At 67.8% G+C, this 922,746-nt stretch carries 783 protein-coding genes, 6 tRNA genes, 28 pseudogenes and 2 riboswitches (1 of these 819 running past the window's edge); of the genes and pseudogenes, 445 read left to right on the top strand and 372 right to left on the bottom strand.

From position 1 onward, the window contains the following. Together PL79_RS35545 and PL79_RS35540 are read left to right on the top strand one after the other, a co-directional pair. Positions 1-263: the final stretch of a type VI secretion system Vgr family protein gene (locus PL79_RS35545; RefSeq protein WP_044845937.1), read on the top strand. The gene continues 2,917 nt to the left of window position 1, outside the view; the window shows 263 of its 3,180 coding nt (coding positions 2,918-3,180); its start codon lies beyond the left edge, outside the window; the stop codon is at positions 261-263. 49 nt (positions 264-312) lie between these two features. Further along, positions 313-3,747 (top strand): annotated as a pseudogene (locus PL79_RS35540) (DUF6531 domain-containing protein); the annotation flags it as partial. A gap of 1,142 nt (positions 3,748-4,889) precedes the next feature. Here PL79_RS35540 and PL79_RS35530 read toward each other — a convergent pair. Continuing rightward, the gene (locus tag PL79_RS35530; protein ID WP_135801207.1) at positions 4,890-5,120 is read right to left on the bottom strand and encodes a hypothetical protein; all 231 of its coding nucleotides are present in this window, start codon (positions 5,118-5,120) and stop codon (positions 4,890-4,892) included. Between the two features lie 971 nt (positions 5,121-6,091). Here PL79_RS35530 and PL79_RS35525 point away from each other — a divergent pair. The 49 genes from PL79_RS35525 (at position 6,092) to dsbD (ending at position 44,125) form a co-directional block, all read left to right on the top strand. Next, positions 6,092-6,177 (top strand) — tRNA-Tyr (locus PL79_RS35525). A 43-nt stretch (positions 6,178-6,220) separates the two neighbouring features. After that, a tRNA-Gly gene (locus tag PL79_RS35520) sits at positions 6,221-6,294 on the top strand. Between the two features lie 25 nt (positions 6,295-6,319). Beyond that, positions 6,320-6,394: transfer RNA gene (locus PL79_RS35515), tRNA-Thr, on the top strand. A gap of 65 nt (positions 6,395-6,459) precedes the next feature. Then, complete coding sequence (gene tuf / locus PL79_RS35510; RefSeq protein ID WP_006482910.1) at positions 6,460-7,650, top strand: elongation factor Tu; 1,191 nt, start codon at positions 6,460-6,462, stop codon at positions 7,648-7,650. A gap of 59 nt (positions 7,651-7,709) precedes the next feature. Next, positions 7,710-7,785: transfer RNA gene (locus tag PL79_RS35505), tRNA-Trp, on the top strand. 42 nt (positions 7,786-7,827) lie between these two features. Further along, complete coding sequence (secE, locus tag PL79_RS35500; protein WP_006482892.1) at positions 7,828-8,208, top strand: preprotein translocase subunit SecE; 381 nt, start codon at positions 7,828-7,830, stop codon at positions 8,206-8,208. Between the two features lies 1 nt (position 8,209). After that, positions 8,210-8,767 (top strand): transcription termination/antitermination protein NusG, encoded by a 558-nt coding sequence (gene nusG, locus PL79_RS35495; protein WP_006400672.1) that lies wholly within the window; start codon positions 8,210-8,212, stop codon positions 8,765-8,767. Between the two features lie 140 nt (positions 8,768-8,907). Continuing rightward, positions 8,908-9,339, top strand: a complete 432-nt coding sequence (gene rplK, locus PL79_RS35490; protein ID WP_006400671.1) for a 50S ribosomal protein L11 — start codon at positions 8,908-8,910, stop codon at positions 9,337-9,339. Beyond that, positions 9,340-10,035, top strand: a complete 696-nt coding sequence (gene rplA / locus PL79_RS35485; protein WP_044849038.1) for a 50S ribosomal protein L1 — start codon at positions 9,340-9,342, stop codon at positions 10,033-10,035. It begins immediately after the preceding gene. A 308-nt stretch (positions 10,036-10,343) separates the two neighbouring features. Next, complete coding sequence (rplJ, locus tag PL79_RS35480) at positions 10,344-10,841, top strand: 50S ribosomal protein L10 (protein ID WP_021161756.1); 498 nt, start codon at positions 10,344-10,346, stop codon at positions 10,839-10,841. Between the two features lie 63 nt (positions 10,842-10,904). Then, the gene (rplL, locus tag PL79_RS35475; RefSeq protein ID WP_021161757.1) at positions 10,905-11,279 is read left to right on the top strand and encodes a 50S ribosomal protein L7/L12; all 375 of its coding nucleotides are present in this window, start codon (positions 10,905-10,907) and stop codon (positions 11,277-11,279) included. A gap of 376 nt (positions 11,280-11,655) precedes the next feature. After that, positions 11,656-15,762, top strand: coding sequence for a DNA-directed RNA polymerase subunit beta (rpoB, locus tag PL79_RS35470; RefSeq protein ID WP_044849037.1), 4,107 nt, complete (start codon positions 11,656-11,658; stop codon positions 15,760-15,762). Between the two features lie 21 nt (positions 15,763-15,783). Further along, positions 15,784-20,025, top strand: a complete 4,242-nt coding sequence (gene rpoC / locus PL79_RS35465) for a DNA-directed RNA polymerase subunit beta' (protein WP_044849036.1) — start codon at positions 15,784-15,786, stop codon at positions 20,023-20,025. A 241-nt stretch (positions 20,026-20,266) separates the two neighbouring features. Next, a complete protein-coding gene (recQ, locus tag PL79_RS35460) occupies positions 20,267-22,114 on the top strand; it encodes a DNA helicase RecQ (RefSeq protein ID WP_044849035.1) in 1,848 nt (615 codons plus the stop codon). A gap of 227 nt (positions 22,115-22,341) precedes the next feature. After that, positions 22,342-22,722: a 30S ribosomal protein S12 gene (rpsL, locus tag PL79_RS35450; RefSeq protein ID WP_006400662.1), complete on the top strand. Its 381-nt coding sequence runs from the start codon at positions 22,342-22,344 to the stop codon at positions 22,720-22,722. A gap of 172 nt (positions 22,723-22,894) precedes the next feature. Continuing rightward, positions 22,895-23,365, top strand: a complete 471-nt coding sequence (rpsG, locus tag PL79_RS35445; RefSeq protein ID WP_006477195.1) for a 30S ribosomal protein S7 — start codon at positions 22,895-22,897, stop codon at positions 23,363-23,365. Positions 23,366-23,488: 123 nt separating this feature from the next. Next, the gene (gene fusA, locus PL79_RS35440; RefSeq protein WP_044849034.1) at positions 23,489-25,591 is read left to right on the top strand and encodes an elongation factor G; all 2,103 of its coding nucleotides are present in this window, start codon (positions 23,489-23,491) and stop codon (positions 25,589-25,591) included. A gap of 41 nt (positions 25,592-25,632) precedes the next feature. Further along, entirely contained in the window at positions 25,633-26,823 is a 1,191-nt protein-coding gene (tuf, locus tag PL79_RS35435; protein ID WP_011350666.1) for an elongation factor Tu, read from the top strand. A gap of 285 nt (positions 26,824-27,108) precedes the next feature. Then, a complete protein-coding gene (rpsJ, locus tag PL79_RS35430) occupies positions 27,109-27,420 on the top strand; it encodes a 30S ribosomal protein S10 (protein ID WP_004199280.1) in 312 nt (103 codons plus the stop codon). A 178-nt stretch (positions 27,421-27,598) separates the two neighbouring features. After that, positions 27,599-28,249 (top strand): 50S ribosomal protein L3, encoded by a 651-nt coding sequence (rplC, locus tag PL79_RS35425; RefSeq protein WP_006752926.1) that lies wholly within the window; start codon positions 27,599-27,601, stop codon positions 28,247-28,249. Then, positions 28,249-28,869, top strand: a complete 621-nt coding sequence (gene rplD, locus PL79_RS35420; protein ID WP_006477192.1) for a 50S ribosomal protein L4 — start codon at positions 28,249-28,251, stop codon at positions 28,867-28,869. Before rplC ends, rplD begins: the two co-directional genes overlap by 1 nt. Further along, the gene (rplW, locus tag PL79_RS35415; RefSeq protein WP_004199275.1) at positions 28,866-29,180 is read left to right on the top strand and encodes a 50S ribosomal protein L23; all 315 of its coding nucleotides are present in this window, start codon (positions 28,866-28,868) and stop codon (positions 29,178-29,180) included. The genes rplD and rplW overlap by 4 nt, the downstream gene beginning before the upstream one ends. A 2-nt stretch (positions 29,181-29,182) precedes the next feature. Beyond that, the gene (rplB, locus tag PL79_RS35410) at positions 29,183-30,010 is read left to right on the top strand and encodes a 50S ribosomal protein L2 (protein ID WP_006482900.1); all 828 of its coding nucleotides are present in this window, start codon (positions 29,183-29,185) and stop codon (positions 30,008-30,010) included. A gap of 10 nt (positions 30,011-30,020) precedes the next feature. Then, positions 30,021-30,296 (top strand): 30S ribosomal protein S19, encoded by a 276-nt coding sequence (gene rpsS / locus PL79_RS35405; RefSeq protein ID WP_004199273.1) that lies wholly within the window; start codon positions 30,021-30,023, stop codon positions 30,294-30,296. A 12-nt stretch (positions 30,297-30,308) separates the two neighbouring features. Continuing rightward, entirely contained in the window at positions 30,309-30,638 is a 330-nt protein-coding gene (gene rplV / locus PL79_RS35400; protein ID WP_004199272.1) for a 50S ribosomal protein L22, read from the top strand. Positions 30,639-30,649: 11 nt separating this feature from the next. Beyond that, positions 30,650-31,450, top strand: coding sequence for a 30S ribosomal protein S3 (gene rpsC / locus PL79_RS35395; RefSeq protein WP_006482899.1), 801 nt, complete (start codon positions 30,650-30,652; stop codon positions 31,448-31,450). Between the two features lie 2 nt (positions 31,451-31,452). Continuing rightward, a complete protein-coding gene (gene rplP, locus PL79_RS35390) occupies positions 31,453-31,869 on the top strand; it encodes a 50S ribosomal protein L16 (protein WP_006482873.1) in 417 nt (138 codons plus the stop codon). 9 nt (positions 31,870-31,878) lie between these two features. Then, positions 31,879-32,073 (top strand): 50S ribosomal protein L29, encoded by a 195-nt coding sequence (rpmC, locus tag PL79_RS35385; protein WP_006400652.1) that lies wholly within the window; start codon positions 31,879-31,881, stop codon positions 32,071-32,073. Continuing rightward, complete coding sequence (rpsQ, locus tag PL79_RS35380; protein WP_006752928.1) at positions 32,070-32,342, top strand: 30S ribosomal protein S17; 273 nt, start codon at positions 32,070-32,072, stop codon at positions 32,340-32,342. The genes rpmC and rpsQ overlap by 4 nt, the downstream gene beginning before the upstream one ends. A 309-nt stretch (positions 32,343-32,651) precedes the next feature. Continuing rightward, a complete protein-coding gene (gene rplN, locus PL79_RS35375) occupies positions 32,652-33,020 on the top strand; it encodes a 50S ribosomal protein L14 (protein ID WP_006752929.1) in 369 nt (122 codons plus the stop codon). A gap of 9 nt (positions 33,021-33,029) precedes the next feature. Next, positions 33,030-33,338 carry a 50S ribosomal protein L24 gene (gene rplX / locus PL79_RS35370; protein ID WP_006477187.1) on the top strand — a complete coding sequence of 103 codons (309 nt, stop codon included), beginning with the start codon at positions 33,030-33,032 and terminating at the stop codon, positions 33,336-33,338. Between the two features lie 16 nt (positions 33,339-33,354). Next, positions 33,355-33,894: a 50S ribosomal protein L5 gene (gene rplE / locus PL79_RS35365; protein WP_006477186.1), complete on the top strand. Its 540-nt coding sequence runs from the start codon at positions 33,355-33,357 to the stop codon at positions 33,892-33,894. A gap of 7 nt (positions 33,895-33,901) precedes the next feature. Next, entirely contained in the window at positions 33,902-34,207 is a 306-nt protein-coding gene (rpsN, locus tag PL79_RS35360; protein WP_006482884.1) for a 30S ribosomal protein S14, read from the top strand. Between the two features lie 14 nt (positions 34,208-34,221). Then, the gene (gene rpsH / locus PL79_RS35355) at positions 34,222-34,617 is read left to right on the top strand and encodes a 30S ribosomal protein S8 (RefSeq protein ID WP_006477185.1); all 396 of its coding nucleotides are present in this window, start codon (positions 34,222-34,224) and stop codon (positions 34,615-34,617) included. Positions 34,618-34,635: 18 nt separating this feature from the next. After that, positions 34,636-35,166, top strand: a complete 531-nt coding sequence (gene rplF, locus PL79_RS35350; protein WP_006758786.1) for a 50S ribosomal protein L6 — start codon at positions 34,636-34,638, stop codon at positions 35,164-35,166. A 12-nt stretch (positions 35,167-35,178) separates the two neighbouring features. After that, entirely contained in the window at positions 35,179-35,544 is a 366-nt protein-coding gene (rplR, locus tag PL79_RS35345) for a 50S ribosomal protein L18 (protein WP_006477183.1), read from the top strand. Positions 35,545-35,558: 14 nt separating this feature from the next. Then, entirely contained in the window at positions 35,559-36,077 is a 519-nt protein-coding gene (gene rpsE, locus PL79_RS35340; RefSeq protein WP_006752931.1) for a 30S ribosomal protein S5, read from the top strand. A 15-nt stretch (positions 36,078-36,092) separates the two neighbouring features. Beyond that, positions 36,093-36,275 (top strand): 50S ribosomal protein L30, encoded by a 183-nt coding sequence (gene rpmD, locus PL79_RS35335; protein WP_006400644.1) that lies wholly within the window; start codon positions 36,093-36,095, stop codon positions 36,273-36,275. Positions 36,276-36,301: 26 nt separating this feature from the next. Next, complete coding sequence (gene rplO / locus PL79_RS35330; protein WP_006482880.1) at positions 36,302-36,736, top strand: 50S ribosomal protein L15; 435 nt, start codon at positions 36,302-36,304, stop codon at positions 36,734-36,736. A 42-nt stretch (positions 36,737-36,778) separates the two neighbouring features. After that, on the top strand, positions 36,779-38,128 hold the full coding sequence (secY, locus tag PL79_RS35325) for a preprotein translocase subunit SecY (protein WP_006400642.1): 1,350 nt from the start codon (positions 36,779-36,781) through the stop codon (positions 38,126-38,128). 9 nt (positions 38,129-38,137) lie between these two features. Further along, positions 38,138-38,356: a translation initiation factor IF-1 gene (gene infA / locus PL79_RS35320; RefSeq protein WP_004521905.1), complete on the top strand. Its 219-nt coding sequence runs from the start codon at positions 38,138-38,140 to the stop codon at positions 38,354-38,356. A 20-nt stretch (positions 38,357-38,376) separates the two neighbouring features. After that, positions 38,377-38,493: a 50S ribosomal protein L36 gene (gene rpmJ / locus PL79_RS35315; RefSeq protein WP_004199844.1), complete on the top strand. Its 117-nt coding sequence runs from the start codon at positions 38,377-38,379 to the stop codon at positions 38,491-38,493. A 38-nt stretch (positions 38,494-38,531) separates the two neighbouring features. Then, a complete protein-coding gene (gene rpsM, locus PL79_RS35310; RefSeq protein WP_039323572.1) occupies positions 38,532-38,897 on the top strand; it encodes a 30S ribosomal protein S13 in 366 nt (121 codons plus the stop codon). 28 nt (positions 38,898-38,925) lie between these two features. After that, a complete protein-coding gene (rpsK, locus tag PL79_RS35305) occupies positions 38,926-39,327 on the top strand; it encodes a 30S ribosomal protein S11 (RefSeq protein WP_004197937.1) in 402 nt (133 codons plus the stop codon). Between the two features lie 156 nt (positions 39,328-39,483). Continuing rightward, complete coding sequence (rpsD, locus tag PL79_RS35300) at positions 39,484-40,107, top strand: 30S ribosomal protein S4 (protein ID WP_006477177.1); 624 nt, start codon at positions 39,484-39,486, stop codon at positions 40,105-40,107. Between the two features lie 124 nt (positions 40,108-40,231). Then, on the top strand, positions 40,232-41,209 hold the full coding sequence (locus PL79_RS35295; protein WP_006477176.1) for a DNA-directed RNA polymerase subunit alpha: 978 nt from the start codon (positions 40,232-40,234) through the stop codon (positions 41,207-41,209). A 147-nt stretch (positions 41,210-41,356) separates the two neighbouring features. Then, on the top strand, positions 41,357-41,752 hold the full coding sequence (gene rplQ, locus PL79_RS35290) for a 50S ribosomal protein L17 (protein WP_006477175.1): 396 nt from the start codon (positions 41,357-41,359) through the stop codon (positions 41,750-41,752). 206 nt (positions 41,753-41,958) lie between these two features. After that, entirely contained in the window at positions 41,959-42,285 is a 327-nt protein-coding gene (cutA, locus tag PL79_RS35285; RefSeq protein WP_044848926.1) for a divalent-cation tolerance protein CutA, read from the top strand. Further along, positions 42,278-44,125, top strand: coding sequence for a protein-disulfide reductase DsbD (gene dsbD / locus PL79_RS35280; RefSeq protein ID WP_044848925.1), 1,848 nt, complete (start codon positions 42,278-42,280; stop codon positions 44,123-44,125). Before cutA ends, dsbD begins: the two co-directional genes overlap by 8 nt. A gap of 110 nt (positions 44,126-44,235) precedes the next feature. Here dsbD and hemB read toward each other — a convergent pair whose 3' ends face one another. Together hemB and yihA are read right to left on the bottom strand one after the other, a co-directional pair. Further along, complete coding sequence (gene hemB, locus PL79_RS35275) at positions 44,236-45,234, bottom strand: porphobilinogen synthase (RefSeq protein WP_044848924.1); 999 nt, start codon at positions 45,232-45,234, stop codon at positions 44,236-44,238. Between the two features lie 253 nt (positions 45,235-45,487). Then, entirely contained in the window at positions 45,488-46,147 is a 660-nt protein-coding gene (gene yihA, locus PL79_RS35270; protein WP_044848923.1) for a ribosome biogenesis GTP-binding protein YihA/YsxC, read from the bottom strand. A gap of 217 nt (positions 46,148-46,364) precedes the next feature. Between yihA and PL79_RS35265 the strand changes: the two genes are divergently transcribed. From PL79_RS35265 to PL79_RS35245, 4 genes are all read left to right on the top strand, one after another. Further along, positions 46,365-47,018, top strand: a complete 654-nt coding sequence (locus PL79_RS35265; protein WP_044848922.1) for a c-type cytochrome — start codon at positions 46,365-46,367, stop codon at positions 47,016-47,018. Positions 47,019-47,220: 202 nt separating this feature from the next. Continuing rightward, positions 47,221-49,431 (top strand): cytochrome c biogenesis protein ResB, encoded by a 2,211-nt coding sequence (locus PL79_RS35255; RefSeq protein WP_044848921.1) that lies wholly within the window; start codon positions 47,221-47,223, stop codon positions 49,429-49,431. Between the two features lie 4 nt (positions 49,432-49,435). After that, a complete protein-coding gene (gene ccsB, locus PL79_RS35250) occupies positions 49,436-50,626 on the top strand; it encodes a c-type cytochrome biogenesis protein CcsB (protein WP_135801206.1) in 1,191 nt (396 codons plus the stop codon). A 135-nt stretch (positions 50,627-50,761) separates the two neighbouring features. Beyond that, complete coding sequence (locus PL79_RS35245) at positions 50,762-51,271, top strand: hypothetical protein (RefSeq protein WP_044849149.1); 510 nt, start codon at positions 50,762-50,764, stop codon at positions 51,269-51,271. A 157-nt stretch (positions 51,272-51,428) separates the two neighbouring features. Here the strand turns inward: PL79_RS35245 and PL79_RS35240 are convergent, their stop codons facing one another. Further along, positions 51,429-52,067 (bottom strand): lytic transglycosylase domain-containing protein, encoded by a 639-nt coding sequence (locus tag PL79_RS35240; RefSeq protein WP_044849148.1) that lies wholly within the window; start codon positions 52,065-52,067, stop codon positions 51,429-51,431. Between the two features lie 533 nt (positions 52,068-52,600). On the opposite strand from PL79_RS35240, the gene PL79_RS35235 reads away from it, so the two are divergent. Then, positions 52,601-53,380 (top strand): response regulator, encoded by a 780-nt coding sequence (locus tag PL79_RS35235; RefSeq protein WP_044849151.1) that lies wholly within the window; start codon positions 52,601-52,603, stop codon positions 53,378-53,380. A 13-nt stretch (positions 53,381-53,393) separates the two neighbouring features. Here the strand turns inward: PL79_RS35235 and PL79_RS35230 are convergent, their stop codons facing one another. Continuing rightward, positions 53,394-54,512 (bottom strand): sensor histidine kinase, encoded by a 1,119-nt coding sequence (locus PL79_RS35230; RefSeq protein WP_044849147.1) that lies wholly within the window; start codon positions 54,510-54,512, stop codon positions 53,394-53,396. 649 nt (positions 54,513-55,161) lie between these two features. On the opposite strand from PL79_RS35230, the gene PL79_RS35225 reads away from it, so the two are divergent. The 13 genes from PL79_RS35225 (at position 55,162) to PL79_RS35165 (ending at position 66,623) form a co-directional block, all read left to right on the top strand. Then, the gene (locus PL79_RS35225) at positions 55,162-55,812 is read left to right on the top strand and encodes an SCO family protein (protein WP_442861579.1); all 651 of its coding nucleotides are present in this window, start codon (positions 55,162-55,164) and stop codon (positions 55,810-55,812) included. A gap of 29 nt (positions 55,813-55,841) precedes the next feature. Next, the gene (locus tag PL79_RS35220; protein WP_044849145.1) at positions 55,842-56,516 is read left to right on the top strand and encodes a response regulator; all 675 of its coding nucleotides are present in this window, start codon (positions 55,842-55,844) and stop codon (positions 56,514-56,516) included. Between the two features lie 216 nt (positions 56,517-56,732). Continuing rightward, positions 56,733-57,149: a type II secretion system major pseudopilin GspG gene (gene gspG, locus PL79_RS35215; RefSeq protein ID WP_044849150.1), complete on the top strand. Its 417-nt coding sequence runs from the start codon at positions 56,733-56,735 to the stop codon at positions 57,147-57,149. A 56-nt stretch (positions 57,150-57,205) separates the two neighbouring features. Then, positions 57,206-58,408, top strand: a complete 1,203-nt coding sequence (locus PL79_RS35210) for a type II secretion system F family protein (RefSeq protein ID WP_044849144.1) — start codon at positions 57,206-57,208, stop codon at positions 58,406-58,408. 18 nt (positions 58,409-58,426) lie between these two features. Beyond that, on the top strand, positions 58,427-60,145 hold the full coding sequence (locus PL79_RS35205) for a GspE/PulE family protein (protein ID WP_044849143.1): 1,719 nt from the start codon (positions 58,427-58,429) through the stop codon (positions 60,143-60,145). Then, positions 60,126-60,992 (top strand): hypothetical protein, encoded by an 867-nt coding sequence (locus PL79_RS35200; protein WP_044849142.1) that lies wholly within the window; start codon positions 60,126-60,128, stop codon positions 60,990-60,992. The genes PL79_RS35205 and PL79_RS35200 overlap by 20 nt, the downstream gene beginning before the upstream one ends. Continuing rightward, entirely contained in the window at positions 60,989-61,519 is a 531-nt protein-coding gene (locus tag PL79_RS35195) for a membrane protein (RefSeq protein WP_044849141.1), read from the top strand. The genes PL79_RS35200 and PL79_RS35195 overlap by 4 nt, the downstream gene beginning before the upstream one ends. Beyond that, positions 61,516-62,082: a hypothetical protein gene (locus PL79_RS35190; protein ID WP_044849140.1), complete on the top strand. Its 567-nt coding sequence runs from the start codon at positions 61,516-61,518 to the stop codon at positions 62,080-62,082. Before PL79_RS35195 ends, PL79_RS35190 begins: the two co-directional genes overlap by 4 nt. Further along, a complete protein-coding gene (locus PL79_RS35185; RefSeq protein ID WP_044849139.1) occupies positions 62,079-62,720 on the top strand; it encodes a hypothetical protein in 642 nt (213 codons plus the stop codon). Before PL79_RS35190 ends, PL79_RS35185 begins: the two co-directional genes overlap by 4 nt. After that, positions 62,721-64,904, top strand: a complete 2,184-nt coding sequence (locus tag PL79_RS35180) for a type IV pilus secretin PilQ (protein ID WP_328592093.1) — start codon at positions 62,721-62,723, stop codon at positions 64,902-64,904. Positions 64,905-65,052: 148 nt separating this feature from the next. After that, complete coding sequence (locus tag PL79_RS35175) at positions 65,053-65,586, top strand: type II secretion system protein (RefSeq protein ID WP_044848032.1); 534 nt, start codon at positions 65,053-65,055, stop codon at positions 65,584-65,586. 9 nt (positions 65,587-65,595) lie between these two features. Beyond that, positions 65,596-66,012 (top strand): type II secretion system protein, encoded by a 417-nt coding sequence (locus PL79_RS35170; protein WP_044848031.1) that lies wholly within the window; start codon positions 65,596-65,598, stop codon positions 66,010-66,012. Further along, on the top strand, positions 66,009-66,623 hold the full coding sequence (locus PL79_RS35165; RefSeq protein WP_082088716.1) for a type II secretion system protein: 615 nt from the start codon (positions 66,009-66,011) through the stop codon (positions 66,621-66,623). The genes PL79_RS35170 and PL79_RS35165 overlap by 4 nt, the downstream gene beginning before the upstream one ends. 215 nt (positions 66,624-66,838) lie before the next feature. On the opposite strand, the gene PL79_RS35160 is transcribed toward PL79_RS35165, so the two are convergent. The 3 genes from PL79_RS35160 to PL79_RS35150 form a co-directional block, all read right to left on the bottom strand. Beyond that, complete coding sequence (locus tag PL79_RS35160; RefSeq protein WP_044848030.1) at positions 66,839-68,797, bottom strand: PhoX family protein; 1,959 nt, start codon at positions 68,795-68,797, stop codon at positions 66,839-66,841. A gap of 191 nt (positions 68,798-68,988) precedes the next feature. Next, positions 68,989-70,182, bottom strand: a complete 1,194-nt coding sequence (locus tag PL79_RS35155; protein WP_044848029.1) for an ammonium transporter — start codon at positions 70,180-70,182, stop codon at positions 68,989-68,991. 253 nt (positions 70,183-70,435) lie between these two features. After that, positions 70,436-70,771 carry a hypothetical protein gene (locus PL79_RS35150; protein ID WP_044848028.1) on the bottom strand — a complete coding sequence of 112 codons (336 nt, stop codon included), beginning with the start codon at positions 70,769-70,771 and terminating at the stop codon, positions 70,436-70,438. 194 nt (positions 70,772-70,965) lie between these two features. Between PL79_RS35150 and PL79_RS35145 the strand changes: the two genes are divergently transcribed. The 4 genes from PL79_RS35145 to PL79_RS35130 all read left to right on the top strand — a co-directional run bounded on the left by PL79_RS35145 (position 70,966) and on the right by PL79_RS35130 (position 73,480). Continuing rightward, positions 70,966-71,394 (top strand): hypothetical protein, encoded by a 429-nt coding sequence (locus tag PL79_RS35145; RefSeq protein ID WP_044848027.1) that lies wholly within the window; start codon positions 70,966-70,968, stop codon positions 71,392-71,394. A gap of 90 nt (positions 71,395-71,484) precedes the next feature. Then, complete coding sequence (locus PL79_RS35140; RefSeq protein WP_044848026.1) at positions 71,485-71,940, top strand: Rrf2 family transcriptional regulator; 456 nt, start codon at positions 71,485-71,487, stop codon at positions 71,938-71,940. A gap of 139 nt (positions 71,941-72,079) precedes the next feature. Further along, positions 72,080-72,721 carry an NAD(P)-dependent oxidoreductase gene (locus PL79_RS35135; protein WP_044848025.1) on the top strand — a complete coding sequence of 214 codons (642 nt, stop codon included), beginning with the start codon at positions 72,080-72,082 and terminating at the stop codon, positions 72,719-72,721. Positions 72,722-73,009: 288 nt separating this feature from the next. Then, entirely contained in the window at positions 73,010-73,480 is a 471-nt protein-coding gene (locus PL79_RS35130) for an Lrp/AsnC family transcriptional regulator (RefSeq protein ID WP_044848024.1), read from the top strand. An 88-nt stretch (positions 73,481-73,568) separates the two neighbouring features. Here PL79_RS35130 and PL79_RS35125 read toward each other — a convergent pair whose 3' ends face one another. The 3 genes from PL79_RS35125 to PL79_RS35115 are packed head-to-tail and all read right to left on the bottom strand — an operon-like array spanning position 73,569 to position 77,053. After that, positions 73,569-74,342: an ABC transporter ATP-binding protein gene (locus PL79_RS35125; RefSeq protein WP_044848023.1), complete on the bottom strand. Its 774-nt coding sequence runs from the start codon at positions 74,340-74,342 to the stop codon at positions 73,569-73,571. 4 nt (positions 74,343-74,346) lie between these two features. Continuing rightward, positions 74,347-76,023 carry an ABC transporter permease gene (locus PL79_RS35120; protein ID WP_044848022.1) on the bottom strand — a complete coding sequence of 559 codons (1,677 nt, stop codon included), beginning with the start codon at positions 76,021-76,023 and terminating at the stop codon, positions 74,347-74,349. After that, complete coding sequence (locus PL79_RS35115; RefSeq protein ID WP_044848021.1) at positions 76,013-77,053, bottom strand: Fe(3+) ABC transporter substrate-binding protein; 1,041 nt, start codon at positions 77,051-77,053, stop codon at positions 76,013-76,015. The genes PL79_RS35120 and PL79_RS35115 overlap by 11 nt, the downstream gene beginning before the upstream one ends. Positions 77,054-77,296: 243 nt before the next feature. Here PL79_RS35115 and PL79_RS35110 point away from each other — a divergent pair, with 243 nt between their 5' ends. Next, positions 77,297-77,458 carry a hypothetical protein gene (locus tag PL79_RS35110; protein WP_124487525.1) on the top strand — a complete coding sequence of 54 codons (162 nt, stop codon included), beginning with the start codon at positions 77,297-77,299 and terminating at the stop codon, positions 77,456-77,458. Positions 77,459-77,718: 260 nt separating this feature from the next. Here PL79_RS35110 and PL79_RS35100 read toward each other — a convergent pair whose 3' ends face one another. Beyond that, positions 77,719-79,086: an amino acid permease gene (locus PL79_RS35100; protein ID WP_044848020.1), complete on the bottom strand. Its 1,368-nt coding sequence runs from the start codon at positions 79,084-79,086 to the stop codon at positions 77,719-77,721. A 304-nt stretch (positions 79,087-79,390) separates the two neighbouring features. Continuing rightward, on the bottom strand, positions 79,391-81,682 hold the full coding sequence (locus tag PL79_RS35095; RefSeq protein WP_044848019.1) for an FUSC family protein: 2,292 nt from the start codon (positions 81,680-81,682) through the stop codon (positions 79,391-79,393). Positions 81,683-81,863: 181 nt separating this feature from the next. Here PL79_RS35095 and recC point away from each other — a divergent pair, with 181 nt between their 5' ends. The 4 genes from recC to arfB are packed head-to-tail and all read left to right on the top strand — an operon-like array spanning position 81,864 to position 91,607. Then, positions 81,864-85,202, top strand: coding sequence for an exodeoxyribonuclease V subunit gamma (gene recC / locus PL79_RS35090; RefSeq protein ID WP_044848018.1), 3,339 nt, complete (start codon positions 81,864-81,866; stop codon positions 85,200-85,202). Continuing rightward, on the top strand, positions 85,199-88,903 hold the full coding sequence (recB, locus tag PL79_RS35085; protein ID WP_044848017.1) for an exodeoxyribonuclease V subunit beta: 3,705 nt from the start codon (positions 85,199-85,201) through the stop codon (positions 88,901-88,903). The genes recC and recB overlap by 4 nt, the downstream gene beginning before the upstream one ends. Continuing rightward, positions 88,900-91,206 (top strand): AAA family ATPase, encoded by a 2,307-nt coding sequence (locus PL79_RS35080; protein WP_044848016.1) that lies wholly within the window; start codon positions 88,900-88,902, stop codon positions 91,204-91,206. The genes recB and PL79_RS35080 overlap by 4 nt, the downstream gene beginning before the upstream one ends. Further along, positions 91,203-91,607 (top strand): alternative ribosome rescue aminoacyl-tRNA hydrolase ArfB, encoded by a 405-nt coding sequence (arfB, locus tag PL79_RS35075; RefSeq protein WP_044848015.1) that lies wholly within the window; start codon positions 91,203-91,205, stop codon positions 91,605-91,607. Before PL79_RS35080 ends, arfB begins: the two co-directional genes overlap by 4 nt. A 43-nt stretch (positions 91,608-91,650) precedes the next feature. Here the strand turns inward: arfB and PL79_RS35070 are convergent, their stop codons facing one another. From PL79_RS35070 to thiC, 5 genes are all read right to left on the bottom strand, one after another. Next, on the bottom strand, positions 91,651-92,931 hold the full coding sequence (locus PL79_RS35070) for an EAL domain-containing protein (protein WP_044848014.1): 1,281 nt from the start codon (positions 92,929-92,931) through the stop codon (positions 91,651-91,653). 464 nt (positions 92,932-93,395) lie between these two features. Further along, positions 93,396-94,322: a DMT family transporter gene (locus PL79_RS35060; protein ID WP_044848013.1), complete on the bottom strand. Its 927-nt coding sequence runs from the start codon at positions 94,320-94,322 to the stop codon at positions 93,396-93,398. A 186-nt stretch (positions 94,323-94,508) separates the two neighbouring features. Then, the gene (locus PL79_RS35055) at positions 94,509-94,769 is read right to left on the bottom strand and encodes a hypothetical protein (protein WP_044848012.1); all 261 of its coding nucleotides are present in this window, start codon (positions 94,767-94,769) and stop codon (positions 94,509-94,511) included. A gap of 209 nt (positions 94,770-94,978) precedes the next feature. Beyond that, positions 94,979-95,194 carry a glycine zipper 2TM domain-containing protein gene (locus PL79_RS35050; protein ID WP_044848011.1) on the bottom strand — a complete coding sequence of 72 codons (216 nt, stop codon included), beginning with the start codon at positions 95,192-95,194 and terminating at the stop codon, positions 94,979-94,981. A 253-nt stretch (positions 95,195-95,447) separates the two neighbouring features. Further along, the gene (gene thiC / locus PL79_RS35045; protein WP_044848010.1) at positions 95,448-97,379 is read right to left on the bottom strand and encodes a phosphomethylpyrimidine synthase ThiC; all 1,932 of its coding nucleotides are present in this window, start codon (positions 97,377-97,379) and stop codon (positions 95,448-95,450) included. Between the two features lie 124 nt (positions 97,380-97,503). After that, positions 97,504-97,620: riboswitch (TPP riboswitch) on the bottom strand. A 270-nt stretch (positions 97,621-97,890) separates the two neighbouring features. On the opposite strand from thiC, the gene PL79_RS35040 reads away from it, so the two are divergent. The 3 genes from PL79_RS35040 to PL79_RS35030 all read left to right on the top strand — a co-directional run bounded on the left by PL79_RS35040 (position 97,891) and on the right by PL79_RS35030 (position 99,717). Continuing rightward, positions 97,891-98,157, top strand: a complete 267-nt coding sequence (locus tag PL79_RS35040; RefSeq protein ID WP_044848009.1) for a pentapeptide MXKDX repeat protein — start codon at positions 97,891-97,893, stop codon at positions 98,155-98,157. A 109-nt stretch (positions 98,158-98,266) separates the two neighbouring features. Further along, the gene (locus tag PL79_RS35035) at positions 98,267-98,899 is read left to right on the top strand and encodes a cytochrome b/b6 domain-containing protein (RefSeq protein WP_044848008.1); all 633 of its coding nucleotides are present in this window, start codon (positions 98,267-98,269) and stop codon (positions 98,897-98,899) included. A gap of 29 nt (positions 98,900-98,928) precedes the next feature. Beyond that, positions 98,929-99,717, top strand: a complete 789-nt coding sequence (locus tag PL79_RS35030; RefSeq protein ID WP_044848033.1) for a molybdopterin-dependent oxidoreductase — start codon at positions 98,929-98,931, stop codon at positions 99,715-99,717. Positions 99,718-99,759: 42 nt separating this feature from the next. Here PL79_RS35030 and PL79_RS35025 read toward each other — a convergent pair whose 3' ends face one another. Then, positions 99,760-100,041 carry a helix-turn-helix domain-containing protein gene (locus tag PL79_RS35025; protein WP_044848007.1) on the bottom strand — a complete coding sequence of 94 codons (282 nt, stop codon included), beginning with the start codon at positions 100,039-100,041 and terminating at the stop codon, positions 99,760-99,762. Continuing rightward, complete coding sequence (locus PL79_RS35020; protein WP_044848006.1) at positions 100,038-100,391, bottom strand: type II toxin-antitoxin system RelE/ParE family toxin; 354 nt, start codon at positions 100,389-100,391, stop codon at positions 100,038-100,040. Before PL79_RS35020 ends, PL79_RS35025 begins: the two co-directional genes overlap by 4 nt. A gap of 502 nt (positions 100,392-100,893) precedes the next feature. On the opposite strand from PL79_RS35020, the gene PL79_RS35010 reads away from it, so the two are divergent. Next, positions 100,894-102,093, top strand: a complete 1,200-nt coding sequence (locus PL79_RS35010) for an EamA family transporter (RefSeq protein ID WP_044848005.1) — start codon at positions 100,894-100,896, stop codon at positions 102,091-102,093. Positions 102,094-102,114: 21 nt separating this feature from the next. Here PL79_RS35010 and PL79_RS35005 read toward each other — a convergent pair whose 3' ends face one another. From PL79_RS35005 to PL79_RS34970, 7 genes are all read right to left on the bottom strand, one after another. Further along, entirely contained in the window at positions 102,115-103,314 is a 1,200-nt protein-coding gene (locus tag PL79_RS35005; protein ID WP_044848004.1) for an MFS transporter, read from the bottom strand. 444 nt (positions 103,315-103,758) lie between these two features. Beyond that, a complete protein-coding gene (locus PL79_RS34995; protein ID WP_044844950.1) occupies positions 103,759-104,583 on the bottom strand; it encodes a phosphodiesterase in 825 nt (274 codons plus the stop codon). A gap of 38 nt (positions 104,584-104,621) precedes the next feature. Beyond that, positions 104,622-105,653: an ABC transporter ATP-binding protein gene (locus PL79_RS34990; RefSeq protein WP_044844949.1), complete on the bottom strand. Its 1,032-nt coding sequence runs from the start codon at positions 105,651-105,653 to the stop codon at positions 104,622-104,624. 24 nt (positions 105,654-105,677) lie between these two features. Further along, the gene (locus tag PL79_RS34985; protein ID WP_044844948.1) at positions 105,678-106,574 is read right to left on the bottom strand and encodes an ABC transporter permease; all 897 of its coding nucleotides are present in this window, start codon (positions 106,572-106,574) and stop codon (positions 105,678-105,680) included. Positions 106,575-106,584: 10 nt separating this feature from the next. Continuing rightward, complete coding sequence (locus PL79_RS34980) at positions 106,585-107,409, bottom strand: ABC transporter permease (protein WP_044844947.1); 825 nt, start codon at positions 107,407-107,409, stop codon at positions 106,585-106,587. 15 nt (positions 107,410-107,424) lie between these two features. Continuing rightward, positions 107,425-108,453 (bottom strand): ABC transporter substrate-binding protein, encoded by a 1,029-nt coding sequence (locus PL79_RS34975; protein WP_044844946.1) that lies wholly within the window; start codon positions 108,451-108,453, stop codon positions 107,425-107,427. Between the two features lie 65 nt (positions 108,454-108,518). Then, positions 108,519-109,544 carry a LacI family DNA-binding transcriptional regulator gene (locus tag PL79_RS34970; protein WP_044844945.1) on the bottom strand — a complete coding sequence of 342 codons (1,026 nt, stop codon included), beginning with the start codon at positions 109,542-109,544 and terminating at the stop codon, positions 108,519-108,521. A gap of 1,071 nt (positions 109,545-110,615) precedes the next feature. Here PL79_RS34970 and PL79_RS34960 point away from each other — a divergent pair. The 6 genes from PL79_RS34960 to lpdA all read left to right on the top strand — a co-directional run bounded on the left by PL79_RS34960 (position 110,616) and on the right by lpdA (position 118,073). Then, on the top strand, positions 110,616-111,764 hold the full coding sequence (locus PL79_RS34960; RefSeq protein ID WP_044844944.1) for a porin: 1,149 nt from the start codon (positions 110,616-110,618) through the stop codon (positions 111,762-111,764). A gap of 232 nt (positions 111,765-111,996) precedes the next feature. Continuing rightward, positions 111,997-112,623 carry a flavin reductase family protein gene (locus PL79_RS34955; RefSeq protein ID WP_044844943.1) on the top strand — a complete coding sequence of 209 codons (627 nt, stop codon included), beginning with the start codon at positions 111,997-111,999 and terminating at the stop codon, positions 112,621-112,623. 435 nt (positions 112,624-113,058) lie between these two features. Beyond that, entirely contained in the window at positions 113,059-114,291 is a 1,233-nt protein-coding gene (locus tag PL79_RS34950; RefSeq protein WP_044844942.1) for a 3-methyl-2-oxobutanoate dehydrogenase (2-methylpropanoyl-transferring) subunit alpha, read from the top strand. A 2-nt stretch (positions 114,292-114,293) separates the two neighbouring features. Continuing rightward, the gene (locus tag PL79_RS34945) at positions 114,294-115,337 is read left to right on the top strand and encodes an alpha-ketoacid dehydrogenase subunit beta (RefSeq protein ID WP_044844941.1); all 1,044 of its coding nucleotides are present in this window, start codon (positions 114,294-114,296) and stop codon (positions 115,335-115,337) included. 1 nt (position 115,338) lies between these two features. Beyond that, on the top strand, positions 115,339-116,676 hold the full coding sequence (locus tag PL79_RS34940; RefSeq protein ID WP_044844940.1) for a dihydrolipoamide acetyltransferase family protein: 1,338 nt from the start codon (positions 115,339-115,341) through the stop codon (positions 116,674-116,676). Between the two features lie 5 nt (positions 116,677-116,681). After that, the gene (lpdA, locus tag PL79_RS34935) at positions 116,682-118,073 is read left to right on the top strand and encodes a dihydrolipoyl dehydrogenase (RefSeq protein ID WP_044844939.1); all 1,392 of its coding nucleotides are present in this window, start codon (positions 116,682-116,684) and stop codon (positions 118,071-118,073) included. 186 nt (positions 118,074-118,259) lie between these two features. Here the strand turns inward: lpdA and PL79_RS34930 are convergent, their stop codons facing one another. Next, positions 118,260-119,234: an alpha/beta hydrolase gene (locus PL79_RS34930; RefSeq protein WP_044844938.1), complete on the bottom strand. Its 975-nt coding sequence runs from the start codon at positions 119,232-119,234 to the stop codon at positions 118,260-118,262. Positions 119,235-119,370: 136 nt separating this feature from the next. Here PL79_RS34930 and PL79_RS34925 point away from each other — a divergent pair, with 136 nt between their 5' ends. The 4 genes from PL79_RS34925 to PL79_RS34905 all read left to right on the top strand — a co-directional run bounded on the left by PL79_RS34925 (position 119,371) and on the right by PL79_RS34905 (position 124,287). Next, positions 119,371-120,387: an AraC family transcriptional regulator gene (locus PL79_RS34925; RefSeq protein WP_044844937.1), complete on the top strand. Its 1,017-nt coding sequence runs from the start codon at positions 119,371-119,373 to the stop codon at positions 120,385-120,387. A gap of 239 nt (positions 120,388-120,626) precedes the next feature. Beyond that, complete coding sequence (locus tag PL79_RS34920) at positions 120,627-121,304, top strand: SOS response-associated peptidase family protein (protein WP_044844936.1); 678 nt, start codon at positions 120,627-120,629, stop codon at positions 121,302-121,304. 316 nt (positions 121,305-121,620) lie between these two features. Further along, complete coding sequence (locus PL79_RS34910) at positions 121,621-123,051, top strand: purine-cytosine permease family protein (RefSeq protein ID WP_044844935.1); 1,431 nt, start codon at positions 121,621-121,623, stop codon at positions 123,049-123,051. A gap of 177 nt (positions 123,052-123,228) precedes the next feature. After that, on the top strand, positions 123,229-124,287 hold the full coding sequence (locus PL79_RS34905) for a porin (protein ID WP_044844934.1): 1,059 nt from the start codon (positions 123,229-123,231) through the stop codon (positions 124,285-124,287). A gap of 83 nt (positions 124,288-124,370) precedes the next feature. On the opposite strand, the gene PL79_RS34900 is transcribed toward PL79_RS34905, so the two are convergent. Further along, positions 124,371-125,327: a LysR family transcriptional regulator gene (locus PL79_RS34900; RefSeq protein WP_044844933.1), complete on the bottom strand. Its 957-nt coding sequence runs from the start codon at positions 125,325-125,327 to the stop codon at positions 124,371-124,373. 166 nt (positions 125,328-125,493) lie between these two features. Between PL79_RS34900 and PL79_RS34895 the strand changes: the two genes are divergently transcribed. The 3 genes from PL79_RS34895 to PL79_RS34885 are packed head-to-tail and all read left to right on the top strand — an operon-like array spanning position 125,494 to position 129,148. Next, positions 125,494-126,804 carry an MFS transporter gene (locus PL79_RS34895; RefSeq protein ID WP_044844932.1) on the top strand — a complete coding sequence of 437 codons (1,311 nt, stop codon included), beginning with the start codon at positions 125,494-125,496 and terminating at the stop codon, positions 126,802-126,804. Positions 126,805-126,834: 30 nt separating this feature from the next. Beyond that, on the top strand, positions 126,835-128,100 hold the full coding sequence (locus PL79_RS34890) for a Zn-dependent hydrolase (RefSeq protein ID WP_044844931.1): 1,266 nt from the start codon (positions 126,835-126,837) through the stop codon (positions 128,098-128,100). 25 nt (positions 128,101-128,125) lie between these two features. Further along, positions 128,126-129,148 carry a histone deacetylase family protein gene (locus PL79_RS34885; RefSeq protein ID WP_044844930.1) on the top strand — a complete coding sequence of 341 codons (1,023 nt, stop codon included), beginning with the start codon at positions 128,126-128,128 and terminating at the stop codon, positions 129,146-129,148. Between the two features lie 248 nt (positions 129,149-129,396). Here the strand turns inward: PL79_RS34885 and PL79_RS34880 are convergent, their stop codons facing one another. After that, on the bottom strand, positions 129,397-130,602 hold the full coding sequence (locus PL79_RS34880) for an MFS transporter (protein WP_044844957.1): 1,206 nt from the start codon (positions 130,600-130,602) through the stop codon (positions 129,397-129,399). A 519-nt stretch (positions 130,603-131,121) separates the two neighbouring features. Then, the gene (locus PL79_RS34875; RefSeq protein WP_044844929.1) at positions 131,122-132,033 is read right to left on the bottom strand and encodes a LysR family transcriptional regulator; all 912 of its coding nucleotides are present in this window, start codon (positions 132,031-132,033) and stop codon (positions 131,122-131,124) included. Positions 132,034-132,210: 177 nt separating this feature from the next. Between PL79_RS34875 and PL79_RS34870 the strand changes: the two genes are divergently transcribed. After that, entirely contained in the window at positions 132,211-133,131 is a 921-nt protein-coding gene (locus PL79_RS34870; protein ID WP_044844928.1) for a pyridoxal-phosphate dependent enzyme, read from the top strand. Between the two features lie 281 nt (positions 133,132-133,412). On the opposite strand, the gene PL79_RS34865 is transcribed toward PL79_RS34870, so the two are convergent. Both PL79_RS34865 and PL79_RS34860 read right to left on the bottom strand, forming a co-directional pair. Next, positions 133,413-134,609, bottom strand: a complete 1,197-nt coding sequence (locus tag PL79_RS34865; protein ID WP_044844927.1) for a DUF2242 domain-containing protein — start codon at positions 134,607-134,609, stop codon at positions 133,413-133,415. A gap of 138 nt (positions 134,610-134,747) precedes the next feature. Next, positions 134,748-135,641: a LysR family transcriptional regulator gene (locus PL79_RS34860; protein WP_044844926.1), complete on the bottom strand. Its 894-nt coding sequence runs from the start codon at positions 135,639-135,641 to the stop codon at positions 134,748-134,750. Between the two features lie 109 nt (positions 135,642-135,750). On the opposite strand from PL79_RS34860, the gene PL79_RS34855 reads away from it, so the two are divergent. Both PL79_RS34855 and PL79_RS34850 read left to right on the top strand, forming a co-directional pair. Beyond that, positions 135,751-136,506 (top strand): TerC family protein, encoded by a 756-nt coding sequence (locus PL79_RS34855; protein WP_044844925.1) that lies wholly within the window; start codon positions 135,751-135,753, stop codon positions 136,504-136,506. A 61-nt stretch (positions 136,507-136,567) separates the two neighbouring features. Continuing rightward, the gene (locus PL79_RS34850) at positions 136,568-136,870 is read left to right on the top strand and encodes a TFIIB-type zinc ribbon-containing protein (RefSeq protein WP_044844924.1); all 303 of its coding nucleotides are present in this window, start codon (positions 136,568-136,570) and stop codon (positions 136,868-136,870) included. Between the two features lie 114 nt (positions 136,871-136,984). Here PL79_RS34850 and PL79_RS34845 read toward each other — a convergent pair whose 3' ends face one another. Then, positions 136,985-137,401 carry an Hsp20/alpha crystallin family protein gene (locus PL79_RS34845; RefSeq protein ID WP_044844923.1) on the bottom strand — a complete coding sequence of 139 codons (417 nt, stop codon included), beginning with the start codon at positions 137,399-137,401 and terminating at the stop codon, positions 136,985-136,987. 16 nt (positions 137,402-137,417) lie between these two features. Next, positions 137,418-137,858, bottom strand: a complete 441-nt coding sequence (locus PL79_RS34840; RefSeq protein WP_044844922.1) for an Hsp20/alpha crystallin family protein — start codon at positions 137,856-137,858, stop codon at positions 137,418-137,420. Positions 137,859-138,103: 245 nt separating this feature from the next. Here PL79_RS34840 and PL79_RS34835 point away from each other — a divergent pair, with 245 nt between their 5' ends. Further along, positions 138,104-139,021 (top strand): 3-hydroxyacyl-CoA dehydrogenase NAD-binding domain-containing protein, encoded by a 918-nt coding sequence (locus PL79_RS34835; RefSeq protein ID WP_044844921.1) that lies wholly within the window; start codon positions 138,104-138,106, stop codon positions 139,019-139,021. A 39-nt stretch (positions 139,022-139,060) separates the two neighbouring features. Here the strand turns inward: PL79_RS34835 and PL79_RS34830 are convergent, their stop codons facing one another. Beyond that, positions 139,061-139,339 carry a DUF4148 domain-containing protein gene (locus tag PL79_RS34830; RefSeq protein ID WP_044844920.1) on the bottom strand — a complete coding sequence of 93 codons (279 nt, stop codon included), beginning with the start codon at positions 139,337-139,339 and terminating at the stop codon, positions 139,061-139,063. 171 nt (positions 139,340-139,510) lie between these two features. Then, positions 139,511-140,359: a LysR substrate-binding domain-containing protein gene (locus tag PL79_RS34825; RefSeq protein WP_039322076.1), complete on the bottom strand. Its 849-nt coding sequence runs from the start codon at positions 140,357-140,359 to the stop codon at positions 139,511-139,513. A 333-nt stretch (positions 140,360-140,692) separates the two neighbouring features. Between PL79_RS34825 and madL the strand changes: the two genes are divergently transcribed. The 11 genes and pseudogenes from madL to PL79_RS34770 all read left to right on the top strand — a co-directional run bounded on the left by madL (position 140,693) and on the right by PL79_RS34770 (position 149,662). Beyond that, complete coding sequence (gene madL / locus PL79_RS34820) at positions 140,693-141,088, top strand: malonate transporter subunit MadL (protein WP_044844919.1); 396 nt, start codon at positions 140,693-140,695, stop codon at positions 141,086-141,088. A gap of 11 nt (positions 141,089-141,099) precedes the next feature. Further along, positions 141,100-141,867, top strand: a complete 768-nt coding sequence (gene madM, locus PL79_RS34815) for a malonate transporter subunit MadM (RefSeq protein ID WP_044844918.1) — start codon at positions 141,100-141,102, stop codon at positions 141,865-141,867. A gap of 168 nt (positions 141,868-142,035) precedes the next feature. Then, positions 142,036-143,682, top strand: coding sequence for a malonate decarboxylase subunit alpha (mdcA, locus tag PL79_RS34810; RefSeq protein WP_044844917.1), 1,647 nt, complete (start codon positions 142,036-142,038; stop codon positions 143,680-143,682). Positions 143,683-143,692: 10 nt separating this feature from the next. After that, positions 143,693-144,007, top strand: a complete 315-nt coding sequence (mdcC, locus tag PL79_RS34805; protein ID WP_044844916.1) for a malonate decarboxylase acyl carrier protein — start codon at positions 143,693-143,695, stop codon at positions 144,005-144,007. Then, positions 144,004-144,939 (top strand): biotin-independent malonate decarboxylase subunit beta, encoded by a 936-nt coding sequence (locus PL79_RS34800; RefSeq protein ID WP_044844915.1) that lies wholly within the window; start codon positions 144,004-144,006, stop codon positions 144,937-144,939. Before mdcC ends, PL79_RS34800 begins: the two co-directional genes overlap by 4 nt. Next, positions 144,926-145,633 carry a biotin-independent malonate decarboxylase subunit gamma gene (mdcE, locus tag PL79_RS34795; protein ID WP_044844914.1) on the top strand — a complete coding sequence of 236 codons (708 nt, stop codon included), beginning with the start codon at positions 144,926-144,928 and terminating at the stop codon, positions 145,631-145,633. The genes PL79_RS34800 and mdcE overlap by 14 nt, the downstream gene beginning before the upstream one ends. After that, positions 145,620-146,288 (top strand): malonate decarboxylase holo-[acyl-carrier-protein] synthase, encoded by a 669-nt coding sequence (gene mdcG / locus PL79_RS34790; protein ID WP_044844956.1) that lies wholly within the window; start codon positions 145,620-145,622, stop codon positions 146,286-146,288. Before mdcE ends, mdcG begins: the two co-directional genes overlap by 14 nt. Further along, positions 146,285-147,195: pseudogene (mdcB, locus tag PL79_RS34785) on the top strand (triphosphoribosyl-dephospho-CoA synthase MdcB). Before mdcG ends, mdcB begins: the two are co-directional and overlap by 4 nt. Continuing rightward, positions 147,192-148,124: a malonate decarboxylase subunit epsilon gene (gene mdcH, locus PL79_RS34780; RefSeq protein WP_044844912.1), complete on the top strand. Its 933-nt coding sequence runs from the start codon at positions 147,192-147,194 to the stop codon at positions 148,122-148,124. The pseudogene mdcB and the gene mdcH overlap by 4 nt, the downstream one beginning before the upstream one ends. Positions 148,125-148,296: 172 nt before the next feature. Next, the gene (locus PL79_RS34775; protein ID WP_044844911.1) at positions 148,297-148,818 is read left to right on the top strand and encodes a phospholipase D-like domain-containing protein; all 522 of its coding nucleotides are present in this window, start codon (positions 148,297-148,299) and stop codon (positions 148,816-148,818) included. Positions 148,819-148,993: 175 nt separating this feature from the next. Beyond that, positions 148,994-149,662 (top strand): phosphoribosyltransferase, encoded by a 669-nt coding sequence (locus PL79_RS34770; RefSeq protein ID WP_044844955.1) that lies wholly within the window; start codon positions 148,994-148,996, stop codon positions 149,660-149,662. On the opposite strand, the gene phaZ is transcribed toward PL79_RS34770, so the two are convergent. After that, positions 149,649-150,872 (bottom strand): polyhydroxyalkanoate depolymerase, encoded by a 1,224-nt coding sequence (phaZ, locus tag PL79_RS34765; protein ID WP_044844910.1) that lies wholly within the window; start codon positions 150,870-150,872, stop codon positions 149,649-149,651. The genes PL79_RS34770 and phaZ overlap by 14 nt on opposite strands. 182 nt (positions 150,873-151,054) lie before the next feature. Here phaZ and PL79_RS34760 point away from each other — a divergent pair, with 182 nt between their 5' ends. Both PL79_RS34760 and PL79_RS34755 read left to right on the top strand, forming a co-directional pair. Beyond that, positions 151,055-151,684, top strand: coding sequence for a glutathione S-transferase family protein (locus tag PL79_RS34760; RefSeq protein WP_044844909.1), 630 nt, complete (start codon positions 151,055-151,057; stop codon positions 151,682-151,684). Positions 151,685-152,027: 343 nt separating this feature from the next. Next, positions 152,028-152,225 carry a hypothetical protein gene (locus tag PL79_RS34755; RefSeq protein ID WP_044844954.1) on the top strand — a complete coding sequence of 66 codons (198 nt, stop codon included), beginning with the start codon at positions 152,028-152,030 and terminating at the stop codon, positions 152,223-152,225. A 117-nt stretch (positions 152,226-152,342) separates the two neighbouring features. Here the strand turns inward: PL79_RS34755 and proP are convergent, their stop codons facing one another. Further along, the gene (gene proP, locus PL79_RS34750; protein ID WP_044844908.1) at positions 152,343-153,827 is read right to left on the bottom strand and encodes a glycine betaine/L-proline transporter ProP; all 1,485 of its coding nucleotides are present in this window, start codon (positions 153,825-153,827) and stop codon (positions 152,343-152,345) included. A gap of 541 nt (positions 153,828-154,368) precedes the next feature. Here proP and PL79_RS34740 point away from each other — a divergent pair. Next, positions 154,369-154,701, top strand: a complete 333-nt coding sequence (locus PL79_RS34740; RefSeq protein ID WP_044844907.1) for a YnfA family protein — start codon at positions 154,369-154,371, stop codon at positions 154,699-154,701. A gap of 40 nt (positions 154,702-154,741) precedes the next feature. Here PL79_RS34740 and dnaQ read toward each other — a convergent pair whose 3' ends face one another. The 3 genes from dnaQ to PL79_RS34725 are packed head-to-tail and all read right to left on the bottom strand — an operon-like array spanning position 154,742 to position 156,779. Continuing rightward, positions 154,742-155,476 carry a DNA polymerase III subunit epsilon gene (dnaQ, locus tag PL79_RS34735; RefSeq protein ID WP_044844906.1) on the bottom strand — a complete coding sequence of 245 codons (735 nt, stop codon included), beginning with the start codon at positions 155,474-155,476 and terminating at the stop codon, positions 154,742-154,744. Positions 155,477-155,526: 50 nt separating this feature from the next. Beyond that, the gene (gene rnhA, locus PL79_RS34730) at positions 155,527-155,970 is read right to left on the bottom strand and encodes a ribonuclease HI (RefSeq protein WP_044844905.1); all 444 of its coding nucleotides are present in this window, start codon (positions 155,968-155,970) and stop codon (positions 155,527-155,529) included. Further along, entirely contained in the window at positions 155,967-156,779 is an 813-nt protein-coding gene (locus PL79_RS34725; protein ID WP_044844904.1) for a class I SAM-dependent methyltransferase, read from the bottom strand. The genes rnhA and PL79_RS34725 overlap by 4 nt, the downstream gene beginning before the upstream one ends. 18 nt (positions 156,780-156,797) lie before the next feature. On the opposite strand from PL79_RS34725, the gene gloB reads away from it, so the two are divergent. From gloB to PL79_RS34680, 8 genes are all read left to right on the top strand, one after another. Continuing rightward, positions 156,798-157,604 carry a hydroxyacylglutathione hydrolase gene (gloB, locus tag PL79_RS34720; protein WP_044844903.1) on the top strand — a complete coding sequence of 269 codons (807 nt, stop codon included), beginning with the start codon at positions 156,798-156,800 and terminating at the stop codon, positions 157,602-157,604. A 151-nt stretch (positions 157,605-157,755) separates the two neighbouring features. Next, positions 157,756-159,324, top strand: coding sequence for a transglycosylase SLT domain-containing protein (locus tag PL79_RS34715; protein ID WP_044844902.1), 1,569 nt, complete (start codon positions 157,756-157,758; stop codon positions 159,322-159,324). 159 nt (positions 159,325-159,483) lie between these two features. Then, the gene (locus PL79_RS34710; RefSeq protein ID WP_044844901.1) at positions 159,484-160,716 is read left to right on the top strand and encodes an MFS transporter; all 1,233 of its coding nucleotides are present in this window, start codon (positions 159,484-159,486) and stop codon (positions 160,714-160,716) included. Positions 160,717-161,088: 372 nt separating this feature from the next. After that, positions 161,089-162,234: a glutamine-hydrolyzing carbamoyl-phosphate synthase small subunit gene (carA, locus tag PL79_RS34700; RefSeq protein WP_044844900.1), complete on the top strand. Its 1,146-nt coding sequence runs from the start codon at positions 161,089-161,091 to the stop codon at positions 162,232-162,234. Between the two features lie 37 nt (positions 162,235-162,271). Beyond that, positions 162,272-162,943: a leucine efflux protein LeuE gene (gene leuE, locus PL79_RS34695; RefSeq protein ID WP_044844899.1), complete on the top strand. Its 672-nt coding sequence runs from the start codon at positions 162,272-162,274 to the stop codon at positions 162,941-162,943. Positions 162,944-163,003: 60 nt separating this feature from the next. Then, complete coding sequence (carB, locus tag PL79_RS34690; protein WP_044844898.1) at positions 163,004-166,258, top strand: carbamoyl-phosphate synthase large subunit; 3,255 nt, start codon at positions 163,004-163,006, stop codon at positions 166,256-166,258. 118 nt (positions 166,259-166,376) lie between these two features. Continuing rightward, positions 166,377-166,853, top strand: a complete 477-nt coding sequence (greA, locus tag PL79_RS34685; RefSeq protein WP_021163362.1) for a transcription elongation factor GreA — start codon at positions 166,377-166,379, stop codon at positions 166,851-166,853. 14 nt (positions 166,854-166,867) lie between these two features. Continuing rightward, a complete protein-coding gene (locus PL79_RS34680) occupies positions 166,868-167,326 on the top strand; it encodes a DUF4149 domain-containing protein (RefSeq protein ID WP_044844897.1) in 459 nt (152 codons plus the stop codon). A gap of 58 nt (positions 167,327-167,384) precedes the next feature. Here PL79_RS34680 and PL79_RS34675 read toward each other — a convergent pair whose 3' ends face one another. After that, entirely contained in the window at positions 167,385-167,912 is a 528-nt protein-coding gene (locus PL79_RS34675; RefSeq protein ID WP_044844896.1) for a YhbY family RNA-binding protein, read from the bottom strand. Between the two features lie 193 nt (positions 167,913-168,105). On the opposite strand from PL79_RS34675, the gene PL79_RS34670 reads away from it, so the two are divergent. The 11 genes from PL79_RS34670 (at position 168,106) to phoR (ending at position 180,345) form a co-directional block, all read left to right on the top strand. Continuing rightward, positions 168,106-168,768 (top strand): RlmE family RNA methyltransferase, encoded by a 663-nt coding sequence (locus tag PL79_RS34670; protein ID WP_044844895.1) that lies wholly within the window; start codon positions 168,106-168,108, stop codon positions 168,766-168,768. Positions 168,769-168,934: 166 nt separating this feature from the next. Next, positions 168,935-170,830 (top strand): ATP-dependent zinc metalloprotease FtsH, encoded by a 1,896-nt coding sequence (gene ftsH, locus PL79_RS34665; protein WP_044844894.1) that lies wholly within the window; start codon positions 168,935-168,937, stop codon positions 170,828-170,830. A 76-nt stretch (positions 170,831-170,906) separates the two neighbouring features. Then, complete coding sequence (gene folP, locus PL79_RS34660) at positions 170,907-171,800, top strand: dihydropteroate synthase (protein ID WP_135801204.1); 894 nt, start codon at positions 170,907-170,909, stop codon at positions 171,798-171,800. A gap of 36 nt (positions 171,801-171,836) precedes the next feature. Continuing rightward, on the top strand, positions 171,837-173,192 hold the full coding sequence (gene glmM / locus PL79_RS34655) for a phosphoglucosamine mutase (RefSeq protein ID WP_044844892.1): 1,356 nt from the start codon (positions 171,837-171,839) through the stop codon (positions 173,190-173,192). 453 nt (positions 173,193-173,645) lie between these two features. Continuing rightward, positions 173,646-174,680 (top strand): phosphate ABC transporter substrate-binding protein PstS, encoded by a 1,035-nt coding sequence (gene pstS / locus PL79_RS34645; protein WP_044844891.1) that lies wholly within the window; start codon positions 173,646-173,648, stop codon positions 174,678-174,680. Positions 174,681-174,774: 94 nt separating this feature from the next. Then, positions 174,775-175,758: a phosphate ABC transporter permease PstC gene (gene pstC / locus PL79_RS34640; protein ID WP_044844890.1), complete on the top strand. Its 984-nt coding sequence runs from the start codon at positions 174,775-174,777 to the stop codon at positions 175,756-175,758. Then, entirely contained in the window at positions 175,755-176,648 is an 894-nt protein-coding gene (gene pstA, locus PL79_RS34635) for a phosphate ABC transporter permease PstA (protein WP_044844889.1), read from the top strand. Before pstC ends, pstA begins: the two co-directional genes overlap by 4 nt. Positions 176,649-176,663: 15 nt before the next feature. Then, complete coding sequence (pstB, locus tag PL79_RS34630) at positions 176,664-177,512, top strand: phosphate ABC transporter ATP-binding protein PstB (RefSeq protein WP_039319486.1); 849 nt, start codon at positions 176,664-176,666, stop codon at positions 177,510-177,512. A gap of 18 nt (positions 177,513-177,530) precedes the next feature. Then, a complete protein-coding gene (gene phoU, locus PL79_RS34625; RefSeq protein WP_044844888.1) occupies positions 177,531-178,235 on the top strand; it encodes a phosphate signaling complex protein PhoU in 705 nt (234 codons plus the stop codon). Between the two features lie 31 nt (positions 178,236-178,266). Next, positions 178,267-178,968: a phosphate regulon transcriptional regulator PhoB gene (gene phoB, locus PL79_RS34620; RefSeq protein WP_006750313.1), complete on the top strand. Its 702-nt coding sequence runs from the start codon at positions 178,267-178,269 to the stop codon at positions 178,966-178,968. Between the two features lie 57 nt (positions 178,969-179,025). Beyond that, the gene (gene phoR, locus PL79_RS34615) at positions 179,026-180,345 is read left to right on the top strand and encodes a phosphate regulon sensor histidine kinase PhoR (RefSeq protein ID WP_044844887.1); all 1,320 of its coding nucleotides are present in this window, start codon (positions 179,026-179,028) and stop codon (positions 180,343-180,345) included. A 115-nt stretch (positions 180,346-180,460) separates the two neighbouring features. Here the strand turns inward: phoR and ppk1 are convergent, their stop codons facing one another. Continuing rightward, entirely contained in the window at positions 180,461-182,524 is a 2,064-nt protein-coding gene (ppk1, locus tag PL79_RS34610; protein ID WP_044844886.1) for a polyphosphate kinase 1, read from the bottom strand. Positions 182,525-182,803: 279 nt separating this feature from the next. On the opposite strand from ppk1, the gene ppx reads away from it, so the two are divergent. Further along, complete coding sequence (gene ppx / locus PL79_RS34605) at positions 182,804-184,321, top strand: exopolyphosphatase (RefSeq protein ID WP_044844885.1); 1,518 nt, start codon at positions 182,804-182,806, stop codon at positions 184,319-184,321. A 52-nt stretch (positions 184,322-184,373) separates the two neighbouring features. Here the strand turns inward: ppx and PL79_RS34600 are convergent, their stop codons facing one another. Next, on the bottom strand, positions 184,374-184,823 hold the full coding sequence (locus PL79_RS34600; protein ID WP_044844884.1) for a hypothetical protein: 450 nt from the start codon (positions 184,821-184,823) through the stop codon (positions 184,374-184,376). 154 nt (positions 184,824-184,977) lie between these two features. After that, a tRNA-Pro gene (locus PL79_RS34595) sits at positions 184,978-185,054 on the bottom strand. A gap of 163 nt (positions 185,055-185,217) precedes the next feature. Between PL79_RS34595 and sixA the strand changes: the two genes are divergently transcribed. Both sixA and PL79_RS34585 read left to right on the top strand, forming a co-directional pair. Beyond that, positions 185,218-185,679, top strand: coding sequence for a phosphohistidine phosphatase SixA (sixA, locus tag PL79_RS34590; protein WP_044844883.1), 462 nt, complete (start codon positions 185,218-185,220; stop codon positions 185,677-185,679). Positions 185,680-185,838: 159 nt separating this feature from the next. Beyond that, positions 185,839-186,645: a GNAT family N-acetyltransferase gene (locus PL79_RS34585; protein ID WP_044844882.1), complete on the top strand. Its 807-nt coding sequence runs from the start codon at positions 185,839-185,841 to the stop codon at positions 186,643-186,645. A 208-nt stretch (positions 186,646-186,853) separates the two neighbouring features. Here the strand turns inward: PL79_RS34585 and PL79_RS36325 are convergent, their stop codons facing one another. Continuing rightward, positions 186,854-187,024 carry a hypothetical protein gene (locus PL79_RS36325; RefSeq protein WP_193759908.1) on the bottom strand — a complete coding sequence of 57 codons (171 nt, stop codon included), beginning with the start codon at positions 187,022-187,024 and terminating at the stop codon, positions 186,854-186,856. A gap of 135 nt (positions 187,025-187,159) precedes the next feature. Here PL79_RS36325 and PL79_RS34580 point away from each other — a divergent pair, with 135 nt between their 5' ends. Continuing rightward, positions 187,160-187,345: a hypothetical protein gene (locus tag PL79_RS34580; RefSeq protein ID WP_044844881.1), complete on the top strand. Its 186-nt coding sequence runs from the start codon at positions 187,160-187,162 to the stop codon at positions 187,343-187,345. A 25-nt stretch (positions 187,346-187,370) separates the two neighbouring features. Here the strand turns inward: PL79_RS34580 and PL79_RS34575 are convergent, their stop codons facing one another. The 5 genes from PL79_RS34575 to PL79_RS34555 form a co-directional block, all read right to left on the bottom strand. Next, complete coding sequence (locus PL79_RS34575; RefSeq protein WP_044844880.1) at positions 187,371-188,741, bottom strand: MATE family efflux transporter; 1,371 nt, start codon at positions 188,739-188,741, stop codon at positions 187,371-187,373. Between the two features lie 10 nt (positions 188,742-188,751). Next, positions 188,752-189,078 carry a DUF2288 domain-containing protein gene (locus tag PL79_RS34570; protein ID WP_012363583.1) on the bottom strand — a complete coding sequence of 109 codons (327 nt, stop codon included), beginning with the start codon at positions 189,076-189,078 and terminating at the stop codon, positions 188,752-188,754. Positions 189,079-189,161: 83 nt separating this feature from the next. Continuing rightward, positions 189,162-190,781 (bottom strand): acyl-CoA synthetase, encoded by a 1,620-nt coding sequence (locus tag PL79_RS34565; RefSeq protein WP_044844953.1) that lies wholly within the window; start codon positions 190,779-190,781, stop codon positions 189,162-189,164. Between the two features lie 394 nt (positions 190,782-191,175). Then, a complete protein-coding gene (locus PL79_RS34560; protein WP_044844879.1) occupies positions 191,176-191,868 on the bottom strand; it encodes a peptidoglycan DD-metalloendopeptidase family protein in 693 nt (230 codons plus the stop codon). 133 nt (positions 191,869-192,001) lie between these two features. Further along, on the bottom strand, positions 192,002-192,913 hold the full coding sequence (locus PL79_RS34555; protein WP_044844878.1) for an aldose epimerase family protein: 912 nt from the start codon (positions 192,911-192,913) through the stop codon (positions 192,002-192,004). Positions 192,914-193,399: 486 nt separating this feature from the next. Here PL79_RS34555 and PL79_RS34550 point away from each other — a divergent pair, with 486 nt between their 5' ends. Together PL79_RS34550 and PL79_RS34545 are read left to right on the top strand one after the other, a co-directional pair. Then, positions 193,400-194,230 carry an undecaprenyl-diphosphate phosphatase gene (locus PL79_RS34550; RefSeq protein WP_044844877.1) on the top strand — a complete coding sequence of 277 codons (831 nt, stop codon included), beginning with the start codon at positions 193,400-193,402 and terminating at the stop codon, positions 194,228-194,230. A gap of 191 nt (positions 194,231-194,421) precedes the next feature. Continuing rightward, positions 194,422-194,498: transfer RNA gene (locus PL79_RS34545), tRNA-Arg, on the top strand. A gap of 6 nt (positions 194,499-194,504) precedes the next feature. Here PL79_RS34545 and PL79_RS34540 read toward each other — a convergent pair. Continuing rightward, complete coding sequence (locus PL79_RS34540; RefSeq protein ID WP_044844876.1) at positions 194,505-194,942, bottom strand: hypothetical protein; 438 nt, start codon at positions 194,940-194,942, stop codon at positions 194,505-194,507. Between the two features lie 422 nt (positions 194,943-195,364). On the opposite strand from PL79_RS34540, the gene PL79_RS34535 reads away from it, so the two are divergent. The 6 genes and pseudogenes from PL79_RS34535 (at position 195,365) to PL79_RS36320 (ending at position 199,342) form a co-directional block, all read left to right on the top strand. Further along, positions 195,365-195,889: a hypothetical protein gene (locus PL79_RS34535; RefSeq protein WP_235879376.1), complete on the top strand. Its 525-nt coding sequence runs from the start codon at positions 195,365-195,367 to the stop codon at positions 195,887-195,889. Between the two features lie 775 nt (positions 195,890-196,664). Next, positions 196,665-196,877 (top strand): MbtH family protein, encoded by a 213-nt coding sequence (locus tag PL79_RS34525; protein WP_044844873.1) that lies wholly within the window; start codon positions 196,665-196,667, stop codon positions 196,875-196,877. Between the two features lie 68 nt (positions 196,878-196,945). Then, positions 196,946-198,103 (top strand): hypothetical protein, encoded by a 1,158-nt coding sequence (locus PL79_RS34520; RefSeq protein WP_044844872.1) that lies wholly within the window; start codon positions 196,946-196,948, stop codon positions 198,101-198,103. A 12-nt stretch (positions 198,104-198,115) separates the two neighbouring features. Further along, positions 198,116-198,778 (top strand): ABC transporter ATP-binding protein, encoded by a 663-nt coding sequence (locus PL79_RS34515; protein WP_193759907.1) that lies wholly within the window; start codon positions 198,116-198,118, stop codon positions 198,776-198,778. Between the two features lie 18 nt (positions 198,779-198,796). Beyond that, positions 198,797-198,982, top strand: a pseudogene (locus PL79_RS34510) (hypothetical protein); the annotation flags it as partial. Positions 198,983-199,177: 195 nt separating this feature from the next. After that, positions 199,178-199,342, top strand: a complete 165-nt coding sequence (locus PL79_RS36320; protein ID WP_185500370.1) for a hypothetical protein — start codon at positions 199,178-199,180, stop codon at positions 199,340-199,342. 282 nt (positions 199,343-199,624) lie between these two features. On the opposite strand, the gene PL79_RS34505 is transcribed toward PL79_RS36320, so the two are convergent. Beyond that, positions 199,625-200,038 (bottom strand): hypothetical protein, encoded by a 414-nt coding sequence (locus PL79_RS34505; RefSeq protein ID WP_135801202.1) that lies wholly within the window; start codon positions 200,036-200,038, stop codon positions 199,625-199,627. Positions 200,039-200,139: 101 nt separating this feature from the next. On the opposite strand from PL79_RS34505, the gene PL79_RS34500 reads away from it, so the two are divergent. From PL79_RS34500 to PL79_RS34395, 22 genes and pseudogenes are all read left to right on the top strand, one after another. After that, positions 200,140-200,334: a hypothetical protein gene (locus PL79_RS34500; protein WP_044844870.1), complete on the top strand. Its 195-nt coding sequence runs from the start codon at positions 200,140-200,142 to the stop codon at positions 200,332-200,334. Between the two features lie 152 nt (positions 200,335-200,486). Further along, entirely contained in the window at positions 200,487-201,764 is a 1,278-nt protein-coding gene (locus PL79_RS34495; RefSeq protein ID WP_044844869.1) for an HlyD family secretion protein, read from the top strand. Between the two features lie 11 nt (positions 201,765-201,775). After that, the gene (locus PL79_RS34490; protein WP_044844868.1) at positions 201,776-203,998 is read left to right on the top strand and encodes a peptidase domain-containing ABC transporter; all 2,223 of its coding nucleotides are present in this window, start codon (positions 201,776-201,778) and stop codon (positions 203,996-203,998) included. Positions 203,999-204,001: 3 nt separating this feature from the next. Continuing rightward, entirely contained in the window at positions 204,002-205,429 is a 1,428-nt protein-coding gene (locus tag PL79_RS34485) for a TolC family protein (RefSeq protein WP_044844867.1), read from the top strand. Continuing rightward, positions 205,411-207,015 carry an acyltransferase domain-containing protein gene (locus PL79_RS34480; protein WP_082088497.1) on the top strand — a complete coding sequence of 535 codons (1,605 nt, stop codon included), beginning with the start codon at positions 205,411-205,413 and terminating at the stop codon, positions 207,013-207,015. Before PL79_RS34485 ends, PL79_RS34480 begins: the two co-directional genes overlap by 19 nt. A 75-nt stretch (positions 207,016-207,090) precedes the next feature. After that, positions 207,091-213,135, top strand: coding sequence for an SDR family oxidoreductase (locus tag PL79_RS34475; RefSeq protein ID WP_044844866.1), 6,045 nt, complete (start codon positions 207,091-207,093; stop codon positions 213,133-213,135). Further along, complete coding sequence (locus PL79_RS34470) at positions 213,132-217,286, top strand: cytochrome P450 (protein WP_044844865.1); 4,155 nt, start codon at positions 213,132-213,134, stop codon at positions 217,284-217,286. The genes PL79_RS34475 and PL79_RS34470 overlap by 4 nt, the downstream gene beginning before the upstream one ends. Positions 217,287-217,306: 20 nt before the next feature. Then, complete coding sequence (locus PL79_RS34465; RefSeq protein WP_044844864.1) at positions 217,307-218,692, top strand: flavin-containing monooxygenase; 1,386 nt, start codon at positions 217,307-217,309, stop codon at positions 218,690-218,692. Then, complete coding sequence (locus tag PL79_RS34460; protein WP_044844863.1) at positions 218,689-219,405, top strand: ABC transporter ATP-binding protein; 717 nt, start codon at positions 218,689-218,691, stop codon at positions 219,403-219,405. Before PL79_RS34465 ends, PL79_RS34460 begins: the two co-directional genes overlap by 4 nt. Further along, positions 219,402-220,808: pseudogene (locus tag PL79_RS34455) on the top strand (ABC transporter permease). Before PL79_RS34460 ends, PL79_RS34455 begins: the two are co-directional and overlap by 4 nt. Positions 220,809-220,859: 51 nt before the next feature. Further along, a complete protein-coding gene (locus PL79_RS34450) occupies positions 220,860-221,639 on the top strand; it encodes an outer membrane lipoprotein-sorting protein (protein WP_044848397.1) in 780 nt (259 codons plus the stop codon). 20 nt (positions 221,640-221,659) lie between these two features. Further along, entirely contained in the window at positions 221,660-222,964 is a 1,305-nt protein-coding gene (locus PL79_RS34445; RefSeq protein WP_442861578.1) for a hypothetical protein, read from the top strand. Between the two features lie 16 nt (positions 222,965-222,980). After that, positions 222,981-223,397, top strand: a complete 417-nt coding sequence (locus tag PL79_RS34440) for a DUF4345 domain-containing protein (RefSeq protein WP_044848399.1) — start codon at positions 222,981-222,983, stop codon at positions 223,395-223,397. Then, positions 223,390-224,544 carry an esterase/lipase family protein gene (locus tag PL79_RS34435; RefSeq protein WP_082088731.1) on the top strand — a complete coding sequence of 385 codons (1,155 nt, stop codon included), beginning with the start codon at positions 223,390-223,392 and terminating at the stop codon, positions 224,542-224,544. Before PL79_RS34440 ends, PL79_RS34435 begins: the two co-directional genes overlap by 8 nt. Before the next feature lie 3 nt (positions 224,545-224,547). Further along, complete coding sequence (locus tag PL79_RS34430; protein WP_044848400.1) at positions 224,548-225,573, top strand: lipase secretion chaperone; 1,026 nt, start codon at positions 224,548-224,550, stop codon at positions 225,571-225,573. A gap of 423 nt (positions 225,574-225,996) precedes the next feature. Continuing rightward, the gene (locus PL79_RS34425) at positions 225,997-226,773 is read left to right on the top strand and encodes a Crp/Fnr family transcriptional regulator (RefSeq protein ID WP_044848401.1); all 777 of its coding nucleotides are present in this window, start codon (positions 225,997-225,999) and stop codon (positions 226,771-226,773) included. A gap of 140 nt (positions 226,774-226,913) precedes the next feature. After that, on the top strand, positions 226,914-229,313 hold the full coding sequence (locus PL79_RS34420) for a putative bifunctional diguanylate cyclase/phosphodiesterase (RefSeq protein ID WP_044848402.1): 2,400 nt from the start codon (positions 226,914-226,916) through the stop codon (positions 229,311-229,313). A 20-nt stretch (positions 229,314-229,333) separates the two neighbouring features. Beyond that, the gene (locus tag PL79_RS34415; RefSeq protein ID WP_044848403.1) at positions 229,334-230,071 is read left to right on the top strand and encodes a TenA family transcriptional regulator; all 738 of its coding nucleotides are present in this window, start codon (positions 229,334-229,336) and stop codon (positions 230,069-230,071) included. Positions 230,072-230,188: 117 nt separating this feature from the next. Then, on the top strand, positions 230,189-230,935 hold the full coding sequence (locus tag PL79_RS34410; RefSeq protein ID WP_044848404.1) for a winged helix-turn-helix domain-containing protein: 747 nt from the start codon (positions 230,189-230,191) through the stop codon (positions 230,933-230,935). A gap of 187 nt (positions 230,936-231,122) precedes the next feature. After that, positions 231,123-231,320: pseudogene (locus tag PL79_RS36835) on the top strand (acyl-CoA dehydrogenase C-terminal domain-containing protein); the annotation flags it as partial. A 140-nt stretch (positions 231,321-231,460) separates the two neighbouring features. Then, positions 231,461-232,441 carry an NADPH:quinone oxidoreductase family protein gene (locus PL79_RS34400; protein WP_044848406.1) on the top strand — a complete coding sequence of 327 codons (981 nt, stop codon included), beginning with the start codon at positions 231,461-231,463 and terminating at the stop codon, positions 232,439-232,441. A gap of 91 nt (positions 232,442-232,532) precedes the next feature. After that, positions 232,533-232,970 (top strand): nuclear transport factor 2 family protein, encoded by a 438-nt coding sequence (locus tag PL79_RS34395; protein ID WP_044848407.1) that lies wholly within the window; start codon positions 232,533-232,535, stop codon positions 232,968-232,970. Positions 232,971-233,053: 83 nt separating this feature from the next. Here the strand turns inward: PL79_RS34395 and PL79_RS34390 are convergent, their stop codons facing one another. The 6 genes and pseudogenes from PL79_RS34390 to PL79_RS34355 all read right to left on the bottom strand — a co-directional run bounded on the left by PL79_RS34390 (position 233,054) and on the right by PL79_RS34355 (position 237,174). Then, the gene (locus PL79_RS34390) at positions 233,054-233,254 is read right to left on the bottom strand and encodes a hypothetical protein (protein WP_044848408.1); all 201 of its coding nucleotides are present in this window, start codon (positions 233,252-233,254) and stop codon (positions 233,054-233,056) included. A gap of 458 nt (positions 233,255-233,712) precedes the next feature. Then, positions 233,713-234,015: a DUF3331 domain-containing protein gene (locus tag PL79_RS34380; RefSeq protein WP_044848409.1), complete on the bottom strand. Its 303-nt coding sequence runs from the start codon at positions 234,013-234,015 to the stop codon at positions 233,713-233,715. 350 nt (positions 234,016-234,365) lie between these two features. Continuing rightward, positions 234,366-234,641, bottom strand: a pseudogene (locus PL79_RS34375) (efflux transporter periplasmic adaptor subunit); the annotation flags it as partial. A gap of 12 nt (positions 234,642-234,653) precedes the next feature. Then, positions 234,654-234,797, bottom strand: a pseudogene (locus PL79_RS36970) (FUSC family protein); the annotation flags it as partial. Between the two features lie 126 nt (positions 234,798-234,923). Then, positions 234,924-235,877, bottom strand: coding sequence for a LysR family transcriptional regulator (locus PL79_RS34365; RefSeq protein WP_044848437.1), 954 nt, complete (start codon positions 235,875-235,877; stop codon positions 234,924-234,926). 658 nt (positions 235,878-236,535) lie between these two features. Further along, positions 236,536-237,174 (bottom strand): hydrolase, encoded by a 639-nt coding sequence (locus PL79_RS34355; protein WP_044843905.1) that lies wholly within the window; start codon positions 237,172-237,174, stop codon positions 236,536-236,538. Between the two features lie 300 nt (positions 237,175-237,474). Here PL79_RS34355 and PL79_RS34350 point away from each other — a divergent pair, with 300 nt between their 5' ends. After that, a complete protein-coding gene (locus PL79_RS34350) occupies positions 237,475-238,368 on the top strand; it encodes a LysR substrate-binding domain-containing protein (protein WP_044843906.1) in 894 nt (297 codons plus the stop codon). A 264-nt stretch (positions 238,369-238,632) separates the two neighbouring features. Next, entirely contained in the window at positions 238,633-240,882 is a 2,250-nt protein-coding gene (locus tag PL79_RS34345) for a putative bifunctional diguanylate cyclase/phosphodiesterase (protein ID WP_044843907.1), read from the top strand. 4 nt (positions 240,883-240,886) lie between these two features. On the opposite strand, the gene PL79_RS34340 is transcribed toward PL79_RS34345, so the two are convergent. The 3 genes from PL79_RS34340 to PL79_RS34330 all read right to left on the bottom strand — a co-directional run bounded on the left by PL79_RS34340 (position 240,887) and on the right by PL79_RS34330 (position 243,654). Continuing rightward, positions 240,887-241,978: a diguanylate cyclase domain-containing protein gene (locus PL79_RS34340; RefSeq protein WP_044843908.1), complete on the bottom strand. Its 1,092-nt coding sequence runs from the start codon at positions 241,976-241,978 to the stop codon at positions 240,887-240,889. Positions 241,979-242,033: 55 nt separating this feature from the next. Beyond that, positions 242,034-243,038, bottom strand: coding sequence for a chemotaxis response regulator protein-glutamate methylesterase (locus PL79_RS34335; protein WP_044843909.1), 1,005 nt, complete (start codon positions 243,036-243,038; stop codon positions 242,034-242,036). A 391-nt stretch (positions 243,039-243,429) separates the two neighbouring features. Beyond that, entirely contained in the window at positions 243,430-243,654 is a 225-nt protein-coding gene (locus tag PL79_RS34330; RefSeq protein WP_039357299.1) for a hypothetical protein, read from the bottom strand. A 388-nt stretch (positions 243,655-244,042) separates the two neighbouring features. Here PL79_RS34330 and PL79_RS34325 point away from each other — a divergent pair. From PL79_RS34325 to PL79_RS34310, 4 genes and pseudogenes are all read left to right on the top strand, one after another. After that, positions 244,043-244,153: pseudogene (locus tag PL79_RS34325) on the top strand (5-oxoproline transporter, DUF969 family subunit); the annotation flags it as partial. Then, a pseudogene (locus PL79_RS34320) lies at positions 244,144-244,353 on the top strand (5-oxoproline transporter, DUF979 family subunit); the annotation flags it as partial. The pseudogenes PL79_RS34325 and PL79_RS34320, both read left to right, overlap by 10 nt. A 10-nt stretch (positions 244,354-244,363) precedes the next feature. Next, complete coding sequence (locus PL79_RS34315) at positions 244,364-245,395, top strand: DUF2891 domain-containing protein (RefSeq protein ID WP_044843911.1); 1,032 nt, start codon at positions 244,364-244,366, stop codon at positions 245,393-245,395. Positions 245,396-245,549: 154 nt separating this feature from the next. Next, a complete protein-coding gene (locus PL79_RS34310) occupies positions 245,550-246,614 on the top strand; it encodes an asparaginase (RefSeq protein ID WP_044843912.1) in 1,065 nt (354 codons plus the stop codon). Positions 246,615-246,689: 75 nt separating this feature from the next. Here the strand turns inward: PL79_RS34310 and PL79_RS34305 are convergent, their stop codons facing one another. Further along, positions 246,690-247,664 (bottom strand): LysR family transcriptional regulator, encoded by a 975-nt coding sequence (locus tag PL79_RS34305; RefSeq protein WP_044843913.1) that lies wholly within the window; start codon positions 247,662-247,664, stop codon positions 246,690-246,692. Positions 247,665-247,820: 156 nt separating this feature from the next. Between PL79_RS34305 and aspA the strand changes: the two genes are divergently transcribed. Further along, a complete protein-coding gene (gene aspA, locus PL79_RS34300; RefSeq protein WP_044843914.1) occupies positions 247,821-249,227 on the top strand; it encodes an aspartate ammonia-lyase in 1,407 nt (468 codons plus the stop codon). Positions 249,228-249,329: 102 nt separating this feature from the next. Further along, the gene (locus tag PL79_RS34295; RefSeq protein ID WP_044843915.1) at positions 249,330-250,829 is read left to right on the top strand and encodes an amino acid permease; all 1,500 of its coding nucleotides are present in this window, start codon (positions 249,330-249,332) and stop codon (positions 250,827-250,829) included. Between the two features lie 33 nt (positions 250,830-250,862). On the opposite strand, the gene PL79_RS34290 is transcribed toward PL79_RS34295, so the two are convergent. Next, positions 250,863-251,552: an alpha/beta hydrolase gene (locus PL79_RS34290; protein WP_044843916.1), complete on the bottom strand. Its 690-nt coding sequence runs from the start codon at positions 251,550-251,552 to the stop codon at positions 250,863-250,865. A 262-nt stretch (positions 251,553-251,814) separates the two neighbouring features. Between PL79_RS34290 and PL79_RS34285 the strand changes: the two genes are divergently transcribed. Continuing rightward, on the top strand, positions 251,815-252,057 hold the full coding sequence (locus tag PL79_RS34285; RefSeq protein WP_044843917.1) for an antitoxin: 243 nt from the start codon (positions 251,815-251,817) through the stop codon (positions 252,055-252,057). 15 nt (positions 252,058-252,072) lie between these two features. Here PL79_RS34285 and PL79_RS34280 read toward each other — a convergent pair whose 3' ends face one another. Then, positions 252,073-253,560, bottom strand: a complete 1,488-nt coding sequence (locus PL79_RS34280) for an aldehyde dehydrogenase (RefSeq protein WP_044843918.1) — start codon at positions 253,558-253,560, stop codon at positions 252,073-252,075. A gap of 28 nt (positions 253,561-253,588) precedes the next feature. Further along, entirely contained in the window at positions 253,589-254,194 is a 606-nt protein-coding gene (locus PL79_RS34275; protein ID WP_044843919.1) for a thioesterase family protein, read from the bottom strand. Positions 254,195-254,455: 261 nt separating this feature from the next. Between PL79_RS34275 and PL79_RS34270 the strand changes: the two genes are divergently transcribed. After that, positions 254,456-255,586 carry a porin gene (locus tag PL79_RS34270; protein ID WP_044843920.1) on the top strand — a complete coding sequence of 377 codons (1,131 nt, stop codon included), beginning with the start codon at positions 254,456-254,458 and terminating at the stop codon, positions 255,584-255,586. A gap of 43 nt (positions 255,587-255,629) precedes the next feature. Beyond that, positions 255,630-257,021 (top strand): FAD-binding oxidoreductase, encoded by a 1,392-nt coding sequence (locus PL79_RS34265; protein WP_044843921.1) that lies wholly within the window; start codon positions 255,630-255,632, stop codon positions 257,019-257,021. 97 nt (positions 257,022-257,118) lie between these two features. Here the strand turns inward: PL79_RS34265 and PL79_RS34260 are convergent, their stop codons facing one another. The 3 genes from PL79_RS34260 to PL79_RS34250 are packed head-to-tail and all read right to left on the bottom strand — an operon-like array spanning position 257,119 to position 261,248. After that, on the bottom strand, positions 257,119-259,248 hold the full coding sequence (locus tag PL79_RS34260; RefSeq protein WP_044843922.1) for an acetate--CoA ligase family protein: 2,130 nt from the start codon (positions 259,246-259,248) through the stop codon (positions 257,119-257,121). Positions 259,249-259,298: 50 nt separating this feature from the next. Next, positions 259,299-260,456: an acyl-CoA dehydrogenase family protein gene (locus tag PL79_RS34255; protein WP_044843923.1), complete on the bottom strand. Its 1,158-nt coding sequence runs from the start codon at positions 260,454-260,456 to the stop codon at positions 259,299-259,301. A 3-nt stretch (positions 260,457-260,459) separates the two neighbouring features. Beyond that, the gene (locus PL79_RS34250) at positions 260,460-261,248 is read right to left on the bottom strand and encodes an enoyl-CoA hydratase/isomerase family protein (RefSeq protein ID WP_044843924.1); all 789 of its coding nucleotides are present in this window, start codon (positions 261,246-261,248) and stop codon (positions 260,460-260,462) included. 146 nt (positions 261,249-261,394) lie between these two features. On the opposite strand from PL79_RS34250, the gene PL79_RS34245 reads away from it, so the two are divergent. From PL79_RS34245 to PL79_RS34215, 7 genes are all read left to right on the top strand, one after another. After that, complete coding sequence (locus PL79_RS34245) at positions 261,395-262,558, top strand: ABC transporter ATP-binding protein (protein ID WP_044843925.1); 1,164 nt, start codon at positions 261,395-261,397, stop codon at positions 262,556-262,558. A gap of 146 nt (positions 262,559-262,704) precedes the next feature. Next, the gene (locus tag PL79_RS34240; protein WP_044843926.1) at positions 262,705-263,814 is read left to right on the top strand and encodes an ABC transporter substrate-binding protein; all 1,110 of its coding nucleotides are present in this window, start codon (positions 262,705-262,707) and stop codon (positions 263,812-263,814) included. 22 nt (positions 263,815-263,836) lie between these two features. After that, a complete protein-coding gene (locus PL79_RS34235) occupies positions 263,837-264,712 on the top strand; it encodes an ABC transporter permease (protein WP_044843927.1) in 876 nt (291 codons plus the stop codon). Positions 264,713-264,732: 20 nt separating this feature from the next. Further along, positions 264,733-265,527 carry an ABC transporter permease gene (locus PL79_RS34230; RefSeq protein ID WP_044843928.1) on the top strand — a complete coding sequence of 265 codons (795 nt, stop codon included), beginning with the start codon at positions 264,733-264,735 and terminating at the stop codon, positions 265,525-265,527. A 41-nt stretch (positions 265,528-265,568) separates the two neighbouring features. Beyond that, a complete protein-coding gene (locus tag PL79_RS34225; protein WP_044843929.1) occupies positions 265,569-266,297 on the top strand; it encodes an NAD(P)H-dependent oxidoreductase in 729 nt (242 codons plus the stop codon). Positions 266,298-266,358: 61 nt separating this feature from the next. Continuing rightward, the gene (locus tag PL79_RS34220; protein WP_044843930.1) at positions 266,359-266,997 is read left to right on the top strand and encodes a MarC family protein; all 639 of its coding nucleotides are present in this window, start codon (positions 266,359-266,361) and stop codon (positions 266,995-266,997) included. 55 nt (positions 266,998-267,052) lie between these two features. Further along, positions 267,053-268,660 (top strand): 5-guanidino-2-oxopentanoate decarboxylase, encoded by a 1,608-nt coding sequence (locus PL79_RS34215; protein WP_044843931.1) that lies wholly within the window; start codon positions 267,053-267,055, stop codon positions 268,658-268,660. A gap of 84 nt (positions 268,661-268,744) precedes the next feature. On the opposite strand, the gene PL79_RS34210 is transcribed toward PL79_RS34215, so the two are convergent. Beyond that, positions 268,745-269,401 carry a TetR family transcriptional regulator C-terminal domain-containing protein gene (locus tag PL79_RS34210; protein ID WP_235879373.1) on the bottom strand — a complete coding sequence of 219 codons (657 nt, stop codon included), beginning with the start codon at positions 269,399-269,401 and terminating at the stop codon, positions 268,745-268,747. Positions 269,402-269,628: 227 nt separating this feature from the next. Between PL79_RS34210 and PL79_RS34205 the strand changes: the two genes are divergently transcribed. From PL79_RS34205 to PL79_RS34150, 12 genes are all read left to right on the top strand, one after another. Continuing rightward, the gene (locus PL79_RS34205; RefSeq protein ID WP_044843932.1) at positions 269,629-270,435 is read left to right on the top strand and encodes an ABC transporter ATP-binding protein; all 807 of its coding nucleotides are present in this window, start codon (positions 269,629-269,631) and stop codon (positions 270,433-270,435) included. A 109-nt stretch (positions 270,436-270,544) separates the two neighbouring features. Then, on the top strand, positions 270,545-271,342 hold the full coding sequence (locus PL79_RS34200; protein WP_044843933.1) for a transporter substrate-binding domain-containing protein: 798 nt from the start codon (positions 270,545-270,547) through the stop codon (positions 271,340-271,342). Between the two features lie 48 nt (positions 271,343-271,390). After that, positions 271,391-272,107, top strand: a complete 717-nt coding sequence (locus PL79_RS34195) for an ABC transporter permease (protein WP_044843934.1) — start codon at positions 271,391-271,393, stop codon at positions 272,105-272,107. A 61-nt stretch (positions 272,108-272,168) separates the two neighbouring features. Next, a complete protein-coding gene (locus PL79_RS34190) occupies positions 272,169-272,864 on the top strand; it encodes an ABC transporter permease (protein WP_044843935.1) in 696 nt (231 codons plus the stop codon). A 52-nt stretch (positions 272,865-272,916) separates the two neighbouring features. Beyond that, positions 272,917-274,110, top strand: a complete 1,194-nt coding sequence (locus PL79_RS34185; protein ID WP_044843936.1) for a pyridoxal phosphate-dependent aminotransferase — start codon at positions 272,917-272,919, stop codon at positions 274,108-274,110. Between the two features lie 31 nt (positions 274,111-274,141). After that, on the top strand, positions 274,142-275,152 hold the full coding sequence (locus tag PL79_RS34180) for a succinylglutamate desuccinylase/aspartoacylase domain-containing protein (RefSeq protein ID WP_044843937.1): 1,011 nt from the start codon (positions 274,142-274,144) through the stop codon (positions 275,150-275,152). A gap of 398 nt (positions 275,153-275,550) precedes the next feature. Beyond that, positions 275,551-277,959 carry an ATP-binding protein gene (locus PL79_RS34175; protein WP_044843938.1) on the top strand — a complete coding sequence of 803 codons (2,409 nt, stop codon included), beginning with the start codon at positions 275,551-275,553 and terminating at the stop codon, positions 277,957-277,959. Positions 277,960-277,961: 2 nt separating this feature from the next. Next, positions 277,962-278,702, top strand: a complete 741-nt coding sequence (locus PL79_RS34170) for a methyl-accepting chemotaxis protein (RefSeq protein ID WP_082088454.1) — start codon at positions 277,962-277,964, stop codon at positions 278,700-278,702. Further along, positions 278,699-279,283 carry a hypothetical protein gene (locus tag PL79_RS34165; RefSeq protein WP_044843939.1) on the top strand — a complete coding sequence of 195 codons (585 nt, stop codon included), beginning with the start codon at positions 278,699-278,701 and terminating at the stop codon, positions 279,281-279,283. The genes PL79_RS34170 and PL79_RS34165 overlap by 4 nt, the downstream gene beginning before the upstream one ends. Before the next feature lie 22 nt (positions 279,284-279,305). Continuing rightward, complete coding sequence (locus PL79_RS34160) at positions 279,306-280,274, top strand: chemotaxis protein CheX (protein WP_044843940.1); 969 nt, start codon at positions 279,306-279,308, stop codon at positions 280,272-280,274. Between the two features lie 36 nt (positions 280,275-280,310). After that, a complete protein-coding gene (locus PL79_RS34155) occupies positions 280,311-280,676 on the top strand; it encodes a response regulator (protein WP_006765703.1) in 366 nt (121 codons plus the stop codon). A 383-nt stretch (positions 280,677-281,059) separates the two neighbouring features. Beyond that, the gene (locus PL79_RS34150; RefSeq protein WP_044843941.1) at positions 281,060-281,854 is read left to right on the top strand and encodes an enoyl-CoA hydratase; all 795 of its coding nucleotides are present in this window, start codon (positions 281,060-281,062) and stop codon (positions 281,852-281,854) included. Between the two features lie 202 nt (positions 281,855-282,056). Here PL79_RS34150 and alr read toward each other — a convergent pair whose 3' ends face one another. Continuing rightward, positions 282,057-283,178: an alanine racemase gene (gene alr, locus PL79_RS34145; RefSeq protein WP_044843942.1), complete on the bottom strand. Its 1,122-nt coding sequence runs from the start codon at positions 283,176-283,178 to the stop codon at positions 282,057-282,059. A 299-nt stretch (positions 283,179-283,477) separates the two neighbouring features. Between alr and PL79_RS34140 the strand changes: the two genes are divergently transcribed. Next, the gene (locus PL79_RS34140) at positions 283,478-283,849 is read left to right on the top strand and encodes an MAPEG family protein (RefSeq protein ID WP_044843943.1); all 372 of its coding nucleotides are present in this window, start codon (positions 283,478-283,480) and stop codon (positions 283,847-283,849) included. A gap of 48 nt (positions 283,850-283,897) precedes the next feature. Here the strand turns inward: PL79_RS34140 and PL79_RS34135 are convergent, their stop codons facing one another. Then, the gene (locus PL79_RS34135) at positions 283,898-284,851 is read right to left on the bottom strand and encodes a LysR family transcriptional regulator (protein ID WP_044843944.1); all 954 of its coding nucleotides are present in this window, start codon (positions 284,849-284,851) and stop codon (positions 283,898-283,900) included. Between the two features lie 120 nt (positions 284,852-284,971). Between PL79_RS34135 and PL79_RS34130 the strand changes: the two genes are divergently transcribed. The 9 genes from PL79_RS34130 (at position 284,972) to PL79_RS34090 (ending at position 296,180) form a co-directional block, all read left to right on the top strand. Beyond that, positions 284,972-288,514 (top strand): ABC transporter ATP-binding protein/permease, encoded by a 3,543-nt coding sequence (locus PL79_RS34130; RefSeq protein WP_044843945.1) that lies wholly within the window; start codon positions 284,972-284,974, stop codon positions 288,512-288,514. 355 nt (positions 288,515-288,869) lie between these two features. Next, the gene (gene glnH, locus PL79_RS34125) at positions 288,870-289,622 is read left to right on the top strand and encodes a glutamine ABC transporter substrate-binding protein GlnH (protein ID WP_044843946.1); all 753 of its coding nucleotides are present in this window, start codon (positions 288,870-288,872) and stop codon (positions 289,620-289,622) included. A gap of 66 nt (positions 289,623-289,688) precedes the next feature. Then, complete coding sequence (glnP, locus tag PL79_RS34120; RefSeq protein ID WP_044843947.1) at positions 289,689-290,345, top strand: glutamine ABC transporter permease GlnP; 657 nt, start codon at positions 289,689-289,691, stop codon at positions 290,343-290,345. Beyond that, positions 290,342-291,070 carry a glutamine ABC transporter ATP-binding protein GlnQ gene (glnQ, locus tag PL79_RS34115; protein WP_014899691.1) on the top strand — a complete coding sequence of 243 codons (729 nt, stop codon included), beginning with the start codon at positions 290,342-290,344 and terminating at the stop codon, positions 291,068-291,070. The genes glnP and glnQ overlap by 4 nt, the downstream gene beginning before the upstream one ends. A 20-nt stretch (positions 291,071-291,090) precedes the next feature. Next, positions 291,091-292,140 (top strand): C45 family autoproteolytic acyltransferase/hydolase, encoded by a 1,050-nt coding sequence (locus PL79_RS34110; protein ID WP_044843948.1) that lies wholly within the window; start codon positions 291,091-291,093, stop codon positions 292,138-292,140. A 14-nt stretch (positions 292,141-292,154) separates the two neighbouring features. Beyond that, positions 292,155-293,489: an aspartate aminotransferase family protein gene (locus tag PL79_RS34105; RefSeq protein ID WP_044844010.1), complete on the top strand. Its 1,335-nt coding sequence runs from the start codon at positions 292,155-292,157 to the stop codon at positions 293,487-293,489. 25 nt (positions 293,490-293,514) lie between these two features. Then, the gene (locus PL79_RS34100; RefSeq protein WP_044843949.1) at positions 293,515-294,069 is read left to right on the top strand and encodes a carboxymuconolactone decarboxylase family protein; all 555 of its coding nucleotides are present in this window, start codon (positions 293,515-293,517) and stop codon (positions 294,067-294,069) included. A gap of 209 nt (positions 294,070-294,278) precedes the next feature. Then, entirely contained in the window at positions 294,279-295,178 is a 900-nt protein-coding gene (gene lpxO, locus PL79_RS34095; RefSeq protein WP_044843950.1) for a lipid A hydroxylase LpxO, read from the top strand. A gap of 168 nt (positions 295,179-295,346) precedes the next feature. Then, positions 295,347-296,180 carry a hypothetical protein gene (locus PL79_RS34090; RefSeq protein WP_044843951.1) on the top strand — a complete coding sequence of 278 codons (834 nt, stop codon included), beginning with the start codon at positions 295,347-295,349 and terminating at the stop codon, positions 296,178-296,180. A gap of 114 nt (positions 296,181-296,294) precedes the next feature. Here PL79_RS34090 and ahpF read toward each other — a convergent pair whose 3' ends face one another. Together ahpF and ahpC are read right to left on the bottom strand one after the other, a co-directional pair. Then, positions 296,295-297,893, bottom strand: a complete 1,599-nt coding sequence (ahpF, locus tag PL79_RS34085; RefSeq protein ID WP_044843952.1) for an alkyl hydroperoxide reductase subunit F — start codon at positions 297,891-297,893, stop codon at positions 296,295-296,297. Positions 297,894-298,022: 129 nt separating this feature from the next. Beyond that, positions 298,023-298,586, bottom strand: coding sequence for an alkyl hydroperoxide reductase subunit C (ahpC, locus tag PL79_RS34080; RefSeq protein ID WP_006750178.1), 564 nt, complete (start codon positions 298,584-298,586; stop codon positions 298,023-298,025). Between the two features lie 320 nt (positions 298,587-298,906). On the opposite strand from ahpC, the gene PL79_RS34075 reads away from it, so the two are divergent. From PL79_RS34075 to PL79_RS34065, 3 genes are read left to right on the top strand one after another with little or no spacing between them, the layout of a single operon-like run. Further along, positions 298,907-299,872 carry an ABC transporter substrate-binding protein gene (locus PL79_RS34075; protein WP_044843953.1) on the top strand — a complete coding sequence of 322 codons (966 nt, stop codon included), beginning with the start codon at positions 298,907-298,909 and terminating at the stop codon, positions 299,870-299,872. Position 299,873: 1 nt separating this feature from the next. After that, a complete protein-coding gene (locus PL79_RS34070) occupies positions 299,874-301,178 on the top strand; it encodes a dicarboxylate/amino acid:cation symporter (protein WP_044843954.1) in 1,305 nt (434 codons plus the stop codon). Positions 301,179-301,188: 10 nt separating this feature from the next. After that, positions 301,189-301,890, top strand: coding sequence for an aspartate/glutamate racemase family protein (locus tag PL79_RS34065; protein ID WP_044843955.1), 702 nt, complete (start codon positions 301,189-301,191; stop codon positions 301,888-301,890). A 57-nt stretch (positions 301,891-301,947) separates the two neighbouring features. Here the strand turns inward: PL79_RS34065 and PL79_RS34060 are convergent, their stop codons facing one another. The 4 genes from PL79_RS34060 to PL79_RS34045 form a co-directional block, all read right to left on the bottom strand. After that, positions 301,948-302,313 (bottom strand): type II toxin-antitoxin system VapC family toxin, encoded by a 366-nt coding sequence (locus PL79_RS34060; RefSeq protein ID WP_044843956.1) that lies wholly within the window; start codon positions 302,311-302,313, stop codon positions 301,948-301,950. Further along, positions 302,307-302,489, bottom strand: a complete 183-nt coding sequence (locus tag PL79_RS34055) for a hypothetical protein (protein WP_044843957.1) — start codon at positions 302,487-302,489, stop codon at positions 302,307-302,309. The genes PL79_RS34060 and PL79_RS34055 overlap by 7 nt, the downstream gene beginning before the upstream one ends. Beyond that, the gene (locus tag PL79_RS34050; RefSeq protein WP_044843958.1) at positions 302,483-302,701 is read right to left on the bottom strand and encodes a ribbon-helix-helix protein, CopG family; all 219 of its coding nucleotides are present in this window, start codon (positions 302,699-302,701) and stop codon (positions 302,483-302,485) included. Before PL79_RS34050 ends, PL79_RS34055 begins: the two co-directional genes overlap by 7 nt. 111 nt (positions 302,702-302,812) lie before the next feature. Then, positions 302,813-303,706 carry a LysR substrate-binding domain-containing protein gene (locus tag PL79_RS34045; RefSeq protein ID WP_044843959.1) on the bottom strand — a complete coding sequence of 298 codons (894 nt, stop codon included), beginning with the start codon at positions 303,704-303,706 and terminating at the stop codon, positions 302,813-302,815. 177 nt (positions 303,707-303,883) lie between these two features. Here PL79_RS34045 and PL79_RS34040 point away from each other — a divergent pair, with 177 nt between their 5' ends. From PL79_RS34040 to PL79_RS34030, 3 genes are read left to right on the top strand one after another with little or no spacing between them, the layout of a single operon-like run. Further along, entirely contained in the window at positions 303,884-305,050 is a 1,167-nt protein-coding gene (locus PL79_RS34040) for a branched-chain amino acid ABC transporter substrate-binding protein (protein ID WP_044843960.1), read from the top strand. Positions 305,051-305,067: 17 nt separating this feature from the next. Continuing rightward, positions 305,068-305,607 carry an L-2-amino-thiazoline-4-carboxylic acid hydrolase gene (locus tag PL79_RS34035; RefSeq protein ID WP_044843961.1) on the top strand — a complete coding sequence of 180 codons (540 nt, stop codon included), beginning with the start codon at positions 305,068-305,070 and terminating at the stop codon, positions 305,605-305,607. Then, positions 305,600-306,856: a Zn-dependent hydrolase gene (locus PL79_RS34030; protein WP_044843962.1), complete on the top strand. Its 1,257-nt coding sequence runs from the start codon at positions 305,600-305,602 to the stop codon at positions 306,854-306,856. Before PL79_RS34035 ends, PL79_RS34030 begins: the two co-directional genes overlap by 8 nt. A gap of 21 nt (positions 306,857-306,877) precedes the next feature. Here the strand turns inward: PL79_RS34030 and PL79_RS34025 are convergent, their stop codons facing one another. The 10 genes and pseudogenes from PL79_RS34025 to PL79_RS33980 form a co-directional block, all read right to left on the bottom strand. Further along, positions 306,878-307,714: a c-type cytochrome gene (locus PL79_RS34025; RefSeq protein ID WP_044843963.1), complete on the bottom strand. Its 837-nt coding sequence runs from the start codon at positions 307,712-307,714 to the stop codon at positions 306,878-306,880. Positions 307,715-307,994: 280 nt separating this feature from the next. Then, positions 307,995-309,302 (bottom strand): hypothetical protein, encoded by a 1,308-nt coding sequence (locus PL79_RS34020; RefSeq protein ID WP_082088455.1) that lies wholly within the window; start codon positions 309,300-309,302, stop codon positions 307,995-307,997. Further along, positions 309,302-311,124: pseudogene (glmS, locus tag PL79_RS34015) on the bottom strand (glutamine--fructose-6-phosphate transaminase (isomerizing)). The gene PL79_RS34020 and the pseudogene glmS overlap by 1 nt, the downstream one beginning before the upstream one ends. Positions 311,125-311,248: 124 nt before the next feature. Then, complete coding sequence (locus PL79_RS34010; protein ID WP_044843966.1) at positions 311,249-311,737, bottom strand: hypothetical protein; 489 nt, start codon at positions 311,735-311,737, stop codon at positions 311,249-311,251. Then, complete coding sequence (gene pgaC / locus PL79_RS34005) at positions 311,715-312,986, bottom strand: poly-beta-1,6-N-acetyl-D-glucosamine synthase (RefSeq protein ID WP_044843967.1); 1,272 nt, start codon at positions 312,984-312,986, stop codon at positions 311,715-311,717. The genes PL79_RS34010 and pgaC overlap by 23 nt, the downstream gene beginning before the upstream one ends. Then, complete coding sequence (pgaB, locus tag PL79_RS34000; protein WP_044843968.1) at positions 312,983-315,076, bottom strand: poly-beta-1,6-N-acetyl-D-glucosamine N-deacetylase PgaB; 2,094 nt, start codon at positions 315,074-315,076, stop codon at positions 312,983-312,985. The genes pgaC and pgaB overlap by 4 nt, the downstream gene beginning before the upstream one ends. 15 nt (positions 315,077-315,091) lie before the next feature. Next, positions 315,092-318,100, bottom strand: coding sequence for a poly-beta-1,6 N-acetyl-D-glucosamine export porin PgaA (gene pgaA, locus PL79_RS33995; protein WP_044843969.1), 3,009 nt, complete (start codon positions 318,098-318,100; stop codon positions 315,092-315,094). 104 nt (positions 318,101-318,204) lie between these two features. Continuing rightward, entirely contained in the window at positions 318,205-318,963 is a 759-nt protein-coding gene (locus PL79_RS33990; RefSeq protein WP_044843970.1) for a hypothetical protein, read from the bottom strand. 72 nt (positions 318,964-319,035) lie between these two features. After that, positions 319,036-319,464, bottom strand: a complete 429-nt coding sequence (locus tag PL79_RS33985) for a hypothetical protein (RefSeq protein WP_044843971.1) — start codon at positions 319,462-319,464, stop codon at positions 319,036-319,038. Between the two features lie 687 nt (positions 319,465-320,151). Further along, a pseudogene (locus tag PL79_RS33980) lies at positions 320,152-321,146 on the bottom strand (LysR substrate-binding domain-containing protein). Between the two features lie 737 nt (positions 321,147-321,883). On the opposite strand from PL79_RS33980, the gene PL79_RS33975 reads away from it, so the two are divergent. The 7 genes from PL79_RS33975 (at position 321,884) to PL79_RS33945 (ending at position 333,168) form a co-directional block, all read left to right on the top strand. Next, positions 321,884-323,341, top strand: a complete 1,458-nt coding sequence (locus tag PL79_RS33975; protein ID WP_328592092.1) for a circularly permuted type 2 ATP-grasp protein — start codon at positions 321,884-321,886, stop codon at positions 323,339-323,341. Between the two features lie 64 nt (positions 323,342-323,405). Then, positions 323,406-324,347: an alpha-E domain-containing protein gene (locus PL79_RS33970; protein ID WP_044843974.1), complete on the top strand. Its 942-nt coding sequence runs from the start codon at positions 323,406-323,408 to the stop codon at positions 324,345-324,347. 8 nt (positions 324,348-324,355) lie between these two features. Next, the gene (locus tag PL79_RS33965) at positions 324,356-325,330 is read left to right on the top strand and encodes a transglutaminase family protein (RefSeq protein WP_044843975.1); all 975 of its coding nucleotides are present in this window, start codon (positions 324,356-324,358) and stop codon (positions 325,328-325,330) included. A gap of 93 nt (positions 325,331-325,423) precedes the next feature. Further along, complete coding sequence (locus PL79_RS33960) at positions 325,424-328,852, top strand: transglutaminase family protein (protein WP_044843976.1); 3,429 nt, start codon at positions 325,424-325,426, stop codon at positions 328,850-328,852. Positions 328,853-329,064: 212 nt separating this feature from the next. Further along, on the top strand, positions 329,065-331,671 hold the full coding sequence (locus tag PL79_RS33955) for a circularly permuted type 2 ATP-grasp protein (protein WP_044844011.1): 2,607 nt from the start codon (positions 329,065-329,067) through the stop codon (positions 331,669-331,671). Then, a complete protein-coding gene (locus PL79_RS33950) occupies positions 331,665-332,723 on the top strand; it encodes a transglutaminase family protein (RefSeq protein WP_044843977.1) in 1,059 nt (352 codons plus the stop codon). Before PL79_RS33955 ends, PL79_RS33950 begins: the two co-directional genes overlap by 7 nt. Positions 332,724-332,895: 172 nt before the next feature. Next, positions 332,896-333,168, top strand: a complete 273-nt coding sequence (locus tag PL79_RS33945; protein WP_044843978.1) for a hypothetical protein — start codon at positions 332,896-332,898, stop codon at positions 333,166-333,168. 81 nt (positions 333,169-333,249) lie between these two features. On the opposite strand, the gene pip is transcribed toward PL79_RS33945, so the two are convergent. Together pip and PL79_RS36315 are read right to left on the bottom strand one after the other, a co-directional pair. Further along, a complete protein-coding gene (gene pip, locus PL79_RS33940) occupies positions 333,250-334,182 on the bottom strand; it encodes a prolyl aminopeptidase (RefSeq protein ID WP_044843979.1) in 933 nt (310 codons plus the stop codon). A 151-nt stretch (positions 334,183-334,333) separates the two neighbouring features. Beyond that, positions 334,334-334,501 (bottom strand): hypothetical protein, encoded by a 168-nt coding sequence (locus PL79_RS36315; RefSeq protein ID WP_193759906.1) that lies wholly within the window; start codon positions 334,499-334,501, stop codon positions 334,334-334,336. A gap of 35 nt (positions 334,502-334,536) precedes the next feature. Here PL79_RS36315 and PL79_RS33935 point away from each other — a divergent pair, with 35 nt between their 5' ends. Next, complete coding sequence (locus PL79_RS33935; RefSeq protein ID WP_044843980.1) at positions 334,537-335,688, top strand: acyltransferase family protein; 1,152 nt, start codon at positions 334,537-334,539, stop codon at positions 335,686-335,688. A gap of 28 nt (positions 335,689-335,716) precedes the next feature. On the opposite strand, the pseudogene PL79_RS33930 reads toward PL79_RS33935, so the two are convergent. After that, positions 335,717-336,040 (bottom strand): annotated as a pseudogene (locus PL79_RS33930) (multidrug ABC transporter ATPase); the annotation flags it as partial. Positions 336,041-336,131: 91 nt separating this feature from the next. Between PL79_RS33930 and PL79_RS33925 the strand changes: the two are divergent. After that, complete coding sequence (locus tag PL79_RS33925) at positions 336,132-336,656, top strand: lipocalin-like domain-containing protein (RefSeq protein ID WP_082088452.1); 525 nt, start codon at positions 336,132-336,134, stop codon at positions 336,654-336,656. Between the two features lie 342 nt (positions 336,657-336,998). On the opposite strand, the gene PL79_RS33920 is transcribed toward PL79_RS33925, so the two are convergent. Genes PL79_RS33920 through PL79_RS33885 form a run of 8 tightly spaced genes read right to left on the bottom strand, consistent with a single transcriptional unit; the run spans position 336,999 to position 344,571 of the window. Further along, positions 336,999-338,063 (bottom strand): 2-aminoethylphosphonate aminotransferase, encoded by a 1,065-nt coding sequence (locus PL79_RS33920; protein ID WP_044843982.1) that lies wholly within the window; start codon positions 338,061-338,063, stop codon positions 336,999-337,001. After that, complete coding sequence (aepY, locus tag PL79_RS33915; RefSeq protein ID WP_044843983.1) at positions 338,063-339,244, bottom strand: phosphonopyruvate decarboxylase; 1,182 nt, start codon at positions 339,242-339,244, stop codon at positions 338,063-338,065. The genes PL79_RS33920 and aepY overlap by 1 nt, the downstream gene beginning before the upstream one ends. Next, a complete protein-coding gene (gene aepX / locus PL79_RS33910; RefSeq protein ID WP_044843984.1) occupies positions 339,241-340,926 on the bottom strand; it encodes a phosphoenolpyruvate mutase in 1,686 nt (561 codons plus the stop codon). The genes aepY and aepX overlap by 4 nt, the downstream gene beginning before the upstream one ends. Then, positions 340,923-341,690 carry a phosphocholine cytidylyltransferase family protein gene (locus PL79_RS33905; RefSeq protein WP_044843985.1) on the bottom strand — a complete coding sequence of 256 codons (768 nt, stop codon included), beginning with the start codon at positions 341,688-341,690 and terminating at the stop codon, positions 340,923-340,925. Before PL79_RS33905 ends, aepX begins: the two co-directional genes overlap by 4 nt. Positions 341,691-341,726: 36 nt before the next feature. Further along, positions 341,727-342,728: an HpnL family protein gene (locus PL79_RS33900; protein WP_044843986.1), complete on the bottom strand. Its 1,002-nt coding sequence runs from the start codon at positions 342,726-342,728 to the stop codon at positions 341,727-341,729. Then, positions 342,725-343,534, bottom strand: a complete 810-nt coding sequence (locus PL79_RS33895) for a HalD/BesD family halogenase (protein WP_044843987.1) — start codon at positions 343,532-343,534, stop codon at positions 342,725-342,727. The genes PL79_RS33900 and PL79_RS33895 overlap by 4 nt, the downstream gene beginning before the upstream one ends. Then, complete coding sequence (locus PL79_RS33890) at positions 343,531-344,211, bottom strand: CDP-alcohol phosphatidyltransferase family protein (RefSeq protein WP_044843988.1); 681 nt, start codon at positions 344,209-344,211, stop codon at positions 343,531-343,533. The genes PL79_RS33895 and PL79_RS33890 overlap by 4 nt, the downstream gene beginning before the upstream one ends. Before the next feature lie 36 nt (positions 344,212-344,247). Beyond that, positions 344,248-344,571, bottom strand: a complete 324-nt coding sequence (locus tag PL79_RS33885; RefSeq protein WP_135801200.1) for a hypothetical protein — start codon at positions 344,569-344,571, stop codon at positions 344,248-344,250. Positions 344,572-344,854: 283 nt separating this feature from the next. Here PL79_RS33885 and PL79_RS33880 point away from each other — a divergent pair, with 283 nt between their 5' ends. Then, complete coding sequence (locus PL79_RS33880) at positions 344,855-346,369, top strand: acetyl-CoA hydrolase/transferase family protein (protein ID WP_044843989.1); 1,515 nt, start codon at positions 344,855-344,857, stop codon at positions 346,367-346,369. A gap of 39 nt (positions 346,370-346,408) precedes the next feature. Here PL79_RS33880 and PL79_RS33875 read toward each other — a convergent pair whose 3' ends face one another. Continuing rightward, complete coding sequence (locus PL79_RS33875; RefSeq protein ID WP_044843990.1) at positions 346,409-347,941, bottom strand: DHA2 family efflux MFS transporter permease subunit; 1,533 nt, start codon at positions 347,939-347,941, stop codon at positions 346,409-346,411. Positions 347,942-348,075: 134 nt separating this feature from the next. On the opposite strand from PL79_RS33875, the gene PL79_RS33870 reads away from it, so the two are divergent. Beyond that, the gene (locus tag PL79_RS33870; protein WP_044843991.1) at positions 348,076-348,516 is read left to right on the top strand and encodes a MarR family winged helix-turn-helix transcriptional regulator; all 441 of its coding nucleotides are present in this window, start codon (positions 348,076-348,078) and stop codon (positions 348,514-348,516) included. A gap of 133 nt (positions 348,517-348,649) precedes the next feature. After that, positions 348,650-349,075, top strand: coding sequence for a helix-turn-helix domain-containing protein (locus PL79_RS33865; RefSeq protein ID WP_044843992.1), 426 nt, complete (start codon positions 348,650-348,652; stop codon positions 349,073-349,075). An 87-nt stretch (positions 349,076-349,162) separates the two neighbouring features. Here PL79_RS33865 and PL79_RS33860 read toward each other — a convergent pair whose 3' ends face one another. Together PL79_RS33860 and PL79_RS33855 are read right to left on the bottom strand one after the other, a co-directional pair. Further along, the gene (locus PL79_RS33860; RefSeq protein ID WP_044843993.1) at positions 349,163-350,041 is read right to left on the bottom strand and encodes a helix-hairpin-helix domain-containing protein; all 879 of its coding nucleotides are present in this window, start codon (positions 350,039-350,041) and stop codon (positions 349,163-349,165) included. A 185-nt stretch (positions 350,042-350,226) separates the two neighbouring features. Further along, positions 350,227-351,789, bottom strand: a complete 1,563-nt coding sequence (locus tag PL79_RS33855) for a sigma-70 family RNA polymerase sigma factor (protein WP_044843994.1) — start codon at positions 351,787-351,789, stop codon at positions 350,227-350,229. 308 nt (positions 351,790-352,097) lie between these two features. On the opposite strand from PL79_RS33855, the gene PL79_RS33850 reads away from it, so the two are divergent. Further along, a complete protein-coding gene (locus PL79_RS33850) occupies positions 352,098-352,532 on the top strand; it encodes a hypothetical protein (protein WP_044843995.1) in 435 nt (144 codons plus the stop codon). Between the two features lie 33 nt (positions 352,533-352,565). Then, positions 352,566-353,366: an SH3 domain-containing protein gene (locus tag PL79_RS33845; RefSeq protein WP_135801199.1), complete on the top strand. Its 801-nt coding sequence runs from the start codon at positions 352,566-352,568 to the stop codon at positions 353,364-353,366. 210 nt (positions 353,367-353,576) lie between these two features. Here the strand turns inward: PL79_RS33845 and ilvD are convergent, their stop codons facing one another. The 4 genes from ilvD to PL79_RS33825 all read right to left on the bottom strand — a co-directional run bounded on the left by ilvD (position 353,577) and on the right by PL79_RS33825 (position 360,066). Further along, positions 353,577-355,436: a dihydroxy-acid dehydratase gene (ilvD, locus tag PL79_RS33840; protein WP_044842880.1), complete on the bottom strand. Its 1,860-nt coding sequence runs from the start codon at positions 355,434-355,436 to the stop codon at positions 353,577-353,579. A 325-nt stretch (positions 355,437-355,761) separates the two neighbouring features. Further along, positions 355,762-356,784 carry an Ldh family oxidoreductase gene (locus PL79_RS33835; protein WP_044842881.1) on the bottom strand — a complete coding sequence of 341 codons (1,023 nt, stop codon included), beginning with the start codon at positions 356,782-356,784 and terminating at the stop codon, positions 355,762-355,764. Beyond that, the gene (locus PL79_RS33830; protein WP_044842882.1) at positions 356,777-358,369 is read right to left on the bottom strand and encodes an aldehyde dehydrogenase (NADP(+)); all 1,593 of its coding nucleotides are present in this window, start codon (positions 358,367-358,369) and stop codon (positions 356,777-356,779) included. Before PL79_RS33830 ends, PL79_RS33835 begins: the two co-directional genes overlap by 8 nt. Before the next feature lie 71 nt (positions 358,370-358,440). Continuing rightward, positions 358,441-360,066: an APC family permease gene (locus PL79_RS33825; RefSeq protein WP_044842883.1), complete on the bottom strand. Its 1,626-nt coding sequence runs from the start codon at positions 360,064-360,066 to the stop codon at positions 358,441-358,443. Between the two features lie 604 nt (positions 360,067-360,670). On the opposite strand from PL79_RS33825, the gene PL79_RS33820 reads away from it, so the two are divergent. From PL79_RS33820 to PL79_RS33805, 4 genes are all read left to right on the top strand, one after another. Further along, entirely contained in the window at positions 360,671-361,603 is a 933-nt protein-coding gene (locus PL79_RS33820) for a 4-hydroxyproline epimerase (RefSeq protein ID WP_044843139.1), read from the top strand. After that, complete coding sequence (locus tag PL79_RS33815) at positions 361,600-362,727, top strand: NAD(P)/FAD-dependent oxidoreductase (RefSeq protein ID WP_044842885.1); 1,128 nt, start codon at positions 361,600-361,602, stop codon at positions 362,725-362,727. The genes PL79_RS33820 and PL79_RS33815 overlap by 4 nt, the downstream gene beginning before the upstream one ends. A 109-nt stretch (positions 362,728-362,836) precedes the next feature. Further along, complete coding sequence (locus PL79_RS33810; RefSeq protein WP_011658575.1) at positions 362,837-363,070, top strand: 2Fe-2S iron-sulfur cluster-binding protein; 234 nt, start codon at positions 362,837-362,839, stop codon at positions 363,068-363,070. Continuing rightward, a complete protein-coding gene (locus tag PL79_RS33805; RefSeq protein ID WP_044842886.1) occupies positions 363,067-364,356 on the top strand; it encodes an NAD(P)/FAD-dependent oxidoreductase in 1,290 nt (429 codons plus the stop codon). The genes PL79_RS33810 and PL79_RS33805 overlap by 4 nt, the downstream gene beginning before the upstream one ends. Positions 364,357-364,401: 45 nt before the next feature. On the opposite strand, the gene PL79_RS33800 is transcribed toward PL79_RS33805, so the two are convergent. Next, on the bottom strand, positions 364,402-365,346 hold the full coding sequence (locus PL79_RS33800) for a LysR family transcriptional regulator (protein ID WP_044842887.1): 945 nt from the start codon (positions 365,344-365,346) through the stop codon (positions 364,402-364,404). A 164-nt stretch (positions 365,347-365,510) separates the two neighbouring features. On the opposite strand from PL79_RS33800, the gene gtdA reads away from it, so the two are divergent. The 8 genes from gtdA (at position 365,511) to PL79_RS33760 (ending at position 372,005) form a co-directional block, all read left to right on the top strand. Further along, positions 365,511-366,557, top strand: a complete 1,047-nt coding sequence (gtdA, locus tag PL79_RS33795; RefSeq protein ID WP_044842888.1) for a gentisate 1,2-dioxygenase — start codon at positions 365,511-365,513, stop codon at positions 366,555-366,557. A 79-nt stretch (positions 366,558-366,636) separates the two neighbouring features. Further along, a complete protein-coding gene (locus PL79_RS33790) occupies positions 366,637-367,335 on the top strand; it encodes a fumarylacetoacetate hydrolase family protein (protein ID WP_044842889.1) in 699 nt (232 codons plus the stop codon). Between the two features lie 32 nt (positions 367,336-367,367). Beyond that, entirely contained in the window at positions 367,368-368,009 is a 642-nt protein-coding gene (gene maiA, locus PL79_RS33785; RefSeq protein ID WP_044842890.1) for a maleylacetoacetate isomerase, read from the top strand. 19 nt (positions 368,010-368,028) lie between these two features. Beyond that, positions 368,029-369,237, top strand: coding sequence for a 3-hydroxybenzoate 6-monooxygenase (locus tag PL79_RS33780; protein WP_044842891.1), 1,209 nt, complete (start codon positions 368,029-368,031; stop codon positions 369,235-369,237). A gap of 76 nt (positions 369,238-369,313) precedes the next feature. Beyond that, positions 369,314-370,675, top strand: coding sequence for an MFS transporter (locus tag PL79_RS33775; protein WP_044842892.1), 1,362 nt, complete (start codon positions 369,314-369,316; stop codon positions 370,673-370,675). 131 nt (positions 370,676-370,806) lie between these two features. Further along, the gene (locus PL79_RS33770; protein WP_044842893.1) at positions 370,807-371,157 is read left to right on the top strand and encodes an ArsR/SmtB family transcription factor; all 351 of its coding nucleotides are present in this window, start codon (positions 370,807-370,809) and stop codon (positions 371,155-371,157) included. Then, positions 371,147-371,581, top strand: a complete 435-nt coding sequence (locus PL79_RS33765) for a YeeE/YedE family protein (protein WP_044842894.1) — start codon at positions 371,147-371,149, stop codon at positions 371,579-371,581. The genes PL79_RS33770 and PL79_RS33765 overlap by 11 nt, the downstream gene beginning before the upstream one ends. A 1-nt stretch (position 371,582) precedes the next feature. Beyond that, a complete protein-coding gene (locus PL79_RS33760; protein WP_044842895.1) occupies positions 371,583-372,005 on the top strand; it encodes a DUF6691 family protein in 423 nt (140 codons plus the stop codon). A gap of 296 nt (positions 372,006-372,301) precedes the next feature. Here PL79_RS33760 and PL79_RS33755 read toward each other — a convergent pair whose 3' ends face one another. Beyond that, the gene (locus PL79_RS33755; RefSeq protein ID WP_044842896.1) at positions 372,302-372,652 is read right to left on the bottom strand and encodes a hypothetical protein; all 351 of its coding nucleotides are present in this window, start codon (positions 372,650-372,652) and stop codon (positions 372,302-372,304) included. Positions 372,653-372,855: 203 nt separating this feature from the next. On the opposite strand from PL79_RS33755, the gene PL79_RS33750 reads away from it, so the two are divergent. Beyond that, entirely contained in the window at positions 372,856-374,340 is a 1,485-nt protein-coding gene (locus tag PL79_RS33750) for an aminotransferase-like domain-containing protein (RefSeq protein WP_193759905.1), read from the top strand. 144 nt (positions 374,341-374,484) lie between these two features. Here PL79_RS33750 and PL79_RS33745 read toward each other — a convergent pair whose 3' ends face one another. The 3 genes from PL79_RS33745 to PL79_RS33735 form a co-directional block, all read right to left on the bottom strand. After that, positions 374,485-374,760 (bottom strand): hypothetical protein, encoded by a 276-nt coding sequence (locus PL79_RS33745; RefSeq protein ID WP_044842898.1) that lies wholly within the window; start codon positions 374,758-374,760, stop codon positions 374,485-374,487. 97 nt (positions 374,761-374,857) lie between these two features. Further along, positions 374,858-376,267: a cytochrome-c peroxidase gene (locus PL79_RS33740; protein WP_442861577.1), complete on the bottom strand. Its 1,410-nt coding sequence runs from the start codon at positions 376,265-376,267 to the stop codon at positions 374,858-374,860. A 229-nt stretch (positions 376,268-376,496) separates the two neighbouring features. Then, positions 376,497-377,960, bottom strand: coding sequence for a metallophosphoesterase (locus PL79_RS33735; protein WP_044842901.1), 1,464 nt, complete (start codon positions 377,958-377,960; stop codon positions 376,497-376,499). 182 nt (positions 377,961-378,142) lie between these two features. Between PL79_RS33735 and PL79_RS33730 the strand changes: the two genes are divergently transcribed. Further along, positions 378,143-378,991, top strand: a complete 849-nt coding sequence (locus PL79_RS33730; RefSeq protein WP_044842902.1) for a class I SAM-dependent methyltransferase — start codon at positions 378,143-378,145, stop codon at positions 378,989-378,991. A gap of 93 nt (positions 378,992-379,084) precedes the next feature. Here the strand turns inward: PL79_RS33730 and PL79_RS33725 are convergent, their stop codons facing one another. From PL79_RS33725 to PL79_RS33705, 5 genes and pseudogenes are all read right to left on the bottom strand, one after another. Then, positions 379,085-379,396 carry a hypothetical protein gene (locus PL79_RS33725; RefSeq protein WP_044843140.1) on the bottom strand — a complete coding sequence of 104 codons (312 nt, stop codon included), beginning with the start codon at positions 379,394-379,396 and terminating at the stop codon, positions 379,085-379,087. Between the two features lie 41 nt (positions 379,397-379,437). Beyond that, a pseudogene (locus PL79_RS33720) lies at positions 379,438-379,662 on the bottom strand (BCCT family transporter); the annotation flags it as partial. Between the two features lie 327 nt (positions 379,663-379,989). After that, positions 379,990-381,177, bottom strand: coding sequence for a porin (locus PL79_RS33715; RefSeq protein WP_044842903.1), 1,188 nt, complete (start codon positions 381,175-381,177; stop codon positions 379,990-379,992). A 119-nt stretch (positions 381,178-381,296) separates the two neighbouring features. After that, a complete protein-coding gene (locus tag PL79_RS33710; protein WP_044842904.1) occupies positions 381,297-383,717 on the bottom strand; it encodes a glycoside hydrolase family 31 protein in 2,421 nt (806 codons plus the stop codon). A 27-nt stretch (positions 383,718-383,744) separates the two neighbouring features. Next, on the bottom strand, positions 383,745-385,016 hold the full coding sequence (locus PL79_RS33705; RefSeq protein ID WP_044843141.1) for an MFS transporter: 1,272 nt from the start codon (positions 385,014-385,016) through the stop codon (positions 383,745-383,747). A gap of 449 nt (positions 385,017-385,465) precedes the next feature. Here PL79_RS33705 and PL79_RS33700 point away from each other — a divergent pair, with 449 nt between their 5' ends. The 8 genes from PL79_RS33700 to PL79_RS33665 all read left to right on the top strand — a co-directional run bounded on the left by PL79_RS33700 (position 385,466) and on the right by PL79_RS33665 (position 394,887). Then, on the top strand, positions 385,466-386,416 hold the full coding sequence (locus tag PL79_RS33700; protein ID WP_044842905.1) for a MurR/RpiR family transcriptional regulator: 951 nt from the start codon (positions 385,466-385,468) through the stop codon (positions 386,414-386,416). Next, complete coding sequence (locus PL79_RS33695) at positions 386,413-387,399, top strand: isoaspartyl peptidase/L-asparaginase family protein (protein WP_044842906.1); 987 nt, start codon at positions 386,413-386,415, stop codon at positions 387,397-387,399. Before PL79_RS33700 ends, PL79_RS33695 begins: the two co-directional genes overlap by 4 nt. Before the next feature lie 27 nt (positions 387,400-387,426). Next, on the top strand, positions 387,427-389,385 hold the full coding sequence (locus PL79_RS33690) for a dipeptide ABC transporter ATP-binding protein (protein ID WP_044842907.1): 1,959 nt from the start codon (positions 387,427-387,429) through the stop codon (positions 389,383-389,385). A 129-nt stretch (positions 389,386-389,514) separates the two neighbouring features. Further along, positions 389,515-391,077 (top strand): glutathione ABC transporter substrate-binding protein GsiB, encoded by a 1,563-nt coding sequence (gene gsiB / locus PL79_RS33685; protein ID WP_044842908.1) that lies wholly within the window; start codon positions 389,515-389,517, stop codon positions 391,075-391,077. 67 nt (positions 391,078-391,144) lie between these two features. Next, the gene (gene gsiC, locus PL79_RS33680; RefSeq protein ID WP_044842909.1) at positions 391,145-392,065 is read left to right on the top strand and encodes a glutathione ABC transporter permease GsiC; all 921 of its coding nucleotides are present in this window, start codon (positions 391,145-391,147) and stop codon (positions 392,063-392,065) included. Between the two features lie 13 nt (positions 392,066-392,078). After that, positions 392,079-392,972, top strand: coding sequence for a glutathione ABC transporter permease GsiD (gene gsiD, locus PL79_RS33675; RefSeq protein ID WP_044842910.1), 894 nt, complete (start codon positions 392,079-392,081; stop codon positions 392,970-392,972). Further along, entirely contained in the window at positions 392,972-394,063 is a 1,092-nt protein-coding gene (locus PL79_RS33670; RefSeq protein WP_044842911.1) for a DmpA family aminopeptidase, read from the top strand. The genes gsiD and PL79_RS33670 overlap by 1 nt, the downstream gene beginning before the upstream one ends. After that, complete coding sequence (locus PL79_RS33665) at positions 394,060-394,887, top strand: M55 family metallopeptidase (protein WP_044842912.1); 828 nt, start codon at positions 394,060-394,062, stop codon at positions 394,885-394,887. Before PL79_RS33670 ends, PL79_RS33665 begins: the two co-directional genes overlap by 4 nt. Before the next feature lie 35 nt (positions 394,888-394,922). Here the strand turns inward: PL79_RS33665 and PL79_RS33660 are convergent, their stop codons facing one another. Then, the gene (locus PL79_RS33660; RefSeq protein ID WP_044842913.1) at positions 394,923-395,702 is read right to left on the bottom strand and encodes an alpha/beta fold hydrolase; all 780 of its coding nucleotides are present in this window, start codon (positions 395,700-395,702) and stop codon (positions 394,923-394,925) included. 142 nt (positions 395,703-395,844) lie between these two features. Here PL79_RS33660 and PL79_RS33655 point away from each other — a divergent pair, with 142 nt between their 5' ends. Continuing rightward, positions 395,845-396,624: an AraC family transcriptional regulator gene (locus PL79_RS33655; protein ID WP_044842914.1), complete on the top strand. Its 780-nt coding sequence runs from the start codon at positions 395,845-395,847 to the stop codon at positions 396,622-396,624. Positions 396,625-397,084: 460 nt separating this feature from the next. On the opposite strand, the gene pcaG is transcribed toward PL79_RS33655, so the two are convergent. After that, complete coding sequence (pcaG, locus tag PL79_RS33650) at positions 397,085-397,678, bottom strand: protocatechuate 3,4-dioxygenase subunit alpha (RefSeq protein ID WP_044842915.1); 594 nt, start codon at positions 397,676-397,678, stop codon at positions 397,085-397,087. A 3-nt stretch (positions 397,679-397,681) separates the two neighbouring features. Beyond that, a complete protein-coding gene (pcaH, locus tag PL79_RS33645; RefSeq protein WP_044842916.1) occupies positions 397,682-398,389 on the bottom strand; it encodes a protocatechuate 3,4-dioxygenase subunit beta in 708 nt (235 codons plus the stop codon). A 277-nt stretch (positions 398,390-398,666) separates the two neighbouring features. Here pcaH and pcaQ point away from each other — a divergent pair, with 277 nt between their 5' ends. From pcaQ to PL79_RS33630, 3 genes are all read left to right on the top strand, one after another. After that, the gene (pcaQ, locus tag PL79_RS33640; protein ID WP_044842917.1) at positions 398,667-399,680 is read left to right on the top strand and encodes a pca operon transcription factor PcaQ; all 1,014 of its coding nucleotides are present in this window, start codon (positions 398,667-398,669) and stop codon (positions 399,678-399,680) included. A 107-nt stretch (positions 399,681-399,787) separates the two neighbouring features. Next, on the top strand, positions 399,788-400,147 hold the full coding sequence (locus PL79_RS33635; protein ID WP_044842918.1) for a type II toxin-antitoxin system RelE/ParE family toxin: 360 nt from the start codon (positions 399,788-399,790) through the stop codon (positions 400,145-400,147). A 70-nt stretch (positions 400,148-400,217) separates the two neighbouring features. Beyond that, the gene (locus PL79_RS33630; protein ID WP_044842919.1) at positions 400,218-400,514 is read left to right on the top strand and encodes an XRE family transcriptional regulator; all 297 of its coding nucleotides are present in this window, start codon (positions 400,218-400,220) and stop codon (positions 400,512-400,514) included. 85 nt (positions 400,515-400,599) lie between these two features. Here the strand turns inward: PL79_RS33630 and PL79_RS33625 are convergent, their stop codons facing one another. From PL79_RS33625 to PL79_RS33615, 3 genes and pseudogenes are all read right to left on the bottom strand, one after another. Continuing rightward, on the bottom strand, positions 400,600-401,874 hold the full coding sequence (locus PL79_RS33625; RefSeq protein ID WP_044842920.1) for an APC family permease: 1,275 nt from the start codon (positions 401,872-401,874) through the stop codon (positions 400,600-400,602). A gap of 139 nt (positions 401,875-402,013) precedes the next feature. After that, positions 402,014-406,517: pseudogene (locus PL79_RS33620) on the bottom strand (DEAD/DEAH box helicase). Between the two features lie 290 nt (positions 406,518-406,807). Next, positions 406,808-407,332: a metal-dependent hydrolase gene (locus tag PL79_RS33615; protein ID WP_044842922.1), complete on the bottom strand. Its 525-nt coding sequence runs from the start codon at positions 407,330-407,332 to the stop codon at positions 406,808-406,810. 400 nt (positions 407,333-407,732) lie between these two features. Between PL79_RS33615 and ggt the strand changes: the two genes are divergently transcribed. Further along, positions 407,733-409,454, top strand: coding sequence for a gamma-glutamyltransferase (ggt, locus tag PL79_RS33610; RefSeq protein WP_044842923.1), 1,722 nt, complete (start codon positions 407,733-407,735; stop codon positions 409,452-409,454). Positions 409,455-409,578: 124 nt separating this feature from the next. Here ggt and PL79_RS33605 read toward each other — a convergent pair whose 3' ends face one another. Then, positions 409,579-410,502: an alpha/beta fold hydrolase gene (locus PL79_RS33605; RefSeq protein ID WP_044842924.1), complete on the bottom strand. Its 924-nt coding sequence runs from the start codon at positions 410,500-410,502 to the stop codon at positions 409,579-409,581. A 336-nt stretch (positions 410,503-410,838) separates the two neighbouring features. On the opposite strand from PL79_RS33605, the gene PL79_RS33600 reads away from it, so the two are divergent. Then, the gene (locus PL79_RS33600; RefSeq protein ID WP_044842925.1) at positions 410,839-411,288 is read left to right on the top strand and encodes a winged helix-turn-helix transcriptional regulator; all 450 of its coding nucleotides are present in this window, start codon (positions 410,839-410,841) and stop codon (positions 411,286-411,288) included. A 219-nt stretch (positions 411,289-411,507) separates the two neighbouring features. Then, complete coding sequence (gene ppk2, locus PL79_RS33595; RefSeq protein ID WP_044842926.1) at positions 411,508-412,458, top strand: polyphosphate kinase 2; 951 nt, start codon at positions 411,508-411,510, stop codon at positions 412,456-412,458. A gap of 55 nt (positions 412,459-412,513) precedes the next feature. On the opposite strand, the gene PL79_RS33590 is transcribed toward ppk2, so the two are convergent. After that, complete coding sequence (locus PL79_RS33590) at positions 412,514-412,915, bottom strand: H-NS histone family protein (protein WP_235879370.1); 402 nt, start codon at positions 412,913-412,915, stop codon at positions 412,514-412,516. 107 nt (positions 412,916-413,022) lie between these two features. Beyond that, positions 413,023-413,610 (bottom strand): IMPACT family protein, encoded by a 588-nt coding sequence (locus PL79_RS33585; RefSeq protein WP_044842928.1) that lies wholly within the window; start codon positions 413,608-413,610, stop codon positions 413,023-413,025. 732 nt (positions 413,611-414,342) lie between these two features. Here PL79_RS33585 and PL79_RS33580 point away from each other — a divergent pair. Both PL79_RS33580 and PL79_RS33575 read left to right on the top strand, forming a co-directional pair. Further along, a complete protein-coding gene (locus tag PL79_RS33580; RefSeq protein WP_044842929.1) occupies positions 414,343-415,440 on the top strand; it encodes a porin in 1,098 nt (365 codons plus the stop codon). A gap of 120 nt (positions 415,441-415,560) precedes the next feature. After that, complete coding sequence (locus PL79_RS33575; RefSeq protein WP_044842930.1) at positions 415,561-416,481, top strand: LysR family transcriptional regulator; 921 nt, start codon at positions 415,561-415,563, stop codon at positions 416,479-416,481. A 156-nt stretch (positions 416,482-416,637) separates the two neighbouring features. On the opposite strand, the gene PL79_RS33570 is transcribed toward PL79_RS33575, so the two are convergent. From PL79_RS33570 to PL79_RS33535, 8 genes are all read right to left on the bottom strand, one after another. Next, complete coding sequence (locus PL79_RS33570) at positions 416,638-416,931, bottom strand: putative quinol monooxygenase (protein WP_044842931.1); 294 nt, start codon at positions 416,929-416,931, stop codon at positions 416,638-416,640. A gap of 133 nt (positions 416,932-417,064) precedes the next feature. Then, a complete protein-coding gene (pqqE, locus tag PL79_RS33565; RefSeq protein WP_044842932.1) occupies positions 417,065-418,237 on the bottom strand; it encodes a pyrroloquinoline quinone biosynthesis protein PqqE in 1,173 nt (390 codons plus the stop codon). Beyond that, the gene (gene pqqD, locus PL79_RS33560; protein ID WP_044842933.1) at positions 418,209-418,484 is read right to left on the bottom strand and encodes a pyrroloquinoline quinone biosynthesis peptide chaperone PqqD; all 276 of its coding nucleotides are present in this window, start codon (positions 418,482-418,484) and stop codon (positions 418,209-418,211) included. The genes pqqE and pqqD overlap by 29 nt, the downstream gene beginning before the upstream one ends. Continuing rightward, positions 418,481-419,233: a pyrroloquinoline-quinone synthase PqqC gene (pqqC, locus tag PL79_RS33555; RefSeq protein ID WP_044843142.1), complete on the bottom strand. Its 753-nt coding sequence runs from the start codon at positions 419,231-419,233 to the stop codon at positions 418,481-418,483. The genes pqqD and pqqC overlap by 4 nt, the downstream gene beginning before the upstream one ends. A 103-nt stretch (positions 419,234-419,336) precedes the next feature. Then, the gene (gene pqqB / locus PL79_RS33550; RefSeq protein ID WP_044842934.1) at positions 419,337-420,248 is read right to left on the bottom strand and encodes a pyrroloquinoline quinone biosynthesis protein PqqB; all 912 of its coding nucleotides are present in this window, start codon (positions 420,246-420,248) and stop codon (positions 419,337-419,339) included. Between the two features lie 84 nt (positions 420,249-420,332). After that, positions 420,333-420,404 (bottom strand): pyrroloquinoline quinone precursor peptide PqqA, encoded by a 72-nt coding sequence (pqqA, locus tag PL79_RS33545; protein WP_124485082.1) that lies wholly within the window; start codon positions 420,402-420,404, stop codon positions 420,333-420,335. A 399-nt stretch (positions 420,405-420,803) separates the two neighbouring features. After that, complete coding sequence (locus PL79_RS33540) at positions 420,804-423,005, bottom strand: glycoside hydrolase family 3 C-terminal domain-containing protein (RefSeq protein ID WP_044843143.1); 2,202 nt, start codon at positions 423,003-423,005, stop codon at positions 420,804-420,806. Positions 423,006-423,509: 504 nt separating this feature from the next. Next, positions 423,510-424,769 carry an oligosaccharide flippase family protein gene (locus tag PL79_RS33535; RefSeq protein ID WP_044842935.1) on the bottom strand — a complete coding sequence of 420 codons (1,260 nt, stop codon included), beginning with the start codon at positions 424,767-424,769 and terminating at the stop codon, positions 423,510-423,512. Positions 424,770-425,349: 580 nt separating this feature from the next. Between PL79_RS33535 and PL79_RS33530 the strand changes: the two genes are divergently transcribed. Further along, positions 425,350-427,206 carry an alpha/beta hydrolase gene (locus tag PL79_RS33530; RefSeq protein WP_044842936.1) on the top strand — a complete coding sequence of 619 codons (1,857 nt, stop codon included), beginning with the start codon at positions 425,350-425,352 and terminating at the stop codon, positions 427,204-427,206. Between the two features lie 161 nt (positions 427,207-427,367). On the opposite strand, the gene PL79_RS33525 is transcribed toward PL79_RS33530, so the two are convergent. Beyond that, positions 427,368-427,928: a hypothetical protein gene (locus tag PL79_RS33525; RefSeq protein ID WP_235879369.1), complete on the bottom strand. Its 561-nt coding sequence runs from the start codon at positions 427,926-427,928 to the stop codon at positions 427,368-427,370. Here PL79_RS33525 and PL79_RS33520 point away from each other — a divergent pair. From PL79_RS33520 to PL79_RS33505, 4 genes and pseudogenes are all read left to right on the top strand, one after another. Continuing rightward, positions 427,915-429,141: a polysaccharide biosynthesis/export family protein gene (locus PL79_RS33520; protein ID WP_044842938.1), complete on the top strand. Its 1,227-nt coding sequence runs from the start codon at positions 427,915-427,917 to the stop codon at positions 429,139-429,141. The genes PL79_RS33525 and PL79_RS33520 overlap by 14 nt on opposite strands. 58 nt (positions 429,142-429,199) lie before the next feature. Further along, the gene (locus PL79_RS33515) at positions 429,200-431,473 is read left to right on the top strand and encodes a polysaccharide biosynthesis tyrosine autokinase (protein ID WP_044842939.1); all 2,274 of its coding nucleotides are present in this window, start codon (positions 429,200-429,202) and stop codon (positions 431,471-431,473) included. After that, positions 431,470-432,871 (top strand): annotated as a pseudogene (locus PL79_RS33510) (oligosaccharide repeat unit polymerase). The gene PL79_RS33515 and the pseudogene PL79_RS33510 overlap by 4 nt, the downstream one beginning before the upstream one ends. A gap of 88 nt (positions 432,872-432,959) precedes the next feature. Further along, positions 432,960-434,129 (top strand): acyltransferase family protein, encoded by a 1,170-nt coding sequence (locus tag PL79_RS33505; RefSeq protein ID WP_044842940.1) that lies wholly within the window; start codon positions 432,960-432,962, stop codon positions 434,127-434,129. A gap of 59 nt (positions 434,130-434,188) precedes the next feature. On the opposite strand, the gene PL79_RS33500 is transcribed toward PL79_RS33505, so the two are convergent. The 3 genes from PL79_RS33500 to PL79_RS33490 all read right to left on the bottom strand — a co-directional run bounded on the left by PL79_RS33500 (position 434,189) and on the right by PL79_RS33490 (position 437,933). Next, positions 434,189-435,268 carry a glycosyltransferase family 4 protein gene (locus PL79_RS33500; RefSeq protein WP_044842941.1) on the bottom strand — a complete coding sequence of 360 codons (1,080 nt, stop codon included), beginning with the start codon at positions 435,266-435,268 and terminating at the stop codon, positions 434,189-434,191. A 27-nt stretch (positions 435,269-435,295) separates the two neighbouring features. Further along, positions 435,296-436,444 (bottom strand): glycosyltransferase, encoded by a 1,149-nt coding sequence (locus tag PL79_RS33495; protein ID WP_044842942.1) that lies wholly within the window; start codon positions 436,442-436,444, stop codon positions 435,296-435,298. Between the two features lie 439 nt (positions 436,445-436,883). Further along, the gene (locus tag PL79_RS33490) at positions 436,884-437,933 is read right to left on the bottom strand and encodes a glycosyltransferase family 2 protein (protein WP_044842943.1); all 1,050 of its coding nucleotides are present in this window, start codon (positions 437,931-437,933) and stop codon (positions 436,884-436,886) included. Between the two features lie 370 nt (positions 437,934-438,303). Here PL79_RS33490 and PL79_RS33485 point away from each other — a divergent pair, with 370 nt between their 5' ends. Continuing rightward, positions 438,304-439,593, top strand: a complete 1,290-nt coding sequence (locus tag PL79_RS33485) for a right-handed parallel beta-helix repeat-containing protein (protein WP_044842944.1) — start codon at positions 438,304-438,306, stop codon at positions 439,591-439,593. Positions 439,594-439,707: 114 nt separating this feature from the next. Here PL79_RS33485 and PL79_RS33480 read toward each other — a convergent pair whose 3' ends face one another. Further along, complete coding sequence (locus tag PL79_RS33480) at positions 439,708-441,282, bottom strand: mannose-1-phosphate guanylyltransferase/mannose-6-phosphate isomerase (protein WP_044842945.1); 1,575 nt, start codon at positions 441,280-441,282, stop codon at positions 439,708-439,710. After that, a complete protein-coding gene (locus PL79_RS33475) occupies positions 441,279-441,863 on the bottom strand; it encodes a drug:proton antiporter (protein WP_044843144.1) in 585 nt (194 codons plus the stop codon). The genes PL79_RS33480 and PL79_RS33475 overlap by 4 nt, the downstream gene beginning before the upstream one ends. Positions 441,864-442,156: 293 nt before the next feature. Here PL79_RS33475 and PL79_RS36390 point away from each other — a divergent pair, with 293 nt between their 5' ends. Then, positions 442,157-442,687: a hypothetical protein gene (locus PL79_RS36390; RefSeq protein ID WP_207671188.1), complete on the top strand. Its 531-nt coding sequence runs from the start codon at positions 442,157-442,159 to the stop codon at positions 442,685-442,687. Positions 442,688-443,159: 472 nt separating this feature from the next. Continuing rightward, positions 443,160-444,551, top strand: a complete 1,392-nt coding sequence (locus PL79_RS33470) for a sigma-54 dependent transcriptional regulator (RefSeq protein WP_044842946.1) — start codon at positions 443,160-443,162, stop codon at positions 444,549-444,551. 67 nt (positions 444,552-444,618) lie between these two features. Here PL79_RS33470 and PL79_RS33465 read toward each other — a convergent pair whose 3' ends face one another. The 6 genes and pseudogenes from PL79_RS33465 to PL79_RS33440 all read right to left on the bottom strand — a co-directional run bounded on the left by PL79_RS33465 (position 444,619) and on the right by PL79_RS33440 (position 451,504). Beyond that, on the bottom strand, positions 444,619-447,093 hold the full coding sequence (locus tag PL79_RS33465; protein ID WP_044842947.1) for a glycoside hydrolase family 2 protein: 2,475 nt from the start codon (positions 447,091-447,093) through the stop codon (positions 444,619-444,621). Next, positions 447,090-448,144: pseudogene (locus PL79_RS33460) on the bottom strand (DUF1839 family protein). Before PL79_RS33460 ends, PL79_RS33465 begins: the two are co-directional and overlap by 4 nt. Beyond that, positions 448,141-449,112: an amino acid--[acyl-carrier-protein] ligase gene (locus PL79_RS33455; RefSeq protein WP_044842949.1), complete on the bottom strand. Its 972-nt coding sequence runs from the start codon at positions 449,110-449,112 to the stop codon at positions 448,141-448,143. Before PL79_RS33455 ends, PL79_RS33460 begins: the two are co-directional and overlap by 4 nt. Next, positions 449,109-450,305 (bottom strand): acyl-CoA dehydrogenase family protein, encoded by a 1,197-nt coding sequence (locus tag PL79_RS33450; protein WP_044842950.1) that lies wholly within the window; start codon positions 450,303-450,305, stop codon positions 449,109-449,111. The genes PL79_RS33455 and PL79_RS33450 overlap by 4 nt, the downstream gene beginning before the upstream one ends. Further along, positions 450,302-450,553 carry an acyl carrier protein gene (locus tag PL79_RS33445; RefSeq protein ID WP_044842951.1) on the bottom strand — a complete coding sequence of 84 codons (252 nt, stop codon included), beginning with the start codon at positions 450,551-450,553 and terminating at the stop codon, positions 450,302-450,304. Before PL79_RS33445 ends, PL79_RS33450 begins: the two co-directional genes overlap by 4 nt. Before the next feature lie 168 nt (positions 450,554-450,721). Next, the gene (locus PL79_RS33440; protein WP_193759904.1) at positions 450,722-451,504 is read right to left on the bottom strand and encodes a Crp/Fnr family transcriptional regulator; all 783 of its coding nucleotides are present in this window, start codon (positions 451,502-451,504) and stop codon (positions 450,722-450,724) included. 904 nt (positions 451,505-452,408) lie between these two features. On the opposite strand from PL79_RS33440, the gene PL79_RS33435 reads away from it, so the two are divergent. Continuing rightward, the gene (locus tag PL79_RS33435) at positions 452,409-453,191 is read left to right on the top strand and encodes a Crp/Fnr family transcriptional regulator (RefSeq protein ID WP_044842952.1); all 783 of its coding nucleotides are present in this window, start codon (positions 452,409-452,411) and stop codon (positions 453,189-453,191) included. Positions 453,192-453,223: 32 nt separating this feature from the next. Continuing rightward, positions 453,224-454,615, top strand: coding sequence for an undecaprenyl-phosphate glucose phosphotransferase (locus tag PL79_RS33430; RefSeq protein WP_193759903.1), 1,392 nt, complete (start codon positions 453,224-453,226; stop codon positions 454,613-454,615). Between the two features lie 73 nt (positions 454,616-454,688). Here the strand turns inward: PL79_RS33430 and PL79_RS36310 are convergent, their stop codons facing one another. After that, positions 454,689-454,862: a hypothetical protein gene (locus PL79_RS36310; RefSeq protein WP_185640812.1), complete on the bottom strand. Its 174-nt coding sequence runs from the start codon at positions 454,860-454,862 to the stop codon at positions 454,689-454,691. A gap of 342 nt (positions 454,863-455,204) precedes the next feature. Here PL79_RS36310 and PL79_RS33425 point away from each other — a divergent pair, with 342 nt between their 5' ends. Together PL79_RS33425 and polX are read left to right on the top strand one after the other, a co-directional pair. Continuing rightward, positions 455,205-455,597 (top strand): TraR/DksA family transcriptional regulator, encoded by a 393-nt coding sequence (locus tag PL79_RS33425; protein ID WP_044842954.1) that lies wholly within the window; start codon positions 455,205-455,207, stop codon positions 455,595-455,597. Positions 455,598-455,764: 167 nt separating this feature from the next. Continuing rightward, a complete protein-coding gene (gene polX, locus PL79_RS33420; protein ID WP_044842955.1) occupies positions 455,765-457,558 on the top strand; it encodes a DNA polymerase/3'-5' exonuclease PolX in 1,794 nt (597 codons plus the stop codon). A 33-nt stretch (positions 457,559-457,591) separates the two neighbouring features. Here the strand turns inward: polX and ald are convergent, their stop codons facing one another. Further along, positions 457,592-458,707 (bottom strand): alanine dehydrogenase, encoded by a 1,116-nt coding sequence (ald, locus tag PL79_RS33415; protein WP_044842956.1) that lies wholly within the window; start codon positions 458,705-458,707, stop codon positions 457,592-457,594. Positions 458,708-459,059: 352 nt separating this feature from the next. Here ald and PL79_RS33410 point away from each other — a divergent pair, with 352 nt between their 5' ends. The 5 genes from PL79_RS33410 to PL79_RS33385 all read left to right on the top strand — a co-directional run bounded on the left by PL79_RS33410 (position 459,060) and on the right by PL79_RS33385 (position 465,969). After that, positions 459,060-459,476: a DUF3995 domain-containing protein gene (locus tag PL79_RS33410; protein ID WP_044842957.1), complete on the top strand. Its 417-nt coding sequence runs from the start codon at positions 459,060-459,062 to the stop codon at positions 459,474-459,476. 632 nt (positions 459,477-460,108) lie between these two features. After that, the gene (locus PL79_RS33400; RefSeq protein WP_044842958.1) at positions 460,109-460,843 is read left to right on the top strand and encodes a gluconate 2-dehydrogenase subunit 3 family protein; all 735 of its coding nucleotides are present in this window, start codon (positions 460,109-460,111) and stop codon (positions 460,841-460,843) included. After that, the gene (locus PL79_RS33395; RefSeq protein WP_044842959.1) at positions 460,843-462,621 is read left to right on the top strand and encodes a GMC family oxidoreductase; all 1,779 of its coding nucleotides are present in this window, start codon (positions 460,843-460,845) and stop codon (positions 462,619-462,621) included. Before PL79_RS33400 ends, PL79_RS33395 begins: the two co-directional genes overlap by 1 nt. Continuing rightward, entirely contained in the window at positions 462,618-464,045 is a 1,428-nt protein-coding gene (locus PL79_RS33390; protein WP_044842960.1) for a cytochrome c, read from the top strand. The genes PL79_RS33395 and PL79_RS33390 overlap by 4 nt, the downstream gene beginning before the upstream one ends. 208 nt (positions 464,046-464,253) lie before the next feature. Then, a complete protein-coding gene (locus PL79_RS33385; RefSeq protein ID WP_044842961.1) occupies positions 464,254-465,969 on the top strand; it encodes a cation:proton antiporter domain-containing protein in 1,716 nt (571 codons plus the stop codon). A gap of 231 nt (positions 465,970-466,200) precedes the next feature. Here the strand turns inward: PL79_RS33385 and PL79_RS33380 are convergent, their stop codons facing one another. Further along, entirely contained in the window at positions 466,201-468,093 is a 1,893-nt protein-coding gene (locus PL79_RS33380) for a peptidoglycan D,D-transpeptidase FtsI family protein (RefSeq protein ID WP_044842962.1), read from the bottom strand. 398 nt (positions 468,094-468,491) lie between these two features. Further along, positions 468,492-468,839, bottom strand: a complete 348-nt coding sequence (locus PL79_RS33375) for a DUF3564 family protein (RefSeq protein WP_044842963.1) — start codon at positions 468,837-468,839, stop codon at positions 468,492-468,494. 642 nt (positions 468,840-469,481) lie between these two features. On the opposite strand from PL79_RS33375, the gene PL79_RS33370 reads away from it, so the two are divergent. Then, the gene (locus PL79_RS33370; protein WP_044842964.1) at positions 469,482-470,693 is read left to right on the top strand and encodes an SDR family oxidoreductase; all 1,212 of its coding nucleotides are present in this window, start codon (positions 469,482-469,484) and stop codon (positions 470,691-470,693) included. A gap of 82 nt (positions 470,694-470,775) precedes the next feature. On the opposite strand, the gene hpaR is transcribed toward PL79_RS33370, so the two are convergent. Then, positions 470,776-471,216 (bottom strand): homoprotocatechuate degradation operon regulator HpaR, encoded by a 441-nt coding sequence (hpaR, locus tag PL79_RS33365; RefSeq protein WP_044842965.1) that lies wholly within the window; start codon positions 471,214-471,216, stop codon positions 470,776-470,778. 153 nt (positions 471,217-471,369) lie between these two features. On the opposite strand from hpaR, the gene PL79_RS33360 reads away from it, so the two are divergent. Genes PL79_RS33360 through hpaI form a run of 7 tightly spaced genes read left to right on the top strand, consistent with a single transcriptional unit; the run spans position 471,370 to position 477,274 of the window. Beyond that, a complete protein-coding gene (locus tag PL79_RS33360) occupies positions 471,370-472,059 on the top strand; it encodes a fumarylacetoacetate hydrolase family protein (protein WP_044842966.1) in 690 nt (229 codons plus the stop codon). Beyond that, positions 472,056-472,820: a fumarylacetoacetate hydrolase family protein gene (locus tag PL79_RS33355; RefSeq protein ID WP_044842967.1), complete on the top strand. Its 765-nt coding sequence runs from the start codon at positions 472,056-472,058 to the stop codon at positions 472,818-472,820. The genes PL79_RS33360 and PL79_RS33355 overlap by 4 nt, the downstream gene beginning before the upstream one ends. Before the next feature lie 22 nt (positions 472,821-472,842). Continuing rightward, positions 472,843-474,306 (top strand): 5-carboxymethyl-2-hydroxymuconate semialdehyde dehydrogenase, encoded by a 1,464-nt coding sequence (hpaE, locus tag PL79_RS33350; protein WP_044842968.1) that lies wholly within the window; start codon positions 472,843-472,845, stop codon positions 474,304-474,306. 54 nt (positions 474,307-474,360) lie between these two features. Next, positions 474,361-475,209: a 3,4-dihydroxyphenylacetate 2,3-dioxygenase gene (hpaD, locus tag PL79_RS33345; protein WP_044842969.1), complete on the top strand. Its 849-nt coding sequence runs from the start codon at positions 474,361-474,363 to the stop codon at positions 475,207-475,209. Positions 475,210-475,238: 29 nt separating this feature from the next. Continuing rightward, positions 475,239-475,631 (top strand): 5-carboxymethyl-2-hydroxymuconate Delta-isomerase, encoded by a 393-nt coding sequence (locus PL79_RS33340; protein ID WP_044842970.1) that lies wholly within the window; start codon positions 475,239-475,241, stop codon positions 475,629-475,631. Between the two features lie 20 nt (positions 475,632-475,651). Next, the gene (hpaH, locus tag PL79_RS33335; protein ID WP_044842971.1) at positions 475,652-476,455 is read left to right on the top strand and encodes a 2-oxo-hept-4-ene-1,7-dioate hydratase; all 804 of its coding nucleotides are present in this window, start codon (positions 475,652-475,654) and stop codon (positions 476,453-476,455) included. A gap of 12 nt (positions 476,456-476,467) precedes the next feature. Next, positions 476,468-477,274: a 4-hydroxy-2-oxoheptanedioate aldolase gene (gene hpaI / locus PL79_RS33330; protein WP_044842972.1), complete on the top strand. Its 807-nt coding sequence runs from the start codon at positions 476,468-476,470 to the stop codon at positions 477,272-477,274. Between the two features lie 104 nt (positions 477,275-477,378). Here hpaI and PL79_RS33325 read toward each other — a convergent pair whose 3' ends face one another. After that, entirely contained in the window at positions 477,379-478,158 is a 780-nt protein-coding gene (locus PL79_RS33325; protein ID WP_044842973.1) for an AraC family transcriptional regulator, read from the bottom strand. A gap of 95 nt (positions 478,159-478,253) precedes the next feature. Here PL79_RS33325 and PL79_RS33320 point away from each other — a divergent pair, with 95 nt between their 5' ends. Beyond that, entirely contained in the window at positions 478,254-478,505 is a 252-nt protein-coding gene (locus tag PL79_RS33320) for a hypothetical protein (RefSeq protein WP_044842974.1), read from the top strand. A gap of 46 nt (positions 478,506-478,551) precedes the next feature. Further along, on the top strand, positions 478,552-479,514 hold the full coding sequence (locus tag PL79_RS33315) for a quinone oxidoreductase family protein (protein ID WP_044842975.1): 963 nt from the start codon (positions 478,552-478,554) through the stop codon (positions 479,512-479,514). Positions 479,515-479,689: 175 nt separating this feature from the next. Here the strand turns inward: PL79_RS33315 and PL79_RS33310 are convergent, their stop codons facing one another. From PL79_RS33310 to PL79_RS33295, 4 genes are all read right to left on the bottom strand, one after another. After that, on the bottom strand, positions 479,690-480,781 hold the full coding sequence (locus tag PL79_RS33310; RefSeq protein ID WP_044842976.1) for a porin: 1,092 nt from the start codon (positions 480,779-480,781) through the stop codon (positions 479,690-479,692). Positions 480,782-480,939: 158 nt separating this feature from the next. Next, on the bottom strand, positions 480,940-482,007 hold the full coding sequence (locus PL79_RS33305; protein WP_044842977.1) for an ABC transporter ATP-binding protein: 1,068 nt from the start codon (positions 482,005-482,007) through the stop codon (positions 480,940-480,942). Next, the gene (locus tag PL79_RS33300) at positions 482,000-483,772 is read right to left on the bottom strand and encodes an ABC transporter permease (protein WP_044842978.1); all 1,773 of its coding nucleotides are present in this window, start codon (positions 483,770-483,772) and stop codon (positions 482,000-482,002) included. Before PL79_RS33300 ends, PL79_RS33305 begins: the two co-directional genes overlap by 8 nt. 122 nt (positions 483,773-483,894) lie before the next feature. Continuing rightward, positions 483,895-484,995, bottom strand: a complete 1,101-nt coding sequence (locus tag PL79_RS33295; RefSeq protein WP_044842979.1) for an ABC transporter substrate-binding protein — start codon at positions 484,993-484,995, stop codon at positions 483,895-483,897. Between the two features lie 125 nt (positions 484,996-485,120). On the opposite strand from PL79_RS33295, the gene PL79_RS33290 reads away from it, so the two are divergent. Further along, positions 485,121-485,795: a response regulator gene (locus tag PL79_RS33290; protein ID WP_044842980.1), complete on the top strand. Its 675-nt coding sequence runs from the start codon at positions 485,121-485,123 to the stop codon at positions 485,793-485,795. 196 nt (positions 485,796-485,991) lie between these two features. Next, positions 485,992-487,392 (top strand): sensor histidine kinase, encoded by a 1,401-nt coding sequence (locus tag PL79_RS33285; RefSeq protein WP_044842981.1) that lies wholly within the window; start codon positions 485,992-485,994, stop codon positions 487,390-487,392. A gap of 173 nt (positions 487,393-487,565) precedes the next feature. Here PL79_RS33285 and PL79_RS33280 read toward each other — a convergent pair whose 3' ends face one another. The 8 genes and pseudogenes from PL79_RS33280 to PL79_RS33245 form a co-directional block, all read right to left on the bottom strand. Then, a complete protein-coding gene (locus PL79_RS33280; protein ID WP_044842982.1) occupies positions 487,566-488,432 on the bottom strand; it encodes an MOSC domain-containing protein in 867 nt (288 codons plus the stop codon). Positions 488,433-488,530: 98 nt separating this feature from the next. Next, positions 488,531-489,490 (bottom strand): ABC transporter substrate-binding protein, encoded by a 960-nt coding sequence (locus PL79_RS33275; protein WP_044842983.1) that lies wholly within the window; start codon positions 489,488-489,490, stop codon positions 488,531-488,533. A 37-nt stretch (positions 489,491-489,527) separates the two neighbouring features. After that, positions 489,528-490,712: a c-type cytochrome gene (locus PL79_RS33270; RefSeq protein ID WP_044842984.1), complete on the bottom strand. Its 1,185-nt coding sequence runs from the start codon at positions 490,710-490,712 to the stop codon at positions 489,528-489,530. 50 nt (positions 490,713-490,762) lie between these two features. Next, entirely contained in the window at positions 490,763-491,587 is an 825-nt protein-coding gene (locus PL79_RS33265; RefSeq protein ID WP_044842985.1) for an ABC transporter ATP-binding protein, read from the bottom strand. Further along, positions 491,581-492,684, bottom strand: a pseudogene (locus tag PL79_RS33260) (ABC transporter permease). The gene PL79_RS33265 and the pseudogene PL79_RS33260 overlap by 7 nt, the downstream one beginning before the upstream one ends. Positions 492,685-492,688: 4 nt before the next feature. Continuing rightward, on the bottom strand, positions 492,689-493,723 hold the full coding sequence (locus PL79_RS33255) for an ABC transporter substrate-binding protein (RefSeq protein ID WP_044842987.1): 1,035 nt from the start codon (positions 493,721-493,723) through the stop codon (positions 492,689-492,691). A 35-nt stretch (positions 493,724-493,758) separates the two neighbouring features. Next, complete coding sequence (locus tag PL79_RS33250; RefSeq protein ID WP_044843147.1) at positions 493,759-494,604, bottom strand: class II aldolase/adducin family protein; 846 nt, start codon at positions 494,602-494,604, stop codon at positions 493,759-493,761. 20 nt (positions 494,605-494,624) lie between these two features. Next, complete coding sequence (locus tag PL79_RS33245; RefSeq protein WP_044842988.1) at positions 494,625-495,710, bottom strand: LLM class flavin-dependent oxidoreductase; 1,086 nt, start codon at positions 495,708-495,710, stop codon at positions 494,625-494,627. Positions 495,711-496,161: 451 nt separating this feature from the next. Between PL79_RS33245 and PL79_RS33240 the strand changes: the two genes are divergently transcribed. After that, complete coding sequence (locus PL79_RS33240; protein WP_044842989.1) at positions 496,162-497,490, top strand: acyl-CoA dehydrogenase family protein; 1,329 nt, start codon at positions 496,162-496,164, stop codon at positions 497,488-497,490. A gap of 85 nt (positions 497,491-497,575) precedes the next feature. Here PL79_RS33240 and PL79_RS33235 read toward each other — a convergent pair whose 3' ends face one another. Continuing rightward, positions 497,576-498,499 (bottom strand): LysR family transcriptional regulator, encoded by a 924-nt coding sequence (locus tag PL79_RS33235; RefSeq protein WP_044842990.1) that lies wholly within the window; start codon positions 498,497-498,499, stop codon positions 497,576-497,578. Positions 498,500-498,573: 74 nt separating this feature from the next. Between PL79_RS33235 and PL79_RS33230 the strand changes: the two genes are divergently transcribed. Next, positions 498,574-499,140, top strand: a complete 567-nt coding sequence (locus PL79_RS33230; RefSeq protein ID WP_044842991.1) for a cysteine dioxygenase — start codon at positions 498,574-498,576, stop codon at positions 499,138-499,140. 121 nt (positions 499,141-499,261) lie between these two features. Further along, complete coding sequence (locus tag PL79_RS33225; RefSeq protein WP_044842992.1) at positions 499,262-500,887, top strand: rhodanese-related sulfurtransferase; 1,626 nt, start codon at positions 499,262-499,264, stop codon at positions 500,885-500,887. A 92-nt stretch (positions 500,888-500,979) separates the two neighbouring features. Here PL79_RS33225 and PL79_RS33220 read toward each other — a convergent pair whose 3' ends face one another. Further along, positions 500,980-502,125 (bottom strand): glycerophosphodiester phosphodiesterase, encoded by a 1,146-nt coding sequence (locus PL79_RS33220; RefSeq protein ID WP_044842993.1) that lies wholly within the window; start codon positions 502,123-502,125, stop codon positions 500,980-500,982. A gap of 418 nt (positions 502,126-502,543) precedes the next feature. Here PL79_RS33220 and PL79_RS33215 point away from each other — a divergent pair. Both PL79_RS33215 and PL79_RS33205 read left to right on the top strand, forming a co-directional pair. Continuing rightward, positions 502,544-503,607, top strand: a pseudogene (locus tag PL79_RS33215) (phytoene/squalene synthase family protein). A 513-nt stretch (positions 503,608-504,120) separates the two neighbouring features. After that, positions 504,121-505,341, top strand: a complete 1,221-nt coding sequence (locus tag PL79_RS33205) for a porin (RefSeq protein ID WP_044842995.1) — start codon at positions 504,121-504,123, stop codon at positions 505,339-505,341. 225 nt (positions 505,342-505,566) lie between these two features. Here PL79_RS33205 and PL79_RS33200 read toward each other — a convergent pair whose 3' ends face one another. From PL79_RS33200 to pdxR (PL79_RS33165), 8 genes are all read right to left on the bottom strand, one after another. Then, positions 505,567-507,057, bottom strand: coding sequence for an efflux transporter outer membrane subunit (locus PL79_RS33200; protein WP_044842996.1), 1,491 nt, complete (start codon positions 507,055-507,057; stop codon positions 505,567-505,569). 10 nt (positions 507,058-507,067) lie between these two features. Continuing rightward, complete coding sequence (locus PL79_RS33195; RefSeq protein WP_044842997.1) at positions 507,068-508,222, bottom strand: ABC transporter permease; 1,155 nt, start codon at positions 508,220-508,222, stop codon at positions 507,068-507,070. Further along, positions 508,219-509,190, bottom strand: coding sequence for an ABC transporter ATP-binding protein (locus tag PL79_RS33190; RefSeq protein WP_044842998.1), 972 nt, complete (start codon positions 509,188-509,190; stop codon positions 508,219-508,221). The genes PL79_RS33195 and PL79_RS33190 overlap by 4 nt, the downstream gene beginning before the upstream one ends. Continuing rightward, positions 509,187-510,152, bottom strand: a complete 966-nt coding sequence (locus PL79_RS33185; protein ID WP_044842999.1) for an HlyD family secretion protein — start codon at positions 510,150-510,152, stop codon at positions 509,187-509,189. The genes PL79_RS33190 and PL79_RS33185 overlap by 4 nt, the downstream gene beginning before the upstream one ends. Then, on the bottom strand, positions 510,149-510,847 hold the full coding sequence (locus tag PL79_RS33180) for a TetR/AcrR family transcriptional regulator (protein ID WP_044843000.1): 699 nt from the start codon (positions 510,845-510,847) through the stop codon (positions 510,149-510,151). The genes PL79_RS33185 and PL79_RS33180 overlap by 4 nt, the downstream gene beginning before the upstream one ends. Positions 510,848-511,211: 364 nt before the next feature. After that, the gene (locus PL79_RS33175; protein ID WP_044843001.1) at positions 511,212-511,637 is read right to left on the bottom strand and encodes a cupin domain-containing protein; all 426 of its coding nucleotides are present in this window, start codon (positions 511,635-511,637) and stop codon (positions 511,212-511,214) included. Positions 511,638-511,649: 12 nt separating this feature from the next. After that, positions 511,650-512,087 (bottom strand): carboxymuconolactone decarboxylase family protein, encoded by a 438-nt coding sequence (locus PL79_RS33170; protein WP_044843002.1) that lies wholly within the window; start codon positions 512,085-512,087, stop codon positions 511,650-511,652. 94 nt (positions 512,088-512,181) lie between these two features. Beyond that, on the bottom strand, positions 512,182-513,666 hold the full coding sequence (gene pdxR, locus PL79_RS33165; RefSeq protein ID WP_044843003.1) for a MocR-like pyridoxine biosynthesis transcription factor PdxR: 1,485 nt from the start codon (positions 513,664-513,666) through the stop codon (positions 512,182-512,184). A gap of 289 nt (positions 513,667-513,955) precedes the next feature. On the opposite strand from pdxR (PL79_RS33165), the pseudogene PL79_RS33160 reads away from it, so the two are divergent. Beyond that, positions 513,956-514,871: pseudogene (locus tag PL79_RS33160) on the top strand (LysR family transcriptional regulator). A 144-nt stretch (positions 514,872-515,015) separates the two neighbouring features. Continuing rightward, entirely contained in the window at positions 515,016-515,765 is a 750-nt protein-coding gene (locus PL79_RS33155; RefSeq protein WP_044843004.1) for an SDR family oxidoreductase, read from the top strand. Between the two features lie 70 nt (positions 515,766-515,835). On the opposite strand, the gene PL79_RS33150 is transcribed toward PL79_RS33155, so the two are convergent. Together PL79_RS33150 and PL79_RS33145 are read right to left on the bottom strand one after the other, a co-directional pair. Beyond that, entirely contained in the window at positions 515,836-517,491 is a 1,656-nt protein-coding gene (locus PL79_RS33150; RefSeq protein ID WP_044843005.1) for a glycoside hydrolase family 32 protein, read from the bottom strand. Positions 517,492-517,694: 203 nt separating this feature from the next. Further along, positions 517,695-519,257: a glycoside hydrolase family 68 protein gene (locus PL79_RS33145; RefSeq protein WP_044843006.1), complete on the bottom strand. Its 1,563-nt coding sequence runs from the start codon at positions 519,255-519,257 to the stop codon at positions 517,695-517,697. A gap of 167 nt (positions 519,258-519,424) precedes the next feature. Between PL79_RS33145 and PL79_RS33140 the strand changes: the two genes are divergently transcribed. From PL79_RS33140 to PL79_RS33120, 5 genes are all read left to right on the top strand, one after another. Next, on the top strand, positions 519,425-520,459 hold the full coding sequence (locus tag PL79_RS33140) for a substrate-binding domain-containing protein (protein ID WP_044843007.1): 1,035 nt from the start codon (positions 519,425-519,427) through the stop codon (positions 520,457-520,459). A gap of 365 nt (positions 520,460-520,824) precedes the next feature. Continuing rightward, entirely contained in the window at positions 520,825-521,511 is a 687-nt protein-coding gene (locus PL79_RS33135; RefSeq protein WP_044843008.1) for a type 1 glutamine amidotransferase domain-containing protein, read from the top strand. A 145-nt stretch (positions 521,512-521,656) separates the two neighbouring features. Next, positions 521,657-522,766, top strand: coding sequence for an NADH:flavin oxidoreductase/NADH oxidase (locus PL79_RS33130; RefSeq protein WP_044843009.1), 1,110 nt, complete (start codon positions 521,657-521,659; stop codon positions 522,764-522,766). A 159-nt stretch (positions 522,767-522,925) separates the two neighbouring features. Continuing rightward, a complete protein-coding gene (locus PL79_RS33125) occupies positions 522,926-523,996 on the top strand; it encodes an AI-2E family transporter (protein WP_044843010.1) in 1,071 nt (356 codons plus the stop codon). A gap of 223 nt (positions 523,997-524,219) precedes the next feature. Then, positions 524,220-524,594 carry a hypothetical protein gene (locus tag PL79_RS33120; protein WP_044843011.1) on the top strand — a complete coding sequence of 125 codons (375 nt, stop codon included), beginning with the start codon at positions 524,220-524,222 and terminating at the stop codon, positions 524,592-524,594. 39 nt (positions 524,595-524,633) lie between these two features. On the opposite strand, the gene PL79_RS33115 is transcribed toward PL79_RS33120, so the two are convergent. Beyond that, the gene (locus PL79_RS33115) at positions 524,634-525,428 is read right to left on the bottom strand and encodes an SDR family NAD(P)-dependent oxidoreductase (protein ID WP_044843012.1); all 795 of its coding nucleotides are present in this window, start codon (positions 525,426-525,428) and stop codon (positions 524,634-524,636) included. A 161-nt stretch (positions 525,429-525,589) separates the two neighbouring features. Between PL79_RS33115 and PL79_RS33110 the strand changes: the two genes are divergently transcribed. Continuing rightward, entirely contained in the window at positions 525,590-526,438 is an 849-nt protein-coding gene (locus PL79_RS33110; RefSeq protein WP_193759902.1) for an AraC family transcriptional regulator, read from the top strand. Positions 526,439-526,492: 54 nt separating this feature from the next. Here PL79_RS33110 and PL79_RS33105 read toward each other — a convergent pair whose 3' ends face one another. The 4 genes from PL79_RS33105 to nthA form a co-directional block, all read right to left on the bottom strand. Continuing rightward, a complete protein-coding gene (locus tag PL79_RS33105; protein WP_044843014.1) occupies positions 526,493-527,098 on the bottom strand; it encodes a LysE family translocator in 606 nt (201 codons plus the stop codon). A gap of 184 nt (positions 527,099-527,282) precedes the next feature. Beyond that, a complete protein-coding gene (locus tag PL79_RS33100) occupies positions 527,283-528,545 on the bottom strand; it encodes a GTP-binding protein (RefSeq protein ID WP_044843015.1) in 1,263 nt (420 codons plus the stop codon). Next, positions 528,542-529,195 (bottom strand): nitrile hydratase subunit beta, encoded by a 654-nt coding sequence (nthB, locus tag PL79_RS33095; protein WP_044843016.1) that lies wholly within the window; start codon positions 529,193-529,195, stop codon positions 528,542-528,544. Before nthB ends, PL79_RS33100 begins: the two co-directional genes overlap by 4 nt. Positions 529,196-529,242: 47 nt before the next feature. Next, the gene (gene nthA / locus PL79_RS33090) at positions 529,243-529,842 is read right to left on the bottom strand and encodes a nitrile hydratase subunit alpha (RefSeq protein WP_044843017.1); all 600 of its coding nucleotides are present in this window, start codon (positions 529,840-529,842) and stop codon (positions 529,243-529,245) included. A gap of 512 nt (positions 529,843-530,354) precedes the next feature. On the opposite strand from nthA, the gene PL79_RS33085 reads away from it, so the two are divergent. The 4 genes from PL79_RS33085 to PL79_RS33070 all read left to right on the top strand — a co-directional run bounded on the left by PL79_RS33085 (position 530,355) and on the right by PL79_RS33070 (position 535,173). Beyond that, positions 530,355-531,251: a transporter gene (locus PL79_RS33085; protein ID WP_044843018.1), complete on the top strand. Its 897-nt coding sequence runs from the start codon at positions 530,355-530,357 to the stop codon at positions 531,249-531,251. Positions 531,252-531,346: 95 nt separating this feature from the next. Then, on the top strand, positions 531,347-532,405 hold the full coding sequence (gene oxdA, locus PL79_RS33080) for an aliphatic aldoxime dehydratase (RefSeq protein ID WP_044843019.1): 1,059 nt from the start codon (positions 531,347-531,349) through the stop codon (positions 532,403-532,405). Between the two features lie 56 nt (positions 532,406-532,461). After that, positions 532,462-533,988 carry an amidase gene (locus PL79_RS33075; protein ID WP_044843020.1) on the top strand — a complete coding sequence of 509 codons (1,527 nt, stop codon included), beginning with the start codon at positions 532,462-532,464 and terminating at the stop codon, positions 533,986-533,988. 144 nt (positions 533,989-534,132) lie between these two features. Then, complete coding sequence (locus PL79_RS33070; protein WP_044843148.1) at positions 534,133-535,173, top strand: helix-turn-helix domain-containing protein; 1,041 nt, start codon at positions 534,133-534,135, stop codon at positions 535,171-535,173. Between the two features lie 73 nt (positions 535,174-535,246). Here PL79_RS33070 and PL79_RS33065 read toward each other — a convergent pair whose 3' ends face one another. From PL79_RS33065 to PL79_RS33040, 6 genes are all read right to left on the bottom strand, one after another. Then, on the bottom strand, positions 535,247-536,695 hold the full coding sequence (locus PL79_RS33065) for a heavy metal sensor histidine kinase (RefSeq protein WP_044843021.1): 1,449 nt from the start codon (positions 536,693-536,695) through the stop codon (positions 535,247-535,249). Beyond that, positions 536,692-537,387: a heavy metal response regulator transcription factor gene (locus PL79_RS33060; RefSeq protein ID WP_044843022.1), complete on the bottom strand. Its 696-nt coding sequence runs from the start codon at positions 537,385-537,387 to the stop codon at positions 536,692-536,694. Before PL79_RS33060 ends, PL79_RS33065 begins: the two co-directional genes overlap by 4 nt. Positions 537,388-537,408: 21 nt before the next feature. Then, positions 537,409-538,923: an efflux transporter outer membrane subunit gene (locus PL79_RS33055; protein ID WP_044843023.1), complete on the bottom strand. Its 1,515-nt coding sequence runs from the start codon at positions 538,921-538,923 to the stop codon at positions 537,409-537,411. Further along, complete coding sequence (locus PL79_RS33050; RefSeq protein ID WP_044843024.1) at positions 538,920-540,152, bottom strand: efflux RND transporter periplasmic adaptor subunit; 1,233 nt, start codon at positions 540,150-540,152, stop codon at positions 538,920-538,922. Before PL79_RS33050 ends, PL79_RS33055 begins: the two co-directional genes overlap by 4 nt. Positions 540,153-540,180: 28 nt before the next feature. Beyond that, on the bottom strand, positions 540,181-543,348 hold the full coding sequence (locus PL79_RS33045) for an efflux RND transporter permease subunit (RefSeq protein WP_044843025.1): 3,168 nt from the start codon (positions 543,346-543,348) through the stop codon (positions 540,181-540,183). Positions 543,349-543,588: 240 nt separating this feature from the next. Further along, on the bottom strand, positions 543,589-544,356 hold the full coding sequence (locus tag PL79_RS33040) for a Crp/Fnr family transcriptional regulator (protein ID WP_044843026.1): 768 nt from the start codon (positions 544,354-544,356) through the stop codon (positions 543,589-543,591). A 196-nt stretch (positions 544,357-544,552) separates the two neighbouring features. Between PL79_RS33040 and PL79_RS33035 the strand changes: the two genes are divergently transcribed. After that, entirely contained in the window at positions 544,553-546,205 is a 1,653-nt protein-coding gene (locus tag PL79_RS33035) for an acyl-CoA synthetase (protein WP_044843027.1), read from the top strand. Between the two features lie 78 nt (positions 546,206-546,283). Here PL79_RS33035 and PL79_RS33030 read toward each other — a convergent pair whose 3' ends face one another. Next, on the bottom strand, positions 546,284-546,715 hold the full coding sequence (locus PL79_RS33030) for a YqaA family protein (protein ID WP_044843149.1): 432 nt from the start codon (positions 546,713-546,715) through the stop codon (positions 546,284-546,286). Positions 546,716-546,806: 91 nt separating this feature from the next. Further along, positions 546,807-547,454 carry a LysE family translocator gene (locus PL79_RS33025; protein WP_044843028.1) on the bottom strand — a complete coding sequence of 216 codons (648 nt, stop codon included), beginning with the start codon at positions 547,452-547,454 and terminating at the stop codon, positions 546,807-546,809. Between the two features lie 283 nt (positions 547,455-547,737). On the opposite strand from PL79_RS33025, the gene PL79_RS33020 reads away from it, so the two are divergent. Continuing rightward, complete coding sequence (locus PL79_RS33020) at positions 547,738-548,220, top strand: Lrp/AsnC family transcriptional regulator (RefSeq protein WP_006755380.1); 483 nt, start codon at positions 547,738-547,740, stop codon at positions 548,218-548,220. Between the two features lie 846 nt (positions 548,221-549,066). Here PL79_RS33020 and PL79_RS33010 read toward each other — a convergent pair. Further along, entirely contained in the window at positions 549,067-550,719 is a 1,653-nt protein-coding gene (locus PL79_RS33010) for an IclR family transcriptional regulator (protein WP_044843029.1), read from the bottom strand. Between the two features lie 177 nt (positions 550,720-550,896). Here PL79_RS33010 and PL79_RS33005 point away from each other — a divergent pair, with 177 nt between their 5' ends. The 3 genes and pseudogenes from PL79_RS33005 (at position 550,897) to PL79_RS32995 (ending at position 554,847) form a co-directional block, all read left to right on the top strand. Beyond that, positions 550,897-551,856, top strand: coding sequence for an MBL fold metallo-hydrolase (locus PL79_RS33005; RefSeq protein ID WP_044843030.1), 960 nt, complete (start codon positions 550,897-550,899; stop codon positions 551,854-551,856). Positions 551,857-552,038: 182 nt separating this feature from the next. After that, positions 552,039-553,403: an MFS transporter gene (locus PL79_RS33000; protein WP_044843031.1), complete on the top strand. Its 1,365-nt coding sequence runs from the start codon at positions 552,039-552,041 to the stop codon at positions 553,401-553,403. An 88-nt stretch (positions 553,404-553,491) separates the two neighbouring features. Further along, positions 553,492-554,847 (top strand): annotated as a pseudogene (locus tag PL79_RS32995) (MFS transporter). Positions 554,848-554,929: 82 nt separating this feature from the next. On the opposite strand, the gene PL79_RS32990 reads toward PL79_RS32995, so the two are convergent. From PL79_RS32990 to PL79_RS32980, 3 genes are all read right to left on the bottom strand, one after another. Then, on the bottom strand, positions 554,930-556,720 hold the full coding sequence (locus tag PL79_RS32990; protein WP_082088416.1) for a sensor domain-containing diguanylate cyclase: 1,791 nt from the start codon (positions 556,718-556,720) through the stop codon (positions 554,930-554,932). A 409-nt stretch (positions 556,721-557,129) separates the two neighbouring features. Continuing rightward, complete coding sequence (locus tag PL79_RS32985) at positions 557,130-557,891, bottom strand: SDR family oxidoreductase (protein WP_044843033.1); 762 nt, start codon at positions 557,889-557,891, stop codon at positions 557,130-557,132. 11 nt (positions 557,892-557,902) lie between these two features. Beyond that, positions 557,903-558,703, bottom strand: coding sequence for an SDR family NAD(P)-dependent oxidoreductase (locus PL79_RS32980; protein ID WP_044843034.1), 801 nt, complete (start codon positions 558,701-558,703; stop codon positions 557,903-557,905). Positions 558,704-558,847: 144 nt separating this feature from the next. On the opposite strand from PL79_RS32980, the pseudogene PL79_RS32975 reads away from it, so the two are divergent. Both PL79_RS32975 and PL79_RS32970 read left to right on the top strand, forming a co-directional pair. After that, a pseudogene (locus PL79_RS32975) lies at positions 558,848-559,807 on the top strand (GlxA family transcriptional regulator). A 76-nt stretch (positions 559,808-559,883) separates the two neighbouring features. Continuing rightward, positions 559,884-561,032, top strand: coding sequence for an epoxide hydrolase family protein (locus tag PL79_RS32970; protein WP_044843035.1), 1,149 nt, complete (start codon positions 559,884-559,886; stop codon positions 561,030-561,032). Between the two features lie 113 nt (positions 561,033-561,145). On the opposite strand, the gene PL79_RS32965 is transcribed toward PL79_RS32970, so the two are convergent. After that, the gene (locus PL79_RS32965) at positions 561,146-561,637 is read right to left on the bottom strand and encodes a 2,4'-dihydroxyacetophenone dioxygenase family protein (protein ID WP_044843036.1); all 492 of its coding nucleotides are present in this window, start codon (positions 561,635-561,637) and stop codon (positions 561,146-561,148) included. A gap of 105 nt (positions 561,638-561,742) precedes the next feature. Continuing rightward, positions 561,743-562,708, bottom strand: a complete 966-nt coding sequence (locus tag PL79_RS32960) for a LysR family transcriptional regulator (protein WP_044843037.1) — start codon at positions 562,706-562,708, stop codon at positions 561,743-561,745. Positions 562,709-562,813: 105 nt separating this feature from the next. On the opposite strand from PL79_RS32960, the gene PL79_RS32955 reads away from it, so the two are divergent. Next, positions 562,814-564,172 carry an aspartate aminotransferase family protein gene (locus PL79_RS32955; protein WP_044843038.1) on the top strand — a complete coding sequence of 453 codons (1,359 nt, stop codon included), beginning with the start codon at positions 562,814-562,816 and terminating at the stop codon, positions 564,170-564,172. Positions 564,173-564,221: 49 nt separating this feature from the next. After that, positions 564,222-565,739 carry a CoA-acylating methylmalonate-semialdehyde dehydrogenase gene (locus PL79_RS32950; RefSeq protein ID WP_044843039.1) on the top strand — a complete coding sequence of 506 codons (1,518 nt, stop codon included), beginning with the start codon at positions 564,222-564,224 and terminating at the stop codon, positions 565,737-565,739. A gap of 161 nt (positions 565,740-565,900) precedes the next feature. On the opposite strand, the gene PL79_RS32945 is transcribed toward PL79_RS32950, so the two are convergent. The 3 genes from PL79_RS32945 to PL79_RS32935 all read right to left on the bottom strand — a co-directional run bounded on the left by PL79_RS32945 (position 565,901) and on the right by PL79_RS32935 (position 568,771). Then, positions 565,901-566,275: a COG4315 family predicted lipoprotein gene (locus tag PL79_RS32945; RefSeq protein ID WP_044843040.1), complete on the bottom strand. Its 375-nt coding sequence runs from the start codon at positions 566,273-566,275 to the stop codon at positions 565,901-565,903. 514 nt (positions 566,276-566,789) lie between these two features. Next, on the bottom strand, positions 566,790-567,722 hold the full coding sequence (locus PL79_RS32940; RefSeq protein WP_044843150.1) for an AEC family transporter: 933 nt from the start codon (positions 567,720-567,722) through the stop codon (positions 566,790-566,792). Between the two features lie 164 nt (positions 567,723-567,886). Next, a complete protein-coding gene (locus PL79_RS32935) occupies positions 567,887-568,771 on the bottom strand; it encodes a LysR substrate-binding domain-containing protein (RefSeq protein WP_044843041.1) in 885 nt (294 codons plus the stop codon). Positions 568,772-569,183: 412 nt separating this feature from the next. Between PL79_RS32935 and PL79_RS32930 the strand changes: the two genes are divergently transcribed. After that, complete coding sequence (locus PL79_RS32930; RefSeq protein WP_044843042.1) at positions 569,184-569,561, top strand: nuclear transport factor 2 family protein; 378 nt, start codon at positions 569,184-569,186, stop codon at positions 569,559-569,561. A gap of 21 nt (positions 569,562-569,582) precedes the next feature. On the opposite strand, the gene PL79_RS32925 is transcribed toward PL79_RS32930, so the two are convergent. After that, on the bottom strand, positions 569,583-570,521 hold the full coding sequence (locus PL79_RS32925) for a helix-turn-helix domain-containing protein (protein ID WP_044843043.1): 939 nt from the start codon (positions 570,519-570,521) through the stop codon (positions 569,583-569,585). Between the two features lie 219 nt (positions 570,522-570,740). On the opposite strand from PL79_RS32925, the gene PL79_RS32920 reads away from it, so the two are divergent. Then, on the top strand, positions 570,741-572,048 hold the full coding sequence (locus PL79_RS32920) for a cytochrome P450 (RefSeq protein ID WP_235879379.1): 1,308 nt from the start codon (positions 570,741-570,743) through the stop codon (positions 572,046-572,048). An 18-nt stretch (positions 572,049-572,066) separates the two neighbouring features. Here the strand turns inward: PL79_RS32920 and PL79_RS32915 are convergent, their stop codons facing one another. Further along, positions 572,067-572,867: a helix-turn-helix transcriptional regulator gene (locus tag PL79_RS32915; RefSeq protein WP_044843044.1), complete on the bottom strand. Its 801-nt coding sequence runs from the start codon at positions 572,865-572,867 to the stop codon at positions 572,067-572,069. Between the two features lie 132 nt (positions 572,868-572,999). Here PL79_RS32915 and PL79_RS32910 point away from each other — a divergent pair, with 132 nt between their 5' ends. After that, positions 573,000-574,406: an APC family permease gene (locus PL79_RS32910; protein ID WP_044843045.1), complete on the top strand. Its 1,407-nt coding sequence runs from the start codon at positions 573,000-573,002 to the stop codon at positions 574,404-574,406. A 44-nt stretch (positions 574,407-574,450) separates the two neighbouring features. Then, positions 574,451-575,560: a DmpA family aminopeptidase gene (locus PL79_RS32905; RefSeq protein ID WP_044843046.1), complete on the top strand. Its 1,110-nt coding sequence runs from the start codon at positions 574,451-574,453 to the stop codon at positions 575,558-575,560. A 147-nt stretch (positions 575,561-575,707) separates the two neighbouring features. On the opposite strand, the gene PL79_RS32900 is transcribed toward PL79_RS32905, so the two are convergent. Further along, positions 575,708-575,920: a hypothetical protein gene (locus PL79_RS32900; RefSeq protein WP_044843047.1), complete on the bottom strand. Its 213-nt coding sequence runs from the start codon at positions 575,918-575,920 to the stop codon at positions 575,708-575,710. Positions 575,921-576,078: 158 nt separating this feature from the next. Beyond that, entirely contained in the window at positions 576,079-578,262 is a 2,184-nt protein-coding gene (locus tag PL79_RS32895; RefSeq protein WP_044843048.1) for an FUSC family protein, read from the bottom strand. A 191-nt stretch (positions 578,263-578,453) separates the two neighbouring features. Between PL79_RS32895 and PL79_RS32890 the strand changes: the two genes are divergently transcribed. Continuing rightward, positions 578,454-579,401 carry a LysR family transcriptional regulator gene (locus PL79_RS32890; protein ID WP_044843049.1) on the top strand — a complete coding sequence of 316 codons (948 nt, stop codon included), beginning with the start codon at positions 578,454-578,456 and terminating at the stop codon, positions 579,399-579,401. 149 nt (positions 579,402-579,550) lie between these two features. Here PL79_RS32890 and PL79_RS32885 read toward each other — a convergent pair whose 3' ends face one another. Beyond that, positions 579,551-579,853 carry a DUF4148 domain-containing protein gene (locus PL79_RS32885; protein WP_044843050.1) on the bottom strand — a complete coding sequence of 101 codons (303 nt, stop codon included), beginning with the start codon at positions 579,851-579,853 and terminating at the stop codon, positions 579,551-579,553. 223 nt (positions 579,854-580,076) lie between these two features. Beyond that, positions 580,077-581,228, bottom strand: coding sequence for a porin (locus PL79_RS32880; protein ID WP_044843051.1), 1,152 nt, complete (start codon positions 581,226-581,228; stop codon positions 580,077-580,079). Between the two features lie 308 nt (positions 581,229-581,536). Between PL79_RS32880 and PL79_RS32875 the strand changes: the two genes are divergently transcribed. The 4 genes from PL79_RS32875 (at position 581,537) to PL79_RS32860 (ending at position 586,374) form a co-directional block, all read left to right on the top strand. Continuing rightward, positions 581,537-582,001 (top strand): VOC family protein, encoded by a 465-nt coding sequence (locus tag PL79_RS32875; protein WP_044843052.1) that lies wholly within the window; start codon positions 581,537-581,539, stop codon positions 581,999-582,001. Positions 582,002-582,076: 75 nt separating this feature from the next. Continuing rightward, complete coding sequence (codA, locus tag PL79_RS32870) at positions 582,077-583,318, top strand: cytosine deaminase (RefSeq protein ID WP_044843053.1); 1,242 nt, start codon at positions 582,077-582,079, stop codon at positions 583,316-583,318. 198 nt (positions 583,319-583,516) lie between these two features. Then, a complete protein-coding gene (locus PL79_RS32865; RefSeq protein ID WP_044843054.1) occupies positions 583,517-584,851 on the top strand; it encodes a chloride channel protein in 1,335 nt (444 codons plus the stop codon). Positions 584,852-585,051: 200 nt separating this feature from the next. Continuing rightward, positions 585,052-586,374 (top strand): TIGR00366 family protein, encoded by a 1,323-nt coding sequence (locus tag PL79_RS32860; RefSeq protein WP_044843055.1) that lies wholly within the window; start codon positions 585,052-585,054, stop codon positions 586,372-586,374. Positions 586,375-586,438: 64 nt separating this feature from the next. Here the strand turns inward: PL79_RS32860 and PL79_RS32855 are convergent, their stop codons facing one another. The 4 genes from PL79_RS32855 to PL79_RS32840 form a co-directional block, all read right to left on the bottom strand. Next, positions 586,439-587,767 (bottom strand): MFS transporter, encoded by a 1,329-nt coding sequence (locus PL79_RS32855; protein ID WP_044843056.1) that lies wholly within the window; start codon positions 587,765-587,767, stop codon positions 586,439-586,441. Between the two features lie 231 nt (positions 587,768-587,998). Continuing rightward, positions 587,999-588,931 (bottom strand): 3-keto-5-aminohexanoate cleavage protein, encoded by a 933-nt coding sequence (locus PL79_RS32850; protein WP_044843057.1) that lies wholly within the window; start codon positions 588,929-588,931, stop codon positions 587,999-588,001. A gap of 35 nt (positions 588,932-588,966) precedes the next feature. Continuing rightward, positions 588,967-589,773 carry an SDR family oxidoreductase gene (locus PL79_RS32845; protein ID WP_044843058.1) on the bottom strand — a complete coding sequence of 269 codons (807 nt, stop codon included), beginning with the start codon at positions 589,771-589,773 and terminating at the stop codon, positions 588,967-588,969. A 72-nt stretch (positions 589,774-589,845) separates the two neighbouring features. Beyond that, positions 589,846-590,556, bottom strand: a complete 711-nt coding sequence (locus PL79_RS32840; RefSeq protein WP_044843059.1) for a GntR family transcriptional regulator — start codon at positions 590,554-590,556, stop codon at positions 589,846-589,848. Between the two features lie 299 nt (positions 590,557-590,855). Between PL79_RS32840 and PL79_RS32835 the strand changes: the two genes are divergently transcribed. The 3 genes from PL79_RS32835 to PL79_RS32825 all read left to right on the top strand — a co-directional run bounded on the left by PL79_RS32835 (position 590,856) and on the right by PL79_RS32825 (position 592,621). Then, positions 590,856-591,356 carry a type VI secretion system amidase effector protein Tae4 gene (locus PL79_RS32835; RefSeq protein ID WP_082088418.1) on the top strand — a complete coding sequence of 167 codons (501 nt, stop codon included), beginning with the start codon at positions 590,856-590,858 and terminating at the stop codon, positions 591,354-591,356. After that, positions 591,353-591,796 carry a type VI secretion system amidase immunity protein Tai4 gene (locus tag PL79_RS32830; protein WP_044843060.1) on the top strand — a complete coding sequence of 148 codons (444 nt, stop codon included), beginning with the start codon at positions 591,353-591,355 and terminating at the stop codon, positions 591,794-591,796. The genes PL79_RS32835 and PL79_RS32830 overlap by 4 nt, the downstream gene beginning before the upstream one ends. Before the next feature lie 93 nt (positions 591,797-591,889). Further along, the gene (locus PL79_RS32825) at positions 591,890-592,621 is read left to right on the top strand and encodes a class I SAM-dependent methyltransferase (RefSeq protein WP_044843061.1); all 732 of its coding nucleotides are present in this window, start codon (positions 591,890-591,892) and stop codon (positions 592,619-592,621) included. A gap of 24 nt (positions 592,622-592,645) precedes the next feature. On the opposite strand, the gene PL79_RS32820 is transcribed toward PL79_RS32825, so the two are convergent. After that, on the bottom strand, positions 592,646-594,064 hold the full coding sequence (locus tag PL79_RS32820) for a cytochrome-c peroxidase (protein WP_044843062.1): 1,419 nt from the start codon (positions 594,062-594,064) through the stop codon (positions 592,646-592,648). Positions 594,065-594,175: 111 nt separating this feature from the next. Further along, entirely contained in the window at positions 594,176-595,849 is a 1,674-nt protein-coding gene (locus PL79_RS32815) for a phospholipase C (protein ID WP_044843063.1), read from the bottom strand. Positions 595,850-596,192: 343 nt separating this feature from the next. Here PL79_RS32815 and PL79_RS32805 point away from each other — a divergent pair, with 343 nt between their 5' ends. Beyond that, positions 596,193-597,104 carry an EamA family transporter gene (locus PL79_RS32805; RefSeq protein WP_044843064.1) on the top strand — a complete coding sequence of 304 codons (912 nt, stop codon included), beginning with the start codon at positions 596,193-596,195 and terminating at the stop codon, positions 597,102-597,104. A gap of 48 nt (positions 597,105-597,152) precedes the next feature. On the opposite strand, the gene PL79_RS32800 is transcribed toward PL79_RS32805, so the two are convergent. Further along, complete coding sequence (locus tag PL79_RS32800; protein WP_044843065.1) at positions 597,153-597,626, bottom strand: Lrp/AsnC family transcriptional regulator; 474 nt, start codon at positions 597,624-597,626, stop codon at positions 597,153-597,155. A 318-nt stretch (positions 597,627-597,944) separates the two neighbouring features. Here PL79_RS32800 and PL79_RS32795 point away from each other — a divergent pair, with 318 nt between their 5' ends. The 6 genes from PL79_RS32795 (at position 597,945) to PL79_RS32770 (ending at position 602,277) form a co-directional block, all read left to right on the top strand. After that, positions 597,945-599,330 (top strand): amino acid permease, encoded by a 1,386-nt coding sequence (locus PL79_RS32795; RefSeq protein ID WP_044843066.1) that lies wholly within the window; start codon positions 597,945-597,947, stop codon positions 599,328-599,330. Positions 599,331-599,373: 43 nt separating this feature from the next. Then, a complete protein-coding gene (locus PL79_RS32790) occupies positions 599,374-600,576 on the top strand; it encodes an amino acid aminotransferase (protein ID WP_044843067.1) in 1,203 nt (400 codons plus the stop codon). A gap of 131 nt (positions 600,577-600,707) precedes the next feature. Beyond that, positions 600,708-601,106, top strand: a complete 399-nt coding sequence (locus PL79_RS32785) for a DUF488 domain-containing protein (RefSeq protein WP_044843068.1) — start codon at positions 600,708-600,710, stop codon at positions 601,104-601,106. A gap of 103 nt (positions 601,107-601,209) precedes the next feature. Beyond that, positions 601,210-601,500 (top strand): DUF1488 domain-containing protein, encoded by a 291-nt coding sequence (locus PL79_RS32780; RefSeq protein WP_044843069.1) that lies wholly within the window; start codon positions 601,210-601,212, stop codon positions 601,498-601,500. A gap of 16 nt (positions 601,501-601,516) precedes the next feature. Continuing rightward, on the top strand, positions 601,517-601,756 hold the full coding sequence (locus tag PL79_RS32775) for a hypothetical protein (protein WP_044843070.1): 240 nt from the start codon (positions 601,517-601,519) through the stop codon (positions 601,754-601,756). A gap of 167 nt (positions 601,757-601,923) precedes the next feature. Further along, positions 601,924-602,277: a hypothetical protein gene (locus tag PL79_RS32770; RefSeq protein ID WP_044843071.1), complete on the top strand. Its 354-nt coding sequence runs from the start codon at positions 601,924-601,926 to the stop codon at positions 602,275-602,277. 20 nt (positions 602,278-602,297) lie between these two features. On the opposite strand, the gene PL79_RS32765 is transcribed toward PL79_RS32770, so the two are convergent. The 3 genes from PL79_RS32765 to lhpI form a co-directional block, all read right to left on the bottom strand. Next, complete coding sequence (locus tag PL79_RS32765; RefSeq protein ID WP_044843072.1) at positions 602,298-603,077, bottom strand: helix-turn-helix domain-containing protein; 780 nt, start codon at positions 603,075-603,077, stop codon at positions 602,298-602,300. A gap of 17 nt (positions 603,078-603,094) precedes the next feature. Continuing rightward, on the bottom strand, positions 603,095-603,502 hold the full coding sequence (locus tag PL79_RS32760) for a response regulator transcription factor (RefSeq protein ID WP_044843073.1): 408 nt from the start codon (positions 603,500-603,502) through the stop codon (positions 603,095-603,097). Positions 603,503-603,683: 181 nt separating this feature from the next. Beyond that, positions 603,684-604,619 (bottom strand): bifunctional Delta(1)-pyrroline-2-carboxylate/Delta(1)-piperideine-2-carboxylate reductase, encoded by a 936-nt coding sequence (gene lhpI, locus PL79_RS32755; protein WP_044843074.1) that lies wholly within the window; start codon positions 604,617-604,619, stop codon positions 603,684-603,686. A gap of 261 nt (positions 604,620-604,880) precedes the next feature. On the opposite strand from lhpI, the gene PL79_RS32750 reads away from it, so the two are divergent. The 7 genes and pseudogenes from PL79_RS32750 to PL79_RS32720 all read left to right on the top strand — a co-directional run bounded on the left by PL79_RS32750 (position 604,881) and on the right by PL79_RS32720 (position 612,927). Then, on the top strand, positions 604,881-605,618 hold the full coding sequence (locus tag PL79_RS32750; RefSeq protein ID WP_044843075.1) for a FadR/GntR family transcriptional regulator: 738 nt from the start codon (positions 604,881-604,883) through the stop codon (positions 605,616-605,618). Between the two features lie 121 nt (positions 605,619-605,739). Next, positions 605,740-606,861, top strand: coding sequence for a branched-chain amino acid ABC transporter substrate-binding protein (locus PL79_RS32745; RefSeq protein WP_044843076.1), 1,122 nt, complete (start codon positions 605,740-605,742; stop codon positions 606,859-606,861). A gap of 60 nt (positions 606,862-606,921) precedes the next feature. Continuing rightward, positions 606,922-607,929 (top strand): trans-3-hydroxy-L-proline dehydratase, encoded by a 1,008-nt coding sequence (gene lhpH, locus PL79_RS32740; protein WP_044843077.1) that lies wholly within the window; start codon positions 606,922-606,924, stop codon positions 607,927-607,929. A gap of 196 nt (positions 607,930-608,125) precedes the next feature. Continuing rightward, on the top strand, positions 608,126-610,666 hold the full coding sequence (locus tag PL79_RS32735; protein ID WP_193759901.1) for a penicillin-binding protein 1A: 2,541 nt from the start codon (positions 608,126-608,128) through the stop codon (positions 610,664-610,666). 78 nt (positions 610,667-610,744) lie between these two features. Continuing rightward, a pseudogene (locus PL79_RS32730) lies at positions 610,745-611,622 on the top strand (PilZ domain-containing protein). Positions 611,623-611,917: 295 nt separating this feature from the next. Then, positions 611,918-612,247 (top strand): DUF4148 domain-containing protein, encoded by a 330-nt coding sequence (locus PL79_RS32725; RefSeq protein WP_044843080.1) that lies wholly within the window; start codon positions 611,918-611,920, stop codon positions 612,245-612,247. A gap of 275 nt (positions 612,248-612,522) precedes the next feature. Then, positions 612,523-612,927 carry a lysozyme inhibitor LprI family protein gene (locus PL79_RS32720; protein ID WP_044843081.1) on the top strand — a complete coding sequence of 135 codons (405 nt, stop codon included), beginning with the start codon at positions 612,523-612,525 and terminating at the stop codon, positions 612,925-612,927. Between the two features lie 69 nt (positions 612,928-612,996). Here the strand turns inward: PL79_RS32720 and PL79_RS32715 are convergent, their stop codons facing one another. Together PL79_RS32715 and PL79_RS32710 are read right to left on the bottom strand one after the other, a co-directional pair. Then, positions 612,997-613,644 carry a response regulator gene (locus PL79_RS32715; RefSeq protein WP_044843082.1) on the bottom strand — a complete coding sequence of 216 codons (648 nt, stop codon included), beginning with the start codon at positions 613,642-613,644 and terminating at the stop codon, positions 612,997-612,999. Continuing rightward, the gene (locus PL79_RS32710; RefSeq protein ID WP_044843083.1) at positions 613,641-615,683 is read right to left on the bottom strand and encodes a PAS domain S-box protein; all 2,043 of its coding nucleotides are present in this window, start codon (positions 615,681-615,683) and stop codon (positions 613,641-613,643) included. The genes PL79_RS32715 and PL79_RS32710 overlap by 4 nt, the downstream gene beginning before the upstream one ends. 390 nt (positions 615,684-616,073) lie before the next feature. Here PL79_RS32710 and PL79_RS32705 point away from each other — a divergent pair, with 390 nt between their 5' ends. From PL79_RS32705 to PL79_RS32675, 6 genes are all read left to right on the top strand, one after another. After that, a complete protein-coding gene (locus PL79_RS32705) occupies positions 616,074-616,544 on the top strand; it encodes a universal stress protein (RefSeq protein ID WP_044843084.1) in 471 nt (156 codons plus the stop codon). Between the two features lie 350 nt (positions 616,545-616,894). After that, complete coding sequence (locus PL79_RS32700) at positions 616,895-617,401, top strand: cupin domain-containing protein (protein ID WP_044843085.1); 507 nt, start codon at positions 616,895-616,897, stop codon at positions 617,399-617,401. 188 nt (positions 617,402-617,589) lie between these two features. Continuing rightward, positions 617,590-618,615, top strand: a complete 1,026-nt coding sequence (locus PL79_RS32695) for a DedA family protein/thiosulfate sulfurtransferase GlpE (protein WP_044843086.1) — start codon at positions 617,590-617,592, stop codon at positions 618,613-618,615. A 141-nt stretch (positions 618,616-618,756) separates the two neighbouring features. Then, positions 618,757-619,959 carry an MFS transporter gene (locus PL79_RS32690; RefSeq protein WP_044843087.1) on the top strand — a complete coding sequence of 401 codons (1,203 nt, stop codon included), beginning with the start codon at positions 618,757-618,759 and terminating at the stop codon, positions 619,957-619,959. Positions 619,960-620,622: 663 nt separating this feature from the next. After that, complete coding sequence (locus tag PL79_RS32680) at positions 620,623-622,005, top strand: amino acid permease (RefSeq protein ID WP_044843088.1); 1,383 nt, start codon at positions 620,623-620,625, stop codon at positions 622,003-622,005. A 259-nt stretch (positions 622,006-622,264) separates the two neighbouring features. After that, positions 622,265-623,200, top strand: a complete 936-nt coding sequence (locus tag PL79_RS32675) for a universal stress protein (protein ID WP_044843089.1) — start codon at positions 622,265-622,267, stop codon at positions 623,198-623,200. 532 nt (positions 623,201-623,732) lie between these two features. On the opposite strand, the gene PL79_RS32670 is transcribed toward PL79_RS32675, so the two are convergent. Next, positions 623,733-624,143 (bottom strand): hypothetical protein, encoded by a 411-nt coding sequence (locus PL79_RS32670; RefSeq protein WP_044843090.1) that lies wholly within the window; start codon positions 624,141-624,143, stop codon positions 623,733-623,735. A 598-nt stretch (positions 624,144-624,741) separates the two neighbouring features. On the opposite strand from PL79_RS32670, the gene PL79_RS32665 reads away from it, so the two are divergent. Continuing rightward, the gene (locus PL79_RS32665; protein ID WP_044843091.1) at positions 624,742-624,996 is read left to right on the top strand and encodes a DUF3562 domain-containing protein; all 255 of its coding nucleotides are present in this window, start codon (positions 624,742-624,744) and stop codon (positions 624,994-624,996) included. Between the two features lie 244 nt (positions 624,997-625,240). After that, positions 625,241-627,040, top strand: coding sequence for a methyl-accepting chemotaxis protein (locus PL79_RS32660; protein WP_044843092.1), 1,800 nt, complete (start codon positions 625,241-625,243; stop codon positions 627,038-627,040). Between the two features lie 34 nt (positions 627,041-627,074). Here PL79_RS32660 and PL79_RS32655 read toward each other — a convergent pair whose 3' ends face one another. Beyond that, on the bottom strand, positions 627,075-628,112 hold the full coding sequence (locus tag PL79_RS32655; RefSeq protein WP_044843093.1) for a sigma-54 interaction domain-containing protein: 1,038 nt from the start codon (positions 628,110-628,112) through the stop codon (positions 627,075-627,077). 77 nt (positions 628,113-628,189) lie between these two features. Then, entirely contained in the window at positions 628,190-628,489 is a 300-nt protein-coding gene (locus PL79_RS32650) for a hypothetical protein (RefSeq protein ID WP_135801198.1), read from the bottom strand. Position 628,490: 1 nt separating this feature from the next. Here PL79_RS32650 and PL79_RS32645 point away from each other — a divergent pair, with 1 nt between their 5' ends. Together PL79_RS32645 and PL79_RS32640 are read left to right on the top strand one after the other, a co-directional pair. After that, positions 628,491-630,458, top strand: a complete 1,968-nt coding sequence (locus PL79_RS32645) for a hybrid sensor histidine kinase/response regulator (protein WP_044843095.1) — start codon at positions 628,491-628,493, stop codon at positions 630,456-630,458. A 190-nt stretch (positions 630,459-630,648) separates the two neighbouring features. Next, on the top strand, positions 630,649-631,293 hold the full coding sequence (locus PL79_RS32640; RefSeq protein WP_044843152.1) for a DUF4142 domain-containing protein: 645 nt from the start codon (positions 630,649-630,651) through the stop codon (positions 631,291-631,293). Positions 631,294-631,327: 34 nt separating this feature from the next. On the opposite strand, the gene PL79_RS32635 is transcribed toward PL79_RS32640, so the two are convergent. The 3 genes from PL79_RS32635 to PL79_RS32625 all read right to left on the bottom strand — a co-directional run bounded on the left by PL79_RS32635 (position 631,328) and on the right by PL79_RS32625 (position 632,917). Continuing rightward, the gene (locus PL79_RS32635) at positions 631,328-631,828 is read right to left on the bottom strand and encodes a PRC-barrel domain-containing protein (RefSeq protein WP_044843096.1); all 501 of its coding nucleotides are present in this window, start codon (positions 631,826-631,828) and stop codon (positions 631,328-631,330) included. A gap of 66 nt (positions 631,829-631,894) precedes the next feature. Then, positions 631,895-632,326 carry a CBS domain-containing protein gene (locus tag PL79_RS32630; RefSeq protein WP_044843097.1) on the bottom strand — a complete coding sequence of 144 codons (432 nt, stop codon included), beginning with the start codon at positions 632,324-632,326 and terminating at the stop codon, positions 631,895-631,897. A gap of 342 nt (positions 632,327-632,668) precedes the next feature. Beyond that, complete coding sequence (locus PL79_RS32625; RefSeq protein ID WP_044843098.1) at positions 632,669-632,917, bottom strand: hypothetical protein; 249 nt, start codon at positions 632,915-632,917, stop codon at positions 632,669-632,671. Between the two features lie 141 nt (positions 632,918-633,058). Here PL79_RS32625 and PL79_RS32620 point away from each other — a divergent pair, with 141 nt between their 5' ends. The 5 genes from PL79_RS32620 to PL79_RS32600 all read left to right on the top strand — a co-directional run bounded on the left by PL79_RS32620 (position 633,059) and on the right by PL79_RS32600 (position 639,147). After that, positions 633,059-633,358, top strand: a complete 300-nt coding sequence (locus tag PL79_RS32620) for a hypothetical protein (RefSeq protein WP_044843099.1) — start codon at positions 633,059-633,061, stop codon at positions 633,356-633,358. A gap of 291 nt (positions 633,359-633,649) precedes the next feature. Continuing rightward, the gene (locus PL79_RS32615) at positions 633,650-633,961 is read left to right on the top strand and encodes a hypothetical protein (protein ID WP_044843100.1); all 312 of its coding nucleotides are present in this window, start codon (positions 633,650-633,652) and stop codon (positions 633,959-633,961) included. A 207-nt stretch (positions 633,962-634,168) separates the two neighbouring features. Continuing rightward, on the top strand, positions 634,169-635,047 hold the full coding sequence (locus tag PL79_RS32610; RefSeq protein WP_044843101.1) for a MipA/OmpV family protein: 879 nt from the start codon (positions 634,169-634,171) through the stop codon (positions 635,045-635,047). A 108-nt stretch (positions 635,048-635,155) separates the two neighbouring features. Further along, the gene (locus PL79_RS32605; protein ID WP_044843102.1) at positions 635,156-636,850 is read left to right on the top strand and encodes a VRR-NUC domain-containing protein; all 1,695 of its coding nucleotides are present in this window, start codon (positions 635,156-635,158) and stop codon (positions 636,848-636,850) included. Next, the gene (locus PL79_RS32600) at positions 636,847-639,147 is read left to right on the top strand and encodes an ATP-dependent DNA helicase (RefSeq protein ID WP_044843103.1); all 2,301 of its coding nucleotides are present in this window, start codon (positions 636,847-636,849) and stop codon (positions 639,145-639,147) included. The genes PL79_RS32605 and PL79_RS32600 overlap by 4 nt, the downstream gene beginning before the upstream one ends. Positions 639,148-639,201: 54 nt before the next feature. Here PL79_RS32600 and PL79_RS32595 read toward each other — a convergent pair whose 3' ends face one another. After that, positions 639,202-639,972, bottom strand: a complete 771-nt coding sequence (locus PL79_RS32595) for an IclR family transcriptional regulator domain-containing protein (RefSeq protein WP_044843104.1) — start codon at positions 639,970-639,972, stop codon at positions 639,202-639,204. A 152-nt stretch (positions 639,973-640,124) separates the two neighbouring features. Here PL79_RS32595 and PL79_RS32590 point away from each other — a divergent pair, with 152 nt between their 5' ends. Beyond that, the gene (locus PL79_RS32590; protein WP_044843105.1) at positions 640,125-640,358 is read left to right on the top strand and encodes an AbrB/MazE/SpoVT family DNA-binding domain-containing protein; all 234 of its coding nucleotides are present in this window, start codon (positions 640,125-640,127) and stop codon (positions 640,356-640,358) included. Further along, positions 640,345-640,758 (top strand): PIN domain-containing protein, encoded by a 414-nt coding sequence (locus PL79_RS32585; protein ID WP_044843106.1) that lies wholly within the window; start codon positions 640,345-640,347, stop codon positions 640,756-640,758. The genes PL79_RS32590 and PL79_RS32585 overlap by 14 nt, the downstream gene beginning before the upstream one ends. A gap of 42 nt (positions 640,759-640,800) precedes the next feature. Here PL79_RS32585 and PL79_RS32580 read toward each other — a convergent pair whose 3' ends face one another. Then, the gene (locus tag PL79_RS32580) at positions 640,801-642,102 is read right to left on the bottom strand and encodes a UDP-N-acetylglucosamine 1-carboxyvinyltransferase (protein WP_044843107.1); all 1,302 of its coding nucleotides are present in this window, start codon (positions 642,100-642,102) and stop codon (positions 640,801-640,803) included. Positions 642,103-642,342: 240 nt separating this feature from the next. On the opposite strand from PL79_RS32580, the gene PL79_RS37085 reads away from it, so the two are divergent. After that, on the top strand, positions 642,343-643,083 hold the full coding sequence (locus tag PL79_RS37085; protein WP_321810838.1) for an HNH endonuclease: 741 nt from the start codon (positions 642,343-642,345) through the stop codon (positions 643,081-643,083). Positions 643,084-643,117: 34 nt separating this feature from the next. Here PL79_RS37085 and shiA read toward each other — a convergent pair whose 3' ends face one another. After that, positions 643,118-644,422 (bottom strand): shikimate transporter, encoded by a 1,305-nt coding sequence (shiA, locus tag PL79_RS32570; protein WP_044843108.1) that lies wholly within the window; start codon positions 644,420-644,422, stop codon positions 643,118-643,120. Between the two features lie 357 nt (positions 644,423-644,779). Here shiA and PL79_RS32560 point away from each other — a divergent pair, with 357 nt between their 5' ends. After that, on the top strand, positions 644,780-645,907 hold the full coding sequence (locus tag PL79_RS32560; RefSeq protein ID WP_044843109.1) for a 4-hydroxyphenylpyruvate dioxygenase family protein: 1,128 nt from the start codon (positions 644,780-644,782) through the stop codon (positions 645,905-645,907). A 70-nt stretch (positions 645,908-645,977) separates the two neighbouring features. Here the strand turns inward: PL79_RS32560 and PL79_RS32555 are convergent, their stop codons facing one another. From PL79_RS32555 to PL79_RS32535, 5 genes are all read right to left on the bottom strand, one after another. Then, positions 645,978-647,213 (bottom strand): NADH:flavin oxidoreductase, encoded by a 1,236-nt coding sequence (locus tag PL79_RS32555; protein ID WP_044843110.1) that lies wholly within the window; start codon positions 647,211-647,213, stop codon positions 645,978-645,980. Positions 647,214-647,333: 120 nt separating this feature from the next. After that, on the bottom strand, positions 647,334-648,668 hold the full coding sequence (locus PL79_RS32550; protein WP_044843111.1) for a type II toxin-antitoxin system HipA family toxin: 1,335 nt from the start codon (positions 648,666-648,668) through the stop codon (positions 647,334-647,336). Between the two features lie 2 nt (positions 648,669-648,670). Next, on the bottom strand, positions 648,671-649,093 hold the full coding sequence (locus tag PL79_RS32545; protein WP_044843112.1) for a helix-turn-helix domain-containing protein: 423 nt from the start codon (positions 649,091-649,093) through the stop codon (positions 648,671-648,673). 179 nt (positions 649,094-649,272) lie between these two features. Next, positions 649,273-650,397: a bifunctional 3,4-dihydroxy-2-butanone-4-phosphate synthase/GTP cyclohydrolase II gene (gene ribBA, locus PL79_RS32540; RefSeq protein WP_044843113.1), complete on the bottom strand. Its 1,125-nt coding sequence runs from the start codon at positions 650,395-650,397 to the stop codon at positions 649,273-649,275. Next, a complete protein-coding gene (locus tag PL79_RS32535) occupies positions 650,394-651,332 on the bottom strand; it encodes an alpha/beta hydrolase (protein WP_044843114.1) in 939 nt (312 codons plus the stop codon). Before PL79_RS32535 ends, ribBA begins: the two co-directional genes overlap by 4 nt. A 281-nt stretch (positions 651,333-651,613) precedes the next feature. Here PL79_RS32535 and PL79_RS32530 point away from each other — a divergent pair, with 281 nt between their 5' ends. The 9 genes from PL79_RS32530 to PL79_RS32490 all read left to right on the top strand — a co-directional run bounded on the left by PL79_RS32530 (position 651,614) and on the right by PL79_RS32490 (position 662,326). Further along, on the top strand, positions 651,614-652,804 hold the full coding sequence (locus tag PL79_RS32530) for a helix-turn-helix transcriptional regulator (RefSeq protein WP_044843154.1): 1,191 nt from the start codon (positions 651,614-651,616) through the stop codon (positions 652,802-652,804). A gap of 336 nt (positions 652,805-653,140) precedes the next feature. Continuing rightward, positions 653,141-654,151 (top strand): DNA-binding protein, encoded by a 1,011-nt coding sequence (locus tag PL79_RS32525; protein ID WP_044843115.1) that lies wholly within the window; start codon positions 653,141-653,143, stop codon positions 654,149-654,151. Between the two features lie 123 nt (positions 654,152-654,274). Continuing rightward, entirely contained in the window at positions 654,275-654,895 is a 621-nt protein-coding gene (locus tag PL79_RS32520; RefSeq protein WP_044843116.1) for a TetR/AcrR family transcriptional regulator, read from the top strand. Positions 654,896-655,100: 205 nt separating this feature from the next. Beyond that, entirely contained in the window at positions 655,101-656,144 is a 1,044-nt protein-coding gene (locus tag PL79_RS32515) for an NADP-dependent oxidoreductase (protein ID WP_044843117.1), read from the top strand. A gap of 94 nt (positions 656,145-656,238) precedes the next feature. Then, a complete protein-coding gene (locus PL79_RS32510) occupies positions 656,239-656,538 on the top strand; it encodes a putative quinol monooxygenase (RefSeq protein WP_044843118.1) in 300 nt (99 codons plus the stop codon). A gap of 143 nt (positions 656,539-656,681) precedes the next feature. Further along, the gene (locus PL79_RS32505; RefSeq protein WP_044843119.1) at positions 656,682-657,137 is read left to right on the top strand and encodes a (2Fe-2S)-binding protein; all 456 of its coding nucleotides are present in this window, start codon (positions 656,682-656,684) and stop codon (positions 657,135-657,137) included. A gap of 1 nt (position 657,138) precedes the next feature. Beyond that, positions 657,139-659,358, top strand: coding sequence for a xanthine dehydrogenase family protein molybdopterin-binding subunit (locus PL79_RS32500; protein ID WP_044843120.1), 2,220 nt, complete (start codon positions 657,139-657,141; stop codon positions 659,356-659,358). Positions 659,359-659,374: 16 nt separating this feature from the next. Further along, positions 659,375-660,703 carry a cytochrome c gene (locus PL79_RS32495; RefSeq protein ID WP_044843121.1) on the top strand — a complete coding sequence of 443 codons (1,329 nt, stop codon included), beginning with the start codon at positions 659,375-659,377 and terminating at the stop codon, positions 660,701-660,703. Positions 660,704-660,880: 177 nt separating this feature from the next. Beyond that, entirely contained in the window at positions 660,881-662,326 is a 1,446-nt protein-coding gene (locus PL79_RS32490; protein ID WP_044843122.1) for an NAD-dependent succinate-semialdehyde dehydrogenase, read from the top strand. A 139-nt stretch (positions 662,327-662,465) separates the two neighbouring features. Here the strand turns inward: PL79_RS32490 and PL79_RS32485 are convergent, their stop codons facing one another. The 7 genes from PL79_RS32485 to PL79_RS32455 form a co-directional block, all read right to left on the bottom strand. After that, positions 662,466-663,335: a 4Fe-4S dicluster domain-containing protein gene (locus PL79_RS32485; RefSeq protein ID WP_044843123.1), complete on the bottom strand. Its 870-nt coding sequence runs from the start codon at positions 663,333-663,335 to the stop codon at positions 662,466-662,468. 10 nt (positions 663,336-663,345) lie between these two features. Then, positions 663,346-666,324, bottom strand: coding sequence for a molybdopterin-dependent oxidoreductase (locus PL79_RS32480; RefSeq protein ID WP_044843124.1), 2,979 nt, complete (start codon positions 666,322-666,324; stop codon positions 663,346-663,348). Positions 666,325-666,378: 54 nt separating this feature from the next. After that, positions 666,379-667,116, bottom strand: coding sequence for an OmpW/AlkL family protein (locus PL79_RS32475; RefSeq protein WP_044843125.1), 738 nt, complete (start codon positions 667,114-667,116; stop codon positions 666,379-666,381). Positions 667,117-667,231: 115 nt separating this feature from the next. After that, positions 667,232-669,226 carry an acyl-CoA synthetase gene (locus PL79_RS32470; RefSeq protein WP_044843126.1) on the bottom strand — a complete coding sequence of 665 codons (1,995 nt, stop codon included), beginning with the start codon at positions 669,224-669,226 and terminating at the stop codon, positions 667,232-667,234. Beyond that, positions 669,223-670,179, bottom strand: coding sequence for a fumarylacetoacetate hydrolase family protein (locus tag PL79_RS32465; protein ID WP_044843127.1), 957 nt, complete (start codon positions 670,177-670,179; stop codon positions 669,223-669,225). Before PL79_RS32465 ends, PL79_RS32470 begins: the two co-directional genes overlap by 4 nt. 36 nt (positions 670,180-670,215) lie before the next feature. Then, on the bottom strand, positions 670,216-671,286 hold the full coding sequence (locus PL79_RS32460) for a VOC family protein (RefSeq protein WP_044843128.1): 1,071 nt from the start codon (positions 671,284-671,286) through the stop codon (positions 670,216-670,218). Between the two features lie 12 nt (positions 671,287-671,298). Next, on the bottom strand, positions 671,299-671,607 hold the full coding sequence (locus PL79_RS32455; RefSeq protein WP_044843129.1) for a hypothetical protein: 309 nt from the start codon (positions 671,605-671,607) through the stop codon (positions 671,299-671,301). Positions 671,608-671,756: 149 nt separating this feature from the next. Here PL79_RS32455 and PL79_RS32450 point away from each other — a divergent pair, with 149 nt between their 5' ends. Continuing rightward, entirely contained in the window at positions 671,757-672,506 is a 750-nt protein-coding gene (locus tag PL79_RS32450) for a TetR/AcrR family transcriptional regulator (RefSeq protein ID WP_044843130.1), read from the top strand. A gap of 146 nt (positions 672,507-672,652) precedes the next feature. On the opposite strand, the gene PL79_RS32445 is transcribed toward PL79_RS32450, so the two are convergent. The 7 genes from PL79_RS32445 to PL79_RS32415 form a co-directional block, all read right to left on the bottom strand. Continuing rightward, entirely contained in the window at positions 672,653-673,219 is a 567-nt protein-coding gene (locus PL79_RS32445) for a TetR/AcrR family transcriptional regulator (protein ID WP_235879367.1), read from the bottom strand. A gap of 9 nt (positions 673,220-673,228) precedes the next feature. Continuing rightward, on the bottom strand, positions 673,229-673,930 hold the full coding sequence (locus PL79_RS32440) for a PqiC family protein (RefSeq protein ID WP_044843132.1): 702 nt from the start codon (positions 673,928-673,930) through the stop codon (positions 673,229-673,231). After that, positions 673,927-675,522 (bottom strand): PqiB family protein, encoded by a 1,596-nt coding sequence (locus tag PL79_RS32435; RefSeq protein WP_044843133.1) that lies wholly within the window; start codon positions 675,520-675,522, stop codon positions 673,927-673,929. The genes PL79_RS32440 and PL79_RS32435 overlap by 4 nt, the downstream gene beginning before the upstream one ends. A gap of 39 nt (positions 675,523-675,561) precedes the next feature. After that, complete coding sequence (locus PL79_RS32430; RefSeq protein ID WP_044843134.1) at positions 675,562-676,896, bottom strand: paraquat-inducible protein A; 1,335 nt, start codon at positions 676,894-676,896, stop codon at positions 675,562-675,564. A 129-nt stretch (positions 676,897-677,025) separates the two neighbouring features. Continuing rightward, the gene (locus tag PL79_RS32425) at positions 677,026-678,492 is read right to left on the bottom strand and encodes an efflux transporter outer membrane subunit (RefSeq protein WP_044843155.1); all 1,467 of its coding nucleotides are present in this window, start codon (positions 678,490-678,492) and stop codon (positions 677,026-677,028) included. Further along, positions 678,492-681,662 (bottom strand): efflux RND transporter permease subunit, encoded by a 3,171-nt coding sequence (locus PL79_RS32420; protein WP_044843135.1) that lies wholly within the window; start codon positions 681,660-681,662, stop codon positions 678,492-678,494. The genes PL79_RS32425 and PL79_RS32420 overlap by 1 nt, the downstream gene beginning before the upstream one ends. Beyond that, complete coding sequence (locus PL79_RS32415) at positions 681,659-682,825, bottom strand: efflux RND transporter periplasmic adaptor subunit (protein WP_044843136.1); 1,167 nt, start codon at positions 682,823-682,825, stop codon at positions 681,659-681,661. Before PL79_RS32415 ends, PL79_RS32420 begins: the two co-directional genes overlap by 4 nt. A 477-nt stretch (positions 682,826-683,302) precedes the next feature. Here PL79_RS32415 and PL79_RS32410 point away from each other — a divergent pair, with 477 nt between their 5' ends. The 3 genes from PL79_RS32410 to PL79_RS32400 all read left to right on the top strand — a co-directional run bounded on the left by PL79_RS32410 (position 683,303) and on the right by PL79_RS32400 (position 686,064). Further along, positions 683,303-683,932, top strand: a complete 630-nt coding sequence (locus PL79_RS32410) for a TetR/AcrR family transcriptional regulator (RefSeq protein WP_082088419.1) — start codon at positions 683,303-683,305, stop codon at positions 683,930-683,932. A 342-nt stretch (positions 683,933-684,274) separates the two neighbouring features. After that, complete coding sequence (locus PL79_RS32405) at positions 684,275-685,765, top strand: ISNCY family transposase (RefSeq protein WP_044843138.1); 1,491 nt, start codon at positions 684,275-684,277, stop codon at positions 685,763-685,765. A gap of 77 nt (positions 685,766-685,842) precedes the next feature. Then, positions 685,843-686,064, top strand: coding sequence for a hypothetical protein (locus PL79_RS32400; protein WP_052664638.1), 222 nt, complete (start codon positions 685,843-685,845; stop codon positions 686,062-686,064). Positions 686,065-686,212: 148 nt separating this feature from the next. On the opposite strand, the gene PL79_RS32395 is transcribed toward PL79_RS32400, so the two are convergent. Then, entirely contained in the window at positions 686,213-687,553 is a 1,341-nt protein-coding gene (locus PL79_RS32395; RefSeq protein WP_044844550.1) for an APC family permease, read from the bottom strand. Between the two features lie 127 nt (positions 687,554-687,680). Beyond that, positions 687,681-688,526 (bottom strand): carbon-nitrogen hydrolase family protein, encoded by an 846-nt coding sequence (locus PL79_RS32390; protein WP_044844551.1) that lies wholly within the window; start codon positions 688,524-688,526, stop codon positions 687,681-687,683. Positions 688,527-688,704: 178 nt separating this feature from the next. Here PL79_RS32390 and PL79_RS32385 point away from each other — a divergent pair, with 178 nt between their 5' ends. Continuing rightward, positions 688,705-689,523, top strand: coding sequence for a response regulator transcription factor (locus PL79_RS32385; protein WP_044844552.1), 819 nt, complete (start codon positions 688,705-688,707; stop codon positions 689,521-689,523). Between the two features lie 271 nt (positions 689,524-689,794). Here the strand turns inward: PL79_RS32385 and PL79_RS32380 are convergent, their stop codons facing one another. The 4 genes from PL79_RS32380 to PL79_RS32365 all read right to left on the bottom strand — a co-directional run bounded on the left by PL79_RS32380 (position 689,795) and on the right by PL79_RS32365 (position 694,569). Continuing rightward, complete coding sequence (locus PL79_RS32380) at positions 689,795-691,282, bottom strand: MFS transporter (protein WP_063927836.1); 1,488 nt, start codon at positions 691,280-691,282, stop codon at positions 689,795-689,797. A gap of 82 nt (positions 691,283-691,364) precedes the next feature. After that, entirely contained in the window at positions 691,365-692,384 is a 1,020-nt protein-coding gene (locus PL79_RS32375; protein WP_044844553.1) for a cyclase family protein, read from the bottom strand. Between the two features lie 66 nt (positions 692,385-692,450). Next, positions 692,451-693,731 carry a CaiB/BaiF CoA transferase family protein gene (locus PL79_RS32370; RefSeq protein WP_044844554.1) on the bottom strand — a complete coding sequence of 427 codons (1,281 nt, stop codon included), beginning with the start codon at positions 693,729-693,731 and terminating at the stop codon, positions 692,451-692,453. 73 nt (positions 693,732-693,804) lie between these two features. Then, positions 693,805-694,569, bottom strand: a complete 765-nt coding sequence (locus PL79_RS32365; RefSeq protein WP_044844555.1) for an IclR family transcriptional regulator — start codon at positions 694,567-694,569, stop codon at positions 693,805-693,807. Between the two features lie 233 nt (positions 694,570-694,802). Here PL79_RS32365 and PL79_RS32360 point away from each other — a divergent pair, with 233 nt between their 5' ends. The 4 genes from PL79_RS32360 (at position 694,803) to PL79_RS36305 (ending at position 698,709) form a co-directional block, all read left to right on the top strand. After that, positions 694,803-695,705: an HpcH/HpaI aldolase/citrate lyase family protein gene (locus PL79_RS32360; protein ID WP_044844556.1), complete on the top strand. Its 903-nt coding sequence runs from the start codon at positions 694,803-694,805 to the stop codon at positions 695,703-695,705. Between the two features lie 183 nt (positions 695,706-695,888). Then, positions 695,889-696,971: a porin gene (locus PL79_RS32355; protein WP_044844557.1), complete on the top strand. Its 1,083-nt coding sequence runs from the start codon at positions 695,889-695,891 to the stop codon at positions 696,969-696,971. Positions 696,972-697,016: 45 nt separating this feature from the next. Next, on the top strand, positions 697,017-698,477 hold the full coding sequence (locus tag PL79_RS32350; protein WP_044844558.1) for an MmgE/PrpD family protein: 1,461 nt from the start codon (positions 697,017-697,019) through the stop codon (positions 698,475-698,477). Positions 698,478-698,514: 37 nt separating this feature from the next. Next, entirely contained in the window at positions 698,515-698,709 is a 195-nt protein-coding gene (locus PL79_RS36305; RefSeq protein ID WP_044844559.1) for a hypothetical protein, read from the top strand. 115 nt (positions 698,710-698,824) lie between these two features. Here the strand turns inward: PL79_RS36305 and PL79_RS32340 are convergent, their stop codons facing one another. From PL79_RS32340 to mdlC, 5 genes are all read right to left on the bottom strand, one after another. Continuing rightward, positions 698,825-699,997: an alpha-hydroxy-acid oxidizing protein gene (locus PL79_RS32340; RefSeq protein WP_044844560.1), complete on the bottom strand. Its 1,173-nt coding sequence runs from the start codon at positions 699,995-699,997 to the stop codon at positions 698,825-698,827. Between the two features lie 93 nt (positions 699,998-700,090). After that, positions 700,091-701,437, bottom strand: a complete 1,347-nt coding sequence (locus tag PL79_RS32335) for an MFS transporter (RefSeq protein WP_044844561.1) — start codon at positions 701,435-701,437, stop codon at positions 700,091-700,093. Continuing rightward, a complete protein-coding gene (locus tag PL79_RS36965) occupies positions 701,434-701,559 on the bottom strand; it encodes a hypothetical protein (protein WP_268906943.1) in 126 nt (41 codons plus the stop codon). Before PL79_RS36965 ends, PL79_RS32335 begins: the two co-directional genes overlap by 4 nt. Before the next feature lie 141 nt (positions 701,560-701,700). Further along, entirely contained in the window at positions 701,701-703,152 is a 1,452-nt protein-coding gene (locus tag PL79_RS32330; protein WP_044844562.1) for an aldehyde dehydrogenase, read from the bottom strand. Between the two features lie 55 nt (positions 703,153-703,207). Then, positions 703,208-704,797, bottom strand: coding sequence for a benzoylformate decarboxylase (gene mdlC, locus PL79_RS32325; RefSeq protein ID WP_044844563.1), 1,590 nt, complete (start codon positions 704,795-704,797; stop codon positions 703,208-703,210). 489 nt (positions 704,798-705,286) lie between these two features. Between mdlC and PL79_RS32320 the strand changes: the two genes are divergently transcribed. Next, complete coding sequence (locus PL79_RS32320) at positions 705,287-705,445, top strand: ankyrin repeat domain-containing protein (RefSeq protein WP_442861576.1); 159 nt, start codon at positions 705,287-705,289, stop codon at positions 705,443-705,445. 153 nt (positions 705,446-705,598) lie between these two features. On the opposite strand, the gene PL79_RS32315 is transcribed toward PL79_RS32320, so the two are convergent. The 3 genes from PL79_RS32315 to PL79_RS32305 form a co-directional block, all read right to left on the bottom strand. Continuing rightward, on the bottom strand, positions 705,599-707,515 hold the full coding sequence (locus PL79_RS32315; protein ID WP_044844564.1) for a serine hydrolase domain-containing protein: 1,917 nt from the start codon (positions 707,513-707,515) through the stop codon (positions 705,599-705,601). Between the two features lie 9 nt (positions 707,516-707,524). Next, positions 707,525-708,406 (bottom strand): sterol desaturase family protein, encoded by an 882-nt coding sequence (locus tag PL79_RS32310; protein WP_044844565.1) that lies wholly within the window; start codon positions 708,404-708,406, stop codon positions 707,525-707,527. Positions 708,407-708,876: 470 nt separating this feature from the next. Continuing rightward, complete coding sequence (locus PL79_RS32305; RefSeq protein WP_044844566.1) at positions 708,877-710,646, bottom strand: hybrid sensor histidine kinase/response regulator; 1,770 nt, start codon at positions 710,644-710,646, stop codon at positions 708,877-708,879. Between the two features lie 139 nt (positions 710,647-710,785). Here PL79_RS32305 and PL79_RS32300 point away from each other — a divergent pair, with 139 nt between their 5' ends. Continuing rightward, positions 710,786-711,445 (top strand): response regulator, encoded by a 660-nt coding sequence (locus PL79_RS32300; protein ID WP_044844567.1) that lies wholly within the window; start codon positions 710,786-710,788, stop codon positions 711,443-711,445. A 119-nt stretch (positions 711,446-711,564) separates the two neighbouring features. Here the strand turns inward: PL79_RS32300 and PL79_RS32295 are convergent, their stop codons facing one another. Beyond that, positions 711,565-723,933, bottom strand: a complete 12,369-nt coding sequence (locus PL79_RS32295; RefSeq protein WP_235879366.1) for an LWXIA domain-containing protein — start codon at positions 723,931-723,933, stop codon at positions 711,565-711,567. 569 nt (positions 723,934-724,502) lie between these two features. Between PL79_RS32295 and PL79_RS32290 the strand changes: the two genes are divergently transcribed. Then, entirely contained in the window at positions 724,503-725,762 is a 1,260-nt protein-coding gene (locus tag PL79_RS32290; protein WP_044844569.1) for a porin, read from the top strand. An 83-nt stretch (positions 725,763-725,845) separates the two neighbouring features. Here the strand turns inward: PL79_RS32290 and PL79_RS36960 are convergent, their stop codons facing one another. Genes PL79_RS36960 through PL79_RS32280 form a run of 3 tightly spaced genes read right to left on the bottom strand, consistent with a single transcriptional unit; the run spans position 725,846 to position 728,238 of the window. Then, on the bottom strand, positions 725,846-725,971 hold the full coding sequence (locus PL79_RS36960; RefSeq protein ID WP_268906942.1) for a hypothetical protein: 126 nt from the start codon (positions 725,969-725,971) through the stop codon (positions 725,846-725,848). Positions 725,972-725,992: 21 nt separating this feature from the next. Continuing rightward, on the bottom strand, positions 725,993-727,036 hold the full coding sequence (locus PL79_RS32285) for a zinc-dependent alcohol dehydrogenase family protein (RefSeq protein ID WP_044844635.1): 1,044 nt from the start codon (positions 727,034-727,036) through the stop codon (positions 725,993-725,995). A gap of 2 nt (positions 727,037-727,038) precedes the next feature. After that, on the bottom strand, positions 727,039-728,238 hold the full coding sequence (locus PL79_RS32280; protein ID WP_044844570.1) for a cytochrome P450: 1,200 nt from the start codon (positions 728,236-728,238) through the stop codon (positions 727,039-727,041). Between the two features lie 200 nt (positions 728,239-728,438). On the opposite strand from PL79_RS32280, the gene PL79_RS32275 reads away from it, so the two are divergent. From PL79_RS32275 to PL79_RS36300, 3 genes are all read left to right on the top strand, one after another. Continuing rightward, positions 728,439-729,488, top strand: coding sequence for an AraC family transcriptional regulator (locus PL79_RS32275; RefSeq protein ID WP_135801196.1), 1,050 nt, complete (start codon positions 728,439-728,441; stop codon positions 729,486-729,488). A gap of 335 nt (positions 729,489-729,823) precedes the next feature. After that, the gene (pal, locus tag PL79_RS32270; RefSeq protein ID WP_044844571.1) at positions 729,824-730,315 is read left to right on the top strand and encodes a peptidoglycan-associated lipoprotein Pal; all 492 of its coding nucleotides are present in this window, start codon (positions 729,824-729,826) and stop codon (positions 730,313-730,315) included. A gap of 295 nt (positions 730,316-730,610) precedes the next feature. Continuing rightward, positions 730,611-730,787 carry a hypothetical protein gene (locus PL79_RS36300; RefSeq protein ID WP_193759900.1) on the top strand — a complete coding sequence of 59 codons (177 nt, stop codon included), beginning with the start codon at positions 730,611-730,613 and terminating at the stop codon, positions 730,785-730,787. A gap of 95 nt (positions 730,788-730,882) precedes the next feature. Here PL79_RS36300 and PL79_RS32265 read toward each other — a convergent pair whose 3' ends face one another. The 3 genes from PL79_RS32265 to PL79_RS32255 are packed head-to-tail and all read right to left on the bottom strand — an operon-like array spanning position 730,883 to position 735,698. Beyond that, complete coding sequence (locus tag PL79_RS32265; protein WP_044844572.1) at positions 730,883-732,142, bottom strand: cytochrome c; 1,260 nt, start codon at positions 732,140-732,142, stop codon at positions 730,883-730,885. Beyond that, positions 732,139-732,825 (bottom strand): (2Fe-2S)-binding protein, encoded by a 687-nt coding sequence (locus PL79_RS32260; protein WP_044844573.1) that lies wholly within the window; start codon positions 732,823-732,825, stop codon positions 732,139-732,141. Before PL79_RS32260 ends, PL79_RS32265 begins: the two co-directional genes overlap by 4 nt. Further along, positions 732,822-735,698, bottom strand: a complete 2,877-nt coding sequence (locus PL79_RS32255) for a xanthine dehydrogenase family protein molybdopterin-binding subunit (protein ID WP_044844574.1) — start codon at positions 735,696-735,698, stop codon at positions 732,822-732,824. Before PL79_RS32255 ends, PL79_RS32260 begins: the two co-directional genes overlap by 4 nt. A 497-nt stretch (positions 735,699-736,195) precedes the next feature. On the opposite strand from PL79_RS32255, the gene PL79_RS32250 reads away from it, so the two are divergent. The 11 genes from PL79_RS32250 (at position 736,196) to PL79_RS32200 (ending at position 747,542) form a co-directional block, all read left to right on the top strand. Beyond that, positions 736,196-737,755, top strand: coding sequence for a sensor domain-containing diguanylate cyclase (locus PL79_RS32250; protein ID WP_044844575.1), 1,560 nt, complete (start codon positions 736,196-736,198; stop codon positions 737,753-737,755). 273 nt (positions 737,756-738,028) lie between these two features. Beyond that, the gene (locus tag PL79_RS32245) at positions 738,029-738,304 is read left to right on the top strand and encodes a hypothetical protein (RefSeq protein ID WP_044844576.1); all 276 of its coding nucleotides are present in this window, start codon (positions 738,029-738,031) and stop codon (positions 738,302-738,304) included. A 243-nt stretch (positions 738,305-738,547) separates the two neighbouring features. Further along, positions 738,548-739,582, top strand: a complete 1,035-nt coding sequence (locus tag PL79_RS32240) for a succinylglutamate desuccinylase/aspartoacylase domain-containing protein (protein ID WP_044844577.1) — start codon at positions 738,548-738,550, stop codon at positions 739,580-739,582. Positions 739,583-739,690: 108 nt separating this feature from the next. After that, positions 739,691-739,987, top strand: coding sequence for a type II toxin-antitoxin system MqsR family toxin (locus PL79_RS32235; protein ID WP_044844578.1), 297 nt, complete (start codon positions 739,691-739,693; stop codon positions 739,985-739,987). Between the two features lie 2 nt (positions 739,988-739,989). Beyond that, positions 739,990-740,391: a type II toxin-antitoxin system MqsA family antitoxin gene (locus PL79_RS32230; protein ID WP_044844637.1), complete on the top strand. Its 402-nt coding sequence runs from the start codon at positions 739,990-739,992 to the stop codon at positions 740,389-740,391. A 308-nt stretch (positions 740,392-740,699) separates the two neighbouring features. Then, entirely contained in the window at positions 740,700-741,260 is a 561-nt protein-coding gene (locus PL79_RS32225; protein WP_044844579.1) for a GNAT family N-acetyltransferase, read from the top strand. 62 nt (positions 741,261-741,322) lie between these two features. Next, positions 741,323-742,264, top strand: a complete 942-nt coding sequence (locus tag PL79_RS32220; protein ID WP_044844580.1) for an ABC transporter substrate-binding protein — start codon at positions 741,323-741,325, stop codon at positions 742,262-742,264. Between the two features lie 39 nt (positions 742,265-742,303). Next, on the top strand, positions 742,304-743,362 hold the full coding sequence (locus PL79_RS32215) for an LLM class flavin-dependent oxidoreductase (protein WP_044844581.1): 1,059 nt from the start codon (positions 742,304-742,306) through the stop codon (positions 743,360-743,362). A 7-nt stretch (positions 743,363-743,369) separates the two neighbouring features. Next, positions 743,370-744,728: an LLM class flavin-dependent oxidoreductase gene (locus PL79_RS32210; protein ID WP_044844582.1), complete on the top strand. Its 1,359-nt coding sequence runs from the start codon at positions 743,370-743,372 to the stop codon at positions 744,726-744,728. A gap of 59 nt (positions 744,729-744,787) precedes the next feature. After that, positions 744,788-746,575 (top strand): amino acid ABC transporter permease/ATP-binding protein, encoded by a 1,788-nt coding sequence (locus PL79_RS37080; protein ID WP_082088488.1) that lies wholly within the window; start codon positions 744,788-744,790, stop codon positions 746,573-746,575. Between the two features lie 34 nt (positions 746,576-746,609). Beyond that, positions 746,610-747,542 (top strand): ABC transporter substrate-binding protein, encoded by a 933-nt coding sequence (locus PL79_RS32200; protein WP_044844583.1) that lies wholly within the window; start codon positions 746,610-746,612, stop codon positions 747,540-747,542. A 143-nt stretch (positions 747,543-747,685) separates the two neighbouring features. Here PL79_RS32200 and PL79_RS32195 read toward each other — a convergent pair whose 3' ends face one another. Further along, positions 747,686-748,786, bottom strand: a complete 1,101-nt coding sequence (locus PL79_RS32195; protein ID WP_044844584.1) for an LLM class flavin-dependent oxidoreductase — start codon at positions 748,784-748,786, stop codon at positions 747,686-747,688. Between the two features lie 52 nt (positions 748,787-748,838). Continuing rightward, entirely contained in the window at positions 748,839-749,804 is a 966-nt protein-coding gene (locus PL79_RS32190) for an ABC transporter substrate-binding protein (protein ID WP_044844585.1), read from the bottom strand. A 293-nt stretch (positions 749,805-750,097) separates the two neighbouring features. On the opposite strand from PL79_RS32190, the gene PL79_RS32185 reads away from it, so the two are divergent. From PL79_RS32185 to PL79_RS32170, 3 genes are all read left to right on the top strand, one after another. Further along, complete coding sequence (locus tag PL79_RS32185; protein ID WP_044844586.1) at positions 750,098-751,015, top strand: alpha/beta hydrolase family protein; 918 nt, start codon at positions 750,098-750,100, stop codon at positions 751,013-751,015. Then, positions 751,012-751,443 (top strand): MarR family winged helix-turn-helix transcriptional regulator, encoded by a 432-nt coding sequence (locus tag PL79_RS32180; RefSeq protein WP_044844587.1) that lies wholly within the window; start codon positions 751,012-751,014, stop codon positions 751,441-751,443. Before PL79_RS32185 ends, PL79_RS32180 begins: the two co-directional genes overlap by 4 nt. A 472-nt stretch (positions 751,444-751,915) precedes the next feature. Then, positions 751,916-753,373 (top strand): sialidase family protein, encoded by a 1,458-nt coding sequence (locus PL79_RS32170; protein ID WP_044844588.1) that lies wholly within the window; start codon positions 751,916-751,918, stop codon positions 753,371-753,373. 64 nt (positions 753,374-753,437) lie between these two features. On the opposite strand, the gene adhP is transcribed toward PL79_RS32170, so the two are convergent. Further along, positions 753,438-754,466, bottom strand: coding sequence for an alcohol dehydrogenase AdhP (gene adhP, locus PL79_RS32165; RefSeq protein ID WP_044844589.1), 1,029 nt, complete (start codon positions 754,464-754,466; stop codon positions 753,438-753,440). Between the two features lie 414 nt (positions 754,467-754,880). Between adhP and PL79_RS32160 the strand changes: the two genes are divergently transcribed. Together PL79_RS32160 and otsA are read left to right on the top strand one after the other, a co-directional pair. Next, positions 754,881-756,959: a TonB-dependent receptor gene (locus tag PL79_RS32160; RefSeq protein ID WP_235879364.1), complete on the top strand. Its 2,079-nt coding sequence runs from the start codon at positions 754,881-754,883 to the stop codon at positions 756,957-756,959. Positions 756,960-757,430: 471 nt separating this feature from the next. Further along, positions 757,431-758,837, top strand: a complete 1,407-nt coding sequence (gene otsA / locus PL79_RS32155; protein WP_044844592.1) for an alpha,alpha-trehalose-phosphate synthase (UDP-forming) — start codon at positions 757,431-757,433, stop codon at positions 758,835-758,837. Between the two features lie 22 nt (positions 758,838-758,859). Here the strand turns inward: otsA and PL79_RS32150 are convergent, their stop codons facing one another. Beyond that, the gene (locus PL79_RS32150; protein ID WP_044844593.1) at positions 758,860-759,327 is read right to left on the bottom strand and encodes an OsmC family protein; all 468 of its coding nucleotides are present in this window, start codon (positions 759,325-759,327) and stop codon (positions 758,860-758,862) included. Positions 759,328-759,451: 124 nt separating this feature from the next. Continuing rightward, entirely contained in the window at positions 759,452-761,419 is a 1,968-nt protein-coding gene (gene ftsH / locus PL79_RS32145; RefSeq protein WP_044844640.1) for an ATP-dependent zinc metalloprotease FtsH, read from the bottom strand. 417 nt (positions 761,420-761,836) lie between these two features. Between ftsH (PL79_RS32145) and PL79_RS32140 the strand changes: the two genes are divergently transcribed. Beyond that, complete coding sequence (locus PL79_RS32140) at positions 761,837-763,501, top strand: acid phosphatase (protein ID WP_044844594.1); 1,665 nt, start codon at positions 761,837-761,839, stop codon at positions 763,499-763,501. A 122-nt stretch (positions 763,502-763,623) separates the two neighbouring features. Here the strand turns inward: PL79_RS32140 and PL79_RS32135 are convergent, their stop codons facing one another. Further along, positions 763,624-765,120 carry an FAD-dependent oxidoreductase gene (locus PL79_RS32135; RefSeq protein WP_044844595.1) on the bottom strand — a complete coding sequence of 499 codons (1,497 nt, stop codon included), beginning with the start codon at positions 765,118-765,120 and terminating at the stop codon, positions 763,624-763,626. Positions 765,121-765,422: 302 nt separating this feature from the next. After that, positions 765,423-765,632, bottom strand: a complete 210-nt coding sequence (locus tag PL79_RS32130) for a hypothetical protein (protein ID WP_044844596.1) — start codon at positions 765,630-765,632, stop codon at positions 765,423-765,425. Between the two features lie 460 nt (positions 765,633-766,092). Between PL79_RS32130 and PL79_RS32125 the strand changes: the two genes are divergently transcribed. From PL79_RS32125 to PL79_RS32105, 5 genes are all read left to right on the top strand, one after another. After that, positions 766,093-766,509, top strand: a complete 417-nt coding sequence (locus PL79_RS32125; protein WP_044844597.1) for a nuclear transport factor 2 family protein — start codon at positions 766,093-766,095, stop codon at positions 766,507-766,509. A gap of 3 nt (positions 766,510-766,512) precedes the next feature. Continuing rightward, positions 766,513-767,370 carry an SDR family NAD(P)-dependent oxidoreductase gene (locus PL79_RS32120; RefSeq protein ID WP_044844598.1) on the top strand — a complete coding sequence of 286 codons (858 nt, stop codon included), beginning with the start codon at positions 766,513-766,515 and terminating at the stop codon, positions 767,368-767,370. A gap of 40 nt (positions 767,371-767,410) precedes the next feature. Next, complete coding sequence (locus tag PL79_RS32115; protein ID WP_044844599.1) at positions 767,411-768,169, top strand: SDR family oxidoreductase; 759 nt, start codon at positions 767,411-767,413, stop codon at positions 768,167-768,169. Positions 768,170-768,209: 40 nt separating this feature from the next. Continuing rightward, positions 768,210-769,046 (top strand): SDR family NAD(P)-dependent oxidoreductase, encoded by an 837-nt coding sequence (locus PL79_RS32110; RefSeq protein WP_044844600.1) that lies wholly within the window; start codon positions 768,210-768,212, stop codon positions 769,044-769,046. A gap of 78 nt (positions 769,047-769,124) precedes the next feature. Further along, positions 769,125-770,030: an NAD-dependent epimerase/dehydratase family protein gene (locus tag PL79_RS32105; protein ID WP_044844601.1), complete on the top strand. Its 906-nt coding sequence runs from the start codon at positions 769,125-769,127 to the stop codon at positions 770,028-770,030. 131 nt (positions 770,031-770,161) lie between these two features. Here PL79_RS32105 and PL79_RS32100 read toward each other — a convergent pair whose 3' ends face one another. The 5 genes from PL79_RS32100 to PL79_RS32075 form a co-directional block, all read right to left on the bottom strand. Then, positions 770,162-772,027 (bottom strand): phosphoenolpyruvate carboxykinase (GTP), encoded by a 1,866-nt coding sequence (locus PL79_RS32100; RefSeq protein ID WP_044844602.1) that lies wholly within the window; start codon positions 772,025-772,027, stop codon positions 770,162-770,164. 524 nt (positions 772,028-772,551) lie between these two features. Further along, positions 772,552-773,328, bottom strand: a complete 777-nt coding sequence (locus tag PL79_RS32090) for an SDR family NAD(P)-dependent oxidoreductase (RefSeq protein ID WP_044844603.1) — start codon at positions 773,326-773,328, stop codon at positions 772,552-772,554. Between the two features lie 131 nt (positions 773,329-773,459). Then, on the bottom strand, positions 773,460-774,215 hold the full coding sequence (locus PL79_RS32085) for an SDR family NAD(P)-dependent oxidoreductase (protein WP_044844604.1): 756 nt from the start codon (positions 774,213-774,215) through the stop codon (positions 773,460-773,462). Positions 774,216-774,224: 9 nt separating this feature from the next. Then, the gene (locus PL79_RS32080; protein ID WP_044844605.1) at positions 774,225-775,091 is read right to left on the bottom strand and encodes an SDR family NAD(P)-dependent oxidoreductase; all 867 of its coding nucleotides are present in this window, start codon (positions 775,089-775,091) and stop codon (positions 774,225-774,227) included. A gap of 57 nt (positions 775,092-775,148) precedes the next feature. Then, positions 775,149-775,649: a nuclear transport factor 2 family protein gene (locus tag PL79_RS32075; protein ID WP_044844606.1), complete on the bottom strand. Its 501-nt coding sequence runs from the start codon at positions 775,647-775,649 to the stop codon at positions 775,149-775,151. A 219-nt stretch (positions 775,650-775,868) separates the two neighbouring features. Here PL79_RS32075 and PL79_RS32070 point away from each other — a divergent pair, with 219 nt between their 5' ends. Both PL79_RS32070 and PL79_RS32065 read left to right on the top strand, forming a co-directional pair. Next, a complete protein-coding gene (locus PL79_RS32070) occupies positions 775,869-776,390 on the top strand; it encodes a nuclear transport factor 2 family protein (RefSeq protein ID WP_044844607.1) in 522 nt (173 codons plus the stop codon). 51 nt (positions 776,391-776,441) lie between these two features. Continuing rightward, the gene (locus tag PL79_RS32065) at positions 776,442-777,158 is read left to right on the top strand and encodes an EthD domain-containing protein (RefSeq protein WP_044844608.1); all 717 of its coding nucleotides are present in this window, start codon (positions 776,442-776,444) and stop codon (positions 777,156-777,158) included. 64 nt (positions 777,159-777,222) lie between these two features. On the opposite strand, the gene PL79_RS32060 is transcribed toward PL79_RS32065, so the two are convergent. After that, entirely contained in the window at positions 777,223-778,809 is a 1,587-nt protein-coding gene (locus PL79_RS32060; protein WP_044844609.1) for an isocitrate lyase, read from the bottom strand. 412 nt (positions 778,810-779,221) lie between these two features. Between PL79_RS32060 and PL79_RS32055 the strand changes: the two genes are divergently transcribed. The 4 genes from PL79_RS32055 to PL79_RS32040 all read left to right on the top strand — a co-directional run bounded on the left by PL79_RS32055 (position 779,222) and on the right by PL79_RS32040 (position 781,799). Next, positions 779,222-779,743, top strand: a complete 522-nt coding sequence (locus tag PL79_RS32055; RefSeq protein WP_044844610.1) for a YbaK/prolyl-tRNA synthetase associated domain-containing protein — start codon at positions 779,222-779,224, stop codon at positions 779,741-779,743. Then, entirely contained in the window at positions 779,740-780,378 is a 639-nt protein-coding gene (locus PL79_RS32050; protein ID WP_044844611.1) for a helix-turn-helix transcriptional regulator, read from the top strand. Before PL79_RS32055 ends, PL79_RS32050 begins: the two co-directional genes overlap by 4 nt. 57 nt (positions 780,379-780,435) lie before the next feature. Then, the gene (locus PL79_RS32045; RefSeq protein ID WP_044844612.1) at positions 780,436-781,410 is read left to right on the top strand and encodes a threo-3-hydroxy-L-aspartate ammonia-lyase; all 975 of its coding nucleotides are present in this window, start codon (positions 780,436-780,438) and stop codon (positions 781,408-781,410) included. 131 nt (positions 781,411-781,541) lie between these two features. Continuing rightward, positions 781,542-781,799, top strand: a complete 258-nt coding sequence (locus PL79_RS32040) for a hypothetical protein (protein WP_044844613.1) — start codon at positions 781,542-781,544, stop codon at positions 781,797-781,799. Positions 781,800-781,854: 55 nt separating this feature from the next. On the opposite strand, the gene PL79_RS32035 is transcribed toward PL79_RS32040, so the two are convergent. Genes PL79_RS32035 through PL79_RS32015 form a run of 5 tightly spaced genes read right to left on the bottom strand, consistent with a single transcriptional unit; the run spans position 781,855 to position 785,615 of the window. Then, the gene (locus PL79_RS32035; protein ID WP_044844614.1) at positions 781,855-782,679 is read right to left on the bottom strand and encodes an SDR family NAD(P)-dependent oxidoreductase; all 825 of its coding nucleotides are present in this window, start codon (positions 782,677-782,679) and stop codon (positions 781,855-781,857) included. 1 nt (position 782,680) lies between these two features. Then, complete coding sequence (locus tag PL79_RS32030; RefSeq protein ID WP_044844615.1) at positions 782,681-783,556, bottom strand: SDR family NAD(P)-dependent oxidoreductase; 876 nt, start codon at positions 783,554-783,556, stop codon at positions 782,681-782,683. A 43-nt stretch (positions 783,557-783,599) separates the two neighbouring features. Further along, complete coding sequence (locus tag PL79_RS32025) at positions 783,600-784,592, bottom strand: NADP-dependent oxidoreductase (protein ID WP_044844641.1); 993 nt, start codon at positions 784,590-784,592, stop codon at positions 783,600-783,602. Between the two features lie 56 nt (positions 784,593-784,648). Further along, entirely contained in the window at positions 784,649-785,281 is a 633-nt protein-coding gene (locus tag PL79_RS32020; RefSeq protein ID WP_044844616.1) for a Dabb family protein, read from the bottom strand. Beyond that, positions 785,271-785,615: a hypothetical protein gene (locus PL79_RS32015; RefSeq protein ID WP_044844617.1), complete on the bottom strand. Its 345-nt coding sequence runs from the start codon at positions 785,613-785,615 to the stop codon at positions 785,271-785,273. The genes PL79_RS32020 and PL79_RS32015 overlap by 11 nt, the downstream gene beginning before the upstream one ends. Positions 785,616-785,784: 169 nt before the next feature. Between PL79_RS32015 and PL79_RS32010 the strand changes: the two genes are divergently transcribed. Together PL79_RS32010 and PL79_RS32005 are read left to right on the top strand one after the other, a co-directional pair. Beyond that, on the top strand, positions 785,785-786,828 hold the full coding sequence (locus tag PL79_RS32010) for a helix-turn-helix transcriptional regulator (RefSeq protein ID WP_044844618.1): 1,044 nt from the start codon (positions 785,785-785,787) through the stop codon (positions 786,826-786,828). A gap of 110 nt (positions 786,829-786,938) precedes the next feature. Beyond that, positions 786,939-787,131, top strand: a riboswitch (cobalamin riboswitch). A 329-nt stretch (positions 787,132-787,460) separates the two neighbouring features. Further along, the gene (locus PL79_RS32005; RefSeq protein WP_044844619.1) at positions 787,461-789,389 is read left to right on the top strand and encodes a TonB-dependent receptor domain-containing protein; all 1,929 of its coding nucleotides are present in this window, start codon (positions 787,461-787,463) and stop codon (positions 789,387-789,389) included. Positions 789,390-789,507: 118 nt separating this feature from the next. On the opposite strand, the gene PL79_RS32000 is transcribed toward PL79_RS32005, so the two are convergent. Next, positions 789,508-790,155, bottom strand: coding sequence for a LysE/ArgO family amino acid transporter (locus PL79_RS32000; protein ID WP_044844620.1), 648 nt, complete (start codon positions 790,153-790,155; stop codon positions 789,508-789,510). A 115-nt stretch (positions 790,156-790,270) separates the two neighbouring features. Here PL79_RS32000 and PL79_RS31995 point away from each other — a divergent pair, with 115 nt between their 5' ends. Then, entirely contained in the window at positions 790,271-790,732 is a 462-nt protein-coding gene (locus tag PL79_RS31995) for an Lrp/AsnC family transcriptional regulator (RefSeq protein WP_044844621.1), read from the top strand. Between the two features lie 63 nt (positions 790,733-790,795). Beyond that, positions 790,796-791,206: a VOC family protein gene (locus PL79_RS31990; protein WP_044844622.1), complete on the top strand. Its 411-nt coding sequence runs from the start codon at positions 790,796-790,798 to the stop codon at positions 791,204-791,206. 53 nt (positions 791,207-791,259) lie between these two features. Here PL79_RS31990 and PL79_RS31985 read toward each other — a convergent pair whose 3' ends face one another. The 3 genes from PL79_RS31985 to PL79_RS31975 are packed head-to-tail and all read right to left on the bottom strand — an operon-like array spanning position 791,260 to position 793,090. Continuing rightward, entirely contained in the window at positions 791,260-791,613 is a 354-nt protein-coding gene (locus tag PL79_RS31985; protein WP_044844623.1) for a copper-binding protein, read from the bottom strand. A gap of 44 nt (positions 791,614-791,657) precedes the next feature. Beyond that, positions 791,658-792,449 carry a DUF2182 domain-containing protein gene (locus PL79_RS31980; RefSeq protein ID WP_044844624.1) on the bottom strand — a complete coding sequence of 264 codons (792 nt, stop codon included), beginning with the start codon at positions 792,447-792,449 and terminating at the stop codon, positions 791,658-791,660. Continuing rightward, the gene (locus PL79_RS31975) at positions 792,446-793,090 is read right to left on the bottom strand and encodes a DUF1326 domain-containing protein (RefSeq protein WP_044844625.1); all 645 of its coding nucleotides are present in this window, start codon (positions 793,088-793,090) and stop codon (positions 792,446-792,448) included. The genes PL79_RS31980 and PL79_RS31975 overlap by 4 nt, the downstream gene beginning before the upstream one ends. A 344-nt stretch (positions 793,091-793,434) precedes the next feature. On the opposite strand from PL79_RS31975, the gene PL79_RS31970 reads away from it, so the two are divergent. Continuing rightward, on the top strand, positions 793,435-794,598 hold the full coding sequence (locus PL79_RS31970; RefSeq protein WP_044844626.1) for an MFS transporter: 1,164 nt from the start codon (positions 793,435-793,437) through the stop codon (positions 794,596-794,598). 23 nt (positions 794,599-794,621) lie between these two features. Here the strand turns inward: PL79_RS31970 and PL79_RS31965 are convergent, their stop codons facing one another. The 6 genes and pseudogenes from PL79_RS31965 to PL79_RS31940 all read right to left on the bottom strand — a co-directional run. After that, positions 794,622-794,870 (bottom strand): hypothetical protein, encoded by a 249-nt coding sequence (locus tag PL79_RS31965; RefSeq protein ID WP_044844627.1) that lies wholly within the window; start codon positions 794,868-794,870, stop codon positions 794,622-794,624. 252 nt (positions 794,871-795,122) lie between these two features. Further along, entirely contained in the window at positions 795,123-795,653 is a 531-nt protein-coding gene (locus PL79_RS31960) for an acyltransferase (protein ID WP_044844628.1), read from the bottom strand. Positions 795,654-795,656: 3 nt separating this feature from the next. Beyond that, positions 795,657-796,607, bottom strand: coding sequence for an electron transfer flavoprotein subunit alpha/FixB family protein (locus tag PL79_RS31955; protein ID WP_044844629.1), 951 nt, complete (start codon positions 796,605-796,607; stop codon positions 795,657-795,659). Positions 796,608-796,623: 16 nt separating this feature from the next. Then, positions 796,624-797,374: pseudogene (locus tag PL79_RS31950) on the bottom strand (electron transfer flavoprotein subunit beta/FixA family protein). Positions 797,375-797,412: 38 nt separating this feature from the next. Beyond that, entirely contained in the window at positions 797,413-798,201 is a 789-nt protein-coding gene (locus PL79_RS31945; RefSeq protein ID WP_044844631.1) for an SDR family NAD(P)-dependent oxidoreductase, read from the bottom strand. A gap of 62 nt (positions 798,202-798,263) precedes the next feature. Next, positions 798,264-799,013: pseudogene (locus PL79_RS31940) on the bottom strand (alpha/beta fold hydrolase); the annotation flags it as partial. Positions 799,014-799,174: 161 nt separating this feature from the next. Between PL79_RS31940 and PL79_RS31935 the strand changes: the two are divergent. From PL79_RS31935 to dmpG, 6 genes are all read left to right on the top strand, one after another. Next, a complete protein-coding gene (locus PL79_RS31935; RefSeq protein ID WP_044845647.1) occupies positions 799,175-799,954 on the top strand; it encodes an SDR family oxidoreductase in 780 nt (259 codons plus the stop codon). A 151-nt stretch (positions 799,955-800,105) separates the two neighbouring features. Continuing rightward, positions 800,106-801,671, top strand: a complete 1,566-nt coding sequence (locus PL79_RS31930) for a DUF1302 domain-containing protein (protein WP_044845648.1) — start codon at positions 800,106-800,108, stop codon at positions 801,669-801,671. A gap of 41 nt (positions 801,672-801,712) precedes the next feature. Next, entirely contained in the window at positions 801,713-803,095 is a 1,383-nt protein-coding gene (locus PL79_RS31925; protein ID WP_044845649.1) for a DUF1329 domain-containing protein, read from the top strand. 83 nt (positions 803,096-803,178) lie between these two features. Then, positions 803,179-803,961, top strand: a complete 783-nt coding sequence (dmpE, locus tag PL79_RS31920; RefSeq protein WP_044845650.1) for a 2-oxopent-4-enoate hydratase — start codon at positions 803,179-803,181, stop codon at positions 803,959-803,961. Positions 803,962-803,980: 19 nt separating this feature from the next. After that, entirely contained in the window at positions 803,981-804,880 is a 900-nt protein-coding gene (locus PL79_RS31915) for an acetaldehyde dehydrogenase (acetylating) (RefSeq protein ID WP_044845651.1), read from the top strand. A 16-nt stretch (positions 804,881-804,896) separates the two neighbouring features. Beyond that, positions 804,897-805,928: a 4-hydroxy-2-oxovalerate aldolase gene (gene dmpG, locus PL79_RS31910; RefSeq protein WP_044845652.1), complete on the top strand. Its 1,032-nt coding sequence runs from the start codon at positions 804,897-804,899 to the stop codon at positions 805,926-805,928. Between the two features lie 101 nt (positions 805,929-806,029). On the opposite strand, the gene PL79_RS31905 is transcribed toward dmpG, so the two are convergent. The 39 genes from PL79_RS31905 to PL79_RS31705 form a co-directional block, all read right to left on the bottom strand. Continuing rightward, positions 806,030-807,499: an efflux transporter outer membrane subunit gene (locus PL79_RS31905; RefSeq protein ID WP_082088560.1), complete on the bottom strand. Its 1,470-nt coding sequence runs from the start codon at positions 807,497-807,499 to the stop codon at positions 806,030-806,032. A gap of 6 nt (positions 807,500-807,505) precedes the next feature. Continuing rightward, complete coding sequence (locus tag PL79_RS31900) at positions 807,506-808,636, bottom strand: ABC transporter permease (protein WP_044845653.1); 1,131 nt, start codon at positions 808,634-808,636, stop codon at positions 807,506-807,508. A 1-nt stretch (position 808,637) separates the two neighbouring features. After that, positions 808,638-809,564, bottom strand: a complete 927-nt coding sequence (locus tag PL79_RS31895; RefSeq protein WP_044845654.1) for an ABC transporter ATP-binding protein — start codon at positions 809,562-809,564, stop codon at positions 808,638-808,640. After that, entirely contained in the window at positions 809,561-810,475 is a 915-nt protein-coding gene (locus PL79_RS31890; protein WP_044845655.1) for an HlyD family secretion protein, read from the bottom strand. The genes PL79_RS31895 and PL79_RS31890 overlap by 4 nt, the downstream gene beginning before the upstream one ends. 93 nt (positions 810,476-810,568) lie before the next feature. After that, on the bottom strand, positions 810,569-811,783 hold the full coding sequence (locus PL79_RS31885) for an alpha/beta hydrolase family protein (protein WP_044845656.1): 1,215 nt from the start codon (positions 811,781-811,783) through the stop codon (positions 810,569-810,571). Beyond that, on the bottom strand, positions 811,776-812,984 hold the full coding sequence (locus tag PL79_RS31880; protein ID WP_135801195.1) for a phosphoadenosine phosphosulfate reductase domain-containing protein: 1,209 nt from the start codon (positions 812,982-812,984) through the stop codon (positions 811,776-811,778). The genes PL79_RS31885 and PL79_RS31880 overlap by 8 nt, the downstream gene beginning before the upstream one ends. Next, on the bottom strand, positions 812,981-814,126 hold the full coding sequence (locus PL79_RS31875) for a hypothetical protein (protein WP_135801194.1): 1,146 nt from the start codon (positions 814,124-814,126) through the stop codon (positions 812,981-812,983). Before PL79_RS31875 ends, PL79_RS31880 begins: the two co-directional genes overlap by 4 nt. An 852-nt stretch (positions 814,127-814,978) precedes the next feature. Further along, on the bottom strand, positions 814,979-817,051 hold the full coding sequence (locus PL79_RS31870; protein ID WP_044845659.1) for a Na/Pi cotransporter family protein: 2,073 nt from the start codon (positions 817,049-817,051) through the stop codon (positions 814,979-814,981). Between the two features lie 692 nt (positions 817,052-817,743). Further along, positions 817,744-818,007, bottom strand: a complete 264-nt coding sequence (gene infA / locus PL79_RS31865) for a translation initiation factor IF-1 (protein WP_011355053.1) — start codon at positions 818,005-818,007, stop codon at positions 817,744-817,746. A gap of 461 nt (positions 818,008-818,468) precedes the next feature. After that, positions 818,469-818,672 (bottom strand): cold-shock protein, encoded by a 204-nt coding sequence (locus tag PL79_RS31855; protein ID WP_006751843.1) that lies wholly within the window; start codon positions 818,670-818,672, stop codon positions 818,469-818,471. 306 nt (positions 818,673-818,978) lie between these two features. Next, complete coding sequence (locus PL79_RS31850) at positions 818,979-820,058, bottom strand: Rieske 2Fe-2S domain-containing protein (RefSeq protein ID WP_044845660.1); 1,080 nt, start codon at positions 820,056-820,058, stop codon at positions 818,979-818,981. Between the two features lie 76 nt (positions 820,059-820,134). Continuing rightward, complete coding sequence (locus PL79_RS31845) at positions 820,135-822,612, bottom strand: efflux RND transporter permease subunit (RefSeq protein ID WP_044845661.1); 2,478 nt, start codon at positions 822,610-822,612, stop codon at positions 820,135-820,137. A 76-nt stretch (positions 822,613-822,688) separates the two neighbouring features. Further along, on the bottom strand, positions 822,689-823,648 hold the full coding sequence (locus PL79_RS31840; protein ID WP_044845662.1) for a WD40/YVTN/BNR-like repeat-containing protein: 960 nt from the start codon (positions 823,646-823,648) through the stop codon (positions 822,689-822,691). A 168-nt stretch (positions 823,649-823,816) separates the two neighbouring features. Beyond that, complete coding sequence (locus PL79_RS31835; RefSeq protein WP_044845663.1) at positions 823,817-825,022, bottom strand: acetyl-CoA C-acyltransferase; 1,206 nt, start codon at positions 825,020-825,022, stop codon at positions 823,817-823,819. A 22-nt stretch (positions 825,023-825,044) separates the two neighbouring features. Beyond that, a complete protein-coding gene (locus tag PL79_RS31830) occupies positions 825,045-825,530 on the bottom strand; it encodes a MaoC family dehydratase (RefSeq protein WP_044845711.1) in 486 nt (161 codons plus the stop codon). Further along, positions 825,530-826,330: an SDR family oxidoreductase gene (locus PL79_RS31825; RefSeq protein ID WP_044845664.1), complete on the bottom strand. Its 801-nt coding sequence runs from the start codon at positions 826,328-826,330 to the stop codon at positions 825,530-825,532. The genes PL79_RS31830 and PL79_RS31825 overlap by 1 nt, the downstream gene beginning before the upstream one ends. Continuing rightward, positions 826,327-827,526, bottom strand: a complete 1,200-nt coding sequence (locus PL79_RS31820) for an acyl-CoA dehydrogenase family protein (protein WP_044845665.1) — start codon at positions 827,524-827,526, stop codon at positions 826,327-826,329. The genes PL79_RS31825 and PL79_RS31820 overlap by 4 nt, the downstream gene beginning before the upstream one ends. Beyond that, the gene (locus tag PL79_RS31815; protein ID WP_044845666.1) at positions 827,523-828,767 is read right to left on the bottom strand and encodes an acyl-CoA dehydrogenase family protein; all 1,245 of its coding nucleotides are present in this window, start codon (positions 828,765-828,767) and stop codon (positions 827,523-827,525) included. The genes PL79_RS31820 and PL79_RS31815 overlap by 4 nt, the downstream gene beginning before the upstream one ends. Positions 828,768-828,769: 2 nt before the next feature. Further along, a complete protein-coding gene (locus PL79_RS31810; RefSeq protein WP_044845667.1) occupies positions 828,770-829,648 on the bottom strand; it encodes an SDR family oxidoreductase in 879 nt (292 codons plus the stop codon). 41 nt (positions 829,649-829,689) lie between these two features. Then, complete coding sequence (locus tag PL79_RS31805) at positions 829,690-830,841, bottom strand: acetyl-CoA C-acetyltransferase (protein ID WP_044845668.1); 1,152 nt, start codon at positions 830,839-830,841, stop codon at positions 829,690-829,692. Continuing rightward, positions 830,838-831,908 carry an acyl-CoA dehydrogenase family protein gene (locus tag PL79_RS31800; RefSeq protein WP_044845669.1) on the bottom strand — a complete coding sequence of 357 codons (1,071 nt, stop codon included), beginning with the start codon at positions 831,906-831,908 and terminating at the stop codon, positions 830,838-830,840. The genes PL79_RS31805 and PL79_RS31800 overlap by 4 nt, the downstream gene beginning before the upstream one ends. Positions 831,909-831,943: 35 nt before the next feature. Continuing rightward, positions 831,944-833,113 (bottom strand): acyl-CoA dehydrogenase family protein, encoded by a 1,170-nt coding sequence (locus PL79_RS31795; RefSeq protein ID WP_044845670.1) that lies wholly within the window; start codon positions 833,111-833,113, stop codon positions 831,944-831,946. Then, a complete protein-coding gene (locus tag PL79_RS31790; RefSeq protein WP_044845671.1) occupies positions 833,110-833,919 on the bottom strand; it encodes an enoyl-CoA hydratase family protein in 810 nt (269 codons plus the stop codon). Before PL79_RS31790 ends, PL79_RS31795 begins: the two co-directional genes overlap by 4 nt. A gap of 25 nt (positions 833,920-833,944) precedes the next feature. After that, on the bottom strand, positions 833,945-835,033 hold the full coding sequence (locus PL79_RS31785) for an NAD(P)H-dependent flavin oxidoreductase (protein ID WP_044845672.1): 1,089 nt from the start codon (positions 835,031-835,033) through the stop codon (positions 833,945-833,947). Further along, entirely contained in the window at positions 835,030-835,956 is a 927-nt protein-coding gene (locus PL79_RS31780; RefSeq protein WP_044845673.1) for an enoyl-CoA hydratase, read from the bottom strand. The genes PL79_RS31785 and PL79_RS31780 overlap by 4 nt, the downstream gene beginning before the upstream one ends. Before the next feature lie 8 nt (positions 835,957-835,964). Continuing rightward, positions 835,965-836,762 carry a CoA-transferase subunit beta gene (locus PL79_RS31775; protein ID WP_044845674.1) on the bottom strand — a complete coding sequence of 266 codons (798 nt, stop codon included), beginning with the start codon at positions 836,760-836,762 and terminating at the stop codon, positions 835,965-835,967. A 10-nt stretch (positions 836,763-836,772) separates the two neighbouring features. Beyond that, positions 836,773-837,666, bottom strand: a complete 894-nt coding sequence (locus PL79_RS31770) for a CoA transferase subunit A (RefSeq protein ID WP_044845675.1) — start codon at positions 837,664-837,666, stop codon at positions 836,773-836,775. A gap of 9 nt (positions 837,667-837,675) precedes the next feature. Further along, positions 837,676-838,572, bottom strand: coding sequence for a VOC family protein (locus PL79_RS31765; protein WP_044845676.1), 897 nt, complete (start codon positions 838,570-838,572; stop codon positions 837,676-837,678). A gap of 249 nt (positions 838,573-838,821) precedes the next feature. Continuing rightward, positions 838,822-839,238 (bottom strand): type II toxin-antitoxin system VapC family toxin, encoded by a 417-nt coding sequence (locus tag PL79_RS31760; protein WP_193759899.1) that lies wholly within the window; start codon positions 839,236-839,238, stop codon positions 838,822-838,824. Next, positions 839,225-839,461: a FitA-like ribbon-helix-helix domain-containing protein gene (locus PL79_RS31755; protein WP_014899176.1), complete on the bottom strand. Its 237-nt coding sequence runs from the start codon at positions 839,459-839,461 to the stop codon at positions 839,225-839,227. Before PL79_RS31755 ends, PL79_RS31760 begins: the two co-directional genes overlap by 14 nt. A 509-nt stretch (positions 839,462-839,970) precedes the next feature. Continuing rightward, positions 839,971-840,648 carry a hypothetical protein gene (locus PL79_RS31745; protein WP_082088562.1) on the bottom strand — a complete coding sequence of 226 codons (678 nt, stop codon included), beginning with the start codon at positions 840,646-840,648 and terminating at the stop codon, positions 839,971-839,973. Between the two features lie 785 nt (positions 840,649-841,433). Next, positions 841,434-842,207 carry an SDR family NAD(P)-dependent oxidoreductase gene (locus PL79_RS31740; RefSeq protein ID WP_044845678.1) on the bottom strand — a complete coding sequence of 258 codons (774 nt, stop codon included), beginning with the start codon at positions 842,205-842,207 and terminating at the stop codon, positions 841,434-841,436. A 37-nt stretch (positions 842,208-842,244) separates the two neighbouring features. Next, on the bottom strand, positions 842,245-843,831 hold the full coding sequence (locus tag PL79_RS31735; protein ID WP_044845679.1) for a FadD3 family acyl-CoA ligase: 1,587 nt from the start codon (positions 843,829-843,831) through the stop codon (positions 842,245-842,247). Between the two features lie 46 nt (positions 843,832-843,877). After that, the gene (locus PL79_RS31730) at positions 843,878-844,945 is read right to left on the bottom strand and encodes a ferredoxin--NADP reductase (RefSeq protein WP_044845713.1); all 1,068 of its coding nucleotides are present in this window, start codon (positions 844,943-844,945) and stop codon (positions 843,878-843,880) included. Positions 844,946-844,955: 10 nt separating this feature from the next. Then, entirely contained in the window at positions 844,956-845,177 is a 222-nt protein-coding gene (locus tag PL79_RS31725; RefSeq protein WP_124570887.1) for a hypothetical protein, read from the bottom strand. Between the two features lie 39 nt (positions 845,178-845,216). Then, positions 845,217-845,735: a flavin reductase family protein gene (locus tag PL79_RS31720; RefSeq protein WP_044845681.1), complete on the bottom strand. Its 519-nt coding sequence runs from the start codon at positions 845,733-845,735 to the stop codon at positions 845,217-845,219. Further along, positions 845,732-847,492 carry an FAD-dependent oxidoreductase gene (locus tag PL79_RS31715; protein WP_044845682.1) on the bottom strand — a complete coding sequence of 587 codons (1,761 nt, stop codon included), beginning with the start codon at positions 847,490-847,492 and terminating at the stop codon, positions 845,732-845,734. The genes PL79_RS31720 and PL79_RS31715 overlap by 4 nt, the downstream gene beginning before the upstream one ends. 10 nt (positions 847,493-847,502) lie before the next feature. Continuing rightward, the gene (locus PL79_RS31710; protein ID WP_044845683.1) at positions 847,503-848,696 is read right to left on the bottom strand and encodes an acyl-CoA dehydrogenase family protein; all 1,194 of its coding nucleotides are present in this window, start codon (positions 848,694-848,696) and stop codon (positions 847,503-847,505) included. 178 nt (positions 848,697-848,874) lie between these two features. After that, the gene (locus PL79_RS31705) at positions 848,875-850,014 is read right to left on the bottom strand and encodes an LLM class flavin-dependent oxidoreductase (protein WP_044845714.1); all 1,140 of its coding nucleotides are present in this window, start codon (positions 850,012-850,014) and stop codon (positions 848,875-848,877) included. 260 nt (positions 850,015-850,274) lie between these two features. On the opposite strand from PL79_RS31705, the gene PL79_RS31700 reads away from it, so the two are divergent. Next, positions 850,275-850,625 carry a VOC family protein gene (locus PL79_RS31700; protein ID WP_044845684.1) on the top strand — a complete coding sequence of 117 codons (351 nt, stop codon included), beginning with the start codon at positions 850,275-850,277 and terminating at the stop codon, positions 850,623-850,625. Between the two features lie 91 nt (positions 850,626-850,716). Here the strand turns inward: PL79_RS31700 and PL79_RS31695 are convergent, their stop codons facing one another. Continuing rightward, entirely contained in the window at positions 850,717-850,902 is a 186-nt protein-coding gene (locus PL79_RS31695) for a hypothetical protein (RefSeq protein ID WP_235879362.1), read from the bottom strand. A 99-nt stretch (positions 850,903-851,001) separates the two neighbouring features. Between PL79_RS31695 and PL79_RS31690 the strand changes: the two are divergent. Then, positions 851,002-852,384: pseudogene (locus PL79_RS31690) on the top strand (DHA2 family efflux MFS transporter permease subunit); the annotation flags it as partial. On the opposite strand, the gene PL79_RS31685 reads toward PL79_RS31690, so the two are convergent. Continuing rightward, the gene (locus PL79_RS31685) at positions 852,382-852,762 is read right to left on the bottom strand and encodes a DUF4377 domain-containing protein (RefSeq protein ID WP_082088563.1); all 381 of its coding nucleotides are present in this window, start codon (positions 852,760-852,762) and stop codon (positions 852,382-852,384) included. The pseudogene PL79_RS31690 and the gene PL79_RS31685 overlap by 3 nt on opposite strands. A 240-nt stretch (positions 852,763-853,002) precedes the next feature. Here PL79_RS31685 and PL79_RS31680 point away from each other — a divergent pair, with 240 nt between their 5' ends. Together PL79_RS31680 and PL79_RS31675 are read left to right on the top strand one after the other, a co-directional pair. Beyond that, positions 853,003-854,178, top strand: coding sequence for a helix-turn-helix transcriptional regulator (locus PL79_RS31680; RefSeq protein ID WP_044845685.1), 1,176 nt, complete (start codon positions 853,003-853,005; stop codon positions 854,176-854,178). 227 nt (positions 854,179-854,405) lie between these two features. Continuing rightward, positions 854,406-855,599: a tyrosine-type recombinase/integrase gene (locus tag PL79_RS31675; protein WP_044845686.1), complete on the top strand. Its 1,194-nt coding sequence runs from the start codon at positions 854,406-854,408 to the stop codon at positions 855,597-855,599. Between the two features lie 21 nt (positions 855,600-855,620). Here the strand turns inward: PL79_RS31675 and PL79_RS31670 are convergent, their stop codons facing one another. The 3 genes from PL79_RS31670 to PL79_RS31660 all read right to left on the bottom strand — a co-directional run bounded on the left by PL79_RS31670 (position 855,621) and on the right by PL79_RS31660 (position 858,486). Then, the gene (locus PL79_RS31670; protein ID WP_044845687.1) at positions 855,621-855,839 is read right to left on the bottom strand and encodes a YXWGXW repeat-containing protein; all 219 of its coding nucleotides are present in this window, start codon (positions 855,837-855,839) and stop codon (positions 855,621-855,623) included. 86 nt (positions 855,840-855,925) lie between these two features. Then, complete coding sequence (locus PL79_RS31665; protein ID WP_044845688.1) at positions 855,926-857,089, bottom strand: DUF1501 domain-containing protein; 1,164 nt, start codon at positions 857,087-857,089, stop codon at positions 855,926-855,928. 2 nt (positions 857,090-857,091) lie between these two features. Continuing rightward, on the bottom strand, positions 857,092-858,486 hold the full coding sequence (locus PL79_RS31660; protein WP_044845689.1) for a DUF1800 domain-containing protein: 1,395 nt from the start codon (positions 858,484-858,486) through the stop codon (positions 857,092-857,094). Positions 858,487-858,942: 456 nt separating this feature from the next. Between PL79_RS31660 and PL79_RS31655 the strand changes: the two genes are divergently transcribed. After that, entirely contained in the window at positions 858,943-859,677 is a 735-nt protein-coding gene (locus tag PL79_RS31655) for a hypothetical protein (protein WP_044845690.1), read from the top strand. A 75-nt stretch (positions 859,678-859,752) separates the two neighbouring features. Here PL79_RS31655 and PL79_RS31650 read toward each other — a convergent pair whose 3' ends face one another. The 5 genes from PL79_RS31650 to PL79_RS31630 form a co-directional block, all read right to left on the bottom strand. After that, positions 859,753-860,598, bottom strand: coding sequence for a GNAT family N-acetyltransferase (locus tag PL79_RS31650; RefSeq protein WP_044845691.1), 846 nt, complete (start codon positions 860,596-860,598; stop codon positions 859,753-859,755). Positions 860,599-860,673: 75 nt separating this feature from the next. Continuing rightward, on the bottom strand, positions 860,674-861,177 hold the full coding sequence (locus tag PL79_RS31645) for a periplasmic heavy metal sensor (protein WP_044845692.1): 504 nt from the start codon (positions 861,175-861,177) through the stop codon (positions 860,674-860,676). Beyond that, the gene (locus tag PL79_RS31640) at positions 861,174-861,593 is read right to left on the bottom strand and encodes a hypothetical protein (protein ID WP_044845693.1); all 420 of its coding nucleotides are present in this window, start codon (positions 861,591-861,593) and stop codon (positions 861,174-861,176) included. Before PL79_RS31640 ends, PL79_RS31645 begins: the two co-directional genes overlap by 4 nt. Then, the gene (locus PL79_RS31635) at positions 861,590-862,354 is read right to left on the bottom strand and encodes an RNA polymerase sigma factor (RefSeq protein WP_082088561.1); all 765 of its coding nucleotides are present in this window, start codon (positions 862,352-862,354) and stop codon (positions 861,590-861,592) included. The genes PL79_RS31640 and PL79_RS31635 overlap by 4 nt, the downstream gene beginning before the upstream one ends. A 217-nt stretch (positions 862,355-862,571) precedes the next feature. Further along, positions 862,572-862,871: a YXWGXW repeat-containing protein gene (locus PL79_RS31630; protein WP_044845695.1), complete on the bottom strand. Its 300-nt coding sequence runs from the start codon at positions 862,869-862,871 to the stop codon at positions 862,572-862,574. Positions 862,872-863,176: 305 nt separating this feature from the next. Between PL79_RS31630 and PL79_RS31625 the strand changes: the two genes are divergently transcribed. Next, entirely contained in the window at positions 863,177-864,862 is a 1,686-nt protein-coding gene (locus tag PL79_RS31625) for a purple acid phosphatase family protein (protein WP_044845717.1), read from the top strand. Positions 864,863-865,069: 207 nt separating this feature from the next. On the opposite strand, the gene PL79_RS31620 is transcribed toward PL79_RS31625, so the two are convergent. Continuing rightward, positions 865,070-865,702, bottom strand: a complete 633-nt coding sequence (locus PL79_RS31620) for a LysE family translocator (RefSeq protein ID WP_044845718.1) — start codon at positions 865,700-865,702, stop codon at positions 865,070-865,072. Positions 865,703-865,838: 136 nt separating this feature from the next. Continuing rightward, the gene (locus PL79_RS31615) at positions 865,839-866,735 is read right to left on the bottom strand and encodes a LysR family transcriptional regulator (protein WP_044845696.1); all 897 of its coding nucleotides are present in this window, start codon (positions 866,733-866,735) and stop codon (positions 865,839-865,841) included. 280 nt (positions 866,736-867,015) lie between these two features. On the opposite strand from PL79_RS31615, the gene PL79_RS31610 reads away from it, so the two are divergent. After that, positions 867,016-867,276, top strand: coding sequence for a hypothetical protein (locus PL79_RS31610; protein ID WP_006760082.1), 261 nt, complete (start codon positions 867,016-867,018; stop codon positions 867,274-867,276). A 273-nt stretch (positions 867,277-867,549) separates the two neighbouring features. Beyond that, the gene (locus PL79_RS31605; protein ID WP_044845697.1) at positions 867,550-867,849 is read left to right on the top strand and encodes a DUF4148 domain-containing protein; all 300 of its coding nucleotides are present in this window, start codon (positions 867,550-867,552) and stop codon (positions 867,847-867,849) included. Positions 867,850-867,950: 101 nt separating this feature from the next. Here PL79_RS31605 and PL79_RS31600 read toward each other — a convergent pair whose 3' ends face one another. Further along, a complete protein-coding gene (locus tag PL79_RS31600; RefSeq protein ID WP_044845698.1) occupies positions 867,951-869,726 on the bottom strand; it encodes a sensor domain-containing diguanylate cyclase in 1,776 nt (591 codons plus the stop codon). Next, entirely contained in the window at positions 869,723-870,844 is a 1,122-nt protein-coding gene (locus tag PL79_RS31595) for an extracellular solute-binding protein (RefSeq protein WP_044845699.1), read from the bottom strand. Before PL79_RS31595 ends, PL79_RS31600 begins: the two co-directional genes overlap by 4 nt. A 571-nt stretch (positions 870,845-871,415) precedes the next feature. Here PL79_RS31595 and PL79_RS31590 point away from each other — a divergent pair. From PL79_RS31590 to PL79_RS31575, 4 genes are all read left to right on the top strand, one after another. Continuing rightward, positions 871,416-872,849, top strand: coding sequence for an aminotransferase-like domain-containing protein (locus tag PL79_RS31590; RefSeq protein ID WP_044845719.1), 1,434 nt, complete (start codon positions 871,416-871,418; stop codon positions 872,847-872,849). 101 nt (positions 872,850-872,950) lie between these two features. Further along, on the top strand, positions 872,951-873,352 hold the full coding sequence (locus PL79_RS31585) for a hypothetical protein (protein ID WP_044845701.1): 402 nt from the start codon (positions 872,951-872,953) through the stop codon (positions 873,350-873,352). Positions 873,353-873,577: 225 nt separating this feature from the next. Continuing rightward, positions 873,578-875,362 (top strand): nitrite/sulfite reductase, encoded by a 1,785-nt coding sequence (locus tag PL79_RS31580; protein ID WP_044845702.1) that lies wholly within the window; start codon positions 873,578-873,580, stop codon positions 875,360-875,362. Further along, positions 875,359-875,823 (top strand): DUF934 domain-containing protein, encoded by a 465-nt coding sequence (locus PL79_RS31575; protein WP_044845703.1) that lies wholly within the window; start codon positions 875,359-875,361, stop codon positions 875,821-875,823. The genes PL79_RS31580 and PL79_RS31575 overlap by 4 nt, the downstream gene beginning before the upstream one ends. 73 nt (positions 875,824-875,896) lie before the next feature. On the opposite strand, the gene PL79_RS31570 is transcribed toward PL79_RS31575, so the two are convergent. The 3 genes from PL79_RS31570 to PL79_RS31560 form a co-directional block, all read right to left on the bottom strand. Next, on the bottom strand, positions 875,897-877,174 hold the full coding sequence (locus tag PL79_RS31570; protein ID WP_044845704.1) for a virulence factor family protein: 1,278 nt from the start codon (positions 877,172-877,174) through the stop codon (positions 875,897-875,899). Continuing rightward, positions 877,171-879,765: a bifunctional lysylphosphatidylglycerol flippase/synthetase MprF gene (gene mprF, locus PL79_RS31565; protein ID WP_044845705.1), complete on the bottom strand. Its 2,595-nt coding sequence runs from the start codon at positions 879,763-879,765 to the stop codon at positions 877,171-877,173. The genes PL79_RS31570 and mprF overlap by 4 nt, the downstream gene beginning before the upstream one ends. A gap of 374 nt (positions 879,766-880,139) precedes the next feature. After that, positions 880,140-881,078 (bottom strand): LysR family transcriptional regulator, encoded by a 939-nt coding sequence (locus tag PL79_RS31560; RefSeq protein WP_082088564.1) that lies wholly within the window; start codon positions 881,076-881,078, stop codon positions 880,140-880,142. A gap of 97 nt (positions 881,079-881,175) precedes the next feature. Here PL79_RS31560 and PL79_RS31555 point away from each other — a divergent pair, with 97 nt between their 5' ends. Beyond that, positions 881,176-881,616, top strand: coding sequence for a GlcG/HbpS family heme-binding protein (locus PL79_RS31555; RefSeq protein ID WP_044845707.1), 441 nt, complete (start codon positions 881,176-881,178; stop codon positions 881,614-881,616). Positions 881,617-881,620: 4 nt separating this feature from the next. After that, entirely contained in the window at positions 881,621-882,397 is a 777-nt protein-coding gene (locus tag PL79_RS31550; RefSeq protein WP_044845708.1) for an SDR family oxidoreductase, read from the top strand. 175 nt (positions 882,398-882,572) lie between these two features. On the opposite strand, the gene PL79_RS31545 is transcribed toward PL79_RS31550, so the two are convergent. From PL79_RS31545 to PL79_RS31530, 4 genes are read right to left on the bottom strand one after another with little or no spacing between them, the layout of a single operon-like run. Then, positions 882,573-886,760, bottom strand: a complete 4,188-nt coding sequence (locus PL79_RS31545) for a bifunctional nitrate reductase/sulfite reductase flavoprotein subunit alpha (protein WP_135801192.1) — start codon at positions 886,758-886,760, stop codon at positions 882,573-882,575. 16 nt (positions 886,761-886,776) lie between these two features. Next, complete coding sequence (gene nirD, locus PL79_RS31540) at positions 886,777-887,124, bottom strand: nitrite reductase small subunit NirD (protein ID WP_044843338.1); 348 nt, start codon at positions 887,122-887,124, stop codon at positions 886,777-886,779. A 38-nt stretch (positions 887,125-887,162) separates the two neighbouring features. Next, positions 887,163-889,736, bottom strand: coding sequence for a nitrite reductase large subunit NirB (gene nirB, locus PL79_RS31535; protein WP_044843337.1), 2,574 nt, complete (start codon positions 889,734-889,736; stop codon positions 887,163-887,165). Between the two features lie 21 nt (positions 889,737-889,757). Further along, complete coding sequence (locus tag PL79_RS31530) at positions 889,758-891,083, bottom strand: MFS transporter (RefSeq protein WP_044843336.1); 1,326 nt, start codon at positions 891,081-891,083, stop codon at positions 889,758-889,760. Between the two features lie 703 nt (positions 891,084-891,786). Here PL79_RS31530 and cobA point away from each other — a divergent pair. From cobA to PL79_RS31495, 6 genes are all read left to right on the top strand, one after another. Then, positions 891,787-892,548, top strand: coding sequence for a uroporphyrinogen-III C-methyltransferase (gene cobA, locus PL79_RS31520; RefSeq protein WP_044843335.1), 762 nt, complete (start codon positions 891,787-891,789; stop codon positions 892,546-892,548). 171 nt (positions 892,549-892,719) lie between these two features. Next, positions 892,720-893,316 (top strand): ANTAR domain-containing response regulator, encoded by a 597-nt coding sequence (locus tag PL79_RS31515; protein ID WP_044843334.1) that lies wholly within the window; start codon positions 892,720-892,722, stop codon positions 893,314-893,316. Positions 893,317-893,321: 5 nt separating this feature from the next. Further along, a complete protein-coding gene (locus PL79_RS31510) occupies positions 893,322-894,365 on the top strand; it encodes a CmpA/NrtA family ABC transporter substrate-binding protein (RefSeq protein WP_044843333.1) in 1,044 nt (347 codons plus the stop codon). Between the two features lie 144 nt (positions 894,366-894,509). Then, positions 894,510-895,109 (top strand): uracil-DNA glycosylase family protein, encoded by a 600-nt coding sequence (locus PL79_RS31505; RefSeq protein ID WP_044843332.1) that lies wholly within the window; start codon positions 894,510-894,512, stop codon positions 895,107-895,109. A gap of 203 nt (positions 895,110-895,312) precedes the next feature. Continuing rightward, entirely contained in the window at positions 895,313-896,254 is a 942-nt protein-coding gene (locus PL79_RS31500) for a helix-turn-helix transcriptional regulator (RefSeq protein ID WP_044843331.1), read from the top strand. A gap of 129 nt (positions 896,255-896,383) precedes the next feature. Then, positions 896,384-897,082, top strand: a complete 699-nt coding sequence (locus PL79_RS31495; RefSeq protein WP_044843330.1) for a fumarylacetoacetate hydrolase family protein — start codon at positions 896,384-896,386, stop codon at positions 897,080-897,082. Between the two features lie 188 nt (positions 897,083-897,270). On the opposite strand, the pseudogene PL79_RS36805 reads toward PL79_RS31495, so the two are convergent. Next, positions 897,271-897,579: pseudogene (locus PL79_RS36805) on the bottom strand (MFS transporter); the annotation flags it as partial. A gap of 324 nt (positions 897,580-897,903) precedes the next feature. On the opposite strand from PL79_RS36805, the gene PL79_RS31485 reads away from it, so the two are divergent. Further along, positions 897,904-898,137 (top strand): hypothetical protein, encoded by a 234-nt coding sequence (locus PL79_RS31485; protein ID WP_011549124.1) that lies wholly within the window; start codon positions 897,904-897,906, stop codon positions 898,135-898,137. A 188-nt stretch (positions 898,138-898,325) separates the two neighbouring features. On the opposite strand, the gene PL79_RS31480 is transcribed toward PL79_RS31485, so the two are convergent. From PL79_RS31480 to PL79_RS31450, 7 genes and pseudogenes are all read right to left on the bottom strand, one after another. Next, positions 898,326-898,778 (bottom strand): hypothetical protein, encoded by a 453-nt coding sequence (locus tag PL79_RS31480; protein ID WP_044843328.1) that lies wholly within the window; start codon positions 898,776-898,778, stop codon positions 898,326-898,328. Between the two features lie 230 nt (positions 898,779-899,008). Then, positions 899,009-900,458: pseudogene (locus PL79_RS31475) on the bottom strand (IS1182 family transposase). A gap of 238 nt (positions 900,459-900,696) precedes the next feature. Beyond that, complete coding sequence (locus PL79_RS31470) at positions 900,697-902,001, bottom strand: hypothetical protein (protein ID WP_135801191.1); 1,305 nt, start codon at positions 901,999-902,001, stop codon at positions 900,697-900,699. 138 nt (positions 902,002-902,139) lie between these two features. Further along, positions 902,140-902,259 (bottom strand): annotated as a pseudogene (locus PL79_RS36800) (integrase); the annotation flags it as partial. Positions 902,260-902,415: 156 nt separating this feature from the next. Then, positions 902,416-903,303, bottom strand: a complete 888-nt coding sequence (locus tag PL79_RS31460; protein ID WP_135801190.1) for a hypothetical protein — start codon at positions 903,301-903,303, stop codon at positions 902,416-902,418. Between the two features lie 101 nt (positions 903,304-903,404). Beyond that, positions 903,405-903,872 (bottom strand): hypothetical protein, encoded by a 468-nt coding sequence (locus PL79_RS31455; RefSeq protein WP_044843326.1) that lies wholly within the window; start codon positions 903,870-903,872, stop codon positions 903,405-903,407. A 302-nt stretch (positions 903,873-904,174) separates the two neighbouring features. Continuing rightward, positions 904,175-905,641 (bottom strand): FAD-binding oxidoreductase, encoded by a 1,467-nt coding sequence (locus tag PL79_RS31450; RefSeq protein ID WP_082088425.1) that lies wholly within the window; start codon positions 905,639-905,641, stop codon positions 904,175-904,177. Positions 905,642-906,197: 556 nt separating this feature from the next. On the opposite strand from PL79_RS31450, the gene PL79_RS31445 reads away from it, so the two are divergent. Further along, the gene (locus PL79_RS31445; protein ID WP_135801189.1) at positions 906,198-907,115 is read left to right on the top strand and encodes a hypothetical protein; all 918 of its coding nucleotides are present in this window, start codon (positions 906,198-906,200) and stop codon (positions 907,113-907,115) included. Between the two features lie 432 nt (positions 907,116-907,547). Here PL79_RS31445 and PL79_RS31440 read toward each other — a convergent pair whose 3' ends face one another. From PL79_RS31440 to PL79_RS31430, 3 genes are all read right to left on the bottom strand, one after another. Next, positions 907,548-907,895 carry a hypothetical protein gene (locus PL79_RS31440; protein WP_135801188.1) on the bottom strand — a complete coding sequence of 116 codons (348 nt, stop codon included), beginning with the start codon at positions 907,893-907,895 and terminating at the stop codon, positions 907,548-907,550. A 408-nt stretch (positions 907,896-908,303) separates the two neighbouring features. Further along, positions 908,304-908,906, bottom strand: coding sequence for a J domain-containing protein (locus PL79_RS31435; protein WP_044843325.1), 603 nt, complete (start codon positions 908,904-908,906; stop codon positions 908,304-908,306). A 180-nt stretch (positions 908,907-909,086) separates the two neighbouring features. After that, positions 909,087-910,172, bottom strand: a complete 1,086-nt coding sequence (locus tag PL79_RS31430) for a helix-turn-helix domain-containing protein (protein WP_235879361.1) — start codon at positions 910,170-910,172, stop codon at positions 909,087-909,089. 490 nt (positions 910,173-910,662) lie between these two features. Between PL79_RS31430 and PL79_RS31425 the strand changes: the two genes are divergently transcribed. After that, positions 910,663-911,631: a GlxA family transcriptional regulator gene (locus PL79_RS31425; RefSeq protein ID WP_082088423.1), complete on the top strand. Its 969-nt coding sequence runs from the start codon at positions 910,663-910,665 to the stop codon at positions 911,629-911,631. A 189-nt stretch (positions 911,632-911,820) separates the two neighbouring features. Here the strand turns inward: PL79_RS31425 and PL79_RS31420 are convergent, their stop codons facing one another. Together PL79_RS31420 and PL79_RS31415 are read right to left on the bottom strand one after the other, a co-directional pair. Continuing rightward, a complete protein-coding gene (locus tag PL79_RS31420) occupies positions 911,821-913,410 on the bottom strand; it encodes a trypsin-like peptidase domain-containing protein (protein ID WP_044843324.1) in 1,590 nt (529 codons plus the stop codon). Positions 913,411-913,654: 244 nt separating this feature from the next. Continuing rightward, a complete protein-coding gene (locus PL79_RS31415; RefSeq protein ID WP_044843323.1) occupies positions 913,655-914,530 on the bottom strand; it encodes a LysR family transcriptional regulator in 876 nt (291 codons plus the stop codon). Between the two features lie 141 nt (positions 914,531-914,671). Here PL79_RS31415 and PL79_RS31410 point away from each other — a divergent pair, with 141 nt between their 5' ends. Next, positions 914,672-915,925, top strand: coding sequence for an MFS transporter (locus PL79_RS31410; protein WP_044843322.1), 1,254 nt, complete (start codon positions 914,672-914,674; stop codon positions 915,923-915,925). Between the two features lie 38 nt (positions 915,926-915,963). Here the strand turns inward: PL79_RS31410 and PL79_RS31405 are convergent, their stop codons facing one another. The 5 genes from PL79_RS31405 to PL79_RS31385 form a co-directional block, all read right to left on the bottom strand. After that, complete coding sequence (locus PL79_RS31405; protein ID WP_044843321.1) at positions 915,964-916,770, bottom strand: alpha/beta fold hydrolase; 807 nt, start codon at positions 916,768-916,770, stop codon at positions 915,964-915,966. A gap of 90 nt (positions 916,771-916,860) precedes the next feature. Next, positions 916,861-918,078 (bottom strand): pyridoxal phosphate-dependent aminotransferase, encoded by a 1,218-nt coding sequence (locus PL79_RS31400; protein ID WP_044843320.1) that lies wholly within the window; start codon positions 918,076-918,078, stop codon positions 916,861-916,863. Continuing rightward, positions 918,075-918,719 (bottom strand): RraA family protein, encoded by a 645-nt coding sequence (locus PL79_RS31395; protein WP_044843319.1) that lies wholly within the window; start codon positions 918,717-918,719, stop codon positions 918,075-918,077. The genes PL79_RS31400 and PL79_RS31395 overlap by 4 nt, the downstream gene beginning before the upstream one ends. A gap of 3 nt (positions 918,720-918,722) precedes the next feature. Then, on the bottom strand, positions 918,723-919,403 hold the full coding sequence (locus PL79_RS31390; protein ID WP_044843318.1) for an RraA family protein: 681 nt from the start codon (positions 919,401-919,403) through the stop codon (positions 918,723-918,725). A 28-nt stretch (positions 919,404-919,431) separates the two neighbouring features. Continuing rightward, positions 919,432-920,091, bottom strand: coding sequence for an RraA family protein (locus PL79_RS31385; RefSeq protein ID WP_044843347.1), 660 nt, complete (start codon positions 920,089-920,091; stop codon positions 919,432-919,434). Positions 920,092-920,289: 198 nt separating this feature from the next. Here PL79_RS31385 and PL79_RS31380 point away from each other — a divergent pair, with 198 nt between their 5' ends. Beyond that, a complete protein-coding gene (locus PL79_RS31380; protein WP_044843317.1) occupies positions 920,290-921,186 on the top strand; it encodes a LysR substrate-binding domain-containing protein in 897 nt (298 codons plus the stop codon). A 51-nt stretch (positions 921,187-921,237) separates the two neighbouring features. Here PL79_RS31380 and pdxR (PL79_RS31375) read toward each other — a convergent pair whose 3' ends face one another. Then, positions 921,238-922,710, bottom strand: a complete 1,473-nt coding sequence (pdxR, locus tag PL79_RS31375; protein WP_135801187.1) for a MocR-like pyridoxine biosynthesis transcription factor PdxR — start codon at positions 922,708-922,710, stop codon at positions 921,238-921,240. Positions 922,711-922,746: the final 36 nt, after the last annotated feature.

The following is a 922,746-nucleotide window of genomic DNA, read 5'->3' as shown; positions in this document are numbered from 1 at the left end:
CAGGCGCTGTTTCCGCGCTACAGACGGCATCGAGCCTGGGCAGTGCCGCGAAGCAGGTGGCCGGGATGGTGCAGGCAGCTCGCCAAGGTGGGCTCGCGGCGCTGGCCGCGCCGGCTGCGAAGGCGGCATCCGGTGCGCTGCAGGGCGCGCTACCTGGTGTCGCCGGTGTCGCCGGAAAGGGTGCTACGACGGTGGCGTCAGCCGCCGGTGCGACCGGCATGAAGCTTCCGACGAGCGGGTTCGGCGGACCGCTGAAATCCTGAGAGGGCGGCTCGTCAGCGTCTTGAAAAAACGAATTGAACGAACAACGACATGGCACAACAACTTCCACCGGGCGCCGAGAAGGAACAGGCCGTTTCCTGGCTCAGCGATATTTCGCCGAAAGATGTAGCGGCGGGAGGCGACCGTTTCAACAAGTGGCTGCTCAAGATCAGCGGCAATCACATTTCGTTCGAGGGTCTCAAGACCTTCGCAAGCGCGGTGCCGATCATCGGCAACCTGATGGCGTTTTACGATGCGGTGTGCGACATCGTGATGATCGTCGAGAAGCGCCACGCCAATCTGCTCGATTACCTTGGGCTTGCGATCAACCTGATCGGCGTCATTCCGGTTCCGCCGCCGCTGGCATCGTTTCGACTGTCGGCACGGCCGCTGCTGGCGCTCGTGCGCAATCAATTGCTGGTGTCTCGCGGCAATCTCGGCGCGGCGCTCATTTCGGTGCTCGTCACGCATGTCAACGCCGCGGCCGCGACCGAAATCGAGAACTTCCTGAAGACCCTGCAGGACGTTCTTGTCGAACTGCTGAACGACTGCGCGCATAAGGCGCAGGAGTTGATGCTCGGTATTGCTACCGGGCTGGAACTCGCCCTCAAAGGGCAAATTTTCGACAGCAGCGCCAACGTGCGTCGTACTGCGCAGATCGCCCGGAAGATGGACAAGCGGTCCTGGTACAACCCGATGCTGGTGGTTGATGCGATCGAGTACGGTTACGAAGGTTCGATCGCGTTGGGGAAGGAAGCCGGGAACGCGACGGTCGGGACCGCTGCGAAGCTTGCTCCGGATTCGTGGCTGCAACCGTTCCGCGATATCGTCGCGTTCCTGAAGGACGAGGCGCCGAAAGTCGCGAAGGCGATCCGCGATCTGAACGGCAGCGAAGAAGGCAAGATGCTGTGGCTGATCGCGCAAGTGATCGAGGCCGTGGCAAGGGTGCGCGCACGCGGGAAGCTTCACGAAAAGACCGCCGACGTGCCGCCCGGCGGCAAGGGGCGCGCGCAGCACGATCGTCCTCAGGAGCCGGCGGGTGCGATCGGACAGCAGGCGCATGCGGAAGGTGCCGGCCAGAGTCCTTGTAAAAGTTGCGGAATTGGCGCGTCAACCGGGTCGATCGATTTTGCTTTCGGCGATGAGACTTTCACTCACACGGACTTTGAACTGCCCGGCGCACTGCCGCTCGTCTGGGCGCGCACGTACCGGTCGCGCCTTTCCGCATACGACAACGGGGAACTTGGCGCGCGGTGGCTCACGCCGTACACGACGCGCATCGATGTCGAAGGCGATACATGGTTCTTTCGCGATGCCAGCGGGCGCAGCATCGAATATCGAGCGCTTGCAGCCGGAGGTGTGCATGACGATCTCGCGGAAAACCTGACGCTGACGCGTCTGGACGAGACGTGGGCCGCGATCGCATACGGCCACGACGAGCTTCACGTGTATGAACGGCGCGGCAATGCGTTCCGGCTGGCGATGCAGAAGGACCGTGTGGGCAATACGATCACGCTCGATTACGACGCACTCGACCGCGTGGCACGCCTGATCGATGCGAGCGGCAACGTGCTGTCGTTCGAGCACGACAAGCAAGGCCGGATCGTGCTGATCGAGCAGGTGCTCGACGATGGAAAGCGCCGTACGCTTGCGAGTTACGCCTATGACGAAGCGGGCGACCTCGTGCGCGCAACCGACCGGTATGGCAACGCGTGGAGCTATCAGTACCACCGTCATCTCGTGACGCGCTATACCGATCGCACCGGCCGCGGGATGACGCTCGAATGGGACGGCGCGGACGCTGAAGACAACGCGAACGCGAAATGTGTGCGCGAGTACGCGGACGACGGCAGCCTCGATATCCGCCTTGCATGGCATCCGAACATTCGGCTGACCTACGTGACCGATGCGCTCGGTCAGATGTCACGCTATTACTTCAACATCAAGGGATACGTTTATCGAATCGCCTATCCGGACGGCAGCGAGGAATGGTTCCGGCGCGACGAGCATAACAATCTGACGCTGCACATTCTGCAGGACGGCAGCATCGAGCAGATGCGTTATGACGCACGTGGCAACCGGACATGGCACGAGCGCGCGGACGGCAGCATCGTCGAGATGGCATACGACGGCAAGGATCGGATGATCCGGCTCGTCGATCCGAACGGCCATGTGTGGCAGCGCAAGTACGACGATGCGGGCAATCTCGTCGAGGAAATCGATCCGCTCGAGCATGCGACGAAGTACGCCTACAACGACAAGGGGCTGCCTACGCAGATCACGGATGCGAAGGGCGGCTCGAAGGCGCTTGGATACAACGACGCCGGGCAATTGACGAGCTACACGGACTGCTCCGGAAAGAAGACGGAGTGGCGGTACGACGATATCGGCCGCGTGATCGAGACAAAGGACGCGTCCGGTGGCGTGGTTGCCTATGGTTATGGCCCGAACGGCCAATTGACGGAGACGCGTTCGCCGGCGGGTGTCGAGCACGTGCAATACGACGCTGAAGGTCGGTTGTTGCGGCATACGGATCAACTCAATCGATTGACCCGATACGGCTACGATGCAGCGGGTCGTATTGCGAGCCGCGCGGATGCGCTCGGGCAGACGATTGCGTATCGCTACGACCGTCTCGGCCGCTTGACCGCGCTGACCGATGCTAATTTTGCGACGTATCAGTTCCGCTACGATCCGGCGGGGCGGTTGATCGAGGAAATCGGTTTTGACGGCAAGTCGACGCGTTATCGATACGACCCGGACAGCGGCAGCCTTGTTTCGGTCGATGAAGCGGGTTGTGTGACGTCGATCGACGTCGACGCGAACGGCCGTCTGATGAAGCGCATCGCGGGCGAAAGCGAGGAACGGTTCGCCTACGACCCGAGCGGCAGGCTGATCGACGCGGTGAACCGCTACAGCCGCGTGCAGTTCTTCTTCGATCCGGTCGGCAATCTGGTGCGCGAACATCACGCGTACGATTTGTTCGGCGAGCGGCGTAGCTACGTCTGGCACCACGAATACGACGAACTCGGCAACCGACGACGTACCGTGCGGCCGGATGGGCATGCGGTTGACTGGCTGATGTATGGCTCGGGGCATGTGCACGGGATGCTGCTCGATGGCGAGGAGCGTGTGCAATTCGAGCGCGATGACCTGCATCGCGAGACGGTACGCGTGTTGTCCAGCAAGGTCGGACAGCGCACGCATTACGACCCGGCAGGACGCGTACTGCAGCAGACGATCCAGCGATCGACATCGCCCGCGCCGCTCGCCGAGCGGCGGTATCGCTATGACGCGGCCGGGCAATTGTCGCGGATCGAGGACAGTCGCAAGGGCGGGACGGACTATCGATACGATCCGGTCGGGCGGCTGATCGAGGCGATCAGTCCGGTCGCGAAGGAGCGATTTGCGTTCGATCCGGCGAGCAACATCATCGATCCGGTGCGATCCACCGAAACGCCGGCCTCCCGTTCGAGCCCGGTGCGGGAAAGTAGGTAATCGTCAGGCTCCCTAAGCCAAAAACCCCCGCCCGAAAGGCGGGGGTTTTTGCATTTGCAGCGCAGAAATGTGCAATCACCGCCGGGCGTTGGCGGCGGCGGCGCAAGCAAGCAAGCAAGCAAGCAAGCAAGCAAGCAAGCAAGCAAGCAAGCTGGCTGGCTGGCTGGCTGGCTGGCTGGCTAGTCGGGCGGGACTTTCATGTACGCCGCGCGCCGTGTCGCGAATGGACGAGTGGCTCGACCCCGCTGCTGCCGGTAACTCCGCGGCCAGGGCGGCCAGTCTTGCACCGCTCGCAGCGCGAGAGTCTGATCGGCGCCGAATTGTTTGAGCAGATGGCGGCTCATTGACGCATCCTGCTCCTCATCATCGTTGACTGCATCGAACCCGCGCAGCGAGATCTACCACGTCTATCATCTCGCTTGCCACTGGCTTCGAGCTCCGCGCGGTTTCCATCCTGTGATGAACCGACCAGGGGCGCGGCAGGGGTCACCCTTGCGCGCAGCCGAAGGCTCCGTCAATCGCCGGGGTGCCGCCGATGGCCGCGTCATGCTCGAAGTGATCGCGCCTCCGCTCGTTCTCCCATTATTTACCTCCTCGAGCACATTGCACGGCAAGTCTAGCCATCGCAAATCGGAGTCCATTATCTCGGGCTATTAATTGGTGTATATCGGTTATCTCTGCCCAACGTCGTCGATTCCGTTTCGAGGTTGCTGGTGTGTGATTGGCGCGTTTCAGGGCAAATCCACGGCTGCCTCGGCGACAGCGCGAGGCCGAGATCGCGCGCCCGTCGGCATATGCGCCATGAGGCCTTCCGTCGGCGCGAAGGCGTCGCGGAGGCGAATTTCTTCGACGAGCGAATAGACGGTGCCCCCGAAATAGTGGCGGCCTTCGCCCATCAATCCGAAATGCGTACCGTCCGCGTTGACGCCGGACGACCGCACCGTGCATGCAGTGCTTGGACTACCCCGTGCCAAGCGCTCGATCGGGCGAATCGGCGGATCGTGCTACTGCCATGGCTCCGGGTCGACATGAGCATCGCCGGGCAGTGAGTAGTCGATGTCGACGAACCCGCGTTGAATGTCGGCTTCCCTGCCGCCTGGTTCGTACGGGGCGACGTACAGGCGCCCCGGTCAAAGCCGATGCAGCTCCGCGCTTGACTGAACGAGGTTCCATTCGTATCCACACGTCGGATGGCGCGTGTACAGCGCAGCCTCGCCGCGATAGGCCGCCCAGACATTCATGGTGGTCGGCTTGCACGAAGGACGGTTCGACACAAGGCGCGCTGCACTGCTGAACGTTCGCAGCGACGGCGACACGCAAGCGATGTGGCAGCAGGCGTGCGGGCGCAGATCGTCGCGCATCAGCGGCACCAAGACATCTAGGCAGGCCGAGCTGTTGGACCTTCTCGCAAGGTGCCAGCGTCGCTATCAGCCGCGATAACGTAGGTTGACGCTCGTTCGGCAACCACGCGTACGCGATCGCTTCCGGAGTCGCGACTCGCGGGCGTCGCCGCGTGCTGGTGGCCAACAAGCAGCCGGCGTCGACGGCCGGTTTTAAAGTCTCATGCGTCGCGCGAGCCGCGGCGCCTTTCGCGCGCCTGGCGGTGTGGTGCCCGGAAAGCGTCGGCTCTCGGACTGCCGCGATTCCTTCCCGTGCTGCACCACGCGTTGTCGATGTTGCCCGCATGTGCCACGGAGGAAGCAAAGACCAGTGCGAAGGCAAGACGGACGACAGGGTATCGCGTGGAGGCAGGGAAACGGGAGAGCGGTCGGCATGATCGCGGGACACGGGATGGTACCGCGCGTGCCTTCCGTCAGTGGTGATGAGGGGAGGGGGCGAAGATGGCCCCTAGGTGCTTTCCGGGTTCGATTCCGGTGTCGCAACGGAGCAAGCGGGAACGGCGACGCTTTCCCTGGAATCCGGCTTCGGCACCCCGTTTGCCGGAAACCCTTGCGCGCAGAAGCCGGTTGTCCCGGGTTTGGCGGGGTGCTGATGTGTCGCCATTAATCAACCTACCCCCTGGGCTCGCGTCGGAAGCCTTGCAGATTCCTCCGGCATGGAAATTGCAAATTTTTTGCGTTTACCCGCTTGGCATTATGCGTGAGAGGTCGTATCATGGCGGTCTTTCGTTTTCAGCGAAGATGCAAATCGAAGCTGAAGACGGAGTCTGACGAAGATGTGGGCGCCGATCGGCGATCCTCTTGTGCTTGCCTCAGCCGGGTGAGCGCGGGTGTCGGGTGAGTCGCCAGGGTGCGCTGGAAGAGAATGAAAATAATCTTCCGGATGTACTTGACAAGAGTGCGATGCACCCCCATAATCGTCAGTTCTCTACGGAGGGGTGCCCGAGTGGCTAAAGGGGGCAGACTGTAAATCTGTTGGCTTACGCCTACGTTGGTTCGAATCCAACCTCCTCCACCAGAACATCAGCGCAGAGAGCGGTAGGGAATCGTTAGTGGCCCGTGCGGGTGTAGCTCAATGGTAGAGCAGAAGCCTTCCAAGCTTACGACGAGGGTTCGATTCCCTTCACCCGCTCCAGTCCGTGTAGTTGAAGCGTAATACCGCCCATGTGGCTCAGTGGTAGAGCACTCCCTTGGTAAGGGAGAGGTCGGCAGTTCGATCCTGCCCATGGGCACCAGCAGTAAAAAGTCAGTGTCTGTTTGCGCGCGGCGCAACATGTGAAATTCCTTTCGGGAGTTGAAAATGGCCAAGGAAAAGTTTGAGCGGACCAAGCCGCACGTCAACGTTGGTACGATTGGTCACGTTGACCACGGCAAGACGACGCTGACGGCAGCGATCACGACGGTGCTGACGAAGAAGTTCGGCGGCGAAGCGAAGGCTTACGACCAGATCGACGCGGCACCGGAAGAAAAGGCGCGCGGCATCACGATCAACACGGCACACGTCGAGTACGAAACGGCTAACCGCCACTACGCACACGTCGACTGCCCGGGCCACGCTGACTATGTGAAGAACATGATCACGGGCGCGGCACAGATGGACGGCGCGATCCTGGTTTGCTCGGCAGCAGACGGCCCGATGCCGCAGACGCGTGAGCACATCCTGCTGGCACGTCAGGTTGGCGTTCCGTACATCATCGTGTTCCTGAACAAGTGCGACATGGTGGACGACGCTGAACTGCTCGAGCTGGTCGAGATGGAAGTTCGCGAGCTCCTGTCGAAGTACGACTTCCCGGGCGACGACACGCCGATCGTGAAGGGTTCGGCCAAGCTGGCGCTGGAAGGCGACACGGGCGAGCTGGGCGAAGTGGCGATCATGAGCCTGGCAGATGCGCTGGACACGTACATCCCGACGCCGGAGCGTGCAGTTGACGGCGCGTTCCTGATGCCGGTGGAAGACGTGTTCTCGATCTCGGGCCGTGGTACGGTGGTGACGGGTCGTGTCGAACGCGGCATCGTGAAGGTCGGCGAAGAAATCGAAATCGTCGGTATCAAGCCGACGGTGAAGACGACCTGCACGGGCGTTGAAATGTTCCGCAAGCTGCTGGACCAAGGTCAGGCAGGCGACAACGTCGGTATCCTGCTGCGCGGCACGAAGCGTGAAGACGTGGAGCGTGGCCAGGTTCTGGCGAAGCCGGGTTCGATCACGCCGCACACGCACTTCACGGCTGAAGTGTACGTGCTGAGCAAGGACGAAGGCGGCCGTCACACGCCGTTCTTCAACAACTACCGTCCGCAGTTCTACTTCCGTACGACGGACGTGACGGGCTCGATCGAGCTGCCGAAGGACAAGGAAATGGTGATGCCGGGCGACAACGTGTCGATCACGGTGAAGCTGATCGCTCCGATCGCGATGGAAGAAGGTCTGCGCTTCGCAATCCGCGAAGGCGGCCGTACCGTCGGCGCCGGCGTCGTCGCCAAGATCATCGAGTAAGCCAGTTATTCGTTGATCGACAGTTTTGGGGCTGGCAACAGCCAGCCCCAGCATGGTTTAGGGGTATAGCTCAACTGGCAGAGCGTCGGTCTCCAAAACCGAAGGTTGGGGGTTCGATTCCCTCTGCCCCTGCCAAAAATCGCCACGTGTCCCACGTGGCATTTGTTTTAAGGTGTTATGGCGAATCCATCCGTCGAAACTGTAAATACCTCCGGCGATAAGCTGATGCTGGCCCTGGGCGTATTGCTGGTCTTGGCCGGATTCGTGGGCTTCTTCTGGCTGGCCAACCAGCAGTGGTATGTCCGCGGTGCCGCATTGGCGGTAGGTATCATCGCCGGCGTGGCCGTCGGCCTGATGTCCGCACCTGGCAAGAGCCTCATCGCGTTTGCCAAGGACTCGTACAAGGAAGTCCGCAAGGTCGTTTGGCCCACCCGCAAGGAAGCAACGCAAACCACACTCGTCGTGTTCGGTTTCGTGCTCGTGATGGCGATTTTCCTCTGGTTGAGTGACAAATCGATCGAATGGGTGATTTTCTCGGCGATTCTGGGTTGGAAATGATATGAGCGATACTCCGGCATCCCCGAGCGGAAAGCGTTGGTACGTCGTGCACGCCTACTCCGGTATGGAGAAGAGCGTGCAGCGTGCGCTTCAGGAGCGCATCGAACGTGCTGGCATGCAGGATAAATTCGGTCAGATCCTGGTTCCGACCGAAGAAGTGGTCGAAGTCAAAGGTGGCCACAAGGCAGTAACCGAGCGTCGTTTCTTCCCCGGCTACGTGCTGGTGGAAATGGAAATGACGGACGAAACGTGGCACCTCGTGAAGAACACGGCGAAGGTCACGGGTTTCGTCGGCGGTGCGCGTAACCGCCCGACTCCGATTTCCCCGAAGGAAGTCGAAAAGATCATGTCGCAGATGCAGGAAGGCGTCGAGAAGCCGCGCCCGAAGACCCTGTTCGAAGTTGGCGAGATGGTGCGTGTCAAGGAAGGCCCGTTCACGGACTTCAACGGCACGGTCGAAGAAGTCAACTACGAAAAATCGCGCGTGCGTGTGTCGGTCACGATCTTTGGCCGATCCACTCCGGTCGAACTCGAGTTCGGCCAGGTCGAAAAAGTTTGATCCCGATTCGGTGGGCAGCCTCGGCTGCCCACCTTCGCGCTTACGGTCCGCGTTATGGCCGTTGAGGAGCGTCAGTAGCCAGCGGCGAACGCGCGTTATCACTCACCGAACGCCGTCTGGCGTTCCAACGAGGTTTACAAATGGCAAAGAAGATTGTCGGCTTTATCAAGCTGCAGATTCCTGCAGGTAAAGCCAACCCGTCGCCGCCGGTCGGTCCGGCACTGGGCCAGCGCGGCCTGAACATCATGGAGTTCTGCAAGGCGTTCAACGCGCAGACTCAAGGCATGGAGCCGGGTCTGCCGGTGCCGGTGGTCATCACGGCATACGCTGACAAGAGCTTCACGTTCGTGATGAAGACGCCGCCGGCAACCGTCCTGATCAAGAAGGCGGCGAAGGTGGACAAGGGCTCGAGCAAGCCGCACACCGACAAGGTCGGTTCGATCACGCGCGCTCAAGCCGAAGAAATCGCGAAGACCAAGATGCCGGACCTTACGGCAGCTGATCTGGACGCAGCCGTTCGCACCATCGCTGGTAGCGCACGCTCGATGGGCATCACTGTGGAGGGCGTGTAAATGGCTAAGATCTCCAAGCGCCGTCAGGCATTTGCCGCCAAGGTCGACCGTCAGAAGCTGTACGCGATCGAAGACGCACTGGCACTCGTGAAGGAATGCGCGAGCGCGAAGTTCAACGAATCGATCGACGTCGCAGTCCAGCTCGGCATCGATGCGAAGAAATCGGACCAGGTCGTTCGTGGTTCGGTCGTTCTGCCGGCAGGTACGGGCAAGTCGGTTCGCGTTGCCGTGTTCGCGCAAGGCGAGAAGGCCGAGCAGGCTCGTGCAGCAGGCGCGGAAATCGTCGGTATGGAAGACCTGGCTGAGCAGATCAAGGCTGGCCAGATGGACTTCGACATCGTGATCGCTTCGCCGGACACGATGCGTATCGTCGGTACGCTCGGTCAGATCCTCGGCCCGCGCGGCCTGATGCCGAACCCGAAGGTCGGCACGGTCACGCCGGACGTCGCAACCGCCGTCAAGAACGCGAAGGCTGGTCAGGTGCAATTCCGTGTCGACAAGGCCGGTATCATCCACGCGACCATCGGCCGTGCATCGTTCGAATCGACCGCACTGCGTTCGAACCTGTCGGCGCTGATCGAAGCGCTGCAGAAGGCGAAGCCGGCAACGAGCAAGGGCGTCTACCTGCGCAAGATCGCACTGTCGAGCACGATGGGCGTCGGCGTGCGTGTCGACCAGGCTACGCTGGCAGCGTAAGAAAGTATTCGGGCCGCTTCGTTCGCGAAGCGGCCTACATGGGCTTTGGGCGGTTGTTCGTGCAGTTGGGCGGGCAACCGGTTATCAAAGACCGTTGGTGGGACGCAGCAGGCAGGCGATCCCTTAATTCAAGCCAACGCAGATGGCGAACCCGAAAAAGTTTTGCAGTGGTGAAGCCGCAGGTCGTGAAGCGATTCACGGCGTGAGGTGGAAATACTCCTAACGAGGTCGGACGCCGTTGTTGAACGAGGTACGTGAGGTTTCGGCCATGCCGGCCGCGCCGAACGTATCGTTTCTGGAGGCTAACCGTGCCGCTTAATAGAGAAGACAAGCAAGCCGTCGTCGCTGAGGTTTCCGCGCAAGTCGCGAAGGCCCAGACCGTTGTGCTGGCTGAGTATCGTGGAATTGCGGTTGGCGATCTGACCAAGCTGCGCGCGAAAGCGCGTGAGCAACAGGTTTACCTGCGCGTGTTGAAGAACACGCTGGCGCGTCGCGCTGTTGAAGGTACCCCGTTTGCTCCGCTGGCAGAGCAGATGACTGGTCCGCTGATCTACGGCATCTCGGAAGATGCAATTGCCGCTGCTAAGGTCGTCAACGACTTCAGCAAGAGCAATGACAAGTTGGTCATCAAGGCTGGTTCGTTCGATGGCAAGGTGATGGACAAGGCTGGCGTGCAAGCGCTGGCAAGCATCCCGAGCCGTGAAGAACTGCTCTCGAAGCTGCTGTTCGTTATGCAATCGCCTGTTTCGGGCTTCGCGCGTGCTCTGGCCGCGCTCGCCGAGAAGAAGCAAGCGGAAGCTGCGTAAGCGAACGTGCATCAGCGTTACTGATCGCTGGCTGTATCCGAATTCAATTTAGGAGTATTTCAAATGGCAATCGCAAAAGAAGACATCCTGGCAGCAGTCGAAGGGATGACCGTTCTGGAACTGAACGAACTGGTCAAGGCGTTCGAAGAGAAGTTTGGCGTGTCGGCAGCTGCAGTGGCAGTCGCTGGCCCGGCAGGCGGCGGCGCTGCTGCTGCTGCAGAAGAAAAGACCGAATTCACGGTCGTTCTGGCTGAAGCAGGCAGCAACAAGGTTGCAGTCATCAAGGCAGTTCGCGAACTGACGGGCCTGGGCCTGAAGGAAGCGAAGGACGTCGTTGACGGCGCACCGAAGGCTGTCAAGGAAGGCGTCGACAAGGCTGCTGCTGAAGAAGCCAAGAAGAAGCTGGAAGAAGCAGGCGCGAAGGTCGAAGTCAAGTAAGTTTCGACGCGCTGTGCGAAGGCTGGCGGTATTTTCACCGCCGGCCTTTTTGTGCTTTGTGGGGACGTTATTCTGGCACTCATTCGGGAGCCCGAATAATCGGCCCCAGAAGCCAAAGAAAACCGCCGAATCGTTGTCAATGCATCGATTGGCGTTTCTCTTTGTCTTCTGAAGCGACTGCAGAAGGCAAGTTTGGTCGGGTAGCGGGCAACACAGGCATCCGCTGCCGTCAGCCAGCGGTTGGTAGCGGCCAACCACCAAGCTTCTCGGCTCGTTCAAGCCATCGGGCGGCCATCGGGTCTCAGTCGGTGAACACTCGGGTTTGAAACGTCCAGGTATCCCGCCTCGACAGCACCCGCCGTGATTCGGAGATCGTATGCAATATTCCTTCACCGAGAAGAAGCGCATTCGCAAGAGTTTCGCGAAGCGCCCCATCGTTCACCAAGTTCCGTTCTTGCTGGCCACCCAGCTTGAATCATTCAGCACGTTTCTGCAAGCCGATGTGCCTGGCGCGCAACGCAAGCCTGAAGGTTTGCAGGCCGCCTTCACATCGGTATTTCCCATTGTTTCGCACAACGGCTTCGCGCGCCTCGAGTTCGTGAGCTATGCGTTGTCCGCGCCGGCATTCAACATCAAGGAATGCCAGCAGCGTGGCCTGACGTACTGCTCCGCGCTGCGCGCGAAGGTCCGCCTCGTCATCCTCGACAAGGAATCGCCGAACAAGCCGGTCGTCAAGGAAGTGAAGGAGCAGGAAGTGTACATGGGCGAAATTCCGCTCATGACGCCGACGGGCTCGTTCGTCATCAACGGCACCGAGCGTGTCATCGTCTCGCAGCTGCACCGTTCGCCGGGCGTGTTCTTCGAACACGACAAGGGCAAGACGCACAGCTCGGGCAAGCTGCTGTTCTCGGCACGGATCATTCCGTACCGCGGCTCGTGGCTCGACTTCGAATTCGATCCGAAGGACATCCTGTACTTCCGCGTCGACCGTCGCCGCAAGATGCCGGTCACGATCCTGCTGAAGGCCATCGGCCTGACGCCGGAACAGATCCTCGCGAACTTCTTCGTGTTCGACAACTTCACGCTGATGGGCGAAGGCGCGCAACTCGAGTTCGTGCCCGAGCGCCTGCGTGGTGAAGTCGCGCGCTTCGACATCACGGATCGTGATGGCAAGGTCATCGTCCAGAAGGACAAGCGGATCAACGCGAAGCACATTCGCGACCTCGAAGCCGCGAAGACCAAGTTCATCTCGGTGCCGGAAGACTATCTGCTCGGCCGCGTGCTGGCGAAGAACGTCGTCGACGGCGACACCGGCGAAGTGATCGCGAGCGCGAACGACGAAGTCACGGAAAGCGTGCTCGAGAAGCTGCGCGAAGCGGACATCAAGGACATCCAGACGCTCTACACGAACGATCTGGACCAGGGTCCGTACATCTCGTCGACGCTGCGTGTCGACGAAACGACCGACAAGACGGCCGCGCGCATCGCGATCTACCGCATGATGCGTCCGGGCGAGCCGCCGACCGAAGAAGCGGTCGAGGCGCTGTTCAACCGTCTGTTCTACAGCGAAGAAGCGTACGACCTGTCGAAGGTCGGCCGCATGAAGTTCAACCGCCGCGTCGGCCGCGACGAGATCGTCGGCCCGATGACGCTGCAGGACGACGACATCCTCGCGACGATCAAGATCCTCGTCGAGCTGCGCAACGGCAAGGGCGAAGTGGACGACATCGACCACCTCGGCAACCGTCGCGTGCGTTGCGTCGGCGAACTGGCGGAAAACCAGTTCCGCGCGGGTCTCGTGCGTGTCGAGCGCGCGGTCAAGGAACGCCTCGGCCAGGCCGAAAGCGAAAACCTGATGCCGCACGACCTGATCAACTCGAAGCCGATTTCGTCGGCGATCCGCGAGTTCTTCGGTTCGTCGCAGCTGTCGCAGTTCATGGACCAGACCAACCCGCTGTCGGAAATCACGCACAAGCGCCGTGTTTCCGCACTGGGCCCGGGCGGTCTGACGCGCGAACGCGCAGGCTTCGAAGTGCGTGACGTGCACCCGACCCACTATGGCCGCGTGTGCCCGATCGAAACGCCGGAAGGTCCGAACATCGGTCTGATCAACTCGCTCGCACTGTACGCGCACCTGAACGAGTACGGCTTCCTCGAGACGCCGTACCGCAAGGTCGTGGACAGCAAGGTGACCGACCAGATCGACTACCTGTCGGCGATCGAGGAAGGCCGCTACATGATCGCGCAGGCGAACGCCGCGATCGACGAAAACGGCACGCTGATCGACGAACTCGTGTCGTCGCGTGAAGCCGGCGAAACGATGATGGTCACGCCGGACCGTATCCAGTACATGGACGTCGCGCCGTCGCAGATCGTGTCGGTTGCAGCTTCGCTGATCCCGTTCCTCGAGCACGACGATGCGAACCGTGCGCTGATGGGTTCGAACATGCAGCGTCAGGCCGTGCCGTGTCTGCGTCCGGAAAAGCCGGTCGTCGGTACGGGCATCGAGCGCACCTGCGCGGTCGACTCGGGCACGACGGTCCAGGCGTTCCGCGGCGGCGTCGTCGACTACGTCGACGCAGGCCGTATCGTGATTCGCGTGAACGACGACGAAGCGGTCGCGGGTGAAGTCGGTGTCGACATCTACAACCTGATCAAGTACACGCGTTCGAACCAGAACACGAACATCAACCAGCGTCCGATCGTGAAGATGGGCGACAAGGTCTCGCGCGGCGACGTGCTGGCCGACGGCGCCTCGACGGACCTGGGCGAGCTCGCGCTCGGCCAGAACATGCTGATCGCGTTCATGCCGTGGAACGGCTACAACTTCGAAGACTCGATCCTGATCTCGGAGAAGGTCGTTGCGGACGATCGCTACACGTCGATCCACATCGAAGAGCTGAACGTCGTTGCACGCGACACGAAGCTCGGGCCGGAAGAAATCACGCGCGACATCTCGAACCTGGCGGAAGTCCAGCTCGGCCGTCTCGACGAATCGGGCATCGTGTACATCGGTGCTGAAGTCGAAGCAGGCGACGTGCTGGTCGGCAAGGTCACGCCGAAGGGCGAGACCCAGCTGACGCCGGAAGAGAAGCTGCTGCGCGCGATCTTCGGCGAGAAGGCTTCGGACGTGAAGGACACGTCGCTGCGCGTGCCGTCGGGCATGAGCGGCACCGTGATCGACGTCCAGGTGTTCACGCGTGAAGGCATCCAGCGCGACAAGCGCGCGCAACAGATCATCGACGACGAACTGAAGCGCTACCGTCTCGACTTGAACGACCAGCTGCGCATCGTGGAAGGCGACGCGTTCCAGCGTCTCGCACGCATGCTGGTGGGCAAGGTCGCGAACGGCGGTCCGAAGAAGCTCGCGAAGGGCACGAAGATCGACCAGGCTTACCTGGAAGACCTCGACCACTACCACTGGTTCGACATCCGCCTCGCGGACGACGAAGCAGCGGCATCGCTCGAAGCGATCAAGAACTCGATCGAAGAGAAGCGTCACCAGTTCGACCTCGCGTTCGAAGAGAAGCGCAAGAAGCTCACGCAAGGCGACGAACTGCCGCCGGGCGTGCTGAAGATGGTCAAGGTGTACCTCGCGGTCAAGCGTCGCCTGCAGCCTGGCGACAAGATGGCGGGCCGTCACGGTAACAAGGGTGTCGTGTCGAAGATCGTCCCGATCGAAGACATGCCGTACATGGCCGACGGCCGTCCGGCAGACGTCGTGCTGAACCCGCTGGGCGTTCCGTCGCGGATGAACGTGGGTCAGGTTCTGGAAGTGCACCTCGGCTGGGCCGCGAAGGGCCTCGGCTGGCGTATCGGCGAAATGCTGCAGCGTCAGGCGAAGATCGAGGAACTGCGCGTGTTCCTGACGAAGATCTACAACGAGTCGGGCCGCCAGGAAGACCTGGAAAGCTTCACCGACGACGAGATCCTCGAACTCGCGAAGAACCTGCGCGAAGGCGTGCCGTTTGCAACGCCGGTGTTCGACGGTGCGACCGAGGAAGAAATGGGCAAGATGCTCGACCTCGCGTTCCCGGACGACATCGCGGAACAGCTCGGCATGAACCCGTCGAAGAACCAGGTCCGCCTGTACGACGGCCGCACGGGTGAAATGTTCGAACGTCGCGTGACGCTCGGCTACATGCACTACCTGAAGCTGCACCACTTGGTCGACGACAAGATGCACGCACGTTCGACCGGCCCGTACTCGCTCGTCACGCAGCAGCCGCTGGGTGGTAAGGCGCAGTTCGGTGGCCAGCGTTTCGGTGAAATGGAAGTGTGGGCACTCGAAGCGTACGGCGCGTCCTACGTGCTGCAGGAAATGCTGACGGTGAAGTCGGACGACGTGACCGGCCGGACGAAGGTTTACGAGAACCTCGTCAAGGGCGATCACGTGATCGATGCAGGCATGCCGGAATCCTTCAACGTGCTCGTGAAGGAAATCCGCTCGCTCGGTATCGACATCGATCTCGACCGCAATTAATCGGACTACGGAGAGAAGGCAATGAAAGCTCTGCTCGATCTATTCAAGCAAGTCCAACAGGAAGAAGTTTTCGACGCGATCAAGATCGGTCTGGCCTCGCCGGACAAGATCCGCTCGTGGTCGTTCGGCGAAGTGAAGAAGCCGGAGACCATCAACTACCGTACGTTCAAGCCGGAACGCGATGGTCTGTTCTGCGCGAAGATCTTCGGGCCGATCAAGGACTACGAGTGCCTGTGCGGCAAGTACAAGCGCCTGAAGCACCGCGGCGTGATCTGCGAGAAGTGCGGCGTCGAAGTGACGCTGGCGAAGGTGCGTCGCGAACGGATGGGCCACATCGAGCTGGCCTCGCCGGTCGCGCACATCTGGTTCCTGAAGTCGCTGCCGTCGCGTCTGGGCATGGTGCTCGACATGACGCTGCGCGACATCGAACGCGTGCTGTACTTCGAAGCATACGTGGTGATCGAACCGGGCATGACGCCGCTGAAGGCGCGGCAGATCATGACCGAAGAGGATTACTACAACAAGGTCGAGGAATACGGCGACGAATTCCGTGCCGAGATGGGCGCGGAAGGCGTGCGTGAACTGCTGCGTGCGATCAACATCGACGAGCAGGTCGAGACGCTGCGCACCGAGCTGAAGAACACCGGCTCGGAAGCGAAGATCAAGAAGTACGCGAAGCGCCTGAAGGTCCTCGAGGCATTCCAGCGCTCGGGCATCAAGCCCGAGTGGATGATCCTCGAAGTGCTGCCGGTGCTGCCGCCGGAACTGCGTCCGCTCGTGCCGCTGGACGGCGGCCGTTTCGCGACGTCGGACCTGAACGACCTGTATCGCCGCGTGATCAACCGTAACAACCGGTTGAAGCGTCTGCTCGAGCTGAAGGCACCTGAAATCATCGTCCGCAACGAAAAGCGGATGCTGCAGGAAGCCGTCGACTCGCTGCTCGACAACGGTCGTCGCGGCAAGGCGATGACGGGCGCGAACAAGCGTCCGCTGAAGTCGCTCGCCGACATGATCAAGGGCAAGGGCGGTCGTTTCCGTCAGAACCTGCTGGGCAAGCGCGTCGACTACTCGGGCCGTTCGGTCATCGTGGTCGGCCCGACGCTGAAGCTGCACCAGTGCGGTCTGCCGAAGCTGATGGCGCTCGAGCTGTTCAAGCCGTTCATCTTCAACAAGCTGGAAGTGATGGGCGTCGCGACGACCATCAAGGCTGCGAAGAAGGAAGTCGAGAACCAGACGCCGGTGGTGTGGGACATCCTCGAAGAGGTGATCCGCGAGCACCCGGTGATGCTGAACCGTGCGCCGACGCTGCACCGTCTCGGTATCCAGGCGTTCGAGCCGGTGCTGATCGAAGGCAAGGCAATTCAGCTGCACCCGCTCGTCTGCGCGGCGTTCAACGCCGACTTCGACGGTGACCAGATGGCCGTTCACGTGCCGCTGTCGCTCGAAGCGCAGATGGAAGCGCGTACGCTGATGCTGGCGTCGAACAACGTGCTGTTCCCGGCCAACGGCGATCCGTCGATCGTGCCGTCGCAGGATATCGTGCTGGGTCTGTACTACGCGACCCGCGAAGCGATCAACGGCAAGGGCGAAGGCCTGTCGTTCACCGGCGTGTCGGAAGTGATCCGCGCGTACGAGAACAAGGAAGTCGAGCTGGCCTCGCGCGTCAACGTGCGGATCACCGAAATGGTCCGCAACGAGGACACGTCGGAAGGCGCGCCGGAATTCGTGCCGAAGATCTCGCTGTACGCGACGACCGTCGGTCGCGCGATCCTGTCGGAGATCCTGCCGCACGGCCTGCCGTTCTCGGTGCTGAACAAGCCGCTGAAGAAGAAGGAAATCTCGCGCCTGATCAACACCGCATTCCGCAAGTGCGGTCTGCGTGCGACGGTCGTGTTCGCCGACCAGCTGATGCAGTCGGGTTTCCGCCTCGCGACGCGTGCCGGCATTTCGATCTGCGTGGACGACATGCTCGTGCCGCCGCAGAAGGAAACGATCGTCGGCGACGCCGCGAAGAAGGTGAAGGAGTACGACCGCCAGTACATGTCGGGTCTCGTCACCGCGCAGGAACGCTACAACAACGTGGTCGACATCTGGTCGGCAACGTCGGAAGCGGTCGGCAAGGCGATGATGGAGCAGCTGTCGACGGAGCCGGTGACGGACCGCGACGGCAACGAGACGCGCCAGGAGTCGTTCAACTCGATCTACATGATGGCCGACTCGGGCGCCCGGGGTTCGGCGGTGCAGATTCGTCAGCTGGCCGGTATGCGAGGCCTGATGGCGAAGCCGGACGGCTCGATTATCGAGACGCCGATTACCGCGAACTTCCGCGAAGGCCTGAACGTGTTGCAGTACTTCATCTCGACCCACGGTGCACGTAAGGGTCTGGCTGATACGGCACTGAAGACCGCGAACTCGGGTTACCTGACGCGTCGTCTCGTCGACGTCACGCAGGATCTGGTGGTGGTCGAGGACGATTGCGGCACGTCGAACGGCGTCGCGATGAAGGCGCTGGTCGAAGGCGGTGAAGTCGTCGAAGCGCTGCGCGACCGTATCCTCGGCCGCGTCGCGGTCGCGGACGTCGTGAACCCGGAAACGCAGGAAACGCTGTACGAATCGGGCACGCTGCTCGATGAAACGGCGGTCGAGGAAATCGAACGCCTCGGCATCGACGAAGTGCGCGTGCGCACGCCGCTGACCTGCGAAACGCGCTACGGTCTGTGCGCGGCCTGCTACGGCCGTGACCTCGGCCGCGGCTCGCTCGTGAACGTCGGCGAAGCAGTCGGCGTGATCGCGGCACAGTCGATCGGTGAGCCGGGCACGCAGCTGACGATGCGTACGTTCCACATCGGTGGTGCGGCATCGCGTGCGGCAGTGGCGTCGTCGGTCGAAGCGAAGAGCAACGGTATCGTGCGCTTCACGGCGACGATGCGTTACGTCACCAACGCGAAGGGCGAGCAGATCGTCATTTCGCGTTCGGGCGAGGCGCTGATCACCGACGATTTCGGTCGCGAGCGCGAGCGTCACAAAGTGCCGTACGGCGCGACGCTGCTGCAACTCGACGGCGCGACGATCAAGGCCGGCACGCAGCTGGCGACGTGGGACCCGATGACGCGTCCGATCATCACCGAGTACGGTGGTACGGTGAAGTTCGAGAACGTCGAGGAAGGCGTGACCGTCGCGAAGCAGATCGACGACGTGACCGGCCTGTCGACGCTGGTCGTGATCGACGTGAAGCGTCGTGGTTCGCAAGCTTCGAAGAGCGTGCGTCCGCAGGTGAAACTGCTCGACGCGAACGGCGACGAAGTGAAGATCCCGGGCACGGAGCACGCAGTGCAGATCGGCTTCCAGGTCGGCGCACTGATCACCGTGAAGGACGGCCAGCAAGTGCAGGTGGGTGAAGTGCTTGCACGTATCCCGACCGAAGCGCAGAAGACGCGTGACATTACCGGCGGTCTGCCGCGGGTGGCGGAACTGTTCGAAGCGCGTTCGCCGAAGGACGCCGGCATTCTCGCGGAAGTCACCGGTACGACGTCGTTCGGCAAGGACACGAAGGGCAAGCAGCGTCTCGTCATCACGGACCTCGAAGGCAATCAGCACGAGTTCCTGATCGCGAAGGAAAAGCAGGTCCTGGTCCACGATGCTCAGGTCGTCAACAAGGGCGAAATGATCGTGGACGGCCCGGCCGATCCGCACGACATCCTGCGTCTGCAGGGTATCGAGGCGCTGTCGCGCTACATCGTCGACGAAGTGCAGGACGTGTATCGTCTGCAGGGCGTGAAGATCAACGACAAGCACATCGAGGTGATCGTTCGCCAGATGCTGCGTCGTGTGCAGATCACCGACAACGGCGATACGCGCTTCATCCCGGGCGAACAGGTCGAGCGTTCCGACATGCTGGACGAGAACGATCGCATGATCGCCGAGGGCAAGCGCCCGGCTTCGTACGACAACGTGCTCCTCGGTATCACGAAGGCGTCGCTGTCGACCGACTCGTTCATCTCCGCGGCATCGTTCCAGGAAACGACCCGCGTGCTGACCGAAGCGGCGATCATGGGCAAGCGCGACGATCTGCGCGGCCTGAAGGAAAACGTGATCGTCGGCCGTCTGATCCCGGCCGGTACGGGTCTCGCGTTCCACAAGGCACGCAAGGCGAAGGAGATGTCCGACCGCGAGCGTTTCGACCAGATCGCAGCGGAAGAGGCATTCGACTTCGGTACGCCGAGCGCACCGGCGGAAGAGCCGCAACACCCGGCAGCCGAATAAGCGCGGGCGGCGCGAGCCGCCTCACGCTGCCGTATTCGCTGTCATCGAAACCGCCCGGTCCGCCGGGCGGTTTTTTTTATCCGTCGTTCACGTGCATGACGGGCTTGCCGCACGGTCGCGCAGGCCCGTCATGCGCGCGCTCGAACCCTGTCCGATCGGCCAACGTTGCACGATTCGCCGCGCGCTGCGCGAGCGGGTTGTTAAAATTGCGGTCATCCTTCCGCCGTCCTCGTTCTCACTCATGTCCCGCGCCCTCGAAATCCTCGACGAAGTTTTTGGTTATTCCGCCTTTCGCGGCCAGCAGGGCGAGATCGTCGAACACGTCGCCGGCGGCGGCGATTGCCTCGTGCTGATGCCGACGGGCGGCGGCAAGTCGCTGTGCTACCAGATCCCGGCGCTGCTGCGCCGCGAGGCCGGGCAGGGCGCGGGCATCGTGGTGTCGCCGCTGATCGCGCTGATGCAGGACCAGGTCGCCGCGCTGAGCGAAGTCGGCGTGCGCGCGGCCTACCTGAACTCGACACTGTCGGGCGCCGAGGCCGCGGCGACCGAGCGCGCGTTGCGCGAGGGCGAGATCGACCTGCTGTACGTCGCGCCCGAGCGGCTGATGACGGGCCGCTTCCTCGACCTGCTCGAGCGCGCGAAGATCGGCCTGTTCGCGATCGACGAGGCGCACTGCGTGTCGCAGTGGGGGCATGACTTCCGTCCCGAATACATCCAGCTGTCGGTGCTGCACGAACGCTTCCCGTCGGTGCCGCGCATCGCGCTGACGGCCACCGCCGACGCGATCACGCGCGACGAGATCATCCATCGCCTCGCGCTCGACGACGCGCGCGTGTTCGTGTCGAGCTTCGATCGCCCGAACATCCGTTACCGGATCGTCGAGAAAGACAACGCGCGTTCGCAGCTGCTCGATTTCATCCGCGCGGAACACACGAACGCGGACGGCACGACCGACGCGGGCGTCGTCTACTGCCTGTCGCGCCGCAAGGTCGAGGAAACGGCCGAATGGCTGAAGGCTCAGGGTGTGCGCGCGCTGCCGTATCACGCGGGGATGGAGTTCGAGGTACGGCAGAAGCACCAGGAAATGTTCCAGCGCGAGGAAGGCATCGTGATGTGCGCGACGATCGCGTTCGGCATGGGCATCGACAAGCCGGATGTGCGCTTTGTCGCGCACCTCGATTTGCCGAAGAGCGTCGAGGGCTACTACCAGGAAACCGGCCGTGCGGGCCGCGACGGGATGCCGGCGAACGCGTGGATGGCGTATGGGCTCGGCGACGTCGTCCAGCAGCGCAAGATGATCGACGAGTCCGATGCGGACGACGCGCACAAGCGCGTGCAGACGTCGAAGCTCGACGCGTTGCTCGGGTTGTGCGAGACGATCTCGTGCCGGCGCGTGCGGCTCCTCAACTATTTCGGCGAGGCGAGCCAGCCGTGCGGCAACTGCGACACGTGCCTCGAACCGCCCGATTCATGGGACGCGACGCGCGAGGCGCAGATGGCGCTGTCATGCGTATTCCGCGCGCAGCGCGCGAGCGGCTTCAATTTCGGCTCGAGCCATCTGATCGAGATCCTGCGCGGCGGCCGCACGGAGAAAGTGTTGCAGCGCGGCCACGACCAGCTCAGCACGTTCGGGATCGGCGCATCGCTCTCCGAACCCGAGTGGCGCGCGATTTTCCGGCAACTCGTCGCGTACGGCTATCTCGCGGTCGACCATGGCGGCTTCGGCGCGCTGATGCTGACCGAGGCCGCGAAGCCGGTGCTGAAGAACGAGGAGAAGGTCACGCTGCGCCGCTACGTGAAGCCGCAGCGCACGCGCCAGTCGTCGAGCCGCAGCGGCACGCGCGTCGACCCGACGGCCGGCATGGGCACGCGCGAGCGCGCACGCTGGGACGCGCTGCGCGCGTGGCGCGCGGAAACCGCGAAGTCCGACGGCGTGCCGGCCTACGTGATCTTCCACGATGCGACGCTGGCCGAAATCGCGCGCAACGCGCCGGAGACGATCGACGACCTGCGCCATATCCCCGGCATGGGCGTGCGCAAGCTCGAACGCTTCGGCGACGAGATCATCGACGTCGTCGAATCGGCGTGACACAGGTGTTCCGACCCTTCCGGTAAACCGCCCGCGCGGCTGGCAAATCACGCAAGCCGTTGACTTAGTTGGCATTTCCGGAATATCATGCTGGGTTCCGGTATTCGGTGGGCCGTGTCGCGTTCGAAAGCTCGCACCCGATTCGCCGGTTCGGAAGTCAACTGTGCGTCGATTCTCGCTTTGCCCGAAATCGATGTGCAGATTTTGTTCAATTTCAGGAATAAACAATGCCAACCATCAACCAACTGGTTCGCAAAGGCCGTCAGTCGGAAACGACGAAGAGCAAGAGCCCGGCCCTGCAGGACTGCCCCCAGCGTCGCGGCGTGTGCACCCGTGTGTACACGACGACGCCGAAGAAGCCGAACTCGGCACTCCGTAAGGTCGCCAAGGTTCGTCTGACGAACGGCTTCGAAGTGATTTCGTACATCGGCGGTGAAGGCCACAACCTGCAGGAACACTCGGTTGTGCTGATCCGCGGCGGCCGTGTGAAGGACTTGCCGGGTGTGCGTTACCACATGGTTCGCGGCTCGCTGGATACCCAGGGCGTCAAGGACCGTAAGCAAGCGCGCTCGAAGTACGGCGCGAAGCGTGCAAAGGCTGCCAAGTAAGCAGTTTTTGATCAGGGATCGCCGCAGGGCGGTCAAGGCGGGAGTGCCGGATTGCCGGTGCTGTCGAGTAAGTGGTCACCCGGCCAAGCTGGTTAGTCGTGAAGATGTGATCGGGTTTGTTGGTGGCCGCGGAGCTGGAACCAGCTCCAACTGAACAAGTAAAGGAAGAATCATGCCGCGTCGTCGCGAAGTCCCCAAGCGGGAAGTGTTGCCGGATCCGAAGTTCGGCAACGTTGATGTTGCCAAGTTCATGAACATGCTGATGCTGTCCGGCAAGAAGTCGGTTGCAGAGCGCATCGTTTATGGCGCATTCGAACAAATCCAGACCAAGGGTGGCAAGGACCCGCTGGAAGTGTTCACGGTTGCGCTCAACAACGTGAAGCCGGTGGTCGAAGTGAAGAGCCGCCGCGTTGGTGGTGCCAACTATCAAGTTCCGGTCGAAGTGCGCCCGTCGCGTCGTATGGCATTGGCGATGCGCTGGCTGCGTGAGGCTGCGAAGAAGCGCAGCGAGAAGTCGATGGCTCTGCGCCTGGCAGGTGAACTCTCCGAAGCGGCCGAAGGCCGTGGCGGCGCGATGAAGAAGCGCGATGAAGTTCACCGCATGGCAGAAGCCAACCGCGCGTTCTCGCATTTCCGTTTCTAAGCGCCTGGCTGGGCTGTTTGCGGAAATAAATTCCGGGCGGGTGCGCTTTTCAGGCGCCTCGCCCGTTTGTGTTGAAGCATGATGCAGCTGGGCTGCATCATGTCATCCCAGTAGAGGATCAAAGTGGCTCGCAAGACTCCTATCGAGCGCTACCGCAATATCGGTATTAGCGCTCACATCGACGCCGGCAAAACGACGACGACCGAGCGCATTCTGTTTTACACCGGTGTGAACCACAAGATCGGTGAAGTCCACGACGGCGCAGCAACGATGGACTGGATGGAGCAGGAACAGGAGCGTGGCATCACGATCACGTCCGCTGCTACCACGGCCTTCTGGAAGGGCATGGGCGGCAACTATCCGGAACACCGCATCAACATCATCGACACCCCGGGCCACGTCGACTTCACGATCGAAGTGGAGCGTTCGATGCGCGTGCTCGACGGCGCGTGCATGGTGTACTGCGCAGTGGGCGGCGTGCAGCCGCAGTCGGAAACGGTGTGGCGCCAGGCTAACAAGTACAAGGTGCCCCGTCTCGCGTTCGTCAACAAGATGGACCGTACCGGCGCGAACTTCTTCAAGGTCTACGACCAGCTCCGTCTGCGCCTGAAGGCGAACCCGGTTCCGGTCGTGGTGCCGATCGGCTCGGAAGAAAACTTCAAGGGCGTGGTCGACCTGATCAAGATGAAGGCGATCATTTGGGACGAAGCGTCGCAAGGCACGAAGTTCGACTACGTCGACATCCCGGCCGAGCTCGCCGAGACCTGCAAGGAATGGCGCGAAAAGATGGTCGAAGTGGCTGCTGAAGCCAGCGAAGACCTGATGAACAAGTACCTGGAAGAAGGCGATCTGCCGGAAGCCGACATCGTCAAGGCGCTGCGCGACCGTACGATCGCGTGCGAAATCCAGCCGATGCTGTGCGGTACCGCGTTCAAGAACAAGGGCGTGCAGCGTATGCTCGACGCCGTGATCGACTTCCTGCCGTCGCCGGTCGACATCCCGCCGGTCAAGGGCGAGCTCGAAAACGGTGAAGAAGCAGAGCGCAAGGCGTCGGACGAAGAGAAGTTCTCGTCGCTCGCGTTCAAGATCATGACCGACCCGTTCGTCGGCCAGCTGATCTTCTTCCGTGTGTACTCGGGCGTCGTCAATTCGGGCGACACGCTGCTGAACTCGACCAAGGGCAAGAAGGAACGCCTCGGCCGGATTCTGCAGATGCACGCGAACCAGCGTGAAGAAATCAAGGAAGTCCGTGCAGGCGACATCGCTGCTGCAGTCGGCCTGAAGGAAGCGACCACGGGCGACACGCTGTGCGACCCGGCGAACCCGATCGTTCTCGAACGCATGGTGTTCCCGGAGCCGGTGATTTCGCAGGCTGTCGAGCCGAAGACCAAGGCTGACCAGGAAAAGATGGGCCTCGCGCTGAACCGTCTGGCGCAGGAAGATCCGTCGTTCCGCGTGCAGACCGACGAAGAGTCGGGCCAGACCATCATTTCGGGCATGGGCGAGCTCCACCTCGAAATTCTGGTCGACCGGATGAAGCGTGAATTCGGCGTGGAAGCGACCGTCGGCAAGCCGCAGGTTGCATACCGCGAAACGATCCGTTCGACGGCGAAGGACGTCGACGGCAAGTTCGTCAAGCAGTCGGGTGGTCGCGGCCAGTACGGTCACGCGGTCATTACGCTCGAGCCGAACGAACAAGGCAAGGGCTACGAGTTCTTCGACGAGATCAAGGGTGGTGTGATTCCGCGTGAATACATCCCGGCGGTCGACAAGGGTATCCAGGACACGCTGAAGTCGGGCGTGCTGGCTGGCTTCCCGGTCGTCGACGTGAAGGTTCACCTGACGTTCGGTTCGTACCACGACGTTGACTCGAACGAAAACGCGTTCCGCATGGCCGGTTCGATGGCGTTCAAGGAAGCGATGCGCAAGGCGAACCCGGTCGTCCTCGAGCCGATGATGGCTGTCGAAGTCGAGACGCCGGAAGACTACATGGGCAACGTGATGGGCGACCTGTCGGGCCGTCGCGGCATCGTCCAGGGCATGGAAGACATGGTTGGCGGCGGCAAGATCGTTCGCGCCGAAGTGCCGCTGTCGGAAATGTTCGGTTACTCGACGTCGCTGCGTTCGCTGACGCAAGGTCGTGCAACGTACACGATGGAGTTCAAGCACTACGCTGAAGCTCCGCGCAACGTTGCTGAAGCGATCATCAGCGCGAAGTCGAAGTAAATCTGCAGCTACCAACCGATATTTTTTGAAAGAAGAGAATCATGGCAAAAGGTAAATTTGAGCGGACCAAGCCGCACGTCAACGTTGGTACGATTGGTCACGTTGACCACGGCAAGACGACGCTGACGGCAGCGATCACGACGGTGCTGACGAAGAAGTTCGGCGGCGAAGCGAAGGCTTACGACCAGATCGACGCGGCACCGGAAGAAAAGGCGCGCGGCATCACGATCAACACGGCACACGTCGAGTACGAAACGGCTAACCGCCACTACGCACACGTCGACTGCCCGGGCCACGCTGACTATGTGAAGAACATGATCACGGGCGCGGCACAGATGGACGGCGCGATCCTGGTTTGCTCGGCAGCAGACGGCCCGATGCCGCAGACGCGTGAGCACATCCTGCTGGCACGTCAGGTTGGCGTTCCGTACATCATCGTGTTCCTGAACAAGTGCGACATGGTGGACGACGCTGAACTGCTCGAGCTGGTCGAGATGGAAGTTCGCGAGCTCCTGTCGAAGTACGACTTCCCGGGCGACGACACGCCGATCGTGAAGGGTTCGGCCAAGCTGGCGCTGGAAGGCGACACGGGCGAGCTGGGCGAAGTGGCGATCATGAGCCTGGCAGATGCGCTGGACACGTACATCCCGACGCCGGAGCGTGCAGTTGACGGCGCGTTCCTGATGCCGGTGGAAGACGTGTTCTCGATCTCGGGCCGTGGTACGGTGGTGACGGGTCGTGTCGAACGCGGCATCGTGAAGGTCGGCGAAGAAATCGAAATCGTCGGTATCAAGCCGACGGTGAAGACGACCTGCACGGGCGTTGAAATGTTCCGCAAGCTGCTGGACCAAGGTCAGGCAGGCGACAACGTCGGTATCCTGCTGCGCGGCACGAAGCGTGAAGACGTGGAGCGTGGCCAGGTTCTGGCGAAGCCGGGTTCGATCACGCCGCACACGCACTTCACGGCTGAAGTGTACGTGCTGAGCAAGGACGAAGGCGGCCGTCACACGCCGTTCTTCAACAACTACCGTCCGCAGTTCTACTTCCGTACGACGGACGTGACGGGCTCGATCGAGCTGCCGAAGGACAAGGAAATGGTGATGCCGGGCGACAACGTGTCGATCACGGTGAAGCTGATCGCTCCGATCGCGATGGAAGAAGGTCTGCGCTTCGCAATCCGCGAAGGCGGCCGTACCGTCGGCGCCGGCGTCGTCGCCAAGATCATCGAGTAATATCGACGATCCGCGGATCCCTCCGGGGTCCGCGATTCCACGGTAGGCAGTCGTACCGTCGAAACCGGGTGTCCAGTTCGATCTGGCACCCGGTTTTTCTTTGTGGCGTGCGCGTTGCCGTATTGACAGACGCACACCACCGCTTCGATTTTTCGTGTAGAATCGCGGGCTTAGCAGTGGAAGTACCGTTCGGGACCGGGCGCCTCGCTCCCCGCAGGCAACAGGTTTCGCGTTCTTTTAGTGTCCGGCGATGCAACATCGCCTCGCTCTTTTCAAGGAATCGTCATGCAGCAACAGAAAATCCGCATTCGCCTGAAGGCTTTCGACTATCGTCTGATCGATCAATCGGCTGCCGAGATCGTCGATACCGCGAAGCGGACTGGCGCAATCGTCCGTGGCCCGGTGCCGCTGCCGACGCGCATCCAGCGTTTTGACATCCTGCGTTCGCCGCACGTCAACAAGACGTCGCGCGATCAGCTCGAAATCCGTACCCACCAGCGCCTGATGGACATCGTCGATCCGACCGACAAGACGGTTGACGCGCTGATGAAGCTCGACCTGCCGGCTGGCGTCGACGTGGAAATCAAGCTGCAGTAAGGCTTTCGGCGCCTCCCGGCGTGCCGGGCGGTGCTAAGTCTTTGTATTGCTTGCGGAAATCGAGAAGTCGGGCTATACTGCTTGGCTTTTCGCGTATTCGCGTAAAAAAGTTGGGCCTTGCGTGCCCGGCATTTTGTAAATCAGCCCCGACCAATCGCAGTCGGGAATGGAGAAAATGATGAGCCTTGGACTCGTAGGTCGCAAGGTTGGCATGACCCGTATCTTCACGGCTGAAGGGGATTCGATTCCCGTCACCGTGCTGGACGTGTCGGACAACCGCGTGACGCAGATCAAGACTGTTGAAACCGACGGCTACACGGCCGTGCAGGTTGCATTCGGCTCCCGCCGCGCATCGCGCGTGACGAAGCCGCTGGCAGGTCATCTCGCCAAAGCCGGTGTCGAAGCCGGTGAAATCCTCAAGGAATTCCGCATTGACGCGGCCAAGGCAGCTGAGCTGTCGAATGGCGCCGTGGTCGGTGCTGATCTTTTCGAAGTAGGCCAGAAGGTCGACGTGCAAGGCGTGTCGATCGGTAAGGGCTACGCCGGTACGATCAAGCGTTACAACTTCTCCTCCGGCCGTGCTACCCACGGTAACTCGCGCTCGCACAACGTGCCGGGCTCGATCGGTATGGCGCAGGATCCGGGTCGCGTTTTCCCGGGTAAGCGCATGACGGGTCACCTCGGTGACGTTACGGTGACGGTGCAGAACCTCGAAATCGCTCGTATCGACGCAGAGCGCAAGCTGCTGCTCGTCAAGGGTGCGATTCCGGGCGCGAAGGGCGGCAAGGTTTTCGTGACGCCGGCCGTCAAGACCAAGGGGGCGAAATAATGGAACTCAAGCTCCTGAACGAAAATGGTCAGGAAGGTGCAGTGGTCAACGCGTCGGACGTCGTGTTCGGTCGTGACTACAACGAAGCGCTGATCCACCAGGTCGTCGTCGCGTACCAGGCGAATGCTCGCCAGGGTAACCGCGCACAGAAGGACCGCGAGCAAGTCAAGCACACCACCAAGAAGCCGTGGCGTCAGAAGGGTACGGGCCGCGCTCGTGCCGGTATGTCGTCGAGCCCGTTGTGGCGTGGCGGTGGTCGCATCTTCCCGAACTCGCCGGAAGAAAACTTCTCGCACAAGGTCAACAAGAAGATGCATCGCGCAGGTCTCTGCTCGATCTTCTCGCAGCTGGCCCGCGAAGGCCGTCTGTCGGTCGTCGAGGACATCATCCTCGAAGCGCCGAAGACCAAGCTGCTGGCTGACAAATTCAAGACCATGGGTCTCGACTCCGTTCTGATCATCACGGACACGGTCGACGAGAACCTGTACCTGGCTTCGCGCAACCTGCCGCACGTGGCGATTGTCGAGCCGCGCTACGCTGACCCGCTGTCGCTGATCTACTTCAAGAAAGTGCTGGTCACGAAGGCTGCGGTCGCCCAGATCGAGGAGTTGCTGTCATGAGCGAGATTCGCAAGAACGATCATCGTTTGATGCAGGTCCTGCTCGCACCGGTGATCTCGGAAAAGGCGACGCTGGTTGCCGACAAGAACGAGCAAGTCGTGTTCGAAGTCGCACCGGATGCCACGAAGCAGGAAGTGAAGGCGGCTGTCGAGCTGCTGTTCAAGGTTGAAGTTGATTCGGTCAACGTGCTGGTTCAGAAGGGCAAGCAAAAGCGCTTCGGCCGTTCGATGGGCCGCCGCAAGGACGTGAAGAAGGCGTACGTTTGCCTGAAGCCCGGCCAGGAAATCAACTTTGAAGCGGAGGCCAAGTAATCATGGCAATCGTGAAAGTTAAGCCGACATCGCCGGGTCGCCGCGCGATGGTCAAGGTGGTCAACAAGAACCTGCACCAGGGCAAGCCGTTCGCGGCACTGCTCGACTCGCAGAGCTCGACCGCCGGCCGTAACAACAACGGCCGTATCACCACGCGTCACAAGGGTGGTGGTCACAAGCAGCACTATCGTATCGTCGATTTCCGTCGCACGAAGGATGGCATTCCGGCAAAGGTCGAGCGTCTCGAGTACGACCCGAACCGTAGCGCGAACATCGCGCTGGTGCTCTACGCAGACGGCGAGCGTCGCTACATCATCGCCCCGAAGGGCCTGACCGTCGGCCAACAGCTGATGTCGGGTTCGGAAGCGCCGATCCGTGCAGGCAACACGCTGCCGATCCGCAACATTCCGGTCGGTACGACGATCCACTGCATCGAGATGCTGCCGGGCAAGGGCGCGCAAATGGCGCGTTCGGCTGGCACGTCGGCCATGCTGCTGGCACGTGAAGGCGTCTACGCGCAGGTTCGTCTGCGTTCGGGCGAAATCCGCCGCGTGCACATCGAGTGCCGTGCAACGATCGGTGAAGTCGGTAACGAAGAGCATAGCCTGCGCCAAATCGGCAAGGCTGGCGCGAACCGCTGGCGCGGTATCCGCCCGACGGTGCGTGGCGTTGCGATGAACCCGGTTGATCACCCGCACGGTGGTGGTGAGGGCAAGACGGCTGCAGGTCGCGACCCGGTGAGCCCGTGGGGTACGCCGGCTAAGGGTTACCGCACCCGCAGCAACAAGCGCACGACGACGATGATCGTCCAGCGCCGTCACAAGCGTTAAGGAGTAGGCAATGGCACGTTCTGTAAAAAAAGGTCCGTTCTGCGACGCCCATTTGCTGAAGAAAGTTGAGGCGGCTGCAGCTTCGCGCGACAAAAAGCCGATCAAGACCTGGTCGCGTCGCTCGACGATTCTGCCGGATTTCATCGGCCTGACGATCGCTGTTCACAACGGCCGTCAACACGTTCCGGTGTACATCTCGGAAAACATGGTCGGCCACAAGCTTGGCGAGTTCGCACTGACCCGTACGTTCAAGGGTCACGCGGCCGACAAGAAGGCCAAGAAATAAGGGGCAATCAAGATGGAAGTGAAAGCAATTCATCGCGGTGCCCGCATCTCGGCGCAAAAAACGCGCCTTGTGGCTGACCAGATCCGCGGTTTGCCGGTCGACAAGGCGCTGAACGTTCTGACGTTCTCGCCGAAGAAGGCGGCTGGCATCGTGAAGAAGGTTGTGCTGTCGGCAATCGCGAATGCGGAGCACAACGAAGGCGCTGATATCGACGAGCTCAAGATCAAGAGCATCTACGTCGACAAGGCGGCATCGCTCAAGCGTTTCACCGCGCGCGCCAAGGGCCGCGGTAACCGCATCGAGAAGCAATCCTGTCACATCACTGTGACGGTCGGGAATTAAGGAGCCATACGATGGGACAGAAAATTCATCCGACTGGCTTCCGCCTGGCTGTCAGCCGCAATTGGGCTTCGCGTTGGTACGCGAACAACAACAATTTCGCGGCGATGCTGCAGGAAGACATCGGTGTTCGTGAATACCTGAAGAAGAAGCTGAAGAACGCTTCGGTCGGTCGGGTGGTCATCGAGCGTCCGGCGAAGAACGCGCGCATCACGATTTACAGCTCGCGTCCGGGCGTCGTCATCGGCAAGAAGGGCGAGGATATCGAACAGCTGAAGACGGAACTGCAACGCCGCATGGGCGTGCCGGTTCACGTCAACATCGAAGAAATCCGCAAGCCGGAAACCGATGCGCAACTGATCGCTGACTCGATCACGCAACAGCTCGAGCGCCGGATCATGTTCCGTCGCGCGATGAAGCGTGCGATGCAGAACGCGATGCGTCTGGGTGCCCAAGGCATCAAGATCATGAGCGCAGGCCGTCTGAACGGTATCGAAATCGCTCGTACGGAGTGGTATCGCGAAGGTCGCGTGCCCCTTCACACGCTGCGTGCCGACATCGACTACGCGACCTCGGAAGCGAAGACGACCTACGGGATCATCGGCGTCAAGGTGTGGGTGTACAAGGGCGACACGCTCGGCCGCAATGACGCGCCGGTGGTCGAAGAAGTAGCCGAAGACAAGCGTCCGCGTCGCAATGCGCGTCCGGGCGACCGTCGTCCGCGCCGTGACGGCGAAGGCGGCGCTCCGGGTGCTCGTCGTGGCGCACCGCGCCGTGGCGCCGGCAAGCCCGAAGACGGCAAGACTGGAGAATAACGATGCTGCAACCGAAACGCAGAAAGTATCGTAAAGAGCAGAAGGGTCGTAACACCGGCAAGGCGACGCGCGGCAACGCAGTGTCGTTCGGTGAATTCGGTCTGAAGGCGATCGGTCGCGGTCGTTTGACCGCACGTCAGATTGAAGCGGCGCGTCGTGCAATGACGCGTCACATCAAGCGTGGCGGCCGCATCTGGATCCGGATCTTCCCGGACAAGCCGATTTCGCAAAAGCCGGCAGAAGTGCGTATGGGTAACGGTAAGGGTAACCCGGAGTACTACGTCGCCGAGATCCAGCCGGGCAAGATGCTCTATGAAATGGACGGCGTAACCGAAGAACTGGCACGCGAAGCGTTCCGTCTGGCTGCAGCCAAGCTGCCGCTGAAGACGGCATTCATCGTGCGCCAGCTCGGCGCCTAAGGAGAAAACATGAAGGCTTCCGAACTTCTCCAGAAAGACCAGGCCGCGCTCAACAAGGAGCTGGCGGACCTGCTGAAGGCGCAATTCGGCCTGCGCATGCAACTCGCGACCCAGCAGCTCACGAACACGAGCCAGCTGAAGAAGGTTCGTCGCGACATCGCACGTGTGCGGACCGTCATGACTCAGAAGGCGAACCAGAAATGAACGATAGCGTGAAAACCTCGCTGAAGCGGACGCTGGTCGGTCGGGTCGTCAGCAACAAGATGGACAAGACCGTCACCGTGCTGATCGAGCACCGCGTCAAGCACCCGATCTACGGCAAGTATGTCGTGCGCTCGAAGAAGTACCACGCGCATGATGAAGCGAACACCTGCAACGAAGGCGATCTCGTCGAAATCCAGGAAACTCGTCCTGTTTCGAAGACGAAGGCCTGGACGGTGTCGCGCCTCGTCGAAGCAGCTCGCGTCATCTAAGCGGGCAGAGCAGTAGGCAGTAACAAGCACTTCGCCACGAAGTGCTTGAAATCGCAAAGTTTTTGCTTGCGTGACCAGGGTTATTTGTTATAATCCTGGTCTTCCCTCTTTATGGGAGCCCCGTCGCGGGCGAAGTTGGTGGGGGAAGCGGACTGGCGCCAGCCTGTCCGAAAGATTCACCGAATTGCGATGGCGGGTTTCGTTTGCCGTCGCTGCTGTTCCAACCCAAGCAGCCGATTGGCTGACGGGACCAAGACTGACCGAATGCATCATGGTGGTGCAATCGGATTAAGTTGGGAAAGACAAACCATGATCCAGACCGAATCTCGGCTCGAAGTAGCCGACAACACGGGTGCACGTGAAGTCATGTGCATCAAGGTGCTCGGCGGCTCGAAGCGTCGTTATGCCGGCATTGGCGACATCATCAAGGTGACCGTCAAAGAAGCAACGCCGCGCGGGCGCGTGAAGAAAGGCGAAATCTACAACGCCGTGGTGGTCCGCACCGCCAAGGGTGTTCGCCGTCAAGACGGCTCGCTGATCAAGTTCGACGGCAACGCCGCTGTGCTTTTGAATAACAAGCTTGAGCCGATCGGCACCCGTATCTTCGGGCCGGTGACGCGTGAGCTGCGTAGCGAACGATTCATGAAGATCGTTTCGCTGGCGCCGGAAGTGCTGTAAGGAGTCGCGATGAACAAGATTCGCAAAGGTGACGAAGTCATCGTCGTCACTGGCAAAGACAAGGGCAAGCGCGGCGTCGTGCTGGCTGTCGGTGCAGAACATGTGACGGTTGAAGGTATCAACCTCGTCAAGAAGCATGTGAAGCCGAACCCGATGAAGGGTACGACGGGCGGCGTGGAAGCGAAGACGATGCCCCTGCATATTTCGAACGTCGCACTGGTCGACGCGAATGGCAAGGCGTCGCGTGTTGGCATCAAGGTCGAGGAAGGCAAGAAGGTTCGCTTCCTGAAGACGACCGGTGCCGTACTGAGCGCCTGACGCAGCGGAGTAAAAAATGGCTCGTTTTCAAGAGTTTTACAAAGAAAAGGTTGTGCCCGGCCTGATCGAGAAGTTCGGTTACAAGTCGGTCATGGAAGTGCCGCGCATCACCAAGATCACGCTGAACATGGGTCTTGGCGAAGCGATCGCTGACAAGAAGATCATCGAGAACGCCGTCGGCGACCTCACGAAGATCGCTGGTCAGAAGCCGGTCGTCACGAAGGCGCGCAAGGCAATCGCAGGCTTCAAGATCCGCCAGGGTTACCCGATCGGCGCGATGGTGACGCTGCGTGGCCAAGCGATGTACGAATTCCTCGACCGTTTCGTGACCGTTGCCCTGCCCCGCGTGCGTGACTTCCGCGGTGTGTCGGGTCGTGCCTTCGATGGCCGCGGCAACTACAACATCGGTGTGAAAGAGCAGATCATTTTCCCCGAAATCGACTACGACAAGATCGACGCACTGCGTGGGCTGAACATCAGCATCACGACGACTGCGAAGACCGACGACGAAGCAAAGGCTCTGCTCGCCAGCTTCAAGTTCCCGTTCAGAAACTGAGGTTACCGTGGCTAAACTGGCACTGATCGAACGTGAAAAGAAGCGCGCCCGCCTGGTCGCGAAGTTCGCAGCAAAGCGCGAAGCGCTGAAGGCGATCGTCGAAGACCAAAGCAAGTCGGAAGAAGAGCGCTACGAAGCACGCCTTGAGCTGCAGCAACTGCCCCGCAACGCAAACCCGACCCGCCAGCGTAACCGCTGCGCGATCACGGGCCGTCCGCGTGGCACGTTCCGTAAATTCGGCCTCGCGCGTAACAAGATTCGTGAAATCGCATTCCGTGGCGAGATTCCTGGCCTGACCAAGGCGAGCTGGTAATAGGAGAAACGTAAATGAGCATGAGTGATCCTATCGCCGATATGCTGACTCGCATCCGCAACGCGCAGATGGTCGAGAAGGTATCGGTCGCGATGCCCTCGTCGAAGGTCAAGGTTGCAATCGCGCAAGTCCTGAAGGACGAAGGTTATATCGACGATTTCGCCGTCAAGGCGGAAGGTGCGAAGTCCGAACTGAATATCGCGCTGAAGTACTACGCAGGTCGCCCGGTCATCGAACGCCTCGAGCGCGTGTCGAAGCCTGGTCTGCGCGTGTACCGCGGCCGTAACGACATTCCGCAGGTCATGAACGGCCTGGGTGTGGCAATCGTGTCGACGCCGAAGGGCGTGATGACCGACCGCAAGGCGCGCGCTACCGGCGTCGGCGGCGAAGTCATCTGCTACGTTGCTTAAAGCCGAGGAGAGAGAAACATGTCTCGAGTAGGTAAGAGCCCGATCGCGCTGCAAGGCGCGGAAGTCAAGCTGGCCGACGGTGCGATCACCGTCAAGGGCCCGCTGGGCACCATCACGCAAGCGATCAATCCGCTCGTGAACGTGGCGAACAACGACGGCACGCTGAATCTGTCGCCGGTCGACGAAAGCCGCGAAGCAAACGCACTGTCGGGCACGATGCGCGCGATCATCGCGAATGCCGTGCACGGCGTGACCAAGGGTTTCGAGCGCAAGCTGACGCTGGTTGGCGTCGGTTATCGTGCGCAAGCGCAAGGCGACAAGCTGAACCTGTCGCTGGGTTTCTCGCACCCGGTGGTGCACCAGATGCCGGAAGGCGTCAAGGCTGAAACCCCGACGCAAACCGAAATCGTGATCAAGGGGATCAACAAGCAACAAGTCGGTCAAGTGGCTGCGGAAGTCCGCGGTTACCGTCCGCCGGAGCCGTACAAGGGCAAGGGCGTGCGCTATTCCGACGAGGTTGTGATCCTCAAAGAAACGAAGAAGAAGTAAGGGTGCGCAATCATGGATAAGACTCAATCTCGCCTGCGCCGCGCTCGCCAGACGCGTATCAAGATCGCTGAGCTGCAGGTCGCGCGTCTCGCCGTGCATCGCACGAACACGCACATCTACGCTCAAGTGTTCTCGCCCTGCGGCACCAAGGTGCTCGCCAGCGCGTCGACGCTCGAAGCAGAAGTGCGCGCTGAACTGGCCGACAAGTCGGGCAAGGGCGGCAACGTTAATGCCGCGACGCTGATCGGCAAGCGTATTGCCGAGAAGGCAAAGGCTGCCGGCATCGAATCCGTCGCCTTCGACCGCTCGGGCTTCCGCTACCACGGCCGCGTCAAGGCGCTGGCTGAGGCAGCTCGCGAAGCTGGGCTCAAGTTCTAAGGAAGGAATTCGTCATGGCAAAGATGCAAGCGAAAGTTCAGGCTGACGAGCGCGACGACGGCCTTCGCGAAAAGATGATTTCGGTCAATCGCGTGACCAAGGTCGTGAAGGGTGGCCGTATTCTCGGCTTCGCCGCACTGACCGTGGTTGGCGACGGTGATGGCCGCATCGGTATGGGCAAGGGCAAGGCGAAGGAAGTGCCGGTCGCTGTCCAGAAGGCAATGGAACAAGCTCGCCGCAACATGTTCAAGGTGCCGCTCAAGAACGGCACGCTGCAGCACGAAGTGCACGGCAAGCATGGCGCATCCGCTGTCCTCCTCGCTCCGGCGAAGGCAGGTACGGGCGTGATCGCCGGCGGCCCGATGCGCGCAGTGTTCGACGTGATGGGCGTTCAGAACGTCGTGGCGAAGAGCCACGGTTCGACGAACCCGTACAACCTCGTTCGCGCCACGCTGGACGGTCTGCGCAAGCAGTCGACCCCGGCAGACATCGCGGCGAAGCGCGGCAAGTCCGTCGAAGATATTTTGGGCTAAGCCCGGGTGGTCACCATGTCTGAAAAAACTGTCAAGGTTCAGCTCGTCAAGAGCCTGATCGGGACCCGCGAATCGCACCGTGCGACCGTGCGTGGCCTGGGCCTGCGCCGACTCAACTCGGTTAGCGAGCTGCAGGATACGCCGGCGGTCCGCGGCATGATCAACAAGGTCTCGTACCTCGTTAAGGTCATCGCGTAAGCGGCCCTACGGATCAAGGAGTTGATATGGAATTGAATAACCTGAAGCCGGCCGCTGGTGCAAAGCACGCCAAGCGTCGTGTCGGCCGTGGCATCGGTTCGGGCCTCGGCAAGACGGCTGGCCGTGGTCACAAGGGTCAGAAATCGCGTTCGGGCGGCTTCCACAAAGTCGGTTTCGAAGGCGGTCAGATGCCGCTGCAACGTCGTCTGCCGAAGCGCGGCTTCACGTCGCTGACGAAGGAATTCGTCGGTGAAGTGCGCCTGGGCGACCTCGAGAAGCTGCCGGTCGATGAAATCGATCTGCTCGCACTGAAGCAAGCCGGCCTGGTCGGCGAGCTGACGAAGAGCGCAAAGATCATCGCGACGGGCGAACTGAAGCGCAAGATCGTCGTGAAGGGTCTCGGCGCCACCAAGGGTGCGCGCGCTGCGATCGAAGCGGCTGGCGGTTCGTTCGCCGAGTGACACGCGTAGCGCGTCGTTACTTGCATTCATCGGAGAAGGTACTTGGCTAACAGCCCGAGTCTTGCAAAACCCGGTCGAAGCACGGCGAAATTCGGCGATCTGCGTCGGCGAGCGATGTTCCTGCTCCTGGCGCTGATCGTCTATCGCATCGGCGCGCACATCCCCGTGCCGGGCATCGATCCGGATCAACTGGCGAAGCTGTTCCAGAGCCAGGCGGGCGGCATCCTGGGCATGTTCAACATGTTCTCGGGTGGCGCGCTTTCCCGCTTCACGATCTTTGCGCTGGGGATCATGCCGTACATCTCGGCGTCGATCATCATGCAGTTGCTGGCGATCGTCTCGCCGCAACTCGAGGCGCTGAAGAAGGAAGGGCAGGCAGGGCAACGGAAGATCACGCAGTACACGCGGTATTTCACCGTGGTGCTCGCGACCTTCCAGGCGTTCGGTATCGCGGCTGCGCTGGAAAACCAGCCGGGCCTCGTGATCGACCCCGGCATGCTGTTCCGGCTGACGACGGTCGTGACGCTGGTTACCGGCACGATGTTCCTGATGTGGCTGGGTGAGCAGATCACCGAGCGTGGTCTGGGCAACGGCATCTCGATCATCATCTTCGGCGGGATCGCAGCAGGGTTCCCGAATGCCGTCGGTGGGCTGTTCGAGCTGGTGCGTACGGGTTCGATGAGCATCATTTCGGCGATCATCATCGTCGTTCTGATCGCCGCGGTGACTTACCTGGTCGTGTTCATCGAACGCGGTCAGCGCAAGATCCTCGTGAACTACGCGAAGCGCCAGGTCGGCAACAAGATCTACGGTGGCCAGTCGTCGCACTTGCCGCTGAAGCTGAACATGTCGGGCGTGATCCCGCCGATCTTCGCATCGTCGATCATCCTGTTCCCGGCCACGATTCTCGGCTGGTTCAGCACGGGTCAGCCGTCGGGAAGCTGGATCTCCAACACGTTGCATAACGTCGCGGAGGCGCTGAAGCCGGGCCAGCCGGTCTATGTGCTGCTGTACACGCTGGCGATCGTGTTTTTCTGCTTCTTCTACACCGCACTGGTGTTCAACAGCAGGGAAACCGCGGACAACCTGAAGAAGAGCGGCGCGTTTGTTCCGGGCATTCGTCCGGGCGACCAGACCGCACGATATATCGACCGCATCCTCACGCGTCTGACGCTGGCCGGTGCGATCTACATCGTCTTCGTGTGTCTGCTGCCGGAATTCCTGGTGCTGCGCTGGAACGTGCCGTTTTATTTTGGTGGAACGTCGCTGCTGATCATTGTCGTCGTCACGATGGACTTCATGGCGCAGGTGCAGTCGTACGTTATGTCGCAACAGTATGAGTCGCTGCTCAAGAAGGCAAACTTCAAGGGCGGCAACATCCCAATGCGTTAATCAAGGACTATGGCCAAAGACGATGTAATCCAGATGCAAGGTGAGGTGATCGAAAACCTCCCGAATGCGACCTTCCGCGTGAAGCTGGAAAACGGCCATGTCGTGTTGGGGCATATCTCCGGGAAGATGCGGATGCACTACATCCGCATCCTGCCGGGCGACAAGGTGACGGTTGAATTGACGCCTTACGATCTGTCTCGTGCGCGGATCGTGTTCCGGGCGAAGTGATTTGAAAAAAGGGTATTATCATGAAAGTGATGGCATCGGTTAAGCGCATTTGCCGCAATTGCAAGATCATCAAGCGCAAAGGCGTCGTTCGCGTGATCTGCAGCTCGGATCCGCGCCACAAGCAGCGCCAAGGCTGACCGCGCGTTTGTTTGCGCTTTTTGTTTGAGGAAAAACAATGGCTCGTATCGCAGGGGTTAACATCCCGAATCACCAGCATACCGAGATCGGCCTGACGGCAATCTTCGGTATCGGCCGCACGCGCTCGCGCAGCATCTGCACGGCAGCTGGCGTGGAATTCTCGAAGAAGGTCAAGGACCTGACCGACGCAGACCTCGAAAAGCTGCGTGAAGAAGTGGGCAAGTTCATCGTCGAAGGCGATCTGCGCCGTGAAGTGACGATGAACATCAAGCGCCTGATGGACCTCGGTTGCTACCGTGGCGTTCGTCATCGCAAGGGCCTGCCGATGCGCGGTCAGCGTACGCGTACGAACGCACGTACCCGCAAGGGTCCGCGTCGTGCAGCGCAAGCGCTGAAGAAGTAAGCGGAACTGACAGTTACAGGAAAACGTAATGGCTAAGGCTTCGAACACCGCGGCGCAACGCGTTCGCAAGAAGGTTAAGAAGAACGTCGCTGAAGGCGTGGTTCACGTTCACGCGTCGTTCAACAACACGATCATCACGATCACCGATCGCCAGGGCAATGCACTGGCATGGGCGACGTCGGGCGGCCAGGGCTTCAAGGGCTCGCGCAAGTCGACGCCGTTCGCTGCTCAGGTTGCTGCTGAGTCGGCCGGTCGCGTGGCGATGGAATATGGCGTGAAGAATCTGGAAGTGCGGATCAAGGGCCCGGGCCCGGGTCGTGAGTCGGCAGTGCGTGCACTGCATGGCCTCGGCATCAAGATCACCGCGATTTCGGACGTCACCCCGATTCCGCACAACGGCTGCCGTCCGCCGAAGCGCCGTCGTATCTAAGAATGCTGCTGGCACGTTCGTGCTGGCGCATTTGCCTGTCGCCGCGTAGCGTCGACGGGCGTTGCTTTTTTGATTGACTAAGCCCACCGTTCGCCCCAAAGGGCGCGAACTAGCGCGGATTCCGGTCCGCGTGACTGATTGATAAAGGAATGCAAAGTGGCACGTTATATCGGCCCTAAGGCCAAGCTGTCCCGCCGTGAAGGCACCGACCTGTTCCTGAAGAGCGCGCGCCGCTCGCTCGCCGACAAGTGCAAGCTCGACAGCAAGCCGGGTCAGCACGGCCGTACCTCGGGCGCACGTACGTCCGACTATGGTACGCAGCTGCGCGAAAAGCAGAAGGTCAAGCGTATTTACGGCGTGCTGGAGCGTCAGTTCCGCCGCTACTTCGCTGAAGCCGACCGCCGCAAGGGCAACACGGGTGAAAACCTGCTGCAACTGCTCGAGTCGCGTCTCGACAACGTCGTGTATCGCATGGGTTTCGGCTCGACCCGCGCTGAAGCGCGTCAGCTGGTGAGCCACAAGTCGATCACGGTGAACGGCGTCGTCGCGAACGTGCCGTCGCAGCAAGTGAAGGCGGGTGACGTCGTCGCGATCCGCGAAAAGGCGAAGAAGCAGGCGCGTATCGTCGAAGCGCTGTCGCTGGCCGAGCAAGGCGGCATGCCGAGCTGGGTTGCAGTCGATGCGAAGAAGTTCGAAGGCACGTTCAAGCAAATGCCGGAACGCGCTGAAATCGCAGGCGACATCAACGAAAGCCTGATCGTCGAATTGTATTCGCGTTAATCCGATTGACGGCCGAGGTACCCCGATTGCGTTATGCAAGGAGGGGCCTCGGCTGTTTATTTTCTGGTTGTTACCGGTCAGCCTTATCGGTGTAACGAGCCGAGGGTATTGAAAAGGAAAGCCCATGCAAACCAGTTTGCTGAAACCCAAGATCATCGCCGTGGAATCGCTGGGCGAGAACCACGCGAGGGTGGTCATGGAACCGTTCGAACGCGGTTACGGCCACACCTTGGGCAATGCGCTTCGCCGCGTGCTGCTGTCGTCGATGGTTGGCTACGCGCCGACCGAAGTCACGATCGCTGGCGTGGTGCACGAGTATTCGACGCTTGACGGCGTGCAAGAGGACGTCGTCAACCTGCTGCTGAACCTGAAGGGTGTGGTGTTCAAGCTGCACAACCGTGACGAAGTGACGGTGACCCTGCGCAAGGAAGGCGAAGGCGTCGTCACGGCCGGCGATATCGAGCTGGCGCACGATTGCGAAGTCATCAACCCGAATCACGTGATCGCACACCTGTCGAAGGGCGGCAAGCTCGACGTTCAGATCAAGATCGAAAAGGGTCGCGGCTATGTGCCCGGCAACGTCCGTCGCTACGGCGAAGACACGGCCAAGATCATCGGCCGCATCGTCCTCGACGCATCGTTCTCGCCGGTTCGCCGCGTGAGCTACGCCGTTGAAAGCGCACGTGTCGAGCAGCGTACCGACCTCGACAAGCTCGTGATGAACATCGAGACGAGCGGCGTGATCACCCCGGAAGAGGCGATCCGTCAATCGGCCCGCATCCTGGTCGACCAGCTGTCCGTGTTCGCGGCGCTGGAAGGCACGGAAACGGCTGCCGAAGCACCGTCGCGCGCACCGCAGATCGATCCGATCCTGCTGCGTCCGGTGGACGATCTCGAGCTGACGGTTCGTTCGGCGAACTGCCTGAAGGCCGAGAACATCTACTACATCGGCGACCTGATCCAGCGCACGGAAAACGAGCTGCTGAAGACGCCGAACCTCGGTCGCAAGTCGCTCAACGAGATCAAGGAAGTGCTCGCTTCGCGCGGTCTCACGCTGGGCATGAAGCTCGAAAACTGGCCGCCGGCTGGTCTCGACAAGTAAGCCCGGTTGTAGCCCGGCTGTAGCAGTAGTTGGCAAAGATGCGGATTTTCCTTTAAAATCCGCATCTTGCTTTTTTCTCTACCGGCCCGTGCACCCCAGAGGTGCGATAGAAGAGCTGGATCAAAACTTTGAATCAAGGAAACTGAAATGCGCCATCGTCATGGTCTGCGGAAACTGAACCGCACGAGCAGCCACCGTCTGGCTATGCTCCGTAACATGTCCAACTCGCTGATCGAGCACGAAGTCATCAAGACGACGCTGCCGAAGGCGAAGGAACTCCGTAAAGTCGTCGAGCCGCTGATCACGCTCGGCAAGAAGCCGTCGCTGGCAAACCGTCGCCTGGCGTTCAACCGCCTGCGCGATCGTGACTCGGTGGCGAAGCTGTTCGACGTGCTCGGTCCGCGTTTCGCGAACCGTCCGGGCGGCTACCTGCGCGTGCTGAAGTTCGGCTTCCGCGTCGGTGACAACGCACCGATGGCACTGGTCGAGCTGCTCGATCGTCCGGAAGTCGACGAAACGGAAAACGTGCAAGAAGCCGAGTAAGCTTCCGGTACGCAGCAGGATCCGAAAGGGCCGAGCAATTGCTTGGCCCTTTTTGTTTTTGGCGGCGCCTCGGCTGCGATCGATTGTCGCAGGCCGGTGCCGGCAGCGTCGCGCGGGCTGCGCTACGATATGCAGTTATCGGCGCGCGCCCTCGATGGGCGATTCGTGGCGGCGGAAGCCGGTAAAGGCCAGTCAGGAGGGCGCGTATGGTGGTGGTATTGATGCTGACGACGGTGCCGGATGCGGCGACGGCCGCGGCGCTCGCCGACGGCGCGCTCGACGCGCGGCTTGCCGCGTGCGTGTCGGAGCTTGGTGCGATCAAGTCGCGCTATCACTGGCAGGGCAAGGTCGAGACGGCCGACGAGATCCAGTTGCTGTTCAAGACGAGCCCCGTCCGCTCGCTCGAACTGGAGCGATTTATTCTCGCGCATCATCCGTACGAGACGCCGGAAATCGTCTCGTGGCAGGCGACGGCTACGGCCGCGTACGGCCAGTGGGTGACCAGCGAAACTCAACGTCTATTTCATGTTTAACGGTATGGCGCTTTCCGTGCGCGTGCGCGTGCTGCGGTTTCTCGCAGTCCTGATGTCGTTCATGTTCGTGCTGGGCGGCCTGTCGGTCGCGCGCGCGGCCGACGATTTTCTCGATCCGTCGGTCGCGTTCAAGTTCAGCGCGAGCGAATCGCCGGGGCAGGTGGACGTCCGTTTCAAGGTTGCCAGCGGCTATTACCTGTACCGCGAGCGGTTCGCGTTCGCGGTGAAGGGCGGGCAGGCGACGCTCGGCGATCCGCAATTCCCGGCCGGCCACGTGAAGTTCGACCAGACGTTCCAGAAGGAAGTCGAGACCTATCGAGACGAGGTCGTGATTCATGTTCCGGTCAAGCAGGCGGCGGGGCCGTTCGAGCTCGCGGTGACGTCGCAAGGATGCGCCGACGAAGGAATCTGCTATCCGCCTGCGGAGCACGTCGTGAAGGTCGACGGCGCAGCGCTGGGCGCGGCCGCGCCGGTCGATCGCACGGCGGCTTCGGGCAGCTGGTTCGACAAGGTCACGAGCGCGGATTTCGCGCAGTCGCTGCTCGAGGGGCACGGTTTCTTCACCATCGTCGCGCTGTATTTCGTCGCCGGCGTCGTGCTGAGTCTCCTGCCCTGCTCGTATCCGATGATTCCGATCGTGTCCGCGATCATCATCGGCCAGGGCACGCGCGCGACGCACGCACGCGGTTTCGCGCTGTCGCTGACGTACGTGGTCGGCATGGCGCTCGTCTATACGGTGCTGGGCATCGCGGCGGCGCTGGTCGGCCAGAGCCTGGGCGCATGGCTGCAGAACCCGTGGGTGCTCGGTGCATTCGGCGTGCTGCTCACCGCATTCGCCGTATCGCTGATTTCCGGCAAGGACATCGCGCTGCCCGAGCGCTGGCAGAACGGCGCGGCGGAAGCCTCGAGCGCGCGCCGGGGCGGCCACTTCGTCGCGGTCGCCGCGATGGGGGCGTTGTCGGCGCTGGTCGTCGGCGCATGCATGACGGCGCCGCTGTTTGCGGTGCTCGCGTTCATCGCGCACACCGGCAATGCGCTGCTCGGCGGCGCCGCGTTGTTCGCAATGGGGCTGGGGCTCGGCGTACCGCTGCTCGTCGTCGGCATCGGTGCCGGTACGGTGCTGCCGCGCGCGGGCGCATGGATGGACGGCGTGAAGGTGTTCTTCGGCATCGTGCTGCTTGCCGCCGCGCTGTGGATCGTGTGGCCGGTGCTCGCGGGCGCGCTGAAGATGGTGCTCGCCGCATTGTGGCTGCTTGTCGCGGCCGCGGCGCTCGGCCTGTTCACGCCGCATGCCGGCGCCGCATCGATCTGGCGCCGTCTCGGCCGCGGCCTCGGTGCCGCGCTCGCGATCTGGGCTGCAACGCTGCTCGTCGGTCTTGCCGCGGGCTCCAACGACCCCGTGAAGCCGCTGGCCGTGCTCGCGGCGCGCACGGTTGCGTCGGGCGATGCGTCGGCAGCCGGTGCGGCGGCCGGAGCGCAGGGTCCCGCGTTCGCGTCGGTGCGCTCCAGTCGCGAGCTCGACGCGCTGCTGAAGACGTCGGGCCAGCCCGTGATGCTCGACTTCTACGCCGACTGGTGCGTGAGCTGCAAGGAGATGGAGCATCTGACGTTCACCGATTCGCGCGTGCAGGCGCGGCTCGCGCAGCTTCACCTGGTGCGTGCCGACGTCACCGCGAACAATCCGGACGACCAGGCGCTGCTCAAGCGCTTCAACCTGTTCGGGCCGCCGGGAATCATCTTCTTCGATCGCAACGGCAACGAAATCGGCCGTGTGGTCGGTTATCAGGCGGCCGAGACGTTCCTGCGCAGCCTCGATCGCGCGGCGGTACCGACGGTGTAACGCGCGCTGGTCGGCGCACGGGCGGCCAGCTGCGCCGGCCGGACGATGCAAAAAAACGGCGGGACACCGAAGTGTCCCGCCGTTTTTCCTTGTGCCGGCCGGCGCGCGGCTCAGCGCTGCGCTTTCAGCAGACGCGCGGCATCGAGCGCGAAGTACGTGAGCACGCCGTCGGCGCCTGCGCGCTTGAATGAGAGCAGCGATTCGAGCACGACTTTGTCGTGATCGAGCCAGCCGTTCATCGCGGCGGCCTTCAGCATCGCGTATTCGCCGCTCACCTGGTACACGTAGGTCGGGAAGCGGAACTCGTCCTTCACGCGGCGCACGATGTCGAGATACGGCATGCCGGGCTTGACCATCACCATGTCGGCGCCTTCGTCGATGTCGAGGCGCACTTCGCGCAGCGCTTCGTCGCTGTTCGCCGGATCCATCTGGTAGGTCATCTTGTTGCCCTTGCCCAGATTGGACGCCGAGCCGACCGCATCGCGGAACGGGCCGTAGAACGCCGACGCGAACTTGGCCGAATAGGCCATGATGCGCGTATGGATGTGACCGTCGCTTTCCAGCATTTCACGGACCGCGCCGATGCGGCCGTCCATCATGTCCGACGGCGCGACGATGTCGACGCCGGCTTCGGCCTGCGCACGCGCCTGGTCGACCAGGATCTCGATCGTGTCGTCGTTGATCACGTAGCCGTTCTCGTCGAGCACGCCGTCCTGGCCGTGGCTCGTGTACGGGTCGAGCGCGACGTCGGTCAGCACGCCGAGTTCGGGGAAGCGCTTCTTCAGCTCGCGCACCGCGCGCGGGATCAGGCCTTCCGGATTGGCCGCTTCGCGGCCGTCAGGCGTCTTCAGCGACGGCTCGATGGCCGGGAACAGCGACAGCACGGGCACGCCGAGTTCGACGCACTGCTCGGCGACATGCATCAGCAGATCGACCGACACGCGCTCGACGCCGGGCATCGACGGGACGCTCTGGCGTTCGTTGGTGCCGTCGACGACGAACACCGGATAGATCAGGTCGTCGGTGGTCAGGCGGTTTTCGCGCATCAGGCGCCGGGAGAAGTCGTCGCGGCGCATCCGGCGCGGACGGTGAAGCGGATGGAAGCTCATGGCGATTGGGCAGAAATCAGGGTAGTAAGAACCTTACGGAACCCTTAGGTCATTTTCGAGAGCGTTGGTATATGATAGCGATCGAGCGGCACGCGTCGCGTGCAGCTCCCCGCTTCTCCTCCCTGAGCGGGTGCCTGTCGTTATTCGATTAGGCTGTTTGACCCGCCGTTCAACGGCGGGTTTTTTTATGAGCCGGCCGAATCCGCAGGTGCCGTCAGGTGCGCACGGCCGGTCCCGGCCGCGCGTTGCCCGCTCATTGTGCTACAGGCTCGCTTTTTTCGTCGGCGACGGACGGCCGCACCCAGCTCTCGATCAGTTCATGGGCCTCGTCGAGCCCCGTGCGCTTCAGCGCCGAGAACAGCTGGACCGTCAGCTTGCCCTTCACGCCCTGGTCACGGTACGCGTCGAGTCCCTTCTGCGTGTTGCGCAGCGCGTTGATGCTTTCCTGCCGCGTCAATTTGTCGCACTTCGTCAGCAGCGTGTGGATCGGCTTGCCGGTCGGCGCGAACCACTCGATCATCCGGCGATCGAGGTCGGTCAACGGGCGGCGCGAATCCATCATCAGGATCAGGCCGCACAGCTGCGAACGCGTCGCGAGGTAGGACGACAGCAGCATTTCCCAGTGGGCCTTCGCGGCCCCCGGCACTTCCGCGTAGCCGTAGCCGGGCAGGTCGACGAGGTTCGCGACGGGCTCGGCGGCCGGGCCGACGGAGAAGTAGTTGATGTGCTGGGTGCGGCCGGGCGTCTTCGACGCGAAGGCGAGCCGCTTCTGGTTGCACAGCACGTTGATCGCCGTCGATTTGCCGGCATTCGAGCGGCCCGCGAACGCGATTTCCGGTTGTACCGTCGGCGGCAGGTCGCGCAGATGGTTGACGGTCGTGTAGAAGCGGGCTTGGTGGAGCAAAAAGGCCATGGGGAAACCGGTGGGACGGGGCGGCGCGAGCCGCTTGGTGGAGGCGGGGTAGCCCCGATAGGCGCGGGAGCTTTCAGCGCGATATTGTACAATACGGCGGTTTTGCCGAAGGGCTGCGGGCGCCTGCCTCGCGCTTTTATGCAGCTTCTGCGGTAGACTGGTCGACGTCGTTTTTTGCAGAACCTCAAATTCCCACAAGACGAAACAGGGTGTGCGAATGAATCGACTGTGCAAGTCTCTGATGGTGCTTCAGGTTGCAGCAGGGTTCGTAGGTTTCGTAGCGGAGGCAAATGCGGCGGATGCGGCAAAGCCGGATCTGGACCGCGGCAAGGCGATTGCCGGGCAAGTTTGCGCGTCGTGTCACGGCGCGGACGGCAATAGCGCGTCGGGCAGTTTCCCGAAGCTGGCCGGCCAGCATCCTGACTATCTGGTCAAGCAATTGAACGACTTCAAGGCCCAGCCGGGCGCGAAGGGGCCGGCGCGGACCAATCCGGTGATGGTCGGGTTCGCGAGCGCGTTGAGCGCGGACGACATGCGCAACGTCGCTGCGTATTACGGATCGCAGACGACGAAGCTCGGCACCGCACGCGACGCGGCGACCGTGCCGATCGGCCAGAAGATCTATCGCGGCGGCATCGCGGAAAAGGGTGTACCCGCCTGCGCGAGCTGCCACGGGCCGACGGGGCAGGGGATTCCGGTCCAGTATCCGCGTCTGTCGGGGCAATGGGCCGATTACACGGTTGCCCAGTTGACCGCGTTCCAGCAGGGTGTCGGTGCGCGCAACAACAACGAGGCGATGCATCAGATCGCAGCGCGTCTGTCGGACAACGAGATCAAGGCCGTCGCGGATTACATCGCGGGCCTGCGTTGACCGGACGGTCGCGAATGGAATGACCGGGCGCCCGAAGGGCGGCCGGCGTCAGAACAAGAAAAAGGGTGGGGCGCCGCGTGATTGCGGTTGCCTCGCCCTTTTTTGTCGGCATTCGCCGGGTCGTCCCCAGCGTGCTGACCGCCCCCTCGGGGGCAGCGAACATAGTGAGCGTAGGGGCTGTTTCCCCTTAGTCGGAGTTTGAATGAGCGTTACCACGTCGGGGTTGCAGTCGAAGTCGGGTCAAAGTGCGTCCAGGCGCGCGATCGAGCTGCTGAGCTCGATGCGCTTCGCGATCGCGCTGCTGGTAGTGCTGTCGATCGCTAGCATCGTCGGCACGGTCCTGACGCAGGACGACCCGTATCCGAACTACGTGAACCAGTTCGGGCCGTTCTGGGCGGACATTTTCCGCTCGCTGGGCCTGTACAACGTGTACAGCGCCTGGTGGTTCATGCTGATCCTGATCTTCCTCGTCGTGTCGATCTCGCTGTGCGTGATCCGCAATGCGCCGAAGATGCTTGCCGATGCGAAGAGCTGGAAGGACAAGGTCCGCGAAGGCAGCCTGCGCGCGTTCCACCACAAGGCCGAATACTCGGCGTCCGGCACGCGCGCGACCGTCGCGGCCACGCTCGCCACGTTCGTCACCAAGGCCGGCTACAAGCACGTCGTGCGTGAAACCGACGGCGCGACGCTGATTTCCGCGAAGCGCGGCGCGCTGACGAAGTGGGGCTACATCTCCGCGCACCTTGCGATCGTCGTGATCTGTATCGGCGGCCTGCTGGACAGCAACCTGCCGATCAAATTCCAGATGTGGATGTTCGGCAAGAGCCCGGTCAACACGAGCGCGACGATCAGCGAAATCTCGCCCGACCACCGGCTGTCCGTGTCGAACCCGACGTTCCGCGGCTACGCGTGGGTGCCGGAAGGCCAGTTCGTGTCGACCGCGATCCTGAACCAGCCGAGCGGCTCGCTGATCCAGGACCTGCCGTTCTCGATCCAGCTCAACAAGTTCATCGTCGACTACTACACGACCGGGATGCCGAAGCTGTTCGCGAGCGACATCGTCGTGATCGATCGCGAGACGGGCCAGAAGATCCCGGCGCGCGTCGAGGTCAACAAGCCGTTCACGTACAAGGGCGTGTCGATCTACCAGTCGAGCTTCCAGGACGGCGGCTCGCAGATGGAGATGACGGCCTACCCGATGACGGGCGGCAACGCGAAGACCTTCGCAGTGAAGGGCACGATCGGCAGCACGGCGCCGCTGCAGATGCCGGGCAGCGACGGCGACACGATCGAGTTCTCCGACTTTCGCGCGATCAACGTCGAGAACATGGCCGACGCGAACGGCAAGCCGGACGTGCGCGGCGTCGCGAAGACGGCGTCGCTGAAGGAAGCGTTCGACGAGCGGCTCGGTTCGGGCGCGAAGACGTCGAAGCCGGTGCAGCTCCACAACATCGGCCCGTCGGTGCAGTACAAGATTCGCGGCAAGGACGGCCAGGCGCGCGAATTCAACAACTACATGCTGCCGGTCGACATGGGCGGCACGCGCGTGTTCCTCGCCGGCGTGCGCGCGAGCCCGAACGATCCGTTCCGCTACATGCGGATTCCGGCCGACAGCCAGGATTCGATCGGCGAATGGATGCGCCTGCGCGCCGCGCTCGAGGATCCGGCCGTGCGTGCCGACGCCGCCGCGCGCTTCGCGCAGCGTTCGCTGCCGACGACCGAAGCGTCGCTGCGTGGCCGCCTGCAGGACAGCGCGTTCAAGGTGCTGACCCTTTTTGCGGCGAGCGACGACAGCATCGGCCGCGGCGCCGACGGCCAGCCGGTCGGCGGCTTCCAGGCGGTGGCGACCTTCATCGATCGTTCGGTGCCGAAGGCCGAGCAGGAGAAGGCGGCGAGCCTGCTGCTGCGCATGCTCGAGGGTTCGATGTGGGAGGTCTGGCAGATCGCGCGCGAGCGCGCCGGCGAGCCGGCTGCCCAACAGGGCGCCGACACGATCCGCTTCGTGCAGAACGCGATCAATGCGCTATCGGACAGCTTCTTGTATGGATCGCCGGTCTATTTGCAGCTTGACTCCTTCAAGCAGGTGCAAGCTTCGGTATTTCAGTTGACGCGCGCACCCGGCAAGAATCTGGTGTATCTTGGCAGCCTGCTGCTGGTCGCCGGCATCTTCTCGATGTTCTACGTGCGCGAGCGGCGCCTCTGGTTCTGGCTCAAGGATGCCGGTTCGGGCGTCGATGTGGTGATGGCGATGTCCACGGCCCGCAAGACCTTCGATTTCGAGAAAGAATTCGTGCAGACGCGCGACGCGGCCGGCGCCGCCTTGCGCGCCGCACCGCGCGACGCCGCGCCCGCCGGTGCGGCAGCGACTGCCCGTCCGCCTGCCGGCGGCGATTCCGAGAATTCCACCCGGTAACATCATGGATCTCACGCAAGTTTCCTCTTCCCGTTCGGGGCCGGTCCAGGCCCCGAATCCGGCGCCGTTGTTCGACGACCGTCCGTTCCTCGCGCGCCTGTCGGTCATCGACTGGCTGTTCGCACTGGCACTCGTGGTCGGCGCGGGCTATGCGTTCGTGCATTACAACGAACACATGAATTACTACGACAAGGCGGTGATGATCGGCACCGTGCCGGCGCTCGTCGTGCTCGGCTGGCGCTGGAAGCCCGCGCGGCTGATGATGGCGTCGATCGCCGTGCTGTCGCTGCTGTCGATCCAGATCTACCAGGGCGATCTCGCGCGCGCCGATGCGGCGTTCTTCCTCAAATACTTCCTGTCGAGCCAGTCCGCGATCCTGTGGATGAGCGCGCTGTTCGTGCTCGCGACGATCTTCTACTGGATCGGTCTGCTCGCGCGCTCGGAGTCGGGCGCCGCGATCGGCCAGAAGCTCACGTGGGTCGCCGTGCTGATGGGCTTCACCGGCCTGATGGTGCGCTGGTACGAGTCCTACCTGATCGGCGCCGACGTCGGGCATATCCCGGTGTCGAACCTATACGAAGTGTTCGTGCTGTTCAGCCTGATCACCGCGCTGCTCTACCTGTATTACGAAGGCCACTACGGCACGCGCGCGCTCGGCGCGTTCGTGCTGCTGGTCATCAGCGCGGCCGTCGGCTTCCTGATGTGGTACTCGGTCGCGCGCGACGCGCAGCAGATCCAGCCGCTCGTGCCGGCGCTGCAGAGCTGGTGGATGAAGATCCACGTGCCGGCGAACTTCATCGGCTACGGCAGCTTCGCGCTGTCGGCGATGGTGTCGGTCGCGTACCTGATGAAGGAGCGCGGCGTGCTCGCCGATCGCCTGCCGACGCTCGAGGTGCTCGACGACGTAATGTACAAGTCGATCGCGGTCGGCTTCGCGTTCTTCACGATCGCGACGATTCTCGGCGCGCTGTGGGCCGCCGAAGCATGGGGAGGCTACTGGAGCTGGGACCCGAAGGAAACCTGGGCGCTGATCGTGTGGCTCAACTACGCGGCCTGGCTGCACATGCGCCTGATGAAGGGCCTGCGCGGCGCGGTTGCCGCCTGGTGGGCGCTCACCGGCCTGCTCGTGACGACGTTCGCGTTCCTCGGCGTCAACATGTTCCTGTCGGGGCTGCACAGCTACGGGCAACTCTGACGCATGCGCGGCGTTGCCTACCATGTTCTACCCATGCACTTCGGCGAGCATTACCCCTACCCGCCGCCGGCGTGCCGGACCAGAATGTCCGAACGAGCATCGCCGCATTCCGGATGCGACGCAGGAGGAACTGCCATGAGACGCGTCTATTTTCTGTTGCCGACGGCGCAATGCGCGCGGTCGATCGTCGGCGAGCTGCTGTCGCTGCGAATCGAGTGGCGACATATCCATTGCCTCGCGAATCACGATGTCTGGCGCGACGACTTGCCGGAAGCCACGCTGGTGCAACGCAGCGACCTGCTGCCGTCGCTCGCGCGCGGCACCGCGGTCGGCTCTGCGACCGGCATGCTGATGGGGCTGATCCTGCTGCTGGTCCAGCCCGCGGGTTTGCCGATCGGCGGCGGCATCGTCGTGGCGATCACGCTGTTCGGCGCGGCCTTCGGCGCATGGGTGGCGACGATGATCGGCATCGACATGCCGAGCACGCGCCTGAAGCGTTTCGAGGAGGGCATCGAGCACGGCGAGCTGCTGATGATGATCGACGTGCCGACCGACCGCGTTCGCGAGATCGAAGACGCGATCAGGCTTCACCATACGGATGCGCATCTGCAGGGAGAGGATCCGACGGTCCCGGCATTTCCATGAGTGGCGGGGCGGCCCGAATGCCGGCCGCTACGGCGCTACACGTTGCCGGACGCCATCGCTTCATGGCGCCCGGCAGCGCGCCGTGCGCAGGCTGCCGGCAGCGTTGCCGCGCGCAGGCTGCCGCGGGTCGCGCGTGTTGCGCGTTTTTCCGCGTTTTTCAATTCGCGGCGAGCAGCCGCTTGTAGCGCGCGAGCACGCGCGGCACGTACTCGCGCGTCTGCGGCATCGCCGGGATGCGATACCCGGCCCGAATCACGGCATTCTCTCCGGCGTTGTACGCAGCGAGCGTGAGTTCGACGTTTTCCTTGAACAGGTCGAGCAGGAAGCGCAGATACCGTGCGCCGGTCAGCACGTTGGCGCGCGGATCGAACATGTCGCCGCCCGAGAAGCGCCGGGCCGTTTCCGGCATCAGTTGCATGAGCCCGAGCGCGCCTTTGTCCGATACCGCCTTCGGGTTGTATCCCGATTCGACGTCGATCACGGCGCGAAGGAGTTCGGGCGGAACGTTGAACGACCGGCTCGCTTCGGCGATCACGTCCTCGAACGACGACGCGACGACGTGTTTCGGCGCGACACGCTTCGTCGTGGATGCGGCCGGCCTGGCGGCCGGCCTCGCGGCCGCGACGATCACTTTCAGATTGACCGTAGTGGGCACGTTGGTCAGGACGATGACCCCGTTCTTTGCCACCATGCCGAATATCTGCGCGTGAGCGGCGCACGACCATGCCGAGCCGATTCCCGCGCATGCTGCGACGATGATGGTCTTTCGTAATCCGGACGAAGGTTGGCAGTGCATCTTTCAGGCCTCCTGCATCTGCATTTTCGTGGTCGGTTGATCGCATCGACAATGGGGCATCCTCCTACAATTCGATGCCGGCGGAGACGCTGCCGAGGTGGCGGTGCAAAACTGTTACACAAGGAATCGCCGGTAAGATTCGGTAATCCGGCGAAGTTGACGATCCTTACGCGCAACAGTTGTTTTCTGCTCGATGCAACCGTGGTTGCAGAAGAAATCATTTCTCGCGCGGCGAAAGCGATCGGATAGTCCCGCCATCCGTAGTCTTACTGATGCGACGCACCACCCCGAAACGATTCACGCCTGAAACATTCCCGTCGTCGCACGACGTTTCCGCAGATGCATGCCCGGCGCGGGCGCTCGCGCGCCGCGCGGTGGCGCGATCCTTGCTCGGACGAGGAGCGTGGCCAATCGCTCGCGAGGCGGGCCACCAGACCGGACCGAGGAAATCATCAGAAAGGGCGTCCGGCACCGTGCAACCGAGGCATCGATGTCCAACGGGGGTGCAAGCGCGGGAACACTTGGGGGAAGTCGTGAATACTAAATATCGCGTGATAATTGCAGAAGATCACGATCTGCTGAGAAACGGGCTCCGGTCGATGCTTTGCGCACAAGGCGATTACGAAGTCGTCGGCGAAGCGCGGGACGGCAAGGAGGCATGCCATCAGGCAATGACGCTCGCGCCGGACCTGATCCTGATGGATCTGTCGATGCGCGGGATGAACGGCATCGATGCGAGCGCGACGATCAAGCGTCGAACGCCGTCCGTCCGGATCGTCGCGCTCACGGTGCACCAGAGCGAAGAGTATGTGCGCGAGGCGCTGCGCGCGGGTGTCGACGGCTACGTGCTCAAGGACGTTTCGTTCGACGAATTGCTGCTCGCGATGCGCATGGTCATGCAGGGGAAGAAGCACCTGAGTGCCGACGTATACGGCTACATGGTCGACTCGTTCGTCAGCGGTCGCGAAATGCCCGCGCCGAAAAAGGCGTGGGACATCCTGACCGCACGCGAACGCAGCGTGCTGAAACTGATCGCGGAAGGGCGCACCAACCGGCAGGTCGGTCAGTACCTGAACCTGAGCCCGAAGACGATCGAGAAGTATCGGGCAAGCATGATGCACAAGCTCCATCTCGCGAATCTGACGGAGCTGGTGCTCGTCGCGATGAACATGGGTCTGTTGACGACACTCGCGGCGAAATGCGCGGAGCCGAACGTGGACGAGGTGTCGACGCACGCGGTCGCCGACGGCGTGCAGGCGGCAGGCGCCGTCGCGCGGCTGGACGACTATCCGGCGGGCGGCGTGAAGGGCTGAGCGTGGCTGCGCGTCAGAGCGGCCAGGTTGCCGAGACGCGCGTACCCGTCGCGGCGGACGACTGGATCGCAAACGTGCCGCCGTGCGCCTCGACGCGGTGCTGCATGCCGATCAGGCCGAGCCCCGCCGTGCGCGCGTCGTCCGTCGCAAGCGGGCGACGCTCGTAGCCGACGCCGTTGTCGTCGATCGTCAGCAGCAGGCCGCCCGCATCGTGTTGCAGGCTGAGCACGATCTCGGTGGCCTGTGCATGCTTGACGATGTTGTGGAGTGCCTCCTGCGCGACTCTGAACGCGTCGGCCTTCAGATGATCCGGTATGTCGTCGTCGTCGACGTCGCAATTGAACTCCACCGACAGCGGGTCCGCGTCGCGCTCGATGCGCCGGCACAGCGAAGCGAGCGCGGCCGGCAGTCCGAGCTTGTCGAGTATCGGCGGCCTCAGTTCGCCGCAGATCTGGCGGACTTCGCCGATCGTCTCGCGGATGCGCAGCACGGCGTCGTCGAGCAGCGTCGTCGCGTCGGCGATCTCGCCGCGGCGAATGCGCATGAGCGCGTCCTCGTTCATCAGCTTGATGAGCGTCAGCGCCTGGCCGAGCCCGTCGTGCAATTCCGCGGCAAGCCGATGCCGTTCCTTCTGCTGGCCCATCAGGAGATAAGTGTTGCAGGCATGCACGCCCGCATCGTTCGCCGCGGCGCCGCGCCGTTCGGGCTCGGGCGTCGACGGTTCCTCGAACAGCGTCAGCGACAGGTGCGCGTCGGGAAGTGCCTGCTGATGTACGACGAATCGCGCGGGATGGCCGCTTCGCCCGCTGAGCATCGCAGTAAACGAATGATGCTGAAGGGCGACGCTCGTGGACAGCTCGCTCGCCAGCTCGGCGTGGGCGTCGTCGGGCGCCAGGTCGGACAGATGCCGGCCGACGAGTTCGGCGGCCGTATAGCCGAACAGCGCCGCGGCACTGCGATTGACCGATACGAAGGTGCCGTCGTCGGCGAGAATGGCGAGCGCCGCTCCACGCGCATCGGTGACGACAGCGCTGCGGCGATCATCGGTACGCAGCGCACTGCGCAGCTTGCGCATCGCATCGATCAGATCGAGCAGCCTGATCCGTAGCCCTTCGGGCTGGCGTTCAGTCATGGTAGCTCCCGAAGCGCAGTTTTCAGGAAACCGTAAGGTTTCGATCATTCTAGGACGTGACCGACTCGGCCCGCAACATGGGGATTTCGCGCGTAGGTCCTGGGGAAATACCTTCCGTATGCAACGGGAAATCCCGCCAAGCGGGCATGTCCTACCGGCGTTTGGGGGGCGTCATCCCATGACGCTCGCGACCGGATTCATGACACTTCAGTGGCGGGGCACGGAATTGTCCGCTGCCTGGGCGCGTCTCAGGGAGGCTGGTATGAACAGGATCGGAAGATCGACGATGGGCGCACTCGTGGTCGCGGGCGTTGCGCTTGCCGCGACGCCCGCATGGTGTGCGCCCGACGGCAGCGCGATCGAGAACGCCGGCGGTGCGGCCGCGGAAAACGCCGCCGCGAACACGAGCGTCACGCAGAATGCCGCGCCGGATGCCGTCGAGAGTATGACGGGAATGACCATGCAGAACGGTGGCGAAGATCCCGCCGGAAACGCCGCCGACAGCGCGTCGACGCACGCCGCGGAGCACGCGATGGAGCCGGCCACCGAGCCCGCGATGCAGCCCTCCGCGGAGCACGCGATGGAGCCGGCTACCGAACCCGCGATGCAGCCCGCCGCGGAGCAGGCGACGGAGCCCGCTACCGAGCCCATGACGCAGCCCGCCGCGGCGCCCGCCGACGATAGCCCCGCGGCGCCCGCACCGGCCGCACCCGCCGCAAAACCGGCGGACAAGGCCGCCTCGCAGATGACCGACGGCGCGACCGAAGCCGCCGGCATGCACATGCATCATCACGCCGTGATGCCGGGCACCGTGCACACGATGGTCCAGTATGCCGAGCCGTCGGTCCAGCTCGTGCGCGACGACGGCCGGACCGTCTCGCTGGTCAAGGAACTGGACGACGGCCGGCCGGTGATCCTGACATTCATCTACACCAGTTGCACGACCATCTGCCCGATGATCAGCCAGACGCTCGAGCAGCTGCAGGGCGAACTCGGCGCCGATCGCGACAAGGTGCACATCATGTCGATCTCGATCGATCCGGAGGCGGACACGCCCGAGCGGCTCAGGACCTACGCGGCACGCTTCGAAGCCGGCCCCGAATGGCAGCACTACACCGGTACCGTCGACGCGAGCGTCGCCGCGCAACGCGCGTTCAACGTGTATCGCGGCGACAAGATGAACCACACGCCGGTGACGTTCGTGCGGGCCGCGCCGGGCCAGCCGTGGCTGCGTATCGACGGCTTCGCGACGCCGACCGAGCTGCTCGCGGCCTATCGCGATGTCGTCGCGTCCAACTAGGTATCGCGTCTCTGAAAGGAGCGTCGAAATTGGACAACAAGCACCGTGTGCTGATCGTCGAGGATCAGCATCTGTTGCGGGTCGGCCTGAGTCACCTGGTTTCCGAGCTGGCCGACTACTGCATCGTCGGCGCGGCGAGCGGCGGAGTCGAGGCCTGCCGGCTCGCCGAGAAGACGCGGCCCGACCTGATCCTGATGGATCTGTCCATGCCGGGCGGCAGCGGCTTCGAAGCGATCGCGACGATCAAGCGCGACGTGCCGCATGCGCGGATCGTCGTCCTCACGGTCCATCGCAGCGAAGACAACGTCAGGGAAGCGTTTGCCGCCGGCGCGGACGGTTACGTGGTCAAGGATTCGCCGTTCGCCGACCTGGTGCGCGAGATGCGCTTCGTGATGCAGGGCAAATGCGTGGTCAGCCTCGACGCCTATCGCGCCCGCGCCGGCCTGCACGGGCTGCACGACGCGAACGCGCACCGGGCGCGATTGTGGAATGCGCTGACGAGTCGCGAGCGCACGGTGTTGCGCCTCGTCGTCGAAGGGCACACGAGCCGGCAGGTCGGCGAGTGCCTGAAGGTCAGTCCGAAAACGGTGGACAAGCACCGCGCCAATCTCATGCGCAAGCTCGGCGTCGTGAACCTGACCGGCCTCGTTCACTTCGCGATCGACGTCGGTGTGCTCGCGCTGAACGACGACGACCGTGTGTAAACCCCCTCCATTGGGGCAGGGCCCAACAGGGGGGGATTTACCCATGGGGATGGACGGCACTCCCTACTTCTGACCCGTACCGGCGTGAACAAGAATGCAATCAACGGCATCGGCGGCGCCGGTGCCGCGGGTCGATACAGGGAGGCAGCCGTGAGCCACGAATCGTTCTCGTTCCCGGCCGGCGCGCCGGGCCGGCGGCAGCGTGACGAACGACGCGTGTGCCGCGCGTGTGCGAGTCGCGGCTTCACGCTGCTCGAGCTGCTGGTCGTGATGGTCATCATCGGGTTGCTGGCAGGGCTCGTGGCGCCACGGTATTTCGAACAGGTCGGCAAGTCCAACGTCAAGATCGCGCGTGCGCAGATCGTGTCGCTCGGTCAGGCGCTGGATCAATACCGGCTCGACGTCGGTACCTATCCGACGACCGAGGAAGGGCTGGATGCGCTCGTGAACAAGCCGCAAAGCGCATCGCGGTGGAGCGGCCCCTATCTGCAGAAGGCCGTCCCGGCGGATCCGTGGGACCGGCCCTATCAGTATCGTTCACCGGGCGAGCACGGCGACTACGACCTGTTCTCGCTCGGCAAGGACGGACGCGGCGGCGGTACCGGCGAGAACGTGACGATCTCGTCGTGGTAGGGGCGCGTGGCCGCGACCGCGGCGCGCGTCGTGAGCAGTTCGCAAGGAGACCCGACGTGAAATTCGTGCTGCATGTATTCGATACGAGCGGCTCGGTGCAGACGCTTCGCATCGACAGCGATTCGCCGGCGAACGCGGCCTCGCTCGCGCGTGCGCGGGGCCTTCGCGTCGTATCGGTCAGCACGGACGCCGGGCGGCAGCGGCGCGGCGCGAACCGGCTCGGCATGCCGCGTGCGCGGTTCGACGTCGACATGTTCGCGCGCGAACTGGCGGCGCTGCTCGATGCGGGTGTGGGCCTCGTCGACGCGTTGCGCACGCTCGGCGGCAACGCGCGGCGCGAGGCGTCCGCGCAGGTGTGCCGCGATCTGCTGCGGCAGCTCGAGGAAGGGCAGTCGCTGTCGGCGGCGCTCGAGCATGCGAGCCCGATCTTTCCGCCGGTGCTGGTGGCGTGCGTGAAGGCGAGCGAGCAGACCGGCGGCCTGGCCGACAGCCTGACGCGCTATTCGCACAACAGCGCGACGCTGCGCGAGTTGCGCGCGCGGGTCGTGTCGGCGGCGATCTACCCGACGGTGCTGCTGTTTGTCGGTGCGGCCGTCGTGCTGTTCCTGCTCGGCTTCGTGGTGCCGCGCTTCGCGACGCTGCTCGAACACAGCGGACGCGAGCTGCCGCTGATGTCGCGGCTGCTGATGGCGTGGGGCGGCATGGTGCACGCGCACGGCACCGAGCTGGCCGGCGGCCTCGCGGTGCTGGCCGTGGCCGCCGGTATCGCGCTGCGGCGGCCGGCTCTGCGCATCTGGCTCGCGGATCGGCTGCTGGCGCTGCCCGGCATCGGGCAACACTTCCGCGTGTTTCGCCAGTCGCAGTTCTATCGCACGACGGCGATGCTGGTCGACGGCGGCATTCCCGCCATTCGCGCGTTCGATCTCGCACGCGGCCTGGTCGGCCGCGCGGACCAGGCCGCGCTGGCGCGCGCGCTGCAGCAGGTCCGCAACGGCGCGAAGATGTCCGACGCGTTCCAGCAGGCCGGTCTCGCGAATGCAATCGGCTACCGGCTGCTGACGGTGGCCGAGAAGACCGGCGGCCTCGGGCCCGTCCTCGACCGGATCGCCGCGTTTCAGGAAGCGCAGGTGTCGCGCACGATCGACCTGATTTCGCGCCTGATCGAACCCATGATGATGATCGTGATCGGCGTGGTGATCGGCGGCATCGTCGTGTTGATGTACATGCCGATCTTCGAGATCGCGTCGAGCATTCAGTAGGCCGCCCCGGAGACGCGCGTGGACACCCTCACATCCTCCCCCGACAACCCGCCCGACGCGGACGCCGAACTGCGCGACCTGCTGCGCACGCTCGGCGAACGGCACGGTTCGGGCCTGCGCGCGCTCGAGGCATTGACGGCGCAGACGGCGCTGGGCGCGGACGAGATGCGCGAGCGGCTCGCGGCGCAATTCCGGATGAAGCCGATCGGCATGCGTGAACTGAATCGCCTGGTGCCGGATTTCGAGCTGGTGCCGTTCGTCGAGGCAACGGCGCGCCTTTGCGTGTGCCTGCGCGATCCCGATTGCGGCGCGCTGCTGTTCGCGATCGCCGATCCGCTCGATGCGCGCACGCGCGGCTGGATCGAGCACCGGATGCGTGCGCACCCCGCGCTGCCGTACGGATGGGCGCTCGCGAGCGCGGGCGACCTGGGCGCCTATCTCGCCGTGCGCGAGAAGGACATCCGCGCGATGGATTCGCTCGCGTTCGACGATCCGATCCAGAATGCGCCCGATCCGGCGTCGCTCGCCCTGACGCTGCAGGGCATCAGCAGCGACGACAGCCCGGTGGTGCGGCTGCTCAATTCGACGATCTACGACGCGCTCAAGATGCTGGCGAGCGACATCCACCTCGAATGCCGGGCGAACGGCTTGATGATCAAGTGCCGGGTCGATGGCGTGCTGACGGTGGTCGGGCGCGTCGAGGGCCGCGACGTCGCGGACCAGGTGCTGTCGCGCGTGAAGGTGATCTCCGAGCTCGATATCGCGGAGCGCCGCATTCCGCAGGACGGGCGCTTCAAGGCGATGTACGCCGGACGTGAGATCGATTTTCGCGTATCGATCATGCCGAACCAGTTCGGCGAGGACGCGGTGTTGCGGATTCTCGACCGCTACCAGCTGTCCCAGGCGTCGGGCGGCCTGACGCTCGAGGCGCTGGGGTTCCAGCCCGCCGACACGCGCTTCATGCGGTCGGTCGCGTCGATGCCGTACGGGATGCTGCTCGTCACGGGCCCCACCGGCAGCGGCAAGACCACGACGCTTTATGCAATCCTCACCGAAATCAACAACGGGCTCGAGAAGATCGTGACGATCGAGGATCCGGTCGAATACCAGCTCGGCGAGATCCTGCAGATACCGGTCAACGAGGCGAAGGGCCTGACGTTCGCGCGCGGCTTGCGGTCGATCCTGCGGCACGATCCGGACAAGATCATGGTCGGCGAAATCCGCGATCCCGAAACCGCGCAGATCGCCGTGCAGGCCGCGCTGACCGGCCACCAGGTGTTCACCACCGTGCATGCGAACAACGTGTTCGACGTGATCGGCCGTTTCACGAACATGGAGGTCGATCCGTACAGCTTCGTATCGGCGCTGAACGGCGTGATTGCGCAGCGGCTGCTGCGCCAGTGCTGTCCGGACTGCCTGGACGAGGACAAGGTCGACGCGGATGCGCTCGCCCGCTCGGGCATCGACCCCGACACGGCCGGCAGCTACCTGTTTCGCCGCGGTACCGGGTGCGCGATGTGCCGCGGCAGCGGCTATCGCGGCCGGCGCGCGATCGCGGAGGCGCTGCGCATGAACGACGAACTGCGGCAACTGCTGTCGGAGCGCGCGCCGCTCGGGCACATCAAGGCGGCGGCGCTGCGCTACGGCATGACGACGTTGCGCGCATCGGCGATCGACCTGGTGAGGCGCGGCGAAACGACGCTCGAGGAGATCAATCGTGTCACCATGGTCGAATGATCGGCTCGCGATCGGCGTCGGCACGCGCGAGATCGTCGTCGGCATCCGCCCGCGCGCACCGTGGCGGCCGGGCCGGAGCGGGTTCGCCGCCGATCCGCTCAGCGTCGTCATCCCCGACGAACGGTTCGGGAGCGAGACGGGGGTGCTCGACGCGCTGGGTGCCGCGCTGGCCGCGACGGCCGGCAGCGACGGCAACGCGAAGCGGCCGCCCAAGCGCGGCGCGCACGTCGTGCTCGACGATTTCTGGTGTTGCCATGCGATCCTGCGCGGCGACTTCCGCGCGCTGCACGCGCGCGAGCTCGAGGACATCGCGCTCGCGCATTTCTCCGACACCTACGGGGTCGCCGCCGAGTCGCTGGTCACGCGCTTCGACGTGCGGCGCGGCGGCCGTGTGCTCTTTGCCAGCGCGCTGCCGCGCACGCTGTACGACGGCATTCTCGGGACGGGCGCAGCCGGCGACGTCCGCATCCGCTGCCTGCGCGCGGGACTTCCGGAGACGCTCGATCGGGTTGCGGTGAAGCCGGACGGCGACGCGATGCTGCTCGTCGTCGGCGAGGCGTTGCTGCAGGCGGTCATGATCGAGCGCGGCGAGTGGACCGCGTACGACGCGCAGCGCCTCTTTCCGGGCGAGTCCGGCGATGCGGCGAGGCTTGCCGAACTCGCCGAGCAGCTGTTCGAGCGCTCGGCGACGCGCACGGGCCTGACGCGCGACGACTGCAAGGTCTATCTGTGCGGCGTCGACACGGATGCCGCGCCGTTCGAGGCGCGTTTTGCCGCGGCCGTGCTGCCGGGCCGCGCGGCGCTCGACGGTTCGCCTGCGCGCCGGTTGCTGGAGTACGCATCATGAGCCGCACGCTCGACATCGATTTTTGCCGGCGCCGCGCCCGTATCGGCGTGAGCGGCGCGATCCTGCTCGGCGTCGCCGCGCTGCTGTGGGGCGCGTGCGCCGTCCGGCTCTGGCACGCGTATGCGGAGAACGATCGCATCCGGGACGCGCTGGCGCTCGTTCAGCATCGCACGTTCGCGCAACAACACGTTGTGAAGCCGCCGCCGACCGCGGCCGCCCGGCTCGCGGAAAAGCAGAGCCAGGCCGTGCTGCGCGAACTGACCGTGCCGTGGCAGACGCTCTTCTCGATCGTCGAAGACTATCCGGGCCATGACGTCGCACTGATCGGCATCGACCAGAACCCGGCACAGGGCCAGATTCGCATCACGGCCGAAGCGAAGGACCCGGACGCGATGATCGCGTACCTGAAGTACTTGCAGACGAGCGACGTGCTGCGCGAGGCGACGCTCAACGGCCACCTCGTCGAGGAGAACGTGGCGGGAAAGCCGGTGCGTTTCCAGATCACGGCCGTCTGGAGGAAATCATGAAAGCCGATCGTTTCGCGGACCGCCTGCTCACGCTTCGGTTCGCGTGGCGGCGCGCATTCGGTCTGCCGGGGCTCGCCGGGATCCTGATGCTCGGTGCCGCGGGCATCACGTATGCGGCGCTCGCCGGCGTGGAGGCCGACACGCGCGCGATGCAGGTTCCGGCGGGCGTCGCGCGCGCCGCACGCGGCCAGCGTCCGGCCGACGTGCGCGGCACGGCGGCGGACGCGACGATGCTCGACACGTTGCCGGCGCTCTTTCCGCGCTTTTCGCAAAGCGCGGACGACATCGCGTCGATCTTCGAGCAGGCGCGCGACAGCCATCTGGCGCTCGGCTCCGCCGAGTACCAGATGACGACCGAGTCGGGGGCGCGCTTCACGCGCTACCAGGTGATGCTGCCCGTGAAGGATCAGTACGGCGCGATCCGGCATTTTCTCGCATCGGTGCTGAACCACGTGCCGAACGCGGCGCTGCAGGAAATCCACGTCGAGCGTCCGGCGGTGGGCAGCAGCATTCTCGACGCGCGGGTTCGTTTCGAACTCGTCTATCGGAGCGCCCAGCCATGATCTCCGCCGTGATCAAACCCGCTTCGCGCAATCGACTCGTGCTTGTGCTCGTGCTGGGCTGCCTCGTCGTCGCCGGTACCGGATATCGCGTGCTGGTGGCGGCGATGCAGCAGCCGGCACCGGCCGCGGCAAGCGGCATCGTCCATCGCGACGGTGCGCGCGTGGCGCCCGCGCCGGCACGCGCACGCGCAGGCCTTGCGGCGGCCTCGCATGCCGCCGCGCCTGCGCCCGCGTCGTTGCCCGCGGCGCATGACGTACCCGCGCCGCATGACGCGGCGGCGACCGCGCGGGAACAGCTCGCCGCATTGCGTGCGCCCGTGTCCGTCGAAGCTGCGCACGATCCCTTCACGGCGTCGTCATGGCTGCCGCCGCCGCCCGTCGTGCCGCCGCCGCCCGAAACGCGTCCGGCGCCGCCGACCGCGCCGCCGGTGCCGTTCGTCTATCTCGGCCAGCAGGATGCCAAGTCGGCGAAGCCGCAAGTGTTTCTCGGCAACGGAGACCAGTTGCTGATCGTTTCGCCGGGCGATGTGATCGACAGCCAGTATCGCGTCGAGTCGGTGTCCGAGGCGAACGTGGTGCTCACCTATCTGCCGCTGAACCAGATCCAGATGGTGCCCATTTCAGTGGAAGGAAAGTAAATGGAAACCGTACTGACACGGAATGTGCGCCGCAACGGGGACGGCGGCCCGTCGACACGCCTTGGCTCCGTCACCCCGGCCGGTGCGCGACCCGCACCGGCGCCCCGCTGCGCGACGCAACGCGCGCTGGCGATCGCCGTGGCGCTGCTCGCATGCGGCGGCTGCGCGCATGTGCCGAACCTTCAGGACGATCCGACCAATGCGCAGGTGAAGATCGACGCGTTGCACGAGCGCAACGACTCGGTCGCCCAGCTGCTCGACAACGCGGACGCGTTTCGTCAGCAGAACGAATTCGACGACGCGGCGCGCTCCGTCTACATGGCGAAGCAGCTCGATCCGACCAGCGAGCGCGCGCGCCGGATCGGCGCGATGATCGACCAGGACCGCAAGCATCTCGCGATCCTGCAGGAAGCGGACCGCATGATGAAGCGCGGTTCGTACACGCAGGCCGCCGAACGCGTGCATCGCGTGCTGGTCGAGGATCCGGCCAACGCGATGGCGATGCGGATGCAGGCGGAACTCGACGAAAAGCGCCGCCAGCAACACGCGGACCGCGACGACAAGCTCGCGGCGTCGTCGATCATGCGCACGCCGGTGTCGCTGCAGTTCCGCGACGCGAACGTGCGGATGGTGTTCGAGGCCTTGTCGCGGACGTCCGGGCTGAACGTCATTTTCGATCGCGACGTGCGCGCCGACCTGAAGACGACGATCTTCGTGCAGAACGCGTCGCTGCAGGACACGGTCGACATGATCCTGTTGCAGAACCAGCTCGACAAGAAGCAGATGAATGCGAACACGCTGTTCATCTACCCGGCGACGCCGGCCAAGGAGCTCGAATACCAGGAGCTCAAGGTGCGCACGTTCCAGCTGTCGAACGTCGATGCGAAGCAGATCCAGTCGCTGCTGAAGAGCCTGCTGAAGGTGAAGGAGGCCGTGATCGACGAGCGCGCGAACTCGGTGACGATCCGCGGCACGCCGGACACGATCAAGGTCGCCGAGGAAATGATCACCGCCCAGGACTTGCCGGAGCCGGAGGTGATGCTCGAGGTCGAGGTGCTGGAGGTATCGCACGACCGGATATCGCAACTCGGCATCAACTGGCCCAACTCGTTTACGGTGTCGACGCCGAGCTCGGCCGATACCTGGGGCGTGCTGCATCATCTGCCGATCAATGCGCTGAACGTGAGCGGCCTGTCGGCCACCGCGGACTTCAAGCTGACCGACACCGACGCGAACCTCCTCGCGAGCCCGCGCATCCGCGCGCGCAACAAGGAGAAGGCGCGCATCATGATCGGCGACAAGGTGCCGGTGATTTCGAGCTCGAGCACGCCGAGCACCAGCGGCCCGTCATTTACGCAGATGATCCAGTACCTCGACGTGGGCATCAAGCTCGAGGTCGAGCCGCAGGTTTATCGCGACGGCGACGTCGGCATCAAGCTGAATCTCGAAGTCAGCAACATCACCAACACGATCTCGAGCGGCAACTCGCAGGGGCTGAGTTCGCTCGCGTATCAGATCGGCACGCGCAGTGCGTCGACCAGCCTGCGGCTTCGGGACGGCGAAACGCAGATCATGGGCGGCCTGATCTCGGACGAGGACCGCCGCAACGCGAACAAGGTGCCGGGCCTTGGCCAGTTGCCGGTGCTCGGCCGCCTGTTCTCGGATCACGGCGGCGATCACAAGAAGACCGAGATCGTGCTGCAGATCACGCCGCATATCGTCCGCCCGCAGGTTGCGGCGGATGCGGACACGCAGGAAGTGTGGTCGGGCACCGACGTCAACGTGCATGCCGACCAGTTGCGACTCGACCCGGTGGCGCTGAATGCGGAGGCGCCCGCGGCGACGGACGCGAAGGCGCCGGCGGCGCCAGAGGCGAAGGCCCCCGCGGCGCCGGAGGCGAAGGTCGTTCCGGGCAGCGTGGCGGCGGGACGTCGGGCGGCGCGCCGTCGCCGCTGGAGGCCGCGGCGAACCGTGCGCAGCCATCGCCGCAGAGCGGCGCGTTCGGGCAGCTGCCGGCCGCACCGCGCACGACGCCGCGCCCGACCCGTACGGCGGCGGTTTTCGAGGTCTCAGCCGGGATTGCCCGCGCCGGCCCGGGCCGCCGCGGCGGAGCAGCCGGCTGCGGCGCGGCGCAGGCGCCGCGCGGCGGCAATGAAGTGGCGCCCGCGCCGGGCACCACCGTGACGCCGGTTGCGTCGCCGGCACCGGCCGAGCAGGCGCCGCGGCGGCCAATGCGCCGGCCGCCGCGCCGGCGTCGCCCGCTCCGACGCTGCAGATGCCGGCGGGCGATATCCCGAACGAAAACCCGCTTCGCCCGATCGGGAAGTGAGCCGTGAACGCCCGCCGCGCAGCGCCTCGCATTGGCCGCGTCGGCCGGCGCGGCTTCACGTTGATCGAGATGGTCATCACGCTCGCGCTCGTGTCGATCCTCGCGCTCGCGATCATGCCGTTCTCCGAACTGATCGTGCAGCGTCAGAAGGAGCAGGAGCTGAGTGCCGCGTTGCGCGAGATTCGCACGGCGCTCGATGCGTACAAGGATGCGAGCGATGCGGGGCAGATCGAAAAGGAGGCGGAAGCGTCCGGCTATCCGCCGTCGCTGGCCGTGCTCGTGACGGGCGTGAAGAACGTCCGCGACCCGAAGGGCGGCATGATGACGTTCCTGCGCCGCGTGCCGCGCGATCCGTTCTTCGCCGGCGATCCTGATACGCCGGCCGAGGACACCTGGGATGTGCGCGCGTACGGCACGCCGCCGGACCCGTCGGCCGACGCGGCTCCTGCCGGCATGGAGCCCGGCAAGGACGTGTTCGACGTGACCTCGAAATCCGCTCGCGTCGGCATCAACGGCATTCCGTACAAACAATGGTGACGGTTCATCATGAAACCCGCTCGCATGCGCAGGATCCGCGGCTTTACGCTGATCGAAATCGTGGTCGTGATGGCCATCATCGGGCTGCTTCTGACCTTGGCCGTGCCGCGCTACATGCACAGCATCGAGCGCGGGAAGGAACAGGTGCGGCGGCAGAACCTCGCGGTGATGCGCAATGCGATCGACCAGTATTACGGTGACAACGGGCAATACCCCGACACGCTCGACGAACTGGTCGCGAAGCACTACTTGCGCGCGGTTCCGGTCGATCCGGTGAACGGCGACGACAAATGGGCGACGATCGCATCGCCGGACGACACCAAGCCGGGCGTCTACGATGTGGGGCCCGCGAGCGGTGTGCAAGGCGCGCCGCCGGGCGTGGCGGGAACGGCGGGAACGGCGGGCGTGGCCGGGGCGGTGAAATGAGCCGGTCCGGCCGGGCCGCGCGCGCGCGTGCGATGCATGCGCGCCTGCGCGGCGGGCGGCAGCGCGGGCTCGTGCTGCTCGCGCTGCTGATCGCGCTGATGCTGATGTCGATCGCGCTGGCCGGCGCGCTGGATGTCTGGTCGCTGCAGCGGCGCCGCGAACAGGAGCGGCAACTGCTGTTCGTCGGCGATCAGTACCGCAGGGCCATCGTCGCGTACTACCGTGTCGGGCGCGTATATCCGCAAACGGTCGACGACCTGCTGGACGATACGCGCTTTGCCACGCCCATGCATCATCTGCGCCGCGCATATCCGGATCCGGTCAGCGGCAAGAACGACTGGTCGTTCCTGTGGCGGGCCGACCGGTTCTACGGCGTATCCAGCAGCTCGGATGGCGCGCCGATCAAGCGCGCGGGATTTCCGGATCGATACAGGGACTTCGAGGGCCTCGAAACCTATCGGCAATGGAAGTTTCTTTACCTCGCACCGGGTATGGCCGCATCGGCTGACGAAGCGTCGCCGGCGGCGCCGGCGCGGCCGGCCAGTGCGCCGAGCCTGTCCGGTTTTCCGGGCGGCTCGCTGCCCGGACAGGTGCCGACGGGCTTGCGTTGACGCGGATTCGGTACCACGCGATAGAGGCCGCACGCAAAAAAGCGCGACGCCCGCAACGGGCATCGCGCGTAAAACGGCGTGGAGCGCCGACGAATGAAACGTGATGAAGAAAGGGGCGCCCGGCTAGGGGCGCCTGGTTAGGGACGCCCGGTTAGGGACGTCCGACCAGGGACGCCCGGTTAGGTGCGCCCGGCCAGGGACGCCCGGTCAGAGGCTCAGGCCTTCGCGAGCTTGATGCTGGTCGGCTCGGCCGTCAGGTAGCCGACGCTCGCGCCGAAGCGGTCCTTGTAGTTCGCGCGCACCAGCGGGTCGAGCGTCGCCTTGACCTTGTCGTGCAGCGGCGTCTCCCAGTCGCCCACGTGCTGGAAGTTGCTCATCACGTAGGTCCAGCCATTGATCTCGTCGACCGCGTGCAGGCCCGTCGATTCGGCGCCGGCCGGGCACGACAGCACGCGCGCGAGCGATTTCGTGTCGACGTTGTACGCCCACAGGAAGTTGTTCACGTGCATGCCCGAGTCTTCGCCGATGAACAGCGTGCGCAGCTTTTCGGAGAACTTCAGGTTGTCGGGGTTCGCGATCTTGTCCGGGTTCGCGAGGTTGCCGAGCGCATCGGCCGCGGCGAGGTCCTCGCCGACGAGCGCGGCCGGCGCGCTCATGTCGACCGGCACCCACTCGCTGTCGATCGCGCTGCCCGACTTGTCGCGCTGGCCGGCCTTCAGGTTCAGCGCATAGACGGCGCCCGCGGCGATCTTCTTGTCCACCGCGACGTCGCGCGACACCGCATTGCCGCTGACCATCGACGTCTCGATCCGCGACATCGCCGTGTAGACGATCTTGTCCTTCGCGTTGACCGTCGTGCCTTCGAGCTTCGTGAACGCCATGCTGCCGCCGATCAGCGCCGCGTAGCGGTGCGTCTCGAGGAACGCGGCCGCCTTTTCCATCCCGGGCTTCACGCGCATCCAGTTGAACTTGCCGCCGAAGTGGATCTTCGTGTAGCTCGCGTCGTTCGGGTCGGTCGTCGTCAGGTCCATGATGTCCGACGCCTTCAGCGTGTTCGCGAGCGTCTCGATCTCGCTGCTCGTCGCGTGGCCGATTTTGATCCAGGTGAGCGTCGCGCTGCCCGCGCCGGCGGACGACGTCTGCGTCCACTTCGCGACGTACAGCGTGCCGGCCGACAGGTCGGCCGCCTTGTCGGCGACGAACATGAACAGGCCGCCGTTGGTGGCGTCGTCACCCATCATCACGGTGCGCTGGTCCGGCATCACCTGGATCAGCTCGTGCGAGATGCGGCCGAGGCAGTAGTGCTTCTTCACCGTGCCGGTGCCGTCCGGATTCACCGTGATCTCGGGCAGGTGGCCGTAGTGGTAGGGGTTCGCCTTCGTCTCGTCGCCGAACGTGTTCCGGCTGAATGCCTTGAACTGGGCGTCGGTCGCGGCCTTCGTCGCATCCGGCTCGTATTCCTCGCTCGACAGGTGCGTGCCCCACGGCGACAGGCTCGCGCCGCACGTGATCCACAGGCCGTGCGCCTTCGACGTGTCGACGTTGTGATACTTGACGACCTTCAGCGCGCCGCTGGACGGATCCTGGTCGAGCGTGATCACCGCGATCGGCGACGGCAGCTGGCCGTACTGTGACGCGCTTGCCTGGTCGCGCGTCGTGTATTCGAACTGCACGACCGCGAACACCGTGTTGCCCTTCACGCCGGCGACGCTGGCGTTCTTCAGCGTCAGCAGCGAGCTGCCGTCCGGGCAGTCCGAGTAGAACTGGCGCTCCTTGCCCGCCACCGAGCGGTCGATGATCGGCTGGTTGTTGATGTCGTAATAGCCGCCCGCGAGGGTCGTGCCGCCCTTGCCGTCCGGCACCATGTCGCCGGTCACGAAGAACGGTCGGTACGCGAGCTTGAAGTTGCGCGACGAGCCGTCCGAGAACGACACCGACAGCGTCGAGCCGACCGTCGTCGTGGCCATCGCGGCCGCGTTGTCGAGCGTGGGCGCGGCCATCGCCGAGAACGCCGCCGACGTGTACGCGGCGGCCGGCGTCGCCGCCACCGGATTGTCGTCGCCGCCGCAGCCGGTCAGCAGGGCCGGCAGCGCGAGGCCGGAGAGGGGCAGCATGGGCGCGCCGGCGAGGATCTTCAGGGCCTGACGACGGGAAGCATTGGGCAACGCGGGCATGTGGAGTCCAGTTTCAGATATTGGAAGAATGGCCTTCCGCGAAGCAGGCGATCAGCAAGCAAGGCGAAGGCAAGTTGAAAACTGGACCGAAGTGTAGGGACGCTAGATGAAAGTTTTTTGAATAGAAAACGTAATGATGTGTCGGGCGTCCGTCAGGCGGGCTGCCGGACGCCGGTCGCAAGCGTTTGCGCTCAGTCGCGCTCGGGCGTCGCCGAGATGCGGTGGATCGACAGGTCGGCACCGTCGAATTCGGCTTCGCGATCGAGGCGCAGCCCGACGGTCGCCTTCAGCGCGCCGTACACGAGCGTGCCGCCCGCGCTGGCGATCGCGATGCCGCCGAGCGTGCCGATCAACTGCGACACGAACGACACGCCGCCGAGGCCGCCGAACGCGGGTTGCCCGAACACGCCGGCCGCGAGGCCGCCGAGCGCGCCGCACATCCCGTGCAGCGGCCACACGCCGAGCACGTCGTCGATGCGCCACTTGTTCTGCACGCAGGTGAACATCGCGACGAACAGTGCGCCGGCCGCGGCACCCGTGACGAGCGCGCCGATCGGGTGCATCACGTCGGAGCCCGCGCAGACGGCGACGAGGCCCGCGAGCGGGCCGTTGTACGTGAAGCCCGGATCGTTGCGGCCGGCCATCCATGCGGCGAGCGTGCCGCCGACCATCGCCATCAGCGAGTTCACGGCGACGAGGCCGCTGATCTTGTCGAGCGTCTGCGCGCTCATCACGTTGAAGCCGAACCAGCCGACCGCGAGCACCCACGCGCCGAGCGCGAGGAACGGGATGTTCGACGGCGGATGCGCGGCGATCCGGCCGTCCTTCGCATAGCGGCCGTGGCGGGCGCCGAGCAGCAGCACGGCCGGCAGCGCGACCCAGCCGCCGAATGCGTGCACGACGACCGAGCCCGCGAAATCGTGGAACGGCGCGCCGAATGCATGCGTGAGCCAGGCTTGCACGCCGAAGCGTTCGTTCCATGCGATCCCTTCGAAGAACGGATAGATGAAGCCGACGATGATCAGCGTCGCGACGAGCTGCGGATTGAATTTCGCGCGCTCCGCGATGCCGCCGGACACGATCGCGGGGATCGCCGCCGCGAACGTCAGCAGGAAGAAGAAGCGCACGAGCGCATAGCCGTTGTGCTGCGACAGCGTGCCGATGTCGTCGAAGAACTCGACGCCGTACGCGATCGTATAGCCGATGAAGAAGTACGCGAGCGTCGACACCGAGAAGTCGACCAGGATCTTCACGAGCGCGTTGACCTGGTTCTTCTTGCGGACCGTGCCGAGCTCGAGAAATGCGAAGCCCGCGTGCATCGCGAGCACCATGACGGCGCCGATCAACAGGAACAGTGTATCGACGCCGGATTTCAGACCATCCATGCCGTGGCTTCCTTGCGCAAAAAACGGGCGAGGAATGCAAGTATCGGGCCAACTTGGTGAACGGCTGCGTGCAATTGGTGCAGGGGGCCGTTTGGTGCGGCATTCCGGTGATGCCTGCACGATGGCGGGGCAGGCCGCGTGCGCCGCGGCTGCCATAACGGATGCACGTGCGTGGTGCGATGCGTGCGCAACTGGTGCGTTCGATGCGCGCCGCGGTGCGGCGTGGTGCGCCGCGATGCACCGGTCTGGCGCGTCAGCGGCGCGCGAACAGCGCGCGCGGGCGCCGCAGCCGCCACGCGCTGGCGCACCAGTAGACGGCGACGCTCGAGAGCCCGAGCGCCGCGAACGACAGCGCGGCGAGGCCCGCGCGCGACGGGTCGTCGCCGTCGGCGCCGAGGATGCCTTGCTGGACGATCAGCGCGGCCGTCCAGAAGCCGATCACCGCCTGCGCGAGCAGCCGGGCGCACGCGACGCGGCGCCTGTGCCCGGCATCACGCAGGCGTGTCGCGGAGGGGGCGCGAAGACACAGGAACAGGGTGGCGGCGAGCACGGCGGCCAGCGTGATGAACCAGTCGATGAGGAAAGCCATGAAGGAAGCGGAAAGCGCGTAGAGCGGATTGGAGCCTGCCCAATTCAGTGTCGGCGCGCGTGCGATTGAATCAGACAATTCCGAAATTGAAAGGCATTCTTAATCGGGAGTCGGCGTTGGCCCCGTTGCGGAGGCGGTATCATCGACACCGGTCCAACCCTGCAGGCCGTGCGGCGCACGGCCGGAGATTGCTGATGAAGATGAAGACTTCGCGGGCGCGTCGCATGCCCGGGTCCGTGCTGGCGGCCGCGGCCGTCGGCGCGCTGTTGTTGCTCGCAGGCTGCGAGAAGTCCGGCACGCCGGCCACGCAACCCGATACGGCCGCGAGCGCGGCCGCCGACGCCGCGAACAACGCGGCCAAGGCGCTCGACCAGGTGGCGAGCACCGTCAACCAGCAGATCAATGCCGCGAAGGCCGGCATCGCGAGCGCGGCATCGGCGGTGCCGCCGCTGTCGGCGAGCGGCCTCGCGTCCGCCGCGCAGGCGCAGATCGATGCGGCCGCTTCCGCGGTCGTCGCGCACGCGGCATCGGAAGCCGGCGCGAAGATCGCGGAGGCCGGCAAGAAGCTCCAGCAGTGGAGCCAGCAGAACGCATCGGGTGCGAAGCCGGCCAGCGGCGAGTAGCGGCCCTTGCGCAATCCGAGAAATGTAATTATAGTGGTTACACATTGTCGCCGGCTGCCGTTCGGGCCGGCGTCGCCGAGTGAGTGAGGAATGAATACCAGCAGCCGGTTCGCGTTTGCCGTTCACGTGCTCGCCTTGCTGTCGATGCAGGAAGGCGCGCCGCTGTCGTCCGACATCATCGCGGGCAGCGTGAACACGAATCCGGCGCTGATTCGCCGTCTGTTGTCGATGCTGGCGGCCGCGGGGCTGACCACGTCGCAGCTCGGCGCGGGCGGCGGGGCGCTGCTGGCGCGCGAGCCGGGCGAGATCACGCTGCTCGACGTGTATCGCGCGGTCGACGATGCGCAGCTGTTCGCGCTGCACCGCGAGGCGCCGAATCCCGCGTGTCTCGTCGGGCGGCACATCCAGGGCGTGCTGATCGACTATATCGGCGACGCGCAGCGCGCGATGGAAGCATCGCTTGCCACGCGCACGCTCGCGGACGTCACGGCCGACGTGCTCGCATCGGAGCAGCGCGGCCGGCCGGCGGGGAGCGCGAGCGGCTGAGCGCAGGCAGCGGATGAGGCAGGGCAGGAGGCCGGATGGCGCGCATTGCGCGGCGCCCGGCGCGACGGAGTGCGGCTCCGTTTTTTTTCGGTCTTATATGTAATTGCTGTAGTTACTTATTTATTTCTGGAGAATCGACATGACGCAACGTTCCTTGAACATCGCACTGTTTGGCGCCACCGGGATGATCGGCTCGCGCATTGCTGCGGAAGCCGCGCGCCGCGGCCATCGCGTGACCGCGCTGTCGCGCCATCCGGGGGCGGCGGCCGACGGCATCACCGCGAAGGCGGCCGACCTGTTCGATGCGGCCAGCATCGCGGCCGCGCTGCCGGGCCACGACGTCGTCGCCAGCGCGTACAGCCCGAAACAGGACGATCCCGCGAAGGTCGTCGCCGCGGCGAAGGCGCTGGTGGAAAGCACGCGCCAGGCGGGGCTGAAGCGGCTCGTGGTGGTGGGTGGCGCCGGGTCGCTCGAGGTCGCGCCGGGCAAGCAGCTGGTCGACACCGAAGGTTTCCCGGACGCGTACAAGGCGGTCGCGCTCGCGCACCGCGATGCGCTCGACTATCTGAAGACGGTCGGCGATCTCGACTGGACGTTCTTCGCGCCGGCCGCGCTGATCGCACCGGGCGAGCGCACGGGCACGTTCCGCACGGGCGTCGGCAAGCTGATCGTGGACGCACAGGGCAACAGCAAGATCTCGGCAGAAGACTATGCGGTCGCGTTCGTCGATGCGCTCGAGCAAGACAGCTTCGTGCGCGAGATCGCGACCGTCGCGTATTGAGCGGCATCGTGGCGAGGCGGCACGCGAGTGCCGCATTCGCCGTGAGCGGCGCGCGGCACGCAGCGCAGCCGCAGTGACCACGGGCGATTCCATCTCGACGGGTGGAATCGCCCGTTTCGTTTGGGCGCCGATGATTCATGGAGCGATGCGCACGCGACCCGTGCGCGACGCGGATCCGTCCCAGCCTGATTGGTATTTATCCCGGTCGACGCCGCGCAGCGGTTTCCATATTGTTCCCCGTCATGCAGGATGCATAGAAAAAATTTCTATCTACGAGGGACTGGGTAAATGGATGCCATCGATCGCAAGCTGCTGGAGCTGTTGCAGGCAGATGCCACATTGCCGATCGCGGAACTCGCGCAGCGCGTGAACCTGTCGCAGACGCCCTGCTGGAAGCGCGTGCAGCGGCTCAAGGAAACCGGCGCGATCCGCGCGCAGGTCGCGCTGTGCGATCCGCGCAAGCTCGGGGTCGGCACGACCGTGTTCGTCGCGATCCGCACGAACCAGCACACCGAGGAGTGGGCGCAGCGTTTCACGCAGGTCGTGTGCGACATGCCGGAAGTCGTCGAGGTCTACCGGATGAGCGGCGAGACCGACTATCTGCTGCGGGTGGTGGTGGCCGGCATCGACGATTTCGATCGCGTGTACAAGCAACTGATCCGCGCGGTGCCGCTGTTCGACGTGAGCTCGTCGTTCGCGATGGAGCAGATCAAGTATTCGACCGCGCTGCCGGTGCGCGATCTGGCCGAGCCGGCGTAGCGCGCGGAACGGCAATGCATCGCGTCGGTACGGGAGGGTGGATTGCGTGTTCCTGCCGCCGAGGCTCGCCGTCGTCGTGATGGCCCGCTCAGCGGCCGCGCGACATGGCGCGTGCACGTTCGTCCGCCAGCGCGTCGCGGCGCACGAACTCCGCGACGAACGGGCTGGCCGGATGGTGATGCAGCGCGTACGGCGTGTCCCATTGCGCGAGCCGACCGTCCTTCATCACGCCGATCCGGTCGGCGATCGCGAACGCTTCAGCCTGGTTGTGCGTGACGAGGATCGCGGTGTGACCCGTGCGCTTGAGGATGTCGCGCAGCTCGAACGCGAGCCGCTCGCGCGTATCGACGTCGAGATTCGAGAACGGCTCGTCGAGCAGCAGCAGCTCAGGCGACGGCGCGAGCGCGCGGGCGAGGGCGACGCGCTGCTGCTGGCCGCCCGACAGTTCGTGCGGATACGCGCTGCCTGACGCGGCGAGGCCGACGAGTTCGAGCAGGTCCGCGACGCGGGCGCGCCGCTCGGCCTTCGGCATGCGCCGCAGGCCGAACGCGACGTTGTCGGCCGCGCTCAGGTGCGGGAACAGCGCATAGTCCTGGAACATCATGCCGATGCGCCGCCGCTCGGGCGGCACGTCGAGCGACGGTGCCGAGACGGGCGTGCCGTCCAGCACGATGCGCCCCATGCGCACGGGCTCGAAGCCCGCGATCGCGCGCAGCACGGTGGTCTTGCCGCAGCCCGATGCGCCGAGCAGGCAGCCGATGTCGCCGCGCGGCAGCGCGAGGCTCAGCCCGTCGACCACCGAGCGGCGGCCGTGCGGCGTATCGTAGGCGACGCAGAGGTCGTCGAGTTCGAGCAGGTTCACGGTGTCAGGCTCCGATCTTGTGACGGGTGCGTGCGAGCAGGATCACGGGCACGAGCCCGGCCAGCACGATCGCGAGCGCGGCGACCGCGCCTTCCTCGTAGGTGCCGCGCGCGGCTTCCGCATACAGCCAGGTCGCGAGCGTGTCGAAATTCAGCGGACGCAGCAGCAGCGTCGCCGGCAGCTCCTTCATCGCATCGACGAAGACGAGCAGCGCGCTCGTCGTGAGCGCGGGCCGCAGCAGCGGCAGGTGCACGCGGCGCAGCGTGCCGCCGGCCGTCTCGCCGAGCGAGCGCGCGGCCTGTTCGAGCGACGGCGGAATGCGCGCGAGGCCGGCTTCGATGCTGCCGGCCGAGATCGCGAGAAAGCGCACGGTGTACGCGATCACGAGCGCGGCCGCCGACCCCATCAGCAGCAGCCCGTCGCGGCCGAGCGCGGCACCCAGCAGCCGGTCGGCGGCCGCGAACGGGATCAGCAGGCCGATCGCGAGCACGGTGCCCGGCACCGCGTAGCCGAGGCTCGCGATTCGCGCGCACACGCGGGCCGGGCCCGCGCGCGCGCTGTCGCGCTGCGCGCGCGCCGCCCACGCGACGACCAGCCCGCATGCGAGCGTCGCGACCGTTGCGGCGGCGGCGATCGTCAGCGTATTCGCAAGCCCGGTCAGCAACTGCGCGGATACGCCGCCGACGAGATGCAGCCGCTTGCCGGTCTCGACCGCGAGGTACGCGGCCGGCGCGCCGAAGCCGAGCAGCACCGGCAGCCAGCCGAGCGCGGCGGCGCTCCACGCGGCCGCGCCCGTCAGCTTGCGCGGTGCGAGCGGACGCATGCGGCGGCCGTGCGCGTAGCGCTGGCGGCGGCGCCCGTGGCGTTCGAGCACGATCATGCCGACCACGATCGCGAGCATCGCGAGCGCGACCTGCGCGGCGCCCGCGAGATCGGAGCGCGTGATCCACGTGGTGTAGACCGAGACGGTCAGCGTCTGCACGCCGAGGAATTCCGACGCGCCGATGTCGTTCAGCGTTTCGAGCAGTGCGAGGCTCACGCCGACCGCGATCGCGGGCCGCGCGAGCGGGACGACGACGCGCCAGAACGTCGCGATGCGTCCGGCGCCGAGCGTGCGCGCGGCTTCGAGGAGGCTCGCGGACTGCGTGACGAACATCGCGCGCGTGCTCAGGTACACATACGGATACAGCACGAAGCCGAGCACGAAGATCGCGCCGGGCAGCGAGCGCAGGTCGGGCAGGCGGAACTGGCGCGGGCGGTCGAAGCCGAGCAGCCAGCGGATCGCGCCCTGCACGGGGCCGATCGGGTGGAGCAGGTCGAGATACGCGAACGCGACGATGTAGGTGGGCACCGCGAGCGGCAGCAGCAGCGCCCAGGTCAGCGTCCGGCGGCCCGGAAAATCGTACGCGGTGACGAGCCACGCGCAGCCGGTGCCGACGACCGTGACAATCGCGCCGACGCCCGCGAGCAGCAGCAGCGTATTGGCAAGCGCCTGCGGCAGCACGAATTCGGCGAGGTGCTGCCAGTGCGCGAGATCGGCGCCGAGCGCGGCGGCGACCAGCACCGCGAGCGGCGCGGCGACCACCGCGGCGATCGCGACGGCCGCGCCCAGCCAGAGGCTGCCCGCGCGCGAACCGAGCGGCCGGTGGCGCGCGCGCACGAACGCTGTATCAGTTGTCAAAGCCGACCTTGTCGACGAGCTGGCTGGCCGCCTTGCGGTGCTTCGCGATGTCGGCCAGCGGCAGCGGGTCGACCTTCAGCGTGCCGAAGCTCGCGATCACCGGGTCGAGCTTCACGTTCGCGCGCACCGGGTATTCGTAGTTCGCCTGCGCATACAGCGCCTGCGCTTCCGGCGACACGAGGTACTCGAGCAGCTTCACCGCGTTGGCCTTGTGCGGCGCGTGCTTCGCGACCGTCGCGCCGCTGATGTTGACGTGCGTGCCGCCGCTCTTCGCGTTCGCGAACGTCGGCCGCACGACCTTGATCGCGTTGCCCCACTTGCGCGCGTCGCTGCCGGCTTCCGCGTTCTTCATGTGACCGACGTAGTACGCGTTCGCGAGGCCGACGTCGCAGATGCCGCCGAGAATGTCGCGCGCGACGTCGCGGTCGCCGCCCGTCGCCTTGCGCGCGAGGTTCGCCTTCACGCCGCGCAGCCACTTTTCGGTCGCGGCTTCGCCGTCGTGCGCGATCATCGCCGCGACGAGTGCCGTGTTGTACGGATGCTGCCCCGAGCGGATGCAGACCTTGCCCTTCCATTTCGGATCGGCGAGATCCTCGTAGCGGAACGCGTCGACCTTCAGGTCCTTCTCCACGTACAGCACGCGATCGCGCAGCGACAGCGCGTACCAGTCGCCCTGCGCGCCGCGCAGGTTCGCGGGGATCGCGTCGTCGAGCACCTTCGAGCGCACCGGCTGCGCGAGCCCGCCGTCGACGAGATCGAGCAGGTTGCCGATGTCGACCGTCATCAGCACGTCCGCCGGCGACTGCGCGCCTTCCGCCTTCACGCGCTCGAGCAGGCCGTCCTTCACGAACACCGTATTGACCTTGACGCCGCTCTGTTTCGTGAACGCGTCGATCAGCGGCTGGATCAGCTTCGGTTCGCGGGTGGTGTACAGGCTCACTTCCTCGGCCGCGTGGGCCAGCGACGCGAACGCGGCGGCAAGGGCGAGGGCGCCGGCGAGCGGCAGCAGGCGGGTGCGCGGATTCGACATGGAGACTCCGATGAGGCAGGCGGACGAGGAAGCGTTCCGGGGCGTGCCTGCCGCCCGAGCGACCCGAAACATTACAAAGCGAAAGATTTCGGATTCTAGATCGAAATGGGAATGATTATCAAATGAAAGGTGATGGAAAGTGATGCGGAAGGAACGGGGAGGGACACGGAGACGGGGCGTCGCGGCACGGGCGCAAGCGCGTAGAATGCCCGCTTCAACGAATTCGACGGAGCCGCACCGACCATGAACGATCAGCGCAAGAAGAACCCTGTCCGCAACGTGAGCATCCTGATCGTCGTGGTCGTGCTGTTCGTGATCGGGACGATCCTGTACAACGCGATCTCGCAGAAGCGTGCGTACGACGAGGCCCATCCGGCCGAGGCCGCGAGCGCCGCGTCGCACTGACGCCGACGCCGACGCCGACGCCGACGCCGACGCCGACGCCAACGCCAACGCCAACGCCAACGCCAACGCCAACGCCAACGCCAACGCCAACGCCAACGCGGATGCGCATGATCGCTTCGTGGCCCGGTCGGGCAGCCGGCGATGCGCGGAAACGGCGGGAAGGGTAGAAGCCGCGGCGGGCGATGCGCGAGGCGTCGCGCCGTGCCGGGGGAGACGCGGGCGCCGAAGCCGGCGCGCCGCATGCAAGGATCAGGTGTGCGTCATCGTGACGCAGGCGCAAACTTCGGGCGGATCCGAGCGTAGAACACGGCCGCGAGCAGCGCGAGCCATGCCGCACCGACGTAGAGCGCGACACGCGTATCCTCGAACCAGCCGAGCATCACGATCACGAAGCCCATGAACGCGATCGTCAGCGCGGGCGCGACGGGCCACAGCGGCACTTTGAACTTCAGCGCCGCGACTTCCGCGCTCGACAGGCGACGGCGCATCGCGACCTGCGACAGCAGGATCATCAGCCACACCCACACGGTCGCGAACGTCGCGATCGCCGCGACCACCAGGAACACGTCCTTCGGCATCAGGTAGTTGAGCAGCACGCCGACCAGCAGCGCGCCGGCCATCACGAGCACCGTGACCCACGGCACGCCGTGTCGCGACGTCGTCATCAGCACGCGCGGCGCCTGGCCCTGCCGCGCCATCCCGAACATCATCCGGCCCGCGCCGAAGATGTCGCTGTTGATCGCCGAGATCGCCGCGCTGATCACCACGAGGTTGAGGATCGTCGCGGCCGACTTCACGCCGAGCGCCGAGAAGATCTGCACGAACGGGCTGCCGTCGCTGCCGACGCCGGTCCACGGGCTGATCGACATCAGCACGACCATCGTCAGCACGTAGAACAGCAGGATGCGCGCGGGCACCGCGTTGATCGCGCGCGGAATCACGCGCTCCGGGTCCTTCGCCTCGCCGGCGCTCATCCCGATCACCTCGATGCCGCCGTACGCGAAGATCACGACTGACAGCGACGCGATCAACCCGCCGATCCCGTTCGGGAAGAAGCCGCCATGGTTCCACAGGTTCGCGAACGTCGGCACGTCGGCCGAATGGCCGAAATGCATGCCGCTCAGCAGGATCGCGCCGCCGCCGCCGATCATCGCGACGATCGCGCCGACCTTGATGATCGACAGCCAGAATTCGAGCTCGCCGAACACCTTCACGTGGCACAGGTTCAGCCCGCAGATGACCGCGACGACGCCGAGCACCCAGATCCATTGCGGGACATCCGGAAACCAGAAGCCCATGTAGATGCCGAACGCGGTGATGTCGGCGATCGCGACGATCACCATTTCGAGCGTGTAGGTCCAGCCGGTGACGAAGCCCGCGAACGGCCCGAGGTTTTCCGTCGCGTAGTGGCCGAACGAGCCGGCGACGGGCTCGCGCACGGCCATCTCGCCGAGCGCGCGCATCACCATGTAGACGGCCGCGCCGCCCAGGATATAGGCCAGGATCACCGCCGGGCCCGCGAGCTGGATCGCGGACGCCGAGCCGTAGAACAGGCCGGTGCCGATCGCCGAGCCCAGCGCGAGAAAGCGGATGTGCCGCGCGCTCAGGTGGCGCTGCAAGTTTTTCATCGAGTCTCCGATATCGTTTTATGCGACGGACCGGGCAAGCGGGGCCGGTCCCGATGGCTCAAGTTGTCTATACAACTTAAATGTGAACGAATGATAACAAGCCGGGCCATGTGACCGGAATCGGGTATTCCCTGACTGGCGCAACCAGCGGAATCGGGCGTGGGGCCATCGCGCGGCGGGCGCGCGGGCCCTGTGGGGCGTGCGGGGCGGGCGGGGCATGCGTCGGAAGGGGATTGCGGGAGCGGGGCGCGCCGCCGGCCGGCCTGCATGCGCGGGCGGCCGGTGGCGGGACAACTTCATGCCGTCATGCGGGCAGGCGAATGACGCTTGCGTCCTTGCGGATCAGCAGCGACGACGCGAGCATCTGCTTGCACTGGTGCGCGAGCACCTTCAGGTCGTGCGTGAGCTCGGCGCCCACCGCGTCGGATTTTTCCGCGGACACGACCATCGCGTCGAGCTCGCGCGTGATCTGCTTCGTCGCGTCGAGCTGGTCGGCCGGCGGCGGCTCGCCGGCTTCCGCCTTCTCGAGATTCTCGAGCACGGCGGACAGGCCGCGGCGCAGCGCATCGTCGTGGACGAGGTGCGCGTCGGCCGCGCATGCGCTTCGGATCAGCGGTGCGGCGGCGGTGATCTGCGCGCCGAGCACGTGCGTCTGCACGAGCAGGTCGTTCAGTTCGGGCACGAAGCGCTGGTGCGCCTTCGGCTCGATCATCATCCGCTGGAACGCCTGGCCGAGGTTCGCGAACGCGATGTGCACGTCCTTGCGCGCGAGGCGGTAGCGGTAGTCGTCGTCGAGGGCGGCGGCCGGTGTCTCGATCGCCGCGGCGACGACCGGCACGACGGCCGCGCCGTCGGCGGCCGGCACCGGCGGCGGCGATGCACCGCGCCCGGCGCGCCAGACGGCCTCGAAATACTTGCGGGTCGACGTCAGCATGTCGGTGACGAGCTTGCCCATCAGCCGGTATTCCCAGTACGGGAACAGGCGGCTCGCGGCGATCGCGATCATGCAGCCGACCACCGTGTCGATCGCGCGCTCGCCGATGATCCGCATGCTGCCCGGCGCGAGCAGGTGGAACATCAGCAGTACATAAGACGACGTGAATACGACGCTCGCCGCGTAGTTGAACAGAAGCAGGCTGTAGCTCATCACCATCGACCCGAACATGATCGCGATCAGCAGGTGCGGCTCCTTGACCGTGTAGATCAGCGCGATGCTCGCCGCGCAGCCGATCAGCGTGCCGACGATACGCTGGGCGTTGCGCTGCTTGGTGAGCGAGTAGCCGGGCTTCAGGATGATGATGGTCGTCATCACGATCCAGTACGCGTTCGTGAGCGGCAGCAGCCGGCCGAGCCAGAAGCCGACCGCGACCGCGATCGTCACGCGCAGCGCGTGGCGGAAGCTCGGCGAGCGCATGTTCAGGTTCGAGAAGATCAGCAGCGGCGACATCCGGCGCCGCTGCAGGAAGCGCGTGAGCGCCTTGTCGATCTTCAGTTCGGTCTGCTGCGGGTCGGCATGGCCCGACAGGTTGCGGCGCATCCGGTCGATCAGGCGCGTCGCGCTCCAGATGCGCCGGAACGTCGCGAGCACGGCCGCGTAGGCTTCCGCGTTGGTGGCCGGGAAGCTCTTCTTGCGCATCAGCTCGATCTCGTACTCGATCGCGCGCAGTTCGGCCTTCACGCTGATGCGCGAATGCGGCGCGCGGTTCTCGAGCACCGCGAGACCGATCTCCTCGAGATCGGCGGCCGCCTTGCAGATCAGGTCGCGATAGAAAATGATCAGGTCGGAGCCGCCGAACGTGTTGCGTATGAGCGGGTAGTCGGTGTGTGCGCCAACGAACAGTTCGTGCAGGTCGACGCTGTTGATGAACAGGTTGTACATCGTCGCGCGGCCGGGATCGAGCTTGCCGCGGCGCAGCTTCGGCAGGTTGCGCAACACGATGTCGCGCGCGGTTTCCTGCGTTTCGACCGCGGTGATCTGCTTCGCGACGAGATTGCGGTAGCACTCGTCGAGATCGGCGTCGAGATCGTAGAACCGCGCGCGCGCGAGCAGGTAGTCGGCGCACGCGAACAGGCTTTCGGCGAGCGCCTGCTGCTCGATCCGGCGCGCCTGCCATTGCGACACGAGCGTCGCCCAGTACGTGTACCAGAGGCCGCCCGCGAGAATCCAGCCGGCATTGATGAACGCCTGCAGCGGCGTGAACTTCTCCTCGAGCGTCATCACCATCATGAACAGCGTCGCGAAGCTGATCTGCGGCCAGCGGTTGCCGTAGACGACGATCAGCGACAGCACGAACGTGAGCGGCACGATCGTCAGCCACAGCGCAAAGATGTTCGGCGTGGCGAGGCCGGTCGCGAGCGCGGCCAGGAAGCCGATCACGCTGCACGCGAGCATTTCGTTGTGCTTGTACTTCAGCGGGCCCGGCATGTCGACGACGCACGCGCCGAGCGCGCCGGTCGAGATCGTGAAGCCGAGCTCCCGGTTGTGAAACACGATCAGGCACAGCACGGCCGGCAGCGATACGCCGACCGCGATCCGCAGGCCGCCGAAAAAGTACTGGCTGTAGAAAAACTTTCTGATTTCGACCGAATAGCGCATCGATGGGCTGAATGACAGACGAAGACGCCCGGGGCGGCGTATTGACTGGCGACGAGTCTATCGTATTTCGCGGTCCGCAAAACCTGGCCGTTCGGACGACGTTCATCGCGACGGCCCTTTTGCTATCCTTGGTGCTCCCGTTCGCCCGGCCCGTCCGGCGCGAGGCTCCGACACCCGCTTCATGCTCCATCTCTTCTATTCGAACCGTCACGAGACGCTGGCCGACGCGCTGCTCGACGACCTGGCCGCGTTCCCGGCCCGCAACGGCCCGTGGGCGCCGCAGCAGGTCATCGTGCCGAGCGCGGCGCTGCGCCGCCGTCTGGAACTCGACATCGCCGCGCGCCACGGCGTGTGCGCGAACGTCGAGTTCACGTATCTCGCGCAATGGCTGTGGGCGCAGATCGGCCGCGTGCTGACGGTGCCGGCGCGCTCGCCGTTCGCACCCGATCGCCTCGTGTGGCGCTGCTACCGGCTGTTCGCGCAGGGCGCGGGCGGCGCGCCGTGGCTCGCGTCGCCGCGGCTGGCCGCGTATCTGTCCGCGTCCGACGATGCAATGCGCTATGAGCTCGCGCAGCGCGTCGCGGCCGTGCTCGATCATTACCTGACTTACCGGCCCGAATGGCTGGCCGCGTGGCAGGCCGGCGAATCGGTGCTCGCGGGCGACGCCGCGCCGCGCGGGATCAGCGACGCCGCACGCGACGACGAGCGCTGGCAGGCCGCCCTGTGGCGCGCGCTGCTCGCGGAGCTGAGCGACAGCGGCACGCCGCCCGCGCATCGCTTCCTCGTGGAGGCGCGCAACCTCGATCCCGAAACCGTCCCGCGTGCCGACTGGCCGGAATCGGTCAGCGTGTTCGCGCTGCCGACGATGCCGCCGCTGCACGTCGCGCTGCTGCGCGAGCTGTCGCGCTGGATCGACGTGCGCGTCTATGCGCTCAACCCGTGCCGCGAATTCTGGTTCGACATCGTCACCGCCGCGCATGCCGAGGCGCTCGACGCGGCCGGCCGGCTCGACTACCAGGAAGTCGGCCATCCGCTGCTCGCCGAGTGGGGCCGGCAGACGCAGGCGCAGCTGCACATGTTGCACGAACTGACTGAAAGCGCCGCGTCGGGCGATGCGTCGCGTTTCGTCGGGAATCCCGCGCCGACCTGGCTTGCGCGCGTACAGAACGCGATCCTCGACCTGCAGCCGGAGGCCGCGCTCGGCGAAGCGCCGGTCGAGCGCGGGATCGAGGTGCACGTGTGCCACAGCCTCGCGCGCCAGCTCGAGGTGCTGCACGACCGCCTGCTCGCGTGGTTCGATGCGGACGCGACGCTGCAGCCGTCCGACGTGCTGGTGGCGGTCGCCGATCTAGCCGCGGCCGGGCCGCTGATCGATGCCGTGTTCGGCACGGCGGGCGCCGGCGGCGCGCGCGTGCCTTACCGGATCACCGGCCTGCCGCCGTCGCAGGCGAACCCGGTCGCGCGCGTGCTGCTCGAATGGCTCGCGTTGCCGGAACGGCAGGTCGGCGCGCCGGAGCTGGTCGAATGGCTGCGCGTCGACGCGGTGGCGGCCCGTTACGGCATCGACGCGGCCGCGCTCGAGACGGTGCAGACCTGGCTCGCGGCCGCCGGCGCGCGGCGCGGGCTGTCGCCGACGGCGAGCGACGATGCGGCGGTGCCTGCGCCGCGCCATACGTTTTCCGATGCGCTCGCGCGGCTGTTCCTCGGCTATGCGATGCCCGAAGGCGCGGCACCGGTCGGCGCGTGGCTGCCGATCGAGGCGGCCACCGGCAGCGAGGCCGAACTGCTCGGCCGGCTCGCGCGCTTCACGGACGATCTCGACGGCTTCTCGCGACGGCTTGCCGACGCACACACGCCGCGCGCATGGAGCGAACTGTTCGCCGACACGCTCGCACGGTTCTTCGACTCAGGCGCCGCGTATGCCGATGCGCTCTCGGGCGTGCGCGACGCGCTCGACGCGATGCTCGCCGCGATGACGGAAGGCGCGCCCGACGAGGCGTTGCCCGCGGCCGTCGTGCGCGCGGGGCTGGCCGCCGCGCTCGACGATCCGGCGCGCGGCGGGGTGCCGTGGGGCGGCGTCACGTTCTCGTCGCTGACGAGCTTGCGCGGGCTGCCGTACCGCGTCGTGTGCCTGCTCGGGATGGACGACGGCGTGCTGCCGAGCCTCGCCCGCGCGGACGAGTTCGACCTGATGGCCGTGTTGCCGAAGCTCGGCGACCGGCAGCGCCGCGACGACGAGCGCAACCTGTTCCTCGACCTGCTGCTCGCCGCGCGCGACCGGCTGCTGATTGCGTATACGGGGCGCAGCATTCGCGACAACGCGCCGTTGCCGCCCGCGGCGCTCGTCGACGAACTGCTCGACCATCTCGCGCTCGTCACGGCCGGCGAGGACGCCGCGCCGGACGCGGTCGATGCCGCGCGGCGCGCGTTCATCGTCGAACATCCGCTGCAACCGTTCGCGGCCGAGTATTTCCGGCCCGGCAGCGAACTGGCTTCGTACGACGCCGAGCGCGCGACACTCGCGTCGCTGCTGGCAGCCGAAGCCGCGCGCGACGCGACGCGCGAGCAGCCGTTTTTCGCGCAGCCGCTGCCGGCCGAGCCGGTCGAGCCCGTCGCGTTCAGCGAATTCGAACGGTTCTGGCGGCATCCGGCCCGCGCGCTGCTGCGTGCGCGGCTCGGCATCGTGCTGTCCGACGCGCAGGCCGAACTGCTCGATACCGAACCGTTCGCGCTCGACTTCGCGGGCAGCGACGCGCTCGCCGAGCGCGTGCTGCCGCTTTTGATCGAATCGGACGAAGGCGGCGTGCACGATCATGCGCTGCGCATCGCGGACGCCAGCCCGGAACTGCCGGGCGGCGCGACGGGCGCGGTGTGGCGCGACCAGGCGCTCGGCTCGATGACGCAGCTTGCGTCGAACGTGCGGCGCGCGCTGGCCGACGGCATGGAACGGCGGCCGTTCGCGCTCGCGATCGCGCCCGCATGGCCCGACACCGACCACGCGCTGTTCGGCGCCGACGACGCGATGCTGTCGCGCGATGCGGTGAGTGCACCGCTCGAGCTGCACGGCACGCTGAACCGGCTGACGCCGGCCGGCCAGATCATCTATCGCTATGCACGGCCGAGCGCGCGCGACTACCTGTCCGCGTGGCTCGCGCATCTCGTCTATTGCGCGGTGGAGCCCGAGGGTCCGCGCCGCACGCTGTGGTTCGGCAGCGGCGGCGCCTTCGAGCTGACGCCGGTCGCGGCGCCGCTCGAGCACCTCGCGCCGCTGGCCGCGCTGTTTCGCGCGGGGCGGCGCATGCCGCTGCGCTTCTTCCCGCGCAGCGCATGGGCGTGCGTGTCCGACGGCGAGGCGAAGGCCGCGAGCGTATGGATCAACGAGCGCGTGGTGAGCGAAGCCGACGATCCGGCCATCGCGATCGCATGGCGCGGCGCGCATCCGTCGCTCGACGAGCCGTTCGGCACGCTCGCGCGGCTCGTGTTCGAGCCGATGCTGGAACACCTGAAGGAGGTCGCATGAGCGCCGCATCCCAGCCGCAGGCGGCGCTCGAACTCGACGTGTTCGCGTGCCCGCTCGACGGCGTCAACCAGATCGAGGCGTCGGCCGGTACCGGCAAGACCTGGAACATTTGCGCGCTTTACGTGCGCCTGTTGCTGGAGAAGGATCTCGGCGCGGACGAAATCCTCGTCGTGACCTTCACGAAGGCGGCGACGGCCGAATTGCACGAGCGGATCCGCGGCCGGCTGGCGCAGCTCGCCCATGCGCTCGATACCGGTGACGACGGCGGCGATCCGTTCGTCGCGCGCCTGCTCGAGACGACGCTCGGCACAGCCGGCGCGCTCGACCCCGAGACTGCCGCGAAGCGGATCCGGCGTGCGTTGCGCGCATTCGACCAGGCGGCGATCCACACGATCCACGCGTTCTGCCAGCGTGCGCTGCAGGAAGCGCCGTTCGCGGCCGCGATGCCGTTCGCGTTCGACATGCAGGCCGACGATGCGGCGCTGCGCTTCGAGCTTGCGGCCGACTTCTGGCGCACGCGTGTCGAACCGATGGCCGCACGCTGGCCGGGCTTCGCGACGTGGCTCGTCGATTCGGGCGCGGGGCCTGCCGCGCTCGACGCGCAGCTGGCACGCCGGCTGAAGAAGCCGCTCGCCGCACTGCGCTGGGACGGCGTCGTCGAACCGGACGAATCGGCCGAGGCCGCTGCCGCCGAGTGCTTTGCGGAGGCCGCACGGATGTGGGCCGCCGAGCGCGACGCGATCGATGCGTTGCTGCGCACCGCGCAGCCCGCGCTCAACCAGCGTTCGCACAAGCCCGACGCGCTCGCCGATGCGCTCGCAGCATGGTCCGCGCATTTCGCGCAGGGCAATGCCGCGGCCGCGCTGCCGAAGGCGGCGCTCAAGCTCACGCGCACCGCGCTCGTGAAAGCGACGAAAAAGGGCGGCGCAACGCCCGAGCATGCGTTCTTCGATGTCGCCGATGCGCTCGAAGCGGCGGTGGCCGCGGCCGAGGCCGCGCAGCGCGCGCGCTGGCTCGCGCTGATCGCCGACTGGCTCGACACCGCGCCGGGCGCGCTGGCCGAACGCAAGCGCACGCGCCGCGTCGTGTCGTTCGACGACCTGCTCGCGAACCTGTATCACGCGCTGCATGCGCATCCGTGGCTCGCCGAGACGCTGCGCGCGCGCTATCCGGCCGCGCTGATCGACGAATTCCAGGATACCGACCCGCTGCAGTTCGCGATCTTCGACCGGATCTTCGCGCCGGGCGGCCCGCTCTTTCTCGTCGGCGATCCGAAGCAGGCCATCTACAGTTTCCGTGCGGCGGATCTGCACACGTATCTCGCCGCGCGAGCCAGCGCGAGCGCGTGCTACACGCTCGCGGTCAACCAGCGCTCGACGCCGGCGATCGTCGATGCGTGCAACCGCTTCTTCATGTCGAACCCGCGCGCGTTCGTGCTCGACGGGCTCGACTATTACGCGGTGCGAGCCGGCACGCGCGTGCGCGCACCGTTCGTCGACGGCACCGATCCAGTCCCGGCCGGCGATTTCCGGATCTGGGCGCTGCCGGGCGGCGACGGCACGCTGCTCAAGCGCGACGCGCAGGCACAGGCCGCGCAGGCGTGCGCGGCCGAGATTGCCCGGCTGATGCGCGGCGCGCGCGAAGGGCATGTGCGGCTCGGGCGTACGCCGCTGTCGCCGGGCGACATCGCGGTGCTGGTGCAGACGCACCGGCAGGGCAGCCTCGTGAAGCGCGTGCTCGCGACGTGGGGCATCGGCAGCGTCGAGCTCGCGCAGGCGTCGGTGTTTTCGACCGGCGACGCGGAGCAGCTCGAGCGCGTGCTGGCGGCGATCGATGCGCCGGGCGACCTGCGGCGCCTGCGCGCGGCGCTGGCAGCCGACTGGTTCGGCCTCGATGCGGGTGCGCTGTGGCGAATGGAGCAGGGCGACGGCGACGCGTCGCGCGAAGCGGACGACAGTGCGGACGCGATGAGCTGGGTCGAGCGCTTCTCGCGTTATCGGCTGCTGTGGCGCGAACGCGGCTTCGCGGTGATGTGGCGCACGTTCACGCGCGAGTTGCGGATCGCCGAGCGGCTGATGGCCGGCGCGGACGGCGAACGCCGCGTGACCGACATCAACCATCTGGCCGAGCTGACGCAGGCGCGCGCGTCCGCGCAGCCGGGCATCGCGCCGACGCTGCGCTGGCTCGCCGCGCAACGGCTCGACGGCGGCGGCGAGGAAGCCCAGTTGCGTCTCGAATCCGATCGCAACCTCGTGCAGATCGTGACCGTGCACAAGTCGAAGGGCCTCGAATACGCGGTCGTGTTCTGTCCGTTCCTGAACGACGGCGGGCTGCGCGAGCCGCCCGCGTCGGCGCTGCCCGACGCCCGCGAGTATCACGACGACGCGGGCGACGCCGTGCTGCATTACGGGTGCGACGACGAGGCCGCCGAGCATGCCGCGCGCCAGGCGCTGCGCGAACAGGCGGCCGAACGCGCGCGGCTCGTCTACGTGGCGCTCACGCGCGCGGTCTATCGGTGCTATCTCGTCGCCGGGCCTTATCTGTCGTCGCGCTCGACCCGCGAGGCGCGGCGCAGCGTGCTGAACTGGCTCGTGGCCGGCGCCGGCCAGTCGTTCGACGCGTGGCTCGACGAGCCGCCCGACGAAGCGGCGCTCGACGCGGCGTGGCAAGCACTCGCGAGCGGGCCCGTGAGCGTTGCACCGTTGCCGGTGCCGGCGCGCCGTGAGCGGCTCGCGGCCGGGCACGATGCATCGCAGACACTCGCGGCACGTCATGCGACGCGCGTGTTGCGCGATGCGTGGCGGATGGCGAGCTTCAGTTCGCTGACCGCGTCGATGGCACGCGAGGAAGCAGGCGTCTCGCTCGTGCCGGACGACGAGCTGCGGCCCGATCACGATGCCCTTGCCGCCGTGGCGCCGGACGGCGCGTTCGTCGTGGCCGACACGGCGGCGGTCGAGCCGCCGGACGACGACATCCTCGTGTTTCCGCGCGGTGCGGCAGCGGGTGAATGCCTGCACCGCCTGTTCGAACTCAGCCGGTTCACCGAGCCCGATTCGTGGCACCGGGCGGCGCTCGGCGCGCTGCACGACCGGCCGGTCGAGGCCGAGCCCGAACTCGCGACGCGCCTGCCGGCGATGATGGCGCGGCTCGTCGGCGATGTCGTGCGCACGGAGCTCGTGCCGGGCATGCGGCTTGCGGATCTCGATCCCGCCAGGCGGCTCGACGAAATGGGTTTCCTGTTTCCGGCGCCGTCGCTCGAGCTGGGCGCGCTGCGCCGGCTGCTGGTCGCGCACGGCTATCCGGACGTTGCGCTGGACGCGGGCATGCTCGCCGGTTTCATCAAGGGTTTCATCGACATGATCGTCGAACACGACGGCCGCTTCTGGATCGTCGACTGGAAGTCGAACCACCTCGGCAATACGCCGGATGCCTATGGTCCGCGCGCGCTCGACGTCGCGATGGCCGATCACGCGTATCACCTGCAGGCACTGCTCTATACGGTCGCGCTGCATCGCTATCTGCGCGGGCGGCTGCCCGACTATGACTACGACACGCACATGGCGGGCTACCTGTACCTGTTCGTGCGCGGCGTGCGGCCCGGCTGGCGCAGCGGCGGCGAACCGGCCGGCGTGCATGCGCGGCGGCCCGCGCGCGAACTCGTCGACGCGCTCGACCGGATGATGGAAGGGGGCCGCGCATGAACGTCACCGACGATACGCTCGAATTCACCGGTGGCCTCGTCGCGCGCCTGCCTGAGCCCGCGGATTTCGGCATCGCGCTCGCGGAAGGGTTCGCGCGGCGCATTGGCGACCTGTCGCGCCGCGCGGGTGCGCCGGCCGCGGCCGCGCGCTGGGCGGCGCGCGCCGCGTTCGCGACGAGCCGGGCGACCGCGGGCGGTCACGTGTGCGTGTCGCTCGGCGCGCTCGCGCAACGCTACGAGGAACCGGTCGACGACGTGCGCGCGGCGCTTGCCGCGAGCGGCGTGGTGGCGTTCGGCACGCTCGCGCGCGGCGACGAGCGGCCGCTGATCGTCGACCGGCTCGACCATCTGTATCTGTCGCGCTATTTCGACTACGAACGTCGGCTCGCCGATGCGCTCGTCGCGCAGGCCGGCGTCGCCGCGCCGGGCGACGCGCTGTCGCCGGACCGGTTGCGCGACAGTCTCGCGCGTTACTTCGGGCCCGCGACGGGCGACGTGGACTGGCAGCGCGTCGCGGCGATCGCTGCGCTGACGGGACGCGTGACGATTGTCAGCGGCGGCCCCGGCACCGGCAAGACGACGACCGTCGTCGGCGTGCTGGCGTGCCTGCTCGACGCGCATCCGGGCTTGCGCATCGCGCTGGCGGCACCGACCGGCAAGGCCGCGCAGCGGATGCAGGAAGCGCTGCACGCGCGGGCGGGCGACCTGCCGCCGGAACTTGCCGCGCGCCTGCCGGACACGTCGTACACGCTGCACCGCCTGCTGGGCGGCGGCGGCGCGGCGGGCTTCCGCCATCATCGCGACAATCCGTTGCCGTACGACCTGATCGTGGTCGACGAGGCGTCGATGATCGACGTCGCGCTCGCCGCGCATCTGCTCGATGCGCTCGCGCCCGGCGCTCGGCTCGTGTTGCTCGGCGACAAGGACCAGCTTGCCGCGGTCGAGGCCGGCGCCGTGTTCGCCGAACTCAGCGCCCGGCCGACGTTTACCGCCACGGCGCGCACGCGCATCGCGGACGCGCTCGGGATCGACGAAGCGGCTTTCGTCGCGGCGTTGCCGGTGCCGGACGGCGAGGCGGCGGGGGCGGCCGGGGCGGTTGCCGCGCCAATTCCAGCGCCAGCATCCGTTCCGTTACCGGCTGCTCCCGCGCGCAAGGCGTCGGCGCGGCGGAACGTGGATACGCGCCAGGCGTCGCTGTTCGACGACGAGCCGCAGGCTGAAGCGGTTTCGCCGGCCGATGCCGCGCCACCCGCGGCTTCGTTGCCGCCTGCGGCGCTTGCACCGACCGACACCGATCGCACCTCGGCGGCCACCGATCCTGCATGGATCGAGGCCGGCGAACTCGCGTGGCTCGACGCGGTCGAGCTCACGCCGTTCGATCCGGCCGCTGCGGGCGATTCGGCATGGGCGTCGACCGTTGCAACGCGCGCCGCCGAAGGCGTTGCCGCCGCGTCCCCCGCACCCGCACCGCTCGCGGACTGCGTCGTGTGGCTCGAACGCAATTACCGCTTCGGTCTCGATTCGGCGATCGGCCGCCTGTCGCTCGCGATCCGTCGCGGCGACGTGCAGGGCGCGCTCGACGCGTTGCCGACGGACGAGGCTGCGGCCGCGTCGTTTCATGACGATGCGGGCGACACGCTTGCGGCGTCGACCGTCGAGCGGCTCGCGCGCCGGTTCGGCGCCTACCTCGATGCGTTGCGCGCCGCGTTGTCCGCGCCGGTGCCCGACCCGTTGCCGTTGTTCGATGCGCTCAACCGCTTCCGGATCCTGTGCGCGACGCGCACGGGCTCGCGCGGCGCCGAGCACGTCAATGCGCTGGTGGCCACGCATGTGCGGCATGCCGCGCGCGTGCCGCTCGCGGTCGGCGCACACTGGTTCACCGGGCGGCCGATCATGGTGACGCGCAACGACTATGCGCTCGGGCTGTTCAACGGTGACATCGGCATCGCGCTGCCGGACGCGCACGGCGTGCTGCGCGTGTGGTTCCGCCGCGCGGACGGCTCCGCGCGCGCCGTGTCGCCTGCAGCGCTGCCGCCGCACGAAACGGCGTTCGCGCTGACCGTCCACAAATCGCAAGGCTCCGAATTCGACGAGGCCGCGCTCGTGCTGCCGGCGTCGTTCAGCCGCGTGCTCACGCGCGAACTCGTCTATACGGCCGTCACGCGCGCGCGTGCGCGCGTGCAGGTGATCGGCCCGCGGCGTGTGCTGGCGCAGGCGGTCGCGACGCGCACGCAACGCGATTCGGGCCTCGCGGCCCGCGTCGACGAGGCGCTCGCGCGGCGCCGCAAGGAGACGTCGCGATGATGATCCGCTACACGCTCGATCCGGCCGAAGTCGAATGGACCGCCGTGCGCGCGCAGGGCGCGGGCGGCCAGAACGTCAACAAGGTATCGAGCGCGATTCACCTGCGCTTCGACATCCGCGCGTCGTCGCTGCCGCCCGTCATCAAGGAGCGGCTGCTCGCGCTGTCCGACCAGCGCATCACGCGCGACGGCATCGTCGTGATCAAGTCGCAGGAATACCGCACGCAGGAGAAAAACCGCGAGGCAGCGCTCGCGCGGCTCGATGCGTTGATCGGCAGCGTCGCGTTCACGCCGCGCGCGCGCGTGGCGACACGGCCGACGCGCGCATCGAAGGAGCGGCGGCTCGAACACAAGTCGCGCCGCAGCGTGGTGAAATCCGGAAGAGGGAAGGTGATCGACTGACGGAAGATCGACCCGGCCGGCATGGCGGGCGCCGCCGCGCCCGTCAGCGCATCACGGTGCCCGCGCTGTCGAGCACGAAGTCGACGCAGAACACGACGAGGCGGCTTTGCGCACGAATGGCGACGGCCGCCGTGTAGCAGTCGCGGCCTTCGGTCAGCGAGAAGTGCGGGCCCATCAGCGCGACGCGCCCCGGCGCCGCGATCGCGCGCTGGAAGTACGGGCGCCGCGACCAGTTGCTGTGCGTCTCCGGGAACAGCGGTGCGAGCCGCGTGCCGCTCGCCTGGCCATCCTCGGGGCGCGCGCCGATCGACGGCAGGAACTGTTCGCCGATCTCGTCCGTGACGAACACGCGGCGCGCGGCCGGCACCGCGAATACGCGCTGCGCGGCGTCCTGCAGGTTGCCGCTCGCGGAAAAGGCAGCCGCGCCAGTGAGCACGAGCCGCTCGATCGCATCGAAGCCCGGTTGCTCGGCGATCGCCGGTGTATGCCGGCGCGCGATGAAGCGTTGCCACGCGGCGTCGAGCATCGCGGGCGCCGCGGCGCTCGCGTGCGCGATCGACGCATCGGGCTGGCCGAACTGGAAGCCCTGGACGAAATCGATATCGGCTTCCATCAGCGTCTGCAGCGCGTCGTCGCTTTCGACACCCTCCGCGAGCACCATCGCGCCGGCCTGGTGGAGCATCGATACCAGGTGATGCATGATGCGGCGATCGTCGGCCGACGCGTTCGCGCGCTCGACGAGCGAGCGATCGAGCTTGACGATATCGGGTCGCGCGCGCCACACGCGGTCGAAATTCGAGAATCCGGTGCCGAAATCGTCGATCGCGATCAGGAAGTCGCGATGCTGGATCATGTCGATCGTGCGGGCGAGCGCGGCTTCGTCGCGCGACGGCTGCTCGACGACTTCCAGCACGATGCGGTTCGGCGGCAGCGCGAAATGACGGCACAGCGCCTCGACGAATTCGCGCTGCACGAGGCCCGAATCGAGCACGCGTGGCGTCACGTTCAGGAACAGCCAGCCGTCGCCGATGCCCTGCGCGACGAAGTTGGCCGTATGCAGGCAGCGGGCGAGCCGGTCGAGCAGCAGCGCGTCGGCAGCGGCACGCGTCTTGTCGAACAGCGCGACCGGCGAAGCCAGCGTACCGTTCTCGTCCACGACGCGCAGCAGCGCTTCATAGCCGACCACGCGCTTGTGCGTGATCGACAGCACGGGTTGGAACACGCTGCGCAGCGTCGTGTCGCGATACGTGGCGATCCAGCCGCTGGGCGTCGGTGTCAGGCGTTCGAGCAGGGAATCGAGAGAGATGTCGCGGGCGGCCTTCATGTCAACGACGCCCTGGGGCGATCGGGGGACGGTATCGTGCGCGCCACGCAGAAGCCGTCGCACGCGCAGGTGGACGCGAAAGAACGTGGTGCATCGTGACCGCCTTCTGCGGATGAGTGTTACGAGTGTAACGGGAATGGCGCGGCGCGCGTATCAGGGTAACTCCAGACGCAAACGCTACACCGTCGCGTGGACCGGGCTGTCCGCCCGCAAGCGCGACACGCAAGGGCCGCCGGTCGTGCACGCGGCGACAGCGCCGCGTGTGCCGCGTGCATTGCGTGCGAAGAAGACCGGCGGATCGGGAAAACGGAAAAACGGGCAAGCCATGCGGCTGCATCGGCATCAGGTGAAAACGACCTGCGCCGTCGCGCACCGGTCCATGCGCGGCGCTCGACGAACGGTGGCCGCCGCCTCGCGGGAAACCGGCAACCGGCAACCGGCAGGCGCGGGGCCCTGCGCGTCGCTCAGGCCGCTTCGCCGCCGCGCGGGCCCAATCCGGGAATCCGCTTGATCACGCCGGTCGCAAGCGCGGTGCCGACGAGCACGATCGCGCAGCCTTCGATCATCACGACCGACACATGTTCGCCGAGGAACAGCGCGCCCCACAGCAGGCCGAACACCGGGATCACGAACGTCACCGTAATCGCGCGCGCCGGGCCGACATGCGCGATCAGATAGAAGAAGATGAAATACGCGATGCCCGTGCAGGCGATGCCGAGCGCGAGCACGGCGCCCCACGCATGCGCGCCGACGGCAGCCGCGGGCCAGGTCGCGATCGCGAACGGCAGCAGCAGCACGGTCGAGCCGATCATGCTGCCGGTCGCGTTGACGAGCGGGTCGACGCCGCTGAGCGTGCGCTTCGTGTAGTTGGCCGCGATGCCGTACAGCAGCGTCGCGCCGAGCGCGGCGGCGGCGGCCAGCGCGGTCGCGCTGGCGCCGGTGCTGCCGCTTGCGTTGGCGACCTGGTCCCACACGAGCGTGAGCACGCCGGCAAAGCCGATCACGAGGCCGAGCGCGCGCGGCAGCGACAGCTTGTCCTTCAGCCAGAGGTAGGCGACGAGCGCGCCCCACAGCGGCGTCGTCGCGTTGATCACCGACGTCACGCCGGCCGACAGCGTCAGTTCGGCGAATGCGAACAGGCAGAACGGGATGCCCGAGTTCAGCGCGCCGACGACGAACAACGGCCATGCGCGACGGCGCAGCTGCGCGCCGAGCTCGGCGGGCTTGAAGCGCGTCAGCGCGAAGCCGGTGAGAAACAGCGCGCCGATACCCACGCGCAGCGCCATCAGCGGCGCGACACCGAAGTCGGCGACGCCGACCCGGATGAACAGGAACGACGCGCCCCACAGGGCGGCGAGGACGGTCAGCAGAAAGGCGTTCTTGGGTGACATCGAGCGTGGCGGGCGAGGGGACGGGATGCAAAGGATCTTACACCGCGTTACCGCGCCGTCGTTTCACGATCGGATGAAACGGCAAGAAACGGCAAGAAACGGCAAGAAACGGGAATGTCGCCGGTCGCCGCTCGCCGGCCCGGGGCGACCGGCCGCGCGAGACCGGCTGCGCATGGAGCGGCGCGCTCAGTGATGGTGGTGCCAGCCGCCGCGTCCGCCGAAGCCGAAATTGAGCGACAGCGCGGGTCCCCAATAACCGCCCCATGCCGGCGCATACGCAGGCGCCGGGTAGTAGTAGGCGGGGCCCGGATCGACGTACACGGGCGCCGGCTGTACCGGTGCGGCCGCGTAATAGCCGCCGGGATAATAGCCGTACGGGTAGTAGCAGCCGGCGAGCGTCGTGCACGCGAGCGCCGCGGCGGCGAGTGCGACGAGGGTCCTGTTCATGATGTCTCTCCGGCGGAGCCGGCAATCGGCAGATGCTTAAGCTTAGGCCGCGCGGCGATGACAAGATGCGCAAAACGGTAACGGATCATTTCCGGGCCGCTGCGTCGTGTTGCGGCGCCGCATACGAAAAACGGCGCTTCCGCCGCGCGGAAACGCCGTCAGGCCGGAGCTTGCCGCGCGTCGCGCGGCAGCCGGGTAAGCCGGCCGGCTTATTTGCCGACCTGGTTGCCGATGATGCCGCCGGCGGCTGCGCCGCCCAGCGTCGACAATGCGTTGCCGCCGATCGCCGCGCCCGCGACGCCGCCGACACCCGCACCGATTGCCGTATCGCGCTGGCGCCGCGTCATCGAATCGCAGGCCGACAGGCTGGCCACCGTCGTGACGAGCAGCGCGCATACCCCAAAACGCCGAATCGAAGCATTCATGATGGTTGTCCTCGCGATAGTGAACGGAAGGTCGCACGAGCGCATCGCGGCCGCGCATGAAACCAATCTACCTGCCGTCCCACCGGGCTGCTGTAAGGACTTGTTAAGGCTCGGGCGGTTTCGTAATCAATTGTTTCCCTTGCGCCGGCAGGCACGACGCATGCGCGCGCACGCAAAAAAGCCCGCTCGAAAGCGGGCCTGGTGCAGTGCGCCACGATGCGGTCCGTGCGGACCGCCGCGTTCGCTGGCCGGCTTACTGACGGTGATAGATCTCGGCGCCGGTCTTCACGAACTCGACCGCCTTGACTTCCATCCCCTTCTTCAGCGCTTCGCTTTCCGACACGCCCTGTTGCGCCGCGAACTCGCGCACGTCCTGCGTGATCTTCATCGAGCAGAAGTGCGGGCCGCACATCGAGCAGAAGTGCGCGACCTTCGCGGAATCCTTCGGCAGCGTCTCGTCGTGGAATTCGCGCGCCTTGTCCGGGTCGAGGCCGATGTTGAACTGGTCTTCCCAGCGGAACTCGAAGCGCGCCTTCGACAGCGCGTTGTCGCGGACCTGCGCGCCGGGGTGACCCTTGGCGAGGTCGGCCGCGTGCGCGGCGAGCTTGTACGTGATGATCCCTTCCTTCACGTCGTCCTTGTTCGGCAGCCCGAGGTGTTCCTTCGGCGTCACGTAGCACAGCATCGCGGTGCCGAACCAGCCGATCATCGCGGCGCCGATGCCCGACGTGATGTGGTCGTAGCCCGGCGCGATGTCGGTGGTCAGCGGCCCGAGCGTGTAGAACGGCGCTTCCTTGCACCAGTCGAGCTGGAGATCCATGTTCTCCTTGATCAGCTGCATCGGCACGTGGCCGGGGCCTTCGATCATCACCTGCACGTCGTGCTTCCACGCGATCTGCGTGAGCTCGCCGAGCGTCTTCAGCTCGCCGAGCTGCGCTTCGTCGTTCGCGTCGTAGATCGAGCCGGGGCGCAGGCCGTCGCCGAGCGAGAAGCTCACGTCGTACGCCTTCATGATCTCGCAGATCTCTTCGAAGTGTTCGTACAGGAAGCTTTCCTTGTGATGCGCGAGGCACCATTTCGCCATGATCGAGCCGCCGCGCGACACGATGCCCGTCATCCGGTTCGCGGTGAGCGGCACGTACTGCAGGCGCACGCCCGCGTGGATCGTGAAGTAGTCGACACCTTGCTCGGCCTGCTCGATCAGCGTATCGCGGAAGATTTCCCAGGTCAGGTCCTCGGCCTTGCCGTTGACCTTCTCGAGCGCCTGGTAGATCGGCACCGTGCCGATCGGCACCGGGCTGTTGCGGATGATCCACTCGCGCGTTTCATGGATGTGCTTGCCGGTCGACAGGTCCATCACCGTGTCGCCGCCCCAGCGGATCGCCCACGTCATCTTGTCGACTTCCTCGCCGATCGACGACGTGACGGCCGAGTTGCCGATGTTCGCGTTGATCTTCACGAGGAAGTTGCGGCCGATGATCATCGGCTCGGATTCCGGGTGGTTGATGTTCGCGGGGATGATCGCGCGGCCGCGCGCGACTTCGTCGCGCACGAACTCGGGGGTGATCTCGGCCAGCGCGTTCGCGCCGAAGGCCGCGGCGCCGAACGCCTGGCCCGGGTGCTGGCGGCCCATCATCGCGGCGAGCTTCGCGCCGTTCGGGCCGCTCGACTTCAGGCTCTCGATGTATTCGGCGCGGCGCTGGTTCTCGCGGATCGCGATGTATTCCATTTCCGGCGTGATGATGCCTTGCCGCGCGTAGTGCATCTGCGTGACGTTCTTGCCGGCCTGCGCGCGGCGCGGGTTGCGGTGCAGGCCCGGGAAACGCAGGTCGGCGGTAGCCGGGTCGGCCGCGCGCTCGAGGCCGTACTGGCTCGACAGGCCGTCGAGCACTTCGGTGTCGCCGCGTGCCTCGATCCAGCGCTGGCGCAGCGCGGGCAGGCCCGCGCGGATGTCGATCTTCGCGTCCGGATCGGTGTAGGGGCCCGACGTGTCGTACACGTAGATCGGCGGATTCTTTTCGCCGCCGAAGCCGGTCGGCGTGTCGGCCTGCGTGATTTCACGCATCGGCACGCGGATGTCGGGCTGCGAGCCGGTTACATACACCTTTCGCGAATTGGGCAGCGGCGCGACGGCAGCAGCGTCGACGTGGGCGTCGGCAGACAGAAACTTCGGATTGGCGTTCATGCAATCTCCTGTGTGAGCGCCGGGCAGGCGCTTCGGCGCTTGCCCGGAGCCCTTGACGAATGTGGGGCTCGAGCTAAGCAGGAGACGAGGCTTGGTGAGGCGGCGGATTTCGTCAGAAGGATGGCGGTGAAATCCGTACGCTTCCCTGCGCTGGCATTATCCAGATCAGGTTCAAAGGGTATTTCTCACCCGCAATGCCGGTTGTTTGACCGAACGCATTGCAGGACCCCCGCGTTAGCAGCGCACACGATACACTGGCTTGGCGGCGGTTTCAACCGGGACGGGATCGGCCATCCCGGTGCGGCCGCAGCATGGCGGGCGGTGTGATGGCCCGTCGAAATGACAGCGCGCGTCGCCGCCGCGCGGCCCCACGGCTCGGCCGGCCGCGGCGAAGCGGTGCAACATGGCGCGCCTTCGCGCGACCTCACAAAAAAAATTTCGCAGCGGCTGTCATTTCCCGCGATGTCGTCCGTCTATTCGGCTCCTTAAACCCATGTTTTGGAGAGATGTCATGAAAAACGTACTGATCGCCACCTGTGTCGCTGCTTTCGCCACGCTTGCAACGGGCGCGTATGCGCAGAACGACGCGATGTCGCAAAACGGCTCGTCGATGTCGAAGGACGCGATGGGGCACGACGCGATGGCGAAGGACGGCGCAATGAAGAAGGACGCCATGAAGAAGCATGCGATGAAGAAGGACGCGATGAAGAAAGACGCGATGTCGCACGACGAGATGGGCAAGGCGAAGTCGGACGACAAGATGGCGCCGTCGAACTGACGGAGCCGGGCAGGGCGTGCGGCCGGCGCATGTGCTCGACGACGGCCGCCCGCGTCTCGTTTTGTCTCGACTCGACTCGTCTCGTCGACGCGTTCCGGGAGTTTTCATCATGCAAACCGTTCCCGCCACCGGGCGCGCGGCCGTCACGCCGCCCGCCCGCAAGATTCATCCCCTGTGGGTGCGCGTGAGCCACTGGCTCAACGCGCTCGCGGCGATCCTGATGGCGCTGTCCGGCTGGCGCATCTACGATGCGTCGCCGATCTATCCGCCGTTCGTGTTTCCGCACGGCATCACGCTCGGCGGCTGGCTCGGCGGCGCGCTGCAATGGCATTTCGCGGCGATGTGGCTGCTGGTCGGCAACGGGCTGTTCTACCTGGCGATGTCGATCGCGACCGGGCGCCTCGCGCGCAAGATGCTGCCCGTCACGCCGGCGTCCGTGTGGCGCGACGTGCGCGCCGCGCTGCGCGGCCGGCTCGCGCACGACGATCTGAGCGTCTACAACGCGGTGCAGCGTGCCGCGTACCTGGTCGCGATCGTCGATCTGATCGTGCTGGTGCTGTCCGGGCTGACGATCTGGAAGTCGGTGCAGTTTCCGCTGCTGCGCGAACTGTTCGGCGGTTACGACAACGCGCGCGTCGTGCATTTCTGGGCGATGTCGCTGCTCGTCGCGTTCTTCTTCGTGCACGTCGCGATGGCGCTGCTGGTGCCGCGCTCGCTGCTCGCGATGCTGCGCGGGCGCTGACCGGTCAACTCCGGGTGAAGGAAATCATCATGTCGGATTCCGAATACAAGCGCGCCGATTCGCGCTGGACGCTCGACCGCAAGTCGCTCGAACTCGACGTGCGCCGCGAGCTGGAGATGCCGTCGCGGCGGCTGTTCAACCGCCGCATCCTGACGCTCGGCGGCCTGACGATGCTGACCGGCTGCACGCTGAAGGACGACGCGTCGGTCAACACGTTCCTCGAGAAGGTGTCGCGCATGAACGACCGCGTGCAGGCGTGGCTCTTCAGCGGCGAGCGGCTCGCGCCGACCTACACCGAGGCCGACATCACGCGGCCGTTCCCGTTCAACGCGTATTACGGCATCGACGAGGTGCCGCACGTCGACGCATCGACGTACCGGCTCGTGCTGTCGGGCCGCGTGACGGGCAAGCGCGTGTGGACGCTCGACGAGCTGTATGCGCTGCCGCACGCGGAGCAGATCACGCGGCACATCTGCGTGGAAGGGTGGAGCGCGATCGGCCGCTGGGGCGGCACGCCGTTCGGCGCGTTCCTGGCGCGTGCCGGCGCCGATACGCACGCGAAATACGTCGGCTTCAAATGCGCGGACGACTACTACGAAAGCATCGACATGCCGACCGCGCTGCATCCGCAGACGCTGCTCGCATTCGACTACGACGGCCATCGCCTGCCGCCGGAATTCGGTTTCCCGATGAAGCTGCGGATGCCGACCAAGCTCGGCTACAAGAATCCGAAGCACATCATGGAAATCTTCGTGACCGATACCTTCCCGGGCGGCTACTGGGTCGATCAGGGGTACAACTGGTTCGGCGGATCGTGAAGCGGCGGCGCGCGAACGCGTGCTGCCGTGCGTCGCGGCGTGTCACACGGATTCGCGCACCTGCAGGTCGACGCGCAGGCCGACCGCCGCCGCCATGTTCACGAGCGCGTCGAGCCCGAACAGGTTGATCTTGCCGCGCAGCAGATCGGACACGCGCGGCTGCGTGACGCCCAGCCGTTGCGCGGCCTGCGCCTGGCTGAGCTCGAGCTGCGCGATGCGCTGCTTGAGCGCGATCATCAGCTCGGAGCGCAGCTTCATGTTCTCGGCTTCGGCCGGCCGGCCTTCGATTGCGTCCCAGACGCTCGCATGACGTTCGTTGCTCATCGTTTCCTCTCCATCATCAGCGCCCGGTAGCGTCGGGCCGCCAGGTCGATATCGGTCTTGCAGGTGCGTGCCGACTGCTTGCGGAAGCAATGCAGCACGTAGATCGCGTCGGCGAAGGTCGCGACGTAGACGATCCGGAACGCACCGCTCGCGTCGCGCAGGCGAATTTCCCGCACGCCCGGGCCGACGGTTCGCATCGGCTTCCAGTCGTCGGGCGCGAGGCCGCGCTGCACCTGGTCGATCTGGTGGCCGGCTTCGCGGCGCGCGAGAAGCGGAAAGCCGCGCAGGTCGTCGAGTGCGGTGCCGACGAACACGACGGGCTTCGGCGGAAGAATGGTGGAATTATACAAAATTTTGTATGGGCGGTGTGCGGGTCGAAAGGGCGAATGTCGGCGGCCGGACGCGCCTGCCGACCGTCGCCGATCATCACCATAAGCGCGAAGCGACCGCTGAAGCGCATGACTGGCCATCAGGCCGATGGAGCGATCGCTGCTGCAGGACGGGATGCCGGGCGGCCCGCGCGACGCCCGCGCCGCGCGTATCGAGCCCCCCATCCGGTTGGTCCGGATGCCGAAAAATGTCGCGCCGAAACGTCAGTCGATAAGCTTTCAGACTGGTCTGATGATGCTTTCGAATCCTTGATGCCATAATGCCGAGCGTGCGCAGCCGAAGCGGCTCGCGCCCGCTTTTCGACCCTCTGCCGCCGCTTGCCGGTTCTTATTCGTCGCCGTTCGCACTGCCATGTCGTTCCGCACGTCCGTCTCCGCCTTCCCGGTCCACTCAGGGCCGTTTGCCGGTCTCTCCGGCGTCTTTCAGCGGAGCACGCGACACGTCGTGCGGGCGGGCTGAACGATGACCCCGCTCGACCGCCTCCTCGATTTCCTCGCCCGCCTGCCGATCCGGATCCGCCTGCCGCAAAGCCGCGGCGGCCGCGTCGCGCTCGCCCTCGTCTTCATCTATTTCGTCTGGGGTTCGACCTACAGCGGCCTGCATTTCGCGCTGCAGTCGTTCCCGCCGCTGCTGCTGTCGGGGCTGCGCAACCTGCTCGGCGGGATCGGCCTGTTCATCTTCGCGCTGCGGCGCAAGCCCGAATGGCCGACGCTGCTCGAAATCCGCAACTCGGCGATCGTCGGCACGATGCTGGTCGCGCTGTCGTCGGGCACGATCGCGCTCGGGATGCGCACGGTCAGCAGCGGCTCGGCCGCGGTGATGGTCGCGACGGTGCCGCTGTTCGCGACCGTGATCGCGGCGGTCGCCGGGCGCGCGGTGACGAAGGGCGAGTGGGCGGCCGTCGCGCTCGGGATGGTCGGCATCGTCGTGCTGAATTCGGGCGGCGCGGCCGCCGCGAACTCGGCGCTCGGCACGATCTGCGTGCTGGCCGGCGCGCTGTTCTGGGCGGGCGGCGCGCATCTCGCGACGCGGCTCAAGCTGCCGTCCGACCTGTTCCTGTCGACGTCGCTGCAGATCGGCCTGGGCGGGTTGATGTCCACGATCGGGGCGTGGCTGATGGGCGAGCGCATCGAGCAGGTCGCGGTCGCGCCGGTGTTCGCGTTCGTGTACCTGATGGTGTTCTGCACGATGGCAGCGTACGTCGCGTACGGCTACCTGATTCGCCACACGAGCCCGATCATCGCGAGCAGCTGCATGTATGTGAACCCGATCGTCGCGGTCGCGCTCGGCGCGCTGATGCTCGGCGAGCCCGTGACGACGGCAACCGTGGTCGCCACCGTCGCGATCCTCGGCAGCGTCGGGCTGTCGTTCCTGTTCGATCCCGCGCGCCGGCCCGCGGCGCGCGCGGCGGCCGATGCTGCGCCGGGCGTGGTGACCGTGGCGACCGCGGCAACCGTCGCCGCCGAATCGACGGCGGATGCGGCGTCAGTACCGGCTCAGGCGGCGATGCCGGAGCCGGCACCGATCCTCGCGCCTTCCGCGGTACCGCTTGCGGTGCCCGCACCGGCCGCCGTCGTGGACCCGGCCGCGGTCATGGATCCCGCGCAGGCATTCACGCCGCCGCCAGCCGTCAATCCGGCCGCGTCGCGGGCCGACGCATGACGCCGGTGCGCGACGCGGCGTTCAGTCGCGACGTGCGCCGCGATGGTGGGACCAGCCGGCGAGTGCGGTAAACAGCAGGCCGGCCGCGCACATGCCGATCCAGCCAAAGGCGTGCCACGCGGCGACGCCGGCCGACGAGCCGAGCGCGCCGCCGATGAAGTAGCACACCATGTACACGGTATTCACGCGGCTGCGCGCCTCGGGCTTCAGCGCGTAGATGCGCGACTGGTTCGAGATCTGCGCGGCCTGCACGCCGACATCCAGCACGATCACGCCGATCACGAGCCCGACGAGGCTCGTCCCCGACAGCGCAAAAATCACGAACGACGCCGCGAGCAGCGCGATTGCGAGCGAGATGATCGCGCGCGGGCCGCGCGTGTCCGCGAAACGGCCCGCGTACGGTGCAGCCAGCGCACCGGCCGCGCCGACGATCCCGAACAGCCCTGCGGCCTGCGGGCCGAGGTGGAACGGCGCACCGGCGAGCAGCAGCGTGAGCACCGGCCAGAACGCGCTGAACGCGGCGAACAGCGCGGCGCCCGTCAGCGACGCCTCGCGCAGCCCGCGCAGTTCGACCGCCAGGTGCCACATCGAGCCGAGCAGCTTGCCGTACGGCAGCGTCGACGTCGGCGAGCTGCGCGGCAGCCGCAGCACGATCACCGCGGCCAGCGCGACGAGCGCCGCGACCGACGCGCCGAACACCGCCCGCCAGCCGAAATATTCGGCGACGAAGCCGGCCGCCGTGCGCGCCAGCAGGATGCCGAGCAGCAGGCCGCTCATCACGGTGCCGACCGCATGCCCGCGCTCGGCCGGCGGCGCGATCTCGGCCGCGAACGGCACGGCCTGCTGCGCGATCGTCGCGAGCACGCCGATCGCGAGGCTCGCCACGGCCAGCACTGCCAGCGACGGCGCGGCCGCGGCGACGATCAGCGCGATCGACAGGCCCGCGATCTGCATCAGGATCAGCCCGCGGCGATCGAAGCGGTCGCCGAGCGGCGCGAGCAGGAACATCCCGGCTGCATAGCCGAGCTGCGTCGCGGTCGGCACCGCGCCGATCCATGACGCGCCGTCCGGGAAGGCCGAGCGGAAGCTGTCGAGCAGCGGCTGGTTGTAGTAGATGTTCGCGACCGACACGCCCGCGATCGTCGCGAGCAGCAACAGCAGGCTGCGCGAGTAGTGGGGCGAGGCGGCGTCGGTCGGACGGTCGGTGGAGGCGGCGGACATGGCGGCAACGGAACGGAGTTGGGCGGCGTGGCGCGCGGCGCGGCGTCGTTGGCGCAGGCGGCCGGGCGCCGATCGAGCGTGCCGATCATACCGGAGCACCGGGAATCGTGCCGGCGGTGCTGCGGCTCAGCGGCCCAGCAGCCCAGCAGCCCAGCAGCCGAGAAGCCCGGAAGCGCAGAAGCGCAGAAGCGCAGAAGCGCAGAAGCGCAGAAGCGCAGAAGCGCAGAAGCGCAGAAGCGCAGAAGCGCAGAAGCGCAGAAGCGCAGAAGCGCAGAGGCGCAGAGGCGCAGAGGCGCAGAGGCGCAGAGGCGCAGAGGCGCAGTCGGCTGCGCGGCTGGCGCGATCGCAGCATGGCCGGCCCGCTCAACCGCAATCAACCGCAATCATTCGACGCGGCCCTCACCGGCCGCAGCCGCTCGTCATGCATCCGCGATTGCGTACGGTTCAATCGACCAGTTCCCCGCTCGGCTCATAGAACGGATACGGCCCGTCGCCTTCGTCCACGTACACGTGATGGGACGTCATCCCCATGTCCGGCGTATGGACGTGCACCGCGAACGCGGGCGGCTCGAGCCGGAACGCGGACGGCGCGTCCGCTCGCAAATCGAACGCGACCTGGTGCGCGGGCGCCGGCACGGCCGACGCGAGCGTGCCGCCGAAGCGCGTGAACATCGTCCGGTGCACGTGGCCGCACAGCACGCGCTCGACGTTCGGATAGCGGCGCAGCAGCGCGTCGAGTTTCGCGGCAGCGGTGGGCGCGAGGCGCAGCGCGTCCATATGTCCGATCCCGGACACGAACGGCGGGTGATGCAGCGCGACGATCACCGGCCGGTCGCGCGCAGCGTCGAGTTGCGCGGTGAGCCACGCGAGCCGCGCATCGCACAGGTCGCCGTGGCTCGTGCCGGGCACCTGCGAATCGAGTGCGAGCACGCGCACGGCGCCGACGTCGAGCGCGTACTGCACGAACTCGCCGTCCTGCAATTCGGGACGATCGGCGAACGCGCGGCGCAACCCCGCACGATCGTCGTGATTGCCGACCATCAGGTAATACGGAATCTCGAGCGGCGCGAGCAGGTCGCGCAGGTGGCGGTATTCGTCGTCGTGGCCGAAGTCGGTCAGGTCGCCGGTGACGAGCACCGCGTCGGGGCGCGGCACCAGCGCGTTCAGCTTCGCGATGCAGCGCGCGAGCGCGGCGGCCGTGTCGACGCGCCGGTACGCGAGCTGGCCCGGGCGCTTGATGTGGAGATCGCTGATTTGAGCAAGCAGCATCGTCGTTCCTCGGAATGTGTGGTTATCGTGGGGCGGTGTTACGCGGCGAGTGCGATCAGGCCTTCCGGCGCGATCGTGAGGCCGACCGCCGTGCCGCGCGCGAGCTCGATGCGGCCCGGCACGTCGATCACGAGCGCGTCGGGTGCCGCATGCTCGATCGTGAGCCGCGTGCGTTCGCCGAGGAACGCGCACGCGCCGATCGCGCCGCGCAGCGGCGCATGCGCGGGATCGGCGAGCTGCGCATCCTCCGGACGGAAGAACCACTCGTCGGCGGCGTGCGGCGTGACGATCGAGCCCCCCGTCGTCACGAGCGCGCCGTCCTGCCATTGTCCTGCAAGCCGGTTCAGCGTGCCGATGAACTGCGCGACCGTACGGTTCGCCGGGCGGTAGTAGATGTCGCGCGGCGTGCCGATCTGCTCGATGCGGCCCGCGCCCATCACGACGATCCGGTCGCCGAGCTCCATCGCCTCGGCCTGGTCGTGCGTGACGTAGACGGTCGTCACGCCGAGCTCGCGCAACAGCGCATTCATCTCGCGGCGCAGCACGTCGCGCAGCTTCGCGTCGAGCGCGGTCAGCGGCTCGTCGAGCAGCAGCACGCGAGGGCGCACCGCGAGCGCACGCGCCAGCGCGACCCGCTGGCGCTGGCCGCCCGACAGCTGATCGACGGGTTTGTCCGCATGCGCGTCGAGCCGCATCATCGCGAGCAGCTCGTCGACGCGTTCGCGCAGCGCGCGCGGCTCGGTCTTGCGGATCTTCAGTCCGTAGCCGACGTTGCCGCGCACCGTGAGGTTCGGGAACAGCGCGTAGTTCTGGAACACCATGCCGACCTGGCGGCGCTCGATCGGCAGCGCGGTCACGTCGTCGCCGCCGAACCGGATCGTGCCGCCGGCATCCGGCGTGTCGAGGCCCGCGATCAGGCGCAGCGTCGTCGTCTTGCCGCAGCCCGACGGGCCGAGCAGCACGAGCGTCTCGCCCGCGCCGATCGACAGGTCGAGCGGTTCGAGCACGCGCGTGCCGCGGAACGTCTTCGCGCAGCGGGTCAGGGTGATGGGGGTGGAATCGAGTTTCATGGGAAGGGTAAGGTCAGCGCAGGGTCAGCGCGGGCGACGCTTCAGCGCGCGCGTGCCGGACGGATCGACGCCGAGCCACTGCATCGCGACGAGCAGCGGCAGCGTCATCAGCAGGAACACGATCGTGTACGCGCTGCCGACTTCGAGGCGCAGCGACGCATAGGTATCGGCGAGCCCGACGGGCAGCGTCTTCGTGTCGGGCGTATGCAGCATCCAGGTCAGGTTGAATTCGCCGATCGACAGCGTGAGCACCGCGAGCGCGCCCGCGACGATGCCGGGGCGCAGGTTCGGCAGCACGATCGTGACGAAGCGCGTGACGAACGACGCGCCGAGGCTCGCCGCGCCTTCCTCGAGCGTGCGCAGGTCGGCGCCGGCGGCGACCGCCGCGACCGCGCGCACCATGAACGGCAGCGTGAACACGACGTGGCCGACGACGATGAACCACAGGCTCATCCGGAACGAGGTGAAGCCGCCGTACACGACCAGCAGCGCGAGCGCCGACGCGAGGCCCGGCAGCGCGACCGGCAGCACGAGCGCTTCCTCGATCACGCGGGCGACGCGGCTCTTGCTGCGCGCGAGCGCATAGCCGGCCGGCACGCCGACGGCGAGCACGATCGCGAGCGTCGCGAACGCGACGCCGAGCGACAGCGCGACCGAGCCCTGGTACTGCTGCCACACCTGTTCGAGCCAGCGCAGCGTGAGGCCGCTCGACAGCCCGCGGAAATAGTTGACGGTGAGGCCCGCGAGTACCGACATCACGACGGGCACGATCAGGAACGCGCACAGCAGCAGCGTGACGCCCCATTGCAGCGCGGCGATCGCGCGCGCGCCCGACACGCGCGGCGCGCGTCGGGCGGCGCCGTTCGCGTGCGACGGAGCGGGCGCCGGCGACGGCGCGGACGAACCGGAAAGCGATTGCATGAAGGAATCCTCAGGCCGCGGCGGCGGCGGTGTGGCCGGTGAACCGGCGCGCGAGCGCGAGCACGGCCCACGTGACGATGCCGAGCACGATCGACAGGCCGGCAGCCGTCGCGATGTTCGCGTTCAGCGTGAACTCGGTGTAGATCGTCATCGGCAGCACGTTCAGGTCGGTGGCGAGCGTGAAGGCGGTGCCGAACGCGCCCATCGCGGTCGCGAAGCAGATCGCGCCGGCCGCGACCAGGCCCGGCGCGAGCGCCGGCAGCACGATGTCGACGAAGATGCGCCACGGCGACGCGCCGAGCGAGCGCGCGGCTTCCTCGAGCGACGCGTCGAGCTTCGACGCGGCCGCGATCACGGTGACGATCACGCGCGGGATCGAGAAGTACAGGTAGCCGACGAACAGCCCGGCAACCGAATACGCGAACACCCACTTGTCGCCGGTCAGCTTCGCGGACAGCATGCCGATCAGCCCTTGCCGGCCGGCGAGCATGATCACCATGAAGCCGACCACGACGCCCGGGAACGCGAGCGGAAAGGTGAGCAGCGCGAGCAGCACGCGCTTGCCGGCGAATTCGCGGCGCGCGAGCAGCAGGCCCGAGATCGTCGACAGCGCCAGCGTCGCGAGCGTGACGCCGGCCGACAACGCGATCGTTTCGCCGAGGCTCGTCATGTAACGCGCGTTGCCGAGCAGCGCCGCGTATTGCGTGAAGAACGCGCCGTCGGCGGACACCCGCACGAGCGCCGCCATCGGCAGCAGCCAGAACGCGGCGAACACCGCGAGCGCCGGCGCGACGAGGGCGACGCGCCAGCGCAGCGGGAAAGTCAGGTCGAGCATGGCGTGGTCCGGCGCTTACTGCATCACTTGCAGGTATTGCTGGCCGAACGCCTGCTGGCCGGCCGCCATCTTGCCGAAGTCGACCGATTTCGCCCGGGCGTATTCGCTCGCCGGCAGGAACTTCGAGGCGACGTCGGCGCCGAGCGTCTGCGCGCGCACCGGACGCAGGTACGCATTGGCCCACAGCTTCTGGCCTTCGTCGGACAGCACGAAGTCGAGCACCTTCCTGCCGTTCGCGTCGTGCGGCGCACCCTTCACGAGGCTCATCACGTACGGCACCGCGATCGTGCCTTCCTTCGGAATCACGAACTCGACGTTCGCGTGATCCTTGTACTTCGCGCGATACGCGTCGAAGTCGTAGTCGAGCAGGATCGGAATCTCGCCGGACAGCACGCGCGCATACGCGGTCTGCTTCGGCACGATCGGCGCGTTCGCCTTCAGCTTGCGGAACCAGTCGAGCCCCGGCTTGAAGTCGTCGAGGCTACCGCCGAGCGCCTGGTTGACGGCCACGGCGCCTGCATAGCCGACGAACGCGCTCGACGGATCGAGGTAGCCGACCATCCCCTTGTATTCGGGCTTCAGCAGGTCGGCCCACGAGCGCGGGACCGGCTTGCCGTCGAGCGCGTCCTTGTTCACGAAGAAGCCGAGCGTGCCCGAGTGGATCGCGAACCAGTAGCCCTGCGGGTCCTTCAGGTTCGCGGGGATGTCGTTCCAGTGCGCGGGCTTGTACGGCGCGATCACGCCCTTGTCCTTCGCCTGGAACGCCGACGACACGCCGAGATAGACGACGTCGGCGACCGGGCTCTTCTGCTCGGCGATCAGCTGCGCGATCGCCTGGCCCGAGTTCTTGTTGTCGAACGGCACGCGGATGCCGGTCTTCTGCTTGATCGCCGCGATCTGCGCGGCCCAGTCGGCCCATTCGGGCGGGCAGTTGTAGCAGATCGCGGATTCGTCGGCATGGGCCGCGGGTGCGAACGCGACGAGCGCGGCGCAGGCGACGGGGGCTGCGAGCACGCGCAGCAGCGAGGTCAGGCGAAAGGACACGATGGATCTCCGGGCGGGGTCGGGGTAGCTTGCGCGCGCCGTGCACGATGGCGCGGCGCGCGCGTTCAGGCTTGGTGCAACTGCAGGTCGGCGGCCGGCGGCGCGACCGTCGCGCCGTCGCGTACCGTATGCGGCAGGATCAGCGACGTGCGCTCGATCGTCGCGCCGCCGATGCACTCGACGAGGCGCTGCCATGCATGACGGCCGATGTCCTGGTTCGGCGTCGCGACGCTCGCGAGCGGCGGCGCGAGCAGCTCGCCGATCGCGATGCCGTCGAAGCCGAGCACCGACAGGTCGTCGGGAATCGAGAAGCCCGCGCGGCGCAGGCCGCGCATCACGACCATCGCGAGCAGGTCGTTGCTGCAGAAGAGGGCGGTCGGGCGCGTGGCTCGCGCGGTGAGGTGCGCGAGCACCGCGTCGGGCAGCTCGGCCGCGTTGAAGTCGACCTCGACCGGCGGCAGCGTCGCGACGCCGGCCTCCTCGAGCGCCTGCGCGTAGCCGAGATGGCGCTGGCGAGCGCGATCCGACGCGGCGAGCGAACCGGCCAGCATCAGCACGCGGCGATGACCGCGTGCCGTCAGCATGCGCACGCCGTCGTAGGCGGCGCTGCGGTTGTCGACCGACACCGACGGGCGGCGTTGCGTGTCGTTGTGCATCAGCACGTAGTGCGGGCCGTCGCGGTCGAGCATGTCGAGCAGCGGATGCGTGTCCGCATCGGCGACGGTCAGGATCAGCCCCTCGACGCGCTGCTCGCGCAGCGTCTCGATCGCGTGGCGCTCGCGCGCCGCGTCGTATTCGGTCGTCATCAGGATCAGCTTGAAGCCGGCCGCGGTCGCGAGTTCGTCGATGCCCTGCAGGCAGTCGGCGAATACCGGGTTCGACAGCGTCGGCAGGACGACGCCGACGAGCCGCGTGCGCTCGCCGCGCAACTGCCGGCCGAGCGGGCTCGGGCGGAACTGCAGCGTGTCGATGGCGGTGCGGATGGTCGCCAGCGTGGCGGGGCTGACGGTATGCGGCGCGTTGATCGCACGCGAGACGGTGGCGATCGAGAAGCCGGCGAGCGCGGCGACGTCCTTGATGGTCGGGGGCATGAAGTTACGCGATGTAAACGTTTTCGACGGGAGAATTATCGAAAGCGTTTGTGACTTCGCGATGACTGACGAGACGTCTGTTTCGTAAAAACTGCGATACAAACATCAGACGGTTGGCGCCCGGCGAGCGGGGCGGATTCGATTGTATCGGCGGATGCTGCGGCGCGGGAGGAAATCGGCGACGGTGTCGCGCCGACGTCGATTGCGGTGCTCGGGTTCGGGTGTGGACAGGGCAGGCCGACATGCTGCATCGCGATGCAATGCACGCGAATCAGCTAATGCATGTGCAAGCAATGGTAGAATCGCGTCCGCCCTTTTGCCGGGGTGATGAAATTGGTAAACATAGCGGACTTAAACGATTGAGTGCCCGGCCGGAAACGACCGGTGCAGAACCCTTCAAATTCGGTGAAACCCCTGACGCGCGCCGTGCGTCGAGGCAACGCCGAGCCAAGCCTCGCGGTACGACTGCGGCGAGGAAGGTGTAGAGACTAGACGGGGGGCGCCTAAGGCGCACGAGCGGCAACACCGCCCGCGCGCGACGGCGAAGGCATAGTCCAGCGCACGAACGGCTTCGTTTCGACGACGCCGGCTTTGAAAGAAGCAGTGTGACGAAAATCCGCCGCCTTAACTGGCTTGCCGGTTCGAGTCCGGTCCCCGGCACCAAGATCGCTTCCGTGCGATTCCATGAAGTTCCGAAAACCCGCGAGAAACCAGCCGCTCGCGGGTTTTTTGTTTTTCAGGTCCTGCTTCGATGGCGGCGGCCTGTTCCTGTAGCTCCCCCGCGCTGGCCAAACGCAAACGTACCGGCGATTGAAATATCGATTCCCCGCGATTTGCTTCAGGCGTCCGCTCGTCGCCCGAATGAGGCGCGCTTCAACACCCGGCTATCCGCTTTCCGCGCCGAAAAACAGCCGGCGTTCTGGAGAGCACCTTTCCGCTGCAGGCCGCTAACAGCAGAAAAACGGCTCATTACACTGCGCCCGTCGCATCGCCGGGAAACATCGACGCGACGCACCTTCGCAGCACGCAACCGTTGCGACCAGCAAACAAAAGACCTGGGGGTAAATCGTCATGAACATGCGTTTGGGGATCATCGCACCCGCCGCCTTGCTTGCTGCCGCGGCGCATGCACAAAGCAGCGTGACGCTGTACGGCAAGATCGAGGACGGTATCAACTACACGAGCAACGCACGCGGCCACGGCACCGTGCAATTGCAAAGCGGCTACGACTACGGCAGCCGCTGGGGCATCAAGGGCACCGAAGACCTCGGCGCAGGCTACCAGGCGATTTTCACGCTCGAGAGCGGCTTCGACGTCAACAACGGAAAAATGAGCCAGGGCGGCCGGGAATTCGGCCGTCAGGCGTTCGTCGGCATCGCGTCGGACCGATACGGCACCCTGACGTTCGGTCGTCAGTACGATCCGAGCGTCGACATCTTCTCGCCGCTCACCGCAAACGGCAACTGGACCGGCTACCTGTTCTCGCATCCGTACGACAACGACAACACCGACTACTCGTTCCGCGTGAACAATGCGGTCAAGTACGTGTCGCCCGCGTGGCACGGTGTTACCGCGGAGGCGATGTATGGCTTCAGCAATCAGGCGGGCGGCTTCGCGAACAACCGTCTCTATGGCGCCGCGCTGCAATACCAGCAGGGCGGGCTGACGGTCGGCGCGTCGTATCTGAAGATCAACAACGCACGCAATGCCGATTCGACCGGCGCGATCACCGGCGACAACACGTTCGATGCGTCGTCGCAGCAGAACATCGGCATCGGCGTGAATTACGCGTTCTCGAATGCGCTCGTGGGATTCACGTATTCGCACGTCGACGTCTACGATCCGACTTCGAACGCGTATTTCACCGGTACGACGCAGCCGGCGGGCGGTGCGTGGCAGTCGTGGAAATTCGACAACTTCGAGGTGAACGGCCTCTATCACTTCACGACCGCGTTCTACGTCGGCGCGGCATACACGTACACCCAGGCCCGCGTGGCGTCGACGGTCGGCTCGTTCAATCCGAAGTGGCATCAACTGAGCGCGAAGCTGAACTACGACTTGTCGAAACGCACGTCGGTATTCGTCGAAGGTGTCTATCAGCATGCGCTGAACGCGCACACTGGAACCGACTTCGACTACGCGTACGTTCCGGGCGCCGCCGATATCTCGTCAGGCCCGAATCAATACGTCGCGCGTGTCGCGCTGCTGCATCATTTCTGACGCCCGTGCCGTTCGCGGAGACTGCATGGTTGCGCGAGCGATCCCGGGGCCCATCGAACGGATCGTCGCGGCGGGACCCGATAGCGGGGCGCCTCACTGCGGCGAAGCCGACACCGAAACCGGCGCCATGTGATACTGGCACGCGCGTCGCGCCGGACACGTTTGCCGCCATCGGCATACGCGCCCCGCCGACGGACTTCAACGCAGTTTCCCTCCCGCAAGACCACCCGCCATGACCGATTCGAACTACCACTATTACGAACCGTCGCAAGGCCACGGGCTGCCGCACGATCCGTTGAACGCGATCGTGGGCCCGCGCCCGATCGGCTGGATTTCCTCCCGCGGCAACGACGGCACGCTCAACCTCGCGCCGTACAGCTTCTTCAACGCATTCAACTATCGTCCGCCGATCATCGGCTTTTCGAGTACCGCCGCGAAGGACAGCCTGCGCAACGTGCAGGAAACCGGTGAGTTCGTCTGGAACCTCGCGACGCGCGACCTTGCCGACCGGATGAACCAGACCTGTGCCGCCGTGCCGTACGGCGTGAACGAATTCGAACTCGGCGGCCTGACCGCGATTGCGTCGCGCCTCGTCGGCGTGCCGCGCGTGGCGGAAAGCGGCGTCAACTTCGAATGCAAGGTGACCGACGTGATCCGGCTGCGCGACCACCGCGGCGTCGAGACGCCGGCCACGCTGGTGCTGGGCGAGGTCGTCGCCGTGCATATCCGTCACGACCTGCTGAAGGACGGCCTCTTCGACACGTTCGGCGCCGGCATCATTCTGCGCGCGGGCGGCCCGTCCGCATACGTGCACGTGACGCCCGACAGCCGCTTCGACATCGCGCGCCCCGACGCGTGATGCATCGCATCATCGACGCATCGCGCCTTCGCGCCTTCGCGCGCCGGAACGATCCAGCGCGTGAGCGCTGAAGCACGCGGACGCGCACCGACGAAGCAAAAGACCCCGTCGAAATCCAGGATTTCGCGGGGTCTTTCGCTTCGTACCCTCCGACACGCGTGACAGACGCGCATCGATTCCGCGCTCGCCGACGCGTTGACGCAACGCAGCACACGCAACCGTCCTTCAAACCCACCGGCAACGCCGCTCGCCCATCGTCGCCGCCATGGCAAATCTGCTCACCCCGAACGAGCGGGTTGGGCATCGACGTCCGGCACGGCAAGGCATACATTCCCAAGGTTGGCGTGCTTATCCGCGCGCCAGCCTGCGCGTGAGCCGGCAACCGGCCGCGCGCCTTTATCAGCGTGAGACACAATCGAGCGTGGAGACGACACGATGAGCCTGTCAGAGCCATTGCGTCTGCATGTGCCGGAGCCCACCGGGCGCCCGGGCTGCAAGACGGATTTTTCCTATCTGCATCTATCGCCGGCCGGCGCGGTTCGCCGCCCGCCGATCGACGTAGCGCCGGCGGACACCGCCCATCTCGCCCGCAGCCTGGTGCGCGTGCTCGACGATCACGGCGAAGCCCTCGGCCCGTGGGCGCCGGATCTCGACGATGCGCGCCTGATCGCCGGGATGCGCGCGATGCTGAAGACCCGCATCTTCGACGCGCGCATGATGATCGCGCAGCGTCAGAAGAAAATCTCGTTCTACATGTTGAGCCTCGGCGAAGAGGCGATCGGCGCCGCGCATGCGATGGCGCTGCGTCACGGCGACATGTGCTTCCCGACCTACCGCCAGCAAAGCATCCTGATCGCGCGCGACGTGCCGCTCGAACGGATGATCTGCCAGCTGATGTCGAACGAAGGCGACCCGCTGAAGGGGCGCCAGCTTCCGGTGATGTACTCGGACCGCGAAGCCGGCTTCTTCTCGATCTCCGGCAATCTCGCGACGCAGTTCATCCAGGCGGTCGGCTGGGCGATGGCGTCGGCGATCAAGGGCGACACGAAGATCGCGTCCGCCTGGATCGGCGATGGCGCGACCGCGGAAGCCGACTTCCACACTGCACTGACGTTCGCGCACGTGTATCGCGCGCCGGTCGTGCTGAACGTCGTCAACAACCAGTGGGCGATCTCGACGTTCCAGGCGATCGCGGGCGGCGAGGGGACGACCTTCGCCGGGCGCGGCGTCGGCTGCGGCATCGCTTCGCTGCGCGTCGACGGCAACGACTTCCTCGCGATCTACGCGGCGTCGACCTGGGCCGCCGAACGCGCGCGCCGCAATCTCGGCCCGACCTTGATCGAGTGGGTGACCTATCGCGCCGGCGCGCATTCGACGTCGGACGATCCGACGAAATACCGGCCGGCCGACGACTGGGCCCATTTCCCGCTCGGCGATCCGATCGCCCGCTTCAAGCAGCACCTGATCGCGAAGGGCATCTGGTCGGACAGCGCGCACGACGCGCTCACGGCCGAACTGGAAGCCGAGGTGATCGCCGCGCAGAAGGAAGCGGAGAAGTTCGGGACGCTGGCCGACGATCGGATTCCGTCGCCGGCCTCGATGTTCGACGACGTGTACAAGGAGCTGCCCGCGCATCTGCGCCGTCAGCGCCAGGAACTGGGAGCGTGATCATGGCGCAACATGAAACAACGACGGCGTCGGCCCAGCCGATGACGATGATCCAGGCGCTGCGCTCCGCGATGGACGTGATGCTCGGCCGCGACGACGACGTGGTCGTGTTCGGGCAGGACGTCGGCTACTTCGGCGGCGTGTTCCGCTGCACCGAGGGGCTGCAGGCCAAGTACGGCAAGTCGCGCGTGTTCGACGCGCCGATCTCGGAAGGCGGGATCGTGGGTGCTGCGGTCGGGATGGGCGCGTATGGCTTGCGGCCGGTCTGCGAGATCCAGTTCGCGGACTACTTCTACCCGGCGTCCGACCAGATCGTGTCGGAAGGCGCGCGGCTGCGCTATCGCTCGGCGGGCCAGTTCACCGCGCCGATGACGATCCGGATGCCGTGCGGCGGCGGCATCTACGGCGGCCAGACGCACAGCCAGAGCCCGGAGGCGATGTTCACGCAGGTCTGCGGACTGCGCACGGTGATGCCGTCGAATCCGTACGACGCGAAAGGACTGCTGATCGCGTCGATCGAGAACGACGACCCGGTGATCTTCCTCGAGCCGAAACGCCTGTACAACGGGCCGTTCGACGGCCATCACGAGCGTCCGGTCACATCGTGGCTCAAGCATCCGGGCAGCGAGGTGCCGGACGGCTATTACACGGTGCCGCTCGACACGGCCGCCGTCGTGCGGCCCGGCAACGACGTGACGGTGCTGACGTACGGCACGACCGTCCACGTGTCGCTGGCGGCTGCCGAGGAGACCGGCATCGATGCGGAAGTGATCGACCTGCGCACGCTGTGGCCGGTCGATCTCGACACGATCGTCGCGTCGGTGCGCAAGACCGGCCGCTGCGTGGTGGTGCACGAGGCGACGCGCACCTGCGGCTACGGCGCGGAGCTGGTGTCGCTCGTCCAGGAACACTGCTTCTACCATCTGGAGGCACCGGTCGAGCGGACGACGGGCTGGGACACGCCGTATCCGCACGCGCAGGAATGGGCGTATTTCCCCGGGCCGGCCCGGGTCGGCGAAGCGTTGCGCCGCGTGATGGAGGCCTGAGATGGGGATTCATGTCATCAAGATGCCGGATATCGGCGAAGGGATCGCCGAGGTCGAGCTGGTGGCCTGGCACGTTCAACCGGGGCAGACGATCGCCGAAGACCAGCCGCTCGCCGATGTGATGACCGACAAGGCGGCGGTGGAGATTCCGTCGCCGGTGGCGGGCAAGGTGCTGGAGCTCGGCGGCCGGATCGGCGAGATGATGGCGGTCGGCAGCGAGCTGATTCGTCTCGAAGTCGAAGGCGACGGCAACCTGAAATCGGGCGCGAAAGCACACGATGCAGGCCCGGATGCGACGCGGCGAGCGGCGGCGGTCGACGTGCCTGCCGAGTCATCTTCCATCGCTGAGGGATCCGAAACACATGCGTCGTCGAAGGCGGTGACGCACGCCGCGTCCCGCGCGCCGGCCGAGCCGCGCCGCGCGGAACATGCGGCGGCGCCGCGCGCGGCGCTCGCGCCGGGCGAACGGCCGCTCGCGTCGCCGGCGGTGCGCCAGCGCGCGTGGGACATGGGCATCGAGCTGCGCTACGTGCGCGGCACCGGCGAGGCCGGGCGGATCCTGCACGCGGACCTCGACGCGTATGCGCGCACGGGCGGGGGCGCTGCGCGCGGATCGCAAGCGCGAGGCTACGCCGAGCGCAACGACGCAACCGAGGTGCCGGTGATCGGCCTGCGGCGCGCGATCGCGCGCAAGATGCAGGAAGCGAAGCGCCGCATTCCGCACTTCAGCTACGTCGAGGAGATCGACGTCACCGAGCTCGAAGCGCTGCGCGCCGAGCTGAACCGGCGCCACGGCGACACGCGCGGCCGGCTCACGCCGCTGCCGCTGCTGATCCGCGCGATGGTGATCGCGCTGCGCGACTTCCCGCAGATCAACGCGCGCTACGACGACGAAGCCGGTGTCGTCACGCAATACGGCGCGGTGCACATGGGCGTCGCGACGCAGACGGACGGCGGCCTCACGGTGCCGGTGCTGCGTCATGCGGAGGCGCGCGACGTATGGTCGATCTCGGCGGAAATCGCGCGGCTCGCCGACGCGGTGCGCGCGAACCGCGCGCAGCGCGACGAGCTGACCGGCTCGACGATCACGATCTCGAGCCTCGGCGCGCTCGGCGGCATCGTGTCGACGCCGGTCATCAACCATCCCGAGGTCGGCATCGTCGGCGTGAACCGGATCGTCGAGCGGCCGATGATCCGCGACGGCGCGATCGTCGCGCGCAAGATGATGAACCTGTCGTCGTCGTTCGACCATCGCGTCGTCGACGGCGCGGACGCGGCCGAATTCATCCAGGCCGTGCGCGAGGTGCTCGAGCGCCCGGCGCTGCTGTTCGTGGAGTGAGCCCGATGAAGAACGAACACACCACGCTGCTCGTGATCGGCGGCGGGCCGGGCGGTTACGTCGCCGCGATTCGCGCGGGGCAGCTCGGCATTCCGACGGTGCTCGTCGAGCGCGACCGGCTCGGCGGCACGTGCCTGAACATCGGCTGCATTCCGTCGAAGGCGCTGATCCACGTCGCCGACGCGTTCGAGCAGGCGCGCGGGCAGGCCGGCGAGGGGATGCTCGGGATTCGCGTGCGCGCGCCGGAGATCGACATCGCGAAAAGCGTCGCATGGAAGGACGGCATCGTCGAGCGGCTCACGCGCGGCGTCGGCGCGCTGCTGAAGAAGCACGGCGTGCGCGTGCTGCACGGCGACGCGCGCGTCGTCGACGGCAAGACGGTCGACGTCGTCGCCGGCGACCACACGACGCGGATCGCCTGCGAGCACCTGTTGCTCGCGACGGGTTCGGAGCCGGTCGAACTGCCGTCGATGCCGTTCGGCGCGCACGTCGTCTCGTCGACCGAGGCGCTGTCGCCCGCGTCGTTGCCGAAGCGGCTGGTCGTCGTCGGTGCCGGCTACATCGGGCTCGAACTCGGATTCGTCTATCGCAAGCTCGGCGTCGACGTCAGCATCGTCGAGGCGGCCGAGCGCGTGCTGCCTGCATACGACGCGGAACTCGCGAAGCCGGTCGCAGATTCGCTCGCGCGGCTCGGCGTCGGGCTATGGACGGGCCACAAGGTGCTGGGCCTCGCGAGCGACGGCGCGGTGCGCGTGCAGGCGCCCGACGGCGCGGAGAAAACCCTGCCGGCCGATCGCGTGCTGGTCGCGGTCGGTCGCCGGCCGCGCGTCGACGGCTTCGGGCTCGAATCGATGCCGCTCGATCGCAACGGTCGCGCGCTGCGCATCGATGACGAATGCCGGACGTCGATGCGCAACGTATGGGCGATCGGCGACGTCGCCGGCGAGCCGATGCTCGCGCATCGCGCGATGGCGCAAGGCGAGATGGTGGCCGAGCTGATCGCGGGACGGCGCCGCAAGTTCACGCCGGCCTCGATCCCGGCCGTGTGCTTCACCGATCCCGAGGTCGTCACGTCCGGCTGGTCGCCCGACGACGCGAAGGCGGCCGGTGTCGACTGCATCAGCGCGTCGTTCCCGTTCGCGGCGAACGGCCGCGCGATGACGCTGCAGGCGACCGACGGTTTCGTGCGCGTCGTCGCGCGGCGCGACACGCACCTGATCGTCGGCTGGCAGGCGGTGGGGCGCGGCGTGTCGGAACTGGCCGCCGCGTTTTCGCAGTCGCTCGAGATGGGCGCGCGGCTCGAGGACATCGGCGGCACGATCCACGCGCATCCGACACTCGGCGAAGCGATGCAGGAGGCGGCGTTGCGCGCGCTGGGACATGCGCTGCACGTGTGAGCATGTGCCGACCCGTGCGGCTGATCGAAGCCCCGCCACGGCGGGGCTTTTTTGCGTGCGCGGGTCGCAGGCGTCGGCGTCGGGTCTCTCGCGCCGGATTCGATGTTGCTTGTCGCGCCGGCAATATCCGGGTCGCCGACGATCGATCAACGTCGAGGCTGCGCATGCGGGCCTTGCCGCGGAAGGTCACGAAGGCACCCGCGTGTGCGCGGGCTGCGCCGTCACGTCGCGATAGAACGCATCGATCGCGTCCACCATCTGCGCAAGTCCCGGCTGTTCGAGCGGATAGTGGCCGGCGTTGTCGAGCATCACGACCTTGACGGGCACGTTGCGGATCCGCGCGAGGAATGGCTCGCTCAGGTGCTTCGGCGTCCAGCGGTCCGCGGCCGGCTGCGTGAGCAGGATCGGGCAGACGCGGAAGTTCTCCGGTTCGATCGCCGGCCGATACGACATGTACGAATCGAGAAAGGCCATCGTCATCGCGTTGCCGGCCGACGTGCGATCGGACAGCCACACCTTCAGCGCGTCGTCGCGGTTGACGAGCGCGTGCATCTTGCTCGCGAGCGACATCGGGATGCGCATCGCGCGCAGCGGCGTCTTCGCGGTGAAGTGCGTCATCGGGCCGCCGACCCGGCTCATGAACAGGTTGCGTGCGGTTTCGTCGCGCACCTGCCGAAGGCGCTGATCGAGGAACGTCATGCCGACGATGCCGTCGACCCTGCCGTTGAGCGCGGCCACATGATAGGTCAGCATGCCGCCCGCGCTCAGCCCGTAGAGCACGATGGGGCGATCGTCCTTCGCGCGCTCCGCGTCGATCAGGTCGCTGCCGGCGCGCACCCAGTCGTCGTAGCGCACGAGCGCGCCGCGCGCCACTTCGGTCATCCCGTATTCGGGCATGTCCACCGCGATCGTCTCGTAGCCGCGTCGCGCGAGCTGCTCGCCGACGATCATCGACATCTGCCGCCCGTTGGTACCGACGCCATGGAACAGGATCACCTTCACTTTCGCCAGAGGATCGCGATACGTGTCGAGGTGGAGGCGATGACCGTTCCAGCGCCACCATGCCTCATTCGGCTCGCGGTCGGCGGTCCACTGGAAGTCGGACGGCAGGAATGCCTGCATGGCACGCCAGACGGGTTGGTCGGCATAGGTCTTGGACATGGCGGCGGACTCCGGTCGATTGCACGAAAGGGCGGGTTGCGATGGAGCCCATCTTGATCCGGCGGCCGGTCGCCGGCCATGCTGGCGTGGGCCAACCGCTTTAGAATCTAGGCCAACACACGTCACGAGGCGTCCGATGAACGTCTGGAACTTTGCCCGCAGCCCGGCTTCCGTCCTGCTGATGATCGCGTTCGGGCGAGCGCGTGCGATCGCGCCGGCGGCCTTGCTGAAGGGCTCGCAACTCACGCTGAAGCAGCTCGCCGATCCGGACTTCACGGTGCTGACCGCGCAGGAACTGACGGTCGCGTCGAACCTGCTCGCGCTGACAGGCGACGAGCCGGGCGTCGGCCTGACGGTCGGCCTGTCGTATCAGCTGTCGGCCTACGGGCTGCTCGGGTACGGGCTGCTGAGCAGCGCGACCGGCATGGACGCCGTTGCGCTCGCCGGCCGCTATCTGGCGCTGACCTATACGTTCGTCGGGATGACGTACCGTCGCGCCGGTCGACACGACGCGATCGTATTCGACGCGTCGCCGGAACTGTCGACGCCGCTGCAGCGCTTCTTCGTCGAGCGTGCGATGGGCGCGACCTGTCGCGTGCTGCGCGACGTGACCGGCGACGCGTTCGAACTCGCGACGTTCGACGTCGCGTATGACGCGCAGCCGGGCGGCCGGCAGGTACTCGGCACGCGGGTCCGGTACGGGCGGCCCGGCAATGCGATCACGTTCGGGCATGCGCAGCTCGAACGGCCGTTGCCGCAGGCCAACGCCGCGACCGCCGCGATGTGCGAGCGCATGTGCGCGGAGCTGGTCTCGCGCCGGCGCACGCGCGTCGACTTCGTGTCGTTCCTGAACGAATACCTCGCTACGCGGCCGTTCGACCGGCCGCCGCAGCTGAAGGACATCGCGACGCTGCTGAACACGAGCGAGCGCACGCTCAAGCGCCGGCTGCGGGAAGAGGGCGCGTGCTTCCGCGACATCTCGAATGCGGTGCGCAGGACGCGTGCGCAGACGCTGATCGCCGAAGGGCGGCTGTCGATCAAGGAAATCGCGGAGGAACTGGGGTTCAGCGACATGTCGTCGTTCTCGCAGGCGTACAAGCGCTGGACCGGTGTCGCGCCGAGCGTGTCGCGGCTGGCCGGAACGGGCGCGTAGCGGGCGGGATGCGGGTTGCGGTTGACCCTCCCGCGCGAACCGTTCATCGTGGCGGTTCCACGCCGATTCACTGGCCTCGCACGGATTGTCGTCGGATCGGAGCAGCTCGCCTGAGCCGCGGCGGGCGGTGACCGCCGAAAGCGCTCTCGCAAGACTGTTTCGTCATACCAGGCGACCGCGCAACCGTGGCGTGCGCGCTGACCTACGATGAAGACATCGCGTCCATCGTCTGCCCAACCATGTGTACCCACTACCGCGCCCCCGATGAAGACCCGGGCATCAGCGAGCTGAGGATCGGCATCGGCGACCTGTTTCGCCGCGACCCGTGGGAACCCGACGTGTATCCGGACTATGCGGCGCCCATCGCACGTGCCGACGGCGACGGTCTCGCGGTCGTCAGCGCGGTGTTCGGTTTCTGGCCGAAGTTCATGCAGCCCGAGCGTCTCGACGAGCGCGGCCGCAAGCGAAAGAAGCTCGATACGGTGAACGCGCGCGCGGAGACGGTCGGTGAGTCGCGACTCTACGGCAACGCCTGGCGCAATGGCCAGCGCTGCCTGATTCCGGCGCGCTGGATCTTCGAGCCGTGCTACGAGACGGGCCGCAACGTGTGGCACCGGATCGGCGTCGACGGCTGGCAACCGTGCTGCGTCGCCGGCCTCTGGCGGCGCTACGAAGCGGCCGACGGCCACGAGCGGATCGGCATGACGATGCTCACGGTCAATGCGGACGATCATCCGGTGTTCGCGCGCATGCATCGGCCCGGCGACGAGAAGCGGGGCGTCGTGATCCTGCGTCGCGACGACTACGACGAATGGCTGCATGCACGCGACGTCGAGGCCGTGCGGCGCATGCTGACACTCCTTCCTGCGGCCGACATGGTCGCCGCACCCGATCCCGTGTCGCCCGCCGGCGCCTGAGCTTTCGTTTTCCATGCATTTGTCATACGCACAACCGACTGCTCCGCGGGTCGGACGTATCCCGTTTTCTCAGACGATTTCCAAAATTCCCGGATTCCGGGTAATCACCGATATCAGCCAAGTTGTATATACAAGATCATCCGCTGGCAATGTCGGCACACGTCGTGCCCATTGCGCGCCAGCGTGCTGACCGTGCGTGCGTGGCGCATGCCGGCGATCCACGGCGCCCCGCACCCGACGAGCCGAAAGGGCGGCTCGGCACGTTTTCCGTCTCGTCCCAACCATTTGTGATCCTCAGTATCTTGGAGATTTACCCGTGTCAACGAATCCCAGTGGAAAAGCCGGCGGTCTGATCGAGGTACGCTCGATCGATTTCATTCCCGACGCCGAACGCCACGGCGGACTGCTGAGCCAGTTCACGCTGTGGCTGTCCGCGAACATGCAGATCACGGCCATCGTCACGGGCGCGCTGGCGGTCGTGCTCGGCGGCGACGTGTTCTGGTCGCTGGTCGCGCTGCTGCTCGGCCAGTTCATCGGCGGCGCGGTGATGGCGCTGCACGGCGCGCAGGGGCCGCAGCTCGGGTTGCCGCAGATGATCTCGAGCCGCGTGCAGTTCGGCGTCTACGGCGCGATGATCCCGATCGTGCTCGTGTGCCTGATGTACATCGGCTTTTCCGCGAGCGGCTCGGTGCTCGCCGGGCAGGCCGTCGCACAATTGCTGCACGTCGACGACGCGGCCGGCATCCTGCTGTTCGCGGCCGTGATCGTCGTGCTGACGGTGTTCGGCTATCGCGCGATCCACTTCGTCGGCCGGATCGCGAGCGTGATCGGCATCGTCGCGTTCGTCTACATGTTCACGCAGCTGTTCGCGAACCACGACGTCGGCGCGCTGCTCGCGAACAGGCACTTCTCGCTCGCGAGCTTCCTGCTGTCGATGTCGCTGTCCGCGTCGTGGCAGATCGCGTTCGGCCCGTACGTCGCCGACTACTCGCGCTACCTGCCGCGCTCGACGTCGTCGGTCGCCACGTTCCTCGCGGTCGGCCTCGGCTCGGTGATCGGCGCGCAGGCGGCGATGGTGTTCGGCGTGTTCGCGGCGGCGCTGGCCGGCAGCCAGTTCGCGCACCACGAGGTGTCGTATATCGTCGGCCTCGGCTCGACGGGCGCCGTGGCCGCGCTGCTGTACTTCAGCATCGCGTTCGGCAAGGTGACGGTGACCGCGCTCAACGCGTACGGCAGCTTCATGTCGATGGCGACGATCGTCAGCGGTTTCCGCGGCAAGGGCGCGGTGTCGTCGAAGAGCCGTCTCGTGTACATCTTCGGGATGATCTGCGTGTCGACGCTGATCGCGCTCGCCGGCCGCCATTCGTTCCTGAAGGAATTCACCGCGTTCATCCTGTTCCTGCTCGCGTTCTTCACGCCGTGGAGCGCGATCAACCTGGTCGACTACTACTGCTTCACGCGCTCGCGCTACGACGTGCCGGCGCTGTCCGATCCGGATGGCCGCTATGGCCGCTGGAACGTGATGGCGATCACGATCTACGTGGTCGGCATCCTGGTGCAGCTGCCGTTCATGTCGACGCACATCTACACGGGCCCGCTCGTCGACGCGCTCGGCGGCACCGACATCTCGTGGATTCTCGGCCTCATCGTGCCGGCCGTGCTGTACTACGTCGGCGCGCGTGCGTCGCGGCGCAGCATCCCCGAGCGCCTGATCCTGCCGCTCGAACGCGGCGAGGTTCATCACTGACGCATCGCGTCGTCCGCCGGGCCGGCTAGCAGCCGGCCTGAGCGGCCCGCCGCCGCGAGCCCGGCTCGACCGGCAGCCGCGTCGTACCTCACCTTCGTTATCCGCGATGCCGGCATGGCAGACCACCGTGCCCGGCGTCGTTCCATTCTCTTTTCATTGAATAGTAGGACTAAGCAGATGAACGCACGAGACATTCGTTCCCGGGCGCGATCGGCGCATGCCGGTCTTCGCATGGCCGTTACGGCCGCATGCCTGGGTGGGTCGGGCGCCGCGCTCGCGCAGGACGGCGTCACGCTGTACGGCGTGATCGACGAATTCGCGCAGTACGTGAATACCGGCAACGGCTACACGGCGGCGATCGGCTCGGGCGGCCAGTGGGGCAGCCGCTTCGGGCTGAAGGGCGGCGAGGACATCGGCGGCGGCCAGAAGATCGAGTTCGCGCTCGAGAACGGCTTCAACCCGAACGACGGTTCGCTGGCAAGCTCGGGCAGCATGTTCAACCGGCAGGCGTGGGTCGGCATCGCGGGGCAGTGGGGCAAGGTGCGTGCGGGCCGCCAGAATTCGCCGCTGTTCAACGACCAGGGCGGGCAGGACGCGTTCGGCGGCGTCACGCAGGCGTCCGGCATGGACAACCTGACCGTGTTCGCGTTCCGCACCAGCAATACGCTGTCGTACCAGAGCCCCGAGATCGCCGGTTTCCAGGCCGGGCTGTATTTCGGATTCGGCGACGCGGGCGGCGTGCGCTCGGCTGGCTCGAGCCAGCAGTTCGACGTGACCTACGAGCACGGGCCGTTCGCGGCATTCGTCGCGGGCCAGTGGCTGAAGAACAAGACCGCGACCACGACCGATCGCACGATCATGGCCGGCGCGTCGTACGCAATCGGCAAGGCGACGGTGTACGGCGGCTTCTCCGCGGTGAAGTGGGCAGACCTCGGGATCGATTCGCGCGTGTACGGGCTGTCGGTCAAGTACCAGCTCAATCCGGCGAACTACGTCGCGCTCGGCTATGCGTACCTGCACGACCAGAGGTCGCAGGGCGACAACGCGGACCAGTTCGGGCTGATGTACGAATACGACCTGTCGAAGCGCACGAGCTTCTATGGCGCGCTGTCGTACCTGCGCAACCGCAACCAGGCTGGCTACACGCTCGCCGGCGCGGCGAACCCGGGCCTGCCGCTCGCGTATCCGGGCGCGAATGCGCGCGGCGTGCAGCTCGGCATCGTGCATCGCTTCTGACGGTGCATCGGGCGCCGGGCCGCGCGGGCTGGCGCCTGTTTCCCGTCACGGGTGCGCGCAATCGCGTGCCTGCATGCGCGCGCCTACATCCCCAGCCGTTCCGCGAGCGAATGACGCTGCATGCAGCGCTCCATTGCGTCGAGGAACGCCTGCTCCGCAGCGTTCATCTTGCGGTCGCGATGCCACAGCAGGAACACGTCGACGTCGACGAGGCCCTCGTCAGGCGGCAGTCGCCACAGGCGTTGCTGCGCGATGTCGTCGCGCACGATGTGCTCCGGCAGGCAACCGATGCCGTAACCGGCGAAGATCAGCCGCCGCACTTCCTCGAGGCTCGGCGACGACGCGACGATGCGTCCGGTGAAGCCCTTCTGGTCGCGGAACACGGTGAGCGGCGACAGGCTGTCGCCGATCTGGTCGCTCGTAAACGACACGAAGTTTTCCGCGAGCAGGTCGTCCATCCGCAATTGGGTCTGCCCGAACAGCCGGTGATGGCGGCCGCAGTAGATCGCGTAGCGCTGCCGCAGGAAGCAGCGCATCTCCAGCTTGTCGTGCGGCGTGCGGCATAGGCCGAGCCCGGCGGTGGCCGTCTTCTGCAGCAGCGACGACAGGATGTCCGACGAGCGCATCACCTCGATCTGCAGGTCGATGCGCGGATACGCGCGATGGAAGTCGGCGAGGAATTCGTCGTAGACGGGCGACTCGATGCGGCTCACCGTCAGCAGCCGGATCGAGCCGGTCAGGTCGGCCGTGCTGTCGTCGAGCTCCGTTTCGAGCCGCGACACGCCGCCGTAGATGTCGCTCGCGATCCGGTACACGGCTTCGCCCGCCGGCGTCGGCGCGAAGTGCGCGCCGCGCCGCTCGATCAGCTTGCGCTCGAGGGCCTCCTCGAGCCGCCGCAGCGCCTGGCTCACGGCCGGCTGCGTCACGTGCAGGCGCGCGGCCGCGCGGCTCACGCTGCGCTCCTGCATGATCACCAGGTAGGTGCGCAGCAGGTTCCAGTCGAGGCGGTCGTTGAGGAAGGGGGCGAGGTCGGCGCGCATCGGGTCAGTCATTAGCTGAATTTATACGCGAAATAATAACTTGAAATTTGACTAATGATGTGCGGTCGCCGATAAAGGAGGGGCGCCGCACCGTGCGGCGCGAGGCCGCGACAGATGGCCGGCCATCACGATATCGCGCGTGCCGCGGCGCGCGCCAGGAGCCCGCATGACCCAGTCCCTTCCTTCCGCCCGCCAGCCGGCGCGTGCCGCGACGGCCGCGTTCATCGGCACGATGATCGAGTGGTACGACTTCTACATCTACGCGACCGCCGCCGCGCTCGTGTTCGGGGAACTCTATTTCCCGTCGCATGACCGCTTCGTCAGCACGATGGCGTCGTTCGCGACGTTCGCGGTCGGCTTCTTCGCGCGCCCGCTCGGCGGCATCGTGTTCGGCCACCTCGGCGATCGCATCGGCCGCAAGAAGGCGCTGATGACGACGCTGATGATGATGGGCGTCGCGACCGTTTGCGTCGGGCTGCTGCCCGACTATTCGAAGGTCGGCATGCTCGCGCCGGTGCTGCTGGTCGCGCTGCGCGTCGTGCAGGGGATCGCGGTCGGCGGCGAGTGGGGCGGTGCGGTGCTGATGGCGGGCGAACACGCGCCGCAGGGTCGCCGCACCTTCTTCGCGTCGTTTGCGCAACTCGGCAGCCCGGCCGGGCTGATCCTGTCGCTGGTCGCGTTCCGCGCGGTCACGTCGATGGACAAGGCCGACTTCCTCGCCTGGGGCTGGCGCCTGCCGTTCCTCGCGAGCTCGGTGCTGCTCGTGGTCGGCATCCTGATCCGGCTCGGCGTGAACGAGTCGCCGGAGTTCGCGCGCGTGAAGGAGACGAACCGTACCGTGAAGCTGCCGGTCGCCGAAGTGTTCCGCTCCGCATCGGGGCTCGTGCTGCTCTGCATCGGCGCGAACACGATCGGGATCGCGGGCGTCTATTTCACCAACACGTTCATGATCGCGTACACGACGCAGTACGTCGGCGTGTCGCGCTCGCTGATCCTCGACAGCCTGTTCGCGGTCGCGATCATCCAGTTCATCGCGCAGCCGATCGCCGCGTGGATCGCCGAGCGCATCGGCGGCGCGCGTTTCCTGAAGATCGCCGCGCTGCTCGCGATGCTGTCGCCGTACCCGATGTTCATGCTCGTGCAGGGCGGCACGTCCGCGTCGCTCGTCGCGGGCATCGCGCTCGCGGTCGTCTGCATGGCCGGTTTCTATTCGGTGATCGCCGGCTTCGTGAGCGGCGTGTTTCCCGCGCACGTGCGCTATTCGGCGATCTCGCTCGCTTATCAGATCTGCGGCGCGATCGCGGGCGGCCTGACGCCGCTCGTCGGCACCTGGCTCGCGCATCGCTTCGCGGGGCAGTGGTGGCCGCTCGCGGTGTTCTACACGGGTCTCGCCGGCGTCTCGCTGCTTTGCATCGTCGCGCTCGACGCGCGCCGCGCGGCCCGGCCGGCCGCCGCCGAAGCGCTCGGCTCGCGCTGAAACTCAACGAACGAATTCATCGGAGTGCAAATGAAAGACCTGCTGGAAATCGACGGTGCCCGCCTGTGGCGGAGCCTGGCCGACATGGCGCGCATCGGCGCGACGCCGCGCGGCGGCGTGCGGCGCCTTGCGCTGACCGACGACGATCGGCGCGGGCGCGACCTGTTCGCGCAGTGGTGCCGCGACGCGGGAATGACGGTGAGCGTCGATGCGGTCGGCAACCTGTTCGCGCGGCGCGCCGGCACCGATGCGCAGGCCGCGCCGGTGCTGATCGGCAGTCATCTCGACACGCAGCCCGAAGGCGGGCGCTTCGACGGCGTGTACGGCGTGCTCGCCGCGCTGGAGCTCGTGCGCACGCTGAACGATGCGGGCATCGCGACCGACAAGCCGCTCGAGATCGTGTCGTGGACCAACGAGGAGGGCGCGCGTTTCGCACCGGCGATGCTCGGCTCGGCGGTGTTCACGGGCGCGCTGCCGCTCGACGACGCGCTCGCGAAGCAGGATGCCGACGGTGTCACGCTCGGCGCCGCGCTGGACGCATGCGGCTACCGCGGCACGCGCGCGCCGGGCGGCGCGCTCGACGCGTATTTCGAAGCGCATATCGAACAGGGCCCGGTGCTCGAGGCGAACGGCACGACGATCGGCGTCGTCACGGGCGGGCAGGCGATCCGCTGGCTCGACGTGAGCGTGACGGGCGTGGCCGCGCATGCGGGCACGACGCCGATGCCGTATCGCAAGGACGCGTATTTCGCGAGCGCGCAGATCGCGCTCGAACTGGAACGGATCGTCGCGGGCTACGCGCCGCGCGGGCTCGCGACGATCGGGCAGGTCGGCATCCGCAACGCGTCGCGCAACACGATCGCAGGCGACGTGACGTTCACGGTCGACCTGCGCCATCATGACGATGCGCAGGTCGACGCGATGGAGCGAGACCTGCGCGACGCCTGCGCGCGCGTGGCCGCCGCGCGCGGCGTTCAGGTGTCGATCGACACCTGCTGGCGCAGCCCGGCGACGCCGTTCGACTGCGCCTGCGTCGAACTGGTCGCGCAGGCGGCGGACGCATTCGGCTACACGAACGAGCGGATCGTCAGCGGCGCCGGCCACGATGCGATCCTGCTCGCGCGCCGCGTGCCGACCGCGATGGTGTTCATCCCGTGCGTCGGCGGACTGTCGCACAACGAGGCCGAAGACGCGTTGCCCGACGACGTGACGCGCGGCACGAACGTGCTGCTCAACGCGGTGCTCGCGCGCGCGGGCGTTGCGACGCGCGTGGCCGCGGCCGCGCACGACGCATGACACGGCGAATCGACGAGGACCCACGATGAAAACCTATTTCCACCCCGAACAGTTGCTGCACCATCCGCGCACCTACCTGTCGCGCGGCAGGATGCGCGAGCCGCAGGAGGTGCCCGAGCGCGCGGCGCGGCTGGTCGCGGCGGTGCATGCGCTCGACTTCGACGTGCGCGAGCCGGCCGACCGCGGCACCGCGCCGATCGCGGCCGTGCACGACATGAACTACCTGCGTTTTCTCGAGGAAGCGCATCGCGACTGGAAGCGGATGCCCGACGACTGGGGCGACGAAGTGATGTCGAACGTGTTCGTGCGCGACCCGAACCCGCTGCGCGGCGTGCTCGCGAAGGCCGCGCGCTATCTCGCCGACGGCAGCTGCCCGGTCGGCGCGAACACGTGGCGCGCCGCGTACTGGTCCGCGCAGAGCGCGCTCGCGGCCGCGTCGGACGTGAACGACGGCGCGCGCGATGCATACGCACTGTGCCGGCCGCCCGGCCATCACGCGCGCCGCGATGCGGCCGGCGGCTTCTGCTACCTGAACAATGCGGCGATCGCCGCGCAGGCGCTGCTCGGCCGCCATCGCCGGGTCGCGATCCTCGACACCGACATGCATCACGGGCAGGGTGTGCAGGAGATCTTCTACGGCCGCGACGACGTGCTGTACGTATCGATCCACGGCGACCCGACCAATTTCTATCCGGTCGTCGCCGGTTACGAGGACGAGACGGGCGCGGGCGCCGGCGACGGCTACAACCTGAACCTGCCGATGCCGCACGGCGCGCCCGAGTCGGCGTTCTTCGAGCGGCTCGACGACGCGCTGCGCGCGCTCGCGCGGTTCCAGCCCGACGCGCTCGTGCTCGCGCTCGGCTTCGACATCTACAAGGACGACCCGCAATCGCAGGTGGCCGTCACGACCGACGGGTTCGGCCGGCTCGGCGGCGCGATCGGTGCGCTCGGCTTGCCGACGGTGATCGTGCAGGAAGGCGGCTATCACCTCGAGAGCCTCGACGTGAATGCGCGCGCGTTCTTCGGCGGGTTCGCCGGCGCGCGCTGAGCGCTGAGACGTCGATACGTCGATACGTCGATACGTCGATACGTCGATACGTCGATACGTCGGTACGTCGGTACGTCGGTACGTCGATGCGTCGATGCGTCGATGCGTCGAAACGTCGAAACGTCGAAACGTCGAAACGGCGGCGCGCGATGCGCAGGCCGTCAACGAAAATGCCCGCACCGGAATCTCGGCGCGGGCATTTCTCAATCGCGGTGCCGCGTATCGGCGCCACGCGGATCACCGGGCGCTCACGAATTCGCAGCGACCGGCGCGCGGCGGCGCTGGATCATCTGCAGCGCGACGAGCGCGAGCCCCGCCGCCGCGATCAGCCCGCCGACGAGCGGCACCGCCGCGTAGCCGAAGCCGGCCGAGATCGCTGCGCCGCCCGCTGCCGCGCCGACTGCGTTGCCGAGGTTGAACGCGCCGATGTTGACGGCCGACGCGAGGCCCGGGGCTTCGTGTGCGGCACGCATCACGCGCATCTGCAGCGGCGGGACCACCGCGAACGTCGCGACACCCCAGACCAGCAGCGTGACCGCGGCGCCGGCATGGGTGCGCGCGAGCAGCGGGAACGCGGCCATCGTCACGATCAGCAGCACCAGGAAGCCGATCAGCGTGCCGTCGAGCGAGCGGTCGGCGAGGCGGCCGCCGGCGATGTTGCCGATCGAGAAGCCGACGCCGATCAGCACGAGCATCGCGGTGACGAAGCCGGGCGTCGCGCCGGTCAGGTGTTCGAGCGTCGGGGCGACATACGTGTACAGCGTGAACATCGCGCCGGCGCCGAGCACCGTGGTCCCGAGCGCGCCGAGCACGACCGGGCGCGTCAGCACCGACAGTTCGGCACGCAGGTTCGGCATCCTGCCGGCTGCGCCCTTCGGCAGCGCGGCGAACAGGCCGGCGATCGCGATCAGGCCGAGCACCGCGGTCGCCGCGAACGACATGCGCCAGCCGATCATCTGGCCGAGCCAGGTCGCGGCCGGCACGCCGCCGACGTTCGCGATCGTGAGGCCCATGAACATCGTCGCGACCGCGCTGGCCTGCCTTTCGCGCGGCACGAGGCTGGCCGCGACCACCGAGCCGAGCCCGAAGAACGCGCCGTGGTTCAGGCTCGTGACGAGTCGCGCGAGCAGCAGCGTCGTGTAGTCGGGCGCGACGGCCGACAGCAGGTTGCCGATCGTGAAGATCGACATCAGCGCGATCAGCGCCGAGCGGCGCGACCAGCGCGCGAGCAGCAGCGTCATCAGTGGCGCGCCGACCATCACGCCGATCGCATACGCGCTGATCAGCATGCCGGCCTGCGGAATCGACACGTGGACGCCGTCGGCGATTACGGGCAAGAGGCCCATCGGCGAGAACTCGGTCGTGCCGATGCCGAACGCGCCGGCGGCGAGCGCCAGCAGCGGCAGCGCGGCGCTGCCGCCCGGGCGGGAAGGGGAAGAAGTCGTGGTGTTCACGCGATGCGCTCCGGTAAGCATGGGGCAACGGCACCGGGCCGTTGTGGACAGGGTGAAGTGTGCCTGCGTTACTTTTGCGGAAAAAGCCGTGCTCGGGCGAAATTATCTTGATTTCATGTCAACAATGCGCGATTGGGGCGGCACGCGCATATGGCCCGCCGGGCGGCGCGGCTTGCCGCCCAAAAAAATCCCCGGTCACAGGGGGACCGTGACCGGGGCGGAAAGGCATCCTCTCTTTGGCACGAGGGTGGATGCGGGCGCAGTATATTTCGGTGCATAACGTTTCGAAGTGACGTTAAACGGCCCTTTTTGGCGTCAATTTGAAAATTCCGGCGTGATGGCGTCGATCGTCACCGATTCGAAAGATTGGTCGTGCGCTCGGACGGACGTTCCGGGTGCGCGAAGACGCTAATACCGGCCGTCGTCCGAAGCGACTGCGCGCAGACGGCCGAATCCGCTGCCGCGCGACGAGGCGAAATCCGCCGGCGTCGCGCGGGTCGCGCATGCCGGGCCGGTCGGTCAGTCCGCCTGCCCGGCCGCATCGCGCACCGCCTCGAGAAACCGCGCGACGACGGGCGAAGCCGGCGCCGCCGCACCGTCGAACACGAACTCGATGTCGAAGCGGCTCGCGAGTTCGTCGAGTGCGACGAGCCGGACCGTGCGCGGGCACGTCGGCGACGCGCTTTCCGGCACGAATGCGCAGCCCATGCCGGCCGCGACGAGACCGATCAGCGTCGGGATGTCGCTGCCGACCTGCGCGATGCGCGGCGTGAAACCGGCCTGGTCGCACTGGGCCATCAGGAAGCGGTGGTGCGCGGCGGAGCGCTGCGCGTCGAACCAGACGAACGGCTCGTGTGCGACGTCGGCGAGCGTGCGCGGCGCGTGGAAGCGGCCGCCGGGCGGCGCGGGCATCGCGAGCACGAAGCGGTCGCTCAGCAGCCGCACGCCCGACAGATGCGGCGCCTCGTCGCGGCGCCACGCCATGATGCCGCCGTCGAGCTGGCCGCGCATCAGCGCCGCCGCCTGTTCGGCCGACAGCATCGGCGCGATCGACAGCTTCACGTCCGGACACGCGTCGCGAAACGCCTTCAGCACGTTCGCGACGACCGGCAGCGGCAGACAGTTCGGCAGCGCGCCGAGGCGCAGTTCGCCGAGCTGGCCGGCCGCGCTGCGCAATGCGCGTTCGCGGCTGTCCTGCAATGTCGCGAGCAGGCCGGTGGCATCCTGCAGGAAACTCGCGCCGGCCGCCGTGAGCGTGACGCCCGTCGCGCGGCGGATCAGCAGCGGCGTGCCGATCGCATCCTCGAGCTCGCGGATCTGCCGCGACAGCGCGGGCTGGACGATGCCGGCCGCGCGGGCGCCGGCCATCACGCTGCCGGCTTGCGCGACGGCCACGAAGTAACGCAGGTGACGCAGTTCGATCTGGCGCATGCGGTGTCGGCTCCGGTGTTCGGTCTCGATTCGGTGGATATGCCTGTCAAGCATAGCAAGTGCCATCCGATGGTATTGGAAAGCATGGCGGGCGTGCCGTACGATGGTCGTCGTTGCCGGGCCGGTTCACTGGCCCGTGCGTTCTCCTTGCCCCGATTCCCGACCGTGTCCCGCACCATGCCGCTTCATATCCAGACCCCCTATATCCGCTCGCAAATCGCGTCGCGCCGTCTCGGCAAGAACATCCGGCTGAAGCTCGACGCGCTGCAGCCGTCCGGCTCGTTCAAATTGCGCGGCATCGGCGCGGCGTGCGAAGCACGGCATGCGGCCGGCGCGCGCCGGTTCGTGTCGTCGTCGGGTGGCAATGCGGGCATCGCGGTCGCGTATTGCGGCCGCGAACTCGGTGTGCCGGTGCTCGTCGTCGTGCCGGAAACCGCGTCGGCCCGCGCGCGCGAGCTGATCCGCGTCGAGGGGGCGGAGGTGGTCGTGCACGGTGCGAGCTGGGCCGAGGCGAATGCGTTCGCGCTGTCGACCGTCGGTACGCAGGACGCGTTCGTGCATCCGTTCGACGACCCGGTGCTGTGGCAAGGGCACGCGACGATGATCGACGAGATGGCGTCGGTCGGCCCGAAGCCCGACGTGGTCGTGCTCGCGGTCGGCGGCGGCGGGCTGCTGTGCGGCGTGCTCGAGGGGCTCGCGCGCAACGGCTGGCACGACGTGCCGGTCGTCGCGGTCGGGACGGAAGGCGCCGACAGCTACGCGCGTTCGGTCGCGCACGGACACCCGGTCGAATTGCCGGCGATCACGAGCATTGCGACGTCGCTCGGCGCGAAGCGGCCGTGCGACGCGGCGGTCGCATGGGCGAAGCGGCACGCGATCCATCCGGTCGTCGTGTCGGACGCGCAGGCGGTGGCTGCGTCGCTGCGGTTCCTGGACGAGCACCGGATCGTCGTCGAGCCGGCGTGCGGTGCTGCGCTGGCCGCGCTCGAAGAACCGGTGCCGGTGCTGGCTTCGGCGTCGGAGATCGCGGTGATCGTGTGCGGCGGCGTGACGGCGACGGCCGAGCAGATGCGGACGCTGAACGCGACGCTGCGGTAACGCGCACGGGCATGTGACTCAGCGCAGCCGGAGCGTGATGCGGACGAAGACGTCGCGGTGAAGTGACGGCGAAGTGACGGCGGGGCGGGACCGATCGCGGGCATGCGCGGAATCGGGGGCGTGTCGTCTGTCGCGACGGGCTGTTTCCGCTCGCGGGTTACGTCACGCCGGGCGCGCGCAGCCAGTGGCCGGGGGCAAGATCTTCTCGCCGGAGGGTGACGGGGCGGGGATCGGCCGGCGCACCGCGCACACGGTGCACGGCGCGGCGAGGGCGCGCGCGGTCAGTTCGCGGACGGCGCGCTGGCGCCGGTCGGCGCGGACGACGCGACGGGGTCGGCAGCAGCGGGTGCGGACGTCTTGCCTGCCGGCGTCGGAGCAGCGTTCGAGGGCGTCGGCGCGGACGCCGCCGGCGCAGGCACGGACGATGCCGCCGTGGTAGCGGCAGACGTCGACGTGGCCGGCGTCGAGGCGGACGTAGGCGCCGAAGCGGAAGTGGGCGTCGAAGCTGAAGCGGGTGCGGAGGCCGACGCGGGCGTCGAAGCCGAGGTGGGCGCCGAGGTCTTGGCAGGTACCGCAGCCGAAGCAGGCGCCGAAGCCGAAGCTTGTGCCGAACCCGAACCCGAACCCGAACCCGAACCCGAACCCGGCGCGGCACCCGCCGCAGCTCCCGAACCCACCCCGGCTCCCAACCCCGACCCGACGGCCCGCATCGTCCCCGGCGCGACCACGGCCGATGCCGCAGCAGGCACGGCCGGCACGACCGACGTGCCCGACGTCGGCGCGACGCTCGGCACGGACAGCGGCACCGGCGCCGCCGGCGGCGTCGGCACGACCGGCGTCGTCATCTTCATCGGCTCGCCCTGCGGCGTCGGCGCAGGCTCGGGCAGCGGCGTCACGGGCTCCTTCTCGGCCGCCTTCACGGTCGCGCGATCGCGGCGGGCCGGATCGATCTTCAGGAAATGCTCGACGAGATTGAAGAAGCGCTCGTAGAACACGCCGGCGGGAATCGTCTCGCTCGCGGTCTTCACGAGCGCGTCGTCGCTCGACCCGATCGGCAGCGACAGCGAACCGAACACGCTGAGCCCGACGCTCGCCGACGTATTCGACTTCTTCAGCGTGTAGCGGTCCTGCACCGCGTTCACGTACGCGATGCTCGACGAGCCGTCGGCAGTCGCGTCCGCGCACACGACGTGAAACTCGATCACGACGTGCATGTCGTTGCTCGGCTGGAAATTCTTGCTGCCGTCGACCGCATCGTTGCGCGACGACGACACGACATAACCCTGGCTCAGCAGCGCGCGCCGCGCGGCCTCGCAGGACGCGTCGGATTTCGAGTGGAACGTGTGCGCATACGGGCTGCTCGTCGCGTCGAACTGCTCCTGCTGGTAGATCGGCTTGGGTGGCGACGAGCACGCCGCCAGCACGGTCGCGGCCGCGAGCGCGCACGAAACGGAAAACAGGCGAAATCGGTTGTGCATGGCGTCTTTCAATAGGCTCGGCGAGATGCCGCGCGGGGCTGCGGGCGCAACGCACGCGGCGGCGGGGTCGGTGCGATGCGCGTGGCAATCTCGTATGGCCGGGGCGTCATTATAGTTTCGTTTGATGTCGCGCTCGCTTCAGCCGGCCGGCGCCGGCCGCGCGGCGGCGAGCAAGCGCGACGCCAGCGGGTGGTGTTCGCCGCGCCGCGAGCGGATCGCATGGATCTCCTCGGTCACGTCGCCCGCGCGGCCGAGCCGGCGCAGCCCGCGCAGCAGCGATGCGTCGTTCGCGCCGAGTTCGCTGAGCGGAAACACGCCGAGGCCGCGCGCCGCGAACACGGCCATCAGCGCGCTGTCCTCGAATTCGCCAGCGATGCGGGGCACGATCCGTTCCCGCTCCAGCCACAGGTCGAGGCGCGCGCGCAGCGCCGAGTGGGCGGTCGGCAGCAGCACCGGCAGCTCGGCGAGGCACGCCGGAAAGCGCTGTCGCGCGGCCGGCGTGACGAGCGCCGCGGGCCCGTACCAGTCGACCGGCGACGCGACGAGCCGCTCGCTCGTCACGCGCAGGTTCGACCCCGACGGCGCGCCCTGGCCGGCCAGCACGAGGTCGAGGTGATGCAGCGCCAGTTCCGCGAGCAGCGCGTCGTGCTCGCCCTCGTGGCACAGCAGCCGCAGCGTGGGCGTGTCGAGCACCGGCGCGAGGAGCGCATGCGCGGCGAGCTTCGAGATGCCGTCCGCGAGGCCGACCGCGAGCCGCACGGTCGGCTGGCTGGCCGCCGCGCGCACTTCGTCGGGAATCAGCCGGCCCATCTCGAAGATGACCTCCGCACGCGCATACGCGGCCTGGCCGGCGTCGGTCATCGCGACACCGCGCCCAGCCGGGCGCAGCAACTGGTGGCCGAGCGACTTTTCCAGCTCGCGGACCTGCGCGCTGATCGTCTGCACGGCCATGTCGAGCCGCTCGGCGGCGCGTGCGAAGCCGCCTTCCTTCACGACGACCCAGAAATAGTACAGATGGCGGAAATTCAGCATCGGATTCGTTATTTCGTAAAAACCGAACCAAAGATCAGATTTTCTCTGATTTTTGCGAAGTCGTGCGCTACCTATCATCGGGCTTTCCACCTTCGAATCGGCCCTTTTCATGGACTCCCTGCTGACGCTTGCCGCCGACCCCGCCGTCTGGGCCGCGCTCCTGACGCTCGTCGTGATGGAAGTCGTGCTCGGCATCGACAACCTGATCTTCATCTCGATCCTCAGCAACAAGCTGCCGGAAGCGCAGCGCGCCCGCACGCAGCGCCTCGGCATCGCGCTCGCGCTCGTGATGCGCCTCGCGCTGCTCGGCAGCGTCGCGTGGATCGCGAGCCTGACCGAACCCGTGTTCACGCTGTTCGATCACGCGTTCTCTTGGCGCGACATGATCCTGCTGTCGGGCGGCCTGTTCCTCGTATGGAAGGCGACCACCGAGATCCATCACCACGTGTCGCATGACGGCGACGGCGCGGGCGCGTCCGGCGGCGCGGCCGGCCTGACGATGTGGGCCGCGATCGGCCAGATCGTGATGCTCGACATCGTGTTCTCGATCGACAGCATCGTGACCGCGATCGGCATGACCGAGCACGTGCCGATCATGTTCGTCGCGGTGATCGTCGCGGTGTCCGTGATGCTGTTCGCCGCCCAGCCGCTCGCACGGTTCATCGACCGCAACCCGACCATCGTGATGCTCGCGCTGTCGTTCCTCGTCGTGATCGGCATGACGCTGATCGCGGAAGGCTTCGGGTCGCACGTGCCGAAGGGCTATATCTACGCGGCCATGGCGTTCTCGGCGTTCGTCGAGGGCATGAACATGCTGGCGCGGCGCGCGAAGGCGAAGCGCGTGGCGCGCGGCGAAGGTCGCTGAGCCAGGCGGGCGGGCCGTGGCCCGCCCTCGATTCGGAATGTCCGACGAAAGGAGAAACGCGATGAAATGTCCGGTCTGCAAGACGCCCGACCTGCTGATGGCCGAGCGGCAATCGATCGAGATCGACTACTGTCCGACGTGCCGCGGCGTGTGGCTCGATCGCGGCGAACTCGACAAGCTGATCGCGCGCGAAACCGGCGATGGGCCGGCGCGCCGCGACGAGGTGCCGGTGCGGCACGATGCGCAGGCGCCGCGCGGGCGTGACGACGGCTGGGGGCGCGACGGCCGCGCGCACGACGACCGTTACCGGCACGACGGCCGGCGTCGCAAGAAGTCGGTGTTCGACCTGTTCGATTTCGATTGAACGCGACAGCGAGCGTGTCCTGCTCGGCACATCGAAAAAAAGCCCCGCCGCGCGTCATGCCCGGCGGGGCTTCGTCATTCGTCATGCGCGTCGCGTGACGAACACGCGCCGACGTTACGCGTTGCCGGCCGTCACGTCGATGCGGCGCGGGCGCGTTTCCTCGCGGCGCGGAATCGTCAGCGTGAGCACGCCGTCGCGCAGGCTCGCATCGATCCGCGACGTGTCCAGATCGGGGCTCAGCACGAACGTGCGCACGTAGCGCGGCGCGCGGACTTCGGCGTGACGCACGCGCAGGTCGGCCGGCGTGTCGATGCGCGTGTCGGCTTCGATCGTCAGCGTGTTGTCGTGCACCTTCACGTCGAGGTTTTCGCGCGGCACGCCGGGCAGGTCGGCACGCAGCGTGACGCGCTGCCTGTCTTCGACGATATCGACGGCCGGCGTGATCGCGGGCCGGCGCGCGGCTTCGGCGGCGGCTGCCTGCGCGGCACCGGTCTGGCGTTCGGTCAGGGTCTGGCTCTGGCTCGTATTCATATCGTTCTCCTGAAGGTTACTGAACGGTGATCGCGCGCGGCTTCGAGGCCTCGCGCCGGCCGACGCGAATCAGCAGGCAGCCGTTCTCATAACGGGCGCTGACGTTGTCGGCGTCCGCGTTCTGCGGCAGCTCGACCACGCGGCGGAACGCGCCGTGAAAGCGCTCCTGCGCGTAGGTGCGCACGTCGTCGCCGGCGTCGTGCGGTGCGGGTTTGCGCTCGCCGCTGATCGTCAGCAGGTCCTTGTCGATCGAGACGTCGAAGTCGGCCGCGGCCATGCCGGGGGCGAACGCGACGATCTCGATCGCGTCGTCGGTCGCGCCGACGTTCAGCGCGGGGAACGCGCTCGGCCGCACCGCGCGGATGCCGGTCGGGGGCTCGCCGAACAGGCTCGCCATCTGCCGCTGCACACGGGCGAATTCGTCGAACAGGTCGTGACCGAAATGAATACCGCTCATGAGGATCCTCCGGAACATGAGACGCGAAAGACACGATGGCGCGACGCCGATGGCGAGTGCGACGCACGGTTTTCCGCTGAGTCGAAACGGGGGCAGTGCGCGTGACGGGCACTGCCTGGCAACGGGTAATTAGAGGCCGCCGCGGCGGTTTTCAAGAGGGCAAGTGCAATCGGCATCAACGCGTCGTGACGGGGATCGATGCGACAATCGTCGCGCTATCCACAGACCACGGAGACGGAACGGACATGGAGATTCAACGCATCGCGATCGTCGGGGCCGGCGTGATCGGCGCGAGCTGGGCGGCTTTCTATCTGTCGAAGGGCTTCGACGTCGTCGCGACCGATCCCGCACCGCAGGCCGACGCGCGGCTGCGCGACGCGCTCGCGGCCTTCCTCGGCGAGCGGGCCGCCGAACTTTCCGCGCGGCTGTCGTTCGATGCCGATCTCGTGCGCGCGCTCGACGGCGTCGATTTCGTGCAGGAAAACGGCCCCGAGCGGCTCGACCTGAAGCGCGCGCTGTACCGGCAGATGGACGACGTGCTGCCCGCGCGCGTGCCGATCGCGTCGAGCTCGTCGGGCCTGAAGATGTCCGAGATCCAGACCGGGTGCGACAGGCATCCGGAACGCTGCCTGATCGCGCATCCGTTCAACCCGCCGCACCTGATTCCGCTCGTCGAGCTGGTCGGCGGCAGCGCGACCGACCCGAGCGTGATCGCGCGCGTGAAGGCGTTCTACGACGCACTCGGCAAGCAGACGATCGTGCTCAACAAGGAGATGACCGGCCACGTCGCGAACCGGCTCGCGGCCGCGCTGTTTCGCGAGGTGTATCACCTCGTCGGCGAGGGCGTGGTGAGCGTCGCCGATGCGGACAAGGCGGTCGCGTGGGGGCCGGGCCTGCGCTGGGGCTTGATGGGGCAGTGCCTGACCTATCACCTCGGCGGCGGCGCGGGCGGGATCGCGCACTTCCTCGAACACCTGTCGGGGCCGATCACGACGTGGTGGGACGATCTCGGCACGCCGTCGTTCGACCCGGCCGTCGATCGCAAGCTGAACGACGAACTGCGCGCGATCCAGGGCGAGCGTTCGATGCAGGAACTGGCGGCCGAGCGCGACCGGCTGCTCGTCGAGCTGGTCGACGCGCGGCGCCGCAGCTTCCTGCCCTGAGCGCTTGGCCGCGGAGCGTTCCGGTCGCGCGGTGAAAGGCTATTGCTGCGCGGCCGTTTGCGGTGCCCGCGGCGTCTGCGCGAGCCATGCGGGCTGCGCGGCCTGCACCAGTTCGCGATTGCGCGCGCGCGTCGCGGCATCCGGCGGATAGTTACCGTCGTTGGTCGGCAGTTCGCCGTCGAGGTAGGCCTGCTTCAGCTGGGCGACGACTTCCGCGCGCGTGAGGCCCTGCGCGGGGGCGGCGGCATCGGTTTGTGCAAAGGCGGGGGACAGCAGCGCGGCTGCGGCGGCCGCGACGGCGATTCGCACGACGTTCATGGTGTGCTCCGATCAAGGGGACGGGACAGCGGACGCGCGGCACACTGCCGTGCGTTCCGATGCGGCCCATTGTCGCGAGCGGGGACTGCGCGGACGCTGACGCGTTCCGGGCAAGATGGTCAGTTGCGCGCGAACACCGCGGCGGCGTTGGCGTGAAGGCGGCAGCCAGCGTTACAGCTCGGCCGCCGCCGCGATCAGCGTCGCTTCGAGCGCGAGCGTCGAGCGCGACGCGGCCGCCGGCCGGTCGATCACGTATTCGAGTTCGCCGAGTTCGGGGAGCCCCGCGTCGAGCCGCGCGAGCCCGGCCGGAATCACGTAGCCGGCGAACGCGCTGACGCCGAGCCCCGCGCTCGCGGCCGCGCGCAGCACCGCGATGCTGCTGCTCACGACGGCGATCCGGTAAGGGCGGCCGACCGCCTCGAGCGACTCGAGCACGCGGCGGCGCGATACGCTCGGCTCCGGATGCATCGCGAGCGGCAGCACGGCCTCGTGGCCGGTGATCCGCGAATCGGGGCCGGTGCACCAGTACAGCGGCTCGCTGCGGATCACGCGGCCGCGCCGGCTGCCCGCGACGCGTTTCGCGAACACCAGGTCGTGACGGCCTTCGTCGAGCGCATCGAACAGGTCGCCCGACAGCCCGGTCGAGATCGCGAGCTCGACTTCCGGATTGCGCTGCACGAAGCTCGCGAGCGCGGCCGTCAGGTGCGCGGACGCGAAATCCTCCGACATCGCGAGCCGCACCTTGCCCGACAGCGGCGGGCCGCACACCGACGTGACGGCCTCGTCCATCAGCTCGAGGATGCGCACCGCGTAGCGGAACAGCGCGTCGCCGTGCTGCGACAGGTGCACGTTGCGCGTGTCGCGCTCGAACAGCGGCCGGTCGAGCAGTTCCTCGAGGCGGCGGATGTGCTGGCTGACGGTCGACTGCGACAGGCTCACGCGTTCGGACGCGGCGGTGAAACTGCCGGACTGGGCGACGGCGACGAAGCTGCGCAGCAGCTCGGGCGGTAATGGACGCATTGCTAAATCCACTGAATCGGTTTCGACAACTTCATAAATGGCCGGATGGTGCGGCGCTAGTATCGGATCACGCGCTGGTGCGGCCCATGCAAACGGGGCGCACCGGACGCGTAGCCCGTGTCGCGCCGCCGGCTCCATCGGTCAGTCTAAGCCATCCGGCGTCCGGCCCGAAACCGCATCATCCCATCGACCGCCTGAGAACGCGCTCGCACGACGAGCCGCCGGGCCGCGGCGCCCCGCCGCAGGAGACACCCAGTCCGCGCCCGGAACCGGCATGCGGGCCCGACTCCCGCACGCGTCAGGCACCCGTCACGAAGAGACTGGAGACGACTCATGATCATCTACGGAACCGCGCTGCTGGCGTTCTGCCATCTGGCCGGACTGTTCCTCGGCGACCTGCTGGGCGCCGCGATCGGCGTGAAGACCAACGTCGGCGGCGTCGGCATCGCGATGCTGCTGCTGATCTGCCTGCGCCTGTGGCTGCACCGGCGCGGCTGGCTGCCGAAGGAGACCGAGGCCGGCGTCGGTTTCTGGGGCGCGATGTACATCCCGGTCGTCGTCGCGATGGCCGCGAACCAGAACGTCGTCGCCGCGCTGAAGGGCGGGCCGGTCGCGCTGCTCGCCGCCATCGGCGCGGTCGCGATCTGCGCATGCTGCATCGCGGTACTCGTGCGCACCGGGCGCGACGACACGGCCTTCGCGGGCGTGCCGCAATTCGAAGAACAGTAACGGAGGCCGCGATGCTGCAGATGCTCGAAAAAACCGTCGCCCACAACGGGCTCGTCGCGTCGTTCGCGCTGGTCGGCCTGATCATGTGGCTGTCGTCGCTCGCGTCGCGCAAGCTCACCTTCGGCCGCGTGCACGGCTCCGCGATCGCGATCGTGATCGGCCTCGTGCTTGCGTACGTCGGCGGCGCGTTCACCGGCGGCGAGAAGGGGCTGGCCGACGTCAAGCTGTTCGCCGGCGTCGGCCTGATGGGCGGCGCGATGCTGCGCGATTTCGCGATCGTCGCGACCGCGTTCGAAGTGCAGCCGACCGAGGCGCGCAAGGCCGGCCTCGTCGGCGTCGTGTCGCTGCTGCTCGGCACCGTGCTGCCGTTCATCGTCGGCGCGTGCATCGCGCGCGCGTTCGGTTATACCGATGCGGTCAGCATGACGACCATCGGCGCGGGCGCCGTCACCTACATCGTCGGGCCCGTGACGGGCGCCGCGATCGGCGCGAGCTCCGACGTGATCGCGCTCAGCATCGCGACAGGCCTCGTGAAGGCGATCATCGTGATGATCGGCACGCCGGTCGCGGCGAACTTCATGGGCCTGAAGACGCCGCGCTCCGCGATGATCTTCGGCGGCCTCGCCGGCACCGTGAGCGGCGTGAGCGCGGGCCTTGCGGCGACGGATCGCCGGCTCGTGCCGTACGGCGCGCTGGTCGCGACGTTCCATACCGGCGTCGGCTGCCTGCTCGGGCCGTCGGTGCTGTTCTTCACGACACGCGCGCTGGTTGGCGCATAGCCGCCACGCGTGCGATCCGGGCGATCGGTGCGCAAGCGCCGGCGCGTGCGGGCCGCGGCGGGGCCGCATCCATCGCGGCGTCCTCTGAGTCGCATTCGTCAACATCATCAATCGGCGGCGGCGCCAGGCTTAGAATGCCGCTGAACCATCGAAGCGGGAGAACTGTTCATGACGGGATGGAATCACGCGCGGCAGGCGCGCGATGCACGGCTCGCGGCCGGTGCGGCTTACGCGCACGGCAAGCGGGTCGATGCGCGCGACACCGTCGCGTTGCTCGAAGCGGTGCTGCGGCCCGGCGACCGCGTTTGCCTCGAAGGCGACAACCAGAAGCAGGCCGACCTGCTCGCCACCGCGCTCGCCGACGTCGACAGCGCGAAGATCCACGACCTGCACATGGTGCAGTCGGGCGTCGTGCTGCCCGAGCATCTCGACGTGTTCGAGCGGGGCATCGCGAAGCGTCTCGACTTCGCGTATTCGGGCCCGCAGTCGCAGCGCATCGCGAAGCTGCTGTTCGGCGGCAAGATCGCGCTCGGCGCGGTGCACACCTATCTTGAACTGTTCGCCCGCTACTTCATCGATCTCACGCCGCAGGTCGCGCTGATCGCCGCGGTCAGCGCCGATGCCGACGGCAACCTGTACACCGGCCCGAACACGGAAGACACACCGACCGTCGTCGAGGCCACCGCGTTCAAGGACGGCATCGTGATCGCGCAGGTCGACCGCATCGTCGACAAGGTGCCGCGCGTCGACATTCCGGGCGACCGCGTGCATTTCGTCGTCGAGGCCGGCCGGCCGTTCTACGTCGAGCCGCTGTTCACGCGCGACCCGGCCGCGATCACCGAGACCCAGATCCTGACCGCGATGCTCGCGATCAAGGGCATCTACGAACCGTACGGGATCAAGCGCCTGAACCACGGGATCGGCTTCAACACGGCCGCGATCGAGCTGCTGCTGCCGACCTACGGCGCGAAGCTCGGGCTGAAGGGCAAGGTCTGCACGCACTGGGCACTCAATCCGCACCCGACGCTGATTCCCGCGATCGAATCGGGCTGGGTCGAGCAGGTTCACTGCTTCGGCTCGGAAGTCGGGATGGACGACTACATCCGCGCGCGCTCCGACGTGTGGTTCACGGGCCCCGACGGGTCGCTGCGCTCGAACCGCGCGTTCTGCCAGACCGCCGGCCTCTACGCGTGCGACATGTTCATCGGCTCGACGCTGCAGATCGACCTGTCCGGCCATTCGTCGACGGTCACGGCCGAGCGGATAGCCGGCTTCGGCGGCGCGCCGAACATGGGCAGCGACGCACGCGGCCGGCGTCACCCGAGCGAGCCGTGGCTGAAGGCCGGTGCGGAGGCCGACCCCGACACGCCTGCGGCGCTCAGGCGCGGCCGCAAGCTGGTCGTGCAGATCGGCGAGACGTTCGGCGACAAGAACGTGCCGATGTTCGTCGAGAAGCTCGACGCGTTGAAGCTCGCGGACAAGCTGCAGCTCGACCTCGCGCCGATCATGGTCTACGGCGACGACGTCACGCACATCGTCACCGAGGAAGGGATCGCGAACCTGCTGATGTGCCGCGACAAGGACGAACGCGAGCATGCGATCCGCGGCGTGGCCGGCTATACGGAAGTCGGCCGCGGCCGCGATCGCAGGCTGGTCGAGCGGCTGCGCGAGCGCGGCGTGATCCGCCGCCCGGAGGATCTCGGCATCGATCCGCTCGACGCCGACCGCCGCTGGCTTGCCGCGCGCTCGATCAAGGATCTCGTGCACTGGTCGGGCGGCCTGTATGCGCCGCCGGCCCGGTTCCGCAACTGGTGAGGAAGAGGGCATGGAACAGTTGAACTATCGCTTCACCGCGCGCGAACGCGCGCAGGGCGAACTGGCCACGGCGCTCGTCGGCGTGGTCGCGTCCGGCAATCTCGAGGTGCTCGTCGAGCGCGTGCTGCCGGGCAACGAATGCGAGATCGACATCCGCACCGCGGCGGTCGGTTTCGGCGCGGTGTGGCAGGCCGTCGTGTCGGACTTCGTCGAACGGCGCGCACCGGGCGGCCTGAAGCTGTCGATCAACGACGGCGGCGCGCGGCCCGACATGGTGTCGCTGCGGCTCGCGCAGGCCGTGCGAGCGATCGAGGGAGGCGCATGATGACCGACGCGATCCACGACGCACCCGCATTCGTCGCGAACCGCGCGAGCTGGTACGAAGCGTCGGCGCGCCAGCGCGTCGACGGGCTGCTCGACGCGGGCAGCTTCACCGAATTTCTCGGACCGGGCGATCGTGTGACGAGCCCGCACTTGCCGCTGTTCGACCTGCCGCAGCAGTTCGACGACGGCATGGTGGTCGGCCGCGGCCGGCTCGACGGCACGCCGGTGTTGGTCGCCGCGCAGGAGGGCCGCTTCATGGGCGGCGCGTTCGGCGAAGTGCACGGCGCGAAGCTCACGGGGCTGCTGCGTGCGGCGCGCGACCTCGGCACGCCGGTGCTGATCCTGTTCGATACGGGCGGCGTGCGGCTGCAGGAAGCGAATGCGGGCGAACTGGCGATCGCCGAGATCATGCGTGCGCTCGTCGACGCGCGTGCGGCCGGCGTGCCGGTGATCGGGCTGATCGGCGGGCGCGCGGGCTGCTACGGCGGCGGCGGTCTGCTCGCCGCCTGCTGTTCGGCGCTCGCGGTGTCGGAGCAGGGGCGCATCAGCGTGTCGGGGCCCGAGGTGATCGAGACCAATCGCGGCGTCGAGGAATTCGATGCGAAGGACCGCGCGCTGATCTGGCGCACGATGGGCGGCAAGCACCGCCGTCTGATCGGCGGCGCGGACCGCTACGTGGCCGATACGCCCGACGCGTTTCGCGCGGCCGCGCTCGACCTGATCGGCCGTGCGCCGAACTTCGACGCGGCGATGCTGCGCGCGGAGCAGGCGCGTCTCGAAGCGCGCGTCGAACGGTTCGGCGCATGCAAGGACGCGCTCGACGTGTGGCGCGCGCTCGGGGCGAGCGAGCCGGAAGCGATTCCCGGCATGCCCGACGATGAATTCGCGAAGCTCGCCGATCAACTGCAGGAGCCGCAGCATGACGCTCGATGAAGTTCTGACCTCGCTGTTCCCGAACGGCCACGCGATCACGCGGACCGGCGGCTTGCTGGCGGGCCACGCTGATCTGACCGGCACGCGCGTCGACGTGATCGGCGTCGCCGACCGGCTGCCGTTCGGCATTGACGAAGCCGTGACGCTCGCGTCGCACGTGCTCGACACGATCGGGCGCGGCGGCGACACGCCGATTCTCGTGCTCGTCGACAGCGACAGCCAGCGGATGAGCAAGCGCGACGAACTGCTCGGCCTGAACGAAGGCTTGTCGCATCTCGCGAAATGCCTGATGCACGCGGAGCTCGCCGGGCACCGGACGATCGGCCTGCTGTACGGCCATACGGCCGCGGGCGCGTTCATCGCGACCGCGCTCGCGACGCGCACGCTGCTCGCGTTGCCGGGCGCGGAGCCGGAAGTGATGGACCTCCCGTCGATGTCGCGCGTGACGAAGCTGCCGATCGACGTGCTGAAGGAGATGGCTCGCTCGACGCCGGTGTTCGCGCCGGGGCTCGACAATCTCGTGAAGATGGGTGCCGTCGACGCCGTGCTCGACCCGGCCCGCGCGCTCGACGCGCAGGTCGCCGAATGGCTCGGCAAGCCGGCCGATCGCAACGACGTGCGTGCGGCGCGCGGCCGGCCGGTCGCGGCCGACGTCGCGCGGCGTGTCGAGGCACTCGCGCGTGCCGCACGCTGACACGCCGCTGCGCCGCCACACGCTCGTCACGCTGACGGCGGCCGGGTGGGGCGCGGCCTGCGCGCGCGATCCCGCGCTGGCGGCCGATCCGCTCGTGCAGGCGTGGGCCGCGCACGGCTGGCCGCTGATCGTGCGCCGCGCGTCGCCAGACGAGGCCGATGCGGGGCGCATCCCGCTCGGCTTGCCGCTGCCGCCTTCGGCGGGCAAGCGGCGCATTGCAATGAACGTCGCCGCCGACGCGCTCGCGTCGGTCGGTCCGCTGCCCACGCTCGCCGATGTGCTCGCTGTCGCGCCCGACGCATGGCACGCGACGCTGCGCGACCTGGCTGCGCTCGGCGCCCGCTGCGGCGTGCAGGGCCGCGTATTCGGCAGCCTCGCATGGCAGGCGCTGACGGGAGAGCGCTACCTGAGCGCGTCGTCCGATCTCGACCTCGTGTTTCCGCTGCCGGACGCCGCATCGCTCGCCGCGCTGCTCGACGGCCTGGCGACACTCGACGCACGCGCGCCGATGCGCATCGACGGCGAACTGCTGCGCGACGACGGCGCCGGCGTGAACTGGCGCGAGCTGCATGCGCGGCTGCCTGAAGTCGCGGTCAAGACGGCGATCGCCGTCGAATTGATGCCTGCCGACGCATTCACCGGAGGCACGCGATGAGTGCGTGGGCCGCCTGCCGCGCGCCGGCGCCGTCCGATGCCGAGCGCATCGCCGAACTCGCCGAGCACAGCCTCGTGCTGGAAATCGACACCTATCCGAAGCCGGGCCTCGTCAGTCACGTCGACACCGGCAGTCACGCGGACATGGATGCCACGATGTTCGTGCGCAGCGCGGCCGTGCTGCGGCCGTACTTCGCGGAGCTCGCCGATGCCGGTGCGCGTGACGCCGACATGGCCGTGCTGCGCAAGATCGGGCTGCGCGCGGAACACGCGATGCTTGCCGCGACCGGCGGCGTCAACACGCATCGCGGCGCGATCTTCGGGCTCGGGCTGCTGTGCGCGGCCGCCGGCCGCCGCACGGTGCCGGGCACCGCGGCACGCACGCTGACGCTCGGCGCGTTCGTCGCGCGGCGCTGGGGCACCGAGATCCTCGGCGGCCCGCGGCTGCCCGACAGTCACGGCGAGCGCGCGAGCCGCCGCTACGGCGTCGGCGGCGCGCGTCGCGAGGCGGCCGACGGGTTCACGACGTGTACGGCGTCGGGCTGCCGGCCCTGCGCCGCGCGCAGCGCTGCGTGCCGGACGATCCGGAGGCCGCGCGCGTCGACGCCTGCTTCGCGCTGATCGCCGCGCTCGACGATACGAACCTGCTGCACCGCGGCGGGCAGGCCGGCCTCGATTTCGCGCGTGCCACGGCACGCGCATTCGTTGCCCGCGGCGGCATCCGCGCCCGCGACTGGCGACTGCACGCGGCCGCTGCGCACCGCGCGTTCGTCGCGCGCCGGCTGAGCCCGGGCGGCGCGGCCGACCTGCTGGCGATGAGCGTGTTCGTCGATGCGCTCGAGACGGATGAAACGGACGAGACGGGCGAAACGGGCGAAACGGGCGAGACGAACGAGGCGGGACGATGACGCTGGCGATCCTCTGTTCGGGGCAAGGTGCGCAGCGTGCGGACATGTTCGAGCTGACCAGCGCGGCGCCGCAAGCCGATGCGCTGTTCGCGCACGCCGGCCGGCTCCTCGGCGACGATCCGCGCGACTGGGTGCGACACGCTGAACCGGATGCGCTGCGTGAGAACCGCGCTGCGCAGATCCTCTGCACGGTGCAGGCGCTTGCGGCGACGATGTTGCTCGAGGCGATGTGGCCGCGGCGTCGTTGCGTCGCGGGGTACAGCGTCGGCGAAGTCGCATCGTGGAGCGTCGCGGGGATGATCGATCCGCACGACGCGCTGGCGCTGGCCGAGGCGCGCGCGCGCGCCATGGATGCCGCGAGCGGCGGCGATGAACGGATGGCATTCGTGCGCGGGCTCACGCGTGCGCGGCTCGCGCAACTCTGCGACGGCCGCGATGCGGCGATCGCAATCGCCAATCCGGGCGATGCGTTCGTGCTGGCCGGGCGGCAGGCCGACGTCGCCGCGGTGGCCGACGCCGCCGCACGCGACGGTGCGCTGCGTGTCGCGCCCGTGTGCGTGCGGATCGCGTCGCACACGCACCGGCTCGCGGCGGCGGTGCCCGCGTTTCGCGCATCGCTGGCCGCCGTGAACGTGCGCCGGCCGCTGCCCGGCACGCGACTGTTTTCGGGGATCGACGGCGCGTCGGTGCTCGATGTCGACGCCGGGCTCGACAAGCTCGCGCGCCAGATCGCGGAGCCGGTCGAGTGGGCGGCCTGCCTGGCCGCGTGCGTCGAGGCCGGCGCGACCGCGTTTCTCGAACTCGGCCCGGGCCGCGCACTGGCCGAGATGGCGGGCAGCGCGTATCCGGCGCTGCCGGCACGCAGCGTCGCGGATTTCCGTTCCGTCGACGGTATCGCGAGCTGGCTCGCGCGCGTCGCGGCCGGCTGACCGGCGGCGGGCGAGCGGCCGGATCACGCGCCGGAACCGCTTCGAATCTGCGTCGAATCCAGTTCGAAATCCGGTTCGAAATCTGCCTGCCGACCGGTCGTTACGCGCCAGGTGTTGCGCCGGCGCAGCAGCGCTGCAGCAGGCGCTTGTCATGCGAATTGGCGTCGCTACAATGGCGCCCGCCATGAGACCAGCCGCCTTCCTCGTCGCCGCGCTTTGCTGTGCGGCGACCGTCCACGCCAGCCCGATTCCGTCCGACGCCGCCGCGGTCGGCAGGTACTTTTCGTATGACAATGCGGCGGCCGACGCGACCGTCGACCTGATCGGTCAGGCGCAGCGTCGCGTGCTGCTGGCCGGCTACGCGTACGTGCCGCCAGCGGTCGCGGCGGCGCTGCGCGCGGCGCGTTCGCGCGGGATCGACGTGCGGGTCGTGCTGGTGCGCTCGCCGCGTGCGGGCAAGTACAGCGGCGCCGGCTATCTGAAATCGGCCGGCATCGACGTCGCGATCGATTCGCGGCACGGCGACCCCGCACCGCGCTTCGTGATCGTCGACGACAGCGTCGCGCTGACGACGCTGTCCGACGACGCGGCCGCGCACGCGGAAACGGTCAACGTGTTCCAGCGCGCGCCGGAACTCGCGCAGTCGTACGCGCAGTCGTTCTGGCGGCTGTATCGGCAGGCCGGCGGGCTCTGAGCGCTTGACGGCGGCCCGCCCCGGGCGAACACCACCCATCCTTTTCCGTGCAGCGATCCGCCTGCCGCGCACGCCGGTATGACCCCGCTTGCATCGGCGTGTCCGATGAACCATGCTCGTTGAACAGGTGCCGGCGCGCAGGTCGCGCATCCGGCCCAACGGCAGGGAGCCGATCTTGACCGAGTGTTTTGCCGATCGCGCCGACGCGGGTCGCCAGCTTGCGCTCGCGCTGCACGACTATGCGGGGCGCCGCGACGTCGTCGTGCTCGCGCTGCCGCGCGGCGGCGTACCGGTTGCATTCCCGATCGCGCAGGCGCTGCGCGCGCCGCTCGACGTGCTGGTCGTGCGCAAGCTCGGCATGCCCTCCGATCCCGAATTCGCGATCGGCGCGATCGCGACCGGCGGGGCGATCCACCTGCAGCACGCGGCGATCCGCGCGATGGGCGTGTCCGATTCCCAACTGGCCGACGTGATCCTGCGCGAGACCGCCGAACTGCAGCGCCGCGACACGCTGTATCGCGGCGCGCGGCCGCCGCTGCCGGTCGACGGGCGCATCGCGATCGTCGTCGACGACGGCATCGCGACCGGCGCGTCGATGCGCGTCGCACTGCAGGCGCTGCGCAAGCGCCATCCCGCGCGCATCGTGGCCGCCGCACCCGTCGCGCCGGCTGGCGCCCAGCATGCGTTCGACGATCTGGCCGATGCGTTCGTGACGGTGTCGCAGCCGCTGCGCTTCTTCGGGATCAGCCAGTTCTACGCGCGTTTCGACCAGACCGGCGACGACGAGGTGCGCGCGCTCCTCGATGCGGCCCGCGGGCCGGACGACGACCTCACGTCCGCCTGACCCGGCGCCGGCGCGATCCCGGGCGAACGGCTTCGGCCTGCGCGAACACGCGCTGCAGCGCCGGATGGACGTTGCCGTGCCAGCGCGCACCCGTGAACAGCCCGTAGTGATCGCAATCGTCGATATCGAGACGCTGGCGCTCGCCGGCCTTGAGGCCGCGGCACATGTCGAGTGCCGCATGCGTCTGGCCGGCGCCGGTGACGGCGTCTCGACCGCCTTCGACCGTCAGCAGCGCGACGCCGCGCAGCGCGGCCGGCTCCACGCGCTGGCCGCCGACTTGCCACGTGCCGTTCGCGAGGCACATCCGCTGGAACACGATATCGACGGTATCCAGGAAGTATTCGGCCGGCATGTCGAGCAGCGCCGTGTATTCGCGCAGCGCGCGCCGCGCGTCCGCCAGCGCCGTCAGGTCGAAGTGCGACGCGGCGCGCGCGTAGTCCTCGATCAGCGTCAGGAAGCGTTGCGGATACAGCAGCGCGATCTCGCCTTGCTGAAGATAGGTCGGGAACACGTGCCGGCCACGGCCGGGGAAGCGGGGCGGCACGATGTCGATCAGGTGGCGGCGGCACCACGTGAGCGAACGGGACGCGGCCGTGGTGCCGAGCGTGGTCGGGTTGATGCGTGCGTCGAGCGGCCCGCCGATCAGCGTGACGCTCGCGGGCGGTGCGTGGCCGCGCGCGGCGCGCAGCGCGAGTGCGCCGAGTGCGGGAACGGTGGCCTGGCATACGGCGACGACGTGCAGCGGCCGGTCGTCGCGGGCGAGCGCGTCGACGAAGCCGTCGAGCGTCGCCACGTACTCGTCGAGCCCGAAGCGGCCCGCCGCGAGCGGGACGTCGCGCGCATTGACCCAGTCGGTCACGCAGACGTCGCCGTCCGCGAGCAGCGCCTCGACGGTCTCCCGCATCATCACGGCCGCGTGCCCCGCGAGCGGCGCACACAGCAGCACCGCGCGCCGCGCATCGTCGCGTGCGAAGCGCCGCAACTGGCAGAACGGCGTGCGCGCGACGATCCGCTCGTCGACGGCCGGCCGCCGGATCTCGAAGCGCGGCGGCCCGGCGGCCGGCCCGAGGAGCGGCTCGAACAGGTCGTCGTAGCACGACGACGCGGCGTGCGGCAGCGTCGCGGCGGGCCATACGTCGAACGCGTGGCGCGTCGCTTCGCGCCAGGCGCGCATCCATTCCCGCTGCTGCTCGACGACGTCGTACCACATGGCGAACCTCGAGGCGGAAGGGGGGTGAATCTGCATTATGGTCACTCCGGGCGCGCAGCGGGTGTCGGAAACGTGACCGGACGACGCGGATTTCGCCGCGCGTTTCGGCGGCATCGCGCTAGGCACCGGCGCACGGCGCTGCTACAGTCGTCGGTCCCATTCCCTCAAGCGGAGCGTTTGCGATGAAGCTGATCGGCATGCTGGATTCCCCGTTCGTGCGGCGTGTCGCCATATCGGCGAAGCTGCTCGACCTGCCGTTCGAACACGAGTCGGTCTCGGTGTTTCGTCAGTTCGACCGGTTCCGGTCGTTCAGCCCGGTCGTGAAGGCGCCGACGCTCGTGACCGACGACGGTGCGACGCTGCTCGATTCGTCGCTGATCGTCGACTACCTCGACCATCGCGTCGCGCCGGAGCGGCGCCTGTTGCCCGACGCCGCCGACGCGCGGCTGCGCACGCTGGTGCCGGTCGGCCTCGCGCTGGCGGCGGCCGAGAAGACGGTGCAGGTGGTGTACGAGCACGCTTTGCGGCCGACCGACAAACAGCACGCGCCGTGGCTCGAGCGCGTGCTGAGCCAGCTCGAAGCCGCGTACGGCGAACTCGAGCCGCTCGTCGCGGCCGCGAACGGCTGGTTCGGCGGCGCACGGCTGCTGCAGTCCGACGTGACCGTCGCCGTTGCGTGGCGCTTCACGCAGTTCATGGCCGCCGATTATCCGGCGCTCGCGCGGATCGATCCGGCCCGGTATCCGGCGCTGGCCGCGCATTCGGCGCGTGCGGAAGCGCTGCCGGCGTTTGTCGAGACTCCGCTCGCCTGAACCCGGCGTCGATCCGGGCGGCACCGAAACGACGGCGGGCGAGGGCGGCGCGTCTGGCCCCGCCGCGTTGGAACCGGGCCGGCATTCGGCGCGTATCGACTCAACCGCAGTCCGCGGCGCGTCCGACCGCGCGTTATTGTTCGGCGCGGCGTGCTGAAAACCACGTCGCGCCGCTGCGTTTTATGCGCCCGCGCGCTCGTGCGCTGCCCGCCCGGCCCCGTCCGGCAAGGACGAGCCGATTGTTCTCCGCCGCTGACAAGTGACTTCGCATTCGCGCTGTTTATCCGGATGCGGGCCGTCCCTAGAATCCACTCCATCGAATATGCATTGCCTGATGGAGCCGATGATGAGAGCGCTGATCGAATCGAGTCTGTACCACCCCTCCGTCGTGTTGCCGCTTGCCGCGCTGACGCAACTGATGGTCGAGCGCGACTTCAATCTCGGCCAGGTCGGCCTGATCGTCGCCGCGCGCGGCGCGCAGGCAGCCGTGTCGCGTTCGCGTGCGCTGATCTTCTGCCGCCACTGCGAAGCGCACGCATGAACCCGCGTCACGTCTACGGATGAAAAAACGCCCGGCCGGCGCAAGCCGGTCGGGCGGATCGGGTTCGATCGAGCCCCGGCTTCGGCCGGGGCTTTTTCATGGGCGAGCGGGCGACGCTCAGGCGCGTGCGGTCGACACGACGCCGTAGATTTCCGTGTCCTCTTCCTCGCGCAGCTGGCGCGCCAGCTGGTGTGCCTCGCGGCGCGACGCGACGGCCGGCGGCGAGCCCTTGAGCGGCTGGCGTGCGGTTTCGGCGAGTGCGACGACCGACACGATGCCGATCACGGCCGCGCCCATCATGTAGTACGCGGGCATCATCAGGTTGTGGGTCACGTCGACGAGCCACGCGGTGACGAGCGGCGTCGTGCCGCCGAACAGCGACACCGACACGTTGAAGCCGATCGCGAGCGCGCCGTAGCGGATCTCGGTCGGGAACAGCGCCGGCAGCGCCGACGGCATCACACCGGTGAAGCACGACAGCAGCACGCCGAGGATCAGGAGGCCGCCGAACACCGACGCGGTGGTGCCCGCATGAATCAGCATCATCGACGGGATCGACAGCGCGAGCAGGCCGACGCAGCCGGCCAGCATCACGGGCTTGCGGCCGACCTTGTCCGACAGGCGGCCGGCGGCGAGCGTCAGCGGCATCATCAGCACCATCACGATCAGCACCAGCACGAGGCTGTGCGACTCGTCGAAGTGCAGCGTCGACGACATGAAGCTCGGCAGGTACGACAGCACCATGTAGTCGGTCACGTTGAAGATCAGCACGAGGCCGACGCAGAGCAGCAGCGCGCGCCAGTTGCGCATCAGCGTCTCGCGGAAGCGCGCCTTCGGCACGGCCTTGTCCTGCGCTTCCCGCTCCTCGGCCTGGCGCTTGAACGCCGGCGTTTCCTCGAGCTTCATCCGGATGTACAGGCCGATCAGGCCGAGCGGGCCCGCGATCAGGAACGGCACGCGCCAGCCCCACGACAGCAGCGCTTCCTGCGACAGCGACGCGGTGAGCAGCGCGACCACGCCGGCGCCCATCACATAGCCGATCAGCGTGCCGAACTCGAGGAAGCTGCCCATGAAACCGCGGCGCTTGTCGGTCGAGAACTCGGCGATGAAGGTGGCGGCGCCGCCGTATTCGCCGCCGGTCGAGAAGCCCTGCACGAGGCGGGCGACGAGCAGCAGCACGGGCGCCATGATGCCGATCGACGCGTAGCTGGGGATCAGGCCGATCGCGAAGGTGCCGACGGCCATCATGATCATGGTGGCGGCGAGCACGCGCTGGCGGCCGATGCGATCGCCGAGCGGGCCGAACACCATGCCGCCGAGCGGGCGCACGAGGAACGCGGCCGCGAACGTGCCGAAGGTCGCGAGCAACTGCGCGGACGGGCTGCTGGACGGGAAGAACACCTTGCCGAGCGTGACGGCGATATAGCTGTAGACGCCGAAGTCGAACCATTCCATCGCATTGCCGATGGCCATCGCGCTGACGGCGCGCTTGAGCAGGCTCTGGTCGACGACGGTAATGTCGTCCGCGGCGAGCGGAGCCTCGCCGGACGACGTGGAGGAAGAAGCAGCGGTCGGGCTGACGTGTGTTGCGGTCAAGGTCATGTACTCCTTTGACTGCGCCGGAACGGGCGGGCCGTCCGACACGGTTTGCCGGCGAGCGCGATGTCGTGTGCTGCGCGTCGGGGCAGGCCATTTAAGCGCTTACTGCACATGAGGCGGTAAAGGGCCGTAAGGGACTGCTTCGACGCGGGCCCGATGGGCCGTCGCGACGGTGCGCTCATGAAGAATGGGCCGCGTGATGCGAGCGGCAGATGCCGGCGCGGACGGAGTCCGGCGTTCCGGCAAGCGCCCCGGAGGGGCAACGAAACGAGAAAAGCGGGCCTGTCGGGCGGGCTTTCCTGTGGATGCAATTTCGGTCGAAGCACCGGCCCGCAATGCGCGGACGGACTTCTTGCGAAATCGAATAGACAGAGATTGAATGTTGAAACAGGCGACATGATAGCACGATGGCAGACGATCGTGCAAATTGCCGGGAATCCCCCGTCCGGCGGCGGTTCCGGCGGGGTCGGCTCCGGTATGATCGGCGGCGCGCGGCGGGGTCGCGCGGCCCGCCGGATGGGGGCCGAATCTGCGGGGGAACCGGATGACCGAACTGATCAGGATTGCGGCGTTGTTCGCCGTCACTGCACTGGCCGAGATCGTCGGCTGCTACCTGCCGTGGCTCGTGCTGAAGGGCGGGCGGCCCGTCTGGCTGCTGGTGCCGGCCGCGCTGTCGCTCGCGTTGTTCGCGTGGCTGCTGACGCTGCACCCGAGCGCGGCAGGGCGCACGTATGCGGCGTACGGCGGCGTGTATATCGCGGTGGCGCTGATCTGGCTGCGGGCGGTCGACGGCATCGCGCTGACCCGCTGGGATGTGGCGGGCGCGATGCTCGCGCTCGGCGGGATGGCCGTCATCGCACTGCAGCCGCGCGCTTGAGCACGGCTGCAGGCACGGCTTCGGCTCGTGAGACGCCGCGTCAGGCGGCTTCGGCGGCGTCCGCGTCGGCGGACTTGCGCCATACGCAGGCGCCCTTGACCGACTTGTCGAGTTCGTCGAGCTGGGTCTGATGCGCGGCCAGTTCGTCGTCGCTCGCCGCGAGCACCGGCAGGTCGAGCGACGCGAGCGCCACGCGCTGGCCGTTCGCCGCGCCGCCGTCGGCGCCTGCGTCGTCGAGCATGTCGATCACGAGGCTGTCCTGGCCGCGCGTCATTGCGAGATAGACCTCGGCGAGCAGCTCCGAGTCGAGCAGTGCGCCGTGCAGCGTACGGTGCGCGTTGCTGATGCCGAACCGGTCGCACAGTGCGTCGAGCGAATTGCGCTTGCCGGGGAACATCTGCTTGGCCTGCACCAGCGTGTCGATCACGCCGCCGCAATGCTCGGTGAACGGCGGCAGGTCGAGCCGCGCGAATTCGGCGTCGAGGAACCCGAGGTCGAACGGCGCGTTATGGATGATCAGCTCGGCGTCCTTCACGAAGTCGCGGATCTGGTCGACGACTTCCGCGAACTTCGGCTTGTCGCTCAAGAATTCGGTCGTGAGGCCGTGCACGGCCAGCGCGCCCGGATCGCTGTCGCGCTCGGGGTTCACGTAGATGTGCAGGTTGTTGCCGGTGAGCCGCCGGTTCAGCAGCTCGACGCAGCCGATTTCGATCAGGCGGTCGCCCGTGCGGGGGTTCAGGCCGGTGGTTTCGGTATCGAGAATGATCTGGCGCATGTCGGATAAATCGGGAAAGACGGTAGGGCGGCCTGCGTTCAGGCTGCGATTCAGGCCGCGAGCGATGCGACGCCGCGGTTCGCGAGCGCGTCCGCGCGTTCGTTTTCGGGATGGCCCGCATGGCCCTTCACCCAGCGCCACTCGACCTCGTGCTGCGCGACGAGCGCGTCGAGCCGCTTCCACAGGTCGGCGTTCTTCACCGGGGTTTTCGCCGCGGTGACCCAGCCCTTCTTCTTCCAGCCGTGGATCCACTCGCTGATGCCTTTCTGCACGTACTGCGAGTCGGTATGGACGATCACGCGGCACGGCCGCTTCAGCGCCTCGAGCGCGGCGATCACGCCCATCAGCTCCATGCGGTTGTTGGTCGTGTTCGGCTCGCCGCCGAACAGCTCCTTTTCGCGGTCGCCGTAGCGCAGCAGTGCGCCCCAGCCGCCGGGGCCGGGGTTGCCCTTGCAGGCGCCGTCGGTATAGATGTCGATGGTGTCGGTGGTCATGAGTGTTCTTGATGGGTGGTCGGGGTGGCCGCCGGCGTCAGGCCCGGCGCGAGCACGGGCTTCTTCATCTTGATCGGGCCGACGAGACGCATGCCGCGCACGCGCTTGACGGCGGTGACCATGTAGACGGCGCCGAAGATCGGCCACCAGCGGTCGCCGGCGGCTTCCATGAAGCCGTAGCGGGCAAGCCATTTGTCGGTGACGAGCGGCGGCCGGTAGCAGCCGAAGCGGCCGCGCTCGAGATCGAAGCCGAGCAGCTTGATCCAGTCCTTGAGCCGGATGAACGCGATCTGGTCGCGTGCGGCCGGCACGAACGGGCGGTTGGCCATGCGCCCGAACGACTGCCGCATGCCCCACAGGCTCAGCGAATTGAAGCCGGTGATCACGAGCTGGCCTTCCGGCATCAGCACGCGTTCGGCCTCGCGCAGCAGGCGGTGCGGGTCGGACGTGAATTCGAGCGTATGCGGCATCACGATCAGGTCGACGCTCTGCGACTCGAACGGCAGGTCGAGCAGGTCGCACCAGGTCGTGCTGCGATCGGCCGGCGCATGCTCGGGCGCATGCGCCTCGCGCGCCCACGGATACTGGTAGGGCGCGCTCGCGCCGCTCGCCGGGTCGAGCACGAGGCCGCGATACGGCATGCGGTTCTCGCGCAGCGCGTCGAGCTGCGGCAGGCCGAGCTGCAGCGCGTGAAACCCGAAGACGTCGGACACGATCCGGTCGAGCTGCGCCTGCTCCCAGTCCAGCACGTAGCGGCCGGGTGGCGAGTCGGTCCAGGCGGGCCAGTCTATAATTTGACGATCGGACATAACGATGATTGCGTGCCCATGAACGAGCTGGAATATGTGCCGGTGCCGGCATTCGAAGACAACTATATCTGGCTCGTCTCGGACGGCCGCGATGCGATCGCCGTCGATCCGGGTGAAGCCGCGCCGGTACGCCGTGTTCTTGCCGAACGCGGCTGGCGCTTGACCGCTATTTTACTCACGCACCATCACGCCGACCACGTCGGCGGTGTCGCGGCGCTGCGCGATGGCCAACCGGACGATGTGCCGCTGGTCGTTTATGGCCCGGCGGAAGAATCGATCGACGTGGTCACGCGCCCGCTCGCGGGCGGCGATCGCGTGACGCTCGGCGCACCGGCGCTTGCGTTCGACGTGCTCGACGTGCCGGGTCACACGCGCGGCCACATCGCGTATTTCCAGGCGGCCGGGCAGGGCGCGGCCACGCCTCACGTGTTCTGCGGAGATACACTGTTCTCATGCGGTTGCGGCCGGCTGTTCGAAGGCACGCCCGCGCAGATGCTCGCGTCGCTCGACGCGCTCGCGGCGCTGCCCGGCGACACGCGCGTGCATTGCGCACACGAATACACGCTGTCGAACATCCGCTTCGCGCTCGCGTGCGAACCGGGCAACGCGGCGCTCGCCGCCTGGCGCGACGATGCGCAGGCGCTGCGCGCGCGCGGCGTGCCGACGCTGCCCACGACGATCGCGCACGAACGTGCCGTCAACCCGTTCATGCGGGCGGACAGCGCGGCCATCCATGCGACGCTCGAGGCCGAGCTGCACGAAACGGTGCCGGATCGTCTGGCGGCATTCACGCTGATGCGCGAGTGGAAAAACCGGTTCAGATGACGATTTCGGGAGGACTCCAAACCTCAGGTGGTGTCTGTAAAAATTGCTGCAAATGTAGGATTTCGCTGAGTTTTCGGTGTTTTTATTGACGTGAAGCACGCACTTCCGTAGTATCGCCAGCAATTTCCAGCCGTCGGAAGCCGAGATTTTCATGCGACTTATATTGAGTGCGATGGTGGTCCTGCTGCTCGCCGCTTGCGCGAGCCAGGCCCCTGTCGCCAACAACGCCGCCGATTCGCAGGCGACGTCCAACTACCTCCGTAAATCAGCCACCGCCAAAGAAACTGTCGACGTCGACAAGCAATCCGTCGGCGACCTGACCAGTGCCGACCCCGATCTCTGGGGCCGCATTCGCCGCGGCTTCCAGATGCCCGACCTGCAGAGCGACCTCGTCGACATGCAGACGACCTGGTACACGCAGCGTCCCGATTACGTGCAGCGCATGACCGAGCGCTCGCAGAAGTACCTCTATCACATCGTCGAGGAGCTCGAGGCGCGCCACATGCCGACCGAGCTCGCGCTGCTGCCGTTCATCGAATCCGCGTTCAACCCGCAGGCGCTGTCGGTCGCGAAGGCGGCCGGCATGTGGCAGTTCATGCCGGGCACGGGCCGCACGTACAACCTGAAGCGCAACATGTGGCAGGACGAGCGTCGCGACGTGCTCGCGTCGACGAGCGCCGCGCTCGACTACCTGTCGCGCCTGCATGACATGTTCGGCGACTGGTACCTCGCACTGGCCGCGTACAACTGGGGCGAAGGCAACGTGCAGCGTGCGATCGCGCGCAACCAGGCGGCCGGCCTGCCGACCGATTACCAGAGCCTGCGGATGCCGAACGAGACGCGCAACTACGTGCCGAAGCTGCAGGCGGTGAAGAACATCATCGCGAATCCGCAGCAGTTCGGCCTGACGCTGCCGGAGATCCCCAACCACCCGTATTTCGTGACGGTCACGACGGCGCGCGACATCGACGTGGCGGTGGCCGCGAAGCTCGCGAACCTGTCGCTCGACGAGTTCCGCTCGCTGAACCCGTCGTTCGCGAAGCCGGTGATCCTCGGCGCGACCGAGCCGCAGATCCTGCTGCCGTTCGACAACGCGGCGGCGTTCGAGAAGAACCTGAAGGCCTACAACGGCCAGTTGTCGACGTGGACCACCTATACGGTCAGCGAGCGCGCGCGCCCGGCCGCGATCGCCGAGAAGATCGGCGTGGACGCCGACACGCTGATGTCGGTCAACAAGATTCCGGCCGGCATGCGCCTGAAGCCGGGCTCGACGATCGTCGTGCCGCGCGGCGATGACGACGACGAGGACATCAGCGCGGACGTCGCGGAAAACGGTGTGCTCGCGATGGAGCCCGACGTGCCCGACACGCGCAAGATGCTGATCCGCGTGCGCCGCAAGCAGTCGATGGCGGCGATCGCCGGCCGCTACGGCGTGTCGGTCGCGCAGCTGAAGGCATGGAACCGCACGCATCGCGATCTCGCGATGCCGGGCCAGGCGCTCGTGCTGCACGTGCCGGTCGGCCGCGCGGTGCCGGCCGAGCCGGGGCCGGAGCGGATCGCGACGTCGACCGCCGGCGCGCATATCGAGCGCGCGAGCCTGTCGGTCGGCGGCAAGTCGCGCGGCGCGAAGCACGGTGCCGCGAAGCCGGCGGCCCGCGTGGCCAAGGCCGCGCCCGCGAAGGCTGCACCGAAGGCCGCTGCGCACAAGGGCAAGAAGTAACGCGGCCGCGATCGCGGCGCGGCGGCCCGACCGGGGCGCGCGATTGCGTTATCATCCGACGAAACGCGTAGCAACGCCGTCACCGAGGTGACGGCGTTTTCGTTTGTGCGCGGTAGCGCGGCCGTTGCTGCGCGCTGCGCGCAGTCACAAGGAGAAGCGATGTCGTCGGTGCAGGTGAGGGTGCTCGCGCTGTTTGCGATCGGATATTTCGTGTCGTACGTGTTCCGCGGCGTCAATCTCGGCTTCGCGCCGTTCGTCACGCACGAGCTCGGGCTGTCGGCCGCCGATCTCGGGCTGCTCACCAGTCTCTATTTCCTCGGCTTCGCCGGCGCGCAGATTCCGGCCGGCGTGCTGCTCGACCATTTCGGCCCGCGCCGCGTGGCGGCCGGGATGCTGCTGTTCGCGGCAGCCGGCGCCGCCGTGTTCGGCATCGCGCACGACCTCGGCACGATGATGGTCGGCCGGCTCCTGATCGGCGTCGGCGTGTCGGTGTGTCTCGGCGCGGCGTTCAAGGCGCTCGCGCAGCATTTTCCGGTCGGCCGGCTGCCGCTCGTCAACGGTCTCGTGATGGCCGTCGGCGGCCTCGGCGGCGTCGCGGTCGGCTCGCCGCTGACCTGGCTGCTCGGCGTGACGAGCTGGCGCGTGATCTGCGGCGGCCTCGCGGTGCTGACGATCGTCGTCGCGGCCGCGATCGGCCTCGGTGCGCCGGAAGCCGAGCGGCCGCGTCAGCAGGGCGGGATCGTCAGCCAGTTCAAGGGCACGTGGCACATCCTGGGCAGCCGTGCGTTCTGGAAGATTTCGTCGTTCTCGATCGTCACGCAGGGCGTGTTCTATGCGATGCAGTCGCTGTGGGTCGGCCCGTACCTGCGCGACGTCGCGGGGTTCGATGCGCAGCACGCCGCGCGGCTCGTGTCGGTGCTCGGCTTCGCGATGATGGCGGGCTGCGTCGGCTTCGGCGCGGCGGCGCGCGTGCTCGAGCGCCGCGGGGTGTCCGTCCAGGCATTTTGCGGCATCGGCATGGTGCTGTTCGTCGCCACGCAGGGCGCGATCGTCGCGCGCGTGCCGCTGCCGCCGGCCGTGCTGTGGGCGGCCTACGGGATGTTCGGCGGCGTCGGGATCCTGACCTACGCGGTGCTGGCCGGTCACTTTCCGGCGCATCTGATCGGCCGCGCGAATACGACGCTGACGCTCGTGATCTTCGTGCTGATCTTTGCGTTCCAGATCGGCATCGGCGCGGTGCTGTCGCACTGGCCGGCCGTCGACGGCCATTACCCGGCCGCCGCGCACGTCACCGCGTGGAGCGTGCTGCTCGCGCTGCAGCTCGCGAGCGCGGTCTGGTGCGTGTGGCCCGCGCGCAGCGCTGGCAAGCACGTTGATCCGGCGGTACGCTGACGGGTAGGGCGGCTGCGGAAACGGGGCCGCAGCAACGAGTGTCGTGCGCGACCGCGCGCCGTCACGCGCGCCGCATGCACGCCGCATGCACGATCGGACGGCCATATCGATTGAAGATAAGGCCATTTTCGGGCTATAATTTGAAAGTTTGTGCTGATCAACCTCGCACCCTAGCGCCTACCTCACTCATCCCGTTCATCCGCCGCACGCCGCCTGTCGGGCGATGCCGCGAAGCCTCGTGCGCCACGCGCCGGGTTCGCGTCTCGACAACGCAGGTCGCGTCCAGCTAGCGATTCCGCGCGCCTACGCAGCGCGGCGCTCGCGCGGCAGGGTAAACAGGTCGGCAGCAGGGTGTTCCCCAAGGAGCCTCCCGTGTTGCCGTCTTTTTCTCCCGCCTTGCTTGCACTCGCCGACGGCACGGTCTTTCGTGGTTATTCGATCGGGGCCGAAGGCCACACGATCGGTGAAGTCGTGTTCAACACCGCGATTACCGGCTATCAGGAAATCCTGACCGATCCGAGCTACGCGCGTCAGATCGTCACGCTCACCTACCCGCATATCGGCAACGTCGGCGTCAACGCCGAAGACGTCGAAGCCACGAAAGTCCATGCCGCCGGCCTGATCATCCGTGATCTGCCGACGCTCGCATCGAACTTCCGCATGGACCGCACGCTCGGCGATTACCTGCGCGACGAAGGCGTCGTCGCGATCGCCGGCATCGATACCCGCAAGCTGACCCGGATCCTGCGCGACAAGGGCGCGCAGAGCGGCTGCATCCTGGCCGGCTCGGACGACGAGGCGAAGGCGATCGAGCTCGCGCGCTCGTTCGCGGGCCTCGCGGGCATGGATCTCGCGAAGGTCGTGTCGACCACCAAGCCGTTCGAGTGGAAGCAGACCGAATGGCGCCTCGGCAGCGGCTACGGCATGCAGGAAGCGCCGAAGTACCGCGTCGTCGCGTATGACTTCGGCGTCAAGTACAACATCCTGCGCATGCTCGCGGAGCGCGGCTGCCACGTGACGGTGCTGCCGGCACAAGCGAGCGCGGAAGATGCGCTCGCGCTGAATCCGGACGGCATCTTCCTGTCGAACGGCCCCGGCGATCCGGAACCGTGCGACTACGCGATCGCGGCCACGAAGCAGTTCATCGAGCGCGGCGTGCCGACCTTCGGCATCTGCCTCGGCCACCAGATCATGGGCCTCGCGGTCGGCGCGAAGACGCTCAAGATGAAGACGGGCCACCACGGCGCGAACCATCCGGTGAAGGATCTCGGCGACGGTCGCGTGGTGATCACGTCGCAGAACCACGGCTTCGCGGTCGACGCGGATTCGCTGCCGGCCAACGCGCGCGTGACGCACGTGTCGCTGTTCGACGGCACGCTGCAGGGCTTCGAGCTGACCGACAAGCCGGCATTCTGCTTCCAGGGCCACCCGGAAGCGTCGCCCGGCCCGCACGACATCGGCTATCTGTTCGACCGTTTCACCGCACTGATGGACGCGGCGAAGCAGCGCAACGCCTGACGCAACTGAAGCAACCGAAGAACGGGAGATTCGCATCATGTTCGGCCACGCACTCGGCATCACGGATATCTGGACCTACGTGTTCGGCGTGATCTTCATCATCCTGCTGCCGGGGCCGAACTCGATGTACGTGCTGTCGCTCGCGGCGCAGCGCGGCGTGAAGGCCGGCTATCGCGCGGCCTGCGGCGTGTTCGTCGGCGATACGGTGCTGATGGTGCTGTCCGCCGCGGGCGTCGCGTCGCTGCTGAAGGCGAACCCGCTGCTGTTCTCCGTCGTGAAGTACGGCGGCGCCGCGTATCTGCTCTACATCGGCTCCGGCATGCTGCGCAGCGCGTGGCAGAAGCTGCGCGCGCGCAGCGATGCGCCGGCTGACGCGCCGCAGGCGGTCGACGGCGAACAGTCTTTCGACAAGCCGTTCCGCAAGGCGCTGATCGTGAGCCTCCTGAATCCGAAGGCGATCCTGTTCTTCATCTCGTTCTTCATCCAGTTCGTCGACCCGGCATTCCCGCATCCCGCGCTGTCGTTCGTCGTGCTCGGGGCGATCGCGCAATGCGCGAGCTTCCTGTACCTGAGCACGCTGATCTTCGCGGGCGCACGGCTCGCCGAGCATTTCCGCCGCCGCCGCAGGCTCGCGGCGGGCGCGGCGAGCAGCGTGGGCGGCCTGTTCATCGGTTTCTCGGTGAAGCTCGCGCTCGCCACCATGAGCTGAGCGCGGCCTGCCGACCGACGACAACGCCACGACAAAGATTACTTACTGAATTCACAAGCCATGCCAAAACGCACAGACATCAAAAGCATCCTCATCATCGGCGCCGGCCCGATCATCATCGGCCAGGCTTGCGAGTTCGACTATTCGGGCGCGCAGGCTTGCAAGGCGCTGCGTGAAGAGGGCTACAAGGTCGTCCTCGTGAACAGCAACCCGGCGACGATCATGACCGACCCGAACACGGCCGACGTCACGTACATCGAGCCGATCACGTGGGAAGTGGTCGCACGCATCATCGAGAAGGAGCGCCCGGACGCGATCCTGCCGACGATGGGCGGCCAGACCGCGCTGAACTGCGCGCTCGACCTGCACCACCACGGCGTGCTCGAGAAGTTCGGCGTCGAGCTGATCGGCGCGTCGCCGGAAGCGATCGACAAGGCGGAAGACCGCCAGAAATTCAAGGAAGCGATGACCAAGATCGGTCTCGGTTCCGCGAAGTCGGGCATCGCGCACTCGATGGAAGAAGCGACCCAGGTGCACGCCGAGATCATGGCCGGCACCGGCGGCAGCGGCTACCCGGTCGTGATCCGTCCGTCGTTCACGCTCGGCGGCTCGGGCGGCGGCATCGCGTACAACCGCGAAGAGTTCGAAGAGATCTGCAAGCGCGGCCTCGACCTGTCGCCGACGCGCGAACTGCTGATCGAGGAATCGCTGCTCGGCTGGAAGGAATACGAGATGGAAGTCGTGCGCGACCGCGCCGACAACTGCATCATCGTGTGCTCGATCGAGAACCTCGACCCGATGGGCGTGCACACCGGCGACTCGATCACGGTCGCGCCGGCGCAGACGCTCACCGACAAGGAATACCAGATCCTGCGTAACGCATCGCTCGCGGTGCTGCGCGAGATCGGCGTCGACACGGGCGGCTCGAACGTGCAGTTCTCGATCAACCCGAAGGACGGCCGCATGGTCGTCATCGAGATGAACCCGCGCGTGTCGCGTTCGTCGGCGCTCGCGTCGAAGGCAACCGGCTTCCCGATCGCGAAGGTCGCGGCGAAGCTGGCGGTCGGCTACACGCTCGACGAGCTGAAGAACGAAATCACCGGCGGCCAGACGCCGGCGTCGTTCGAGCCGACGATCGACTACGTCGTCACGAAGATCCCGCGTTTCGCGTTCGAGAAGTTCCGCGAAGCCGATTCGCGCCTGACCACGCAGATGAAGTCGGTCGGTGAAGTGATGGCGATCGGCCGCACGTTCCAGGAATCGTTCCAGAAGGCGCTGCGCGGCCTCGAAGTCGGCGTCGACGGTCTCGACGAGAAGTCGACCGACCGCGACGAGATCGCGATCGAGATCCACGAGCCGGGCCCGGACCGCATCTGGTACGTCGGCGATGCGTTCCGCATCGGCATGACGGCCGAGGAAATCTTCGCGGAAACCGCGATCGACCCGTGGTTCCTCGAGCAGATCGAGCAGATCATCCTGAAGGAAAAGGCGCTCGCGGGCCGCACGCTCGCGTCGCTGACGTTCGACGAGTTGCGCTTCCTGAAGCAGAGCGGCTTCTCCGACCGCCGCCTCGCGAAGCTGCTCGGCGCGACGCCGGAAGACGTCCGTCGCCGCCGCATCGAACTGAACGTTCGCCCGGTCTACAAGCGCGTCGACACCTGCGCGGCCGAGTTCGCGACCAAGACGGCGTACATGTACTCGACCTACGAGGAAGAGTGCGAGGCGCAGCCGACCACCAACAAGAAGATCATGGTGCTGGGCGGCGGCCCGAACCGGATCGGCCAGGGCATCGAGTTCGACTACTGCTGCGTGCATGCGGCCCTCGCGATGCGCGAGGACGGTTACGAAACGATCATGGTCAACTGCAACCCGGAAACGGTGTCGACCGACTACGACACGTCCGACCGCCTGTACTTCGAGCCGCTGACGCTGGAAGACGTGCTCGAGATCGTCGACAAGGAAAAGCCGGTCGGCGTGATCGTCCAGTATGGCGGCCAGACGCCGCTGAAGCTCGCGCTCGACCTCGAGGCGCACGGCGTGCCGATCGTCGGCACGTCGCCGGACATGATCGACGCGGCCGAAGACCGCGAACGCTTCCAGAAGCTGCTGCAGGACCTCGGCCTGCGCCAGCCGCCGAACCGCACCGCGCGCGCCGAAGACGAAGCGCTCGCGCTGGCGGCCGAAATCGGCTACCCGCTCGTCGTGCGTCCGTCGTACGTGCTGGGCGGCCGCGCGATGGAAATCGTCCACGAGCCGCGCGACCTCGAGCGCTACATGCGCGAGGCCGTGAAGGTGTCGAACGATTCGCCGGTGCTGCTCGACCGCTTCCTGAACGACGCGATCGAATGCGACGTCGACTGCATCTGCGACGGCGAGTCGGTGTTCATCGGCGGCGTGATGGAGCACATCGAGCAGGCGGGCGTCCACTCGGGCGACTCGGCATGCTCGCTGCCGCCGTACTCGCTGTCGAAGGAAACCGTGGCCGAGCTGAAGCGCCAGACGGGCGCGATGGCGAAGGCGCTGAACGTGGTCGGCCTGATGAACGTGCAGTTCGCGATCCAGCAGGTGCCGCAGGCGGACGGTTCGAAGCAGGACATCATCTACGTGCTCGAAGTGAACCCGCGCGCGTCGCGCACGGTGCCGTACGTGTCGAAGGCGACCAGCCTGCCGCTCGCGAAGATCGCGGCGCGCGCGATGGTCGGCCAGAAGCTCGCGCAGCAGGGCGTGACGAAGGAAGTCGAGCCGCCGTACTTCAGCGTGAAGGAAGCGGTGTTCCCGTTCGTCAAGTTCCCGACCGTCGATCCGGTCCTCGGGCCTGAAATGCGTTCGACCGGCGAAGTGATGGGCGTCGGCCAGACCTTCGGCGAAGCGCTGTTCAAGTCGCAGCTTGCGGCCGGTTCGCGCTTGCCGGAGTCGGGCACGGTGCTGCTCACCGTGATGGATGCGGATAAACCGAAGGCGGTCGAAGTCGCGCGCATGCTGCACGACCTCGGCTACCCGATCGTCGCGACCAAGGGCACGGCTGCCGCGATCGAAGCGGCCGGCGTGCCGGTGAAGGTCGTGAACAAGGTGAAGGACGGCCGTCCGCACATCGTCGACATGATCAAGAACGGCGAGATCGCACTCGTGTTCACGACGGTCGACGAGACGCGCCAGGCGATCGCCGATTCGCGTTCGATCCGCATGAGCGCGCAGGCGCACAAGGTCACGTACTACACGACGATGTCCGGCGCGCGCGCGGCCGTCGAAGGCCTGCGCTACCTGAAGGATCTGGAAGTCTATGATTTACAAGGTCTTCACGCTCGCCTAAACTAAGCAGTCAGTTACCTGTCGAAGCAACACGTGCCGCGATTAAGCGGTGTTTCCGGTTCACCGGAAATACGTTTAATCGCGGTGATTTTTTTTATAGCCGTTTTTAGCGATTGAGCCGTTTATGAGCACCATTCCGTTGACAAAGCGTGGCGCAGAGCAACTGCGCGATGAATTGCAGCGTCTCAAGTCCGTCGAGCGGCCGGCCGTGATCAACGCGATCGCGGAGGCCCGCGCACAGGGCGATCTGTCCGAAAACGCCGAATACGACGCTGCGAAAGAAAAACAGGGCTTCATCGAGGGTCGCATCGCGGAAATCGAATCGAAGCTGTCGGCCGCGCAGGTCATCGATCCCACCGTGCTCGACGCCGAAGGCCGCGTGGTCTTCGCATCGACGGTCGAACTCGAGGATCTCGAGTCCGGCGACACCGTCAAGTACCAGATCGTCGGCGACGACGAAGCCGATATCGATCACGGCCTGATCTCGGTCAGCTCGCCGATCGCCCGCGCGCTGATCGGCAAGTCCGAAGGCGACGTCGCGGCCGTGCAGGCGCCGAGCGGCGTGCGCGAGTACGAAATCATCTCGGTCAGCTATATCTGAAGCGGGGAGACGTGATGCCGCATCGCGTGTTCCGCCTGCTGTCGGCCGTGTGGGTCGGCAGCCTGCTGACGATCGGGTATGCGGTCGCGCCCGTGCTGTTCAGGACGCTGGAGCGGATGACGGCCGGCTCGGTCGCCGCCCAGCTGTTCCGCATCGAGGCGATCCTCGGTGTCGTATGCGGCGTGCTGCTGCTCGCGCTGTCGAACCAGCAGGTGCGACGCGGCAGCGGCGATTATCGTCGCGTGCGCTGGATCGTCGCGGCGATGGTCGCGTGCGTGCTGGTCGGGTATTTTGCGTTGCAGCCGTTCATGAACGCGCTGCGGGTGGCCGCGATGGAGGCGGGCACCGATATCGCGAACTCGCCGTATGCGAGCCGCTTCGGGATGCTGCACGGCGTCTCGAGCCTGTTCTATCTCGTCGAGAGCGTGCTGGGGCTGATGCTGATCTGGCGTCTGCCGGCGCAAGACGCCTGAATGGCCTGAGCGCCGCGCGGGCAACGCGGCACGGGGTGCCCCGTGCCGCGCGGCGGGATTACTTGCCCTGGTGCGGCCGCTTCGTGCTGGCCTGACGCTTTTTCGCGCGCTTCACCGTGCCGCCTGCCGTCACGCGCTCGTTGCCGCGCACCGTGACCTTCACCGGCCGCGGACGGCGCACCGGGCTCGCGTTCGGCGACACCTTGACGACCTTGACGGTGCGCGGTGCACGGCCTTTCTTGTCGTCGACGGCTTCGGCCGCGCTCGGCAGCGCGCCGGCACGACGGCCGCGGGCCGGGGCCGCCACGGCAGCCTCGGGCTTCCAGATCACCAGCAGCTTGCCGATGTGCTGGATCGGCGCCGCGTTCAGGCGGTCGCAGATCTCGTCGTAAATGGCGACGCGCTCGTCGCGCTCGTCACCGAACACACGGATCTTGATCAACTGGTGCGCGGCGAGGTGCACCTTGATTTCCTTCAGCACGGCGTCGGTGAGCCCTTCGGCGCCGATCAGCACGACGGGCTTGAGCGCATGGGCCTGGGAGCGCAGCGCGGAGCGCTCGGCGGGGGAAAGCGAAAGGGCGGGCATGGAAATGTCGAAATCTAAATAGGGGCGCGCTGCGTCAGAAGCGAATCGCGGGAAGTTACCGCATCAGCCGCGCGCCGAAACCACGTAAAATCGCGGCTTGGGCCCGGAAGGGGCCGCAGCCGCGCGAAGAAGACGCGTATTATCCGCCAAAAGCACGGCTTCACGAAGCAAATAGCAGCAATCTCTCTCTCGAATGGCAAAAAACCGCTTTAACCAGCACTGGCTGCACGACCACATCAACGACCCGTACGTCAAAATGGCGCAGCGGGAGGGCTATCGCGCGCGCGCCGCGTACAAGCTGAAGGAAATCGACGAGCAGGACAAGCTGATCCGTCCGGGCCAGGTGATCGTCGACCTCGGCGCGACGCCGGGCAGCTGGAGCCAGTATGCCCGCAACAAGCTCGCGCAGGGCAAGAAGCGCGACGCGGAGCGCGAAGGCGGCATCGACGGCACGATCGTGGCGCTCGACATCCTGCCGATGGAGCCGATCGCGGACGTCCACTTCCTGCAGGGCGATTTCCGCGAGGACGAGGTCCTTCACCGGCTCGAAGAAGTGCTCGAAGGTCGCGCGGTGGACCTTGTTATTTCCGACATGGCCCCCAACCTCTCCGGCGTGGCCTCGGCGGACGCGGCGCGCATCGAGCATCTGTGCGATCTGGCGCTCGAATTCGCGCAGAATCATCTGAAGCCGGACGGTGCGCTGCTCGTGAAGTGCTTTCACGGCAGCGGCTACAGCCAGATCGTCGAAAAGTTCAAACAGCAGTTTAAGACTGTCGCGCCGCGCAAGCCGAAGGCGTCCCGCGACAAATCGTCCGAAACGTTCATTTTGGGTCGGCATCTGAAGCATCCGCGGTGACGCGGAGCGGGGTGCCGCAAACGGGCTCCGGCCCTTGCCAGACAAGCGAAGCGCTATCGCGGCGGTTGTCAATCCTTATGGCAGGGGTGGTCGGACTGGATTAGAATGACCGAGGAGCGCCGCAAGGAAAATGTAGGCGCTCGTCTACGAGTGAAGGAGTGGTGCTTTGAACAACAATATGTTTTCGAAGGCAGCAGTGTGGCTGGTGATCGCACTGGTGCTGTTTACGGTGTTCAAGCAGTTCGACAAGCCCCGCGTCCAGGAAGGTGTGTCCTATTCGCAGTTCATGGACGACGCCAAGAACGGCAAGGTCAAGAACGTCATCGTTCAGGGGCGCAACCTCACCGTCACTCCGGCTGATGGCCAGAAATACCAGATCGTGTCGCCCGGCGACATCTGGATGGTCGGCGATCTGATGAAGTACGGCGTGCAGGTCAGCGGCAAGGCCGACGACGAGCCGAACGCGCTGATGTCCGCGCTGTACTACCTCGGGCCGACGATCCTGATCATCGTGTTCTGGTTCTACATGATGAGGCAGATGCAGGGAGGCGGCAAAGGCGGCGCATTCTCGTTCGGGAAATCGCGTGCGCGGCTGATCGACGAGAACAACAACGCGGTGAACTTCTCCGACGTCGCGGGCTGCGACGAAGCGAAGGAAGAAGTGTCCGAGCTCGTCGACTTCCTGCGCGACCCGCAGAAATTCCAGAAGCTGGGCGGTCGCATTCCGCGCGGCGTGCTGCTCGTCGGCCCTCCGGGTACCGGCAAGACGCTGCTCGCCCGCGCGATCGCCGGTGAAGCGAAGGTGCCGTTCTTCAGCATCTCGGGTTCCGACTTCGTCGAAATGTTCGTCGGCGTCGGCGCGGCCCGTGTGCGCGACATGTTCGAGCAGGCGAAGAAGCACGCACCGTGCATCGTGTTCATCGACGAAATCGACGCGGTCGGCCGTCATCGCGGCGCCGGCATGGGCGGCGGCAACGACGAGCGCGAGCAGACGCTGAACCAGATGCTGGTCGAGATGGACGGCTTCGAAGCGAACTCGGGCGTGATCGTGATCGCCGCGACCAACCGTTCCGACGTGCTCGACAAGGCGCTGCTGCGTCCGGGCCGTTTCGACCGCCAGGTCTATGTCGGCCTGCCGGACATCCGCGGCCGCGAGCAGATCATGCGCGTGCACCTGCGCAAGGTGCCGATCGCGAACGACGTCGACGCAGCGGTGATCGCGCGCGGCACGCCGGGCTTCTCGGGCGCCGATCTCGCGAACCTCGTGAACGAAGCGGCGCTGTTCGCCGCCCGCCGCGGCAAGCGCATCGTCGAGATGCAGGATTTCGAGGACGCGAAGGACAAGATCTTCATGGGTCCGGAGCGCAAGTCGGCGGTGATTCGCGAGGAAGCGAAGCGCGCTACGGCTTACCACGAGTCGGGCCACGCGGTGATCGCGAAGCTGCTGCCGAAGGCCGACCCGGTGCACAAGGTCACGATCATCCCGCGCGGTCGCGCGCTGGGCGTCACGTGGCAGCTGCCGGAGCATGACAACGAGACGTATTCGAAGGATTACCTGCTCGACCGCCTGGCGATCCTGTTCGGCGGCCGCGTGGCCGAGGAGCTGTTCCTGAACCTGATCAGCACCGGCGCGTCGGACGACTTCAACAAGGCGACGCAGACGGCACGCGCGATGGTGGCCCGTTTCGGCATGACCGACGCGCTCGGGCCGATGGTCTACGTCGACGACGAGAGCGACAACGGCCCGTTCGGCCGAGGCTTCACGCGCACGATCTCGGAAGCGACGCAGCAGAAGGTCGACGGCGAAATCCGCCGCGTGCTCGACGAACAGTACGGCCTTGCACGCCGCCTGCTCGAAGAGAACCGCGACAAGGTGGAGGCAATGACGGCCGCGCTGATGGAGTGGGAAACGATCGACGCCGATCAGATCAACGACATCATGGAAGGGCGTCCGCCGCGCTCGCCGAAGAGTTCGCCGGCTGTCGGCGGCGATTCGTCGGGCGGCGGCACCACCGCCGAAGTGAAGCCCGGCAACGCGCCGGCGCCTGCTTCGCCGGCCTGACCTTCGCCGTAGCACCGTTCACGGGCTGGTGTGGCTTCACACCGGCCCGTTTTGCATTCATCAACGCCTCCCGCCCGTGCCCGATTCCGCTGTTTCAGCATCCATTCCCGCGCCGCTGCAGTGCGGCCGTTTCTCCCTGACGTTCGAGCGCCCGCTCGTGATGGGCATTCTGAACGCCACCCCCGATTCGTTCTCCGACGGCGGCCGCTTCCTCGCGCGCGACGATGCGCTGCGCCAGGCCGAGCGGATGATCGCCGAAGGCGTCGACCTGATCGACATCGGTGGCGAGTCGACCCGTCCCGGCGCGCCGCCCGTGCCGCTCGACGAGGAACTCGCGCGCGTGATCCCGCTGGTCGAAGCGTTGCGGCCGCTGAACGTGCCGCTGTCGATCGACACCTACAAGCCGGCCGTGATGCGCGCGGCGCTCGCTGCCGGCGCGGACCTGATCAACGACATCTGGGGTTTCCGTCAGCCGGGCGCGATCGATGCGGTGCGCGAGGGTAACAGCGGGCTGTGCGCGATGCACATGCTCGGCGAGCCGCAGACGATGCAGGTCGGCGAGCCCGATTACGGCGACGTCGTGAGCGACGTGCGCGATTTTCTCGCCGCGCGCGCGCAGGCGCTGCGCGACGCGGGCGTCGCGCCGGAACGGATCTGCGTCGATCCGGGCTTCGGGTTCGGCAAGGCGGTGGTCGACGACAACTACGCGCTGCTGGCCGCGCTGCCGGACACGGCGCCGGCGCGGCCCGACGGGCGCGCGTATCCGATTCTCGCGGGCATGTCGCGCAAGTCGATGCTCGGCGCGGTGATCGGCGGCAAGCCGCCGATGGAACGCGTCGCGGCGAGCGTGGCGGCCGCGTTGTGCGCGCTCGAGCGTGGAGCTGCGATCGTGCGCGTGCACGACGTCGCGGCGACGGTCGATGCGTTGAAGGTCTGGAACGCCGTGCGCGAAGCCGCGCGGCAACGATAAGTCAGAAATCAGAAAGACGAAGGAGGAAGGTTCGCCATGGGACGTCGATATTTCGGCACGGACGGCATTCGCGGCACGGTGGGCGAGGCGCCCATCACGCCTGATTTCGTGTTGCGTCTCGGCTATGCAGCCGGCAAGGTACTGGCCGGTGCGGCCGACGTCGCGGCCGGTGCGCGGCCGACGGTACTGATCGGCAAGGACACGCGCGTGTCGGGCTACATGCTCGAGGCCGCGCTCGAGGCCGGCTTCTCGGCGGCAGGCGTCGACGTGATGCTGGCCGGCCCGATGCCGACGCCGGGCGTCGCGTATCTCACGCGCGCGCTGCGCCTGTCAGCCGGCGTCGTGATCAGCGCATCGCACAACCCGTACCAGGACAACGGGATCAAGTTCTTCTCCGCCGACGGCAACAAGCTGCCCGACGAAACGGAAGCCGAGATCGAGGCATGGCTCGACAAGCCGCTCGAATGCGCATCGTCGGACCGGCTCGGCAAGGCGCGCCGCCTCGACGATGCGGCCGGCCGCTACATCGAGTTCTGCAAGAGCACGTTTCCGGCCGCCTACGATCTGCGCGGGCTGAAGCTCGTGATCGACTGCGCGCACGGCGCCGCGTACCAGATCGCACCGCACGTGTTCCACGAGCTCGGCGCGGACGTGATCCCGGTCGGCGTCGCGCCGAACGGCTTCAACATCAACGACGGGGTCGGCGCGACGGCGCCCGACGCGCTGATGCGCGCGGTGCGGGCGAACCATGCGGACCTCGGCATCGCGCTCGACGGCGATGCGGACCGCCTGCAGGTCGTCGATTCGACCGGCCGGCTGTACAACGGCGACGAGCTGCTCTACGTGCTCGTGAAGGACCGCATCGCGACCGTTGGCAAGGTCGACGGCGCGGTCGGCACACTGATGACGAACCTCGCAGTCGAAGTTGCGCTGCAGCGTGAGGGCGTCGAGTTCGTGCGCGCGGCGGTCGGCGACCGCTACGTGCTCGAACAGTTGCGCGAGCGCGGCTGGCAGCTCGGCGCGGAAGGCTCGGGCCACATTCTGTCGCTCGACCGCCATTCGACCGGCGACGGCATCGTGTCGGCGCTGCTCGTGCTGGCCGCGCTCAAGCGCAGCGGCCGCACGCTCGCGCAGATGCTCGACGGCGTCACGCTGTTCCCGCAGAAGCTGATCAACGTGCGGATGAAACCGGGTGCCGACTGGAAGGGCAACGCATCGATTCGCGCGGCGATCGACGCGGCCGAAGGCGCGCTGGCCGGTCACGGCCGCGTGCTGATCCGCGCGTCGGGGACCGAGCCCGTGCTGCGCGTGATGGTCGAGGCCCGGCATGCGGCCGACGCGACGCGTCACGCGGAAGCAATCGCCGACGCGGTGCGCGCGGCGACGGCCTGAACCGGCTCGGCGACGGCGCGCGACGGTCCGGCCGTCTGCGCGCCGCCGCCCCGGTGATTCGACATGCGGCGTCTGCGGGCGCCGCAATTCGTCAGACGCAAAGGTTTGCGCTATTAGATAGAAGGCGCTTTCGACGCGGATTTCGTCTGATCAAAGAAACCATCCGACCTGAATCGCGACAGCCGCGGCAACGGGGCTTTCCGGCCCGCGTGCGCTGCGATACGATTCGCTCGCATGCCGCATCGGCGGTGCCGATCTGCCTCTTCCCGGCCGGCAATTCTTGCCGCCAACCCCGCCACGCCGCGCTTGTGCGGCTGCCCGAACCGGGCCCGCTACACCCTTTCAACCAGTCATGTTACTGTCACGCCAGTTTCATCGATTGTCACATTATCGTCATGAGGAGCCCCTAACCTTCGCGGTGCCGTAGTCATCCGCTCACACACTGGAGGTCTCATGAAATTGATGCAAACCGCGATTGCCGGCCTGGCTGGCGCGCTTTTCGCAGTCGCCGCGCAAGCTGCCGACATCACGGGCGCAGGCAGCACGTTCGCGATGCCGATCTATACGAAATGGGCTGCGGACTACCAGCAGTCCGGCGGCGCGAAGGTGAACTACCAGGGTATCGGCTCGTCGGGCGGCCTGAAGCAGATCGTCGCGAAGACGGTCGATTTTGCCGGTTCGGACGCGCCGCTGAAGGATGAAGAGCTCGCGAAGGAAGGCCTGTTCCAGTTCCCGACGGTGGTCGGCGGCGTGGTGCCGGTGATCAACGTGCCGGGCGTGAAGGCTGGCGAACTGACGCTGTCGGGCCCGGTGCTCGGCGACATCTATCTCGGCAAGATCAAGAAGTGGAACGACCCGGCGATCGCCGCGCTGAACCCGAAGGTCAAGCTGCCGGATACGGACATCGCGGTCGTTCGCCGCGCTGACGGCTCGGGCACGAGCTTCATCTGGACGAACTACCTGTCGAAGGTCAACGACGAATGGAAGTCGAAGATCGGCGAAGGCACGACGGTCAACTGGCCGACGGGTACGGGCGGCAAGGGCAACGACGGCGTCGCGGCGTTCGTGCAGCGCCTGCCGGGCGCGATCGGCTACGTCGAGTGGGCGTACGCGAAGAAGAACAACATGATCTACACGGCCCTGAAGAACTCGACGGGCACGGTGGTCGAGCCGAAGACCGAAACGTTCAAGGCTGCTGCTGCAGGCGCGAACTGGTCGAAGTCGTTCTACCAGATCCTGACGAACCAGCCGGGCAAGGAAGCATGGCCGGTCGTCGGCGCGACGTTCGTGCTGCTGCACGCGAAGCAGGACAAGCCGGAGCAGGGCGCCGAAACGCTGAAGTTCTTCAGCTGGGCGTTCAAGAACGGCGAGAAGGCCGCCGACAACCTCGACTACATCTCGCTGCCGGCATCGGTCGAGACGGAAATCCGCAAGCAGTGGAAGACGAAGGTGACGGACGCATCGGGCAAGCCGGTCGCCGCAGAGTAAGCCATCCAGCGGTTCGCTGCCCGGTCGTGCCGGCCGGGCAGTGTGTGCGGTAAGGCCGGGCGTTACGGCGCCCGGCGATCCAGAACAGGCGCCCATGTCTGATATTTCGTACACGTCCTCCCGGTCCGATGCCGCGCAGCAACGCGCGCCGAGCCGTCTCGGAGACGTTCTGTTCGGCGGCCTCGCACGGCTCGCCGCGATCGTGACCCTGCTGCTGCTGGGCGGGATCATCGTTTCCCTCATCATTGCGTCGCTGCCGACCATCCAGAAGTTCGGCCTCGGCTTCCTGTGGCAATCCGAGTGGGATCCGAACTCGGATGTCTACGGCGCAGTCGTGCCGATCTACGGCACGATCGTGACGTCGTTGATTGCACTCGTCATCGCGGTGCCGGTCAGCTTCGGCATCGCGCTGTTTCTCACCGAACTGTCGCCCGTGTGGCTGCGCCGCCCGCTCGGCATCGCGATCGAGCTGCTCGCCGCGATTCCGTCGATCGTGTACGGCATGTGGGGCCTGCTCGTGTTCGCGCCGATCTTCGCCGAATACTTCCAGAAGCCGATCGGCCATCTCTTCAAGGACGTGTGGGTGCTCGGTCCGCTGACGGCCGGCGCGCCGATCGGCATCGGCATTCTCGCGGCCGGCGTGATCCTCGCGATCATGATCATCCCGTACATCGCATCGGTGATGCGCGACGTGTTCGAAGTCACGCCCGTGCTGCTGAAGGAATCGGCGTACGGGATCGGCTGCACGACGTGGGAAGTGATGTGGAAGGTCGTGCTGCCCTATACGAAGACCGGCGTGATCGGCGGCGTGATGCTCGGCCTCGGCCGCGCGCTCGGCGAAACGATGGCCGTGACCTTCGTGATCGGCAACACGAACCTGCTCGACAGCGTGTCGCTGTTCGCACCGGGCAACAGCATCACGTCGGCGCTCGCGAACGAATTCGCGGAAGCGCAACCGGGCCTGCATACGTCCGCCCTGATGGAACTGGGCCTGATCCTGTTCGTGATCACGTTCATCGTGCTGTCCATCTCCAAACTGCTGCTGCTTCGTCTCGAGAAGGGAGAGGGCAAGAAATGAGCGAGCCCATCATGAATTTCCCGGGGCCGAACGGCGCCGCGCTCGACGCGATGCGCAACCGCCTGCAGCGCAAGCGCAAGGTGACCAACGCGATCGCGCTGACCGCGTCGCTCGCCGCGATGGCATTCGGCCTGCTGTGGCTCGTGTGGATTCTCTACACGACGGTGCATCTCGGTGTCGGCGGCCTGTCGCTGCAGCTGTTCACCGAATCGACGCCGGCACCGAACACCGAAGGCGGCGGCCTGGCGAACGCGATCGTCGGCAGCCTGCTGCTGTGCGGTTTCGGCACGCTGGTCGGCACGCCGATCGGCATTCTCGCGGGCGTCTATCTCGCCGAATACGGCCAGAAGAACCTGCTGGCGAGCACGATCCGCTTCATCAACGACATCCTGCTGTCGGCGCCGTCGATCGTGATCGGCCTGTTCGTGTACGCGATCGTCGTCGCGAAGTCGGGGCGCTTCTCGGGCTGGGCCGGCGTGATCGCGCTCGCGCTGCTGCAGATTCCGATCGTGATCCGCACGACCGAGAACATGCTGAAGCTCGTGCCGAACGCGCTGCGTGAGGCAGCCGTCGCGCTCGGCACGCCGAAGTGGCGCATGGTGCTGAAGATCACGCTGCGCGCGTCGGTCGGCGGGATCGTGACGGGCGTGCTGCTCGCGGTCGCGCGGATCGCCGGCGAAACGGCGCCGCTGCTGTTCACGGCCCTGTCGAACCAGTTCTTCTCGGTCGACATGAGCCAGCCGATGGCCAACCTGCCCGTCACGATCTACAAGTTCGCGATGAGCCCGTTCGCCGAATGGCAGTCGCTCGCATGGGCGGGCGTGTTCCTGATCACGCTCGGGGTGCTCGGACTCAACATCCTGGCGCGCTCGATCTTCTCGAAAAAGTAACGGCGGAGCAATCCGATGAATATGGCAGAAAGCCACCTGAATCCCGTCGAGCGCACCGCTGCGCCCGCCGGCACGCACGATGCGGCGCATGGCCGTCCACTGGCGCCGCTGAACGCGAAGATCGAGGTCAACAACCTCAACTTCTTCTACAACAAGTTCCACGCGCTGAAGAACATCAACCTGCGCATTCCCGAAGGGAAGGTGACGGCGTTCATCGGCCCGTCGGGCTGCGGCAAGTCGACGCTCTTGCGCACGTTCAACAAGATGTTCGCGCTCTATCCGGAGCAGCGCGCCGAAGGCGAAATCCTGATGGACGGCGAGAACCTGCTGACCACCAAGCGCGACATCTCGCTGCTGCGTGCGCGGATCGGCATGGTGTTCCAGAAGCCGACCCCGTTCCCGATGTCGATCTACGACAACATCGCGTTCGGCGTGAAGATGTTCGAAAAGCTCACGCGCTCGGAGATGGACGACCGCGTCGAGTGGGCGCTGACGAAGGCCGCGCTGTGGAACGAAGTGAAGGACAAGCTGAACCAGAGCGGCTACGGTCTGTCGGGCGGCCAGCAGCAGCGTCTGTGCATCGCGCGCGGCATCGCGATCCGTCCGGAAGTGCTGCTGCTCGACGAGCCGTGCTCGGCGCTCGACCCGATCTCGACGGGCCGCATCGAGGAACTGATCGCGGAGCTGAAGAGCGACTACACGGTCGTGATCGTCACGCACAACATGCAGCAGGCCGCGCGCTGCTCGGACTTCACGGCCTACATGTACCTGGGCGAGCTGATCGAATTCGGCGAAACCGAAAAGATCTTCATCAAGCCGGTGCGCAAGGAAACGGAAGACTACATCACCGGCCGTTTCGGCTGATGACGGAGAATCACAACCATGTCGGATAAACATCTGTCGAGCCAGTTCGACGCGGACCTGAATGCCGTGTCGTCGAAAGTGCTGGAAATGGGCGGGCTCGTCGAGTCGCAGATCGTCGGTGCGATGCATGCGCTGAACGAATTCGACCGCGATGCGGCCGAGAAGGTGATCGCGGCCGAGGAAACGCTGAACGCGATGGAAGTCGACATCGACCAGGAGTGCGGCAACATCATCGCGCGGAGGCAGCCGGCCGCGCGCGACCTGCGTCTTCTGATGTCGATTTCGAAAACGATTACGAACCTCGAGCGCGCCGGCGACGAGGCCGAGAAGATCGCGAAGCGCGTGCGCCGCCTGATCGAAGAACCGGCCGCGCGTGCGGTGAACATTGCCGAGATCAAGGTGTCGGGCGAGATGGCCGTGACGATCCTGCGCCGCGCGCTCGACGCGTTCGCGCGCCTCGACACGGTGGCGGCCGCGCAGATCGTCAAGGACGACAAGGAAATCGACCTCGAATTCCGCGCGTTCGTGCGCAAGCTCGTGTCGTACATGCAGGAAGATCCGCGCACGATCTCGGTCGGCCTCGAGTATCTGTTCATCGCGAAGGCGATCGAACGGATCGGCGACCACGCGAAGAACATCGCCGAATTCATCATCTACATCGTGAAGGGCACCGACGTGCGGCACCAGCCGCGCGACACGCTCGATCGCGAAGCCAACAGTTAATCGACTCCGTATAGGAAGAACAGAGGTGCCGATGCCCAGCAACATTCTCGTCGTCGAAGATGAGCCAGCGATTTCCGAACTGATCTCGGTGAATCTCCAGCATGCCGGTCACTGCCCGATCCGCGCGTACAACGCGGAGCAGGCGCAGAACCTGATCAGCGACGTGCTGCCCGATCTCGTGCTGCTCGACTGGATGCTGCCGGGCAAGTCCGGCATCGCGTTCGCGCGCGACCTGCGCAACAACGAACGGACCAAGCACATCCCGATCATCATGCTGACCGCGCGCGGCGACGAGCAGGACAAGGTGCTCGGCCTCGAGATCGGCGCGGACGACTACGTGACGAAGCCGTTCTCGCCGAAGGAACTGATGGCGCGCATCAAGGCCGTGCTGCGCCGCCGCGCGCCGCAGCTGACCGAGGACGTCGTATCGATCAACGGGCTGCGCCTCGATCCGGCCACGCATCGGGTCGCCGCGCACGGCGACGGCAGCGAGATCAAGCTCGATCTCGGCCCGACCGAATTCCGCCTGCTGCATTTCTTCATGACGCATCCGGAGCGCGTGCACAGCCGCACGCAACTGCTCGACCAGGTCTGGGGCGATCATGTGTTCGTCGAGGAACGCACCGTCGACGTCCATATCAAACGATTGCGCGCGGCCTTGAAACCGGCCGGCTGCGATGCGATGATCGAGACCGTGCGCGGCAGCGGCTACCGGCTCGCCAAGCACGCGTAACGTATCCGGGCATGCCGTGTGCCGCGGCATGCCGTTCATTCTTTCGGACGCTGAATCATGAACATCATCTGGGCGCGCTTTCTGGTGTCGCTCGTGCTGCTCGTGCTGATCAGCGTATTGGTCGGCGTATTCGCCGGCCCGACCGCGGCCCTCGGGTTCGCGGTCGTGATGCTGGTCGCGCAGGGCTTCTTCAGCACCTTCCATACGCAACGCCTGTGGCGTCTGCTCGATGCGCCCGTCTACGGCGAGGTGCCGAGCGCACCGGGCATCTGGGGTGAAATCTACTACCGGCTGCACAAGCTCGCGAAGCAGTGGCATGCGCAGGTGCGCCAGGTCGAGCAGCAGCATTCGCGCTTCATCCAGGCGATCCAGGCGTCGCCGAACGGCGTCGCGATGCTCGACGACCATGACCAGATCGAGTGGTGCAACGCGATCGCCGAGGTGCACTTCGGCCTCGATGCGAAGCGCGACCTGCGCCAGCACATCACGAACCTGGTGCGTCATCCGGAGTTCGTCCGTTACCTGAACGCGCAGCATTACGACGAGACGCTCGTGATGCGCGGGATGGGCGACTCGCGGCAGAACGTGCTGGAAGTGCAGGTGTTCCCGTACGGCGAGAACCGCAAGCTGCTGCTCACGCAGGACATCACGGAGCTCGAGCGGACCGACGCGATGCGGCGCGACTTCGTCGCGAACGTGTCGCACGAACTGAAGACGCCGCTCACCGTGCTGTCGGGCTTCCTCGAGACGATGCGCGAACTGCCGCTGAACGAGGAAGATCGCGCGCGCTATCTCGAGATGATGGAGCAGCAGGCGTCGCGGATGCGGCACATCGTCACCGACCTGCTGGTGCTCGCGAAGCTCGAGGGCGAAAGCAAGCCGCCGATGGATCACGCGATCGACATGCGTGCCGTGTTCGACCATCTGAAGGAAGATGCGCAGACGCTGTCGAACGGGCATCACGAGATCGCGTTCGCGATCGACGAGACGCTCGGCGTCACGGGCGCGCAGACCGAAGTGTTCAGTGCGTTCGCGAACCTCGTGACCAACGCGATCCGCTATACGCCGGACGGCGGCAAGATTTTCGTGTCGTGGCGGCGCGAGGGCGCGCAGGGCGTGTTCTCCGTCACCGACAGCGGCTTCGGCATTCCGGCCGCCGACCTGCCGCGGCTGACCGAACGCTTCTACCGCGTGGACCGCAGCCGCTCGCGCGATACGGGCGGCACGGGGCTCGGCCTCGCGATCGTCAAGCACGTGCTGCAGCGGCACGACTCGCACTTGTACGTGCAGAGCGAGGAAGGGCGCGGCAGCACGTTTACCGCGCGCTTCCCGGGCTCGCGGATCATCGCGATCCGGCCGGCCGCGTTCGAGGCGTGAGCGCGTCACGCGAAGCGGCGCCTCACGTCGGCACCCCGGCGGAATGAAAAAAGCACAGCCCTCGGGCTGTGCTTTTTCGTTGGGTGCGCGGCACGCGAAACCGTGCGCCGGGTGCCTACGAACAGAACTTCGCGAGCAGCCCGAGCTGTGCGTTGCGGATCGTCTTGCCTGCGCGCCGCCGGCGGTAGTGGCCGTCGCTGAGCATCTGCCAGGCCGACTGGTTGTCGCCGAGACAGACCGACAGCCCTTCGGCGATCACGCGGCGCTTCAGCTTGCGCTCGCGGATCGGGAACGCGACTTCGACGCGGCGGAACAGGTTGCGGTCCATCCAGTCGGCGCTCGACAGATACACGTCCTCGGCGCCGCCCGCGTGGAAATAGTAGATGCGGTGGTGTTCGAGGAAGCGCCCGACGATCGAGCGCACCGTGATGTTGTCCGACAGCCCCGGCACGCCCGGCTTCAGCGCGCACACGCCGCGCACGATCAGGTCGACCTTCACGCCGGCCTGCGATGCTTCGTACAGCGCGGCGATCACCGACGGCTCCAGCAGCGCGTTCATCTTCGCGACCACGCGCGCGCGCTTGCCGGCGCGTGCATTGTCGATCTCCGCGCGGATCGATTCGATGATGCGCGGATGCAGCGTGAACGGCGACTGCCACAGCTCGTGCAGCGTGAGCTCGCCGCCGATCCCGGTCAGCTGCTGGAACACGTGATGGACGTCTTCGCAGATCTTCTGGTCGGCCGTCATCAGCCCGAAGTCGGTGTAGAGGCGGGCGGTGCGCGGATGATAGTTGCCGGTGCCGAGGTGCACGTAGCGGCGCAGCGACGCCTTGCCGTTCTGCACGACGCGCCGCACGATCAGCATCATCTTCGCGTGGCACTTGTGGCCGACCACGCCGTACACGACGTGCGCGCCGACGGCTTCGAGCTGCGACGCCCAGTTGATGTTGGTTTCCTCGTCGAAGCGCGCGAGCAGCTCGACGACGACGGTCACTTCCTTGCCGTTGCGCGCGGCTTCCATCAGCGCGTCCATCAGCGGCGAATCGGTGCCGGTGCGATAGATCGTCTGCTTGATCGCGACGACGCTCGGGTCCTTCGCGGCCTGCTGCAGCAGTTCGAGCACCGGCTGGAAGCTCTCGTACGGGTGATGCAGCAGGATGTCGCCGTCGTCGATCGCGTCGAACATCGTCGGCGCGTTCGCGATCGCGGGCGGGATCGATGCGGTGAACGGCGCGAACTTCAGGTCGGGTCGATCGACGAGATCGGGGATCTGCATCAGCCGCACGAGGTTCACGGAGCCGGACACGCGGTAGCAGTCCTTCTCGCCGAGCAGGCTTTCCTCGAGCAGGCGTCGCACGATATGCGCGGGCGTATCGGCCGACACTTCGAGCCGTACCGCATTGCCGAGGTGGCGCGCGGGCAGTTCGCCCTGCAGCGCGACGCGCAGGTTGGTGATTTCGTCCTCGTCGACGAACAGCTCGCTGTTGCGCGTGATGCGGAACTGGTTGCAGCTCTTCACGACCAGTTGCGGGAACAGTTCGCCGACGAAGCGCTGCATGAACGAGCTGAGCAGCACGAAGCCGTGCTCGAAGCCCGACAGCGCCTGCGGCATGCGCACGACGCGCGGCAGCGCGCGCGGCGCCTGCACGATGCCCATCACCGCCTGGCGGCCGAACGCGTCGCGGCCTTCGAGCTCGACGACGAAGTTCAGGCTCTTGTTCAGCACGCGCGGGAACGGATGCGCGGGATCGAGGCCGATCGGCGTCAGCACCGGCAGCAGTTCGTCGAGGAAGTAGCGGCGCGCCCATTCGAGCTGCTCGTCGTTCCACGAGTCGCTCGCGTGGAAGTAGATGCCTTCCTGTTCGAGCGCGGGGAGCACGGTTTCGTGCAGCATCGTGTACTGGCGGTGCACGAGCCGTTGCGCGCGCTCGACGACGAGATCGTAGGCGTGCTGCAGCGACATGCCGTCGGGCGTCAGGGCGCCCGGGTTGTCGCGGATCTGTTCCTGGAGGCCGGCCATCCGGACTTCGAAGAACTCGTCGAGGTTGCTGCTGGTGATGCAGATGAAGCGCAGTCGCTCGAGCAACGGAATGTGCGGGTCGGCTGCCTGGGCCAGCACGCGCTCGTTGAAGCCGAGGATGCCGAGTTCACGATTGAGAAGCGGATAGCGGACGGACATCGGCAGAGTAGGGGGTGATTCGGGCGATGATTCGAAAGGACGCTCGGAAACTCTCACGGTACGATGACGTGCTGATGACAATAATGTATTTATATCGGGAAATTCTACGCTTGAACCGATTCGTCTCATAAATGTTTCGGCCATATACTTTCTACCCGAGTACATGCCCGTGAAGCGTGGCAATGGCAAGCGTTCCACGCTTAAAATATCGCCTTTGATTGATCGTCCAGCGAGGCCGGAGCGGCTGCCGCGGGCGAACGCGCACGGAGCCCCCTTCTGATGGTTACATCCCCCCACTTGCTGGCTGCCGTGGATCTCGGCTCGAACAGCTTCCGGCTGATCGTCGGGCGCGTCGAGGAAACGCCGGCGGGCAGCCAGATCTATCCCGTCGATGCGCTGCGCGAGCCGGTTCGACTGGCTGCGGGGCTGTCGAGCGACAAGATGCTCGATCGCGCGTCGCAGGAACGTGGCTGGGAGGCGCTCAAGCGGTTCGGCGAGCGCCTGCGCGATTTCCATCCCGATCATGTGCGCGCGGTGGCGACCAACACGCTGCGCGTCGCGAAGAACGCGGGCGAATTCCTCGGCGAAGCCGAAGCGGCGCTCGGTTTTCCGATCGAAGTGATCGCGGGCCGCGAAGAGGCGCGCCTGATCTATGCGGGTGCCGCGCATTCGGTGCCGGCGAGCGCGGGCAAGCGGCTCGTCGTCGACATCGGCGGCGGCTCGACCGAATTCATCATCGGCTCGCACTACACGCCGCTCGTGATGGAGAGTCTCTACATCGGCTGCGTGAGCCATAGCCGGGCGTTCTTCCCGGCCGGCAACGTCGACGAATACACGATGCGGCAGGCCGAACTCGCGGCCAAGCGCGAGATCCAGATCATTTCCAGCGAGTACAAGAAGGCCGGATGGGACCAGGCGATCGGTTCGTCGGGCACCGCGCGTGCGCTCGCGGAGCTCGTCGAGGCGAACGGTTTCAACGACGCCGGCATCACGCACGGCATTTCGCGCGGCGGGCTCGAACGCCTGAAGCGCGCGCTGATCAAGGCCGAGAACGTGAACCGGCTGAAGCTGATCGCGCTGAAGCCCGATCGCGTGCCGGTGCTTGCCGGCGGCCTCGCGATCATGCTCGCGGTATTCGAGGAACTGGGTGTCGACTACGTCGACACCACCGACGGCGCGCTGCGTCTCGGCGTGCTGTACGACCTGCTCGGCCGGGCCCAGCACGAGGACATGCGTGCGGTGACCGTCGAGGGTTTCACGCGCCGCTACGGCGTCGATCGCGCGCAGGCCGAGCGGATCGCCGCACTGGCGGTGCGGTTCTACGACGAGCTCGAGGCGTCCGACGACGAAGAAGCGCGCGAGGAAGGCCGGATGTTCCTCGGCTGGGCCGCCGCGCTGCACGAGATCGGCCTGTCGATCTCGCACAGCTCGTATCACAAGCATTCCGCGTATATCGCCAGCAACGCCGACATGCCGGGCTTCTCGCGCACCGACCAGGCGCGCCTCGCCGCGCTCGTGCTCGGGCATGCGGGCAAGCTCGGCAAGCTGTCGCAGGCGCGCGACGTCGAATGGCCGCTGCTGTTTTGCCTGCGGCTCGCCGCGCTACTGTGCCGGCGCCGGACCGATGCCGGGCTGCCGGACATTTCCGTGTCGCAGATGAAGAAGGGCGGGTATGAAGTGCGCCTGCCGAGCGCATGGGTCGAGCAGAACCCGTTGACCGACTACAGCCTCAGCCAGGAAGCGGCCGAGTGGGAGAAGGTCGGGATTCCGTATCGCGTGGTTTATACGGGCGCGTAACGAGACGCCATCGAGGGCGCGGCGCGCTCGCGCCGCTTGCCTCGCGGTGTGCTCAGTCGGAGCACACGATCGCGGTCAGGAACGGGAACGCCTGCTTGACGGTTGCGTCGCTGCCGGCATTGCGAACGGCCTGTTCGACCGCACTCTTCGTGCCGCGTACCACGACGCCGTACGCCCATTTGCCGATCGGCGTGCCGTCGCCCGGCTGGAAGATCGGATCGTTCGCCTGGTAGCCGAGCACGACGTAGACGCCGAAGCCGTAGGCGGTCAGCGGATGGTTCGTGCGAAACGCGTTCACCGAATTCGCTTCGACGTGCATCGGCTCCGACTGGATGTCGCCGGCCGCGAGCAGCGGCGCGACGAACTTGTGGCCGTTCGAATGGCAGTCGAGCGCGTCGTCGAGCGACTTGGCCGACGCGGCGCCGGACGCGCCGAGGGTGCCGAATGCGCCGATTGCGAGCAGCGCGCCGAGCAGGGCGGTCTTGAAAACTTGGTTTTTCATGCGCGGTTGCGGGTTGGGTCGCGGACATTATCGCGTGTTCCCGCAAGATTCGTGCGCGGGCTCTGCATGGGGCGGCAGCGGTTGAGAAGGCGCACGGCGGAGCAAACGAAAAAGGGCTGCAAGCGCGATGGCTTGCAACCCTTATCGTGTATCGTGGTCGGAGCGATAGGATTCGAACCTACGACCCTCTGATCCCAAATCAGATGCGCTACCAGGCTGCGCTACGCTCCGACGAGCCAAAAATTGTATCGTCTAATGGGTGACCGGGTCAATCACGTTTTGCATACGGCGCACATCATCACGAACCGCTCGCGATTGGCGACAATTCGAAGTGTGATCGTCCGGCCCGCGGGTGGTCGGCCGAACCATTCGTCGAAGCATGGAGGGAGACATCATGATGAACCTGATCCTGTGGCGCCACGCCGAAGCCGAAGACTACGCGGCAAACGACCTCGCACGCCAGTTGACGGCCCGCGGGCGCAAGGAAGCGCAGGCCATGGCCAAATGGCTGCGCAGCCGCCTCGAGTCGAACAGCGTGATCCTCGCGAGCCCGGCGGCGCGCACCGTGCAGACGGTCGAGGCACTGACCGACCAGTACCGGACCGTCGATGCGCTCGCGCCGGGCGGTAGCGTCGACGACGTACTGGCCGCCGCCGGCTGGCCGGACGGCATCGCGCCGACGGTCGTGATCGTCGGACACCAGCCGACGCTCGGCAGCGTCGCGGCGCAATTGATGGCCGGCAACGACGACAGCTGGAGCATCAAGAAGGGCGGCATCGTGTGGCTCGCGAGCCGCACGCGCGACGGCAACCATCAGGCCGTGCTGCGCGCGGTATTGACGCCGGAGCTGGCCTGAAGGGGTTTGCGGGCTTTGATCATACGGTTTCGCAAGCTTTCTGCTAAAGTCAATTCGGCGACACGTCATTGAAAGGACACGGTCGTGCCACAGAACGGTAACGACCGGTTACTACATTGGCTGGCATGTCGTCCTATTCCTTACGATCAGGAAAGCCTAATGCGAGAACTGCCGACGCCTACGCTCCCTTTTGCCTCGCTTCCCCTCGACACGACGCGGCGTCACCTGCCGCGCGCTGCTGAAACCGTCACATCCGAGTACCGTCTGCGTGCCGCCTGGGCGCGCACGGAAGACGAACTGCGCGAGGCCCAACGCCTGCGCTACACCGTGTTCGCCGAAGAGATGGGCGCGCAGGTCAGCGGTCCGTCCGGTCTCGACGTCGATCCGTTCGATGCCTACTGCGACCATCTGCTGGTGCGCGATCTCGACACGCTGAAGGTGGTCGGTACGTACCGCGTGCTGCCGCCGCACGAGGCCGCTCGGGTCGGCCGCCTGTATGCCGAGGGCGAATTCGACCTGTCGCGCCTCACGCACCTGCGCGGCAAGATGGTCGAGGTCGGCCGCTCGTGCGTGCACAGCGACTACCGCAGCGGCGCCGTCATCATGGCGCTGTGGGGTGGTCTCGGCGCATACATGATGCAAAACGGCTACGAGACGATGCTCGGCTGCGCGAGCGTGTCGATGGCCGACGGCGGCCATTACGCGGCGAACCTGTATCAGTCGCTGCCGGCGAACGCGCTGACGGCGCCGGAATACCGTGCGTTCCCGCATACGGCGCTGCCGGTCGACGAACTGCAGACGGGCACCGTCGTCGCGCCGCCGCCGCTGATCAAGGGCTATCTGCGTCTCGGCGCGAAGATTTGCGGCGCGCCGGCGTGGGATCCCGATTTCAACTGCGCGGACTTCCTGACGCTGTTCCGGCTGTCGGACATCAACGCCCGCTACGCCCGGCACTTCCTGGGCTGAGCCATCCCGATCGCGGCGCGCTGCTCCGGGCGCGCGCAAGCGAACGCCGTCGCGCGGCAAGTTGTCGCGCGACGGCGTTCGACCGTTCCGGGGATGTTGTCTTACCCGACCCTGTTAATTCGAGCGATATGCGCCGACCCCCGTGCGGGTGGGCGCACGTTCGCAGCGGGCCCCGCGCGCGGCGGCCCGGACGACACGGCGGGCTTGCCTAGTGCTTGCGCCGCCAGTCGAGCAGATGGTGTTCGGCCATCCAGTGATGGACCATCCCTTCGCCGCCATGGTTGCGCTTGTATTCGCGCGACTCGAAATAGGACAGGGCGACGAGCACCATCAGGCCGATGAACAGGCCGATCAGGCCGGCAATCTCTTCAGACGACATGGCTGCCTCCTTTCAACGGCACAGCGCCATGGATTCATATTAGGACACGCGCGGGACGATCCCTAACCCGGAATTCCGCTAGACTCGGCGCGGTCCTGGCGCGCGATGGGCGCGCCGTCTTACGGAGCCTTCCCGATGACCCGTTTCATGCTGGCCGTGCTGGCCGCGTCCATTCTTGCCGGCTGTGCCAGCGATCCCCGCCAGGCCCGTCGTGGCCACCCGCCGCAAGATCCGGCCGATTACCACGGTGTGCCGACCGACATGACGCCGCCGTCGATGCTCGGCGAGCCGGCGTCGTCGGCACCCGCAGCCGTGCAGTGACGATAGCGGCAGGCCGTCGCGGTCGTCAGGTGCCGGCCGCGGCCGCGTCGGCGCCGATCCGCCGCGTCAGCGCCGGCAGGTAGCGCGCGAGCGTCGCGCCGCGCGCGACCATGAACAGCAGCAGCGCGAACCACAGCCCGTGATTGCCGAACGGGCCGACGGCCGCCAGCGTCGCGGCGATGAAGATCGCGAACGACGCGACCATCGCACGCATCAGCGATTGCGTCTGCGTTGCGCCGATGAACACGCCGTCGAGCAGGAATCCCCACACGGACACGATCGGCGAGACCGCCGCCCAGGGCAGGTAGCGCAGCGCGACCGCGCGGATCTCGGCCTGGTCGGTCAGCCGCGCGACGATCCAGCCGCCCGCGACCCAGTAGACGAGCGCGAACAGCAGCGCGCCGAGCGCGGACCACAGCAGCGTGACGCGCACGGCCTGCCGGAAGGCGGCGCGGTCGCGCGCGCCGGCGGCGGCGCCGACGAGCGCCTCGGCCGCATGCGCGAAACCGTCGAGCCCGTAGGCCATGAAGGTCTGGAAATTCAGCAGCAGTGCGTTGGCCGCGAGCGTCGCGTCGCCCTGCCGGGCGCCGAGATGCGCGAACCAGCCGAACGCGCCGAGCAGGCACAGCGTGCGCAGGAAGATGTCGCGATTGAGCGCGATCAGCCGCTTGAGCGCCGCAAGGTCCGCGAGCGCCCGCGCGGCCAGCGGCGCGAGGCCGCGCGGCCGCAGCCGCCACAGCATCCAGGCGCCGAGCGCGAAGCCGCATGCGTCGGCGGTCGCGGTCGCCGCACCGATTCCGGCGATGCCCCAGCCGAAGCCGTACACGTAGAGCAGCACGGCCCCGATATTCACCGCATTGATGAAGACCTGCGCGACGAGCGCGAGCCGTACGCGTTGCACGCCGAGCAGGTAGCCGAGCACGACGTAGTTCGCGAGCGCGAACGGCGCGCTCCAGATCCGTGCGTGGCCATAGGCCAGCGCCGTCGCGCGCACGGCCTCGCTGCCGCCCAGCGCGGTCAGCGCGAACGACAGCAGCGGCACCTGCAGCGCGAGCACGGCAGTGCCGAGCGCGAACGCTACGATCAGCGCGCGCAGCACGTTCAGCCGGATGCCGGCGGCGTCGCCGGCGCCGTGCGCCTGCGCGACGAGGCCGGTCGTGCCCATGCGCAGGAAGCCGAAGCCCCAGAACACGAAATTGAAGAACAGCCCGCCGAGCGCGACGCCGCCGAGATACTGGGCGCCGTCGAGGTGGCCGGCGACGGCCGTGTCGACCGCGCCGAGGATCGGCTGGGTCAGGTTCGCGAGGACGATCGGGAAGGCGAGCGCAAGGACGCGCCGGTGCGAGACGGCGGCCGACCCGGTGCCGGCCCCGTGCGGTAATGCGGATTCGGACATGGCGAACGCGTCAGGCGCGTTCCTGCACGCAGACCCACGGCGACACGACGACCGCCCACAGCTCCGGATTGCGCGCCGCGAAGTCGGCGGCGGTTTCCGCCGGCATGCGTGCGACGAGGCCGGACGACAGCCAGCGCGTGACCTGTTGCGCGTCGTCGCCGGCGATCGCTTCCGCGACGCTCACGAGATCGAGATCGCGTGCGACCGACAGCAGCTTGCCCTGTGCGAAGAAGCGTTCGAGATCGCACCAGTCGATCTTGGCGGTTTCGCCCAGGAGTTTGGCGTAAAGCGGGCTGTGCGACGCGCCCGCGGCGGATTCGTGTTGGTGGGAGGACATCGGTTGTGTGCTGGAAAGACTGCGTGGCGCCACTATAAACCATCCGGGCGCGCGGCCGGCCGCCCGGTACGGCCACGACCGTTTCAGGCGTCGCGCAACGCGCGCCGCACGATCTTGCCGGTCGGCGTCATCGGCAGGCCGTCGACGAACGCGATCGCGCGCGGGTACTCGTGCGCGGCCAGGCGCGTGCGCACGTGCGCCTGCAGCGCCTGCACGAGCGCGTCGTCGCCGACGTGGCCGGGGTTCAGCACGACGAACGCCTTGACGATCTCGGTGCGCGTCGGATCGGGCACGCCGACGACGGCCGCCATCCGTACCGCCGGATGCGTGAGCAGGCAGTCCTCGATCGGCCCCGGGCCGATCCGGTAGCCGGCGCTGGTGATCACGTCGTCGTCGCGGCCGACGAAGCGCACGAAGCCGTCGGCGTCGATCGTGCCGGTGTCGCCGGTGAGCAGGTAGTCGCCCGCGAACTTGTCGCGCGTGGCGGCGGGATTGCGCCAGTATTCGATAAACATCACCGGGTCGGGGCGGCGCACCGCGATGCGCCCCTCGACGCCGGGCGGCAGCGGCGTGCCGTGCTCGTCGACGATCGCGACCACGTGGCCGGGCACGGCCTTGCCGATCGCACCGGGCTGCGCATCGAACAGCGCCGCGCACGACGACAGCACCATGTTGCATTCGGTCTGTCCGTAGAACTCGTTGATCGTCACGCCGAGCGCGTCGCGCCCCCAGGCCGTCAGCCCGGTGCCGAGGGATTCTCCACCGCTCGCGACCGATTTCAGCGACAGCGCGTGGCGCTCGCGCGGCGCCGGCACCGCGCGCATCAGCTTCAGCGCGGTGGGCGGCAGGAACGCGTGGGTCACGCCGTGCCGCGCCATCAGCGCGAACGCGGCTTCGCCGTCGAACTTCTCGAAGCGGCGCGCGAGCACGGGCACGCCGTGATGCCATGACGGCAGCAGCACGTCGAGCAGCCCGCCGATCCAGGCCCAGTCGGCGGGCGTCCAGAACAGGCGTGCGTCGCGCGGGAAGCATTGCTGCGACATCTCGACGCCCGGCAGATGGCCCAGCAGCACGCGATGCGCATGGAGCGCGCCTTTCGGCTTGCCGGTCGTCCCGGACGTGTAGATGATCACCGCCGGATCGTCGGCCGCGGTGTCCGCCGGCACGAAGTCCGGCGATTCGGCGGCGAGCGAGGCGTCGAAGCGCAGCACGCCGGGTGCGTCGGGTGCATCGTCGCCGATGCAGTAGCACGTGCGCAGCATCGGCAGTTGCGCGCGCAGCGGCGCGATCTTCGCGTAACCGGCTGCGTCGGTGACGAGCGCGGCGGCTTCGCTGTTCGCGAGCCGGTATTCGAGTGCGTCGGCGCCGAACAGCGTGAACAGCGGCACCGCGATCGCGCCGAGCTTGTACGCGGCGAGATGCGCGATCGCTGTTTCCGGACCCTGTGCGAGGAAGATCGCGATCCGGTCGCCGCGTTGCAAACCTGCCCGCGCGAGGCTGTTCGCGAAACGGTTAGAAGCATTCTTCAGGTCGTCGAACGTGACGCGCGACACGTCGCCTTGCGCCGCTTCGTGGATCAGCGCGAGCCGTCCGCTGCCGTCGGCCCACTTGTCGCAGACGTCCACGCCGATGTTGTAACGGGCCGGAACGTCCCACCGGAAGCGGGCGAGCAGGTCGTCGTAGCGGTCGGCGGCGGGCAGCATGCGAGTCTCCTTGGCGTCGATCGTCGGCATCGGTCGATAGATTACATCGGCATTTCACGCGACCGAAACCACAATGGCGTCTGATAGATAGGGAATGTGCGGACTCGTGCAACCGGTGCGGCTCAGTGCACGATTCCGTCATGACGCATAAGATCACGACAAAACAGTGATATGACCATGGATTTGCTTCTGATAGCTGCGGGGTTCAGCCTCTTCGGAATCGGGGCGCTGGTGGCGTTCGCCAGCCGCGTCGATCCGCTGTCCGGCCGGTTCACCGGCCGTCTGCGCAAGCGCTGACCCAACCTTCCCGATCTCCCTCGCGACGACATGCGATGCGTGCCGGCATCGCGTGTCGTCCGTCGCCTGCCGTCGCCTTCCGTCGACGCTGGCGCGCTCAGCGCGCCGGCAGGTAGCGTGCCGGATCGATCGAGCGGCCACCGTAGCGCAGCTCGAAGTGCAGCGCGGTGCGGTCGCTGTCGCTGTTGCCCATCTCCGCGATCGTCTGCCCTTGCGTGACCGGCTGGCCTTCCTTCACGAGCAGCGCACGGTTGTGCGCGTAGGCCGTCAGGTAATCGGCGTTGTGCTTGAGGATGATCAGGTTGCCGTAGCCGCGCAATCCGTTGCCCGCATAGACGACGGTGCCCGGCGCGGCGGCCAGCACCGGCGTGCCCGCAGCGTTCGCGATATCGATGCCCTTGGATTTCGAGCCGTCGAAGCTGCGCACCACGTTGCCGGCGGCCGGCCAGATCAGCGCGATGCTGCTGGCCGGCTTGACCGCCGATTCGACCGGCGCGGAAGGCGCGGGGCGGCTGCGGCCCGCGCTGCCGGTGCCGGTGGTCGACGCGGTCGTCGTGCCGGGCGGCGGCGCGACCCGCAGCACCTGGCCGACCTCGATCGCGTCGGGGTTCGTGATCTGGTTCCAGCGCACGATGTTGGCCGTCGACGTGCGATTCTCGCGCGCGATCTTGTAGAGCGTGTCGCCGCGCTCGACGCGGTAGTAACCCGGGCCGACGGGAGCGGAGCCGCACGCGACGAGCAGCGCGGCGCAGGCGGCCGCGACGAGCCGCTTCGTTGTTGTTCCGATCATTGAACCTCGCAAAACCCTGCCGCGCGCGACGCGGCAGGCGATACAAAACGTCCGATTTTAACGGGTTCGACCCGCGCACCGCAGTTTCGGGCCGCGGGCGCGGCCGGCGCGCACCGGTTCGGCGCGGCCGATGTCAGCCGGCGAGCGGCAGCACGCGAATCCGCAGTGTGGCCGTTTCCGTCGCGCCCGGCGCGAGCATGCGCAGCCCGAGGCCGTTGTGGATAGCGTCCGGCAGGCCGAGCCAAGGCTCGACGCAGTAGAAGTCCGATTCCGGTTTTTCCGTCCAGGTCGTGACCGCGTACCACGGGATCGAGCCCGGTACGTCGAGCGCGATCTCGATCGTGCGGCGGCGGCCCGGCATCACGATGCGTACCGGCGTGGACGGCGCGCCGTCGAGACAGTGGAAGCGGTCGAGGATGTCCGGATCGCCGAGGCTGTACGACGCTGCGCCGGGCTCGAGCGGGCTGATCGAGCCGTCGGCGCGCTGCATGCAGCGGCGCGTCGGCGGCAGCTCGAGCGTGGTTTCTGCACGTTCGCCGTGCGGCAGCGCGAAATAGAAATGATGGCCCGCGTAGTAGGGCAGCGGCGTGTCGCCGCGGTTGGTCGTGGTGAGCGCGACGTCGAGCGTGTGCGCATCGGCGAGCCGGTAGGTCGTCTCGAACCGGAAATCGAACGGATAGCTGTCGCGCAGCGCGTCGTTCGCGTCGAGCGTCATCGACAGCGCGGCGCCGTCGGCCGACGGGCGTGCCGCGAACGGCAGGTCGCGCGCGAAGCCGTGCATCGGCAGGTCGCGGACCACGCCGGCGGCATCGCGCCAGCGGCCCAGTTCGCCGTCGACGCGATGGCGGCCGAGGAACGGAAACAGCAGCGGATTGCCGCCGCGCACGCGCGCGAGGTTGCTCCAGTCGGCCGCGTCCGGCCAGAAGATGACCGGCTCGCCGTCGACGTGCCACGACAGCAGGCGGCCGCCGAATTGCGGGGCGACCCGAACGAGCGACGGGCCGGCGTGGAGTTCATGAATGTCGTGCTGCTGGAAGATCGGCATGGCGAATCGGTATGAACGGGTGGGCGGGGTGCGCGATGGCGCGCTCCATTATCGGGTTGCGAGGCGGTCGGGGAAAACCCTTCTCGGGGAAATTGCGAGTTTTTCAACCTGCCGACGGTCTGGATAATGCCTCTAAACCGGTGATGTTGCCGGGTCATGACACTTCGTGGAGGGGGCCATGGATCTGGCAATGGCAATGGGAATCGCACTGTTCGGCATGTTCACCGGCAGCACGGTATTGTTTTTCTATCAGCTCGGCCGCTGACGGCAATTTCTGCCGGAATCGCAAGGCCCGCCATGCAAATGGCGGGCTTTTTGCTTTCTGCGCGCTTACAAATTGCAAGCGTTTGTGTGCATTGCCGCAATAACCAGTCAAATGCCTTGGCGCAGTAATCTGGGCTGGGCATAATCGGGGCGCGTTTTTTCGGACGCGCGATGCGTCGTCCGCTCCTCTTCCCGACTGATCACCACCAAAAGGACCGACGCGTGAGTCTCTGGTTTCTGGTATTCCTGAGCGTCCTGCAGGGCGTTACCGAACTCTTCCCCGTCAGCAGTCTCGGCCACACGCTGCTCGTGCCCGCGCTGTTCGGCATGCACATCGACAAGCATGCGCCGCAGTTGCTGCCGTTCCTCGTCGCGCTGCACCTCGGCACCGCGCTCGCGCTGCTGTGGTATTTCCGCGCGCGCTGGATCGCGCTGATCAGCGGCTTCTTCGCGCAGCTCGGCGGCCGCAAGAACGACGACGGGCACCTGATGTGGGCGCTGATCATCGGTACGATCCCGACCGGGATCGTCGGCCTGCTGCTCGAGAAGCGCATCGAGCGCGTGTTCCACGACCTGCGGATCGTCGCGATCGCGCTGATCGTCAACGGCGTGCTGCTGTGGATCGGCGACCGGATCCAGCGCAGCCGTGCGCATCAACCGCCCGAGAAGATGACGTTCAAGCAGGCGTTCTTCGTGGGCCTGGCGCAGATCGGCGCGCTGATCCCGGGTTTCTCGCGCAGCGGGCTGACGATGATCGCCGGCAACGTGGCCGGGCTGACGGCGGAGAAGGCCGCGGAGTTTTCGTTCCTGCTCGGCACGCCGATCATTTTTGCCGCGGGCGTGCTCGAACTGCCGAAGCTGTTCCATGCGCGCGACCAGCTCGCGGATGCGCTGCTCGGCGGCGTGCTGACGGCGATCGCGGCTTATCTGAGCGTGCGGTTCCTGATGCGCTATTTCGAAGGGCGCGGGCGCCTGGCTTCGTTCGGCGTGTATTGCGTGATTGCCGGGGTGTTCTGTCTCGGCTGGTTCATGCTGCATCCGCAGCCGGTTTGAGGGTTGCGGTGCCGCCGGTCGCGCGTCGCGCGTGATGTGACGCGATGATCGGGTATAATTTCGGGCTCGGCTTCATGCCGGGCCCGTTTCGTTTCGGAGTTTCGAGTTTTGCGGTGTGGTGGTGGCGCTCGAAGCCTTTCGCGTGGAATGCGGTCCGGGTTTTGTCTTGTCGCCGTGTCTTTTCCCCTCGACCGCCCTTAGCTCAGTTGGATAGAGCAACGGCCTTCTAAGCCGTAGGTCACACGTTCGAATCGTGTAGGGCGGGCCAATGGAATCAGTGCGTTAGCTGATATTTATTTTCAAATTTCTCATCCTCTGTCGGCGCGCTCGTGTGGGCAGCATGTAGGTGTTTGTAGTCAACCACGATCGCAACCAATCCATGTGAGACCGGCGGCTCACTCTGACAAGCATTTTTGACGGCGTCGTAAGCTGAAATGCCGAGCCGGTCGCACGACAAGATCGAGGCGTGGATGCTTGGTAGGCTGACCTCTGAATGGTTGGGATTCTGGCTGTAGTACGCGTGTGCGACTTCCCGGAATCTGCCGCCGTGCGATTGGAGCACCTCATTGCGACGCACCGACACTTCGACCGAATCCGCGCCGAACGTCGCGACCTTCCCGGCTATCGCAATCGAGGTTGCGGACCATTGCACCGCCGCTCCGCCATTCACGCCGACCTGTACCTTGGCGAACTTGAGGTTGTTCTGAAACATATCGCATCAACGATGCACCTTCGATGGTGAACGAAAGCGCGACGACTGTCGGCGCATTCGTATTGGACACTGGTGTTCCCGTGGTCCGCTGGTCGGATTTCCCGCACTCAGTCAATAGTCCAATGGCTACACACGCCAATGTCATTGTCCTCATGCTTCCCCGAGATGTCGTTATTGTGTTGATTTGAAATTGTGAGGCGCGCTGCAGGGGGCCGATGTTCGGCGACACCTATAGATTGAAGCTACTGCTGCCGTTAACCTATTCGAGCTATCTCCTTTAGCGGGATGGCTTACAAAATGAATGAGTTACGGGGAATGCTATGCGATGGATCAAATCACTAACCGCTCTTGCAGTGGTTAGTCTGTGTTCGGGTTGCGCTTATAACGTGCAAGTGTCGTCCCAATCAGGGGCTGCTGAAGTAATGAGCACCAAGGTCAAGCAGGACAAGGCGTATGTGGTGTTCAGTGACAACCTAGCGACTGCCGGGAAGGAGGTGAAGCCGGGGTTCCAGTGCGGCGCTCACCGATACCCCATGTATATCGGAGAGACCCTCGAAAATTCCTTGTCGAAGACGGTTGAAGCGGCCTTTCCTCACGCGGTCAGGAACGGCGGTGCAATTCCCACATTGGGTGACGGACTGGTTTTCAAGTTCGACCTCGCTGAGTTCGATCCGCGCGTCCGTTTTACCCCCGGCTTCTTCGTCCCGACAGCAGATGCGAACGTAGACATAGCAATTCGCGCCCGCGTATCTGATAAGGCGGGTAAGGAACTGATTGCGACGACGTTTCGCGGACAGGGACATTCGAGTCAAGATGGGTCTTGCGGCGTAGGTGCAGACGCGTTGGCGGACGCCGGACAGAAGGCAATCGCGAATGCGATGGAGAATTTCGTGGACAAGGTCATCAATACCGGAATCCTCGATTCGTCAACGACGGCGAGCAAATAGCCATTCGACTTGCGATCCCTCTTGATTGATAGATCGCGGTTGCGCCAATTGAGGCTTCGGGCGGTGACGGGAAACGTTCCCCGTCCCGCCCCTTGCTCGGAGTCTGTCAGTCTAGCCTCAGAGCGAAGTCGTCGGCTCGCAGGTGCATATACCGCCGCAGCATGGCAAGCGTCTTGTGCCCGGTGATACTGGCAACTTCCATGATGTTCAGTCCGTGTTCAAAAAACGGCTTGTCGCTTCGTACCGGGCGCGTGCCCGCTGCGTGGGCCGACGGAAAGCCCGCCCGAACGCGTTAGCGGTTAGCCGCTTGACGAGGCGGTTTCTCACCGGTGCCGAAGTACAAGTCCGCCGAGGATGATGTCATTCCACCAAAGTTGCATGGAAAGAGCCGCTACTTGGTCCTTGGCGTTAGTGACCATCGCTGCAACTTTGTCGAGCATTGCGGCATCCGTCGGCGGCGTTGACTCATCGAGTTCTTACTTTCGCCTGAAGGCGAGAATAACGGGCAGCATGGTGGTGCTGCATGTCCGTAGGCATGCAATTTTTCAAGATAAAGAAAATGCGGGCCATTATCGAGCGCCATATGACATCGCGTGGCAAATGTGCGCGCGCATTATGGAAATGCCTGAACCTGAGGTTAGGGTTGTCCGATCTCGAAAAGAGCGGAGAAAGCGAGCCCGATGCACACCCGGGCCGTACAGTTGCCATTCAGGCGTGAAATAATCTTTGTTCAAAAACGAGAACAGTTTTCCGAGAGAACAAAGAGAAACGCAGCATGAAGGAAATCGAAAGCCAGCGCCATGAGGCCGTGACGAATCAGGAGGGGCAGTATTCGATCTGGCCGACTTCTACGGAGATTCCGTCCGGCTGGAAAAAGGCCGAATTCGGCGGCACCCGGGAACCATGTCTCGACCACATTCGAAGCGCCTGGACCGACATGCGTCCGCTGAGCGTGCGTCAGGCGATGGCAGGCGAGGGAGCCGCGTGAACGCCGCGAGGCAGGCCGGCTTGCCGGCCGCGAACGTGCGGGCATCGAGGACGCTGATAGGTTGGCGCATGAAGGCCTATTCGCGTGTGGTCGCACAGGCTGTCGCGCGTCATGCGAAGACGCTGGCGATCATCGTCGGCATCTTCGTGTTCGGGCTGCCGTTGAATGCGCAACTCGACCTGCTCGGCATGCCGATGAAAGTGTTGCTGGCCGAACACGCAACCGGACTCGGCGTGGCATCGGTGCTGGCGACCTTGTCGATGCTGGCTGCCGCGTCTGTGGCCGTGCAGGGCGATACGGTGTTCGGTGGCGCCGCGCGCCGCTGGAGCGCGAGTTTGCCAGGCGGGATCCGCGCGCATCGTGCGGCCGATCTCATCGTGACGGGCGCTGCTCTGTGGCCGTTCTGGATCATGCTCGCTGCCGCGATTGCGCGACACGTGCTGGGCGCGCGCGACACGGTGACCGGCGCAACCTTTGCGCTGGTCGTCGCGACGCTTGCGCTCGCCTGGACGGGCGCGCCGCTCGCGCTGCTTGCGCGGTCGCGCGCGGCGTTGACGGCGGTGTTCGCGGCCAACGCATTGTTATGGATCGTCCTTCGCTTCGGCGTCGCAGGGACCGCCTGCGCGGCACTTGCCCTGGCGTGCGGCGTTGTCGCACTGTGGCGCGCGCGGCTTGACGCGTTCGTCGAGCGCGAACAGCACGGAGCGACGTTGCTCCGCGGTGGGAATCCGTTCGAACTCGTTCGTGCGGTGATGGTGAACGTCTACGGTCATTCACTGCGGCTGGGCGGCTTGATGCTGGCCGTGCTGGCGATGATCTGCGGATGGATCGTCTCGATGCCCGACTATCTGTCGCGACATTGGGGCATCGTGAACGTGGTGCTGCCGTTCGCGCTGTACCAGATCGCGATCCTGCATGGGTGGATGCGCGACGAATCAGGCCGGCTGACCAGTTGGCTGGGCAGCTTGCCTCGCGCGATTGCCCGCTTCAATCGGGCGGCGGCGATGAGCATCGTGGGGCTGTCGAGTGCCTATGTGCTGGCGATTTGCGTTCCGTTCGCAATTGCAACCGACGAAGGCCGTCGCTACGCCATCGTCTTTGCATGCTACGCCGGCCTCGCCGTTGCATTGGCGGCGTGTCGCTGGTGGGGCGCGCGGGCGTCTCGCATCGTCGATACGTTTCTGACGGCGGGCTGTGCGATCGCTTGCTACGGCATGTTGAAATAGATGGAAAACGACATGAGCATCCTGAGAGTAGCGGGGCTGGGCAAGCGATACGCCGGACGGACGATCTTCAGCGACGTACAATTGGAACTGCAGGCAGGCGTCTATGCACTGAGGGGCAAGAACGGCAGCGGCAAATCGACGTTGCTGAAATTGCTGGCAGGCGTGGTCCGGCCCGACGAGGGCGTCGTCGAAGTGGGCGGTCACGCGATCGACCGTGCAGCGGACAAGGCCAAGGCCTGTACTGGCTACATGCCGGACAGTGAGGAGTTCTACGATTTCGTGACACCATCGTCGGTATGGCGGCTGATTGCCGATGCGCGGGGGACGAATCTCGAGCAGGGTCTGGTGACGGCCGACCGCCTTGGGTTGACGCGATACGCCGACGAACCGCTTGGCGCGCTGTCGCAGGGAACGCGCCGCAAGGTATTTCTGGTCGGTGCGTTCATGGGCCCTCCGGCCTTGATACTGCTCGACGAACCGAGCAATGCACTCGATGCCGCCGCACATGCGCAGCTGTGCCGGATGATTGCGGCCGCGGCGCCGACGTCGGTCGTGCTGATGTCGACCCACGACGCGGAACTGGTCGCCGCGACCCGCGCGTGCATCCTCGAACTGACGGCACACGGTATCGTCCTGTCGAGACCGTCGAACGTTGCAATGCATGTCGAGCAGTGATGACGGGACCGGCGCGACGCGCATGATGCGCTGCGCTTCCTGGCGCCGTGGGCCGCACGCCAGGATGGCTGCTCGGACGACGACTTTCGCGGCTACATCGGCAGGATCGAATCGGCGGCCCCGTGCTGGTTCGGCGAGACGCCGCTGTCGTCGCAGCGCAAGTACCTGCTGAAGCAGACCGCGAGCACGGCGTTCGCGAAGATCTGCCGTTTCTCCTGTCGCGTCACGGGATACACGTGCGCTCCCGGTGCGTTGCACATTCTGCAGAAAATGCGAATGTCCCCCGGATGCCAAAGTGTTTTCGCGGAATAGCCCTTCCGCGGCACAGCGTCGGCCACGGATACTGACAGCCATACACGTTCCGCATTCGCGGACGCCACACCGATTCCTGCATGATCGATGCCGCGGACACCGGACGACTATGCGACGCCGCTCGGCGGCGTCGGCGAGCCGGGGCTGCCGCCGGTCGCACCGGCGCTGACCAACGCGATCTTCGCGGCGACGGGCACGCGCATCCGCAGCCTGCCCGTCGCGGACCAGCTCGCGAAGCCGAAAGCGGCGTGATGCGGTGCTGCGCGCCGGGCCGTCTGCAAGGCCCGGTGCGTACATCCGCTCGCGCGCTCGCCGTTGCGTGCGACCTGTTCATGCACTCTGTTTGCATATCAATTCGACGGATTCCATCGGGCAGATCGGCCGCCACGACAATCGCTTTCCGGCATCAACTGCGGGAATTCAATCTCCATATTTGCGCCCCGAATTCCACCTGAAAATAGAATCAATAGCCCGCTGATATCGGGTTTGCCCGATGGTGCGGTATCGTACAAAGAGGGGCCGGAAAGTGTCGGATCATTGGCCCGTGAATTCATTTTTTGTAAGAAATTCATTGAGCAAAAACTGACGCGGCTCAATCATTTCTTGATGGTTGATTGGGCGGCTGGTAATCGGTGCGTATCTGATTTTTTGCTGATTATCGGGCAAGTATTCATTCGCGTTTTCATTCTTTTGTTCCGCGACGCGCATGGTGCCGTGAGGTCCACGCACGGGGTGTCTGCTCGTCTGCAGATTGAAGTCGTCGAACCGGATGCCGGGCGGCTCGAGGATTAATTGCATATCGACAAACAGCCGGTTTGTCGAATGCTGACCGATCGTGAGGGCGTTGCGAAAGAATTCATCGCGATATTCGATTCGATGGGACGTCGCACGCCATCTGGCTGGAATGATCGATGAAATATAAAAGGGCGATGGAGTCGTTTCGTTCATAAATTTAACATATTTAACGTATTGATCTGCGTCGCGATTCGCGGCGTGGTTCGATGCCCCGCTAGATGGGTTATCTAGCATTCTCAATCTGGAGAAACGCAATGCAAGAACTGAATCAGCAGGAAATCGCACAAGTTTCCGGCGGCTACTACGGCGGCGGCTCGATTTTCGACACGCTGGGCAACGTGGTCGAGCTGTACGGCCAGACGCTCTACAACGTCGGCGAAGCGCTGACGACGGCTGTCGTGGGCACGGGCAACGCACTGCTCGGCCTGCTGGGCGGTCAGCACGCGTAAGCCGGACGCGATCTCCGTGCGATGGCGCGCGCTGCGCCGCCATCGCGTGAATCGCGGACCGCCGCGGCACCGAAGCGGGGTGCCGCGGCGATCTTCCCGGGCAACCGGAACGCATCCCGTCGAACCCAACTGACTGTCTGTCATCCCGTATCTTGACGAACCCGACTTCTCTCTTCCGGCACGAAGCACAACAGGCGCAGCGCGCCGGCGCGCTGGGCGAGATCGTGCTGGTGCGCCCCGTGTCGCTGACGCTGCTGGCGGCCGCCGCGGTCGCGATGGCCGCGTGCGTGCTGCTGTTCTTCACGTTCGGCACCTACACGCGTCGCACGACGGTCAGCGGCGTCGTGATGCCGGATGCGGGGCTGGTGAAGGTCTATGCGCTGCAGCCGGGGATCGTTGTCGAGCGCGACGTGAAGGAAGGGCAGCACGTCGCACGCGGGCAGACGCTCTATACGGTGTCCACCGACCTGCAGAGCGCGGCGCAAGGCGCGACGCAGGCCGCGCTGATCGCGCAGGCGCGGCAACGCAAGGCGTCGCTGCTCACGGAAATGGACAAGACGCGCAGCCTGCAGCAGGACGAACGCGCAACGGTGCGCGCGAAGATCGCGAGCCTGGGCGGCGAGCTTGCGCAGATCGACGATCAGCTCGCGGCGCAGCGGTTGCGCACGTCGATCGCGGCTGACGGCGCGAAACGCTATCGCGGCCTGCTGGCCCAGGACTACATCTCGAAGGATCAGGCGCAGCAGCGCGAAGCCGACCTGCTCGACCAGCAGTCGAAGCTGAACGGGCTGCTGCGCGAGCGTGCGTCGACGGCGCAGTCGCTGACGGAAGCGAACAACCAGCTGGCCGGCCTCGACCTCAAGCAGCAGAACCAGCTCGCGCAGATCGACCGCAACGTGATCGACGTCGACCAGAACCTGATCGAAAGCGAGGCGAAGCGCCGGATCGTCGTCACCGCGCCGGAAGCGGGCGTCGTGACGGCGGCGATCGCCGACGTCGGCCAGTCGGTCGATACATCCCGGCCGCTCGCGAGCGTGGTGCCGGGCGGCGCGCGCTGGCAGGCGCACCTGTTCGTGCCGAGCACGGCGATCGGTTTCGTGCGGGTCGGCGAGCCGGTGCTGGTCCGCTACCAGGCATTTCCGTACCAGAAATTCGGCCAGTATCGCGCCGAGGTCGTGTCGATCGCGCGCACGGCGCTGTCGGCGGCCGAACTCGCGAACGACGGCGGCCCGGCGGCGACGCCGGGCGAGGGGCGCGATGCGACCTTCTATCGCGTGGTCGTCGCGCTCGATGCGCAGCACGTCACCGCGTATGGCGCGCAGCAACCGTTGCAGGCGGGCATGACGCTGCAGGCAGACATCCTGCAGGAGCGCAGGCGCCTGTACGAATGGGTGCTGGAGCCGCTTTACAGCCTCACCGGCAAACTCTGACGAGGTCGCGCATGGCACTACTCGATCGACTCTCGTTCGGCCTCGGCCGCCAGCTGCCGATGATCCTGCAGACGGAGGCCGCGGAATGCGGGCTCGCGTGTCTCGCGATGGTGGCCGGCTATCACGGCCATCACGTGGATCTCGCGACGCTGCGCGGGCAATTCCCCGTTTCGCTGAAGGGCGCGGGGCTCGGGCGCGTGATCGAGGTCGCGCAGCGCCTCGCGCTCGGCACGCGCGCGGTGAAGCTCGACCTGGCGCAGCTCGGCCAGCTTCGCCTGCCGTGCCTGCTGCACTGGAATTTCAACCACTTCGTGGTGCTGAAGGAAGTGAGCGGCAAGACCGCGACGATTCATGACCCGTCGCACGGCATCCGCAAGGTGCCGCTCGCGGAAGTGTCGCGCGCCTTCACCGGCGTCGCGCTCGAACTGTGGCCGGCCGCCGGGTTCGCGCCGCGCGCGGCGCGGCCGGCGGTGAAGCTGCGCGAGCTGCTCGGCCCGGTGTCGGGGCTTTCGCGCTCGCTCGCGCAGATCCTCGCGCTCGCGATCGCGCTCGAAGTCTTCATGCTGGTGCAGCCGTTCTTCCTGCAGTGGGTGATCGACGAGGTGATCGTCAGCGCCGATCGCGACCTGCTGACGGTGCTGGCGCTCGGTTTCGGCCTGTTGCTGCTGATGCAGCAGGCGACCGGCACGATTCGCGCGTGGGCGCTGATGTACGTCGGCGTCACGCTGAACATCCAGTGGCGCGCGAACGTGTTCACGCACCTGCTGAGCCTGCCGGTGCGCTACTACGAGCGGCGCCACCTCGGCGACGTCGTGTCGCGCTTCGGTTCGATCGACACGATCCAGCAGACGCTGACCACGTCGTTTCTCGGCGCGGTGATCGACGGGCTGATGACGATCGTGACGCTCGCGATGATGTTCGTGTACAGCCGCGTGCTCGGCCTGGTCGCGCTGGCGACGATGGCGCTGTACGCGCTCGTCCGGTGGCTGTGGTACGGCCCGCTGCGGCGTGCGACCGAGGACCAGATCGTGCACGCGGCCAAGCAGCAGAGCCATCTCCTCGAAACGGTGCGCGGCGTGAAGACGATCAAGCTGTTCAACCGCCAGACGGAGCGCCGCGCGAGCTGGATCACGCTGCTGGTCGAGCAGGTCAATGCGAGCCTGCACGTGCAGAAGCTGCAGATCTTCTACCAGCAGCTCAACGGCCTGCTGTTCGGCATCGAGAACGTGCTGATCATCTGGCTCGGCGCGCGCATGGTGATGGACGGCCAGTTCACCGTCGGCGTGCTGATGGCGTTCAACGCGTACAAGAACCAGTTCGACAGCCGGGTCGGCAGCCTGATCGACAAGTACTTCGAAGTCAGGATGCTGCAGCTCCAGGGCGAGCGGCTGGCCGACATCGTGTTCGCGGCAAGCGAGCCGGACGCGAGCCTGCGCAACGTGCCGGGAGAGGCCGACGCGCTCGACGCGAGCATCGAGATCGACGCGCTGTCGTTCCGCTACGCGGAAGGCGAGCCGCTCGTGCTGGACGGCGTGAGCGCGACGATCGCGGCGGGCGAGTCGGTCGCGATCGTCGGGCCGTCGGGTTGCGGCAAGACGACGCTGATCGGCGTGCTGCTCGGCATCCACGAACCGACGGGCGGCACGGTGCGGATCGGCGGGCTCGACGTCGGCCGGCTCGGCATCGAGCGGCTGCGCGCGCTGGTCGGCACGGTGCTGCAGGACGACGTGCTGTTCGCGGGCTCGATCGCGGACAACATCAGTTTCTTCGATCCGGACGCGGACCCGCGCTGGGTCGCCGAATGCGCGCGCGTCGCGGCCGTGCACGACGACATCGCCGCGATGCCGATGGGCTACAACACGCTGGTCGGCGACATGGGCACGGTGCTGTCCGGCGGGCAGAAGCAGCGCGTGCTGCTCGCGCGTGCGCTGTACAAGCGGCCGGGCATTCTGGTGCTCGACGAAGCGACGAGCCATCTCGACATCCAGCGCGAGATGCAGGTCAACGCGGCCGTCACGCAGCTCGCGATGACGCGGCTGATCGTCGCGCACCGGCCGGAGACGATCGCGTCCGCGCAGCGCGTCATCATGCTGCAGGGCGGCAAGGTCGTGCTCGACCAGTCGACCGCCGCGATGCGCGCGGCGATGGCGGCAAGGACGTCCGCCGCTGCACCCGTCGCGCCGCAGCCGGCGACACACGACGCCGGCGCGGCGGAACCGGTCGCGGGGCGCTGAGCGATGAAGCGTCCCCTCGCTACCGTGCTGGCTGTCGTCGCGCTCGCGGTGTCCGCGCCGCCGGCACGCGCGCAGCTGCTCGACGTGTACGGCACGCGCAATGACGTCGCGGCCACGCCGGCCGGGGCGATGGCGTCGGCCACCGCGTGCGGCGCACAGCCTGTCGACGCGCGGCCGCTCGCTCTGGAGGACGCGATCCTGCTGGCGATCTGCTCGCATCCGCAACTGAGCCGGACATGGTCGGATGCGCGCGCGGCCGCGGCCGAGGTCGGCGTGTCGAAGGCCGCGTACTGGCCGACGCTCAATGCGACGGCGGGTATCGAGCGAGACAACCTGACGACGAACTACAGCGGCGGCTACTCGCAGGACCAGCGCAGCACCAGCCGCTACGGCATGCTCAACCTGAGCTGGGTGCTGTTCGATTTCGGCAAGCGCGGCGCGACGCTCGACCGTGCGCGCGCGCTGCTGCGCGCGGCCAACGCGGCGCACGACGATGCGCTGCAGAGCGTGTTCTACGATGCGGCGCAGGCGTTCTACGCGCTGCGCGACGCGCAGGCGGCGCTCGCCGCCGCGCAGGCGGTCGAGCACGCGGCGCAGGAGAGCCTCGCCGAGGCGAGCGCGCGGCACGACGGCGGCGCCGGCACGCTCGGCGACGCATTGCAGGCGCAGACCACCTACCGCAAGGCGCTGCTCGATCGCGTGAGCGCGGAGGGCGACCTGCAGAGCGCGATCGGCACGCTCGCGACGACGCTGGGCGCCGACGCCGATACGCCGCTGCGCATCGCCGACGCGGAACCGTCGCCCGATCGCGACGACTTCACGCGCGGTGTCGCCGACCTGATCGCCGAAGCGAAGCGCCATCACCCGAAGCTGATCGCCGCGCGCGAAAAGCTCGAAGCGGCGCGCGACGAGGTGCGTGCGGTGCGCGCGCAGTCGTTGCCGACGATTTCGCTGACGGGCAGCGTCGCGCGCAACAACCCGTCCTACCAGCAGCAGGCGTCGTTTCTCCAGTTGCAGAGCAGTCACAGCAACTCGATCGGCATCCAGGTTTCGATTCCGCTGTTCGAAGGGTTCGCGTCGGGCTACCGGGTCGCGCAAGCGAAGGCGCAAGCGGATGCACAGGAAGCCGACGTGCGCAATACCGAACTGAAGGTGTCGCTCGACGTGTGGAAGAGCTACCAGAGCCTGCAGACCGATACGACGAACCTGGACAACTCGCGGCATCTGCTCGATACCGCGCTGCATTCGCTCGACATCGCACGTGGGCGCTACAAGGCCGGCGTCGGCACGTTCACGGAATTGCTGAACGCGCAGTCGGCGCTCGCGGATGCGCGTCGGCAGCGCGTGCTCGCGGTGTCGAAGTGGCGGATCGCGAGACTGAAACTGGCGGAGAGCCTTGGGAGGTTGGGATTATGGAACGACGCGGGCTGAACGGCGCCGGGCCGGACGCGAGCGGCGCGCAAGCGCGCGGCTGCGCGTTCCTGTTCCCGGGACAGGGCGCATTTTATGCGGGCGTGCTGCGGCAGCTGGGTCGCGAACACTCGAGCGTGCGGCTGACGCTCGACCTGCTCGACGCGGTCGCGAGCGAGCGCCTCGGCCACCCGCTGACGGGCGCGCTGTGGCGTGACGATGCCGGGCTCGACGTCTGGCTGCACGAAGCGCCCGATCTGCTGCAGCTCGGGATTTACGGCGCGTCGGTCGGGATGTTCGGCGTGCTGCGCGAGCGCGGCGTGACGCCCGACGTGCTGATCGGACACAGCTTCGGCGAGATCGCGGCGCTGGTGTGCGGCGGCATGTATTCGATCGAGCAGGGCGCGCGGATCGTCTGCGACCGGATAGCGTCGTTGCAGGCGGCGGCGCCGGCCGACGGGATGATGGCCGCGATCGCCGCGGGTGCCGACGCGACGCGCGAGCTGATCGGCGCGAGCGCCGTCACGCACGCGGTGCGCAACGTGTGCGTCGCGGTCGAGAACCATCCGTCGCAGACCGTCGTGTCCGGCCCGCGCGACGCGCTGGAGCGCTTCGTCGCGGCATGCGCGGCACGCGGCGTGACAGCACAGACGCTCAGATCTCCGTATGGATTTCATCACCCCGATCTGGCTGGCGCGCGCGAACAGTTCGCCGCGCGGCTCGCCGCGTATCGGCACGGCCCGCTCGCAATTCCGGTGTATTCGCCGATCCTCGGCCGCCGCTACAGCGGCGCCGACGATCCGGGCGCGCGGCTCGCGTCGCATTTCGTGCTGCCGGTGCGGTTCGCCGATGCGATTCGCGCCGCGTGCGCGGACGGCATCGGGCGCTACGTCGAATGCGGCGCGCTCAACGCGCTGGCGCGCATCGTCGTGCGCATCGCGGGGCCCGGCACGGCCAGGACGTTCGGCGGCCCGTCGAATGCGACCGAGGAATCGAGCGTCGTCACGACCATCACCCGTTATTTCCAGGAGGACAGCATCATGAAGGACGATATTCGCATCGGCAACGCCGGCTCCGGGTTCGACGCGTTCTGGCATGCGCGCGGACCGCACATCGTCGACTGGCTCAAGGGCGAGCTGCGTCACGCGTTCGATGCGGCGAGCACGGCGCCGGCCGGCGCCGCGCCGGTCGCGGCACCGACGCTCGCCGCATTGGCACCTCAGGCCGAGCCGCTCGTCGCGTCCGCGCCGCGCCTGTCGGCGGTGGCCGTGGCCGCGCCGACCCTGACGGCGGTGCCGGCGCCGTCGGCGCCTCACAAGCCGCTCGCGGCGGCGAAGCCCGCCCACGTGCCGCGCGAGCGGCTGTTCACGGAGCTCGTCGATATCTACGCGCAAGCGATGGAGTATCCGGCCGAGGTGTTCTCCGAAACGATCGAGCTCGAAGCCGAACTCGGCATCGATTCGGTCAAGCAGACCGAGATCATCCAGCGCATCACCGCGCGCTACGCGCTGCCGCCGCTGGCGGCCAATTTCCGCAGCGGCGATTTCAAGGCGATGGGGCAGATCGTCGATTTCGTCTACGAGAACCAGGGGAAGGCGGCCGCCTGACGGCCGTGGGCTGAAACGTTGGTCGGCAGGGGGGGGCCTGCCCGTAATGACAAGTTCTCGATAGGCAGGCGATCCATGTCGAATACCAGCATGCGCGGCAAGCTCGTCCTCGTGACGGGCGGCGCGAAAAACGTGGGCAAGGCGATCTGCAGGCGTTTCGCCGAGCAGGGCGCGCACGTGATCCTGAATTTCTTCCACTCGCTCGACGCGTCGAAGCAGACGGCCGACGAACTGCGCGCGCTCGGCGCGACGGTCGACGTGATCCGTGCGTCGGTCGCGCAGCAGGCGCAGGTCGACCGGATGTTCGACGAGATCGAACGGCGCTACGGCCGGCTCGACGTGCTCGTCAACAATGCGGCGTCCGGTGCGTTGCTCGGCGTCGACGAGATCGGCGCCGAGCATTTCGATCGCGCGCTCGATACCAACCTGAAGGGCGCGTTCTGGTGCGCGCGTCGTGCCGCGTCGCTGATGGCGCGCTCGGGCGGCGGCGCGATCGTCAACGTGTCGTCGGTGGGCGCGACGCTCGTGCCGGCGAACTACCTGGTCGTCGGCACCGCGAAGGCAGCGCTCGAATCGCTGACGCGCTATCTCGCGGTCGAGTACGCGGGCCGCGACATTCGCGTGAACGGCGCGTCGTCGACGCTGATCGACGGCGACGTCGCCGCGCAGTTTCCGGACCCGGAGAACACGAAGCGCTCGAGCATCGCCGCGACGCCGCTGAAGCGGCTCGCACGCGCGGAGGACCTCGCCGATCTCGTGGTGTTTCTCGCATCGGATGCGGCGCGCTGGATCACCGGGCAGGTGGTCGTCGCGGACGGCGGGCTGTCGCTGTGCAGCGAAGGGTTGTCGCCACGCGCGGAATGGGCGGGCGCGGCGCGTGCCGAGGGCGCGGGCGAGGCGGCGCCGGCCGCGGTGCCGCCCGTCTCCGTGAACGCGCAGCGGGCCGATGGTCCCGCCGCGCCGCCGGACGACGCGCCGGACAGCGACGACATCGCCGTGGTCGGCATGGGTCTCGCGTTGCCCGGCGCGAGCGACCCCGATGCGTTCTGGCGCGCACTGCTCGACGGCCCCGAACTGTTCGGCAACGTGCCGCCGGATCGCTGGGATTACCGCTCGTTCTATTCGCCCGACACGTCGGCCGAGGACAAGAGCTATCAGTCGCGCTCGGTCTTCATCGAGCAGCTCGAGCCGTGCCCGACGGTGCGCGCCGAACTCGACGCGGGTACCGCGCCGCACGAGCTGACGACGCTGTGGCTGCGTCACGCGCTGTGCCAGTCGCTCGACGGCGTGACGCTGCGTGACGCCGATCGCGTGGCGTTCCTCGTCGGCTACACGGCGGACGGCAGCCAGCATCTCGAGGAGGGGATGGTGCTGGCCGCCGCGCGCGAACGCCTGAACGCGGTGCTGATCGAGGCGGGCGCGGACGCGGCCGAGCGCGAGCGGCGCGTGGCCGCGATCGATGCGGTGCTGAGCGCGCGTTATGCGCGCGGCGCCGGCGATCTCGCGTCGTTCTTCCCGCACCGGGTCGGCCTGAACGCGATGCAGGGCGTGCTGCCGGACGACGCGCAATGCATGATGGTCGACACCGCGTGTTCGTCGTCGCTGTATTCGATCGATCTCGGGATCAAGGCGCTGCTGCTCGGCAAGCAGGACGTGGTCGCGTGCGGCGGCGCCTTCGCGCTCGCGCCGCGCGGCTCGGTCCTGTTCTCGAAGCTGCACGGGCTGTCGCGCAGCGGCGAGGTGCGGCCGCTCGATCGCGACTGCGACGGCGTGCTGTTCGCGGACGGCGCGGGCGTCGTGATCCTGAAGCGCGTCGCGCGGGCGCGCGCGGACGGCGACCGCATCCTCGGCGTGCTGAAATCGTTCGGCTCGTCGTCCGACGGCAAGGGCAAGGCGATCTACGCGCCGAATTCGGCCGGCCAGCGCATCGCGATCGACCGCGCGTACGCGCGCACCGCGACGGTGCCGGCCGACGTCGACTGGGTGGTTGCGCATGCAACCGGTACGCCGGCCGGCGATCTCGCGGAATTCCAGAGCCTGCGCGACGCGATCCGGCGCGACCGCCCGGTGCAGGTGACGTCGAACAAGTCGCTGGTCGGGCATACGGGGTGGGCGGCCGGCGTCGTGTCGGTGATCCAGGTGCTGCTCGGGTTGCGGCATCAGGTGATCCCGCCGCAGCACCGCTTCAGCGAGCCGCCGCCTGAGTTCGACATCGCCGGCACGAACCTGCGGATTCCGGTGGCGCCGGTATCGTGGCCGGTCCGGCGTGAATCGGCACGCGTCGCGGCGGTGTCCGGGTTCGGCTTCGGCGGCACGAACGGTCACCTGATCGTGTCGGAATACCGCGCGGATCTGCCTGCCGGCGAGGCGAGCGGGCGGTTCGCGCGCGAACCGCTCGCGATCGTCGGCTGGTCCGCGAAGTTTCCGGGCCTCGACGGCGACGCCCAGGTCGCCGCGTGGCTGCGCGGCGAAGGCCGTGCGCCCGACGCGAGCTTCGGAACCGGCTACCCGCTGCCGAGCTTCGCGCGCGTGAAGATGCCTCCGGCGGTGCTGCGCGCGCTCGATCGCTGCCAGCTGATGGCGCTCGACGCCGCGCACGACCTGCGCGAACGCCTCGGCACATTCTGGCACGCGCATGCGGACACGATCGGACTCGTGATGGGGCACATGGGACCCACGCGCAATGCGGCGCTCTATGCGAGCCGCTGCTATCTCGACGACATCGCGGCCGCGGTGCTCGACGCGACGCGGCCGGACCAACGCGCGGCGACCGAACGCGTGCTGGACGGCTTGCGCGAGGCGACGAAGCAACTCGTCGCGCCGACGACCGAGAATTCGTTTCCGGGAATGATGCCGAACGTGATCCCGGCGCGCGTCGCGAACTATCACGACCTGCACGGAATGAACATGACGGTCGATGCGGGCCACGCGTCGACGCTCGCGGCATTCGAGGCGGCCGAGCGTTTCCTGTGCAGCGGCGAACTCGACATGGCGATCGTCGGCGGCATCAACGGCAACTCGGCGGAAGAGGTGCGGCCCGCGTTCGGGCTGCCGCTCGCGGAGGGCATCGTGCTGTTCGCCGTCACGACGGTGCGGCGTGCGCAGGCCGAAGGGCTGCCGGTGCTCGCGGTAGTGGGCGGCGGCGACGCGCGGGCTGCTGTCGAACCGGCTGCGCCGTGCGATGCGACGGGCCGCGCGGTCACGTATGCGGGGGCCGACTCGGCGATCGACGTGCTGCGCGCAATCGTCGCGCGCGATGCCGGCACGACGCTCACGCGCGACGGCGGCGGCGACCGCGCGCGCTACGCGCTGCACGTTGCATGCGAGCCGGCCGGCCCGCACGGGACCACGCCGCACGAGCCGCATCGCTACGCGCTGCGTGTGCCGCCCGCCGATGCGACGGCGCATGCCGCCGCGACCGCGGAACCGGCCGCATCGACAACCTCGGCGACCGCACCCGTTGAACGCGGCACCCTGATACCCGGCCCGCTGCGCCGGACCGGCGTCGCGGCCGACGGCGAGCCGCTCGGCGTCGCGCGTTACCGGATCGAATGGCGCGACGCGCCGTGGCGGCCCGCGGGCCGGTCGACGCCGTTCATCGCGCCGCGCTGCGTGATCGTGACCGACATGCCGGACGCGCTGGCCGCACAGGCCGCACACGCCGATGCGGGCCCCGGCTGCGTGGTGCTGTCGACGCGGCCGTTCGCCACGCACCGGCCGGGCTGGCACTGGATCGAGCGGATCGATGCGGCGGCGCTCGATTTCCTGCCCGACGACATCGGCCACGTGCGCGTGCTCACGTCGCTCGACGCCGGCACGCTCGCACCGGGCGCAGCAGCGCCGGCCGCGTCCGCGCGGCTCGCGCTGCACGACCTGGCGTTTCTCGCGATCAAGCGCTGCCATGCGGCACTCGAGCGCGACGGCAGCTTGATCGTATTGCTGCTCGACGCGCTCGCGGGCGACGTGCCGCATCCGGATGCCGGCCTGTTCACGGGCCTCGTGAAGGCGCTGGCGATCGAGATGCCGGAAGCGCGCCCGGTTGCCGTGCTGACCGATGCGCGCGCGCTGCCGGACGCGCTGCGCGACGCGGAGCGGGAAAGCGGCGCCCGTCACTGGCTGCCGGTCGTCGCGCTGGGCGCCGGACGGCGCCGCACGCCGCGCGTGATCGCGGACGCGGGCGAACTGCGCGCGGACGAGCGGCTGTCGCTCGGCCAGGATTCGGTCGTGGTCGCGGTCGGTGGTGCGCGCGGGATCACCGGCGAGCTGATGAAGACGCTCGCCGCGCAGGTGCGCCCGACGCTGTACCTGATCGGCAGCAGCGCGCTGGACGCGATCGACGCGGAACTGCTCGCTATGGATGACGAAACGTTCGCGAAGAGCCGTCCGGACTACATCCGCCAGCAGAAGGCGCTGCATCCGCAACGGTCGTTGCCCGAGATCATCCGCGCCTTCGAGCGACGTGCCGACGCGCGCACGGCCTGCATGAACATCGAGGCGATGCGCGCGTTCTGCGGCGCGCACCGCGTGACCTACCTGCGCGCCGACGTGCTCGACCCCGACAGCGTGAAGGCGGCCATCGACACGATTCTCGCGCGCGAGCCGCGCGTCGACCTGCTGGTCAACGCGGCCGGACTGAACCGTTCGGCCTCGGTGCGCGTGAAGTCGCTGGACGATTTCGTCGCGGTGCGCGACATCAAGGTACGCGGCTACTGGAACCTGCGCCGCGCGTTCGGCGCGCGGCAGCCGCGCCTGTGGTGCAACTTCGGCTCGTTCATCGGGCTGACCGGGCAGGCGGGCGAAACCGACTACGCGTCGGGCAACGACTTCCTGAACACGCAGGCGTCGTATCACCGCGCGGCGCTCGGTCACGACGAATTCACGATCGGCTGGACGCTGTGGCGCTCGGTCGGGCTCGGCGCGAACCCAGTCACGCGTGCGTTTCTCGAGAAGAGCGGACTGTTCACGAGCATGCGCACCGCGGAGGGGCAGCATCACTTCATGCGCGAACTCGGCCTCGGCGAGCGCGCGGCGATGTCCGTGCATCTCGGCGACGCCGAGCGGCGCGCGATCGAAACGCACCTGCCCGGTTACTTCGACCTCGACGAAGGCGCGCCGGCCGCCGTCGCCGCGTCGCGCGATCCCGATTTCTATCTCGGCGCGGAACGCGCGCGAACCGACGACAGCGTGACGTTCGAGCGCGTGTTCGACCTCGAACGCGACGCGTACCTGCAGCATCACGTCGTCAACGGCTTTCCGACGCTGCCGGGAACCTTCGTGCCCGAAGTGGCCGCCGAGGCCGCGCTGCGGCTCGTGCCGGGGCTCAAGGTCGTCGGCTTCGCGGACGCGGCATTCCTGCACTTCCTGCGTGTGTACGACGCGAAGCGGCCGAGCGTGAAGCGCATCCGCGCGTGGATCGCGTCGCGCGACGGCGACGCGGTGCACGTGCGCGTGCGGATTTCCGGCGACGTGCTGGCGCCGGACGGGCAGGTGCTCGTGCGCGACAAGCCGCACTTCGAGATCACCGTGCGCCTGGCCGACGCCTACGCGCCGGCGCCGGTTTGGCACGAACCGGCCATGGCGACGTTCACGCCCGTCGCCGATCCGTATCACTTCGATGCGGCGCCGGTGCGGCTGACCGGCATGTTCGTGTCGACGACCGACACCGGCATGAGCGACGCGGGCAAGCAGGCGCGCTTCCGGCTGAACGTGCCGGACGGCGACCCGGTGTTCTCGCGCTTCGTGGTGCCGAGCATCCTGCTCGACGGGCTCGCGCGCGTGGCCGCGCTCGATCACGTCGCCGGCGACTACATTCCGCTCGCGGCGCCGATGTCGATCGGCCGCATCGATATCTACGAAGCCGGCAACGACTGCGAGCTGGCGAGCCGCCACGCGTCGATCGCGCTGCGCGTGAGCCCGCGCGCGTTCGCGCTGGAAGGGCCGGCGAGCAGCGGCAACCGGTTCGTCGCGGTGCGCCCGGACGGCAGGATCCTGATGCAGATGCGCGACGTGACGGGCATCGTGATCGGCTACGTGCATCGCGTGACCGGCGCGTTCGCCGCGCGCGGCGAGATCGACGCGCAACTGGCCGGGCGCGCGTCTTCCGAACAGGTGTCCGCATGAGCATGAAGCGACTCGCGCCCGGCCCGCGCGGCAGCGTCGTGATGGGCAACCTCGCGGCGTACAAGCGCAATCCCGTCACGATGCTGCTGAAGCTGCAGCAGCAGTACGGCGACATCGCGCGCAACCGTCTCGGCCCGTTCCTCACGCACGCGCTCGCGCATCCCGACGGCGTGCAGCACGTGCTGCAGGACAACCATCGCAACTACGTTCGTGGCCGCTTCTACGACAACTTCAAGATGTTCTTCGGCGACGGCCTGCTGACGACCGACGGCGAGTTCTGGCGGCGTCACCGCCGCGTGGTGCAGCCGCTGTTTCACCGCAGGCAGGTCGAGTCGCACACGGCCGCGGTCGGCGCTGCGGCGCTTGCGCTCGTCGAGGCGTGGCTGAAGCGGCCGGCGCATGCGCCGTTCGACGCCGTCGAGGAAATGATGCGCGTGAGCCTGCGCATGCTCGGGCTGATGCTGTTCAACGCGGACATCTCGCGGCATGCGGACGACGTCGGGCCGGCCGTGCGCTTCGGCATCGCGGCGATGATGCCGCAGGGCAACCTGAACGATTTCGTGCCGCGCTGGATGCCGACGCCGTTCAATCGCCGGATCGCGCACGCGCGCCGCGGGATCGACACGATCGTGGACGCGATCGTCACCGAGCATCGCGCGGGGCGCTCCGACACGAGCGACGTGATCTCGCTGCTGCTCGCCGCGCGCGACCCGGACACAGGCGCGCCGCTGACCGAGCGCGAGGTGCACGACGAGGTGATGACGGTGTTTCTCGCCGGCCACGAAACCACCGGCAGCGGGATGGCGTGGGGGCTCTATGCGCTCGCGCAGCATCCGCAGGTGTTGCGCCGCTTGCGCGAGGAGCTCGATGCGGTGCTCGGCGGCCGCGCGCCCGATGCGGCCGATCTCGAACGCCTGCCGTACCTCGCGCAGACCGTTGACGAGATCCTGCGCCTGTACCCGCCGATCTGGGGCTTCACGCGCGATCTGGTCGACGACGACGAGATCGGCGGCTATCACGTGCCGGCTGGCTCGTCGGTGTTCATGTCGCCGTACGTCACGCATCGTCATCCGGCGCTGTGGGCGAACCCCGACGCGTTCGATCCGGAGAACTTCGGATCGCATGCGCCGGAGCGCCACAGGTACGCGTACTTTCCGTTCGGCGGCGGGATGCGCAAATGCATCGGCTACCAGACTGCGTTGCTGCAGATGCGCGTGCTGATCGCGGTGGTGGCGCAGCACGTCGACCTGAGCGCGGTGCCCGGTCATTCGCTCGACACCGGCGCGACGATCTCGCTGCGTCCGCGCGACGGGATCCGGTTGATCGCGAAGCCGCGCTTGCGCGAGCGGGTGTCCGCGGGGCAGGCCGGGGGGGATGCAAGCGCGCCGGCTGTCAGGACATCGGTGTGTCCGCTTACGGGCACGCAAGCGCTGGGGGCTACGTCGTTGCCGTCGCCGTCGCCATCACCATCGCAGTCGCCAACGCCAACGCCAACGCCAACGCCAACGCCGACACCGACACCGACACCGACACCGACACCGGCACCCGGCGCCGAGCAACCGGCGAGCGTGGCATCACCCACGCCCGTTCATTCCGCCGGCCCTACGCTGGCGCCGGACGTGCTGGCCTTTCTGCAGCGCGACGCGATCGCGGACGACGCGCCGCAGCGCACCGACGCCACGCCGACGCACCGCTTCACCTGGCGGCCGGTCGAGATCGAGCCGTTGCCCGACCTGCCGGCGGCCGAGCTGAGCGGCAAGCGGATCGCGATCGTCAACGGCCGCGGTCGCACGGTCGAGCGCGTGGTGGCGACGCTCACGCGCGCCTGTGCGAAACCGGGCGTGTTCGCGCCGGCCGACGGCGTCGATCCGGCAACCGCCGCGAGCGCGTTCGTCGCGCAGTCGGGGCCGTTCGACGGGATCGTCGATCTCGGCATCGAAGCGCGGTTCTCGCTCGACGCGCGCGATCAATGGGAAGCGCCGCTGCGCCGCACGGTCGCGCTGCTGCAGGCGTGCTACGGCGACTGGTGGCAGGAAGAATCGACGTCGCGGCTGTTCTATCTGGCGCTCACCTGGCAGGACGGCCTGATGGGCCATGGCGACGGCCCGCTCGTGCAGCCGCTCGGCGGACTGTGGGCCGGCCTCGCGAAGACGCTGCCGCAGGAACTGCCGAACTGCAACGTGCGCGTGCTCGACATCGCGCCCGACGAAACGGGGCGCGTCGACCAGCTGATCGCGCGCGAACTGTACCGCTGGGGACGCTTCGAGATCGGCCACCGCGGCGGACGCCGCCATACGCTCGTCGCGACCCGCGACGACCTGCCGGCCGACGCGGCGCCCGACTGTGCGCCCGACGACGTCGTGCTGTTCTCGGGCGGCGCGCGCGGCATCGGTTTCCTGGCCGCGTGCGCGCTCGCAAAACGCCATCGCTGCACGGTGATCGTCACCGGGCGCGATGCGTTGCCCGCCGGCGACGAGCCGTGGCTCGCGCTCGACGACGCGGGCTTCAAGCGCTACGGGCTCGAGCAACTGCGCCAGGCGACGCCCGAGCGATCTCCGAAGGCGATCCGGGATGCGCTGCGGCAGCTCGAACGCCGCCGCGACCTGAAGGCGTCGCTCGACGCGGCGGCCGCGCTCGGCCTGCCGGTGCACTACCGCGTATGCGACGTGACCGACGCGGAGGCCGTGCGCACGCTGTGCGACGCATTCGGCGACCGGCTGCGCGCCGTGATCCACAACGCGGGCATCGATCAGCCGGTGCGCTTGCCGCGCAAGAGCGCCGACGAGTTCATCGGTACCGCGCGCGTGAAGGTGCTCGGCTTTCTCAATCTCTACGCGGCGGTGCGCAACCGGCCGCGCGTCGACTGTTTCGTCAACGTCGGCTCGCTGACCGGCCGCTGGGGCGGAATGACAGGCGAGACCGACTATGCGGCCGCGAACGAGGCGCTGGCGCGGCTCGGCTGGTGGGCGCGGCGCGACGCCGGCGAGCGCGTCGTGAAGACGATCGCGTGGCCGACGTGGGACGGTGTCGGGATGATCACGAACCTCGCCGTCACGCGGCGCTACGTAACGCCGATGCGAATCGACGAAGGCGTGCGCCACTGGCTCGCGGAACTCGCGGCGCCGGCGAATCCGGCGAATCCGGCGAATCCAGCGAATCCAGCGAATCCAGCGAATCCAGCGTCATCCGGCAGCGGCGAGCCGATGTACATGGGCGCGGTCGGCCGCGCACTGACGCCGATCCAGCTGCGCGGGTTCGACGCGGTGGAAGGCTTGCCGAACCTCGGCGAACTCGCGACGCGCCGGCATCACGCGGGCGCGCCGCGACGCTTCCGGCCGTTCGCTTGCTTCTCGACGCGCTATCGCACGGCCGGCGCACCGTACACGCATGCCTTTCGCGTCGACGGCCGCGCGGCCGTGCCGGCGTCGCTGTTGCTCGAGCACGCGCGCGTCGTGGCCGACTGGGTCGCGCCGCCCGGCGGCGAGCGGGCCTGCCTGCAGGAAGCCGTCGACATCACGATCGCGCTCGACGCGCTCGCCGACGCGCTCGACGGCCACGGCGATCTCGCGCTCGACACCGACGTGAGCGGCCGCACGGTGGACGACGGCTGGCACGTGACGGTGCGCTGCGCGTCGCTTGCCGGCCGCGTGCTGCTCGATGCGACGTTCGTGTACCGCAGTCATCCACCCGGCGGCACGACCGTCGCGCTGCCGCGCGAGACGGAGGACGGCCCGGCCCGGCGGTCCGCACGCGCGAGCTGGCGCGACGACCTGTTGCCCGAGGCCCGATGGAGCGGCGGCATCGCGCAGGCGAAGGCCGCCGACCCCGCCGCGCTATGGGGTGTACAGGGTGTGCAGGGTGATGCAGGGCGCGTGCCGTGTCCGCAGCTGTGGCTGCCGGTCAATCACCTGGAAAACGTGCTGCGCGTGCTGCTCGGCGCGTGGCCCGCCGACGGCGAGCCGCCGCGCGCATGGCGCATCGGCCGCATCGTGTTCGGCGCCGCGCAGGCGGGCGACGCCGACATGCTGCTGCGCTATCCGGACGATCGCTTCGCGATCGCGGATCGCGCGGGCGCATCGATCGCCGACCTGTACGACGCGCGGCTCGCCGGCGCGACCGACACGCAAGCCGTGACGGCGTCGGCTACTTGAACGGGAAGAGGAGGTTCACCATGACGGAGCGCAACGACGGCGCGCGGTACTGCATCATCGGCGCGGGCGCGGCGGGCATCACCGCCGCGAAGAACCTGCTCGCGGCCGGCATCGGCTTCGACGTGATCGAGCGCGAGGACGACGTCGGCGGCAACTGGTACTACGGCCGCCCGAGCGGCGCGGTGTATCGCTCGATCCACATGATCAGCTCGAAGCGGTTTTCCGAGTACACCGACTTTCCGATTCCCGACGACTATCCGACCTATGCACGCGGCGACCAGGCACTCGCGTATCTGCGCGCGTACGCGCGGCGCTTCGGCGTGTACGACCGGATCGAGTTCGGCCGCTCGGTGCTCGAGATCGCACCGGTGCAGGGCGGCACGCAGTGGCGCGTGGAACTGGATCGCGGCGAGGTGCGGACCTATCGCGGCGTGATCGTCTGCAACGGCCACCTGTCGCATCCGCAACTGCCCGACTATCCGGGGCGGTTCGACGGGCTGCAGCTGCATTCGTCGCAGTACCGCACGCCGGAGATCTTCGACGGCAAGCGCGTGCTCGTGGTCGGCGCCGGCAATTCCGGCTGCGACATCGCGGTCGAGGCGTCGCATCGTGCGCGCGCGGTCTTCCACAGCACGCGCCGCGGTTACTACTACTGGCCGAAATTCCTGTTCGGGATGCCGGCGGACGAGTGGGCGGAATGGCCGCTGCGGCTGCGCATGCCGCTGTGGGCGCGGCGCTATTTCGGCGAACGGCTGCTGCGCCTGACGACGGCCGGGCAACCCGAACACTACGGGCTGCGCAAGCCGGACCACAAGCTGTTCGAATCGCATTTCATCATCAATTCGACGCTGTTCTATCACCTCGGACACGGCGACCTCGACGCGCGGCCGGACGTGCGCGAACTGAAGGGCGATCGCGTCGTGTTCGTCGACGGCAGCGAGGAGGCGATCGACGTGATCGTGTACGCGACGGGCTACCAGCCGAGCTTCCCGTTCATCGACCAGGCGCACCTGCAATGGCGCAAGCGGCAGCCGTCGCTGTACCTGAACCTGTTCGACGCGCAGCATCGCGACCTGTTCTTCATCGGGCTGTTCCAGACTTCGACCGGCAACTGGCCGTTGATGGACTACCAGGCGCAGCTGCTCGCCCGCTACCTGCATGCGCGCGACGCGGCGCCGCGCAAGGCCGCGCGCATCGACCGGCTGATTCGGCGCGGCCGCTCGGACTGGAGCGGCGGCATCGCGTTCCATCGCACGCCGCGGCACGTGATCGAGGTCGAGCATTTCGCGTATCGGCTGCAGCTGCGACGGCTGATACGCGGGTTGCCGGCCTTGCCCGGCGGTGCGAGCGCGGTGGCATCGAAGGCGGCGCCGGCGCACGCGGTGCGCGCGGGAGGTGCGTCGTGAGCCTCGTGCATGTCGAACACCTGTCGAAGACCTACCTGCTCGACAGCGTGCGCGTGACCGGGCTCGCCGACGTGTCGGCGACGCTCGACGCGGGCCGCTTCACCGTGCTGAGCGGCCCGTCGGGCAGCGGCAAGACGACGCTGCTGAACCTGATCGGCTGCATCGACCGCCCCGACAGCGGGCGCGTGACGATCGCCGGTCACGACACGGCGTCGCTGTCGGACGATGCGCTGTCGGATTTCCGCGCGCGTCATGTCGGCCACGTGTTCCAGACCTTCAACCTGCTGCCGGTCCTGTCCGCGTACGAGAACGTCGAGTATCCGCTGCTGATGGCGGGCTGGGCACCGGCGCGGCGCGCGGCGCGGGTGCGCGACCTGCTCGACGCGGTCGGCCTGGCCGACAAGGCGCGGCACCGGCCGAGCCAGCTGTCGGGCGGCCAGCGCCAGCGCGTCGCGATCGCGCGTGCGCTCGCGGCCGAGCCCGCGATGGTCCTCGCGGACGAACCCACCGCGAACCTCGACAGCGCGACCGGGCACGCGATCATCGCGTTGATGCGCGCGATCCAGCGCGAGCGCGACGTGTCGTTCATCGTGTCGTCGCACGATCCGCAGGTGGTGAAGGTGGCCGACGCCGTGATCCGGATTCTCGACGGCCGCATCGTCGGCCACGAACGGGCCGGCGACGACACGGCGACGCAGGAGGTGTGCCGATGACCCATACGCTGATGCTCGCGCTGCGCAACCTGCAGCGCAACCGCCGGCGCTCGCTCACCACGCTGCTCGCGATGATCGTCGGCGTCAGCGCAATCCTGTTGTTCGGCGGCTTCAGCCGCGACATCACGCTCGGCCTGCAGACCGACTTCGTGCAGCGCAGCGGCCACCTGCAGATCCAGCGGCAGGGCTATTTCCTGTACGGCACGGGCGACCCGGCCGCGTACGGGATTCGCGGCTACCCGGCGCTGATCGAACGGTTGCGGCACGACCCGCAGCTCGCGCCGCTGCTGCAGGTCGTCACGCCGACGCTGCAGTTCGGCGGGATCGCCGGCAACTTCGCGGCCGGCGTGTCGCGCACCGTGATGGGCTTCGGTGCGATTCCGGACGACCAGTACCGGATGCAGCAATGGAACGCCTACGGGTTCCCGCTGCAGCTGCGCACATTCGCGTTGCGCGGCAGCACCCCCGGCGACGCGCGATCGTCGGCCTCGGCGTCGCGCGGCGTGCTGCACGTGTGCGGCCCGCTGGCGTGCCGGATTGCGCGATGCGCCGCCGGCCCGGCCGAGCCGCCGCGCCGACGGCCGGCCGCGACCGCGCGCCCGACGTGCTCGCGCTCGCACAGGCCGAGGCCGGCACGCGGCCGGCCGCCGACGCGCGCCCATGTCGAAGTGCTGACCGCGAGCGCGGGCGGCGCGCCGAACGTCGCCGCCTTCTCGGTCGTGAAGGCGGACCAGCAGGGCGTGAAGGAACTCGACGACGTGTATCTCGCGGTGCACCTGCCGCAGGCGCAGCGGCTCGTCTACGGCGGCGCCGCGCCGCGCGCGACCGCGATCGAGATCCAGCTCGCGCGCACGGCCGAGCTGCCGGCGGCGCGCGCGCGCATCGAACAGCTGCTGCACGGCGGCTTCGACGGGCAGGCGCTCGACGTCGTCGATTTCGCGACGCTGAACCCGTTCTACGACCAGACCAACCGGATGTTCTCGGTGATCTTCGGTTTCGTGTTCGTGCTGATCAGCGCGATCGTGCTGTTCGTGATCAGCAACACGATGAGCACCGCGATCATCGAGCGCACCGTCGAGATCGGCACGCTGCGCGCGATGGGCATGCGGCGCGGCGGCATCCAGGCGCTGTTCGTCTGCGAGGGCGCGCTGCTCGGCGTGGCCGGCGCGTCGCTCGGCGTGCTGGTCGCGCTCGCCATTGCCGCGATCGTCAATCGCAGCGGGCTGGCCTGGACGCCGCCCGCGCGGATCGACGCCGTCGCGCTGACGGTGCGCGTGTGGGGCGAGTGGCGAACCATCGCCGTCACGTTCGCCGGGCTAGCGTGCGTGGCCGGGCTGTCCGCGTGGCTGCCGTCGCGGCATGCGGCGCGGCTGTCGATCGTCGATGCGCTGCGGCACGTGTGAGGTCGCCCGATTGCCGCGTTTTTCGTTCACTTCACTTTCGGGAGAGCGCCCGTGCGTCGCCTGTTCGTTTCATGCTGTCTGAGTCTTTCGTTCCTGGCCGGCGTCGCGCGTGCGCAGCCGGCGCCCGATCCGCAGAAGGTGCTCGCGGCGAGCGACGCGATCCGCACACCGGAGAAATCGTTCGTGCTGACCGCGACGCTCGTCGAGTACCGGTCCGGCAAGCAGGTCGACGGCAATACGCTGTCGATCTATTCGAAGCCCGACGCGCCCGGCGGTGCGTTCCGCACGCTGGTGCGCTTCGTCGCGCCGGCGCGCGACACGGGCAAGCTGATGCTGAAGAACGGCAACGACCTGTGGTTCTACGATCCGGCGAACCAGGCCAGCGTGCGGATCTCGCCGGACCAGCGGCTGCTCGGCCAGGCCGCGAACGGCGACGTCGTGACGGTCAATCTCGCGCACGACTATACGGCCGCGCTGAAGGGCGTCGAGGACATCGTCGACGGCGATCGGCAGACCCGTCGCGCGTACCGGCTCGCGCTTGCCGGCCACGGCGACGGGCTCACGTATCGCCGCATCGAGATCTGGATCGACGCGGCGAACAACCGGCCGCTGAAGGCACGCTTCTATTCGGAAAGCGACCGGCTGCTGAAGACCGCGTTCTATCGCCGCTACACGATGCAACTGGGCGTCGAGCGGCCGACCGAGACCGTCATCGTCGACGGGCTCGACAGCAACTGGGTCACGGTCATGCGTTTCTCGGACTACGCGTGGCGCGACATTCCCGATGCATGGCTGCAGCGCGACTACCTGTCCCGCTTCCAGGCGCAATGACGGCGCGGCGCCGAGGCCGGATCGCCGCGCTCGCGTTCGTGCTGCTGCCTGCGCTCGTGCGTGCAGCGGATGCGGGTGGGGCGGGTGGAGCGGGTGCGGCGGATGGCACGGCCGGCGTCGACGCGGCCGACGCCGCGGCGCTCGCGCTGGCCGACCAGCCGGCCGCGACGCCCGCCGACACCGCGAAGCCGTGGAAGCTGAACGTGCAGGACGCGCTGCGCGCGAGCCGCTATCGCGACGGCGGCGAGGCCGGCCGCAACCAGCTGTCGATCGAGTTCGAATACGGCCAGTGGCTGACGCCGTCGTTCGCCGCGCATTTCTCGATGCGCTTCGACCGCTTCGATCCGCTCGGCACGTCGCGCACGTCGTCGCGCGACGTGACGCTCGTGAAGGAAGCGTATGCGAGCTGGCGCGCGTCGCCCGCGTTCGTCGTCGACGCGGGGCGCGTGAACGAGCGGCTCGGCGCGGCGATCGGCTACAACCCGACCGACTTCTTCCGGGCCGGGGCGGTGAGTCTCGACGTGCCGCCCGATCCGGACAGCCGGCACACGAACCGGCTCGGCACGGTCGGGCTGCGCGCACAACAGGTGTGGGACTCGGGCTCGCTCGCGGCGCTGCTGTCGCCGCGGCTCGAGCGCCGCAGCCTGCCGGGCGATCCGGCCGCGTCGTCCGACCTGCAGCGCACCAACGGCGTCGACCGCTGGATGCTCGTCGCGAGCCAGCGGCTCACTGCGGCGATCCAGCCGCAATGGATCGTCTACGGCGAAAGCGGGCAGGCGCCGCAGTTCGGCCAGAATCTGAGCGTGCTGCTCGGCAACTCGGTGGTCGCGTACGTCGAGTGGACGGGCGGCTACCGGCGTTCGCTGATCGCGCGTGCCACCGGCGCGGCCGACGATCGTGCGTTTCGCACCAGTTCATCGGTGGGCGCGACGTGGACGCTGCCGGTCGACCTGTCGCTGACCGCCGAATTCCAGAGCAACGGCGGCGGCGCAAACGCGGCGCAATGGCGGTCGTTGCAGCGCGCGAACCCGCTCGCTTGGAGCCGTGCGGTGCAGACCTCGATTGCCGCGCAGGAACTGCAAACCCGTCACGGCGTGTTCGTGATGGCGGCGTGGCGCAATGTCGGCGTGCGTCGCCTCGACCTGTCGGGCTTCGTGCAGGCCGATCTCGGCGGCGGCCGGCAATACTGGCTCGAGTTGCGGCGGCGTTTCGACCGCTTCGACGTCGCGCTGCAATGGCTGCATCAGGGCGGGCCGTCGTGGAGCCGCTTCGGCGCGATGCCGGAGTCGACGAGCGTTCAGGTGCTGGGCATTTTTTATCGATGACGCAAGGAGAATTCGAATGAGCAAACGCGCGCTTCAGGCGGCGACCGCCGTGCTTGCGCTGGTTCCGACGATCACCGGAGTGCTCGGCATGATGGGCATCCATGATCCGCTGTACGCGTCGCTCGGCATCGCGCTGCCGGCCGACGCGACGCTGGACGGCAACCTGCGTTTCCATGCGGGCGTCTGGCTCGGGCTCGGGCTCGCGGCGTTTTCGGTGATCCCGCGCATCGAGCATCAGGGGCGGCTGTTCGCGACGCTGTGGATGATGATCTTTCTCGGCGGTATCGGGCGGCTGATTTCGCTCGCGGCGCTCGGGCTGCCGTGGCCGCCGTTCGTCGGCTTCACGGCGCTCGAAGTCGTCGGCGCGCCGCTGTTCATCGGATGGCAGCGGCGCGTGGCCGCGCATGCCGCATGGGAGCACGCGAATGCATGACTTCGACATCGACCAGCGCATCGCGCCGCGTCGTCGCGCCGATGCGGCCGTGCGGGGCATCGCGGCAGCGTTCCTGGACGTCGTGGCGGCGCGACGCGTATCGCTCGGGTACGCGCGGTTCATCGCCCGTATCGCGCTGCTCGCGTGGGTCCTGCTGGGTCCGGCGCAGGCCGGCGCGCAGACGGCCGTCGACGACTACGCGGCGACCCGCTATCCGATCGTCCTCGTGCACGGGTTGACCGGGACAGACGACTATTTCGGCATCCTGCCTTACTGGTACGGCATCCAGGCCGATCTTCAGCGGCATGGCGCGACCGTCTACGTCGCCGACCTGTCCGGCTTCCAGGGCGACCTCGGCCCGAACGGGCGCGGCGAACAGTTGCTGGCCTACGTCAAGCAGGTGCTCGCGGTCACGGGCGCGGCCAGGGTGAACCTGATCGGTCATAGCCAGGGCGGGCTGACGTCGCGCTACGTGGCGTCGGTCGCGCCCGCGCTCGTCGCGTCGGTCACGACGATCGCGACGCCGCACCGCGGCTCGCAGTTCGCCGATTTCGTGCTGGGCGCGCTGAAGCTCGACCCGACCGGCCTGTCGACGCCGATATTCGGTGCGCTGCTGAACCTGTTCGGGATCCTCACCAGCGACACGCACAACACGAACCAGGATGCGATCGCCGCGCTCAACGCGCTGAGCACGCCCCGTGCCGCGCAGTTCAACCAGCTGTTCCCGAGCCCGGGGCTCGGCGCCGGCGCGTGCGGCACCGGCGCACCGGTCGAGACGATCGGCGGCAACGTGCATCTGCTGTACTCGTGGAGCGGGGCCGCGTATCAGCCGGTATCGCTGCTCGGCATCGTGACCGGCGCGGTCGACACCAGCGTGATTCCGGTCATCGATCCGGCGAACGTGCTGGATCCTTCGACGCTCGTGTTCCTGACGGCCGGCAACGTCATGGCGCTGGCCGGCGCCGGCCCGAACGACGGTTTCACGTCGACCTGCAGTGCGCGGTTCGGCACGGTGATCTCGACGCGCTATCGCTGGAATCACTTCGACGCGATCAACCAGCTGCTCGGCGTTCGCGGCGCCTATGCGGAAGACCCGGTCGCCGCGCTGCGCGTGCAGGCAAACCGGCTGAAGCAACAGGGCGTCTGAGCGATGAAGGTCCGGACCATGCTGTCCCGCGCGGTGTTGTACGGCGCGACCGGGGCGATCGCCGCGGCCGCCGTTTGGCACGCGTTCGGTCGTCAGGCTGCGTCGGCGGCTGCCGTGGCCGCCACGGATACCGCGCCGCCCGGCCACGCCGCGCCGAGCGGTGCGGCGGTGCCGCGGCCGGTGCTTGCCGTGTCCGATTTCGCGCTGCCGGCCTCGCTCGCGGGCGCGCGTGCGCCGCGCCTGCCGGTCGGGCCCGGCGGGCGCCTCGCGCACGTGCATGCGGTGCGGGAATTCTTCGATTACTTTTTGCTTGCGCAGCATGACCTGACGCCCGCGGCGCTCGATGCGCTGGTCGCGCACGAAATCGCATCGCAGCCGATCGGCGAGCCGGCCCGCCGCGATGCGCTCGATCTGTGGCCGCGCTATCGCGCGTGCATTGCCGCGTTCGACACGCTGCCGGGCGCGCTGCCGGCAGGCGCCGGTCTCGATCCGGACGGCATCGCAGGCGAACTCGAGCGGCGTGCGGCGCTCGCGCGCCGCTGGCTCGGCGACTGGAGCGCGCCGTTCTTCGACGCGGAATTGCGGCGGCAGCGCGGCGATCTCGACCGGATCAGGATCGCGCGCGATCCGACGCTCGATGACGCGCAGAAGCGCGCACGCCTCGCCGCACTCGATCAGGCGTTGCCGCCGGACGAGCGCGACGCACGCGAGCGCGCGGCGCGCCAACGCGATGCGCTTGCAACGCTCGCGCGGCTCGACGGCCAGCGCGCGACGCCCGATGCGCTGCGTGCGCAGCTCGGCGCCGAGGTCGCCGCGCGCGTCGAGCGGATGCAGCAGGGCGACGATGCGTGGCGGGCACGCTATCGCGATTACGCGGCCGAACGCGACCGGCTCGACGCGCAGCCGCTTGCGCCCGACGCGCGCGACGCGCAGCTCGCGCAATTGCGGCAACGCGACTTCCCGGATCCGGCGGACGCGTTGCGGGCCGCATCGCTCGACGCGGGCCGGGCCACGGCATCGGCGCACTAGCACCCGTCTCGGACGTGCACGCCGTCACGGCGCTCACACCTGACGAGGGAGAAGTGTGGGATAACCCACATTTTCCGCATTCTTTTCGATTCGGGAATGATTTTAATTTCCAGTGTAAATCGCATTACCGCGCATTGACATTCATGCGCCGTTTTCAATGATTCATTGCGCAATCCGTTTTATATGGGTGGGATTTAAATCGCTAATTTTTTATTGACAATGCAAGTATCTTCGGATGGCGAGCCGAACTGTCAAATTACTTCATGTAACAAAAGCGGAGTGTCGCGTACGGTTGGGCTGCGTGATACCTTTTTGCTCAATGTCACCGCGCTGAAAAGGCGGAGAAACCGTTAAACCGGTGCGGTGAAAACAGCAGGAAAGTCCGGTGGCCGAGGGGCAGGGATACAACGTACGAGGTGCGCCGTGATACATCAGGCCAACAACGTCATCGAGTTGCCGCATGCACTTGGTGCCAATCATTTCCTGTCAGCGCTCGACGGAATTAACCGTTCCGAATTGGCGCCTCATCTGATGCTTTCGAATCTCGAGACCGGCCAGGTGCTGTGCGATGCCGGCGAGAATCTGGAGGCCGTCTATTTTCCGGTGACGGCGGGCATTTCCCTGCAATACACGGCGGGCGGCAAGACGACACTCGGCGTGACGGAAATCGGCCGCGAAGGCATCGTGTGCGACGACGTCGTCGGCAGCGCGATGCAGCGCCGCGTCGTCGTCTACCGCGGCGGGTTCGCGTACCGGCTGTATGCGCGCCGCTTCGCGGACGCGTGCGACGTGTCGGCGGCGATCCGGCGGCAGGTCTTCGTGCGGATGCAGCTGGCGTTGTCCCAGGCGTCGCAGGTCATGTTCTGCAGCCGTCATCACGTGATGCGGCAGCAACTGGGCCGCTGGCTGCTGATCGCCTACGAGCGCGCACGCAGCATCGAAATCCCGGTCACGCACGGCATGCTGGGGCAGATGCTGGGCGTGCGCCGCGAGACCGTCACCGATGCCACGCGGCAGCTTCACGAGCTCGGCCTGATCCATCAGCATCGCGGTGCCATCGTGCTCACGGATCTCGCCGGTCTCGAACGGCAGGGCTGCGATTGCCATCGGGTCGTGCGCGACGAAACACGCCGCATTCTCGCGACCGATGCCGGTACGGATGCCGGCGCCGAGTTGTCGCGCCGCGTCCGGACGACATAGTCGCCGGCACCGCGTCGTGGCGCGATGGCATGCACGGCGGCGCGGCGCGCAAAGGGAACGGGGAGGTGCCTGGCGCAGGCGGTGCGGCGACGCGTCGGGCAGGCGGCATCGACAAGAATCAGAAAAACAGTCATTCAGGTATGGAAAACATTTCGAAGCTCCAGAGTCAGCGCAGCTCGTTCCACGTGTGGCCATGGAGTCCGGCGCTCGGCATCCTGCCGATCGTCGTCGTGGTCGTTGCGCTGGCCGGGTTCGTCGCCGTCAGCCTGATCGTGATCATGTCGTTGCGCGTGTACGTCGGCGGCGAAAGCAGCTGGTCGAAGGCGCAGAAGGACGAGATCCTGCTGCTGAGCCGCTACGGGCAGACCGGCGACGAAAAGCTGTTCGACGAATACCTGGCGGTCGACCGGACGCTCACCTTCCTCGGCGCCGCGCGCCGCGCGATGACCAGTACGCCGCCGGACCACGGCGTGGCGCGCCAGGCGCTGATCGAGGCGGGCATCAATCCGGTCGATGCGGCGGCGGTGGTGTGGTTCTACCCGATCCTGAGCAGCTTCGCACGCCTGAACGCCGCGTTGCAATACTGGGAGGACGCGGACCGGCAACTGGTCGACCTGCGCAGGATCGCGAACGCGCTGCACGCGTCGGTGCATGCGGACGACGTCCGGCGCACGAGCAGCCTGAACCACGCGATCTGGGATCTCAACGCGCACATCGAACCGCTTCCGAAGCGCTTTTCCGACGAACTGAGCGCCGAATTCCGCTCGGCCGTCATCCAGCTGTTCCTGTCGTACATCGTGGCCTCGCTGCTGATCATCCTGCTGTCGGTGCGGTGGGCGAGCCGCGCGCAACGCCAGCAGGTGTCGATGCAGACCGAGCTGGACCGGAGCCAGGCATTCGCGGCAGCCGCGCTGCGCTCGGTCGCCGATGCGATCGTCACGATCGGCCTCACGCGCGGTATCGAGACCGTCAATCCGGCGGCCGAGCAGCTGCTCGGCACGTCGTCGCGGCAGTGTGTCGGCAAGCCGATCAACGACGTGCTGGACCTGATCGACACGTCGACGGGCATGTCGATCAAGCTGCTCGCGTCGCTCGGCAACCGCAGCGACCCCACGTTCACCCGCGATCTCGACCTGATCCGCGTGTGCGGCTCGGCGGTGTCGGTGCGCGCGTCGCTGTCGAAGATGGACAACGCCGCGGGCCGCTGCGTCGGCTACGTGCTGATCCTGCGCGACATGACGCGCGAACACCAGTTGATCGAGAAGCTGACCTGGCAGGCGTCCCACGATGCGCTGACCGGCCTCATCAATCGCACGGCGTTCGAGCGGCGCCTGGGCGACGCGCTGGTGCAGCGCGGCGGCGGGATGCTGCTGGTGCTCGACCTCGACGGCTTCAAGGAAGTCAACGACGTGTGCGGCCACGCGGCCGGCGACGCGCTGCTGCGCGACGCGACCGCGGTATTCGCGCGCTGTCTCGGCCACGACGACGTGTTCGGCCGGCTGGGCGGCGACGAATTCGGCATCCTGCTGCCGGCCGGCCGCGACGGCGCGCCGGACGGCGGCAAGGCGGAACGCCTGCGCGCGAGTCTCGAGGACTTCACGTTCCTGTGGGAAGGCGAGCCGTTCAAGCTCAGCGTGAGCATCGGCGTGCTGGATCTCGCGTGCCGGCCCGAGAGCGTCGAGAAGGCGATGCAGATGGCCGACGTCGCGTGCTACGTCGCGAAGGATCGCGGCCGCAACCGCGTGCATGTCGCCGATTCGCGCGACATGCATTCGAGCCGCCAGGCATATCACACGCAGTGGAGCCGGCGCGTGAAGACGGCGCTCGAGACGAATTCCTTCCAGTTGTATGCGCAACCGATCGTGCCGATCCAGCCCGCGCTCGGCGCGCGGGAGCGCGCGGAGATCCTGCTGCGCATCCCGGACGCCGACGGCAAGCTGATCTCGCCGGTGTTCCTGCCGGCCGCCGAGCGCTACGGCCACATGACGATGATCGACCGCTGGGTCGTGCGCACCGTGATCCGGCGCCTCGCGCGACTCGAACAGCGCCGCTACGTCGAATACAACGTGAACCTGTCGGCGATGTCGATCACCGACGAGCGCTTCGTGGAGTTCGTGATCGCCGAACTGTCGGCGTCGGGGCTCGACCCGTCGCTGCTGTGTTTCGAGATCACGGAGACGAGCGCCGTGCGCAACCTGGAGGTCGCGTCGCGCTTCATGTGCGAGCTGCGCGACCTCGGCTGCCGCTTCGCGCTCGACGACTTCGGCGCCGGCATGTCGTCGTTTTCGTATCTGCGCCAGTTGCCGATCGACTACCTGAAGATCGACGGCGGCCTCGTGTCGACCATGACGTCCGACAGCATCAAGCGCGGCATCGCGTCCGCGATCAACGACATCGCGCACGTGATGCAGTACCGCACCGTCGCCGAGCACGTCGAGGATACGGCGACGGCCGAGATGCTTCGCGCGCTGGGCGTCGACTATTGCCAGGGCTATTACTTCAGCCGCCCCGCGCCCTGGCAGGAAGGGGGATTCCATTGAACCAAGCGAGGAACGAACGCATGAGTGCTCCATTTGAACTGACCGGCGACCTGATGGACCTGGCGAGCTATCCGGCCTGGCTGCGCGACGTGGTCGGCGCGACCGACGAACTGAAGGCGCGCGTCCGTGCGCATCCGGTGTTCGCGGCGATGAGCGGCGGGACGCTGCGCGCGTCGCAACTGCGCGCATTCTTCGTGACCGGCTGGGCGGTGGTCAGCCAGTTTCCGGAATACATGGCGATGAACCTGGTGAAGACCGCCGCCTACCGGTCGCGCGGCGACGAGAAGGCGCGGCGCTATCTGATCCGCAATATCCGCGTCGAGCAGAACCACGTCGATCACTGGGCCAACTGGGCGGCGGAATCGGGCGTGACGATCGACATGCTGCTGCGCGGCGACGCGCCGCTGGCCGGATTCTCGCTGAGCCACTGGTGCTGGAAGAGCGGCAGTACCGACGCGCTCGCGCCGAGCATCGCCGCGACCAACTATGCGATCGAGGGCGTGACGGGCGAGTGGAGCGCGCTGCTGTGCGCATCGCCGTACGAACGGCAGTTCGATCCGGCCGTGCGGCATCGCGCGATGCGCTGGCTCAAGCTGCACGCCGACTACGACGACCGGCATCCGTGGGAGGCGCTCGACATCGTCGCGACGCTGCTCGGCCAGTCGCCCGCGGCGCGCGACGTGCGGGACGTCGAGACGTCGATCCGCAAGAGCCTGAGCTATTTCCTGACGAGTCTCGATTGCTGCATGCATGTGTAGTCACCGGCGTCGTGCGCGCGCGGGTTCGTGCGGGCCGCACCCGGCCGTTCCGGCTGGACGGCGGGCCGGCGTGACGTCGCGATGCGCCGTGCGGGCCGTCGTGCTGGACGATTTTCCATGGCCACCCAAGTTCTCGTCGTAGAGCCCGATCCGCGCATGCGCGACAGGATCCGCGCGCTCCTGCGCGGCTGCCAGATCGATACGTCGGCGCTCGACGATGTGTCGATGCTGCTCGCGCACGTGAGCGCGGCACCGCCCACCCTGATCGTGTTGCGGGTCGAACGGCCGGCCACGACGTTCTACATGGCGCTCGGCGCACTGCGGCGCGCCGGTTACGACATGCCGGTGATCGTGATCAGCCGCGACGCGCAGGTGGTCGACAAGGTCGTCGCGCTCGAGATCGGCGCGGACGACTATGTCGTGGAGCCGTTCGAGCCGATGGAGCTGGTCGCACGCGTGCGCAGCGCGATGCGCCGCTACGCGCCGAACCGGCCGGAGTCGCCGCGCGGGCCGCGGAATGCCGAAACCTATGCGTTCGGCGACATCGAGGTGAATTTCGTCACGCGGCGCGCGACCCGCGCGGGAGACGACCTCGGGCTGCGCGCGAGCGAATTCGCGCTGCTCGAACTGTTCATCTCGCAGCCGCTGCGCGTCCTGTCGCGCGCGGAGATCCTCGCGCTGCTGGGGCTGACCGTGGCCGGACGCTCCGAGCGCGGGCTCGACGTGCTGATCTTCCGGCTGCGCAACCTGATCGAGCAGGCGGTCGGTGACTATCGCTACATCCGCACGGTGCGCGGCAAGGGCTACATCTTCGTGCCGCTCGGCACGCTGGCGGACGACGCGGACCCGCCGCCGCACGCGTGAGCGGGGCGCGGGCACGTCGGGCATCGCGGCCGGCGTGTCGCGCGCCGGCATCGACCCACCTTCACCTGCGCATGCCGCCATCGCCCCGGTTCGCCATCGGGGCGACCCGCCATTGTCGGTTTAGAACGACCGTGCTAAATTTCCCGCCAGCATTTGGCAGTCACCGACCCGATCATCCGGCTGCGGGGCGTTCGGCCGTCGGGTCGTCGTGTGGCCGTGGCTCGACGTGACGCTCGCCGCGCACGGGCGCGATGGCGATTTCCACGCCGGCAAGCGTGCCGCCGCGCGGTACTTCTTTCGCCGGGAGCTGCCGAAGGTGGGCGCGCAGCTCGACCTGCTGGCGAGCGCCGATACGACGACGCTCGAGATGCGCGACGCGTGGTTCAGAGCGCCGCGCAGCACGAATGATGGTGACGCGGCGCGGGCCGATGCGCGTGCGCTGCGCGCCGATCGCGCGGGCGCGTCCCGCTGCCGTATCGATGCCGTATCGCTGCGCGACGACGTCGCGCGAGGAGAGAGGAGAGCATGAAAGCCCTGTTGTGTACCGCATTCGGCCCGATCGACCGCTTGCGCATCGAGGACGTCGCGGTTCCCGAACCGGCCGCCGGCCAGGTGCGGATTCGCGTGAAGGCGGCGTCGCTCAACTTCCCCGATGCGCTGATCGTCCAGGGGCTCTATCAGGTGAAGCCGGCGCTGCCGTTCTCGCCCGGCGCGGAATTCGCCGGCGTGATCGACGCGGTCGGCGACGGCGTGAGCGCCTGGCGGCCCGGCGACGAGGTGGTTGCGTTCACCGGTCATGGCGGTTTCGCGGAGCATTGCGTGGCCGACGTGCAGCAGATCGCGGCGCTGCCGCCGGGGATGACGTTCGAGCAGGGCGCGGCGCTCGTGCTGGCCTACGGCACGTCGCTGCATGCGCTGCAGCAGCGCGCGCGCCTGCAGCAGGGCGAGACGCTGCTGGTGCTGGGCGCGGCCGGCGGCGTCGGGCTGGCCGCGATCGAGATCGCGAAGGCGCTGGGCGCACGCGTGATCGCGGCCGCGTCGAGCGCGGACAAGCTCGCGCTGTGCCGCGCGGCCGGCGCCGACGACACGCTCGACTATGCAACCGAGGACCTGCGGCGTCGTGTCGACGAACTGACCGGCGGACGCGGCGCGGACGTCGTCTACGATCCGGTCGGCGGCGCGTACAGCGAGGCGGCGCTGCGCGCGACCGCGTGGCGCGGCCGGTTCCTCGTGGTCGGCTTCGCGGCCGGCGAGATTCCGAAGATCGCGCTGAACCTCGCGCTGCTCAAGGAGCGCGACATCCTGGGCGTGTTCTGGGGCGACGCGGTACGGCGCGACCCCGCGCAGCATGCGGCGAACATGCGCCAGCTCGCGCAATGGTTCGCGGCCGGCAAGGTGCGGCCCGCGATCACCGAGCGCGTGCCGCTCTCGGGCGCGGCCGACGCGATCGCGCGCATGGCGAGCCGGCAGGTGAAGGGCAAGGTCGTGATCCTGCCGGACGCGTGACAACGCTGGCGCGGCATCATGCGGCGGCGTCCCGAGCGGGCGCCGCCTTCGAGCGGGTTTCTTTCGTGTGACGTTACCGGAGTCGTTGAGCATGCAACCCCTGTCGAAACTGCAACCCGCCGTCGCGGCATCGCTCGCGACGTGGCACGCGATGCTCGCGCGCAAGGATTTCAGCGAACTCGACACGATCGTCCATCCGGACGCCGTGTTCCGCTCGCCGATGGCGTTCAAGCCGTACGGACCGGCGCCCGCGCTGCTGCTGGCGCTGCGCACGGTGCTCACGATCCTCGAGAACTTCGAATACCACCGCGCGTTCGCCGACGACGACGGCACGAGCGTCGTGCTGGAATTCAGTGCGACGGTCGGCGACAAGCGGCTGAAGGGGATCGACATGATCCGCTTCGACGTCGACGGGCGGATCGTCGAATTCGAGGTGATGATCCGGCCGTTCAATGCGCTGCAGGCGCTCGGCGCGGCAATGGGCGCGCGGCTCGGGCAGCAGTTGCCAGGATTCAAGATCGGCGGGTGAGCGGCGGGCCGCCGGCCGGCGCGGAAAATGTCGCCGGCGCAACGCGACGGTCGCGCTCGCGTGCGGCGCCGGCCGGGCGCGCGTCAGTGAGTCTTGATCCTGACGCTGTAGCCCGCATCCTCGAACGCGACGACGAATTCCTCGGGGAACAGCCACGACTCGACCTTCACGTGCGACGTCGCGCGATCGATCTCGACCTTGGCGTCGGGATCGACGCGCCAGATTTCATGTTCGACCGCGCGGGCGGTATCCTCGTCGAGCGAGTGGTCCAGTACGAATTCCATGATCAATTTCCTGTTTTGACGGCCGCGTTCACACGTGCGAGAGCGGCCGGTTGGCGAACGAAGCCGATGACGTCGACGGGATCGGACAACATGGGTCGACGATACGCGCGATCGCGTCGAACGATAAGCCGGTATGCGCGTGACGCACTGTCGCTCGTTGATCAACGAATCCGGTGAAGCGTGTGCGAACGGGCTTCCGGAGTGCGAAAGATGCGTTGCAGCCAAGATCGACTTGGCTCGCGGCGATGCGCGGCTCGCTTCGCGCCAGTGAATTGCCGATGCAGCAAGTACCGTTCCGCGCGATCAATGTTGCACGACACGGCGCCGCATCACACCACGTACCACGCACAACGCAACGCGCAACGCACAACGCAACGCGCTCCGCACAACGCACAACGCACAACGCACAACGCACAACGCACAACGCACAACGCACAACGCGCAACGCGCTCCGCGCATCACGCATCGAGCGACGCCACCGCATCTGCCGCGATCATCGCGAGGTGATTCGCGGGCCGCGGCCGGCCGGTCGGACGAAACACGGCCTCGCCCTGCACGATGGCGCGGCCCGAATACGCGCACCGTCCGTCGCGCCGGGCGACCGCGCGGCGCCATTTCTGTTCGCCGTAGTGCAGGCGGCCGCTTTCGACCCAGCGGACCAGCAGCGATTCGTGCGACCACTCCAGCAGCGTGACGTGAATCTGGCTGCGACCGGGTGACGAGATGCGCGGCGCGATGCCGACGGAAGAGACGGTCAGCATGATCGATTGCTTTCGGCGCGACCGCCGCGGCGCCGATCCGCATCGCGCGGCAACGAACGGCACTGCATCGGCCGCCCGGTGCGGCGCCGGAGTTCGTGAGTTACGCTGAATGCCATTGCCAGTCTCCTGCCGGCCGGCGAGGCCGGCGCGGGGTCGATCGAGGCCGCGCGCGCTCGACGCGGCCGGTTCGGGATGCGTCGACGGAGCGGGTGCGCAGTACATACCGCTCGCATCGCCGACGAACGCCCAGTGTAAAAGCGCATGCCGGGCCACCGGAAGGCGCGCGAACAAGAACACGGTGTTGCCCGATATCGAACACGGGCGTCTGTGCCTACGGCCGCACCACGGCATCAAGGGCGCGTATCCGGCGCCGTGCCGCGCGCCATCGCGTGCGGCATCGGGCGCAGCGTGACCGTGCAGGTCGTGCCCGCCGCGAGGAAGCCGTCGCGCGGCATACCGTCCAGCCGGATCCGGACCGGCACGCGCTGCGCGAGCCGCACCCACGTGAAGATCGGGTTGACGTCGGCGAGCAGCGTCGCGCCGGCCGGATTGTCGCGATCGCTGATGCCGCGCGCGACGCTTTCGACGTGTCCGGTGAGCGACGGCCCGCCGGACAGCAGCCGGATCGCCGGCATCATCAGGATCACGACCGTCACCATCGCCATGCGCGGCGCTGCCAGCTCCAGCCGCATCGACACGCCCACTGCCAGCACGACGGCAACGACGGTCTTCGCGACATGGAACAGGCGCGCGCCGTCGGTTCGGCCGTATTCGCGGCTCATGCCGAGCAGCATGCGAGCGAACGCCGCTGCGTTGACAGGCCTGGCTAGCGCGGGCTTGGTCCGCGGCATGGCGTGACGGCAGGACGGATCCGGCGGGACGGCGGCGACACGGTGGCGCGCATCGCGTCAGACGGAATCCGTCGACAGCATTTCGGCATGCAGCTCCTTGTCCGTGCCGGCGGACGACGGCGGATCGAGCAGCGCGATGCGCACGTGTTCGATGAACAGCTTCAGCTTGTTGCTCGCGTACGGATTGCGCGGATAGACCGCGTAGATCACTTCGTCCTGCGGTGCTTCATCGGCGAGCACGCGCACCAGCCGGCCGTCGCGCAGGCAGTCGTCCGCGATGTAGCGCGGCAGCATCGCGATGCCGATGCCTTGCACCGCGGCGTCGCACAGCGTTTCGCCGTTGTTGGACAGGAACACGCTGCCCGGGCTGATCGCGCGCGGCTTGCCGAGGCTGCCGGGCGTCGTGAACGTCCAGGTGGCCGACGGCGCCGTATGGCTGTAGTTCAGGCAGCGGTGCTCGAGCAGCGCGTCGATCGAGTCCGGTTCGCCGTGAGCGGCGAGGTAGTCGGGACTGCAGACGACGACGCGCTCGCATGCGGCGACGCGGCGTGCGATCAGCGCGCTGTCGGGCAGTCGCGCGGAGCGGATCGCGACGTCGAAGCGCTCGACTTCGAGGTTCATCGTGCGATCGTCGGTGTCGAGCGTGACGCGCAGCTGCGGATGCGCGGCGGCGAAGGCCGCGACCGCCGGCCCGAGCAGGCGGCGAGTGAGACTCACCGGCGACGTGATGCGCAGCTCGCCGCACAGTCCGTGCGAGCGTTCCGCGATTTCCTCGGCGACGTCGACGAGCCGGCGCATCGATTCCGACGCGGCACGATAGAAGATCATGCCGTCTTCGGTCGGCGTTACGTTGCGGGTCGAGCGCATCAGCAGCTGCACGCCGAGCGTGCGCTCGAGGTCGCTGATGCGCTTGCTGACGACGGACTTCGACAGGCCGAGCCGGCGTGCGGATTCGGTGATGCTTTGCCGCTCGACGGCGAACAGGAAGGCCTGGATATCGTCTATGTTCAGGGATTTCATGATGCTGTCCGAGGGGCGTCGGGCATGAGTAAAGGGCGGCGGTTTGCTGCGCTGCCACGCATGCCGAGGCGATCGACGGGCGACGCGACGGCGGCGGCCGGCGGCGCGAATCGTGTGACGAAAGCGCGGCGCGCGGCGGCATGCGCCGAAACGGCTGCGACGCGTGGGAAACGCAACGCGCCGCCGGCATGTCGCGGCCGCGCGAACGACTTCGCGCGGCTGCGCTGCAACGCGGCGCGAACGGGCAGTGCGGGGGCGCGGCGGGTTACGCGAGCTTGATGCGAGTCCGATGCCGTTGGCAATCCGTATGAGTCCAAGCGTAGTGGAACGTGTCGCGTGTCGATAGCCGGGCCGGATGGTCCTCAGTGTTCCGTGCATGGAACGATCGATCGCGCCGCCGCCAGGGGCGGCGCGATCTGCGAATCGCTGCCGGTGCTTGCCGGCGCGGCGGCGGGCGTCAGGCGATCTGATCGAGGCGATAGACCTCCACCGTGTCTACGGCATCCCGGTCGCGGGCCTGGAACGCCGCGATGTGCGTGCGTATTCGTAACGGATCGGAGGGAATGCGTCGATGCAGGGTGGTGTCGCGGTTGCGACCGCCGGTATCCGGACGGTCGCAACCGCGCGAAACGGCATGCGCCGTCGCGGCTCAGCTCTTGTCGTACGAGAACTGGATGCCCGCGGTGCCGCCGGTTTCGATGAACAGGTTGATGAACGCGGGGACGGTTGCGCTGCGCGCCCAGTCGCGCTGCAGTTCGCAGAACAGCTGCGCGACGCTGATCATCTGGCCGCCGGCCTGCTCGATGCGGCGCAGCGCGGCTTCGTGCGCGGCGACCGACGTGCCGCCGACCGCATCGACGACCACATAGACTTCGTAGCCGGCCTTCAGCGCGTCGAGCGCGGGGAAGGTCAGGCACGCTTCGGTCCACAGCGCGGTCATGATCAGTTTCTTGCGGCCGGTGGCCTCGACGGCCTTGCGGAACTCGACGTCTTCCCACGAGTTGATGCTGGTGCGGTCGTAGGTCGGATAGCCTTCGAGCGCGGCGCGCAGTTGCGGGATCGGCGGCTTGTTCAGGCCGGTCTTCACGTTGACGGTCGAGTGGACGATCGGCAGGTCGTACGCGACCGCGGCCTTCGATGCGCCGACGATGTTGTTGATCAGCAGCTGGCGATCCATCGATGCAATCGAGTTCACCTGGACCGGCTGGTAGTCGATGACGATGAACGCTGCGTTCCGCGGGGTGAGCAGGTGGTCGTTCGCGGGATCGCGAATCGGTTCGCTTGCCATGGTTGCCTCCAGAAACAGGACAGGAAGTGAGAGAAATCCCGAGGATCCAGGGTGGGCGGCCGCGGCGTCGGGATCGTCGTCGCGGCGGGGCGCCCGCGCTGTCGCACACGTCCGATACGGTGCGCGCGGCGGGCGAATGCTCCAAGCTTAGTCAATCGATTCGGCGCGCGAGGCGCCCGTCAGGGAAAATCTCCGGTCGCGTTCGCGCAATCGATCCCCATCGAAGAACGATGCTATGCGCGCAACAACCGGGTTTCCAGTCCCGTAGAATGCCGTCAGTGTTCTATGGGTGGAACAATCATGGATGACCTGAACGACCTCTACTATTTCGTGAAGGTGGTCGAGCACGGCGGCTTCACGCAGGCGGGGCGGGCGCTGGATGTCCCGAAGTCGACGCTGAGCCGGCGCATCGCCGCGCTGGAAGCGCACTACGACGTGCGGCTGCTGCAGCGGACGACGCGTCATTTCACGGTCACGGAAACCGGCCGCGAATTCTACGAACGCTGCCTCGCGGTGCTGGTCGAGGCCGACGCGGCGCGCGAGGTGATCGAGCGCCGGCACGCGGAGCCGCGCGGGATCGTCCGCGTGAGCTGCCCGACCGCGCTGCTCGAATATCGCGTGAGCGAGCTCGTCGCGCGCTTCATGGCGATTCATCCGGCGGTACACGTGCATCTCGAAGCGACGAACCGCCGGGTCGACCTGCTGAGCGAAGGCTTCGACCTGGCGCTGCGCGTGCGTTTCCCGCCACTGGAGGACAGCGACCTCGTGATGCGGATTCTCGGCGACAGCCCGCAGCGGCTGGTGGCCGCGCCGCAGTGGCTGGCCGGACGCACGGTGCCGGCCGACCCGGCCGAGCTGGCCGGCGAGCCGAGCCTCGACTGGGGGCCGCCGCGGCAGCACGTGTGGCAGCTGGTCGGGCCGAACGGCGAGCAGGCGCAGCTGCGCCATCATCCGCGCTACATCTCCGACGACATGCACGCGTTGCGCGACGCGGCGATTCATGGCGTCGGCATCGTCCAGTTGCCGTGCATGGTCATCGAGGACGACCTGCGCGACGGCACGCTGATCGACGTGCTGCCGGGGTGGGCGCCGAAGGGCGGCGTGATTCACGCGGTGTTCCCGTCCCGGCGCGGGCTCCTGCCGCGCGTGCGGCTGCTGATCGACTTCCTCGCCGAACACATCCGCAAGGACTGACGGCGGCCGGCGGGGGCGGTGCGCTATAAGTAATCGTCTGACAAATCGCGGCGGCGTCCCGCCGGCCGCGACCACGCGTATACCCTCGATGCGCGCGGGTACGCCAGCGGGCGCGGATTGGTGTTAAATATATTTTGGCGCGCCGTGACCGGCGTGCAATGGGGGCGCACCGGGGGGGCGAGTCGACTCGGGGCGATATACGGCACGAAGAATCGCTACGAATCGGGCGCATCAGACCCGGTCGAACTGACGGCAGGATTCATCTTGAATACCGAACCGCAAAGTTCTCGCTACAGTCTCGGCCTCGCAGCGGAAGTGCTCGCATCCGAGCAAAGCGTGCTGAGGCTGATCACACGCAATACACCACTGCCGGAACTGCTCGTCGAGGTCTGCCGGCGCGCCGAGGCGCTGCTCGGCGACGGCGCGTCGTGCACGATCCTGCTGCTCGACGCGGACGGCGTGCACGTGCACGTCGGTGCCGCACCGTCGCTGCCCGTGCAGTACAGCGCGGCGATCGACGGCGCATCGATCGGGCCCGCCGCGGGCTCGTGCGGCACGGCGATGTTCGAGCGCCGGATGATCGCCGTCGAAGACATCGAAACCGATCCGCTGTGGGCTGCCTACCGTTCGTTCGCGTTGCCGCACGGCCTGCGCGCGTGCTGGTCGGTGCCGTTCCTGGACGATACGGGCACCGTGCTCGGCGCATTCGCCGTCTATCACCGTACGCCGCGGCGGCCCACCGACACCGAAACCGACCTGCTGCGCGATATCGGCAACAGCGTCGGCCTCGCGGTGCACCAGGACTGGATCGCGCGGCAGCTCGCGCGCAGCGAGGAACATCACCGCCTGGTCGTCAACAGCCTGAACGAAGGGATTCTCGTCGTGTCGCGCGACGGCATCGTGATCGCGAGCAATCCGAGCGCGAACCGGATGATGCGTGCGAAGGGCGACCTCGTCGGCCGCCGGCTGTCGACGGTGATCCTGTACAAGCTGCGCGAGGACGGCACACCGCTCGCCCCCGACGACTGGCCGAGCCGGCTCGCGTTCACCACGGCCATGCCGCAGCTCGACTACTCGGTCGGCTTCGGGCTCGCCGACGGCGACGTCATCTGGGTGCGCGGCAACGCGGTGCCGATCGTGAAACCGGGCGAGACGCAGCCCGAATCGGTGCTCGTGTCGTTTCACGACATCGGCCCCGTGCGCGAAGCGCAGCAGCAACTGCGCTACCTGGCGACGCGCGACGCGCTGACGGGCCTCTACAACCGGCGCTGGCTCTCCGAACGGATGCGCGAGCTGTTCGGCGCGCGCGAGGCGGCGGCCGGGCCTGCGCATGTCGCGATCCTGTTCCTCGATCTCGTCGGCTTCAAGAAGGTCAACGACACGGCCGGCCACGAGGCCGGCGACGCGCTCTTGCGCAGTGTCGCGGCGCGCCTCGCGGCCTGCGCGGGCGGGCGCCACGCGCTCACGCGCGTCGGCGGCGACGAGTTCGTGATCCTCGTCGACCACTGCGACGATCCCGACGAGCTGGCCGTGCTCGCGCGCGAGGTGATCGACACGATCGCGCAGCCGTTCGAGATCGCGAACAACGAATACTGGCTCGGCGTGTCGATCGGCATCAGCGTCGCGCCGCGCGACGGCGACGATTCGGTCACGCTGATGCGCAACGCCGACTCCGCGATGTACGACGCGAAGCAGCGCGGCCGCAACCACTTCACGTTCTTCACCGCGCAGCTGAACCAGCGCCTCCAACGCCGCTTCGCGATCGAGCAGTCGCTGCGGCGCGCGTTCTCGTCGGACATGCTGCGGCTCGCGTACCAGCCGGTCGTCGACGCGCGCAGCGGCCGCACGGTCGGCGCCGAAGCGTTGCTGCGCTGGACGAGCCCCGAACTCGGGCCGATGTCGCCGGCGGAATTCATTCCGGTCGCGGAAGATACCGGGCTGATCGTCGCGATCGGCCAGTGGGTGCTCGAAACGGCCTGCCGGCAGGCCGCCGAATGGCGCCGCACGATCGCGCCCGACCTGACGCTCGCGGTCAACCTGTCGCCGCGGCAGTTCCACGAGGGGCTCGTCGAGTCGGTCTACCACTGCCTCGCGCAGACGCAGCTCGATCCGGGGGCGCTCGAACTGGAGATTACCGAAGGACTACTGATGAACGACACGGACACCGTGCTGCCGATGCTCGAAGCGCTCACGGACATGAACGTGCGGATCTCGGTCGACGATTTCGGCACCGGCTACTCGTCGCTCGCCTACCTGAAGCGTTTCCCGCTGCACAACCTGAAGGTCGACCGTTCGTTCGTATCGGGCGTGCCCGATCATCGCGACTCGGTCGCGATCACGCAGGCCGTCGTCGCGATGGCGCATTCCCTCGGGATGAAGGTCACCGCGGAAGGCGTCGAGACCCAGGCGCAGTCGTGGTTCCTGCAGCAGATCGGCTGCGACATGCAGCAGGGCTACCTGTTCGGCCGGCCGCTCGATCCGACCGATTACGCGCGCCGGCTCGTCACCGTGTAGGCGTTCAGGCGAAACCGCCGCCGGCCGGCGGAACCGGGGGCGCCGGCGGCGCGTCGATCTCGACGCGATTCTTGCCGTCGTGCTTCGCGCGATACAGCGCGCGATCGGCCGCCTCGATCAGAGCGGTGGTCGGCAGGCCGGGGGCCGGCACGATGCTCGCGCCGCCGATGCTGATCGTCACGTAGCGGCCCGTCGACGCGTGCACATGCTCGAGCCGCAGCGACTCGACCGCGAGGCGGATCTTCTCGCCGAGCAGCCGCGCGGCGCCCGGCGACGTGGCCGGCATCACGACCGCGAACTCCTCGCCGCCGAAACGCGCGGCGAGATCGCCGGACTGCCCGAGACAGCGTTCGATGGTCGTCGCGACCTGCTTGAGCACGCTGTCGCCCGACACGTGGCCGTACGTGTCGTTGTACAGCTTGAAGTTGTCGACGTCGATCATCAGCAGCGACAGCTCGCTGCGCTCGCGCGTGCCGCGCCGCCATTCGGCGGCCAGGTATTCGTCGAGATAGCGGCGGTTCGACAGCCCGGTCAGGCCGTCCGAATGCGTGAGGCGCCGCAGTTCGAGATTGGCCTCGAGCAGTTGCTGCTGCGATTGCCGCAGCGCGCGGTAGGCCTCGTCGCGCTGCAGCAGGTTCATGTACGAGCGCGAGTGATAGCGGATCCGCGCGGCCAGCTCGATGCGGTCGGGCAGTTTCACGAGATAGTCGTTCGCGCCGGCCGCGAACGCGGCGCTCTTGATCACCGGCTCTTCCTGCGTCGACAGCACGATGATCGGCACGTCACGCGTCGCCGGATTCGCGCGGTATGCCTTCACGAGGCTCAGCCCGTCGATGCCGGGCATCACGAGATCCTGCAGGATCACGGTCGGCCGCGTCTCGATCGCGGTCGCCAGCGCGTCGTCCGAGCGCGGGCAGTAGTGGAAGTCGATGCCGTCCTCGTCGACGAGTGCGCGCCGGATGGCTTCCGCGACGATCGTCTGGTCGTCGACGAGCAGGACCATCGCGGGGGTGTCGGCGTGCGGCGTGGGCGGCACGTGCAAGGCGTCGAACGCCGCCTGCAGGCTGCCGGGCGGGCGGGTGAGGTCGCTGGTCATGATTGATGCAGGGTCGCGCCATGGCTGCGACGGGTGTGACAGGGTTTCATTGGGTTCAGATTCGCGCGAGTGCCGCCAGCTCGCCCGCGATGCGCTCGAGCGGCAGGATCGCGCGGGCCGCGCCGAGCGTCGCGGCCGCCTTCGGCATGCCGTAGACGGCGCTGGTCGCCTCGTCCTGCGCGATCGTGTGATAGCCCTTCATCCGCAGGGCCTTCAGGCCGATCGCGCCGTCGCGTCCCATGCCGGTCAGCAGCACGCCGATCACGCGGCCCGGCCAGTGCTCGGTCAGGCTGTTGAAGAACACGTCGACCGACGGCCGGTACGGCGTGGCGGCCGGTTCGCGCGTGTATTCGAGCGTGCCGGTGCGCGTGATGCGCAGGTGATCGTCGGTCGCCGCGAGCAGCGCGACGCCCGGCTGCGGGCGGTCGCCTTCGTGCGCGACGCGCACGGTCAGCGGCGTCTGGCCGTCGAGCCATTGCGCCATGCCTTCGGCGAACGCGCGATCGACGTGCTGGACGATCACGATCGGCGCGCTGAAGTCGGCCGGCAGGCTGCCGAGGATCGACGCGAGCGCGCCGGGGCCGCCGGCGGACGCGCCGATCGCGATCAGCGGGCCGCCGCCCGTGCGCGAGGCCGTGCCGGCCGCGCGGACACCGCCGGGCGCGTCGAGCAGGCGGCCGATCTGGTCGATCTTGGCGAGCAGCAGCCGCGCGGTGTCGCCGGCCGCGTCTTCGCCGAGGCGAGGCGTATCGACCGCGTCGAGCGCGCCGGCACCCATCGCTTCGAACACGCGCCATGCGTTCGCGCCGATGCAGCTCGTCACGATCAGGATCGCGCACGGGCGGGCGGAACGCATGATCCGCCGCGTCGCCTCGATCCCGTCGCACTTCGGCATGACCAGGTCCATCAGCACGACGTCGGGCGGTTGCGCGGCGCACAGTTCGACGGCTTGCGCGCCGTCGGTCGCGACCCACAGCACGCGATGCTCGGGCCGGCGCGCGAGCGCGCGGCGCATCGCCTCGACGGCAAGCGGGAGGTCGTTGACGATGCCGATATTCACAAGCGGGATGCTCCGGTCGGTTCGTAGTGTTGGGTATGGGCCGGGTTCATGAAAGGCAGTGCCGGTTCGGCGCCGCCGAACGGCATCGGCGGGCGCGCGGCACGGAATTCTTTTCGATTGGCGACGTCCGCATGCTGTCATGCGACGCGAGCGGCGGCAATCGAAAAAATTGCGCATTGCGTCGTTTCAGCCCCTTTTCCCTATTCCGGGGCGACATTTTTTGCCGCCCGCGAAGGCGGACGGCCATCTGCGGGACGATGCGGCAGTGCGGAAACCCGTTGCCGGCGCGTTCGTTTCGGCGGGAAACGGGCGGGCGCATGCGCGGGCATCGGCGAGCCGGCCGCGCAGGCCGCGCAGGCCGGCGCACCGCGCCCGGGGCGCGTTCAGTCGATCAATGGCTGCGCGCGTACCCCTGGATCAGCGCGCGCATCATCCCTTCGACGGTTGCGTCGAGCAGGTCGGCCTCCTGCTCCGATTCCTCGACGAGCGCGGCATAGGCGGTCGCGAGCGTCACGCGGTCGACTTCGTGGCGTTGTTCCATCAGCGTCACCATCCCGTCCTTCGCCAGATGAGCGGAGAACGCGCGGCTGCCGATGGTCTGGAATACGTCAATCATGGCGGCTCTCCCGAACGTTGCCGATGCCTTCCAGTTTAGTCGGCGCACCGGCGCTCCGCCATGCGCGGCGGCCGCGCGGGCCGCCCGCGGTTCGCGCGGCGCAAGCGTCCATGCCGCGCGCGCCGCCGTTGCCGCCCGCTGCCGACCGCTGCCGACCGCTCGGGCCGCACACGGTCGAAACACCGCTGACACACCTCTGGCACACGGCTGACATACGGCAGGCACAAGGCCGGCGCACGGTAGTACCGGTTTCAACGTTTAGCCGAAGCCTTAAATTGTCGACTTTTTATCGATAAAATCTGGTGTTGGATTTTGCGGCCTGAACCCGGTCGAAACCGGGCGGGCGGCACGTCGTCACGGCGCCGCGCATCCAACACAAGGAGGAGCAATGCTGGTGCTGATTGGCGTGCCGATCGTCGTGATCGGTTTCGCGCTGCGCTTCAACGCGCTGCTGGTGGCGACGATCGCGGGCCTCGCGACGGGGCTGGCGGGCGGGATGCGATCCTCGGCGCGATCGGGATGCCGAGCGGCTTCTGCGATACGCTGATGACGCCGATGGCCGCGAACTTCAACATCGTGCCGGCCGCGCTGCTCGAACTGAAGGACAAGAACGGCGTGATCAAGGCGCAGTGGCCGACCGCCGTGTTGCTGCTGGCCGTCAACACGCTGCTGATGTACGCGTTCGTATTCCGCTTCTGACGAGATGCCCATGACCGACCGACTGACCCCCGAACTCGCCTCGAAATTCGCGTCGCTCGCGCTCGCGCACCTGACCCGCGAATATCCGAACAGGCTCACTCATTCGCTCGAAGGCCCGCACGACGTGCAGGGGCCGCGCGCATTGCACCCGATCTTCTACGGCAGCTACGACTGGCATTCGTGCGTGCACGGCTACTGGCTCGTGCTGCGCGTGCTCGAACGCTATCCGGCGCTGGCGGAAGCCGAGCGGATCATCGCCGTCGTCGACGCGCATTTCACCGACGCGAACGTCGCCGGCGAACGCGCGTATCTCGCGCTGCCGCACAACAGCGGCTTCGAGCGGCCGTACGGATGGGCGTGGCTGCTGGCGCTGTCCGCGCAGCTGGAGCGGCTCGCGCTGAAGGGCGTGGTGCCGCAGGCCGCCCGCTGGGCGAAGACGATCGCGCCGCTCGCCGACCTGTTCGTCGCGCGCTTCGAGACCTTCCTGCCGAAGGCGACCTATCCGCTGCGGGTCGGCACGCACTTCAACACCGCGTTCGCACTGGCGCTCGCACTCGACTTCGCGCGCGCGACGCAGCGCGACGGGCTCGCGGCGCTGATCGTCGATACCGCGAAACGCTGGCACCTGAACGATGTCGCGTGCCAGGCGTGGGAGCCGTCGGGCGACGAGTTCCTGTCGCCCGCGCTGATGGAGGCGGAGCTGATGCGGCGCGTGCTGCCGGCGGCCGAATTCGACGGCTGGTTCGCGCGTTTCCTGCCGGATCTCGCGCGCGGCGAGCCGGCGACGCTGTTCGTGCCGGCGACGGTCAGCGACCGCAGCGACGGCAAGATCGCGCATCTGGACGGCTTGAACCTGAGCCGCGCGTGGTGCCAGCGCGCGCTGGCCGGCGCGCTGCCGGCAGACGATGCACGGCACGCGAGGCTGCTCGATGCGGCCGACCGGCATCTCGCGAGCGCGCTCGCGCACGTGGCCGGCGATTACATGGGCGAGCACTGGCTCGCGACGTTCGCGCTGCTGGCGATCGAAGGCTCCGTGTACTGAATCTGTCAGGTTTTCGTGGGGGCCGACGGCTTTGCATCCGGCGCAATACCACTTTCCACCGGCCGACCGGCTCGACCCGGCGGCAGACTCGATACACTGCCGTACCGGTTGCACGGGCCCCGGCATTCAGGCCCCGACGAAGGAGACAAGACAGATGGACACCCAACGCGCAGCGGTCGTGACGTACCGCGGCAAGGCGATCGAGAATAAACACGTCGCCGACGTGGCGGTGGTGGATGCCGGCGGCAAGCTGCTGTTCCGGCTCGGCGATCCGTACCGGATGACGCTCGCGCGCTCGGCGGCGAAGCCGGCCCAGGCGCTGTCCGTGATCGAGACGGGCGCGCCCGAGCGGTTCGGTTTCGACGACGCGGACATCGCGTTGATGTGCGCGTCGCACAGCAGCGAGGAGCGGCACATCGCGCGCACGCGGGCGATGCTGGAGAAGGTCGACGCGCAGGAGTCGGATCTGCGGTGCGGCGGGCATGCGCCGCTGTCGGACGCGGTGTACCGGTCGTGGATCAAGCGCGACTACACGCCGACCGGCGTCTGCAGCAACTGTTCGGGCAAGCATGTCGGGATGCTGGCCGGCGCGCGGGCGATCGGCGCCGCGATCGCCGACTATCATCTGCCGGAGCATCCGATGCAGGTGCGCGTGAAACAGGTGGTCGCCAACGCGTGCGGCCTGCGCGACGACGAGGTCGACTGGGCGATCGACGGCTGCAACCTGCCGACGCCGGCGTTCCCGCTCGATCGCCTCGCGCGTCTTTACGCGTCGCTGGCCGACGGCGCGGATACGGTGGCAGCCGGCGGCGCCGCGGCGGCCGGTCGCGTGCGCGCGCTGGCGCACATTCATCATGCGATGACGGCCCATCCGGAGCTGGTCGCCGGAGAAGGGCGCTATTGCACGGTGCTGATGGATGCGTTCGAAGGGCAGGTCGTCGGCAAGCTCGGTGCGGATGCGTGCTACGGGATCGGCGTACGCGCATCGGCGCGCACGCGGGCGCTCGGCGCCGACGGCGCGCTCGGCCTCTCGGTGAAGATCGAGGACGGCAACATCGACGTGCTGTACATGATGGTCAGCGAACTGCTCGAGCGTCTGCAGATCGGCACGGACGCGCAGCGCGCGCGGCTCGCCGCGTTCCACCGGCCGCGGATGCTGAACACGCAGGGTGTCGAGATCGGGCACGCGACGTTCCCGTTCGAATTGCAGCCGGCCTGACGGGCGTCGGCGCACCGGTGCCGCGGGCCGCGGTGCGCAGCGGCGCCGCGTTGCCGGCCGGCGCGACGGCAACCGCTACGCGCCCGCGTCGCGAATCTTCGCCAGCTCGACTTCCGACAGCTCGCCGATGTGCGCGAGGTGCTCCATGAGGAAGTCCTTCAGCACGCGCAGCTTCGCCGAGCTGCGCCGGTTCGACAGATACGCGATGTAGATGTAGTCGCCCGTCAGCTTGTTCTGCAGCCGGTAGCGCGGCAGCACGGCTTCGAGCCGGCCGCTCGCGAGCAGGTCGCGCACCAGCCAGATCTCGAATTCGGCGATGCCGAGCCCCGCGCAGGTCGCATCCAGCAGCAGTTCCGAGTGATCGGTGACGAGGTTGCCGGCCGGCAGCACGCTGTGCCGCGCGTCGCCGCGCACGAGCTCCCAGCGCGGATCGCCTTCCGGGTGCACGTAGCGCAGGCAGTTGTGATGCCGGAGATCGTCCGGCGTCGCGGGGCGTCCGCAGCGGTCGAGATAGCCGGGCGTCGCGCACAGGATGCTGTCGTTGCGCGACAACCGGTGGACGACCAGGTTGTCCAGGTAGTTCTCGCCCTCGTGAATGTCGAGGTCGAAGCCGCCGGCGACGAGGTCGTTGTGGTTGTCGGTGAGCCGCACGTCGAGCTGGATCGTCGGGTAGCGCGCGAGAAACGGCGCGATCAGCGGCGCGAGGTGGCGGCGGCCGAACCCGACCGGCGCGGTGAGCTTCAGCGGGCCGCTCGGCTGCGAATTGAGCTCGGCGACGACGCGCAGCGTGTCGTCGAGATCGGCGATCAGCGTGACCGCGCGTTCCAGGTAGATGTGGCCGGCCTCGGTCAGCGTCACGCTGTGCGTCGAGCGATGCAGCAGCGCGACGCCGAGCGCGTCCTCGATCGCCGTGATCTTGCGCGCGACGGTGGACGTCGACACGTGCATCTCCTTCGCGACCGCGGAAAAACTCCCCATTTCGACGACCCGCACGAACGCGCGCATCGCGCCGAGGTGATCGATGCCGGTGTCTCTTGCCATTGTTTTCATTCGTCTCTCGCTGTTGCGTCCCACGCAAAACCGCTTTCGATAATACAGAGGCGAGCTTCTTTATGCAAAGGCATAGAATGCGATCCCGTCGCACGGGGAAGCGGTGAACGCAGCCGCCTGGCCGCGGCGGCACGAGACATTTCAGGAGGGGCACCCATGACGGAAAACGGCTTCCGCGTCGAAGCGGATCTCTTAGGGAAACGAAGCATTCCGGAGTCTGCGTACTACGGCGTCCATACGCTGCGCGCGAAGGAGAACTTCGACATTTCGGGGCGCACGATCGCGTCGCTACCGTACCTCGTCATGGCGCTCGCGGCGGTGAAGGAAGCCGCGGCCGACGCGAACTGCGAGCTCGGGCTGCTGCCGCACGCGTATCGCGACGCGATCGCCGCCGCCTGTGTCGAGATCCGCGAAGGCCGCCTGCACGACCAGTTCGTGGTCGACATCATTCAGGGCGGGGCCGGCACGTCGACCAACATGAACGCCAACGAGGTGATCTGCAACCGCGCGCTCGAGATCATGGGGCATGCGCGCGGGCAGTACGAATACCTGCATCCCAACGAGCACGTCAACCTCGCCCAGAGCACGAACGACGTCTACCCGACCGCGATCCGGATCGCGACCTGCTTCGCGGTCGAGCATCTGCTCGACGCGATGGCGCGCCTGCGCGATGCGTTCGCGGAGAAGGCCGACGCGTTCTCGGATCTGTTGAAGCTCGGCCGCACGCAGTTGCAGGACGCCGTGCCGATGACGCTCGGCCAGGAGTTCTCGACCTACGCGGTGATGGTGACGGAAGACATCGCGCGCCTGCAGGAAGCCGGCTTGCTGATGCGCGAGATCAATCTCGGCGCGACCGCGATCGGCACCGGCATCACCGCCCATCCGCAGTACGCGGAGAAGGCGCTGGCCGCGCTGCGCCGCATCACCGGCCTGGACCTGAGCACCGCGCCGAACCTGATCGAGGCGACGCAGGACTGCGGCGCGTTCGTGCAGGTCTCCGGCGTGCTGAAGCGGATCGCGGTCAAGCTGTCGAAGATCTGCAACGACCTGCGGCTGCTGTCGAGCGGCCCGCGTGCCGGCTTCGGCGAAATCAACCTGCCGCCGGTGCAGGCCGGCTCGTCGATCATGCCGGGCAAGGTGAACCCGGTGATTCCGGAAGTCGTGAACCAGGTCGCGTTCGAAGTGTTCGGCAACGACCTGACGGTGACCTTCGCCGCCGAGGCCGGCCAGCTTCAGCTCAACGCGTTCGAGCCGGTGATCGCGAGCGCGCTGTTCCGCAGCTTCGGCCACCTGACGGCCGCCTGCACGACGCTCGCGGACCGCTGCGTGAGCGGAATCACCGCGAACCCCGAGCGCTTGCGCGAAACGATGGAGCGGTCGGTCGCGCTCGCGACCGCGCTGAACCCGTACATCGGCTACAAGCGCGCGACCGCCGTGGCCGCCGAGGCGCACGCGAGCGGCAAGTCGATCCGCGAAGTCGTGCTCGATCGCCAGCTGATGACCGCCGCGCAACTGGACGAGGCGCTGCAGCCTGAAGCGCTGATCCGTCCGCGCGCGTACTGATTCCGGCCGCGCGGCGCCGGCGCATGCCGCCGGCGGCCCGCGCGCGGCCGTTCCCGCAGCGCCCGTCGACGGGCGCGACACATCAAGAAACGGAGACACACCATGAAGCACGCCAGCGAGCGCGCGGCCGACCCGGCCGGCGGCGCGGACCCCCGTCACGCCGATCGCGATGCGATGTTCGCGTCGCACGAAGCCGGCTATGCGCAGCACCTGAAGCCCCGCCACGTACAGATGATCGCGATGGGCGGTGCGATCGGCACCGGCCTCTTTCTCGGCGCGGGCGGCCGCCTGCAGAGCGCGGGGCCCGCGCTGGCCGTCGTGTATCTCGTGTGCGGCGCATTCGCCTTCCTGATCATGCGCGCGCTCGGCGAGCTCGTGATGCACCGGCCGACCAGCGGCTCGTTCGTGTCGTACGCACGGGAGTTCATGGGCGAGCGCGCGTCGTTCGTCGCGGGCTGGATGTACTACCTGAACTGGGCGACCACCGGCATCGTCGACATCACCGCGGTGGCGATCTACATGAAGTACTGGGCCGTGTTCACCGACGTGCCGCAGTGGGTGTTCGCGCTCGGCGCGCTGGGGATCGTGTCGGTGATGAACATGATCGGCGTGAAGGTGTTCGGCGAGATGGAGTTCTGGTTCTCGATCGTCAAGGTGGGGACGCTCGCGCTGTTCCTCGCGGTCGGCGCCGTGTTTCTCGCGAGCGGCCATCCGGTTGCCGGGCAGATGCCGGGGCTGCACCTGATCGCGGATCACGGCGGGATCTTCCCGCACGGGATCCTGCCGGCGGTGCTGATCGTGCAGGGCGTCGTGTTCGCGTATGCGAGCATCGAGCTCGTCGGCGTCGCGGCCGGCGAGACCGCCGATGCGCGCAAGGTGCTGCCGAAGGCGATCAACAGCGTGATGTGGCGCATCGCGCTGTTCTACGTCGGCTCCGTCGTGCTGCTGACGATGCTGCTGCCGTGGACCGCGTACAGCGCGCACGAAAGCCCGTTCGTCACGTTCTTCAGCAAGCTCGGCGTGCCGTACGTCGGCACGGTGATGAATGTCGTGGTGCTGACCGCCGCGCTGTCGAGCCTGAACTCCGGCCTCTATTCGACCGGGCGCGTGCTGCGTTCGCTCGCGATGGGCGGCTCGGCGCCGCGCTTCGTGTCGCGGATGAACGCGCGCGGCGTGCCGTACGGCGGGATCCTGGTCACGGTCGCGGTCAATGCGATCGGCGTGCCGCTGAATTACATCGTGCCGGCGCAGGCGTTCGAGATCGTGCTGAACATGGCGTCGCTCGGGATCATCACGACCTGGGGCTTCATCGTGATGTGCCAGATCCTGTTCCGCCGCGCGGTCAATCGCGGCGAGCTGAGCCCCGTGTCGTTCCGGATGCCCGGCGCGCCGTTCACGTCGTGGCTCACGCTCGGGTTCCTGGTCAGCGTGCTGGTGCTGATGGCGTTCGATTACCCGGGCGGCACGTGGACCGTCGCGATGATTCCGGTGGTCGTGCTCGCGCTGGTGGTCGGCTGGAAGCTGGCCAAGCGCGGTGCCGCGCGAGAGGCTGCTGCCGAGGCTGGCGTGCCGATCGTTGCCGATCCGGCGAGCAACGTCTGACGACAGGCCCGGGCGGGCGACCGCCCGGTGCGCTCAGTTCAACCCGGCGCGTGCGCCGACCCAGCGGCTGAAGTCGCCGGCCATCTGCGCGGTCAGCTCGTGGCCGGCGTCATAGAGCTGCGTGTCGTGCGCGACGCCGAGCGCCGTCAGTTTCGCGTCGGCCGTGTTCGCCCACGCGACCGGCAGCTTGTCGTCGAAGCGGCCGTGCATCACCAGCGCGTGCAGCGGGCTCAATGCATCGCGGGACGCGATCAGCGGATCGATCTCCGGCAGGATGCGCCCGCACAGCACCGCGAACGCGGCGACGTCGGCCGGCGAGGTGAGACCGACGCTCGCGCTCATGATGCCGCCCTGGCTGAAGCCGGCGATCACGGTCGGCACGGCGGCGGGTTCGTTCCCGATGTCCCGCGCGCGCAACGCGCGCAGCAGCGCGATCAACTGCACACGGCTCGCGTCCGCGCGGGCCGCATCGATTTCCGGGCCGTTCGGGCCGAAGCGCACCGGAAACCACGCGTGCTGGCCGGGGCCGAACGTCAGCGGCCCGCGCACGAACGCGATTTCGACGCGCGGATCGATCGTGCCGGCCAGGTTCAGCAGGTTGGTTTCGTTGCCGCCGACGCCGTGCAACAGCAACAGGCGGCCCGCGGGGCGGCCGGCGGCCGGGCGCAGCCGGTAGTGGAGGCCCGATTCGGGGTCGGTGGTCAGCGGCAGGACATCGGTCATTGCGTGGGTCCGGTGGGGAAATGATCCGATAGTCTAGAACGTGCGACCGGGGAGATGAATCGCCGGATGGTGATTGATTGCTTCCTGTTGGGAATGAATGTGGAGCCAGAATGTCCGATATTGGGTACGGCTACGTGTGTCCCGTCGCGAGCAAATTTCCCGAGAGGCGACCGTTCATCACCAATATGTCGACCGCACGACTCGCCGCCGCGACCCACAGTCGGCAAAATATCCGCGTTTTGTCGATGCGTGGAGTGCCGAGATGGAGACCGCCAGGATTTTCGAGCATGATGGATCGCAGGCTGTTTGCTTGCCGAAGGATTTCCGCGTCGATACCACGGAGGTCCGGATTCGGCGGCACGGCGCGTCTGTCATCCTCGAGCCCGTGCCGCAAGGCTGGGCGTGGTTGACGCCACTGATCGGCCCGGTTGATGCCGATTTCGAGGAAGCTGCGACAACCGAGCCCGCCGCCCATGAATGCTCCGGGCCGGACGTGTTCGAATGAAGTTTCTGCTGGATATCACCGCAACCGGATCACCGTCGACTTCAACTCCGTGTACTTCTCCAGCGCGTGCAATGAGTTGTCGCGCCCGTTGCCCGATTCCTTGAAGCCGCCGAACGGGAAGTTCATGTCGTCGGTTTCCTCGTAGCCGTTCACCCACACCGTGCCGGCCCGCAGCCGCCGCGCGGTTTCGTGCGCGGTCGTCAGGTTCGCGGTCCACACCGACGCCGCGAGCCCATAACGCGTGTCGTTCGCGAGCGCGACGGCCGTATCGAGATCGTCGAACGCCGTCACCGCCAGCACCGGCCCGAAAATCTCCTCGCGCACGATCCGCGCATCGGCCCGCGGACAGTCGAACACGGTCGGCTCGACGTACTGGCCGCCGCTCGCGGCGCGCGCGCGCCGGCCGCCCGCGAGCAGCGTCGCCTCGTCGCGGCCGGCGTCGACGTAGCCGAGCACGCGCTCGACCTGCGCGGCGTCGATCAGGCTGCCCATCCGCGTGTCGGGCGACAGCGGATCGCCGGGCGCATACTCGGGCGCGATCGCGAGCACGCGCGCGACCAGTTCGTCGCGGATCGCGCGATGGACGAGCAGGCGCGAACCCGCCGTGCACATCTGCCCGGTGTTGTAGAACACCGCATGCGCGACGGTGCGCGCCGCGCGTTCGAGATCGGGGCAATCGGGCAGCACGATCTGCGGCGACTTGCCGCCGAGTTCGAGCCATACGCGCTTCAGGTTCGAATCGGCCGCGCAGCGCGCGACTTTATGGCCGACCGCGGTCGAGCCGGTAAACGCGATGCAGTCGACGTCCGGATGCCGCGCGAGCGCTTCGCCTGCATCGCCGAACCCCGGCAGCACGTTCAGCACGCCGGCCGGCAGCCCGGCCTGCACGGCCAGCGCGGCGAGCCGCAGCGCGCTCAGCGGCGACTTCTCGGACGGCTTGAGCACGACGCTGTTGCCCGCCGCGAGCGCGGGCGCGCATTTCCACATCGCGATCATCGCGGGGAAATTCCACGGCACGACGGCCGCGACCACGCCGATCGGCTCGCGCGTGACGAGTCCGACGAGATGCGCGTCGGCCGGCGCGACTTCGCCGCCGGTCTTGTCGATCGCCTCGGCGAACCACTCGGCGCAATACGCGGTGGACGGGATGTCGATCGTGGTCGTATCGCCGATCGGCTTGCCGGTGTCGAGCGTTTCGAGCAGCGCGAGATCGTTCGCGTGCTCGCGGATCAGCGCGGCCCAGCGCAGCAGCACGCGCTTGCGTTCGCGCGGCGATGCGTCGCGCCAGATGCCGCTTTCGAACGCGCGCCGCGCGGCGGCGACCGCGAGGTCGGCGTCGGCCGCGCGGCAATGCGCGACCTGCGCGAGCACGCGGCCGTCGATCGGGCTCGTGCATGTGAAGGTGGCGCCGTCGTGCGCGTCGCGGAACGTGCCGTCCACGAACGCGCGGGAAGCGATGTCGAGCTGGCCGGCGCGGCTGCGCCAGGCGTCGTGCGTCTGCATGGGAAAACTCCGTCGTGGTTCGGCTTGGTCAGCGGGAAGTGGAAGCAGCGGAAGCAGCGGAAACGGCAGGCACCGCGCGGCGGATCGCGATCGCACGGCCCGCGTGTGGCTCGCGCGGCGCGCGCGCATGCTCGGCGTGAATCGCGTCGAGATGCCGGCGGATCGCGTCCGGAAACGGCGCCGAGCGTTTCGCGCGCATGTCCACGTGCGTGAGCAGCTGTTCGCCGGTCGCGAGTTGCGCGCCGGTCGTCGCGTGATGCATCGAATGGAACACGTGCAGCCGGCGATCGTCCAGGTCGAGTAGCCGCACCGTGAGCCGCAGCGGCTCGCCGAGCATCGCTTCGCGCAGGTGGCGGATGTGCGTTTCCGCGGAATAGATCGAGCAGCCGGCTTCGCGATAGTCGTCGTCGATGCCGAAGTAGCGGAAGAACGCATCGCTGCTGTCGCCGAACACGAGCAGGTAGCACGACTCGCTCATGTGGCCGTTGTAGTCGACCCACTCGGGCTGCACGATGCAGCGATGCAGTTCGAGCGGCGTCGCGATCGGCGCGGCCGGGTCGTACGGGCGCGACTTCTGTCCTTCGTAGGCCGAGCGCAGGCGCGGCTCGGCGGCGGGGCTGAGGGTGGTCGTCATCCAGTGCACTCCGAGGTTCGGAACGGGCCCGCATGTCGTCCGCGGGGCTGCCGGTCGATGTTATGACGGGTTGAACGTTTTTTCAATAATGAAATCGCCGATGGGTGTAAACACCGGTGCATCCGCTCTCGTCAATCGATTGAACATTCATTCAGCAAAACCTATACTCGCCAGCGCCGCGGTGCCGAAGCGAAGCAGGCGGGCGGCGTTCACGCACAACGAAAATCGAGCCGCCGTGCGCGGCAACCGGAGACACCGAAAATGAAGAAGCGCTTCCTGCTGGCCGGCATGATGTCGGTGATGGTCCACGGCTACGCCCATGCCCAGAGCAGCGTGTCGCTGTACGGGATCATCGACGGCGGCATCACTTACGTGAACAACACGGGCGGCGCGCATGCGTACCTGTTCGACGACGGCGTGTCGTACGGCAACCGCTTCGGCCTGATGGGCACCGAGGATCTCGGCGGCGGCAACAAGGCGGTGTTCAAGCTCGAGAGCGGCTTCCGGCTCGGCACCGGCAGGCTGAACCAGGGTGGCGCGATGTTCGGGCGGCAGGCGTACGTCGGGCTCGGCAACGACTGGGGCACGCTGACGTTCGGTAATCAGTACGACTTCGCATTCGACTTCACGGCCGCGTACAACGTCAGCGCGTTCGGCAGCGGCTACGGCGTGCATCTCGGCGATTTCGACCGCCAGAGCGGGGGCCGGCTGCAGAACGCGGTGAAATTCGTCAGCAACAGCTTCCACGGGCTCGTGGTCGGCGGCATGTATTCGTTCAGCAACGACGCGGGCAGCTTCCATGACGGGAGCGCATGGAGCGTGGGCGCGAGCTACACGCACGGCGATTTCTCGGCGGGCGGCAACTACACGCGGCTCAACGCGCCGCGCAGGCTCGCCGCGCTCGATCCGTATGCGCAGATGGGCGTGCGGACGATGCTCGGGCAGACGGTCGCGACGGTCGACCCGGCGACGGGCGCCGTCACCGACCTGCACGATTCGACGCCGTTCTCGATCGATTCGCAATCGATCTTCGGTGTCGGCGCGTCGTACACGTTCGGCAAGCTGACGCTGAACGCGGACTTCAGCAACACGACGTTCAAGGGCTACGGACAATCGTCGACGATGCGCGTGTACGAAGCGGGCGGCCTGTACCAGGCGACCGTGCCGCTGTCGCTCGTCGCCGGCTATCAGTACACGACGTTCGAAGGTCATCACTGGCACGAAGTCGCGCTCGGCGCGCATTACGCGCTGTCGAAGCGCACCGACGTGTATGCGGCGGTCGACTGGATGCGTGCATCGAACGGCGTCGACGCGGTGATCGGCTACAGCTTCACGCCGTCGACGAGCCGCACGCAGGCCGCCGCGCGCATCGGCATGCGGCACAATTTCTGATCCTCACTCGTTCCCGGGCCGGGTTCGGCCGGCCCCGTCGATCATGTCCGATCCTTCCTTGAACGGCGACGTCGTCGCCGCATTGCGCGACGCACTCGGCGCCGATTGCATCGGCGTGGGCGACGCGATCGGCGCGCGTCATTTCACGAACTACGGCGAAGCGGCCGGCCCGCGGCCGCGCGCGTTGGTGCGGCCGCGCAGCGTCGACGACGTGAGCCGCGCGCTCGCGATCTGCACCGCGTATCGTCAGACGGTCGTGCCGCAGGGCGGAATGACGGGGCTCGCGGCAGGCGCCGGGCCCGGTGCGCAGGACGTCGTGCTGTCGCTCGAACGCATGAAGGGGATCGTCGAGATCGATGCGGACGCGGCCACCGTCACCGCGTGGGCCGGCACGACGCTGCAGGAGCTGCAGCAGGCAGCGGACGACGCGGGATTCGCACTCGGCATCGATCTCGGCGCGCGCGGCTCGTGCCAGATCGGCGGCAACGTCGCGACCAATGCGGGCGGCAATCGCGTGATCCGCTACGGTACGACGCGCGAGCAGGTACTCGGCCTCGAGGTCGTGCTGGCCGACGGCACCGTGCTGAGTTCGCTGAACAAGATGCTGAAGAACAACGCGGGTTACGACCTGCGGCAGATTTTCGTCGGCAGTGAAGGCACGCTCGGCGTCATCACGCGCGTCGTGCTGCGGCTCCATCCGCGGCTCGCCGCGCCGTCCACCGCGTTGTGCGCGGTGCGCGATACGGCGGCGGCGCTCGCGCTGCTGCGCGACGCGCGTGCCGCATGCGCGGACTTGCTGAGCTTCGAGGCGATGTGGCCGGCGTTCTACGGCTACGTGTGCGCGCATACGCCCGGCATGCGCGCGCCGCTGCCGGCGGACGGCGGCGTCAAGGTGCTGATCGAATGCGCGAGCGGCGATGCCGTGCAGACGGCCGAACGGTTCGAAGCGGTGCTGGCCGACTGGCTCGAACGCGGGCTGATCGACGATGCGGCGCTCGCGCAGACCGCGGCCGATGCGCAGGCATTCTGGACGGTGCGCGAAGGGCTCGCGATCGACGATCTCCCTGGTCTCGTCAATTTCGACGTCGGCATTCCGCCGCGCGCGACGGAGAAGTTCATCGACGCGTGCGAGCGCGCGCGGAACGCGCGCTGGCCCGGGGCGCACGTGTTCTTCTTCGGCCACCTCGGCGACAGCAACCTGCATGTGTGCGTTTCCGCGCCGTATGCGACGGGCGAGGGCGCGCACGACGTCGACGCGGTGTTGTATCCGCTCGTGCGCGATGCGGGCGGCTCGGTGTCGGCCGAGCACGGGATTGGCCGCTACAAGCGCGACTGGCTCGGTTGTTCGCGCAGCGACGCCGAGATCGCCGCGATGCGACATCTCAAGCATGCATTCGATCCGTTCGGACTTCTGAATCCTGGCAAAGTGATCTGAACGGCGGATCGTTCTTCGTTTTCGACGGACGGCTTGGCAATCAGGCAGCGACCCGCTCGCGCATCGCGCGAGCGGGCCGCCGCTTTTCAGGCCGGCATCACGCGTCGAGCCTCACCAGCGCATCGACGGCCACCGCGCCGCGTTCCATCACCAGCAGCGGATTGACGTCGAGTTCGACGAGCGTGTCGGCATGCGCCTGTGCGAAGCGTGCGATCGCCATCACATTCGCGACGACCGCATCGAGATCGGCCTTCGGCCGCCCGCGATAGCCGGTCAGCAGCGGGCCGAGCTTCAACCCGAGCAGTGCGTCGCGCACGTCGCTTTCGCGCACCGGCAGCAGCAGCGTCGCGGTGTCGCGGATCAGTTCGACCAGCACGCCGCCGGTGCCGAGCACCAGCGCGAGACCGAAATTCGGCTCGCGCTTCACGCCGACGATCAGCTCGAGCAGCGGCGCGTCGGCCATCTTCTCGACGAGAATGCGTTCGACGTGCACATCCGGCGCATAACGCGCGACCTGTTCGGTCATTCGCACGACGGCCGCGGCGACGGCTTCGGGCGAGCCGAGCTTCAGCGCGACCGCGCCGGCCTCGGTCTTGTGCGGCAGGCGATCGCTGACCACTTTCACGCAGACCGGAAAGCCGAGCCGCTGCGCGGCGGCCGGCGCATCGGCGGGCGCGACGCATTCGGCCGGCGGCACGTCGAGCCCGTGCGCGGCCAGCATCCGCTTGCTCGCCCATTCGTCGTGCAGCGTCGCGGTGCCGTGGCCGCCGTCGCCCGCGCGCAGTACCGGCAGCGCGTTCAGCGCGTCGGCGTCGAGCACGCGGCGGCGCGTGTCGCCGTAGGTCATCGCCGCGCCGATCGCAGCGATCCCGTCGGCCAGCCCCTGCAGCGGCGCGATGCCGGCGGCGGCCATGCGGGCCGCACGATCGGGCGGCGTCAGGTCCGGAAACACCGAAATCACCGCGCCGACCACGCCGTGCTGGCGTGCGGACGCCGCGAACGCGTCCGCGGCGATATCGCACAGCGGCCGCTCGCCGGTCGCTTCCTGCGGATAGTCGAGGATCATCGCGGCGGCGCCCGGGCGATCGGCGAGCAGCGCGTCGCAGCACGCGCGCATCTTGTCGGGGGCGCCCCACGGCGTGGTCGTGAAGTCGAGCGGGTTCGCGATCGTCGCGTACGCGGGCAGCACGTTGCCGAGCGCGTCGCGGCCGGCATCGCCGACCGGCGGAAAAACGATGCCGCGCGCTTCGCCGAGATCGGCGACGAGCCCCGCATCGCCGCCGGACGTCGCCAGCGCGGCGAGCGTGCGGCGCTCGGGCACGCCTGCGATCGCGAGCAGCTTCAACGTCTCGACGAGGCCGACCGGGTCCTTCACGCGAATCACGCCGAGCCGCCGGAACAGCGCGTCGTACAGCGCGTCCGAGCCCGCGAGCGAACTCGTGTGGCTCATCGCGAGCTGCGCGCCGAGCGTCGACGTGCCGCTCTTCAGCGCGACGATCGGCACGCCACGCGCGAGCGCGCGGGCCGCGGCCTCGCTGAACGCGCGCACGTCCTTCAGCCCTTCGAGATGCACGCCGATCGCGCGGATGCGCGGATCGTCGACGAACGCATCGACGAGGCGCGCGATATCGACCGACGCCTGGTTGCCGACGCTCGCGAGATACGCGAACGGCACCGAGCGCGCGCTCATCGACAGGTTGTACGCGAGGTTGCCGCTCTGCGTGATCACCGCGACGCCCGATTCGACGCGCGGCGCGCAATGCGCGACCGGCCACAGCGCGCTGCCGTTCAGCCCGTTGATCAGGCCGTAGCAATTCGGGCCGAGCACGGCCATGTCGCCGGCCGCGTCGACCAGCGCCAGCTGCAGCGCGGCGCCGTCGGCGCCCGTTTCGGAGAAACCCGACGCATAGACGATCGCGCCGCCGGCGCCGCGTGCGGCGAGCGCGCGCACGACGTCGATCGCCTGGCGCGCGGGCACCGCGACGAACACGGCGTCCGGCGCGGCGGGCAGGTCGGCGACGCTCGCATGGCAGCGCACGCCGTCGATCTCCGCATGATTCGGATTGACGAGCCGGATATCGCCGGCATAGCCGTAATCGCGACAGCGCTGCACGGCGCCCGCGATGCCGCGTCCGCCGACGAACGCGATGCTGGCCGGGTCGAGCAGCCGGCGCAGATTGGCCGCGGCGGCCGCGCGGCGATCCCTGACTGCGGGAGAGGAAGTCATGAAAGGTCCTTTCGGAAGTCGCACCGGACGCGCCGGCGCGACGATTCGCGTCAGCTGTAGCGTCGGAGGATTTCCTTGGACAGGATATGGCGCTGGATCTCGGACGTGCCTTCCCAGATGCGCTCGATGCGCGCATCGCGCCAGAAGCGCTCGATCGGCAGTTCGTCCATCAGCCCCATGCCGCCGTAGATCTGCACCGCGTGATCGGTCACGCGGCCGAGCGTTTCGGTCGCGAGCAGCTTCGCGAGTGCGGCGTCGCCGTCGGTCATCGTGCCCTGGTCGAGTTTCTGCGCGGTGTACAGCGTGACGAGTTCCGCCGCGCGGATCTCGGTCTGCATGTCCGCGAGCTTGAACGACGTGCCCTGGAAGTCGCCGATGCGCTTGCCGAACTGATGACGCGTCGCGGCCCATTCGGCGGCCATCTCGAATGCGCGCTGCGCGCGGCCGATGTTGTTCGCGGCGACCATCACGCGGCCGGCGGTCAGCCAGTCGTTCGCGAGCTCGAAGCCGCGATGCTCTTCGCCGAGGATCTGCGCGGCGCTCACGCGGCAGTCGGAGAGGAAGATCTCCGACTGGTGATAGCCGCGCAGGCTCGTGCAGTGCGGGCCGCGCCGCACGGTCATGCCCGGCGTGTCCTTGTCGATCAGGAAGCAGGTCACGCGCTTGCGCTTCTGGCCGCGCACTTCCTCCTCGCCGGTGACGGCGAACAGGATCACGAAGTCGGCCGTGTCCGCATGACTGATGAAGTGCTTGCTGCCGTTGATCACGTAGTCGTCACCGTCGCGCACCGCGCGCGTGCGGATGCCCATCGCGTCGGAGCCGGCGCCCGGCTCGGTCAGCGCGAAGCAGTCGACGCGCTCGCCGCGCACGGCCGGCTTCAGGTAGCGCTCGACCTGGTCGCCCTTGCACGCCATCAGGATCTTGCTCGGCCGCGCGACGAACACGTGCAGCGCCCAGCTCGTGCGGCCGAGCTCGCGTTCGACGAGCGCCTGCGTCACGTAGTCGAGCCCCGGGCCGCCGGCGCTCTCTGGCATGTTGAACGCATAGAAGCCGAGCTCGAGCGACTTGCGGCGGATGGAGTCGGCGAGTTCGGGCGGCACGTCGTCCGCGCGATCGACCGCGAATTCATGAGGCTGCAGTTCCTTCTCGACGAACTGACGCAGCGACGTCACCAGCATTTCCTGCTCTTGGGTCAGCGAAAAATCCATCGATCATCTCCCGACAAAATGAGGTGCGCGACCTTCGACCGACGCGCGAAGCGCTTCCTGGCCGTCCTCGCTGTGACCGCACGCGACGCCGGCCGCCAGCTCGCCGCGCAGTTGCTCGGCGAGGGTGTGCGTGAGCGATTGCGCGAGCAGCGCCTTGGTGTGGCCGAACGCGACGCTCGGCCCTTGCGCCAGACGCGCGGCGAACGCGGCGACGTGCGTCGCGAAATCGTCGGCGTCGACGACTTCGGACACGAGCCCCGCGGCGAGCGCATCCTGCGCGTTCCAGCGTTCGTTCAGAAAGATGAAGCGGCGTGCGACGTCGGGGCGCGCGATGCGCGGCAGGAACCAGCTTCCGCCCATGTCGGGGCTGTAGCCCATGCCCGTATACCCGCAGCGCAGCGTCGCAGCGGTGCTCGCGATGCGGAAGTCGCACGCGAAGCCGATGTCGGTGCCGGCGCCGACCGTCGAGCCGTTCAGCGCGGCGATCGTCGGACGCGGAAATGCCGCGAGCGTCTGCACGAAACGGTGCGCACGCTCGGTCCAGCCGTAGGTGTCGAGTTCGCCGTTGCGCTCGGCCTCGGCCCATTCGTCGACGTCCGCGCCCGCACAGAACGCGCTGCCGGTGCCGGTCAGTACGACGCAGCGCACGGCCGGATCGTTCGCGAGCGCGTCGAGCGTCTCGCGAAGAAAGTCGAGATGCGGCCGCGCGAGCGAATTGCGTTTCGCCGGGCGGTTCAGGCGAAGGGTCACGACGCCGTCGTGCCGTTCGATTCGAATGTCCTCGATGCTCATGCTGATCACTGTCTCCTGGTTGTTGTGTGTCGGGGTGGTGTCAGAGCCGGCAAGGGTCGCCGCTACTTGCGGACCGCATTTCGGCATAGTATAAGTTCTGTTAAATGAACGTTCAACCCAATTGTGAGTCGACCAGGAGACACACGATGAGCGCGGTGATGGAGACGTCGGCAGGCGTGGAGGACGGCAGGACCGGGGCGCATGCGGCACGCGCGGCGGCGCAGCATGCGGCGAGCGGCGCGGGCCTGCAGATCGATCGCGTGTCGAAGCGCTACGGCAGCGTGCATGCGCTGCGCGAAACGACGATCGACATTCCGCGCGGCGAATTCCTGACGATCCTCGGGCCGTCGGGTTCGGGCAAGACGACGCTGCTGACGATCGTCGCGGGCTTCGAGCATCCGAGCAGCGGCGACCTGCGCGTCGGCGGCCGCAGCATCGTCGCGCTGCCGCCCGAGAAGCGCAACTTCGGGATGGTGTTCCAGGGCTATGCGCTGTTTCCGCACATGACGGTCGAGCAGAACGTCGCGTATCCGCTGATGGTGCGCAAGCAGAAAGGGCCCGACGCGGTGAAGCGCGTGAAGGCCGCGCTCGATCTCGTGCGGCTCGGCCATCTCGCCGATCGCCTGCCGCGCCAGTTGTCGGGTGGCCAGCAGCAGCGCGTCGCGATCGCGCGCGCGCTGGTGTTCGATCCCGATCTCGTGCTGCTCGACGAGCCGCTCGGCGCGCTCGACCGCAAGCTGCGCGGCGAGGTGCAGGTCGAGCTGAAGGCGCTGCACGAGCGGCTCGGCGCGACGTTCCTGTTCGTCACGCACGACCAGGAGGAAGCGCTGTCGATGTCGGACCGGGTCGCGATCATGCGCGACGGCCGGCTCGAACAGATCGGCACGCCGGACGGGCTCTACGAGCAGCCGGCCAACCGCTTCGTCGCGGACTTTCTCGGCAAGAGCAATTTCATCGAAGGTGTCGCGCTCGGCGGCGATGCTTCGACGACGCATTACCGCGTCGGCGATGCGCGCTTCGTCGCGCCCGCGTGCGGTGCGCGGCCCGACGAGCCGCTGCTGTTCGCGCTGCGCCCTGAGAAGGTCGCGGTGTCGGCGACGTCGTGCGGCGGCGCCCACAACGAAGTTGCGGGCCGCATTCGCCACTGGAGCTATTTCGGTTCGTCGTACCGCTTCGAGATCGAGACGCCGGCGCTCGGCTGCGTGACGGCGGACGTGCCCGCATGGCGCGGGCTCGCGTCGCCGCGCGGCGGCATGGACGTGTTCGTGCAGTGGGAGCGCGACGCGACATGCCGGATCGCGGCCGACTGACGCGGCGCACGTTGCATCCCGCACGACGCGGCACAAGCTGCCGTCGCCGCCGACTCACCGACTGACGGATTCACTGATTCACCGATTCACCGATGCCCGAAAACGACGAGACGCGTGCGGGCGCTGACCAGCCTGGAGGAGACACCATGACGAACCGCCATCTGCAGGACCTGCTCGACCAAGCACGCGAACTTCAACCGGCGACGTCGCAGCGCCGCCGCGATTTTCTGCGATTGTGCGCGGCGGCCGGCATCGCGCCGACGCTGCTGTCGCTCGGCGCGAAGGACGCACTCGCGTCGAACCCGAAGGAAATCGTGCTCAGCGCGTGGGGCGGCGAAGCGCGTTCGGCGTTCCGCTCCGCGTACATGGACCCGTTCACGAAGGCGAGCGGCATCCGGATGGGCTACGACTCGTCGCCGGAGGACGGCAAGATCAAGGCGATGGTCGAGAACCGGAACGTGATCTGGGACGTGATGGATCTCGACGGCTTCGCGGCGATCAAGCTCGGCAAGCAGGGCTTCCTGCGGCCGATCGACTATTCGGTCGTCGGCCGCAACACGCTGCCGGGGCTCGCATCGGACTTCGGCGTGCCGTCGTACCTGCTGAGCTACGTGCTCGTCTACGACGCGCGCAAGTTCGGCGCGAATCCGCCGAAGAACTGGGCCGATTTCTGGAACGTCGGCAAGTTTCCGGGCAAGCGCGGGCTGTGGAAATGGATGGGCGGCGCGCTCGAAGCCGCGCTGATGGCCGACGGCGTCGACAAGGACAAGGTCTATCCGATCGACGTGCCGCGCGCGCTGAAAAAGCTGAAGGAACTGCGCTCGAACGTGCTGCTGTGGGATTCGGGCGCGGACAGCCTGCAGTTGCTGCGCAACGGCGAAGTCAGCATGGCGTGCATCTGGCATACGCGCGCGAACGTGATCCAGCGCGAGAGCAATGGCCGGTTCCGCTATACGTGGGAGCAGGGGCTCGCGTCGTGCGACGTGTGGGGCGTGCCGAAGAACAATCCGTCGGGCGATGCCGTCTGGCAGTTCATCAAGTTCGTGCAGGGCGTCGAGCCGCAGGTGCGCCTGCTGTCGCTGCTCGGCAACGGGCCGGTGACGCCGGCCGCGACCGCCGCGGTGCCGCAGGCGCTACGCGCCGACAACCCGGGCACGCCGGAGAACTGGGCAAAGCAGTGCAAGGTGAATCCCGAGTGGTGGGCGCAGCACTACGAAGCGACGCTCGCGCAGTACACCGACCTGATGTCGTCCTGAGCCGCCTCGCGAGCGTGACGCCATGAATACCCTGTCTACTCCCGTCGCGGGCGCGGTGCCGCTCGGCCGTACGAAGGCCGATCGTTACTGGCTGCTCGTCGTGCCGCTGCTCGCGGTGCTGATCGTGCTGTACGTGTATCCGCTCGTGCGCGTGCTGTGGCTCGGCTTCACGGTGCCGGAGCCGGGCCTGCACAACTATGCGCGGCTGCTCGGCAATCATGGCGTGCATCGCGTGCTGTGGACCACGCTGCGCGTGTGCGCGGTCACGACCGTGTGTTCGGTCGCGCTCGGCTATGCGATTGCGTATGCGATGGCGCACGTCGGCCCGCGGCAACGGATGGCGCTGATGTTCGGGCTGCTCGTGCCGTTCTGGGCGTCGGTGCTGGTGCGCGCGTTCTCGTGGCTGTTCCTGCTCGGCGAGCAGGGGCTCGTCAACACGCTGCTGCTGCGCATCGGGCTGATCGACGCGCCGCTGCCGCTGATGCGAAACGAGGTCGGCGTCGTGATCGGGATGATCCATTTCATGATTCCGTACGCGGTGCTGCCGCTGTACGCGAACATGAAGGGCATCGATCCGCAGCTCGCGCGCGCCTCGCAAGGGCTCGGCGCGGGCGCGTTCGTCACGTTCCGCAAGGTGTATTTCCCGCAGACGCGACCGGGCATCGTCGGCGCGGCGATCCTCGTGTTCATCTTCTCGCTCGGCTTCTACGTGACGCCGGTGATACTCGGCGGCGGCCGCACCGTGATGATCGCCGAATACATCAGCACGCAGATCCTGCAGCTCGTGAACTGGGGCAGCGGGGCGGCGCTCGCGTCGCTGCTGCTGGCGTCGATCCTGGCCGCGCTCGCGCTGCTCGCGCGCTTCGTCGACCTGCGCGAGCTGTTCGGCGCGCGCTGACCCGAACGGAGGAGGTTCCGATGAACACCCGAATGACCGCAGGACGCGCGCTCGTGGTCGGCATCGCGTGGGCCGCGATCCTGTTCCTGATGCTGCCGCTGCTCGTGTCGGTGCCCGTCTCGCTGACGCCGAGCGACTACCTGTCGATGCCGGACGGCGCGCTGTCGCTGCGGCACTACCGCGTGCTGCTCGACGACGACGGCTGGGTGTCGAGCTTCCTGCAGAGCGGGCTGATCGCGCTGGTGTCGTCGGCGATCTCGGTCGGGCTCGGCACGCTGTGCGCGATCGGGCTGTGGAAAGTCGCGTCGCGGCGCGGCGAGTTCGTGCGCGGCGTGATCCTGTTCCCGCTGATCGTGCCGCCGATCGTGTCGGCGCTCGCGTTCTACCGGCTGTGGGGCGAACTCGGGATGCTCGACAGCTACCCCGCCGCGATCCTGTCGCACGTCGTGCTGTCGGTGCCTTACGTCGTGGTGGCGGTTTCGGCGTCGCTCGCGACCGTCGGGCTGCGCATCGAGCAGGCATCGCGCAGCCTCGGTGCGAACGTCGCGCAGACGCTGCGCTACGTGATCCTGCCGTCGATCCGGCCGGGCGTGCTGTCGGCCGCGGTGTTCGCGTTCATCCTGTCGTGGGACGAGCTCGTCGTCACGCTGTTCATCTCGAGCCGGAACGTCTATACGCTGCCGCGCCGCATGTGGGACGGAATGCGCGAGAACGTCGATCCGGCGATCGCGTCGGTATCCACGCTTTTGCTCGTCGCGACCTGCGTCGCGATCGGCCTGTCGCTGCTGCGCAAGCGTGCGGCCGGGTCCGTCTGAATCCAGCAGTTCAACGTTACGTCGCGGAGAAAACTCGCACCATGAAAGTCCTGATCGTTCACGCCCATCCCGAACCGCAGTCGTTCACGACGTCGATGCTGCACCGCGCGGTGAGCACGCTCGAAGCGCAGGGGCATACCGTGACGGTGTCCGACCTGTACGCGATGCAGTGGAATCCGGTCGCGAGCGCGGCCGATTTCGGCGTGCGCAAGAACCCCGACTATCTCGTCTACGCGCTGGAGCAGCGCGAGAACGTCGCCGCGCACGCGATCGCGCCGGACATCGCCGCGGAACTCGACAAGCTCGCCGCGTGCGACCTGCTGATCCTGAGCTTTCCGCTGTTCTGGTGCTCGGTGCCGGCGATCATGAAAGGCTGGATCGACCGCGTGCTCGTGTCGGGCAAGGTGTACGGCGGCGTGCGCTTCTACGATCGCGGCGGGATGCGCGGCAAGCGCGCGCTGCTTGCCTATACGTGCGGCGGCCGCGACTACATGTTCGGTGCGGACGGCGTGCACGGCGAAATGGACCTGATGCTGCGCCACGTGTTGCGCGGCACGCTCGGCTACGCAGGCTTCGACGTGCTGCCGTCGTTCGTCGGCTATCACGTGCCGTACATCGGCGACGCGGAGCGCGCGGCCGTGCTCGAACGCTACGACGCCTATCTCGCAGAGCTCGACCGGCACGAACCGATGGCGTTTCCGACGCTCGACGATTTCGACGGCGACATGCGGCCGCGCGAACGCGCGCCGCAGGACGCCACGCAGGATTGATCGCGCCCGGCCGCGTCGCCGCCGCGCTGCTTATCCACCCGACCGCATGTGAGTTCGAGCGATGACCCTGACGTCGAGCGACGTGCTGCTGTTCCTGACCGGGCTCGTGACGCTGTTCTGTCCGCCCGTCGCGATCCCGATGTATGCGGCCGTCACCGGGCATTTTCCCGACGTGACACAGCGGCAGATCGCGTTCAGGCTGTTCGCGTGGATCGCGGCGCTGATGATCGGCGCGGTGTGGGGCGGCCAGTTCCTGCTGCGCATGCTCGGCCTCACGCTCGGCGCGCTGACGCTGACGGGCGGCCTCGTGCTGTGCCTGTGGTCGATCCCGATGATGCGCGGCACGGCGAACGACGAGCGCAGCGGCGGCGACACGCGGCTCGAATATGCGCAATGGCGCAGCTACATCGCGGTGCCGCTGATCTTCCCGCTGTCGATCGGCAGCGCGGTGATGTCGCTCGTGATCACGACCGCGACGCGCTTTCATACGCCGGCCGACCTGCTGGCGCTGAGCGCGGCGTGCGTGCTGCACGCGGGCGTGATCGGGCTCACGTATGCGTGCTCGGCGTCGTGGTGCCGGCGGCTCGGCGAGATCGGCAGGACGCTGGTCGAGCGGCTGTCGGGCATCGTGCTGACCGCGATCGCGTTCCAGATGCTCGCGCAGGGCGTGCGCGAACTGTTGCCGGGGCTCGCGCATTGACGGCCTCGCGGGGCCGCGCGCGATCCACCTCCTTACCCTGAACGATGGAAATCACATGAAAACAGTTGGCATGTACCTGGTCGACCTGCTTGCCGCCTACGGCGTCGACACGGTGTTCGGCATTCCCGGCGTGCATACGATCGAGCTGTACCGCGGGCTCGCCGGCAGCGCGCTGCGCCACGTGAGCGCACGCCACGAGCAGGGCCTCGGCTTCATGGCGGACGGCTATGCGCGCGCGACCGGCAAGCCCGGCGTGTGTTTCGTGATCACCGGCCCCGGGATGACGAACATCGCGACGTCGATGGCGCAGGCGTATGCGGATTCGATTCCGATGCTGGTGATTTCGAGCGTCAACGCGTCCGGCGACATCGGCTCCGGCAACGGCCATCTGCACGAGCTGCCGGACCAGCATGCGTTCGCGGAGAACATCGCCGCGTTCAGCTACACGGTGCCGCGCGCCGACGCGCTGCCGCAGGCGATCGCACGCGCGTTCGCGGTGTTCTCGGGCGGCCGGCCGCGCCCCGTGCATCTGCAGATTCCGCTCGACGTGCTCGCGGCGCCGGCCGACACGTTGCCGTCGGTGCCGACCGTGCCGCCGCGCATCACGCCCGGCCCCGCATCGGCCGACGGCATCGACGCACTGCGTGCGAAGGCCGCCGCCGCGCGCGCACCAGTGATTCTCGCGGGCGGCGGCGCGCTCGACGCGGCCGCCGACGTGCGCTGGCTCGCGGAGACGCTCGACGCGCCGGTCGTGATGACGATCAACGGGCGCGGCGTGCTGCCGAGCGCGCATCCGCTCGGCGTGTCGTGGTCGGCGTCGAGCGACGCGGTGCGCGCGCTGATGCGCGACAGCGACCTGATCGTCGCGCTCGGCACCGAGCTCGGCCCGACCGATTACGACCTGTATGCGACGCGCAGCTTCTCGATGCCCGCGCCGCTCGTGCGGATCGACATCGATCCGCAGCAGCTGTGCCGCAACGCGGTGCCCGCGCTGCCGCTGCTCGGCGACGTCGGCGAAACGCTGCGCGCGCTGCGGCGCGTATGGCCGGCCGATGCGCGGGCGCACAGCGAAGGCCGCGGCGATGGCGTCGAGCGCGCGGCGACGTGCCGTTTGGCCGCGCGGCAGGAACTGAACGACGAAATGCGGCGCGATCTCGCGCTGCTCGACAGCGTGCGCGACGCGCTGCCCGATGCGGCGCTGGTCGGCGATTCGACGCGGATCGTCTATGCGGGCAACGTCGGCTTCGCGGCGTCGCGTCCGCGCAGCTGGTTCAACGCGTCGGTCGGCTTCGGCTCGCTCGGCTACGGGCTGCCGGCCGCGGTCGGCGCGAGCCTCGGCGATGCATCGCGGCCGGTGGTCTGCCTCGCCGGCGACGGCGGGTTCCAGTACACGCTCGCCGAACTCGGCACCGCGGTGCAGCATCGCGCGCGCGTAATCGTCGTACTGCTGAACAACGGCGGTTACGGAGAGATCAAGCGTGCGATGGTCGACGGCGGCGTCGAGCCGGTCGGCGTGGATCTGCATACGCCCGATTTCGTCGCGCTCGCGCGCGCGTATGGATGGGGCGCGCAGCGCGTCGAAGAGGGTGCGTCGCTGGCCGGTGCGCTCGGCGAAGCGGCCGCGCACGACGCGCCGTACCTGATCGAGATTCGCGCGGGCTGAAAATGCGACGGCCTCGCAATGCGAGGCCGTCGTGCCGGTTGCGGCGCGAGTGCGCCGGCTTGCCGGCGCGGCGCGTTGTGTGCGTTACGCGCGCTTGCGCGCCGTCTTCGACGGCGGCAGGAACGAATCGACGACGCGCAGGCAGCTCGTCAGCGCGTCTTCCGCGGTGAACGACGTCGGGTCGCGCGCGAGTTCGAGCCAGAAGCCGTCGATCACCGCCGTCACCGTCAGCGCAGCGAGTTCGCTGTCGACGGTGCCGCCGCGCACTTCCGCGATCTGGTCGAACAGCTTCTTCAACGCCTGCCGGTAGCCGGCATACAGCTCCTTGTGCGCCTTGCGGATCACCGGATCGCTGTGCGCGACGCTCCAGAAGCCGAGCCAGACCTTCACGTTCTTCGGCGCGAACACCGGCGCGGCGAAACACACCTTGATGATCGCGTCGAGCTTGTCCTCGGGGCCCGTCGCGTTCGCGGCGGCCGCGCGCGACACGTCGAGCAGGTCGGCCGCGAGCCGCTTGTAGGTCTGCGCCATCAGCTCGTCTTTCGACTGGAAGTGATGGTTGATCAGCCCGCGCGACACCTTCGCTTCCGCGCAGATGCGGTCGATCGTGGTTTCCGAATAGCTGTAGCGCGCGATGCAGCGCATCGTCGCGTCGATGATCGATTGCTGCCGCACCGCGGGCGTTTCTCGGATGCCGCGGCTGCGGGTCTGAACCGGTGCGCTGCCAGAAGTCTTTTTCACGGGGTGACCTTACGGAATCGTCATGGCACCGATTATAGGGGAGTGTCGGACGCTTGTTCAATTACAGCGATGGAACCCGCGAAAACCCTTGCTTCCGGATTATTGAAATCTGTTGAACCCTTGTTCAACAGAGCCTATACTCGACTCCGCATGAGGTTGGTCGGCCATTCAACAAGACGCCGCGATCCCGCGCGGGACGGGCGTGAGAATTCGACACAGGAGACAGCATGTTGGCGCGGGTGGAGAGCGTGAAGACGGCGGTCGAGGAGCGCGTGCAGGTGACGGACCTGCACAAGCGGTTCGGCGAGCTGGAGGTGTTGAAGGGCGTGTCGCTGAGCGCGCGCGAAGGCGAAGTGATCTCGCTGATCGGCGCGAGCGGCTCGGGCAAGAGCACGCTGCTTCGCTGCATCAACCTGCTCGAGACGCCGACCCGCGGGCGCATCGTCGTCGATGGCGAGGAGATCGGGCTGAAGCTCGATCGCAAGGGCCGCACCGTGCCGACCGATCCGCGCCAGGTCGAACGCATTCGCACGCGGCTCGGCATGGTGTTCCAGAGCTTCAATCTGTGGGCGCACCGCACGGTGCTCGAGAACGTGATCGAGATGCCCGTGCACGTGCTGCGCGAACCGCGCGCCGAAGCGCTCGCGCGCGCCGAGCAGCTGCTCGAACGCGTCGGCCTCGCCGACAAGCGCAACGTCTATCCGGCGTTCCTGTCCGGCGGCCAGCAGCAGCGTGTCGCGATCGCGCGCGCGCTCGCGATGCGGCCGAAAGTGATGCTGTTCGACGAGCCGACTTCCGCGCTCGATCCCGAACGCGTCGGCGAAGTGCTGAAGGTGATCCGCGATCTCGCGTGCGAAGGCCGCACGATGATCCTCGTCACGCACGAGATGGCATTCGCGCGCGACGTGTCGAACAAGGTGCTGTTCCTGCACGAGGGACGCGTCGAGGAGAGCGGCACGCCGGCCGAGATCTTCGATGCGCCGCAGAGCGAACGCTGCCGCCAGTTCGTCAACGCGCACCGGCAACGTCACTGAACCGATGGCACGGCTCGCGCGTGCCTGCCTGCGCGGCCGGCCGCACCGATGCCGGCCACACCGATACCGGCCATACCGATTTCGTATCTTTCCAGCCAGGAGTCCGACCATGAAGCGTATCGTTCGCAGTCTGCTGTGCCTGTTGAGTCTCGTTCTCGCGGCGCTTGCGCCGTTCGGTTCCGCGCATGCGTCGTCGGGCGTGCTGCGCTTCGGCGTCGCCGCCGAGCCGTATCCGCCGTTCCTGATGAAGAGCCCGACCGGGCAGTGGAGCGGCTTCGAGGCCGACCTGATCCGCGCGGTGTGCGAGCAGATGAAGGCGAAGTGCGAGATCAAGGAAGTCGCGTGGGACGGCATCATCCCGGCGCTGCTCAGCGACAAGATCGACGTGATCTTCAACTCGATGTCGATCACGCCGGAGCGCCAGAAGGTGATCGCGTTCTCGCGGCCGTACTACGAGACGCCGGGCACCTTCGTCGGCGCGAAGAACCAGAAGCTCACGCTGACGCCGGACGGCCTGAAGGGCAAGGTGATCGGCGTGCAGGGTTCGACCGCGAACGCCGAGTTCATCAAGATGGCGTACGGCAAGACGGCGACGGTGCGGCTCTACAACACGCAGGACGATTGCAACTCGGACCTCGTCGCGGGCCGCATCGACACGATGTATCTCGACCAGCTCGGCATTCTCGATTTCCTGAAGTCGAAGGATGGTGCGACGTTCGAGCTGAAAGGGCCCGGCAGCGTGAAGATGGATCCGGCGATCTTCGGCTACGGCGTCGGCGCGGGAATGCGCAAGGCCGATGCGCCGCTCAAGCAGCAGATGGACCAGGCGCTCGAGCAGCTGCATGCGTCGGGCAAGTACGCGCAGATCGCGAAGAAGTATTTCCCGATCGACCTCTGGCCGCACTGATCGCACGATTTCGCGCCGACGGGCGCCACGCACGGACGAGGAGGCGGCATGGACGGTTGGGGATGGGTGAGCTACCTGGGCATGGACCCGGACGGCTGGGGCGTCGCGCTGCTGCAGGGCGCGGGCGTGACGCTCGAGATTTCGCTCGGCGCGTTCGTCGTCGGCATCGTGCTCGGGCTCCTGGGCGCGGTCGCGAAGCTGTCCGGCGTGCGCGCGTTCGAGCGGCTCGCGCAGGGCTACACGACGCTGTGCCGTGCGGTGCCCGAGCTGCTGCTGATCCTGCTGCTCTACTACGCGGGCACCGACGCGATCAACCTGCTGATGACGGCGATCGGCGTCGGGCCGGTCGCGGTCAACGGCTTCGCGGCCGCGGTGATCGTGCTCGGCATCGTGCAGGGCGCGTATGCGGCCGAGATCATCCGCGGTGCGATCCTCGCGATCCCGTACGGGCAGATCGAAGCCGCGCGCGCGTTCGGCGCACCGCCCGCGCTCGTGTTCCGCCGCGTGACGCTGCCCGCGATGGCGCCGTATGCACTGGCCGGCTTCACGAACCTGTGGCTGATCCTCGTGAAGGACAGCGCGCTGATCAGCGTGGTCGGCTACAGCGAGCTGCTCTACACCGCGAAGCAGGCGGCCGGTTCGACGCGCGAGTACCTGCACTACTACCTGATGGTCGCGGCCGTGTATTTCGCGATCACGTCGCTGTCGGGCATGCTGTTCCGCGAGATCGAGCGGCGCTTCGGCCGCTGGATGCCCGCATCGTGACCCGCGCCGTGACCCACGTCCCGCCTTTCCACGCATCTTTCGACCGAACCGGATCAATGCCATGGATCTGAGCGTACTGTCTTCCTACGGGTCGCTGCTGCTGCTCGGCGTGCTGACCACCGTCAAGCTGCTCGTCGTGTCGGCCGTATTCGGCTTCGGGCTCGCGATCGCCGTCGCGTTCGCGCGGCTGTCGGGCAATGCAGTCGTCGCTCGCGTCAGCAAGGCGTTCACCGAAGTGATCCGCGGCACGCCGCTGCTCGTGCAGATCTACCTGATCTACTATGGCGTCGGCTCGCTGTTCGCCGGCTGGCCCGCGCTGCGCGACAGCGTGCTGTGGCCGTTCCTGCGCGACGGCTTCTGGTATGTCGCGTTCGCGCTGGTGATCAGCGTCGGCGCGTACGTTGGCGAAGTGCTGCGCGCCGGGCTGCGCGGTGTGCCGAAGGGCGAGATCGAGGCCGCGCGCGCGATGGGGATGCGCCCGTCGATGATCGCGCGGCGCGTGTGGCTGCCGCGCGCGATCCAGATCCTGCTGCCGACGCTCGCGGGCGAGACGGTGATGCTGCTGAAATCGACCGCGCTCGCGTCGACGGTCGCGGTGATGGACGTGCTCGGCGCCGCGAACTACATCCGCGCGCAGACGTTGCGGACCTACGAGCCGCTGCTGGCGATCGCGGTGATCTACGTCGTGCTCGCGTTCGCGATCGAGCGCGCGTTCGGCCGGCTCGAGCGGCGTGTGCCGGTGCGCATGCCGCGTTGAACGAACCCTTGATGGCGCGGCGGCCGGGCGGGCGCCGCGCGACGGAGAACACATGAACTATTCGAAGCTGGTCGAGCGCCTGCAGGGCAAGCGCACGACCGCCTGGGACATTCATTACGCGGCGCAGGCGGCCGTCGCGGCGGGCGAGCCGGCGATCGTGCTGAGCGTCGGCGATCCGGATTTCCCGACCCCCGACGTGATCGTCGAACGCGCGGTCACCGCGCTGCGCGGCGGCGATACGCACTACAGCGAAGTGCGCGGGCGTGCCGAGCTGCGCGCGGCGATCGCGCGCGAGCATGCGAAGGCGTGCGGGCAGGCGGTCGGCGCCGAGCACGTGATCGTGACGGCCGGCGCGCAGAACGCGCTGTTCGCGATGGCGCTGTGCCTGTGCGAGGCCGGCGACGAGGTGCTCGTGCCGGAGCCGATGTACCTCACGTACGAAGCCAGCGTGCGCGCGTCGGGCGCGACGCTCGTGCCTGTGCCGGTCGATGCGGCTTGCGGTTTTCATCTCGACGTCGACGCGCTCGCAGCGGCCGTGACGCCGCGCACGAAGGCGATCTTCTTCGCGACGCCGTGCAATCCGACCGGCGTCGTGATGCCGCGCGCCGATCTCGAACGGATCGCGCGGCTCGCATGCGAGCGCGACCTGTGGGTCGTGTCCGACGAGGTCTACGCGGAGCTGACGTTCGAGCGCGACATGGTCAGCATCGCGTCGCTGCCGGGGATGGCCGCGCGCACGGTGACGATCGGCAGCCTGTCGAAATCGCATGCGATGCCGGGCTGGCGGGTCGGTTGGGCGATCGGCCCGACCGAGCTGATCGAGCATGCGGAACGGCTCGCGCTGTGCATGCTGTACGGACTGCCCGGCTTCGTCCAGCAGGCGGCCGTCACCGCGCTCGACAACAAGGCCGCGATCGTCGCCGACATGCGCGACCTGTATCGGCGCCGCCGCGACCTCGCGTACGCGCGCCTGCGCGACGTGCCGGGGCTGCGCTGCCTGCTGCCGGAAGCCGGGATGTTCATGATGGTCGACGTGCGCGGCACGGGGCTGGATGCGCACGCTTTCACGTGGGGGCTGTTCCGCGCGAAGCAGGTCGCGCTGCTCGATGCGAGCGCGTTCGGCGAGACGGCGTCGGGTTTCGTGCGCTTCGGCTTCGTCGTCGACGATGCGAAGCTCGCCGACGCGTGCGAGCGCATCGCGGCATTTGTCGCGAGCCTCGGCGGGAACGCGCGCGCGGCGTCGTGATGCATAGCCGGAACCGGAAGGAGGAGCGACGATGATCGAAACGCTGACGTGGCAGGTGCCGGGCGACGGCGGCCAGCCGCTCGCGATCCGCGCATGGCGGCTGTCGGGCGGCGACGGGCCGCGCGTACACCTGCAGGCCGGCGTGCATGCGGACGAGATCGCCGGCATGCTCGTGCTGCACCGGTTGCTGCCGCAACTTTGCGCGGCCCACGATCGCGGCGTGCTGCGCGGCACGGTGACGGTCGTGCCGCAGGCGAATCCGCTCGGGCTCGCGCAGTTCCGGCAAGGGCGGCTGCTCGGCCGCTTCCACGACGCGACGCATCGCAATTTCAACCGGCATTTCCACGAATCGGCTGCGGCGCGCCGGCCCGCGACGACGTTCGCCGCGTGGCAGCGCACGGTGTTCGACGCCGCGTGCGACGCCGACATCGTGCTCGATCTGCACACCGATTCCGAGGCGCTGCCGTACGTATACCTGCATCGCGATCTGTGGCCGGCCGGCCGCGATCTCGCGGCCGCGCTCGGCGTGGACGTCGCGATCCTGTGGGACGAGGACGACGACGGCGCGTTCGAAGGCGCGATCGCCGCGCACTGGGCGCGCAACGGCGGTTTGCGCGAGCGACTCGTCGCGACGATCGAATTGCGCGGCCAATCCGACGTGTCCGACACGCTCGCCGAACGCGATGCCGACGGCGTCCTTGCGTTCCTGCGCGGCCGCGGCGTGATCGCGGAACCGGCCGGCGCGCGCGACTGGAACGGCGACGCCGTGCCGATCGCGCACATGGAAACCGTGCTCGCGCCAGTGTCGGGCGTGCTCGTGTACGAACGCGAACTCGGCGCGACGGTCGACGCCGGCGAGCGCATCGCGCGGATCGTCGCGCAGCCGGGCGTGCCCGGCTGCGAGCACGTGCTGGTGGCGCCGCAAGCCGGGCGCATCGTCACGCGCAATCGCGAGCGACTGGTCGCGCAGGGCGACGTCGCGTTGAAGCTGACCGGGTCGCGGCCGTCGGCAGGCTGGTCGGGCGGTGCGCTCGATCCGTGAGCGGCAATGACGCGGCCCGCCGACCCGGTCCGCGCATGATCTCCGTTATCGCGCGTAGATGACTGCGCGAGCGATTCGATTCACGGATAATGCGCAAACGTTTCACCGGTATTCGACCGGATTGAATTGCCGAATCGAGAATCGAAGAATAAATTTCCGGATGCGATTATTCCGCGCGGCCCGGCAAGCGGCCGGAGCCTGGAGGCGCCGAAGGTTAACGGCTCATTCGCGGAAAACTTTAGGATTTTCCCGTCGCAATTAATCATTGCGATTTCCTCAACGGCCGATTGATTTTTAGTCATCGGACGGTCATACACCATCCCCGATAATTCGCCGCTCACATTCTTTCAATAGGCCAGAGCGCGATCGAAGCCGGATCGCTGCGGGGAGCTGTACTCATGACCATCCGTCATCGCATTACGCTGCTAGTCGTCCTGACGTTTTTCGCGTTGTCCGCGATCGGCGTGTACGCCGTGTACCAGACGCGCAAGAGCGCGTCCGAGGTGCGTCAGGTTACCCAGGGAATCGTGCCGAGCGCGCTCGCGTCGGCGGATCTCGTCGCCGACGTGAAGAACATCCAGATCGCGACGATGACGCTGGTGTACGCGCCCGACGCGAACACCGCCGCGCAGGCGCACGACGAGCTGAAGGCGAAGCAGGGTGCGCTGCGCGCCGCGCTCGACGCCCAGGCGAAATCGGCGGTCGGCCGCGCGCAGGAAGGCCTCGTCGCGCAGGCGAAGGACAGCGCCGCGAACTACTTCGCCGCGATCGACGACACCGTGAAGATGAAGACCGACGGCAAGCCCGGGATGGCGCAGGCGTACCTGTTCGCGAACGTCGCGCAGTATCGCGACGAACTCGAAAGCATCGTCGACACGCTGCGCGTCGAGAAGAACCGCCAGAAGGACGACGCGATCCGTGCGCTGAACGGCATGCTCGCGACGACGGCCACCGCGATCGCGGGGGTGGCGGGCACGGTGGTCGTGCTGCTGACCGCGCTCGGCTTCGTGCTGTATCGCCAGATCACGCGTCCGCTGATCGGGATGCAGACGGCGATGAGCGAGATTGCGACGAGCCAGGACTTCACGCGCCGCGTGCCGGTGGGCCGGATGGACGAGATCGGCCATTCGATCGTCGCGTTCAACGGGATGATCGAGAAGATCCAGGAGAACGCCGCGCAACTGAAGCAGAAGACGGCCGACATCCAGGCGATGCTGCAGAACATGCAGCAGGGGATCCTGACTGTCGTCGAAGGCGGGGTCGTGCATGCGGAGTATTCGGCTTACCTCGAAACCATCTTCGAAACGAACGACATCGCCGGCCGCGACCTGATGGCACTCGTGTTCGACGATTCGGGCATCGGTTCCGACGCGCGCTCGCAGGTCGACGCGGCCGTGCATGCGTGCCTCGGCGAGGACAGCATGAACTTCGCGTTCAACGAGCACTTGCTCGTCAACGAAGTCGCGAAGCGGATGCCGGACGGCCGCGAGAAATGGCTCGACCTGAGCTGGTCGGCGATCACCGACGAGACCGACACGGTCGCGCGGCTGATGCTGTGCGTGCGCGACGTGACGGAGATCCGCGAGCTGACCGCGCAGGCCGGCGAGCAGCAGCGCCGCCTCGAGATGATCGGCGAGATCCTGTCGATCAGCCAGGACAAGTTCCACGACTTCGTGCACAGCGCGAAGGGTTTCCTCAGCGAGAGCGAGCGGATGATCCGCCAGCACGAACGCGCGGATCACTCGATCGTCGCGGCGCTGTTCCGCAACATGCACACGATCAAGGGCAATGCGCGCACGTACAGCCTGCAGCACCTGACCAACATCGTGCACGAAGCGGAGCAGGCGTACGAATCGCTGCGCCGCGCCGACGGCGGCCCCGAGTGGAACCGCGATGCGCTGATGGACGACCTCGCCCGCGTGCGCGAGGCGGTCGACCGCTACGCGACGATCAACGCGGTCACGCTCGGCCGCCACGGCGAGGCGGCGCAGCATGGCGGCGCCGACTACCTGATGGTCGAGCGCGCGCATATCAGCGAGAGCCTGCGCATGCTCGACGGCGCCGATCCGGCGAACGCGGGCGACTGGCACGCGGCGCGCGATTCGGTGCGCCGCCTGTTGAGCCAGTTCGGCACGCAGGGCATCGGCGATGCGCTGGGCGGCGTGATCGAATCGCTGCCGTCGCTCGCGGCCGAACTCGGCAAGGCGGCGCCGGTCGTGCATATCGACAGCAACGGCCATCGCGTGCGCAGCGAGATCGGCGCGACGCTTGCGAACGCGTTCATGCACCTGCTGCGCAACGCGATCGACCACGGCATCGAAACGTCGGACGAGCGTCGCGCGGCCGGCAAGGCGCCGGCCGGCAAGATCGACATCGCGGTCGACGTCGACGGCGATGCACTGCGCTTCGTGCTCGCCGACGACGGCCGCGGCCTCGCGCTCGACCGGATTCGCGGGATCGCGCGCGAGCGCGGCTGGATCGACGCCGGCAACGAAGCCGGGTTGACCGACGAAGCAGTGGCCGAACTGATCTTCCGCCCGGGCTTCTCGACCGCGCGCGCGGTGACCGAGGTATCGGGGCGCGGCGTCGGGATGGACGCGGTGCGCAACTTCCTGAAGCGCGACGGCGGCGATATCGCGCTGCGCTTTACCGACGATCGCGTCGGCGCGTCGTATCGCACGTTCGAGACGATCGTGTCGCTGCCGGCGCGTTTCGCGGCGGACGGTGCGGTCAACGGCGTGGCCAACGCTGCGGCGCGCGAAGCCGGGCAGCCGGCGCACGCCGTGAACGTCGACGCAACGGAGTGATCGTGCAAGCGTGGATGATCCCGATCGGTGCCGCGCTGGCGGGCGGCCTCGTGGTCGCGGCGATCGCCGCGTTCGCGTGGCGCATCGCACGCGCGCGGCTCGTTGCCGCGCTGACGCGCGAAGCGGACGCGTTGCGCGCCGCGCTCGGCGCGGCCGATGCGCGGGCCGACGAAGCCGCGGCCGCACATGCGGAAGCCGCACAGGCATGGACGCGCCGCGAAACGGAACTCGAGGAAACGCGGGCGCGCGAGGCGGCCGGCACCGGCGAGCAACGCGACGCGCTGCAGGCGCTCGCGGCCGAGCGCGCCGCGCTGTCGCAGCACGCGGCGAAGCTCGCCGGCGAAGCCGCGCGCCTGCGCGGGCTGGCCGGCACGTTCGAGCGCTGGCACGAGCAGATGATCTCGCTGACCACGCAGAACCAGGACATGCGCACGAAGAACCAGGAGCTGTCGGCGATCGTCGCGCACGTGTCGATCGTCTCGCTGAACGCATCGATCGAGGCCGCGCGCGCGGGCGCCGCGGGACGCGGCTTCTCGATCGTCGCGAGCGAGGTGCGCGGGCTTGCCGCGCGCTCGCAGCAACTGTCGAACAGCTATCGCGACAGCCTGAACCGCAACGATCTCGTGACGGCCGCGACGTTCCAGGACATCCAGGCCGGCGGCAAGATGATCACGGCCGCGCTCGCGACGGTCGAGACGCTGGCGGGGCAGCTGCATGCGCGGCTCGAAGGAGCGGCGGCGTGATCAGTGCGCAGGCCCGCGCCGGTTTCGAGCGGATCTTCTTCGATGCGGCGCGCACGCGGCTCGCGTCCGGCGGCGTGTGCGAGATCCGGCCGGCTGTCGACGACGCACACGGCGCGTCGCATGACCCATCCCGCACGAAGTCGCGCGCGATGCCGAAGATCGCGGAACACGTCGCAGTGCTGACGATCTCGGCGCTGCATTTCCGGCTGCTGCTCGCGCTGCGTTTTCGCGACGACGAGCCGACGCGCCGCCATTTCGCTGCGGCGGCGCCCGGCGCGAGCGCGCAGCGGCCGCTGCCCGAGGCGTTCATGGAAGTCGCGAACCTGTGCTGCGGCGCGATCAACCAGGCGCTGACCGTGCCGTTCCCCGATCTCGGGATGTCGACGCCTTACCTGCTGAGCGGCGCGAGCATCGACTACCTGCAGGCGCTGAATCCCGGCCACGTGGCCGCGTACGACGTGACGCTCGACGGCGACGTGCGGATCGGCACGACGCTGTGCGTGTGCGCGAACGCGCCGGTCGATTTCCACGTGTCGGAAGCGGCGAGCGTGGACACGGGCGGCGAGCTCGAACTGTTTTGACCGATTGCGAGGACTCCGCGACATGACCGTAGATCAACCCGTCAGCAAGGTGCTCGTGCTCGACGACAGCCGCGCGCATGCGGCGACGCTCAAGCGCTTCTGCGACGAGCACAACCTGGTCGGCCTGACCGTGCGGCGCAACCGGCTGCTGAAGGTGCTGCGCTCGAACATCGATCTCGGCGCGATCCTGCTCGCCGAGGACTACGGCGGCTCGCCGGACGAAAGCGCGATCGTCGCGACGCAGATCGATGCGCTGCGACCCGAGCTGCCGATCATCCTGCGCCGCATGTCGAATGCAGGGGACGCGTCGCGCGACGGGCTGCCCGATGCGCTCGCACGCGTCGCGTGCGCGGCCTACGTCGCCGACGACCTGACGCCGCTCAAGCGCGCGATCGACGAATACCTGTTCGGCCGCGACTACCCGAACGCACTGGTGCGCGGCATCGCGGAGATCACCGAGGCGCGGCTCGACAGCCTGTTCCCCGGCATGACGATCGAGCGCGACACGCCGTGCATCGTGCGCGACCAGATCATCTTCGGCGAGGTGTTCAGCCTGATCGCGCTGGAAAGCGCATGGTGCCGCGGCTACATGCTGCTGCAGACGAGCGAGCAGCCGCTGCTCGACATGATCGGCGGCACGCGCGACGACGGCCGCGCACCCGATTTCCGCGACGTGAACAGCGTGCTCGGCGAGCTGACCAACCTCGTGTGGGGCGCGTTCAAGAACCGCTATCTCGGCGACGCGGAGGCCCTTGCGCGCCATCCGGTGCAGGTGCCGCTCGTCGTCAATCACAAGCAGAAGTTCATTTCGTTCGGCGGCGACTGTCCGCAGCTCTGTTTCAAGTACCGGATGACCGACCCCGCATCGGGGCGGTCGGTGCGGCTCGACCAGCGTTTCGTGTTCAGCCTGAGCTGGTCGCCGGAGGATTTCCGCGAATCCGTGCAGGACGTGGGGCCGATGGTGGAAGCGGGCGAACTCGAACTGTTTTGAATGTTGAAGTCGGCAACGACGAAAGGGGAAGACGGCATGGCAAAGATTCTGGTGGTCGACGATTCGGGCACGGTGCGTGACGAAGTCGCGGGTTTCCTGCGCAATCACGGGCTCGACGTCGCGACGGCGGTGGACGGCAAGGACGGGCTCGCGAAGCTCAAGGCGACGCCCGGCGTGCGTCTCGTGATCAGCGACGTGAACATGCCGAACATGGACGGCCTGACGATGGTCGAGAAGATCCGCGGCGAGCTGGCGAACACGTCGGTCAACGTGGTGATGCTGACGACCGAAAGCAGCCCGGCGATGAAGGAGCGCGGCAAGGCCGCCGGCGTGAAGGGCTGGATCGTGAAGCCGTTCAAGGGCGACGCGGTGCTCGACGCGCTGAAGAAGCTCGCGGGCTGAGCCGATATTCGGCGGGGGAGCGGGCTCGATACCGGTTGCGTGTTCGAGTTTGCGATTCGGGACGTGCGACCGCTGCGTCGCCGGTTGCAACGGGATGTTCGCAGGCGAGCATGCCGAGTACGTGCAGGGCGGTGCGATCCGCATTCAGGACGGCGCGACGGTTGAAATTCGCGATGTGCGCTCCTGCACGCGGCCCTGACCACGCACGCGAGTGGCGCGCAGCCCGATTCCCGCGAACGTCTGCTGCGCCGGCGGTCCGTCCGCTTCGCTGGACGTCTCGCGCAAACTGGAGGACGATTCGTGATCATGTCGATCGCGAATCCGGCCGCGTGTTGCCCGTGCCGCCGGTTCGCGTCCGATCGAACCCCATCGAGCGGAGCATCATGGAACCCATTCACGAGACAGCCGAGCCGATCCTGCTGCGCGAGGCCCACGACGGCGTCGTCACGCTGCGGCTGAACCGGCCGCAACAGTTCAACGCGTTGTCGGAGGCGATGCTGGCGAGCCTGCAGGACGCGTTCGATTCGCTGGCCGCCGATCCGCACGTGCGCTGTGTCGTGCTCGCCGCGCAGGGCAAGGCGTTCTGCGCGGGCCACGACCTGCGGCAGATGCGCGGCAAGCCCGAACTCGATTATTACCGCACGCTGTTCGCGCAATGCAGCCGCGTGATGCTCGCGATGCGCGCGCTGCCGGTGCCGGTCATCGCGCGCGTGCAGGGCATCGCGACGGCGGCCGGCTGCCAGCTCGTCGCCGCGTGCGACCTTGCCGTGGCGGCCGACACCGCGCGCTTCGCGGTGTCGGGCATCAACGTCGGGCTGTTCTGTTCGACGCCCGCCGTTGCGTTGAGCCGCAACGTGTCGGCGAAGCGCGCGTTCGACATGCTCGTCACCGGGCGTTTCATCGATGCGGCGACGGCCGCCGCGTGGGGGCTCGTCAACGAGGCCGTGCCCGAGGATGCGCTCGACGCGGCCGTCGCGCGCAAGGTCGCGGAGATTGTCGCGAAGAGCCCGGCGGCGGTGCGCTACGGCAAGCAGATGTTCTACCGGCAGCGAGAACGGCCGCTGGACGACGCATACGCTTTTGCGGGCGACGTGATGGCGCGCAACATGATGGAAGAGGACGCCGGCGAGGGGATCGATGCGTTCCTCGAGAAGCGCAAGCCGACGTGGCGTGAGTAGTTCGTAGTTCGTAGTGTGTGGCGCCCGTGGACCGGTTGCGCGCTGCGTCCCGCCTGTGCTTCGCCGTCGGTACATGCGGCAAAAGCAGGCCGCAAAAGCAGACCGCACAAAACAAGCGGACCGCCCGACGCGGCCCGCAAGCGGATTCCGAGCGTCCGGATGCGCAGCGACCCGCGAGCGTGCCGCCGCATCCGCGCCCCGGTTATCGCCCGTAGCTGCCCGTGCGCGGCGCCGGCTGCACCGTCGACGCGCCGGACGGCACGACCACGACCGGCACGCGGCGCGCGAGCGCGCACATCAGCTCGTAGCCGATCGTGCCGCTGGCTTCCGCGACGTCGTCGACCTTCACCTGATCGCCCCACAGCTCGACGCTCGAGCCGATGCCCGCGTCCGGGCACGGCGTCAGGTCGACGGTCAGCATGTCCATCGACACGCGGCCGACGACGCGCGTCATCACGCCGTCCACCGCGATCGGCGTGCCGGTCGGCGCGTGGCGCGGATAGCCATCCGCGTAGCCGCACGCGACGACGCCGATCCGCATCGGCTGGTCGGCGGTGAAGCGGCGGCCGTAGCCGACCGTTTCTTCCGGCGCGAGCGTCTGCACGCCGATGATCTTGCTGGTCAGCGTCATCGCGGCCATCAGCGGCGTGTCGGCGATGTGCCGTGACGCGCCGGTCGGCGACGCGCCATACAGGATCGTGCCCGGCCGGACCCAGTCGCGATGCGCGCGCGGATGCCACAGCACGGCCGCGGAATTCGATGTCGAGCGCTCGCCCGGAATCCCGGCGGTGGCCGCATCGAACTGCTCGAGCTGCCAGTCGACTTCGCCTTCGTCGGCGTTTGCGAAATGCATCATCAGCGTGATCTTGCCGATCGACGGCGCGGCCGCCGCGCGCTCCCACGCGGCACGGAATGCGTGGGGGCGGTAGCCGAGCCGGTTCATCCCGGAGTTCATCTTCAGCTGGATGTCGATCGGTTGCCGAGGCTTCGCGGCGATCAGCAGGTCGAGCTGCGCGTCGCAGTGCACGGCCACCGTCAGCCGGTAACGATCGGCCAGTTCGACGTCGGCCGGCTCGAAGATGCCTTCGAGCAGCAGCACCGGCTTGTCCCAGCCGAGTTCCCGCACGCGCACGGCTTCGTCGAGATCGAGCAGCGCGATGCCGTCGGCGGCCGCGAGGCCCGGATAGATCCGCTCGATCCCGTGACCGTAGGCGTTGGCCTTGATCACGGCCCATACGCGCGATTGCGCGGCGGTGCGGCGGATGACGTCGAGGTTGTGGCGGACGGCGTCGGGACGGATATGGGCGACGATGGGACGGGGCATGGGCGGGCTCGGGTCGAAAGTCGTTCGGTGCGCGCGCGGCGGCGCGGGTCAGTGGCTGGTGCGTTTGCGCACCCAACCAGTGTTGAGCGCTATCTTATTGGTGTTCGACCAGTTTTAATTAACGTATTTGTCGGCGATTTGGTGGAATTTTTTGTGCCGAATCCATGTCGACACGGCCTTCGCCAGCCTGCCTTGCCGAGTCTCCCGTCTAGAAAACCGGTGCGCGAACGGCGCGACGCAATGCTAAGCTCTGCGCGACCATGTCATTGATCAATGTAATCATAAAGGAGGGGACTTTGATGACGACGTCCCAGCTGTGCCTGTTCATCGCGGCGCTGTTGCCGTTCCCGATGACGTTCCTGGCCAAGGCCCGCAAGGGTTACGACAACCACACGCCGCGCGAGTACCTCGCGAAGCTCGAAGGCTGGCGCGCGCGGGCGCAGGCCGCGCACCAGAATGCGTGGGAAGCGCTGGCGCTGTTCACGGCCGGATTGGTCGTCGCATGGCACAACGGCGCGAATGCGCACCACGTCGACCAGCTCGCGATGGGGTTCGTCGCGATTCGCGTCGTCTATGCGCTGATGTACCTGCTGAACTGGGCGTCGCTGCGTTCGCTCGTGTGGTCCGGCGGGATGGCGTGCGTCGTCGCGCTGTTCTTCGCGACGCCGTGACGCGGTAGCGAACCGGCGATGCCTGCGCCCGCTGTGCGCGCGGGCGCGCTACGCACCGCCCGCGTCGCGCGCGTGACTGTCGTTGGATGCGGGCGCAACGATCTTCGCGCGCTGGAGCGGCGGGGCATCGGCTTCGCGGCGCAGGAACGCGATCAACGGATCGAGCAGCCGGTGCCGCGCCGACGGATTGCGGCGCAGCACGAAGCGCCACGACGCATCGCGCTCGAGGCCCGGCACCAGCGGCACCAGGCGGCCGCTGCGCAGTTCGGGCTCGATCAGCGGCACACGGCCGAGCGCGATGCCCGCGCCGCCCACGGCCGCGCCGATCACCTGGCTGAAACTGCTGTAACGGACGATTTTCGTCTCGAAGTCGTCCGGCAGGCCGAAGTGCACGGCCCAGTTGCGCCAGTCGATCTCGGGGCTGTCCTCGTGCATCTCCTGCAGCAGCCGCGAGCGGCACACGTACCCGGATGCGTACGGGAACAGCTCGGGGCTGCACACCGGAAACACGGTTTCCCGCATCAGGATGTCGTCGTCGGCGCGCAGCCGGTGCGCGGGCACGTGCACGATCGCGAGATCGACGCCGCTGCGCGCGAAATCCGGTTCGTCGTCGACCACGACCGCGTGCAGCGGCGTGTCGGGATGAAGCGACGAGAATTCCGCGAGGCGGCGCGCGAGCCACATCGACGAAAACGGCGCGTTGGCGGACACGGTCAGCCGTTGCGCGGTGGTGCCGCGAATCTCGGCGCACGCGTCGGTCAGCTTCGACAGCGCATCGCTGACGGCCGGCAGCAGGCGGGCGCCCGCTTGCGTGAGGCCGATGCCGCCGAGCCCCGTGCTGCGTTCGAGCAGGCGGGCACCCAGCGATTCCTCGAGCGCGCGGATCTGGTGACTGATCGCGCTCGTCGACACGTTCAGCTCGGCCGCCGCGCGCGCGAACCCGCCGAGGCGGACGGCCGCCTCGAAAGCACGCAGCGCGCTGAGGGGAGGGAGGTGCGACATGCGGGGTATTGTAGTTGACTCAACACCCGTTGAAAAATCATCTTTTGCCGCGCGTCGGGGGCGCGGGTAGCCTTGGTCCGGTCAATCGAACCGCAACGAAAAAACCGACCGGAGGGCTTCATGTATTTCGACCGACGACTATGGGCGATGATGGCGGGATTGCGCTGGCGGGTCGCCGCCGCGGTCGCGCTCGGGCTGCTCGCGATGGGTGTCGGCATCCTGCGGTTCGTGTTTCTCGGCCGTGTGCTCGCGCTCGTCTTTGCCGGCGCGCCGGCGCGCGATATCGCCGAAACCGTCGTTGCAACCGCGGCCTGCGTGCTGCTGCGCGCATGGCTCGACCATCGCCGCACGGTGCTCGCGCAGCAGACGGCCGGGCGCGTGCAGTCCGCGCTGCGCGCGCGGCTGTTCGACCGGATCGCGGCGCTCGGCCCCGCATGGTTCAGCGGCGAGCGCACGGGCGGCGTGATGCTGGCCGTCGTCGACGGCGTCGAGCAGCTGCAGACCTTCTTCGGCGTCTACCTGCCGCAGCTCGTGATCGCCGCGTGCGCGCCGGTGATGATCTTCGCGGTGCTCGCATGGTGGGACGTGCCGACGGCCGCGATCCTGCTGGTCGCCGCGCTCGTCACGCTCGCACTGCCGCAACTCGTGCATCGCGCCGACCGGCGCGCGGCGCTCGCCCGCTCGGCCGCGTTCAAGGCGTTCGGCGAGGAGTTTCTCGACGCGGTGCAGGGCCTGCCGACGCTGAAGGCGTTCGGACAGAGCGGCGCGTTCGGCGCGAAGCTGGCGGCGAAGGCGCGCGCGCTCTCCGACAGCACGTTCTGGGTGCTCGCGCTCGGGCTGCTGACGCGGCTCTTCACCGATTTCGGCACCGGCCTCGGCGCGGCGGCGGCGATCGCGGTCGGCGCATGGCGCGTGCGCCACGGCGACATGAGCCTCGAGGCGCTGCTGATCGTGCTGATGGCCGGCAGCGAAATCTTCCGGCCGCTGCGCGACCTGCGCGGCGTGCTGCACCAGGGGATGATCGGCCAGTCGGCGGCGAACGCGATTCACGCGTTGCTCGATGCGGGCAGCGACACGCCGGCCGCCGCGGCGCCGCGCGTGCCGCACCTGCGGCCGGAGATCGTGTTCGACGGCGTCAGCTTCGCGTATCCGGGGCGTCGCGCGGATGCGCATGCGGCGCTGGGCTTCACGGTGCGCGAAGGCGAGACGGTCGCGATCGTCGGCCCGAGCGGCGCGGGCAAGTCGACCATCGTGCGCCTGCTGCTGCGCCAGCACGATGCGCAGGGCGGCACGATCCGCATCGGCGGGCACGACGTGCGCACGCTCGACGCCGATCAGGTGCGCGAGATGATCGCGGTGGTCGCGCAGGACGCGACGCTGTTCGACGGCAGCGTCGCCGACAACCTGCGGCTCGGCCGGCCCGACGCGAGCGACACGGACATGATCGCGGCCGCGCGAGCCGCCAACGCGCACGATTTCATCTCGGCGCTGCCCGACGGCTATGCGACGCGCATCGGCGAACGCGGGCTGATGCTGTCGGGCGGCCAGCGCCAGCGGATCGCGATCGCGCGCGCACTGTTGCGCGATGCGCCGATCCTGCTGCTCGACGAGGCGCTGTCGTCGGTCGATGCGGAGAACGAAGCGCTGATCCAGCAGGCGCTCGACCGGCTCACGCGCGGGCGTACGACGCTCGTGCTCGCGCACCGGCTGTCCAGCGTGATCGGCGCCGATCGCATCCTGGTGCTCGACCAGGGGCGGGTGGTCGACGCGGGCACGCACGCGGAACTGATCGCGCGCGACGGCCCGTATCGCCAGCTGATGGGGCCGCAGCTGGAGGCCGCCGCCGAAGCCGTCGGCACGGCCGCGGTGGCCGGCGGCGCGGGCGCGCGTGCTGCAGCGGGCCCGCAGGTCAGGCCGCTGAACGACGACGCGGCGACGATCGGCTGGCCCGAAACGTTGCGCGCGCTGCTGCGCTTCGTCGGTCCGTGGAAGGGCAAGGTCCTGTTGACCGTGCTGTTCGGGATCGGTCGCGTGCTCGCGTTCATCGGCGTCGGCGTGATTGGTGCGCGGGTGGTCGGCGGCGTGCCGGACGGACACGCGAACGGCGCGCTCGTCGCGGCGCTGCTGGTCGTCGCGCCGGTCGCGGCGGTGCTGCACTGGCTCGAATCGTGGCTCGCGCACGACGTCGCGTACCGGCTGCTCGCCGAGATGCGCATCGCGCTGTTCGCGACGCTCGAACGGCTCGCGCCGGCCGGTTTGCTGCGGCGCCGTTCCGGCGATCTGGTCGCGCTCGCGACGCAGGACGTCGAGACCGTCGAATACTTCTATGCGCATACGCTCGCGCCGGCGTTCGTCGCGGTGCTGGTGCCGGCCGGCGTGCTGGTGCTGCTCGCGTCGGTCGCATGGCCGCTCGCGCTGGTGTTGCTGCCGTTCCTGCTGTGGGCCGGGCTGGCGCCCGTGCTGGCGCGGCGCGACGTCGACCGGCTCGGCATCGGCGCACGCGAGGCGCTCGGCCTGCTCGGCGCGCACCTGACCGAAACGATCCAGGGGCTCGCGGAACTGACCGCGTTCCAGGCGCTCGCGCGCCGGCGTGCCGCGTTCGTCGCGCAAGCCGACGCGTACCGGCAGCAGCGCGCGAAGCTGCTCGACGATCTGTCGGCGCAGAGCGCCGCGCTCGAAGTCGCGAGCGGGCTCGGCGGGCTGGCCGTCGCGGCGCTCGGTGCGCTGCTGTGCGCGCGCGGCTGGTTCGCGCACGAAGCGTTGCCGCTGCTGGTGCTGGTCGCGGTGGCCGCGTTCATTCCGGTGGCCGAGATCGGCCAGGTCGCGCGACAGCTGGCCGACACGATTGCATCGACGCGGCGCTTGCGCGCGCTCGAGAAGGAGCCGGTGACGGTCGTCGACGGCGCGCACGCGCTGTCCGGCGACGCGACCGTGCGATTCGAGGACGCGGGCTTCACGTACCCGGGCCGCGGCGTGCCGGCGATCGATCGCGTGAGTTTCGAGGTGCCGCCCGGCAGCACGGTCGCGCTGGTGGGCGCATCGGGCGCCGGCAAGTCGACCGTCGCGAGCCTGCTGCTGCGCTTCTGGGATCCGCAGCACGGGCGCGTGACGCTCGGCGGCGTCGACCTGCGCGATCTGCGGCTCGACGATCTGCGCCGGCACATCGCGCTGGTTGCGCAGGATACCTATCTGTTCAACGACACGCTCGAAGCGAATATCCGGCTCGCGGCGCACGATGCATCGGACGAGGACGTCCGGCGCGCGATCGACCACGCGGCGCTGGGCGCATTCGTCGCGCGGCTGCCCGACGGGCTCGCGACGCGGGTCGGCGAGCGCGGCGTGCAGCTGTCCGGCGGACAGCGCCAGCGCGTCGCGATCGCCCGTGCGTTCCTGAAGGATGCGCCGGTGCTGATCCTCGACGAAGCGACGTCCCACCTCGACACGATCAGCGAGCAGCAGATCCGCGCGGCGCTGGAGGACCTGATGGCGCAGCGGACCTCGATCATCATCGCGCACCGGCTGTCGACCGTGCGCAACGCGGACACGATCCTCGTGCTCGAGCACGGCAGGATCATCGAGGCGGGAACGCATGCGGCGCTGATCGCGCGGCAGGGTGCGTATGCGCGGCTGGTTTCGCATCAGGCGAGCGGGGTGGCGGCGTAACGGATGTCGTGTTGAAGTCATGCCGGGCGGCATTGCCGCTCGAGGTTCATTCCGTTCGTTGAGCGGCGGCGGTTGCCGGCAAATACCGCTCGCCCGCCTCATCCCCGAGTCCAGGGCCCGCCGCGCGCTCCCGCCGTCATTCCCCCGCCTTTTCCTCTGACCAATCCCGCCCGTCCCGCGCGGGTTTGTCTCGATGCAATTACCTGTTGCGCGTTTTTTTGTTGTCGTAGTATCCGTGTTGACAACACTTGTTGCACTAAGGTCTAATTCAACATCGCATGTTGCGGTGCGGCTTGATGTCGTCGTTCCCCGGCCAGCCGGCCGGTTACATCGCTCAACCATGCGGAGAAAAGCCATGAGTCGTCGTTCCTTCCTGAAAGCCGTCGCGGTGGTCGCCGCGCTCGGCGCCAGCATCGCGCACGCGGATACCAAGACGCTCGTCGTCGGGACCGATACGTCGTTCATGCCGTTCGAGTTCAAGCAGGGCGACAAGTACGTCGGCTTCGATCTCGACCTGTGGGCGGAGATCGCGAAGGACCAGGGCTGGAAATACACGATCCAGCCGATGGATTTCGCGGGCCTGATCCCGGCGCTGCAGACGCAGAACATCGACGTCGCGCTGTCGGGGATGACCATCAAGGAAGAGCGCAAGAAGGCGATCGACTTCTCCGCGCCGTACTACGACAGCGGGCTCGCGGCGATGGTGCAGGCCGACAACACGTCGATCAAGTCGATCGACGACCTGAACGGCAAGGTGATCGCCGCGAAGACGGGCACCGCGACGATCGACTGGATCAAGGCGCACCTGAAGCCGAAGGAGATCCGCCAGTTCCCGAACATCGACCAGGCGTACCTCGCGCTCGAGGCCGGCCGCGTCGACGCGGCGATGCACGACACGCCGAACGTGCTGTTCTTCGTGAACAACGAAGGCAAGGGCAAGGTGAAGGTCGCGGGCCAGCCGGTGAGCGGCGACAAGTACGGGATCGGCTTCCCGAAGGGCAGCCCGCTCGTGCCGAAGGTCAACGCGTCGCTCGTGAAGATCAAGTCCGACGGCCGCTACGCGCAGATCTACAAGAAGTGGTTCGGCGCCGAGCCGCCGAAGCTGTGAGCGTGACGGCGCAACAGGGCGCGGCCGGGCGGCCGCGCCGGTCTTGAATCGAACGGGGAGCGACACGTGAATTTCGATTGGTCGGCGATCTGGGCGGCGTTGCCGGACCTGATGGACGGGGTCCGGTTGACGGTGTTCATCGCATTTTTCGGGCTGGTGGGCGGGTTCGTCGTCGGGATGATCGCGGGCATGTTCCGCGCATACGGACCGAAGGCGATGAACGTGCTCGCACAGGTTTATATTGAACTGATCCGCGGCACGCCGATCGTCGTGCAGGTGATGTTCCTGTACTTCGCGCTGCCGCTGCTCGCGCATATCCGCATCGACGGCCTGACGGCCGCGATCATCGCGATCACGGTGAATTCCGGCGCGTATCTCGCGGAAGTGGTGCGCGGCGCGCTGCTGTCGATCCCGAAGGGGCTGACGGAAGCGGGGCTCGCGATGGGCCTGTCGATGCCGCGCGTGCTGCTGAAGGTGGTCGGGCCGCTCGCGTTCCGGCGGCTGATTCCGCCGCTCGGCAACCAGTGCATCGTGAGCCTCAAGGACACGTCGCTGTTCATCGTGATCGGTGTCGGCGAACTGACGCGCAAGGGGCAGGAAATCATTGCCGGCAATTTCCAGGCCGTCGAAATCTGGACCGCGGTGGCCATCATCTACCTGATGCTGACCGGCGCGATGACGCTGACGCTGCGGCTCGTCGAAAAGCGCATGAGGATCCTATGAGCATGATCGAATTCCAGAACGTGTCGAAGAGCTTCGGCCATGTGCCGGTGCTCAAGCATATCGACCTGAAGATCGACGCGGGCGAAGTCGTGGTCGTGATCGGTCCGTCGGGCTCGGGCAAGTCGACGATGTTGCGCTGTATCAACGCGCTCGAGAAAATCACCGGCGGCGAGCTGCTGGTCGACGGCCAGAGCGTGCGCGGCAACGCGTCGACGATTCGCAACATCCGGCTCGAGGCCGGCATGGTGTTCCAGCAGTTCAACCTGTTTCCGCAAATGACCGCGCTCGAGAACGTGATGTTCGGGCCGATCCAGGTGCGCGGCGCGTCGCGCGCCGACGCGCGCGACCAGGCGATGGCGCTGCTCGACAAGGTGGGCCTCGAATCGCGCGCGAATCATTACCCGTCGGAGCTGTCGGGCGGCCAGCAGCAGCGTGTCGCGATCGCACGCGCGCTCGCGATCCGGCCGCGGCTGATGCTGTTCGACGAGCCGACGTCGGCGCTCGATCCGGAATTGCGCCACGAAGTGCTGAAAGTGATGCAGGATCTCGCCACCGAAGGGATGACGATGATCGTCGTCACGCACGAGATCGGCTTCGCGAAGCGGGTCGGCACGCGGCTCCTGTTCATGGATCAGGGCGGCATCGCCGAGGACGGCCATCCGGTCGATCTGATCGACCGGCCGCCGACACCGCGCCTGAAGGAATTCCTGAAACACGTGTCCTGAACGAAACCGAATTGCCCGACATGCCGCTTTCCCTTTCCCCCGTCATCGCCGGCACGCCGTTCGACATCGGCGTGCGTCTCGGCGAGCTTGCCCGCCCCGTGTTCGATGCGTACATGCAGCAGAGCAGCGCATGGCAGGCCGTGCGCCGCTGGCGCGGCCATCCGTTCGTCGCCGCGCTGCGGCAGGCCGCGCTGGCCGCGTACCCCGACCTCGTCGCGGAACTGGACGGGATCGCGGCGGGCGTCGGCTGGCCGGCGGAGGACATCTTCCTGTGGAACTGCCGCGGCGAACTGATCCACAACGCGCCGGACGGCTGCACGACGCTCGCCGGGCGCGACGCGCACGGCACGCGCTGGATCGCGCACAACGAGGACGGCGATCCGTACCTGCGCGAGCGTTGCCTGCTGGTCGACGTGCAGCCGCAGGGCAAGCCGGGCTTCATCAGCTTCTATTACCCGGGCTCGCTGCCCGGCCATACGTTCGCCGCGAACCGCGCGGGAATCGCGCAGGCGATCAACAACCTGCGCATCCGCACGCCGGCGGCCGGCGTGCCGCGGATGATCCTCGCGCGTGCGGTGCTCGATGCGACGTCGCTCGACGCAGCCGCCGACGTGCTGCGCACCCATGCGCGCGCGAGCGGCTTTCACCACACGCTCGGCGCGACCGGCGATACGCGGCTCTTGAGCATCGAGGCGAGCGTCGCGCGCTGTTCGGTCGTCGACGTTTCGCAACTCACCGGCCACGCGAATCATCTCGTGCATTCGGGCTGCGAGGCCGAAGCGCAGATCGTCACGCAATCGTCCGGCGATCGCCAGCGGCGCGTCGATGCGCTGACGCCGGCCATCGATGCGATCGACGAAGCTGCGCTGCTGCGTGTGCTCGGCGATCGCGCACCGGAAGGGCTACCGATCTATCGCGACGATCCGGCCGATCCCGACGACGAAAACACGCTGGCGACCGCCGTGTTCGCGATTCGCGATACCGCGATCGACTTCACCGTTCATCAACACGGCACGCAGCGCTTCGCGACGCGCATCGTGCCGTCCGCGCACGCGCCCCGCGCGTCCTGACCATGAGGCAACGCATGACGACCGTTTTCCATCGCGCTCCGCGCGCCACCTTGCCCGTCGCCGTCGCAGGCGACGGCATCGAGATCATCGATTCGACCGGCAAACGCTATATCGACGCATGCGGCGGCGCGGCCGTGTCGTGTCTCGGGCACAGCAACCAGCGCGTGATCGATGCGATCAAGCGGCAGGCGCAGCAACTGCCGTATGCGCATACGTCGTTCTTCACGACCGAGGTGGCCGAGGAGCTGGCCGACCGGCTCGTCGAGGCCGCGCCGGCCGGCCTCGAACACGTGTATTTCGTGTCGGGCGGATCAGAGGCGGTCGAAGCCGCATTGAAGCTTGCGCGCCAGTATTTCGTCGAAAAGGGCGAGCCGCAGCGCCGCCATTTCATCGCACGCCGCCAGAGCTATCACGGCAACACGCTCGGCGCGCTCGCGATCGGCGGCAACGCATGGCGGCGCGAGCCGTTCCTGCCGCTGCTGATCGAAGCGCACCACGTGAGCCCGTGTTATGCGTATCGCGACCAGCAGGCGGGAGAAACCGACGAAGCGTATGCGCAGCGCCTGGCTGACGAACTGGAGCAGAAGATCGTCGAACTCGGCGCGGAAAACGTCGCGGCGTTCGTCGCGGAGACGGTGGTCGGCGCGACGGCCGGCGCGGTGCCGCCGGTGCGTACCTACCTGAAGAAGATCCGCGCGGTGTGCGACAAGTACGGCGTGCTGCTGATTCTCGATGAAATCATGTCGGGGATGGGGCGTACCGGTTACCTGTTCGCATGCGACGAAGACGGAGTCGCGCCCGACCTGCTGACGATCGCGAAAGGGCTCGGCGCGGGTTACCAGCCGATCGGCGCGACGCTTGTGAGCGATCGCATCTACCGGACGATCGTCGACGGCTCGGGCTTCTTCCAGCACGGCCACACGTATCTCGGCCACGCAACCGCCTGTGCGGCCGCGCTCGAAGTGCAGCGCGTGATCGCCGAAGAGAAGCTGCTCGACAACGTGAAGGCGCGCGGCGAGCAACTGCGGGCGTCGCTGCGCGAGCAGTACGGTGCGCATCCGCATGTCGGCGACGTGCGCGGCCGCGGGCTGTTCGTCGGCGTCGAGCTCGTGCGCGATCGCGACAGCAAGGCGACGTTCGATCCCGCGCTGAAGCTGCATGCGGCGGTCAAGCGCGAGGCGATGCAGCGCGGCCTGATGGTGTATCCGATGGGCGGCACGATCGACGGCGTGCACGGCGATCACATCCTGGTCGCACCGCCGTTCGTCTGCACCGCGCAGCAGATCGACACGATCGTCGAGCGACTGTCCGGCGCGATCGACGCGGCGCTCGCGTCGGCCGGCGCGTGAATCACGACCTCACCGAACCCTCGCCATGACAGACAGACTGCCTCCCTTCGATCCCGCATCGGCCACCGACGAGCAGAAGGCCGTGCTCGCCGAGATCCTCAGCGGCCCGCGCGGCAACCTGAACGGGCCGTTCCTCGGCTGGATCGCGAGCCCCGAGCTCGCGCAGCACGCGCAGCGGCTCGGCGCGTTCTGCCGCTATCGCACGGGTTTGCCGCTGCGGCTGTCGGAACTCGCGATTCTCGTGACGGCCGCGCGCTGGCGCTCGCAGGCCGAGTGGCACATCCACCATCCGATCGCGCTCGATGCCGGCGTGCCGGCCGCGACGGCCGAAGCGATCCGCCGTGGCGTCGAGCCGGCATTCGAATCGGACGACGATGCGCTGATCCATGCGTTCGCGACCGAGCTGTACGACACGCGGCGCGTGAGCGACGCGACGTTCGCGCGCGCGCAGGCGCGATTCGGCCACGAGACCGTGGTGAACCTCGTCGCGCTGCTCGGCTATTACGCGCTCGTGGCGATGACGCTCAACACGTTCGGTATGCGCGCTGACGGACAAACTGAGTTACCGTTTCCGGAATAATCGCCGCATGCGCGCGGGTCGGCAGCATGCCGCGCGCGCATTCCGGTTGCGTCGAAAAGCCCGTCGGCACGGGCTTTTCGGTGTGCCGGCATGATTCGATCGGCATCCTCTTTGCGTCTTGCCGACGCACCTCGCGCCGCCTGCGCTTCAGCGCAGGAAATTTTCCCCGTACCTAGAATTCCGTAAAACAACTTACGGGGGAAATATCGATGCGCTGGGTCCTGTTGATCGTGTTCATTGCGTGTGTCGTCCATACGCACCGGCGCGGCAAGGTTCGGCACAGGTTGTTCAGGCAACTATCCGATCACTCGACCTTCACCGCGCCGCTGAACTGCTTTTCCTACGCGTTCTCGTCGGTGCCGACCACGCCGTTTCTCGACACGCGGCACTTTCCGGAACTCGCCGTGCTGCAGCGCGAATGGCGGACCTTCCGCGACGAGGCGCTCGCGTTGCGCGATGCCAGCCGGATCAAGGCGTCGGGCGAGTACAACGACATCGGCTTCAATTCGTTCTTTCGCAACGGCTGGAAGCGCTTCTATCTGAAGTGGTACGACGCGCCGCATCCGTCCGCGCAGGCGCTGTGTCCGCGCACGGTCGAGATCCTGTCGCGGATTCCGTCGATCAAGGCCGCGATGTTCGCGCAGTTGCCGCCGGGCGGCAAGCTCGGCCTGCATCGCGATCCGTATGCGGGCTCGCTGCGCTACCACCTCGGGCTGGACACGCCGAACGACGACGCGTGCCGGATCGTCGTCGACGGCGAGTCGTATGCGTGGCGCGACGGCGAGGCCGTGATGTTCGACGAGACCTATCTGCACTGGGCCGAGAATCGCACCGCGCGCGATCGCGTGATCCTGTTCTGCGACATCGACCGCCCGATGAAATATCGTTGGGCGCAGCGCATCAACGATGCGTTCGGGCAACTGCTGATGCGCGCGGCCGCGTCGCCGAACGAAACGGGCGACCGCACGGGCGGGCTCAATCATGCATTCAAGTACCTGTATGCGATTCGCCGCGCCGGCAAGCGGCTGAAGGCGTGGAATCGCACCGTGTACTACGTCGTCAAGTGGGCGCTGTTCGGCGGGATCGCGGTCGCGATCTTCTGCATCTGATGGCGGAAGGCAGACGGTGCCGAACCGTCAGACGATAGGGCGCGCAGCATCGTACGGCCTCGGCGCTCTTGGGGTCGACGTCAATGCAACCAATTGTATTCGTGCGGGATCATGCGCGAACGCGCGCGTATCATGGCTTGTTCACGTCGATTGGATCGGTGAGCAAGCATGACTCGTACCCGTAAGACATTGATGATCGCCGGCGGTTTGCTGGTTGCCGCGGCAGGCAGCGGCTACGTGATGCTCCTGCGTGCGGACCACCGCGCGATCGCGGAAGCCGGCATCGGCGATGCCGCAGCACCTGCCGCCGCCGTGACCGCGGCGAACGACGGTCACACCGCACAAGGCACGATCGCGCCGCCCGCGCCCGTCGCCGTCCCGTCCGCGCATGTGGACGAGGCGGTGCCGCAACCAGCGGCCGTAGCGCCGCCTGCCGCGGCCGCTGCGCGTACGAATGCGGCACCGGCCTCCGCTGCCGTCGCGCCGGTCATCGCCGCACCGGCGAAACCGGTGAAACCGAGTGCTCCGCCACCGACCGTCCACGTCGTGACGGTCGAGCCGGAGGATGCGACCCCGCCGAAGGCCAAGCCCGCGCAACCTGTACAAGCGCCGATACAAGCAGCGCAATCGGCCCAGCCGGCGCAATCGACGCAATCGGCGCCGCCGGCCCAGGCCGCGCAGGCAAGCCGGCCGAGCCAGCAGGCGGCGTATCAGCCTCCGCAGCACGCGGCGCGCAAACGCGACGGGCTCGAGCGACACGCGGCAGCACCGTCCGCCATGAAATCCGAAACCCCGGAAACCGCTGCGCTCGTGCGTGAATCGGCGAAGCTGGATCCGTCGTTGCCGGCGCCGCAATACGTGGCGACGCCGAGCCGCGATCGGCAGCACACGTCGGCGGGGGCGAATTCGGTCGCTGCCGCGATGACCGACCAATTGGTCAGGCAGTCGAGCAATATCAAGGCGCCTGCACCGGCGAACGCCGGGCCCGGCGCGACCCAGTGAGCAGGGCGCCGCAGCGCGCGCGCCGTGCTGCTCCGCACCGGATGAAAAAGAGCCCCGCACGCCGACCAGGGCATGCGGGGCCAAGAGAGACGAACCTGTGCGGTGCGTCGCGCGTTACGCGGCGATCGCTTCTTCGGCCTGCGGCGCGTCGGCAGTAGCCGGCGTCGCGTCCTGCCGGATCAGGTGATCGAACGCGCCGAGCGATGCCTTCGCGCCTTCGCCCACCGCGATCACGATCTGCTTGAACGGCACCGTCGTCACGTCGCCGGCGGCGAATACGCCCGGCACCGACGTCGCACCGCGCGCATCGACGACGATCTCGCCGTGCTTCGACAGTTCGACCGTGCCCTTCAGCCACTCGGTGTTCGGCACGAGGCCGATCTGCACGAACACGCCTTCGAGATCGACCCGCTTCGTTTCGCCCGAACGCAGATCCTTGTAGACGAGCCCGTTCAGCTTGCTGCCGTCGCCGGTCAGCTCGGTCGTCTGCGCCTGCGTGACGATCGTCACGTTCGGCAGGCTGCGCAGCTTGCGCTGCAGCACTTCGTCCGCGCGCAGTTGCGCACCGAATTCGATCAGCGTGACGGCCTTCACGATGCCGGCCAGGTCGATCGCGGCCTCGACGCCCGAGTTGCCGCCGCCGACCACCGCGACGCGCTTGCCCTTGAACAGCGGGCCGTCGCAGTGCGGGCAGTACGCGACTCCGCGGTTGCGGTATTCGCGCTCGCCCGGCACGTTGATTTCGCGCCAGCGCGCGCCGGTCGCGAGGACGATCGTCTTCGCCTTCAGCACCGCGCCGTTCGCCAGGCGGATCTGATGCACGTCGCCCGGAATCAGCGCGTCGGCGCGCTGCACGTCCATGATGTCGACGTCGTACTGCTTCACGTGCTGCTCGAGCGCCGCGGCGAACTTCGGCCCTTCGGTTTCCTGCACCGACACGAAGTTCTCGATCGCCATCGTGTCGAGCACCTGGCCGCCGAAACGCTCGGCGACGACGCCCGTCGCGATGCCCTTGCGCGCCGAGTAGATTGCCGCGGCCGCACCGGCCGGGCCGCCGCCGACGATCAGCGTGTCGAACACCGGCTTGTTCTCGAGCGACTTCGCGGCGCGCTCGCCGGCACCCGTGTCGAGCTTCGCGAGGATTTCCTTCACGCTGCTGCGGCCCTGGCCGAACGATTCGCCGTTCAGGAACATCGTGGGCACGGCCATGATCTGGCGCGCATCGACTTCGTTCTGGAACAGCGCGCCGTCGATCGCGACGTGGCGGATGCGCGGGTTGATCAGCGACATCACGTTCAGCGCCTGCACGACTTCCGGGCAGTTCTGGCACGACAGCGAGAAATACGTCTCGAACGTGTAGTCGCCGTCGAGCGCGCGGATCTGTTCGATCACGTCGTCGTCGAGCTTGACCGGATGGCCGCCCGTCTGCAGCAGCGCGAGCACGAGCGACGTGAATTCATGGCCCATCGGGATGCCGGCGAAGCGGATGCCGGCCGGCTTGCCGGGTTCGCCGATCGAGAACGACGGCTTGCGCTCGACATCGTCGCGGCGTTCGGTCACGGTCACGCGCGACGTCAGCGACGCAATCTCGTTCAGCAGCGCAAGCAGTTCCTGCGATTTCGCGCTGTCGTTGAGCGACGCGACGAGTTCGATCGGGCGCGTGATCTTTTCGAGGTACGCTTTCAGTTGGTTCTTGAGATTGGCGTCGAGCATGGCGTTTCGGATTCCGTATTGATTTGGCTGCTCGGGCACGTCGTGCCGGAGGAGGGTGCGGGCCGCCGCGCGAGGCAGCGGCCCGGCTGGGTGCTTCCTGGGCGCCTCGAGCGAGGCGCCGGGCGACCCTTAGATCTTGCCGATCAGGTCGAGCGACGGGGTCAGCGTTTCCGCACCCGGCGTCCACTTGGCCGGGCACACTTCACCCGGGTGCGCCGCGATGTATTGCGCAGCCTGCACCTTGCGCAGCAGTTCGCCGGCGTCGCGGCCGATGCCGTTGTCGTGGATTTCGCACAGCTTGATCTCGCCTTCCGGGTTGATCACGAACGTGCCGCGCAGCGCCATCCCTTCTTCTTCGATCAGCACGTCGAAGTTGCGCGACAGCGTGAGCGTCGGGTCGCCGATCATCGGGTACTTGATCTTGCCGATCGTGTCCGACGTGTCGTGCCAGGCCTTGTGCGTGAAGTGCGTATCGGTCGACACGCCGTAGATTTCGACACCCAGCTTCTGGAATTCCGCGTAGCGGTCGGCGAGGTCGCCCAGCTCGGTCGGGCAGACGAACGTGAAGTCGGCCGGGTAGAACACGACGACGGACCACTTGCCCTTGAAGTTCTCTTCGGTCACGGGCACGAAATCGCCGTTGTGGTATGCGGTTGCCTTGAACGGTTTGATTTGGGTGTTGATGATCGGCATCTTGCGGGTTCCTTTGCTTGGGTGTTGATGAAGTGTTGCCAGTATCCGGGTTCACCCTTGGTTTGTGAAATTGCTTGTTTCAATCCGCGGCATCGCGAATTTCTATCTGCATCCGGCCCCGTCGCGGCGGCCCGTCCGGGCGTCCCGTGCCATCCGGGCCGGGCCTTCCGGCGGATTTCGGCCGGAAGGCGCTTCTGACACATTGGGCGTGCGGGAGGGCGCGGCGCCGGGCGACGGTGCCGCGCCCCGCGCAAGGGTCCGGCGCCCGTTCTGCACGAACGGCCGCGCGGTCGTTCGATACTCCCCGTCCCACTGCCGCCATGAACCTCTTTTCCGGACGCGCCGCGTGCGCGCTGCTTGCCTGGTTCCGCGAGTTCGTCCCCGAGCGGCGATGCCTGCATCGGCCCTTGCGCCGTGCGGCCTGCGTACTCGTGACCGTGTCGTGCGCCGCGCCGGCGCTGGCCCTCGATGCGTCCGCGCCGGCGGCGCCCGCAGCGGTGACGGCACCCGCCACCACGGCGACCGGGCTCGTGCAGATGCCCGACGGCCGGCTGCTCGCGCCGGAGTTCGCCCGCATCGTCACGCGCGGCACGCTCGTCGTCGCGGTGCTCGGCGTCGATCAGCCGCCGTTCTTCATGTCGCGCAACGGCGCATTGGCGGGCGTCGACATCGACCTCGCCGACGAGCTCGCCAAAAAGCTCGGCGTGCCGGTGCAGTTCGACCGCGATGCGCGCACGTTCGACGACGTCGTGCATCTGCTCGCGACCGGGCAGGCCGACGTCGCGATCAGCAAGCTGTCGCGTACGTTGCCGCGGGCGCAGGTGGTGCGCTTCAGCACGCCGTACATCAGCCTGCGGCGCGCGCTGCTGATCAACCGCGTCGGCTTCGCCGAACTCGCGAAAGGGCGGCCGCTGCCCGAAGTCGTGCGCGACTATCGCGGCACGATCGGCGTCGTCGCGGGGTCCGCCTACGCCGAATACGCGCGCAACGATTTTCCGGCCGCGCGGGTGCGCACCTATCCGAGCTGGCCGGCGACGCTCGACGCACTGAACGCCGGCGCGGTCACGGCCGTGTATCGCGACGAGCTCGCGATCAAGCGCGTGATGCAGGACGACCCGACCGCGCCGATCCGGCTGCGCGTCGCGACCTTCGACGACCTCACCGACGCGCTTGCCGTCGGCGTGCCGGTGTCCATGCCGACGCTGCTTGCGTTCGTCAACCAGTTCCTGGCCGAGCGCAACAAGCGGCTCGACGTGAAATCCCTGCTCGATGCGATGGGTCACTGACATGAACATGAACGAGAACATCAGGATCACACCACGCATCGAGCGGCTGCATGCGCTCGCGATCCATCCGTTGACGGTCTTCGGCAGCCTCGCGCTCGGCATCATGGCGGGCGTGTTGTGGCCGGCGGCCGCACCGCAATTCGACTACGTGGGCCAGGTGTACGTCGGCCTGCTCAAGATGACGGCGCTGCCGTTCATGACGGCCGCCGTGATCTTCAGCCTGCAGCGGCTGCTGCGCGACGGCAACGCGTCGGATCTCGTGCTGCGCGTGATCACGATCTTCAGCTGCGTGTCGGTGTTCGTCGTGGCGGTCGGCGCGGTCGTGCTGGTCGCGATGCGGCCGGGCGAGCACCTGTCGACCGCGACGCTGAAGGCGTTCGGCGCGCTGGTCGGCAGCGACGGCGCGGCGAGCGATACCGTGATGACGCTGTACGGCAGCGATCCCGCGGAGAAGACGTCGGGCCTCGCCGACATGCTGATCGCGCTGGTGCCCGGCAACTTCTTCGCGGCGCTCGCGAGCGGCGACACGCTGAAGGCGCTGGTGTTCTCGCTGTTCTTCGGGTTCGCGTCGGGGCGCGTGCCGCCCAGCATCTCGGCGGCGCTGAGCCAGACGCTGGAGACCGTCTATTGCACGTGCCAGAAGATCATGCACTGGCTCGCGTATCCGACGCCGATCGTGCTGTTCTGCGGCGGCGCCGCGCAGATCGGCACGTCGGGGTTCGGGCCGCTCGAGGCGATGGTCCGCTTCGTCGCCGCGTTCGCGGTCGTCGCGCTCGTGCTGATCGCGGCGGCGATCGTCGTGATCTGGAAGCGCTCGGGCGCGACGCTGGCCGGGACGCTCGCCGGCTTGCGCACGCCGTTCGCGATGGCGCTCGCCACGCGCAGCAGCGTGGCCTGCATGCCGAGCATGATCGAGTGCCTGGCCGACGGCTTCGGCTTCGCCCGCGCGCGCGTCGAGCTGGTCGTGCCGCTCGCCGTGTCGCTGCTGCGCGTCGGGCCGATGGTCTATTACGCGAGTGCGACGCTGTTCGTCGCGCAACTCTACGAGCGGTCGCTCGGCCCCGGCGAGCTGTGCGTCGTGCTGGTCGCGTCGGTGCTGGCCGGGTTCGCGTCGACGGGCACGTCGGGCGTCGTGACGGTGTCGCTCGCCGGCATGGTGTGCGCGGCGCTGCACCTGCCGTTCGAGGCCGCGTTCGTGCTGTTCGTGGCGGTCGATCCGTTCTGCGAGATGTTGCGGACGCTGTTGCTGGTGATCGGCAACTCGGCCGTCGTATCCGCGATCTGCGCGCGGCCACGGCGCGCGTGAAGGAGACGTCATGGCGCTCGTCGGCGTACTGGGCGGAATGGGGCCGCTGGCCACGGTCGACTTCATGCATCGCGTGATGCGCCTGACGCGTGCGCGCTGCGACCAGGAGCACCTGCCGATGGTCGTCGCGAACCTGACGCAGACGCCCGATCGTTCGCGCGCGATCATCGACGGCGGGCCCGATCCGCTGCCGGCGCTGCTCGATGGCGTCGCGCTGCTGAACCGCTGCGGTGTCGACGTGATTGCGATCCCGTGCAATTCGGCGCATCACTGGTATGCGCCGCTGCGCGAACGCAGCGCGGCGCCGATCCTGCATATCGTCGATGCGTCGGTGGCCGCGTTGCCGGCCGGCGTGCGGCGCGTCGCCGTGCTCGCCACGGGCGGCACGCTGGTGTCGGGCTTCTACCAGGCGGCGCTGCGTGCGCGCGGCTTCGAACCCGTAATGCCGGACGTGGCCGCGCAGCGCGACATCGCCGCGTGCATCGCGGCGGTCAAGGCGGGGAAGATCGATGCGTCGGTGCGGTGCCTGTCGCGCGCGCTCGCGACGCTGGCGCGACGGGACGTGGGCGTCGCGGTGATGGGCTGCACGGAAATCCCGATCGCCGCGCGGGCGGTGCGCGATGCGCCGTTTGCATTGGTCGACAGCACGAACGAGCTGGCGCGCGCGACGGTCGCCTATGCGGCCGAGCGCGGATGGGGGCGGGCGGTGTGACGCGCGGCGACGGCGGGACGCGCGGATGTCCGCCACGCATGACGGACGCCGCTCGCGCTAGATCTGATACGGCGCGCGGACGCCCGGGTCGGTGACGGGAAAATCCTTCGTGTTGCGCGATACGAGCAACAGGCCGTTCACTTGCGCCGATGCCCAGACGATCGCATCGGGCAGACGAATGCGACGTTCCTTGCGAATCGTTACGGCGCGGTTCGCCACCATGCTGTCGAGCGGGATGATGTCGAACGACGAAAGCCATGCGCGAATTGCCGCATCGTCGCGAGCCGTCGCGCCGACCATGACTTCCATCCAGGTCACCATGCTGATCGCCCGGTAGTCGTAGCGGGCCAGCTCCGCGCGCGCGGACTCCGCGCCGCCGAGATAGTCGATCAGGATGTTGGTATCGAAGAGGGCTCTTACCATTCCGAACGCAGTGCCTCCTGCCAGGCGAGCCCGTCGACCGCGCGATCTTTCCACAGGCCGAACACGGTGTGGGCATGGGGCGGCCGTTGCTGCACCTGCACGAGGCAGGCGTCGGCCGGGAGCGCGCGGCCCGGATACCCGGCCGCGCTTTGAGTGTCGATGTGTGCTTTTACCATTCCGAACGCAATGCCTCCTGATAGGTGAGCCCGTCGACCGCGCGATCCTTCCACAGGCCGAATACGTGATCGGCATGCGCGCGCTTGTGTTGCGCGATATACGCGTCAATCGCGTCGCGAATGATCGCGGCGCGAGGGCGTTGCTCAGTCTCGACGATGGCGGCCAGTTCGTCGAGCTGGCCATTCGACAGATCGATCAGGATACGGCTCATCGCAACCTCCGATATATGATATGCATATCATATATACGCGTGCGGACGTCCGCAAGTCACCGACTTGCCCGGCAAGCGCGCCGTTGCGCCGGCAGGCGGCGCAACGGCGGCTCAGGCGGCGATCTTCCTCAGCCAGTCGGCGAGCCGTCTCGCCCCGTCCGGCATGTCCGCATCCTCGCGCGTGCACAGGTAGTAGTCGCGCCCGTCGTCGAGCGCGTGGTCGAACAGCTTCACGAGTTCGCCGCTGGCCAGTTCGCGCTCGACCAGCGGCGCGCGCAGCAGCGCCGCGCCGAGATCCGCGCGCGCCGCGCTCAGCGTCAGTTGCCCGTCCTCGAACATCGGCCCCACCGCATGCGACACGTGCCGCACGCCGGCGCCTTGCAGCCAGTTGACCCAGGTGCTGCGATCCTCGTCGTGCACGAGCGGCGCCTGCGCGAGATCGGCCGGCGTGCGGAACGGCCCGTGGCGCTTCAGGAACGACGGGCTGCACATCGGCACCATCGCGCCCGGCAGCAGCCGCTCGCAGCGGTAGCCGGGCCAGTCGCCGGTGCCGAAGCGGATCGACAGGTCGGACGCGTCGCTTCGATAGTTGCGGTGATGCGCGTACAGCACGGTCACGTCGACGTCGGTGTTCTCGGCGAGGAACGCATGCAGCCGCGGGATGAACCAGCCGATGCCGAGCAGCGGAATCAGGCTGATCGTGATCTGTCGCAGCGACGACCGGTCGCGCACGAAGCGCGTCGCGCTGCGCAGCACCGAGAACGCGGCGCTTATCGAGCGGTAGTAGTCGCGCCCCTCGTCGGTGAGCGCGAGCAGCCGGCCTTCGCGCACGGTCAGCGGCGTCTGGATGAACGCCTCGAGCAGCTGCAACTGGTGGCTGACCGCGGACGGCGTGATGTCGAGCTCGTGCGCGGCCGCGGTGACCGACCCGAGACGCGCGAATGCCTCGAACGCGCGGACGGCGCGTAACGGCGGATCGTGCGGCAATTGTTCGATATTTTTCATGTGTCGAATTTTATCGAAAAATCAGGGTAAGCGACAACGTAAAAATATCCTTTATTTACAGGCTATTGCGCTATTGTGTCGGGAATGGCATAAGCATCCAACAATTGAATATTTGGGGTGAGAGTGCCGAATATTTAATATTTTTCATGTTTTGATTCGAATCTCCGAGCCCCGCACATGAAAATCGCCTTTCTTCCCGCCAGCTTCGCATTCTCCGCGGCCGCGCTGATCGCCGCCGTTCCCGCCTTCGCGCAGTCCGCACCGCAGACGATCCTGATCGGTCTCGCCGCGCCGCTCACCGGCCCGTCGGCGCGGATCGGCAAGGATCTGCAGAACGGCGCGCAACTCGCGATCGACGACGCGAACGCGAAACATCCGAGCATCGGCGGCAAGCCGGTCGTCTACAAGCTCGTCGCGGCCGACGATCAATCCGACCCGCGCACGGCCGTCGCGGTCGCGCAGCAGCTCGTCGACCAGCATGTGATCGGCGTCGTCGGCCACTGGAACACGGGTTGCAGCGTGCCGGCGTCGCGCGTCTACCGCGATGCGGGCATTGCGCAGATCGCGCCGGCGTCCACCGGCCACCAATACACGCAGCAGGGCTACGCGACGGCGTTCCGCATCATGGGTCACGACGATGCGGGCGGCAATTTCACCGGCGCCTACGCGGTGAAGACGCTGAAGGCGCAACGCATCGCGGTGATCGACGATCGCACGTCGTTCGGTGCAGGCCTCGCCGACCAGTTCATCAAGGGCGTGCAGGCGAACGGCGGCACGATCGTCGATCGCCAGTACGTGAACGACAAGACGACCGACTTCAGCGGCGTGCTGACCGCGGTCAAGGGCAAGCGCGCGGATCTCGTGTTCTTCGGCGGGCTCGACGCGCAGGCCGCGCCGATCGCGCGCCGGATGCGCCAGCTCGGTGTGAACGCGCCGCTGCTCGGCGCCGGCGGCTTCGTGAGCCAGACCTTCCTGTCGCTCGCGGGCAAGGACGGCGACGGCGTGACGGCGCTCGAACCGGGCCTGCCGCTCGACCGGATGCCGGGCGGCAAGGCGTTCGACGCCCAGTACCGCGCCCGCTTCAACGCGCCGATCGAACTGCATGCGCCGTTCGCGTACGACGCGGCGGCCACGCTGATCGCGGCCGCGCAAAAGGCCGGCACGACGCAGCCGGCGAAGCTGGTCGCGGCCGTGCGCGCGATCGACCGGCCCGGCGTGACCGGCCGGGTCGCGTTCGACGGCGAAGGCAACCTGAAGGACCCGGCATTCACGATCTACCAGGTGCGCGGCGGCAAGTGGACCGTCGTCGACGTGCTCGGCGGCGCGCACCCGGCAACGAAATAAGGACGGAGACGAACCCCATGACCGACACCACCCACGCATCCGCGGCGGCACCCGAGGACACGCGCCTCGGCATCCTCGCGCGGCGCCGCATCGAAGCGGAAATCATCAAGCCGATCTACGAGATCATGAAGCGCGAATTCGGCACCGAGCGCGCGCAGGCCGTGATCGCGGAGGCCGTGCGCGGCGCGGCCGTCGACGCGGGCCGCACGTTCGCCGCGCAGGAGCCCGACGGCACGAGCGTGCAGTCGTTCATCGCGCTGCAGGTGCTGTGGGAGAAGGACGATGCGCTCGACGTCGAGGTGCGCCGCGCGGACGACACGCACTACGACTACGACGTGCATCGCTGCAGCTACGCGGAGATGTATCACGCGATGGGGCTCGGCGAGATCGGCCACCTGCTGAGCTGCGCGCGCGACAGCTACTTCATCGAGGGTTACGACCCGCGCATCGCGCTGACGCGCACGAGCACGATCATGCAGGGCGGCAAGCGCTGCGATTTCCGCTATGCGCTGCAGGCGGCGCCGCGCGACGACACCCCGGAGGCCGGCAATGCGTGACGACCTCGCGACCGCACCGCGCGTCGACGGCGCGCGCCTGTGGGCATCGCTCGAACGCATGGCGCAGATCGGCGCGACGCCGAAGGGCGGCGTCTGCCGTCTCGCGCTGACCGACCTCGACCGCGAGTCGCGCGACCTGTTCGTGCAGTGGGCACGCGATGCCGGCTGCACGGTGCGGGTGGACCGGATGGGCAACGTGTTCGCGCGCCGCGCGGGCCGCAATCCCGACGCCGCGCCGGTGATGACCGGCTCGCACGCCGATTCGCAGCCGACGGGCGGCCGTTACGACGGCATCTACGGCGTGCTCGGCGGCCTCGAGGTCGTGCGCGCGCTGAACGACGCGGGCATCGAGACCGAGCGCCCGATCGACGTCGTGATCTGGACCAACGAGGAAGGTTCGCGCTTCGCGCCGGCGATGATCTCGGCCGGCGTGTTCTCGGGCGTCTATTCGCTCGAATACGGGCTGTCGCGCACCGACGGCGCGGGCAGGACGATCGGCGAGGAACTCGCGCGGATCGGCTACGCGGGCGCCGAACCCGTCGGCGGCTATCCGGTGCATGCCGCGTACGAACTGCATATCGAGCAGGGTGCGATTCTCGAACGCGCGGGCCGGACGATCGGCGTCGTGACGGCCGGGCAGGGGCAGCGCTGGTACGAGGTGACGCTCACGGGCGTCGACGCGCACGCGGGCACGACGCCGATGGAATTCCGGCGCGACACGCTGGTGGGTTCCGCGCGAATGATCGAATTCGTGGATGCGCTCGGCCGCCGCCATGCGCCGCATGCGCGCGCGACGGTCGGGATGATCGAGGCGCGGCCGAATTCGCGTAACACGGTGCCCGGCGGCTGTTTCTTCACGGTCGAGTTTCGCCATCCGGACGATGCGGTGCTCGACGAACTCGACGCGGCGCTGCGTGCGGAACTGGCGCGCGTCGCGGCCGACGCCGGGCTCGGCGCGCAGATCGAGCAGATCTTCACGTACCCGCCGGTGCCGTTCGCGCCGCGCTGCATCGACGCGGTGCGCGATGCGGCGCAGGCGCTCGGGCTGTCGCACATGGACATCGTGTCCGGCGCGGGCCACGACGCGTGCTACGTCGCGCGCGTCGCGCCGACCGGCATGATCTTCGTGCCGTGCGTCGACGGGCTGAGCCACAACGAAGCCGAGGCGATCACGCCGGAATGGTCGGCGGCGGGCGCCGACGTGCTGCTGCGTGCAGTGCTGCAAAGCGCGCAGGAACCGGGCGCGTAACGCGCCCCTGACGGGCGCGGCTTACTTGCCGGCCTTGCGCCGCGCCATGTACGCGAGGTACGCGACGATCTGGTCGAGTTCCCGGTCGCTCAACTGATCGGGCGGGAACGCCGGCATCGCGCGGCCCGGCCAGTCGCGCACCGATGCCGGGTTGCGGATGTAGCGGCGCAGCGCGGCGGGCTGGAAGTAGTCGACCGGATTCATCGGCGTGTTCAGGTCGGGGCCGGCCTGGCTGCTGCCCGCGCCGTCGACGCGGTGGCACGCGAGGCATTGCGTGACGAACAGCCGCTGGCCCGCCCGGGCCGCATCGTCCGCCGGCAACGCCGGATCGACGGCGAGCGACGGCCAGCGCGCGAGCGGCGACGATTCGATCGTGATGCGCACGATCTGATACGGCCACTGCTCGCCGCGCACCGACGACGCGTCCGGCCCGAGCCACACGAGATAGAACGGCCCCGCGCTGACCTGCTTGCCCGGCAGCTTCGGCCACGGGTGCGCGGGGTCCTCGATCGCGAGCCACGCGACGGCGCCGGCCGGCGCACGGCGGCGCGCGAGATCCAGCGGCAGTTGCGCGGCGAAACCGTCGGCCGCGCGCGTTTCGAGCACGCCGTCCGCCGGCAGCGGCGTGTCGCCGAGCAGCGCGGCGAACGGTACCGCGCGGAACGTCATCGGCCGGCCGTACGCGATGTCGCGCGGCACGCGGATGTCCGTCGCGTCGGCGCGCGCGAGGAGCGCCTGGCGCGTCAGGACGCGAGGCGTGCCGTCGGTTTCGAGTTCGAGCGAGCCCTGGGCGGACGCGCGCGTCGCGATCAGGCACACCGTCAGCAGCAACAGCGAAAACCACCGGCGCTTCAGCATTCGTTCTCCGTGGGGGCGTTCCGGCGGCGGCAGAAAGGCGAGCGCCGCGGCCGAGGGATGGAATCGGGCGACAGTCTATCCGGTACGGGCGGCGCTGGCGACTTCGGCGCGGGAGCGGGGGCGGCACGAGGAAGCGGGCCGGGCTGCCGCTGCAAGTCCGACTACCGGGTGACGACCGGGTGCGGCCGATACGCGCGGGGGGATCGCACTGCGCGATTCGGGCAAAGGCGCGAACGCCCGGATCGAGCGCGTCGGGCCGGATCGACGTGCCGGGTTGCCGTCAATGCGTCGAACACTGCGCGTCGGCCTTCGGCAACGGCGTTTCCCGCGTCGTGTCGAAATCCGCTTCGCGTGCGCCGGACGGCGTCAGCGACACGAAATGCATCGTCCCGCCGCGTGCGGGGAACCCGGCGATGCCGGTCGAGCCCCACGGAATCGGCGAACGCTGCACGCCGCTCACCGACATGCCCGTCGGCGAAAGCGCGAGGGTCAGCAGCCGCCCGTCGCGGATCGGCACGTAGGCATGCGTGCCGTCGACACCGATCCCGGCCTCGCGCACCGACGCCGGCAGGCAGTCGAGCGTGGCCAGACGACGGCCGTCCGGGTCGATCAGCATCGCGACGCCGCGATTGTCCGCGGTCGTCGTGACGACGACGAAGCGGTCGACCGCCGGCACATACGCGGACGAATAGACGTAGTACTGGATCGTGCCGTTCAGCGGCCCGAGCATGTCGAGTTTCGCCGTGACCGGATCGAACATCGCGTATTCGAGCGTCGCGTCCGTGCTGCCCTCGATGTATTTTTGCCAGACCAGCAGCGCGCGCCGCGGCGAACCTGCGACCACGGGCCACCATTCGCGGCGGTGCGGCGCGACCGGCACATGGTTCATCACGCGTCCTTCGGCATCGTAGGTTTTCACGTAGACGCCGTTGCCGGTGCCGAGGTTGTCGACGCCGCCGCCGTCGATCCAGTCGGCGGAATAGAACACGACGAAGCGTTCGCTCACCGCGGCGACGTGGCCCGAGTGGCCGCCTGCTTCGACGTCGTTCGGGTAGGGCTTGACCGGCTTCAGGTCGCGCCGATAGACGCCGTATCGCTGGCTGACCACCTGCGGCGTGTTCCAGCCGTCCTCGAACGTGACGAAGATGTCGCCGCGCGGGTTCTGCGCGATCGACACGGGCTCCTGCGCTTCCGGGCGGCTGATGAACGTATGGACGCGCAGCAGGCGCGGCTTGCCCGGCAGCCATTCGCCGACGTACACGTCATGCGGCCAGTCGCCGTTGCGCAGCGCGCCGCGCGGCACGATGCCCGAGCTGCTGAAGAACACCCAGCGCCGGCCGTCGCCGGCGTCGGCCACGCCGATCCCGTGCATGAAGCGCCGCGGGTCGCCGCGCTCCTGCGGCGACTGAGGTGACGCCGGCGCCTCCACGGTGACGGTGTGCACGACCGGCGCGCCGGCAAACGCGCGCGACGGCGCGGCGAACGCGCAGCACGCGCCGCAGAGCACGGTCGCGACGCGCCACGCGGCGGCGCGCCCGAACGCATGCGGGCGCGCGGTGGCGACTTGGGCCGCGACCGGCCGCCGCATCATTCGACGGTGACCGATTTCGCGAGATTGCGCGGCTTGTCGACGTCGGCGCCGCGCGCGCAGCCGACGTGATACGCGAGCAGCTGCAACGGGATCACATTGACGATCGGCGACAGCGCGTCGCCCGATTCGCGCACGCGGATCAGGTGCGTGTCGCGGTCGGCGTCGATCTCGAGATGATGGCCGGCGAGCACGTACAGCCGTCCGCCGCGCGCGCGCACCTCGGCCATGTTGGACTTCAGCTTCTGGAACAGGCGGTCGTCCGGCGCGATCGTGACGACCGGCATCGCGCTCGTGACGAGCGCGAGCGGGCCATGCTTCAGTTCGCCGGCCGGGTAGCCTTCCGCATGGATGTACGACACTTCCTTGAGCTTCAGCGCGCCTTCGAGCGCGATCGGATAGTGAATGCCGCGCCCGAGGAACAGCGCGTTCTCGGTGCGCGCGAACTTCGCGGCCCAGCCCATGATCTGCGTTTCCAGCGCGAGTGCGTGACCGATGCGGTCCGGCAGTTCGTGCAGCTGCTTCAGGTGCGTCGCGACCTGCGCGGCGTCGAGCCGGCCGCGCTGCTGCGCGAGCGCGAGCGTCAGCAGGAACAGCGCGACGAGCTGGGTCGTGAACGCCTTGGTCGACGCGACGCCGAGCTCGATGCCGGCGCGTGTCAGGAAGCTGAGCGGCGCGCTGCGCGCGATCGAACTCGTCGCCACGTTGCAGATCGCCATCGACATGTCCTGGCCCATCGCGCGCGCGCGCTCGATCGCGCCGATCGTGTCGGCGGTCTCGCCGGACTGCGAAATGCCGACGACGAGCGTGCGCGGATCGGGCACGGTATCGCGATAGCGGTATTCGCTCGCGATCTCGACCTGCGCCGGGATGCCCGCGATGCCCTCGAGCCAGTATTTCGCGGTCAGGCCCGCGTAGTAGCTGGTGCCGCAGCCGAGCAGCAGCACGCTTCGGGTCTTCGACAGCAGCGCACGCGTGCTGTCGCTGCCGCCGAACAGCGCGGGCGAGACCGTGTCGATGCCGTCGATCGTGGCGGCGATCGCCTTCGGCTGTTCGAAGATCTCCTTCTGCATGAAGTGCTGGTACGGGCCGAGCGCGGCGTCGTCGTCGCGCGCCTTGACGAGGCACAGCGGACGCTGTGCTTCGCTCCCGACCGAGTCGACCACGGCGATCCGCTCCGGCGTGATCAGCGCGACGTCACCGTCTTCCAGGTAGACGAAACGGTCGGTCAGGTCGCCGAGTGCCGCGCAATCGGACGCGAGATAGTTCTGGTCCGCGCGATGCCGATCACGAGCGGCGAGCCCGCGCGCGCGGCGACGAGCCGCTGCGGCTCGCGTGCGCTCAGCACGGCGATCGCGTACGCGCCGTGCAGCCGCTTGACGGCGCGAATCACCGCGTCGAACAGGTCGTCGCGATACATGCTGTGGATCAGGTGTGCGATCACCTCGGTGTCGGTCTCGCCGCGAAACGTATAGCCGCGCTCCCGCAGTTCGGCGCGCAGCGCATCGTGGTTTTCGATGATGCCGTTGTGCACGACCGCGATCGTGTCGCCCGACATGATCGGGTGCGCGTTCATTTCCGACGGTGCGCCGTGCGTTGCCCAGCGTGTGTGCGCGATGCACGTCTGCGCTTCGAGACCGAGCGTCAGCACGCGGTCCTGCAAGTCTGCCACGCGCCGCAACGTGCGTTCGCTGCGCAGGCAGCCGTCACGCAGCACGGCGATGCCGCACGAATCGTAGCCGCGATATTCGAGCCGGCTCAGTGCATTGACCAGTTGCGGGACCTGATTTTTCAGGCCGCTTGCTCCGACGATTCCGCACATGATTCACCTCGTCTACAGGAAGTTTTCCGGCCGGCGCGCGACGCGCGCCAGGACGATTTCAGGAGCGCCGTCGCGTCATGCGGCGTGCGTGGTGCGCAGTGCGTTGCGGCACGGCGCCGGTGACCTACTCGCGGGGCTGCGGTCCCGCATGCGCGATCCATTCGATGCCCGAGATCGAGCCGTTCGCATCGTGCGACGCGACGAGAATGCGCGTCGTGCGCCGCGCGCCGCGCCGGCGGGCACCCGCGAGCGCGGTCGGCGGCACCGAGCGCATCTTCACGCTGGCCGAGCGCCGCAGCATCTTCGACACGCGCAACCGGTACGCGAGCGGATGCACGACGCGTCCCGCGATCAGCCACGTGACGATCGTGCCGGCGATCAGCGCGATGCTCGTCACGTAGAACACGATCTGCTCGATTGGCATCTCGGCCTCGTTGAACGGCAGCAGGTAGCGGTACGTGTAGATGCAGATCGATGCCCATACTCCTCCGACCAGCGCGGGCCGCACGAGGCGGAACCATGCGACGAGCACGGGCCCGACGACGACGCCGCGCTCGGCGATCATTTCGCGCGGCGCGCGCAGGGAAAGGTCAATAATCGGCGCGTTCTTCATGTTGAATGCCTCGGTCGGGACTGACCCAGACGGCGCGCTTGCCGCGGCCCCGCAGTACGACGGCGGGCAGGGCGACGACGGTGGTGATCATGCTGATCAGCCAGAACGCGACGGGGTACCAGACGGTGTCAAGGAAATACATCAGGAGTTTTTCGTCGTAACGACGATCGATCATGCTGCCGATGATCAGCTGCAGGATGCAGGTCGCGACCAGCAGCATCCCGTGCCAGTGCGGCACCACGGACACATGCCAGTCGGGCGGAAGCGGGTAGACGACGTCGACGAGCGCGAGCAGCAGGATGAACGACATCGAGTAGGCCCACGTGATGCCGATCAGGTACTCGACGAACAGCGGCCACATCATCATCTGGGTCGGCCGCGCGAGCGTGCCCGCGTACTTGATCAGCACCTGGATGCCGCCTTTCGCCCAGCGCAATCGCTGCCGGTAGAGACCCTTCAGCGTCTCGGGCATCAGGATCCAGCTGAGCGCGTGCGGCTCGTACACGACGCGCCAGTCGCGGCACTGCAGCTTCCAGCTGATGTCGATGTCCTCGGTCAGCATGTCCGAGCTCCAGTAGCCGACGTCGGCGAGCGCGGTCTTGCGGAACATCGTGATCACGCCCGACACCGTGAAGATGCGGCCGTACACCTGCTGCGTGCGCTTGATCAGGCCGACGATCGACGAGAATTCGCCGACCTGCATGCGTCCCAGCAGCGACGTGCGCGTGCGGATGCGCGGGTTGCCGGTGACCGCGCCGACGCCCGGGTCGGTCAGGAAGTGCTCGAGCATCCAGCCGATCGCGTCATGCGCGAGCAGCGCATCGCCGTCGATGCAGAGCAGGTATTCCGCGTTCGATACCGCCGCCGCGGTGGTGAGCCCGACCGCCTTGCCTTCGTTGCGCGCGTGATGGATGACGAGCAGCCGCGGGATCTCGACGGCCAGCTCGTTGAGGATGTCGCCCGTGCGGTCCCGGCTGCCGTCGTTGACCGCGATGATGTCGTAGTTCGGGTAGTCCATCGCGTTGAGGTGGCGGATCACGCTGCGTGCGTTGGCGGCCTCGTTGAAGCACGGCACGACGATCGAGATCTTCGGGATGCCGCTCGCGGCGATCGTGCGCGTCGACAGCTCGCGGCCTTCCTCGAGCAGGAAATAATGGACGACGCCGCCGATCATCCACAGATACGACATGAAGAACGGATAGTAGAAGACGAAGTCCTGCAGGCGCTGGATGATGCCGTGGGTGGTCATGGCGTCTTGGTCCCCTGTGCATGCTGCATCTGCATCAGCGCGTTGATGGAGGTCGGATCGAGGCGCGACTTCAGCGACATCACGTCGCGCATCGCGTCGAGTTCCGGCTGGCCGTTCAGGAAGTTGTCCGGGTAGTAGCCGAAATTCACGGCGCCCTCGCTGCGCAGTCGTCGCATCTGCGCAAGCAGCGTGCCGGCCGGCACCGGCTTCTGCGCGCGCCAGTCGTACGACTGCAGTTCGAACACGGTGCGCTGCAGCCCGCGCTGCTTGGCGCGGACGGCCCGCACGAGCTGGTCCAGCCAGCCCTCGGGATCCTTCGCCTGCTCCATGTACGGCATCGCCATCAGCGCGACGTAGTCGTAGGTGGCGAGGAAATCGTCGTAGTTCTGCGCGTACCACGCTTCCGATTCGGGCTTGAGCACCGGCAGCGCGTAGATGTTGCGCGCGGTCAGCACGTCGCCCACGTTCTGGTGGGCCAGCACGATCTGTTCGAGCTGGCGGGTCAGGTCGATCAGGTAGCGCGACTTCTGGCGCGTCCAGCGTTTCAACAGGTCGGGATTTTCGCGGATCTTGCCGACGTCGGCCGGCAACCCCCACTGCGAATAGGTGCGCAGCGCATGCCGGCCCGCATCCTCGTAGTCGTCGAGCACGGCGTCGTCGCTGAACAGGATGCCGCTGAACGACGCGTGCTTGCTGAGATCCTCGTAGATCTGCTGGATCATCAGCCGCGCCTCCGGATCGAACGGGCTCAGCCGGAACACGCGCGTGCCGTTTTCGCGGGCCGGCGCGCCGCCGAATGCGCTGACGGCCTCGAGCCCGCGTTGCTTGTCCGGCGGCGGCCGGAACGCGAGCACCGGCATCCACGCGTACACCTGCACGTTGGAGCGCGTGTTGAGCTGCCACGCGGCGCGCGAGAACAGGTCGGCGCGCATCGGCAGGTGCCGGTTCGGGAAATACACCGCTTCGGCCACGCCCGTGCCTTTCGGATCGGCATACGCCTGCAGGTACACCGATTTCGGCTGCATCCGGTAGATGCGTTCGATCAGCTTGCCGAGATTCGCTTCCTGCCGCGCGGGATCCGGATCGTAGACCTGGTCGAGATCGACCTGCACGGTGCGCTCGGGCACGTCGACGTCGCCGCGGTTGGAGGCCGGCTCGCGCATCGAGCGTTCGAACCCGCCGATGTCGACGTCGTACATCATCAGGATCCGTCTCAGCCGGTCCAGCGGCACGTCCGGCGTATTCGGGCCGGCATCGAGGCTGAACTGGATGTCCATGCCGAGCGACGTCGATATCTGGCGCACGGGCTGGTTTTCCGCGCCGTATGGCCACACCATCGAGCGAGCAACGATGCCCGTGTGTTCGCGGATCTGGCGCACGCACGTCTGCAGGTCGTCGTGCACGCGTGCGTGGAATTCGGCGTCGGTTTCATAGCGTTTCTGGTCTTGCAGGTAGAGGTGCGACGTGGTCGCCGGCAACTCGTTGCCTTGCGGATTCGCGATCGCGCCGTGATGGAGGTTGTGGGTATGGCAGCCGAGCTCGACGAGGTCCGACTGGCCGAGCTTCTTCACCTCGTCCCACGACAGGAAGTAGTCGCGCGGCACCTGGACCTTGTCGCTGATGCGGATCGGCACATTCGGCGGTGCATCGATCCACGCGGTGACGATGCCCATCACGGCCGGATACTTGAAGCGCTCGAGCAGCGGCAGCACTTTCGTGTAGTGGCTGCGAAAGCCGTCGTCGAACGTGAGCAGCACGGCGCGCGGCGGCAGCGGCTTGCCGCCGTGCCGGGATGCCTCGATCTGCTTGACCGTGATGGTGTGGTAGTTGTTGGTCTGCAGCCACGAGAAGATCGCGGTCAGCGTGCCGGTATCGACCGCGAACGGATCGACCAGCGCCGACGGGGGCTTGAACGACTCCATCAGGTTGTCGCGCACGTCATGCAGGCAGATGACGCGAAACGTCTTGCCGTCGGCCGGATCGGATGGCGGCAGCAGGTCGATCATCTTGGCGTTCGTCACACCCGGGAACAGCGAACAGGCGGTGAACGTGCCGAGGCATCCGCACATGAAGGTCCGTCTGGTTTGCATTGCGCGATCTCCTTGCTAGAACGGCAGGTTGAGCGACAGGAAGCCGGTTTCGGAGCGCTCGCGCTGGCCGTCGTACGCGTGGCTGCTGACCTCGACGCCATAGCTCAGCGTGATGTCGTGCTTGAACGTCCACGCGTGCTCGAGACGCGCGCTCCACAGCGGGCTGCTGCCGAAGCCGCGCTCGTTGTACACGCCGCCCGACGCCGAGACGCGCTGCTGCAGCGACATGTCGCCCTTCTTCCACAGCGTCAGCTGGTGCATGACGGTCGCCGCGGCCGCATAGTCGCGGCGCGGACTGAAGTAGGGCGCGTCGTTGCGCGTGTTGCTGTCGGTGCCGAGTTCCAGCGAGACGTTGACGAGCTGTTTGGCGGACGTGTACACACGCTGCGTGGCGGTTGCCGCGATTTCCTGGTGCAGGTTCGAATCGCTGTAGCGGCTCACGCCGTAGCTCAGCTTGACCTCGCGGCGGTCGTTCTGGCGATACACGACCGACGCGTTCGCGGAGCGGCCCCAGATATGCGCGGCATACGCCTTCCACGGCAGCGAGTTGTCGTTGCTGTCGAGGCCGGCGCTGACCGTCCAGTAGTCGTTCAGCGCGTACGCGATCGACCCGCGGCCGCCGGTTCGGCCGTCCGAGCCGAACGAGCGCGTGACTTCGCCCTGCACGGTGAGCGGCCCGTGCCGGTAGTCGCCGCCGACGCCCGTGCGCGTGCGGCTGACGCTGCCGGAATCGGTTTGCGCGTGGCCGAAGAACGTATGCGAGAAGACGCGCCAGTTGTCGCCGAACGGTTGCGAATACACATAGCTGTCCGACGTGAAGCTGTTGTCGGCCAGTGCGCTGTTGCCGTGCTCGAAGCTCAGGTCGGTCGTGAACACGGGGCTGCGGTATGCCTTGTAGTCGCGCTTGAAGCTGCGCACGGCGCCGCTGTCCGGGAACGTGTTGTCGAGGGTCTGGTCGACGTTCTTCGCGGTTGCGTAGTCGTCTGCCGTCAGCGCCGCGCGGCCGAGGCCGGCGAGCATCTCGACGCTGTCCGGGTGGTCGGTCAGCGATGCGCGATACATCGCGATCGCCTGGCGGGGATGCGACTGGCCGGATACCGCGTCGGCGTGCGCGGCACGGACCTCCGCGTTGAACGGCACCTCCTTCTCGAGCTGTTCCAGCGCGGCGATCCCCTCGTCGGTGTGACCCGTGAAGATCAGGTATTGCGCGCGCAGCCGGTAGTAGCGCAGATAGTCGCTTTCTTCCGGACCGACGTTGCGCACTTCGTTGACCGGCGGCAGGGACTTGCCCATGTCGTCGAGCACCTGCTTCGCGTCCGCCGCGCGTGCCTGGTCGACATACGACCAGAACAGCCCTTCGCGAAGTTCGATCGGACGCGTGCGTGCGCCGTACTGGAAGCCGCGGGTCGCACGGTCCGTAGGCGACGCGGTCGCCTGATTCAGCGCACGCTGGTACACGCCGTTCGCCTTGGCCGGTTCGCTCAGGTACAGGTAGGCGTCGCCAACCGCCGCCAGCGCGTCGATCGAGATCTCCGCATTGGACGGGATCGTCTCGAACGTCGCGACGGCCGGCTTCATGTCGCCGCGTGCCGCGAGGGCGACCGTGCGGTCGCCCGCGAGCGCCGTCCTGACCGGCGCATAGTCGGGCGTGGCCGGCATCCGCTTGTCGAGGTCGTCGGCCGCGCGCAGCGCGTTGTCGATCCCGTCGAAGCGGTCCGGACTCGTCATCGAGCGCGACTTGTCGCGTCCGCCGCGCACCTGCTGGCGTATCGACAGCTCTTCCAGCTGCGCGACGTCGACGGCCGAGAACGCATCGGGCCGTGCCTTCGCTTCCTCGAGCGCCTGGATCGCGCCGCCGCTCGCCGCGAGGCCGAACACGTCGTTGCGCACGGTCGCGACATCGGCGGTACGGAGATTCGGTATCTGGGCATTCGGTGTCTGGACGTCGGGGCCTTGCGATCGCTGGATCGATTCGCCGGGTAGCTGGGCGCCGGGCGTCTGCGAATTCGGTGCCTGCGAGGACGGCGGCTGAGCGCCGGGCGTCTGGGTCACCGGCGCAGGCGAGGTCGGCATGGGGGTGCCGGATGCCTGCGCGGTTTGCGTCGGTGTCGTCGCTGTCGTCGCAGCATTCGGCGATGCGGCGGCAGCGGCCGGTGCGGGCTGGGTCGGCGCGTCCGATGCATGCGCGACCGGTGTCGATGCATTCGGCGGCACGGTGTCGGGCGCCTGGGCAAGCGGCATTGGAGCGTCCGACGATTGCGCAGCCGGAGCCGATGTATTCGGCGGCGCGGTGTCGGGCGCCTGGGTAAGCGGCATTGGAGCATCCGACGATTGCGCGGCTGGAGCCGATGTATTCGGCGGCGCGGTGTCGGGTGCCTGGGCAAGCGGGATTGAAGCATCCGACGATTGCGCGGCCGGTGCCGATGTATTCGGCGGCGCGGTGCCGGGTGCCTGGGCAAGCGGGATTGAAGCATCCGACGATTGCGCGGCTGGAGCCGATGTGTTCGGCGGCGCGGTGTCGGGTGCCTGGGCAAGCTGGATTGAAGCGTCCGACGATTGCGCGGCTGGCGCTGACGTATTCGGCGACGCGATGTCGGGCGCCTGGGCAAGCTGCTGCGCCTGCGCATCCGACGATCGCGCGTCCGGCGCCGGTTCACTCGGCTGCGCCGCGTCCGGCTCCACCACGACCGTGGTCGGCATCGCCTGCGGCTGCGGGTTCGACGCCTGCGCGATCTGCATCGATGCGTCCGATGCCTGCGCGATCGGCGTCGGCGCATGCGGGGGCAGGGCGTCCGGGCCCTGGGCGAGCCGCATCGACGCCTCCGTCGGCTGCATGCCGGGCGGCAGCGCATCCGGCGCGCCGTGGGTGCCTGCGACTTCCCTCGCGCTGCCCGGTTCCGCGTCGCCTTCGGCGGCAAGACAGGAGCCGGACGCGATGAGCAGCAACAGCAGGGGCGCGTGCAGGAGGATCCGCCGGTTGGGCGGAGCGACGGTGGTGCATTGTTGTTGACGATTGTTAGCCACGATGTCTCCTCACTCTGAAACGATCACATCGGTTGCACGCCCGACGACGCGCGTCGCCGGTCGTCGTGCTGCCGGACAGTGAGGCCCGGCAGCGTCCGGCCGCTTCACAGGCGGTTGCGGATCGCTTGTCCAAGCAGCGCGCGCGATTCGCTGTTCTTCGGGTCGATGGCGAGGGCCCGGCTCGCGTTGTGCTCGACGCAGGTCCATTCGTCGATCCGTGCGCACCAGCGCGCCCTGGCGAGGGCGCGGGCGCCTTCCATCTCGTCGCGCGTGACGCTGGTGGTCTGCATGTGCGTCGTGTCGGCGATATCCGATTGCGGTTGCCGTGTCGGCGTGGGCTCGGGGTGTTGTCTCGCGCGTGCCAGCGCCTGCGAACGCGACGTCCGGTGCGTGTCAGCGGGGCGTGCCGCGCGAGCACTGGCCGATGCGGCGTGTGCGCCGGCCGCGAGCGTCGTGGTCGGCACATGCGCGGGGCGCGCGTGTTTCGCGGCGGAGCGGGCGGTCGGTGGTGGCGGCACGGCCGGGGCGGTCGCGGCCGACCCGGCAGGCATTGCCGACGCAAACGGCGTACCCGGTACGGAAGGCGTCACCGGCTCGGCCTGCGCGGCCGTCGACGCCGCGCGGGAGGCGTCGGCCGTCGCGGCCACGATGGCCTGGCGATACTTCCCGACGGTGGTGCCGATCAGGCCGGCGATGTCGTGCGTCACGGTTGCATGGCTGCCCCCCACGTCTCGCTCGACGTAGGCGAAGGCGCCGAAGATCGCGGCAAATGCAACGATGCTGAGCGCCGCATTCTTTCCCGGTCCCCAGGAGGGCTTCGGCTGACGGACGGGCGCGCCGTCCGGTCGCTCTGCACGAGTCATTCGATTCTCCTGTCGATGGATTGCAGTGCATGACGCGGGTGCGCGCCCTCGGCGCGCGGATTCGACTGACGTTCACCACCGCAACTGCGTGGTGAGTGCGCCGGTTTCGACCACCGCGAACTGGGTCGCTCCCTGATAGGTCCCTTCGACCCGGTAACTTGCATCGGGCACGCTGAACAGACAGCGCGAACCCGTCGCGTTGAATTCGACGAGGACGCGTCCATGCCGTCGCAGCCGCACCTGCACGTTCGACAGCGGTTGCCCGGTGGCGCCCGATACGAACGACACACCGAGGTTGTACGGCCGGCCATCGGGGGGAAGCGGCGCCGTACCGTCGATTCGCGCGTCGCCGCAGACGTACGAAATCACGTATCGCCCGGAGCCGGTATCGGACGAGGGTGTCGGGGCCTGGTTCGGAGTTTGGGCCGCGGCATGAATGCAGAGCGCGGATACGACAATGCCGAGGAGCCGGCGACCATGCTGTTCAAACGAGGAAGACATTGCAACCTCCATCCGGAATCGCTGGCAATGCACTTATTCCGATTTGAAAATTAGCGACGCTATTTCGTTTTGCGACAACGCTATTGATACACGATGGGTTTCGAACAAACAATCATGTGTGGCCCGAATGGGACAAGCTTTAAATGTCTTATTTAAATAGGATTGGCAATAATTCGACGAAATGGATCAGCTCTGAACAAAGGCGATATTGCCGAATATGAAATTTGCTCATCGGTAGCGATGACCATTTTGCAAATTTCCGACGTAAGTGGTACCGACGTTTGTACCGAAAAATAACGACTGATAAAAGGAAGACTTTCCTCTTTCATCGAAGCATTACGGTGAATTTCGGAGTGCAGGTCAGGGAATCGAAAGAGGTGATATGGCCTTATCGATGAAAAATGCCATTGCATGAAAAGAGAAACTTTTAATTTGTTCTGTAACAGGTTATTTCTGTCGTATGAATCGGAAATTTATTCGGGGTCGATGTTTTCGATGTAAATTAAATGCGATTCGTCTCGCAAACGTTTGCCTGTTTTTACGGGTTTAATCGAGGTACGGAACGCATATCGAAGACGGAGCAGGAGCGGAAAATGCTCCGCGATTGCGCACGTCGAATAACCGCGCGCCGGCGGATTGCATCCCGCGGCGCGCTGGCGAGTCGGGTGACGAGGACGGTGAAGGGCGCTACCGGCTGCCGCCGGCGCTGCGGCGCGCGATGCGCATGGCCGGCGCGATCGACTCCTCGGCCGCGCGCGCGCCGTCGCCGCGGTGCGCGGCCGGTTCATGATGTAGGTCCACAGCTGCTCGGCCGCGAGCCCGCGCTTGCGCGCGGACCGGTACAGGCGGATCTCGAGTTCGGTGATCCAGTCCGCCGAGCCCGCGCGGACGAGCGAGCCCTCCGCGAGTTCCTTCGCCACGCAGCTTTCGGGCAGCCAGCCGATCCCGTGCCCGGCCACGACCATCCCCTTCAGCGCCTCGGACATGTGCGTCTCGAAGCATCGGTGCAGCGCGTACGGTTCGGCCGCGTTCAGCAGCAGCATCTCGACCACGTTCCCGAGGAACGCGCCCGACGAATACGCGAGCAGCGGCAGCGGCGCGTCCGGCGTGCCGGGCAGTTCGAATACCGGTTTGCCGCGCGCGTCGGGCGTCGACACCGGCAGGATCCGTTCGACGCCGAGCGTGACGAACGGGAAGTGGTTCGGATCGAGCACGATCGGCAGTTGCGGATGGTGATAGCCGAGCAGCAGATCGCATTCACCTTCGACGAGCTGCTGCACGCCTTCGGGCACGTTCACCGCGTTGACGCGCGCGGTCACGTGGCCGACTTCGCCGTTCAGCTGCTTGAGCCATTCGGGGAACAGCGTGAACACGAGCGTATGCGCGACCGCGAAGCGCACCACCTGGTCGCTTGCCGCGAACTGGTCATAGCCGTTCACTAGGTTGCGTGCCGCATACATGCTGCGCAGGATGTCCGCGGCCAGCCCGCGGAACATCTGCCCGGCCGGCGTCAGCGCGATCGGGTTGATGCTGCGGTCGACCAGCTTCGCGTCCATCCACGTTTCGAGCGCGGCGATGCGCCGGCTGAACGCCGACTGCGTGAGGTGCCGATGACGCGCGGCCCGGGAAAAGCTCTTGGTATCCGCAAGGCTCAGGAAATCTTCCAGCCACTTTGCTTCCATGTTGATCTTCGCTGTTTATAGTCGGCGCCGGGAGGAGCGGCACCATTTCACTGAACCGGTTTGGTAGCGTACCGCGCCTCGCGCATGGGGGCCGATGTTTTTTTTCGATCGGTGTCAGTCGAAATATGCATGGGCGTTGTCGGCGGGATTACGGCTGCATAAGTTCGAGGTGCCGGACCCGGCTAACCGGTTAGTTCACCGCGTCGAACTGCCCGACCCGCCGCAGACGGTACTTCCCCCAGGGCCGGCCTCGTGCCGGCCCGCCTTTCCGCCATTCCGCCCGGTAACCGAAGGATGCGGCGCCATTCCCGTTCGCGGTGCAGGACGGGCCGCCGCGACGGGCCGCCGCCGCCGCGGCGCGGTTCGCTGCGATGCGGCAAGACCGGCCGAGGAGGTGGCGGGACGCGGCCGAGTGCACGGCGGCGGGAAGCCGCGCCGGTACGGGCTCGGAGCTGCTGCCGGCGGGCAGCGCGGCAACGGGCAGGCGTGCGGGCAGGGGAAGTATTGGTGCAGTGCAGCTTGCACAGTCGTGACACGCAGGGGAACTATGTTTCACAGACGCGGCGCAGCAGCGGCCGTGCACGGGCACGGCACGCCGCTGGCGCGTCCCGCGCCGTGCGTCGCACCATCATGGTGCGGCATGCTGCGGGGGCGTGCCGGCCGCGCGACAAAAAGGGGGACCTGAGGGGTTATCGCAAGGCACGTTCCTTGCAAGGCAGTTAGTACGCCGGTCCGGCATGCGCAATGCCGGGGAAAACGATCGATGGAGAAAAAGATCGATGAAGCCATTCGATGAAATGCTGCAATCCGGCGATATGGTGAGGGCGCCTTACGCGCGCCTCAAGCAGTGGCTCGACACGCAGAACCCTGCAAGCCTCGCCCAGAAGGCCCACGACGCGGAAGGCGTGTTCCGCAGGACCGGCATCACGTTCGCCGTGTACGGCGACGCGCAGGCCGCCGAGCGGCTGATTCCGTTCGACATCGTGCCGCGCATCATCTCGGGCGCGGAATGGAGCCGGCTGTCGCTCGGCATCGAGCAGCGCGTGATGGCGCTCAACGCGTTCCTCGACGACATCTATCACCGCCAGGAGATCGTGCGCGCCGGCATCGTGCCGAAGCACCTGATCGCGCACAACGAGGCGTTCATCCCGGAGATGATCGATTTCCGGCCGCCCGGCAACGTTTACACGCACATCATCGGCGTCGACATCGTACGCACCGCCGAGAACCAGTTCTACGTGCTGGAAGACAACGCGCGCACGCCGTCCGGCGTGTCGTACATGCTGGAAAACCGCGAGACGATGATGCAGCTCTTTCCCGAGCTGTTCCAGCAGGTCAAGGTGCGCCCGGTCGAGACCTATCCGCAGATGCTGCGCCAGTCGCTCGCGGCCGTGTGCCCGCCGGGCGGCAACGCCGACAACCCGACCATCGCCGTGCTCACGCCCGGCATCCACAATTCCGCGTACTACGAACATTCGTTCCTCGCCGACCAGATGGGCGTGCACCTCGTCGAGGGCAGCGACCTGCAGGTGGTCGACGGCCGCGTCGCGATGCGCACCACCGAAGGCTTCAGGCCGATCGACGTGCTGTACCGCCGGGTCGACGACGCGTTCCTCGATCCGCTGACGTTCCGCCCCGATTCGGTGCTCGGCGTGGCCGGGATCATGGACGTGTACCGCGCCGGCAACATCACGATCGCGAACGCGCCCGGCACCGGCATCGCCGACGACAAGGCGATCTACTCGTACATGCCGGAGATCGTCGAGTTCTACACGGGCCGCAAGGCGCTGCTGGAGAACGTGCCGACCTGGCGCTGCGGCGAGGCCGACAGCCTGAAATACGTGCTCGAGCATCTCGACGAACTGGTCGTGAAGGAAGTGCACGGCTCGGGCGGCTACGGGATGCTGGTCGGGCCGTGCGCATCGAAGGCCGAGATCGAGGCGTTCGCCGCGAAGCTGCGCGCGCGTCCCGCGAACTACATCGCGCAACCCACGCTGGCGTTGTCCACGACGCCGATCCTGACCGAAGCCGGCCTCGCGCCGCGCCACGTCGACCTGCGGCCGTTCGTGCTGGTGTCGGACCGGATCCGCATCACGCCGGGCGGGCTCACGCGCGTCGCGCTGCAGGAAGGCTCGCTGGTCGTCAACTCGAGCCAGGGCGGCGGCACCAAGGACACCTGGGTGCTGGCCGACTGAGCCGGGCACGACCGCGCGCGCCTCAGCCGGCGCGCGAACCGAACGAAGACGGAGTGGACACGAGATGCTTCTGGGACGAACTGCGAGCGGTCTTTACTGGATGTACCGCTATATCGAGCGCGCGGAGAACATCGCGCGCATCGTCGATGCCGGGCTGCGGATGGCGCTCACGCGCACGTCCGACGCGCCGGCCGAATGGTCGTCGGTGCTGGTCAGCTCGGGCGCGGACGACGGCTATCGTCAGAAGTACGACGCGTATGCCGCCGATACCGTGACCGACTACCTGCTGCGCGACCGCGACAACCCGTCGAGCGTGCTGTCGTGCATCGAGGCCGCGCGCTCGAACGCGCGGATGGTGCGCACGGCGCTCACGCGCGAGGCGTGGGAGAGCGTGAACGGCGCATGGCTGGCGCTGCGCCAGGCGCTCGCGCAGCCGGTGCCGGAGAGCGGGCTGCCGGCGGTGCTCGACGAAGTGAAGCGCGAAACCGCGCTGATCCTCGGCAGCTTCTACAGCACGATGCTGCGCAACGAGATCTTCGATTTCGCGCAGATCGGCGCATTCGTCGAGCGCGCCGACAACACCGCGCGGATCATCGACGTGAAATACCACCTGCTGCTGCCGTCGGTGTCGCACGTGGGCACGATCCTCGACAACTACCAGTGGGAGACGATCCTGCGCTGCGTGGCCGCTCACCGGTCGTATCGCTGGGTGTACGACGTGCAGTACAAGCCGATGAACATCGCGGACTACCTGATCCTGAACGGCCGCATGCCGCGCTCGCTGCGCTATTGCTACGGGCGCGTGGTGTCGAGCCTGAACCTGCTCGCGAAGGATTACGGCGTGACACACCCGTGTCACGACACGGCCACGAAGATTCTGCAGATGCTGTCCGACACCTCGGTCGAGCGGATCTTCAAGAGCGGCCTGCACGAGTTCCTGACCGACTTCATCGGCCGCAACAACAGCCTGGGGATCGATATCGCCCAGGCCTACAACTTCGACTGAGACTTGCCATGCGACTCGCCATCCGACACATCTCGCGTTATCAGTTCGACGATCAAGCCACCCACGCGCTGCAACGGCTGCGGCTGCGCCCGCAATCGGGGCCCGGGCAGACGGTGCGCGCGTGGCAGGTCACGATCGACGGCGTCGAGCCGACGCTTTCCTATGCGGACGGATTCGGCAACCGCATCGACCTCGTGCGCCACGACCGCGGCGCGAAGAACGAGGTCGTCGTGGTCGCGGCCGGCGTCGTCGAGACGCAGGACCGCGCGGGCATTCTCGGCAACCCCGAGGGCTATGCGCCGCCGTGGATCTTCGAGCGCGAGACCGCGCTCACGAAAGCCGGCGACACCGTGCGCGAGCTCACGCAGGCGCTGCCGATCGAGCCGCACAGCCTCGATGCGCTGCACTGGCTGATGACGGAAGTGCACGACCGCATCGCATACGCGCCGAACCTGACCGACGCGCCGGTCGATGCCGAAACCGCGCTGCAAAGCGGCGAGGGCACCAGCCGCGACCATGCGCACGCGTTCATCGCGGCCGCGCGCGCGCTGAAGGTGCCCGCGCGCTACATCTCGGGCTACGTGCTTGCCGACAGCGCGATGCAGCGCATCGCCGACGCGAAGCAGAGCGCGAGCGACGAGGATGCCGAGGAAGCGCTCGCGCTGCAGACGGGCGACGGCATGCAGCAGGTGCTCGGCGCATCGCATGCCGCACAGTCGCAGGGCTTGCCGCAGGCGGCACTCGGCGCGCAGCCGCAGGCCGTCGCGCTGATGCAGCAGCCGGCCGGCCATGCGTGGGCCGAGGCGTACGTCGAAGGGCTCGGCTGGGTCGGCTTCGATCCGTTCATGAACCGCTGCCCGGACGAGCGCTACGTGCGCATCGCCGTCGGCCTCGACTATCGCGACGCGCAACCGGTGACGGGGATTGGCGCGAGCGCCGTCGGCATCGAGATCAGCGTCGTGCAGTCGCCCGAACTGGTCTGACGCACACCTTCTCCGAACCCGCCGTGCCGTGCCGCCGCAGCGACGGCGACGCGGCGCGCGCGGCCGGTCCAACCCGAACCGAGCGGCTCTCCCATGCCCATTCACGTCGCGCTGCATCACACCACCCGCTACCGCTACGACCGGCCCGTCAACCTCGGGCCGCAGATCGTGCGGCTGCGGCCCGCGCCGCACTGCCGGACGCCGATCGTCGCGTATTCGATGACCGTCGAGCCCGCGCAGCACTTCATCAACTGGCAGCAGGACCCGTTCTCGAACTATCTCGCGCGGCTCGTGTTTCCGGAGCGCACCGAACACTTCGAGATCACGATCGACCTGGTTGCCGAGATGTCGGTGTACAACCCGTTCGACTTCTTCCTGGAAGCCAGCGCGGAGCAATACCCGTTCAGCTATGACGATGCGCTGAAGACCGAACTCGCGCCGTACCTCGCGTGCGATCCGCAGACGAGCGCGGCGCCGCTGTTCCGCGCGTATCTCGACGGCGTCGACCGCACGCCGGCCGGCACCGTGAACTTCCTCGTCGCGCTGAACCAGCAACTGCAGCACGACATCGGTTATCTGGTGCGGATGGAGCCGGGCGTGCAGACGCCCGAGCAGACGCTCGAGCTCGCGTCCGGGTCGTGCCGCGACAGCGCGTGGCTGCTCGTGCAGCTGTGCCGGCATCTCGGCATCGCCGCGCGTTTCGTGTCCGGCTACCTGATCCAGCTCACGCCCGACGTGAAGGCGCTCGACGGCCCGAGCGGCACGTCGGTCGACTTCACCGACCTGCACGCGTGGTGCGAGGTCTACCTGCCGGGCGCGGGCTGGATCGGCTTCGATCCGACCTCGGGCCTGCTCGCCGGCGAAGGGCACATCCCGCTCGCATGCACGCCGCAGCCGACCAGCGCCGCGCCGGTGGAGGGGCTGATCGACGAATGCGAAGTGTCGTTCGAGCACGAGATGGTGGTGACGCGCGTGTACGAATCGCCGCGCGTGACGAAGCCGTATACCGAGCAGCAATGGGACGCCGTGCGCACGCTCGGCGCGCAGGTCGACGGCGCGCTGACGGCCGGCGACGTGCGGCTGACGCAGGGCGGCGAGCCGACCTTCGTGTCGATCGACGATCGCGACGGCGCCGAATGGAACACCGATGCGCTCGGCCCGACCAAGCGCGGCTATGCGACCGAACTCGTGCAGCGGCTGCGCGCCGAATACGGCGAAGGCGGCTTCCTGCATTTCGGGCAGGGCAAGTGGTATCCGGGCGAGCAGCTGCCGCGCTGGGCGCTGTCGATCTTCTGGCGCGCCGACGGCCAGCCCGTGTGGCACGACCCGTCGCTGTTCGCCGACGAGCGCGAGCCGTCCGCGTGCACGACCGAGGACGCGAAGCGCTTCATCGACGCGCTGGCCGCGCGCCTCGGACTGACCGACGAATTCGTGCGGCCCGGCTACGAGGATGTCTGGTACTACCTGTGGCGCGAGCGCCGGCTGCCCGTCAACGTCGATCCGTTCGACTCGCGCCTCGACGACGAGCTCGAGCGCGCGCGGTTGCGCAAGGTGTTCGACCAGCATCTCGACAGCGTGGTCGGCTACGTGCTGCCGATCAAGCGCACGGACGACGCGCCGGGCCTCGACGGCCCGCGCTGGCAGACCGGCCCGTGGTTCTTCCGCGACGAACGGATGTACCTCGTGCCCGGCGATTCGCCGATGGGCTATCGGCTGCCGCTCGATTCGCTGCCGTGGGTTGCCGGCGCCGACTATCCGTACCTGGTCGAACGCGATCCGTTCGCGCCGCGCGACGCGCTGCCGGACGCGGCCGCGTTCCGTGCGCGTCATGCGGGTGCGGCCGACGCGCCGCGTTACCTGGCCGGCGTGCATCGCGAAGCGTCCGCGCAAACGGTCATGCAGTTGCGCAGCGACGGCAGCGACGGCAGCGCCGCCGGCGACCGGCACGCGCATGCCGCGCAGGACCCGCAGCGCCACCCCGAGCGCTTCGAATCGGCCGCATGGATCACGCGTACCGCGATGTGCGCAGAAGTGCGCAACGGCATCCTGTACCTGTTCATGCCGCCGCTCGCCGCGCTCGAGGATTATCTCGACCTGCTCGCGGCGATCGAGCTGACCGCGCAGGCCCTCGGCGTGAAGCTCGTGCTCGAAGGCTATCCGCCGCCGCGCGACGCGCGGCTCAAGCTGTTGCAGGTCACGCCCGATCCCGGCGTGATCGAGGTGAACATCCATCCGGCGAAGAGCTTCGACGAACTCGTCGGCCAGACCGAATTCCTGTACGACGCCGCGTGGCAGTCGCGGCTGTCCAGCGAGAAGTTCATGGTCGACGGCCGGCACGTCGGCACGGGCGGCGGCAACCACTTCGTGCTCGGCGGCGCGACGCCGGTCGACAGCCCGTTCCTGCGCCGCCCCGATCTGCTCGCGAGCCTGATCGCCTACTGGCACAACCATCCGTCGCTGTCGTACCTGTTCTCGGGGCTGTTCATCGGGCCGACGAGCCAGGCGCCGCGCGTCGACGAGGCGCGCAACGACCAGGTCTACGAGCTCGACATCGCATTCGCGGAAATCCAGCGCAACAAGCTGCTGTACGGGCAGGACATGCCGCCGTGGCTCGTCGACCGCGTGCTGCGCAACCTGCTGATCGACGTGACCGGCAACACGCACCGCAGCGAATTCTGCATCGACAAGCTGTATTCGCCGGATTCGTCGACCGGGCGGCTCGGCCTGCTCGAACTGCGCGCGTTCGAGATGCCGCCGCATGCGCGGATGAGCATCGTGCAGCAACTGCTGCTGCGCGCGCTGGTCGCGCGCTTCTGGGCCGCGCCGTATACGACGCCGCTCACGCGCTGGGGCACCGCGCTGCACGATCGCTTCATGCTGCCCGCGTTCCTGAAGATGGATTTCGACGACGTGCTGGCCGAGCTGCGCGACGCCGGTTTCGCGTTCGATTCCGCGTGGTTCGCGCCGCATTTCGAATTCCGCTTCCCGCTGTTCGGCCAGATCGCGGTGAACGGGATGCAGCTGTCGCTGCGCGGCGCGCTCGAGCCGTGGCACGTGATGGGCGAAGAGGGCGCGCCCGGCGGCACGGTGCGCTACGTCGATTCGTCGGTCGAACGGCTCGAAGTGCGCGTGACCGGGCTGAACGACAACCGTCACGTCGTGACCGTCAACGGCCGCGCGCTGCCGTTGCAGCCGACCGGCACCGTCGGCGAATACGTCGCGGGCGTGCGCTACAAGGCGTGGGCGCCGCCGTCTGCGCTGCATCCGACCATCGGCGTGCATGCGCCGCTCACCTTCGACATCGTCGATACGTGGCTGCAGCGCTCGCTGGGCGGCTGCCGGTATCACGTCGCGCACCCGGGCGGGCGCAACTATGCGACGTTCCCGGTCAACGCGTACGAGGCCGAGAGCCGCCGGCTCGCGCGTTTCGTCGCGATGGGGCACACGCCGGGGCGGATGGACGTGGCGGCCGCCGCGCCGAGCCGTGAATTCCCGTTCACGCTCGACCTGCGACGGCCCTGATCGTCGGATGAAAGGACGCACGACGATGCGCGGTCTCCGACCTCCCGGCGCGCAGGGAGGAGTGCTAGGATGCGGGCAGACTGCGGCCGCCCGCCGCGTCTGCCGTGCCCGGACGACGGTGCGGCGGCGCGCGGGCACCGCTGCCCCCTGACGACGGAACGATACCGACCGTGCCGCCCATTCACCCCGACGATCTCGCCGACGCCGACGCGATGCCCACGCTTTTCGATACCGGCGCGCAGCCGGACGCCGCGGAACTGGCCGCCGCGCTCGCGGCGCCGGCCGCGGCCGGCCGCTACGACGAACTGCGCGGCAGTGCCGCCGGCCTCACCGCGCCGCTGCTCGCCCCCGCATGGCGCAGCTTCTTCACGTCGATCGGCAGCGACGGCGTGGCCGACCTCGACCGCCGCGCCGACGCGCTGCAGCGCCGCATGCGCGAGAACGGCCTGTTCTACCAGCTCCACGAACAACGCGCAGGCGACGGCGCGGCCGGCCCGTGGTCGCTCGACCTGCTGCCGCTGATCGTCACGCCCGAGGACTGGGTCGCGATCGAGCGCGGCGTGCTGCAGCGCGTGCGGCTGCTGAACGCGACGATGGCCGATTTGTACGGACCGCAGACGATCCTGCAGCGCGGGCTGCTGCCGCCCGCGCTCGTGACCGGCCACCCGGGCTACCTGCGCGCGATGCGCGGCGCACGCGTGCCGGGCGACACGTGGCTGCACGTCGTCGCGTTCGATCTCGCGCGCGGCCCCGACGGCCAATGGCGGATCGTCGCGCAGCACACGCAGGGACCGTCCGGCCTCGGCTATCTGCTCGAGAACCGGCTGATCGTGTCGCGGCTCTTTCCGCGCGGTTTCCGCGGGCTGCGCGTGCAGCGGCTCGCTTCCGCGTACCGGTCGCTGCTGCAGAGCATGCAGGCGCTCAGTCCCGCCAGAAAGAATTCGCGGATCGTGCTGCTGACGCCCGGGCCGCACAGCGCGACCTACTTCGAGCATGCGTATCTCGCGCGCTACCTCGGCCTCACCCTCGTCGAGGGCGGTGACCTGACCGCGCGCGACAACCGCGTCTTCCTGAAGACGCTGCGCGGGCTCGAACCCGTGCACGGGATCCTGCGGCGCGTCGACGACGCGTGGCTCGATCCGCTCGAACTGCGTCCCGATTCGATGCTCGGCGTGCCCGGCCTGCTGCAGGCCGTGCGGGCCGGCAACGTGCTGCTCGCGAATGCGCCGGGTTCGGGCTTCCTCGAGTCGCCGGGCATGCTCGGCTTCATGCCGCGCCTCGCGGAAGCGCTGCTCGGCGAAACGCTGACGCTGCCGGCCGTGCATTCGTGGTGGTGCGGCGAGGCGGCCGCGTGCGGCGACGCGCTGCCGCAGCTTGCGCGCAGCATCGTGAAGCCGTCGTATCCGCCCGAGGTGCAGGCCGGCGGCGCGTTCGACCCGGTGACCGGCGCGCGGCTCACGCCGGCGCAGCTGGCCGAATGGCGTGCGCGGATCCTGGCCCGGCCCGAGCATTACACGGTGCAGGCCGACCTGCCGTTGTCGCAGGCGCCGACCTGGCCGGGGCACGACGCGTCCGACGGCAGCGGCGGCGCGCGCATCGTGCCGAAGCCGCTGCTGCTGCGCGTGTTCGCGCTCGCCGACGGCGCGCAGCGCTGGCGGCTGCTGCCGGGCGGACTGTCGCGGGTCGGCACGCGCGATACGCTGTTCAACGCGCCGATGCCGCGCGGCGGCAGCACGGTCGATACGTGGGTGATGACCGAAGGCATCGTCGATTCGACGACGCTGCTGCAGACGCGTCTCGGCCCCGACGATCTGGTCGAGCGTCCGCGCGCGATCGCGAGCCGCGCGGCGGAGAACCTGTTCTGGCTCGGCCGCTATACCGAGCGCGCGACCAACCTGATGCGTCTCGCGCGCGCCGCGCTCGAACGGCTGCGCGGCGAGGACGACGTCGACAGTCCCGCGCATCTCGAGTTGATCGACACGTTGTGCCGCGACACCGGCCTGATCGCGCCCGACGCGCCGAACGCCGTCGATGCGCCGCGTGCGTTCCAGTACGCGCTCGCGACGTCGCTGACGCGCGGCGCGGACCGCACGTCGGGCATCGCGTCCTGCCTGTTCGGGATGCGCGGCGCGGCTGCGGCGATCCGCGAACGGCTGTCGAGCGATCAGTGGCGGCTGATCGACGACGCGACGCAACTGTTCGCCGACAGCGCCGATCATCCGGAAGCCGAGGAGCAGATCGGCAACGAGGCGCTGCAGTTGCTGGAGCGCCTCGGGCTGCTGCTCGGCGCGATCACCGGCGCGCAGACCGACAACATGACGCGCGACGACGGCTGGCGGCTGTTGTCGATCGGGCGGCAGATCGACCGGCTGGACTTCCTGTGCAGCGTGCTGAAGTTCGCGTTCGACGAAGGCGCGGTGCACCGGCAGGACGGTTTCGAACTCGTGCTGGAGCTGTTCGACAGCACGATCACGTTCCGCTCGCGCTTCCAGCGCGGCTTCGACGTCGCGCCGCTGCTGTCGCTCGTCGTGCTCGACACCGACAATCCGCGCTCGCTCGGCTGGGTCGTGCAGGCGTTGCGCGGCCGGCTGACGAAGGTCGAGCGCAGCGAGGGCTATGCGCTGTCCGAACTGGCCGAGACGATTCCGGACGTGCCCGCGTGGTCGCTGCACGAACTGTGTGAAACCGGCGACGATGGTCGGCACGACGCGCTGCTCGATGCACTCGACACGACCGTGAAGGCCGTGTGGGATCTGTCGAACCGGATCGGCGAGCGATATTTCAGCCACGTTCGCGAGGCGGGCAGGACGCTATGGTGACGCCGAAACACGCGGCGAAGACGCCGCCCGCGGCCGCCCCCGGCAGTGCGAAGCAGACAGCGGCGGCGGTCGTGCCCGCGGCCTCGAATGCATCGGCCACGTCGGCCGGTCGTGTCCTGCGTGTCACGCACGACACCGAATATCGCTACGCGGCGCGCGTCGAATCGGCCCAGCACCAGGCGCGGCTGCAGCCGCTCGCGACGCCGCGCCAGCAGGTGCTGTCGTTCGCGCTCGACATCGAACCCGGACCGGAAACGGTCGGCACCGAGATCGACGCGTTCGGCAACGCGCGCGCATCGTTCGCGCTGAACCAGCCGCACGATGCGCTGCTCGTGCGCAGCTGCAGCACGGTGCGCGTGAGCCCGCCCGTCTGGTCGCAGGGCGCACGCGGCGCGCCGCCGCCCGCGATCGCGCATCCCGACCCCGAGCACGCAACCGCATGGGAAGTCGTGCGCGACCGCCTGCGGTTTCGCGCGGGGCAGCCGTACGACGCGGCGAGCGAGTTCGTGTTCGCGTCGCCGCACGTGGCGTGCGATCCGGAACTGGCTGCGTATGCGGCCGCCAGCTTCAAGCCGCAGCGGCCGCTCGTGCAGGCCGCATGGGACCTGATGCGGCGGATTCACGCCGACTTCGCGTATACGCCGAACAGCACCGACATCACGACGACGGCGCTCGATGCATTGCGATTGCGCAAGGGCGTCTGCCAGGATTTCGCGCACGTGATGATCGGCGCGCTGCGCTCGCTCGGGCTCGCCGCGCGCTACGTGAGCGGGTATCTGTTGACGCAGCCGCCGCCCGGGCAGCCGCGGCTGATCGGTGCGGACGCATCGCATGCATGGGTCGACGTGTACGACCCGGCGTGGCCCGAAGACGGCGGCTGGCTGCAGCTCGATCCGACCAACGACCGCGCGCCGGGCGACGACTACGTGATGCTGTCGATCGGCCGCGACTACGCGGACGTGACGCCGCTGCGCGGCGTGATTCGCGGCGGCGGCGCGGATCAGGAGCTGAAGGTCGGTGTGACGGTCGAGCCGCTCGATGAGGCGCTCTAAGGCCTGATGCGCCGGCCGCCGGACGTTTAAGTCGTCGTTAATACTGCCCGCCTAGCATGGTGTTGCCGGCGAACGGATCGGACCCGATCCGGCGCCGGCGGCACGCACGGGTGCGTCGACGTCACGGCGCCGCGCCGTCGCGCGTCGCCATTCCCTTGCAACGGCGGCGGACATGATCAAGAACTTCGACTACACGCTCGGCAACGAGACGATCGGGCTTTGCGCGAGCTTCGGCGCTGGCCCGGCGTTCCGCCGCGTGCTCGTGAGCCGTGCGGATTCGATGGAAACACTCGTGGTGCTCGACGCGCGTGGCCTGTCGGGCCTGCTGAAGGTCGCGACCGAGGAGCCGGAAGGGTTGCTCGACGATGCGATCCGCAAGGTTGGCGATGAACGACTCGTCGAGCGGGCGATCAGCGGCCGCTCGATCGTCGAAGCGGCGCTCTGAGCGGGGCGGCGCGCGCCGGCCGGCATGGCCGGCTGCCGCGCGCCGCGTGGTATTGCGCGGTATGTGCTGCGTTGCTTGCGCTTACGCCGCGAACCGGTCCGTCGCCGCGAGCAGCGCCTTCAGGATGCCCGGTTCGTTGTATGCGTGTCCGGCATCCGGCACGATCTCGAACCTCGCGTCGGGCCATGCCTTCGCGAGATCCCACGCGGTGCGTGCGGGCGTCGCGATATCGTAGCGGCCTTGCACGATCACGCCCGGAATCCCGGCGAGGCGATGCGCGTCGCGCAGCAACTGGCCTTCCTCGACGAACCCGCGATTCACGAAGTAGTGGTTTTCGATCCGCGCGAACGCGAGCGCGTAGTGGCCGTCCGCGAAGTGCGCGGCCAGCGCCGGGTCGGGCAGCAGCGTGATCGTGCGGCCTTCCCAGAGGCTCCATGCGCGCGCGGCTTCGAGCTTCGCGGCTTCGTCGTCGCCCGTCAGCCGGCGATGGTACGCGGCCATCAGGTCATCGCGCTCGGCTTGCGGAATCGGTGCGAGGAATTCTTCCCACAGGTCCGGGAACAGCCACGACGCGCCTTCCTGGTAGTACCACAGCAACTCCGCGCGGCGCATCGTGAAGATGCCGCGCACGACGAGTGCGCTGACGCGTTGCGGATGCGTCTGCGCGTAGGCGAGGGCGAGCGCGCTGCCCCATGAGCCGCCGAACACGAGCCACTGTTGCGCGCCGACCATCTCGCGCAACCGCTCGATGTCGGCCACCAGGTCCCAGGTCGTGTTGTTGTCGAGGCTCGCATGCGGTGTGGAGCGCCCGCAGCCGCGCTGGTCGAACAGCAGGATGTCGTAGCGCTCGGGATCGAACAGGCGGCGATGGTCGGGGCTGCAGCCCGCGCCCGGACCGCCGTGCAGGAACACCGCGGGCTTGCCGGACGGGTTGCCGCAGCGCTCCCAGTAGATGCGGTGGCCGTCGCCGGTGTCGAGGTGGCCGTGGGCGTAGGGTTCGATCGGTGGGTACACAGGCAGGCTCCGGGTGAGGGTCGGCAGGGCGGCGGACGACGCACGGGCCGGTGGGCGATCGGAATACGGCAGCGCCGGTCTCGCGGATATTGCGGCGCCGCAGATTCGTTGTGTCGGCATCGGCCCGGCTGCCGCCGGGCAAGGCTTGTCATTATGCCCATTGATTCCGGCCGCTGCGTGCGATAGCGATGCCGGTCGCACGGCGCGGCATGGCGGCCGGCATGCTCGGCGGAATTTTTTTCGGCAATTTCGTTCCGATATTTTTCAGACAAAATCCCGGCGGCATATCGGCGCACCGATCGCGGGCGCCGGCCTTCATTCCGTTCCTCCGCCGTGCCAACGGGAAACGAACCGATGAACCATCGCGTCAAGCAATTGACCGGGTTGCGCGCCGTCGCGGTCACGATGGTCGTCGTCGGCCATGCCGAGCACGTGCTGCCGGGCGGCTACACCGGCTGGCTCGCGCCGCTGCGGCTCGTCGCCGACGGCCGGCTCGGCGTGCTGATCTTCTTCGTCCTCAGCGGCTTCCTGATCACCAACGTGCTGCGCGCGGAGTGCGCGCGCACCGGCGGGATCGCGCTGACGTCGTTCTATGTGCGCCGCGCGCTGCGAATCTGGCCGGCGTGCTACGTGTATCTCGCGACCATCGGCGTGCTCGCCGCCGTCGGCTGGCTCGACGTCGGGCGCCGCCAGTGGCTGTATGCGGCGCTGCATCTGTGGAATTACTCGGCATGGTTCGGGCTGAGCGGCGACAACGTGCTGCACCCGGACGGCGCGTGGTATCTCGGCCATTTCTGGTCGCTCGCGCTCGAGGAGCAGTTTTACTGGTTCTGGCCGTTGCTGTTCGTGTTTGGCGCCCGCCGTCGCGGCACGCGCTGGCTGGCCGCGCTGATCCTGGCCGTGCCGCTCGCGCGCGCGCTCACGTATTTCGTCGCGCCGGCGCTGCGCGGGCAGCTCGGGATGATGCTGCATACGGGCGTCGATCCGATCCTGATCGGCTGCTACGCGGCGCTCGAACGCGAACGGCTCGAAGCATGGATCGGCTCGTGGCGCGGCGAGACGCGCATCGTGACGGCGCTCGTCTTCATCGTGCTGTTCGGGATGCCGCTTGCCGAACATCGGCTCGGCGGCTTCTGGAATGCGACCTACGGCGTGACGCTCGAGGCCGCGCTGATCGCGATCGTGATCGTCGTGCTGAATTTCCGCAGCGAGTTCTGGTGCGCGCGCTGGCTGCGGGCCGCGCCGGTCGTGTTCGTCGGCACGATCTCGTTCAGCCTGTATCTGTGGCAGCAGCCGTTCGCGAATCCGGATCTGGCGGTTCCGCACGCGTTCCCGCTCGGCATCGGATGGGCGCTGCTGGCCGCGATGGCGAGTTATTTCCTCGTCGAGAAGCCGTTCCTGCGGCTGAAGGATCGCTATACGGCGCGCGAGGCGCGACGCATGCGCGACGATGCGCTGCGGATGCCGGCGCCGACCGACGCGATCGGGCCGAAGGTGGCGGAATAGGCGGGTGGGGTGGCGATTCGCTCCGGCCTTACTTGAAGCGCTTCATTGCGGCGGGCGAATACCAGAAGTTCCGGAACATGTCGATGCCGTACGACTTGCCGTCGTGGTGGACGACCGTGCGCGCCGTGCGCTTGCCCGTATCCGAGTAATCACCGTTCTTGCGCTGCGTCTCCGTGATGTGCGCCGTGATCGACAGGTTGGCGAAGCCGTGGCTCGATGCTTTCTCGACGGCGATCGTCATGCGGGCCTCTTCGCTGCGCGCATCGCCGATGCCGGGGCCGCAGGCTTCACCTTCGACGCCGACCCATCCGTAGAGATTGGTGCCGAACCACGGGCTGATACGGCCGCCTTCGCACATTCGGGGCAGCGGCGATTGCCTCCCTTTCCTTGCTTGCGTTCTATATTTGTCGTCATGGGTCAGTTTGCGAGAGGAGGGATGGACCATGAATCGTATCCACATCGTCGCCGCTGCTTCGCGATGGGTGCTTCTGGGGCTCGCGGTGCAATCGGGCGCTGCGTTGAGTCAACAGCAGCCGGACAAGTCATTGGACCAGCAACTGGCCGGTGCATGGACGTATGTCTCGGTCGACACCGTCCGCCCGGACGGAAGCCGCACACCCATGTACGGATCTGATCCGCGCGGTCTGGTGATTTTTGATGGCCATGGTCACTACGCGCTGGTGAATTCGCGCAGCGACTTACCCAAGTATGTGTCCAACGATCGAATGAAAGGCAGTGCAGAGGAATATCGCGCCGTGGTGCAAGGTTCGATCGCACATTTTGGCACGTACGTCGTCAACGAAGCAGACAGAACCATCACCTTTCACATAGAAGCAAGCACGTTTCCGAACTGGAACGGTGTCGAGCAACGCAGGCCGTTTGTCCTCTCGGGAGACGAGCTCAGATGGACCACGCCCTCAGCCTCCGGGGGAGGCTCGGGTGAGGTCGTGCTGAGGCGAGCCAAATGACTTCGAATACAGGCCGAGTGTGTGTCGTCACCTCCCGCGGAATGACGGGACGCGGGATTGAACCGGCCTGCTTTGGCATGTTGCGTCGATGCCGGCGAACAAAGCGATCGGTCGGACAGATCGATATCAAGATGAAACCGATCCGACGCTCGACCGGGCACCGGCTCGCAACTGCGCCCAACGTACGGTTTTCGTCGGGGCAATGACGGCATTGGTTCGCCGACAGCCACTCGCATGTGCCCGCGGCCGGCCAAATGTCACCTGCACAGTCGAGTCTTTCCCCGAACCTCGCAAACAACAAAAAAGGCCCTTGCGGGCCTTTCGTCGACGAAGCGAGTAGCGTTACTGCGTCAGCGCCGTAAAACCCTCCAGCAACCGCTCGACATCAGCCGCTTGAATCGCGCCCATCGTCGAAATGCGGAACAGTTCCTTCGACAACCCGCCTTGCCCCGCGTAAATCACGAAGCCACGTGCCTTCAGCCCGTCGTGCAGCGTCTCGTACGTGACGCCTTGCGGCAGCCGGTACGCACGCAGCACGACCGACGACGCGCCTTCCGGCAGCACGAGCGACATCCCGCGCGCCGCGAGCCCGGCCTGCGCCTGATCGGCGAGCGCCTTGTAGTGCGCATGGCGCGCGCGCCATCCACCGGCTTCGTCGAACTCGCGCAGCGCCTCGACGAGCGCGTAGTACGCGTGCACGGACGGCGTGAACGGCGTATTGCGCTGATCCTGCAGCTTCGCGAGCCGGCCGAGATCAAGGTAATACGTGCGGCTCGCGGCCTTCGCGAGCGCGCTGCGGCGCACGATCACGAATGCGGCACCCGGCACGCCGTGCAGGCACTTGTTCGCGGTCGCGGCGACCGCGTCGATCACGCCGCCGGCGAAGTCGATCGCTTCGGCGCCGAAGCTGCTGACGCCGTCGACGAGCATCTTCACGCCGCGCGCACGGCACACGTCGGCGATCGCGCCGAGGTCGTTCAGCCGGCCGGTCGTCGTTTCGTGATGAATCACCGCGACGTGCGAATAACCGCCCGCGTCGAGACGCGCGGCGATCTGCGCGAGATCGGGCGCCTGCATCCATTCGTGCTTCAGCACCTCGTGCGCGATTCCGTACTGCATCGCGATCTGCGTGATGCGCTCGCCGTACACGCCGTTCTCGATCACGAGCAGCTTGCCGTCCTGCGGCACGAGCGCCGCGATCATGCTCTCGACGGCGGCGGTGCCCGAGCCGGTCATCAGCACGGCGGCCCATTCGGCCGGATCGAGCTCGTACGCGGCGACGAGGCGCGCACGCGCTTCATCCTGCAGATCGAAGAATTCGCTTTCGCGATGGCACAGGTCGGGTTGCAGCAGGCTGCGGCGCACGCGTTCGGTGAGCGTGACCGGGCCGGGATTCAGCAGCAGCATCAATGAGCTCCTTCGGCGTGGGCTTCAGCCTGCGCGGCGCCGATATGCCGCATCAGGCGGGTCTTGACCTCGACCGGCGTGACGGTCGGGCGGGGCAGGCCGTCGGGCACGCCCGTGCGGATCGCCACGCGCACGAACTGCGCACCGTCGGCCCGCGCGGCGAGCGTTGCATCGAGCACGTCGAGCGTGTCGCCTTCGACGGCCGACGCATAGCCGCATGCGGCCGCGACACCCGCGAACGACACATGCTGCGACACGGTCGCCTGGCCGCCCGTCGATTCGTGTGCGCCGTTGTCGAGCAGCACGTGCGTGAGGTTGGCCGGGCCGTAGGTGCCGAGCGTCGCGAACACGCCCATGCGCATCAGCGCGGCGCCGTCGCCGTCGACGGCCACCACGCGCAGGTCGGGGCGCGCGAGCGCGAGACCCAGCGCGAGCGGCGTCACGCAGCCCATCGAGCCGACCATGTACAGCTGGTTCGGGCGGTCGTCGATCGCATAGAGCTCGCGGCCGCAGAAGCCGGTCGACGCGAGCACGACGGTCGAATCGACCGGCGTGTGCGCGATCACGCGCTGCAGCGCGTCGTGGCGGGTCGGCCACGCGTCGGCCGACGCCGCACGCGACGACGATTGCGCGGCGACATGCGCGCGCGGCGCGGCCGCCGGATTCGCCTTCAGCTCATACGGCGCGACGCTGCCTTTCTGCATCACGAGCGCGTACGGGCGGCCCGTCGCGTCCATGTGCGCGATCGCGCGGTCGAGCGCCGGGCCGACCTGTGCGGGGTCGGTCGGGAACGTCTCCCACGGGATCTCCATCGTGTCGAGCATCGCCGGCGTGATCGGGCCCATCAGCGCGTGCTGCGGCTCGTCGGCGACGCCCGGCTGGCCGCGCCACGTGACGATCAGCAGCTGCGGCAGCCGGAACGTCCAGGTCAGCGACGTGAGCGGGCTCACCGCGTTGCCGAGCCCCGAGTTCTGCATCATCGCGATCCCGCGCTTGCCGCCGAGCGTGGCGCCCGCGATCAGCGCGACCGCGTCGCCTTCGTTCGCGGCCGACACGTAGTGCAGCGTCGGGTCCTGCAGCACGTAGTTGATGAACGGCGTCAGGTACGAGCAGGGCACGCCCGCGTACCAGTCGAAGCCGCGTTCGCGCGCGGCCTCGACGAACTGGGCCGCTTCGATCATTGCGCGCCCCCGTTGCCGGCGCCCGGCTCGGACAGCGGCGTCTGGCCGTGCGCGAAGTCGCCCGCGCGGCGGAAGTCTTCCAGATCGTTGACGCCGCGCCAGTGGCCGTGCACGTACTGGACCTCGATCTTCTCGCCGGCGGCGATCAGCTCGTTGAGCAGCGACGGGATGTCGAGCGCGTCGAAATCGGGGCGTGCCTGCAGCGTCGCGAGCATCGCCTTCAGGCGATCGACGCCCGCGCCGCGCACGTTCAGGAGACCGATCCAGCGGCCGTGCGGCGTGCCGGCGGCGACGTCGCTCGACACACGTTGCAGATACGTCTTCTGGCCGAACAGGCCGCGGTCGTCCGCCGCCGAGCACAACGCGAAGTCGCGCACGCTCTGGTTGGTTTCCGTGAGCGACGAATCGACGACGACGCTGAACTCGGCCTCGCTCTCCGCGAGGTCGCGCACGATGTAGCTGCGGAACAGCAGGTCGCCGTACGAGATCACGGTGTCGCCGGTCAGGCGTTCGGCCGCACATGCGAGCGATGCGAGTTCGCCCGTCTGCGCATGGCGTTCGTTGACCACGAGCTTGATGCCCGACGTGTCGATCGCGTCGGCGCGATAGCCGCCGACCACGGTGATGTCGTTCACGCCGTGCGTCTTGAAGCCGTCGACGAGCCAGCGCAGCAACGGCTTGCCGGCGACCGGCAGCATGACCTTCGGCTTGTCTTCGGTGACGGCTTCGAGGCCCTTGCCGCGGCTCGCGGCGAGCACGATCGCGGCGTTCGACGCGCGCGACGACGACGACAGGTAGATGCGCTCGGCGGCCGAGTACTCGTCGGCGTCCTGCAGGCGGAAGATCTCGTTGACCGATGCAACGCGGTCCTCGACGTTGATCAGCGTTTCGCTCTCGTGGATCTCGCGCGCGGTCGCCTGCATCGCGGATGCCGACGCGCGGATCAGGTGGTTCGCCCAGATCACGGTGCTGATGCCGGCCTGGCGGAACACGTCGGTCGGCGTGCTGTAGTACTTGGTCGGCACGATCACGAGCGGCGCCTTGCCGCTCCATTCGCGCGCGAACTGCAGGATCTCGTCCGGGCGCGACAGCTTGCTGTGGATCAGGATTGCGTCGGCGCCGGCTTCCGCGTACGCGTTCGCGCGACGCAGCGCCTCGTCCATCCCCCAGCCTGCGATCAGCGCTTCGACACGCGCGACGATCGAGAAGTCGGGATCGGTCTGCGAATCCTTGCCGGCCTTGATCTTGCCGCAGAACTCGTCGATTTCCGCGAGCGGCTGGCGCTCGCCGCCGATGAAGCTGTTGGTCTTCGGGAACTGCTTGTCCTCGATACAGACGCCGGCGATGCCGCGCTGCTCGAGCTTCTTCACGAGGCGGCGCACGTTGTTGAAGTTGCCGTAGCCGGTGTCGCCGTCGAGCAGGATCGGCAGGTCGCTCGCGTCGGCCATGAACTCGAGCACGTCGACGACCTGCGTCCAGCTTGCCTCGTTGTTGTCGCGCACGCCGAACTGCGCGGAGATCGCGAGGCCCGATGCCCAGATCCCCTTGAAGCCCGCTTCGCGGACGATGCGCGCGGACAGGCCGTTGTGCGCTTCCATCAGGAATTCGAGTTCGCTGCTGACGAGCATGCGGCGCAGGCGTGCGCTGCGCGATTCGGAGAAGTTGGGTTCGCGTGCGTTCATCGTGCGGCTCCGGCGGTCGTGCGTTGAATCAGGGGGAGAATCTCTTGCGTCGCGCGTGCGACGTCGTTCGGGAAGTCGATCTCGATCCACGGCGAACCCGTGACGTCGGCGACGTCGAACGCGTGGCCGCCTTCGAGCAGCAGGTCGCGCACGGCTTCCTCGTGCGGCATGTTCGCGCGGCCGCTGTCGACGTAGCCCGCGACGATTTTCGCGAGGCGGCGCGCGGTGCCTTCGGTGAAGCGGAAGAAGCCGACCGACTCGCCGATCGTGTCGTAGTCGAGGTCGACCGCGAGCTGCTTGCGCAGCTCGACCGGCACGCCGTTCTTCAGGCACAGCTTGACGGGTTCGTCGCCGGCCTCGAAGTCGCGATCGATCAGCAGGCGGTCGACCGACTTGTCGGCGTCGGCGACCAGCGCGTGCAGGATGTTCTCGTCGTACAGCACGTCGGCGTCCATCAGCAGCACGTCGCCGCCGCGCGTCATCGCATCGGCGACGGTATGCACGGTCAGCACGCTGCCGAGGTCGTAGCGCTCGTTGATCACGATCTCGGCCGTGCGGCCGAGGCGCTTCAGTTCCTGCTCGACCTTCTCGTGCTGAAAGCCGAGCCCGAGCACGATTTCATCGACGCCGGCGGCGTCGAGCACGCGCAGATGGCGCTCGAGCAGCGACACGTCGTCGAAGCGCAGCAGGCACTTCGGAAATTGCGCCTCAGGCGGTTGTTGCAGGCGCAAGCCGAGGCCTGCCGCAAGAATGATGGCTCGCATGGGTTCTCCAACCAAAAAGCCGGCGGATCTGAACGATCAGTCGGCGATGGGCTGCGGCGCACGGCGCCGCTGCCAGTTTCTTTCACTGAAATGCAGATAGAGCAGGCCGGGCAGGCCGAGCGCGAGTTCGCGCGCGCGCTTCGCGAGCGACAGCGCGAGCGCCGCGTCGGGCGGCAGGCCGACCAGCGGGGCGAGCAGCAGGTAACCGCCTTCCTGTGCGCCGAGCGAGCCCGGGATCGCGAATGCCGCACCGCGAATCGCCTGGCCGACGCTCTCGAGCAGCAGCGCGTCGAGCCAGCTGACCGGGTGCCCGAGGAAGTGCAGCGCGAGCCACACTTCGGCGGTGCCGACGATCCAGCCGGCGAGGCTCAATGCGAAGGTCTTCGCGACCTTCGCGCGATCGCGGTACAGCGCGCCGACCGCGTCGTCGATCGCGTCCGCGCGGGTCGCGAGCGACGACCAGTCGCGCGGGCCGAGCAGCTTCGACGCGAGGCGCAGCCCGCGGCCGAACAGCCCGCGCCGCTGCGCCGCGTAGAACGCGACGGCCAGCGCGCCGAGCACGCCGGTGGCGATCAGCGCCGGCGTGCGCAGGTGAGCGACCGACTCGTGCGTCGCATACACGCTGAACGTGGCGATGCCGATCAGCGCGAACGCCATCTGCGCGAGCGCCTGCATCGTCGTGCTGACGGTGACCGCGGCGGCCGCGTCGGCCATCCGCGTGCCGCGCTGCGCGAGGTGGCGCACCATCAGCACCGGGCCGCCGATCTGCCCGGCGGGCAGCAGGCTGTTCACCGATTCGCCGACCCAGCGCGCGCGCAGCGCGTTGCCGAGCTCGGCGCCCGGCTGGCCGCGGCGGAACATCACCGAGATCGCCAGCGCGTCGATCACGAGCGGGACGACGTGGAATGCCGCGACGAGCGCGAGGCCCCAGCCGGCCGCGAGGAACGTCGACGCGACCGCGCCGACGCCCTGCCACGCGAGCAGGGCGACGAACAGTGCCGTTCCGAGGGACAGCAGGATCAGGCCGGCGCGTGTCATGACCCGCTCGACCGGCGCGTAGCCAACTGCTTGAACACCTGGCGGAAACCGAAATACGCGATCGCGTCCTTCATGTTCGAGATGAAGCGCTTCCACGGCCGCATGCCGGGGTTGGTCACGTATTCGAACGTGAGCGACACGCGCGTCTCGTTCTGGCCGAGCGGCGTGATGCGATGGCGCAGCTTGTCGCCGTCGAACAGCACGATGCCGCCGTCTGCGATCTGCACGGAACCCGGTTCGTCGGGCACGTCGGGATTGCGCGTATGCAGTTCGTAGTCGAGCCGGCACGACGACTCGTCGATCACGCCGATCAGCAGCGTGTAACGACGGCCGTCGTAGTACGACGTGTCGTAGTGCCAGCCGATGTGGTCGCCCGGCTTCGTGTAGTAGTACAGCGCGTACGCATGCGGATCGTCGTCCGGCGACAGCATCAGCTTGTCGCCGGTGACCTTCTCGAGGAAGCCGATCAGTGCCTTCGAGCGGTACAGCTCCGCGATGTACGGCGCCTGCTCGTCGATCGTGTGCCGGCTCACGCTGCCGCCCTGCTTGTGGCCGGGCAGGTAATTGCGGTTCAGGCCGGCCTGCATCGCGCGGGCGGCGGCCGCGAGCTTCGCGTGCGCGTCGGCCGGCAGGAATGCGTCGAGGTACAGGAACGAGCCCTGGCGCGTGTAGTCGCCGCGCAGGCGGTCGAGGTCGAGACGGCCGACGCAGTCGGCCACGGTGCGATCGGGATCGGCCGCTGCCGCGCGCGCAGGCGCGGGGCGTGCCGGGCTCAGCACGGAGTCGTCGCGCGTGCTAGGAGTCATTTGGAAACCTGGATTTCGGTAGGGTTCTGCGGGAGATTGCCGCGGCGGACGATGCGCCACCAGTCGATCACGACCCACGCGGCGAACAGCGGGGCGCCGATCGATGCCGCGAGCAGGAACGGCTGCACGCCGTCGACGAGCGTCACGATCGGCAGCAGGTAGAGGACGTCTTCCGTCTCGAAGCCGCCTGCGAACGCCTGCTTGGTGCCGGCCTTGCCGGCGATCGATTCGATCCGCATGCGCAGGAAGAAGATCAGCGCGACGGCCGCACCGGCCACCGCGCCGAGCAGCACCGGCGACGCGGCCATCTGGCCGCCCTGGGCGACGATGCCGAGGCCCATGCTGACGAACAGCGCGACCGTCACGAACGCGTCGGCCGCGAGGTCGTAAAAGTGACCGATCTTGCTGGACTTGCCGCTGATGCGCGCGAGTTCGCCGTCGGTGTGGTCGACGAAGTTCGACAGCACGATCAGGAATGCCCCCGCGTTGATCCAGCCGAAGCCGCCTTGCGCGAGGCACCAGGCACCGGCGAGGCCGATCAGCAGACGAAGGGTAGTGAGGTGATTCGGGGTGACGGGCGTGTCGATCAGCGGGCGTACGAGCGAGCGCGCGAGCCGCGCATCCCAGGTGCGTGGCAGGGGCGGTTCGGAACGTGTGGCGGTTTTTCTTTGGTCCATCGGCGAAATATATACGGAATTGTAATTTGTTGCTTTTTATTCGATCAATGTCCTGACATACGAGAGTGTTACCGCGTATTCCGGACATCGGCCGGTTGCGAACCGGATGCGCGAAACGGCGTTCGCACAGGCGGGCCTTACCTGCTCCAGTGTGGTTCGCATCGCGCGGCTGTCAAGGGCGGACGGGCCTTGCGCGCGGGCGCGGCGGCGCTCCGCGCGCGTCGTCGCGTTGATGTGCATCAGGCCCGCAAAAGCCGCGTCGGGAGACAATCGGCCGCGGCGATCGCCGATCGGCCGTCGCATGCGGATTCCCCGCGTTTGCGCGGTCAATCCGGAAAGATCTCGATCGATTGGCGTCAAGCAATTTGTAATCCGCGTGCGGCAAATTGGCGGTCCGCTTTCGTGCACCTTTCGACTGCATTCGATGCGCAGCCGGCTCCCTGTCACAGAACGGCCGTTCGATACCCGGCGCATTCGGCAAGTATCTTTTGCATTCAACGGACATTTCGCGGCGATGGCCTCTGCGATACTCCGACCGTGCCCGTGGTGCCGGGCCGCCCCTCGCGGCCCCAAGGGCTTCGCGTCGCCCAGGAGACACCCCCCGCGACGTCAACGACAGACCAAAAGCGTCAGATATACAGCCATGTCTTCTTCACGCATCCTCGCTCCCGCCCTGCGTTCGCTCGTCCGCACCGCCGACGAAGCCGCCGCGCTGATCCGCCCCGGCATGACCGTCGCCATGAGCGGCTTCACCGGTTCCGGCTATCCGAAGGCCGTGCCCGCCGCGCTCGCCGCCCACATCGACGCGGCCCACGCGCGCGGCGAGGACTTCCGGATCAACGTGCTGACCGGCGCATCGACCGCGCCCGAACTCGACGGCGCGCTCGCCCGCACCAACGGCATCTCGATGCGCCTGCCGTACCAGTCCGACCCGACGCTGCGCGACAAGATCAACAACGGCGAAGTCGACTACCAGGACGTCCACCTGAGTCACGTCGCGCAATACGCATGGTTCGGGCTGTACGGCGACCTCGACGTCGCGATCGTCGAAGTCGCGGGTATCCGCGAGGACGGCCTGCTGATTCCGTCCGCGTCGATCGGCAACAACAAGACGTGGCTCGAGCAGGCGAAGCACGTGATCCTCGAAGTGAACGCGCGCCAGCCGCTCGGCCTCGACGGGATGCACGACGTCTATTACGGCACCGCGCTGCCGCCGCACCGCAAGCCGATTCCGCTGACGAAAAGCGACGACCGGATCGGCGAGCCGTACCTGCGCTGCCCGGCCGAGAAGATCGTCGCGATCGTCGAGACCGACGCGCCGGACCGCAGCAACGCGTTCTCCGCGCCGGACGCCACGTCGAAGCAGATCGCGCTGCAACTGATCGACTTCCTGCGCCACGAGGTGAAGCGCGGCCGCCTGCCTGAAAACCTGCTGCCGCTGCAGTCGGGCGTCGGCAACATCACGAACGCGGTGCTCGCGGAACTCAGCTCGGCCGGCTTCTCGAACCTGACCGCGTACACCGAAGTGATCCAGGACGGCATGCTCGACCTGCTCGACGACGGCACGCTGAGCTTCGCGTCGGCCACGGCGCTGTCGCTGAGCCCGGCTGCGGTGCAGCGCTTCGCGGACGAGATCGCGACGTTCCGCGAAAAGATCCTGCTGCGCCCGCAGGAGATCAGCAACCATCCGGAACTCGTGCGCCGCCTCGGCTGCATCGCGATGAACGGGATGATCGAGGCCGACATCTACGGCAACGTGAACTCGACGCACGTGATGGGCACGAAGATCCAGAACGGCATCGGCGGTTCGGGCGACTTCGCGCGCAACGGCTACCTGTCGTGCTTCATGTCGGCGAGTACCGCGAAGGGCGGCGCGATCTCGCGGATCGTGCCGATGGCGAGCCACGTCGACCATACGGAGCACGACGTCGCGGTGGTCGTCACCGAGCAGGGGCTCGCCGACCTGCGCGGCCTGTCGCCGAAGCAGCGCGCGCGCAAGATCATCGCGACCTGCGCGCATCCCGACTACCGGCCGATGCTCGAGGACTACTTCGAGCGCGCGTCGCGCGAGAGCTTCGGCAAGCACACGCCGCATCTGCTCGCCGAGGCGCTGTCGTGGCACGAGCGCTACGTGCGCACCGGGACGATGAAGGCCTGACGTCGCGACCCGCGGCGGGCAGGTGCCCGCCGCACTGCGTCAATCCATCGCCGCGTGCGCGACGTCGACGCTCGCCGTTTTCTGCGGCGGGCGGATCAGCAGCAACAGCGGGATCATCAGCAGCGTCGCGACGAACATCAGCTTGAAGTCGTTCAGGTAGGCGATCATCGCGGCCTGCTGGTTGATCGTGCGGTCGAGCAGCGCGATGTCGACGTGGCTGCCGGCGATCGCCTGCACGGCCGGGTCGAACGGCGTGATGTGGGTCGCGAGGTCGGCATGCGCGACCTGCGTGTTGCGCGTCATCAGCGTCTGGACGATCGAGATGCCGATACTGCTGCCGATGTTGCGCATCAGGCTGTAGGTGGCCGTGCCGTCCGCGCGCAGTTCGGGCTGCAGCGTCGAGAACGACAGCGCGCTCAGCGGCACGAACACGAGCCCCAGGCCGAAGCCCTGGACCACCCCGGGCCACACGATGTCCGCCTCGGACAGCACGATCGTGTACTGCATCATCTGCCACAGCGCGAGCGCGGAAATCGCCAGCCCGGCGAGCAGCAGCGCCCGCGCGTCCACGTATTTCAGCAATCGTCCGACGAACAGCATCGCGATCATCGTGCCCGCGCCGCTCGGCGCGGTGACGAGCCCCGTCGTCGCGACCGGATAGCCCATCAGGTTCTGCAGCATCGGCGGCAGCAGCGCGCGCGTTGCGTACAGCACCGCGCCGACGACGAAGATGAACAGCGTGCCGGTCGCGAAGTTCGGGTCGCGCAGCAATTCCGACTTGAAGAACGATGCGTGGCCGGCGGTCGCCGTATGCACGAGGAAGAACGCGAAGCTCAGCGCCGCGACGAGCGCCTCGATGCGGATTTCGTATGAACCGAACCAGTCGAGCTGTTCGCCGCGGTCGAGCATCGCCTGGAACGCGCCGATCGCGAGCGCGAGCGTCGCGAAGCCGAACGCGTCGAATTTCACGTGCGGGCGCGGTGCGCGCGCGGGCAGGAAGGTCAGCACGCCGGCCAGTGCGAACGCGCCGATCGGCACGTTGATGAAGAATACCCAGCGCCAGTTGTAGCTGTCGGTGAGCCAGCCGCCGAGCGTCGGGCCGAGGATCGGGCCGACCATCACGCCCATCCCCCAGATCGCCATCGCCTGGCCCTGTTTCTCGCGCGGGTTGATGTCGAGCAGGATCGATTGCGACAGCGGCACCAGCGCGGCGCCGAACACGCCCTGCAGCAGCCGCGCGCCGACGATCTGCACGAGCGACTCGGACAGCCCGCACAGCGCGGACGCGATCGTGAAGCCCGCGATCGAGATCGTCAGCAGCCGTTTCATGCTGAGCCGGTCGGACAGCCAGCCGGTCAGCGGCGTCGCGATCGCCGCGGCGACGATGTAGGAGGTCAGCACCCAGGTGATTTCGTCCTGCGACGCGGACAGCGTGCCCTGCATGTGCGGCAGCGCGACGTTCGCGATCGTGCTGTCGAGCGTCTGGATCAGCGTCGCGAGCATGATCGACAGGGTCAGCATCGGCCGATTGAGGGCGGGCGGCGAGGCGGTGGCGGCTGCGGCGGGATTCAAGCGGGTGTCTCCGAGAGGCGGTCGCCGTGGGCGGCGATCCGGTATCGCTCGAATTATAAGCATGCTTATTATGTTTGTGCTCATCGCTTGATCCGAGCCGCGGGTCATTCGCGGCCTGCCCCTATAATCGCCGCATGGACAAGACTTACGAGAACCGGATCGGCTACCTGATTTCCGACGTGGCCCGCCTGCAAGGACGCCTGTTCGACCGGCGCGCGAAGCGCCTCGGACTGACGCGCGCGCAAAGCCGCGTGCTCGCGTACCTGACGTGGAAGGGCGAGATGAATCAGGCGCGGCTCGCGGAGTGGCTCGAGATCACGCCGATCTCGCTGACGCGGCTGCTCGACCGGATGGAAGGCTGCGGGTGGATCGAACGCATCGCGAACGACGACGATCGCCGCGCGTTCGTGATCCGGCTGACCGACAAGTCGCGCGAGATCTTTCCGCAGATGCTGGAAGTGGGCGACACCGTCACCGACGACGGGCTGCGCGGCTTCACGCGCGACGAGCGCGACACGCTCGTGCGCCTGCTCGGGCGCGTGCGTCACAACCTGATCGACAGCGGCGGCGAATGACGCGGGCGCGGGCGCGGCGCCGCTGAATCGGCCGGCAACGGCGGGGCGGCTGCGGCAACGGCGGGGCGGTCCGGGCTTGTGTCGGAGGAGTCGGGCCGCTATCTTGCAACCTCAAGTTCACTTGAGATCAAGCATGAGCCGTCTGGACATCGCCGATGTCGCGCGCCGCTCGGGATTGCCCGCGTCGACGCTGCGCTACTACGAGGAAAAGGGATTGATCGTGCCGACCGGCCGTCACGGGCTGCGGCGCCAGTATGACGAATCGGTGCTCGAGCGCCTGGCGCTGATCGCGCTCGGCCGCGAGGCCGGCTTTTCGCTGGACGACATCGTCGCGATGTTCGGCGCGGACGGCCGGCTCGCGCTCGACCGCGCGAAACTCGACGACAAGGCCGACGAGCTCGACCGTACGATCCGCCGTCTCGGCGCGGTGCGCGATGCGTTGCGCCATGCGGCCGTGTGCCCGGCGCCGAGTCATCTCGAGTGTCCGTCGTTCCGCAAGCTGCTGCGCATCGCCGCGCATCGTCATCCGGTGCGCCGCACGAAGACGGACGGCACGTAAGCGGTCAAGCGGTCCGGTTTGCCGGAACGGCGCGCGCGGGCGGGCGGCGGGGCGGCCGTACCGCGGCGGCCGGCGCTCCCGAGCGGATCATCCCGCGTAATACACACGACACTCCATCTCGCGTCCGCGCACGATGCGCTTGCCGACGAGCGAGCCGAGCGTTTCGGTGACGACCGTCCTCTGGTACTCGCATTGCAGCGCATCGTAGAAGTAGAGCGCGACCCAGTCGGCGGTGCGGGTGGACTCCTGCGGGCGAACGGGATACGGGCACAGCGCGGTGAAATGCCAGCCGCCTTTCGTCATGTGCATCACGGGCGGCTGAACGCTCAGGTCCGCGTTCAGCCGACGCGACACGAGCGTGGGCAGGATGCCGGCGGCGGCCTTGTTGCGGTACAGGCGGTCGATATACAGCAGCAGCTCGACCGGCGGCTCCGTGCCGAGATCGGCGTTGCGCGTGTGGCCTTGCCAGCGCCGGCGCCGGGTCAGCACGTCGTCGAGCGCCGCGCGGATGCCGGCCGCGCGACGCGGGCCGACGCCCGCGATCGCTTCGAGCTGGCCGCTGCGGGCCGCGCGTTCGAGATCCTCGAGCGTATCGATGTGCAACTGGTCGTGAATCCGCAGCGCGAGCGCGTGGCCGATGCCCGGCACGGCTTCGAATGCGGACGCGCGCTCCGCGTCGCCGCGCAGCCGGTCGAGCAGGCGCCAGCGTCCGGTCACCAGCAATTCGGCGATCGCCTGGGCGACGCCCGTGCCGATCTCCGGCAGTGCACCGAGCGAATCGACGCCGCCCGCGTCGAACCGGGTGCGGATGCCGTCTTCGAGCGAGGCGATCGTGTCGGCCGACGCGCGGTAGGCGGCAACCCGATAAGGATTCGCCCCCTGTTCGGCAAGCAACTGCGCGGCTTCGCGCAGGCAGGCCGCGATTTGCCGGTTTTCCTCGTGTGTCTGGCCGATGGTCGTTTGCATGTGCGGAGCCCGGGGATGTGCAAACGGAATGGACGCGGCGGGTCACGCGCCGGTCTACCTTTTATTTCAACATATTGTCGGGGCGGGCGACGAACAAAACTTGATGTGCGTCAATAGCAAACGTTGCACAGGCGGAAGCGGGCCGCGCACGTTCGTGCCGGGTCGCGGCACGAACGTGCGATGCGTCACGCTTCGAGGAACGTCTGCGCGCCTTCTGCCTCCGCGGCCGTGCGCAGCGCGGCGAGCGCGCGCTTCTCGATCTGCCGCACGCGTTCGCGCGACATGCCCGCGTCCTGCGCGATCGCGTCGTAGGTGTCGGGCTCGGCGCCGCCGAGGCCGAACCGGCGGCGCAGCACGTCGGCCTCGGCCGGCGTGACCGAGCGCAGCAGCGACGTCACGCATTCGCGCATCCGCGTGTCGGCCAGCTGCTCGAACGGGCTCGCCGAAGCCTGATCCTCGATCAGGTCGACGAGGCCGGCGTCCGCGTCGGGCAGCGGCGCGTCGAGCGACACCGGCTCGGCAGGGAGCGCGAGCACCGCGCGCAGCTTGTCCTCGGCGAGCCCGGTTTCGGCCGCGAGTTCGGCCGGCGTCGCGCGCCGGCCGGTGCGCTGGCGGAAGCGCAGTGCGTGCCGATGCACGCGCTGGTACTGGTCGCCGACGTGCACCGGTACGCGGATCGTGCGCGCGCGATCGGCCACCGCGCGCGCGACCGCCTGCCGGATCCACCAGGTCGCGTAGGTCGAGAACTTGAAGCCGCGCCGGTATTCGAACTTCTCGATCGCGCGCATCAGGCCGAGGCAGCCGTCCTGCACGAGGTCGGGCAGGTCGACGCCGCGGTTCATGTACTTGCGCGCGATCGACAGCACGAGCCGCAGGTTCGCCTCGAGCATCGCGCGCGTACCGTCGCGCACCTTCTGCTGGCCGTCGCTCAGCGCGGCGCCGAGCGCACGCCGCGCGACCATGTCGAAGCATGCGGCGTCGGTGCTCGCGGCGGCGTCCGTCGCGGCGTCGACCGGCGCGGCGGCCAGTGCGCGCACGACGCGGCTTGCGTCGTCGACGGCCGGTGCCACCCACGCGAGCGAACCGAGCAGCGCGGCCAGGCGGTTGCGCGCATCGCGGTATTCGGCCGAGCGGCAGCCCTGCGCGTGCAATGCGCGGCGCACGGCCGTCACCGCGTCCTGCAGCGTGTCGTAGCGTGCAGGCACCGGTGCGTTGCCTTCGCCGTCGCCGATGTCATCGCCTTCGTTGGCGGCCGCGCCGGTTGCGCTCGTCGCGCCGTGGCGCGCGAGCAGCGCCTCGACGGCCGCCGGACAGCCGGCGAGCGCGTGCAGGATCTGATGGCGGCCCGTTTCGATTTCGCGGGCCAGCACGATTTCGTCCTCGCGCTTGAGCAGGGGCACCGCATGGATGCGCCGCATGTAGAGCGCGAGCGGATCGGTCGATGCGCTCGTGCCGCGGGCCAGATCGCCGAGCAGCGCACGGCCCTCGTCGAGCGCGTCGCGATCGACGTCGACCGGCGCCGCGCCCGCGAACGGCACCGGCGCGGCCGGCTCGTCGAGCACGGCGATGCCGATGTCCGCGAGCGCGGCGCGCACGACGTCCAGCGCGTCGGGGCTGTCGCTTTCCGGCGGCAGCGCGTCGACGAGGTCGGCGTGCGTCAGATAACCCTGTTCGCCGGCAAGCGCCAGCAGCTGGATGATCGGTTCGAGGGGCGTGTCCGCCCGAAGCGTGGGGCGTGGCGTAGTCATGTCGATGGCGGCGTGAGCCGCGTTCCTGTCTGGGCGGGCCGAAGTCCGCGGGTTTCAGGCTCCCGGAGGCCGCGAACGCCCGTCCGCGCCGGCCAGCCTGACTCGATGTTCAAGTTGAGGGCATTTGCGTCAACTTCAACGTCGGCGCGGCTGACGCGCGAGCATGCGGCATGCCCGCCCGGTTGCGACCTGGATTCGACCCGTGGAAACAAAAAGTAACGGATCAAACCCGCAGAAATATGCGGGGGACGTAAGCTAGAGTCAGGCGCGCGCCACGCAGCGACGCGCGGATTCCTTCGGAGCATGAAATGAACCCGATTTCCGCCGCGAGGCCTGCCGTCATGGCGCTGGCCATGCTCGCGCTGAGCGGTTGTTATTACACGAGCCCGTACGGCTACGCGCCGTATTACGCACCCGTGCCTGCCACGGTGTCGCAGCGCGAACTCCCGGCAGCGCCGGCAAATGCCGGGCCGGTCGTCCCGTCGACACCCGCGGTGCCGGCCGTGCCGCCGCCGGCGGACGATTACGCCGACGCGCCGGCTCCGGTATATGCCGCGCCGGTCTATGTGCCTTACCCGGCTTACTATCCCGCGTATTACCCGGGCTGGTACGGGCCGCCCGTCACGATCGGCCTCGGCTTCTGGGGGCATTGGGGCGGCGGCTACCGCGGCGGGTACTGGCGCCGTCCCTGGGGCGGCGGCCACTGGGGAGGCGGGCATTGGGGCGGGGGCCATCGACACTGACCGACGCGTGGCGGCACCGCGCGGGAGAGCAACATGAGCAACACGATCATCCGAAGTCTGTGCGTCGTCCTGTTCGGTGTCGCCGCGATACCGGGCCTCGCCGACGCGCAAAGCAGCGCCTATACGAATTCCGGGGCCGAAATCTATGCGGGGCCGGCGCCCGATTATCCGGTCGTCGCGCAGATTCCGCCCGGCACCGCGCTGGACGTGTTCGGCTGCCTCAGCGACTACTCGTGGTGCGACGTCGCGCTGCCGGGCGTGCGCGGCTGGATCGACGCGGAGCAGCTCGACTATCCGTACCAGGGCAATTACGTGCCGTTGCTCGAATACGGCGCGATCATCGGCGTGCCGGTGACCGGGTTCGCGATCGGCGCGTACTGGGACCGCTATTACCGCCACCGGCCGTGGTTTCACGATCGCGAGCGCTGGGAGCATCGTGCCGAGCCGCGCATCGGCCCCGGCGGGATGCCGCCGGCCTACGGGCGCCCGCAGCCGGGCGGGCCGGTTCAGCGCGCGCCGGGCGGCGAGCCGTCCGAGCGGCATGATGCACGGCCGTCGGCCACGCGCGGCGGCTGGAACGGCCCGAACCGCGCGCCGGCGCCGCAGGCCGCACCCGCGCCCGCGCCGATGCCTGGCGCGGCTGCCCGTCAGTCGGCGCCCCCGCCGCAATCGTCACCGCCCGCACCGAGCGGTGGCGCGGCCCGGATGATGGTGCCGCCGACGCATCAGGGTGGTGGAGGTTACGGCGGCGCACGGCCGCAGGGCGGCGGAAACGGCGGCGGGAACCACGGCGGTGGCGGGGGTGGAGGCAGCAGCGACGAGTTTCGCCGTTGACCGGCCGACGGCAGCGGGGTCGCGGCCCTTGGCCTGCGCCGGACGAAAAACGGATCGGTCGGCTCGCTCATCGCGCCCCTGCAAGCCTGTTCCTGAAAAAACGAAACCCCACGCTCCGAAAAACGTGGGGTTCGTCAGCAGTCCGATGCCGCTCCGGAGAGCGGCTCCCGATCGACGCGGTCGGGCCCGTCGTACGGCCCGCCGCGCGCGTCAGTCGTCGAGCAGCGACAGGTCGCGCACGGCGCCCTTGTCGGCCGACATCACCAGCTTCGCATAGGCCTTCAGCGCCGCGGACACCTTGCGCGGGCGCGGTTGCGCCGGTTTCCAGCCCTTCGCGTTCTGCTCCTCGCGGCGCCGTGCGAGTTCCTCGTCCGAAACGAGCACGTCGATCGTGCGGTTCGGGATGTCGATGCGGATCTTGTCGCCGTCGCGCACGAGGCCGATCGCGCCGCCCGCCGCCGCTTCCGGCGAGCAGTGACCGATCGACAGGCCCGACGTGCCGCCCGAGAAGCGGCCGTCGGTCAGCAGCGCGCATGCCTTGCCGAGGCCCTTCGACTTGATGTAGCTCGTCGGGTACAGCATTTCCTGCATGCCGGGGCCGCCCTTCGGGCCTTCGTAGCGGACGATCACGACGTCGCCGGCCTTGACCTTGTCGTTCAGGATGTTCTCGACCGCTTCGTCCTGCGACTCGGTCACGTGGGCCGAGCCCTCGAACACGAGGATGCTTTCATCGACGCCGGCCGTCTTCACCACGCAGCCGTCGAGCGCGATGTTGCCGGTCAGCACGGCGAGGCCGCCTTCCTTCGAGAACGCATGCTCGTACGAGCGGATGCAGCCTTCGGCGCGGTCGAGGTCGAGGCTCGGCCAGCGCGTGTCCTGGCTGAACGCGACCTGCGTCGGGATCCCGGCCGGGCCGGCCAGGTAGAACGTGCGGACCGCTTCGTCTTCGGTACGGACGATGTCCCACTGGTCGAGCGCGTCCTTCAGCGACGGCGCGTGCACGGTCGGCACGTCGGTGTGCAGCTTGCCGGCGCGGTCGAGCTCGCCGAGGATCGCCATGATGCCGCCGGCGCGGTGCACGTCCTCGATGTGGTACTTGTTCGTGTTCGGCGCGACCTTGCACAGCTGCGGCACGCTGCGCGACAGGCGATCGATGTCCTTCATCGTGAAGTCGATGCCGGCTTCCTGCGCGATCGCCAGCAGGTGCAGGATCGTGTTGGTCGAACCGCCCATCGCAATGTCGAGCGTCATCGCGTTCTCGAACGCCTTGAAGCCGACCGAGCGCGGCAGCACGCGCAGGTCGTCCTGCTCGTAGTGCTGGCGGGTCAGCTCGACGATGCGGCGGCCGGCGCGCTTGAACAGCTGCTCGCGATCGGCGTGCGTCGCGACGACCGTGCCGTTGCCGGGCAGCGACAGGCCGAGCGCTTCGGTCAGGCAGTTCATCGAGTTCGCGGTGAACATGCCCGAGCACGAACCGCAGGTCGGGCACGCCGAGCGTTCGACTTCGGCGACGTCGGCATCCGAATACGACTGGTCGGCCGCGATCACCATCGCGTCGACGAGGTCGAGCTTCTTCAGTTCGATGGCCTTGGTGACCGGGTTCGCGAGGCGCGTCTTGCCGGCTTCCATCGGGCCGCCCGACACGAAGATCACCGGGATGTTCAGGCGCATCGCGGCCATCAGCATCCCCGGCGTGATCTTGTCGCAGTTCGAGATGCAGACCATCGCGTCCGCGCAGTGCGCGTTCACCATGTATTCGACCGAGTCGGCGATGATGTCGCGGCTCGGCAGCGAGTAGAGCATGCCGTCATGGCCCATCGCGATGCCGTCGTCGACCGCGATCGTGTTGAATTCCTTCGCGACGCCGCCGGCGGCCTCGATCTCGCGCGCGACGAGCTGGCCGAGATCCTTCAGGTGCACGTGCCCGGGCACGAACTGCGTGAACGAGTTGACGACCGCGATGATCGGCTTCGAGAAATCGTCGTCTTTCATGCCGGTGGCGCGCCACAGCGAGCGCGCACCTGCCATGTTGCGGCCGGCGGTGGAAGTTTTGGAACGGTATGTGGGCATGGTATGGCTGAAGAAATATCGCGGAAAAGGGTGGAGGCACGGGAATAAAGGCCTCTCGCGCGCCCGTGCGAACAACCTCTTGAGCTGCGCCCTGGGCAAACTCGGCGATTATCCCACAGCCGCCGGGCGTGCGGCGCCCGCGGACGCGGGCGAGGGCACGGGTGGCGTGGTGCGCCGGACAGCGCCTCGGTGCGCCGAGCGTGAAGGCGAACCGGGCGCACCAGGCACGAAGGCGGACGCCGGCCATCGCCGGCGGAGCCGGGCGGCGGCGTCATCGCCCGTTCTGTCGACGATAAAGCCGTGCGCCGTACCCGCCGATCGCGCGTCAGTCGAGCAGCGTCAGGATTTCGTCGTACAGCGCCTGCGGAATCCGCACGCCGTGCGCGATGCTGCGCGCGCGGGCATCGAAGCGCCGTTGCGACGGCAGCCGCGCGCCTTGCCCGGTGATCGACGCGAACATCCGCTCGCCGCGCGCGAGGCCCGCGTCGAGCTCGTCGCCGAGGAACACCTTCGGGTCGAACGCGATCACGAGTTCGCCGTGGCACGGCGTCGCGCCGACGCCTTCGTCGAAATCCATCGACTCCTGGCTCGTCATGTCGCCGATCAGCGCGCCGCCGAGCAGTTCGACCATCGCCGCGAGCGCCGAGCCCTTGTGGCCGCCGAAGGTACGCATCGCGCCCTGCAGCGCGGCCTTCGGGTCGGTGGTCGGCTGACCGTCGGCGTCGATCGCCCAGTGCGGCGGGATCGCCTTGCCCTGTTTCGCATGCAGCTCGATGTCGCCGCGCGCGATCGCGCTGGTCGCGAAGTCGAACACGAACGGCACGCCGTCCGGGCGCGGCCACGCGAATGCGATCGGGTTCGTGCCGAACACCGGTTCGCGGCCGCCTTCCGGCGCGACCCAGCTGTGGCTCGGGTTCATCGCGATGCCGGCCAGCCCCTCGGCGGCGATCGCCTCGACCTCGGGCCACAGCGCCGAGAAGTGGTAGCAGCGGTTGATCGTCATCGCGGCGATCCCGTGCTGCTTCGCCATCTCGACGAGCACCGGCAGGCCGGTCTCGAAGCTCAGCAGCGAGAAGCCGCGATGCGCGTCGACCGAGACGATCGACGACGACAGCCGGCGCAGCGTCGGCACGGCCTGCGGATCGACCTTGCCTTTCTTCAGCGAGCGCACGCACACGAGCAGCCGGTACACGCCGTGCGAGTGGCACTCGTCGCGCTGGCCCTGCGTGATCACGCTGGCGATCGCCTGCGCGTGCGCAGCGGACATCCCGTGGTGCGTCAGCACCCGCAGCGCGAGTGCGTGCACCTCGTCGAGCGACAGGACGACTTCGGCGAGCGGCTCAGACATCGCGCGCTTCCCGCGGCGCGGGCACGCCGTCGATGCGTTGCGGCACGTTCAGCGGGTTGCCGTTGCGGATGGCGTCGGGCAGCAGCGCGTCCGGCACGTCCTGGTACGACACGGGGCGCAGGAAGCGCTCGATCGCGCGTGCGCCGACCGACGTGGTGCGCGTGTCGGACGTGGCCGGGAACGGGCCGCCGTGCACCATCGCATGACCGACCTCGACGCCCGTGCCGAAGCCGTTGACGAGAATGCGGCCGGCCTTGCGCTCGAGCGTCGGGCGCAGCGCGGCGAACAGCGCGGCGTCGCCGTCGGCGAGATGCGCGGCGATCGTCAGCTGGCCTTCGAGCGACTTCAGCACGCGGTGCAGCGTGTCGGCATCCGGGCAGCGCACGATCAGCGACGCGGGGCCGAACACTTCGTCGCGCAGTTCGGGGTGGGCGATGAACGCGTCCGCCGACGTCGCGAACAGCGCCGCGCGCGCCTGGTAGCGGCCGCCTTCCACGCCTTCCGCGAGCAACTCGACCGCGTCGTGCGCGCGCAGGGTGGCCACGCCTTGTGCATAGCTCGCGTGGATGTGCGGCGTCAGCATCGTCTGCGCGGCGGTTGCCTGCACGGCGGTGGCCGCCGCGGCTTCGAACGCGCGCAGCGCGGGGCCGTCGACCGCGAGCACGAGCCCCGGGTTCGTGCAGAACTGGCCGGCGCCGAGCGCGAGCGACGCGACGAATTGCGGCGCGATCGTGTCGTGGCGCGCGTCGAGCGCGGCCGGGAACAGCAGCACCGGATTGATCGAGCTCATTTCCGCATAGACCGGAATCGGCTCGTGGCGCGCGGCCGCGATGTTCATCAGCGCGACGCCGCCGCGGCGCGAGCCGGTGAAGCCGACGGCCTTGATGCGCGGATCGGCGACGAGCGCCTGGCCGATTTCACGCGACGCGTCGAACAGCAGCGAGAACACGCCGGCCGGCAGCCCGCATTCGCGCACGGCCTGCTGGATCGCACGGCCGACGAGCTCGGACGTGCCCGGGTGCGCGGAGTGCGCCTTGACGATCACCGGGCAGCCGGCCGCGAGTGCCGATGCCGTATCGCCGCCCGCGACCGAGAACGCGAGCGGGAAGTTCGACGCGCCGAACACGGCGACCGGCCCGATCGCGACGTTGCGCAGGCGCAGGTCGACGCGCGGCAGCGGCTTGCGGTCCGGACGGGCCGGGTCGATGCGCGCATCGACGTAGCCGCCGTCGCGCACGAGCGACGCGAACAGCGCGAGCTGGCCGACCGTGCGGCCGCGTTCGCCTTCGATGCGTGCGCGCGGCAGCCCCGTTTCGGTGACGCAGCGCTCGATCAGGTCGTCGCCGAGCGCCATGATGTTGCGGCCGATCGCGTCGAGAAACGCGGCGCGTTGCTCGGGGCCCGTTTCGCGATACGTGTCGAAGGCTTCGTCGGCGAGCGCGCAGGCCGTCTCCAGGTCGTGCAGGCTCGCGCCGCCGAACGCGGGCTCGAGCGGTTCGCCGGTCGCGGCGGCGATCGCGTGAAGGGTGCCGTTCTGTCCGGCGACGGCCGACTGGCCGATCAGGAGCTGACCTGTGAGTTGCATGGTTCTTCCTCGGAAAATGCGGGGCCGGACGTGATGCGCCCGGCCGGAGTGGAAAGGGGAAAGCGGGTGCGTCAGTCTTCGTCGTCTTCGAGCTGCAGCTTGTCGGAACGGATGCCGGTGTTGGCGCCCCAGTAGAAGATCACGAGCGCGACGGCCGCGACGACGACCGTGTCGTACGGATGCGCGAGCTGGCCCGTGCCGCCGAAACCGCCGAAGTACGACAGCACGATCATGGCCGCGTAGAACGCGATCAGCCACGCGGACGAGCGCACCTGTTCGGCGATGCTCAGGTGCGCGGTCGGCACCCAGCGGCGGCACGCGAGATAGATCACGAACATCACGATCTGCAGGCCGAGCAGCCAGGACACCGTGCTCCAGCCCGACCAGTAGACGATCAGCGCGGCGATCACGAACGACGCGGGGCCGGTGATGCCGAACGCCACCGCGCGGAACGGCCGCGGCAGGCCGGGCGCGGTGCGGCGCAGCGCGGCGACCGACACGGGCGCGACCGCGTAGCTCAGCACGAGCGCGGCCGACACGATGTTGATCAGCGCTTCCCACGACGGGAACGGCATGGTCCAGAAGATCGCGAGGCCGAACGTGAGCCACAGGCCCGCGCGCGGGATGCCCGACGCTTCGTCGACACGCGTGAACACCTTGAAGAACGTGCCCGTCTTCGCCCAGCCGTAGACGACGCGCGGCGTCGCGTTCATGTAGATGTTGCCGCAGCCGCTCGGCGAGATCATCGCGTCGGCCACCACCATTACCGCGAGCCAGCCCACGCCGAGTGCGAGCGCGATGTCGCGGTACGGCAGCGAGAAGGCCTTGCTCACGTCGTGCCAGCCGGCGGCGAGCATGTCGGTCGGGATGCTGCCGATGAAGGCGAGCTGCAGCAGCACGTAGATCAGCGTGGACAGCAGGATCGACAGGATCAGCGCGATCGGGATCGTGCGCTGCGGATTGCGCACTTCGCTCGCGACCGACACGATCGGCGTGAGGCCGAGGTACGCGAAGATGATGCCGCCGGCCGACACGGCCATCTCGATGCCCGGCATGCCGAACGGCGCGAAGCCGTGCATGGTCAGGTTGGCGGGCTTGAAGAACGTGAACAGCACCGCGATCACCGACAGCGGCACGATGAACTTGAAGATGCTGATGATGTTGTTCGCCTTCGCGAACGTCTTCACGCTCGAATAGTTCAGGTAAAAGAACAAGCACAGCAGCGCGGCCTGCACGAGCCAGCCGAGCGTGGTCGGGTCGCTCGAGCCGGCCTTGGTGAGACCGGGAAACCACGCGGCCGCATATTGGCGCGCGGCGACCACTTCGATCGCGATCAGGCTCGAGAACGCGATCAGCGTGATGAAGCCCATCAGGTAGCCGAGCAGCGGGCCGTGCGAGAACACCGGGTAGCGGACCACGCCGCCCGCGCGCGGCAGCGCGGCGCCGAGCTCGCAGTAGACGATGCCGAGCAGGAGCACCGCGAAGCCGCCGAGCAGCCACGAGAAGATGCCGGCCGGGCCGGCGATCGTCGACACGTGACTCGCGGCGAACAGCCACCCCGAACCGAAGATCGCGCCGAGGCCGATGAACGTCAGGTCGGTCAGCGACAACTGCTTCTTGAATTTGCCGTGACCGCCGTCGGCGGGCACGGAACGGGAAAGCGGGACGGACGGGTGGGTGTTGCCTTGGCCTGGCATGGGTTTGTCTCCTGGGAAATATCGGTGCAGGTGTGGCTTGCGCCGCGCTCCGACGGAGCAGCGGCGCAACACCTGCCGGCCGGCGTGCGACCGGTTCGAGCGACCGGCGCGGGCCGGGGGCCGTTCATGCGCGGCGCGGGTTGGCGCCGCAGCGAACGGCCCGCGCGAGCCATGCCGGACCGGAAGCGGCGATGCGACGGGGGATGCCGTTGCACCGCCGGGGGGGAAATCGGTCAGCGGTTCGCCCGGTTCCGTCCGGCGCGGTGCGCGGCGTCGAAAGGGGTGGAAGCGCCCGGTGCGAACCGGTTGCTGAGGGCGGGGAAAACTCCGGTCCGCTGGATGGCGTTTCGGCTCACTGCAATCTCCTGCTTCGTATCGGTCGACGACAGGCGTGTCGACGTGCAACCAGTATCGCCGTGCAAACACCCATCACGCTTGAGCCGGATCGCGGAGCAAAATGACGAAATCGGCACAGTGGCCGGAAGGGCCGCGAAGGGCGCTTCGCACTGTGCCGATTTCGTCGCCGTCCTTATCGAAAAGCCACAAGCGGACGGACGCGCGACGGAGGAAGCTATGCTCTTTTCCCCACATCGGACGGCTCATGATGAAGCGCATCCAGATCATCGATTCGCACACGGGCGGCGAACCCACGCGGCTCGTCGTGTCCGGTTTCCCCTCGCTCGGCAACGGCACGATGGCCGAGCGCCGCGACGTGCTCGCGCGCGAGCACGATCGCTATCGCACCGCGTGCATTCTCGAGCCGCGCGGCAGCGACGTGCTGGTCGGCGCGCTGCTGTGCGATCCCGTGTCGCCGGAGGCGGCGGCCGGCGTGATCTTCTTCAACAACAGCGGCTATCTCGGGATGTGCGGGCACGGCACGATCGGCGTCGTGCGCACGCTGCATCACATGGGCCGCATCGAGCCGGGCGTGCACCGGATCGAAACGCCGGTCGGCACCGTCGAGGCGACGCTGCACGACGACCTGTCGGTCAGCGTGCGCAACGTGCTCGCGTATCGCCACGCGAAGGCCGTCGATGTCGACGTGCCGGGCTACGGCCCCGTGAAGGGCGACATCGCGTGGGGCGGCAACTGGTTCTTCCTGATCAGCGATCACGGCCAGCGCGTGGCCGGCGACAACGTTGCGGCGCTGACCGCCTATTCGTCCGCGGTGCGCGCGGGGCTCGAGCGCGCGGGCATCACCGGCGCGAATGGCGGCGAGATCGACCATATCGAACTGTTCGCTGACGACCCCGAGCACGACAGCCGCAGCTTCGTGCTGTGCCCGGGCCACGCGTACGACCGCTCGCCGTGCGGCACCGGCACGAGCGCGAAGCTCGCGTGCCTCGCGGCCGACGGCAAGCTCGAGCCGGGCGTCGTGTGGCGGCAGGCGAGCGTGATCGGCAGCGTGTTCCAGGCGAGCTATGCGCAGGCCGACGGCGGCATCGTGCCGACGATCCGCGGCAGCGCGCACCTGAGCGCGGAAGCGACGCTGCTGATCGAGGAAGACGATCCGTTCGGCTGGGGCATCGTGTCGTGAGTGAAATCAGGACCGACGTCGTCGTGATCGGCGCCGGCATCGTCGGCGCGGCGTGTGCGCACGAACTCGCGCAGCGCGGGCTGCGCGTGCTCGTCGTCGATGACGCGAGCGGCGGCGCAACCGGCGCCGGCATGGGGCACCTCGTCGCGATGGACGACAACGCGGCGGAGCTCGCGCTGAGCCATTACTCGATCGAGCTGTGGCGCGCGCTCGCCGGCGAGATGCCGGAAGGCTGCGCGTACCGCAACTGCGGCACGCTGTGGCTCGCGGCCGATTCCAGCGAGATGGACCTCGCGCGCACCAAGCAGGCGACGCTCGCCGCACATGGCGTCGCGGGCGAACTGATCGACGCGGCGACGCTCGCGCAACTCGAGCCGATGCTGCGCGCGGGCCTCGGCGGCGCGCTGAAGATCCCCGGCGACGCGATTCTCTATGCGCCCGTCGCCGCGAGCTGGCTGCTGCAGCGCGCGCCGGGCATCACGTTGCGGCGCGAGCGCGCGGTGGCGGTCGATGGTCCGAGCGTGACGCTCGCGAGCGGCGACACGCTGCGCGCGGAACGCGTGGTCGTTGCGAACGGCGTCGCCGCGCGCACGCTGTTGCCCGAGCTGCCGCTGCGCCCGAAGAAGGGGCATCTGCTGATCACCGATCGTTACCCGGGCCGGGTGTCGCACCAGCTCGTCGAACTCGGCTATGCGGCGAGCGCGCACGCGAGCGACGGCACGTCGGTCGCGTTCAACGTGCAGCCGCGGCCGACCGGCCAGCTGCTGATCGGCTCGTCGCGCCAGTTCGATACCGAGGACGCGCGCATCGAGCCGCCGGTCCTCGCGCGCATGCTGCGCCGCGCTGTCGGCTATTTGCCCGACCTGGCCGACCTGAACGGGATTCGCGCGTGGACGGGTTTCCGTTCCGCGAGCCCCGACGGTCTGCCGCTGCTCGGCGAACATCCGGCGCGGCCGGGCGTATGGCTCGCGGTCGGGCACGAAGGGCTGGGCGTGACGACCGCGCCGGGCAGTGCGCGGCTCGTCGCCGCATTGATGACCGGCGAGCGGCCGCCCATCGACATCGAACCGTATTTGCCGGGACGTTTCCTGACGACGTCCCCCGTAGCTGGAGCGCTGACATGAAACGACCCCCACGCACACTTCGTTCGCCGTCGACCGGAGTTGGCGCTTCAGCGCTTACCCCGGTCCCATGCAAGGCGCCCCCCGCGGGGGCGGCCCGCCGGAGGCTCACATGATCATTCATCTGGACGGCCGCGCGCTGACGGTGGCCGACGGTGCGACCGTCGCGGCCGCCGTCGCGGCGAGCGGCGACGACACGACGCGCGTGTCGTGCACGGGTGCGGCGCGCGCGCCGTTTTGCGGTATGGGCATCTGCCAGGAGTGCAGGATGACGATCGACGGCCGCCGCCGCCTGGCTTGCCAGACGCTGTGCCGCGACGGGATGCGGGTGGAGCGCACGCGATGAGCACGGCGAAACAGGAACGACTGAGCGTCGACGTCGCGATCGTCGGCGCGGGCCCGGCCGGGCTGTCGGCGGCGCGGGCCGCCGCACGAAGCGGCGCGACGGTCGCGATCGTCGACGACAATCCGCGCGCGGGCGGGCAGATCTGGCGCCAGGCGGCGGCCGCGACGCCCGTGCCGGCCGCGGCGGAACGCCTGGCCGTGCTGCGTCAGCCGAACGTCACGCATCTCGCGGCCACGCGCATCGTGGCCGAAACGCAGCCGGGCACGCTGCTGCTCGAGGACGACGAGCGCGGCTTCCTGCTCGAATTCCACACGCTGATCGTGTGTTGCGGTGCGCGCGAGCTGCTGCTGCCGTTCCCGGGCTGGACGCTGCCGGGCGTGACCGGCGCGGGCGGCCTGCAGGCCCTGATCAAGTACGGCCTCGACGTGCGCGGGCAGCGCACGGTGATCGCCGGCAGCGGCCCGCTGCTGCTCGCGAGCGCGGCGACGGCCCGTCAGGCCGGCGCGCAGGTGTCGCATGTGCTCGAACAGGCGGCGTGGAGCGACGTGGCCGGTTTCGGCGCGGGGCTTTGGCGCTGGCCGTCGAAACTCATGCAGGCGGCGAAGCTCGTCACGGCAGCCTACCGGCCCAATGCCCACGTCGTCGAGGCGTTCGGCGACAAGCGGCTCGAACGCGTGCGGATCCGGCAGGGCGAGCGCGAGTTCGAGGTCGACTGCGACAGGCTCGCGTGCGGCTTCGGCCTCGTGCCGAACACCGTGCTGCCGAGCCACCTCGGCTGCCGGATAGAAAACGGCGCGGTGGTGGTCGACGCGCATCAGCGCACGAGCCGCGACGGCTGTTTCGCGGCGGGCGAGTGCACGGGTGTCGGCGGCAGCGAACTGGCGATGGTCGAAGGCGAAATCGCCGGCTACGCGGCCACCGGGCAGACGGCGCCGCTGGCCGAGCGGATTGCGCGGCGCGCGCACTGGCAGGCGTTCGCGGATGCGGTGCGCGAGCGCTTCGCGATACGCGAGCCGATTCGCAAGCTCGCGCGCCCCGACACGCTGCTGTGCCGTTGCGAGGACGTGCGCTTCGACGCGGTCGCAGACGCGGCCGCGCCTGCGCAGGGCTGGACGGCCGCGAAGCTGCAGACGCGCTGCGGGATGGGCGCATGCCAGGGCCGCGTGTGCGGCGCGGCCGCGCAGGCGCTGTTCGGCTGGACACCGCCGGTGCCGCGCACGCCGCTCGTGCCCGCGCGGGTCGGCACGCTGATGCTGAACGACATCGCGTCCTGCGACGGCGCCTGATGCGCCACGGCGCAGCGCCCGGTTCGCTCCGGGTCGCTGCGTCGCTCACTCCGCCTTCACTTTCTCCCATCCGCCCACCTGCGGCGCCGCACAGGCACGCAGGCACTCGATCGCGGCGGCCACGGCCGCGCGCTTCGCGCTGTCCGGATGCCAGTAGATCGACACCGCGCCCTGGCCCTCGAGCCGCATCGGCAGGATGCGGATCGCGTTCAATTGCTCGAAGCGCCGCGCGGCACGATGCGATGCGACGCCGAGCAGGTCGGTGTTGTTCAGCAGCGTGAGGTTCAGGATCGACGAATTCGATTCGACGCAATGCGGCGGTTGCACGCGCCCGGCGGCCGTCAGCGCGACCTGCAGCGCGTTGTGCACGGGGGTGCCGGGCGGCCAGACGATCCACGAGCAGGCCAGCACCTCGTCCCAGCCGACGGATGCCGCGCCGACGAGCGGGTGATCGGGCCGCGCGACGAACACCACCGGATCGACATACAGCGCTTCGGCGTGCAGGTGCGGATCGACGGACGCAGACCCTGAACGGCCGACGACGATGTCCAGCTCACCGCGCGCGAGCTGCGGCATCAGCTGGTTCATCGTGCTCTCCGCGAGCCGCACCTGCGCGCGCGGCATCCGCTTCAGCAACTGCGATACCGCGAGCGGCACCGTATCGGCGGCCGCGACGCCCGACGTGCCGATCGTGACCAGGCCGCTGCCGCCTTCGCGCAGCGCGGCCATGTCGTCGCGCGCGACGTCGAGCTGCGCCTCCACGCGGCGCGCATGCTCGATCAGCGCGTCGCCGTAGGCCGTCGGCCGCAAGCCGCGCGCATGCCGCTCGAACAGCGGCAGGCCGACATCCTCCTCGAGTTCCTTCAGCCATTTCGACAGCGCCGGCTGGGTGGTCGCGAGCGCAGCCGCCGACTGGCTCAGGTTGCCCGTGCTGGCCAGGCTCAGCAGGACCTGCAGGTGCCGCAAGCGCAGCCGGTGGGTCCAGTCCATCGCACGCTCCGTATCGGAAGGTATATCCGAATCAATATGGATTAGATGATTTCACCATTTTACCGGGTATGTCTGCGTCGAATATAAATGCGCTAACGGACTGCGGCACGCGGTCCCCGACCCGACACAGCGCCGACCGCGATCGGCCGCCCCAAGGAGACATCATGACCAGCCGACACCCGGATACGTCGCGCGCCGATTACTACGCCCGGATCGCCGAGCAGCGTCTCGCGCCGTTGTGGGAATCGCTGCACAACCTCGTGCCGAAGACGCCGCAGCCGGCCGCGCAGGCCGCGATCTGGAAGTACGCGCGGGTGCGCGACCTGGTGATGCAGGCCGGCAGCGTGATCAGCGCGGAAGAAGCCGTGCGCCGCGTGCTGGTGCTGGAGAACCCGGGCCTGCCCGGCAAGTCGAGCATGACGCCGACCCTGTACGCAGGCCTGCAGCTGATCCTGCCCGGCGAGATCGCGCCGAGCCACCGCCATACGCAGTCGGCGCTGCGCTTCATCGTCGAAGGCAAGGGCGCATGGACCGCGGTGAACGGCGAGCGCACGACGATGCATCCGGGCGACTTCATCATCACGCCGTCGTGGGCGTGGCACGACCACGGCAACCCGGCGGTGGAAGACGGCGGCGAGCCGGTCGTGTGGCTCGACGGGCTCGACATTCCGCTCGTCGCGAACCTCGACGCGGGTTTCGCCGAAAACCATCCGACGGCCGAGCAGCCGGTGAGCCGCGCGGAAGGCGACAGCTTCGCGCGCTTCGGCCACAACATGGCGCCGGTGCGGCATCGCGCGAGCGATCCGACGTCGCCGGTGTTCAGCTATCCGTATGCGCGCACCCGCGACGCGCTCGACGCGCTGTACCGCAACGGCGAACTCGACGCGTGGGACGGCGTGAAGCTGCGCTACGTGAACCCCGCGACGGGCGGCTGGCCGATGCCGACGATCGCGACCTTCATGCAGTTCCTGCCGGCCGGCTTCGACGGCCGCACGTATCGCAGCACCGACGCGACGATCTACTGCGTCGTCGAAGGCAGCGGCACCGCGCACATCGGCGGCGACGCGTTCGCGTTCGAGCCGCACGACATCTTCGTCGCGCCGTCGTGGGCGCCGGTGCGGCTGTCGGCGTCGTCCGACAGCGTGCTGTTCAGCTATTCCGACCGGCCGGTGCTGTCCGCGCTGAACCTGCTGCGCGAAGCGCGCGACTGACGCCGGTTTTCCCCGCTGCGTTGCGTGCGTCGCCGACGCGGCGCGCGTTCCTTCCTTCATGCCTACGCTGGAGCCGTTCATGACTTACGTTTTCCCGCCCGAAGCGCCGGTCGCGCTTCCCGTCGCCGGCAGCGACGCCCGCTTCGCGGTGCGCCGCGTGTACTGCGTCGGCCGCAACTACGCGGCGCATGCGCGCGAAATGGGCTTCGATCCCGATCGCGAACCACCGTTCTTCTTCTGCAAGCCGGCCGATTCGATCGTGCCGGTCGCCTACGGCGAAACGCTCGATCTCGCGTATCCGTCGCAGACGCAGAACTATCACTACGAAGCCGAACTCGTCGCGGTGATCGGCAAGGGCGGCGCCGACATTCCGCTCGAGCGTGCGCTCGAGCACGTGTGGGGTTATGCGGTCGGCCTCGACATGACGCGCCGCGACCTGCAGATGAAGATGCGCGAGATGGGCCGGCCGTGGGAAATCGGCAAGGCGTTCGACCGTTCCGCGCCTGTCGGCCCCGTGCATCCGGCGAGCGAAGTCGGTCATGTCGAGCAGGCCGGCCTGTGGCTGACCGTCAACGGCGCGACGAAGCAGAAGAGCGACGTGTCGCACCTGATCTGGTCGGTCGCGGAAACGGTCGCCGACCTGTCGAAATTCTTCCGCCTCGAACCGGGCGACGTGATCTTCACCGGCACGCCGGAAGGCGTCGGCGCGGTGGTCAAGGGCGACGTGATGCAGGTCGGCGTCGAGCGGCTCGGCGAACTGGCCGTGCGCGTGGTCTGACGCGCGCCTCGCTTTCCTCGAAAGGTCACATCGTGCAACTGCATAGCTTCTTCAACAGTTCGACGTCCTATCGGGTGCGCATCGCGCTCGCGCTGAAAGGACTGCCGTACGACACGCTGCCCGTGAACATCCGCACGGGCGAGCACCGCGAGGCCGGCTACGTCGCGCAGGTGAATCCGTCGGCGTCGGTGCCGGCGCTCGTCGACGGCGATTTCCGTCTCGGCCAGTCGCTCGCGATCATCGACTACCTCGACCGGATTCATCCGGCGCCGCGGCTGATTCCGCTCGAACCGCGGCAGCGCGCACGCGTGCTGGAACTCGCGACGCTGATCGCATGCGACATCCACCCGGTCAACAACCTGCGGGTGCTGCGCTACCTCGACAGCGAACTGCAGGTCACGCCGCAGCAGAAGAGTGCGTGGTACCGGCACTGGGTCGCGGAAGGGATGGCCGGCGTCGAGCGTCTGCTCGCGCGCGCGGACACGGGCCCGTGGTGTTTCGGCGAGGCGCCGACGCTTGCCGACGTATGCCTCGTGCCGCAGGTCGCGAACGCGCTGCGGATGGATTGCGACCTGAGCGCGTATCCGCGCAGCCTCGCGATTCACGAACACGCGCGGCGCGAGCCGGCATTCGACGCAGCGCAGCCGCAGCGGCAACCGGACTACATCGCGTAACACGAAGCAGGAGACAGACATGGGCGAGACACACAACACAGGCCGACGCGTACTCGTGATCGGCGGCGGCATCGGCGGGCTCGCGGCGGCGCTGGCGCTCGCGCGCCAGGGCATTCGCGTGAAGCTGCTCGAGCAGGCCGCGCAAATCGGCGAGATCGGCGCGGGCATCCAGCTCGCCGCAAACGCGTTCAACGCGCTCGACGCGCTGGGCGTCGGCGAGGCCGCGCGCGGCCGGGCGGTGTTTACCGACCGGCTGCAACTCATGGATGCGGTCGATGCGCGGGAAGTCGCGTGCATCGATACGGGCGCCGCGTATCGCGAGCGCTTCGGTAACCCGTATGCGGTGATCCATCGCGCGGACATCCACCTGTCGATCTACGAGGCGGTCAAGGATCATCCGCTGATCGAGTTCCGGACCAGCACGCAGGTGTGCGGGTTCGAGCAGGATGACCACGGCGTGACCGTGATCGACCAGCACGGCGAGCGTTATCGCGCCGATGCGGTGATCGGCTGCGACGGCGTGAAGTCCGCGATCCGTCACGCGCTGATCGGCGACGCGCATCGCGTGACGGGGCACGTCGTGTATCGCGCGGTCGTCGACGTCGACAACATGCCGAAGGATCTGCAGATCAATGCACCGGTCGTCTGGGCCGGCCCGCATTGCCATCTCGTCCACTATCCGCTGCGCGGCGGCCGGCAGTACAACCTCGTCGTCACGTTCCACAGCCGCGAGCAGGAAACCTGGGGCGTGCGCGACGGCAGCAAGGAGGAAGTGCTGTCGTACTTCGACGGCATCCATCCGCTGCCGAAGCAGATGCTCGACCGGCCGACGTCGTGGAAGCGCTGGGCGACCGCCGACCGCGACCCGGTCGAGCGCTGGAGTGCGGGCCGCGCGACGGTGCTCGGCGACGCTGCCCATCCGATGACGCAATACCTCGCGCAGGGCGCGTGCCAGGCGCTCGAGGATGCGGTGACGCTCGGCGCGGCCGTCGCGCAGACCGACGGCGACTTCGAGGCCGCGTTTGCGCTGTACGAGCGCGTGCGGATTCCGCGCACCGCGCGCGTGCTGTATTCGGCGCGCGAGATGGGGCGGATCTATCACGCGAAGGGCGTCGAGCGGCAGGTGCGCAACGCGCTGTGGGTCGGACGCACGCAGGCGCAGTTCTACGATTCGCTCGACTGGCTGCACGGCTGGCGCGCGCAGGATTGCCTGAAATCCGTTGCCTGACGCATTTCGGTTTGCATCCGGCGGCGCGCATTTCAACGACATCGCGCGCGACCGCCTTCATGGAGGAGACATCATCATGGCCGATACGCTGTCCATCGACGTCAGCGAATGGATCGACCGGCATCGCGTTGCGCCGTTTCAGGCCGCGATCGTCGTGCTGTGCTTCCTGATCGTCGCGATCGACGGTTTCGACACGGCATCGATCGGGTTCATCGCCCCCGTCATTCGCGCGGAATGGGGCCTGTCGCCCGCGCAGCTCGCGCCGGTGTTCGGCGCGGGGCTCGCCGGGCTGATGGCCGGCGCGCTCGTGTTCGGGCCGTTCGGCGACCGGTTCGGCCGCAAGCGCCTGCTGCTCGCCTGTGTCGCGTGTTTCGGCATCGCGAGTGCGGCGTCGGCGAGCGCGGGCGGTCTGACCGAACTGATCGCGTGGCGCTTCGTGACGGGCCTCGGGCTCGGCGGCGCGATGCCGAACGCGATCACGCTGACGTCCGAGTATTGCCCCGCGCGGCGGCGCTCGCTGCTCGTGACGACGATGTTCTGCGGCTTCACGATCGGCTCCGCGCTCGGCGGACTCGCGGCCGCGTCGCTGATCGAACGCGACGGCTGGCGCGCGGTGCTCGTCGTCGGCGGTGCCGCGCCGCTGCTGCTTCTGCCGGTGCTCGCATGGCGCTTGCCCGAATCGGTGCGCTACCTCGTCAACACCGGCGCGGCGCGCGAACGGGTCGCGGCGATGCTCGCACGCATCGCACCGGACCCGCATCTCGCGCACGCGTCGTTCATCGCACCGCGCGGCAAGCCGGCCGCTTCGCCGCTCGGCCGCCTGTTCGGCGCCGACCTGCTGCGCGGCACGCTGCTGCTGTGGCTCACGTTCTTCATGAGCCTGCTCGTCATCTACCTGTTGTCGAGCTGGCTGCCGACGCTGTTGCGCACGACCGGCGCGACGTTGCAGACGGCCGCGCGCGTGACCGCGATGTTCCAGGTCGGCGGCACGCTCGGCGCGATCGTGCTCGGCGGGCTGATGGACCGCTTCGATCCGCATCGCGTGTTGGCATGCAGCTATGCGGCGGCCGGCGTGTTCGTCGCGGCGATCGGCGTGCTGGCCGCGTCGCCGGCGGGCGCCGCGCTGGTCGTGTTCGCCGCGGGCTTCTGCGTGTCGGGCTCGCAGGTCGGCGCGAACGCGCTGTCGGCCGCGTTCTACCCGACCGAGTGCCGGACCACGGGCGTGAGCTGGGCGAACGGGATCGGCCGCGGCGGGTCGGTCGTCGGTTCGATGGCGGGCGGGGCGATGCTCGCGACGGGGCTGCCGTTGCCGATCGCCTTCGCATTCGTCGCGGTGCCATGCGTGATCGCCGGGATCGCGGTGCTGGTGCTGGGCGCGGTACGGGCCGGCGAGAAGCGCGCGGCGGCAGCCGATGCGCTTGCCGGCGAGCAGGCGTAGCGGAGGCAGGGGTGGGCGTCGCAGACGGCGCTTTCCTTTTTTCTGATTTCTGATGGCGCCGACCGAAAGTACGAATCAACGATATATAAATATATATAATATCGATTCGTTAATCGAATGCGATCGCCCTCATGAACGCCGACCCTTCCACCGGGCTGCCCGAGCCCGATCAGATGCGCGCCGCCGCCGAATCGGCGTGCGCGCTGCTCAAGGTGCTGTCCAATCCCGACCGGCTGCTGCTGCTGTGCGAACTGTCGCAGGGCGAACGCTGCGTGAGCGATCTCGAGGCGCGGCTGGATATTCGCCAGCCGACTCTGTCGCAGCAGCTCGGCGTGTTGCGGGACAACGCGCTCGTCCGCACGCGCCGCGAAGGCAAGAACATCCACTACTCGCTCGACAGCCCGGCTGCGATCGCGGTGATGGGCGTGCTGTACGAACAGTTCTGCGGCCCGGCAGCGAAGGGGACGCGCGATGCAGCTTGATGCGCTTCATTTCACGCCGTGGCTGTCGCTTGCCGGTGGCGTGCTGATCGGGCTTGCGGCCGCGTGGCTCATGGCGTTCAACGGGCGGATCGCCGGAATCAGCGGTATCGTCGGCAGCCTGTTTACGGCCGGTGCGGCGGAGCGCGGCTGGCGTGCCGCGTTCGTCGCCGGGCTGATCGCCGCGCCGCTGCTGATGCGTGTCGCCGGTGCCGCCGTGACGCCGCAGGTCGATGCAGGCTGGGGCGAGTTGCTGGCGGCCGGCCTGCTGGTCGGGATCGGCACGCGCTATGCGGGCGGATGCACGAGCGGTCACGGCGTCTGCGGGCTGTCGCGCGGCGCGACGCGCTCGATCGTCGCGACGGCGGTCTTCATGGTCGCGGGCTTCGCGACCGTATTCGTGCAACGGCACGTGCTCGGGGGCTGACATGCAGGCAGGATTCGCGTTTCTCGCGGGGCTGGTGTTCGGCGTCGGCCTCATCGTGTCGGGGATGGCCAACCCGCAGAAGGTACTCGGCTTTCTCGACCTGGCCGGCCGCTGGGATCCGTCGCTCGCATTCGTGATGGCCGGCGCGATCGGCGTCGCCGTGTTCGCGTTCGCATGGGCGAAGCACCGGACGCGGTCGTTGCTCGGCCTGCCGATCCAGTGGCCGGCCGTGCGGACGATTACCGTGCGCCTCGTCGCCGGCAGCGCCGTGTTCGGCATCGGCTGGGGGCTTGCCGGGTTCTGCCCGGGGCCGGCGATCGTGTCGATCGGGCTCGGGTCGGTGAAGGGCATCGCGTTCGTCGGCGCGATGCTGGCCGGGATGGCATTGTTCGAATGGATCGAGCGCGCGCGGAAGGTGCGGTAGCAACGCGCGGCTGCTGCGGCCGAGGTTGTCGGCGTGGCCGAATCGGCCCGGCGAGGGCGCCGGCAGGGCTGGAATTCGTCGCCGGGGAGCGACACGGTGATCGTGCGGCGACAACGGCGACGGCGTGTAGGCGTCGCGCGGTCGGGCTCGAATTCGTCGCCGGGTGGCGACACGGTGATCGTGCGGCGACAACGGCGACGGTGTGTAGCCGTCGCGCGGCCGGGCTCGAATTCGTCGCCGGGTGGAGCGACACGGTGATCGCGTGGCGACACCGGCGACGGCATGTAGCCGCCGCGTCAGGACTGCTCGCGCACATGCCGCTCGCCGAGCAGCCGCGCGGACGCCCGCTGCAGCCACGCACGCCACACCGCGAACACGCCGGGCCTGGCCACGGGCGCCGCGACGGTCGCGGCAACCGGCCCGGCGCCGCTGGCGGACAATGCCACGTGACCGGCCGTCTCGATTGTCAGGCATTCGCCTTCGTCGAGCACGCGGCGAACGTATTGCGGCGCATCGGGCAGCCAGTCGAGCCCGCCGTGACGTAACGTGACCGCGAGCGCGCCGTCGAGCACGATGACGCGGCTGCCCTTGTCGAACCACGCAAAGTGGCTTTGCCCGGCGTCGAGCCGGATGTCGTGCGTCCGCATGGCGTGTCCTTTTCCCGGTTGCGCGGCCCGGCGATGGCAGGGCGACGGCGTGCAATCAGGTTAAGGAAACGCGTGCGGGCAGGACAGATTCAGGGGACGGGGATCTGTTACGGTGCAGACGGCGATTTCATGTTGCTGTATCGGTGGGTTTCCCCGGAATCTGTATCTGGCGTGCGCCCGGGCGCGCGGGCAGGATGGCCCGCATGACGCCCATCACCGATCCCTCCCGCATGACTTTGCCGATGGCCGGCGAGCCGCTTTACGAACGGCTCGCCGAGCATTACCGCCGCATCATCGCGGCCGGCACGCTGTCGCCCGGCGACCGGATGCCGTCCGTGCGTGCGTTCATGGCGCAGCACGGCGTGAGCCTGTCGACCGCGACCCAGGCCTTCCGGCGGCTCGAGGACACGGGCTGGTGCGAAGCCAGGCCGCGCTCGGGCTACTTCGTGCGCCGGCGCGCGGCGGCCGCGCTCGACACGCTGCCGGAAAGCGACGGGCAGCCGCTGAGCGTCGAGCCGCCGTTCGCGGGGCTGCACGAACGCGTGTCGCGCGTGATCGATCGCGCGAATGCGACGCCCGACGCGCTGAATCTCGGTGGCGCATCCGCGCTGGCGACGCTGTACCCGGCCGAGCGCCTGCAGGCGCTGGCGATCCGGCTGCTACGGCGCAAGCCGACGCTGCTGACCGACGCGGGGCCGGTTGGCGGTTCGGCCGAATTCCGGCAAACGATGGCCAAACGCGCGCTGTCGTACGGCGTGACCGTGTCGCCGGACGACGTGATGTCGACGAGCGGCGGCGTCGATGCCGTGAATCTCGCGTTGCGCGCGGTGGCGCGCCCCGGCGACACGATCGCGATCGAATCGCCGGCCTTTTTCGGCTTGATCCAGCTGCTCGAAAGCCTCGGCCTGCGCGCGCTCGAGATTCCGGCCAGCCCCACGACCGGGTTGTCGATCGAAGCGCTCGACGTGGCGCTGTCCGCGTACCCGGATATTCGGGCCGTGGTCGTCGTGCCGAATCTGCAGAACCCGCTCGGCAGCGTGATGCCCGACGAACGCAAGGCCGCGCTGGTCGCGCTGTGCTCGCGTCACGGCGTGGCCGTGATCGAGGACGAGCCGTATCGCGAACTCGTGGAAGCGCCGCACGCGGTGAAACCCGTGAAGGCATGGGATCGCGACGGCACGGTGATCTATTGCCCGTCGCTCAACAAGGTGCTGGCGCCCGGAATGCGGCTCGGCTGGATGAGCGCGGGCCGCTGGCACGCGCGCGTGAAGATGCTCAAGTTCGCGCAAAGCCGGCACAACGCCGCGTTGCTGCAGGCCGTCGCGGCCGAATTCGTCGGCTCGGGTGCGTTCGACCGCCACCTGCACCGGTTTCGCGAACAGCTTCGCGTGCAGCGCGATGTGACGATCGATGCGATCGCGCGCCATTTTCCCGCCGGCACGCGGATGAACCGGCCGCCCGGCGGCATGCTGCTGTGGATCGCGCTGCCCGACGGCGTGCGTTCCGAAGCCTTGTTCGATGCCGCGCTCGCACGCGGGGTAAGGATCGCGCCAGGCGCGATCTTCTCGAATTCCGACCGCTTTGACGCGTATATCCGGCTTGCCTGCACGCGGGTGTTCGACACGGCACATGAAGCGGCAATCGAAACGCTCGGCCAGTTGATACGCGACGCGGCGGCCGCTGCGTGAGCAGGGCGCGTGTCGGCCGGGCTGGCGCGTTGGCTACCGGGCTCGGCGGTCGTGACGAGAGCACGGGCCGGCCGATCCGGCTCGCCGCATTCTCCGCGGCCGGCCGCCGCGCGGCGACGCGCCGACGATACGATTTCGGCGATTTCATCGGCTGACCGCATGCGCGGCGAGGTGCTGACGGATCAGCGACAGATAGCGATCTCCGACCGAGAAGTCGCGTGCGGCACGCGGCCGCTCCGCCGGGCGCAGCGTGGCCGGCGCGCTCATGCCCAGATACCGGCATACCGCCGACGGAAAGGGCTTTCGCGTATGCCCGAGCTGGCGCGCCGCACGCTCGACGCGGGCGTCGCCCACCTGCGCACGCAGCCATGCCAGCACTTGGCGATCGGTGTCGTTGACGATACGGACCAGATGTTCCATCGCGCACCTCACTGTTCATAAATACAGTGCTGTAAATATAACCAGTGTTTTCGGCGACCGCAAGCGGATGCGCATGCGCCTGGCCGTTCGGCCAGGGTCAACGCGCCGGCGCGGCGGCGCGGGCGATGCGGGGGGCGGCCGGGACGGGATTCGCGTAGCGTGCGTCGGTCAGCGTGCCGAGGAACGCGACGATGTCGTCGATTTCCGCGTCGGTCAGCGCGGGCGGCGTGCCGGGCCGGCGGTTCATCGGCGTCGAATTGACGTTGATGTTGCCGCGATAGGCGGCCGGCACGTCGTCGAACGTCCGGGCGCCGTGATACCAGCGGCCAGGGTCGGTCGAGCGCGTGTTGTAGAACGCGACCGCGTCGCGCAGCGTCGTGAACACGCCGTTGTGCATGAACGTCTGCTTGACCGCGACGTTGCGCAGTCCCGGCGTGCGCAGGTAGCCGCACCATTGCGTCGGCTCGGGCCAGCGCAGCCGCGCAGCCGTATCGCACAGACCGTTGTCGAAATGGCGCGGATCGCGGTTCGCGGGCAGCGCGTGGTTGCGCGGCACCGCGATCGCGTCGTAGCCGAAATCGGTGAAGAGCGAGCGCTCCGGCCGGCTCGACGTTTCCGACAGCGTATGGCAGCTCATGCAATTGCCCTTGTCGGGATTGCGGAACAGCGCCAGGCCGCGCATCTCGGCCGGCGCGAGCGGCTTGCGCGTGCGCAGGAATGCATCGAAGCGCGACGTGAACGGCGCCATCTCGTCGCTCTGCAGATAGGCCTCGACGGCCGAGCCGAGCGCACGCACCAGTTGCTCGGGATCGCGCCGCACCGACGTGCCGAAGCGCGCGGCGAGATCGCCCGACAGTTCGGTGCCGTCGACCTTGCGCAGCAGCGCGGCCGGCGACCGGTTGTTCATCTCGTTCGGGTCGAACAACGGCCCGCGGATCTGTTCGGCGAGCGTGTCCGCGCGGCCGTCGCTGAACAGGCCGCCGAACGGCGACGGCGCGGGCGCGTCGTCGTCCTGGTAGAAGTGGCGGCGCGGCACGTAGCGCACGTAGAGCAGCGATGGCGCGTTGCGCTGGCTGAAGCGCCCGTGGCGGCTGCCTTCCGGCACGCCCGGCCCCGCGAGCGAAGCGGCCGACAAGGTCGGCGCGAACGCGCGCCCCGGATCGTGGCAGCCCGCGCACGACATGCCGCGCGGCTCGGACAGCCGCGGATCGAAGAAGATCCGGCGGCCCAGCGCAACGAGCGTCGGGTCGGGCGCGAAACGGGCGGTGGCCGCGTCGACCTTGTCGGTCACCTGCGGCGTACCGGTGCCGATCGTGCCGACGACGCGCGCAGGCGGCGCGCCGGGGAGCAGGGTCGTTTCGGCAGGTGCGCCGTGGCCGCGAGCGCCGCTCCGGCGAGCACGCGCGGCAAGGGCGCGTACCGCCCGTCCGCCGGCGGCCGGAACCGCGGCGGGCGCCGAACGCCCGGCGGAGGGCGACCGAAGGAATCGGCTGCCTTCGCGATCCAGCCGTTCGTCCCCGGCAGCCGGCCGCATCGCCGAACACGCGAACACGCCGAACACGCCGAACACGCCGAACACGCCGAACACGCCGAATACGCCGAATACGCCGAATACGCCGAATACGCCGAATACGCCGAATACGCCGAACACGCCGAACACGCCGAATACGCAGAATCCACCGAATCCGCCGAACACGCCGAATCCATCAAACCGCCATGCAATCGAACTTCATCACTCACGGCGCGATGAACCCCGTCTTGTCGCATGCGAGCGTGTTGCCCGACTGGTCGCACGACGCGAGCAGCTTGCCCGCCGCCGAATACGCATGGAACACCCAGCCCGTCGCCGGCGCCGCGCGTCGCTCCATGATCAGGAACCCGAAGCTGTTGTTGTGCGACAGCCGTTCGATCACGGCGCCCGGCGCCGGCGTCAGGCCGGCGGGGAACGGGTCGGGCAGCGCGACGTCGAGGTTGTCGCCGCCGTTGCCGGACACGATCGTCGCCGGATGCCCGGACGAGAAGTTGATCGCCTGGAAGTCGTGCACGTGCCCGTGCAGCGCGACGTGGATGCCGGGCGGGTAGTACGCCTGCGCGTTCAGGCTCGCCATCACCGACTGCAGCGCGAGGTTGCCCGGCGCAGGCGTGCTGCCGGCGATCGGCGCGAACGCGAGGATCGGATGATGGTTCGTGAAGATCGTCGTCGACATGCCGGCCTTCGACGCGAGCGACGCGACCGTCTGGAACTGCTTCTGGTAGATGCGGAATTGCGCGTCGGTCGTCTTCAGCGGATTGCGGCCGACCTTCGCGGTGTCGAACACGATCACCTGCGTGCCGCCGCCGAGCGATACCGCATAGGGATCCGAGTAGTTCGCGTCGTCGTCGTTGGCCGGATCGTCGCACGAACGGGCCGCCGAATACGGGCGCGGATCGAGGAAGCGGTACCAGCCCTGGCCGGCCCGTGCGCATTCCTCGTGGTTGCCGCGCACGACGACCCACGGCGCTTTCGCGAACAGCGGCGCGGCCGGGCGGAACAGGTCGGCCTGCCACGCATCCCAGCCATAGCCCCACGGGCTGTCCTTGCAGCCGGCGATGTCGGGCGGGCACGCGTTTTCGCGGTAGTGATAGTCGCCGACGTGCAGCACGAGGTCCGGCGACAGCTTCGCGACGCTCGCCGCGATCGTGTCGAACGGCCAGACCGTCGCGTCGTTGCACGCCTGCCATGCGTTGTCGGCCTTCTTCATCCGGCAACCGGTGTCGGCGATGATCGCGATGCGCTGCGGCTGCGCTTTCGGCAGCGGCAGTGCGCGGCCCGCGACGCTCGCGGTTTGCGCATCGGCCGGCAGCGCCGCTTCGCAGACCGACACCGGGAAGCTCGACGGTTTCGAGTCGGCCGCGGCGCTCGCCGTCGGACGCTGCGCGACGGTCGCGGCGCCGGCGCGCAGCGTCATGCGCGACAGCTTGCCGTCGACGGACAGTTGCGGGCACAGCGGATCGCTCGCGGATGCGGGGCTGTAGCTCGTGATCACGCGTGCGATCGCCTGGTTCGCGTCGCCGATCTCGACCCACTCGGCCTGGAGGTTGATCGCGGCACTGGCCGGATCGGCGGGCGTATCGATGTGATTCGAACACGCGGACAGCGCCGCGAGGGCAACAAGCGGAGCGCAGCGCGCGAGCAGTGCGCGCGGGGGGAGTCGTCGCATGAGAGGCACCGTAGGAAAGTCGTCAACGATACGCAGCGCGAGTGTAAGAAATGTGAAGGGCGGAGTCCGACGGCCGGCCGGCGCGCGAGTCGTGCAGCGGTCGCGGCCTTGACCTCAAGCCGGCTTGAAGCAGCATAGTCCGGATCACGGTCAACGATACGGACGAAAAAGGAGAATCGACGATGAAAGACAGCCGGGCAAACGAAGCGCAGTCTGCGCTGTGGAATGGTGCGTCGGGGCTGGCATGGGTCGACGCGCAGCGCTCGCTCGACCGGATGTTCGAGCCGTTCGAGACGCTGCTCGCGGACGCGGCGGACGCGGCATCCGCGCGCAGCGTGCTCGACGTCGGCTGCGGCACCGGCGCGGTGACGCTCGCGATCGCACGGCGGCTTGGCACGCACGCGCACTGTACCGGCGTCGATATTTCGGCGCGGATGATTGCCGCCGCACGGGCGCGTGCCGAACGCGCCGGCCTGGGCGCCGGCTTCGCGCATGCCGATGCGCAGACGCATGCATTCGCGCCGGCTCGGTTCGACCTGATCGTGTCGCGCTTCGGCGTGATGTTCTTCGACGATCCGGTGCGCGCCTTCGCGAACCTGCGGCAAGCGGCGCGCGCGAACGCGCAACTGCGATTCGTTGCATGGCGCGGCGCCGCCGACAATCCGTTCATGACGACGGCCGAACGTGTCGCGGCAACGTTGCTGCCGGACCTGCCGGCGCGGCAGCCGGGGGCGCCGGGGCAATTCGCGTTCGGCGACCGGCAGCGGATCGCGTCGGTGCTGTCGGACAGCGGCTGGGCCGACATCGCGATCGAGCCGATCGACCAGACGTGCGCGTTGCCCGAGGCGGCGTTGAACGACTACATCGCGCGGCTGGGCCCGGTCGGGCTCGCGCTTCAGCACGCGGACGACGCGACGCGGCGGCGCGTGGTCGAAACGGTGCGCGCTGCGTTCGAGCCTTACGTGCAGGGCGCTGATGTGCGGTTCGACGCGGCGTGCTGGCTCGTCACGGCGCGGGCGCCGTCTGCATGACGCGTCAGGCTGCGAGGACGACCGACGTTCGGCATGCACGCTGCCGTTTGCGCATGACGAGGCAAGGCCGCGCCGCCGCGCAAACGGCAGATATCAGCCGCGCCTCGCACGCAACATCAGCCACGCGCAGCCCGCCGCGACGAGCGCGAGCCCGAGCAGCACCGCCTCGACGCCGAGCGCGAAACCGGGCGGCATCTCGCCGCTGTTCGGCACGGGCGACAGGTTGGCGGTGATCGCGATCGCACCGCCGGCCAGCAACGCGATGCAAACGATCCAGTAGACCTTGCCGCGCGGCGCGGCGGTGCGGATTCGCCACAGCGCGAGGCCGACGCCGCCGAGGTAAAGCACCGCGAGCGTCGCGAGCGCGATGAAGTCGCCGGTGCGATCGTGCAGCAGGCCGCTCATCGTGCGACTCCGTCGGAGGCTACGCGTCCGCACGATGTGATGAACGCGTCGACGGCTTGGCCGATCCGGCCGTTCACGCGCTCCCGCAGCATCGGATACAGCCCGGACCGCAGCGTCAGCGGCAGGTTGTCGCGGAAACCGAAGTACGCGAGCACGAGCCCCGTAAGCCCGTAGATCGCCCACGCATGGAAGCCCCAGTGGAAGAAGGGCATCAGCATGGCCTCGCGCGCGGTGGCGTGCGTGCTGGGGGCGATGGCCTGCGGCTCGAACGCCGTGCGGGTCGAGGGACGGGAACCTGGCATGGCTGGCATCCAGTTGTGGGCGCAACGAGGCGCGACGCCGCCCGGCGCGCGCGTCGCACGTCGGACCCTGATACGGCGTGCGTCGAGTGTAGCGCGGTGTCGGGACTGCAAGAGGGGCAAGCAGCAGGGGTTAACCTGACGAATTGTAGGGTATCGGGCCGATCGCGAAAACCCTCGCACTGCGCGGCGCGTGCGACGGAGCGCAGACCGAGCGCAGACGAGGCGCGGAATCCGGCGCCCCGGATGATGCGGACCGTCCGGGGCGCCGGCAGGCGATGCGCTGCCGCGATTTCAGAACGTCACGGCGATCCCGGCCATGCCGACGAACTGGCCGTGCGTCGTCGACGGCGTGAGCTGCTGCGAGTCGCCGACGATCGGCGCCGCGTCGACGATATGGCCGGCACCTTGCGCGCCGAGCGTGCGCCCGCTCGAATGCGTGTACGCCTGCAGCGCATAGAGCGTCGTGCGCTTCGACAGGCTGTACGACTCCTTCAGCGAATACTGCTGGTAGCGGGCCGCGTTCGACACGCCGTTCGCCTTCGACGCGAGCGTGTACGCGAACGCGCCGGCCACCGAGAAGGTCGGCGTGAAGCGGTACGCGGCGAGCGCGCCGTAGGTGTTGAACACGGCCGTATTCGCGAACGCGGAGCCGTTGCCGGGCAGGTACTTCACGTTCGAGTAGTTGAGGCCCATCGTCAGGTTGCCGAGCGTGTAGTTGCCCGCCGTCGCGACCTGCTCGACGGCCTTCGCGGTCAGGTAGCCCTGGTTCAGCACGGACACGGCGAAGCTGCCCGACGCCGCGGTCGCCGGATTCAGGAACCCCGCCGACGAACCCGAGCTGTTGATGCGCAGGTAGCCGGCCGCGATTCCGACCGGCCCGTTCGCATAGCGCAGCGCGGCGCTGAACGTATTGCCCTTGCCGGTCGCGCCGGCGATGCCGCCGAACGCGTACATCGCGCTCGCGGTCAGCCCGGACAAGGTCGGCGACGTATAGGTGACCGAGTTGTTCACGCGGATGGTCGTGTCGAGGCCGTCGATGTCGCCCGGATGCGCGCCGGTCGCACCGGTCAGCCAGCTGCTCGACGCGTAGGGGCCGACCAGCAGGAAGTACGGCGTGTACTGGCGGCCGGCCGTCACCGTGCCGTAATGGTCGTTGCGCAGCCCGACGAAGGCCTGGCGGTTGAAGATCGTGCCGGCGGCGGCTTGCGCGCCGGTGTTCAGGTTGAAGCCGGATTGCAGATCGAAGATCGCGTGCGTGCCGCCGCCGAGATCCTCGTCGCCGCGCAGCCCGAACTTCGACGCATACAGGTTGCCGTCGCGCATGTACACGTTCGAGTGGCCTTGCTGGTTGTTCACGTACGCGAGCGAATCGTCGACCACGCCGTACAGCGTCACGCTGCTCTGCGCATGGGCGGCGGAAGCGCCGAGCGACGCGGCGGATAAAATCAGGATTGCATAATGATGATGCGGTGCCTTCATTGTCGATCTCCAGGTCTCTTCAGGGGGCGGGAGGCTGGACGGCCTCCTCTTGGATGGCGGGGCGGGCCGCGTGCGCGGTCCGCCCGAACATGGCTCGGCGCTTGCCCGAGCGTGCGCGGTCAGTCGTCGAGCGCCACGACGAGGCGACGCCACGCGCCGTCCCGCGCATCGTGCTCGACGCGCGCGCCGCGCACCGCAAGCGCGCCTTGCAGCGACGCCGGCAGCAGGATCTCGAGGCGCTCGGCGGGGCGATGCATGCGGCCGTCCCAGCGGACCGACACGCCGAGTTCGCCCGACGCCTGGCGGCCGGTCTCGATGCGCCACAGCCCGTATTCGCCGTCGCGCCACGCTTCCGTTTCGCCGTCGTCCTCGACGCATTCGCCGTATGCGACACCGTCCTCGATGCGTGGCGCGACGAGGAAGCCGCGCGTGTCCGCGCGCGCGCCGAAGCGTTGCTCGGCGACGTTCAGCGGCAGCACGCGGCCTTCGCGCAACAGCATCACCGGCGTGTCGAGCGGCGCGGGCAGCGTCACGCTCGCGCCGCCGTCGAACGATCGCGCGCTCGCGCAGCACAGCCAGCGCGCGCCCGACGGCAGGTAGACCGTGCGTTCCGTGCGGCCCGGGTCGACCACCGGCGCGACGAGCAGCGCGTCGCCGAGCATCATGTCGTCGCATTCGTCGTAGCAGCGCGGGTCGCGGGGGAAGTCGCCGAAGGTCGGCCGCAGCACGGGCTCGTAGCGCGTGGTCGACAGCCACAGCAGGTGATAGAGATAAGGCAGCAGCCGGTAGCGCTGCTTGATCAGCGACGCGATCCGCGCGGTGATCTCCGGATACATCCACGGTTCGTTGACGGTGCCGTCGTCATTCCACGAATGGATGCTGAAGCGCGGCATGAAGATGCCGAACTGGACCCAGCGCAGCAGCAGCTCGGGCGACGGTGCGGGACCGGAGAAGCCGCCGATGTCGTGACCGATGTTCGACACGCCCGACAGCGCGAGCCCGAGGCCCATCTTCAGGTTGTAGCGCAGCGTTTCCCATGACGTGTAGTTGTCGCCGGACCAGGTCTGCACATAACGCTGCATGCCGGCGCCGCCGGAGCGTGACACGAGGAACGGCCGTTGCGCCGGCGCATGCGCGCGCTGCGCGTCGCGCGACGCACGCATCATCAGCATCGTCTGCAGCACTTTCGCCTCGCGCGCGGGAAATGGCTGGCCGAAGCCGTGCGCGATCGCGTCGGGCGACCAGATCTCGTATTCGTTGTTGTCGTTCCAGGTCGACTCGATCCCGTAGTCGAGCAGCGCCGACGTGACCTGCTCGCGCCACCAGCGGCAAGCGTCCGGTTGCGTGAAGTCGATATATGCGCCGACCTCGTCCCAGAACTGCACCCACGCCGGCTCGCCGGACGCCGAGCGGATCAGCAGCCCGCGCCGTGCAGCGTCGTCGAACGCGGGATGGTCGCGCAGCAGGCACGGCTTGATGTTCGCGCACAGGCGGATGCCGTGGTCGCGGTAGTGCTTCACGAAACCCTTCGCGTCGGGAAACTTCTCGCGGTTCCAGTTGAACACGTAGCGCTTCGCGCCGATCGACGTATAGCCCGACGACAGGTGGAACGAATCGCACAGGATGTCGTGCGATTCACACTGCTCGACGAACTGGTTCATCTGGCGCTGCGCGTCCGGCGCGTCGGTGTAGCTCATCGTCGAGCCCGAATAGCCGAGCCCCCATTTCGGCGTGCGCGCCGGGCGCCCGGTGAGCCACGTGAAGCGTCGTGCGGCCGTGAGCGGCGTGTCGGGCGATGCGATGAAGTAGTAGTCGAGATCGCCGTGCTCGGCGACGAAGTAGCGGTACAGCCCGTGGTAGTTGTCGAGCTCGCGGCCCATGTCGAACGCGCAATCCGACAGCGTGTCGTAGAACAGCCCGAAGCCCTGGCACGCGTCGGGCGACCAGGTGACGTAGAACGGGATGTGCTTGTAGAGCGGATCCGTGTGCTTCGCGCTGTAGCCCATCGCGTCGATGTTGCGCATCTCGAAGCGCGCGCCGGTACGGTCGAGGTCGCCCGCGCGTTCGCCGAGGCCGAACACCTTGTCGCCGCGCTCACGGGCGACGTAGTGATAGGCGCGGTCGTCCCACCAGCCGAAGTTGTACGCCTGCGTCGCGCGGTCGGCGAGCACGACGCGCCACGCGCCGTCGGCACCACGCATCGACCACGTGCAATGGCCGCCTTGCCGACTTACCGTGAGACGGACCTGCGCGGTTTCGATGCGCACGCCGCCGTCGTCCTCGCCGAAGTCGTAGACGGGCAGCGCGAACCCGCCGAGGTCGAGACGGTCGCGGCCCTCGAGCGGCACGTCGTCGAGGCCCGGTGCGATCGTCCACGTGCGCGGGTTGCGCGGCGTCGCGTCGGGCAGCACGCGCACGCGCACGATGTCGTCCTCGAGCACGAAGACCTCGAGGGTCGCGCCCGCGTCGGACGCGAGCAGCACACGGTTCGCCTGGCGGGCGGCGACGCGGAACACGGGCGGATGAAGAAGCGAAGTCATGAAGGCGATTCCTGGTGAAAACGGAGGTCAGGCGTGTTGCGCGAGCAGGCGTTCCTGCTTCGACTGCCCGCGGATCAGCACCGCGAGCAGCGTGACGCCGATGATGTCGAACAGGCCGAGGCACGCGAACAGCGGCGCGTAGCCGATCTTGTCGGCGAGCGCGCCGACCAGCAGCGAGAAGCCGAGCCCGCCGATCCACGCGGCCATGCCCGCGAAGCCGCTGGCGGTGCCGACTTCCTCGGGATCGAACACGTCGGCCGACAGCGTGTTGACGAGTGCGGAGATCATCTGGTGCGCGAAGCCGCCGACGCAGAACAGGGCAATGGCCGTGTATGGCGACGACACGAGCCCGATCATCGCCGGCCCGAGCATCAGCACCGAACCGAGCGCGACGCCGGCGACGCGGGACCACACGAGCGGCAGTTTGAACCGGTTCGCGAGGTAGGGCGACAGGTAGCCGCCCGCGATGCCGCCGAGGTCGGCCGCGAGAAACGGCATCCACGCGAACACGGCGATCAGCGTGAGCGCCATGTGGCGCTCGGTGGCGAGGTACAGCGGAATCCAGAAGCTGAAGGTCTGCCATGCGGGTTCCGCGAAGAAGCGCGGCAGCGCGATCGCCCAGAAGCGGCGCGCGGTGACGACGTCGCGAATCCGGCGCTTCGACACGGCCGGCATCGTGGCCTGGCCGTCGCGGATCAGCGTGCGCTCCTGCGACGTGAGGCGCGGATGAGTGGCCGGCGAGCGGTACTGCGTGTACCAGAGCGCGGCCCACAGGAAGCCGAGGGCGCCGGTGACCATGAACGCGGATTGCCAGCCGAACCGCATCGACAGGAACACGACGAGCGGCGGCGCGATCGCGGCGCCGAGCGACGTGCCGGCGTTGAAGTAGCCGACCGCGACGGATTTCTCGCGATCGGGAAACCATTCGGCGACGGCCTTCATCCCCGACGGAATCGCGGCGGCCTCGAACAGCCCGAGCAAGCCGCGCAGGATGCCGAGCGACAGCCAGCCCGACGCGAAGCCGTGCGCGACGCCGACCACCGACCACAGCATCGCGAACAGCGCGAACCCGAGCCGCAGCCCGATCAGGTCGACGATGAACCCGCACACCGGCTGCATGATCGTGTAGCCGATCTGGAACGCGCCGACGATATACGAGTACTGCTGCGTCGAGATCGCGAACACCTGCTTCAGTTCCGGTGCGAGCACCGCGAGGGAGTTTCGAGCGAGGTAGTTGAGGATCGTGCCGAGGCATACCAGCACGATGATCCACCAGCGCAACGCCTTGACTGTTTTCACTGCTGTCTCCTGATCCATGCAAGTCGCCCGGCTAGGGCGTCTCGTTCAGTCTTATTTGTACGATGTCCGATCTTGGTGAGCGCCGATTCGCCCGGCTTTCCTCGAAATGACCACATTCAATCGAACATTTCGATGCTGTCGAAAGTCGATGTTATCAGACGACTGATCATTTTCGAGCATCCTATGTTCGAATTCGAATCAGGTCAACGTGAATCTGCATTCGAACGAACATGCTTGGGGTATTCCCGAGAGGCGTGCAGATGGGGTATCCGGCGCGTTGCGTGACGACCGAGCGCCGAACGCCCGCTTGCCGGGGCCGAGCGGCCGTCGACGGGCCGACTGCATCAGCCGGGCCCGGCAATGGGCGTGACAACCCTGATGAAAATTTATTTTTTTCCTGCCGGCGGATTGTGTAAATTGATTTTCATCCACCTTGCAAAACCATTCGCATGACGCCGCTCGTACCGCACGATGTCAGTCACGAGGAATCCGCGATCGCGGAGCGCATCGCCTCGGCCATGCCGCGGATGACGCCGATCCACCGCCGGATGGGCGAGTTCGTGCTCGCGAATCCGTTCCGCGCGGCGACGATGCGGATCGACGAGCTGGCGCAGGCGGTTAATGCATCGATCGCGACTGCGAACCGCTTCGCGAAGGCGCTCGGCTTCGACGGTTATCCGGCGATGCGCGCGGCGCTCGTGCGCGGCTTCGAGGCGACGCTCGGCCCGGTCGAACGGCTGCGTTCCGCGCAGGAGCAAGAGCAGGAGCAGGGCGTGCGCGGCGCCGCGTGGATCGACGCGGTGTTCGACCAGGCCGTCACGAACATCGAGAACACGCGCGCGCAGCTGGATGCGGCCGACGTCGAAGCGGCCGTCGAGGCGATCGTCGGCGCGCGGCGCGTGCTGATCCTCGGCGCCGGTTCGAGCGCGTTTCTGACCGGGCTGATGGAACATGGCCTGTCGGTGTGTCACGACAACGTGCAGTCGCTCGCGCTGCTCGGCGGCCCGTCGCATGCGGCGCGGCGCCTGTACACGGCCGACTCGCGCGATCTCGTGATCGCGCTCGCGTTTCCGCGCTACGTGAAGGACACGATCGAGCTGGCCCGCCGCGCGGCGGCGCGCGGCGCGCGCGTGCTCGGCATCTCCGACGGGCCCGGTTCGCCGCTGGCACCGATCGCGTCGCTGAACCTGTACGTGAAGGCCGAGCGGCGTTTCGCGGCCACGTCGGAAGCGGCCGTGCTGACGATGATCGAGGCGCTGATCGACGCGGTCGCGCTGCGCACGCACCGCTCCGCGAAGTCCGCCGCCGAAATGACCGAATTCCTGTTGCCGTGGCTGGTCCAGCCGCAAGCGGCGCTGCCGGCCGCCAACCCTTCTTCTTCCGGTCCGAAAAAATCATGACTTCATCCGCGATCGTCGCGATTCATGGCGGTGCAGGCACGATCCTGCGCGAGGCGATGGACACCGACACCGAACGCCGTTACCGCGCCGAACTCGCCGCGATCCTGCAGGCCGCGCAGAAGGTGCTCGCCGACGGCGGCAGCGCGCTCGACGCCGTCACCGTCGCGGTGCGGATGCTCGAGGACTGTCCGTTGTTCAACGCCGGGCGCGGCGCCGTCTATACGGCCGAAGGCAAGCACGAGCTCGACGCGGCGGTAATGGACGGCACGACGCTCGCGGCCGGCGCGATCTGCTGCGCGACGCGCGTGCGCAATCCGGTCCTCGCCGCGCGGCGCGTGATGGAGGCGAGCGAGCACGTGCTGTTCGCGGGCGCGGGCGCCGATGCGTTCGCGGCCGCACAGGGCCTCGAACTCGCCGAGCCCGGCTACTTCGACACGGAAGCGCGTCGTGCGCAGTGGCTCAAGGCGCGCGAGGCGGCCGGCATGATGCTCGACCACGACGCGGCGACCTTCGCGTTCGGCGCCGGGCAGCCGGCCGAGCCGCTCGATCCCGACCGCAAGCACGGCACGGTCGGCGCGGTCGCGTGCGACCTGCGCGGCCATATCGCGGCGGCGACGTCGACCGGCGGCATCACCAACAAGCAGCCCGGACGCGTCGGCGATTCGCCGATCATCGGTGCCGGCTGCTACGCGGACGACGCGACCTGCGCGGTCTCCGCGACGGGCACCGGCGAGATGTTCATCCGGCTCGCGACCGCGCACGACGTGGCCGCGCAGATGGCCTATCGCGGCGCGTCGCTTGCCGACGCCGCGCACGACGTCGTGATGAACAAGCTGCCGCGCCTGGCCGGGCGCGGCGGGATCGTCGCGGTCGACGCGCACGGCAACGTCGCGATGCCGTTCAACACGGAAGGGATGTATCGCGGCTACGCGCGCGTCGGCGAGACGCCCGTGGTCGGCATCTATCGCGACGACGCGGCCTGATTCCGGATCGTACGAGGAGACCTTCGCATGACTTCGAGCCGAACCCCGTCCGCGCTGGTGCTGCCGGAACAGCGCGTGGTCGCCGTCGACGACCTGTCGGTGATGTTCCGACGAGAGAACGCGACGTTCGACGCGGTACGCAACGTGTCGTTTCACGTCGATCGCGGCGAGACGCTCGCGATCGTCGGCGAATCGGGCTCCGGCAAGTCGGTCACGTCGCTCGCGCTGATGCGGCTCGTCGAGCACGGCGGCGGCGAGATCACGAGCGGCCGGATCGCGTTGCGGCGCCGCGGCGGCGCGCTCGTCGACCTCGCGCAGGCGAGTGCGGCGACGATGCGCGGGATCCGCGGCGCGGACATCGCGATGATCTTCCAGGAGCCGATGACGTCGCTGAACCCGGTGTTTACGGTCGGCGACCAGATCAGCGAGGCGATCGCGCTGCACCAGTCGAAGAGCGCGACCGAAGCGCGCGCGGAAGCGTTGCGGCTGCTCGATCTCGTGCGCATTCCGGAGGCGCGCCGCGTGTTCGCGCGCTATCCGCACCAGTTGTCCGGCGGGATGCGGCAGCGCGTGATGATCGCGATGGCGCTGTCGTGCCGGCCCGCGCTGCTGATCGCCGACGAACCGACGACCGCGCTCGACGTGACGATCCAGGCGCAGATCCTGCAACTGATCCGCGGCCTGCAGGACGAAATGAACATGGGCGTGATCTTCATCACGCACGACATGGGCGTGGTGGCCGAAGTGGCCGATCGTGTGCTGGTGATGTATCGCGGCGAGAAGGTCGAGGAGGGCGAGTCCGAGCGCATTTTCGCGACGCCCGCGCATCGCTACACGCGTGCGCTGCTCGCGGCCGTGCCGCGGCTCGGCTCGATGCACGGCACCGATATCCCCGAGAAATTTCCGCTGCTGAAGGTGGACGGTGCGAGCGCGGCCGCGCCGGCGCCTGCCGCGAACGACGCGGGTGATGCGGCCGATGCGGCCGATGCGGCGGATGCGAACGATGCCGCCGCGGTCCCCGCCGCCGGGCAGCCGCGCGTCGATCCGGCCGCGCCGCCGATCCTGCGCGTGCGCGATCTCGTCACGCGGTTTCCGGTGAAGAGCGGCGTGTTCGGCCGCGTGTCGCAGTACGTGCATGCGGTCGAGCGCGTGAGCTTCGAGCTGCGCGCGGGCGAGACGCTGGCGCTCGTCGGCGAATCGGGCTGCGGCAAGTCGACCACCGGCCGCTCGCTGCTGCGCCTCGTCGAATCGCAGAGCGGCTCGATCGAATTCGACGGCCGCGACATCAGCGCGCTGAAGGGCCAGGACCTGCAGGCGCTGCGCCGGAACATCCAGTTCATCTTCCAGGATCCGTTCGCGTCGCTGAACCCGCGCCTGACGGTCGGTTTCTCGATCATGGAGCCGCTGCTCGTGCACGGTGTCGCGAGCGGCCGCGAAGCGCAGGCGCGCGTCGACTGGCTGCTCGACAAGGTCGGCCTGCCGCCGGAGGCCGCGCGCCGCTATCCGCACGAATTCTCGGGCGGCCAGCGCCAGCGGATCGCCATCGCGCGCGCGCTCGCGCTGAATCCGAAGGTCGTAATCGCCGACGAATCGGTGTCCGCGCTCGACGTGTCGGTGCAGGCGCAGATCGTGAACCTGATGCTCGACCTGCAGCGCGAGCTCGGCGTCGCGTATCTGTTCATCTCGCACGACATGGCCGTCGTCGAGCGCGTCAGCCATCGGGTCGCGGTGATGTATCTCGGCCAGATCGTCGAGATCGGCCCGCGCCGCGCGGTGTTCGAGGCGCCGCAGCATCCGTACACGAGGAAGCTGATGAGCGCGGTGCCGGTGGCCGACCCGGCACGCCGGCATGCGCCGCGCCAGCTCGCGGCGGACGAGATTCCGAGCCCGATCCGCGCGGTCGGCGACGAGCCGATCGTCGCACCGCTCGTCGCGGTCGGCCCCGATCACTACGTCGCGACGCATCGCGTCGGCGGCGCGTATTGATCGAGCGGCGAGGCGCATATGGACCGCAGCTGCGCACGCGCCAGGCAACGGCGTCACTTCCCGGAGCGGATGCAGTCGCGCCGCGATTTCCACCACGCGTTACCGAATCATCCACAGGAGCCAGACAAAATGAACAAGCCGCATTCGTTCCCGATGTTCCGCCCGCGCGCGCTGTTCGCCGCGGGGGCAGGCGCGCTCGCGCTGTCGGTCGCCGCGCCCGCGTTCGCGCAGCAGAACGTCGTGGTCGCCGTGTACTCGACGTTCACGACGATGGATCCGTACGACGCGAACGACACGGTGTCGCAGGCCGTCGTGAAGTCGTTCTACGAAGGGCTGTTCGGCTTCGACAAGGACATGAAGCTCGTGAACGTGCTCGCGACGAGCTACCAGGCGTCGCCCGATGCGAAGGTCTACACGGTCAAGCTGCGCCCGGGCGTGAAGTTCCACGACGGCACCGACTTCAACGCCGACGCGGTGAAGGCGAACTTCGACCGCGTGACCGATCCGGCGAACAAGCTGAAGCGTTACGGGCTGTTCCGCGTGATCGAGAAGACCGAGGTGGTCGATCCGATGACGGTGCGCTTCACGCTGCGCGAGCCGTTCTCCGCGTTCATCAACACGCTCGCGCACCCGTCGGCGGTGATGATCTCGCCGGCCGCGCTGAAGAAGTGGGGGCGCGACGTGTCGCTGCATCCGGTCGGCACGGGCCCGTTCGAGTTCGTCGAATGGAAGCAGACCGACGACATGAAGGTGAAGAAGTTTGCCGGCTACTGGAAGAAGGGCTATCCGAAGGTCGATTCGATCGACTGGAAGCCAGTGGTCGACAACAACACGCGCGCCGCGCTGCTCAAGACCGGCGAGGCGGATTTCGCGTTCACGATTCCGTTCGAGCAGGCGGCCGACCTGAAGAGCAATCCGAAGGTCGAGCTGATCGAGCGGCCGTCGATCATCCAGCGCTACATCTCGCTGAACACGCAGAAGAAGCCGTTCGACAATCCGAAGGTGCGTGAAGCGCTGAACTACGCGGTCAACAAGGAGGCGCTCGCGAAGGTCGTGTTCGCCGGCTATGCGACGCCGCAGACGGGCGTCGCCCCGGTCGGCGTCGAATACGCGACCAAGCTCGGGCCCTGGCCGTACGATCCGGCGAAGGCGCGCGCGCTGCTGAAGGAGGCCGGTTATCCGAACGGCTTCGAGTCGACGCTCTGGTCCGCGTACAACCATTCGACGGCGCAGAAGCTGATCCAGTTCGTCCAGCAGCAGCTCGCGCAGGTCGGCGTGAAGGTGCAGGTGCAGGCGCTCGAGGCCGGCGAGCGGGTCGCGAAGGTCGAGAGCGCGCAGGATCCGGCGGCGGCGCCGGTGCGGATGTACTACAGCGGGTGGTCGGCCTCGACGGGCGAGGCGAACTGGGCGCTGTCGCCGCTGCTCGCGTCCACGTCGGCGCCGCCGAAGCTCTACAACACCGCGTACTACAAGAACGGAGCCGTCGACGACGATCTCGCGAAGGCGCTCGAGACGACCGACAACGCGAAGAAGGCCGCCCTGTACGCCGACGCGCAGAAGCTGGTGTGGGCCGACGCGCCGTGGATCTTCCTGGTGCAGGAGAAGATCGTCTACGCGCGCAGCAAGCGCCTGCACGGCATGTACGTGATGCCGGACGGTTCGTTCAACTTCGACGAAATCTCGGTGAAATGACGGCAGCTCGCCTGCTGTCCGGCGCCGGCGGCGCAAGCTGCCGGCGCGCTGATTCGATCGGTGTCCCATGCTGAATTTTCTCGTCAAACGCCTGTTCGGCCTGCTGCCCACGCTCGCGATCGTCGCGGTGCTGGTGTTCCTGTTCGTGCACCTGCTGCCGGGCGACCCGGCGCGGCTCGCGGCCGGCCCCGAAGCCGACGACGCGACGGTCGCGCTGGTGCGTGCCGATCTCGGGCTCGACCGGCCGCTGCCCGCGCAGTTCGCGAACTTCTTCGTGAAGATCGCGCACGGCGATTTCGGCACGTCGACGCGCAGCAAGCGGCCGGTGTCGACCGAGATCGGCGAGCGCTTCATGCCGACGCTGCTGCTCACGCTCGTCAGCATGGTGTGGGCGACGGCGTTCGGGATGGCGATCGGGATCGCGTCGGCGGTATGGCGCAACCGCTGGCCCGACCGCCTCGGGATGACGATCGCGGTGTCGGGCATCTCGTTTCCGGCGTTCGCGCTCGGCATGCTGCTGATGGAGATCTTCTCGGTGAAGCTCGGCTGGCTGCCGGTCGTGCCGGACGGCACGTGGAAGAGCTACGTGCTGCCGTCGCTGACGCTCGGCGCCGCGGTCGCGGCCGTAATGGCGCGCTTCACGCGCGCGTCGTTCGTCGAGGTGCTCAACGAGGACTACGTGCGCACCGCGCGCGCGAAGGGCGTGCACGAGCCGCTGGTGGTGCTCAAGCACTGCCTGCGCAACGCGATGATCCCGGTCGTCACGATGATGGGGCTGCAGTTCGGCTTCCTGCTCGGCGGCTCGATCGTCGTCGAGGCCGTGTTCAACTGGCCGGGGCTCGGGCGCTTGCTGGTCGATGCGGTCACGATGCGCGACTACCCGGTGATCCAGGCGATCGTGCTGCTGTTCTCGCTCGAATTTATCCTGATCAACCTGACCGTCGACGTGCTGTACGCGGTCATCAACCCGACCATCCGGTTCAAGTGAGCGTGAGGCCAGCATGAACGCGACTGTCCAGCCCGCGGCGCCGGCCGCATCGAACACGATCCGCACGCCGTGGCGTGAATTCTGGCGCAAGTTCCGCAAGCAGACCGTCGCGCTGGTCGCCGGCGGCTTCGTGCTCGCGCTCGTCGTGCTGGCCTTCGTCGGCCCGCACATCGTGCCGTTCGATCCGGAGAACTACTTCGACTACGACGCGCTGAACGCGGGGCCGTCGGCCGTGCACTGGTTCGGCGTCGACTCGCTCGGCCGCGACATCTTCAGCCGGATCGTGACCGGCACGCGCATCTCGCTCGCGGCCGGCTTCTTCTCGGTCGCGCTCGGCGCGCTCATCGGCACGTTCTTCGGGCTGCTCGCCGGCTACTACGAAGGCTGGTGGGACCGCATCACGATGCGCGTGGCCGACGTGCTGTTCGCGTTCCCGGGGATCCTGCTCGCGATCGGCGTGGTCGCGATCCTCGGCAACGGGATGGTCAACGTGATCTGCGCGGTCGCGATCTTCAGCATTCCGGCGTTCGCGCGGCTCGTGCGCGGCAACACGCTGATGCTCAAGCACATGACCTACGTGGAAGCCGCGCGCAGCATCGGCGCGTCCGACTGGACGATCATCATGCGGCACATCCTGCCGGGCACCGTGTCGTCGGTCGTCGTCTACTTCACGATGCGGATCGGCACGTCGATCATCACGGCCGCGAGCCTGTCGTTCCTCGGGCTCGGCGCGCAGCCGCCGACGCCGGAGTGGGGCGCGATGCTCAACGAGGCGCGCGCGGACATGGTGACCGCGCCGCACGTCGCGATCTTCCCGAGCCTCGCGATCTTCCTGACCGTGCTCGCGTTCAACCTGCTCGGCGACGGGCTGCGCGACGCGCTCGACCCGAAGCTGGAGCGGCGCTGATGCGAGCCGTGCCCATGTGGGCCGCGACGCTGCCGGTCGGGCCGCGCGGCACGATCGCCGACGTGCCGGGCGTGACGGTCGGCCATGCGACGCTCGATGCGGGCGACGTGCAGACGGGCGTCACCGTCGTGAAGCCGCACCCGGGCGACCTGTACCGCAGCAAGGTGCCGGCCGGCGCGGCCGTGATCAACGGCTTCGGCAAGAGCGTCGGGCTCGTGCAGATCGACGAACTGGGCACGCTCGAAACGCCGATCGCGCTGACCAACACGTTCGGCGTCGGCGCGGTGGCGCAGGCGCAGATTCGCGCGGCGGTCGGGGAGAACCCGCAAATCGGCCGCGACTGGCCGACCGTCAACCCGCTCGTGTTCGAGTGCAACGACGGCTATCTGAACGACATCCAGGCGTTCGCGGTGACGGCCGCGCATTACGACGAAGCCTGCAATACCGCGGCGCGAGATTTCGCACGTGGCGCGGCAGGCGCCGGGCGCGGGATGTCGTGTTTCGACCTGAAGGGCGGGATCGGCTCCGCGTCGCGCGTGGCCGTCGCGGCCGGCAGGCCGTATACGGTCGGCGCGCTCGTGCTCGCGAATTTCGGCCGGCTGCCGATGCTGACGCTCGGCGGCGTGCCGGTCGGTCGGATCGTCGCGCAGCGGCGTGCCGCAGCGGACGCTCAGCCGACGCACGCGGCGCCGCCCGAGCAAGGCTCGATCATCCTGCTGCTCGCGACCGATGCGCCGCTCGACGCGCGGCAACTGTCGCGGCTCGCGCGCCGCGCGGGCGCGGGGCTCGCCCGCACCGGCTCGGTCTACGGACATGGCAGCGGCGACATCGCGCTCGCCTTTTCCACCGCGTACACGATCGCGCGCGATGCGTCGACCGTCGCGCTGCCGGCCCTCGTGGCCGATGCGGCGCTCGACCCGCTGTTCATGGCCGCGGCCGAAAGCGTCGAGCACGCGATCGCCGACGCGCTGCTGCAGGCCGTGACCGTGACCGGCCGCGACGGCCACGTACGGCAATCGCTGCGCGATGCGGTGCCCGATCTCGAGCGGTTATTCAACGCAGGCAACGAAGGACGTCCGAGCCATTCATGAAGATTCTGATCTCGACCGACATCGAGGGTGTCGCCGGTGTGTTCGCCCTCGAGCAGACGCGTGCCGGCAATCCGGAATACGAACGCGCGCGCCGCTGGATGACCGCCGAGGCGAACGCGGCGATCGAAGGCGCGTTCGCCGGCGGCGCGAAGGCCGTCTGGGTCAACGATTCGCACGGCGGCTTCCGCAATCTGTTGCCCGACGCGCTCGATGCCCGCGCCCGCGTCGTGCTCGGCAAGCCGCGCATGCTGGGGATGATGGCGGGCCTCGAGCAGCAGCCCGACCTCGTGTTCATGATCGGCTTTCATGCGAAGTCGCAGACGCGCGGCGTGCTTGCACACACCATCAACAGCTTCGCGTTCACGCAGGTTTGGCTGAACGGCGTCGAACTCGGCGAAGCCGGGCTGTATGGCGCGCTGGCGCGCGAATACGGCGCGCACGTCGTGCTGGCGTCGGGCGACGACGTATTCGCCGAGGAAACCCGGCCGCTGTTTCCGGACGCGCGTTTCGAGGCGGTCAAGACGGCCGGCGGCGCATCGAGCGGCGACACGCTCACGCCGGCCGCGTCCTGCGCGCGCATCGCGACCGCCGCACGCGAAACGGTCGTACATGCGCTGTCGTCCGGCTGGCGCGCGACCGCGCACCGGCCCGCGCCGGCCGCTTGCACGCTGCGCGTGCAGACGGCCGCGCTCGCCGATCTGTTCTGCGTGCTGCCGTCGCTCGAGCGGGTCGATGCGGTGACGCTGCGCTTCGACGGGCCGTCGGTCGAGCACGTGGTGCGCACGCTGAACAGCCTGTCGGCCATGTCGTTCATGCTGCGGTGATGCGTGCCGACCGGATGCCGTCGGTGCGCGGCACGTCATGCACCGGGCGCGCGGTCTGCCGCCGTGTCGAGCAGGAATGCTTCCATCGCGGCGACCAGCGCGAGCGGGGTTTCGTTCATCGGGTAATGACCGGCATTGCGCAGCACGTCGACGGTCGCGCGCGGATAGCGCCGCAGATAGGTGCGCGCCATCAGCGCCGCGTCGAACGCCGGGTCGTGCTCGCCGATCAGCACCTTCACCGGATGGTGGCCCGTGATGTCGTCGCTGAAATCCGTGTCGGCCCACGCGCGGAAGTACGCGCCGAACGCGTGCGGCGACGAACAGGATGCCGAATACGCGGCTTTCCACTCGACCCAGGCGGCGGGCAACCGGCCGCCGGTGCTGCGATCGATGATGGCGCGGCGATCGGCGAGGTGGTCGGCGGCGCGTTCGAATAGCGCGCGTCGCGCGGCGTCGAACGGCAAGCCGCCGCACGGCACCGGCGCGATCGGCACCAGCGCGCGCACCCGGTCGGGCGCCGTGGCGGCGACCTTCTCGATCGCCATGCCGCCCATCGAGTGGCCGACGAGGCTGAACGTGCGCCAGCCGAGCGCGTCGGCGAGGGCGAGCGTGTCGGCGGCGATTTCGGCGATCGAGTACGCGCCGTGCGCGCCGCGCATGCCGCCGTAGCCGCGGTAGTCCATGAACACATAGGTGAAGCGTTCGTGCGACAGCCACGTCTCGACGGGCTCGAACGCACGCGCGTCGCCGAACCAGCCGTGCAGCACGAGAACAGGGTGGGGGCCGTCCCCCACGCGATGAAACGTATTGGGCATCTCCGCTCCGAAGAAGTCGCTATCCGGCCGATGCGGCCGTCGGGTCTTGCGGCCATCCGGTCGCGCAAGCGTGGAGCGGATCGTAGACCGATCGAAGGTGACCCGCCTTCGATATCGGGTCATTCATGATGGAATTCGGGCCTTGAGAAATACGCTGCTGGATCCCTACGAAGACATTCCCCGTAGCGTCGTGGTGACCGCAAACGACTACGCGGCGGGCACGACGTTTCCGGAGCACGCGCACCGGCGCGGGCAGTTCGCGTTCGCGTCGCGCGGCACGATCAGCGTGTCGACGCCGCACGGCCGCTGGCTGGTGCCGCCGCAGCGCGCGTGCTGGGTGCCGGCCGGCGTGCGGCACGAAATGACGATGACCGGGCCGGTCACGATGCTCAACACGTTCGTGTCGGACGACACGGCCGAGGCCGCGGGGCTGCCGGACCAGTGCGGCGTGTACGGCGTGTCGCCGCTCCTGCGGCAACTGATCGACGATGCGATCGACCTGCCGGCGATGTACGACGTCGACGGCCGGGCGGGCAAGCTGATGGCGCTGCTGGTCGCGGAAATCGCGACGATGCCGCGGCTGTCACTGCACGCGCCGCTGCCGGCCGACGCGCGCCTCGCGAAGATCTGCCGGCATCTGTTCGCGTCGCCGTCGATCGCGGCCGATCTCGACCAGGTGGCGACCGACGCGGGCGTGAGCCGGCGCACGTTTACGCGGCTGTTCCGCGCGCAGACCGGCGTGAGTTTCGCCGCCTGGCGTCAGCAGGTCTGCATGCTCGCGGCGATTACCCGCCTGAGCGACGGGCAGCCGGTGACGCGGGTCGCGTTCGATCTGGGCTATGCGAGCGCGAGCGCCTTTACGTCGGCGTTTCGCCGCATCCTCGGCGAAACGCCGAGCCGGTATCTGGAGGTTCGCCGCTAGCCGGAACGGAGGCGGCAGCGAGTGCGGCGGCGTGCTCCGGTCGCGGACGAAAAAAACGCGTCTGCCAGGTTTCGGTCAGACGCGCTTGAAGGCACTCGGTCAGAAAAATGCGCGCTCAGGCAGCGGGGCAGTGTTCGCGCATTGCGGGTGAAATTGTTGCCTGTTCCGATTCAATCCCGTCGGTGTCGGGCGGATAGCAAAGCATACGCCGTGTAACGCGCAAACGATATCGTGCGGGCCCGACGATTCATGTGCTGTCGCAGCATGCGTTTCAATCGCGTGTTTGATGCCGGAGGCGGGAGCAGTCAACCAAGGGCATCGGCCGTCCCGATCGGGCGTGCTGCGGCACGGCATCGAATGTGGGGGCCCCAAAGCGAAAACCGCCGCACGACGCGATGCCTGTCGGTATCGCGCCACACGGCGGTTCGGTGCGGGCAGCCGGCGTGCGCCGGCTCGCGCGTCACACGTCGAAGAATACGGTCTCGTCCGGCCCCTGCATGCGGATGTCGAAGCGGTACACGACGGGCCGGCCCGGTTGCGCGTCGCGCTTCGCGACGAGCGTTGCGCGGCGTTCGGCCGGCACGAGGTTCAGCACCGGATCGGCCGCGTTCGCTGCGGCTTCGTCGTCGAAATACACGCGGGTGAACGCGTGGGTCAGGATCCCGCGCATCATCACCGTCACGTTGATGTGCGGCGCTTCGTCGGCGGCGGCGCGGCCCGGCTTGACCGTCTGGACAACGAAGCGGTGCTGCGCATCGGTGCCCGTGCCGACGCGTGCGAAGCCCGTGAAGCCGGACTTCGCGATGTCGTCGCGCGACGCGGGATAGCGGCCCGCACCGTCCACCTGCGTGAATTCGAGCACCGCGTCGCTGACGACGTTGCCGTCGCCGTCGAACACCTGTCCGACCAGCAGCACGTGCTCGCCTTCGGCGTCGGGCGTGGCGATCGCCGGCGTGAACAGGCTCTTCAGGTCGTAGTCGTATTGCTGCGGGCACAGGCCGTACGCGAAGTACGGGCCGACCGTCTGCGAAGGGGTTTGCTTCAGCGTCGTCATGGTTCAGCGCTCCATCGGGGTGGCGTCGTGGCCGCGCAGCACGATGTCGAATTCGTAGCCGAGCGCATAGCCTTCTTCGGTGATGTCCATCGAGAAGCGCGAGATAAGGCGGTCACGCGCCGCTTCCGGCGTGCCCTGGAAGATCGGGTCGTACGCGAGCAGCGGATCGCCGGGGAAGTACATCTGCGTGACGAGGCGCGAGCCGAAGTAGTCGCCGAACAGCGAGAAGTGGATGTGATTCGGGCGCCATGCGTTCGGATGGTTGCCCCACGGATACGCGCCGGGCTTGATCGTCAGGAAGCGGTAGCGGCCTTCGGCGTCGGTCATGCAGCGGCCTGCGCCGAGGAAGTTCGGGTCGAGCGGCGCGTCGTGCTGGTCGACCTTGTGCACGTAGCGGCCGGCCGCGTTCGCCTGCCATACCTCGACGAGCGTGTTGCGCACGGGCTTGCCGCCTTCGTCGAGCACGCGGCCGGTGACGACGATGCGCTCGCCGAGCGGTTCGCCGTTCTTCACGGCGTTCTTCGTCAGGTCGTGGTCGAGCGCGCCGAGATCGTCGGTGCCGTAGACGGGCACGTACTGGTCGCGCAGCTTTTCCTTCAGCGGGATCAGCGGGCGGGTCGGGCCGCGCTTGACCGACGAACGGTACTCGGGGTGGGTATACGCGGGATGCGACGGCCAGTCGCGCGGCGTGAGGATCGTGGGGGAATCCATCGGGCGTCTCCTGTCAGGTATTTCGCGAAGTGGATGGCAAGACTTTAGCCAATCCGGAAAGTTATGCAAAATGACCTTTTTTCGCGAATCGCATAACCGTTCGTTATGTTTGGCGGTACCCATGAAAATCCGCCGGACAGGCGGCGTGATCGCGCTGCTGCCCGGCGACCGGTTTCCATGCGCTGCGGCGTCATGCGTGACGCCGCGCCGAATGCTTGGGCCTTTCCGGAAAGTTATGCAAAATGGCGTGATATCACCATTCGCATAACCGCCCGTTATGAATAACCGTATCGCCGACGGCCGCGTCAAATTCCGGCACCTGCAGTGTTTTCTCGCGGTCGCGCAGTTGGGCGGCGTGCAGAAGGCGGCCGAAAGCCTGTCGATCACGCAGCCGGCCGTGTCGAAGACGATCGCCGAACTGGAGTCGATCCTCGGCGTGAAATTGTTCGAACGCGGGCGGCACGGCGCGCAGCCGACCCGCGAAGCCCAACTGTTCATCCCGCACGCGAACGCGTGCGTGCTGGCGCTGCGGCAGGGTGTCGGGCTGCTCGCGCGCGAAGGCGGCGCGGCTGCGGCGACGCTCGAAATCGGCATGCTGCCGACGGTCGCGGCATCGCTCGCGCCCGCGCTGATGAAGGCGCTGACCGCACGCTGGCCGCGCATCGTGGTGCGGATCGCGACGGCTGCCAATGCCGAGCTGCTGGAGCGTCTGAAGGCAGGGGCGATCGAATGCGCGATCGGGCGCCTGTCGGAGCCGGAACGGATGATCGGGCTCGCGTTCGAGCAGCTGTACAACGAACCGCTCGTCGCGGTCGTGCGCGCCGGCCATCCGCTGCTGGCGAGTGCCGCGCCGGCCGCCGAGCTCGCGCGCTATCCGGTCGTGCTGCCGCCGTTCGGCACGCTGATCCGCCAGTCGGCCGAGCAGCTGCTCGGCGCGTGCGGCGCGCCGCCACTGGATTCGTTCATCGAGGTGCTGTCGGTGTCGGTCGCGCGTGCGCTCACGCTCGAGAACGACGCAGTCTGGTTCGTGCCGCTCTATGCGGCCGAATACGACTTGTCGGCCGGCGCGCTCGCGCGGCTGCCGCTCCCGTCCGCGGGCACCGACGAGCCGGTCGGGCTCGTGCTGCGCACCGATGCGCAACCGTCTCCCGTCGCCCGGACGCTGATCGACGCCGTGCGCGACATCGCGCAGGCGCGGTTCGGCGATGCGCACGCCCATCGCGCCCCCCGTGGCGCGCGCAAGCCGGCTCGCCGCCAGCGTCGAGACGCCGGGCGGGGCGTGGACGGATGACGTCCGGCTGCCGCTCTTTCACCGTCATTCGTTAGCCATTCGGTCAGTAGCGGGTGTCGTCGTGCTTGGCGTATCGTACCGTTTTTGATACACTCGATGACACGACGATGGCGAGACAGCAGATTCAGATCACGCTCGACGTGCGGTTCTTCCGCACCGCGCGTGGCAACGAGCCGGTGCGCGAATGGCTCAAGGCGCTCGGGCAGGTCGAGCGCAGGGTGATCGGCGAAGAGATCAAGACCGTTCAACTCGGCTGGCCGCTCGGCATGCCGCTGGTCCGGAAGATGTCGCAGGATCTGTGGGAAATCCGCGTGATGTTGCCGCAGCGAAGCGCGCGCGTGCTGTTCACGGTCGTCGGCGACACGATGGTGCTGCTGCACGCGTTCTTCAAGCAGTCGCAGGCCACGCCGTCCGACGATCTCGACGTGACCGTCGCGCGGCTGAAAGCGTTGGCGCGCGCCATCTGAATTCCTCCGGCTGCGCCGGCACATGCGATCGGCGATGTGCCGGCCGGCCACGCCATGCACTGGAGTATCCATGACGACCACGAACAACCCGCATATCGGCAGCGATTTCGACAGCTTCCTCGAGGACGAAGGCCATCTCGAAGCGGCCACCGCCACCGCGATCAAGCGCGTGATCGCGTGGCAGATCGGCCAGGAAATGAAGGCGCAGCACATTACGAAGACCGCGATGGCCGCGCGGATGAAGACCAGCCGCGCCGCGCTCAACCGGCTGCTCGACGAAACCGACACGAGCCTCACGCTCGCGACGCTCGCGAGCGCGGCCACCGCACTCGGCAAGCGGCTCAGCTTCGAACTGGTGCCGGCCTGACGCCCGCGGCGCAGCGGTGCGCGGTGTGCCGGCGCAGCGCGGCGAGCGCCCGTTTGCTCGTCCGCACACGGGCGCCGGCACGCGATCACGTGCGTCGCCCGGCCATCCGCAGATAAAGCAGCGCACCGCCCGCAAGCAGCAGCGGGCACAAGATGAACCACCCCGTCGTCAGGAACAGCCCGGCGACGGCGACCAGCGAAATCCACGCGCAGCGATATGCGATGCTGCCGCGCGGCAGCAGTTTCAGCGCGGCCGCCGCGCCGAGTCCGTACACCATCACGAAGCATCCGGACGTGACGAGCACGAGCGGCTTCGGCCCGACGTCCGAGAGCGTCGTCGCGGCCAGCGCGACGACGGCCAGCACCGCGATCACGCCAAGACTTCGGCGCGGCACGCCGCCGACCTGGCTGCCTTGTGCGAGCCACGCAGGCAGTGCGCCGTCGCGCCCGAGCGCTGCGCCGAGCTTCGCCGCGCCCGCGAAATACGCATTCATCGTGCCGAGCGTGAGCAGCAGCGCGGCCGCTGCCGCCAGCACCTGCGCGTGACCGCCGATGCCGCCCGCGATCAGTTCCGCGAGCGGCGCACCCGACGCGCCGGCCGAAGGCCCGAGCACCGTGACGCTCGCGGCCGCGACCGACAGGTACAGAAAGCCGACGACCACGACCGCGATACCGGCCGAGCGCGGCATGTCGTGCGCGGGCCGGCGGAACTCTGCCGCGAGGTGCGTGATCGCTTCCCAGCCCGCGAAGCTCCACACGAGCAGTGCGGCAGCCTGGCCGACCGCGAGCCAGCCATGCGGCGCGAACGGATGCAGGTTCACCGTGCTTGCATGCGGCGCGGACGCGAGCACGGCGGCCAGCAGCAGCGTGACGAGCAGCGCCGACAGCACGAGCTGCATGCGGCCCGACACCGTGACGCCGAACGCATTCGCGGCCGACACCGTGGCGATCAGCGCGGCAGCCGTGACGATCACCGTGACGTGTCCGCCGCCCGTGACGGCGGCGACGTACGCGCCGCCGAACATCGCGGCGGCCGGCGCGCCGGCCGGCACCGCGAAATAGAAACACCAGCCGACGATTGCCGCGGCCTTCGGCCCGAATGCGCGTCGCGCGTAGGTCGATACGCCGCCCGCGTCCGGATAACGCGCGCCGAGTGCGGCGAAGGTGGCGGCAAGCGGCCCCGACAGCACGACGAGCGCGGCCCACGCCAGCAGCGATGCAGGGCCTGCAACCTCGGCCGCGAGCGCGGGCAACGCAATGACGCCGGTGCCGAGCACCGCGCCGATATACAGCGCGGCGCCCTGGAAAATCGTCAGCGAGCCCGCGTGATGAACGGCGGGCGAATCGGCATGCGAGGGCATGGAAGGCAGTCTCCTGAAGGCTCGTTATGGGCACGCTCGGGCGCGCAATGAATCGTTCGATGCTACCCGAACGTACGCGGTGCTGCCGCGCGGCGTTCAGTAGTCGCGCGATGTGCCGTGTGTCAGCCGATGTCAGGAGTCAGTGGCGGCGTGCGAGCCGCAGGCGCGCATCCTCGGGCGCGCGCAGGCGGCAGCTCGGGCGCGTAATGGAACGTGCCCGCCACGAGCGACGCGACCGGCACGCCGTCGCGGAACAGCACGCGATTGCCGGCCAGCGCGGGCACCTTGTCGCCGGGCAGCAGCGTGCCGGCAAGGTTCAGCGGATCGGCGCCCGTCACGCACACGTACTGGCCGTCGCCCGGTTGACGACGCAGCTCGCGCAGGACCGGGATCGCTTCCGGCAGCGCGAACTGCTCGCCCGCGAGCCCCGCGACGAAGCGGCCGCCGCGAATCTCGCCGCGGGCTTCGAGACGTTGCAGCACCCGCACGAGTTCGCGCCAGCTCGGCAGCCAGTCGGCTTCGCGTTCGAGCAGCCGCCAGAACACCACGCCATAGCGGCGCAGCAGCGTCCACGCGATGTGTTCGAGCGCATCGGGATCGGTCGCGGGCGCACCGCGCTTCGGTGCCGGGGTTGGCGCATCGTCCGGCGCCGACATGCGTTGCACGAGCGCCCAGCGGCCGGCGTCGTCCATCCCGCCGATCAGTGCGCCACCGCGCCGCGTGCGCGGCGCATAGGTCGCGCTGCGCTTGACCGCGGGCTTCAACAGCGCGCGCAACCCGGCGAAGCTGTCTGCGTTCACGAGGCCGGCCGACACGAGTTCGCCGAGCGCCTGCTCGAGTTCGACCGGCAGCATGTGCAGTTCGTCGAGCAGCGCGTCGAAGAACATCGCGCCGTGTGCGGCAAGTGCATCGCGCACCTGCGTCGCACGCGCCGACAGCGCCGGCTGCGCGTCCGGATCGCGCAGCGCCTGCCATGCGCCGAGGTGGCGGCGCGGCAGCAGCACGACCGGCGTCGTTTTCACGGGCGTGCCGGCCGCGCGCGCCGGCGCGCCGATGCGGGTCCACACGAGTTTGCCCGAGCGGCACAGCTCGTCGAGGCCGCCGGCCGTGTAGTCGGTCAGGCGCGCGGGCAGCAGCGCGTCTTCCCATGCGCTTGCCGCGGCTTCGTAGCCTTCGAGCTGCTCGACGACGGCCGCGAGCGCGTCGCGGCCCGTGCCGCGCGTATCGGGCGTCAGGTGCTGCCAGTGGAACAGGAAGCGCATGAAATCGGCGCGCTCGACCGGTTCGATCTCGCGGCGCAGCCGCTTGACCGTGTAGCGATGAATGCGCGCGAGCAGGTGGCGTTCGCACCATTCGTCGGTCGTGGCGCCCGGCGTGAAGCGGCCATGCATCACGTAGCCTTCGCGCTCCAGTGCGGCGAGCGCGGTCGCGATCGCCGTGGACGGCAGGCCGAGCGGCCGCGCGATGGCGTCGAGCGTCGATGGCCCGAAGCCGGTGAGCCGCGCGCGGATCACGTCGACGAGCGCGGCATCGGCTTCCCAGGGTTGCGCGCACGCGGCCGGCACCTTCAGCGCGGGCGCGACGCGTGCGTCGGGATGCAGCGCGCGCATGCAGACCAGCCGTTCGACCGGCACCCACAGCACGGCGCCGTCCGGCGTGACGAGTTGCGTCGCACGACGGCGCTCGGCCAGTTCCGCGAGCCGTTCGGGCCAGCCTTCGTGCGCGTGCGCTTCGCCGTCGGCGACGCACGCGAGCGTGAGCAGGGCGTCGTGCATTTCGTCGGCATCGCGTACGAGCGGCCACGCTTCGTCGCGCACCGCATCGATGGCATCGGCGTCGAGCGCGCCGAGATCGTCGGCCGATTCGGGATCGCTCCAGCGGCGCGACTGCACGGCCTGCGTGCGGCGCTCCTCGAGCGGCGCATCGTCGAGGAATGCATAGGGCTTCGCGTTCAGGATCTCGGCCGCGAGCGGCGACGGCGCGGGCAGGTCGCGCGCGATCAGTTCGATCGCGCCGCTTTCGATCCGGCGCAGCAGCGCGAGCCAGCCGTCGGTATCCATCGCGTCGTGCAGGCAATCGTCGAGCGTCTGGTCGACGAGCGGATGGTGCGGAATCTCGCGTTCGCCGACGACGTTCTCGACGCACGCGACCTGGTCGGGGAACACGGTCGCGAGCAGGTCGTCGCTCTTCATCCGCTGCAGTTGCGGCGCGGTGCGCCGGCCGCCGGTGAAGCGCGGCAGCGCGAGCGAGGTCGTCGCGTTCCAGCGCCAGCGCACGCCGAACATCGGCGCGTCGAGCAGCGCCTGCACCAGCACGTGCTCGGCGCTCGCCGAGCGCAGGTAGCGCCACACTTCGTCGAGCGCGAAGCTGTGCGCGAGCGACAGCGAAAGAATGATCGCGTCGTCGGTCGCGGCGGCCTGCAGCTCGAAGTTGAACGTGCGGCAGAAGCGCTTGCGCAGCGCGAGCCCCCACGCGCGGTTGATACGGCTGCCGAACGGCGAATGGATCACCAACTGCGTGCCGCCCGATTCGTCGAAGAAGCGCTCCATCACGAGCGTGTCCTGCGTCGGCAGGGCGCCGAGCGCCGCGCGCGTGCGCGCGAGGTAGTCGGCGATCTGGCGGGCCGCATCGGGCGACAGGCGGAGATCGTCGACGAGCCAGCGCAGCGCCGGCGCGAGACGGCTTGCGGGCGGGGCGATCGCGGTGCCGGCGGGATCGCTTCGCGAATCGGTCGCGGTGTCGGCTTCGGCCGCCTTCCTGGTTTTGCCGCGCGTGCCCGACTTGCCAGCCGTGTCGCCGCCTGCGCGCTTCGGTTCGGCCGCCGCCGTGTGCCGGTCGCCTTCGGCGAACAGCCCGTCGAGCCGCGCCCGCAGCCGGCCGACCGCCGCCGACAGCTCGTCGCTGCGCCCGAGCCCCTCGCCGAGCCAGAACGGAATGCCCGGCGCTTGACCTTGCGCGTCCTCGACGCGCACACGGCCGGTTTCCACGCGAATGATCCGGTACGACTGATTGCCGAGCTGGAACACGTCGCCCGCGAGGCTCTCGACCGCGAAATCCTCGTTGACGGTGCCGACCTGGATACCCTGCGGTTCGAGCAGCACCGCGTAGTCGGCCATGTCGGGAATCGTGCCGCCCGACGTCGTCGCGGTCATCATCGCGTTGCGGCGCCCGCGCACCGTGCCGCCGACCACGTCGCGATGCAGGTACGCACCGCGCACGCCGCGGCGGCTCGTGAAGCCTTCGGCGAGCATCTTCATCACGTCGTCGAAGCGTTCGCGCGACAGGCGCGCGTAGGGCGCCGCGCGCGTGAAGCTCGCGTACAGCGCGTCCTCCTGCCATTCCGCGCAGGCGACTTCGGCGACGATCTGCTGCGCGAGCACGTCGAGCGGTGCCTCGGGAATCCGCAACGCGTCGAGCTCGCCGCGTTGCACGCAATCGAGCAGCGCCGCGCATTCGACCAACTCGTCGCGCGACAGCGGGAACAGGCGGCCCTTCGGCACGCCGCCGACATGGTGCCCCGAGCGGCCGACGCGCTGCAAGAACGGTGCGATCCCGCGCGGCGAACCGACCTGGCACACGAGATCGACGTCGCCGATGTCGATGCCGAGTTCGAGCGACGCGGTCGCGACGAGCAGCTTCAGCTCGCCGCGCTTGAGCCGCTGTTCGGCGTCGAAGCGATGCTCCTTCGCGAGACTGCCGTGGTGGGCGGCGATCGCGTCCTTGCCGAGACGGTCGGCGAGATGGCGCGCCATGCGTTCCGCGGTGCGCCGCGTGTTCACGAACACGAGCGTCGTGCGATGCGTGGCGGCAAGCGCGGCGATCCGGTCGTACACCTGTTCCCACACGTCGGTCGCCATCACCGGCTCGAGCGGCACGTTCGGCAGTTCGAGCGCGAGGTCGCGTTCGCGCGTGTGACCGGTGTCGACGATCGTGCAGTCGCGCGGCGCATCGGCCGGGCCGCCGACCAGGAAGCGCGCGACCGCGTCGATCGGTTTCTGCGTGGCCGACAACCCGATGCGCGGCAACGCGCGACCCGTCAACGCGTCGAGGCGTTCGAGCGACAACGTGAGATGGCTGCCGCGCTTGGACGACGCAAGCGCGTGGATCTCGTCGACGATCACCGAACGCACGTTCGACAGCATTTGCCGCCCCGACGTGGACGACAGCAGCACGTACAGCGACTCGGGCGTCGTCACGAGGATGTGCGGCGCGCGCTTGCGCAGCGCCGCGCGTTCGGCCTGCGTGGTGTCGCCGGTGCGCACGGCGGTGCGGATCGCCGGCACCGGCAGGCCGAGCTGCGCGAGCGAGTCGGCGATGCCGGCGAGCGGCGCGTCGAGGTTCACGTGGATGTCGTTCGACAGCGCCTTCAGCGGCGACACATAGACGACGAGCGTCGCGTCGGGCAGCGCGCCGTCGTGCGCGAGCGCATCGCGCACGAGGTCGTCGAGCGCGCACAGGAACGCGGTGAGCGTTTTGCCGGAGCCGGTCGGTGCGGCGACGAGCGTCGACCGGCCGGCCTTGATGTGCGGCCATGCGAGTGCCTGCGCGCCGGTCGGCGCGGCAAACGTGCGGCGGAACCACGCGGCGACGGCCGGGTGGAACACGTCGAGCGCGTGGGCGGGGCGGGTGGCTGTGACGTCCATCGGAGCGTTGAAATGGGGTGCGAGCGCGCGGGCGGCCGCGCGCGAATCGTCAGTGTGCCAGACGTCGCGTGCGCGTGCCGGGCACCGCGCGCGGGGGAACGCGCGCGCCGGAGATTCAGATGAGGCGCGGCGCCGGCATTTCAACGGGCGTGCGCGCGCAGCGGCACCTGCTCGTTCACGGGTGCCGGATGGGGGAGAGAAGGACGTCGGGTTCGACGCGCGCCGGGCGGGTGCGGAGCACGAGGCGTGACGACATGTATCGGCGCGCGACTATGCGCTACGACGTGTCACTACACGCGATGCAGCCAGCCGAGCCAGTGTTCGAGGAACGGCGCGCGCGTCCACAGCGATTGCGCGAGCCACAGCGTGCCGCCCCAGGCGGCGGCCACGACGATCAGGTCGCAATGTCCGCTGTTCCACAGGTTCAGCGAATGGCGCCGCCAGATCCACGGCACGCCGAGCGGATTCGGCCAGTCGGCGAGCAGGTGCATCACGCCGCCGCACGCGAAGCCGAACAGCGGCGCGGCCCACAGCGGATGCGGATGATGCGTGAGGCCGTGCCAGCCCAGCGCAAGCAGCGCGATCCAGCCGATGCCCCAGTGCGTGATGGTGCGGTGCGTGATCCACAAGCGGCGCTTGCGGGTCCACCACGCGACTTCGAGCCAGTCGGGCGCGGTGCCGCCCGCGACGCCGGCCGCGAACGCGGCGAGCAGGCCCGCGTGCCAGGGGCCGGTCGCGCCGGTTTGCGCGACGAGGACGGCGGCGGCGACGCCGGCCGCGAAGCCGGACGCGTGATGCGCATTGTGTGATGCCATAGGAAACGAGACGAAGAAGCGTGAAGCGGCCGCGGCGAGCGGGAACGATCGGGCGTGAAAGCGGGGCGCTATCTTCTCAGATCGGCCTGCTCAGCGGGCGGTTCGATCGCATTTTTTTACATGTGCCGGAGCCGCGCAAGCGGCGCGTGCCGTGATTTCCGATCGCGCGGGTGCGCTGCGAATCCGCCGCATGCCATTTCGACTGATCCGCCGGCTCATTTTTTGCTCCGCCGTGTGACCGACCGCACACGATCCACGGCAATTCGTAGTGTGCGGCGAGTTTTCCGGCCGCATTCCCCGATTCACTACGAAACCGGCATAGGGCTGACCGTGCGCCAGCGGCTATAAGCGGATCAGGGGCTATTTCCAGCCCGCCGGAGACCTACATGGGGGACATGCAATGACTACGCTGAATCGCTTCAAATCATCCGCCGTCGTGCTCGCGACGATGGCCGGCATCGGCTTCCTGCCGAACACGCCGGCCTACGCGAAAGGGCCGCAGCCGGCGGTCCTGACGAGCTCGGCGGTCGCGGTGGCCGACAAGTACAGCGCGGACGCCGCCGAGCGGATCTTCAAGGAAGGCGGCAACGCGATCGACGCGGCCGTCGCGATCGCGTTCACGCTCGCCGTCACGTACCCTGAAGCCGGCAACATCGGCGGCGGCGGCTTCATGACGATCTACAAGGACGGCAAGCCGTACTTCATCGATTACCGCGAGCGCGCGCCGCTCGCCGCGACGAAGGACATGTATCTCGACAAGGACGGCAACGTCGTCAAGGGCATGAGCCTGTACGGCCCGCGCGCGGCCGGCGTGCCGGGTACGGTCGCCGGCATGTGGGAAGCGCAGAAGCGTTTCGGCAAGCTGAAGTGGAAGCAGGTGCTCGCGCCGGCGATCCACTATGCGCGCGACGGCTTCGTCGTCGACGAGCAGCTGGCGCAGCGCGGCGTCGACGCGTCGAAGGAGTTCGGCGGCAAGACCAACTTCGACAAGTACTTCGCGTCGATGAAGGCCGGCACGAACTTCAAGCAGCCCGATCTCGCGGCGGTGCTCACGCGCATTGCGGATGGCGGCGCGGAAGGGTTCTACAAGGGCAAGACGGCCGAGCTGATCGCCGCGTCGATGAAGACCGGCGACGGCAACGGGCTGATCACCACCGAGGATCTCGCGCAATACCGCGCGGTGTGGCGCCAGCCGGTGCAGGCGAAGTGGAACGGCTATGACGTGATCACCGCGCCGCCGCCGAGCTCGGGCGGCATCGGCCTCGTGCAGCTGCTGAAGATGAAGGCGGACCTCAAGCAGGAGTTCGAGGGCGTGAAGCTCAACTCGCCGCAATACATCCACCTCGTCGCGGAAATCGAGAAGCGCGTGTTCGCGGATCGTGCGCAATACCTCGGTGACCCCGACTTCTACAAGGTGCCGATCGCGCAGCTGACCGACGACGCGTACATCGCGAGGCGCGCAGCCGAAGTGAGCCCGACGCAGATCGCCGACACCAAGAGCGTGCAGCCGGGCCTCGGCACGTCGATGCCGGAGAAAGCGGAGACGACGCACTTCTCGGTCGTCGACAAGTGGGGCAACGCGGTGTCGAACACGTACACGATCAACGGCTATTTCGGGTCGGGCGTGATCGCCGACGGCACCGGGATCGTGCTGAACGACGAGATGGACGACTTCTCCGCGAAGCCGGGTGTCGCGAACATGTTCGGCGTGGTCGGCAGCGACGCGAACGCGATCGAGCCGAAGAAGCGTCCGCTGTCGTCGATGTCGCCGACGATCATGACGAAGGACGGCAAGGTGTCGCTCGTGATCGGCACGCCGGGCGGTTCGCGGATCTTCACGTCGATCTTCCAGGTGATCAACAACATCTACGACTTCAGGATGCCGTTGAAGGAGGCCGTCGGCGCGATGCGTTTCCACCATCAGCTGCTGCCGCCGAACACGATCTTCTGGGAGCCGTACCACCCGATCGAAGGCGAACTCGCGAAACAGATCGAGGCCCGCGGCTACACGCTGACGGGGCAGGACTTCAGCGGCGACATCCAGGTGATCAAGATCGACGGCAGGACGCCGGAGGCGATGGCCGATCCGCGTGGGCGCGGGGTCACGCGGATCATTCGGTGACGTCGAGTAGCGGGTGAGTGGCGCGTGCGCGAAAGCGGTCGCGCACGCGGTTGCGCGGCCGGCATGCAGTCCGGTGCCGGGCGGGCAGCCGCGTCGGAGCGCTCGCGCGTGCGGTGCAACGCGCTCAGGCGGTGGCGCGGATGAATCCGGCGATCCGGTCGGTCACCGCGTCGGGCGCATCCTCGAAGCAATAGTGCCCGACGCCGGCCAGCCGCTCGACGGGCGCCGACGGAAACAGCGCAGTGAACAGCGGCAGGAAGTGCTCGGCGCCGAGGGTGCGGTCGGCGTCTCCCCAGATCGCGAGCGCGGGCTTGTCGCGTATCGCGCGTCTCGCTGCCGCATCGGGCTCCTCGAATCGATGCGTGCCGTCGGCAAATCCGCGCGCCCATCCGATTGCGCCCAGGCAATCGGCCGGCCGCGCGAACGGCGCGCCGTACGCGGCAATCCATGTCTCGGTGACGATGGCGTGATTCTCGAAGCCGTTCAGCTTCAGCGTGCTCAGGATATTGAAGCCGAGCTGGCCGAGCACGGTTTCGAGCGAGCCGTCCGTTGCCGCGCGCACGATCCACTGGAACCACGGTGCGTCGCGACCGTTCGCGGTCACGCGCTCGACCAGATCGGGCTGGCCGAACGGCGTCGGCCCGTTCGCCGACACGATGCGCCGGATCCGGTCAGGGTGCCGCGCGGCGAGCCCCATGCCGACCGGGCCGCCGAAGTCGTGCATCACGAGCGTCAAGCGCTCGAGGCCAAGCGCGAGAACGAAGCGCTCCAGGTTGTCGATATGGTCCTGCAACCCGTAGCTGCGATCCTGCGGCGTCGCGCTTTTGCCGAATCCCATGTGGTCGGGCACGACGATGCGGTGCGTCGGGCTCAGCGCCGCGATCAGGTGACGGAACAGGTAACCCCAGGTGGGCTCGCCATGCAGGCACAGAACGGTTTCGCCGTCGCGCGGGCCTTCATCCACGTAGTGCATCCGGAAACCGGGTGCGTCGCTGAAGCGCGGGGCGAATGGAAAGGTGCCGTCGAACGTGGCATCGGACGGAATCATCGAGCGCTCCTTCGTATGGTCGTGGATAGTGGTTTCATGTTGAAACTATTTGAAGCGTATGACATGAGGTTTCAAGTTGCAACTGAATGAATGATCAGGACACGATCGAACGCCTCGACGACGGGATGACTTCAGGTAGGAAAAATCGGAAATTCGGCAATTTTTCGGCATCGAAATGAATGAGCCGACTAACCCCGACTAACCAATTTCGATGAGGAACGCAGTTTCGTTCGTGCTCCTCGAACAATGGACGCACGGCGATTGATTTTCAGTATTGTTGGTTTTATATTGAAACCTTCATTGCCCATGGCACCATCCGCCGTTCGACTTCCATCGATGACCAGACGAACCACCCACGAAGATTCCTTTTGCGGCGTTGCCCGCCCGCTGGATGCGATTGGCGACTGGTGGTCGCTGCTGATCGTCCGCGACGCATTCGACGGGCTGCGCCGTTTCGGCGAATTCCAGAAAAATCTCGGCCTGGCGAAGAACATCCTCGCCGCGCGTTTGCGCAACCTCGTCGCGCACGGAATCATGGACATGGTGCCGGCCGCGGACGGCGGCGCGCATCACGAATACGTACTGACCGAAAAGGGGCGAGGCCTGTTTCCGCTGCTCGTCGCGCTGCGGCAGTGGGGCGAGGATTTCTTCTTCGAGCCGGACGAGGCGCACGTGCTTCTCGTCGACCGCAAGACCGGCTTGCCCGTCAGGAAACTGGAGCTTCGCTCGCAGGACGGCCGCGTGCTCGGGCCCGAGGACACGGTCGTGCTGCCGCCGCCCGGTTGACGCATCGCCAGAGCGGGCGGGCGTCACCGCGCCAGCGGCGCATGTGCGTGCCCGATCCGCTCGGGAGCGGTTCGATTGCGTTCGCGTACGATCTCGGCGAGCGCGCGGCGGCCCGGATTCCGCTTCTGAGGGGCGGATCGACCCCTTTTTCATCAATTTGACGCGAGACGCTGGGATAATGGCGGTGTTTGGCTGCGTCAATTGAAGGAAGGAGGCCCCATGGGCGATAACGATACCCGCACCGAGACCGACGACTTCACCGATACGGCATCGCTCGAATCGCGCCAGCGCCGTTTTGAGGAAGACCTCGTCGACGCGTACGACGAAGAACTCGAAATGGAGCTCGACGACCGCCGCTTCGACAACGACGAGGATCTGCTGTTCTCGCCGGAGCGCCGCGAAGCGCGCAAGCAGTATTTCCGCGAGCTGTTCCGGCTGCAGGGCGAACTCGTGAAGCTGCAGGACTGGGTCGTGAGCACGGGGCACCGGCTCGTCGTGATTTTCGAGGGGCGCGACGCGGCAGGCAAGGGCGGTGCGATCAAGCGCATCACGCAGCGCCTGAATCCGCGCGTGTGCCGCGTGGCGGCGCTGCCGGCACCGAACAATCGCGAACGCACGCAATGGTATTTCCAGCGCTATGTCGCGCATCTGCCGGCCGGCGGCGAGATCGTGCTGTTCGATCGCAGCTGGTACAACCGCGCAGGCGTCGAGCGCGTGATGAATTTCTGCACCGACGACGAATACGAGGAGTTTTTCCGCTCGGTACCCGAGTTCGAGAAAATGCTCGTGCGCAGCGGGATCCAGATCGTCAAGTACTGGTTCTCGATCACCGACCACGAGCAGGAGCTGCGCTTCCAGAGCCGGATCGAGGATCCGCTGAAGCAGTGGAAGCTGAGCCCGATGGATCTCGAGAGCCGCCGCCGCTGGGAAGCGTATACGGCCGCGAAGGAAGAGATGATGCTGCGCACGCACATCCCCGAGGCGCCGTGGTGGGTCGTGCAGGCGGTCGACAAGAAGCGCGCGCGCCTGAACTGCATCCATCACCTGCTGACCCAGGTGCCGTATCACGAGGTGCCGCGGCCGACGATCGATCTGCCGCAGCGCGAGCATCACGAGGACTACATTCGCCGTCCGACGCCGGACAGCATGATCGTCCCGGACGTTTATTGAGCGGTTCGGGTCGACTGCATCGACCACGCAGGCGCGCCGTGCAACGCGGCGCGCGTTACTCCCGGATCAGGAACGCGGCGCGGTCGCGCCCGGCGATCCAGGCGGGCGCACGGCCGCGGCCGCTCCAGGTCGCGCCCGTCGCCGGATCGCGATATTTGGTGCCCATCGTGAACAGCTTTGCGCGATCGCTGTAACCCTGCCCGAAGATTTCCCGCGCGGTCAGCGCATGGTCCGTCACGAGCTGGCGTACCTGCACCAGTGCCGCTTGGCGTTCATGGCGGCGCGCCGCCCGGATGCGTCGATCGAGTTCCGCGAGCTGGGCTTGCAGTTTTTGCAGTTGCATGCGTCCGATATCCCCGTAGCTGAATTCTGATTGTTGGCGATCGTTGGCGACGCGCGGTGTGCCGCATGTCTGCACGCCCGGCCAGGCGTTTGCAGGACGCGTCGCGAGGAACACGGAGGAGATTAAGTTTCGGCGCGCGGGTTTTCTATCGGACGCATCTGAATTTTCACGGGAATCTGTGTGAAACCCGTGGCGACGAGGCCGGGCGGGTTGCCCGATCCTCACAGGTCGGGGAAGCCCGAGCGCCCCTGCGTCAGGTCGAACAGTTCGGTCTTCGCCGCCGCCTCGGCCGTTTCCGGCAGCTTGATCACGAGCTTCACCGTCATCCCGTACGCGCTGTCCACCAGCGCGTAACCCGCCTGCTCGATCCAGCGGCGCACCCGCGCCTCGTCCGGGTAGCCGATTTCGATCGCGAACCGCGTGTGGCGAATGCGTTCGACGCGCTCGGCATCGAGCAGCGCCGACGCGATCGCATCGGTATAGGCGCGCACCAGGCCGCCCGCGCCGAGCTTCACGCCGCCGTAGTAGCGGACCACCGCGCCGAGCACGCCGTCGAGATCGTGATGACGCAGCACTTCGAGGATCGGTCGGCCGGCAGTGCCCGACGGTTCGCCGTCGTCGGACATGCCGGACTGGCCGCCGGCGAGCAGGGCCCAGCACACGTGGGTGGCCGCCGGGTGTTCGTCGCGCAGGCGCTGCAGCGCCTGCATCGCGGCATCGCGGTCCTCGACGGGGATCGCGAACGCGATGAAGCGGCTCTTGCGGATCTCGAGTTCCCGGGTGTAGAGGGTGGCAAGCGAGTAAGTCATGTTCCGGGAAACGGTGAATGTATAAGAATCAAGGAGATAGGGGCTCCTGTGCGGCGCGCTCCTGATGGCAGGCGATGCATGCCGCAGTCAAGCCCGGCAGGGCGCCTGAACGGGATGAGCAACGGGTCACGACGGAATTTTACCGTGGCGCGTCGAGGGATTCGGCGCGGTCGCCGCGCCGGCCGCTCCGGAGCGTGAAAACGCGTGCGATGAACGCGACCGCCGGGTGACGATCGATCAGCGGAGCGCTTCGCCCGGGTTCAAACATCGGACGTGAAGCGCGGTCGGGACTTTCCGGAGGACGAAAGCGGAAAATCCGGAAGAAGGGGTTCCGTGCCTGGCAAGTGGCGACCTCGCGTGCGCCGGTTGGCTCGACGTGAGCGCGAAGCATCGGGCGCGGCGGAGGGTGTCGCGATCGCAGGCGCAATCGATTCTCGTCGGCCACGGATCGTGGCTCGAATCGCGGCTCGGATGGCGGCGCATCTGCCGATGCACCGAACGAGTGTAGGTGAACCGCGATGCGTTGCGTAGCCGGGAGATGCAGAACATTGTGTTCTCGCAGGCCGAACGTCGAAGCGTCATTCCATGCGCTAGACTCGTGCCGTCGATGCGCGCCGCCTGTCGTGCGATCGGGTATGACGGCGGCGTGCGTGTGCGTACCTGCATTGCGCGGGATGATTGGAAGGTCCGGTCGTTGTGATTCGGATTGCGAAGCAATGAAGAAGGCGGTTCATGTTCGGAAAGCGTTTCTATGTCCCGGCCCTGTTGATGGTTGCGCACGTGCCGATCGCGTGCGCGCAGAGCAGCGTCACGTTGTTCGGCGCGCTCGACGTGGGACTGAGTTACGTCAGTAACGAAGGTGGCCACGGCAATGCGAAATTCGACGACGGGATTTTTACGCCGAGCCTGCTCGGCTTGCGCGGAAGCGAAGATGGCGGCGGCGGCTCAAAGGTCATTTTCCAGCTGGTCAGCCAGATTTCACCGGGTACCGGCGCGCTGATCGGCAATGGCCTGTTCGCGCGTACCGCTTACGTCGGTGTGCAGAACGACCGGCTGGGCACGCTGACGTTCGGCAACCAGTATGAATTCATGGCCGATACGCTGTTCTTCAGCGGCACCGACGCGGCGGCCGATGTCGCCGGACTGTACAACCTGCGCAACGGACCCTTTCGCAAGCTCGCGCTGCCCGGCAACCCGACCGGCGCGTTCGACTGGGACCGGATGGCGGGCAGTCAGCGTGTAGCGAACGCCGTCAAGTTCGTGAGCCCGGTCATCCATGGGCTGAAGGCGGGCGCGCTTTATGCGTTCGGCGGCGTGCCGGGCTCGATCGGCGCGGGCAATACGGTGAGCGCCAGTCTCGACTACGAGGCCGGACCGTTCGGCGCCGCCGCCGCGTACACCAACGAGAAATATGGCGCACAGCCGGGCTCCGTCGCGACGAGTGTGCGTAACTGGGGCGCAGGGGCGCACTACCGGATCGGACGGGCGAACCTGAGCGCGCTGGTGACGACCGTTCACAACGCTGCGTCCGGTGGCTCGGTGTGGATGGCCGAGTCGGGCGGTACCTGGCAACTCTCCGGTCCGGTCAGGATCGGCGCGGATTACCTGTACATGAAGGGCAATGCGGCGCTCGACAACGACCACGCTCACCAGGTCACGGCGACGGTGCAGTACACGCTGTCGAAGCGAACGATGGTGTACGCGACCGGTGTGTGGCAGCGGGCAAGCAGCGGTGCCCGGGCGCAAATCAACGGTGTGATGGATCCGGATGGCGCGTCGTCCGGCGCGAACCAGGCCATTGCCCGCATCGGCCTTCATACGCTTTTCTAGCGGTGTGCACATCGCGCAGCCGGTATCGGCGGCGGTGCTCATGCAGCGCGAACGCTGCAGGGCGCGGCACCGGTATCGGCAGGAACCGGCCGGATCGGCCAACCGGAGGCTTGCTGTCTGATGCAGATACTTCCTGACCTCGAGGCGTGGGCGATTTTCGCGCACGTGCTCGAAACGGGCTCTTTCGTCAGGGCCGCGGAGGCGCTCGACCTCTCGCAGCCGACCGTGTCGAAAGCCATTTCCCGACTCGAGCGCCGGCTCGGCACGGCGCTCTTTTATCGAAACTCGCGTCAGGTTTCGCTGACGGCCGCCGGCGAAATCGCCAAATCGCGAGCGATTCGCATTCTCAGCGAAGCCGCGGCGGCGGAGAACGAGGCGTCGTCGCACGCGACGGAACTGCGCGGTCTGGTGCGCGTTGCCGTGCCGATGTCGTTCGCGAGCCGCCACGTCGCGCCGCTGATCCCCGCCTTTCTCGAACGCTATCCGCAGGTGGAGATCGACCTTTGCGTCACCGACCGCATCGTCGATGTGGTGGGCGGCGGGTTCGACGTGGCGGTGCTCATCGCGGAACTCGCCGACTCGTCGCTGCGGGCGCGCCGGCTCTGCGCGGTGAATCATCCACTGGTGGCTTCGCCGGCCTATCTGAAACGTTGGGGGCGACCGACGCATCCTCGCGACCTGGCCCGGCATGCGTGTCTCGTCTACACGGGGTTGGCGACGCCCGAGTTATGGCAATTCCGTCATGCGTGCGGAGACGCGTTCGCGGTCACGGTGCGCGGCATCATTCGCAGCAACAGCGCCGACGTGATCGTTCCCGCGCTGCTGGCTGGCCGGGGCGTCGCGTTGCAACCCGAGTTCGTCGTCAGGGACGCGTTGATGCGAGGCGAACTGGTGGACGTATTGCCCGAGTGGCGGATCGATCCGGTGGGCGTGAATCTCGTGACGCCGCCGAGCAGCTTGCGGCCGTTGCGCGTGACCGCGTTCCTGGACTATCTGGCGGAGCGCCTCGCTGCCGCGCCATGGGCGGTAGCCGGCGCGTGACGGGCCGGCGGTGCGCAACGTCGCAAAAAACGGATTCCACGGGTTGCCGGACACCGCGTCGCTCCCCGCTGAATCCGGGGCGATGACGCGGCGCGCGGGAGATATTCGGCGTTGCGCGCACGCGCATGAAACGGTGGTCAGCGCGGGAAGGGAGGATCAGGCGAGGCGAGACAGTTTGAAGACTTCCGAGCGCTCGACATTCTTCACGCCATTGGCGTGGAAATTCAGGATGTGTTCGCCTTGCGTGTGATGCTTTTCGCGCAGGGCGGGATCAGCCCAATGTTCGACAAAAACGAACCGGCGCGGATCTTCGCGGTCGACATGCACCTCATAGCGCAGATTGCCTTCCTCGTTCTGCGACGGACCGGCAAGGGCGATCAGGTCTTCGCGCAATTGCGCCTCCTGCCCCGCCTTGGCGTACAGCACGGCGACGATATGAAGGTCGTTCATGGTCTGCTCCGGTAATGGGTCTGACGATCGGATCCGATCGAACGAATTATAGTGAGCCGGCCCGACGCGATGCGCGAACATTGCGTTCCAAATCAGGAAACACCGGCGATCGGCGGCGAGCGCGCGGCGCCGTTCAGGTCTTCGTCAATTCACGCGAATTGCGTACGTTGCGAAACACGAGTTGCGTCATGGGTTGCAGCGGCGCGAGCGCGGCCTCGCGTGCTTTCTCGATCAGGCCGTGATGAGGCGACTTGCCGCAGACAGGATCGGTGAGGCTTGCGTCGCCCGTCATCAGATACGCCTGGCATCGGCAACCGCCGAAGTCCTTCTTCTTCTCGTCGCACGACCTGCAGGGTTCGGGCATCCAGTCGTCGCCGCGGAAGCGGTTGAAGCCGAACGATTCGTACCAGATGTGTCGCAGGTCGTGATCGCGCACGTTCGGAAAGGCGATCGGCAGCTGCCGCGCGCCGTGGCACGGCAGTGCGGTGCCGTCCGGCGTGACGATCAGGAACAGGCTGCCCCAGCCGCTCATGCAGGGCTTCGGCCGCTCCTCGTAGTAGTCGGGCGTGACGAAGATCAGCCTGCATGGGTTGTTCGCGGCGGCGAGCTTCGCCCGATACGCGTTCGTGATGCGCTCCGCGCGCTCGAGCTGCGCGCGGGTGGGGAGCAGCGCCTGACGGTTCAGGTAGGCCCATCCGTAATACTGGCACGTCGCGAGCTCGACGTAGTCCGCGTCGAGCGCGATGCACAGCTCGATGATGCGGTCGATGTCGTCGATGTTGTGCCGGTGCGTGACGAAGTTCAGCACCATCGGATAGCCGTGCGCCTTGACCGCGCGGGCCATCGCGAGCTTGTGGGCGAATGCCTTTTCCGATCCGGCCAGCATGTCGTTGACCGTCGCGTCGCTCGCCTGGAAGCTGATCTGGATGTGATCGAGGCCGGCTTGGCGAAACGCCTCGATCTTCTGCTCGGTCAGGCCGATACCCGACGTGATCAGGTTCGTGTAGTAACCGAGGCGGCGCGCCTCGCCGATCAGTGCGGCAAGATCCGGACGCGCGAGCGGTTCGCCGCCCGAGAAGCCGATCTGCACGGCGCCCATCTCGCGCGCTTCGGCCATGACCCTGAACCATTGTGCCGTGTCGAGCTCCGCGCCCTGGCGCGAGAAATCGAGCGGATTCGAGCAGTATGGGCACTGCAGCGGGCACCGGTACGTCAGTTCGGCCAGCAGCCACAGCGGCAATCCGGTTGCCGGCCGCGCGGCGTCGGGCGTCACCGGTTCACGCGAGTTCGATCCAGTGTTGGGCACGGGCGGTCTCCATGAAATCCTCGACGTCGGTACCGAGTTCGGGCACGTCGGGGAATTGCCGTTCGAGATGCGCAACGATGTCCGCGACGGTGCGCGTGCCATCGATCAGCCCGCCGATCGCACTCGCGCTTTCGTTGAATCTGACCATGCCTTCGGGGTACAGCAGCACGTGCGCATGCTGGGCCGGCTCGAACTGGAAGCGAAAACCCGGCCGCCAGCGCGGCACGCGATTCCTGTCGAAATTCATGGTGCGATTCCCTTGTGCCAGACCGGCTGGTCGGTGACGGTGTGATAAGGCGGCCGATGCAGTTCGTAGGCCATCGACATCGCGTCGAGCATCGTCCACAGCACGTCGAGCTTGAACTGCAGGATATCCAGCATCCGCTGCTGGCTCTCGTAGGTCGTGTAATGCCGCAGCGTGATGTCGAGCCCGTGCTCGACGTCGCGGCGCGCCTGACCGAGGCGCGTGCGGAAATACGCGTAGCCGTCCGGATCGATCCACGGATAGTGCCGCGGCCAGGTGTCGAGGCGCGACTGGTGGATCTGTGGCGCAAACAGCTCGGTGAGCGAGCTGCTCGCAGCTTCTTGCCAGTTCGCGCGGCGCGCGAAATTCACGTAGGCGTCCACGGCGAAACGCACGCCGGGCAGCACGCGTTCCTGCGAGCGCAACTGCGCGCGGTCCAGCCCGACCGCTTCACCGAGCCTCAGCCACGCCTCGATGCCGCCTTCGTCGCCGGCGGTTCCGTCATGATCGATCAGGCGCTGGACCCACTGGCGGCGAACCTCGCGGTCCGGGCAATTCGCGAGGATCGCCGCGTCCTTCAGCGGAATGCTGACCTGATAGTAGAAGCGGTTCGCGACCCAGCCCTGGATCTGCTCCCGGGTCGCGCGGCCTTCGAACATCGCGACGTGGTACGGGTGGTGGATGTGATAGAAGGCGCCCTTGGCACGCAGCGCCTGCTCGAACTGGGCGGGAGTGAGAGCGGGTTGGCTCATCGACGGTTCCATGACGTTGGGGACAGTGGAAGGGCGTGCGTCGTACCGCAATCGACGTCGTATGCATCACGATGCGCGTCGCGGCAGCGGGACCATGCGTTTTTTATAGCACGATGTCCATCCCGTCAAAGGCGACCTCGATCCCGCGCTGCCGCAATTCCGCGCGTTCGGGAGAACCTTCGTCGAGGATCGGATTGGTGTTGTTGACGTGAATCAATACCTTGCGCGGGCCCGGCACCCGGGCCAGCACGTCGAGCATGCCGCCCGGACCGTTCAGTGCGAGATGACCCATTTCGCGGCCGGTGCGTACACCGACGCCGCGTCGCAGCATCTCGTCGTCGTCCCACAGCGTGCCGTCCACGAGCACGCAGTCCGCGTCGTTCATCCGTTGCAGCAGCGCGTCGTCCACCGTGCCGAGCCCGGGTGCATGGAACAACGTGCCGCCGGTGCGGCGATCCTCGACGAGCAGGCCGATGTTGTCGCCGGGATGCGGATCGAAGCGATGCGGCGAGTAGGGTGGCGCCGCACTGCTCAGCGGCAGCGGCGTGAAGCGCAGGTTCGGGCAGGCCGGCACGGTGAAGCTGTCGCCGAGCACGATGCGGTTCCAGACCAGCCCGCCGTTCCAGTGCGCGAGCATGTTGAACAGCGGAAAGCCGCTGATGAGGTCATGGTGGACCATGTCGGTACACCACAGCTGCAGCGGACAGCCTTCGCGCAGGCTGAGCAGGCCGGCGGTATGGTCGATCTGGCTGTCCATCAGCACGACGGCGGCGATGCCGGTGTCGCGCAGCGCACGGCCCGGCTGCAACGGCGGGAAGGCTTGCAGTTGCGCGCGAATGTCGGGGGACGCGTTGCACAACACCCAGTTCGCGCCGTCGTCGGACAGCGCGATCGACGACTGGGTGCGGGCCTGCGCGTCGATCGTGCCCGCGCGAAAACCCGCGCAGTTCGCACAGTTGCAGTTCCATTGCGGAAAGCCGCCGCCCGCGGCGGATCCGAGGATGTGTATGAGCATGACGGTGCGACGAGGGGCCGGGGTGCGAAGCAAAGAAAAAGCCTCGGCAGGCCGAGGCTTTCCTTACCGGATGGCGTGCCCGAATCAGCGATTCGACACGTACATCGTGACTTCGAAACCGAGTCGCAGATCAGTGTAGGCAGGTTTGGTCCACATAGGAGAACTCCTTTGCAATGACGACTGACGACGAAGCGCGCCCGCGGACCTGCCGACATGTTCTACCCCAAACATCGGCGACGAGACCGTGCTGCGGCTTCACTACGCTATCACATTCGTGCGGTGGGCGGCCGGTACGAAGTCCGGTAAATCGCACGTTCACATCCTACCCGAACGGATCGCACGAGCAAGTCAATCCGGGCATCGATGGCATTCCCGGTTTTCATTCATGTGCGCATCGCGCACGCATTGCCGACACCTGGTCGACAATGCGAACGAAACACCGCGATTGCGCATTGTTTGCCGGCCGGTGGCGCCTCATTCATCGCACGAATCGACGTGTTGTCCGCGGGTGCCGGGCGGCGTTCCACCCGACACCGGCATCGTCAGGCCGGCTGCCTAGCTACCCTGCAGCCGGATATCGCGCGACGACGCGCCGACATACACCGTCCCGCCCGGCACGACCTTCCAGCCATTGCGCGACGTATCCCACACGCTCTGCATCCGCGGCGACACGGTCACGCGGACATGCCGTGCCTCGCCCGGGTTCAGCCGGATCTTTTCCCAGCCGACCAGCCGCTTCGGCGGCTCGTCCTTGTACGGCACGCCGAGATAGACCTGCGGCGTTTCCGCGCCGGCGACGCGGCCGTCGTTGCGTACGGTAAACGCGACGCTCAGCGAGCCGTCCCGTTGCCGCGACACCGACAACCCGGAATACGCGAAGTGCGTGTACGACAGCCCGTGGCCGAATTCGAACATCGGCTTGATGTTGCGCGCGTCGTACCAGCGGTAGCCCATGTTCAGCTTCTCCGCGTAGACGGGGTCGTTGTCGAACGCGCCGCCTTGCCCCCACGTCGGCGTGTCCTGGTCGCGCGCCGGGAACGTGACGGGCAGCTTGCCGGACGGGTTGACCGCGCCGAACAGCACGTTCGCGATAGCCTTGCCGCCGCCTTCGCCCGGATACCACGCCTCGACGATTGCCGACACGTTGTCCTTCCACGGCATCAGCACCGGATTGCCGCTCTGGACGACGACGATCGTGTGCGGGTTCGCCCGCGCGACCGCTTCGACGAGCGCATCCTGATTCGACGGATTCGCGAGACTCAGGCTTTGCAGATCGCCGAAATCCTCGCCGGCCGGCTGCGCGACCACGACGATCGCGACGTCCGAGCGGCCCGCGAGCGCCGCGGCCTGGTCGATTTCCTGCTGCGTGTACGCGCGGAACGGCGACTGCTGGTCGCTGTTGCCCGCGAACGTGACCTGTGCCGCCGGCGCGAGCGCGCGGATCGCCGCGACGATCGGCACGTCGACCTTGAGCCACGGATTGCGCCACCAGCTGCAGCCGGTCGACGCCCCGAACGTCAGGCCGCCGCAGCCCGCGAACGAACCGGTGACCGGATCGCGCGTGTTGCCCGAGCCGCCGCCCGACAGCACGGCCGCGTCGGCGTGGCCGCCGATCACCGCGATGCGCGACAAGGCCGCGGCCGCCAACGGCAACTGGTTGCCGTCGTTCTTCAGCAGTACGATCGACTGTTCGGCGACGCTCTGCGCGAACCGGTTCGCGGCCGCGAAATCGATCGTACCGCCGCCCTTGGCCGGATCGTCCATCACGCCGACGCGGATCATCACCGCGAGCTTGCGGCGCACCATGTCGTCGAGGCGCGCGGTCGATACCGAGCCGTTCGCGATCGCCTGCTTGACGGCCGCCGGCGTCAGGTAGACCGACGGGCCGACGTCTTCTTCCTCGTCGAGCCCGGCGTTGATCGCGGCGGCCGTGCTGTGCGTGGCACCCCAGTCGGATTGCACCTGGCCCTGGAAGCCCCATTCGTTCTTCAGCACGTCGTTCAGCAGATGCGTGTTCTCGCACGCGTACGCGCCGTTCAGGCGGTTGTAGCTGCACATCACGCTGCCTGGATGCCCGCGCTTCGCGGCGATCTCGAACGGCAGCAGGTAGAGCTCGCGCAGCGTGCGTTCGTCGATCTGCGTGTTGCCGCCCATCCGGCCATGCTCCTGTTCGTTGCCGGCATAGTGCTTGATGGTCGCGATGACCTTCTGCCGCTGCGTGGCGAGCGTGCGCTCCGCGAGCAGGTCGCCTGCGAGCAGCGGATCCTCGCCGAGATACTCGAACAGCCGGCCGCCGCGCGGCTCGCGCGCGAGGTTGGTGCCGCCGCCGAGACCCATGCCGAACCCTTGCGCGCGCAACTGGATCGCGACCTGCTTGCCGTAGTCGTACGACAGGCGGCGATCCCAGCTCGCGGCGACGGCGATCGTGGCGGGGAAGGTCGTGCTCGCGAGCGACGTGCTGCCGGAGCCGGTCGCGGAGTCGACCATGTTGAGATCGGGAATGCCGAGCCGCGGCACGCCCTGGATGTAGCCGGCACCGCCGTTCGGCACCTTCGACATTTCGTATTGCGAATGGATGAACTGCAGTTTCTCGTCGAGCGTCATCTTGCGCACGAGGAGGTCGGCGCGCCGCTGCGCGGCGGACGACGCGAATGCGTCGGCGGCGTCGCCCTGCGAATTGAAATCGGCGTTGCCTGCGTAGGCGGTGGTGCAGAGGGTCGCTGCCAGCACGACGGCCGGCCAGTGTTTGTCCCGCATGTTGCTCTCCATGATCGTATTGCCGGTTGTTCGGATGATGTCTGGAGCTGCGCACGTCCGGTGGATTCGCACCGGACGCATTCGGCTGGCGATGCAGGGTGGTTGCGCGTCGGCATGCCAGGCCAGGCGGGGAATCGTTACGGCCGGTTGGGCCCGATCGAACAACGCGGACGGCGACGCGGACCGTCCGACACTGCTGAATCGGATGTAGCGATTCTCTGCAGTGGCCAATCGTACGAATGTAGTTTGACTACAGCATCGGTGTTTCTACTGATACGTATGATCTTTTTCCGATGCGGCTGTGCGGTGCGGGGAAAAGGCGGTAAGCGTTCCTGATTGTGCGTGTGCAGCAGGGTAAGAAGTACCCGCGGGCGGTCGTTTCGAGGGGAGGCGGATCGGTGCTGGCGACGGGGCGTGTGGGGGAGTCGTTGCGTGTGCATCGAATGGAACCCCGTCGAATTCCGGTCGCCTCGGGGAAAACCGGCAGCACGGACGCTGCGCCAGCTAACCGCGCCGAGCGACAGGACTGCCCGGCAGCGGAATCCCGGCACGATAGACGACGGTCGCGAGCGCCGCTGCGACCGCAGCCTCGGCCGTCAGCACGGCGGCGGCGGCGCCCAGTTCGGCGAAGTACTTCGCGAGCACCGGCACGAGCACGATATTCAGAATGCCCGATGACATCAGGACACGCGTGAATTCGGACTTCATTCCGAGCGGCAGCATCGTCTGCACACCGAAGAGATCGGTCATCCCGGCCATGAATGGAATGAAGGCCATCCAGCGCAGCACCTGGACCGTCGGTTCGTACGAAGGGCCGTACAGGATGCGCACGGCGAGCGGCGCGCTGAAGAAGATCGCGAGCGAGATGCCGAGCACCATCGCGACCTGCACGACGAACAGCTTGCGCAGGAACGAGAACGCGTCGTTTCGCGCATGCCGCATCAGATAGCTGATGCGAGGATAGGTGGCGGCCTTCAGCGGCTGGAGCATGCTGAGCGCCGCGCGGATCAGCTTGTCGCCGGCGGCGAAGTAGCCGGCCGCGACGTTGCCCGACACGAAGCCGAGCAGCACAGTGTTGGTCGACGCATAGAACGCGATCGACGTCGATGCGAGGAACACCTGCCAGCCGCCTTTCAGCGATTCGGCGATGTCGGCGAAACCTACGCGAACGAAGTCGATTTCGCGCTGGGCATACAGATAGACGGCCAGTACGAGCGCTGACAGCGTCGGGACGGCCGCGTTGACGATCATCGCGCGGTCGATGTCCGCGGGGCTGTGCACGAGCGCGAACATCGCGGGCAGGCTCAGGATGCGGCCGACGAACAGGATCACGCTCAGCGCGCGCAACTTCTCCATGCCCTGGAAATACCAGCCCGGCGTGAACGCCACGCCGGCCACCATCCCGAAGCCGATCAGCAGCAGGTCGCGGTCTTCGCCAAAGCGGCCGACCAGCACGATCAGCCCGACCAGCACGATGAAACAGATCACCGCGATGCCGATCTGCGCATACAGCGTCGCCCAGAAGATGCGGGAGCGTTCGGCGCGGTCGTCGCGCGCGAGCGCGATGCGCGGCGTGGCGGTCAGGTCGAAGCTGTAGCTCGTGCAGTTGGTGAGGTACGCGATGACCGCGAGCGAGAACGCGAGCTGCCCGTAGCCTTCCGGGCCCAGCGCGTGCGTGAGCAACGGTGCGATCAGCAGCGGCACCGCATACATCGAAATCTGCAGCGTCAGCAGCAGCAGGAAATTCTTCTTGAGGTTTGACATTCGCTTGGTCGGCGCCGTGGGTGTCGCAGGGCGGCGAGGTGCGGGCCGCCGTGCGCTCGCGCGGCCGGTCGGCGCTGACCCGGCTGCGTGGGTTCGCGGCCCGTTCCGGCTGGCGCCGGTTTCGTCCGGCGATGCCGGACACGGCCACATCGCATGGCGGTCATGATACGGGGCGAGCGGGACGACTGTGTTCGCGAGCCTACCTTTCGCGGATTAGGCGCACACGCGCGGCGCGAATCGGAACAGCGGGCGCCTCGTTGTATCGCCACGGTAATGAATGCATTTGTAAGCTGGCGCACCGAAGGGCGCTCGGGCCGAGTGCTCTAATCGAACGACTGTTTGGGTGTGCGGAGGAAATGGCTTGACGATGACTCGGGCCGGCGACCTGCCGCCGCCAGGCAGCGGGGGCAGGACAACGCATCGCGAAGGGCGGACGGGTTGCGCAGGGGCGCGGCGGAGGTCCGTTGCGTGAAGGCTGTGCGTCGTGGAGCAGTCACATGACCGTGGAGTGGCCGATTCCGGTGGAGCCGCCGGACGCGTGTCCGCATCCGATAACAAATACCGAGCCGAGGAGTACCGATTGAAGCCGATAACGTTCGGCAGCTGCGTGGGGTGGCTGCACGAAGGACATACGACACAAGGCGTGATCCTGTGCGAATCGCTGGGTCACGAGGCATCGTGGACGCACAAGCTCATGCGGGCGATCGCGGAGCGGCTGGCCCGCGAGGGTGTCACGGTATTGCGATTCAACTACCCGTGCACCGGCGACTCGGCGGGAGACGATCGCGACGCCGGTCGGTATGTCGCGAGCATCGCCAGCATTCACGACGCGATCGACCTGTTGCGCGATCAGGTTGGCGTAACCACGCTGACGCTCGTCGGGATCCGCGCGGGCGCGTTGTTCGCGATGCTGGCCGCCGCGGGCGTGGGCCCGCGCCCGGCGCCGCGCGTCGACGCACTGGTGGCGCTGGCGCCGGTCGTGCGCGGTCGCGCCTACCTGCGCGAGCTGTCGTTCGTGCATCGCCAGTGGCTCGATATCACGTCGCCCGCGATCCGCGCCGCGCATCGCGACGAACCGTGCATGAACGTGCTCGGACACCGGTTTCCCGACGACTTCGTCGATGCGTTGAAGGCGGTCGATCTGTGCGACGTCGTGCGCGATGCGCCGACGTTGCCTGGCGCGATGCTGCTGATCCAGCCCGATCAGGGCGACGGGCCGGCATTGCGCGAAGCGCTGTTCGAGCGCGGTGTGGACGTGGCGAGCGATGCATTCCGCGAATGGCCGACGACGATGCTGGACGGCACGCGCTCGCGCTTGCCGCTCGCGGCGATCGACACGCTCGCGAACTGGATCGCCGAACGCGCGCCGCGTATGTCGGCTGGCGCCGAAACCCCGATGCAAACGGATTCGGCGTGGAATGGCGAGTCGGCCGTCGCGCTGGACCTGCACGACATGACCGAGCAGGTCGTCGCGGTCGGTCCGGACCGGCTCGTCGGCGTGCTGTGCCGTCCCGCCGACACGCGGCCGGCGAATCCGGTCGGCCCGGCGCTCGTGATCGCGAACACGTCGACGAACCCGCGCAGCGGCGAAGGGCGCTTCAGCGTGCGCCTCGCGCGTGCGCTGGCACGCACCGGCGTGACGACACTGCGGATCGACGTGCATGGCGTCGGCGATAGCGGGCCCGCCGCGCTGGACGACCAGTCTGGCGTCGTGTATTCGGCGCGATCGAGCGACGACGTGGCCGGTGCCGCGGACTGGCTGCGCGCGCTCGGTCACCCCGAGGTGGCCGCGGCGGGCATTTGTTCCGGCGCCTATGCGGCGTTGCATGCGGCCGTGAAGACGCCGTCGCTCGGCGGCGTGATCGCGATCAATCTCGCCCGCTTCGTGTGGCCGGCCGGACTCTCGCTCGAGGCAGTGCAGAAGCAGCGGAACAACTCGGTGCGCGGTTACTGGCTGTCGGTGCGCGACTGGCAGAAATGGAAGCGCCTCGTGCGGGATCGGCGCGACCTGCGGCCGATCGTGCGGGCGGTGGCCGCGAATGCGATCGCGCGGGTCAGTGTGCCGGCGAAGGCGCTTGCAGCACGCGTCGGCTGGAAGCCCGGCATCGGCACGCCGCGCGGCGTGATGCACGAGCTTGCGCAGCGCAACGTATGGACGACGCTGGTGTACGGCGCGCTCGATCCCGGTATCGACGATGTCCGGCGTCACTTCGGTGCAATCGAGCGCGCGTTCCGGTGCTCGCGTCACGTGCGTCTGTACCTCGAGCCGCAGGTCGACCATGCGGTGTACGGCGCGGTGGGCACGGACATCGTGATCGACCGGTGCATGCAGGCGCTCGGTCGCGACTCGATCCGGCCGGTCGCGCGCGTCGCCGATCCGGCCGCACCCGAAGCGGCCGCGCGATCGTACACGAGCGTGTCCGTTGGCCGGTCGTGATGCGCGCCGCGTCGCACGCGGCGGCGCATCGGGGTGCGATCCCCTCTACGCATGAAGATCGGCGTTCGGTGGGGTCCCTCACAGACGTGCCGTTCGCCGTGGTGTCCAATTCCGTATCGGTGCATCGCCGGTCATGCCGAGGCATGACCGGCCGGGATGCTTCAGTCCGGATCGTCCGGTTGCTCATAGGGCGACTTCGCGTAGGGCGACGCATACAACCTGTCGCTGCGCCATACGTCGTCGGCGGGTGCACTGGCCGCTTGCGGGCGATGCGGCCGCCCCGGCACGAGCGGCCGGCGCAGCGCGCCGCGGGCGCGCGTTTCGGGCTGGACGGCGGTGCTGGCGATGGGACGCGCGGAAGCGGACATCGCGACTCCGGAGGCGGCTGCAGCGGGTTCGACGCCGTCGCTTGTCGCGGCGACTTGCGCCGAACGCTGCAACGGTACGGGCGGGAGCGCCGCCGCCGATGCGAACGTCGGCGCGTCGGCCGGGACGGCGGGCAACGTCTGCGCATCGACGGCGCAGACGATGCCGGCCGAGGCGATGCAGACGAGTAACGAAAGCGACGAAGAGCAGTTCATGACGAATCGTACGGTTTGACGTGCGGTGTAGAGGGAGGTGCGGCACCGCGATGCGAGCCGCGCCGGCAAGCGTAATGCCGGAATTCGCCGCGTTCGGCGGGTTACCGCACAGTTTTGGAAGGGCACGATGTCAATCACCACGCAACCCGAATCGACGCACGGAGCGCTGCAGCCACGCATGGCCGGCACCCGTCGCGCACCGTGGCTGTCGCGCATGGCGATCGTGGCGGCCGCGTGCGCATTGAGCGCATGTGCGTTGTCGCCGGGCATGACGTACCGGGCGCCTGCCGACCGTGACGCGAATGCGCGCGTGAGCGCCGATGCATCGGGCGCGGGCGGCCTCGACGGTGTGCAGAACGTGTCGAGCGAGGAGCTGATCGAAATCACGCCGGCGTTCGTCGCGCAGCAGCATGCGAGCCGGCCGCCCGATGTCGATGCGGAAATCCGCCAGCTGTTCGGCAAGCCGAAGCCGTACACGATCGGCCCCGGCGACGTGCTCGGCATCGTCGTATGGGACCACCCCGAACTGAACCTGCCGACGACGCAGACGACGGCGGGCGGCGACGGTGTCGGTGCCAGTTCGGTCGCGACCGGCTACACGGTCGACGCAAACGGCAACGTGCAGTTCGCGTATGCCGGCCTCGTGCACGTGGCGGGGCTGACCGAGGCGCAGGCGCGCGCGCTGCTGACGAAGCGGCTCGGCGAATACGTGCGCAAGCCGCAGATCGCGCTGCGCGTGCAGACCTATCGCAGCAAGCGTGTCTATCTCGATGGCGAGGTGCGCACGCCGGGTCTACAGATCGTCAACGACATGCCGATGACGTTGCCCGAGGCGATCGACCGCGCGGGCGGCTTTACCCCGACGGCCGATCGCTCGCAGGTCTCGGTGACGCGCGGCGACAAGACCGTGAACGTGAGCCTGCCGGCGCTGATCGCCGCGGGCGTGAACCCGTCGAACATCCTGCTGCGCGACGGCGATCTCGTGCGCGTGCGCGCGGCGAGCGACGCGAAGGTGTTCGTGCTCGGCGAGGTGTCGCGGCCCGCGACGCTGACGCTGACCGACGGCCGGATGAGCCTCGGCGAAGCGCTCGGCGACACGGGCGGCGCGAGCCAGTACACGTCGGACGCGCGCCAGGTGTTCGTCGTGCGTCGTGGCCCGGACAACCGCCCGCGGGTGTACCACCTCGACGGCAGTTCGCCCGCGTCGTTCGCGCTGGCCGACCAGTTTTCGCTCGAGCGTCGCGACGTCGTGTTCGTCGATGCGTCGTCGCTGGTGCGCTGGAGCCGCGTCGTCAACCTGCTGATTCCGTCGTCCGCGCAGGGTGCGCTGACGGCCAAGGCGATTTCGCCGTGACCCTCATGACCCATTTCGTCATCGCGACCGCGCGTCGCGCCTACGGGACTGATGCCGTATGACTTCCTCGACCCTGCCCGACCCGCACAGCGGGCCCGCCCTGCGGCCGTCCTATCCGGTGCGCCGCTACTGGGGCATGCTGTACGGCGGCCGGCGCCTGATCCTGGGCACGGCGCTCGCGGGCGCGCTCGTTGGCGCCGTGTATGCGCTGTGTGCGGCCCCCGTCTACCGGACCGACATCCTGTTCCAGGTCGAGCAAAGCCCGACCGACTCGAAATCGACGTCGCCGACCGGTGATCCGTCGTCGGTATTCGACCTGAAGACGGATGCGTCGACCGAGATCGAAGTGCTGAAATCCCGCGCGGTGCTCGATCGCGCGATCGACAGCACCAATCTGGCCGTCGACGCCCGGCCGCATTACCTGCCGCTGATCGGCTGGCGGTTCGTGAACGCGGCCGACGGGCTGTCGTCGCCGTTGCCGGGCGGCTATGTGTACGGCACCGAGCGCATCGACGTGCCGACCTTCGACGTGCCGAAGCGCCTGCTCGGCAAGCGGTTCGCGCTGACCGTCGGCGACGATGGCGCCTACACGCTGCAGCGTACGGGCTGGTTCGGCCGCAAGGGGCCGGCATGGCAGGGCCGCATCGGGCAGCCGCTACATGTCGAGACGCCGCAGGGGCCGCTCGACATCTTCGTGCGCGGCGTGGCCGGCAAGCCCGGCGCACGCTTCGACCTGACGCGCTACAGCGACGAGGAGGCGACGGCCTGGCTGCAGAAGAACGCGCTGATCTCGGAGCGCGGCAAGCAGTCGAACATGGTCGGCGTGACGCTTGACGGCACCGATCCCGTGCACGACAGCCGTGTGCTGAACGCGATCGGCGACGCATACCTGGCGCAGAACACGCAGCGCAAGTCCGAGGCGGCCGACAAGCTGATCCGCTTCATGGACGCCCAGTTGCCGCAGCTCAAGGCGCAGCTCGAAAAGGCGGAAAGCCGCTTCAACGCGTTCCGGGCCTCGCACGGGACGGTCAATACGAGCGACGAGGCGCTGGCGTTGCGCCAGCAGTCGGTCGACATCGAGACGCGCGTGCAGACGCTGCAGCAGCGGCGCGAGGAATTGCTGACGCGCTTCATGCCGAAGCATCCGGCCGTGGTGGCCGTCGATGCTCAGCTCTCCGACGCGCAGCGTTCGCTCGACACGACACGCAAGCAGATCCAGCAACTGCCGACCGTCGAACAGGGCGTGCTGCAGTTGCAGCGCGACGTGGCCGTCGACACGGCGCTGTACACGAACCTGCTCAACACACGCCAGCAGATGATCCTCGCGCGGGCCAGCAAGACCGGCACCGTGCGGATCGTCGATACGGCGAAGGTCGCCGAGCAGCCGATCGGCCCGCATCGCGGGGTCGCCGTGATCGCCCTGCTGATGGTGGGCCTGCTGGCAGGCGCGGCAATCGTGATCGTCCGGCAGCGCATCGTCGGCACGATCGGCGATGCCGAGGAAATCGAATGGACGACGGGACTGCCGGTGTTCGCGACCGTGCCGCACAGCCCGGGCGTGGCGCAAGCGGAGCTGGGCTCGAAGGCCGGACGGCGCGGCGCGCGCGCGCCGGTGCCGCCCGTCGCCGTGCAGGACGCGGCGCTCGAAAGCCTGCGCAATTTCCGTGCGGCACTGCAACTGTCGATGCCGCACGCGTCGAATCCCGTCGTGTTGATTTCCGGGCCGACGACGGGTGTCGGCAAGTCGTTCGTCGCCGCGAATATCGCGTCGCTCGTCGGCGCGGCGAAACGGCGAGTCCTGCTGATCGATGCCGACCTGCGCAAGGGGTCGCTGCACGAACGATTCCGCTACAGCCGCGCACCGGGCCTGTCGGACGTGGTGGCTGGCACCCACCGGCTCGACGAGGCGATCAAGCGCGGCATCGTGCCGGGCCTCGATTTCATCGCGATGGGCAGCGTCGTGCCCGATCCGGGCGAGCTGCTGCTGCAGCCCGCGCTCGCCGAACTGATCGAGCAGGTCGCATCGCGCTACGACATGGTCGTGATCGACGGCCCGCCGTTGCTGCCGGTGGCCGATGCGCTTGTGCTCGGCCGCCTCGCGGGAACCGTGTTCCTCGTCGCGCGCAGCGGCGTGACGACACTGGCGGAACTCGACGAAAGCGCACGACGGCTCGAACACGCGCATATCGACGTGCGCGGCGTGGTCCTGAACGATTACAAGGGCGCGCCGGGACGGTACGACTACGGCTATGCGGATACGAACACGCATCAGGCCGCGTCCGGATATGCAGAGGCGATGGCGCCGCGGCAACGGGTGGAACGGGCGTCATGAACTGGCGAGCGGGCGGAGCAGGGGCCGGGCCGCGACAGGGCCCGGCGACGATGCGCCGGATGGCGCGCGTGCGCGGTCCCGCGGGCGGGTATACGGGATATTGGTGGGAGGACCCGGCACGCCTCGTGCTGATGTTCATCCTGCCGCTGTATGGATTGCTGTCGCTCAGCCTGCTGGGCGACCAGAAGTCGATTGCGCGGATCTACTTCGACGGCTACTACGCGTTCGTCGGCGCGCTGTTCCTGGTGGTGGTGATGGCCACGGCATGGCTCGCGACGACCGAAGTGCAGACGCGGCGGGGTCCGCCGCCCGCCACAGTCGAACTGTCGCCTCGCGTGCTCGATTTCGTGTTCGCGCTCGCTCTGTTCGGCTATGCCCTGTTGTTGAGCGGCATCGTCACGCATCCGGCACTGCTGGTCGCGTTCGTCCGGGGCGAAGCGAATGCGTACGACATGCTCGATCTGAAAGGGCGCATTACGGGCCTCAGCACGTTCACGCAGGCGACCGCACCGTACGTCGTACTGTATTTCTATGTGTTCAGGACACCGGTAAAGGGACTGAATCGCTACAAGATCTACTTTGCCGTGCTCGCGGCGCTGACGCTGCTGCGCAGCTTCATCTTCGCCGAGCGGCTTGCGCTGATTGAAATGATGATGCCGCTTGCGCTCATGGTCGTTCGATTCCGGCTCGGCGGCAGGTATTCGAGGTTGTTGACGCTCGGTCCGTATGCGGCGATCCCGCTGTTGTTCGGGCTGTTCATCGCCAACGAGTACAACCGGTCGTGGGAAGCCTATTACGTCAACATCTACGACAACCTGTTCGATTTCGCGCTCGAACGCCTGGGTCTGTACTACTCGACGTCGTTGAACAACGGCGCGGGAATACTGAGTGTGCTGGGCTGGGACCAGGGCCACCCGATGTTCACGTTCGACTGGCTGCTGCGCTTCCCGATCATCGGAGCGACGTTGCAGCCGTGGCTCGACTCGGGCGACAGCATCAACCTGTTCCTGAACGGCTACGCCGATCCGGAGTTCAATAACCCGTCGGGGATTTTCGTCCACTTCTACGAGTGGGGCTGGTTCGGCCTGTTCGACGCACTCGTGCTCGGCTGGGTGGTGGGTCGCAGTTATGCGGGCTGGCGGAGCGGGAACGGGTTCTGGTGCTGCGCACACGCGGTGTTGTTCGTGTCGGTAATGGAAATCATGCGGACCCCGAATCTGTTCAGCGGGCGGAATTTCGTGCCGGTCGTACTGCTGATCGCCGTGTTCCACTGGTTCGCAAAAGCTCGGGCATGTGCTGCGCCCGATGCCGCCGGCGCCGGATCCGGTGGAGATGGAGGCGGGCGTGCCGTCGCCTGAGAATCGGGCCACGGACGTCGATCCGGTCTTGTCGCGATAACAGCAAGGGTCGTGCGGTACGGGGCATGCGACCACTTTGTAGATTGCCGGGTCCCAAAAATCAATATTTCCCGGAGCCACTACCTTTCATGGCTACTCACAAGCAGAAGTTCGAAATTCTGGACGGGTTGCGCGGCATTGCAGCCATCAGCGTGATGTTCATGCATTTCCTTCAGGACCTGCCGATTCCGATATTGCAGAGTGCATATCTTTCGGTAGACGTTTTTTTCATGCTGAGTGGATTCATCCTGACCTACTCTTATGGCGAAAGACTGCGTCAGGAGTCGTGGTGGGGCGAGTATTTGAAGCGACGCGTGATGCGCCTGTATCCGATGATATGCATCGGGTTCACGATCGGGTTCGCGAGCCTCGTCGTCATGCGTATGCACTCGTCGGCGGCCTTTTCGCTGGGTAACCTGGCGGCAGCCACCGGCCAGAACTACTTTCTAGTTCCGTATCTCGGTCGTTTTTCAGTGGCAGGCTTTGTCGGCGCAGCGAATCACGGCTTGCCGGCAGTCGACGACCCGGGCGTGTTTCCTCTGAACCCTCCCGCATGGTCGCTCTTCTTCGAGCTGTTCGCGAGTGTGGTCCTGATCGCGGCGATCAAGATGACGACGCAGAGTCTGCTGCGACTGGCATATGCGAGCCTCGGTGCCTTCGTCGTGTATGGATGGCTCGTGGGCCTCGACAACGACAAGTTGACGGTGATCCTGAATCAGGGTTGGTCGGCCGATAATTTCATCGGCGGATTCTTCAGGGTCGGCTACGGGTTCCTGCTGGGAGTGGCGATCGGGAAGATGCATGACGCTAGTGTCTCGGCCAGGCCGCATTGGTTCGTCGCCGGGCTCGTGAAGAACGACTACATGCTGTTTGTCGTTTTCCTGCTGGTCGTCGCGTTTCCGTCGTCGATCAAGGGGATGTATTCAGTGGCTATCCTGCTGTTCGTCGCACCTGCGCTGGTTTACCGGGGGGCCATGCTCGCGCCCAGCGGCAAGACGATTGCAAGGCTCAGCGCGTTCCTCGGCTGGATCTCGTATCCGCTTTATTGCGTGCACTATCCGATCGGAAGGCTGGTGTTCGCGTATGCGCCACAGGCCGACATCCACGTTGTCCGAACCGCGATGATCGCCGCGTTTCTTTCGATCGTGTCCGCCGCCATCCTGGCGAAATTTGTTGAAGAACCGATCAGGTCGTATCTGGGCAAGCGCATGTTCGGAAATCATCGGGCCGCGACCGGCAACCCGGTCAACGTCGGGTAACCGGAGCAGTTCGCGGAGCACACCGGCGTCGTTGCGGCGCCGGAATGCGGGAGTTGCTCTTACAGACTCTCGAAGATTTCCGTCATCATCTCGGCGCTTCGGCTCCAGCGATATTTCTCCGCGTGCAGGCTTCCCTTGCGTTTGAGCTCGGCCCTGAGCTCGGCGGAATCGAGCAGGCTCCGCAATTTCTGCGCGATGTCGTCATGCGAATACGGATCGCAGTACAGCGCCGCATCGGCACAGACTTCCGGCAGTGCGGCCGATTTGCCGACAACCGCCGGACAGCCGTAGCGCATCGCCTCGAGAGGCGGTATGCCGAACCCTTCGTAGATCGACGGATAAAGGAAGCACGCTGCGTTCTGATACAGCGCCTTCAATTGCTCGTCGCTGATGTAGCCCGCGTACTTGATGTTCGGCTCGGATGCCGAGAGATGATCCTGCTTGCCGAACACGGTGGCGTTCTGCATGCCGACGATGACGAGATCGACCGACGGATCGTCGATCTGCCGGAATGCCGCGATCAGCCGCCCGAAGTTCTTGGTCGGATTCATGCTGCTGACCGCGAGCACGAAGCGGCCGTGCGTCAGCGCATGCTTGTCGAGCACGCTCGTGTCCGCTTCCAGGGCATCGAGATGATCCGCACCGAGCGGCACGACGCTGATCTTCTCCGCGGAGACGCCGCAGTGATGCGCGAGGCGATCCCGCGAGAAATAGGAGTTGGTCAGCACGCAAACGGAGGTTCGCGCCAGGATCCAGAACATGATCCGGTACCACACGCGAAATGGCCGGGAGAAATGCGCGGGCGTGTCGAACACCGCCGCATCGTGCATGTAGATGATCTGGTTGCCGATGAAAATGGATGCCGAATTGCTGAGATTGACGATGCGTCCGCGGCGAGCGAACAGCGGGAGCACCAGCTGTTCCCAGACCACGCCCTTGAAAAAACCGACCTTGACCGTCCTCGCACCGCTTACCTCGACGCCGGGCTGCGGAGGCACCAGCACGGTCACCGGATCCTGCGGCTGAAACTTGATCAATGCGGCGATCAGCTCGCGCGCGACGCGCTGCACGCCGGTTGTCTTCTGCGTGGTGAAGCGGCCGTTGTATACGAGTTGCTTCGGTTTCTTGAAAGCGATCATGTCAATAAGGAGATATCGAAATCGGAGTCAGGCTTTGACGTGATCCGGTGCAACCGGCTTGAAGTCGCGCGTGTCGACACGCGGCTCTTCGGTATCGAGTCCGTAAAGCGCATTCCACTGCCGGAAAATCGCGCTCATCGAAAACCGCTGAATCGCCCGTTTTCGGGCTGCCGCGCCCATTTCCTCGCGAAGCTGTCGGTCGTCGCGCAGCAGGGTCAGATATGCGGCCATCTCGTCAGCGCTCGACGCGACATAGCCGGTCACGCCGTGAATCACCACGTCGCGATTGCCCACGACGTCCGTCACCACGGCCGGTATGCCGGCGACCTGCGCTTCGATCAACGCGACCGGCATGCCTTCCCATCGGGAGGTCTGGACGTAGATATCCAGTTCCGACGTCAGCGCGAGCGCGCGTGCGCGGGTGACCCAGCCGCTGCAGACGACTGCCCGGCGCTGGCCGGGGTCCGGAATCTCGGCGGCATCGCCGCCGATCCAGAGAAACTCGACGTCCGCGCCGTGCAGCGTGTCGGCAAGGCGCACGAATGCTTCATGATTTTTCTGGAACGACGCCCGGCCGCTCATCCCGATGACGACTTTGCGATCGTCGCGCGTTCGACGCGGTGGGATCTCCGCCGCATTGACGCCGTTTTCCACCAGGACTGCCGACTTTGCCCGGACCTTTCCCCGGATCTCGGCGAGTTCGCTGCCGGAGCACGCGACGATGGTTCCGCCGATGTGCGCCGCGATGCGCTCGAAGCTCAGATAGGCGTACTGCTTCATGCGCGACACGTCGCGGCGCAGGAACGAGAGTCCGTGCGGCGAGTAGAGGACCTTCGCATTCGGGGCGGCGATCCGTGCGGCGATTCGCCCCAGCACGCCGGCCTTCGACGAGTGCAGATGAATCGCGGTCGGCTTGCAGTCGCGCAGGTTCCGGACCAGCGCACGCAAGCTCCTCAGATCCTGTTTGACGCTCACCTCGCGCGCCATGTCGACGTAAACGAGCTTCACGTCAGGCAGGAATAGCGTTGAAAAATCGGTCGGGGTTTCCGGTCGGATCGAATGCAGAACCGTCACGTCGACGCCGGTCGCCGCGGCATGGTTGGCGAGATGGGTCAGCATCGAAAGCACGCCGCCACCAAACGCTTCGGCGATATGAACGATCTTTTCTTGGGTCATCTTTCGGTCTAGCGATCCGATCGCACATTCATCGCCCGTCGTGACGATGAGCCGCCCGCGAATCGTGTTGTCTCGGTGTCGAGTTCGTTAAACTATGCATTCCTGATTGATAAATGCATGGCTGCCGTGGCCATTGGATCCTGCTGTCGCAGTCGCTTGTTCGAGCTGACGAGGCAGCCGGATGGTTTCCGCCGATGGAATATCGGGTCGACGTTGCCGGAGCGTGCCGAACACGACGCAGCGTGACGAATCAATGCCGCGTTCTACGTGTCGGCTCGATTCCTCCGAACATCGGATACCGGCGTTCGACTACGACGACTGGAGACGAGACAACGACGAAATCCGGTCAGTGCGCGTGAATCCACTGGTCCGGATCATTGTGCAGCGCATGCGCGACCCGCTGGGTGCGATGGCTTACCGAAGGCGCGACTCGGCGACGCTATCGAGCGTCGGCGTGATGGCCGGACGACTTCCGCACGCGCGCGAGCGGATTGGAGATATAGCGAATCGCACGGTTGCTGAGCGTTGCCGACGGCAGCAAGCATGCGAGCGACAGCCCGGCCACGGCCGCTTTCTTGGCGGGCCCCCAGAACGGGTTGCGCAGCACGGTTTGCCAGTAGCGCCCGGATTCGCACAGGAACCAGCGCCAGCGCCGCACGAGTGGGGCGTGATAGAGCGTGCTTGCGAAGCGGGCCTTCTCGATCGCGAAGTCGAGCGGCGCGATCGGCAATGCTTCGTGCAGCCGTGTGCCGGCAAGCATGCGCAGCGTCGCCCATCGGCGTTCGGCTTTCAGCGCGCCCGTCGCGGCGTCTTCCGAATTGGTGAGGGCGAGGGCCGGCGTGTCGGCGGACGGGCGCGTCCCCGGCTGCTGATGGACGCGATAGCCGCCGAGCGTTGCATCGATCATGTGTACGGCACCGAGCAACGCGATACCGTAGATCGCATAGAAATCCGCGCCATGCAGGTTGTCCGGGGTGACGGGTACCGGAAAGATGCGCTTGAGCGCATCGACCCGATACGCGTTGCCCGATGCGGGCGGCGACGGGTACAGCCAGCCCGCGCGCAACAGGCGGCCGCAATCGGTGTCGACGGCCGACTGCGGCACGCTGGCCCCGGTCATCGCCCCGTCCCGCGCGATCACGTCGAGCCGGAAATGCACCTTCACGAAGTCGCCGGACGCGAATGCGGCGAGCACGCGGGCCGCGGCGTCGGCATAGAGCAGGTCGTCAGCGTCGAGCAGGATCACGTAGCGCGTCGTGACATGTTCGAGCGCGCGGTTGTATGCGGCGACCTGACCGCGATTCTCCTGGAACACCGCCGTCACGCGCTCGCCGTACGAGCGAATGATGTCGCGCGAATCGTCGGTCGAACCGTCGTCGACGACCAGCACGCGTACACCGTGCGCGCCCTGCGAGAGCGCCGAATCGATCGCGTCGCGCAGGTATGCGCCGTGGTTGTAGTTGCAGATTGCGATGGTCAGGTCGGTCATGAACGGATTCTGGACGAGCGAAGTGCGGACGATCCGGGGGGCCGGCGCGCAGGTGCGGTGCCCCGGCGCACGGTCGCGTCGCATGGTGGCCATGATACGTGTCGCAGACCGGCACTCGGTTCGCGAGCCTACCGTTCCGCGATTCGCTTCATTGGAAGCGCGATGAATCGTCAACGGCATGTCGGATCCGCCGCGCAGGCGGGATGTATTGGTCTGTTGACGCACTGAAACGCGGCGGGTTCGAATGATCCAATCGAACGTAGTACACCGCCTGTTTCGGCGGTATCGCGGGCCGACAACTCGGCCGGCATGCAGCGATTCGGGCGCGCCGGCGGACGCGCGCGAAGTCATTCCAGGGAGTCGACTCGACATGCATAGATCACACGGCCCGTTTCTTGCGCGTGTGGCGCTTGCCGCGATGTGCGTGGCAGGCGGACTGGCTTGGCCGGGCAGTGCCGCGGCAGCATCCGGCACGCCTGCGCCTGGTGCGTTTCATTCGGCTGTACCGGATGCGTACGTTCGTCCCGCTGCGGACGCGGCCGATCAGGCCGACATGCTGCAACATGCGCTGGACGCGTTGCAGCCTGGCCAGCGACTGGTGTTCGCGCCGGGGCGGTACGTGGTCGGCCGGTCGCTGGTCGTGCGGCAGCGGAATGTGGTGTTGTCGGGCTACGGCGCGACGCTGATCGCGACAACCCCGGGCGACCAGACGGTCGAGATGCGCGGCGCGGGTACGACGCTCGTCGGCTTTCGGCTCACCGGAACCGGCACGACACGCCTCACGACGCCGGAGTCTTCGAAGGTCGAGGTGACGGGGCGCGGCGTGCAGGTGCTCGACAATGTCATCGACGGTGGCGCGGGCGGCGGGATCTTCGTGTTCGGCGGCGCTGACGTCGCGATCGTCGGCAACGAGGTGCTGTCGACGCTGGCCGACGGCATTCACATGACGCACGGCTCGCACAACGTGCTCGTGCAGGGCAACGTCGTGCGCGGGACCGGCGACGACATGATCGCCGTGGTGAGTTACCAGGCGGAAGGCGTGCTGACGCGCAACGTGCTGATTACCGGCAACTCGCTGGAGGGCAACCCGTGGGGCCGGGGCATCACGGTGGTCGGCGGTTCGAACGTCACCATCTCGAACAATATCGTGCGCAACGTACAGGTGAGCTCGGGCATTCTCGTCGCGCAGGAAGACAGCAATCGAACTGCCGGCTCGTCCGACATCCGCATCGAGGGCAACTCGATCGCGGATATCCAGACAGCGACGGGCCGGGCCGATCCTCGTCCGGTCACGCAGCAGGCGGCGATCGAGGTCAGCACGTGGTCGGGTTCGGTGTCGCGCGTGACCGTGATCGGCAACCGTGTGTCGCATGCGCGATTCGACGGCATTCGCCTGTGGGGAAACGTGTCGGGCGTGCGGCTCGCGGACAATCAACTGTCGGGGATCGGCGGAATGCCGGTCCGGGTCGACCCCGCGCACGATTGCGCGACCGGCCGACCGGCGGGAGCGTCGGGTGGGCCGGCGAGGGGCGCGCCGTGTGCGGCCGCGCGTCAGCCGTTGTCGGCGGCAGGTGACGCGATCGGCGCGGATACGTCGTTGTTGCCGCGCGTGCGCGAATCGGTCAGGCAAGCGCGCTGGTCGCAAGGCGGCATCGACTGATCGTGCGTCGCGTGGGCCGCCGGTCGGCGACGCCATGCAGTGAACAGGCGGCCACCCCTTGTTCGCGCGGCGGCGCGCATCGCCATCGCGCACGCCGCCTCGATCCGCATGCGCTTACCGGATGACGTTGCGTTCCGAGGCTTCCTCGTCCGGTTCGCGCGAGGCGATCGACGGGCGCTGCCGCACGCTCTCGACGACCGGCCTTCCATACTGATCATCATACCGCACGATATCGTCTTCGCCGAGATAATCACCCGACTGCACCTCGATGATCTCGAGCGGAATCCGGCCGGGATTCTCGAGGCGGTGGACCTCGCCGACGGCGATATAAGTCGATTCGTTTTCGCTGAGCAGGAAGGTCTCGTTGCCGCGCGTGACCTTCGCGGTGCCGCGCACGACGATCCAGTGCTCGGCGCGGTGATAGTGCATCTGCAGCGACAGCCGCTTGCCGGGTTCGACGACGATCCGCTTCACCTGGAACCGCTCGCCGAGATCGATCGAATCGTAGTGGCCCCACGGCCGCTGCACCTTGCGGTGTTCGCTCGCCTGCGGGCGCTGCTCGGTCTTCAGGCGCGCGACGATGTTCTTCACGCGCTGCACGTCGTGCTTGTTCGCGACCAGCACCGCATCGGGCGTCTCGATCACGACGACGTCCTTCATCCCGACGCACGCGATCAGCCGGCCCTCCGAGCGCACGAGACTGTCCTGCGTGTCCTCGAACACGATCGGGCCGCGCGCGACGTTGCCCTGATCGTCCTTCGGCATGATTTCCCAGATCGCATCCCAGGTGCCGACGTCCGACCAGCCTGCGGACAGCGGCACCACGATCCCTTCGATGCCGAGTTCGGGGTGCTCCGCGAGGCGCTCCATGACCGCGTAGTCGATCGAGTCGGACGGGCACGCGTCGAAGGCCGCCGCGTCGATCCGGAAGAACGGATGCTCGGCGGTGCCCGCGCGCCATGCCGCGTCGCAGGCCGCATGGATGTCGGGTGCGAGCGCGCGGATCGCCTTCAGCCAGGTCGATGCGCGCGTGACGAAAATCCCGCTGTTCCACCAGTAATCGCCCGAATGCAGGTAGCGCTCGGCGAGCGCCGCGTTCGGCTTCTCGACGAAGCGCCCGATCGCATAGCCGCCTTGTCCGCCGAGGCGGCCGGCGCGCGGCTCGCCGACCTGGATGTAGCCGTAGCCGGTTTCCGCGCGGCGCGGCAGCACGCCGAGCGTGACGATCGCGCCTTCCTGCGCGTAGCGCGCCGCGCGCCCGACCGCTTCCTGGAATGCGGCGACGTCGCCGATCACGTGATCGGCCGGCATGACCGCGAGGATGGGATCGTCCGCGAGCACGCTGGCGTCGAGCGCCGCGAGCGTCAGCGCGGGCGCCGTATTGCGCGCGGCCGGTTCGAGCAGGATGCGGGCGGGGGCCGCGCGCCCGAGCACCTGCGCGGCGCTCATGATGCGATGCTGTTCGCCGCACACCAGCAGCAGCGTGTCGCCGAGCGCCGCGTTCGCGATGCCGTTCAGGCGGCGCGCGGTCGCCGACAGCGGCGATTCGTTCGAGGTCAGCTCGATCAGCTGTTTCGGATACTGCTCGCGCGACAGCGGCCAGAGGCGCGTGCCGGAACCACCGGCGAGTATGACGGGCAGGACGCAGGGCAGCTCGGGATCGGGAACCGGGCGAAGGTTGGCGTTCATCGATTGGCTCCGGTATCGGCAGGCAGCCGGTTGTGTGCGCGGCCGTCGACGCGCGCGTCCTCGTTGCGCGATCGCGGCGCCGCGACGGTCCGGGACAGCAGCTGACGCAGCGCGCCGGCGGCGCGGTCGGCGGGCCGGACGAGACCGACGAACGGCGCGCCCTGTTCGAGATAGGGACCGTATGCCTTTCGGAATCCGAAACGCTTATAGAAGTCCTGGCGTTGTGCGGGAACGTGCGTGCGAACCGCCACGTCGGGCCATGCGGCCTGCGCGGCCGTGAGCGCGCGCTGCATGAGTTGCTCGAGGGTGCGGTCGTCGCGACATGCCTCGCTCGTCAGCACCTTGTCGATCACGACGTCCGGATCGGCGTCGTCGCCGGGCAGCACGCGCGCGTAGGCGACGACTTCCGTCGTGTCACCCTTGTGCATGCACGCGAACACGTGCAGCGCATGCGCATCCTTGCCGTCGATGTCGAGATGCGTATGCGCATCCTCGACCACCAGCACTGCGTTGCGCGAGCGCAGGATTGCATAGAGATCGACGGCGCTCAGATGTTCGAATTCACAACAATGCCATTCCATGATGCGGTCCTCGTGTGAAGCCTTCAGCACGCCGAGCCGCATGAACGCGTTCGTCCGGTGCGGCTCGCCGATGTCCATGATGCGGATGCGGGGCGCGCCGGTCTGTTCGAAAGCATACTCACACTCTCGTTATGCCCGTTTCGTGCGGGCGATGCCGGCAGCGCGAAACGGGCCGTGATGTGAGCGGGGCACTGTGCGGTATCACACAGTGGCCGCATGCCGGCTTTCCCATAATTGATTCGTCGCGACTGTCCGCTGCGAACCGCGCAGCGGGCAGTCTGCATCGAACGCGATTGAAGAATCGGGGGCTGTACTTGAGATTGCGATCGTTCACGGCGGGTCGGCCGCGCATCGCGACCGGTTGCTCGCAGGCCAGCATCTGCCGCATCGTCGATGTCCTCGCGATGCGCGCATCCTTCATCCGGACGCGATCGTTTCGACGCGCCGGCCAACACGCGCATACTTGCGACGGTGCGCTGCCCGATGCTTTCGCGCTGCATGCGGCCCTGCACCAGCACAGTGCCCGTCGCGCCGGCCTGTCGGCAGCGATCGTTGGCGGCGCGACACGCATGGACGCCATGCTGCATCGCGTCAGGAGACGGACGGCACGACCGGCTGCTTCGTTACGATGTTGTAACGAACACGCGCGGTTCGCCCGCGTTCGATGCGTGATGGCGGTGTCGCAGGGGCGCGCGATTATCCACGGATGCAAAACGCTTCCCGGATTATTTGCGCGATTCAAGCGAGAATCGCGGGCAATGGAAGGCGCCGATCTTGCAGAAAAGTGGTATTTGGCACTGATTGACGGGAATGGTCGTGGATAATCAAATCTGAGGCGCTAAACGCGCGCTGCGCGCGCCGGGGCGGCAGCGTAATCGGCTGAATCGATTTTATCTTTTGGTAACAAGGCCATCTCGATACGGGGTGTAGATTCAGGAACGGATGAAATGAGGCCACCATTCCGAAAGCGGGTTGGCGGCCATCCGGTTCAGCATCGGGCGCGGCTGTCGTGTACGACGCGACGCAAATGCGGACGGAAATCCCGTTTGCCGACGCGCTCCGCCTGACGGCGCGTCGTATGAAAGCCGGAACGCCGCGGCTCCCGCGGCCGCGCGTTCCCTTCGAGTTCGATGACAACGAGGCCGGATGACATCCGGCTCGACCTCCGGGGGCTCTCGCCGTGTGCAGTTTCGATCTTCGCCAAAGCTGCGGAAACGCGGCGCGGACAGGTGGCCATGCGCCGCCGACCGCAGCGCACGCGAACGGTTCGCGGAGTGGAGAAAGTGATGGTTCGCTATGAATATGCCAATAACGCGCGATAAGAGCGCCGGCGGGGAGAGGATTACCGGGCAGCGTCCTCTGATTTACTGGACCCAGACGCCGTCCGTCATGCTGCGCAAGGAACTCGCGCGACGCGACTGGAAAGTGACGGTCGTCGCGCACGCGAGCGAATTGCGCGATACCTCCGGCGAAATCACCTGCGGCATCCTCGACCTGAGCGGCGGTCACGCCGACGCGATCGGCAGCATCGCGTCGACCTGCGCGTCGATGCGCGACGTCGTGTGGGTCGCACTCGTCGAGACCGGCCAGACCGCCTCGCCGAACGTGCGCGCGCTGTTGCGCGACTATTGCTTCGACTACATCACGTTGCCCGCGTCGCACCAACGCATTGCCGATACGGTCGGCCATGCGTACGGAATGGAATGCCTGTTCGCGCGCGATCGGGAACGCCTCGAATCGCAGGAGAACGGTATCGTCGGCACCTGCAGCGCGATGTTGCGGCTGTTCGATACGGTGCGGCGCTTCGCGCGCACCGACGCGCCCGTGTTCGTGTTCGGCGAGACGGGCACCGGCAAGGAACTGACGGCCGTCGCGATCCATCGTCATTCGGAACGGCGTAGCGGCCCGTTCGTCGCGGTCAACTGCGGAGCGATCCCGCCTCACCTGCTGCAATCGGAACTGTTCGGCTATGAGCGCGGCGCGTTTACCGGCGCGAACGCGCGCAAGATCGGCTACGTCGAGGCCGCAAACGGCGGCACGCTGCTGCTCGACGAAATCGGCGACCTGCCGCACGAGAGCCAGGCGAGCCTGCTGCGCTTCCTGCAGGAGCGCGCGATTCATCGCCTCGGCGGCAGCGACCCGGTGCCGGTCGACGTGCGGATCGTCTCCGCGACGCACGTCGACCTGCGCGAAGCGATGGAAGAAGGGCGTTTCCGCGCGGACCTGTTCCACCGTCTTTGCGTGATGCGCATCGACCAGCCGCCGCTGCGCGCGCGCGGCAAGGACATCGAGCTGCTCGCGCATCACATGCTCGAACGCTTTCGCGGCGACGCGCGCCATCGCGTGCGCGGCTTTTCGACGGATGCGATCACGGCGCTCTACAAGCATGACTGGCCGGGCAACGTGCGCGAACTGATCAACCGCGTGCGGCGCGCGGTCGTGATGACGGAAGGGCGCCTGATCACCGCGCAGGACCTCGAGCTCGAATACTGTCTCGACGCGGCGTCGCCGTCGGTGGCCGACATCCGCAAGTCGATCGAGCGCGAAGCGATCGAAACCGCGCTGCTGCGCACGCGCGGACGCGTCGCCGCATCCGCGCGCGAGCTCGGCGTGTCGCGTGCAACGCTCTATCGCTGGATGGAAGCGTACGGCATCGAGCGGCCGCGCGGCACGGGCTCGTCGGACTGACGCTCGCGGTGCGGCCGTGCGAGCGTGTGCGTGATCCGGGTCCCGCGCCCGCTCGCGCCCGCTCGCGTCAGCCGGTCAACGCCGCACGCACGGTTCGCGCGGCGTTGACCGCGCGGATTTCGACGGTCGGGGGCGCGCCGGCGGCAGCTTGGCCGCCGGTGTTCGGGAGCGGCACGAGCGCGACACGCGCCGGCGTGCCAGGCGCGAGATCGAACCAGTCGTCGCGCGGCACGAAGCCCGGTGCATCGATCTGCACGTGACGTGCGACGTGGCGCGTGCCGATGTCGACGTGCCACGTGTCGCCGGTGCGCGACACGCATGCCTCGATGCCGGGTTCACGGCGGGCGAACACGGCCGGGTGCGTGCGGGACGGGAAGTAGAACGCCTGCGACAGCAGCGTGCCGTCGTCGGCGCGCAGTGTCGCGACGACGGTATCGTGCTCGCACGGGCCGAAGCGATACGCGTAGGTCCAGTCGAAGAAGCGGCCGAGCAATTCGGCCGAATCGAGCCGCACCGTGTCGTGCGCGGCGATCCGGACCGGAGCGCCGGCACGCGCGAGCGGCGTGCGGCCGTCGCGCAGCGCGACCAGCTCGACGGCCGCCGACAGCGGCGCCGGCCGCTCGTTGATCACGTGCACGTCGAGCCCGTTCAGCCCTTCGTCGACGAGCAGGACCTGCACGGGCTGAAGTACCTGGCGCAGCGCATACCACGCCGATTTCGGCCGATGCGCCGCATCGAGCAAGCCCCATCCGGCGCCCGCCATCACATCCTGGAACTGCCAGACGAGCGCACCCGCGCAGCGTGAGCCGGTGCGCCGCCACTCCGAGAACGTGTCCCGCATCAGGTCCGCGATCACCGCGCGCGACAGCTCGAAGTAGCGCGACGGATCCTCGCGCCGCAGGCGGTCGGGCGCCACGTCGTACAACGTCTGCAGATAATGATCGCGAATATCGTCGAAATCCCACGACGTGCCGGGGTCGCGCGGCACGGCCGCTTTCCACCGCGGCTCGTGCACGCCCGGCCAGCCGAGGCTGGCGAGCATCGCATCGCACGGCACGTTCGCGAACGCGAGGCATTCGCTCGCGAAGCGCACGTCGGCGCGACGCGCGTCGTCGAGCGGGCGAAGGTACGCGCCGACACCGTAATAGTGCGACACGCGCTCGCGCGGCATGAACGGCAGCACGCCGCCGTCGGGCGAGTCGGGGACGTACAGCGCGTCGGGCCGCCGTGCCGCCGCGTGGTCGGCGAGGCGCTCGGCGGTCAGTTCGAGGAAGCGCTGCTTCGGCCCGAGCCCCGACATCGCGCCCTGCTGCGCAATCTCGCTGCCGCCGCACAGCACCGCGAGCGACGGCGACGCGCGTACGCGCGTGAGGAACTGTTCGGCTTCGCGACCGACGGCGTCCGCGAAGGTGCGATCGTCGAGCGCATAGTCGAAGTTCGCGAACATGAAGTCCTGCCAGACGAGCAGTCCGAGCCGGTCGCACCACGCATGGAATGCGTCGGCCTCGTAGGTCATCGTGCCACCGACGCGAATCATGTTGAAGCCGGCGTCGCGCGCGTATCCGAGCAGCCGGCCATAGGTCGCGTCGTCCGCGTGCAGCGCGAGCGGTGCGGCGCTGCTCCAGCATGCGCCGCGCGCGAACACGCGCACGCCGTTGACGCGCAACCCGAACCCCTTGCCGTCGTCGCCCGCGTCCGGTTCGATCGTGCGAAAGCCCGTCGCGCCGAGCGGCCGCCGTTCGGCACCGATGTGCAATGCGACCTCGTAAAGCACCGGTTCGCCATGCGTGTGCGGCCACCAGCGGCGCACGTTCGGCACGGCGACGGTCGCATGCAGCCGGTCGGCGCCGCGGCGTTCGAGCGTCGCGTGGTGCTCGCCGCACGACAGCCGGGCTGCAAACGCATCGGGCAGCGGCCCGGCGAACGCGAGTTCCGCATCGAGCCAGCCGGTATCGCCGTCGATGCGGGCGTGCAGGTCGCAGTGGACGAGAACGGGACCGTCGGCAGGGTCCAGCACGTCGACGGGCCGCCACGGACCGGTCGGCACGCAGCGCGGAAACCAGCCGGGCATGTGCCCGAGCAGCGACGTGCGAACGGTGCGCAACGTCGCCGGTTCGGCGAGCCGCGTGCGCCAGCGTGCGCGGCGCGGTGCGCGCACATCGCGCAGGTGCGGCGCGAGGGCGCGGAAGCAGACGGTCAGCCGGTGCGTGCCGTCGAGCGACACGGGCACGTCGTGCGCGACGAACATGCTGTCCGAGCGCAGGATCGGCGTGTCGTCGAGCCATGCCTCGGCGAGCGTCGCGAGGCCGTGAAAGCGCAGCACGCGCGGCCCGTGCCCGTGCAGTTCGACGCGATACCAGTGGTCGCGCTCGTCGAGCGACGCGGTGTCGTCGGCCCGGCCGGCCAGCGCGAGCGCCTGCGCGACCGTGCCGGGGACGGGGGCGGCGATCCAGCCGTCGGCCGGAAGATCGAGCGGCCCGCGCGCGGCACCCGCGGCCGTGGCGAGCAGCGACCACGCGAGCGCGGCATGCGCGCGCGTCACCGCAGCAACGGCGCGGCGGCCGCGTCGACGCGCACGGGCGCCGCGTGCTGCAGCGGCGGGCGATCTGCCGCGCGCAGTCGATCAGGTCGGCGTAAGCCGCTTCGATCGCTTCGAGCGTCGCGTCGCCGCGCTCTTCCTTGCCGCGCGCACACGCCCGCGCCAGCCGGAACTCCAGCACCATCGCCTCGGACGCGATGCGGTCGCAGGCGGTACGAATCTCGGCGAACGGCCCGACGCAGCCGCTCGCCTGCAGCCAGCGCGCGTAATGGCCGAACAGTTCGAAGTTCGCGCCGAGTTGCCGCACCGAATTGAACGAGTACGCGTGGAAGCGTTCGAGCGGGGAATCGGCGAGCGATTTCGCATCGAGCTGCAACTGGCGCCGGAACGCCGTGACCGGATTGACGACCGGCAGCCGGCGCAGATGCCGCTGCAGCGACGCGAGCGAGACTTCGCACAGCGCGCGCTCGTCGAGCGGTGCGAAACGCCGCTTCGCGCACTCGACGTACGGCGGCAGCGGCATCGGCGAACAGCCGCCGACGAGCCCGTTGTAGTCGAAGTCCTCGGCCACGTAATAGCCGCTGTTGTGGAAGTAGCCGATCTGGCGGCGCGTGCGATCGATCGAGTCGATGCCGATCGTCGTCTTCGTATGCTGCGTGCGGTAGCTGCTGCCGCGCGTGTCCGGCAGGAACCACGCGTCGACCTCGACGATCATCAGGTGACCGCGCGCGACCTGCGTCTCGATGTGCTGGTCGAGCGGCTCGTAGATCGAGTGTTCCTGCACGACGATGCCGTACAGCCGCTCCAGTTCGTCGTGCGGAAACTTGAAGAACGTGAACTGGTCGCCCTCGAAGTCGAGCGCGATCGTAAACGGCAGCGCCGCGTACGGGTTGAGGCCCCACCAGCGGAGCACCTCGAGCCACATGTCGACATAGCAGTTGGTCTGTTTCCAGACCATCTCCTGACTGTGCAGCGGGTGCGGCCGATAGTGGCGTGCGCGGTGGCGCACGTCCTCGAACGACGCGTCCTCGCCGTCGCGGGACACGAATTTCATCGCGTACCCCACAGCACGTCGCGAACGTCGGCCGGCCATGCGTCGAGGTCGAAACCGTGATGACGGAACAGCGCGAGCGTCAGCCGCTCGAGGCCGAAGCCGACGCAGCCCGTGTGCGCGACGTCGCCCGTCGCGGTGCGGATGTCCCACAGCAGCCCGAAGTGATCCATGTGGTAGTTGAAGCTCAGGCACGCGGTCTGGCGGTCGTCGTGCTCGATCGGGATCAGCAGCTCGAACTTCAGGTTCTGCTCGCGCTGGCTGTTCGCGACGATCTTGCCGCCGCGCCCGAAGAACGGATCGTTCGCGAGATCGATCGCGTTCGGCAGTTGCAGCGCCTCGATCATCCGTGTGCCGCGCTCCATCCACGTCGCGCGGAACGCGACGATCTGCTCGGGCGTGCCGATGCGTATGTATTCGCGCATCCGGAACAGCTGCATGCGGGTCGGGTCGAGCGACGGCTCGTGGCGGAAGCAATACGAGAACACGTCGACGATGCGGCCGTCGCCGGGCAGGGCACCGGCACGCGCGACGACCGGATAGACCGGATAGCAGGCGGCCGGCGTCATCACGACGTAGGTCGGCTTTTGGCTTTCGGTCCAGTCCTCGCCGCGGTCGAGGCACTGCAGCACGCGCTGGTGCCGCTGTTCGTCGCCGCAGAACGCATGCACGCTGCCCGCGAGTTGCGGGAAGCTCTTCATGTATTCGCTGCGCTCGAATTCGGTGCGGCTCATCGCCGGCGGGAAGCGCAGCACTTCGGCCTGCTGGTCGGCGCCGAGGCGCGTGACGAAGGCGTCGAGCGCTTCGACGACGCGCTCGAACCGCTCGCTGCGGCCGAACAGGCCCTGGATGCCGGTCGACACGAGCAGGCCCGCATCGATCAGCTCGTCGCGCAGCGGATTGACGCCCGCGCGGTCGAGCGGCGCGTCGGACGGGGTGGCGGCGGAAGGCACGGAGAGGCGATCGTTCACGAATGTTTCTCCAGCGTCGCGGGACGCAGTGCGAGCAGCAGGCTCGAGGTATTGGCGGCAATGCGGTCGTTGCTGATCATCAGCGGCGCCGCGTGCAGGTCGCGCAGGTGGCGGCCGATGCTGAACGGTGTGCCGTGCTTGTAGCCGGCCATCCCGCAGATCATCATCGCCTGCTGGACGACTTCGAGCGCGGTCGACGACACATAGGTCTTCAGCGTGTTGATCTCGGCGGCCCAGGCCATGCCGGCCGACCACGAGCGGGGCGATGCGCTGGCGTAGAGGCGCAGCACGCTGTCGACGCGGGCCTGCATCGCCTGCATCAGCGCAAGCGATTCGGCGATGCGCCGCGACGCGGGCGACGGTGCACCGTCGGTCTGGCGCGCCTGCATGCGGAAGAACTGGTGCGCGCGATGGAACGCGTCGCCGGCCACGCCGATCCACACCGCCGCCCACAGGATGTGCGAAACCGGCACCATCGTCTGTTCGGCGATCTGCGCGAACGGCACGGGCAGGCACTGCACGGTCGTGCCCTGTGCATCGAGCACGAAGCCGTTGCTGCACGTGCCGCGCATGCCGAGCGTGTCCCATTCGCCGCGGCGCGTGAGCGTATAGCCGTCGCGCAGCACCGTGACGAGCACCTGCTCGGACGCCGGCGCGTCGGCGTCGCGCCGCGCGGTCGCGAGGATGCCGTCCGCGTAGTCGCCGTACGAGATCGTCGGCGCGGATTTGTGCAGCCGGAATTCGCCGCCGTTGGTCTCGAGCGCGCACTGGCTCGCGCGCAGGTTGCCGCCGACGCCGTCCTCCGACGTCGCCGACGCGAGCAGCCACTGATGGCGCACGAGCTGTTGCAGGAACAGCTTGTGCCAGCCCTGGTCGGCCGCGTGATTGACGATGCAGGCCACCTGGATCTGGTGCATCGCGAACACCATCGCCGACGATGCGCAGGCCTGGCCGAGGATCGAGCATGCCGATGCGACGTCGGCCAGCGACGCGCCGGCGCCGCCGAGCCGGGTCGGGACCATTGCGCTCAGCAGGCGGCGCGCACGCATGGCCTCGATCGCCTCGACAGGGCAGCGCGCGTCCCGGTCGACCGCATCCGCGTGCTGGGCGGCGATTTGCGCGACGGCGTGCGCGGCCTCGTCGAGCCGGCGTGGTTCGTCGTCGGCCGCGAGTTCGGGAAGCAGCGCGCTCATGCGGAATGCTCGGCGCGTTGCAGGGTCGCGATCGTGTCCGCGAGCGCGTCGACGCTGCGGAACAGATTGCGGTTCAGCATCTCGTCGGGAATCTCGATGTTGAACTGCTTCTCGATCGCGAGCATCAGCTGGATCGTATCGAGCGAGGAGAGGCCCGCTTCGTAGAGGTCATCCCCGTCACCGATCGAGTCGATCGCGGCTTCGAGGTGGGCGACGTGCTTGAGGATGGTTCTGATTTCGTTTTTCACGTGCTGCTCCGGCGTGTGAGGTGTCGTCCGCAAGGGCGGACGCGCGCAGCGCGCTGACATCCCCCCGGCAGTCCGGCATCAGTAGACCATTCGCACGCCCGGCGTTCTGTTCGCCACCCTACAATCGGCTGACTCGCGTCGCACGCGTGCGCCGACACGCCGTGCGCATCACGCGCGTGCCGCGGCGCTCACGCCCGAGTCGGCCGACAGGATGCGCTTCATCTCGTCGCGCACGATCGCGCGGCAGCCGCACGACATTTTCTCGAGGCCCGCAAGGTCGGCAAGCTCGATCGAGCTCCGGTACTGACGGATCAGGCCGAGTTTCTGGATCTCCCCGGCCGCATCCGTGACCGTCTCGCGCCGCACGCCGAGCATCTGCGCGAGCATGCTGTGGGTGATCTGGATCTCGATGCTGCGCGACCGGTCGTACGCGAGCAGGAACCATCTGCATAACTGATGTTTGAGCACGTGATGTCGGCTGCAGAACGTGATCTGCGAGACCTGGGCCATCAGCAGCCGCACGCAGACGAACACCAGATGGCGAATCACCGGCGACGCGTCGAACGCGGCGGCGAAGATGCGCCGGTCGAGCCGGTAGACGAAGCCGTCGCGGCAGGCGACGGCACGGCACGGCATCCGGCCGCTGCCGCCGATCACGTCGTCGCAGACGACGCTCTCGCTGCCGATCTCGGCCACTTCCAGCGTCATGCCGCCGGACGACACGTACTGCAGCGAAATCGCCGTCGTGACGGGCAGGTAGACCGCGTTGAGCATTTCACCCGGTTCGCACAGCACCTGGCCCGATTTCAGGTGAACGAGTTGGAGGTTGGCAATCAGCGTCGCGCGTTCGTCGCGGTCGAGGGCCGCGACGAACCGGTTGGCGTCGAAGCTGTGGGAAAGCTCGATCATGCCGCTCGCGTGGGCGACGGCGTCATTGGCCTGGTGGGTCACGGCGGATCCTCGTAGGGAGCGATCGCACATCGCGCGGCGCCATCCACGGGGATTTAGCACGCACGTGCGGATTCGTGTTCATAGAAATTCGAATGCCGATGGCGAAAAAGGCTAGCACGCAATTCAATTCGATAAATTGCGCATTACGTCACTTCACAATGTTTGACGATTCGGGGTAAATGAAAAGGTTATAGGTATTTGAAGATCGTCTTCGTATGAATTAATTGCACTGGAGGGTGAATCGCGAATTCGGTGCTGATCGAGAATCAATCCGGCAACGAAGTGCATCGTACAAGAAAAATATCTAGAATGCATTGAACATTATTTGACAATTGAGATTCGCGGGTATGATTTATTAATTAAATCATGGTGTTGCGTGAGATATGTGCGTTTGATTACAGTGTTGTAAATTAATCCGGCGATTCATATTTGAGACAGTTTCAAACGACCATTCGAGCGTGCGGCACGCGACTCTGGCCCGTTTGAGACATCATGGAAACAATTGAAAACCGGGTGTAAGTTATTGAACGATAAGACTCCCGCGCCGCTGCCGGTTCCACTGCCGGCCCCGCGCTCAATGATCAGTCGAATTGCCGGCTGCGTCCGCGACGCAAGCGGGTGTCCGGAAATGAGACGTTTTTTGCGGTTTTCGATCGGCTATTCGGGGGCGCTAAATCGCAAGTCATTTATATATTAAGGATGGAGCGGGTATTGGCACGTAAATCGCTTATCGAAACGGGCGTGTCGAAACGGGACGGCCGATTCGATCCAGCGGCGAGACGCCGTGGGTCGATTGGATCGAGGGTTGTGGGCCGCAACCCGCGTCGCCGTCCGGGCGCGCATCGCGATAACGAATTCCGCTGACGCGGCTGCATGCGGCGCGGACGATAAAAGGGATACAGACATGCTTCATCTTCACTCGAGCTATTCGGCGAATGCCATCCTCGATGCCCTTCCGGAGGACAGCATCCGTGCCATCGCACCGCACCTCGAACTGGTCCGGATCAAGGCCGGCATGCTCGACCGTGTCGGGGAACCGATGCGCCACCTGCATTTCCCGACCACCGCCATGATGTCGGTGCAGCACCTGATGGAGGACGGAGCGATGGTCGAGGTCGCCGTGGTCGGCCGCGAAGGTGTGGTCGGCCTGGCGACGCTCGTCGGCGGCACCGCGGTATCGAATCGCGTCGAAGTCCGGATCGGCGGGATGGCCTACCGCGTGCCGACCTGCGTGATGCGCTCGGAATTCGAACGTTCGCCGGCGACGTATCGGCTGCTGCTGAACTACTGCCAGGCGACGATGGCGCAGATTTCGCGCAGCGCGTTGTGCAACCGGCATCACTCGGTCAGCGAGCAGTTGAGCCGCTGGCTGCTGCTCGCGCATGACCGGATCGACGGCGACGAACTGGCCGTCACGCAGCAGACGATCGCGAACATGCTCGGCGTGCGTCGCGAAGGCGTGACGGAAGCGGCCGGCAACCTGCAGGAAGCCGGGCTGATCCGTCAGCGTCGCGGCCGCATCACCGTGCTCGATCGCGACGGTCTCGAGCGCCAGGCATGCGAGTGCTACGAGCTGATTCGCGCGGACTATCGCCGGCTGCTCGGCACGCGGGCCGGCGCGCGTGCGGTGCCGGTGCGGCCGCGCATGCAGGACCTGCACGGCGGTTTCCCCGCGCACGGTGTGTGACGATGCATGCGATGGCGGGTGGAACGAATGCGATGCGACGCGCCGCGATCGCCGCGGTCGATGTTGCGCTGGTGCTGGCAGGTGCGCTCGCCGCGCAGGCTGCGATGGGGCTCGCGTGGCACGATCTGTCGGACGCGCAGCGCGGCACGGTCGCATTGCTGTGCGTGCTGACCGTCGCGCTGTTGCCGCGCAGCGTGCGCGTGACGCGCGGCGCGGCGTCGCCGCACGACGGCGGTGCCGTGCTGACGCGCACGGTGGTGGCCGTCGTGTGCGTGGGTACGCTGACGGTGGCCGGCACGATGTGGATCATGAACCGCGGCGGCACGGTCACGACGCGCTGGATCGCGCGGACGGTGCTGTCCGGCGACGCGGCACTGCTGCTCGGCAGGCTGGCACTCTGCGCGCTGGCGATGAAGCGTGGCGATCCGCGCGCGCGGCAGCGGCGGGTTGCGGTCGTCGGGGCGACCGCTTACGGACGGGTGGCGATCGAGCGCATGCAGCTCGAACCGGCCGGGCCGTTCGCGGCTGCCTGCGTATTCGACGACGATGCACCGGCCGCGGCCACGGCTGACGGGATCGGCGGCGTGCCGGTGATCGACGACTGGGTCGCGTTGCGGCGCATGATCCGCGGCGGCGAGATCGACGAAGTGTGGCTCACGCTGCCGATGTCGCACGAGTCACGCATCCAGCGCATCGTGCGCGAACTGCGCGACGAGTTCGTCGAGCTGCGGCTGTTGCCGGACGTGCGGCAGATGGCGGTCGTCGAGCGATCCGCGACCGATGTGCTCGGCATGCCGGCCATCAACCTCGCGACCACGCCGCGTTCCGCGCCGGAACTGTGGGCGAAGTTCGCGTTCGACCGGCTGTTCGCCGGCGCCGTACTGATTCCGCTGCTGCCGCTGCTCGCGGCGCTGGCGATCGCGGTGAAGCTGTCGTCGCCGGGGCCCGTCTTGTTCAGGCAGCGCCGCAAGGGCGCCGACGGGCGCGAGTTCCATATCCTCAAGTTCAGGACGATGCGCGTGCATCGCGTACAGCCCGGTGTCGTGCGACAGGCCTCGCGCAACGATGCGCGCATCACGCCGGTCGGCGCGTTCCTGCGACGCACGTCGCTCGACGAGTTGCCGCAGTTCTTCAACGTGCTGTTCGGCCAGATGTCGGTGGTCGGCCCGCGTCCGCACGCGATCGAACACGACGACTTCTACCGGCAACTGATCGACTGCTACATGTATCGCTATCGCGTCCGGCCGGGAATCACGGGATGGGCGCAGGTGAACGGCTATCGCGGCGAGACACGCAAGGTCGAGGCGATGGCCGCGCGCGTGAAGTTCGACCTGTTCTACATGCAGAACTGGAGCTTCTGGTTCGACATGAAGATCATCCTGATGACGGTCGTGCGCGGCTTCGTCGGGCGCAACGCGTTTTGATGAAGAGGATTGCGAAGTATCGAGCGTCGACTCGCGCTTCCGGCCTCGATACGACGCGTCCCGCAACCGCGCTTCAGCTGTGCGCCGGCGGCTGAGCGGCTGCCGGCAACGCAGCGGGCGAGACGGCGGGGCTGGCGTCGGGCGCGGCCTGCGCGCTCGACGGCTGGATGGCGTGCTGGATCGTCGGCACGACCATTGTCGGGAACAGGGCCGCAAGGGCCACCCAGATGACGACGCCGAACAACATGACGTTCTCCCGGAAAGCCGCGGATTCGCCGCGCATGCTCTCAATCTACGACGCAACTTTTTACAGGGGATTGATCGACCTCAACGGGGGCTGCGTCAGACGAATGCTGCCCCGCGAGGTTTTCGCATCAGTCCCCGGTTTCTGATGCGCGATGGGGGCGCTGACGCCGGTCAACACATGCGTGTGCATTGGGTTTATGCTGCGTCGAATGCGTCCCGCACTTCATGTGGCCGGACGCGCATCCGGGCACGACGAGCCGGGCATCCCGGCCCGCCGTGCACCGGCGCGACAACCGCGCGCCGCATGCCTCATTGCGCGGAACCCGGAAAAGGAGGGACGGCGATGGCGCTCGATCGAGAACAACGGCAGACGCTGCAGCGACGGCTGACCGAGAGCGAGCAGGCGTTGCGTGCGGAGATCCGGACGAGCGAGGACCAGCGCGCGTCGGAGTCCTATGCGGAGCTTGCCGGCGCGGCGCCGGACGAGGGCGACGAGGCCAATGCCGATCTGTTCGTCGACATGGATCACGCGCTGATCGGGATGAAGCTGGCCGAGTTGCGCGCGATCGGGCGCGCGCAGCAGCGCATGCGCGACGGCAGCTACGGCGAGTGCATCGATTGCGATGCGCCGGTCGGCTACGAGCGACTGCTCGCGCGCCCGACCGCCGAGCGTTGCACGCATTGCCAGTCGATATACGAGCGGCGCTACGCGACGACACCGCGCGCATCGCTGTGACGCCGGTGCAGGGGCCACGCAAGCAGCGAGCCCCGCGCGGCACGACACGGGCGATCGGCGCAGGATGACCAACGGGCACCCGCCGCCGTCGACATGCGGCGCCGGGCGGGCCGACGCCGGCACGCCGGCGCACGGCGCCATCCACGTGGAAGGGAGCCACGCCGATCATGCCGATCCACAATGCCGAGTGCGCGGCCGTCTTCACCGAAATCGCCGACATGCTCGAGATCCAGGGCGCCAACCCGTTCCGCGTGCGTGCCTACCGCAACGCGGCCCGTACGATCGCCGACTACGGGCGCGACATTCCGGCGATGATCGAGAGCGGCAGCGATCTCGGCCGGATTCCATCGATCGGTGCCGATCTCGCGGCGAAGCTGCGCGAGATCACCGCGACCGGTACCTGCGAACTGCAGCAAACGCTGCGCCATGCGTTGCCGGGCGCGATCGTCGAACTGCTCGACGTGCCGGGGCTCGGCGCGAAACGCGTCAAGGCGCTGCATGACGCACTGCACGTCGACTCGCTCGAGCAGCTGCGCGTCGAAGCGAAGAGCGGGCACGTGCGCGCGCTGCCGGGTTTCGGCGCGAAGACCGAAGCGCACCTGCTCGACGCGCTCGACGAGCGCCTGAAGCGCGAGCCGCAGCGCTTTCTGCTGCCGGATGCCGCGCAATCGCTGATGCCGTTGCTCGAGCGCTTGCGCAAGGTGGCCGGCGTCGGCGAAGCGGTGCCGGCCGGCAGCTTTCGCCGCTGCCGCGAGACGGTCGGTGATCTCGACATCCTCGTGACCGCACGCGATCCGGCCGCCGTGGCCGACGCGTTCGTCGGCTACGGCGAGGTCGCACGCGTGCTCGCGAACGGCAAGACGCGTTCGAGCGTCGTGCTCGGCAACGGGCTGCAGGTCGACCTGCGCGTCGTCGACGCCGACGCGTTCGGCGCGGCGCTCGTCTACTTCACGGGATCGAAGGCGCACAACATCGCGCTGCGCCGGATCGCGCAGGCCGGCGGGCTGAAGATCAACGAATACGGCGTATTCCGCGGCGACGAGCGGATCGCGGGCGCGACGGAGGCATCCGTCTACGAGGCGATCGGCCTTCACTGGGTGCCGCCCGAGTTGCGCGAGGGCCGCGGCGAGATCGACGCGTCGCGCGTCGGCGCGCTGCCGGCGCTGGTCGAACGCAAGCACGTTCATGGCGATCTGCATGCGCATACCGACGCGTCGGCAGGGCGCGACAGCCTGCGCGCGATGGCGGACGCGGCGCGTGCGCGCGGGCTCGCGTATCTGGCCGTCACCGATCGCACGCCGGAGTCCGGCGGCGGCCGCGCCGCTTGCGACTGGCTCGTGCGGCAGTGCGACGAGATCGACCGCCTCAACGCGTTGTTCGACGACTTCGTGCTGCTGAAGGGCGTCGAGGCGGGCATTCGCGAGGATGGCAGCCTCGATGTGCCCGACGACGTGCTCGGCCGGCTCGATCTCGTGGTCGGCGCGGTACATGACCGCTTCGACCTGCCGGGCGACGTGCAGACCGAGCGGCTGCTGCGCGCGATCGATCACCCGCATTTCACGATCCTCGCGCATCCGACCGGCCGGCTGCTCGGCGAACGCGACGCATGCGAACTCGACGTGCCGCGCGTGCTCGCCGCGGCCGCCGCGCGCCACTGCTTCGTCGAACTCGACGGCGACCCGCGGCGGCTCGACCTGCCGGACGTCTGGTGCCGCGAGGCCGCCAAGGCTGGCGTCGCGGTGGCGATCGGCTCGGACGCGCGGTGCGCGGACGATCTGGACAATCTCGGATACGGTATCGGCCAGGCGCGGCGCGGCTGGCTCACGCGACAGGACGTGCTCAACACGCGCACGCTCGCGCAACTGCGGCCGCTGCTGGCGCGTACGATGGGCGCGAGTGGTGCCAGCGGCACAACCGGCACAAGCATCGCGTCGAAGCGCGGCTGCCCGAAGCGCGCGTGACGGCGCACGTGCGCGCCGTCACGCATGCCGAAGTCAGGCCAGCACGTCTTCCGCCGGTACGTACGGCAGCCCGAGCGCCAGCGCGACGGCCTCGTACGTGATGTGGCCGTCGCACACGTTCAGGCCCGCGCGCAGATGCGGGTCGTCGGCCATCGCGCGTTTCCAGCCCTTGTCGGCGAGCGCGAGCGCATGGCCGAGCGTCGCGTTGTTCAGCGCGAACGTCGACGTGCGCGCGACCGCGCCAGGCATGTTCGCGACGCAGTAATGCACGACGCCGTCGACGACGAAGGTCGGCTGCGCATGCGTCGTTGCATGCGAGGTCTCGAAACAGCCGCCCTGGTCGATCGCGACGTCGACGACGACGGCGCCCGTGCGCATCGTCGCGATCATGTCGCGCGTGACGAGCCGCGGCGCCGACGCGCCCGGCACGAGCACCGCGCCGATCACGACGTCGGCGTCGCGCACGGCTTCGTCGATCGTATGCGCGTTCGAGCAGACGGTCGCGATCCGGTTCGCGAAGACCAGATCGAGCTGGCGCAACCGGCCCACGTTCGTGTCGAGCACGGTGACGCGCGCGCCGAGGCCGACCGCCATCTGCAGCGCACCGGTGCCGACCACGCCCGCGCCGAGCACCACGACGTGCGCGGCCGGCACGCCGGGCACGCCGGCCATCAGCACCCCGCGGCCGCCGCGCGGGCTTTCGAGGTGCGTTGCCGCGACCTGGATCGACATGCGCCCCGCGACCTCGCTCATCGGCGCGAGCAGCGGCAGTCCGCCGCCCGGGCCCGTCACGGTTTCGTACGCGATGCAGACCGCGCCGGACTTCACGAGCGCGGCCGCCTGCCCGGGATCGGGCGCGAGATGCAGATACGTATAAAGAATCTGTCCGCGCCGCAGCATCGCGCACTCGGCCGCCTGCGGCTCCTTGACCTTGATGATCATGTCGGCGCGCGCGAAGAGGTCGCGCGGGTCGTCGCACAGTGCGGCGCCGGCGGCCGTGTAGTCGTCGTCGAGCAGACCGATTGCCGTGCCCGCGCCGCGCTGCACGAGCACGCGATGGCCGTGTCGCGTGAGTTCACGTGCGCCGGCCGGCGTGAGGCCGACGCGGTATTCGTGATTCTTGATCTCCTTCGGCACACCGATCAGCATGAGTCGCCTCCATGGGTATTCGTTATGGTTGTCGTGCCCGGGCGCGCCGCGATCGTCCGATCGTGCGTGCCGGCGAACGGCACGTGAGCGACGGTTGCGCATGCACGGTTCGCGTGCCGTACTGGAATAAGAGGGTAGCGGTGGCCGGAGGGAAGTCAAGCGGCGGCCCGATGCGACGGTGCGCGCGCACTGCACCGCAACACGCGGCATGGCGTCTTGCGACCGGACGTCGCACTGCATGCGGCACGCGGTTTGGGTATCGTCTCGGGTGGCGCGGAGCGGGGCCGCGCGCCGGATTCCTTCCGGCTGGATCACGACACGACGACACGATGAGACAAGGAAGCTTACCGACATGACGGGCGCGTATTTCAGCGTGCCGACGCTTTGTGCGATCGCACTCGTTCACGTCTATTGGGCGTTCGGTGGACGGCTCGGCAAGCATGCGGCCATTCCGGAACAGGACGGCGTACCGCTGCTGCGGCCGACCGTGCCCGGCACGCTCGCCGTCGCGGCGGCGTTGCTGGCCGGCGCAAGCGCGGTGGCGTCGCGCGCGGGCTGGCTGTGGCCGAACCTGTATCCTGGCGCGATCGCGTTCGCGATCGTTGCGCTCGCACTGATCTTCGCGGTGCGCGCGGTCGGCGATTTCCGCTACGTCGGCTTCTTCAAGCGGGTTCGCGGGTCGCGTTTCGCGCGCATGGACAGCCTCTGTTACTCGCCGCTGTGTTTGGCACTTTCGTTGTCGATCGCGTCGATGCTGTGGCCGTGGTGAGCACCGCGTCGAGCGGGACGGCCGTTTTGCCGAGAGTGAGGCGGTAACGCGCGTCGCAGGCGCCGCATCGGAAAGCGCCGAGCGGCGCGGGCAGGGCAACCCCAGAAAAACCACGCCGATCGGGCGACATCCGCGCGTGTGTCCGGCCGATCGACGCCGCGGCCGCGCCACGGCTCTTGCGTATTCCGGAAAACGATTTCCTCATTATTGCGATTTTCGATGTAATGAATTGCACCGAACCCTTTGGAAATAGAACCGGTTCCATTTATAATTCGCGGCGTTTGTCGCCGGGCCCAAATTGAGGGTCGTGCACGTTGCGCTTGCCGTCGGCCGGCGCGGCGTCTAAGTTGAATAGGCCATGGCGATGAGGGGCAGATGCGGGCGGCAAGCCGGCATTTGTCCGACGATAAGACCCGCGAAGAGGTCGACCCCGCGCGGCTGCCGGAACCGGCGCGCCGCGCGGGCTGCATGACGGGCGCCACCGCGCAGTGCGCGGCCGGCGCTTGCATGAGCCTGCTCGCAACATCGCAAGAAAGGACGGCCGGCCGCGCGCGGCATGGCTACCGTGTCGGGTATGCCGCATCCGGAATGCGGGTTCCCGAATCACGCTCCCCAACGATCAACATCCGACCATGTCCACGCCACCCGACAAACCCAACTCGCGTCGCCGCTTCCTGCGCACGTCGGTCGCGCTCGTGCCGATCGCGTCGGTCGCCGGTTGCGACCTGCGCTCGTCGTCCTCGACCACGGCCGGCAATGCCTCCACCGCGTCGACCGGCGCCGAACGCGCGCCGTACAAGCCGACCTTCTTCGATGCGAAGGAGTGGGCGTTCGTCCAGGCCGCCGTCGACCGGCTGATCCCGGCCGATGCCGAAGGCCCTGGCGCGCTCGAATCGGGTGTGCCCGAATTCATCGACCGCCAGATGGAAACCCCGTACGCGCACGGCGCGACGTGGTACATGCAGGGGCCGTTCCAGCAGGGCGTGCCCGAGCTCGGCTACCAGCTCAAGCTCGTGCCGCGCGACATCTACCGGCTCGGCATCGCGGCGGTCAACCGCTATTGCGAAAAGGCCCACGGCAAGGCGTTCGCCGACCTCGACGCGCCGACTCGCGACACCGTGCTCGGCGAACTGGAAAAAGGCGGCGCGCAGATCGACGACGTGCCGTCCGCGGTGTTCTTCGGCCTGTTGCTGCAGAACACGCGCGAAGGCTACTTCTGCGATCCGGTGCATGGCGGCAATCACGACATGGCCGCGTGGAAGATGATCGGTTTTCCGGGCGCGCGCGCCGACTTCATGGATTTCGTCAACCAGAACGGCAAGCCCTATCCGTACGGCCCCGTTTCGATCAACGGGGAGCGCACCTGATGGCTGCAGAAAAGAAGCCGCACGTCGATGCGGTGATCGTCGGCTTCGGCTGGACCGGCGCGATTCTCGCGAAGGAACTGACCGAAGCGGGCCTGAACGTCGTCGCGCTCGAGCGTGGCGAGTATCGCGACACCTATCCGGACGGCGCGTATCCGAACACGATCGACGAGCTGACCTACAACGTCCGCAAGAAGCTGTTCCTCGACCTGTCGAAGACGACCGTGTCGATCCGCCACGGCGTGCAGGACACCGCGCTGCCGTACCGGCAGCTTGCCGCGTTCCTGCCGGGCGAGGGCGTCGGCGGCGCGGGGCTGCACTGGTCGGGCGTGCATTTCCGGATCACGCCGGAAGAACTGCGCCTGCGCAGCCACTACGAAGAGCGCTACGGCAAGAAGTTCATCCCCGAAGGGATGACGATCCAGGACACGGGCGTTACCTACGACGAACTCGAGCCGTATTTCGACTTCGCCGAGAAGGTGTTCGGCACGTCGGGGCAGGCGTACAAGGTCGGCGGCAAGGTGGTCGGCGACGGCAACGTGTTCGAGGCGAACCGCAGCGACAACTTCCCGCTGCCCGCGCAGCTCAATACGTATTCGGCGCAGCGCTTCTCCGATGCCGCGAAGTCGCTCGGGCTGCATCCGTACCGGCTGCCGTCGGCGAACACGTCGGGTCCGTACACGAACCCGTACGGCGTGCAGATGGGGCCGTGCAACTTCTGCGGCTACTGCAGCGGCTACGCGTGCTACATGTATTCGAAGGCATCGCCGAACCTGAACATCCTCCCGGCGCTGAAGCAGGTGCCGAACTTCGAGCTGCGCTCGAAGTGCCACGTGCTGCGCGTGGACCTCGACGACACGAAGAAGCGCGCGACGGGCGTCACCTACGTCGACCCGGCCGGCCGTGAAGTGCACCAGCCGGCCGATCTCGTGATCGTCGCCGCGTTCCAGTATCACAACGTGCACCTGCTGCTGCTGTCGGGCATCGGCAAGCCGTACGACCCGATCTCGGGCGAAGGCGTGGTGGGCCGCAATTTCGCGTACCAGAACCTGTCGACGATCAAGGCGTTCTTCGACAAGGACACCTACACGAACCCGTTCATCGGCGCGGGCGGCAACGGCGTCGCGGTGGACGACTTCAACGCCGACAACTTCGACCACGGCCCGCTCGGCTTCGTCGGCGGCTCGCCGCTGTGGGTGAACCAGGCCGGCGTGAAGCCGATCAGCGGCATCGCGACGCCGCCCGGCACGCCGCAGTGGGGCGCCGCGTGGAAGAAGGCCGTGAAGGACAACTACGCGCACACGATCTCGATGGACGCGCACGGCACGAACATGTCGTATCGCGACGTGTACCTCGACCTCGATCCGACCTATCGCGATTCGTACGGCCAGCCGCTGTTGCGGATGACGTTCGACTGGAAGGACAACGACATCAAGATGGCGCAATACGTGACCGGACAGATGAAGAAGATCGCGGAGGCGATGGGGCCGAAGGCGATCGGCGTGTCGACGCGCGAGTTCGGCAAGCACTTCGATTCGCGCGCGTACCAGACGACCCACCTGGTCGGCGGCGCGATCATGGGCACCGACCCGAAGACGAGCGTGCTGAACCGCTACCTGCAGTGCTGGGACGTGCACAACGTGTTCGTGATGGGCGCGTCGGCGCTGCCGCAGGGCATCGGCTACAACCCGACCGGGATCATCGCGGCGCTGGCCTACTGGTCGGCGCGCGCGATCCGCGAGCAATACCTGAAAAATCCCGCCCCGCTGGTGACCGTATGAAGAGGACAGTGAACCACCACAACGCCGCGCGCCGGATTTCTCCGCTGCGGCGCGCACTGGCGATCGGCACGGCATGGGCGGCGTTCGGTCTCGCGGGCGGCGCCGCGTTCGCGCAGCCGGCATCCGCACCCGCCGCGGCTTCGGGCCCGGCCGCCGCACCGGTCGCGCAGTCTGCCGACGCCAACCTCGTCAAGCGCGGCGAATATCTGGCCCGCGCGGGCGACTGCATCGCGTGCCACACCGCGAGCGGCGGCAAGCCGTTCGCGGGCGGGCTGAAGTTCGACACGCCGATCGGCGGCATCTACTCGACGAACATCACGCCGGACCCGAAGACGGGCCTCGGCGGCTGGACGTATGAGGACTTCACCCGCGCGGTGCGCGAGGGCGTGCGCAAGAACGGCGACACGATGTACCCGGCGATGCCGTACCCGTCCTATGCGCGCCTGACCGACGACGACATGAAGGCGCTGTACGCGTACTTCATGCACGGCGTCGCGCCGGTCGAGCACGAGAACCGCGCGGTCGACATCGTGTGGCCGCTGTCGATGCGCTGGCCGCTGACGTTCTGGCGCAAGATGTTCGCGCCGGCGCCGAAGCCGTTCGATGCGGCGCCGTACACCGATCCGGTGGTCGCGCGCGGCGCGTATCTCGTGCAGGGACTCGGCCATTGCGGCGCGTGCCACACGCCGCGCGCGGCGACGATGCAGGAACGCGCGCTGACCGACGCGGGCGGCCTCGACTTCCTGGCCGGCGGCGCGGCGATCGACGGCTGGGTGCCGACGAGCCTGCGCGGCGAGCCGCGCACCGGGTTCGGCACGTGGAACGAAACCGAGATCGTGCAGTTCCTGAAGACCGGCCGCACGCTGCGCACGGCCGCGTTCGGCGGGATGACGGACGTGGTCGGCCACAGCATGCAGCACATGAGCGACGACGATCTCACGGCGATCGCACGCTACCTGAAGACGCTGCCGCCAAAGGTGCTGGGCGAGACACCGTACGCGTACGACGCGACGGCCGCGCACGCGCTGCAGACCGGCGACGCGAGCAAGCCGGGCGCGGCGGTCTATCGCGACAACTGCATGGCCTGCCACCGCAGCGACGGCCACGGCTACGCGCGGGTGTTCCCGGCGCTCGCCGGCAACCCGGTCCTGCAGGGCGACGATCCGACTTCGGTGATCCACGTCGTGCTGTCGGGCAGCGCGCTGAAGGGCACGCACACCGCGCCGTCGACCTTCACGATGCCGCCGTTCGGTTGGCGCCTGTCGGACCAGGAAGTCGCGGACGTGTCGAACTTCGTGCGCACGAGCTGGGGCAATACGGGGACGGCGATCACGGCCGCGCAGGTCGCGAAGGTGCGCAAGAGCGTGCCGTCGACGCGGCCCGAGCCGCCGCCGGGCGCGCGGTTCCCGCAGGCGTCGCGCTGACGCACCCGGCGGGGCATCCGGCCCCGCCCGATCGATCCGCCTCGCGGCGCCCACCGGCCCGCGGGGCGTGTTCCGCACGCCCGGGGTTGTACCCCGCAATGGCGCGCCGAGCGTGAATTTTTCGCCGTGGCGCGCCAATTTTTCGCCTCATCCCTTATCCTTCCATTCTTGAACCTTACTAAATCGTTACAAGAACTCGGGAGGGGGGATGCCTCATGACATCAGCCTGATTGCGTTGCTCGCGGCCGGTTTCGGTCTCGCGATGATCTTCGGTTACCTCGCGTCGCTGCTGAAAATGCCGCCGCTCGTCGGCTATCTGCTCGCCGGGATCGTGATCGGCCCCGGCACGCCCGGTTTCGTCGGCGACCTGTCGCTCGCGCAGCAGCTCGCGGAAGTCGGCGTGATGCTGCTGATGTTCGGCGTCGGCCTCCATTTTTCGCTCGGCGACCTGCTCGCGGTGAGGAAGATCGCGCTGCCGGGGGCCGTCGTCCAGATTACCGTCGCGACGCTGCTCGGCGGCGGGCTCGCGCTCACCTGGGGCTGGAGCCTCGGCGCGGCGCTCGTGTTCGGGCTCGCGCTGTCGGTCGCGAGCACGGTCGTGCTGTTGCGGGCGCTCGAGGGGCGCGGGCTCGTCGAGACCGTCAACGGACGCATCGCGGTCGGCTGGCTCGTCGTCGAGGATCTCGTGATGGTGCTCGTGCTCGTGCTGCTGCCGCCCGTCGCGGGGCTGCTCGGCGGCACGCCGCCCGGCGACGCGCACGCGGCCGGCGGCAGCGTGTGGGGCACGCTCGGCGTCACGATGCTGAAGGTCGCCGCGTTCATCGCGCTGATGCTCGTGGTCGGCAAGCGCGTGTTCCCGCGCATCCTGTGGCTCGTCGCCCGTACCGGTTCGCGCGAACTGTTCACGCTGTGCATGATCGCCGCGGCGGTCGGCATCGCGTTCGGCGCGGCAAAGCTGTTCGACGTGTCGTTCGCGCTCGGCGCGTTCTTCGCCGGGATGATGATGCGCGAGTCGGAATTCAGCCGGCGTGCGGCCGACGAGACGCTGCCGCTGCGCGACGCGTTCTCGGTGCTGTTCTTCATTTCGGTCGGGATGCTGTTCGACCCGAAGGTGCTGCTCGCCGAGCCGCTGCATGTGATCGAGGTCGCGGCGATCGTGCTGATCGGCAAGACGCTCGCGGCGGTCGCGCTCGTGATCGCGTTCCGCTATCCGCTGAACACCGCGCTGACGGTCGGGGCCGGTCTCGCCCAGATCGGCGAGTTCTCGTTCATCCTCGCGGGGCTCGGCCGTGCGCTCGGGCTGCTGTCGGCCGAGGGGCAAAGCCTGATTCTCGCGGTCGCGCTGATCTCGATCGCGATGAACACGCTGCTGTTCGCGATGATCGATCCGGCGCTCGCATGGATCCGCAAGCATTCGGCGTTCGCGCGCAAGCTCGAGGCACGCGACGATCCGCTCGCCGCGCTGCCGATGTCGACGCCGCAGACGCACCTGACCGGCCAGGTCGTGATCGTCGGCTACGGCAAGGTCGGCACGTGGATCGCGCATGCGCTGGACGAGCGCGGGATCGCCTATGTCGTCGTCGAGCAGAATCGCGAGCTCGTCGAGAAGCTGCGCGCGGACGGCGTCGCGGCCGTGTCGGGCGACGCGATCGAGCCGATCGTGCTCGTGCAGGCGCATATCGCGCGCGCCGGGATGCTGGTCGTCACGCTGCCGGACGTATTCGACGTGCGGCAGATCGTCGAGATCTCGCGCACGCTCAATCCGGCGCTGGAGGTCGTGCTGTGCACGAACAGCAGCGACGAGGCCGACCTGCTGTCGAGCGAGGGCATCGGCATCGTGTTCATGGGGGAGAGCGAACTCGCGCGCGGGATGACCGAGCACGTGCTCGGCAGGATGGCGAAGCCGGTGGCGGCCGCGCATTGATGGTTAGCGGCCGGGATCGCTCGGATCGCTAGGATCGCTCGGATCGATAGGATCGATAGGATCGATAGGATCGCCGCGACTGCGCGGATCGCCGGGATTACAGGATTGCGCCGGCCTCTCGGAACGGCGCGTGCGGCGGGTTCTACGTAGCGAACAGCCGATCTCGATCGGTCAGCCGACCTGTGCGGCGCCGCGCCACGCCCCGGCGACTCCACCAACGCCCAGGCGGCTTCAGCCCGCCGCCTTCGTCTGTACGGCCGCGCCGGCTTGCGCGGCCGTTTTCACAGGTGCCGACGCCTGTTGCCCGGCTGCCGTCTTCGGTTGCACGGCGGCCTTCGGCGCCGCGACCGTCTTTTGCGGCACGGCACCCTTGAGCGGCGCATTCGGCGTCGGCTCGACCGGCGCGTCCGGCGGCACGCCGAGCAGCTGCAGCGAGCCGCTCGTGACCGACGAGAACACCGGGCCGGCCACCGTGCCGCCGTAATAACCCTTGCCGCGCGGCTCGTCGATCATCACCGCGACGATCAGGCGGGGGTTGCTCATCGGCGCCATCCCCGCGAACAGGGCGCGGTACTTGCCCTTCGCATAGGTTGCGCCGACCTGCTTGCGCGCCGTGCCCGTCTTGCCGCCGATCCGGTAGCCGTCGACGCGCGCGCGGCGCCCCGTGCCGCCTTCGCCGACGGCCGACTCGAGCATCGAACGGATCGCCGCCGCGGTCTGCGGCGACGTCACGCGATGGCCGCGATGGGCCTCGATCGTCTGCGGGTCGGAACCGTTCCTCAGCAGCGACACCGGGTGCAGCGTGCCGTCGCCCGCATAGGCGGTGTAGGTCTGCGCGATCTGCAGCAGCGACATCGACAGCCCGTAGCCGTACGCCATCGTCGCCTGCTCGATCGGCCGCCAGCGCTTGTAGCCGCGCAGGCGGCCCGACGCGACGCCCGGGAACGTCAGTTCCGGCGCGCGGCCGATCCCGTATTCCTGGTACTTGTTCCAGATCGTTTCGGCGGGCAGGTTCAGCGCCAGCTTCGCGAGCGCGACGTTGCTCGACTTCTGCAGTGCCTGCGAGACGGTGAGCGAGCCGTGGTTCGACGTGTCGTGGATCACGGCCGGGCCGATCTTGTAGGTGCCCGGCGACGTGTTGATGATCGTGTTCGGCGTGACCTTGCGCTCGTCGATCGACAGCGCGACGACGAGCGGCTTGATCGTCGAGCCCGGCTCGAACGTGTCGATCACCGCGCGGTTGCGCAGCTGCTGGCCCGTGAGGCGTGCACGGTCGTTCGGGTCGAAGGTCGGATAGTTCGCGAGCGCGAGGATTTCGCCGTTCTGCGCGTCGAGCACGACGACGCTGCCGGCCACCGCGTTGTTCTCGAGCACCGCGGCCTTGAGCTGGCTGAACGCGAGTTGCTGGATCCGCCGGTCGATCGTCAGTTCGATTGTCGCGCCGTGCTGGGCGGGCACGAGCGGGCGCGTGTCGGACACGATGCGGCCGAGCCGGTCGCGGATCACCTCGCGCTGCCCGGACGTACCCGACAGCCGCCCGTTCGCCGCGAGCTCGACGCCTTCCTGGCCCTTGTCCTCGACGTTGGTGAAGCCGACCACGTGCGCGGCCGATTCGCCCTCCGGATAGAAGCGCTTCGAATCGGCGATCTGCGTGATGCCGTCGATCTCGAGCTTGCCGAGCCGGCTTGCGGTCTCGGCGTCGATCTGCCGCTTGAGCAGCACGAACGTACGGTCGTTGCGCAGGCGGCGCTTCACCTCCGCGAGCGGCATGTCGAGCAGTTTCGCGATCTGCGGATAGTCGATTTCGGCGACCTGTTTCGGGTTCGCCCAGATTTCATAGGTCGACAGGCTGACCGCGAGCATCGCGCCGTTGCGGTCGACGATGCGCCCGCGCATCGCGTCGAGCTCGATCGTGCGCTGGTACCGCTTCTGGCCTTCCCCGACATAGAAATCCTGGTTCGCGACCTGCACCCAGAACGCGCGTCCGATCAGCGCGGCGAAACCGAGGGACACCATGATCACGACCAGCTTCGAGCGCCACATCGGCAAGCGCGACGCGAGCATCGGGTGCTTGGTCGCGGCGGCGTACGGATCGGCGGGGTGGGTCTTTTTTTTCACGCGCATGCAAGGGCCGGGTCGGGCCGCCGGACGGCGGCAAGTCAATCGGAATAATGTGATTGTAATAAATGAGTAAACGTCGTGTGGGGAAACTGTGCTTCGGCCCCGTAAAAGACGCGCGTCGGCGACCGGGCTTCGGGCGGAAAAGGCGGGATGAAGGCGGGAACGAAGGCGGGAACGAAGGCGGGGACGGCGGCGCGGGCATTGCCCGATGTCGCCGACGAATCGGAATGGCGCGGCGGGTCGTGACCGGGGACGCGACTCAATCAACCCGGCCCCGATTATTTTCGGGACGGAAAATAAAAACGCCTCGAAGAGAGGCGCCGTTATTTCTGAATATCGAAATGAATATCGCGGAAACCGGAATAAACCCGAAAACCGCAGAGGATTGCCGTCAAAAATACCTATCGCGCGACGGAAATGAATTCGTGGTATTCCGGCTCCGCCGTGGAGCGATCGACCGCCTGCAGGCGCCACGCGCCGTCGGGGTGCTCGCCGGCGAGCACCGCGGGACCTTGTTCGCGCTGCATCGCGCTGAACGACAGGCCCTTCAACTGGCACACGGCATTCCCGCTGTCGGCGGCGCAGAGGGCCATCGCGCCTTCCACGTCCCGAACCTTGCCCCAGGCCGGGAGATCGATGCCCTGGTGTGCCTCGCGCGACCACAGCCGCTCGTCGGTATCGACCCACAACACCGCGTACGAGTGCCGGGTTGCCGATTCGCTGCCATTAATCCGGATAGTGAGGCGCATTGGAACGTCTCCTGGAAAGTAGAAAATGACACATTCGACCGATTTGGTTTGGATAGTCTAGATAGACTGCAGTGAAACGCAAGCGATAATCCTCAATAAATCCGCATTGTGTCTATTGGTGTCTCGGATGAAAGGACGTCTGACGATACGCGCGGATTCCGGCCCCGCGTGCAAACGCAGACGACACCGCGATCCGCATGCCGCGGCCTCGCTCCGGGTCGGCCCGGGATATGCGATGACTAGGCCGGGGCGCGTCGATGTGTCGCGCCGAAGCGCTGGCCCGCAGCACGCCCACGAACCTCCGTCGAAAGCTGGCTCGACCCGGCGTTTCACCGAGTTGACGACCCGGCCGGCACGACACACCCCGACATTCGTGCACAAATCCACACACTTTCACGAAACTTTCAGGACAGACTTGCGGGCGATCCGGCCCCACACTTGGATTTTCCCGATCCTGGGCCGCGGACGGCCCGTCCGTGGCAAGCCGCCACCTCGTGTCAGAGACGCGATCGACGCGATCGCGGGCCGCAGCCGGTCGGGACTGTCGGGGCGAGCGTCGGCCCCGGCCCGGCCGACCGCCGTGCGCAGCGCCGCGATCCGGGGCTGCCGCGCCGTCCGGCCGATTCTTCGAAGGAGACTATCGTGCTGATCTGGAAAACCGCGTTGTCGCTCAACTGGCGCACGAGCCTCGTGTCGCCGGCCAGCGCGCCGGTCGCGGCGGCCAACGTCGGGCGGCTGGTGCTCACCGGCGCCACCGGCTTCATCGGCAGTACCGTGCTGACGGCGCTCGTCAACGCTGGCTTGCTCGAGCGCATCGTGTGTGTCGTGCGCGCCGGGAATCGCGGCCACGCGGTCGCGCGTTTGCGTGAAGCGGTGCTGCGCGCAGGGCTCGCGCCGTACTGGGCATCGCGACTCGGCGACGCGAACGTGGTCGTCGGTACACTCGGCGACGTGTGGCAGGGCGCCGACGCGCCGCGTCTCGCCGGCGCGACGCACGTGATTCACTGCGCGGGCCACGCGTCGCCGGCCGACGGTTCGCATCTGCGGGCTGACCTCGCCGATTCGCTGCGCTTTGCCGAGCGGTTCGCGCACGCACCGCAACTGCAGCGTTTCGTGTACGTCGGCACCGCTTACGCGCATGCGGGCCGCGGCGGGATCGTTTACGAGGAAATGGCGGGTGCGGCGGCGAGCGACGCGGCGCAGGCCGGCGACGGGCTGCACGGCGCGGTGCTCGCGGCCGGCTACCTGCAGGCGAAGGCGGAAACGGAGCAGCGCCTGCGCGCGCTCGGGCTGCCGCTCGTCGTCGTGCGTCCGTCGCACGTCGTCGGTCACACGGTGCTCGGCACGCGGCCCGCGCCGAATTCGTTCTGGATGTTCCGCGTCGCGCACGCGGCGCGCCGCTTCACGGCACGGCCGATGACGCGCATCGACATCGTGTCGGTCGACGACGTCGCACGCGCGACGATGCTGCTGGCCGTGAAGCCGACGCTGATGCACGACGTGTACCACGTGTCGGCCGGCGACGAGGCGCCGCAGGTCGCGCAGATCGTACGCGCGATGGACGAGGCGGCCGGCATGACGGGCGCGCCGCGTTACGCCGCGTGTGCGCCGGCCGACCTGCCGCTCGTGGTGCGCGACGTGCTCGGGCGGTCCGATCCGGCGCTCGAGCGCGTGATCGGCCGGGCGTTGCAGCGTGGCGCGGAGTTCGCGACGGTCGATCGCGTGTTCGACAACCGCCGCGTGCGCGACGAAATCGATTTCGAGCCGCTGCCGTTCATCGATTACGTCGAGGAATGCATGCGCACGTCCCGCGGCGTCGCGGTGACCCAACTGATGCGCGGGGCGCTGCACTGACGGCCCGCGCGATCAGCGGCTTGCCGGTTCCCGGGTTCGGGTTCGCCCGCCGCCGCTCGCCGCGGTCCGGCCGCGGCAGGCTCTACGATGCGTTGCCGAGTTCGATCAGCCGGTCGAGCGCACGGTAGATGTCGTCCAGGCCGTCCTGGCCGAAACGCGCTTCGAGCTGGCGATACTGCTCGTCGATGCGCGGGCCGATTTCGGTCACCAGCTTCCTGCTTTGCGGCGTCAGGCTCACCAGCAGCCGGCGCTGATCTTCCTGCGCGCGCGTGCGCGTAATCAGGCCGTCGCGCTCCATCCGTTCCAGCACGCCGGTGAGGCTCGGGCTGAGGATGCAGCAGCGGCGCGCGATCTGTCCCGCTTCGAGCGCATTCGCCGGCTCGCCGTCGAGCACGCGGATGATCCGCCATTGCTGTTCGGTCAGCGCGAATTCCTTGAGAATGGGGCGGAACAGGCCCATCAGCGTTTCGCGGGCCTCGAGCAGCAGCATGGCCAGGTTGCGATGGTCGAGCGTACGGTTCATCGGGGGTGGGGAATGGACGGGGACGCATCAATCTTAACAGCCGACGGTGCTGAATTTCATGTATCAGGGTAATCGCGGTTGCCAGCGTCTGATTGTTTACTTAAGATGTTAACTATTGACGATGCGCCGCGACGCGCGGCAGGGGAATGACGCATGGAGCTGTCTTGCAGGACCGCCGCGGCGCCGCCGCTGCCGGTCGCCATCGGTACAGTCTACGGTGCGCTGCTCAACGAGCGCGCCGCACTCGACGCGCTCGGCGATGCCGTGCACGCACCGCCTTACGGTCGTCCGCCGCAGGCACCGATCCTTTACATCAAACCGGCCAACACGCATGCGGCCGATGGCGCGGCCGTCGTGGTGCCCGCGGGCGTCGACGCGCTGGAGATCGGCGCGTCGCTGGCCGTCGTGTTCTCGCGGCGCGCGACGCGCGTGCCGGCCGCGCAGGCGCTCGATTACGTGCACGGCTTCACGCTCGCGAGCGACGTGTCGGTCCCGCATCCCGATTACTACCGTCCGGCCGTGCGCTTCAAGTGTCGCGACGGCTTCTGCCCGCTGGGCCCGGCGATCGTGCCGGCGGCCGCGCTCGGCGATGTCGACGCGATCGGCCTGACCGTGCGGATCGACGGCGATGCCGTGGTGTCCGCGTCGACCGCCACGCTGATCCGCCCGGTTCGGGAACTGATCGCCGACGTGACGGCATTCATGTCGTTCGACGCGGGCGACGTGCTGCTGCTCGGCGTCGCGGGTGGCGCACCGCGTGCCCGCGCGGGCAGCACGATCGAGATTGCCGCCGCCGGCATCGGCACGTTGCGGCATACGCTGATTGCGGAGGAAGCACGATGAAGACGGCGCGCGTGATCTACAACGGCGCACTGCATGCGGCCGAACCGGCCGGCGACGGCGCGATCCGCCTCGACACGGGCCGCGTGGTCGCCGAGGACGTGGTGACGTGGCTGCCGCCCGTCGCGCCGCGCACCACGTTCGCGCTCGGCCTCAACTACGCGGACCACGCGAAGGAACTCGCGTTCAACGCGCCGAGCGAGCCGCTGATCTTCCTGAAGGGGCCGAACACGTTCATCGGTCACCGCTCGCGCACCGTGCGCCCGGCGGACGCGACGCACATGCACTACGAGTGCGAACTGGCCGTCGTGATCGGCCGCCCGGCGCGCAACGTGAGCCGCGCGCAGGCGCTCGACCACGTCGCCGGCTACACGGTCGCGAACGACTACGCGATCCGCGATTACCTCGAAAACTACTACCGCCCGAACCTGCGCGTGAAGAACCGCGACACCTGCACGCCGCTCGGGCCGTGGTTCGTCAGCCGCGACGAGATCGGCGACGCGGGCGACCTGACGCTGCGCACGACGGTGAACGGCCGGGAGACGCAGCGCGGCAGCACGCGCGACATGATCTTCGACGTGCCCGCGCTGATCGAGCACATCAGCAGTTTCATGACGCTCTCGCCGGGCGACCTGATCCTGACCGGCACGCCGGAAGGGCTGGCCGACACGCAGCCGGGCGACGAGGTCGTGACCGAAATCGAAGGAATCGGCCGGCTCGTGAACACGATCGTCGGCGAAGCAGACTACTATCGCGCCGGCTGAGCCCGTCGCCCAAGGAGAGCACATGACCATCAAGCACTGGATCGGCGGCCGTGAGGTCGAGAGCCGCGAGACCTTCACGACGCTGAATCCCGCGACGGGCGACGCGATCACCGACGTCGCGTCGGCCGGCGAGGCCGAAGTCGACGCGGCCGTGCGCGCAGCGAAGGACGCATTCCCGAAGTGGGCGAACACGCCCGCGAAGGAGCGCGCGAAGCTGATGCGCAAGCTCGGCGAGCTGATCGAGAAGAACGTGCCGATGCTCGCCGCGCTCGAGACGCAGGACACCGGCCTGCCGATCGCGCAGACGAGCAAGCAGCTGATTCCGCGCGCGTCCGAGAACTTCAACTTCTTCGCGGAAGTGTGCGTGCAGATGAACGGCCGCACGTATCCGGTCGACGACCAGATGCTGAACTACACGCTGTACCAGCCGGTCGGCGTGTGCGCGCTGGTGTCGCCGTGGAACGTGCCGTTCATGACCGCGACGTGGAAGACGGCGCCGTGTCTCGCGCTCGGCAACACGGCCGTGCTGAAGATGTCGGAGCTGTCGCCGCTGACGGCCGACCAGCTCGGCCGGCTCGCGCTCGAAGCCGGCATTCCGGCGGGCGTGCTGAACGTCGTGCAGGGATACGGCGCGACGGCCGGCGACGCGCTGGTGCGCCATCCGGACGTGCGCGCGGTGTCGTTCACGGGCGGCACGGTCACGGGCAAGCGAATCATGGAGCGCGCGGGCCTGAAGAAATATTCGATGGAGCTTGGCGGCAAGTCGCCCGTGCTGATTTTCGACGATGCCGATTTCGACCGCGCGCTCGACGCGTCGCTGTTCACGATCTTCTCGATCAACGGCGAGCGCTGTACCGCGGGCTCGCGGATCTTCGTGCAGCGCACGATCTACGACCGCTTCGTGCAGGAATTCGCGCGCCGTGCGAACAACCTGGTGGTCGGCGACCCGTCCGATCAGGCGACGCAGCTCGGCGCAATGATCACGCGCCAGCACTGGGAGAAGGTGACCGGCTACATCCGGATCGGCGAGCAGGAAGGCGCGCGCGTGGTGGCAGGCGGCGCGGACAAGCCGGCCGGCCTCGCCGACCATCTGCGCAACGGCAATTTCGTGCGCCCGACCGTGTTCGCCGACGTCGACAACCGGATGCGCATCGCGCAGGAAGAGATCTTCGGGCCGGTCGCGTGCCTGATTCCGTTCGAGAACGAGGAGGAAGGGCTGCGGCTCGCGAACGACACGGCGTACGGGCTCGCGTCGTACATCTGGACGCAGGACGTCGGCAAGGTGCATCGCCTCGCGCGCGGCATCGAGGCCGGGATGGTGTTCGTGAACAGCCAGAACGTGCGCGACCTGCGCCAGCCGTTCGGCGGCGTGAAGGAGTCGGGCACCGGGCGCGAAGGCGGCGAGTACAGCTTCGAGGTGTTCGCGGAGATCAAGAACGTGTGCATCTCGATGGGTTCGCATCACATTCCCCGCTGGGGCGTGTGACGGGCGCGGGTCGTGGCGCCGCCAGCAAGAACGAACGATACGGAGACTTGAACGATGGGCAAACTGTCCCTCGCCGCGAAGATCACGCACGTGCCGTCGATGTACCTGTCGGAGTTGCCCGGCAGGCATCACGGCTGCCGCGAAGCGGCGATCCGCGGCCACCAGCTGATCGGCGAGCGCTGCCGCGCGCTCGGCGTCGATACGATCGTCGTGTCGGACGTGCACTGGCTCGTCAACGCCGGCTATCACGTGAACTGCAATGCGCGGTTCGCGGGTACGTATACCAGCAACGAGCTGCCGCACTTCATTCGCGACATGCAGTACGCGTATCCGGGCAACCCCGAACTCGGCCGCCTGATCGCGGAGACGGCCAGCGCACGCGGCATCGCGACGCGCGCACACGAGATCGACAGCCTCGAACTCGAATACGGCACGCTCGTGCCGATGCGCTACATGAACGCCGACCAGCACTTCAAGGTCGTGTCGATCGCGGGCTGGTGCATGTGGCATCAGCTCGACGAAAGCCGACGCTTCGGCGAGGCGCTGCTCGAGGCGATCGAGAAGAGCGATTCGAACGTCGCGTTCCTCGCGAGCGGCTCGCTGTCGCATCGCTTCAACGACAACGGCAGCCCGGAGGAATCGATTCACGAGATCAGCCGCGAATTCTTCCGGCAGGTCGACCTGCGCGTGGTCGAGCTGTGGAAGCAGGGCGATTTCAGGACCTTCTGCGCGATGCTGCCCGAGTACAACACGCATTGTCACGGCGAAGGCGGCATGCACGACACGGCGATGCTGCTCGGCCTGCTCGGCTGGGATCGTTACGACAAGCCGGTCGAGATCGTCACCGACTATTTCGCGAGCTCGGGCACCGGGCAGATCAACGCGATCTTCCCGCTCGCCTGAGCGCCGCATCACTTATCCGGAGCGTTGCCATGCCACACATCGTCGTCGAATACACCGCGAACATCCGCGACGACGCGCGCATTCCCGCGCTGCTGCGCACGATCAACGCGACGCTGATCGCGCAGGGCGGCGTGTTTCCGACCGGCGGCATCCGCTCGCGCGCGATCGAGCTGCAGGATTACTGCGTCGCCGACGGCACGGAGGACGACGCGTTCGTCCACGTGACGCTGAAGATCGGCTCGGGCCGCAGCGACGAGACCAAGCAGGCCGCGTGCGACGCGCTGTTCGACGCGATCAAGGCGCATTTCGCGGAGCTGTACGCGAAGCGCTATCTCGCGCTGTCGATGGAGCTGACCGAGTTCAGCGAAAGCGGCTCGTACAAGCACAACAACATTCACGCCCGCTATAAGCGGGCCGGCTGAACCCCATTCCCGATCCGACCATGCTCGAACCCGCCATCATCGACCAGCTCGCGCAGCGTCTGCACGACGCCGAGCGCGAACGCAAGCAGATCCGCCAGATCTCGCTCGACCATCCCGACATCACGATCGACGACGCGTATGCGATCCAGCGCGCGTGGGTCGCCCTCAAGCTCGCGGAAGGCCGCACGCTCAAGGGGCACAAGATCGGCCTCACGTCGAAGGCGATGCAGAACACGTCGCAGATCGACGAGCCCGATTACGGCGCGCTGCTCGACGACATGTTCTTCGACGACGGCGGCACGATCCCGGCCGGGCGCTTCATCGTGCCGCGCGTCGAGGTCGAACTCGCGTTCGTGCTCGGCAAGCGGCTCACCGGCCCGAACTGCACGATCTTCGACGCGTACGACGCGGTCGATTACGTGGTGCCCGCGCTCGAGATCATCGACGCGCGCAGCCAGTCGATCGACCCCGATACGAAGCGGCCGCGCAAGGTGTTCGACACGATCGCCGACAACGCGGCGAACGCGGGCGTCGTGATCGGCGGGCGGCCGGTGCGGCCGCAGGACGTCGACCTGCGCTGGGTCGCGGCGATCATGTCGCGCAACGGCGTGGTCGAGGAAACGGGCGTCGCGGCCGGCGTGCTGAACCATCCGGCCAATGGCGTCGCGTGGCTGGCGAATCGGCTGTCGCGCTTCGACGTCGCGCTGGAGCCGGGGCAGGTCGTGCTCGGCGGCTCGTTCACGCGACCGTGCGCGGCGCGCTCGGGCGACACGTTCAGCGTCGACTACGGCCCGCTCGGGACGATCCAGTGCTATTTCGCGTGAGGTGAGCGAGCGATGCAGATTCCGTCGAATGTCTTCAAGGCCGCGCTCGCGCGTGGCGACGCGCAGGTCGGGTTGTGGCTCGGCCTCGCGAATCCGTACAGCGCCGAAGTCGTCGCGGGCGCCGGTTTCGACTGGCTGCTGATCGACGGCGAACATGCGCCGAACACGGTGCCGACGATCCTCGCGCAGTTGCAGGCGATTGCGCCGTATCCGTCGCAGCCGGTCGTGCGCGTGCCGTGGAACGATCCGGTGATCGTCAAGCAGGTGCTCGATCTCGGCGCGCAGACGCTGCTCGTGCCGATGGTGCAGAGCGCCGACGAAGCGCGCGCGGCGGTGGCCGCGACGCGTTATCCGCCGCACGGGATTCGCGGCGTCGGCAGTGCGCTCGCGCGTGCGTCGCGGTGGAACCGCGTCGGCGATTATCTGCATCGCGCGAACGACGAGATGGCCGTGCTCGTGCAGGTCGAGACGCGTGCCGGGCTCGACGCGATCGATGCGATTGCGCGGGTGGACGGCGTCGATGGCGTGTTCATCGGGCCGGCCGATCTGGCGGCCGATCTCGGGCACCTCGGCAATCCGGGGCATCCGGACGTGCAGGCGGCGATCGACGGCGCGATCCGGGCGATCAAGGCGGCAGGCAAGGCGCCGGGCATTCTCAGCGCGGATGAGGCGGCGGCGCGGCGGTATCTGGAAGCGGGGGCGTTGTTTGTTGCGGTGGGGGTCGATACGACGCTGCTGGCGCGGAGTGCGGAGCGGTTGGCGGCGCAGTTCAAGGGGAGCGGTGGGGGCGCGGTGAAGAAGGGGGATGGGACGTATTGAGCGAAGCGGACGGGATCTTTTATAAGGGACGTATTCTGTTTCGTTTGTTGAATCGTACGGGATACGGGAATCGGCTTGCGTCATCGCCGCGCATCGCGCCGACCTTATCGTCCCGCTTCCATATACCTTCCCGGCGTCGTCCCCGTCGCCCGCCGGAACATGTCGATGAACGCGCTCACGTTGTCATACCCGAGATCGAGCGCGATCGTCGTGACCGGCACGCCGTCGGCGATTTTCTCCAGCGCCCGCAACAGCCGTGCCTGCTGACGCCACTGCGCGAACGTCAGCCCTGTCTCGGCGACGAAGCGGCGGCTCATCGTCCGGGCACCGATGCCGGCCCATGCTGCCCATTCCTCCAGTCGCCGGTTGTTCGCGAGGTTCGTGGCGAGCGCATCGGTGATCTTCATGAGCCGCGGATCCTGCGGCCGCACCAGCCCCAGCGCCTCTACCTGTGACGACGCGATTTCGTCGAGGATCACGTCGGCAATGCGCGCCTGCGCGGCATCGAGTTCCGCATCGCCCCAGCTTGCCGCGCGCTGCACGGCTTCGCGAAGCAGCGGCGTGGTGCGGATCGCGCGCGGCGCGTCAGGCAACCCCGCGCAGCGCGCTTCGGCGACGAACGCGGACCATCCGGAAATCGGCCCGAACGAGCGCAGCGAATGCCGACAATGCGGCGGAATCCAGATCGCATGAATCGCCGGTACGACCCAGTCCTGGTCGTCGAGGCCGATCGACACCACGCCGCTCAGTGCGCCGACGAGCTGGCCGCGCGCGTGCGCATGCGGCGGCGTGATGCGCGGGTCGCGCTGCGACAGCACGGCGGCGACGACGAACGGGCCGTCGTCGGACGTGACGAATCGGGCGGGCAGGAGTGGATCGGTCATGGCCGGATTTCAGTATCGAACGACTGTTATACCGGAGATCGGCCGGCTGCGCACGCCTAAACTGCGTCCATCGATGACAACCGGAGTACGACGCGATGCGAGCCGAACAGATGCTTCCCGACCATGCCGACCGGATCGAGGCCGGCGGAACGACGATCCGCAAGGGCACCGTCGGCGCGTTCCTGGTCAACGCGCGCGTGCTGACCGATCCGGATGCGGCGCCCGCCGAGCGCGCCCGTGCCGAAGCCGACGCGCTCGACGCATTGCCCGCGCTGCGTGCGCTCGGCCTGTTCGACGTGCTGGAAGTGCGCGATCCAGCACTGCGCGCGTGGCTCGACGCACGCTGATACACGACGGAACCGTCGATCGAGATCCATCAATCAAGGAGTCGGCATGAAAGCAGCAGTCGTGACGGGCGCCGGCGAGCGCCCCGTTCATATGGAGTTCGAAGCGCCGCATGCGATACCCGGCCACCGTCTGATCGACGTGACGGCGTCCGCGTTGAGCCGTCTTGCGCAGGCGCGCGCGGCGGGCACGCACTATTCGTCCGGCGGCGGCTATCCGTTCGTCGTCGGCGTCGACGGCGTGGGGCGCGGCGACGACGGCCGGCGCGTCTATTTCTTCGGCGCGCCCGCGCCGTTCGGTGCGATGGCCGAACGCACGATCGTGCCCGACGCGCAGTGCGTGCCGCTGCCGGACGACCTCGACGACGTGACGGCCGCCGCGATCGCGATTCCCGGCATGTCGTCGTGGGCCGCGCTGACCGAGCGCGCGCGGCTGGTCGCGGGCGAAACGGTGCTGGTCAACGGCGCGACGGGCGCCTCGGGCGGGCTCGCGGTGCGGATCGCGAAGCATCTGGGCGCCGCGAAGGTGATCGCGACGGGCCGCAACGCGGCCGTGCTGGAAGCGTTGCTGAACGCCGGCGCGGACGCCGTCGTGTCGCTGCAGCAGGACGACGCGCATCTGGCCCGCGCGCTCGAACCGCATTTCCGCGCGGGTGTGGACATCGTGCTCGACTATCTTTGGGGGGCGAGCGCGCTCGCACTGCTGATTTCCGCCGCGAAGGCGACGCCCGACGGCCGTCGGTTGCGCTTCGTGCAGATCGGCTCGATCGGCGGCGCGGACGTGCTGCTGCCGGGCGCCGTATTGCGTGCCACCGCGATCGAATTGCTGGGCAGCGGTATCGGCAGCGTGTCGCTGCCGGGGTTGCTGGCTTCGGTGCGTGGCGTATTCGACGCGGCAGGCCCGGCGGGGCTGACGCTCGAAACGCGCACGGTGCCGCTGTCGGCGGTCGGCGAGCACTGGGGCGATGCGAACAGTCGGGTGCGCCCGGTATTCACGATGCGCGGCGATTGACCGGCCGCAGGCCGTGGCCATGACGCGATCGGTGCGCGCACCGGCGGCAGCCGGGCATCCACCGTCGCGTCGAGCCGTCAGACGATTGCGAACGCGCGGTGCGAAGCAGGGCGGTGGTGTGTACCGACAACGGGCGGCGCGACATGAAAGTCACCCGCCGCCCGCATCGTCACACTCAGAACCGCTGCTGAATCCCCGCGGTCACGCCGACCTGCGTGGTGCCATACCCGGCGAAATCGCGCGACACGCCGACCTTCTGGTCGTGCTTCGCGATCGCGAACGCGCCGGCCGCGTACAGCACCGTGCGCTTCGACAGCGCGTATTGCGCCCGAACCGATACCAGCGTCGGGTCGGCATCCGTGCCGCCCTTGATGTTCTGGTGATAGACGGCCGCGATCAGCGAGAACGTCGGCGTGAACTGGTACGACCCGCCGAGCCAGTACATATCGCTCAACTGGTTCGCCGCCGCGGTGCGAAACGTGCGCTTGTAGTTGCGATAGCCGGCCATCGTCTTCAGGTTGCCGAAGTCGTAGCTCAGGCCCGCGTGAATCCCCTGGATGTAGTTGACGGTATCGGCCGGCGTGACGCTGTCGGCCGCGCCGTTCTGCCGGTCGAACGTGAGCACCGCCGCGAACGGGCCGGTCTCGTAGCCGAGCGCGAAGTCGTATTTCGAGCTGGTCTTCACGCTGCCCGGCACATTGCCGAAGCCATACAGCGCGCCGAACTTGAAGCCGCTGAATTCACCGTCGTAACGCACCGCATTCGACGAGCGCGTGAACATGCCGTCCTTGCGCCCGCCGGTCGCCATCGACGACGACGCCCACGAATAGTTTTGCGAGTAACCCATCGGGTCGAACGGCATCATGTAGTCGTACGTGACGGTGAAATTGCGGCCAAGCGTCAGCTCGCCCCATTTGCCTTTCAGGCCCACCGTCGCACGGCGCGCGAAGATCGAGTCGGGGCCGTCGTCGGACGCGCCATTCGCGAGATCGATGCCGCTTTCGAGGCGAAACACGGCCTTCAACCCGCCGCCGAGATCCTCGACGCCGCGCAAGCCCCAGCGCGACGTGTTCTTGTTGCCCGACTTCAGCTTGAACGAATTGCCGCCATCCGGTGCCGCATGGTTCGTGTATTCGATGCCGGCGTCCATGATCCCGTAGATCGTGACCGACGACTGCGCGTGCGCGACCGGCGCGGCGAGACAGGCTGCCGCGGCCGAACCGGTGAGGACTACTGTTCGAATCGAACGTTCTGCACGTGACTTCATTTTGACGGTGTCTCCTTGGTTGTTGTGGGTTGGTCGAAACGTAAAACGCGTATTCGACACGCCATCGGCGGACGCCATGAAGCGTCCGCCGATTCGAGTCGCAAAGGGATGTGCGCCTGAATGCCTGCGCGGCGGCACACGAGCCGCCGCGAAGCGGGTCAGCCCGCTTTCGCGAACGCCCAGCAGTCGTTGGTCGGGAATTCGATCCAGTGCTTGCCGGCCGCGCGCGGCACGTGGCCGAACGCGCGCAGGCGCATCTCGCCGCAATGGAACAGGTATTCCCAGCGGTCGCCGAGATACATCGACGTGACGAGGTCGGCCTGCAGCCGGTTCGCGCCCGGGCCGTCGGCGACCTGCACGCGTTCGAGGCGGATCACGGCCTGCGCGTCCTGGCCCGGCGCGAACGTGTCGCGGGCGAGCGCCTGCAGCTCCCAGCCGTCGCCGGCGAGCGTCACGCGTTCGCCGTCGACGGCCGAGACGCGCGCGTCGATGCGGTTGTTGCTGCCCATGAATTCGGCTGTGTACAGCGAGCGCGGCGCGCCGTACAGCTCGGCCGGCGTGCCTTCCTGTTCGATGCGGCCGTTGCGCAGCAGCAGGATGCGGTCGGACATCGCCATCGCTTCAGTCTGGTCGTGCGTCACGCAGAGCGCCGACAGCCCGAGCGACACGATCAGCTCGCGCAGCCACGCACGCGCTTCCTCGCGCAGCTTCGCGTCGAGGTTCGACAGCGGCTCGTCGAGCAGGATCACCGGCGGGTTGTAGACGAGCGCACGCGCGATCGCGACACGCTGCTGCTGGCCGCCCGACAGCTGATGCGGAAAGCGCTCGGCGAGGTAGCCGAGGCCGAGCTGGTCGAGCGCGGTCTGCACGCGGCGCTTCTGTTCTGCCGGCGCCACGCGGCGCAGCTTGAGCCCGTAACCGACGTTGTCGGCGACGGTGCGGTGCGGCCACAGCGCGTACGACTGGAACACGAGGCCGAGCGAACGCTGTTCGACCGGCAGGTCGACGTGCCGCGCGCCGTCGAAGAACACGCGGTCGTCGAGCTGGATGCGCCCGTCGGACGGCTGTTCGAGGCCGGCCACCGCGCGCAGCAGCGTGGTCTTGCCGCTGCCCGACGCGCCGAGCAGGCACACGACTTCGCCGGCCTTCAGTTCGAACGACACGCCCTTGAGGATCGGGTTGGCGCCATAGCTGAGATGCAGGTCGTCGACGATGAGCTTATCCATGAAGTTTCACTCCGAAGCGCAGGGCCACGCCGAGACCGGCGCCGACCATCGCGATGTTGATGACAGAGAGCGCGGCAACCTGGTCGACGGCGCCGGTCGCCCACAGCGACACGAGCAGCGCGCCGATCACTTCGGTGCCGGGCGACAGCAGATAGACGGCGGTCGAGTATTCGCGCTCGAAGATCATGAAGATCAGCAGCCACGCGGCGAGCAGGCCGAAGCGCACGAGCGGCAGCGTCACGTCGAGCGACACGCGGCTGCGCGTCGCGCCGACGCTGCGGCCGGCTTCCTCGAGTTCCGGGCCGACCTGCAGCAGCGCGCTCTGGATGAGCCGCATCCCGTATGCGAGCCACACGACCGTGTATGCGATCCAGATGCTCCACATCGAGTTCTTCAGCTCGCGCAGGCCCGGCACGAACAGGAAGATCCACAGGAACGCGAGACCGGCGAGCAGGCCCGGCACCGCGCGCGGCAGCAGCACGAGGTAGTCGAGCAGTTTCGTCGCCCAGTCGTTGCGGCGATGGCCGGCGAAGGCGACGAGCGAGTAGAAGCCGATCGCGAGCGCACCGCCGATCACGCCGATGCCGAGCGTGTTGACGATCGCGCGAACGAGGTTGTCCTGCTCGAACAGCTCGACGAAGTTCGACAGCGTCAGCGCTTCGCCGAGCGCGACGCCTTCGCCCCAGTTGCTCACGAACGCGCGCAGCACGATGCCCGAGATCGGCACGATCACCGTCAGCATCAGCCACAGCGCGACGATCGCGAGCGCGACCCAGCGCCATACGCCGAGCGGCAGCACCGTCGCACGGCCGGCCTTGCCCTTCACCGTGACGAAGCGGTTCGCGGTCTTCAGCAGGCGGCGCTGCAGCAGCACGAGCGGGAACGTGATCGCGACGATGCACACCGCGACCGCGGCCATCAGGTGATACGACGGCACGCCGAGCTTGTTGGTCAGCTTGTACAGGTAGGTCGCGAGCACGAGGTGGCCTTCCGGATCGCCGAGCACGAGCGGCAGCCCGAACACCTCGAAGCCGAGGAAGAACACGAGCACGCCGGCGAACAGCAGCGCGGGCATCGTCATCGGCAGGCTCACGTCGAGCGCGACGCGGAACGGCCGCGCCCCCGTCACGCGCGCCGCTTCCTCGACGTCCGAGCCGAGGTTGCGCAGCGCGGCCGACGAGTACAGGTACACGTGCGGCACGTGCGTGAGGCCGACGATCATCGTGATCGCGAAGATCGAGTACACGTTCCAGGGTACGTTCTGCACCCCTAACAGTTCCTTGAACCACACGGAATAGAAGCCGACCGGGCCGGCCGCGACCACGTAGCCGAACGCGAGCACCATCGGCGACACGAACACGGGCGTGAGCAGCAGCGGCTCGAGCCAGCGACGGCCGGGCAGGTCGGTGCGCACCATCAGGAACGCGAGGATGCCGCCGAGCGGGATCGAGATGAACAGCATCCCGCCGGCGATGATGAACGAGTTCTTCACGGCCGACCAGAAGTCCGGGTCGGTGAAGATGAAGCGGAAGCCTTCGACGCCGAGCGTCTTGTTCGCGTTGAAGAACGGCGCGGACAGCAGGCTCTGGAACAGGATGAAGCCGAGCGGCAGCGCGACCGCGACGGTGAGCACCGCGACGACGATCCAGCGCAGCATGCCGGCGAGCGGCTGCAGGTTGCTGACCGGCAGCGCGGGAATCGCGCCGCCCTGGCCGGTGGTGGGCGGAACGGCCGGCGCCGCTCCGCGTGTGCTGGTTGAAAGCATGAGTTCGCCCCTGCGGCCATCCGGATGGCCGCCTCTAGGAAGTCGGTAAGGGGAAGGGGCCGCCCGCGCGGCGTGCGGCGGGCGGCCGTTGGTCGGCCGAAGCCGATCAGCGAATCAGTGGATCAGCTCTTGATCGCCTGCTGCCATTGCTTCAGGAACGCGAGCCGCTTCGACTGGTCCAGATAGACGAGCAGGCCGGTGCCGATCGGGATCGGCTTCAGCGAATCGCCGAGTTCCTTCGTGAGGCTCGCGGCCGATGTTTCGCCGGTCACGTCCGTGCGAATCGCGTACAGGTTCGCCTGGTTCGCGATCAGCGTCTGGCCGCGCTTCGACAGCAGGTAGTCGACCCACAGCTTCGCGGCGTTCGGATTCTTCGCCTTCTTCGAGATCGTGGCCAGGCGGCTCACGACTTGTGTGTAGTCCTTCGGGAATACGTAGCCGATCGACTTGTCCTTCTTCGCCTTCGCGTACGCATACGAGCCGATGATGTTGTAGCCGATCAGGTTCTCGCCCGACGAGATGCGCTCCATCATCGCGCCGGTGCTCGACTGCAGCTTCGGACCGGTCGCGCCGATCGCCTTCACGAGCTCCCACGTGACCTTCTCGTTCAGGTGCGCGTCCTGCGTCAGCGCGTTGAAGCCGACGCCGGATTTCTCGACGTCGTACGTCGTCAGCTTGCCTTTGAACTTGTCGGGTTGCGACGTGAGCAGCTTGATCAGGTCGGTGCGTGTCTTCGGCACTTCGTTCTCGGGAATCAGCCGCTTGTTGTAGACGATCGCGAGCGGCTCGAACGTCGTGCCGTATGCCTGCTTCTGGTATTGCGCCCATTGCGGCACGTTCGCGCTTTCCGGCGAATCGTACGACGTCATCAGGCCGTCGTTGACGAGCTTGACCTGCAGGTCCATCGCCGAGCTCCACAGCACGTCGGCGCTGGTGCTGCTCGCGGCGTTCTCGCTGATGTAGCGGTTGTACAGCTCGGTGCTGTTCATGTCGTTGTACTCGACCTTCACGCCATACAGGCTTTCGAAGTCCTTGATCAGCGGGCGCACGAGGCCCGTGTCGGTCGTCGAGTAGACGATCAGCTTGCCTTCCTTCTTCGCGGCGTCGACGACACCTTGGTAGTTACCCGGATACCCGGCCGGAACCTGCGCGGTGGCGGCGCCGGCGGCGGTGCCCAGGACGATCGCCAGCGCGGCGGCGAGCTGCTTCGGTGCAAACGGCATGTCTTCCTCCAGTTATGCGTGTGTGTTGTTCGAGTGACGCGGATGTTAATTGCGACGCACTTTCAGCCTGCTTTCATTTCGGTTCACAATAGCGTCCTTTGTGTCATGGATTTCCCGAGGTCCCCATGCGTGTGCTGCTGGTCGAAGACAACCCGAACCTTGCGCAGTCGTTGAACGACGCGCTGAGTGCCGCGCGCTTCGCGGTCGATCACATGGCGGACGGGGAGGCGGCGGATCACGTGCTGCGCACGCAGGACTACGCGCTGGTGATCCTCGATCTCGGGCTGCCGAAGCTCGACGGGCTCGAGGTGCTGCGGCGGCTGCGCGCGCGCCGCAATCCGGTGCCGGTGCTGATCCTCACCGCGCACGGCTCGGTCGAGGACCGCGTGAAGGGGCTCGATCTCGGCGCCGACGACTACCTCGCGAAGCCGTTCGAGCTGACCGAGCTGGAGGCGCGCGCCCGCGCGCTGATCCGGCGCAGCCTCGGCCACGAGCATTCGCGGGTCGAGTGCGGGCCGCTTTCGTATGACAGTATCGACCGCAGCTTCCACCTCGCCGGTGAACCGCTGCCGCTCACGCCGCGCGAGCGCTCGGTGCTGGAGGTGCTGATCCTGCGCAACGGCCGCGCGATCAACAAGGAGACGCTGTCGGAGAAGATCTTCGGGCTCGACGAGTCGGTCAACGCGGATGCGATCGAGATCTACGTGTATCGGCTGCGCAAGAAGCTGGAGAACACCGGCGTCGCGATCGTCACGCTGCGCGGCCTCGGATACTTGCTCGAAGCGAAGGCGGCCGGATGAACCACCGCCGGGCTTGCCTTCTTTGCATGGGGCCGCGGTACGCGCCAAAGCGCTGCTCGGGATCGACACGTTCGCGGCCTGCCGGGGGCGCGTCTGCCATCCGCGGCCGGCCTGGCAAAGCCGGCCGGCTGCACGGGCGCGGAGCGAGGCCGCACGCGTTTTCCGCCATGCTGGTCGGTGCAGCCCGGCGGGCAGCATGGTGACACGCCCGAACCTGCGCGCACAGGTCGCGCTGTGGCTGCTGCTGCCGCTGCTCGGGCTGCTCGCGCTCGACTCGTGGCTCACGTACCAGCGCGCGATGAGCGCCGCGCACGTCGCGTTCGACCGCACGCTATCGTCGTCGCTGAAGTCGATCCGCGAAGGCGTGCGGTTCAACGAGGGCGAGATCGAGGTCGACCTGCCGTATCTCGCGCTCGAGATGTTCGAGTCGGGCGACGGCGGCAAGATCTATTACCTGATCCGCGAGGACAACGGCCGCACGATCACCGGCTATCCGGACCTGCCGCTGCCGCAGGGCGACGGCACGCTGTTCGTCACGCGCTACTACAACGTCGTCTATCGCGGCGAGCAATTGCGCATGGCCGCGCTGCGCGTGCCGGTGCACGACGTGCCGACCGCGCAGACGCGCATCGTGTGGGTGATGGTCGGCGAGACGATCGAGGCGCGCCAGGCGCTCGCGCGCGAGATCCTGATGGGCTCGCTGCTGCAGGAGGGGCTGCTCGTCGTGCTCGCGCTCGGGATCGTGTGGCTCGGCGTCGGGCGCGGGCTGCGGCCGCTGAACCGGCTGTCGGCGACGGTCGCCGCGCGCAGCGACGGCGATCCGACGCCGCTCGATACCGGCGGCATGCCGAGCGAACTCGCGCCGCTCGTCGAGTCGATCAACCAGTACATCGGCCGCACGCAGCGGATGCAGGTCGCGCGGCGGCGTTTCTTCGCGGACGCGGCCCATCAGCTGAAGACCCCGCTCGCGGCGGTGCAGGCCGGCGTCGAGCTGGCGTTGCGGCCGGACGAGCAGCCGCGCGTGAACGTGCATCTGCGGCGCGTGAACGGCGCGGTGCGGCAGGCCGTGAAGATCGTCCAGCAGCTGCTGTCGCTGTCGCGGCTCGATTCGGACAGCGGCCAGGCGGTCGCGCACCAGCCGGTCGCGCTGCACCGGCTCGCGCGCAGCGTGACGCTCGACTGGTCGCCGGTCGCGCGCGCGCGCGACATCGATCTCGGCTTCGAGCACGAGGCGGATGTCGACGTGCTCGGCCAACCGGACCTGCTCGGCGAATTGATCGGCAACCTGATCGACAACGCGATTCGTTATTCGGGCGACCGCGCGGTGATCACGGTGCGCGTGTCGCGCGATGGCGACCATGCGCGGCTCGACGTGATCGACAACGGGCCGGGCATTCCGGCCGGCGAGCGCGACGCGGTGTTCGAGCGTTTCCATCGCGGCAGCAAGACGCAGACGGTCGAAGGCACGGGGCTCGGGCTGTCGATCGTGCGGGGGATCGCGCGCGTGCATCAGGGCAGCGTGACGCTGGCCGATGCGGCGGGAGGCGGGTTGATCGTGACGGTGATGTTGCCGACGGTGCCGGCGGCGGCGCAGTAGAAGGGCTGGTTCGCTTGGTCGCGGAGAATCGCGGCGAATGTGAGCGAATGGCGGCGAGCGGCATCTCCGAGGGAGGGAGGTGGGCGCGCCGGCAACGTCGCGGCGGATGTCTTCGACGCATCGCCCTCGGCGGCGATGCATACGACGCGCCGTCCGCCGCCCCGCTCAGTCGCTCAATCGCCGAATCCGATCTCCGCCTCGAGCGACTGCCCGACCTCCAGCCAGGCTCCCGCGCCTTCGACCACGATTGCATTGATGCCGAAGGTCAGCGCGTTTTCGTAGTTCGGATTCGCGCGATACGTCTGCATCGTGTCGGTCGGCTCGTGCGGCCACGCCGGGTTCGGCGCGCCGGTCACCTGGTCGATCGTCGGCATAGGGCAACGCGTGCACAGCTTCACGAGGCGCAGCCGCACGGGTGTGTCGCCTTCGGCGTCGAGATGCTCGACGAAATCCTCTTCATACGCATCGAGATCCGACACGACGATGTTCGGGCGGAAGCGGTTCATCGGAATCGCCGGCGCGCCTTTCGCGACGAGCTTCGCGTTCAGGTCGTCGAGCGACGACTGGCCGATCACGAGCAGCGGATAGCCGTCCGCGAACTGCGTGTGCGTGTCGATGTCGCCGGTCCATTTGCGGTTGCAGCCGCGGCGCGCATCCGCGCCGAAGCGCGCGAGCTTCAGCGGCGTGCCGAGGAATTCGGTGAGCCATGCGGCTGTCGCGGCGCCCGTGTCGATCGCGTCGACGGTGTCGCGCCAGACGGTCGCGGCCATCTTCGGCGTGGCCGGCGTCGCGTCGCCGTCGAGCGGCGTGCGGATCTCGGGCATGCCCGGCGCGTTCAGCACGAGCGCGTCGTGCTCGAGCGCGGTGCGGATCAGCGCGAGGCGCGGGTGCGTGCGCTGCGTGATCATCATCCCGTCCGGGGTGGTGATCAGCCAGTGGCGATCGTACGCGAGGCCCGTTTCGAGCAGTTGCGCGCGCGACAGCGCGATGCCGGCGCAGGATTTGATCGGGTAGATGAAGAGTTCGGAGATGGCTGGCATGACGCTGGCTGACACGGGCAGGATGGTCGAATCGCGATTGTGCCAGATCGTGCGAAAGCCGTTTGGGCGGTTGCAGGCCGCCGCACGGCCGCGGCCGGTTACGCCAGCGGAAAGCCGAGGTCGAAGGTCGTGCGCACGTCGAGCGGCTGGCGCAGCAGCCCGGCCTTCAGGTAGAAGTCGGCCGTGCGCTGCTGCCCGGCGATCACCGTCGCGTCGATCGGCTGCCAGCGCGTGTTGCGGCGCTCGAACTGCAGCTTCGCGGCCGCCGGCGGGATGCCGATGATGCGCGCGAGTGCCGCGGAATACGCGTCGACGTGCCGGTACGACCAGACCTGCGCGCGCACCACCCGTTGCAGGAAGTCGTGCAGCACGTCGCGCTTCGACGCGATCGCCGCGTCGGTCGCCGCGATGTAGCTGAAGCCCGACCACAGGCCGCGGCCGTTGACGAGCACGCGCGCGCGGCCGCTCGTTTCCGCGAGGGCCGTATAGGGTTCCCACGTCGCCCACGCATCGATCGAACCGGTTGCGAGCGCAAGCATCGTGTCGGCCGGCGGCAGGAAGCGGAACGAAACGGCGTCGGGCGGCAGGCCGGCCGCGTCGAGCGCCTTCAACGTGACGAAATGGCCGATCGAGCCGCGCGTGGTGCCGATGCGCTTGCCTTTCAGGTCGGCGGCGTCCTTCAGCGTCGCGTCGGGCCGCACGAGCACGGCGGTGCCGTACGGGTCGGACCGGTTCGCGCCGATCACCTTGATGCGGGCGCCCGAGGCGAGCGCGAAGATCACCGGCGCGTCGCCGATCGGCCCGCAGTCGACGGCCGCCGCGTTCAGCGCTTCGGCCAGGGGGGCGGCGGCCGGGAATTCGGTCCATGCGATGTCGTACGCGAGGCCGTTCAGTTCGCCGGCCGCTTCGAGCAGCGCGCGCAGGCCGCCTTTCTGGTCGCCGGCACGCAGCAGCGGCCGCACGTCCGATTGCGCATGCAGCGTGGCCGGCGCGGCGGCGAGGGTGGCGGCGGCGAGGGCGCCCGCTTGCGCGAGGAAGTGGCGTCGGGTCGGATTCATCGTGAAGTTCGGTTCGTCGGGAAAACGGTTCAGGGATTCAATGCGGGAGCCCGGCCTGCACGTCGCGTACGGGTTCAGCGTCCACGCGCAGCAGCAGCGCGGTCAGCGGATCGACGTTCGCGGCGTCGGCCGGCGCTCGCGCCGCGGCATCCGAGCGGCACAGCAAGTCGTCGGCCGACCAGCCCGCGCTGCCCGGCAACGCGCGCGCCCGCAGCCAGCCGCGCCGGTCGGCAAGCAGTTGCGTGCCGCCGAACGCAGCGGGCGGCACGCCGGCAATCGTCGCGAACGCTTGCCATGCATCGGGCGTCGATGCGACGCAGTTCGCGCGCGTGCCGACCGGCGGTGGCGGCGTGGACGGATCGCCGGCGGTGACGAGCAGCGTCTGCCAGCGCGGGTCTTCCCGCGGCGGCGTGCCGCCCGGCGCGAGCGCGACGATGCGCACGCGCTGGCCTTCGCGCCAGCGCTCGAGCGGTTGCGGCGCGGCGCTGCCGCAGCGCACGTCGAGCGCCGGCAGCGGAACGGGCACGGGCCACGCTCCTTCCGCCTGCGCGCCGCTGCCGGCCGACAGCGCTTTCAGGTAATCGAGCACGGCCCAGGTGTCGGACGGGCCGAGCGTCGCGGCAAAGCCCGGCATCGACGCCGCGCCGCGCGCGTCGCGCGTACCGTGCCGCATGCGCCAATACAGTTCGCCGTCGAGCCGGCGGGCAAGCAGTGCGCCCGCGAAGGTCGGCGGCCAATGCGCGAGGCTCGCCGCGAGGGGGCCTTCGCCGCGGCCGTCCGCGCCGTGACAGGCTGCGCAATGCTGCGCATACAGATGCGCGCCGCGCATCAGGTTCACGACGGAAAACGCGGCGGGACTGCGCTGGAAACTCGTGGGCACCGCCGGCGCGAGCCACAGCGATGCCGGCGGCCACGGCGCGAACCACGCGACGGCCAGCGCGGCGATGACCGCTGCCGCCCGCCACTTGCGCGACACGAGTGCGATGCAGCCGAGCGCCGCGGCGAGCGTGGTCATCGCGATGGCGAATGCAAGCTGTCGCGTGAGCCCCGCGTCGATGCGCAGCGTTTCGAGCGCGATGCGGTGTGCCCAGGGCCACGCGGCCTGTCCGTCGGCATCGCCGGTCAGGCCGATCGCATGCAGCACCCGGGCCAACGCGATCTGTGCGCGATACAGCAGTTGCAGGAACAGGAGCGCCCAGTCGGCGAACGGCGGCGCGTTCATCGGCGCGGCCCTTGCCGCGCACCGGCCATCCTGCGAAAGGCACTGCGCATCTACCAGCTCGCATCGAGTCCGAGATGCCGCAGCGCTTCGTGACGCAGTTCGGCGAGACGCGGGTCGCCGCGATGGCGCGGATACGGCAGGTCGACACGCAGTTCCGCGACGATGCGTGCGGGCCGCGGCCCGAACACGATCACGCGCTGCGCGAGAAACAGCGCTTCCTCGACATCGTGCGTGACGAGCAGCGCGGAGAACCCGTCGCGTTGCCACAGCGCGGTCAACTCGGCCTGCATCGTCAGCCGCGTCAATGAATCGAGCTTGCCGAGCGGTTCGTCGAGGATCAGCAGGCGCGGATCGTTGACGAGCGCGCGGGCGAGCGCGACACGCTGCGCCATCCCGCCCGACAGCTGATGCGGAAACACGTTCGAGAATTCCTGCAACCCGACGCGCGCGAGCGCATCGTCGACGCGATGCTGCGACGTGCGGGCCACGCCGCGCGCCTCGAGGCCGAGCGCGACGTTCGCGCGCACGCGGCGCCACGGGTAGAGCGTCGGATCCTGGAACACGACGATGCGCGACGGATCGGGCCGCTCGATCGGCGTGCCGTCCTGCGCGATCGTGCCTTGCCGTGCGGCGTCGAGGCCCGCGACGAGCCGCAGCAGCGTCGATTTTCCGCAGCCGCTCGGGCCGAGCAGCGCGACGAATTCGCCGGCCGCGACCGACAGCGTGACGTCGTCGAGCACCGGCAGCGGGCCGCCGGGGCCGTCGAACGCGTGGCTCACGCGGCGGATGTCGATGCGCGCGCCGCGCGGCGCCGTGGCGTCGAGCGCGGCGGGCGGCGGGGCAACGGACGATTCGAGAACGGCGGCGCTTACCATTTGACGGTTCCTTTCTGCCACGCGAGCACACGGTCGCGCACCGCGAACAGCAGCGCGATCAGCCCGGAAAACAGCAGCGCCATCACGATCAGCGCCGCATACATGTTCACGTACGATGCCCAGCCCTGCGCCCAGCTCAGGTACCAGCCGAGCCCCGACTTGACGCCCATCATCTCGGCGACGACCAGCACCGTGAACGACGCGCTCAGCCCCATGAAGATGCCGACGAACACGTGCGGCAGCGCGGCCGGAATCGCGACGCGCAACACGAGGAAGCGCGCGTTCGCGCCGAGCGTGCGCGCGACGTCGTAGTACTGCCGGTTCACGCTCGCGACGCCCGACCACGTCAGCACCGCGACCGGGAAGCCGGTCGACAGCGCGATCAGGAACGCGGCGGCCGAATAGCTCGTCGGGAAGAAGTAGAACGTGAGCGGCAGCAGCGCGGTGGCCGGCACGGGGCCGAGCACGCGCAGCACCGGATGCACCCAGTAGCCGATGCGGCGCGACCAGCCGATCGAGACGCCGACCGCGAACCCGACCGCGACGCCGTACGCGAACCCGAGGGAAAGCAGCTTCAGCGTGTTGCCGGCGCTGCCGGCAAGGCGCGGCCAGTCGTCGGCGTAGACCTCGATCAGCGCCTGCGCGGCGCGAAAACGGCGTCGGCAGCCAGCCGGTCTTGGCCGTGACGATTTCCCACACGGCGAGCACGAGCGCAGCGCCACGAGCCACGGGCCGGCCGGGCGCACGCGGGCGAGCCGCGCGCGCGGGCCGGCACCGCGATGGCCGAGCGTCGCGGCGGCAGCAGAAGCGCGCCGATCGCCCACGCGGCGGATGCCGAACGTGTCGGTGTACGCCCAGTCGGTGAAACCGACGACGCGGTTCGGCCACACGTAGGTCACCGCGCCGAGCGCGGCCCACGCGAGCGCCGCGACGACGCCGGTCGGCCAGGTGCGTGCGCGGCGGGCTTCGGCCGCGAGCGTCGCGTCGCAGGCCGTGCACGCGGGACGGGACGTGGCAGTCGCAGGCGGCGTCACGGGGGCGGCATTGCCCGAGGTGGACGCGGTGCGCGCGGCGGACGCGTGTTCGATCGTCGACATCGCGTCACCCCAGCACGTTCGCATAGACCTGCTGCGCGAAGCGCTGCGGGTCGGTGCTCTTCTTCAGCACGCTGATGCGGCGGAAATCGTCCGCGTAGAACGCGATTTCCTGCTGCAGGTCGACGTTGGTCGGATGGTGCGTGTAGGTCAGCGTCGCGTACAGCTTGCGCAGGTCGTCGGGGTTGATCTTCGGCGAGTACTTCGCGAATGCCTTCGCGGCTTCGTTCGGGTTGTCGTGCGTGTACTCGGTGGCCTGCACGATCGAGCGCGCGAGTGCGGCGGCCGCCGGGCGGTCGTTGCGCACGAGGTCGCCGCGCGCGCCGATCACGCAGCACACCTTGCGCGCGTATTCGCCGGACAGGTTCGTCGCGAGTTCGGTGTACGCGCCGTTGCTGCGCTTCTCGAGCAGATAGAGGTTCGGGTCGCCGTCGGCGATGGCCTGGATCTCGCCCTTGTCGACCGCGACGCCGAGCAGGTCGGCCGGATACTGCCGCCATGTGATGTCGCGTTCGGGATCGATGCCGTTCTTCGCGAGCAGGATCGAGAAGAAATGCTTGCCGGGCGCCGCGAGATCGCTGACGCCGACCGTCTTGCCCTTCAGCGCCTGCAGGGTCGTCACGCCCGCCGTCTTCGACCCGAGCAGCCGCACGCAGCCGCCGTGCGAGCTGCCGATGATCTTCACGTCGAAGCCGGCTTCGAGCGGCTTCAGCCAGCGGTGGATCATCCCGACCGCGGCATCGGCCTTGCCGGTCGCGATCGATTCGAGCAGCTGGTCGGTCGATCCGCTGTAGTTGATCAGTTCGACCTTCAGCCCGTTCTTCTCGAAGAAGCCGTTCTCCTGCGCGACGACGATCGGCGTCAGGCAGAACGCGTTCTGGTTCCACGCGAACGTGAGTTTCTTCAGCGGCGGCGCCGACCAGGCCTTGCGGCCGAGCGTGATCGCCGGTGCGGCGAGCGCGGCGGCCCCGGCCGCGCGCAGCAGCCGGCGGCGCTTGTCGTCATGGGCGCCGGTCGGCGCGGGTGCGGTGGTTTTGGTCATGGTGTGGTCTCCGGTTCCGGTCGTGCGGCGGGCGCTCAGTCGAGCAGGTCGGGTTCGTCGGCGACGACGCGCGCGAACAGGCTGTCGAACGCGTGCAATGCGCCGTCGGGGCCGCCGATCTGGCCGTGCGTGTGTCGCGCGGTCGCCTGATCGATCGGTTGCGGCGTGCCGGCCGCTTCGGCCAGCAGCTGCGTGTGCGCGGCGTTGTCGAGCGCGATGTACCACCACGCGGCGGCCTCGACCGTCGGGCCGGCCGTCAGGATGCCGTGGTTCTTCAGGATCACGCCCTTGTGCGTGGTGCCGTCGGGCTTCGCGAGCGCATCCGCGATCCGCGCGCCTTCGCTCGTATCGACGACCATCCCGGTGAAGTCGTCGAACAGCGCGTGGTCCTCGTAGAACACGCACGCGTCCTGCGTCAGCGGGTCGAGCGGGCGGCCGAGCGTCGACCACGCCTTGCCGTAGGTCGAATGCGTGTGCGCGGCCGCGACGAGGTGCGGATGCGCGTCGTGAATCGCCGCATGGATCGCGAACGCGGCCTTGTTCAGCGGCCGGTTGCCGATCGCGGTTTCGCCGCGCGAATTGACGAGCAGCAGGTCCGACACCTTGATCTGCGAGAAATGCACGCCGAGCGGATTCACCCAGAAGTGGTCGGGCAGTTCCGGGTCGCGCGCGGTGATGTGGCCCGCGAGGCCCGACGCGAAGCCGAAGCGCGCGAACAGGCGGAACGCGGCCGCGAGCCGCTCCTGCCGGTGGCGGCGCTCGGCGGCGACGTCGAAGCGCGGCGCGGGCGGATCGAACCAGAAATGCTGGCGCGGCGTGTCGGCGAGGACGAGGCCCGACGCGGTGCGCACGGGCGAGGACGAAGACAGGACGGCGGACATGGTCGGCATCTCCCCGTGCGTCAGGCCGCGCGGCGCGCCGCGTCGCGTGCCGCGACGGCGCTGCGCACGCGCGGAATCAGTTCGCGGCCGTAGTCGATCGCGTCTTCGAGCGGATCGAAGCCGCGAATCAGGAACGTCGTCACGCCGAGGTCGTAGTAGTCGAGCAGCGCGTCGGCGACCTGTTCGGGCGTGCCGACCAGCGCGGTCGAATTCGAGCGCGCGCCGGTGAGCTTCGCGATCTCGGTCCACAGCCGCTTGTCGACGCGCGCGCCGCGTTCGGCCGCGGCGAGCAGGCGCCGTGCGCCTTCGCTCTGCTGCGGGCCGCCGGTGGCGAGGCCGGCCGCTTCGCGCAGCCGGCGGGTTTCGTCGAGGATCCGGTGCGCGCGCGCCCACGCTTCGTCTTCGGTCGCCGCGAGGATCGGCCGGAACGACACGGAGAAGCGCACCTGCCGACCGTGCTTCGCGGCTTCGGCGCGCACGCGCGTCGTCAGGTCGCGCACCTGGTCGAGCGATTCGCCCCACAGCGCATAGACGTCCGCGTGCTTGCCGGCGACTTCCAGCGCCGCTTCCGAGGCACCGCCGAAGTAGATCGGCACGTGCGGCTTCTGGAACGGCTTCACTTCCGAAAAACCCTGCGTGAAGCGGTAGTGCGCGCCGTCGTGATCGAACGGCTGCGTGTCGGTCCAGATGCGGCGCAGGATGCCGAGGTATTCGTCGGTGCGTGCGTAGCGTGCGTCGTGGTCGAGGAAATCGCCGTCGCGCTGCTGCTCGCTGTCCGAGCCGCCGGAGATGAAGTGCACGGCGAGCCGGCCGCGGCTGAACTGGTCGAGCGTCGCGATCTGCCGCGCGGCGAGCGTCGGCGCGGTGAAGCCGGGGCGATGCGCGAGCATGAAGTGGATGCGCTCGGTCGCCGCGGCGGCGAACGCGATCGTCAGCGTCGCCGACGGGCCGGTCGAGTGGTGCGGGACGAGGATCCGGTCGAAGCCGGCCGTTTCGTGGGCGCGGGCGAAGTCGCGCACGTAGTCGGGGTCGACGACGGGGCCGGCAGGCGGATGGATTTCCGACTGCTTCTGGCTCTGGATCATGCCGATGAATTCGACGCTCATCTGGGTCTCCGATGCAAGGACGGCCCGGCGCGGCCAGCGACGGCCGGCCGGGCGGGAATGGAGCGCAGATTACCGCCGGGATCATGCGGAACGGAAATAATCAATCCCGAATTGAATATCAGATTTGCATGGTTTGGGCGCGTGTGCGTTGCGCATACGCTATGGGCTCACGATCGGGCCGAACGGGGCGCCGGCTGCGTGTCGAGCGGGGCTTGCTCGCCGGATCAACACGACGTGAGCCGGATCGGCATCGGGTTCGGAAGCGGGGGATCGGGTCGAAGGCAGAGGTGTGCGGCGGATGCGTGCGCGAGCGCCCCGGATCCACGCCACGCGCCCCCGGCGAATCCAGCGCCGATCGCCGCCGGCTCCACGAGCCACCGCCGCCATTCGCCGACCGATCTTCGCCACGACGTTTTATCCCGTTACCCAGTCACCGAGGGAATCCGTACCGATGTCCGCCAGCCTTGCCGCTTCCTCGCCGCTATCGCCGCAGTCGTCCCTGCGCCACCTGCCTGCCGACGATGCGCGCGTTACCGCGCTGCTCGCGCGTCTCGCGCCCGAACTCGCGGCCGACGCCGCCCGCAACGACGTCGACGGCCGTTTCCCGCACGAGAACTTCGCACGGCTGCATCGCGCCGGGCTGATCGCGCAGGTCGTGCCGCGCGAGCACGGCGGCGCGGGCGCGACGCTCGCGCAGGCGAGCCGGATCGTGGCCGCGGTCGCGCGCGCCGATCCGGCGACCGCGCTGGTGCTGACGATGACCTACCTGCAGCATCGCGCGCTCGGCCGCGCGGACAACCGCTGGCCCGCGCGCCTGCGGCGTGCGGTGTTCGACAGCGCGGTTGCCGACGGCGCGCTGATCAACGCGCTGCGCGTCGAGCCGGCGCTCGGTTCGCCGTCGCGCGGCGGCCTGCCCGAAACGATCGCGCGTCGCGACGGCGACGGCTGGCGGCTGTCCGGCCACAAGCTGTACAGCACCGGCATTCCGGCGCTGCGCTGGCTGGCCGTGTGGGCCCGCACGGACGAACCCGAGCCGCGCGTCGGCGTGTTCCTCGTGCGGCGCGAGCGCGACACGGAAGTCGATGCGCGCATCCGCGTGATCGAAAGCTGGAATCACCTGGGCCTGCGCGCATCGGGCAGTCACGAGGTGGTGTTCGACGATGTGCGGCTGCCCGCCGATCATGCGGTGGACGTGCGCGCGCCCGATGCGTGGGCCGTGTCGGCCGCGAGTCATGCGGATGTCGATGCGCAGGCCGACCAGCAGGCCTGGATGGTCGCGCTGCTCGGCAGCCTCTACGACGCGGTCGCCCGCGCGTCGCGCGACTGGCTGCTCGATTTCGCGACGACGCGCGCGCCGAGCGGGCTCGGTGCGCCGCTCGCGACGCTGCCGCGCGTGCAGGAGGCCGTCGGCGAGATCGAAGGGTGGCTGCACGCGAACCGCGTGCTGCTCGACGAGCACATCGCGCGCACCGATGCGGGCGACCCGCCGACGGTGACGACGAGCGGCCTCGTCAAGCGGACCGTGACGGAACAGGCGATCCGCACGGTCGAGCACGCGTTGAAGCTGTCGGGCAATCACGGGCTGAGCCGCCACAATCCGCTCGAACGCCACTATCGCGACGTGCTGTGCAGCCGCGTGCATACGCCGCAGGACGATGCGATCGCGGTGGCCGCCGGACGGGCCGTGCTCGACGCGGCGGCGCAACGCGCTGCCGCGAACGCGGAAGCGGGCGGAACGTCACGCGACGCGCCGGCATCCGGTCGCAACAGCGATGCGTGAGCGGGGCGGCGGGGTGGTGGGCGCAAAAGCCAACGCAAAGGCCAACGCCAACGCGACGCCGCCGCGCCGGCGCCGTCGCGCGTGGTCAAGCGGCTTCGTCGTGCCCGGCCGCATCCGCCGGCAGCGCGAACGCGGTGCGCGCATGCGCGGCCACGGCCGTGAGCGGTGCCTTGAAGCGCGCGGCGTCCTGCCGGTGCAGCAGCCACAGATCGATCTGCGGCTTGAAATCGGCGAGCGGGACGATGTCGACCGCGTCGCGCAGCGGGCTGCCTTCGACGAGCGGCAGCGGCATCAGCCCGATCCCGAAGCCGTTCGCGACGCTCTGCAATTGCAGGTCGCGGCCGTAGGCGTCGAGCGTGACCGGCATCGGCAGCCCCTGCGCGTCGAGCGCGCGGCGCAGCCCCGCACGAAAGCCGCAGCCGTCGGGATTGAGCACCCAGCCGCGCGCCTGGCAGTCGGCGAGCCGGTAGCTGCGGCGCGGCCAGTCGCCCTTGCGGCCGACCGCGACGAGCCGCGTGGCCAGCAGCCGCTCGCCTTCGACCTGCGGCGGCAGCACCATCTCGCGGGCCAGAAACACCAGCGCGGCGTCGAGTTCGCGGTGCGCGACGCGTTCGACGAGCATGCCGCCCCACGCGGTCGTGACCTGCGTGGCGAGCGCCGGCCATTGCGCGGCGAGCTGCGCGATCAGGCCGGGCAGCATCAGCTCGCCGAGCCCTTGCGTGAGGCCGACGCGGAATTCGCCGGCGGGCGGCCGCTGGCCGGCCGTCAGTTCGCGCAGCGCGTCGACTTCGCGCAGGATCGCGCGGCACTGCTCGAACACCTGCAGGCCGATGTCGGTCGGGCGCGGCGGCTTCGTGTTGCGGTCGAGCAGCGTGACGCCGAGCGCCTCCTCGAGGTTCTGCACGCGCCGCGTGATCGCGGGCTGCGTCATGCCGAGCTCGGCCGCGGCCTGGCTCAGCGTCTGGCCGCGAACGACCGCTGCAAAAGCGTCGATATCGCTAATTTTCATGTTTGTTCTGCATGGTATTTCAGGTGCATCATGACGATCCATCATATTCGGCATCATATTCGAGGAGGCAGCCGATGAGTACGCTTTCGTTGCAGCAGACGCCGCTGCGTCCGTTCGTCGACGGGCTGGGCGCGCTGCTCGCGTCCGGCGCGAACGAGGCGCGCATCCTCGACGAGGGCGGCGCGCTGCTGGCCGCGCTCGTCGCGCACGACGACTGGCTGCCCGACGCGTTCGCGCAGCCCGATCCCGAGCGTTACCGCCAGTACCTGCTGCATCTCGATCCCGACGCGCGGTTTTCCGTCGTCAGCTTCGTGTGGGGGCCCGGCCAGACGACGCCGATCCACAACCACACGGTGTGGGGGCTGATCGGGATGCTGCGCGGCGGCGAGTTTTCGCAACCGTACCGGTTCGACGCGGCCGGCAGGCCGGTGCCGGCGGGCGACGCGGTACGGTTGCAGCCGGGCGACGTCGAGGCCGTGTCGCCGCGCATCGGCGACGTCCATCGCGTGACCAACGCGTTCGACGACCAGGTGTCGATCAGCATCCACGTGTACGGCGCGAACATCGGCCAGGTCGAACGTGCGGTGTTCCTGGACGACGGCACCGTGAAGCCGTTCGTGTCCGGCTATTCGAACGCGTGACCGGACGCATGACGCCGCAAGTCGCGGGCGCCCCGTTGCGACGGCGTGCCGCGGGCATCGAGCTGCATCCGTTTTCCGTGTGCTTTCTTCACCGACTCCAACAGAATCCGACAGAGACATCGTGACGCAATCCGTTGATTCCACTTCCCGTTTCCCCGTCGCGTCGTACCAGGACGTACGCGCGCGCCTGCTGGCCCGCGACGAGCTCGCGCTGATCGACGTGCGCGACGAAGATCCCTACGCGCAGGGCCACCCGCTGTGGGCCGCCAACTTTCCGCTGTCGAAGCTCGAACTCGACGCATGGACGCGCATTCCGCGCCGCGACACGCCGATCGTCGTGTTCGGCGAAGCCGGCGGCGACGATCTCGCGCCGCGCGCGGCCGAGAAACTCGCGCAGCTCGGCTATACCGACGTGCGGCTGCTCGACGGCGGCCTCGCAGGCTGGCTCGCCGCGGGCGGCGAACTGTTCATCGACGTGAACGTGCCGAGCAAATCGTTCGGCGAATGGGTCGAGGCCGAGCGCCATACGCCGTCGCTGTCCGCGCAGGAGGTGCAGGCGCTGATCGATGAAAAGGCCGACGTCGTGATCGTCGACGCGCGCCGCTTCGACGAATACCAGACGATGAACATCCCGACGTCGACGAGCGTGCCGGGCGCGGAACTCGTGCTGCGCGTGCGCGCGCTCGCGCCGAATCCGGCAACGCAGGTGGTGGTGAACTGCGCGGGCCGCACGCGCAGCATCATCGGCACGCAGTCGCTCGTCAACGCGGGGTTGCCGAACCCGGTCGCGGCACTGCGCAACGGCACGATCGGCTGGACGCTCGCCGGCCAGACGCTCGAGCACGGCGCCGCGCGACGCTTTCCGGACGAGATCGCACCCGCGCAGCGTGAGGAAGCACGCCGCGCCGCGCGCGCGGTGGCCGAGCGCGCGGGCGTGCCGCGCATCGCGCTCGCGGAGCTCGCCGCGCTCGACGAACCGGGCCGCACGCTGTACCGCTTCGACGTGCGCACGCCGGAGGAATACGAGGCCGGCCATCTGCCGGGCTTCCTGGGCACGCCGGGCGGCCAGCTCGTGCAGGAGACCGACCATCACGCGGCCGTGCGCGGCGCGCGGATCGTGCTCGCCGACGACGACGGCGTGCGCGCGGACATGACCGCGTCGTGGCTCGCGCAGATGGGCTGGGACGTGCGGGTGCTCGAGCCGGCCGGCACGGCGGCGTTCACCGAGCGCGGCCAGCCGCCGCGCGACGTGCCCGCGACGCCGCAGGTGAGCGAGGTGTCGCCCGCGACGCTCGCGGGCTGGCTGAAGGAGGCGGCCGCGGGCGAGCTCGCGATCGTCGACGTGACGGCCAGCGCGAACTACGTGAAGCGCCATATCCCCGGCGCGTGGTTCGTCGTGCGCGCGCAGTTGCGCGACGCGCTCGCCGCGATTCCGCCGGCGCGGCGCTATGTGTTCACGTGCGGATCGAGCCTGCTCGCGCGGTTCGCGGCGGACGACGCGCGCGCGTGGCTGCCGGCTTCCGCGGCGATCTCGGTGCTGACCGGCGGCACGGCCGCATGGATCGACGCGGGGTTGCCGCTCGAGCACGGCGAGACACGCCTCGCGTCGCCGCGCGTCGATCGCTACCGGCGCCCGTACGAAGGTACCGACAACGCGGCCGCCGCGATGCAGGCGTATCTCGACTGGGAATACGGGCTGGTCGACCAGCTGAAGCGGGACGGCACGCACCACTTCCGCGTGATCTGACCACGGCGCGGCAACCGGCGTGCGGCACGCGATGCGCCGCGCCCGGTTGCCGCATGTTCAGCGGCTCATCGTATGCGGCACGTTCAGCGCGCTCAACGCTTGAACGTATCGACGGCCGTGCGGCCGACGGCCGGATCGTCGGTGAAGAAGCCGTCGATGCCCGCGCGCAGGTAGGCCTGGATCTCGCGCACCGAGCCCGCGGTGTTGCGCGTGGCCGGTGTACCGCCGTCCTTCAGCGACGCGGGCAGGAAGTTGTTCTCCGGACGGAACGTATACGGATGCACGACGAGGCCGGCTGCGTGCGCGTCACGCACGTACGACGTCGGCTGCTGCAGCGTGCCGTCCGCGGCCACCGCGATGATCGACGTCTTGTACGGGCCGACGCCGTTCGCATAGGACGCGATCTCGCGCATCCCGTCGCGCGTCGACAGGTCGCCGTAGGTGCGCTTGTCGTTCGCCTTCACGAAGTCGTACGGACGCTGGCCGGCTTCGTCCATCAACTGCACGAGCTTCCAGTTCGGCTGGCTCGACTTGATCCGGTTGCGGATCGCCTTCAGGTTCGCGACCTCGAACGACTGGATGTAGACGGTCGCCGTGCGCGCCGTGTACGGATCCTTCTGCAGCGCGTCGACGAGACGGTCCTCGAGCGGCAGGCCGATCGACTGGAAGTAGGTCGGGTGCTTGGTTTCCGGATACAGGTGGATCGTGCGGCCGGTCTGCGCGGACATCTGTTTCGCGAGCGCGACGATCTCGTCGAAGGTCGGAATCTCGAACTGGTCGTTGTACGCGGTGTTCGCCGGGCGCACCTGCGGAATGCGCTCGCGGGCACGCAGCGTCTTCAGCTCGGCGAGCGTGAAGTCCTCGGTGAACCAGCCGGTCAGCTGCGTGCCGTCGATCGTCCTGGTCGCCTTGCGGCTCGCGAACTGCGGCAGCGTCGACACGTTCGTCGTGCCGGAGATCTCGTTCTCGTGGCGCGCGACGAGCACGCCGTCGCGGGTCGCGACGAGGTCGGGCTCGATCACGTCCGCGCCGTCCTCGATCGCCTTGCGGTACGACGCTAGCGTGTGCTCGGGGCGCAGCGCGCTCGCGCCGCGATGGCCGACCACCTGGACCTTCGCGGAGATCGGCCGGGCGGAATCGGACGCCGAGACGTCGTCGCCGCCGCAGGCGGCAAGCAGGACGGCGGCGGCACAGGCGAACGGGATGCAGCGCAGGGCGGTCGGGCGCGGGAAGAGCATGTCGATGAACCTTCGGAACGGAAGTCGGTGAAAGGGCAAGCGGTCCGGCGATGCGGGGCCGCGTGAGCGAACGGGACGCGATCGTCGCACCGGATCATTACATATGTATTACTTTCACCTTTCTGTTTTGTTGTCGCGTCAGGCGCGAGAATTGCGGGAACACGTCGCGGTCGAGACGGTGCGATCCGCCCGTCGCCGCCAGCCGGCGCCGCGATCGTCGCGCCGACGCGGTTCGGCGGTTGCGCGCCCACTTCGTCGGACGGATCGCGAGCGTGGTCGCCGGATGCACTAACTTGCGGGACTTTTGGCATCGCCCGCGCCGGCCGACCGCCCGCGCACAGCGATGCGGCGACTCGCGGGCCGGCGCGGGGCCGGCGCCCCGCGTGCGTCCGGCCCCGCCGGCCGATTTTACTGACCCATGACGACGCATACCGATCCCGCTACCTGCTCGGCGACCTGCTGAAGAACGTTTCCCGCTCCTTCTACCTGACGCTGCGCGTGCTGCCCGACGGCATGCGCGACCCGGTCGGCCTGGCCTACCTGCTCGCGCGCGCGGCCGACACGATCGCCGACACGGCGCTGGTCGCGCCCGATCGCCGCGCGGCGCTGCTGACCGACCTGCGGAACGAAGTCGAGCGGCTCGGCGACGGCGCGGCGCTGTCGCGCTCGCTCGAGGACGTGACGCGGATGCAGACGGATTCGCACGAACACGTGCTGCTCGGCTCGATGGAGCCGATGCTCGCGCTGCTGCGCGCGCAGCCGGATGCGGACCGCGCGTCGATCCGCAAGGTCGTCGCGACGCTGACGTCGGGGATGGAATTCGACCTGCGCACGTTCCCCGACGAACAGTCGGGCCGCGTCGCGTCGCTGCCGAACCGTGCCGAGCTCGATCGCTACACGTACCTGGTCGCCGGCTGCGTCGGCGAATTCTGGACCGACATGACCGGCGCGCACACGCGCGCCGCGCGCGGCTGGGACGTGCCGGACATGCGCGAGAAGGGCATCCGTTTCGGCAAGGCGCTGCAGATGACCAACATCCTGCGCGACTGCGCGAAGGATTTGCGGATCGGCCGCTGCTATCTGCCGGAGGACGTGCTGGCCGCATACGGCGTCGGCGTCGCCGACCTGATGACACCCGATGCGTCGGCGCGCGCGCGCGGCGTGCTGGTCGACCTGCTGCGCGTGACGCTCGACCAGTATCGCGACGCGTGCCGCTACACGCTCGCGATTCCGCGGCGCTTCGTGCGGCTGCGGCTCGCGTGCCTGTGGCCGATCATGATCGGCCTCGAAACGCTCGAACTGCTGGCCGGCCACGATGCGTGGCTCGATCCGGCGACGCCGGCGAAGGTGCCGCGCAAGCGGATCTACCGGATCATGGCGTCGTCGCTCGCGCTCGTCGGTTCGAACGCCGCGATCCGTGCGCGGATCACCGCGCTCGTCGACGCGGTGAACACGCGGATCGCGCAGCCGTCCGCGCGCTGAATCGCGCTGAATCGCGCTGAACGATGCCGGTGCGTGACGCGACCAGCATCGGCATCGCCCCTCGGCCCGCGTTCGCCGGGCCGCTCCCGTCTCCCGTCCGATTGTCCGCACGCGGACTGAAACGTTTTCACGATTTCGCTTCCCGAAACGTGGGTGTCATGAATGTCAGCGATCCTGCGCGGCGGCGTGAATCGCGGCGTCAGCCGCGGTCGCGCATTCGTAGGAAGGTTGTTGCCGAGGGCGTCTGACGACATCCGGCGGTCGCGATGCACCAGTAAAAATGTAAAGCTAGGGTTTTCACCGGGAAATGCCGGCAAGGCCCGCCGCGTAAGCGTTTTCAGGTGTTATGTAACCGTTTGGTGAACCCCCGCGTTGCGTCGATCATACGATGACCGACCGCACATGTTGGGAAACGATTGGTAATCCGTCAGAATCGCACCGGCATGTACTCGCACATGTGTCAGTCATAAAACCACACCAGAAAAGAAATCATTCTTTGAGGACGGAGAATCAATGAAAAAGCGCGTCGCTTTCGCCATGACGGCAGCGGGTCTCGCAGCCGCTACCGCAGCCCACGCCCAGAGCAGCGTGACCCTGTACGGTATCGTCGATAACGCTATCGCCTGGCAGAACAACTCGTCGGCCACCAGCGCGGTTTCGGGCGGTCACTCGAAGGTGCAGATGGCCACCGGCATTTGGGCAGGCAGCCGCTTCGGCCTGAAGGGCAGCGAAGACCTCGGCGGCGGCACGAAGGCGATTTTCCAGTTGGAAGCCGGCTTCAACGCGAACAACGGCTCGTCGCAATGGACGAACGGCATCTTCACGCGTCAGGCGTGGGTTGGTCTGACCAACGCGACGTACGGTACGCTGACGGCCGGCCGCCAGTACACCGCGTACTACACGCTGCTGTCGCCGTATAGCCCGACGACCTGGCTGACCGGTTACTACGGCGCGCACCCGGGCGATATCGACTCGCTCGACACCAGCTACCGCGCGAACAACTCGCTCGTCTACATGTCGCCGAAGTTCTACGGCTTCACGGTCGGCGGTTCGTACTCGCTCGGCGGCGTGGCAGGCAGCTTCAACCGCGGCTCGACCTGGAGCGCGGCGGTCCAGTACCTGAACGGCCCGGCAGGCATCGCGGTTGGCTATCAGCGCATCAACAACGCGACGCTCGGCGGCGGCGTGTGGGGCGCGAACTCGACCGCGCAAAACGGTCTGGATTCGAGCGGCAACGGTGCGGAGCAGGCCGTGTCGTCGATCAACGGCGGCTACAAGACGGCACAGTCGCAGCAACGTGTCGCCGTGACGGCCGGTTACCAGTTCACGCCGGCGTGGGACATCTCGGTGTCGTACTCGAACGTCCAGTACATCCCGGGCAACCTGTCGGCATTCCACAATACGGCGATCTTCAACACGGCGGGCGCAGTGCTGCACTGGAAGGCAGCGCCGCAGTGGGACTTCGCGGCAGGCTACTCGTACACGCGTGCGACCCAGTCGAACGGCATCTCGAGCTCGGCCAAGTACCACCAGGTCACGCTGTCGCAGTACTACAGCCTGTCGAAGCGCACGGGCCTGTACGCGGTTGAAGCGTACCAGCACGCTACCGGCAACACGATCAGCGGCCTGACCGGCGGCATCGTCAATGCAACGACGTCGATCGGCGACGGCGTGGGCGCAGGTTCGAAGCAGAACCAGATCGCGGCCGGCGTCGGCCTGATCCACCGCTTCTGATGCCGCGCGGCGCGCGAGCGCCGCTCACGGCTTGCGGTACGAAAACCGGCCTTCGGGCCGGTTTTTCCATTTGCGGCACGTGTTGTGCTATTGCGGGGTCGGTCATGGATGGTCGTCGAATGGAAGCGCGCGGCGACGGCTGTCGAGCCCGACAAGTGTGCCGCTCATGCGGTGCATGACGTGCAGGCCGGCAATGCCCGGTCGGCGCCGACGCCGTCGTGTCGATCACCGCGCCGCATCATCCATCCAGTTCCCCGCCAGCGCCTGGAACAGCGCCGCCGTGTCGGCCAGCCGGTCGGCCTGCGCGCGCGTGCGGTCGAGCGCGGTCTGCAATGCCTGCCGCTGGGCGTCGAGCAGCGCGAACGCGCTGATCCCGCCCGCCGCGTAACGGTCGCCGGCGATCGCGTTGCCTGCCGCCGCTTCCCGTGCGGCCGTGTCCCGCGCTTGCAGCGCCGTCGCATCGTGTTCGACCGCACGCATCGCGTCGGCGACCTGCTGAAGCGCCAGCAGCACGGTTTCCCGATAGCTCGCGAACGCGGCGTCGTACGCGGCTTCGGCCGCGCGCTTCCTCGCGCGCAGCTCGCCGCCATGAAAGAGCGGCTGCGTCAGGCCGAGGCCGACATTCCACACATTCAGCCCGCTCACAATATCCGCGATGCGCGTGCGTTCCGAACCGATCCCCGCCGAAATCGAAAAGCGCGGATAGAGGTTCGCGGTCGCCACGCCGACGTTCGCGCTCGCCTGGTGCAACACGGCCTCCGCCGCGCGGATATCGGGCCGTTCGCGCGCGAGCGTCGACGGCAGTGCGACCGGCAGCGTGCGCGGCAGCGTGAGCGCGTCGAGCGCGAGGTCGGGCAGCTCGGCACCGGACGGCGGCGCGCCCAGCAGGATCGCGAGCCGGTGGCCGGCCTGCGCGTAGCGGGCTGCGAGCGGCGGCAGCGAGGCCTGCGTCTGCGCGAGCAGCGTGCGCTGCGCATGCACGTCGGCCTGCGATACGCCGCCCGCCGCGAAGCGTGCGTCGACGATCCGCAACTGCCGGGCTTGCGCGTCGACGAGCTGCCGCGTGAGCGCGATCTGCTGCGCGAGCGACGCGCGCAGGATTGCAGTCGCGACGACGTTGCCCGCGAGTGTCAGGCGTGCGGCGTCGAGCAGATACGCCTGATAGTCGACCTGGGCGCGCAACGCCTCGAGCGCGCGCCGATTGCCGCCGAACACGTCGAGCGCGTACGACACGCTCACCGACGCGTCGTACAGCGTGAACGGCCCGGGATTCGGCACGTTGGCGGGCAGCCCGAAGGCAGCGATGTCGACCTTCTCGCGCGTGGCGGACAGGTTCGCATCGACGCGCGGCAGCATCGTCGCGCCGGCTTCGGCCGCGTGGTTCTGGCGCGCTTCGTCGAGCCGCGCGCGGGCCTCGGCGAGCGTCGGGCTGTTGTGCCACGCGGTATCGACGAGCCGGTTCAGCGGTGCCGAGCCGAACGCGGTCCACCACTGTTGCGGCGTGTGCGCGGCCGATGCGAACGTCTGCGCGTCGCCGGCCGGGCCGCCGGCGGCGGCCGTCGTGACCGGCGGGGCATCGCGCGTGTATTGCCGTGTGGCCGGCGCGTCGGGCGTGCGGAAATCCGGCCCGACCGTGCAACCGGCGAAGAGCAGCGCAACGGCTGGCCATGCGCTGCGGCGGGCGGCGGGGCGGGCGCGACGCGAAGCCGGTTTCATCGTGCGGCCCCTAGTCGAGCGTGCGCCGGTAGAAGCGCAGCGCGACGCCCATCACGACGAGCGTGAACAGCGCGACGGGCCACACGGACGGCCACAGGTCGGCCCAGCCGTTGCCTTTCAGCAGGATGCCGCGCACCAGGCGGTTGAAGTAGGTGAGCGGCAGCAGGTTGCCGATGAACTGCGCCCATTTCGGCATCCCGGCGAACGGAAACATGAAGCCCGACAGCAGGATGTTCGGCAGGAAGTAGAACACCGCGAGCTGCATCGCCTGCAACTGGTTCTGCGCGAGCGACGACAGCGTGATGCCGACCGTCAGGTTCGCGGCGATGAAGAGCAGCGCGGACAGGTAGATCGCGACCATGCCGCCGACGAACGGCACGTGGAACACGAAGCGCGCGGCCACGAGGATGATCGACACCTGGATCAGCCCGATGAACACGTACGGGACGATCTTGCCCGTCATCACCTCCAGCGGCCGCACGGGCGTCGCCAGCAGGTTCTCCATCGTGCCGCGCTCGCGTTCGCGCGTGATCGCGAGGCCCGTCATCATCACCATCGTCATCGTCAGGATCACGCCCATCAGGCCCGGCACGACGTTGTACTGCGTGATGCCTTCCGGGTTGTACAGGCGGTGCAGCACGATGTCGAACGCGGCCGGGCGGCCGTTCAGGTGCGCGAGCGGGCCCGTCAGGTCCTTGTCGGCGACGGGTTGCACGAGGCCCGGCAGCGCGCCGAGCGCCGAGGCGGTCGCGACGGGGTCGGTCGCGTCCGCCTCGACGAGCAGCGACGGGCGCTCGCCGCGCAGCAGCCGCTTCGAGAAGTCGGCCGGCACGCTCAGCACGAACTGCACGTCGCCGCGTGCGAGCGCATGCCGGCCGGCCGCTTCGTCGGGCAGCGTCGCGACGATGTCGAAATACGCGGAATTGCGCATCGCGGCGATGAAGCTGCGCGCGAACGGGCTCGAGTCGGCGACGATCACCGCGGTCGGCAGGTGCTTCGGATCGGTGTTGATCGCGAAGCCGAACAGCGCGAGCTGGATGATCGGCACGCCGACGATCATTGCGAACGTCACGCGGTCGCGGCGCAGCTGCAGGAATTCCTTCAGCACGATGCTCCACCAGCGCGCGACCGAGAACGCGTCGCGCAGGCCCGTCCACGTGCTCATGTCGCCGCTCCGCCGGGCGGCCCGGATGCGCGGCCCATCATGTAGATGAAGACGTCTTCGAGCCCGGTGTCGATCGGCGCGACCTGCAGCGGCGCGTGACCGTTCTCCTGCGCGCCGGGCTGCGCCGCGACCTGCGCGAGCGTCGCGTCGAGCAGCGCACGATCGCGGCCGCTCACGTGCAGCGTCGAGCCGAACACGACCGTCTGGTCGACGCCCGGCATCGTGCGCAGGCGCGCGGACAGTTCGGCAAGGTGCCCGCCGGTGACCGTGCGCGTCGACAGGTGCTGCGACGCGACGATTTCCGCGGCCGTGCCCTGCGCGAGCAGTTCGCCGGACGCGATGTACGCGAGCTTGTGACAGCGCTCGGCCTCGTCCATGTAGTGCGTGCTGACGAGTACCGAGATGCCTTGCGCGGCCAGCCGGTGCAGTTCTTCCCAGAAGTCGCGGCGCGCGGCCGGATCGACGCCGGCGGTCGGTTCGTCGAGCAGCAGCAGCTCCGGTTCGTGCAGCATGCACGCGGCGAGCGCGAGACGCTGCTTCCAGCCGCCCGACAACGCGCCCGTGAGCTGGTCCGCGCGGCTCGCGAGACCGAGCCCGTCGAGCGCGCGCGTGACGGCCGCCTGGCGATCGGGCATCCCGTACACGCGCGCGACGAAATCGAGGTTCTCGCGGATCGACAGGTCTTCCCAGTACGAGAAGCGCTGCGTCATGTAGCCGACGCGTCGCTTGATCTGCGCGCTGTCGCGCACGATGTCGTAGCCGAGGCAGGTGCCGCTGCCCGAGTCGGGCGTGAGCAGGCCGCACATCATGCGGATCGACGTTGTCTTGCCGCTGCCGTTCGGCCCGAGAAAGCCGAAGATCTCCCCGCGCGCGACGCGCAGCGAGACGTCCTTCACGACGTGCTTGTCGCCGAAGCGCTTGTTCAGGCGGTCGACGTCGATCGCATACGGGGCGGGCGGCGCGTTCATCGCATCCTCACGGCGACGGGCTGGCCCGGGTGCAGCTTCGGCGCGTCGGCGACGGCGGGGCGCGCCTCGACCATGAAAACGAGTTTGGTCCGGCTCTCGTTGCTGTAGATCACGGGCGGCGTGTACTCGGCCGCGCGCGACACGTAGGTGACGCGCGCGGGGACGTCGGCCGGGCAGCCGTCGCAGCGGATCGCGACCGTGCGCCCCGGCGCGATCGACGCGACGGCGGCCTCCGGCACGAAGAACCGCACTTTCAGGTTCTGCGGCGGCAGCATCTGCACGACCGGATTGCCGGCCTGCACCCATTCGCCGACGCGGTACAGCGTGTCGTACACGCGCCCGGCGGCGGGCGCGGCGACGCGCTTCTGGTCGAGTTTCCATTGCGCTTCGGTGACGGCCGCCTGCGCGGCATCGACCTGCGCGGCCTGGGCGACCACCTGCTGCGCGCGGCCCGGCAGGCGCGCAACGTCGACCTGGTTCTGCAACTCGCGCACCTGCGCGGCGGTCGTCTGTGCGGACGTGCGCGAATCGTCGAGCTGCTGCTTCGACAGGCCGCCGGCCGCGTACTGGCGTTCGTCGCGCGCGAATTGCGCGGCGGCCCGCACGGCCTGTGCCGCGGCCTGCGCGAGCTGGGCCCGCGTGACCGCGACTTCCGGCGGGCGCTTGCCGGTCTGCAGGTCGGCAAGCTGCGCGCGCGTGGCCTCGAGCTGGTGTTGCGCCTGCCGCAGCGCGGCCGTTTCGTTGACGGCTTCGAGCGAGAACACCGGCGCGCCGGCCGCGACGGCCTGGCCGCGTTCGACCGACAGCTGCGTCAGCGTGCCCGCCTGCGACGACGACAGGTACACGAATTCGCCTTCGACATAGCCCTGGAAGGTCGTGACGTCGTCCGCCGGCCGTCCGCAAGCGGCGAGCAACGCGACGGCGGCGGCCAGCGCGAGCGGCAGCGGGCGGGGCGCGTTCACGACGGCCTCCGTCGCGAATGCGCGTCGGGATCCGGCGCGGCGGCGGGCGGCTGCATGCCGGACCCGAGCAGCGCGCGGACGTGGCGCTGCAGCACGTCGCGATCGATCGGCGGCAGGCCGCGCGCGCTCTGCCACAGCTTCGCGGTGGCGAGCGGCAGCATCACCAGCGCGATGATCGAATGGAACAGGAACGCGGGTTCGAGCGCGGGGTTCAGCGTGCCGGCCTGCTGCGCGGCGCGGATGCGCTCGGCAAACCGCCCGACATGTTCGAGCGGAATGCGCCGGATCATCCGCTCGCGCAGCAGCCCGCCCTCGTGGACGATCTCGCGCAGCCAGATCGACGGCAGCCAGGGCATGCGATGCGTGACGTCGAAGAAGCGGTCGACGAGCTCGGCGACGAGCGCGAACGGATCGTTTTCGATGTGCGGCGCGGTCGGCCGCCACACGAACGCGATGACCTGCGCGAGCCGCTCCTCGACGATCGCGTCGAGCAGCTGCTCGCGATTCGTGAAGTAGTAATGGACCATCGCCGACGTGACGCCGGCGGCCGCGGCGATCTGCGCGACCGTCGTCGCGGCGATGCCGCGCTCGGCGAACAGCTGGATCGCGACGTCGAGCATGTGGTCGCGCAAGTCGAAGTCGTCCACCGACGGGCGGCGCCCGCGCGGCCTGGCGACGGTGGATTTCGCGTTCATGAAATCGACGCTAATTGATGAGTTAGTTAATTTCAAGAAAGGGTTTTCGCCCGCGTTGATCGCGATCAGGCGAGTAGCGAATGGCGGGGCGGACGGGCGGGGCGGCGGCGTGGCGAAGGGGCGTGCGCCGGCGGTGGAGTGTAGGGAGCGGCTAATGCGGAAAGACGCGGGAACTCGCGGGGAACTGGCGGGTGATCGACGGGTGAAATGGCGGGTGAAACGTTGATCGAAACGTGGGTGAAACGGTCGGCGAAACAGCGGGCGAAACGGCCGCGCCCGACGCCGGCGAGGAAGTCGCGCGGCACGGGGCGGGACGCCGGCCGTGCAGCACGGCGGCGCGCCCGACGCGGCACGGCCTCCTAAATCACTGATCGATCGGCGACTTCAGCGGCACATGCTCGCCCGTCAGCCCGAACACGACGAGTTGCGCGGGCTCGGTCGTGCTCGCATTGCGCGACACCCGGTGGCGCGAACCGGGCGGCTCGTACCAGCCTTCGCCGGCGCGATAGCGGCGCACCGGGCCGTCGTTCACCTGCGACAGCACTTCACCTTTCGACACGACCGCGAACACCGAGCCGAGGTGCTTGTGCGCTTCGGATGCCTGACCGGGCGCATAGTCGACGGTCGCGACGACGGCGAGCTTGCCGGGCGCTTCGGGCACGGCCTGTTGCATGATTGCGTGCACGCTGTCGCCGGTATCGTGCGCGCGGGCGGCGGCCGGCAACGCGGCGCCGAGCGCGAGCGACGTGCACAGCATCGCGCGGCGGAGCGTGGAGCTGGAGCGCATCATCGTCGTCTCCCCTTACTCGGGCATCTTGCGGAACGCGATCGCGAAGCGGTTCCACGTGTTGATCGTCGCGATCAGCATCGACAGCTCGAACAACTCCGTGTCGCTGAAATGCGGCTTCACGGCTTCCCACACGGCATCGGGCACGTGGTTGTCGGCGACCAGCGTCAGCGCTTCGGTCCATTCGAGCGCCGCACGTTCGCGCTCGGTGAAGAACGGCGTTTCGCGCCAGACGACGACCGTCGCCAGGCGGCGATCGGTTTCGCCGCCGTTGCGTGCGTCGGTGGTGTGCATATCGACGCAGAACGCACAGCCGTTGATCTGCGACGCGCGCAGCCGGACGAGTTCGGCGAGCGGCTTCTCGATCGAGCTTTTCGCGAGGAATTCCTCGGCGTTGCGCATCACCTTGATGGCGTTCGGGCTGGCGGTATAGAAGTTCAGACGCGGTTGCATGGCAGCTCCTGTTCGGTTGGATGCGCCCGGTGGCGCGACAGGACCCACTTTAAGCGTGCCACTGGCCTGCTTGAATGGCCAATTCCGGGAAAATTCAGGTAACCAGTGGCGGGCCGCCGACACGGCCTGAATCCAGCAGCGCGGCCAGCTTCGCGAGCGCGGTGTCGACGCGCAGCGCGTCGATCCCGCCATAGCCGAACAGCAGCCCCGCGCGGGCCGCCGAGCCGACGTGGAACGCGGTGATCCCGTACAGGCCGATGTCGTGCTCACGCGCCGCGCGGACCAGCGCGACTTCGTCGAGCCCCGGTTTCAGGTGCGCGGCGAGGTGGATGCCGGCGGTCGGCACGATCGTGTCGAACCACGGCGCGAGGCCGCCGCGCAGATGCGCGAGCAGCATCTTGCGGCGCGCGTCGTAGTGTTTCTGCACGCGCCGCAGGTGCCGCGCGAAATCGCCTTCGAGCATGAAGCGCGCGAGCGCCGCCTGCGTCAGCGTGCAGGTGTGCCAGTCGACGATCTGCTTCGCCTTGGCGAGCGCGCCGCGCAGCACGCGCGGCGGAATCGCGTAGCCGATCCGCAGTTCGGGAAAGATCGTCTTCGAGAAGGTGCCGACGTACGCGACCAGACCCGTGCGGTCGAGGCTCTTCAGCGATTCCACCGGCCGGCCTTCGAAGCGGAACTCGCCGTCGTAGTCGTCCTCGATGATCACCGCGCGGCGGCGCTGCGCCCATTCGAGCAGCGCGACGCGCCGCTCCAGCGTCATCGGCATCCCGAGCGGGAACTGGTGCGACGGTGTCACGTAGACGAGGCGCGCGTCGTCGGGCAGCCGCCCGGTGACGAGGCCGTGCGCATCGACCGGCACGCCGATCACCGTCGCGCCGAGCGACGCGAACGCCGCGCGCGCCGGCGGATAACCGGGATTCTCGACCGCGACGACGTCGCCGGGCCGCACGACCACGCGTGCGATCAGGTCGAGCGCCTGTTGCGCGCCTTGCGTGACGAGCACGTCGTCCCAGCCGCACGCGACCGCGCGGCTGAACGCGACGTAGCGCGCGATCGCGCCGCGCAGCTGCGGGTCGCCGGCCGGCGTGTGGTACTGGCCGGGGCCGCGCGCCTGCTGGCGCAGCGCGTGATGCAGGCAGCGGCGCCATGCGTCGAACGGAAACAGTGCCTTGTCGGTCACGCCGCCGCGAAAGTCGAACGCGGGCGTGTCGTGCGGCATGGGCATCGCGAGCGCGTCGGGCAGCTCGTCCCACAGCGCGCGTGCGTCGACGGCATGGACGGGCGGCGCGTCCTCGACGAGCGACGGCGTTGCGGCCGCCGCCGCGTGCGGAACCCGCGCGAGGCCGCCGGCGACGAACGTGCCGTCGCCCGCGCGCGTGTTCAGGTAACCCTCGGCGACGAGACGTTCGAACGCGTCGAGCGTCGTCTTGCGCGACACGCCGAGCTGCTTCGCGAGATCGCGCGTCGACGGCAGCCGGGCGCCGCCTTCGAGCCGCCCGTCGACGATCGCGGTGCGCAACTGCCGGAAGATTTGCCCGGTCAGGTCGTGACGGCCTTCGATGCGGATCGCGATGTCCATCGCAGTGGTTACCTCGAATGCGGAAATATGTCGTCGATCAGCATACCGGAAGTTCATGGCCGGATCGGCGTTCGCGCATGCGCGGGCGGCGTCGTTCGGCCGGGGGGCGCGCGTGGCGTCGGGGGGCCCGGAACGCCGGCATGCAACGCCCACCGGATGCGACGGATGGCACGGCGCGCCCCGGCGCCCCGGCCGGCTGGGCATCCGCCCGCTGCCGCCAGCGCCATTCGATTGCACCGGCGCCCGCCGCTGCCTTACGATCCACCAGACCCCCGACCGGAGCGCCCTCATGCTGTCCGAAGACGAACTCGCACTGCTCGATGCGATCCGCGCCACCGGCAGCCTGTCGCGGGCGGCCGCACGGCTCGGCAAGGCGCCGTCGACCGTGTCGCACGCTGCGCGGCAGCTCGAAACAAGCTTCGACGCGCTGCTGTTCGACCGCCGCGGCTACCGGCTGCAGCTCACGCCGGCCGGCCAGCTGCTGACCGACGAGGCATCGCGCCTCGCGCTGGACGTCGCGCGGCTCACGCAGCGCGTGCGGCAGGTCGCGAGCGGCTGGGAGGACCGGCTGTGGATCGTCAGCGACGAGGTGCTGGAATTCGATACGCTGCTGCCGGTCGTCCGCGCATTCGATGCGCTCGATTCGGGCGTGTCGCTGCGCTTCACGCACGAAGTGCTCGGCGGCACCTGGGAAGCGCTGCGCGACGGTCGCGCGGATCTGGTCGTCGGCGCCCAACGAGCCGCCGGCGATTCCGGGCTTCAAATGGTTCGAACTCGGCGCGATTGAGTGGGTGTTCGCCGTCGCGCCGCGCCATCCGCTGGCGTCGGCGGGCGCGCGGCTGACCCGGGACGCGATCGGCGCGCATCGCGCGGTCGTCGTCGCCGACTCGTCACGGCAGGCCGTCGGCCGCGCGTACGGGCTGCTCGGCGGGCAGGCGGTGCTCGCGGTGCCGTCGATGCGCGCGAAGATCCTCGCGCAGCGAGACGGGCTCGGCGTCGGCTGGGTGCCGCGCCGGCGGGTCGCGTCGCTGCTGGCGCGCGGCGAGCTGGTCGAGAAGGAAACGGCCGATCCGCGCGAGCCGAACGTGCTGTATGTCGCGTGGCGCGGCGACCGCGACGGCCGCGCGCTGCAATGGTGGCTGGAGCAACTGCGCGAACCGCGGCTCGCGCAGCGCCTGCTCGACGGGATCGACGTGTCGGGCTGAGCGCGCCGGGCCGGCACGCGCCCGGCGGCCGGGGGAAACACGTTCGAAGATTTCGCACATGTCTGCCGCGCCGGTCGTACGGCAAGGCCGGGCGCCGCGCGCATCCTGTGTTCACGGTCAACTCACCGGTTCAAGGAGAACATCATGCAACGCTTCGAAGGAAAAACGGTCCTCGTCACGGGCGGCAACAGCGGCATCGGCCTGGCGGCCGCACGGGCATTCGCGGCCGAAGGCGCGCGGGTCATCATCACCGGCCGCGACGAGCAGACGCTTGCCGCCGCGCGCGAGTCGCTCGGCGACGGCGCGCTCGCGATCCGCAACGAGGCCGGCAGCGTCGCGTCGGCGCGGGCGCTGGCAGACGCGATCGCGGCCGCCGGTGCGCGCCTCGACGCCGTGTTCATCAATGCGGGCGTCGCGAAACTCGCGCCGTTCGCGGATATCGACGAGGCGTTGTGGGATCTCGTGTTCGACACGAACGTGAAGGGCGCGTATTTCCAGATCCAGGCGCTCGTCTCGCTGCTGAACCGCGGCGCGTCGATCGTGATCAACGGCTCGATCAACGCGCACATCGGGATGCCGGGTTCGTCCGTGTATGCGGCGAGCAAGGCGGCCGTCAATTCGTTCGCGAAGACGCTGTCGACGGAACTGCTGCCGCACGGCGTGCGGGTGAACGTGGTGAGCCCCGGGCCGGTCCAGACGCCGCTGTACGGCAAGCTCGGCCTCGATGCGGCGACGCTCGACGAGACGGCCGACAAGATCAGGGGGCTCGTCCCGATCGGCCGGTTCGGCACGCCGGACGAAATCGCGTCGACGGTGCTGCACCTGAGCGCGCCCGAGTCGGCGTTCATCGTCGGCGCGGAAATCATCGCGTCGGGCGGGATGGGCTTGCTTTGAGCGTGGAACCGGCGCGGCTGCACGGCCCGACGCGAGGTCGGGCGCCGCAGCCCGCCGTGCCATCGCATCGCTAGCGCGATGCACAGGCGTCACGGACGTCGCCGGCCTGATCGCGTCCGTGGAGCTGCGTGACCGTCAACCCAGCGAACGTCGCGCTGCCGTGCTCGGCGAACACGGCGACGCGGTCCGCATCGGGCGGCGGGAAGATCAGGTCCGTCAGCGCGACGCGGCCGCCGTTCGCGAACACCTCGACCGAACCGCGATCGACGACGATTTCGAGCCGCAGTTGCCCGTGCTCGAGCGGCAGATCGACGATGTGCTCGCGGCTGAACGTGCCCGCGAAATCCGTGGCGCCGGAGCGCGAGCGGTCGAGCGTCAGCGTGCGCTTCGCCGTGTCGTACACGATCCGGGTGCCGATCGAGCCATCCGCGGAGCCCCGCACGATCAAACCCGCGCGGGCCGCGCGCTGCGGCGCGATCGTCACCGTGATGCGCTGGACGGTGCCGCGCGTGGCGTCCGACAGCGTGCGCGTGGCGGACTCGACGTTCGGCTTGCCTTCATGTACGGCGGGCCGCCCGTCGGCCCACGCATCGAACGCGGCTGCCGGCGTCACGATGAGCGTCGGTTCACCGCCGATCGTCTTCAGCGCGAGTTCGCGCGGCACCGTCGTCGCGCCGCGCCAGGGCGCCGTCGGCGCTTTCGCCGCGTAGTCCCAGTTGCTCATCCATGCAATCGCGACAGGGCGCGCGCCCGGCGCGCCGGAGAACGTGCCGGCCGCATAGAAGTCGGCGCCGTGATCGACCCAGCGGAATCGTGCGGGATCGGAACCGGCCGGTGCGACCCGGTCGGGGACGAACGTGCGGCCGTCGAAGTCGCCGACGAAATACATCGCGCCGGAACCGCCGGCGATCGACCACGGGTTGACGTTGACGATCATGACCCACTTGATGTGCCGCGGATCGTCGTCGACGGGCAGCGGCACGAGGTCGGGCATTTCCCACAACGCGCCCGCATGCGGCACGTCCGGCAGCGTGAAATCGCTCAGGAACGACCAGTGAATCAGGTCGTCGGAACGATAGAGCTTCACGACCTGCGCATCGGCGACGACGGTCGTCATCAGCCAGTAGCGTCCCGGCGCGTACCACGACACCTTCGGGTCGCGGAACTGCTTCGATTCCGGATCGAGCGTGAGCACCGGATTGCGCGCGTAGGGCCGCCAGGTCGCGCCGTGGTCGAGGCTGTACGCGAGCGACTGCGCCTGCGTGCCGGGTGCGTGACCCGAGCCGTCCTTGTAGACGCTCGTGTAAAGCGCAACCAGCGGCGTCTCGCCCGCCGCGCCGAGGCCGGACGTATTGTGCGAGTCGGCGACGATCGAGCCGGAGAAGATTTCCTCCGTCGCGTTCGCGCGCATCGCGACCGGCTGCTCGCGCCAGTGGACGAGGTCGGTGCTGGTCGCATGGCCCCACGACATGTTGCCCCAGTCGTGGCCGAGCGGGTTGTATTGGTAGAACAGGTGATAGCGGCCGTTCTCGTACACGAGGCCGTTCGGATCGTTCATCCAGTTGCGTTGCGGCGTGTAATGCACGGCCGGTCGCCATTGTGGCGTGCCGTTTTCGGGCGGCGTGCCGCAGGGCGCGGCGATGGCGTGCGTGCAGGCCGCGCTTGCCGCACACGCGAACAGCAGCCGGGCGATCCGGCGGGAAAAGCGAAAAAACGTCGATTTCATGCGGGGTTCCGTGCTTCGGCGCGCGAAGCGGGAAAGGAACGCGCATGCCGCTTGCGACGGCGGCATGCGCGATTTCTGCGAAGGAGGGAGGCGGCGCGCACGCGACACGCGCGACGTGCGCCGCCTCGACGCGGGCGGGCGGCGCCCGCCGCGTCCGTAGCGAGCCCTTTCGGACTCGTTGCGGGCGGGTGCCCGCGTCGCCGTCAGTGACCGGCGCCCGTCGCCGGCAGGTTCGCCGGGATGTCGCCGTAACCGCCGAGGCCGCTGCGTCCGTACGTGCGGTCGACCGCCGTCGACGTGCCGTTGATGTTGACCTTCACCGTCGGCGCGAGCGTGCCGCCGCGACGCGGGCCGATCGCATCGATGAACGACTCGACGAGCCCGCCCGGCATCACGAAGTGCGAATACGACTGGAATTCGCGCGGGTTCTGGTTCGGGTCCTGCGAATACGGCGCGCCGGCCGGTGCGGAGAAGTCGGTCGGGTTGCCGAGCACGAGGCCGCTGCCGCCGTTCAGCGGCAGGAAGTCGCTGCGGATGCCGTTGCCGACGAAGCCGTAGACGCCGTCCGGCCCGTCGACGCCCGCGGCCATCGTCGTGCGGTGGCTGATCGTGAACAGGTAGTACTTGCCGTCCTTCAGATAGATCTGCGGGCGCTCGGTCTGGTCGTCGACGCAGTTCGCCGACAGGATCGGCGGCAGGAACTTCCATTCGGTCAGTTGCGGGTTCGTCGCGACCGCCAGGCCGACGTTGGCCTTTTGATACACTGCGCCCGAGTTCATCACGGCGTTGAGGTCTTCGCGGTACGGATCGTTCGGCGCGTAGCCGAGGTCGGCCTCGGTGCAGGTCCGGGCGCCGCGCTGGCCGCCCGTGTTGCCTTCGAACACCATGTAGGTCTTGCCCGGATGCGCGGGGTCGGTGAACACGAACGGATCGCGGAACGAGAAGTAGGTGTTCTGCTGGCCGGTCTGGTAGTAGTTGCCGTCCGGCTGCAGCAGCGCCTTGTGATCGTCGAAGCCGCTGAACCACACGTGCTTGTCGTCGGCATGGATATGACCGTCGGCGCGCGTGATGATCGCCTGCGGCGGCGTGATGTCGGCGCCGCCGGGCGCCGAGCGGTTGAACGACGTCGCGGTGTAGTACAGGCTGACGTTGTCGCCCTGCGTGAGGCGCGCGGAGCCCGACCATTCGGCATTGTTGGTCATCGGCGACGTGCCGAACACCTTGACGCTCGCACCGTCCGGGAACAGGTGGCCGCCCCAGGTCCAGCCGCCGTTCGCGGGCCGCTGCGACGCGGGAATGCCGGCGCGGCGGTAGAAGAAGCCGATGCGCGCGTGGACGTGACGATCGTCGAACGTGTAGCCGGCATGCGGGTCGGCCGTGAGCGAGAAGATCACCTCCCAGCCCTTGTAGCTGAGCTGGTTCGCGCGCAGGTCGGCGAGCGGCCAGGTATCCCAGACCCACACGTTCGAGTTGATCAGCGGGAAATCCTGCGGGATGTCCGGCATCGTCAGCGCCTGCGGCAGCGAGTTCCTGTCGGCGCCGGCCGTGTGCGACTGCGCGACGATCTGGCGGATGTCCGCGCGGGTCCAGCGCATCGTGAAGTTGCCTTCGGGGTCGTAGGCCTGCTGCGTATGCGGCGTGGGCGCGGGGGCGCCGGTGCTCTGTGCATGGGCGACGCTCGACGCGGACGCGAAGGCGGCCAGTGCCGCGCCAGCGAACAGCAAACGTTTGGCCGCGGTCGCGCGGCAAAAAGGAAAGTAAGTCATGTAGGCGTAGTTTCCGTTGACGGTGAGAAGGAACTGCTGACGGGATATCGATATCCAAACCGGTTTGGATGCTAATTCAAACCGGTTTGGACGTCAAAAGATTAATTTTTGACGGTAATAACTACCATTCGGCAATAATTGCTGCGCGAGCGGCGCGGCCGAATGGCATGCACAACGCGAGGAGCGACGTGAAGGTGAATCTGAAGGCACTGTCGGATGCGCTCGGGCTGTCGCGCACGACGGTCAGTCGGGCGCTGAACGGCTATGACGACGTGAGCGAGGCGACCCGCGAGCGCGTGATGAAGGCCGCGCGCGAACTCGGTTATGTCGCGGATCCGACCGCGCGGCGGCTGGCGACGGGGCGTGCCGATGCGATCGGCATCGTGTACCCGTTCGGCGCGGGCGATCTGGGCGACCCGCGCTTCGGCGAGGTCGTCGCGGGCATCACCGAACGGCTCGCCGAGCGCAATCTCGACTTCATCATCGCGGCCGCGCGGCCGAACGCCGAACTGGACACGTATCGCCGGCTCGTCGACGGGAAGCTCGTCGACGGGCTGATCGTCGCGCGCACGCTGGTCGACGATCCGCGCCTCGCGTACCTGCGTTCGCATGCGTTTCCGTATGTCGCGTACGGTCGCACGCAAGCCGCCGAGCCCTACGCGTGGTTCGATTTCGACAACGAGGCGGGCGCGCGCGATGCGGTGCGGCGCCTGATCGGCTTCGGTCATCGCCGTATCGCGATGATCAGTGCGCCGCTGTCGCTCAATTTCGCGATGCAGCGTCGCGCCGGGTATCTTGCGGCGCTGCGCGAGGCCGGTATCGCGCCTGATCCGGCACTGCTCGTCGAGTGTCCGTTTACGCGCGACGGCGGGCAGCAGGGCGTGCAGGCGCTGCTCGCCCGGGCCGAACGGCCGACCGCGCTGCTGGTCGACAACAACATCGTGGGCGGCGGCGCGTTCCGGGCGCTGATCGACGGCGGCTTGCAGCTTGGGCGGGACATGTCGCTGATCGTCTACGACGGCGTGCCGCCGGACGTCGCGCATCCGCATCGCGTGACGGCGGTGGTGCAGCCGACCGGACATGCGACCGGGCGTGCGCTCGCGGACCTGATGCTGGCGTTGCTCACGGACGGCGTTCGCGGCCATCGGCTCGAGATGCCGGTGATCGACGCCGGCGATACGGACGGGCCGCTGCACGGGTAGCCGACGCGGAGCGAACCGGGGAGCGGGGCGCGCTCCGCAACGGACGTTGCGGCACGCGCTCCGTCGCAAAAGCCATGACGGCGGCAGGGCCGAATGCCGGGTTTCTAGACGACCGGTCTAATTCGACGCTATCATCCAGCCTCATGCGACGTCGCGAAAATGCCATATCGCGCTGCGATGCTGGGCGCGCAGGTGCTGCCGTCGCTTTTTTTCGAGCCATTTCTAGACGACTGGTCTATTAGGCCTGGCAATATTTTTGGTACGGAGCCGGCACGTTGACGCGCGCCAGCGGCCTAACCCGCAGGCGCGCCGTCGCCGCCGCCGCGACGCGGCCCCGTTCCCCCATTTCTAAGGAGTGTCCGATCATGAAGATTCTGGTTGTCCTGACCTCGCACGACACGCTCGGCGACACCGGCAAGAAAACCGGCTTCTGGCTCGAGGAACTGGCCGCGCCGTATTACACGTTCAAGGATGCGGGCGTCGAGTTGACGCTCGCGTCGCCGCAGGGCGGCCAGCCGCCGCTCGATCCGAAAAGCAGCGATCCGTCCGCGCAGACCGACGCGACGCGCCGCTTCGACGCGGATCCGGCGGCCAAGGCCGAACTCGCCGCCACGCGCAAGCTGGCCGAGGTGTCGGTCGACGATTACGACGCGGTGTTCTATCCGGGCGGGCATGGCCCGCTGTGGGATCTCGCCGAGGACCTGCATTCGATCGGCCTGATCGAGCGCGCGCTGGCGGCCGGCAAGCCGGTCGCGGCCGTGTGCCACGCGCCGGGCGTGCTGCGCCACGTGAAGGACCCGAAGACCGGCGAGTCGGTCGTGCGCGGCAAGCGTGTGACGGGCTTCACCAACAGCGAGGAAGCGGCCGTCGAGCTGACGGAAGTGGTGCCGTTCCTCGTCGAGGACATGCTGAAGACCAACGGTGCGCAGTTCGAGCGCAGCGCCGACTGGGCGCCGCATGTCGTCACCGACGGGCTGCTGATCACGGGGCAGAACCCCGCGTCGTCGGAGCCGGCAGCCGAGGCGCTGCTCGCGAAGCTCGGCCGTCAGTAAGCCGAGCCTGGCGCCGGCATGACCGGCGCCGGATGGTTTCCGTCGTCGGGCGCGACCGTCCCGGCGACGGCTCGCATCGTTCCGCCGTGCGCACCGCGCGGCGGCTCATCCAGTCGTTTCGCAGAACCAAGCAAAGGAGTGGTGGATGTCTGCCCTGTTCGAACCGTTCAAACTCAAGGATGTCACGCTGCGCAACCGCATCGCGGTGCCGCCGATGTGCCAGTACGTCGCCGAAGACGGCGTCGTCAACGACTGGCATCACGTGCATCTGGCCGGTATCGCGCGCGGCGGCGCGGGCCTCGTGATCGCGGAGGCGACGGCCGTGTCGCCGGAAGGCCGCATCACGCCGGGCTGTGCCGGGCTGTGGACCGATGCGCAGGCCGCGGCGTTTGCGCCGTCGGTCGCGGCGATCAAGGCGGCCGGCGCGGTGCCCGGCATCCAGATCGCGCATGCGGGCCGCAAGGCGAGCGCGAACCGTCCGTGGGAAGGCGACGACCACATCGCCGACGGCGATCCGCGTGGCTGGCAGACCATCGCACCGTCGGCGGTGCCGTTCGGCGCGCACCTGCCGAAGACGCCGCGCGCGATGACGCACGACGACATCGCCCGCGTGCAGGCCGACTTCGTCGCGTCGGCGAAGCGCGCCCGCGACCTCGGCTTCGAATGGCTCGAACTGCACTTCGCGCACGGCTACCTCGGCCAGAGCTTCTTCTCCGTGCATTCGAACCAGCGCGACGACGAGTACGGCGGTTCGGCGGAAAACCGCGGCCGGTTCCTCGTCGACACGCTGAAGGCCGTCCGCCAGGTCTGGCCGGAGCACCTGCCGCTGACCGCGCGTCTCGGCGTGATCGAATACGACGGGCGCGATGAAGCAACGCTCGCCGAATCGATCGCGCTCACGCAGCGGATGAAGCAGGAAGGCCTCGACATGCTGAGCGTGTCGGTCGGTTTCTCGACGCCCGACGCGCGCATTCCGTGGGGCCCGGCGTTCCTCGCGCCGATCGCGGAACGCGTGCGCCGCGAGGCCGGCTTGCCGGTGTCGTCCGCCTGGGGGATCGATACGCCGCAACTGGCCGAGCGTGTCGTCGCCGAGCAGCAGCTCGATCTCGTGATGGTCGGCCGCGCGCATCTTGCCGATCCGCACTGGCCGTACTACGCGGCCAGGCAGCTCGGGGTCGAGCGGCCGTCGTGGACGCTGCCCGCGCCGTACGCGCACTGGCTCGAACGCTACCGCGTCGCCGACAAGGCGGCCTGAGCGCGCGTTGCACCGCGCGGCGGCGCGGCGTTCGCGGCACGCATTTGACGATGCTTGGCAGTGCGTGCGCATGCCGTTGCGGCGTCGATGGATAGAATGGCGGTTCGTACAGGCTCGCGGCCTGCACGACCGCCATTTTTTCATTTCGACCGAGGTGCCATGCGCGCACATGTCTCGCCTTCCCAGGATTCCGCCACGCGGCCGCGTGCCCAGCAGATCGCCCGCGCCGTGCTGTATGCGGCGCTGCTGGTGCTCGCGCTGTGGGTGATCCGAGATTTCCTGCCCGCCATCGCGTGGGCCTGCGTGATCGCGATCGCGTTGTGGCCGCTGCTGAAACGCTTCGAATCCGACCGCTGGTTTCGCGACCGGCCGACCCTGATCGCGACCGTGATCACCGCCGGCGTGTCGCTGCTGGTTGTGCTGCCGGTCGCGATCGCGCTCGCGCAGGCGATCTCGCAGGCGCACGACCTGCGCCTCTGGCTGCATTCGATCCAGGACAACGGCATTCCGCTGCCGGACGTCGTCGGCCGGTTGCCGTACGGTGCCGCGCAGGTCACCGAGTGGTGGCAGGCCAATCTCGGTCATCCGCTGCACGCGGGCAGCGCGATGCATGGCGCGAGCGGCGAGAAGTTCATCGCGTTCGGCCGGCAGTTCGGCACGAAGCTCGCGCATGCGCTGTTCGAGTTCGGCTTCATGCTGGTCACGCTGTTCGTGATCATGCGGGCCGGCCACAAGCTGTCGGGCGCGTTGCTGCAGGGCGCGCGGCGCGCGTTCGGCCGCGGCGGCGCGGACCTGATCGAACGGATGGTCTCGGCCGTGTACGGCACGGTGACCGGGCTGGTCGTCGTCGGGCTGGGCGAGGGCGCCATTCTCGGCGTCGCGTATGCGCTCGCCGGGGTTCCGCACGCCGCGCTGCTCGGCCTCGTCACGGCCGTCGCCGCGATGCTGCCGTTCTGCGCGCCGATCGTGTTCTGCGGCGCGGCGCTCTGGCTGTTCGTGCAGGGCGCGACCGCGTGGGCCGTCGTGGTGCTGGTGCTCGGCTTCGTGGTCGTGTTCGTCGCCGAGCATTTCGTGCGGCCGGTGCTGATCGGCAGTTCGACCCGCCTGCCGTTCCTGCTCGTGTTGTTCGGCATCCTCGGCGGGGCCGAGACGTTCGGGCTGATCGGCCTGTTCGTCGGCCCCGCGCTGATGACGGTGCTGACGATGCTGTGGGCGGAATGGGTCGCTTGACGATGGCGCCCGTCGCGCCGCTTCGACGCATCGACGTCAGAAGGCGGGTGGGCGCGCGAACGCGTCGGCCATGGCCACGATTCGTGACGATCGGGCATGCGCCGGACTGCGTCGGGCAGCGCATCGGACACAAGTCTCTACATTTCTTTTCGATCCGGACCCAAAGGTCGAGTAGCATGGGGCTTTCGATCACGCCGGCATGGCGCAGCAGATTTCACCAAGCATGCGATTGATTCCGATGTCCCGCCCCGCAGCGACGCTGTCCCTGGCCGCCAGCTGCCTGATGCTGCACGGTTGCGCGTGGTTCGACTCGTGGCTGCCGTTCTCGTATTCGCGCACGCCGCTGGCGAGGGCCGCGTCGCGGCACGGCGCGACGCGCGCCGACGTCGTCCGCGCCGGCGGCAACCCGCGCAGCGTGTGGATGGTCCGCAACGGCAGCGGCGTCTGCTACAACTACTTCATCGAGCACGACAACGATCACCGGGCTTTCTTCGTCGTGTTCGACAAGGCCGGTGCCGTCACGCAACACGGCTTCGATACCTGCATGGACGCCGATCGCAAGGGCACGCTTCAGTCGGACAAGGCCGCCTCGCGCTAGCGCGGCCGCCATGCGCCGCGCGAGCGTGTCATGTCGTCGTCACGCGATCGTGTCGACCACGCCGCCATCGACGCGCAACGCCGCGCCCGTCGTCGCCGAGGCCTGCGGTGAGCACACGTACACGACCAGGTTCGCGACTTCCTCAGTCGTCGCCGGCCGCTGGATGATCGAGCTCGCGCGCTCGCTGCGCACGAAATCCACCGCGACGTCGTCGATGCTGCGGCCCGTGGCGTCGGCCGTTTCCTTCAGCAGCGCCCGCACGCCTTCCGACATCGTCGGCCCCGGCAGCACCGAATTGACCGTCACGCGGGTCCCGGCCGCGAGTTTCGCGAGGCCGCGCGCGATCGCGAGCTGCGCGGTTTTCGTGAACCCGTAGTGAATCATGTCGACCGGGATGTTCAGCCCCGACTCCGACGAAATGAACACGATGCGGCCCGTGTTGCGCGCGAGCATCCCCTTCAGGTAGTGCCGCGCGAGACGCACGCCCGACATCACGTTCATCTGGAAGTAGTGGGCCCATTCGTCGTCGTCGATGTCGAAGAACGCCTTCAGCCCGTAGATGCCCGCGTTGTTGACGAGGATGTCGGCCTCCGGCGTGTGCTGCGCGATGCGCGCGACGCCGGCGGCGTCGGACAGGTCGGCCGCGACGCCGTCGAGGTCCGCGCCGGGTACGGCGCTGCGCAGCTGCGCGAGCGCGGCGTCGACCGACTTCTCGCTGCGTCCGTTGACGACGACGCGTGCGCCCGCCTGCGCGAGCCCTTCGGCGATCGCCAGCCCGATGCCGGCGGTGGAAGCGGTGACGACCGCGGTCTTGCCTGTCAGATCGATGTGCATGAGCGTACCGGTTGGAAGAGGGAACGGAACCCGGCGGGCGTGCCGCGGCGGCCGGAAATCAAAGCTTAGGCGATCCGGCCGCGAAGCGTCGGGTCGCGGTTGCATCGCGCCCCGCAGTCTTGTACGGTGTGCGTTCGCCATCCGATCCGGGAGCCCGTCGCGTGAGCCGTTCCGCCAACCCCTGCGCCATGCCGTCGCCGTTCTGGCGCGACGCCGCGCTGCCGTTCATCGAGGCGCGCACCGTCGACGACGGTCGGACGATCTGCTACGCGAAGCACACGCACGACACGTTTTCGCTCGGCGCGATCGTCGGCGGCACGAGCACCTACCTGAACGGCGCGACGAAGGAGCACGTCGGGCGCGGCGTGCTCGTGATCATCGATCCGGAGCAGGTGCATGCGTGCAATCCGTACGGCCCCGACGCATGGGCGTACCGGATGGTCTACGTCGACGTGCCGTGGCTCACCCGCCTGCAGCATTCGCTCGGGCGCGACCCGAATCGCGATTTTCACGGCTTTTCGCCGAAGTTGACGCAACGGCGCGACCTGTTCGCACGATTCGGCGGCTTTTACCGCACGCTCGTGGCGCCCGGCGTCGATCCGCTCGGCAAGGAGAGCGCGGCGGTCGAGTTCTTCACACGGCTGCACGGCGCGCTTGATCGCGAACTGCCCGACGCCGCCCGGCGCGGGGCCGACAACGCGAAGCTCGCGCGCGCGGCCGACTACATCGCCGCGCATTGCCGTCAGGCCGTCTCGCTCGATGCGATCTGCGCGGCCGCCGACTTGTCGCCGTCCTACCTGATCCGCGCGTTCAACGCCCGCTACGGGATGACGCCGCATGCGTTCCTGATCGACCGCCGCGTGCAGTACGGGCGGGCCGAGTTGCGCCGCGGCCGGCCGATCGCCGACGTCGCGCTCGATGCGGGCTTCGCGGACCAGGCGCATTTCCAGCGCGCATTCCGGCGCATCGCGGCCGCCACGCCGGGGCAGTATCGAAGCGCCGCGAGCTGACCGGCGAACCGTGGGGCGGTGCCGGCGCCGCGACCACACACCGAAACAACGGCGCTAAACGTCGAGCAGATAAAGCGCGCTGCCCGCGAGCAGCAGCGCCATCGCGCGGTTGAACAGCCGCATCCGCCGCGCATTCGCGAGCCGGTGCCGCAGCGACGCACCCGCGTACGCCCAGCACGCGATCGACGCAAAGCAGATCACCAGATACAACGCCGCGAATTGCCACACCTGCGCGGGCTCGCCGTCGGCCGCATACGCGCCCATCGCAGCCACGCACGCGAGCCACGCCTTCGGATTCAGCCATTGCATCGCTGCGCCGGCCGCCGCCGACGGGCCGGCGACGTTCGGCGCAGCCGGATCGTCCGGATCGGTCGACAGCCGGCCGTCGTCGAGCGCGAGCCGTAGCGCGAGGTAAAGCAGGAACGCGATTCCCGACCATTGGGTGACGGTGGTCAGCATCGGCCAGCGCGCGAGCGCCGCGTGCAGCCCGAGGCCGATCAGCAGGAACAGCGCGACGAAGCCGAGCGTCGCGCCGGCCGCATAGCGCAGGCTTGCGCCAAGGCCGTGGCGTGCGCCCGCGCTGAGCGCGACGATGTTGACGGGACCGGGCGTGATCGACGACGCCAGCGCGAACGCGGCCATCGAAACCAGCATGCTCATTGATTGCCTCCATGCGAATGTCAAAGTCGCATCGAGACTAAAGAAGCCGTGCGGGTCCGTATTGAAGAAAACTGCCCTCGGCGGCGCTGTCGGGATTCACGTCACGCTGAACCGGGCGCAGCGCTCACCGGCGACCGAAAGCCACTGGACGCAGGCGGCGCAGCCAAAGTCATCGAGTCTCGCGTCACGGACGGGCGGCGGTCGCGAGCGCGTCGAACGCATCGGCTTCCGGAAGCTGGAGCCACGACTCGGGGCCTGCGTCGATTTCTTCGACCGTCAGCAGACAGGCATCGAGTTCGCGACGCAACCGGACGTGATCGATCGACTGCCCGATGAACACGATTTCCTGCCGGCAATCACCGGTCGGCTCTTGCCATTTTTGCAGCACGCCATCGCGCCGATAGTCGTCGTGCGGCCAGTCCGACCGAGAAACGAATCGCCACCATCGCCCGACGTAACCCCACTGGAACGCTCCGCCCGTCTGCACGAGCATGGCGATATCGGCATATCGGTGCGCAGCCCAGACATATCCCTTGCAGCGAAGCAGTCGGCCGTTGGTCCAGGGGCGACGCAGCCACGCGAGCAGGCGCGCCGGATGAAACGGCGCACGTTCGCGATAGGTCCACGACGCGATCCCGTACGCATCCGATTCCGAGGGGCGCTCGTCGACCTGCATGCGTTGCATCCATCCCGGCGATTCGACGAGCGCCGGGAGATCGAAGCGCCGCGTATCCAGGACGTCTGACGGATCGACCTTGCCGTGCTGCATCGGCAGGATTCGCGCAGAGGGATTCAGCGACGCCAGAATGGCGCGCAGCCGGTCGAAACCCGCATGGCCGATCCGGTCGAGTCGGCTCACGAGAATCACGTTCGCGTATTCGACTTGTTCGATCAGCAGGTCCGACAGCTTGCGCGGCGGACCGGAATCGCTGCCGTCCGCGAGCGTGGCGTCGCGCGTGACCGGTTCGGCCGACGCGATCATGTCCTCGAACGTCTCGCCGTCGACCACCGTGACGAGCGTGTCCAGCCGCGCGAGCTCGCTGAGGCTGAAACCGTCCCGGTCGAGAAACGCGAACGTTTCCGCGACCGGCATCGGCTCCGAGATGCCGGTCGACTCGATCAGCAGATAGTCGAAGCGATGCTGCCGCGCCAGCGTGCTGACCTGCTCGAGCAGATCGGCACGCAGCGTGCAGCAGATGCAGCCGTTGCTCATTTCGACCAGTTCGTCCTCGCCGCGATGCAGCTCGACGTTGCGCCGCACATCGTCGGCGTCGACGTTTACTTCGCTCATGTCGTTGACGATCACGGCGACCTTCAGGCCGGCGCGGTTGCGCAGGATGTGGTTCAGCAACGTCGTTTTCCCGGCGCCGAGGAAGCCGGACAGCACGGTGACCGGAATCCTCGGCGGCGCGGCGGCCGGCGCTCGCTGGTTTTCCGGCGTCGTCATGCGTTCTGCCCGGACGCGCGATCCAGGTAGCCTTCGAACAGGTCGACCACGACGTAGCCGTCGTCGGCGGCGTCGCCCCACAGATCCTTCACGCGGAACTCGACATGATAGGTCGGCTGATGCGCGGCGCCGGTGTCGCCGTGGCCGATCGCGTCCGGGAATGGCCACGATTCGGTCGTCCGGTGCAGCACGATGCCTTCCTTGCCGCGCACGTAGCCCGGCGCGCGGATGTGTCCGCTGACGTATTCGTCGCGCACGACGACGCGATCGCCGACCTCGAACCGCGTCGAGTCGGGTGGCGCCGCCCGGCCGCCGGATCGCGGCGGGTTCGCGAGCCGGAAATGCGAACCGAGCGCGCGGTCGAGTTCGTCCTGCGTGAGCACGCCGGTTTCGACGAGCAAGGTTGCGGTCGCGATCACGTAGCGCTCGTAGTAGCGCGTGCCGACGTGCTGGCGCACGTCGATGCGTTCGACTGCGTGACGTACCTCGTCGACGCTGAATTTTTTCAGTTGGTCCACGCCGACGAACATCAGGCTGTACGCGAGATGTTCCCAGTCTTCCTTGAAGACCGGCTTGTAGCCGAGACTGTTGATCGTGTGCGGCACCGGGCCGAAACCCTGGAATCCGCCGAGGTCGTGAAAGCCGTCCATATGAGGTGATCTCCGAGATGAAGGTCGAGAGCGAAACGGGGGGCGCGTCAGTGCGCGCGCGGCAGCGCAACGCCGATCAGCACGTCCTTCGTGACGAGCGTGCGCAGTTGTTCCTCGGTCATGTGCTCGCTGCCTGCCGGCCGCACGGGCAGCACGAGATAGCGGCTTTCGGCGGTCGTATCCCAGACCTTCACGACGACGTCGTCGGGCAGGTCGGTGCCGAGCTCCCGCAGCACCGTGCGCCCTTCGCGGACGAGCCGCGCACGATATTCGAAGCCCTTGTACCACTCGGGCGGGAGCCCGAGCACCGGCCAGTTCGTGCATGAGCACAGGCTGCAGACGATCACGTTCTTCAGCGTCGGCGTGTCTTCGAGCGCGACGATGTATTCGCCCTGCGGGCCGGTGTAGCCGAACTGCGCACACGCGGCCGTGCCGTCCTTCAGCAGCAGTTCGCGAAATGCCGGGTCGACCCACGCACGCGCGACGATGCGCGCGCCGTTGGCCGGATCCCACGTCGTGGACATCAGCTCGGTCAGGCCTTCGATATAGCCGTTGGGGATCAGGTTCTTTTCTTTCATCACGCGAAACAGCGCCCAGGCACGTTCGCCGGGCGTCGAGGCTGTTTCCGCGGAAGGGGTCGCGCTCATCGTGGGGCTCCTTATGGTGGTTCGGGTTGACCGCCGCCGTGGCGTTGCGGCTGCCGTGGCGGGGTGCAAAGGCGTGGTGTCGGCCACGCTCGACGAGCAGGGTAAGAAGAGAAAAAGCGCGGTTCTTTGCCGGCACGGATCGGAAACTATGCTGAGACGGCCCCGCCGCGCGGCAGGGGCCGGCGCGCATCGGATGCACGGCGATTCGCGGCATCGACGGGGCGCCCGGCACGCGATACCGGCCGCCTGCGCACGTTTTGCGACCGCCGAATGGCACTGGCAGCACAGGTCCGCCACAGCCAATTTCTTGTTCCGCCGGAAAACAGAAATGCGGATTTTGCCTTTCTATTCTCACCCTCAAGCGACGGCCGTTCGATGTCGCGAATCGCCGGCACTCACCCGAGTACCGGCGGAACAACAGTCAGCCAGCACTCCGCGATTTGATCGTCCGGCAACGGTTCCCGTTCGTCGTACGTCGAGCGTGACGGTGTCTGCGCATCCAGGTGAGGAGCATGATGGACAACGTCAACAGAATGAAACTGAAGCGAATCGCGCGCTGGATCGGCTTGTCGCTGATGGTCGTCGCGTCGCATTACGCGGGCGCGGTCGAGGTCGATCCCGGCGACTACGAGCAGTATCCGGTCGGCGCGACGATCGGCGTGCTGTACTACAACTATTCGGCGACGAACGCGTACTACGCGAACGGCCACCGGACGTCGGATTTCGACCTGCAGTCCAATGTCGGCATCGCCCGTCTGCTGCATGTGTTCCAGCTCACCGACAGGCTCACGATCGATCCGCAGGTGTTGCTGCCGTTCGGTCACGTCAGCAGCTTCGGCAACGCCGGCACGCTTGGCAGTACGAACGGTGTCGGCGACGTGATCCTGACCGCGCCGTTGAAATTCCGCCTGAACGACGCGAAGGACGTCGTCGCCGCGACGGTCTACGTTTACGCGCCGACGGGGAGCTACGACCAGAACCGCGGTCTCAATCTCGGCGCCAATCGCTGGTCGCTCGATTTCCAGGCGGCCTACATCAAGCACTTTTCGCCGCAGTGGGCGCTCGATCTCGTCGGCGACGCGATCTGGTACGGCAACAACACGTCGTACGGCGCGAGCGGCACGACGCTGCATCAGCGGATGAGCTACAGCGCACAGGCGATGGTGCGTTACATGCCCGATCCGGGCACGTCGCTCGGGATCGGCGTCACCCAGCTCTGGGGCGGTGAAACGAGCGTCGGCGGCGCGGACAACAACGACGCGCTTCGCACGACGCGCATGCGGATCACCGCGGCGAAATTCGTGACGAAGGCCGATCAGGTGCAAATCCAGCTCGGCACCGACCTGAGCGTGCGCAACGGCCCGAAGAACAGCCTGCTCGCCGGCCTGCGTTACGCGCACATCTTCTGACGACCCGCCTGCGCCGGGATACGCCCGGCGCAGGCCGCTCCTTGTCCCCCACGTCGATACCTCGACATCCGATTCCCTTTCCAGAGAGGTCACGCATGGAATCCGCCATCGACAAACACCTGATCTGCCCGCGGACGCTGTCGCGCCGCGTCGCCGACGATTACCAGCCGCCGTTCCCGATGTACGTCGCCCGGGCCTCCGAAGACCTGAGCCAGGTCGTGATGGGCTATTTCGGCGTGCAGTATCGCGGCGCCGACAAGCGCGCCACGGCGCTGGCCGCGTTGCGCCGGATCGTCGCCGATTTCGGTGCGCAGGACGGGCCGAACAACTTCGATCTGACGCAACACACCGACGACCAGGGCTACGAGAACCTGATTGCCGTCGGCTACTGGCGCGATCCGGCCGCGTATGCGCGCTGGATCGCGTCGCCGGCACTCGTCGAATGGTGGGCCTCCGACGCGCGCCTCGCTGACGGGATCGGCTACTTCCGGGAAATCGTCGCGCCGCGCGCCGAGCAGTTCGAGACGCTGTACGCATTCACGAGCGATTTCCCCGGCGTCGGCGCGATCATGGACGGCGTCAGCGGCGAGATCGAGGAGCACGGCTACTGGGGATCGATGCGCGACCGGTTCCCGATCTCGCAGACGGACTGGATGCGCGCGGACGGCGAGCTGCGCATCGTCGAGGGCGATCCGGCCCGAGGCGGCCGCGTGGTCGTACTGGCCCACGACAACATCGCGCTGATTCGCTCCGGTCAGGACTGGCGTGCGGCCGAGCACGACGAGCGCCGACTGTATCTCGAGGAGATCGAGCCGACGCTGCGCAGCGGAATGGAATTCCTGCGCGACAACGGCACGGACGTCGGCTGCTACAGCAATCGCTACGTGCGCTCGATCGATCTCGACGGCAACGTGCTCGACGAGAGCTACAACATCGGCCACTGGCGCTCGCTCGACCGCCTCGAGCGCTGGGCCGAATCCCATCCGACGCACCTGCGGATCTTCGTCACGTTCTTCCGCGTCGTCACCGGGCTGTCGAAACTGCGGCTGTATCACGAGGTTTCCGTCTTCGACGCCAGGCATCAGGTCTACGAATACGTGAACTGCCATCCGCGCACCGGGCTGATGCGCGACGCCGTCGCCATCGCCCGCTGAATCCCGCCGGCACCGCCGGGGGCCGGCGGTGCCGCTTACCGAACTGGAGAACGTCGATGGCCATCAAACGCCCGACCCGCGAACAACTGTCCGACATTGCAGCCGGTTTCGGCTTTCATGTCGATTCCCGCCAACTCGCCGAATACGACGAGGCGCTGCAGGCGAACTTCGACGCGTACGACGCGATCGACGCGCTGCCCGACTATCTGCCCGTCGTCGCGTATCCGCGCACGCCCGGCTACCGCCCGGAAGGCGACGAGAACCGTTACGGCGCGTGGGCGCGCAAGAGCACGATCCACGGCGCCGCCGACGGCAAGCTGCGCGGCAAGACGGTGGCCGTGAAAGACAACATCTGCGTCGCCGGCGTGCCGATGCGCAATGGCGCGAGCACGTTCGAGGGCTACGTGCCCGATATCGATGCGACCGTCGTCACGCGCGTGCTCGACGCCGGCGGCACGATCGCCGGCAAGGCGACCTGCGAGTACTACTGTTTTTCCGGCGGCTCGCACACGAGCGCGTCGGGGCCGGTGCACAATCCGCGCAAGGCCGGGCACTCGTCCGGCGGCTCGTCGTCCGGCAGCGGCGCGCTGGTCGCGAGCGGCGAGGTCGACATGGCGCTCGGCGGCGACCAGGGCGGCTCGGTCAGGATCCCGTCCGCCTATTGCGGCATCTACGGGATGAAGCCGACGCACGGGCTCGTGCCCTACACCGGCGCGATGCCGATCGAGGCGACCGTCGATCATCTGGGGCCGATGACGAGCACCGTGCTCGACAACGCGCTGCTGCTCGATGTCATCGCGGGCGACGACGGGCTCGATCCGCGCCAGCGGTCGTTGCCGCCGCGCAGCGACTATCTCGGAGGGATCCGCGACGGCATCGCAGGCCTGCGGATCGGCATTCTGCGCGAGGCGTTCGGGCTCGCGAATTCGGAGAAAGTGGTCGACGAGGCCGTGCTGGTCGCCGCGCACCGGTTGCGCAAGCTGGGCGCGAGCGTCGAAGAGGTGTCGGTGCCGTTGCATGCGGCCGGCACCGCGATCTGGCTGCCGATCGCGGCCGAGGGGGCGACGCAGCAGATGATGAAGGGCAACAGCCACGGTTTCAACTGGGGCGGCCTGTACGTGACCGGCATGATCGATCATCACGCGGGCTGGCGCGAGCGCGCCGACGAGTTGCCGGATACCGTGAAGGTGACGATGCTGCTCGGCGAATACTTCACGAGCCGGTATCGCGGGCGCTACTACGCGAAGTGCCAGAACCTCGCGCGGCGCTTGCGATCGGCTTACGACGCGGCGCTGCAGTCGTACGACGTATTGGTGATGCCGACCGTACCGATGCGCGCGTCGAAACTGCCGGAGCCCGGTTGTGCGATGTCCGAGTCGCTGACGCGGGCGTTCGAGATGCTCGCGAATACCGCGCCGTTCGACGTGTCCGGGCATCCGGCCATGTCGCTGCCGTGCGGGGTGGCCGACGATCTGCCGATCGGGCTGCAACTGGTCGGGCGCCGCTTCGACGAGGCGACGCTTTACCGCTGCGCCTATGCGTATGAACAGTCTTCCGACTGGCGGCAGACGACATTCGCATGAGAAGTCCTGAGCGGTAGCGCATCGCCGCCGCGCCGCGTGCCGGTCCGACCGGAAACGCGGCGTACACGGCGATCGATTGGACAATGCGCTTTTGAACGGGCACGCTACCGGCTGCGTGTTTGCTAACCCATGTGGGGCACGACCATGACGATGCGTCCTATCGCGCGCGCCGCAAGCGGCGACGCGCCCGGCCCGGCGTCCGACAGCCCGCCGGATGAGCGGACGAATTCGGCCATCGAGGTGGCGACCGAAGGCTCGCTCAGCCAGCGTATCGAATTCTGGCGCGAGACGATTCTGCGCCTGTTCGCGGACGTGCAGATCGCGGCCGTGCAGAAAGACGATTTCTTCGGCCAGGTGCGGCAGCGCAAATGCGAAAAGATGCGAATCTCGGAAATCCACGCGAGCGAGCAGGCCGTGATCCGGCGGTATCGGCAGGCGCGCAGCGAGTATGAGGACAAGTATTTCGGCGTGTTGATGCTCGAGGGCAGCCAATCGGTCGAGCAGGACGGCAAGATCGTCACGCTGCACCCCGGGGATTTCGCGATCTACGACGCGACACGGCCGCACCACCTGCAGTTCGGCCAGTCGTGGCGCGAGATCGTCGTCAGCATTCCCCGCACGACGCTGAACCAGCTCGTCGTCGGGATGGAACACCGCACGGCCAGCCCGACGCAAACCGGCGAGGGCGTCGGCAGCGTCATGCGCGCATTTCTCGAGCAGATGTCGTCGCAGATCGGTAGCGTGACCGAGGACGAGATGCGGCAGTTGTCGGATACCGCGATCTCGCTGATCGCGATGACGCTCGGGGGCATGCAGCGCAACGACCTCGCGCAGTCGAGGATGAAGGCGTTGACGCTGACGCGTGTGAAGCGGCATCTGCTCGAGCACCTGCACGACCCGGAGCTGAACCCGCTGATGATCGAGCGGTCGATCGGGATTTCGTCGCGGTACATCAACAAGCTGTTCGAGGCCGAGAACACGTCGCTGATGCGTTACGTATGGAACCTGCGGCTCGAACGGTGCGCGCAGGATCTCGTGAATCCGCAATGCGCGGTGCTGCGCGTGTCCGACATCGCGTTGCGCTGGGGATTCAACGACATGTCGCATTTCAGTCGCGTGTTTCGCGAGCGGTTCGCGATGTCGCCGCGGGCGTGGCGCGAGCAGGGCAGCAAGCCACGCGCGTGACGCGTCCCGGGGCGCGTCCGTGGCGGGCAAGCGGCGATCGGAAGCGGCGGGATATCGACAGGCGCGGCCGCCGTCAATGCATCGCACGCGGCGCGTGCGCGGGCCGCAGCGCGTGCGGGTTGCCGGCGTCGGCCGCGCGCAGCGGGCCGCTGCTTCCCGGTTGCGTCGACACCGAGAAGCCGAACGTGTTGACGCCGCCCGCGCATGCGACGAACACGCTGCCGCCGTGCATCTCCGCGACGGCCTTGACGATCGACAGCCCGAGCCCGTGATTCTCCTTGCTGTTCGCGCGCGCTTCCTCGAGCCGGTAGAAGCGCTCGAACACGTGCGCGCGCTGCGCCGGGTCGATCGGCTCGCCGGGGTTGGCGACCGACACGTCGACGAGCGTGTCGCGCGGCGTGATCGTCACGTTCAGCGTCGCGCCGGGCGCCGAATGCTGGATCGCGTTGATCAGGAGGTTGGTCATCGCGCGGCGGAACAGCGACGGGTCGACGGCCGCGCGCGCATCGCCGTGCAGTTCGGCGCGCAACTGCGCTTCGTCGAGCGGAATCTCGAGGAAGTCGAGCATGCGGCGCACTTCGTCGGCGAGCGACACGTGCTTCAGGTCGGTCGCGCGTTCGCCGCGATCGCTGCGCGACAGGAACAGCATGTCGTTGATGATCACGCGCAACCGTTCGAATTCCTCGAGGTTCGACTGCAGCGTCTGGCGCATCCGGTCGACCGAGCGGTCGCGGCTCGTCAGCGCGACCTGGGTCTGTCCGATCAGGATGCTGATCGGCGTGCGCAGCTCGTGCGCGACGTCCGCATTGAACGCCTCGAGCCGCGCGTAGGTCTGCTGGATGCGTTCGAGCGCGCCGTTGAACGACGCGGCGAGATCGCGCAGCTCGGTGGGCAGCGCGTCGGTGTGCAGCCGCTGGCGGCGGTCGGTGGCGCCGATGGCCGCGGCGTCCTGCGACATCCGTTCGAGCGGCGCGAGCCCGAAGCGCGCGACCGCGCGGCTCAGCAGCAGCGTGATGACGGTGGCGATCGCGATCAGCGCGGCGAGCGTCCACGCGAAACGACGCAGCATGCGCTGCGTGCGCTCGCACGACGACGCGACGATCAGCTTCAGGTCGGGGCGCTCGCCGCTGCCTGCGATCGGGACGGTCTTCGTCATCACGTCGTAGCTGCTGTGGTTGAGCGCGTACTGCTGGAACGCGCCGAACGGTTCGCCGACGGGCACGCCGTCGACCGGACGGCCGAAGCGGAAGTCGGCGTCGGGGCTGTCGACCTGGTAGCGCGTCGACCCGTCGGGCGGTTCGAGGTCGGCGAGCTTTTCCTGCATCAGGCGGCCGCGCGCGGCCGTGGTCGCGTGCGACACGATCATCTGCGCGACCTTCGCGCGCGTGTCGATCGTCGCACGCAGTTCGGCGAGCAGCTGGCGCTCCATCATCACGAACAGCCCGCAGCCGACCAGCGTGAACACGAGCAGCGACACGATGCCGAACATCGCCGACAGGCGCAGGGTGATCGAGCGTTTCATGCGTGCCGCTCCGCGTCGCCGTCCTCGCGCGCCTCGAGCACGTAGCCCATGCCGCGGATCGTATGCAGCAGCTTCTCCGCGAACGGGCCGTCGAGTTTCGCGCGCAGGCGCTTGATCGCCGTCTCGACGACGTTCGCGTTGCTGTCGAAGTTCACGTCCCACACGAGTTCGGCGATCGTCGTTTTCGACAGCACCTCGCCGCTGCGCCGCGCGAGCACGCCGAGCAGCTGGAATTCCTGCGCGGTCAGGTCGAGGCGCGTGCCGTCGCGGGTCGCGCGCCGGCCGATCAGGTCGACGCGCAGGTCGCCGATCGAGATCAGCGTCGATTCCTGCACGCGCGCGCGGCGCGTCAGCGCGCGCAGCCGCTCGATCAGCTCGAGGAACGAGAAGGGCTTGGTCAGGTAGTCGTCGGCGCCGCCGCGCAAGCCCCGCACGCGATCGTCGACGCGGTCGCGCGCGGTCAGCATGATCACGGGCGTCTGCTTCTGCGCGCGCAACGCGCGCAGCACGCCGAAGCCGTCGAGCTTCGGCAGCATCACGTCGAGCACGACCACGTCGTAGTCGAATTCGACGGCCTTCCACGCGCCGTCCTCGCCGTCCAGCGCGGTGTCGACGACCCAGCCTTCCTCGCTCAGGCCGCTCTTCAGGTATTCGACGACTTTCGGTTCGTCTTCGACGATCAGGACTTTCATGGGCGGGTCCGCGTAACCGGGTTAGGGAGTGACGCTCGTGGCGGGTTGCGGGCCGGCCGCCGCGACGTCGGTCGGCGCGGCGCCGCCCGTCGCGGCGCCGTCCCAGCCGCCGCCGAGCGCCTTCGCAAGAAACACGACGAGCGCCGCGCGCTGGCCCTGGATCTGCACGGCCTGGCGCTCGCTCGTCAGCAACTGCTGCTGGGCCGTCAGCACGTCGATGAACGGCGTCAGGCCGCCCGCATAGCGGTCCTGCGCGAGCGACACGAGCTTGCGCGCGTCGTCGACGGCCGCCGACGCCTGCTGCGCGGCTTCGGCCAGCACCGACAGGCCCGTGACCGCATTCTGCACCTCCTGGAACGCGGTGAGCACGGTCTGCCGGTAATTGGCCTGCGCGGCGACGTAGCCGGCCTGCGCGAAATCGACGCCGGCCTTCAGCTTGCCGCCTTCGAACAGCGGCTGGCTGACCGACGCGCCGATCGACCACAGCAGCGCCGGCACGGTGAACAGGCCGGAGAAGCGCGTCGCGTCCCAGCCGAGGTCCGGCGACAGCGCGATGCGCGGGAAATACGCGGCGCGCGCGACGCCGATCTGCGCGTTCGCCGCGGCCATCGCGCGCTCGGCCGATGCGACGTCGGGCCGGCGCTGCAGCAGGTCGCTCGGCATCCCGGTCGGCAGCGCGGGCGCGTTGATCGGCGCCACGCGCGGCGGCAGCGAAAACGCGGGGGCCGGCGTGCCGACCAGCGTCGCGATCGCCGTCTCGACCTGGGCGCGCTGCTGGATCAGCAACTGCGCCTGCGTGCGCGTCGCGTCGAGCTGCGCGCGTTGCTGCAGCAGGTCGAGGCCGGACACCGCGCCGAGGTCGTGGCGCGCGCTCACGTAGTCGAGCGCCTTTTGCTGCAGGTCGATCGAACGCCTGACGACGTCGATCTCGGTGTCGAGCTCGCGCAGCGCGAAGTAGCTCGATGCGAGATCGGCGCTCAGCACCAAGCGCGCGTTCGCGAAATCGTCGCGCGCCTGCTCGGAGCTGGCCTGCGCGGATTCGACGCTGCGCCGCACGCGGCCGAACAGGTCGAGTTCGTAGCTGACGCTCGCGGCGACCTGGATGTCGTTCTGCACGGTCGACATGCTCTTCGTCGCGTAGTTGGTCTGCGGCCGGTCGGCGGAGATCTTGAAGCGCTGGCCGCTCGCGTTCAGGCCGACGGCCGGATACTGCGCGGACGCGACCGATGCGAGCGTCGCCTTCGCCTGGTCGTAGCGCGCGGCGACGGCCTTCAGGTTCTGGTTGTTGCGCAGCGCGTCGGTTTCGAGCGCGTCGAGCTGCGCGTCGCCGAACGCGGTCCACCACGCCGGGTCGAGCGGCGCACGGGCCGGCGCGGCCGGGTGCCAGTATGCATCGGCCGGGTCGAGCCGCCACGCGGCGGGCGTCTCGACGGCGGGGCGCCGGTAGTCGGGGCCGACCGTACAGCCGGCGAGCGTCGCGACCGCGACGACGGCCACGACCGCTGCGGGGGGCAGGCAGGCGCGCAGCGCGCTCATGACTGCGCTCCCGCGGCCGCGGAGGCCGGCTTCACGACCGGCGGCGCCTGCACGATCACGGTGTCGCCGTTCGCGAGCGCATCGCTCGGGTTCGCGACGAGGCGGTCGTTCGGCGTCAGCGGGCCGTCGACTTCGAGCGTCTGCCCGATCGTGCGCGCGACCGTCACCGCCTTCAGGCGCACCTGGCCGTTCGCGTCGACGGTCGCGACCGTCGGCCCTTCGGCGCGGAACAGCAGCGTGTTGGCCGGAATCTGCAGGCGGCCGACCGGCGTCATCGGCAGGGTCGCCTGCACGTATGCGCCGGGCAGCAGCCGCCCGTCCGGGTTCGGCAGCGTGATCTCGATCTGCAGCGAGCGCGTCGCGACGTCGATCGCCTGGGACGTGCGCGTGATGGTGCCGTCGAAGGTCTGGCCGGGCAGTTCTGCCTGCGCGACGCTCACGCGCTGGCCGACCTTCACCTGCTGCGCATAAGCCTGCGGCACCTGCACGTACAGGCGCAGCCGGTCGGCCTGCACGACCGTGAACAGCGCGCGGCCCGCGTTGCCGGAATTGACGAGGTCGCCGACGTCGACGTTGCGCTGCGTGACGATCCCGTCGATCGGCGCGACGATGCGCTGGAAGCCTTTCAGCTCGGTGAGCCGGCGCATGTTCGCATCGGCCGCCGCGAGGTTCGCGGTGCCCTGGTTGAACGCGCCTTGCCGGTCGTCGAGTTCCTGCTGCGACACCGCATCGCGCTGGCGCAGCTGCTGCGCGCGGTCGAACGACGTCTTCGCGAGCGCGAGCGCGGCCTGCGCCTGCTGGCGCTGCGCGGTGGCCTGCGCGAGTTCCTGGTTCAGCTCGGGCGTGTCGAGTTCGGCGAGCAGCTGCCCCTGCTTCACGTGCGCGCCGATGTCGGCCTGCCAGCGCAGCACGTAGCCGCTCGCACGCGCGTAGATCGGCGCTTCGACGAAGCCGCGCAGCGTGCCGGGCAGCGCCAGCTTGCCGCCGGTGGCCGCATCGACCGGATGCACGACGTTCACGTACTGGCGCGTGTTCTGCTCGGCCACCGCGTCGAGGTGATTCCGGTTCAGCACATTGACGACGATCGTGCGCGCGGCGCCTGCGGCCAGCAGCACGCCGATCACGACCAGGACGACCCGCCCGCGCCGCGACACCGACGTGCGCGTCGGCAGGTGCATGCCGTGTTCGTCCACCTGGATGCCGACGGAGCTGTGATGTTTCTCTTCCATGAATTGACCGGGTCGATAGGCTAGAAATTCAGTGTCCGGCCGGGCGCGCGCGCCGGCGGGCCAGCCGCGCATGCACGCCGCCGAACACGAGCGGCACGAACAGCAGCGTCGAAACGGTGGCGAACAGCAGGCCGCCGATCACCGCGCGGCCGAGCGGCGCGTTCTGCTCGGCGCCTTCGCCGAGACCGAGCGCCATCGGCACCATCCCGATGATCATCGCGAGCGCCGTCATCAGCACCGGGCGGATTCGCGTCGCGCCGGCCTCCAGCGCGGCCGTGAGCGGCGGCGCGCCGGCCGCGAGGCGCTGGCGCGCGAACGACACGACCAGGATGCTGTTGGCGGTCGCGACGCCCACCGTCATGATCGCGCCCGTCAGCGCGGGCACGCTCAGGTGCGTGCCGGTGATGAACAGCATCCACGCGATGCCGGCGAGCGCGGCCGGCATCGCGCTGATGATGATCAGCGGATCGAGCCACGACTGGAAATTCACGACGATCAGCAGGTAGACGAGCACGATCGCCATCGCGACGCCCGCGCCGAGGCCGAGGTACGACGTGCGCATCGTCTCGACCTGGCCGCGCACCGTCAGGTCGGTGCCGCGCGGCAGCGTCGCGCGCGCGTCGGACACGATGCGGTCGATCGCGCCCGCGACCGAGCCGAGGTCGCGGCCCTCGACGCTCACGTACAGGTCGATCGCCGGGCGGATGTTGTAGTGCGTGATGACCGCCGGGTTCGCGACGGGATGGATCTGCACGAGGTTGCCGAGCAATTGCAGCGGCATGCCGGTACGCCCGCTCGCGGAAATCGGCGTGCCGAGCAGGTCGTCGATCGACGCGATGTCGTATTGCGGGGTCTGGATCTGCAGCGGGTACTGGACGCCCGAGCGCGGATTGATCCAGAACGACGGGGTCGTCTGGGAACTGCCGGACAGCGAGATCAGCATGTTCTGCGCGACGTTCTGCGCGGAGAGGCTGAGCTGCTGCATGCGCGTACGGTCCATGTCGGCCACCAGGGTCGGTTCGTCGTTGCGCTGCAGTACGTGCACGTCGACGGTGCCGGGGATTTGCCTGATCTTCTTCATCAGGCTGCTCGCGATAGCCATGTTACTCGCGAGATCGTTGCCGAGCACCTGCACGTCGATCGCGGCCGGCTGACCGAAGTTGAGGATCTGCGTGATGATGTCCGACGGCTGGAAGAAGAATTCGACGCCCGGGAAGCGCTGCGGCAGCAGCGTGCGCAGCGTCTGCACGTAGTGCGCGGTCGCGCGGTGCCCCGGCTTCAACGCGATCATCAGTTCGCCGTCGAGCGTGCCGATCGTGCCGCTGTTGCTGTACGACAGGTTGATGCCGCTCACCGGCAGCCCGAGGTTGTCGACGATCGCGCCGAGCTCGTCCGCCGGCACGGTTTCGCGGATCACGCGCTCGACCTGGTCGGCAAGGCGCGCGGTCTCCTCGATCCGGTAGCCGGTCGGCGCGCGCATGTGCAGCCGCAGGTTGCCGGAATCGGCGTTCGGGAAGAAGTCGCGGCCGAGCACGAACACGAGGCCGGTCGACAGCACGCAGAAGCCGAGGAAGCACGTCGCGTAGAAGCGGCGGCGCACCAGCAGCATGCTGAGCAGCACGATGTACCACGCGCGCAGCCGCTCGAACGCGGCGTTGAACGCGTGATGGAGGCGCGCGAACCGCGACGTCGCATGATCGGGGCCGCTCGTGGCCTGCTGCGGGCGGAACAGCAGCATCGCCAGCGTCGGCACGAGCGTGCGCGACAGCACGTACGACGCGAGCATCGCGAACACCACGGCTTCGGCGAGCGGCACGAACAGGAAGCGCGCGACGCCCGTCAGGAAGAACATCGGCACGAACACGATGCAGATGCACAGCGTCGACACGAACGCGGGCACCGCGATCTCGCCCGCGCCTTCGAGGATCGCGTCGTGCAGATTCGTACCGAGATGCAGGTGCCGCTCGATGTTCTCGATCGTGACGGTCGCGTCGTCGACCAGGATCCCGACCGCGAGCGCGAGGCCGCCGAGCGTCATGATGTTGATCGTCTCGCCGAGCGCGGAGAGTGCGATCAGCGACGTGAAGATCGACAGCGGAATCGAGATCGCGATGATCAGCGTGCTGCGCCAGTTGCCGAGGAACAGCAGGATCATCATCGCGGTCAGCACGGCGGCGATCAGCGCCTCGTGGATCACGCCCTGCACGGCGGCGTTGACGAACACCGACTGGTCGAACAGCGGCGTGATCGTGAGTCCTTCGGGCAGCGTCGGGATCACCTTCGGCAGCAGTGCCTTCAGGTCCGACACGACCTTCAGCGTCGACGCGTCGCCGGTCTTCAGGATCGACATCAGCACGCCGCGCTGGCCGTTCTGCCGCACGACGTTGGTTTGCGGCGCGAAGCCGTCGCGCACCGACGCGACCTCGCGCAGGTAGGTCGTCGCGCCGTTGACGGTCTGGACCGGCAGGCCGTTGATGTCCGCGACCGTGTCGGCCGACGCGTTCGTGTCGATCCGGTATTCGGTCTGGCCCATCTTCGCGGTGCCGGTCGGCAGCACGAGGTTCTGCGTGTTGACCGCGTTGACGATGTCGGCGGGCGTGAGGCCCTTCGCGAGCAGCGCCTGCGGATCGAGGTCGATCGCGACCACGCGCGTGCGGCCGCCGTACGGAAACGGGATCTGCGCGCCCGGGATCGTGATCAGTTGCGGCCGCAGGAAGTTGAGCGCGATGTCGGCGAGCGACTGTTCGCTGAGCGTCTTGCTCGACAGCCCGAGCTGGATCACCGGGATGCTCGACGCCGAATAGGTGATCACGAGCGGCGGCGTCGCGCCCTGCGGCATCTGCCGCACGATCGCCTGCGCGGACGAGACCGTCTGCGCGATCGCGGTCTGCACGTTCGCGCCGGGCTGCAGGAACACCTTCACGACCGCGATGCCCGGCAGCGACGTCGACTCGATGTGCTGGATGTTGTTGACGGTCGTCGTCAGGATCCGTTCATGGACGGCCGTGATGCGGTTGGTCATCTCCTTCGCGGAGAAGCCGGTGTAATTCCAGATCACGCTGATGACGGGAATGTTGACCGCCGGCAGGACGTCGACAGGCGTGCGCATCAGCGCAAGCGGGGTGGCCAGCACGATCATGATGGCCATCACGATGAACGTGTAGGGGCGCCTGAGCGCGAGATTGACAATCCACATGGAGGCGGCGGGACAGGCGGTGATCAGGCGGCGGTGAGGGGAACCCGAATGATAGGCGTCGGGGCTGAACGAGTCACTGACACGAAACTGGCGGATTTGTCAGGTTTCGGCGCGCGGCGACCGAGGCGACTTCAGGTCGATTGATCGGATGAAAACGCGCGCGGACGCCGATGCCCGAAAAAGGCCGCCGCACCGCACGCGCATGCCGCAGCAGCGACGCTTCCGTTCATCGGGCGTCGCTCAGATCTGTTCCATCCCGACCCGCGCGAGCGCGGCCAGGTCGACGACTTCGATCTGGTTGTACGCGAGCCGCAGCACGCCGAGTTTCTCGAGTTGCTGCAACGCCTGGTTGATCCGCTGCCGCGACACGCCGACGAGCATTCCCAGTTCCTCCTGCGAGATCGCGAGCGACGGGCCGGTGTCCGGATACAGCGCGGGGTTGAACAGCTGCGCGAGCGCCTGTGCGACGCGCGCGTCGACATCGAGCAGCCGGCTGTTCTGGATCGACGCGATGAACTCGCCCATCCGGTTGTTCAACTGGTGGATCACGAAGCGCGTGAACGGCAGGCTCGTGTCGAGCAGCGCATGGAACGTGTCGACCGGGACGAACAGCACGATCGAGCGCTGGACGGCGACGACTTCGTACTTGCGCAGCTCGCGCTTGATCACGCTGCCTTCGCCGAACCAGCCGCCCGACGGCACGCCGGAAAACGTGCAGCCGCGCCCCGACGCGTTGAAGATCGCGAGCTTCAGCAACCCGCGATGCACGCCGATCCAGTATTCGGACGGCGCGAGCCGCTGCGCGATCACGTCGCCGGCCTCGTGCTGCTCGGCGCGCGACTGCGCGAGCACGAGCGCCTGGTGTTCCGGCGCCAGCGCGCGGAACCACGCGCACTGGCCGAACAGCACGGACAGGGCGGGCAACGGGCCCGGTTCGAGCGGCGTGTCGGTCGGCGGGCTAACAGCGGCGGCGGCCGCGTCGGGCGGCGCAACGAGGTGGTCGTGCATGGTTGCGGGTTTGCGAGGATAGGGATAACGCGCAGCGCTCATGGGGCACTCTGTCGTTTCGATGACAGACGGCTCACAATAGCGCCCGTTAGGCTAGCGGCAATTGAACCACATCAAGACCGGTCGGGGTGCATGCACACTTGCCGGATACGAGGCCGACGCACGCGCCGGTCGACAGAAAACGGGAGACAGGATCATGACGCAGATGTTCGAGGCCGGACTCGGCCGCCGCGATGCCAACTACGTGCCGCTCACGCCGATCGACTTTCTGGTCCGTGCGGCCGAAGTCTACGGCGCGCGCCTCGCGATCGTGCACGGCGACGTGCGGCGCACGTGGGGCGAGACCTACACGCGGGCGAAGCAGCTCGCGAGCGCGCTCGCGCGGGCCGGCGTCGCGCGCGGCGAGACGGTGGCCGCGCTGCTGCCGAACATCCCGGCGATGGTCGAGGCGCACTTCGGCGTGCCGATGGCCGGCGCCGTGCTCAACACGATCAACACGCGGCTCGACATTTCATCGGTGCTGTTCATGCTGCGTCACGGCGAGGCGAAGGTGCTGATCGTCGACACCGAATACGCGGAGCTCGCGCATCGCGCGGCGCTCGAAGTGCCGGGCCTGAAGATCGTTAGCGTCGCCGATGCGATGCCGGCCGACCCCGCGCGCTTCGCGGGCGCGACCGACTACGAGGCGTTCGTCGCGGGCGGCGACCCCGACTACGCATGGACGCCGCCCGCCGACGAGTGGGAGGCGATCGCGCTGAACTACACGTCCGGCACGACGGGCGACCCGAAGGGCGTCGTGTATCACCATCGCGGCGCGTATCTCGCGGCGATCAGCAACCTCCTCGAATGGGACATGCCGAAGCACGCGGTGTATCTGTGGACGCTGCCGATGTTCCACTGCAACGGCTGGTGCTTCCCGTGGGCCGTCGCGGCGCGCGCGGGCGTGAACGTGTGCCTGCGCAGGTTCGACGCGAAGACGGTGTTCGACCTGATCCGCCGCGAGCGCATCACGCATTACTGCGGCGCGCCGATCGTACAGAGCGCGATCGCGAATGCGCCGGCCGAGTTGCGCGCCGGCATCGATCACACGGTGCACGCGATGGTCGCCGGTGCCGCGCCCGCGCCGGCCGTGATCGCGAAGATGAAGGAGATCGGCTTCGACCTGCTGCACGTGTACGGATTGACCGAGGTCTATGGCCCGGCGACCGTCTGCGCGAAGCAGGCGCACTGGGACGAGCTGCCCGACGACGAGCGCGCGCGGCTCAATGCGCGGCAGGGCGTGCGCTATCACCTGGAAGCGGGCGCGACGGTGCTCGATCCGGACACGATGACGCCGGTGCCGGCCGACGGCGAGACGCTCGGCGAGATCATGTTCCGCGGCAACATCTGCATGAAGGGCTACCTGAAGAACCCGCACGCGACGGAGGAAGCGTTCCACGGCGGCTGGTTCCATACGGGCGATCTCGGCGTGCTGACGCCGGACGGCTACATCCGCATCAAGGATCGCCGCAAGGACATCATCATTTCGGGCGGCGAGAACATCTCGAGCATCGAGGTCGAGGATGCGCTGTACCGGCATCCGGCCGTCGCGGTCGCGGCGGTCGTCGCGATGCCCGACCCGAAGTGGGGCGAGGTGCCGTGCGCGTTCGTCGAGCTGCGCGAAGGCGCGAGCGCGACCGAGGCGGAGATCGTCGCCCACTGCCGGCAGTTGCTCGCGGGATTCAAGGTGCCGAAGGTCGTGCGCTTCGGCGAGCTGCCGAAGACGTCGACCGGCAAGATCCAGAAATTCCAGCTGCGCAACGCGGTCGGATCGGACAAGGCGATCGACCTGGCGGGAGACAAGAAGTAACGGCGACGGGGCGTCGTGCGGGCGGACGCCTTGATGCGTGAATGCGTCAATGCGCCAATGCGTCAATGCATCAATGCATCAAGGCACGACGAGCCACGCGATCGCCAGATACCGCCCGACCTTCGCGATCGTCACGATCGCGACGAAGGTCGGCAGCGGCTCGCGCAGCACGCCGGCGATCATCGTCAGCGGGTCGCCGATCACCGGCGCCCAGCTCAGCAGCAGCGACCAGCGGCCATAGCGCCGATACCAGCCCTCGGCGCGCGCGAGCGCGGCCGGCTTCACCGGAAACCAGCGGCGGTCGCGGAAGTGCTCGATGCCGCGGCCGAGCGCCCAGTTGATCGCCGCGCCCGCGACGTTGCCGACGCTCGCCACCAGCACCAGCGCCCACACGGGTTCGCGTCCGGCGATCAGCAGGCCGGCAAGCACGGCTTCGGACTGGAGCGGCAACAGGGTCGCGGCGACCATCGACACGGCGAACAGGCCGCCGTAAGTGAGCAGTTCGGGCATCGCGCGATTGTACTGGTCGTACCGGCCGCGCGTCGGCCGGCGTGGGGTGGCGCGCGCCGCAGCGCGCCACGTCACGCGCGCAGGCGGCCGCTCAATTCCATCCGACCATGATCGCGCCCATCCCGACCAGCAGCCCGCCCGTCACGCGATTCATCGCGCGCATCCGCGCCGGCCGCTGCAGCGCACGGCTCAGCCGGTGCGAGAACAGCGCCATCGACGCGACGCCGCCGGCGAACAGCAGCGCGAAGCTCGCCGCGAGCAGCAGGAATTGCGCGTTCAGGCTCCAGTCGGGATCCGGGACGATGAACTGCGGAAAGAACGACGGAAAGAACAGCAGCGTCTTCGGGTTCAGGCCGGAGGTGGCGACGCCGCGCCAGAACAGCGCGCGTCCGGTGGCGGTGTCGTCGGATGCCGTGTTGCCGGCGTCCGTCGACGCGGCGGGCGCGGTGACCTGCGCCCGGCCGAGCCATTGCTTGCAGCCGAGCCATACGAGGTAGGCGGCGCCGGCCCAGCGCAGCACGGTCAGCGCGTGCTCGTCGAGGTGAACCAGCGAATTCAGGCACAGCGCGGTCAGCGCGAGCTGCAGCAGCACGGCGAGCGTGCCGCCCCAGACGCACGGCAGCGCGCGGCGCCAGCCGGCGCGCAATGCCTGGTTCATCGTGAGGAGGTTGACGGGGCCGGGGGCGTAGATGAGGACGGCGGACGCAGCGAGGAACGACAGATAAAGCCTGAACGACATGACGGGAGTGCGGAAACGGAGGATCAGGCGCCGGCCCGTGCGACCGGGTAGGCGCGCGGGGGGCGGGACGTTGCATGCCTGCGTGTCCTGCGCCGCAACTCGTGATTGCGGCCAGGCGTCCCGGTGCGAAGGGGTCGTCGCGGGGAGCGTGCCGGACACCAGGCATGGAGAAAATGTATCAAGCGGGCCGGTTAAAAGGCTTCCTGTTTTCCAGCAAAACGCACCCGAAACCGGAAGCCTGTTCAGATAGAATGCGGATTTTCAGTAGAAGATTCTTCCTGTCATGGCTACCCGCGAACGCACGCCGAAAACCCTCGACAACCAGGACCGCAAGATCCTCGGTGCACTGCAAAAAAATGCGCGCCTGTCGAACGCCGAACTGGCCGAACAGATCGGCATGTCGACCACCGCCTGCTGGAACCGCACGCGGCAGCTCGAACTCGACGGTTACATCGACGGCTACGTCGCGCTGGTCAACCAGCGCATGCTCGGCTACGCGGACATCGTGATCCTCGAAGTCACGCTCGATCGCCACGAGGACGATGCGCTCGCGCGTTTCGGCGCCGAACTCGCGGCACTGCCCGAAGTGCTCGAGGCCTACCTCGTATCGGGCGAATACGACTACTGGATCAAGGTCGCGGTGGACGGCACGGCCGGCTACGAACGCTTCCTGCGCGAGAAGCTGTACAGGATTTCGAGCATTCGCCACAGCCGCTCGATGTTCGCGCTGCGGTGCATGAAAGATGTGCCGTCGATTCAGGTGTGAAGACGGGGGCGACGCGTCGCGCGGCGTCGTGACGACGCGGTTCGCGGCGGTGCTGGAGAAGGGCGGGAATCGGGCTGTCGCGCCCGTTGCGCGCGGCCCGGAGCCGGATACCGGCAGGCCATGCCCGCGCGGCGGGAAAACGGATGAATCTTCCGTGACGGCCAGGCCCGGCGCATGGTGCGCAGCGGGCATGCATCGGCTACGCAGCGGCCGGACATTCCGGGAAGCTGCGATCAACACCGTGTCGACAAGTTCGTCGGCACCGGCATCCGCGTATCGACATCGCTACGACCGTGCTCACAGCGCGTGAGCACCATGCCATCGAGGGCATTCGCCCTTTTTGCGCCTTCCGTCCGGCGCCCCGTGCCGGACGCGGCGGCCGTTCGGCACGCGTCCCCGCAAGGCGCATCAGGCGGATGGAGATGGCGTGCGGCCGGCTGGCGGCCGGTCGCCGCGCTTAGCGCGGCAGGCGTGCGTGCGCTTCAGCGATGACTGCGCAGTTCTCGAGGTGCAGTGCCCATGCTTCTGCAAGCAGCTCGCCGACACGTGCGAGCCAGCCAGCGGATTGGGTGGAACGATCGGAGACATTAGACGTTTGCATGACGAAGCCCCATGTAGGTGGCGAGTTAGGGATAACCCTAATCATAAAGAAACGTCACCGTCTTGTGAAATGCGATTTCGTTATATGAGAATTACTGACAATTTATGTTGCTGCCGCGCAACATGAGCTGTACCACCTTCTGCGTGGCGGACAGGCGTGCCGAGACCGCGGCGAGCGCGGCCTCGCATTGACGGGCGAAAACGGAAAGCGGGGCGACGAGAACGGGCGCGGCAGCGCGGCGGCGATTACCCGCCGATCCACCCGAAGCGCCACGACAGGCGGCGCGCCGCGGCGAGCAGCGTATGCGCGAGTTCGCTGTGCGGCCCGCGCGGGAAGCCGCGCGACGAGCCGATGATCGCAATCACGAGCCGGATGCTGCCGGTGTGATCGAACACGGGCGCGGCGATCGTCCCGATGCCCGGCACCGGCGCATCGAAGGCGAAATCGAGTTCGTCCGCGCGGATCGTCGCGAGCCGCGCGCGGAATGCGTCGTCGACCTGCGTCGCGCGGCCTGCGAGGCGCACCGGCTCGTCGGCCAGCAGGCCGGCCAGCACGTCGTCGGACATGCCGGCCGCGAAAATCCGCCCGATCGCCGTATTCACGAGCGACATCACCGTGCCGACCTGAAGGCTCACGTGCTGCGGCCGCGCCGATTCCTCGAGACGGATCACGGTCGGCCCGAGCGGCCCGAGCGTCGCCGCGGCCACGCTCAGGTCGGTCGCGGCCGCCAGCGCGACGATTTCGGCTTCCGCATCGCGCGTCGGCGACACGCGCTGCATCGCGATCAGGCCGAGCGCCTGCGCGAGCGGCCCGCCGCCGAAGCAGCCCGCGTCGTCGCGGCTCAGCAGGCCGATCTTCTGCAGGCTCACCAGATGCGGAAACGCCTTCGCGGCCGGCATGCCGGCGGCTGCCGCGAGATCGCGCAACGGCAGCGCACGGCCCGCCGAGACGAGCGCGAGCAGCAGTTCGCCCGTGCTGTCGAGCGCGTTGATGCCGCGCTGCGCCTTCGTGTCGTCGGCGAGCGCGGGCGGCATGCGCTGCGTGGCCGGCGGCATGCCCGGCGTGACCGGCGGTGCGTCGCGTCCCGCGTCGAGCGCCGCGGTGGCTTGCCGCGCCGCATCGCGCAGCGCCGTCGCGATCGGGCCGTCCCAGCCGACGTCGATCGAGCCGCTCGAACCGATCACCGTCAACGCGAGTTGCAGGCGGCCGTCCGCGTCCAGCACCGGCACGCACATCGCGCTGACGCCGGGGCTCGGCCGATCCACGCCGCGCTCGATCCCGCGCGCGCGGATCGCGTCGAGTTCGGCCTGCCACGCGCGGGCGTCGGACGGGGGCTGGTCGCCTTCCGCGCCGGCGAGCGTGGCGCCGGCGCCGGCCTGGCTGGCCGCCATCGCGTCGAGCTGGGCGGGGTCGCCGAACGCGCGGAACACCCGGCCGGTCGCCGTCGTGTCGAGCGACATGACGGATCCGACGTGCAGGTTCACGTGCAGCGGATAGCCGCCGTGCTCGATGCGCACGATCGTGGGTCCGAGCGCGCCCGGCACCGACAGCGCGACGCTCAGGCCGACCGCTTCCGCGAGCCGCGCCGCGTGCGGCAGCGCCGCGCGATAGGCCGGCTGGCGCTCGATCGACATCAGCCCGAGCCGCAGCGACAGCGGCCCCGGCTCGTAGTTGCCGGTGAGCGCGTCGCGCTTCACGAGCGCGAGCCGCGTCAGGCTGACGAGATAGGTGTGCGCCTGCGCGGTCGACAGGTCGGCCGCGGCCGCCAGCTCCGACAGCCCGAGCGGCTTGCGGCGGCGCGCTAGCGCGTCGAGCAGCCGGCCGCCGACCTCGACGCTCTGGATCCCGCGCTGCGCCTTGGGCGGCGCGTCGTCTGCGCTGACTTCGTGGTTCTGCACGCGATGATTCTTCCGTTGACGAAACCCCGCATGGTATCCGATGCCATTTGACGCGCCAGCCCGCAGGTTTACCCGTATTAGACAATAGCAAGCGACTTTGTCATTGACAAATAATCGGCGCGGGAAGATGATCCGCTCATTCCCCTCAACACATGGCTCGCAGCCACGGAACGCAACATGGCCAAAGCATTCGCCTCCCAAGCCGATCTGGAAGAGAAGAAAGTCACCTGGACGCAGCTGTCCGAGAACGCGTACGCATACACCGCCGAAGGCGACCCGAACTCGGGCGTGATCATCGGCGACGACAGCGTGCTGATCGTCGACACGACCGCGACGCCCGCGATGGCGCAGGACCTGATCGCGAAGATCCGCAGCGTGACCGACAAGCCGATCAAGCACGTCGTGCTGTCGCATTACCACGCGGTGCGCGTGCTCGGCGCGTCCGCGTATTTCGACGAAGGCGCGCAGCACGTGATCGCGAGCCGCGGCACCTACGAAATGATCGTCGAGCGCGGCGAGGCCGACATGAAGTCGGAGATCGAGCGCTTCCCGCGGCTGTTCGCGGGCGTCGAGACGGTGCCGGGCCTGACCTGGCCGACGCTCGTGTTCGAGCGCGAGATCACGCTGTTCCTCGGCAAGCTCGAGGTGAAGATCATGCACGTCGGCTCGGGCCACACGAAGGGCGACACGATCGTCTGGCTGCCGTCGCAGAAGGTGCTGTTCTCGGGCGACCTGGTCGAGTACGACGCGGCCTGCTATTGCGGCGACGCGCAGCTCGAACAGTGGCCGGCCACGCTCGAGGCGCTGCGCGCGCTCGGCGCGGAAAAGCTCGTGCCGGGCCGCGGCCCCGCGCTGCTGAATCCGGCCGAAGTGAACAAGGGCCTCGATTACACGAAGGACTTCGTGACGACGCTGCTCGCGCAGGGCCGCAAGGCCGTCGAGCGCAAGCTCGACCTGAAGGCGTCGATGGCGCTCACGCGCGAAGCGATGGATCCGAAGTTCGGCCACGTGTTCATCTACGAGCACTGTCTGCCGTTCGACGTGTCGCGCGCGTACGACGAGGCGAGCGGCATCACGCATCCGCGCATCTGGACCGCGCAGCGCGACAAGGAAATGTGGGACGCGCTGCAGGACTGAGCGGGTCACCGCGGCGGGGCGTCCGGGCGGGCGCCGCGCCGTTTTCCTGACGGCGCCTGAGCGGCGGCCGCATCGCGCGGCGGTTCAGGGAGCCGACTTCCGTTCTCACAAGAAAGCCGGGCGCATGCACGCCCGCGGAGACTGCTGCGCGCCCGAATCGCGCGGCCCGTTTGGAGAGAGACATGCCCCAATCGCTTCCCGCCGAAGCGACGATCGCGCACGCGAGTGCCGCGTCGTCTTCCGTCCACGAATCCGCGTCGGCACCGGCTGCCGGCGACGCGCTGCTGTTCCGCAAGATCGCGTGGCGGATCGTGCCGTTCCTGTTCCTCTGCTACGTCGTATCGTTCCTCGACCGCATCAACATCGGCTTCGCGCAGCTGCAGATGAAGCACGACCTCGGCTTCAGCGATGCGATGTACGGCCTCGGCGCCGCGGTGTTCTACGTCGGCTACGTGTTCTGCGAGGTGCCGAGCAACCTGCTGCTCGCGCGCTTCGGCGCGCGCCGCACGTTCACGCGGATCATGCTGCTGTGGGGCATCGCGTCGACCGCGATGATGTTCGTGTCGCAGCCGTCGCATTTCTACGTGCTGCGTTTCCTGCTCGGCGTGTTCGAGGCCGGTTTCTTTCCGGGCATCGTGCTGTACCTGACCTACTGGTTCCCGGCGAACCGCCGCGCGGCGGCGATCTCGGTGTTCTTCGCGGGCGTCGCGGTGGCGGGGGTGCTCGGCGGCCTGATGTCGGGCTGGATCATGCGCGACATGAGCGGCGTGCTCGGGCTGCACGGCTGGCAATGGATGTTCGCGATCGAAGGCGCGCCGGCGATCGTGCTCGCATGCTTCGCGTTCACGTACCTGGTCGACCGGCCGCAGGACGCCGCGTGGCTCACGTCCGACGAAAAGGCGCGCGTCGCCGCGCTGTGCAGCGATGGCGGTGCGCATGGCGCACACGATAAGCGCAGCCTGGTCGCCGCGCTCGCGAACCCGCGCGTCTACCTGTTCGCGTTCATCTATTTCTCGCTGACCTGCGCATCGCTGACGCTCAACTTCTGGATGCCGCTGATGATCCGCGATTTCGGCGTGACCGACGTCGTGTCGGTGAGCCTCTACACGGTCGTGCCGAACGCGGTCGGCGCGGTCGGGCTGATCCTGATCGCCCGCCATTCCGACCGCACCGGCGAGCGCCGCAAGCACTTCGCGTGCTGCACGATCGGCGGCGGGCTGGCACTCGCGGCGCTGACGCTGCACCTGCACAGCTTCGCGGCGATGCTCGCGTGCCTGTCGATCGCGGCGACGCTGATCTTCGCCGCGTTGCCGATCTTCTGGGCCGTGCCGACCCGCTACCTGTCCGGCAACGCGGCCGCGGCCGGGATCGCGCTGATCAGCAGCATCGGGATCACGAGCGGCATCGTCAGCCCGTGGGTGATCGGGCTGATCCGCACGCGCACCGGCAGCATGGATCTCGCCGTGTACCTGCTGGCCGCGCTGCTCGCGCTGAGCGGCGCCGCGCTGATGCTCGGCGTGAAGGGCGAACCCGCACGCCGCGCCTGAATCGCGGCCGGGCGCTGCCGGCGGGCGGCGGCGACCGGCGCCGAATTTCCTGTCCGCACCGTATCCGCATCCATCGAGGAGACGTTCGATGTCAGCCCCTCTTCAAGCGGACGCCGCGCAGGCGGTTGCGTCCGGTTCCCGTGCGCCGGCGTCGGACCACGACGCGCTGTACCGCCGTATTGGCGCGCGGATCGTGCCGTTCCTGTTCATCTGCTAAATCGTGTCGATCCTCGACCGCAGCAACATCGGCTTCGCGCAGCTGCAGATGCGGCAGGATCTCGGCCTGACCGATGCGATGTACAGCCTCGGCGCGGTGCTGTTCTTCGTCGGCTACGTGCTGTTCGAGGTGCCGAGCAACGCGCTGCTGCGCCGCTTCGGCGCGCGCCGCACGTTCGCGCGGATCATGGTCCTGTGGGGCGCGGTGTCGGTCGCGATGATCACCGTCGACAGCGCGAAGCACTTCTACGTGCTGCGCTTCCTGCTCGGGCTGTTCGAGGCCGGCTTCTTCCCGGGCGTCGTGTTCTACCTGACCTACTGGTATCCGGCGCGCCGGCGCGCGTCGGTGCTGTCGATCTTCTATGCGGGCGTCGCGGTGGCCGGGATGGTCGGCGGGCTGCTGTCGGGCTGGCTGATGCGGTCGATGTCGGGTGTGCTCGGGCTGCACGGCTGGCAGTGGATGTTCGCGATCGAGGGCGCGCCCGCGATCCTGCTCGGCGTGATCGCGTGGTTCTGGCTGTGCGACCGCCCCGAACAGGCGCGCTGGCTGTCCGACGACGACCGCCAGCAGCTCGCGGCCGACCTGGCCGCCGACCGGGCGGAGGCGCCCGCGCATGCGGCGGCGTCGCTGCGGCAGGTGCTCGCCGCGCCGCGCACCTGGCTGTTCGCATTCATCTATTTTTCGCTGACGACGGCGCTGTTGATGCTGCTGTTCTGGATGCCGCTGATGATTCGCGAATTCGGCATTCACGACGTCGTGCACATCAGCCTGCTGTCGATCGTGCCGAACGCGATCGGCGCGGCCGGCCTGATCGCGATCGCGCGGCGCTCCGACCGCAAGCGCGAGCGTCGCCGGCACTTCGCCGTGTGCGCATTCGGCGGTGCGGTGGCGCTCGCGTTGCTGACGCTGCACTTGCCGAGCATCGTCGCGATGATGGCGCTGCTGTCGATCGCGGCGATGCTGATCTTCGCCGCGCACCCGGTGTTCTGGGCCGTGCCGTCCGCGTATTTCTCGGGCGCCGGCGCGGCGGGCGGGATCGCGCTGATCAGCAGCATCGGCGTATCGAGCGGGATGATCACACCGTGGATCGTCGGGGTGATCCGCACCCGTACCGGCAGCATGGATGCGGCGATGCTGATGATCGCGGGATTGCTGGCCGCGTGCGCGGTCGCGATGCTGCTCGGTGTGCGGGCGACCTCGCGCGACGCGGCGCCCGTGTCGCGTTGACGCGTGATGCGTCGGCGCGGCGCGCGTACGACGGGGTGGGCGGCCAGGGCGGGCGCGAGCCCGTCGTCGGCGGGAACGCGCGCTAGGCCCGATACACCTCGATCCGGTTGCGGCCGCGCTCCTTCGCGACATACAGCGCCTTGTCGGCCCGCGACAGCGCCTGGTACGCGCCGAAGTCGGACGTCCGCATCGCGTCGATGCCGATGCTGACGGTCAGCACGAGCGGCTGATCCTCGTGCACGAGCCGCGAATCGGCCACGCGTTGCTGCACGCGCAGCGCGAGCGCGCACGCCACGTCGATCCCGGTGTGCGGCAGCACGATCGCGAATTCCTCGCCGCCGATGCGCCCGACGATGCCGTCCGTCCCGATCTCCGCGAGCAGCAGCCGCGCGAAATGCCGGAGCGCGCGATCGCCGAGCGGATGGCCCCAGCGGTCGTTCAGCGCCTTGAAGTGATCGAGGTCGAGCATCAGCACCGCGGCGTCCTGGCCGGTCGCGCGCACGCCGCGCAACGCGGCTTCGCTCTGCCGCATGAACGCGTGGCGGTTGGACAGCTGGGTCAGGTGATCGGTCGTCGCCATCCGGTGCAGTTCGGTCTCGATGTGCTTGCGCTCGGTCGCATCCGTGATGAAGCCGTGCCAGACCGTGCCGCCGTCCGGCGTGCGTTGCGGGCGCGCGTCGCCTTCGCGCCAGCGCATTCCCTGGTCCGGCAGCAGCACGCGGTATTCGAGCCGCCACGGCGCCAGGCGCTCCGCCGACACCCGCAGCGACTGCCGGTAGGCAACCAGGTCGGCAGGATGAATCCGGGTTTCGACCGCATCCGCGTCGCGGGCGATCTGCTCGGGCGTCAGTTCATAGATGTCGCGTGCGCCCGCGCTCGCGTACGAAAAGAACCGTCGGCCGTCGGCGGTCTGCCGCAGCTGGAACACGAGGCCCGGCACCTGGTCGGTCAGGCTCGTCACGAGCGTGACGGAGTCGCTCAAGCGGCCGGCGAGTTCGCGCAGCGCGGTGATGTCCGTGGTCGTGCCGACCATGCGCAGCGCGCGCCCGTGGCTGTCGCGGGCGATGACCTTGCCGCGGCTGCAGATCCATTTGTACGTGCCGTTCTTGCAGCGGATGCGGTGTTCGACCGCATAGCTGTCGGTCCGGCTTTCGAAGTGCGCGAGCATCGCGGCTTTCACGCCGGCGACGTCGTCCGGGTGCAGCCGTTCGTATGCATCCTCGATCCGGCTCGTCAGTTCATCGGGCGCATATCCGAGCAGCGCCTTCCAGGCCGCCGAGTAATGGATCTCGCCGGTTTCGACGTTGCGATCCCACACGCCGGTGCCGCTTTCGTTCAGCGCCAGCGTGGTCAGCGCGCTGTGTTCCTCGACGACGCGGAGCCGTTCGTGCAGCGCGGCTTGTGCGTTCGCGCGGCCGATCGCGCGTTCCGCCAGTGTCGCCAGATCGTGCAGGAAAGCGCGCTGCGCGGCGTCGAGCGTCAGGCCGGTGCTACCGGCGACGCATAGCGCGCCAAGCGCGGTGCCGTCTGGCGCGACCAGTTCGCAGGCCGCGACGACGTGCGGCGCGTCATTCGGGATGTCGCCCGCGGCGGGCGCGACGAAGCGTCGGCCGGCCGCCGCAGCGGGCGCGGCACGCGACGGGAAACGCATGGCAGGAAGCGTGGCGGGCAGCGTGCCGTCGGACGCCGCCACGCGCTGCGCGCCGGCTTCGGCGGACGCGATGAACGCACCGGCCGTGCCGAAATGCGCGCGGGCGAGACGGCACACGGTGTCGAGTTCGGGCAACGGCGCAAGCGCCGGTCGATCGTCGGCGGGAGCGCGACAGGAGCCGGGCGTGTCGCCGGTCCCGGTGGTGAACATACGGAACCGCATGGTCGAAATCCGCGACGGTCGATTGCGCCGATGATCGGACGAATGCCGGAGGGCGCTGCTTCGGGGGCTGAGATCGTAGAGCTTATCGTCGCGAGGAATGCGTGGCAAGCAAGGGCGAAACGGGTTGGTTGGCGGCGAGTTCGGGGCGTGGAGAAGGGTCGCAGAGAAACAGCGTAGAGAAGCTGCGCGGAGAAGCAGCGCGGAGAAGCAGCGCGGAGAAGCAGCGTAGAGAAGCGTTGCAGAGAAGCAGCGCAGAGAAGCAGCGCAGAGAAGCAGCGCAGAGAAGGGCCGCTTCAGGTCCTGAATGAATGCGCGGGCAAACCGGCAAGCGCCGGCTTCGCAGTCCGATCGTGCGGAAGCCGGCGCCTTTCGGCAGATCAATGCGTGCGCGGGATTGCGCTGTGCGACGTCACGCGCCGGGAATCGGGTTGTCGACAACGAAGCGGTTGAACTCGTCGACGAACGCGTGCTCGTTCGGCCCCGCATTGTCGCGCAACGGCTTCGCCGCATCGACGACGACTTCGGTGGTGGCGGTCTCGAGCAGCGCCAGCGTCTCGGCGACGAACGCGTCGACCGGCATCGCGCGCGGATCGCCGCTCTTGTGCACGAGATCGGTGTCGACCCACGGTGGCGCGATTTCCAGCACGCGCACGCTCGTGTCGCGCAGCATGAAACGCTGCGACAGCGTGTACGAATGGATCGCAGCCTTCGTCGCCGAATACAGCGCGGCCGACGCGAGCGGCACGTACGCGAGCACCGAGCTGTTGTTGATGATCGTCGCGTCCGGCTGCCGCTTCAGGTGTTCGACGAACGCCGCGCTGACGCGCACGGGGCCGAGCAGGTTCGTCTCGACGAGGCGCACGGCCTGTTCGTCGTCGAGCGGCCCGGCCGCATCGTCGAACGGCATGATGCCCGCGTTGTTGATCACGACGTTCAGCGCCGGGTAGCGGTCGATCAACCGCGCCGCGACCGCGCGGATCTGCGCGGCATCGCCGACGTCGAGCTCGATCGTGTCGATGTTCGGATACTGCCGCGCGATCTCGTCGAGCAGCTTCGTGCGCCGGCCGGCGACGACGACCTTGTTGCCCAGGTCGTCGAGCGCGATCGCCAGCGCACGGCCGATCCCGGACGTGCCGCCGGTGATGAGGATGGTGTTGCCGTCGAGTTTCATGACGATGCGCCTCAGCGGGCGGCCGCATAGCGCGGCGCCGGCGAATCGGTCGACAGATGCGGCGCCATCGTGCGGCGCGCGGCCTCGAACGCATCCCATTCGTCGGCCGCGTGCAGCGACGGAATCGTCACGAGTTCGCGGCGGTCGAAGCCGACCAGCGCCGCGTCGACCAGGTCGGACGCCGGCATCACGATCTCCTTCGGCAGATGTTCGAGCGGCAGGCCGCCGGTCTGCCAGAAGTCGGTGGCCGTCGCGCCGGGCAGCACGGCCTGCACCTGCACGCCGTGGTCCGCGAGTTCGTGATGCAGCGACTGGCTGAACGCGAGCACGAATGCCTTGCTGCCGCCATAGACGCCATTGAGCGTTTCCGGCGACAGCGCGACGATCGACGAGATGTTGATCACGGCACCGCGGCCGCGCGCGACGAAGCCGGGCACGGCTGCATAGGTCAGGCGCGTGAGCGCGGTCACGTTCAGGTCGAGCAGCCGCGTCATCGCGTCGACGTCGCTGTCGAGCAGCGGCGTGTGCGTGCCGACGCCCGCGTTGTTGACGAGCAGCGTGATGCTCGCGTCCTGCTTCAGCTTCGCTTCGACGGCGGCGAGCGCCGCGCGGTCGTTGAGGTCGGCGCCGACGATCTCGACGCTGCGCTGCGTGTCGTTCGTGATGCGCTCGGCGAGCGCGGCCAGCCGGTCGCGGTTGCGCGCGACCAGGATCAGGTCGTAGCCGCGGCGCGCGAGGCGGTCCGCATAGATCGCGCCGATGCCGGACGATGCGCCGGTGATGACGGCGGTACCGCGATGTGCTTCAGTCATGATGTCGCTCCGTGTCGAGGAAAGGGTGAGTGCGTGAAGGCATTCTGGCCTCGAATCGCGGCGACACAAATGACGTAGATGGGTATGATTCAGGACATCGGGTGACGATCGTGACGATCGTGCCGCCCGCCACCGGAGACACGCATGCACCGCATCGGCTTTCTGATCAGCGACGGCTTCCAGATCATGGCGCTCGCCACGCAGTCGGTGTTCGAGTACGCGAACCTGGCCGCGGGCGAACCGTTCTACGTGATGGACAACTATTCCGTCGAGGGTGGCGACGTGCGCTCGTCGCTCGGGTTGTCGGTCGCGACGCGCGCGCTCAGCGGCCGGGTCGACGTCGATACGTAGATCGTCGCGGGCGTCAACGATCCGCTCGCATCGCCGGCGCCGGCCGGCGTCGTCGCGTTCCTGCGGCGCGCGAACGCGCGCGCGCGGCGGGTCGCCGGCATCTGCACGGGCGCGTTCGTGCTCGCCGAGGCCGGGCTGCTCGCGCAGCGCCGCGCGACGACGCACTGGGCGTACGGCCGCGAGATGCAGAAGCACTTTCCGGACATTCGTGTCGAGGAGGACCGGATCTACATCGTCGACGGCCCGATCTGGACGTCGGCCGGGATGACGGCCGGCCTCGACCTGACGCTCGCGATGGTGGAGAAGGATCTCGGCGCGGACGCCGCGCGCTCGGTCGCGCGCAAGCTCGTGATGCACCAGCGCCGCTCGGGCGGGCAGTCGCAGCATTCGGAAATGCTGGAGCTCGCGCCGAAATCGGACCGGATCCAGAACGCGCTGAACTATGCGCGGCAGAACCTCGGCCGCGCGCTGACCGTCGAGGAACTGGCCGACGCCGTCCACCTGAGTCCGCGCCAGTTCAGCCGCGTGTTCACGCTGGAAACCGGGCAGTCGCCGGCGAAGGCGATCGAGCGGCTGCGGCTCGAGGCCGCGCGGCTGATGATCGAGCAGAGCCGGCACTCGCTCGACGTGATCGCGAAGGAGAACGGTTTTCGCGACCGGCGTCACCTGCGCGACGCGTTCGTGCGCGGTTTCGGCGTGCCGCCGCAGGCGGTGCGACGCGACGCGCGGGTGGACGAGCGCGAATCGGCCTGACGTTCGCGGGCGCGAGCCGCCAGCGCGCGTCCGGGAAATCGCGCAGAATCTCCCGCATTCCTCGCGAGGAGACACCATGCACGCCGCCCCGTTCAACATTGCGATTCCCGATCGCGCGCTCGACGACCTGCGTCGGCGCCTGCGCGACATGCGCGCACCGCTGCTGACGCCCGCCGACCCGTGGCAGCAGGGTGTGGATGGCGCGTGGCTGCGCGAACTGGTCGCGTACTGGGCCGAGCGCTTCGACTGGCGTGCGGCGGAGCGCGCGCTGAACAGGCTGCCGCAGTTCGTCGCGGACGCAGGCGGGCAACGCGTGCATTTCATCCATCGGCGCGGGGCGGGGCCGAAGCCGTATCCGCTCGTCATCACGCACGGCTGGCCGGGCTCCGTATTCGAGTTCGACGCGCTGATCGATCGCCTGTGCGATCCGGCCGCGTTCGGCGGCGATCTGCACGACGCGTTCGACGTCGTCGCGCCGTCGCTTCCGGGCTTCGCGTTCTCGCCCGCGCCCGCGGCGCGCGGCATGTCGGCATTTCAGGTCGCCGACAGTTGGGCGGCGTTGATGTCCGGGCTCGGATATCGCCGCTTCGGCGCGCAAGGCGGCGATCTCGGCGCAGGCGTGTCGATTGCGCTCGGCGCGCGACATCCCGGCGTGGTGGACGGCATTCATCTGAACTACCTGCCCGGCAGCTACGAGCCTCCGGCCGACGCGGCTTCGCCGCTCACCGAGGACGAACGGGCCTTCGTGACGCAGCGCGGAGAGTGGGCCGCGCTGGAGGGCGCATACGCGCATGTGCACATGACGAAGCCGCAGACGCTGGCTGTCGCGCTCAACGACTCGCCGGCCGGGCTGGCCGCGTGGATCGCCGAGAAATTCCGCGCGTGGAGCGATTGCGGCGGCGACGTCGCGCGGCGGTTTTCGCACGACACGCTGCTGACCGGCATCTCGCTCTACTGGCTTACCGGCAGCATCGGCTCGGCAATGCAGATGTATTGGGAAAACCGGCTGCAGCCGATGCGCTTCGCGGCCGGGGAACGCGTGGCGGTGCCCGTCGCGTTCGCGCGCTTTCCGAAGGAAATCAGCCGCCCGCCGCGCAGCTGGCTCGAACGGGTGTTCGACGTCGTGCAGTGGGCCGACATGCCGAGCGGCGGGCATTTTGCCGCGATGGAAGAACCGGACCTGCTGGCTGGCGAGATTCGCCGATTTTTCCGGCGTTTTCGGTAAGGCACCGGGAGGCGGCGTCGCTGGCGAAGTGCGCCGGCGGCCATCCGCGCGCTAGCGAGCGCCGGCACCGTGCGGATCGTGACGCGACGATTCCGCCTGTCTTATCGCATGACTTACCGCGTAACAAACGGCGCCGCATCGTGCGGCGCAGTACGCGCATGCTTGCGCTGGCGCAGCAGCGCGACGCGGCAATTCTCGCGCGCGGTCTCGCGGCCGTCGTCGTCGAGCAGCACCAGGTCGCCGCGCATCACGTTGAGCGTGATCACGTCGTCGCCGGGCGCGCCGAGCGTTTCCGGCGTGTGCACCGACCCCGCCGGTTCGAGCACCGTCGAGCCGGCCTGCGCGACCCATTCGTACTCGCGGTAGCGCCACGCACCCTGCAGCGTATGGACGAACACCTCGCCGTCGTGGCGATGGCGCGGCAGCGTGCCGCCGGCCGGCATCTTCAGCAGCGCGGTCAGCGTGTCTTCCGCCGCATTGATATGCAGATACTTGATCGCGAGCCCCGGCAAGTCGGCGCTCATCGGCAGCCACGGCAGCGCGTCGCCGGGCAGGCACGAAATCGGCGGCAGGTCGGTGGAGAGCGGGGCGGACGGCTGCGTCATGGCGGAGGGAGAGCGGAAACGGGGAAGTGCGCATTATCGCAGAGCGCGAGCGGGCGGCTGCCACGGTCGCGGCCTGACGCCAGCGCGGGCGAAGCCTGAACCGGGCTACGCGGCGGCGCTGTCGTCGCCCGGTCGCGGCGCCGCATGCGCGGCCTCGAGGCACGACTGGAACAGCAGCGCCGCCCGCGACGGCCGCGGCGAGCGCCGCAGCAGGCTCACGAACCGGCACCGGTAGTTGAAGCGGTGCGGCGCGATCGGCTGCATCAGCCCCTTGTTTTCGAAGCTCTCCGCGTAATGGTCGGGCAGGAAGCCGAGATAGCGGCCGGACAGGATCAGCGTCGCGATCGATTCCTGGTCCGACGCCGTCGCGCTGCGCGTGAGCTTCGCGCGATGGCTCAGTTCCATGTTCGGCGAATGGAAGCCGAGCCCGGCGAACGCATGGTTGCGGATCGTCGTCCACGTGAGCTTGCCGTGCGGCGCGTCGAACAGCGGGTGCTGGCGGCCGCAGTACAGCAGCATCCGCTCGTCGAACAGTTCCGAATACACGAGGCTGCCCGAGCTGCGGTGCGCGGGGATGATCCCGACCTGATAGCTGCCGTCGATGATCCCGCGCTCGACCTCGTTGATCGACGCGACGTGCAGGTTCAGCGCGACGTCGGGCGCCTCGTCCGCGAACTGGCGGATCGCGTCGCCGAGCCTCGCCTGCGGGTTGGTGGCGGTCTTGTCGAACACGGCGATGTGCAGTTCTCCGCCCATTTTGTCGTGAATGCCGTCGATCCTGCTGCGAAATGCCTCCATCGACGCGAGTAGGCGCAGGGTTTCCTCGTAGACGGTCTGCCCCTCGGCGGTCAGCGTGAAGCCGGCGCGGCCGCGCCGGCACAGTACGAGGCCGAGGCGCGTTTCCAGATCCTTCACGTGCCGGCTGATCGTCGAGATGCCGATATTCAGCTCGAGTTCGGCCGCCGCCATCCCGCCGCACTGCACGACGCCCTTGAAGACCCGCAGCAGCCGCAGATCCATGTCGCTGAGCTGCCCGAGCAGCGCGCGGCTCTTCGGTTTCTTTGCTTGCATAGATGAGCAAGTGAACATTGATATTGCGATATTGAAGAGACTAATTGTCGTCCCGACAATGCGCAACATCAACACAAGAAGGAGGGGCGCGCCGCGCCGACCGACATGACCGATACGACCATCGCCAAGCAGCAGGAAGAGACGAACCTCCGCACCGACGCCGCGTGGCTCGACGCCCACTGGATGCCGTTCACGGCGAACCGCCAGTTCAAGTCCGATCCGCGCATGATCGTGTCGGCGAAGGACGCGTATTACACGGATGGCGAAGGCCGCAAGATCTTCGACGGCCTGTCGGGCCTGTGGTGCACGGGCCTCGGTCACGGCCGCACGGAAATCACGGAAGCCGTGAGCCGCCAGGTCGCGCAGCTCGACTACGCGCCGGCGTTCCAGTTCGGTCATCCGAAGTCGTTCGAGCTCGCGAACAAGATCAAGGACCTGACGCCGGCCGGCCTCGACTACGTGTTCTTCACCGGCTCGGGCTCGGAAGCGGCCGACACGTCGCTGAAAATGGCCCGCGCGTACTGGCGCGCCAAGGGCAAGGGCACCAAGACGCGCCTGATCGGCCGCGAGAAGGGTTATCACGGCGTGAACTTCGGCGGCATCTCGGTCGGCGGGATCGGCGCGAACCGCAAGCTGTTCGGCCAGGGGATCGACGCCGATTTCCTGCCGCACACGCAGCTCGCGGAAAACCGGTTCTCGCGCGGGATGCCGGAAAACGGCGCCGACCTGGCCGACCGCCTGCTCGACCTGATCACGCTGCACGACGCGTCGAACATCGCGGCCGTGATCGTCGAGCCGTTCTCCGGCTCGGCGGGCGTGGTGATCCCGCCGAAGGGCTATCTGAAGCGCCTGCGCGACATCTGTACCGCGCACGACATCCTGCTGATCTTCGATGAAGTCATCACGGGCTTCGGCCGTGCCGGCGCGATGACGGGCGCCGACGCGTTCGGCGTGGTGCCGGACATCATGAACTTCGCGAAACAGGTGACGAACGGCGTGCAGCCGCTCGGCGGCGTGATCGCGACGAAGGAAATCTACGACACGTTCATGGCCGCGGGCGGCCCCGAGTACATGCTCGAGTTCCCGCACGGCTACACGTATTCGGCGCACCCGGTCGCGTGCGCGGCCGGCGTCGCGGCGCTCGACCTGCTCGTGAAGGAAGACGCGGTGGCCCGCGTGCGCGATCTCGCGCCGCATTTCGAGGCGGCCGTGCACGGGCTGAAGGGCCAGCGCCATATCACCGACATCCGCAACTACGGGCTGGCGGCCGGCCTGACGATCGCGGCGCTGCCGGGCGAGCCGGCACGGCGCCCGTACGAGATCGCGATGCGCTGCTGGGCGAAGGGCTTCTACGTGCGCTACGGCGGCGACACGATCCAGCTCGCGCCGCCGTTCATCGCCGAGAAGCGCGAGATCGACAACCTCGTGAACGCGCTGTCCGATGCGCTGAACGAAGTGGACTGAGCCGCGGCCCTTTTCCCGCGACAACCGAATTCACGAAAGAGCCTGAACGATGAAACACGACAGCAATGTGACCTCCACCCTCGGCCACCTGATCGACGGCAAGCGCGTCGACGGCGGCAGCCGCGTCCAGCCGGTGTTCGACCCGGCTACCGGCGAATCGCACAAGAGCGTCGCGCTCGCCGACAAGCTGACCGTCGAAGCCGCGATCGCGTCCGCGCAGGCCGCGTTCCCGGCGTGGCGCAATACGCCGCCGCTGAAGCGCGCGCGCGTGATGAGCCGCTTCAAGACGCTGCTCGAGGAGCATGCGGACGAACTGTGCGCGCTGATTACCGCCGAGCACGGCAAGGTGCTCGCCGACGCGATGGGCGAACTGCAGCGCGGGATCGAGAACGTCGAATACGCGTCCTACGTGCCCGAGCTGCTGAAGGGCGAGCACAGCAAGAACGTCGGCCCCGCGATCGATTCGTGGAGCGAATTCCAGGCGCTCGGCGTGGCCGCCGGCATCACGCCGTTCAACTTCCCGGTGATGGTGCCGCTGTGGATGTGGCCGATGGCCGTCGCGTGCGGCAACACGTTCGTGCTGAAGCCGTCCGAGCGCACGCCGTCGTCGACGCTGCGCATGGCCGAGCTCGCGCTCGAGGCCGGCCTGCCGCCGGGCGTGCTGAACGTCGTGAACGGCGACAAGGAAGCCGTCGACACGCTCCTGACCGACCCGCGCGTGAAGGCGGTGAGCTTCGTCGGCTCGACGCCGATCGCCGAATACATCTACTCGACCGGCTGCGCGCACGGCAAGCGCGTGCAGGCGCTCGGCGGCGCGAAGAACTTCGCGGTCGTGATGCCCGACGCCGACATCGGCAACGCGGTGAACGCGCTGATGGGCGCCGCGTACGGCTCGTGCGGCGAGCGCTGCATGGCGATTCCGCTGGTCGTCGCGATCGGCGAGGAAACCGGCGACAAGGTGGTCGAAGGCCTGCGGGCCGAGATCGCGAAGATGAAGGTCGGCCCGGGCAACGGGGCCGGCGTCGACATGGGGCCGCTCGTCACGCAGCAGCATTTCGAGAAGGTGACGGGCTTCGTCGAGGCGGGCGTGGCGGCCGGCGCGACGCTCGTCGTCGACGGCCGCAGCGTGAAGGTCGACGGCCACGACGGCGGCTACTACCTCGGCCCGTGCCTGTTCGACAACGTGAAGCCCGGCATGCCGATCTATCAGCACGAGATCTTCGGGCCGGTGCTGGGCGTGATCCGCCTGAAGTCGCTCGACGAGGCGATGGCGCTGATCGACGCGCACGAATACGGCAACGGCACGTGCCTGTTCACGCGTGACGGCGAAGCGGCGCGCTACTTCAGCGACAACATCCAGATCGGCATGGTGGGCATCAACGTGCCGCTGCCGGTGCCGGTCGCGTACCACTCGTTCGGCGGCTGGAAGCGCTCGCTGTTCGGTGATCTCCACGCGTACGGCCCGGATGCGGTGCGGTTCTATACGAAGCGCAAGACGATCACGCAGCGCTGGCCGTCGGCCGGCGTGCGCGAAGGGACGGTGTTCAGCTTCCCGTCGAACCGCTGACGCGCTGACGCGCGATCCGGCCGCAACGCGACGCGCGCCACTCGGCGTGTGTCGCCCAGCGGCCCGCGCAAGAGCGCACGAGCCCGCCCCGGTCGACGATCGGGGCGGGCCTTTTTACATGTGCGGCGGTCGTGCCGAGGCTGAAGACGGGGAAAGAACGCTTACGGCGCGACCACGTGCCACATGTTCTTGAAGTTGTCGCCGTTGCGGTCGCCCTGTTTCATGTCCTTCGCGAAGAAGTACAGCGGCTTGCCCTTGTAGGCCCATTGCGGGCTGCCGTCGTCGCGCTTGACGATCGTATAGGGGCCGACCGGGACGTCGGTCGCGCTGGCCTTGTACGGCGGCCAGAAGGACTCGCATTGGCCCTTGCATGCGCTGGTGCCGGCGTTGGGCTTGTCCTGGTCGAAGGTGTAGACGGTCATTCCGTTCGCGGCGACGAGCGCGCCGTTTTCGACCTTGGTGATCGAGCCTTGCGCCGAGGCCGAAACGGACGCCATGGCGAGCAGGGCGGAGCTGACGAGCAGCACGGCTTTCATGATTACCTCCTTGTAGTCCGGTGGGCGGCGCGCTCGCGCGCACGGCCGGGCGTGCGCGCGAGCGCGGGGAATGGTGCCGGAACGCGGCGCCGTGGCCGCCGGTGCGAGCGACGCGAAGTCGAATGACGGCGGAACGGACCCGCTTCATTCACCATAGGCGGTTTTTCGCGGGGCTGCGAGAAGAACCGGGGGCGCATCGGCGGCGCGTAGGCGTCGCGCGACGTCGCGGGGGTTGCGCGCGCAGCGGTATTCGACATCCGTCCCCGCAGCGGCGCGAAGTGGCGCCGCAGGTGCTGCCGTGCATCAACGCGGCGCGCGATGGGGCAGCGTGACGCCCGCGATCACGCGCGCTGCTCGCGAGCAGCGACTCGGACAACGGCTCGCCGGGCAGTGCGACGGCAATGCCTGTGCGACCACGCGGCGCACGACGTCGACTCCGCGACGGGCGGATTCAGGTCGGTCCGGTGGCGGTTGAATCGCCGATGTCGTTGCGTTCGGCGCCGGTGCCACGCCGTCAGCGAAACACCGGCGCCGACGCGAGCGCCGTCAGCACGGCCGGCATCGCGAGCGCGGCGGCGATCGTCTGGAACGCGGTGATGCCGGCCATCAGCGGCGCGTCGCCGCCGAGCTGGCGCGCCATGATGTACGACGAGGACGAAGTCGGCAGCGCCTGGAACAGCAGCGCGATGGTCAGCGCGGCATCGCCGAGCCCGAACAGGCGGCCGGCCGCGAGCGTGGCGAGCGGCATCGCCATGAACTTGAACGCCGACGCGATGCACATCGGCTGCATCCATCCGCGCGCCGCGTCGAACTTCAGTGCCGCGCCCACGCACAGCAGGCCGAGCGGCATCGATGCGGCGCCCAGCGCGCGCACGGCCGGTTCGACGGCGGCCGGAAACGCGAGGCCGGCGGCCTGCATCGCGATCCCCAGCGCGCACCCGACGACGAGCGGATTCGACAGGATCTGGCGCACGAGCGCCCACGCGCCGAGCCGCGTGTCGCCGTAGCGCGCGAACACCAGCACGCACATCAGGTTCACGGTCGGCACGATCGCCGCGACGCACACGGCCGCGAGCGCGATGCCGTGCGCGCCGAACAGTCCGGCGGCGAGGGCGGTGCCGACATAGTTGTTGAAGCGCACCGCGCCCTGGAACACCGATGTGAACCCGGCGCCGTCGACCTGCACGAACCGGCGGACCAGCAGAAGCAGCGCCGCGACGAGCACGGTCGAGCCGACCAGCGCCGCCGCGAGCGGCAAGACGGGCAGCGCTTGCAGCCGCGCAGTCGCGAGACCGTGCGCGAACAGCGCGGGCAGCAGCACGTAATAGCAAAGCCGCTCGGCGTGCGGCCAGAACGCATCGGCGATGAAGCCCGTGCGCCGCAGGCCGTGGCCGAGCGCGACCAGCAGCGCGACCGGCGCGAGCGCGAGCACGATCGGGCCGATCATCGACGCGCCTTCAGGCGACGCGGGCCGAACGGCCGGCGGGCGGCGCGGCGGAACGAAGCGGGAATCCATCCGGCGGGCAACATGGCGGCACGCAAGCGAAAGAGTGACGATGCCGCCAAGTTAACACGCGCAAGCAGCAGGAATAATGGTGAATTATCGGGTGTTCAATGAGAAATTCTCATCGATGATGCACTGACTTCGGCGGCCAGCGCACGTGCGAAACGCTCGGCCGGACGCGACTGGTGTTCGAGCAGCACGACCGCGCGGCCCATCTGCGGCTGGCCGAACGGCAAGCGCGTGACGGGCGGCAGCCGCGCGAGCGTCGCGTCGGGGAGCGCTACGATCGCCGCGCCGAGCCCGCGCGCCACCATCCGCGCGATCGTCTCCGCGCTGTCGAGCACCATCTCCTCGCGCACGCGCACGCCGATGCGGCGCAGCTCGGCGGCGATCATCCGGCCGGCCCACGCCTGCGCGTCGAAGCGGATGAACGGCAGCGCCTCGAGCAGCGTGCCCGCGTCGCGCTCCGCGTAGTGCGGCGGCGCGAGCAGCCAGAAGCGGTCTTCGTACAGCGTGGTCCACGTCAGTTCCGCCGGATGCGGGCGCACCGGGCGCGTCGTGATCGCCGCGTCGAGTTCGCCGGCCGCGACGCGGTTCGCCAGTTCGGCCGACATGCCGGCCGATACGTGCACGCGCAACGACGGGTGCGCATCGCGCAGCGCGAGCAGCGCATCGGGCAACGGGCCGGACAGCGCGGTATGGATCGCGCCGATCCGCAGGCGGCCGACGAGCTTCTTCTCGTCGCTGAGCGCATCGGGAATCCGGTCGACCATCGCGAGCACCTGCTCGGCCTGCGCGACGAGGATCTTGCCGGCTTCGGTGAGTACCGGCTGGCGGCGCGAACGGTCGAACAGCCGGACGTCGTATTCGTTTTCGAGCGTCTTGACCTGCAGGCTCACGGCGGACTGCGTGAGCCCGATCGCTTCGCCGGCGCGCGCGAAGGTGCGGTAGCGGGCGATCGCGACCAGGGTTCTGAATGCGCGTAGTGACATGGGCTCGGTGAGAGGGGCGGCCGGGACCGGCACGCGGATTGCTCGATGATGCCGGAGGCGGCAGGGGCGACGTGCCGATTGCGCCGCCGACGCCGCCGACGGCCGCCGAAGCGGACGGGTGCGGCCGGCACGCTGCCGGACATCATGCCCGCGCGTGCGAAAACGGGCAACCGCGGCAGCGGGGGCATCGGCTGCCTACGGCTGAATGCGGCTGCCTGCGGCAGAACGCGCGGTGCGTCGCGTGCGGACCGGCCGGTGCGGGTTTTCGCGAATGGCATCGCGCCGGGCGGGCGCGCTCATCTGTGAACGCAGGATGGGCCGCGCTCGCGCGTGCCGCCCGCCCGCGTTTCATCGATGCCTCGGGGCGACGCGTGCCGTCGCGTCGCCCCGACTCTTTGCGGAGGTAACGACGATGCCAGAGGACCCCGGTGAGGTTGCGCGCGCCAGCTATCGCGCGTATGTCGACAAGGACCGCGATGCGATCGAAGCGCTGATCGCGCCGGACTTCCATTTCACGAGCCCGCTCGACAACCGGCTCGATCGCGACGCGTATCTCGCGCGCTGCTGGCCGAACAGCGCGATGCTCGCCGGTTTCGAGTTCGTCGACGTCGCCGTGCACGGCGAATACGTGTTCGTCGTGTACGAAGCCGCGACGACCGCCGGCAGGCGGTTCCGGAATGCGGAGCGGTTGCGGGTGCGCGACGGCCGGATCGTCGAGGCCGAGGTGTATTTCGGCTGGTACGTGCCGCATCAGGCGCCCGATGGCGGGTTCATCGAATCGGGCGGTTGACGCGCGACGTGCAGCGGCAGGTCACACCCAGAGCCGGTACATCCAGAACGATTCGTCCTCGGCGAAGCGCCGCACGAACTCGGTTGGCGAGAAGCCCGTGATGCGCCGCGTCGCGCGGCTCAGGTGCGCCTGGTCGGCGAACCCTTCGTCCAGCGCGAGCGCGGCCCAGTCGACCGGTTGTCCGGCGTCCTGCAGGTCGCGCGCGGCGAAGAACACGCCTTCGGTGCGCACCAGCATTTGCCAGTCGCGCAACGAGCGCCCGCTGTACGCCTTGATGCGCCGTTCCACCTGGCGCGGGCTGTGGGTGTGCCGCCATTCGCGCGCGATCGACGCGAGACGCCCGACCCAGCTGCGCCCGGCATCGCGCAGCGACGACAGCGGCGACACGCTGCCGCGCAGCGCATGCCAGCGCGGCGCGAGGTGTCGGTCGAGCGCGGCCAGTGCGTCGTCGTCGTGCTCGGCACCGGCGAGCGCATCGAGCAGCGGCCGCCAGCTGTCGTCGAGGCATGCATGTGCGTCGACGAAGGTGTCGTGGATCGTCGGTAGCGCGACGCCGAACAGCGCGCGCGCAGCATCGGCATGCAGGCAGACGATGCCGCCTTGTCCGCCCGTCGGCGCCCAGCTCGCGACCGGCATCGACTGGCTGCCCGACAGCGTCGCCGATGCGCCGAACGGCCGCCATACGGGGCCGTCGCCCGTGGGCCGGACGAGCCCGACGTCGAAGCCGCGATACCACGACAGGCAGACGATCGGCGACGCGGGGAAATGCGTGAGCCGCTGCGCGTCGCTCAACGTGAAGCCGCGCGTGTCGCGGCAGACGATCGCGACGACCGCGCCTCGCAGCGCGGCCGGCGGCGGATACAGTCGCGTGGGCGGCGATCGGCCGTCGCACCGCACGCGCGGCGCACGCGCGTGCGGATCGGGACACGGTGTCGGATTCGGAGACGGACCGGAGGGCATGACGCCGGAGTATAGGGACCGGCGCCGCACGTGTCGATGTCGTTTGCGTTCAAGACCGGCAGCGTGTCGATCCGGACAATCCGGAGCATGAACCCACGATCCTCTTCCCGATGCCCGTTTCATGCGGACGCCGCTGATGCGTCGCCCGTGCTTCACCCGCCCGGCGTATGGCCGCCGGGGCCGCGTGCCGGCCTGACGGGGTGGCCGCTGCTGCGCGCGATGTCGCGCGACCTGGCCGGCGCGCTAGCAGGCTGGCAGCGTGCGCATGGCGACGTCGTGCACCTGCGCATGTGGCCCGAACATGCGGTGGTCGTGACCGATCCCGCGCTCGTGCGCGAGCTGCTGGTCACGCATCACGATGCGTTCGTGCGCTGGGAACGCGGCATCCGCGTGTTCTCGCGGGTTCACGGGCACAGCGTGCTGGTCGCCGAGGGCGACGCATGGCGCGACAAGCGGCACGCGCTGCAGGCGAACTTCGCGCCGAAGCCGGTGCAGGCGTTCGTGCCGTCGATCGCCGCGACAGCCGGTCGTGCGCTCGCGCAGTGGCCCGCGTGCGACGCACACTGGCCGGTCGAGAGCGCGCTGACGTCGCTGGCGATGGACGTGATCATGCGCACGATGTTCTCGGATTCGATCGGCGCACACGCGCGCGTTGCCGAAGAGGCCGTGCGCACGGTCGGCGCGGCGGCGAACGCGGAGTTCTACCAGCCGGCCAGCGCGCCGGACTGGATGCCGTGGAAGCGCGGCAAGGCGCGGGCGCTGGCGGTGCTGAACGGACTGATCGACCGGCAACTGCGTGCGCGTCTCGACATGCCGGAGCACGGCTGGCCGGACGACCTGCTGTCGCGCCTGTTGCGGCTGCACCGTGCCGACGGGCACGCATGGCCGCTGCGGGCCGTGCACGACGAGTGCATGACGGCATTCCTGGCCGGCCACGAGACGGCCGCGGCCACGCTGACCTGGTGGGTGTGGAACATGGCCGCGAATCCGGCCGCGCAGGCCGCCGCACGCGACGAGGTCGTGCGCGTGCTGGGCGGCCGTGCGCCGACCGCCGACACGCGCCCCGCGTTGCGCTACCTGACGCAGACGCTCGAGGAAACGATGCGCCTGTATCCGGCGGCACCGATCCTGATCAGCCGTCGCGCATTGCGGCCGGTCGCGCTGGGCGCATGGCGGTTTCCCGCGCGGACGCTGTTCATGCTGCCGATTCAGCTGATGCATCACGATGCACGATGGTTTCCGGAACCGCGGGCCTTCCGGCCCGAGCGCTTCGCCGACGACGCACCGGCGATTCCGCGCGGCGCTTACATGCCGTTCGGCACGGGGCCGCGCGTGTGCCTCGGGCAGCATCTGGCGATGACGGAGATGACGGTGGTGGCGGCGATGATCCTGCAGCGCCATGAATTGTCCGTGCCGCCCGGCATGGCGGCGCCGCGCGCGGCGCTGAACGTGACGTTGCGGCCCGAGCGCGCCCTGCACGTGGCGATCGCGCCGACCGGGCTGGCGGCGGACGTCGCATTGTCGTAACGCGGCGGCGTGTCGCGCTTACCCCGCCGCATCCTCTCCAAGCGCCTGAATGAACCGCGAAAACAGCTCCGGCTGCGACGAGATCCCGAGCTTCGCGTAAAGATGCCGCCGATGCACCTTCACCGTTTCCGGTGAAATCGCCAGCCGCTCGGCGATCGCCTTCGACGAATTGCCGCGCAGCACCATTCGCGCGATCGACATCTCGCGATCGGTCAGCACGCCCGCGCCGAAGCGCGCGAGCGCCTGCTCGACGCGCGCGCCGAGATCGTCGTCGGGTGTCACGCGCGCGGCATCGCCCACCAGCCGCCAGTGCTGCCGGATCGTCGCGAGCACCCACGGCATCGCGGCCGTCAGCTTGCCGAGCGGTTCGACGTCGAAGCGCGCGGCCGCGCCGAGCGACAACGACAGCAGCAGGTCGGGGTTCGGCCGCAGCAGGATCTGGATTTCATCGTCGCCGACCGCGTGGCGGAAGTAGTTCAGGAAATACTCGCTCTGCCGGAACAGGTCGGGCGCGACCTCCTCGAGCCGGTAGCAGCCGTCGGCGAGCCCGTCGTGCGCGGCCTGCAGGAACGGATCGAGCAGATACAACCCGTTGAGGTAAAGCGGCACCGGCGACGCACTGTCGGTGCCGCCCGTGTCGTATTCGTCGAGGACGAGCGGCACGCCGTCGCGGCCGATCGCGGTCGCGAGCGCGTTGTCGAACGGCACCATTTCGTTGAGCAGCAGCACCAGGAAACGCCAGAAGCGCGGCTGGCCGAGATGATCGATCGCGCGGCCGAGCGCCTGGTGCATCGCGATTTCGGAGAAGAGTCGATCCATATCACCACCGAAGGGTGTAACACGAAGGGGGAATAGCGGTCCTGAAATTGGCTTCCTAGACTGCCACGCAATCAATCGGGCCCGAGTATGGGTGTTCAAAAAAGCGCAGGACAGAAGCAACAGGAGAACGAAATGGCGATGATGTCGGAATCGACGGGCACGCTGCAAGCGACGCCTGCCACGGAAGGCGCGCCGCGCGCGTTGTCGCAGACGCTCAGCGTGCGCGACGCGGTGATGATCACCGTGTCGGGCGTGACGCCTGCCAGCTCGATCTTCGTGATCGCGCCGTTCGCGATCCAGCAGGCCGGCAGCGGCGCGGTGCTGTCGTTCCTGCTCGGCGGCGTGCTCGCGCTCGCGTTCGCGCTCTGCTACGCGGAGCTCAGCGCCGCGCACCGCAGCGCGGGCGGCGAATACGTGATGGCCAAACGGGTGTTCGGCACGCTGCCCGGCTATCTGACCTTCATCACGGTGCTGTCCGTCAGCGTGTTCATTCCTGCGGTGCTCGCGAGCGGTGCCGCGCCCTACCTGAACAACGCGCTCGGCACGCACTTCAGCAACCAGTCGGTCGCATTGACGATCGTGTTGCTCAGCTACGTGCTCGGCATGCTGAACATCAAGACGAACGCGTGGATCACCGGCGCGTTTCTCGTCGTCGAGATCGGCGTGCTGATGCTGATTGCGGGGCTCGGCTTCGGCTCGCCGCATCGCGGCGCGGACGCACTGGTCGCGCCGGTGGTCGCGAGCGGCAATGCGCTGGTGCCGGCCACGCTCGCGGCGATCGTGCCCGCGATCGGCACGGCGATCTTCTGCTACAACGGCTTCGGCTCCGCCGCCTATCTCGCGGAAGACCTGCGCGGCGGCAACCGCAACGTCGCGAAGGCGGTGATCTACTCGCTGCTGGTGATCCTCGTCGTCGAACTGATTCCGCTCACCGCGATCGTGCTCGGCGCGCCGTCGCTGACGGAACTGACGAAGAGCGCCGACCCGATCGGCTATGTCGTGCGCTCGCTGAGCAACCCGGCGGTGTCGCGCGCGGTCAGCGGCGGGATCTTCCTGTCGGTATTCAACGCGATCATCGCGATCGTGATCACGATGGGGCGCCTGCTATACAGCAGCGGCCGCCATGCGCTCTGGTCGCGCACCTGCAACCGCGCGTTCTCGACGATCCATCCGCGCTTCGAATCGCCGTGGCTCGCGACGCTCGCGCTCGCCGTGCCGTCGTCGGGGCTGGTGTTCGTGTCGAGCCTCGACGAGCTGACCGCGTTCACGGTCGACCTGCTGCTGCTGATCTACCTGGTCGTCGGGCTGGCCGCGCTCGCGAGCCGGCTCGTGCGCCGCGACGTCGAGCATCATTACCGGATGCCGCTGTGGCCCGTGACGCCGCTCGTCGCGGTCGCGGGTGCCGCGTACACGCTCTACACGACGCTGGCGACGGCGACCAAGCCGACCGACCTGATCATCATCGGCGCGCTGCTGGTGGCCGCACTCGCGATGTATGCAGTCTGGGCGCGCCACAGCGATGCGTTCCGCTCGCTCTGAACCACTCGCACACCGAACCATTGAAAGACTGGAGGAATTGCATCATGCGCACGAGGGATCTCGGCATCCGCATCGGACTCGGCACGCCGGGCCGCTTCAACGCGATCACGGACGTACCGGGCGTGCGGGTCGGACATTGCACGCTGAACGTCGAGAACGGCGATGAATCGATCCGCACCGGCGTGACTGTCATCGAGCCGCGCGCGGGTGCCGCGCACGATTCGCCGTGCTTCGCGGGCGTCCATGTGCTGAACGGCAACGGCGACGCGACCGGGCTCGAATGGATCCGCGAAGCCGGCCTGCTGACGACGCCGATCGCCTATACGAACACGCACAGCGTCGGCGCGGTGCGCGATGCGCTGGTCGCGAACGAACGCGAGGCGGCGGCCGGCCGCGTGTACTGGTGCATGCCGGTCGTGATGGAAACCTACGACGGCCTGCTCAACGACATCTGGGGGCAGCACGTGCGTGCCGAGCACGTGCTGCGCGCGCTGGCCGCCGCGCAGTCGGGGCCGGTCGCCGAAGGCGGCGTGGGCGGCGGCACCGGCATGATCTGCCACGAGTTCAAGGGCGGCATCGGCACCGCGTCGCGGGTGGTGACGGCCGACGCGGGCGGCTGGACCGTCGGCGCGCTCGTGCAGGCGAACTACGGCGTGCGCGCGATGCTGCGCGTGGCCGGTTATCCGGTCGGCGACGTGCTGCGGCACGTGCCTTCGCCGTTTCGCGCGCCCGACGGGCAGGGCGAGGCCGGGATGGGTTCGATCGTCGTCACGATCGCGACCGACGCGCCGCTGCTGCCGCATCAATGCACGCGCCTCGCGCAGCGTGCGAGCGTCGGGCTGGCACGCGTCGGCGGCGGCACCGAGGATTCGAGCGGCGACATTTTCCTTGCGTTCGCAACGGGGAACGACGGCTTGCCCGCCGCGAACTACGGCAGCAAGGGCGCGCCGACGACGGCCGTGAAGATGGTGAACAACGACCACATCTCCGCACTGTTCGTCGCCGCGGCGGAAGCGGTGGAGGAAGCGATCGTGAATGCGCTGGTCGCCGGGAGCGACGTCGAGTCGCGCGGCGCGCGGGTCGAAGGGCTGGGGCAGGCGCGCTTGCTGGATGCGTTGCGCGAAGTGGGGTGGCGGCCGGGGCGCGGCGCCTGAAACGGCATGCGCCGCTTCAATCGAAGCGGCGTGGCGGGCAGTGTCGTTGCGGCGATCGGCCGGCTCGTCGTGCACGCGCGCAGGCGATACGTGTGATACGTGCGATGTGCGCGCGGCGAGCCCGGCCGTGACGACGCGGCGTCATGCTCAGCTGCCGAAGTAGACGTTGCAGAAGCTGACGGGGCCCACGCATGCGTTCGGGTCTTCCTGCTTCGATTGCGCACGATCGACGCGGCCCGAGGCCTGGACGGCTTCGGCGCGGTTCGCCGGTTGTTGCGCGACGTCGGCCGGCGCGCTCTGGGCGTGCGCGACGGCGGCGGTGAGCGACAGGGCAACGAGGGCGAGGTGCAGCGGCTTCATTTCGGTTTCTCCTGGGTCAGTGCCAGTCTCGCTGGCAGTGAGGAAACTATAGGCTCGCCCTGCCTGGAAATTAATCACCGCGGGTGCAGAGCTTATTTCCAATCGGAACAAGGGTGACGTTGCGTACGCATCGATCTCCCGCCGACCCTTGTCGGCGCTCAATGACGATGGCGGTTGAACGGCGCATCCTTGTCCAGCAGCGCGCTGCGGATGAAGTGCAGGCAGCCGACGATGCGCTGCATGCGGTGGCGTTCGTCGGGCACCGCGTACCACGCGTGCAGCGTGTGCTGCGCGGCGCGGATCGACAGGTTCACCGATTTGAGCGTGCGCGCATGATGGCCGGGCGTCGGATCGTCGAAGAAGCGCGGCAACTCGTGCAGCACCGCGTCGACCGAGGCGGTCCAGCGCAGCGTCTGCGGCGGTTTCGATTCGCAGAACCCGTGCAGCTCGTCGCGCAGGTCGATCACCGCATGGCCCACTTCGAGCGTCGACAGCATCCAGCGCAGTGCGTCGCGATGTTGTCGCGTGCGCTTGACGAGCAGCGTGCGCAGCTGCGCCATCAGGTCGTGCGTGCTCGACTGGAAGCGCGCGGCGAGCCCGTCGCGCGCGCCTTCGCACGCGAACGTGACCTGGCGGCGCAGGTCATGCGCGATCCGCGACGTGAGCCACGGCATGTGGGTCGGAAACACCACGGCGAACACGATCGAGCACGCGAGCATCGCGACGACGACGGCGAAGCCGTTGTTGATCAGCACCTCGGGCGTATACGCGATCGCGTTGTCGGGGCCCGCGAGCAGGCAGAAGAACACCGCGAAGCCGATCCCGTAGCCCGACAGGCCCGGGCGCATCGCGAGAAACGCGCCGAGGCCGAGCACCGGCGCGAGTGCCGCGCACAGCAGCGGAAAACCGTCGATGTTCGGATAGACGTAGCAGAGGAACACGTAGCCGACCGCCGTCGCGAACGCCGCGCCGACGCCCATCTGCGCGACGAACTTCGGTGCGCGCGGCGACGTCGAGCTCAGCGCGCACGCGATCGCGGTGGCAATCACGGCGAGTGAGCCGCTCGGCCATTCGGACGCGAGCCAGAACGCGCTCATCGCGCCGACAGCGACGAGCGTGCGCAGGAACGCGAAGCCGACGAAGAACGAATTGGTCTTCACCGCGTAGTGCGTGACCGAGCGTTCGAACGCGTGATCGTCGCGATCGAGCGACGCGTTGGTGTCGGCGTAGCCGAGATACTCGCCGATGAAGCGATACATCAGCTCGATCGCAGTATCGAAGTCGAGCAGGCCGCCGGCCGCGTGATCCTCGATCGCACGGCGCGACGCGCGCGCGGCCTTCGGCAACGCGGCGTGAAAGCGGCGCAGTTCGAGCAGTGCGCCGGTGGTCGACGCGATGCCGCGCTGCCGCTCGTCGCGCAATGCGGTGATCCGCTGCGCGAGCGCATCGATGTGCGGCGCGAGTGCGTCGAGCACCGCGTCCGACCGGTTCGCGCGCAGGCGTTTGACGAGCTGGTGCAGCGCATGCAGGCGCGTGCATGCATTCATGAACTCGCTGTTGAGCCGCGCGAGCCGGCGGCTGCGCGCGCGAATGTGCGGATCCTCGAACGACGCGAACGCGCGGTTGGCCTCGAACCCGACGATCTCGTCGACGAAATCGGCGAAGCGCCGCTCGAAGTCGCCGCGCGCGAGGTCGCCCGACAGCGCGCCGGCCGCGAACGCCGCGAACTTCACATGACGCGCGCTCAGCGAGCGCATCAGCGCTTTCGCGGAACTGAGCGGCAGGATCAGCGCACTGACCGCGCCGGAACATGCGATGCCGAGCGCGACTTCCGCGGCGCGCGTGAGCGCGGACTGGAACAGCGTCTGCGGCGTCATCACCGCGGGCAGGCCGATCAGTGCGGCGGTGTAGCCGGCGAGCACGAACCCGTACCAGCGGAAATGGCGGTTGCGCACCGCGAGCGCGATGCAGCCGCCGACCCACAGCGTGATGCCGGCCATGTACAGCTCAGGCTGCTGCGCGAACAGCCCGCCGAGCGCGAGCGCGGCGACGAGGCCGGCCGCCGTGCCGAGCATGCGGTAGAAGCTCTTCGCGAACACCATCCCCGACAGCGGCTGCATCAGCACGAACACGGTCGTCATCGCCGTGCGCGGCTGCGACATCTCGAGGCGCATCGCGATCCCCATCGCGAGCAGCGCGGCGAGCACGGTCTTGGCGAGGTGCAGCCAGATCAGCCCGTCGGTCGCGGCCCAGTCGCGCGCGGCGCCGCCGAGCGGATCGAGCCAGGTTCTCCATCGGGCCGGTTCGATGGCAGGTCGCTCGATCGCAGGTTGTGGCTTCATGAAAAAAAGCGGGGCGCGTGCGGTGCCGCGGCGCGTCCGGACGGGTCCGTTCGACTGGTGAGGCGCCGATTGTAGGAGTGCGGCGCGCGGGCATTAACGCAGCTACGGGGAAACGATAGTTGCAGGCCGCGTAACAATCTGTCGCACCCGCTGGAGGAAAATAGCGGCTCCGCTACAGGTGGCTCACAGGAATGGATACCCTACAAAACATGCGGGTGTTTACGCGCGTCGTCGAGACGGGCAGTTTCACCGCGGCCGCGCAATCGCTGAATTCGACGACCGGCGCGATGTCGCGCGCGGTGTCGGAACTCGAGGCGCGCCTGCGCACCCGTCTGATGAATCGCTCGACGCGCCGCCTCGCGCTGACGTCGGCCGGCGAAAGCTATCTGCGGCGCTGCCGCCAGATTCTTGCCGACGTCGATCGCGCCGAGGAGGAGGCGAGCTGCGCGCACGAACGGCCGGCTGGCGTGCTGCGCATGCACAGCTTCGCGAGCGTCGGCCATCACTACGTGATGCCCGCGCTCACGCGCTACCACACGCAATATCCGGACGTGTCGATCGAGCTGTCGCTGTCGCAGCGCATGCCCGACCTGTTCGACGGCACAAGCGACATGGCGGTCGTGACCGCATCGTCGCTGCCCGATTCGGAGCTCGTGTCGCACCTGCTCGGCTCGACCTTCAGCATCCTGTGCGCGTCGCCCGAGTACGTGAAGCGCCACGGCGCGCCGGTCCGCCCGCAGGATCTCGGCGCGCACGCGTGCCTGACACTTTGCACGCCGGCGTTCCCGACCCACGAATGGGTGCTCGAAGGCGCCGACGGCATCGAGCAGATCCATGTCACCGGGCCGGTGCAGACCAATACGGCCGAGTCGCTCGCGCTCGCGATCCGCGACGGTATCGGGATCGGCATGCTGCCGCTGTATGCGGCGATCGACGCGCTGCAGGACGGTACGCTCGTGCGCGTGCTGCCCGGGCACATCCTGCAGAAGATGAACGTGTATGCGCTGTATCCGTCACGCCGCTTCATCGACGCGAAGGTGCGCACCTGGGTCGAGATGCTGCGTGCGCAGGTGCCGGGGATGATTGCCCGCGACGTCGAGATGCTGAACGCGATCGACCGCGAGCCGCAGGCTGCCTGATCAGGCAGCCCGAGCGCGAATCCAAGACGGGATGGCCGCGTGCCGGACGGCACGCTGTCCGGCCGCATCCATCGTGACGGACCGGTTCGCGCGATTTCCGCCGCGCCCGCGGGACGCATGTCACGCGGGTGCGGCGTTGCTGCGTGTCTTCACAGCGCGGGCTTTGCCGCCACGCCCGATTCCGTTGCGCCCGCACCGGCCGGGCCATATGCGCGTTGGGCGGCCTTGTGCTCGGCGAGCCGTTTTGCTGCCAGGCGTTCCTGCGCGGCCATGATGTCGTCCGGATAATTGCCGGCGTCGCCGAGCGACGGGTTGTAGCCGACCGATTCGAGGTCGTAGAGCTCCTGCAGCACCTGTGCGCGCGTGACGGGCACCTTGGCGGACTGAGCGAACGACAGGGCCGGTGCGGCAAGCAGGACGGCAGCGGCGGCGGTAACGACGAGCGATTTCACGATGTTCTCCAGTAGACGGGGTGTGAGGCCGGTCCGGTGATCGACGCGCGATCCGAACCGTCGATGCCAGTCTATGCAGCACACGCGCGCACAAAAACCCCGATTCCGGGCAGGCAGCTTTCCAGATGGAACAACATTGGTGCAGGTCGCCCACAGCGCGCGAACCCGTCCGCCAGGACAGGGTCCCGGCGGACGGGCGACGGGCGCTTACGCGGCGCGGAACTCAGAACCGCGTGCGCATGCCGATCGTGCCGACGATCTGGTTCGCGGTGCTCGAGGCGCCGCCCGACGTGTTGATGAAGGCCTGGTAGCCGCGGCCCGACGCGTGCTGGTACATCGCTTCCGCGTACAGGTCGGTGCGGCGCGACAGCTTGTACACGGCCTGCAGGTCGACCTGGTGCCACTTCGGATCGGTGCCGTGCTTGCTGTCCGGGTTCGACACGCTGGCGTCCGTGTACACGTAGGCCGCGCCGAGACTGACGGCCGGCGTCACCGCATAGCGCACGTTCACGTCGTAGTTGTTGAACGCGACCTGGCCGGTGGAACCGAACGAGCCCGAGTTGTCGTACTGGGAGCGCGTATAGACGAAGCCGACCGTCGCCGGACCGAACACGTAGCTGACACCGCCGCCGTACGAGCGCATGCGGTCCGCGCCCACCGACCAGCCGCCCTGGCTCACGCTCTTCGCTTCGGCCACGTCGGTCGCGCCCGGGCTCGCGCTCGTCGAGCCCTTCGTGCCGTTCATCTGCAGGTACGCGCCGGCCAGCTTCAGCGGGCCGTTCGTGTAGCTCGCCGCGACGCTGTACGCGCGATTGCCGGCGAAGTTCGTGGAGTTCGAGAAACCGTACAGCGCGCCGACCTTGAAGCCCGCGATCGTGTCGCTCGTGTACTTCACCGCGTTGTTGATGCGCACCGAGTGGTTCAGGTTGTCGTTGTCGAACGGATGTGCGAAGCCGGTATCGCCGAAGTCGCCGGCCGTCGCGGACAGCGGCGCGACGAAGTCGACCATCGTGTCGTACTGGCGGCCGAGCGTCAGCGTGCCGTAGCCGCTGCTGGTCAGGCCGACATACGCGTGGCGGCCGAACAGCTTGCCGTCCTGCCCGAGCGCGCCGTTGTTCACGTTGAAGCCGTTCTCCAGGACGAACAGCGCCTTCAGGCCGCCGCCGAGATCTTCCGTGCCGCGCAGGCCGAAGCGGCTGCCGTTGACCGTGCCGGAGGTCATGCGCCACAGCGATGCGCCGCCGGCGTTGTTGGTGTACGCGATGCCGGCGTCGATCAGGCCGTACAGCGTGACCGAGCTCTGGGCGTGCGCGAGCGGGGCGAAGAGTGCGGCGGCCGATGCGGCGGCAATCAGGGTTTTGTTCGTTTTGTGCATGTAACAGCTCCTGCGTGTGGGACGGGTGACCAAAGTTCGGCGCAAGTGTAGGGGCGGGGTCGCGCGATTCCGGCCGCAGGCGCGCGAGTACACCGTTGCGAGCTGCGCAAGAGTGCGTCACACGGCGTTCACAAATCGGTCCGGAGGCCGGACGGCGTGCGTTTTCGCCGACGGCGCGACGCGAGCGGTCGGGCGGCCGCGCATGCCGTGTCGCGCATTGACAACACGCGCGTCGCCGGTGCGGGAGTTGATCGCCGCGCCGCGCGCGTGGAGAATGGGCAGACCATTGCCGAGATCCGGAGCCCCCGATGACCACGCCGCGCCGTCCTTCCTTGAGTGCCGCGCTGTGCTACCGCGACCCGAAAGCCGCGCTCGCATGGCTCGAACGCGCATTCGGCTTCGAGCGCGCGCTGGTCGTCACCACGCCGGAAGGCGACATCGCGCATGCCGAAATGAGATTCGGCGACGGGCTCGTCATGATCGGCGGCGCGTGGGCCGACTTCATCGCCTCGCCGCAGGACACGGGCGACCGGAACACGCAGCACGTCCACGTGCATCTTCCCGACGACGCCGACATCGACGCGCACTGCGAACGCGCACGTGCGGCCGGCGCGGAGATTCTGCAGGCGCCGGCCGACCAGTTCTACGGCGATCGCATGTATCGCGCGCGCGATCCCGGCCGGCATGTGTGGACGTTCGGCAAGCACGTGCGCGACGTGACGAACGACGAGATGAGCGCGGCGACCGGCCTGGCGATCGAGGCTTTCAAATAAGCGCGGCACGCATCGCAGGAGCCGGTTTTTCCCCACCACGCGGCGCGCTGACGCCGCATGACGCCTGGACCCACCATGAACCTCTTCAATGCACGCCTGCGCGGCCGCGACGGGCTGTTCACGATCGGCATCGACGGCGACCGGATCGCGCGGATCGACGCGCAGGCCGCGCCGGTCACATCGGTCGGCGTCGGCGATGTCGATGCGGGCGGCCGTCTCGCAATTCCGCCGCTCGTCGAACCGCATATCCATCTCGATGCGGTGCTCACGGCCGGCGAGCCGGCCTGGAACATGAGCGGCACGCTGTTCGAGGGCATCGAGCGCTGGTCCGAGCGCAAGGCGACGATCACGCACGAGGATACGAAGACGCGCGCGCATGCGGCGATCGGCATGCTGCGCGATCACGGCATCCAGCACGTGCGCACCCACGTCGACGTCACCGATCCGACGCTGGCCGCGCTGAAGGCGATGCTCGAAGTGAAGGACGAGGCGCGCGGGCTGATCGACCTGCAGATCGTCGCGTTTCCGCAGGAAGGCATCGAGTCGTTCGACGGCGGCCGCGCGCTGATGGCGCAGGCGATCGAGCTCGGCGCGGACGTCGTCGGCGGGATCCCGCATTTCGAGAACACGCGCGAGCAGGGCGTCAGCTCGATCCGCTTCCTGATGGAGCTGGCCGAGCGCACCGGCTGCCTCGTCGACGTGCACTGCGACGAGACCGACGATCCGCATTCGCGCTTTCTGGAAGTCCTCGCGGAAGAGGCGCGCGTGCGCGGCATGGGCGCGCGCGTGACCGCGAGCCATACGACCGCGATGGGCTCGTACGACAACGCGTATTGCTCGAAGCTGTTCCGGCTGCTGAAGCGCGCGGGCCTGAACTTCGTGTCATGCCCGACCGAGAGCATTCATCTGCAGGGGCGCTTCGACACGTTTCCGAAGCGGCGCGGGCTCACGCGCGTAGCGGAACTCGATCGCGCGGGTCTGAACGTGTGCTTCGGACAGGATTCGATCAAGGATCCGTGGTATCCGCTCGGTAACGGCAACATCCTGCGCGTGCTCGACGCCGGCCTGCACATCTGCCACATGATGGGCTACCAGGACCTGCAGCGCTGCCTCGACTTCGTGACCGATCACAGCGCGACGACGATGCATCTCGGCGACGGCTACGGGATCGCGGTCGGGCGGCCGGCGAACCTGGTCGTGCTCGATGCCGACAGCGACTATGAAGCCGTGCGCCGGCAGGTGAAGGCCACGCTGTCGGTGCGCCACGGGAAGGTGATCATGCGGCGCGAGCCGGAGCGCGTCACGTATCCGGAGTGACGCGGATGCGGCGACGGCGGCGGACGGCGGCGCACGGCGGCACGCCCCGTCGGGAACTGCCGTCTTTCTTGTATGCGCTGAATGCATGAGTTGATCAGAAAAATACGTTTGTCTCATGAGAGATCGACGCCTACGATGCGGTCCTGACGGCGGCGTGCATGGTGCGCGCTGTCTTGTCGATCATCGTCCGCCGACCTCATGCACCTCGATCTCCCGTCTGCTCCCGCGTCTTCCTCGCCGTCCGTCAGCCCGTTTGCGCGGATGGCTGCCGTCACGATCCTGACCGGCATCGGCGCTGGCGTCGGCGGGATGCTGCTCGCGCTGCTGCTGCACGCGATCCAGCACGTCGCGTACGACTACAGCCTCGCGCACGTGGTCGGCGCCGAGAGCTTCCTTACCGGCGTGAGCCAGGCCGACCCGCAGTGCCGGCTCGCGGTGCTCGTCGTCTGCGGGCTCGTCGCGGGCGGCGGCTGGTGGGCGCTGTACCGCTATGGCCGGCCGCTCGTCAGCATCCGCCGTGCGGTGCGTGCCGCCGATCCGCGGATGCCGTTCGTCAGCACGACGGTGCACGCGCTGCTGCAGATCGTCACCGTCGCGCTCGGTTCGCCGCTCGGCCGCGAAGTCGCGCCGCGCGAGATCGGCTCGCTGCTGGCCGGGCAGCTCGCGCACCGCGCGGGGTTGACGCCCGCCGACTGCCGGCTGATGGTCGCGTGCGGCGCGGGTGCCGGGCTCGCGGCCGTCTACAACGTGCCGCTCGGCGGTGCGGTGTTCGTGCTCGAAGTGCTGCTCGGCACGTTCGAACTGCGCGCGCTGGTGGTCGCCGTCGTCACGTCGGCGATCGCGGCGGCCGTCGCATGGATCGGCCTCGGCAACGAACATCAGTACACGGTGCCTGCGTTCGTGCTGAGCACGCCGCTCGTCGCGTGGTCGATCGTCTGCGGGCCGCTGTTCGGTTTCGCCGCGTACGGCTTCGTGCGGCTCACGAGCCGCGCACGGGCGGATGCGCCGAAGGGCCGGCTGCTGCCGGTGCTCGCGCTGGTCAATTTTGCGGTGATCGGCGTGCTGGCGATGCGCTTTCCGCAACTGCTCGGCAACGGCAAGGGGCCGGCTTCGATGGGCTTCGACGGCACGCTGACGATCGGGCTCGCGGCGACGCTGCTCGTGCTGAAGGTGGCGATCGAGGCGGGCAGCCTGCGCGCGGGGGCGGAGGGCGGGCTGCTGACGCCCGGTCTCGCGAACGGCGCGCTGCTCGGCGTCGTGCTCGGCGGGCTGTGGAGCCTCGTGTGGCCGGGCGCGTCGATCGGCGGATGCGCGCTGGTCGGCGCGACCGCGTTCCTCGCCGCGTCGATGCAGATGCCGATCACGGCCGTCGTGCTGCTGCTCGAATTCACGCGCGCGAATCACGACAGCCTGGTGCCGATGCTGCTGGCCGTGGCGGGCTCGCTGGTTGCGTACCGGTTCGCGCAGTGGGTGGTGGAGGGGCGGATGGGGGCGGCCGCGGCCGTCGCCACGCCGGTGACGGCGACCCGGTAGCCCTCCTCGGCACAGGCTGCGGCGCGCGGGCTGCCTGTCATCGCTTTTTCCCGTTTCCTTGCCGGTTTCCAGCCCGTATCGCGACCGGATCACGCCGAAGCGCGTCTGCCGGTTCTGTGCAAGAATCCGCGCGTTTCCGCGCCACCGAACAACGAACCATATGTGCGCGGACGTCCCTATCAGGAAACGAGGAGCACAACTTGATTCAACGCATTTCCCGCTTTTTCACGCAGGTCGTCCACCGCGTATTGCCCGACCCGTTGATTTTCGCGATCCTGCTGACCGTCGCCACGTTCGCGCTCGCGTTCGGCCTCACGCCGAATACCCCCGTGCAGCTCACGACGATGTGGGGTGCCGGCTTCTGGAACCTGCTCGCGTTCTCGATGCAGATGGTGATGATTCTCGTGACCGGCCATGCGCTGGCGAGTTCGCCGCCGGTGCGGCGGCTGTTGGTTGCGCTTGCAAGCACCGCGCGCACGCCGGGGCAGGGCGTGATGCTCGTCGCGTTCGTCGGCGCGCTCGCCTGTGCGATCAACTGGGGCTTCGGCCTCGTGCTCGGCGCGATGCTCGCGCGCGAGGTCGCGCGGCGCGTGGCCGGCAGCGACTACCGGCTGCTCGTTGCGTCCGCGTACATGGGCTTCCTGAGCTGGCACGGCGGGCTGTCGGGTTCGGTCCCGCTCGTCGCCGCGACGAAAGGCAATCCGATGGAAAAGACCATCGGGCTGATTCCGGTATCGGACACGATCTTCACCGGCTACAACGCGTTCATCACGATCGGGCTGATCGTGATGCTGCCGTTTCTCGCGCGGATGATGATGCCGAAGCCCGGCGACGTCGTGAGCGTCGATCCGGCGCTGCTCGCGGAGCCACCGAGCGTCGAGCGCCAGCTCGGACCCGATGCGACGTTCGCCGAGCGGCTCGAGGAGAGCCGCGCGCTGTCGGTCGCCGTCGCGGCGCTGTGCGCGGCGTTCCTCGTGCTGCGTTTCATGCAGAAGGGCTTCGCGCTCGACATCGACACCGTGAACCTCGCGTTTCTCGCGGCCGGCATCCTGCTGCACCGCACGCCGATGGCGTATGCGCGCGCGGTGGCCGGCGCGGCGCGCGGTGCGTCGGGAATCATGATCCAGTTCCCGTTCTATGCGGGGATCCAGGCGCTGATGGATCACTCGGGGCTCGCGGGCGTGATCACGAAGTGGTTCGTCGATATCGCGAACGTGCACACGTTTCCGCTACTCGCGTTCCTCAGTTCCGCCGTGATCAATTTCGCGGTGCCGTCGGGTGGCGGCCACTGGGTCGTGCAAGGTCCGTTCGTGATGCCGGCCGCGCAGGCGCTCGGCGCCGATCTCGGCAAGGCTGCGATGGCGATCGCGTACGGCGAGGCGTGGACCAACATGGCGCAACCGTTCTGGGCGCTGCCCGCGCTCGCAATCGCGGGGCTCGGCGTGCGCGACATCATGGGCTACTGCGTGACGACGCTGCTGTTCTCGGGCGTGGTGTTCATCGCGGGGATGTATCTGTTCTGACGAAGTGACGCGAGATGCGGGCGGGGCGAAGCCCGCATTTCGCCGGCCTGGATTTCGTCTGTCCTCAATCGCGCGACCGTGCGTCGGCGCGCTCGTGTCCGTGACGCAACGCGAGGCTCGCGAACGCTGCGACGACGAGCGCCGCCGCCAGCAGCGTCAGCCCGTTCTTCGCGTTGCCGGTCGTCTGTTCGATCGCGCCGACGACGGTTGGCCCGACGAAGCCGCCCAGCAGCCCGCACGTATTCACGAGCCCGAGCCCGCCGGCCAGTGCGCTGCCCGCGAGCCGCGACGCCGGAAACGTGAACACGATCGACTGGACGACGAAGAACATGGACGCGGCGACGCACACGCAAGCGAGACCGGCCATTGGCGACGCATGCGCGGCACCCACCATTCCCGCGGCCATTACGATGAGCCCGGCGCACAGTATCCGGCGCGAATGATGTGACTCGCGCGCGAAGCGCGGCAGTGTGGACGCGCCGAGGGCGGCAGCGAGCCAGGGCAACGCGGTCAGCAATCCCACCGCGAACGGTGAAAAGCGTCCGGATGCGCCGATGATGCCCGGCAGGAAGAAAATCACCGTGTAGATGGTCAACTGGTGGCAGAAGTACACGAAGATCGCGAGCCAGATCTGCGGATCGCGCAGCGCGGCACCGAACGCGTGGCCGCCGTGGGTTGCAACGCCTGCATCCTGTTCCGCCGCCAGCGTGCGTTCGAGCGCGCGGCCGGTTTCGGGGGACAGCCACGGCGCGCTGCTCGGGCGGTCCGGCAGGCGTGTCCACACGACGAAGGCGAGCAGGACGGCCGGAATTCCCTCGACGACGAACAGCCATTGCCAGCCGTGGAAGCCGAGCGTTCCATCGAGTTCGATCAGCCCGCCGGCCAGCGGACCACCGACGATGTTCGCGATGCACACGCCGAGGAGGAAATAGCCGGTCGCCCGCGCACGTTCCTCGCGACCGAACCAGTACGTGAGGTACAGCATCACGCCCGGAAACAGCCCGGCTTCGGCGGCGCCGAGCAGCAGGCGCATCACGTAAAACGACGTCGGGCCGGCAACGAACGCCATCGCGATCGACAACGCACCCCACGTAATCATGATTCGCGTGATCCAGAAGCGCGCGCCCACCCGGTGCATGATCAGGTTGCTCGGGATTTCGAACAGCGCGTAGGTGAGAAAGAACAGGCCCGCGCCGAGTCCGTAGGCGGCCGATGAAATGCCGAGATCGACACCCATCGAGTGTTTTGCGAATGCGATGTTGGTGCGGTCAAGGAAGCTGATTACGTAGGCGGCGATCAGCAGCGGCATCAGTTTGCGAAACAGCAGCCGGTTCAGCGACGCACTTGCGTCGCCGACGGCGGAAGGCAGGGCCTGGGCGTGATGAGTGGACATGCGGACGACTCCGGTAATGGCGAACGGGCGCACACGGCAAGCACGGCGTGCCGCGTTCGACTGAGGCCGCTGCGTCGCGCGCAGCGGAGGGGCAGACGACGGAGCCGCGCCGGCGGCGCTCGACGGGAGCGGGGCGATGGAAGGCATCCTGGCACCGGCCGGCTCGGGCCGGCGCCTTGTCTCTGCGCTTGCGGGTCCTGGTGTTGCGTGGTGTCGGGCGCAACCCGGCGATCAGAACTTGACCGCGTCGCCGCCCTTGAGCTTGAGCATCGCGCGCGCGTCGGCCGGCGTCGCGATCTCCAGCGACAGGCCTTCGAGCACCTGCCGCATCTTCAGTACCTGCGCGGCGCTCGATTCGGCGAGCTTGCCGGGCCCGATCCACAGCGAATCCTCGAGCCCGACGCGCACATTCGCGCCTTGCGCGGCACCGATCGTCGCGAGCGGAATCTGGTTGCGACCCGCGCCGAGTATCGACCACACGTAATCGTCGCCAAACAGGCGGTCGGCCGTGCGGCGCATGTGCATCAGGTCCTCCGGGTGCGCGCCGATCCCGCCGAGCAAGCCGAACACGCTCTGCACGAAGAACGGCGGCTTCGCGAGCCCGCGGTCGACGAAGTGCGCGAGGTTGTACAGGTGCGAGATGTCGTAGCACTCGAATTCGAATCGCGTGCCGTTCGCGCCGCAGCGCGTGAGGATCGTCTCGATGTCGGCGAACGTGTTCTTGAACACGAGATCGCGGCTTTTCTCGAGATGTTCGCGCTCCCACGGATGCTTCAGTTCGCGAAAGCGCTCGAGCATCGGATAGAGTCCGAAATTCATCGAGCCCATGTTCAACGAGGCGACCTCGGGCTGGAAATGCAGCGCGGGCTGCAACCGTTCGTCTACCGTCATGTGCGGGCTGCCGCCTGACGTGAGGTTGATCACCGCGTCGGTCTGCGCTTTGATGCGCGGCAGGAATTCGGCGAACACGGCCGGATCCTGCGTCGGCTTGCCGTCGGACGGGTTGCGTGCGTGCAGGTGCAGGATCGCCGCGCCGGCCTGCGCGGCCGCGACCGCCGCCGCTTCGATTTCGTGCGGTGTCACGGGCAGGTACGGCGACATCGACGGCGTATGGATCGCGCCGGTCGGCGCACACGTGATAATGACTTTGCGAGCGTTTGCCACGGATGGATTCCTTTCGATGAACGATGCGGGGGGCGTCAGAGCACTTCGACGTTGCCGCAGACGGAGATCGCCTGCCCGGTAATGCCATGCCCGCCCGGCGAGCACAGGAACAGCGCGGTCGCCGCAATTTCGGCCGGCTCGGTCATGCGCCGCAGCGAGATCTTCTCGAGATAGCGCTTCTCCATCTCGTCGTAGCCGATGCCGAGCTGCTGCGCGCGCGCCTCGATCACGCGGCGCATCCGCGGGCCGCGCACGATGCCGGGCTGGATCGCGTTCACGCGAATGCCGAGCGGCCCGAGTTCGATCGCGAGGCTTTTCACGAGGCCAACCACCGCCCATTTCGTGGCCGCGTAGGGCGTACGAAACGCGTAACCGAGCCGGCCGGCGACCGATGACAGCGCGATGATCGCGCCGCCGTGTTTCGAGTCGCGCAGCAGCGGCACCGCGCGGCGAGCGAACTGGAATTGCGCGTTCAGGTTGATCGCGACGGTCTGCTCCCACTGCACGGGGTCGATTTCGTCGATGCCGCCGGTCGGGCCGGCAATGCCCGCGTTGTTGACCAGCACGTCGAGGCCGCCGAGCGTCGTTGCGACGTCCGCGAACACGCGATCGACCGCGGCGGGATCGGATACGTCGGCCAGCGTCGCACTGATCGCGCCGGTTGCGGCGCGCGGCGGCCGGTCGGCGAGCGCCGCGATCGCGGCTTGCGACGCGTCGCACACGTGCACGCGCGCGCCGCATTCGGCGAACGCGTTGGCGATTTCGAGGCCGATGCCCGATGCGCCGCCCGTCACGAGGACACGCAGGCCGTCATAGGGTTTCAGCAGGTCGGAAGCTGTCATGCCGGGTTGTCTCCATCGTTGGTGTAGTCGGATGCGGCCGCTCGCGATTCGTCCGGTCGCGGCGGGCGGCCGCTACGGTTTCGCGTTCACGGTTCGCGGTGTCTGTTCGGCCCGCAGCGTCTCGGCGAGATCGTGCGCGGCGCCGCCGATGTCGAGCGCGATGCCGGCCCGCACACCGGCGCCGTCGCGCCGTTCGAGGGCATCGACGATCGCGCGGTGTGCATCCATCGAGCGCCGCATGTGCGGAATGTCGAGCGCGACCATGTTGAGGAACGGACCGACGCGCATCCACAGGTTCTCGACGATCGCGAGCGTGCTTTCACTGGCACCGTGCGCGTAGATGGCGCTGTGAAACGCGAAATTGCTTTGTAGGTAGGCGCGCGAGCGGCCGGCCTCGACGTGCGCCTGCATCGTCTCGCAGGTCTTGCGCACGGCGGCGATCTGCGCGGCGGTCATCCGCCCGCACGCGCGCTCGGCGATGCAGCCTTCGAGTGCTATCCGCACGTCGCGCAGTTCGTCGAGCATGTCGAGCGTCATCGGCGGCACGACGAGCGCGCGGTTCGGGCCGTCGACCAGCGCACGTTCGGCGCGCAGCCGCGTGAGCGCTGCGCGCACCGGCATCGTCGACGAGCCGACGGCCTCGGCGACGCTGCGCAGGCTCAGCGCCTGGCCAGGCGCGAAGCGGCCGCTCATCAGCGCTTCGCGCAGTTGCTGGTAGACCTTGTCGGCCATCGTTTCAGATTCGATGGCTTTCAGTGCGGGCGGGACGATACGGGGCGCCAAGGCAGGGTTCTCCGGGGTTTGATCTGCGATCTGTGATCACACTTGAGATGTGTGAAGTTTTGACGATTGGGCGGACGGAGTCAAGGCGATTCGGGTTGGGGAAAACGAGGGGGAAGCACGGCAATCTGCCGGATGTACCCCTGCCGCCGTCACGGCATTGGTATTACAAAAACCTTTCGATCAATGCATCATGATGCATGCGGCGAATGCCCCCAAGGCTGTCAGGAAACCACGCGGGGCCGTGATTTTTCCGACGCACGCCAGCCGATTCGACTTCATTCCAATGACAAGGAGCCAAAGTGAAACGACCGTCATTTGCCGTTGCGTGGGCGGCATCCCAGCGAATTTATGATCCGGCCAATTCCGGCGAACGGGTCGCGAAAATGATCGGTGGATACGTCGAGAAGAACGTGAACAATCCGAGCCCTTCGGAACAGTGGAGCAATACCTGCGCGGTGAGAATGAGCTACATCCTCGGCGAGGCCGGCATGGTGATTCCCCGAATTTCCGGGCAAACGGTATCGGGCGGAGACAATCGGCAATACTTTTTTCGCGTTCGTGACTTGAATCGCTTTCTCGAGCAGCGGTGGGGGAAGGCGGAGGTAGTCAGGTTTCCGCCGTCGAACGGTGGACCCTTGTCGGGGCGACAAGGCGTCATCCTGTTCGAGGTCTCCGGCTGGAGCGACGCGCAGGGTCACGCAACGTTGTTCAATGGAAATACATGTTACGACCGCTGCTACTTCAATGAGCCGAGCGCACGGTATCGTACGGATCGGGCGAATTTCTGGAGCCTGTCATGAGGAAAGCCTGGATCGCGATCGCGCTGACGTGTGCGGCACTTCATCCTGCAACGGTGTCGGCGAAGGAAGCGGCGCAAACCTCGCCGGGGGCCGGTTCACGTACGTACATCCAGAACTTCAAGGACATGGCGCTCGCACAGTGTCTGGCCACTGCGTATCGGCAGGAGTCCGCCGTAAGCAAGGACATCGGCAGCAGCACGAACGCGCTGCGCGACTGGACTTACTACGACCTGGAGCGCGCGCCGGACGTCGTTCGAGCGCTGGTCGCGAAGTATCTGGCGCGCGATTACCGGAATCCGGTCGTTGAGTCGGAAATCAAGGACGTCAAATTCGACTTCCTGAAATGCATGGACCTGTATCACGGCAAGGAGCTCGACGCGGCGGCGAAGCGGCTCGTCCTGCGGCCCAACAGCACATACCGGGCCGAGAACCCGCGATAGTCCTGAAGCGCCGCAGCGGCGGCGCCCCGACCATCGCCATGCGCGCCCCGATCGTGCAGAATCGATCTTCCAATCCTAGCCCAAGGATGCCGCATGCCCGATTCGAACGAACCGTCCGCCCGCAGCGCCTATGCGACCTTCGCGCAACGCTACGCGGACATCGCGCCGACCAAGGCGCACAACGCACTCTACGAGCGTCCGACAACGATGGCGCTGCTCGGCGACGTCGACGGCCTGACGGTGCTCGACGCCGGCTGCGGGCCCGGCATCTGCAGCGCGCATCTCGCGCGCCACGGCGCGACCGTCCACGCATTCGACATCACGCCCGAGATGGTCGCGCTCGCGCAAACGCGCTGCGCAGGCCTCACGGTCGACGTCGTGGAGGGCGACCTGGAGGTGCCGCTCGCGTGGCTGCCCGACGCGTCGTTCGACAAGATCCTGTGCTCGCTCGCGCTCGACTACGTGCGCGACCTCGCCCCGACGCTGCGTGAATTCAGACGCGTCGCACGGCCCGGCGGGACGCTCGTGTTCTCGATGGCGCACCCGATGCGCGACTGGATGGACGAGCGTACACGCGGGGGCGCCACGTACTTCGATACGAGCCGTTTCGGCTTCCACTGGTCGGGTTTCGGCGAACCGAAGCCCTATGTCGAAGCGTGGCGCCGGCCGCTTGCCGACATCCTGAACGCGCTCGCCGACACCGGCTGGCGGCTCGACCGGTTCGTCGAACCGAAGCCGCTGCCCGAGATGAAGGCCGTGTCGGAGCGGCTCCATGCGGAGCTGTCGCTGGCGCCGGCGTTCCTCTGCATCCGCGCGCAGCGCTGACCAAAAGCGGCGGCGGGCCAGCCGTCAGCGTGCCGGCTCGTCGGTCAGCGTGCCGAGAAACGCTTCGATATCCTTGATGTCCTGCTCGGTCATCGCGGGCTTGTCGCCGGGCTTGCGATCGAACGGCGCGTCCGTCACGTCGACGTTCGCGCGGTACTTCGCCGGGATGTCGTCGTACACGTCGACCTTGCCGTCCGCGCCGCGCGGATAGAACTTCTGCGGCGAGATGCTGCGTTCGTTGTAGAACGCCATCACCTGGTCGAGCGTATGGAACACGCCGTTGTGGAAGAACACGTGGCGCGTCGCCGCGTTGCGCAGCGTCGGCGTGAGGAACATCGCGCAGTACTGCGTCTGGTCCTTCAGGTCCTCGCGGAACGGCCCGCACACGCCGAGATCGTAGAACGCCGGGTTGCGGTTCTGCGCGAGCGCCTTGTTGCGCGGCGCGCCGAGCGCCTCGTACTGGTAGTCGGTAAACATCGGCGGCAAGCCGTCCTTGCCGGGCTTCGACAGGTGGCAGCCCGCGCAATTCGCCTTGTCCGGATCGTTGAAAAGCTTCAGCCCGCGCAACTCGGCCTGCGTGAGGCGCGCGCGACCTTCGAGCCAGCGATCGTACTTGCTGTAGTACGGATGGAACGACGGATCCTCGACCTGATACCGCGCGATCGCGAACATCGCCTCCGACACCGCGAGTTGCGGCGTGGCGAACACGCGCGGCCCGAACAGCTGCTCGAACTGCGCGCGATGCGGCGACTGCGCGAGCTTGCGCGCGACGTCGTCGATGCTCGCATTGGCCATCTCGACCGGATTCAGCAGCGGCCCGAACGCTTGCTGCTGCAACGTATCGGCGCGGCCGTCCCAGAACATCCCGCCTTGCGGCACAAGTTGCGGCGCGGCCGACGCGCCGGCCACCTTCTGCGCCTTGACGACGCCGGCCGCGGATGCCGCCTGCTGCGCGACGCTCGGCGCGGCGTCGTTTTCGCCCGCATCGGGGCCGATGCTGAAGTTCGGCTGGCGATACAGGTACATCAGCGACGGCGGCGGGCGGTAGCCCTGCTGCGTCATCGCGAGGCCGCCCGGCTGCACGTCGAGCCCGTTCGGCGGGCCGTACGCATGATCGGGGCTGTGGCACGACGCGCACGACTGCTTGCCGGATGCCGACAGCGACGGATCGGCGAACAGCGCGCGCCCGAGCTGCGCGACCGCCGACAGCGGCTGCGCGGCTGGGCGCTGCAGCACGACCGGATGCGGATTCGCACCCGTCCAGTCGGCGACGACGTCGCCGATCGCCGCCGGCGTACGAGCCGGAAACGCGATCGCGAACGCGCCGTAGCCGAGCACGGCCGCGCCGAGCGCGAACGCCGCGCGGCGCAGCACGCGGGCAGGGGAACGCGACGCGGCGGCGCCGGATGCGTCGGGAGACGGGAACGCGGGACGAGCTGTCATGCTGTCGGTCGAAAATCGGGCACCGTGTGAAAGCGGCGCGTTAAACGGAAACGGCCGGCGCACGATGCGCCGGCCTGCTGTTGCCTGCTGCGACCGGTTACGCGATGCCGGTCAGATCGACGGCGCCGCGCTCAGCACGGTGCCTTGCGCCGGATCGAGATACAGCGGCGCCGTGTTCGGCTTCGACGAGAAGTCGAACAGCCCGCGCAGGTCGCCGGCCGTCGCATCGAACGAACCGCCGCCGATGCGCTGGCCGCCGAGCCAGTTGTCCTCGATGAAGCGCACGACGGACGCCTGGTCGATCAACGTGTGGTCGACGTAGTTCTGCTTCGCGTACGGCGAGATCACGACCAGCGGGATGCGCACACCCGGGCCGCAGCGGCCATTCACCGTGCCGCCGTTCACGCCGGTGGTGCCGCCCGAGCCGCACTTGCCGTTGCCGTTCACCTGGTCGACCGCGTCGGACGACGCGCGGGTCGGTGCCGTGTACGCGTGGTCGTACCAGCCGTCCGAGTCGTCATAGGTGACGATCACGGCCGTGTTCTGCCAGTCGGGCTGCTGCTGCAGGAAGTTGACGACCTTCGTCACGAACGCCTGCTCGTCGAGCGGATCCGAGTAGCCGGCGTGCGCATCCTGCGCGGCCGGCGCCTTCAGGAAGCTGACCGACGGGAAGTTGCCGGCCTTCACGGCCGCGAAGAAGTCGTCGGTGTCGTACTGGTGGTTCGCCGGTTCGGCCGTCTTGCCGTCGGCTTCGAGGCTCGAGCCGATCGCCGCGACCGCGCTCGGGCGCGTGTGCTGCGGGTTCGCGGTCGACGCGTAGTACTGGAACCAGTTGTGGTGCGGGATGTAGTCGGTCGTCGCGGCGTTCACGGCGGTGGCGACCGTGCTGCGGCTGCAGCCGGTCGTGCCGTTGCTGTTGGTCGTCGACAGGTTGAAGCCGCCCATGAAGCCGCCCCACGTGATCTTCGCGCCGTTCAGCAGGTCGCCGATGTTCTTGCCGCTCATCATCGCCTGGTCGGTCGTGCTCGAGCACACGTCGAAGCCCGGGTCGACGTCGTTGATCATCGTGAAGCCGCCCTGGCCGTCGTTGATGTAGTACGAGGTGGCGGCGAGCGTCGACGGCTGCTTCGACGTCTTGACGATCTGCATCCCGTTGGTCTGGCCCGACACGACGTTCAGCGCGCCCGGCGTCGACGGGCCGTAGACCGTCGTGTACGCGTTGTCGCTCATCGCGAAGCGCTGCGCGTAGTTCCACAGCGCGGTCACGGTGTTGCCGTCGAAGTAGCCCATCACCTGGCCCTTCGTGCCGAACGCGCCGGCGCCGCCAGACGAACCCTTGCCGGTGTACTTCGGGAACAGGTCGGCGAGGCCGTTGTCCTCGGCCTGCTGCTCGGCCGTGTACGCGTGGTTCTGGTCGGCGGTCGCGGCCTGCGTGCGGTCGAGGCGGAACGGGTTCGCGGCGTCGGTGCCGTTGGCCGTGTTCGTGAAGTTCGGGTTCGCGGTGAGCAGCGTGCCCGTCAGCCCGTTGATCGCCGGCGTGCCGGGCTTCGCGTTGAAGGCCGGTTCGCCGGACGGGTTCGACGCGTTCGGGTAGGTACCGAAGTAGTGGTCGAACGACACGTTTTCGCCGTAGATCACGACGACGTGCTTGATCGGCGTGGCGGTCTGCAGCGCGTCCTGCGACGACACGGCGGGCGTCGACGTGGGATCGTCGCTGCCGCCGCAGGCGAACAGCGCAAGCGCCGCGGCTGCGCAGGCGGTGACGAGCAAGGCTTGACGGAACATCGGGAAACTCCAGGTAGGCTTTCGACGGTGAAGATCGGCCCCGTCGCCGTGTCGGTCCGGCGCGGAACGCGATAAAGCACCGGCATTGAAGCAGTTCGGTATGAAGATATGGGGGCGGACCGGTTTCGCGACGGTTGCGCCGCGGTATCGATTCCATTACGGCGCGACGCGGCGCGAAAGAAAGCGGAAAGGGGCCACGCGGATGCAACCTGGGCGACACATTGGGCGGCGCGCACGGTCACGGCCGTGCATGCCGCGCGGGGCGGCCGGCAGCGCGCGGCGGGCCGGTTCGTGGGGTGCCGGGCCGCGTTCTTTTTTGACAATCGTGTGACGCATTCATACGATGGTTGGCCCGCGGCGACGATTTCGCGTTGCCGGCCGTCAGCGAGGACTCAACGTGCCGATTCCCGTTCTGTTTGCGGTCCTGTGCGCGGCCTTCCTGCATGCGTCGTGGAATGCGCTCGTGCGCAGCAGCGGCGACCGGTTGCGCTCGGCCACGGTGCTGCAGATCGCGATCGGGCTGTTCGCGCTGCTGTTCCTGCCGGCCGCCGCGCCGATCACGCCGGCGAGCTGGGCCTGCGTCGTCGCATCGGCGGTGCTCCACGTCGTTTATACGCTGCTGCTGGTGCGCGCTTACGAGCACGGCGACCTGAGCGTCGCGTATCCGGTCGCACGCGGCACCGCGCCGCTGCTCGTCACGCTGGGCGCGGCGGCGTTCGCGGGCGAGCGCCTGAACGCGGGTGCGCAAGGCGGGCTTGTGCTGATCTGCGCCGGCATCATGGCGATCGGGCTGGAGCGCGGCCGCGGCGCGCGGCACCGGATGACGCAGGTGCTGCCGACTGCGTTCGCCACCGGCGTATCGATCGCCGCGTACAGCGTGGTCGATGGAATCGGCGTGCGGGAAAGCGGCAGCACGGTCGGCTATACGGCGTGGATGTTCGTGCTGACCGGCTTGCTGATGGCCGCGTACTACCGGCTGCGGGCGGGGCCGCTGCGGCTCGCGCAGGATGTCGGTGAAACGGCGAAGGCCGCATGCGGCGGCGTGTGCGCGGCGCTCGCATACGGGATCGTGATCTGGGCGATGGAGCGTGCGCCGATGGGCCCGGTGTCGGCGCTGCGCGAAACGAGCGTGGTGTTCGCGGCGCTGATCGCGCGCGTCTATCTCGGCGAGCGGCTGACGCCGCGTCGCGCCGGCGGGTGTCTGGTGATTGCGTGCGGGGCGTTGCTGATCAGCGCGTCCGAAGCGGTGCGCTGAGCGCGGCTGCCGAACCGGGCATCGCCCCGCCGGTCGCGCGGCGCCGCATCAGCCTTCCACCGGCATCGCACTCGTGCACTTGATCTCGTCGAGGCACACGCTCGAATGCACGCCGCTCACGCCGGGAATTCGCATCAGCGTTTCGAGCAGGAACGTGGACAGCCCCTTCAGGTCGCGCGCGACGACCTTCAGCACGTAGTCGATATCGCCCGTCACCGAGAAACACTCCTGGATCTGCGCGAGATCCGACACGAGTTTCTGGAACTTCGACAGGTCGCGGATATGCCCGCGCTCCATCGTCACGTGCACGAACGCGGTGACGCCGAACCCGAGCGTGTCGGGGCACAGACGGGTTTCGTAACGGCGGATCGCGCCGATCTCCTCCAGCCGGCGGTGGCGTCGCAGCGTCTGCGCGGGCGACAGGCCGACGGCCTTCGCCAGGTCGAGGTTCGACGCACGGCCGTTCTCCTGCAGCACCGACAGCAAATGGCGATCGATGCGATCGAGAACCGGTTCAGGCATTTTTGTTTCCTCATCTGTCTCCCGCGTGCAATCTTATCTCATAATGTAGGGTTTGCATGAGCCGGTTACGCAACCCGATTTCGCTGTCGCGACGCTAAACTGACGCCGGATTTTCGTGTGCGCCTGCAGCAAGGCGGCGAGAGCGACGGTCGGTGGCCGGTCTGGTGGGCCTGCCGACAGAAATCGGGGGTCGCCACGCGAAGATTGCAGTCCCCAACCCGGCGGCTCCACGAACGGCCGCCGGCACAGCAAAACAGCGCCCGGCACACCGAGGCGCGCCGCACCGCTTCCGGCGGAGGCGGGCAAAATGGAGAAGACATGGTTTCTGGAAACGAGAAGGACGGCCTGAAGCGGGGGCTGAAGAACCGGCACATCCAGCTGATCGCGCTCGGCGGCGCGCTCGGCACGGGGTTGTTCCTCGGCATCGCGCAGACGATCAAGATGGCCGGCCCGTCCGTGCTGCTCGGCTACGCGGTGGCCGGCGTCGTCGCGTTCTTCATCATGCGCCAGCTCGGCGAGATGGTGGTCGACGAGCCGGTCGCCGGCTCGTTCAGCTACTTCGCCGACAAGTACGTCGGCCACTTCACCGGCTTCCTGTCCGGCTGGAACTACTGGGTGCTGTACATCCTCGTCAGCATGGCCGAGCTGTCGGCCGTCGGGATCTACGTGCAGTACTGGTGGCCCGGCGTGCCGACCTGGGTGTCGGCGCTGGTGTTCTTCGTCGCGATCAACCTGCTGAACCTGGCGAGCGTGAAGTCGTACGGCGAGACGGAATTCTGGTTCTCGATCATCAAGGTCGCCGCGATCGTCGGGATGATCGGCTTCGGCGGCTGGCTGCTCGCGAGCGGCCATGCGGGGCCGGAAGCGAGCGTCGCGAACCTGTGGCAGCACGGCGGCTTCTTCCCGAACGGCGTGTCGGGGCTCGTGATGTCGATGGCGGCGATCATGTTCTCGTTCGGCGGGCTGGAGCTGATCGGCATCACCGCGGCCGAGGCCGACGATCCGAAGCACAGCATTCCGCGCGCGACCAACCAGGTGATCTACCGGATCCTGATTTTCTACATCGGCGCGCTCGCCGTGCTGCTGTCGCTGTATCCGTGGGAGAAGGTCGTCACCGGCGGCAGCCCGTTCGTGCTGATCTTCCACGCGCTGAGCAGCAACCTGGTCGCGAACGTGCTGAACGTGGTCGTGCTGACGGCCGCGCTGTCGGTCTACAACAGCGGCGTGTACAGCAACAGCCGGATGCTGTTCGGCCTCGCGAAGCAGGGCAACGCGCCGACGGTGCTGTGCTCGGTGAACAAGCGCGGCATTCCGCTCGCCGCGCTCGGCGCGTCGGCGCTCGCCACCGGCGCGTGCGTGCTGGTCAACTACTTCATGCCGGGCAAGGCGTTCGAGGTGCTGATGGGCCTCGTCGTGTCGGCGCTGATCATCAACTGGGCGATGATCACGCTGATCCACCTGAAGTTCCGCCAGGCCAAGCGCATCGCCGGAGAGCAGACTTCGTTCCGCAGTCTGGGCTATCCTTTCACGAATTACCTGTGCCTGGCGTTCATGGCCGGCATTCTCGTCGTGATGTACCTGACGCCGGATCTCCGCCTGTCGGTGTACCTGATTCCCGTATGGCTCGCGGTGCTCGCAGTCGGGTATCGCTTCCGTCAGAAGAATGCGGACTATGTGATGCGCGACGGCGCGTCCGCGCGCTGACACGGGCATCCCGACCATTCTTCCAAACGAGACCGACATAGCCATGTTCGAACACATCGACGCGTACCCGGGCGATCCGATCCTGACGCTCAACGAGAACTTCCAGAAAGATCCGCGCGATCAGAAGGTCAACCTGAGCATCGGCATCTATTTCGATGCCGAAGGCCGGATTCCCGTGATGGGGGCCGTGCGCGAAGCCGAAACCGCGCTGCAGCGCGACCTCGGCCCGAAGCCTTACCTGCCGATGGTCGGCCTCGCCGCGTATCGCGACGCCGTGCAGGCGCTGGTGTTCGGCGCCGATCATCCGGCGCGTGCGGCCGGCCGCATCGCGACCGTGCAGACGCTGGGCGGCTCGGGCGCGCTGAAAGTGGGCGCCGATTTCCTGAAGCGCTACTTCCCGGACGCGCAGGTGTGGCTCAGCGACCCGAGCTGGGAAAACCACCGCTTCATCTTCGAGCGCGCGGGTTTCACGGTGAACACGTACCCGTACTACGACGAAGCGACGGGCGGCCTGAAGTTCGACGCGATGCTCGCGGCGATCGACGCGCTGCCGGCGCGCAGCATCGTATTGCTGCACGCGTGCTGCCATAACCCGACCGGCGTCGATCTCGACGAAGGCCAGTGGGAGAAGCTGATCGACGTGATCGAGGCGCGCGGGCTGCTGCCGTTCGTCGACATGGCGTACCAGGGCTTCGGCGCGGGCCTCGATGCGGACGCGTTCGCCGTGCGCGAACTGGCCCGCCGCGGCGTGCCGGCACTCGTCGCGAACTCGTTCTCGAAGAACTTCTCGCTGTATGGCGAGCGCGTCGGCGGCCTGAGCGTCGTCTGCGACGATGCGGCCGCGGCCGAGCGCGTGCTGGGCCAGCTGGCCGGCGCGGTGCGCTCGAACTACAGCAACCCGCAAACCTACGGCGCGAAGGTCGTCGCGACCGTGCTGAACATGCCCGCGCTGCGCAAGCAGTGGGAAGAGGAGCTCGCCGCGATGTGCCGCCGGATCGCGCGGATGCGCCAGTCGATCCACGACGGCCTGCGCGACTACGTCAGCGGCGAAGCCCTCACGCGCTACGTGAAGCAGCGCGGGATGTTCACGTACACGGGCCTGACCGAATCGCAGGTCGATGCGCTGCGCGAAGTGCACGGCGTGTATATCCTGCGTTCGGGCCGCATGTGCGTCGCGGGGCTGAACGATTCGAACGTCGGCATCGTCGCGGATGCGATCGGCAAGGTGCTGAAGAGCGGCGTCTGACCGGCGCGCCCCCGGGCGCCCGATCGCATCGCATGAACCGGCTGTCTCCCTCGCGGAGGCAGCCGGTTTTTTCTTGCGCGGCGGCGGCGCGGCGGTACGATGGCGGATCGAACGCAAGACGAAGGAGCGGCATGGCAATTCGAATCGTACGGCTCGGCACGCCGCGCGCGGCCGGCGAGGGCCTGAGGATCGGCACGGTGCGGCGGCCGCCGCGCGGGGTACCCAAGGCGGAATTCGCATCGCGCAACTACTATGATGTGTGGCTGCCGACGCTGTCGCCGAGCCCCGAGCTGGTCGCGCAGGCGCAGGCTGCCGAAACCGACGCCGAGTGGCGTGCGTTCATGCGCCACTTCCGCGCGGAAATGACGCACGGCGACGCACCGAAGGTGCTGGACCTGCTCGCCGCGCTGTCGGCGACGAGCGCGTTCTCGATCGGCTGCTACTGCGAGGACGAGCGCCGCTGCCATCGCAGCGTGCTGCGCGAACTGCTGGCGGAGCGCGGCGCGGCGATCGACGCGGAAGCGGGCTGAGCGCCCGTCGGGCGGCACTTCGTGCGGCGCAGCGAACCGGTTGACGTGGGTCAAGCGTGCGGTGCCGCGGGCCGCTATGCTCATGTCATGAATTGCCCCGACGATGACAGGCGGACAGATGCAGATTGCCTTTCCACCCGAACCGCCCGAATATTGCGCGCGCGATCTGGTCGTCGCGTTTTCGGCGCTGGTCGACGGCCGCTGCGTGCAGTGCGCGATCACGGCCGAAGCACTGGAAGACCATTTCGGTGCGCCGTCGCTGCTGGAACGGGATTTGCTGGATGCGTTCGATGCGCACCGGTCGGCAATCGAGGCGAAGGCACGACAAATGCTCGACGAAATCGGCGGCCGGCCGGTGTTGCTGCACAGTGGTCACTTCCGGATGGACGGCTGATTCCGCAGGAGGACGCATGACACTGCAAGGCACGATTCATGAACGCGACTGGTCGGTCGAGATCGAGACGCGACAGTGCGAATCCGGCGAGTTCCGCTGCCGTGTGTCGGTCGAGCACGGCAGCGGGCCGGCGCGCTTTCACCACACGTTCGAGCACAGTCATGCGTATCCCACGGAGCACGAGGCCGCGATCGAAGGGTTGCGGGCCGGGATGACGTGGATCGAAATGAAGGCGTCGCAGACGTTCAGCATGTGAACCGCCTCGCGCCGACGGCGCGGAGGCAATGCTGCCACGGCAGTGATCGCCGCATCGGTCGTCGCGCCGCGCGACATGCGTGCGGGCGGATTCCGCGGCGGGCAGGGCAGGGAAACATGGGGCAGGCAATCCGGTCGACGAGCGGCGACCGCGTCAGGAGGAACGACATGGGCGTGGGCATGCAGATCGTCTGCGTCGGATTCGCGGGTTCCGCCGCGCTCGAAGGCGAAGCGGGGGCGCAGCTGGTGCGGCTCGAACGATTCCGCGCGCGGCTCGACGATTGCCTGCTGGCGATCGAGTCGCGCACGACCGGCGACGGCGGCCGGACCTACGACGTGCACCTCGAACTGCTCATGCATGATCGCGCGCCGGCGGTGCTGCCGGGCAGCAGCGGCGACGACGTGAACGAGACGATCCGGCGCGTGTTCGCGCAAGCCGAACAGGCGCTGTCCGCCTGGCAGGCCGGCGAACCCGAAGCGGTCGCGCGGCATGCGGCCACGACGGGCGCGGCCGCGCAATGACGCCGGCCGCGCGTCGGGCGTCAGACCTGCGCGAGCGCCTGCGCGTCGAGGATCCGCACGCGCTTGCCGCGCGTTTCGACGAGCGAATCCCGATGGAACCGCGAGAACATCCGGCTGACGGTCTCGAGCTTCATGCCGAGATAGCAGCCGATTTCCTCGCGCGTCATCCGCAGGTTGAATTCCGATGCCGAATAGCCGCGCGCCTCGAAGCGCGCCGACAGGTTCAGCAGGAACTGCGCGACGCGCTGCTCGGCCGACATCGTGCCGAGCAGCAGCATCTGGCTCGATTCACGGACGATCTCGCTGCTCAGCATCTGGTAGAGGAAATGCTGCATCGGCTTCATCTCGCGGCACGCCGCCTCGAGCGCGCCGAACGGGATGATGCACACGACGCTGTCCTCGAGCGCGATCGCGTCGCAGCAGTGCTGGCCGCTGCCGATGCCGTCCATGCCGAGCGTTTCACCGGCGATCTGGAAGCCGGTCACGTGCTCGCGGCCGTCGCGATGCATCATCACCGTCTTGAACGAGCCCGCACGGACTGCATAGATGCTGTGGAACGGGTCGTCGATGCGGAACAGCGCGTCGCCCTGGCGAACCTGCCGGGTCGAGCAGATGATCGCGTCGAGGCGGCCGTACTCGTCCGCAGTCAGGTCGGGCGGCAGGCACATCGAGCGCATCGCGCAGCCCGAGCAGCGCGCGGCCGGGGTTTTGACGGCGTCGGTGCGCGCGACCGCACGAAGCGGAGTCGTTGGCCGAGGCGCGACGGGCGGGGCGGTGGCGCAGGCAGTGGCGGTAGACATGAGTCACTCCGGCTCGATCAGGGGTGGTGCGCGCGAGCGTGCACCAGGGATTCGATGACGCGGCATGCGGCGTCGAATTCGGCGGTCTTGTCGAAGAAATAATCGGCGCCGGCCGCCGCGCATGCCTCTCTGAATGCCGCCGCCGAGTGGTTCGTCAGCACGATCGTGATGACGCGCGGCGTGGCCTTCGACAGCATCCCGATCAGGTCGAGACCGCTGCCGTCCGCGAGCCGCAGGTCGACGATCACGACGTCCGCGTGGCTGCTGCGGATGTGCATCCACGCGTCCTGGCCGTCTTCCGCTTCGCCGACGACCGCGACGCCGCGGATCGCGCCGACGAGAAGCGCGATCCGTTGCCGGACGGCGATGGCGTGATCGACGAGAAACACCCTGAGCGCGACGGCGGGTGACAGGCTGGCATTCATGCCGGCAGTATCGTGTTGCGCCGCCAAAAATGAAATCGGCCGAACTGGAAGTTTGTGTAGGCCGCTTCGACGTGTTGTAGGGCGATTCCTACAACGCGTACGGGAAGGCGGCGGCGACGCCCGAGCCGCGCTGGCTGGCGTGCGTGGTGCAAGGTTGCCGGTCGCCGCCGCCGCCGTCGAATCAGCCGTGCCGGCGCGCGGCCAGCGCGTCGCGTGCCGTGCGGCACGCGGCCAGATCCCATGCGGCGCAGCCGACGGTCTTGAACAGCAGCGGGCCGCTGCGCGCGAAGGCGCCGCGCAGCACGTCGGCGAGCGACGCGACCTGCTGCCAGTCGACCTGCGCGACGATCAGGTCGCCGGCCTCGTGGCGCGCGCCGGCCGGATCGTCGACGACGAGCCGGCTGTGGCGCACGGTATCGGCGTCGATTTCGGCGGCATCCGCGGTGAACGCGCCGACCCCGACCACGAGGCGGCCTTCGCGTGCCGCTTCGCGATAGACGGGCGTGCGGCTCGTCGTCAGCGTGACGACGACATCGATCGCATCGGGAATCGCATCGCCGTCGAGCGGCGCGAGCTGCGGCGCCTGCGCGCGGTGCGCGGCGCAGAACGCGGCCGCGCTGTCGGCGCGCGAGCCGCGCACGTGCAGGCGCGCGTCCGGAAAGATCGCCGCGAGCGCTTCCGCGTGATTGGCTGCCTGCTTGCCGGTGCCGATCAGCAGGATGTCACGCGGCGCGGCGCCGTGCAGCGCCTGGATGCCCAGCGCGGTAACGGCCGCCGTGCGGCGCCCGGTGACCGTCGGGCCGTCGAGCACGAAGCGCAGCTCGCCGGTCGTCGCATCGTATGCGCTCACCTGCCCGAGGATCGTCGGCAGCCCGCGCGCGCCGTTTCCGGGGCACACGTTCACGAGCTTGTGGCTCGCGAGGTCGCGCGCGCTCGACGGCATCGACAGCATCACGCCGCCGGCCTGCAGCGGCACGACCAGGCGTTCGGGACTGACGATCTCGCCCGCCGCGTATTCGGCGACGGTGTGCCTGAGCGTCGCGAGCAGCGCGGGGTAGTCGAGCAGTGCGGCCGTTTCGGCGGCGTCGAAAGAGGGAATCCGGGAGAGGGCGGTCATCGTGTCGGTCGGTTGGGGCGGTGGGCGTGGGAGACGGGCGCATCGCGCGCTCGCCACGGAGGCGGCCGGCTGTCGCGGTGGCAGGCGGTCTGGATCAAATTTATACCAGTTTCCGGCCACCCGGCAAGCCGGAAAAGCCAGCGGACGGCCGATTTTGGTTCTAATATCCGTCCAGATGGGCGTCGCGCGCACCGGCGCCGGTACCGCTCCGGTATAGTGCGACGCATTCCCGATCCCCACCCGACCGGGCAGGAGCCCCAGATGATGTCCGCACGTCCCGAATCGCTCGAAGCCGGTTTCCGGCCGCTGCAGATCTACGAACAGGTCGCCGAAAGGATTCGCGACGAGATTCGCGCGGGGCGCTACGCGGCCGATTCGAGGCTGCCGTCGGAGCGCGAGCTCGCGGCGCTGTTCCAGGTTGGCCGGCCGGCCGTGCGCGAGGCGCTGGGCGCGTTGCAGAACGAAGGGCTGGTGTTCACGAAGCGCAATTCGGGCACCTACGTCGTGCCGGCGCCGCTCGACGTACTCGCGCAGCGCGGCGACCCGCAAGGCGCGCCCGATGCCGACTTCAGCCCGACGTCGACGCTCGACGTGCGGCTCATCCTCGAGCCCGCGATCGCGCGCCTCGCGGCCGCGCACGGTCGCGCCGATCCCGTCGCCGAAGGCTATCTCGCACAGATGGAGACCGTCTCCGACATCGACGATCCGCAGCAGCGCGCGCTGTGGAACGAGAGCGACCGGCTGTTCCACCGGCAGCTCGCGCTGATGACCGGCGACGCGCTGATCGTGAAGATCGCGGACGAAGTCGCGAAGACGATGGACCAGCCGCTATGGAAGCGGCTGAAGGACGACGGCATCTACGACGCGGGCCGGATCCGGCTGTACGTGTCCGAGCACCGGCTGATCTACGAGGCGATCGTGTCCGGTGACGCCGATGCGGCCGCGTTCTATGTCGAGCAGCACATTCTTCGCGTGCGTCGCGACATCACGCCGAAGTAATGCGCGCCACCTCGCTCTGGTCTAAAAAATGACCAGAATCGCAAAAAACTTTTTGAAATTGCTTGCATGGTGACCACATGTGTCCTACATTGGTTTCACACAAAACCAATCAGGAGACACCATGCGACACTTCGTTACCGCGCTCTCGGTGGCCGTTGCCGCCGGCGCGCTGAGCGCCGCGCACGCGCAGGAAGTCGTGATGATCGGCCATTCCGCGCCGCTCACCGGCCCGCAGGCCGCGAACGGCAAGGACAATGAAAACGGCGCGCGCCTCGCCGTCGACGAGCTCAACAAGGCGGGCGTGAAGGTGGCCGGCAAGACGGTCACGTTCAAGCTGGTGTCGGACGACGACCAGGCCGACCCGAAAGCGGGCGTGCAGGTCGCGCAGAACCTGGTCGACAAGGGCGTGGTCGCGGTGCTCGGGCCGTACAACTCGGGCGTCGCCATCCCGGCATCGCGTGTGTACAGCAACGCAGGCGTCCCGATGCTGCCGGTCGCATCGAACCCGGCACTCACGCGGCAGGGCTTCAAGAACATCTTCCGGATCGGCGCGAGCGACGAACAGCTCGGCGGCACGATGGCGACCTTCGCCGCGAAGACGCTGAACGCGAAAACCGCCGCGGTCATCGACGATCGCACCGCGTACGGGCAGGGCGTCGCCGAGCAGTTCATGAACGTCGCGAAGGCGAACGGGATCAAGATCGTCGACCAGGAGTACACGAACTCGTCGGCCACCGATTTCCTCGGCATTCTCACCAAGATCAAGGCCAGCAATCCCGACGTGATCTTCCTCGGCGGCTATGCGGCGCAGGGCGCGCCGATGGCGAAGCAGATGAAGCAGCGCGGCTTGCGCGCGAAGCTGCTCGGCGGCGACGGCATCTGCTCGGCCGACATGGGCAAGGTCGCGGGCGAGGCCGCGTCGATCGTCTATTGCGCGCAGGGCGGCGTCGCGCTCGAGAAGACGCCGGCCGGCCGCGAATTCCTGAAGAAGTACCACGACACCTATCACACGGATACGCAGGTCTACGGCGTCAACTACTACGACGGCATGAAGCTGCTCGCCGACGCGATGGTCAAGGCCGGCACGACCACCGACAAGGCGAAGCTGATCGCGCAACTCGCGAAGTCGAACTATGCGGGCGTCGCGGGCACCTATTCGTTCGACGAACGCGGCGACCTGAAGGGCGCGCCGACCAGCGTCTACGTGATCCGCAACGGGCTGCCCGTACCGTACGCGAAGTAAAACCGCTACCGGAACGACGGCGCCGGTGCGCCGTCGTTCGTCTTCACGCTTTCGATCTTCATGAAAATTTCCCGATCCCTTTCCACCGTCGAAGTCCATACCGGCGGAGAAGCGTTCCGCATCGTCACGAGCGGGTTGCCGCGCCTGCCCGGCGACACGATCGTCCAGCGCCGCGCATGGCTCAAGGAGAACGCGGACGAGATCCGCCGCGCGCTGATGTTCGAGCCGCGCGGCCACGCCGACATGTACGGCGGCTACCTGACCGAGCCGGTGTCGCCGAACGCGGATTTCGGCGTGATCTTCGTGCACAACGAAGGCTACAGCGACCATTGCGGGCACGGCGTGATCGCGCTGTCGACCGCCGCGGTCGAGCTCGGCTGGGTGCAGCGCACGGTGCCCGAGACGCGCGTCGGCATCGACGCGCCATGCGGCTTCATCGAGGCGTTCGTGAAATGGGACGGCGAGCACGCGGGGCCGGTGCGCTTCGTCAACGTGCCGTCGTTCATCTGGCAGCGCGACGTGTCGGTCGACACGCCGTCGTTCGGCACCGTGACCGGCGACATCGCGTATGGCGGCGCGTTCTATTTCTACGTCGACGGCGCGCCGTTCGACCTGCCGGTGCGCGAGGCGGCCGTGGAGAAGCTGATCCGCTTCGGCGCCGAAGTGAAGGCCGCCGCGAACGCGAAATATCCGGTCGTGCATCCGGAGATTCCGGAGATCAACCATATCTACGGCACGATCATCGCGAACGCGCCGCGCCATCCGGGCTCGACGCAGGCAAATTGCTGCGTGTTCGCGGATCGCGAGGTCGACCGCTCGCCGACCGGCTCCGGCACCGGCGGCCGCGTCGCGCAGTTGTACCTGCGCGGCCGGCTCGCGGCCGGCGACACGCTCGTCAACGAGTCGATCGTCGGCACCGTGTTCAAGGGGCGCGCGCTGCGCGAGACGACGGTCGGCGACATCCCGGCCGTGATCCCGGAAGTGGAGGGCAGCGCGCACATCTGCGGATTCGCGAACTGGATCGTCGACGAGCGCGATCCACTGACCTACGGTTTTCTCGTGCGCTGAGCAGAGGCGCACGGCACCGTTGTACCAGGCTTGGCGCGCGGCCCCGTTGCGGGGCGCGCGCCTTTTTTTGTTGTAAAAACGCACGCCCGGACGCCGTTCGCGCAGGCCCGGGACGGCCGCCGGCCGGTGGGCGGCGCGAGTTTTGGTACGATGCAGCCTTTCCAGCAGATCCCCCACCCGCGTGAATCGCCGAAACGTGTCGTCAGTGCGTGACCTCAGTGCCAAATGGGTCGCGCGCGCCCAACCCGTCGCGGCCGCTGCCGCCGTGCTCGTCAAGCGTGTCCTGGCCAGCGCCTGGCACGATCTCCGTCATCCGACGCGCCGCGGCGTGCTGCGCGCGGCTGCCGCCGTGCCCGCGCTGTTCCTGCTGTACGTGCTGGTGCTGATTCCGTTCACGCCGGGCATCGGCGACATCCGCAAGGCGCGCGTCGACCAGCCGGCGCAGGTGCTGTCCGCCGACGGCAAGGTGCTGGCGGAATTCAAGCCGTCGAACCGCGAATGGGTGTCGCTCAAGCAGATCTCGCCGCACATGGTCGACGCGCTGATCGCCACCGAGGACCATCGTTTCTACGAGCATCACGGTCTCGACTGGAAGCGCACGGCGTCGGCCGCGCTCCATACGTTCTCGGGCAGCCGCCAGGGCGGCTCGACGATCACGCAACAGCTCGCGCGCAACCTGTATCCGGACGAGATCGGCCGCGCGCCGACGCTCACGCGCAAGGTGAAGGAGGCGATCACCGCGCTGAAGATCGAGGCCGTCTACAGCAAGGACCAGATCCTCGAGACCTACCTGAACACGGTGCCGTTCCTGTACAACGCGTACGGCGTCGAGATGGCCGCGCGCACCTATTTCGACAAGTCGGCCGACGAGCTCGACGTGCTCGACAGCGCGACGCTCGTCGGGATGCTGAAGGGCAACAGCTACTACAACCCGGTGCTGAATCCCGAGCGCGCGCTGCAGCGGCGCAACACGGTGCTCGGCCAGATGGTGAAGTACGGCAAGCTGTCGCCGGCGCAGTTCGCGCAGTTGCAGCGTCGGCCGCTGCGCATCGACTTCGAGCGCCAGAAGGAGCCGCCGGGGCCCGCGCCGCACTTCGCGCAGCAACTGCGTAAATGGCTGATCGGCTGGGCCGACCGCAACGACTACAACATCTATTCGGACGGGCTGATCGTGCGCACCACGATCGATTCGCGTCTGCAGCAGATGGCGACCCAGGCGCTGACGCTGCAGGCGAACCAGCTGCAGGGCATCGCGAACAATGCGTGGAGCGGCCGCGACGGCTGCGGCACCGACAACGAGGTGTTTCGCACCTTCATGCGCGAGTCGCTCGAATACAAGGCCGCGCAGGACGCCGGCAAGAACGATGCGGCCGCGATGAAGCAGCTCGCCGCCGACCGCGGCTTCATGCGCGCGCTGTGCAAGGCGAAGACCGACGTGCAGGCCGGCTTCGTCGCGATCGATCCGCGCGACGGGCAGATTCGCGCGTGGGTCGGCAGCCGCGACTTCACGAACGAGCCGTTCGATCACGTCGCGCAGGCGCGGCGTCAGCCGGGCTCGACCTTCAAGCCGTTCGTCTATGGCGTCGCGTTCGCGAACGGGATGAAGCCGGACGACACCTTCATCGACCAGGCGGTCGAGATTCCGCTGAAGGGCGGCGAGATCTGGCGGCCGAGCGACGACGCGCCGCCGACGGGCAAGCCGATGACGCTGCGCGACGCGGTCGCGCTGTCGCGCAACCGGATCACCGCGCAGGTGATGGAGAAGGTCGGTCCGGCGGCCGTGGCGCGGTTCGCGCGCGACATGGGCGTGCGCGAAAGCCCGCTCGAGCGCGTGCCGTCGCTTGCGCTCGGCACGAGCCCCGTGACGCTGAAGGAGATGGTCGCGTCGTACGCGACGATCGCGAACGGCGGTCTGTACGTCGAGCCGCAAATGGTGACGCGCATCGAGAACCGCCGGGGCGAGGTGCTCGCCGAATACGCGCCGGCGCCGCCCGAGCGCGCGCTCGACGCCGAAACCGACAAGACGCTGCTCGACGTGATGCGCGGCGTCGTGACCCGCGGCACCGGTAGCAGCATCCGTACGCGCTTCGGCATTCGCGGCGACGTGGCCGGCAAGACCGGCACCACGCAGGACAACGCGGACGGCTGGTTCATCCTGATGCAGCCCGGGCTGGTGGCCGGCGCGTGGGTCGGTTTCGACGACGGCCGCGTGACGCTGCGCAGCGACTACTGGGGGCAAGGCGCGCACAGCGCGCTGCCGATCGTCGGCGACTTCTTCCAGCGCGCGCAACGCGCCCGGATCGTCGACACGAAGCTGAAATTCGACACCGAACCGTCGCCCGGCTGGTTCGCGTCGGTGCGCGAACGGGTGACGGATCTGGTCGACGGCTGGTTCGGGCCCGAGCCGAAGCAGGCGGCGGCGCCCGTCAGGACGCAGCGTATCGAGCGCGAGCCGGAGGCGGACGCAGCCGCGGCGTCGGCCGCATCCAGTGCGTCGGCGCCCGAGGCGGCATCCGGCGGCATCGTCGAGGAATGGGTGCCCGCGTCCGAGGTGGCGGCATCGGCCGCTGCGTTGTCGGCGTCGCAACCGCCGGTCGCGCAGCCGCCGGCGGCGGGCGGCAATGCGACGAGCCCGGGCAACGCCGGGGGCGGCCTCGGCTCCGCCCCGGCCGTCGCGCCTTCCGCTACGCCGGCGCCGACACCGGCTTCACCCGACGCGACCAGCGGTTCGGAGTAACGAGCCGTTCAGATTTCGCGCGAGGCTGCCGTAATAACGTTGTCACGACAGCTCGCGCGGTCGCTCCGCGCCTTTCCGATGCGGCTCATCACCGATCACGTCGCGCTCGCGCGCGACGACATCTCCGCCGGCGTCCCGCTCGGCTTCGATCTCTACGATGCCGGCGGCGCCGCGCTGCTGCCCGCCGGCACGACGCTGCGCGATCCCGCGCAGCATGACTTCCTGTTCGATCACTTCCGGCCGGTGCGCCGGCGCGATGACGCCGAGCCTGCCGCGCCGGCGCACGACACCGTGCCGGCCGCCACGCGCATGGGGCTGTCGGCCGGCGCCGCGATCGGCATACGGCGGCGGGTCGGCGCGACCCGCGTGCTGCAGCGCTGCCGGTTGATCGGGGTCGGCGCATCGGGCGCGCTGTTCGTCGAGCCGCAGCCGGCGGTCGTGCTCGAGTTCGCCCGCGGCGACGACGTCGAGGCGGTCGCGATCGGCCGGTCGGCCGTGTCGCGCTTCGGTGCGACCGTCGAAGCGGTGCAGGCAGCGGGCGCCGCGCCGTTCATGGTGCTGTCGCCGCCGGGCTTTGTCGACCGGTTGCGCACGCGCGCGGAGCCGCGCGTGCCGGTACGGATCGCGGCCCGCTGCACGGCGGGGCCGCGCAGGCCGACGGCATCGGGATCGTGCGCGATCTCAGCCTGAACGGACTTGTCGATCGCGCTCGGACCGGCCGCTCGCGGCGGCCGGCGAGCCGTTGCGCGTGCAGTTGCCGTATGCGGACGAGGACCGTGGTCGCGCTGCTGACGCTCGACGGGACGGTGCGTGCGGTGCATGCCGATCCGGCCGGGTCGGGCTGGACGCTTCACCACGCGGCGTTCGACGAAGTCGCTGCCGCCGACCGGATGCGCCTCAAGGCGCTGCTGTTCGACCTGTCGTCGGGGGCGGTGGAGGCGGAGCAGGTCCGCTGATGTGTCGAACGGGGAAGCAGGGCAAACGTGGCAACCTCTGGGCGGTCGTCCACGGCCCGGTGAATCGATCCGCACCGCGCGAGCCGGGCGAGCGCGCGCAGAGCCTATTGGCTGCGGATGCGGCCATAATCATCTGATGATTCGATCGAATGCTCGGCAATTGTACGGTTTCGGTCAACAGTGAATTTGCGATTTAAGTATTTACCCTGATAGCCGTGCCGCCTAGACTTTCACCCATGCGCAACGACTACCCGGTCCGAAGCGCCTGACAAGACAAATCTGGAGGTAACGCATCATGAAATCGCTGATCAAGGCAGTTGCACTGGCCGCTCTGGTGGCCGCACCGGTCGTCTCGTTCGCTCAATCGAACCAGCAGCCGCTGACGCGCGCGCAAGTGCGTGCCGAACTGGCCCAGCTGGAAAAGGCCGGCTACAACCCGAACGACTGGATCAACTATCCGGAAAACATCCAGGCCGCACAGGCGAAGATCGCGGCAGCCCAGAACACCGGTGCGCAGGCTGATGCAACGGGCTACGGCGCGAACCCGGCGGCGACGTCGGAGTCGGGCCAGCGCGTGACCGTGCCGGCCGCAGCCGATCGTTCGTCGGTGTACTTCGGTCACTGAGCAAGCCGTTCACCGCGCGGCCTCCGGGCCGCCGGCAAAGCCGTATCGAAAAGCCTGCACTCATGTCGAGTGCGGGCTTTTTTGCGTGCGCGGCCAAGCGTGGCGCCGGCTGACAATCCGCCGCGCGTGCGCTAGCATCCCGGTCGGCATCGCCACGCTACCGTAGCCGCAGCGAATGGGGCAGCGCCGGCCGGCCTGCGACGCCGCGCGCCGAGGCGCGGCGACAGGCCCGGCATCACGTTCCACGACTTCAACGAAAACAAACAGGAGCATCCATGCGTGTCTTGACCGGTCTGCTGTGCGCGCTGGCGCTGACGGCGAACCTTGCCCACGCACAGGCAAATTGCGCGGACGCGACGGATCAGGCGGCGATGACGGCATGTGCCGATCGCGCGTACAAGAAATCCGACGCGGAGCTGAACCGCACCTACCAGGCCGTCACCGCGCGCCTGCGCGATGCGAAGCCGCTCGCAGAGAAACTCGTGAACGCGCAGCGCGCGTGGATCGCCTACCGCGATGCCGAATGCAACTTCTCCAGCGCGAATGCCGAAGGCGGCAGCGCCTATCCGATGGTCGTGTCGACCTGCCTCGACGATCTGACCAGGACCCGCACCGAGACGCTGAAGAGCTATCTGTCCTGCGAGGAAGGCGATCTCGCGTGCCCGGTGCCGGCGAAGTAACGGCTGCGCGACGTCCGGCCAGCTCGCAGCCCGCGTCGCGCGGCCGGCATGGTTCGCCGGCCCGTTCGCCTAGACGTCGTCCGTTTCGTCGAGCAGCTTGTGCCGCAGCGCGTAGCGGACCAGCGCCGCTTCGTGCGGCATCTGCATCTTTTCCAGGATCCGGGTCTTGTAGGTGCTGACCGTCTTCGCGCTGACGCACAGCGCCTGCGCGATCTCGGTCAGCGTCTGCCCGGCGGCGATGCGGCGGAACACGTCGAACTCGCGATCGGACAGCCGCTGGTGCGGCAGCGTCTCGGCCGGCTCGTTCAGGCTCTGCGCGAACTGTTCGGCCATCGCGAGGCTCACGTAGACGCCGCCCGACGCCACCTTGGTCACCGCGCCGACCAGTTCGGCGCTCGCGCTTTCCTTGGTCAGATAACCCGACGCACCGGCGCGGAACGCACGCACCGCGTATTGCTGTTCCGCATGCATGGTCAGCACGAGCACGCGCAGCGCGGGCTTCTCGTCCTTGATCTGCTTGATCAGTTCGACGCCGTTGCGGCCCGGCATCGACAGGTCGAGCACCAGCACCTGCGCAGGCATCGACCGGATGAGCGCGATCGTCGACGCTCCGTCGCATGCTTCGCCGGCTACTTCGAATCCGGTGGCGTTCTGGAGGATGTGCCGCAGACCGTCGCGCACGAGCGTATGGTCGTCGGCGATGAGCACCTTGATCATGTGAGGGTGGTTTCCTGTTGTACGGAACCGAGCGGGAATGCGACGGTGATCGAGAAGCCGCGCGCGAGCGCGGTGTCGATCGTCACGCTGCCGCCCAGCATGTGTGCGCGTTCGCGAATGCCGATCAGGCCGAAAGATTTGTCCTCATGTGCGGTGCCGACCGGTGCCGCGCCGCGGCCGTTGTCCGCGACGCGCAGCACGCAGAAGCCTTCCTCGATGTCGAGGCGCAGCGCGACGCGCGTCGCGTCCGCATGGCGCGCGACGTTCGTCAGCGCTTCCTGGACGATCCGGAACAGCGTGGTCGCCCCCGCGCTGGTGAACGTGAGGCCGCCCGTCTCGATGTGGCGCTCGACGTCGATGCCGTAGCGGTTCGTGAAGTCGTTCGCGAGCCACTCGATCGCCGGCACGAGGCCGAGATCGTCGAGCATCACCGGGCGCAGGTCGGCCGCGATGCGCCGCACCGACGCGACGGTCGCGTCGATCAGCCGGCGCATGCCCTGCAGGTGCGACAGCACGCCGACTTCGGGTTGCGCATGGCCCGGCGTGCGCAGTTGCTGCTCGATGACCGACAGGTCCATCTTCAGCGCGGTGAGTTGCTGGCCGAGGTCGTCGTGCAGTTCGCGCGCGATGCGGGTTTTTTCCTCTTCGCGCACGTTCTGCAGGTTCGCCGAGAGTTCGCGCAGTTCCTGGCGCGACTGCTTCAGCGCATTCTCGGCGCGCTGCCGCTCGGTGATGTCGCGCAGCATCACCGTATAGAGCTTGCCCGACGCATCGCGGATCTGCGAGATCGACGCCTCGAGCGGGAACTCCTCGCCGTTGCCGCGCAGCCCGAACAGCACACGCTGGCGGCCCATCTGCCGCTCGGACACGCCCGTCACGCCGAACTGGTCGACGTGCTTCGCATGCGCGGCACGAAACCGCTCGGGGATGAAGCGCGACAGCGGCGCGCCGATCGCTTCCATCGCCGACACGCCGAAGACCTGTTCGGCCATCGGGTTGAAGATCACCACCGTCTGCTTCTCGTCGATCGTGATGATCGCTTCCATCGACGAACGGATGATGCCCATCATCCGCGCCTCGTTCAGGATGCCGCGGCTGCTGGCGCCCGTATCGGCGTGGCCGGCGCGGCCGCGCAGCAGCGCATGGACGAGCGCCGCGAACGCGAACGACGCGATCAGCCCCGCGGCGAGCACCGTGCCGGCCGCGCGCTGCGCGCCGGTCGCGCTCGGGCGGCCGTCCGCGGAATAGGCGAGCTTCAGCACGGTTCCGCCGAAATTCAGCTGGTCGGTGCGCCGCATCAGGTCGGGCGACGCGGAGGCTTCGTCGGTCGTCGTCTCGGCGCTCGCGATCGGGTGCGGATCGTCGCCCGCGCTCATTCGCAGGTCGAGCCCGCGTTCCGCGTCGAGCGCGCGCTCGACCAGGCGATTCGGGCTCACTTCCGCGAACAGCACGCCGTCGGCGCCGGCGTCATGGGCGACGGCCGTGCGCGACGAAGCCGTCGCGGGGACGAACAGCGTGAGGGTGCGCGCATCGCGGGACGTATCGTTGTCGGCCGGATGGATGCCGAGTGCGATATCGCCGGTCCGTAGCGCGTGCGCCAGCGGAGCCTGGTCCGGCGCGCTGAAGCGCACGCCGGCCGAGCTCGATGCCGGCGCAACGAGCGTGGCCACCGCGAGCGGGCCTGCCGGCATCGGCGCGTGGCCGGCGAGGGCGCCGCGCGTCGCGGTCGACAGCGGCGCATAGCCAAGCTGCCGGATCGGCGAACGCCCGCTGTCGAGATCGAGCGTGTCGGCATACCGGCGCCATTGCTCGGCGGTGATCTGCGGCGCAAGCGCGAATGCGCCGCGCGCGCTTTCGAGCACGGCGACGCTGCCTTGCAGCTCGTGGCGCAGCATCGCCGTCACGTGCGTCGTGCGGCGTTCGAAGCGCGTATGGACGGCGCCTTGCCACTGCTCGCGCACGAGCAGCGCGACGCCGAGCGACAGCGCCGCGCCGGCGAACAGCGTAACGACGCCAGCCGCGAGCGGCTGGCGTAACATGATCTGGAAACGCGCGGGCCCTCGGGCGTCACGCGACGGGGTTCCACTGGCGGTGGTCATTCGATGGCCATTCTGGTGTCGGGGCCGCCCGTGGCACGCGGGCAGCGCGGCAAAACCGGGAAAAACCGGGAAAAACTCGCACCGGCCGCGTGCGACGTCTATTTTCAAGATGAAATTGTGCGCGTTTTACGCGTTTTTTGTAATAGGGTCAGCTAAAAATGAGATAGCCGGGCGGTGTAGCGGGCGTCCCGGCCGCATTTGACGCGCGTCAACGGGCGCGTCGGCACGTGGGGCAGACTGTTCGGCAGGCGAGCCGGCATCGGGCCGGCTTGCGGTGACGGGGACGCCGTTTGCGCGATGCGCGACGGGTGCCCGGTCGGAGGGTGGACCATGTACAAGCGGATTTTCGTCGGGCTCGATGGCAGCCCGAGTGCGCGTCTCGCGCTGAACGAGGCAATCCGGATTGCGGCGGCATCCGGCGGTGAGGTCACGTGCGCGTATGTCGTCGAGCACCGGCCGCAGCTCGTCGACGTCGATGCGGGTTTTGCGGCCGAACGCGACGGCGACGCGGCGGCAACCGCTGCGGCGACGCCCGTGCTCGACGACGCGAAAGCGGCGCTCGCGCAGCGGCAAGTGGCGGGCACCGTGCGCGCGATCGACGCGTACGGCGAGGATATCGCCGCGGTGCTGATGCGCACGGCGGCCGAGGTCGGCGCGGATCTGATCGTGATGGGGACGAGCGGGCGCCACGGCCTGCGCCGACTGCTGCTCGGCAGTGTCGCGGAATCGCTGCTGCGCGCGGCCGACCGGCCCGTGCTGCTGGTGCGGCACGACGAGCCGGCCGCGGCGGCGACCGCGTGACGGGGCGGTACGGCACCGACGCGTGAGCGGCGGCGGGCAGGGGCTGCCGCGCGGACGCCGGCGTGATGGCGGGCTCGAGGGTTCGTCCGTTGCATCGATCGCCATGCCGCACATACGCTGCGCCGCAATGGCGGTGTCACGTCGCGCCGGTTGCATCGTGGCCCGCACTTCTGGCAGCATCGGCCGGCGTTCGCTTCATCGTCGCGCGCCGCGTTCCGCGCGCGACCCGGTCGCCGCGTGCATGGCCGCGGCGATCGACGCAGCGGCACGCGACGTCGGCCGATCGCATCGTCGATCGGACGGGCCGTGCGTCGCGTGTCCGGTTCACTCCTTCACCGACGTCATCCGCCATGCCGATCTCCGCCGCCGACCTGATTCAACAGTTCGATCTGCAACCGCACCCCGAGGGCGGCTATTTCCGCGAATCCTACCGCGCGGCCGATACGGTCGTGCGTCCGGCCGACGGCGCGTCGCGTGCGGCGTCGACCGCGATCTACTACCTGTTGTGCGACGGCGCGTATTCGTCGTGGCACCGGATCCGTTCCGACGAGGTCTGGCATTTCTACGCGGGCGATCCGCTCGAAGTATGGGTGCTCGACGAGCGCGACGGCCTGACGATCCACCGGCTCGGCAACCCGCTCACGCACCCGGGCACCGTATTCCAGGCGGTCGTGCCGGCCGGGCGCTGGTTCGGCGCGCGCTGCGCGTCGCCGGAGCACGTCGCGCTCGTCGGCTGCACGGTCGCGCCGGGGTTCGAGTTTGCGGAATTCGAACTCGCGGACGCGACGGCGCTGGCCGCCGCATTCCCCGAGTATGCGGAATACGTCGCGGGGCTCGCGCAGCGCTCCGACGCATGAGTGTGCCGGCGGCCATGCCGGCCGCACCGAGCCGCCTTCGACGGCAGCCGTTCCGCGCGGCCGCGGCCAAACCCGTTTAGAATGCACGGTGGTGCAGGATCGGCCGCGGACGTGCCGCGGCGATCGCTGCTTGCCGTATCGACGGCCGCCCCCGTCGCACGGTCCGCATGTCTTCCAGGAGCGCCGCCGTGTGGCACTTTCCCATCGCGATTCCCTCGTCGCTCGGTCCGTGGGCCGTGTTCGCGAGCGTACTGATCACGCAGCTCGGCGTGCCGGTGCCGGCCGTGCCGATGCTGATCCTCGGCGGTACGATGGCGGCGATGGGGCAGGCGTCCTGGGCGAGCATGTTCGTGGCGGCGATCGGCGCGGCGATGCTCGCCGATTCGCTGTGGTTCTTCATGGGCCGCACGCGCGGCCGGCGCTTGCTGAACGGGCTCGTGCGATTCTCGCTGTCGCTCGACACGACGCTGCGCTTCGCGCGTAACGTATTCGAAAGATACGGCGCGCCGCTGCTCGTCCTCTCCAAATTCCTGCCGGGCCTCGGCCTCGTGTCGGCGCCGCTGCTCGGCACGACCGCGATCGGCGTCGGCGTGTTCCTGTTCTGGGATCTGGCCGGCGCGTCGCTGTGGGCCGCGTTCTGGCTCGTCGGCGGCGCGGCCGTGCACGACCAGATCGTCCAGTTCGTGCTGTGGGTGCGCGCGAGCGGCGGCACGATCCTCGACGCGTTCCTCGCGATCTTCATCACGTTCCTGCTGTACCGCTGGGTGCGCCGCTTGCAGTTCCGCCGCTACCTCGCGCAGGTGCGCATCTCCCCGCCGCAACTCGTCGAGATGATGACGTCGAACGAGCCGCCACTGATCTTCGATGCGCGGCCGCGCGCGATTCGCGAACGCGAGCCGTACCGGATTGCCGGTGCGGTGCCGGTCGATCTCGATTCGCCGGACCTGCTGGATCCGGAGCTGCTGAAGCGGCCGATCGTCGTGTATTGCGTGTGCCCGAACGAGGCGACCGCGAAGCGCCTGATCGCGAAGATGCAGCGCAAGAAGATGCTGCACAACATCAAGGCGCTGAAGGGCGGCCTCGACGCGTGGGAGAAGCACGGCTATCCGGTCGAGCCGCTGCCGGCCGATCTCGATTCATCGAGGTACTTCGTGCGGCCGGAACATGCGGCGCTCGCAGGCGAATATACGGTGCGCGCGACGTTGTCGAAGTGAGTCGTGCGCGGGATTCCGTTCATGACGGAAAGTGTCCGAAGCGTGCACCCAATTCGTGTGTGGTCCCGAACAGCCCAAGCGGATCAGTCCCTTTGCCAACACGTCGTTAAGGTGGAATAAATCTGGAGGGGCATACGCGGGATGCGCGTCGATCAGCCGGCCTTTCTGGGTTCTTTCTTTTTGTCGCGGCTCGCAGACCAGATGCTGCTCTTTCTGGTGCCGCTCGTCGTCTTTCAGGTCACTCGGAAAGCGACGTGGTCCGGGCTCGCCTTTTTCGTCGAGGCGTTCCCGCGATTCATCGCCTTTCCGGTCTGTGGCGCACTGAGCGACCGTGTGTCACCGATCCGCGTGCTGCGAGCGAGCCAGACCAGCCGGGCCGTCGCTTGCGTGATCGGCATCGCCGGCTATGTCGCCTGGAGCGGAATCGGATGGCTGATCGCATTGTCCGCCGTATGCGGCGCACTCACGAGCCAAGGTCTCGTCGCTCGTGAGGTGTTGCTGCCGCAGATCTTTCCGCAGCAGCGCTTCGAAAAAGTGTTGTCCTATACGCAGCTCGCCGATCAGTTGGGCGTCGTGCTTGGACCGATGGTCGCGGCGGCGCTGCTTGGGTATCGCGACTGGGAGTGGGCTGTCGCTTCCGCGGCGCTGCTGTTCGTCTCGGCGGATTTGCTGGCATTCGTATGGCAACGGACCAGCACGGCACGCGTTGCGCCTCCGGAACGCTCGGTGGGGCCGTGGTATGCACCGTTCGGTGTGGCGCTGAAGCATGTCGTCACGCTGCCGGGGCTGTTGCGGCTGATCCTGCTCGCAGCGGCGGAAAACCTCGTGATCGGGACGACACTTGCGACGTCGGCTGCGATGGTCACCGGTGCGTTTCGGCAGTCCGGCGGTTTCTATGCCGGACTGCAGGTCACGGGTGCCGTCGCGACAGTCGCGATCCTGCTGTTCGTCGCGCGTATCGAGGTGGCGCGCGAGCGGCTCGGCATCGTCGCATTCGTCGCGATCGCGGCGGGCGGCCTCGCGATGGGCATGGCCGGTTCGATTGCGATGTACGTCGCCGGTTTCCTTTTGGTCATCGGTTTCGACAAGATGTTCAACGTGTACATACGCAGCGCCCGGCAGGCCATCATTCCCCCTCGGGACTATGGCAAGACGACGGGCGTCATCGTCCTGCTGAATAACGCGACGCAGCCGCTTGCCGGGCTGCTTGTGGGGCTCTTCTCCGGTCACGGGCGCGTTGCGCTCGTCGTGACGCTGACCTCGATCGGCATGGGAATACTCGGTGGCGCGGTCATTGCCGTTGGCGCCGGCCGGCCGCGATCGACGGCGCGCGTTTCGGACTGACGCGGCGGTACCGCAAGGAATACGGCGCTGGCGACGCGAAACCGGTGTTCGGCGTGGTGCGAGATGAAGTCGCTGCATTCCCGGACGTGATCGTGACCGGGGCGGGGCAGGCGCTCGAACCCGGATGCGGGGCGATCGTAATCTCGCTGCATCGACCGGATCGAGCCTGACGGGTGTCGACAGGGTCGACAGGGTCGACAGTCCGGCCGTTATCGAAGTAAATCGTGCGCGGGATGCCGCGCACGTGCCGATTTCGCCTCCGATTTCACGCTTCCCGTTTCCGGGAAAATCGGCTGGCGCGAAACCTCCGATTATTCTTATAATCCCGCCTGCATATTGCGTGCGCTTGATTGCGCACATTCGACGCGCGTTCGTTCGCGCCGAAAGCGATTGATCCCGTTGCCGCCCGCCACGCGCACAGCCGTGTCGCGCGGGCCGCACGGGCGTATTCCGTGAAAGGCCCGATCCGTTTTTCCGGATTGTTCCGGAAAATGCCGATAATCAACGGTAATTCCAATCGGAGTGACGCAGTATCCGCAGCGTTTTTCATCCGGAAAACGGCGGCGGGGATTTTTCGTTTTCGGTTTGCCGGTATCGGCATGAACGGTCGCGCATTGACATCGACAATGACGGCGGCCCGTTCGCGGCTGCCAGGAGACGGACTTGAAACAACCAGAAGACCAGCTGCACCGCGGGCTGGAAGAGCGGCACATCAACCTGATGGCGCTCGGCGCGACGATCGGCGTCGGCCTGTTCCTCGGCTCGGCCGCCGCGATCCGCACGGCCGGCCCGGCCATCCTGCTGACCTACCTGCTGGGCGGCATCGCGATTTTCCTGATCATGCGCGCACTCGGTGAAATGGCGATCACCAATCCGGTCGCCGGCGCCTTCAGTCGCTATGCGCGCGACTACCTCGGCCCGCTCGCGGGCTACCTGACCGGCTGGACCTACTGGTTCGTGTGGATCGTCACCTGCATGGCGGAAATCACCGCGGTGGGCGTCTACATGCACATGTGGTTCCCCGGCGTGCCGAACTGGGTCTGGGCGCTCGCGGCACTCACGGCGATGGGCGCGGTGAACTTCATCGCGGTCAAGCTGTACGGCGAATTCGAGTTCTGGTTCGCGCTGATCAAGATCGTCACGATCGTGCTGATGATCGTCGGCGGCGGCCTCATGATCGCGTTCGGCATCGGTAACGGCGGCGTCGCGACGGGCATCTCGAACCTGTGGGCCCACGGCGGCTTCATGCCGAACGGCATCGGCGGCGTGATCGGCGCGCTGCCGATCGTGATGTTCGCGTATCTCGGCGTCGAGATGCTCGGCCTCACGGCCGGCGAGGCGCGCAATCCGGAGAAGTCGCTGACGAAGGCGGTGAACTCGGTGTTCTGGCGCGTGCTGATCTTCTACATCGGCGCGCTGTTCGTGATCATGTCGCTCTATCCGTGGGACCAGATCGGCACGCAGGGCAGCCCGTTCGTGATGACGTTCTCGCGGCTCGGGATCCCGGCCGCCGCCGGCATCATCAACTTCGTCGTGTTGACCGCGGCGCTGTCGTCGTGCAACAGCGGCCTGTTCAGCACCGCGCGGATGCTCTACAACCTCGCGCAGCAGGGCCAGGCGCCGGCCATGCTCGGCCGCGTGAATCGCAACGGCGTGCCGGTGTACGGCGTGATCGTGTCGATCGCGCTGCTGCTGATCGGCGTGCTGCTCAACTATCTCGCGCCGCAGCACGTATTCACGTGGCTGACGTCGGTGTCGACGTTCGGCGCGATCTGGACGTGGTGCGTGATCCTGATCGCGCAGATGCGCTTTCGCCGCACGCTGTCGGCCGACAGGATCGCGCGCCTGCCGATCCGCGTGCCGTTCTATCCGCTCGGCTCGTTCGTCGCACTCGGGTTTCTCGCGCTGGTCGTCGTGCTGATGGCGTTCTCGCCGGATACGCGCGTCGCACTCGTGATCGGCCCGGTCTGGATCGTGCTGCTCGGCATCGCATACGCGGTGTTCCATGCGAACCGGGCGAGCGCGCCCGCGTCGACGAAGTCGTAAGCCAAGCAGCCGAAAGTCGCCGCGCCGCGCGCCGCACAGGCGTGCGCGACGCATCGCGGCCCGCACGGGTATTGATCGCGATCATGCACGTGCGGGCCGGACGACATATGCTGTCTGAATCGCTTGTCCGCGCTTCGCGTGGCCGTCCGCCGATCCCCGCGACCGCGTCGGCCGTCCGTCCGCCATTCGTCGTTCGCCGCTGCCCGCGCGAAGCTCCGGTCGTCGTTCGCGACGACGCGTCCGCAAGGAGGCTTTCGCCATGCAGTCCACCCCGACCATCCCGCCGCTCACGCGGATCTCGCTGGCCGTCGATCTGACGCCGGAGTCGCTGTCCGCCGCGCGCTACACGCGCACGCTGCTGCGTCCCGGCATGCAGGTGCGCATCGTCTGCGCGATCGACAATCCGCGTCTCGTTCTGCCGGACATCCCGCGCGTCGATGCGCTGCTGACCTCCGCGCGCGAGGAGATGACGCGTGAAGCGCAGGCGACGCTCGAACGCATCGCGGAACTGTTCGCCGGCAGCGGCGTGGGGATCGAGCAGATGATCATCGATACGTCGCTCACGGGCGGCACGGTGGCCGATGCGCTCGCGAACGACACGTCGGCATGGCATGCCGACGTGCTCGTGGTCGGCGCCAATCCGCACCATGGGCTGCTGCGGCTCGTCGAGGGGGCGGTGTCCGACACGCTGGCCGCGCGCGCACGCTGCGCGCTGCTGATCGTGCCCGCCGACTATGCGAGGCCGTCGGACGGGCCGCTGCAGCGCCTGATGTTCGCCGTTGACGGCAGCGAGCCGTCGCTGCACGCGGTGCGCGTCGGGCTCGGCTTCGCGGTGCCGACGACGCTGCTGTACGCGGCTTATGTCGTCGATCGCGCGGTTCGTCTGACGGATCTCGTGCCGGTGCGCGCGCTCGAGGATGCGTATCGCGCGGAGGGCGAGGATGCGCTGGCGCGGATCGGTCCGCTGTTCCATGCAACGGGGAACCCGACCAAGCGCGGCATCGTCGAAACCCGTCCGACCAGCGACGACGTCGCCCATGCGCTGATGCGCGACGCGGTGCACTGGCATGCGGAACTGCTGGTGGTCGGCACGCACGGCCGGCGCGGCATCGCGGCCTGGCTGATCGGCAGCGTGGCGCGCCGGGTCGCGCATCTCGCGCAGGTGCCGGTGCTGCTCGTGCGCGAGGCCGCGTGAGGATTGCGCTGCGACGAATGCGAAGCGGACTTTCATTGACCTGCATCAGAAACGTCGCGCGTTTTGCATGAGATAGTCACACGACGTGCGTGTGCATGCGGCGGATGGTCCGTCATCCGTACCCGACGCCGCGATTCGACACGTCGGTCCGGAACCGCGCGAACCGGCGCCTGTCCGACGCCGTTGCGATTCAGCCGATTTCCGGAGCCGTGCCGCGCAGCGCATCGCGCATCGGCCGATCACGAACTCTCTGGCACGAGGGTAGGCAGCCGGCGGCTGCCTTGGATAACGGACGGGGTGCATTGCACCCCGTCCGCTTTCCTGGCCCCGTGCTGACTCTTTTCCTCGCAGGTATTGTCTTCGTCGATGTCGCCGTGTGGAACGGCGCGTGATGCCACGCGATCGCGCGATCGCGGATTCGGTCTGGAGCGCGGCATGCGCTGCGCGCCCGGCGCGGTGCCGCAGCCTTCACGCGGCCGCGTGCGGCGTCGGCTGCGTGAAGGCCCCGCGTTCAGGCCCAGCGTTCAGGCCTTTACGCGGCGCGAGGTGCTCGCAGGTCGCGCTGGCGGTGCGCGTCGCGGCATACGCATGCACCGCGACGCACGCCATGCAGTCGGCCTCGTCCGCCAGGCGTGCGATTGCGCAGCCGCGGCCAGCCGGGGCGCGTCTTGCGGCGCTGCCTCACGACGACCGTTGCGCCGGCACCGGCCCGCGCGCGGAGCGCCGCGGCGAACCGCTGCAGCGCGAGCACCGATCCCGCGACGCTCTGGTACTTTTCGCGGCCGATCTGCCCGTCGAGCGTGACGAGCAAGCCCGATTCGCGCGCGAGTGCGAGCAACGCGTCGAGATCTTCCGGCGGGCGGATTGCGGCCGGCACGGCGGTCGCGGCCAGCATGCGCGTGCGCCGCTGTCCGTCCCGCGCCGGGAAGTTGCGATGAATCATGATGGGTCTCCCTGCGCCCGACCCCGCGTGCCGGCTCGAGGGCCGGCTGAGCGATGACCGGGTATGAACGCGTCGTTCATGACATCAGTATCCGCCGCGGAGACCGCGCTGCCAATCGGTGCGTGCTGAAGTCGCTGTCAGACGTTGCGTGCGAGGTATCGGAATCCGCTGACACGCCGGACCGGCGAGCCGCCGCTGCGGCGCGAGGCGGGCAGGCGGGCAGGCGCGATGTGCGGCGCCCCGATCCGGTGCATTCGAACAGACGAATCGCGGCCGTCGCGCGTCGCTTGACGCAGGACTTTCGCGGGTCTAAGGTCCCACACTGCATCGGCATCGCGCGACGGTTCATCGTCCGAGCGATCGCACGGTGCCGCGCCTCGGGGTGGCGTGACAATCCTTCCAGTCGTTCGCGGGCCTTGGGCGCCGCGAATCCTGCGCGCGGGCCGGTTCGGCGACGGATCGGCGCGGCGGCACGCAAGGTGCCGTTGATCGCGCGCAACCACGCTTCGGCGCATCGTACGCCGGGCGGCCGTTCAGCCTTTAATCTTCCGGTAGCGTCATTTTTTCCTTTCGTTCCTCGACCGTCAGGAGCCCGTCGATGTCACAGGACAATTTGCTTGATGCCTTGAAGGCCGTCGCCGCAGAGCGCGCGATCGGCGCCGATCAGTTGCGCACGATGCTCGACGATGAAGTGCGAGCGTTGTCGTCCGATGCCCGCGTGCACGATTACATCCACGTGTTCGCGATCCGCCACCTGCGCGAACGGATGCGCAGGCAGGACGAACTCGAGCGCGACACGCCGGCCAGTACGTCGCGCGACGAGCCGGATACGCGTACCGGCCGCCGTCTGTAAGGGACGATCGGCGCGACCGGCGCCGCGGTGCCTCATGACAGCGGCAGGCCCCTGAGCGCCGCGCGCGCCTCCGGCACCGGCACCGCTGCACGCCTGCATACCGACAACGCGCCTGCTTGCCGGTCGCGCCTTTCTTCATATATTTGACCGAATCGACACAACGGCCTCAAGTAAGCGGCGCGGATGCCGTTTACCCGGTGAATTCGTCCACCGGGCGTTCGCGCTCCCTTACCGAGTCGTTGCCATGTTCTCGTCCATCCGCACCCGCATCCTCGCCGCGTGCGTCGCCATCGTCGTGTTCGCGCTCGTCGCCACCACGCTGATCAATTACTTCATCGCACGCGCGTACAACAACGACGCGATAGACCGCAACCTGACCTCCGTCGCGAGCGGCCACGTGGTCGGCATCGGCGACTGGGTCGCGACGAAAAGCCGGATGATCGCGTCGTTGCAGGACGCCGCGCTGTCGCCCGATCCGCTGCCGGTGTTCAAGCAGATGGCCGCGGCGGGCGGCTTCACGAACGTCTACGCGGGCTATGCCGACAAGGTGTTCCATTTCTCCGACCCGACCGGCATCCCGCCCGACTACGACCCGACCGGCCGTCCGTGGTACAAGCAGGCCGCCCAGGCCGGCAAGCCGGTCGTCACGCCGCCGTACGTCGATGCGGGCACCGGCAACCTGGTCGTCACGTTCGCGGTGCCGATCCTGCGCGACGGTGCGCTGAAGGGCGTCGTCGCCGCCGACGTCGCGATGGACAGCGTGATCGCGAACGTGAAGTCGATCCACCCGACGCCCACGAGCTTCGGGATGTTGATCGACAGCAGCGGCCACGTCGTCGCGCATCCTGACGCGAAGCTCACGCTGAAGCCGGTCGCCGACGTGTCGCCCGACCTCGGCGGCATCGGCGCCGCGACGCTGGCGACGTCGAGCGCGCCGGTCGAAGTGCACGTCGGCGGCGACGCGAAGCTGGTGCGCGCGCAAGCCGTGCCGGGCACCGACTGGTACGCGCTGGTCCTGCTCGACAAATCGGAAGCGACGGCCGGGATGCGCTCGCTGCTCACCGCGTCGCTGATCACGCTGGTGGTGATCGTCGGCGTCGCGTCGCTGATCGTCGGCGCGATCACGACGACCGCGTTCCGCCGCCTGTCGCAGGTGCGTCAGGCGATGGCGTCGATCGGCTCGGGCACGGGCGACCTGACGCAGCGCCTGCCGGCCGACGGCCGCGACGAGGTGGCCGATATCGCGCGCTCGTTCAACAGCTTCGTCGACAAGCTGAACGACGTGATGCGGCAGATCCGCGACGCGAGCGAATCGGTGCGCACGGCCGCGAACGAAATCGCCGCGGGCAACCAGGACCTGTCGTCGCGCACCGAATCGGCGGCGGCGAGCCTTGAGGAAACGGCCGCGTCGATGGAAGAAATCACCGCGACGGTCGGCCAGTCGGCGGCCGCTGCCGGCCAGGCCGACGAACGCGCGGCCGCGGCGTCGCGGATCGCGTCGCACGGCGGCGTGGTCGTATCGGACGTCGTGTCGACGATGGAGAAGATCGAGGAAGCGTCGGGCCGGATCGGCGACATCATCGGCGTGATCGACGGGATCGCGTTCCAGACCAACATCCTCGCGCTGAACGCGGCCGTCGAAGCGGCGCGTGCCGGCGAGCAGGGCCGTGGGTTCGCGGTCGTCGCGCAGGAAGTGCGCAGTCTCGCGCAACGCAGCGCGCAGGCCGCGCGCGAGGTGAAGGTGCTGGTCGAATCGACGGTGGCGAGCGTGTCGGCCGGGTCGGGGCAGGTGCGCCAGGCCGGCGAGACGATGCGCGAGATCGTGTCGAACGTCGCCAACGTGACGACGATCATCTCCGAGATCACGCACGCGGCGAACGAGCAGACGCGCGGCATCCAGGAAGTGAACCGCGCGGTCACCCAGCTCGACGAAATGGTGCAGCAGAACGCGGCGCTCGTCGAACAGTCGACCGCGGCCGCGACCGCGCTGCAGACGCAGGCGAACGCGCTCGCGACGACGGTCGGGCAGTTCAAGGTCGCATGACCTGCGCCGGTTGACGCAGGGCGCGCGGCGGCGCTCAGGGGCGGCCGTCGTCGCGCATCAGCGCAAGCCGGTTGTAGAGCGTCTTCAGGCTGATGCCGAGCGCTTTCGCGGCTTGCGGCTTGTTGCCGTCGAAGTGCTGCAGCGTCGCCGCGATGAAACGTTGCTGCGCATGGTGCAGCGTTGCGCCGAGCGGCAGCGCCATCGCGTCGTCCGACGTGTGGTCGGGCGGCGCTGCCGGCCTCGGCAACGCGACGTCGATGCCGTCGTCCGCGAGGATGTACGCGCGCTCGATCGTGTTGTGCAGCTCGCGCACGTTGCCGGGCCACGAATAGGCGCGCAGCGCGGCGATCGCCGCGTCGGTGAGCCGTTTGTGCGAGCGGTGCCGCGCGTTCAGCGCGTCGACGAACTCGTGCGCGATCGCCTCGACGTCGCCGCTGCGCTGGCGCAGCGGCGGCACATACAGCGCGAACGCGGCGAGACGGTAGAACAGGTCCTCGCGCAGCCGGCCGTCGCGCACGGCATCGGCCGGATTGTGGCGGGTCGCCGACAGGATGCGCACGTCGAGCGGAATCGAGTCGGTGCCGCCGACCCGCACGATCGTGTTCGATTCGAGCGCCCGCAGCAGCTTCACCTGCAGCGACGCGGGCATCTCCGCGATCTCGTCGAGCAGCAGCGTGCCGCCGCACGCGGCTTCGAAAAAACCCTCCCGTTGCGCGATCGCGCCGGTGAAGCTGCCTTTTTCGTGACCGAACAATTGCGCTTCGGCGATGTCCGCCGGAATCGCGCCGCAGTTGACGGGGACGAACGGCCCGTCGCGTCGCGCGCTGAGGTCGTGCAGCCGGCGCGCGACGATATCCTTGCCGACCCCGCTTTCGCCGGCAATCATCACGCTCGCGCGGGTCGGCGCGATTTTCTCGATACGGCCGAGCAGCGTGCGCATCGCCGCGGAGCGGCCGGACAGCTGGCGCGCGTCGGCGCCTTGCTTCGGACGGTTTGCGGATTCAGCCATAAGCGTCGGCGGGCCGTTTTGAAAATCGGCACCGCACGTTCCCTTCATTGCAATATCTATCATCGACAGCGAAACCGCACGGAAGGTGCCGCGATTTAGAAATTTACAATGTCCGGTGCGGGGATCGAAGAAATACGCGATCACGGGGGCACGATGCCGACAGGCGGCAGCCGACACCGCGTGTCGATGCTTTTTTGCAGCCGACCGATGAAAAATCGCAAGTCGGCATCACCCGCGTTCCGCGCAAACGCGGCGGGGCGGCCGAGCGACGCGGCGCGGCGGCACGCGCAGCGCGCCGCGCCGCGAAGCCGCCGCGCGGCCGTGCCGCGGGTACGCGCGTTGCGCCGGCCCTTGGGCTCGCCCCCGAACGCTCGACGGCACATGCCGGCCGCCGAGGCGGGAGCCGTCGAGCGACGGTCGCCGGGGCGATGCAGGGACACGATGAGGATCCTTACCCGTGAACTGTTCCGGCAGGGCGCATGGGTCGTGCTGGCCGTCGGGGCGGCGTCCGCGCTGCAGGCGTGGGCGATGCACGTCGTCGGCGTACATGCACCGTTTGCACAGCTGCCTTTCTACGCCGGTGTTGCGGCTGCGGCCTGGCTGACGTCGTTCGGCGGCGGCCTGGCCGCGACGGCCGCGAGCGCGGTCGTGATCGGCGCGTTGGGCTGGCGCGAGGTGACGCTGCCCGCGCTGCTCGCGCAGGCCGGCGCCTTCGTCGCGATCGGTTTCGTCGAATGCGTGCTCGTGGTGGTCGTCAAGCCGCTGCTCGCAAACGATCGGCTGCACGGGGCCGAGGATGCGGAGGGAAACGACGCGCGCATGCCGCGCCGCGAACCGACACCCGCGGCGCGCTCGCTCGACGACATCCTGCTGCGCCGCGTGGTCGATGCGTCGCCCGACGCGATCGTCGGCGTCGACGCCGTCCGGCGGATCACGAGCTGGAACCCGGCCGCGCGGCGCCTGTTCGGCATCGATGCCGCGGCGGTGATCGGGCACGACGTCACGACGCTGATCGCGCCGCGCTGGCTGCGCTTGCATCCGGTTCCCACGTCGTTCGCGAACGCGCGCCCGCCCGCAGGCCCGCTCGACATTCTGTGCCTGCGCCACGACGGCGGCCGCTTTCGCGCGACCTTCGTGGCGGCGCCGATCGTCGACGCGCAAGGCAACTGCACCGGCCTGTCGATGACGCTGCGCGAAGCGCGCGAACGCCGCCGAAGCGAGCGGCGCAACCTGCGTTCGTTACGCGGTGCGCGCGACGCGCGCGTGCAGGCCGACGAGTCGAACCGGCTGAAGGACGAACTGCTCGCCACCGTATCGCATGAACTGCGCACGCCGCTGAACGTGATCTACGGCTGGGTCGAGGTGATGCGCAGCGCCGACGGCCAGAGCTTCGCTCACCAGGCGATCGATGCGATCGACCGCAGCGCACGCTCGCTGTCGCGGATGGTCGGCGACCTGCTCGACGCCTCGTCGCTCGCGACGGGGCGGATGCGGCTCGAGCGCGCGCCCGTCGATCTCGTGCGCGTCGTGCGGGAGGCGGTGCGCGAACTCGGCGCGACGGCGGAGGCGAACGGTCTCGAACTGTCGATCGCGTGCGCGATGTCCAACTGCGTGATCTCCGCGGACGGCGAGCGGGTGCGCCAGATGCTGTCGAACCTGCTGTCGAACGCGATCAAGTTCACGCCGCCGGGCGGCAGCATCAAGGTGTCTCTGACCCGGGCCGGCGCGCGCGTGCGGCTGTCGGTCGCCGATACCGGCCAGGGCATTGCGGCGGAACGCCTGCCGCATCTGTTCGATACGTTCAACCGGCCGGAGGGCGCGTCGGCCTCGCCCAAGCGTGGGCTCGGACTCGGCCTGTCGATCGTGCGCAACATCGCACGGCTCCACGGCGGCGAGGTCACGGCTGCGAGCGATGGCGCCGGGTGCGGCACGACCGTGACCGTGATGCTGCCGGTGGACTGGGGCGCCGACATGCCGAACGGCCAGCCGTTACGGCCGAGCGGTGCGTCGACGGCGGTCGCACTCGACGGCCGGCGCGTGCTGGTGGTCGATGACGATGCGACGTCGCGCGCGAGCCTCGCGGCGGCGCTCGAAACGCTGGGTGCGCAGGTGTCGACCGCGCAATCGGGGCGCGACGCGCTCGACGTGGTCGCGCGGCAGCCTCCGAGCGTCGTGCTGTCGGATCTCGCGATGCCGGACGGCGACGGTTTCTGGCTGCTCGACCACATTCGCCATTTGCCGAACGGCAGCGGGAGCCTGCCCGTCGTCGCGGTGACCGCGCATGCGGGTGCGGCGGACCGGAACCGCGTGATGGCCGCCGGCTTCGACGCGTATCTGTGCAAGCCGGTCGACATGTCGACGCTGGCCAGGGTCATCGTCGACGTGTCGACCGCCGGACGGCATCGCTGACGCACGGCGGCCTGCGCACCCCGCGCCAGGCGGCACGCTGCGGGTAACCGCCGCATTGTCGATCGAGTATGTCGAGGGTGCATGGAGCAAAGGCGCGTGGACCGATTTCCTGCGTCCGCGCATCGTCCCGCATGACGGGCCGGTTGCCGCGTTCGGCAGGGCCGATCCGTCGACCGATACGGAGGTCCGGATGAAAACGAGCGACAGGAATCTCCGCCGAGCCACCGCGGTTGCCGGCATCGTGTGCCTGGTGGGATCGGGCGTGCTCGCGGTGTTGCGGGTACCGGCATTCGCGCCGGCACATGCGCAGGCGCCGCCGGCATCGTCCGTTCAGGTCGCGCCGGGCGTCGTCAGTCCCGGCGCGACCGCCGACGAGGCGGACATGACGCGGCGGCCGAGCGGCATCGACGCCGAATTCATCGACAAGGCCGGCATCGTCGGCAAGACGGAGTTGCAGGCGAGCCAGCTCGCGCTCGACCGGTCGTCGAATCCGGGCGTGAAGGCCTTCGCGCGCCGGATGATCGACGATCACGTTCGCATGACCGCGGAATTGCGCCGGCTCGGCGCGCAAAAGGGCTTGCCCGTGCAGACGCGGATGCTGGTCGATCCGGCGGTGAATGCGTTGCGAAGCAAGAACGGCCATGCGTTCGACAAGGGATACATCGAGCTGGCGGGACCGAACGCGCACGACGCGGCGATCAGGCTCTACTCAGCCGAGGCGCGCGACGGCCACGACCGGGAGCTTCGCGCGTTCGCGGCCAACGCGCTGCCGACGCTGAAGGCGCACCTGAGCGCCGCGCGCGCACTCGAGCGTGCGATCGCGGCCGCGCACTGATCCGCACGGCGATCCGCGCGCCCCGGCGCGTCCGTCAGTGCGGCCGCGTGTCGCTTTCCGGGCCGTCCGGCGACGCCTCGAAGGGCGGCGCATCGAGTACCGTTTCGCCTTCCTCGATCAGCCAGTACGGCGATGCGCCGTAGTACGCGTGCAGCCCCTCGGCCCAGGCGGGATCGGCCATCGTCGGCCAGCGGTCTTTCTCGAAGCCGGGCGCGTCGCGCACGCGCTCGGTCGAAACGGGCAGCACGAAGCAGCGGCGCCCGGCGTCGAGCGTCAGCACGTTCCACGGCACCGCGAGCAGCTTGTCGCCGATCCCGAGCAACCCGCCCGACGACACGACCGCATACGCGATCCGGCCCGAGCGGATATCGAGCATGATGTTCGTAATCTTGCCGATGTCGTCGCCGTCCATCGTCAGCACGCGATCGTCTTCCAGCGTGCCGGCGGCCATCACGTCCGGCCCCGGCCCGCCGGCCGAACGGCCGCGGTCGCCGACGATGCGCGCCTGCGTGCGCGACGGTCTGTCCGTTGTCATCGCTGTTCTCCTGGTCGAAGCGGCGCGGCGCACACGGCGCGCGGGCCGCACGGGTGAGGGCCGCGGTCAGCGGCGGCGCGGCAGGGACACGTCCTCGAGCGTGTTCGCCAGCTCGTCGCGTGCCGGGCCGCCCGCGCGTGTCGCGATGTCGCCCAGCGACACGATGCCGACGATCTGGTGATTGGCGTCGAGCACCGGCATCCGGTGCAACTGCACGTCGGCCATCCGCTGCTGGACGTCGCCGACGCCGTCGTCTTCCACGCACCACTGCACCGGCGCGGACGCGACCACCTTCACCGGGGTGTCGGACGAATGCCCGTGCGACAGCGCTCGCACTGCGAGGTCGCGGTCCGTCACGATCGCGACGAGCCCGGTGTCATCGCAGACCGGCAGCACGCCGATGTCGAAGCGCTGCATCAATTCGGCCGCATGGCGAATCGTGTCGGTCGGCGCGACGCAGACCACGTCGCGCGACATGATTTCATTGACGCGATACATGAACGCCTCCTTCGTGAACGAGACGACATGGAAGCAGAACGCGTGCCGCGTTCAATCGGCACAGGCCGGGCCTGCGCGGCCGGGCCACGGAGAAATTTGCCAGCCGGCTTGTACATCTTCCACGGCGGCAGCCGCGGCCGGGCCGCGAGCGACGCTCAGTGGCCGACGCCCGTCATCACGACGATTGCGAGGACCAGCGCACTCTCGATCGCGGCGAGCGCCGCGACGCCTGCGGCGCCGCTGACTTCGTGCCATGCACGTTCGATGCGTTTCATCACTTCACTCCGGTTGGGCCGGCCGGGCGACGCTACGTTGCCGCGCATCGCGGGCCGGGTGCCGCCGTCAGCCGTGATCGCGGGGCGGTTGCGGGGCGTCGGGCGCGCGACGTTCGCGTTCGCCGGACGGCCTGGCGGGGTCGATGCGGGTCGCACCGCCGACGGCGGGCGGATCGCTGGCCGGGAACGTCTCCTCGAGCCCTTCGTCGATGCGCTCTTCCGTCTTGTCGTCAGACGGCTTGCGCGACGTGGCCAGGGAGAGCGGGCTGGCAGCCGGTGACACGGCGTCTCGGCTACCGGGGGCGGATGCGGTCATGATCGAACCTCCTTATGGGTACGAGGGGTGCAAGCACCGTACCCGCGCAGCGCGGGCGGCATGACGCTTGCAGCCGTCGAGCCGGCCGGGCGGGCTGAGACGTGGCCGGCCCGCCGCCGGCGTGGACGAGAGGACATCGTGATGAATGAACCCAGGGAAAGAATACGTTACGACGCGAACGTGTGCGGCGGCGATTTCAGTCAGGTGCGCGAGCGTTTCGACACATGGAAGCGCGAATCGCGGCTCCATCGGCCCGAGCGGCGCATGTTCGACGGGAAGGACGAGGTTCGCGAGCTGAACCCTACCGTCTACGCGGGGCCGGAAAGCGCACGGCGGGCGCTCGCCGCGCGATGCGCGCCGTCCGATCGATTCGCACTCGCGGCGCGCCTCGCCGCCGAAGGGCGCACGCTGTGGCTGGTGATGGCGGCCTACGATGCATGACCGGTGCGCACCCGGGCAGGCACGCCGCTTGCGCGCGCTCGCCGCACCCATCGACACGCGCGAGCCGCCGCGCAGGAGCGACATGAGTACACGATCCATGCTGCACCGTCCGGAGCCGACGCCCGACGTCGATCCCGATCCGGCTCGGCCCGAGCACGACGATCCGTTCGATCCGCCCGTGCCCCCGGGCCTGCCGCACGGCGATCCGCCGTCGCAGCCGCCGCCGATGCGGATGCCGGGCGAGGGCAGCGAACCACGGCCGGCCGCGCGATCACAGAAAGGAGGACCATCATGGACATTCACGTGCAATCGCCCGACAAGCGCGCGATCGCCCAGGTGCTGGGCCGCTATTTCGAGTCGCGTTCGTTGCGTTACCACATCGAGGAGTTGCCGGGCGGCGTGCTGCATATCGGCTTTCGCGCGAGCGGGCGCCCGGTCGCCGTCACCGTGTCGTTCGACGACACCGCCTACGACACCTACACGCACTGGGACGCGAGCCAGAAGCAGCTCGCGCTCGGGCGTCTCGCGGACGGCTTCTCGCGCATGATGGCGAAGCGCAGCCCGGCCGCGCTCGCCGGCGACTATCACGTCGAGCGTTTCTGATTCCGCAACCCTGCGCCGATTCATGCCGGAATGCGGCAAAGTGCCCGCGTTCAACGGGCGCTTTGCGGCTTCGCGTGCGCCAGCGTAGGATGTTCACAATTCAGCGCACGCTACGTTCGCGCCGTCGGCTGCTCGCCGTTGCAGCCGGCCAGGCTGCGACGCGCTTTCCCTCAGGTTCGTTTCGTGCAGCCGACGGAGACCGCCTTGATGACCGTTGCCCGCCCGTTGTTGTCGCCCGGCACCCGCCGGTTCGTGTCCGGCCTGTCGGCCTTCGCCGCGCTCGCGGCGGCCGGTGCCCGCGACGCGTCGGCCCAGACGCCGTCGCCGCTCGGCGAATGGCAATACTCGGCGGGCGTCCCGCTGCAGAAACTGTTCAGTCCGACCGTCCCCACGTGGCAGGTCAGCGTCGGCGCGGCGATGACGCTGCAGCCGCGCTACGCGGGTTCCGATCGCTATCGCGTGATGGGCGGCCCGAATCTCGACGTGCGCTATCGCGACCTGTTCTTCCTGTCGACGGGCGACGGGCTCGGCGCGAACGTGTTGCGCGGGCCCAACTGGCGCGTGAGCCTGTCGGTCGGCTATGACCTCGGGCGCCGCTCGGCCGACGATCTCGACCACCTGAACGGGCTCGACAACATCAACGCGGCGCCGGTGATGAAGCTCGCGGCCGACTACGTGATCTCGAAGGATTTTCCGCTCGTGCTGCGCGCGGATGTGCGGCGCAGCATCGGCGGCTCGAACGGCTGGGTCGGCGATTTCTCCGCGTACATGCCGATGCCGGGCAGCAACGAACACTTCTTCTGGTTCGCCGGGCCGACCGTGTCGTTTGCCGATTCGCGCTACATGAACAGCTGGTTCGGCGTGCCCGCGGGGGCGTCCGCGCGCTCGGGGCTGCCGGCCTATTCGTCTGGCGCGGGGATGAAGTCGTTCGGCGCGGGCGTGACGATGGTGTGGTTCGTCAACAAGCACTGGTTCGTGACGATGGACGGCGCGATCGAACAGCTCGTCGGCCGCGCGCGGCGCAGCCCGATCACGCAGCAGTCGACGAATGGCGTGTTCGACATGTCGGTGAATTACCAGTTCTGACCGCGATCGGCGACGGCCGGGCGGCCGCGTCGTGGTGCGCGGCATGCGGCATTTTTCGTCACATTTGATATGATTCCGACCTGTACAAACGTACAGTGATCGATCCCCGTGACGCCTGCATCGCCGACGCCCCCGGCGTTTTACTACCTGACCAATTTCGAACGCGCGCTGGCCTGGCTCGGCGAGCGTTACGACGACCTGCTCGATGCGAGCGAACATGCGTTTCTCGCGCATTTCGCGCAACTGCCGAAAGCGTCGCGTGCGTTGCTCGTGCGGATGCTGATGCGCAGCGGCACCGACTTCCGCGCGAGCAAGCTCGCGTACGACGAAATCGGCAGCACGCTCGACGCGGCCGCGCCGCTCGTCGAGCTCGGCTGGGTCGATCCGGCACCCGCGCTCACGCTCGACGAGTTGTTCGTGCTGTCGACCAAGGCCGACCTGCTGAAGGTGTTCCCGTCGCTCGCCGCGCACGCGGGCGAGCGCAAGCCCGAGTGGCTCGAGCGGCTGCGGCCCGCGCACGACGGGGCGCAACCGCTCGACGCATGGTGCGCGCAGGCCGGCGATCGCGTGCTGCGCGTGACGGTCGGCGCGCTGTGCGACCGCCTGCGGCTGATGTTCTTCGGCAATCTTCATCAGGACTGGAGCGAATTCGTGCTCGCCGATCTCGGCGTGTTCCAGTACGAAAGCGTGCCGTTCGCGCCGTCGTCGCGCGCGTTCCAGCAGCGCGACGACGTCGACGCGTATCTCGCGCTGCAGACCTGCCGAGAAGCACTCGACGCATGGCCCGACGACCAGCCGTTCGACGATCTGCTGCAGGCGATCGACGCGGTCGGCTGCGCGCAGCCGTGGCTCGCGACGCGCCGCGCGAAACTGCTGTTCACGCTCGGGCAGACCTGCGAGCGCCGAGCCGACTGGGCTGCCGCGCTCGACGCGTATGCGCGCAGCGCGTGGCCGGGCAGCCGGCACCGGCGCATTCGCGTACTCGAACGCTGCGGCCGCGACACCGATGCGCTCGCGCTCGCGCTCGATGCGCGCGGCGGCTTCGAAAGCGACGAGGAGCGCCAGCGCGTCGAGCGGATGCTGCCGCGCCTGCAGCGCCGTCTCGGGCAGCGGGTCGAACGCGCGGGCAGCACGCCCGACGTGCCGCGCGAGACGCTCGTGCTGATGCGCCCTGAAGCGTTCGTCAGCGTCGAATACGTGGTGCGCGACCATCTTGCGCAGCCCGATGCGCCGGTTCACTACGTCGAGAACACGCTGATCAATTCGCTGTTCGGCCTGCTGTGCTGGGAGCCCGTGTTCGCGGCCGTGCCAGGCGCGTTCTTTCACCCGTTCCAGCGCGGCCCGGCCGACCTGCACGCGCCCGATTTCGCCGTGCGCCGCACGGATGCGTTCGCCGCCTGTTTCGCGCAACTCGACTCGGGCGCGTACCGCGACACGATCCGCCGGCACTTCGCGACGAAGACGGGGCTGCAATCGCCGTTCGTGTTCTGGGGCGTGCTGACCGGAGAACTGCTCGACGAGGCGCTGGCCTGCCTGCCGCCCGAGCACCTGCGGCTGTGGTTCACGCGCCTGCTCGCGGATATCCGCGGCAACCGCTCGGGGCTGCCCGATCTCGTCCGTTTCTGGCCCGGCGAGCGGCGCTATGAATTGATCGAGGTGAAGGGCCCCGGCGACCGGCTGCAGGACAACCAGACGCGCTGGCTCGCGTACTGCCTCGCGCACGGCATGCCGGTGCGTGTCGTCAATGTCGAATGGGCCGGAGCCGGTGTCGAGCAGGCCGAAGCGGCGGGATTGTCCGCATGAGCTACGTCGTCGCGGTGCGGGCGATGTGCGAATTCACCGCGCGGCGCGGCGATCTCGACCTGCGCTTCACGCCCGCGCCGACCGCGCTCGAAGGCATTGCCGGCCACGGCGCCGTCACGTCGAAGCGCGGTGCGCGCTACGAAACCGAGATCGCGCTGACCGGCACGTGGGGCACGCTCACCGTGCGCGGGCGCGCGGACGGCTACGACCCGGTCGCGAACCGGCTCGAGGAGATCAAGATCTACCGCGGCAGCCTCGACGCGATGCCGGCCAACCATCGCGCGCTGCACTGGGCGCAGGCGAAGGTCTATGCTCACCTGATGTGCGACGCACGCGGCCTCGCGGAAATCGACGTCGCGCTCGTGTATTTCGACATCGTGTCGGAGCGCGAGACCGTGCTGACCGAGACGCTCGGCGCAAGCGCGCTCGCCGCGTTCTTCGCCGAGCAGTGCGCGTGCTTCGTCGGCTGGGCCGAGCGCGAGACCGCGCACCGCTCGGCCCGCGATGCGGCGCTGCGTGCGCTGACGTTTCCGCACGGCCGGTTCCGCAGCGGCCAGCGCGAGCTGGCCGTGTCCGTCTATCGGGCGGCGCGCGATGAGCGCTGCCTGATGGCGCAGGCGCCGACCGGTATCGGCAAGACGCTCGGCACGGTGTTTCCGCTGCTGAAGGCGTGCGGCGAGGGCGAGCTCGATCACGTGTTCTTCCTGACCGCGAAGACGCCTGGCCGCGCGCTCGCGCTGGAAGCGGCGACCACGCTCGGCGCCGGCACGCCGGCGCTGCCGCTGCGCGTGCTGGAGCTCGTCGCGCGCGACAAGGCGTGCGAGCATCCCGACCGCGCGTGTCACGGCGAATCGTGCCCGCTTGCGCAAGGCTTCTACGACCGGCTGCCGGCGGCGCGCGACGCGGCGATCGGCGCGGGGCTGCTCGATCGCGATACCGTGCGCGAGGCGGCGCTCGCGCACGACGTCTGTCCGTACTATCTCGCGCAGGAGCTGGCGCGCTGGTCGGACATGGTGATCGGCGACTACAACTACTACTACGACGGCAGCGCGATGCTGCATACGCTCGCGCAGCAGAACCAGTGGCGCGTCGGCGTGCTCGTCGACGAGGCGCACAACCTGCTCGATCGCGCCCGCAAGATGTACAGCGCATCGCTCGACCCGTTCGCGTTCGCGGCCGCGCGCGAGGCGGCGCCCGCGGCACTGCGCAAGGCGTTCGACCGGCTCGCGCGCGCGTGGGGCACGCTCAATCGCGCACAGGCCGAGCGCTATGCGGCATACCCCGAGATTCCGGGGCCGATCGTGTCGGCCGTGCAGAACCTCGTCGCGGCAATCGGCGAACACCTGGCCGATGCGCCGCGCGCGAACGGCGACGCGCTGCTGCGCTTTCATTTCGAGGCGATCCAGTTCGGCGTGCTCGCCGATGCGTTCGACGGCGCGTCGATCTTCGACGCGACGCTGCACGGCGAGCCGCTGCCGCGCCAGTCCGGGCTCGACGGCGTCGCACCGGCCGGGCGCCGGCGCCGCATCCAGTCGACGCTGTGCGTGCGCAACGTGATTCCGGCCGGCTTTCTCGCGCCGCGTTACGACGCCGCGCGCGCGACCGTGCTGTTTTCCGGCACGTTGAGCCCGTTTCATTTCTATCGCGACACGCTCGGGTTGCCGGCCGACACCGGCTGGCTCGACGTCGACGGGCCGTTCCGCGCCGAGCAGCTGACCGTGCGCGTCGCGAGCCACGTATCGACGCGCTGGCGCGACCGCGATCGTTCGCTCGAACCGATCGTGGACCTGATCGCCGCGCAGTATGCGGCACGGCCCGGCAACTACCTCGGTTTCCTCAGCAGCTTCGACTATCTCGGGCGCGTCGTCGCGCTGATGCAGACGCGTCATCCGGACGTGCCCGTGTGGGCCCAGGCGCCCGGCATGGCCGAAAGCGAGCGCGACGCGTTTCTCGCGCGATTCGACGCGGGCGGGCGCGGAGTCGGCTTCGCGGTGCTGGGCGGTGCGTTCTCGGAAGGCGTGGATCTCGTCGGCGAGCGGCTGATCGGCGCGTTCATCGCGACGCTCGGGCTGCCGCAGGTCAACGATGTCAACGAACAGATGCGGCGCGCGATGGAGGCGCGCTTCGGCAACGGGTACGACTACATGTATCTGTACCCGGGCCTGCAGAAGGTCGTGCAGGCGGCCGGGCGCGTGATCCGCACCGAACACGACGAGGGCGTCGTGCATCTGATCGACGATCGTTATCGGCGGCGGGAGGTGCGCGATCTGTTGCCGCGGTGGTGGCGGATCGGGTGACGGGCGTGACGGATGTCGTGCGCGGGATGACGTGCGTGCGGCTCGCGTGAATCCCTAAAGCACGTTGAGCATCGCGAGCGCGGTTTCCTGCAGATGCGGCAGCACGCGTCGCACGGCCGCGTCGGTCGTCTCCGTGCCGATCGGCATGTTCGTGCTCAGCGCGGCGACGACTTCGCCGTGACGGTTCTTCAGCGGCACCGCGATGCCGCGCACGCCGACCTGCAATTGCTGCTCGATCACCGCGAAGCCCGCGTCGCGCGCGTGGTCGACCTGTTCGAGCAGGCGCGCCTTGTTGGTGATCGTGTGCGGCGTGAACGGCGCGAGTTCGGTGTCGTCGAGCCACGTGCGGACGGCCTCGCGATCGGGATGATGCGCGAGCAGCACGACGCCCGGCGACGTCAGCGGGGCGGGCACGCGCGCGCCGAGCACGAAGCCGGTCGTCATCACGCGCGACACGCCGTTGCGGGCGATGAACACGAGTTCCCAGCCGTCGAGCACGCTCACGTACGCCGATTCGTTCAGCGACGCGCTCAGTTGCTGCAGATAGGGCTGGACCGTGCGCGGCAGGCGCGCCGAATCGAAGTACGACCAGCCGACCCGCAGCACGCGCGGCGTGAGGCCGTACAGCTTGCCGTCGGTGTACACGTAGCCGAGCGATTCGAGCGTCAGCAGGTAGCGCCGCGCGGCCGTGCGCGTGAGGCCGGTGCGGGCGGCGGCCTGGGTCGGCGTCATTCGCGCGTGCTGGCTGTCGAATGCCTCGAGGATCATCAGGCCCTTTTCGAGGCCGGCTATCCAGTCGCGTCGGTCGAGGTCGGGCTTTTTCATGGTCGGGGACGCGTCGTGCGCGGTGTTCGTGCGGGAGTGGGCGATTATCGCGCGGCGCGGCGGACAATGCGAGCCGGCGCTGTCCGTTCGGCCAGCTGTGCGGCCTCGCATCGCAGATATACAATTTATCTTGTATATCCACGGAGGTTCGTATGCAGGTTGCAAAGTGGGGCAATAGCCTGGCGGTCCGCCTTCCGGCCAGTGTGGTCGACGCACTGGAGCTTCGCGAGGGGGACGATATCGAAATCGTCGTCGACAGTCCGCGCGTTTTCGCCGTGCGTCGCAAGCCGAGGCCGGACGAGCTTCTGCAGCGATTGAGGCGTTTCAGGGGCAAGCTGCCCGCCGACTTCAAGTTCAGCCGGGATGACGCGAATGAGCGGGATTGAGTCGGCGAAATCGTTCGTCGACAGCAATGTCGTGCTTTATCTGTTGTCCGAGGACGAAACCAGGGCAAATCGTGCGGAGGCGCTATTCCTTCGACGGCCGACCATCAGCGTTCAGGTATTGAACGAAGTCGCCAGCGTGTGCAGCCGCAAATTGCGGATGCCCTGGCGCGAGGTGGGGCAGTTTCTGGAACCGATCAGGAGTTTGTGCCATGTCGTGCCGATCACGGTCGATACGCACGACCTCGCTCGAAGGCTGGCGGAGCGGCATCGCTTGTCCTTCTACGACGCGTGCATCGTGGCAGCTGCGTCGATCGAGGGTTGCGAATACCTGTACACCGAGGACATGCACGACGGCTTGAGCGTGGAGGGCGGTCCGGAGTTGCGAAATCCGTTTGCCTGAGGATGCGGCGCGAACGTTACACGCGCCGCATCCGGGTCGACGTTACTCGCTGCTCGTCCACTCGACGTTCGCGCCGACCGAACGCAGGTTTTCGACGAAATGCGGATGCGCGCGGCGGATCGGCAGCGCGTTCATGATTTCCGAGCGGCCTTCGATGCTCGCGGCCACCATCAGCAGCGCGATCGCGACACGGATGATGTACGGGCTCTCGACGCGCGCCGGCGTCAGCTGCAGGCCGCCGAACGTGATCAGCCGGTGCGGATCGGACAGCAGCACATGCGCGCCGAATTTCGACAGTTCGCCGGACCAGCCGAGCGCGCCGTCGTAGACCTTGTTCCAGAACATCGCGCTGCCTTCCGCACGCACGCCGAGCGCGATGAAGATCGGCAGCAGGTCGACCGGCAGGTACGGCCACGGCGCGGCTTCGACCTTGGTCAGGATGTTCTGCGTGAACGGCCGGCGTACGCGCAGCGGGCCGTCGCGTTCCGCACGGGACCAGCCGTCGCGGTGCGTGACGGTCACGCCGAACTTCGCGAACGTGCGGTCGATCAGCGGGAAATGCTCCGGCGACGAGTTGCGCACCGTGATGTCGCCGCCGGTGATCGCGCCCAGTGCGAGGAACGTCGCGATTTCGTGGAAATCCTCGGCGAAGCGGAATTCGCCGCCGCCGAGCTTGCCGCCGCCCGTCACGCACAGGCGCGACGTGCCAATGCCTTCGATCGCGACGCCGATCATCGCGAGGAACTGGCAGAACTCCTGCACGTGGGGCTCGGACGCCGCATTCATCAGCGTGGAGGTGCCGCCCGCGGCCGTCGCGCACAGCGCGAAGTTTTCGGTGGTCGTCACCGATGCGTAGTCGAGCCAGTGATCGTTGGCCGTCAGCGGGCCGTCGGCACGGACGATCAGCGAATCGGGCGTGCGCTGGATGTGCGCGCCGAAGCGCTCGAACACTTCGACGTGCGGATCGATTTCACGCACGCCGAGCGTGCAACCCTTCACGTCGTTCTCGAGGCGCGCGACGCCGAAGCGCGCGAGCAGCGGCGGAATCAGCATGATCGACGAGCGCATCGCCTCGGGCAGGCGGTGAACGGCCGGGTCGAACGTCGTGTTGCGATGGTGGAGTTCGAGAATGCCGGTCGTGAAGTCGACCGACACGTCGCTGCCGAGCGTGCGGAAGATGTCGAGGATCTTGCGTACGTCGGTGATGTCCGGTACGCCGACGAGGCGCAGCGGCTGATCGGTCAACAGGGTGGCGCACAGGATCGGCAGGACGGCGTTCTTGTTCGCGGACGGCTTGATGTCCCCGCGCAGCGGAGTGCCGCCGTGGACGATGAGATTCGACATGATATGGGGGCGTATCTGTGACTGACGTAGGCCCATATGATGCCATTGGTCGGCGGGTGACGTGGAATGTTCAGAGGGGAAAAAGGGCTTCTGCGCGCGGGATTGACCGTGTTTGACGTTGGGCGAGGGCGGCCGACACGGACGCGGATCGATCGCAGTGTAAGGACAAAAAGGGGGGCAGCCGCGAATGCCCGGATTGGGACGGATCCTTATCTCGTAAAATCGAGGCCGGATTTTCGAATGATTCCATCCATGTCGACATCATCCCCTCAATCCCCATTTGCTGAAGAGGCTCCGGAGAATGCTGACGGGCGGCCTTGGACGCGCGATGAACTTCGAGCGTCGGTAGAGGAATATCTCAAAATGCTCGAGAGTGAGCGCGGGAGGCAGCCATACGTCAAGAAGGCGGTCTACGACGGGTTGGCTGGTCGATTCAATCGCACCGCGAAGGCGTTCGAGTACCGGATGCAGAACATTTCGTATGTGCTGGCGTTGATGGGCCGAGAGTGGCTGTCCGGACTCAAACCCGCTAAAAACGTCGGGGCGAACGGCGTGCTGATCGAGCAGTTCATCAACGAATGGGAGAAGCGGTCGGCTGCCCCGACCGTGAAATTCGAACTCGACGTGCGCGACGCGCTGAAAAAAACGCCGCTCGCGCCGCCGCCGGGCAATCCGAACCCCGGGACGACTAGCTCGACCGTGACTCAAATCCGCCGCGATCCGTTGGTGAAGGCCTGGGTGCTGACGCAAGCGAACGGGACCTGCGAATGCTGTGGCGAACCGGCCCCGTTCAAGGGGGCGGACGGATTGCCTTACTTGGAAGTACACCACGTCCGCAAGCTGGCGGAACGGGGCCCCGACCTCGTGTCGAACACGGTGGCTGTTTGTCCGAATTGCCACCGTGCATTGCATTTTGGTGAGAACGCCCGGCTCCTCGTCGAGCGCCTTTACGAACGATTGCCGCGCCTCGTTCGCCCGTGACCGGCGTCGCTCACCGGTCATGGGCGCGTCCTCACTACGCCGACCGCATCCGCGCGGCGACCACCAGCGAGATCAGGCAACCCACTGCGAGATAGCCGGCGACCAGGTGCCACGAACCGCCGGCCAGGCTGACCAGCGCCACCGCGATGAACGGCGTGAACCCGCCGCCGACGACGCTCGCGAACTGATAACCGACGCCCGCGCCGCTGTAGCGGTATTCCGCACCGAACAACTCGGTGAAGAGCGGCTGCTGGACGCTCACGATCATGTCGTGCGCGGCATTGGCCAGTAGGATCGAGAAGACCACGATCCACGCGATCGAGCGCGATTCCAGCGCGACGAAGAACGGCACCGCCGACGCGAGGCCGATCAGCGCGCCGATCAGGTAGATGCGGCGCAGGCCGAAGCGGTCCGCCAGCCATGCGAAGCACGGGATCGTCAAGCAGCTGACCGCGCCGACCAGCAGGCCGATGTTCAGGAACAGGTCGCGCGACATGCCGAGGTTCGACGTCGAATAGCTGAGCGCGAACGCGGTGACGATATACATCGTGAACAGTTCGGCGAGCCGCAGCGCGACGATCAGCAGGAACGCCTTCGGATGGCGCGTCAGCGCCTCCAGCACCGGCAGGCGCAGCTTGCGATTGCCGTGCTCGACCTTTTCGACGAATTCCTGCGACTCGTCCATGCTCTTGCGGACCCACAGCCCGATCAGCACCAGCACGATGCTGAACACGAACGGCAGGCGCCAGCCCCACGACTTGAACGCGGCCTCGCCGAGCGTATGGCTCAGGATCGACACGATCCCCGTGGCCAGCACGAGCCCGACGCCATAGCCGACCTGCACGCCGCTGCTGTAGAACGCCTTTTTCTGCTTCGGTGCGCTCTCGACGGCCATCAGCGCCGCGCCGCCCCATTCGCCACCGACCGCGAAGCCCTGGATCGCACGCATCAGCACCAGCAGCACGGGCGCCCACCAGCCGATCGTCGCGAAGCTCGGCAGCAGGCCGATCGCGACGGTCGACAGCCCCATCAGCATCACGGTCAGTACGAGCATCCGCTTGCGGCCGAGCCGGTCGCCGTAATGGCCGAACACGACGCCGCCGAGCGGCCGGAACAGGAAGCCGACGCCGAAGGTCGCGAACGCCGCGAGCGTGCCCATGGTCGGGCTGACCTTCGGAAAGAATTCGGAATTGAAGACGAGTGCGGCGACGATCCCGTACAGCAGGAAGTCGTACCAGTCGACGACGGCACCGACGAAGCTGCCGATCGCGGCCTTGCGGGCCTGGCTGCGCGCGCGGGCGCCGGCGGCGGCGTCGAGGGTGTCGAAGGTTGGGGTCATGGCGAAGTCTCCTGGCATGGCGCATCGTGGAATCGTGGCGGCGCCGCGTCCGATGCTGCATTGAAGTCGATGGGTGGACGGAGAATAGGGCGCGCGCCGCGCGACGGCAATTGGCCGATCGGACAAGTTGCGCGATTATCGCTCTTTTATGTGCGATTATCGAACGAATCCCGGGTTTGCACTAGGCGAGGCATTCGTATCCCGTTCGGCCAGGGTGTGCCGGCGTGAACGATCTGGTTAAAATCGGGACCATCAAAACCTTGCCCGAATCGGGCGGACACCCGGCCACCCCATCGGCCGGGCATGCCGCACGCGCCGGGCGTCATCCCCATCGACCGCATACCCCCGGAGACTGTAATGCCCGGCAATTCCCACCCCCTGTCCAGCGATACGCCGCCCGTTGCCGATCCGGCCGCCAATCCGCTCGGGATGGCCGGACTCGAATTCGTCGAGTTCGCGGCGCCGGTGCCGGACGCGCTCGCGCAACGCTTCGAGCAGCTCGGATTCAAGGCGATCGCGCGCCATGTCAGCAAGAACGTCACGCTGTACCGGCAAGGGCAGATGCAGTTCCTGATCAACGCCGAGCCCGATTCGTTCGCTGCGCGCTATGCAGAGGAATACGGGATGGGCGTGTGCGCGATCGGGCTGCGCGTGGCCAGCGCGCGGCGCGCGTTCGAGCGTGCGATCGAGCTCGGCGCGTGGGCGTTCGAGGGCGAGCGGATCGGGGTCGGCGAGCTGAAGATTCCGGCGATCCAGGGGATCGGCGATTCGCACCTTTATTTCGTCGACCGCTGGCGCGGGCGGGACGGCCAGCGCGGCGGCGTCGGCGACATCTCGATCTTCGACATCGATTTCCGTCCGATCGACATCGCGACCGCGCATACCGATCTCGATTGCGCGGGCACGGGCCTGCAGCAGGTCGACCATTTCACGCAGACGGTCGGCGCGGGGCGCATGCGCGAGTGGCTCGACTTCTATCACGACCTGCTGCACTTCCGCGAAATCCATGAAATCGACGCGCACTGGCATGTGTCGGAAGAGTCGCGCGTGATGGTGTCGCCGTGCGGCGCGGTGCGGATTCCGGTCTACGAGGAAGGCACGCGCCGCACCGAGCTGATGCACGCGTATTTGCCGGACCATCCGGGCGAAGGCGTCCAGCACGTTGCGCTGGCGACCGACGACATCCTGGCGAGCGTCGATGCGCTGCGCGCGAACGGCGTCGAATTCATCGAACCGCCGGCGCGCTATTACGACGAAGTCGATGCGCGGCTGCCGGGGCACGGCGTCGATCTCGACGCGCTGCGCCGCCGCGCGGTGCTGGTCGACGGCGAAATCGGCAGCGACGGCGTGCCGCGCCTGTTCTTCCAGACCTTCGTCAAGCGCCGGCCCGGCGAGATCTTCTTCGAGATCGTGCAGCGGCAGGGGCACCACGGATTCGGGGAAGGGAACCTCGCGGCGCTGGCCCGCGCCCGCGACGCCGGGTGAGCGACAGAGGGCGTGGTCGCGTAGTGGCCACGGCCGCGAGTGCGACTGCGGAATCAGCGACCGCGTAACGTCACACGCCCGCGGCCGGCACACGGTTCGGCGCCGGATCGTTCGGCGCCTTGAGCGCGCATGCGGTACCGCCCGGCGTGTACATCGACACGACGCAGCGATTGCATGACGTGCAGCCCGATTGCGCGATGCGGCCGTCGCGCAGTTCGTTCACGAAACCCGGCTCGAACACGAGCGCGCGGGCGAGCGCCACCGCGTCGAATCCTTCGCGCATCGCCAGCGCGACGTTCTCGCGCGAGCGCACGCCGCCGAGATAGGCGAGCGGCATCCGGACGGCCGCTCGCACCTGCCGCGAATGCTCGAGGAAATACATCTCCCGAAACGCGCCCATCTTCGGCTCGGTGAGCTTCTGCAGCGCCATCGCGGTGCGCACGATCGCGTTGTCGGCGTTCGCGCGCGCCTCGCCGGGCAGCGGGCTGCCGAACAGCTGCCACACCGACTCGACGTTCATCCCGCCGCTCAGCACCAGCAAGTGCGCGCCCTCGGCCTCGAGCCGCCGTGCGATCTCGGATGCGTCGTCGGGCGTTCCGCCGCCACGCACGCCTTCGGTCACGCCGATCTTGCAGACCACGGCGAGATCGCGGCCGACCGCATCGAGCACGCGGCGCAGCACCTCGACGGGGAACGTCGCGCGACGCGCCGCATCGCCGCCGTATGCGTCGCGGCGGCGGTTGTACAGCGGCGACAGGAACTGGCTCAGCAGATAACCGTGACCCATATGGATCTCGACCGCGTCGAAGCCCGCGTCGCGCGCGTGGCGCGCCGCGCGTGCGAATTCGTCGGCGATGACGGTCATCTGGTCGCGCGTCATCGCCTGCTTCAGGAAGCGGCCGCTCATCACGCCGACCTTGTTGAACCCGCCCGACGCACTCAACGGACGTTTCGTCGACAGCGAAGGCAGGAACGTGAAGCAGCCGCCGTGGGTGATCTGCGCGGACGCCGCCGCGCCGTGGCGATGCACCGCGTCGGTCAGCGCGCGGAATTGCCGGACCGCGGGCGCATCGAGTCGCGCCTGGTCGACGAACGTGCGGCCGTCGTCGCTGACCGCGCAGTACGCGACCGTCGTCAGCGCGGCGCCGCCCGCGGCGATGCGTTCATGAAACCCGACGAGCGCACGCGACGGCACGCCGTTCGGCGTCATCCCTTCGTTGGTCGCGGATTTGATCAGGCGGTTGCGCAGCGTCAGCGGGCCGATCTGCAGCGGGCTGAACGCAGTATCGAGGGCGGCAGGTTCCATGTCGGGCGTGCGTCGGAATGGGGATGGCGACCATTGTGCGGAGCCGACGCCGGATCGCATCGTCCACGTGGATGATCCGCCGCCCACCGCCCACCGCCCACCGCCCACCGCCCGCACCGCCTAGTCGGCCGCGCCCAGCTTGCGCGCCTGGCGGCGCATCCCGTCGAAGATCGCATCGGCCACGTCTGACGGGAAATCCGCCGGAATGCGCGACGCGACGCCGGCGATTACCGGTTCGGTGCGTGCCGCCACATCGGCCATGGCCGCGCGTACGACGTCTTCGGTCAGACCGACACGCGCGCCTTGCGCGATCCAGTGACGCGGCTGGATGTCGCCGATCACGTAATGGCGATTCTTCCCGCACACGGCCATCGCGAGCCGGGCGCGCCGCGGCGGCAGCTGGTTGCGGCGCGTGCCGATGATCGGATGCGCGGACAGCACGTCGTACAGCGGCGTGCTGCGATACGTGTTGCCGGGCAGGTGCGCGATGCTGAAATTCTTCGCGTGGCCGTCGATGGCCGCGAGCACCCAGAACACGAGCTGCGTGACGAAGAAGTTCGTCCGGTCCCGCGCGGCCTCGGCGGAATTCGCGAGGATGCCCATGATCGTCGCGATGCCGGGGCCGCCGTCGGATTCGTATTTGGCGCCCGACGGCGTGCCGGTCGCCTGGCACATGTCCTCCTGCGGCAGCCGCAGGATCCAGGTGCCGTCGCGGGACGGACGGCGGTCGAAACGCTCGACGATCAGCGCCTTCTGGTCGTCGAACCGGCCGATGTCGCACGCGGCGACCGGCAGGCCGTACGCGGCGACGATCTTCGAACACAGCCATTCGTTCTCGACCGACGTGCGCATGTCGGCCTGCATGTTCCCGACGCGCCCCAGCGGCAGCTTGAAGATATGTGTGGTCGGCGTGCTGCCCGCCGGCAGCAGCCAGCGATTGCCGTCGCGCAATAACGCGGTTTTTTCCTGCGCGCCGGCGATCGACAGGCGCAGCTCGCCGTCCGGCTCCGCGTGGCCGGGCAGCGGCGCGGCGGTCGCGTGGCGCAGCACGTCGGCCACGGCCGCATCGTCGAGCGCGGTGCCGTCGATCGATTCGAGGTCGACCGGTGCTTCGTCCGGAGGCAACAACTGCAGCGCCCCGACGCAATCGCGGCCGATCGACGCGAGCAGTTCGAACGGCGCCGTCGACCCGAGCCGGTAGCGCTGCGCGATGCGGCGGCGGATCGGCTGGCTGTCCGGGAGCAGGTTGTCGAAGTAGTCGGCGACGATCGCGCCCTGGTGCGGCTGGTTGCCCGGCGTGAACGGCAGCGACAGCGACAGCGGACGGCCTTGCGGATCGTCGACCCACGCCGGCAGGTAGACGAGGCGCTCGACGCCGCGCCGGACTTCCCAGTAGCCGACCGGGATGCCGTTCATCCACAGGTCGAGGCGGTCGTGGCGGGGGCGGCGGGCCATCGTCACCAGTCCTCCCGTGTGGTGCCCCGAGGCTTGCCGGGCGTGGCGGCGGCAGCCCGTTTCCGCGTGGCGGCGGATGGGGCCTTCGCAGCGGCCGGCGGGCGAGCCGGCAGCTCGGACGAACCGGGCGAACCGGGCGAGCGACCGCGCGCGGCCGGCGTGCGCTTGGGCGCCGGCGCGGTGCCAGCGGGCGCCGCTGCGCCGTCCGGCGTGCCCGGCTCGAGCGCCAGGCGAACGCCGAGCACGTTCAGCACCTTGAAAAGACGTTCGATACTGACCGCGGATGGATTGGCTTCGAGCTGCGCGTACGACTGTTGCGTCACGCCGAGGCGGGCAGCGAGCTGCGCCTGCGTGAACCCCGCCGACTTCCGGAAGCCGACGAGGATCGGGCGCAACTGGCTCAAGGTCTGGACAGGGAATGCCATGGGCTCTCCGCGCAATGACAGGCGATCGTTTGTAATCGAAAAATACAGTCTATGGTATGTATCGTCAAAATACAAACCCGAGATTGTATTTCATAAAAACAAACGATAGCCTGTCAAGCGGAAACCCGTGGGGGCGGTGCCAGGACGCGGCACGCGCCCGTCAGTCCGTCAGCCCGGCATCACGCCGCCCGCAGCGGGCTCGCATCGGCGGAGCGCGCGCTTTCCGGATCGTCGTCGCCGAGCGGGATGAACGCCATGATTTCCAGGTCGTGCCCCGACAGCGCCGGCAGCCGGAACGGACTCGACAGCACATTCAGCCGCCGCACGCCGAGCTCACGCAGGATCTGCGAGCCGATTCCCGTCACGCGGCCGTCGCGGCGTGCGTGGCCGGCCGGCGTTCGCATCGCGTCGCCGCGCATGTCGCAGTCGAGCAGCACCGCGACGCCGCAACCGGCCGCGTCGATCCGTTGCAGCGCCGCGTGCAGCGGCCACGAATGCGCGGACGGTTCCGCGTCGAGCAGGTCGAGCAGCGAATGGCATTCATGCACGCGCGTCAGCACGGGTGTCGACGGATCGGGCTCGCCGCGCACCAGCGCAAGATGCGGCGCACCGTGCACGGTGTCGCGATACTCGATCGCGCGGAACCGGCCCCACGGCGTATGCAGCGGCCGTTCGCCGACACGCTCGACGAGCGATTCGTGCTCGCGGCGGTAATGGATCAGGTCCGCGATCGTGCCGATCTTCAGCCCGTGATGCGCGGCAAACGTCTGCAGCTCGGGCAGCCGCGCCATCGTGCCGTCGTCGTTCATCACCTCGCAGATCACCGACGCGGGCGTGAGCCCGGCGAGCGCCGCGAGATCGCAGCCGGCCTCCGTGTGTCCCGCGCGCACCAGCACGCCGCCCGGGCGCGCGGCGATCGGAAACACGTGGCCGGGCTGCACGAGATCGTCGGGAAGCGCGCCCGCGCGCACCGCCGCGCGGATCGTCCGCGCGCGATCGGCTGCCGAAATGCCGGTCGTCACGCCTTCGGCCGCCTCGATGCTGACGGTGAACGCGGTACCGAACGGCGTGCCGTTGCGATCGGCCATCGGCGGCAGACGCAGTTGCTCGCAGCGCTCGGCGGTCAGCGTCAGGCAGATCAGCCCGCGCCCGAAGCGCGCCATGAAGTTGATCGCGTCGGGCGTCACGTGATCGGCCGCGATCACGAGGTCGCCTTCGTTTTCGCGGTCCTCCTCGTCGACGAGCAGGACCATCCGTCCCGCACGCAGCTCGTCGACGATTTCCGGCGTACTGGCGAGCGTCATTGCGCCTCCGTCGCGTCGAAGGCGCGGCGCAGCGCGTCGGCGCCGAAGGTCAGCACGCGATCGGCCGCGTCGACCGCGCCGAGCATGCTCGCGAAGCCGTGCAGCTGGCCCGGCCAGCGCACGAGCGAGACCGGCGTGCCGGCCTGCGCGAGACGCAGTGCGTACGCTTCGGCCTCGTCGCGCAACGGATCGAATTCCGCGCTGACGATGGTGGCCGGCGCCGCGCCCGACAGGTCCGCCACGGCGAGCGGGCTCGCGAGCGGCGATGCGCGGTCGGCGCCGTCGTCGAAATACTGGCGCTTGAACCAGCGCATCGCGTCCGCCGTCAGGAAATAGCCTTCGCCGAGCGATTCGTACGACGGATGCTCGGTCGCGCAATCGACGACCGGATACAGCAGCAACTGGTGCGCGATCGCGATGCCCGAGCCGCGCAACTGCAGCGCGGCGACCGCGGCCAGGTTGCCGCCCGCGCTGTCGCCGGCCACGGCGATCGCCCCGGCGCGCGCGCCGAGATCGCGCGCACCGGCGGCGGCCCAGCGCACCGCGTCGCAAGCGTCCTGCGCGGCTGCCGGGAAGCGCGCTTCGGGCGCGAGCCGGTAATCGACCGACAGCACGAGCGTGCGCGCCCGCCTGGCAAGACTGCGGCACAGGTTCGCGTGCGAATCGATCCCGCACGCGACGAAGCCGCCACCGTGGAAAAACATCGTCAGCGGCAACGGCCCGTCGGCATCGGGCCGATACAGTCGTGCGGATAACTGACGACCCGGCGCCGGGATCTGCCAGTCCTCTTCGGCGGCAATCGCGTCGCCGGGCGCGAACGCGCTGCCTCCGGCGAGGCTCGCACGGTACGCGGGCACGGTCAGTCGATCGAAATCGATCGCGGGCACTTGGGCGAGCGCGGCGAGCAGCGCCTGCGCCTGAGGGTCGAGCGGCATTGGAACTCCTGTCTGAATCGGATGCGGTCTGAATCAGGTAAACCCGCATCGCGGTTTTCCCTGAGCCCGCGCCGGATGCTTGCCGGCACGGCCTGACGGGCATTCCAGCGCAGCGGGCAGGGCGCCACATCATCCGATTGGACGATGGTTCGCGCGTCCGGATGGCCAAAGCTCACCATTCAGTGAATGTCCCGATGACGCCGGAATTAAGACACGTCTTAATCATGGCGGCGCGGATGAATCGCACCGAACACAAGTTGCATGGAGGATGGAGCGTGCTGATGGAGACGAGATGGGCCCCGCAAGAGAGCCAGTCAACGAGCGAGGAGGCCGACATCGGCGTCGCTGATTTCAGCGAGCTGATGGCGCGCATCTACCAGGGGCCGATGGAAACGCCGCCGTGGGCCGGCGCGCTCGAGATGGTTCGCCGGCTGCTGCAGGCCAGCTACGTGACGCTGATCCTGCGCGCGGCCGCGAGCGACCGTCGCGCGCCGCTGTCCGTGCATGCATCGGAGTTCGGCCCGGTCGTGCCGGGGGACGGCGAGGCGTCGTACAACAACTACTACTATTCGCTCGACCCGTTCGTCGGCCTGCCGGCCGATCGCGTGGTCACGGTCGACGACGTGTTCGGCGATACGGGCTGGCTGTCGAGCGAACTGTACAAGCAGTTCCTGAAGCCGCAGGACGTGCGCTACATCCTCGGCGCGGACCTGCGCACGCCGTCGGGCGTCGAGTGCCGGTTCCGCGTGTGCCGCAATCATGCGTCGAAGCAGTTCTCCGCGCGCGACAAGGCGATCTGCGCGCTGCTGCTGCCGCACCTGAAGCGGGCGGTCGAACTGCATTCGCGGCTCGACACGGCCGAGGTCGAGCGGTCGATCTATGCCAACGCGATCAACCGGATGCAGATCGGCACGATCACGCTCGACGAGAACGGCACGATCATCGACATGAACGGCGTCGCCGACGAGATCCTGAAGCAGAACAACGGTCTGACGATTGCGCGCGGCACGATCGAGGCGACCGATGCGCAGGAGAATCGCACGCTCAAGCGGCTGATCCGCCACGCGGTGATGGGGCACCACGGCACGGCCGCGGCGATCGTCGAGGCGATGCCGATCACGCGCGGCTTCGACAAGCCGCGCCTCGGGCTGCTGGTGCGCACCGTGCTGCTGTCCGACTGGTCGGAGGACAACAAGCGCCGGCCGGCCGTCACGCTGTTCCTGCGCGACCCCGACCGCAAGCCGCAGGGCGCGCAGGAAATCATCCGCAAGCTGTTCGACCTGACACCCGCCGAGACGTCGCTCGCGCTGCTGCTGACGAACGGGCTGACGCTCGAGGAGGCGGCGGAGGAATCGGGGATCAGCAAGAACACGGCGCGCACGCACCTGCGCGCGATCTTCTCGAAGACGGGCGTGACGCGCCAGGCGACGCTCGTGCGGATCCTGCTCGGGAGCGTGGTGCCGCTGGGTTGATTGGGGCGGCACGTCGTGCCGTAAGCCGCCGCGTCGATATTGAGCGGATTCGTCTGCCGACATGTCGACTGCGGTCGACGTCTGTGTGTCGACGATCACGGCATCGTCAACAAGAGGCTCGCGCGATGCGGGCCTCTTTCGTTTCTGCCATCCGCAGCGATGAAAGGACGCAATACGCCTATAGCAACAGCGAGGCGGGGAGCCATGTTCAGAAATGACAACGCTCGCCCATAAAAACTCAACATTATAGAAATAATGTCAAATAACAGGGGCGCGACAATTGGATATTTAACGGTTTACGTTATATTATTAACGAAACCACCGACTCAAACCGTCATGTCCGACCTCGTTGCCGACGAATCCCGCCTGATCGCCGAAATCGACCGCCTGAGGGCCGATTTCCCGAAGACCCGCGAGCTCTATCGCGAGGTCTGCGCGTTGATGTTCTTCCGTTTCGGCGTCACGCCCACCGCGAACCGCCTTTACCAGCTCGTGCGCAAGGGCAGCATGAGCACGCCGACGGCGGTGCTCGGCGAGTTCTGGGCCGAGTTGCGGGAAAAGAGCCGGGTGCGCATCGAGCATCCGGATTTGCCGGCCGATCTGCAGGCGGCAGCGGGCGAGCTCGTCGCCGCGTTGTGGCGCCGCTCGAGTACCGATGCCGCCGCAGCGCTCGATGCACTGCGCGCCGAAGTCGAAGCCGAGCGGGCCGCGGCGAAAGCGGAGGTCGCGGCATTGCAAGCCGACCTGTCCCGCACCGAAACCGCGCTGGAGCACCGCACGAGCGCGTTGCTGGCGGCCCAGGTGCGCATCCAGGAACTCGAGCAGGCGAGGGCGGCCGACGAAGCATCGCGCCGCGCGCTGCAAGCGGAAATCGAGCGGCTGAAGTCCGACAACGCGGACGCCGATCGCGCGCTGGCGCAGGCGCGCGCCGATTTCACGTCGCAACTCGACCGGCTGCGCGACGACGCGGGCCGGGCCGAGGAACGCTTGCGTGCAGCGGAGAGGCGAGCGCTTCAGGAGATCGACCGCGAACGGCTCGCGGCCGCACGCGTTCAGAAGGAATTCGACGCGGCCACGGCTCGTGCCGAACAGCGCGATACGCAGCACCGCAAGGATCTCGCGGCACTGCAGGCGCAACTGGCCGACACGCAACACCGCTGCGGCATGCTCGAAGGCCAGCTCGACGGGGCCCGCGCGGCCAATGCCGCGTACGTCGGCGAACTCGACGCATTGCGCGCCGAGCGCGCGTCACGCCCCCCCGCGCGCCGGGCGCCGGGTCGACCGGCGGGCGGCACCCTGCGTGCGGCGAAACCGGTCGCGAGGAAGCGCGTCCCGAAACCCGCGTGACGTGGGCGCCACGGTGCGGCGACGACGTGTCCGCGACGCGGTGCGATTCGGGTAAAGTGCCGTTCAACTTGCCGGCTCGACGTTACTAGACGACCGGTCTAATCGTTGTTAAGATACGCCATCATGAATGCATCTTCAGGCGCGGAAGTCCGCCAGCACATCCTGAATATCGCGAAGCCGATCATGCTCCACAAGGGGTTTTCGGCGGTCGGTCTGAACGAGATTCTCGCCGCGGCGGGTATCCCGAAGGGCTCGTTCTACCATTACTTCGGCTCGAAGGAGGCGTTCGGCGAGGCGCTGCTCGAATCGTATTTCGAAGGCTATCTCGAGCACCTCGACAACCTGCTCAAGCACCCGGCCGGCACGGGCGCGCAGCGCCTGATGACGTACTGGGGCAACTGGCTGCGCACGCAGTGCGCGGACGATCCGGAAGGCAAGTGCCTCGCGGTGAAGCTCGGCGCGGAAGTGTCCGATTTGTCGGAGGCGATGCGCGCGGTCCTGCGGCGCGGCACCGGCCAGATCATCGAGCGGCTCGCGGGCGGGATCGAGGCCGGGTTGGCCGACGGTTCGCTGGGCGGCGTCGACGATCCGGCGCATACGGCCGCGATCCTTTACGAGCTGTGGCTGGGCGCGACGCTGCTGGAGAAGATTCACCGCGACCGCAAACCGCTCGAACGCGCGATGCTCGAAACACGGCGGATGCTGAACCTGCCGTCCTTCGAGCCGGACGGAGTGCAGTCGTAATGTGGGCGCGCGCAGGCGCGCCTTGTTTTTTGCGTGAGCGCTAGACGACTGGTCTACTTACGCTGAAGTCACATTGTTTTACCCGCGAGGCGGCGGCCCGGCCGCCGGCTGATTCGCCGGCAAGGCTGCAGCTTCGCGCATCACGGTTGTCCAACGTTGATCCGATCGTGCCCGTGCACGTCCCTTCCTGTTGACGGAGGTTCCCATGCCGCAAGGCAAGGCAGCAAACCGCAGAATCATCCTGAATACGCGCCCGGTCGGCGCGCCCACCCCGAACGACTTTCGTCTCGAAACCGGCGACGTACCGGTGCCCGGTGCCGGCCAGGTGCTGCTGCGCACGATCTGGCTGTCGCTCGACCCGTACATGCGCGGCCGGATGAGCGACGCGCCGTCATATGCGCCGCCGGTCGAGCTCGGCGACGTGATGGTCGGCGGCACGGTCAGCCGTGTCGTGGCGTCCAACCTGCCCGCGTATCGCGAAGGCGACCTGGTCGTCGCGCGCGGTGGCTGGCAGGACTATTCGCTGTCGGACGGCAGCGGTCTCATTCCGCTCGGCCGCGACTTCGCGCATCCGTCGCATGCACTCGGCGTGCTCGGCATGCCGGGGTTCACCGCGTACACCGGGCTGCTGAAGATCGGCGAGCCGAAGGCCGGCGAAACCGTGGTCGTCGCCGCCGCGAGCGGGGCGGTCGGTGCTGTGGTCGGCCAGATCGCGAAGCTGAAGGGCTGCCGCGTGATCGGCGTCGCGGGCGGCGCCGACAAGGTCGCGTACGTGAAGGGCACGCTTGGCTTCGACGATTGCGTCGACCACCGCGATCCGCAATTCGCCGCCCGGCTGAAGGAAGCCTGTCCGAAGGGCATCGACGTCTATTTCGAGAACGTCGGCGGCGCCGTGTTCGATGCGGTGTGGCCGCTGCTCAACGAGCATGCGCGCGTGCCGGTATGCGGGCTGATCGCCCATTACAACGACACCGCGTTGCCGGCCGGCCCCGATCGCCTGCCGCTGCTGATGGGGACGATCCTGCGCAAGCGCATCCGGATGCAGGGCTTCATCATTTTCGATCATTACGCGACGGGCTACGCGCAGTTCCTGACGGAGATGAGCGAGTGGCTCGCGCAGGGCAAGGTGAAGGCGCTCGAGGATGTCATCCCCGATCTCGCCGATGCGCCGAATGCGCTGATCGGCTTGCTCGCCGGCAAGAATTTCGGCAAGGTCGTCGTGCGCGTGGGTCCGGACGAACTGGCCTGACACCGGCGCAAGACGACACACGACGATTGCACGCTGGCGTCGCGAGACGCCGGCTTGTGGCATGCTCGATTCCGTTTCGAAAGGAGTGACAAAGATGGCGCTTCACGTGATTGCTTCCCTGTTCCTGAAACCCGAACACGCGCAGGCCGCCGAGGCCGAATTGCGCAGCATGGTCGCCAAGACGCGCGTCGAGCCGGGCAACCGGCGCTACGACCTGTTCCGCGAGCAGGACGGTTCGCCGAACCTGCACCTGTACGAGATCTACGACGACCAGGCCGCGTTCGACGCGCACCTCGCCAGCCCGCATTTCACGGAATTTCGCGTGAAGTCGGCCGACTGGTTCGCGGCGCCGCCCGTCATCAAGGTGCTGTCGGGCATCGACGTGGCCGAGTAACGACGCGGTACCCCCCGTCACGGCCCGTTCTCGCCCGGGACCGTGCGGCAGCCGTCACGCATGACGCAACGGCGACGACAACGACAACGCGGCGCTGCGCATCGTTCGCGCCGCTTCCCCAATACACCGCCCCCGGAGGCCGAATGGTCACCCTCAACATCAACGGCGAGAACCGCACGGTCGACGCCCCCGACGACATGCCCCTGCTGTGGGTCCTGCGCGACCTCGTCGGCCTGACCGGCACGAAATTCGGCTGCGGGATCGCACAATGCGGCGCGTGCACCGTGCATCTCGACGGCGTCGCCGCACGCGCGTGCGTGCTGCCGGTCGCGGCCGTCGCGGGCCGCAAGATCACGACGATCGAAGCCGTCGGCGCGACGCCGGCCGGGCAGAAGGTCCAGCAGGCATGGCGCGAGCTCGACGTCGTCCAGTGCGGCTATTGCCAGTCCGGGCAGGTGATGGCGGCCACCGCGCTGATCGCATCGAACCCGAACCCGAGCGACGCCGACATCGACGCGGCGATGGCCGGCAACATCTGCCGCTGTGGTACCTACAACCGGATTCGCGCGGCGGTCAAACACGCCGCGAAGGGGGCATGACATGTCGCGAGGACTGATCGAAGCAGGTCGGGCCGGCGCGGGCGTGTCGCGCCGTTCGTTTCTCAAGGCGGGCATGTCGCTCGGCGCGGCGGCGGGCGGCGGCCTGCTGCTCGGCTTCAGCATGCCGGCGGCGGGCGATGATGCACGGCGCTCGGTGATCGGCGGCGATGCGGACGAAAACGCGCGCGCCGGCGTATTCGCGCCGAATGCGTTCGTGCAGATCGACCGCGCCGGCAAGGTCACGCTGGTGATGCCGAAGGTCGAAATGGGCCAGGGCGTCTACACGGCGCTGCCGATGCTGATCGCCGAGGAACTCGAGGTGCCGCTGTCGAACGTCACGCTCGACCATGCGCCCCCGAACGAGAAGCTGTTCCTCGATCCGCTGCTCGGCGGCCAGCTGACCGGCGGCTCGACGTCGGTGCGCTACGCGTGGGAACCGCTGCGCCGCGCGGGCGCGACCGCGCGCACGCTGCTGGTTTCGGCGGCGGCGAAGCAATGGAACGTGGATCCGGCCACCTGCCGGGCGGCGAACGGCGAAGTGCAGCACACGCCGAGCGGCCGGCGCGCATCGTACGGCCAGCTCGCGGACGCCGCGTCGAAGCTGCCGGTGCCGAAGGACGTCGCACTGAAGCAGCCGGCCGATTTCAAGCTGATCGGCAAGCCGGTGAAGCGGCTCGATTCGCCGGAGAAGGTCGACGGCACCGCGCAGTTCGGGCTCGACGTGCGCGTGCCCGGCATGCTGTATGCGGTGATCGTGAACAGCCCGGTGTTCGGCGGCACGGTCGCGAGCGTCGACGACACGGCCGCGAAGAAGATCCCCGGCGTGCGCCAGGTGGTGCGCGCGGACAACGCGGTCGCGGTGGTCGGTGATCACACGTGGGCCGCGAAGCGCGGCGCGTCGGCGCTCGTCGTGAAGTGGAACGAAGGCGCGGGCGCGAAGGTGTCGACGAAGGACATCGTCGCCGATCTCGCGCAGGCCGCAGCGAATGGCAAGGGTGCGGTCGCGCGCAAGGACGGCGACGTCGGCCGCGCGTTCGCGAACGCGAAGACGCGCATCGATGCCGTCTACGAACAGCCGCTCCTTGCGCACGCAACGATGGAGCCGGTGAACTGCACGGTGCACGTGCGCGGCGACGGCTGCGAGATCTGGGTCGGCACGCAGGTGCCGACGCGGGCGGTCGACACCGTGCAGAAGCTCACGGGTCTCGCGCCCGACCGGATCGTCGTGCACAACCACCTGCTCGGCGGTGGTTTCGGCCGACGGCTCGAAACGGACATGATCGGCCAGGCCGTGAAGATCGCGAAGCAGGTCAACGCGCCGGTGAAGGTCGTGTGGACGCGCGAGGAAGACATCCAGCACGACATGTATCGCCCGTACTACTACGACCGGATCTCGGCCGGCCTCGACGCGAACGGCAAGCCGGTCGCATGGCAGCACCGGATCGTCGGTTCGTCGATCCTCGCGCGCTTCGCACCGCCGGCCTTCAAGGACGGCGTCGATCCCGACGCGGTCGAGGTTGCCAACGACCTGCCGTACGACCTGCCGAACCAGTTGATCGACTACGTGCGCCAGGAACCGCGCCACGTGCCGACCGCGTTCTGGCGCGGTGTCGGGCCGACCCGCAGCACGTTCGTCGTCGAGAGCTTCATCGACGAACTCGCGGCGCAGGCCAAGACCGATCCCGTCCAGTACCGCCGCGCGCTGCTCGACAAGACGCCGCGTGCGCGCAACGTGCTCGACGTCGCGACGAAGGCGGCCGGCTGGGGCACGCCGCTGCCGAAGGGGCAAGGGCGCGGCGTATCGGTGATGCACGCGTTCGGCAGCTTCTTCTCGATCGTCATCGACGTCGCGGTGGAAGGCGGCGAGGTGCAGGTCAAGCGTGCCGTGTGCGCGGTCGACTGCGGGATGGCCGTGAATCCGAGCACGATCGAGGCACAGGTGCAGGGCGGCATCATCTTCGGGATCACGGGCGCGCTGTATGGCGAGATCACGATCGAGGACGGCCGCGTCGTGCAGAGCAACTTCACCGACTACCGGGTGATGCGCATCAATGAGACGCCGCCGATCGAGGTTCATCTCGTCAAAAGCGCCGAGGCGCCGGGCGGAATCGGCGAGCCGGGCACCGCGGCGACCGCGGCTGCTGTGTCGAACGCGATCTTCGCGGCGACCGGCACGCGGCTGCGCAAGCTGCCGGTCGGCAACCAGCTGAAGACGGCTTGAGGGGAGGACACGAACCATGCGAAACCTCACCTCGAATCGTCCGAACCGCCTGAGTCGCGCCGCTCGCACGTTCGGCACGTCGTTGATCGCGCTGTCCGCACTGATGGCCGGCACGGCGGCGCACGCCGCGCAAGCGGCGGCCGCCGACAGCGCGCTGGTCGCACGCGGCGCGTATCTCGCGAAGGCCGGCGATTGCGTCGCGTGCCACACCGCGCCGCGCGGCACGCCGTTCGCCGGCGGCCTGAAGATGGTCACGCCGATGGGCGCGATCTACACGACCAACATCACGCCCGACCCGGACACGGGCATCGGCGGCTATACGGAAGCCGATTTTACGAACGCGTTGCGCAAGGGCGTCGCGAAGGACGGCCACAACCTGTATCCGGCGATGCCGTATCCGTCGTACGCGAAGCTGAAGGACGACGACGTGAAGGCGCTGTACGCGTACTTCATGCACGGCGTCGAGCCGGTGAAGCAGGCGAACCGGGCGTCCGACATCCCGTGGCCGCTCAACATGCGCTGGCCGCTCGCGTTGTGGAACATGGTGTTCCTCGATACGACGCCTTATGCCGACAAGCCGGCCAAGGACGCGATGTGGAACCGCGGCGCGTATCTCGTGCAGGGGCTCGGGCACTGCGGATCGTGCCATACGCCGCGCGGTGTCGGCTTCCAGGAGAAGGCGCTGGACGAGGGCGGTGCGGCGTTCCTGTCGGGCGCGCCGATCGACAACTGGTTCGCGTCGAACCTGACCGGCGAGCACAATACCGGGCTGGGCCGCTGGAGCGATGCGGATATCGCGCAATTCCTGAAGACCGGCGCGAACCGGCATGCGACCGCGTTCGGCTCGATGGTCAGCGTGATCAACCACAGCACGCAGGAACTGACCGACGACGATCTGGCGGCGATGTCCCGCTACCTGAAATCGCTGCCGGCAGCGGGCGGCACGGGCGCGCCGCCTTACCGTTATGAGCCGAAGGCGACGCAGGTCGTGTTGGGCCGGCCGGCGAACGATCCGGGCGCAAAGGTGTATAACGCTTACTGCCTGCATTGTCATGGCGCGGACGGCCGCGGCTACGCGCCGCTGCTCGCGCCGCTCGCCGGCAACCCGAACGTGCTCGAGGCCGATGCCGCGTCGCTGATCAACGTGACGTTGAACGGCAGCGAGTCGCTCGTGATCGGTGGCGTGCCGTCCGCGTACCCGATGCCGGCGTTCGCGAACCAGCTGAACGACCAGCAGATCGCCGACGTGCTGACGTTCATGCGCGCCGGCTGGAACAACGGCGCGCCGGCCGTGCAGGCGGCGGAGGTCGCGAAACTCCGCAAGGCGACGGCGGCCGCGCGCTGAGCGCGGAGCGCCGAAGCGCGGCCGACCGTGGCGGACGACGACGGGCATGCGTGCCGCACGCCGTCGTCGAACATTGTGCCGGGTGCGGGGCGCCCGGTGGCGCAGCTCTTTCTGTCAACCGGCGTGCGGCCGTTCGCGGCCGCGCGCGTTTTATCGACGTAAAACTGGGGTGTCTGGATGGCTAACGTGACTTATACGGATACGCAACTGCTGATCGACGGCGAGTGGGTCGACGCCGCGAGCGGCAAGACGATCGACGTCGTGAACCCGGCGACGGGCAAGGCGATCGGCAAGGTGGCTCACGCGGGCATCGCCGATCTCGATCGCGCGCTGGCCGCGGCGCAGCGCGGTTTCGAAGCATGGCGCAAGGTGCCCGCGCACGAGCGCGCGGCGACGATGCGCAAGGCGGCCGCGCTGGTGCGCGAGCGCGCCGACACGATCGCGCAGCTGATGACGCAGGAGCAGGGCAAGCCGCTCACGGAAGCGCGTGTGGAAGTGCTGTCGGCCGCCGACATCATCGAATGGTTCGCGGACGAAGGCCGCCGCGTGTATGGCCGGATCGTGCCGCCGCGCAATCTCGGCGCGCAGCAGACCGTCGTGAAGGAGCCGGTCGGACCGGTCGCGGCGTTCACGCCGTGGAATTTCCCGGTCAACCAGGTCGTGCGCAAGCTGAGCGCCGCGCTGGCGACCGGCTGTTCGTTCCTCGTGAAGGCGCCGGAAGAAACCCCGGCATCGCCGGCCGCGCTGCTGCGCGCGTTCGTCGACGCGGGCGTGCCGGCCGGTGTGGTCGGTCTCGTGTACGGCGATCCGGCGGAAATCTCGTCGTACCTGATTCCGCATCCGGTGATCCGCAAGGTGACGTTCACGGGCTCGACGCCGGTCGGCAAGCAACTCGCGGCGCTCGCGGGCCAGCACATGAAGCGCGCGACGATGGAGCTGGGCGGCCACGCGCCGGTGATCGTCGCCGAGGACGCGGACGTCGCGCTGGCGGTGAAGGCCGCCGGTGGCGCGAAGTTCCGCAACGCGGGCCAGGTGTGCATCTCGCCGACGCGTTTCCTCGTGCACAACAGCATCCGCGACGAATTCACGCGTGCGCTGGTCGCGCATGCGCAGGGGCTGAAGGTCGGCAACGGCCTCGAGGAAGGCACGACGCTCGGCGCGCTGGCGAACCCGCGCCGGCTGACCGCGATGGCGTCGGTCGTCGAGAACGCGCGCAAGGTCGGCGCGAGCATCGAGACGGGCGGCGAACGGATCGGCTCGGAAGGCAACTTCTTCGCGCCGACCGTGATCGCGAACGTGCCGCTCGAAGCGGACGTGTTCAACAACGAGCCGTTCGGCCCGGTCGCGGCGATCCGCGGTTTCGACAAGCTCGAGGATGCGATCGCCGAAGCCAATCGCCTGCCGTTCGGGCTGGCCGGCTATGCGTTCACGCGTTCGTTCGCGAACGTGCACCTGCTGACGCAGCGCCTCGAAGTCGGGATGCTGTGGATCAACCAGCCGGCGACGCCGTGGCCGGAAATGCCGTTCGGCGGCGTGAAGGATTCGGGCTACGGGTCGGAGGGCGGGCCGGAAGCGCTGGAGCCGTATCTCGTCACGAAGTCGGTGACGGTGATGGCGGTCTGACGACCGGGTGGTCGCGTGCGTGCCGCCGTTTGGGCGGTGCGCACGCCGCATGGCGTTGCCGAGAGCGGGGTGTTTCGCCCGGCCTTGTTTTTTCTGATTCGTTCACCGTCGGTCACCGCGGCGTCCAGTCTCGCCCGGATCACGAGCACTCCATCGCCACGGCGTTTGTCGATTGACTGAGCCTGATCTCGCCCAGGTAGGCGCTGTCGCCCAATCTGCACTCGCGCCAGGCATTGCCGCGGGCATGCCGGATTTGGACTCGGTAGAGGCCGCTGCCCCTGGCCAGGCCGTCGAACCGGAAATCGCCGAAGCCGTCCGAGACGGTTTCGGCTACCTGCCGATTACCTGCATACAAGGCGACGACCGCATCCGTGACACACTCGACCACGTCTCCTGCCTGGGCACTGACGCTTCCACCGACGAAGCACGTTTCCCACCGCTCGAGGCCGCTGTACCACACGCGGGGCTTCGTGCTCAGGTTGGGTCGCAATACCTTGAGTCCCTCGCGCCGGGCCTTCTCGGCCATCGCCGTGTCATCGAGCTTGACCGTCTCGAAGACATCGGTGGGGCACGACTGCTGACAACGCGGGCGGGACCAGCCCTGGTCGAGCAAATGCGCATCGAAGATCCAGATCTGCGGCAGTTGCAGCTCTTCGTTCCACACGATCGCCTTGTAAGGGCACGCCTTGACGATGTCCTTTCGGCCTCGCGCCTCGTCCGGATCGATGATGACGATGCCGTCGGCGCGCTTGCGAATGGCGCTGCCGCCCACACGCATGCAGGGCGCGTCGTCGCAGTGGTTGCACATGACCGGCAGATAAGTGGTCTCGATCATGTGCGAAGCACCCTGTACACGACGCAGGATGCGGATGGGGCTCTCGGCACTGGCCGAAGCGGGTGCCGCGTAGCCGGGGAAGTCATTGCCGACGTGCTCGTCCCGCGCGGCGATCACACAGTTCTGGCAGTTCTCGCAACGGCCGACGTTGATGATCAGGTTCCACTTGCTCATTTGACATTCCTCACGCTGCGCGACCGAGCATGAATGCTTCGGCACCGCGCCATTTCTCGACCTGCACCAGGCAGGAATTCGGGCTCATGCTGCTGGTGCCGGCGGTCTGCGGCCGATCGGGGGTCAGCATGTTCATGCAGCCGCCGATCTCGACTTGCTCGCCATCGATTTCGATCAGCTGAAATTCAGCGCTCGCCTCGTAGGATTTCACCACTCCGGCGTTCACCAGGGGCGAGACATCGGCCGCACAGATCACGGCGCCGCGGTCGTTGTGTACTTTGACGAGATCGCGATGGGCGATGCATCGAGCAGCGGCGTCTGCCGGATTGAGCCTCAGCAGCCAGAACCGGTGCCCCGCGATCAGCGCGCGATGATCGTCGATGCCGTTCACGGCAGAATTCTTTCCGTCACCGTGGGTATGAAAGCTGTAGCGGCTGTGGGTGGCGATCAGTTGCAGCGGGTAGCGCCGGGCCAGGTCCGAGCGCAACCCCTCCCAGGAGGGGATATATCGGTTGAGCGGGGGGCGCTCCGGATTGTCCGCGGTGTGCCGCTTCAGCAACTCGGGCACGAACTCCAGCTTGCCGCTCGGCGTCTGCAGGCCCTTGCCGAACCGTTCCGAGAACTGTGACGGCAGGGGATGAGGTTCCGGCAGGTCCTTCTTCCTGTCTTCCGCAAACCAGCGCATATCCACGGGATGGCGCAGTTCGGGCTTTTCGGGCGGCACGACGAAATAGCCCTTGCGGCAAAATTCGCGCCACGAAATGTGATCGGGCAGATCCGACGAGTCGAAGACGCGCTTGACCCAGTCGAGATCCCCGCAGCCTTCGGTGAAAATGCCACCCAGGCCCAACCGGGTCAGGATGGCAGTGAAAATGTCGTAGTCGGAGCGGGACTCGCCCAGGGGTTCGATGCACTTGTGCTGCAGCGTCAGCATGCGATGGTTGACCGTGCCATACCCGTGGTGGGCGTAGCCGCCCGAATTCGCCCATTCTCCGATGTCCCAACGCTCCAGCGAAGTGCACGCGGGCAGGATGATGTCGGCGAACTGGGCTTCGCCTTCCATCCAGATCGACTGATTGACGACGAACTCGATGCTCGAGTGCCGGTAGGCCTGCGTCCAGCGTCCGGAATTCGTCACGGTACTGAACGCGGATCCGCCGTAGCGATAGATCATGTGGATCGGCGAATAGCCGGGCATCGGGTACGTGAACGGCGCAAACTGGGCTTCCTGGGACATGCCGTCCCAGAGATAACCGGTGGCGTGACCGTTGAGAATCGCATCGGGCATCTGCTGTCGCGGCACCATTTGCTTGACGGGATTCATGGTCAGGATATGCGGCATGCGCTGGTAGTTGTCCACCGCATTGGCGGTCCACGCCAGGTCGCCTGAAATGCCGCCGTCCGCGTAGCCGGGGAAGTAGAACTGGAGATCGTGCGGGACGCCGATTTCGAGGCAGCCGAAATTCACCCCCGGCTTGCCCCAGCCCTGCATGGACATCATCATGATCATGCAGCGCGCCCATTGCGCGCCGGTCGCCCCGCGGCCCGCGCCGCCGAATCCCGCGCCGGTCATCCCGACGGCGAGATGCACCTTCTTCTTCCCCCACAGGCGCGCAAGCGCACGGGCGTCCTTGGCCGGCACGCCGGTCTCGCTCTCCTGCCACTCGGGCGTCTTGGGGGTACCGTCGGTTTCGCCCAGAAGGTAGGCTTTCCAATCGTCGAAACCGGTCGTGCGCGTCGCGACGTAATCCTTGTCGTACAGGCCCTCCACGGTCCAGACGTACATGATGGCGGTCGCCAGCGCGGCATCGGTTTGCGGCCGGATCGGGATCCAGCGGCCGCCCAGCAGCTGTGCGGTGGGATTGCAGTGCGGGTCGATGTGAACGAACTCGATGCCGAGCTCCTTGGCCCACAGGCGGCGCGGGGTTCCCTCGAATCCTGCGTAGGCCCCGTTGGTACTTTCGGGGTCGCAGGACCAGAAGACGATCATTTCGGCCTCCTTGAGACCGTCCTCGAGGCCGCCGTAGCCGGCGGGCACGCCGACGCGCATCGAGTTGCCGAAATGATGCATGGCCCCCCAGTACCAGCCTTCCCAGCTGTCCGGATTCGCGGCCACCCGGGTGAAGCCGATCAGGTTGGCGAAGCGCGTCAGCGCGCTGAGGTAGTAGCCGACGTTGCCCCACTGGTGGTGGGACGACATCGGGAACGTGATGGAACCGGGGCCGTGAACACGCTTCTGCCGGTTGATCTCCTTGGCGACGATGTCCAGGGCCTCGTCCCAGCTGATGCGCACATAGCCGGACTTGCCCCGGTTCTGCGGATTGCGCTCGCCGTCCGGGTCGAAGTCGACCCGTTTCATCGGGTGAAGGATGCGCTTGTCGGAGTAGACCAGCGACTTGAGGGTCAACGCGTGGGGCGCGACCAGTCCGCGCCGTGGCGGGCTGAAGCGGCGTCCACGTGCCTCGATCACCCAGCTTGACGCATCCGTATCGTCCAGCTCGATGGGCGTCACGCGGACGATGCGGCCATCCTTGACGTAGACGAACAGGGGGCCGCCATTGGTACAGGTGGTGTAGCGTCGGGTGCCGTCGCGCATGGGCGTGCCCATCGTCAGGCCGACCGTGCGCATCACGCTCAGGGTTTGCATGAGCCAAACCAGCAGTTCGTCCTCGCCCTCGGTGACCACCTTGAAGTTCTTGGCGGCGTGGACGATTTCGCCCTGGTCCGGGTTCGGGGAAAGGAACTTCAGGGCGGTGGCGACGTCCTTGAAGGCCATGCGCACATCGGGCCGCGCATGCTTGCCGGCGCGCGACCGAATGCGGCCATTCCTGAACTCGATGGCGCGACCGATGCTTTGATCCATGAGCCCGATCCACGCGACGAGATTGCGCTCCTTGAGGCGATCGCGATAGGCGGGGAAGCGGCGCGCCGTCAGGTCCAGAACCTTGGGCAATGCAAAAAGAATGGTCTTGAGAGCCTGTCGTTTCATCGTTCGATCCGAAGTGTTGCTTCCATGCAGGGGGCTGGCATCGGGGCGCACCCGCTAGAACGTGTAAGCGACGTTCAGGAAAACGTTGACGGGATTGAGTCGGAGCGTCGATGTGGAAACGATCTGCGTGCCGGTCGCGGTCTGTCCGTATAACGTGAGGTGGGTCTTCACCGGCATGTAGCCGACGGAAGCACCGACCGACCAGTGTTTGGTCATCGCGTAACTCGCCCCGAGCTCGAACACCGGGTTCCACGATGAACTGAGTGTCGCGCGCGCCGAGCCGCCCGGCCCGAAGCTGTCGGTGACGAACTGGCGATTGGTCGCCCGAACCTGGGTGAACCACGTGTAGTTGACGCCAAGTCCTACGTACGGACGGAATTTCGATTCAGCTGAAAACAGGTGATATCGAAGTTCGATGGCGGGCGGCATCGGCCTTGTCGTGCCGAGGGTTCCGTACTTCTGCAACGTCCCGTCACCGACCAGATTGACTGTCAGTGGCAGTCCGAACAGCATGGCGACACCAATGTTGTCGGTGACGTAGTACTCGGTGGTGATGCCCATCGTATCCGTCGAGCTGGCATGCGCCCCGGTACCACCCATTTGCTGATTCACCGTTACGCCGCCGACACTTTGCACGGTCAGGGGCGTCGCGTCGCCCTGGGGCGCGACGTGCAGCCATCCAACCGACGTAGTGATGCTTCCGGCCGTCTGCGCATCTGCGTTGTCGGCAAGTGCAGCCGTGCAGATGCAGACCATCGCACCTGCGAAACTCGTCGTTCGCCTCAATTTCATTTTGCGTCTCCTCTGTCTCGGTCCGATTAAAGAACTACAGTTGCTTTGGATACCTTATTGATAGTGACAAGCCGCTCTCGGAATTTGTGTTGTCGCGGCTAGTCGCGCGCCTCCGTCACCGCAGATCTGTCGCTGCCGGACCGGACGACCGAATGGGTTCCGCTGCGAACGAGATCGAGAACGCAAACGGAAAACGCCCCAGCACGAAGCGCGCGGCAGTCTCGAGCCCGGGATTGCTCAGCTCGACCGAGACCGACATTCCGCCGGAACCACTGGTCGAGACGTCGACTGATGCGCCGGGCGCTCCGCCCTGGTCCAATGCCGCGCGGAGTGCGTCACTCGTCTCGCGGCGCTTGAGTTCGGGTTTGAATATCTTGCCGACGCCGGTGAGCGGGATCGTCTCGACGATTCGGACGTGCTTGGGCAGGGCGGCGCGTTCCGCGATCTCCTGCTGCATGAACACTTCCAGATCGTGTTCGCTAGCGGTCATGCCCGGCTTGAGCTGAACATACGCGACCGGCAACTCACCGGCATAGGCATCGGGGCGCCCGATCGCCGCTGCGATCTGGACTGCCGGGTGTCGATGCAGCGGTTCCTCGATCGTCGCCGGGTCGATATTGTGTCCGCCGCGGATGATCAACTCCTTCTTGCGGCCGGTCAGCCAGAAGTAACCGTCGATGTCGCAGCGGCCGAGGTCGCCCGTGTTGAGCCAGCGCTTGCCGTCGCCGAGATCGAGCCACAGGGCCTCGTTCTGGTCGGCACGCGTGTAGCCGGTGAACACGTTCGGCCCGGAGATCACGAGCAATCCTTCCTCGTTAGCCGCGCAGTCGCGCAGATACCGTCCCGCATCGTCCACGACGACCGCCTTCATCGCCTGGAAGGGGATGCGAAGCCCGATTGATCCCAGCCGACGCTCGCCGTTCGGCGGGTTGACGCTGCTCACGCACGTTCCTTCGGTCAGGCCGTAACCTTCGAGAATCCGGATGCCCGTTTTTTCCTGGAAGGACCTGAAGACGCCGACCGGCATCGGCGCGGCACCGCACAGGCCGTATTCGAGCGAGTCGATGACATGATCCTCGGAGGGAATGTCGAGCAGCGAAGCATAAAGCGTCGGGACGCCACTGAAGAAATTGATGTGGTGATGTTCGACGATTTCCCAGAAGCGTTTGACGACGCCGTCGCCCCGGTAACCCTGCGGTGTGCCGAGCACGACATGGGCACCGCGCGAGAACGGCAGGAGGCCGGTCACCATCGCGGCGTTGACGTGAAAGAGCGGCAAGCCGCAAAAAGTCGTTTTGCCGGGGCCGATACTGTCGCCGAAGAACCGGCCGGCGCTCCAGGCATTCGCCACTTCGTTGCCGTGACTGCGCATCGCGATTTTCGGCAACCCGGTGGTTCCACCGGTACAGAAGTAAGAGGACATGTCGCCGGGTTGAATGCGGCGCGCATTGTCGAGCGCCGTACCGGATTCGTGCGCGATTGCCGTACCGAAGTCGTGGATCTGGATGTGCGCAGGCACGGCGCTGCGCAAACCGCCAGCGCCGTACAACTGCGCACACGCGTCGTGCTGGAGCGTGCGTGCCGCCGATTGCGCCATGCCCCGCACGCGATCGGCCAGGTTGACCAGCACGAGATGCCGCAGCGGCTCGACCTCATGAAGGATGTCCGCGACTTTTTGCCAGAGATCGGTCCCGGGAAATGGCGCGAGCGTCACGAGCACGCTGGCGCCGGCGGCTTTGAGCAGCTGACCGATCGCTTCGCCTTCAAGCAGCGGATTGATCGCGCATACGATGCCGGTTGCCTGTCCGCCCCAGATCACGAAATGCGTTTCGGGCAGATTGGGCAGCACATAAGCGATCACCGACTGCGAATTCACACCGAGGCGCGCGAACATGTTGGCCGTGCGCGTGATGTCGCGAACCAGCTCGCGGTAGGTCCAGCACTCGGCGTCGCGGTGCGCGTCGGCGGTCATGAAAAAGGAAAGGGCGGGGGCGGACGGATCGATGGCCGCACCGGCGCAGATCATCTCGTACGTGCTGGCCGGAAGGTCCGGCGGAAGGCCCGGCGCTTCGATCGCCAGCACGTCGTCTTGGGTCGCGATGCCGTTCATGCTGCTTCGTCCACGATCTCGTTACGTTGCACGCCCAGGTCGATCGATCCGTCGCGGCTCGCGATCCTGGCTTCGACGATGTCTCCGGCCTTCAGATACTGCGCGCGCCCCGCCTGCACCTTCATGAACATCTTCCATTTGACGGATTCGGGGAAAAGCGCGACGGCCCGCTGCTTGAACGGCGACGGGATGCTGAGTGCGCAACCGGCCGGCGTGCCGGTCGCGAGCAGGTCGCCGGCGCGAAGGTCGTGCACGCCCGACAACTCGGTCAACGTTTCCGCCGGACCGTAGACGAGGTTCGATGTCGAGTCCTGCTGGCGCACCGCGCCGTTGACGGTCAACGTCAGGTCGAGCGCCTTCAGCTTCGGGAAGTCATGCCGCTCGAGCAGGCACAGATAGGGGCCGACCGGGCCGAACGTCCGGAAGCTCTTGCCCTTGTAGAACTGCATCTGCGGGATCTGGACATCGCGCGCGGAATAGTCGTTGACGATCACGGTGCCGGCGACATAGTCGTGCAGGTTCGCGTCCGTGATCTGCCGATGAGACGTGATGTCGCGTTTGAGGATGAGGCCGAGCTCGATTTCGTAGTCGAGAAACCGGACGTGCCGGGGTTTCACGACTCGTGAGTCGGCGGCGACGATGCAACTCGTCGCCTTCGTGAAGATCATGTTGAACTTTTTCGCGTCCGGATCCATGCCCGATTCGATCATGTGGCGACGGTAATTCGCCCCCTGGCAAACGAACTGCTGGTTGGCGGTCACCGGTGACAGCCACTCCACGTCCGACTCCGGAATCGTCGGTCCGTCGAGCGAGACGAGTCGTTCAACCGGATTCGCCGCGAGAAAGCTCGCGGTTGTCTCGAAGTCGCCGGGAATCGGCGTGACGGCGCCGTTGGCGACCACGCCCCATTGGGCGCGGCCATGATGCCGGAAGTGCAGGACATGCAGTGACATGAATGATCTCTCGTGAGTCGAATGGGCGGTTGGGGATCAGGCGAACAGCTTCGCCAGGGTCAGCAGCTTGCTGACCGTCAGATCGGGACTGCGGCGCAGGTTGCGGAACAGCGCCGCAAGGCTCGACGGCGTGAGCCGGGGCTTCGTGAAGCTGCGCGGCATCGTCGGGCCCCACTGCGCCATCGCTTCGCGGCTGACCGCGTGCACGCCCGTCGGCTCGTCGGCCGTGAACAGGTCGCCGTCGCAATAGTGTTCGTGCTTGTCGCCCCACGGGTCCTGCCAATAATCGAAGATCTGGCTGCCGAGAATGTGTCGGCCGATGCCCCACGCGTGTGCCCACCCGTTGTCGCGGAGCGTGCGCTGGCCCATGCCGACGGCATCGGCGTCGACCAGTTCGTACGCGCTATGGCTATAAGTCGGCACGAACCCCTGGGCGAGCGCGAGCGTATGGTGGTCGGCCGGCCGGTCGCCGAGATCGAGCCGCATGAAGGCAACCGCGGGTGAGCCGTCCGGCAGCACCTGGACATCGCTGGGGATGAACCCGAAATGTCGCGTGTACCACGCGCAGGTTTCCTGGTAGTCGGCGAGTTCGAGCACGACGTGTCCGAGCCGAATGACTTCAGGCGCGCTCGCCGGCGGCCGCTGCGTTTCGTTGATCCGCAACGGCGTGTCGACCGAGTTGAATGAAAGCGCGGCACGATGCGGCAACGTGTCGGCCCGGGTCTGGCCGGCAATCGCGTCGACCCGAAAACCCGACGGATCGGCGAGCCGCACCCGGAGGCCGCCGCCTGGCCAATCCGATGCCTCGATCTCCGACGCGCCAGGGATTTTGGCGAGCGCCTCGAGATCGGCACGACTGTCGACCTGCAATCCGAAGCCTACGAAGCGGGCCTTCGGCGCGTGGCGAACGACATAACAGAAGTGTGCGCTGCCGGTTCCGCGCAGCAGCAATTGCGTGTCATCCCGCAGCACCGTTCGGAGACCGAAGTCGTTGAGAAAGTGCTCTGCTTCGTCGAGATCGGGGCGATCGAAGATCAGATAGGCGAGCGCCGATGCCTTCGTCGTGGGGTGCGGGTGGCGAGCCGGTTGTGTGGTGGTCAGTTTCATGGCGGATGACAATCAGGCAGGTCGAATGACAATTGCGAAGGCGGGCGCCGTCGCATCGAGGGGCTTGCCGCGCAACGGCGGGCATGCAATCTCACCGTCGCAGGACATCACTGGCCGGACCACGAATGTCGCGAGGTCGCTCGTCGATTTCGCATGGGAGCGGCGCGCCTCGCCGCCGGCGCCGTGACTGGCCGAAAAATGGCCCGATGCGGCGCCGACCGGCGTGAATCCTGCGATCAATACGCCGAGCATCGAAGGCAGCCCGCACTTCGGCGACGCGTGCGAGCTGTTGTGAATGGACGCGCTGGCGCCCGTGTGCATGTGTGTCTCCACCGTATCTCCATTCGTCGTTCGATCGGTTCTCGAGGCCGTGTTCTGCCGTCCTTGATGACATTAAAATCATAGATGATGACTTTGTCAATGTAGACGTTTGAATCTATACTTGGGCACGAACAAGGATCGAAAACGTCATGACGAATACACCGAGCCGCCGCACACCAAAGCGCTCCGCTCCGGAAGCATCCAGTCCCGCGGTCGCCGAAGAGCGCGAGCCGCGTGGCGCGCGCCGCAAGCGGGAGACCCGTGCCCGCCTGCTGGATGCCGCGCTCAGACTGATGGCCGAGAAGGGCATGGAAGGCGTCGCCATCAACGAAATCACCGAGGCCGCCGACGTCGGCTTCGGCTCGTTCTACAACCACTTCGAATCGAAGGAGGCGATCTACGCGACCCTCGTGGAATCGGTATTCGAGGAGTTCGCGGATTCGCTCGATCGCGTGGCCAGCGGCTTGTCCGACCCGGCGGAAATCATTTCCGTCTCGGTGCGACATACGCTGATGCGCGCGCGGCGCGAGCCGGTGTGGGGACACTTCCTGATACGCGAGGGCTTTTCGGCGCGCGTCCTGACGCTCGGCCTGGGTCAACGCCTGCTGCGGGACATGGAGCGCGGTATCGCCGAGAAACGCTTCGTGGTCGCCGACCCATTCGTCGGCTTCCTTTCGGTCGGCGGTACGGTGCTGACCGCGATTGCCGCCGAACTCAACTTCGTCGCTCCGGGCGCACCGGCAGCGGGTGTCCTGAAGGAACTCGGCTTCAGCGGAGAGCACTTTCCGGAACGCACGGCGGCGACGCTGCTGCATACGCTGGGGCTCAAGCGTGCGGAAGCCGAGAAGATCGCAAGCCGGCCGCTGCCCGTTGTGGATGCGGCCGAGACGGCGCAGTGACGTAATGGGGTGACGCAGGCGGCGGCCAAGCCACCGCGTGCGCTCGTGTGGTACCCGGCCGCTAACTCGGGCGCCGGGCCTGGCGTGCACCGTTCAGCCCGCGCACGCATCGCGGTGTCCTGGGTCAGCTCTTCGTGCCGTGCGTACTACGCACCGGCACGCATCAGCGCAACGCCGAGCACTGCCGCGCATTCGGCCGACGATGGCATGCGCTCCGACGCGTCTGCCGTATCGCTCGCCGCAGCCGGCGGCGCCGGCTCGGCGTGCAGCCGGTCGACGATCTGCCGGATCCCGGCATCGCGCAGCGCGTACAGGTGCACCTCGACCCACAGCGGGAAACATTCCCAGCCGGCGGCGATGTCTGCGGAGCCGGCGGTGTGGGAGCCTCGGTGCTCATGCGCTGCCGGCCGCATTTTCGCCAGTAATTTCGGGCGGTCGCGACGCAGGATTTCGATCAACAGCTCGCGCTTGTGCCCGAAGTTCGCATAGTACGCGCCGCGCGTATAGCCAGCGCGTTCGACGATGTGCTCGACGGTCGTATCGGCGAAGCCGTTCGCGATGAAGCATTCGCGAGCGGCGGCGATGAGCCGTTCGCGGGTGTCGAGCCGGCGCTGCATACGGGTGAGGCGGGCGGGTTTCATCCTGGGCTGTCCGTGCAGTGGAAAGGGCTGAAGCGGCGCGATATCGCGCCGCGGGAAATGTCGCGTCGTCACGGCGCAGATTCAATCGTCGAGCGCGTCCGGCGCGCCGCGATCGACAGCGGGGGGCGTGATCGGGCGCCCGGGTGCGCCCGCGCGGCAATCGGCCGGCGGCGCGGCATGCGCGGCCGCCGCGCGAATGCCCGCGGCGATCCCGAGCGCGAGCGCATCGAGCGCGCGACGCTGCGCGTCGACGAGTGCTTCGTAGCCCGTCGACGCACCGGACCGAACGATGCTGCGGCACGTCAGTGCCGGCTGTCCGGACCCGGAACTCACACTCCACGTCGCATCGAGCAGCACGTGCGATGCCGGCCAGGATTCGATTCGCTGGACGTCCACCGCGACCCGGTAGACGGGCGCGCCGTCCGGGTGGGCGACGCGATGAACATCGATCGTGCCGAGCCGGGACGCGACGCGCGTCGACAGTCCGCCGCGCATCTCGTCGCCGAGCGGCGCGGCCCAGCGCTCCTGCTCCAGGATGTCGGCCCGATCGGGGCCGCGTTGCACGACGAGCCGGTTGCCGTCCGCAGGCGCCACGACGTGCACGGCCTGGATGTCGATCAGCCAGGCGGGATGCGATGCGGCGGCCGCGGCACCCGCATCGTCCGCCACCGCGAGGGTATGGAAATGCACCGGCGGCGACGCGCACGCGCTCAGCACCGCGAGTGCGACGGACGTCGCGATGCGCGCCGGCATACGGAGACGACCGAACGAACGCGCTTTCATTGGCGGTCTCCCTTCTTGCCGAACAGCAGCGATTCGGGATGACGTTCCAGATAGTCCGCAAGCGCATTCAACGACTGCAGCGTTTGCGTGAGCGACTGCATCGCCTCATGAACGTCCGACTGCATCGGCGAATTCTGCCCCAACGTCGACTCTGCCGCGCTGAACGTGCGTTGCGCGGCGGCCAGCGTGTCGCGCGCCTGCGGCACGACCTGCTCATCGAGGTGACCGAACAACTGGTTCGCATGCGCGAGCGCGCCGTTCAGATTGTTGCCGATCCGGTCGAACGGCACCTGATCGAGCTTGCGCGCGATGTCGGCGATCTGCACCTGCAGTTCGTCGAGCGTGTTGGGCACGGTCGGCAGTTCCACCGGCGTGCGGCGCGCGTCCACGCTCGCGTGCGGCGCCTTCGGGAACATGTCGAGCGCCACATAGAGCTGACCGGTCAGCAGGCTGCCGGTACGCAACTGCCCGCGCAGCCCCTGGAGCACCAGGTGCTCGAGCAGTTCGTGGCCGCCGGCCGTATCGGGCGCGGGCAGCGCCGTATCGCTGTGTCGGCTCAGTCGCGACGGATACAGCGCCATCGCGACCTTCATGCTGAAGTTGCGCGTGTGTTCGTTGTACTCGATCCCGATGTTCGTGACCTGACCGAGCACGATGCCCCGCAGATCGACCGGCGCGCCGACCGACAGCCCGCGCAGCGACTGGTCGAAGCGCATGACGACCATCAGCGGCGTGCCGTCGGGGTCGCGCATCGCGTCGGCTTCGTCGGGGGCGAGCCGGAACGGCGTGTTGTCGGCTGCCTGCGGCGCGTCCGCTTGTCCGGGCGGCGACTGAAACGCGAGACCGCCGACGATCACGGTCGCCAGCGACTGCGTGTTGAGTTTCAGGCCGCTCGAATCGAGCCGAAGATCCACGCCGCTCGCGTGCCACCAGCGCGTATTGACGCTGACGTACTTGTCGTAGGGCGCTTTCACGAACGCCTGAACGTCGACGCCGGTACCGTCCTTGTCGAGCGAGAATCCCACGACCTGACCGACCTGCACATGCCGGTAGAACACCGGCGAGCCGATGTCGACCGAGCCCAGCGAGTCGCCGTGCAGCAGAAAGCGTCGGCCCTGCTGGTCCGTGGTGACGGCGGGCGGCGTCTCGAGACCGGTGAAATCGGTCTGCTTCTGCGACGAGCGGCCAAGATCCGCGCCGATGAATGCGCCGGAGAGCAGCGTGCCGAGGCCGGAAATGCCGGTGGCACCGACGCGCGGTCGAACGACCCAGAAGCGCGTGTCGCGGTTCGCGAAGCGCGCGGCGTCGTGCGTCAGCTGAATGCCGACGACCACGCGCTTGAAATCAGGGGTGAGCGTGATGGTCTGGACGGAGCCGATATCGACGTCCTTGTAGCGGACCTTGGTCTTGCCGGCTTCGAGGCCCTCGGCGTTGGCGAACGTGACCGTGATCGCCGGACCGTTGGCGGTGACGGTCCGGATCACGAGCGACAGCCCGATCAGCGCGCAAACGAGCGGCACGATCCAGACGAGAGACGGGATCCAGCGGCTGCGCGGCCGGATCTCGGGTGGCGAGAAATCGAAAGAAGACATCGTTTTGGAATTCGAAATAAAGCGGGCGCTTGCGCCGGTTCAAGGTTGGTGATGGGCGGCGGCGGGGCGGGGCGCGCCGTCCCAGATGAGCCGAGGATCGAACTGCATCGACGCGCACATGGTCAGCACGACCACGGCGCCGAACGCGAGCGCGCCGGGGCCGGGCGTGATGTCGGCGAGCGAGCCGAAATGCACGAGCGCGATCGTGAGCGCCACGACGAATACGTCGAGCATCGACCAGCGGCCCACGCGCTCGACCAGCCGATGCAGCCGGGCTCGTTCGAGCGGCCGCCATTGCACGCCGCGATGGGCGGCGATCGCCTGGAATGCGAGGGCCGCAAGTTTGAGCATCGGCACGAGCACACTCGCGATGAACACGATGACGGCGAGCGCCCAGTCGCCGGACGTCCAGAAGTACGCGACACCGCCGAGGATCGTGTCGTCCTCGGCCCGGCCGAGCGAGGTCGCGTGCATGACGGGCAACAGGTTCGCCGGGATATAGAGCAACGCAGCGGCAGCGACGAGCGCGCCCGTGCGCGCGATGCTGTGCGGACGGCGCGCGTGCAGCGGCGATCCGCAGCGCGTGCAGCGCTCGCCGCATGTGTGTGCCGGCTGCACGCGCGCGCAGAGGTGACAGGCGATCCATCCCGCGGCGCGGGCCGTCATGCCCGCCGATCCGCTGCTTTCCGCGGCCCGGGGCGCAGCATGTCGCGTCGTGTCGGGGCGGGGCGGTTTCGTACGGTCGGCATCGCCTGGCCGCAGTGCGACGAGTTCGTCGTGCGCTTCCCACAGTCGGGCCGGTTCGATCGTCGACAGCACGCAGAGCATCACGGTAAGCCCGGCGAACGCGAATAGCGCGGGCCCGGCAAGCACGTGTGCGAGGCTCGTCAGTTTGACGATCGTGATGAGCACGCCGAGCATCAGCACCTCGACCATGCTCCACGGCCGCAATCGGTGAATGCCGCGCAGCACTTGCGCGAAGTGGCGCGGTACGCGGCCCGCGCGCAACGGCACGAGCAGGTACATCCATGCGGCCAGCTCCAGTATCGGAAACAGCATCGTCGTGCAGAACACGAGCGCGGCCACCAGCGGCTGACCGTTCGACCATAGCGCGCGAACCGCGTCACCGAGCGTCGCATGCGACGCGATGCCGGCCGCATCGAGCGCGACGATCGGAAAGGCCTGCGCGACGCAACACGTCACCAGCGCGGCGACCGTCAATGCGCACAGCCGGTCGAGCGAGCGGCGGCCGTGCGCCGCACCGCTCACGCGAGCGTGGCATCTCGGGCAGTGCGCCGTCAGCGCGCGCAGGCGCGGCGGACGCTGAATCAGCAGGTCGCATTCGTGGCAGGCGACCAGGTTGTCGGATTTCATCGGGAATCAACCATGCGGGTAATGAAGGCGCGGCGCCGCGCGATGCACGGTACGCCGGGCATCGGGCTTCGAGATTGCGGACCGGTGCGGCCCGAAGGCGCGCAGCCGGTCCATCGACGCAAGCAGCGGCTATTGCCGGGCCGCGACCGTCGTGCCGGTGGCGGGCGGCAGTTCGCCCATTGCCTGCAGCAGCGCCGCGGTATCGGTCATCCGGCGGCTCGCGGCACGCACCGCATCGAGTTCCGCGTTCAGATAGAGCTGTTCGCTCGACCGTTGCGCGGACATCGGAACGGCACCCAATGTGCGGCGTTGCGCCGTTTCGTGGAAAGCCTCGCCTGCCGCGCGCGCCGCGAGTTCGTTCGCGGCCAGTCCTTGCGCGTCGTTGTCCAGCGCGGCGAGCGAATCGGCGACATCGCCGAATGCGGACAGCACCGCCGCCTTGTACTGCAGCACCGCGGCGTCGTACGCATCGCGCGACGCCCGCCGGTGAGCCAGCAGCGCACCGCCGTGGAAGATCGGCTGCGACAGCCCGGCGCCGACGGCCCACAGCCCGCCCGCACCCGACAACAGCGCTGGCCAGCTGAAGCCGCCGCGCCCCATCGTCGCGGTGAGCGACAGGCTCGGGAACAACTGGGCGGTCGCCTCGCCGACGTCCGCCGATGCCGCTTTCACGGCTGCCGCGGCCGCGCGGATGTCCGGCCGTGCCTTCAGCAGGTCGGACGGCACGACCACGGGCACGTGTTCCGGCAGCGACAGTCCGGTGAAGGAGGGGACCGGCGGTGGCGCGTCGGGCGTGCGGCCCAGCAGGATCGCCAGCGCGTGAACCGCGCTCGCACGCTGCTGGCGCAGCGGCGGCAGCGTCGCGGCGAGCGACGCCGCACCTTGCGTCGACGCCAGCGACTGCACGTGGGACACCGCGCCGAGCACGTAACGCTGCTGGTCTTCGAGCGCGGATGCCTCGGCAACGGCGACCAGGCGCTCCGTCAGCAGGATCTGGCGGTCGAGCGTCGCGGCGCGGATGGCGGTGCCGACGATGTTGGCCGCCAGCGCACGCCTTGCCGCTTCGAGCTCGCAACCGCGCACGTCGACGCGCGCGGCGCTCGCCTCGTTCGCATATCGCGTGGCACCGAACAGGTCGAAGGTGTAATGCGCCTGCAGTTGTCCGACGAAGACGTTGTAGCGCAGGCTTTGCGCGCCCGCGCCGGAGATGTCCGGTGTGCGCGTGCGGGCCACCTGCGCGTTCGCGTCGATCGACGGCAGCGTCGACGCGCCGATCTGCGCGCGCAGCTCCTCCTGCGCGGCGGCGAGCGTCTTTTCCGCCGCGGCCAGCGTCGGGTTCGCGCGCAGGCCTTCGTCGACCAGCGCGTCGAGCGCGCTGGACCGATACAGGCGCCACCATTGCGGGACGGGCGCGGCGCCGACGTCGAACTGCTGCGCGACGCCTGCCGCTTCGGCGGTGCGCGGCGCCTGAGGCGTCGCGCCGTAGTGCGCCGGCGACGGCATCGCGGGCGGCGTGCTGCTCGGGGCCATTGCACAGCCGCTCAGGCAGAGCGCCGCGCTCGCGGCGAGCACCGATGTGGTAAGGGGAAATTTCATCAGCATGTCTCCGAGGACGCGACGTCCATCGCGCGCGACTCGCGTTCGTCGCTGCGCACCTTGAAGCAGGTCGCGTAGAGGGCCGGCAGGAAGAAGATGGTCAGCACCGTCGCGATCGTGATGCCGCCCATCAGCGCGGTGGCCATCGGGCCGAAGAAGCCGGAACGCAACAGCGGAATCAGCGCGAGCACGGCGGCCGCGGCGGTCAGCATGATCGGCCGGAAGCGGCGCACGGTCGCGCCCACGATCGCGGTGAAGCGTGGCTGCCCGGCCGCGATGTCCTGGTCGATCTGGTCGACCAGGATCACCGAGTTGCGCATGATGATCCCGAACATCGCGATCACGCCGAGCAGCGCGACGAAGCCGAACGGCTTGCCGAACAGCAGCAGCGCCGCGACCACGCCGATCAGGCCGAGCGGGGCCGTCAGCACGACGATGAAGGTGCGCGAGAAGCGCTTGAGCTGGATCATCAGCAGCGTCAGCACCGCGATGATCATGAGCGGCATCTGCGCGTTGATCGACGTCTGGCCCTTCATGCTCTCCTCGGCTGCACCGCCGACCTCGATCCGGTAGCCGGTCGGCAGCGTGGCGCGCAGCGTCGCCAGGGTGCCGTCGATGGCGCGCGTCACGCCGATGCTCGGCGCTTCGCCACGAACGTCGGCCTGCACCGTGACGGTCGGCTGGCGGTCGCGTTCCCAGATCACGCCGTATTCGAGCGTGTCGCGCACGTGGCCGATCGTGCCGAGCGGCACCGGGCCGTGCGGCGTCGGGATCGCCAGGCCGGCGAGCTGCGACGGGTCGATCCGTTCGCGCTTCGGCGCGCGCAGGTCGACGTCGATCAGCTTGTCGCGTTCGCGATACTGCGTGACCGTATAGCCGGACAGCGTCATCGCGAGGAAACTCGACACGTCTTCCGACGTCACGCCGAGCTGGCGTGCCTTCAGTTGATCGATTTCGAACGACACCGATCGCTCCGCCGGCTCGTCCCAGTCGAACTGCACGTTGCGCGTGCGGGCATCGGCGCGCATCTTGTCCGCCACTTTTTCGGCAATGCCGCGAACGGTCGCGATGTCGTCGCCGCTCACGCGGAACTTGATCGGAAAGCCGACGGGCGGCCCGTTCTCGAGGCGCGCGACGCGCGTGCGCACGGTCGGGAAGCGGCTTGCCAGCGTCGACTCGAGCCAATGCGACAAGCGGTCGCGCGATTCGACGTCCTTGGCCGTGATCACGAACTGCGCGAAGTTCGGCTGCTGGAGCTGCTGGTCGAGCGGCAGGTAGAAGCGCGGCGCACCGGTGCCGACGAAATCGACGACGTGATCGATTTCGGGCCGACCGTCGAGCACCTTCTCGAGCCGCGTGGCCTCACGCAGTGTCGCGTCGAACGAAGCGCCTTCCGGCAGGCGCAGGTCGACCAGCAGCTCGGGGCGCTCCGAGTTCGGGAAAAATTGCTGTGGCACGCGCGTGAATGCCGCCATCGCGATCGCGAACAGCACGGCCGTTACGCCCAGCACCACCCAGCGGCGCTCGATGCACGCCGAGATCCATCCGGACAGCCGCCGGTAAAAGCCCGTTTCATAAACGTCCTGCCCATGTGCATGAGCGTCGTGATGCTGCTGCTCGGGAAGCATGTGGTAGCCGAGCAGCGGCACCAGCACGACGGCCGCGAACCACGACACGATCAGCGAGATCGCGGACACCTCGAAGATCGACCGCGTGTATTCGCCGGTGCTCGATTTCGCGAGCGCGATCGGCAGGAAGCCGGATACCGTGACGAGCGTGCCGGTCAGCATCGGGAACGCCGTGCTCGTGTAGGCGAAGGCCGCCGCGCGCGCGCGGCTCCAACCCTGCTCGAGCTTCACCGCCATCATTTCGACGGCGATGATCGCATCGTCCACCAGCAGCCCCAGCGCGAGCACGAGCGTGCCTAGCGACACCTTGTCGAGGCCGATGCCGAACACGTGCATGCACAGTGCCGTCACGGCGAGCACGATCGGAATCGTGATGACGACGACCATGCCGGTGCGCAGGCCCAGCGACACGAGGCTGACGACGAGCACGATCGCGACGGCTTCGCCGACCGCTTCGACGAAATCGTCCACCGAGTGCTTGACGGCATGCGGCATGCTCGACACCGCGGCCAGCTTCAGTCCGGCCGGCAAGCCGGCCCGGAGCTCGGCTGCCTTCGCGTCGAGCGCCTTGCCGAGGTCGATCACGTCACCGCCTTTTTGCATCGTGACGCCGATGCCGAGCACCGCGTGACCGTTCGTACGCATCTGCGTGACGGGCGGATCGTCGTAGCCGCGCGTGACCTTCGCGACGTCGCCGAGCCGGAACGTCCGGCCGTTCACCGTGATCAGCATGTCGGCGAGCGCCTGCGTGTCCTTGAACGCGCCGCTCGGCCGCACGAACACGCGGTCGTCCGATGTCGTGATCGTGCCGACCGGTGCGACGGCGTTTTGCGCGTCGATGGCCTGCGCGAGCTGCTGCGGCGTGATCGCGAGCCGCGTCAGTTGCGCGTTCGAGATCTCGACGAATACGTGCTGGGCGGGGTCGCCGAAGTAGTCGACCTTCGCGACACCCGGCACGCGCAACAGCACGGTGCGCAGCTTGTCCGCGTAATCGTGCAGTTGCGCGGGCGAGTAGCCGTCGCCTTCGAGCGCATAGATGTTGGTATAGACGTCGCCGAATTCGTCGTTGAAGAACGGGCCGACAGTGCCCTTCGGCAGCGTCGCCCGGATGTCGCCGACCTTCTTGCGCACCTGATACCAGGTTTCCGGCACCTGGTCGACCGGCGCCGAATCCTTCATCGCAAAGAAGATCATCGACTCGCCGGGGCGCGAATAGCTCTTGATGTTGTCGACGTAAGGCGCGGCCTGGAGCTGGCGGCCGATCCGGTCCGTGACCTGTTCCTGCACTTCGCGCGCGGTGGCGCCCGGCCAATAGGTCTGGATCACCATGGTGCGGAACGTGAACGGCGGATCCTCCGATTGCGCGAGGCGCGTATAGCCGATCATGCCGAAGATCGTCGCGAGGCCGATCAGGAAGATCACCAGTTGCTGATGCTTCAGCGCCCATGCCGACAGATTGAAACCGCCGTCGTCGCGCGACGCGGCACCGCTTTGTGCGCCGAGCGCACCGTCCGTCGAGGACCGGTGTTCTGGAGCGTTCATGATGCGAAGTCCTCCGCATGCAGCGGCGGCACGACGCGCACGTGCTGGCCGGTACTCACCGTATGGACGCCTTGCATCACGACGCGCTCGTTTTCCGCGAGGCCGGACGTGACCGTGACCGTACGCTCGTCGTAGCGTCCGACCGTCACCGGGCGCAGTTCCAGCGTGTCGCTGCCTTTGCGAATGACCCAGACCGCCGGCGCTTCGCCGCGATGGAAGAGTGCGGTGGCCGGCAGCGTGATCGCGTGGTCCACGGCGGTGTCGGCGGCGCCGTCGAACGAGATGCTGGCGGTCATCCCGGAGCGGACGTCCGGCCCCGGCGCGACCAGCGTCAGCTTCACGCGCCAGGTGCGGCTTTGCGGATCAGCGGCCGCCGCGACTTCGCGCACGCGTGCGTCGAGCACCTTGCCCGGCAGTGCCGTCAGGCTGACGTGCGCGGTGCGGCCGACCGCGAGATCGCGCAGGTCGCGCTCCGCGACGTCGCAGACGATGTCGAGGTCGCCGCTCCAGTCCAGATGAAACACCGCCTGGCCGGGCTCGACGTTCTGCCCGGTATCGGCATCCTCCGACGTGATGACGCCGTCGTGATCCGCGACCAGCGTCGCGTAGCGCAGGTGATCGCCCGCGAGCGCCATTTGCGCGAGCGCGGAATCGCGTTGCGCGACCGCCGATGCATACGCGTCCTGCGTTGTCTCGAGCTGCGCGGGCGCGATCAGGTTGGCCTGAGCCTGGGCGCGGTCGCGATCCAGTTGCTGCTTCGCATAGGCGACGCGATGCTCGGCGGCATCGAGCTGCGCGCGCGCGTTCAGCAACGTGTTGTGCAGATCGGCCGGATCGAGCATCGCGAGGGTCTGGCCGGCCTTGACGGTGTCGCCGATTCGCACGCGCCGCTCGACGATCTTGCCGCCGACCCGGAACGACAGCGGCGTCGAATATCGCGCCTGAACCTGCGCGGGCAGCACGCGCTGCACGGCGCCGTCGTCCGCATGAACCGGCAGCGCGACCACCGGTTGCAGTTCGGGCGCCGGGGCCTCGTGCGAGTGGCAAGCCGCGAGAAGAATCGCACAGCAGGCGAATGCGATCGGGGCGCGCCGAAGCGGTGGCGCGATGCGTGTCAGAAGCGGGCGCGTTGGGGTCCGCGCGTCAAGTCCGGGTGATTTCACGATGTTTCCAAGACAAGTGAGGGTCAAACTAAAAATGGTTCGGCGACCACGGCGGGTCACCCCGGTTTATGCAGGCGCGCGAGGGCGTCTCCGCCGACGGTGCGCATGACGATCAATCAGTACTCCGACGTTCGAGGTGCAGATCGTTCCGATTGCCGACATGACACGGCTTGCGCACGACGATGGCCTCCGAGTGTGCCGACGGGGCCGCCTGCGCGTCACCGACGCTCGCTGGCGTGGGTCCGGAACAGTGTCTGGACAGGAACCGGTTCTGCTGTTTTCGAGATTAAACTCATAACTGATAATGTTGTCAAGTATGAGTGAGTCATCTAGAATTGCGTCATGCAGAAAATTCTTATGGAAAGGGAAGGTGCGCTCGTGGACGACAAACCGGTCCGGCCGCGTCGCCCGAATGCGTCAGTGACCGAAGCGGAACAGCGTCAACCGCGCGGTGCCCGGCGCAAGGAGGCGACACGTATGCGCTTGCTGCGGGCGGCGTTCGGCCTGATGGCGGAAAAGGGCAGGGACAACGTCGCGATCAGCGAGATCACCGAGGCGGCGGATGTGGGGTTCGGCTCGTTTTACTACCACTTCGAATCGAAGGACGGCATCTTCGCCGCGCTGACCGAGTGGGTGTTCGACGATTTCGCGGACGGGCTCGAGCGCCTTGCGAGCGGTTTGTCGGATCCGGCCGAGGTCGTGTCGGTTTGCGTGCGTCACACGCTGATGCGCGCGCGCCGCGAGCGGCTCTGGGGGCGGTTCCTGATGCGGGAGGGCTTCTCCGCGCGTGCGCTCGACCACGGGCTGGGCCGGCACTTGCGGCGGGACAGCGAGCGCGGAATCGCGGCACGCCGCTTCGTCGTCGGCGATCCGTTCATGAGCGTGCTCGCGATGACGGGGACGATCCTGGCGGCGATCGCGGCGGAGTGCTACGCGGCCGACACGGCTGAGGGCGAAGCGAGGAAGCCGGCGGGAGACGAAGGCCGGCTTCCCGAGCGGGCCGCGGCGATGGTATTGCAGACGCTCGGCCTGACGCGCGCCGAAGCAAAGGACGTGGCGAATCGACCATTGCCGCCCGGCGACTTCACGGCTGCGGAGAGCTGTTGACGGTTGGTTCCGTCGACGCGGGTCTGGCTCGTCGAGCGGGGCAACGAAGGCGGTGCCACTATCAGGTCCGGTGGCGAGCGTACTGGCAGACTCAATTTGATTCGCGGTTGCGGGATGTCACTGCAACAGTGTTGGGCGCCTCGGCACGGGGTAGGAAAAAAAGGAGGGTTTGACCGTCGAGCGTGTCGATGCCCTTAGTTTGATTTTACATAACGTGAATTATCGATATGGCTGGTGTGTAGTGGCTAAGTTGTAATGTCCGCTTCTAGCCAAGTTCAAATGTCCGCTTTTCGACCCATCGTAAGCTGATCGGCCGCTGGGAATCCAGCGCCGGAGGCTTTGATGGCTGGAACGGAACGGATCACGATGACGATGCGCGAGCTGGACAGGTTTAAGGTCATTCAGGACGTCGCGGACGGCAAGCTTCAGCCGTGGCGCGCGGCCGAGCGACTCGGGCTGACAACGCGGCAGATTCGGCGACTGGTCGGCCGATTGCGTGAGCACGGGCCGCAAGGTCTCGTGTCGCAAAGGCGCGCGAAGCCCAGCAACAACCGATTGGACAGCATGACGGCTGACCGGGTGCTGTCGATCATCCGTGATCGCTACGCCGATTTTGGCCCGACGCTGGCCTGCGAGAAGCTCTGGGAATGTCACGGCATTCGGCTGGCCAAGGAGACGGTCCGGAAGCTGATGACCGACGCTGGCCTGTGGGTGCCGCGCCGGCAGCGGCCACCGAAGGTTTATCAACCGCGGGCGCGACGCGCGTGCCTGGGTGAACTGATCCAGATCGATGGCAGCGATCATCGGTGGTTCGAGGAACGGGCGCCGGCCTGCACGTTGCTGGTGTATGTGGATGACGCGACGAGTCGGCTGATGATGCTGCACTTCACGCAGACCGAATCGACCTTCAGCTACTTCGAGGCGACGCGCGCGTACATCGAGTGCCACGGCAAGCCGGGGGCGTTCTATAGCGACAAGTACAGCGTGTTCCGCAACGTAACGCCAGGCAAGACTGGTAATCGTGTGACGCACTTCGGTCGCGCGATGTACGAGCTGAACATCGACGCGTTCTGCGCAAACAGCAGTCCGGCCAAGGGGCGAGTCGAGCGAGCACATCTGACGCTGCAGGATCGCTTGGTCAAGGAGATGCGATTGCGCGGGATCAACACGGTGGCTGACGCCAATGCGTATGCGCCCTCCTTCATGGCCGCTTACAACGCACGTTTTGCGAAGCCGCCGAAGAGCGACTTCAATGCGCATCGACCGTTGCGCGCCGATGAGAATCTTGACTTGGTGCTGACGTGGCGCGAGCCGCGAAAAGTGACGAAGTCGCTCACGGTGCAGTACGACCGGGTGATGTACTTGCTGGAGGACACGCCGGAGAATCGAAAGTTGATCGACCGGCAGATCGAGGTGTGGGAGTACCCGGATGGGCGCATCGAACTCCGAACAGAGGGTCGCGTGTTGCCCTGCAGGCAGTACGACCGGCTGGCTGAGATCGATCAAGGTGCCATCGTCGAACACAAGCGTCTGAGTCACGTGCTGCAGATCGCGCAAGCGCTTCAGGCGCAGCGCGATAACAGCCGAATCGGTAAGGCACCGTCTCGAACGCATCGGGGCGATTCGACCAAGACGAATCGCTGCGCCACTCAGCCGGGCAAGAAGAAGCAGCGCGAGTTCGTGCAGGCGGACGTCGAGAAAGTGATCGTGGATCTCGCCGAACGCAGACAGGTCCAACAGCCCGCGCGCAAACCTGGCCGTCGGTCTGCAAGGGGCCGTGACGCAAGCGTAAGCACCCTGCCCGTTCAGGATCAGCTCTTCGACACGGCGTGATCTGCAACCCAAGAGAAACAAGCCTCAAGCCCGTAAACCCGGACATTTCAACTTAGCCGAGACGCGGACATTTGAGAATGGCTTTGACACTGGTGTGGGAGCAAAGTTGTAATGTCGCGTTCGGGCCGCGTAAGCTGTCCGGCCGCCGGGTGTCCGGGCCGGAGGCTGCGATGGCTGCAACGGAGCGGATCACGATGACGATGCGCGAGCTGGACCGATTCAAGGTCATTCAGGACGTGGCGGACGGCAAGCTCAAGCCGTGGCGCGCGGCCGAACGGCTGGAATTGACGACGCGGTAGATTCGCCGGCTGGTCGCCCGGCTGCGGGAATACGGCGCGTCGGGCCTGACCTGGGCACCGGCACTCATTCCGACGCCAGGAAGCCATTTCGCACGTCGACGACGGGCACCGGTCGATAGCAACCGCACTGCAGCCCGCCTCACCTCGATCAAATCGCCACTTCCGGCGGTGCCTGACGAAACAGCCGCGTAATCCAGCACAGATATCCCAGCCCGAGCACGAACCACGCGATGCCGAGGATCAGTGCCGCCTTCTCGAGACTCACGAGCAGCCAGATATCGGACACCGCGCCGATCACCGGGAACACGAGCCCGCCGAACACCCCGATCCGGCGCTCGCCGTGATTACCCGACAGATACAGGCGAATCACGCACAGATTGACGGCCGTAAAGGCAAGGAACGCGCCGAAGTTGATGAACGACGTCGACGTCGCGACGTCCAGCTTCAGCGCGATCAGGCCGACCACGCCCGCCAGCGCGATGTTGATCGCCGGTGTCTTGAAACGCGGGTGAATGAATCCGAAGACGCGTTTCGGCAGGATTTCGTCGCGCCCCATCGCATAGAGGAGTCGGCCGACGCTCGCTTGCGCGGAGATACCCGACGCGAATTGAGCGAGGATCAGACCCGCGAGGAATACGGTGACGAACACATCGCCGCCGATCATCTTGGCGACCTCGAACGCGGCTGAATCCGTGTCCTTGAATTCGACGCCCGGGTGCGCGAGCTGCATCGTGTACGCTGCGATCACGAAGATCGCCCCACCGATCAGCGCAATCAGCAAGATCGCACGCGGCATGTTCTTTTTTGGCTCGATCGTTTCCTCGGTCAGCGTCGACACCGCGTCGAAGCCGAGGTACGAATACGCAGCGATCGCGGCGCCCGCCATCGTCGCGCCGAACGGCACGTGCGGCTTGAAGAACGGCTCCGCCATCGCGATGCCGCCCGGCCCGGCCGCGGCCGACGCATAGTGCCAGCACAGCGCCACGAACATCACGACGATCGCGAGCTGCACGATCATCAGCACGATATTGAAGCGCGCAGCCAGTTCGATGCCGACGATGTTCAGGCCGCTCGTCAACACGATGAACGCGACGATCCAGATCCAGGTCGGCACATGTGGAAACGCGGCGTTCAGATATGCAGCGCCGATCAACCAGATCACCATCGGCAGGAAGAAATAGTCGAGCAGCGTCGCCCAGCCGATCATGAAGCCGAGGTGCGGGTTGAACGTCTTGCGCGTGTACGTATAGGCTGAGCCTGCAGTCGGATAGAGCCTGGCGAGCTTGCCGTAGCTGAGCGCGGTGAACGCGATGGCGATCAGCGCGAGCAGATAGGCGAGCGCGGCCGTGTCGTCGCTGGCCTTGGCGAGCACGCCGTAGGTACCGTAGACGATCAGCGGCGCCATATAGGCGAGGCCGAACAGCAGCACGGACGGCAGGCCGAGCGTGCGCTTCAGGCTCGGCGATTCATGGGATGACGACGCTTGCATGTTATCTCCTGGACCTTCGGGGCCGATGCGAATGCCTGTGTGCCTTCGGCCGACATTTCGATTGAACGGGCACGCCCGGGCGACGCATGACGCCCGCGCGATGCCGTGAATGGACTGCGAAACCGGATTATTCGCCGCGCTGACAACGCGCTTCGATCATGAACGCGCGATGGCCGTCCGACTGTTCGAGCGGCGCGAGATCAAGCGCCACGCGCGTGTCGTGCAGGTAGCTGTAGTGTTCGCGGCTCGCTTCGAGACGCGTGAGATCGAGGTTCGCCCGCACGACCGCCTCGTCCCTGCCCAGTTCGATCGCGGTCTCGCCGAACGGATCGACGAGCGCGGAAAGGCCCGCGAACGTCAGATTGTCGTCGCCGGCCCCGCAGCGGTTCACCATCACCGCGAACATCTGGTTTTCCATCGCGCGTGCCGCGATCGCGCGGCGATGCACCGGGCCGAACGGGTCCATGTTGCCGTTCGTGACGATCAGCAGATCGGCATCGAGCGCGCCGACGGCTCGCGCCGTTTCGGGAAATTCGATGTCGTAGCAGATCAGCAGGCCGACCGTCAGGCCGTTCCAGATGCACGTCGCGAAGCGGTCACCCGGCGTGAAGACACCGACATCCGATGCCCACAGATGCGTCTTGCGATAGCGCAGCACGATGTCGCCCTGCTCGTCGACAAGTACCGTGGTGTTGTAAAACCGGTTGCCGTCGCGCTCCGCGAGGCCCACGGCGACAGCGACGCCCTTTTGTCGTGCCGCGTCGCGTACCGCGGATAATCCGGGGCCATCGAGCGTCTGTGCGACTTCGGCGACATTGTCCCGGGTCGGAAAGCCCGACAACGTCGTCTCGGGGAACACGATCAGTTTCGTGCCGCCTGCCACGTCGACGCGCCCGATCGTGTCGATCACCTTGCGCGTGTTGTGCGCGACGTCGCCGTCGATCAGCGAGAGTTGCGCGAGTTCTACCTGCATGAAACCGTCTCCTTCCAATAGCCTTTCATCGGCGCGTCGTCTGCCCTGCCCTTCTGATACGACGCGCGGTCGAGCGAAACAGGCCGTGTTACCCCTGCCTGTCGAAGTGAGGCCGATTATCGGGTTATTATTTTTGACCTGAAATTCCCCGCCAGGGTTACCCTCACCGGAGCACACGATGGACTTCGAATGGCGAGATCTCGTTTTTCATCGGGAGATTGGCTCGGCCATCGACGCCCTCGATGGCCCGCATTTCTGGGCACGCCTCACGCGTGTGCTCGAGCGGCATCTCGAGTTCGACAACTGGGTCGCGCTGCGTTTCGCGCGCGCCGCGCCGCCTCTCGTGCTTGCCGAGCAGGCGATGCCCGACGGCAAGATCGACCTGATGTTTCAGGACTATCTGGCCGCCCTCTATCAACTCGATCCGTTCTATCTCGCCGCGTTCGAAACGCAGGCGTCGGGCTTCTACACGCTCGCCGACGTCGCGCCGGACAATTTCCGGATGACCGAGTACTACCAGCGGTACTTCAAGAAAAACATCGTCGGCGACGAAGTGCATTTCAACGTCATGATCGATCGCGATCACACATTGGGCTTTTCGCTCGGCAAGACGAGCAAGTACGACGATCGCGAGATTGCGTTGCTCACGCTGTACACGCCCTGGGTCCTGTCGTTGATGCAGCAGCGCTTGCGCTTCGAGACGTTCGCGATCAAGGATGCGCCGCGCGTGACCGAAGGCGAAGCGCCCGACCCGCAGGCGCGCTTCGGGATGCTGACCGGAAAGAGCGGGCGCGGCGCGTTGACCACGCGCGAAATCGAAGTCGCGATGCTGTCATTGAGCGGATTTTCGTCACGCGCGATCGGGGAAAAGCTGTCGATTTCGTTCGAGACCGTACGTGCGCACAAGAAGCACATTTACGCGAAGCTGGGTGTCGGATCGCAATCCGAATTGTTCGCGATGTTCTACGATCGGGGCAGATCCGGCGAATCTGCGTGATTCGCGTCTCGGTGTCACGGCACGAATACCGGCAGGCGCGCTGCCGCTTCAGGTTTCGCCGGTGAGCATGGAATCACGTGCATCCAGATTGAGCCGGAGATTCGTGACGGACGCGAATTCCGGCTCCCGGGATAAGTGGCATTGCCTTGCGATGCGTTTTTGAACCGGGCAATCCTGTCACGACGCGGCGACGCTCGATCGACTACGCCGACGGTGTCTGCCGTCTTGAAACCGTTCGGATCCGCGCCTTGCCCCGTTGCTGCCGGTGCCATTACACCGCCCCATCCCCGGCTCCTTTATGCCGCCCATCGACACGCCGAGTCGGCAACGCGGCGAGCCCGCGCACCGCCGCCGCGTTCTCGGCGCCATCGTCGCTGCGGCCGGTGATCTCGTCCAGCGCCCGGTTGTTGGTGTACGGCCCGAACACACCGATCGACACCATCACGATCAGCATGCTGCCGCCGATCAGCACGAACACTGCGGACACCCCGGCGCGCTCGAGCAGCAGCGCGACGATGAAGCTGCTCGCGATTCCGGTCAGGCGGCCGATCGAATGCACGAAGCCGAGCGCGCGCCCGCGGATCTCGGTCGGAAACACTTCCGACTGGTACGCGGTGCCGTTGCTCGCGAGCACCGTGTTGGACAGCGTGACGAGCAGGCCGAACGCGATCACGAACGGCGCCTGCGCCGACATCGCGAACGCGGTGCTGAACAGCGCGACGCCGAACGCCGACGCGACGATCAGCCACTTGCGCTCGATGCGGTCCGCGAGCACGCCGGCAACGAACGGCGACACCGGATACGCGAACGCGATCACGAACGCATACCAGAGGCTCTTCGTGACGCTCGCGCCCTGCGCGGCCAGCAGCGTCGGCAGCCACTGGCTGAAGCCGAAGAAGCCGATGCTCAGGAACGCGTTGAATACGATCAGCATCGCCGTGCGGCCGCGATGCCGCGCATCCCACATCGACGGCGCGCGCCGCGCGGCCGGCGTTGCGACGGCCGGCATCCTGACCGCGGGCAGCGGCCGGCCGGATTCCCGCTCGACCGCCTGCTCGAGCCGCCGCAGCACGGCTTCGGCGTCGGCCTCGCGGCCGGTGCTGGCAAGCCAGCGCGGCGACTCCGGCAGCCGCGACTGCAGCCACCAGACGACGACCGCGCCGCTGCCGCCGAGCAGCACGACCCAGCGCCACCCGGACACCCCGAGCGGATCGCGCGGCACCCATAGCCACGACACCAGCGCGAGCACCGGCATCGCGAGATAGCCGATCGCGAAGCACAGCGCGAACGCACGCCCGCGCACTGCTTTCGGCACCAGCTCGGTCAGGAACGCGCCGATCGTGATCAGCTCCGCACCGATGCCGCAGCCCGCGACGAAGCGGCACACGAGAATGCCGAGCGCATGCGTCTGCACGCACATCGCAAGGCTTGCCGCCGTGTAGAGCAGCAGCGCACCGGTGAACAGCGCGCGCCGTCCGATGCGGTCCGCGAGGCGCGACACGAACATCTCGCCGACAAACAGCCCGGCGAACGTCGCCGCACCGAGTGCGCCCTGGTCCGACATGCCGAGCACGCCGTGCGAGCCCGCGTGAAAGATGCCGTCGCGGATCAGCCCGGGCGGCAGGTAGGTCATCTGGAACAGGTCGTAGACCTCGAAAAAACCGCCGACGCTCAGGAACAACACGAGCGTCCAGATGCTGGCCGTCGCGGGCAGGCGGTCGATGCGCGCGGCGATCGACGCCGCATGGGAATGGGACATGGCGATTCCTCGGTGATCCGCCCGCGCGGTCTGCGCGAAGCGGCGGACAGGGCGCCGGCGCGGGTGCGCGCGGCGCCGGCGTTCATACGGTGGCGACCGGATTGACCGGCGACCCGACGAGCCCGCGCAGGTGCAGCGGCGGCGCGGTCAGCAGGAAGCGGTTGCGCCGATGCGCGCGTAGCCAGTCGGCGAGCGGCGTCAGATGCCACAGCTCGCCGAGATGAATGCCGAGCTTGAACAGGCACAGCTCGTGCAGCGGCATCAGCGCGCCGGGCCGCTCGCGCGCCGACGCATGGCGCGGGCGCTCCTCGACCGCATGGTTGTCCGCCGCGAGCGCGGCAAGCCCCGATGCGTCGATCCAATCGAGCAGGCGCGGATCGTTGCCGTCGAGCACGCAGCACACGTCCGGCGCGGCGGGCTCGCCGAGCGCGTCGGCTTCGATCAGGCGATCGGCGAAGCCCGTATGCACGCATACGATGTCGCCGCGCTCGACGACCACGTCGTCCGCGCGCAGTACCGACATCCATTCCACGTAGCCGATCTTGCGCCGCTCGTCGCCGAAGTGGCGGCGCAGGTCGACCATCACGCCGCGCCCCTGGACGCCGGTTTGCGCCATCACCTCGATGCCGAGCGCGCGCGCACCGCCGCGCGGCGCACCCGCTTCGGGCACCTGGATGTGCTCGTCCATCCGGTAGCCGTTGTAGAACACGCGGGCACGCTCGCCGTCGCCCGCCGGATCGAACAGCGAGCCGACGTGCGACAGCGCATCCCATTGCGTCGAGAACTGCGAGTGCATGCAGAACGAATCGTCGCAAACCACATCGGTTGCGTTGGCAACCTGTTCGTCCGCCCGATAGCCGAAGTACGGCCTGTCGCCGAGCAGCGCCGGCATGATCGCCGGCGGCCGGCGCCGCGCGTTCAGCCCGCCGCCGCGCGGCACGTCGAGCGGCAGGCTCAGCGAGAACACGCGGCCTTCGCGCACCTCCGCGACGCCGCGCAGCACCGCGTCGGGCGTCAGCCAGTTCAAGCGCCCTTTCTGATCGTCAGGGCCGAAATCCCCCCAGTTCGAGCCGGGCGGCCGATGGGTCCAGCGTGGCTTCATGGTGTCTCCTCCATGCAATGTCCAGTGTGCGGCGGCCGTCGTTCGCGGCCGCCTCGCACGGCGCGCCTAGCGCGTGCGGATCACGCCCAGCCCGGCGAGCCGCTCGTATTCGCGTTCGCCGAGCAGCGGCAGCAGGATCTCGCGATTGTTCTCGCCGAGCGCGGGCGCAGGCCGGCGGAACGCGCCGGGCGTGGCCGACAGGCGCGGCGTGATGTTGTGCATCGGCAGGCTGCCGACGTCGTCGTCCGGCAGCTCGACGAGCGCCTCGCGCTCTATTACGTAGTGATCCTGAACGATCTGCGCGATGTCCTGGATCGGCCCGACCGTCACGCCTGCTTCCTCGAAGAACGCGAGATTGGCGTCGAGATCGCGCACGGCGATGAATTCGCCGACGATCGCATCGAGCGCCTCCGCGTGCTGCACGCGCTGCACGTTGGTCGCGTAGCGCGGATCGTCGATCAGGTCCGCTCGGCCGATCGCGCGGAACAGCCGCTCGGCCATCGCCTGCGTCGAGCTCGACAGGCACAGCCACTTGCCGTCGCGCGTGCGATACGCGTTGCGCGGCGCGGTGTTCGACGAGCGGCTGCCGGTGCGCGCCTTGATCTCGCCGGTCATCACGTAGTTCGCTGCAGCCGGCCCGAGGATCGACAGCAGCGGCTCGAACAGCGACACGTCGATCACCTGCCCCGCCGCGCCGTGCGCGTCACGCGCATGCAGCGCGACCAGCACGGCGATCGCGCCGGACAGCCCGGCCGTCATGTCGCCGAGGAACATCGGCGGCAACACCGGCTCGCGATCGGCGAAGCCGTTGATCGCCGCGAATCCCGCATACCCTTCCGCGAGCGTGCCGAAGCCCGGCTTGTGGCGGTACGGCCCTGTCTGCCCCCAGCCGGAGATCCGCGCGATCACCAGCTCGGGACGGATCGCGAGCAGGTCGTCCGGGCCGAGCCCCATCTTTTCGGCGACGCCGGGCTTGAAGCTCTCGACGAACACGTCCGCGTCGCGCACCAGCCGGCGGACGATGTCGATCCCCTCGGGCGCGCGCAGGTCGACGCACACGCTGCGCTTGTTGCGTCCGTACACCTTCCAGTTCGTGCTGATCCCGCCCGCGCCGACCGCGCGCAGCGTATCGCCGCGCTCGCTCTCGACCTTGACGACATCCGCCCCGAAATCGGCGAGCTGCACGCTCAGCATGTTGCCCGCCATCAGGCGCGACAGATCGACGACGCGCACGCCCGCGAGCGGCCCCCGCGCGCCGGCGTCGAACGGTTTCGGATGGATCGGGCCGGTGGACGCGCGACGGCGCGCGCCGGCCGCGTGAGCGGCCTGCGGGTCGGGAACGAACATGCTTGTCTCCTGGTTGGTGGTTGAGTCGTTCGATGCGGACTTCGAAGTGCGCGCGCTCGGCCGCGCGCTGGCGCTACTCGAGCAGCTCGCCGAGTTGGTCGGCCGCGCGAAACGCCGCGCCCGCGGCGGGCAGATCGCCGCCCAGCGCACGCGTCAGCTCGGCGGCGGCTGCCTGCACGCGCGGCAGGTAGTCGGCCAGCACCTTCTTGTTGAAGCGATAGCGCGGCACGCCGAGCGAGATCGCGCCGCTCAGCACGCGTCCGACGCCGAACGCCGGGCACGCGATCGCCGCGCTTTCCGGGTCGCGCTCGGCAATCGACACCGCGTAGCCCTGCTCGGCCGTCTTCTCGTAGTCGCCGCCGCGCGTGCCGCTGAACGCGAGCAGCACGCGCCCGGCCGCGCCGACGTCGAGCGGAAAGCGGTCGCCTTCGCGCAGGTGCGTGCGCACCGAGCGCTGCGCCTGGATGCGGAACAGGCACACGCGCTGATCCCCTTCGCGCACGTAGAACGCGGCCGTCTCGCCGGTTTCCGCCGATAGCGTCGACAGGATCGGCATCACGTACTCGCGCAGCTGAAACGACTCGCGATACATCATCCCGAGCTGGAACACGGCGGGCCCCAGCACGTAGCGCCCATCCGGCAGGCGCTTGATGAAGCGGAACTGCTCGAGCGACTCGAACATCCGCAACAGCGTGCTCATGTTGAGCCCCGTTTCCTCGCTGACCTGCGCGAGCATCAGCCCGCCGGGCGCGTTGCCGAACGCCAGCAGCGCGGTCAGCGCGCGGTTGACCGCGGCCACGCCGCCCTCTGCGGGATTGCTTGTCTCCATCTTGCTCATGTCCACCTCGTGCGATGCCGGCAGAGTCGTACCGCGGCGCGGCTGCCGGCATCTAAAAATGAAAGTTGCTTTCATTATACGCAGATCATCGACGACAGCAACATGAATCAACACAGATTCACTCGCTCGTCATTTTTGAAAATCCCCTTTAAAACTAGGCGTTAACGATAATCTTGACGAATGCCATCACCTGCCTCAAAAATGAAAGCGACTTTCATTTTTATGGATCATCGATGGAATTCTCGTCTCAACCGGTCTGGCGCTCGCTGCTGTACGTCCCCGCCCACGTCCCCCGTTTCGTCGCTTCGGCCGCCGCGAGCGACGCCGATGCCCTGATCCTCGATCTCGAGGACAGCGTCCCGCCAGCATGCAAGGAGACCGCTCGCGACGGGCTGGCCGATGCCGTGCCGGCGCTGCGCGCGCCGGGCCGCGACGTGCTGGTGCGCGCCAACGGCCCGCTCGCCCTGCTGGTGCCCGACCTGCGCGCGGCCGTCCGGGCCGGCGTGGACGGCGTCGTGCTGCCGAAGGTGCGCGGCGGCTCGCACGTCGAGGCGATCGACGAACTGCTGGCCGCGCTCGAAGAGGAAAGCGGCGCGCCGCCGGGCCGCACGCGGATCGTCGCGATCGTCGAAACGCCGCGCGCGTTCCAGGCGATGGACCGGATCGCGCAGGCGTCGCCGCGCGTCGTCGCGATGATGCTGGGCGGCGGCGACTTCGCGCTGAACTGCGAAAGCGCCGCGAGCGCCGACGTGCTGCGCGTGCCGAAGCAACTGCTGATCATCGCCGCGCGCGCCGCCGGCGTCCTGCCGCTCGGCCTCATCGGCGGCCTCGACGAGCTGCGCGATCTCGACGCGTTCGAGCGCATCGCGCGCGCGTCCGCGGAGCTCGGCTATGCGGGCGCGACCTGCATCCATCCGCTGCAGGTCGGCGCGCTCAACCGCGCGTTCCGTCCCGACGAAGACGCGGTGCGCGACGCGAATGCGGTGCTGGCCGCCTACGACGACGCGCGCGCGAACGGGCGCGGCGCGCTGCGCGTCGACGGCAGGATGGTCGACGCGCCTGGCGTCGCCCGCGCGAAGCGCGTGCTCGCGCGTCACGCGGCCGTGCAGGCGCGTGCCGACGGCGCACCCCGGTGATGCACGCGCCGTCCTGCATCGCCGTGCTTCACCCCGGCACATGCGCACGTCGCGCGTGCGTCCCGCCGCGACGCAGCCGGTTCGCCGCCCGGCCCGGATAGCGCCGCCCGCAGCACCGCCGCGCCGCTCGACCAGCGCGGCGCCGCAATCAAACAAACAACAAACCCTCGAAGGAGACAAGCCATGGGCAAGCGAATGTCCGCATTGTGCGGACTGGGCCTCGTATCGGCCGGCGCCTGCGCGCAAAGCACGATCACGCTGTACGGCGTGGCCGACATCTATACGGAATTCCTCACCCACCAGGCCGCGCCCGGCGACAAGTCGTCGGCATCGCTCGTGCGGATGGCGTCGGGCGGCAAGAGCGGCTCGCGCTGGGGCCTGAAGGGCGTCGAGGATCTCGGCGGCGGCTGGCAGGCCGCATTCCGGCTCGAAAGCGGCATCAACCTGAACAACGGTTCCGGCACCGGCGCGGGCGGCTTCGACCGCTCCGCGTGGATCGGGCTGCAGCACGAGCGCTGGGGCACGCTGCGGCTCGGCCACCAGTATTCGACGCTGTTCGACGTCATGGAGCGCTATTCGCCGACGGGCGCGTACTCGACGCTGTACGAGCCGGCCGGCGCGATCGTCGGCGTCAACTTCCGCGAGAACAACGTCGCCAAGTACCTGGCGAAGCTCGGCTCGCTGACGCTCGAAACGCACTATTCGTTCGGCGGCACGCCCGGCGCGTTCCAGTCGAATGCCGCCTACGGCGCCGGCTTCGATTATGCCGGCGCCGCGTTCTCGTTCGCCGCCGCATTCGACAACGTCAACACGCCGCAGCCTGGCGGCTTCGCGCATTTCCGCCGCTACGCCGCCGCCGCGATCGTGTCGGTCGACCGCGCGCAGCTGCTGGCCGGCGTCACGCACGGACAGAGCGGCGTCGCCACGCGGTCGGTCGTGACGAACTACACGTTCTGGTGGGCCGGCGTGCGCTACATGATCACCCCTTACCTGCAGGCGCTCGGCGCGTTCTATTACGAGGACATCCGTGCGCAGAATCCGCCGGACGCGCAGGCGAGCGCGCCGCACCCGGCCAACCCGCAGCAGGTCACGCTGCAGCTGAACTACTTGCTGTCGAAATCCGTCACGCTGTACCTCGCGGCCGGCTACGCGCGCCGCGCCGCGCTCGATTTCGACAACTACAACTACAACTTCCTCCACTACACGCTGGCCGCCGACCGCGCCGGCAGCGCGGGCGTGGCGCTCGGCCTGCGCAAGCTGTTCTGAGCCCGCCTCTCGCGCCCTTTCAGGAATCTTCGGAGTCTTCAAACCATGAACCGCCGCCACTTCCTTTCCACGCTGACCGGCGCCGCGCTCGCGCTACCACTTGGCCGTGCCCGCGCCGGCTCGCTGCCGACGGCCGCCGGCCGCCCCGATCTCGCGCAACAGCTCGCCGACTACGTGGCCGGCCTGCAGTATCGCGACCTCGACGCCGCGACGATCGAGACGATCAAGGCGCATCTGATCGACGCGCTCGGCTGCGCGATCGCCGCGCACGACGAACGCCCGGTGCAGATCGCGCGCGACGCGGCGCTCGCGTCGCCGGGCGGCGTGTCGACGATCGTCGGCACGAACCGACGCACGAGCCCCGATCTCGCCGCGTTCGCGACCGGCACCGCGCTGCGCTACTACGATTTCAACGACGCGTACGCCGGCAAGGAAACCGGCCATCCGAGCGACAACATGTCCGCGTGCCTCGCCGTCGCCGAAGCGCAGCATGCGAGCGGCCGCGACCTGATCCTGTCGATCGCGATCGCGTACGAGATCGCGTGCCGGCTGATGGACGCCGCCGCGATCAGCCCGCGCGGCTGGGACCACACGTGCTACAGCCTGCCCGCCGTCGCGCTCGCCGCCGGCAAGCTGATGCGCATGCCCGCGCCGCAACTGGTGCAGGCGGTCAACCTGTCGATCAACAGCCATCTCGCGCTGAACCAGACGCGCGTCCAGCAGCTGTCGAACTGGAAGGCGCTCGCCGATGCGGACGCGGCGCGCAACGCGGTGTTCTCGACGCAGCTCGCGCGCGCCGGGCTGACCGGCCCCGCGCCGATCTTCGAAGGCATGGCGGGGTTCTTTCCGCAGGTGTCCGGGCCGTTCGCCGTCGATACGCGCGAATTCGGCGGGCGCGACGGCGCGTTCCGGATCGGCAAGTGCTTCGTGAAGTTCTATCCCGCGCAAGGACTCACCCAAACCGCGATTCCGGCCGCGCTCGACGTCGCCGCGCAGGTCGGCGACCTGCGCCGCATCCGACGCATCGAGATCCACACCACCGCGGTCGGCTACGTGACGGCCGGCCGCGACCGCGAAAAATGGGCGCCGTCGACCCACGAGACCGCCGATCACAGCCTGCCGTATATCGTCGCGCGCGCGATGCTCGACGGTGACATCACGACCGAGAGCTACCGGCACGACGCGCTGCACGATCCGGCGCTGCGCGCGCTGATCGAGCGGGTCACGGTGCAGGAGGACCCGGCGCTGACCGCCCGCTATCCGGCGCAGGCGCCGAACCGGGTGATGGCCGTGTGCGAAGACGGCACGACCTGCGCGAAGCAGGTGGACGAGCTGCCCGGCTCGCCGACGCGGCCGATGCGGCGCGACGACTACGAGGCAAAGTTTACGAAGAACTGCCGGCGGCACTGGAGGCCGATGCAGATCCGCGCGGCGCTCGATTACCTGTGGCGGCTCGACGAGCAGCCCGACGTCGCGACGCTGCCGCCGCTGCTCGTCGTCGGCTGACCCGCGTGAACAAACCCTAAGCCTCCGCCGCGACGCCATGCCGCTCGAGCGCTTCCGCGACCTCGACGACGCGACCGCGCAGCCACGCGTGCGCGTCCTGCCGAGCCTTTACCTGCAGCAGACGCGCGGCGCGAGCGCGCTGCGTGCCGGCTTCGAGCTGTTTCCGCTGAGATGGAAGCCGACGGAAACCTTCGAGACGGGCATCCTGAAGACACTCGACCGGTACCTGTAGACGTTCGGACAGCATTCGGCGTCGGCCGCGGGCAGGGTCAGGCGTGGCCGCGCGGCGACGTCGCGTGCCGGCGTCGCCGCAATGCAGAAACTTAATACGGATTCCGATTGATTTATCAAGGCAACGACAAACCATCAATTGCTATTGTCGTTCGCTTCGAAATGTAGCTGCGATCGAGCTCCCCGACCGAGCGGCAACCGATGAGGGCGAGCGTCCGGTCTGTTTCCCGTTTGATCATCTCGATGACGTCGCTCACGCCGATTTCCCCTCTGGCTGCCAACCCGTATAACGTGGCGCGCCCGAGCATCACGGCATGTGCCCCCAAGGCGATCGCCTTGACGACGTCAGCTCCTGTCCGTATCCCACTGTCGAGAATGACAGTCGTTCCCGAGGTGCGCTCGACAATATCCGGCAGCACATCGGCTGTCGCGGGCAGGTCGGCGAGCTGCCGGCCGCCGTGGTTCGAAACGATCACGCCGTCCGCGCCGAGCTCGACGCACCGTGCGGCATCGTCGGCCGTCACGATGCCCTTGACCAGGAGTTTGCCAGGCCATTCGTCCCGCAAACGGCGCAGGTCGTCCCAACTGAAGCTCGCATCCATCTGTCTGCGAAGAATCGCTGCCTGGGAAGCCGTGTCCGATGCATCGTCCGTAGCGAAATTTCTCAACTCCGGCATGCCGTGCATCAGATAGGACCAAAGCCAACGCGGGTGCGACAGTCCATCGACGGCCGCGCGCGCACTTGCCTTGAACGGCATGGCAAAGCCGTTGCGAAGATCGCGTTGGCGAAAACCGTTGACCGCTACATCGGTGGTGAGGATCAAGGTCGAATAGCGAGCCGCGCGGGCACGATTGACCAGGCTCTTCGCGAGGTTGCGATGAACCACATACAGTTGAAACCACAGTTCTCCGTCGGCTCCTTTTGCCACCTCTTCGATGGACATGTTGGAAGCCGTCGATAGCGCAAAGGGAATACCGGCCTTGGCCGCCGCACGCGCAAGGGCGAGGTCGCCCTTGGGCCAGAATGCGCTATTCAGGCCCGTGGGTGCGATCACCAGCGGTGATGGAATCCGCTGGCCTAAAAGTTCCACCGACTGCTCTCGTATGCTGACATCCGACAGCCGGCGCGGCAACAACTGCAATTTATCGAACGCCGAACGGTTGTGCCTCAGTCCCGATTCATCGTCCGCCGCGCCTTCCAGATAGTCGAACACCATTCGTGGCAGCCGCCGTCTGGCTTCGTCACGATAGTCGCTGACGGAGAAAATGCCGGGAAATCCTGTTGTCATGATTGACGTACTGACAGAGTAGATCGTGATGCGAAGAACACGAGGCGCGCTGGAGTCCGGGTTCGCGCGCCTCTGTCAAGCTGGAGCCTGAGGTCAGCCGCGATTGACGGGCGGAACATGACGACGCACGATCATCAGGCAGATAAAGACCATCGACATCGCCCCACCAAGCATGCCCAGGTACGCGGACGCTCCCCCCTGCGTGATCACGAATGCCCCGGCGAACGCGCTGAGGATCGCTCCGAGCCGCCCGAATGCAAGCGCGGATGCGGTCCCGGTCGCGCGTATCTCGGTCGGGTAGACGTAGGCGCAAAGGGCATACATCGTCGACTGAACCGCATTCACGAAGAGGCCGTGCAAACCAATTCCGAACACGAGCAACGTCGTGTGGGCAGAGACGTCGATACCGCGCAGGAAAAGCGCGCTCGCGGATGCCATCAGGCAGCACAAGAGCAAAGGCCAGCGTGACCCGAACCGGCCGATTGCCACTGCGCAGCCCAGTGCGCCGATGACGCCCCCCAGGTTGTAGGCGGTCAGGCCCGAACCTGCCACCGAAGGGCTGAGCCCCTCGCCTGCAAGCATCGTCGGCAGCCAGCTGAATGCGCTGTAGACCGCGATCAGGTTCATGAAGAAAGCGATCCAGATTGCAATCGTGTCACGGCCTTGATCGTCCGCGAACAGAGCACGAAAGCCCGGACGCTGTACCGCTTTCTGTTCCTTCTGATCGGCGAACACGGCGTCCGGCTGAATCGAGCGGGACATGCGGGTCAGCAGGTGACGCAGTTCGTTCCAGCGTTCGTCATGGCGGACAAGATAACGGGGCGATTCCGGCATGGCGAGATACAGCAGGAACGCCAGTGCCACGGGAAGCGTGCCGCCGATGAGAAAGAGCCCACGCCAGCCATAGTGAGGAAGCACGACGCTCGCGAACAGTCCGGCAAGCATGCCCCCCAGCGGTACGCACACGATGGTTGCGGTGACTGCGAGCGTCCGCCGGCGAGCCGGCGTAAATTCCGCCGTCATGGTCGTCGCGCTTGGCAGCGCACCACCGATACCCAGTCCCGCGAAGAAGCGCAGGATTGCAATGGTCATGACGTCCGGCGATAGCGCAATCGAACTCGTCGCCAGGCCAAATACCAGCACGCTTCCAATAATGGCCCAGCGCCGACCGAACCTGTCCGCGAAAAGGCCGGCGAACGCGCTACCGATACCCATGCCTACGAGGCCGGCAGCAACGGCGGGCGCAAATGCGTTGCGCGTAATGCCCCATTCCTTGATCAAGCTGGGAATCGCGAACCCGATGAGTTGCCCATCGAAGCCATCCATCACGATCGCGAACGCGGCGAGAAAGACGACCATTCGCTGAAACGCCGAGAACGGTCCGTCATCAAGGGTGCGGCCTATGTCGACGATCGGCAGACCGGGATTACGATCGTTCATTCCGCACCCCCGACCAGAGCAGTGAAGCCTGAATCGCCGGCCTGGGTAATTCGTTTTCCGACGTGATGGCCCGACTCGAACCGGGTGCGATCGAGCGACCACTCAAAATTGACAATAGGCATTGCAGTCTCCTTAAGCCGATCGCTCGTTGTTCCACGAGCGAAGGCTACTCACCGGTACAGGGCTGTTGTTTTGTTCGCGCCCACGATCCAGCGGCCCGTCTCGTCCGTCGCGAACAAGACGCGCCCCGACCGTGGCAACCATCAGAACGGATAGTGACGAGGCGTCGTTTGCACGGTGATCCAGCGCAAATCGGTAAATTCCGCGATTCCCGCCTTGCCGCCGAAGTGCCCGAAACCACTGGACTTCATCCCGCCAAACGGCATTTGCGCCTCGTCGTGAACCGTCGGCCCATTGACGTGGCAAAGCCCGGACTCGATACGCTTCGCTACCGTCAACGCACGCGCGACGTCACGGCTGAAGACTGCCGCCGACAGACCATATTCGTTGTCGTTCGCGCATGCGATGGCCGCTTCGTCTCCCTCGACGCGGACGATCGCCTTGACCGGCCCGAACGACTCCTCCCGGTAGATATGCATGTCGGCCGTGACGTGATCGAGCAGCGTGGCCGGCATGAGCGTGGTCTCGGATTTTCCTCCGCAGACCAACGTCGCACCTTTCGCCAGCGCGTCGTCGATCAGGTCGTTGCACTTCCTGACGGTCGCCATGTCTACAACGGAGCCGAGTACGGCCGGGCCCTTTCTCGGATCGCCAAGCGGCAGGCTCTTCGCCTTTTCGGCCAGGCGCGCGACGAATTCGTCGGCGATGTTCGCGTCGACGACGATGCGTTCGGTGGACATGCAGATCTGACCGGAATTTGCGAACGCCCCGAATGCCGCGCCCTGAACCGCAGCGTCGATATCGGCATCGTGAAGAACAAGAAACGGAGCCTTTCCGCCGAGCTCAAGTACCGAGGGCTTCAGATACTTCGCGCACTGGGTGGCGATGATGCGGCCGACGCGGGTCGAGCCCGTGAAGTTCACCCGTCTGACCGCGGGCTCGGCAATGAGCGCTTCGACAATGGCGCCGGCATTCGCCGGCGCATTCGTGACGAAGTTCACGACGCCGCGCGGCAGCCCGGCGTCCTGCAACGCCTCGATGATGAGGCCGTGGGTCGCGGGGCAAATTTCCGAACCCTTGAGCACGACGGTATTGCCGCAAGCCAGCGGCAGCGCGATGGCACGCACGCCGAGGATGACGGGCGCGTTCCACGGTGCAATCCCGAGCACGACGCCGGCGGCCTGCCGAACCCCGAGCGCGAGATTGCCGGGCACGTCCGACGGAATCACTTCGCCCGAAATCTGCGTGGTCATCGCAGCAGCTTCGCGCAACCCGTCGGCCGCGAGCTTGACGTTGAAATCGGCCCACAGGCGGGACGCGCCCGTTTCGGTTGCCATTGCCAGCGCGAAAGCGTCGCGCTTTTCTTCGAGCGCATCTGCGGCTCGATTCAGCAATGCGCGTCGCTCGCCGGGCCCCATCGCCGACCAAGCGGGAAACGCGGCGGCGGCAGCGTGCACCGCGGCCTGTGCATCGGCGACGGTCGCGGCGGGTGCGGTCGATGCAACCGTGCCATCGAGCGGATTACGGCGCTCGAATGTCGCCCCATCGCGCGCCATCGTGCGCTCGCCGTTGATCAACATCGATACCTGATTCATTGCCGTCTCCTGGAATATGTTTGAAAAGCCAGCCTGTCGAACCACCGACTCGCGGTCAGGCCACGACAATTTCTACAAGGCGCGTTTTGCCCGAAGACAATGCGTCTTCCAGCGCGGACTTCAGCGACGGCGCGTCGCTCACTCGCACCCCTTCGCAACCCATGCTGTTGGCCAGAGAAACGAAATCCAGCCCCGCGAGGTCGGTGCCCTGTACCGGATCCGACGCGGAGAAGCCAAAGACGGGCGCAAATTCCTGCAAGGCGGCGTAGCGGGCGTTATTCAGGATGACAAAGGTGATCGGGAGATCGAGTTGGACCGCGCTATAGATCGCCTGGGGCGAATACATCGTCGAGCCGTCACCGATGAGGCCGATCACGCGGCGGCCGGGTTTGCCCAACGCCACGCCCACCGCGGCGGGCATGCCGTAGCCCAGACCGCCGCTTGCCATCGTGTAAAACGTCTGACTGCGCGTGAACGGCAGATAACGCTGCATGACGGGCCGCGAACTTGGCGCCTCCTCGACCACGATATCCGCTGCGTCGCGCACCTCGGAGAGCGTCTGCAACGCATACGCGACCGACATGACCGCCGTGGGCTCGGCTCGCTCGACGACCTCGCGAGGCGCCGGCAGCGGCCGGCCGCGCGGCGCCGGACGGGCGAGCAGGTCCGCCAGCCCCAGGCGAACGTTCGCCACCACCGACGTGCCGACCGGGGTCCACGCCGCGGTAGCCGGATCGTCGATCAACTGGTACAACGCCGCGCCATCAGGCACATGTGGCCCACTGCCTTCGACGTGATACGCAAAAGCCGGCGCCCCGACGACGAAGATCAGGTCATGCCCATCCAGTATCCGAACGATTTTTTCGCGCATCGCCGGAAGGAATCCGGCGAAAAGTCGGTGATCTTCAGGGAAGCTGCAGCGTGACGACATCGGCGCGACATAAACCCGCGCATTGTGGCGCTCGGCGAGCTGGATGGCCTCGCTCCAGGCGTCGGCGCGATCGAGTTCCGCGCCGACGACGATGGCCGGCCGTTTGCAGTTGTCCAGCGCGTCACCGATCTCCGCGATCGATGCCGGATCGGGGCGGAACCGGGTGCTGACCCGTGTCGCCTCGACGAGGTCGGCCGGCTGATCCCAGTCGTCGACCGGAATGGAAACGAACACCGGGCCACGCGGCTCCTGCATCGCCACGTGATAAGCACGGGCGAGCGCAAGCGGAACATCCGCGGCACGAGCCGGTTCGATGCTCCACTTCACATAGGGCCGCGGCAACTCGGTTGCTTGCGATGCCGACAGAAACGGATCGAACGGCAGAATTGAACGGGCCTGCTGGCCGGCAGTAATGATCAGCGGCGTCCGGTTCCTGAAAGCCGTGAATATGTTGCCCATCGCGTTGCCGACACCGGCCGCCGAATGCAGATTGACCAGAGCGGCATTGCCGGTGGCCTGGGCATATCCATCCGCCATACCGACGACGACGGCTTCCTGCAATCCCAGCACGTACCGGAAGTCCTCCGGGAAGTCGCGGAACATGGGCAGCTCGGTCGAGCCGGGATTGGCAAACACCGACGTCATTCCGAGGCGCCGCATCAAGTCCACGACGGCATCGCGAACGGTCGGCTGCCCACTTGTGTTTCGTTGCATCTCGAGTCCTCTGCGGTTCGCCACTCAGGCTGGCGGTGATTGGATGAGCCGCAGTATGGGATTCGATGCATTGTTTGAAAATTGCCAAAATTGCTCAAAGTCATTACGTTCAGGCATGGGTCCATCGGGCTGCCGGATGCGTCCATTCCGCCCGGAAGCCTTGCGGGTCAAGGCCGTACGCCGTCATCGCCGGCTCTGCGGCAGCCGCGGTGAGCGGCCATGGCAATCCCGTTCAGGGAAGACACCTAGTACCGGACAACTCGGGATCTTGTTCGATTCCTTTAGCCCCTTTCAACCGCCGAGCGGCCGTCGCGGCTGAAACAAGCGGCAGCATGACGCTGATCGACTCGGCCATGACAACTGCGCCGGCGCACGCTCGCGTGTCCCGCGCCGGCTTCACCCGGGCGGGCCGCCTACGCGTCGGTCCAGGCGCCGGTGCCCTGCCGATACTGGATCACGCCGCGGTTGAACCGCACCTGCAGGTTGCCGTTGCTCGTCGCCCGTGGCGCGAACCCGGATCACGTCGATGCGCTCGGCCGCACTGCACTGCAGAACGCCATCCTGCAAGGCAACGACGCCGCGGTTGCGGCACTCGAAAAGGTGGGCGCGACGCCGAATGCCGATGTGACGTTGCGAGCGAGGCCGTGACCGCTCGAGCTTGCCCTCGAGGTTGACTGCCTGTCGATCGTCATGCGGCACAAGGTCACGAAGGCACACGTTCCGGCCTTAACACCGGAGCCGGCTTGCCGGCGCGTCGGTCATGCCGCCGATCGTCGCGCCTCGCGCCCTTCCCGCCGGCCCTCACGCGCGCTGGCACAGCCATCCGGAAGCCGCCATCGTCTCGACATTGCTCACGTTCGTCATGCTGATTTCGAACAGATCGCGGCCGGGCATCACCGGTATCTGCACCGTCATCCCGCAGCGGTCGTCGGCCAGCGGCTTCAACAACTGGTAGTTGAAGTGGGCGCCGCCGCTGGTGCTGTAGGCGAACAGGACATAGCCCGGCAACGCGTCGAGGCTGCCGAGCGACACCCGCAGCTTGCCGCCCGAGAACACCGACTGCGCCGATTCGTTGATCACGTTCCACGACGTGTTCACACGTGCCTGCCAGGCGGCGCCGAGCGCCGGCAATGCCTGCAATTGCTGTGCATACGGCGTGACGCGGAACACATAGCCCGAGCCGTCGACGACACGCTTGGTCAGATACCGATTGCTCACCGCGTTGCCCGCGTCGTCCGTGCCGGGCAGGATATCGAACCGGTACGACACGGTATCGCCGTCGCTCCACCACCAGCCGTCGCTGCGATACACGTACGGCGCGCTGCTCGGGCCGGCGTCCATCCACGCCGTGCCGTTCCATTGCGTCAACGCCAGGCTGCCGTCCGCGTTCACGACGACCTGCATCGGCGCCGATTCGTTGCCGTAGACGCCGCCGACGGCGGAAACGTCCGGCGACGCGGCCGCCGGCGGTGCAGCGACATTCACCTTCGCGGGCGCACCGGCGATGCTGCCGTCTTCCTGCAACGCCTGCAGCAGGATCGCGGGCGCGATGCCGGCCGCGTCATAGCCGGTGCTGCCGGTGATCATCAGCGCCATTTGCGCCGCCGGCAGCACGTAGAAATGGCTTGAAAAGAACTGCGTGCCGCCGCTCTTGTACGCGCCGGCGGCGCCGGCCACGCGCAGGACCGGATCGTCGACGTCGTCCCAGCCGAGACCATAGGCATACGAGTAACCGAGCCGGGTCGACTTGATCTGCCACCGGTCGGTCTGGTCCGTCAGCATGTCGGCAATTCCGGCCGCCGACGCGATGCGCCGCCCCTGGAACACGCCGTTGCCGATGAACAGTTGCGCGAGGTTCATCATGTCGAGCGGCGTCGTCGACAGGCCGCCGGTGGCGTACGGATTCGCGAATTCCTGCCCGTACTGGATGCCGTTCGCGTACGCCAGCGCGAACTGGCCGCTCGTCGGCACGCTGGTCAGGAAGCCGGAATTCGTCATGTTCAGCGGCGCGAGGATCTCGCGCTGAACGAAATCGGCGAAGCTCAGCCCGGTGACTGCCGCGACCACCAGTTCGAAGATCGTGAAACCGTCGTTGCAGTACACCGCGAACTGGCCCGGCGGATGATTCAGGTGTTCGTTGGCTAGCACCTTTTGCGCGGTCGCCGCATAGCCCGGAATCGGCGCATACGAGAACATGTCGTCGACGTTCTGGCCGGGCAGCCCGGACGAATGCGACAGCAGATGACGCGACGTGATCTGCGCATACTGCGGCGACAGCATGGTGAACGACGGCACGTACCGGACGATCGGCGCGTCGAGGTCGATCAGCCCGCGATCCTGCAGGATCACGCCGGCCAGCGCCGCGATCACTTTGGATACCGAACCGATGTTGTAGCGCGTCGTCGGCGTGGCGGCGACCGCCGGGTCGATCGACGCATTCCCGAACGCCTGCGCCCACACGACCTGATTGCCCTTGAGCAACGCGACCGAGATGCCCGCGAGGTTCCGCGGATGGGCATCGAGCGCGGCCTGGATCGTTTGCCGCCCCGCCGCGATGGTCGCGTCGTAGGTCGACCGCTGAATCGTGTCCGCGCCGCCGCACCCGGGCAGCATCGCGGACAACAACCCCGCGCCCGCGTATTCGAGGAATTGCCGGCGGCCGGCGCGGGATGGCGCCGCATCGTGGCGCCGGTCGTGTGGATCGCGTGTGTGAGCCATATCGCCTTCTCAGGAAACCTGCTGTGCGGCACGCCGCGCATCGCGCGTCGTCAGGGAACTGCCGTCGGGACTCCAGCCGGGCGGCCGGATCAGATACTGGATCGCGGTGTGCAGGCTGTCCGCCTTCGCGAGGTCGCGCGCGATATTGCGCCACTCGTAGAACGCGATCCTGAACGGATTGTCGGTGCCGATGCTCGACGTCAGCCCGTAGTGCGGCGTGAATCGCTCGGGCGTGTACGAGCGGAACAGCCGATCCCAGATCATCGTGGTGCCGGCATAGTTGGTATCGAGATAGTCGAAATCGCTGCCGTGATGGACGCGATGCTGCGACGGCGTGTTCAGCAGCGCCTCGAACCAGCGCGGCATCTTGCCGATCGCTTCGGTGTGGATCCAGAACTGGTAGATCAGGCTCACCGACTGCATGAACAGGATCATCTTCGGATGGAACCCGACCCACGGCATCCACGCCCAGAACAGGAACGATCCGGTGATCGTGCCCGTCCACGTCTGGCGCAGCGATACCGACAGGTTGTATTGTTCCGACGAATGGTGGACCGAATGCGACGCCCAGAACCAGCGCACCTCGTGACTCAGGCGGTGGAACCAGTAGTAGCTGAAATCGTCGGCGAAGAAGCACATCACCCACGCCCACCAGACGTTTGTCGGGATCGTGAAGAGCCGGTGCGCGTACACCCAGCTCAGCACCGCGAGCACCAGCCCGCCGGTCAGCGCGCTGGCGACGAATGCGCCGGCCGCGAGCGCGAGGTTCGCCAGCGTGTCGCGGGTCCGGTACAGCGACCGGCCGAGCACCGCCGCGAGTGCGATTTCCACGGCGATCAGCACCGCGAAGGCCGGGAACGCGGCCACCATGATATTGGGCAGATTGTCCATCACCGTTGCGCTCCAGGCAGGCGGGCGGCGAGGCCGCGCCATGACCGTTCAAGGATTCGACCGCGAGAGGCCGGTCGGCTCATGCGCAAGGCGAGCGCGATTCAGGGTGCAGGCACGGCACCCTGTCGCGTTGCTTTCAGAAAGGACGACGCCTGGAACAGGGTCGGCCGCACTGCGACCGATCCTGTTCCGCGGCATCAGGCCGTGCCGGCGCCGTGCCGATTCGATCGGACGTGCGGCCCGAACCGTGGGTTGGTCTCCCCGGCTGTCCTGCCTTCTTCGCTACCCCGCGCGACTGTTCTTTTACGATTGCCAGCAGGTGCGAAGGTACTGCACCCGTTTCGTTTGGGAAATACCGCAGATGCAGTAGTGCCGTCGCCGCTGCACCGGCCGCGCCGGCCGCCGTCGCGAACGCGTCGCATTCGCGTGCGGGTGCCGAGCGGGCGCGGTGCGATGAAATCGCAGCGCCGTCACGCCGACGCGTCGATCAAGGTCTGCATTTCCTGCGGGTCGAGCGGCTTGTGCATCACGCTGAAGCCGCTCGACGAAGCGGCATGGATGCCCTCGGGCGACGTATCGCCGGTAATGATGATGGCCGGAATCTCGCGTTCGATGACGCGGAACACCCGGTGGACGACATCGGCGCCGGTCACGTGCCCCGCCAGCCTGAAGTCCGTCACGATCATGTCCAGTTCGGCGCTCCGCGGCGCGGCAAGCTCGATCGCACGCTCCAGCGATGGCGCGGCGATCACGGTATGCCCCCAGGTCTGAAGCAGCGTCTGCATGCCGGCCAGCACGTCGCGATCGTCGTCGACGACGAGGATGGTCTTGCGCGCCTGCCTGCGCCCGGGGTCCGCACGCTCGCCCGGCGGGTGCGCGCCGGTGGCGCGCGACGGGGCATGGTCGGCCATGGCCAGCCGCACCGAGAACAGCGAGCCGCGGCCCGCGGTCGAACGCACCTGCACGCTCGCATTGATCAGCGCCGCCGTGCGCTGCACGATGGCGAGCCCGAGGCCCAGCCCCTGCTCGCGGTCCCGCGCCGCGTTGCCGATCTGGTAGAACTCCCGAAAGATGTGCGGCAGTTGATCGCCCGCGATGCCGATGCCGGTATCGAAGACCTGGATCTCGACGTCGGTGCCGCGACGCCGGCAGGCCAGCAGGATGCCGCCGCGCTGCGTATAGCGCACGGCATTCGACAGCAGGTTCGACAGGATCGTGTGCAGCAGCACCGCATCGGTTTCCAGCCAGATCGCGGTCGGCCGGATCCTGAGCGTCAACCCCTTGGCCAGCGCGGCCTGACGAAACTGGCTGTCCAGCGCGTCGAGCGCCTGCTGCAGCGCGAAGCGGCGCGGCTCGACATCGATCACGCCCGCGTCGAGCCGGGATATGTCCAGCAACACGTTCAGCAATTGCGACATGCCTTTCAACGCGGTGCGGAGCCGTTCGGCGATGTCGTCGAGCGCGGTTCCGTCGACACTCGGCGCGCGCGCCATCGCCCGCAGCGTCGCGATGTAGAGGCCGAGCGCATGCGTCGGCTGACGCAGGTCGTGGCTGGCGGCGGCCAGGAATTGCGATTTGCTTCGATTGGCGAGTTCGGCGCGCTCCTTCTCCTGCGTCAGTTGCCGGATCAGGTCGACGTTCTCGAAGCGCAGCGACACGGCATCGCGCACGGTACGCTGCAGCGTCCGGCTGAAGGCGAGATTGACCGCGAGCAGGAACAGCGACAGGAAGCCCAGCACCGAAAACAGCGCGCTGCCGTACGCGAACGAGCGGATCGCGAACGGCAGCACCGTCGGCAACGCATAAGCCACGTAGGTCGGCCACCACGACGAGAGCGACGCCACCGAGCCGCCGGTCATGCCGGCCAGCACGATGCAGATCAGCGCGGTCACGATCGTGTTGTCCGGCGAAAAGAACAGCACGCCCATGGCGCCCCACAGGCAGCCGGACACGCCCGCGAACACCATGTATTTCCGCGCGCGGCGCGTGGCCGTCCCGGCAGGATGTTCGCCCGCGCGGCGATCCCGCCAGACCATGACGGTACGGATTGCGGTCAGCACGCAGATCGCCGCGGCCCACGCGAGCAGCGCATGCCGCGACACCTCGTGCCACAACAGAAAGGTGGTCAGGCTGACGACGGCGATGTTGCCGAACAGGATCGGCGGAGACTGTCGGTACAGCGTATTGACCAGTTCCAGCTGCACGTCGGCACGGTATTCTTGCGCTATCCTGTTTGCCATTTCAAAATCGCGTAGCGGATCCGGCGTTGAACGGAGCGGGCGTCGATCTCGCCCGCCGCATGACACGTCGCAACGGGGTTGCATCGTATTGTCGCAAAGGAACGAGCTTCCGGGTGCCCCGGGAGAAGGCGAAAGAAAAATGAAAAAAATCGTGCTTGCCGAAGATCACGCCATCATTCGCGACGGGCTGAAGTTGCTGCTGAAGACGCGAGCGAACTGGACCGTCGTGGGGGAGACCGGCGACGGCCGGATGGTCGGTCGGCTGGTGTGCGATACGCAGGCCGATTTGCTGTTGCTCGATCTCGACCTACCCGGCTTCCCCGGCATCGAACTGGCGAAGCAAGTCAAGGCGCAATCGCCGCAGACCAGGATCCTGGTCGTCACGGGCAATCAGAACCCGGCCACGGTCCGGGCGGCCATGGCGATCGGCGTCGACGGCTACATGCTCAAGCACGAAGACGGCGACGAGCTGCTGCGTGCCGTCGCGCTGGTGCTGTCGGGCATCCGCTACGTCAGCGACTCGCTCGCCCATGTCCTCGAGCACACCGGCGCCGCCGCCGTGCCGCCGGTGACGGCCCGGGAGAAGGAAATCCTCGTGCTGATCGCCAACGGACACTCGAGCAAGGACATCGCCATCAGGCTGAATCTCAGCGTGCTCACGGTACGCAAGCATCGACAGAACCTGATGTCGAAACTGGCGCTGCACAACGTCGCCGAAGTGATCGCGTATGCGCTGCGCGACGGCCTGACCGTGCTGCCGCGGTCCGACGATGTCGGCGCGGAGGCAATGCTGCGCTGACGCACGGGCCGGCGACGACGACGCATGCATGCGCGTCATGGCGCGCCCGCCCGTCGCTCGTCGTCAAGCGCGACGCGTCGCTTGCATCCGCCCCGCACACGTTCCGCGCGCCGCCCCCGTCACCCGACCACGACCTGCTGCCCCGGATCGATCTCGCCCGGCTTGCTCGCCAGGTTCCGGTTCAGTTGCAGGATCTCGTTGAGCGCGACGTCGATCCGCTGACCGTCCGACATCCGCTGCTGCTCGTCGGCCGGCACGTGTACCGCGGCAAGCAACGATCCTTCGTGACTTTGCGCGATCGTCCACAACGAATCGCCGGCCGCCACGGTCACCGTCAGCGGCGTGGGCGCGGGGCTCGGTGCACCCGTCGAAGGCTGCGCCGGTTGCGATGACGTACCCGACGGCTGCGCGCTCGCCGACGCCGATGCCGTCGCCGATCCCGACGGCGTTGCAGACGCATTCGGCTGCACCGGTGCGCTCGTCGTGCCGGGCGACGGCGCAAACGACGCGCCCGGCGTCGGCGCCCCGGCACTCGAACCCGACGGTTTCGGCGACGAACCCGGCGCCTTGTGCTGATCGTCCGACGCGGTTGCCGACGTGTACAGGCTGATCCCCTGCATGATCCCGAAGATCGCCACGGGCGCCAGCGCGATGCCGGTCGGCAAGCGCTCCATCCACGGCGTCGCGTTCGGGAAATGCGAATGCAGCCGCCCGGCGCCGAGCAGCGCGCCGGACATCGCGGTCAGCGTGCCGGTCACCGGATCCACGGTCAGCGCGGTATGCACGCCAGTTGCGATGCCGACCGCCGAGGTCAGGTAGTCACCGGTCGCGCTCGCGATCCGCGCCAGCTGGCTGCGGTTCTCGGCATTCACGCCGCGCAGGCTGCCCTTGTAAACGATGCCGGTATAGACGGCGCTGAACGCGCCGCCGATCGCCTGTCCGCCGGCCAGCAGGTCGCCGTGCGTGATCGCCCTGAACGCATTCATCGTGATCGAGCCGCCGTAGCCGCCGAGCGCCAGCACGCGACCGACGCGGCCGACCGAATGGCGCGGGCTGCCGTGATGCAGCAGTTTCAGCGACGTCCCGCCGACCACGCCCTGCATCTGCGCGAGCATGTCGGCGGCGATCGCCTTCGTATGCGCGACGGTATCGTCGAACGACAGCATCCCGTCGTCGTTCAGCGCGCGCAGCTGAGCGGCCATCGCCTTGCCTTCGTGCGCGATCTGCTCCAGCTGCGCGCCGCGCGCGTCCACGTCGAAGCCGTTCGCCTTCAGTTGTGCCTGCAGCCCGCGCACGAGCCGGTCGACGACGCGATCGAACACGCGCGGATCGCCGTTCTTCAGGCTGGCGACCGCGCCGTGATGCAGCGCCTGGAACACGCGCCCGACCCGCAGGCCCGCATACAGCGAGTTCGTCGCGGTGCGCACCGACTCCCGGCCGACCGCGACGAGCACGCCCGCGCCGGCGCCGCCGGTCACGGTGGCCGCCGCGATGTCGCCGGCGATTCGCCTGGACGACGGCGGCGGCGTGTTCTCGCCGATCGGTTCGTCGTGCACCCGCAGCGCATGCAGTTCCGCCTGCGCGCGCTTCGCGTCGGGAATGTCGACCTTCGCGAGCTGCGCCGCTTCCCAGCGGCTCGTGCCGATCGGCTTGGTGCCGTCGTTGATCAGCGCCGGATCGTGCACGACCGCGCGCCAGTGGTCGAGCGGGTCGGCGGCGGCCGGCCGCTTGCCGGTGGTCACCCGGTCGGGCACGCCGGCGCCGTAGTCGGCCAGCCAGCGGCCGCCGAACCTGCGTGCGCCCTCGTCCGTCCCGGTGCGCGGCGGGTTGCCGTCGGCATCCCACAGCGGCATCGCATGCTCGATCGTCGCCTTGCGCGCCTGGTTCAGCCAGACGGTCGTGTTGCCTTCGTAGAGCTTCTGGCGCAGCGCGGCGATGTCCGCGGGCGTCATGCCGTCCGCGGCGCCGAGCCGCTCGACTTCCGCGAACAGCAGCTGATGCTGGTTCGCCAGCGTCTGCCGGTCGACCCGCTCGAACACGCGCGTGAGCGCATCGGCGCCATGCAGGCGGTCGATGATCTCGGGCCGGTTGCGGTTCTCCACGATCAGCTTCGCGAGCGCGCCGGTGAGATCCTGGTTGCCGATGAAGTCCGCGCCGTGGGTGCCGTACGACAGCCCCATGTGCACCCATTCGAGCCCCTTGCGCTCGAGCACCGCGCGCAGCAGCTTCTCGTGTCCGCCGCCCGGCACCGATTCCGGCACCGCGTCCCAGCCGTGGAACGTGATCATCACGTTCGGCGCCTTCGTGTCGGGATGCGCGTTCGACCAGCGTTCGAGGGCGGTCATCACACGCACGTAATCGTGATACGTGTCGTTGGTGCCCGACTGGAACCGGTAGTCGGCGCCGGACACGAGCGCGCGCGACGGCGCCGTCTCGAGCCGGATCGCGAAACCGGTGCGTGCGGCCTCGTCGAGCCAGCGATGCAGATGCGCGAGATCGTCGAGCGCGAGCGCCTTCCCGTCGGAGCCCGGCGCCGGATGGATCATCCCGTTCTCGCCGTCGAACACGGCGTGCTTCTGGTCGCCGAGCGCGCGTACCGCGCGCAGGAAATCCGGATCGTGCGCCTTGCCGAGCACCGCCGCGAGCGAATGCGGATCGATCACGAGCGTGGCGACCGGCATCACGCCGCCATACCGCTCGACCAGCGCGCCCATCAACGCCGGATCGTCGCTCAGCGAGAACGAGCGCGCCATCGGCACCATGCGATCCTGCAACGCTTCGCTCGAGCGCGTGAAGATCTGCCGGATCCGCTTGTCGGCGACGGTCGCCGCGCCCAGGTTGCGCGTCCGCGCGCGCAGCTTGCCCGGCACCGGCAGGAACCGCGATGCGGACGTCGACACGTCGCGCGCGACGTACAGCTTGTTGAGCAGCGTGCGCCACATGCCGACGTCGACCATCACGGCCTGCGGCTCGCCCTTCAGCACGAGGTTCACGTCGCCGGGCCGCTGCGCCTGCTTGTTGTATGCCTCGATCTGCTGGTGCGTCGCGAAATACTGCTCGGGCTTCGCCGCGCCGTGGCGCAGGCTGAACTCGACGGAGGTCGCCGACGACAGCCCCGGCTGGTACGGCTCGATCGACAGCGGCTCGGGCGCGGTGCCCTTGCTCCCCAGGCGCCGCAAGTCCGCGAGCACCTCGTTGTAGCCGTGCCGCGTGCGCGCCGCGAGCGCGCGGAACGGCGCCGAGTGCAGGCCGCGCGCTTCCGCCGCCTTCCATTGATCGTGCAGCGCCTTCGCGCGCGCTTCGAGCGCGGCGACGCGCGTCGGCCGCGCGCTGTTCAGGAAATCGCGCGGCGACAGTTGCGTGAGCAGAAAATGCACGTCCGTGCCGAAGCGATCGTTGCCGATCGGCATGGCGTCGAGCGGCACGCCCGGATGATTCTTGTTGTTGACCTGCGGGATCTTGTCGAACCAGCGCATTTCGCCGTCGCGCTCGGCGATCACGCCGAGCGGATCGCCGAGCGCTTCGGCCACCGCGCCGTCCGTCCTGAACACGTAGATCACATGGCGGCCGCCGTCCAGCGCGCCGTTGCGGATCGCGGTCAGCAGGTGCGACACGCTGTTGCCGCTGAAGTCGACCGCGTTGAGCGCGGACTGGTCCGACGGCACCAGATGCGGATCGACCGGCGCCAGCGGCGCGGCGTTCGCGTCGTCGCCCTGCTCCGCGCGCGCCAGCGGCCGGCGCACCGGCACGATCGACTGGAACAGGTCGCCGGCCGAGCGGATCGGTTTCTTCTCGACGGCCGGGGCCGCCTTCGCCGGCCGGAACCCGCCGATGCGGTCGACGGTGGCCGGCGCCACGTCGCTGACGACGAAGCGGATCCCGCGGCGCGGCGACCGGCCGACCGGAATGCCGCCGCGGCGGCGGCGCCGGAACACCGTGCGCAGATCCTGCTCGGGAATCTCCGTATCGCCGACCGACGCCTTTTCGAAATATTTCCACTCGTGATTCGTGTTGCGTTCCGCATGGCCGAGCACCTTGCCCGTCTCGTCGTCGACCACGTGAATCCAGCGCTGCGCGCCGGAAACCGCACGCACGGCCTGGCGCGGCCGCTTGAAGACCGGCGCGTCCTGCAGCTTCGACACGTCGCCCGCGAGCGTCGTCTCGATCGCATGGCCCGAGCCCGTCACGTCCCACGACGTCTTGCCGTCCGGCGTCTCGATCTTCGACGGGCCGCCGAACGCCACCAGTTCGTCGTGCGCGACCGGCGACACATGGAAATCGAACTTGCCGCGTGCGCGTCGTCCGCCGCTGTCGGCATTTTCCAGCGCCTTGGTGAGCGCGGGCGGCACGCGCTTGCCGTTCAGCATCCGCACCGGGCCGAGCGCGCCGTTCGCGTCGGTCTCGAGCACCGCGACGAAGGCCGGCGGCGTATAGGCCGCGGCGCCGTCGGGCGGCGTGTGATGCGCGGTGACCAGCACATGCGCGTTGGGGCCGAGCTGCCGGGCGAGTCCGTCCAGCGTGGGCGCATGCCGGCCGTCGACACGCTTGAGCGTGCGGCGGCCGAGGGTGTCGAGCCAGTCGGCGGCGCGCGCCTGATTTGCCGCCTCGACCGCTGCGGCCCCCTGCGGCGCGGCCGGGGCGGCTGAATGACCGGAAACGGTGGCCGGCGTCGCCGCGGCGGACGGGTTGTTGCTTGCCGGGTCGCCGGCCGGGCTCGCCAGACGGCCGGCCGGCCCCGCGTGGCCGAACCTCGGCCAGGTCGGGTTGCCGTCGACCGCGCCGAGCGCGCGCGTTCCGCCGGCATGCACGGCCGCATAGCCTTCCGGCAAGCCGGAACGATCGACGCCGACGAGCCGGTACGACACGTCGCCCGTCGCCGCGTCGCGGGTGCGCACGACGTACATGTCGACGCCGGCCGGCTTGAACAGCGAACCGCCGTCGGGCGTGGTGATGCGCAGCGCACTTGCCGGATCGTGGCCGAGTGCCGACAGCAGCACGACGTCGGTCGGCGCGGCGGCCTCGACCGCGGCCAGGTGCGCGGTGGCGCTGGCCGCGACGCGTTCCGCCGGCGTCAGGTCGCCCTGCGCGAACGCGGCGTCGTCCGGCAGCGCATCGGCCGGCACGTACGCGTGATTGCGCGGCCCGGCTTGCGCCGCATCGAGCGCCTGCCCGAGATCGTCGTGCGCGACCGTCGTCACGCCGTCCGGCAACGCGCGCCGCGTTTCGGCGGCCGTGCGGCCCGTCGCGTGCGCTGCCGACGCCGCGGCGTCCGGCACCGTGCCGCTGAACCGGAACCAGCCCGCCTCGGGATCGAGCGCGCCGAAATCGGTGCCGCTGCCGAGCACGATGCTGCCGTCGCCCGTCACGAATTCGACGCGCAGGTTCGTCAGGCCGGCCGCGTCGAACGCCTGCATCACGTCGTCGATCACACGGGTCGGCTCGGGTCCGTCGAGGAAATAGCTCGGCCAGTGCTGGCTCACGGTGCCGCCGGCCTGCGTCACGCGCGCGGCATCGCCGATCACGCCCGGCCGGTCGGCCAGCGCGCTGCGGAACGGATGGTCGAGCGTGACCGATTCGAACGTGCCGTCCGGAATCGGCGTGAAGTCGTAGCCGGGATCGGCGAACGTCGGATCGGGCACGCGCGGCACCGTCGGACGCGCCGGCCGCTCGGCCCGTGGCGGCGGCGCCGTATGCGCGGCGCTCGGTGCCGGCTCCGCGTCCGGTCCGGCGGGCAGTGCCGGGCGGCCCGCCCGCGCGGGGTCGCCGACGAAGCGCTGCATCGGCAGGCGGTCGCTGTCGACCTCGCCGGTCCGGCGCGTCACGCGCACGGTGGCCGAGCCGTCCGGCTTGACGAGCAGGATGTCCTGCGGCGCCCAGACCGACGTCGGCCGCCCGGTGAGTTCGGACAGCCGCTGCGCGAGCGCGGCCGCGAACGTCCCGCTCGCGGCCCGCACCTGGCCCGGCGCGACGCGCAACGGATCGTGCTTGTCCGACCCGCCGAAACAGGAATACAGCGTCACGTCCTGCCCTGCCTCGAGCTGCGGCGCGACACGCTCGGCCACCTCGTCCGGCGTCACCGGCCGGCCTTCCGGGCCGAGCATCGCATCGGCCGACATGCCGTGTCCGAACACGACGTGATGGCCCGGCGGCGACATCAGCCCGCGCGCGCCGACCGGATGCAGCGGGTCGCCGGCCGGCATCAAAAGCGTGTCGGCCGGACGCAGGAATTCGGGGTGCTGCGTCGCGTCGACGCCGGTCACGTCGTCGAAGCCCGGTTGCAGTACCGACTCGCCGCGAATCGTCGTCGTCATCACGCCGTCGTTGGCGATCGTGCGGTCCGTATAGACGCGGCTGTTGTTCCGGTACGTCTTCTGCGGAATCCCCGACAGGCCGTCGTCGGCTTCGGCCTCGGCGGCCTGCTCGGTGCGCGCGGCCCACTCGTCCGCCGTGAAGATCTGCCCCGGCGCCACGTCGACGACCGGAACCGGCTCGTCGACGGGCGGCTCGCCCGCGTCCGGCTCCGGCGCGAGACGCGGATGCGCGCGGGGCTGCGGCTGGGCCGGCCCATGTGCCGTCGCACCCGGCCGCGCGGCATCGCCCGGCGTGCCGGTGTTGCCGCGCCGCCCGCTGTCGGCGTCCGGATCGATCTGCGCGTCGATCGGGCGCACCGGTTCGACCGGCGCGCCGTCGTACCCGTGCGCCACCGCGCCTTGCACGGGTTCGCCGCGCCGGGCGAACACCAGCGGCGGTTCGTTCGCGTCGGGCGCCTCCGGGATATGCAGGTAGAGCCGCGTCGACACATCCGGATCGTGTGCCGGCACGACGATGTCGTCGCTGTTCGGGTGCAGTTCCAGCGCGCCGGTGCCGCGTATCGAATTGGACGCGATCGACGCGATCACGGGCACCTGAAGTTCATACGCGAGCTCCTGCGCGAACGGGTAGCCGCCGGAGCCGAGATAGCAGCCGGTCAGCAGCACGCCGTTACCTTCCGTGTAGGCCGGATCCTCGAGCAGGCTGCGCGCGAATTCCCTGGGCGACATCGTGTTGCCGTCTTTCGTGATGGCGATCGCGCTGTCCCAGCGCACGTCGCGCGGCTTCGTGCCATGCGATTCGGCGATGTCGAAGCCCGACACCTTCAGGAACTGCCGCGCGGTCGCGTGGCCCAGCAGGTTCACGACATTCGAGCCCGGCACCGGCCGCAATTCCAGCGGATTGACGCGAACCGGCTGCGCGCGGCCCGGCGAGAACTTGCCGTTCACGTCGGGTTCGATCTGGAAGCGCGCGAGCCGGCGGCCCGGATCGGGGATCGCGCGCCGCCAGCCGGCCGCGTCGTCGTCGCCGAGCCGGCCGAACACCGGCGCCTGGATCAGGTCCGCGAATTCCTGCAGCAATTCGGGATCGGCGCCGCTGTGCGGCCCCTCCAGCGCGATCGGCGTGCCCGGCGTATAGCCCTTCCACGCCAGTTCCTCCAGCGCGTGGGTCATCTCGAGCGCGCTCGCCGGGCGGCGGCTGCGCGGATTGATGACCGCGCCGCCGCGATTCGTCAGCACGCGCCAGACGTAGACGCCGAGCGGCACGCGCGCGTCGCCCGACGCGCCGCTGCCGCCCCAGCGATTCGACACCGGGCGCGGCGCCACGGTGCTCCAGTCGACCGCGTGCGCGCCCTGGTCGATGACCGCCAGCGCCGGCGAGAAGCGGTAGGTGCGCGGCGCATGCTGCACCGAATGGTCCGGCCTCCCCGCGAGACTGGGGGCGCCGGGCTCCACCACGATGCCGGTCGTATAGCCGGAGTCCGGGCTGCCGTCGCTGCGATATCGCGGCGAGCGCCACGCGACGAAGCCGCTTGCGCCGTACACGTCCACCCCCAGCACGTTCGCGAGCAGTTGCGCGAGCGGGCTCACCCGCGTACCCGCGCCGCATGCATAGAGGATCACCGGCGATTTACCGTCCCAGCCGCTCTGGCGCACCAGCTCGGCCAGGTCTTCCGCGCTCATCGGCTTGCCGGTCGCACTCGCGAACGCTTCGGACCACGCATGCGCGTACACCGCGAAGTAGCCGGGCGGCACCGGCATCAATGGCCGCTCGCCCGCCGGCAGCCGGTTCTCGGGCTGGTCCGGATGGTTCGAATAGATTGCGAGGTCGGCTTCGCGGCGCGGATACGCGCCCCATTGCGTTTCGTCCATGCCGGGCGGCGCGTTGATCACGTCGACGCGCCGGCCATCCTCGCTGCGGATCAGCGGCTTGGCGGGATCGAACCCGCGCGGGTACATCACGCGCAGCGTGCGATCGTACGCGTCGTTCATCGACAGCATCAGCGCGTCGCCGGCGTCGTTGAGCCCGACCCGGGCGACCACCGCTTCGGGCGGCACCGTACCGTCCGCGGCGAGCGCGCCGTGGTCGACCAGCGCGACCTGGTAGCGGCCCGCCGCCACGCCGCCGCGGGCGACCATCATCGCGTCGTGGAACGACGCGTAACGCGTGACGCCGATCGTGCCGTCCTCGCTGGAGGCGGCGGCCGCGAGCTTCACCGGATCGTCTCCGGCTGCCGCGCGCCGCGCGTCCGCGTTCGCCGCCCGGATGTCGTCCCCCAGGTTGCCGCGTTCGGTCGAGGAGAGTCCGTCCTCGTCCGGCTTGCGCACGTTCCCTTCGCCGTCCTCCAGCGCGTACACGTAGTATTCGACGTCCTCGAGGCGGTTGCCGCTGTCGAGAATCGACCCGACCACGCCGGCCAGCGCGTCCGGATCGGCCGCCACATGCGCGGGAATGGGCCACGACGCGGGGCGTCCCGCCGTTACCGGCGTGCCGGCGCCGGCCGGCGTCGCATCATCGCCCGCGATCGCGGCGGAAACGGCGGCGTCGCTTCGCCGTCGATCCCTTCGGCATCGCGCGAGCCGAGCAGGATCGCGTCGCGTCGTCCGGCTTGCCCTGCGTGCGGCGCGCGGCAGCAGCGGGAAGGCGACGCAGCCGCTTCCGCCGGCGACACCGGCTCGCCGTCGCGGCGGCTCGCCGAAGTGGCCGCCTGTTCCTCGGCGTGCTGCCACGGGTTGTCCGATCTCGCGACGCGAGGCGCTGGTTCGCCAGCCGTTGCGAACATCGCGTCCACGCGATCCGATCGCCGCTGCGTCGCGGGGGGGCGGCGTCTTCGTGATCGCCCGAATCGGCCGTTCCATCAGCGTATGCGAGCCGAGGCCCATCTGCGCGACGCCGATCCCGAGGTTCAGCAACTGCTGCGCGCGATCGGAATCGGTCATCGCGTCCCAGTTCTTCACGAGCGACACGCCCTGGTCGACCATCTGATAGCCGCCGATCGCGCCGCCCGTGACGTTGAGCACGCCGGCCGTGCGGCCCGTCGTCTGCGCGACCGACTGGAACGCATCGGCTTCCTGCGCGAAACGGCCGAGACCGGCCACGTCGGCCGTCACGCCCTCGCCGCGCGATGCCAGCGTGACCATGTCCGAGACCTGCCCCGTCGTGCGCAGCAGCGACGACGCCTCCGCGAGCGACTTCGCCGCGACGCCGAGCCCGCCGCCCGCGATGCCCGCGCCGCTGCCGATCAGGCTGATCCAGTCGCCGCGCGCCTGCGCATTGTCGAAGCCGATCGACTGCCCGTGCTCGCTCAGATTGTTCAGGTCGCCGATCGCGGCCGGCACGCCGACCGCCATCCCGGCGCCGACCGCGGTCCACGCGGCGCCGAGCATCAGGCCGCCGACCGGCGCACCGATGCCGCTCGCGACCAGCACGACACCGCCGGCCGCGGCGAGAATCCCCGTGCCGATCTCGAGATAGTGTTCGACGTGCTGGTACCACTCCGTCTTGTGTGCGTCGATCGATTCGTATTGCGCGTAACCGCCGGCCGCCGAGCCGTTCGTCAGGCTCTTCGGCACGTACAGCTTGCCGTCGTCCGACAGCGCGTTGTTGTGCTGGTAGTCGTCGACGGTGTCGTACTTCCAGCCGCGATCGTCGATCAGCTTGAACTGGTCCGGATGGTTCGCGACCTGCACCTTGAACAATGCGCTCGGCGCGGTACCCGTCCCCTTCGACACGTAGTAGATCGGCACCAACGACACGACCGCGTGGTCGCCGCCGACCTTGCGGATCTGGTCGACGACGGTCTGGATCATCTGCGCCGCCGCCGAATTCCTCGCGTACAGCGACCGACTGTTGACCGCCACACCGTTCTGCAACTGCCCGTTGCCGACGATCAACTGCTCGAGCATCGCCATCGACGGCACGTCGTTCCGGTCGGTCGGCATCGCGGCCGGATCGTCCGGCTGGATTCCGAGCCCCGCGCCGACGAAGTTCGTCATCTGGTCGGAGCCGGTGGTGAACGTGTAGGACTTGTCGTCGAAGTTCTTCTGGAAGTCGTCGAAATACGCGTTCAGCTGCTTGTCCGGATCGGCCTGGAACAGCTTGTAGCTGGCGTTGGCGGCGTCCTTGTTCTGCTTGTTCTGCGCACTCTTGGTGCCCTGGTCGTAACGCAGCTTGAAGTCGTTCGCGAAGCCCGCCTGGAACCGGTCGTCGTTCTGCATCTTCGACAGCAGCGCCTTCGACAGCGCCGGATCGACACCCGACGACAGCGCCTCGCGCACCGTGTCGAAACCGTAGCCGGTGTTGCTGCCGCGCAGCGTGTAGATCAGCGTCTTCGCGTTGCCCTTGTCGTCAAGCAGCCAGTTCGCGACGTCGTCCTCGCGCCGCACGGGCACGCCGCTCGCGGTCGGCTGCTGGTCCGCCAGCCCGACCGCCTTGCTGAGCCCCTTGTAGAACTCGGTGCCTTGCCCGTACGGCTGCGGCGTGCCCGTGTTCGTCTGCATCCACTTGTTGCCGAAATCGTGCTCGACGGTATCGAGCACGACGCCCGCGAACTCGGGCGGCGCATTGTTCAGGATGTCCTGCATCCACTTGCCGGCCTTGTCGGCGTTCATCGTGTCGTCGTAACGCGCACGCATGCTCGCCTGATCCGTTGCATCCGCATCGGGCTTCTGCATCAGCGGATCGATCTGCGAATGGATGAACTTCGCGTCGAAATGCGGCTGGCCGGCCTGGGTCCACAGCGTCTGGCGCTCGTCGAGCGAGAACGACGCGTCCATGTTGGTCTTCAGCACCTGGAGCGCCGCGCCGGGATTGCTGCCCGGGCCCTGCATCAGCTGCGCGACCTGCTGCTTCGTGTACTGCAGCCGCACCTCGGGCGCCGCCGCAAGCAGCGTCTGGATCTTCTGGTAACCGGGATTGTTCTTGTCCGCCTGCGCTTGCGCCATCGCGTACGCGAACACGCCGCCCGCCTGGTCGATCTGCGCGTTCAGCGCCTTCGCGTCCGCGTCGCTCTTGCCGTCGGTGCTCACCGGAACGCCTGTCAGCTTGACGAACGCTTCCGCGAGCGGATTCTGCTGCGCGAGCGCCTTCTCCTGCGGCGACAGCTTCGGATCGTTCGGATCGACGGTCACACCGGTGTCCTGCAACAGCGCGAACGTGACCGGATCGGATTGCGCGAGCTGCTTCATCTGCGGCGACAGCGACGGATCGTCGGGATTGATCGTCGCGATCGTGCGCTTGAGCTGGCTTTCCTCGCCCAGCGCGTCGACGAGGCCGGTGTACCACATGCCGTCGTGATTCTGCTTCACCGACGCGACGACCTGCTTCTGCTCGTCGGCCGTCACGTAGGTCAGTGCGGTGTCGTCGCCGCCCGTCACGACCTTGTCGTACTGGCTCTGCGCCTGCGCCAGCGCCTGCGTGACGTCGGCCTCGTCGGCACGGCGCAATCCGCCCGGCTCCTTCTGCCACGCCGCGTAGTCGGCCTTCGCGTCGTTCAGGCGCAGCGTCGCGGCCGACGTGCTGTACTCGTGGCGCAACGCGGTGGTGAGGGCCGTGTACGCGTTGTTGGCATTCGTGTCGGCCGTGCCGGCCGCCTGGCGAAGTTGCACGCCGGTGTCGGGATCGGCGCGCCGGATTCCGCCCGGCAGCGCGTCGTACTGCTTCACGTCGGCGTTCGCGGCCTGGTCCTTCTGCATCGCCAGCGCGAACTGGAACGCCTTCACGTTGGTCGCCCGCTCGGGCGCCGATTCGGCCGACACCGCCTTTTGCGCATCGTCGAGCACCGAGCCGAGCACCGGATCGTTCGGCGTCGCATTGCGCAGATCCGAGGCCACGCCCGCGATCGCCTTGTTCGTGTCGCCGCCGCCGTCGGCCGCGACGCGCATCTGGTTCTCGACGGCCGCCTGCACCGAGCCCCATGCCGCTTCGGCCTTCTTCACCTGGTTGTCGAGATCGGCCTGCGACGCGCCCTGGTCGTGCAGGCGCTTGAGTGTCGCCATTTCGGCCTGCGCGAGCTGCAGCAGGCGCTGCGTCTCGGCCTGGGCGGCCGCGAGGGCCTGCTGTTCCGGCGTCTGCGCCGGCGGGGTGCTGCCGGCCCCGTTCGTCGGTGCCGGATCGTTGTCATCCTGCGGCTGCGGCACGTTCACCGGTCCGCCCCCGCCCACAGCCATCAACACCATGTCCGTTCTCCCGCGGCATGCGTGACGTGCCGGCACAGCGGCAGGCGGGCCACGCGCAATGATCCATTGTGCCGAACGGGCGCGCGTGAAAAAGCCGCGCATTACGTAGTCGCCGGGCCGGTTGCGGCAGCGCGGGAAGACCCGCGCTACGAACGCAATCAACCCGATGCCGCCATTCGGTCGTTGCCGCTTCGGGCGGAAAATTTTGCTGGTTGTCGCGCATCGGGTCAGAAATACACGCTGCCGCCGACCGGCGACACACGACCTTTCGCGACGCGTCACCACCCCGCCGCGCTCCGCCGCCTGCTCCTGACCGCGCCGACGCTCACGCTGAACCGCCCCGGCGCTGCCGAATCGTTCCGCACGCGAGACGGCCGTATTTCGCGCAGATTCGACCGAAACACCCCGCGTCGAAACGCCGCGATTCCACGCGATCCCGCAGAGGACCTTTCCTGTGCAGCGCCTTAATCGCCCGTCGCACGTTCTCCAATAATGCCCGCTCGATCCGTCGGCCCGCGCGCCGATACGACCCACCGGCGATCGGGCCGGAGACCAACGAAAAAAGTCATATGCATTCCTATAAAACAGCCAAGCCCGCCGGCGCGCGCGTCGCCGTGCCGCTTGCCGCCCGCCGCGGCCGTCGTACCGGTGCGCTCCCGCTGAGCGTGATTGCCGCCTGTGCGGCCGGCTTCCTGATTCCCTGCGTCGCGCGAGCACAGAGCAGCGTGACGCTGTACGGCCTGATCGATACGTCGATCACCTATGCGACCAACCAGCGTACGCAAGGCGCCGGTTCGCCGGGCAGCGGCAGCGTCGCAATGACGAGCGGTGCGTTGAACGCGTCGCGCTGGGGGGTGCGCGGTCGCGAGGATCTCGGCGGCGGGACGGCAGCGGTCTTCACGCTCGAGAACGGCTTCTCGGGCACGACCGGCAAGCTGTCGCAGAAAGGCGTCGACCTGTTCGGCCGTCAGGCGTGGCTCGGCCTGAGCTCGCGGACGGCCGGCACGCTCACGTTCGGCCGCCAGTACGACCTGATCCTCGATTTCGTGACGCCGCTCGGTGCGTCGGGCCCCGGCTGGGGCGGCAACCTCGCGGTGCATCCGTACGACAACGACGACTCGAACCGCAACCTGCGCATCAACCATGCGGTGAAGTACACGAGCCCGACGTATCGCGGGCTGACGCTCGGCGCGATGTTCGGATTCTCGAACACGGCCGGCGCGTTCTCGAACAACGCCGTGTGGAGCGCGGGGCTCGGGTATGCGAACGGGCCGCTGAAGCTCGGCGCCGGTTACCTGAAGATCAGCCGCGACCGCAACGCGCCGAATCCGGACGGCGCACTGAGCACGCTCGACGGCTCGGCGACGATCACGGGCGGCAACCAGCAGATCTGGGCCCTGGCCGGCCGTTATGCGTTCGGCCCGCATTCGGTCGGTGCCGCATGGTCGCACTCGGCCACCGACGGCGTGAGCGGCGTGCTCCAGGGCAGCGGCATCACCCCGCTGAAGGGTGAATCGCTCGTGTTCGACAACTTCACGGTCGACGGCCGCTACTTCGTCACGCCGGCGTTCAGCATGGCCGCTGCGTACACGTACACGATGGGGCGTTTCGACACGCGCACGGGCCAGACGCGCCCGAAATGGAACCAGGTGGTCACGCAGGCGGACTACGCATTCTCGAAACGCACGGACGCGTATCTCGAAGCCGTCTATCAAAGCGTGAGCGGCGGCAACGGCAACCCCGCGTTCAACGCGACCGTCTGGACCATGACGCCGTCGGCGAACAGCAACCAGGTCGTGGTCGCGCTCGGGCTGCGGCACAAGTTCTGAGTGCGCCGGCGACGCGCGATACGCCCGCACCGGAAGGTGCGGGTCACGCATATCACCTGAAACCGGTCATCCACCTTCCCCGGCTACACAACGACGATCCAATAAAGGAAGCCGCACACGCCTTCAAGCGTGTGCGGCACGAAGCCGTGGGGAATCAAACACGGCGATCCGCGCACATGGATCAATTTGCCGAGCGCGTGATCGGTCACGAGGGTCTCCCAACGACCAGCCTACCCGTCATGCCCGATCACCACCTTACCGAGATGCGTCTGGCTCTGCAGATAGCGATATGCGTCGGGCGCGCGCCCGAACGGAAAGCGCTCACCGATGATCGGGCGAAGGCCATGCTGCTCGATGGCTCGGTTCATCGCTTCGAAATTTGTCCGGCTGCCCGCGTGTACCGAGACGACGGTCAGATCACGCACGAACATCGTGTAGAACAATTCGGATACGGTACCGGCCTCCTCGCCTTGGGCAAGCAATCCCATCAACACCAGCCTTCCCCCGATGCGCGCAGCCGCACACGAATTGGCGAGCGTTCCTCCACCGCCACTGTCGACCACGACGTCGGCGCCACGACCGTCCGTCAGTCGCAGGACCTCGTCCGCCCAATCGGGGCATGCCTTGTAGTTGACGATCTCGTCCGCGCCCAATGCGCTCAGCCGCTCGCCTTTTTCAGCACTTGACGTGGTCATGATGACTCGGGCGCCGACGCGCTTGGCGAACTGCAACGCGAACACCGCAACGCCGCCGCTCCCCTGCAGCACCACTGTGTCTCCTACCGTAACCCGACCCTTGCCGACGATAGCCATCCATGCCGTCACACCGGCGGTTGGAAGCGTCGCGCCTTCCTCATAGGACAGATGCGACGGCAGGCGTACCAGGCCTTGCTCGTCCAGGACGACAAATTCAGCAAGCATCCCGTCGATGCCGCTGCCGAGGTCCGTCTGCGCGCCTTCGTGCCGGTAATCACCCTCGATCCAGTCCTGACGGAAGATCGCGGCAACGCGCTCGCCGACACAAAAGCGTGTCACGTTCTCCCCGACCTCGACGACCTCGCCGGCGCCATCCGACAACGGCACTCTCCCCGGCGGCAGATCTGCGCCAACCGGAATGCCACGCATGACCAGAAGGTCGCGATAGTTCAACGCATTGGCGCGCACTCGAACCAGAACCTGATCGACTCCGGGCGTGGGTCGATCATGCTGTCGTATCCGGATGCCGTCGATCGTGCCGTAGTGCTCGATGTGGTACGCACGCGCTACCTGACTCATGCTCATACCTCGATGAAGAGACTGCGGAACCCATGCATGCCGGCAAGCAGGCCACGTACGGCGCGGGTTTTGTCCACCTTGTAGTCGGGGGCGTGGCTCAGCAGCCATTCGAGCATCATTCGGCTTTCCAGCCGAGCCGCGTGCATGCCAAGACATACGTGGATGCCTGATCCAAACGCAACCTGCGGTATGAAAGCGCGTTCGACGTCGAATTCGTCCGGGCGTTCGAAAGTACGGTCGTCGCGATTCGCGGCCTGATAAAGGAACATCACCGCCTGACCAGGCTGAATCGTGTGGCCATGCCACGTCACGGCATTCACCGCCCGGCGTCCAAGCATTGGAGCGGGCGCATCGAAGCGCATGGCTTCCTCCACCGCTTTCCCACACAGTGCGCGATTGCTCGCGACCTTGGCGCGCTGCTCGGGAAACTCGGCCAGCCAGTACAACAGACTGCCGAAATGCTTGGGAAACGTCTCCATCCCGCCGATGAAAAGCGGCAGCGCGTTTTGCGCGATCGTCAGGTCGTCCAGGCGGTGCCCGTCGATGTCTGCCAGAAGCAGCATCCCGATCACGTTGTCGGGCGACGGACCTTGCTTGCGGTGACGGTCCACCAGTCGCAGAAAGTAGTCGATCAACTGGCCTCCGGCGGCGTCGGCGCTGGTCGCCGATGCATCCGAAGTACCCTGCGGCGGAATGTCGTGGAAGAACGGCTCGAATACCTCGACCCACTTCACCAGCATCGGTCCGTCCTCGAGCGGAATGCCGGTCAGGTGCACCGCGACGTCCGTCGCGACCGGTAACGCAAATGCCTTGACCGCATCGAATTCCCCTTGGCTCAGCAGCGGTGCGCCGTATTTCTCGATGCGCTCGGCGATGAACGCCGGCAGCCGCGCCTGTACCTCGGTCGGACGGAAGGCGGAGGCAACCGCCTTACGAAAGCCGGTATGCTCGGGCGGGTCCATTGACATGAACGTACTGCTGTCCGGAATCAAGCGCTTCTGCAGCAGATTGCCCGTGGCAATGCCGGCCGTCGCCGTGTAGTTCTCCCGATCAAGCGAGGCTTTCTGAATATCGTCGAAGCGCGACAGCACCCACGCATCGTACTTTTCCATGTAATAGGCGGGAGCCTCATCGCGCAATTGGCGATACGCGTCCCAAGGATTTTTCATCAGTTCCCGGTCGTAGGGGTCGTAGTACACCATGTCAGTCTCCTCACGAGGATCAGGGGCGTCGATGGCGATATCGGCACCGAGCCTGGTCGAGATATGAGGTGCCATTTAATGACAGTGCGAACCACCAACCAAGGCTGGAAACAGGCAATCCACCGGACAAAAACGATCAATGCTTGACGCGTGTGCCAGGCCAGCACAAGCTCGATGTGCTGTTCAGACATGAGGCCATCATGCACAAGCGCGAATTCTCGAACACGATTCCGATCGGTTATGCCCAGCCCTTGCTCAATGAGCTCAGGAAAATGGGCGGCGACGTGCTGCCCGAACTGTGGCGAAGCGCTGGAATCAATACGCCACTGGACGCCGTGCTGAAAGGCGTGGTGGCCGCATTGCCGACACCGGAGTTTTCGCGGCTGTATCGACATGGCATCGGCACGCTGGAAACATGGTGCTGCGAGCGCGACGGGCATCGGCCGCTCGGCATCCTCGCGGTCAACATGCTGTGCTACTGCGTGATTCACTGCTCGACTTTAGGGAAGGCCGTAGAACGAGCGGCGCGATTCAACGAAGCCATGGAGGAACGCGGCGGCCGGCTGGCGACGGTCGAGTATGGTGCGACGGCGCAGTTCACGATGGAAACCCGGCGTGGCAGCCTGGACCATGCCGCACTGCTGGTCGATCTTACCGGCCTCTATTTCTACCATCAGCTGTTTTCCTGGCTGATCGGGCGCCCGCTGAATCTGAACGAAGTGGCCCTGGCGTATCCACCACCGGATCCGTTGCATCAACTGATCGACGTGTTCGGCGCGCCACTGCGCTTCGATCAACCGGTCAACTCGTTCAGCTTCCCTGCTCGTCTGCTGAACCATAAGGTGGTCCGTTCGTATTCTGAGCTGGAAGCCATCATCGACTACTTTCCATTCGATTTCGGTCTGGCAGCGATTCCCGAATTCAAACTATCGGATCAAGTGCGCCTGCTGTTACTCGACGCGCTGCAGCACCGAGGGGACGCACCCAGCTGCGAAACCGTGGCTCAGCTGTTCCACATGAGCACGGCGACACTGCGTCGGCGCCTGCGAGCCGAACACTGCTCGTACGGAGACTTGCGCGCGCTCTGTCAGCTTGAGGCCGCGCAGCATCTGCTCACGTCCACCGATATGCACCTGGCCGACATTGCAGCGCGGATCGGGATGAGCAGTGACCGGGCGTTCCGACGTGCATTCCGGGACTGGATGGGCATTGCGCCATCGGAATATCGGCTGGGCGCCAACAAGTCCTGAGCGCGCCGGCGACGCGCGACACGCCCGCACCGGAAAGGCGCATCACGCATGCGCGGCGCATGCTGCGCGCCTTCGCGCAAGCAAGAATGCGTCCTGCGTCGTTTCCGCGCGAAAAAGACGAAGAAACTGGTCACGCTGTGACATTTTTCCTAATCTTGTTGCAGCGGCGCCGTGCGTCGGCGTCTGGCCAAGACAATCTTTCATCTGGCACGTCGCCGGCTTACGAAAGCGCATCGCGCACGGAAGCCGGCGCTTTCGTGCCGTCTCGCCGCATGCGTGATGCGGCAGGTCGCCCGCACCACGCTTTCCATGCAGTCAACCGCAGGAGACGCACGATGAGCAAAACGAACCGATTCGCGGTCATTGCGGCGTTCGCGCTGCTGGCGGGTTGCCACCACGCGGCGAAAACGCCCGAGAATGCCGAGATGGCGCCGGCGCCATCGAGCGAAGCGGTCGCCACGGTGGCGGCCGACGATCTCGACAACCCGAACAGCCCGCTCGCGAAGCGCAGCGTCTACTTCGATTTCGACCAGTACTCCGTGAAGCCGGAATACCAGACGCTGCTGCAGGCGCACGCCGACTACCTGCGCAGCCATCCGTCGCGCCGCGTGCTGATCCAGGGCAACACCGACGAACGCGGGACGTCCGAATACAACCTCGCGCTCGGCCAACGCCGGTCGCAAGCCGTGATGAGCGCGCTCGAAACGCTGGGCGTGCAGGCCACGCAGCTCGAAGCGGTCAGCCTCGGCAAGGAAAAGCCGGTCGCGCTCGGCCACGACGAAGATTCGTGGGCGCAGAACCGCCGCGCCGATCTCGTCTATCGTTGACCGGATGCCGCCGCGACGGCGACATTCCGGCCCCGTCCTCCCGTTACCTGTCATGCGGCGAATCGCCGGGGCGCCCCGGCTGCGTGCTCGCGTGAGCGCATGCGCCGCTACGCGAGCACGGCGCCGCCCGACGCGCGTGCGCCCCGCGCGCCGATTCGTGTCGCTATATGCCGCGACGCGCCGATACCCAAAAAACATGGAATAAACCGCCTGGCGGAGACGTTTCGTCATCGCGCGGTCGCCGGTTCACGCGAACCGCCCTGCCGCGCGGCCTGCGCGGTCCAAGGAGAGTGAAATGAAATCGGCAAGATTGGCCGCGGCGCTCGTCGCGGCGCTGATGCTGGTGCTGTCGGCGGGATGTACGTCGTCGGGCGGCGGGATGTCGCAAGGATCCGGCATGAGCCGCTACGGCGGCGCGGGCGGCAACGGAGGGGGTAGTGGTGGCGGAGGAGGAGGCGGCGGCGGCTACTGAAACACCGCCCCCCGGAATCGGGCGAGGCATCGCGCGGGAACACGGCCGGGAACCGGCTGCGTTGCGCGCGACGCCCTGCCCTGCCGCTCGACGGCTCAACGCATGGCCTTCACGTCGGCCGGCGTGACGCTCGCGGGCTGGCCGCCCCACGTCGCGCGCAGGTAGTTCGCGAGCTGCGCGAGTTCGTCGTCGCTCAGCGTGTGCGCGAAACCCGGCATCGGCTGCAGGTTTTCGTAGCCGGCAAACTTCTGTTCGTCGACGCCGTCGAGCATCGCGACCAGCAGGTTGCGCGCGTCGCCCTGACGCAGCGTCGAATTGCCGTTCATCGGCACCGCCACGTGCGGCTTGCCTTCGCCGTTGAAGCCGTGGCAGCCCGCGCACACCGCGAGATAAACCGAGCGGCCGGCCGCGAGCTGCGCGGCGTCGGCCGACACCGGCTTCACCGGCTGCGGTGCCGGCGGCGTATCGCCGAGCAGGTACACGGACAGCGCGCGCAGGTCGTCCTTCGCCAGGTACTGCGTGCTCAGGTGCACGACCGGATACATTTCGCCGAACGCCGAGCCTTGCGGCGCGATGCCGACGCCGAAGAACGTCTGCAGGTCGGTGCCCGTCCAGCCGCGCGCGGCGAGGCCGGCCGGCGTGATGTCCGGTGCGGCCACGCGGCCGAGCGCCGCGCCCGCGAACGGCTTCGCGCCGTCGAGCTGGCCCGTGAACGCACGCGGCGTGTGGCATTCCGCGCAGTGGCCGAGCGCGCCCGCGAGGTAGCGGCCGCGCAGCCAGTCGGCGGACTGGCCGCGCGACGCGTCGGGCAGGCTGTCCTTCAGGAACACCATGTCCCAGAACACCATGCCGAAGCGCAGGTTGTACGGGAACTTGAGTGCGTGCGCGCGGTTCTCCTGCGCGACCGGCTTCACGGTCCTCAGGTACGCGTACATCGCGTCGCTGTCGGCGCGCGTGAGCTGCCGGTACGACGTGTACGGCATCGACGGATACAGCCGCTTGGCCGGAGCCTTGCCGTCGTGCAGCGCGGCGTAGAAGTCGTCCGCGCTCCAGCTGCCGATCCCGTGATCCTTGTCGGGCGTGATGTTCGAACCGTAGAACGTGCCGAACGGCGATTCGAGCGGCGCCCCGCCGGCGAACGGCGCGCCGTCCTTCGCGGTGTGGCACGCCGCGCAGTCGGCGGCCTTGACGAGATAGCGGCCACGCGCGACCGGGTCGGCACCGGGCGCGCCGGAAGCCGCGTTCGAGGCAGGCGCGTCTTGGCCGCCGCAGGCGGCGAGCAGCAGCGCGCAGGCGGCCGCGAGCGCGGGCAGGCCCGCGGCCCGCGCGGCACGATGGGCGAATGTGCGTTTCATGCGGCGTCCTTCACGAGTCCCGGCGTCGTCAGGATCACGTCCTTCACGGCCTGGTAGTAGCGGACGTAACCCGTGCAGCGGCAGAGGTGTGCGTTCAGCGCGTCGGTGATCGCGCGCTCGACGTCGGCCTTCGCGACCGGCTCGCGCGCCAGCCGCTCGATCAGCACCGTCGCCGCGTTGACGAAACCCGGCGTGCAGTAGCCGCACTGGAAGCTGAAGTGCTCAAGGAACTTCTGCTGGATCGGCGACAGTTCCACCACTTCGCCGGCTTCGTTGCGCTTCGCGTGGCCTTCGATCGTGCGGATCGAACGTCCGTGGAAGAAGTGCGCGCCGGTGATGCAGGTGCGCATTTCCTCGCTGGTGCCGTCCGGCTTGTCGACGATCACGACGCATGCGTGGCAGATGCCCTGCCCGCAGCCGAGCCGCGAACCGGTGAGGCCCGCGTACTCGTGCAGGAACTCGATCATCATCAGCCCTTCGGGCACCTGCATTGGGCCGACGGACTTGCCGTTGATCTTCAACGACAGTGGCTTCGGCTGAAAGCGCACGAGCGGACGCTCGACGGCGGCCGGAGCGGCGGCGGATGCGGATGCCGGCGCGGCCGAAGCCGCGTTCGGCGCGGACGCGGCGGTCGTGGCCGCGCTGGCGCTCGCGGCCGACGCGGCGGTTTGGGCGGTCGTCATGCGAGCACCTCCTGAATCTTTTGCGGGGTCACCGGCAAGTCGGTGAAACGATGGCCGATCGCGTGCGCGATGCCGTTCACGATCGCGCCGACGACGGGAATCATCACCACTTCGGCGACGCCCTTCGGCGGATCGGTCTCGGACAGCGGCGGCAGGATGTCGCCCGTCTGCGACCACACGGCGACGTCGCTCGCGCGCGGCAGCTGATAACGGTTGAAGTTCCACGTGCCGTTGCCCGGGCCGTCTTCGTAGAGCGGCAGGTACTCGTGCAGCGCATGGCCGATGCCCATCGCGAGGCCGCCCTGCAGCTGGCCCGACACGAGCTGCGGCGAGATCTGGTTGCCGCACTCCATGATCGAGTGATGCGTGAGCAGCTCGACCTTGCCGGTCGCTTCGTGCACGGCCAGCTCGACGAGCGTGCCGACCGCCGTGTAGTACGTAACGGCCGCGTTGTTGCGGCTCGTCGGCGGGATGAACACGCGCTTGCGGTCCAGCACGCGATAGCCGTTCGCGGTCGGCGCCAGCGTGCCGCGCAGCGCGGTCGCGCCGGCCGGCGCGACGGTGCCTGGCAGCGGGCCGTCGGCGCCCGTCTTCGGCGCGCCGACACGCAGCGACAGCCCGTCGATCGGCAGACGCTCGACCGCGCCGCCCACGTCGAACTCGGCGTCGGTCCATTGCCAGCGGTTGAACACGTGCACGACGGCGCCGGTCGGCAGGCCGAGCGCATGCGCCTGCTTCGCGAGCTGCTCGAACGTCAGCGGCTCGAGGCCGTCGGCGCTCAGCTTGCCGTCGACCCAGCGCGCGTCCTCGATGCGGATCGTGTACGGCGCGGCCTGGCCGCCGCCGAGGCCGCGCGTCCAGATCGACATCGCGGCCGGCCACAGCCCGTAGCGGAACACCGCGCGCGCGGCCTCGCGCGTGCTGTGCGTGAAGTAGTACGCGGAGTTGGTCGCGCTCGACGGCGACGCATAGCCCGGCGACCAGCGCGGATTCGCGCTCAGCCGATCCTGGTCGGCCTGCGACATCAGGTACGGATCGCCGCTCGTCTCGACCGGCAGGTCGGGCCATTCGGTCACCGCGACGCGCACCTCGGTCGCCGGGCGGCCGAGCCACTTCGCGACCGCGACGGCCTGCGACGTCGACATCCCGGTGCCGATCTCGGCAGCGGTGTGTTGCAGCGACACCTTGCCGTTCTCGTCGAATTCGACCTTCGCGAACGATGCCTCGGCGCCCGTGCCGAAGTCCTTCTGCACGCACGCGAAGCCGACACCGTAGCGCTTGCCCGGGTTCGCGGCCTCGAATTCGGCCTTGCGCGCCGCGCGACGCGTCCACAGCGGATGCTGCCTCGCGCGTTCCAGCACTTCGTCGACGCGCAGCGCGCCGGCGGGAATCGCGCCCTGGGTGTTCTTCATCCCCGAACGCAGCGCGTTGCGCAGGCGGAACTCGATCGGATCGAGGTTCAGTTGCGCGGCGATCTCGTCGACGGCCATCTCGGTCGCGGCCATGCTCTGCAGCGTGCCGTAGCCGCGGGCGGAGCCGGCATCGATCGCGCGCGACGCGATCGCGACCGCCGCGAGGTCGCTCTTCGGGAAGTAGTAGATCGATTGCGCGGCCGTCGCGCCGACCATCGCCACCGACGGCGAGAAATTCGAGCGCCCGCCGCCGTTCGCCTCGAAGTCGCCCTTGAACGACTGCAAGAGGCCCGTGTTGCGGTCGACCGCGATCCGGTAACGCATCCTGAACGCGTGACGCTTCAGCGACGTCTGGAACTGCTCGTAGCGGTCGTTCGCGAACCGCACGGGGCGGCCGTCCGCGTACAGCGCGCAGACGAGCCCGTAGAACGGCACGTTGAAGTGATCCTTCGAACCGTAGCCGACCGTGTAGCACGGATGCACGAACAGCTTCTTCACCGGGAAGCGGCATTTCGCGACCATCGCGGCCGCGTTTTCCGACACTTCGAGCGGCGACTGGGTCGGCACGACGAGGTGCAGCGACTGCGTCGCCGCGTCGTACCAGCAGTTCGCGTTGTCGGGTTCGAGCGCGGCGGTGTCGACCGACTGCGTGTTGTACTCGCGGTCGAACACGAGCCAGTCGGCCGACGGATGGTCGAGTTCCGCGGCGATCCGGCCGGCGAGAAACATCCCCTGCTCGTCGAGCTTGCCGTGCTCCTTGCCGTCCGGCCAGACCGGCAGGTGCTTGCGCATCATGCTCGGAAAGATCGGCGCGTCCTTCAGGCTCGAATAGACATCGTCGTCGTAGGCCGTCTTGCCGCCCACCCGCACGTAGCGGAACGTGCCCCACGGATCGCGCTCGAGCGGGCCCGTGAGCGCGCCGTAGCGGATCACGTCGTCGCGGAACTTGAGCGTGTTCTTCGCGAAGCGGAAGCGCGCGAAGTCGTGGTAGATCAGGATCGCGACCGCATGGCCGAGGTACGCGGGCGTCTTGCCGGCGGGCAACAGCATGTCGTCGCCGTAGAACGTCGGGAACGCGACGCCGTCGCGCGCGAGATCGTCGGCCGTGACCACGCGGTCCGGCTTCAGCTCGTCGCCGAGCAGCGACAGGTCGAAGCCCTCGTAGGTGCGGTCGGCCTGCGTGACGCGCAGGATCAGCGCGTGCGACTGCTGCTGCGGCCAGTGCGGCATGTCGGCCGCGCGCACGTCGCGGGCGAACACTTTCGAGCCCGTGACCTTCGCGATGCCGTCGATGCGGAATTGGGGGATGCCGGTGACGCTATCCCATTTGACGGGGGTGAGGAGTTTTTCTTCGAAGAGCGCCGCGAACGCGCGGCTGCCGATGGGCGCGACGTAGACCGCGACGCCCGCCAGCACGCTGGCTTTCAGAAAACCCCGCCGTGACAGGCCGTGGTTTTTCATTGGGGGGAACCTCCTGATGCGGCTCGGACGGCGATCGGGTGTCGCGGCGTTCGGAGCGGCGCGCATTCTGGCATTGTTTTTGATATATCGCCTATAGTATTTCTCGCATGAATTGCTTATTGGATTTCTTATAACGGGATTCGGACGAGCTGCGGCGCGCGGTCGCGGGCGGCACACGCGTGCGACTGCGCGGTGTCGCGCCGGCCGCATCGGTGGCTGCCGGCCGATCGTGCGCCATCGGCTGGCCCCCGTGCGGCGCGCGCCGAAACGGTCCGCGCGCGGCTGCCCGAGATCGTTCCGTCTGCAACGATCCTGCCTGCGCATCGGCGAATCCGCAAGATGCGCGCGGACGAGGTTGACGACGACGCGCCGACGTCCCCGCACGGCGCTCGCGGCCGATGTTTCATGTTAATGTCGTGCGCATCCGGTTCGCCGGCCATCCCGTGCCGGGCGGGGCGGCCGGCGGTGCACCGCATCGTGTCGAGGTCAAAATAGCCATGGCAGTCAAGGCACGCCTCCTGAACGCCCTTCTCGCCACGCCCCCCTGCGGCGATCACTACGTGACGGCCGCGCTGCGCCCTTCGATGCTCGTCACGCTGTTCGAGGACGTGCGTCCGATGGCGCTGTCCGGCTTCGCCAGCGCGTTCGTCGCGGCGATCGCGCTGATCCGGCTGCAACAACTCTGGTGTTTCGTGTGGCTCGTCGTCGACGTCGGCCTGCTCGCCGCGCGGCTCGCGATCGCACGTGCGTATGCGGTACGTCGTGCCGCCGGCGACGATCGCGCCGAATACTGGGCACGGCGCTATGCGCCCGTGTCGCTCGCCGCATGCTTCGTGCTCGGCCTCGGCGTGATGGGCTGCGTGGATGCGCCCGACGTCGAGCTCGGCACGCTGGCCGTGATGGTCGCGGGCGGCGTGTTCGGCGGGATCGCGTCGCGCAATTCGGCGCTGCCGCGGCTCGCGATGACGCAGGTCACGCTCGGCGTCGTGCCGATCGGCGTCGGCGCGCTGCTGGTCCAGCGGCCCGGCGCATGGCTGCTGCTGCCGCCGCTCGTGATCTATCTCGCGGCCATGCGTACGGTCGTCGAACGCCATTACCGCGTGCTGGTCGCGCTGATCGCCGCACGCCAGCGCAACGCCGAGCTCGTCGCGCGCTTCGACGCCGCCCTCACCTACATGCCGCACGGCCTGTGCATGATCGACGGCGAAAGCCGCGTGATCGTCGCGAACCGGCGCACCGCGCAACTGTTCGGCTCGCCGCGCGAGATCATGCTGGACACGCCGCTGCCCGACGTCGTCGCGGCGCTCGGCGCGAACGCGCTCACCGATCCCGACGGCGCCAGTCTCGCCGTGCAATGCGACCTCTGGCTGAACCACGACGAACCGGAGCCGCTCGACATCGCGCTCGCCGACGGCCGCCAGCTCGAACTCACGCGCCACCGCGTGCCGGACGGCAACGCGGTGATCATCGTCGAGGACGTCACCGCGCGCCGCCAGACCGAGCAGCATATCCGGCACCTCGCGCGGCACGACGCGCTGACGGGATTGCCGAACCGCCACGAGTTGCATGCGCAACTCAAACGGATGCTCGCGCACCGGCCGCACGTGCCGCACGTGCCGAGCCCCGCGCTCGCCGTCATGTATCTCGACCTCGACGGCTTCAAGGCGATCAACGACCGCTTCGGCCACCAGGCCGGCGACGAAGTGCTCATGCAGGTCGCCGAGCGGCTCGGCAAGACGCTGCCGCCCGGAGAACTGGCGGCGCGGGTCGGCGGCGACGAGTTCATCGTCGCGCTCGACGCAACCACCATGCAGGCGTGCTCGGTCCTCGCCGCGCGGATCATCCGGCAGATCTCGGCGCCGTACACGCTGTCGATCGGCGAGACCGTCGTCTTCGGGATCAGCATCGGCATCGCGCTCGACGACGGGCACGGCTCACCCGACGAACTGATCCGGCAGGCCGACAGCGCGCTGTACGACGCGAAGTCGGCCGGCAAGGGGATCTACCGCTTCTATTCGGCCGGAAGCAGCCGCGTGGCGCCCGCGACCGCGAGCTGAGCGCGCGCTCGTTCCCGCCGGCGGCCGCCGCGCTGTCCGGCTTGCCCGTTCGCTTCCCGCGATTCATTCCGGAAACGCCTTGCATGGTTCGACGCGTGCGCGCAGATGTTCCGCCGCGGCCGCCCATGTCACGTGACGTGTTCCGTAACATCGGCGCGCGCCGCGCGTAGCGTTCGCTGCAGAAGCCCGCACGATCGCGACGGCGCGCGGCATTTGATGGCTGGCACTCTTATTGCTCCTTGATCGGGAAACAGGATGTCAGGGAGGCCACTCATGAATACCGTCGAAGTCCTCAGCCGCGCGGAAACGATCGATCAACTGGACGTGATCGACGGTGCCTCGCTGATCCGGCGGCTCGTTTCCGAGCGCCGCATGCCCGCGGCGCGTGAAGCCGCGTGCGTCGCCAATCCGCCGCTGACGCTGTACGGCGCGTTTCGCCAGGGCGTCACCGACCACGCGGCGCGGCGCGCGAATCCGTATCGCGCCGGCAGCCGTTTCTGGACGCTGTGGGAAGAAGGCCGTATCGAGGCTGAAACATCGGGCCGCTGACGCGCTCGCGCGCCGGCCCCGTCGCGGCAAGGGGCTGACGCGCAACGCGGCGTGCGCAGGCGGCCGGCCCGCACGCCGGCATGCGTTTCAGCGCTGCAACATCGCGCGCGGCTTCTCCGGTTGCGCTTGCCGCGCGTTCGCACACGGGCCGCCGGACGGCGCTCGACATCGGCCGCGCCACGCGCCGCGCGGCGGTCGTTTCCCGATAAGATGGCGGATTCCCGTTCTCCGAACGATGTCGCCATGACCGCCTCCTCCTCACACCGAAATCCCATCCACTGCGAAATCGATCTCGATGCGCAAGGCAAGCATGCGGGCTATCTGCGCCTGCCGCATTCCGTGCATCGCTCCGCGTACGGCTGGCTGCCGATCCCGATCGCGTCGATCCGCAACGGCGACGGCCCGGTCGCGCTCGTGATGGCCGGCAACCACGGTGACGAATACGAAGGCCAGATCATCGTGTCGCAGCTGATGCGCGAGATCGACCCGGAGAGCGTCACCGGGCAGCTGATCCTGCTGCCGATGGCCAATTTCCCCGCGGCCGATGCGGGCCTGCGCGTGTCGCCGCTCGACGAAGGCAACCTGAACCGCAGCTTTCCCGGCAACCCGACCGGCACGCCGACGCAGATGATCGCCCACTACATCGAGCATGCGCTGCTGTCGCGCGCGCAGTATCTGGTCGACCTGCATTCGGGCGGCAGCTCGCTGCTGTACCAGGGCGGCAACATGCTCGCGATCGACCCGCTCGACGATGACGAAGCGGCGAAGCTCAACGGGCTGCTCGTTGCGTTCGGCTTGCCGAACGCGCTGCTGCACGCGCCGAACCCGGTGCATTCGGCCTCGGCCGCGCGCCGGCAGGGCGCGATCTCGATCGTGACCGAACTCGGCGGCGCGGGGATGGCCGATCCGTCGCTGATCCGGCTCGGCCGCCACGGGCTGCTGCACTATCTCGGCTACATCGGCCTGCTGCACGGCGCACTCGTGCCCGATGCGCCGCCGACCGTCACGCGCTTCCTGCGCGTCGACGGCGATCGCCACTTCGTCTACGCGTACGAACGCGGGCTGTATGAACCTCTCGTCGAACTCGGCGACCAGGTGAAGGCCGGCCAGCCGGCCGCGTGGGTGCACTTCCCCGATACGCCGCTGCGCGAACCGGTGCTGCACCGCTTCAAGGGCGACGGCGAAGTCGTGTGCAAGCGCGTGCCCGCGCAGGTGCAGCGCGGCGATTGCCTGTTTCAGCTGGCGGAGGCGTCGACGCCGCCGCGCGTTGGCCGATAGGCCAGTTACCAATCCGTCTCTTTTCCGTGCAGTCTGCCAAAGGTGGCGGACCGCACGCGTGCGCCATTAACCAACTTGACAAATTAACTCTTTTGGTTATGATCGCGGATGGAAAAGTACACGCCTCATTGCAAGCTGTCGCGGGTCAAGGCACTCGTCGGAACCGGCAACGTCCGGTTGACGACGAGTGCGGTGTTCGGGGCCCGCCGACTGGGTTTCACGGAAACGGAGGCGATCGGTGTCGTCATGTCGCTGGATACAGTCGATTTCTACAAGAGCATGACGACTTACGCCGACCACACGATCTGGCAGGACGTCTATCGGCGTTGCACCGTGAATGGCGACGTATATCTGAAACTGACCGTGATCGACGATGTGCTGATCGTGTCGTTCAAGGAGCGATGAAAATGAAGTGCCCTGCGTGCGGTGCCGCAAAACTGATCCGTGATACGCGAGACATCCCTTACACGTACAAGGGTCGCTCGACCGTCGTTCGCGATATCACCGGCGACTTCTGTCCGGCGTGCGGCGAGTCGGTGCTGGATATCGACGAGGCCACCCGGCTCGGTGAAGCGATCAGCGAGTTCAACAAGCAAGTGAATTCGACCATCGTCGACCCGAGGTTCATTGCGAAGGTGCGCAAGAAGCTGATGCTGGATCAACGCGAGGCGGCCGAGATATTCGGTGGCGGCGTCAATGCGTTCTCCCGCTACGAAACCGGCAAGACGAACCCTCCACTTGCCCTTGTGAAGCTGCTCAGGATTCTGGATCGTCATCCGGATCTGCTCGCCGAAGTGCGAGCCGCATAGTCGAGCGTCATTCGGCATCGCGCATGCGTGAGCACGAGCTGCAACGCATGCGCTGCTCATCCCCCACCCCACTCCCCCTGCAAGCCTTCTGACGCTCCCCGCGAAATCCTTATCGAAATTGCTTCGTTCGCCTTTGCCGGCCGCGCCGCTAACGTGTTCGAAACGGCGGCGGCACGCCGGATGCAGCGCAGGAAGCACCGCGGCCGCCGTCATCACGACAACCGCGTCGCGATAACGGAACAGACCGGCCGGGCGATGTGCCCCGCCCCCGCCAGGAACGTCCGCATCGCGCGCCTTTCGCGATGCCCATGGCCACGAACGACCGCATCATCGACACGACGCCGCTCGACGTCCGCGCCCAGCCGTTGATCGACGCGCTGATCGACGAATACGCGACGCGCTACGACGCGTACCGCCCCGACAGCCGCGCGTCCGCACGCGACGAACTCGCGCGCTACCCGGCCGAGCTGTTCGTGCCGCCCGAAGGCGCGTTCGTGCTGCTGCTGCGCGACGGCGAGACGATCGGCGGCGGCGCATTCAAGCGCTACGACGCGCAGACCGCCGAACTCAAACGCATCTGGACCCGCGCGGACCTGCGCCGCCAGGGGCTCGCGCGCCTGATCGTCGACGCGCTCGAACTGCGCGCCGCGCAGCAGGGCTATCGGCGCGTGTACCTGACCACCGGTTTTCGCCAGCCCGAAGCGTGGGCGCTGTACGACCGCACCGGCTATACGCGGCTGTTCGACTCGTCGATCGACCCCGAAGCGTATTTCCACCTGCGCTTCGGCAAGGATCTCGCCGATCCGTCGCGCACGTCGACGCTCGCCGACCTGTGGGCGCCGCTGCCCGAAGCGGTGCTGCCGCGCTGAACGCGTCGCGTCATCCGATTCCGCTCCCTCGCTCCCGACGACAACACAACAAGGACGCATCCATGCAACGAGCCGTACCCTTCACGCCGCGTGCGCTCCGCACGCTGGCCGCCGCGCTGATCGGCGTGACCGCGATCGCCGCGGCCGCCGCGACCTTCGACCTGAGCCCCGAGCAGCGCGGCCGCCCGCGCGGCACGGCCGATGCGGCCGTCGAGCGCGCGGTGCCAGCGTCGTTCAAGTTCGCCGAAGCCGGCACGCTGACCATCGGCGTCGCGCCGAGCCTGCCGCCGATCAGCACGTATGCGACCGACGCGCGCACGGTGATCGGCTTCGACGCGGACGTCGGCCAGCTGGTGTCCGACAGCCTCGGCCGCAAGCTGAAGATCGTCCCGCTCGCGTGGGCCGACTGGCCGCTCGCGCTCGAATCGGGGAAGGTCGACGCCGTGATCTCGAACGTCACCGTCACCGAGGAGCGCAAGCAGAAATTCGATTTCTCGACCTACCGCAAGGACCAGGTCGGCTTCTACGTGCGCAACGACAGCAAGATCCAGTCGATCCGCGAGCCGAAGGACGTCGCGGGGCTGCGCATCGTGACCGACGCCGGCACCAACCAGGAAAAGATCCTGCTCGCGTGGGACCGCGAGAACGTCGCGCACGGCCTGAAACCGGTGCAGGTGCAGTACTACGACGACCAGGCGATGCGGATCGTCGCCGTGCAGTCGGGCCGCGCCGATGCCGTGTTCAGCGTGAACTCGGTGCTCGCGTATCAGAGCGCGCAGCAGGGCAAGACACGGCTCGTCGGCGCGATCAGCGGCGGCTGGCCGCGCACGGCCGACATCGCGATCGCGACGCGCCGCGGCAGCGGGCTCGCCGATCCGCTGACGGTCGCGCTGAACGGGTTGATCAAGACCGGCCGCTATCAGCAGATCCTCGACCGCTGGAACCTCGCGTCCGAAGCGATCGACCAGTCGCGCACGAATCCGCCGGGTTTGCCGAAGAGCTGAGCGCCGCCCCTTCACGCCTTCGCAGGAACGCCGAACACCATGGCTTACTCGCTTTCATTGCTGGACAAGAGTCCGATCGCCGACGGCGCGACCGCCGCCGACGCGCTGCGCTTCTCGACGACCCTCGCGCAGCGCGCCGAACAGCTCGGTTACGAGCGCTTCTGGGTCGCCGAGCATCACGGCGCGCCCGGCTTCGCCAGCTCCGCGCCGGAGATCGTCGTCGCGCACCTGCTCGCGCACACGTCGCGCATTCGCATCGGTTCGGGCGGCGTGATGCTGCAGCACTACAGCCCGTTCAAGGTCGCCGAAACCTTCAAGCTGCTCGCCGCACTCGGGCCGGGCCGCGTCGATCTCGGCGTCGGCAAGGCGCCCGGCGGGCTGCCGCTGACCACGCGCGCGCTGCAGTGGTTTCACGACAAGGCGAAAAAGCCGGGCTTCGCGGGCCAGCTCGCCGAACTCGATGCGTTCCTCGGCTGGGGTGTCGCCGAAGATCATCCGCTCGCCGGCGCGGTCGCGATGCCGGTGCCGCCGCACGCGCCCGAACGCATCCTGCTCGGCGGCTCGCCCGACAGCGGTGCGCTCGCCGCCCGCCACGGCTGGCGCTTCTGCTATGCGGGGCACTTCAACGGCGACGACGCGAACCTCGAACGCTCGCTGGCCGCCTACCGCGACGCAGGCGGCACGCGAGCGCTCGTCGCGCTGTACGCGGTCGCCGCACCGACCCGCGACGAGGCAGAGCAACTGATCGGGCCGCTGAAGATCTTCAAGCTGCAGTTCGCCGGCGGCCAGAGCTTCAACCTGGCGAGCGCGCAGGCCGCGGCCGAATTCGCGCGGCAAAGCGGCGCGTCCGACTACCGGATCGACGAGTTGCGCCCGACCGTGCTGGCCGATACGCCCGAACGCATCCACCGCGCGCTCGACGCGCTGAGCCGGCGGCTGGACGTCGACGCGTTCGTGATCGACTCGCCGGTGACCGATTACGCGGCACGGCTCGCGTCGGCCGAATGGCTCGGCGGCGCGCAGTCGATCACCCGCGTGCAGGCGGCCCTCGCGGCCGACCGCTCCCTTCGCTCCCTTTCCCCCGACCAGAACGCGTGACGCGCCCATGACGACCCGACGATCGATTCCCTTCGGCCTGATGCTGCAAGGCGCAGGCAGCCACATGAACGCATGGCGGCACCCGAGCAACCCGCCGGACGCGAGCATCAACCTCGACTTCGCGATCGGCATCGCGCGCAAGGCGGAAGCCGCCGGCATCGCGTTCGCGTTCGTCGCGGACGGCCTCTACATCAACGAGAAGTCGATCCCGCACTTCCTGAACCGCTTCGAGCCGCTCACCGTGCTGTCGGCGCTCGCGGTCGCGACGAAGAAGATCGGCCTCGCGGGCACGATCTCGACGTCGTACAGCGAGCCGTTCACGGTCGCGCGCCAGCTCGCGTCGCTCGACACGATCAGCGGCGGTCGCGCGGGCTGGAACGTCGTGACGACGCCGCTCGAAGGCACCGCGAAGAATTTCGGCAAGGCGCATCCCGATCACGAGTTGCGCTACGAGATCGCCGACGAATACCTCGAGGTCGTGCAGGGTCTGTGGGATAGCTGGGACGACGACGCGTTCGTGCGCGATCGCGCGACCGGTCGCTTCTTCGATCGCGACAAGCTCCACACGCTCGATCACCACGGCCGCTTCTTCCAGGTTGCCGGCCCGCTGAACATCCAGCGCTCGCCGCAGGGGCAGCCGGTGATCTTCCAGGCCGGCTCGTCCGACACCGGCATCGGGCTCGCGGGCAAGTACGCGGACGCCGTGTTCACGCACTCGCCGTCGCTCGACGAAACGGCCGCGTTCACGCGGCGCGTGAAGCAAAGCGCGGTCGAGCACGGGCGGCAGCCCGGCGACGTGAAGATCTTCCCGGGCATCGGGCCGATCGTCGGCCGCACGGCCGCCGAGGCGGAAGACAAATACCAGGCGATCCGCGACCTGCTGACGATCGACGAAGCGCTCGCGTATCTCGGCCGCTATTTCGACCACCACGATTTCACGCAGTACGCGCTCGATGCGCCGTTCCCGGAACTCGGCGACATCGGCCGCAACAGCTTCCGCTCGACCACCGACCGGATCAAGGCCGACGCGAAGCGCAAGCACCTCACGCTGCGCGAGACTGCGCTCGCCGTCGCGACGCCGCGCCCGAACTTCATCGGCACGGCCGAGCACGTCGCCGACGCGCTGATCCGCTGGCACGACGCCGGTGCCGGCGACGGCTTCATCCTCGGCTTCCCGGTACAGGCGCAGGGCGTCGACGACTTCATCGACCTCGTGATTCCGGCACTCGAGGCGCGCGGCCGCTACAGCCGCGACCTGCCGGGCAGCACGCTGCGCGACCATCTCGGCCTGCCGCGCAAGGCGAGCCGCCATGCGGCGCCCGGCGCGGTGCAGCAACAGGACGACGCGGCCGAAGCGCACGCATGACGCCGACGCGCCGCCTCGCGCGGCGCTTCCGGCCAACTCGATCGAGGACCCTCACCGACATGAGCGACACGACCCATCTCGGCGGCGCAGTGCCGCCGCTCTCCCCCTCCCGCGCCCGCGACGCCGGCACGCACCTGCGGATCGTGCCGGCCCGGCACCGGTCGCGCACCGTCGGCACCGTGCTCGCGCTCGTGCTGATCGCACTCGTGCTGTATTCGATCCTCGGCAACCCGCAATGGGGCTGGCCGGTGTTCGCGGAGTGGTTCCTGTCGCCGCCGGTGCTGTCCGGGCTCGCGCGCACGCTGGTGCTGACGCTGCTCGGCGCGGTGTTCGGCTTCGCGCTCGGCGGGTTCGTCGCGCTGGCCCGGCTGTCGCGCTCGCGCGTGCTCGCGGCGAGCGCATGGACCTTCGTGTGGCTGTTCCGGTCGATTCCGCTGATCGTGCTGCTGCTGATCCTCAACAATCTCGGCTACCTGTACGAACACGTGCGGCTCGGCGTGCCGTTCACCGACATCGTATGGTTCGACACGCCGACCACCGAGCTGATCAGCCCGTTCCTCGCGGCCGTGCTCGGCCTCTCGCTGAACCACGCGGCGTTTTCCGCGGAAGTGATTCGCGGCGGCATACTCGCGGTCGACCAGGGGCAGCTCGAAGCGGCCGCCGCACTCGGCCTGCCGCGCGGCCGCCAGACCACGCGGATCGTGTTGCCGCAGGCGATGCGCGCGATCCTGCCGACCGCGTTCAACGACCTGATCTCGCTCGCGAAAGGCACGTCGATGGTCTACGTGCTCGCGATGCCCGAGCTGTTCTACACGGTGCAGGTGATCTATCGCCGCAATCTCGAAGTGATTCCGCTGCTGATGGTCGCGACCGTCTGGTACCTGATCATCCTGACCGTGCTGTCCGCGATCCAGGTGCAGGTCGAGCGCCACTATGCGCGCGGCGCGCTGCGCAACCCGCCGCCGTCGGCGCTGACGTTCGTGCTGGCGCGCGTCAGTGCGCTGTGGCGGCATGCGGCGGCGCGCAACGCAACGGCAACCGGCGCGGCGGCTCACGATGACGCCGCGGCCGCTCCGGTGCCGCGCACCGGCGGCGAAGTCGCCGTGCACAACGTATCGAAGCAGTTCGGCATGCAGCGCGTACTCGACAACGTGTCGTTCGTCGCACCGCGCGGCAGCGTGACGGTGATCGTCGGGCCGTCCGGTTCGGGCAAGTCGACGCTGCTGCGCACCATCAACCATCTCGAGCGTGTCGACGACGGCTTCATCGACATCGACGGCGAGCTGATCGGCTATCGGCGCGACGGCGACGTGCTGCACGAGCTGAAGGAGCGCGACGTGCTGAAGCGCCGCACGGCGGTCGGCATGGTGTTCCAGAACTTCAACCTGTTTCCGCACCTGACGGTGCTCGAGAACCTGATCGAGGCGCCGGTCGCCGTCGGCGGCGCCACGCGCGAGGCCGCCGAACGCACCGCGCGCACGCTGCTCGCGCGCGTCGGCCTCGCCGATAAAGCCGATGCGTACCCGCGCCAGCTGTCCGGCGGCCAGCAGCAGCGTGTCGCAATCGCGCGCGCGCTCGCATTGCGCCCGAAGGTGCTGCTGTTCGACGAGCCGACGTCGGCGCTCGATCCCGAACTGGTCAACGAAGTGCTCGACGTGATCAAGGAGCTCGCACGCTCGGGCACCACGCTCGTGATCGTCACGCACGAGATCGGCTTCGCGCGCGAAGTCGCGGACAACGTGCTGTTCATGGAGCGCGGCCGCATCGTCGAGTCGGGGCCGCCCGCCGTCGTGCTCGACGCGCCGGCCCATCCGCGCACGCGCGCGTTCCTGTCGCGGGTGCTCTAATGCATGCCGCTCACGACCTGCGAGGCAACCGACGATGATCGACCGACGCCAGTTCATCACCGCCACGCTGGCGGCCGCCGCCGGCCTCCGGTGGCACGCGGCCGAGGCCGCCGCCGCGACGGCGGACCTCGATCCGCGCCAGGCCGGCCGGATCCGCGCATCGCGCGACGATGCGGCGATTCGCGCGGCAAGCAACTACCGCTGGGTACGCGACGGGGCCTTCACGGTCGCGATCTCGCCGCACGCGCCACCGGTATCGACCTATGCGACCGACGCACGCACCGTGGTCGGTGCCGATCCCGACTATGCGCAGCTCGTCGCCGACGCGCTCGGCCGCACGCTGGTGCTGGTGCCGATCGCATGGGCCGACTGGCCGCTCGGGCTCACGTCGGGCAAGTACGACGCGGTGATCTCGAACGTCGGCGTGACCGAGAAGCGCAAGGAGAAATACGACTTCACGACCTACCGGCTCGGGCTGCACGGCTTCTACGTGCGCACCGCGAGCCCGATCGCGAAGATCGCCGAACCGAAGGACGTCGCCGGCCTGCGCGTCATCACGGGCGCGGGGACGAGCCAGGAGCGCATCCTGCTCGAATGGAGCCGGCGCAACGTCGCGCAAGGGCTGAAGCCGACCGAACTGCTCTATTTCGACGACGATGCGGCGGCACGCGTCGCGCTGCTGTCGGGCCGCGCCGATGCCGAGCTGAATCCGAACGCGTCGCTCGCGTACGAAGCCGCGCGCGACGGCAAGATCCGGCGGGTCGGCGTCGTCAACGCGGGCTGGCCCGCGAATGCGGACGTCGCGATCGCGACGCGCCGCGGCAGCGGGCTCGCGCCGGCGCTGACGCTCGCGACGAACGCGCTGATTGGCAACGGCCGCTACGGGCAGGCGCTGGCGCGCTGGGGGTTGCAGAGCGAGGCGGTCGCGCGCGCGGAGACGAATCCGCCGGGATTGCCGTCGTTTTGATTCGATGTGCCGATGTGTCGCTGTGCCGACGCGTCGTTGCGTCGGCACAGCGAACTGCGCATCGGTCGCGCAGCAAATGAAATCGCCCCGGCATCCCGTAAAGAAGAGGCCGGGGCGAATCGACGTGGGCGGGCCGTCGTTTCCTACGCCGTCAGCGCCGCGCGATCGCGATGGTGGTCGAGTTCCGCGATGTGCGCGTGGATCGCAGGAATCAGCTTGCGTCCGTAATCCAGCGCATCGTCGAGCGGATCGAAACCGCGAATCAGGAACGTCGATACGCCGAGCTTGTAATACGCACCGAGCGCACGTGCGACCTGTTCCGGCGTGCCGACGAGCGCGGTCGAATTCCAGCGCGCGCCGGTCAGGTTCGCGACGCCCATCCACAACCGCTCGTCGAGCACGTCGCCCTGTGCGGCCGCGGCCATCAGGCGTTGCGAGCCGGCGTTCTGCGGCGCATGGCCGTCGATCGGCTGGCCGTTCGCGAGCCGCGCCGCGCGCACGCGCGCGCGGATCGCCTCGGCCTTCTCCCACGCGGCGGCTTCGGTGTCCGCGACGATCGGCCGGAACGACACGCTGATGCGCGGCGCGCGTCCGAACGGCGCCGCAGCGGCCCGCACGCGCGCGATCTGCTCGCGCACGGCCGCGAGCGGCTCGCCCCACGTCATATAGACATCCGCGTGCTGCCCGGCCACGGCCAGCGCGGCCGGCGACGAACCGCCGAAATAGATCGGCACGTGCGGCTGCTGCGCGCTTTTCACGACCGGCGACGCACCATGCAGCCGATAGAACTCGCCGTCGTGATCGACCGGCGTGTCGGCCAGCCAGATGCGTTTCAGCACGTCGAGATATTCGCCGGTGCGGCGGTAGCGCGCGTCGTGCGGCAAGAAATCGCCGTCGCGCTGAAGATCGGCATCGTCGCCGCCCGACACGACGTTCAATGCGAGCCGGCCGCCGCTGAACACGTCGAGCGTCGCGATCTGCCGCGCGGCGGCCGATGGCACGATCACGCCCGGCCGGTGCGCGAGCAGGATGCGAATATGTTCGGTCGCGGCGGCCGCGAACGATGCGACGATGAAGCCGTCCGCCGCGTTGCTGAAATGGCCGACCAGGATCTGGTCGAAGCCGGCGGCTTCGTGCGCCTGCGCGAAGCGCCGCACGTAGTCGGGCTGGACGGCGGCCCCGCCCGGTACGTCGACCTCCGCGCCGGGCGTCGCGGTGATCATGCCGATGATGTCGACGGGCATGTCGATGGTCCTTCTTGTCGTCGATCGGAAATGGCTGCGTGCTGCGGCACGCTCACTGCGCGGCGGCCGTCTTCTGCGCGGGCGCCGCGAACGCGCCCGCATACGAGCGGTCGAGCAGCTTCGCCGTGTCGTACGCGACCGGAATCACGCCGGCCTTGTGCAGGAAGTCGGCGGTGTTCTGCGCATCCTTCGCGGCCGTGTCGTCGACCGGGCCCACGCGCTGGTGCGCGTTGTTGAGCCAGCGGTACGCGACGTCCGGCTCCAGCTTCGCGCGCTTCGCCCACAGGTCCGCGTACTCGCGCGGATGACTGTCGACCCACTGGCGCGCCGCCACCACGCGCTTCAGGAAATCGGTGATCTCCGCGCGCCTGGCGGTGGCCGCCTGCTCGTTCGCGGCGACGAAGCTGAGCGCGGGCATCAGGCCCTGCGCGGTCGTCACGGGACGGGCGCCCTGCCGCAGCGCGAGCGTGCTGACGAAGGGCTCCCACAGCGACACGGCGTCGACCGAGCCGTTCGCGAGCGCGTTGGTCGCATCGATCGGCATCAGGTACGCGTACTTGACGGAATCCGCGCGCAGGCCATCGTGTTCGAGCGCGCGCAGCACGAGCTGCTGGCTCCACGCGCCGCGCCAGACCGCAATCGTCTTGCCCTGCAGGTCGGCGACGGTGCGCACCGGCGAGTTCTTCGGCACGAGGATCGCGACGCCGTCGAGGCTCTGCCGCGACACCGCGACGACTTTCACCGGCGCGCCGCGCGCGGCCAGCGTGAGCAGCGCGGAATCGCCGAGGAAGCCGACGTCGATCGCATTGCCGTTCAGGCTTTCGGCGACGGGCGCGGCGGCCTGGAAGTGCTTCCACTCGATCGTGTAAGGCAGGTCCTTCAACACGCCGGACGCCTCCATCGATGCCTGGATGTTGAAGTAGTTCTGTTCACCGACGCGCAGCGTGACGGTGTCTTTCGCGATGCCCGGCTGCGCGGCGAGCGCGAGCAGCAGCGCCGTGACGATTCGGCTCAACAACGTGATCTCCCCGGAGGTTGGCGGGCGGCCGCGCGACGGCGTCGCCCCTGGGTCCGCCTGGCGCGACGGCTGGCGGACGGGATGGAACTGGTGAAGATACGGCGATCCGCGTCATGAGACAAACGCAATATTCTGCTATGCAAATATTTTATGGAGTGATCGCCGCGCAGCGACCCCGCTCACCGGGCTTCGCGGGACGCCGTTCGAATGATCCCTCGACAGATATTTCGCACGCGAAATACATGGCGAACTATATTTCGCATACGAAATACCCACCCGGAACGAGGACGGCCATGACGTCAGAACCCATCGAGTTTTCCGCCGCCGACGGCTACACGCTGCGCGGCACGCTGTGGTCACCGGACGCGCCGCCGCGTGCGCTGGTCTTGATCCATCCGGCCACCGCCGTGCCGGAGCGGCTCTACGCGGGCTTCGCGCGCTTCCTTACCGAACGCGGCTTCGCGGCGCTCACCTACAACTATCGCGGCATCGGCGCGTCGCGGCCCGCGCGGCTGAGCGCGCTGCAGGCCCGCATGCGCGACTGGGTCGAGCTCGACGTCGGCGCCGCGATCGCGTGGGCGCGCGCTACGCACGACGGGCTGCCGCTGCTGGCGGTCGGGCATAGCGTCGGCGGCCATGCGATCGGGCTGTCGGCCGGCACCGCGCACCTGCGCGCGGCCGTGCTCGTCGCCGCGCACGCGGGCAGCACGCGGCTGATCGCCCGCGCGGCCGAGCGGCTGAAGGTGCGGCTGATCCTGCGCGTGCTCGGCCCGCTCGCGTCCGCGCTGCTCGGCTACGTGCCCGGCAAGCGGCTCGGCCTCGGCGAGGACCTCCCGGCCGGCGTGTTCCGCGAATGGAGCCGCTGGACCACGCTGCCGCGCTACTTCTTCGACGATCCGACGCTCGGCGCGGCCGAGCGCTTCTCGAAGCAGCAACTGCCGATCCTCGTGCTCGGCTTCGACGACGATCCGTGGGCGAACCCGCCCGCGATCGACCTGCTGGTAAGCTACCTGACCCGGGCGGCCGTCGAACGCCGCCAGATCGATCCGCACGCCGCGGGCAGCGGGCCGGTCGGACACATGGGCTTCTTCCGCAGCCGGCCGGGCACGGTGCTGTGGCCCGCGGTCGCCGACTGGCTCGCGCAGGCGCTCGACGCGCCGCGCGATGCGGGTCGCCCGTCCCTTTCCATTGCAGCCGGGAACCGAGCTTGAGCGAAGACCGACGACTGTTTTTCCTGTTGACCATCGGCCAGCGGCGCGTGCAGCGCTGGGTCGACCGCAAGGCCGAGACCGATGCGCGCGCGAGTGCCGCGCAGGCCGGCGTGCTGTTCTGCCTCGCGAGGCGGGACGGCGCGCTGATCGGCGAAGTCGGTGCGGCGCTGCAACTGGCGCCGTCCGCGATGACGGGGCTCGCCGACCGGATGGCGAAGGCCGGCCTGCTCGCGCGTCACGCCGATTCGGACGACGGGCGCGCAACGCGACTGTTCCTGACCGACGAAGGACACGCGGCGCTCAAGCGCGCGCGCGTGGCGCTGCGCGAGCTGAACGGCAAGCTGTGCGACGGCTTTTCCGACGCCGAACTCGACGTCGTCGCGCGCTGGCTGCACGCATTGCAGGACCGCTTTCCGGCCGAGCGCTGAACCGTGCCGGCGGCGCGCCGCATCGGCACGAACCAGCGTAATCGATAGCGATTTCGATTCGTGCTTTCGATTCGCGCTTTCAATTCGGTTTCCGAACTTTCAGGCGGCAAATTTTGCGTTCCGGCGGCATTGCTTCGGCAACGCTTTCCGGCTACGTACTGTTACAAAAAATTGCCTGCCGCGCCGCATATCGATCGCCTACATTGCAATCCACTTCGACGCATTCGTCGTCTGCACGGCCTGGCCTTCCCGTTGCGTCCGCAACCCTGGACGCACCCGACAAGCAATGAAAACGAAGAGGTGTCTTGACCGACGTGCTGGCGGCATCCAGCACACGCGGATTGCGATGAGCGCGGCGGCTTCCTGAACGACACGATCCGACGCATGGCACGGCATTCATTGCCGCGCGTACCGGTGCGCGTCGTGCCGCCGTGCCGCGCCATCGCCGCCGCACGTCAACGAGGAGCAGTCCATGCGACGCACGATCGTGTCCCACTCGCTTGTCCCCAGCCTCACCCGCCTGTCCGCCGCGATGGCCGTGGCGATGGCCGCCGCGGCCGCGCATGCCGATCCCGTGGTCGTGTCCGGCCCGAGCCCGTTCGCCGCCTGCACCATCGGCGGCCCCGGCACGAACTACGTGAACGCCGAGGTCGAACCGTGGCTGTCGGTCAACCCGGCGAACCCGACCAACATGATCGGCGTGTGGCAGCAGGACCGCTGGTCGAACGGCGGCGCCCACGGGCTCGTCGCGGGCTATACGTTCGACGGCGGCGCGACCTGGGCGCGCACGCCGCAGCCGTTCAGCGCCTGCGCGCCGGGCGGGCTCAAGTACGAGCGCGCGTCCGATCCGTGGGTGTCGTTCGGGCCGGACGGCACCGCGTATTCGGTATCGATCTCGTTCAACCAGTCGAACAACAGCAACGCGGTCGCGGCCTCGGTGTCGACCGACGGCGGACAGACATGGAGCAGCCCGGCCGTGCTGATCGCGAACGACGTACCGACGACGCAATTCTTCAATGACAAGGAATCGGTGACGGCGAACCCGGTGAAGGCCGGCACGGCCTACGCGGTGTGGGACCGCCTCGAACTGCCGAACGGCAACCCGTACGCGAACCTGCACACGCAGGCATACCGCGGGCCGACGTTCTTTTCGAAGACGGTCGACGGCGGCAAGACGTGGAGCCGTGCGAAGGTGATCGTCAACGTGCCGTCGCGCCAGCAGACGATCGGCAACCAGATCGTCGTCGATCCGAAGACCGGCACGCTCTACGACTTCTTCGACCTGATCCAGCCGCCGTTCAACAAGGCGGCCGGCAAGGTCGCGTTCGTCAAATCGACCGACGACGGCGCGACCTGGACGAAACCGCAGGTGATCGCGGGGCTGCAGACGGTCGGCGTGACCGATCCGAACACCGGCGAACCGGTACGCACCGGCGACATCATTCCGGAACCCGCGATCGATCCGGCGTCGGGGCAGCTCTACGTCGTGTGGCAGGACAGCCGCTTCAACGGCGGCAACTACGACGAGATCGCGCTGTCGACGTCGAAGGACGGCGGCGCGAGCTGGAGCGCGCCGCTGCAAGTGAACACGCCGACCGGGCGTCCCGCGTTCAATCCCTCGGTGCGCGTCGACAATGCCGGCGCGGTGATGGTCACCCACTATGATTTCCGCGACCTGCTGGCCGGCAATACGACGACGCTGCCGACCGGGTTCTGGCGCAAGATCTCGCATGACGGCGGCACCACGTTCGCGGACGAGCGGCGCGTCGGCGGCCCGTTCGACATGAAGCTCGCGCCGAATGCGGAAGGCTTCTTCATCGGCGATTACCAGGGGCTCGACGTGCTGCCGTCGTCGTCGTTCCATCCGTTCTTCGTCCAGACCAACGCAGGCAACCTGACGAACCGCACCGACGTGTTCTTCGCGCCGTGATGCGCGGGTGAGCATAGCGCTGCCGCAATGTCCATTGCGTCGCGGCAGCGCTCCCGAATGCGCGTCAATGCATGTCGGTCAGCACGATGCGACCATCGACTTTCCCTTCGCGCAGCCGCGCGAATATGTCGTTGATGTTGCCGAGCCGGTCGCGATGGATATGCGCGCGCACCAGCCCGTCCGCCGCGAAATCGAGCGATTCCTGCAGGTCGCGCCGCGTGCCGACGATCGAGCCGCGCACCGTGATGCCGTTCAGCACCGTCGAGAAGATCGGCAGCGGGAAATCGCCGGGCGGCAAGCCGTTGAGCGCCACCGTGCCGCCGCGCCGCACCATCCCGAGCGCCTGCGCGAACGCGCTGCGCGACACGGCCGTCACCAGCACGCCATGCGCGCCGCCGATCTCCTTCTGGATCACCTTCGCCGGATCGTCGGCCGTCGCGTCGATCGTCAGCTCGGCGCCCAGTTCGCGCGCGAGTGCGAGTTTGGCGGGAGACACGTCGATCGCCGCGACGTGCAGGCCCATCGCGCGCGCGTACTGCACGGCCACGTGGCCGAGCCCGCCGATGCCCGAAATCGCGAGCCACTGGCCCGGGCGCGTGTCGGTGACGCGGATGCCCTTGTAGACGGTCACGCCCGCGCACAGGATCGGCGCGATCTCGTCGAACGCGACCTGCGCCGGCAGATGGCCGACGTAGTCGGGATCGGCCAGCACGTATTCCGCATAGCTGCCGTTGACCGAATAGCCGGTGTTCTGCTGCCCGTGGCAAAGGGTTTCCCAGCCGGTGTGGCAGTACTCGCAGTGACCGCATGCCGTATAGAGCCAGGGCACGCCGACGCGGTCGCCCTCGCGCACGTGCGTGACGCCCGCCCCGACCGCCGCGACGACGCCCACGCCTTCGTGGCCGGGAATGAACGGCAGCGTCGGCTTCACGGGCCAGTCGCCGTCGGCTGCGTGCAGGTCGGTATGGCAGACGCCCGACGCCTTGATGTTGACGAGGATCTGGCCCGGGCCCGGCGTCGGGACCGGCACCTCCTCGATGCGCAACGGTTCGCCGAACGCGTGGACCACGGCCGCCTTCATGGTTTGAGTCATGCGTCGCTCCTGTCTGGTCGATGACCGGGCCAGTATCCGGGCTCGAAACCGGAACGACTTGATGCGTATCAACGGAGCGGGAAACGCACGCGACGGTGACGGATTCATCGCGAGACCTATTGCGTGGGCCACCGGTGCCGGCGGCGCGGGTTTGACGGCCCGGCTCTGCTTTCGCCGCCGTTTCCGCAGCTTGTCGGAAACCCTGCGGCATGCCGCCGTTTCGCTTGGAATTTGAAATGATATAACATATCATTTCGCGACCTCGTCCACCTGAAACTCGCTCATCCGGGTGGCCGGGCTACGCCGAGTCCAATCCAACCGGGTCACTGCGCGCCGAAAATGCAACAATATATCGTATCCAGTCTTGACCCGCATGGCTCGCTTTCCGATCCGATACCAACCGATTCACCGACCATGCGCGACCTCCCTCGTCTACCGCTTCGCCCGCTCTCGCCCGTTTCGCTGATGCTGTTCGCCGCCGTCGCGCACGCGCAGGCCGAGACGCCCGCCCCGTCTTCGCCGCCACAGACCACACCGCTCGCGCCGATCTTCGTGACCGCGAACCCGCTCGGCGACACCGAGCTGATCGCGCCGACCGCGCAACTGTCCGGCGATGCGCTGACGCGCCGCCAGGCCGATTCGCTCGGCGAAACGCTCAACGGCCTGCCCGGCGTGTCGACCACCACCTACGGGCCGATGGTCGGCCGCCCGATCATTCGCGGGATGGACGGCGACCGGATCCGGCTGCTGCAGAACGGCGTCGCCGCCTACGACGCGTCGTCGCTGTCGTACGACCACGCGGTGCCGCAGGATCCGCTGTCGATCGAGCGCGTCGAGATCGTGCGCGGTCCGGCCGCGCTGCTGTACGGCGGCAACGCGGTCGGCGGCGTCGTCAACACGATCGACAACCGGATTCCGCGCGAAGCGATCGAAGGCGTGACGGGCGCGCTCGACGCGCGCTACGGCGGCGCGAACTCGGTGCGCGCGGGCGCGGCGCAGGTCGAAGGCGGCAACGGCCGCTTCGCGTTCCATGTCGACGCGTTCGACCGTGAAACAAGCAAGCTGCGGATTCCCGGCTACGCACGCAGCAGCCAGCAACGCGCGATCGACGATCCCGATACGCCGCAACCGTACGGCAACGTGCCGAACAGCGACGGCCGCGTGCATGGCGGCGCGCTCGGCGCGTCGTACACGTGGGCCGACGGTTTCGCGGGCCTGTCGTACAGCGGCTACGAGTCGAACTACGGCTCCGTCGCCGAGGACGACGTGCGCCTGCGGATGCGCCAGGAACGGCTCGCGTTCGCGTCCGAGATACGCAACCTGAGCGGCCCGTTCACGAAGCTGAAGTTCGACTTCGCGTACACCGACTATCGCCACAAGGAAGTCGACAACGGCGAAACCGCCACCACCTTCCGCAACCGCGGCTACGAGGCGCGCATCGAGGCGCGGCATCGCAGGATCGGCCCGTTCGAAGGCGCGATCGGCGTGCAGTTCGGCCAGAACACGTTCTCGGCGCTCGGCGACGAAACGCTCGTGCCGTCGACGCGCACGAACAGCGTCGCGCTGTTCGGTCTCGAGGAATGGCAGGTCGTCCCGGCGCTGAAGCTGAGCGTCGGCGGGCGCTTCGAGCACGTGAAGGTCGATCCCGATCCGGCCGGCGTAGAGAAATTCGCGCTCGCGCAGCCGCGCGACTTCAATGCCGGCAGCGTCTCGGCCGGCGCGCTGTTCTCGCTGACGCCCGTGTGGTCGGTCGCGGCGAACGTCGCCTACACGGAGCGCGCGCCGACCTTCTACGAGCTGTACTCGAACGGCCCGCACGATGCGACCGGCCAGTTCCTGATCGGCAACCCGAACGCGTCGAAGGAAAAGGCCGTGTCGACCGACCTGTCGCTGCGCTACGCGAGCGGCCCGAACCGCGGCAGCGTCGGCGTGTTCTACAACCGCTTCTCGAACTACCTGACCGAGTACAACACGGGCCGCGTCGTGAACGGCGACGGCGAGCCGGTCGCGCCCGGCGCCGGTGATACGCTCAACGAAGCAATCTATCGCGGCGTGCGCGCCGAGTTCTATGGCGTCGAACTCGACGGCAAATGGCGCGCGTTCTCGCGGCGCGGCCATACGGTCGACCTGGAACTGACCGCCGACTACACGCATGCGCGCAACGTCGACATCGGCCAGCCGCTGCCGCGCATCGCGCCGCTGCGCGTGACGCTCGCGGCCGACTACGGCTACGGCCCGTTCGGCGCACGCGCGCAGGTCACGCACGCGTGGTCCCAGCATCGTGTGCCCGACAACGACTTTCCGACGGACGGCTACACGTCGCTCGGCGTGATGCTGACGTACAAGTTCCGTGTCGGCGCGACGCACTGGCTCGCGTACCTGCGCGGCGACAACCTGACGAACCAGGAGATCCGCTATGCGACCTCGGTCGTGCGCGGCTTCGCGCCGGAAGGCGGCCGCAGCGTGATGGCCGGCCTGCGCACGACGTTCTGATCGCGGGCCGGTGCGTTCGCGCCACGCGTCCCGCGCGTCGCCAACGCCCGCCATGATCGATCGGCGCAGCCAGCCTGCGTCGATCGAAACCGTCGCGAACGACCGCGCCGGCGTGACCGAACACGATCGAATCGGCCTCGCCTTCGCTCTCCCTTCTCCGGCCCTCCACCTTCCGCTGCGCACACGGCCGCTGCGGGGCCGTGCAATTTCCGGTCCTGCCGGTCGAACGCGCGGAACGCCGCGCATCGCACTGCATCGCACCGACAGGCAGGATCATTGATCCCGGTCATGCACTTTTAAATCAGCCGAATGACGAGTATCCTAAAAAAAGCACTCCACGTTCGAACGGCGAATCGCGCGCCCTGATTCCCGTCCGTTCGTATCGCGGCCCCATCGCGCCACGCGTCGATGGCGGCGTCCGCCTCACGCCCTGGCCGCACGAACCTTCCCCAACCATTCGCAGGAGAGCTGGTGAGCCGACTCGTCGTCGTATCCAATCGTATTGCAGATCCCCGTAAGGCCGCGGCAGGCGGGCTTGCCGTGGCCGTGAAAGACAGCCTGCAGGAATCGGGCGGCGTCTGGTTCGGGTGGAGCGGCAGGCTGCGCGGCGACGGCGACCATCCCGCGCACGGCGAAGACGTGCAGATCCAGAACGTCGGCGGCATCCAGCTCGCGACGATCGATCTCGATCCGCAGGATTACGACGCGTACTACCTCGGCTACTCGAACAACGTGCTGTGGCCGGTGTTCCACTACCGCCTCGATCTCGCACAGTTCGACCGCCGCTTCGCGGACGGATACCGGCGCGTGAACCAGCTGTTCGCGCGCAAGCTGAGCACGCTGCTGCGCCCCGACGATATCGTCTGGGTCCACGACTACCAGCTGATTCCGCTCGCCGCCGAGCTGCGCGCGACGGGCTGCACGAACCCGATCGGTTTCTTCCTGCACATTCCGATGCCGCCGCCGCCGATCATGGCCGCGATCCCGGAGCACGAGTGGCTGATGCGCTCGCTGTTCGCCTACGATCTCGTCGGCTTCCAGACCGAATCGGACCTGCTTCACTTCGAGCACTACGTCGAGGCGGAAGCCGGCGCCGCGCGGCTGCCGGACGGCCGCCTGCGCGCGTTCGGCCGCACGTTGTCGGCCGGTGCATTCCCGATCGGCATCAACGTCGACGAGTTCACGGCGCTCGCGGAGAATCGCGACGGCATCGACATGTTCGAGCGGATGCGCGACGAGTATTCGCGCCGCCAGCTGCTAGTCGGCGTCGACCGGCTCGACTATACGAAGGGGCTGCCGCAGCGCGTGCACGCGTTCCGTCAGCTGCTCGAACAGTATCCGGAGAACCGCGACCGCGCGACGCTGATCCAGATCGCCGCGCCGAGCCGCGAGGATCTCGGCGCGTACGACGACCTGCGGCGCGAGATGGACAGCCTGTGCGGCGCGATCAACGGCGATTACGGCGAACTCGAGTGGATGCCGATGCGCTACATCCACCGCACGGTCGCGCGCAAGCGCTTGCCGGGCCTCTACCGCGCGAGCCGTGTCGCGCTCGTCACGCCGCTGCGCGACGGGATGAACCTGGTCGCGAAGGAGTTTCTCGCCGCGCAGGACGAGGCCGACCCGGGCGTGCTCGTGCTGTCGCGTTTCGCGGGCGCGGCCGAGCAGCTGAAGCCTGCGCTGCTCGTCAATCCGTACGACACGCAGGGCACCGCGCAGGCGATCCAGCGCGCGCTCACGATGCCGCTCGACGAACGCCGCCAGCGTCACGACGCGCTGATGGCGATCGTGCGCAAGACCGACGTGCACTGGTGGCGTACGCGCTTTCTCGAGGCGCTCGCCGAGGCGGCGGAAGTCGCCGCCGCGACCGTGTCCTGACGCGCCGGGTCCTGCCGCTCGCTTACACGCCGGTCGTCTCGCGGTCGAGCACCGCACCGTTCACGTCCTGCACCGCCACCGCGATCGGAATGCCTTCGCGCATGCTCTCGGTCACCACGCAATACGCATCGAACCGGTCGAGCATGCGCGTCGCCGCCGCGAGATCGGCCCATGCCTTGCCGACCGACAGCGTCACGGCCATCGCGCCGACGCGCACCCTGCCCGCATCGTTCTGCACCATGTCGACGTCGATATGCGCGGTGACCGGCTGCGGATCGACGCGCTGTTTCTCGAGCGCGAACAGCAGGCTCGCCGCGAGGCAGCTCGCGACCGCCGCGGCCAGCAGCCGGACCGGGTTCGGGCCGCGGCCGGCACCGAGCGGCGGCGGCTCGTCGGTGAGCACCGGCGAAAGCTCGGTGCCGGCAAACGTGACTTCGAAACTGAAACGCGCATGCTGCGCGACATCCACCGATACGTGTGCCTCGCTCATGGCGACTCCGTGACTCGAAAAAGGGAAAGAGAACGCCGGCGCGACGCCGTGCCGGCAAGTGCGAATTGCAGCGAAGGCGCGGCGCGATCATGGCCGCCCGCCGTCTGCGTGAGCGGTCCGCGCTTCAGCGTTCGGGTTCGCGCGGCGGCCCGTATGCGACGAAATCGCGTTCGATCGCCGACGCTTGCTCCGGCGCGTTGGCGCTCGTGCATGGCCCGCGATCGGTCAGGGAAGATTCGGCGACCGGCGCCTCGCGCCCGTCGATCAGCGCCTGCAACGCGTCGCGTTCGAGCACCTCGCGCTCGAGCAGCCGTCGCGCGATCCGTTCGAGCGCATCGCGGCGTTCGCCGAGCGTTGCCGCGACGCGCGCATGCGCGTCGGTCAACAGCGTATGCACCTCGTCGTCGATCATCCGTGCAGTGTGCTCGCTGCAGCGGCCCTCGCCCGCATGCCATGCGCCCGGGATGCCGGTGCGCGTTTCGCCGTCGTCGACGCTGACGAGCCCGATCTTCTCGCTCATCCCGTACTGCATGACCATGTGGCGCGCCATCGCGGTCGCGCGTTCGAGATCGTTCTGCGCGCCCGTCGACACGTCGCCGAACACGAGTTCTTCCGCGACGCGCCCGCCGAGCAGTGCATCGATCCGATCGAGCAGCTCGCTGCGGCGCAGGACGTAGCGATCCTCCGTCGGCACCTGTTGCGTGTAGCCGAGCGCGGCCACGCCGCGCGGAATGATCGACACCTTCTTCACCGGATCGCAATGCGCGCGGCTTTCCGCGACGAGCGCATGGCCGGCCTCGTGATAGGCGATCGTCAGCTTCTCCTGCGCGTTCATCACGCGGCTCTTGCGCTCGAGGCCCGTCAGCGCGCGGTCGATCGCCTCGTCGAAGTCGTCCATCCCGATCGCCGGCTTGCCGAGTTCCGCCGCATGCAGCGCGGCCTCGTTGACGACGTTCGCGAGATCGGCGCCGACGAAGCCCGGCGTGCGCGACGCGAGTTCGCCGAGATCGACCTCGGCCGCGAGCTTCACGCGCTTCACGTGCACGCCGAGAATCTGGCGGCGGCCGTTCACGTCGGGCCGGTCGATCGCGATGTGACGGTCGAAGCGGCCCGGGCGCAGCAGCGCTGGATCGAGAATCTCCGGCCGGTTGGTCGCGGCCATGATGATCACGCCGGAGCCGGCCTGGAAGCCGTCCATTTCGACGAGCAGCTGGTTGAGCGTCTGCTCGCGCTCGTCGTTGCCCGACATCGGACCGACGCCGCGCACCTTGCCGAGCGCGTCGAGCTCGTCGACGAACACGATGCACGGCGCCTTCTGCTGCGCCTGCTCGAACAGGTCGCGCACGCGCGCCGCGCCAACACCGACGAACATCTCGACGAACGCCGAGCCGCTGATCGAGAAGAACGGCACGGCCGCCTCGCCGGCCACCGCGCGCGCGAGCAGCGTCTTGCCGGTGCCGGGCGCGCCGACGACGAGCACACCCTTCGGGATCTTGCCGCCGAGCCGCTGGTAGCGATCGGGGTTGCGCAGGAACGCGACGAGCTGCTGCAGCTCGGCCTTCGCTTCGTCGATGCCCGCGATGTCGTCGAACGTGATGCCGGTTTCCTGCTGCACGTACACGCGTGCGCGGCTCTTGCCCATCCCGGTGAAATCCTGCAGCCCGCCACGCTTGCGCAGCATCAGGTTCCAGATGAACACGAACGCGACGAGCGGCACCAGCCACGACGCGAGCGATGCGATCCAGCCGGTGTCGGACGCGCCGTGAAACCGGATGCCGGCGGCGGTCAGCGTGTCGATCAACTGCGGGTCGGTCACGCGGTTGGTGCTGAAGCGCGGCGGCGTGCCGTCCGACTTCACGGCCGCGACTTCGGACGCCGGCAGCAGCGTGCCGGCCTGCGGCATCGTCAGCGTGCCCGTGATCGTCGCCGGTCCGATCTCGAGATCGTCGACGAGCCGCGCGGCGACGAGCCGGTGGAAGTCGCTGTACGCGATCAGCGTCGACGCCGGACGCAGCATCAGCAACTGCGCGGCGAACAGCACGAAGAAGCCCGCCGCGATCAGCAATCCTGCGTAATCGAATTTCCTGTCCATGGCATCGGGCCGGCCGCGCGCGTCGACGCGCGCGCTTACGCGTGCACGCGCGCCCGGTCGGCGCGCGGCATCGCCGGCCACGCGCAAACGGAATGGATCCGCGCCATCGTCGCCTCGTTTCGTCGCATGAATGACACCGCGACGGCGCCGCCGGGCGCCGTTCGCGCGGGCAACGCGCCGCAACGCGCCGCCCGTGATTCAAGTCTAGTTCGCGCGCGGACGTCGCGCATTGTCCGACGAACGCCTTTCATCGACGCCGCCGGCCGCGTTATAGTCGCGTTCGTGACATTTTAGTGACAGTCGGCGTCGCCCGCGCCCGGGCGCGACGCCGGCCGTTGCGTCCCGCCGCGCGTCGCGGCAGGCTGTGCGACGCTGCCGCGCATCGAACGACAACCGCCCATCCGAGGAGCACACGACGTGAACGACACCCCCGATCGCCCCGACGACCTTCCCGCCGATCCCGACCGCCGCCGCATGCTCGGCGGCCTCGCCGCGCTCAGCGCGGGCGTCGCGCTCGGCGGCTGCGAGACCACGCCGGGCAGCGCGCCGCGCTCGGCCGCCGACCTGCGGCTCGACGACGCGCTGCGCCGGCAGGTGCGCCACATCGTCGTGATCTATGCGGAGAACCGCAGCTTCGCGAACCTGTACGGCGATTTCCCGGGCGTGCAATATCCGCTGAGCGAGGTGAAACCCGAGCACGCGCGGCAGCTCGATCGCGACGGCAAGACGCCGCTGCCGGTGCTGCCGAAGATCTGGGGCGGGCTCGTGCCGCAGGCGCAGGAAGTCGGCGGCCAGCGCTACGCGATCGCCGAGCGCGACATCGACAAGCTGCCGAACGCGCCGTTCCGGATCGCAGACGCGCAGGGCAAGCCGCTGCCGAACGGCGTGATCACGCGCGACCTGTGGCACCGCTTCTACCAGAACCAGATGCAGATCGCCGCGGGCCGCAACGACCAGTTCGCCGCGTGGGCCGATTCCGGCGGCCTCGTGATGGGCCATTACCGCAATTCCGCCGACACGCTGCGGCTGTGGAACCTCGCACGGCAATACACGCTGTGCGACAACTTCTTCATGGCGGCCTTCGGCGGTTCGTGGCTGAACCACATGTTCCTGATTTCCGCGCAGCCGCCGATGTATCCGGATGCGCACAAGCATCCGCATGCGGCGAAGCTGCTGTCGAAGGTCGACGGCGACGATCCGGCCGGCACGCGCCTGACGCTCGCCGCCGATTCGCCCGCGTCCGCGCTCGACGGCCCGCCGAAGTTCGCGGTCGACGGCCCGCTGACGCCCGATGGCTACGGCGTCAACACGATGGCGCCGCCGTATCAGCCGAGCTACGTGCCGCCGGCCGATCCGGGCAACGCCGCGTATGCGGATCCGTCCGATCATCGCGTGATCCCGCCGCAAGGCCATGCAACGATCGGCGACCGCCTGTCGGAGAAGAACGTCGACTGGGCGTGGTACAGCGGCGCGTGGCAGTACGCGCTCGAGCACCGCGACACCGGCATGGTGCCGGATTTCCAGTACCACCATCAGCCGTTCAACTACTTCGTGAACTACGCGCCGGGCACCGACGCGCGCCGCAAGCACCTGCGCGATGCGGGCCTCGGCGACGAGCCGTCGACCAATCATTTCATCGCCGACATCGACGCGGGCCGCCTGCCCGCCGTCGCGTTCTACAAGCCGCAGGGCAACCTGAACATGCACGCGGGTTATGCGGACGTCGAATCCGGCGATCGTCACATCGCGCACGTGATCGAACGCATCCGGCGCGGCCCGCAGTGGGCGAACACGGTGATCGTGATGACGCACGACGAGAACGGCGGCTGGTGGGATCACGTCGCGCCGCCGGTCGGCGATCGCTGGGGCCCCGGCTCGCGGATTCCGGCGCTCGTGATCTCGCCGTTCGCGAAGAAGGGTTACGTCGACCACACGATGTACTACACGAACTCGATCCTGCGCTTCATCAGCCGCGTGCACGGGCTCGCGCCGCTCGACGGCGTCGCCGCGCGCGACAAGGCGTTCGCGTCGCGCGGTGCGACGCCGCCGGGCGATCTGACGAACGCGCTCGATCTCGGCTGACGAACGACTGACGCCTCGCCGAAACGACGACGCCCCGGTGCAACGCGGTTGCCCGGGGCGTCGTGTTTTGCCGTGTGCGTTCTGCGATCCGCGATCCGCGATCCTGCTCCGCGCAGGCGACGCTACGCGACGCCGTGCAACGCGTCGCTCGCCGCACTTGCGGCATGACGACCTGCCTGCCGGCCGAAGAACGTCGCATCGGCCAGCGACAGCCCCGAGCTGTAGCCTGCCCCCCAGCGCGGCAGCCCGCAGGTCGTGCGGCCGGCCGCATAGAGGCCCGCCACCGGCGTGCGCGCCGCGTCGAGCACCTGCCCGGTCGGCAGCGTATCGAGCCCGCCCAGCGTGAAATGCGGGTAGAACGCGTAATCGATCCGGCAGTCGAGCGCGACGAACGGCGGCTCGATCAGCGGCTGCAACCATTTCTTCGCCTTGTGGAACAGCGGATCGACGCCTTTGGCCGCGTGACGGTTGTAGACGTCGACGGTCGCCGTCAGCGTGCCGGCCGGCATCTGCAGGTCGCGCTCGACTTCGTCCCAGGTCTCGCCGGCCGCCGCGATGCCGATCCGCGCAATGTCCGGCGGCTCCTGGTAGGTCGCCTGGTCGACCAGCAGGTAGATCCGGTCGTCGGCCTGGTGGAACGCGTGGTGGCCCGTGCGGCCGTGATAGCCGTCCTCGTTGATGAACCGCTGCCCGCGTGCGTTCACGAAGATCCCGCGGATCAGCGATTCTGGCGCGTAGAACGGCAGGCTGACGAAACCCTGATCCATGTGGATCGCGGCGCCGCCCGCGCTCTGGCCGAGCAGGATGCCCGAGCCGTCGTCGCCGGGGCTGCCGATCGGTTCGACCGAGCGCAGGAACTGCGGCGCATGCCGGCGCACCATATCGCGGTTCATCGCGAAGCCGCCCGCGCACAGGATCACCGCGCGACGCGCCCGCACGAACGCCGTCTCGCCGTACGCGCGCAGCACGACGCCGCGCACCGCGCCGGCATCGTCGACGATCAGCGCCTGTGCGCGCGTGTCGTAGCGCGTCGACACGCCGAGCGCCTGGACGCGCTCGGCCAGCACGCGCATCAGCATCTGCCCGCCGCCCCAGCCCGGCCATTGCGGCGTGTGGCCGCGCGGACACGGCTTCGCGCTCTCGCTGAACGGCCAGGCCTCCTCGCTGCCCGACCAGATCAGGCAGTCGTCGGTTTCCGGCTCGACGATCCGCTCGGCAATGAACGTGTTCTTGTACGTGACGCCCTGCGCGACCAGCCAGTCGTGATGCGCGAGGCTCTCGTTCGCATAGAGGCGCACCTTCGCCTCGTCGGCATCGCGGCCGCCCGCGAGCATCAGGTAGCGGTACAGGTCCTCGGTGTCGTCGCTGAAGCCGGCCTGCCGCTGCGCGGGCGTGCCGCCGCTGCCGCCGAGGTAGATTTCGCCGCCGGACAGCGCGCTCGTGCCGCCGTAGCTCGACGCGCGCTCGACGATCAGCGTGTCGGCGCCGGCGCTCGCGGCTTCGATCGCCGCGCACGCGCCGGCCGCGCCGAAGCCGACGATCACGACGTCGTGTTCGGCGTCCCAGCGATGGACGTCGCGGACGTTCAGGGGGCGAGTGAGGGAGTATTCGGATGACATGGAGGCAAGGGTCTGCGTGAAGGGATTCGGTGAAAGGCGGTGGTCGGGGCGCTGCGCGGCCGGCCCGGCAGGCCGGCGCGACGTCGATGCGAGCGATCGCAGGCACGCGAACGCCGCGTCGTCGACGGGGAAATCGAGCGGCAGCGGCGAGCCAAGCCGGGGGCATGCACACGCCGGACGAACTGCCGCGAGCGCGCCGCGCCTCGACACTGCGCTGCGCGAACGCCGTCCACCCGGTCGCCGTCGCATCGTGACGGCGTCAACGTGACATCGAGTCGGCGCGGCGCGCGGCCGCGCCGTCGTCACATGCCGCGCAGTGCGGCGAAACCGAAGCGCGAGGGATCGATCGGCACGCAACCGGTCGGCAGGCCGTTCGCATCGAGCGAGCGGCATTGCAGGATGCCGGCCGCATACGGCGGCGCCGGGACCTGATCAGCGCCATATCGCGCGATCACCATCGCCGCGAACGCACCCATCGCCAATACGCACAGCTTGCGAGTCGTCAGTCTCATGATCGTGTCCCCTCCGGTTGGCCGCTATCGCGGTTCGTGTCCGGCGCACTGGCCTCGGGCAAACAGGCAACCGCACCGGATGACTGCACGGTAGCCAGCGCCGGCCCGCCGGCCATCGTCCATTTCGACTAGGGGCAAACGCGAAGCGGCCCCTGACGGAACGTGCGGCGTCGCAGCATCGCCGAGCGGTGGTAGCGGCGTCGCGATCGGAAAACCGCGTACCGCAGCCCGTCGTGACGGGGCGCGCGATCTTCGGGCACGCGCCGCGCGTTCGCCGCCGCATCGCACCATCGGACGATGCACGGCTGTCGCGCCGGTGTTTTCCCTGATCGTGCCCCTGCTCCGTATGGATGATGAGGATCGCGCGGCCGGATGCGAACCTGCGAGTCGACGTCGCAATGCCGTCGCGTCCGCGCTCGCGGCGCGACCGAGTCTTTCCGTTCATTCACGGGAGTACCGCATGACCGATTCGAATCCCCGCCACGCGCTGTACGAACTCGCGTGCCGTTACGCGCAGGCCGTCGACCGGCGCGACTGGCCGCGCCTCGCCACCCTCTTCACCGCCGACGCCCAGCTCGAGGGCCCCGGTTTCCGTTTCGACGACCGCGATGCGATCGTCGCCGGCATGCGCGTGATCGAGCGCTACGAAACCACCCAGCATCACGTGCACAACCAGCTCGCCACGCTCGACGGCGGCGAGGCCGACGTCGAGACCTACTGCCTCGCGTGCCACGTGTACGTGCGCGACGGCGTGAAGCGCAAGCTCGACTGGGGGCTGCGCTATCGCGACCGCTGCGTGTTCGACGGCGGCACGTGGCGCTTCGCCGCGCGCACGCTGCACGTCGACTGGTCGCAAGACCTGCCGCTGGAGGGCTGAACGATGCACGCATCCCTTCCCCTCGCCGGCCGCACCGCGCTCGTCACGGGCGGCGCCGGCGGCATCGGCGCGGCCTGTGCGCGCGCGCTTGCCGCCGATGGCGCGGCCGTCGTGCTGATGGGCCGCCGCCGCGATGCACTCGAACGCACGCAGCGGCACGTGACCGACACGCTGCCCGGCAGCCGCGTCGCGATCCATGCCGGCGACGCCTGCGACGACGGCGACCTGCAGGCGGCGCTGGATACCGCGTGGGCGCTCGACGGCCGGCTCGACATCGTCGTGCCGACCGTCGGCGGCGCCGGGTTCCGGCCGCTGCTGATGCACGACGCCGACAGCTTCCGCGCGGAAATCGAGCTGAACCTGAACAGCGCGTTCGCCGCGATCCGCCACGCCGCGCCGCGGCTCGCCGACAGCGGCGGCGGCACGATCGTCTGCATCTCGTCGACGGCCGCGCAGATCAATTTCCGCTGGCTGACCGCGTACTGCACCGCGAAGGCCGCGCTCGAAGCGCTGGTGCGCGGGGCCGCCGAGGAACTGGCCGGCGCGAGGATCCGCGTGAACGCGGTGCGGCCGGGCCTCACGCGCTCGGAAGCCACCGCGCCGATGTTCGACAACCGGGCGCTCGTCGACAGCTTCCTCGACCAGATTCCGCTCGGCTCACTCGGCGAGCCGGAAGCGATCGCGCACGCGGTGCGCTATCTCGCGGGTCCCGAGTCGGGCTGGGTCACCGGCCAGAGCTTCGCGGTCGACGGCGGCCACGAGCTGCGCGCCAACCCGCGCGTCGACGCCACCATCGCGCAGATCTACGGCGCGGCCGCGCTCGACGCGGTCAAGGCCGGCCGTGCGCCGGGCGCCGCATGAGCGCCCGCCTTCTTTCAACGTCACAGGAAATCGACCGGACATGAATCGAGTCGCAAACAAGGTCGCGCTGATCACCGGCGCGGCGAGCGGCGTCGGCCGCGCGGATGCGCTGCTGCTCGCCGCCGAAGGCGCGCGCGTGGTGCTCACCGACATCGACAAGGATGCGGGCCGCGCACTCGCGCGCGAGATCGGCGACACCGCGCTGTTCGTCCATCAGGACATCGCCGACGAAGACGGCTGGCGGCACGCGATCGCGTCGACGCTCGAGCGCTTCGGCCGCCTCGACGTGCTCGTCAACAACGCGGCGATCTGCCCGGTCGGCTCGATCGAGGACACGAGCCTCGACACCTGGCGACGCGTGCTGCGCGTCAACGCGGACGGCTACTTTCTCGGCTGCAAGTACGCGATCGGCGCGATGAAGCACAACGACACGCCGGGCTCGATCGTGATGATGTCGTCGGTCGCCGCGCTCGGCGGCCTGCCGATGATGTGCGCGTACACCGGCTCGAAAGGCGCGGTGACGGCGCTCGCGCGCAGCGTCGCCGTCCACTGCAAGCGCAGCGGCTACCGGATCCGCTGCAACTCGATCCATCCGGACGGCATCTGGACACCGATGACGCAGGCGCTGATGCCCGGCCTCGATCCGGCCGATCTCGGCATCGGCAACGATCCGATGGCACGCATGTGCGATCCGCAGGACGTCGCGAATCTCGTGCTGTTCCTCGCATCCGACGAATCGCGCTTCGTGAACGGCGCGGAGCTGCGGATCGACAACGCGCAACTGGTTGCGTCGCTGTGATGCGGCGCGTGGCTTTTCCGTTCGAAGGAGTAGCGTTCCGATGATTTCCTTTTCCGGCAAGACCGTGCTGGTCACCGGCGGCGGCGCGGGCATCGGCCGCGCGTGCGCGCAAGCGTTCGGCGCGGCGGGCGCGCGGGTCGTGGTGGCCGAGGTCGATCCCGCCCGCGCGCAGGACGTGCGTCAGGCACTCGAAGCCGCGGGCGTCGACGCGCTGGTCGGCACCGTGGACGTCACACGCCGCGACGAGGTCAACGCGTTCGCGCGGACGATCGACGCCCGCTTCGGCGGGCTCGACGTGCTCGTCAACAACGTCGGCGATTTCCTGCAGATCGCGAAGCCGTTCGACGACCATACTGACGACGACATCGCGCGGCTGTTCGACGTGAACCTGCGCCAGGTGTTCGTCGTCACGCGCGCGATGCTGCCGTTGCTGCGCAAGCGCGGCGCGGGCAGCAGCATCGTCGGCGTGTCGTCGATCGAGGGCTTTCGCGCGATTCCGAACTGCACCGTGTACGCGTCGTTCAAGGCCGCGCTGACCGGCTTCACGAAAAGCCTCGCGCTCGAACTCGGGCCGGCCGGCATCCGCGTGAACCAGATCGCGCCGGAGACCACCGAGACGCCGCAGGTGCCGGTCAGCGCAATGGTCGCGGCCGAACATCGCGAGCACATCCCGCGCTGGATTCCGCTCGGGCGCTTCGGTGTGGCCGGCGACATCGCGGGCGCCGCGCTGTTCCTCGCGAGCCCGCTCGCCGCATGGGTCACCGGCACGACGCTGCACGTCGACGGCGGCGCACTCGCGGCGGCCGGCTGGTATCGCGATCCGAACGGATTCTGGACCAACATGCCGGTCGTCACCGGCAACGGCTTCAATTTCTGAGCGACGTTCCGCACGGATTCGTCCGTTCAATCGTCGGTTCAATTCAAGCGGCGCAGCGGCGCCGCCACCGGAGACACCATGAAAATCCTGATCATCGGCGGTACCGGCCTCATCGGCGGCCACGCCGCATTGCATCTGCGCGCGCAAGGCAACGACGTGACGCTCGCCGCGCGCAAGCCGCCCGCGCCGGGCAGCGCGCTCGCGCAATTCGACGTGCTGCTGCGCGACTACGTCGCCGGCAACTTCACGCGCGACGATCTCGCGCCATTCGACGCGGTCGTGTTCGCGGCCGGCAACGACATTCGCCACCTGCCGCCCGGCACCGACGAAGCCGCGCACTGGGAACGCGCGAACGTCGACGCGGTGCCGCGCTTCTTCGCGCTCGCGCGCGACGCGGGCGTGAAGCGCGCGGTGCTGGTCGGCAGCTTCTATCCGCAGGTCGCGCCGGCGCTCGTCGACACGGTGCCGTACGTGCGCTCGCGCCATCTCGCGGACGAGCGCGTGCGCGCGCTCGCGTCGCCGTCGTTCGCGGTGTGCAGCGTGAATGCGCCGTTCGTGGTCGGCTCGGTGCCGGGGCTGCGCAACGAGATGTTCGCCGCGTACACGGGCTATGCGCAGGGCAAGCTCGCGGGGCTGCCGGTGTACGGGCCGGCCGGCGGCAGCAACTTCATCTCGACGCAATCGCTGTCGGAAGCGATCTGGGGCGCGCTGCAACGCGGCGAATCCGGCAAGGCCTATCTCGTCGGCGACGAGAACCTGAGCTTCGCCGACTACTTCGCGGCATTCTTTCGCGCGGCCGGCAATCCGCAGCCGGTGCCGTCGCTCGACCAGGAGCATCCGCTGCTGCCGGACATCGCGATCTATACGGGGCGCGGCAACGTCGTGGCGTACGAGCCGGACCCGGCCGATATCGCGCTGCTGCGCTACCGGCGCGGCGACGTGCAGCGCGCGGTGAACGAAGTGGTCGCGCAGTGCGGCGCGTAAGCGCACGGCCGGCGCTGCACGCGCGACGCTGAAACGAAGCAGAAACGAAAACGTCCCGCCACCGGCGATGCATGCCGGCGGCGGGACGTTCGTGCCGCAACGTCGTTACTGCGTGACTTCGACTCGCATCGTCAGCCGCCGATACGCTGTTCGATCTTCTTCATCGTCTCGGTCAACTCCGCCGGCAGACGCAGCTTCAGCGTGTCGAACAGCGCCGCATGCAGCTTCAGTTCCTCGCGCCATTCGCCTGCATTCATCGACGTGACCGCCTCGAACTGCTCGCGCGTGAAGTCGAGCCCGTCCCAGTGCAGGTCGTCATACGCCGGCGACACGCCGAACGCATGTTCGCCGCCGCCGCCGTTGCCTTCGAGGCGATCGAGCATCCACTTCAGCACGCGCATGTTCTCGCCGAAGCCCGGCCACACGAACTTGCCGTTCGCGTCCTTGCGGAACCAGTTCACGCAGTAGATCTTCGGCAGTTTCGCGCCCGCGCCTTCGAGCTGCTTGCCGAGCTTCAGCCAGTGCGCGAAATAATCGCTCATGTTGTAGCCGCAGAACGGCAGCATCGCGAACGGGTCGCGGCGCACCACACCCTGCTGGCCGGCCGCGGCGGCGGTCGTCTCGGAGCCCATCGTCGCGGCCATGTACACGCCTTCGACCCAGTCGCGCGCCTCGGTCACGAGCGGCACGGTCGTCGAACGACGGCCGCCGAAGATGAACGCGTCGATCGGCACGCCGGCCGGGTTCTCCCAGTCCGCGTCGATCGACGGGCATTGCGATGCCGGCGCCGTGAAGCGCGAGTTCGGATGCGCGGCCTTGCGGCCCGTTTCCTTGCCGACTTCCGGCGTCCACGGGTTGCCCTGCCAGTCGGTCAGCTTCGCGGGCGGCGTGTCGGTCAGGCCTTCCCACCACACGTCGCCGTCTTCCGTCAGCGCGACGTTCGTGAAGATCACGTTCTCCTTCAGCGTCGAGATCGCATTCGGGTTGGTCTTCACGCCGGTGCCCGGCGCGACGCCGAAGAAGCCGGCTTCCGGGTTGATCGCATACAGGCGCCCGTCGCGGCCCGGCTTCAGCCACGCGATGTCGTCGCCGATCGTCGTGACCTTCCAGCCGTCGAAGCCCTGCGGCGGGATCAGCATCGCGAAGTTGGTCTTGCCGCACGCGGACGGGAACGCGGCCGCGACGTGATACTTCTTGCCGGCCGGCGACGTCACGCCGAGGATCAGCATGTGTTCGGCGAGCCAGCCCTGGTCGCGGCCCATCGTCGACGCGATGCGCAGCGCGAAGCACTTCTTGCCGAGCAGCGCGTTGCCGCCATAGCCGGAGCCGAAGCTCCAGATTTCACGCGTGTCGGGGAAATGCACGATGTACTTGACCGGGTTGCACGGCCACGGCACGTCATTCTGGCCCGCTTCGAGCGGATGCCCGACGCTGTGCACGCACGGCACGAATTCGCCGTCCTCGCCGAGCACGTCATACACCTCGCGGCCCATGCGCGTCATGATCCGCATGTTCACGGCCACGTACGGGCTGTCGGACAGCTCGACGCCGACGTGCGCGATCGGCGAACCGAGCGGGCCCATCGAGAACGGCACGACGTACAGCGTGCGGCCGCGCATCGAGCCGCGGAACAGGCCGTTCAGCGTCTCGCGCATTTCTTCCGGCGCGATCCAGTTGTTGGTCGGGCCGACGTCGTCAGGCGATTCGGTGCAGATGAAGGTGCGGTCCTCGACGCGCGCGACGTCGGACGGATCGGACTGCGCGAGATACGAGTTCGGGCGCTTCGCCGGGTTCAGGCGCGTGAGCGTGCCCTGGTCGACCATCGCCTGGCACAGCGCGTCGTTCTCTTCCTGCGAGCCGTCGCACCAGACGACACGCTCGGGCTCCGTCAGCGCCGCGATCCGCGATACCCAGTCGATCAGCTTGCGATGTTTGACGTATGCCGGGGGAGCGATCAGCGGGCCGTGCATCGCTTCGGCCAAAGAGTTTTGCGACATGGGAATGTCTCCAGATTATTGGGCGGGGATGGGGGATGCGGGGCGAGCCCGCGAGATGGGGAATGCGGTCGGAGCGCAGGTTGAAGCGACGCGCAAGGCGGGACGCGCGAGCGGAGCGCGTGTCGATGCCGCGATGCGGGCGAGAGAATGTGATGTCTCGTATGAGTGTGCGAACGCGAGTTTCGCCATGCAAGCAACCTGCCGTACAACTCCATATCGGCCAGCATACCATCGCCGTTATTGGGGTGGCGTTGCGTTGCAACAAGAAACAACTGTGTCGACGCGCCGGCACGCCGCTTGCGGGGAAGTCTTTTTTTCTGCGCCGCCTTGTGTGCTTTGGGGACGAAACGGCTGGAACGTCCGTCCCGCAAGGGTTTCGCAAAAGCGCAAAATCGGCGCGACGCGTTCGCATGCGATGCACCCGAACCGTCGCCGTCCGAATTCGCGTTTTCGCTACTCAGGCAAACCCTGAATTAGGTTGCGTACACAAACATCCGTCGCGCACGCGTTGTGTACGCTACCGCTCAAAACGGCGCGCCGGGCAATCCGGGGTAATACGCGCCCGCCGCCATCCCGCCGTCGACCGACAGCTCGGCGCCGTTGCAGTACGACGCTTCGTCGCTCGCGAGAAACAGCGTCGCGCGCGCGATTTCTTCAGGCAAACCGACGCGCTGCAGCGGCACGTGCGTGTAGTGCTTGTTGACTTCGTCGAGCGGCGCGCCGGTCGGATTCGACATCGCGGTGTTCACGCCACCGGGATGGATCGAATTCACGCGCACGCCCTGGTGGCCGAGTTCGAGCGCCGCCACCTTCGTCAGCCCGCGCACGCCCCATTTGCTCGAGACGTACGCGGCCAGCGCATTCACGCCGCGCAGTCCATCCACCGACGAAATGTTGACGATCGACCCACTCTTCTGCGCAATCATGTGCGGCGCGATCGTGCGAATGCCGACGAACGTGCCGACCAGATTGATCGACACAGCACGCTCGAAATCGCGTTTCGACAACTCGGTGATCGCGCCGAACATCAGCACGGCCGCGTTGTTGACGAGCACGTCGATGCGGCCGAACTGCTCGACGGTCGCGTCGGCCACGCGTTGCCAGTTCGCTTCGTCGGCGACGTCGAGCCTCATGAAGCGCGCGGCGGCGCCGAGCTCGCGCGCGAGCGCCTCGCCTTCCGCGTCGAGCACGTCGGCGATCACGACGCGCGCGCCCTCTTCGACGAACAGCCTGCACGTCGCCGCGCCCATTCCGCGCGCGCCGCCCGTGACGATCGCTACCTTTCCTTCCAGTCGACTCATGTCGTTCTCTCTTCGATGCGGTTCGATTTCAGTTCCGGTTCCGGTTCCGTTTGCTGGCCGCGGCGCGCGGCCGCGCGCCGGTGCGCGGCCGATCACGAGCTGACGACGACGCGACGATCCCGCGCCAGCCGTCAGCCCCAGTACGCCTGCCCGCCGTCGAGCGGCAGCGTCGCGCCCGTCAGGTAGGCCGCATCGCGGCTCGCGAGAAACACGATCGCGCGCCCGATGTCCTGCTCGCAGTCGCCGACGCGGCCGAGCGGGATCGTGCGGAAGAACGCGGCGGCCTCGTCCGGGTTCGCGTCGACCCAGCCCTTCAGCCCCGGCGACAGCGCATGCGGTGCGACCGCGTTCACGCGAATGCCGTCGGCGCCCCATTCGCATGCCGCCGCACGCGTGAGCGCACGAATCGCTTCCTTGGTTGCCGCATAGGCGCCGTAACCCGACGTGTCCCAGCGCACCGCGGCCGACGATGCGAAATTGACGATCACGCCATCGCCCTTCAGATGCGGATGACACGCGCGCATCATCCGCAGGGTGGCGATCGGCCCCGATTCGAGGCCCGCGAGAAAATCCGCGTCGGTCACGTCGAGCAGGCGGCCGAGCGGTACGACCTGCGCGTTGTTGATCAGGATCTGCACGCCGCGAAAACGCTCGACCACCGCATCGACGCACTGCACGATCTGCGCGGCGTCCATCACGTCGCACACGAACGGCTCCGCGACCCCGCCGCGTGCGCGAATCGCATCGCACGTCGCGGCCAGCTTGTCGCGTGTGCGGCCGACCACGGCCACCTGCGCGCCTTCGGCTGCGAGCGCGTGCGCGACACCTTGCCCGACGCCCTGCCCCGCGCCCGTCACGAGCGCGACCTTGCCCTTGAGGATGCCCATGCGCGCTCCTTAAGCGACGATTGCCGGATGCGCCTGCACCGGGCCGCCGAGCAGTTCGCGATACGACGGCGGCTGCTTGCCGTCGAGATCGGCAATGCCGTATTGCAGCGCGGCTTCCGCGCCGACCAGCACCTGCCCCGACAGCGCCATGCGCTGCGGATCGGCGTGGATCGCGTGAATCACGCGGCCGGTGAATTCCGGGCTTTCGGCGACGAGCGAGAATTCCTTGTAGAGGTCCGGATGCTCGTCCCACACGCGCGTCGTGCGCTCGGTGCGCAGCGGCCCCATCCAGATCGACACGGCCGCGACGTCGAACGGCTTCAGGTCGACCGCCATGTCCTTCGCGAACTTGTCGACACCGGATTTCTGCGCGCCGTACGCGGCGCCGTGCATGTAGCAGCTCGCGCCGAACGACGACGTGAACGCGATCAGCCCGCTGCGGCGCTTCGCCATCAGCGGCGCGGCATGCCAGCTCGCGACATAGGCCGAACGCAGCCCGACGTCGAGGATGTTCACGAGGTCGAGCGACTTCTCCCAGAACGGGCCCGGCAGGATCAGCTGGTCGTGCAGGTACGTCGCGTTGTTGACGAGGATGTCGAGCCGCCCGCTTTCCCGTTCGACACGCTCGAACAGCGCCTTCACCTGCGCGTCGTCCGCGTGGTCGCACGCGACCGCGATCCCGCGGCCGCCGAGCGCGTCGATCTCGCGCGCGGTCTCGTGGATCGTGCCGGGCAGCGGCGCATCGCCTTCGTTCTGCGAGCGGCCCGTCACGTAGACGGTCATGCCGGCCGCACCGAGCGCGCGCGCGATGCCCTTGCCCGCGCCGCGCGACGCGCCCGTCACGACCGCGACCGGCGCCTCGTGGTTCTGTGTCATGTTCGATGTCTCCTGGGGGAATGTTCTCGACCGGCGCGGGGAGCGCGCGTCGTTTCGTTATGCGGCAGGCGGCTGCGCGCCGGCGAACAGCACGCCCCGCGCATCGCCGTCGTAGCGGGCCGACAGCGTCGACGTGACGACGCAGCGCGTGGCCGCGATCTTCCATTCGCCGTCGACCTTCCGGTATTCGTCGTCGTAGGTCGCGCCCAGCTGCGTGAGCGTGCGCGCATCGGTGTCGAGCATCTGGTAATGCAGGCCCCACGTGCCGCGCGCATGCGTGTCGTCGAGCACGGTGATGTGCGGATTCACGCCGTGGTGCATCTCGACGATGTGCGGGTGGCAACCGAGCCGCTCGAATACGTCGACGAGGGCGTCGCGATGCTCGAACGTGCCGATCCGGCCATAGTCGATGTGCACGGTGCCGGGCGCGAAGCAGTCGCGCATCCCTTGCGGATCCTTCCGGTCGCAGCACGTGAAGTAGCGGGCCTTCAGCTGGCGGATTGCGTCGGCGTCCTCGAGCCTGCGCACGCGCACTTCCATTCGTTCGATCGGGGTCATGCCGTCTCCTTGGTCTCGTGTGCGCGGATCGAAGCCGCGTCGACGCCACGTTACAGCCGCACGAACGGTCGGCCATCACCTGTTTGGATGAAACCGAGGGTTCGTATCGACGGCGGTGAATGCGGCGGTCGCGGCCGTCGCGGCGTTCGTCCGAACAGACGATGTGACGCAGGCGGCTTCGTTCCTACCATCGGACGACACCACCACGGAGACACGGCGATGGACGAGACGACCCGCACGCTCTACGAGTACGAGCAGATCCGCCAGCTGAAGTACCGGTATTTCCGCGCGATCGACACGCACGACTGGGCGTTGCTCGAACAATGCGTGACCGAGGATTGCGAGGTGCGGCTGCAAGGCGGCCGCTATGCGTACGACGGCCGCGACGCATTCGTGTCGAGCCTGCGTGCGCTGATCGGCAAGCCGACCTTCCTGACGATGCATCACGGCCATCACCCCGAGCTCACGCTGGTGTCCGCCGATCACGCGTGCGGCGTGTGGTTTCTCGAGGATCACGCGATCAATCTCGAGGAAAACTACCTGATGCACGGCGCCGCGTTCTACGACGACCAGTACGTGAAGCGCGACGGCGCGTGGCGCATTCACGCGACACGCCACGAGCGCCTGTTCGAAACCGTCACGTCGCCGATTCCGCCGTCGTTCACGCTGACCGCGAACCGCTTCGCGCCGCACGCGCACGACGCAACGCGCCCGGCCGATTCGGCCGCCAGCGCTTCCTGAAACCCGGCGGCAGCGCCGCCGATCCCGTCATTCCCCCCTGGAGCCGGAGCAATGGAGAAAGTCATTTACGTGTTGTGGCGCGACGCGCAGGCCGCGCCCGAGCCGTGGAGCCGCAGCGTGCGCGCGCAGCTCGCCGACAAGCTGCTGTCGCTCGGCGCGCACGGCGTGCAGGTGAACGTCGCCGACGCCGACGTCGCGCCGGCCGCCGGCCTCAAGCAGACCAACACGCACCCGGGGATCGACGGCATCGTCGCGGTGTGGATCGACAGTGCGAACCCGATGTTCCGCCAGCCGTTCGACGACGCGGTGCGCGCGGCCGTCCCGCACATGGCCGCGTATCTCGTCACCGAATCGCAGCCGATTCCGAACACGCGCTTTCCGGCGCGGCCCGGCGAGCGCACCAGCGGCTTCTCGCAGCTCGCGTTCCTGAAGCGCCCGCCGCGCCTCACGCACGAAGCGTGGCTCGATGTCTGGCACGGCCATCACACGCGCGTCGCGATCGATACTCAGGACAACTTCCTGTATGTGCAGAACGTGGTCGTGCGCGCGCTCACGCATGCGGCGCCCGGCTACGACGCGATCGTCGAGGAGTGCTTCCCGGCCGCGGCGATGACCGATCCGTACGCGTTCTTCGATGCGGTCGGCGACGAGGAGAAATTCCAGCGCAACGTCGCGGAGATGATGGACAGCTGCGGACGCTTCATCGACTTCGACAAGATCGACGTGGTGCCGACGAGCCAGTACGTCGTGAAGGCGGTGCGCGGATAAAACGTGGATAAAAAAAACGCCAACCCGTCATGAACGGGTTGGCGTCGTGCCGCGGGTATGACGATTACGAGAACTGGTTCATCGTGTTGTCCTTGCCCGCCGCCTTCAGCGCTGCTTCGCCGCTGAAGTATTCCTTGTGGTCGTCGCCGATATCCGAGCCGGACATGTTCTGGTGCTTGACGCACGCGATGCCCTGGCGGATTTCCTTGCGCTGCACGCCGGCCACGTAACCGAGCATGCCCTGGTCGCCGAAGTATTCCTTCGCGAGGTTGTCGGTCGACAGCGCGGCCGTGTGATACGTCGGCAGCGTGATCAGGTGATGGAAGATGCCGGCTTCACGCGATGCATCGGCCTGGAACGTGCGGATCTTCTCGTCGGCGAGCTTGGCCAGTTCGGTCTCGTCGTACTCGACGCTCATCAGCTGCGCGCGGTCGTAGGCCGACACGTCCTTGCCCGCGGCCTTCAGCGCGTCATATGCCTGCTGACGGAAGTTCAGCGTCCAGTTGAACGACGGGCTGTTGTTGTACACCAGCTTCGCGTTCGGGATGACCTTGCGGATTTCGCTGACCATGCCGCCGATCTGCGCGATGTGCGGCTTCTCGGTTTCGATCCACAGCAGGTCGGCGCCGTTCTGCAGCGACGTGATGCAGTCGAGCACGCAGCGTGCTTCGCCCGTGCCGGCGCGGAACTGGAACAGGTTGCTCGGCAGGCGCTTCGGACGCAGCAGCTTGCCGTCGCGCTTGATGACGACGTCACCGTTGCCCAGCTGGTCGGCCGACAGTTCCTCGCAGTCGAGGAACGCGTTGTACTGGTCGCCCAGGTCGCCCGGCGCGTTGGTCACGGCGATCTGCTTGGTCAGGCCGGCGCCGAGCGAGTCGGTACGGGCGACGATGATGCCGTCGTCCACGCCCAGCTCCAGGAACGCGTAGCGGATCGCGCGGATCTTCGCGAGGAAGTCCTCGTGCGGCACCGTGACCTTGCCGTCCTGGTGGCCGCACTGCTTCTCGTCGGACACCTGGTTCTCGATCTGGATGCAGCACGCGCCCGCTTCGATGAACTGCTTGGCCAGCAGGTAGGTCGCTTCCGCGTTGCCGAAACCGGCGTCGATGTCGGCGATGATCGGCACGACGTGCGTCACGTGGTTGTCGATCTTTTCCTGGATCGCGGCCTTGGCAGCGGCGTCCTTCGCGGCATCGAGCTCGCGGAACAGGCCGCCGAGTTCACGTGCATCGGCCTGGCGCAGGAACGTGTACAGCTCGCGGATCAGCGCGCTGACCGAGGTCTTTTCGTGCATCGACTGGTCCGGCAGCGGGCCGAACTCCGAGCGCAGCGCGGCGACCATCCAGCCCGACAGGTACAGGTAACGGCGTTCGGTGCTGTTGAAGTGCTTCTTGATGGAGATCATCTTCTGCTGACCGATGAAGCCGTGCCAGCAACCCAGCGACTGCGTGTACTTGGCCGGGTCGGCGTCGTACGCGGCCATGTCGGCGCGCATGATCTTCGCGGTGTACTTCGCGATGTCGAGCCCCGTCTTGAACTTGTTCTGGGCACGCATGCGGGCCGCATACTCGGGGCTGATGGCATTCCACGCGCTGCCGTGGTTTTCCTTCAAGCCAGCCACTGCCTTGATGTCGTCTTGATATTGGGACATGTCAATCTCCTGGGAACGAAGCGCATTTGAGTAAAGGGTTCAGCGTGCCCGCTCCGTGTGACGAAGCGAACTGCATGGACTCAATGGTAACGCCGCGCGACGCACTGTCGAGCAACTCTTATATAAGACATAAGATATAAATTCCTCTTGTTTTTCAATGAGATAAGCAACGCGTTTTGCGATGCAAAACAGGTTTTCAAGCGGCGGGAAGATGACGCGGCCGGAATTCGGCGCACATTCCGCGATATGAAACGGCCTTTCGGCAGTTGGTGGGAGGACAGGCTCGGCGATTCATGTTTCGCGCTTTTGCCACCGACATGACAAAACGTCTATACTTGGACAATCCATCGACGGCGAACCGACAGGCGCCGTTCCCGCGTACCGCGATGCGCGCCCTCCTGCCCGGAACCCCATGAGCGACTACCCCGTCTTCGACGCACTGTGCGAACTGCTGAACACCTCGGGCGCGCGGTTCCGCGTGCTCGATCACCCGGCCGAAGGCAAATCCGACGCGATCGCCGCGCTTCGCGGCACGCGTCCCGAACAGGGCGCGAAGGCGATGCTCTGCACGTTCAAGGACGGCGGCGACGCCACCGCGCTCGCGGTAATCCCCGGCCACCTGAAGATCGACTTCCGCAAGGTCGCCGACGCGGTCGGCCGCCGCAAGACGACGCTCGCGCCGCCCGAACTGGCCGCCGCGGTCACGCGCTGCGTGATGGGCGCCGTGCCGCCGTTCGTGTTCGACGCGAACGTGGCGCTCGTCGTCGACCCTGCCCTGATCGAACTCAACGACGAAATCGCGTTCAACGCGGGCCGCCTCGACCGCTCGGTCGTGCTCGACGCGTCCGACTACGTGCGGATCGCCCGCCCGCTGCTGGCCGACATCACGCGGCCGGAAACGACCGGCGCGCCCGTGCTCGAGGCCAGCGCATGAACACGCCCCGCCCCAGGCCGCATTCGGAACAGGCATCGCTGATCGAGCAGGTGCTGCGCATCGCCGAAGGGCTCGGCGCGATGTTCGCGCCGTTCACCGAAGTCGTCGTGCACGACCTGCGCACGCCGGAGCACGCGATCCTCGCGATCCACAACAACCTGTCGGGCCGCGCGATCGGCGATCCGGCGACCGAACTCGGGCTCGCCCGCATCGCGGACGACGACTTCCCGCAGGTGCTCGCGAACTACGCGAACCGCTTCGCCGACGGCCGCACCGCGAAAAGTACGTCGATCGGCATCAAGGACTCGGGCGGCCGCTATGTGGCCGCGCTGTGCCTGAACGCGGACGTCACGCTGTTCCGCGGCTTCCAGGGGATGCTGAACCAGTTCTGCAGCACCGAAGGCGCACCGGTCGCCGAAACGCTCGACCCGGCCGGCGCGGACGCGATCCGGCAGCGCATCGACGCGTTCGCGACGCGCCTCGCGACCACGCCGCGCGAGCTGAAGACCGACCAGCGCCGCGAGCTGATGCAGGCGCTGAAGGCGGACGGCTTCCTCGAGGTGCGCCGCGCGATGGAAATCGTCGCGCAGCACCTCGGCGTGTCGCGCGCCACTGTATACAACGATGCGAAATGATGCATGCCCGCGGCGCGCCCCGCTTACCTGTTGACTGACTCTTCCGACGAGCGACTCATGAATACTCCGACCCTACCCACCTACGACGACGTCGCAGCCGCCGCGGCGCGGCTCGACGGCCACGCGCACCGCACGCCCGTGATGACGTCGCGCACGATCGACGAAGCGCTCGGCGCACAGGTGTTCTTCAAGTGCGAGAACCTGCAGCGCATGGGCGCGTTCAAGTTCCGCGGCGCGTTCAACGCGTTGTCGCGCTTCGACGCGACGCAGCGGCGCCACGGCGTCGTCGCGTTCTCGTCCGGCAACCATGCGCAGGCGATCGCGCTGTCGGCGCGCATCCTCGGCATCCCGGCGACGATCGTGATGCCGCAGGACGCGCCGGCCGCGAAGATGGCCGCGACGCGCGGCTACGGCGGCAACGTCGTGACCTACGACCGCTATACCGAGGACCGCGAGCAGATCGGCCGCGAACTCGCGGAAAAACACGGGCTCACGCTGGTGCCGCCCTACGACCACGCGGACGTGATCGCGGGCCAGGGCACGGCGGCGAAGGAACTGTTCGACGAAGTCGGGCCGCTCGACGCGGTCTTCACGCCGCTCGGCGGCGGCGGCCTGCTGTCGGGCACGGCGCTCGCGACGCGCGCGCTGTCGCCGCACGCGAAGCTGTATGGCGTCGAGCCGGAAGCCGGCAACGACGGCCAGCAATCGTTCCGGTCCGGGTCGATCGTCCATATCGACACGCCGCGCACGATCGCCGACGGCGCGCAGACGCAGCACCTCGGCAACCTGACGTTCCCGATCCTGCGGCGCGACGTCGACGACATCCTGACCGCGACCGACGCGGAGCTGGTCGACTGCATGCGCTTCTTCGCGACCCGTATGAAGATTGTCGTCGAGCCGACCGGCTGCCTGTCGTTCGCGGCCGCGCGCCGGATGAAGGACGAACTGCAAGGCAAGCGCGTCGGCATCGTGATCAGCGGCGGCAACGTCGATCTCGAGAACTTCTGCGCGCTGGTATCCGCCTCCGCGTAATGCGTCGCGGCGCGCGGATGACCGCATGAACATCCTGTCATCCGCACGCCGCCGCTCCTTCACGCCGCGTTAAGTTTCGCGCCCTAGACTGAATGCGTTGTCCCGCAGTCAGTCGTGAAGAAGGAGTCACCATGAACACGCACGCGATCGTCGCCGCCGCCCTCGCGGCAGCATCCCTTTCGGCGTTCGCTCAACCGGGCGTGACGTCATCCGGTTTTCCCGCCACGCTGCTGCACGCACCGCACGCCTCGGTCGCGCAGGCAGCCCACCGTTCGCCCGCCGCGCTGCCGCATGCCGGCTTCGTGCTCGCGAAGGTCGATCAGAACAATACGCCGCCCGATCGCGGCGGCGACCCGAGCGGCCGCACGCACGGCGGCATGCATATGTAACGCGGGTCACGCTGCGTGAGCCGGCCGCGTCGGTCGGCCGGCCCGCGTCACGCCATCACAACGACGGCAGCGACGGATCGCGCGCGGCGAGGATGTCCGCGGTGCGCCGCTGCAGCGCGCCGTCGAGCGTCTCCGGCTGCGGAATCAGCCAGTAGCGCCCGTCGCGAATGCCGTTGAACGCGCGCGCCGCGAACACGTCGGGCGTGAGCCCGTGCGCGTTCAGCATCGCGCGCATCGTATCGACGAAGCCCTGTACTTCGGGCCGGTCGTGCGCGGCGCCGAACGGGTCGTTGAAGATGCCCGTCTGCACCGGGCCCGGCGCGAGCAGCGACACGCCGACCGGCGCGCCGAGCATCTTCAGTTCGCCGTACAGCGATTCGGTCAGCGCGACCACCGCGAATTTCGTCGCCGAGTAAGGCGACATCAGCGGGCTCGGCAGGAACCCGCCGACCGACGCGGTATTGACGACGCGCGCCGGCACGTTGCGCTCGAGCATGCGTGGCACGAAGCTGCGGATCCCGTTCATCACGCCGTGCACGTTGATCGCGACGCTGCGCTCGAACCGTTCCGGCGTGATTTCCCAGCTGAAGCCGGTCGCCATCACACCCGCGTTGTTGAACAGCAGGTCGACGCCGCCGAAGCGCCGCCAGGCGGCGTCGGCCAGCGCGTCGACGGCTTCCGGGCGGCTGACGTCGGTCGGCACGCACAGCACGTCGGTGTCGAGCGTCGCGGCGAATGCGTCGAGCTTCGCCGGGTCGAGGTCGGCCAGCACCACGCGCATCCCGAGCGCGGCCGCGTGGCGCGCGAGCCCGCTGCCGATGCCGCTGGCCGCGCCGGTGATCACGGCGGTGCCGCCGTCGAAGCGAATCGGGTTCGTCATGTCACAGTCCTGCCGGGTCGATATGGGGATGCGCGTACGCCGGAATCTCGGGCGGCGGCAACGGCGTGCGGCCGTCGAGCGAGCGCACCGCGAGCCCCTGCGACAGCGGGAAATGCAGGCTGTGCGTGACGAGGCCCGTGCGCTCGCGCGCCGGCAGGCTGCACAGCGCGAGTGCGGTTTCCGCCAGATACGCGACGTCCTCGGTCGGATAGCCTTCGGGGATATAGCGGGCCGCGCCCGGCGTGCGGATCGCGGTGCTCGGCGCGACCAGGTTCACCGCGATGCCGTCGGCTTCGAGTTCGGCCGCGAGCCCCTGCGTGAAACGCGACAGCGCGGCCTTGACCGCCGCATAGACGGTCGCGCCGCCCGCGCGCGCGAAGTCGTCGAACGGCCGCAGCGGCGCGAGCGCGGTGACCGAGCCGACGTTCACGATCCAGCCGGCGCCGCGCGCGCGCATCAGCGGAATCGCGGCCTGGCTCAGTGCGAACGGGATGCGCAGATAGTGTTCGATCGTCGCGTCGAACATCGTCATCGGCATCGCGTCGATGCACGCGTAGTCGGCCACGCCCGCGTTGTTCACGAGGATGTCGAGGCCGCCGGCCGCCTCGGCCGCGCGCGCGACGAGCGCATCGCGCTCGGCCGGCTTCGACAGGTCGGCCGCGAGTGCGATCGCGCGGCCGCCGGCCTGTTCGATCAGCGCGACCGTTTCGGCGAGCGTGCCGGCGGTCGTCGCCGAGTGCGTGAGGCTGCGCGCCGTCACGACGACGGTCGCGCCTTCGGCTGCGAGGCGCTGCGCGATCGCGCGGCCGATGCCGCGGCTCGCGCCCGTCACGAGCGCGCATTTGCCCGCGAGGGTCGCGGTTCGGTGGTCGGTCATGATGTCTCCGGTGTAGATGATGGTGTGTCGGGGTCGTTATGCGTCAGCCCGCGATATCCGCAACGTGCAGCACGAACTTGGTTTTCGCGTCGCCCGTTTGAACGAGGTCGAGCGCGCGCGCCGCCTGTTCGAGCGGAAAACTGTCGAAGCGCGGCACGCGCAGCGTGCGCGTGCCGAGCCGCTCGGCGATCGATGAAAGCGTGACGCCGCTCGGCATCCGGCTGTAGGTCATCGCGGTGCGCAGCCCGCGCCGCGCGGCCTCCGCGCCCGTCGCGGCCAGCCGCTGCGCATCGCCGGGCGCGAGCGTCATGATGGTCACGAGCGTGCCGCCCGGCGCCAGCAGGTCGAGCGCGGCGGGCAGCGTATCGCCGCCGACCGCATCGAGCACGAGATCGACGCCGCCGGGCGCCCACGCCCGCACGGCCGTCGCGATGTCCTGCGCGCGATAGTCGATGCTCGCCGCCGCGCCGAGCGCTTCGACGCTCGCGCGGTTGCGCGCCGAGCACGTCGCCACGACGCGTGCGCCGGCCTGCGCGGCAAGCTGGATCGCGAAGGTGCCGACCGCGCCAGCGCCGCCGTGCACCAGCACGGTCTGCCCGGCCCGCAGCCCGCCGTCGTCGAACAGGCCGGCCCATGCGGCCAGCGCGGGCGTCGGCGTGGCGGCCGCTTCCGCGAAGCCGACCGCGTCGGGCAGGCGCACGACCGAATCGTGCCGCACCGCGACGTATTCCGCATACGCGCCCCAGCGCCCCGCGCCGACGTCGGTCTGCGCGAACACGCGCATCCCGGGCGCGACACCTTCGACGCCGTCGCCGACCGCCTCCACCACACCGGCCGCGTCGAACCCGATCACGAACGGAAACGTCATTTGCATGAACGCGCCGAGATAGCCTTCGCGGCATTTCCAGTCGGCGGGATTGACGCCCGCGTACGCGACGCGGATCAGCACGTCGCCGGGGCCCGGCTTCGGGGCGGGAACGTCGGCCAGTCGCAGCGCGTCGGAATGGCCGACGCGGTCGATCAGCAAGGCTCGCATGGTGGTGTCTCCGGTGTTGTGGTTTGCATTGCGGCGGGTCGCGTGCGCGTCGCGCGTCACGCCGCCGTGTCGGCCAGCAGGCTCGACGCGAGCGGACAGAACGCGTGCGAGATCGCCTCGACCGTCCAGTCGGGGCTTTCGGCATCGAAGCGACGGTCGACCCAGCCCCAGTGATACGGATGCAGCAGGTATTCGCCGAGCAGATCGCCGACGTGCGCGAATTCCTGTTGCCAGACGTGGGTCCACATGCCCGGCGTCACGATCCGGCTCAGTCGCCAGTTGCGGATGCCGGGCATGAATGCCGGCATGCGCAGCAGTTCGCGCTCGAGATCGCGCACCTGCGCTTCGGCGGCCGTGGGCCGCACGCGCAGCATCAGCGTGCGCCATATGCCGTCGCGCAGCGCCGGTTCGCGCAGGCCGCCGCCGATCGCATGACACGCCGCGCCGTCGATCCGCACGATGCCCGGCAGGCCGGCCAGCGCGGCGAAATCCGTCGCGTTGCCAGTCTCCCGTTCGTCGCGCAGCACGTCGAGCGTGTAGTCGCCCGCGCCCCAGCAGCCGTCGAGATTGCGCGCGAGCGCCACGCGGGTCGCGCCCGGCAACGCCTGCGCGGCTTCGCGCAACGCGTGCTCGAATGCGCCGGCATCGCCGGTCGCCGAAACGAAAATCTGGGCCGTGTCATGCCGCATGGTCGACCTCCGTCAGGGCCGGCAGCGGCGCATCGGCATCCGTCATCACATGGCGGCGGCGGGCGTCGCACAGTGCGTCGACGGCCATCCAGAACGCGACCACGTCGCCGTCGGTCAACGCGCGCATCCGGTAGTACGACGGCGCATCGGCGACCTGCCACGTCAGCCACAGCGTGCTCGGCTGCCCCGGCACCGCGACGGGCGGCGACACCCAGCGGCCGGCCGCCGTCAGTCCGCGTGCCGCGTGTCCCGGCAAATAGCGGTCGCGCAGCAGCGCCAGCACGTCGGGAATGCGCTCGGGCGCGAGGGTGATTTCGTCTACGATCTGAATCATTCGCGGGTCGTCTCGGGTGGTTCGTGGCGGGATGCGATGCCGGCCGCCTACGCCGTTCCGGCGAGGCCGGAAGCGGCCGGCGTGAGTAGCATTCTTGCGTGGCGGCGGTCGGCGAACCCCTACCGGCCCGCTCACCGGCCCCTGTCGCAACGCTCAGATCGGGAGAGAGATGAAACAGCGCGCATTGCCGGCACGCGGCCGCGTGCTGCCGGGCTTCGGTGCCCGTCTGCTCGACGAACTGGCGCGCAGCGGCGTGCCGCCGGCGCAACGGCCTGCGCCGACGGCCGTTGCTGCTGCGTCGACGACGACACCCGGCTTCGTCGCGCTGTACCGCGACGCGATCGAGCGGCTCGAGGCGCAGGTCGCGCGCGGCGACGGCCATCCGCCGATGCGCAAGCAGGAAGTCGACCTGATGTGCCGGTGCCTCCTCAGTTGCGCGACGCTCGCCGACGCGATCCGCTGCGCCGCCGAGTTCTGCGAGATGCTGACGCCGCGCGCCGGCGCGCTGTCGCTCGCGGTGCGCGACGGACGCGCGACGTTCCGGATGGATTCGCTGCGCCGCACGCGCAGCCCCGCCGCGTGCCTCGTCGACCTGACGGGACTGTTCTGCTATCTGCAACTGTTCGGCTGGCTGATCGGGCAGCCGCTGCGGCCGGACGAAGTCTGGCTCGGCCATCCGCGCCGCGAAGACGCGATGCCGCTGCTCGGGCTGTTCAACGCGCCGGTCGACGTCGGCCGCAAGACCTACGGCTTCGCGTTCGACGCGGTGCGGCTCGATGCGCGCGTGATCCGCCAGCCGGGCGAGCTGGCCGCGTTTCTCGTCGATTTTCCGTTTCGGCTGATCGATGCCGCGCCGGCCGTCGTGTCATGGGCGCAGCAGGTGCGCGGCTTTCTCGATGCGGCGCTCGCGCGCGAACAGGCGCTGCCCGCGCTCGCGGCGCTGGCGACATGGCTCGGCGTCAGCGAAGCGACGTTGCGGCGGCGGCTGGCGGCCGAAGGCAGCGGCTATCACGCGTTGCGCGAACAGTGCCTCGCCGACGTCGCGCGGCGCTGCCTGCGCGAGTCGGACTGGCCGGTCGCGCGGATCGCCGCGCATCTCGGGTTCGGTGGCGAAGAAGCGTTTCGGCGGGCGTTCGTGCGATGGACGGGCATCGCGCCGAGCCGGTTCCGGCGCGATTGCAGCGCCGCCGGCGGTGCGTTTCGTCAGACATGAAACGCGGTGCGAAGGCTCGAATTGAAATGATTTCGAAAGCATCCGGCGAGCACTGACGTTTTTTCGCATCCCTGCGCACTTCGATAATTGACGCACCGGCGCGCTCGCCATTACGCTTGCGCGCTGATGGTTCCCGGGAACGGGATCAAAAGGGAACGCAGGAGAGGCCGTGCCTCGAATCTGCGGCTGCCCCCGCAACTGTGAGCGGCGAATCCGCACCACCCGATGCCACTGGGAAACCGGGAAGGCCGGTGCGAATCGCGACCCGCGAGCCAGGAGACCTGCCATCGACCCGAGGTCCAAGCAGCCGCACCGGGCGGGGTGTCCCGATGCGCCAGCACCGCCTTTGGCGGTCGCCCCGTTGCATGGACGGCCCGACCTCAGGACCCTTCAGATGTCCGATCTTTCCGCCTCCGCTTCCACGCCGGAAGCGTCGTGCCGTTGCCCGGCCAGTCTGCGCCGCGTGTCCGCACGCGTGTGCCGTGCCGTGTCGTGCGGCACGCGTCATGACGACACGCTTGAATGCCGCCCACGCTGCCCGGTCCCGCGATAGACCCGACGATAACCAGGCGGTACTCGCCGCCCCTCGCTTACGCTCGCCGTACCTGCAACACGATCACGCTCGCTGCCTCATGAATCTTCGCCACCTTCTCGCCACGTCCGCCGCCACGGCGCTGCTCTCCCCGATCGCCCACGCCGCCGGCGACATGCCGCCCGCGCAGCCGCCCCAACCCGCCGAAGGCGCCGACCTGCCGACGATCAGCGTGACCGACACGCGGCATCTGCCCGAGTCGTTCGACCAGCGCTATGCGACGACGCAGGTGCTCACGCGCGCCGATCTCGACCGGCTGTCGCCGAGCGACCCGAGCATCACGCAGGCGCTCGCGACGCTGCCGGGCGTGACCGTCTCGCAGAACGGCGGCCCGGGTTCGTCGGCGTCGGTCAGCATCCGCGGCTCGTCGGCCAGCCAGGTCGCGGTGTTCATCGACGGCATCCGGATCGGCTCGCCGACCACCGGCATCGCGCCGTGGGCCGACCTGCCGACCGAAGCGTTCGAGCGCGTCGAGGTGATCTCGGGGCCGGCCGCCGCGTCGTTCGGCGCGAACGCGATGGGTGGCGTCGTGCAGCTGTTCACGCGCCGCGCCGCCGGCCAGCCGAACCAGACCACCGTGTCGTTCGGCGGCGGCTCGAACAAGACCTTCGACACGCAGTTGCGCACGTCGGGCACCGTGCCGTCGACGGGGCCGCTCGCCGCGCTGGGTGGCCTCACCTACACGCTCGGCCTGCACGACTACAACACGGCGGGCATCGACGCAACGCGGCCCGTGTTGCCCTACCACGAAGACGGCCGCAATCCGTATCACGCGCAGGACCTCGATGCGCGCCTCGGCTACGCGCGCGACAACTGGTCGATCTCGACGTTCGCGCTGTACCACCGCTCCGACCTGTCCTATGACAACGCCGGCTTTGCGAACCGCGAGCTCGATCATCAGCTGACGACCGGCCTCGCGTTCCATCTCGACGTCACGCCCGACACGCAGTTCGACCAGTCGCTCGGTTATGCGAACGATCGCCAGTTCCTGTACGCGAGCGACCCGGCCATCCCGACCGACCAGATCAACTCGCAGCGCATCAGTTCGTCGACGTCGCTGACCCATCAGGCGCACGGCTTCCACCTGTTCGGCCTGCCGCTGTCGGGCGAGACGAAGGTGGCGTACGACTTCACGCGCGAACAGGCGTTCCTGCCGGTCGACGTGCCGGACGGCGTGCCGACGCGCAACGATTCCGCGTTCTCGCTGCATCAGTCGGCGACACTCGGCAGCGTGACGATGTTCGTCGCGGGCCGCCACGAGATCATCGCCGGGAAGGCCGTGAACACCGGCAACGCCGCGCTGTCGTGGGCCATTACGCCGGTCTATACGGCGCGCGTGTCGTACGGCAATGCGTTCCGCCTGCCGTCGTTCAACGACCTGTACTACCCGGGCTACGGCAATCCGGACCTGAGCCCGGAACGCAGCGATTCGGTCGAGGCCGCGCTCGACGCGAACACCGCATACGGCACGTTCAGCGCCGCGATCTACGACACGCGCGTCAGCAACCTGATCGCGTACAACCCCGCGACGTTCTCGCCGATCAACATCGGCCGTGCGCATATCCGCGGCATCGACCTGTCGTACAAGGGCACGATCGGCCGCTATACGCCGGTCAGCGTCGCGATCGGGATCCTGAATCCGCAGGACGAGACCAACGACAGCTGGCTCAACCGCCGGCCGCGCCAGACCGTCAGCGTGAACGTCGACCACACGTGGGACGAATTCCATCTGCACGCGCTGAGCACGGGCGCGTCGCTGAGCTACGGCGGCACGACGTTCGACGATCCGGCCAACACGACGTACCTGCCGTCGTACCTGAGCGTGAACCTGCGCGCGTCGTACAGGATCAACGCGCACCTGACGGTGTCCGCCACGCTGTCGAACCTGTTCGACCGTCAGTACATGACCGCGTACGGCTACAACACGCTCGGCCGCACGGCGTTCGGCAAGGTCAGCTATACGTTCTGAGCGGGGTGGTCGGTGCATCGGCACCCAGGTGCGCGGGTGGCGATGCCGACGGGTGTACGGGTGCCGGATGTCGTCGGCCGCGAGCGCAAGATCGCGTTCGCTCGCACCGCGCTACGCGTCACGCCCCTGCGACGCCCCGCACGCCCGCGATCAACTGGATCGCGCCGAACGCGGCGATCACGACGGCCGACATGCGCGATAGCCCGTGCATGAACGTCAGCGACATCTTCGTGCGCAGCGCGGCGGTCGCGCCGCTCAGGCACAGCCACCACGTCGCGGAACCCAGGAACACGCCGGCGACCATCAGCGCCACGGTCGCCCCCATCGCGCCTTCATGCGTGCCCGCCAGCGGGCCGAGCGCCGCGAAGATCCCGACGAACGACAGGATCGTCATCGGGTTCGACAGCGTGAGGCCGAAAGTCGTCAGGAAATCGCGCAGCACGGTCGTGCGCGGCAGGTCTCGAACCGCCGCCGATGCGGTCGACGCCGCCGGCGCCTGCCGCGCGATCGACCACGCCAGCCACACGAGGAACGCGCCGCCGCCGATTTTCAGCGCGACGGTCAGCATCGGGAACGCGGTGACGATGCCGGCGACGCCCAGCGCGCCGAGCAGCCCGTAGATCGCATCGGCGCACGCGGCGCCGATGCCCGTCGCGAACCCCGCGTGAAAGCCGCGGCTCAGGCTGCGCTGGATGCACAGCATGCCGATCGGGCCGACCGGCACCGCGATCGACAATCCCATTACGACGGACTTGATGAACAGCATGGCCGGCTCCTCGCGACATGCAATGCGTTGAACCGTCATCGTAGGGAAACTCCGGTCGCCGCTGAAGGCGGTTTTTAAGGAAAAATAGCCGCTTCACCTTAAAAACTCCGCCGCGATGGACGAACTCGACTGGAAAATACTCGCGCTGCTGCAGGCCAACGGCCGCATCAGCTACACGGAGCTGGCACGCCAGGTTCACCTGTCGGTGCCGGCGGTCACGGAACGCGTGAAGCGCCTCGAATCGGCCGGCGTGATCGACGGCTACACGGCGCGGGTCAATCCGGCCGCGGCCGGCTACCCGGTGAGCGCGCTGATCGGCATCACGGTGCCGCAGCCGGCAAAGGCGAAATTCCTGAAGCTGCTGGAGACCATTCCCGAAGTGGTCGAGTGCCATCACGTGACCGGCGCGGATTCCTACGTGATGCGGTTCGTCGCCGTCAGCATGGCGCATCTCGAACAGCTGATCGAGCGCATCAACCTGTATGGCGAAACGCGCACGTCGATCGTGATGTCGACGCCGTTGCCGGCGCGCGGGCTCGCGCGTCCGGCCGCGGCGGTCAAAGGCGTTCGGGGGTGACAGGATGCCCCGCGCTGCGCGATGCTGTGCCATGCGCCGCTTGCGCGAACCGGACAACCTGCCATGCCAGTCATCGGATTCGATCATTACAACCTCCGCGCGGATCGGGCCACGCTCGATACGCTGCGCGACTTCTACATGAACGTCGTGGGCCTCGAACCTGGATATCGACCGCCGTTCCAGAGCAGCGGCTACTGGCTCTACGCGGGGGCGCAGGCGATCCTCCACCTGTCGGAAGCGCGACCCGGCGAGGTGCGGCCGGCGCATGTCGTCAATACGTTCGACCATGTGGCGTTTTCGTGCGCGAATGCCGCGGACATGGAGCGGCGTCTTGGCGACGCGCAGGTCCGGTACACGCGCCGGCACGTGCCGGTCACGAGCCAGCTGCAGATCTTTTTCACCGATCCGGCCGGTAATGGCGTCGAGTTGAATTTTGCGGAAGCCGGCCGCGATTCCGGTGATGGACCGGGTTAGCGCTGGCGACCGGTCCGTGACAGTTGCCCGGCAAGCGGTTGCTTGCGCGACCGTTACCGTCGTTGCACGAGCTTCACGATCGTCAGCGCACCGTTCACGCGCTCGACCCGGACCTTGACCTTGTCGCCCACGTGCAGCGACGCGATCATCGCCGGGTCGCCGGCCTTGAATGCCATCGTCATCGGCGCCATCCCGACGTTCTGGAGCGCGCCGTGCTTCAGCGTCACCATGCCGTGCTCGGCATCGATCCGTTTCACTTCGGCGTTGGTCAGCGCGGCATCCGGCGCCGACGTCTTCGAGTCGCCCATGTCCATGTTCATGTCGGACATGCTGCCGGCTGAATACGCCGGTGTCGCGACGACGTTCATCGCGCAGAGGACGGCGACGGCAATATTTCGAATCTTCATCAACCGACTCCCGGCTGCAGCGGGCAACACATGGAACGCACCCGCTACACCAGCAACGTCGCGACCGCCCATCCGATCAGCACGACACCCAGCGCCCGGCCGACCCGCTCGCCGCCCGGCAGCACCTTTTCGACCAGCACGAACAGCGACAACGCGACGATCCAAACGACGTTCATCACGCCGCCGACGAACAGCAGCGCCATCAGCAGCCAGCAGCAGCCCACGCAATACGCGCCGTGGCGCGCGCCGAGCAGGAAGCTGCCCGTGATGCCCGGGCGCCAGTATGTCGCGAGAAACCGCACCGGCGACCGGCATTGCCGCAGGCAGGCCTGTTTCAGCGGCGTGAATTGATAGACGCCGGCCAGCGCGAGGACGATCGCGGACAGCACGGCGCTCTTCGACCACAGCATCATCCCGGAGATCAGGCCGGCGGGCTGCAGCAGCATCTGCAGCACGGCCGCGCCGACCGAGAACGCGAGCCATACGGCCAGATAGCCGGCCAACAGGCACGCCGACGTGAATGCCGACCCGGCATCGCCCCGATCGTGATGCCGCAGCACGCGCCGGTACAGCAGCACGACCGGCGCCGCGCCGGGCGTCATCATCGCGATCATCATCACCCACCACATCAGGATCACGGTCGCCAGCGACGGATCCATGGCGCCCATGCCGTCGGCCAGCCGATGCGGGAACAGCGCGACCGCCGTCATGTCCAGCGCCGACATGCCGGTGCCGGCCCCCGTCCACAGGTAGGCCCAGCACGCGCCGACGAGCGCGATCATGCCGAGCAGCGTGACGACGCGCTCGCGTCCGAGAAGCTCGCCGACGGGGATCATGCCGCGACGCGATGCCGGATCAGCCCGTGGTTGTTCAGGTGCAGCCGTGCGAACTGCGCGTAGCTCCGCTCGAGATCCAGCTGGATGTGGCCGTGCGACCGGCCGGTGCCGGATCCGATCTCGGCCAGCTCGTATTCGAAGCCGTGCGGCAGGTCGATCCGCACGCGATGTTCGGCGCCCGTCACCGGATTGCGGATCGGCTCGCCGACGATGTCGAGCACGCCGTCGATGCTGATCCGGCCGCGCCGCGCATCCACGTCGACGTCGAAATCGATCTTCGCGAAGATCGGCTCGTAGGCCTGCTCAAGCGTCGATGCGAACACGGAAAACATCGTCGCGAACGGATCGGTATCCTGACCGGTCATGATCTTCAGCACGGCTTCGCACTGCGCGGGGCTCGCACGCTCGTCGACGATCGGCTGGCACCGGCCGTGGCCTTCGTGAATCGGTCCGGGCCACTGGAACACGACCGCGATCCGGACGCCGTCGAGCACCACGTCGCCGTAGTGGCCGCTGTCGATCGAAATCGCACCCATCGCTTCGCAGTTGCCGTGCGTCGGCAACGAATTGAACTGGCAGGGGCAACCGTATGAGCAATTGCAGTTCATCAGTTCGGTTCCCTGGATCTCCCACGGCGTCATGGCTTCACCTCGCGCAGTCGCTGGCACGTAATGTTTCGAATCTAGTGCAGCGGACAGGGGAAATCAAAGTGCGCGCGGGTGCCTCGTGCGTCGAAAAAAACCAGGCGCCGCGCGGCGCGCAACGATGCCGGCCCGACGCATTCAACCTCGTCGTGCAGCCTCGCCGATGCAGGCGTTTCGATGCGCAACGGCGCGCTCGGACGAGCGCGTTCGAGCCATGTCGGACAAAAGCCGACGGCACGCACGCAGCATCACGAATGCGGGCATCCCGCATCGGTCCTGGTTCATACTGTCTCGCAATCGACGATTCACCCCGACCGTCGCCGTCGCCCCGGATGGCTGTCATGCGCGTTCAAAGTGCGTTGCTGTTTCTCGTCGGCACCCTGCTCACCGCCGGCGGCTACGGTGCAACCTTCCTGCTGTCGATGCGCTTTCGCGCGATCGGCGGCAGCGATCTCGATACCGGCGCGGCACTGGCCGCGGCGACGGTCGGCACGTTCGCCGGCTTGTCGTTCGTCGGCTGGTTCTCGCAGCAGATCGGCACCACACGGATCGCCGCGCTGTCGTCACTGTGCATCGGCGCCGGCATCGTCGGCTTCGCGCTCGTCGGGCGCGCGGCCTACGCGGACCTGCTGTCCGGCTTCCTGGTCGGCTTCGGCTGGGGCGCGTTTCACCTGGCCGCGCCGATGTCGCTGGCCGAGCGTACCAGCGGTGCGGAGCGCGGCACCTGGTTCTTTCGATCGGCGACGTTCCAGATGACCGGAATCGGTGCATCCCCGGCGTTTGCCGCCTATGCGATGCGCATGCTCCACTGGTCGATCGACGACACACTTTACGCGGTCGGCGCGCTGTGCGCGCTCGCGTCGCTGATGCTGGAAGCATTCGGCCGCCTGAGCCCGCGTCCGTCCGCCCCCATCGCCGGCGGCCGGTGGGTGCGCGAACTGCGCACGATCTCGCGCACGCGGGCCGCCGCGCCGATCGCGATGATCGCGCTCGGCACCTGCGTGTTCTCCGGCCTGATGACGTTCCAGATGTCGCTCATGCAGGGCACGCAGGCGCGGCCCGGCACATTCTTCAGCGTTTATACGATGACGGTGGTGAGCGCGCGCTGGCTGCTCGGGAGATGGGTCAGGATGGCGCGCCCCGAAACGGCGACCAAGGGCCTGCTCATGTTGATGCTGCTCGGCGCGCTCGCGATGTTCGGCGCTGCCGCGCACGCATCGCTGCAGTCCGTCGCGGCCGTCCTGCTGGGCGCCGGCTACGGCCTCATGTATCCGGTGATCCAGGCGCAGGCGGTCAACGATTGCCCGGACGCGCAACGGCATGGCGTGCTGACCTGGTTCGTCGCGTCGTATTTCATCGGCGCGTTCGGGTTTCCGTCGCTCGGCGGCTGGGTGATGGTGCATGCCGGCAAGGGCGCGTTGCTGATGCTCATCGCCAGCTGCGGGCTGGCGGCGCTGTCGCTCGCGATCCTGCGCGACCGGCCGGAGGCGGTGCGCACGCAATAAGCGGCGGCGCCATGCCGGCGCGGTCACCCAGTTTTTTTCGGCGCGCGAGCGACCGCGAACCACGCCATCATCGCGCCCGCGACCCACGCGCAGGTCAGCAGCAGGTCGAAGTCCATCATGCCTTCGAAATTCTCACTGTTCTCGAAGCTGCAATGCCGGCTGCCGCGAAATTCGATGCAACCGCTGGCGACCCACTGAATGTGCATGAATACGTGATAGACGGCGAAGGCCGAAGCGACAATGGCGACGCGCAGGCGTAGGGTCGTTTTCATTCGGCGCCGGAGGCGGTGGGATGGTCTGACGCCGATCTTAAGACAACGGCGCCGCATCAGGCAATCGATCCCGCGCGAACGTCGCGACCGGCATGCACGACGGCGAATCGCCATCCGCACAAACCCCGATAAAACCGTGGCATCGCGCTTTCGGCGCGGCACTCGGCGCGCACGGATTTGCGGTATTCACGCTGATGCACGACGGTCTTGCCGCCGGCAAGCCTCCGCCGCCCGAACGACGACGCGCATCGCTTACGCGTCGTCGATCTGCCGGAGCCCCCTCAAGCAATCCACCGCCAGCTGCTGATAGATCCGCGTGCCGTTCGCCTTCGCGTCGATCTCCGCGTCGCTCAGCCGCCGGACCACACGACCCGGCACGCCCGCGAGCAGCACGCCGCGCGGCACGTCGTAACCGGCCTTCACGAACGCGCAGGCCGCGACGATCGTGGTCGCGCCGATCGTCGCGCCGTCCATCACGACCGCGTTCATCCCGATCATCGTGTCCGGCTCGAGCGTCGCGCCGTGCACGATCGCGCCGTGGCCAATGTGGCTGTTCGCGCCGAGCCGGCACGTCTCGCGGATGCCGACGTGCAGTACGCAGCCGTCCTGCACGTTGCTGCCGTCGCCGACGACGATCGCGCCGAAGTCGCCGCGCAGGCTCGCATGCGGGCCGATGTAGCAGCCCGCGCCGATCGTCACGTCGCCGATCACGACCGCGCTCGGATGAACGTACGCGGACGAAGCGACGCGCGGGCGCATGCCGTTGAATTCGAACAGCGGCATCGCTTAGAGCACCGCGGCCGCTTCGGGCACGAGCGTGAACAGATCGCCGACGAGGCCGTAATCGGCCACGCTGAAGATCGGCGCTTCCGGATCCTTGTTGATCGCGACGATCACCTTCGAATCCTTCATGCCGGCCAGATGCTGGATCGCACCGGAAATACCGACGGCGATGTACAGCTGCGGCGCGACGATCTTGCCGGTCTGTCCGACCTGGTAGTCGTTCGGCACGTAGCCGGCGTCCACTGCCGCGCGCGACGCGCCGAGTGCGGCGCTCAGCTTGTCGGCCAACGGCTCGAGAACCTTCATGTAGTTCTCGCCGCTGCCCAGGCCGCGGCCGCCCGACACGACGATGTTCGCGCTGGTGAGTTCGGGGCGATCGAGTTTCGTCACCTCCCGGCCGATGAACTGCGATACACCCGCATCTGCTGCCGCTTCGATCTTCTCGACCGCTGCGCTGCCGCCAACGCCCGCGACCGGATCGAAGCTCGTCGTCCGCACCGTGATCACCTTGATCGGGTCGCCGGACTGCACCGTCGCGATTGCATTGCCCGCATAGATCGGACGCTCGAACGTGTCGGCCGATACAACCGCCGTGATGTCGGAGATCTGCGCGACGTCCAGCTTCGCGGCGATGCGGGGCGCGATGTTCTTGCCGTACGCGGTGGCCGGCGCGAGGATGTGCGAGTAATTCGACGCGACGGTCAGCACCGTCGCTTCGACGTTCTCCGCGAGACCGTCCGCGAGTTGCGGCGCGTCGGCGAGCAGCACTTTCGAAACGCCTGCGATTTTTGCTGCCGCATCGGCCGCCGCTTGCGCGTGGTGGCCTGCAACCAGCACGTGAATGTCGCCGCCAATGTCCTGCGCGGCCGCCACCGCATTCAACGTCGCTGCCTTGATCGGCGACGCGCCGCCAGCCGATGCCGCATCGTGCTCGGCGATTACCAGAATCGTCATGTCCGTCCGCTCCCTGTTACAGCACCTTGGCTTCGGTCTTCAGCTTCTCGACCAGCGTCTTCACGTCCGGCACCTTCACGCCGGCCGCGCGCTTCGGCGGCTCGGCCACCTTCAGCGTCTTCAGACGCGGCGTGACATCCACGCCGGAGGTCTTCCGGCTTCACCGTTTCCAGCGGCTTCTTCTTCGCCTTCATGATGTTCGGCAGCGTCACGTAGCGCGGCTCGTTCAGGCGCAGGTCCGTGGTAACAACTGCAGGCAGTTGAAGCGACAGCGTTTCCGCGCCGCCATCGACTTCACGTGCCACGGTTGCCTTACCGTCGGCGATCGTCACCTTCGACGCGAACGTCGCTTGCGGCAGGCCTGCCAGCGCAGCCAGCATCTGGCCGGTCTGGTTCGAATCGTCGTCGATCGCCTGCTTGCCGAGAATCACGAGCTGCGGCTGTTCCTTGTCGACCAGCGCCTTCAGGATCTTCGCGACACCGAGCGGCTCGACCGCGTCGCCAGCTTCGACGAGGATCGCGCGATCCGCGCCGATCGCGAGCGCCGTGCGCAGCGTTTCCTGCGCCTGCGCGACACCGACCGACACGGCCACCACCTCCGTCACGACGCCGGCCTCCTTCAGCCGCACGGCCTCTTCCACCGCGATTTCGTCGAACGGGTTCATCGACATCTTCACGTTCGCGATGTCGACGCCGGTGCGGTCGGACTTCACGCCGACCTTCACGTTCGCGTCGACCACGCGCTTCACTGCCACGAGCGCTTTCAACTGCTTGCCTCCTCTCTTGTTTCGACCGCCGCGGCGCGTCAGCGCGCGGTGTATCCGCCGTCGATCACCAGCTCCGCGCCTGTCACATAGCGCCCGGCCGGCGACACGAGATACAGGATGCCGGCCGCGATGTCGCGCGGGCTGCCGATCTTCGCCATCGGCACGTGGGTCTGCAGATAGCCGAACACGTTGTCGGGATCCTGGCCCATCTGGCGGAACGCGTCCTCGAGCATCGGCGTGCGGATGTAGCCCGGATGCACGGAGTTCGCACGAATGTTCTTCGCCGCATACAGCATCGCATCGACCTTCGCCATCATCCGCACCGCGGCCTTCGACGCGTGATACGCGGGCACGTCCGGGCCGCCGACGATCCCGTACATCGACGACAGGTTCACGATCGAGCCGCCGCCGGCCGCTTCCAAGCGCGGAATCGCCGCGCGCGTGCACAGGAACACGCCGTTGACGTTCACGTCCTGCACACGCTGCCACTGTGCGAGCGTGAGTTCGTGGGTCGGCACGTTGTGCCCTTCGATGCCCGCGTTGTTCACGAGCACGTCGAGGCGCCCGAAGCGCGCGACGATCTCGCCGAACACGCGCTCGACGTCGGCCTCCTGCGTGACGTCGAGCGACCAGAACGCGGCCTGGCCGCCCTGCGCGCGAATCTCCTCGACGAGCGCTTCGGCGGGCTGCGACAGCACGTCGAGGATCGCGACGCTCGCGCCGGCCGCGGCCAGCGTGCGCGCCGTTTCCGCGCCGATGCCGCGCGCGCCGCCGGTGATCGCGGCCACCTTGCCGCGCAGGTCGAACAGGTCTTCGATGAGTTTCATTGTGTCTCCTTGTATTTAGGCGAACCGGCCACGAACGGGCCGGCCATCAAAACCATCGCGCATCATCGCGCCGTCGGCGCAGCCAGGAAATCGAGGCATTCCCGGTTGAAATAGGCCGCATGCTCGACCATGACCCAGTGGCCGCAGCGGTTCAGCAGCACGAAGCGCGCGTCGCGGCAACGCTCGAGGAACGTCAGCGCGCCGCCGACCGGATTGAAGCGGTCGTCCGTGCCCCAGAAACCGAGCACCGGGCAGCGCAGGTCGCCGAGCGCGCCCGTCAGGTTCGGCACGCTCATCGTCGACAACACTTCGGTCGGCTGCTCGACGCACACCTTCATCCGCTCGGCGACGAGCGCGTCGGTGACGATCGCCGGATCGTGCACCAGCAGCGTCAGCAACTCGCGCATCGTGTCGTCATTCATCTGGCGATTGGTGAAGAGCTGCACCATCCGCTGGATCCCTTCCATCCGGAAATAGGTGTCGCGATCCTCGACGCCGCCCGGCGCCATCATGATCAGCCCGTCGACTTCGTCCGGGTAATCGAGCGCGTATTTCAGCGCGATCGCGCCGCCGAGCGAGTTGCCGAGCAGCACGGCCGGCCCGATGCCGAGCGCGGACAGCTGCGCGTGCAGCGCGCCGACGAAGAAATCGAGCGTGTAGGCGACGTCGGACGGTTTCGACGACTGCCCGTAGCCCGGCAGGTCGACGACGATCGCGCGGTGGCCGGCCGCCGCGAACGCGGGGTAGTTGTGCTTGAAGTTGCTGAAACCGCTCGCGCCCGGGCCGCTGCCGTGGATGAACACCACCGGGCGGCGGCGTCGTGGGGGTCGTCATCGCGGGTTGTCTCCTTCGTCGGTCGATGGATGCCTGCCACGATGATTGCGCTGGCGGCGCCGGCCGGCATCATCCTTTCAGACTACGAAGCCGCGCGCGCTTGTTCCTATCATCGGGCCACCGAAAACGGAGGCAGACGATGAACGGATTCGACTACAGCGGCAAGACGGTGCTCGTGACGGGCGGCACCAAGGGCATCGGGCGGCGCATCGCCGAACGGTTTCTCGCGGCGGGCGCGCGCGTGTTCGTGTGCGGGCGCAGCGCGCCCGACACGCCGCCGTCCGCCGGCGGACGCACAGCCACCTTCATCGCGGCCGACCTGCGCGACATCGAGCAGGTCGACGCGATGCTCGCGACGGTCCGCGCCTCGACGGGCGCCCTCGACGTGCTCGTCAACAATGCGGGCGGCTCGCCGTTCGTGCTCGCGGCCGACGCATCGCCGCGCTTCACCGAATCGATCGTGCGGCTGAACCTGATCGCGCCGCTGCAACTCGCGCAGCGTGTGAACGCGATCATGCAGCCGCAACCGCTCGGCGGCGTGATGCTGTTCATCGCGAGCGTCAGCGCGTCGCGGCCGTCGCCCGGCACCGCCGCGTACGGCGCCGCGAAGGCGGGGCTCGTCAACGCGGTCACGTCGCTCGCGGTCGAGTGGGCGCCGCGCGTGCGCGTGTGTGCGATCAGCCCGAGCCTCGTGCAAACCGAATCCGCGACCGAAGGCCACTACGGCGACGATGCGGCGCTCGATGCGATCCGCGCGACGATTCCGGCCGGACGGCTCGCGACACCCGACGACGTCGCGTCGGCGTGCCTGTTCCTCGCGTCGCCAGACGCGTCTTACACGTCGGGCGCGAACCTGCGGCTCGACGGCGGGGGCGAACGGCCCGCGTTCCTGGCCGCGGCGCAGATGCAAGCGCGCTGACGCATGCGCCGCCAGAGGCGTGCGCCGATCGTTTCCAGTCCTAGGGAAGTCATCTAGTTCATTTTGACGATTCCCTGCTATCGCGATCTCCCTACTCTGCCTCTCACGACAACCACAGTCGACCGTCGTCGATACCCCCAGAGGAGACACCATGCATCAACGGATTTCGCGCCGTACCGACAAGCGGGCCACCGCCGCGCTGTCGACGCTGGCCGCCGCGCTGCTGACTTGCGTCGTTCCCGACGCGCACGCCGGCAGCACGATCGAGCTTGGCGCCGACACGACGCTGGACTACACGTTCACGCTGAGTTACGGCCTTGGCATGCGCACGCGTGCGCCGAGCGGCAATCTGCTGACGCCGGCGAACATCAACGGCGACGACGGCGACCGCAACTTCGCGAAGAACAAGTTGATCGAGAACCAGGTCAGCCTGCTCGGCGAAGTGAACCTGAAGCACGACGACTGGGGCGTGTTCGTCCGCGCGAGCACGTTCTACGATCAGGCGTACCGCCACCCGAACTACAACGACGCGCCCGGCACGGTCAACCACACGGGCCAGTACAACAACTTCACCGGCGATGCCCGCTACTGGTCGGGCGGCCACACGACGCTGCTCGCCGCCTACGCCTACAACACCTTCAAGATCGGCCCGACGAGCCTGAACGTGAAGGTCGGCGACCAGGTGGTCGCGTGGGGCGAAAGCCTGTTCTTCCCGAACATCGCGGGCGCGCAAGGCCCGGCCGATGCCACCAAGTCCTATGTCGCGGGCGCTCAGGTGAAGGACATCCTGCTGCCGGTGCCGCAGATCTCGACGCAATGGCAGATCACGCCGAACTTCAGCCTGCTCGGCTACTACCAGTTCTCGTTCCAGCAGAACCGCCTGACCGCGCCCGGCACGTACTGGAGCTATTCGGACGTGGTCGGCCCGGGCGCGCAGTTCATCATCGGCCCGGGCGGGATGATCATTCCGCGCGGGGCCGACGACAAGCCGAGCGCCCGCAACCAGTGGGGTATCGGCGCACGCGTGCGGGTGCTGGGCGACACCGAGCTCGGCGTGTACCACCTGCATTACAACGACATGAACCCGAGCGTCGTCACGACGTACTTCCCGACGCTGCAGTACCAGCAAAAATATTTCAGCAACATCAAGCTGACCGGCGCGAGCTTCTCGACGCAGGTCGGCCCGGTGAACGTCGCGGGCGAAGTGTCGTATCGCCAGGGCGCGGCCGTGCTCGTCAACACGCCGACCGGCGCGCAGTCGACGCGCGCGAACGTGCTGCAGACCAACCTGTCGGGCATCTACTCGATCGGGCCGAGCTTCCTCGCGAACTCGCAGTCGCTGATCGGCGAACTGACGTACGTGCATGCCGGCGGCATCTCCGCGCTCGACGGCTCGACCACGCTCGTCAACTCGCGCAACGCGCTCGCGATGGAGATCGCGTGGACGCTCAGCTACAAGAACGTGTTCAACGGCTGGGATCTCGACGTGCCGCTGACCTACACGCACGACCTGACCGGCACGTCGCCGCTCGCCGGCGCGCTCGGCTCGCTGACGGGCCAGGGCGATCACCGCGTGACGGCCGGCGTGACGTTCACGCGCCTGAGCAACCTGCAGCTGGCGCTCGTCTACGCGAAGTTCCTCGGCTCGCCGAACCCGGTCACGCGTCCGCTCGCGGATCGCGACTACGTGCTCGCCACGGCGACCTACCACTTCTGAGCGGCCCGGCCGCTCGTCACCCAGCAAGAAGAGGATTTGTCATGAAACGAACTCGTCTCCCCCTCCTGCGCGCATCGGTGATGGCCGCGTGCGCGCTCGTCGCGACGGCCTCGTTCGCGAAGGTCACGCCGGACGACCTGAAGGCGCTCGACGGCCCGCTCACGCCGATGGGCGCGGTGCGCGCCGCGAGCAAGGACAACAGCGTGCCGGAGTGGTCGGGCAAGTGGCTCGGCACGCCGCCCGACGTGCAGTACAAGCGCGGCAGCCGCTACCCCGATCCGTTCGCGAACGAGAAGCCGGTCGCGACGATCACCGCCGAGAACATGGCGCAGTACGCGGAGCACCTGACCGACGGCCAGAAGGCGATGTTCAAGCGCTATCCGGCCACGTTCAAGATCAACGTCTACCCGAGCCACCGCGACTTCCGCTACGCGGATTCCGTCTACAAGGACATCCGCACGTATGCGCCCGATTCCACGATGACGTCCGACGCGAACGGGCTGACCAACGCGCCGCCGCAGGTGCCGTACCCGATCCCGAAGACGGCCGCCGAGCTGCTGTGGAACCAGCGCTTCTCGTCGGCGATCGGCACCGAGCAGGCAACCTACGACCAGGCGGTCGTGTACTCCGACGGCAACATCGCGTGGGGCAAGGTTCGCTACGACATCTACTCGCCGCGCAACGTCGGCAAGTACGACGTGAAGAGCGACCTCAACAACCGCACGTTCTATCGCAACGCGACGGAGCTGCCGCTGTCCGACCGCGGCTCGCTGATCGTCGGCTTCACGAACTGGGACAAGGCCGGCGCGGACAACTCGTCGCGCACGTGGATGTACAACCCGGGCACGCGGCGCGTGCGCCAGGCGCCCGAATACGGCTATGACCAGCCGCAGGGCCCCGGCGGCTTCCGCACCGTCGACGACGACCGCCTGTACAACGGCCCCGGCGACCGCTACGAGTGGAAGATCGTCGGCAAGCGCGAAGTCTACGTGCCGTACGACAACTACAAGGCGATGGACAGCTCGGTCAAGTATGCGGACCTGCTGACCAAGGGACATGAAAACTCTTCGTACATCCGCTACGAGCTGCATCGCGTGTGGGTGCTGCAAGCGACGCTGAAGAGCGGCTATCGTCACCAGTATGCGAAGCGCGTGCTGTACATCGACGAGGATTCGTGGATGACGCTGCTCGCCGACAACTACGACGCACGCGGCCAGCTGTGGCGCACCAACGTCGCGACGACGCTGTACGCATATGACGCGAAGACGTTCTACCCGGGTGTCGTGTTCTTCCACGACCTGATATCCGGCGCCTACATGGCCGACCGCCTGACCAACGAAGGGCCGATGCCGAAGCTCGACAGCAGCCCGCAGTTCAGCGAAGCGTACTTCTCGCCGGACGCGATCCGCAGTTCGGGTAACTAAGCAAATCGCCGCCCGCGCCGGAGCCTCGCTCCGGCGCCCGACGCCGCCCGGGACGGCGGCCTTTTCCATTCGAGGGCCCTACCATGTCCAACCGCTTGCATGCGACGCTCGGCGACGAGCTGTATGCCGCGTGGCACTCCCGCGCGCCTGTCGCGCCGCTGTCGGGGCGGCCGCGCCGGCTGTCCCTCGACGATGCGTACCGAATTCAGCAACGCTTCATCGAACGCCGCGTCGAATGCGGCGAATCGGTGGTCGGCAAGAAGATCGGCGTGACGAGCCAGGCCGTGCAGGACATGCTGAACGTGCGCCAGCCCGATTTCGGCATCCTGCTGTCCGGCATGCACTACGCGGCCGGCGAGGCGATCGCAACCGAGTCGCTGATCGCGCCGCGCGCCGAAGGCGAGATCGCGTTCATCCTCGCGCGCGACCTGCGCGGCCCCGGGATCGACCGCACCGACGTGATCGCCGCGACGGCCGCGGTTGCGCCCTGCTTCGAGATCGTCGATTCGCGCATTCGCGACTGGGCGATCCGCATCGAGGACACCGTCGCCGACAACGCGTCATGCGGCGTGTACGTGCTCGGCGATGCGCGCGTCGATCCGCGCACGCTCGATCTCGCCGCGTGCGAGATGACGATCGAGAAGAACGGCGAGACCGTCGCGCAAGGCCGCGGCGATGCGGCGCTCGGCCATCCCGCCGACGCGGTCGCGTGGCTCGCGAACACGCTCGCCGAATACGACGTGCCGCTGCTCGCCGGCGAGATCGTGCTGTCCGGCTCGCTCGCGAAACTGATTCCGGTCACGGCCGGCGACGCGCTGTCGATGCACATCTCGGGCATCGGCGGTTGCGACGTCCGCTTTATCTAAAGGAAGAGGAAAAATCCTGATGAAGAAAATCAAATGCGCACTGATCGGGCCCGGCAACATCGGCACCGACCTGCTTTACAAGCTGCGCCGCTCGCCGGTGCTCGAACCGGTGTGGATGGTCGGCGTCGACCCTGCGTCCGACGGCCTCGCGCGGGCCCGCGAATTCGGGCTGAAGACCACCGACAAAGGTGTCGACGGGCTGCTGCCGCACGTCGCCGACGACGAGATCCGCATTGCGTTCGACGCGACGTCGGCCTACGTGCACCGCGACAACTCCGACAAGCTCACCGCGCTCGGCGTGAAGATGATCGACCTGACGCCAGCCGCGATCGGGCCGTACTGCGTGCCGCCGGTCAACCTCGACGCGCATCTCGGCAGCGCGCAGATGAACGTGAACATGGTGACCTGCGGCGGCCAGGCGACGATCCCGATGGTGTACGCGGTGTCGCGCGTGCAGCCGGTCGCGTACGGCGAGATCGTCGCGACGGTGTCGTCGCGCTCGGTCGGCCCCGGCACGCGCAAGAACATCGACGAATTCACGCGCACGACGTCCGGCGCGATCGAACAGGTCGGCGGCGCCCGCAAGGGCAAGGCGATCATCGTGATCAACCCGGCCGAGCCGCCGCTGATCATGCGCGACACGATCCACTGCCTCACCGACGGCCCGCCCGACGTCGACGCGATCACCGCGTCGGTGCATGCGATGGTCAAGGAAGTGCAGCGCTACGTGCCCGGCTACACGCTGAAGAACGGCCCGGTGTTCGACGGCAACCGCGTGTCGGTGTTCATGGAAGTCGAGGGGCTCGGCGATTACCTGCCGAAATACGCGGGCAATCTCGACATCATGACCGCCGCCGCGGCCGCCACGGCCGAGCGTTTCGCCGAACAGATGCTGGCCGCGACGGCCGCCACCGCTTGAGTCGAGGAGTCACACGATGTCACTTGCAGGCAAGAAGATCACCGTCCACGACATGTCGTTGCGCGACGGGATGCACCCGAAGCGTCACCAGATCACGCTCGACCAGATGCGCAGCATCGCGCGCGGGCTCGATGCGGCCGGCGTGCCGCTGATCGAAGTTACGCACGGCGACGGGCTCGGCGGCGCTTCGGTCAACTACGGTTTTCCCGCGCATACCGACGAGGCGTACCTGAGCGCCGTGATTCCGGAGCTGAAGCAGGCGAAGGTGTCGGCGCTGCTGCTGCCCGGCATCGGCACCGTCGAGCACCTGCGCATGGCGCACGAGCTCGGCGTCGGCACGATCCGCGTCGCGACGCACTGCACCGAAGCCGACGTTTCGGAACAGCATATCGGCCTTGCGCGCACGCTCGGCCTCGATACCGTCGGATTCCTGATGATGGCGCACATGTCGTCGCCCGAGCAGCTCGTCGTGCAGGCGAAGCTGATGGAGTCGTACGGCGCGAACTGCATCTACATCACCGATTCGGCCGGCCACATGCTGCCCGACGACGTGACCGCGCGGATTGGCCAGGTGCGCGCCGCGCTGAAGCCGGAGACGGAACTCGGCTTCCACGGCCATCACAACCTCGCGATGGGCGTCGCGAACTCGGTCGCGGCGGTCGCCGCCGGCGCGAACCGGATCGACGCGGCTGCCGCCGGCCTCGGCGCGGGCGCCGGCAATACGCCGATGGAAGTGTTCGTCGCGGTGTGTGACCGGATGGGAATCGAGACCGGCGTCGACGTGTTCGCGATTTCCGACGTCGCCGAGGATCTCGTCGTGCCGATCATGGACGCGCCGATCCGCCTTGACCGCGATGCGCTGACGCTCGGTTACGCGGGCGTCTACTCGTCGTTCCTGCTGTTCGCGAAGCGCGCGGAAGCGAAGTACGGGATTCCGGCGCGCGACATCCTCGTCGAACTCGGTCGGCAGCGGCTCGTCGGCGGGCAGGAGGACATGATCGAGGATGCGGCGCTGACGATGGCGCGGGCACGGGCGGTGGCGGCATAACGGGGATCTGCGCTGCCTTCCATGTCATGGACGCATCGCAGGTCAGTCTCCGGCCGGAGCCGCGGCGATCCCGGCTCCGTCTTCCGCATAGATGCCTGCCGTCAACGCGCAGGATACGCGTCGCCACCGACGGCGGCAAAAAACGAAACCGTACTGGCCATCCTGGCCGCGCGCAGGCGAATCAACTCCAGCCGCGTCAGATCGTACGCATACTCGGCACGTAGCACGCGAAGCCGATCCGAGCTGCCGTTCTCGAACTGACGCCGCGTCATCTCGAGAACGGTCTGCTGGCGGCGAGCGACGGCGCTACGGGCCTGCAGCGCCGTCGTATCGCGATCGATTTCGGTCATCGCATCGGCCACGCTCTGCAATCCGCTGAGCACCACCTGCCGGTAGTCTTCAAACGTCGCATCGTATGCGGCATACGCCGCGTCCCGCGACGCACGCAATTCTCCACCGTGAAAAACCGGTGCGCTTAGCTGGGCACCGATATTCCAGATCGTCGTGCCGCCCGCGAACAACTGGCCGAGCACCAGCGGCGACGCCCCGATGCTCGCGCCCAGTTCGATCCGCGGGTAAAGATTGGCCGTGGCAACACCGGCCAGTTCACCGGCAATGTGCAGGCTCGCCTCCGCTGCGAGGATGTCGGGACGTTGACGCACGAACTCCGACGGAACCGTCGACGGCAGGTCCCGTGGCAACTGCAAATCGTCCAGACGAAACCGCGGCAGCGATTCGGGCGATGGAACACCCGCATAGACCGCGAGTTGAAACCGGACCTGCTGCAGTTGCGCGCGCAAGGTCGCCAGTTCCCCCTCGATTCGATCGACGTCCGAATCGCCGTCGATCGTTTCCCGATAAGCCACGCTGCCGATTGCATGGCGATCGTGCTGCGTCTGCCGGACGGCCTGCCGGTTCTGCAACACGCCTTCGTTCAATTCGATTTCGTCGCGCAGCCGCCCTTCCCGGACCGCCGCGGCCGCGATATTGCCGGCCAGCGTCAGGCGTGCCGCGTCTGCCTGATGCTTTCTCAGCGCCGCTTCGTATCGTTTCGCGGCGATCCGATGGCGCTGCGCACCGAAGAGATCGAAGTCGTATCGAACGCTCACGTTCGTGTTGTACAACATGAATGGCGACGGGTTCGGAATCATCGGCAGGCCGGCCGCAGCGGTATTCAACTGCTCCTTTTTTGCCGACGCGCCGAAATCGACCTGCGGATAGCGACTTGCTCCGCGCTGGCCCTCGACATACTTCGTGGCTTCGACCAGCCGCGACTCCGCACTCCGCACGGACGGACTATCCTGCATCGCCTGCTCGACGAGTGTATCCAGCGCCGGCGAGCCAAAGCGCCGCCACCAGCGCGGATCGCGTGCGGCCGGCGCGGAAGCGCCGTCGCGTTCGGCCGATCCGGCGCTCATTCCCATGAAGGTGGAAGGCAATGCCAGATCGCTCGCGGAACGAGAGACGAACGCGGGATGACGGCACCCTTGCCCCAGGACGATGGCGACCGCGATCGGCAGGAGCGCAATTGCGCGGCAAGCACGGCGGCCGGGATGTGTTCGTTGTGCCATCGTCGTTCAATCGAGCGTGGTTCTGTACGCGAGCAGGCCGACGGTCATTGCAACCAGCGTGAAACCGACCATCGTCGCGGCATCGGGCCAAACTTCATTCCATCCGCTGCCCTTCAGGAGGACGCCGCGAATGGCCCTGTTGAAATAGGTCAGCGGCAATCCGTTGCCGATCATCCGTGCCCAGCCCGGCATGCCGGCAAACGGGAACATGAATCCGGAGAGCAGGACGCTTGGCAGAAAATAGAAGAAAGTCATCTGCATCGCCTGCAACTGATTTCGCGCGACCGACGAGATGGCGATGCCGACCATCAGGTTCGCGAGGATCAACAACGACGCGAGGCAGTAGACCGTCACCGGATTGCCTTCGAACGGCACGCTGAATACGAACCGCGCCGCCAGCAGGATGATCGTGCACTGCAGGATGCCGATCACGATGTACGGAACGATCTTTCCGCAGATCACCTCGATGGACGTTGCCGGTGACGCGAGGATGTTCTCGATCGTTCCGCGCTCACGTTCACGCGTGATGGCGAGACTCGTCATCATGACCATCGTCATCGACAGGATGACGCCCATCAGGCCCGGAATGATGTTGTACTGCGTAATGCCGGCCGGATTGTAGATCTTGTGCACACGGGCAGAGAATGCTTGCGGCGGCGCGGCTGGCGCCAGCGCTCCCGTCAGATCCTTGTTCAGCACCGTACGCGTCATCGTGTTGAACGCGGCGATCGCATTTCCCGTTGCCGCGGGATCCGTCGCATCGGCCTCGACCAGAATTTCCGGCTGCTCGTCGCGCACCAGCCGCCGCGAGAAGTCGTGCGGCACGCTGACCACGAACTGCACGCTTCCCTTTTGCAGTGCGTCACGTGCCGCGCGCTCGGAAAACAGGCCCCCCTGGATATCGAAATAGCCTGTATTGCGCATGCCGGCGACGAGTGATCGCGAGAATTCGCTTGCGTCGTCGGCAAGCACGATCGTCGGAAGATGCCTTGGATCGCTGTTGATCGCGAAACCGAACAGCGCCAGCTGCACGATCGGCAACACGGCGATCATCCCGAGCGTCACGCGATCGCGGCGGATCTGCAGGAATTCCTTCGTCACCATGCTCCACCAGCGGGAAATCGAAAATCCGGTCATGTCAGCGTGGCTCCCCGGATCCGTCCTTCATCAAGTGCAGGAAAACGTGTTCCAGATTCGTTGCGACTCTCTGGATCTCGACGCCATCGCCGCCGACCATTTCGAGCGTCGCGCCAAGCACGGCCTCGTCACGCCCCGAAACGTGCAGCACACGCCCGAACGCAATCACCTGCTCGACGCCCGGCCGCCCCTTCAGCCGGTCGTTCAATCGCACGAGATCTCCCCCGGACAGCGACCAGGTATGGAGCGCATGCCGCCGTACGAGCTCGCCGGCCTCGCCGTGCGCCAGCAGCGTCCCGTACGAGATGTAGGCGAGCTTGTGGCAACGCTCGGCCTCGTCCATATAGTGCGTGCTGACGAGCACCGAAATGCCGCGGGCCGCCAGACGGTGCAGTTCCTCCCAGAATTCCCTGCGCACACCCGGGTCGACGCCGGCTGTCGGCTCGTCGAGCAGCAACAGCTCAGGCGACTGCAACAGCGCAGCCGCAAGCGCCACGCGCTGCTTCCAGCCGCCCGACAATGAACCGGCCAGTTGGTTCGCTCGCGATTCCAGTCCCATTTCGGCGAGGATCCGTGCGACACGTTCCTTTCGCGCGTCGATCGCATACAGTCGCGCGACGAAATCGAGGTTCTCCCGCACCGTCAGGTCCTCCCAGTACGAAAAGCGCTGCGTCATGTAGCCGACCCGCCGCTTGATCTCCTGGCGCTGCGTCAGGATGTCGAATCCGAGGCAGGTCCCGCTGCCGGAGTCCGGCGTCAGTAGTCCGCACATCATGCGCAACGAGGTCGTCTTGCCGCTCCCGTTCGGACCGAGAAAGCCGAATATCTCGCCACGGCCGACCTGCAGGCTCAGGTTCTTGACGACGTGCCGCGCGCCGAAATGCTTGTTCAGCCGATGCACCTCGATCAACGGCGGTGCGTGGTTCATCGCGTCACCTCGACCGGCAAGCCCGGATGCAGTCCGCGCGCATCGGCGGTGTCGGGTCGCGCCTCGACGAGAAACACCAGTTTCGAACGCGCGTCGTTGCTGTAGATGACGGGCGGCGTATATTCCGCGTCCGATGCGATATGTGTGATCGTTGCCGAATAGCCGCGTGCGCACCCGTCGCATGCGAGCTTCACGACATGACCGACGCGCAGATGAGGCAGCGCGACCCCGGGCACGAAGAAGCGCACCTTCGTATTGCGATCGACGAGAATCTTGACCACCGGTTTGCCCGCGACGACCCACTCGCCCGGCGTGAAGAACGTATCGACGACGACACCCTTTCCAGGTGCCTGCACGGACAGTTGCCGGTACTGCGTCCGCAGCCGTTCGTATTCGGCCTGAAGCGCGTCGGTGCTCTGTCGTTGCGAACGCAGCTGACCGTCTCGTGCCGGCAACCGCGCCGTCTTCAGCTGACTGGCAAGTTCGCGTACTCGTGCTTGGTCCACCCGCGCCGCCGCGCGCTCGCTTTCGAGCTGATCGAGTGAAATCGCGCGTATTTCGTAGTCGGCTTCGGCACGGGCGAGCCTTTGCGTCGAAAAAACCGCGCTCGCCCGCGCCTGTTCGAGCTGTGCCTTCACCGCATCGATTTCCGATGAACGCTTGCCTTGTTCCAGGTCGCCGAGCACGTTCCGCGACGATTGCCACTGGTGATACTGGCGCTTGATCGCCTGTTCCAGGTCGGGCGCATCGATCTCGAAGACGCCCGCGCCCGCGTCGACACGGTCACCACGCGCGGCACGCAATGTCTTCAGGTTCCCCGAGTACGGCGCCGACAAATAGGAAAACTGCCCTTCGATATAACCGTGATACGTTTCCGGCAACTGGGTGCAACCTGTGGTCAGGAGGCACACGCAAACGAAACCGTACCCGACCCGCCGAGGCGTAAGCGTGATGCGTTCCATAGTGAAGAAACCGAATGTTGCACGGTGGTATGCGACGACCGATTACGCGGTCGGCAAACGACGGTCCGGCTGGCATCGCGCGGCGGTTCGCTGCGTGTAGGCGTCGAGAAACTCGGCGGCAGCCGCACGCCGGATTTCCGTCACGTATTGCGTGCAGCAATGGTCCCCGTCGTCGAATAGCGTCAGCTTGATGCCGTCGGTCAGCCCGAGCCCGTTCAACGTATCGCGCAGCCATGTCTTGTCCGCGACCGACACAAGCGGGTCGCGTCCGCCATGAACGATATGGACGCGGGCGCGGATCTTGCCAAGCATCTTGACGTCGCGGATGGCGAAATGGTCCGCCGCCGCCCGGGCATCCTCGAGCGACGTGATGCCGAGAATCTGGCAAAACTTGCTTTTCAGGAAGAATGGCAGCTTGTTGTAGTCACGCGCGTCGACGGGGCCGCCCAGATCGAGAATCGCGCTGACACGCGCGTCGGCCGCCGCGATCTTGTAGGCCCACATGCCGCCCCAACTGATGCCGGCGATGGCATAGCCTTCGGTGTCGATCTGCGGATGGCTGCTCAACGCGTCGACGGCCGCGACGATCGCCTCGTCGAAGTTCTCGGGCCACGTCGTGCCGTCGATCAGGAACGATTCGCCTTGCCCGGGACCATCGATGCACATTACGGCAAAACCCGCTTCCATAAACAGCAGTTCGCTCGCGAGATGCTCCTCCTTGACGTCGTCCATGCCGTGTACGATGACTACCAAGGGACTCTTCCGCAACGACAACGACATCTCCGGCAAATGCAGGTTCGCCCACATCGGATTGTGTTGCCAGTCGATACGCAGGCGGGCGAATCGCGCGCCGAATGCCCGACGTTCTGCCTCGACGTAGAAGTCACGACAGTGCCGATATGCGATCGTCTTTGCATCCGAAAGCGGCAGGCAACCCCACTGAACCAGATGAGCGAGGAACGACAGACGCCGGTAGTGTGCGATGGCCTCCTCGTCGGACATCCGCGGCAGCATTGCCTCGACCTGCCGAATCTCGCCTTGCAGAAATGCCATGCCCTTCGTCGGCCAGTCCGAGAGACCGTGCATCGCGGCAAGAAAGCGATCCAGCGTGTTCTGGTCGAACAGCGCCGCCCGCCAGCGATTCCAGAACGGCCGAGTGATGTTCTTCACACCCACGACGCGCGACAGCGCGAAGACGGCGCGGCTCAGGATGTGATCGGTAAAGGAGTAGGTTTCGGTTTCGCTCAGGTTACGCATCGTGATTGCCCTTTCGAATCGCCACGCCGAGTTCGGCGGCCTCCTGCTCACTCAAGCCGAGCATCGTTGCACCGAGACGCACGATGGCCGGATCGGGCGAGCCGGACGCCGCCTGGTCCGGGGCGTGCCCGAGCCGACGCTCGTTCGCGTCGATCACCTGATACAGATCGAAACCGAATCGCGAACGCATGACCGCCCGACCCAGTTCGTTGATCATGCAGTTCGAACTGCACGCGCCCGTGTTCTTCGGGAGAATCCAGTCATATCGCTCGATATGAGCAATCTGGGCCTCCCGCTCCGGCTTGCGCACGAGTTCGTAGTACGGGACGAGCACGGTCGGAAACCTGATGTCGTCGGGATCGGCGTCCAGCGAGCCCGCGTGGTCCGGAATCGCTTTCCGAAACGGCTGCACGAACTTGGCGACGAGATCGTTCACTTTCGGCAATGCGCGCGCCGACAACACGCCGGCACCCTCGAGATTCAACCGGTTCTGCCCTTTTTGCGTGCCGATGAAACAAAGCGGAATGCGATGGCGATTCGCGAATGCGCTCGCGCTGACCGCGATCAGCGAAAAGCACGGCCAGCACGCGGAGCCGTACGTCATGGCGCCTTTCTGCAGATCGACATCCGAGTTCCCGTCGATCGAGAATCCCGATCGGAACAGCGCATCCGTGAGCGCCTTGTCGGGACGTTCGATCACCAGTGGAATACCAAGCTTCGCGGTAACGCGCCGCGCGCTCTCGAGGGTTTGCGGCGACTGGTAGCCGGGATCCAGCATCCACGCACAAACGTTCACCCCTTTCTCGGCGAGTTGAACCAGCATGTAGGTACTATCCTTGCCGCCGCTGTAGAGCACCATCGCGGAATAGGTCGAACGTGGCTCACGCGCCGGAATCGAATCGAGCATGGCCGCTGCCGATCCGAGGCTGGCGTCGCCAACGAACGGCAGGCGTTTCGCGACCGAGAGCGCCTTGTGATGCCACGTGCGCTCGCCGTCGGCGGCGGAAATGATCGAATCGAGCAACCATTCGTGATCCGCATCCGGTTCGTACTCCGCGCGCCGGTCGGATTGCATGCCCGAACAGTGTGTGCACAGCCCGGATGCCACGATCTCGTCGGCGTCGGTGCCGTTCATCAGCGCGTCGTAACGCAACGGCATCCCGCAGCGGGTGCATCCGCGATGGATCGGGATCGTCTTCACGAACGACCTCCCCGCGCGCCGGAGGGTCCGGCCGCATTGCCTAGAAAGCGGCGGAAAGCGGCGACATCGAGCACATGCTTACCGCACTGGAGCGGCGGAATCCCGAACTTCATGTCATCGAATGCGCGCTCGTAGGCAAGCAACTGCGCCGTATCGGCCTCGCCGATATTGCTTGCAAGCCGCGGCAGGCTCGCGCGTAACAACCCTTCGGCGAGGCACGACCATGAAACGACGCTGCCGTGTCCGACGTCGTCGGCGAAATCGAACGGGAAGAACGACCGGTATGCGATCTCGCCTACATCGACAAGCCCTGCGTCGCACGGGAGGATGTCGCCACGCGCCCGCACACGCGCCCACGCCGCGTCGCGATCCCAGCAATAGGGCTGGCTGTCATCGAGCAGGATCGTACCGGCGCGCACGAGGTCGATATCGAGGATGGAAGGCGTGCTGACCGCGCTGACAATGACGTTGGCATCGAGATAGCACCTGCTGTCGTCCGGCAACGCGTAACGCGTCGGAAGCACCTCGACCGATACCCGCATCGGAGAACCTGCCGCCGCTTCCTCCGCGAGAGCGCGAACCCTGTCCCGCTGCTGCAGCGTGTCGACGAGGATCAATTCCGCGGGCCGAGTGGCCCGGGGCGAATGCGCCAGCAGCCTGGCCACCCCCGCACCCACGCTGCCGGCGCCGAGAATGGCGAGGACGGCGTCGCCTCCGTTCAATCCCGACTCGGACAGCGCCTTGTCGAACTGGCGGACGATCGAGACCGACGTCACCGCATGGCCGGTCGTCAATTCGAGACCGAGTTCCTTCGAGCGCGCTTCGATGCGGCGTCCGTAATTCGTCAGTGCCCCGGTTAGTCCACCCAGACAGACATGCCGCGCGCCCATAGCGGCCGCCTTGGTCAACCCCTCCTTCTCCATGCGGCTGCGGCTGGATGCGCGCTTTCTCGGGTCGATCATGTCTTCCGCGAGAATCGGCAGAAACAGGATGCCAATGTTGATGTCCTGCGCCTCGATGATCTCGCCGTAGACGGGCTGCAGACAGTCCAGCAAATCTGCGAGCGCGTTGCCGTCGAGCATGTCTGCCCAAGGGAACATCCGCGCAACGTCGGCGCGGTCGCGCGGATGTGTCAGCAGCACGACGTCGACATCGCGCGCCGGACCACGTCCCAGCCATTTTCTCTGCGCGGAAGGACCGAAGTAGATATTCGATTCTGTTGCCGCCGGAGACTATTTTCTTTCATCCATTGGTGTACTTCCATCGTTTCAATGTGAATGGACACGATCGAACCATTGAAAACTAATCCAACAATTCGATCGAATCTTAAAAATCAAAAACTCAAATAATATTTGCCAAGCAAATCCACGAAGGCAGAATGATCCGCCATCGTCACTTGAGACATTCCACGCGAGAGAATCGAGGCCAAAGACAAAACCGAAACCATCCGGGTCGACGAAAAATTCTATTTTTCCAAACTCAATGCGTCAACACGAAAACGAATGGCGATTATTTTAATTTTGAGATTAAGTCGATAATTACCACTTTGAAACAAATTGGACACTAGTACCAGTACTAAATCGAAATCCCCGGCCGAATAGAATCGTTCGCAGGCCTCAATAGTACGGCGGCGGCCGGATTCGATCATGGAAATTCAGCATTGCAAACAGTGGCCTCATTGTGCCGAGAACGACAAACGAGCGAATTTCGTTGATCGGGTCGCTGGCGCAGGCGCGACGCTGTCGGCTCCGATGTTGCGATGGTGATCGTTCTGACCCCGTGACCGGTGACGCCTGATCCCGAAAACCAATATGGCCGTCGATCAAGTAGGGTGAGGAGCCCCCCTCAGCCCTCTCACACCACTGTGCGAGCCGTTCGTCGAAGATTTCCTGCGAGACGCGGCCGCTCGAACATTGCGCACGCTTGATGCGGTGATTTGGAGCCGGTAACCGAATCGGCCGCCACGCGATCGGCAGCCCCCGGCTTCCTTGTTGTCACCGCCCCTTGCTCAGAAGCACGACAACCAGGATCGCGACCAGCGCAGCGAGCCATTTCAAGCCGGTGGACACCTTGTCGAGCCTTTCCGTCAGCGCCACGACGGGATTCCCGTCGTCCGTGCGCAGCGGCATCCGCGCTGACCGGCCATCTCCCGGCAGACTGACCTTCGGGAGATCGATGGCGAGATACACGACGTATCCGCTGGCGATCGGCGCCGCCTTCAATGCGTTGCCATCCTCGCCGGGTCTCAGGAACACGCGCAATCCCCCCGCCAGCACGGCACCGGGCGGGATCGACGTGTAGACGTCCCGCAGGCACAGCCCGGCCTTGACGGCTGTGACCTGTCCCGCCTCGACGCCGTCGGCAAGTGCCTGCATGCTGCTCGCCGGCACGTCGCACCATGCCCACCACTGAGCCGGTTCCTGCATCTCGTCATCGGACTCGTTGTAGCCGAGCCGTGCCGTGCCAAGCGGATCGTCCGAATGGGTGATGCCCAGTTCGTCCTGCAATTCGCGAAGGCCGTGCCGTTCAGGCTGGCCGATCTCGCGAGCCGCGAAGGTGATGTGTATCGTGCGCGTGCTGTTCTGCACGTCACCCATGATCGACAGACAGCAGTCGTCCAGACTCGCCGTCCCCTGGACATAGGTCGAAAGCGTCGAATGCGTTGTCCCGCCGGCCGGCTCCAGGCGCCTGACGACCTGGATGTCCTGCAGGGTGAGCCACAGCGACTTCGCCGGGTAGTACGTCTGCACGTTGCCGTCGGCGCCAAGGTGCTCGACCGTATGGCCGGCGGATTTCCCGATTTCGATGCGATGACGCGGGTCCTCCTGTAGCCGGTCCTCGCCTGCATGCCGGTGCCGTCCCTCGTAGCCGGCAAGTTGTCCGGCATCGGGGCGCGTCAGCGGTGTCCGGGGCGCAATCCTGACGTTGTCGAGAACGTCGTCGTGGGTACGGACTTCCGTGACCGACGCTCCGGCACGGGCGATCGATGCGGCACGGGCTCGTGAACGTATCCCGTATCGCGTGTCGACGACGGGAAGCACATCACGGGCTTCCATGCCGAGCGTGATCCCGGGCACCTGTTCCGCGAGCGGATCGGCGTACTGCGATCGGGACGCGGCCGAGACCTTCACGAGCGAAGGAAGCAGTCGGGTCAGCAGGTCGGCGTACGGGACCAGCAGCGGCAGGAACAGGCCGGCCAGCGACAGGTTGAACAGCGTATGGAAATCGGCCACCACCCGCCCGTTGTCCGGTTCGATCCTGACCATGACGCAGCCGATCGGCGTCAGTGCGACAAGCGCAATCACCACGCCGGCCGACAGAATGAGCAGCATGCCGACCGGCACGCATCGGGAGGCAGGATCGTGTGTCGCGGTCTCCTCCAGCACCGGGCGGATGGCCACGCCCAGGTTGGCACCCAGCACCAGTGCGAAAGCCGTATCGGGGGGAATGACGTTTTGCGCGCACAGCGACATGATCAGGAGCACGATCGCGACGTTCGAATCGGCGGCCCAGGCCAGGCCGGCCGCCAGCAGGACGTCGATCAGCGGTATCGTGGATGCGTCGCTCAGCAGCATCCGAAGATTCGGTGCATCCTCGTAGTCCGTCATCAACTCCTGCAGATGATGCAGTGCGAGCAGCAACAGACCCAGGCCGATGAGCGTGCGCCCCAGTTCATGAGCGCATGTATTCGATACCTTGCGGAACATCAGCACGCCAACGAGGATCAGGGCGGGCGACACGGCGCCGACTTCGAACGAAAGCACCTGCACGAGCAACGTCGTACCCACGTTCGCGCCGAGCACGACGGCCAGTGCCGGGACAAGGCCAACGCGCCCCTGCGCGGCGAGCTCGCTCGTCATGACCGCGGTCGTCGTACTGCTCTGCAGCACCGCTGTTACGCCCATGCCGCCGAAGAAGGCAGGGAGTCGCCCGAAAAGCGCCCGTTCCAGCAGCGACCGCAGGCCAGCGCCGAACGCGCGCTGCATGCCGGTCTGAAGCATCTGCGTCCCGAGCAGCACCAGCGCAATCGAGCCGGCGAGATCGACCAGCGTGAACGTGAATGTCATGACTCTGGGCCCCAGACGCCGACCGGTTGTTCTTGTAACGTTTCCCGTCGTGAAGTTCGATCACGCCCGTCGCCGGCCGGCGAGGAAAGGCGAACTCGAATACGTCTTGTCACGACGGAGAAACGCACGACCGAACCGTAGATCACGCGACGGGCCTTCCCCCGAAGACGCCGTGCGCCACGTTACGGTCACCCACGGCGGTTTCCATGAAATCATGCGCCCGCAGGCACATCCCCGCTGCAAGTGGCGTGCCACCAATGCGGGTCGGGTGCGCAAGGCGCGTTGGAACTGAAAAATACGGAGATGGGCCCGGTGGGCGAATGAATGTGTTGCAGCGTTGATACAGGCCTGACTCTCTCCTGCATCGGCCCGCGTTGATTGCCGCCATCACGCTCGCCCGGCGACCACGTGGTGGCGTCACCGTCACGAGCGGACCGAGCACGCCGCTGTGCCGACACATCGGCACGTTTCGAAATTGAAACGCGCGGTGCGATACGTGGATGCGTACAACTGGATGGGAGCGGAGCGCGCGCTATGGACCGGCGCTCGTCGAAGATGGCTCGCCGATGTCGAATCCGCGAACCAGACCGGCGAACGGCGCGAACTGCGCCGCCCATCCGGTGTGCCCGGCCGCATGACCGGGCCGGACGGGTTTCGATCGGTGCGGCGTTGCGCCGCCCGATCGCTACTACTTAGCGACGCGGTTGCCCGGTGCGCGGCGGACGCGGCGAATTCGCGTCCTTGTGGCGGAAGTTGATACGCCCCTTCGTCAGGTCGTACACCGACAGTTCCAGCGTCACACGGTCACCCGCGAGAATGCGGATGTGGTTCTTGCGCATGCGGCCCGACGCATACGCGCCGACCACGACGCCGTTTTCCAGCGTGACACGGTATTTGCTGTCCGGCAGCACTTCGTCGACGATTCCGTCCAGTTCCAGCAGTTCTTCTTTTGCCAAACCAATTCCTCCAGACAAGTGAGTGACCGCGGCCGCGGCGAGCCACCGGCGCCGTGTCCCGCAACGGGACGGCGGCCGGCAGGATGCCGGGTATCAATTCGTTCAGACGGGCGACGGGCCCGCCTTGCAATCGGAGCCCGGCGCGTTGCGGCGGTCGGGCGGTCAGTGGCGGCGATGCGATCGGCACCGCGCAAAGTCGGGACCGCGCCGCGTGCGGCATGGCGACGGTCTACTCGGGTTGCAGCATGGGCCGCTGGCGACACGGCGAACGCGTCGCGAGGGCGTTGGATCGCACGTCGTACGGACGTGCGATGGATGAGGGAAGCACACGACCGATGCATCGTGAATGCCGCGATGCATCGGTCGTGTGCGTCGGAACGCGCTGGACGCCGGCTCGGGCCGGCCTCCGCGCGAGATCCGTCCGGCAGCGGCCGCCGCTTGGCGACCGCTGCCGATACGGCTTACTGCGGCGTGATGTTCGACGCTTGCAGACCCTTCGGGCCACGCTTCACTTCGTAGCTGACCTTCTGGCCTTCGGCCAGGGTCTTGAAACCCGTGCCGCGGATTTCAGAGAAATGGGCGAACAGATCGTCGCCGCCGTTGTCCGGGGAGATGAAACCAAAGCCCTTGGTTTCGTTGAACCACTTGACGGTACCGGTATCCACAAATACTTCCTTAATACGAATGAAATGAACATGCGCCCGTGACGGGCACAGAAAGAATCAAAGAGGGAGAGACCAACGACTGCCGCACGCCGTGCGGCCAATGATGAGCAATCGAGCTTCTTGAAGACTTCGGTCTCGGACACTACGCGGTGCAAGCCGATCCGTCAAGTCCTTTCGATGCGACGCGTGCGCGCGGCAGCACGCGTCGCCTTGTCCGGCGGGCGTTCGCGGCAATCGGGAGGCGTAGCGATACGCCCCCCATTTTTCCCGCCACTCGCCACGCCGCGCCGTGACTGCGCTATTGCATTACTGCGGTTCGAACACGTGATGCAGCGCCGGCGGCGTCTCGCCGTCGCGGATCTTCATCTCGAACGACTTGCGCGCGACGCTCGACGGCCGCACGTCGGCCGCGTCCAGATAGAACTGCGAATACCAGTCGCGCATCTGGTACAGCGGCCCGTCGCCTTCGCACAGCAGCGGGTTGTCGATCCGCGTCTTGCTGTGCCAGATGTCGACGTCCTCGTAGAACGCGCGCTGCGCTTCCTTCACGTAAGCGTTCGCGATCTCCAGGTTCTGCGCGTCGCTCAGGCCGGCCACCTTCTTCACGATCACGCCGTAGCGCAGCTCGAAACTGTTCATGTCGATCGGCACGTGGCAGTTCAGCAGCACCGAATGGATCGGCTGCCCGCCGCTCTGCCCCGTCATCTGCGTGATGTGCACGGCCGGCCCGAAATACGTCGACAGCGCGGTCAGGCTGTCACCGCCGAGCTTCTCGCTGCGGCCGACCATCAGCTGCGTCGCCTTGTGATCCTCGAACAGGTTCGCGAAATAGTCGATCGGCGCATGGTGAACGGTCGCGAAGTGCGCGACGTCCGAGATGTTGTCGACCAGTTCGCGGCAGTTCGCGTTGATCACCATCTTGTCGACGACCCAGTCCGACCATTCGTCGGAGAAGCACACGTCGAGCCTCGGAATCGCGACTTCCGGCGGCGGCGCATTGCCTTCCGGGTCGTTCCACACGAACAGCAGGTTGTTCTCCTCGCAGGTCGGCCACGCGCCGATGCGCGCCTTCGGCGGAATCCGCTTGCAATACGGAATCGACGCGCACTGCCCTGCGCCGTTCCACGCCCAGCCGTGGAACGGGCAGACGAGGTTGTCGCCTTCGACCGTGCCGAGGCTCAGGTCGGCGCCCATGTGCGGGCAGTACGCGTCGACGATGTTGATCCTGCCGGTCGAATCGGCGAACGCGGCGAGCTTGCGGCCGAAGATGTTCAGCGTGTGCGGCTTGCCGTCCTTGTAGTCGCGGGCGAGGCCGAGGCAGTGCCAGCCGCGCGCATAGCGCTGCACGAGCGGCTGGGCTTCGATCTTGTAAGGGCGTGCGGACATGTGGGTTGACTCCTCTTTGGGAACGCGCGGCGGCCCGCCGCGCACCGGGGTAATGGGGGTTCGGGGGTTGCGTCGTTCAGCGCGCCGGATTGCCGGGTTCGAGCGCGCGCGTCGGTTCGCGCGCTGGTGCCGGCGCAGACGACGCAGACGACGCGGACGGCTGCGTCAGTTGCGCCACGCGGCGCTCGGCACGCTCGACGCCGAGCCATGCGGCCAGCGCGGGCAGCAGGAACACCGCGCCGAACAGGTTCACGAGGAACATGAACGCGAGCAGCACGCCCATGTCGACCTGGAACTTCAGCGCGGAGAACGCCCACGTGCCGACGCCGATGAACATCGTGACGGCCGTGAACAGCGCCGCGGTGCCGCGCTGGCGCATCGCGTCGGCGAATGCGTCGGGCAGCGTCGCGCCGTGGCGCAGGTCGTGCTGCAGGCGTTCGTACAGGTAGATCCCGTAGTCGACGCCGACGCCGACACCGAGCGTGATCACCGGCAGCGTCGCGACCTTCAGCCCGATTCCGAGCCGCGCCATCACCGCGTTGCACAGGATCGACACCAGCGTGAGCGGCACGATGATGCACAGCACCGCGCGCCACGAGCGGAACGTGACCGCGCACAGCAGCGCGATCGCGCCGAAGATCGACAGCAGCATCGCGACCTCCGCGTCGCCGACCGCCTCGTTGGTCGCGGCCATCACGCCGACGTTGCCGCCCGCGAGCCGGAACGCGACGTTCGGCGTCGGGTTCTCGGCCGCGTAGCGCTTGATCTCGTCGACGATGTGCGCGATGGTCGTGCCTTCGTGGTTCTTCGTGTAGATCAGCACCTGGATCGCCTTGCAGTTCGCGGTGTTCATCCCGTTGTCGGGGTCGAACGCGTTGGAACCCTGCGTGAGCCCGTCGCTGGAGCGCGGCAGCGCGGCCCAGCGCGGATTGCCTTCGTTGAACGCGGCGATGAACACCTTGCCCTGCGACGCGACGCTCGTCACCGACTGCACGCCCGCCACGCCGCGCATGTTCATCTCGAACTTCTCGATCGCGCTCATCACAGGGTAATGCAGGCACGCGTCGTCGAAACCGGTCGTCTCGACGATCACCGACAGCACGTCGACGCCGATGTTGTACTGGTGCGTGATCGCCGCGTTGTCGACGTTGTAGCGCGAGTTCGCGCGCAGCTCCGGCGCGCCGGTGCCGATGTCGCCGATCTCGAGCCTGCGCGACTCGAGCGTGCCGTACGCGAGCAGCGCGAGCGCCACGGCGAACACGCCGAGCGCCGGCGCCGGCCGCGCGAACAGCGCGAAGCGCGACCACATCGGGCTTCCGCCGGCCGCCGCGGTGCGCTGCGCCCGCGCGAGCGTGCCGCGTTCGAGGCGCGTGTACGACAGCAGGATCGGCAGGAACACCTTGTTGGTGACGATCATCAGCAGCACGCCGAGGCACGCGGTGATGCCGAGCTCGCGCACGATGTCGATCCTGATCCGCATGATCACCATGAAGCCGAGCGCGTTGGTCAGCAGCGCGACCGTGCCCGGCACGAACAGCTTGCGGAACGCGTCGCGCGCGGCCTCGGCCGACGCCGCGCCGCGCACCAGCGCCTGCTTCCACGCATTGGTCATCTGCACCGCGTGCGACACGCCGATCGAGAAGATCAGGAACGGCACGAGGATCGACATCGGATCGATGCCGAGCCCGAGCAGCGGCAGCGCGCCGAGCAGCCAGACGACCGGCAGCAGCGCGACGACGAGCGCGAGCACGGTGGTCTTCAGCGAGCGCGTATAGGCGAACAGCAACGCGGCCGTCACGAGGAACGCGAGCGCGAAGAACGCCATCACGCCGGCGATCCCCGCTTCGACGTCGCCGACCAGCTTCGCGAAGCCGATGATGTTCACGTCGATGCCCTGCTTCGCGTAGCGCGCGCGGATTTCCTCGAGCTGGCGCGCGACCGCGCTGTAGTCGAGCCGCTTGCCGGTGGCCGGATCGGTCTCGCGCAACTCCGCGCGGATCAGAGCCGACTTCAGGTCGTTGCCGACAAGCCGGCCGATCTGCCCGGAGCGGGCGACGTTGCGGCGCACCTTCGCAAGGTCGTCCGGGTTCGCGCTCGAGAACTGGCCGGGCACGACCACGTCGCCGCGAAAACCGGCTTCCGTCACCTCGGTGTAGTGCACGTTCGGCGTGAACAGCGAGAACACGCGCGAGCGGTTCACGCCGGGGATGAAGAACACGTCGTCGGTCGCGTGGCGCAGCGCGTCCATGAACGTCTGGTTGTAGATGTCGCCGTCGCCCTTCCAGCGCAGGCTGACGAGGATCGTGTTCGCACCGGGGAACGCGCCCGCGTAGCGCTCGAACACCTGCATGTACGGGTGCTGCATCGGGATCATCTTGTTGAAGCCCGGATCGAGCTTCAGGCGCGTCGCGGACAGGCCGAGCGCGAGCGTCAGCGCGACGCACAGCAGCATCAGCAGCCGGCGCTGCCGGATGATGGTATCGGCGCAGCGCTCGACGAACGCGGCGAGGCGCGACGCGGGAACGGCTTCGGTGGAGCGTGACAGGTCGTTCATGGATTTCTCGTGTCGGAACGGACGGAACAGGCGATGCGGACGATGCGGGCAGCGCGAAGGCGAGCGCCGCCGCGCATCAGGACGGCGACGCAGCGAGCGGCGCGACGCCGGCCTCGCCCCCGAGCAGCAGCGCGCCGCGGCCCATGTCGAGCACGGCCGCGAGGCTCTGCACGCCGCCGAGCTTGCGCACGTCGAAGGTCAGGCCGCCGTCGCGCGACCCGACGATCGCGCCGCCCTGCCCGACCAGCACGAGTTCGCCATCGGCAAGCTGGGTCGCGCCGAAATACGACACCGGCACGTGGCTGTCGACGTGCGTCCAGGTCGCGCCGCGATCGGTGCTGCGCAACACGTTGCCGCGCATGCCGTATGCGACCCAGTCGCCGTTCGCGAGCATCAGCGCGCCGAACAGCGAGCCTTGGTACGGCGACGGCACCTTGTCCCAGCTCGCGCCGTTGTCGGTCGAGCGCAGCAGCGTGCCGCTCTCGCCGGCGATCAGCAGGTCGCCGTGGCCGTCGCCGACGATCGCGTTCAGGTGGCGGTCGCCCGCCGGTGTCTTGAGCGGCTGCCACGTGAGCCCCGCATCGTCCGAGCGCAGCAGCTGGCCGAAACTGCCGGCCGCGAACAGCGGGCCGTTCGCGGTTCCCCACACGGACAGCAGCGGGTCGGAATGCGCGTTGTCGCCATGAACTTCGCGCCAGTGCACACCCGCGTCGTCGCTGCGCAGGATCCGGCCGTCGTGGCCGACGGCGATGCCGAGCGTCGGCGTGACGAAGCTCACCTGCGTGAGCGTCGATCCCTGGTCCGGCGTGACCGACGCCGGCCGCCAGCGGCCGCCCGCATCGTCGCTCAACAGGATGACGCCGCGCTCGCCGACCGCGACGATGCGCGTGCCGGCGCGGGCGAGCCCGTTGATCTGCAGGCGGTCCGCATGGATCGCGGTGACCGGGAACGCCGGCAGCGGGCGCGGCGAGAACGCGAACAGCGCGGCGCCGAGCACGAGCGCCGACATCGCGAGTCCTGGCAAAGTACGTTTCATCGGTTTGTCTCCTTCTCTGCGAGCGGCCCGGGCCCGCGCCGACGCGCTCGCCCTGCCGCTGCAAGTCTCCGGGCCGTCGGTCGTTGCCGCGGCCTCGAATGGTCCCGAATGGATGGCAGCCGAACCGGGCTGCCGGCTCGGCTGCCGGTGAGCCTTGCTCGAGCGTCGTTACGCGCCGACCTCGAACAGCGCGGCGGCACCCATCCCGCCGCCGATGCACATCGTCACGACCGCATGCCGCACGCCGCGGCGCGCGCCTTCGAGCAGCGCGTGCATCGTCATCCGCGTGCCCGACATCCCGAACGGGTGGCCGAGCGCGATCGCGCCGCCGTCGACGTTCAGCCGCTCGTCGGGGATGCCGAGCGTGTCGCGGCAATACAGCGCCTGGCACGCGAACGCCTCGTTCAGCTCCCACAGCCCGACGTCGCGCACGGTCATCCCGAAACGTTCCAGCAGCTTCGGAATCGCGAACACCGGGCCGATGCCCATCTCGTCCGGCTCGCAGCCGGCCACGGCCAGCCCGCGGAACGTGCCGAGCGGCGTCAGTCCGCGACGCTCCGCCTCGGCCCGCGACATCACGACGACCGCCGCCGCGCCGTCCGACAGCTGCGACGCGTTGCCGGCCGTCACGAACTCGCCCTGCTCAACGACCTTGCCGCCGCTCCACGACGGCTTGAGCCCCGCGAGCCGTTCGGCCGTCGTGTCGGCGCGCACGCCCTCGTCGCGCGCCGCGCGGACGGCTTCGTGGCCGGTCGGGTTGCCATCCCTGTCGAACAGCGCGCGCCGCACGTCGAGCGGCGCGATTTCCGCGTCGAAGCGGCCGGCCGCCTGCGCGTCGGCCGTGCGCTGGTGGCTCTGCAGCGCGAATTCGTCCTGCGCGGCACGCGAGATGCCGTAACGGCGCGACACGATCTCGGCCGTTTCCATCATCGCCATGTACGCGGCAGGCTGATGGTCGAGCACGGCCTGCGAACGCGCGCGGTAGCCGTTCTTGTGCTTGTTCTGCGTGAGCGAGATCGATTCGACGCCGCCCGCGACGACGATCCGCGCGTCGCCCGCGCCGATGCTGCGCGCGGCGCTCGCGATCGACATCAGGCCCGACGAGCACATGCGGTCGATCGACATGCCGGGCACCGACGCCGGCAGCCCGGCCGCCGCGGCCGACAGGCGGCCGATGTTGTAGCCCTGCGTGCCCTGCTGCGCGGCGCAGCCGATCAGCACGTCGTCGACGTCGGCCGGCGCGACGCCCGCGCGCTCGAGCGCAGCGCGCACGACGTGGCCGCCCAGCGCGGGCGCCTCGGTGTCGTTGAACATGCCGCGAAACGCCTTGCCGATCGGCGTGCGTGCGACGGAAACGATGACTGCGTCTTCCATGAGCTGGCTCTCTGAATCGAAACTAGAAGTAGTAGCGGCTGATCGTGTCGGCGACGCAGCCGGGCTTGGCCTCGCCTTCGATCTCGACGGTCACGCGGACCCACGCCTGCACGCCGCCGTCGAGCGGCTCGACGCGCAGCAGTTCGCCGACGCCGCGCACGCGCGCGCCGACCTTCACCGGCGCCGGGAAGCGGATCTTGTCGCAGCCGTAGTTGACGCCGAGCCGCGCGCCGTCGATGCGCACGATCTGCGGCAGAAAATAATTGACGAGCGACAGCGTCAGGTAGCCGTGCGCGATGCACGCGCCGAACGGGCCGTCCTTCGCGCGCACCGGGTCGACGTGTACCCACTGGTGATCGCCCGTCGCGTCGGCGAAGCCGTCGATGCGGATCTGGTCGATCGCGAGCCAGGCGCTCGCGCCGAGCGTGTCGCCGACGGCCGCCGCGAGTTCGCCGGGATGCGCGAACACGCGGGGCGTCGCGCGCACGGGGTCGAGGGTCGCGCTCATCATGCGTGCTGGCTGCTGACCGACAGCACTTCGCCCGTCATGTACGACGCGTAATCGCTTGCAAGGAACACCATCACGTTCGCGACCTCCCAGACTTCGGCGGCGCGCCCGAAGGCTTCGCGCGACGCCAGTTGATTCAGCAGGTCGGCCGGGGCCGACTTCTTCAGAAAATCGTGCATCGCGATGCTCGGCGCGACCGCGTTGATGCGCACCCCGTAAGGCGACGCCTCGAGCGCCGCGCAGCGCGTGAGCGCCATCACGCCCGCCTTCGCCGCCGCGTAGTGCGCCTGTTCCGCCTGCGCACGCCAGCCGAGCACCGATGCGTTGTTGACGATCGCGCCGCGGCCGCGGGCCTGCATGTGCGGCAGCATCGCGCGCGTCATCCGGAACGTCCCGGTCAGGCTAATGTCGATCACCCGCGACCATTCGGCATCGTCCATTTCGACGATGCGTTTCGCGCCGCCGAGCCCGGCGTTGTTGATCAGTACGTCGACGCCGTCGAGCTTGTCCTGGGCTTCCGCGACGAGCGCCTGCACGTCGTCCTCGACCGCGACGTTGCACAGGCGGCCGTAGATCTGCTGCAGCCCCGTTTCGGCGCGCAGCGTCTCCACCGCTTGTTCGAGGCGTTTCTCGTGGATGTCGGAGATGAACAGCGCGCGACAGCCTTCCTCCGCGCAGCGGCGCGCGGCCGCGAAGCCAATGCCGGCGCCGGCGGCGGCCGTGATCAGCACCGATTTGCCGGCGAGCAGCTGGTGGCCCGGCACGTACGCCGGCGCTTTCTGGATCTGGGGTTCGGTCATGCGTTTCCTCGCGGTTCCCTGGGCATGCCGAGCCCGCGCTCGGCCATGATGTTCAGCTGGATTTCGTTGGTACCGGCGTAGATCGTGTCCGCACGGGAGAACAGGAACACGCGCTGCAGATGGGTGAGCTTCTCGTCGGCCGGATCGATCACGTTCGCGCGCGGCCCGAGCGCATCCATCGCGAGCTGGCCGAGGTCGCGGTGCCAGTTCGACCAGAAATACTTGTAGATCAGCGCCTCGCGGCGCAGCGGCGCGGTGGCGCCGTTCGCGTCGTCCGCGCCCGACAGCATCCGCAGCGCGTTGTAGCGCATCACGCGCAGCCCGGCCCATGCGCGGCCGATCCGCTGACGCAGCACCGGGTCGCGATCGGCGCCAGATTCGCGCGCGGCGTCGATCACCCATTCGAGTTCGCGGACGAATTGCATCTGCTGGCCGAGCGTCGACATGCCGCGCTCGAAGCCGAGCAGCGTCATCGCGATCCGCCAGCCGTCGCCCGGCGCGCCGACGAGATCGCGAGCTTCCGCGCGCGCACCGTCGAAGAACACTTCGTTGAATTCGGCGCCGCCGTTGAGCTGTTTGATCGGGCGAATCTCGATGCCCGGCTGGTCGAGCGGCATCAGCAGGAACGACAGCCCCTTGTTGCCCTTCGACGCCGGATCGGTGCGCGCGAGCACGAAGATCCAGTCGGAGTCGTGCGCGAGCGACGTCCACACCTTCTGGCCGTGCACGCGCCAGGTACCGTCGGCGTCCTGCTCGGCGCGTGTGCGCACGTTCGCGAGGTCCGAACCCGCGCCCGGCTCCGAGTAACCCTGGCACCAGAACTGCGTGCCGGCGAGAATTCCGGGCAGGAAACGCGCGCGCTGGTCGTCGGTGCCGCACGCGACGAGCGTCGGGCCGAGCAGCCCTTCGCCGATGTGCCCCATCCGCCCGGGGCCACCGGCGCGCGCGTATTCCTCGTGGAAGATCACCTGCTCGGCGACCGAAAAGCCGCGGCCGCCCGCGTCGGTCGGCCAGCCGAGGCCGGTCCAGCCGCCCTGCGCGAGTTCCCGTTCCCACGCCTTGCGCAGTTCGGGAAACGCTTCCTCGTCGCCGGGGCCGCCGCGGTACTTCAGGCACGCGAATTCGCCGGTCAGGTGCGACTGCACCCAGTCGGCGACTTCGTGCCGCAATTGCTGTTCGCGCGTTTCGCTGTTCATTGAAGGGCTCCGGTGCGCGCGGCGGACGGACGCGTGGCGATCGAAGCCGACGGCGACGACGACGCGAGCACCGCGTCGTGCTGCGACGCGCCGCCGTCGATCGCCTGGCTGGCGATCCATTCGAGCAGTTGCGGCGTGCTGCCGAACTGCGCGCCCGACGCCTGCGCGCGCTTGAAATAAAGATGCGGGTCGTATTCCCACGTGAAGCCGACGCCGCCGTGCAGCTGGATCGCCTCCTGTGCGCAGAACGCATACGCATCGTTGGCGGCGGCTTTTGCGGCCGCGACGTCGGCGCGCAGCGCAGCGCCGGGCGTGCCGCTGCCGGCTTCCGCGTCCCACGCGTGGGCGGCGCCGAGCACGGCCGAGCGCGCGGATTCGATCAGCACCATCATCTGCGCGCAGCGGTGCTTGACGGCCTGGAACGATGCGATCGCGCGGCCGAACTGCACGCGCTGGCCGGTGTAGTCGAGCGTGAGATCGAGGCATTGCTGTGCGCCACCGAGTTGTTCGGCGGCCAGCGCGAGCGCTGCGAACCATGCGGTGCGTTCGAGCAACGTCGCGGCAGCGGCGCCGCTCGCGAACACCGCGTCGCGGCTCACCCGGGCCTCGTCGAGCACGACGCGCGCGATCGGCCGCGTCGCGTCGAGCGTGTCGAGCGGCGTGACGCACAGGCCCGACACCTTCGCGACGTCGATCGCGAACACCCCGATCGCCTGCCCTTCGTTCGCGATCCGTGCCGGGATCATCAGCAGGTCGGCGCGCGCACCGTCGATCACCTGCTCGATCGTTCCGGACAGCGCGTAACCGCCCGCCGCTTCTTCCGCGACGACCGGCAGTTGACCCGCGCCGGCCGGAAGCTCGAGCGGCAATGCCAGCGTCGCGCTGCACGCGCCTTCGGCCAGCTTCGCGAGCCAGCCGGTCGCGCCCGGCGTATCGCAGCCGGCCAGCGCAGTGGCCGCCAGGCACGCGGTCGAAAAATACGGCACGCACGCGACGCGCCGCCCAAGCTGCTCCATCAACAGCGTCTGTTCGACCGCGCCGAGCCCCATCCCGCCCGCCGCCTCCGGCAGCGCCAGCGCGTTCCAGCCCAGCTCGCCCGCGAGCGCGGCCCACAGCGCGTCGTCGCGGCCGGCCGCTTGCTCGATCGCGCGGCGCACGTCGGCCGACGCGCTGCGCTCGGCGAGCACGTCGGCTGCCGCGTCGCGGATCATCGCCTGTTCGTCGGTGAGCGCCAGATCCATCGTCAGCTCCCGTACACGCGCTGCGCGGGCCGCGCATCGGCCAGCAGCCGCGCGACCGCCGGGCCGACCTCGGCCGGCGCCCAGCGCGCGCCGCGGTCGACGCTCGGGCCGGTGCGCCAGCCTTCGGCCACCGCGATCATCCCGCCCGCGACCTCGAACACCTGGCCCGTCACGTCGGCCGACAGCGCGCTGCCGAGCCACACGACGAGCGGCGCGACGTTGGCCGGATCGAAATAGTCGAAGCCGCCGTCCTCGGGCTTCTTCATCATGTCGGCGAACACGCCTTCGGTCATCGACGTGCGCGCGGCCGGCGCGAGCGCGTTCACGCGCACGCCGTAGCGCTGCAGTTCGACCGCCTGCATCAGCGTGAGCGCCGCGATGCCGGCCTTCGCCGCGCCGTAGTTCGACTGGCCGATCGAGCCTTGCAGCCCGGCGCCGGAGCTCGTGTTGACGATGCGCGCGTCGACCGGATGGCCGGCCTTCGCGGCGTCGCGCCATACACGCGCCAGCACGCTCGACAGGCAGAAGTGGCCGCGCAGGTGTACGCGCATCACGTCGTCCCAGTCGGTTTCGGTCATGCTGGTGAACATCTTGTCGCGGCAGATGCCTGCGTTGTTGACCAGCACGTGCACGTCGCCGAATGCTTCACGTGCGGCGTCGACGATCCGCTGCGCGGTGTCGATCCTGGTGATGTCGTCGGAATTCGCAAGCGCGCGGCCGCCGCGTCGTGCGATCTCGTCGCACACGGCCTGCGCGGCCTCGTGCCGGATGTCGTTGACGACGACCGCCGCGCCTTCCGCCGCGAACGCGAGCGCGTACTCGCGCCCGAGCCCGCCGCCGGCGCCGGTGATGATGACGGTGCGTCCGTTACAGATTCCCATGCTGGTGCCTCCTGGATCGAGAGATCGTGAAAGTGACGCGCTCACAGGCGCTCGATGATCGTGACGTTCGCGAGACCACCGCCTTCACACATCGTCTGCATCCCGTAACGTCCGCCGGTGCGTTCCAGTTCGTGCAGCAGCGTCGTCATCAGCCGCGCGCCGGTCGCGCCGAGCGGATGGCCGAGCGCGATGCCGCCGCCGTTCGGGTTGGTCTTTTCGTGCGGGAAGCGCGTGTCGGCAAGCCAGGCCTGCGCGACCGACGCGAACGCCTCGTTCATCTCGACGACGTCGATCTGCGCCCAGTCGAGCCCGCTCTTCTTCAGCGCGGCCTTGGTCGCCGGGATCGGCGCGGTGAGCATCCACAGCGGATCGTCGCCGAGCACGCTCAGGTGATGAATGCGCGCGCGCGGCGTGAGGCCGTAGCGCTTCAAGGCATCTTCGGACACGATCAAGAGCGCCGCGGCCGCATCGCAGGTCTGGCTCGCGACGGCGGCCGTCAGCGAGCCGCCCGGCATCAGCGGTTCAAGCGTCGCCATCTTGTCGAGCGACGTGTCGGGGCGCGGCGTTTCATCGTGCTGCACGCCTTCGAGCGGCACGATTTCCCGCTTGAAATGGCCGGCCTCGATCGCCGCCACCGCACGGCGATGGCTCTCCAGCGCATAGCGTTCCATCGCGTCGCGCGACAGGTTCCAGTGATCGGCGATCCTTTGCGCGGCGACGAACTGCGATACCGGCGCGTCGCCGAAACGCGCGCGCCAGCCGGTGCTGCCCGAGAACGGGTCGTTGAAGCCCAGCGACACCGCGCTCGTCATCGCGGACGAGATCGGGATCTGCGTCATCGTCTGCACGCCGCCCGCAACCACCACGTCCTGCACACCGCTCATCACGGCCTGCGCGGCGAAGTGCACGGCCTGCTGCGACGAGCCGCACTGGCGATCGACCGTCACGCCCGGCACCTGCAGCGGCAACCCGGCCGCGAGCCAGCAGGTGCGCGCGATGTTGCCCGCGAGCGGGCCGATCGTGTCGACGCAGCCGAACACCACGTCGTCGTATTCGTCGGCCGGAATCGCGTTGCGTTCGACGAGCGTCTTCAGCACGAAGCCGCCGAGGTCCGCCGCGTGCACGTGCGCGAGCCCGCCCTTGCGGCGGCCGGTCGGCGTGCGCAGCGCGTCGACGATATAGGCTTGTTTCATTGATTGGTTTCCTCGAAGTCGAAGGTCTGCGCGGGGCCGATCGGCAATGCGTCGCCGAGGATCGCGTCGGCCACGCGGGCCTTGTGGAACGCGGTGTCGCCCCAGCTGCCGGAGAGCGCCCAGATCCGCTTCATGAAGATCTGCAGGTCGAGCTCCCACGTGTAGCCGATCGCACCGTGAACCTGCATCGTGTGGCGCGCGGCCAGCTGCGCGGCGGCGCTCGCCGCGAGCTTCGCGTGCGACACCAGCACCGCGCGCTGCGGGTGATCGTCGGCGATCGCTTGAGCCGCGCGCGCGACCACCGGCCGCGCGAACTCGTAGCGGATCGCGACGTCGGCGAGCAGGTGCTTGAGCGCCTGGTACGAACCGATCGCCTTGCCGAACTGCTTGCGCTGCGCGCTGTAGTCGATCGCGACGTCGAGCACGCGTTGCGTGAGGCCGAGCAATTGCGCGGCCACCGCGAACGCGCCGTGGTCGAGCGCGCGGTCGAGCAGCGGCGCGGCTTCGTCGGCGCCCGCGATGCGCGTGGCCGCCGACGGTTCCCAGTCAAGCGTGAACAGGCGCCGCGACGGGTCGACGCTGTCGACCGCGCGCCACGCGCACTGCGCGGGATCGACGCGGTGCAGCTCGCCGCGGTGCTCGCAGAGCAGCGCCTGCGCGACGTGCACGTCGGCCGCATACGGGTTCACCGGATGCACGAACGCGACACGCGCGCGCCCTTCGGCGATGTCGCGCAGCAGCGCGTCGCGCCAGCCGCTGGCGGGCAGCCGCGCGAGCACGCCGGCCGATACCAGCGCCGTGTCGAGCAGCGGCTCCGGGCTGCCGAAATAGCCGTAGGTCTGCGCGAGCAGCGCCCATTCCGCTTCGGTCAGGCCGAGGCCGCCGTGCGCTTCGGGCACCGACACGGCGGTCAGCCCCTGCGACGCGAACAGCGACCACAGCGCGTCGGAGCGGCCGGTCGGCGTGGCCCACAGCTCGCGGATCAGCTCCGGGGTCATCTCGGTCATCAGCAGGCGCTTCACGCTGTCCGCGAGCGCTTCCTGGTCTTCATCGAATACGAAATCCATACGATGTCCGTTCAGTGAGGGAATCGCCGGCGCGCTCACGCACGCGGCATGCCGAGCATCCGTTCGGCGACGATGTTGCGCTGGATCTCGTTGGTGCCCGCGTAGATCGGGCCGGCCTGCGCGAACAGGAAGCCGTCGAGCCAATGGCCGAGCGTCGCGTGCTGCGCGGCCGTCTGCGGGACGACCTCGCCGTGCGCGCCGAGAATGTCGAGCGCGGTCTGGTGCATCCGCAGGTCCAGCTCCGACCAGAACACCTTGTTGGTGCTCGATTCCGCGCCGATGTGGCCGCCCTTCAGCAGCCGGCTTGCGGTCGCATAGGTCGACAGCGCGTACGCCTGCGCGTCCATCCACGCGGCGACCACGCGTTCACGCAGCGTCGGGTCGCGATCCGCGCTGTCGCGGTGCGCGAGATACAGGTCGCGCAACGCTTGCGCGGTGCGCTGGAACCGCGCGGGCGAACGCAGCATCAGCCCGCGCTCGAAGCCGGCCGTCGCCATCGCGACCTGCCAGCCCGCGCCTTCGGCCGCGAGGCGGTTCTCGACCGGCACGCGCACGTCGTCGAAGAAAATCTCCGCGAAGCCCGTCTGCCCGTTCAGCTGGCGGATCGGCCGCACCGTGATGCCCGGCGCGGACAGCGGCACCATCAGGAACGTGAGCCCGTGGTGACGCGACGATTCGGGATCGCTGCGGAACAGCCCGAACAGCCAGTCAGCCCACACCGCGCGGGTCGACCAGATCTTCTGGCCGTTGAGCACGTATTCGTCGCCGATGCGGATCGCCGTCGTGCGGATCGCGGCCATGTCCGAACCCGCGTTCGGCTCCGACCAGCCCTGCGCCCACACGTGCTCGCCGGCCGCCATCGCGGGCAGGAAGCGCGCCTTCTGCGCGTCGGTGCCGAAGTCCATCAGCGTCGGGCCGAGCAGGAAGATGCCGTTCTGGTTCACGCGCATCGGTGCGTCGGCGCGCCAGTACTCTTCCTCGAAAATCAGCCACTCGATCAGGTCGCAGCCGCGCCCGCCGAGTTCGCGCGGCCACGTGACCATGCTCCAGCGGCCCGAGTGCAGCGTGCGCTCCCATTCGCGGTGCGCGGCGAAACCTTCCTCGGTATCGAAGCTCGGCAGCCGCTCGCGCGGCACGTGCGCGGCGAGCCATGCGCGGATTTCCGCGCGGAACGCCTGCTGTTGCGGCGTATAGGTCAGGTTCATGCGCGTGCCTCCTCGACGCCTGCCTGCGCGTCGAACCGCGCGTCGCGCTTCTCGACGAATGCGGCGCGCGCCTCCGTCGAGTCGTTCGTCATGTACGCCTGCAGCGTGAAGCCCTGCTCCCAGCGGTATTTGTCTTCGAGATCGCCATCCTCGACGCCGTTCAGCGCCTCCTTCGCGAGCCGCACCATCGCCGGGCTTTTCTCCGCGATCTTGCGGGCGATCGCGAGCGCCGCGTCGCGCAACGCATCGCGCGTCACCACCTGCTCGACCGCGCCGAGCCGATACGCCTCGGCTGCGTCGATCATGTCGCCGGTGAAGTACATCGCGCGCACCTTCTGCACGCCGAACAGTCGTTGCAGATGCGCGCCGCCGCCCATCGCGCCGCGGTCGATCTCCGGCACGCCGAAGCGCGCGCAGTCGGCCGCGACGACGATGTCCGCCGCGCCGCAGATGCCGATCCCGCCGCCGAGCACGAAACCGTGCACGGCCGCGATCACCGGCTTCGGGTTGCGGTGCACCGCGCGGAACGTCTCGTAGTTGCCGGCGTTGACCGACACGATCCGCTCCGGATGCGCGGCGAGTTCCTTGATGTCGACGCCCGCGCAGAAGCCGCGGCCTTCGCCGCGCACGACGATCACGCGCACGTCGTCGTCCTCGCCGAGCGCGTCGAGCGCGCGCGCGAGTGCATGCCAGCCCTGCGCATCAAGCGCGTTCACGGGCGGATGAGCGATCACCAGTTCGGCGATGCCGTCGGCGCGCTCGATCCGGAACGGCGTCGCGCCGCCCGGTTGATTGGATGCAGTCATCTCCAAAGCCTCCCTGTGATGTTTTTTACGCAGCCTGTGCCGCGGTCGCGCCGCGCAATGCGGCCAGCGCGTCGAGCCGCTCGCCGGCTTCCGCGACGATCCGCGCGATCAGCGCGTCGCACGATTCGATCGCGCCGATCATCGCGGCCGCCTGGCCGCTCGGCAGCACGCCTTCGTCCGGCCGCCCCTCGACGATCGCGCGCTGGATCAGGAACGGCGCGTTCGCGGCCATCAGCGTCTGGCTCGCCGTGTAGTCGTGCGAGCGCAGCGCCTTGATCGCGAGGCCGAGCATGTCGCCCGTGCTCAGGCCGTTCTGGCGGCGCCACGCTTCGGCCGTCTTCAGCGCGAACCACGTACGGCGCAGCGGGCCGAAGCGTTCGAGCTTCAGCAGGTACGGGTTGTCGATCATCCGTTGCGGCAGCCCGTCGAGCGCGTCCGACACGCGGATGCGCGCCGGGTCGCCGACCGCGACGTAGCGGTCGAGCGTTTCGCGCGGCACCGGCGATTCGGCGCTCATCAGGAAACGCGTGCCCATCGCGATGCCGGCTGCGCCATACGCGAGCGCGGCCGCCAGCCCGCGGCCGTCGAAGAATCCGCCGGCCGCGACGACCGGCACCCGCACCGCGTCGAGCACCTTCGGCAGCAGCAGCGTGGTCGGCACCGAGCCCGTGTGGCCGCCGCCTTCCGCGCCCTGCACCGTCACGATGTCCGCGCCGAGCTCGACCGCCTTCGACGCGTGCTTCGGCGCGCCGACGGTCGGCATGCAGACGATGCCGGCGTCCTTGAAGCGTCGGATCGTCTTCGCGTCCGGCCCGCGGCCGTAACTGACCGCACGCAGCTGGTGCTTGATCGCGAGATCGACCACCTGTGCGGCGTTCTTCTGGAACATGTGGAAATTGATGCCGAACGGCTTGTCGGTCAGCGACTTCACCTTCAGGATCTCGGCCTCGACCTGCCCGGGTTCGAGCGTCGCGCCGGCGAGGAAGCCGAAGCCGCCCGCGTTGGCGGTCGCCGCAACGAGCCGCGCGTCGGCCACCCAGCCCATCGCGGTCTGCACGATCGGGTAGCGGCAGCCGAGCAGGTCGCACAGCGGCGTATGCAGCGTCGTGCTCATGCGGCGGCTCCGTTGACGGCGGCCGGCGCCGCATCGGCCTGCGCTTCGTCGTCCGCCGGTTCCGGCTTGCGCTGCGAGCTGGCCATCTTGCGGGCGTCGTAGCCGCCGAGGCGGTCGCCGCTGACGAGCTCGTTGTGCGCATGCGCGAAGTGGTGCCATGCGAAGGCCGCGTCCATCGCCGCGCGCTTGCCCTGGAGTTCCTCGACGTGGTTCAGCGCCTGCTTGGTCAGCGTGAGGCCGAGACGCGGCATCGTAGCGATCTTCGCGGCGATCGCGTAGGTTGCATCGCGCAGCCGCTCGCGCGGCACCACGCGGTTGACCATGCCCATCTGATACGCGCGCTCGGCCGGCATCCGCTCGCCGAGGAACAGGAACTCCTTCGCGATGCGCGGGTTCAGCTCGTACGCATGCGCGAAATACTCGACGCCGGGAATCCCCATCCGCACGACCGGATCCGCGAAAAACGCATCCTCCGACGCGACGATCAGGTCGCACACCCACGCGAGCATCAGCCCGCCCGCGATGCACGCGCCCTGCACCATCGCGATGGTCGGCTTCGGCAGGTCGCGCCAGCGCCGGCACATCCCGAGGTACACCTCCTGTTCGCGCGCATAGAGAAATTCGCCGCCTTCCTTGTCGACGTGGTCGTACCACAGCGACGCGCGGTCGAACGACTCGTGGATGTCGCGGCCCGGCGTGCCGATGTCGTGACCCGCCGAGAAATGCTTGCCGGCGCCCGCGAGCACGATCGCCTTCACCGCGTCGTCGTGCGCCGCGCGCCGGAACGCCGCGTCGAGCGCATACGTCATCTTCGAGTTCTGCGCGTTGTGATACTCGGGGCGGTTCATCGTGATCGTCGCGATGCCGTCCTCGACCGCGTAGTCGACGACACCGTCGCCGAACGTCATCTGGGTCGCTTCCATGTCGGACCTCATCCGCGGCGCGGCGCCGGATTGTTGCGCACGATCGTCGCGCGCAGGTTGTGAGGGTCGAGCGCACGCACGATGCGCAAGTCTTCCGCATTCGGCGCGGCCGTCGTGCCCAGGTCGGGCGCCGCGATCAGCGGGAAGCCGGTTGCGTCCTGCACTTCGTCGAAGCTCACGCCCGGATGCAGCGAACGCACGCGGATCGCGTGGTCGGGCCCGCCGAAATCCATCACGCACAGGTCGGTGACGATGCTGCGCAGGTCGACGAAGGTCTTCATGCCGGGCAGCCGGCGCGCCGGGTTGTAGCCGACCGTGCAGACCATGTCGACTTCGCCATTGACGAACGTGCGCTTGCCGTGGCCGCTCGCGAAAAACGAGTTCGCGTGGTTCGTCGAGTTGCCGGGGAAGCCGCGCGCGCCGAGCAGCTGCGTCTTCGGACGCGTGTAGTCGTCGCCGAGCCACGAGATGTTGGCCTGGCCGAAACGGTCGATCTGCGTCGGCATCACCAGCGCGTGGCGGCGGCCGTGCCACAGGCAGTCGAACACGCGCTCGTAGGTCATCCAGCCGCTCGCCTGCACGCGATAGCCGTCGGGACGCGGCCCGAGCGGGATCGGCGCCTCGACGAGATACGCTTCGCCGTCGGTCAGCATCAGCCCGCTGTTGTACGCGAGCCGCGCGAGGCCGGCCGCGAGCCGCGGGCCCGTGCCGATGCCGGTCGCCAGCACTTCGCCGTCGTCGCGCCAGAGTCGCGCGGACGCGACGATCATCAGTTCCGCGAGGGAATGGTCGAGAGATTCGCTCACAGGCGCTCCTTTACAGAATCGGCAACGGCAGCGTCGTCACGTGCGACAGCCCGCCGACGCCTTCGAGGTACTGGCGCTCGTCCTGGCCGACCACGTCGCGCAGGTACGCCGCCGTTTTCGCGTCGTCTTCCGCGCTGGCGCAATACGCGCGCAGGTGCGGCAGGTCCCAGCCGTAGTCCGGCCCGCACGACGTCGGGTGCGCGCCGCCCGGCGCGTGCACGACGCCGGTGACGAGCGAGCGCTCGAACGGATTGCGGCGCGCGGCGTCGAGGTCGTCGCTCGCGAGCGACACGTCGACCGTTTCCGCCGACACGTAGCAGCGCTGCGCGGCGCGCGCCATCCACGCATCGAAGAACGGATCGGGACCGTCGATGCGCGTGTTGCCCATCCGGTCGGCCGCGTTCACGTGCAGCAGCGCGACGTCGAGTTCGATCGCCGGCATCGCGAGCAGCGTTTCGCCGTCGTCGTACGGCGATTGCACCGTGCGCAGCTGCGGCGCGTGATCGAGCAGCGCGGTGCCGAGACCGGCGCGCGTCGGCAGGAATGGCAGGCGCGCGGCGGCCGCGCGCAGGCCGAGCTGCAGCATCCCTTCATCGAGTTCCAGCACGTCGACGCGGCCCTGTTCGCGGGCCCGGCGGAAATGCGGCTCGAGCGGAATCACGTCGAGCGACACGAAGCCGAACACCGCCTTGCGCACCTTGCCGGCCGCGCACAGCAGGCCGATGTCGGCGCCGCCGTACGCGACGATCGTCAGGTCCTTCAGGTTCGAGCGCGCGATCTCGCGCACCAGTGCCATCGGCTTGCGCCGCGGTCCCCATCCGCCGATGCCGATCGTCATGCCGTCGGCGAGTTGCGCGACCACGTCGCGCGCGGACATCGTCTTGTCGAGAGGTTTCATCGTCATCGTGCTGGCTTACCGGTATCCGATGCTGAAATCGTGGCCCCACTGGCTCACCTTGGTGGCCTCGAACACCGCGTGCTTCGACCAGTCGACCGTGAGGCCGCCGAAGCCGTATTCGAGATCGAAGCCGCCGGGGGTCTTCATGTAGAAAGAAATCATCTGGTCGTTGCAGTGGCGGCCGAGCGTCGCCGACATCTTCACGTCGTGCGCGGCGACCCGATCGAGCGCGCGGCCGACTTCGTCCATCGAGTCGACTTCGGCCATCACGTGCACACAGCCCGATGGCACCGCCATCTCGAACAGCGCGAGGCTGTGATGGCGCGCGTTGCGGCAGTGCATGAAGTGAATGCGCTTCTCGGGTTCGGCGGGGTCCGGCGTGAACTTCACGCGGTAGATGTCGGACAGCTCGAAGCCGAGCACGCCGCGCACGAACGCGTCGGTCGCGTCGAACTGCGGCGCGGGCAGCACCGCGTGACCGAGCCCCATGTCGCCGGTGACGAAGCGCGCGACGCCCAGCGGCGACACAAAGCGGCGGAAGTCGCAGCGCGCGCCCCAGTACAACTCGTGGCGGTTGCCGGACGGGTCGGTGCACCACGCCATCGCCTGCACGCGGCGCAGCGCGGCTTCGTCGCGCGTGGCGCGCACGGCCTCGACACCCGCCTGCCGCAGTGCCGTCAGCGCGGCGTCGAACGCGGCGCCGTCGGGCAGTTCCCAGCCCGACGCGAAATAGCGATCGGTCGCACCGGGGACGATCACGTAGCGGAAATCGCGCTCGTCCATCTTCAGGTACAGCGCGCCGTCGGGCGCGTCGAGCACCTGCATGCCCAGCACGTCTTCCGCGTAGCGGCGCCACGCATCGACGCGGGTCGCCTCCACGACGACGTAGCCGAGCGCACGGACATCGATCATGTCGGCCTCCTCCAGGTTCAGAATCCGTTGTTCGTGAAAGGATTCTGGCCGGTCGGGGATGGCGTCACATCGTCTGTTGGGACGAGAGCGGACGGGTCTTTTAGGACGACGCCGGCCGGGAGAGGACCGGGAATCGGACGCGCGCTAAAGCCCGGTGATACGGGCTGCAAGCGGGCGATGCGCGACGGAGAACGCGCAAGGGAAGAAGGCGGGAAGCGATGGCGGATTGCCGCGACGCGGCAACCCGGCTCACTCGAACGGGTTCAGCAGCCGGACGCCGGTGCGGGCGAAATCGTCGACATTGCGCGTGACGACCGTGAGATCGTTGATCAGCGCGGTGGCCGCGATCAGCTTGTCGAGTGCGTGGGCCGGATCGGGTACGCGCAAATGGCCCCACATCTGGCTGGTCTCGAGATCGACCGGCAGGATGTTCGACGCATAGCCGGACAGAATCGTCGCCATCCATGCCTCGAGCGCCGACGCCTGCGGATGATCGCCGCGATGGCGGATCAGATCGACGCCGCGCCGAAGTTCGGCCACCGTGACGATCGACAGGTAAAGCGGGCTCGCGTCGGCCTCGGCCTGCCTGAAGAACGCGCGCACGCCGCGGTTGGTTCGCTTGCCCTTCCTGATCTCGCTGATGACGTTCGTATCAATCAAAAACACGCCTGACCTCGCCGGAATCCTGAACACGTTGGAAATCCGCGTCTTCGCCGACGTCCGGCATGCTCATCAGCACTTGCGCGAATGTCCTTCGCTTCGGCCGGCCGAGCGCATCGGCCAGAATGGCCCGATGTTCGGCCTCGGCACTCCTGCCGTTCGCCGCAGCCTGCTCTCGAAGGCTCTGAACGATACTGTCATCCACGTTACGCACCAGAAGATTTGCCATGAGTCCCTCCATCCAGATTGCTATCAATGATAGCGCCAACGCGGTGAATTGCAAGCATTGCTATCATCGTCGTGATCGGACGGAAGCCGGTGGTCGGCGTTGGCCGGCGGCAGCAGACGGCATGAAGCCACCCACGTTCCGCCGTCGGCCCGACGCGTCGAACTGCTGTCATCCAAGGTAATCCAGCCGCGGCGACGAAAAAAGACGGCCGAATGGCCATTCACCGACGGATAGTCCGCGCCGGTGGGGGATGTCCGACGCGCGCCGCACGACCATCACCAGCACCGCGACCAGAATCACGGACGCGATCGGCGACATCGTGCCGGTAACGACTGCGACGAATGCCTGGGCCGGCACGGTCTAGGTGAGTGCCAGGACGATAGATTCGAGCCGTTTCGGCCGGACGTTCCGGCAGTCCAGCAACAGGCAACGGGAAGGTCTGCGGATACGGCCACGGCACGAAAGCGTCGAACGGCCGGAGCGCGGCCGTGCCATAACGCGCGTCCCGCTCAAAACCGATACGAGATCCCGATCTGCAGCACCGGATACCACCGATACCGCGACATCACCCGGTTCAGTTCGTCGAGGCCGCTGGCGGTCAGAATCTGGCTCTTCTGCGGTCCGGCCGCGGCGGCGAGTTGCGGCGACAGCGTGTACGAGCAGCGCGGGATGCCGTACGCGACGCCCAGGTCGGCGACGAAACCGAGCCCCTTCGACGCCGGGCGGTGTCCGTAGCCGATCCCGACATACGGCATCACGGTCGGATAGCGTGCCTCCGCGACCGCGTACATCCCGGGGAGCGCCGGAAAACGCTTGCCGGCGAACACGTAGGTCCCGTCGGTGGGCACCGACACGCCGCGGATATCGTCGTCGTTGAAGCGCAATCCGATCGTCGCGCGAAAGCCGCTGCCGCGCCACGGAAAGATGTCCGCATACAGGCCGCCTTGCCGCAACTTGATGTCGTCCTGGTAGCGGTTGCCGGCCACCGTGAAGTCATGCGTCAGATTGATCGCGTTGAAATCCGCGTGCGCGCCCAGTACCGAATTGAAGCTGACGGCCGCGCCGATGCCGACGCCCTGCGTGCCGCCCTGCAGGTAGATTTCCTGCGCGTGCGCGCCGGCCGTGACTACCATCGCCAGCGCTGCCCATTGGTTCATTGTCATTTTCACGGGCGTCCCCCCCGACATGTGCCGGGCGCGCCGACCCGCCACGTGCAGCGCATGTCGCCACGCGCGGCGGGTCCCCCGGCACGACATCTTGCAAGCAAGCTTGCTGTTTGACGGATCGAGCGTACGATGCCCGTGCGTGCCGCCGATACGACGCAGCGTGTCCGGCACGACGGGCCGCTATCCCGCGGCTCGATCCGATCCCCGATATTTCGATGTCGTTACGTGCCGCTCCCGCGATTTGTCGTTGCCATCGGTCGCGATTGTGTCGAGCGGCCCCGACCTAACCGCAAGGCATGTGCCATGCGGCGCGAACCGGCACGGGACAAGCGTCGCGGCCAAACGTCCGCGGTGATGCTGGGGAGAATCGACGGAAATGTTTCAGGAACGCATCTGTTTTCGGCACGTCAGCACGTGCCTGATGCAGCGGAGCGATGCATCGGGTGCCGCGACGCGCGCCGGGCAAGCACGCGCGGCTGTCGGCACGCGTGACATCGCAACGGCGTGCAAGCACGTGTGACGTCACGCATGGCAGGAAATGTTTCATCGACGTGACCTCGCGCGAGTCGCGCGTGGTCAGGATGCGAGAAGCGCGCAGCGCGGATCAGGGTGAATACCGAGGACGGTGCGCGCGCAACCAGTTGCCGCCGAGACGGCCGTTCATGCGCTTCGACGCATGCATGCGGGCAGTCGCTCCCGGGCGCCTGCGGCGCGAAGATCGGGGATCGATACGGCGGATTCGGCGCCGAAAGCAACCGAACGTTCGTCTGCCGGCCCCGCTCTCCCGAGCGGGCTCCGCGCATCCGCTACAACCCGTACCCGCCCGAGACGTTCAACTGCTGCCCCGTGATGTAGTTCGCGCGATCCGACGCGAGGAACACTGCCGCACGCCCGATATCGTGCGCCTTCCCCCAGCGCTTGAGCGCGAGCATCTTCTGCGTGTCGTCGATCCACGCCTGGTCGAGCTGCCCCTGTTCGAGCAGCACCGGAAACATCCCGGCCTCGATCACGCCGACCAGGATCGAGTTGGCGCGAATCTCGTGACGGCCTTCCTCGCGCGCGAGCCCCTTCACCAGCGCCTCGTTCGCCGCCTTCGGCGCGACCGACAAACCGTCGCGATCCGGCCAGCGCAGATGCCCGGCCGAGCCGAGCGTGACGAACGACCCGCCGCCCGACGCACGGAAATGCGGCAATGCAGCCTTCGCCGCATTGAAGAAGCCGACCGTCTCGACCTCGATCGCGCGACGCCAGTCGTCGTGCGTCATGTCGCCGATGCGACGCTGGTTCACGAACGGGCCGGCCGCCCACACGATCGTGTGCACGCGGCCGTGCGCGCCGATCGCGGCCGCGAGCGCCGCATCGATCTGCGCGGGAGCGGTCACGTCCGCGCAATGCGTGGTGGCCGCGACGCCTGCGGCGCGCACCTCGCGCGCGACGCGTTCGGCCACCTCGGCCTTGCTGCGGTAACCGAGCGCGACCGGCACGCCGGCGCGCGCGAATTCGAGCGCGACGCCCTGCCCGATTCCGCCGCTGCCGCCGAACACGAGTACCGCGCCCTGCGGAAATCCGTTGTCGTTCATGCGTTCGTCCCGTTGATTTCGTACCGTGCGCCGGCGTTCAGGCCGCCGCTTCGGTGCCCGCGCGCAGCCGGTACTTCAGCACCTTGCCGGCCGCGCTCGTCGGCAGTTGCTCGACGAACGTGAAATGCCGCGGCACCTTGTAGTTCGCCATGTTGCTGCGCGCCCAGTCGTTCAGTGCGTCGGCGTCGGTGTGCGCGCCGGGACGCAATACGACATACGCATGCCCGACCTCGCCGAGCCGCGTATCGGGCACGCCGACCAGCGCGACCTGCGCGATTGCCGGATGCGCGGCCAGCAGCCGCTCGATCTCGGCCGGATAGCAGTTGAAGCCGCCGACGATGAACATGTCCTTGATCCGGTCGGTGATCTTCAGGTTGCCGTTCGCGTCGACACAGCCGAGGTCGCCGGTATGCAGCCAGCCGTCGGCGTCGACGGCTTCGCGCGTCGCATCCGGCTGGTTGAAGTAGCCGCGCATCACGTTGTAGCCGCGCACCCAGATCTCGCCGGTCTCGTCCGGCCCGAGCGCCGCGCCGTCCGGCCCCGCGATGCGCAACTCGACACCCGGCATCGGGCGGCCCGACGTACAGGCGACTGTCTCCGCGTCGTCGCCGTGGCGGCATAGCGTCGCGAACCCGCACGATTCGGTCAGTCCGTAGCCGGTCAGCACGGTCTCGAAGCCGAGCTCGGCGCGCATCCGCTCGATCAGGCTCGGCGCGATCGCGGCCGCGCCCGTCACCGCGATCCGCAGCGACGACAGGTCGCGCGTCGCGCGATCGGGCGCATCGAGCAGCGCGTAGTACAGCGTCGGCGGGCCGGGCAGCACCGACACGCGTTCGTCGGCGATGCGGCGCAAGACGTCGGCCGGCTGGAACACGAGATGCGGCAGCACGGTCGCGCCGCTCGACAGCGCGGCGAGCCAGCCGGCCTTGTAGCCGAACGTATGGAAGAACGGATTGACGATCAGGTAGCGGTCGTCCCGGCGCACGCCGGCGATCGTCGCCCACGCCTGCGCGGCGCGCAGGTTCTGCCCGTGCGCGGTCATCACGCCCTTCGGGCGGCCCGTCGTGCCGGACGTGAACATCAGGTCCATCACGGTATCCGGCGTCACCTGCGCCTCCCGCTCGCGCACGGCGGCGAGCGGCACCGCCGCGCCGCGCGCGAGGAATGCATTCCAGGTTTCATCGTGCGCGCCGGACGGCGGCTCGCCGTCGAACACGACGGCGCGTTCGAGCGTCGCGGGCCGGTGCGGTGCGAGCAGCGCCGGATAGGATTCGCCGAGGAAGGTGCCGCAGCAGAACAGCAACCGCGCACCGCCGTCGTGCAGGATACCGCCCACTTCCATGCCCTTCATCCGCGTGTTGACCGGCACGAGGATCGCGCCGACGGTGTGGATCGCCAGCGCCGCGACGATCCATTGCGGCAGGTTCGGTGCCCATACGGCGACCCGGTCGCCAGCGTCGATGCCGCTCGCGAGCAGCGCGCGCGCCGCTTCGAGACGCGCCGCGTCGAGTTCCGCATAGGTCAGCCGGCCGTGCTCCGACTCGATCGCCGGATGCGCGCCGTGGCGCGCGGCAGCCCGCGCGATCAGCGCGGGCGTGGTGAGGATTTCTTTGTCCATCGTCATATGCGTCGAAACAGGGTTGCCGTCGGTGCCATCGACACGTCGCGGCTCAATCGGGGAACACCACGCGCAGCGCGTCGCTCGCGGGCCGCGCGCAGCAGGCGAGCGTCCAGCCCGCCGCGATCTCGTCGTCGTCGAGCACGTGGTTGCTGTCGAGCGTCACCGCGCCGCGTTCGACGCGGCACATGCACGCGCCGCACTGCCCCATCCGGCAGGAATTCGGCGCAGGCAGGCCGGCGCGCAGCATCGCGTCGAGCAGCGTTTCTCCGGGCGCGCTGTCGAACGCGAACGCCTCGCCGTCGAGCACCGTCTCGATCGCCGCGCCTTCACCGTCGCCGTCGCGATCGTCATCGCCGGACGCCGCCGCCGTTGCGGTCGATGCCGCCGGATCGGCCTGCGCCGGCGCATCCGGCAGCGACGCGAAGCGCTCGACATGCACGCGCGCACGCGGCAGCCCGAGGCCGAGCATCGCGGCGAGCGCGTTCTCCATGAACAGCGCCGGCCCGCAGATGAACGTCTCCTGCTGGCTGAACGGCCGCGCGAGTTCCTCGAGATGCCGCTGCAGCGGCACGCCCTGCACGCTGTCGAGCCAGTGGATCACGCGCAGGCGGCCCGGATGACGGTGCGCAAGCTGCCGCAGTTCGTCGCGGAAAATCACCGCGCGCTCGTCGCGGTTCGCATAGATCAGCGTCAGCATCCCGCGTCCGTGCACGAGCGCCGATTTCAGGATCGACAGCACCGGCGTGATGCCGCTGCCGCCCGCGAACAGCAGCAGGTCGCCGTCGAGCGTGCGCGGCGTGAAGACGCCGGCCGGCGGCAGCACGTCGAGCGCATCGCCCGCGCGAATGCGGTCGCACAGCCAGTTCGACGCACGTCCGTCGCGCACGCGCTTGACGGTGATCTTCGGCGCCGCGTCGATGCCCGGCGCGCTCGACAGCGAGTAGCAGCGCGCGACGGTCGCGTCCGTGCATGGCACGTTCAGCGTCAGGAACTGGCCGGGCCGATACGCGAACGCATCGCGCAGCGCGGCGGGCACGTCGAACACGAACGAGCACGCGTCGTCGCTTTCGGCGATGACGTCGGCCACGGTCAGCCGGTGAAAACGGGGATCGCTCATCGCCGGCTCCTCATGCAGTGCGAGCCGCGCCGGCCGCACCCGCCGAAGCCGTATGCCAGCCGGCTTCTCCCGCGCGGCACCGCGCGTCGTTCGACGCCAGCGCCAGCGCTGGCGCAACACCGGCGAACGCGTTCAGCACCTGCGTTGCCGCCGCGCCGATCAGCTGCACGAACTCGTGCACGATCGTTGTGTCCGCACCATTCTCGATATTGCGGTTCAATCTGCGTGTCATGGATCGTCTCGTTCCGATGCGGAAAAACGCGCACCGCCGTCACGCGGCCGCGCGGGCCGCGGGCGCGCCGGGCGTCGTGTACGCACCGTCGAGATAGACGAGCGGATCGACGTCACCGCTCATCAGCACCTCGCGAATGCGCCCGATGAACACCGTATGCGTGCCGTATTCGAAGCGGCCGTCCTGCTCGCACACGAGGCTCGCCTGCGAATCGTGCAGATACGGCACACCCAGCGGCGACGTGTGCCACTCGCCGGTCGTGAAGCGCGCCTCGCCCTTCAGGCGGCCGCTGCAATCGATCGCGATGCCTTCATGCCGTGCCGACAGCACGTTCACGCAGAACGGTGCCCCCGCATCGAGCGGCGGATACAGCGACGCATTGCGGTTGATGCAGATCAGCAGCGACGGCGGATCGGTCGACAGCGAATCGACCGCCGTCGCGGACATCGAGTAGCGCCGGCCGTCGTGCGCGCTGCTGATGACCGTGACGGAGCGCGCGAGGCGGCGCATCGCGAGCAGCATGTCGGTGCGCAGCGGATGGGTGGTGAGATCGCTCATGATTGGACTCCGTCAAGTTCTGTCGTGGACGGCCGGGCTGACCGGCCGCCGGCGTCGGCCGCTTGCGCGGCCAGGTGGTCGGCGGCGATGAACCCGAAGGTCATCGCCGGACCGAGCGTCGAGCCCGCGCCGGGGTAACTCGCGCCCATCACCGATGCACTGGTGTTGCCGATTGCATAGAGGCCGTCGATCGGCGCGCCGTCGGCGCGCAGCACGCGCGCGTGCGCGTCGGTGACGAGCCCGCCCTTCGTGCCGATGTCGCCTGCGTCGATCCGCACCGCGTAGAACGGCGCCTCGTCGACCGGCCCGAGGCACGGATTCGGCCGGTTCTTCGGATCGCCGTAGTACGTGTCGAACAGGTTGTCGCCCTTGCCGAACGCTTCGTCGATACCGGTTGCCGCGTAACGCGCCATGTCGCGCAGCGTGTCGTGCAGCCCGGCCGCATCGACGCCGATCCGCACGGCGAGCGCATCGATCGTGTCGGCTTTCACGAGCACGCCGCGAAACGCGTCCGGAATGCGGGAATCGGGCATCATCGACGCCGGCATGATCGGCCCGCACGGATACTTGCGGCGAAAGCGCGCGTCGAACACCATCCACGCCGGCACGCACGCGCCGGTACGCGCATGGTCGCGATACATCGCCGGCACGAATTCCGAATACGGCGCGGCTTCGTTGACGAAGCGCTTGCCGAGACCGTTGACGATCACGCAGCCGGGCAGGTTGCGCTCGACGAACAGCGCGCGTTGCTTCTCCTCGCCCGCGACGCCGACCGTAGGCGCGCCCCATACGTGTTCCATCAGCGCGAGCGCGCCGCCGAGCCGGTGGCCTTCGGCTATCGCGTCGCCGGTGTTGGCCGGCGGCGTCGCGCTCCATTGCATCTGCGTCGGTTGCGGCAGGTAGCGTTCGCGCATCGGCTGGTTGCGCTCGAAGCCGCCCGCGCCGAGGATCACGCCGCGCCGCGCGGCGATCGTCACCGGCTGCCCGAAGCGCTGCGCACGCACGCCCGTCACGCGGCCGTCGACGTCGAGCAGGTCGCGCATCGGCGTGTCGAGCCACACGGGCACGTTGCGCTCGAGCAGCGCGCGGCGCAGCCCGCCGATCAACGCGTTGCCGAGCGTCAGGCGCCGGTCGCGCCGCGTGCGGCGGCGCACGCCGAAATCGAGCCAGTAGCGGCCGAACTGCGCGATCGCGAGCCTCATGAAGCCCGGCCCGCGCGAAAACAGCGTGTGCGCCTCCTTCGACGTCACGGCCACGCGGCCGCCGATCAGCGTGCCGGGCGACGGCGGACGCAGCCGGTCGAGTTCGTCGCCGAGCAGCCCGCCGTCGAACGGCAGCGGATCGAGCGCGCGATAGCCCGGCATCGCGCCCGGCAGCTTCTGGAAATAGTCCGCGTACTTCGGCAGCGCCTGGTAGCGCACCGGCGTCTTCGTTTCGAGGTAGCGCAGCATCTCGGGCGCCTGGTCGAGATACGCGTCGAGCCGCTCGCGCGACGATGCGCCGGCCGTGCACGCGTCGAGATAGCGGCTCGCAGCCTCGCGCGTGTCGGTCGCGCCGAGTTCCGCGATATGGTGATTGCACGGCACCCAGATGCCGCCGCCCGAGACCGCCGACGTGCCGCCGTACAGCGCCGTCTTCTCGATCACGACGACGGACAGCCCGCGGTCGGCCGCGCGGCACGCCGCGAGCAGCGCGCCCGCGCCCGAGCCGACGACCACGACGTCGAACACGTATTGCTGCGCTTGCGTGTCGTTCATCGCCGCCTCGTCAGATGAAATAGTCCGTGTTCTCGCGGCCGAGCATCACGGCGCCGAGGTTCTGGCCGAAGCGGTCCACGTTGTTCGCGTAGTGCGCGCGGGCCGCGTGCAGGTCGAGGAAGCGGCGCACCAGCGGATTGCGGTGATAGATGCCGTTGCCGCCCGCATAGCGCAGCAGTGCGTTCGCGGCCTGCGCGCAACGCTCGGCGACCTGCGCGGACTGGTAGCGAAAATGCACGCGGCGCTCGATCGACACGACCGGGCCGCCCGTCACCGACGCCATCAGTTCCGCGAAATTGCGCTTGAGCAGCACCTTCATCTCGTCGATCGCGACGGCCGCGTTCGCGCACGCGTTCTGCGCGCCCGGATCGTCGGTCGTCTTCGTGCCGCTGTTGGCCGACACGCGTGTGGCCGCATAGCCGGTGAAATCGTCGAGCGCGCCCTGCAGCGCGCCGATGCACGACGTGCACACCGCGCGCACGAAGATCTGCGCGAACGGCAGCCTGAACAGCGGCGCGTCGTTGACGGCCAGGCCCGGGCTCGTGCCCATCATCCCGTCGATCGCCTTGTGCGTGCGGTACGCGGGCACGAACACGTCGTCGACGACGATGTCGTGGCTGCCGGTCGCGCGCAGGCCGAGCACGTCCCAGTCCTGCTGGATCCGGTAGTCGGATTTCGGCAGCAGGAAGGTGCGGTATTCCGGCGGCTGGCCGGCCTCGGCCGGCGGCACCAGCGCGCCGAGGAACACCCATTCGCACAGCTCGCTGCCGCTCGAGAACTTCCAGTGGCCGGACAGCCGGAAGCCGCCTTCGACCGGCGTCACGCGGCCGACCGGCATGTAGGTCGACGCGATCAGCGTCGCGGGATCCTTGCCCCATACGTCCTGCTGCGCGCGCTCGTCGAACAGCGCGAGCTGCCAGTTGTGCACGCCGACGACGCCGTACACCCATGCCGTCGACATGCAGCCGCGCGCGAGCGCCATCTGGATGTCGAAGAAGGTTTGCGGATCGAGCTCGTAGCCGCCGTAGCGTTTCGGTTGCAGCACCTTGAAGAAGCCGGCGGCCTGCATGTCGGCGATCGTCTCGGCGGGGATGCGGCCCTGCGCTTCCGCCTGCGCGGCGCGGCCGGCCAGCGTCGGCGCGAGCGCCTCGGCCCGGGCGATCAGCGTGGCGGCCAGTGCGTTCGAATCGTTGTCGCGATGCACGAATGTCTCCTGTGATACGGAGCGCGCGCGCGGCGGCGCCCACCCCGGTCTCTCTTTAAGTGATTCGTCGCGGGCGGCGCCGCGAGCGAGGGTTCCTGCCGACGATGGTCGGCTTCGCGCGGCCGCGCCGCATCGTCCGAAGGGACGACGGGCGCGGCGTGACGCGACACGCCTCGCCTTATGCGCAGGCGCGCTCCTGTTCCTTGTTGAAGAACGGGATCACGTGCTCGCCGATGTTGCGGATCGTCTCCATCTGCGCGTCGTGCGGCACCGTGCCCATCTGGCACAGGAACAGCACTTCGTCGACGCCCGCTTCCTGCAGGCGGCCCACGTAGCCGATGCAGTCGTCCACCGTGCCGTACGCATGGTTCGGGTTCATCATCGCGAGCGCCGGATCGGCGAAGTTCACGACGACTTCCTCCGACGCGAAGCGCGAGCGGATCACCATCTCGCCGGTATCGGCCTGCACGAGGTCGTCGCCCCACTTCGCCGGGTCCGGACGCTCGCCGCCCGTGTACCAGTACGCGAGCGATTCCATGAAGTAGCGCTGGCCACGGATGCCGATCTTGCGGGCCTTCTGGCCGTCGGCCATCACGACCGTCGGGCACAGCGCCGCGAGGTGCTGGGTCGGGCGGAAGCCGACCTGGTCTTCCGGCTTGCGGTTCGCCCACGCTTCGCGATAGATCGCGTTCTTCTTCGCGACCTCATCGGGCCCGCCGAAGCCGAGCACCAGCGCGCCCATCCCGCGCTGGCCGGCGCGCAGCAGCGCGTCGGTGTTCGTGCAGGCGAGGTACATCGGCGGATGCGGATCCTGGAACGGCTTCGGGTGGATCGGACGCTTCGGAATCTTGATGTACTTGCCGTCGTGCTCGATCTCGTCCTGCACGAACATCTTCGGCACCAGGTACATCGACTCGTCGATCATCGGCTGCAGTTCGTTGAGGTCGTAGCCGAACGCGCCCGCTTCCTGCTGGCTGCCGCCCTTGCCGACGCCGAAATGCACGCGGCCGCCCGACAGGATGTCGAGCAGCGCGACGCGCTCGGCGACCTTGATCGGATGGTTCATCGCCGGCGGCAGGCACACGACGCCGTGACCGAGGCCGATGCGCGTCGTGCGGCCGGCCAGGTACGCAAGGAAGGTTTCCGGCGCGCTCATGTGCGCATAGTTGGTCAGCGACGTGTGCTCCACGCACCAGATCGTGTCGAAACCGACCTGCTCGGCCAGCAGCGCCTGTTCGACCGTCTCCTTGAACACCCGGTGGTCGCCCTCGCGCGATGCGTCGGTGGTCTGGGCTTCGTAGATGAGGGAAAACTTCATTGCGTGCGTCTCCATGTATGTTGGACGAGTCGGGGTCGCGCAGGCCGCCCGCACGATACGGACGAATAGCGACGGTCCACGGATGGGAGTGTCGGCGCGCGGGCCCGCCCGGGCATCGTCTGTTTGGAGTAACGGCACGCATGCGGGGACAGAGGGGTTTCACCGTCGTCCGATCGGACTGCGTCGCGGCCGGCACCGCGCGCTAGCATCGAACGACGGTGCGGTGCGCGCCGGTCACATCACGACAAGGGAGAGAGGGAATGAAGGTATCGATGCTGCTGTATCCGGTCGACGACATCGACACGGCGCTGCCGCTGTTCGTCGACGGACTGGGCCTGAACGTGAAGTTCCGCGACGGCGACCGCTATTGCGCGCTCGACGGCGGCCCGCTGACGATCGCGCTGGTCGCCGGCGACGAGCAGATCGTCGAGCGCGCGGCGCTCACGCTGCGGGTCGATGAGGATGACGACCTTTACGCGGCGATGGCGCGGGTCGTGAAAGCCGGCGCGGCGGTGCGCGTGCCGGTGCAGGCCGGGCCGCACGAATACCGCGCGGTGCTGGAGGACAGGAACGGCGCGCTGCTGGTGCTTTCGCAGAAACGCGCGGCATGACACGGCGACGCGCGGTGTGTGGCGCGCGGACCGGCCGGCGTGAACCCGGCCGGATGCCGCGCGAAGCGTCGCCGTCCGGTAACGACGTGCGCTACCCGCTTTGATCGACCGCGCCGGACGCGCGCAGGTCGCTGGTTTCCGGTAGCTCGAGCAGCGTGCCGGCCGGCTGGCTGAGCCGCTTCGCGGCGGGCGATGCATCGACGTCGGGCAGCGCGGGCGGCCGGTCGCCGTTCAGCGCATCGAGGCATCTTCCGACGACCGCCGGAATCGGTACCATCGAGTGCTCGTAGACGGCCGTGCGCCGCGCGCGCCTGCCGCTGCCGGCCGCGCCCCGTCGCGTCGCCGCCGCGCCGGTCGCCGCACTTCCCGTTTCGTCATGTCCCGCGAACCCTCACACTCCGCGCTTCTGTGGATCGTCGCCGCCGCGTTCTTCATGCAGTCGCTCGACACCACGATCGTCAACACCGCGCTGCCGTCGATCGCACAAAGCCTGCATGCGTCGCCGCTCGCGATGCAGCCGGTCGTGGTCGTCTATACGCTGACGATGGCGATGCTCACGCCGGCGTCCGGCTGGCTCGCCGACCGCTTCGGCACGCGCCGCGTGTTCTCGCTCGCCATCCTGGTGTTCTCGCTCGCATCGATCGGCTGCGCGGCGTCGCACACGCTCGGCCAGCTCGTCGTCGCGCGCGCCGTGCAAGGCGTCGGCGGCTCGATGCTGCTGCCGATCGGGCGGCTCGCCGTGCTGCGCCGCGTGCCCGGCGAACGGTACGTCGCGGCGATCGCGTTCGTGTCGATCGCCGCGCAGCTCGGCCCGATCGTCGGCCCCACGCTCGGCGGCTGGCTCACGCAGGCGATTTCCTGGCACTGGGTGTTCATCGTCAACGTGCCGGTCGGCGTGGTCGGCTTCATCGCGGTGCAGCGCTTCCTGCCGCACGACCAGGCGATGCAGCCGCCGCCGTTCGACTTTATCGGCTGCGCGCTGCTGTCGGTCGCGATGATCGCGCTGTCGCTCGCGATCGATCCGCCGATGCGCGCGCACCGCACCGGCTGGGCGATCGGGCTGGCCGTGCTCGGCGTGGCGAGCGCGCTCGCGTACCTGCCCCATGCGCGGCGCCGCGCGCAGCCGCTGTTCCGGCTCGGGCTGTTCCGCGAGCCGAACTTCGGCGCGGGGCTGCTCGGCAACCTGCTGTGCCGGATCGGCACGAGCTCGGTGCCGTTCATGCTGCCGCTGCTGATGCAGGTGCAGCTCGGCTATACGCCGCTGCAGTCGGGGATGATGCTGCTGCCGGCCGCGATCGCCGGCGTGATCGCGAAGCGCTGGATCGCACCGCTCGCGAAACGCTTCGGTTATGCGACGTTCCTGGTCGTGAACACGGGGATCGTCGGTGGCGCGATCGCCGGGTTCGCGCTGGTGTCGGCCCGGCCCGCGCCGGTGCTGGAGATGGCGTTGCTGGTCGTGTTCGGCGCCGCGAACTCGATGCAGTTCGCCGCGATGAACGCCGTGACGCTCAAGGGCCTGTCGCACGCCGACGCCGGCAGCGGCAACAGCCTGTTCACGATGATGCAGATGCTGGCGATGGGGCTCGGCGTATCGATCGGCGGCGGGCTCGTGAACCTGTTCGCCGCGCATTGGGGCTCGATGGCGAACGGCTTCATGCTGTCGTTCGTCTGCATGGGCGCGGTCACGCTGCTGTCGTCCGTCGTGTTCCGGCGGATCGATACCGCCGCGCCGCCGCGGCCGGTCGCGCCGCGGCCGTCAGTTCACCGGGCGGCGCTCGACGACCCGCTTGAGCACCCAGCGGATCGACGAACCGTCGGCCGGCGGCTGCGCGACGCGATATTCGTCGACTTCCAGCACATATTGATAGCCGGGCTGGTACGCAAAGCCCTCGATGCCCGCGTACCACAGGCTCCAAGGCTCGGCCGGGCCGCTGCGCACCTGCAGGCAGTCCATCGGCGCGACGCCCGTGCAGCGCGCCGCCTGCGGCGCGACATAAACGGTCCGGGTCACGGGCCGGCCGTCGGCCGGGCGGTCCGCGCGTGCATCCGGCGCGGCCGCGCCGGTCTGGCATCCGGCGAGCAGCGTGCTGCCGGCAATCAAGGCCGCGCCGAGCAGCGTTCTGGTGTTGCGATTCATCTGATGGTCCTCGGGAAGCGTTGGCGGGCCGTTTAGACGAATGCTGCGCCGGCAAAGTTCACAAATAGCTTACAGCGTGCGCGCCGCCACCCTCATTCGTGGGATGTCACGTCTGCACGGGCACGTTACCGTATTCCGGTGCAGGCAACCGCGCGCCGCCGCCGGCGGTCCGCATTCGCGCATGCAGCACCCGCACGCCCGGCGCACCGCGACCCGGCGGCGGCAACAGGAGACAACCCGATGACCACGGCGCCCCCGGCCCTTCCCCCGTGCCTTGCCCAATCGAAACTGACGCTCGAGCAGTACGACGCGCTGCTCGCGACAATCTACGAAGGCCCGCTGGAAGACGTGCCGTGGGGCGGCGCGCTCGAACAGATCCGCGTGCACCTCGACGCGAACTACGTGACGATGATCCTGCGCTGGCCCGCCAGCGGCCACGCGGGGCTGATGATCAATGCGTCCGCGGCGAGCGCGCCGCTGACCGGCGTCGCATCGTACAACAACTACTATTACGCGCTCGATCCGTTCGTGAACCTGCCGAGCGATCGCGTCGTCACCGTCGACGAGCTGCTCGGCGTCGGCGTGTGGCGCAGCAGCGCGATGTATCGCGAGTTCCTCGAGCCGTTCGACGTCGGCTACCTGATGGGCGCCGACCTGCGCACGCCCGACGGGATCGAATGCCGCTTCCGCGTGTGCCGCTCGCATCACGGCCGCGCGTTCTCGGCGACCGACAAGGCCGTCTGCAATGCGCTGCTGCCGCACCTGAAGCGCGCGGTGCGGCTGCATGCGAAGTTCGGGATGGTCGAATCGGAGCGCACGCTGTATGCGAGCGCGATCGACCGCATGCTCGTCGCGACCGCGATCCTCGACGAGCGCGGCACGATCATGAAGACCAATTCCGTCGCGGACGAGATCTTCGCCGAATGCGACGGGCTGCGCGTGCGCGCCGGTGCGCTCGAGGCATCGTATCCGCTGGAGGACCGCAAGCTGCAAAAGCTCATTCGCCAGGTGCTCGCGGAGCGCGCGGGCGGCGCGCCGTCGGTCGCGCAGGCGATTGCCGTGCCGCGCCCGTCCGGCAAGCCGCCGCTCGGCGTGCTGATCCGTACGGTCCCGCTCAGCGAATGGTCGGAGGACAATCCGCGCCGGCCCGCGTGCGCGATCTTCATCCGCGATGCGGAGCGCAAGTCGCAGGCGTCTCACGACATCGTGCGCAAGCTGTTCGATCTCACGCCGGCCGAGACCGCGCTGGCGCTCGCGCTCGTCAACGGATCGACGCTCGAGGAAGCGGCCGACGAACTCGACATCAGCAAGAACACCGCGCGCTCGCACCTGCGGGCGATCTTTTCCAAGACGGGTGTCACGCGACAGGCGACGCTCGTGCGGACGTTGCTGAACAGCGTGTTGTCGCTAGGGTGAGGCGTTCGACAGGCCGGGAAGCCGGATTCGTGGACGGGTTGCTCCCGACGCCGGAAAGCAGGAAGCGGTCTGCACCGAAACGGCCGATGCAGACGGTATGAGCGCCAGCCGTCAACCCGTTGCGCTTCGCCAAGTCGTGATCGTGTATTACCATCGGCGTTTCCTCGTACGCTTCGTCGCGGCGCGTGCGCCCGCCCGGCCACGGGCGAGCCGCGCCCCCTGTTCGCATGACCTCACCCGTTCCGTCCGACACCGCGCTGCGGCCGCAGCCGATCGACGCGCTGACCGTGCCGGCCGCGCTCGACGGACGCGCGGGCACCAATCGCTCGACGAGCGCGCATCCGCAGATCGCCGCGAACCATGATCTCGACGCCGTGCGCGCATGGCTCGCACGCTTCGTCGATACGCCCACTACGTTCCAGAACTACCGCAAGGAGGCCGAGCGCCTGCTGCTGTGGGCCGTGATCGCGTGCGGCAAGCCGCTGTCGTCGCTCACGCACGAGGATCTGGTCGTGTACCGGCAGTTCCTGCTCGCGCCCGCGCCCGCCGACGTGTGGTGCGCGAACGGCGGCCGCAAGCATCCGCGCGGCGACCCGCGTTGGCGGCCGTTCTACGGGCCGCTGTCGGCGGCCAGCCAGCGGCAGGCGATGGTGATCCTGAACGTGATGTTCTCGTGGCTCGTGCAGGCCGGCTATCTGGCAGGCAATCCGCTCGCGCTGTCGCGGCAGCGGCAACGGCGGCCCGCGCCGCGCGTCACGCGCCATCTCGGGCCGCCGCTGTGGCAGGCGGTCAAGGATGCGATCGCCGCGATGCCGCGCGACGATGCGCGTGCCGCCTTCCATGCGGATCGCGCGCGCTGGGTGTTCACGCTGCTGTATCTCGGCGGACTGCGCATCACCGAGGCGGCCGACACGACGATGGGGCAATTCTTTGCACGGCGCGATTCGAACGGGCGCGATCGCTGGTGGCTCGACGTGACCGGCAAAGGCGGCCGCCAGCGCCTCGTGCCGGCCACCGCCGAGATGATGGCCGAGCTCGCGCGCTACCGGCGCGCGCATGGCCTGCCCGCGCTGCCGGCCGACGGCGAAGCCACGCCGCTCGTGCTGCCCGCCGGTCGCACGCGCAAGCCGCTCACGCGCGCGGCGCTGCACCGGATCGTGAAGCAGGTGTTCCGGTTCTCGGCCGACCGGTTGCGTGCGCAAGGGGATGCAGGCGAACAACAGGCGCGCGTGCTCGAACAGGCATCGGCCCACTGGCTGCGCCACAGCGCGGGTTCGCACATGGCGGACGGCCGCGTCGACCTGCGGCTCGTGCGCGACAACCTCGGTCACGTATCGCTGACGACGACGAGCCAGTATCTGCACGCAGACGACGACTGGCGACACAGCGAAACCGAGGAGAAGCACCGGATCGGCTGGTGAACGGCGCGCCGGCCCCCTGCTTCAATACACGGCGGCCCAGTGCCCGGGCACCCACGCCCAGTGGTTGCCGGCCCAGCGGTAATGACCTTTCGCCCAGCGATAACCGGGCGCGGGCGGCGGCGGCATCACTTCGGCGACCGGCGCAGGCTGCGGCGGCCGCGCGGGTTCGACCACGCACGCGGACAGCAGCGCCGCGCTCGTCGTCACCCATACGGCAAGCGATACGGATCGGATCTTCATCGTCGATTCTCCCTGTTGTGTAATCGATCGGTCGGCGGAGGCGAACCCGCGTACGCCGTGCATCGAGCTGCGCATCGCTCCGCGCGTCACGCGGCTCCGCGAACGAGGCCCGTCATCGGCCGCGTCGCGCCGCTTTCCGCGAACAGCATCGACGCGGTATGAGCGGGATCGAGCCGCAGGCTTTCGGCGGCCGCGCCCGCGATCAGCGCGTCGAGCGACGCGGTCGGCTTCAGGTCGCGCCCTTCGTACAGGTCGCCCGGCCGCAGGCCCGGCCAGTCGGCGATCACGCGTCCGCCCGCGACCGCCCCGCCCGCCAGCATCGCGACCGACGCCTGCCCGTGATCGGTGCCGCCCGTGCCGTTCGCGGCGGCCGTGCGGCCGAACTCGGTCGCGACGAGCACCGTGGTCCGCTGCCACACGGGCCCGAGACCGTCGCGCAACGCGGCGAGCATCGTGTCGAGCGCCTTCAACTGATTCGCGAGCCGCGCGTTCTGCGCGCTGTGCGTGTCCCAGCCGGCCGTCTCGATCATCGCGATCCGCGGGCCGTCGTCGCGCGCGAGAAACGTCGCCGCGAGCTTGCCGACGCCCGCCGCATCCTGGCGCGCATGCGCGTCGCCGGCGAGACCGCGCGCGGCCATCGCCGATTGCCACAGCGGCCCGAGCTGCACGTCGGCCTCGTACAGCGCCGACACGCGCGCGAGCAGGTCGTCCGGTGCGGCCGGCAACCCGGACGCCGCATACGACGCGGCCTGCACGCTGCCGCGCAACGCGAGCGGCACCGTCGGCGCGAACGCGATCGCGTTGTCCCGCGTCGCCGGCAACATCGCGGCGAGCCGGTTCAGCCAGCCGTCCTTCACCTGGTACGGCGCGCGCCCGCCCGTCTCGAGCACGTTCTGGCCGTCGAAATGCGAGCGGTCGCGATACGGCGACGCGATCGCGTGGACGAACAGCGCCTCTTTGTCGCGAACCATCTGCGCGGTCCGCACGAGCGACGGATGCAGCGCGAACGTGCCGTCGATGCGGGTCGCCGTCGACGCATCGATCGCCAGCGGGCCGCGCAACGACGCATACGCGGGTTCCGCATACGGGACGACGATGTTCAGCCCGTCGGCCGCGCCGCGCTGGATCACGAACACGAAGCGCCGGTCGGTTTCGACGTTCGCGAACACGATGCGCGGCGCGACGAGGATCGCGCCCGCACCGGCGGCGGCGATGCTCAGGAAATGTCGACGGGTAAGGGATCGGGCCATGTTCATCTCCGTTGAAAATCGGGCGACACGAGCAGCAGTGCAAGCGACGTGGTCGCGCTCTCGGCACGCGACAGTGCCGTCGCCGTCGGTGCGCTCAGCGAGCCGGCCAGCAGCGTCTTGCCGAGCGTGCGCGGGTCGAGCCGGTCGCCCGTGCGTGCGGCAAACCGCTGCGCGATCTCGACACGGCGCACCAGCGCGTCGGGCGCGGCCCAGCTCGCGGCGACATCGTCGTACCCGGCCGGCGACCCGGGCCGCCATACCGGCTGGCCGAGCTGCGCGAGCAGCGGCGCGGCCTTCAGGTCACCGGTATCGCGCCAGCCGAGCCCGCGCAGCGACGACACGGCCCACTCCCACGGCGTCTTGAACTTGCGATTGACCGGCGACCATGCGTCCGGCGCATCGACCAGCGCGCGATAGACGGTCGGCAAATCGCCGCCGCTCGTATCGAACGCACGGGCGAGCCGGTCGGTGAGCGCGGGCGGCGGATCGTCGGCGACGAAATGACGGGCGAGCTGGAACGCGACATGCCGGCCCGTCGCCGGCGAACGCGCCAGATCGCCCAGGATCGCACGCGCTTGCGCGTCGCCCGGCTGATCGTAGGTGCGGCCCATCACCGTGCGCGCGCCCGGTTCGTGCAGCTTCGGGCGGAACACGAACGCGCCGGGCGCCACATCGCCGGGCTGCGGCCCGCGTCCGCCGGCAATGCTCCAGCCGGTCAGCGCACGCGCGAATTCCGTCACGTCCGTTTGCGTGTAACCGGTGCGTACCCCGAGCGTGTGCAGTTCCATGATTTCGCGCGCGAGGTTCTCGTTGAGGCCGCGCCGTGCTGCCGGCTGGCGGGCTTCGGCGCGCAGCGCGGCCGGGCTGTCGGGGCCGACCGAGCGCGCCTGGTCGAGGAACAGCTGCATCGCGGGATGCTGCTCGACGGCGACGAGCATGTCCTCGAAGCGGCCGAGCACGTGCGGGCGGATCGCATCGCGCTCGAATGCACCCGCATACGCGGCAACCGGCCCCTTGTCGACCGACACCGCGAAATGGTTCGACCAGAAATGCACGAGCCGCTCGACGAACGGCGTGGACGTGGCGAGCGCGCTGTTCAACCGCGCAGTGACGGCGCTGCGATAGGCGTCATGGCCGTCGCGACGGATCGACTGCGCACTCGCGCGCCTGGCCGCCGCGTCGTCGCCCGTCATCGTGTTGCGGGTCGTCGCGAAGCGCGTGGCGAGCGTGATCGCGTCCGGCTCGCCGGCCCATGCGGCCGGCCTCGGGTCGTAGCGGTCGAGCTGGGCGACCAGCGCGCCCTTCGGATCGGCAGGCGGCGCTTCGTCGGCCCGCGCGCCGAGACCGAAGCGGTTCAGCGCGATGGCGGCCGGTGAGATGTCGTTCGGGTGGTCCATGACGGGGGCTCTCGCGATGCGTACCCGTGTTTAACGGAGGGTGGCGGGAAATCCGTCGCGGAATCGACGAAGTATTTTCGGTTCGGCTCGCGGATGCCGAAGCGTGCCGCGTCTTGCACGAAGCTTTCAGCTGGCGGAGAGCATTCGCTTGCGCTGCCTAATCGTCAGATCGTTCGAGCCGCCGGCCGGTAGGCAAAAGGAGCATTGAACGCAGGTCGCACCGTTGCCACAATTCCAAAGGCGCGCGGGGTCCGTTGCGCGCGCAATGCAATGACGCGTGAGCGCTCTTTCGATGACCCGCGACAGCGTTCGTCTTGCCGCGCTGATCCCGATGCCGCACAGCCCTACAGCGAAAAGGCGCGGTGGGCGCTTGACCGGTTTGCGCTGCCGTACCGGGAAACGCTGCATGTCCCGCTGCTGCATTGACTGGCGACGAAACACAACGGCGGCAGCAGCGTGCCGTTGCTGGTTCATGACGGCTTGCGCTTCACGGCGGCGGATCTGGCTTTTGCAGCGCTTGCCGCGCCGATGCTTTTTCCCGCGGAGTATCGTGCGGCTTACCCTTCGCTCGATGACGCGGCCGCCGCGATGCGCGATGAGGCGTGGCCGGATCCCGTTGCGCTGCATTTCGCTGCGCGGTCTCGCCAGAGTGCAACGATTTCCCGCTGGGAGAAGACCATGCAACCCGGAATGTCTGCAGTGCTGTGCTGCGTGCTGTCCGCTTCGACGATCGCTGTTGCTCAAGAGAAGCATGTCGCCGCATTCGACGCGCCGGCGGGCGGAAACAAGTACACGCAGCAACACGTCCTCGAGGTTGGCGATGTCCCCGGGCACCAGTTGCGGCTATACGAACTGGTGCGCAGCTACGGTGGCAAGGACCAGACCATCGAAGGCATCGTTCTGAAGGAAGCCGTCATCCGCGCGACAAGCGATCTGACCGACCTGAACGGGCTCGGTCGCAGCTATGTGGAATACAGAATGGAGAACGGCGACAGGATTTTCGCGCGCGGCTATTTCCTCAACCACAAGCTGCCCGACAGCAACCGGCTGAAGAACCTCACGGAACTGGACATCACCGGCGGTACAGGCAGATTCCGTGGCATCCACGGCATCGTGCGCGCGGAAACAGTCTCCGATGCCAAGGCGTTCAACCAGAACCATACCGAGCTCGAATACTGGTTCGAGAAGTAGCCGGGAGATGGATTCACATCGGCGAACGCATGGGCAAATCCGGCGTCCTTTCCGGGCCCGCCATGCGCGCGGCGATCACCCCAGCTCGAACGACGTCACGCCGAACACGCGGTCGATCGCGATCGCGGGCGCTTCCTTCGTATACATCCGCGCGGTTTCGAAGACGCTCGACATGCCGTGCCGTTCCGCCAGCGCGACGGCCGCGGGATTCGTTTCCGGCACGTCGAGCACGATAACCTCGCCGGGCATGCGCGCCGCCAGCGCGCGAAACAGCCCCGTGGCGACGCCGGCGTCATCGGCGAACAGCGGGCCGATCTTGCAGCCGGCGTTGCAGCGGCGCACCACGCCGTATCCGGTGATGCGACCCGCGTCGACCGTTGCGAGCGCAACGGCATCCGGCTGCGCGAGCCACGCGGAGACGAAACGCGCGCGCGGCGCAGGAAAACACCGGCGATCGTACGCCAGCAACTGCTCGAACGGGACCTCGGCCGCCGCGGCCGCGTGCGCGCATCCGATGCCGTCCACACGGCCCTGATAGCGGATGTTGCGATACGCGAGCCGGAACCCGGACTTCCGGTAGTTCGCCTGTTGAGCCACGACACCGTCGAGACCGACATTGCGGTCTCCCAGGTAACGCATGCCGTGCTGCCAGATTCGCATGCCGAAGCCTTTGCCGCGAAACCCGGGTTTCACGATGTACAGACCGATGAAGCCGAAGCGTTCGTCATACGCGACGGCAGCAAGGCACGCGACCGGCTCGCCACGCCACACGCCGACGAAAAAACCGGCCGGGTCCGCTTCCCTGAAACACGGCGGATCATGCAGGCCGGGGTTCCACCCTTCGGCTGCCGCCCATTCGACCGACATGGCCACGTCGTCGGCCGACATGGTGCGCACGATCAAGTCTTCGCTTCGATCCATGATTCGCCTCCGTCGCGGCACTCGAGATTGCCGCCAACCGATTCGCGAGCGTGACGCGTCGTCACGCCACGCCAGTTACTGGCTCCCCGCCGCGTCGCGCTTCCTCTGAAACCTCGCCGGCAGCCGCCAGTTCCCGCTGCGTCGCAAGCCGTCGACGAACTTCACGCGCTCGTCGGGCGTCAGCGTCGCCGCGAAATCGACGACGCTGCGCTCGACCTGCCCCCGCAACGCACTATCGGCCGCCCGCGTCCGATCGAGCGCCGCGTCGATCGCCGCGCGATCGAGCTGCGGCGCCGCCAGCAGATCCAGCACCGTGATCCGCCCGTCACGCCCTTCCCGCGCGAAATCCCGACCTTCCTTGCGCGCCGCCTTCAGCGCCGCCGCAAACGCTTGCCGACGCGCGTCGGACAATTCGTCCGCGGCGAACCGCAATGCCGTGCGCTGTCCGGGCATCCCGCCCCCATCCAGGCCACGATGCGTCGAAAACCATTGATACGCGCCGCCGCCGATCGCGCCGAGCATGAACACGTTCAACACGACCGACCCGACGAGCATGAATTTCCAGCCGCGTTCGCTCATTCGTCGCCTCCGTCGATGCCCGGGCCGCCGAACGTCGTCGTCAGGTAGCCCGGTTCGTGTTGCGCGAACGGCGCACTGCCGAGCATCAGCATCGACACGGCCACCGCGCCCGCCAGCGCGCCGGCGAGCCCGACACCCGCGAACGCCGCGCCCGACCACCACACCGTGCCCCGGCGCCGCGCACGTTGCGGCGCGGGCGCCGACGCGACGATGCGTTCGACGAGCGCCGGCGCGGGCGGCTCGACCGTATCCTGCATGAGCCAGGCATCGAGCGCGGCGGCATCGTCGAGCGCCGCGAGCGCGTCGCGCGGATGCGCTTGCGCCCACGCTTCGGCCGCCGCGCGTTCGTCGCGCGGCCAGCGCCGCGCATCCGAGCCGTACGCGGCGACGATGGTACGGAATCGTTCGGGTGTCATCGCTTGTCCTCGCTAGGTGGGTCGCCGGCCAGTTGCGCGCGCAGGTTGCGCCTCGCGCGCGCGAGCAGGCTTTCCAGCGCATCGACGGTGATGCCCATCAGGTTGGCCGCTTCAACGTTCGACATGTCCTGATAGTACTGGAGCACGAGCGCTTCCCGCTGCCGGGGCGGCAATGCGGCGAGCGCCTCGCGCACGCGCGCATCGCGCGCGCGCAACTCCGCGTGCGCGGCCGGCTCGGGTTGCGGGTCGGGCACGTCGGGCAGCGTGTCGACCGGCTCCTCGCGCCGCCCGCGCATCCGGTCGTAGCACAGGTTCAGCACCACGCGATGCAGCCACGTGTCGAAGCGCGCTTCGCCATCCCGCCAGCGCGGCGCGTGATGCCAGATCCGCAGGAAGGTTTCCTGCGCAACGTCTTCGGCTTCGGTCCGGTCGCCGAGCATGCGCGTCGCGAGCGCAAGCAGGCGCGGCAGCTTGCGTGCGACGAGCACGCGCACGGCCGACGTGTCGCGCGCGCCGACCCGCGCGACGAGTTCCGCGTCCGGATCGGCGTCGCTCAACGCGGGCTGCTCCGCCATGCGCGGCGCGCCCGCCGCATGCTGCCGGCGAGCGTGCCCGCCGTCCGGCTGAAGCTCATCGTCGTGCTCTCCTTGCATGCGTCGGGCCGGCGCCGCACGGCGCCATGCCGGCGCGTCCACGGCGCGTCGCGCGCCGTGTCCGGCATCCGCCCGGCCGGTTTCGTCGACATCCGGTTCGAACGGCATATCGATCCTGTCGATCGCGAGCCGGCCGGCGCGATCAATATACGACGACCGGCGCCGGCCGGTAATACACCGGACGCGCCGGCACCACGACGCAGCCGGCCAGCACGACGGCCGCGGCTGTCAGGATCACGATGGTTCGAAAAGGCATGGCTCGACGGATGAAGTTGTGTGGAAGTCCCGCCGCACCGGCGCTGCGCGCCGCGCGGCACCCTGCGCGTCACGCCCAGTGACCCGGCACCCAGCGCCAGTTCGGGCCGCGCGCGGCCCAGTGCCCGGGCACCCAGCGATAGCCGACGCGCACCGCTTGCCAATGCCCGGGGATCCACACGTAGCGGCCCTGCCGCCAGTGCCAGTGGCCCTGATCCCACACGTAGCCCGCGCGTGGCGCCGGCATCACTTCGACGCGCGGCGGCGGCGGCGCGACCGGCGCGACGATGACGGCCTGCGCGAATGTGGCGGAGGTCGCCAGCGCGGCCACGCATCCCGCGGCAACCCGTAATGAAATGGAAAGTTTCATGCAAGACTCCGAAGCGTCGTGTAGCGAACGTGATGGCCGGAAGTGGCCGTTCGTTCGTTAAACGACGCATGCGGAAAAATCCGTCGCGACGCGCGCAAATAAATTTCCGCCGCGCCGGCGACGCCGCGCTCACCCGGCGACGCATCGGGCCCGGGCGTGGACGACCGTCTGTCACAACCCGGCAAAACTGCGCTTCGACAATGCATGTCACCGGGATCCCGCTCGTTTCCGGCCCACGCCCCGGACGCGCTCGCGCACGGCCGGGCGGTTCCGCATTTCGCGTGTCACTCAACGAAAATACGATCATGTCGAACCAGGACAACTTCCCCGCCGAGTCGAACGAGCCGGCCGCTTCCGTATCGCGTCGCGGCTTCCTGAAACTGGCCGGCGTCTCCGGCCTCGCCACCGCCGCGGGCGGGCTCGCGGCCGCCCGTGCCGCCGGGTCGAACCCGGACGGCACCCCCGAACAGGTGCACCTGACATGGGGCAGCGACCCGGCGTCGGAAGTCGCGATCTCGTGGGCATCGCTCGCGCCGGCCGTCAATCCGCGGGCGCGGATCGTCGCCGACGGCGAACCGGCACGCACCGTGCACGGCGTGCAGCGCCTTTACACCGACGGCCTGAACGGTGAAACGGTGTTCACGTACCACGCACGCGTGCACGGCCTGAAGCCGAACACGCGCTACCGCTACGAACTGACGGCCGACAACGACAGCAACGCCGCGCAGCCGTTTGCCGCGACCTTCACGACCGCGCCGCGCGGGCGCGCACCATTCCGCTTCACGAGCTACGGCGACCTCGCGACGCCGAACGGCGCATGGGTGCTGTCGTCGCCGCAAAGCCGCTTCGCGGTGCAGGCCGTCGAGCAGTTCCAGCCGCTGTTCCACCTGCTGAACGGCGACCTCTGCTACGCGAACCTGAACCCCGCGCATCAGCCGGAGGTGTGGCGCGACTTCGGCAACAACAACCAGACGTCGGCCGCGAACCGCCCGTGGATGCCGTGCCCGGGCAATCACGAGATCGAATTCAACAACGGCCCGCAGGGGCTCGACTCGTACCTCGCGCGCTACACGCTGCCGGAGAACGGCACGCGCTTTCCGGGCCGCTGGTACAGCTTCCGCGTAAGCTCGGTGCTGTTCATCTCGCTCGACGCCGACGACGTCGTGTACCAGGACGCTGCCGCGTTCGTCGGCGGCCCGGCTCCGCTGGTGCCGGCCGCGAGCACCGGCCGCGCGCCGATCGAGCCGGGCACGTCGTTCTACGTGCGCGGCTACAGCGACGGCGTGCAGACGCGCTGGCTCGAGCACACGCTACGTCAAGCGTCGCACGATGACGACATCGACTGGATCGTCGTGCAGATGCACCAGGACGCGCTGAGCTCGTCGAAGACGGGCAACGGCTCGGACAAGGGCATTCGCGAGGCATGGCTGCCGCTGTTCGACCGTTACGGCGTCGACCTCGTGCTGTGCGGTCACGATCACGATTACGAGCGCAGCTACCCGGTGCGCGGCTGCAATCACCGCGCGGGCGTCGATGCATCGACCGGCGAAGTCGTCGAGACGCTGCAGCCGCGTCCGGTCGGGTCGACCGATCCCGAGCGCACGACCTTCGACACGAGCCACGGCACGATCCACCTGATCCTCGGCGGCGGCGGCACCAGTGCGCCGCTCGACGTGTACGGCGAGAACCCGGCGACCGGCTTCGCGCAGGCCAAGGTCTTCACGAAGCCGAACCGGCCGGTGCCGGGCGCCGCGCCGAACACGTTCGTGCGCAAGCCGGCCGATGCGCTGGAGGATGCGATCTGGTCCGCGCGCCGCGATACGGGCACGGGCTACGGGATCGCCGTGTTCGACCACGATCCGGGCAAGCCGGGCGGCCACACGACGATCACGATGCGCTACTACCATGCGCCGGGCGCGGATCAGCACCCGAGCGCACAGTACGAGCTGTTCGAGACGATCGAGCTGAGCAAGAAGCGCCGCGAACGCTGATGCGACGGCCGCCCGCAACGCATGATCGCGCGGCGGGCGGCCGGGGTTGCCGCGTGCGGGACGGCGCGCGCGACGCGCTGATGGATACGGCGAATACGTGACGGCTGCGCCATGCGGAGCGGCTGCGTCTATTCGACCGCCGCACCTTGCATGCTGCCCATCGGCACGCCGGTTTCCACAGCAAGCCGCGTTGCCGCCACCGTGCCCCTAGCTTCGCGATTCCAGCGCGATACGCACGGCCAGTCCGGCCAGCACGGTCCCCATCAACCCGCGCTGCACCCGCGCCCAGACGGGCCGACCGGCAAGAAACCCCGCGATCGAGCCGGCCATGCTCGCGATCAGCGCATTCACGCAGACACTGACCGCGATCTGCACGCAGCCCAGTGCCAGCGATTGCGCGAGCACGCTGCCGTGCCCGGGCGCAATGAACTGCGGCAGCAGCGACAGGTACATCACCGCGATCTTCGGGTTCGCGAGGTTGGTGACGAAGCCCATCGTGAAGAGCCGCACGCCGCTGTCGTGCGGCAGTTGCCGCACCTGGAACGCGGAGCGGCCGCCCGGCTTGAGCGTTTGCCACGCGAGATACGACAGGTACAGCGCGCCGGACAAACGCAGCGCGTCATACGCGTACGGCACGGTCATCACCAGCGCGGTAATGCCGAATGCCGCGCAGAACATGTAGAACACGAACCCCAGCGCGACGCCGCCGAGCGACACCAGCCCCGCACGGCGGCCCTGGCAGATCGAGCGGGAGATCAGGTAAAGCATGTTCGGGCCGGGCGTCAGGGCCATGCCGAGCGATACGAGTCCGAAAGCAATCAGGGTGGGCAAGGCCGGCACGGCAGTCTCCTTCAGCGCGATGAAGTCGGGGCGAGTGTCCAGCAATGTATTGCATGTCGGTGTCTGTCGGCATGAATAAACTGCAAGTCACGCATGAACGCGCTTCACCCCGTCATCGCGTCGTTCCGCCGGCCCGCTACTTGCCCTTTTTCGCGCGTGCCTGCACCGCCTTTCCCGCCTTCGCGCGTTGCGCGTCGACCAGTTTCACGAATGCGTCGGCGACCGCGTTGCCGCTCGCGTTCCACGCCAGTCGCACGGAACGATGCAGCCTGGGCGACAACGCCAGCACCCGGCCGCCGAACCGGGTATAGGTGAGCGTGATGCGTGGGACGATCGACACGCCCATTCCCGCCTCCGCCATCGACAGAATGGTCCGCATCTCGACCACGTTGAACGCGGCGCGAAGCGATGCACCGTTGCGCGCGAAGTAATCCGCGATGACCGGCCCGCACCCCGCCTTCGAAAAAATGAACGGCATCGTCGCCAACCGTTTCGCCGACACGCTCTCGCGGCCGTCGAACATGCCGTCCGCCGCCACCGCGACGAAATCCTCGTCGAGCAACGGCAGGTTGTTCGCGAAGGTCTTCGTGCCGGCGACCACGCCGATGTCGGCGGTGCCGTCGTCGAGCCACCCTTCGACTTCCGCGTCCGTGCCTTCGAGCAGCACGGCCGTCACGCCCTCATGCGCCGCCTTCAACGCTTCGAGCGCGGGTACGACGAACGCGAGCGAGACGCTCGGCAGCGACGCCACCACCAGCCGACCCTCGAGCTTGCCGCGCGCCAGGCCGAACTGCTGGCGCAGCGTCTGCGCTTCCCGGACGACGTTCTGCACGTACGGCCACAGGCGTTCGCCGGCAGCGGTCAGGACGACCGGCTGGCGGTCGCGCAACAGCAGCTTGACCTCGGTGATGTCCTCCAGTTCGGTCAACGCGTGGCTGATCGCGGATTGACTGCGGCTGAGCCGGTCGGCCGCGGCCGTCAGCGAGCCGAGTTCGACCACGGCAGCCAGGGCCTGTAACTGCGCAAGCGTCATCTCGCCTCCTTGTTGCGATGCATGTATTTTTCACATGATAGAGCGATGCATCATGAATTGGATTGAACCGGGGCCGGATGGTCGTCCTGCTGTTCGTGCTCGTCGCCGCGCCGCGGCTGATCCGGAAGGCGGGCATCTTCCGGCACACGGCGGCGCCCGTCGCCGGGGTCGACGGCGCGCATGCCGACACGAAATGACCACGGTCGCCTCGCGCCCGCCCGTCCAAGCCCCGTCCGTTGCGCCTTCAGCTCCGATCCCCAAGACGCGTTAGACTGTCCCGATGGAACAATGCCGTTATTGCCAGAGAATCCGCGATGAATGGGATTGCCACGGGGACGAATGCCGCCGGGCAATCGCGAAGGCACTGCGCCGGCAGCGCGCGGGCCTGCCGATGGTGCCCGATCGCATCCGCAACGAGCTGCCGTCCGGCGCGCCCACCCAGCAGGTGATCGCGGTCCTGTCGCGCCAGCGCCTGCGGGCGCGCCGCGGCAACGAGGAACGCCGCGAGCGCAAGGAAATCGACGACGCCGACGGCGTCTGATCCGGCAGCGCCCGCCGCCAGCCGCCCCACCTGCCGGTGCCCCGCCACCGGGCGTTCGCCCGTGCGCGGTGTCTCGCCGCCCCGCCCCCGTCAGTTTGCAATTCCCGCAACGCTGAATGGGGGCAGATCGAATCTATGCTGGAATTGTTGCCTCACCGGTAATGATCTTTCGCTGGAATCCACGTTTACCCTAGATCCACCGACGCCTACGATGTAATCAATCGCTTACGACATGGTGTCGCCGGCGAACCCAATAGAACATCGGAGGTCATCATGAAATCGCTCGTTTCCGCAGTCGTCGCCGCTGTCGCCCTGTCCGCTTCGTTCGGCGCCTTCGCCCAAAGCACCGTGACCCGCGCCCAGGTGCGCAACGAACTCGTCCAGCTCGAAAACGCCGGCTACAAGCCGAGCCAGTCGAGCCCGTACTACCCGGCCGACATCCAGGCCGCGCAAGCGCGCGCGCACGATGCCGACAACAGCGGCTACGGCGCGCAACCGGCCGCGGTCGTCCAGGGCGGCGCACCGGCGGTCAAGGTGCGCAACGCGCGCGACTCGGTCTACTTCGGCCACTAAGTCCGCCGCCGCGCGCATCGCGCGCGGTCCGCCCGGATCCAGCGAGCCCGTCCCGTGACGGGCTCGCCGCGGTTTTGCCACGCGCCGGCGCCGGCCTGCCGTCAGCGGCTGCCCTCCGCCGCCACGCGGCCGCCGTCGTCCGTGGCGATACCGCCACTCAGCAATTCCTGGTAACGCACGCACGCGCACTGCGAGGAGGCCTTCGCCGCGTACATCGCCGCGTCGGCCTTGACCAGCAATTCCTCGGCCGACGCGCCATCCGCCGGATATTCGCTCACGCCGATGCTCGCACCCACGGCCAGGTGCCGGTCGCCGAATTCCAGTTCCTCGGCCATCACGATCTGGATACGCGACGCGATATCGCCGATCACCGCGGGCGATCGCACGTCCGAAATCAGCACGATGAATTCGTCGCCGCCGAGCCGCGCGGCCATGTCGCCGCTGCGCAGCGCGAGGCTCAACCGTTTCGCGACCGCGACGAGCGTGCGATCGCCGGCCGCGTGCCCGTGCTGGTCGTTGATCTGCTTGAAGCGATCGAGATCGACGAACATCACCGCCAGCCCCTCGCGCACCGCGGCCGCATGGCGGATCGCGGCATCGAGATGCTCCATGAACAACAGGCGGTTCGGCAAGCCGGTCAGCGGGTCGTGGCCGGCGAGGTGCGCGAGCTCCAGCTGCTTCGCGCGCAGCATCGCGACCTGCGTGCGGATCTCGACACGCATGCTGTCGAAACAGCGCGCCAGCACGCCGATCTCGTCGGCCCGCGCGACCGGCAACCGTTCGGCGGACGGATCGTCGAACACGTGGGTCGCCGCGCGCGCGAGCATCTGCAACGGCCGCGTGATCGCGCGCGCAAACAGGATCGCGAGAATCACCGCCGCCACGCTCATCAGGAGCACCATCCGGATGATCCGCTCGCCGAGCATCCCGGCCGGCGCCAGCACGTCCGTGAGCGGACGCGCCATGCCGAGCACCACGAAGCGGTTGCCCTCGTTGTTGCCGAACGGCGTGCGCACGAACGCGAACATCTGGCCCGGTGCGGCGTCGGGCTGTGCGAGACCGTTGAGCGCCACGTTCGTGCGCGCCCCGACGAACAGCAGCCGCGTGTCGGGGAAGCTGTCCTGCATCAGCACGCGGCGCCCGCGATCGAAGCCGAAGATCTGCGACGGATCGGGGTGCACGAGGAAATCGCCCCATTTGTTCGCGAGATACACCACGTAGTCAGGCGGCAGATCGCGTTCGAGCCGGTCGAACATGCGCGTCAGCTCGACGTCGACGACCAGCGCGCCGACGATCCGGCCGCCTTCGTCGACCACCGGCGTGCCCACGCGCAGGATCGGCAGCCCTTCGGCCGCATGCGAGCCGGTCTCGTGATTGATCGCGATCGGCGACAGGTAGATATGACCGGGCGCCGTCGCAAGCGTATCGAATACGTAAGGAAACTGCCCTTTTTCCTGGAGTGCACTCTCCGGCAGCACGACGATGCCGCGCGCGTCGCGATCGACGCGGATCCGCTCGAGCCCGAAATCCCCTCGCGCGATCAGCCGGATCTGCAGGTACTCGGGGTGGTTCTTCATGAAGCTGTAATACACCTGTTCGAGCCGCGTGCGCGGGGCGCGATCGGCGCCTTCGCCGCTCGCGACGGACGCCGACGCCGGCAATTGCGCGAGCACGAGCACATCGTCGGCCACGTCGGACAGCGCGGTCGTGAAGCGCTGTCCGAGCAAGTGCGTCGACATCAGCAGGCTGTGCTGCGCTTCCTGCACGAGCATCGTCCGGTTCGCGCGGTAGGTGTAGTAGCCGGTCGTGCCGGACGCGATCACGCCGATGCACGCGAACAGCATCGACAGCTTCCACGTGAGCCCGAGCCTGATCATTTTTCGAACCGCTCCGGCCGGTCGCCCGACACGATGCGGCTCCATAGCGACTCACGCCGCGCGATGTCCTCGACCGGCTGGATCCAGACGAGGTGCTGGTGGCCGGCCTCGAGACCGGGTGGCGGTTGGAGCGTATTCGCGAGCCCCTGGCGTTCGGTCAGCAGCACGCCGATCGCCGGTTCGAGCATATAGTTGATCCACGCGAACGCCAGTTCGCGATGCTCCGCGCCGCGCGTGACGCCCCAGCAGTCGAGCCACGCGAGCGCGCCTTCGTCCGGAATCACGTAGCCGACATCCGCACCGGCGCGACGCAGCTGTTCGACCTGCTGCGTGCCATAGTTGCCGAACATCAGCGCCGCGCGATGCTGGACGAACAGCGTGGTCGCCTCGTCCGGAAGCGTGTAATACGTGAGCAGGTTGCGCCGCAGTTCGACCAGCTTGTGCGCGACGGCAAGCGTTTGCGCGGGCGACAGGCGAAACGGGTCGGGATAGCCGAGCGCGAGCGCGGTGAACGAAAAATTATGCGGCGCGCTGTTGAAGTCGAGCACCTTGCCGCGGTAACGCGGATTCCAGAGTTCCAGCATCGAGCGCGGCGCGACCGGCACCTGCTTGCGATCGTAGATCAGTCCCATCGACGAATACGTGAACGGAATCGCATAGGTCGAGCCGTTGCGCACGAGTCCGCCGATCGTCGCGAGCTGCTGGAAATTCGGCAGTTGCCGCCGGCGGTTGGGGATCTGCGACAGGTCGATCGGCGTGAGCAGGCCGTCGCTCGCATAGCGCTGGATCTCGGCCGTATTGGCCGCGAGCACATCGTACGGCGGCGGCGACGCGCTGTGCATCCGTGTCCACAACGCTTCGTCGGAATCGACGAAGGTTACTTCGACGTGCACATGAAAGTGCGTCTCAAATGCATTGACGACATCGTTGTCCGCGTAGCCGGGCCACGCAAGGACACGCAGTACGTTGTCGCCGACGGTCTCGGGGGAAGCGGCGCAGGCAGGCAGGCCCTGCCAGCCCAGCGTCAGGACGACAAGCCACCGGCACGCGGCGCGGCGCGCACGGCGCGCGCCGATTCCCCTGATCAATCGGTCCTCGTCCGAATTCCCCGTATGCATTCGACTGTCCTTTTTTCGAGTCGATGCTTGATCGTGCAACAAGACCACAAAAAATATCGCCGCGCAATTGGAACAAGCCGCACGCGCACTGCGCCCGCCTATTCGGAGCGCGTCATCCGTGTACGCGTTCGATCGCACGTCGCTGCACGCGCTCGAACCCGGCCACGCGAACGGAGAATCATCAGGCGAAAGGCAAGACTCGACGCGTGCCGGCTCCGCTTGCAGCCACGGCGCCACGCGGCATGTAGTGCGTATGCGTTCGGAGCGTTCGGAGCGTTCGGAGCGTTCGGTGCATTCGATGCATTCGGCGACGCGCGTCATCCGTCGCGTCGTGTCGTCACCTCCGCCTGCATGCGCGTCGAGCCATCGCATGCGCATCCGCGCCACGCCGGCGTAAACGCCGCGATCACGCGCGACGGATGCGCACGCATCGGCATCGCCACGACAGCGCGACCGGCCGCGGCCGTCGCGCTTTCCTTTTCGTGCCGCTCGTCGGACAATGACGCGCGCCCGCCGGCGCGGCGCCGCATCGGCCCCGCGCGAGGGCGCCAAGCATGCCCCGCCCGCGCCGATGAAACGCTACGAAACCCTCGCCCAGACGATCGCCGACGAAATCCGCAACGGCAACCTCGCGGTCGGCACGCGCCTGCCGTCGCTGCGGCAGATCATCGCGCAGCATGGCGTGAGCCAGTCGACGGTGTTTCGCGCGTACTACCTGCTCGAACAGTGGGGGCTGATCCGCGCACGCGAGCGTTCCGGCTATTACGTCGCGCCGGGCGCAGGCCCGGCGGCGAACCCGCCCGCGAAACGCCGCGCGAGCCGTGCCGGCGCCACGCGCAAGGTCGACATCAGCGACCTCGTGTTCTCGGTGCTCGACGCCGCGACGCAGCCCGGCATCGTGCCGCTCGGCTCCGCATTTCCCGCGCCGCAGCTGTTTCCGCTGCCGCGCCTCGCGAAATCGCTCGCGCAGGCGACGCGGCTCGTCAGCCCGTGGAGCACGGTCGTCGACCTGCCGCCCGGCAGCGAGGCGCTGCGCCAGCAGATCGCGCGGCGCTATCTGGCAACCGGTGTCGCGCAGCCCGTCGACGAGATCGTCGTCACCAACGGCGCGCTCGAAGCGCTGAACCTGTGCCTGATGGCCGTCACGCGGCCCGGCGACGTCGTCGCGGTCGAGTCTCCCGGTTTCTATGCGGCGCTGCAGGCGATCGAGCGGCTCGACCTGCGCGCGGTCGAGATTCCCGTCGATCCACGCACGGGCCTCGATCTCGATGCGCTCGCGAACGCGCTGGACCGGCACGACATCCGCGCGTGCTGGTTCATGACCAATTTCCAGAATCCGACCGGCGTCACGCTGTCGCTCGACAAGAAGCGCGCGCTCGTCGAGCTGCTGGCCGCACGCGAGGTGCCGCTGATCGAGGACGACGTATACGGCGAACTGCATTTCGGCCCCGACTACCCGTTGCCCGCGCGCGCATTCGACCGGCACGGCCTCGTGATGCATTGCAGTTCGTTCTCGAAGACGCTCGCGCCCGGCTACCGGATCGGCTGGGCCGCCGCCGGCCGGTTCGCGGAGAAGGTGCAGCGGCTCAAGCTGATGACCACGCTGTCGGCGAGCATTCCCGCGCAGGCCGGCATCGCGAACTATCTGGAGCACGGCGGCTACGACCGTCACCTGCGCAAGCTGCGCGGCACCCTGCAGGCGCAGCTCGCGCGCATGGACGACGCGCTGCGGCGCTGGCTGCCGCCCGGCGTCGAGTGGGTGCGGCCGGACGGCGGTTATTTCCTGTGGCTGTCGTTTCCCGACGCGATCGACGCGATGGAACTGCACCGCCAGGCGATCGCGCGCGGCATCAGCTTCGCACCGGGGCCGCTGTTCTCGGCCGCGCACGGCTTCGAGCGCTGCGTGCGCGTGAACTTCGGCCATCCGTGGAGCCGCGACATCGAGCGCGCGATCCGCGTGCTCGGCGAGCTGGTCGCCGGGCCGGCGGTACGCAAGTCAGGCTGATCGCGCCTCGTGCGCACGCTGCGCGCCGCGCGCATCACGTCCATGCAGCGAAGCCGCGCGCGGGTTACATTGCTGGTCCCGCCGCTCCTTCACGATTGCCCATGAGCCAACTGCCCTACCTCGATCACGACGCGTTGCTGAAACTGGCGGCCGAAGCGGCACACGTTACGCAGCCGTGCACATGCACGAGAACCTCGCTCGCCGGCTGGACGACCCTGCCGCTGTCGCTGCAGGACACGCAACTCACCCAAGTGGCCACGCTTGCGCCGCCCGGCGAGACCGAGCCGACCTACGACGAATATCATCCGGCCGGCACGCGCTATGCGTCGGACGACGCGCCGATCGCACCGCGCCACTTTCCGTACAACCGCTGCAACGTCAGCCGCTGCGTATCGTGCGGCCGGCTTTATCTGCGCTATCAGGAAGGCGGCGGCTACTTCATCGACCAGCGCATCCGCGCGCTCGATCCGGCGTTGATCGTCGACGCACCGGCGCAAGCCTGAACCCGACGCGGGGCATGCGCAACGCATGCCCCGGCACACACCGGCGCGCCCGCCGATCTGCTGCGCCCTTTCCGCTCCGATCTGCTGCGCCGATTCCGTTCCGATCTGCTGCTTGTCCCGCCGCCCCGCGTTCCCTACGCTGTCCCTGTTGCCCGACACCCGTGGCAACATCCCCTCCCGAGCGGCGCGCGCCCTGGCGCCGCCGCTCATCTCGCGTATCACGTCATGTACCGATATACCGATTTCGACCGGGCGCTCGTGCACAGCCGCGCCGCCCAGTTCCGCGACCAGCTCGAACGCTGGCAGCACGGCACGCTGAGCGAGGATGCGTTCCGGCCGTTGCGCCTGCAGAACGGCTGGTACGTGCAGCGCCATGCGCCGATGCTGCGCGTGGCCGTGCCGTACGGCGAACTGTCGAGCACGCAGCTGCGCGTGCTCGCCCGCATCGCACGCGACTACGACGTGCCCGACGACGCCACCTACCGCGCCGCCTGCGACGCGCAGGCGCAGCTCGGCACGCTGCGCCTGCCGACCCGCAACGCGCACTTCACGACCCGCACCAACGTGCAGTTCAACTGGATTCCGCTCGCGCAGGCGGCCGACGTGATGGACCTGCTCGCGACCGTCGACTTGCACGGGATCCAGACGAGCGGCAATTGCATCCGCAACATTTCGTGCGACGAGCGTGCGGGTGTCGCGCCGGACGAGATCGCCGATCCGCGCCCGTTCGCCGAGGTGATGCGCCAGTGGACGACGCTGCATCCGGAATTCGCGTTCCTGCCGCGCAAGTTCAAGATCGCGATCACCGGCGCGGCCGAGGATCGTGCGGCGACCGACTGGCACGACGTCGGGCTGAAGCTCGTGCGCAACGACGCGGGCGAACTCGGCTTTCGCGTGAGCGCCGGCGGCGGCATGGGCCGCACGCCGCTGATCGCGACGCTGCTGCGCGCGTTCCTGCCGTGGCAGCAGGTGATGAACTACATCGAGGCGATCGTCCGCGTGTACAACCGCTACGGGCGGCGCGACAACAAGTACAAGGCGCGCATCAAGATCCTCGTGAAGAGCGAGGGACAGCGCTATATCGACGACGTCGAGGAAGAATTCCGCCAGATCGTCGAGCATGACGGCGGCCCGCACACGATCCCGCAGGCCGAGTTCGACCGCATCGCGGCATCGTTCGTGCCGCCGCGCCTCGCGCCCCGCACGCTCGACCTGCAGGACGTCGAAGCGCGCATGGCCGCGCACGCCAGCCGCCATCCGGCCTTCGCGCGCTGGCTCGCGCGCAATGTCGCAGCGCATCGCGACCCGGCGCTGCGCATCGTCACGCTGTCGTTCAAGCGCCGCCTGCAGGCGCCCGGCGACGCGTCGCCCGAACAGCTCGACGCACTCGCCGAACTCGCCGAGCGCTTCTCGGCCGGCGAGGCACGCGTCACGCATACGCAGAACGTGGTGCTGCCGTGGGTGCACGTCGACGACCTGTTCCTGCTGTGGGAGCATGCGCGCGCGATCGGTCTTGCCAGCGCAAACGTCGGACTCCTGACCGACATGATCGCGTGCCCGGGCGGCGATTTCTGCGCGCTCGCGAACGCGCGCTCGATCCCGATCGCCGATGCGATCGCCGAGCGGTTCCAGGATCTCGACATGCTGCACGACGTCGGCGACATCGACCTGCACATCAGCGGCTGCATCAACTCCTGCGGCCATCATCACAGCGGGCACATCGGCATCCTCGGCGTCGACAAGGACGGCGCCGAGTGGTACCAGGTGACGCTCGGCGGGTCGGACGGCTCGAGCGCGAGCGGCCCCGCGCGGCCGGGCAAGGTGATCGGCCCGTCGTTCTCGGCGGACGAGATCGTCGATGTCGTCGACGCGCTCGTCAATGTCTATCTCGACGCGCGGCTCGACGCCGACGGCCGCAGCGAACGATTCATCGACACGGTGCGCCGCATCGGCGCCGAGCCCTTCAAGGCCGCGGCCAACGACGCCCGTCACCAGGCGGAGCACGCATGACACCGACCGACGCACACGCCAGCACGAACGTACGCATCCGCCTGCTGACGCCGGCCGAACACGCCGACGATACGAACGCGCCGGACACCGCGACCCGCACGATCCTGACGATCGGCAACGACGAGGAGCTGCGGCCGCTCGCCGCACGCATCGCGCAGGCCGAGCGCATCGACCTGCACTTCCCGTCCTTCACCGACGGGCGCGCATACAGCCAGGCGTATCTGCTGCGCAAGCGCTTCGGCTTCGCCGGCGACCTGCGGGCGACCGGCGACGTGCTGGTCGATCAGTTGCTGTTGATGGAGCGCACCGGGTTTTCGAGCGCGGTGCTCGGCGCCGATGCCGATCTGGCCGCCGCGCGCCGGCAGCTCGACCGGTTTCCCGGCTTCTATCAGCGCGATGCGAGAACGGCGGCGCAGCGGCAGGACGCGGCGCCGCAAGTCGAGACGCAAGCCGGGAAATGAAAACGGGCGGCCCGCAGGCCGCCCGTCCGATGAACCGCAAGCGCCGCGCCCGCCGCGCAGCGGGCGCCGGCGTTCAGCGCGCCGCCACCGGCTTGCCGAACGCGCCGAGGATCTTCTTCTCGAGCGCGATGTAGTCGTGGCCGAAGTGGTGGTCGCCGCCCGTCTTGATCACGTCGGCACCGCTATTCGCGAGCGCCGGACACATCGTGTCCTTCTCTTCCGCGCCGTAGAAGCATTGCACGAGCTGCGGCGGCACCTTCGCGATTTCCGGCGCGACCTTCATCGCCTTGTCGCTCGCCGGCATCCCGAGCCAGCCCGTCACGCGGATCTGGAAATCCGCCGCCGGCGCGAAGCCGAGCAGCGACATCACCGCCACCTTGTCACGCAGGTCGGCCGGCAGCCGGTTGTACGCGAACGGCATCACGTCCGCGCCGAATGAGTAGCCGACCAGCGCCACGCGGTTCGCATGCCAGCGCGCCATGTAGGTGCGCATCACGCGCGCCAGGTCGCGGCTCACCTGTGCAGGCGGCTTCTCGCTCCAGAAGTAGCGCAGGCTGTCGATGCCGACCACCGCCACGCCGTCGCGCTGCAGCGCCTCGGCGATCGTCTTGTCGAGATCGCGCCAGCCGCCGTCGCCCGAGATCACGATCGCGAGGCGGTCGCTGCCGCCCTTGGCCGGCAGCTCGACGAGCGGCAGGTCCGACACGTCGAGCTCGTCGGTGCTGCTGGTGTCGTGCAGGTGCGACGTGACGAGCGACACGAGCGTCGCGGTGTCGCCGGCCGCGGCCGTTTCGACGAAACCCGGCATCGCGCGGCGCACGATCGTCGGATCGGGCGGGCACGGCTTGAAGCGCGCATCGAGCTTCGCCGCCGGCGCGACCGACGCGACACCGGCGATCGTGTTCTCCGGCGCCATCGACAGGATCTGCTTCGCGATCGCGCCGCCCTGGCCCACGCCCGCGACGATCGGCGTGTAGTAACGCGCCGATTGCGCGAGGCGTTCGAGCTGGTGGCTGACCGCTTCGGCGTCGCCGTCGAGGTGGTGACAGGTTTCCTGCTTCGCGGCGAGGTTCGCCGCATAACGCTCCGAATCCACCCCGACCGTCATCGCGCCCGCTTTCGCGAGGGCGTCGGCCGCCTGCTGGTCGGCGGCGCCCCAGCCCCGCCCGCGCGAGAACAGCACGACGAAGCCGCGCAGCGGGCCGCCCGGCTTCGTCACGGTCACGGGGCCGTAGCGGCCGCCCGACACGGTTTCCGGTTGCGCCGCGGCCTGCGCCGCGAACGCCGCGCCGGCCAGCATCATTCCCGCGCAGGCGGCTGCCGCCCGCGCGATACCCTTCTTCAACATCATGAACGCCGACCTCCAGCCAGCAGGGACAGATCCGCGAGCGTGACGAACACGCCGACCGAGCCCGAGGCCGCGAGATAGCGCGGCTCCCAGTGCGGCTCGAACTTGCTCTTGAATGCACGCAAGCCGCGGAAGTTGTAGAAGCGGCCGCCGAAGCGCCAGACCATCAGCCCGAACCGGTGCCACGGCGACGGCATCTTCGCCGCCCCCATCCCCGAGAACGGCGCGATGCCCAGGCTCAGCTTGCGGAAGCCCGCTTCCTTCAGATGCAGCGCGAGCTGCGTAAACAGATACTCCATCGCATACGGCGACGCGTCCGGCAGATGACGCATCACGCCAACCGTCGCCTCGGTGTTGAGGTCGGTCGTCATGAACGTGACGAACGCGATCGGCTTGTCGGCCTGGCGCACGAGCATCACCGACTGCGTCGCGAGATAGCCGTCGTGGAACGCGGCCACCGAGAAGCTCTTCTCGCGCGCGTCGCGGCTGTCGAGCCAGCCGTCGGAGATGTCGCGCAGCGACGGCAGCGCGGCCGGCACGTCGCGCGGCGCGATCACCTCGACCGTCAGCGCGTCCTTGTCGCCGCGACGCAGCGCATAGCGCAGGTGCGACCGGTTCGAACCCTTCAGGTCGAAGCGGTCGAGCGCGATGTGCGCTTCCTCGCCGAGCTTCATCAGCGTGAGCCCTGCGTCGAGATACAGCGGCAGCGCGTTCGCGCGCACCTGGTAGAACGCCGCGCGGCCGCTGTGCGCGTGCGCCAGCGCGATGAACTTGCCGATCAGCGCCGGCCATTCCTCGCGCGGGCCGACCGGATCGTGCAGCGCGGCCCACGTGCGGCCGTTCTTCGCATACATCAGGAACGCGCGGCGCGATTCGGAGAACAGGAACGACTTGTCGCCCATCAGCGCGAGGCCCGCATCGCTGCACTCCTGCGCGCGGATGATCTGCTCCGCGTCGATCAGGTCCTGCTCGGCGGGCTTCACGAAACGCCCGGGCGCCGGCCGCAGCAGTTGCCACAGCGCGAACATCGCGACGAACACGCCGGCCGCCAGCGTCGCGCGCAGCGCCCGCGGCGCGCGCTCGTCGAACGCGAAATGCGACCACAGATCGCGCGTGTAAGGCACGTCGCGGAACGCGAAGCACAGCACCCACACGGCGAGCACGAGCACCATCGTCACCGACACGAACCAGCTCACCGTGAAGCGCTCGGCGAGCAGCGACGAATGCCGGTTGAAGCGGCGGCGGCTGACGAGCAGCAGCACCAGCAGCGTGCCGAGCACGCCGGCCTCGACGAACGCGAGGCCCTTGGCCAGCGACAGCGCGAGGCTCGCGAGCGTCAGCGCGAAAGTCATCCACCATGCGCCGTCGAGCCGGCGCAGCAGCCCGCGCGCGACGAACAGCAACGCGACGCCCAGCACGCTGCAGATCACCTGCGAGCCTTCGAGCACCCACAGCGGCACGATGTTGCGCAGGATCGCGATCCGGTGCCAGAACGCGGGCGTCGCGCTCGAGATCACCAGCATCCCGCCGACCGCGAAGGTCACGAGGCTCAGGAACAGCGGCGCCAGCTGCGACACGCGCGCGGCCTGCCGCGTCACGAGCCGGCGGCGCAGCGCGCGGCCCTCGAACCCGGCCAGCAGGCCGGCCGACAGCACGAGCGGCACGCCGAAGTAGATCGCGCGATAGGCGATCAGCGCGGCGACCATCGCGTGCGCCGGCACTTCGCGGCCCAGCGTGAAGACCATCGCCGCCTCGAACACACCGATCCCGCCCGGCGTATGGCCGATCATCCCGAGCAGCAGCGCGGCCGCGTACACGGTGATGAAAGTCGGCAAGCCGACTGGAGCGGACGGCAACAGCACCCACAGCGTCAGGCCCGCGGCCACGACGTCGAGCACCGCATAGACGACCTGGGCGACGAGGTCGCGCCGCGCCGGCACGTCGAACGCGAGCCATTTGAAGCGCGTGACGACCGGGCGCGCGGCGTTGCCGCACAGCATCGTCATGACGCCCAGCACCACGAGCAGCGCGGCGCCGCTCCACGTCAGCACGCCGGGTGCGACATGCAGCATCGCGGCGAGCGTCTGCGGCACGCAGACCATGCCGACCGCCGTCATCAGCACCAGTGCGAGCGCGAGCGTGCCGCTGGTGAAGACGGTCATCCGGCCGATCTGCGCGGGGGTGACGCCCGACGCGCCGTACACGCGCGCGCGCACGGCGCCGCCCGTCAGCGCGCCGAAGCCGGTCGCATTGCCGAGCGCGGAGCCGGCGATCGCGCCGATCCACAGCGCGGCGCGCGGCACTTTCGCGGCGACGTAGCGCAGGCCGACCGCATCGCGGGCGACGAGCGCGAGATAGCTGAGGGCCGTCGCGGCCAGCGACGCGCCCCACTCGCCCGCGGACAGGTGGCGCAGTTGGCGGATCACCGACCGGTAGTCGACGGATTCGGACAGGTGCTGGAACACCACGATCAGCAGCAGGCCGATGCCGAGCGCGAGCAGCGGCGACAGCACGCGCTCGTTGCGGATCAGCGTCGCGACACGGGCGATCGCTGCCGCGGCACGGCCGGGCTGGCCAGGGTGGCGGGAAGACATAGAGTGTTCAGTGGTGGTGCGTAGCTTGTCGCGGCGCAGGGTGGCCTCGCGGCGACGAATCTGGTTGTTCTGCGTGGGCGGTCGGCCTGGGACGAAGGCAGGCGGCGCCTGAATCAGAAATTACGAGTATACGGATTTTATATTACAGAATCTTTCGATCCCGTACTGAGCGGTTCGGGCGCGGCGGTCGCATCAACGACGCGTCAAATTCATGCGCAAGGTGCGCATCATACCGGGAACCGCCGGGAATTTTTCATCGAATGAATGACTTGCGACGCTTTTGGGAGAAATTCTCCCGGCCCGGCCGAGCCCGCGAGAGCAAACCCGCGACCGGCGCGGGATTCGGGGAATGGGGACGGATTGCCGTGCCCGTCTTACGGTCCCTTTGTCGCGCCGTCATCGTGCCAGTCGGCGCCGGCCCGCTCCCGCAGTATGTCGATGAATGCGCGCAGCTTCGCCGGCACGTGCTTGCGATTCACGTAATAGAGCCACATCGGCGGCAGCGTCCGGCACGCGCCCGGCAGCACCTCGACGAGCGTGCCGTCGCGCAGGTCCGCGTCGATGCGCTCGCGCATGAACGCGAACGCGATGCCGACACCCTCGCGCGCGGCATCGATCACCGCATCCGCGTCGTTCGTCACGAGCACGCCTTCCGGATCGAGATCGACGTCGTGACGCCCGTCGCGCAGCAGCCATTTGTGCAGGCGCCCGCTCTCGGAGAACCGGAACCGGACGCACGCATGGCGCTCCAGCTCGGCGATCGACGCGGGCGTGCCGTGCCGCGCCAGATAGCCGGGCGAGGCGACCAGCGCGCAGGTCAGCGCGGGCGCGATCCGCACGCCGATCATGCCGGGCTGCAGCCGGTCGGCAAGACGAATCCCCGCGTCGAAGCCCTCCTTCGCGATATCGACCAGCTCGTTCTCGTAGCGGATTTCGAGCCGGACCTTCGGATAGCGCGCGCGGAACGCGGCCAGTATCGGCGCGATCACGAGCGATCGGGCCAGCGGCAGCGCCGTGACGCGCAACAACCCGCCCGGCTCGCTGCGCACCTCCTTCAGCGCATCGCGCGCCTGCATGACCTGCCGGTACGCGGGCTCCGTCTGCTGCCGGTAATGCTGGCCGGCTTCGGTCAGGCTCACGCCGCGCGTGCTGCGGTTGAACAGTTTCACGTTCAGCTCGCCTTCGAGCTGGCCGATCGCAAGGCTGACGGCAGCCGGCGTCAGGCCGAGCGCGGCGGCAGCACGCGTGAAGTTGCCGGCCGTCGCGACGCTCATGAACACGTGCAGCCCGGCCATCGGATCGCGTCTGCTCATCATTAAAAAAACTTGAAACTCCTTCGAGCGGAATGCCGATTCTCCCATATACAGGAACTACCTACACTAGCCCCGTCGTCTTCCACCGGAGCATCGAATGAATCCGCATCACAGCCCCGCCCTGACGCTCGCAGCTGTCCGGCAGACGATCGAAGCCGCGCTCGCGCAGGCCGCGTCGCTGCAGGTCGCCGGTGTGTCGATCGCGATCGTCGACGCCGGCGCGAACCTGCTCGCATTCATCCGCACCGACGATTGCTTTCTCGGCGCGATCGACCTCGCGCAACGCAAGGCGCTGACGGCGATCCGCTTCCGCGCATCGACCGCCGCGCTCGGCGCGATGTCCGGCGACGGCCCGCTGCGCGGGATCGAGCACAGTCACGGCGGGCTCGTCACGTTCGGCGGCGGCGAGCCGCTCGTCGACGGCAGCGGGCGCTGCGTCGGCGCGATCGGCATATCGGGCGGCAGCGTCGAGCAGGACGACGCGATCGCACGGCATTGCCGCGATCGCTTTCACGCAACCTTTCCCACCTCGAGGTAAGCACATGGCACAGAAACGCATCCTCATCACCGGCGCGGGCAGCGGCTTCGGCCGCGAAGTCGCGCTGCGGCTCGCGCAACACGGTCACGCGGTCACGGCCGGCGTGCGCACGACCGCCGAAATCGACGCGCTGACGGACGCCGCCGCGCAGCGCGGCACGGCACTGCGCGCGGTGAAACTCGACGTGACGTCGGCCTACGACCGCGCCCGCGCGGCCGAATTCGAAGTCGACGTGCTCGTGAACAACGCGGGCGCCGGCGAGGCCGGCGCACTGGTCGACCTGCCGGTCGAGATCGTGCGCGAGCTGTTCGACATCAACCTGTTCGGGCCGCTCGAACTCACGCAGCAGATCGCCCGCGGCATGCTCGCGCGCGGGCACGGCAAGATCGTGTTCGTGTCGTCGATCGCGGGGTTGATCACGGGGCCGTTCACGGGCGCCTATTGCGCGTCGAAGCACGCGGTCGAATCGGTCGCCGAGGCGATGCACGCGGAGCTGGCGCCGCACGGCATCCGCGTCGCGGTCATGAACCCGGGCCCGTACAGCACCGGCTTCAACGACCGCATGATGGAAACGCCGCGACGCTGGCGCGATCCGGCCGTCCACACGGTGACGCCCGAGCGGCTGACCTTCCCGCTCGAGCAGCACGATCCGGAGGAAATGATCGCGAAGATGGTCGACGTGATCGAAAACGACGGCGGCGCATTCCGCAACCTGCTGCCACAGTCGTCGGAAGCATTCGTGCGCGCCGAGCAGGCGCGCGCGTGGGACCGGCAGCAGTGACGCAGGCCGGCGGCGGCAGGCGGGTCACGCAGGAACGCCCTGCCCGCCGCCCGGCCTGTCGCGTACGACGTTCGCCGTCGATGACCTTCCCGACGGCACGAACCGTCGCGGGTCAATGCGTCGCCGAAGCCGGGCCCGCAACCGGGCGGGCCGCGTCGAGCCGCGCCGAGCGCGCTCAGTACACGTCCCGCATGTAGCGCCGCGCCTTCGAGAGCTTCGCGACGTAGTCGTTCGCGGCTTCGTCCGACATCCCGCCGTGCTCGGCGACGACCGCCTTCAGCGCGGTATCGACGTCCTTGGCCATCCGCGCGGCGTCGCCGCACACGTAGAAGTGCGCGCCTTCCTCCAGCCACTTGTACAGCTCGGCGCCCTGCTCGCGCATCCGGTCCTGCACGTAGATCTTGTCGGCCTGGTCGCGCGAGAACGCGAGATCGAGCCGCGTCAGGAAGCCGTTGTCGCGCATCGCGCTCAGTTCGTCGCCGTAGTAGAAGTCGGTCTGCGCATGCTGCTCGCCGAAGAACAGCCAGTTGCGTCCGCGCGCGCCGCGCGCCTGCCGCTCGTGCAGGAAGCCGCGGAACGGCGCGACGCCGGTGCCGGGCCCGACCATCACGACCGGCACGTCGCCGTTCACCGGCGGCCGGAAATGCGCGGACTTCTGCACGAACACCGGCACGCGGCCGTCGTCCGCGCGATCGGCGAGGAACGTCGACGCGACGCCTTTGCGCGCGCGGCGGCCGTTGTGATAACGCACGGCCGACACCGTCAGGTGAATCTCGCCCGGGTGCGCACTCGGGCTCGACGCGATCGAATACAGGCGCGGCTGCAGCCGCTTCAGCATCCCGACCAGCTCCGTGCCCGACAGCTCGACCGGGAACTCGTGCAGCACGTCCGCGAGCTGTTGCCCCCACAACCATTGCTTCAGGTCGGCCTTGCGATCGTCGCCGAGCAGCGCCTTCAGCGCACCGTTCGCGCTGCGCGATGCGATGAACGCGAGCGTGTCGGGATGCGGGCGCGTGATGTCGAAGTGGCGCGCCAGCGCATCGCCGAGCCGCACGTCGCCGACGCCCGCGACCGACACGGGGGCGTCGGCCTTCAGCGCGGTGACCGACAGCAGTTCGTCGACCAGCTCCGGGCAGTTGGTCGGCCACACGCCGAGCGCGTCGCCGGTTTCGTATTCGAGGTTCGCGCCTTCGGTCGACAGCGACACGTAGCGCGTGTCCTTCGCGGCGCCCGGCCGGTTGAGCCGCAGGTTCGCGACGAGCTTCGACGGCGCCGGATGCGCCTTGGTCGGCAGCAGCCCCGACGCGCTCATCCCGGAGGTCGGCACCGCGTGCAGCGCCGCATCCGCCTCCTTGATCCGGGCGACCACGCGTTCGAGCCACTGGTCGGCATCGCGCTGGAACTCGACGTCGCAATCGACGCGCGCGCACAGGCGCGCCGCGCCGAGTTCCGCGAGCCTTGCATCGAGCCGGCGGCCGTGCCCGCAAAACTGGTCGTAGTTGCGATCGCCGAACGCGAGCACCGCGAAGTGCACGCCGTCGAGGCGCGCGGCGCTGCCGGCCTGCAGCGCGTCCCAGAACTCGCTGCCGTTGTCGGGCGCGTCGCCGTCGCCGAACGTGCTCGTCATCAGCAGCACGTATTGCGCGCCGGCCAGCGACGCGACCGGATAGTCGGACATGCACGCGGTGCGGATCTCGAAGCCGGCGTTCATCAGCTGCGTCGCAAAATCCTCGGTCAGCGATTCGATGTTGCCGGTCTGCGACGCCCACAGCAGCACGACCTTCGGGCGCGTGCGCACGATCCGCACGCCGCCGGGCGCGGCGCCCTCGGCCGGCAGTGCGGGCACAGCGCCTTCCGCGGTGTGGGCCGGCACCGCTCGGCTGAACAACCCCGCCAGCATCCCGTCGAGCCAGAGCCGCACCGGCGGCGTGAGCGGCGCACCGGCCGGCAGCACCGGCACGCCGCCGTCGCGCCGGCCGGCGCTCGCCTTCAGCCCGCTGACGAGGCCGGCCACGTACAGGCGCTCCGCGTCGGTGAGCGGCGGCGGCGCGAGATCGGCCACGCCGAGCGCGGCCGCGAAAGTGTCGAGGTCTGCCATGTCGGATTCCTGTGAAGCCGTGATCTGCACCGCCGCCGGCACGGGCCGCGCGTCGCCGGCGGCGGCATCGGGTCGCGCCGTGTCGTCGGCCGCGGACGCGAACGCGTGCGTGTCGACGCGCGCGAGCGCGACCGCGCAATACTTCAGTTCGGGTTGCTGCGATTCCGGATCGATCGCATCGTTCGTCACCGCGTTGATGCACAGGTCGTCGCCGTACACGTCGTTCCAGTGCATCGGCGCGAAGCAGTTGCCGCGCTGCACGCGCTCGGTCACGACGGCCGGCAGCACGGCGCGGCCGCGCGCCGAGCGAATCTCGACGCTGTCCTGCGTGGCGATGCCGAGCGCGCTCGCGTCGTCCGGATGCAGTTCGACGAACGGGCGCGGATTGAGCTTGTTCAGCATCGCGACCTTGCCCGTCTTCGTCATCGTGTGCCATTGATGCTGCAGCCGGCCGGTGTTCAGCACGATCGGGAACGTATCGTCCGGCAGCTCGGCCGGATCGACGTGCGGCCGCGCGAAAAAGCGCGCCTTGCCCGACGGCGTCGGGAACGCGAGGCGCGGCGCAGCGCCGCCGTCGGCCGCCGCGCGCGGCGGCTGGCTCACGCCGTCGTTCAGGTAGCGGATCGGGTGCCGCTCGCGCGCGGCGCCCGGCGCGACCGGCCATTGCACCGGGCCCTCGCGCAGCGCCGCATGGCTCGCGCCGCGCAGGTCGTAGCCGGTCGTCGGATTCGAAAACCGCACGATCTCGTCGAACACGTCGGCCGCCGACGCATAGTCGAACGCATCGCCGAAACCCATCGCGCGCGCGACTTCCGCGACGATGCGCCAGTCCGGCAGCGCGTCGCCGGGCGGCGCAACCGCGGCGCGCATCAGCGTCATGTTGCGTTCGGAGTTGATCATCACGCCGTCGCCCTCGGCCCACAGCGCGCCGGGCAGCAGGATGTCCGCGTAGCGGTTGGTCTCGGTGTCGAGGAATGCGTCCTGCGCGATCACGAGTTCCGCGGCCTGCAACCCGGCGATCACATTCTGCCGGTTCGGCACCGTCGCGACCGGATTCGTGCAGACGATCCAGCACGCCTTGATGTCGCCGGCCGCCATCCGTTCGAACAGGTCGACGGTGCCGCGGCCGGCGTCCTTGCGCAGCGTGCCGGCCGGCACGCGCCACAGGTGTTCGACGAAGCGCCGGTCGTCGTCGGACAGCACCGAGCGCTGGCCCGGCAGTCCGGGCCCCATGTAGCCCATCTCGCGCCCGCCCATCGCGTTCGGCTGGCCGGTCAGCGAGAACGGCCCGCTGCCCGGGCGGCAGATCGCGCCCGTCGCGAGATGCAGGTTGCAGATCGCGTTGGTGTTCCACACGCCGTGCGTGCTCTGGTTGAGCCCCATCGTCCAGCAGCTCATCCATTCCTGCGCGTCGCCGATCCATTGCGCGGCCGTGCGGATGTCGGCTTCGGCGAGCCCGGTGATCTCGGCGACGCGTTCGGGCGTGTAGTCGGCGAGGAACGCGGGCATCGCGTCCCAGCCTTCGGTGTACGCATCGATGAACGCGGCATCGATGCGGCCGTTCGCATGCAGCAGGTGCAGCAATCCGTTCGTCAGCGCGAGATCGGTGCCCGGCCGGATCTGCAGGAACAGGTCGGCCTTGTCGGCGGTGCCGGTGCGGCGCGGATCGACGACGATCAGCTTCGCGCCGGCCTTCACGCGATCCATCATCCGCAGGAACAGGATCGGGTGGCAGTCGGCCATGTTCGCGCCGATCACGAAGAACAGGTTCGCGCGATCGAAGTCCTGGTACGACCCGGGCGGGCCGTCCGCGCCGAGCGACTGCTTGTAGCCGGTGCCCGCGCTCGCCATGCACAGGCGCGAGTTCGACTCGATGTTGTTGGTGCCGACGAAGCCCTTCGCGAGCTTGTTCACCAGGTATTGCGCCTCGATCGACATCTGCCCCGACACGTAGAACGACAGCGCGTCGGGCCCGTGCGCGTCGAGCACCGCGCGCAGCCGCCGCGCGGTTTCGGCGATCGCGTCGCGGGCCGGCAGCGGCACGAGGTCGTCCTCGCGCGCGCGCCGCACGAACGCGCGGTCGAGCCGCCCCGAGCGGCGCAGCGCGACATGCGCCGACGAACCCTTCGTGCACAGCCGTCCGAAGTTGGCAGGATGGTCGGAGTCGCCCGACACCTTGACGACTTCGTCATCCTCGACGTGCAGCACCATCCCGCAGCCGACGCCGCAGTATGGGCACACGCTCTTGACGGGAGTGGCGCTCATGCGTGCTCCGGGGCGTTCAGGCCGCGATCCATACGAAACCGTCCTCGACCCGCGACGGATACGCGCTCACCGATTTCTCGGGCGCTTCGAGGCATTCGCCGGTCCGCAGATCGAAATGCTGCTTGTACAGCGGCGACGCGACGACCACGCGCTCGCCGAGGCTGCCGATCAGCCCGCGCGACATCACCGCCGCCTGCGACACCGGGTCGACGTTGTCGATCGCGAACACGCCGCCTTCCTCGGCATGCGCGACGTGAAACACGGCGACCTGCTCGCCGTTGACGAGCGCGCACACGCCGGTGTTCGGCACGATGTCGTCGAGCGGGCACACGCGGGTCCAGGACAGGGGATGACGATCGTTCATGATGGGCTCCTTGGAAAAGACGCTGGTGTCGGTCGAAGTCACACGGTGGCGGGTTCGGCGACGACGGGAATCGCAACGGGCTTGCCGCCCGCGCGCTCGGCCGGCGTGGCAGGCCGGATCTGCCCGCGCGTCTCGACGAATGCGATGGTCGTGTCCGGCGCGTCGCTGTTCACGAAGTGGCGGAAGCGCTTGCGCGTGTCCGGATCGGTGACGGCCTTCTTCCATTCGCATTCGTAGGTGTCGACCACGTGCTGCATGTCGGCTTCGAGTTCGGCCGCGATCCCGAGCGTGTCGCGCACGACGACGTCGGCCAGGTAGTCGAGCCCGCCTTCGAGGTTGTCGCGCCACACGCTGGTGCGCTGCAGCCGGTCGGCAGTGCGCACGTAGAACATCAGGAAGCGGTCGATGTAGCGGATCAGCGTGGCGCGGTCGAGGTCGGACGCGAGCAGTTCCGCGTGGCGCGGCTTCATCCCGCCGTTGCCGCACACGTACAGGTTCCAGCCCTTCTCGGTCGCGATGATCCCGACGTCCTTGCCCTGCGCTTCCGCGCACTCGCGCGTGCAGCCCGATACGCCGAACTTGATCTTGTGCGGCGCGCGCAGGCCCTTGTAGCGGTTCTCGAGGTCGATCGCGAGGCCGACCGAATCGTCGACGCCGTAGCGGCACCACGTCGAGCCGACGCACGACTTCACGGTACGAAGCGCCTTGCCGTACGCATGCCCCGATTCGAAGCCGGCCGCGATCAGCTCTTCCCAGATCGACGGCAGCTGCTCGACGCGCGCGCCGAACAGGTCGACGCGCTGGCCGCCGGTGATCTTCGTGTAGAGCCCGTACTTCTTCGCGACCTGGCCGACCGCGATCAGCCCTTCCGGCGTCACCTCGCCGCCCGGCATGCGCGGCACGACCGAGTAGGTGCCGTCGCGCTGGATGTTCGCGAGGTAGTAGTCGTTCGAATCCTGCAGCCCCGCATGCTCCTTCTTCAGCACGAACTCGTTGAAGCACGACGCGAGGATGCCCGCCACCGCCGGCTTGCACACGTCGCAGCCGAGCCCGTGGCCGTGCTTCGCGAGCAGTGCGTCGAAGGTCGTGATGCGCTCGACGCGGATCAGGTGGAACAGCTCCTGGCGCGAATACGGGAAGTGCTCGCACAGATGGTTGTTGACCGCGAGGCCCTGCTTCTTCATCTCGGCCTTCATGATCTGCGTGACGAGCGGCACGCAGCCGCCGCACGACGTGCCCGCGCCCGTGCACGACTTCAGTGCGCCCAGGCTGGTCGCGCCGTCGGCCACCGCCGCGCAGATCTGCGACTTCGACACGTTGTTGCACGAGCAGATCTGCGCGCCTTCCGGCAATGCGTCGACGCCGAGCGCGGGCTTCGCCGCGCCGTCCGACGACGGCAGGATCAGGAATTCCGGCGACTCGGGCAGCTCGATGCGGTTCAGCATCATCTGCAGCAGCGTGCCGTATTCGGCCGCGTCGCCGACCATCACCGCGCCGTGCAGGAACTTGCCGCAGTCCGACACCACCAGCTTCTTGTAGACCTGGCGGCGCTCGTCCGCGTACTGGTAGGTGCGGCTGCCGGCCGTCGCGCCGTGCGCGTCGCCGATGCTCGCGACGTCGACGCCCATCAGCTTCAGCTTGGTGCTCATGTCGGCACCGGCGAACACGGCGTCGACCGCTTCTTCCGGGGCACCGCAGAGCTGCTTCGCGACCACGCGCGCCATGTCGTAGCCCGGTGCGACGAGCCCGTACACCATCCCGTTCCAGGCCGCGCATTCGCCGATCGCGTAGATGTCGGCGTCGCTCGTGCGGCACGCGTCGTCGATCGCGACGCCGCCGCGCGGACCGATTTCGAGGCCGCACGCTCGCGCCAGTTCGTCGCGTGCGCGGATGCCGGCCGAGAACACGATCATGTCGGCATCGAGATGCGAACCGTCGGCGAACGCCATCCGGTGCGTGCCTTCCTCGCCGTCGACGATTTCGAGCGTGTTCTTGCCCGTATGCACGGTCACGCCGAGCGCCTCGATCTTCGCGCGCAGCATCCGGCCGCCGCCGTCGTCGACCTGCACCGCCATCAGCCGCGGCGCGAATTCGACGACGTGCGTGTCGAGCCCCATGTCGCGCAGCGCCTTCGCGCATTCGAGGCCGAGCAGCCCGCCGCCGATCACCACGCCGCGCTTCGCGTGCGTGCCGCACGCCTGCATCGCTTCGAGATCCTCGATCGTCCGGTACACGAAGCAGCCCGCGCGATCGCGGCCCGGCACCGGCGGCACGAACGGACGCGAGCCCGTCGCGAGCACCAGCTTGTCGTATGCGAGCGTTTCGCCGGACGCGAGCGTGACCGTGTGCGCGTCGCGATCGATCGACGCGACGCACGCGTTCAGGCGCAGGTCGAACTGCGGATGCCGTTCGAAGAAACCGGGCTCGACGAGCGACAGGTCGTCGGCCGACTTGCCCGCGAAGAATTCCGACAGGTGCACGCGGTCGTACGCCGGGCGCGGTTCCTCGCCGAGCACCGTGACCTGCAGCGCGCCCGCCGCGCCGGCTTGCGCGGCGACGCATTCGAGGAGCTTGTGGCCGACCATCCCGTGGCCGATGACGATGAGTTTCATGATGACGTTTCCTTCGGTCGATCAGTTCGCGACGCCGGCGGCGGCGAGCGCGCGGTCGCGCAGCTCGGCCTCGCGTGCCTTGTGTTCTTCGCTGAAGCGCACGGCCATCGCGCACAGCGCGGTCGCGGTGACGGCGAGCCCGAGCAGGCTCAGCGTGTGCTGCACGTCGCCGACGCCCTTCAGCAGGAACGCCGCGGCCACCGCGCCGACGTTGCCGCCCGCGCCGACGATCCCGGCGACGCCGCCGAGCGCCTTGCGGTCGATGAACGGCACCAGCGCATAGGTCGCGCCGCAGGCCATGTGCGTGAAGAGGCCGAAGGTCAGCATCGCGACGAGCGCCATGCCGATGCCTTGCGCATGCGAGAACCAGACCAGCCCGAGCCCTTCGCCGACGATCAGCGCGCACAGCAGCGTCGCGCGCACGTCGAGGCTGCGGCGCGCGGCGATCTTGTCCGACAGCCAGCCGCCGAGCGCGCGGGCGAATAGCGCGAGCAGCCCGAACATCCCGACCGCGAAGCCGGCGTCCTTCAGCGATAAATTGAAGTGATCGACGTAGTACAGCGCGGCGATGTTGTGGATGAACACCTCGACGCCGAAGCACGCGCCGTACGTGACGAACAGCATCCACACGCGATAGTTGCCGCACGCGGCGAAGAAGCTCGCCCAGCCGCCCTTCTTGCCGCTGTCGACCGTCACGCCCTGCTTGCGCAGCGCGACGAAGTCGCCTTGCGGGCAGTCCTGCGTGAAGCGCCAGTACGCCCAGGCCATCGCGAGCATCGCGACGCCCGGCACGACGAGCGCAATGCGCCACGACGCGTCATCGCCGAAGCCGAGCATCAGGCCGGCCGCGACGAGCAGCGGCATCATCGCCTGCGTCGCGCCCGCGCCCGCGTTGCCCCAGCCGGCGGTGGTCGCGTTCGCGGTGCCGACCACGTTCGGCGCGAACATCACCGACGTGTGGTACTGCGTGATCACGAAGCCCGCGCCGATCGCGCCGATGCCGAGCCGGCAGATCAGGAACGTCACATAGTCGTGCGAGAACGACACCGCGAACACCGGAATCGCGCCGAGCACGAGCAGCCCGACATACACGCGGCGCGGGCCGAAGCGGTCGCACATCGGGCCGACCAGCAGCCGCACGGCGATCGTCGCGGCCACCGCGGCGATGTTGATGTTCGCGACCTGTGCCGCGGTGAGGTGGAACTCGCGCGCAATCAGCGGCATCAGCGGCGCGCATGCGAACCACGCGAAGAAGCATACGAAGAACGCCATCCACGTCATGTGGAACGCGCGCATCGGCGCGGTGCGGAAGCTGAAGAGATCGATACGGGTAGCTTTGTCGGTCATGTCATCCGCCAAACGAAAAACGGCGTCCTGCACACCCGGTCTCGTCGAGACCCGATGTGTAGGACGCCGTTGCCCATGAAGCCCGTTGCCGGGCGCGTCGGTAATCGGTACTGCGGACGAATCGTCGTTGATTCGCCCGAGCCAGCTTATGCAAACGCCGTGCCATATCCGCCCGAATCGCAGTTGCAGCCCCGCCGCACAAGGCTCGCCGGCCGTTGCACGCATCGCTGCACGACGCCGCGCATGATGCGTCGGGATGCAGCGAGGCACAGATACGGTGCGCTGCAGCACTGTCGCCGTGCGACATCGCGGTGCGCGTGGATGGGGCCGCGATGCACGCCGATGCGGCATCGCGTGCGCCGCGGCCCCGCGGCCGCATGCGGGCCGGCGTCCGTCGTGGCGGTCGCGCCGTGTGTATCGCCGCGCTTATTGCCGCACTTGTCGCCACGTCTGTAGCCGCGCTCGCCGCCCGGTTCGATCAGGTTGGCCCGGATATTGCTGATTCCGGACCACACCGGCAACGGCGCCGGTGGGCAGTCCCCGCAAGTCGGGCCCGCCGTCGCAGGCGGGCGCAACAGATCAGGACAACGACGTCCCCCCGTGCCCGGCACGGCCGGATGTCGCGATCGCGTCGACCGCCCGCCGCCGCCGCAAGCAACAATGCGTTATCGATCGCCGCACGCACGCGGCACTGGAACACGACATGACGACTGGAAAAGTCACGCTGCTGGGCGCCGGGCCCGGCGATCCCGATCTCCTCACCCTGAAGGCCGTGAAGGCGCTGGCGGCCGCCGACGTGCTGCTGCTCGACGATCTCGTCGCGCCCGGCATCGTCGAACTCGCGCCGCACGCGCGCGTGATCCGCGTCGGCAAGCGCGGCGGCTGCCGCTCCACGCCGCAGGCGTTCATCGAGAAACTGATGCGCCGCTACGCGCTGCGCGGCGCGCACGTCGTGCGCGTCAAGGGTGGCGACGCGCTGCTGTTCGGCCGCGCCGGCGAGGAACTCGCGACGCTGCGCGCCGCCGCGATTCCCGTCGACATCGTCAACGGCATCTCGTCGGGCTTCGCGGCCGCCGCGAGCCTCGGCATCTCGCTCACGCACCGCGAGCACTGCCAGGGGGTCACGTTCGTCACCGCACATCGCCAGGACCACGGCGAACCCGACTGGGCGGCGCTCGCGGCGACCGGCACCACGCTCGCGATCTACATGGGCATGAGCCGCGTGGCCAGCATCGCGGCGGGCCTGCTCGCCGCCTTGCCCGCGTCGACGCCGGCCGCCGCCGTGCAGTGGGCCGGCACCCCGCACGAGCGCCGCTGGACCGGCACGCTCGGCGGTCTCGCGCGCGGCGTCGCGGCGGCCGAGCTCGGCAGCCCGGCCGTGATGCTGGTCGGCGCGGCGATCGGCGAAGCCGCCGTGCAGCGCACCGATATCGCCGGCGAGGCGCTCCTGTCGCGGGCGGCGTAGCATGGGTCACGTCACGCGGCACCGTCCGCACGCCCGTTCCGCTCACCGCGGCCGCGTTCGCGCCGGCTGCCGGGGATGCATGCGCAAGGTTCCGGGTACATCGACTTCCGCCCGCACCCCCCAACCCCCGTTCAACCCTTGCACCAAAGCCGGTCCGTCCCCGTTCGCGTCATGAGTTCGTCCGCCCCGCCCGCACGCCTGCGCGTGCTGCTCGTCACCGACACCGACAAGCCGATCGGCGAACTCGGCGACGCGCTCGCGCGCCTCGGCTACGAGATGCTCAACGACGTCGCGACGCCCGCGCGCCTGCCCGCGGCCGTCGAGGAGCAGCGCCCCGACGTCGTGATCATCGATACCGATTCGCCGTCGCGCGACACGCTCGAGCAACTGGCCGTGATGCACGCGACCGCGCCGCGCCCCGTGCTGATGTTCAGCCACGATGCCGACCAGGCGCTGATTCACGCGGCGGTCGGCGCCGGCGTCAGCGCGTATCTCGTCGAGGGCCTGTCGGCCGAACGCCTCGCGCCGATCCTCGAAGTCGCGCTCGCGCGTTTCTCGCACGACGATGCGCTGCGCCGCCGGCTCGCCGACGTCGAGCGCGAGCTCGCCGAACGCAAGCTGATCGATCGCGCGAAGCGCCTGCTGATGGATCAGCGCAGGCTGTCCGAGCACGATGCGTATGCGTTGCTGCGCAAGCGCGCGATGGACCAGGGCCTGCGCATCGTCGACGTCGCGCGGCAACTGCTCGATGCGACCCAACCGTCATGAATGCCATGAACCCTTCGCCTCCCGCCGCGCCGGAACGCGCGCATCTTCGTCTCGGGTTCGTCGCGCTGAGCGACGCGGCCCCGCTGATCGTCGCGCAGCAGCTGAATCTCGGCGCGCGCCACGGCCTGACGCTGGAACTGAGCCGCCAGCCGTCCTGGGCCGCCGTGCGCGACAAGCTGCTGAGCGGCGAACTCGACGCCGCGCACGCGCTGTACGGACTCGTGTGCGGGCTGCAGCTCGGCATCGGCGGCCCGCAGGCCGACATGGCCGCGCTGATGGTGCTGAACCGCAACGGCCAGGCGATCACGTTCGCCCGCGGCCTCGCCGACGCCTACCGCGCCAGCGGCGACGTCCGCGCGGCGCTCGCGACGCTCGGCCGCAAGCCGCTGCTCGCGCAGACCTTCCCGACCGGCACGCATGCGATGTGGCTGAACCACTGGCTCGCGTCGCACGACATCGATCCGCTGCGCGACGTGCGCAGCGTCGTGATTCCGCCGCCCGAGATGGTCGCGGCGCTCGCGAGCGGCGAACTCGACGGCTTCTGCGCGGGCGAGCCGTGGCACGCGGTGGCCGAAGCGTGCGGCGCCGGCCGGACCGTCGCCGTCACCAGCGAGATCTGGCCCGATCATCCGGAGAAGGTGCTCGCGGCCCGGCGCGATTTCGTCGCGCTGTATCCGGCCACCGCGCGCGCGCTGATCCGCACGCTCGTCGATGCGTGCGCGTGGCTCGACAGCGCCGCGCACCGTCGCGACGCGGCCGGCTGGCTCGCGTCGCCCGATGCGCTCGGCGTACCGGCCCGGCTGATCGCGCCGCGCCTGCTCGGCGACTACGGCCCGGGGCCGTTCGCGCAGCCGCCGCTGCCGATCCGCTTCCACGACGGCGGCGCCGTGAACCGGCCGGATCCGCAGGAAGGCCGGTGGTTCCTGTTGCAGTACCGGCGCTGGGGCATGCTCGACGGCACGCACGACGACGCGGCCATCGCCGCGGCGATCGCGCAGACGGCGTTGTATGATGCTGCGGTCGCCGAAGGCGGCGCGGCGGACCGGTGATCCCGGCACGGATGCCGGGGCCGCCGCGCAGCACCATGCCGCGCCCCGCGGAATGCCTGACGCGATGCGCCGGTCCGCTCCGGCTCGCCGCGCCGCATGGACGCGTTTGCATCCGCGCCGCCAGTCCGTCCCCGTCCAGAATCGATGCCGAAACGAACGCGCACGCCGCTCGACGTGCTGCTCACCGAAATCCGCGCGTGCCGCGCCTGCGAAGCCGACCTGCCGCTCGGCCCGCGCCCCGTCGTGCGCGCCCATCGCGACGCCCGCATCCTGATCGTCGGGCAGGCGCCCGGTGCCCGCGTCCATGCGAGCGGCATCCCGTGGGACGATGCCAGCGGCAAGCGGCTGCGCGACTGGCTCGGTGTCGACGCCGACACGTTCTACGACGAGACCCGCTTCGCGATCGTGCCGATGGGTTTCTGCTACCCCGGCCGCGGCGCGAGCGGCGACAACCCGCCGCGTCCTGAATGTGCGCCACTGTGGATCGACCGGCTGCTCGCCGAATTGCCGTCGATCCGGCTGACGCTGCTGATCGGCCAGTACGCGCAGCGGCATTTCCTGCGCGACACGCGCAAGGCGACGCTGACCGACACCGTGCAGGCGTGGCGCGACTACGGCCCCGACGTGCTGCCGCTGCCGCATCCGTCGCCGCGCAACCAGGCGTGGTTCAAGCACCATCCGTGGTTCGATGCCGAGGTCGTGCCGGAACTGCGGCGGCGCGTCGCGCCGCTGATCGCCGGCTGACGGAAACCGGCCGCGCCCCTGCTCCCTGTCGCGACGAACCGGAACGACATCGACTTTGTTCGGCCGCCTGATTGCGGTGTCGCCGGGCCGGGTGGAGCGTGTCCCCGCCCGTCCGGCCTGCGCGGATCGGCCCGCGGATTCCGGCCGCGCCCGGTTCGCTGTACCATCGCGGCTCAACCGCGTCACGAACAGCAGAATCCTTCATGCCCTCCACCGCCCCGCCGCGCCTGTACGGGATGCCCGAACGCAGCGACCGGCTCGATTTCTACATCCGCGACCAGGCGTCGCGCCAGGCGATCACCGAGCCGCACCGGCACGCGTATTTCCAGATCCAGTTCAACCTCGGCGGCGACACCGAGCAGCGGATCGGCGGCGTCACTCGGCCGTTTCCGCGCGGCGCGCTCGCGTTCGTGCTGCCGCACCGCGAACACCTGATTCCGCATCCGGAAGGCGCGCACTTCATCGTCATCAACTTCAGCCAGGCGTTCCTGCGCGCCGATCTCGACGTCGATCCGCTCGATCTCGAGGATGTACCCGCGCAGCGCTTTCCGGAGCTGACGCCGTTCCGCTTCCAGGAACATCTCGACTTCATCCTGACCGGCGACGCGTTCGACGAGGCGCGGCGCCTCGCGCTGTGCATGCTCGATGCCGACCGCGTGCGCACCTTCGGCTCGACCACGTTGCTGCGCGGCTACCTGCTGCAGCTGATCGGCCTCGTCTGCACGCAGTATGCGGGCGCGCTCGACAAGCTCGCGCAGCGTGGCGCCCAGCGCGCGGGCCGGCGCGACGCCCTCGCGCGCGTGCTACGCCACGTGCGCGCGAACCTGACCCGCGAGGACCTGACGCTCGCGGCCACCGCCGAGGCCGCGTTCCTGTCGCCGAACTACCTCGCGCACCTGGTGCGCAAGGAAACCGGCAGCACCTTCACCGATCTCGTGACCGAGCGCCGGATCGCGCTCGCGCAGTCGCTGCTCGCGCATACGAGCCGGCGCATCGCCGACATCGCGCGCTCGGTCGGCTTCCGCGACGAAGGGTATTTCGCGCGGCGCTTCCGTGCGCGGGTCGGCGTGTCGCCGAAGGCGTACCGGGATGCCAATGCCGCGCTGCCGGACGCCGACGCAGCGCCGACGGCCGGCGACGCGTAGATTTGTCCGGTTAAAGCGCAGTTGCGTCGCATCCCGGCGCGCATGCGTCGGGTATCGTTCCATGCATGCCGGCCCGCGGCGCATTGCGCGGGCAACGGCATCCGTCTATTCATCGAACGAGGTCATCCGATGTCCGCATACGTCATCGACGCTTCCGAGCGTCCTTCCGTCGAAGTCGAACAGTCGTCCGCGCGCTTTCCGGTGCGCCGCGTGTTCTGCGTCGGCCGCAACTACGCCGACCACGCACGCGAAATGGGCGCCGATCCCGACCGTGAACCGCCGTTCTTCTTCACGAAGCCGGCCGACGCGATCGTCCCCGCCGCCGGCACCGTCCCGTATCCGCCGCTGACCGGCGACCTCCATCATGAAATCGAGCTGGTCGTCGCGATCGGCAAGGACGGCCGGTCGATCGACCCGGCCGATGCGCTGTCGCACGTGTGGGGCTACGGCGTCGGCGTCGACCTCACGCGCCGCGACCTGCAGGCCGAAGCGAAGAAGCTGAGCCGGCCGTGGGACTGGGCGAAGGGCTTCGACGCGTCGGGCCCCGTGACCGCGCTGCGCGCGGCGACCGCGACCGGCCATCCGGCAAGCGGCCGGATCTGGCTCGCGGTCAATGGCGAAACACGCCAGCAAGGCGATCTCGCCGACATGATCTGGGCCGTGCCGGACGTGATCGCGTACGTGTCGCGCTCGGTCGAGCTGAAGGCCGGCGACCTGATCTTCACCGGCACGCCGGCCGGCGTCGGCGCGCTGCAGCCGGGCGACCGCGTGACGGGTGGCGTCGACGGCATCGCGACGTTCGAGTTCGTGATGGGGGCGAAGCCGTAAGGCATCGCGCGGGCGCATGCGACGCGCAGTCGGTCCGACGGCTGTCGGGTCGGGTCGTATCGCTCCTTGTCGATCCGGGCAGCGATCGCATCGCGCCGGATCGGCATGCCGATCCTGTCGCGTCGATCACGCGCGCCGTTCGCGGGCGTCGAAGATTCGTACGCACACCGCGGTAGCCAGCGCGATCGCCGTGGACTGGTCGCCATCGCGCAGCCCAGCGACCCGAGCGTGAAGATGCCGAGGCGCGTCAGCATGATCGGTCGCCGCCCGGACCGGTCCGAGAGCGGTCCCATCTCGAACTCGAGCGACACGGCGACCGCCGCGTAGCCGCCTAGCGACAGCGCGACGAGCGCATAGTCGGCGCGCAGGTCGCGCGCGATCGCCGGCAGCGACGGCAGGAACAGGCTCAACGGCAGCACCGAGAACGCGCACAGCAGGATCAGCGTTGCGTGTCGCGGTGCAGCCGGCTCGGAAGCGATCGGCAGGTTTGGATGCAAGCGGGTGCCCACCCCGCACGCGTCGCGTGGACGTGCGCAATGCAAAAGACGTTCTTCGTGGATTTCCGGGGAGGTCGGTTGTCGACCCTGAACGGCCCTTCAGATTTATCCAAAGCGGCCAATCGTTGTGACCTGCAGCGGGATTTTGTAGCCACGCTCGATGAGTATCTTGGCCTCGGCGCGACTGCGGAATCATGCCCGATTAAATTGCTTCTCCCGCAGCGTGCCGTTGGAACCTTCAACGGAGTCGTTCTGCCAAGGGCGGCAAGAACGGACACAGCGTGTACGATCTGGTCTTCAAGAAAACCATCCAAGGAGAGAGGAATGAATCCGGAACAGGCCCGAGCCGAAGAAACCCAGGCGATGGAGCGCATGGTGGCCGCCACGCTGCGCGTGCAGAGTACGTTCGCCTCGATGCAGAAGCAATTTCCGCCGCAAGGCAGCGGCGAGCCTTCGCCGTTCGCGCTGCAAACCTTTGATGCCGCCCTGCAGGAGCTTGAAGACGCACAGGCCGCGTTCGATGCGCTGCTGAACGATCTGATCGACGGTAACCGCTAAAGACCACGCCCTTATCTGCACCGATTGTCGACGATCTAAAAAGCTGTGTCGAACGGCCGTTTGTGGCGATTCCCGACCGATGTAGCCAGTTGCTGCAACCTCCGTCAGTTCTCCCACGAAACCTCATCGAACACGTTCGGGGCCTGTGGGGAAATTTTTCGGCCACTGGTCGCTCGGCATGGCTCAAATCAATCTGAGCTACATCCGATGAAGATGGTGGCTTCCGAAGCGGCCCGGAACAAGAAGGCAAAGTCCCAGAAAACCGGATAGAAGGGGTGTCCCTCTTCTAGCGTGAACCCCTCTACCTTTATTGCGTGCGATATTGTGAGCCGTAAGTCGCATACAAGCTTCTCGAGCATCCCCGTCAAAACGTCCGATTCGAGCGTTTCTTTCGATGGTCCAGCAGTATCGTCCCCGGCGTAAAGGAGACAGCATTTCACCATCTCGATAACTGAGTCAGAACTTATCTCTGTAAAATCGATCGCAATCGCTCCGCCTCCAAGAGCCGTTGAGACTATCTCCGTAGATTGAAGCGGTTCGGCGAACACAACGGTATAGGCCTTGAGAAACACGCCGTAATTCAAGCTACCACCGGCCAATTCATCGGAAATATCATCGAGTAGTAACTGATCAATAGTCATTCTGTCGTATCTCGGCCGGCTTCATGAAGAGGAAGTGGGCTACCGGAATAGCCCCGGACCCGATTGTCGACGATCCAGTCTGCGATGTCGAATGACCGAAAATGGCCGAGGCTGTGTAAAAACGTCATAACCAGCCAACGGGGTGCGGGTATGAGCGCGTTTGCAGGGCACTGGTTTGCGAGCGGCGGATCTGATCGTGCAACGCCAGTTAGGGGCGTCAACGCGCGAGATCATGCGCCTGCCAACCTCATCGCTTGCATTGCCTTGGAGAACCCCAGAATCCTGATGACGCGCTTGAGGTTGTATGCCAGCACATGCAAGCTCATTTCTGCCGCGACGCAGCCAAGCCCGCGTGTCTGGAAGTGAGTCGCGCCCATCCAGTGCTTGAGCGTGCCGAACACATGTTCGACCGTACGGCGTCGTATCGTCATGGCGTTGAGCTGGTGATCCAGCCTTTGCTGCATCGCCTCAAGCACCGCTTCGTGCTCCCACCGCCGGATTCGTCGGTAATCAGCCGGCGTACACTGGCTCTTGATCGGGCATCGCGGACACGCACTGCTCCAGTAGGTACGCAGGGTCATCAGGTTGCCGCCCTCAACTGAACTGTATCGGTAAATCGCCCGTTGACCGGCCGGGCACTGATACTGATCATCCTCGGCGATATAGACGAAGTCAGCCCGGTCGAACCGCCCGTCGGCCTTGGCGCTGGATGTCTGCGATTTGGGCACCAATGCAGCAATGCCAGCGTCATCGCACGCCTTGATTTCCGGTGCACTGAAGTATCCACGGTCTGCCAGTGCCTTCATCTTCTTCTTGCCCGGCGTCGCGCGCGGCCTTGGCCATCGGGCTCAACTGCGCCCGATCGCTGCCGACGTTCGTCACTTCGTGCGTCACGATGAGGTGATGCCGGGCGTCGACGGCTACCTGAACGTTGTAGCCAACCACGCCCGTGCCTTTGGCCTGCGAGATCATCGAGCGTGAGTCGGGATCGGTTAGCGAGACCTGCTTTTCGGGGAGGCCTTTCAGGATTTCTGCTGCACGATTCAGATCTCGCATCTGTTCGCGCAGCATGTCGATCTTCTCCTGTAGTCGCTCGGTCTTCGCTTCTACCTCGACCGGTTGAGTGCGATCAGCCGTCTCCAATGCATCCAGGTACCGCTGAATGCTTTGCTCGATCTGCTCGAGGCGCTTCTCAATCTTGTTGGGCGTGAAGTTCCGGTCGCGGCTGTTGACCGCCTTGAACTTGCTGCTGTCGATCGCCACGACCGCTTGCGTGAACAGCTTCAGGTCACGGCACAACATCACGAAGCGTCGGCATACGTTGCGAATGCCTTCTCCATTGCTTCGCCTGAACTCGGCAATGGTCTTGAAGTCCGGCGCAAGCCGGCCAGTCAACCACATCAGTTCGATATTGCGCTGGCACTCTCGCTCCAGGCGACGGCTCGACTGCACACGATTGAGATAGCCGTAGATGTAGATCTTGAGCAGCACAGTCGGGTGGTAAGACGGCCGGCCTGTGGCCGCAGGCGTGGCCCCTTCAAATCCCAGGGAAACCAGTTCGAGCTCTTCGACGAATGCGTCGATAATCCTGACCGGATTGTCCTCGGCGATGAAGTCATCGAGGCATTCCGGCAGCAGCACGGCCTGATTACGGTCTGCACCTTCGACAAATCGCCCCATCTTCGCCTCGCGCCCCAACAGGTTGATTCAGTCTAGGCGATCACCTGCGTTTTGACACAGCCTCGGCCGATGCCGGCCCGATCGAGCTGACCGTAGTCGACCCAGGGCCGCCCTTCGGCTCCGCGCTCCGAATATAAGCAAACTGCTCAATCTATGCCGTTTTCGCTTGTGTCCGCGCTTATGCTCATCGCGGGCGGGCGTATCGCTTCGATAATGAACGGAAAGGTTTTATTCGCAGTTATCCTTTCGCGGCAGGTAACGGCTCTTCAGTATCGCTGGGTTCCGCTTTTGCCTTCGATTTGCCGGCGATATCAATCACTTTCGCCCGGAGTTCGGGTACCAGCTCGATCGCTTTTTCGAATGCCTTGGAATGAACCAGCTCGTGCCACGGACTCCCATGGTTCTTTTCATCTGCCAACAGACGTAGTGGTGCCTCCTCTATCCGCGACAACGTGGATGCGAACAGGCGATTTTCAAATGCAGGATCAATTCTTACAGCTTCCTTCCGGTACCCTTCGTAAGCTTTGGATACCGACGCCTTAAATGCATAGTCCTCAGCCAACCGGAATCGTTGGCCAATTTGCTTTGTTGCCAGCCATGCGAACCAAAAAGGTGCGCCGACGCTTACTAGAGACACCCCGAGATGCAGAGCAATCGCTCCCCACGTCGGCGTAGCGCTTGAGAGAAGCCCATTTAAGGCTCGAACTCGTTCGTACCCAATAACCGCCGCCATTGCTAACGTGAGTATCAGGCTGCCAGTCCACCATCGAATGGAAACGTTAAGCTTATTCGCTCGATCATCAAAGGCACCAGCCAGTCCCTTGGATGTCGCAATTCGGTACGCATCTTCGCATTTTTCGACAACTGCTGCAGCGTCATTCTGATGTTGTTGCATAGACCGAGCCGATTCCAAGACTTCGGCAAGGGCCTTGCTAGTTTCTTGCTGTGCCAACCGCGCGTCAGCTTCGAATTGTTTGGTTCTTTCTCGCGCTTCGTGAAGCGCAGCAAGATCGATATCAAGTGACTCCGCTGCGGAATGTGCGGCCAGAATCTGTTCCACTTTCGTTTCGAGGTCGCCAGTTTTATCTTCAACTGAGGCGACTCGGGTTCTGGCAGCGTTGATCCGGCGCTTCAGTTGGGGAGGAATCGCATACAACCCGGGTTCGGTTGGCCACTGAAGCGCATCGGTAAGCAAGGAATTTAGTGCTTCCAGCAAGAGCAACAGTGCAGGCACCGCCTGGACAGCATTGCCGCTAAACACTTGAGGTATGGTGTTGCCGATCGCAAAATTGAGACCTTGGGTCATTCCCCGAATGCGCTCCACGACGTCATCGGGGAGTTCGATATCCGCCTGCTTTCGAATCCGATTCGCAAGTGAGTTAATCAAGGCGACGATATCATCCCGACTGACTCCGACTACATTCCACCCAAATACCTCGTTGAGTTGCCGCTGTTCAGGCACGTTTCTGATCGTCGTCGCCATCGTATCCAGCGCAACGCAAAGGGCCAGCAAGTTTGGATCGATGGATTCTTCGTCTGCCATTTAGTTTCCCCGGTTTTTTGCGTGCGATGCTCGTGTCAACGCTCGAAGCTTTGCCCGACGCAAGTTTAAGTCCCCAACGCCGCATATTCTCCGAAAGCGACCAAAGAGCCAAGCGCTTCCCGTGGTCAACGGCAACGTCATCTGAAGTCTCGTCCGAATCGCCCAGATTTCTCGGAGCTTTAACGGCGGCTTCTGCCCGGTGAGCTTGCCCTTGTTCCATGGCACACGGTGGCCAACGAAGACATTCTCGGTTTCCATGACAATCTCCTTTCAAGCAAAGGGAGATTGAGTGTGCACCTCTACCGGCGGGCGCTATCCGACCCAATCCGGAACTTCCGCGGTCAGGATTCGAAGCCGAAAAGCAGCCTCCCGAAAACTATGGCCTGATGTCACTTCCGCACGTCGAGTGTTGTGTCATGCCGAGTCTTGCTCGCGCGCGTCACAATCCTGAACCGAACAACTTTGGCAGTCCGGTTGTTTGCCGCAAACAGGCTTTGGGCGCCACCCGTGCTCCTCCTTCGCTCGGTCCTGCGCGTACCACATAACCAAGCGATCGACTTGGCGAGAGCTGAGCTCAGAGACACCTGGGAACATCACACCGTTGCGCGATGGCGGTGGCGCCAGCGCACTCGAAGAAAAGGGTGCGCAAGCGTCCTGCCATGCTCTCACGAACGGAAGCGTGAGCGCTGGGCGGAGATCATCCGTAGCGCCGTAAGGAAAGTATCGTTTCCATTGGCCACCTAGCCTGCTGACGAACCGACAAATATGCCGATCCGGTTTTACCACTCCCCATCCCAGGTCCATCAGGATATGAAGCGCCGCCTTGTCTGCGACACCTGTAAAGGTATAGAGGACCGTGAACGGATCTACGATATCGTCGAGTGACCAATTCTTCTTCGGTTGAAGAACTGTCGCGAGCCGGTCCGTTCCATAAGCGGAAATCTCTTTCGCCCGCATGAAGAGTTCCTCGACGCGCCTGCGCATCCCGAATTCTTTTCCGCCGACAACGGCGAGCTGCTCAATGTCGGCAACCGTCTGTCTACCACTGACGGCATCTTCTATCGTGAATGGCAGCGCTCGGAGCGCGTCAATGCGTCGAGTTATGCCGGCCTGGCCCATTCCCATCGAATACATCGGCAAGTAGAGGACAGCGTCGACAGCAGTGGAATTGTTTACGACGCTGTCCAGTTGCCGCTTAAGTTCTGCAGGATTCAGCGTCCTCTGGCAGAGATTCTGGTAGATGGCGTTAATCTGATCGGGTGTCATAGTGATGAGGTCGTAAGTGCCCTTGTGATTTTCCAACCGCAAGGCGGCCGTTGGCGAAGGTCGGCTCTTGGCCGAACCCGGCCGATTGACGAGTGCGGGCTTGCGTCAAACCAAGACGTCACGGGGACATGAGAACGCTATTTGAGCCTCAAGTCTTGTCTTGCTATAAGACGCATGCTCGATAAGCAACTGTCGACAGAAGCCAGCTTTAGCTCAAGATGCTCCTGCCAGCACGTCGTCTTGGTTGATCCGTCCAAATCGGACATAAACTTAACCATAACGCGAATGGCGCTTTCCGACAGGACAAAGCTGCCTATATCCACTTGCTTTCGGAGTTCAGCCATCGCGCCTTGAAGCTTTTCGGTTAGCTCCCGTTCGCCTTCCTCAGGCAATTCCCGACCTCGAAGGGAGAATGAAAGATTAGTATCCGCGTAGTTTCTAACGTGATGGAGTGCCTCAAAGATCGACTCGTAGGCCGCGCCCTGTCGTTCCCACCACTTCTCAGCATAAAAGCGCTTCAGCGCGAGGCGAACAGTAAGGAGAGCGGTAATGATTGCGATAATCAAACTGCCGCCGAAACTTGCGAGGGGCCCGAGCCAGGTCATCGATATACCTCTCATTTGGGGCGTTGCGCACAATACTGGTAGCCAGGATGCGCGTGTGACCGCAATAAGCGGGAGGCTAGGCAGGGGCTGTCGACTCCTCCTCGGTAGCGAACCTCCGCTGACCTGCCACCGAACCGTGAACATCTACGGGTTCATGGATTGTCGACGATCTCACCGCTGATGTCGAACGTCCCTTCCTGGCCTGCTGCAGCACAACGCGCTTGGCTGTAGCCGACCCGTTAGAGCCAATCGGACAATGTCCACGACTGTCCGCTCCGCTGTCTGCATGAGACGGACCTACGCTACCGAGGGCTGTACTTATCCCATAGTTTGTTCCGAAATCGATTGCTCGGATCCACTTGTGCCTTGAGTGTAAAAAGGCGCGGCGCGTTGGGATAGGCACGTGCAAACTGCTCGCGTGTCGCATGCAGTTGATACGGCAGATAATAGGTGCCCCCGAGCGACAACGCGGCGTCGATGACTTCGCGTGTCCACGTGCCCACTTCCTCGCGATCCGCGGCGGACACCCGTTGCCAGTAATAGAGTACGAATGAAAACACCTCTTCGCGTGCCCAGCCCAGCCAAGAGGCATGATCGGCGGGTGCGTGCCGAACGGAAACGTTGACGGCGTGTGTTCGATGCGTCTGCAGTATGGCGGCCATTCGCGATACGAAGGCGTCGAACTGGGTAATCGGCACAAAATACTCTTGCAGCGCGTAGGTGCTGTTTCCGGTGGCAATAGGTCCGAGTGAGGCGACGTCCTGGCTTGCCTCGTAATTGCGCTTCACGACCGGGTGGCTGAGGTAGCGCAATGGGTCGACCACATCCTTGCGAAACGACTGGCCGCCAGGAAATTTGGCTACGCCCCACATGACGGCTTGGTCGAATTCGTACGATTGCCCCGGCGGGACTAGCCGATCTGAGACGGTCAGGGCTTTTCCGGTGGTGAGCCAGGTAACGGACGTGGCTTGCTCGAAGTCGGGTGGCGCCAGATCAGCGTTGTGCAAGACGGCCAGTTCGTTCCCGCGTACGTGGTCATCGAAGAATTTGGGGTAGTCGGCAACCTGCATGCGGTGTACCTGGCGTTCCATGGTGACATTCGGCGCGAGGTCAAACTCGGCCTCGGTGATAATCCCGAGCGCGCCATAGCCACCAATGGACGCGTGGAACAAGTCGGCGTTGGTGTTGCGGGACGCCTCCACCACCGAGCCATCAGCGAGCACAATTTGCAGTGCGCGCACGGAGTTGATAACCGGGCCCGCACCAACGTAGCGCCCATGCGCGTTGACCGACAGCGCCCCGCCCACTGTGAAGTTGGCGTAGCTCTGCATGATTTTCACTGAGAGGTCGTGCGGGTCGATGACCGACTGTAGGTCGCGCCAACGTATCCCGCTTTGCACACGCACAACCTTGTCCTTAGGCGAGTAATCAAGCACTCGATTGAACTGGCGCATATCAAGGTGCAGGCTATGTTCAGTGGCAATCTGTCCCCCCATGCTGTAACGGCCGCCGCCAATGCAGACCGGGCCAGTCCATGTGGCGAGCGCCATCCGGATCTCGTCCGTCGTACGCGGGGTGAGCAAACGATCCACCCAGATCGGGTTGAGGAGCGTCACGTCGTTGACGACGACGCCTGATGGTGCAGCCCACGACAGCCAGGGGCGCAGTGTAGCGGCGCCGGCGCCGGCTATGCCCGCCTGCAACAGCTTGCGGCGCGTACGATCATGCGGCGCGTCTGACGCGAGTTCCGATTGCGTGTTGTTATTCATTCGCCCGTACTCCTGCCAGCGTCGCGTGACGGCGCTCGGGTATCTCGCCGTCCGCGAACAAGGTATCCGCTAGAGCATAACCGAGCCGACGGGAGGCGCGAACGCAAGGTTGTGAACCGAAGTCTAGGCCGACGACCCGCTGTTCGCCGTCGCCGCGTAGAGGGCGGCTCCCCACTGGTAAGCGGACTTTGCGAGCGAATTGTGATTGGCCGCTCTTGGCCGGCTACCGCCCGACACGGTCGGCAGAACTCGACCCGTTTCTGACATTGTGCCGCATGGATGATGAACGGCGATTGTAAGAGCGATGCGGTCATTGCTCGGACCGCCGCTCTACATTGAGCAGCGTTGTGAATCGAAAGGTCAAACGCCGACGATCTCGAGAGAGCTGCCATGCCGGCAGACTTGGTGGTTCTCCTAGATGAAGGTATGAATGTCCATGCGGCTTTGACGTGCTATTTCACTACGAATTGACTTAACCTGCTTCTCGCCTATTCTCAATTCGGCGGTACATACATCCTAAATCGTCATTCAGATCGTCTGTTCCCGGGAGTAGCACATGGCTCGCGATACGTTAGACGCCTATCGTCAATTGCAGCAACAGATTCAATCAGACATCGAGGCGCGTCGAGTGGAGCACAAACGTCAGTTGGATGACGCTCGAAAGAACTTCGCTGGCGCGCTTGTACAGCCACTGAATCTACTGGCAGTTGGTGATTCATGGTTCGACTATCCGGTGCCGTCGCTCGGCCATCTTCCCACGGACGTAATCGTGTCGCTGACGGGGCTGATGAACCTTCACCCAAAACCATTGAAGCTTGCGCATTATGGCGATGCTACGACTACGTTACTCGGAGCCTCCAAGCGCGATAGGTTGATAGCGACGCTCAAAGATCCAGCGCTCGCGCCGTTCGATGCGATCCTTTTCTCTGGCGGTGGCAATGACCTAGTCGGCGATGCATTCCGGTTCTGGTTGAAAGATGCTGCATCCGTCGGCCATGACCCAGCGAACGCTGTCAATACTGACGCGCTGCAAGATATCATGGACATAGTGAAGCGGGCATATCTGGATTTAATCGATATACGTAATCAGTACGCTCGAAGCTCCTACCTTTTCTTCCATCAATATGATTTCGCCACGCCGACGAACGCTTCCATCTGCGACGGACTCGTTGGACCATGGCTACATCCGTCATTCGCCGATCGAGGGTGGACCACTTTCGAGGTGGACCCTAGATTTTTCACGGCGGGACGTAGCATCGTCTCCACGATCCTCTGTAAATTCGCAACGATGCTCGGCGAACTTCCGACCATTGCCGAGAACGTGATAGTTGTGAGAACGCAATCGGCGTTGAATCCTGATAACGAAGACTGGGCTAACGAGTTGCATCCTACGCACAAGGGATTCGCGAAAATCGCTGAAAAGTTTCAAGAAGCGCTACACAAGGCATTTGGAGACCGCGCCACTCCACATTAGAAGCTACCTGTCCATGCCTGCCGCTACGGCGCGTTATGCATTTGTCACCCGATCGTCCGTGCAGCGAAGATGGACGGCCAGAGTTTCCGCGATAACGACTCCGAGTTCCCGGTTTTCCTAGCACAAGAGACGCCTTCGCAATCACCGTCAATGCCGCTACGGCGACGAAAAGGTTACATTTTTTTAGGGTTCTACCGCTGCAACGCGAAGCGAGCTGCGCGCGCCGATCCAACGTTCGGAAAATGTCGGTCAACAGATAGCAGAGCCGTCGCTCGAATGACAACACGGCGGCAAAGGCGAACGGCCGATCTTGGCCGGACTGCGACGGCGGCAAGACGTCAAGAAATGTTTCTGAACGACGCACCCCAACCATCGGATCTGACGCCGAATGTCCCTTCCTGGCCGATGCCCGTCAGGTACGGCAGGCACCGATCAATGGCGGCACCGGGGTGACATGAGCGCACGATTAATCAATATTTGTGCACCGTCACGCCATTGGTCTGGATTAGCGCCCACATAGATTCGGACCGCTCGCAGCTCGTCGTTCGTTGAACGCAGCCCAGATTCGTCACAGACGAGCCCCAGTGTCCGCCCGTACTCTGCGCTTCCATGAACGTAGCCGGTGACGTAGGCGGCGAGTTGGGTAGTAGAAGATGCTTTGTCGCCAAGTGCTTGATCCAGACCGCGCATCAGTTCGTCAACCGTCAGGGCAAAACAACCCTGCGTCACAATCAGGCCTATGGCAAGCACGCATACCAATTTTCTATACATCTCCGACATCCCATGTTCGAATCAATCCAGACGCCGCGTCAGTTAATCATGCATCGTTGATCGGCAAAGCATTGATCGTCTACGATCCGGGCATCCATGGCCCAACGACCGACCGAAACTCGCGGCGGTTATGAACGCTTGTCAATCAATCGGATTGGTTGGCTACGCAGTCGCGAAGCGTCTGCGAAAGCTCAACGCTGTAGCCAGGCGGCTCAATGAACGTCCGCGAAAGACACTAGACTTCGATACACCGATCGAGAAATTTCATCAATTCGTTGCATCGACGGGTTGAATCCGCAGCCGAATACTGCCCAATTAGCCGTCAATTCATGAAGCAGTCGCTCGAAGAACCTCCCCCGAAGATGCCACCGATCGCGGTCGAGTTCCGCATTCGCAAGCCCGGTCCCCCACCAGCACTCACTGGCGCAGCCCGAACACGCCGTGCCACAGAGCGCTGAAAAAGTCCGTATGCGCGTGTTCGTCACTCCTTCGTGCGTCGCTCTTTGGCGCCTGCTCCGATGCCTCCTGTGTCGCCCCCTCGTCGCATTGCGGCATCTGCTCATCACGCTGCCCGTCCCGCGATGCGTCCGGCTGGCGAGACGCATGCAGCTCGACCACGCTGCCGGCAATGCGCTCGGCGAGTTGAACATCGCAATCACGGCCGAGCAGAACACCGAAGACGACGTCGCGATTGTGCCCTTGCTCGGCGAAGCGCATCGCCAATGCCACGAACCGCGCATATTCCGCTTCGCGCTCTGCCTTCAGGCGTTCCTCTTCTTCGCGAAGCCGTGCATGACGGAGCATTTCCTCTGCGTAAACGGTGTCATAGACGCGGCGCAGCTTCGGGTCCGAGAGAATCGCGTATGCTTCCTTGATCTCCTGAAATCGCGCATGCGCGTCCGCTTCGCACCCGACGTTGCGGTCGGGATGCGCTTTCATCGCTGCTTTCCGGTAGCCGCGCTTGATTTCCTCGTCGGTGGCGTTCTCGCGCACACCGAGCAATTCATACATTGTCGTCATGGTGCGTCGGGATGAAAGTCGGATCGCATTGATCGTAGCATGTCGCCGCGGCGCCCATCCGTCGGGTTGAGCATTCACCAGGTTCTGAACACCCTGAGTGCAGGTCGGGGGCACCGCCTTCGAGCAGCTATCGAAACACGGCTGCCACCCAGGTTCGTCGCAGTCGACGAGCCAATCCGTTCAACCCTGCCTCTTCGTGAAGCGCTCCCGTTTTGTATCCCCATGCTGGAACAACGGCGCGTACTCGTGCAATTCCCGTGGCGAGATGTCGAAGGCGCGACGGAATGCACGTGTAAAGCTTGACGCATCATTGAAGCCCAACCCCGAGGCAACGTCCTGTACCTCCACATGGGGAAAGCGCACCAGTTCATCGGCCGCCATTCGCAGCCTGCGGTTGCGGATATAAGCGGCCAAGCCCCCTTCATGCTCGAATATGCGGTACACGCTGGCGCGTGAGAGATTAAGCGACGCCAACACGCTGTCGGGCGACAGATTCGGATCATGCAGATTTGCCTCGACGTGCCGCCGCACTTGCCCGTATACAGCAGCGCGGACCGCCGCGCGGGCATTGCCGGCAAGACCCGCCTGGCGGCAGAAGGCTGCAACGATCAACTCTACCGCCGTGAGCAAGGACCGATGCGCTTCATCCTTGCTCAGTCCGACGATGGTCTTATTGAGCGCCACCACATGCTCGATCAGCATGCGCGTCAGCGGATCGGTGGCGTGAATCCAGCGGCCATGCAGCGAGGCCGCATCGGGGAATGACTTTTCCACCAGTGCGCGTGGCACAAACAGGAGAAGTATCCGGCTATGAAAACTCCGGATCGTGCACGGCTGATCCATGTCCAGGGCGAGGATACTTGGCACGTGCGGCACGTGCGGCGCGTCGGACCGTGGTTTGCCGCCCAGGAACTGCCCCGGCGACCCTTCAAGATATATGCTGAACGAGACGTCCCGCACGCTCTCGGTCGAAACCCGACCCAACGATCGCACGGCCAGGTTCGGCCCCGTGCGAAAGTCGAAGATGCTCAGATTCTCGATCGTGTAACGGGACATCGATGCATCGAACGTATCCTCGGCTTGCTTCGACGACGGCAATATGTCGTAGACGGGACTCATACGCTCTTGCCAGGCCAGCAAGCTTCGACGGGCGTCGCCGTGAACGCTGAAACTGCTGTGCACGATGCCGGGCGCGAGCACCGGCCGCTCCGGCGGCAACAACAGGCGGCCTGGCGGTATCGCAGTGTGTAGTGGGTCGTCGTTCAATGCGGCGCTCTTCGCTGATTTTCGTCCGGCTTTGATCTGCCCAGCACTCCTGAACGCCATATCGATCCAATCGCTCGCCCGGAACGCGCTAGTGCAGCATGGGAAGCATACCAGTACGTGCTTTGCCGTAGCACACGGCGCGTCCCCTCCCGCTTCTTCAGCATCACGCAATCGTTTGCGAATCGCGATTTCACCACCTGCGCGAAGGCGAGCCTGATCGCTCGTGCTTTCGGCAATTCGACCGGGCCCCGCGCATCCGATAGAAGTTCCGATTTTTTGAGACGGAGTGTCAAGCCGACCCGACCGCCCTTTCTAGAATTCTCGGGGCCGCATGTCCGCGGGTGCTTGCCTGTTTCAGGCGGCCACAGGCTGTCGAATCCGGCCACGCGATAGTTGTCGAAGGCCGCCTGTAAGGCATGCGTCAACGGCTTCGAGTTGCAGAGCCCGAAGCGGGCCGCTGCCGGTCAACAACATCCTTGGGGAATCACCGATGGAATCGGAGCACTCCACCATGTCTCGCTCGCGGATGCCCACCGCAGGGGCGCCGACGCGAGTCGACATTGTGCTGTCCAACGGATTTGCACTGCACGACGTCGCGGCGATCATCGAGATTTTTCATAAAGCAAGTGCGCTGACGACAGCTCGTCCGTCCGGCGAGGCGCGCTATGACGTATCGCTGGTGTCCGCTGCCGGCGGCAGAATTGCCGCCTCTTCATCGGTCTTCGTCTGGACGGAAAGCATCGATTCGCGGCGGCGCGTGGAAGGCAAGCAGATCATGTTCGTCGCCGGTGGAGCGGCTGCTGATCCGGCCTGTCGCGACAAGCGGCTGATTGATTGGCTGCGCCGCCAGCATCAGCTATGCGAAACCGTTCATCCGATCGCAAACGGAAAACTTCTCCTGGATGCGGCCGGTCTTCCGAGCGGATTTCGTGCCGCCAACGACACGCCCGACATGCATGCCGCCAGATCGCCGGGCGGCGAGCCTGATGCCATTCGCATTGCGTTGCGCGTGGTCGAAGACGATTTGGGCGGCGAGCTCGCGCGGCAAGTGTCCGGGTCTCTGGCGATGCCGGCGCCTGCACCGTCGGATGCGTTCGTTGCGGCGAGCAACGCGCCACGTGTGAGCGAGCAGATCACGGCATCCGCGCGCTGGCTGGAGGCGAACGTCGACCGGCCCGTCTCGATCGATGCCGCGGCGCAAGTCGCGGCCATGAGCGAGCGCAACTTCCTGAGAAGGTTCAAGAGCGAGATCGGCATGACGCCATCCGACTACCTGCAACGCGCGCGCTTGAACATGAGCTGCAGGATGCTGGTGGAATCGAGCTTGCCGGTCGACAAGGTCGCGCGTCGCTGCGGCATCAACAGTGGCGCCCAACTGGCGAGGCTGTTCCGGAAATACCTGTCGACAACGCCGACTGAATATCGCATGCGTAACGATGCGACTGCTGGCATGGCGTGAGTGCAACGTACATCGGCCGACGTGCGCTCGATTCCGGTGCCACGCGTTGCGCGTCGTCGCGATCAGGGGCGCCCATGAAGCGCGTCGCAACCTGTTCGCCGTTTCCGGTCAAGCCGTCGCATGCGCTGCATCGTCTACATGACGAATCGACGGAGCGCCGCCGCTCTTGCCCGCGCCCCCGTCGACACCCTAGCGCGCCCGCACCGACACGAACTTGCGTGCGTTCTCGCGCTGAATCAGCACGGCGATCACGCCGCCTTTCGCTTCGAGCGCCTGCACGTCGTCCGGCGTTTCGAGCAGCGTGTCGTTGAGTTCGAGCACGACGTCGCCGGGCCGGATGCCCGCATTCGCGGCCGGCCCGTGCACCGCATCCACCATCATCCCGACCGCGAGCCCGGTCGAACGCCGTTCGGCGTCGCTCAGCGGATGCATCGTCAGCCCGAGCCGATCGCCGGAGTCTGCCGGCCGCGCGGCGGCCATCGCCACGCCGGCGGCACCGGCCGCGCCGACCGTGCCCGCGCTGCCCGCACTGCTGCCCGTCGCGGCCGCGTTGTCGATCGCGTCGCCGGCCCCCGCTCCCGCTCCCGTGACCGTCAGCATCATCGGCGTGCGGTTGCGGATCAGCCGCAGCGGCGCCTTTCCACCGGGCGGCAACGCGGCGGCCAGGTCGTTCAGCTCGGCCGACCGTCCGATCGGCTTGCCGCCGAACTTCACGATCACGTCACCGGGCTTCACGCCGGCCGCGGCGGCGGGCGAACCGGCATCGACGCCGTTGACGAGCGCGCCCGCCGGACGCGGCAGGCCGAACGCCGCGGCCAGCCCGACGCCGACATCCTGCACGTCGACGCCCAGCGCATTGCCGGACGACGTGCGCTGCGCCGCCTGCGCATTGGCCCGCATCTGCGCCTGCACCTGCGCACGCACCTTGATGGCGAGCGCGATCGGAATCGCGAATGTCGTGCTCGCATAGCGGTCGGCGTCCGTATAGACCTGCACCGCGATGCCGATCACGTCGCCCGCGCGATTGAACACGGGGCCGCCCGAGTTGTCGGGGTTCACCGCGATATCGGTCTGGAAGAACGGAAACGCGCTGCCGTCCGGCAGCGCATGCGACGTCGCGCTGACGATGCCGGCCGTGACCGTGTTGCCCGAGCCGTCCGGCGCGCCGATCGTCATCACCGGTTCGCCGGCACGCACCCGCGACGAATCGCCGATATGCACGACCGGCAGCTTTGTCGCGTCGATGTGCAGCACGGCGACGTCGCTCTGCGGATCGACGGTCACCACCGTCGCCTTCAACTCTCGACGATCGGCCAGTCGCACCGTCACGTCGGTCGCATCGGCGACGACATGCGCGGAAGTCAGGATCACCCCGTCGGCCCCGACGATGAAGCCCGAACCGATGCCCGCGATCGCGCGCGGCGACGAATCAGGCGCAGGCGCCTGCGCGCCTTGCGCGGGCGGCAGCGGCGCGCCGCGGCGGAAGAACGCGGCAAGCGGATCGTCGGGATCGAGGTACACGAAGGACGGCCCGCCGGCCTGCTGGTCGGTCGCCGCGGTCATGACGGTCACGATCGCCGGGCCGTAGCGGTCGACGATCGCCGAGAAGTCGACCGGCATCGAGTAAGACCGTGCGGCGGGCCTGTTCTTCATCACCGGTGGCGTGGCGGGCGGCGCGACGGTCCCGGCAGCGGCCGGCGGCGCCGCCAAAACCAGGGCGAATACGCCCCCGATCAACGCGGTGCGAAGCACGGCGCGAGCAAGCGTCTGGCGAACCACAGTGCACCTCCCCCGGGCAGTCGCAGCGCCGACCCGCGCGAGACGCGCGGACGCCCGACAAGCACCGGTACACCCCTCCATTTATAGTCCACGCCACCTCCGGAACATACGAATCGAAACCCGCATGCCGGGTGATCGGGCAGCGGCGGAACCGCGACAGCGTTCGTTCCGGACAAAGTTCGCGGTTCGTCAATCGGAACATTCCCCCGACGCGGCGGCGAGGCGCGACGCAATGCGTCCCGCGCTACCAGGCCAGCGCCAGAAAATTGCGCACCACCGCCGACGGATCGTCGCGCCGCGACGCAATCGCGAGCCTCGCGCGCAGGCCGTTGCCCGCGACCGGCCGATACACGACGCCCGCGACCTGCACCTGCGTGATCGCCTTCGGCACGATCGACACGCCGAGCCCGGCCGCGACGAGCGTCACCGCCGAAGCGATTTGCGGCGCGGGCTGCGCCATGCGCGGCTGGAAGCCGGCGGCATTGCACGCGGCGACGATGTCGTCGAACAGCGCGCTGCCCGCTTCGCGCGGCACCTGCACGAACGCCTCGTCGGCCAGCTCCGCCAGATCGATCCGACGCCGCTGCGCGAGCCGATGCGCGACCGGCAGCGCGACGAACATCGGCTCCTCGTCCCAGTCCGCTGCCAGCAGCGTGTCCGCGATGCGGCGCTCCGGACGCACGATCGCGACGTCGAGCCGCCCGGCCGCCAGCGCATCGAGCAGCACGCCGGAGGTCGCCTCCTGCAACGTCAGATCCGTGTCGGGAAACGCCTCGCGAAAGCGGCGAATCAGGTCCGCCACCTTCGAATTGAAGGCCGCCGTCCCGGTGAACCCGACCCGCAATTGCCCGATCTCCCCGCGCGCCGCCCGTCTTGCCGCCCGCGCCGCGCGCTCCGCGTCGTCGAGCACGCGCCGTGCCTCTTCCGCGAACACCTCTCCCGCCACGGTCAGTTCGGCGCCGCGCGCGGTCCGCTTGAACAACGCCACGCCGAGTTCGTTCTCGAGCGCCTTGATCTGCTGGCTGAGCGGCGGCTGACCCATGCCGAGCGTTTCCGCGGCCTTCGTGAAGTTGGACGTGGTCGCCACGGCCAGAAAGTACCGGAGATGCCGAAGTTCCATGCGTTGATGTGATCCCGGGGTAGATGGAGGCGGCTTTCAAGCCAGTCGCAAAACGTATCGCTACGGTTCATTTCATATATTGGACATATACATGAGCGTGCGCAAGAATTCGGGCATTCCCTGACCCATCGGGCACCTGTCATGTCCACTCCCGCAATGTCACCCGCCACGAATCGCGCCGCGAACGCCGCGCCGGATGCGCTGCCTATCGGCGTGTCGCCGCGCTCGGCAGCCTACAAGCGCATCGCGCTCGCGCTGTTCCTCGCCGGCTTTTCCACCTTCTCGCTGCTGTACTGCGTGCAGCCGCTGCTGCCCGCGTTCGCACGCGAGTTCAACATCGGCGCGGCGTCGAGCTCGCTGTCCCTGTCGCTGTCGACCGGGCTGCTGGCGGTCTCCATCCTGTGCGCGGGCGCGCTGTCCGAACGCGTCGGACGACGCGGGCTGATGTTCGCGTCGATGACGCTGGCCGCGCTGTTCAACCTGCTCGCCGCGATTTCGCCGAACTGGAACCTGCTGCTGCTCTGGCGCGCGCTCGAAGGGTTCGCGCTCGGCGGCGTTCCGGCGGTGGCGATGGCCTATCTCGCCGAGGAAATCGCCGCCGACGGGCTGGGCCTGGCGATGGGACTCTACGTCGGCGGCACCGCGTTCGGCGGCATGATCGGGCGGATCGGGATGAGCGCGCTCGAAGAGTATTTCTCGTGGCGCACCGCGATGCTGACGATCGGCGTGGTCGACCTCGTCGCGGCGGTCGCATTCGTGATGCTGCTGCCGCAGTCGCGACGCTTCGTGAAGCGCACCGACCTGACGCTGCGTCACCATCTGCGGCTGTGGAACGCGCAGTTGCATCACGCGCGGCTGCCGTACGTGTTCGCGATCGGCTTCCTCGTGATGGGCGCGTTCGTGACCGTCTACAACTACGCCGGGTTCCGGCTGACGGCCGCGCCGTTCAACCTGAGTGCGACCGCCTGCGGGCTGATCTTCGGTGCCTATCTGTTCGGGATGGTGTCTTCGTCGAGCGCCGGTGCGCTCGCCGACCGTCTCGGGCGCGCGCCGGTCCTCGTCAGCGGCATGCTCGTGTTCGCGGCCGGCCTCGCGCTGACGCTGTCGCATTCGCTCGTCGCGATCATCGTCGGGATCGTGCTGATCACGATCGGCTTCTTCGTCGCCCATGCGGTCGCGAGCGGCTGGGTCGGGCATCTCGCCGGTTCCGCGAAGGGGCACGCCGCGTCGCTCTACCTGCTGGCCTATTACCTCGGGTCGAGCGTGCTGGGCTCGATCGGCGGCTCGTTCTGGCAACACGGTGCGTGGAGCGCGGTCGTCGCGTATGTCGCGGTGCTGCTCGTGCTCGGCCTGGCGGCGGCGCACCGGATCATGCGCGCGGAACGCGTGCGGTAACCGCCTCCACGACATGCGCCGCCACCAAATGCGTCGCGTCAGCGCACGCGCGCATGGAACTTCGCGATCGCCTTCCACATCAGCACCGGATTCGAGTACATCGGAAAATGCCCGCAATCCGGGATTTCCGACAGAACGACACCGTGCGCCTCGATCGCGCTCAGGTACGACAGCGACGCGTTCTGCGCGCCGTACATGAACATCCGGGGAAACGGCAGGCCGAGGAATTTGCGCATCAGGTCGCCGTTGTCGGACAGGTCGACCATCGAGCGGAAGATCGCCCCGACCGCTTCGGCCCGCACCTTGTGACGCAGGCTCGCCGAGTACAGCGCGCTCGCGTAGGCCGGCGCGCGACGGGTGCGGTCGATGAAATCGTCGAAGAACCGCTCGGCGCTGTCGCGCGGATGGTCGACGATCTGCCGGCTCAGGAAACAATCCTCGGGCGCGATGTTCCCCTCGATGTCGACGAAGCTCAGCACGCGCCGCGGATACAGATGTGCGAGCATCAACGACGTCAGCCCGCCCATCGAATGGCCGACGAGATGGAATCGATCGAAGCCCAGGCGGTCGATCACGTTCAGCGCCGTCTCGACGAGAAACGGAATCGATATCTTCGACAGATCCGCGCAATGCGTTTCACCGCAGCCCGGCGCATCGTATGCAACGAAAGGCCGGCCGTCGAATTCGCGATGGCGCACGATGTCCGCGTAATCCTCCTTGGTCGAGCCGAAGCCGTGGAGAAACACGACGGGCGCGTGCTCGCCGCCGCGATGAATGGCCGACACATCCAGGTCGGTGCTGTCGACGGCGAAGGACAGGCGCGATTGGGAAAACTCATCATTCATCTAATCGAATTCCGGGTAAGGATGGTGTAGCGCCCGCCCCGGCGCGACAGGGTCGACCGGGGTGGAATGACAGACGCCGGGCAACGACGCTCAGGCCGTCAGCATCCGGCAGAAATCCTGGATCGCGGTGCACGCACGCAGCAACGACTTGTCGTCGAGCGCGTAAGCGATCCGGATGTACGGGCCGAGCCCGAAAGCGCTCCCGTGCACGGTGGCCACGCCGGCTTCGTCGAGCAACGCATTCACCACATCCTCGTCGCTCGCCAGTTGCACGCCCGCACGGGTCGTCTTGCCGATCACCCCCTCGCACGACGCGAATGCATAGAACGCGCCCTGCGGAACATCGCAGCGCAAACCCGGCGCCTGGTTCAGTTGTTCGACGACCAGATCACGCCGTCGCTGGAACGCGACGCGGGAATGCGCGATGAAATCCTGCGACCCCGTCAGCGCGGCCACCGCCGCGTGCTGCGAGATCGTCGACGCGCCGGACGTCTGCTGCCCTTGCAACTTCTCCATCGCATCGATCAGCCAGCGCGGCCCGGTACCGAAACCGATGCGCCAGCCCGTCATCGCATAGGCCTTCGACACACCGTTCATCGTCAGCACGCGTTCGCGCAGCCGCGGCTCGACCTGGGCGATCGTGAAGAATTCGATGCCATCGAAAATCAGGTGCTCGTAGATATCGTCGGACAGCACCAGCACGTGCGGATGCGCGAGCAGCACCTCGGCGAGCGCCTTCAGCTCCGCACGGCTATACACCGCGCCGGTCGGGTTCGACGGCGAGTTCAGGATCAGCCATCGCGTGCGCGGCGTGATCGCCGCCAGCAGCGCGTCCGGTGTGAGCTTGAAGCCGCTTTCCGCGCCGCATGCGACAGTGATGGAGCGACCGCCGCACAGCTGCACGATCTCCGGATAGCTGACCCAGTACGGTGCCGGGACGATGACTTCGTCGCCCTCGTTCAGCGTCGCGGCCAGCGCATTGAAGATCACCTGCTTGCCGCCGCTGCACACGAGCGTGTCGCGCCAGTCCACGTCGACGCTGTTCTCGCGCCGGAACTTCTCGGCAATCGCCTCGCGCAGCGCACGCAGCCCTGCCACCTGCGTGTAGCGCGTGTGGCCCGCGCGGATCGCGGCGATGCCCGCTTCCCGCACGTGTTCCGGCGTGTCGAAATCCGGCTCGCCGGCGCTCAGCGAAATCACCGCGGCACCGCTCGCGCGCCGGGCGGCCACACGATCCATCACCTTGTAGGTCGCCGACGGACGCGCGGCTGCGAGGAAGCGGTTCAGCGTATCGATCGGTGCGCTCATTGAGCGTTCCTCCAGTTCGTCAGACCCATCAGCTCGAGCGTGCTGCGCCCTGCGCGCAATGCGTCCATCATTTGCGCTTCCTTGTCAGCACGCGCCTGCCCTTGGGCCAGCGTCGTCTCGACATATGCAACTGGTATCACCAGCACGCCGTCGTCGTCGGCCACGACCAGATCGCCGGCGGCTACAGGCGTTCCCGCGAAGCTGATCGACTGTCCGACCGACGGCGCGCTCGCCTTGATCGTGCCGCGCATGGAAATGCCGCGCGTGAATACCGGAAAGCGCCGTGCGGTCAGCGCCGCGATATCGCGCACGCCACCGTCGATGACCAGCCCGGCCACGCCGGCCGCCTCGGCGGCGACAGTCAGCACCTCGCCCCAGTAACCGGCGACGAAGCCGCCCGTCGAGATGACGAGCACGCTGCCGCGCGACACCTGCTCCATCGCGATATGAATCGAAAGGTTGTCGCCCGGCGAACATTCGAGCGGAAAGGCAGGACCGGCGACCGACGCGCCGGGCCACACCGTGCGGATCGCCGGATCGACGGCGCCGGTGGACAGGCCCGAGGCCTCGAACAACGTGGAGGTGCCGAGTTTGCGCGCCTGCTCCAGCAGCGCCGGCTCATAAGTCTGGGTCGGGTTCATTGTTCAGGCCTTGCTTTGCAGTGTGTGATAGCCCAGCGCCGCTCGCGCTTCGCCAAGCGTCTTGCCCTGTGCGATCTGTTCGCGGATATGCGATTCGACTTCTTCGATCCGGCGAGCAACCCGTGCGACTTCGCGCGCTCGACCGCGGGGCACGATCACGGCGCCGTTCGCATCCGCGACGACGATGTCGCGCGCCGCCACGCGCACAGTGCCGATCGCGACCGTCGTATTCACCGACTCGACCTGCACACGGTCCTTGCCAGTCCGCATGAAGCGCCCTGCCGTGAACAGCGGATAGTTGTCGCCCAGCGCCTTGTTCACGTCGCGGCACACGCCGTCGATCACGGTGCCAGCAATGCCACGCTGCCCGGCGTACTGGGTCATGATGTCGCCCCATACCGTGCAGTCGGTCCGGCCGTCGTTGTCGATCACGACCACGTCGCCTTGCGCGACATCGTCGATGAAGTCGCCGACGGTGCCGGGCGGCACGCTCGCGGGCACGTACTTGACCGTGAAGGCGGGACCGACGACGACCTTCGTGTAGTTGGCCAACGGCATGACGCCGAGCGCCTGTCCGTGCAGCCCGAGCTTGTCCATCGCATCGGAAACGCCGGGCGTATCGAGCCCTTCGAACAGCGCGACCAGTTCCTGGTCTTCCGCCGCAGCCTTGTTGGGATTCGTCATATCAAAACTCCGCTAGAAGGATGAGCGGTCAGCGCACCGCGATGGCTTCGAATTCCTTGTCGTGCATCACGTCCGCGACCGGGCGGCCGGCACGCACGGCGGCGACCATCCCGTCCTGTCGCTTCGCGATACGCTCGCCGAGATCGAGCACGTCCTCGATGCACCGCGCCGGTATGAACACCGTGCCGCATCGGTCGGCGATCACGTAATCGTCCTGATGGACGGTCACACCGGCCATCTGCACCGGTGTGCCGGAATCGATCTGGATCACGCGGTTGCGCGCGCTGATCATCGTGATGCCGCGTCCGTACACCGGATAGCCGATCGATTCGCTTCCGTCGATGTCGCGGCTCAGGCCGTCGATCACCGAGCCGCGAATGCGCTTCGCGGTCGCCGCGTTCGCGAGAATGTCGCCCCAGCAGGAAATTCCGTCCGCGCCGCCGGCGATCACCAGCACGCGATCGTCGGTGGCGATCGCGTCGACGACCGGCGAGATCAGGTGCACGGTCGGTTTGGCATCGGCTTTCGGACCGAGCTGAATGGTGCTGGCACGCCCGACGATCTTCGGGCAGTTCCACAGTGGGCGCAGGCCGACCGTTGCGCCAGGCATGCCGAGAAAGTCGAGCGCGTCGGATACGGTATTGGTGTCGAGCGACGCAAGGCGCTCGAGCAAGGAAGGCTGGTTCATCATGCTGTTTCCCGTTGACAAGTGCAGCCATCGTCGCTTCGGCAGCGTGACAAGTAAATTTCGTATTTCATATCTGCGTGATACGATTTCCGGAATACGAAAAACCTCACATCGCGCGCGGCCGGCAACCACCATGTCGCGCCGCGCCGCCCTCCCCCGCGGCATTTTCCGCGCTGCTTCACTCCGGGCATACCCGCCATGAGCAACACGATCGACTACCGGCTGATTCGGCAACTCTGGATGTTTCTCGCCGTCGCCGAGGAGCAGCATTTCGGGCGCGCGGCGAAGCGGCTGAACATGTCGCAACCGCCGTTGACCGAGCAGATCAAGGTACTGGAGCAGTCGCTCAGGATCCAGTTGTTCTACCGCTCGCGGCAGGGAACCCAACTGAGCCCGGCGGGCGCCGCGATCCTGCCGGCCGTCCGACAATTCGCCGGCCAGGCCGAGCGGTTGCAGCGTGTCGTGCGCGAGGTAGCGGCCGGCCAGTCGGGCGTGCTGCACGTCGGCGCGATCACGTCCGCGATGCTCGACACGGTGCCGCCGCTACTGGACGCGCTCAAGCGCGCGCATCCGAACCTGACCGTGTTCGTCAACGAGATCGACAGCGTCGACGCGATTCCGGCGCTGGAGGCCGGCGAGCTTGATCTCGCCTTTGCACGCGTCGATGGCGAGGTAGCGAACGGTATCGCGACGATGCCGATGGCCGAGGACCGGCTCGCTGTCGCGTTGCCGAAGAAGCATCCACTGGCGGCCATACCAAGGGTGCGGCTGCGCGCGTTGATGGACGAACCGCTGATCATGTCGTCGCGACAGGTCAGCCCCGTCTACTTCGACATGTTGACGTCCGTCTGCCGCACGCATGGGCTGACACCGCGCGTGATTCACGAGGTGCGTTCGGTGACGTCGCAGATTGCGTACGTCGGCTGCGGTCAGGGCGTGGCGCTGGTGCCTGCGTCGACCCGCAAGCTCGCGCCGGAGAACGTCGTCGTGCGGCCGTTGAAGGAAAAGGTCATGGTCGTGACGGCGGCCGCTGTCTGGAATACGAACCGGCATCATCCGATGGTCGATGCCGTGCTCGACATGCTGAAAAAGTAACGACGCGCGACAATCGTGCCGCTTCCCGGGCGGCGTCACCCGCGCGCCGGGTCACTCGCCCGCGACCCGATGCGCGATCGTCGACAGCGTCCGCAGCATCGGCGCGAACGCATCGGCCGACGTATTGCCGAACCCGAGCACGAGCCCGTTGGCCGGCGACGTCGCGTGAATCGAGAACCCCGACAGCGGGAACGGCCCGATCCCGTGCGTGCGCGCCGCTTCGACGATCACGCGGTCTCGAAAACGGGCCGGCAGCCGCAACGCCAGATGCAGCCCGCACGGCCCGCCCTCGACCTGATGCGGCACGGTGAACGCGTCGTCCAGCGCGGCGAGCAGCGAGCGCCGCCGGTCGCGATACAGCCGTCGCATCCGCCCGAGATGGCGCCCGTACTCCCCCGTCTCGATGAAATCGGCGAGCGCGAGCTGCACGTGGCGCGTCCCGCCGCGCAGCATCTCCGGCAACGCTGGCCGCACTGCGGCGAGCAGCGCGTCGGGCAACACGAGAAAGCCGATCCGCAAGGCCGGAAACATCGTCTTGCTGAACGAGCCGAGATAGACGACCGGCGAATCGGCCGCGAGCCCGTGCAACGCGCCGATCGGCTCGCCGGTATGCCGAAACTCGCTGTCGTAATCGTCCTCGATGATCCATGCGCGATGCCGGCGTGCGGCGTCGATCAGCGCGAGCCGGCGCGAGATCGACAGCACCGCGCCGGTCGGGAACTGGTTCGACGGCGTGGTGTAGACGAGCCGGGGCGTCCGTTCGCGCCAGTCCGTGTCTGCCGCGCGCAGCCCCTCCGCGTCGACCGGCATCGGCACGACGTCGAGATCGGCCGCCTGCATCGCGGTGCGCGCACCGCGATAGCCGGGCTCCTCGACCCAGACCGTGTCGCCGGGGTTCGTCAGCAACTGCGCGCACAGCGCGATCGCGCCCTGCGCGCCTTCGGTGATCACGATCTGCTCCGGATCGCAGCGCACGCCGCGCGTCACGGCCAGGTGGCGCGCGATCGACTCGCGCAGCGCGCGTTCGCCGAGCGGGTCGCCGTACGCGAGCAGGTCGCGGCCGGCGCGGCGCAGCGCGCGGTCGATCGCATGCCGCCACGCATCCACCGGGAAATGCGACAGCGCGGGCACGCCCGGCCGGAAGCCTTCCGACTCGCCGGCGCCGATCAGGCTCGGGCGAATCCGGCCGAGCCGCTGCGCGACGCCGGCCGGTGCGACCCGCCGGCGCGGCGTGGCCGGCCGCGACAGGCCGACCACGCGCGTTCCGCGGCGATCGGATTGCAGGAAGCCTTCGGCGACGAGTTGCTCGTAGACGGCCGCCGTCGTGTTGCGCGACACGCCGAGCGTCTCGGCCAGCGCGCGCGTGCCGGGCAGCCGCGTGCCGGCCGGCATCGCGCCGCCGAGAATCGCGTCGCGCACGCGGCGCAGCAGTTGCCGCTGCAACGAAGGCGCGCCGGCCGTGCGCGCGAGCGGCGCGTCGAGCGGCAACAGCGGTGCGTCGCCGGAAGGAAAGGCAGTCGTCATCGGGATATCGCAGTGTGGAAGCCTCGGGGCATCGCG

Source organism: Burkholderia sp. USMB20 (genome assembly GCF_000949135.2).
GTDB lineage: Bacteria > Pseudomonadota > Gammaproteobacteria > Burkholderiales > Burkholderiaceae > Burkholderia.
This window is presented reverse-complemented; position numbering and strand designations above follow the sequence as displayed.

What these genes read in the sequence shown, in the direction of transcription:
- PL79_RS35530 (WP_135801207.1), bottom strand. Translation starts at nt 5,120, where the DNA reads ATGCGCGACGATCTGCGCCCGCACGCCTGCTGCCACATCGCTTGCGTG.
- tuf (WP_006482910.1), top strand. Translation starts at nt 6,460, where the DNA reads ATGGCCAAGGAAAAGTTTGAGCGGACCAAGCCGCACGTCAACGTTGGT.
- secE (WP_006482892.1), top strand. Translation starts at nt 7,828, where the DNA reads ATGGCGAATCCATCCGTCGAAACTGTAAATACCTCCGGCGATAAGCTG.
- nusG (WP_006400672.1), top strand. Translation starts at nt 8,210, where the DNA reads ATGAGCGATACTCCGGCATCCCCGAGCGGAAAGCGTTGGTACGTCGTG.
- rplK (WP_006400671.1), top strand. Translation starts at nt 8,908, where the DNA reads ATGGCAAAGAAGATTGTCGGCTTTATCAAGCTGCAGATTCCTGCAGGT.
- rplA (WP_044849038.1), top strand. Translation starts at nt 9,340, where the DNA reads ATGGCTAAGATCTCCAAGCGCCGTCAGGCATTTGCCGCCAAGGTCGAC.
- rplL (WP_021161757.1), top strand. Translation starts at nt 10,905, where the DNA reads ATGGCAATCGCAAAAGAAGACATCCTGGCAGCAGTCGAAGGGATGACC.
- rpoB (WP_044849037.1), top strand. Translation starts at nt 11,656, where the DNA reads ATGCAATATTCCTTCACCGAGAAGAAGCGCATTCGCAAGAGTTTCGCG.
- rpoC (WP_044849036.1), top strand. Translation starts at nt 15,784, where the DNA reads ATGAAAGCTCTGCTCGATCTATTCAAGCAAGTCCAACAGGAAGAAGTT.
- recQ (WP_044849035.1), top strand. Translation starts at nt 20,267, where the DNA reads ATGTCCCGCGCCCTCGAAATCCTCGACGAAGTTTTTGGTTATTCCGCC.
- rpsL (WP_006400662.1), top strand. Translation starts at nt 22,342, where the DNA reads ATGCCAACCATCAACCAACTGGTTCGCAAAGGCCGTCAGTCGGAAACG.
- rpsG (WP_006477195.1), top strand. Translation starts at nt 22,895, where the DNA reads ATGCCGCGTCGTCGCGAAGTCCCCAAGCGGGAAGTGTTGCCGGATCCG.
- tuf (WP_011350666.1), top strand. Translation starts at nt 25,633, where the DNA reads ATGGCAAAAGGTAAATTTGAGCGGACCAAGCCGCACGTCAACGTTGGT.
- rpsJ (WP_004199280.1), top strand. Translation starts at nt 27,109, where the DNA reads ATGCAGCAACAGAAAATCCGCATTCGCCTGAAGGCTTTCGACTATCGT.
- rplC (WP_006752926.1), top strand. Translation starts at nt 27,599, where the DNA reads ATGAGCCTTGGACTCGTAGGTCGCAAGGTTGGCATGACCCGTATCTTC.
- rplD (WP_006477192.1), top strand. Translation starts at nt 28,249, where the DNA reads ATGGAACTCAAGCTCCTGAACGAAAATGGTCAGGAAGGTGCAGTGGTC.
- rplW (WP_004199275.1), top strand. Translation starts at nt 28,866, where the DNA reads ATGAGCGAGATTCGCAAGAACGATCATCGTTTGATGCAGGTCCTGCTC.
- rplB (WP_006482900.1), top strand. Translation starts at nt 29,183, where the DNA reads ATGGCAATCGTGAAAGTTAAGCCGACATCGCCGGGTCGCCGCGCGATG.
- rpsS (WP_004199273.1), top strand. Translation starts at nt 30,021, where the DNA reads ATGGCACGTTCTGTAAAAAAAGGTCCGTTCTGCGACGCCCATTTGCTG.
- rplV (WP_004199272.1), top strand. Translation starts at nt 30,309, where the DNA reads ATGGAAGTGAAAGCAATTCATCGCGGTGCCCGCATCTCGGCGCAAAAA.
- rpsC (WP_006482899.1), top strand. Translation starts at nt 30,650, where the DNA reads ATGGGACAGAAAATTCATCCGACTGGCTTCCGCCTGGCTGTCAGCCGC.
- rplP (WP_006482873.1), top strand. Translation starts at nt 31,453, where the DNA reads ATGCTGCAACCGAAACGCAGAAAGTATCGTAAAGAGCAGAAGGGTCGT.
- rpmC (WP_006400652.1), top strand. Translation starts at nt 31,879, where the DNA reads ATGAAGGCTTCCGAACTTCTCCAGAAAGACCAGGCCGCGCTCAACAAG.
- rpsQ (WP_006752928.1), top strand. Translation starts at nt 32,070, where the DNA reads ATGAACGATAGCGTGAAAACCTCGCTGAAGCGGACGCTGGTCGGTCGG.
- rplN (WP_006752929.1), top strand. Translation starts at nt 32,652, where the DNA reads ATGATCCAGACCGAATCTCGGCTCGAAGTAGCCGACAACACGGGTGCA.
- rplX (WP_006477187.1), top strand. Translation starts at nt 33,030, where the DNA reads ATGAACAAGATTCGCAAAGGTGACGAAGTCATCGTCGTCACTGGCAAA.
- rplE (WP_006477186.1), top strand. Translation starts at nt 33,355, where the DNA reads ATGGCTCGTTTTCAAGAGTTTTACAAAGAAAAGGTTGTGCCCGGCCTG.
- rpsH (WP_006477185.1), top strand. Translation starts at nt 34,222, where the DNA reads ATGAGCATGAGTGATCCTATCGCCGATATGCTGACTCGCATCCGCAAC.
- rplF (WP_006758786.1), top strand. Translation starts at nt 34,636, where the DNA reads ATGTCTCGAGTAGGTAAGAGCCCGATCGCGCTGCAAGGCGCGGAAGTC.
- rplR (WP_006477183.1), top strand. Translation starts at nt 35,179, where the DNA reads ATGGATAAGACTCAATCTCGCCTGCGCCGCGCTCGCCAGACGCGTATC.
- rpsE (WP_006752931.1), top strand. Translation starts at nt 35,559, where the DNA reads ATGGCAAAGATGCAAGCGAAAGTTCAGGCTGACGAGCGCGACGACGGC.
- rpmD (WP_006400644.1), top strand. Translation starts at nt 36,093, where the DNA reads ATGTCTGAAAAAACTGTCAAGGTTCAGCTCGTCAAGAGCCTGATCGGG.
- rplO (WP_006482880.1), top strand. Translation starts at nt 36,302, where the DNA reads ATGGAATTGAATAACCTGAAGCCGGCCGCTGGTGCAAAGCACGCCAAG.
- infA (WP_004521905.1), top strand. Translation starts at nt 38,138, where the DNA reads ATGGCCAAAGACGATGTAATCCAGATGCAAGGTGAGGTGATCGAAAAC.
- rpmJ (WP_004199844.1), top strand. Translation starts at nt 38,377, where the DNA reads ATGAAAGTGATGGCATCGGTTAAGCGCATTTGCCGCAATTGCAAGATC.
- rpsM (WP_039323572.1), top strand. Translation starts at nt 38,532, where the DNA reads ATGGCTCGTATCGCAGGGGTTAACATCCCGAATCACCAGCATACCGAG.
- rpsK (WP_004197937.1), top strand. Translation starts at nt 38,926, where the DNA reads ATGGCTAAGGCTTCGAACACCGCGGCGCAACGCGTTCGCAAGAAGGTT.
- PL79_RS35295 (WP_006477176.1), top strand. Translation starts at nt 40,232, where the DNA reads ATGCAAACCAGTTTGCTGAAACCCAAGATCATCGCCGTGGAATCGCTG.
- rplQ (WP_006477175.1), top strand. Translation starts at nt 41,357, where the DNA reads ATGCGCCATCGTCATGGTCTGCGGAAACTGAACCGCACGAGCAGCCAC.
- cutA (WP_044848926.1), top strand. Translation starts at nt 41,959, where the DNA reads ATGGTGGTGGTATTGATGCTGACGACGGTGCCGGATGCGGCGACGGCC.
- dsbD (WP_044848925.1), top strand. Translation starts at nt 42,278, where the DNA reads ATGTTTAACGGTATGGCGCTTTCCGTGCGCGTGCGCGTGCTGCGGTTT.
- hemB (WP_044848924.1), bottom strand. Translation starts at nt 45,234, where the DNA reads ATGAGCTTCCATCCGCTTCACCGTCCGCGCCGGATGCGCCGCGACGAC.
- yihA (WP_044848923.1), bottom strand. Translation starts at nt 46,147, where the DNA reads ATGGCCTTTTTGCTCCACCAAGCCCGCTTCTACACGACCGTCAACCAT.
- PL79_RS35265 (WP_044848922.1), top strand. Translation starts at nt 46,365, where the DNA reads ATGAATCGACTGTGCAAGTCTCTGATGGTGCTTCAGGTTGCAGCAGGG.
- PL79_RS35255 (WP_044848921.1), top strand. Translation starts at nt 47,221, where the DNA reads ATGAGCGTTACCACGTCGGGGTTGCAGTCGAAGTCGGGTCAAAGTGCG.
- ccsB (WP_135801206.1), top strand. Translation starts at nt 49,436, where the DNA reads ATGGATCTCACGCAAGTTTCCTCTTCCCGTTCGGGGCCGGTCCAGGCC.
- PL79_RS35245 (WP_044849149.1), top strand. Translation starts at nt 50,762, where the DNA reads ATGAGACGCGTCTATTTTCTGTTGCCGACGGCGCAATGCGCGCGGTCG.
- PL79_RS35240 (WP_044849148.1), bottom strand. Translation starts at nt 52,067, where the DNA reads ATGCACTGCCAACCTTCGTCCGGATTACGAAAGACCATCATCGTCGCA.
- PL79_RS35230 (WP_044849147.1), bottom strand. Translation starts at nt 54,512, where the DNA reads ATGACTGAACGCCAGCCCGAAGGGCTACGGATCAGGCTGCTCGATCTG.
- PL79_RS35225 (WP_442861579.1), top strand. Translation starts at nt 55,162, where the DNA reads ATGACGCAGCCCGCCGCGGCGCCCGCCGACGATAGCCCCGCGGCGCCC.
- PL79_RS35195 (WP_044849141.1), top strand. Translation starts at nt 60,989, where the DNA reads ATGAGCCGCACGCTCGACATCGATTTTTGCCGGCGCCGCGCCCGTATC.
- PL79_RS35190 (WP_044849140.1), top strand. Translation starts at nt 61,516, where the DNA reads ATGAAAGCCGATCGTTTCGCGGACCGCCTGCTCACGCTTCGGTTCGCG.
- PL79_RS35185 (WP_044849139.1), top strand. Translation starts at nt 62,079, where the DNA reads ATGATCTCCGCCGTGATCAAACCCGCTTCGCGCAATCGACTCGTGCTT.
- PL79_RS35180 (WP_328592093.1), top strand. Translation starts at nt 62,721, where the DNA reads ATGGAAACCGTACTGACACGGAATGTGCGCCGCAACGGGGACGGCGGC.
- PL79_RS35170 (WP_044848031.1), top strand. Translation starts at nt 65,596, where the DNA reads ATGAAACCCGCTCGCATGCGCAGGATCCGCGGCTTTACGCTGATCGAA.
- PL79_RS35165 (WP_082088716.1), top strand. Translation starts at nt 66,009, where the DNA reads ATGAGCCGGTCCGGCCGGGCCGCGCGCGCGCGTGCGATGCATGCGCGC.
- PL79_RS35160 (WP_044848030.1), bottom strand. Translation starts at nt 68,797, where the DNA reads ATGCCCGCGTTGCCCAATGCTTCCCGTCGTCAGGCCCTGAAGATCCTC.
- PL79_RS35155 (WP_044848029.1), bottom strand. Translation starts at nt 70,182, where the DNA reads ATGGATGGTCTGAAATCCGGCGTCGATACACTGTTCCTGTTGATCGGC.
- PL79_RS35150 (WP_044848028.1), bottom strand. Translation starts at nt 70,771, where the DNA reads ATGGCTTTCCTCATCGACTGGTTCATCACGCTGGCCGCCGTGCTCGCC.
- PL79_RS35145 (WP_044848027.1), top strand. Translation starts at nt 70,966, where the DNA reads ATGAAGATGAAGACTTCGCGGGCGCGTCGCATGCCCGGGTCCGTGCTG.
- PL79_RS35140 (WP_044848026.1), top strand. Translation starts at nt 71,485, where the DNA reads ATGAATACCAGCAGCCGGTTCGCGTTTGCCGTTCACGTGCTCGCCTTG.
- PL79_RS35135 (WP_044848025.1), top strand. Translation starts at nt 72,080, where the DNA reads ATGACGCAACGTTCCTTGAACATCGCACTGTTTGGCGCCACCGGGATG.
- PL79_RS35130 (WP_044848024.1), top strand. Translation starts at nt 73,010, where the DNA reads ATGGATGCCATCGATCGCAAGCTGCTGGAGCTGTTGCAGGCAGATGCC.
- PL79_RS35115 (WP_044848021.1), bottom strand. Translation starts at nt 77,053, where the DNA reads ATGTCGAATCCGCGCACCCGCCTGCTGCCGCTCGCCGGCGCCCTCGCC.
- PL79_RS35110 (WP_124487525.1), top strand. Translation starts at nt 77,297, where the DNA reads ATGAACGATCAGCGCAAGAAGAACCCTGTCCGCAACGTGAGCATCCTG.
- PL79_RS35100 (WP_044848020.1), bottom strand. Translation starts at nt 79,086, where the DNA reads ATGAAAAACTTGCAGCGCCACCTGAGCGCGCGGCACATCCGCTTTCTC.
- PL79_RS35095 (WP_044848019.1), bottom strand. Translation starts at nt 81,682, where the DNA reads ATGCGCTATTCGGTCGAAATCAGAAAGTTTTTCTACAGCCAGTACTTT.
- recC (WP_044848018.1), top strand. Translation starts at nt 81,864, where the DNA reads ATGCTCCATCTCTTCTATTCGAACCGTCACGAGACGCTGGCCGACGCG.
- recB (WP_044848017.1), top strand. Translation starts at nt 85,199, where the DNA reads ATGAGCGCCGCATCCCAGCCGCAGGCGGCGCTCGAACTCGACGTGTTC.
- PL79_RS35080 (WP_044848016.1), top strand. Translation starts at nt 88,900, where the DNA reads ATGAACGTCACCGACGATACGCTCGAATTCACCGGTGGCCTCGTCGCG.
- arfB (WP_044848015.1), top strand. Translation starts at nt 91,203, where the DNA reads ATGATGATCCGCTACACGCTCGATCCGGCCGAAGTCGAATGGACCGCC.
- PL79_RS35070 (WP_044848014.1), bottom strand. Translation starts at nt 92,931, where the DNA reads ATGAAGGCCGCCCGCGACATCTCTCTCGATTCCCTGCTCGAACGCCTG.
- PL79_RS35060 (WP_044848013.1), bottom strand. Translation starts at nt 94,322, where the DNA reads ATGTCACCCAAGAACGCCTTTCTGCTGACCGTCCTCGCCGCCCTGTGG.
- PL79_RS35055 (WP_044848012.1), bottom strand. Translation starts at nt 94,769, where the DNA reads ATGAACAGGACCCTCGTCGCACTCGCCGCCGCGGCGCTCGCGTGCACG.
- PL79_RS35050 (WP_044848011.1), bottom strand. Translation starts at nt 95,194, where the DNA reads ATGAATGCTTCGATTCGGCGTTTTGGGGTATGCGCGCTGCTCGTCACG.
- thiC (WP_044848010.1), bottom strand. Translation starts at nt 97,379, where the DNA reads ATGAACGCCAATCCGAAGTTTCTGTCTGCCGACGCCCACGTCGACGCT.
- PL79_RS35040 (WP_044848009.1), top strand. Translation starts at nt 97,891, where the DNA reads ATGAAAAACGTACTGATCGCCACCTGTGTCGCTGCTTTCGCCACGCTT.
- PL79_RS35035 (WP_044848008.1), top strand. Translation starts at nt 98,267, where the DNA reads ATGCAAACCGTTCCCGCCACCGGGCGCGCGGCCGTCACGCCGCCCGCC.
- PL79_RS35030 (WP_044848033.1), top strand. Translation starts at nt 98,929, where the DNA reads ATGTCGGATTCCGAATACAAGCGCGCCGATTCGCGCTGGACGCTCGAC.
- PL79_RS35025 (WP_044848007.1), bottom strand. Translation starts at nt 100,041, where the DNA reads ATGAGCAACGAACGTCATGCGAGCGTCTGGGACGCAATCGAAGGCCGG.
- PL79_RS35010 (WP_044848005.1), top strand. Translation starts at nt 100,894, where the DNA reads ATGACCCCGCTCGACCGCCTCCTCGATTTCCTCGCCCGCCTGCCGATC.
- PL79_RS35005 (WP_044848004.1), bottom strand. Translation starts at nt 103,314, where the DNA reads ATGTCCGCCGCCTCCACCGACCGTCCGACCGACGCCGCCTCGCCCCAC.
- PL79_RS34995 (WP_044844950.1), bottom strand. Translation starts at nt 104,583, where the DNA reads ATGCTGCTTGCTCAAATCAGCGATCTCCACATCAAGCGCCCGGGCCAG.
- PL79_RS34990 (WP_044844949.1), bottom strand. Translation starts at nt 105,653, where the DNA reads ATGAAACTCGATTCCACCCCCATCACCCTGACCCGCTGCGCGAAGACG.
- PL79_RS34985 (WP_044844948.1), bottom strand. Translation starts at nt 106,574, where the DNA reads ATGCAATCGCTTTCCGGTTCGTCCGCGCCGTCGCCGGCGCCCGCTCCG.
- PL79_RS34980 (WP_044844947.1), bottom strand. Translation starts at nt 107,409, where the DNA reads ATGCTCGACCTGACTTTCCCGCTGCGCTGGCGCGTCGCCCTCGTCGCG.
- PL79_RS34970 (WP_044844945.1), bottom strand. Translation starts at nt 109,544, where the DNA reads ATGCCCCCGACCATCAAGGACGTCGCCGCGCTCGCCGGCTTCTCGATC.
- PL79_RS34960 (WP_044844944.1), top strand. Translation starts at nt 110,616, where the DNA reads ATGAACATGCGTTTGGGGATCATCGCACCCGCCGCCTTGCTTGCTGCC.
- PL79_RS34955 (WP_044844943.1), top strand. Translation starts at nt 111,997, where the DNA reads ATGACCGATTCGAACTACCACTATTACGAACCGTCGCAAGGCCACGGG.
- PL79_RS34950 (WP_044844942.1), top strand. Translation starts at nt 113,059, where the DNA reads ATGAGCCTGTCAGAGCCATTGCGTCTGCATGTGCCGGAGCCCACCGGG.
- PL79_RS34945 (WP_044844941.1), top strand. Translation starts at nt 114,294, where the DNA reads ATGGCGCAACATGAAACAACGACGGCGTCGGCCCAGCCGATGACGATG.
- PL79_RS34940 (WP_044844940.1), top strand. Translation starts at nt 115,339, where the DNA reads ATGGGGATTCATGTCATCAAGATGCCGGATATCGGCGAAGGGATCGCC.
- lpdA (WP_044844939.1), top strand. Translation starts at nt 116,682, where the DNA reads ATGAAGAACGAACACACCACGCTGCTCGTGATCGGCGGCGGGCCGGGC.
- PL79_RS34930 (WP_044844938.1), bottom strand. Translation starts at nt 119,234, where the DNA reads ATGTCCAAGACCTATGCCGACCAACCCGTCTGGCGTGCCATGCAGGCA.
- PL79_RS34925 (WP_044844937.1), top strand. Translation starts at nt 119,371, where the DNA reads ATGAACGTCTGGAACTTTGCCCGCAGCCCGGCTTCCGTCCTGCTGATG.
- PL79_RS34920 (WP_044844936.1), top strand. Translation starts at nt 120,627, where the DNA reads ATGTGTACCCACTACCGCGCCCCCGATGAAGACCCGGGCATCAGCGAG.
- PL79_RS34905 (WP_044844934.1), top strand. Translation starts at nt 123,229, where the DNA reads ATGAACGCACGAGACATTCGTTCCCGGGCGCGATCGGCGCATGCCGGT.
- PL79_RS34900 (WP_044844933.1), bottom strand. Translation starts at nt 125,327, where the DNA reads ATGCGCGCCGACCTCGCCCCCTTCCTCAACGACCGCCTCGACTGGAAC.
- PL79_RS34895 (WP_044844932.1), top strand. Translation starts at nt 125,494, where the DNA reads ATGACCCAGTCCCTTCCTTCCGCCCGCCAGCCGGCGCGTGCCGCGACG.
- PL79_RS34890 (WP_044844931.1), top strand. Translation starts at nt 126,835, where the DNA reads ATGAAAGACCTGCTGGAAATCGACGGTGCCCGCCTGTGGCGGAGCCTG.
- PL79_RS34885 (WP_044844930.1), top strand. Translation starts at nt 128,126, where the DNA reads ATGAAAACCTATTTCCACCCCGAACAGTTGCTGCACCATCCGCGCACC.
- PL79_RS34875 (WP_044844929.1), bottom strand. Translation starts at nt 132,033, where the DNA reads ATGCGCCAGATCGAACTGCGTCACCTGCGTTACTTCGTGGCCGTCGCG.
- PL79_RS34870 (WP_044844928.1), top strand. Translation starts at nt 132,211, where the DNA reads ATGCCGCTTCATATCCAGACCCCCTATATCCGCTCGCAAATCGCGTCG.
- PL79_RS34865 (WP_044844927.1), bottom strand. Translation starts at nt 134,609, where the DNA reads ATGCACAACCGATTTCGCCTGTTTTCCGTTTCGTGCGCGCTCGCGGCC.
- PL79_RS34860 (WP_044844926.1), bottom strand. Translation starts at nt 135,641, where the DNA reads ATGCTGAATTTCCGCCATCTGTACTATTTCTGGGTCGTCGTGAAGGAA.
- PL79_RS34855 (WP_044844925.1), top strand. Translation starts at nt 135,751, where the DNA reads ATGGACTCCCTGCTGACGCTTGCCGCCGACCCCGCCGTCTGGGCCGCG.
- PL79_RS34850 (WP_044844924.1), top strand. Translation starts at nt 136,568, where the DNA reads ATGAAATGTCCGGTCTGCAAGACGCCCGACCTGCTGATGGCCGAGCGG.
- PL79_RS34845 (WP_044844923.1), bottom strand. Translation starts at nt 137,401, where the DNA reads ATGAATACGAGCCAGAGCCAGACCCTGACCGAACGCCAGACCGGTGCC.
- PL79_RS34840 (WP_044844922.1), bottom strand. Translation starts at nt 137,858, where the DNA reads ATGAGCGGTATTCATTTCGGTCACGACCTGTTCGACGAATTCGCCCGT.
- PL79_RS34835 (WP_044844921.1), top strand. Translation starts at nt 138,104, where the DNA reads ATGGAGATTCAACGCATCGCGATCGTCGGGGCCGGCGTGATCGGCGCG.
- PL79_RS34830 (WP_044844920.1), bottom strand. Translation starts at nt 139,339, where the DNA reads ATGAACGTCGTGCGAATCGCCGTCGCGGCCGCCGCAGCCGCGCTGCTG.
- PL79_RS34825 (WP_039322076.1), bottom strand. Translation starts at nt 140,359, where the DNA reads ATGCGTCCATTACCGCCCGAGCTGCTGCGCAGCTTCGTCGCCGTCGCC.
- madL (WP_044844919.1), top strand. Translation starts at nt 140,693, where the DNA reads ATGATCATCTACGGAACCGCGCTGCTGGCGTTCTGCCATCTGGCCGGA.
- madM (WP_044844918.1), top strand. Translation starts at nt 141,100, where the DNA reads ATGCTGCAGATGCTCGAAAAAACCGTCGCCCACAACGGGCTCGTCGCG.
- mdcA (WP_044844917.1), top strand. Translation starts at nt 142,036, where the DNA reads ATGACGGGATGGAATCACGCGCGGCAGGCGCGCGATGCACGGCTCGCG.
- mdcC (WP_044844916.1), top strand. Translation starts at nt 143,693, where the DNA reads ATGGAACAGTTGAACTATCGCTTCACCGCGCGCGAACGCGCGCAGGGC.
- PL79_RS34800 (WP_044844915.1), top strand. Translation starts at nt 144,004, where the DNA reads ATGATGACCGACGCGATCCACGACGCACCCGCATTCGTCGCGAACCGC.
- mdcE (WP_044844914.1), top strand. Translation starts at nt 144,926, where the DNA reads ATGACGCTCGATGAAGTTCTGACCTCGCTGTTCCCGAACGGCCACGCG.
- mdcH (WP_044844912.1), top strand. Translation starts at nt 147,192, where the DNA reads ATGACGCTGGCGATCCTCTGTTCGGGGCAAGGTGCGCAGCGTGCGGAC.
- PL79_RS34775 (WP_044844911.1), top strand. Translation starts at nt 148,297, where the DNA reads ATGGCGCCCGCCATGAGACCAGCCGCCTTCCTCGTCGCCGCGCTTTGC.
- phaZ (WP_044844910.1), bottom strand. Translation starts at nt 150,872, where the DNA reads ATGTGGTACGACGTCGTCGAGCAGCAGCGGGAATGGATGCGCGCCTGG.
- PL79_RS34760 (WP_044844909.1), top strand. Translation starts at nt 151,055, where the DNA reads ATGAAGCTGATCGGCATGCTGGATTCCCCGTTCGTGCGGCGTGTCGCC.
- PL79_RS34755 (WP_044844954.1), top strand. Translation starts at nt 152,028, where the DNA reads ATGATGAGAGCGCTGATCGAATCGAGTCTGTACCACCCCTCCGTCGTG.
- proP (WP_044844908.1), bottom strand. Translation starts at nt 153,827, where the DNA reads ATGACCTTGACCGCAACACACGTCAGCCCGACCGCTGCTTCTTCCTCC.
- PL79_RS34740 (WP_044844907.1), top strand. Translation starts at nt 154,369, where the DNA reads ATGACCGAACTGATCAGGATTGCGGCGTTGTTCGCCGTCACTGCACTG.
- dnaQ (WP_044844906.1), bottom strand. Translation starts at nt 155,476, where the DNA reads ATGCGCCAGATCATTCTCGATACCGAAACCACCGGCCTGAACCCCCGC.
- rnhA (WP_044844905.1), bottom strand. Translation starts at nt 155,970, where the DNA reads ATGACCACCGACACCATCGACATCTATACCGACGGCGCCTGCAAGGGC.
- PL79_RS34725 (WP_044844904.1), bottom strand. Translation starts at nt 156,779, where the DNA reads ATGTCCGATCGTCAAATTATAGACTGGCCCGCCTGGACCGACTCGCCA.
- gloB (WP_044844903.1), top strand. Translation starts at nt 156,798, where the DNA reads ATGAACGAGCTGGAATATGTGCCGGTGCCGGCATTCGAAGACAACTAT.
- PL79_RS34715 (WP_044844902.1), top strand. Translation starts at nt 157,756, where the DNA reads ATGCGACTTATATTGAGTGCGATGGTGGTCCTGCTGCTCGCCGCTTGC.
- PL79_RS34710 (WP_044844901.1), top strand. Translation starts at nt 159,484, where the DNA reads ATGTCGTCGGTGCAGGTGAGGGTGCTCGCGCTGTTTGCGATCGGATAT.
- leuE (WP_044844899.1), top strand. Translation starts at nt 162,272, where the DNA reads ATGTTCGGCCACGCACTCGGCATCACGGATATCTGGACCTACGTGTTC.
- carB (WP_044844898.1), top strand. Translation starts at nt 163,004, where the DNA reads ATGCCAAAACGCACAGACATCAAAAGCATCCTCATCATCGGCGCCGGC.
- greA (WP_021163362.1), top strand. Translation starts at nt 166,377, where the DNA reads ATGAGCACCATTCCGTTGACAAAGCGTGGCGCAGAGCAACTGCGCGAT.
- PL79_RS34680 (WP_044844897.1), top strand. Translation starts at nt 166,868, where the DNA reads ATGCCGCATCGCGTGTTCCGCCTGCTGTCGGCCGTGTGGGTCGGCAGC.
- PL79_RS34675 (WP_044844896.1), bottom strand. Translation starts at nt 167,912, where the DNA reads ATGCCCGCCCTTTCGCTTTCCCCCGCCGAGCGCTCCGCGCTGCGCTCC.
- PL79_RS34670 (WP_044844895.1), top strand. Translation starts at nt 168,106, where the DNA reads ATGGCAAAAAACCGCTTTAACCAGCACTGGCTGCACGACCACATCAAC.
- glmM (WP_044844892.1), top strand. Translation starts at nt 171,837, where the DNA reads ATGGGACGTCGATATTTCGGCACGGACGGCATTCGCGGCACGGTGGGC.
- pstS (WP_044844891.1), top strand. Translation starts at nt 173,646, where the DNA reads ATGAAATTGATGCAAACCGCGATTGCCGGCCTGGCTGGCGCGCTTTTC.
- pstC (WP_044844890.1), top strand. Translation starts at nt 174,775, where the DNA reads ATGTCTGATATTTCGTACACGTCCTCCCGGTCCGATGCCGCGCAGCAA.
- pstA (WP_044844889.1), top strand. Translation starts at nt 175,755, where the DNA reads ATGAGCGAGCCCATCATGAATTTCCCGGGGCCGAACGGCGCCGCGCTC.
- pstB (WP_039319486.1), top strand. Translation starts at nt 176,664, where the DNA reads ATGAATATGGCAGAAAGCCACCTGAATCCCGTCGAGCGCACCGCTGCG.
- phoU (WP_044844888.1), top strand. Translation starts at nt 177,531, where the DNA reads ATGTCGGATAAACATCTGTCGAGCCAGTTCGACGCGGACCTGAATGCC.
- phoB (WP_006750313.1), top strand. Translation starts at nt 178,267, where the DNA reads ATGCCCAGCAACATTCTCGTCGTCGAAGATGAGCCAGCGATTTCCGAA.
- phoR (WP_044844887.1), top strand. Translation starts at nt 179,026, where the DNA reads ATGAACATCATCTGGGCGCGCTTTCTGGTGTCGCTCGTGCTGCTCGTG.
- ppk1 (WP_044844886.1), bottom strand. Translation starts at nt 182,524, where the DNA reads ATGTCCGTCCGCTATCCGCTTCTCAATCGTGAACTCGGCATCCTCGGC.
- ppx (WP_044844885.1), top strand. Translation starts at nt 182,804, where the DNA reads ATGGTTACATCCCCCCACTTGCTGGCTGCCGTGGATCTCGGCTCGAAC.
- PL79_RS34600 (WP_044844884.1), bottom strand. Translation starts at nt 184,823, where the DNA reads ATGAAAAACCAAGTTTTCAAGACCGCCCTGCTCGGCGCGCTGCTCGCA.
- sixA (WP_044844883.1), top strand. Translation starts at nt 185,218, where the DNA reads ATGATGAACCTGATCCTGTGGCGCCACGCCGAAGCCGAAGACTACGCG.
- PL79_RS34585 (WP_044844882.1), top strand. Translation starts at nt 185,839, where the DNA reads ATGCGAGAACTGCCGACGCCTACGCTCCCTTTTGCCTCGCTTCCCCTC.
- PL79_RS36325 (WP_193759908.1), bottom strand. Translation starts at nt 187,024, where the DNA reads ATGTCGTCTGAAGAGATTGCCGGCCTGATCGGCCTGTTCATCGGCCTG.
- PL79_RS34580 (WP_044844881.1), top strand. Translation starts at nt 187,160, where the DNA reads ATGACCCGTTTCATGCTGGCCGTGCTGGCCGCGTCCATTCTTGCCGGC.
- PL79_RS34575 (WP_044844880.1), bottom strand. Translation starts at nt 188,741, where the DNA reads ATGTCCGAATCCGCATTACCGCACGGGGCCGGCACCGGGTCGGCCGCC.
- PL79_RS34570 (WP_012363583.1), bottom strand. Translation starts at nt 189,078, where the DNA reads ATGTCCTCCCACCAACACGAATCCGCCGCGGGCGCGTCGCACAGCCCG.
- PL79_RS34565 (WP_044844953.1), bottom strand. Translation starts at nt 190,781, where the DNA reads ATGCTGCCCGCCGCCGACCGCTACGACGACCTGCTCGCCCGCTTCCGG.
- PL79_RS34560 (WP_044844879.1), bottom strand. Translation starts at nt 191,868, where the DNA reads ATGATCGGAACAACAACGAAGCGGCTCGTCGCGGCCGCCTGCGCCGCG.
- PL79_RS34555 (WP_044844878.1), bottom strand. Translation starts at nt 192,913, where the DNA reads ATGCCGATCTTCCAGCAGCACGACATTCATGAACTCCACGCCGGCCCG.
- PL79_RS34540 (WP_044844876.1), bottom strand. Translation starts at nt 194,942, where the DNA reads ATGTTTCAGAACAACCTCAAGTTCGCCAAGGTACAGGTCGGCGTGAAT.
- PL79_RS34535 (WP_235879376.1), top strand. Translation starts at nt 195,365, where the DNA reads ATGAGCACCAAGGTCAAGCAGGACAAGGCGTATGTGGTGTTCAGTGAC.
- PL79_RS34525 (WP_044844873.1), top strand. Translation starts at nt 196,665, where the DNA reads ATGAAGGAAATCGAAAGCCAGCGCCATGAGGCCGTGACGAATCAGGAG.
- PL79_RS34520 (WP_044844872.1), top strand. Translation starts at nt 196,946, where the DNA reads ATGAAGGCCTATTCGCGTGTGGTCGCACAGGCTGTCGCGCGTCATGCG.
- PL79_RS34515 (WP_193759907.1), top strand. Translation starts at nt 198,116, where the DNA reads ATGAGCATCCTGAGAGTAGCGGGGCTGGGCAAGCGATACGCCGGACGG.
- PL79_RS36320 (WP_185500370.1), top strand. Translation starts at nt 199,178, where the DNA reads ATGCCGCGGACACCGGACGACTATGCGACGCCGCTCGGCGGCGTCGGC.
- PL79_RS34505 (WP_135801202.1), bottom strand. Translation starts at nt 200,038, where the DNA reads ATGAACGAAACGACTCCATCGCCCTTTTATATTTCATCGATCATTCCA.
- PL79_RS34500 (WP_044844870.1), top strand. Translation starts at nt 200,140, where the DNA reads ATGCAAGAACTGAATCAGCAGGAAATCGCACAAGTTTCCGGCGGCTAC.
- PL79_RS34490 (WP_044844868.1), top strand. Translation starts at nt 201,776, where the DNA reads ATGGCACTACTCGATCGACTCTCGTTCGGCCTCGGCCGCCAGCTGCCG.
- PL79_RS34485 (WP_044844867.1), top strand. Translation starts at nt 204,002, where the DNA reads ATGAAGCGTCCCCTCGCTACCGTGCTGGCTGTCGTCGCGCTCGCGGTG.
- PL79_RS34480 (WP_082088497.1), top strand. Translation starts at nt 205,411, where the DNA reads ATGGAACGACGCGGGCTGAACGGCGCCGGGCCGGACGCGAGCGGCGCG.
- PL79_RS34475 (WP_044844866.1), top strand. Translation starts at nt 207,091, where the DNA reads ATGTCGAATACCAGCATGCGCGGCAAGCTCGTCCTCGTGACGGGCGGC.
- PL79_RS34470 (WP_044844865.1), top strand. Translation starts at nt 213,132, where the DNA reads ATGAGCATGAAGCGACTCGCGCCCGGCCCGCGCGGCAGCGTCGTGATG.
- PL79_RS34465 (WP_044844864.1), top strand. Translation starts at nt 217,307, where the DNA reads ATGACGGAGCGCAACGACGGCGCGCGGTACTGCATCATCGGCGCGGGC.
- PL79_RS34440 (WP_044848399.1), top strand. Translation starts at nt 222,981, where the DNA reads ATGAGCAAACGCGCGCTTCAGGCGGCGACCGCCGTGCTTGCGCTGGTT.
- PL79_RS34435 (WP_082088731.1), top strand. Translation starts at nt 223,390, where the DNA reads ATGCATGACTTCGACATCGACCAGCGCATCGCGCCGCGTCGTCGCGCC.
- PL79_RS34430 (WP_044848400.1), top strand. Translation starts at nt 224,548, where the DNA reads ATGAAGGTCCGGACCATGCTGTCCCGCGCGGTGTTGTACGGCGCGACC.
- PL79_RS34420 (WP_044848402.1), top strand. Translation starts at nt 226,914, where the DNA reads ATGGAAAACATTTCGAAGCTCCAGAGTCAGCGCAGCTCGTTCCACGTG.
- PL79_RS34415 (WP_044848403.1), top strand. Translation starts at nt 229,334, where the DNA reads ATGAGTGCTCCATTTGAACTGACCGGCGACCTGATGGACCTGGCGAGC.
- PL79_RS34410 (WP_044848404.1), top strand. Translation starts at nt 230,189, where the DNA reads ATGGCCACCCAAGTTCTCGTCGTAGAGCCCGATCCGCGCATGCGCGAC.
- PL79_RS34400 (WP_044848406.1), top strand. Translation starts at nt 231,461, where the DNA reads ATGAAAGCCCTGTTGTGTACCGCATTCGGCCCGATCGACCGCTTGCGC.
- PL79_RS34395 (WP_044848407.1), top strand. Translation starts at nt 232,533, where the DNA reads ATGCAACCCCTGTCGAAACTGCAACCCGCCGTCGCGGCATCGCTCGCG.
- PL79_RS34390 (WP_044848408.1), bottom strand. Translation starts at nt 233,254, where the DNA reads ATGGAATTCGTACTGGACCACTCGCTCGACGAGGATACCGCCCGCGCG.
- PL79_RS34380 (WP_044848409.1), bottom strand. Translation starts at nt 234,015, where the DNA reads ATGCTGACCGTCTCTTCCGTCGGCATCGCGCCGCGCATCTCGTCACCC.
- PL79_RS34355 (WP_044843905.1), bottom strand. Translation starts at nt 237,174, where the DNA reads ATGGCAAGCGAACCGATTCGCGATCCCGCGAACGACCACCTGCTCACC.
- PL79_RS34350 (WP_044843906.1), top strand. Translation starts at nt 237,475, where the DNA reads ATGGATGACCTGAACGACCTCTACTATTTCGTGAAGGTGGTCGAGCAC.
- PL79_RS34340 (WP_044843908.1), bottom strand. Translation starts at nt 241,978, where the DNA reads ATGACCAGCGACCTCACCCGCCCGCCCGGCAGCCTGCAGGCGGCGTTC.
- PL79_RS34330 (WP_039357299.1), bottom strand. Translation starts at nt 243,654, where the DNA reads ATGATTGACGTATTCCAGACCATCGGCAGCCGCGCGTTCTCCGCTCAT.
- PL79_RS34315 (WP_044843911.1), top strand. Translation starts at nt 244,364, where the DNA reads ATGACCGACCGACTGACCCCCGAACTCGCCTCGAAATTCGCGTCGCTC.
- PL79_RS34310 (WP_044843912.1), top strand. Translation starts at nt 245,550, where the DNA reads ATGGACACCCAACGCGCAGCGGTCGTGACGTACCGCGGCAAGGCGATC.
- PL79_RS34305 (WP_044843913.1), bottom strand. Translation starts at nt 247,664, where the DNA reads ATGAAAACAATGGCAAGAGACACCGGCATCGATCACCTCGGCGCGATG.
- aspA (WP_044843914.1), top strand. Translation starts at nt 247,821, where the DNA reads ATGACGGAAAACGGCTTCCGCGTCGAAGCGGATCTCTTAGGGAAACGA.
- PL79_RS34295 (WP_044843915.1), top strand. Translation starts at nt 249,330, where the DNA reads ATGAAGCACGCCAGCGAGCGCGCGGCCGACCCGGCCGGCGGCGCGGAC.
- PL79_RS34290 (WP_044843916.1), bottom strand. Translation starts at nt 251,552, where the DNA reads ATGACCGATGTCCTGCCGCTGACCACCGACCCCGAATCGGGCCTCCAC.
- PL79_RS34285 (WP_044843917.1), top strand. Translation starts at nt 251,815, where the DNA reads ATGGAGACCGCCAGGATTTTCGAGCATGATGGATCGCAGGCTGTTTGC.
- PL79_RS34280 (WP_044843918.1), bottom strand. Translation starts at nt 253,560, where the DNA reads ATGCAGACGCACGACGCCTGGCGCAGCCGCGCCGGCCAGCTCGACATC.
- PL79_RS34275 (WP_044843919.1), bottom strand. Translation starts at nt 254,194, where the DNA reads ATGACGACCACCCTCAGCCCCGCCGCCGAGCCGCGCCTGCGCTCGGCC.
- PL79_RS34270 (WP_044843920.1), top strand. Translation starts at nt 254,456, where the DNA reads ATGAAGAAGCGCTTCCTGCTGGCCGGCATGATGTCGGTGATGGTCCAC.
- PL79_RS34265 (WP_044843921.1), top strand. Translation starts at nt 255,630, where the DNA reads ATGTCCGATCCTTCCTTGAACGGCGACGTCGTCGCCGCATTGCGCGAC.
- PL79_RS34260 (WP_044843922.1), bottom strand. Translation starts at nt 259,248, where the DNA reads ATGACTTCCTCTCCCGCAGTCAGGGATCGCCGCGCGGCCGCCGCGGCC.
- PL79_RS34255 (WP_044843923.1), bottom strand. Translation starts at nt 260,456, where the DNA reads ATGGATTTTTCGCTGACCCAAGAGCAGGAAATGCTGGTGACGTCGCTG.
- PL79_RS34250 (WP_044843924.1), bottom strand. Translation starts at nt 261,248, where the DNA reads ATGAGCATCGAGGACATTCGAATCGAACGGCACGACGGCGTCGTGACC.
- PL79_RS34245 (WP_044843925.1), top strand. Translation starts at nt 261,395, where the DNA reads ATGAGCGCGGTGATGGAGACGTCGGCAGGCGTGGAGGACGGCAGGACC.
- PL79_RS34240 (WP_044843926.1), top strand. Translation starts at nt 262,705, where the DNA reads ATGACGAACCGCCATCTGCAGGACCTGCTCGACCAAGCACGCGAACTT.
- PL79_RS34235 (WP_044843927.1), top strand. Translation starts at nt 263,837, where the DNA reads ATGAATACCCTGTCTACTCCCGTCGCGGGCGCGGTGCCGCTCGGCCGT.
- PL79_RS34230 (WP_044843928.1), top strand. Translation starts at nt 264,733, where the DNA reads ATGAACACCCGAATGACCGCAGGACGCGCGCTCGTGGTCGGCATCGCG.
- PL79_RS34225 (WP_044843929.1), top strand. Translation starts at nt 265,569, where the DNA reads ATGAAAGTCCTGATCGTTCACGCCCATCCCGAACCGCAGTCGTTCACG.
- PL79_RS34220 (WP_044843930.1), top strand. Translation starts at nt 266,359, where the DNA reads ATGACCCTGACGTCGAGCGACGTGCTGCTGTTCCTGACCGGGCTCGTG.
- PL79_RS34215 (WP_044843931.1), top strand. Translation starts at nt 267,053, where the DNA reads ATGAAAACAGTTGGCATGTACCTGGTCGACCTGCTTGCCGCCTACGGC.
- PL79_RS34205 (WP_044843932.1), top strand. Translation starts at nt 269,629, where the DNA reads ATGTTGGCGCGGGTGGAGAGCGTGAAGACGGCGGTCGAGGAGCGCGTG.
- PL79_RS34200 (WP_044843933.1), top strand. Translation starts at nt 270,545, where the DNA reads ATGAAGCGTATCGTTCGCAGTCTGCTGTGCCTGTTGAGTCTCGTTCTC.
- PL79_RS34195 (WP_044843934.1), top strand. Translation starts at nt 271,391, where the DNA reads ATGGACGGTTGGGGATGGGTGAGCTACCTGGGCATGGACCCGGACGGC.
- PL79_RS34190 (WP_044843935.1), top strand. Translation starts at nt 272,169, where the DNA reads ATGGATCTGAGCGTACTGTCTTCCTACGGGTCGCTGCTGCTGCTCGGC.
- PL79_RS34185 (WP_044843936.1), top strand. Translation starts at nt 272,917, where the DNA reads ATGAACTATTCGAAGCTGGTCGAGCGCCTGCAGGGCAAGCGCACGACC.
- PL79_RS34180 (WP_044843937.1), top strand. Translation starts at nt 274,142, where the DNA reads ATGATCGAAACGCTGACGTGGCAGGTGCCGGGCGACGGCGGCCAGCCG.
- PL79_RS34175 (WP_044843938.1), top strand. Translation starts at nt 275,551, where the DNA reads ATGACCATCCGTCATCGCATTACGCTGCTAGTCGTCCTGACGTTTTTC.
- PL79_RS34160 (WP_044843940.1), top strand. Translation starts at nt 279,306, where the DNA reads ATGACCGTAGATCAACCCGTCAGCAAGGTGCTCGTGCTCGACGACAGC.
- PL79_RS34155 (WP_006765703.1), top strand. Translation starts at nt 280,311, where the DNA reads ATGGCAAAGATTCTGGTGGTCGACGATTCGGGCACGGTGCGTGACGAA.
- PL79_RS34150 (WP_044843941.1), top strand. Translation starts at nt 281,060, where the DNA reads ATGGAACCCATTCACGAGACAGCCGAGCCGATCCTGCTGCGCGAGGCC.
- alr (WP_044843942.1), bottom strand. Translation starts at nt 283,178, where the DNA reads ATGCCCCGTCCCATCGTCGCCCATATCCGTCCCGACGCCGTCCGCCAC.
- PL79_RS34140 (WP_044843943.1), top strand. Translation starts at nt 283,478, where the DNA reads ATGACGACGTCCCAGCTGTGCCTGTTCATCGCGGCGCTGTTGCCGTTC.
- PL79_RS34135 (WP_044843944.1), bottom strand. Translation starts at nt 284,851, where the DNA reads ATGTCGCACCTCCCTCCCCTCAGCGCGCTGCGTGCTTTCGAGGCGGCC.
- PL79_RS34130 (WP_044843945.1), top strand. Translation starts at nt 284,972, where the DNA reads ATGTATTTCGACCGACGACTATGGGCGATGATGGCGGGATTGCGCTGG.
- glnH (WP_044843946.1), top strand. Translation starts at nt 288,870, where the DNA reads ATGAGTCGTCGTTCCTTCCTGAAAGCCGTCGCGGTGGTCGCCGCGCTC.
- glnQ (WP_014899691.1), top strand. Translation starts at nt 290,342, where the DNA reads ATGAGCATGATCGAATTCCAGAACGTGTCGAAGAGCTTCGGCCATGTG.
- PL79_RS34110 (WP_044843948.1), top strand. Translation starts at nt 291,091, where the DNA reads ATGCCGCTTTCCCTTTCCCCCGTCATCGCCGGCACGCCGTTCGACATC.
- PL79_RS34105 (WP_044844010.1), top strand. Translation starts at nt 292,155, where the DNA reads ATGACGACCGTTTTCCATCGCGCTCCGCGCGCCACCTTGCCCGTCGCC.
- PL79_RS34100 (WP_044843949.1), top strand. Translation starts at nt 293,515, where the DNA reads ATGACAGACAGACTGCCTCCCTTCGATCCCGCATCGGCCACCGACGAG.
- lpxO (WP_044843950.1), top strand. Translation starts at nt 294,279, where the DNA reads ATGCGCTGGGTCCTGTTGATCGTGTTCATTGCGTGTGTCGTCCATACG.
- PL79_RS34090 (WP_044843951.1), top strand. Translation starts at nt 295,347, where the DNA reads ATGACTCGTACCCGTAAGACATTGATGATCGCCGGCGGTTTGCTGGTT.
- ahpF (WP_044843952.1), bottom strand. Translation starts at nt 297,893, where the DNA reads ATGCTCGACGCCAATCTCAAGAACCAACTGAAAGCGTACCTCGAAAAG.
- ahpC (WP_006750178.1), bottom strand. Translation starts at nt 298,586, where the DNA reads ATGCCGATCATCAACACCCAAATCAAACCGTTCAAGGCAACCGCATAC.
- PL79_RS34075 (WP_044843953.1), top strand. Translation starts at nt 298,907, where the DNA reads ATGAACCTCTTTTCCGGACGCGCCGCGTGCGCGCTGCTTGCCTGGTTC.
- PL79_RS34070 (WP_044843954.1), top strand. Translation starts at nt 299,874, where the DNA reads ATGAACATGAACGAGAACATCAGGATCACACCACGCATCGAGCGGCTG.
- PL79_RS34065 (WP_044843955.1), top strand. Translation starts at nt 301,189, where the DNA reads ATGGCGCTCGTCGGCGTACTGGGCGGAATGGGGCCGCTGGCCACGGTC.
- PL79_RS34060 (WP_044843956.1), bottom strand. Translation starts at nt 302,313, where the DNA reads ATGGTAAGAGCCCTCTTCGATACCAACATCCTGATCGACTATCTCGGC.
- PL79_RS34055 (WP_044843957.1), bottom strand. Translation starts at nt 302,489, where the DNA reads ATGGTAAAAGCACACATCGACACTCAAAGCGCGGCCGGGTATCCGGGC.
- PL79_RS34050 (WP_044843958.1), bottom strand. Translation starts at nt 302,701, where the DNA reads ATGAGCCGTATCCTGATCGATCTGTCGAATGGCCAGCTCGACGAACTG.
- PL79_RS34045 (WP_044843959.1), bottom strand. Translation starts at nt 303,706, where the DNA reads ATGAAAAATATCGAACAATTGCCGCACGATCCGCCGTTACGCGCCGTC.
- PL79_RS34040 (WP_044843960.1), top strand. Translation starts at nt 303,884, where the DNA reads ATGAAAATCGCCTTTCTTCCCGCCAGCTTCGCATTCTCCGCGGCCGCG.
- PL79_RS34035 (WP_044843961.1), top strand. Translation starts at nt 305,068, where the DNA reads ATGACCGACACCACCCACGCATCCGCGGCGGCACCCGAGGACACGCGC.
- PL79_RS34030 (WP_044843962.1), top strand. Translation starts at nt 305,600, where the DNA reads ATGCGTGACGACCTCGCGACCGCACCGCGCGTCGACGGCGCGCGCCTG.
- PL79_RS34025 (WP_044843963.1), bottom strand. Translation starts at nt 307,714, where the DNA reads ATGCTGAAGCGCCGGTGGTTTTCGCTGTTGCTGCTGACGGTGTGCCTG.
- PL79_RS34020 (WP_082088455.1), bottom strand. Translation starts at nt 309,302, where the DNA reads ATGCGGCGGCCGGTCGCGGCCCAAGTCGCCACCGCGCGCCCGCATGCG.
- PL79_RS34010 (WP_044843966.1), bottom strand. Translation starts at nt 311,737, where the DNA reads ATGAAGAACGCGCCGATTATTGACCTTTCCCTGCGCGCGCCGCGCGAA.
- pgaC (WP_044843967.1), bottom strand. Translation starts at nt 312,986, where the DNA reads ATGACCACCCACGGCATCATCCAGCGCCTGCAGGACTTCGTCTTCTAC.
- pgaB (WP_044843968.1), bottom strand. Translation starts at nt 315,076, where the DNA reads ATGCAAACCAGACGGACCTTCATGTGCGGATGCCTCGGCACGTTCACC.
- PL79_RS33990 (WP_044843970.1), bottom strand. Translation starts at nt 318,963, where the DNA reads ATGACTCGTGCAGAGCGACCGGACGGCGCGCCCGTCCGTCAGCCGAAG.
- PL79_RS33985 (WP_044843971.1), bottom strand. Translation starts at nt 319,464, where the DNA reads ATGTCTTCCTCGTTTGAACAGCATGGTCGCCGGCTCCTCGGCATTGTC.
- PL79_RS33975 (WP_328592092.1), top strand. Translation starts at nt 321,884, where the DNA reads ATGCGCAATGCCGGGGAAAACGATCGATGGAGAAAAAGATCGATGAAG.
- PL79_RS33970 (WP_044843974.1), top strand. Translation starts at nt 323,406, where the DNA reads ATGCTTCTGGGACGAACTGCGAGCGGTCTTTACTGGATGTACCGCTAT.
- PL79_RS33965 (WP_044843975.1), top strand. Translation starts at nt 324,356, where the DNA reads ATGCGACTCGCCATCCGACACATCTCGCGTTATCAGTTCGACGATCAA.
- PL79_RS33960 (WP_044843976.1), top strand. Translation starts at nt 325,424, where the DNA reads ATGCCCATTCACGTCGCGCTGCATCACACCACCCGCTACCGCTACGAC.
- PL79_RS33955 (WP_044844011.1), top strand. Translation starts at nt 329,065, where the DNA reads ATGCCCACGCTTTTCGATACCGGCGCGCAGCCGGACGCCGCGGAACTG.
- PL79_RS33950 (WP_044843977.1), top strand. Translation starts at nt 331,665, where the DNA reads ATGGTGACGCCGAAACACGCGGCGAAGACGCCGCCCGCGGCCGCCCCC.
- PL79_RS33945 (WP_044843978.1), top strand. Translation starts at nt 332,896, where the DNA reads ATGATCAAGAACTTCGACTACACGCTCGGCAACGAGACGATCGGGCTT.
- PL79_RS36315 (WP_193759906.1), bottom strand. Translation starts at nt 334,501, where the DNA reads ATGAAGGCCGGCGCCCGCGATCGGTGCGCCGATATGCCGCCGGGATTT.
- PL79_RS33935 (WP_044843980.1), top strand. Translation starts at nt 334,537, where the DNA reads ATGAACCATCGCGTCAAGCAATTGACCGGGTTGCGCGCCGTCGCGGTC.
- PL79_RS33925 (WP_082088452.1), top strand. Translation starts at nt 336,132, where the DNA reads ATGAATCGTATCCACATCGTCGCCGCTGCTTCGCGATGGGTGCTTCTG.
- PL79_RS33920 (WP_044843982.1), bottom strand. Translation starts at nt 338,063, where the DNA reads ATGCTGCTGCTGAATCCCGGCCCGGTCACGCTCACCGAACGCGTGCGC.
- aepY (WP_044843983.1), bottom strand. Translation starts at nt 339,244, where the DNA reads ATGATCGAAGCGGCCCAGTTCGTCGAGGCCGCGCGCGAACGCGGCTTC.
- aepX (WP_044843984.1), bottom strand. Translation starts at nt 340,926, where the DNA reads ATGAACGCACGCGAACCCAACTTCTCCGAATCGCGCAGCGCACGCCTG.
- PL79_RS33905 (WP_044843985.1), bottom strand. Translation starts at nt 341,690, where the DNA reads ATGCGAGCCATCATTCTTGCGGCAGGCCTCGGCTTGCGCCTGCAACAA.
- PL79_RS33900 (WP_044843986.1), bottom strand. Translation starts at nt 342,728, where the DNA reads ATGACACGCGCCGGCCTGATCCTGCTGTCCCTCGGAACGGCACTGTTC.
- PL79_RS33895 (WP_044843987.1), bottom strand. Translation starts at nt 343,534, where the DNA reads ATGACTCCTAGCACGCGCGACGACTCCGTGCTGAGCCCGGCACGCCCC.
- PL79_RS33890 (WP_044843988.1), bottom strand. Translation starts at nt 344,211, where the DNA reads ATGGACCAAAGAAAAACCGCCACACGTTCCGAACCGCCCCTGCCACGC.
- PL79_RS33880 (WP_044843989.1), top strand. Translation starts at nt 344,855, where the DNA reads ATGTCTTCTTCACGCATCCTCGCTCCCGCCCTGCGTTCGCTCGTCCGC.
- PL79_RS33870 (WP_044843991.1), top strand. Translation starts at nt 348,076, where the DNA reads ATGGACAAGACTTACGAGAACCGGATCGGCTACCTGATTTCCGACGTG.
- PL79_RS33865 (WP_044843992.1), top strand. Translation starts at nt 348,650, where the DNA reads ATGAGCCGTCTGGACATCGCCGATGTCGCGCGCCGCTCGGGATTGCCC.
- PL79_RS33860 (WP_044843993.1), bottom strand. Translation starts at nt 350,041, where the DNA reads ATGCAAACGACCATCGGCCAGACACACGAGGAAAACCGGCAAATCGCG.
- PL79_RS33855 (WP_044843994.1), bottom strand. Translation starts at nt 351,789, where the DNA reads ATGACTACGCCACGCCCCACGCTTCGGGCGGACACGCCCCTCGAACCG.
- PL79_RS33850 (WP_044843995.1), top strand. Translation starts at nt 352,098, where the DNA reads ATGAACCCGATTTCCGCCGCGAGGCCTGCCGTCATGGCGCTGGCCATG.
- PL79_RS33845 (WP_135801199.1), top strand. Translation starts at nt 352,566, where the DNA reads ATGAGCAACACGATCATCCGAAGTCTGTGCGTCGTCCTGTTCGGTGTC.
- ilvD (WP_044842880.1), bottom strand. Translation starts at nt 355,436, where the DNA reads ATGCCCACATACCGTTCCAAAACTTCCACCGCCGGCCGCAACATGGCA.
- PL79_RS33835 (WP_044842881.1), bottom strand. Translation starts at nt 356,784, where the DNA reads ATGTCTGAGCCGCTCGCCGAAGTCGTCCTGTCGCTCGACGAGGTGCAC.
- PL79_RS33830 (WP_044842882.1), bottom strand. Translation starts at nt 358,369, where the DNA reads ATGCAACTCACAGGTCAGCTCCTGATCGGCCAGTCGGCCGTCGCCGGA.
- PL79_RS33825 (WP_044842883.1), bottom strand. Translation starts at nt 360,066, where the DNA reads ATGCCAGGCCAAGGCAACACCCACCCGTCCGTCCCGCTTTCCCGTTCC.
- PL79_RS33820 (WP_044843139.1), top strand. Translation starts at nt 360,671, where the DNA reads ATGAAGCGCATCCAGATCATCGATTCGCACACGGGCGGCGAACCCACG.
- PL79_RS33810 (WP_011658575.1), top strand. Translation starts at nt 362,837, where the DNA reads ATGATCATTCATCTGGACGGCCGCGCGCTGACGGTGGCCGACGGTGCG.
- PL79_RS33805 (WP_044842886.1), top strand. Translation starts at nt 363,067, where the DNA reads ATGAGCACGGCGAAACAGGAACGACTGAGCGTCGACGTCGCGATCGTC.
- PL79_RS33800 (WP_044842887.1), bottom strand. Translation starts at nt 365,346, where the DNA reads ATGGACTGGACCCACCGGCTGCGCTTGCGGCACCTGCAGGTCCTGCTG.
- gtdA (WP_044842888.1), top strand. Translation starts at nt 365,511, where the DNA reads ATGACCAGCCGACACCCGGATACGTCGCGCGCCGATTACTACGCCCGG.
- PL79_RS33790 (WP_044842889.1), top strand. Translation starts at nt 366,637, where the DNA reads ATGACTTACGTTTTCCCGCCCGAAGCGCCGGTCGCGCTTCCCGTCGCC.
- PL79_RS33780 (WP_044842891.1), top strand. Translation starts at nt 368,029, where the DNA reads ATGGGCGAGACACACAACACAGGCCGACGCGTACTCGTGATCGGCGGC.
- PL79_RS33775 (WP_044842892.1), top strand. Translation starts at nt 369,314, where the DNA reads ATGGCCGATACGCTGTCCATCGACGTCAGCGAATGGATCGACCGGCAT.
- PL79_RS33770 (WP_044842893.1), top strand. Translation starts at nt 370,807, where the DNA reads ATGAACGCCGACCCTTCCACCGGGCTGCCCGAGCCCGATCAGATGCGC.
- PL79_RS33765 (WP_044842894.1), top strand. Translation starts at nt 371,147, where the DNA reads ATGCAGCTTGATGCGCTTCATTTCACGCCGTGGCTGTCGCTTGCCGGT.
- PL79_RS33760 (WP_044842895.1), top strand. Translation starts at nt 371,583, where the DNA reads ATGCAGGCAGGATTCGCGTTTCTCGCGGGGCTGGTGTTCGGCGTCGGC.
- PL79_RS33755 (WP_044842896.1), bottom strand. Translation starts at nt 372,652, where the DNA reads ATGCGGACGCACGACATCCGGCTCGACGCCGGGCAAAGCCACTTTGCG.
- PL79_RS33750 (WP_193759905.1), top strand. Translation starts at nt 372,856, where the DNA reads ATGACGCCCATCACCGATCCCTCCCGCATGACTTTGCCGATGGCCGGC.
- PL79_RS33745 (WP_044842898.1), bottom strand. Translation starts at nt 374,760, where the DNA reads ATGGAACATCTGGTCCGTATCGTCAACGACACCGATCGCCAAGTGCTG.
- PL79_RS33735 (WP_044842901.1), bottom strand. Translation starts at nt 377,960, where the DNA reads ATGCGACGACTCCCCCCGCGCGCACTGCTCGCGCGCTGCGCTCCGCTT.
- PL79_RS33730 (WP_044842902.1), top strand. Translation starts at nt 378,143, where the DNA reads ATGAAAGACAGCCGGGCAAACGAAGCGCAGTCTGCGCTGTGGAATGGT.
- PL79_RS33725 (WP_044843140.1), bottom strand. Translation starts at nt 379,396, where the DNA reads ATGAGCGGCCTGCTGCACGATCGCACCGGCGACTTCATCGCGCTCGCG.
- PL79_RS33715 (WP_044842903.1), bottom strand. Translation starts at nt 381,177, where the DNA reads ATGAAGGCACCGCATCATCATTATGCAATCCTGATTTTATCCGCCGCG.
- PL79_RS33710 (WP_044842904.1), bottom strand. Translation starts at nt 383,717, where the DNA reads ATGACTTCGCTTCTTCATCCGCCCGTGTTCCGCGTCGCCGCCCGCCAG.
- PL79_RS33700 (WP_044842905.1), top strand. Translation starts at nt 385,466, where the DNA reads ATGACGCCGCTCGTACCGCACGATGTCAGTCACGAGGAATCCGCGATC.
- PL79_RS33695 (WP_044842906.1), top strand. Translation starts at nt 386,413, where the DNA reads ATGACTTCATCCGCGATCGTCGCGATTCATGGCGGTGCAGGCACGATC.
- PL79_RS33690 (WP_044842907.1), top strand. Translation starts at nt 387,427, where the DNA reads ATGACTTCGAGCCGAACCCCGTCCGCGCTGGTGCTGCCGGAACAGCGC.
- gsiB (WP_044842908.1), top strand. Translation starts at nt 389,515, where the DNA reads ATGAACAAGCCGCATTCGTTCCCGATGTTCCGCCCGCGCGCGCTGTTC.
- gsiC (WP_044842909.1), top strand. Translation starts at nt 391,145, where the DNA reads ATGCTGAATTTTCTCGTCAAACGCCTGTTCGGCCTGCTGCCCACGCTC.
- gsiD (WP_044842910.1), top strand. Translation starts at nt 392,079, where the DNA reads ATGAACGCGACTGTCCAGCCCGCGGCGCCGGCCGCATCGAACACGATC.
- PL79_RS33670 (WP_044842911.1), top strand. Translation starts at nt 392,972, where the DNA reads ATGCGAGCCGTGCCCATGTGGGCCGCGACGCTGCCGGTCGGGCCGCGC.
- PL79_RS33665 (WP_044842912.1), top strand. Translation starts at nt 394,060, where the DNA reads ATGAAGATTCTGATCTCGACCGACATCGAGGGTGTCGCCGGTGTGTTC.
- PL79_RS33660 (WP_044842913.1), bottom strand. Translation starts at nt 395,702, where the DNA reads ATGCCCAATACGTTTCATCGCGTGGGGGACGGCCCCCACCCTGTTCTC.
- pcaG (WP_044842915.1), bottom strand. Translation starts at nt 397,678, where the DNA reads ATGACGACGCTGAAGCAAACCCCTTCGCAGACGGTCGGCCCGTACTTC.
- pcaH (WP_044842916.1), bottom strand. Translation starts at nt 398,389, where the DNA reads ATGGATTCCCCCACGATCCTCACGCCGCGCGACTGGCCGTCGCATCCC.
- pcaQ (WP_044842917.1), top strand. Translation starts at nt 398,667, where the DNA reads ATGAATAACCGTATCGCCGACGGCCGCGTCAAATTCCGGCACCTGCAG.
- PL79_RS33635 (WP_044842918.1), top strand. Translation starts at nt 399,788, where the DNA reads ATGGCGAGACAGCAGATTCAGATCACGCTCGACGTGCGGTTCTTCCGC.
- PL79_RS33630 (WP_044842919.1), top strand. Translation starts at nt 400,218, where the DNA reads ATGACGACCACGAACAACCCGCATATCGGCAGCGATTTCGACAGCTTC.
- PL79_RS33625 (WP_044842920.1), bottom strand. Translation starts at nt 401,874, where the DNA reads ATGCCCTCGCATGCCGATTCGCCCGCCGTTCATCACGCGGGCTCGCTG.
- PL79_RS33615 (WP_044842922.1), bottom strand. Translation starts at nt 407,332, where the DNA reads ATGGCATCACACAATGCGCATCACGCGTCCGGCTTCGCGGCCGGCGTC.
- ggt (WP_044842923.1), top strand. Translation starts at nt 407,733, where the DNA reads ATGACTACGCTGAATCGCTTCAAATCATCCGCCGTCGTGCTCGCGACG.
- PL79_RS33605 (WP_044842924.1), bottom strand. Translation starts at nt 410,502, where the DNA reads ATGATTCCGTCCGATGCCACGTTCGACGGCACCTTTCCATTCGCCCCG.
- PL79_RS33600 (WP_044842925.1), top strand. Translation starts at nt 410,839, where the DNA reads ATGACCAGACGAACCACCCACGAAGATTCCTTTTGCGGCGTTGCCCGC.
- ppk2 (WP_044842926.1), top strand. Translation starts at nt 411,508, where the DNA reads ATGGGCGATAACGATACCCGCACCGAGACCGACGACTTCACCGATACG.
- PL79_RS33585 (WP_044842928.1), bottom strand. Translation starts at nt 413,610, where the DNA reads ATGACTTACTCGCTTGCCACCCTCTACACCCGGGAACTCGAGATCCGC.
- PL79_RS33580 (WP_044842929.1), top strand. Translation starts at nt 414,343, where the DNA reads ATGTTCGGAAAGCGTTTCTATGTCCCGGCCCTGTTGATGGTTGCGCAC.
- PL79_RS33575 (WP_044842930.1), top strand. Translation starts at nt 415,561, where the DNA reads ATGCAGATACTTCCTGACCTCGAGGCGTGGGCGATTTTCGCGCACGTG.
- PL79_RS33570 (WP_044842931.1), bottom strand. Translation starts at nt 416,931, where the DNA reads ATGAACGACCTTCATATCGTCGCCGTGCTGTACGCCAAGGCGGGGCAG.
- pqqD (WP_044842933.1), bottom strand. Translation starts at nt 418,484, where the DNA reads ATGAATTTCGACAGGAATCGCGTGCCGCGCTGGCGGCCGGGTTTTCGC.
- pqqC (WP_044843142.1), bottom strand. Translation starts at nt 419,233, where the DNA reads ATGAGCCAACCCGCTCTCACTCCCGCCCAGTTCGAGCAGGCGCTGCGT.
- pqqB (WP_044842934.1), bottom strand. Translation starts at nt 420,248, where the DNA reads ATGCTCATACACATCCTCGGATCCGCCGCGGGCGGCGGCTTTCCGCAA.
- PL79_RS33540 (WP_044843143.1), bottom strand. Translation starts at nt 423,005, where the DNA reads ATGCGGGACAAACACTGGCCGGCCGTCGTGCTGGCAGCGACCCTCTGC.
- PL79_RS33535 (WP_044842935.1), bottom strand. Translation starts at nt 424,769, where the DNA reads ATGTCAAACCTCAAGAAGAATTTCCTGCTGCTGCTGACGCTGCAGATT.
- PL79_RS33520 (WP_044842938.1), top strand. Translation starts at nt 427,915, where the DNA reads ATGTCAATCACCACGCAACCCGAATCGACGCACGGAGCGCTGCAGCCA.
- PL79_RS33515 (WP_044842939.1), top strand. Translation starts at nt 429,200, where the DNA reads ATGACTTCCTCGACCCTGCCCGACCCGCACAGCGGGCCCGCCCTGCGG.
- PL79_RS33505 (WP_044842940.1), top strand. Translation starts at nt 432,960, where the DNA reads ATGGCTACTCACAAGCAGAAGTTCGAAATTCTGGACGGGTTGCGCGGC.
- PL79_RS33500 (WP_044842941.1), bottom strand. Translation starts at nt 435,268, where the DNA reads ATGATCGCTTTCAAGAAACCGAAGCAACTCGTATACAACGGCCGCTTC.
- PL79_RS33495 (WP_044842942.1), bottom strand. Translation starts at nt 436,444, where the DNA reads ATGACCCAAGAAAAGATCGTTCATATCGCCGAAGCGTTTGGTGGCGGC.
- PL79_RS33490 (WP_044842943.1), bottom strand. Translation starts at nt 437,933, where the DNA reads ATGACCGACCTGACCATCGCAATCTGCAACTACAACCACGGCGCATAC.
- PL79_RS33485 (WP_044842944.1), top strand. Translation starts at nt 438,304, where the DNA reads ATGCATAGATCACACGGCCCGTTTCTTGCGCGTGTGGCGCTTGCCGCG.
- PL79_RS33480 (WP_044842945.1), bottom strand. Translation starts at nt 441,282, where the DNA reads ATGAACGCCAACCTTCGCCCGGTTCCCGATCCCGAGCTGCCCTGCGTC.
- PL79_RS33475 (WP_044843144.1), bottom strand. Translation starts at nt 441,863, where the DNA reads ATGGAATGGCATTGTTGTGAATTCGAACATCTGAGCGCCGTCGATCTC.
- PL79_RS33470 (WP_044842946.1), top strand. Translation starts at nt 443,160, where the DNA reads ATGAATATGCCAATAACGCGCGATAAGAGCGCCGGCGGGGAGAGGATT.
- PL79_RS33450 (WP_044842950.1), bottom strand. Translation starts at nt 450,305, where the DNA reads ATGAGCGCGCTGCTTCCCGAACTCGCGGCCGACGACGAACCACGCCGG.
- PL79_RS33435 (WP_044842952.1), top strand. Translation starts at nt 452,409, where the DNA reads ATGCTTCATCTTCACTCGAGCTATTCGGCGAATGCCATCCTCGATGCC.
- PL79_RS33430 (WP_193759903.1), top strand. Translation starts at nt 453,224, where the DNA reads ATGCGACGCGCCGCGATCGCCGCGGTCGATGTTGCGCTGGTGCTGGCA.
- PL79_RS36310 (WP_185640812.1), bottom strand. Translation starts at nt 454,862, where the DNA reads ATGTTGTTCGGCGTCGTCATCTGGGTGGCCCTTGCGGCCCTGTTCCCG.
- PL79_RS33425 (WP_044842954.1), top strand. Translation starts at nt 455,205, where the DNA reads ATGGCGCTCGATCGAGAACAACGGCAGACGCTGCAGCGACGGCTGACC.
- polX (WP_044842955.1), top strand. Translation starts at nt 455,765, where the DNA reads ATGCCGATCCACAATGCCGAGTGCGCGGCCGTCTTCACCGAAATCGCC.
- ald (WP_044842956.1), bottom strand. Translation starts at nt 458,707, where the DNA reads ATGCTGATCGGTGTGCCGAAGGAGATCAAGAATCACGAATACCGCGTC.
- PL79_RS33410 (WP_044842957.1), top strand. Translation starts at nt 459,060, where the DNA reads ATGACGGGCGCGTATTTCAGCGTGCCGACGCTTTGTGCGATCGCACTC.
- PL79_RS33400 (WP_044842958.1), top strand. Translation starts at nt 460,109, where the DNA reads ATGTCCACGCCACCCGACAAACCCAACTCGCGTCGCCGCTTCCTGCGC.
- PL79_RS33395 (WP_044842959.1), top strand. Translation starts at nt 460,843, where the DNA reads ATGGCTGCAGAAAAGAAGCCGCACGTCGATGCGGTGATCGTCGGCTTC.
- PL79_RS33390 (WP_044842960.1), top strand. Translation starts at nt 462,618, where the DNA reads ATGAAGAGGACAGTGAACCACCACAACGCCGCGCGCCGGATTTCTCCG.
- PL79_RS33385 (WP_044842961.1), top strand. Translation starts at nt 464,254, where the DNA reads ATGCCTCATGACATCAGCCTGATTGCGTTGCTCGCGGCCGGTTTCGGT.
- PL79_RS33380 (WP_044842962.1), bottom strand. Translation starts at nt 468,093, where the DNA reads ATGCGCGTGAAAAAAAAGACCCACCCCGCCGATCCGTACGCCGCCGCG.
- PL79_RS33375 (WP_044842963.1), bottom strand. Translation starts at nt 468,839, where the DNA reads ATGCGCCTCACTATCCGGATTAATGGCAGCGAATCGGCAACCCGGCAC.
- hpaR (WP_044842965.1), bottom strand. Translation starts at nt 471,216, where the DNA reads ATGAACCGTACGCTCGACCATCGCAACCTGGCCATGCTGCTGCTCGAG.
- PL79_RS33360 (WP_044842966.1), top strand. Translation starts at nt 471,370, where the DNA reads ATGGAGCTGTCTTGCAGGACCGCCGCGGCGCCGCCGCTGCCGGTCGCC.
- PL79_RS33355 (WP_044842967.1), top strand. Translation starts at nt 472,056, where the DNA reads ATGAAGACGGCGCGCGTGATCTACAACGGCGCACTGCATGCGGCCGAA.
- hpaE (WP_044842968.1), top strand. Translation starts at nt 472,843, where the DNA reads ATGACCATCAAGCACTGGATCGGCGGCCGTGAGGTCGAGAGCCGCGAG.
- hpaD (WP_044842969.1), top strand. Translation starts at nt 474,361, where the DNA reads ATGGGCAAACTGTCCCTCGCCGCGAAGATCACGCACGTGCCGTCGATG.
- PL79_RS33340 (WP_044842970.1), top strand. Translation starts at nt 475,239, where the DNA reads ATGCCACACATCGTCGTCGAATACACCGCGAACATCCGCGACGACGCG.
- hpaH (WP_044842971.1), top strand. Translation starts at nt 475,652, where the DNA reads ATGCTCGAACCCGCCATCATCGACCAGCTCGCGCAGCGTCTGCACGAC.
- hpaI (WP_044842972.1), top strand. Translation starts at nt 476,468, where the DNA reads ATGCAGATTCCGTCGAATGTCTTCAAGGCCGCGCTCGCGCGTGGCGAC.
- PL79_RS33325 (WP_044842973.1), bottom strand. Translation starts at nt 478,158, where the DNA reads ATGACCGATCCACTCCTGCCCGCCCGATTCGTCACGTCCGACGACGGC.
- PL79_RS33320 (WP_044842974.1), top strand. Translation starts at nt 478,254, where the DNA reads ATGCGAGCCGAACAGATGCTTCCCGACCATGCCGACCGGATCGAGGCC.
- PL79_RS33315 (WP_044842975.1), top strand. Translation starts at nt 478,552, where the DNA reads ATGAAAGCAGCAGTCGTGACGGGCGCCGGCGAGCGCCCCGTTCATATG.
- PL79_RS33310 (WP_044842976.1), bottom strand. Translation starts at nt 480,781, where the DNA reads ATGAAGTCACGTGCAGAACGTTCGATTCGAACAGTAGTCCTCACCGGT.
- PL79_RS33305 (WP_044842977.1), bottom strand. Translation starts at nt 482,007, where the DNA reads ATGGATAAGCTCATCGTCGACGACCTGCATCTCAGCTATGGCGCCAAC.
- PL79_RS33300 (WP_044842978.1), bottom strand. Translation starts at nt 483,772, where the DNA reads ATGCTTTCAACCAGCACACGCGGAGCGGCGCCGGCCGTTCCGCCCACC.
- PL79_RS33295 (WP_044842979.1), bottom strand. Translation starts at nt 484,995, where the DNA reads ATGCCGTTTGCACCGAAGCAGCTCGCCGCCGCGCTGGCGATCGTCCTG.
- PL79_RS33290 (WP_044842980.1), top strand. Translation starts at nt 485,121, where the DNA reads ATGCGTGTGCTGCTGGTCGAAGACAACCCGAACCTTGCGCAGTCGTTG.
- PL79_RS33285 (WP_044842981.1), top strand. Translation starts at nt 485,992, where the DNA reads ATGGTGACACGCCCGAACCTGCGCGCACAGGTCGCGCTGTGGCTGCTG.
- PL79_RS33280 (WP_044842982.1), bottom strand. Translation starts at nt 488,432, where the DNA reads ATGCCAGCCATCTCCGAACTCTTCATCTACCCGATCAAATCCTGCGCC.
- PL79_RS33275 (WP_044842983.1), bottom strand. Translation starts at nt 489,490, where the DNA reads ATGAATCCGACCCGACGCCACTTCCTCGCGCAAGCGGGCGCCCTCGCC.
- PL79_RS33270 (WP_044842984.1), bottom strand. Translation starts at nt 490,712, where the DNA reads ATGAACGCGCCGCCGTTCGCCGACTGGGCGCTCCTGTTCCTGCAACTG.
- PL79_RS33265 (WP_044842985.1), bottom strand. Translation starts at nt 491,587, where the DNA reads ATGGTAAGCGCCGCCGTTCTCGAATCGTCCGTTGCCCCGCCGCCCGCC.
- PL79_RS33255 (WP_044842987.1), bottom strand. Translation starts at nt 493,723, where the DNA reads ATGACCAAAACCACCGCACCCGCGCCGACCGGCGCCCATGACGACAAG.
- PL79_RS33250 (WP_044843147.1), bottom strand. Translation starts at nt 494,604, where the DNA reads ATGTCCGCCGTCCTGTCTTCGTCCTCGCCCGTGCGCACCGCGTCGGGC.
- PL79_RS33245 (WP_044842988.1), bottom strand. Translation starts at nt 495,710, where the DNA reads ATGAGCGTCGAATTCATCGGCATGATCCAGAGCCAGAAGCAGTCGGAA.
- PL79_RS33240 (WP_044842989.1), top strand. Translation starts at nt 496,162, where the DNA reads ATGTCCGCCAGCCTTGCCGCTTCCTCGCCGCTATCGCCGCAGTCGTCC.
- PL79_RS33235 (WP_044842990.1), bottom strand. Translation starts at nt 498,499, where the DNA reads ATGAAAATTAGCGATATCGACGCTTTTGCAGCGGTCGTTCGCGGCCAG.
- PL79_RS33230 (WP_044842991.1), top strand. Translation starts at nt 498,574, where the DNA reads ATGAGTACGCTTTCGTTGCAGCAGACGCCGCTGCGTCCGTTCGTCGAC.
- PL79_RS33220 (WP_044842993.1), bottom strand. Translation starts at nt 502,125, where the DNA reads ATGCTCTTCCCGCGCCCGACCGCCCTGCGCTGCATCCCGTTCGCCTGT.
- PL79_RS33205 (WP_044842995.1), top strand. Translation starts at nt 504,121, where the DNA reads ATGAAAAAGCGCGTCGCTTTCGCCATGACGGCAGCGGGTCTCGCAGCC.
- PL79_RS33200 (WP_044842996.1), bottom strand. Translation starts at nt 507,057, where the DNA reads ATGAAACCGGCTTCGCGTCGCGCCCGCCCCGCCGCCCGCCGCAGCGCA.
- PL79_RS33195 (WP_044842997.1), bottom strand. Translation starts at nt 508,222, where the DNA reads ATGAGCACGTGGACGGGCCTGCGCGACGCGTTCTCGGTCGCGCGCTGG.
- PL79_RS33190 (WP_044842998.1), bottom strand. Translation starts at nt 509,190, where the DNA reads ATGAACGCGCCGCCCGCCCCGTATGCGATCGACGTCGACCGCCTGAAC.
- PL79_RS33180 (WP_044843000.1), bottom strand. Translation starts at nt 510,847, where the DNA reads ATGAACGCGAAATCCACCGTCGCCAGGCCGCGCGGGCGCCGCCCGTCG.
- PL79_RS33175 (WP_044843001.1), bottom strand. Translation starts at nt 511,637, where the DNA reads ATGATGCGCTCCAGCTCCACGCTCCGCCGCGCGATGCTGTGCACGTCG.
- PL79_RS33170 (WP_044843002.1), bottom strand. Translation starts at nt 512,087, where the DNA reads ATGCAACCGCGTCTGAACTTCTATACCGCCAGCCCGAACGCCATCAAG.
- pdxR (WP_044843003.1), bottom strand. Translation starts at nt 513,666, where the DNA reads ATGGACATCGCGATCCGCATCGAAGGCCGTCACGACCTGACCGGGCAA.
- PL79_RS33155 (WP_044843004.1), top strand. Translation starts at nt 515,016, where the DNA reads ATGCAACGCTTCGAAGGAAAAACGGTCCTCGTCACGGGCGGCAACAGC.
- PL79_RS33150 (WP_044843005.1), bottom strand. Translation starts at nt 517,491, where the DNA reads ATGAAATCGACGTTTTTTCGCTTTTCCCGCCGGATCGCCCGGCTGCTG.
- PL79_RS33145 (WP_044843006.1), bottom strand. Translation starts at nt 519,257, where the DNA reads ATGACTTACTTTCCTTTTTGCCGCGCGACCGCGGCCAAACGTTTGCTG.
- PL79_RS33140 (WP_044843007.1), top strand. Translation starts at nt 519,425, where the DNA reads ATGCACAACGCGAGGAGCGACGTGAAGGTGAATCTGAAGGCACTGTCG.
- PL79_RS33135 (WP_044843008.1), top strand. Translation starts at nt 520,825, where the DNA reads ATGAAGATTCTGGTTGTCCTGACCTCGCACGACACGCTCGGCGACACC.
- PL79_RS33130 (WP_044843009.1), top strand. Translation starts at nt 521,657, where the DNA reads ATGTCTGCCCTGTTCGAACCGTTCAAACTCAAGGATGTCACGCTGCGC.
- PL79_RS33125 (WP_044843010.1), top strand. Translation starts at nt 522,926, where the DNA reads ATGCGCGCACATGTCTCGCCTTCCCAGGATTCCGCCACGCGGCCGCGT.
- PL79_RS33120 (WP_044843011.1), top strand. Translation starts at nt 524,220, where the DNA reads ATGCGATTGATTCCGATGTCCCGCCCCGCAGCGACGCTGTCCCTGGCC.
- PL79_RS33115 (WP_044843012.1), bottom strand. Translation starts at nt 525,428, where the DNA reads ATGCACATCGATCTGACAGGCAAGACCGCGGTCGTCACCGCTTCCACC.
- PL79_RS33105 (WP_044843014.1), bottom strand. Translation starts at nt 527,098, where the DNA reads ATGAGCATGCTGGTTTCGATGGCCGCGTTCGCGCTGGCGTCGTCGATC.
- PL79_RS33100 (WP_044843015.1), bottom strand. Translation starts at nt 528,545, where the DNA reads ATGACGACGCCGGAAAACCAGCGAGCGCCGGCCGCCGCGCCGCCGAGG.
- nthB (WP_044843016.1), bottom strand. Translation starts at nt 529,195, where the DNA reads ATGGACGGCTTTCACGACCTCGGCGGATTCCAGGGTTTCGGCCCGGTG.
- nthA (WP_044843017.1), bottom strand. Translation starts at nt 529,842, where the DNA reads ATGAGCGCGACCCCTTCCGCGGAAACAGCCTCGACGCCCGGCGAACGT.
- PL79_RS33085 (WP_044843018.1), top strand. Translation starts at nt 530,355, where the DNA reads ATGATGGACAACGTCAACAGAATGAAACTGAAGCGAATCGCGCGCTGG.
- oxdA (WP_044843019.1), top strand. Translation starts at nt 531,347, where the DNA reads ATGGAATCCGCCATCGACAAACACCTGATCTGCCCGCGGACGCTGTCG.
- PL79_RS33075 (WP_044843020.1), top strand. Translation starts at nt 532,462, where the DNA reads ATGGCCATCAAACGCCCGACCCGCGAACAACTGTCCGACATTGCAGCC.
- PL79_RS33070 (WP_044843148.1), top strand. Translation starts at nt 534,133, where the DNA reads ATGACGATGCGTCCTATCGCGCGCGCCGCAAGCGGCGACGCGCCCGGC.
- PL79_RS33065 (WP_044843021.1), bottom strand. Translation starts at nt 536,695, where the DNA reads ATGAAACGCTCGATCACCCTGCGCCTGTCGGCGATGTTCGGCATCGTG.
- PL79_RS33060 (WP_044843022.1), bottom strand. Translation starts at nt 537,387, where the DNA reads ATGAAAGTCCTGATCGTCGAAGACGAACCGAAAGTCGTCGAATACCTG.
- PL79_RS33055 (WP_044843023.1), bottom strand. Translation starts at nt 538,923, where the DNA reads ATGAGCGCGCTGCGCGCCTGCCTGCCCCCCGCAGCGGTCGTGGCCGTC.
- PL79_RS33050 (WP_044843024.1), bottom strand. Translation starts at nt 540,152, where the DNA reads ATGGAAGAGAAACATCACAGCTCCGTCGGCATCCAGGTGGACGAACAC.
- PL79_RS33045 (WP_044843025.1), bottom strand. Translation starts at nt 543,348, where the DNA reads ATGTGGATTGTCAATCTCGCGCTCAGGCGCCCCTACACGTTCATCGTG.
- PL79_RS33040 (WP_044843026.1), bottom strand. Translation starts at nt 544,356, where the DNA reads ATGCACGACCACCTCGTTGCGCCGCCCGACGCGGCCGCCGCCGCTGTT.
- PL79_RS33035 (WP_044843027.1), top strand. Translation starts at nt 544,553, where the DNA reads ATGACGCAGATGTTCGAGGCCGGACTCGGCCGCCGCGATGCCAACTAC.
- PL79_RS33030 (WP_044843149.1), bottom strand. Translation starts at nt 546,715, where the DNA reads ATGCCCGAACTGCTCACTTACGGCGGCCTGTTCGCCGTGTCGATGGTC.
- PL79_RS33025 (WP_044843028.1), bottom strand. Translation starts at nt 547,454, where the DNA reads ATGTCGTTCAGGCTTTATCTGTCGTTCCTCGCTGCGTCCGCCGTCCTC.
- PL79_RS33020 (WP_006755380.1), top strand. Translation starts at nt 547,738, where the DNA reads ATGGCTACCCGCGAACGCACGCCGAAAACCCTCGACAACCAGGACCGC.
- PL79_RS33005 (WP_044843030.1), top strand. Translation starts at nt 550,897, where the DNA reads ATGGCCAAAGCATTCGCCTCCCAAGCCGATCTGGAAGAGAAGAAAGTC.
- PL79_RS33000 (WP_044843031.1), top strand. Translation starts at nt 552,039, where the DNA reads ATGCCCCAATCGCTTCCCGCCGAAGCGACGATCGCGCACGCGAGTGCC.
- PL79_RS32990 (WP_082088416.1), bottom strand. Translation starts at nt 556,720, where the DNA reads ATGCGGTTCCGTATGTTCACCACCGGGACCGGCGACACGCCCGGCTCC.
- PL79_RS32985 (WP_044843033.1), bottom strand. Translation starts at nt 557,891, where the DNA reads ATGAAACTCGACGGCAACACCATCCTCATCACCGGCGGCACGTCCGGG.
- PL79_RS32980 (WP_044843034.1), bottom strand. Translation starts at nt 558,703, where the DNA reads ATGACTGAAGCACATCGCGGTACCGCCGTCATCACCGGCGCATCGTCC.
- PL79_RS32970 (WP_044843035.1), top strand. Translation starts at nt 559,884, where the DNA reads ATGCACGCCGCCCCGTTCAACATTGCGATTCCCGATCGCGCGCTCGAC.
- PL79_RS32965 (WP_044843036.1), bottom strand. Translation starts at nt 561,637, where the DNA reads ATGACGCAGCCGTCCGCCCCGCTCTCCACCGACCTGCCGCCGATTTCG.
- PL79_RS32960 (WP_044843037.1), bottom strand. Translation starts at nt 562,708, where the DNA reads ATGCAAGCAAAGAAACCGAAGAGCCGCGCGCTGCTCGGGCAGCTCAGC.
- PL79_RS32955 (WP_044843038.1), top strand. Translation starts at nt 562,814, where the DNA reads ATGACCGATACGACCATCGCCAAGCAGCAGGAAGAGACGAACCTCCGC.
- PL79_RS32950 (WP_044843039.1), top strand. Translation starts at nt 564,222, where the DNA reads ATGAAACACGACAGCAATGTGACCTCCACCCTCGGCCACCTGATCGAC.
- PL79_RS32945 (WP_044843040.1), bottom strand. Translation starts at nt 566,275, where the DNA reads ATGAAAGCCGTGCTGCTCGTCAGCTCCGCCCTGCTCGCCATGGCGTCC.
- PL79_RS32940 (WP_044843150.1), bottom strand. Translation starts at nt 567,722, where the DNA reads ATGATCGGCCCGATCGTGCTCGCGCTCGCGCCGGTCGCGCTGCTGGTC.
- PL79_RS32935 (WP_044843041.1), bottom strand. Translation starts at nt 568,771, where the DNA reads ATGTCACTACGCGCATTCAGAACCCTGGTCGCGATCGCCCGCTACCGC.
- PL79_RS32930 (WP_044843042.1), top strand. Translation starts at nt 569,184, where the DNA reads ATGCCAGAGGACCCCGGTGAGGTTGCGCGCGCCAGCTATCGCGCGTAT.
- PL79_RS32925 (WP_044843043.1), bottom strand. Translation starts at nt 570,521, where the DNA reads ATGCCCTCCGGTCCGTCTCCGAATCCGACACCGTGTCCCGATCCGCAC.
- PL79_RS32920 (WP_235879379.1), top strand. Translation starts at nt 570,741, where the DNA reads ATGTCGCGCGACCTGGCCGGCGCGCTAGCAGGCTGGCAGCGTGCGCAT.
- PL79_RS32915 (WP_044843044.1), bottom strand. Translation starts at nt 572,867, where the DNA reads ATGGATCGACTCTTCTCCGAAATCGCGATGCACCAGGCGCTCGGCCGC.
- PL79_RS32910 (WP_044843045.1), top strand. Translation starts at nt 573,000, where the DNA reads ATGGCGATGATGTCGGAATCGACGGGCACGCTGCAAGCGACGCCTGCC.
- PL79_RS32905 (WP_044843046.1), top strand. Translation starts at nt 574,451, where the DNA reads ATGCGCACGAGGGATCTCGGCATCCGCATCGGACTCGGCACGCCGGGC.
- PL79_RS32900 (WP_044843047.1), bottom strand. Translation starts at nt 575,920, where the DNA reads ATGAAGCCGCTGCACCTCGCCCTCGTTGCCCTGTCGCTCACCGCCGCC.
- PL79_RS32895 (WP_044843048.1), bottom strand. Translation starts at nt 578,262, where the DNA reads ATGAAGCCACAACCTGCGATCGAGCGACCTGCCATCGAACCGGCCCGA.
- PL79_RS32890 (WP_044843049.1), top strand. Translation starts at nt 578,454, where the DNA reads ATGGATACCCTACAAAACATGCGGGTGTTTACGCGCGTCGTCGAGACG.
- PL79_RS32880 (WP_044843051.1), bottom strand. Translation starts at nt 581,228, where the DNA reads ATGCACAAAACGAACAAAACCCTGATTGCCGCCGCATCGGCCGCCGCA.
- PL79_RS32875 (WP_044843052.1), top strand. Translation starts at nt 581,537, where the DNA reads ATGACCACGCCGCGCCGTCCTTCCTTGAGTGCCGCGCTGTGCTACCGC.
- codA (WP_044843053.1), top strand. Translation starts at nt 582,077, where the DNA reads ATGAACCTCTTCAATGCACGCCTGCGCGGCCGCGACGGGCTGTTCACG.
- PL79_RS32865 (WP_044843054.1), top strand. Translation starts at nt 583,517, where the DNA reads ATGCACCTCGATCTCCCGTCTGCTCCCGCGTCTTCCTCGCCGTCCGTC.
- PL79_RS32855 (WP_044843056.1), bottom strand. Translation starts at nt 587,767, where the DNA reads ATGTCCACTCATCACGCCCAGGCCCTGCCTTCCGCCGTCGGCGACGCA.
- PL79_RS32845 (WP_044843058.1), bottom strand. Translation starts at nt 589,773, where the DNA reads ATGACAGCTTCCGACCTGCTGAAACCCTATGACGGCCTGCGTGTCCTC.
- PL79_RS32830 (WP_044843060.1), top strand. Translation starts at nt 591,353, where the DNA reads ATGAGGAAAGCCTGGATCGCGATCGCGCTGACGTGTGCGGCACTTCAT.
- PL79_RS32825 (WP_044843061.1), top strand. Translation starts at nt 591,890, where the DNA reads ATGCCCGATTCGAACGAACCGTCCGCCCGCAGCGCCTATGCGACCTTC.
- PL79_RS32820 (WP_044843062.1), bottom strand. Translation starts at nt 594,064, where the DNA reads ATGACAGCTCGTCCCGCGTTCCCGTCTCCCGACGCATCCGGCGCCGCC.
- PL79_RS32815 (WP_044843063.1), bottom strand. Translation starts at nt 595,849, where the DNA reads ATGTTCCGTCAAGCCTTGCTCGTCACCGCCTGCGCAGCCGCGGCGCTT.
- PL79_RS32805 (WP_044843064.1), top strand. Translation starts at nt 596,193, where the DNA reads ATGGTTGGCCCGCGGCGACGATTTCGCGTTGCCGGCCGTCAGCGAGGA.
- PL79_RS32800 (WP_044843065.1), bottom strand. Translation starts at nt 597,626, where the DNA reads ATGCCTGAACCGGTTCTCGATCGCATCGATCGCCATTTGCTGTCGGTG.
- PL79_RS32795 (WP_044843066.1), top strand. Translation starts at nt 597,945, where the DNA reads ATGGTTTCTGGAAACGAGAAGGACGGCCTGAAGCGGGGGCTGAAGAAC.
- PL79_RS32790 (WP_044843067.1), top strand. Translation starts at nt 599,374, where the DNA reads ATGTTCGAACACATCGACGCGTACCCGGGCGATCCGATCCTGACGCTC.
- PL79_RS32785 (WP_044843068.1), top strand. Translation starts at nt 600,708, where the DNA reads ATGGCAATTCGAATCGTACGGCTCGGCACGCCGCGCGCGGCCGGCGAG.
- PL79_RS32780 (WP_044843069.1), top strand. Translation starts at nt 601,210, where the DNA reads ATGACAGGCGGACAGATGCAGATTGCCTTTCCACCCGAACCGCCCGAA.
- PL79_RS32775 (WP_044843070.1), top strand. Translation starts at nt 601,517, where the DNA reads ATGACACTGCAAGGCACGATTCATGAACGCGACTGGTCGGTCGAGATC.
- PL79_RS32770 (WP_044843071.1), top strand. Translation starts at nt 601,924, where the DNA reads ATGGGCGTGGGCATGCAGATCGTCTGCGTCGGATTCGCGGGTTCCGCC.
- PL79_RS32765 (WP_044843072.1), bottom strand. Translation starts at nt 603,077, where the DNA reads ATGTCTACCGCCACTGCCTGCGCCACCGCCCCGCCCGTCGCGCCTCGG.
- PL79_RS32760 (WP_044843073.1), bottom strand. Translation starts at nt 603,502, where the DNA reads ATGAATGCCAGCCTGTCACCCGCCGTCGCGCTCAGGGTGTTTCTCGTC.
- lhpI (WP_044843074.1), bottom strand. Translation starts at nt 604,619, where the DNA reads ATGACCGCCCTCTCCCGGATTCCCTCTTTCGACGCCGCCGAAACGGCC.
- PL79_RS32750 (WP_044843075.1), top strand. Translation starts at nt 604,881, where the DNA reads ATGATGTCCGCACGTCCCGAATCGCTCGAAGCCGGTTTCCGGCCGCTG.
- PL79_RS32745 (WP_044843076.1), top strand. Translation starts at nt 605,740, where the DNA reads ATGCGACACTTCGTTACCGCGCTCTCGGTGGCCGTTGCCGCCGGCGCG.
- lhpH (WP_044843077.1), top strand. Translation starts at nt 606,922, where the DNA reads ATGAAAATTTCCCGATCCCTTTCCACCGTCGAAGTCCATACCGGCGGA.
- PL79_RS32725 (WP_044843080.1), top strand. Translation starts at nt 611,918, where the DNA reads ATGAAATCGCTGATCAAGGCAGTTGCACTGGCCGCTCTGGTGGCCGCA.
- PL79_RS32720 (WP_044843081.1), top strand. Translation starts at nt 612,523, where the DNA reads ATGCGTGTCTTGACCGGTCTGCTGTGCGCGCTGGCGCTGACGGCGAAC.
- PL79_RS32715 (WP_044843082.1), bottom strand. Translation starts at nt 613,644, where the DNA reads ATGATCAAGGTGCTCATCGCCGACGACCATACGCTCGTGCGCGACGGT.
- PL79_RS32710 (WP_044843083.1), bottom strand. Translation starts at nt 615,683, where the DNA reads ATGTTACGCCAGCCGCTCGCGGCTGGCGTCGTTACGCTGTTCGCCGGC.
- PL79_RS32705 (WP_044843084.1), top strand. Translation starts at nt 616,074, where the DNA reads ATGTACAAGCGGATTTTCGTCGGGCTCGATGGCAGCCCGAGTGCGCGT.
- PL79_RS32700 (WP_044843085.1), top strand. Translation starts at nt 616,895, where the DNA reads ATGCCGATCTCCGCCGCCGACCTGATTCAACAGTTCGATCTGCAACCG.
- PL79_RS32690 (WP_044843087.1), top strand. Translation starts at nt 618,757, where the DNA reads ATGCGCGTCGATCAGCCGGCCTTTCTGGGTTCTTTCTTTTTGTCGCGG.
- PL79_RS32675 (WP_044843089.1), top strand. Translation starts at nt 622,265, where the DNA reads ATGCAGTCCACCCCGACCATCCCGCCGCTCACGCGGATCTCGCTGGCC.
- PL79_RS32670 (WP_044843090.1), bottom strand. Translation starts at nt 624,143, where the DNA reads ATGATTCATCGCAACTTCCCGGCGCGGGACGGACAGCGGCGCACGCGC.
- PL79_RS32665 (WP_044843091.1), top strand. Translation starts at nt 624,742, where the DNA reads ATGTCACAGGACAATTTGCTTGATGCCTTGAAGGCCGTCGCCGCAGAG.
- PL79_RS32660 (WP_044843092.1), top strand. Translation starts at nt 625,241, where the DNA reads ATGTTCTCGTCCATCCGCACCCGCATCCTCGCCGCGTGCGTCGCCATC.
- PL79_RS32655 (WP_044843093.1), bottom strand. Translation starts at nt 628,112, where the DNA reads ATGATAGATATTGCAATGAAGGGAACGTGCGGTGCCGATTTTCAAAAC.
- PL79_RS32645 (WP_044843095.1), top strand. Translation starts at nt 628,491, where the DNA reads ATGAGGATCCTTACCCGTGAACTGTTCCGGCAGGGCGCATGGGTCGTG.
- PL79_RS32640 (WP_044843152.1), top strand. Translation starts at nt 630,649, where the DNA reads ATGAAAACGAGCGACAGGAATCTCCGCCGAGCCACCGCGGTTGCCGGC.
- PL79_RS32635 (WP_044843096.1), bottom strand. Translation starts at nt 631,828, where the DNA reads ATGACAACGGACAGACCGTCGCGCACGCAGGCGCGCATCGTCGGCGAC.
- PL79_RS32630 (WP_044843097.1), bottom strand. Translation starts at nt 632,326, where the DNA reads ATGTATCGCGTCAATGAAATCATGTCGCGCGACGTGGTCTGCGTCGCG.
- PL79_RS32625 (WP_044843098.1), bottom strand. Translation starts at nt 632,917, where the DNA reads ATGACCGCATCCGCCCCCGGTAGCCGAGACGCCGTGTCACCGGCTGCC.
- PL79_RS32620 (WP_044843099.1), top strand. Translation starts at nt 633,059, where the DNA reads ATGAATGAACCCAGGGAAAGAATACGTTACGACGCGAACGTGTGCGGC.
- PL79_RS32615 (WP_044843100.1), top strand. Translation starts at nt 633,650, where the DNA reads ATGGACATTCACGTGCAATCGCCCGACAAGCGCGCGATCGCCCAGGTG.
- PL79_RS32610 (WP_044843101.1), top strand. Translation starts at nt 634,169, where the DNA reads ATGACCGTTGCCCGCCCGTTGTTGTCGCCCGGCACCCGCCGGTTCGTG.
- PL79_RS32600 (WP_044843103.1), top strand. Translation starts at nt 636,847, where the DNA reads ATGAGCTACGTCGTCGCGGTGCGGGCGATGTGCGAATTCACCGCGCGG.
- PL79_RS32595 (WP_044843104.1), bottom strand. Translation starts at nt 639,972, where the DNA reads ATGAAAAAGCCCGACCTCGACCGACGCGACTGGATAGCCGGCCTCGAA.
- PL79_RS32590 (WP_044843105.1), top strand. Translation starts at nt 640,125, where the DNA reads ATGCAGGTTGCAAAGTGGGGCAATAGCCTGGCGGTCCGCCTTCCGGCC.
- PL79_RS32585 (WP_044843106.1), top strand. Translation starts at nt 640,345, where the DNA reads ATGAGCGGGATTGAGTCGGCGAAATCGTTCGTCGACAGCAATGTCGTG.
- PL79_RS32580 (WP_044843107.1), bottom strand. Translation starts at nt 642,102, where the DNA reads ATGTCGAATCTCATCGTCCACGGCGGCACTCCGCTGCGCGGGGACATC.
- PL79_RS37085 (WP_321810838.1), top strand. Translation starts at nt 642,343, where the DNA reads ATGATTCCATCCATGTCGACATCATCCCCTCAATCCCCATTTGCTGAA.
- shiA (WP_044843108.1), bottom strand. Translation starts at nt 644,422, where the DNA reads ATGACCCCAACCTTCGACACCCTCGACGCCGCCGCCGGCGCCCGCGCG.
- PL79_RS32560 (WP_044843109.1), top strand. Translation starts at nt 644,780, where the DNA reads ATGCCCGGCAATTCCCACCCCCTGTCCAGCGATACGCCGCCCGTTGCC.
- PL79_RS32555 (WP_044843110.1), bottom strand. Translation starts at nt 647,213, where the DNA reads ATGGAACCTGCCGCCCTCGATACTGCGTTCAGCCCGCTGCAGATCGGC.
- PL79_RS32550 (WP_044843111.1), bottom strand. Translation starts at nt 648,668, where the DNA reads ATGGCCCGCCGCCCCCGCCACGACCGCCTCGACCTGTGGATGAACGGC.
- PL79_RS32545 (WP_044843112.1), bottom strand. Translation starts at nt 649,093, where the DNA reads ATGGCATTCCCTGTCCAGACCTTGAGCCAGTTGCGCCCGATCCTCGTC.
- ribBA (WP_044843113.1), bottom strand. Translation starts at nt 650,397, where the DNA reads ATGACGCTCGCCAGTACGCCGGAAATCGTCGACGAGCTGCGTGCGGGA.
- PL79_RS32535 (WP_044843114.1), bottom strand. Translation starts at nt 651,332, where the DNA reads ATGCCGCTCGACCCTCAGGCGCAGGCGCTGCTCGCCGCGCTCGCCCAA.
- PL79_RS32530 (WP_044843154.1), top strand. Translation starts at nt 651,614, where the DNA reads ATGGAGACGAGATGGGCCCCGCAAGAGAGCCAGTCAACGAGCGAGGAG.
- PL79_RS32525 (WP_044843115.1), top strand. Translation starts at nt 653,141, where the DNA reads ATGTCCGACCTCGTTGCCGACGAATCCCGCCTGATCGCCGAAATCGAC.
- PL79_RS32520 (WP_044843116.1), top strand. Translation starts at nt 654,275, where the DNA reads ATGAATGCATCTTCAGGCGCGGAAGTCCGCCAGCACATCCTGAATATC.
- PL79_RS32515 (WP_044843117.1), top strand. Translation starts at nt 655,101, where the DNA reads ATGCCGCAAGGCAAGGCAGCAAACCGCAGAATCATCCTGAATACGCGC.
- PL79_RS32510 (WP_044843118.1), top strand. Translation starts at nt 656,239, where the DNA reads ATGGCGCTTCACGTGATTGCTTCCCTGTTCCTGAAACCCGAACACGCG.
- PL79_RS32505 (WP_044843119.1), top strand. Translation starts at nt 656,682, where the DNA reads ATGGTCACCCTCAACATCAACGGCGAGAACCGCACGGTCGACGCCCCC.
- PL79_RS32500 (WP_044843120.1), top strand. Translation starts at nt 657,139, where the DNA reads ATGTCGCGAGGACTGATCGAAGCAGGTCGGGCCGGCGCGGGCGTGTCG.
- PL79_RS32495 (WP_044843121.1), top strand. Translation starts at nt 659,375, where the DNA reads ATGCGAAACCTCACCTCGAATCGTCCGAACCGCCTGAGTCGCGCCGCT.
- PL79_RS32490 (WP_044843122.1), top strand. Translation starts at nt 660,881, where the DNA reads ATGGCTAACGTGACTTATACGGATACGCAACTGCTGATCGACGGCGAG.
- PL79_RS32485 (WP_044843123.1), bottom strand. Translation starts at nt 663,335, where the DNA reads ATGAGCAAGTGGAACCTGATCATCAACGTCGGCCGTTGCGAGAACTGC.
- PL79_RS32480 (WP_044843124.1), bottom strand. Translation starts at nt 666,324, where the DNA reads ATGAAACGACAGGCTCTCAAGACCATTCTTTTTGCATTGCCCAAGGTT.
- PL79_RS32475 (WP_044843125.1), bottom strand. Translation starts at nt 667,116, where the DNA reads ATGAAATTGAGGCGAACGACGAGTTTCGCAGGTGCGATGGTCTGCATC.
- PL79_RS32470 (WP_044843126.1), bottom strand. Translation starts at nt 669,226, where the DNA reads ATGAACGGCATCGCGACCCAAGACGACGTGCTGGCGATCGAAGCGCCG.
- PL79_RS32465 (WP_044843127.1), bottom strand. Translation starts at nt 670,179, where the DNA reads ATGTCACTGCATGTCCTGCACTTCCGGCATCATGGCCGCGCCCAATGG.
- PL79_RS32460 (WP_044843128.1), bottom strand. Translation starts at nt 671,286, where the DNA reads ATGAAACTGACCACCACACAACCGGCTCGCCACCCGCACCCCACGACG.
- PL79_RS32455 (WP_044843129.1), bottom strand. Translation starts at nt 671,607, where the DNA reads ATGCACACGGGCGCCAGCGCGTCCATTCACAACAGCTCGCACGCGTCG.
- PL79_RS32450 (WP_044843130.1), top strand. Translation starts at nt 671,757, where the DNA reads ATGACGAATACACCGAGCCGCCGCACACCAAAGCGCTCCGCTCCGGAA.
- PL79_RS32440 (WP_044843132.1), bottom strand. Translation starts at nt 673,930, where the DNA reads ATGAAAGCGCGTTCGTTCGGTCGTCTCCGTATGCCGGCGCGCATCGCG.
- PL79_RS32435 (WP_044843133.1), bottom strand. Translation starts at nt 675,522, where the DNA reads ATGTCTTCTTTCGATTTCTCGCCACCCGAGATCCGGCCGCGCAGCCGC.
- PL79_RS32430 (WP_044843134.1), bottom strand. Translation starts at nt 676,896, where the DNA reads ATGAAATCCGACAACCTGGTCGCCTGCCACGAATGCGACCTGCTGATT.
- PL79_RS32425 (WP_044843155.1), bottom strand. Translation starts at nt 678,492, where the DNA reads ATGAAATTTCCCCTTACCACATCGGTGCTCGCCGCGAGCGCGGCGCTC.
- PL79_RS32420 (WP_044843135.1), bottom strand. Translation starts at nt 681,662, where the DNA reads ATGAACGCTCCAGAACACCGGTCCTCGACGGACGGTGCGCTCGGCGCA.
- PL79_RS32410 (WP_082088419.1), top strand. Translation starts at nt 683,303, where the DNA reads ATGCGCTTGCTGCGGGCGGCGTTCGGCCTGATGGCGGAAAAGGGCAGG.
- PL79_RS32405 (WP_044843138.1), top strand. Translation starts at nt 684,275, where the DNA reads ATGGCTGGAACGGAACGGATCACGATGACGATGCGCGAGCTGGACAGG.
- PL79_RS32400 (WP_052664638.1), top strand. Translation starts at nt 685,843, where the DNA reads ATGGCTTTGACACTGGTGTGGGAGCAAAGTTGTAATGTCGCGTTCGGG.
- PL79_RS32395 (WP_044844550.1), bottom strand. Translation starts at nt 687,553, where the DNA reads ATGCAAGCGTCGTCATCCCATGAATCGCCGAGCCTGAAGCGCACGCTC.
- PL79_RS32390 (WP_044844551.1), bottom strand. Translation starts at nt 688,526, where the DNA reads ATGCAGGTAGAACTCGCGCAACTCTCGCTGATCGACGGCGACGTCGCG.
- PL79_RS32385 (WP_044844552.1), top strand. Translation starts at nt 688,705, where the DNA reads ATGGACTTCGAATGGCGAGATCTCGTTTTTCATCGGGAGATTGGCTCG.
- PL79_RS32380 (WP_063927836.1), bottom strand. Translation starts at nt 691,282, where the DNA reads ATGTCCCATTCCCATGCGGCGTCGATCGCCGCGCGCATCGACCGCCTG.
- PL79_RS32375 (WP_044844553.1), bottom strand. Translation starts at nt 692,384, where the DNA reads ATGAAGCCACGCTGGACCCATCGGCCGCCCGGCTCGAACTGGGGGGAT.
- PL79_RS32370 (WP_044844554.1), bottom strand. Translation starts at nt 693,731, where the DNA reads ATGTTCGTTCCCGACCCGCAGGCCGCTCACGCGGCCGGCGCGCGCCGT.
- PL79_RS32365 (WP_044844555.1), bottom strand. Translation starts at nt 694,569, where the DNA reads ATGAGCAAGATGGAGACAAGCAATCCCGCAGAGGGCGGCGTGGCCGCG.
- PL79_RS32360 (WP_044844556.1), top strand. Translation starts at nt 694,803, where the DNA reads ATGGAATTCTCGTCTCAACCGGTCTGGCGCTCGCTGCTGTACGTCCCC.
- PL79_RS32355 (WP_044844557.1), top strand. Translation starts at nt 695,889, where the DNA reads ATGGGCAAGCGAATGTCCGCATTGTGCGGACTGGGCCTCGTATCGGCC.
- PL79_RS32350 (WP_044844558.1), top strand. Translation starts at nt 697,017, where the DNA reads ATGAACCGCCGCCACTTCCTTTCCACGCTGACCGGCGCCGCGCTCGCG.
- PL79_RS36305 (WP_044844559.1), top strand. Translation starts at nt 698,515, where the DNA reads ATGCCGCTCGAGCGCTTCCGCGACCTCGACGACGCGACCGCGCAGCCA.
- PL79_RS32340 (WP_044844560.1), bottom strand. Translation starts at nt 699,997, where the DNA reads ATGACAACAGGATTTCCCGGCATTTTCTCCGTCAGCGACTATCGTGAC.
- PL79_RS32335 (WP_044844561.1), bottom strand. Translation starts at nt 701,437, where the DNA reads ATGAACGATCGTAATCCCGGTCTGCCGATCGTCGACATAGGCCGCACC.
- PL79_RS36965 (WP_268906943.1), bottom strand. Translation starts at nt 701,559, where the DNA reads ATGCCTATTGTCAATTTTGAGTGGTCGCTCGATCGCACCCGGTTCGAG.
- PL79_RS32330 (WP_044844562.1), bottom strand. Translation starts at nt 703,152, where the DNA reads ATGAATCAGGTATCGATGTTGATCAACGGCGAGCGCACGATGGCGCGC.
- mdlC (WP_044844563.1), bottom strand. Translation starts at nt 704,797, where the DNA reads ATGCAACGAAACACAAGTGGGCAGCCGACCGTTCGCGATGCCGTCGTG.
- PL79_RS32315 (WP_044844564.1), bottom strand. Translation starts at nt 707,515, where the DNA reads ATGGCTCACACACGCGATCCACACGACCGGCGCCACGATGCGGCGCCA.
- PL79_RS32310 (WP_044844565.1), bottom strand. Translation starts at nt 708,406, where the DNA reads ATGGACAATCTGCCCAATATCATGGTGGCCGCGTTCCCGGCCTTCGCG.
- PL79_RS32305 (WP_044844566.1), bottom strand. Translation starts at nt 710,646, where the DNA reads ATGGCAAACAGGATAGCGCAAGAATACCGTGCCGACGTGCAGCTGGAA.
- PL79_RS32300 (WP_044844567.1), top strand. Translation starts at nt 710,786, where the DNA reads ATGAAAAAAATCGTGCTTGCCGAAGATCACGCCATCATTCGCGACGGG.
- PL79_RS32295 (WP_235879366.1), bottom strand. Translation starts at nt 723,933, where the DNA reads ATGGTGTTGATGGCTGTGGGCGGGGGCGGACCGGTGAACGTGCCGCAG.
- PL79_RS32290 (WP_044844569.1), top strand. Translation starts at nt 724,503, where the DNA reads ATGCATTCCTATAAAACAGCCAAGCCCGCCGGCGCGCGCGTCGCCGTG.
- PL79_RS32285 (WP_044844635.1), bottom strand. Translation starts at nt 727,036, where the DNA reads ATGAGTCAGGTAGCGCGTGCGTACCACATCGAGCACTACGGCACGATC.
- PL79_RS32280 (WP_044844570.1), bottom strand. Translation starts at nt 728,238, where the DNA reads ATGGTGTACTACGACCCCTACGACCGGGAACTGATGAAAAATCCTTGG.
- PL79_RS32275 (WP_135801196.1), top strand. Translation starts at nt 728,439, where the DNA reads ATGCACAAGCGCGAATTCTCGAACACGATTCCGATCGGTTATGCCCAG.
- pal (WP_044844571.1), top strand. Translation starts at nt 729,824, where the DNA reads ATGAGCAAAACGAACCGATTCGCGGTCATTGCGGCGTTCGCGCTGCTG.
- PL79_RS36300 (WP_193759900.1), top strand. Translation starts at nt 730,611, where the DNA reads ATGAAATCGGCAAGATTGGCCGCGGCGCTCGTCGCGGCGCTGATGCTG.
- PL79_RS32265 (WP_044844572.1), bottom strand. Translation starts at nt 732,142, where the DNA reads ATGAAACGCACATTCGCCCATCGTGCCGCGCGGGCCGCGGGCCTGCCC.
- PL79_RS32260 (WP_044844573.1), bottom strand. Translation starts at nt 732,825, where the DNA reads ATGACGACCGCCCAAACCGCCGCGTCGGCCGCGAGCGCCAGCGCGGCC.
- PL79_RS32255 (WP_044844574.1), bottom strand. Translation starts at nt 735,698, where the DNA reads ATGAAAAACCACGGCCTGTCACGGCGGGGTTTTCTGAAAGCCAGCGTG.
- PL79_RS32250 (WP_044844575.1), top strand. Translation starts at nt 736,196, where the DNA reads ATGGCAGTCAAGGCACGCCTCCTGAACGCCCTTCTCGCCACGCCCCCC.
- PL79_RS32245 (WP_044844576.1), top strand. Translation starts at nt 738,029, where the DNA reads ATGAATACCGTCGAAGTCCTCAGCCGCGCGGAAACGATCGATCAACTG.
- PL79_RS32240 (WP_044844577.1), top strand. Translation starts at nt 738,548, where the DNA reads ATGACCGCCTCCTCCTCACACCGAAATCCCATCCACTGCGAAATCGAT.
- PL79_RS32235 (WP_044844578.1), top strand. Translation starts at nt 739,691, where the DNA reads ATGGAAAAGTACACGCCTCATTGCAAGCTGTCGCGGGTCAAGGCACTC.
- PL79_RS32230 (WP_044844637.1), top strand. Translation starts at nt 739,990, where the DNA reads ATGAAGTGCCCTGCGTGCGGTGCCGCAAAACTGATCCGTGATACGCGA.
- PL79_RS32225 (WP_044844579.1), top strand. Translation starts at nt 740,700, where the DNA reads ATGGCCACGAACGACCGCATCATCGACACGACGCCGCTCGACGTCCGC.
- PL79_RS32220 (WP_044844580.1), top strand. Translation starts at nt 741,323, where the DNA reads ATGCAACGAGCCGTACCCTTCACGCCGCGTGCGCTCCGCACGCTGGCC.
- PL79_RS32215 (WP_044844581.1), top strand. Translation starts at nt 742,304, where the DNA reads ATGGCTTACTCGCTTTCATTGCTGGACAAGAGTCCGATCGCCGACGGC.
- PL79_RS32210 (WP_044844582.1), top strand. Translation starts at nt 743,370, where the DNA reads ATGACGACCCGACGATCGATTCCCTTCGGCCTGATGCTGCAAGGCGCA.
- PL79_RS37080 (WP_082088488.1), top strand. Translation starts at nt 744,788, where the DNA reads ATGAGCGACACGACCCATCTCGGCGGCGCAGTGCCGCCGCTCTCCCCC.
- PL79_RS32200 (WP_044844583.1), top strand. Translation starts at nt 746,610, where the DNA reads ATGATCGACCGACGCCAGTTCATCACCGCCACGCTGGCGGCCGCCGCC.
- PL79_RS32195 (WP_044844584.1), bottom strand. Translation starts at nt 748,786, where the DNA reads ATGCCCGTCGACATCATCGGCATGATCACCGCGACGCCCGGCGCGGAG.
- PL79_RS32185 (WP_044844586.1), top strand. Translation starts at nt 750,098, where the DNA reads ATGACGTCAGAACCCATCGAGTTTTCCGCCGCCGACGGCTACACGCTG.
- PL79_RS32170 (WP_044844588.1), top strand. Translation starts at nt 751,916, where the DNA reads ATGCGACGCACGATCGTGTCCCACTCGCTTGTCCCCAGCCTCACCCGC.
- adhP (WP_044844589.1), bottom strand. Translation starts at nt 754,466, where the DNA reads ATGACTCAAACCATGAAGGCGGCCGTGGTCCACGCGTTCGGCGAACCG.
- PL79_RS32160 (WP_235879364.1), top strand. Translation starts at nt 754,881, where the DNA reads ATGCGCGACCTCCCTCGTCTACCGCTTCGCCCGCTCTCGCCCGTTTCG.
- PL79_RS32150 (WP_044844593.1), bottom strand. Translation starts at nt 759,327, where the DNA reads ATGAGCGAGGCACACGTATCGGTGGATGTCGCGCAGCATGCGCGTTTC.
- ftsH (WP_044844640.1), bottom strand. Translation starts at nt 761,419, where the DNA reads ATGGACAGGAAATTCGATTACGCAGGATTGCTGATCGCGGCGGGCTTC.
- PL79_RS32135 (WP_044844595.1), bottom strand. Translation starts at nt 765,120, where the DNA reads ATGTCATCCGAATACTCCCTCACTCGCCCCCTGAACGTCCGCGACGTC.
- PL79_RS32130 (WP_044844596.1), bottom strand. Translation starts at nt 765,632, where the DNA reads ATGAGACTGACGACTCGCAAGCTGTGCGTATTGGCGATGGGTGCGTTC.
- PL79_RS32125 (WP_044844597.1), top strand. Translation starts at nt 766,093, where the DNA reads ATGACCGATTCGAATCCCCGCCACGCGCTGTACGAACTCGCGTGCCGT.
- PL79_RS32120 (WP_044844598.1), top strand. Translation starts at nt 766,513, where the DNA reads ATGCACGCATCCCTTCCCCTCGCCGGCCGCACCGCGCTCGTCACGGGC.
- PL79_RS32115 (WP_044844599.1), top strand. Translation starts at nt 767,411, where the DNA reads ATGAATCGAGTCGCAAACAAGGTCGCGCTGATCACCGGCGCGGCGAGC.
- PL79_RS32110 (WP_044844600.1), top strand. Translation starts at nt 768,210, where the DNA reads ATGATTTCCTTTTCCGGCAAGACCGTGCTGGTCACCGGCGGCGGCGCG.
- PL79_RS32105 (WP_044844601.1), top strand. Translation starts at nt 769,125, where the DNA reads ATGAAAATCCTGATCATCGGCGGTACCGGCCTCATCGGCGGCCACGCC.
- PL79_RS32100 (WP_044844602.1), bottom strand. Translation starts at nt 772,027, where the DNA reads ATGTCGCAAAACTCTTTGGCCGAAGCGATGCACGGCCCGCTGATCGCT.
- PL79_RS32090 (WP_044844603.1), bottom strand. Translation starts at nt 773,328, where the DNA reads ATGAGTCGACTGGAAGGAAAGGTAGCGATCGTCACGGGCGGCGCGCGC.
- PL79_RS32085 (WP_044844604.1), bottom strand. Translation starts at nt 774,215, where the DNA reads ATGGGCATCCTCAAGGGCAAGGTCGCGCTCGTGACGGGCGCGGGGCAG.
- PL79_RS32080 (WP_044844605.1), bottom strand. Translation starts at nt 775,091, where the DNA reads ATGACACAGAACCACGAGGCGCCGGTCGCGGTCGTGACGGGCGCGTCG.
- PL79_RS32075 (WP_044844606.1), bottom strand. Translation starts at nt 775,649, where the DNA reads ATGACCCCGATCGAACGAATGGAAGTGCGCGTGCGCAGGCTCGAGGAC.
- PL79_RS32070 (WP_044844607.1), top strand. Translation starts at nt 775,869, where the DNA reads ATGGACGAGACGACCCGCACGCTCTACGAGTACGAGCAGATCCGCCAG.
- PL79_RS32065 (WP_044844608.1), top strand. Translation starts at nt 776,442, where the DNA reads ATGGAGAAAGTCATTTACGTGTTGTGGCGCGACGCGCAGGCCGCGCCC.
- PL79_RS32060 (WP_044844609.1), bottom strand. Translation starts at nt 778,809, where the DNA reads ATGTCCCAATATCAAGACGACATCAAGGCAGTGGCTGGCTTGAAGGAA.
- PL79_RS32055 (WP_044844610.1), top strand. Translation starts at nt 779,222, where the DNA reads ATGAGCGACTACCCCGTCTTCGACGCACTGTGCGAACTGCTGAACACC.
- PL79_RS32050 (WP_044844611.1), top strand. Translation starts at nt 779,740, where the DNA reads ATGAACACGCCCCGCCCCAGGCCGCATTCGGAACAGGCATCGCTGATC.
- PL79_RS32045 (WP_044844612.1), top strand. Translation starts at nt 780,436, where the DNA reads ATGAATACTCCGACCCTACCCACCTACGACGACGTCGCAGCCGCCGCG.
- PL79_RS32040 (WP_044844613.1), top strand. Translation starts at nt 781,542, where the DNA reads ATGAACACGCACGCGATCGTCGCCGCCGCCCTCGCGGCAGCATCCCTT.
- PL79_RS32035 (WP_044844614.1), bottom strand. Translation starts at nt 782,679, where the DNA reads ATGACGAACCCGATTCGCTTCGACGGCGGCACCGCCGTGATCACCGGC.
- PL79_RS32030 (WP_044844615.1), bottom strand. Translation starts at nt 783,556, where the DNA reads ATGACCGACCACCGAACCGCGACCCTCGCGGGCAAATGCGCGCTCGTG.
- PL79_RS32025 (WP_044844641.1), bottom strand. Translation starts at nt 784,592, where the DNA reads ATGCGAGCCTTGCTGATCGACCGCGTCGGCCATTCCGACGCGCTGCGA.
- PL79_RS32020 (WP_044844616.1), bottom strand. Translation starts at nt 785,281, where the DNA reads ATGCGGCATGACACGGCCCAGATTTTCGTTTCGGCGACCGGCGATGCC.
- PL79_RS32015 (WP_044844617.1), bottom strand. Translation starts at nt 785,615, where the DNA reads ATGATTCAGATCGTAGACGAAATCACCCTCGCGCCCGAGCGCATTCCC.
- PL79_RS32010 (WP_044844618.1), top strand. Translation starts at nt 785,785, where the DNA reads ATGAAACAGCGCGCATTGCCGGCACGCGGCCGCGTGCTGCCGGGCTTC.
- PL79_RS32005 (WP_044844619.1), top strand. Translation starts at nt 787,461, where the DNA reads ATGAATCTTCGCCACCTTCTCGCCACGTCCGCCGCCACGGCGCTGCTC.
- PL79_RS32000 (WP_044844620.1), bottom strand. Translation starts at nt 790,155, where the DNA reads ATGCTGTTCATCAAGTCCGTCGTAATGGGATTGTCGATCGCGGTGCCG.
- PL79_RS31995 (WP_044844621.1), top strand. Translation starts at nt 790,271, where the DNA reads ATGGACGAACTCGACTGGAAAATACTCGCGCTGCTGCAGGCCAACGGC.
- PL79_RS31990 (WP_044844622.1), top strand. Translation starts at nt 790,796, where the DNA reads ATGCCAGTCATCGGATTCGATCATTACAACCTCCGCGCGGATCGGGCC.
- PL79_RS31985 (WP_044844623.1), bottom strand. Translation starts at nt 791,613, where the DNA reads ATGAAGATTCGAAATATTGCCGTCGCCGTCCTCTGCGCGATGAACGTC.
- PL79_RS31980 (WP_044844624.1), bottom strand. Translation starts at nt 792,449, where the DNA reads ATGATCCCCGTCGGCGAGCTTCTCGGACGCGAGCGCGTCGTCACGCTG.
- PL79_RS31975 (WP_044844625.1), bottom strand. Translation starts at nt 793,090, where the DNA reads ATGACGCCGTGGGAGATCCAGGGAACCGAACTGATGAACTGCAATTGC.
- PL79_RS31970 (WP_044844626.1), top strand. Translation starts at nt 793,435, where the DNA reads ATGCGCGTTCAAAGTGCGTTGCTGTTTCTCGTCGGCACCCTGCTCACC.
- PL79_RS31965 (WP_044844627.1), bottom strand. Translation starts at nt 794,870, where the DNA reads ATGAAAACGACCCTACGCCTGCGCGTCGCCATTGTCGCTTCGGCCTTC.
- PL79_RS31960 (WP_044844628.1), bottom strand. Translation starts at nt 795,653, where the DNA reads ATGCCGCTGTTCGAATTCAACGGCATGCGCCCGCGCGTCGCTTCGTCC.
- PL79_RS31955 (WP_044844629.1), bottom strand. Translation starts at nt 796,607, where the DNA reads ATGACGATTCTGGTAATCGCCGAGCACGATGCGGCATCGGCTGGCGGC.
- PL79_RS31945 (WP_044844631.1), bottom strand. Translation starts at nt 798,201, where the DNA reads ATGAAACTCATCGAAGACCTGTTCGACCTGCGCGGCAAGGTGGCCGCG.
- PL79_RS31935 (WP_044845647.1), top strand. Translation starts at nt 799,175, where the DNA reads ATGAACGGATTCGACTACAGCGGCAAGACGGTGCTCGTGACGGGCGGC.
- PL79_RS31930 (WP_044845648.1), top strand. Translation starts at nt 800,106, where the DNA reads ATGCATCAACGGATTTCGCGCCGTACCGACAAGCGGGCCACCGCCGCG.
- PL79_RS31925 (WP_044845649.1), top strand. Translation starts at nt 801,713, where the DNA reads ATGAAACGAACTCGTCTCCCCCTCCTGCGCGCATCGGTGATGGCCGCG.
- dmpE (WP_044845650.1), top strand. Translation starts at nt 803,179, where the DNA reads ATGTCCAACCGCTTGCATGCGACGCTCGGCGACGAGCTGTATGCCGCG.
- PL79_RS31915 (WP_044845651.1), top strand. Translation starts at nt 803,981, where the DNA reads ATGAAGAAAATCAAATGCGCACTGATCGGGCCCGGCAACATCGGCACC.
- dmpG (WP_044845652.1), top strand. Translation starts at nt 804,897, where the DNA reads ATGTCACTTGCAGGCAAGAAGATCACCGTCCACGACATGTCGTTGCGC.
- PL79_RS31905 (WP_082088560.1), bottom strand. Translation starts at nt 807,499, where the DNA reads ATGGCACAACGAACACATCCCGGCCGCCGTGCTTGCCGCGCAATTGCG.
- PL79_RS31900 (WP_044845653.1), bottom strand. Translation starts at nt 808,636, where the DNA reads ATGACCGGATTTTCGATTTCCCGCTGGTGGAGCATGGTGACGAAGGAA.
- PL79_RS31895 (WP_044845654.1), bottom strand. Translation starts at nt 809,564, where the DNA reads ATGAACCACGCACCGCCGTTGATCGAGGTGCATCGGCTGAACAAGCAT.
- PL79_RS31885 (WP_044845656.1), bottom strand. Translation starts at nt 811,783, where the DNA reads ATGCGTAACCTGAGCGAAACCGAAACCTACTCCTTTACCGATCACATC.
- PL79_RS31870 (WP_044845659.1), bottom strand. Translation starts at nt 817,051, where the DNA reads ATGACATTCACGTTCACGCTGGTCGATCTCGCCGGCTCGATTGCGCTG.
- PL79_RS31850 (WP_044845660.1), bottom strand. Translation starts at nt 820,058, where the DNA reads ATGTCCGCACGCCCTTACAAGATCGAAGCCCAGCCGCTCGTGCAGCGC.
- PL79_RS31845 (WP_044845661.1), bottom strand. Translation starts at nt 822,612, where the DNA reads ATGAACGACCTGTCACGCTCCACCGAAGCCGTTCCCGCGTCGCGCCTC.
- PL79_RS31840 (WP_044845662.1), bottom strand. Translation starts at nt 823,648, where the DNA reads ATGAAACGTACTTTGCCAGGACTCGCGATGTCGGCGCTCGTGCTCGGC.
- PL79_RS31835 (WP_044845663.1), bottom strand. Translation starts at nt 825,022, where the DNA reads ATGGAAGACGCAGTCATCGTTTCCGTCGCACGCACGCCGATCGGCAAG.
- PL79_RS31830 (WP_044845711.1), bottom strand. Translation starts at nt 825,530, where the DNA reads ATGAGCGCGACCCTCGACCCCGTGCGCGCGACGCCCCGCGTGTTCGCG.
- PL79_RS31825 (WP_044845664.1), bottom strand. Translation starts at nt 826,330, where the DNA reads ATGACCGAACCCCAGATCCAGAAAGCGCCGGCGTACGTGCCGGGCCAC.
- PL79_RS31820 (WP_044845665.1), bottom strand. Translation starts at nt 827,526, where the DNA reads ATGAACAGCGAAACGCGCGAACAGCAATTGCGGCACGAAGTCGCCGAC.
- PL79_RS31815 (WP_044845666.1), bottom strand. Translation starts at nt 828,767, where the DNA reads ATGGATCTGGCGCTCACCGACGAACAGGCGATGATCCGCGACGCGGCA.
- PL79_RS31810 (WP_044845667.1), bottom strand. Translation starts at nt 829,648, where the DNA reads ATGGGAATCTGTAACGGACGCACCGTCATCATCACCGGCGCCGGCGGC.
- PL79_RS31805 (WP_044845668.1), bottom strand. Translation starts at nt 830,841, where the DNA reads ATGAAACAAGCCTATATCGTCGACGCGCTGCGCACGCCGACCGGCCGC.
- PL79_RS31800 (WP_044845669.1), bottom strand. Translation starts at nt 831,908, where the DNA reads ATGGATTTCGTATTCGATGAAGACCAGGAAGCGCTCGCGGACAGCGTG.
- PL79_RS31795 (WP_044845670.1), bottom strand. Translation starts at nt 833,113, where the DNA reads ATGAACCTGACCTATACGCCGCAACAGCAGGCGTTCCGCGCGGAAATC.
- PL79_RS31790 (WP_044845671.1), bottom strand. Translation starts at nt 833,919, where the DNA reads ATGACTGCATCCAATCAACCGGGCGGCGCGACGCCGTTCCGGATCGAG.
- PL79_RS31785 (WP_044845672.1), bottom strand. Translation starts at nt 835,033, where the DNA reads ATGAGCACGACGCTGCATACGCCGCTGTGCGACCTGCTCGGCTGCCGC.
- PL79_RS31780 (WP_044845673.1), bottom strand. Translation starts at nt 835,956, where the DNA reads ATGGAAGCGACCCAGATGACGTTCGGCGACGGTGTCGTCGACTACGCG.
- PL79_RS31770 (WP_044845675.1), bottom strand. Translation starts at nt 837,666, where the DNA reads ATGACGATGAAACCTCTCGACAAGACGATGTCCGCGCGCGACGTGGTC.
- PL79_RS31765 (WP_044845676.1), bottom strand. Translation starts at nt 838,572, where the DNA reads ATGATCGATGTCCGTGCGCTCGGCTACGTCGTCGTGGAGGCGACCCGC.
- PL79_RS31755 (WP_014899176.1), bottom strand. Translation starts at nt 839,461, where the DNA reads ATGGCAAATCTTCTGGTGCGTAACGTGGATGACAGTATCGTTCAGAGC.
- PL79_RS31745 (WP_082088562.1), bottom strand. Translation starts at nt 840,648, where the DNA reads ATGTCGGGGGGGACGCCCGTGAAAATGACAATGAACCAATGGGCAGCG.
- PL79_RS31740 (WP_044845678.1), bottom strand. Translation starts at nt 842,207, where the DNA reads ATGAACGACAACGGATTTCCGCAGGGCGCGGTACTCGTGTTCGGCGGC.
- PL79_RS31735 (WP_044845679.1), bottom strand. Translation starts at nt 843,831, where the DNA reads ATGACGATGGACAAAGAAATCCTCACCACGCCCGCGCTGATCGCGCGG.
- PL79_RS31730 (WP_044845713.1), bottom strand. Translation starts at nt 844,945, where the DNA reads ATGAGCGATCCCCGTTTTCACCGGCTGACCGTGGCCGACGTCATCGCC.
- PL79_RS31725 (WP_124570887.1), bottom strand. Translation starts at nt 845,177, where the DNA reads ATGACACGCAGATTGAACCGCAATATCGAGAATGGTGCGGACACAACG.
- PL79_RS31720 (WP_044845681.1), bottom strand. Translation starts at nt 845,735, where the DNA reads ATGAGCGATCTCACCACCCATCCGCTGCGCACCGACATGCTGCTCGCG.
- PL79_RS31715 (WP_044845682.1), bottom strand. Translation starts at nt 847,492, where the DNA reads ATGAACGACACGCAAGCGCAGCAATACGTGTTCGACGTCGTGGTCGTC.
- PL79_RS31705 (WP_044845714.1), bottom strand. Translation starts at nt 850,014, where the DNA reads ATGAAGTTTTCCCTCATCTACGAAGCCCAGACCACCGACGCATCGCGC.
- PL79_RS31700 (WP_044845684.1), top strand. Translation starts at nt 850,275, where the DNA reads ATGAAGGTATCGATGCTGCTGTATCCGGTCGACGACATCGACACGGCG.
- PL79_RS31695 (WP_235879362.1), bottom strand. Translation starts at nt 850,902, where the DNA reads ATGGTACCGATTCCGGCGGTCGTCGGAAGATGCCTCGATGCGCTGAAC.
- PL79_RS31685 (WP_082088563.1), bottom strand. Translation starts at nt 852,762, where the DNA reads ATGAATCGCAACACCAGAACGCTGCTCGGCGCGGCCTTGATTGCCGGC.
- PL79_RS31680 (WP_044845685.1), top strand. Translation starts at nt 853,003, where the DNA reads ATGACCACGGCGCCCCCGGCCCTTCCCCCGTGCCTTGCCCAATCGAAA.
- PL79_RS31675 (WP_044845686.1), top strand. Translation starts at nt 854,406, where the DNA reads ATGACCTCACCCGTTCCGTCCGACACCGCGCTGCGGCCGCAGCCGATC.
- PL79_RS31670 (WP_044845687.1), bottom strand. Translation starts at nt 855,839, where the DNA reads ATGAAGATCCGATCCGTATCGCTTGCCGTATGGGTGACGACGAGCGCG.
- PL79_RS31665 (WP_044845688.1), bottom strand. Translation starts at nt 857,089, where the DNA reads ATGGCCCGATCCCTTACCCGTCGACATTTCCTGAGCATCGCCGCCGCC.
- PL79_RS31660 (WP_044845689.1), bottom strand. Translation starts at nt 858,486, where the DNA reads ATGGACCACCCGAACGACATCTCACCGGCCGCCATCGCGCTGAACCGC.
- PL79_RS31650 (WP_044845691.1), bottom strand. Translation starts at nt 860,598, where the DNA reads ATGGATCGAAGCGAAGACTTGATCGTGCGCACCATGTCGGCCGACGAC.
- PL79_RS31645 (WP_044845692.1), bottom strand. Translation starts at nt 861,177, where the DNA reads ATGAGCGAACGCGGCTGGAAATTCATGCTCGTCGGGTCGGTCGTGTTG.
- PL79_RS31640 (WP_044845693.1), bottom strand. Translation starts at nt 861,593, where the DNA reads ATGACACCCGAACGATTCCGTACCATCGTCGCCGCGTACGGCTCGGAT.
- PL79_RS31635 (WP_082088561.1), bottom strand. Translation starts at nt 862,354, where the DNA reads ATGCCGTTCGAACCGGATGTCGACGAAACCGGCCGGGCGGATGCCGGA.
- PL79_RS31630 (WP_044845695.1), bottom strand. Translation starts at nt 862,871, where the DNA reads ATGAAACTTTCCATTTCATTACGGGTTGCCGCGGGATGCGTGGCCGCG.
- PL79_RS31625 (WP_044845717.1), top strand. Translation starts at nt 863,177, where the DNA reads ATGTCGAACCAGGACAACTTCCCCGCCGAGTCGAACGAGCCGGCCGCT.
- PL79_RS31615 (WP_044845696.1), bottom strand. Translation starts at nt 866,735, where the DNA reads ATGACGCTTGCGCAGTTACAGGCCCTGGCTGCCGTGGTCGAACTCGGC.
- PL79_RS31610 (WP_006760082.1), top strand. Translation starts at nt 867,016, where the DNA reads ATGGAACAATGCCGTTATTGCCAGAGAATCCGCGATGAATGGGATTGC.
- PL79_RS31605 (WP_044845697.1), top strand. Translation starts at nt 867,550, where the DNA reads ATGAAATCGCTCGTTTCCGCAGTCGTCGCCGCTGTCGCCCTGTCCGCT.
- PL79_RS31600 (WP_044845698.1), bottom strand. Translation starts at nt 869,726, where the DNA reads ATGATCAGGCTCGGGCTCACGTGGAAGCTGTCGATGCTGTTCGCGTGC.
- PL79_RS31595 (WP_044845699.1), bottom strand. Translation starts at nt 870,844, where the DNA reads ATGCATACGGGGAATTCGGACGAGGACCGATTGATCAGGGGAATCGGC.
- PL79_RS31590 (WP_044845719.1), top strand. Translation starts at nt 871,416, where the DNA reads ATGAAACGCTACGAAACCCTCGCCCAGACGATCGCCGACGAAATCCGC.
- PL79_RS31585 (WP_044845701.1), top strand. Translation starts at nt 872,951, where the DNA reads ATGAGCCAACTGCCCTACCTCGATCACGACGCGTTGCTGAAACTGGCG.
- PL79_RS31580 (WP_044845702.1), top strand. Translation starts at nt 873,578, where the DNA reads ATGTACCGATATACCGATTTCGACCGGGCGCTCGTGCACAGCCGCGCC.
- PL79_RS31575 (WP_044845703.1), top strand. Translation starts at nt 875,359, where the DNA reads ATGACACCGACCGACGCACACGCCAGCACGAACGTACGCATCCGCCTG.
- PL79_RS31570 (WP_044845704.1), bottom strand. Translation starts at nt 877,174, where the DNA reads ATGATGTTGAAGAAGGGTATCGCGCGGGCGGCAGCCGCCTGCGCGGGA.
- mprF (WP_044845705.1), bottom strand. Translation starts at nt 879,765, where the DNA reads ATGTCTTCCCGCCACCCTGGCCAGCCCGGCCGTGCCGCGGCAGCGATC.
- PL79_RS31560 (WP_082088564.1), bottom strand. Translation starts at nt 881,078, where the DNA reads ATGAGCAGACGCGATCCGATGGCCGGGCTGCACGTGTTCATGAGCGTC.
- PL79_RS31555 (WP_044845707.1), top strand. Translation starts at nt 881,176, where the DNA reads ATGAATCCGCATCACAGCCCCGCCCTGACGCTCGCAGCTGTCCGGCAG.
- PL79_RS31550 (WP_044845708.1), top strand. Translation starts at nt 881,621, where the DNA reads ATGGCACAGAAACGCATCCTCATCACCGGCGCGGGCAGCGGCTTCGGC.
- PL79_RS31545 (WP_135801192.1), bottom strand. Translation starts at nt 886,760, where the DNA reads ATGAGCGCCACTCCCGTCAAGAGCGTGTGCCCATACTGCGGCGTCGGC.
- nirD (WP_044843338.1), bottom strand. Translation starts at nt 887,124, where the DNA reads ATGAACGATCGTCATCCCCTGTCCTGGACCCGCGTGTGCCCGCTCGAC.
- nirB (WP_044843337.1), bottom strand. Translation starts at nt 889,736, where the DNA reads ATGAAACTCATCGTCATCGGCCACGGGATGGTCGGCCACAAGCTCCTC.
- PL79_RS31530 (WP_044843336.1), bottom strand. Translation starts at nt 891,083, where the DNA reads ATGACCGACAAAGCTACCCGTATCGATCTCTTCAGCTTCCGCACCGCG.
- cobA (WP_044843335.1), top strand. Translation starts at nt 891,787, where the DNA reads ATGACGACTGGAAAAGTCACGCTGCTGGGCGCCGGGCCCGGCGATCCC.
- PL79_RS31515 (WP_044843334.1), top strand. Translation starts at nt 892,720, where the DNA reads ATGAGTTCGTCCGCCCCGCCCGCACGCCTGCGCGTGCTGCTCGTCACC.
- PL79_RS31510 (WP_044843333.1), top strand. Translation starts at nt 893,322, where the DNA reads ATGAACCCTTCGCCTCCCGCCGCGCCGGAACGCGCGCATCTTCGTCTC.
- PL79_RS31505 (WP_044843332.1), top strand. Translation starts at nt 894,510, where the DNA reads ATGCCGAAACGAACGCGCACGCCGCTCGACGTGCTGCTCACCGAAATC.
- PL79_RS31500 (WP_044843331.1), top strand. Translation starts at nt 895,313, where the DNA reads ATGCCCTCCACCGCCCCGCCGCGCCTGTACGGGATGCCCGAACGCAGC.
- PL79_RS31495 (WP_044843330.1), top strand. Translation starts at nt 896,384, where the DNA reads ATGTCCGCATACGTCATCGACGCTTCCGAGCGTCCTTCCGTCGAAGTC.
- PL79_RS31485 (WP_011549124.1), top strand. Translation starts at nt 897,904, where the DNA reads ATGAATCCGGAACAGGCCCGAGCCGAAGAAACCCAGGCGATGGAGCGC.
- PL79_RS31480 (WP_044843328.1), bottom strand. Translation starts at nt 898,778, where the DNA reads ATGACTATTGATCAGTTACTACTCGATGATATTTCCGATGAATTGGCC.
- PL79_RS31470 (WP_135801191.1), bottom strand. Translation starts at nt 902,001, where the DNA reads ATGGCAGACGAAGAATCCATCGATCCAAACTTGCTGGCCCTTTGCGTT.
- PL79_RS31455 (WP_044843326.1), bottom strand. Translation starts at nt 903,872, where the DNA reads ATGACCTGGCTCGGGCCCCTCGCAAGTTTCGGCGGCAGTTTGATTATC.
- PL79_RS31450 (WP_082088425.1), bottom strand. Translation starts at nt 905,641, where the DNA reads ATGAATAACAACACGCAATCGGAACTCGCGTCAGACGCGCCGCATGAT.
- PL79_RS31445 (WP_135801189.1), top strand. Translation starts at nt 906,198, where the DNA reads ATGGCTCGCGATACGTTAGACGCCTATCGTCAATTGCAGCAACAGATT.
- PL79_RS31440 (WP_135801188.1), bottom strand. Translation starts at nt 907,895, where the DNA reads ATGTCGGAGATGTATAGAAAATTGGTATGCGTGCTTGCCATAGGCCTG.
- PL79_RS31435 (WP_044843325.1), bottom strand. Translation starts at nt 908,906, where the DNA reads ATGACGACAATGTATGAATTGCTCGGTGTGCGCGAGAACGCCACCGAC.
- PL79_RS31425 (WP_082088423.1), top strand. Translation starts at nt 910,663, where the DNA reads ATGGAATCGGAGCACTCCACCATGTCTCGCTCGCGGATGCCCACCGCA.
- PL79_RS31415 (WP_044843323.1), bottom strand. Translation starts at nt 914,530, where the DNA reads ATGGAACTTCGGCATCTCCGGTACTTTCTGGCCGTGGCGACCACGTCC.
- PL79_RS31410 (WP_044843322.1), top strand. Translation starts at nt 914,672, where the DNA reads ATGTCCACTCCCGCAATGTCACCCGCCACGAATCGCGCCGCGAACGCC.
- PL79_RS31405 (WP_044843321.1), bottom strand. Translation starts at nt 916,770, where the DNA reads ATGAATGATGAGTTTTCCCAATCGCGCCTGTCCTTCGCCGTCGACAGC.
- PL79_RS31400 (WP_044843320.1), bottom strand. Translation starts at nt 918,078, where the DNA reads ATGAGCGCACCGATCGATACGCTGAACCGCTTCCTCGCAGCCGCGCGT.
- PL79_RS31395 (WP_044843319.1), bottom strand. Translation starts at nt 918,719, where the DNA reads ATGAACCCGACCCAGACTTATGAGCCGGCGCTGCTGGAGCAGGCGCGC.
- PL79_RS31390 (WP_044843318.1), bottom strand. Translation starts at nt 919,403, where the DNA reads ATGACGAATCCCAACAAGGCTGCGGCGGAAGACCAGGAACTGGTCGCG.
- PL79_RS31385 (WP_044843347.1), bottom strand. Translation starts at nt 920,091, where the DNA reads ATGAACCAGCCTTCCTTGCTCGAGCGCCTTGCGTCGCTCGACACCAAT.
- PL79_RS31380 (WP_044843317.1), top strand. Translation starts at nt 920,290, where the DNA reads ATGAGCAACACGATCGACTACCGGCTGATTCGGCAACTCTGGATGTTT.
- pdxR (WP_135801187.1), bottom strand. Translation starts at nt 922,710, where the DNA reads ATGACGACTGCCTTTCCTTCCGGCGACGCACCGCTGTTGCCGCTCGAC.